General features: G+C 54.2%; 627 protein-coding genes, 7 pseudogenes and 2 riboswitches (2 of these 636 cut by a window edge). Of the genes and pseudogenes, 293 read left to right on the top strand and 341 right to left on the bottom strand.

The features are described from left to right. Nucleotides 1–811 carry the 3' portion of a glycosyltransferase family 4 protein gene (locus EUZ85_RS06930; RefSeq protein ID WP_127968611.1) on the top strand. 410 nt of this gene lie to the left of the window's left edge, so only the last 811 of its 1,221 coding nucleotides appear in the window; its start codon lies beyond the left edge, outside the window; the stop codon is at nucleotides 809–811. Here EUZ85_RS06930 and EUZ85_RS06925 read toward each other — a convergent pair. Next, nucleotides 808–1,560, bottom strand: coding sequence for a glycosyltransferase family 2 protein (locus EUZ85_RS06925; RefSeq protein WP_206618009.1), 753 nt, complete (start codon nucleotides 1,558–1,560; stop codon nucleotides 808–810). The two genes, EUZ85_RS06930 and EUZ85_RS06925, sit on opposite strands and share 4 nt — an antisense overlap. A 160-nt stretch (nucleotides 1,561–1,720) precedes the next feature. Between EUZ85_RS06925 and EUZ85_RS06920 the strand changes: the two genes are divergently transcribed. Further along, nucleotides 1,721–2,827, top strand: coding sequence for a glycosyltransferase family 4 protein (locus tag EUZ85_RS06920; protein ID WP_127968609.1), 1,107 nt, complete (start codon nucleotides 1,721–1,723; stop codon nucleotides 2,825–2,827). A gap of 34 nt (nucleotides 2,828–2,861) precedes the next feature. Here the strand turns inward: EUZ85_RS06920 and EUZ85_RS06915 are convergent, their stop codons facing one another. From EUZ85_RS06915 to typA, 12 genes are all read right to left on the bottom strand, one after another. Then, entirely contained in the window at nucleotides 2,862–3,791 is a 930-nt protein-coding gene (locus tag EUZ85_RS06915) for a glycosyltransferase family 2 protein (RefSeq protein ID WP_127974426.1), read from the bottom strand. Nucleotides 3,792–3,813: 22 nt separating this feature from the next. After that, the gene (locus EUZ85_RS06910; RefSeq protein ID WP_127968608.1) at nucleotides 3,814–4,896 is read right to left on the bottom strand and encodes a glycosyltransferase; all 1,083 of its coding nucleotides are present in this window, start codon (nucleotides 4,894–4,896) and stop codon (nucleotides 3,814–3,816) included. Between the two features lie 38 nt (nucleotides 4,897–4,934). Then, on the bottom strand, nucleotides 4,935–6,497 hold the full coding sequence (locus EUZ85_RS06905) for a glycosyltransferase family 39 protein (protein WP_127968607.1): 1,563 nt from the start codon (nucleotides 6,495–6,497) through the stop codon (nucleotides 4,935–4,937). A 6-nt stretch (nucleotides 6,498–6,503) separates the two neighbouring features. Then, the gene (gene waaC / locus EUZ85_RS06900; protein WP_127968606.1) at nucleotides 6,504–7,550 is read right to left on the bottom strand and encodes a lipopolysaccharide heptosyltransferase I; all 1,047 of its coding nucleotides are present in this window, start codon (nucleotides 7,548–7,550) and stop codon (nucleotides 6,504–6,506) included. Then, on the bottom strand, nucleotides 7,543–8,589 hold the full coding sequence (gene waaF, locus EUZ85_RS06895; protein WP_127968605.1) for a lipopolysaccharide heptosyltransferase II: 1,047 nt from the start codon (nucleotides 8,587–8,589) through the stop codon (nucleotides 7,543–7,545). The genes waaC and waaF overlap by 8 nt, the downstream gene beginning before the upstream one ends. Nucleotides 8,590–8,624: 35 nt before the next feature. Beyond that, the gene (locus tag EUZ85_RS06890; protein WP_127968604.1) at nucleotides 8,625–9,548 is read right to left on the bottom strand and encodes a branched-chain amino acid transaminase; all 924 of its coding nucleotides are present in this window, start codon (nucleotides 9,546–9,548) and stop codon (nucleotides 8,625–8,627) included. A 96-nt stretch (nucleotides 9,549–9,644) separates the two neighbouring features. Next, a complete protein-coding gene (gene glnE, locus EUZ85_RS06885) occupies nucleotides 9,645–12,536 on the bottom strand; it encodes a bifunctional [glutamate--ammonia ligase]-adenylyl-L-tyrosine phosphorylase/[glutamate--ammonia-ligase] adenylyltransferase (RefSeq protein ID WP_127968603.1) in 2,892 nt (963 codons plus the stop codon). Between the two features lie 119 nt (nucleotides 12,537–12,655). Further along, nucleotides 12,656–13,585, bottom strand: a complete 930-nt coding sequence (locus EUZ85_RS06880; protein WP_127968602.1) for a CYTH domain-containing protein — start codon at nucleotides 13,583–13,585, stop codon at nucleotides 12,656–12,658. 110 nt (nucleotides 13,586–13,695) lie between these two features. Further along, entirely contained in the window at nucleotides 13,696–14,697 is a 1,002-nt protein-coding gene (locus EUZ85_RS06875; RefSeq protein WP_127968601.1) for a porin, read from the bottom strand. A gap of 748 nt (nucleotides 14,698–15,445) precedes the next feature. After that, nucleotides 15,446–15,886 carry a D-aminoacyl-tRNA deacylase gene (gene dtd / locus EUZ85_RS06870; protein ID WP_127968600.1) on the bottom strand — a complete coding sequence of 147 codons (441 nt, stop codon included), beginning with the start codon at nucleotides 15,884–15,886 and terminating at the stop codon, nucleotides 15,446–15,448. Nucleotides 15,887–15,979: 93 nt separating this feature from the next. Beyond that, nucleotides 15,980–16,939: a prolyl aminopeptidase gene (gene pip, locus EUZ85_RS06865; protein ID WP_127968599.1), complete on the bottom strand. Its 960-nt coding sequence runs from the start codon at nucleotides 16,937–16,939 to the stop codon at nucleotides 15,980–15,982. A 99-nt stretch (nucleotides 16,940–17,038) separates the two neighbouring features. Further along, nucleotides 17,039–18,856, bottom strand: coding sequence for a translational GTPase TypA (typA, locus tag EUZ85_RS06860; RefSeq protein WP_127968598.1), 1,818 nt, complete (start codon nucleotides 18,854–18,856; stop codon nucleotides 17,039–17,041). Nucleotides 18,857–19,310: 454 nt separating this feature from the next. On the opposite strand from typA, the gene glnA reads away from it, so the two are divergent. The 4 genes from glnA to ntrC all read left to right on the top strand — a co-directional run bounded on the left by glnA (nucleotide 19,311) and on the right by ntrC (nucleotide 24,117). Next, nucleotides 19,311–20,717 carry a glutamate--ammonia ligase gene (gene glnA, locus EUZ85_RS06855; RefSeq protein WP_127968597.1) on the top strand — a complete coding sequence of 469 codons (1,407 nt, stop codon included), beginning with the start codon at nucleotides 19,311–19,313 and terminating at the stop codon, nucleotides 20,715–20,717. A 108-nt stretch (nucleotides 20,718–20,825) separates the two neighbouring features. Continuing rightward, complete coding sequence (locus EUZ85_RS06850) at nucleotides 20,826–21,353, top strand: DUF4124 domain-containing protein (RefSeq protein WP_127968596.1); 528 nt, start codon at nucleotides 20,826–20,828, stop codon at nucleotides 21,351–21,353. A 251-nt stretch (nucleotides 21,354–21,604) separates the two neighbouring features. Beyond that, complete coding sequence (gene glnL, locus EUZ85_RS06845; RefSeq protein WP_127968595.1) at nucleotides 21,605–22,684, top strand: nitrogen regulation protein NR(II); 1,080 nt, start codon at nucleotides 21,605–21,607, stop codon at nucleotides 22,682–22,684. Next, nucleotides 22,681–24,117 (top strand): nitrogen regulation protein NR(I), encoded by a 1,437-nt coding sequence (gene ntrC, locus EUZ85_RS06840; RefSeq protein ID WP_127968594.1) that lies wholly within the window; start codon nucleotides 22,681–22,683, stop codon nucleotides 24,115–24,117. Before glnL ends, ntrC begins: the two co-directional genes overlap by 4 nt. 65 nt (nucleotides 24,118–24,182) lie before the next feature. Here the strand turns inward: ntrC and EUZ85_RS06835 are convergent, their stop codons facing one another. Then, the gene (locus EUZ85_RS06835) at nucleotides 24,183–28,064 is read right to left on the bottom strand and encodes a DUF1631 family protein (protein ID WP_127968593.1); all 3,882 of its coding nucleotides are present in this window, start codon (nucleotides 28,062–28,064) and stop codon (nucleotides 24,183–24,185) included. Nucleotides 28,065–28,185: 121 nt separating this feature from the next. Between EUZ85_RS06835 and EUZ85_RS06830 the strand changes: the two genes are divergently transcribed. Beyond that, the gene (locus EUZ85_RS06830) at nucleotides 28,186–29,355 is read left to right on the top strand and encodes an aminopeptidase (RefSeq protein ID WP_127968592.1); all 1,170 of its coding nucleotides are present in this window, start codon (nucleotides 28,186–28,188) and stop codon (nucleotides 29,353–29,355) included. Between the two features lie 14 nt (nucleotides 29,356–29,369). Here the strand turns inward: EUZ85_RS06830 and argA are convergent, their stop codons facing one another. From argA to coaBC, 7 genes are all read right to left on the bottom strand, one after another. Beyond that, on the bottom strand, nucleotides 29,370–30,743 hold the full coding sequence (argA, locus tag EUZ85_RS06825) for an amino-acid N-acetyltransferase (protein WP_206618008.1): 1,374 nt from the start codon (nucleotides 30,741–30,743) through the stop codon (nucleotides 29,370–29,372). 158 nt (nucleotides 30,744–30,901) lie between these two features. Further along, nucleotides 30,902–32,047 (bottom strand): acetylornithine deacetylase, encoded by a 1,146-nt coding sequence (gene argE, locus EUZ85_RS06820; RefSeq protein ID WP_127968591.1) that lies wholly within the window; start codon nucleotides 32,045–32,047, stop codon nucleotides 30,902–30,904. Between the two features lie 56 nt (nucleotides 32,048–32,103). After that, nucleotides 32,104–33,390 (bottom strand): hypothetical protein, encoded by a 1,287-nt coding sequence (locus EUZ85_RS06815; protein WP_127968590.1) that lies wholly within the window; start codon nucleotides 33,388–33,390, stop codon nucleotides 32,104–32,106. Between the two features lie 131 nt (nucleotides 33,391–33,521). Then, nucleotides 33,522–34,430 (bottom strand): acetylglutamate kinase, encoded by a 909-nt coding sequence (gene argB, locus EUZ85_RS06810; RefSeq protein WP_011394984.1) that lies wholly within the window; start codon nucleotides 34,428–34,430, stop codon nucleotides 33,522–33,524. A 68-nt stretch (nucleotides 34,431–34,498) separates the two neighbouring features. After that, nucleotides 34,499–37,147, bottom strand: a complete 2,649-nt coding sequence (locus EUZ85_RS31980; protein WP_127968589.1) for a phosphomannomutase/phosphoglucomutase — start codon at nucleotides 37,145–37,147, stop codon at nucleotides 34,499–34,501. Nucleotides 37,148–37,297: 150 nt separating this feature from the next. Then, nucleotides 37,298–37,756 (bottom strand): dUTP diphosphatase, encoded by a 459-nt coding sequence (dut, locus tag EUZ85_RS06800; protein WP_127968588.1) that lies wholly within the window; start codon nucleotides 37,754–37,756, stop codon nucleotides 37,298–37,300. 16 nt (nucleotides 37,757–37,772) lie between these two features. Further along, a complete protein-coding gene (gene coaBC, locus EUZ85_RS06795) occupies nucleotides 37,773–38,993 on the bottom strand; it encodes a bifunctional phosphopantothenoylcysteine decarboxylase/phosphopantothenate--cysteine ligase CoaBC (RefSeq protein ID WP_127968587.1) in 1,221 nt (406 codons plus the stop codon). Between the two features lie 162 nt (nucleotides 38,994–39,155). Between coaBC and radC the strand changes: the two genes are divergently transcribed. From radC to rpmG, 3 genes are all read left to right on the top strand, one after another. Then, on the top strand, nucleotides 39,156–39,830 hold the full coding sequence (radC, locus tag EUZ85_RS06790) for a DNA repair protein RadC (RefSeq protein ID WP_127968586.1): 675 nt from the start codon (nucleotides 39,156–39,158) through the stop codon (nucleotides 39,828–39,830). Nucleotides 39,831–40,046: 216 nt separating this feature from the next. Beyond that, on the top strand, nucleotides 40,047–40,283 hold the full coding sequence (gene rpmB / locus EUZ85_RS06785) for a 50S ribosomal protein L28 (protein WP_127968585.1): 237 nt from the start codon (nucleotides 40,047–40,049) through the stop codon (nucleotides 40,281–40,283). Nucleotides 40,284–40,294: 11 nt separating this feature from the next. Then, nucleotides 40,295–40,450, top strand: a complete 156-nt coding sequence (gene rpmG, locus EUZ85_RS06780) for a 50S ribosomal protein L33 (protein WP_011394978.1) — start codon at nucleotides 40,295–40,297, stop codon at nucleotides 40,448–40,450. Nucleotides 40,451–40,524: 74 nt separating this feature from the next. Here the strand turns inward: rpmG and EUZ85_RS06775 are convergent, their stop codons facing one another. From EUZ85_RS06775 to EUZ85_RS06765, 3 genes are all read right to left on the bottom strand, one after another. After that, entirely contained in the window at nucleotides 40,525–41,382 is an 858-nt protein-coding gene (locus EUZ85_RS06775; RefSeq protein WP_241566977.1) for an endonuclease/exonuclease/phosphatase family protein, read from the bottom strand. Nucleotides 41,383–41,422: 40 nt separating this feature from the next. Further along, nucleotides 41,423–42,028: a thiol:disulfide interchange protein DsbA/DsbL gene (locus EUZ85_RS06770; protein ID WP_127968583.1), complete on the bottom strand. Its 606-nt coding sequence runs from the start codon at nucleotides 42,026–42,028 to the stop codon at nucleotides 41,423–41,425. Between the two features lie 223 nt (nucleotides 42,029–42,251). Further along, nucleotides 42,252–42,857 carry a cytochrome c gene (locus tag EUZ85_RS06765; RefSeq protein ID WP_127968582.1) on the bottom strand — a complete coding sequence of 202 codons (606 nt, stop codon included), beginning with the start codon at nucleotides 42,855–42,857 and terminating at the stop codon, nucleotides 42,252–42,254. A gap of 282 nt (nucleotides 42,858–43,139) precedes the next feature. On the opposite strand from EUZ85_RS06765, the gene yihA reads away from it, so the two are divergent. Beyond that, nucleotides 43,140–43,808 (top strand): ribosome biogenesis GTP-binding protein YihA/YsxC, encoded by a 669-nt coding sequence (gene yihA / locus EUZ85_RS06760; protein WP_127968581.1) that lies wholly within the window; start codon nucleotides 43,140–43,142, stop codon nucleotides 43,806–43,808. Nucleotides 43,809–43,827: 19 nt separating this feature from the next. Here the strand turns inward: yihA and EUZ85_RS06755 are convergent, their stop codons facing one another. Next, nucleotides 43,828–44,487 (bottom strand): TetR/AcrR family transcriptional regulator, encoded by a 660-nt coding sequence (locus EUZ85_RS06755; protein WP_127968580.1) that lies wholly within the window; start codon nucleotides 44,485–44,487, stop codon nucleotides 43,828–43,830. Nucleotides 44,488–44,647: 160 nt separating this feature from the next. Between EUZ85_RS06755 and EUZ85_RS06750 the strand changes: the two genes are divergently transcribed. The 4 genes from EUZ85_RS06750 (at nucleotide 44,648) to EUZ85_RS06735 (ending at nucleotide 47,926) form a co-directional block, all read left to right on the top strand. Beyond that, the gene (locus tag EUZ85_RS06750; RefSeq protein WP_127968579.1) at nucleotides 44,648–46,093 is read left to right on the top strand and encodes a coniferyl aldehyde dehydrogenase; all 1,446 of its coding nucleotides are present in this window, start codon (nucleotides 44,648–44,650) and stop codon (nucleotides 46,091–46,093) included. Nucleotides 46,094–46,283: 190 nt separating this feature from the next. Beyond that, nucleotides 46,284–46,769 (top strand): pantetheine-phosphate adenylyltransferase, encoded by a 486-nt coding sequence (gene coaD / locus EUZ85_RS06745; RefSeq protein WP_127968578.1) that lies wholly within the window; start codon nucleotides 46,284–46,286, stop codon nucleotides 46,767–46,769. Between the two features lie 112 nt (nucleotides 46,770–46,881). Next, complete coding sequence (locus EUZ85_RS06740; protein ID WP_127968577.1) at nucleotides 46,882–47,139, top strand: YfhL family 4Fe-4S dicluster ferredoxin; 258 nt, start codon at nucleotides 46,882–46,884, stop codon at nucleotides 47,137–47,139. A gap of 232 nt (nucleotides 47,140–47,371) precedes the next feature. Beyond that, nucleotides 47,372–47,926, top strand: a complete 555-nt coding sequence (locus EUZ85_RS06735; RefSeq protein ID WP_127968576.1) for a hypothetical protein — start codon at nucleotides 47,372–47,374, stop codon at nucleotides 47,924–47,926. A 10-nt stretch (nucleotides 47,927–47,936) separates the two neighbouring features. Here the strand turns inward: EUZ85_RS06735 and EUZ85_RS06730 are convergent, their stop codons facing one another. From EUZ85_RS06730 to hemB (EUZ85_RS06720), 3 genes are read right to left on the bottom strand one after another with little or no spacing between them, the layout of a single operon-like run. Beyond that, on the bottom strand, nucleotides 47,937–48,971 hold the full coding sequence (locus EUZ85_RS06730; protein WP_127968575.1) for an AI-2E family transporter: 1,035 nt from the start codon (nucleotides 48,969–48,971) through the stop codon (nucleotides 47,937–47,939). Between the two features lie 33 nt (nucleotides 48,972–49,004). Beyond that, the gene (gene ppk1, locus EUZ85_RS06725; RefSeq protein WP_127968574.1) at nucleotides 49,005–51,143 is read right to left on the bottom strand and encodes a polyphosphate kinase 1; all 2,139 of its coding nucleotides are present in this window, start codon (nucleotides 51,141–51,143) and stop codon (nucleotides 49,005–49,007) included. A 28-nt stretch (nucleotides 51,144–51,171) separates the two neighbouring features. Further along, the gene (gene hemB / locus EUZ85_RS06720; protein ID WP_127968573.1) at nucleotides 51,172–52,179 is read right to left on the bottom strand and encodes a porphobilinogen synthase; all 1,008 of its coding nucleotides are present in this window, start codon (nucleotides 52,177–52,179) and stop codon (nucleotides 51,172–51,174) included. Nucleotides 52,180–52,363: 184 nt separating this feature from the next. Here hemB (EUZ85_RS06720) and EUZ85_RS06715 point away from each other — a divergent pair, with 184 nt between their 5' ends. Beyond that, entirely contained in the window at nucleotides 52,364–54,550 is a 2,187-nt protein-coding gene (locus tag EUZ85_RS06715; protein ID WP_127968572.1) for an FAD-dependent oxidoreductase, read from the top strand. Nucleotides 54,551–54,629: 79 nt separating this feature from the next. On the opposite strand, the gene EUZ85_RS06710 is transcribed toward EUZ85_RS06715, so the two are convergent. From EUZ85_RS06710 to EUZ85_RS06700, 3 genes are all read right to left on the bottom strand, one after another. Next, on the bottom strand, nucleotides 54,630–55,424 hold the full coding sequence (locus EUZ85_RS06710; protein ID WP_127968571.1) for a DUF3592 domain-containing protein: 795 nt from the start codon (nucleotides 55,422–55,424) through the stop codon (nucleotides 54,630–54,632). Nucleotides 55,425–55,688: 264 nt separating this feature from the next. Next, the gene (locus EUZ85_RS06705; protein WP_127968570.1) at nucleotides 55,689–55,958 is read right to left on the bottom strand and encodes a hypothetical protein; all 270 of its coding nucleotides are present in this window, start codon (nucleotides 55,956–55,958) and stop codon (nucleotides 55,689–55,691) included. Nucleotides 55,959–56,230: 272 nt separating this feature from the next. Next, entirely contained in the window at nucleotides 56,231–59,974 is a 3,744-nt protein-coding gene (locus EUZ85_RS06700) for a DUF1631 family protein (RefSeq protein ID WP_127968569.1), read from the bottom strand. 298 nt (nucleotides 59,975–60,272) lie between these two features. Here EUZ85_RS06700 and EUZ85_RS06695 point away from each other — a divergent pair, with 298 nt between their 5' ends. The 6 genes from EUZ85_RS06695 to EUZ85_RS06670 all read left to right on the top strand — a co-directional run bounded on the left by EUZ85_RS06695 (nucleotide 60,273) and on the right by EUZ85_RS06670 (nucleotide 66,613). Next, nucleotides 60,273–60,926, top strand: a complete 654-nt coding sequence (locus EUZ85_RS06695) for a TetR/AcrR family transcriptional regulator (RefSeq protein WP_127968568.1) — start codon at nucleotides 60,273–60,275, stop codon at nucleotides 60,924–60,926. Nucleotides 60,927–61,138: 212 nt separating this feature from the next. Then, nucleotides 61,139–62,200 carry a thioredoxin domain-containing protein gene (locus EUZ85_RS06690; protein WP_127968567.1) on the top strand — a complete coding sequence of 354 codons (1,062 nt, stop codon included), beginning with the start codon at nucleotides 61,139–61,141 and terminating at the stop codon, nucleotides 62,198–62,200. A 29-nt stretch (nucleotides 62,201–62,229) separates the two neighbouring features. Beyond that, nucleotides 62,230–62,511: a DUF503 domain-containing protein gene (locus EUZ85_RS06685; protein WP_127968566.1), complete on the top strand. Its 282-nt coding sequence runs from the start codon at nucleotides 62,230–62,232 to the stop codon at nucleotides 62,509–62,511. A 228-nt stretch (nucleotides 62,512–62,739) separates the two neighbouring features. After that, complete coding sequence (panP, locus tag EUZ85_RS06680; RefSeq protein WP_127968565.1) at nucleotides 62,740–64,404, top strand: pyridoxal-dependent aspartate 1-decarboxylase PanP; 1,665 nt, start codon at nucleotides 62,740–62,742, stop codon at nucleotides 64,402–64,404. Nucleotides 64,405–64,521: 117 nt separating this feature from the next. Then, nucleotides 64,522–64,893, top strand: a complete 372-nt coding sequence (locus EUZ85_RS06675; protein ID WP_127968564.1) for a hypothetical protein — start codon at nucleotides 64,522–64,524, stop codon at nucleotides 64,891–64,893. A 1,168-nt stretch (nucleotides 64,894–66,061) separates the two neighbouring features. After that, nucleotides 66,062–66,613, top strand: coding sequence for a zf-TFIIB domain-containing protein (locus EUZ85_RS06670; protein ID WP_127968563.1), 552 nt, complete (start codon nucleotides 66,062–66,064; stop codon nucleotides 66,611–66,613). A gap of 61 nt (nucleotides 66,614–66,674) precedes the next feature. Here the strand turns inward: EUZ85_RS06670 and EUZ85_RS06665 are convergent, their stop codons facing one another. From EUZ85_RS06665 to EUZ85_RS06655, 3 genes are all read right to left on the bottom strand, one after another. Further along, a complete protein-coding gene (locus EUZ85_RS06665) occupies nucleotides 66,675–71,927 on the bottom strand; it encodes a DNA repair ATPase (RefSeq protein WP_127968562.1) in 5,253 nt (1,750 codons plus the stop codon). Between the two features lie 88 nt (nucleotides 71,928–72,015). Further along, nucleotides 72,016–74,016, bottom strand: coding sequence for a flotillin family protein (locus tag EUZ85_RS06660; protein WP_164887198.1), 2,001 nt, complete (start codon nucleotides 74,014–74,016; stop codon nucleotides 72,016–72,018). Nucleotides 74,017–74,090: 74 nt separating this feature from the next. Beyond that, nucleotides 74,091–74,732 (bottom strand): hypothetical protein, encoded by a 642-nt coding sequence (locus tag EUZ85_RS06655; protein ID WP_129498723.1) that lies wholly within the window; start codon nucleotides 74,730–74,732, stop codon nucleotides 74,091–74,093. Between the two features lie 193 nt (nucleotides 74,733–74,925). On the opposite strand from EUZ85_RS06655, the gene EUZ85_RS06650 reads away from it, so the two are divergent. The 3 genes from EUZ85_RS06650 to EUZ85_RS06640 all read left to right on the top strand — a co-directional run bounded on the left by EUZ85_RS06650 (nucleotide 74,926) and on the right by EUZ85_RS06640 (nucleotide 76,486). Next, the gene (locus EUZ85_RS06650; protein WP_127968560.1) at nucleotides 74,926–75,333 is read left to right on the top strand and encodes a YjfI family protein; all 408 of its coding nucleotides are present in this window, start codon (nucleotides 74,926–74,928) and stop codon (nucleotides 75,331–75,333) included. A gap of 17 nt (nucleotides 75,334–75,350) precedes the next feature. Next, nucleotides 75,351–76,043: a PspA/IM30 family protein gene (locus EUZ85_RS06645; protein WP_127968559.1), complete on the top strand. Its 693-nt coding sequence runs from the start codon at nucleotides 75,351–75,353 to the stop codon at nucleotides 76,041–76,043. 119 nt (nucleotides 76,044–76,162) lie between these two features. Further along, entirely contained in the window at nucleotides 76,163–76,486 is a 324-nt protein-coding gene (locus tag EUZ85_RS06640) for a hypothetical protein (RefSeq protein WP_127968558.1), read from the top strand. A 20-nt stretch (nucleotides 76,487–76,506) separates the two neighbouring features. Here the strand turns inward: EUZ85_RS06640 and EUZ85_RS06635 are convergent, their stop codons facing one another. The 6 genes from EUZ85_RS06635 to EUZ85_RS06610 form a co-directional block, all read right to left on the bottom strand. Continuing rightward, complete coding sequence (locus tag EUZ85_RS06635) at nucleotides 76,507–77,460, bottom strand: alpha-E domain-containing protein (protein WP_127968557.1); 954 nt, start codon at nucleotides 77,458–77,460, stop codon at nucleotides 76,507–76,509. 1 nt (nucleotide 77,461) lies between these two features. Next, nucleotides 77,462–78,913, bottom strand: coding sequence for a circularly permuted type 2 ATP-grasp protein (locus EUZ85_RS06630; RefSeq protein ID WP_127968556.1), 1,452 nt, complete (start codon nucleotides 78,911–78,913; stop codon nucleotides 77,462–77,464). Beyond that, complete coding sequence (locus tag EUZ85_RS06625) at nucleotides 78,888–79,853, bottom strand: transglutaminase family protein (protein ID WP_241566976.1); 966 nt, start codon at nucleotides 79,851–79,853, stop codon at nucleotides 78,888–78,890. Before EUZ85_RS06625 ends, EUZ85_RS06630 begins: the two co-directional genes overlap by 26 nt. Beyond that, complete coding sequence (locus EUZ85_RS06620) at nucleotides 79,801–82,296, bottom strand: circularly permuted type 2 ATP-grasp protein (protein ID WP_127968555.1); 2,496 nt, start codon at nucleotides 82,294–82,296, stop codon at nucleotides 79,801–79,803. The genes EUZ85_RS06625 and EUZ85_RS06620 overlap by 53 nt, the downstream gene beginning before the upstream one ends. A gap of 3 nt (nucleotides 82,297–82,299) precedes the next feature. Beyond that, nucleotides 82,300–85,578: a DUF2126 domain-containing protein gene (locus tag EUZ85_RS06615; protein WP_127968554.1), complete on the bottom strand. Its 3,279-nt coding sequence runs from the start codon at nucleotides 85,576–85,578 to the stop codon at nucleotides 82,300–82,302. 175 nt (nucleotides 85,579–85,753) lie between these two features. Continuing rightward, complete coding sequence (locus EUZ85_RS06610) at nucleotides 85,754–86,491, bottom strand: proteasome-type protease (protein WP_127968553.1); 738 nt, start codon at nucleotides 86,489–86,491, stop codon at nucleotides 85,754–85,756. 296 nt (nucleotides 86,492–86,787) lie between these two features. On the opposite strand from EUZ85_RS06610, the gene EUZ85_RS06605 reads away from it, so the two are divergent. Further along, complete coding sequence (locus EUZ85_RS06605) at nucleotides 86,788–87,561, top strand: acetoacetate decarboxylase family protein (RefSeq protein ID WP_127968552.1); 774 nt, start codon at nucleotides 86,788–86,790, stop codon at nucleotides 87,559–87,561. Nucleotides 87,562–88,177: 616 nt separating this feature from the next. Here EUZ85_RS06605 and ald read toward each other — a convergent pair. Next, nucleotides 88,178–89,299, bottom strand: a complete 1,122-nt coding sequence (gene ald, locus EUZ85_RS06600; protein ID WP_127968551.1) for an alanine dehydrogenase — start codon at nucleotides 89,297–89,299, stop codon at nucleotides 88,178–88,180. 132 nt (nucleotides 89,300–89,431) lie between these two features. Between ald and EUZ85_RS06595 the strand changes: the two genes are divergently transcribed. Beyond that, a complete protein-coding gene (locus EUZ85_RS06595) occupies nucleotides 89,432–89,917 on the top strand; it encodes an Lrp/AsnC ligand binding domain-containing protein (RefSeq protein ID WP_127968550.1) in 486 nt (161 codons plus the stop codon). A gap of 21 nt (nucleotides 89,918–89,938) precedes the next feature. On the opposite strand, the gene creD is transcribed toward EUZ85_RS06595, so the two are convergent. Then, complete coding sequence (gene creD, locus EUZ85_RS06590) at nucleotides 89,939–91,300, bottom strand: cell envelope integrity protein CreD (protein ID WP_127968549.1); 1,362 nt, start codon at nucleotides 91,298–91,300, stop codon at nucleotides 89,939–89,941. A 213-nt stretch (nucleotides 91,301–91,513) separates the two neighbouring features. Between creD and EUZ85_RS06585 the strand changes: the two genes are divergently transcribed. The 3 genes from EUZ85_RS06585 (at nucleotide 91,514) to EUZ85_RS06575 (ending at nucleotide 96,534) form a co-directional block, all read left to right on the top strand. Next, nucleotides 91,514–92,668 (top strand): FIST signal transduction protein, encoded by a 1,155-nt coding sequence (locus EUZ85_RS06585; RefSeq protein ID WP_127968548.1) that lies wholly within the window; start codon nucleotides 91,514–91,516, stop codon nucleotides 92,666–92,668. Between the two features lie 33 nt (nucleotides 92,669–92,701). Next, entirely contained in the window at nucleotides 92,702–95,194 is a 2,493-nt protein-coding gene (locus tag EUZ85_RS06580; RefSeq protein WP_127968547.1) for a hybrid sensor histidine kinase/response regulator, read from the top strand. Nucleotides 95,195–95,325: 131 nt separating this feature from the next. Continuing rightward, on the top strand, nucleotides 95,326–96,534 hold the full coding sequence (locus tag EUZ85_RS06575) for an EAL domain-containing protein (protein ID WP_127968546.1): 1,209 nt from the start codon (nucleotides 95,326–95,328) through the stop codon (nucleotides 96,532–96,534). On the opposite strand, the gene cobC is transcribed toward EUZ85_RS06575, so the two are convergent. The 10 genes from cobC to EUZ85_RS06525 all read right to left on the bottom strand — a co-directional run bounded on the left by cobC (nucleotide 96,535) and on the right by EUZ85_RS06525 (nucleotide 106,335). Next, nucleotides 96,535–97,089 (bottom strand): alpha-ribazole phosphatase, encoded by a 555-nt coding sequence (gene cobC / locus EUZ85_RS06570; protein ID WP_127968545.1) that lies wholly within the window; start codon nucleotides 97,087–97,089, stop codon nucleotides 96,535–96,537. It abuts the gene before it with no gap. Next, the gene (locus tag EUZ85_RS06565) at nucleotides 97,074–97,880 is read right to left on the bottom strand and encodes an adenosylcobinamide-GDP ribazoletransferase (RefSeq protein WP_241566975.1); all 807 of its coding nucleotides are present in this window, start codon (nucleotides 97,878–97,880) and stop codon (nucleotides 97,074–97,076) included. The genes cobC and EUZ85_RS06565 overlap by 16 nt, the downstream gene beginning before the upstream one ends. Before the next feature lie 72 nt (nucleotides 97,881–97,952). Beyond that, a complete protein-coding gene (cobT, locus tag EUZ85_RS06560; RefSeq protein ID WP_127968543.1) occupies nucleotides 97,953–98,999 on the bottom strand; it encodes a nicotinate-nucleotide--dimethylbenzimidazole phosphoribosyltransferase in 1,047 nt (348 codons plus the stop codon). Nucleotides 99,000–99,114: 115 nt separating this feature from the next. Beyond that, nucleotides 99,115–99,642: a bifunctional adenosylcobinamide kinase/adenosylcobinamide-phosphate guanylyltransferase gene (gene cobU, locus EUZ85_RS06555; RefSeq protein ID WP_127968542.1), complete on the bottom strand. Its 528-nt coding sequence runs from the start codon at nucleotides 99,640–99,642 to the stop codon at nucleotides 99,115–99,117. Continuing rightward, entirely contained in the window at nucleotides 99,639–101,129 is a 1,491-nt protein-coding gene (locus EUZ85_RS06550) for a cobyric acid synthase (protein ID WP_127968541.1), read from the bottom strand. The genes cobU and EUZ85_RS06550 overlap by 4 nt, the downstream gene beginning before the upstream one ends. A gap of 60 nt (nucleotides 101,130–101,189) precedes the next feature. Further along, complete coding sequence (locus EUZ85_RS06545) at nucleotides 101,190–102,380, bottom strand: hypothetical protein (protein ID WP_127968540.1); 1,191 nt, start codon at nucleotides 102,378–102,380, stop codon at nucleotides 101,190–101,192. 31 nt (nucleotides 102,381–102,411) lie between these two features. Next, nucleotides 102,412–104,358 (bottom strand): TonB-dependent siderophore receptor, encoded by a 1,947-nt coding sequence (locus EUZ85_RS06540; RefSeq protein WP_127968539.1) that lies wholly within the window; start codon nucleotides 104,356–104,358, stop codon nucleotides 102,412–102,414. Between the two features lie 110 nt (nucleotides 104,359–104,468). Beyond that, nucleotides 104,469–104,666, bottom strand: a riboswitch (cobalamin riboswitch). Nucleotides 104,667–104,809: 143 nt separating this feature from the next. Then, nucleotides 104,810–104,998, bottom strand: a complete 189-nt coding sequence (locus EUZ85_RS06535; protein WP_011394921.1) for a DUF3012 domain-containing protein — start codon at nucleotides 104,996–104,998, stop codon at nucleotides 104,810–104,812. Nucleotides 104,999–105,142: 144 nt separating this feature from the next. After that, nucleotides 105,143–105,544 carry a hypothetical protein gene (locus EUZ85_RS06530; RefSeq protein WP_127968538.1) on the bottom strand — a complete coding sequence of 134 codons (402 nt, stop codon included), beginning with the start codon at nucleotides 105,542–105,544 and terminating at the stop codon, nucleotides 105,143–105,145. 35 nt (nucleotides 105,545–105,579) lie between these two features. Beyond that, the gene (locus tag EUZ85_RS06525) at nucleotides 105,580–106,335 is read right to left on the bottom strand and encodes a hypothetical protein (protein ID WP_127968537.1); all 756 of its coding nucleotides are present in this window, start codon (nucleotides 106,333–106,335) and stop codon (nucleotides 105,580–105,582) included. A 147-nt stretch (nucleotides 106,336–106,482) separates the two neighbouring features. Here EUZ85_RS06525 and EUZ85_RS06520 point away from each other — a divergent pair, with 147 nt between their 5' ends. The 6 genes from EUZ85_RS06520 to maiA all read left to right on the top strand — a co-directional run bounded on the left by EUZ85_RS06520 (nucleotide 106,483) and on the right by maiA (nucleotide 112,288). Then, nucleotides 106,483–107,166 (top strand): phospholipase D-like domain-containing protein, encoded by a 684-nt coding sequence (locus tag EUZ85_RS06520; protein WP_127968536.1) that lies wholly within the window; start codon nucleotides 106,483–106,485, stop codon nucleotides 107,164–107,166. A 238-nt stretch (nucleotides 107,167–107,404) separates the two neighbouring features. After that, entirely contained in the window at nucleotides 107,405–108,223 is an 819-nt protein-coding gene (phhA, locus tag EUZ85_RS06515) for a phenylalanine 4-monooxygenase (RefSeq protein WP_127968535.1), read from the top strand. Nucleotides 108,224–108,416: 193 nt separating this feature from the next. Beyond that, nucleotides 108,417–109,514, top strand: a complete 1,098-nt coding sequence (hppD, locus tag EUZ85_RS06510) for a 4-hydroxyphenylpyruvate dioxygenase (RefSeq protein ID WP_127968534.1) — start codon at nucleotides 108,417–108,419, stop codon at nucleotides 109,512–109,514. Then, a complete protein-coding gene (locus EUZ85_RS06505) occupies nucleotides 109,507–110,634 on the top strand; it encodes a homogentisate 1,2-dioxygenase (protein WP_127968533.1) in 1,128 nt (375 codons plus the stop codon). The genes hppD and EUZ85_RS06505 overlap by 8 nt, the downstream gene beginning before the upstream one ends. A 23-nt stretch (nucleotides 110,635–110,657) precedes the next feature. After that, complete coding sequence (locus tag EUZ85_RS06500; RefSeq protein WP_127968532.1) at nucleotides 110,658–111,641, top strand: fumarylacetoacetate hydrolase family protein; 984 nt, start codon at nucleotides 110,658–110,660, stop codon at nucleotides 111,639–111,641. Continuing rightward, nucleotides 111,638–112,288, top strand: coding sequence for a maleylacetoacetate isomerase (maiA, locus tag EUZ85_RS06495; protein WP_206618006.1), 651 nt, complete (start codon nucleotides 111,638–111,640; stop codon nucleotides 112,286–112,288). The genes EUZ85_RS06500 and maiA overlap by 4 nt, the downstream gene beginning before the upstream one ends. Before the next feature lie 177 nt (nucleotides 112,289–112,465). Here maiA and EUZ85_RS06490 read toward each other — a convergent pair whose 3' ends face one another. Next, the gene (locus tag EUZ85_RS06490; RefSeq protein WP_127968531.1) at nucleotides 112,466–113,200 is read right to left on the bottom strand and encodes a DUF5071 domain-containing protein; all 735 of its coding nucleotides are present in this window, start codon (nucleotides 113,198–113,200) and stop codon (nucleotides 112,466–112,468) included. Between the two features lie 10 nt (nucleotides 113,201–113,210). After that, entirely contained in the window at nucleotides 113,211–113,885 is a 675-nt protein-coding gene (locus EUZ85_RS06485; protein ID WP_127968530.1) for a PrsW family intramembrane metalloprotease, read from the bottom strand. A gap of 165 nt (nucleotides 113,886–114,050) precedes the next feature. On the opposite strand from EUZ85_RS06485, the gene EUZ85_RS06480 reads away from it, so the two are divergent. Next, nucleotides 114,051–115,331 (top strand): hypothetical protein, encoded by a 1,281-nt coding sequence (locus EUZ85_RS06480; RefSeq protein ID WP_127968529.1) that lies wholly within the window; start codon nucleotides 114,051–114,053, stop codon nucleotides 115,329–115,331. Between the two features lie 67 nt (nucleotides 115,332–115,398). Here EUZ85_RS06480 and EUZ85_RS06475 read toward each other — a convergent pair whose 3' ends face one another. The 3 genes from EUZ85_RS06475 to EUZ85_RS06465 all read right to left on the bottom strand — a co-directional run bounded on the left by EUZ85_RS06475 (nucleotide 115,399) and on the right by EUZ85_RS06465 (nucleotide 119,764). After that, complete coding sequence (locus EUZ85_RS06475; protein ID WP_127968528.1) at nucleotides 115,399–116,607, bottom strand: MFS transporter; 1,209 nt, start codon at nucleotides 116,605–116,607, stop codon at nucleotides 115,399–115,401. A 266-nt stretch (nucleotides 116,608–116,873) separates the two neighbouring features. Beyond that, nucleotides 116,874–119,060, bottom strand: coding sequence for a sensor histidine kinase KdpD (locus EUZ85_RS06470; RefSeq protein ID WP_127968527.1), 2,187 nt, complete (start codon nucleotides 119,058–119,060; stop codon nucleotides 116,874–116,876). Beyond that, nucleotides 119,060–119,764, bottom strand: a complete 705-nt coding sequence (locus EUZ85_RS06465; protein WP_127968526.1) for a response regulator transcription factor — start codon at nucleotides 119,762–119,764, stop codon at nucleotides 119,060–119,062. Before EUZ85_RS06465 ends, EUZ85_RS06470 begins: the two co-directional genes overlap by 1 nt. A gap of 201 nt (nucleotides 119,765–119,965) precedes the next feature. Between EUZ85_RS06465 and EUZ85_RS06460 the strand changes: the two genes are divergently transcribed. From EUZ85_RS06460 to EUZ85_RS06450, 3 genes are read left to right on the top strand one after another with little or no spacing between them, the layout of a single operon-like run. Next, nucleotides 119,966–120,496 carry a PspA/IM30 family protein gene (locus EUZ85_RS06460; protein ID WP_127968525.1) on the top strand — a complete coding sequence of 177 codons (531 nt, stop codon included), beginning with the start codon at nucleotides 119,966–119,968 and terminating at the stop codon, nucleotides 120,494–120,496. Further along, the gene (locus EUZ85_RS06455) at nucleotides 120,493–121,056 is read left to right on the top strand and encodes a hypothetical protein (protein ID WP_127968524.1); all 564 of its coding nucleotides are present in this window, start codon (nucleotides 120,493–120,495) and stop codon (nucleotides 121,054–121,056) included. The genes EUZ85_RS06460 and EUZ85_RS06455 overlap by 4 nt, the downstream gene beginning before the upstream one ends. Nucleotides 121,057–121,090: 34 nt before the next feature. Continuing rightward, nucleotides 121,091–122,332, top strand: a complete 1,242-nt coding sequence (locus EUZ85_RS06450; protein ID WP_127968523.1) for a vWA domain-containing protein — start codon at nucleotides 121,091–121,093, stop codon at nucleotides 122,330–122,332. Between the two features lie 49 nt (nucleotides 122,333–122,381). Here EUZ85_RS06450 and EUZ85_RS06445 read toward each other — a convergent pair whose 3' ends face one another. The 6 genes from EUZ85_RS06445 to EUZ85_RS06420 form a co-directional block, all read right to left on the bottom strand. Next, the gene (locus tag EUZ85_RS06445) at nucleotides 122,382–123,659 is read right to left on the bottom strand and encodes an immunoglobulin domain-containing protein (RefSeq protein ID WP_129498722.1); all 1,278 of its coding nucleotides are present in this window, start codon (nucleotides 123,657–123,659) and stop codon (nucleotides 122,382–122,384) included. Nucleotides 123,660–123,901: 242 nt separating this feature from the next. Continuing rightward, the gene (locus EUZ85_RS06440; RefSeq protein WP_127968521.1) at nucleotides 123,902–124,378 is read right to left on the bottom strand and encodes a GNAT family N-acetyltransferase; all 477 of its coding nucleotides are present in this window, start codon (nucleotides 124,376–124,378) and stop codon (nucleotides 123,902–123,904) included. 69 nt (nucleotides 124,379–124,447) lie between these two features. Then, nucleotides 124,448–125,206, bottom strand: coding sequence for a metallophosphoesterase (locus EUZ85_RS06435; RefSeq protein WP_127968520.1), 759 nt, complete (start codon nucleotides 125,204–125,206; stop codon nucleotides 124,448–124,450). A gap of 86 nt (nucleotides 125,207–125,292) precedes the next feature. Beyond that, nucleotides 125,293–126,819, bottom strand: coding sequence for a type VI secretion system contractile sheath domain-containing protein (locus tag EUZ85_RS06430; protein WP_127968519.1), 1,527 nt, complete (start codon nucleotides 126,817–126,819; stop codon nucleotides 125,293–125,295). Between the two features lie 241 nt (nucleotides 126,820–127,060). Continuing rightward, nucleotides 127,061–129,148, bottom strand: a complete 2,088-nt coding sequence (locus EUZ85_RS06425) for a TRAP transporter fused permease subunit (RefSeq protein ID WP_127968518.1) — start codon at nucleotides 129,146–129,148, stop codon at nucleotides 127,061–127,063. A 60-nt stretch (nucleotides 129,149–129,208) separates the two neighbouring features. Beyond that, nucleotides 129,209–130,222, bottom strand: coding sequence for a TAXI family TRAP transporter solute-binding subunit (locus EUZ85_RS06420; protein WP_127968517.1), 1,014 nt, complete (start codon nucleotides 130,220–130,222; stop codon nucleotides 129,209–129,211). 273 nt (nucleotides 130,223–130,495) lie between these two features. Here EUZ85_RS06420 and EUZ85_RS06415 point away from each other — a divergent pair, with 273 nt between their 5' ends. From EUZ85_RS06415 to EUZ85_RS06390, 6 genes are all read left to right on the top strand, one after another. After that, nucleotides 130,496–130,807, top strand: coding sequence for a hypothetical protein (locus EUZ85_RS06415; protein ID WP_127968516.1), 312 nt, complete (start codon nucleotides 130,496–130,498; stop codon nucleotides 130,805–130,807). A gap of 66 nt (nucleotides 130,808–130,873) precedes the next feature. Then, the gene (locus tag EUZ85_RS06410; RefSeq protein ID WP_127968515.1) at nucleotides 130,874–131,092 is read left to right on the top strand and encodes a hypothetical protein; all 219 of its coding nucleotides are present in this window, start codon (nucleotides 130,874–130,876) and stop codon (nucleotides 131,090–131,092) included. A gap of 133 nt (nucleotides 131,093–131,225) precedes the next feature. After that, nucleotides 131,226–131,810: a hypothetical protein gene (locus EUZ85_RS06405; protein ID WP_241566974.1), complete on the top strand. Its 585-nt coding sequence runs from the start codon at nucleotides 131,226–131,228 to the stop codon at nucleotides 131,808–131,810. Nucleotides 131,811–132,314: 504 nt separating this feature from the next. Next, entirely contained in the window at nucleotides 132,315–132,776 is a 462-nt protein-coding gene (locus tag EUZ85_RS31100; protein ID WP_127968513.1) for a hypothetical protein, read from the top strand. A 351-nt stretch (nucleotides 132,777–133,127) separates the two neighbouring features. Then, nucleotides 133,128–133,478, top strand: a complete 351-nt coding sequence (locus tag EUZ85_RS06400; protein ID WP_127968512.1) for a hypothetical protein — start codon at nucleotides 133,128–133,130, stop codon at nucleotides 133,476–133,478. A gap of 359 nt (nucleotides 133,479–133,837) precedes the next feature. Then, nucleotides 133,838–134,215 (top strand): nuclear transport factor 2 family protein, encoded by a 378-nt coding sequence (locus EUZ85_RS06390; protein ID WP_127968510.1) that lies wholly within the window; start codon nucleotides 133,838–133,840, stop codon nucleotides 134,213–134,215. A gap of 15 nt (nucleotides 134,216–134,230) precedes the next feature. Here EUZ85_RS06390 and EUZ85_RS06385 read toward each other — a convergent pair whose 3' ends face one another. After that, on the bottom strand, nucleotides 134,231–135,589 hold the full coding sequence (locus tag EUZ85_RS06385; RefSeq protein ID WP_127968509.1) for a sigma-54 dependent transcriptional regulator: 1,359 nt from the start codon (nucleotides 135,587–135,589) through the stop codon (nucleotides 134,231–134,233). Next, nucleotides 135,582–137,678, bottom strand: coding sequence for an ATP-binding protein (locus EUZ85_RS06380; protein WP_127968508.1), 2,097 nt, complete (start codon nucleotides 137,676–137,678; stop codon nucleotides 135,582–135,584). Before EUZ85_RS06380 ends, EUZ85_RS06385 begins: the two co-directional genes overlap by 8 nt. 232 nt (nucleotides 137,679–137,910) lie before the next feature. Here EUZ85_RS06380 and atpD point away from each other — a divergent pair, with 232 nt between their 5' ends. The 8 genes from atpD to EUZ85_RS06340 all read left to right on the top strand — a co-directional run bounded on the left by atpD (nucleotide 137,911) and on the right by EUZ85_RS06340 (nucleotide 144,212). Further along, on the top strand, nucleotides 137,911–139,290 hold the full coding sequence (gene atpD, locus EUZ85_RS06375) for a F0F1 ATP synthase subunit beta (protein ID WP_127968507.1): 1,380 nt from the start codon (nucleotides 137,911–137,913) through the stop codon (nucleotides 139,288–139,290). After that, nucleotides 139,287–139,670, top strand: coding sequence for a hypothetical protein (locus EUZ85_RS06370; protein ID WP_127968506.1), 384 nt, complete (start codon nucleotides 139,287–139,289; stop codon nucleotides 139,668–139,670). Before atpD ends, EUZ85_RS06370 begins: the two co-directional genes overlap by 4 nt. Nucleotides 139,671–139,697: 27 nt before the next feature. Continuing rightward, nucleotides 139,698–139,964: an AtpZ/AtpI family protein gene (locus EUZ85_RS06365; RefSeq protein WP_127968505.1), complete on the top strand. Its 267-nt coding sequence runs from the start codon at nucleotides 139,698–139,700 to the stop codon at nucleotides 139,962–139,964. A 210-nt stretch (nucleotides 139,965–140,174) separates the two neighbouring features. Then, the gene (locus tag EUZ85_RS06360; RefSeq protein ID WP_127968504.1) at nucleotides 140,175–140,879 is read left to right on the top strand and encodes a F0F1 ATP synthase subunit A; all 705 of its coding nucleotides are present in this window, start codon (nucleotides 140,175–140,177) and stop codon (nucleotides 140,877–140,879) included. An 8-nt stretch (nucleotides 140,880–140,887) separates the two neighbouring features. Beyond that, nucleotides 140,888–141,151, top strand: a complete 264-nt coding sequence (locus EUZ85_RS06355; RefSeq protein ID WP_370454957.1) for an ATP F0F1 synthase subunit C — start codon at nucleotides 140,888–140,890, stop codon at nucleotides 141,149–141,151. 27 nt (nucleotides 141,152–141,178) lie between these two features. Continuing rightward, the gene (locus tag EUZ85_RS06350; protein ID WP_127968502.1) at nucleotides 141,179–141,907 is read left to right on the top strand and encodes a F0F1 ATP synthase subunit delta; all 729 of its coding nucleotides are present in this window, start codon (nucleotides 141,179–141,181) and stop codon (nucleotides 141,905–141,907) included. Continuing rightward, on the top strand, nucleotides 141,900–143,405 hold the full coding sequence (locus tag EUZ85_RS06345; protein ID WP_241566973.1) for a F0F1 ATP synthase subunit alpha: 1,506 nt from the start codon (nucleotides 141,900–141,902) through the stop codon (nucleotides 143,403–143,405). The genes EUZ85_RS06350 and EUZ85_RS06345 overlap by 8 nt, the downstream gene beginning before the upstream one ends. Before the next feature lie 3 nt (nucleotides 143,406–143,408). Beyond that, complete coding sequence (locus EUZ85_RS06340; protein WP_127968501.1) at nucleotides 143,409–144,212, top strand: FoF1 ATP synthase subunit gamma; 804 nt, start codon at nucleotides 143,409–143,411, stop codon at nucleotides 144,210–144,212. Nucleotides 144,213–144,219: 7 nt separating this feature from the next. Here EUZ85_RS06340 and EUZ85_RS06335 read toward each other — a convergent pair whose 3' ends face one another. Beyond that, nucleotides 144,220–144,633, bottom strand: coding sequence for an FAD-binding oxidoreductase (locus tag EUZ85_RS06335; protein WP_127968500.1), 414 nt, complete (start codon nucleotides 144,631–144,633; stop codon nucleotides 144,220–144,222). 161 nt (nucleotides 144,634–144,794) lie between these two features. Here EUZ85_RS06335 and EUZ85_RS06330 point away from each other — a divergent pair, with 161 nt between their 5' ends. After that, nucleotides 144,795–145,514, top strand: coding sequence for a sterol desaturase family protein (locus EUZ85_RS06330; RefSeq protein ID WP_127968499.1), 720 nt, complete (start codon nucleotides 144,795–144,797; stop codon nucleotides 145,512–145,514). Between the two features lie 115 nt (nucleotides 145,515–145,629). Next, nucleotides 145,630–146,571: a ribose-phosphate pyrophosphokinase gene (locus EUZ85_RS06325; RefSeq protein WP_127968498.1), complete on the top strand. Its 942-nt coding sequence runs from the start codon at nucleotides 145,630–145,632 to the stop codon at nucleotides 146,569–146,571. 77 nt (nucleotides 146,572–146,648) lie between these two features. Here EUZ85_RS06325 and EUZ85_RS06320 read toward each other — a convergent pair whose 3' ends face one another. Further along, entirely contained in the window at nucleotides 146,649–147,596 is a 948-nt protein-coding gene (locus EUZ85_RS06320) for a hypothetical protein (protein ID WP_127968497.1), read from the bottom strand. A gap of 260 nt (nucleotides 147,597–147,856) precedes the next feature. Between EUZ85_RS06320 and EUZ85_RS06315 the strand changes: the two genes are divergently transcribed. Next, a complete protein-coding gene (locus tag EUZ85_RS06315; RefSeq protein ID WP_241566972.1) occupies nucleotides 147,857–148,579 on the top strand; it encodes an ABC transporter substrate-binding protein in 723 nt (240 codons plus the stop codon). Between the two features lie 64 nt (nucleotides 148,580–148,643). Beyond that, the gene (locus EUZ85_RS06310) at nucleotides 148,644–149,186 is read left to right on the top strand and encodes a YaeQ family protein (RefSeq protein WP_127968496.1); all 543 of its coding nucleotides are present in this window, start codon (nucleotides 148,644–148,646) and stop codon (nucleotides 149,184–149,186) included. An 8-nt stretch (nucleotides 149,187–149,194) separates the two neighbouring features. On the opposite strand, the gene EUZ85_RS06305 is transcribed toward EUZ85_RS06310, so the two are convergent. Further along, entirely contained in the window at nucleotides 149,195–150,061 is an 867-nt protein-coding gene (locus tag EUZ85_RS06305) for a DMT family transporter (RefSeq protein ID WP_127968495.1), read from the bottom strand. A gap of 153 nt (nucleotides 150,062–150,214) precedes the next feature. On the opposite strand from EUZ85_RS06305, the gene EUZ85_RS06300 reads away from it, so the two are divergent. Continuing rightward, nucleotides 150,215–151,156 carry a LysR family transcriptional regulator gene (locus EUZ85_RS06300; RefSeq protein WP_127968494.1) on the top strand — a complete coding sequence of 314 codons (942 nt, stop codon included), beginning with the start codon at nucleotides 150,215–150,217 and terminating at the stop codon, nucleotides 151,154–151,156. 6 nt (nucleotides 151,157–151,162) lie between these two features. On the opposite strand, the gene EUZ85_RS06295 is transcribed toward EUZ85_RS06300, so the two are convergent. After that, on the bottom strand, nucleotides 151,163–151,366 hold the full coding sequence (locus tag EUZ85_RS06295) for a hypothetical protein (protein ID WP_127968493.1): 204 nt from the start codon (nucleotides 151,364–151,366) through the stop codon (nucleotides 151,163–151,165). Then, complete coding sequence (locus EUZ85_RS06290; protein ID WP_127968492.1) at nucleotides 151,363–152,199, bottom strand: hypothetical protein; 837 nt, start codon at nucleotides 152,197–152,199, stop codon at nucleotides 151,363–151,365. The genes EUZ85_RS06295 and EUZ85_RS06290 overlap by 4 nt, the downstream gene beginning before the upstream one ends. A gap of 199 nt (nucleotides 152,200–152,398) precedes the next feature. On the opposite strand from EUZ85_RS06290, the gene EUZ85_RS06285 reads away from it, so the two are divergent. Continuing rightward, a complete protein-coding gene (locus EUZ85_RS06285) occupies nucleotides 152,399–153,109 on the top strand; it encodes a hypothetical protein (RefSeq protein WP_127968491.1) in 711 nt (236 codons plus the stop codon). 81 nt (nucleotides 153,110–153,190) lie between these two features. Further along, the gene (locus EUZ85_RS06280; protein WP_127968490.1) at nucleotides 153,191–153,973 is read left to right on the top strand and encodes a secretin N-terminal domain-containing protein; all 783 of its coding nucleotides are present in this window, start codon (nucleotides 153,191–153,193) and stop codon (nucleotides 153,971–153,973) included. Here EUZ85_RS06280 and EUZ85_RS06275 read toward each other — a convergent pair whose 3' ends face one another. After that, complete coding sequence (locus tag EUZ85_RS06275) at nucleotides 153,974–155,077, bottom strand: ABC transporter substrate-binding protein (protein WP_241566971.1); 1,104 nt, start codon at nucleotides 155,075–155,077, stop codon at nucleotides 153,974–153,976. It abuts the gene before it with no gap. Between the two features lie 193 nt (nucleotides 155,078–155,270). Between EUZ85_RS06275 and blaOXA the strand changes: the two genes are divergently transcribed. The 3 genes from blaOXA (at nucleotide 155,271) to EUZ85_RS06260 (ending at nucleotide 157,602) form a co-directional block, all read left to right on the top strand. Then, the gene (gene blaOXA / locus EUZ85_RS06270) at nucleotides 155,271–156,083 is read left to right on the top strand and encodes a class D beta-lactamase (RefSeq protein WP_164887197.1); all 813 of its coding nucleotides are present in this window, start codon (nucleotides 155,271–155,273) and stop codon (nucleotides 156,081–156,083) included. Nucleotides 156,084–156,195: 112 nt separating this feature from the next. Beyond that, nucleotides 156,196–157,218 (top strand): hypothetical protein, encoded by a 1,023-nt coding sequence (locus EUZ85_RS06265; RefSeq protein WP_127968487.1) that lies wholly within the window; start codon nucleotides 156,196–156,198, stop codon nucleotides 157,216–157,218. 159 nt (nucleotides 157,219–157,377) lie between these two features. After that, nucleotides 157,378–157,602, top strand: a complete 225-nt coding sequence (locus EUZ85_RS06260; protein ID WP_127968486.1) for a hypothetical protein — start codon at nucleotides 157,378–157,380, stop codon at nucleotides 157,600–157,602. Between the two features lie 67 nt (nucleotides 157,603–157,669). On the opposite strand, the gene EUZ85_RS06255 is transcribed toward EUZ85_RS06260, so the two are convergent. Next, a complete protein-coding gene (locus EUZ85_RS06255) occupies nucleotides 157,670–161,359 on the bottom strand; it encodes an SbcC/MukB-like Walker B domain-containing protein (protein ID WP_127968485.1) in 3,690 nt (1,229 codons plus the stop codon). Further along, on the bottom strand, nucleotides 161,356–162,681 hold the full coding sequence (gene sbcD / locus EUZ85_RS06250) for an exonuclease subunit SbcD (RefSeq protein WP_127968484.1): 1,326 nt from the start codon (nucleotides 162,679–162,681) through the stop codon (nucleotides 161,356–161,358). Before sbcD ends, EUZ85_RS06255 begins: the two co-directional genes overlap by 4 nt. A gap of 306 nt (nucleotides 162,682–162,987) precedes the next feature. Between sbcD and EUZ85_RS06245 the strand changes: the two genes are divergently transcribed. Both EUZ85_RS06245 and EUZ85_RS06240 read left to right on the top strand, forming a co-directional pair. Then, on the top strand, nucleotides 162,988–163,266 hold the full coding sequence (locus EUZ85_RS06245) for a hypothetical protein (protein ID WP_127968483.1): 279 nt from the start codon (nucleotides 162,988–162,990) through the stop codon (nucleotides 163,264–163,266). Between the two features lie 31 nt (nucleotides 163,267–163,297). Next, nucleotides 163,298–163,531, top strand: coding sequence for a hypothetical protein (locus EUZ85_RS06240; protein WP_127968482.1), 234 nt, complete (start codon nucleotides 163,298–163,300; stop codon nucleotides 163,529–163,531). 129 nt (nucleotides 163,532–163,660) lie between these two features. Here EUZ85_RS06240 and EUZ85_RS06235 read toward each other — a convergent pair whose 3' ends face one another. From EUZ85_RS06235 to ehuB, 8 genes are all read right to left on the bottom strand, one after another. Next, nucleotides 163,661–164,629, bottom strand: a complete 969-nt coding sequence (locus tag EUZ85_RS06235; protein ID WP_127968481.1) for an ankyrin repeat domain-containing protein — start codon at nucleotides 164,627–164,629, stop codon at nucleotides 163,661–163,663. Next, nucleotides 164,626–167,403, bottom strand: a complete 2,778-nt coding sequence (locus EUZ85_RS06230; RefSeq protein ID WP_127968480.1) for a hypothetical protein — start codon at nucleotides 167,401–167,403, stop codon at nucleotides 164,626–164,628. Before EUZ85_RS06230 ends, EUZ85_RS06235 begins: the two co-directional genes overlap by 4 nt. Beyond that, nucleotides 167,382–168,143, bottom strand: a complete 762-nt coding sequence (locus EUZ85_RS06225; RefSeq protein ID WP_127968479.1) for a PP2C family serine/threonine-protein phosphatase — start codon at nucleotides 168,141–168,143, stop codon at nucleotides 167,382–167,384. Before EUZ85_RS06225 ends, EUZ85_RS06230 begins: the two co-directional genes overlap by 22 nt. A gap of 6 nt (nucleotides 168,144–168,149) precedes the next feature. After that, a complete protein-coding gene (locus tag EUZ85_RS06220; RefSeq protein WP_127968478.1) occupies nucleotides 168,150–168,821 on the bottom strand; it encodes a VWA domain-containing protein in 672 nt (223 codons plus the stop codon). Between the two features lie 115 nt (nucleotides 168,822–168,936). Then, nucleotides 168,937–169,710, bottom strand: a complete 774-nt coding sequence (ehuA, locus tag EUZ85_RS06215; RefSeq protein WP_127968477.1) for an ectoine/hydroxyectoine ABC transporter ATP-binding protein EhuA — start codon at nucleotides 169,708–169,710, stop codon at nucleotides 168,937–168,939. Beyond that, a complete protein-coding gene (ehuD, locus tag EUZ85_RS06210; protein ID WP_127968476.1) occupies nucleotides 169,707–170,384 on the bottom strand; it encodes an ectoine/hydroxyectoine ABC transporter permease subunit EhuD in 678 nt (225 codons plus the stop codon). Before ehuD ends, ehuA begins: the two co-directional genes overlap by 4 nt. Next, nucleotides 170,381–171,043, bottom strand: a complete 663-nt coding sequence (ehuC, locus tag EUZ85_RS06205) for an ectoine/hydroxyectoine ABC transporter permease subunit EhuC (RefSeq protein ID WP_206618005.1) — start codon at nucleotides 171,041–171,043, stop codon at nucleotides 170,381–170,383. The genes ehuD and ehuC overlap by 4 nt, the downstream gene beginning before the upstream one ends. Before the next feature lie 11 nt (nucleotides 171,044–171,054). Continuing rightward, nucleotides 171,055–171,882, bottom strand: a complete 828-nt coding sequence (ehuB, locus tag EUZ85_RS06200) for an ectoine/hydroxyectoine ABC transporter substrate-binding protein EhuB (RefSeq protein WP_127968475.1) — start codon at nucleotides 171,880–171,882, stop codon at nucleotides 171,055–171,057. Nucleotides 171,883–172,258: 376 nt separating this feature from the next. Between ehuB and EUZ85_RS06195 the strand changes: the two genes are divergently transcribed. Next, nucleotides 172,259–173,056 (top strand): SdiA-regulated domain-containing protein, encoded by a 798-nt coding sequence (locus EUZ85_RS06195; protein ID WP_164887196.1) that lies wholly within the window; start codon nucleotides 172,259–172,261, stop codon nucleotides 173,054–173,056. A gap of 74 nt (nucleotides 173,057–173,130) precedes the next feature. On the opposite strand, the gene EUZ85_RS06190 is transcribed toward EUZ85_RS06195, so the two are convergent. Next, complete coding sequence (locus EUZ85_RS06190) at nucleotides 173,131–173,397, bottom strand: hypothetical protein (RefSeq protein WP_127968473.1); 267 nt, start codon at nucleotides 173,395–173,397, stop codon at nucleotides 173,131–173,133. A 321-nt stretch (nucleotides 173,398–173,718) separates the two neighbouring features. Here EUZ85_RS06190 and EUZ85_RS06185 point away from each other — a divergent pair, with 321 nt between their 5' ends. Genes EUZ85_RS06185 through EUZ85_RS06175 form a run of 3 tightly spaced genes read left to right on the top strand, consistent with a single transcriptional unit; the run spans nucleotide 173,719 to nucleotide 178,741 of the window. Continuing rightward, nucleotides 173,719–174,705 carry a GlxA family transcriptional regulator gene (locus tag EUZ85_RS06185; protein WP_127968472.1) on the top strand — a complete coding sequence of 329 codons (987 nt, stop codon included), beginning with the start codon at nucleotides 173,719–173,721 and terminating at the stop codon, nucleotides 174,703–174,705. 17 nt (nucleotides 174,706–174,722) lie between these two features. Continuing rightward, nucleotides 174,723–176,384, top strand: coding sequence for a VRR-NUC domain-containing protein (locus EUZ85_RS06180; RefSeq protein ID WP_164887195.1), 1,662 nt, complete (start codon nucleotides 174,723–174,725; stop codon nucleotides 176,382–176,384). Further along, a complete protein-coding gene (locus EUZ85_RS06175) occupies nucleotides 176,375–178,741 on the top strand; it encodes an ATP-dependent DNA helicase (RefSeq protein WP_127968470.1) in 2,367 nt (788 codons plus the stop codon). Before EUZ85_RS06180 ends, EUZ85_RS06175 begins: the two co-directional genes overlap by 10 nt. Before the next feature lie 134 nt (nucleotides 178,742–178,875). Here the strand turns inward: EUZ85_RS06175 and EUZ85_RS31095 are convergent, their stop codons facing one another. Beyond that, entirely contained in the window at nucleotides 178,876–179,025 is a 150-nt protein-coding gene (locus EUZ85_RS31095; RefSeq protein WP_164887194.1) for a hypothetical protein, read from the bottom strand. 69 nt (nucleotides 179,026–179,094) lie between these two features. Here EUZ85_RS31095 and EUZ85_RS06170 point away from each other — a divergent pair, with 69 nt between their 5' ends. Continuing rightward, entirely contained in the window at nucleotides 179,095–179,580 is a 486-nt protein-coding gene (locus tag EUZ85_RS06170) for a hypothetical protein (RefSeq protein WP_127968469.1), read from the top strand. A 143-nt stretch (nucleotides 179,581–179,723) separates the two neighbouring features. Next, entirely contained in the window at nucleotides 179,724–180,434 is a 711-nt protein-coding gene (locus EUZ85_RS06165; RefSeq protein ID WP_127968468.1) for a CARDB domain-containing protein, read from the top strand. 60 nt (nucleotides 180,435–180,494) lie between these two features. Here EUZ85_RS06165 and EUZ85_RS06160 read toward each other — a convergent pair whose 3' ends face one another. From EUZ85_RS06160 to EUZ85_RS06140, 5 genes are all read right to left on the bottom strand, one after another. Beyond that, the gene (locus EUZ85_RS06160; protein ID WP_127968467.1) at nucleotides 180,495–180,806 is read right to left on the bottom strand and encodes an AzlD domain-containing protein; all 312 of its coding nucleotides are present in this window, start codon (nucleotides 180,804–180,806) and stop codon (nucleotides 180,495–180,497) included. After that, nucleotides 180,806–181,543 carry an AzlC family ABC transporter permease gene (locus EUZ85_RS06155; RefSeq protein WP_127968466.1) on the bottom strand — a complete coding sequence of 246 codons (738 nt, stop codon included), beginning with the start codon at nucleotides 181,541–181,543 and terminating at the stop codon, nucleotides 180,806–180,808. The genes EUZ85_RS06160 and EUZ85_RS06155 overlap by 1 nt, the downstream gene beginning before the upstream one ends. A gap of 74 nt (nucleotides 181,544–181,617) precedes the next feature. After that, nucleotides 181,618–182,433 carry an AraC family transcriptional regulator gene (locus tag EUZ85_RS06150; RefSeq protein WP_127968465.1) on the bottom strand — a complete coding sequence of 272 codons (816 nt, stop codon included), beginning with the start codon at nucleotides 182,431–182,433 and terminating at the stop codon, nucleotides 181,618–181,620. A 275-nt stretch (nucleotides 182,434–182,708) separates the two neighbouring features. Then, entirely contained in the window at nucleotides 182,709–182,936 is a 228-nt protein-coding gene (locus tag EUZ85_RS06145) for a hypothetical protein (protein WP_127968464.1), read from the bottom strand. A gap of 463 nt (nucleotides 182,937–183,399) precedes the next feature. After that, nucleotides 183,400–183,882, bottom strand: a complete 483-nt coding sequence (locus EUZ85_RS06140) for a DUF2059 domain-containing protein (protein ID WP_241566970.1) — start codon at nucleotides 183,880–183,882, stop codon at nucleotides 183,400–183,402. 245 nt (nucleotides 183,883–184,127) lie between these two features. Between EUZ85_RS06140 and lpdA the strand changes: the two genes are divergently transcribed. After that, a complete protein-coding gene (gene lpdA / locus EUZ85_RS06135; RefSeq protein WP_127968463.1) occupies nucleotides 184,128–185,558 on the top strand; it encodes a dihydrolipoyl dehydrogenase in 1,431 nt (476 codons plus the stop codon). A 229-nt stretch (nucleotides 185,559–185,787) separates the two neighbouring features. Then, nucleotides 185,788–186,258 (top strand): type III secretion system chaperone, encoded by a 471-nt coding sequence (locus EUZ85_RS06130; RefSeq protein ID WP_127968462.1) that lies wholly within the window; start codon nucleotides 185,788–185,790, stop codon nucleotides 186,256–186,258. Nucleotides 186,259–186,275: 17 nt separating this feature from the next. Here the strand turns inward: EUZ85_RS06130 and EUZ85_RS06125 are convergent, their stop codons facing one another. Next, entirely contained in the window at nucleotides 186,276–186,986 is a 711-nt protein-coding gene (locus EUZ85_RS06125) for a DUF1223 domain-containing protein (RefSeq protein WP_129498721.1), read from the bottom strand. Between the two features lie 645 nt (nucleotides 186,987–187,631). Here EUZ85_RS06125 and EUZ85_RS06120 point away from each other — a divergent pair. Together EUZ85_RS06120 and EUZ85_RS06115 are read left to right on the top strand one after the other, a co-directional pair. Further along, the gene (locus tag EUZ85_RS06120; protein WP_127968460.1) at nucleotides 187,632–189,911 is read left to right on the top strand and encodes an Ig-like domain-containing protein; all 2,280 of its coding nucleotides are present in this window, start codon (nucleotides 187,632–187,634) and stop codon (nucleotides 189,909–189,911) included. A 364-nt stretch (nucleotides 189,912–190,275) separates the two neighbouring features. Further along, on the top strand, nucleotides 190,276–191,532 hold the full coding sequence (locus EUZ85_RS06115) for an MFS transporter (RefSeq protein WP_241566969.1): 1,257 nt from the start codon (nucleotides 190,276–190,278) through the stop codon (nucleotides 191,530–191,532). Nucleotide 191,533: 1 nt separating this feature from the next. Here EUZ85_RS06115 and EUZ85_RS06110 read toward each other — a convergent pair whose 3' ends face one another. Genes EUZ85_RS06110 through EUZ85_RS06100 form a run of 3 tightly spaced genes read right to left on the bottom strand, consistent with a single transcriptional unit; the run spans nucleotide 191,534 to nucleotide 194,233 of the window. Further along, a complete protein-coding gene (locus EUZ85_RS06110; RefSeq protein WP_127968458.1) occupies nucleotides 191,534–192,061 on the bottom strand; it encodes a GDYXXLXY domain-containing protein in 528 nt (175 codons plus the stop codon). Continuing rightward, complete coding sequence (locus tag EUZ85_RS06105; protein WP_127968457.1) at nucleotides 192,058–193,155, bottom strand: DUF4401 domain-containing protein; 1,098 nt, start codon at nucleotides 193,153–193,155, stop codon at nucleotides 192,058–192,060. Before EUZ85_RS06105 ends, EUZ85_RS06110 begins: the two co-directional genes overlap by 4 nt. Then, a complete protein-coding gene (locus EUZ85_RS06100; protein WP_127968456.1) occupies nucleotides 193,148–194,233 on the bottom strand; it encodes a DUF2157 domain-containing protein in 1,086 nt (361 codons plus the stop codon). The genes EUZ85_RS06105 and EUZ85_RS06100 overlap by 8 nt, the downstream gene beginning before the upstream one ends. Before the next feature lie 219 nt (nucleotides 194,234–194,452). Between EUZ85_RS06100 and EUZ85_RS06095 the strand changes: the two genes are divergently transcribed. Beyond that, entirely contained in the window at nucleotides 194,453–194,800 is a 348-nt protein-coding gene (locus tag EUZ85_RS06095; RefSeq protein WP_127968455.1) for a YceK/YidQ family lipoprotein, read from the top strand. Nucleotides 194,801–194,853: 53 nt separating this feature from the next. Here the strand turns inward: EUZ85_RS06095 and EUZ85_RS06090 are convergent, their stop codons facing one another. The 5 genes from EUZ85_RS06090 to EUZ85_RS06070 form a co-directional block, all read right to left on the bottom strand. Then, nucleotides 194,854–196,263, bottom strand: coding sequence for a response regulator (locus tag EUZ85_RS06090; RefSeq protein WP_127968454.1), 1,410 nt, complete (start codon nucleotides 196,261–196,263; stop codon nucleotides 194,854–194,856). A gap of 11 nt (nucleotides 196,264–196,274) precedes the next feature. Next, nucleotides 196,275–196,637 carry a hypothetical protein gene (locus EUZ85_RS06085; RefSeq protein ID WP_129498720.1) on the bottom strand — a complete coding sequence of 121 codons (363 nt, stop codon included), beginning with the start codon at nucleotides 196,635–196,637 and terminating at the stop codon, nucleotides 196,275–196,277. Continuing rightward, nucleotides 196,634–198,778, bottom strand: a complete 2,145-nt coding sequence (locus EUZ85_RS06080) for an ATP-binding protein (protein ID WP_129498719.1) — start codon at nucleotides 198,776–198,778, stop codon at nucleotides 196,634–196,636. The genes EUZ85_RS06085 and EUZ85_RS06080 overlap by 4 nt, the downstream gene beginning before the upstream one ends. Beyond that, a complete protein-coding gene (locus tag EUZ85_RS06075; protein WP_127968452.1) occupies nucleotides 198,768–199,376 on the bottom strand; it encodes a hypothetical protein in 609 nt (202 codons plus the stop codon). The genes EUZ85_RS06080 and EUZ85_RS06075 overlap by 11 nt, the downstream gene beginning before the upstream one ends. 205 nt (nucleotides 199,377–199,581) lie before the next feature. Continuing rightward, on the bottom strand, nucleotides 199,582–201,369 hold the full coding sequence (locus tag EUZ85_RS06070) for a GAF domain-containing protein (RefSeq protein WP_241566968.1): 1,788 nt from the start codon (nucleotides 201,367–201,369) through the stop codon (nucleotides 199,582–199,584). Between the two features lie 316 nt (nucleotides 201,370–201,685). On the opposite strand from EUZ85_RS06070, the gene ltaE reads away from it, so the two are divergent. Both ltaE and EUZ85_RS06060 read left to right on the top strand, forming a co-directional pair. Further along, entirely contained in the window at nucleotides 201,686–202,693 is a 1,008-nt protein-coding gene (gene ltaE, locus EUZ85_RS06065) for a low-specificity L-threonine aldolase (RefSeq protein WP_127968451.1), read from the top strand. Between the two features lie 218 nt (nucleotides 202,694–202,911). After that, nucleotides 202,912–203,661: a hypothetical protein gene (locus EUZ85_RS06060; RefSeq protein WP_127968450.1), complete on the top strand. Its 750-nt coding sequence runs from the start codon at nucleotides 202,912–202,914 to the stop codon at nucleotides 203,659–203,661. A 62-nt stretch (nucleotides 203,662–203,723) separates the two neighbouring features. Here the strand turns inward: EUZ85_RS06060 and EUZ85_RS06055 are convergent, their stop codons facing one another. The 8 genes from EUZ85_RS06055 to EUZ85_RS06020 form a co-directional block, all read right to left on the bottom strand. Beyond that, on the bottom strand, nucleotides 203,724–204,113 hold the full coding sequence (locus EUZ85_RS06055; RefSeq protein ID WP_206618003.1) for a DUF2721 domain-containing protein: 390 nt from the start codon (nucleotides 204,111–204,113) through the stop codon (nucleotides 203,724–203,726). Nucleotides 204,114–204,955: 842 nt separating this feature from the next. Further along, on the bottom strand, nucleotides 204,956–206,134 hold the full coding sequence (gene choV, locus EUZ85_RS06050; RefSeq protein ID WP_127968449.1) for a choline ABC transporter ATP-binding protein: 1,179 nt from the start codon (nucleotides 206,132–206,134) through the stop codon (nucleotides 204,956–204,958). Nucleotides 206,135–206,179: 45 nt separating this feature from the next. Next, on the bottom strand, nucleotides 206,180–207,025 hold the full coding sequence (choW, locus tag EUZ85_RS06045; RefSeq protein ID WP_127968448.1) for a choline ABC transporter permease subunit: 846 nt from the start codon (nucleotides 207,023–207,025) through the stop codon (nucleotides 206,180–206,182). 12 nt (nucleotides 207,026–207,037) lie between these two features. Beyond that, a complete protein-coding gene (locus EUZ85_RS06040) occupies nucleotides 207,038–207,976 on the bottom strand; it encodes a choline ABC transporter substrate-binding protein (RefSeq protein ID WP_127968447.1) in 939 nt (312 codons plus the stop codon). A gap of 67 nt (nucleotides 207,977–208,043) precedes the next feature. After that, nucleotides 208,044–209,720 carry a choline dehydrogenase gene (gene betA / locus EUZ85_RS06035; protein WP_127968446.1) on the bottom strand — a complete coding sequence of 559 codons (1,677 nt, stop codon included), beginning with the start codon at nucleotides 209,718–209,720 and terminating at the stop codon, nucleotides 208,044–208,046. A gap of 9 nt (nucleotides 209,721–209,729) precedes the next feature. Then, nucleotides 209,730–211,193 (bottom strand): betaine-aldehyde dehydrogenase, encoded by a 1,464-nt coding sequence (betB, locus tag EUZ85_RS06030; RefSeq protein WP_127968444.1) that lies wholly within the window; start codon nucleotides 211,191–211,193, stop codon nucleotides 209,730–209,732. After that, nucleotides 211,190–211,786, bottom strand: coding sequence for a transcriptional regulator BetI (betI, locus tag EUZ85_RS06025; RefSeq protein ID WP_127968442.1), 597 nt, complete (start codon nucleotides 211,784–211,786; stop codon nucleotides 211,190–211,192). The genes betB and betI overlap by 4 nt, the downstream gene beginning before the upstream one ends. Before the next feature lie 403 nt (nucleotides 211,787–212,189). After that, the gene (locus EUZ85_RS06020; protein WP_127968440.1) at nucleotides 212,190–212,666 is read right to left on the bottom strand and encodes a helix-turn-helix domain-containing protein; all 477 of its coding nucleotides are present in this window, start codon (nucleotides 212,664–212,666) and stop codon (nucleotides 212,190–212,192) included. A gap of 134 nt (nucleotides 212,667–212,800) precedes the next feature. Between EUZ85_RS06020 and EUZ85_RS06015 the strand changes: the two genes are divergently transcribed. Then, entirely contained in the window at nucleotides 212,801–215,104 is a 2,304-nt protein-coding gene (locus tag EUZ85_RS06015) for a molybdopterin-dependent oxidoreductase (protein WP_127968438.1), read from the top strand. 125 nt (nucleotides 215,105–215,229) lie between these two features. Here the strand turns inward: EUZ85_RS06015 and EUZ85_RS06010 are convergent, their stop codons facing one another. Next, a complete protein-coding gene (locus EUZ85_RS06010) occupies nucleotides 215,230–216,126 on the bottom strand; it encodes an alpha/beta fold hydrolase (protein WP_127968436.1) in 897 nt (298 codons plus the stop codon). 194 nt (nucleotides 216,127–216,320) lie between these two features. Between EUZ85_RS06010 and EUZ85_RS06005 the strand changes: the two genes are divergently transcribed. Next, a complete protein-coding gene (locus EUZ85_RS06005; protein WP_127968434.1) occupies nucleotides 216,321–217,364 on the top strand; it encodes a GlxA family transcriptional regulator in 1,044 nt (347 codons plus the stop codon). Here EUZ85_RS06005 and EUZ85_RS06000 read toward each other — a convergent pair. From EUZ85_RS06000 to EUZ85_RS05985, 4 genes are all read right to left on the bottom strand, one after another. Then, nucleotides 217,361–218,827, bottom strand: a complete 1,467-nt coding sequence (locus EUZ85_RS06000) for a sensor histidine kinase (protein ID WP_127968432.1) — start codon at nucleotides 218,825–218,827, stop codon at nucleotides 217,361–217,363. The two genes, EUZ85_RS06005 and EUZ85_RS06000, sit on opposite strands and share 4 nt — an antisense overlap. A gap of 26 nt (nucleotides 218,828–218,853) precedes the next feature. Continuing rightward, nucleotides 218,854–219,624, bottom strand: coding sequence for a hypothetical protein (locus EUZ85_RS05995; RefSeq protein ID WP_127968430.1), 771 nt, complete (start codon nucleotides 219,622–219,624; stop codon nucleotides 218,854–218,856). A gap of 34 nt (nucleotides 219,625–219,658) precedes the next feature. Beyond that, on the bottom strand, nucleotides 219,659–220,414 hold the full coding sequence (locus tag EUZ85_RS05990; RefSeq protein WP_127968429.1) for an MBL fold metallo-hydrolase: 756 nt from the start codon (nucleotides 220,412–220,414) through the stop codon (nucleotides 219,659–219,661). A 242-nt stretch (nucleotides 220,415–220,656) separates the two neighbouring features. After that, entirely contained in the window at nucleotides 220,657–221,340 is a 684-nt protein-coding gene (locus EUZ85_RS05985) for a hypothetical protein (protein ID WP_127968428.1), read from the bottom strand. A 676-nt stretch (nucleotides 221,341–222,016) separates the two neighbouring features. On the opposite strand from EUZ85_RS05985, the gene EUZ85_RS05980 reads away from it, so the two are divergent. From EUZ85_RS05980 to EUZ85_RS05950, 6 genes are all read left to right on the top strand, one after another. Then, nucleotides 222,017–222,715, top strand: a complete 699-nt coding sequence (locus tag EUZ85_RS05980) for a type IV pili methyl-accepting chemotaxis transducer N-terminal domain-containing protein (protein ID WP_241566967.1) — start codon at nucleotides 222,017–222,019, stop codon at nucleotides 222,713–222,715. A 380-nt stretch (nucleotides 222,716–223,095) separates the two neighbouring features. Further along, nucleotides 223,096–223,881, top strand: coding sequence for a type IV pili methyl-accepting chemotaxis transducer N-terminal domain-containing protein (locus EUZ85_RS05975; RefSeq protein ID WP_127968426.1), 786 nt, complete (start codon nucleotides 223,096–223,098; stop codon nucleotides 223,879–223,881). Between the two features lie 331 nt (nucleotides 223,882–224,212). Continuing rightward, nucleotides 224,213–225,061 (top strand): alpha/beta hydrolase, encoded by an 849-nt coding sequence (locus EUZ85_RS05965; protein ID WP_164887193.1) that lies wholly within the window; start codon nucleotides 224,213–224,215, stop codon nucleotides 225,059–225,061. A gap of 181 nt (nucleotides 225,062–225,242) precedes the next feature. After that, nucleotides 225,243–226,160 carry a hypothetical protein gene (locus EUZ85_RS05960; protein ID WP_127968420.1) on the top strand — a complete coding sequence of 306 codons (918 nt, stop codon included), beginning with the start codon at nucleotides 225,243–225,245 and terminating at the stop codon, nucleotides 226,158–226,160. 160 nt (nucleotides 226,161–226,320) lie between these two features. Continuing rightward, nucleotides 226,321–227,589, top strand: coding sequence for a pectate lyase (locus tag EUZ85_RS05955; RefSeq protein WP_127968418.1), 1,269 nt, complete (start codon nucleotides 226,321–226,323; stop codon nucleotides 227,587–227,589). 146 nt (nucleotides 227,590–227,735) lie between these two features. After that, a complete protein-coding gene (locus EUZ85_RS05950; RefSeq protein WP_127968416.1) occupies nucleotides 227,736–228,389 on the top strand; it encodes an HAD family phosphatase in 654 nt (217 codons plus the stop codon). Nucleotides 228,390–228,427: 38 nt separating this feature from the next. On the opposite strand, the gene EUZ85_RS05945 is transcribed toward EUZ85_RS05950, so the two are convergent. Together EUZ85_RS05945 and EUZ85_RS05940 are read right to left on the bottom strand one after the other, a co-directional pair. Next, entirely contained in the window at nucleotides 228,428–228,652 is a 225-nt protein-coding gene (locus EUZ85_RS05945; RefSeq protein WP_127968414.1) for a hypothetical protein, read from the bottom strand. A 134-nt stretch (nucleotides 228,653–228,786) separates the two neighbouring features. Further along, the gene (locus EUZ85_RS05940) at nucleotides 228,787–231,099 is read right to left on the bottom strand and encodes a M4 family metallopeptidase (RefSeq protein ID WP_127968412.1); all 2,313 of its coding nucleotides are present in this window, start codon (nucleotides 231,097–231,099) and stop codon (nucleotides 228,787–228,789) included. Nucleotides 231,100–231,364: 265 nt separating this feature from the next. On the opposite strand from EUZ85_RS05940, the gene EUZ85_RS05935 reads away from it, so the two are divergent. Further along, nucleotides 231,365–232,393: an AraC family transcriptional regulator gene (locus EUZ85_RS05935; RefSeq protein ID WP_127968410.1), complete on the top strand. Its 1,029-nt coding sequence runs from the start codon at nucleotides 231,365–231,367 to the stop codon at nucleotides 232,391–232,393. Nucleotides 232,394–232,404: 11 nt separating this feature from the next. Here the strand turns inward: EUZ85_RS05935 and EUZ85_RS05930 are convergent, their stop codons facing one another. Next, complete coding sequence (locus EUZ85_RS05930) at nucleotides 232,405–232,656, bottom strand: PnuC protein (RefSeq protein WP_127968408.1); 252 nt, start codon at nucleotides 232,654–232,656, stop codon at nucleotides 232,405–232,407. A 333-nt stretch (nucleotides 232,657–232,989) separates the two neighbouring features. Here EUZ85_RS05930 and EUZ85_RS05925 point away from each other — a divergent pair, with 333 nt between their 5' ends. The 5 genes and pseudogenes from EUZ85_RS05925 to EUZ85_RS31895 form a co-directional block, all read left to right on the top strand. Then, complete coding sequence (locus EUZ85_RS05925) at nucleotides 232,990–233,664, top strand: triacylglycerol lipase (protein WP_241566966.1); 675 nt, start codon at nucleotides 232,990–232,992, stop codon at nucleotides 233,662–233,664. A 34-nt stretch (nucleotides 233,665–233,698) separates the two neighbouring features. Next, nucleotides 233,699–234,574, top strand: a complete 876-nt coding sequence (locus EUZ85_RS05920; protein WP_127968404.1) for an SGNH/GDSL hydrolase family protein — start codon at nucleotides 233,699–233,701, stop codon at nucleotides 234,572–234,574. A gap of 88 nt (nucleotides 234,575–234,662) precedes the next feature. After that, on the top strand, nucleotides 234,663–235,118 hold the full coding sequence (locus tag EUZ85_RS05915) for a thioesterase family protein (protein WP_127968402.1): 456 nt from the start codon (nucleotides 234,663–234,665) through the stop codon (nucleotides 235,116–235,118). A gap of 13 nt (nucleotides 235,119–235,131) precedes the next feature. Then, complete coding sequence (locus EUZ85_RS05910; protein WP_127968400.1) at nucleotides 235,132–235,560, top strand: hypothetical protein; 429 nt, start codon at nucleotides 235,132–235,134, stop codon at nucleotides 235,558–235,560. Further along, a pseudogene (locus EUZ85_RS31895) lies at nucleotides 235,557–235,649 on the top strand (FosC2 family fosfomycin resistance glutathione transferase); the annotation flags it as partial. The gene EUZ85_RS05910 and the pseudogene EUZ85_RS31895, both read left to right, overlap by 4 nt. Here EUZ85_RS31895 and EUZ85_RS05905 read toward each other — a convergent pair. The 5 genes from EUZ85_RS05905 to EUZ85_RS05885 all read right to left on the bottom strand — a co-directional run bounded on the left by EUZ85_RS05905 (nucleotide 235,650) and on the right by EUZ85_RS05885 (nucleotide 240,088). After that, a complete protein-coding gene (locus EUZ85_RS05905; protein WP_127968399.1) occupies nucleotides 235,650–236,525 on the bottom strand; it encodes an ABC transporter substrate-binding protein in 876 nt (291 codons plus the stop codon). Nucleotides 236,526–236,594: 69 nt separating this feature from the next. Further along, nucleotides 236,595–237,320, bottom strand: a complete 726-nt coding sequence (locus tag EUZ85_RS05900) for a hypothetical protein (protein WP_241566965.1) — start codon at nucleotides 237,318–237,320, stop codon at nucleotides 236,595–236,597. A 111-nt stretch (nucleotides 237,321–237,431) separates the two neighbouring features. Next, entirely contained in the window at nucleotides 237,432–238,643 is a 1,212-nt protein-coding gene (locus EUZ85_RS05895; RefSeq protein WP_127968395.1) for an Ig-like domain-containing protein, read from the bottom strand. After that, nucleotides 238,633–239,148, bottom strand: a complete 516-nt coding sequence (locus EUZ85_RS05890) for a porin family protein (protein WP_127968393.1) — start codon at nucleotides 239,146–239,148, stop codon at nucleotides 238,633–238,635. The genes EUZ85_RS05895 and EUZ85_RS05890 overlap by 11 nt, the downstream gene beginning before the upstream one ends. 361 nt (nucleotides 239,149–239,509) lie before the next feature. Further along, entirely contained in the window at nucleotides 239,510–240,088 is a 579-nt protein-coding gene (locus EUZ85_RS05885) for an HD family hydrolase (protein WP_127968389.1), read from the bottom strand. A gap of 383 nt (nucleotides 240,089–240,471) precedes the next feature. Between EUZ85_RS05885 and EUZ85_RS05880 the strand changes: the two genes are divergently transcribed. After that, nucleotides 240,472–241,560, top strand: a complete 1,089-nt coding sequence (locus tag EUZ85_RS05880) for a beta-galactosidase (RefSeq protein WP_127968383.1) — start codon at nucleotides 240,472–240,474, stop codon at nucleotides 241,558–241,560. Between the two features lie 184 nt (nucleotides 241,561–241,744). Here the strand turns inward: EUZ85_RS05880 and EUZ85_RS05875 are convergent, their stop codons facing one another. From EUZ85_RS05875 to panB, 4 genes are all read right to left on the bottom strand, one after another. After that, the gene (locus tag EUZ85_RS05875; protein WP_127968382.1) at nucleotides 241,745–242,635 is read right to left on the bottom strand and encodes a transporter substrate-binding domain-containing protein; all 891 of its coding nucleotides are present in this window, start codon (nucleotides 242,633–242,635) and stop codon (nucleotides 241,745–241,747) included. Nucleotides 242,636–242,779: 144 nt separating this feature from the next. Beyond that, nucleotides 242,780–243,289 (bottom strand): endonuclease V, encoded by a 510-nt coding sequence (locus tag EUZ85_RS05870; RefSeq protein ID WP_127968380.1) that lies wholly within the window; start codon nucleotides 243,287–243,289, stop codon nucleotides 242,780–242,782. Between the two features lie 4 nt (nucleotides 243,290–243,293). Next, entirely contained in the window at nucleotides 243,294–243,875 is a 582-nt protein-coding gene (locus EUZ85_RS05865; RefSeq protein ID WP_127968378.1) for a 3'-5' exonuclease, read from the bottom strand. Nucleotides 243,876–243,974: 99 nt separating this feature from the next. Beyond that, entirely contained in the window at nucleotides 243,975–244,811 is an 837-nt protein-coding gene (gene panB / locus EUZ85_RS05860) for a 3-methyl-2-oxobutanoate hydroxymethyltransferase (RefSeq protein ID WP_127968376.1), read from the bottom strand. A 340-nt stretch (nucleotides 244,812–245,151) separates the two neighbouring features. Between panB and EUZ85_RS05855 the strand changes: the two genes are divergently transcribed. Then, entirely contained in the window at nucleotides 245,152–248,943 is a 3,792-nt protein-coding gene (locus EUZ85_RS05855) for a response regulator (RefSeq protein WP_127968374.1), read from the top strand. Between the two features lie 44 nt (nucleotides 248,944–248,987). Here EUZ85_RS05855 and EUZ85_RS05850 read toward each other — a convergent pair whose 3' ends face one another. The 4 genes from EUZ85_RS05850 to EUZ85_RS05835 all read right to left on the bottom strand — a co-directional run bounded on the left by EUZ85_RS05850 (nucleotide 248,988) and on the right by EUZ85_RS05835 (nucleotide 253,175). Further along, nucleotides 248,988–249,752, bottom strand: coding sequence for an SDR family oxidoreductase (locus tag EUZ85_RS05850; protein WP_127968371.1), 765 nt, complete (start codon nucleotides 249,750–249,752; stop codon nucleotides 248,988–248,990). Nucleotides 249,753–249,910: 158 nt separating this feature from the next. Next, complete coding sequence (locus EUZ85_RS05845) at nucleotides 249,911–251,578, bottom strand: lytic polysaccharide monooxygenase (RefSeq protein ID WP_127968369.1); 1,668 nt, start codon at nucleotides 251,576–251,578, stop codon at nucleotides 249,911–249,913. Between the two features lie 266 nt (nucleotides 251,579–251,844). Beyond that, complete coding sequence (locus EUZ85_RS05840; RefSeq protein ID WP_127968367.1) at nucleotides 251,845–252,573, bottom strand: carbonic anhydrase; 729 nt, start codon at nucleotides 252,571–252,573, stop codon at nucleotides 251,845–251,847. Between the two features lie 134 nt (nucleotides 252,574–252,707). Further along, nucleotides 252,708–253,175 (bottom strand): thioredoxin family protein, encoded by a 468-nt coding sequence (locus tag EUZ85_RS05835; RefSeq protein WP_127968365.1) that lies wholly within the window; start codon nucleotides 253,173–253,175, stop codon nucleotides 252,708–252,710. Between the two features lie 568 nt (nucleotides 253,176–253,743). Between EUZ85_RS05835 and EUZ85_RS05830 the strand changes: the two genes are divergently transcribed. The 7 genes from EUZ85_RS05830 to EUZ85_RS05800 all read left to right on the top strand — a co-directional run bounded on the left by EUZ85_RS05830 (nucleotide 253,744) and on the right by EUZ85_RS05800 (nucleotide 261,951). Next, the gene (locus EUZ85_RS05830; RefSeq protein WP_127968364.1) at nucleotides 253,744–256,581 is read left to right on the top strand and encodes a monovalent cation/H+ antiporter subunit A; all 2,838 of its coding nucleotides are present in this window, start codon (nucleotides 253,744–253,746) and stop codon (nucleotides 256,579–256,581) included. Beyond that, nucleotides 256,582–256,947: a Na+/H+ antiporter subunit C gene (locus tag EUZ85_RS05825; RefSeq protein ID WP_127968363.1), complete on the top strand. Its 366-nt coding sequence runs from the start codon at nucleotides 256,582–256,584 to the stop codon at nucleotides 256,945–256,947. It abuts the gene before it with no gap. Continuing rightward, the gene (locus tag EUZ85_RS05820; RefSeq protein ID WP_127974416.1) at nucleotides 256,947–258,452 is read left to right on the top strand and encodes a monovalent cation/H+ antiporter subunit D; all 1,506 of its coding nucleotides are present in this window, start codon (nucleotides 256,947–256,949) and stop codon (nucleotides 258,450–258,452) included. The genes EUZ85_RS05825 and EUZ85_RS05820 overlap by 1 nt, the downstream gene beginning before the upstream one ends. After that, a complete protein-coding gene (locus EUZ85_RS05815; RefSeq protein WP_127968362.1) occupies nucleotides 258,452–258,955 on the top strand; it encodes a Na+/H+ antiporter subunit E in 504 nt (167 codons plus the stop codon). The genes EUZ85_RS05820 and EUZ85_RS05815 overlap by 1 nt, the downstream gene beginning before the upstream one ends. Further along, nucleotides 258,949–259,218, top strand: a complete 270-nt coding sequence (locus tag EUZ85_RS05810; RefSeq protein ID WP_127968361.1) for a K+/H+ antiporter subunit F — start codon at nucleotides 258,949–258,951, stop codon at nucleotides 259,216–259,218. Before EUZ85_RS05815 ends, EUZ85_RS05810 begins: the two co-directional genes overlap by 7 nt. A 28-nt stretch (nucleotides 259,219–259,246) precedes the next feature. Then, nucleotides 259,247–259,606, top strand: a complete 360-nt coding sequence (locus EUZ85_RS05805; RefSeq protein ID WP_127968360.1) for a Na+/H+ antiporter subunit G — start codon at nucleotides 259,247–259,249, stop codon at nucleotides 259,604–259,606. A 149-nt stretch (nucleotides 259,607–259,755) separates the two neighbouring features. Then, complete coding sequence (locus EUZ85_RS05800; protein WP_127968359.1) at nucleotides 259,756–261,951, top strand: YgiQ family radical SAM protein; 2,196 nt, start codon at nucleotides 259,756–259,758, stop codon at nucleotides 261,949–261,951. A 17-nt stretch (nucleotides 261,952–261,968) separates the two neighbouring features. On the opposite strand, the gene EUZ85_RS05795 is transcribed toward EUZ85_RS05800, so the two are convergent. The 3 genes from EUZ85_RS05795 to EUZ85_RS05785 form a co-directional block, all read right to left on the bottom strand. After that, nucleotides 261,969–262,553, bottom strand: a complete 585-nt coding sequence (locus EUZ85_RS05795) for a hypothetical protein (RefSeq protein WP_127968358.1) — start codon at nucleotides 262,551–262,553, stop codon at nucleotides 261,969–261,971. A gap of 190 nt (nucleotides 262,554–262,743) precedes the next feature. Further along, nucleotides 262,744–263,031, bottom strand: a complete 288-nt coding sequence (locus tag EUZ85_RS05790) for a hypothetical protein (RefSeq protein ID WP_127968357.1) — start codon at nucleotides 263,029–263,031, stop codon at nucleotides 262,744–262,746. A 52-nt stretch (nucleotides 263,032–263,083) separates the two neighbouring features. Beyond that, the gene (locus EUZ85_RS05785; RefSeq protein WP_127968356.1) at nucleotides 263,084–267,484 is read right to left on the bottom strand and encodes a PAS domain S-box protein; all 4,401 of its coding nucleotides are present in this window, start codon (nucleotides 267,482–267,484) and stop codon (nucleotides 263,084–263,086) included. Between the two features lie 324 nt (nucleotides 267,485–267,808). Between EUZ85_RS05785 and EUZ85_RS05780 the strand changes: the two genes are divergently transcribed. Beyond that, nucleotides 267,809–268,162, top strand: a complete 354-nt coding sequence (locus tag EUZ85_RS05780) for a cupin domain-containing protein (RefSeq protein WP_127968355.1) — start codon at nucleotides 267,809–267,811, stop codon at nucleotides 268,160–268,162. 83 nt (nucleotides 268,163–268,245) lie between these two features. Here the strand turns inward: EUZ85_RS05780 and EUZ85_RS05775 are convergent, their stop codons facing one another. From EUZ85_RS05775 to EUZ85_RS05765, 3 genes are all read right to left on the bottom strand, one after another. Further along, nucleotides 268,246–268,842: a DUF488 family protein gene (locus EUZ85_RS05775; RefSeq protein ID WP_127968354.1), complete on the bottom strand. Its 597-nt coding sequence runs from the start codon at nucleotides 268,840–268,842 to the stop codon at nucleotides 268,246–268,248. After that, nucleotides 268,839–269,702: a DHH family phosphoesterase gene (locus EUZ85_RS05770; protein ID WP_127968353.1), complete on the bottom strand. Its 864-nt coding sequence runs from the start codon at nucleotides 269,700–269,702 to the stop codon at nucleotides 268,839–268,841. The genes EUZ85_RS05775 and EUZ85_RS05770 overlap by 4 nt, the downstream gene beginning before the upstream one ends. Nucleotides 269,703–269,844: 142 nt before the next feature. Then, entirely contained in the window at nucleotides 269,845–271,413 is a 1,569-nt protein-coding gene (locus EUZ85_RS05765; protein ID WP_127968352.1) for an inorganic phosphate transporter, read from the bottom strand. Nucleotides 271,414–271,584: 171 nt separating this feature from the next. Beyond that, a riboswitch (SAM-I-IV-variant riboswitch) is annotated at nucleotides 271,585–271,676 on the top strand. 241 nt (nucleotides 271,677–271,917) lie between these two features. Between EUZ85_RS05765 and EUZ85_RS05760 the strand changes: the two genes are divergently transcribed. Together EUZ85_RS05760 and EUZ85_RS05755 are read left to right on the top strand one after the other, a co-directional pair. Then, complete coding sequence (locus EUZ85_RS05760; RefSeq protein WP_127968351.1) at nucleotides 271,918–272,277, top strand: hypothetical protein; 360 nt, start codon at nucleotides 271,918–271,920, stop codon at nucleotides 272,275–272,277. A gap of 170 nt (nucleotides 272,278–272,447) precedes the next feature. Next, nucleotides 272,448–273,551 carry a GGDEF domain-containing protein gene (locus EUZ85_RS05755; protein ID WP_127968350.1) on the top strand — a complete coding sequence of 368 codons (1,104 nt, stop codon included), beginning with the start codon at nucleotides 272,448–272,450 and terminating at the stop codon, nucleotides 273,549–273,551. A 5-nt stretch (nucleotides 273,552–273,556) separates the two neighbouring features. Here EUZ85_RS05755 and EUZ85_RS05750 read toward each other — a convergent pair whose 3' ends face one another. Continuing rightward, nucleotides 273,557–274,012, bottom strand: a complete 456-nt coding sequence (locus tag EUZ85_RS05750) for an EVE domain-containing protein (protein ID WP_127968349.1) — start codon at nucleotides 274,010–274,012, stop codon at nucleotides 273,557–273,559. 188 nt (nucleotides 274,013–274,200) lie between these two features. Here EUZ85_RS05750 and EUZ85_RS05745 point away from each other — a divergent pair, with 188 nt between their 5' ends. Both EUZ85_RS05745 and EUZ85_RS05740 read left to right on the top strand, forming a co-directional pair. Continuing rightward, nucleotides 274,201–274,650: a flavodoxin gene (locus tag EUZ85_RS05745; protein ID WP_127968348.1), complete on the top strand. Its 450-nt coding sequence runs from the start codon at nucleotides 274,201–274,203 to the stop codon at nucleotides 274,648–274,650. Nucleotides 274,651–274,850: 200 nt separating this feature from the next. Then, on the top strand, nucleotides 274,851–277,469 hold the full coding sequence (locus EUZ85_RS05740; RefSeq protein WP_127968347.1) for an EAL domain-containing protein: 2,619 nt from the start codon (nucleotides 274,851–274,853) through the stop codon (nucleotides 277,467–277,469). A 5-nt stretch (nucleotides 277,470–277,474) separates the two neighbouring features. Here EUZ85_RS05740 and EUZ85_RS05735 read toward each other — a convergent pair whose 3' ends face one another. Together EUZ85_RS05735 and tesB are read right to left on the bottom strand one after the other, a co-directional pair. Then, a complete protein-coding gene (locus tag EUZ85_RS05735) occupies nucleotides 277,475–278,473 on the bottom strand; it encodes an MBL fold metallo-hydrolase (protein ID WP_127968346.1) in 999 nt (332 codons plus the stop codon). 87 nt (nucleotides 278,474–278,560) lie between these two features. Beyond that, nucleotides 278,561–279,424, bottom strand: coding sequence for an acyl-CoA thioesterase II (gene tesB / locus EUZ85_RS05730; RefSeq protein ID WP_127968345.1), 864 nt, complete (start codon nucleotides 279,422–279,424; stop codon nucleotides 278,561–278,563). A 237-nt stretch (nucleotides 279,425–279,661) separates the two neighbouring features. Here tesB and EUZ85_RS05725 point away from each other — a divergent pair, with 237 nt between their 5' ends. The 3 genes from EUZ85_RS05725 to rimK all read left to right on the top strand — a co-directional run bounded on the left by EUZ85_RS05725 (nucleotide 279,662) and on the right by rimK (nucleotide 282,565). Then, nucleotides 279,662–279,898 (top strand): cysteine-rich CWC family protein, encoded by a 237-nt coding sequence (locus EUZ85_RS05725; protein ID WP_127968344.1) that lies wholly within the window; start codon nucleotides 279,662–279,664, stop codon nucleotides 279,896–279,898. A 248-nt stretch (nucleotides 279,899–280,146) separates the two neighbouring features. Beyond that, nucleotides 280,147–281,631, top strand: a complete 1,485-nt coding sequence (locus EUZ85_RS05720; RefSeq protein WP_127968343.1) for an OmpA family protein — start codon at nucleotides 280,147–280,149, stop codon at nucleotides 281,629–281,631. Nucleotides 281,632–281,653: 22 nt separating this feature from the next. After that, nucleotides 281,654–282,565, top strand: coding sequence for a 30S ribosomal protein S6--L-glutamate ligase (gene rimK, locus EUZ85_RS05715; RefSeq protein ID WP_127968342.1), 912 nt, complete (start codon nucleotides 281,654–281,656; stop codon nucleotides 282,563–282,565). Between the two features lie 17 nt (nucleotides 282,566–282,582). Here the strand turns inward: rimK and EUZ85_RS05710 are convergent, their stop codons facing one another. Then, nucleotides 282,583–283,743: an NAD(P)/FAD-dependent oxidoreductase gene (locus EUZ85_RS05710; RefSeq protein WP_127968341.1), complete on the bottom strand. Its 1,161-nt coding sequence runs from the start codon at nucleotides 283,741–283,743 to the stop codon at nucleotides 282,583–282,585. 51 nt (nucleotides 283,744–283,794) lie between these two features. Continuing rightward, nucleotides 283,795–283,962, bottom strand: a complete 168-nt coding sequence (gene rd / locus EUZ85_RS05705) for a rubredoxin (protein ID WP_011394749.1) — start codon at nucleotides 283,960–283,962, stop codon at nucleotides 283,795–283,797. Nucleotides 283,963–284,197: 235 nt separating this feature from the next. Between rd and EUZ85_RS05700 the strand changes: the two genes are divergently transcribed. The 5 genes from EUZ85_RS05700 (at nucleotide 284,198) to phoR (ending at nucleotide 289,959) form a co-directional block, all read left to right on the top strand. Continuing rightward, complete coding sequence (locus EUZ85_RS05700) at nucleotides 284,198–284,755, top strand: hypoxanthine-guanine phosphoribosyltransferase (protein ID WP_127968340.1); 558 nt, start codon at nucleotides 284,198–284,200, stop codon at nucleotides 284,753–284,755. Nucleotides 284,756–284,816: 61 nt separating this feature from the next. Next, nucleotides 284,817–286,790: a monovalent cation:proton antiporter family protein gene (locus EUZ85_RS05695; protein WP_127968339.1), complete on the top strand. Its 1,974-nt coding sequence runs from the start codon at nucleotides 284,817–284,819 to the stop codon at nucleotides 286,788–286,790. Between the two features lie 49 nt (nucleotides 286,791–286,839). Then, the gene (gene ubiA, locus EUZ85_RS05690) at nucleotides 286,840–287,742 is read left to right on the top strand and encodes a 4-hydroxybenzoate octaprenyltransferase (protein ID WP_241566964.1); all 903 of its coding nucleotides are present in this window, start codon (nucleotides 286,840–286,842) and stop codon (nucleotides 287,740–287,742) included. Between the two features lie 139 nt (nucleotides 287,743–287,881). Then, complete coding sequence (phoB, locus tag EUZ85_RS05685) at nucleotides 287,882–288,574, top strand: phosphate regulon transcriptional regulator PhoB (protein ID WP_011394745.1); 693 nt, start codon at nucleotides 287,882–287,884, stop codon at nucleotides 288,572–288,574. Nucleotides 288,575–288,630: 56 nt separating this feature from the next. Beyond that, nucleotides 288,631–289,959 carry a phosphate regulon sensor histidine kinase PhoR gene (gene phoR, locus EUZ85_RS05680; protein ID WP_127968338.1) on the top strand — a complete coding sequence of 443 codons (1,329 nt, stop codon included), beginning with the start codon at nucleotides 288,631–288,633 and terminating at the stop codon, nucleotides 289,957–289,959. Nucleotides 289,960–289,965: 6 nt separating this feature from the next. Here phoR and EUZ85_RS05675 read toward each other — a convergent pair whose 3' ends face one another. The 3 genes from EUZ85_RS05675 to EUZ85_RS05665 form a co-directional block, all read right to left on the bottom strand. After that, the gene (locus tag EUZ85_RS05675; RefSeq protein ID WP_127968337.1) at nucleotides 289,966–290,844 is read right to left on the bottom strand and encodes a response regulator; all 879 of its coding nucleotides are present in this window, start codon (nucleotides 290,842–290,844) and stop codon (nucleotides 289,966–289,968) included. 115 nt (nucleotides 290,845–290,959) lie between these two features. Continuing rightward, a complete protein-coding gene (cysZ, locus tag EUZ85_RS05670) occupies nucleotides 290,960–291,733 on the bottom strand; it encodes a sulfate transporter CysZ (RefSeq protein WP_127968336.1) in 774 nt (257 codons plus the stop codon). 53 nt (nucleotides 291,734–291,786) lie between these two features. Continuing rightward, a complete protein-coding gene (locus EUZ85_RS05665; RefSeq protein WP_127968335.1) occupies nucleotides 291,787–292,602 on the bottom strand; it encodes a DUF2971 domain-containing protein in 816 nt (271 codons plus the stop codon). Nucleotides 292,603–292,629: 27 nt separating this feature from the next. Here EUZ85_RS05665 and EUZ85_RS05660 point away from each other — a divergent pair, with 27 nt between their 5' ends. Continuing rightward, nucleotides 292,630–293,028: a VanZ family protein gene (locus EUZ85_RS05660; RefSeq protein WP_164887191.1), complete on the top strand. Its 399-nt coding sequence runs from the start codon at nucleotides 292,630–292,632 to the stop codon at nucleotides 293,026–293,028. 419 nt (nucleotides 293,029–293,447) lie between these two features. Here the strand turns inward: EUZ85_RS05660 and EUZ85_RS05655 are convergent, their stop codons facing one another. After that, a complete protein-coding gene (locus EUZ85_RS05655) occupies nucleotides 293,448–294,176 on the bottom strand; it encodes a methyltransferase (RefSeq protein ID WP_129498718.1) in 729 nt (242 codons plus the stop codon). Nucleotides 294,177–294,539: 363 nt separating this feature from the next. On the opposite strand from EUZ85_RS05655, the gene EUZ85_RS05650 reads away from it, so the two are divergent. The 6 genes from EUZ85_RS05650 to EUZ85_RS05625 all read left to right on the top strand — a co-directional run bounded on the left by EUZ85_RS05650 (nucleotide 294,540) and on the right by EUZ85_RS05625 (nucleotide 300,063). Next, nucleotides 294,540–295,358, top strand: a complete 819-nt coding sequence (locus EUZ85_RS05650) for a mechanosensitive ion channel family protein (RefSeq protein ID WP_127968332.1) — start codon at nucleotides 294,540–294,542, stop codon at nucleotides 295,356–295,358. A 79-nt stretch (nucleotides 295,359–295,437) separates the two neighbouring features. Continuing rightward, nucleotides 295,438–296,724 carry an OmpA family protein gene (locus tag EUZ85_RS05645; protein WP_127968331.1) on the top strand — a complete coding sequence of 429 codons (1,287 nt, stop codon included), beginning with the start codon at nucleotides 295,438–295,440 and terminating at the stop codon, nucleotides 296,722–296,724. A gap of 171 nt (nucleotides 296,725–296,895) precedes the next feature. Then, nucleotides 296,896–297,423, top strand: a complete 528-nt coding sequence (locus EUZ85_RS05640; RefSeq protein WP_127968330.1) for an aminoacyl-tRNA deacylase — start codon at nucleotides 296,896–296,898, stop codon at nucleotides 297,421–297,423. 40 nt (nucleotides 297,424–297,463) lie between these two features. Then, nucleotides 297,464–298,261 (top strand): ABC transporter substrate-binding protein, encoded by a 798-nt coding sequence (locus EUZ85_RS05635; RefSeq protein WP_164887190.1) that lies wholly within the window; start codon nucleotides 297,464–297,466, stop codon nucleotides 298,259–298,261. A 102-nt stretch (nucleotides 298,262–298,363) separates the two neighbouring features. Next, nucleotides 298,364–299,647, top strand: coding sequence for an FAD-dependent monooxygenase (locus EUZ85_RS05630; RefSeq protein WP_127968328.1), 1,284 nt, complete (start codon nucleotides 298,364–298,366; stop codon nucleotides 299,645–299,647). Nucleotides 299,648–299,700: 53 nt separating this feature from the next. Beyond that, a complete protein-coding gene (locus EUZ85_RS05625) occupies nucleotides 299,701–300,063 on the top strand; it encodes a histidine triad nucleotide-binding protein (protein WP_127968327.1) in 363 nt (120 codons plus the stop codon). A gap of 45 nt (nucleotides 300,064–300,108) precedes the next feature. On the opposite strand, the gene EUZ85_RS05620 is transcribed toward EUZ85_RS05625, so the two are convergent. From EUZ85_RS05620 to EUZ85_RS05575, 10 genes are all read right to left on the bottom strand, one after another. Continuing rightward, nucleotides 300,109–300,996 carry an alpha/beta fold hydrolase gene (locus tag EUZ85_RS05620; protein ID WP_127968326.1) on the bottom strand — a complete coding sequence of 296 codons (888 nt, stop codon included), beginning with the start codon at nucleotides 300,994–300,996 and terminating at the stop codon, nucleotides 300,109–300,111. Nucleotides 300,997–301,097: 101 nt separating this feature from the next. After that, nucleotides 301,098–302,465, bottom strand: a complete 1,368-nt coding sequence (gene nhaD, locus EUZ85_RS05615; protein ID WP_127968325.1) for a sodium:proton antiporter NhaD — start codon at nucleotides 302,463–302,465, stop codon at nucleotides 301,098–301,100. A gap of 424 nt (nucleotides 302,466–302,889) precedes the next feature. Further along, the gene (locus tag EUZ85_RS05610) at nucleotides 302,890–303,717 is read right to left on the bottom strand and encodes a DUF2059 domain-containing protein (protein ID WP_127968324.1); all 828 of its coding nucleotides are present in this window, start codon (nucleotides 303,715–303,717) and stop codon (nucleotides 302,890–302,892) included. 126 nt (nucleotides 303,718–303,843) lie between these two features. Further along, nucleotides 303,844–304,236 (bottom strand): gamma-glutamylcyclotransferase family protein, encoded by a 393-nt coding sequence (locus EUZ85_RS05605; RefSeq protein ID WP_127968323.1) that lies wholly within the window; start codon nucleotides 304,234–304,236, stop codon nucleotides 303,844–303,846. A gap of 98 nt (nucleotides 304,237–304,334) precedes the next feature. Next, a complete protein-coding gene (gene phoU, locus EUZ85_RS05600; RefSeq protein ID WP_127968322.1) occupies nucleotides 304,335–305,054 on the bottom strand; it encodes a phosphate signaling complex protein PhoU in 720 nt (239 codons plus the stop codon). 38 nt (nucleotides 305,055–305,092) lie between these two features. Further along, nucleotides 305,093–305,965, bottom strand: coding sequence for a phosphate ABC transporter ATP-binding protein PstB (gene pstB, locus EUZ85_RS05595; protein ID WP_127974414.1), 873 nt, complete (start codon nucleotides 305,963–305,965; stop codon nucleotides 305,093–305,095). 54 nt (nucleotides 305,966–306,019) lie between these two features. Beyond that, nucleotides 306,020–307,684: a phosphate ABC transporter permease PstA gene (gene pstA, locus EUZ85_RS05590; protein ID WP_127968321.1), complete on the bottom strand. Its 1,665-nt coding sequence runs from the start codon at nucleotides 307,682–307,684 to the stop codon at nucleotides 306,020–306,022. Nucleotides 307,685–307,750: 66 nt separating this feature from the next. Beyond that, the gene (locus EUZ85_RS05585; protein ID WP_127968320.1) at nucleotides 307,751–310,027 is read right to left on the bottom strand and encodes an ABC transporter permease subunit; all 2,277 of its coding nucleotides are present in this window, start codon (nucleotides 310,025–310,027) and stop codon (nucleotides 307,751–307,753) included. Nucleotides 310,028–310,301: 274 nt separating this feature from the next. Next, nucleotides 310,302–311,993: a TIGR03545 family protein gene (locus tag EUZ85_RS05580; protein WP_127968319.1), complete on the bottom strand. Its 1,692-nt coding sequence runs from the start codon at nucleotides 311,991–311,993 to the stop codon at nucleotides 310,302–310,304. Between the two features lie 197 nt (nucleotides 311,994–312,190). Beyond that, nucleotides 312,191–313,162, bottom strand: a complete 972-nt coding sequence (locus EUZ85_RS05575) for a PstS family phosphate ABC transporter substrate-binding protein (RefSeq protein ID WP_127968318.1) — start codon at nucleotides 313,160–313,162, stop codon at nucleotides 312,191–312,193. Between the two features lie 342 nt (nucleotides 313,163–313,504). On the opposite strand from EUZ85_RS05575, the gene EUZ85_RS05570 reads away from it, so the two are divergent. From EUZ85_RS05570 to EUZ85_RS05560, 3 genes are all read left to right on the top strand, one after another. Continuing rightward, nucleotides 313,505–314,044, top strand: coding sequence for a TRAP transporter small permease subunit (locus tag EUZ85_RS05570; protein WP_127968317.1), 540 nt, complete (start codon nucleotides 313,505–313,507; stop codon nucleotides 314,042–314,044). A 1-nt stretch (nucleotide 314,045) separates the two neighbouring features. Then, nucleotides 314,046–315,425 carry a TRAP transporter large permease subunit gene (locus EUZ85_RS05565; protein ID WP_127968316.1) on the top strand — a complete coding sequence of 460 codons (1,380 nt, stop codon included), beginning with the start codon at nucleotides 314,046–314,048 and terminating at the stop codon, nucleotides 315,423–315,425. 101 nt (nucleotides 315,426–315,526) lie between these two features. Then, on the top strand, nucleotides 315,527–315,922 hold the full coding sequence (locus tag EUZ85_RS05560) for an acyl-CoA thioesterase (protein ID WP_127968315.1): 396 nt from the start codon (nucleotides 315,527–315,529) through the stop codon (nucleotides 315,920–315,922). Nucleotides 315,923–315,990: 68 nt separating this feature from the next. Here the strand turns inward: EUZ85_RS05560 and EUZ85_RS05555 are convergent, their stop codons facing one another. Further along, nucleotides 315,991–317,094, bottom strand: a complete 1,104-nt coding sequence (locus EUZ85_RS05555; RefSeq protein ID WP_127968314.1) for a TRAP transporter substrate-binding protein — start codon at nucleotides 317,092–317,094, stop codon at nucleotides 315,991–315,993. A gap of 217 nt (nucleotides 317,095–317,311) precedes the next feature. Further along, complete coding sequence (gene uvrD / locus EUZ85_RS05550; RefSeq protein ID WP_127968313.1) at nucleotides 317,312–319,477, bottom strand: DNA helicase II; 2,166 nt, start codon at nucleotides 319,475–319,477, stop codon at nucleotides 317,312–317,314. Between the two features lie 414 nt (nucleotides 319,478–319,891). Between uvrD and EUZ85_RS05545 the strand changes: the two genes are divergently transcribed. The 5 genes from EUZ85_RS05545 (at nucleotide 319,892) to EUZ85_RS05525 (ending at nucleotide 326,356) form a co-directional block, all read left to right on the top strand. Beyond that, entirely contained in the window at nucleotides 319,892–322,783 is a 2,892-nt protein-coding gene (locus EUZ85_RS05545; RefSeq protein WP_246842222.1) for an EAL domain-containing protein, read from the top strand. Nucleotides 322,784–322,939: 156 nt separating this feature from the next. Next, entirely contained in the window at nucleotides 322,940–323,797 is an 858-nt protein-coding gene (locus tag EUZ85_RS05540; protein WP_127968311.1) for a MurR/RpiR family transcriptional regulator, read from the top strand. Between the two features lie 179 nt (nucleotides 323,798–323,976). Further along, nucleotides 323,977–324,174, top strand: coding sequence for a PA3496 family putative envelope integrity protein (locus EUZ85_RS05535; protein ID WP_127968310.1), 198 nt, complete (start codon nucleotides 323,977–323,979; stop codon nucleotides 324,172–324,174). A gap of 163 nt (nucleotides 324,175–324,337) precedes the next feature. Then, nucleotides 324,338–325,138: a class I SAM-dependent methyltransferase gene (locus tag EUZ85_RS05530; protein ID WP_168199894.1), complete on the top strand. Its 801-nt coding sequence runs from the start codon at nucleotides 324,338–324,340 to the stop codon at nucleotides 325,136–325,138. A 108-nt stretch (nucleotides 325,139–325,246) separates the two neighbouring features. Continuing rightward, nucleotides 325,247–326,356: an HD domain-containing phosphohydrolase gene (locus EUZ85_RS05525; protein WP_127968308.1), complete on the top strand. Its 1,110-nt coding sequence runs from the start codon at nucleotides 325,247–325,249 to the stop codon at nucleotides 326,354–326,356. A gap of 105 nt (nucleotides 326,357–326,461) precedes the next feature. Here the strand turns inward: EUZ85_RS05525 and EUZ85_RS05520 are convergent, their stop codons facing one another. Next, nucleotides 326,462–327,250, bottom strand: coding sequence for a PEP-CTERM sorting domain-containing protein (locus EUZ85_RS05520; protein ID WP_127968307.1), 789 nt, complete (start codon nucleotides 327,248–327,250; stop codon nucleotides 326,462–326,464). 358 nt (nucleotides 327,251–327,608) lie between these two features. Here EUZ85_RS05520 and EUZ85_RS05515 point away from each other — a divergent pair, with 358 nt between their 5' ends. Beyond that, nucleotides 327,609–328,316 (top strand): hypothetical protein, encoded by a 708-nt coding sequence (locus EUZ85_RS05515; RefSeq protein WP_129498717.1) that lies wholly within the window; start codon nucleotides 327,609–327,611, stop codon nucleotides 328,314–328,316. A 22-nt stretch (nucleotides 328,317–328,338) separates the two neighbouring features. On the opposite strand, the gene EUZ85_RS05510 is transcribed toward EUZ85_RS05515, so the two are convergent. The 3 genes from EUZ85_RS05510 to EUZ85_RS05500 all read right to left on the bottom strand — a co-directional run bounded on the left by EUZ85_RS05510 (nucleotide 328,339) and on the right by EUZ85_RS05500 (nucleotide 330,294). Then, complete coding sequence (locus tag EUZ85_RS05510; protein WP_127968305.1) at nucleotides 328,339–328,623, bottom strand: DUF427 domain-containing protein; 285 nt, start codon at nucleotides 328,621–328,623, stop codon at nucleotides 328,339–328,341. 119 nt (nucleotides 328,624–328,742) lie between these two features. Next, nucleotides 328,743–329,408: a M50 family metallopeptidase gene (locus EUZ85_RS05505; RefSeq protein WP_127968304.1), complete on the bottom strand. Its 666-nt coding sequence runs from the start codon at nucleotides 329,406–329,408 to the stop codon at nucleotides 328,743–328,745. Nucleotides 329,409–329,511: 103 nt separating this feature from the next. Continuing rightward, nucleotides 329,512–330,294 carry a YopT-type cysteine protease domain-containing protein gene (locus EUZ85_RS05500; protein ID WP_127968303.1) on the bottom strand — a complete coding sequence of 261 codons (783 nt, stop codon included), beginning with the start codon at nucleotides 330,292–330,294 and terminating at the stop codon, nucleotides 329,512–329,514. 299 nt (nucleotides 330,295–330,593) lie between these two features. On the opposite strand from EUZ85_RS05500, the gene EUZ85_RS05495 reads away from it, so the two are divergent. Further along, entirely contained in the window at nucleotides 330,594–331,961 is a 1,368-nt protein-coding gene (locus EUZ85_RS05495; RefSeq protein WP_127968302.1) for a glutamine synthetase family protein, read from the top strand. Nucleotides 331,962–332,061: 100 nt separating this feature from the next. Here the strand turns inward: EUZ85_RS05495 and EUZ85_RS05490 are convergent, their stop codons facing one another. Next, nucleotides 332,062–332,754, bottom strand: a complete 693-nt coding sequence (locus tag EUZ85_RS05490) for a PEP-CTERM sorting domain-containing protein (RefSeq protein ID WP_127968301.1) — start codon at nucleotides 332,752–332,754, stop codon at nucleotides 332,062–332,064. 393 nt (nucleotides 332,755–333,147) lie between these two features. Here EUZ85_RS05490 and EUZ85_RS05485 point away from each other — a divergent pair, with 393 nt between their 5' ends. From EUZ85_RS05485 to EUZ85_RS05480, 3 genes and pseudogenes are all read left to right on the top strand, one after another. Then, complete coding sequence (locus tag EUZ85_RS05485) at nucleotides 333,148–334,524, top strand: aldehyde dehydrogenase family protein (RefSeq protein ID WP_127968300.1); 1,377 nt, start codon at nucleotides 333,148–333,150, stop codon at nucleotides 334,522–334,524. Between the two features lie 217 nt (nucleotides 334,525–334,741). Continuing rightward, nucleotides 334,742–334,999: pseudogene (locus tag EUZ85_RS31325) on the top strand (ATP-grasp domain-containing protein); the annotation flags it as partial. 79 nt (nucleotides 335,000–335,078) lie between these two features. Then, the gene (locus EUZ85_RS05480) at nucleotides 335,079–335,717 is read left to right on the top strand and encodes an alanyl-tRNA editing protein (protein ID WP_127968299.1); all 639 of its coding nucleotides are present in this window, start codon (nucleotides 335,079–335,081) and stop codon (nucleotides 335,715–335,717) included. Nucleotides 335,718–335,749: 32 nt separating this feature from the next. On the opposite strand, the gene EUZ85_RS05475 is transcribed toward EUZ85_RS05480, so the two are convergent. Next, nucleotides 335,750–336,499 carry a hypothetical protein gene (locus tag EUZ85_RS05475; RefSeq protein ID WP_127968298.1) on the bottom strand — a complete coding sequence of 250 codons (750 nt, stop codon included), beginning with the start codon at nucleotides 336,497–336,499 and terminating at the stop codon, nucleotides 335,750–335,752. Between the two features lie 192 nt (nucleotides 336,500–336,691). Between EUZ85_RS05475 and EUZ85_RS05470 the strand changes: the two genes are divergently transcribed. After that, nucleotides 336,692–337,087, top strand: coding sequence for a carboxypeptidase-like regulatory domain-containing protein (locus tag EUZ85_RS05470; RefSeq protein WP_127968297.1), 396 nt, complete (start codon nucleotides 336,692–336,694; stop codon nucleotides 337,085–337,087). A 10-nt stretch (nucleotides 337,088–337,097) separates the two neighbouring features. Here EUZ85_RS05470 and EUZ85_RS05465 read toward each other — a convergent pair whose 3' ends face one another. Both EUZ85_RS05465 and EUZ85_RS05460 read right to left on the bottom strand, forming a co-directional pair. Beyond that, nucleotides 337,098–338,075 carry a D-2-hydroxyacid dehydrogenase family protein gene (locus EUZ85_RS05465; protein WP_127968296.1) on the bottom strand — a complete coding sequence of 326 codons (978 nt, stop codon included), beginning with the start codon at nucleotides 338,073–338,075 and terminating at the stop codon, nucleotides 337,098–337,100. A gap of 98 nt (nucleotides 338,076–338,173) precedes the next feature. Further along, a complete protein-coding gene (locus tag EUZ85_RS05460) occupies nucleotides 338,174–338,941 on the bottom strand; it encodes an SDR family NAD(P)-dependent oxidoreductase (protein ID WP_127968295.1) in 768 nt (255 codons plus the stop codon). 253 nt (nucleotides 338,942–339,194) lie between these two features. Between EUZ85_RS05460 and EUZ85_RS05455 the strand changes: the two genes are divergently transcribed. Then, complete coding sequence (locus EUZ85_RS05455) at nucleotides 339,195–339,923, top strand: ABC transporter substrate-binding protein (RefSeq protein WP_129498716.1); 729 nt, start codon at nucleotides 339,195–339,197, stop codon at nucleotides 339,921–339,923. 28 nt (nucleotides 339,924–339,951) lie between these two features. On the opposite strand, the gene EUZ85_RS05450 is transcribed toward EUZ85_RS05455, so the two are convergent. The 5 genes from EUZ85_RS05450 to norR form a co-directional block, all read right to left on the bottom strand. After that, entirely contained in the window at nucleotides 339,952–340,428 is a 477-nt protein-coding gene (locus EUZ85_RS05450; RefSeq protein WP_127968293.1) for a hypothetical protein, read from the bottom strand. A 54-nt stretch (nucleotides 340,429–340,482) separates the two neighbouring features. Further along, nucleotides 340,483–340,887 carry a hypothetical protein gene (locus tag EUZ85_RS05445; RefSeq protein WP_127968292.1) on the bottom strand — a complete coding sequence of 135 codons (405 nt, stop codon included), beginning with the start codon at nucleotides 340,885–340,887 and terminating at the stop codon, nucleotides 340,483–340,485. Between the two features lie 17 nt (nucleotides 340,888–340,904). Further along, a complete protein-coding gene (locus EUZ85_RS05440) occupies nucleotides 340,905–341,408 on the bottom strand; it encodes a hypothetical protein (protein WP_127968291.1) in 504 nt (167 codons plus the stop codon). An 89-nt stretch (nucleotides 341,409–341,497) separates the two neighbouring features. After that, nucleotides 341,498–342,385: a GyrI-like domain-containing protein gene (locus tag EUZ85_RS05435; RefSeq protein WP_127968290.1), complete on the bottom strand. Its 888-nt coding sequence runs from the start codon at nucleotides 342,383–342,385 to the stop codon at nucleotides 341,498–341,500. A gap of 120 nt (nucleotides 342,386–342,505) precedes the next feature. Then, entirely contained in the window at nucleotides 342,506–344,035 is a 1,530-nt protein-coding gene (gene norR, locus EUZ85_RS05430; protein WP_127968289.1) for a nitric oxide reductase transcriptional regulator NorR, read from the bottom strand. A gap of 155 nt (nucleotides 344,036–344,190) precedes the next feature. Here norR and ytfE point away from each other — a divergent pair, with 155 nt between their 5' ends. The 5 genes from ytfE to EUZ85_RS05405 all read left to right on the top strand — a co-directional run bounded on the left by ytfE (nucleotide 344,191) and on the right by EUZ85_RS05405 (nucleotide 348,694). Beyond that, nucleotides 344,191–344,859 carry an iron-sulfur cluster repair protein YtfE gene (gene ytfE, locus EUZ85_RS05425; RefSeq protein WP_127968288.1) on the top strand — a complete coding sequence of 223 codons (669 nt, stop codon included), beginning with the start codon at nucleotides 344,191–344,193 and terminating at the stop codon, nucleotides 344,857–344,859. Further along, nucleotides 344,852–347,122 carry a nitric-oxide reductase large subunit gene (locus EUZ85_RS05420; protein ID WP_127968287.1) on the top strand — a complete coding sequence of 757 codons (2,271 nt, stop codon included), beginning with the start codon at nucleotides 344,852–344,854 and terminating at the stop codon, nucleotides 347,120–347,122. The genes ytfE and EUZ85_RS05420 overlap by 8 nt, the downstream gene beginning before the upstream one ends. Before the next feature lie 116 nt (nucleotides 347,123–347,238). Next, nucleotides 347,239–347,592 (top strand): helix-turn-helix domain-containing protein, encoded by a 354-nt coding sequence (locus EUZ85_RS05415; RefSeq protein WP_127968286.1) that lies wholly within the window; start codon nucleotides 347,239–347,241, stop codon nucleotides 347,590–347,592. After that, nucleotides 347,589–348,305, top strand: a complete 717-nt coding sequence (locus EUZ85_RS05410; RefSeq protein WP_127968285.1) for an alpha/beta hydrolase — start codon at nucleotides 347,589–347,591, stop codon at nucleotides 348,303–348,305. Before EUZ85_RS05415 ends, EUZ85_RS05410 begins: the two co-directional genes overlap by 4 nt. A gap of 56 nt (nucleotides 348,306–348,361) precedes the next feature. Beyond that, nucleotides 348,362–348,694 (top strand): hypothetical protein, encoded by a 333-nt coding sequence (locus tag EUZ85_RS05405; RefSeq protein WP_127968284.1) that lies wholly within the window; start codon nucleotides 348,362–348,364, stop codon nucleotides 348,692–348,694. Nucleotides 348,695–348,716: 22 nt separating this feature from the next. On the opposite strand, the gene EUZ85_RS05400 is transcribed toward EUZ85_RS05405, so the two are convergent. Beyond that, a complete protein-coding gene (locus tag EUZ85_RS05400) occupies nucleotides 348,717–349,565 on the bottom strand; it encodes an ABC transporter substrate-binding protein (RefSeq protein WP_127968283.1) in 849 nt (282 codons plus the stop codon). Between the two features lie 212 nt (nucleotides 349,566–349,777). Here EUZ85_RS05400 and EUZ85_RS05395 point away from each other — a divergent pair, with 212 nt between their 5' ends. Next, a complete protein-coding gene (locus EUZ85_RS05395; RefSeq protein WP_127968282.1) occupies nucleotides 349,778–350,563 on the top strand; it encodes an ABC transporter substrate-binding protein in 786 nt (261 codons plus the stop codon). A gap of 3 nt (nucleotides 350,564–350,566) precedes the next feature. Here the strand turns inward: EUZ85_RS05395 and EUZ85_RS05390 are convergent, their stop codons facing one another. Further along, entirely contained in the window at nucleotides 350,567–351,979 is a 1,413-nt protein-coding gene (locus EUZ85_RS05390) for a PLP-dependent aminotransferase family protein (protein WP_127968281.1), read from the bottom strand. A 99-nt stretch (nucleotides 351,980–352,078) separates the two neighbouring features. Between EUZ85_RS05390 and EUZ85_RS05385 the strand changes: the two genes are divergently transcribed. Continuing rightward, nucleotides 352,079–353,461, top strand: coding sequence for an aminotransferase class V-fold PLP-dependent enzyme (locus EUZ85_RS05385; protein WP_127968280.1), 1,383 nt, complete (start codon nucleotides 352,079–352,081; stop codon nucleotides 353,459–353,461). Nucleotides 353,462–353,497: 36 nt separating this feature from the next. Here the strand turns inward: EUZ85_RS05385 and EUZ85_RS05380 are convergent, their stop codons facing one another. Continuing rightward, complete coding sequence (locus EUZ85_RS05380; RefSeq protein WP_127968279.1) at nucleotides 353,498–354,247, bottom strand: spermidine synthase; 750 nt, start codon at nucleotides 354,245–354,247, stop codon at nucleotides 353,498–353,500. Between the two features lie 429 nt (nucleotides 354,248–354,676). Here EUZ85_RS05380 and EUZ85_RS05375 point away from each other — a divergent pair, with 429 nt between their 5' ends. From EUZ85_RS05375 to EUZ85_RS05355, 5 genes are all read left to right on the top strand, one after another. Continuing rightward, a complete protein-coding gene (locus EUZ85_RS05375; protein ID WP_127968278.1) occupies nucleotides 354,677–356,269 on the top strand; it encodes a peptide ABC transporter substrate-binding protein in 1,593 nt (530 codons plus the stop codon). A 67-nt stretch (nucleotides 356,270–356,336) separates the two neighbouring features. Further along, complete coding sequence (gene oppB, locus EUZ85_RS05370; protein WP_127968277.1) at nucleotides 356,337–357,263, top strand: oligopeptide ABC transporter permease OppB; 927 nt, start codon at nucleotides 356,337–356,339, stop codon at nucleotides 357,261–357,263. Between the two features lie 36 nt (nucleotides 357,264–357,299). Then, entirely contained in the window at nucleotides 357,300–358,205 is a 906-nt protein-coding gene (gene oppC, locus EUZ85_RS05365; protein WP_127968276.1) for an oligopeptide ABC transporter permease OppC, read from the top strand. 17 nt (nucleotides 358,206–358,222) lie between these two features. Then, complete coding sequence (locus EUZ85_RS05360; RefSeq protein WP_127968275.1) at nucleotides 358,223–359,191, top strand: ABC transporter ATP-binding protein; 969 nt, start codon at nucleotides 358,223–358,225, stop codon at nucleotides 359,189–359,191. After that, complete coding sequence (locus tag EUZ85_RS05355; RefSeq protein ID WP_127968274.1) at nucleotides 359,188–360,231, top strand: ABC transporter ATP-binding protein; 1,044 nt, start codon at nucleotides 359,188–359,190, stop codon at nucleotides 360,229–360,231. The genes EUZ85_RS05360 and EUZ85_RS05355 overlap by 4 nt, the downstream gene beginning before the upstream one ends. Before the next feature lie 113 nt (nucleotides 360,232–360,344). On the opposite strand, the gene EUZ85_RS05350 is transcribed toward EUZ85_RS05355, so the two are convergent. Further along, entirely contained in the window at nucleotides 360,345–361,703 is a 1,359-nt protein-coding gene (locus EUZ85_RS05350) for a sigma-54 dependent transcriptional regulator (RefSeq protein WP_127968273.1), read from the bottom strand. Beyond that, entirely contained in the window at nucleotides 361,700–363,568 is a 1,869-nt protein-coding gene (locus EUZ85_RS05345; protein ID WP_127968272.1) for an ATP-binding protein, read from the bottom strand. Before EUZ85_RS05345 ends, EUZ85_RS05350 begins: the two co-directional genes overlap by 4 nt. A gap of 269 nt (nucleotides 363,569–363,837) precedes the next feature. On the opposite strand from EUZ85_RS05345, the gene EUZ85_RS31085 reads away from it, so the two are divergent. The 5 genes from EUZ85_RS31085 (at nucleotide 363,838) to EUZ85_RS05320 (ending at nucleotide 368,028) form a co-directional block, all read left to right on the top strand. Beyond that, nucleotides 363,838–363,996, top strand: a complete 159-nt coding sequence (locus EUZ85_RS31085) for a hypothetical protein (RefSeq protein WP_164887189.1) — start codon at nucleotides 363,838–363,840, stop codon at nucleotides 363,994–363,996. Continuing rightward, nucleotides 363,989–365,350 carry a cytochrome ubiquinol oxidase subunit I gene (locus EUZ85_RS05340; protein WP_127968271.1) on the top strand — a complete coding sequence of 454 codons (1,362 nt, stop codon included), beginning with the start codon at nucleotides 363,989–363,991 and terminating at the stop codon, nucleotides 365,348–365,350. Before EUZ85_RS31085 ends, EUZ85_RS05340 begins: the two co-directional genes overlap by 8 nt. 10 nt (nucleotides 365,351–365,360) lie before the next feature. Further along, nucleotides 365,361–366,356, top strand: coding sequence for a cytochrome d ubiquinol oxidase subunit II (locus tag EUZ85_RS05335; RefSeq protein WP_127968270.1), 996 nt, complete (start codon nucleotides 365,361–365,363; stop codon nucleotides 366,354–366,356). 677 nt (nucleotides 366,357–367,033) lie between these two features. After that, nucleotides 367,034–367,543 carry an OmpA family protein gene (locus EUZ85_RS05325; protein ID WP_127968268.1) on the top strand — a complete coding sequence of 170 codons (510 nt, stop codon included), beginning with the start codon at nucleotides 367,034–367,036 and terminating at the stop codon, nucleotides 367,541–367,543. 8 nt (nucleotides 367,544–367,551) lie between these two features. Next, nucleotides 367,552–368,028, top strand: a complete 477-nt coding sequence (locus EUZ85_RS05320; RefSeq protein WP_127968267.1) for an MgtC/SapB family protein — start codon at nucleotides 367,552–367,554, stop codon at nucleotides 368,026–368,028. A 121-nt stretch (nucleotides 368,029–368,149) separates the two neighbouring features. Here EUZ85_RS05320 and EUZ85_RS05315 read toward each other — a convergent pair whose 3' ends face one another. The 3 genes from EUZ85_RS05315 to EUZ85_RS05305 form a co-directional block, all read right to left on the bottom strand. Then, nucleotides 368,150–369,175 (bottom strand): phosphoribosyltransferase, encoded by a 1,026-nt coding sequence (locus EUZ85_RS05315; protein ID WP_127968266.1) that lies wholly within the window; start codon nucleotides 369,173–369,175, stop codon nucleotides 368,150–368,152. Nucleotides 369,176–369,279: 104 nt separating this feature from the next. Next, nucleotides 369,280–369,693, bottom strand: coding sequence for a hypothetical protein (locus EUZ85_RS05310; RefSeq protein ID WP_127968265.1), 414 nt, complete (start codon nucleotides 369,691–369,693; stop codon nucleotides 369,280–369,282). Nucleotides 369,694–369,778: 85 nt separating this feature from the next. After that, nucleotides 369,779–370,072: a hypothetical protein gene (locus EUZ85_RS05305; RefSeq protein ID WP_127968264.1), complete on the bottom strand. Its 294-nt coding sequence runs from the start codon at nucleotides 370,070–370,072 to the stop codon at nucleotides 369,779–369,781. A 370-nt stretch (nucleotides 370,073–370,442) separates the two neighbouring features. Here EUZ85_RS05305 and EUZ85_RS05300 point away from each other — a divergent pair, with 370 nt between their 5' ends. Then, nucleotides 370,443–371,276, top strand: a complete 834-nt coding sequence (locus EUZ85_RS05300; protein ID WP_127968263.1) for a peptidoglycan-binding protein — start codon at nucleotides 370,443–370,445, stop codon at nucleotides 371,274–371,276. Nucleotides 371,277–371,291: 15 nt separating this feature from the next. Here the strand turns inward: EUZ85_RS05300 and EUZ85_RS05295 are convergent, their stop codons facing one another. From EUZ85_RS05295 to EUZ85_RS05245, 11 genes are all read right to left on the bottom strand, one after another. Further along, entirely contained in the window at nucleotides 371,292–372,311 is a 1,020-nt protein-coding gene (locus EUZ85_RS05295; protein WP_127968262.1) for a hypothetical protein, read from the bottom strand. Then, entirely contained in the window at nucleotides 372,278–373,213 is a 936-nt protein-coding gene (locus EUZ85_RS05290; RefSeq protein ID WP_127968261.1) for a lipopolysaccharide assembly protein LapB, read from the bottom strand. The genes EUZ85_RS05295 and EUZ85_RS05290 overlap by 34 nt, the downstream gene beginning before the upstream one ends. Continuing rightward, nucleotides 373,210–373,689, bottom strand: a complete 480-nt coding sequence (locus EUZ85_RS05285; RefSeq protein WP_127968260.1) for a hypothetical protein — start codon at nucleotides 373,687–373,689, stop codon at nucleotides 373,210–373,212. The genes EUZ85_RS05290 and EUZ85_RS05285 overlap by 4 nt, the downstream gene beginning before the upstream one ends. Next, the gene (locus EUZ85_RS05280; RefSeq protein ID WP_127968259.1) at nucleotides 373,676–374,569 is read right to left on the bottom strand and encodes a hypothetical protein; all 894 of its coding nucleotides are present in this window, start codon (nucleotides 374,567–374,569) and stop codon (nucleotides 373,676–373,678) included. Before EUZ85_RS05280 ends, EUZ85_RS05285 begins: the two co-directional genes overlap by 14 nt. Continuing rightward, nucleotides 374,556–375,416 carry a hypothetical protein gene (locus EUZ85_RS05275; protein WP_127968258.1) on the bottom strand — a complete coding sequence of 287 codons (861 nt, stop codon included), beginning with the start codon at nucleotides 375,414–375,416 and terminating at the stop codon, nucleotides 374,556–374,558. Before EUZ85_RS05275 ends, EUZ85_RS05280 begins: the two co-directional genes overlap by 14 nt. Before the next feature lie 198 nt (nucleotides 375,417–375,614). Then, nucleotides 375,615–376,313, bottom strand: a complete 699-nt coding sequence (locus EUZ85_RS05270) for a zinc metallopeptidase (protein WP_127968257.1) — start codon at nucleotides 376,311–376,313, stop codon at nucleotides 375,615–375,617. A gap of 358 nt (nucleotides 376,314–376,671) precedes the next feature. After that, nucleotides 376,672–377,967 carry an ATP-binding protein gene (locus EUZ85_RS05265; protein ID WP_127968256.1) on the bottom strand — a complete coding sequence of 432 codons (1,296 nt, stop codon included), beginning with the start codon at nucleotides 377,965–377,967 and terminating at the stop codon, nucleotides 376,672–376,674. A gap of 61 nt (nucleotides 377,968–378,028) precedes the next feature. Beyond that, nucleotides 378,029–378,634: a chemotaxis protein CheC gene (locus tag EUZ85_RS05260; RefSeq protein WP_127968255.1), complete on the bottom strand. Its 606-nt coding sequence runs from the start codon at nucleotides 378,632–378,634 to the stop codon at nucleotides 378,029–378,031. A gap of 2 nt (nucleotides 378,635–378,636) precedes the next feature. After that, nucleotides 378,637–379,005: a response regulator gene (locus EUZ85_RS05255; RefSeq protein ID WP_127968254.1), complete on the bottom strand. Its 369-nt coding sequence runs from the start codon at nucleotides 379,003–379,005 to the stop codon at nucleotides 378,637–378,639. 98 nt (nucleotides 379,006–379,103) lie between these two features. Further along, nucleotides 379,104–379,691 (bottom strand): ACP phosphodiesterase, encoded by a 588-nt coding sequence (locus EUZ85_RS05250; RefSeq protein ID WP_127968253.1) that lies wholly within the window; start codon nucleotides 379,689–379,691, stop codon nucleotides 379,104–379,106. A 59-nt stretch (nucleotides 379,692–379,750) separates the two neighbouring features. Further along, the gene (locus tag EUZ85_RS05245; protein WP_241566961.1) at nucleotides 379,751–380,503 is read right to left on the bottom strand and encodes an ABC transporter substrate-binding protein; all 753 of its coding nucleotides are present in this window, start codon (nucleotides 380,501–380,503) and stop codon (nucleotides 379,751–379,753) included. A 338-nt stretch (nucleotides 380,504–380,841) separates the two neighbouring features. Between EUZ85_RS05245 and EUZ85_RS05240 the strand changes: the two genes are divergently transcribed. Then, nucleotides 380,842–381,531, top strand: coding sequence for a hypothetical protein (locus EUZ85_RS05240; protein WP_127968251.1), 690 nt, complete (start codon nucleotides 380,842–380,844; stop codon nucleotides 381,529–381,531). 29 nt (nucleotides 381,532–381,560) lie between these two features. Here the strand turns inward: EUZ85_RS05240 and EUZ85_RS05235 are convergent, their stop codons facing one another. Then, complete coding sequence (locus EUZ85_RS05235; RefSeq protein WP_127968250.1) at nucleotides 381,561–382,832, bottom strand: esterase-like activity of phytase family protein; 1,272 nt, start codon at nucleotides 382,830–382,832, stop codon at nucleotides 381,561–381,563. Nucleotides 382,833–383,095: 263 nt separating this feature from the next. On the opposite strand from EUZ85_RS05235, the gene EUZ85_RS05230 reads away from it, so the two are divergent. From EUZ85_RS05230 to EUZ85_RS05220, 3 genes are all read left to right on the top strand, one after another. Continuing rightward, nucleotides 383,096–384,859, top strand: coding sequence for a di-heme-cytochrome C peroxidase (locus EUZ85_RS05230; protein WP_127968249.1), 1,764 nt, complete (start codon nucleotides 383,096–383,098; stop codon nucleotides 384,857–384,859). 39 nt (nucleotides 384,860–384,898) lie between these two features. After that, nucleotides 384,899–387,217, top strand: a complete 2,319-nt coding sequence (locus EUZ85_RS05225; protein WP_127968248.1) for a cytochrome c — start codon at nucleotides 384,899–384,901, stop codon at nucleotides 387,215–387,217. 208 nt (nucleotides 387,218–387,425) lie between these two features. Beyond that, on the top strand, nucleotides 387,426–389,168 hold the full coding sequence (locus tag EUZ85_RS05220; protein WP_127968247.1) for a diguanylate cyclase: 1,743 nt from the start codon (nucleotides 387,426–387,428) through the stop codon (nucleotides 389,166–389,168). A gap of 75 nt (nucleotides 389,169–389,243) precedes the next feature. Here EUZ85_RS05220 and EUZ85_RS05215 read toward each other — a convergent pair whose 3' ends face one another. Genes EUZ85_RS05215 through EUZ85_RS05200 form a run of 4 tightly spaced genes read right to left on the bottom strand, consistent with a single transcriptional unit; the run spans nucleotide 389,244 to nucleotide 392,726 of the window. Beyond that, nucleotides 389,244–390,032: an alpha/beta hydrolase gene (locus EUZ85_RS05215; RefSeq protein ID WP_164887188.1), complete on the bottom strand. Its 789-nt coding sequence runs from the start codon at nucleotides 390,030–390,032 to the stop codon at nucleotides 389,244–389,246. Nucleotides 390,033–390,061: 29 nt separating this feature from the next. Next, on the bottom strand, nucleotides 390,062–391,315 hold the full coding sequence (locus EUZ85_RS05210) for an FtsX-like permease family protein (RefSeq protein WP_127968245.1): 1,254 nt from the start codon (nucleotides 391,313–391,315) through the stop codon (nucleotides 390,062–390,064). 20 nt (nucleotides 391,316–391,335) lie between these two features. Then, the gene (locus EUZ85_RS05205) at nucleotides 391,336–392,109 is read right to left on the bottom strand and encodes an ABC transporter ATP-binding protein (protein WP_206617999.1); all 774 of its coding nucleotides are present in this window, start codon (nucleotides 392,107–392,109) and stop codon (nucleotides 391,336–391,338) included. Between the two features lie 17 nt (nucleotides 392,110–392,126). Next, nucleotides 392,127–392,726 (bottom strand): DUF2796 domain-containing protein, encoded by a 600-nt coding sequence (locus tag EUZ85_RS05200; protein ID WP_164887187.1) that lies wholly within the window; start codon nucleotides 392,724–392,726, stop codon nucleotides 392,127–392,129. 245 nt (nucleotides 392,727–392,971) lie between these two features. Here EUZ85_RS05200 and EUZ85_RS05195 point away from each other — a divergent pair, with 245 nt between their 5' ends. Both EUZ85_RS05195 and EUZ85_RS05190 read left to right on the top strand, forming a co-directional pair. Then, nucleotides 392,972–393,469, top strand: coding sequence for a DUF3299 domain-containing protein (locus EUZ85_RS05195; protein WP_127968243.1), 498 nt, complete (start codon nucleotides 392,972–392,974; stop codon nucleotides 393,467–393,469). 76 nt (nucleotides 393,470–393,545) lie between these two features. After that, nucleotides 393,546–394,721, top strand: coding sequence for an HD-GYP domain-containing protein (locus EUZ85_RS05190; RefSeq protein ID WP_241566960.1), 1,176 nt, complete (start codon nucleotides 393,546–393,548; stop codon nucleotides 394,719–394,721). Here EUZ85_RS05190 and thiI read toward each other — a convergent pair. Next, nucleotides 394,718–396,169 carry a tRNA uracil 4-sulfurtransferase ThiI gene (gene thiI / locus EUZ85_RS05185; RefSeq protein ID WP_145965866.1) on the bottom strand — a complete coding sequence of 484 codons (1,452 nt, stop codon included), beginning with the start codon at nucleotides 396,167–396,169 and terminating at the stop codon, nucleotides 394,718–394,720. The two genes, EUZ85_RS05190 and thiI, sit on opposite strands and share 4 nt — an antisense overlap. Nucleotides 396,170–396,551: 382 nt before the next feature. Between thiI and ppnN the strand changes: the two genes are divergently transcribed. Further along, the gene (ppnN, locus tag EUZ85_RS05180; protein WP_127968241.1) at nucleotides 396,552–397,919 is read left to right on the top strand and encodes a nucleotide 5'-monophosphate nucleosidase PpnN; all 1,368 of its coding nucleotides are present in this window, start codon (nucleotides 396,552–396,554) and stop codon (nucleotides 397,917–397,919) included. 218 nt (nucleotides 397,920–398,137) lie between these two features. On the opposite strand, the gene hemB (EUZ85_RS05175) is transcribed toward ppnN, so the two are convergent. The 7 genes from hemB (EUZ85_RS05175) to EUZ85_RS05145 form a co-directional block, all read right to left on the bottom strand. Then, entirely contained in the window at nucleotides 398,138–399,121 is a 984-nt protein-coding gene (gene hemB, locus EUZ85_RS05175; protein ID WP_127968240.1) for a porphobilinogen synthase, read from the bottom strand. A 41-nt stretch (nucleotides 399,122–399,162) separates the two neighbouring features. After that, nucleotides 399,163–400,365 (bottom strand): 3-oxoadipyl-CoA thiolase, encoded by a 1,203-nt coding sequence (pcaF, locus tag EUZ85_RS05170; RefSeq protein WP_127968239.1) that lies wholly within the window; start codon nucleotides 400,363–400,365, stop codon nucleotides 399,163–399,165. Further along, nucleotides 400,365–401,024: an alpha/beta hydrolase gene (locus tag EUZ85_RS05165; RefSeq protein WP_127968238.1), complete on the bottom strand. Its 660-nt coding sequence runs from the start codon at nucleotides 401,022–401,024 to the stop codon at nucleotides 400,365–400,367. Before EUZ85_RS05165 ends, pcaF begins: the two co-directional genes overlap by 1 nt. A 22-nt stretch (nucleotides 401,025–401,046) precedes the next feature. Continuing rightward, nucleotides 401,047–401,898 carry a 3-keto-5-aminohexanoate cleavage protein gene (locus EUZ85_RS05160; RefSeq protein WP_127968237.1) on the bottom strand — a complete coding sequence of 284 codons (852 nt, stop codon included), beginning with the start codon at nucleotides 401,896–401,898 and terminating at the stop codon, nucleotides 401,047–401,049. 30 nt (nucleotides 401,899–401,928) lie between these two features. Continuing rightward, on the bottom strand, nucleotides 401,929–402,849 hold the full coding sequence (locus EUZ85_RS05155) for a DMT family transporter (RefSeq protein ID WP_127968236.1): 921 nt from the start codon (nucleotides 402,847–402,849) through the stop codon (nucleotides 401,929–401,931). A 134-nt stretch (nucleotides 402,850–402,983) separates the two neighbouring features. Continuing rightward, complete coding sequence (locus tag EUZ85_RS05150; RefSeq protein ID WP_127968235.1) at nucleotides 402,984–403,811, bottom strand: helix-turn-helix domain-containing protein; 828 nt, start codon at nucleotides 403,809–403,811, stop codon at nucleotides 402,984–402,986. A gap of 206 nt (nucleotides 403,812–404,017) precedes the next feature. Next, nucleotides 404,018–404,341 carry a cytochrome c gene (locus tag EUZ85_RS05145; RefSeq protein WP_127968234.1) on the bottom strand — a complete coding sequence of 108 codons (324 nt, stop codon included), beginning with the start codon at nucleotides 404,339–404,341 and terminating at the stop codon, nucleotides 404,018–404,020. A gap of 299 nt (nucleotides 404,342–404,640) precedes the next feature. Between EUZ85_RS05145 and hemH the strand changes: the two genes are divergently transcribed. Continuing rightward, nucleotides 404,641–405,642 carry a ferrochelatase gene (hemH, locus tag EUZ85_RS05140; protein WP_241566959.1) on the top strand — a complete coding sequence of 334 codons (1,002 nt, stop codon included), beginning with the start codon at nucleotides 404,641–404,643 and terminating at the stop codon, nucleotides 405,640–405,642. A gap of 16 nt (nucleotides 405,643–405,658) precedes the next feature. On the opposite strand, the gene EUZ85_RS05135 is transcribed toward hemH, so the two are convergent. Both EUZ85_RS05135 and EUZ85_RS05130 read right to left on the bottom strand, forming a co-directional pair. Beyond that, a complete protein-coding gene (locus EUZ85_RS05135) occupies nucleotides 405,659–407,308 on the bottom strand; it encodes a tetratricopeptide repeat-containing response regulator (protein ID WP_127968233.1) in 1,650 nt (549 codons plus the stop codon). A gap of 123 nt (nucleotides 407,309–407,431) precedes the next feature. Then, nucleotides 407,432–408,151: an ElyC/SanA/YdcF family protein gene (locus tag EUZ85_RS05130; protein ID WP_164887186.1), complete on the bottom strand. Its 720-nt coding sequence runs from the start codon at nucleotides 408,149–408,151 to the stop codon at nucleotides 407,432–407,434. 275 nt (nucleotides 408,152–408,426) lie between these two features. Between EUZ85_RS05130 and EUZ85_RS31080 the strand changes: the two genes are divergently transcribed. From EUZ85_RS31080 to EUZ85_RS05080, 11 genes are all read left to right on the top strand, one after another. Next, entirely contained in the window at nucleotides 408,427–408,600 is a 174-nt protein-coding gene (locus EUZ85_RS31080) for a hypothetical protein (protein WP_164887185.1), read from the top strand. Between the two features lie 414 nt (nucleotides 408,601–409,014). Then, on the top strand, nucleotides 409,015–410,511 hold the full coding sequence (locus tag EUZ85_RS05125; protein ID WP_127968231.1) for a CoA-acylating methylmalonate-semialdehyde dehydrogenase: 1,497 nt from the start codon (nucleotides 409,015–409,017) through the stop codon (nucleotides 410,509–410,511). Nucleotides 410,512–410,549: 38 nt separating this feature from the next. Beyond that, nucleotides 410,550–411,710, top strand: coding sequence for an acyl-CoA dehydrogenase family protein (locus EUZ85_RS05120; protein WP_127968230.1), 1,161 nt, complete (start codon nucleotides 410,550–410,552; stop codon nucleotides 411,708–411,710). Next, the gene (locus tag EUZ85_RS05115; protein ID WP_127968229.1) at nucleotides 411,710–412,492 is read left to right on the top strand and encodes an enoyl-CoA hydratase; all 783 of its coding nucleotides are present in this window, start codon (nucleotides 411,710–411,712) and stop codon (nucleotides 412,490–412,492) included. The genes EUZ85_RS05120 and EUZ85_RS05115 overlap by 1 nt, the downstream gene beginning before the upstream one ends. 42 nt (nucleotides 412,493–412,534) lie before the next feature. Further along, nucleotides 412,535–413,656 carry an enoyl-CoA hydratase/isomerase family protein gene (locus tag EUZ85_RS05110; protein ID WP_241566958.1) on the top strand — a complete coding sequence of 374 codons (1,122 nt, stop codon included), beginning with the start codon at nucleotides 412,535–412,537 and terminating at the stop codon, nucleotides 413,654–413,656. A gap of 66 nt (nucleotides 413,657–413,722) precedes the next feature. Continuing rightward, complete coding sequence (gene mmsB, locus EUZ85_RS05105) at nucleotides 413,723–414,613, top strand: 3-hydroxyisobutyrate dehydrogenase (protein WP_127968227.1); 891 nt, start codon at nucleotides 413,723–413,725, stop codon at nucleotides 414,611–414,613. Between the two features lie 322 nt (nucleotides 414,614–414,935). Beyond that, the gene (locus EUZ85_RS05100; protein ID WP_127968226.1) at nucleotides 414,936–417,590 is read left to right on the top strand and encodes an ABC transporter substrate-binding protein; all 2,655 of its coding nucleotides are present in this window, start codon (nucleotides 414,936–414,938) and stop codon (nucleotides 417,588–417,590) included. Nucleotides 417,591–418,287: 697 nt separating this feature from the next. Beyond that, nucleotides 418,288–418,776 carry a type VI secretion system tube protein Hcp gene (locus tag EUZ85_RS05095; protein ID WP_011394613.1) on the top strand — a complete coding sequence of 163 codons (489 nt, stop codon included), beginning with the start codon at nucleotides 418,288–418,290 and terminating at the stop codon, nucleotides 418,774–418,776. A gap of 675 nt (nucleotides 418,777–419,451) precedes the next feature. Next, nucleotides 419,452–419,703 (top strand): DUF2282 domain-containing protein, encoded by a 252-nt coding sequence (locus tag EUZ85_RS05090; RefSeq protein ID WP_127968225.1) that lies wholly within the window; start codon nucleotides 419,452–419,454, stop codon nucleotides 419,701–419,703. Beyond that, the gene (locus EUZ85_RS05085) at nucleotides 419,700–420,554 is read left to right on the top strand and encodes a DUF692 domain-containing protein (protein ID WP_127968224.1); all 855 of its coding nucleotides are present in this window, start codon (nucleotides 419,700–419,702) and stop codon (nucleotides 420,552–420,554) included. Before EUZ85_RS05090 ends, EUZ85_RS05085 begins: the two co-directional genes overlap by 4 nt. Beyond that, on the top strand, nucleotides 420,541–421,296 hold the full coding sequence (locus tag EUZ85_RS05080) for a DUF2063 domain-containing protein (RefSeq protein ID WP_127968223.1): 756 nt from the start codon (nucleotides 420,541–420,543) through the stop codon (nucleotides 421,294–421,296). Before EUZ85_RS05085 ends, EUZ85_RS05080 begins: the two co-directional genes overlap by 14 nt. Nucleotides 421,297–421,347: 51 nt before the next feature. On the opposite strand, the gene EUZ85_RS05075 is transcribed toward EUZ85_RS05080, so the two are convergent. The 3 genes from EUZ85_RS05075 to EUZ85_RS05065 form a co-directional block, all read right to left on the bottom strand. Next, nucleotides 421,348–421,800: a DoxX family protein gene (locus EUZ85_RS05075; protein ID WP_127968222.1), complete on the bottom strand. Its 453-nt coding sequence runs from the start codon at nucleotides 421,798–421,800 to the stop codon at nucleotides 421,348–421,350. Between the two features lie 78 nt (nucleotides 421,801–421,878). Continuing rightward, a complete protein-coding gene (locus tag EUZ85_RS05070; protein WP_127968221.1) occupies nucleotides 421,879–423,948 on the bottom strand; it encodes a sensor domain-containing diguanylate cyclase in 2,070 nt (689 codons plus the stop codon). Nucleotides 423,949–424,063: 115 nt separating this feature from the next. Beyond that, nucleotides 424,064–424,819, bottom strand: coding sequence for an ankyrin repeat domain-containing protein (locus EUZ85_RS05065; protein ID WP_127968220.1), 756 nt, complete (start codon nucleotides 424,817–424,819; stop codon nucleotides 424,064–424,066). Nucleotides 424,820–424,964: 145 nt separating this feature from the next. Here EUZ85_RS05065 and EUZ85_RS05060 point away from each other — a divergent pair, with 145 nt between their 5' ends. After that, the gene (locus EUZ85_RS05060) at nucleotides 424,965–425,252 is read left to right on the top strand and encodes a SelT/SelW/SelH family protein (RefSeq protein ID WP_127968219.1); all 288 of its coding nucleotides are present in this window, start codon (nucleotides 424,965–424,967) and stop codon (nucleotides 425,250–425,252) included. A gap of 116 nt (nucleotides 425,253–425,368) precedes the next feature. Further along, the gene (locus EUZ85_RS05055) at nucleotides 425,369–427,621 is read left to right on the top strand and encodes an ATP-dependent helicase (RefSeq protein ID WP_127968218.1); all 2,253 of its coding nucleotides are present in this window, start codon (nucleotides 425,369–425,371) and stop codon (nucleotides 427,619–427,621) included. Between the two features lie 6 nt (nucleotides 427,622–427,627). Here the strand turns inward: EUZ85_RS05055 and EUZ85_RS05050 are convergent, their stop codons facing one another. The 3 genes from EUZ85_RS05050 to EUZ85_RS05040 form a co-directional block, all read right to left on the bottom strand. Next, nucleotides 427,628–427,939 (bottom strand): DUF2007 domain-containing protein, encoded by a 312-nt coding sequence (locus EUZ85_RS05050; RefSeq protein WP_127968217.1) that lies wholly within the window; start codon nucleotides 427,937–427,939, stop codon nucleotides 427,628–427,630. 40 nt (nucleotides 427,940–427,979) lie between these two features. Beyond that, nucleotides 427,980–429,800 carry an ABC transporter ATP-binding protein gene (locus EUZ85_RS05045; protein ID WP_370454912.1) on the bottom strand — a complete coding sequence of 607 codons (1,821 nt, stop codon included), beginning with the start codon at nucleotides 429,798–429,800 and terminating at the stop codon, nucleotides 427,980–427,982. A gap of 151 nt (nucleotides 429,801–429,951) precedes the next feature. Continuing rightward, complete coding sequence (locus tag EUZ85_RS05040; RefSeq protein ID WP_127968215.1) at nucleotides 429,952–430,434, bottom strand: DUF4442 domain-containing protein; 483 nt, start codon at nucleotides 430,432–430,434, stop codon at nucleotides 429,952–429,954. A 129-nt stretch (nucleotides 430,435–430,563) separates the two neighbouring features. On the opposite strand from EUZ85_RS05040, the gene EUZ85_RS05035 reads away from it, so the two are divergent. Together EUZ85_RS05035 and EUZ85_RS05030 are read left to right on the top strand one after the other, a co-directional pair. Further along, nucleotides 430,564–430,836 (top strand): acyl-CoA-binding protein, encoded by a 273-nt coding sequence (locus EUZ85_RS05035; RefSeq protein WP_127968214.1) that lies wholly within the window; start codon nucleotides 430,564–430,566, stop codon nucleotides 430,834–430,836. A gap of 200 nt (nucleotides 430,837–431,036) precedes the next feature. Then, complete coding sequence (locus tag EUZ85_RS05030) at nucleotides 431,037–431,354, top strand: site-specific integrase (RefSeq protein WP_127968213.1); 318 nt, start codon at nucleotides 431,037–431,039, stop codon at nucleotides 431,352–431,354. Nucleotides 431,355–431,375: 21 nt separating this feature from the next. Here the strand turns inward: EUZ85_RS05030 and EUZ85_RS05025 are convergent, their stop codons facing one another. The 4 genes from EUZ85_RS05025 to EUZ85_RS05010 all read right to left on the bottom strand — a co-directional run bounded on the left by EUZ85_RS05025 (nucleotide 431,376) and on the right by EUZ85_RS05010 (nucleotide 433,815). Further along, nucleotides 431,376–431,750, bottom strand: coding sequence for a hypothetical protein (locus EUZ85_RS05025; RefSeq protein ID WP_127968212.1), 375 nt, complete (start codon nucleotides 431,748–431,750; stop codon nucleotides 431,376–431,378). 105 nt (nucleotides 431,751–431,855) lie between these two features. Then, nucleotides 431,856–432,821 (bottom strand): VanZ family protein, encoded by a 966-nt coding sequence (locus tag EUZ85_RS05020; RefSeq protein WP_127968211.1) that lies wholly within the window; start codon nucleotides 432,819–432,821, stop codon nucleotides 431,856–431,858. 23 nt (nucleotides 432,822–432,844) lie between these two features. Then, entirely contained in the window at nucleotides 432,845–433,348 is a 504-nt protein-coding gene (gene greB / locus EUZ85_RS05015; RefSeq protein ID WP_127968210.1) for a transcription elongation factor GreB, read from the bottom strand. Between the two features lie 29 nt (nucleotides 433,349–433,377). Beyond that, entirely contained in the window at nucleotides 433,378–433,815 is a 438-nt protein-coding gene (locus tag EUZ85_RS05010; protein WP_127968209.1) for a hypothetical protein, read from the bottom strand. A gap of 533 nt (nucleotides 433,816–434,348) precedes the next feature. Here EUZ85_RS05010 and EUZ85_RS05005 point away from each other — a divergent pair. After that, nucleotides 434,349–435,005 (top strand): TetR/AcrR family transcriptional regulator, encoded by a 657-nt coding sequence (locus tag EUZ85_RS05005; RefSeq protein ID WP_127968208.1) that lies wholly within the window; start codon nucleotides 434,349–434,351, stop codon nucleotides 435,003–435,005. 133 nt (nucleotides 435,006–435,138) lie between these two features. Next, nucleotides 435,139–435,435, top strand: a complete 297-nt coding sequence (locus EUZ85_RS05000; protein WP_127968207.1) for a hypothetical protein — start codon at nucleotides 435,139–435,141, stop codon at nucleotides 435,433–435,435. 70 nt (nucleotides 435,436–435,505) lie between these two features. Here the strand turns inward: EUZ85_RS05000 and EUZ85_RS04995 are convergent, their stop codons facing one another. The 9 genes from EUZ85_RS04995 to ftsY form a co-directional block, all read right to left on the bottom strand. Continuing rightward, nucleotides 435,506–436,819, bottom strand: coding sequence for a HAMP domain-containing sensor histidine kinase (locus EUZ85_RS04995; RefSeq protein WP_241566957.1), 1,314 nt, complete (start codon nucleotides 436,817–436,819; stop codon nucleotides 435,506–435,508). A gap of 106 nt (nucleotides 436,820–436,925) precedes the next feature. Further along, a complete protein-coding gene (locus tag EUZ85_RS04990) occupies nucleotides 436,926–437,606 on the bottom strand; it encodes a response regulator transcription factor (RefSeq protein WP_011394559.1) in 681 nt (226 codons plus the stop codon). A gap of 71 nt (nucleotides 437,607–437,677) precedes the next feature. Continuing rightward, nucleotides 437,678–438,484: a co-chaperone DjlA gene (gene djlA / locus EUZ85_RS04985; RefSeq protein ID WP_127968205.1), complete on the bottom strand. Its 807-nt coding sequence runs from the start codon at nucleotides 438,482–438,484 to the stop codon at nucleotides 437,678–437,680. Between the two features lie 133 nt (nucleotides 438,485–438,617). Then, nucleotides 438,618–439,385: a hydroxypyruvate isomerase gene (gene hyi / locus EUZ85_RS04980; RefSeq protein ID WP_127968204.1), complete on the bottom strand. Its 768-nt coding sequence runs from the start codon at nucleotides 439,383–439,385 to the stop codon at nucleotides 438,618–438,620. Then, nucleotides 439,378–440,268 carry an NAD(P)-dependent oxidoreductase gene (locus tag EUZ85_RS04975; RefSeq protein ID WP_127968203.1) on the bottom strand — a complete coding sequence of 297 codons (891 nt, stop codon included), beginning with the start codon at nucleotides 440,266–440,268 and terminating at the stop codon, nucleotides 439,378–439,380. Before EUZ85_RS04975 ends, hyi begins: the two co-directional genes overlap by 8 nt. A gap of 82 nt (nucleotides 440,269–440,350) precedes the next feature. Beyond that, complete coding sequence (rpoH, locus tag EUZ85_RS04970; protein ID WP_127968202.1) at nucleotides 440,351–441,205, bottom strand: RNA polymerase sigma factor RpoH; 855 nt, start codon at nucleotides 441,203–441,205, stop codon at nucleotides 440,351–440,353. Nucleotides 441,206–441,446: 241 nt separating this feature from the next. Next, nucleotides 441,447–442,481 (bottom strand): permease-like cell division protein FtsX, encoded by a 1,035-nt coding sequence (gene ftsX, locus EUZ85_RS04965; RefSeq protein WP_127968201.1) that lies wholly within the window; start codon nucleotides 442,479–442,481, stop codon nucleotides 441,447–441,449. Nucleotides 442,482–442,514: 33 nt separating this feature from the next. Continuing rightward, nucleotides 442,515–443,177 (bottom strand): cell division ATP-binding protein FtsE, encoded by a 663-nt coding sequence (ftsE, locus tag EUZ85_RS04960; RefSeq protein WP_127974410.1) that lies wholly within the window; start codon nucleotides 443,175–443,177, stop codon nucleotides 442,515–442,517. Between the two features lie 58 nt (nucleotides 443,178–443,235). Beyond that, entirely contained in the window at nucleotides 443,236–444,366 is a 1,131-nt protein-coding gene (gene ftsY, locus EUZ85_RS04955; RefSeq protein WP_127968200.1) for a signal recognition particle-docking protein FtsY, read from the bottom strand. A gap of 183 nt (nucleotides 444,367–444,549) precedes the next feature. On the opposite strand from ftsY, the gene rsmD reads away from it, so the two are divergent. After that, nucleotides 444,550–445,143 carry a 16S rRNA (guanine(966)-N(2))-methyltransferase RsmD gene (gene rsmD, locus EUZ85_RS04950; protein WP_127968199.1) on the top strand — a complete coding sequence of 198 codons (594 nt, stop codon included), beginning with the start codon at nucleotides 444,550–444,552 and terminating at the stop codon, nucleotides 445,141–445,143. Nucleotides 445,144–445,206: 63 nt separating this feature from the next. On the opposite strand, the gene EUZ85_RS04945 is transcribed toward rsmD, so the two are convergent. Both EUZ85_RS04945 and EUZ85_RS04940 read right to left on the bottom strand, forming a co-directional pair. After that, entirely contained in the window at nucleotides 445,207–446,835 is a 1,629-nt protein-coding gene (locus EUZ85_RS04945; RefSeq protein WP_127968198.1) for a hypothetical protein, read from the bottom strand. Nucleotides 446,836–446,983: 148 nt separating this feature from the next. Then, nucleotides 446,984–448,177 (bottom strand): acyl-CoA desaturase, encoded by a 1,194-nt coding sequence (locus EUZ85_RS04940; RefSeq protein WP_127968197.1) that lies wholly within the window; start codon nucleotides 448,175–448,177, stop codon nucleotides 446,984–446,986. A 315-nt stretch (nucleotides 448,178–448,492) separates the two neighbouring features. Between EUZ85_RS04940 and mutM the strand changes: the two genes are divergently transcribed. Further along, the gene (gene mutM, locus EUZ85_RS04935) at nucleotides 448,493–449,308 is read left to right on the top strand and encodes a bifunctional DNA-formamidopyrimidine glycosylase/DNA-(apurinic or apyrimidinic site) lyase (protein WP_127968196.1); all 816 of its coding nucleotides are present in this window, start codon (nucleotides 448,493–448,495) and stop codon (nucleotides 449,306–449,308) included. Between the two features lie 202 nt (nucleotides 449,309–449,510). Continuing rightward, a complete protein-coding gene (locus EUZ85_RS04930; protein WP_127968195.1) occupies nucleotides 449,511–449,855 on the top strand; it encodes a hypothetical protein in 345 nt (114 codons plus the stop codon). Nucleotides 449,856–449,947: 92 nt separating this feature from the next. On the opposite strand, the gene cysQ is transcribed toward EUZ85_RS04930, so the two are convergent. Beyond that, a complete protein-coding gene (gene cysQ / locus EUZ85_RS04925; protein ID WP_127968194.1) occupies nucleotides 449,948–450,781 on the bottom strand; it encodes a 3'(2'),5'-bisphosphate nucleotidase CysQ in 834 nt (277 codons plus the stop codon). 115 nt (nucleotides 450,782–450,896) lie between these two features. On the opposite strand from cysQ, the gene yrfG reads away from it, so the two are divergent. The 4 genes from yrfG (at nucleotide 450,897) to EUZ85_RS04905 (ending at nucleotide 454,655) form a co-directional block, all read left to right on the top strand. Next, nucleotides 450,897–451,574, top strand: coding sequence for a GMP/IMP nucleotidase (gene yrfG, locus EUZ85_RS04920; protein ID WP_127968193.1), 678 nt, complete (start codon nucleotides 450,897–450,899; stop codon nucleotides 451,572–451,574). A gap of 13 nt (nucleotides 451,575–451,587) precedes the next feature. Further along, nucleotides 451,588–452,001 carry a ribosome-associated heat shock protein Hsp15 gene (hslR, locus tag EUZ85_RS04915; RefSeq protein ID WP_127968192.1) on the top strand — a complete coding sequence of 138 codons (414 nt, stop codon included), beginning with the start codon at nucleotides 451,588–451,590 and terminating at the stop codon, nucleotides 451,999–452,001. Between the two features lie 30 nt (nucleotides 452,002–452,031). After that, a complete protein-coding gene (gene hslO, locus EUZ85_RS04910) occupies nucleotides 452,032–452,889 on the top strand; it encodes an Hsp33 family molecular chaperone HslO (protein ID WP_127968191.1) in 858 nt (285 codons plus the stop codon). 230 nt (nucleotides 452,890–453,119) lie between these two features. Further along, a complete protein-coding gene (locus tag EUZ85_RS04905) occupies nucleotides 453,120–454,655 on the top strand; it encodes a phosphoenolpyruvate carboxykinase (protein WP_127968190.1) in 1,536 nt (511 codons plus the stop codon). A 77-nt stretch (nucleotides 454,656–454,732) separates the two neighbouring features. On the opposite strand, the gene EUZ85_RS04900 is transcribed toward EUZ85_RS04905, so the two are convergent. The 3 genes from EUZ85_RS04900 to EUZ85_RS04890 all read right to left on the bottom strand — a co-directional run bounded on the left by EUZ85_RS04900 (nucleotide 454,733) and on the right by EUZ85_RS04890 (nucleotide 459,065). Continuing rightward, nucleotides 454,733–456,823: a TRAP transporter large permease subunit gene (locus tag EUZ85_RS04900; RefSeq protein WP_127968189.1), complete on the bottom strand. Its 2,091-nt coding sequence runs from the start codon at nucleotides 456,821–456,823 to the stop codon at nucleotides 454,733–454,735. Between the two features lie 79 nt (nucleotides 456,824–456,902). Continuing rightward, nucleotides 456,903–457,919, bottom strand: coding sequence for a putative solute-binding protein (locus EUZ85_RS04895; protein ID WP_127968188.1), 1,017 nt, complete (start codon nucleotides 457,917–457,919; stop codon nucleotides 456,903–456,905). 63 nt (nucleotides 457,920–457,982) lie between these two features. Next, nucleotides 457,983–459,065 carry a hypothetical protein gene (locus EUZ85_RS04890; RefSeq protein ID WP_127968187.1) on the bottom strand — a complete coding sequence of 361 codons (1,083 nt, stop codon included), beginning with the start codon at nucleotides 459,063–459,065 and terminating at the stop codon, nucleotides 457,983–457,985. Nucleotides 459,066–459,406: 341 nt separating this feature from the next. Between EUZ85_RS04890 and EUZ85_RS04885 the strand changes: the two genes are divergently transcribed. After that, nucleotides 459,407–459,682 carry an HU family DNA-binding protein gene (locus EUZ85_RS04885; protein WP_011394537.1) on the top strand — a complete coding sequence of 92 codons (276 nt, stop codon included), beginning with the start codon at nucleotides 459,407–459,409 and terminating at the stop codon, nucleotides 459,680–459,682. Between the two features lie 116 nt (nucleotides 459,683–459,798). Here the strand turns inward: EUZ85_RS04885 and EUZ85_RS04880 are convergent, their stop codons facing one another. From EUZ85_RS04880 to gshB, 8 genes are all read right to left on the bottom strand, one after another. After that, nucleotides 459,799–460,188, bottom strand: a complete 390-nt coding sequence (locus EUZ85_RS04880) for a ComEA family DNA-binding protein (protein ID WP_127968186.1) — start codon at nucleotides 460,186–460,188, stop codon at nucleotides 459,799–459,801. Nucleotides 460,189–460,264: 76 nt separating this feature from the next. After that, on the bottom strand, nucleotides 460,265–461,560 hold the full coding sequence (locus EUZ85_RS04875; RefSeq protein ID WP_127968185.1) for a dihydroorotase: 1,296 nt from the start codon (nucleotides 461,558–461,560) through the stop codon (nucleotides 460,265–460,267). After that, nucleotides 461,557–462,561 (bottom strand): aspartate carbamoyltransferase catalytic subunit, encoded by a 1,005-nt coding sequence (locus tag EUZ85_RS04870; protein WP_127968184.1) that lies wholly within the window; start codon nucleotides 462,559–462,561, stop codon nucleotides 461,557–461,559. The genes EUZ85_RS04875 and EUZ85_RS04870 overlap by 4 nt, the downstream gene beginning before the upstream one ends. Nucleotides 462,562–462,620: 59 nt before the next feature. Continuing rightward, the gene (gene pyrR / locus EUZ85_RS04865) at nucleotides 462,621–463,136 is read right to left on the bottom strand and encodes a bifunctional pyr operon transcriptional regulator/uracil phosphoribosyltransferase PyrR (protein ID WP_127968183.1); all 516 of its coding nucleotides are present in this window, start codon (nucleotides 463,134–463,136) and stop codon (nucleotides 462,621–462,623) included. Then, the gene (gene ruvX / locus EUZ85_RS04860; RefSeq protein ID WP_127968182.1) at nucleotides 463,120–463,596 is read right to left on the bottom strand and encodes a Holliday junction resolvase RuvX; all 477 of its coding nucleotides are present in this window, start codon (nucleotides 463,594–463,596) and stop codon (nucleotides 463,120–463,122) included. The genes pyrR and ruvX overlap by 17 nt, the downstream gene beginning before the upstream one ends. Nucleotides 463,597–463,639: 43 nt before the next feature. Beyond that, a complete protein-coding gene (locus tag EUZ85_RS04855) occupies nucleotides 463,640–464,197 on the bottom strand; it encodes a YqgE/AlgH family protein (protein WP_127968181.1) in 558 nt (185 codons plus the stop codon). Nucleotides 464,198–464,291: 94 nt separating this feature from the next. After that, on the bottom strand, nucleotides 464,292–465,185 hold the full coding sequence (locus tag EUZ85_RS04850; protein ID WP_206617998.1) for an energy transducer TonB: 894 nt from the start codon (nucleotides 465,183–465,185) through the stop codon (nucleotides 464,292–464,294). A gap of 6 nt (nucleotides 465,186–465,191) precedes the next feature. Next, complete coding sequence (gene gshB, locus EUZ85_RS04845) at nucleotides 465,192–466,160, bottom strand: glutathione synthase (RefSeq protein WP_127968180.1); 969 nt, start codon at nucleotides 466,158–466,160, stop codon at nucleotides 465,192–465,194. A gap of 381 nt (nucleotides 466,161–466,541) precedes the next feature. Between gshB and pilG the strand changes: the two genes are divergently transcribed. The 8 genes from pilG (at nucleotide 466,542) to EUZ85_RS04805 (ending at nucleotide 480,860) form a co-directional block, all read left to right on the top strand. Then, nucleotides 466,542–466,928 carry a twitching motility response regulator PilG gene (gene pilG, locus EUZ85_RS04840; protein WP_011394528.1) on the top strand — a complete coding sequence of 129 codons (387 nt, stop codon included), beginning with the start codon at nucleotides 466,542–466,544 and terminating at the stop codon, nucleotides 466,926–466,928. A gap of 59 nt (nucleotides 466,929–466,987) precedes the next feature. Continuing rightward, the gene (gene pilH / locus EUZ85_RS04835; protein ID WP_011394527.1) at nucleotides 466,988–467,350 is read left to right on the top strand and encodes a twitching motility response regulator PilH; all 363 of its coding nucleotides are present in this window, start codon (nucleotides 466,988–466,990) and stop codon (nucleotides 467,348–467,350) included. 18 nt (nucleotides 467,351–467,368) lie between these two features. Next, complete coding sequence (locus tag EUZ85_RS04830) at nucleotides 467,369–467,911, top strand: chemotaxis protein CheW (RefSeq protein ID WP_127968179.1); 543 nt, start codon at nucleotides 467,369–467,371, stop codon at nucleotides 467,909–467,911. 77 nt (nucleotides 467,912–467,988) lie between these two features. Further along, entirely contained in the window at nucleotides 467,989–470,055 is a 2,067-nt protein-coding gene (locus tag EUZ85_RS04825) for a methyl-accepting chemotaxis protein (protein WP_206617997.1), read from the top strand. A gap of 64 nt (nucleotides 470,056–470,119) precedes the next feature. Then, nucleotides 470,120–471,013, top strand: coding sequence for a protein-glutamate O-methyltransferase CheR (locus tag EUZ85_RS04820; RefSeq protein WP_011394524.1), 894 nt, complete (start codon nucleotides 470,120–470,122; stop codon nucleotides 471,011–471,013). Between the two features lie 11 nt (nucleotides 471,014–471,024). Then, nucleotides 471,025–479,202 (top strand): Hpt domain-containing protein, encoded by an 8,178-nt coding sequence (locus EUZ85_RS04815; protein WP_127968178.1) that lies wholly within the window; start codon nucleotides 471,025–471,027, stop codon nucleotides 479,200–479,202. Nucleotides 479,203–479,206: 4 nt separating this feature from the next. Beyond that, on the top strand, nucleotides 479,207–480,253 hold the full coding sequence (locus tag EUZ85_RS04810) for a chemotaxis protein CheB (protein WP_127968177.1): 1,047 nt from the start codon (nucleotides 479,207–479,209) through the stop codon (nucleotides 480,251–480,253). A 136-nt stretch (nucleotides 480,254–480,389) separates the two neighbouring features. Continuing rightward, nucleotides 480,390–480,860, top strand: coding sequence for a chemotaxis protein CheW (locus EUZ85_RS04805; RefSeq protein ID WP_127968176.1), 471 nt, complete (start codon nucleotides 480,390–480,392; stop codon nucleotides 480,858–480,860). A 49-nt stretch (nucleotides 480,861–480,909) separates the two neighbouring features. Here the strand turns inward: EUZ85_RS04805 and malE (EUZ85_RS04800) are convergent, their stop codons facing one another. Then, nucleotides 480,910–482,139, bottom strand: a complete 1,230-nt coding sequence (gene malE, locus EUZ85_RS04800) for a maltose/maltodextrin ABC transporter substrate-binding protein MalE (protein ID WP_127968175.1) — start codon at nucleotides 482,137–482,139, stop codon at nucleotides 480,910–480,912. 364 nt (nucleotides 482,140–482,503) lie between these two features. Between malE (EUZ85_RS04800) and EUZ85_RS04795 the strand changes: the two genes are divergently transcribed. The 5 genes from EUZ85_RS04795 to EUZ85_RS04775 all read left to right on the top strand — a co-directional run bounded on the left by EUZ85_RS04795 (nucleotide 482,504) and on the right by EUZ85_RS04775 (nucleotide 487,507). After that, nucleotides 482,504–482,992, top strand: coding sequence for a Fur family transcriptional regulator (locus EUZ85_RS04795; RefSeq protein ID WP_127968174.1), 489 nt, complete (start codon nucleotides 482,504–482,506; stop codon nucleotides 482,990–482,992). After that, nucleotides 482,989–483,756: a zinc ABC transporter ATP-binding protein ZnuC gene (gene znuC / locus EUZ85_RS04790; protein ID WP_127968173.1), complete on the top strand. Its 768-nt coding sequence runs from the start codon at nucleotides 482,989–482,991 to the stop codon at nucleotides 483,754–483,756. Before EUZ85_RS04795 ends, znuC begins: the two co-directional genes overlap by 4 nt. Next, nucleotides 483,749–484,540, top strand: coding sequence for a zinc ABC transporter permease subunit ZnuB (gene znuB / locus EUZ85_RS04785; RefSeq protein WP_127968172.1), 792 nt, complete (start codon nucleotides 483,749–483,751; stop codon nucleotides 484,538–484,540). The genes znuC and znuB overlap by 8 nt, the downstream gene beginning before the upstream one ends. A 169-nt stretch (nucleotides 484,541–484,709) precedes the next feature. Beyond that, complete coding sequence (locus tag EUZ85_RS04780; protein WP_127968171.1) at nucleotides 484,710–486,455, top strand: alpha/beta hydrolase; 1,746 nt, start codon at nucleotides 484,710–484,712, stop codon at nucleotides 486,453–486,455. A gap of 131 nt (nucleotides 486,456–486,586) precedes the next feature. Continuing rightward, nucleotides 486,587–487,507, top strand: coding sequence for a hypothetical protein (locus EUZ85_RS04775; RefSeq protein WP_127968170.1), 921 nt, complete (start codon nucleotides 486,587–486,589; stop codon nucleotides 487,505–487,507). A 23-nt stretch (nucleotides 487,508–487,530) separates the two neighbouring features. Here EUZ85_RS04775 and EUZ85_RS04770 read toward each other — a convergent pair whose 3' ends face one another. Beyond that, a complete protein-coding gene (locus EUZ85_RS04770; protein ID WP_127968169.1) occupies nucleotides 487,531–488,532 on the bottom strand; it encodes an AraC family transcriptional regulator in 1,002 nt (333 codons plus the stop codon). 662 nt (nucleotides 488,533–489,194) lie between these two features. Between EUZ85_RS04770 and EUZ85_RS04765 the strand changes: the two genes are divergently transcribed. After that, nucleotides 489,195–489,878 carry an SIMPL domain-containing protein gene (locus EUZ85_RS04765; RefSeq protein ID WP_127968168.1) on the top strand — a complete coding sequence of 228 codons (684 nt, stop codon included), beginning with the start codon at nucleotides 489,195–489,197 and terminating at the stop codon, nucleotides 489,876–489,878. A 55-nt stretch (nucleotides 489,879–489,933) separates the two neighbouring features. Continuing rightward, nucleotides 489,934–490,977 (top strand): succinylglutamate desuccinylase/aspartoacylase family protein, encoded by a 1,044-nt coding sequence (locus EUZ85_RS04760; protein WP_127968167.1) that lies wholly within the window; start codon nucleotides 489,934–489,936, stop codon nucleotides 490,975–490,977. 53 nt (nucleotides 490,978–491,030) lie between these two features. Here EUZ85_RS04760 and folE read toward each other — a convergent pair whose 3' ends face one another. The 3 genes from folE to EUZ85_RS04745 form a co-directional block, all read right to left on the bottom strand. Then, nucleotides 491,031–491,597 (bottom strand): GTP cyclohydrolase I FolE, encoded by a 567-nt coding sequence (gene folE / locus EUZ85_RS04755; RefSeq protein ID WP_127968166.1) that lies wholly within the window; start codon nucleotides 491,595–491,597, stop codon nucleotides 491,031–491,033. A 35-nt stretch (nucleotides 491,598–491,632) separates the two neighbouring features. Then, complete coding sequence (gene folM / locus EUZ85_RS04750; protein WP_164887183.1) at nucleotides 491,633–492,358, bottom strand: dihydromonapterin reductase; 726 nt, start codon at nucleotides 492,356–492,358, stop codon at nucleotides 491,633–491,635. A 112-nt stretch (nucleotides 492,359–492,470) separates the two neighbouring features. Further along, entirely contained in the window at nucleotides 492,471–493,313 is an 843-nt protein-coding gene (locus EUZ85_RS04745) for a 23S rRNA (adenine(2030)-N(6))-methyltransferase RlmJ (protein ID WP_127968164.1), read from the bottom strand. A 167-nt stretch (nucleotides 493,314–493,480) separates the two neighbouring features. Here EUZ85_RS04745 and EUZ85_RS04740 point away from each other — a divergent pair, with 167 nt between their 5' ends. Both EUZ85_RS04740 and EUZ85_RS04735 read left to right on the top strand, forming a co-directional pair. After that, a complete protein-coding gene (locus EUZ85_RS04740; protein ID WP_127968163.1) occupies nucleotides 493,481–494,446 on the top strand; it encodes a DnaJ C-terminal domain-containing protein in 966 nt (321 codons plus the stop codon). A 3-nt stretch (nucleotides 494,447–494,449) separates the two neighbouring features. After that, entirely contained in the window at nucleotides 494,450–494,788 is a 339-nt protein-coding gene (locus tag EUZ85_RS04735; RefSeq protein ID WP_127968162.1) for a chaperone modulator CbpM, read from the top strand. 50 nt (nucleotides 494,789–494,838) lie between these two features. On the opposite strand, the gene EUZ85_RS04730 is transcribed toward EUZ85_RS04735, so the two are convergent. Continuing rightward, a complete protein-coding gene (locus EUZ85_RS04730) occupies nucleotides 494,839–495,834 on the bottom strand; it encodes a rhodanese-related sulfurtransferase (protein WP_127968161.1) in 996 nt (331 codons plus the stop codon). A gap of 270 nt (nucleotides 495,835–496,104) precedes the next feature. On the opposite strand from EUZ85_RS04730, the gene EUZ85_RS04725 reads away from it, so the two are divergent. After that, a complete protein-coding gene (locus tag EUZ85_RS04725; protein ID WP_127968160.1) occupies nucleotides 496,105–496,611 on the top strand; it encodes a DUF1993 family protein in 507 nt (168 codons plus the stop codon). Here the strand turns inward: EUZ85_RS04725 and EUZ85_RS04720 are convergent. Both EUZ85_RS04720 and EUZ85_RS04710 read right to left on the bottom strand, forming a co-directional pair. Next, nucleotides 496,593–498,440: an ABC transporter ATP-binding protein/permease gene (locus EUZ85_RS04720; RefSeq protein ID WP_127968159.1), complete on the bottom strand. Its 1,848-nt coding sequence runs from the start codon at nucleotides 498,438–498,440 to the stop codon at nucleotides 496,593–496,595. The genes EUZ85_RS04725 and EUZ85_RS04720 overlap by 19 nt on opposite strands. A 270-nt stretch (nucleotides 498,441–498,710) precedes the next feature. Beyond that, nucleotides 498,711–499,495 (bottom strand): annotated as a pseudogene (locus tag EUZ85_RS04710) (alpha/beta hydrolase). A 310-nt stretch (nucleotides 499,496–499,805) separates the two neighbouring features. On the opposite strand from EUZ85_RS04710, the gene EUZ85_RS04705 reads away from it, so the two are divergent. Both EUZ85_RS04705 and EUZ85_RS04700 read left to right on the top strand, forming a co-directional pair. Continuing rightward, nucleotides 499,806–500,690, top strand: coding sequence for a LysR family transcriptional regulator (locus EUZ85_RS04705; protein ID WP_206617996.1), 885 nt, complete (start codon nucleotides 499,806–499,808; stop codon nucleotides 500,688–500,690). Between the two features lie 381 nt (nucleotides 500,691–501,071). Beyond that, nucleotides 501,072–502,337, top strand: a complete 1,266-nt coding sequence (locus EUZ85_RS04700; protein WP_127968156.1) for a cytochrome-c peroxidase — start codon at nucleotides 501,072–501,074, stop codon at nucleotides 502,335–502,337. 12 nt (nucleotides 502,338–502,349) lie between these two features. On the opposite strand, the gene EUZ85_RS04695 is transcribed toward EUZ85_RS04700, so the two are convergent. Beyond that, complete coding sequence (locus EUZ85_RS04695; protein ID WP_127968155.1) at nucleotides 502,350–503,468, bottom strand: GGDEF domain-containing protein; 1,119 nt, start codon at nucleotides 503,466–503,468, stop codon at nucleotides 502,350–502,352. A 90-nt stretch (nucleotides 503,469–503,558) separates the two neighbouring features. Further along, nucleotides 503,559–504,893 (bottom strand): DUF2235 domain-containing protein, encoded by a 1,335-nt coding sequence (locus EUZ85_RS04690; protein WP_127968154.1) that lies wholly within the window; start codon nucleotides 504,891–504,893, stop codon nucleotides 503,559–503,561. Between the two features lie 391 nt (nucleotides 504,894–505,284). On the opposite strand from EUZ85_RS04690, the gene xdp1 reads away from it, so the two are divergent. Further along, nucleotides 505,285–506,016: an exosortase-dependent surface protein XDP1 gene (gene xdp1, locus EUZ85_RS04685; protein ID WP_127968153.1), complete on the top strand. Its 732-nt coding sequence runs from the start codon at nucleotides 505,285–505,287 to the stop codon at nucleotides 506,014–506,016. 72 nt (nucleotides 506,017–506,088) lie between these two features. Here xdp1 and EUZ85_RS04680 read toward each other — a convergent pair whose 3' ends face one another. Continuing rightward, nucleotides 506,089–506,544 carry a MarR family transcriptional regulator gene (locus EUZ85_RS04680; RefSeq protein WP_164887182.1) on the bottom strand — a complete coding sequence of 152 codons (456 nt, stop codon included), beginning with the start codon at nucleotides 506,542–506,544 and terminating at the stop codon, nucleotides 506,089–506,091. A 204-nt stretch (nucleotides 506,545–506,748) separates the two neighbouring features. On the opposite strand from EUZ85_RS04680, the gene EUZ85_RS04675 reads away from it, so the two are divergent. The 8 genes from EUZ85_RS04675 to EUZ85_RS04640 all read left to right on the top strand — a co-directional run bounded on the left by EUZ85_RS04675 (nucleotide 506,749) and on the right by EUZ85_RS04640 (nucleotide 515,561). Then, entirely contained in the window at nucleotides 506,749–507,966 is a 1,218-nt protein-coding gene (locus EUZ85_RS04675) for a GGDEF domain-containing protein (protein ID WP_127968151.1), read from the top strand. A 150-nt stretch (nucleotides 507,967–508,116) separates the two neighbouring features. Continuing rightward, the gene (locus tag EUZ85_RS31000; RefSeq protein WP_127968150.1) at nucleotides 508,117–509,013 is read left to right on the top strand and encodes a methyl-accepting chemotaxis protein; all 897 of its coding nucleotides are present in this window, start codon (nucleotides 508,117–508,119) and stop codon (nucleotides 509,011–509,013) included. Nucleotides 509,014–509,492: 479 nt separating this feature from the next. Then, nucleotides 509,493–509,705 carry a hypothetical protein gene (locus EUZ85_RS04665; protein WP_127968149.1) on the top strand — a complete coding sequence of 71 codons (213 nt, stop codon included), beginning with the start codon at nucleotides 509,493–509,495 and terminating at the stop codon, nucleotides 509,703–509,705. Between the two features lie 545 nt (nucleotides 509,706–510,250). Then, entirely contained in the window at nucleotides 510,251–511,273 is a 1,023-nt protein-coding gene (locus tag EUZ85_RS04660) for a 2-dehydropantoate 2-reductase (RefSeq protein ID WP_164887181.1), read from the top strand. 149 nt (nucleotides 511,274–511,422) lie between these two features. Then, the gene (locus EUZ85_RS04655) at nucleotides 511,423–513,870 is read left to right on the top strand and encodes a bifunctional diguanylate cyclase/phosphodiesterase (RefSeq protein WP_164887180.1); all 2,448 of its coding nucleotides are present in this window, start codon (nucleotides 511,423–511,425) and stop codon (nucleotides 513,868–513,870) included. A 72-nt stretch (nucleotides 513,871–513,942) separates the two neighbouring features. Further along, nucleotides 513,943–514,353 carry a CoA-binding protein gene (locus EUZ85_RS04650; protein WP_127968146.1) on the top strand — a complete coding sequence of 137 codons (411 nt, stop codon included), beginning with the start codon at nucleotides 513,943–513,945 and terminating at the stop codon, nucleotides 514,351–514,353. A gap of 12 nt (nucleotides 514,354–514,365) precedes the next feature. After that, entirely contained in the window at nucleotides 514,366–515,070 is a 705-nt protein-coding gene (locus EUZ85_RS04645) for a DUF502 domain-containing protein (protein WP_127968145.1), read from the top strand. Continuing rightward, complete coding sequence (locus EUZ85_RS04640) at nucleotides 515,067–515,561, top strand: glutathione peroxidase (protein WP_127968144.1); 495 nt, start codon at nucleotides 515,067–515,069, stop codon at nucleotides 515,559–515,561. Before EUZ85_RS04645 ends, EUZ85_RS04640 begins: the two co-directional genes overlap by 4 nt. A 53-nt stretch (nucleotides 515,562–515,614) precedes the next feature. Here the strand turns inward: EUZ85_RS04640 and EUZ85_RS04635 are convergent, their stop codons facing one another. Together EUZ85_RS04635 and EUZ85_RS04630 are read right to left on the bottom strand one after the other, a co-directional pair. Next, nucleotides 515,615–516,277, bottom strand: coding sequence for a 2OG-Fe(II) oxygenase (locus EUZ85_RS04635; protein WP_164887179.1), 663 nt, complete (start codon nucleotides 516,275–516,277; stop codon nucleotides 515,615–515,617). A gap of 147 nt (nucleotides 516,278–516,424) precedes the next feature. Then, a complete protein-coding gene (locus tag EUZ85_RS04630; RefSeq protein WP_127968142.1) occupies nucleotides 516,425–517,330 on the bottom strand; it encodes an alpha/beta hydrolase in 906 nt (301 codons plus the stop codon). 279 nt (nucleotides 517,331–517,609) lie between these two features. On the opposite strand from EUZ85_RS04630, the gene EUZ85_RS04625 reads away from it, so the two are divergent. Both EUZ85_RS04625 and EUZ85_RS04620 read left to right on the top strand, forming a co-directional pair. Next, a complete protein-coding gene (locus tag EUZ85_RS04625; RefSeq protein ID WP_127968141.1) occupies nucleotides 517,610–517,999 on the top strand; it encodes a DUF3461 family protein in 390 nt (129 codons plus the stop codon). Between the two features lie 167 nt (nucleotides 518,000–518,166). Continuing rightward, nucleotides 518,167–519,126 (top strand): AEC family transporter, encoded by a 960-nt coding sequence (locus EUZ85_RS04620; RefSeq protein WP_127968140.1) that lies wholly within the window; start codon nucleotides 518,167–518,169, stop codon nucleotides 519,124–519,126. Nucleotides 519,127–519,135: 9 nt separating this feature from the next. On the opposite strand, the gene EUZ85_RS04615 is transcribed toward EUZ85_RS04620, so the two are convergent. Next, entirely contained in the window at nucleotides 519,136–519,639 is a 504-nt protein-coding gene (locus EUZ85_RS04615; RefSeq protein WP_127968139.1) for a GNAT family N-acetyltransferase, read from the bottom strand. Nucleotides 519,640–519,755: 116 nt separating this feature from the next. On the opposite strand from EUZ85_RS04615, the gene EUZ85_RS04610 reads away from it, so the two are divergent. After that, nucleotides 519,756–521,084, top strand: a complete 1,329-nt coding sequence (locus tag EUZ85_RS04610; protein WP_127968138.1) for a DASS family sodium-coupled anion symporter — start codon at nucleotides 519,756–519,758, stop codon at nucleotides 521,082–521,084. Here EUZ85_RS04610 and EUZ85_RS04605 read toward each other — a convergent pair. After that, nucleotides 521,031–521,993 (bottom strand): DMT family transporter, encoded by a 963-nt coding sequence (locus EUZ85_RS04605; protein ID WP_127968137.1) that lies wholly within the window; start codon nucleotides 521,991–521,993, stop codon nucleotides 521,031–521,033. The genes EUZ85_RS04610 and EUZ85_RS04605 overlap by 54 nt on opposite strands. 469 nt (nucleotides 521,994–522,462) lie before the next feature. Here EUZ85_RS04605 and malT point away from each other — a divergent pair, with 469 nt between their 5' ends. The 3 genes from malT (at nucleotide 522,463) to malK (ending at nucleotide 528,190) form a co-directional block, all read left to right on the top strand. Next, a complete protein-coding gene (gene malT / locus EUZ85_RS04600; protein WP_127968136.1) occupies nucleotides 522,463–525,219 on the top strand; it encodes an HTH-type transcriptional regulator MalT in 2,757 nt (918 codons plus the stop codon). 199 nt (nucleotides 525,220–525,418) lie between these two features. Next, a complete protein-coding gene (locus EUZ85_RS04595) occupies nucleotides 525,419–527,041 on the top strand; it encodes an alpha-glucosidase family protein (RefSeq protein ID WP_127968135.1) in 1,623 nt (540 codons plus the stop codon). A gap of 33 nt (nucleotides 527,042–527,074) precedes the next feature. Next, complete coding sequence (gene malK / locus EUZ85_RS04590) at nucleotides 527,075–528,190, top strand: maltose/maltodextrin ABC transporter ATP-binding protein MalK (RefSeq protein ID WP_127968134.1); 1,116 nt, start codon at nucleotides 527,075–527,077, stop codon at nucleotides 528,188–528,190. A 110-nt stretch (nucleotides 528,191–528,300) separates the two neighbouring features. On the opposite strand, the gene EUZ85_RS04585 is transcribed toward malK, so the two are convergent. Then, nucleotides 528,301–528,525 (bottom strand): hypothetical protein, encoded by a 225-nt coding sequence (locus tag EUZ85_RS04585; RefSeq protein ID WP_127968133.1) that lies wholly within the window; start codon nucleotides 528,523–528,525, stop codon nucleotides 528,301–528,303. A gap of 17 nt (nucleotides 528,526–528,542) precedes the next feature. Then, entirely contained in the window at nucleotides 528,543–529,070 is a 528-nt protein-coding gene (locus EUZ85_RS04580; RefSeq protein ID WP_127968132.1) for a GNAT family N-acetyltransferase, read from the bottom strand. Between the two features lie 219 nt (nucleotides 529,071–529,289). On the opposite strand from EUZ85_RS04580, the gene EUZ85_RS04575 reads away from it, so the two are divergent. From EUZ85_RS04575 to EUZ85_RS04520, 13 genes and pseudogenes are all read left to right on the top strand, one after another. Continuing rightward, nucleotides 529,290–530,192: a GGDEF domain-containing protein gene (locus tag EUZ85_RS04575; RefSeq protein WP_127968131.1), complete on the top strand. Its 903-nt coding sequence runs from the start codon at nucleotides 529,290–529,292 to the stop codon at nucleotides 530,190–530,192. Nucleotides 530,193–530,239: 47 nt separating this feature from the next. Next, nucleotides 530,240–530,785, top strand: a complete 546-nt coding sequence (locus tag EUZ85_RS04570; RefSeq protein ID WP_127968130.1) for a hypothetical protein — start codon at nucleotides 530,240–530,242, stop codon at nucleotides 530,783–530,785. Nucleotides 530,786–531,015: 230 nt separating this feature from the next. Next, nucleotides 531,016–534,593: pseudogene (locus EUZ85_RS04565) on the top strand (DUF6531 domain-containing protein); the annotation flags it as partial. Between the two features lie 33 nt (nucleotides 534,594–534,626). Continuing rightward, the gene (locus EUZ85_RS31555; protein WP_371683251.1) at nucleotides 534,627–535,244 is read left to right on the top strand and encodes a hypothetical protein; all 618 of its coding nucleotides are present in this window, start codon (nucleotides 534,627–534,629) and stop codon (nucleotides 535,242–535,244) included. After that, nucleotides 535,241–535,531 carry a hypothetical protein gene (locus EUZ85_RS04560; RefSeq protein WP_127968129.1) on the top strand — a complete coding sequence of 97 codons (291 nt, stop codon included), beginning with the start codon at nucleotides 535,241–535,243 and terminating at the stop codon, nucleotides 535,529–535,531. The genes EUZ85_RS31555 and EUZ85_RS04560 overlap by 4 nt, the downstream gene beginning before the upstream one ends. Before the next feature lie 343 nt (nucleotides 535,532–535,874). Then, the gene (locus EUZ85_RS04555; RefSeq protein WP_127968128.1) at nucleotides 535,875–536,288 is read left to right on the top strand and encodes a hypothetical protein; all 414 of its coding nucleotides are present in this window, start codon (nucleotides 535,875–535,877) and stop codon (nucleotides 536,286–536,288) included. A gap of 266 nt (nucleotides 536,289–536,554) precedes the next feature. Further along, entirely contained in the window at nucleotides 536,555–537,196 is a 642-nt protein-coding gene (locus EUZ85_RS04550; RefSeq protein ID WP_127968127.1) for a pentapeptide repeat-containing protein, read from the top strand. 62 nt (nucleotides 537,197–537,258) lie between these two features. After that, a pseudogene (locus EUZ85_RS31890) lies at nucleotides 537,259–537,891 on the top strand (RHS repeat-associated core domain-containing protein); the annotation flags it as partial. Between the two features lie 8 nt (nucleotides 537,892–537,899). Then, on the top strand, nucleotides 537,900–538,292 hold the full coding sequence (locus EUZ85_RS04540) for a hypothetical protein (protein WP_127968126.1): 393 nt from the start codon (nucleotides 537,900–537,902) through the stop codon (nucleotides 538,290–538,292). Nucleotides 538,293–538,661: 369 nt separating this feature from the next. Beyond that, nucleotides 538,662–538,973 (top strand): hypothetical protein, encoded by a 312-nt coding sequence (locus tag EUZ85_RS04535; protein ID WP_127968125.1) that lies wholly within the window; start codon nucleotides 538,662–538,664, stop codon nucleotides 538,971–538,973. A 75-nt stretch (nucleotides 538,974–539,048) separates the two neighbouring features. Further along, nucleotides 539,049–539,453, top strand: coding sequence for a hypothetical protein (locus EUZ85_RS04530; RefSeq protein ID WP_127968124.1), 405 nt, complete (start codon nucleotides 539,049–539,051; stop codon nucleotides 539,451–539,453). A 100-nt stretch (nucleotides 539,454–539,553) separates the two neighbouring features. After that, a complete protein-coding gene (locus EUZ85_RS04525) occupies nucleotides 539,554–540,039 on the top strand; it encodes a hypothetical protein (RefSeq protein ID WP_127968123.1) in 486 nt (161 codons plus the stop codon). A 73-nt stretch (nucleotides 540,040–540,112) separates the two neighbouring features. Next, entirely contained in the window at nucleotides 540,113–541,300 is a 1,188-nt protein-coding gene (locus EUZ85_RS04520) for a retropepsin-like aspartic protease (RefSeq protein ID WP_127968122.1), read from the top strand. A 57-nt stretch (nucleotides 541,301–541,357) separates the two neighbouring features. Here EUZ85_RS04520 and EUZ85_RS04515 read toward each other — a convergent pair whose 3' ends face one another. Beyond that, the gene (locus EUZ85_RS04515) at nucleotides 541,358–543,733 is read right to left on the bottom strand and encodes a metallophosphoesterase family protein (RefSeq protein ID WP_129498715.1); all 2,376 of its coding nucleotides are present in this window, start codon (nucleotides 543,731–543,733) and stop codon (nucleotides 541,358–541,360) included. A gap of 362 nt (nucleotides 543,734–544,095) precedes the next feature. On the opposite strand from EUZ85_RS04515, the gene EUZ85_RS04510 reads away from it, so the two are divergent. Next, the gene (locus EUZ85_RS04510; protein WP_127968120.1) at nucleotides 544,096–544,806 is read left to right on the top strand and encodes a GntR family transcriptional regulator; all 711 of its coding nucleotides are present in this window, start codon (nucleotides 544,096–544,098) and stop codon (nucleotides 544,804–544,806) included. A 3-nt stretch (nucleotides 544,807–544,809) separates the two neighbouring features. After that, the gene (locus tag EUZ85_RS04505; RefSeq protein ID WP_127968119.1) at nucleotides 544,810–545,271 is read left to right on the top strand and encodes an N-acetyltransferase; all 462 of its coding nucleotides are present in this window, start codon (nucleotides 544,810–544,812) and stop codon (nucleotides 545,269–545,271) included. Here EUZ85_RS04505 and EUZ85_RS04500 read toward each other — a convergent pair. From EUZ85_RS04500 to EUZ85_RS04450, 12 genes are all read right to left on the bottom strand, one after another. Further along, entirely contained in the window at nucleotides 545,268–546,353 is a 1,086-nt protein-coding gene (locus EUZ85_RS04500; RefSeq protein WP_127968118.1) for a chemotaxis response regulator protein-glutamate methylesterase, read from the bottom strand. The genes EUZ85_RS04505 and EUZ85_RS04500 overlap by 4 nt on opposite strands. Nucleotides 546,354–546,403: 50 nt before the next feature. Next, nucleotides 546,404–547,039 (bottom strand): chemoreceptor glutamine deamidase CheD, encoded by a 636-nt coding sequence (gene cheD, locus EUZ85_RS04495; protein ID WP_127968117.1) that lies wholly within the window; start codon nucleotides 547,037–547,039, stop codon nucleotides 546,404–546,406. A gap of 1 nt (nucleotide 547,040) precedes the next feature. Beyond that, on the bottom strand, nucleotides 547,041–547,889 hold the full coding sequence (locus EUZ85_RS04490) for a protein-glutamate O-methyltransferase CheR (protein ID WP_127968116.1): 849 nt from the start codon (nucleotides 547,887–547,889) through the stop codon (nucleotides 547,041–547,043). A 13-nt stretch (nucleotides 547,890–547,902) separates the two neighbouring features. Next, nucleotides 547,903–548,202 carry an STAS domain-containing protein gene (locus tag EUZ85_RS04485; RefSeq protein WP_127968115.1) on the bottom strand — a complete coding sequence of 100 codons (300 nt, stop codon included), beginning with the start codon at nucleotides 548,200–548,202 and terminating at the stop codon, nucleotides 547,903–547,905. Further along, the gene (locus EUZ85_RS04480; RefSeq protein ID WP_127968114.1) at nucleotides 548,199–548,714 is read right to left on the bottom strand and encodes a chemotaxis protein CheW; all 516 of its coding nucleotides are present in this window, start codon (nucleotides 548,712–548,714) and stop codon (nucleotides 548,199–548,201) included. Before EUZ85_RS04480 ends, EUZ85_RS04485 begins: the two co-directional genes overlap by 4 nt. Continuing rightward, nucleotides 548,714–550,273, bottom strand: a complete 1,560-nt coding sequence (locus EUZ85_RS04475; RefSeq protein WP_145965865.1) for a methyl-accepting chemotaxis protein — start codon at nucleotides 550,271–550,273, stop codon at nucleotides 548,714–548,716. Before EUZ85_RS04475 ends, EUZ85_RS04480 begins: the two co-directional genes overlap by 1 nt. Nucleotides 550,274–550,296: 23 nt before the next feature. Then, nucleotides 550,297–551,436, bottom strand: coding sequence for a hypothetical protein (locus EUZ85_RS31545; RefSeq protein WP_145965864.1), 1,140 nt, complete (start codon nucleotides 551,434–551,436; stop codon nucleotides 550,297–550,299). A 77-nt stretch (nucleotides 551,437–551,513) separates the two neighbouring features. Beyond that, nucleotides 551,514–553,850, bottom strand: a complete 2,337-nt coding sequence (locus EUZ85_RS04470) for a methyl-accepting chemotaxis protein (protein ID WP_127968113.1) — start codon at nucleotides 553,848–553,850, stop codon at nucleotides 551,514–551,516. 93 nt (nucleotides 553,851–553,943) lie between these two features. Beyond that, the gene (locus EUZ85_RS04465) at nucleotides 553,944–556,265 is read right to left on the bottom strand and encodes a methyl-accepting chemotaxis protein (protein WP_127968112.1); all 2,322 of its coding nucleotides are present in this window, start codon (nucleotides 556,263–556,265) and stop codon (nucleotides 553,944–553,946) included. A 45-nt stretch (nucleotides 556,266–556,310) separates the two neighbouring features. Further along, nucleotides 556,311–556,820 carry a chemotaxis protein CheW gene (locus tag EUZ85_RS04460; protein WP_127968111.1) on the bottom strand — a complete coding sequence of 170 codons (510 nt, stop codon included), beginning with the start codon at nucleotides 556,818–556,820 and terminating at the stop codon, nucleotides 556,311–556,313. Beyond that, entirely contained in the window at nucleotides 556,804–558,882 is a 2,079-nt protein-coding gene (locus EUZ85_RS04455) for a chemotaxis protein CheA (RefSeq protein WP_127968110.1), read from the bottom strand. Before EUZ85_RS04455 ends, EUZ85_RS04460 begins: the two co-directional genes overlap by 17 nt. Before the next feature lie 28 nt (nucleotides 558,883–558,910). Then, on the bottom strand, nucleotides 558,911–559,273 hold the full coding sequence (locus EUZ85_RS04450; protein WP_011394441.1) for a response regulator: 363 nt from the start codon (nucleotides 559,271–559,273) through the stop codon (nucleotides 558,911–558,913). A gap of 286 nt (nucleotides 559,274–559,559) precedes the next feature. Here EUZ85_RS04450 and EUZ85_RS04445 point away from each other — a divergent pair, with 286 nt between their 5' ends. Together EUZ85_RS04445 and EUZ85_RS04440 are read left to right on the top strand one after the other, a co-directional pair. Then, nucleotides 559,560–560,210: a hypothetical protein gene (locus EUZ85_RS04445; protein WP_127968109.1), complete on the top strand. Its 651-nt coding sequence runs from the start codon at nucleotides 559,560–559,562 to the stop codon at nucleotides 560,208–560,210. Nucleotides 560,211–560,310: 100 nt separating this feature from the next. Beyond that, nucleotides 560,311–561,057, top strand: a complete 747-nt coding sequence (locus tag EUZ85_RS04440; RefSeq protein WP_127968108.1) for an MBL fold metallo-hydrolase — start codon at nucleotides 560,311–560,313, stop codon at nucleotides 561,055–561,057. 26 nt (nucleotides 561,058–561,083) lie between these two features. On the opposite strand, the gene EUZ85_RS04435 is transcribed toward EUZ85_RS04440, so the two are convergent. From EUZ85_RS04435 to EUZ85_RS04425, 3 genes and pseudogenes are all read right to left on the bottom strand, one after another. Continuing rightward, a complete protein-coding gene (locus EUZ85_RS04435; protein ID WP_127968107.1) occupies nucleotides 561,084–562,766 on the bottom strand; it encodes a fused response regulator/phosphatase in 1,683 nt (560 codons plus the stop codon). Nucleotides 562,767–562,795: 29 nt separating this feature from the next. After that, nucleotides 562,796–563,278 carry an STAS domain-containing protein gene (locus tag EUZ85_RS31540; protein ID WP_241566953.1) on the bottom strand — a complete coding sequence of 161 codons (483 nt, stop codon included), beginning with the start codon at nucleotides 563,276–563,278 and terminating at the stop codon, nucleotides 562,796–562,798. A gap of 58 nt (nucleotides 563,279–563,336) precedes the next feature. Continuing rightward, nucleotides 563,337–563,930, bottom strand: a pseudogene (locus tag EUZ85_RS04425) (methyl-accepting chemotaxis protein); the annotation flags it as partial. Nucleotides 563,931–563,983: 53 nt separating this feature from the next. Here EUZ85_RS04425 and EUZ85_RS04420 point away from each other — a divergent pair. Both EUZ85_RS04420 and EUZ85_RS04415 read left to right on the top strand, forming a co-directional pair. Then, complete coding sequence (locus EUZ85_RS04420; RefSeq protein WP_129498712.1) at nucleotides 563,984–564,232, top strand: hypothetical protein; 249 nt, start codon at nucleotides 563,984–563,986, stop codon at nucleotides 564,230–564,232. A gap of 537 nt (nucleotides 564,233–564,769) precedes the next feature. After that, the gene (locus tag EUZ85_RS04415) at nucleotides 564,770–565,930 is read left to right on the top strand and encodes a two-component system response regulator (protein ID WP_127968105.1); all 1,161 of its coding nucleotides are present in this window, start codon (nucleotides 564,770–564,772) and stop codon (nucleotides 565,928–565,930) included. 24 nt (nucleotides 565,931–565,954) lie between these two features. Here the strand turns inward: EUZ85_RS04415 and EUZ85_RS04410 are convergent, their stop codons facing one another. Next, nucleotides 565,955–566,278, bottom strand: a complete 324-nt coding sequence (locus EUZ85_RS04410) for a TraR/DksA C4-type zinc finger protein (protein ID WP_127968104.1) — start codon at nucleotides 566,276–566,278, stop codon at nucleotides 565,955–565,957. Between the two features lie 144 nt (nucleotides 566,279–566,422). Between EUZ85_RS04410 and yjjX the strand changes: the two genes are divergently transcribed. Beyond that, nucleotides 566,423–566,950, top strand: coding sequence for an inosine/xanthosine triphosphatase (yjjX, locus tag EUZ85_RS04405; RefSeq protein ID WP_206617995.1), 528 nt, complete (start codon nucleotides 566,423–566,425; stop codon nucleotides 566,948–566,950). A gap of 257 nt (nucleotides 566,951–567,207) precedes the next feature. On the opposite strand, the gene EUZ85_RS04400 is transcribed toward yjjX, so the two are convergent. The 5 genes from EUZ85_RS04400 to malE (EUZ85_RS04380) form a co-directional block, all read right to left on the bottom strand. After that, the gene (locus tag EUZ85_RS04400; RefSeq protein ID WP_011394431.1) at nucleotides 567,208–567,486 is read right to left on the bottom strand and encodes an RNA-binding protein; all 279 of its coding nucleotides are present in this window, start codon (nucleotides 567,484–567,486) and stop codon (nucleotides 567,208–567,210) included. 258 nt (nucleotides 567,487–567,744) lie between these two features. Beyond that, nucleotides 567,745–568,233, bottom strand: a complete 489-nt coding sequence (locus EUZ85_RS04395; RefSeq protein WP_127968102.1) for a hypothetical protein — start codon at nucleotides 568,231–568,233, stop codon at nucleotides 567,745–567,747. Nucleotides 568,234–568,389: 156 nt separating this feature from the next. Continuing rightward, nucleotides 568,390–569,280, bottom strand: a complete 891-nt coding sequence (gene malG / locus EUZ85_RS04390; protein WP_127968101.1) for a maltose ABC transporter permease MalG — start codon at nucleotides 569,278–569,280, stop codon at nucleotides 568,390–568,392. A 10-nt stretch (nucleotides 569,281–569,290) separates the two neighbouring features. Next, nucleotides 569,291–570,841: a maltose ABC transporter permease MalF gene (gene malF, locus EUZ85_RS04385; RefSeq protein WP_127968100.1), complete on the bottom strand. Its 1,551-nt coding sequence runs from the start codon at nucleotides 570,839–570,841 to the stop codon at nucleotides 569,291–569,293. Between the two features lie 140 nt (nucleotides 570,842–570,981). Then, complete coding sequence (gene malE / locus EUZ85_RS04380) at nucleotides 570,982–572,175, bottom strand: maltose/maltodextrin ABC transporter substrate-binding protein MalE (protein WP_127968099.1); 1,194 nt, start codon at nucleotides 572,173–572,175, stop codon at nucleotides 570,982–570,984. 257 nt (nucleotides 572,176–572,432) lie between these two features. Between malE (EUZ85_RS04380) and EUZ85_RS04375 the strand changes: the two genes are divergently transcribed. From EUZ85_RS04375 to EUZ85_RS04360, 4 genes are all read left to right on the top strand, one after another. Then, nucleotides 572,433–574,553 (top strand): alpha-amylase, encoded by a 2,121-nt coding sequence (locus EUZ85_RS04375; protein WP_127968098.1) that lies wholly within the window; start codon nucleotides 572,433–572,435, stop codon nucleotides 574,551–574,553. 203 nt (nucleotides 574,554–574,756) lie between these two features. Then, on the top strand, nucleotides 574,757–575,146 hold the full coding sequence (locus tag EUZ85_RS04370; protein WP_127968097.1) for a hypothetical protein: 390 nt from the start codon (nucleotides 574,757–574,759) through the stop codon (nucleotides 575,144–575,146). A 131-nt stretch (nucleotides 575,147–575,277) separates the two neighbouring features. Then, nucleotides 575,278–575,970 carry an aspartate/glutamate racemase family protein gene (locus EUZ85_RS04365; protein WP_127968096.1) on the top strand — a complete coding sequence of 231 codons (693 nt, stop codon included), beginning with the start codon at nucleotides 575,278–575,280 and terminating at the stop codon, nucleotides 575,968–575,970. Beyond that, nucleotides 575,955–576,296 (top strand): YfiM family lipoprotein, encoded by a 342-nt coding sequence (locus EUZ85_RS04360; protein WP_127968095.1) that lies wholly within the window; start codon nucleotides 575,955–575,957, stop codon nucleotides 576,294–576,296. The genes EUZ85_RS04365 and EUZ85_RS04360 overlap by 16 nt, the downstream gene beginning before the upstream one ends. A gap of 31 nt (nucleotides 576,297–576,327) precedes the next feature. On the opposite strand, the gene EUZ85_RS04355 is transcribed toward EUZ85_RS04360, so the two are convergent. The 3 genes from EUZ85_RS04355 to edd are packed head-to-tail and all read right to left on the bottom strand — an operon-like array spanning nucleotide 576,328 to nucleotide 580,002. Continuing rightward, entirely contained in the window at nucleotides 576,328–577,212 is an 885-nt protein-coding gene (locus tag EUZ85_RS04355) for an aldo/keto reductase family oxidoreductase (protein ID WP_127974404.1), read from the bottom strand. Between the two features lie 5 nt (nucleotides 577,213–577,217). Next, complete coding sequence (locus EUZ85_RS04350; protein WP_127968094.1) at nucleotides 577,218–578,186, bottom strand: glucokinase; 969 nt, start codon at nucleotides 578,184–578,186, stop codon at nucleotides 577,218–577,220. Next, nucleotides 578,179–580,002: a phosphogluconate dehydratase gene (edd, locus tag EUZ85_RS04345; protein ID WP_127968093.1), complete on the bottom strand. Its 1,824-nt coding sequence runs from the start codon at nucleotides 580,000–580,002 to the stop codon at nucleotides 578,179–578,181. The genes EUZ85_RS04350 and edd overlap by 8 nt, the downstream gene beginning before the upstream one ends. A 221-nt stretch (nucleotides 580,003–580,223) precedes the next feature. On the opposite strand from edd, the gene gap (EUZ85_RS04340) reads away from it, so the two are divergent. Further along, complete coding sequence (gene gap, locus EUZ85_RS04340; RefSeq protein WP_127968092.1) at nucleotides 580,224–581,228, top strand: type I glyceraldehyde-3-phosphate dehydrogenase; 1,005 nt, start codon at nucleotides 580,224–580,226, stop codon at nucleotides 581,226–581,228. 25 nt (nucleotides 581,229–581,253) lie between these two features. After that, a pseudogene (gene pyk / locus EUZ85_RS04335) lies at nucleotides 581,254–582,701 on the top strand (pyruvate kinase). A 198-nt stretch (nucleotides 582,702–582,899) separates the two neighbouring features. On the opposite strand, the gene EUZ85_RS04330 reads toward pyk, so the two are convergent. The 17 genes from EUZ85_RS04330 to EUZ85_RS04250 form a co-directional block, all read right to left on the bottom strand. Then, complete coding sequence (locus EUZ85_RS04330; RefSeq protein ID WP_127968090.1) at nucleotides 582,900–583,370, bottom strand: hypothetical protein; 471 nt, start codon at nucleotides 583,368–583,370, stop codon at nucleotides 582,900–582,902. Between the two features lie 4 nt (nucleotides 583,371–583,374). Further along, nucleotides 583,375–583,998 (bottom strand): hypothetical protein, encoded by a 624-nt coding sequence (locus EUZ85_RS04325; protein WP_127968089.1) that lies wholly within the window; start codon nucleotides 583,996–583,998, stop codon nucleotides 583,375–583,377. Between the two features lie 154 nt (nucleotides 583,999–584,152). Beyond that, entirely contained in the window at nucleotides 584,153–584,857 is a 705-nt protein-coding gene (locus EUZ85_RS04320; protein ID WP_164887178.1) for an MOSC domain-containing protein, read from the bottom strand. A gap of 148 nt (nucleotides 584,858–585,005) precedes the next feature. Beyond that, nucleotides 585,006–585,629: a LysE family translocator gene (locus EUZ85_RS04315; RefSeq protein WP_127968087.1), complete on the bottom strand. Its 624-nt coding sequence runs from the start codon at nucleotides 585,627–585,629 to the stop codon at nucleotides 585,006–585,008. Nucleotides 585,630–585,874: 245 nt separating this feature from the next. Further along, nucleotides 585,875–586,174, bottom strand: a complete 300-nt coding sequence (locus EUZ85_RS31975) for an SEC-C metal-binding domain-containing protein (RefSeq protein WP_127974403.1) — start codon at nucleotides 586,172–586,174, stop codon at nucleotides 585,875–585,877. Between the two features lie 134 nt (nucleotides 586,175–586,308). Continuing rightward, nucleotides 586,309–587,031 (bottom strand): hypothetical protein, encoded by a 723-nt coding sequence (locus EUZ85_RS04305; RefSeq protein WP_241566951.1) that lies wholly within the window; start codon nucleotides 587,029–587,031, stop codon nucleotides 586,309–586,311. Nucleotides 587,032–587,270: 239 nt separating this feature from the next. Next, entirely contained in the window at nucleotides 587,271–587,597 is a 327-nt protein-coding gene (locus EUZ85_RS04300) for a hypothetical protein (protein ID WP_127968085.1), read from the bottom strand. Nucleotides 587,598–587,676: 79 nt separating this feature from the next. Next, on the bottom strand, nucleotides 587,677–588,012 hold the full coding sequence (locus tag EUZ85_RS04295; RefSeq protein ID WP_127968084.1) for a low molecular weight protein tyrosine phosphatase family protein: 336 nt from the start codon (nucleotides 588,010–588,012) through the stop codon (nucleotides 587,677–587,679). A gap of 104 nt (nucleotides 588,013–588,116) precedes the next feature. Next, entirely contained in the window at nucleotides 588,117–588,602 is a 486-nt protein-coding gene (locus EUZ85_RS04290; protein ID WP_127968083.1) for a C40 family peptidase, read from the bottom strand. Nucleotides 588,603–588,649: 47 nt separating this feature from the next. Continuing rightward, a complete protein-coding gene (locus EUZ85_RS04285; protein ID WP_127968082.1) occupies nucleotides 588,650–589,273 on the bottom strand; it encodes a response regulator transcription factor in 624 nt (207 codons plus the stop codon). Nucleotides 589,274–589,283: 10 nt separating this feature from the next. Continuing rightward, complete coding sequence (locus EUZ85_RS04280; protein ID WP_127968081.1) at nucleotides 589,284–590,624, bottom strand: cache domain-containing protein; 1,341 nt, start codon at nucleotides 590,622–590,624, stop codon at nucleotides 589,284–589,286. Nucleotides 590,625–590,685: 61 nt separating this feature from the next. Then, nucleotides 590,686–591,972, bottom strand: coding sequence for a TRAP transporter large permease subunit (locus tag EUZ85_RS04275; protein WP_127968080.1), 1,287 nt, complete (start codon nucleotides 591,970–591,972; stop codon nucleotides 590,686–590,688). Further along, nucleotides 591,969–592,514 carry a TRAP transporter small permease subunit gene (locus EUZ85_RS04270; protein ID WP_127968079.1) on the bottom strand — a complete coding sequence of 182 codons (546 nt, stop codon included), beginning with the start codon at nucleotides 592,512–592,514 and terminating at the stop codon, nucleotides 591,969–591,971. The genes EUZ85_RS04275 and EUZ85_RS04270 overlap by 4 nt, the downstream gene beginning before the upstream one ends. Nucleotides 592,515–592,670: 156 nt before the next feature. Further along, on the bottom strand, nucleotides 592,671–593,795 hold the full coding sequence (locus tag EUZ85_RS04265) for a TRAP transporter substrate-binding protein (RefSeq protein ID WP_127968078.1): 1,125 nt from the start codon (nucleotides 593,793–593,795) through the stop codon (nucleotides 592,671–592,673). A gap of 216 nt (nucleotides 593,796–594,011) precedes the next feature. Continuing rightward, nucleotides 594,012–594,512, bottom strand: coding sequence for a protein-tyrosine phosphatase family protein (locus EUZ85_RS04260; protein ID WP_127968077.1), 501 nt, complete (start codon nucleotides 594,510–594,512; stop codon nucleotides 594,012–594,014). A 42-nt stretch (nucleotides 594,513–594,554) separates the two neighbouring features. Beyond that, complete coding sequence (locus tag EUZ85_RS04255; protein WP_127968076.1) at nucleotides 594,555–595,025, bottom strand: hypothetical protein; 471 nt, start codon at nucleotides 595,023–595,025, stop codon at nucleotides 594,555–594,557. Nucleotides 595,026–595,109: 84 nt separating this feature from the next. Then, the gene (locus EUZ85_RS04250; RefSeq protein WP_127968075.1) at nucleotides 595,110–595,481 is read right to left on the bottom strand and encodes a hypothetical protein; all 372 of its coding nucleotides are present in this window, start codon (nucleotides 595,479–595,481) and stop codon (nucleotides 595,110–595,112) included. Nucleotides 595,482–595,902: 421 nt separating this feature from the next. Between EUZ85_RS04250 and EUZ85_RS04245 the strand changes: the two genes are divergently transcribed. Continuing rightward, on the top strand, nucleotides 595,903–596,670 hold the full coding sequence (locus tag EUZ85_RS04245; protein WP_127968074.1) for an ABC transporter substrate-binding protein: 768 nt from the start codon (nucleotides 595,903–595,905) through the stop codon (nucleotides 596,668–596,670). A 164-nt stretch (nucleotides 596,671–596,834) separates the two neighbouring features. After that, on the top strand, nucleotides 596,835–598,751 hold the full coding sequence (locus tag EUZ85_RS04240) for a 5'-nucleotidase C-terminal domain-containing protein (RefSeq protein ID WP_127968073.1): 1,917 nt from the start codon (nucleotides 596,835–596,837) through the stop codon (nucleotides 598,749–598,751). 152 nt (nucleotides 598,752–598,903) lie between these two features. Here EUZ85_RS04240 and arfB read toward each other — a convergent pair whose 3' ends face one another. From arfB to EUZ85_RS04225, 3 genes are all read right to left on the bottom strand, one after another. Beyond that, nucleotides 598,904–599,323, bottom strand: coding sequence for an alternative ribosome rescue aminoacyl-tRNA hydrolase ArfB (arfB, locus tag EUZ85_RS04235; RefSeq protein WP_127974402.1), 420 nt, complete (start codon nucleotides 599,321–599,323; stop codon nucleotides 598,904–598,906). Between the two features lie 5 nt (nucleotides 599,324–599,328). Beyond that, nucleotides 599,329–600,159 (bottom strand): hypothetical protein, encoded by an 831-nt coding sequence (locus EUZ85_RS04230; protein WP_127968072.1) that lies wholly within the window; start codon nucleotides 600,157–600,159, stop codon nucleotides 599,329–599,331. 89 nt (nucleotides 600,160–600,248) lie between these two features. Further along, nucleotides 600,249–602,072, bottom strand: coding sequence for a P-loop NTPase fold protein (locus tag EUZ85_RS04225; protein ID WP_127968071.1), 1,824 nt, complete (start codon nucleotides 602,070–602,072; stop codon nucleotides 600,249–600,251). Between the two features lie 321 nt (nucleotides 602,073–602,393). On the opposite strand from EUZ85_RS04225, the gene EUZ85_RS04220 reads away from it, so the two are divergent. Next, nucleotides 602,394–602,930: an HNH endonuclease gene (locus EUZ85_RS04220; RefSeq protein WP_011394352.1), complete on the top strand. Its 537-nt coding sequence runs from the start codon at nucleotides 602,394–602,396 to the stop codon at nucleotides 602,928–602,930. 25 nt (nucleotides 602,931–602,955) lie between these two features. On the opposite strand, the gene EUZ85_RS04215 is transcribed toward EUZ85_RS04220, so the two are convergent. Together EUZ85_RS04215 and EUZ85_RS04210 are read right to left on the bottom strand one after the other, a co-directional pair. Continuing rightward, nucleotides 602,956–603,870, bottom strand: coding sequence for a hypothetical protein (locus EUZ85_RS04215; RefSeq protein ID WP_127968069.1), 915 nt, complete (start codon nucleotides 603,868–603,870; stop codon nucleotides 602,956–602,958). 97 nt (nucleotides 603,871–603,967) lie between these two features. Continuing rightward, nucleotides 603,968–604,888, bottom strand: coding sequence for an ion channel (locus tag EUZ85_RS04210; RefSeq protein WP_127968068.1), 921 nt, complete (start codon nucleotides 604,886–604,888; stop codon nucleotides 603,968–603,970). Nucleotides 604,889–605,146: 258 nt separating this feature from the next. Between EUZ85_RS04210 and EUZ85_RS04205 the strand changes: the two genes are divergently transcribed. Then, entirely contained in the window at nucleotides 605,147–606,103 is a 957-nt protein-coding gene (locus EUZ85_RS04205; protein WP_241566950.1) for an alpha/beta fold hydrolase, read from the top strand. 4 nt (nucleotides 606,104–606,107) lie between these two features. Here the strand turns inward: EUZ85_RS04205 and EUZ85_RS04200 are convergent, their stop codons facing one another. Further along, nucleotides 606,108–606,752, bottom strand: coding sequence for an isoprenylcysteine carboxylmethyltransferase family protein (locus EUZ85_RS04200; protein WP_127968066.1), 645 nt, complete (start codon nucleotides 606,750–606,752; stop codon nucleotides 606,108–606,110). A 57-nt stretch (nucleotides 606,753–606,809) separates the two neighbouring features. Then, a complete protein-coding gene (locus tag EUZ85_RS04195; RefSeq protein ID WP_127968065.1) occupies nucleotides 606,810–607,127 on the bottom strand; it encodes a GIY-YIG nuclease family protein in 318 nt (105 codons plus the stop codon). 486 nt (nucleotides 607,128–607,613) lie between these two features. Here EUZ85_RS04195 and EUZ85_RS04190 point away from each other — a divergent pair, with 486 nt between their 5' ends. From EUZ85_RS04190 to EUZ85_RS04170, 5 genes are all read left to right on the top strand, one after another. Next, nucleotides 607,614–610,106 carry an ExeM/NucH family extracellular endonuclease gene (locus EUZ85_RS04190; RefSeq protein WP_127968064.1) on the top strand — a complete coding sequence of 831 codons (2,493 nt, stop codon included), beginning with the start codon at nucleotides 607,614–607,616 and terminating at the stop codon, nucleotides 610,104–610,106. An 81-nt stretch (nucleotides 610,107–610,187) separates the two neighbouring features. Further along, nucleotides 610,188–610,931, top strand: a complete 744-nt coding sequence (locus EUZ85_RS04185) for an ABC transporter substrate-binding protein (protein WP_127968063.1) — start codon at nucleotides 610,188–610,190, stop codon at nucleotides 610,929–610,931. A gap of 109 nt (nucleotides 610,932–611,040) precedes the next feature. Continuing rightward, entirely contained in the window at nucleotides 611,041–612,192 is a 1,152-nt protein-coding gene (locus EUZ85_RS04180) for a GNAT family N-acetyltransferase (protein WP_127968062.1), read from the top strand. Nucleotides 612,193–612,456: 264 nt separating this feature from the next. Continuing rightward, nucleotides 612,457–613,929: a glutamate-cysteine ligase family protein gene (locus EUZ85_RS04175; RefSeq protein WP_127968061.1), complete on the top strand. Its 1,473-nt coding sequence runs from the start codon at nucleotides 612,457–612,459 to the stop codon at nucleotides 613,927–613,929. Nucleotides 613,930–613,977: 48 nt separating this feature from the next. Beyond that, nucleotides 613,978–614,997 (top strand): succinylglutamate desuccinylase/aspartoacylase family protein, encoded by a 1,020-nt coding sequence (locus tag EUZ85_RS04170; RefSeq protein ID WP_127968060.1) that lies wholly within the window; start codon nucleotides 613,978–613,980, stop codon nucleotides 614,995–614,997. Nucleotides 614,998–615,126: 129 nt separating this feature from the next. Here the strand turns inward: EUZ85_RS04170 and EUZ85_RS04165 are convergent, their stop codons facing one another. Genes EUZ85_RS04165 through zwf form a run of 3 tightly spaced genes read right to left on the bottom strand, consistent with a single transcriptional unit; the run spans nucleotide 615,127 to nucleotide 618,002 of the window. After that, nucleotides 615,127–615,780, bottom strand: coding sequence for a bifunctional 4-hydroxy-2-oxoglutarate aldolase/2-dehydro-3-deoxy-phosphogluconate aldolase (locus tag EUZ85_RS04165; protein ID WP_127968059.1), 654 nt, complete (start codon nucleotides 615,778–615,780; stop codon nucleotides 615,127–615,129). A 37-nt stretch (nucleotides 615,781–615,817) separates the two neighbouring features. After that, nucleotides 615,818–616,525, bottom strand: a complete 708-nt coding sequence (pgl, locus tag EUZ85_RS04160) for a 6-phosphogluconolactonase (protein ID WP_127968058.1) — start codon at nucleotides 616,523–616,525, stop codon at nucleotides 615,818–615,820. Beyond that, complete coding sequence (zwf, locus tag EUZ85_RS04155; RefSeq protein ID WP_370454909.1) at nucleotides 616,518–618,002, bottom strand: glucose-6-phosphate dehydrogenase; 1,485 nt, start codon at nucleotides 618,000–618,002, stop codon at nucleotides 616,518–616,520. Before zwf ends, pgl begins: the two co-directional genes overlap by 8 nt. A 247-nt stretch (nucleotides 618,003–618,249) precedes the next feature. On the opposite strand from zwf, the gene EUZ85_RS04150 reads away from it, so the two are divergent. The 3 genes from EUZ85_RS04150 to EUZ85_RS04140 all read left to right on the top strand — a co-directional run bounded on the left by EUZ85_RS04150 (nucleotide 618,250) and on the right by EUZ85_RS04140 (nucleotide 623,060). Beyond that, entirely contained in the window at nucleotides 618,250–619,134 is an 885-nt protein-coding gene (locus EUZ85_RS04150; protein ID WP_127968056.1) for a MurR/RpiR family transcriptional regulator, read from the top strand. A 334-nt stretch (nucleotides 619,135–619,468) separates the two neighbouring features. After that, entirely contained in the window at nucleotides 619,469–620,665 is a 1,197-nt protein-coding gene (locus tag EUZ85_RS04145) for a maltoporin (protein ID WP_127968055.1), read from the top strand. 229 nt (nucleotides 620,666–620,894) lie between these two features. Then, on the top strand, nucleotides 620,895–623,060 hold the full coding sequence (locus EUZ85_RS04140; RefSeq protein ID WP_127968054.1) for an EAL domain-containing protein: 2,166 nt from the start codon (nucleotides 620,895–620,897) through the stop codon (nucleotides 623,058–623,060). Nucleotides 623,061–623,065: 5 nt separating this feature from the next. Here the strand turns inward: EUZ85_RS04140 and EUZ85_RS04135 are convergent, their stop codons facing one another. The 8 genes from EUZ85_RS04135 to EUZ85_RS04100 form a co-directional block, all read right to left on the bottom strand. Next, nucleotides 623,066–623,491 (bottom strand): hypothetical protein, encoded by a 426-nt coding sequence (locus tag EUZ85_RS04135; RefSeq protein WP_127968053.1) that lies wholly within the window; start codon nucleotides 623,489–623,491, stop codon nucleotides 623,066–623,068. A 177-nt stretch (nucleotides 623,492–623,668) separates the two neighbouring features. Beyond that, the gene (locus EUZ85_RS04130) at nucleotides 623,669–624,592 is read right to left on the bottom strand and encodes a DUF4382 domain-containing protein (protein ID WP_164887177.1); all 924 of its coding nucleotides are present in this window, start codon (nucleotides 624,590–624,592) and stop codon (nucleotides 623,669–623,671) included. A gap of 532 nt (nucleotides 624,593–625,124) precedes the next feature. Further along, on the bottom strand, nucleotides 625,125–626,138 hold the full coding sequence (locus EUZ85_RS04125) for a cyclopropane-fatty-acyl-phospholipid synthase family protein (protein WP_127968051.1): 1,014 nt from the start codon (nucleotides 626,136–626,138) through the stop codon (nucleotides 625,125–625,127). Next, entirely contained in the window at nucleotides 626,135–626,914 is a 780-nt protein-coding gene (locus EUZ85_RS04120; protein ID WP_127968050.1) for a DUF1295 domain-containing protein, read from the bottom strand. Before EUZ85_RS04120 ends, EUZ85_RS04125 begins: the two co-directional genes overlap by 4 nt. Then, complete coding sequence (locus tag EUZ85_RS04115; RefSeq protein WP_127968049.1) at nucleotides 626,905–628,143, bottom strand: cyclopropane-fatty-acyl-phospholipid synthase family protein; 1,239 nt, start codon at nucleotides 628,141–628,143, stop codon at nucleotides 626,905–626,907. The genes EUZ85_RS04120 and EUZ85_RS04115 overlap by 10 nt, the downstream gene beginning before the upstream one ends. A gap of 44 nt (nucleotides 628,144–628,187) precedes the next feature. Continuing rightward, entirely contained in the window at nucleotides 628,188–628,982 is a 795-nt protein-coding gene (locus tag EUZ85_RS04110) for a DUF1365 domain-containing protein (protein ID WP_127968048.1), read from the bottom strand. Then, nucleotides 628,966–630,225, bottom strand: coding sequence for an NAD(P)/FAD-dependent oxidoreductase (locus EUZ85_RS04105; RefSeq protein WP_127968047.1), 1,260 nt, complete (start codon nucleotides 630,223–630,225; stop codon nucleotides 628,966–628,968). The genes EUZ85_RS04110 and EUZ85_RS04105 overlap by 17 nt, the downstream gene beginning before the upstream one ends. Then, nucleotides 630,222–631,172 carry an acyl-CoA desaturase gene (locus tag EUZ85_RS04100; protein ID WP_127968046.1) on the bottom strand — a complete coding sequence of 317 codons (951 nt, stop codon included), beginning with the start codon at nucleotides 631,170–631,172 and terminating at the stop codon, nucleotides 630,222–630,224. The genes EUZ85_RS04105 and EUZ85_RS04100 overlap by 4 nt, the downstream gene beginning before the upstream one ends. A gap of 216 nt (nucleotides 631,173–631,388) precedes the next feature. On the opposite strand from EUZ85_RS04100, the gene EUZ85_RS04095 reads away from it, so the two are divergent. After that, entirely contained in the window at nucleotides 631,389–631,955 is a 567-nt protein-coding gene (locus EUZ85_RS04095) for a nuclear transport factor 2 family protein (protein ID WP_127968045.1), read from the top strand. Continuing rightward, nucleotides 631,952–632,488, top strand: coding sequence for a chalcone isomerase family protein (locus tag EUZ85_RS04090; RefSeq protein WP_127968044.1), 537 nt, complete (start codon nucleotides 631,952–631,954; stop codon nucleotides 632,486–632,488). Before EUZ85_RS04095 ends, EUZ85_RS04090 begins: the two co-directional genes overlap by 4 nt. Here the strand turns inward: EUZ85_RS04090 and EUZ85_RS04085 are convergent. After that, the gene (locus EUZ85_RS04085; RefSeq protein ID WP_127968043.1) at nucleotides 632,471–634,015 is read right to left on the bottom strand and encodes an FMN-binding glutamate synthase family protein; all 1,545 of its coding nucleotides are present in this window, start codon (nucleotides 634,013–634,015) and stop codon (nucleotides 632,471–632,473) included. The genes EUZ85_RS04090 and EUZ85_RS04085 overlap by 18 nt on opposite strands. A gap of 213 nt (nucleotides 634,016–634,228) precedes the next feature. Between EUZ85_RS04085 and rarD the strand changes: the two genes are divergently transcribed. Further along, nucleotides 634,229–635,140, top strand: coding sequence for an EamA family transporter RarD (rarD, locus tag EUZ85_RS04080; RefSeq protein WP_127968042.1), 912 nt, complete (start codon nucleotides 634,229–634,231; stop codon nucleotides 635,138–635,140). A gap of 86 nt (nucleotides 635,141–635,226) precedes the next feature. On the opposite strand, the gene EUZ85_RS04075 is transcribed toward rarD, so the two are convergent. The 5 genes from EUZ85_RS04075 to EUZ85_RS04055 form a co-directional block, all read right to left on the bottom strand. Then, nucleotides 635,227–635,721: a hypothetical protein gene (locus EUZ85_RS04075; RefSeq protein WP_127968041.1), complete on the bottom strand. Its 495-nt coding sequence runs from the start codon at nucleotides 635,719–635,721 to the stop codon at nucleotides 635,227–635,229. Between the two features lie 275 nt (nucleotides 635,722–635,996). Beyond that, complete coding sequence (locus tag EUZ85_RS04070; protein ID WP_127968040.1) at nucleotides 635,997–636,410, bottom strand: hypothetical protein; 414 nt, start codon at nucleotides 636,408–636,410, stop codon at nucleotides 635,997–635,999. Between the two features lie 193 nt (nucleotides 636,411–636,603). Then, nucleotides 636,604–637,572 carry a M28 family peptidase gene (locus EUZ85_RS04065; RefSeq protein ID WP_127968039.1) on the bottom strand — a complete coding sequence of 323 codons (969 nt, stop codon included), beginning with the start codon at nucleotides 637,570–637,572 and terminating at the stop codon, nucleotides 636,604–636,606. A gap of 47 nt (nucleotides 637,573–637,619) precedes the next feature. Then, nucleotides 637,620–639,008 carry a sigma-54 dependent transcriptional regulator gene (locus EUZ85_RS04060; RefSeq protein WP_305000037.1) on the bottom strand — a complete coding sequence of 463 codons (1,389 nt, stop codon included), beginning with the start codon at nucleotides 639,006–639,008 and terminating at the stop codon, nucleotides 637,620–637,622. Between the two features lie 4 nt (nucleotides 639,009–639,012). Further along, nucleotides 639,013–640,974 (bottom strand): ATP-binding protein, encoded by a 1,962-nt coding sequence (locus EUZ85_RS04055; RefSeq protein WP_127968038.1) that lies wholly within the window; start codon nucleotides 640,972–640,974, stop codon nucleotides 639,013–639,015. A gap of 293 nt (nucleotides 640,975–641,267) precedes the next feature. Between EUZ85_RS04055 and EUZ85_RS04050 the strand changes: the two genes are divergently transcribed. Continuing rightward, nucleotides 641,268–641,558 (top strand): Lpp/OprI family alanine-zipper lipoprotein, encoded by a 291-nt coding sequence (locus EUZ85_RS04050; RefSeq protein ID WP_011394313.1) that lies wholly within the window; start codon nucleotides 641,268–641,270, stop codon nucleotides 641,556–641,558. Between the two features lie 9 nt (nucleotides 641,559–641,567). On the opposite strand, the gene EUZ85_RS04045 is transcribed toward EUZ85_RS04050, so the two are convergent. Then, entirely contained in the window at nucleotides 641,568–642,515 is a 948-nt protein-coding gene (locus EUZ85_RS04045; RefSeq protein WP_127968037.1) for a L,D-transpeptidase family protein, read from the bottom strand. Nucleotides 642,516–642,916: 401 nt separating this feature from the next. Here EUZ85_RS04045 and EUZ85_RS04040 point away from each other — a divergent pair, with 401 nt between their 5' ends. Beyond that, nucleotides 642,917–643,861: an NADP-dependent oxidoreductase gene (locus tag EUZ85_RS04040; RefSeq protein ID WP_127968036.1), complete on the top strand. Its 945-nt coding sequence runs from the start codon at nucleotides 642,917–642,919 to the stop codon at nucleotides 643,859–643,861. A gap of 9 nt (nucleotides 643,862–643,870) precedes the next feature. Here EUZ85_RS04040 and EUZ85_RS04035 read toward each other — a convergent pair whose 3' ends face one another. Then, complete coding sequence (locus EUZ85_RS04035; protein WP_164887176.1) at nucleotides 643,871–644,725, bottom strand: fructosamine kinase family protein; 855 nt, start codon at nucleotides 644,723–644,725, stop codon at nucleotides 643,871–643,873. Then, the gene (locus EUZ85_RS31075) at nucleotides 644,703–645,524 is read right to left on the bottom strand and encodes a hypothetical protein (protein WP_164887175.1); all 822 of its coding nucleotides are present in this window, start codon (nucleotides 645,522–645,524) and stop codon (nucleotides 644,703–644,705) included. Before EUZ85_RS31075 ends, EUZ85_RS04035 begins: the two co-directional genes overlap by 23 nt. 374 nt (nucleotides 645,525–645,898) lie before the next feature. Here EUZ85_RS31075 and EUZ85_RS04030 point away from each other — a divergent pair, with 374 nt between their 5' ends. The 3 genes from EUZ85_RS04030 to EUZ85_RS04020 all read left to right on the top strand — a co-directional run bounded on the left by EUZ85_RS04030 (nucleotide 645,899) and on the right by EUZ85_RS04020 (nucleotide 648,537). Further along, a complete protein-coding gene (locus tag EUZ85_RS04030; protein ID WP_127968034.1) occupies nucleotides 645,899–646,933 on the top strand; it encodes a Glu/Leu/Phe/Val dehydrogenase dimerization domain-containing protein in 1,035 nt (344 codons plus the stop codon). 480 nt (nucleotides 646,934–647,413) lie between these two features. After that, the gene (locus EUZ85_RS04025; RefSeq protein WP_127968033.1) at nucleotides 647,414–648,079 is read left to right on the top strand and encodes a GntR family transcriptional regulator; all 666 of its coding nucleotides are present in this window, start codon (nucleotides 647,414–647,416) and stop codon (nucleotides 648,077–648,079) included. After that, entirely contained in the window at nucleotides 648,076–648,537 is a 462-nt protein-coding gene (locus EUZ85_RS04020) for a hypothetical protein (RefSeq protein ID WP_145965863.1), read from the top strand. The genes EUZ85_RS04025 and EUZ85_RS04020 overlap by 4 nt, the downstream gene beginning before the upstream one ends. Nucleotides 648,538–648,562: 25 nt before the next feature. Here the strand turns inward: EUZ85_RS04020 and EUZ85_RS04015 are convergent, their stop codons facing one another. Then, the gene (locus EUZ85_RS04015; protein ID WP_127968031.1) at nucleotides 648,563–649,156 is read right to left on the bottom strand and encodes a hypothetical protein; all 594 of its coding nucleotides are present in this window, start codon (nucleotides 649,154–649,156) and stop codon (nucleotides 648,563–648,565) included. Nucleotides 649,157–649,255: 99 nt separating this feature from the next. Here EUZ85_RS04015 and EUZ85_RS04010 point away from each other — a divergent pair, with 99 nt between their 5' ends. The 5 genes from EUZ85_RS04010 to EUZ85_RS03990 all read left to right on the top strand — a co-directional run bounded on the left by EUZ85_RS04010 (nucleotide 649,256) and on the right by EUZ85_RS03990 (nucleotide 652,004). Next, a complete protein-coding gene (locus tag EUZ85_RS04010) occupies nucleotides 649,256–649,813 on the top strand; it encodes a thioredoxin family protein (RefSeq protein WP_127968030.1) in 558 nt (185 codons plus the stop codon). Nucleotides 649,814–649,865: 52 nt separating this feature from the next. After that, on the top strand, nucleotides 649,866–650,417 hold the full coding sequence (locus EUZ85_RS04005; protein ID WP_127968029.1) for an alpha/beta hydrolase: 552 nt from the start codon (nucleotides 649,866–649,868) through the stop codon (nucleotides 650,415–650,417). A gap of 161 nt (nucleotides 650,418–650,578) precedes the next feature. Next, nucleotides 650,579–650,872 (top strand): DUF2470 domain-containing protein, encoded by a 294-nt coding sequence (locus tag EUZ85_RS04000; RefSeq protein WP_127968028.1) that lies wholly within the window; start codon nucleotides 650,579–650,581, stop codon nucleotides 650,870–650,872. 68 nt (nucleotides 650,873–650,940) lie between these two features. After that, entirely contained in the window at nucleotides 650,941–651,732 is a 792-nt protein-coding gene (locus EUZ85_RS03995; protein WP_127968027.1) for a hypothetical protein, read from the top strand. Nucleotides 651,733–651,764: 32 nt separating this feature from the next. Further along, nucleotides 651,765–652,004 (top strand): CPXCG motif-containing cysteine-rich protein, encoded by a 240-nt coding sequence (locus tag EUZ85_RS03990; protein ID WP_241566948.1) that lies wholly within the window; start codon nucleotides 651,765–651,767, stop codon nucleotides 652,002–652,004. A gap of 28 nt (nucleotides 652,005–652,032) precedes the next feature. Here the strand turns inward: EUZ85_RS03990 and EUZ85_RS03985 are convergent, their stop codons facing one another. Further along, entirely contained in the window at nucleotides 652,033–652,398 is a 366-nt protein-coding gene (locus EUZ85_RS03985; protein WP_127968026.1) for a hypothetical protein, read from the bottom strand. A gap of 174 nt (nucleotides 652,399–652,572) precedes the next feature. Continuing rightward, the gene (locus tag EUZ85_RS03980) at nucleotides 652,573–655,059 is read right to left on the bottom strand and encodes an ATP-binding protein (protein WP_246842219.1); all 2,487 of its coding nucleotides are present in this window, start codon (nucleotides 655,057–655,059) and stop codon (nucleotides 652,573–652,575) included. 316 nt (nucleotides 655,060–655,375) lie between these two features. Here EUZ85_RS03980 and EUZ85_RS03975 point away from each other — a divergent pair, with 316 nt between their 5' ends. Beyond that, nucleotides 655,376–655,609, top strand: coding sequence for a DUF2789 domain-containing protein (locus EUZ85_RS03975; protein ID WP_127968024.1), 234 nt, complete (start codon nucleotides 655,376–655,378; stop codon nucleotides 655,607–655,609). Between the two features lie 331 nt (nucleotides 655,610–655,940). Further along, nucleotides 655,941–657,941: a hybrid sensor histidine kinase/response regulator gene (locus tag EUZ85_RS03970; protein ID WP_127968023.1), complete on the top strand. Its 2,001-nt coding sequence runs from the start codon at nucleotides 655,941–655,943 to the stop codon at nucleotides 657,939–657,941. 253 nt (nucleotides 657,942–658,194) lie between these two features. On the opposite strand, the gene EUZ85_RS03965 is transcribed toward EUZ85_RS03970, so the two are convergent. The 10 genes from EUZ85_RS03965 to argH form a co-directional block, all read right to left on the bottom strand. Then, complete coding sequence (locus tag EUZ85_RS03965; protein ID WP_011394293.1) at nucleotides 658,195–658,818, bottom strand: response regulator transcription factor; 624 nt, start codon at nucleotides 658,816–658,818, stop codon at nucleotides 658,195–658,197. A 153-nt stretch (nucleotides 658,819–658,971) separates the two neighbouring features. After that, the gene (locus EUZ85_RS03960; protein WP_127968022.1) at nucleotides 658,972–660,012 is read right to left on the bottom strand and encodes a PleD family two-component system response regulator; all 1,041 of its coding nucleotides are present in this window, start codon (nucleotides 660,010–660,012) and stop codon (nucleotides 658,972–658,974) included. A 222-nt stretch (nucleotides 660,013–660,234) separates the two neighbouring features. Continuing rightward, entirely contained in the window at nucleotides 660,235–661,980 is a 1,746-nt protein-coding gene (locus EUZ85_RS03955) for a GGDEF domain-containing protein (protein ID WP_127968021.1), read from the bottom strand. A gap of 217 nt (nucleotides 661,981–662,197) precedes the next feature. Next, on the bottom strand, nucleotides 662,198–663,097 hold the full coding sequence (xerC, locus tag EUZ85_RS03950) for a tyrosine recombinase XerC (RefSeq protein WP_206618112.1): 900 nt from the start codon (nucleotides 663,095–663,097) through the stop codon (nucleotides 662,198–662,200). 42 nt (nucleotides 663,098–663,139) lie between these two features. Beyond that, complete coding sequence (locus tag EUZ85_RS03945; protein WP_127968019.1) at nucleotides 663,140–663,871, bottom strand: DUF484 family protein; 732 nt, start codon at nucleotides 663,869–663,871, stop codon at nucleotides 663,140–663,142. Between the two features lie 118 nt (nucleotides 663,872–663,989). After that, on the bottom strand, nucleotides 663,990–664,820 hold the full coding sequence (gene dapF / locus EUZ85_RS03940; RefSeq protein ID WP_127968018.1) for a diaminopimelate epimerase: 831 nt from the start codon (nucleotides 664,818–664,820) through the stop codon (nucleotides 663,990–663,992). 12 nt (nucleotides 664,821–664,832) lie between these two features. After that, a complete protein-coding gene (lysA, locus tag EUZ85_RS03935) occupies nucleotides 664,833–666,104 on the bottom strand; it encodes a diaminopimelate decarboxylase (protein WP_127968017.1) in 1,272 nt (423 codons plus the stop codon). A 76-nt stretch (nucleotides 666,105–666,180) separates the two neighbouring features. After that, entirely contained in the window at nucleotides 666,181–666,327 is a 147-nt protein-coding gene (locus EUZ85_RS31970; protein WP_370454906.1) for a lipoprotein, read from the bottom strand. Between the two features lie 144 nt (nucleotides 666,328–666,471). Further along, on the bottom strand, nucleotides 666,472–669,387 hold the full coding sequence (locus EUZ85_RS03930) for a class I adenylate cyclase (RefSeq protein ID WP_127968016.1): 2,916 nt from the start codon (nucleotides 669,385–669,387) through the stop codon (nucleotides 666,472–666,474). A gap of 122 nt (nucleotides 669,388–669,509) precedes the next feature. Next, entirely contained in the window at nucleotides 669,510–670,916 is a 1,407-nt protein-coding gene (gene argH / locus EUZ85_RS03925; protein WP_127968015.1) for an argininosuccinate lyase, read from the bottom strand. Nucleotides 670,917–671,166: 250 nt separating this feature from the next. Here argH and EUZ85_RS03920 point away from each other — a divergent pair, with 250 nt between their 5' ends. From EUZ85_RS03920 to EUZ85_RS03895, 6 genes are all read left to right on the top strand, one after another. After that, a complete protein-coding gene (locus tag EUZ85_RS03920) occupies nucleotides 671,167–672,141 on the top strand; it encodes a sensor histidine kinase (protein ID WP_241566947.1) in 975 nt (324 codons plus the stop codon). Between the two features lie 40 nt (nucleotides 672,142–672,181). Continuing rightward, nucleotides 672,182–672,919: a LytTR family DNA-binding domain-containing protein gene (locus EUZ85_RS03915; RefSeq protein ID WP_127968013.1), complete on the top strand. Its 738-nt coding sequence runs from the start codon at nucleotides 672,182–672,184 to the stop codon at nucleotides 672,917–672,919. Between the two features lie 120 nt (nucleotides 672,920–673,039). After that, the gene (gene hemC / locus EUZ85_RS03910) at nucleotides 673,040–673,975 is read left to right on the top strand and encodes a hydroxymethylbilane synthase (RefSeq protein ID WP_127968012.1); all 936 of its coding nucleotides are present in this window, start codon (nucleotides 673,040–673,042) and stop codon (nucleotides 673,973–673,975) included. Further along, nucleotides 673,959–674,741, top strand: a complete 783-nt coding sequence (locus EUZ85_RS03905; protein WP_127968011.1) for a uroporphyrinogen-III synthase — start codon at nucleotides 673,959–673,961, stop codon at nucleotides 674,739–674,741. Before hemC ends, EUZ85_RS03905 begins: the two co-directional genes overlap by 17 nt. A gap of 74 nt (nucleotides 674,742–674,815) precedes the next feature. Beyond that, a complete protein-coding gene (locus tag EUZ85_RS03900; RefSeq protein WP_127968010.1) occupies nucleotides 674,816–676,219 on the top strand; it encodes a uroporphyrinogen-III C-methyltransferase in 1,404 nt (467 codons plus the stop codon). Then, a complete protein-coding gene (locus EUZ85_RS03895; RefSeq protein WP_127968009.1) occupies nucleotides 676,216–677,466 on the top strand; it encodes a heme biosynthesis HemY N-terminal domain-containing protein in 1,251 nt (416 codons plus the stop codon). Before EUZ85_RS03900 ends, EUZ85_RS03895 begins: the two co-directional genes overlap by 4 nt. Nucleotides 677,467–677,486: 20 nt before the next feature. Here EUZ85_RS03895 and EUZ85_RS03890 read toward each other — a convergent pair whose 3' ends face one another. From EUZ85_RS03890 to trxA, 4 genes are all read right to left on the bottom strand, one after another. After that, nucleotides 677,487–678,530, bottom strand: coding sequence for a 2Fe-2S iron-sulfur cluster-binding protein (locus tag EUZ85_RS03890; RefSeq protein ID WP_241567076.1), 1,044 nt, complete (start codon nucleotides 678,528–678,530; stop codon nucleotides 677,487–677,489). Continuing rightward, complete coding sequence (gene ubiD, locus EUZ85_RS03885) at nucleotides 678,499–679,965, bottom strand: 4-hydroxy-3-polyprenylbenzoate decarboxylase (RefSeq protein ID WP_127974398.1); 1,467 nt, start codon at nucleotides 679,963–679,965, stop codon at nucleotides 678,499–678,501. Before ubiD ends, EUZ85_RS03890 begins: the two co-directional genes overlap by 32 nt. Before the next feature lie 133 nt (nucleotides 679,966–680,098). Next, nucleotides 680,099–681,361, bottom strand: a complete 1,263-nt coding sequence (rho, locus tag EUZ85_RS03880) for a transcription termination factor Rho (RefSeq protein ID WP_011394275.1) — start codon at nucleotides 681,359–681,361, stop codon at nucleotides 680,099–680,101. Between the two features lie 201 nt (nucleotides 681,362–681,562). Next, entirely contained in the window at nucleotides 681,563–681,889 is a 327-nt protein-coding gene (gene trxA / locus EUZ85_RS03875; protein WP_011394274.1) for a thioredoxin TrxA, read from the bottom strand. Nucleotides 681,890–682,170: 281 nt separating this feature from the next. On the opposite strand from trxA, the gene ppx reads away from it, so the two are divergent. Continuing rightward, nucleotides 682,171–683,718, top strand: a complete 1,548-nt coding sequence (gene ppx / locus EUZ85_RS03870; protein WP_206617991.1) for an exopolyphosphatase — start codon at nucleotides 682,171–682,173, stop codon at nucleotides 683,716–683,718. A gap of 122 nt (nucleotides 683,719–683,840) precedes the next feature. Here the strand turns inward: ppx and EUZ85_RS03865 are convergent, their stop codons facing one another. Together EUZ85_RS03865 and EUZ85_RS03860 are read right to left on the bottom strand one after the other, a co-directional pair. Beyond that, nucleotides 683,841–684,947, bottom strand: coding sequence for a branched-chain amino acid ABC transporter substrate-binding protein (locus EUZ85_RS03865; RefSeq protein WP_127968008.1), 1,107 nt, complete (start codon nucleotides 684,945–684,947; stop codon nucleotides 683,841–683,843). A 112-nt stretch (nucleotides 684,948–685,059) separates the two neighbouring features. Further along, entirely contained in the window at nucleotides 685,060–686,970 is a 1,911-nt protein-coding gene (locus EUZ85_RS03860; protein WP_127974396.1) for an ABC-F family ATP-binding cassette domain-containing protein, read from the bottom strand. Nucleotides 686,971–687,018: 48 nt separating this feature from the next. Here EUZ85_RS03860 and EUZ85_RS03855 point away from each other — a divergent pair, with 48 nt between their 5' ends. From EUZ85_RS03855 to gap (EUZ85_RS03830), 6 genes are all read left to right on the top strand, one after another. Further along, nucleotides 687,019–687,582 carry a TIGR02444 family protein gene (locus EUZ85_RS03855; protein WP_127968007.1) on the top strand — a complete coding sequence of 188 codons (564 nt, stop codon included), beginning with the start codon at nucleotides 687,019–687,021 and terminating at the stop codon, nucleotides 687,580–687,582. 4 nt (nucleotides 687,583–687,586) lie between these two features. Then, complete coding sequence (locus EUZ85_RS03850; protein WP_241566945.1) at nucleotides 687,587–688,090, top strand: DUF4124 domain-containing protein; 504 nt, start codon at nucleotides 687,587–687,589, stop codon at nucleotides 688,088–688,090. Between the two features lie 126 nt (nucleotides 688,091–688,216). Continuing rightward, nucleotides 688,217–688,933, top strand: coding sequence for an FKBP-type peptidyl-prolyl cis-trans isomerase (locus EUZ85_RS03845; RefSeq protein WP_127968006.1), 717 nt, complete (start codon nucleotides 688,217–688,219; stop codon nucleotides 688,931–688,933). A gap of 229 nt (nucleotides 688,934–689,162) precedes the next feature. Beyond that, a complete protein-coding gene (locus EUZ85_RS03840) occupies nucleotides 689,163–689,936 on the top strand; it encodes an ABC transporter substrate-binding protein (RefSeq protein ID WP_164887174.1) in 774 nt (257 codons plus the stop codon). Nucleotides 689,937–689,962: 26 nt separating this feature from the next. After that, nucleotides 689,963–692,230: an NHL repeat-containing protein gene (locus EUZ85_RS03835; protein ID WP_127968004.1), complete on the top strand. Its 2,268-nt coding sequence runs from the start codon at nucleotides 689,963–689,965 to the stop codon at nucleotides 692,228–692,230. Between the two features lie 174 nt (nucleotides 692,231–692,404). Continuing rightward, nucleotides 692,405–693,403, top strand: coding sequence for a type I glyceraldehyde-3-phosphate dehydrogenase (gap, locus tag EUZ85_RS03830; protein WP_127968003.1), 999 nt, complete (start codon nucleotides 692,405–692,407; stop codon nucleotides 693,401–693,403). A gap of 20 nt (nucleotides 693,404–693,423) precedes the next feature. Here gap (EUZ85_RS03830) and EUZ85_RS03825 read toward each other — a convergent pair whose 3' ends face one another. Continuing rightward, the gene (locus tag EUZ85_RS03825) at nucleotides 693,424–694,722 is read right to left on the bottom strand and encodes a bifunctional diguanylate cyclase/phosphodiesterase (RefSeq protein WP_127968002.1); all 1,299 of its coding nucleotides are present in this window, start codon (nucleotides 694,720–694,722) and stop codon (nucleotides 693,424–693,426) included. Nucleotides 694,723–694,733: 11 nt separating this feature from the next. Beyond that, nucleotides 694,734–695,978 (bottom strand): HD-GYP domain-containing protein, encoded by a 1,245-nt coding sequence (locus EUZ85_RS03820; protein ID WP_127968001.1) that lies wholly within the window; start codon nucleotides 695,976–695,978, stop codon nucleotides 694,734–694,736. Nucleotides 695,979–696,555: 577 nt separating this feature from the next. Here EUZ85_RS03820 and EUZ85_RS03815 point away from each other — a divergent pair. The 4 genes from EUZ85_RS03815 to EUZ85_RS03800 all read left to right on the top strand — a co-directional run bounded on the left by EUZ85_RS03815 (nucleotide 696,556) and on the right by EUZ85_RS03800 (nucleotide 701,522). Then, nucleotides 696,556–697,392 carry a mannosyl-3-phosphoglycerate phosphatase gene (locus EUZ85_RS03815; protein WP_127968000.1) on the top strand — a complete coding sequence of 279 codons (837 nt, stop codon included), beginning with the start codon at nucleotides 696,556–696,558 and terminating at the stop codon, nucleotides 697,390–697,392. A gap of 70 nt (nucleotides 697,393–697,462) precedes the next feature. Next, nucleotides 697,463–698,689 carry a glycosyl transferase gene (locus tag EUZ85_RS03810; protein ID WP_127967999.1) on the top strand — a complete coding sequence of 409 codons (1,227 nt, stop codon included), beginning with the start codon at nucleotides 697,463–697,465 and terminating at the stop codon, nucleotides 698,687–698,689. A 115-nt stretch (nucleotides 698,690–698,804) separates the two neighbouring features. Beyond that, nucleotides 698,805–700,547 carry a sugar phosphorylase gene (locus EUZ85_RS03805; RefSeq protein WP_127974394.1) on the top strand — a complete coding sequence of 581 codons (1,743 nt, stop codon included), beginning with the start codon at nucleotides 698,805–698,807 and terminating at the stop codon, nucleotides 700,545–700,547. Nucleotides 700,548–700,634: 87 nt separating this feature from the next. Beyond that, nucleotides 700,635–701,522: a hypothetical protein gene (locus EUZ85_RS03800; protein ID WP_127967998.1), complete on the top strand. Its 888-nt coding sequence runs from the start codon at nucleotides 700,635–700,637 to the stop codon at nucleotides 701,520–701,522. An 18-nt stretch (nucleotides 701,523–701,540) separates the two neighbouring features. Here EUZ85_RS03800 and EUZ85_RS03795 read toward each other — a convergent pair whose 3' ends face one another. After that, nucleotides 701,541–701,948: the 3' portion of a BPSS1780 family membrane protein gene (locus EUZ85_RS03795; protein WP_129498711.1), read on the bottom strand. It continues 366 nt past the right edge of the window; only the last 408 of its 774 coding nucleotides appear in the window; its start codon lies beyond the right edge, outside the window; its stop codon occupies nucleotides 701,541–701,543.

Below are 701,948 nucleotides of genomic sequence, written 5' to 3'. Positions count from 1 at the left end.
ATCCAAAGTAGATGGCGTCATCTGTAATTCAAAAGCCGCCCTGGAAGTTATTCGGTATAACTGGAGCTACTCGAAAGACAACGCCGTAGTCATCCACAACCCTCTACTCAATAAATTTAGGCTCTCATCTACTCATGCAAGCAGCGACAAACTGCCGCACTCTCCATTTAGGCTGGGACTCGCAGGCCGGCTAGTTAGTGTAAAAGGCGTCACAACGGCTCTTCACGCACTCAAGATACTATTAGACAAGAATTTACCGGTTATTCTTTCAATCGCTGGCGCAGGCCCAGACGAGCAGCAATTAAAAGCTCTTGCAAAAGAGCTGCGAATTGAACATGCAGTTAATTTCTTGGGATTACAAAGCCAAATAGAGCAGTTCTACCAAGACATTGACTGCCTGCTCTGCCCTTCGCTTAGAGAGCCGTTTGGTCTCGTGGCGCTGGAAGCTATGGCGTTCGGCTGCCCCGTCATCGCCTCCGACGTCGATGGGCTTGCCGATGTCGTCGAGAACAACATTACAGGCTATACAATTCCCGTGAGCCTTAGCTTAGAAGAATACCGACAAATGGGCGGTAATATACAAGGATTACCCCCTGTTATTTTTGATGCGTCCGCCAATAAACTAGGGCCGCCCAAAGCCGTCAGCCCCGACAGCATGGCAAACGCAATTTGCGAACTTATATTGAATACAGCCGACTATTCAAGAATGAGCCATGCAGCACGCACCAGGTCACACTCACTATTCTCTCCTGAGACTTATTTCGACAGATTCAAGAGCGTGTTACATGCGGTCTCCGGGCAAAACATTTAGTCCCGGCTCTTTGACCTCAGCTCATACAGCTTCACATACTTCATGAAGCTATTCATACAACCAATAACAATATGCACAAACCCCGGCATACCATCTAGAAAACCGCGACGTAGTATATAGAACTTAAAAAATCGAATTATAGGACTAACGAGAATTTTACTAAGCCCCACCTTCTTCCCTCGTCGAAACATATCTTCCGCCTGAATCTGCGTATACTTATTTTGCTTAGCTAAATATTGCGAGATTGTCTCTTCGGAAAAATGGTTCAAGTCTCCTTCTAGCTTTTGGATCCTTCCTTCACACTTTACAGCTTCATGCACCAAATCTTGGGTCCACCCTGCCTTTTTTCGATTGAAAAGCCTTAGACTGCGATCTGGATATCCCTCACCATAACGGAGGGGGTTACCCAAAAAATAGTTCCTGCGAGGAAAACTGTAAGCCTCTGCATCAGGCCTTTGCATGACTTGCTTAATAGAAGCAGCAAGCTCGCTGGTGACCACCTCGTCGGCGTCGATACACAACACCCAGTCATTGCTCGCCAGATCAACAGCAAACTGCTTCTGCCCCCCATATCCCAACCACTCTTGAGTTATAACGCGACACCCCATTTCCTGGGCGATCCGACAAGTGTCATCAGAGCTGCCCGAGTCGACAACCACCACCTCATCAGCAAATTGGACGCTTTCGATGCAACGCGCAATACGAGAAGCTTCATTTAGAGTGATAATAGTGGCGGTCAGTTTGTGCATGATCCAATTACCTGTACAAGTTAAGAAAGCAATAGTACACGATTACCTTAGTTATCATTGGGCGATTTCCCATTTCGAGGTTCTCACTAATTCACGATATACTGACCGCCCTCTGGTTGACGCTCGTTAACTAACCTTATTAATTCATCGGGATCAAATTTTGAACATTGCACACTTGGAAAGTAGCTTAAATTGGGGCGGGCAAGAGCTACGAGTAATAGAGCAAACTCAATGGTTAAATGCCAATGGACATAACTGCTGGATTGTCGCGCGCCCTCAATCTGCGATCCTGATGGAGGCAAGAAAAAGAGATATTCCTAATACTGAGATAGACTTTCGCGGTTCCGCAAACCCCAAAATCATAAGAAAGCTAATCCGCTTTATCGATCAAAACAAAATTGAGTTAATCGATGCTCATAGCAATCGAGATGCATCCTATGCGATGTTCGCCAAATGGCTGACCAAGGTGAAAGTAGTTCGCTCGCGCCATGTCACTACGCCAATAAAGCACGACTTCCTCCATCGGCTGATCTGGAAATATGGCAATCATCAGATCATTACTACCGCCAACAAGATAAACGAGCAAATCATCCAGCTTGGACTCGCCCCAACCAGCAAAGTTTATACGGCGAAGGCTGGAGTAGACCACAACCGCTACCATGCCAATATTGATGGTTCAGCGCTCAAGGAAAGCCTGAGGATACCTTCAGACCACAAAGTGGTGTCAAACATTGGCATGATTCGAGAGGACAAAGGGCAACTATTTTTCCTAAAAGCATGCGAGATTATAGCTGAGCAACTTCCTGGCGTGACGTTTATACAGTTAGGAAGCGCCACAGCAGACACTAGAACCTATGAAAGTCAGGTTAAGGAGCACTGGGATAAATCAAAATATAAAGATCGAATCAAGTTTATAGGCTATAAATCTGACATTGAAAACTATCAGGCGTTTAGTGACATCGTCATGATCTGCTCAATTGGAACGGAAGCGCAGACCCGTTTAGTATCCCAAGCCTTCTTAATGGAGAACAGCATTATAGCTACAACAGTTGGAGGCCTACCGGAAATGATCTCCCACAACAATACAGGCTTACTTTGCCCTCCACAAAATCCAGAAGCCTTAGCGGAAGCGGCAATTAAACTATTAACTGACAGCAAGCTAGCAGCAACTCTAAGAAAGAATGCGTACCAGCATGCCATGGAAGAAATGACTTTTGAAAAAATGATGGATGGTATGTTAGATATCTATAAAAAAGTCTGCTCGTAGGTATTCCAGAAATGAAAGGCCTACTTAGAGAAAGCTAAGCCGTCCCATCCTTCTTATATGCAAGAAACTTACGCTTAAAGCTTGTTCTAACGCTGAAATCAAGCAGAAAAGACAAAGTGGACAGGCCTTCCACCATTTGAGAAAGCTGATGCCGTTTCCCCTCCGCAAGCCTGTCCTTGTATTTATGCAGCAAATCAATGGCATGACAAGCAGTCAGGTTTCTGAAGCTTTCGCCGAAGACACGATTCATAGCCAATATCACGTCCGCCATGGCATTTAACTTCACAGAATCAAGCTCGTTTGAAAGGCTGCCTTCCCTTCTAACATAGTTGTACAGTACGGTATCCGTATAATAAAGGTTCTCACTATCGGCCAACAAATAGGGAAAAGCCATTGAGTCCTCGTAACACGCCATTTCAGGAAACTCGAACGATTTAAAAAGCCTGCTATTAAAGTACTTACCCCATAAATGGGCTTTAAATTGTTTGTGAATCAGGAAGCGCTTAATCGCCTCATTCCGACTCAGAGCCGTAGGCGTCCTCAGAAGAGAGGAGGTCACCTGGTCACTTACCTTCCACACCTCATGCAGTTTTGAGAGCAAAATGTCCGGTTTTTTATCGTCAAAAAAATTAAAAGTTTCTTTGAGAGAGAACAGAGGAACGAAATCATCTCCGTCCACAAAAGTTATATAATCGCCGCGCGCCTTACTTAGCGCATAACGCCGCACCTTTCCGATATTCCCATATTCTGTTCTTAAATACTCAAAGCCAGCATTATCATTAGAGAACGCCTTCATAATGTGCGGAGTACGATCTGATGACGCATCATCAATCATCAGCACCTCACACTTATCAGCAACCCCGTGCACTAGCTGCTTGATACTTTCAAGGCATTTAACAATCTCATCTTGAAGATTGTGTGCAGTTACAATTATTGACAGCTGACAAGACGACTTATTATGCATCACGAGAACTCTATCTACAGGATCAAATTTTGAGCGCACATTTAATTCTAGTTAAATAAGCATCATCATATAAGTGCTCGATCGACTCCCTTATCTTTTCTCCATCAGGCAAAGACGCACCGCCAACAATTGACTGCAAACGCGCAGTCAATATATCTACACGTCCTGGAGGATAAAGCTCACCGTTCACAGACTCTCTGATAATGTCAGAGGGGCCGGATTGGCAGTCTGAACTTACACAGTAAACACCGTAAGACATAGCTTCCGCCAGCGACATCCCAAAGCCTTCAATACGTGACGTCAGTAGCAAGGCGCTCACCTCTTTTATCTCAGAGAAAACATAGTCCCATGGTACTTCGCGCCATCCATGCCAAACAATTCTGTGATCAATATTCAGCTCTTTTGCCAAGTCTCTATACATTCTCTCATCTGGGCCTGAGCCAATAATGTGCAAGGTCCACTCACCTAAAACATTAGACAGAGAGCTTAGTAGTTCACTAACATTTTTATCTTTATCGCTCAGCCGGCCTATGTAAATAAAGCTTGCCGCTCCCTTCGGCCTAGGCAATAGCATACTTGTCCTGGCGACTGAGTTATGAACCAGAAAAATATTACTCTGAACGACCCCCATTTTAGATAGCTGCTGTGTAATACCAGAGCTAATAGCCAAATGAAAATCAGCTTTAGTGACGTAAATCGCCTTATAAAGAACGTCAAGAGATGTATGAATCCATGAGAATATATTAAATTTCCTCATAGATATTACTCTTGCCAAATTGGATATATAGCAGCTAAGCGGGTCAATAGCTACAACCAGATCTGGCTTCTTCAGTCTAACTACTCCAGCAAGCTTTACTGCAAAAGAGAGGCGCCTTATTTTTGTATTGGCGACAGCAGAAGTAACGCGAGAAAAAGGCGCATTGCCTAGCCAATTGTCACACACCTCACCAACACCTTGCTTATAGTCATCGATAAACAAGAACTCCACATCCGCACCAGAGCTATCTGTAGATAGCAGGTCAAAAAACTTCCTGCATACAGTTTCTTTTCCGCCCTGCCCCTTCATATTATAGCCGACAACTAGAATTTTCTTACGCTCTTTCACTCTAGTTATTCCATCAAGTTTATTAATACAGACAAGTTTTATTTCAGCCTAAAAACAACCACATCGCCATCAAGGCTCGTTTTCCAACCCTTTATAGGAAGATACTTGCGTTGCAGGCTTTCTCTTAGTTCGACTGGATCATAACGAGAATTCCAAACAAAATAATCATACTCTTTCTCATCTATGACCTTGAGCACATGAGATGACTCTCCCTTAACCTCCCACGTTCTTTCCACATGTGAGCACTGTCCAGTTTTTATTTCAGCATTAGCATAATAGCTGACAAACATCATATACTCTGATGAACCACCAACTCGTATAAAGCCGCCTGCACTATGAGAATCATGCATAATATAGGCACCTATTTCTTTCAACAGATATTTATCAGACTCTCTGTGCTTCAATAGTTTTACTACAGCCCCAAGGACTACACACCCCAAGAATATAAAAAAAACAATCTTGCCTTTCAGAGAAAACCATTCCTTTAAAGCATTACTAACTCTCCTGAGTCCCATAGCAATAATCACATAGCCAGGTATTAACAATAGAGCCATCATGCGAGAGTCTAGCCACCAGGCAGTTATGGTTTGGAGGAAAAGAACCACGAAGGCGACAAGGCTTAATATCAATAAATAACGAATAGAGAAGTTCTCTCTCGCTTTTCGCAAAACTGGCCCTAAGCCAGCGATGAAAAATACCGCGACAGGCTCAAACATCGCTTTCGCCAGCCAATTAAGCTCCACCCCTAGTGCAGTCCACCCTACAATTGTCGACATATCTCGCCAGTAATATTGAAAATGAAAGCCTTCAGGCGGGTGAGCCCAGAGTCCTTTGAGGTCTTGCCTAAGCTGCTTATATCCTGAGATAAGCTCAACGACACGCTCATATTGCTTGGGAAAAGAAACTAGCTGCCTATTAAGAAGCCACTCACTTAACAAGAGCCCAAGTATGGCCACAATTACCGGGAGGAGAAACATAACGCAGCGAAAGGCACTTTTTCCTACCTCTCTTCTGGCCCCCAGAAAAAACACTGTTCCTGCAATTAATGCAGCGGCTTCTATCCGAAACGAAGCAGCTACCATAAAAAACATGCACGCGAGAGGATATGTCCAGTAATTAGCAGACTGCTCCGCCCTTAATATCGTGTATATGGCCAAGGATAAAAAGAACCAATATCCTGGTCCACGCAGAATATCCGCGCTCAGAACCACAAAAGAAGGATTACAGGCAAAAAGAAGCAGCGTTAATAAGGCATAATTCTTAGGTAATGCATGCTTTAAAACACCATAAAGCGGCAACATGGTCAGCGTGCCAAAAAAGAGGGAAATCAAGCGTCCGGCCAACTCCCAGTCGCCGACAACCTTATACATCGCAGCAATCAATACAGGAAAAATATTAGTGGCGTGAAAGCAAACGCCTAGATATTCGATACCATTATAAAAAACGTTTTGAGCCTCCTCGATATATAAAACCCCATCTGAGTTAAATATATCTGCACGGAAAAAAGCATTTAACCTCAACATGAATCCTAGGAGAAAGGCCCAGACAAAAGGATCAACTTTTTTCAAGCCTCTCATAAAGGAGCTATTTTCAGGAACCATAGCTTACTAACTTTTTCTCATTGTGCTGGTTTCTGCCGAAGGCATTATTTGACGTAAACGCCCCCAAACCACTTCGGGAGAGAGCTCATACCAACATGGAGGGTAGTCAAATTTTTCGCCCAAAACCTCATACCGACAGTGCTTTCGCATACAAGGCGCGCAGTGGTAACTGGAACTAAGCGAGGCTTGTTGCGCGCCATATATTCCAGTGAGAGAGGGATTAGTCGGCCCATACAAGGCAATTGTCGGTTTAGCCAGCGCCGCCGCCAAGTGGCCCAATCCTGTATCAACCGTGACAATAGCTTGAGCCCTAGCGATGTGCTCAGCGATCCCTTTTAACGGCATTCGCGGCAATACACGCACGCCAGCGGAAACTTCCAGGCGTTCCGCCCGGGCCTTTTCTTCGTTGTTCCCCCATGCGGCCCACACACTATAACCAGCCTCCCGGCACCGCAGAGCCAGATCACTCCAGAAAGATTCAGGCCAGTGCTTGGTGAACCATGTCGTGCCATGAAGAAACATAACCGTTGGCCCCGTCTCTTCAGATTCAGCAGCATCTATCCTGAGTCCGTAATCCGGGGGACCGCTTTTCGCATAACCGAGCCCTTGTGCGAATAGTTCACGGGTCCTTTCCACCGCATGCATTTGCCTGGCGACCGAGTAGCGCCGCTGATAGAACGCGCTGGCAAGTGGCTCTCTCACTGATGTGCGGTCAAAACCAACGACTTCTGCGCCAACCTTTTTGGCGATTAAGGCGCTTTTCAACAAACCTTGGGCATCTATAACAAGGTCATAATCTGATTTAAGTTTTTCGCCAAAGCCCGCCCACTCGCCAGATTTCAACGCCTCATAGGGATTTTTACGCCAGCGCCGCAGTGCAACTGAAATGACTTTGTTCACAGCCGGATGCCACGTAGGAATTTCTGCGAATGCTTCCTCAATCACCCAGTCCAATTGTAAGCCCGGTATGTTCATCGCAGCCTCTGTAACGGCTGGCAGCGTATGCACGACATCTCCCAGAGAAGACATTTTCACCAGTAGAACTTTAGGCAATGGGCGCAACTCCCTGGCTGTCGGAACCACAAGGTAACTTATCCAACGCAGAAATGACCTGATGCGCAGGCAACTGTTTCAGACAGTTGTAATGTCCCAAAGGGCAAGTGCGCTCAAAACAGGGACTGCAGTCCAGCCCCAAACGCACAATTTGCTTGTGCTCAGTAAGCGGTGGCGTAAAGTCTGGAGAGGTCGAACCGTAAACAGCGACCAGTGGACTCCCCAACGCCGCAGCGACGTGCATCAGGCCTGAATCGTTACTAACGACGCGAGAGGTTAAAGACAATAGCGCTACGGCTTCCTGCAGAGTCGTCAAGCCAGCAAAGTTCATAACGCCGACAGAGCCAGAGGCCGTCGCTATTTCTTCGCAAACAGGCTTATCATTAGTGGAACCAAACAACCAGACGCGCCACCCTTTTTGCAGATAATGACGCGCAACACCGGCATAATGCTCAGCAGGCCACTGCTTTGCAGCGCCAAACTCAGCGCCGGGACATAGTCCCAAAATAGGCGTCCCACCCGCTTCCACTGCGTATTTAGCGCAAACATCCGCGGTAAGCTGTTCATTGGGCCTCAATTCCGGGTTGGGTATGCGGCTTAAGTCAGCTTCTCCGTTTTCAAAGGCAAGCGCCACAAAGCGCTCGACCATAAGCGGAAACTGCTCTTTATCAAGCTTACGAATGTCATTTAGTAGACCATAACGCATTTCTCCCCGCCAACCAGTTCGCCTTGGTATGCTTGCAAACCAGGGAATTAATGCGGATTTCAATGAGTTAGGAAGAACGATGGACCAACCATAATCTTTCGCCTTTAATGACGCAGCCAGTTCACGTCGCGCCTTGAGCATCAACTTGCCGTGACCTACCGGCATATCGATGGCCTCTCTCACTTCAGGCATAGCTTCAAGAATGGGGCGGCTCCAACCTGGAGCAAGGACATCTATCTGTGCGTTTGGATAGAGGCGCACAAGCACTTTAAATAGGCTTTGCGCCATCACCATATCGCCAACCCAAGAGGGCCCGATAATAAGAATATTCAAGGGCTGGCGCCTCTTACATGGAAATGAACTAAAACTTAGGCGACGGGCGTCAGCCAGTGCTTGAACTCTTCGTTACGTCCTTTGACTACGTCGAAATACAGGGACTGCAGTCTTTCAGTAATCGGTCCACGCTGACCAGCGCCAATGGGACGTCCATCCAGCTCTCTAATCGGCGTGACCTCCGCCGCAGTGCCAGTGAAAAAGGCTTCATCAGCAATATAGACTTCATCGCGAGTGATACGCTTCTCCACCAGCTTATAGCCCAAATGCTCCGCCAAGTGAAAAATCGTGTTACGAGTGATGCCGTTGAGGCAAGAGGTCAACTCTGGGGTGTAAATAACGCCATCGCGGATGACAAAGATATTTTCACCGGAACCTTCCGCCACATAACCTTCCGGATCAAGCAGTAGCGCCTCATCACATCCGCACGCTAACGCTTCGTTCAAAGCAAGCATTGAGTTGATGTAGTGGCCGTTCGCTTTAGCACGGGTCATAGAAATGTTCACGTGGTGACGGGTATAAGAGCTGGTGCGCACCTTGATGCCTTTTTGCAACGACTCCTCTCCCAAGTACGCCCCCCATTCCCAAGCGGCGACGATCACATGCACGCTCAGATTATTGGCGCGTAGCCCCATGCCTTCAGAGCCGTAGAACGCCATGGGCCGCATATAAGCTGAGTTCAGGTTATTCTCGCGCACGGCCTGACGCTGCGCCTCATTAAGCTCATCCTTAGAAAAGGGCAGCTTCATGTTCATGATATGAGCGGAATCAAACAACCTGTCGGTATGCTCCTGCAAACGAAAAATCGCAGCGCCATCAGGAGTCTGGTATGCGCGAACGCCTTCGAACACACCCATGCCGTAATGCAGCGTATGTGTTAACACATGCACATTGGCGTCACGCCAAGGCGTCATTTTGCCGTCGAACCAGATCAAACCGTCACGATCAGCCATGGACATAGCAGTCAACTCCTTCGGGGCCCAAAGCCACACATTCTTAAACTGTAACCCGACTTTAACGTCGGAAGAGTATTGATTAGTAGAGGAGGAACCGAGTCACTCCACAAATACTTTTTCCCAAAACGCCACAACCCAACGACGCTCTTCCAACAGTTCGTCAGCTTGTATCCGCGCGGGAAGATTCTGAAGCGCCAGTCTATGGCCGCGGGCGCGAAGCAAGCGATAGATATCACAAAGCTTATCCGCGTCTTCAGGAGTGAAAATACCGGCCTCACCCAAGGCCTCCAGTATCCTGATGTTGTCGCTCCAGACAATAATCTGTGGATACTCATTCGCCCAGCGCAAAGCTGCATATTGAACCATAAATTCTATATCAACGATACCGCCCCTATCGTGCTTGAGATCGAAATAAGGCGGGCTTCCTGATGAATCAGATTTGGTTCCGAGTGAGGCGCTCATTTTCTCTCTCATCTCGATCACTTCTGCGCGCAGTTTCACTGGATCACGAGGTTGCGTAAGAATGCCTTTTCTTACTTTTTCAAACTCTGTTCGAATACTGGGACATCCCGCTACCGCTCTCGAGCGGACTAGAGCCTGGTGCTCCCATGTCCACGCACTTTTTTCCTGATATTGCTGAAACGCGCTGACAGAGCTGACCAGCAATCCCGAGTTTCCAGAAGGCCGCAGCCGCATATCCACTTCATATATATCTCCAGATGCAGTTTTCGTCGTCAGCAGATGGATAATCCTCTGCCCAAGGCGAGTGAAAAAAACTTGATTGGCGATACCGGCCTCACCGTTAGTATTTAAATCTCCTGAAGCGCCATGCAGGAACACTAGATCCAAATCCGAGCCGTAGCTCATTTCAATGCCACCGAGCTTTCCATAGCCAATAACAGCAAATCGCATATCATTTGGCGCAGCTTCCTCGTAGCCTGGCTCGCCGTATTTCTTCACCATCGTTTCCCAAGCCTCATCCAGCACCTGTTCAACAATAGTTTCGGCGATAAAAGTCAGGTAATCACTCACCTTCATCAGGGGCAGAGTTTCACGCAGATCTGAGGCAGCCACTCGCAATACGTGAGCCTTTTTGAAGTACCTCAGCGCTTCCATTTGCTCTTCCAGGTCATCATTGGGAATGCGCAGCATTTGCTGACGGAGCTCATCACGTAATACGGAAGTATCAGGCGGAGTGTAAAGGCTGCCAGAGTGCAATAACTCATCCAACAACAAGGGCGTAGTTGCAATTTGTGTCGCGATCCAGGCGCTTTCTGCAAACAGCCGAATAAGTTCGGTCAGCGCATTTGGGTTTTCATTCAGTAACGCCAAATAAGCGCTCCGCCGCAGAACGGCTTCAACTAACGCCAACAGTCTTCTGCTCGTTTCGTGCGAAGCTCTGCTTTGCGCCAAAGACTGAAGCAGATTGGGCATAAACTCGTCTAAGCGCTCTTTTCCCTGCAACTGCATATGTTGCACTCGGCTGCTCTGACGGAGCTGTTGCACGGACTCATAGATTTCCACCGCCTGCTCACATCCTGATTGCGACAATAAATCCTGGGCCTCATCCTGGGTTAATCGGCCAGCCCAAAGAGCTCGCCACTCGACCATATCTGGACGCGCTAAAGGAGCCTCCTTGCGCTCAGCAATAATGTCGGCGAAATGCTCCGATACGCAGTCTCTGAGTTTATCCAATTGAGCCCGACACTCCCCCCAACCCGGGAACCCCATTGCCACAGCGACCCGCTCCCTACCCTCTTCGTCCTTGGGTATCTCCTGGGTCTGCTTATCTTCAAGCCCTTGAATGGCATGCTCTAAGTTACGTAGAAAAATATAGGCTTCCCGCAATTCAGTCGCTGCGACGACAGGCAAAAGCCCTTCATCTTCAAGGCGCCCAAGTGTCGACAACAAATTCCGCCGCTGTAGCCTGACATCTCTGCCACCACGCATCAGCTGAAACACTTGAACGATAAACTCAATCTCCCTGATCCCCCCTCGACCTACCTTGATATTTCCATCCTGACCTTTACGCTGGACTTCCCTTTCAATCATTTCCTTCATCGCTCTCAGGGCTTGCACTGCGCCAAAGTCGATATATTTGCGATAAACGAAAGGCTTAAGCGAGGTTAGCAGCTCTTCTCCAGCTTCAATATCGCCTGCAACAGCCCGAGCTTTGATCATCGCATAGCGTTCCCAATCCCGGCCTTGTTCCTGATAATAGGCTTCCATAGCCGCAAAGCTGAGGGCCAGGGCGCCGCTCTGCCCATATGGCCTCAACCTCATATCAACCCTAAACACAAAGCCATCGGCCGTCGTTTTATCTAACGCCTGTATTAACCTCTGCCCTAATCGAGTAAAAAACGCCTGATTATCCAGGGAGCGGGGCCCACCTTGCGTCTCACCTCTCTCTGGAAAAGTAAATATCAAATCAATATCCGATGATACATTGAGCTCGTTCGCTCCTAGTTTGCCCATGGCGAGAACAACCAGTTGCTGCTTATCGCCAGCCACTGAACGAGGCTCACCAAACTGCTGACTTAAATCACGATAAAGCCAGCTCAAAGCCTCATCAATACAAGTTTCTGCAAGCCATGAAACCTCTCTGGCCGTGATTTGATAGTCCACTAAGCACACCAAGTCTCGCCATATAATTCGAAACATCATTCGTCGACGAAACTGCCTTAATATTCGAAGCAAGTCATCTTCCTTGTGAGCCTCTGTCAACTCTTCGATCAATAACGTCTGGAAATCTACAAGTTGATAATCTTCTTGATATTGCGAAGACTGCAAGAAACTGAGAACCAGCTCAGGCTCTCTAAGAATGATTAGCGCAAGGAAGTCACTAACAGCAAAAGCACGAAGAATATCGGGATAGAAAGGAGAAAACGCGCCGAATGCCTCGGCAGGCAAATCAGCAAGCTCTTCCCAGTACTTCTGAATCGTTGGATGAATTGCCGATGGATATAAATTTAGCTCGCTTGGCGCAGCCATTAGTCTGTGCTCCTTTTAACTATCACGCATTGTGACAGGATAGCACGCACCAACAACTATTTAGATGATTTAAGAGGCAGGAAAACAGAACATGCAAGCACAGAAAATTTGGGGGGTAACTACCCGGTAGATTTATTTGCTAGCGCCCTGGTTACTAGCACTCCAATCTTACCTGCGGCAGTGGAAGTTTCTAAAAACTCATTGAAATCCGAATTTTTAGAGTGCTTATACCAGTTTACAACAGCCAACGTTTCTCCATTAACCAATTCACCCAACCTCTGAAAATCGATACCTTCAAACATGTTAGAAGCTGCAACAGATATAGCGGTGATTGCTCCGACATATTCTTCCCAGCCAGTTAACTTCGAGCTTGAGTTGCCCTTTAACTTAGCAAGCTTTCTAATTAACTCAGCCATAAGCACATCGTCATGCTCCAGTTGAGCATAAGGATCATTATTAGAGAGACTTAGAAGCCCATACCCCTTGGAAGCCTTTGTATCGTCGCTAACCCAACATGGAGCCATTTCAACAATCTCCTCAGCAACATCAAACAGAAGCCCAAACTCTCCATTTTTATATTCAATCTCAATCTCTGCAAGAGGGGTATACTCAACACCTGACGTCACTTTACCAACATCAAGCACCAACTCCACTTCAGCCCCTTCGCGAGCAATATTCCATGTCAAGCGTTCAAATGTTGTTGTAAATATTGGGATTAGCGACGCAAGATTGACCCCGCTTAAAGCATCAATATCTTGTAACTTTTCTAAGTCTAAACTTTCTGAATTTATAGGCCAGTTCCACTCATTTCTTGAGTGAAGGCCCGCAACACTTCCTCCTTTTGCCTTCAGCGTTTGCTCCCACCTAGAACCCGCATTACGTATTCGAAGCCCAGTTCTCAATGCTTTAAGCCGCAAATCTGGCGTATCAAAGTAAATATTACGCAAAACAGCCTTATATTCTGGCGAGCCAAATGTATTCTTCAGGGTAGATAGCACAGCATGATGCTTGCTTGAGGGGAACATAAGTTTTAACTCAATTTCTTTCATAACCTGAAGCTCAGTAAAAACAAAATATTTTTAATATCTGCATAAAAATAAGACACAAAAAAACCGGCCGAAGCCGGTTCTTATATTTTCTAATCAGCTAAACGCTAGAATTAGAAAGTGTAAGTTGCGCCGATTGCGAACTCTTCAGTGTCAGTGTCTGCAGAGCCTTTAGTCTCAACAGAACCGTTAGTGTACTCAACGTATGCATACATGTTATCAGAGATGTTATGCAGCGCCTGCAGATAGAACTTATCTGCTTCAGCGTCAGCATCATTCTCATATGCTTGATAGCCCGCAGCAAACTGAGAAGCTCCCATTGCATAGATAGCGATCAAACCATAACCGTCAGCTTCACTAGCCTTCACATCTGCGCCGCCAACTGAGTCAGCTGAGCGAGTTTCGTACTGAAGACCCAAGGTCAGATCACCCAAGAACACACGGCCACCTAAGCCAATGCTATCGCCAGTGTCGACACCATCTTCCTCGCGGCCCATTGCATAGCCAAAGATAGCCTCAAACATGTCGGTCTTAAATTTGGCGGCCAGTGCAGCTGCGTGAGATTTGTCGCTATTTACAACAGGGATAGTAACACCAACAGTCAGACCACCAGCGATTACTGGTGACACATACTGGAAGTTGTCGCCTTCAGCAACACCGCCAAAAGCACCAGTGGTGTGGTTGTAAGAAGCCATTTCACCGGAAATGCCAACAGCTTCAGAGATGTCGATTACATCCCACCACTCGTACACTGTGTCATCAGAACCGATTTGAGCTGAACCGAAGTCGCCTTTTACACCGATGTAGGCTTCATCAAGGTCAAAGCCATTTCCACCACCAGCGCTCTTATCATCTGCATCAAAATCCCACTCAGCTTTCAAAAAGCCAGTCAGACCAGGAGCAATTTCGTGCTCATGCTTAACACCTAGAGTAGAGCCATTATCAATAAACTCGTTGGTAGTGGTTTCAGTGCTACCAGTTTCTGCAGAAGTGTGGACGTACGCCAGCTGAATGTTACCGTAAAAGGTAGGCATGTTCGCCATGGAATCAGCAGCGAAAGCTGTAGAAGAAATCGTTGCAGCGGCAACAGCTGAAGCGATCAAAGTCTTTTTCATTTCGTCTTCCTTTTGTGTGTTAAATCAACTTCTTTCGAAGATTGATGGTTAAAAGCCACATTTTTCTTTATATAGGCAAAAAAATTTTCGCCAATTTATAGTTCGTGATTATGTCAACTTAATGACATTTTTCAATCCGATGTTTTGTCTATATCAAAGCCTCCTTTTTCGCCGTACCCCATCAGTTTTTAAATGTTGATAGACTTTCGCAAATCAGGCCTCTTCACAGAGGTCCACATTTCTTCACTGAAGGTCAGCCAAAAAGGCTTAAATTCCCACTCTATCAACAACTTACCATCAAAGCCTTGACAGTTCTTTTTGCAGAGAGGCAAAAAATCCTTACAAACAACGGGTTATATAACTTTCCTAAACAAGAAAATTAATAATCATATGTAATACAACGTTGTCGTTTTTGCAACCAAAAAGTGCCTATATGGCATTTTTTTTTGTAACAAAAATTCTACTTTCAAGCCTTACAAAGGCAGGGGGAGCTTCCCCTAAAAAAATAAAAACTTTTTATAATCAGGCAGTTAAATAGACAGAATTACACGTTCTTTAATCGCCCAATATTCATGCAACTTTCTTTACCTAAAAATACGTACATAAAAGCGCACCAGTACTATAACAAAGGAAATATATTATTGGGCCATGCATCCCATAGTGGATTTCCGAAACTCAACAAACCCACAGTCTCTCGGTTTTGCAGAGCGGGCCCTCAAGCATAAACCCTTTAAATTTCAATACTGCTTTACTCTACACGCAACGAAAACGTTGTTGGTCCAACATTGGCCAGCGTTACCTCCATGTCCGCACCAAACCGCCCGGTCTGAACATTACGTACTGCTTTTGAAGCCTTATCTACAAAGTAGTCGTAAAGCCTCTCGCCTAATTCAGGCGAAGCTGCTGAAGAAAAACTTGGCCTCATTCCTTTTTTTGTATCGGCCGCCAACGTGAACTGCGATACGACCAATAATTCCCCGCCTATATCTTTAAGGCTTAGATTCATTTTGCCATTTTCATCAGCAAAAATTCGGTAGCCTACAATACGATCTAACAGTCTTTCCGCCAAACGCTCGCTATCATTTGGCTCAATCGCCAACAAAACGAGAATACCTTCGCTGATTGAGCCAGTTATCTCTCCGCCCACTTTCACGGAAGCATGCGCAACGCGTTGAATCAATCCGATCATTTATTACGCTCGCGCTTAATTCTTAAAGAACTGTTACAGCCTTTTTAAACATTTGCGGCATTAAAACTGCCTATTACTTAACTGTCAATAGGACTAGCCATTAAGTTTTGATACGCCACCAATTCTATCCGCCATAGCGCCGATAGATTTGATCAACGCATCAACCATTGCAGGATCTCTCACTGAATGGCCAGCGTCTCGAATGATATACAAGTCGCTTCCCGCCCAGTTTTGGTGCAAATCAAACGCTCTCGCCAATGGAGAGATGGCGTCATAGCGGCCATGAACAATGATGCCCGGGATGTCTTTGAAGTGAGAGTCTGAGCTTGCCGGTCTATCGGTCAGCTCCTGGTAGAACTTGCAGCCTAATTTCGCCAAGGCAATAGCCTGATGAGGGTGAGTCAGTCTATCCACCAAGTCCTGACAGGGATGCAGGGTGGAGATTTTCGCCACCCATGCGGCCCACTGTTTTGCGGCCTGTATCTGAAGCAACTCATTCGATCCATTCAGATACTTTGAGAAATAGCTAAGCACTTCCGCAAAGTTTTCCCGCGGACAATCCTTCATTACTTCATGCCAAGTATCAGGAAACATTTTGGGCGCCCCTTCCACTAGCACCCATGAGATGCCCGCCTCATCAGCGACAAAGAACCCCGAAATCACCACTCCTAATACAGCCTCGGGGTGGGCGCCGGCATATTGTTGCGACAGGAAGCCACCCCACCCCATTCCAATCAACATCCATTTATCGATGCCCAGGTGCTGTCTAACCCGCTCAATATCCTGGATAAGAATATCTGGACGGTTATGAGCAGTCTCCGCCAATGGCGTAGATTTACCACAGCCTCTCTGGTCGATCATGATGATGCGGAAGCGCTCAGAGTCCAGCAGGCGTCGGCAGAATGGGTCTGAGCCGTATCCTGGCCCGTCATGCACAAACAATACTGGCAGCCCGTCTTTATTGCCGGACTCCTCAATATAAATTGTGTGAAGATTATCTACAGGAAGGAAGTGTTCTTTATGAGGCTTTAGTTCTGGGTATAAGGTGAGCATTCGGCTTTTCCAGCATTGTCCTTTAACTCGAAAGAACTATAGCACTCTGCGGAAAAGCCGAAAACTTTCTAGATCACTTTATCCAACTACTTTTGGATTTTAGTCCTTAGCACGGTCAGCGCGCTTACGCTCATGCTCCTTCAGCAACTTCTTGCGAATCCTGATATTGCTGGGCGTCACCTCAACCAGTTCATCGTCTTCAACAAACTCTAACGCCTGCTCCAGAGAGAAACGAATTGGCGGAGTCAGCAGAATATTTTCGTCCGTACCAGCTGCGCGAATATTGGTCAGCTGCTTGGCTTTGGTTGGATTAACAACCAAATCGTTATCTCTGCTATGTAAACCGATAATCATGCCTTCGTAGACTTCGATATTGGGGTCTACGAACAGACGACCGCGATCCTGCAGGTTGAATAGCGCGTACGCCAATACTTTACCCGCCACGTTGGAGATAAGAACGCCATTGTTACGCTCAACGTTCACGCCTTCTTTCACAGGACCATAATGATCGAAGATATGGGTCAGGATGCCTGTGCCTGAGGTCATGGTGAGGAACTGAGAACGGAAGCCGATCAAGCCGCGAGAAGGCACAACAAATTCTAGACGCGTGCGTCCTTTGCCATCTGGAATCATGTTAACCAGCTCACCACGGCGCAGGCCCATTACCTCCATGATCGATCCCTGGTGTTCATCTTCCACATCGATGATAACCTGCTCGTAAGGCTCAACTTTCTGCCCGTCAATTTCTCTCACGATAACTTCTGGACGGGAAACGCCTAATTCAAAGCCTTCGCGACGCATGGTTTCGATCAATACGGACAAGTGCAACTCGCCGCGACCGGATACGATGAATTTGTCAGGAGTATCGCCTTGCTCTACACGCAACGCTACGTTGTACAGCAACTCTTTCTCCAGACGCTCTTTGATATTTCTACTGGTGACGTACTTGCCTTCTTTACCAGCGAATGGAGAGTCGTTAACCTGAAATGTCATGCTGACTGTCGGCTCGTCCACGATCAACGCTGGCAGCGCTTCTGGGCGCTCAGGGCTACATAACGTATCGGAGATATTCAGCTCATCCAGACCTGTAATACAGATAATGTCCCCAGCTTCCGCTTCAGGCACATCCACACGCTGCAGGCCGTGATAGCCCATTACTGTCAATACACGACCATTACGTTTGCCGCCATCACGATCAACCACGACAACGGGCGTATTGGTTTTTACTTTACCGCGCGAAACGCGTCCGATTCCGATTACGCCAACGTAGCTGTTGTAATCGAGGGCGCTGATCTGCATTTGGAAGGGACCATTAACATCGACAGACGGCGCAGGCACCTTATCAACTACCATTTCAAACAGAGGCGTCATGTCTTGTTGCAACGCATCTGGCTCAAGCCCTGCGATGCCATTCAACGCAGAAGCGTAAATAACAGGGAAATCCAGCTGCTCTTCTGTCGCGCCCAGGCGGTCAAAAAGATCCATCACTTCACCGACGACCCAATCAGGGCGAGCGCCAGGGCGATCCACTTTATTGACGACAACAATAGGCTTCAGCCCACGAGCAAAGGCTTTTTGAGTAACGAAACGAGTTTGTGGCATCGGGCCATCAACTGCATCGACGAGCAAGAGGACAGAGTCAACCATAGACAAAACACGTTCAACTTCGCCGCCGAAGTCAGCGTGTCCAGGTGTGTCTACGATATTAATTCGGTAATCATTCCACTTGATGGCGGTATTTTTCGCCAATATAGTAATGCCGCGTTCACGTTCCTGATCATTGGAGTCCATAACGCGTTCAGCGTCCATGTCCTTGCGGCCTAAGGTGCCCGACTGCTGAAGGAGTTTGTCGACCAGTGTGGTTTTACCGTGGTCAACGTGGGCAATAATAGCAATATTTCTTAATTTCTCGATCACAAAAAACACCTGCAAAATAAACAGTCATGGGCTGAGGGCGCGACATTATAGCTGACGCCTGAATCTTTTTTATACATCTTTATACACCCTCCCGAAAATTTATCTATCCTTAGCCTGATACCAAAATGGTGCACGACGCACCAAAAGCGCCCGAGAGCTCATTTTCGCGCACCAATCTGGTGCGCCACCATGAAGAACTTAATCGAGCCATTCCAAATGGTTTTTTCAAACCCTTTTAAAAACAACTTGTTACAAGTCAAAAATCTATTGGCAAATAAATTGCTAATCAGGAAAACCAGAAGCAACTGACCATGAGGCGTGATAGTATTTTTGCGCTCGTTAGACTTCCCGGAACGCTCTCCCCTCCACGGGTCTGTTTCATGGTGGCGAGGATACACTACTGCAGTGTTTCGGTTTCACCTCAACATAAATAAAATCTTACGGAGTAACTGGAATGTCAGAGAAAACTCTGAATCTTATTAAAGAGCACGAAGTTAAATGGGTTGACATGCGCTTTACCGACACCAAGGGTAAAGAGCAGCACGTGACTATCCCTGCTAGCGAAATCTCTCCGGAATTCTTTCAAGAAGGCAAAATGTTTGACGGTTCCTCCATCGCTGGTTGGAAAGGCATCAACGAATCAGACATGATCCTGCTGGCGGACGATGAAACAGCGGTCATTGACCCGTTCACAGAAGAAACTACTCTGAACCTGACTTGTAACATCATCGAACCCACCACCATGCAGGGTTACAATCGCGACCCACGCTCTATCGCCCAGCGCGCGGAAGAGTACCTGAAGTCCACAGGCATTGCGGACACTGTACTGTTCGGACCAGAGCCTGAGTTCTTCATTTTCGACAGCGTAAAATGGAAGTCCGACATCAACGGCGCCATGTACGAAATCTACTCTGAAGAAGCCGCCTGGGTATCTGGCGACGACTTCGAGAAAAACAACGTTGGTCACCGTCCCGGCGTAAAAGGCGGCTACTTCCCTGTACCTCCGGTCGACTCTCTGCATGACCTGCGCGGCGCGATGTGCGCAGCGATGGAATCCATGGGCTTGACCATCGAAGTACACCACCACGAAGTAGGCACCGCAGGTCAGTGTGAAATCGGCGTTGGCGCCAATACCCTGACCCGTAAAGCGGACGAAGTGCAAATTCTGAAGTACTGCGTACACAACGTAGCGCATGCTTACGGCAAGACCGCAACCTTTATGCCCAAGCCTTTGGTTGGCGATAACGGTTCTGGCATGCACTGTCACCAGTCCCTGTCCAAAGACGGCAAAAACATCTTCTCCGGCGACGGCTATGCAGGCCTGAGCGACACGGCTTTGTACTATATCGGCGGCATCATCAAGCACGCTCGCGTACTGAACGCTTTCACCAACCCTTCCACCAACGCATATAAGCGTCTGGTTCCTGGTTTTGAAGCGCCGGTTATGCTGGCTTACTCTGCACGTAACCGTTCTGCGTCCATCCGTATTCCTTTCGTGACCAACCCGAAAGCGCGCCGGATCGAAGTTCGCTTCCCAGACCCATCCGCCAACCCTTACCTGGCGTTCGCGGCCATGTTGATGGCTGGCCTGGACGGCATCCAGAACAAGATCCACCCTGGCGACGCGATGGACAAGGATCTGTACGATCTGCCAAAAGAAGAAGCCATGAACATCCCAACTGTTTGTAGCTCTTTATCACAGGCTCTGGATTACGCAGAAAAAGACTTCGAGTTCCTGACTAAAGGCGACGTGTTCACTAAAGACATGATCGAAGCTTATATTGAGTTGAAGCGTAAAGAGGTAGAGCGTCTGGACATGACTACTCACCCGGTCGAATTCGAGATGTACTACTCTGTATAATCCGCTGCGTAGTTAACTACGACAGACTCGAAAACCCCGCGCTCTGCGGGGTTTTTTTTGGTTCCGCTTCTGCTACAGTTCAAGTAATTGGTCAATTGGGTTGAAGTTATGAAATCTCGGTTCGCTTATATCCTTCTTTCTTCTGCGCTTTTTTCTTCTTACTCAGGTCTGGTTTGCGCTGAAATCTATCGCTGGGTCGACGCACAAGGCAACGTGGAATATTCAGACCAGGAGAGAGAGGGGGCGGAGAAAGTCGAGGTCGGCCCAACCGCAACGATAACCATGCCGAAGATGTCGAATACTCCGCTTAGCAGCGGTGATGAGCCAGAGCCCGCACCGTCAAGCTATTACGCAACGCTGAACATTACATTTCCCAGCAATGACAGCGCTTTTCATTCCGGCAATGGCGACCTGACAGTCTTATTCACATCAGATCCCACCCTCTACCCCAATCACAGCTACCGTGTATCACTTGACGGAGCCCCAGTGGGAACAACCAAGGATAACTTCCTAGAACTGAAAGGCGTCAATCGGGGAACTCATTCCGTTTCTCTTGATGTCATTGACAATTCAGGGGTTGTTCAGAGCGCGACGCCAGTGCAGTTCACCATTCATCGTCCTAGCGTTAAAAACTAATCCGACACAACGCACCAAAATAGCGCATAATCAAAATATAGCGCATCCACTTTGTGCATGACGCGCCATGATCACGCACATCGCCGCAGACTTACGTTCCGCCCAAGCCCGCTTCTGGAGCGCTTCCTAAGGGCACAGCTCACATTTGGGCTATCCGCCCCACGCCTGTGCAGAGAACCCGGTAATTCGCACCGCTTTACCGCAGTTCTGGTTTGGATATTGCATTCACAATGCAAAAATAGGTCAACATTATGCTACCCATCGTTTTTCAGACTCGCTTACTCGAAAATCTGACCACTTCCGTGCTGGTCATTGACCCCCAGCAGCGGATTGCATTCAGTAATTCATCCGCCGAAGTGTTGCTGGAAACCAGTGAGCAAAGAGCCCATGGGGCCACCATCAAGGATTTATTAATAGAAGGCAGCTCCACGTTGACCGGACTGGAAGAGTGCCTGCGCACAGGCCAGACCTACACCCAAAGAGAGGCGGAGTTTCTATTGCCCTCCGGGAGCCGTCTTCTGGTTGATTACACAGTCTCTCCCGTGCATATCGTCAATGATGTCTACGTCATCATGGAGATTCAACCTCGTGATCGGCTTTTACGCATCAGTCGGGAGGAAGAGCTACTCTCCAAGCAGGAGACCTCCCGCATATTGATTCGCGGGCTCGCCCATGAAATCAAAAATCCTTTAGGCGGCATCCGTGGGGCGGCGCAGCTTTTGGACAAAGAACTAAAGGAAGAAGGTCTGCATGACTACACCCGCATCATCATCGATGAGGCGGACAGGCTGCGCAATCTGGTTGACCGTATGCTTGGCCCCAATCGCAGCTTTAAACAGGAGCCGACCAATATCCATGAAGTGCTTGAACGGGTATACAGCCTCATCGAAGTAGAAAGCGCCGGCAAGATAAAGCTTATTCGTGATTACGATCCCAGCATCCCCGAATTCGCTGGCGACAAGGAGCAGCTGATTCAAGCCTTCCTCAATATATGTCGCAACGCCATGCAAGCCTTTGAGGACTACACGCCTCCCGGGTCTGGCGGCCCACAAATATTATTACGCACACGCCCTCTCAGGCAGTTCACGATCGGTCATACGCGACATCGTCTGGTGGTAAGAGTAGACGTCATCGACAACGGCCCCGGTATCCCATCCGAATTCCTGAATAACATTTTCTACCCAATGGTGAGTGGTCGCGCTCAGGGGACGGGTCTGGGGCTTTCCATAACACAAAGCATAATCGGACAACATAAAGGGCTGGTTGAGTGTGAAAGCCAGCCCGGCAGTACGAACTTCATCATATTTATTCCACTGGAGCCACTATCATGAGCGCATCACCCAACGTATGGATCATTGATGATGATCGTTCAATTCGATGGGTCTTAGAAAAAGCCCTGGAGCAGGCGCATCTGAATACCCGGTCATTTGAATCTGGAGACGGCGTACTGCATCGCCTGGAGCGGGAGCAACCGGATGCGATTATCAGCGACATTCGTATGCCTGGCATTGACGGACTAAGTCTGCTGGGACAGATTCACACCAGCTACCCGCACCTGCCTGTCATTATCATGACCGCGCATTCGGACCTGGATAGCGCAGTATCTTCCTATCAAAGCGGCGCTTTCGAATACCTCCCCAAGCCTTTTGATGTGGACGACGCCGTCTCTCTGGTTAAACGCGCCGTGGCTCATGCGCAGGAACAGATGGCCACCAGCCACGCTCCAGAGGGAAGCTCCTTAAGCCAGGACACGGAAATCATCGGCGAAGCCCCCGCCATGCAGGAAGTATTCAGAGCCATTGGCAGGCTTTCGCACAGCAATATCACAGTGTTAATCAACGGCGAATCCGGCACCGGTAAAGAGCTGGTTGCGCGCGCGTTGCATCAACACAGCCCCAGAGCCGGCAAACCTTTTATCGCTCTCAACATGGCGGCGATCCCCAAGGATCTGATCGAATCTGAGTTGTTCGGTCATGAAAAAGGCTCTTTTACCGGAGCTGGCGGACAGCGGCAGGGACGCTTCGAGCAGGCCAACGGCGGCGCGCTCTTTCTGGATGAGATCGGAGACATGCCGCCGGATACCCAGACGCGCCTACTGCGTGTGCTAGCAGACAGCGAATTCTATCGGGTCGGCGGCGCCACCCCCATCAAAGTGGACGTGCGCATTATCGCCGCCACGCATCAAAACCTGGAAAAGCTGGTGCAGGAGGGACGCTTTCGGGAAGACCTTTTTCACCGCCTGAACGTCATTCGAGTGCATCTGCCCAAGCTGAGCGAGCGCCGGGAAGATATCCCCAAACTCGCCGGGCATTTCCTGAAAAAAGCAGCGGAAGAGCTGAATGTCGAGCCCAAGGTGCTGAAAACCGAGGCGGAAGAGTACATGTGTTCGCTAGCGTGGCCTGGTAACGTCAGACAGTTGGAAAATACCTGTCGCTGGCTCACGGTGATGGCGTCTGGCCGGGAAATCCACGTTTCCGACCTCCCCCCGGAGCTGCAGGAACAATCCAACCACCGCAGCCCAACCCAGGATTGGCAGGAGTCACTGCGCACCTGGGCCGAACAGGAGCTGAAGAAAGGCAAAAGCGGACTGCTTGATACCGCAGTGCCCACTTTTGAGCGCATCATGATAGAAAGCGCATTAAAGCAAACGGCAGGAAGAAAACGCGACGCGGCGCTGTTACTTGGCTGGGGACGTAACACCCTAACCAGAAAAATCAAAGAACTCGGAATGGCGGGCCATGACGAGAGCGAAGACGACGACTAAGTCACTCACAAGTATCGGCAAAGACGAAACATCAGGGGCCATCGCGCCCCTGCTCCTGCGTTCTGCTAGATATTCGCCAGCGATTTCGGCCGCTCTATATAGAAGCCTTGCACATAATCAACGCCCAGCTTTTGCAGCATTTCCAATGACTCTTTGGTTTCTACCTGCGGAGCGATAATTTCACGTCCCAAGTAGTGCGCCATTTCCGTCATGGAACGAACCATCGTCTGATCATTTTGGTCTGTCGCCACGTCTTTAATAAAAGAGCCATCCACCTTGATCAGGTCCACGGGCAACTGCTTGAGGTACTGATAGGAGGCCATGGCCGTACCGAAATCACCCAGGCAAAAACGGCAGCCATATTCCTGCAGCTCCACGATAAATTCAGAGACATCGCAGAGATTCGAGATCGCCGCCGCTTCCGTGATTTCGAAGCACATTTTGTCCATAGGGCAGTCGTATTTGGTCAACCGCTCAAAGATAAACTCCAATAATCCCTCATCATTCAGAGAGTGACCGGAGAGGTTAATGCTGACCCCGCCCATCGTTTCAATCTGCTGTCGATTCCTCGGCATCCAGTCCAGCATATGTCCAACCACCCAGCGATCCACCGCCTGCATCCGCTTGTAGGTTTCCGCTGCGCGAACAAAGTCTCCGGCCGGAATCAGGTTACCATTGTCGTCATATATACTGAGCAGTATCTCGTACTGGGCGCCCATCTTGGCGGCGGGGTGCAGCGGTATGATTTTCTGACAACGCAGCAGTACCCGCTCGTTCTCCAGTTCTTTACCCAGGCTCGCAACTTTTGAGGCAATTGCGTCTCGCCTGGCGATCAGGGCCTGATCGACATCAAACTCTTCAACGCGATTGCCGCCTTTGCTCTTGGCGCGACGAGCGGCTTCCTCAACAGCCTGCATCATATGAGGCACATCCAGCACGCCGCCACTGACCTCGACGTAACCGATACTCGCGGAGACAGAGAAGACGTTGCTTTCCCACTGTAGCTGATACTGGCGCAGCGCTGTGGTGATTTTCTCCACCGCCACAGTAGCCTCGCCTTCCACCAGCAACATGAATTCGTCGCCGCCAAACCGGCATACCAACGTCTTTGGCGTAAAGAGCGACTTCAATAAGCCGGCGATATCCTTTAACGCTTGATCGCCGGCCTCAATACCCGCGGATTCGTTGATCAGGCGGAACTGCCCAAGACTGACCAGCAACCCGACAAACTTATCGCCATCACTGGACTGGGAAAGTTTCACCAACGCCTGCCGCTCAAACTCCTTACGCTGGATCAGCCCCGTCAGCTCATCATGTGAGGACGCGTGGCTGAGCTGCTCATAAAGATCCTGAACCATAGCGTCCAGACCTTGATCCACCACTGGGGTATCCACCGACTCGTCCGGCGCGGCGATGCCTTTTTGTAAATAGGCGGCCAGCGTAAGCGCGTCCAGGTCAATCACCTTCATCCCCTGGTGGTTCACGAAAACATAACGGGAAAAGCTACGGCCAACCCAGACCAGACGTATAAACTCGGCCTCCTTCTCGTCTCGCTCCAGTCTCAGCCAATCGCCGACTTTCAGTTTTTGCGCCCGCATCAGCCAGCGCTGCAGACCCCTTTGCCTGGCTTCGCCCAACAATTGCACGCCGGGATCGCTGCTTTCTTCCCGATTATCCGGCATGGTCACCATTTCAGGTTCAGCTTCCACACTACGCACAAGGAAGCGTTTAAGCTCGTCACGGATATGTCCTGATGGCATGTGATTGGAGGAAATGGCAGAGAGGCCGTCCTGAATAATCCGCAGGAGTTCCGGCAAGTTGAATTCGAAACCAGGGTCGTCGCCGACATGGATCAGTGTATCCAAAACGCTCAAATAGTCATGCCAAGCCTGACTGGAGGGGCCTTGCCGAATATAGGTTAGCGACAGCAAATCCCGCCAGCCGCCATTCAGCAGCGTCGCTACCGCACGAGGCACCTTCTTGCCAGCGATGCGTTGCTCTATTTCGTCAATCACCGCTTGCTTGGCTTCCTCGACTTTCTGCTGTCCTTCCGCCGCGGCGGTGACTCTTTCCACATTCCGCCGATAGAGTAAATTCTGCCGCTCCAGCAATTCATCCAGTTCCGCCAGCGCTTCATCAAATACCCCCGGATCTCGTTCGTGATCCACCTGTATACGATGAATGAGCGTATTGATGCGCTCCAGGGCCGATTGACTGCTCCGCCCACCTTTGACGCCGATCTGCGCAATACGGTTAATGACCTTATGCGCGGTATTTTCATGCTGCTCAAGGAAATCAGGATTGCGCATCAGCAAGCGCAAAACCGGCAGCTCCAGCCCCTTGATTTGCATCTTGGCGATTCCACTAAGCTTCTGGTTTTTCAAAAGACTGGCGAAAAATCGATCCACCACATCCAGCGCTTTGTCCTGCTCCGTCCCAAAAGATTTCAAACCTGCTTCATTTTCCTGCAGCACACTGAACAAGCGTTCACGCAGCCCTGTCTCTTCAAGACTCACGCCCTCCCCAGGCGGAGCCTGTTGTACCGACTGCAGGTTGAACAATATTTCTTCATTGCGAAACTGAGGCGCTTCGGATGTTTTTGGAAATGGGGGCGCTTGCTGTTCTTTTTGCTTCAGCAAGGCGCGATTGCTTTCCAGAATTTCAAACAGCTTGTTCACCGCAGCGAAGCTGGTTTCCGCGTCCGCCAAGTAGCCGTGCATATCCCTTTCGCCCTGCGCTCCTGCCGGCGGAGGCGCTGCGGCTGGGCTAGTGACTGGCTTGGCAGGCTGTTTGGATTCCTCCTGGTTTGAGCCCATCAATTTTTGACGCAATTGCTCAGCGCGCTCTTTATCCTCCGCACTGAACGAGTCTTGTGTGCTCTCGGCTGGCGGTTTCTTTGCGATTTCCTCTTCCGCCGCCTTCTGTTCGCCCTCTGGAGTGCTTAAGTATTTCGACAAATCGAGATTGGGCAGCACCCCCCGCCGAACCAGGAGGTCATTAAGTTCCGCATATACAGGCCCGAGTTCAGCCAGCACAGTGCGCTCAAACACTCTCAGGCACAAGCGTTCCGCCGGCAGGGGTAAATGCAGTTGAATCAAGGTGTCACGCAAGGCGTAACATAAAAGCGGCGGCCCCACTGCGTTGTTATATCCCTTGTGGCAAACCACTCCGGCGGCGTCCAGGCGCATCTTCAACTGCACCAGAACAGCTCGGTACGTGGTTTCCGCTTTTGTGACCATGACTTTCAATGTGAGCCAGTCTTCAAACTCGGACTTATCTATTAATGATAAATCCGTGCGCTCTTCTTCTTTTTTAAAGGCGCTCTCCGCTCGGGGCGTCAGCGCTTGACCAAGATGTTTGAAAAACTGGCTGGAAAAGATTTCATTCTGCTTCGCCAGGGCAATTGCGGCGTCGGCAAGTTGAGAACGTTGGTTATCCGTAGGCGCAGTATTGATGGCCTCGTCGAAACTTTTCGGCAAGGCGCGCAGATAGGTATCGAACAGGGGCGTCAAATGTTGGTGAATAACCCGCTCGCACTGCCTCATCAACAGCGAAGCGGAATCCGTGGAGCTCTTGGGAGCCCCAGGCCCAATGTTTTCAGCGCCACATATACGCAGCAGGGCGGTCACCGCCGCCATATTACCTTCCGCGAAGCTTCCCCCCATCGCGCCGTCGATGGCTCTTACCACATTCACCTTCAGCGTATGGTTGCGATTCACGAAAGGATCGATAAAACTCACTTGTACGCGCTGACCGGCGGTAAAGCCGCTATGCTTGAGGCGTTGAGCCGTCTCAGCGGGATACGTGACATAAACGCCTTCCGGGCAGAAATCCGCAATTGTGCATGACAGGCCGCTCAGCCCCTTAAAGTCGAGAGATGCGCTCAACTGAATGGGGCGTCGTTGACTCGCACGCCGCTCCTGTTCTCTGCCACTGATTTCCGACATGGGTTTCTATAGGTTAAGTTAATTAACTAAGAAGGCGCCGGTCGCCGTTATCGCTCCGCCCGCATCAGAGCGCTATTACCAGTATAGACAGCCAATAAATTTTTGGAGAAAGAGTTCGCCGATGGCTTTACTAAAAAAAACCTTTCCTTTATCTCCAGTTATAAAACTTTTACCTCTGTTACTAATGGGGTTGCTGGTTCTGGGAGGTTGTCAATCTACGGGCTTTATGCTGCAGGCGATTCAGGGCCAGTGGGAGATTCTGCAGAAAAAGCGTCCTATTGAAGAGGTCGTGCAAGAAGACGCGACGCCCGCCAATCTCCGGGAGCGGCTTGAATATGTCATCCAGGTCAGAGAATTCGCCGCCAACTCCTTACACCTGCCTGTTGAGGAAGCGTATAGCGAATATGCTGATCTTGAGCGCCCCTATGTCGTTTGGAACGTTTTTGCCGCGCCTGAGTTTTCTATGCGCAGTAAAACCTGGTGTTATCCCATCGCAGGCTGCGTCGCCTACCAGGGTTACTTTGCCGAGCAGCCCGCCCATGAGGCCGCGGAAGCATTGGCGAGTGAAGCATTCGACACTCATGTAGGCGGAGTCCCGGCTTACTCAACCTTGGGCTGGTTCGACGACCCGGTCCTGAACACATTTATATGGTATGACCCAGTGGACTTAGCTGGGTTGCTTTTCCATGAACTGGCGCATCGCAGGTTGTATATAAAGGGAGACACCGCCTTTAATGAGAGCTGGGCGACCGCCGTCGAGCAGGAAGGAGTGCAGAGATATATCCAATACACTTCCGGCGCGCTCTCTCAGAATACTCCGCCACTGCTCAGCGCCTATTCTGCTGACGCCATTAACGCGCGCTACGCTGAACGCGCCCAGAGTCGGGAACAGTTTGTCGCCTTGGTGAAGCAAACTATTGGTGAACTGGAAGCGCTTTATGAAGAAGATATCTCTGCAGAAAACAAACGCGCCCGCAAAACGGAAATCATTGAGACATTACGCACCCGATACACAGAGCTGGCGCAACAACGCAAGATATCTTCAGGCTATGAACGCTGGTTCAACGCGCCCATCAACAACGCCAAGTTACTGACTGTCGCCAATTACCACCAATGGACGCCAGGGTTGCGTTACAAAATCCGCGAGCTGGGCGACCTCAATGCATTTTATCAGTGGTCGGAATCCTTGATGGACCTGAGTAAAGAGGAACGCATGGAGGTATTAAGAAAACTGAATGAACTGGCGCAGCCAAGCGTGGCCAGTTCATATGAGAGCGAGACAGATAAATAGAGGACAGCGAGCGCTTAGTCCAGATTTTTCACAAACACCTTCGAGTTGCGTTGCAGGTTATACATACTTTGCTTTTTCACCGGCAAATCCGCTACCTGCCCCAACTGAAAGCCCCGTTCGATAAACCAGTGGGCTGTTTGCGTGGTCAGAACAAAGAGTTTGCTCATATTGGCGGATTTAGCGCGACGCTCAGCGTAGGCCAGCAGTTGATCTCCGCGCCCCTGCTTGCGATAGCTGTTTCTGACCGCGACACAGGCCAGCTCCACGCAGCGCTCATCTTCAAACTGATAAAGGGCCGCGCAGCCAATGATAGCGCCGTCGCGATCATCAACGATAAAGTTGCCAATTTCCTGCTCCAACAGCTCGCGAGACCGTCTTACCAATATGCCCTGCTCTTCCAAAGGCCGGATCAACGCCAATATGCCGCCGACATCGTCAATGGTCGCAGGACGAATCTCATCATAGGAATCATCGGTGATTAAGCTGCCTACGCCATCACGTGTAAACATCTCTTGCAGTAAGGCGCCGTCTTCCGCATAGCTGATCAGGTGCGCTCGCCGCACGCCGTTTTGTAGCGCGCGACAAACTGAAGAAAGTTGCCGATACTCTTCTGTGTCGGAGGATAAATTCTGCAAATGCTGCAATGCATCATTCACTGACAAATCACGCAGAACGCCGCCATCCGGCCCAGTTAGTCCGCGCTTAGGGCCAAAGACGATCAGCTTATCCGCCTTCAAAGCCACTGCTGCGGAAGCCGCTACATCTTCACAAGAGAGATTAAAGACTTCTCCGGTCGGCGAATATCCCAAGGTAGGCAACAGGACAATCTGCCCCATCGCCAACAGCTTGTGAATGGGCTCCGCCTGGACTTTACGCACAAACCCCGTATGACAGTGATCAACCCCATCCACAACGCCCACAGGTTTAGCGATGACAAAGTTGCCGCTGATCACCTGCAACGCGGCGCCATGCATGGGAGAGTTCACCAGCCCCATGGACAGCTTGGCCTCCAACTCCGTGCGCAAACGCCCAACCGCTTCACACACGCATGGCAATGCCTCGCCATCAGTAACGCGCACGCCATGATGGTGGCGGGATTGTAGATCAGCCTCCTGTATCCTGGCCTCGATCTGCGGCCGTGCGCCGAAAGCCACAACCAAACGCAGGCCCAGACTGTTTAGCAGCGAGATATCCTGCACAATTGTGTTGATGCCAGCGTGCGCCAACGCTTCGCCAGTGAGAAGAATAACGACGGTTCGACCACGATAAGCATTGATATAAGGCGATGAATGTCGGAACCAGTAAACCTGCTGCGCTGGATCGCGTTGCACAGCGCCGCCGGGTTGCGCGCCGAGGGAGAGAGGTTTTTCCTGATCTAATTCATTCATAGTCGCCAGTCTCAATTCTTTCCTGGGCGTATCCCAGGGGTTAATCCAACCATACGCTCATACTGAAGCCTTACATACTCGCCAGCAGGAGCGACTGCCGCTTAGCATAAGGCAATTTGCAGATTTGAAAAGTCCGGGGAAATAACTTATTCAGAGCACTATAGACACAGACGTCGTATAAGCTCTTCCAGCAGTTTCATCATAGGGGGAATTCGATCCAGAGACACGTATTCATCAGGCTGGTGCGCCTGATCAATATCTCCGGGACCCAGGACAACCGTTTCCGCCCCTAACTGCTTGAAAAACGGGGCTTCCGTCGCAAACGCTACGGTTCCGGAGGCTTTGCCTGTCAGCTCTTCGCAAATACGAACCAAACGACTGTCTTCAGGCTCCTGGAAACTGTCTACGCCGTCAAACAGGGGGCGTAACTGAATATCCACTTCATGCTTTTCCGCGATGCCACGTAATCGGCTGCGAATACTTTCGCGCACCGTCTCCATGGGCATGCCCGGCATCAAGCGCACGTCGTATTGCAGTTCGCAGCTTTTGCAGATGCGGTTGGGATTATCGCCGCCATGGATACATCCCAGATTTAAGGTTGGATAAGGGACCTCAAAGCCAGGATTGCTGTATTGCTCTATCCAGGAAGTGCGCAGATCCCTCAAACTGATCATCACATCCGTCATCGCCTCCAGCGCGTTGCGCCCCAACGCTGGCTGCGACGAATGGCCAGAACGACCCTCCACTTTGATGGCGTCCATCAAAATGCCTTTATGCTGCCGAATGGGCCGCATACCGGTTGGCTCACCGATGACCACATAATCGCCGTAATTTTTGGCCGTCTGCATGAGCCGGCGCGCGCCATCCATTGAGCTTTCTTCATCCGCAGTAGCGATCAATGTCACCGGCTTGCGTAGATATGGCAGGGCTGGCGTCAAGGCCGCTAACGCCAGAGCGAAAAAGCCTTTCATATCGCAAACGCCCAAGCCATACCACTTGCCGTCCCTTTCACTCAGCTTGAACGGATCGCTATTCCAGGCGCCGTCGTCATAGGGCACTGTATCCGTATGTCCCGCCAACACTAAACCACCTTCGCCCTGCCCAGCCTTGGCGACTAAATTCCATTTATCGCCAGCTTCGTTCACTGGCAACACCGCCACATCCATCCCCAGGGTTTCGCACCATTGCGCCAATCGCTCCACCACAGGGCGGTTACTTTGATCCCATCGCGGCAATGTGCTGCTCACAGATGGAATGGCGACTAACTCGCGAATCATGGTTTCCAGCTTAGGCAGTTCGGGCATGCGCACTCCTCAGGCTTGAATGTTAATAACGGCCCCTTCAGGCGGCCGCATTATGGCTATTTATATACCTTAATCTCTGCAATATCGCGCTTCTTGATATGAAAGCTCACCGATCCCGTCTGCAATGGCACAGCTACATCTATCTGGTATTCCAGCACTTTTTCGATACTGCCTTCGATTAACTTACCGGAATTTTCCTTCAGCCTGACGGGATACCCGACATATGCATCAAGCTCTTCCACTTCGACTTGACGATAAGCCTTTTCAACCTTGGGCGGCGGCGGTTTGGGAGCCTCCACTACCACAGGCGGCGGCGACAAAAACGCCTTCAACTTGGTCTGATCAATAGTTGCGCTTAAATCCGGGATCATGACCTGATTCATTCGGAGTTGCAGCCCCAGCGCATCCACGATGGAGCTCATGTCCATGAAGGCCAGCAAGCTGTAGTCCAGCTCATCAACGGGGTTCACAATAACCTCAAACACCCTGCCGTCTTTCAAGTAATCAGCGTATGCTCCAATCAAGTCTTGGTTTAAAGTAATGCCGGCTTCCGCCATCCGCTGAACCGTCTTATCAACGCTACCTTGTATAAATTGCGCTGGAGAGTCTCCCGTCTTTCGGGTACAAAATGAACTTAGGCGTTTATTGAAAGACGCATCCTGATGCACATAAGAAAGATATTTCACCCGTGGAAATTTACCGCCTTCACTAGAAGGCATAGATAAAGCCCCATCGAAGTCAATCTGTCCTTGAATGTTATTCATTCCCTGGATATCAATATTAAAGAAAATACTACTATTCGCAGATACTGGTTCATTGCGATATCCCCAGGATGCATCGACTCTTAAACGGTCATAACCCAGCTCTCTTAACTCTTTAAACTCAATCTCTTCTACGTCACCACAATTGATCGCCAAAAGATCGTTGAAATTATGCGAGCCGTCTTCCGGAGATTTATAGTTTTCCCAAGTATCAACCGTTGGGAAGTTTGCATTAGTCACCGTAATTTCAAAAGCATCTGGCGCACTAGCATTTGGGCTGTGCGGAGAACGCCGATTTAACGGTGAGTAATAATCCAGCATGGCGAATACTGATGGAAACTTCAGACTAATTTCCTGAATGGGAATCGTCTCCCGCAACTGGAAAGGCGTAAGCTTGATGTCTTTGATGATAATCTCGCCTTCCAGGTTGGAGCTGATCCAGCCGTAATCCACCGCCATATGAAGCGCCGTCGCTTCTTTAAATTTGGCGATAGCCTGATCCGTCTGATACCAGACCAATCCTTTGAACGCCCCATAGGCCCCTAATACAACTAAAAAAGTAGTGACTATAAATTTCTTCATGAGGTCAGCATCCGAATATTTGCTTACTAATCAACGCGCGACTTAATTAAAGCAGCCTAGTCCGCAAAAACAAACAGGCCCGGTGTGAACCGGGCCTCAGCCTGAAGGCTTTTCTGCGGTTAGGCGCCAGATCAGGCGTCGTCGCAGCCTTTGCGGGTTATCAAGGTGCCTACGCCTTCATCGGTAAAGATTTCCAATAGCGTAGCGTGAGGGACCCGGCCATCGATGATATGAGCGCTATGCACGCCATTTTTCACCGCTGACAGGGCGCATTCGATCTTGGGCAGCATTCCGCCGTGGATAGTGCCATCAGCGATCAGTTCGTCGACTTGCTTTGTGCTAAGACCAGTCAACACCTTGCCTTCTTTATTCATCAGGCCGGCGATGTTGGTAAGCAGCATCAGCTTTTCCGCCTGCAGCACTTCAGCGACTTTACCTGCGACCAGATCGGCGTTGATATTGTAGGACGCGCCATCCTGCCCGACGCCAATGGGCGCAATAACAGGGATGCAATCGCTGTCAGTGAGCATGGTGATGATATCTTTGCGTACGCCCGTTACTTCCCCGACATGACCAATATCGATGATCTCCGGTTTTTGCATGTCAGGCGTGGCGCGGGTTACTTCCAGTTTGCGCGCAGTAATGAAGTTGGCGTCTTTGCCAGTCAAACCGATAGCTTTACCGCCATTGCGGTTGATCAGGGCGACGATGTCTTTGTTAACCGAACCGCCCAGCACCATTTCCACCACATCCATAGTTTCACTGTCCGTGACACGCAGCCCGTTGATGAAACTGGATTTGATATTAAGGCGCTGCAGCAAATCGCCAATCTGCGGACCGCCGCCATGCACTACGATAGGGTTGATCCCTACCAGTTTCATCATGACCACATCTCGGGCGAAGCTGTTTTTCAACTCTTCGTCCGTCATGGCGTTGCCGCCGTATTTGATCACAATGGTTTTCCCCGCAAAGCGCTGTATGTAAGGCAGCGCTTTGCTCAATACCGCCGCAACCTGGAGGGCGTTATCTCGATCAAGCATAATTCCGTTAGTCTCCTGCGAATCTCAATGCACAGTTTCAGCGAGCCCAATCCCGGACCCGCTGTGATTTAAAAAGGAATCGACAAAGAAGGGTCCACGGCCAACAACTGGTCGCGGAAAACCTTTTGAATGCGCGCCATTGCTTCCTGACTCTCCGCTTCAAAGCGCAGCACCAGCACTGGCGTGGTATTGGAAGCTCTGCACAAGCCCCAGCCATCCGCGTACTCAACTCTCACGCCATCAATACTGGATACGTTACCGTCGCCCCAGGATGCATTTTGAGAGAGTTTTTCCATGACCATAAACTTGCTGCTGTCGCTGACCGCAACATTGATTTCCGGCGTGGAAACATCTTCCGGGAACTCGTCAAACACAGCGTCTGCGTTGCGCTCATCGATACCAAGAATTTCCAACAGACGAGCAGCGCTGTATATACCATCGTCAAAACCGAACCAGCGCTCCTTGAAGAAAATATGGCCGCTCATCTCGCCTGCCAGCAGTGCGCCCGTCTCTTTCATCTTGGCCTTGATCAGCGAGTGCCCGGTCCGCCACATGATCGGACGGCCGCCATAACTGGAAATGAGGGAGTTCAGTCGGCGGCTGCATTTCACGTCGAAAATAACATCTGCGCCGGGATTACGAGAAACGACATCCTTGGCGAACAACATCAACAGACGATCCGGCCAGATGATCTTACCTTGCGCAGTAACAACGCCTATACGGTCGCCATCGCCATCAAAGGCCACACCGATATCAGCGCCCACTTCCTTCACCTTGGCGATAAGCGCCTGCAGGTTCTCCGGCTTACCTGGATCTGGATGGTGATTCGGGAAGTTGCCATCCACTTCACAGAACAGTGGCGTTACTTCGCAGCCCAGTTCTTCAATCAGCTTAGGCGCGATATCGCCAGCAACGCCGTTGCCTGCATCCAGCACCACTTTAAGCGGCGCCGCGACAGCAATGTCATTAACAATGGCGTCGATATAATTTTGGCGGATATCCTGATTTCTCAGCTCGCCCTGCCCTTTAATAAAGTTCTGCGTACGAATCCGCTGCAGCAGTTTCTGGATCTCCGCCTGCGCCAGAGTATCTCCCGCCAACATCATCTTAACGCCATTATATTCAGCGGGATTATGGCTGCCAGTCACCATCGCGCCAGAGAGCGTTTGCGTATGATGCGCAGCAAAATAAAGCACTGGTGTGGGCACCAGCCCCACATTAATGACATTAACGCCGGTCGCCATGATCCCTTGCGCCAGCGCCTTCGCCAGGGCTGGGCTGGATTCACGGCCGTCATAGCCCAGACACATGTCCGTTACATTTTTCTGACGCGCTTCAGAGCCCAGCGCTCGTCCAATCTCATACACCACTTTGGCGTCCAGGGTGTCGCCCACTACTCCACGAATATCGTAGGCCCGGAAGATGGTATCGGAAACATTCACAACCTGGGATTCATTAACCTCCATTGACGCGCCCTCGCCAAAGTCGGAGGCAGGTTCGTCATCGTGCAAACCCAGCAGGTCGTCGTCCTCTCCCAGCATGCTGATATCCAGTGCATCATCATTTTGAAACAGCGGCGCAGCCTCCTCTTTCGCAGGCTGAGGCGCTTTCTTGGCCGGAGCCGCTTCCGCCCCTGAGTCAGCAGTGGCTTTGGATTTAGTGGGGATTGAGCGCTTCACAACAGTCTGACGCGCCTGGTCCAGCAATACGACCATAGAGTGGAAAGCAAGCAAAGTGATCTTAGGCGAACTCGGCTTTTCTCCCATAATGCAGGCTTGGCCAAATGCAGTGACCGCGGAAATATCCTTGCGCACCTTTTTCGTCAGCAAAAACACCGGCGCGGACGCCAATCCCGCTGCTAACAAAGCAATAGCGAGCGCGACGATCCACAACATCTGGTCGCTATATGAAAAGCGGGCGGACTCATTAGGGTAATACGCCACCTGCCATTGCGGCAGCGCCGTGCCGCCCACAAGCTTGTCGCCAGAGCCTTGACCATGTTCTATCACCACGCGTTGCTGTCCGCCAACGGACTGCAACAGCTGATACTTTCCACCGCCAGTCTGGCGCCAAGTCGGCTCAAGAATCTCCGTGCTGAACATCACTAAAACAGTGCCCACAATCACGTTGGAATCTGTTTGCACCGGCTTTACGACTTGAATAAACCATTTTTCGTTAGATACGAAGGCTTCCAGGCGCACCGCCTTGCCTTGTTCTACATTACGCACCATATCCAGGCTGGCGAAACTCACCGGCACCGGAGCTTCCGTGTCGCGCACGCCTCTTCCCTTCTGAAACGCGACCGCCCGCACTGCGGCAGGCAAAGTCTTAGTGGCGATACCAGTAACTTGAGCACGCACCTGATCATCCACAAATCTGGCGGCGTCCACACTGCCCGCCAAGACTGCGACCTGATCTTCGATAAACTTCAGGCGGTTATTAATGACGGATACCGCCGCATCCAGATTACTCTTCTGGGTCGCGGCATTGACTTCATCCACCAAAGGCTGCAATACCGTGGTTTTTAATACAAAAGCAGTGATGACGACGCAAACCGCCGCCAAGGCTGCGCTCAATCCGACAAAAAGCCCCGGACCGGCAAGCCCTTTGGTTTCCGTCTGTTTGCTATTGTTCGCTGGTGCCGGCTTGGGTTTCTTGGCGCCGTTACCGTTCGCTTTGCCGTTAGTCTCCGCCTGCTTCTTTTTCATCGGTTTCATTGATAAGCCAATTTACCTTTTATTCTCATTTCGCCACATGGCCTCAGCACGCCCTTGGCTTACTGAGGCTAACGTCATGTAAAGAATACACATTTACTGCAACTCGGCCTACGCCGCTTAGTTGCGGCGGTTATCAAAACAAGCAAATGCTTATTTAGTTCCCGTTGAGCCAAAACCACCTGCGCCACGTGAGCTATCGTCGAAGTCTTCAACAATCTCAAAGCCAACCTGCACCACAGGCACGATAACCATTTGCGCTATACGTTCGCCAATATTAATGGTGAACGCCTCATTCCCTCTGTTCCAACATGAGACCATGACCTCGCCTTGATAGTCCGAGTCAATCAGGCCAACCAGATTCCCCAGGACGATTCCATGCTTGTGTCCCAGACCTGAGCGGGGCAGTAACATAGCCGCCAATCCGGGGTCAGAAAGATGAATCGCCATTCCTGTTGGTATAAGCGTAGTCTCCCCGGGTTGAAGCGTAACAGGTTCCGCCAGACAGGCGCGCAGATCCAGACCAGCGGAGCCGTCGGTTGCGTATGCGGGTAGTGGGATTTCTTTGCCCAGACGTTTATCCAGAACCTTCACAAGTAATGCTTGTTTCATGAAACTCAGACCAAATTCAATTATCAGTAGATAGTGTTTTTCGATATTGCTGGGCGATATGAGACATTAATTGTCCCGCCAGCGCCTGCTTGGATTGTTTAGCTATTGGAATCACCTCATCCCGGCTGATAAGGGAAACTTCGTTATCGTCACTGTTAAAACCGATGTCTTTGCGAGAAACATCATTCGCGACGATCAGATTGATATTTTTACGCTCCAACTTGCCGCGCGCGTACTCCTCCACTTTCTGAGTTTCCGCAGCAAAGCCAACCGTAAATGGAGCGTCTTGCAACGCGGCGACATCCGCCAGAATGTCAGGGTTGCGCGTCAATGTAATCTGTAACTGCTCAGCGGACTTTTTCATTTTTTGATCGGCCGTTGTTACAGGCCGATAATCCGCGACCGCCGCCGCGGAAATAAATATATTCGCGCCTGCCTGCACTGCCGCCAAGGCCTCCGTATGCATGTCTAAAGCGCCTTCCACATTAACGACCTTCACTCCGCCAGGCTTAGACAAAGCAACCGGACCGGAAATCAATGTGACCTGCGCCCCCATTCCAGCCGCAGCCTCCGCCAGGGCGTACCCCATTTTCCCTGAGCTGTCGTTACTGATGTAACGCACGGGGTCAATACGTTCACGGGTCGGTCCCGCAGTAATCACGACATTACAGTTCCTGAGCTGATCTCCCGAAGCGAAATACGCGTCCGTCAAAGCAAGCATAGCAGCCGGCTCCAACATCCGCCCGGGCCCCAAATCCCCACAGGCTTGCTCACCTGCATCAGGCCCCCATATAAAAGTACGAGGCCGCAGCGAGACCAGTTTTTGCACATTCGCCTGAGTCATTGGGTTGCGCCACATGGCTTGATTCATCGCAGGAGCCACCGCCAACGGCGCTTCACTGGCCAGCAGCACAGTCGTGAGCAAATCATCCGCCAAACCACCCGCGATTCGGGCGATAGCATCCGCGGATGCAGGCGCAACGATAATTAAATCCGCCCAGCGGGCCAATTCGATATGCCCCATCCCCATTTCAGCTTCGGGGTCCAAAAGACTGTCTCTAACGGGTCTGCCGGATAGCGCCTGGAAGGTTAACGGGGTGATAAACGCTTTTGCGCCTGACGTCATCAGGACTTGTATTTCAGCGCCGCTTTTTACCAACAATCGAGTCAGTTCAGCGCATTTATAGGCGGCGATTCCACCAGTGATCGCCAGTAAAATTTTTCTGCCGGTAAGCATCGCGTTACTTCACTCTGTCCCCGTTTCGACTGGGGCTACGATAGCACCAGTCCGTTTTTTTTCATCGCATTTGTATATAATAGCGGCCGTTTTGATTGCCGCAGCATATCAAGCAAAGATGTATTTAATTAATGGATGAACTAATCAGTAAAGGGATTTCGTATGCCTATCTCCGATTGGCCAAAGGCCGACCGTCCTCGTGAAAAGCTTATCGCCCATGGCGCCAGCAAATTAAGTGAAACCGAACTTCTCGCTATATTCTTCCGAACCGGCTCCCGCGGCCGCAGCGCGGTGGATCTTGCACGCGACACCATTAACCAGTTCGGCGGACTTCGCCCCTTGCTGGACGCCAGCCTGGATGAATTCACCCAGGTCCCTGGCCTGGGGGAAGCAAAATACAGCCAGTTGCAGGCGGCGACGGAACTCGCCAAGCGCTACTTACAAGAAAAAATGCAGCGAAGCCATAATCTCACCAGCCCCGAGCTGACACGGGAATATCTGAGCGCCCACCTGCGGCATTATCCCTATGAAGTTTTCGCCGCTTTATTTCTGGACAACCAACATCGCGTCATCGCCTACGAAGAGTTATTTCGCGGCACTATCGATTCCGCCAGCGTACATCCACGAGAAGTCGTACGCAGAGTGCTAAAACACAATGCGGCGGCTATAATATTCGCTCACAATCATCCGTCCGGCGTCGCGGAGCCGAGTCTTAGCGACAAGGAAATCACAGAAACCCTGCGCAAAGCGCTGAGATTGGTTGACGTGCGAGTCTTGGACCATATGATTGTCGGCGACGGAGAAGTCGTTTCCCTGGCGGAGCGGGGTTGGATTTAAACTCTCCGCCCATATAAAGAAGCGCTTGCGACGGAAAAGCGAAAAGAGATGCGCCAAGCCCTCTGGAAATTGTGCAAAAAATGCAAATTCTTTTGCTTTGAAAGCCTCTTTCTGCTATAAAGTCGTGCTCATTTTTACGGGTCTGGGTAAAGCGGGAAATTCTCCACCCAGAAGCAGGAATTTTTCAGTACCAACGTTTGGTTGGAGGCGAGTCAAATGTCTAGAGTTTGTCAGGTTACGGGCAAAGGCCCAATAACTGGTAACAATGTTTCTCACGCAAACAACAAAACCAAGCGCCGTTTTCTTCCGAATCTGCAAACTCATCGTTTCTGGGTCGAGAATGAAAAGCGCTTCGTTAAGTTGCGTGTTTCTACTAAAGGTATGCGAATTATCGATAAAGTCGGCATTGATAAAGTGCTGAGCGATATTCGCGCACGTGGCGGCAAGGTTTAAGGAGCTAAATTATGCGCGAGAAGATCAGATTGGTTTCTTCAGCTGGAACCGGCCATTTCTACACTACTACTAAAAATAAGCGCACTATGCCTGAGAAAATGGAGATCAAAAAATTTGATCCTGTTGTTCGCAAGCACGTTGCTTATAAAGAAGCCAAGATCAAGTAAGCATCTTACTTCTTCAAGATAACGGCCAAGCCCCTTTAGCTTGGCTGATAAAAGCCCGGCCTAGTCGGGTTTTTTTATGCCTTCCCTTTTCCATACCCGACTGGCAATGCCACATCCACCGCAACAGGGAGGTGGTCAGACACAGGAAAACAAACCACACCCGCGTTTCTGATCTGCAACCCAGGGCTAACCATAATATGATCAAGGGAACGCTCAGGACGCCAGCTTGGAAAGGTATTCACCCGCTCAGGTAAAGACACCAGCGTCGTACGCCCCAACGCCGTAGAACTTAGCAACTGTTCCGCCTGGTTGTTCAGATCCCCCATCAATACAACATGCTCATACCCATCAATTAACCCGCAAACATGCTCCAATTGCTGACATTGCGCTTTTTCACCCAAAGACAGGTGCAACATCACCACAACAAGAGGATTAGAAGGATCGCCATAGGTTGCGATAATAGCGCCCCGCCCTGGAATAACGCCTGGCAGCTTATGCTGCGTAACGGAGTTCGGCCGATAACGGCTCAACAACCCATTACTATGCTGCGCAATGCGTCCAAGATTGCGGTTCAACTGTTGAAACCAGTATGGGTGCCCACTCTTCTCCGCCAGATATTCCACCTGATTGACATAACCGCTACGAATACTGCCGCCGTCGCACTCCTGCAAGGCTACAACATCATATTGACTCAGCAACGCGGCTATACGATCCAGGTTTTTATTACGGGACTGACTAGGCAAAACATGCTGCCAGCTACGCGTCACATAATGACGATAAGCGGCGGTCGAAATGCCTACTTGAATATTAAAACTGAGAAGACGGATATGTCTGTGGTGGGGAAATTCTTCAGCGGCATTCATGTCGCCCTCCATGACTGGAGAGCGACGAGGTAGTAGGGCGCCAAACTTATCTCTGAACTTTTGATACACGCCCCAGCACTCCTACTACGTTAGTTTTGTTAGCGCCCTCTCAAGAACCTTTTGCTTGGCGCTCTTTTTCTATCAGGAAGTCAGCAACTTTCAGCATATCCTCGTAAGTACCGCCACGAATAGCGTCTATGCGGTATTTACCATTGACCACTAACGCAGGCACCCCTGTCGCCCGGGCAGAAAGCGCACGTGAAGCGGCTTGCTCAACTTTGGACTTCACACTGAAAGAATTATAGGCCTTTTTAAACTGCGCTTCTTCCACGCCATACTGGGCGAAGAATTTAGCCAATTCATCTTCGGAGTTGATGGACTGGTGGTCCCTCGCCAGTGCATCGAACAGCGGCTGATGCATCTTTTCTGAAACGTCCAATGCTTCCGCTGTGTAGAAAGCCTGGGCATGCGCCTTCCAGATCTTATTAAAAGCCGCTGGCGAACGGAAGAAACTTACATCTTCCGGCAAACTCTTTTTCCAAGCGTTAACCAGAGGATCAAACTTGTAGCAATGAGGACAGCCGTACCAAAACAATTCCACCACTTCGATCTTAGAAGCGTCGCGCACCGGAATCTGCGCCGGCAACGTTTTATAGTGCTGTCCTTCAACATAGGTCTCAGCCCTGGCCGCCAGAGCAACCAGACCCAAAGTCATTATTAATAGAATCCTGGCGAACTTCCGCATTTACGATCTCCGAGCTCCGTTGATTAGAAAACATTTGCAGGCATGCTGTAAGGAAAAAAGTTTTACCTCTTAGCATTCATTATGCAACTCCAGAGCCGCGCTTATGACAAACAATTAATATGGATGCAAGCCGCGCATAACAAAAAAGGCGGCCAAAGCCGCCTTTTTTGAACTGGTATATTCCAGGCTGCGATTAGTGCAAGCCCAGAATATAGTTAGCTAATGCTTTGATCTCTGCATCGCTCATATTGGCGGCAATGTCGCGCATGATGCGGGTCTCGCCATCATTGGAACGATCGCCAGACCGGAAGTTCTGCAATTGCTTGGCGACATAGTCAGCATGCTGGCCGCTTAGGCGAGGAAATCCTGCAGGGAAGTTGCCTGAGCCATTAGGAGAATGGCAACCTGAACAGGCGGGGATGCCCTTGGCGGCATTACCTGCGCGATAAAGCGATTCGCCCTTATCTAAAGTCGCTTCACTGGCCGAACCAACTGTTGCTGGCTGACTGGCGAAATACGCGGCGATATCGGCAATATCCTGATCCGACAAGTTGTCTGTCAATCCAGCCATTTCCGGCACTGCGCGATTTCCGGACTTGATATCGTGAATCTGTTTGATCAGATATCTCTCCCCCTGCCCCGCCAGTTTGGGGAAGTTGGGAACGGCGCTGTTACCGTCAGCACCATGGCAGGCCGCGCAAACTGCAGATTTGGTCTGTCCCGCCTTAGGGTCTCCCTCAGCGTGCGCCAGGCCAATCATACCCATCGCCAGCACCAAACCAGTTACGAAAATTCTCATTGTTGACCCCATCAGCTACCTATTTAATTTGCAATTACATTGTTGAGGCGCTTTGATCCAAGATACCCCAAGCACAATCAGTATCTTATTTTACCAATTCGCGCATGCTGCAATTACGTGAAAAGAACTGGATTATCTTTCCACGCCCTTAAAACGGTCTGGTATTATACATAAAACACTCAAAACATGAACGAATAAACAACGCGACATAGCCATTCAAAAACGCAGCCTCAAAGCGATGCTGCATCCACTCATTTTTCGATATTTGCAAGCATTAAATGTATGACCCAAACCACCAAACGCCCCGTCTCATATCAAAGCGCCCGCTTCCTTATGAGCGCAGAACAGTTGCAGCAGTGTCCGCCTGATATGGGCGTAGAGGTCGCCTTCGCCGGACGCTCTAATGCAGGAAAGTCCAGCGCTCTGAACGCGATCACCCAAAACGGGAAACTGGCGAAGACATCCAAGACGCCAGGCCGCACTCAGCTTATTAACTTCTTTACCTTGAATAGCGAAGGCTGCCGACTGGTTGACCTTCCAGGCTATGGCTACGCCAAAGTGCCAAAAGCCATGCTTGAAAAATGGCGGAGCAATTTGCAGCGCTATTTAGAACACAGATTGACGCTAAACGCTTTGATCCTGGTCATGGATATCCGACATCCCCTCAGCCCCTTTGACTGCAGCATGCTTGACTGGTGCGAAGCGCGCGGACTGCCGACGCTGGTGTTGCTGACTAAAGCTGACAAGCTCAAATACGGTCCAGCCAAGAGCGCGCTTCAAGAAGTAAGAAAAGAGCTGAAGAAGAACTGGAAGTTTCCTGTCGAAGCGCAGCTCTTTTCCTCCGTCAGCAAAACGGGAGTTGAAGAAGCGCACGCGTTTATGGACCGGTTTTTTATCCCAACTGACGGCACGGCTTCAGATATAGAAGAAACCGCTGAGCCCCAAGCATAAGTATCTCGCAACCAGCGACTCATAGACCCAGGTCATTGAGAACGCTGGGGGAGTAATTCTGCTGTAATCCGGTCACTTGGTCATGGAAGGCTGGTTGCAGATATGGCGCTTCCAGACAAATAACCTGATATATCCCATGCTTGAGAGTGTCTTTGCGGATCAAGGCGCTCTCTTCGCCTGCGGCGGTTTTTAGAAACGACATCCAGTTCGTCACCACCAGCCAGACGTTTAAAGCCAGAGATCGGCGTAAGTGATCAGAAACCGGCCTTAAAATACCAGACAATTCCATTCCCCGAATGATATTCACCACACTGACGATACAGCGCTGCGTGAATTTGCGATAGTCAGCTTTCAAGCGTTCGTCCGACTCAAGATAGTGCTCCAGATCCCGATGGAAAAAGCGGTAACTCCATAAACCATCGAACACTGACTCAAGATAATCAAACTGGTCCTCAACGGTTAGCGGCCGCCCCTCTGGAGCTTGCAGATAGTGGTCAACCAGCAGTTGATACTGTAAAAAAATCTCGTAAATAATGTCCGTTTTATTGCGGAAGTGATAATAGAGATTACCTGGAGAAATACCTAAGTGAGAGGCGATATGATTGGTAGTGATGTTACGCTCTCCGCGCTCATTGAATAAATCCAGACTGGCTAAAATTATTTTTTCTCTAGTGTTCATTACGACTGCTCTGATCCAAACCGGCGGCTTTCATTATGAATAGTTCCTTCTATACATCAGGTCTTGACACCTAGAGTATATACTCTAAAAATATAACCACTGATGCAAGCGTAGAAAAACAAAAATCAGCACCATGGGGCAAGACGCCCAGGAGGCGATAATGGCGGCGGACGTTCTCACGATCACAACTAGCAAGAAAGAAATTCAGCACCTGCACCGGGCGTTTCAAGCGCAAAAACGCGCGTTTGACCACGCCCCCAACCCCAGTTACGAAGTGCGACGCGATACCTTGATTCGCTTAAAAAAAGCGTTGCTGAACAATCAAGAGGCGTTGCTTGACGCCATTAATGAAGACTTTTCCTCCCGATCTCGCGACGAAACGCTTTTAGCGGAGTTCATGCCCGCCATACAAGGCATCAACTATACGCTGAAGCATCTTAAATCCTGGATGAAGCCTTCCCGCCGGCAAGTAGGGCTACTGTTTTTCGGTTCCGAAAATTCAGTCCACTATCAAGCGCTGGGTGTAGTGGGTATCATCGTTCCCTGGAATTACCCTCTCAATCTGGCGGTTGGTCCACTGATCACAGCATTAGCGGCAGGCAATCGGGCGATGATAAAAATGTCCGAGTATACGCCGCGCACTTCCCAGGTATTCCAGGACCTAATGGCTAACACCTTTAGCGAGGACTTGGTTTCCGTGATCGTTGGCGAGGCCGATGTCGCCGCCGAGTTTTCCCGCCAGCCATTTGACCACCTGATATTCACCGGCTCCACTGCTGTCGGACGCATGGTCATGCGCGCGGCGGCGGAAAACCTTACACCAGTGACGCTTGAACTGGGCGGCAAGTCCCCCGCAGTGATTTCGAAAAATATTCCGATCACTGACGCCGCTGAGCGGATCGCCTTTGGCAAAGCGTTTAACGCCGGCCAAACCTGTATTGCCCCAGACTACGTTCTATGTCCCGAAGACAAAATAGAGCCCTTCATCGACGCCTTTAGAGAGAAGTTTCGCAAGCTATATGCGTCATTAAAAGACAACCCGGATTACACAGCGATCATTAACGACCGTCAGCTCAAGCGCCTGAACGGTTACTTGAAAGATGCGCAAGACAAAGGCGCAACGCTGATTGAAATGAATCCGGCCAATGAGGATTTCAGTCGCGGAGCCCGTAAACTTCCGCTGACGCTGATTATCAACGCCACGCCAGAGATGAAGGTATTGCAAGAGGAAATATTCGGACCTCTATTACCGATCGTTCCATACCACTCCATTGATGACGCCATTCGCTACATTAATAATCGTCCTCGCCCCTTGGCCCTCTACTATTTTGGCTATAAGAAAAGCGAGCAAAAGCATCTATTGGAGCGCACTCACGCAGGCGGCGTCTGCATTAACGATACACTAGTGCACTTCGCCCAGGACGACCTGCCGTTTGGCGGCATCGGTGAGTCCGGCATGGGCCACTATCACGGCAAGGAAGGCTTTCTCAATTTCTCTAACCACAAAGCCGTACATACGAAGCAGCGTTTTCACAGCGGAAAAATTATCTTCCCGCCTCACGGCACACTGCTGCATCAGTTGGTATACAAGCTGTTCCTGCGTTAGCGGGAACAGCCGAATCCACACTAGATACAGTCGACCGAACGGTCGAACGTTCGCCGATAGACGCCTCTAGCGACTCAACTTGCGCCGCGCCTTCGGGGCGCGTAGCCTATACGCGAATTGCGCGCAGTACAGGCTACGCGCCCACTTAACCCCATAACCTACCTTTAGCTGACGCCGGAATCTTCCGTCTATGAATACCGTTATCTACCCAGGCACCTTTGACCCTATCACCAATGGTCATAAAGACTTGATCGCCCGCGCTTCGCGTATCTTCGATAAAGTGGTGGTGGCCGTTGCAGCCAGCCCGAAAAAGAATCCTCTGTTTTCACTGGAAGAGCGGGTGGACCTGGTGCGTCAGGTCGTCAAGCCGTTCTCCAACGTAGAAGTAAAAGGGTTCAGCAACTTGTTAGCGGATTTCGTACAACAAAACCAGGCCAATATTATTCTCCGCGGGCTGCGCGCCGTGTCCGATTTTGAGTATGAGTTCCAGCTCGCCGATATGAACCGCAAGTTGGCCCCGAACGTGGAAAGCCTCTTTCTGACCCCCGCCAACCACCTCTCCTATATCTCCTCTACGCTTATCAGAGAAATCGCTGTGCTGGGCGGCGATGTGACGGAGTTTGTAGATCCAATCGTCTCTAAGGCCCTGCAACAACAATTCGCATTGCGCAAGTGATTCCAGGGTTGTGTTTTTGATACAATCAGCGTGTTTCTAGAGCACTGTATAGTCGGAGAGGGCGAGAAACGAGTGGCGTCGGCCACCCTGTCCGACAAGCATGAGGTACCTTATGGCGCTAATGATTACGGACGACTGCATCAACTGTGATGTATGTGAGCCGGAATGCCCGAATGAAGCGATTTCTCCGGGCGAAGAAATATATATTATTGACCCCAACAAATGCACTGAGTGCGTCGGCCACTATGACGAACCACAGTGCCAGCAGGTATGTCCTGTCGACTGTATTCCTCTGGACCCTAACAAGGTGGAGACTGAAGAGGAGCTGATGACGAAATATTACAAACTGACAGGCAATACGCCCGCTTAATACGCTTGCCGGGACGGACGCATAACTGTCCGTCCCCACCTTTATCTATCCCCTTTTTATATAAGTTCGGCAATATATCCTCACTCTCTTTTACTTGTTTTTACCTGATATAAAGGACTTACCTTTATTAGTTCACGACATCTTTAAGCAATGTGGGCTAAACTTATAAACTGGAAATGTATTTCCAAACGGCGAAGCCGTCTCATCATTGTATTTTTGCTGGAGATAGATCATGGCTACCCGTGAGCGAGAAAAAGAAGCGGAAGACGAACAAATGACCGAAGCACAACGGCTGACGCTGCTCGAGAAAAGCATGTCGCTGAACCGCTTTTTCTTGCTATTACTCGCCATGCTGATCGTCGTGACGTTATCCGTCACTATCACCGTCTCCATCATCAGCGCTATGGACAGCGGAGGCGATTCCGCGAAAACAGCGGAGATCGCAGACCTGCAAAATAAAGTGCAGGAGTTGCGACAGGAACTCCAGGCGACCCGCGAGCAGGTCGCCGCCCTGAATGCCGAGATTCCTACTATCAAAACCTCCATTGCAAACGGCAGCGCTCCCGCTTTTCAGCGCCTCTTACTGAAGCAGGAAGCGAGCTACCAGGAGTTTATTCGCGGCGTCAAAGAAGGGATGTACGATCTGGCGCGCATGGTGCCTGGGTCTCGCACGTGGCTGGAGCTTTATAACGAAAAGATGGACCGCGCGCTCCAGTTTAGCCAGGAGCGCCAGCGGGAGCTGCAGCGCTTAAACACAGGCGGCGTACTGATTGAGCCCGGCAGCTGAAGAGTCCGCTTCACTCCCCTTCACTTTCAGACCCCATCAATATGGACATCCAGCGGGTTTCTTCGCTGGAGTCCAACGCAATTTTTAACATCATGGTTAACGGAACGGACAGCAGCATCCCTACTGGTCCCAGTATCCATCCCCAGAATACCAGTGATAGAAAGACCACCAGAGTAGACAGGCCCAATCCACGCCCCATGAACTTGGGCTCGATAATATTCCCCATCACCACATTGATCACGACATAGCCCGCGCCGGCGATAGCCGCATGACCCGGCCCCAATTGAATCAGCGCCAGCAAAACCGCGGGAATCGCCGCAATGATTGACCCAATATTAGGGATAAAGTTGAACAGCAACGCCAGCACCGCCCATAGCAGCGCATAATCCACTCCCAGCGCCAACAACATGATCCAAACTGTTAATCCCGTCACCAGACTGATGATGGTCTTTATCGACATGTAACGTTTTACGTTGTCGAGAAACAAATCCATACGCTCGAAAGCCATGCGCCCCTCAAAGGCCCGATGCAGTTTATTGGGCAGCACCGTAGCCTCAAACACCATAAAAATCACGGTCAAAACAATGAGAAAGGCGTTGGACAAAACGCCTCCCAGTCCTCCCAGCATATTCACGGCGGTCTTGAGCAGCGAGCCAGGGTTGAAGTAATTCTTAACGACGCTTTGGGAAATATGTATTCCCATCGAATTCAGCCAGTTGATGAACTCTCCGCTCACCCCCTGCAGGCGTTCCTGATAAAAATCCAGATTTTCCTTAAAGTCCGCCAATGACGAAGCAATGACGCTCACCACCAGCAATTGCGCACAGGTGATTCCCACCAGCACCAGTATTAATGAAAGCCAGGCGGGTACGCCTTTGGACTGAAGAAAGACAAATGGCGGCGTGCACAAAATGGCGAAAAAAGCGGAAAGGAGAAAAACCGAGACAATAGACTCCGCCTGTTTAATACCGGCGACGACAACGATAAACGCCGCCAGGGTGATTAAAAATCGCGCGCCTGCAGAAAATCCTGCCTGCTGAGACATAAAAGTGCTCCTGGAAATTACAGAGAGGGCTTCCTAAACGGAAGCCAGCTGAGTGAGCAAAAAGTTCTGGGCGTTGAAGCGCTCCTCGCCCTCTTCTATCGCCTTACGCTCATAGGAGCCGTCCGACTGCAAAAGCCAGGCGTTGGAGTTATCCCGCAAGTAGGCGTCCAGCTCGCTTTTAATACGCTCCGCCAGTTCTTTTCGTTCGATGGGGAAGCAGGTCTCAACCCGATTCAACAGATTGCGCACCATCCAGTCGGCGCTGGAGGCGTACACTTCATATTTGCCGTGATTGTGAAAGTAAAAGGCGCGAGTATGCTCCAGAAAACGTCCGACAACCGAGCGCACTTGAATATTTTCAGACACGCCGGGAACCCCTGGGCGCAAACAGCAGATACCGCGAATAAGCAGGTCAATGCGCACCCCGGCCTGGGAGGCTTCATACAGCGCAGTGATAACCTTAGGCTCTGTCAGCGCATTGAACTTGGCGAGGATATACGCCTCTTTACCCGCTTTGGCGTTTTCCGCCTCGCGGCTGATCAACCCCAGCAACTTGTCATGTAACGTGAACGGCGCATGGAACAGCTTCCTGATTTTGAGCGCCTTGCCCATTCCGGTCAGCTGCAGGAATATCCTGTGCACATCCTCACACAGGGCGTTCTCCGCGGTCAGCAGGCTGTAGTCCGTGTAAAGTCTGGCGTTGCTGGCGTGGTAGTTGCCGGTGCCCAAGTGAACATAGCGGCGCAGCTGGCCTTCTTCGCGACGGACAATCAGAATCATTTTCGCGTGAGTTTTAAAACCCACCACGCCATACACCACAATAACCCCGGCCTCCTGCAAGCGACTCGCCAACTCCAGGTTTTCCGCCTCGTCGAAGCGGGCGCGCAGCTCGATAACCGCTGTCACTTCCTTACCGCGGCGGGCGGCGTCAACCAAAGCCGCGACGATTTCAGACTGGCTGCCGGAGCGATACAGCGTCTGGCGAATGGCCAGCACGTTAGGATCTTTCGCAGCCTGACGCAGGAGGTCAATGACCGGCGTAAAGCTCTGAAATGGATGCAGCAGCAGAATATCCTGTTTGGCGACGACCTCGAACAGGTTCTCTTTATGCCGCATTTCTTTGGGTAATCCAGGAGTGAACCCTGGGTACTGCAGATCAGGCCGGTTAACAAAGTCATTTACGGCAAGCAAGCGCGTCAGATTTACAGGACCCGCGACGCGATAACATTCGGTTTCCGTCAGGCCAAACTCCTGCAATAGAAACTGCACCAGTTCCTCAGGGCAGTTATCCGCCACCTCCAACCGCACCGCATCGCCGAAACGACGGCTGAGAAGCTCCCCGCGCAATGCCTGCGCCAAGTCTTCCATATCGTCTTCTTCCAACACCAGGTCCGCGTTACGAGTAATGCGGAACTGGTACATGCCCTTCACCGTCATGCCAGGGAACAGATCATCGGCGTGAGCGTGAATGACGGAAGAAAGGAAAATCAGGTTATCGCCGCCTTCGCAGACTTCGTCTGGTAACCGCACCAATCTTGGTAATGAACGCGGCGCCGGGACGATAGCCATGCCTGTCTCACGACCAAAAGCGTCTTTGCCGTCCAACTCAACGATAAAGTTCAGGCTCTTATTGACCAGACGGGGAAAGGGGTGACTGGGGTCCAGTCCGATAGGGTTGATGACTGGCAGCAATTCGCGCTCGAAATACTGGGCCACCCAGTCTCGCTGGGTCGGCGTCCAGTCCGCGCGGCGCAGGAAGAAGATATTCTCCTGCTCCAGAGCGGGAATCATCACATCATTCAGCTCACTGTATTGCTGCTCTACCAGCTTGTGCGCCTGCTCTGCGATATGCTGTAACGTCTGCGCTGGCGACATACCGTCAGCGCCGACCGTTTCCCGTCCATATTTGATCTGTTGCTTAAGGCCCGCCACACGAATTTCGAAAAATTCGTCCATGTTGCTGCTGAATATGCATGAAAACATCAACCTCATCAGTAGCGGGTGGGAGGAATCCAAGACCTGATTCAACACTCGGGCGTTAAACTGCAGATGGCTCAGCTCACGGTTGAAGAAATACTCGGAACTGTTCAGGTCTATCACAGGGACCTGTGAGGAGTCTGCCTCCCCTTCTAACACATCATTAACGGCAACCGTTGTCGAATCGCTACTCATGAAACTGTAATCCTTAAGCGTTTGTTGGTTATGTCTGTTTTAAATGTTGCGCCGCCTTCTTGGCGAAATAGGTCAAAATCCCATCGGAGCCGGCGCGCTTGATGCACATCAGCGACTCCATCATCACCGCGGTCTCATTCAACCAGCCCTGCTGGGCCGCCGCCATATGCATGGCGTATTCGCCGCTGACCTGATACACAAATGTCGGAACCTGAAACTCGGATTTGGCTCGGCGCACTATATCGAGGTAGGGCATACCAGGCTTGACCATGATCATGTCAGCGCCTTCGGCCAAATCCAGCGCGATTTCCTGCATGGCCTCATCGCTGTTGGCGGGGTCCATCTGATAGCTGTATTTATCGCTTTTCCCCAGATTGGCCGCCGAGCCGACCGCGTCGCGGAATGGCCCGTAATAAGCGGACGCATACTTCGCCGAATAGGCGAGTATCCTAGTATTAATATAGCTTTGTTTTTCCAGGGCGCCGCGTAACTCGCCAATGCGGCCGTCCATCATATCCGAGGGAGCTACAACATCCGCGCCTGCTTCAGCATGGGTGAGGCCTTGTTTGACAAGCACTTCCACCGTTTCGTCATTGAGCACATAACCTTTATCGTTAATCAGGCCATCTTGCCCATGGGTGGTGTATGGATCGAGGGCGACATCGGTAATCACACCCAACTCAGGAAAACGGCTTTTAAGCGCTCGTACTGCCGTCGGGACCAGCCCTTCGGGATTATAGGCCTCCGCCGCATTCTCGCTTTTGCCCGCCGCAGGAATCACAGGAAACAATGCAATAGCGGGAATCCCCAGTCCCACCAGTTCCTCCGCCTCACGCAGCAAGTCCTCGACATTGACCCGCTCAATTCCTGGCATAGAATCAATCTTCTGCGCCTTCTCATTACCGGGAAGAACGAACATCGGGTAAATCAAATCATCAACGGTAAGCGTGGTTTCGCGCATCAGTCGACGGGAAAAGCTATCGTAACGCATGCGTCTCATGCGCACAGCCGGATATTGACGGGGGGTAAATGCCACGTAATCGCCCTCTATGCTGTCAGAAAATTTATCGCATCATGATAAGCCTTTGTTTTCATGAGCGCCACGCCATTTCCTCACCTCAGAGAAGGGATTTCAGGCAAGATAAATTGAACTATTCTCCTCAGTACGAGGTCTATTTCATCACTGACTTTTTAACGCCCTTGGGTTTCGGAAATAAGACATGAAAGCAAAAAGACTTGGCCTGTTATTGCTGTTGGCGTTGCTGATCGGCGCATTTTTCCTGTTCGACCTCAACCGCTACTTCAGCCTTGAGTATTTTGCGGAGCAACGGGAGGCGATATCCGCCTACACCTCAGCCAACCCGTTCACCGCCGCCGCCATTTATTTTGTCGTCTATGTGGTGGTCACAGGCCTGTCTTTGCCGGCGGCGACCGTCTTAACGCTGGTTGGCGGCGCTGTTTTCGGCCTGTTCGAAGGGACTTTATTGGTGTCTTTCGCCAGCGTAATCGGCTCCACTGTCGCCTTTTTAGTTTCTCGTCTTTCCTTGCGCGACTGGGTGCAGGACAGATTCGGCGACTCACTGCAAGCTATTAACGCCGGCGTCGAGCGAGAGGGGGCAATGTACTTGTTTGGACTCCGCTTAGTGCCGCTATTTCCGTTTTTCGTCATTAATCTTGTGATGGGACTGACGCCAATTAAAACCCGTACTTTCTTCTGGGTCAGTCAGTTAGGCATGCTCCCCGGCACCATTGTGTACGTCAACGCAGGCACGCAACTCGGACAAGTGCAATCCGCTTCAGGCATTTTAACTCCAGGACTGATTGCCTCTTTCGTCTTGCTGGGAATATTTCCCTTTATCGCCCGACGCATCCTGGACGCGCTGAAAGCGCGTAAAGCCTTGGTGGGGGTGGATAAGCCGGCCCATTTTGATCGCAATCTGGTGGTTATTGGCGCGGGAGCCGCTGGGCTGGTGACGTCTTACATCGCCGCGGCGGTAAAGGCCAAAGTCACTCTTATCGAAAAGCACAAAATGGGCGGAGACTGCCTGAACACGGGATGCGTACCCAGCAAAGCGTTAATCCGGTCAGCAAAGATCGCCAATTATGTCGAACGCGCTGGCGAGTTTGGCGTCCAGACCAGTAATCCCAAGGTAGATTTCGCCGCCGTCATGGAGCGCGTGCAGTCCGTGATCAGACAGGTTGAGCCTCACGACTCCGTTCAGCGTTACACCGACCTGGGCGTTGAGTGTCTCGAAGGTGAGGCGACCATTCTCGACCCTTACCGGGTAAAGGTGAATGGGCAGGTTTTGACAACACGCAATATCGTCATCGCCACCGGCGCCCGCCCTTTTGTTCCGCCAATTCCTGGCCTGGATTCAGTGGAGTATTACACCTCCGATACAATCTGGAGTCTGCGCGACAAGCCAGAGCGTCTACTGATCATTGGGGGCGGCCCTATTGGCTGCGAGCTTACCCAGGCGTTTCAGCGCCTCGGCGTCAAGGTTACACAATTGGACATGTCCCCTCGACTGATGCCAAGAGAAGATGCGGATGTATCCGCAGTGGTGGAAGAGCGTTTTCGTAACGAGGGCGTTGACTTGCGCTTGGGCTATAGCGCTAAAGCATTCAAGCGAGACGCCTCTGGAAGCAGCTTGTTAATCTGTGAAAAAGACGGGGAAGAAATAGAGCTCGCCTTCGATAAAGTGCTGCTGGCGGTCGGGCGCAGAGCCAACACCAGCAATCTGGGGCTGGAAAAACTACAGCTCAACGTCAACAAAGATGGAACGCTACGAGTAAATGAGTACTTACAGACAGAAATACCGACTATCTATGCAGCGGGCGATGTCGCAGGTCCCTATCAATTTACGCACACTGCCGCCCATCAAGCCTGGTACGCAGCGGTAAACAGCCTGTTTGGCGTATTTCGAAAATTCAGAGCGGATTATCGGGTGATCCCCTGGGCGACTTTTACCGACCCCGAAGTGGCGCGCGTCGGACTGAATGAACAGGACGCTATCGCTCGCAATATTCCCTACGAAGTCACCCGTTATGGTATTGATGACTTGGACCGCGCTATTGCAGACAGTGAAGCCCATGGGTTTATAAAAGTATTGACCGTCCCCGGAAAAGACAAAATCCTTGGCGCCACTATCGTCGGTCACCATGCAGGTGAGTTGATAACTGAGTACATCACGGCGATGAAGCATGGCATTGGCCTGAACAAAATCCTGGGGGTTATCCACATCTACCCGACTTTGTCAGAAACCAATAAGTACGCCGCCGGCGAATGGAAGCGCGCGCACGCGCCGCAAAAAGCGTTGCAATGGCTGGAGAAATGGCACCGCTGGCGGCGCAAGAGCGAGACAGATATGAGCTCTGCGTTAGGGCGAAGTAATAACGAAGTTTAGTGAGGAGACAGCATGGGCGGCGCTCGGCGTACTGAGAAGGAGCCGCCCTCCCCTGACTCAGTTAGCGCGCCCATAAAGACTAGTTTCGAATGACCGTATGCTGTACGACACGACTTGCAGCAGGTTGAACAAACTCAGCATCCGCGGTGTAATCGCCGCCCGATAGTTGTGGCGCCAATCCAGCGCCGCCAAGAAAAAAAGCCGCCGCGAACAGAAAAGCCCCTGTCGCCAGACAACCTCCGCCCAGCACCCGCGACGCCCATATGCGACGACGCTGTCTGCGGTTGGTAAATAAAGCGCGCCAATGACATACATTGGTGGGCTCCTGAAGAAACACGCAGTTAAGCACGCGACGGCGTACATGGTGAACGCTGTCGGCGGCGGTTTCGTCCTGCTGACGCAGGTAAAGCACAATAATGAACAGGCAAATAGCCAACACCACCGAACCGAGCAGGATGTGAATAACATCCACCTGCTGTCCCAGCAACATGGCGCCACCGAGGATGCCTGCAACCAGCATGGTCATGGAGGCGATCATCAACGCCACCAGACGACCAATACGCGTGTGTTTGCGACGGGAACGGGAGAATGACAGTTGTACCTGGTCGCCAATCTGCAGACCGGCGATACACTTGTCGTCAAGAGAGGTGAAGCGAATTCTATCGCCTTGCCATTGATATTCGATAACAGGAAAGAAGCTGTAAGACGCTTTGCCAGGCTGCGCCATTTTTTTGCGCATACCGTAACCAGGCTCAAGTGACACGACACGTCCTTGAACGGCGTAAGCGCAGTGGAGAAACCGGGTGAACTCCCATATCAGGACCCACCCTGCAGTAATGAGCGTAAGGCCCATAAGCAGAATCAGGACGTCCATTGTGTTTTCCTTATTATTATCTTGTTTTCAACGCAATTTATTATTTGATGAGTGCACGCTGCGAAGGGAGAGTATAAAGAAGGAAAAATCTCACAGCAATAGCGTGACGCAGGTCTCAGGCAAGGAATTAAAGAAAAGCAAGGAGGGGAAATATTATTGACAATCAGAACAAAGACTTAACAGCAAAACCAGTAAGCGCCGAGTTACCCGTCCGACGCCTATCATGCATCGAAACGGGCCTCACAGCGCCATGCAATTTAGTCGTTATATTGGATTACTGCCATACTGCATATCCGGTTTTCGGGGCGGGTCCGCGCGCACATCGTTAGCAATGGTTTGCACCTGACCTCCGCGTTGCAGGAAGGCTTCAATATCGCTCTGTAACTGCTCCCGAATTTTGTTCTTTATCGCAAGCGACTGTGCCTCTGAATCCGCAGCCTGTTTAGCAGCCGCACCCTCATCATCAGAATCAGCCGCGCCGGAATCATAGGTTGGCTCCAGATCTTCAAAGTCGTCGTTTTCAATGTCGCTCATGGGGTTACCTCCAAAAGACAGAGTATGTGGTCGCTATCCTTTGTTGTTATGTCCTCTGGGAATTTTCAACCTATTTATAGTTGAGCGATGAGACTCTGCAAATGTTCTATGAGAAGAATTTTGTATCAAACTGTGATTTTCTGTAAGCATTGCCAGACAAGGGATTGAGGCCGCCATCCATAACGCAAAACCTCACATCCCAACTCAAATGAGCTGAATACAAAATATAGGGGGGATACCGTAGTCGGAGAGGAAAATGTAGTAATGCGGAGCTAAAGATCCAGCAAAGGAATCGGTTTACTGACGATATACCCTTGCACCCAATCCACGCCAATCTCACTCAGGGCTTCCAGCACTTCCACACTCTCCACGCACTCGGCGATCGTCGCCATACCCATGAAACGCCCTAATTCATTAATAGAGCGCACCATGGCGTAATTGGTCATGTTTTCGTGTATATCGCGGACGAACACGCCGTCAATCTTAAGAAAGTCCACGGGGAGACTTTGCAAGTAGGCGTAGGAAGAGAAGCCCGTACCGAAATCATCCAACGCGAATCGGCAGCCAGTGCGCTTCAGTTCACGGATAAAGTCAGCGGTGTAGTGCAGGCTGGCGACCGCGGCGGTTTCAGTGATTTCGAAACAAACTTTCTGTGCAGGAAAACCGCCCTTACGGAAGTGCCCCTCAAGAAACTCCAGGAAACCGTCGTCACTGAGCGAATGTCCTGACAGGTTAATGGTAAAACCACCCATGTTTTCCAGCTTGGCGGGATTGGCGCGCATCCAGGCCAGTACGTTATCCACCACCCAGCGATCAATATATATGGAGCGCTTATAGCGCTCTCCCGCCTCGATAAAAGCGGCTGGAGAAATCGGTTTGCCGTTCTGATCGTTCAGGCCCAGCAATATTTCATAGAAGTGCTCATCGCTGGATTTATCCATCGATTGAATACGCTGCGCGCGTAACCACAAATCGCAATCGTCTATCGCCTGATCTATCCGGGAAACCCAATGCAGGACTTCCTGTTGGAACACCTGATCGCGGTCTTCTTCCAGGAACAGTTTTACCCGGCTGCCGCCGGCGCGCTTGGCGGAGCGGCACGCCAGGCTGGCGTGATTCAATAAGGCGCTGGCGTCAGTACTGCCGCCATTAATCATGACGACGCCGACACTGAGAGCCGCGGAGAAATGCCCTTCCCCGGCTTCAAAGCGGTGCTTGGAAAACTGCTTGCAGACTCGCTCCGCCGCGTCCAACGCAACATCCTGACTTGCAGGAGAAACCAAAAGGGCGAACTCATTGCCGCCGATACGTCCCAACTTAAGCTCAATCCGCAACTCATCCAGCCAGCTATCGACCAGCAGGCTGAAGTCACGCAGCAGGCGATCGCCAATAGCGTTGCCATAGTTGCTGTTGATCGCGCCAAACTGATCAATATCGAAAACGATCAACGCCGCAGTTTCGTCGTTGTTTTTCACCCAGGTGGCGAGATACTGCAATTGCTTTTCGAATTCGTGCCGGTGCATACACCCGGTAAGCGGGTCGTGAACGGCCTGAATGGCCATCTTGTGGTAGAGGTCCTGGACAATTGAATAAAGGCTTTGGTCGACAAAAGGTACTTCTCCCTCTTGCACTCGCGCAAGCTGCCCCCGATCCAACTTTGTCACCAAATCGCTATAGTCCAAGTGCACCTCATGTAAACCCTGGGGGGTTAGAAAGACAAATTTATAAGCATCCTCCCCAACCCACACCAGACGCATGCGTTGAGTAGTATCCGCCTCGCACATTTCCACCCAATCCCCCACCTGCAACTGGTGCGCTCTTTCCTGCCAGCGTTCCGCCAGCTCAGAATCGCTCTCAGCGCCGATTTCATCGGCTTCCTCGGCAGTGGGGTAAGCGGCGACCAAAGTGTAAGTAACCGCCAAATCATCTGCAAATATGGCGCGTAACTTTTTGCAAACGGCGGAGGCCTTCTGGGGGTCCGGGCTGCTGGCCAGCTCTTTATCAATCAAATCCAGCATTGCGGGGCCTTCAAGCTCGCGCTCAAACGCCAGATCCTCGCTGTCGTTATCTTTACCAAGCCAGTCGTGTAACTGCTCAATAACGGCGAAGTAGTCAGCTACGCTGTCGCTATCGCCGCCTTCTTTCAGCAGCGCCAACACCATAAAGTTTTCCCATCCCGCCGCCAGCAACTCCAGCACAACGTCCGCCACCTGGGCGCCCGCTAATAAAGTGCTGATGCGTCGAGAGACCGCCTTACGCGCCCGCTTCAGGCGATCACGGCCCTCGCAGGTCTTGGCGATGCGTTCCGCGTTGCGAACGAAGGCGCGTTCCTGCCGCTCCACCAGTTGCTCCAGGCGGCTGGAAACCGACTCCAGCAACGCCGCATCCAAGCGGCCCGCGGAGAGTTCATCAATGACTTCATTGAGTACTTTTTCCAGGCTTTTGCTGGAAACCCGGTCAGCGGAGGCCAGAGCCATAAAGTGGTTGAGCACGCTCCGGGCGGGATGTCGGCTGTCATCCAGGAAAGTGCTGTCTTTCAGCAGCAAAAAAAGCAGCGGCATGCGCAGCTGGTTGATCAGCCCTTTAAGCTCAGTAGGCATATTGCGCGAAGACAGTGGCGCGAAAATACGGTCCACCAGATCAACGCGATCCCAAACCTCCTGAGAGTCGGAAGGCATATGCACACGCCCGCCTTCCGCCATGATTTCGACGACTTCCCGGATGGTTCCGTCCTGCTGCGCCAGAGAACCTAACAGCTCGCGCTGGTTTTGCTGCAGATCCTGCAAAAGCTGGGTTGCGCCATATTCGTAATCCGCGCCCGGCTCTGACACGCCCCGGGAAGGCGTATACCCTCCACGCTGCATTCTGACCAGACTGAGGATGCTGCCGCGAGGCGCGCGCATTCTGGGATGTAAAGGCGCAGAAGCGACGGGGGCGTCTTGAGAGAAATCCAAACTTTCCAGATCCGAAGCCGCGCCTTCGGTAATTTTTGGCTCCGGCGAGCGCTGTTTTGAGCGGCCTTCCGACCAGTTCGTGCGCATCTGATCCAAGGGCACGGCTTTGAGGCCATGGGACTTGAACATATCAATAAATTCGTCGGAAGAATCTCCCAACTCCCGCGTGAGCAAACGCTCAAACGCCAGATAAAGCACCGGCTTAGCTGGATCAGGCGTCTGCAGAGAGTTCACCGCGTAATGCAGGCACTGACAAAGCACCGCCGGTCCAATCGGGTTCCAGCGGTCATCAATATCCTTGCCTGATACCTGACTGATCATCTGGTTCAGCATGAACAGACGGGTGCGCTGTCGGTTCGCCACCGCCGTCGCCACCATTTGAACTTCCAGCCAGTCCTCAAACTGAGTCTTATCCACTAACTCCAGCTCGCTAGACGTCCACTCGCCCATAGGACGGGAGCCGAAGAGTAAATCCAGTTCCTGATGCCAATGCTCGATGAAATCTTTTTTGAATTTTTTGCGTCCCTGGGTAAACAGAACTTTCGCATCCCGGAACGCATTGATGTCGCGCAACACCGCGCTGGAGGCGATGCGGGTGTTCAACTCAGTTTCGATATTGGTGAAGAATGTTTCCAGCATATTGCCGATGAGACGTTCCGCCGCATTCTCGAACCATTCCTTCAACTTCTGTCGTTTGCTGCGGGTGGTATAGGAAGGCATGTTGGGCGCGCTTTGCCGGATCTTGAGCATCATTTCCACCAGCTGCGGCTGGGACTGCAGAAACTCAATCCCCACTTTACGCCCCTCCACCCTGCGGGTGTCGGCCAGCAACCGAAGATGATGCTCGCTACCGTTGTATTGGCAGAAAATATGCACTTCCACCCGGCAATCGGGCTTTTCCCTCAAATGATGGGCCAGTTTCTCCGAATCGATATCGGACAACAACATACCGCCAGCACAAATGTTGGCCACCCCGCAGGAAGCAGGGGTGAACCCTTTGGCCACGATAAGCGCCTCATGTTGCAGCGAATAACGGGGGTGTTGGCGTTTGTTGTTTTGCATCAAAACAATACGGGCGTCATATGAAGGTTCCCTTAAATCAGTTTAGTCATCGCCCACGATTCAGCAACCGCCAGCCCCTTGGGCCACCGAATTTACAGAAGTCGTTTATCACCGGACATTCCTGGGCGACGGATTTTCCGATGGAGCGTCAATCTGACGCCGCATGGGAAAATCCGTCGCGGCTTACTGCGGGGAACAACTCATCAGGGAAGGAAACCTCTTTTATATTTATTGAAACTTCGTAATACTTTCACGCACTTACTTTTCCCTTACTGCAACAGACCGCGTCAATCGCCCCATGGCTTACCGAGAAACAGAGAAAGTGCGGGCGCGCAAAGAAACCATCAAATTGCGCCTGTTCAAAGCCGCGGAAGAACTCATTTCCGAAGCCGGCTTCAAAGGAGCCTCGGTAGCGGCTATCGCCGCTCGCGCCGGCGTCGCCACAGGAACTGTGTACCGCTACTTCCCGGACAAATCCACGCTCTGCGCCGAAGTCTTTCGCCATGTCACCCAGCGCGAAGTGGATCAGGTCGCAGCCTCTCTCAACGCATCAGGCGACATTGATGTCCGTCTGCGTCTTGCTATCGCCACCTTCGCGCGCAGAGCCTTGCGCGGCAGACGTCTGGCCTATGCGCTCATTGCTGAACCCGTAGATCCGGTGTTGGACCAAGAACGTCTGAACTACCGCCAGGCTTACGCAGAACTCTTCAGCCAGACCATAGCGGAAGGCGTCAAGTCAGCGGCGCTACGTCCACAGAACCCGGAGGTCAGCGGCGCAGCGCTGGTTGGCGCGTTGGCGGAATCCCTGATCGGCCCCCTCGCCGAACAGATCAAGTCCTACGTCCCTGGCCTAAGCAGCGACATGCAACCGCCCATCACCGCGGACCACCCGATCGTCATGGATATTGCAGAATTCTGCATTAATGCAATCGGGCCTATTCCAAAGCACTGATAACAAAAACTCTCCGTCATGTATTAAACAATGTCCCCGGAGGGACGCAATGATCGCCTAAAACAAGCTGGAACGCTACTGGCGCAGGCCTGACAGGTCTGTCAGAATGCCATGGCTCCCAAGTAAGGTCCTGACGCGGATCAACAATTATTTATCGCAATCGATAGCATATTAATATCAACCAATTAGACTAGACCCCACCAAAAACGCTCATGGCTACTCAGAAAAAACCGATTCCGGCTCTCTATATCGGCGTAATTATGTTTGCGCTTGGTCTCTTGATCGCCACGCTACTGCACTCGGCCCGCTTCTCCCAAGGAGCCCTGTCAGCCCCAACGGCAGGCGATTCGTTGTTCACACTACAAGGTGAGGAATATACGCCTGAGCAACTGCCATATGCCGGGGCCGCCGCGTTGTTCGAGCTTGAGCAGCAAGTTTTTGAACGTAAGTCACAAATTCTGGAAAACGCTGCGCTTCAGGTGCATTTTCAAAACCTGGCGAAGGCGCGGAATGTTTCTAAAGAACAGATTCGTAATGAGCTGATTGAAATCAAACCTGTCACTGACGAAGAAGTTTCACAGTTTTTTGAAGCCAACAAACAGCAAATCCAGCGCCCCTTCTACGAAATCAAAGACGCAATCAAGGACGCCCTGCAGAAAGACCGTCTACAGCGCGCAGAACACGACCTCATCTCAAGCCTGAAGAAGCAGGGACAGCTTAGTTTGCATCTGGTTGAGCCCAACGCTCCCGTTGCGGATCTGCAACTGGAAGGCTATCCGGTCCGCGGCGCCGCCCAGGCTCCCGTCAGCATTGTAGAGTTTGCGGATTTTCGCTGTCCTCACTGCAAGCACGCCTCGCATACCTTACGAAAAATAATTGAAAAACAAAGCGATAGCGTACGCTGGACCATGGTGGACTTTCCCGTGACCGGAAAAACCTCCGTGTACCTGGCTCAGGCCGCTTACTGCGCCGGCAAACAGGATAAATACTGGGAGTTCCATGACGCCTTTTTTGACTATGAAGGAAAACTAAACGAGGCCTCCGTCGCTGGCGTCGCAGAAAAGCTTGGCCTTGACGGCGCTAAAATCGAAGAGTGCGCCTCCAGTGCAGAAGCCGTGCAGTTCGTGGAAAAAGAGCAAAATCAGGCGATGGCGCTGGGACTGCGCGGCACGCCCGCAATCTTCATTAATGGTCTCCCATTCCATGGAGATAACCTGGAAGCCGCATTGGAAGAAGCCGTCAATGCAGCCGTAGCGCGCTCCCGCGCAGGTTGAGGCAATAGCAAGATTATACGGGGCGCGTCATGCATGGTTTCGTCATCAGGTTAGAATTTCAGCTACAAGGATGCGCGTCGCTAAAAGAAAAACGTCAGCGCACCAGCGGCGTTCGCGAGAAACTGGGTCGACAGCCACACTTGGCGATTATCGAGTCCGGACAGGCAGACGCTTTGCAAACCGGCGAGTGGACTTTAGTTCTTCTGGCGCCTAACCGAGCGACAGCGGACAGACAGCTGTCGCAACTTGAGCAGACACTGGCGCAAAGTTTGGACGCGCGCATTACGCTTTTCGAACAAGAGCCATTGTAAGGCGACCGAGCCCCATATCGGTGGGCTCGACAAGGCGCCGATTGATGCAAAACAGCTGCTAACTGGTGTACTATCGGGCGACTGGCGCTTGTATTTGACAACCTCTATACTTGCGCGTCGGCTCGGTCCGCCCCCTGCGGCCAGACCTGAGCCCAGGAATATTGTTGCTGGACACGCGGGGGCGACTCCGCGCGTCCCGAAAGCGCCATTAAGCGGTAGCGGGGTCCTATGTCGAAGACCAAAAAAATCGCCAAAGCCAGTTTGGAAACCATGTATCGGGTGTTTACTATCCCCGAAGCGCCTAATTCCACACTGGGTCGAATCGACCAGAAAATCTCACAGAATCTGGCCGGATTCCTACAGGATCACATTGTGGCGGTGGAAAAAGATCTCAGCGAAATGGAGAAAGACTTCGCCGAGTCCCGCATTCCGGAAGAGCCCGTGTTCGTCTCCGAGCAGACTCAGTTCCTACTGGATAAGCTCGTTTCCCAGTCCGTTCATACAGCCTCACCCAGTTTTATCGGCCATATGACGTCAGCGCTGCCCTATTTCATGCTGCCGCTGTCGAAAATCATGATCGCGCTGAACCAGAATCTGGTGAAAACGGAGACCTCCAAGGCGTTTACGCCGTTAGAGCGCCAGGTCATTGGAATGATGCATCGGCTTGTCTATGACAGAGACGACGCTTATTACCAAGAGTGGATGCACAATAGCAGCGCGGCGCTGGGCAGCATGTGCTCAGGCGGCACGGTGGCCAATATCACCGCGCTCTGGGTGGCGAGGAACCTGTGCTTTCCTGCTGACTCCGTCTTTAAAGGCGTACGTCGCGAAGGCATGTTCAAGGCCCTGAAGCACTACGGTTATGAAGGCGCGGCGGTGCTGGTCTCCAAGCGGGGCCACTATTCTCTCAGTAAGTCCGCCGACCTGCTTGGTCTGGGCAGCGACAATATCATCGCCATCCCGACCGGCTCCAATAACAAAATCGACCTGCAAGCCTTGCGCGCCACGTGCGAAGAACTGCGGGACGCCAAAGTGCGCATTATCAGTCTGGTAGGCATCGCTGGCACAACGGAAACCGGCAACATTGATCCGCTGGAGGAAATGGCCGCCATCGCCAAAGAGTTCAACACTTACTTTCATGTTGACGCAGCCTGGGGCGGGCCCACTTTATTCTCCAATAATTACAGGCATTTGCTGAAAGGCATAGAGCTAGCGGACTCCGTCACTATGGACGCCCATAAACAGCTTTACGTGCCAATGGGCGCAGGGTTGGTCGTGTTCAAGAACCCGTCCACCAGCAACGCCATAGAGCATCACGCCCAGTACATCATTCGTCAGGGGTCTCGCGACCTCGGCAGTAAAACACTGGAAGGTTCGCGACCTGGTATGGCCATGCTCATACAGTCCGGCTTAAAAATCATTGGCCGCACCGGTTACGAGATTCTGATCGACCTCGGCATCGAAAAAGCCAAAGCCTTCGCGTCAATGATCAATGAGGCCGACGACTTCGAACTCATCAGTGAGCCAGAACTCAACATTCTCACCTATCGATATTGTCCCGCCTGGGTGAGGCAGGCCCTGGAGTTCGCCGATGACGAGCGCCAGCAGGCCATTAACGACTGTCTGAGCCGAATCACCAAAGGCATTCAGAAAACCCAGCGGGCGCGGGGCAAAGCATTCGTGTCCCGGACGCGGCTCAATCCCGCCGCTTATGATGGGCAGGCCTGCGTCGTCTTCAGGGTTGTGCTGGCGAATCCGCTGACGACAGCGGAAATTCTGCAGGATATTCTTGAGGAGCAGCGGGCTATCGCCGCGGAAGATCTTCTTACTGATCGCATGGATGAACTACGTAATCTCTGCGCAATTTCAACGGCCAAAGCAGCGGCGTCCTGAGACGCCGCATTCCTGTAAAACGGTAAAACAGCGCAAAATTCGATCAACATCATTGCACCCATCAATAATTCAGTGCACATTAAGGGCTTCCCGGCAGTATCACTATGGGAGAAGCTTATGCGTCTGGATTACCGTTCCCCTCTTGCTGACGACGCCAAATTCTGCGCCCTCTCGGGCAATGACCGGCAACGGGTAGAGTTATTTATCAAAGATACAGGCGACGCCACTTATACCCTGATCGCACTGGCGGGGCCGGAAAGCAAGCCCGCAGTGAAGGTGAAACTGCAAGGCCCCTATCACAGCTTCATGCAAGCCCACGCCGCGATGAATGCAATAGCGGGGTCACTGCTGAACATCAATTTTGACCTCCTGGAGAACGCCATCAGCATCTGGGGCCTGCAAGCACAGGCGCAAGTACGCAAGCTGCGCCAGGAGCGTAAGCAAAACATGGGCGACTACCGATTCAATCCTGACGACGTCTATTTTTAACCGCGCCCTGACACGGCGACTAGCAACCCCTGCTGCCCGGCGCAGGCGCATCTGGCGGCGACGGGTTTTGACATGTTTTTACATTAGCCACACACAAAAAGAAGATATTCCTGCTAAGATAACGACCATATCAACGCTTTTTCCGTCGTAGAAATCACCAGCGCGTCACAGTAAAACTGAACGCCGCTCACCTTATTATCCTGGCGCCGCTTTTGCCGGGATACATCCTGTTACACAGTCGTTGTTATTATTCGCCGCGTAAGTGTCTATACTAGCCGTTCCGGCCAGTTCGTGGACGCCCCCTTGCGGGATCATCCAGGTCTTGTTTGGAGTATCGTGGAAGGCTCTCACGCCCTCTTCGACTTTCCAGCAAAGGACGCCTTCCAGGTTTGGTAAGGCCCACTTAAATCGTATGGAGGCGGCCTCGTCTACCGGCAACACCCTAGATAACCAGAAAAACTACGGAGCGTGAATCACATGGAATGGAACATTGATTCAAAACTCAATATAGCTCGTCATATAAGTGGTTTCGAAATGGCATTTGAACTACGGAACGGGGAAATTGTGGAGCTGAGGCCTATCCAGGTACCCAAGCACCTGTCGCCGGTTCAAGTATGCCAACTTATACGCGAGTCTAAATCCGCCATTGAAAGTACTGCAAGGACAGAAGACCGAGGCCATTATTATGGCGGCAGGTCAGCCCCGGCCCACACGCCGAAGGTTGTTGTGAAAAGGAAAAGAACGTTAGTGCTGAACAACGAAACCAATTAGGTTTTCGTGATCAGCGCCCCTTTTACGCCTGCTCTAACACTGGCAGCAGTATCCGCCAGTTGCAGGCGAAGTCAGGGCTAACGCAATATTCCGCTTTCATGGCGGCTTTCCCTCCCGGCTTATTGATAATATTTCTTCCAGGTGATCGAACGCTCCGATTCTATCGACGTTTAGCCATTTGGCCCTGTCGTTTCCGCCCCTGAGTTAATACAATACCGTTTCGTATTTGAGCGCCACTCAGGAATACAGAGTGATCAAAAGATCGCATTTGAGTCCCTTCTTTATAATCGCGCTCCAATATAAAAGCGTCCGCGCGTATCCTGTCGCGGCGCAGAGTGAAAAGCCGCCAGTTTATGCTTTTCCTCAAGACAGCATCTACTATAAGGAAGACCATTCCATGAAATGCACAAGCTGTAACTCAGGCGCACTAAAGCCCGGTTTCCTCGAAGACTTACTGGCCTGCCATATCTGCGATAACTGCGGCGGAACCCTGATTTATCTGCAGGATTACCTTCGCTGGTTAAACTCGGAGCATTCTTTAAGCGAAGCGGACTTTGATCTCGCAGTTAATGCGGAAGATTCCAAAAAAGCGCTGCTCTGCCCTAAAACCGGCCGCCTGATGCTGAAATATCGTATTTCAAAAAATACTGATCACCGACTCGACCTCAGTCCGGAAATTCTCGCCATGTGGCTGGATAAAGGCGAATGGGATTTGCTGAAGCGGGAAGGACTCGCCACCAAATTGAATGCGATTTTCACCGATCCCTGGCAGCGCAAGATTCGCGAGAGCAAAGCCCGGGATGTCTTCGAAGCGTTATATGAAGAAGAGTTCGGCAAAGAGGAATACGCCAGACTGCGGGAGATTCGCGAGTGGCTGGACAAACAGTCCAAACAGAAATCAATGATCGCCTATCTACTGGCTAAAGATCCCTACTCCGCCAACCGGTAATACAAAAAAGCGGGCTTAACGCCCGCTTTTGTTTATCAACAGAATCCGCCTTCCCCGCCGACTAGGCTTCCGGTTTCTTCAGCTCAAGTCGCAGACTGTCTATTTTGGCGTTCAAGTCCGCCATACGCTTGTGGGTCTCCAAGTCCAACTGCAGCTTACCGTCCATAGTTTTTACCAGGGGATAAATACTGTTTTGAATGGTGTCGGCCAGGGTCGCGAGTATTTTATCCAGCCCAGGCATAGGCTGGTTAACGACTTCCACTTTGGGCGCTACATCCACTTTCGGCGCAGCGTCTTTCAACTCGCTCATGGCCTTGACCATTCTGGCCAGTTGCTTGACCACATCAGCGGAGTGATCCTTGGGCGTTTCCACCGGCATAGCAGGCTTATTCCCCTGTCCGACAACCTCAGTAAGACGACTCAATCCATCCGTCATTTCCCGCAGTTGGCGCACTGCCTGTTGTGACGCATCCATGTCCTTCAGACCCCGGTTTTTAGCGAACTCTTCTTTGATCGCAGACCAACGGATTTGCTGCTCAGCCGTCAGCGTCCCACGCAATTCCGCCAGTTTCAGCAGGTTCTCTTCCGCCCCCTGGGTTAACAACTGCGACTCGCCCTGATAGTGGTCTTCCAGCAGTTGCTGGAGTTCATCCCCAGTCATCACCGAGGTGATTTTTTCCGCCAGCTTATTCATGTTGCGATAACTGCCCTGCAACTTAAATGTTGGCTCGGAGCGATAGGCGTCAGCCTGGGCGCTGCTGCGAATATATTCCTGATTGACCCGCAACACGACTTTTTGCACATCCATCAGCTTACCTAATACATCGACCACTTCTTTGAACTCGGCGCCGCTGTAGGTGTGCTTCATATCTGTTGCGGCGACTTCACGCCCCTTCGCGGCATCAATGAACTTGTAGAAATCCTCCATATCCCTGGTCGCCAGCGGCGCCAAGACTGGGTTGGATGTCATCGCGTTCTCGATATAGCTCATCGCAAAGGCGTCTTCCATGCCGCCAAGAACATCGCCAAGGTTATAGATGTCAGCCCGGTTGGCGAGCATATCCGGCACTTTGAACGTTTCACCGCTCTCGGTGTAGGGGTTACCCGCCATGACGATGCAGAACTTCTTGCCGCGCAGGTCGTAAGTCCGGGTTTCTCCGTTCCAGACCCCCTCCACTCTTCGCGTGCCGTCGCAGAGGGAGATAAATTTCTGCAGAAACTCTGGATGCGTATGCTGGATATCGTCCAGATACAGCATGACGTTGTTGGCCAGTTCAAAGCCAAAGTTCAGCTTGATCAACTCCTGTCTGGCCGTCGAGTGCGGCGCCTTTTCAGGGTCCAGCGAGACCACGTCATGGCCCAGAGAAGGACAGTTCACTTTGACGAAAGTCAGCCCCAAACGGCTGGCGGTGTACTCCATTAACGTGGTCTTACCGTATCCCGGTGGGGATATCATCATCAGCAAGCCCATATTATCCGTACGCTTGCTTTCGCCAACGGTTCCCATCTGCTTGGCGAGGTTATCGCCAATGAACTTCAGGTAGTGGTCATTAATCAGCTTGTTGCGCACGAACGAAGTCAGCGGCCGAGGCTTGAGTTCACTCAGACGTAGCATTTTGCGAGCCTGATCCAGCTTTTGCTGACGCAGCTTGAGGAAACGCTCATAACCGACGATATCCTCTTCAACATGACGAGTCATACGCGCCATGAAGTCGTCTAACGCCAGTTGCAGCGCTTGCTCCTTGATCCGCGGATGCGAGCCCAGCAAACCGGATACGGTGAATCGTAAGTCGACCTCGCGCTTATCCCTGGGGATTTCCTGCTCCGCCGCCAGAATCGCCACCGCCTCGTAATGAAAATCCTCGAACGCCTGGCCCGTAGATTGTATGAACGCCTGCAGCCAGCTCTGCGCCAGGCGCCAGCGTGCGCCCAAATCGCCGTCCAGAGACTTCATGCTCTCCTGCAGCATATTCCAGGCATTGGAGGTCTGCAGATTGAGTTTCATGCGCTCATAGCAATCCAGGGCGTATTTGCCGGTTTCGAAAGCGAGAGCGTCTTTGCCCAACTCGGCGGCCAAATATGCCGCCGCCTGCGCGACATCCACCTCACTGAAATCCAGACGTTGCTCGGCCACAAACTGCGTCAGCTTATCCGCCAGCGCCCCCTGCAACTGCGACATCGCCCGAGGACTGTTCAACACATCCAGCATGATCTGCGCCGCACGCGCCTGCGCGCGACGGGCGGCGCTCTCTTCGCCTTGCTGCCAGACAGACCAGAACAAGCAGGCCAGCGCTCGAATGCGTCCAGTATATTTCAGCAGCTGCGCCTGATTGATGACTGGCAGAATCTTCGCCAGAATCAGCGCCGCGTCATGGTCATGAATGCCTTTTTCATACCCTTCTTTATAGCGGGGACCGGCGAATTCCGCGACAAACGGCTGTATTCCATCTCCGGCCGCCAACGCCTGCATGACCTTATCTTTGAAGGCGACCTCTTTAGGATCGCTGAGACGCTCCAGAAAACGATGCGCCAGAAACTCCGCGCGATATACATCCGGCGTTTCCGATATCAGCGTCATATCCCAATAACGACGGCAGGCATCCAGCTCCGCATCATCAATCGGCTGGTAGTAATCGCTACCAGTCACATGAATAAACAGCTTGCCGTCCCTGGGCAAAATCGACAGGTCCAGTTCCTGCGTATTGACGCTGAAGCGGTGACGCGGCCCTAGCTTGATGACCTTGCCGCCCTCTTCGAAAATGTCCGTTTTGTCCCGCAATCCTCTTACCGCTTGCTCCTTGGCGGACTTCAGGCGGCTTTCCAGATCGTCAGCGGCGATCTGATCACCCAGCTCACGCAACTGCTTCACTATTTGCCGGACTTTCTGCGCCAACGCGTCGGATGCGAAGAAGGTGTTCACCTCATCCATTTGCTGGAAGCGCTGACAGCGCTTGCCGATGCTTTCCAGTATGCGCCCGGCGGCGTCCGCCAGGGTATGCGTCTTGCGCTGACGCTCTTCGATCAGGCGCTGCTTATGCTTGTCGAACGCGTCATACACTTCATCGCGCTTGGCGAGGATGTCTCCCAGAAACTCATCAAACTCGCCAAATTGCCCTTCCAACTCCTGCAACTGGTTCAGCAGCCGTGACAGCAACTCGTCGCATTTATCCGGAGTATCCGCCAGACCAAGAGCATTGCTGAGGCTTTGCTCAAACAAGCGGAACTGCGCGGCGAATTGCGCAGTCGCCTCTTTTGAACCCAGCGACTTGGCCTTGTTCTGAACCTTCGCTTTTTGCTGGTTGATCTTGGCGTACAGCTCGGAAATACCGTCGATGATGTGCGTGCGCTGTACAGCGTCCTCCACCTCCAGTGTCGCCACCAGCTCAGACAGTAAATCCAGCCCGGCGCTGATTGCCCCAAACTCTTCCAGCAATGGCTTCAGCTCGGCGCGGGTTTCCAGTTTTTCCGCCTTCTCCGTTAGCTCATCCAGGCGCTCGTAATAGCCATCAAGCGCTTTGGGGGTCGCCAGGAACTTGACGGTTTCCTGCGCCAGCTCCTGCTCGGTCTCCACCAACTCAGCTTCCATTGCGTCGATCGCAGAGAGGTCGATATAACGGTAATCACGCAGCGTCATCAGCCTGCCGCGCAACTTGCGGGCCGCGTCCAGCGCATTGACGAAATCGCCAGGCTGGCTCCAGGATTCCGGCGACAAACTTTGAATCAGTTTTTTCTTATCCGCCGCCGCCTGTTCCAGCGCGGTGCGCGAACTCTCCTGAATCGACGCGACCTTCTCATATTCGTCCAGCACCAGCTCACCGCTGGCGACCAGCTCTTTCAATAGCCCGTGCACCTCCGCCAATTCTTTGGAGTCCAACCAGTAATACTGATCGAACAAGCGCATGGCGGATTTGATCAACGAGTTGTAGTGCTCGAAAGAGGCGAAATTCTGCTCCACCAGACGACAAATACTGAGCAGGTCAGATATCCCGCGCACCAACTCCTTGTTGCCGATACGTCCCAGAAATGTCTGACTCGCGCTATCCTGGGCGGCGAAAGTTTCGCTGAAATAAGGAGTCTTCCATACCTGCATAGGATGAATACGCGTCGGCTCATCATCCGCCGTGAACACCACCATCCGACCGTCGTTAAGCAACGCGTAGCCATGGCCGACGATAGGGTTCTGCAGGGATTTGGTGATCAGGTTATAGCTGTATAAGCCACTGATGCCTTGGGGAATTTCATAAAAGACAAACAACACGTCCTCACCGTTGGGCGAGCGAATCGCGCGTTTGAAGCGAAAGCCGTCGATCTCTTCGTCAAAATGCTTAAGTTCGCCGGTTTCCAGATAATAGCCACCAGGGAACATGAGGCCATGATCTTCCGGCAATTGAACGCAGGACTGACCTATGGCGTCAATGCGCGTCACTTTACTGAGACGCTTGTTGAAAACGTAGTAGCGCCAGCTCTCTTCCCGATACGGCAGGACCTTTATCAGGATCAGCTCGCCCACTTCCGCATAAAAAAACTGGCCGTCATCCAGGGACTGATTTTCATCCTCAACCGGGTCGGAAAAGATCCCTTCACCGGTGCGGGTGTTATTTTCGACCTTAAACGTCAGGTCGCCGCGAATGTTATCGACGAACAAAGTGTCGAGGATATTGATGTGCGGATGCAGCCCCTCGACCACTTGCTCCCGCTTGATCTCAATCCATTCAAAGTCATGGCGGGGAGGCAGTTGGATATAGCGTTCACCGCGATTGTCGATGTAACTGTCCACCTCGCCAGCGGCGTTAACCGCCCACTGGAAAACACGCAGATCTTCTAACCGCTCGCCAATTTGAAACGCCGCCAGCAGACGCCCCTGGCGCACCACCAGCTGCAGCAACTTGGCGTTTTTATAGTATGTGTATAGTTCATTAAAATCAGAGAGGAACTTGGCGTCCGCCAGGAAGGTTCCGTCTGAAGAATGCTCGCTGAGCTCCAGTCCCTGCTCAGTTTCGGTCAGCTGATACAACGCGAAAACATCGGAGACTTTGGTTTCTTTCTTCAGGCCGATAAAAACGTTGTATCCGAATAGCAGAAAGTCCCCGACCCGTACGATGTCTCGGGCGACGCAATTATTCTCGGTGCGCACCCGGATGCGACTGAGGATATCCATATCGGAGCTGCCGAACTCTTGCAGACGCTCCTTGTTAAGCGCCTCCACCAGTTCACGCAGGCGAAGCCCCTGTTCCTGAAGGCGTTTGCGCAATACTTCATAAGCGCCTCCTTCAGCAATGGCGTTTTCAACCAGATCATTGGTTTGCGATGTCATAAAGACTCCATCCAAACTGCGGTTCTATCAGATCAGGCCGACGGGCGACCAAAGCCGCCCGTCTGACTGCAAAGAAAGGGTCGAAGGGTTAGTGGGACTTCTCGCCGGACGGTTTGCCGGTGATGGACAACAGCTTGTCCAGCGCCGCTTGCACCGCCTGACTCTTGCCAGCCACGCCATCGATGGCTTTGCCGACAGCCAGAGCTTTGGAGAAGCTCTCGAAGTACTCTCCGCCGCCTCCGACGATCTCGATATTGGACTTCTGCAGCGCTTGCGCCAGCACTTGCGCCTGGTCGGTCGCAATAGACTTGTTGGCTTCGATGCTCGCCATGACTTCCTTGATCGCAGCGTCCATTCGCATACGGAACTCTTCGAACTCACGGGCTTCCGGAGACATGTTGCCCATCGCGTTGAATTTCTCCACCAGGCCGTCCGCTTCCGCTTTGGCTTTCTGACGAATAATTTCCGCTTCGGTCGCGCCCAGCTCTCTTTCCGCCCGCGCTTTCGCCATACCAATGCTCTCGTCTCCACGCGCCTTGGCGGTGAGTTTCTCTTCCAGCACCTTGGCGTCCGCCAGACCACTCTTCTCGTTGGCCGCCGCCTGGGCCTCGACGACTTCCGCCTTCGCCAGGCCTTCCGCTTTCTGAGCATTCGCCTTCGCCTGACCTTCGCGCTCGTAGGCGGCCGCCTTGGCTTCCGCTACACGGGCTTGCGCCAGTCCGGACGCGGCTTCCATCGCCTGGATGCCCTCGGCTTCCTTCTTGTTGGCTTCCGCTTTCTTGGAAGAAGCTTCCAGCTCCGCCTGCGCAATGGTGTTGATCTCCTGGGCGCGGAACAGGGCTTTCTCTTTCTCCGCTTCCGCCGCTTTCACCTGCTTGACCAGTTGCTCATCCGCTTCCGCCTGGGCCGCCAGAATGCGCACTTGCTTCTCGCGTTCCGCCATAGACACTTCACGAACTTCTTTGATGCGCTCTTCTTCTTCCGCCACTTTCTTCTCGACGGAGATACGCTCGCTGATCGTCAGCGTGATCACTTTGCGCTGCTCTTCCAGCTCCTTCTCTTTGGCGATGCGCTGCAGTTCTACTTCACGCTCGCGGTTAACCATTTCCAGCTGACGGGCTTTCTCGACTTTCTCATGTTCGATCGCTACTGCGCGCTCACGGTTCTTAACCGCGATTTCAACCTGACGCTGCTTATTCTCTTCCGCAATCGACAGCTGCTCTTCCGTCAGAATGCGCGCTTCCTCTGCTTTCTTGCGCTCTTCCTCGCGAACTTTCTGGGTTTCGGCGGTTTCACGAGCCTGGATGGACTCCACCTCGCGCTTCTGCTTCGCTTCAGCGTCAGCCTGCTGCCGCTCCAGCTCCAGCATGGCCTCCCGCGTGGCGACGTTCTTACGCTTGATCTCCAGCTCTTCGTCACGCTCCAGACGGTTGGTATGGATATTGTGCTGAGCCGTGATTTCGGTAATCTTCTTGATGCCCTCGGAATCCAGAATGTTGCTGGAATCCAGACTGGATTTAGGCGTTTGCTCCAGATAGTCGATGGCGACGTCTTCGAGCACATAACCGTTCAGGTCGTTACCGATGGTCTGAACAATGCGGTCACGGAAGCCGATACGGTCTTCAAACAGCCCCAGAAACTCCATTTGCTTACCGACCGTCTTCAGCGCTTCGGAGAACTTGGCGTTAAACAGCTCATTGACGGCAACGCGGTCCGACGCGCGGGACACGCCCACCGCTTTCGCCACTTTCAACACATCTTCCGCGGTCTCATTCACCCGCAAATAGAACGCGACGGTAATGTCAGCACGCAGGTTATCCCGACAGATCAGGCCGTCTTTACCGCGGCGATCAATCTCCAGCGTGATAACCGAAATCTTCATGGTTTCGGCTTTGTGAACAACCGGCAGCACCATGGCGCCGGTAAAGTACACTTTCGGCTGAGTTGTCGTATCGTTAACAATCAGCGCTTGTCCTTGTTCTACTTTCTTGTAGAAGGCTTTAAACAGGCCGATGACTCCCAGCAGTATTAGGAAACCACCTCCGATAAAAACAGAAACACCAATAAAAGCTCCCGCTTCCACTTCCATAAGCCACTTTCTCCTAGCTCTATGCCTAGTTGATTTATGAATTTAATTAGTTCGAAATATTGCAACGGCGGCTATCAAGAGTCCGCCAAAAAGTCTTCTTCGGGCATCACCTGATAGGCGTTTTCCGCTTCCAGGTATTTAATGAATATGACTTTATCTCCACGCTTCAGATTCAAGCCCGCTTCACCTCTGGCCTTCAGAATGAGATGCGCGCCATCGACGGTTATTTCCGCTTCCCCAAACGTTTCACTGACGCTCCCTGACCGCACAGTCCCGGTTCTTCCGATGACGATGACTTTAGCGCTCGCCGTACCATAAGCTTTGCGAAACAAAGGACGCAAAGGACGTATGGTCTTGGCCGTCAACAGGATCGAAATACCAAAGGCGATAGCAATAACGCCTGCGCCGGCAATGTAGAGGATAACGCCCCCAAACATGGGAATCAGGATATACAGTGAAACGAGATAGGTGAGCAACCAGCCGTACATGGCCAGGAAACTCAACACCAGGGGTAATGGAACGCCGGTTAAGCCCAGGGTAACCATTAGTCCCGCCAGCCCCTGTGCGTCGGCCACATCCAGATCAAGATCCAAATCGAAAGGATCCAGGTCAAGCAAGCCGATAATGGCGAGAATCCAATAGCAAACGACAATCCCTAAAAGGACTGTGAAAACCACAGTCGGAAACGAAAAAATTGTTGCCAAGTATGCTTCCATATCTCACCTCTTACGACATACTATGTCATTAATACTCAGGACGGCCATATTATGTCAACAGAAAATTTCGTCCTTCAAACAAATCGTTTAGCGATTAAGCTTAGCTGTAAATCCGACGCTTTTTTTAGATTGACATGATATGGCGCGCGCATTAGGATCGACGCGGGACATATTATGTCGCGAGGAGACAACGGTGAGTTTAATTAACGATTTAGCCCTCAAGTTATCCGACGCCGCCTACGAAGGCCACACGTTCGACTGCCTCCCAATCAGGGGAGAAGTGGAAGTGCTGCAGGTGCAAGTGTCGGAACTGGATGCATTACCGATATACGTGACCGCTACAGAGACCCAAATCCTATGCATCAGCTATTTGTTTCGCAAGGGGGAACTGCTGGAATCCCGTCTCGCAGAACTAAATGAATCGCTACTGGAAATGAGCCTGCCGATGCCCCTTAGCGCTTTCGCCATTGTCGACGACTTCTACGTCATTTACGGCGCCTTGTCGCCTCTGTCCATTCTCGAAAACGTCCTGAAAGAGCTGGTAACGCTGGCCCGCAACGCCAACGACTGTTTCCAGGCCTTTGAAGAGTATTTGAAATAGATCACCGGAGGTGTTCCATGAGCAGCATCATCGAAAAGCTACTGACCGCATTACGCGGGGGCGTGAGGGAAATGGGAGAAGCCGTGATGGATGCGGACGGCGTACGCGCCATAGAAAGAGAGATTGATACCGCCAAGGGCCATATTGAGGATGCAAAACGCAGTCTGACGGATGTCATAGCCCATAAACTGGAGGCGGACGCTACAACAAAGTCTTTACGCCTGGATATCGCCAAGCGTGAAGCCGAAGCCCTGGCGGCGCTCAAGCAGAATGACGAAGCGCTCGCCCTGCAAGCCGCGGAGCACATCGCCAGGCTGGAGACTGGCGTGAATGAACAGCTGGCGATCAGCCAGCGCTACAACGAGCAAATCCAACGTCTCAAGAGCAATATCCAAAAAGCCGAGAAGTTAATCGCCGATAACGAACGCGATCTCGCTGTCGTGCAAACAACGGATAAAGTGCAAAAGGCCACCTTGCAGATTGCGGACAACGCCGCCGCCCACAACGCTAATCTGGGATCGGCGCGGGAAACCCTGGAGCGCATCAAACGCAGTCAGCAGATGACGGATTACCAGATTGAAGCCGGCGAAGAGCTGCAGGCGGAGCGCAATGAAGATCCATTAGCCAAGCGTCTTGAAGCCGCCGGCCTGACGGGGGATTCACGCAGCGCCCGCGATATTCTTGAACGCCTGAAAGCGCAAAAGCCCTGAATTGAATTACGACGGAAATTGCTGATGACATTTACGCAGCCTCCACGGGCTGCTTTTACTATCGATGAGAAACCATATGAAAGGCGACCAGACGGCCGAAGCGGCGCCGGGAGATAACGTTGAACAAAGGTAAAGATCGTTGGCTTGAAGAACAAAAAGCAGTAAGAGCCACCCAACTTGCTTTTGACGTATCCAAAGAGGTGCAGCAAGTGTTGAAGCGAGCGGCGCTGGACCAGGACCTGAATCCGCCGGACATGATCCGCAAAATACTGGGGCTCTCCTACAACAAAACGCCGATTCGCCCGCGTCTGACCGTTTCCCTGCGCTCGGAAGATTTCACTCTGCTGGCGCAGAAGTATGGCATTGACCCGGAGGACACGCTGGCCATCCGGGAAAAAGCAGCGGAAGAATTAATCGCCTTCGCGCAATCGCTTTTAGATTAATCCTGCACGGGACGCAGCACTCAGGCTGCGTCCTGACTTTGCGACTGGGCGCTGACCTGCCCGCCGAAATAGGCGACGCTCAACTCCTCATGCGTCTGCGCAAACCCTACCTGCAATTGATCCATAAAATTCTGCAGTTCCGTCTGCTTCAGTTTGGCGATCTCCACATTGTCGATCTGCCGATTGATGCGATGAATCACCAATTGCGCCTTTTCGTGGTTAGGCAGCGACTCCAACGATTTCTCAACTTCCGACATGGCATGGGCGATCGCCCTCGGAAACACCTTTGATTGAATCAGGAACTTCAGCACTTCCTGACGCTGGATGCGCACCTGCATTTCGCGTCGATACATCTGATAGCCAGTCAGCGATTTAAGTACGCTCATCCATTGCAGGTTATCGTTGGTGGCTTTAGTGACGACTGCGTCCGGCACCAGATTGGCGGAACGGGTATCGATAATGCGGCTGGTCATGTCCGCCCGCTCCAGGTTACGCCCCACTTTCAGGAAGGTATATCCCGCGTCGTGATTCATCGTGCCCGCCAGAATACCGGTTATATGCTGGCATTCACTGATAATTTCAAAAAGAAAGGGATAGCGACCGCGTTTGGTCAGCGCCTGCTGCGCATGATCTTTGGCGTAAAGGTAAACCCGGTTAATGGCTTCCCACACTTCCCGGGGAATGACATCGCGAATAGTACGGGCGTTTTCCCGCGCATAGGCCATACAGGACAAGATGGAGACCGGATTGTTATTTTCCGCAATCAAGAACTTCAGGACAGAGCGTTCATCAAACTCGCCTTGATAGAGTTCGCCGACGCCCGTGATAGCGATAAGCTGCCCCCAAATTGGCGACAATCCTTTCGGCAAATCCAGGGTCAGATTAGCGTTGACGTTGATCAGGCGCGCCATGTCCTCCGCACGCTCAAGATACCGGGCCATCCAGTATATGTTTCCGGCTACTCGTGAGAGCATTTCAGGCCTCCTCGTCTATGATCCAAGTATCTTTACTCCCCCCGCCTTGGGAGGAATTCACCACCAGCGACCCTTTTCTCAACGCCACCCGGGTCAGTCCGCCGGTGGTCACGTAAATCTGATCGCTGGAAAGAATGAAAGGACGCATGTCCAGATGTCGCGGCTCCACCTTACCGTCCACCAGCGTAGGCGCAGTGCTGAGATTCAGCGTCGGCTGCGCGATATAGTTACGCGGATCGGCTTCAATCAGCTCCGCGAACTTTTCCCGCTCTTTCTTGGTGGATTTGGGACCGACCAGCATGCCGTAGCCGCCAGATTCATTGGCGGGTTTCACCACCAGCTCCTCCAGATGCGACAACACGTATTTACGGTCTTCGTCCTTCATACATAAATACGTGGGCACATTGGGCAGGATCATTTCCTCACTCAGGTAGTACTTGATCATGTCCGGCACAAACGCATACACCACTTTGTCGTCCGCCACCCCCGCGCCCGGCGCGTTGGCCAGCGCCACATTGCCCTTCAGCCAGGCCCGCATCAGGCCGCGCACGCCCAGCACGGAGTCAGGATTGAAGGCTTCCGGGTCCAAAAACAGATCGTCCACGCGACGATAAATCACGTCGACCCGCTCCAGACCATATATGGTTTTCATATAAACGCAGTCGTCGTCGGTCACCACCAAATCCGTGCCTTCCACCAACTCGCACCCCATTTGCTGGGCGAGATAAGCGTGTTCAAAATAGGCGGAGTTATAGATGCCCGGCGTCAGCACCACGACCTGGGGATAATCCGCCGGACGCGGCGATAGCGCCGCCAGAGTATCGAACAGCTGCGAGGGATAGTCGTCCACCGGCAAGATGCTGAAGTCGCCGAACAGGTCTGCGAATACGCGTTTCATGACCTGCCGGTTTTCCAGTAGATAGGACACGCCGGAGGGCACCCGCAGGTTGTCCTCCAACACGTATATCTGTCCATCGGAGTGCCGCACCAGATCCGAACCGCAAATATGCGCCCACACGCCATGGGGCGGGCTCACGCCAATGCATTGCTTACGAAAGTTCTTGGATTTGCTGAGCAGCTCTTTGGGGAAGACTTTATCTTTAACGATCTTCTGGTCGTGATAGATGTCGTCGATAAACATATTGAGCGCTTTGACGCGCTGTTTGAGACCGGCGTCGACTACATCCCACTCTTTTTTGCTCATCACTCTGGGGATAATGTCGAAGGGCCACTGCCGGTCGATGGAGCCGCCTTCCTGATCATAGACGGTAAAGGTGATGCCCATTTCCTTGATCGCCAGCTCCGAGGTGCTTTTCAGCCGGTCCAGCTCCTCGTCCTCCATTTCCGCCATGTGACTGGCCAGTGTTTCCGCCACTTTCCTTGGCTTTCCTTTCCCGTCAATCAATTCGTCATAGAGTTCCGGGTATTTATAGTCTTTCCATTGAATGCCCATGGAAGAGATCCTCTCGTTTTATTATGTCTACGGTTACCGCAACTTCAGGCTGCTGCTGGCCCCCTCCGTAACAAACGCCCTTGAGCGGCGGTACGTCGGTGTAATTCCGCCCTATCGCCACGATGATATGCTCTTTCGCCACCCACATATTGTTGGTCGGGTCCACATGAATCCAACCATAGCCCGGCGCATGCACGGCGAACCAGGCATGAGAAGCATCCGCGCCCTGACGCTTTTTCTCTCCTTCCGGAGGATGCGTGAGCACATAGCCGCTGACGTAAGCGGCCGCCAGTCCGATGGCCCGCAATCCCAGTACCGCCAGATTGGCGAAGTCCTGGCAGACGCCTTTGCGCAACTCCCAGAATTCCGTGACGCTGGTGTCCACCTGCGTGGCGCCGGACGTATATTTGAAATCCCGATAGATGCGGGCGGCGAAGTCTTTCACTGCTTCGTTTAACGCACGCCCTTTTATAAAGCTCACCAACGTATAGTCGATCACTTCATCAATGACAGGGATCGATGCGTCCGGATACGCGAAAGAGCACAGCGCGGCGCGTTCCGCCGGGTCAGACGCCGCGGCGTAACGCGCACGCTCCCAAGGCGCCGCGCAGGCCTCGTTATGCGGTCTCGGGCGACGCTCCACAATCGCCTCACTCACCACTTTGAGCGCAGAGTGAGGCTTATGCACTTCAAAGTAGTGCATCTGATTGCCGAAGGCGTCAGTCCTCAGGTTCTGGAATTGCGGTTTGGGGTCCACCTTCAAGCGATGCTCAATGCGCATCTGACCGTCGCCGGACAACGGCTCCAGCCAGGCGGCGTTATAAGCGAGCGAGGCCGGTCCCGGATAGCGGTAAACCGTCTCGTGCTTCACCCTCAGCAATACGCCGTCAGCGCATGAATCGGGTGAGGGGTTGGGCGTGCTTGAAGTATTGGTGCTCAATATTCAGACCAAACTGATTTAGTTGTTGTGTCAGGTTTTGCAAAAAGGGAGCCAACTCTGTCTGAGTCAATTCGAGGTCGCGCCACTCCACCGCATCCGCCAGTCGCAGTGGCGTAAGAATCGCCAGAACGTTCTTCTCGAGCCCGATCAGTCCTTGTTGCGGCGTTGGGTTGAGATAGCTCAGCAAGGGCTCCAGCTCACTGACAGCATAGACCAACGAACGCGGGTTGGTAGGCTCCAGTAGTAAATGTTTCCATAACGTGTAAAAAGGCAACTCAGTGCCATAACGGCGACGATGGCTGCTCAGGCAATCATGGGCTTCGAGCAACATTTCCCGCAGCCCCGCCTCGTTGTCTTCGTTCAATTCCGCGCAGATTTTGTGGGTACTGGAAAGCGTGTTTTGCGCCCGCTCCAAACGGCGTCCCAGTTGCAGCCAAAGCCCTCCCTGGTTCAGCGCCAGACTCTCCTGACTCGCGCCTAAAAACGCCAACAGCGCGGTGAGAAAAGGCTGGATAAACTGGTCCAACGCCAGCACGCTGCGGTTCTTTTCGCTGTATTCCAGCAGTTCCTCAAGCTCTTCCACTGCACGCCAGCAGTCACCGGACCACAGGTCCCGCACGGTGTAAGCGGAGTTGATGGCGCCGCGCAGATTGAAAGCGACGCCTCCCACGCGGGAGGAGTCCAACACATACTGCTTCAAATCCTCAACTGTCGGCATGCCTTCGCGGCCCAGAGAACAAAACGCCTCCACGGCCGGCAACATGCCTCCCAACACGGCTTTATCCGTATCGAAACCATAGTCGATGTAATTTTCCAGGCGTCGTACATAAGCGCGAATATGGCGTAGCAGCGATTCCGTGCGCTCCAGATAGCGCGCCAGCCAGAACAGGCTTTCCGCCGCCCGGCTGGTAAGCACCGCCGAGGCGATGCGCCGTTGTTTGGTGGGACTCAACCGCAGCACATCGCGCATGGAGCCCGAGCTTTTCAGCAGCCATGTGTCCTTACTCCATCCGCCGGACTGCCCGGATACCAGGAAGGTGTGCGCATCCGGTGAGACCCGGGTTAACCCGCCCGGCATGACGTCGTACTGCTCCCCATCGCCGGCGGCGAAGCCACGCAGCACCAGATGTCGCGGCTGAATCTCGGAGCCGACCAATGTCGGCGTGGTGGAAAAGCTCAGCAGCTCCTGCCCAACATAGCGCCAGGGCTCCGCCTGAATGCGCCGTTTTAGTGCATCACGTTCGCGTGCGCTCATTTTGGGCCCGAAACACACCAACGCATGGCGATCTACCGTTTTGATCACCAAGTCATCCAGATTCTGCAGGACGTGTTTAAGTTCTTTCTCCTGCCCGCACCACCAAGTGGCCACGTTGGGCAGCTTAAGTTCTTCCGCCAGGAAATGCTTCGACAACGCAGGGAGAAACGGCAGCATCGCCGGCGACTCTAAAAAGCCGCCGCCTAATGGATTGGCCATTCCCACGCGTCCAAGGGCCTGCGCCTGCGCCAGTCCCGGCACGCCCAGCATGGAGTCGGCGCGAAAGTTCAGAGGGTCGCAGAAAGCATCGTCCACCCGGCGGATAATGACATCCACCTGCTGCAGGTCGTCCACCGTTTTGAGATAGACCTTACCCTGACGCACCGTCAGATCGTCGCCCTGGACTAAGGTGATGCCCAGTTGCGCCGCCAGATAGGCATGCTCGAAATACACTTCGTTGCCGATACCCGGCGACAGCAGCACGATTGTGGGCTCTTTTTGCTGGTCCGGCGCCAGCGCCGCCACATGGCGTTTGAAGTGATAGAAAAACTGCGCCAGTGGCGCGATGGCGTAATCCACGGCGTTTTGACTCAAAACGCGCTTGGTCACCATTCTCGCTTCCAGAACGTAGCCCGCGCCGGAAGGCCCCTGAGTACGATCCGCCAACACCCACCAGGAACCGTCAGGGCCTCTGGCCAGGTCCGCCGCGAACAGACTCAGCGGCAACGCCGCGGAGCCCATCATCGAACGCAAAAAACCCGGATGCTGCAACACCAGTTCCGGCGGCAACACCCCTTGTTTCAGGCAGGTTTGCGGTCCTAACAGATCCGCCAGCACCCGCGAATACAGATGCGCCCTCTGCTGTAGTCCCGCTTCGATCGGATTCCAGTCCGTCTCAGACATCACCATCGGCAGCGGGTCCAACTGCCAGGTTCGGCGCATGCCCTGCGGGTCATCGTAAACGTGGTAGTTGACGCCCTGCTCTTTCAGGCGACGCAGCGCATCACGACGTAATTGTCCCAGGTCTTCCCGGGACACCTGGGAAAAGTAGTCTGCAAAAGCGCGCCAATGAGGACGCACCTCGCCGCCGGAACCCAGCATTTCATCGAATGCGGTGGCGAGGGGGGAGTAAGGCAGCCCAGTCAGATCCAGACTGGGCTGCGAAGAAGGCGCTATGTTTTCTGACATAGCTTAATCGTAGCGTAAATCCAAGGTTAAGGGATAGCTGGCGTTGGGCTTGGGCCTTGGCGGCGCAGCGCCGACGCGGGGCTCGCGACGAGGATAAAAACGCCCGCCGCCATCGACGACTGGCGGCGCTATCAAAGGTCCATGGGTGTGTCCTATGTCCTCAAAGCGGCTGATGCGACGCGCTTCCGCTTCCAGCGCATTGACCGGGAAGTGTTCGTAACTGCGGCCCCCCGGATGCATGACATGGTAGGTGCACCCGCCCAGGCTGCGGCCATTCCAGGTATCGAAAATATCAAACACCAGGGGCGAGTGAACGCCAATGGTGGGATGCAACGCAGACCAGGGCTGCCAGGCTCGATAACGCACCCCCGCGACAAAGCAGCCTTCTTCGCCGCCAGGAGACATCGGGACGACGCGACCATTGCAGGTCAACACATGGCGCTCTGGCGTCGCCAGTCTGAGCTTGACCTGCAGTCGCTCCATGCTTGAGTCCACGTAACGCGCCGTTCCGCCCGCCGCCGCTTCTTCACCGAGCACAAACCAGGGCTCCAGCGCATGCCGCAGCTCCAGTTCAACGCCCTCAAGCTCCATGGTTCCGACACGTGGACAACGAAACTCCAGAAAAGACTCATACCATTGGGATTTAAAGGGATAGCCATTATCCGCCAGGAACTGCAGCACATCCGTCAGATCCCGCCACAGGAAGTGAGGCAACATAAAGCGGTCATGCAAGCTGTGCCCCCATTCAATCAACTTGTGCTTGTAGGGGCGTTCCCAGAACAAAGCCACACAGGCGCGCAGCAACAGCATTTGCGCCAGACTCATGCGCGCATGAGGCGGCATTTCAAAAGAGCGAAACTCAAGAATGCCCAGACGCCCCGTGCTGCTGTCCGGGGAATACAGTTTATCGATGCAGAATTCACTGCGATGGGTGTTGCCGGTCAGGTCGGTCAGTAGGTGGCGGAGCAGCCTGTCCACTAGCCAGGGTTGCGGCACGTCTCCCGCCGGCATATGGGAGAAAGCAATCTCCATCTCATATATCCGCTCTACCCGCCCCTCGTCCAGACGCGGAGCCTGACTAGTGGGGCCGATGAACATGCCGCTGAACAGGTATGACAGACTGGGATGATGCTGCCAGAACGTAATCAGGCTGCGCAGCAGGTCAGGACGCCGCAACAAAGGGCTGTCCGCCGCTGTGGGCCCACCCAGCGTCACATGGTTGCCGCCGCCAGTGCCGCTGTGCCGGCCATCCAACATGAACTTTTCCGTTCCCAGCCGGCTCAGGCGCGCTTCATGGTAAAGCGTTTCTGTAATCTGCTTGAGCTCATTCCAACTGGAGGCGGGTTGAATATTCACTTCAATCACCCCAGGGTCCGGCGCCACCACCATTTTCACCAGTCGGCTATCATGAGGCGGAGGATAGCCTTCGATACGCACCGGACGCTTGATTCGCGTCGCCGCCCGGGACAAGGCGTCCAGCAACGCGACATATTCCTCCAGCGTGCTGACTGGAGGCATAAAGGCATGCAGATAGCCGTCGCGAACTTCCGTGCACATCGCCGTATGAACCACCATTTCCGCCAAGGGGCGGCTCTCGGCTTTAGAAGAGGGTTTTAGCTCCTGCGGCAGCGGGGCGAACGGATCACGTTCATGCACTTCGTACTCATCGCTGAGTTCTTGGGATGACAGGCTCGCCAAGGGCAGCCTGAAACCAAGAGGAGAATTACCGGGGCTCAGATACAGCGCTCCCTGTAAAAAACGCCAGATACAGGTGCGCCAAACGCCTGTCACCTGATTAAGGCCGATTGGCAGGCAGTAGCCCACCGCCTGATTCAGCCCCCTTTGCATGACCTGCGCCAAAGTGCGGCGCGCCAGCTCCTCATGATCTCCGTGCGGCCCCTCTCCCGCCGGCAGTTGCGCATGACGCCACATATAGTAGAAAGGGTCTTCGTAACAAGGTTGCACCGCACTGTCGGACAGCCCCATTTCCTGGCAGAAAGCCGCCATGAGCGCACGCGCATCATCTGGCTTGGCGTCGTGGGTCAGCGCATCTTCCGGCCCCTGCCACAGGGGGGCGCCGTCTTTGCGCCAATACAAGGCGTACTGCCAGCGCGGCAGCGGCTCTCCGGGATACCATTTGCCCTGACCGTAATGCATAAAACCGTTTTCCGCATACTGCTTTTTAAGCCGCAGGGAGAGGTCAAAAGCCAGACGGCGCTTTTCCGGCCCATCTGCATCGGTGTTCCATTGCGCCGACTGCATATCGTCGACGGAAACAAATGTCGGCTCGCCGCCCATGGTCAGACGCACGTCATTGCGGGTCAGCGTCTCATCGATATGCTGCCCCAAGGCGTCAATATCTTCCCACTCGCACTCAGTAAAGGGTCGGGTAACGCGAGGATCTTCTTTTATGCGGGTCACTTGGTTGAAGAAGCTGAATTCGACTTCCGCCTCATCCACAGAGCCCAGGATAGGCGCCGCTTCTTCCGGATTGGGAGTGCAGGTAAGCGGAATATGCCCCTCCGCGGCGAACAAACCGGAGGTTGGGTCCAGTCCCAACCAGCCCGCGCCGGGAACAAATATTTCGCACCAGGCGTGCAAGTCGGTGAAGTCACTCTCCGGCCCGCTGGGACCGTCCAACGATTTCTGGTCTGGCGTCAATTGCACCAGATAGCCGGATACGAACCGCGCCGCCAGCCCCATTCGCCGCAACAACTGAATCATCAACCAGGCGGTGTCCCGGCAGGAGCCCCGCTCTATCTCCAGTGTCTGCTCCGGAGTTTGCACTCCCGGCTCCATACGAATGTTGTACTGAATGTCCTTACACAGCTTCTGGTTCACTTCGACCAGAAAGTCATTGATCGGCTTTTTCTTCCTGGGCATCGCCTTTAGATAAGTTTCAAAGCGAGGTCCCCACTCTTGCGTCACAAGAAACGGTCCCAGTTGGGCCTTCAGTTTATCTGGGTATTGGAAAGGATAATGTTCAGCGAAGCTTTCAACGAAGAAATCGAAAGGGTTATAAGCAGTCAAATCCGCCACCAGATCCACATCCACTTCCAGCTTGGACGTCTTCTCTGGAAACACTAGCCTCGCAACGTAGTTGGAGAAAGGGTCCTGCAGCCAGTTAATGAAGTGCGGTTTGGGATGAATGTTCAGACTGTAACTGATAATCGGCGTGCGGCAGTGCGGAGCGGGACGAAGTCGGACAGTGTGTGGAGACAGACTGACCAGTCGGTCATAGGTATATGTCGTTCGATGCCTGATCCCTACCAGAATACTCATAGCAACCCCCTTGCTTAGTCATCGTCAGTAAGCGCCTGCATTGTTATGACGCATCCCTGGCTGACTCTCGCTAACTCCTTTGTTCCGCCACAAGAACAGGAGGCGACCGCCCAGTCAAAGAATACGTTAATTCATCTTATCGCAGCGCTTTTATGCAACTACCGCGCCTTGGCGCTTATTTATTTTTCTCCCACTCGAAAAGCGGTAACTCATTAAACAACGCCTTAAGTCCCTCGCTCCATTGCTTACGCAGTGTCGCATAATAAGGCGAATTCAGCTTCAAATGCATGACATGGGCCGGCTCCAGCTTACCAGTCTCATACACCAGAAGATCAAACGGCGGCGCCACAGATAAGTTACTGCGCATGGTGGAATCCATGGAAACCAGCGCGCAGCGGGCAGCCGCTTCGAGGCTGGAGTTACTGCGGATCACTCGATCCAGAATAGGCTTGCCGTATTTCGTCTCCCCTATCTGCAGGTACGGCGCATAGGGCGAGCTTTGAATATAGTTTCCTTCAGGATAGACCATGAATATCTCATGGGGTCCGTCGTGATATTGCCCGCCAACGATCAGGGTGCAGTCGAAATTGGCGCCCTGCTTCAAATCCTTTTCGTAATAGTTTTTCAATTCGACGCTCAACGCGCCGATATAGCGAGCCGCGTCGCTCATATCATTACAGGCGGCCAGCCCGCCTTCTCCAGAAGGATCTTCCAGGTCACGGGCGATGCGTCTCACTACCGACTGAGTGGTCGCCAGGTTGCCAGAGGTCAGCACGGTGACAAAGGCCTTTTCCGGCACATTGAACGAATACATTTTGGGATAGGTGTTGACGTTATCAACCCCTGCATTGGTACGGGAATCAGATGCAAACACCAACCCGGCATCAACGGATATCGCCAAACAGTATGTCACGACCGCGCTCTCATTAAACAACAGGGAATCGGCTGCATAATGTACTTGGCGACGCATGCTTGCAATAAATTCTTTGTTAATATTCATATGCGGACGCAACCGGCGTGAGAGTAGCTCTTCACCCGGATAATGCGCGCCCCATACAGCGGAACAGGATGGATGTCGGCGTAGTATGAAGCGCGCCGACTACGCGAACTGACTCACATCAAACCCACTGGGAAAGTTCGTGTTAATCTGTGTAAATCACCCGGCCAGGAGCCGCCGCCTCAATCCACTCCATCTGCGGAGACATCCCGATGACCGGAGTCAAATTAGGATTAACCACTCCAACTCCCATGCCAAGCACAGACAAAGGCGCACTCTCCGCGTCGATCAATTACCGCGACAGCGCCTGCATCAATGCATTCTTTCCCGTTTCAGTGGAGGCGGCGACATCCCTGCTAAAGGGCAGCGGGCTCAAACCGGCTTTTGCATTAGGCTCTCACACGTTGGTTGTGGTCAGCATCTATGATCACAAGCGTTGCGCCATCGGCGCGCATAAAGAGGCCGGGCTGGTTATTCCCGTACTGCCAGAAGGTGAAAGCTTGCCTTTGAGCAATGTGCTGGATTTGTATCTACCTATTAATCAACGTCGTATCGGCTTTTTCCCCTTGGACCTCCCGGTCACTTCGGAGAGCGCGCTATCAACAGGCAGAGAGCTGTGGGGATTGCCGCGTTTTCCCGCAGAGATCACTCTCGCCAGCCAACGCAGGCAGATACACGCGCAAGTTCGTTCTGACGGTGAAACGCTTTTTACTTTGACCGGCGAGACACTGCCCGGCATTCCGGTGATTCCCGTCAACCTCCTGATTTACACCCAGGTGGAGCATCGACTTACGAAAACCAAAGTACGTTTGAAAGGATTTGGAAAGCTCTACCCTGCGGGAACGGTGAGGCTTACAGTCGGAGAAACAGACCATCCGATGACGGAGCATCTGTCCCGTTTAGGTCTTGATGAAAAAAGCCCGGCGTTGGTGATGCGCGCAGAACGATTGCAAATGCTGATGGAGCCGGCGGCAAGGATTGACTGAGGCGACACTTGTCTGCACAAGCGCACATTAATTGACCAGGCTCCGGGATTACCGCCCCATCTTGGCGCTTACAGCAAATATGCGGGGCGGAAACATGAAGGAAAAACGTCCTCGATTACATGGAAGCTATTCAAAGATTAACGCTTTTTCCTTTGCTTTCAGTGAATTGCCCGGAAGTTGAAAACCACTGGCACGGCTTATGCTGAAACTGGAGTGAAAGAGGTGTCCCAAACCAAACGATAGACCCACAACCCAACGAAGACGGATTGTCTCAATCAAACCACTGAGAAGAAGGATTTAAGCTATGAAACCAGAAACCAACGAAAGTCTGCTGTTCGCCTTAACCCACCCCTATGAGGTGACGGTTATGCAGGAAATGAGAGAGTATTTTGAGTGGATGTATTACGCCAACTAAGGCATCCCGCCGAGCAGGAAACGCACAGTACAAGGACGTCCTCCTGCCTCTGCGCTGTTTTGCGGCACCCGCAAAAACAAAAGCGGCCACTCAGGGCCGCAAGGAAGACGAGAATCCATTCTCCAATGCACTAGAGAGCATAAGCGCCGAAGCGCTTTTGCGGAGGTTTAACGGTTTTACCCGTTAGAACAATGTCGCCTGTTACAGCAACGCCAAACCTTCTTCCGGAGTCAGGGACTCGATGTCCTGAGCTACGCCGACGGAAGGACAGGTCAGCTTACCTTTCACTACGTTCAGACCTTGCAGCAGGAAGGCGTTGTCTTCCAGAGCCTGCTTCGCGCCTTTGTTGGCCAGTTGCAGAACGAATGGCAGTGTTGCGTTGGTCAGCGCCAGAGTAGAAGTACGCGCTACAGCGCCAGGCATGTTGGCTACGCAGTAGTGAACCACGTCGTCAACGATAAAAGTGGGTTCCGCGTGAGTGGTCGCGTGAGAAGTCTCGAAGCATCCGCCCTGGTCGATCGCCACGTCGACAACCGCCGCGCCGCGCTTCATTTTTCTCACCATTTCGCGAGAAACCAGTTTTGGAGCCGCCGCGCCAGGAATCAGAACGCCGCCGATTACGACGTCAGCCTGAGTCACCCACTCTTCAACCGCTTGCGCAGTGGAGAATACGGTTTGTACGCTGTTGCCGAAAGTCGCGTCGAAGCGTCTCAGTACGTCAACGGATTTGTCCATCACAACAACCCGCGCGCCCATGCCGACAGCCATCTGAGTGGCGTTGAAACCAACCACGCCGCCGCCAAGAACCACGACCAGAGCCGCTTCCACGCCAGGAACGCCGCCCAACAGCAGACCACGGCCAGCCTGGGATTTTTCCAGACAGCGCGCAGCAGCCTGGATGCTCATGCGTCCAGCGACTTCTGACATAGGGGACAACAACGGCAAACGGCCTTGCGCGTCAGTAACAGTTTCGTAGGCGATACAGGTGGCGCCGCTGTTCAAAAGATCTTGAGTCTGAGGAACGTCTGGAGCCAAGTGCAGATAAGTAAACAGGGTTTGCCCAGGACGCAACATAGCGCGCTCTTGAGCTTGGGGTTCTTTCACCTTGACGATCATATCGGCGACTTCAAACACTTGCTCAGCGGTAGCTGCGATTTCCGCGCCAGCCGCGACATACTGCTCGTCAGAGAAGTCGATGGCTGCGCCGGCATCCTTTTGCACCACCACTTTGTGTCCATTGCGAATCAGCTCCTGGACAGCGGCGGGAGTCAATCCGACACGGTATTCGTGGTTTTTTACTTCTTTTGGTACACCGACAATCATTAATAAGCCCTCTCAAGGTTAGTAATAATTCCAGTCTACGCTTTGTATGCAGAATTTATCTCTGTTGTTAAAATCAGACTCAGTGTTTTATTCTTTTATTTTATAATTTTCAGCATATTTGACTGGCAAAAAATGAAAAAGCAGCTGGACCGCATAGACCACGCCATTTTGCGCGAACTACAAAGTGAAGGACGCCTTAGTAACAGTGAACTGTCCCGGCGTGTGAACCTGAGCCCTACTCCTTGCCTTGAGCGGGTAAAGCGCCTGGAAAGAGACGGCTATATTCGGCGCTACACAGCCGTTCTGAACGCCAAAAAGCTGGGGGTGGGTTTGGTGGTGTTTATTGAAATCGGTTTGAACCGAACCTCCAGGGACGTTTTCGCCGACTTCAAGGACTCCGTCATCAAGGTTCCCGAAGTGCAGGAATGTCACCTTGTCTCCGGCAATTTCGACTATCTGATAAAAGCCAGGGTGGCCAATATGGATCAGTACCGGGCTTTGCTGGGCGAAAAAATACTGGTGTTGCCCGGCGTGAGGGAGTCACGCAGCTATGTCGTAATGGAGACGGTCAAGGAAGGCCAGGAGTTGAAACTGGATGGCTGGCGCGAAGACCTCTGAGCCTCGCGCCAGTTATTCCGCTTAACCTTCCGCAACTACCCCTTCGCCGCCCCGAAGGCTATACCAGTCGATTCTGCGTGTGGCGAACATCGCTGCGCTAAGGATGGCAAACAATCCCAGAGAGCCGTATAGCAGCGCCAGGTCTTGTTCGTTCAGCAACGACAATAGATAGCCGTACAACACAATCAATAGCGTGACGAAGGTGATGGTTAGCTTTCTCCGCCGGATAAACTGCCCGGCGTACCATCCCACCTGGCCGATGACCGCGCCACAGGCGATCAAATAAGCCGCCCAGGTCCCCAGATGCTCTGACAGCGAGAGAAACAGCAGATAGAACAAACACAGGGTCAGGCCCGTAAACAGATATTGCATAACATGGATACGTACGCCGCTGATGACTTCAAAGACCCACAGACAGGCGAAGGTACAGGTAAGGAACAGTAACGCATACTTCACCGAACGACTGATTTCCTGATATCCCGCCCCCGCAGCAGGTCGCGATACGCCGACCAGTGGCGAAACCTGATCAAGCAAGGCCGGCGCTGACCCCGTCCAGGAAGCGGGAACCCCTTTGGCCAAAAATGGAATGTCCCATTTGGCGTAAAAGGCGTCCTTTTCCAGCCTACGCTCCACCGGCAGCCAATTTCCCTGAAAGCTCGGATCTAACCAGTCGCCATCGATTTCGATATTGCTCTCCTGCCCGACTGGCGACACATACAGCGCCTGAGCGCCCTTTAAGCGTATCGCCAGATTGAAATCATTAGGCGCATCGGCGCTAATCGATCCCACTGGCAACCGGATATGTACGCCGCTGACGTCGGCCATGCCGCCGCCGGGCGAAGGCGCGGCTTCGCGCTCATTCCAAAGAAATTTAATCGGACTTTGAATCGCTTTGACATCCCCGATCGCTACCGAAAGATAGGCGTCTTTTAACCGTAGCGACTGATTTTCCTCCAGCTCCTGCAATTGCGGGCGCAGATCAAACGCCCCCCTCAAATTGGCGTCCGTATGATAAAGAGGCGCCTCATAAATGCCTCGGTAACGAATATCGCTGATCACTTTGAATTTGGCGTGCAGATAGGTCGGCGTCACCATCAGATAATGGATTCGCATGACGGGCCTGGTGGCGGATTCCAGTGCAGCGACTTTGGATGTGGTGTCCACCGGTATGACCAGAAAGGGGCCGTTCACTGTCTGCTCACCGCCCCATTTCTCCGTAATCTCCGTCACGACATCATGATATCTGACGCTGCGCTCGCCGATCAGGCCATTAATCTCCATAATCGGAATCTGCAATATCAGGATCAGCACCCCAATCACAAAGGCTTTGCCCAGGGGAGAATGCAGTCCAAACCGCAACCAACCTACTTCTTTTATGTTCACCTTGCCCGCTCCTTTGTTTGCTCTGTGGCTATCAAAACAAACAAATAGGGCGAACCGATGGGAAAATCAGGGCGAAATATGGCGCGGAGAACTTAATTCGGCGGGATGAATTCTCATCATTGACCAACTAGACTTTAGATAACGCCTGAACTGATGCATTTCACTGGCTTTGAGCCGTCATTTTAATAACAGCCGTTACCGTGAAGGTGTCCCATGAAAGCCTGCTCAACTTCCACCAACGCCGCCGATCCGTATCGGGCGGGAACCATGATGGGCGACGTGCTCGTCTCCATACGCCCTGAAGTCATCTTCTTATTCTCCACCGTTCACTATGAGAACCCGCAAGAGCTTGTCGAAGGGCTATATGACAGTATCGGCAATGATGACCTGGTGATTATCGGCAGTACCGGAGATGGATTCTTTGAAAGCGAAGGGCCGCGGGATATTGGCGCCTGCGCGCTGGCGCTCAATTCAGAAGGCTTGGTCAGGTGGCGCGCATCCCACGCTTTGGGCGTCGGCGAGCAACCGGCGCAGACCGCGCGCACCGCCCTGTCCGATGCGCTGCAAGCCTGTGGCGACGACAAACCAACATGCATGTTTATGGTGTCGGATTTTCGCGCCGACGCCTCGCAGATTGAAAAAGTGCTGGAGTTCGAGACGGACATTCCCATTGTCGGAGGCTTCGCCGCCGACGACAACAAGATGGCCAGTTGCACCCTGTACGCCAACCGCCGCGCCCTCTCCGACGCGGTCGTCGTCATGACGGCGTCCGGCGAGCTTCATTTTGATATATCCATTGGCAACACCCTGAATGCTGTCGGCCAACCTGGCGTTATCGACAAAGCGGAAGGGGCCACGATTTTCTCCATCGACGGCACCGACGCCATGGATTTCATCGAACGGGAAACTGGCAAGCCGGTGCTGCAATCGGACCGAGGCATCACCTCCCTGTCGATTATTGATTCTGATGAGCCGGGCATCACCCGGCTACGATCCATCGTGCCGGACTTTTCCGTTTCCGAGCGTTTTCTGGGGCTTTATGGCGGCATCGAACAGGGCAAGACAGTACAAGTATGTCTGGCGCAACCGGAAACCATTATCAGCGAGGTATACAGCATCGCCGAAAAGGCCCGTCAGCGTGGCGTGAAACCTGTCGCTGCGCTTATTGTCAGCTGCGTGGGCCGTAAATGGCTATTGGGGCATGAAATCGAACATGAAATCCGCGCCTTGGCGGAGCACTTTGGCAGCGCCCTGCCGATTGCGGGGTTTCCGTCATTTGGGGAAATCGGTCCGCTCAAGACCGCGAAGGGTTATTCAAGAAACTTGTTCCACAACATGACCTATGTACTTCTGTTAATATCCGAATAACCCGTTAGCGCTTCCGTAGGGCATTGATAATAAATGAAAGCCAGGTTAATCAGTACGCTCGACCCCGCACCGCCAGGCTTTACTTTCCGACATCCGCAAAAACGCGACCTGGTGACAGCCCCGGTCGTGGTGGTGACGGATAACGCCGAGCAGGTGCTCGCAATCGTCGATCATCGCAGCGACCGCTTACAGGGAGCGATAGTCAGCTTCGGCGACGCATTTGAGCTGAAGCCTCTAGGGCCGCGCTGCTGGTTATTGCAGGCCCCCCACCATTGGTTCAACGATCTGGCGCAAATCTTCACTCCCATGCTGCAGGTACTGGATAACACGATTCCGCTGCTGGATGAGTCGCAAGAGCTGCAGTTAAAACTGGAACGCGCCAGCCGCGATCTGTCCACCACCCACGATGACTACCAGCGGGTCAACGCGCGCCTGCAAAACAAAGTCGAAGCGGTCACCAAAGCCCAGGGCGAGATACTGGCTCTGAACACTGCTCTGGAAAAGCGCGTAGATGAACGCACCGCAGAACTGGCGGAGACCAATCGCAAGCTGCTGGAGGCCAAAGAAGCCGCGGAAAGCGCCAACGAAGCCAAAAGCTTATTTCTGGCGACCATGAGCCACGAGATCCGCACGCCGATGAACGGTATTCTGGGAATGCTGGAGCTGCTATCGCATTCACAGCTCAGCGCCGAGCAAACCAAGATGATCAGCACAGTCAGGGACTCCGCTTTCTCCCTGCTGAACATTCTCAACGACATCCTCGACTTCTCCAAAATAGAAGCCGGACGCATGGAGCTGGAGAATATTACCCTGTCCGTAGAGGAAATTATCGAAGGCGTCGCAGAAACAGTGGCGGCCAGCGCCAATAAGCGCAACCTGCACCTGCATTGTTATGTGGACCCTGACATTCCTGACGCGCTGATAGGCGATGAAGTGCGGCTGCGCCAGATTCTGTTCAACCTGTGCAGCAACGCCACCAAGTTTACCGACACCGCCAATGGCCGCCCCGGATGCGTCACCTTGCGCGCCGACTTTCTGCACAGCGCCGGTCAACTCTATTCCATCCGCATCAGCGTCAAAGACAACGGTATCGGAATGGACCGAGGCACACTGGATAAACTATTTAGCCCTTTCACTCAGGGGGAAAGCTCCACCACCCGACGCTATGGCGGCACTGGGCTGGGCCTGTCCATTTGTAAACGCCTCACGGAAATAATGGGAGGGGCCATCGAAGTCGCCAGCAACCCGGGACAAGGAACGGAGTTCCAGCTTAATTTGACGCTGGCCGCGGCGCCGGGAGCACGAGTAGAGCCGCCCCCTACCTTGAACGGCATCGAAACACTGGTGGTGCTGAGCGACGAGTTGACTCGCACGACCGTCTCCAACTATTTACTGAAATTCGGCGCCGCAGTGCAAACCTGTCAGGACATAAAAGAGGCGTCCATGCACCTCTCCAAAGCCCTGCAACTGGACCGTACGCCCCCCGTTTTACTGACTTATGCCGAGCAGGACAGTGATCTTTCTCCCCTGCTGAAGTTGCGCGGACAGCCCTGGGGGCAGGATGTGCGCTTTATCATCCTGACGCCACGGCGGTATCGGTCACTGAATCCGCCGCCGGATTCCGTCAAAGTCTACGTCTACCCGCTTTGCCGTAACGATCTCGTGATGGCCGCAGCAGCGTCAGCCGGACGCTGTAGCCCGCCCGTCAGACACTTTCAGGATCCAGATAAGATCCCTCGCTTTGATGTACCGAATCGACCTGGACTGTTCCCAGTCAGCATACTTGTGGCGGAGGACAACCTCACCAATCAGGAGGTTATTCGCCTGCAACTGAAGCGGCTCGGCCTCGACTGCATTATTGTGGAGAATGGATGTCAGGCGCTGGCGGTATGGCAGCAACGTCAGGTGGATCTGGTGCTTACCGATTGTCATATGCCGGAAATGGACGGTTTTCAGTTAACCTCGGCGATCCGGGAAAAAGAAGGCGCGGGGCTGCGCACCCCAATTATAGCCATTACCGCCAACGCCTTGCGTGGCGAAGCGGAGCGCTGCATGCACGCGGGCATGGATGACTATCTTTCCAAGCCCGTGGAAATACGCAAACTCTATGAGACGCTGGCCAAATGGCTGCCGCATCAGCGTCGCAAGCTCAATCCCGCCGACCACCCGGAAATAGTGGAAGGTTCCGTAGATCTCAATGTATTGAGCGACTCGGTGGGACCGGAAATAGACGTCCAGCATGAAATTCTCACCAAATACCGGGAAGACGCCGCCGCCAATCTACGGGCGCTGCAGCTTGCGGCCCAACAGGATAATCCCGAAGCCGTGACGTTCGAAGCACACCGTCTCAAATCCTCTTCCCGCGCTATCGGCGCAGAAGCGCTGGGAGAATGGAGTGAAAAAGCGGAAATAGCCGGGCGCGGCGCCAATTGGCGCGATATCCGCTTTGCAGTCAGCGGTATTGAGCAAGAATTCGAAAAAGTAGACTATTATTTACAAAACTGGCTGGCCCATAACGGAGGTTGAGCCGACTGCGACCACAACCATCACGCAGCCCCATCGTCCCGATTGTTCCGTCCCCATATTGCGGCCACATGGCCGATATTGGCGGAGCAAGCCCCGGCGACACGGTTCAAAAGAGTTAAGAATTGATTGTTATGAGCGAAAAGCAGTTTTGTCACCTGAACGCCCTGATTATCGATGACGACGCTTTCATGCGCAGCATTATCACCAAGACGCTGCAGCGGCTTAATCTGGGGCGGGTGGAGAGCGTTGCGAGCGGAGAAGAAGCGCTGACCTTATTGGAAGACGCTAACTCCCATTTCGATATCCTGCTGGTGGATCTGCTGATGCCCGGCATGGACGGTATCGAACTGTTGCGCCATCTGGCTGAACATGAGTATCAGGGCGGTGTGCTGCTGTTCAGCGGCGCGGACAGTAAAGTGTTGAAGGCCGCGGTAAACGTGGCCCGGGCCCGCTACCTGAATGTGCTGGGGTCTTTGCAGAAGCCTGTCACTGTTGACGCCCTCACTTATTATCTCACCCACTACCAGTCTTATTTCCGCTCTCGTAATACCGTTTCCGGCGGCTCTCTGCTCAATACCAGTGAGTTGCGCCAGGGCCTGAGTGACGGCCATCTCACGCTTTATTACCAACCTCAGGTGGATATGAAAACCGAAGCCGTTGTCGGGGTCGAAGCGCTGGCGCGCTGGAAGCACCCACAACATGGCTTACTCGGCCCCGGCGCGTTTGTGCCGTTGGCGGAAGAAAGTAATCTCGTTGGCGATTTCACCACTGCCGTCATCGCGCAGGCGATAGATCAAATGCAGAAGTGGAAGCAGAAGCAGCTCAATCTGCAGGTCGCCATCAACATTTCCTCTTCATCGATATCTATCCTGGACCTGCCGCACTTGCTGGAACACTACTGCCAGCACCATAAAGTGGAGGCGTCGAGAATCACGCTTGAGATTACGGAGACCCAAGTGGGGCAGGACATGGTGACGATGCTGGAGGTGCTTACCCGCATTAAACTGAAAGGGTTGGGCCTGTCCATTGACGACTTCGGCACCGGCTATTCCTCATTGGAGCGCTTGCAGCGCATTCCATTCGACGAGCTCAAAATTGACGGCAGTTTTGTACATGGCTCCTTCCGTGATCAGGCGGCGCGCGCCATTTTCGACTCCAGCGCCGCGCTGGGCAAACAGCTGGGTATGAGCATCGTAGCGGAAGGAGTGGAAAACCAGGATGACTGGGATTACGCCGCCAAATTGGGCTGCGATATCGCTCAAGGATTCCATATCGCCCAGCCGATGGCGCCAGAGGATTTTGAGGCCTGGCTAAAACGCCGCGAGGCGGCTAAAGAGTAGTTAAGCGCCAGGAAAGTTCGGTGCGGGAATGTGGATCACGCCGCCGTAGTCCAGTGGAATGCTGAACGTTTTCGACTTGTCCCAGCGGCAGTATTCAGGATGTAGCTGCAGACACAGACAACGCAATAAGCCCGAATGCGCCACCACCAACACCACTTTTCCCTTAGCTTCCTTCGCCAGACGTTCAATAAATTGTTCGCTTCTCCGGTATAGATCTGGAAAACCTTCTCCTCCCGGAGTGCGTTGAGTCAGCCAATTATCTCCCCAATCCCGCGCTTCCTTCTGCGGCAAGTCGGTTAGTAACCGCCCGTCCCAGTCGCCAAAGCTCATTTCCATTAGAAGGTCGTCAAAGCTCGGCGCGGGGTCTAACCAGTCCGCCAGTGTTTTACAACGGGTCAGCGGACTGCTGTATAGCAGATCCCAGGCCGCAGGCAACTGCTCGCGAATAGTGGCGGCTTCTTCCGCAAACGTATCGGCCAGAGCGACATCGGACTGGCCGTACAGTGTTCCTTTCGGGACTGCAACCCGAGTATGGCGGATCAGATAGAGCTCCATAGCCCCCCCAGCAACAGGAATAAAACAATTTCCGCCAGTTGTTGCACGGCGCCCAGACAGTCTCCGGTGTAGCCGCCCAAACGGCGGGACAGGTAACCAATACTGGCGCGACGCAGGAACCACAAGCCCACAACCGCCAGTGCAAATGCTTTGACGCCCGCCAGCAGCAACGGCATGAGCGCTATTACTGCGGCAATGGCGATGTCTCTCGTTGCGATGCCTTTAGCGACCGGCTTGACCTTGCTGAGCTGGTCCGCGCGCACATAGTCCAGACTCGCGATCAGACTGATCGCCACAGCGCGGCTGCAGGCATGGGATATCCACAGCAATAACAGGGCGGCGTCCGGGGCAAGCTGCGCTAGAATGACGATTTTTAGCGAAAGACTTAACGCCAGCGCCAGCGCGCCATAAGTCCCCACCCGGCTGTCCTTCATAATCTCCAGGATACGCTCCGGCGTATGTCCGCCGCCGAATCCATCAGCCGCGTCCGCCAATCCATCTTCATGAAACGCGCCCGTGATAAGAACGCCTGTCGCAACAGCCAATACAGCTCCGCCCCAGGGTCCATAGAAGTAAACGCCCAGCAAATATGCGCAGGCGGCCGCCAGGGCGACCAGCCACCCAGTCAGAGAGATATAGCGGCTGGCCTTATTCAGATCGGCTTCTTTGAAGTCGTACAGCAAGCGCACTGGGACACGGGTATAGAACTGCAAGGACAGCATCAGCAGATGCCATTGCCGACGCAGGATTTCCGCCCAAGGTTGCGCCGCGGACACACCGGTTTCGTTCACGGTTGCGCCGCCTTCCATAACTGTTCGGGATCTTTGGTCAACGCGCTCGTATTCGGTCACGGGCCTGATCCGCTAGCTCTTTTCACTGACGCCAGCGTCCGCGAAGCTGGCCATTTCATTGAAGAAATTCAGAGACGACTGCAACAAAGGATACGCCAGCGCACAGCCGGTCCCCTCTCCCAGCCGCAGGTCCATCTTCAGAATGGGGTCCGCCTTGAGCGCTTCCAGCATATGTTGATGCCCCTGCTCCATAGAGCGGTGGCAGAAAATGGCATATTCGCCAATGGCCGGCGCCAGCTTATAGGCGACCAGATACGCTGCGGTGGCGATAAAGCCGTCTATCAGCACCAGCATGCGGTTTTGCGCCGCGCGCAATATGCCGCCAACCATGGCGACTATTTCAAAGCCTGCGAACGTCTGCAGGATATCAATCGGGCTTTTCAGGTCAGGGTACTTCTCCGCCGCCTGCTGCAGTAACTTAACCTTGCGCTCAAATTGCTCATCGCTCAGTCCTGTGCCACGCCCCACGCAGTGCTCCAGTGGGACGTCCAGAAGATAACTCATCAGCATGGAGGCGGAAGAGGTATTGCCGATCCCCATCTCACCAAAGCCCAATACATTACATCCTTCTTCCGCAATCGCATCGACTTGAGCCGCGCCCAAACGCAACGCCTTTTCACAGAGCTCCTCGGACATAGCCGGCTGCTCCAGAAAGTTCTCTGTCCCCGGGCCGATTTTTCCTTTCACCAATTGCGGGTGGTCTTCAAATTCATGGTTCACGCCTGCGTCGATCACCCGCATATTAATATTGTGCTGACGCGCAAAGACATTGATCGCCGCCCCACCCTGCAGGAAGTTATGCACCATCTGCCAGGTGACGTCCTGTGGATACGCGCTGACGCCGGATTTCGCCACGCCATGATCGCCGGCGAATACCAGAATGTAGGGGTTCTTCAACGTGGGGGTCATGGTGCCCTGAATGCGGGCGACCTGAAACGCCAGCCTTTCCAGTTGCCCCAATGCGCCCAGGGGTTTGGTTTTCTGATCGATTTTTTGGTGCAACGCCGCATCCAGCGTGTCGTCTATCGGGGGAACGCGCAAGCGTCTGATAAATTCCATTTTCATCCTCTTCTCGTCAAATAGTCAGTCATTGTTGTTTTCCAAACCCACGCGCTAATACATCAACAGGCCCAACCTAAGGTTCAGACCTTATTTTTAATAGTAATCAGTATACTTAGGCAAGCTCCAAACGACCTTTCAAGCAATGGGGCAGTCCCGCGACGGTCAGCACAACCCGATCACAAAGGGCGGCGAGGGCCTGATGCAAGAGCCCGGCTTCATCGCAGTATCGACGCGTCAGCTCCCCTAAAGGCGTAACGCCCATGTTGGTTTCATTGCTGACGAAGATGATGTCGCCGTCGAGGTCGGGCAGCATCTCCAACAGAGCCTGCCGTTGCTGTCCAAAAAGTTCTTTGTCGTCTGAAATCAAAAGATTGGTAAGCCAAAGCGTCAGGCAGTCCACCAATACGAGACTGCCTTCCTGCTTGGCGTCACGAATGGCGTCGGCGAGATAGACAGGGGCTTCAATCAATCCCCAGGCGGAGGGGCGGCGGGCGCGATGGTGAGCGATCCTCGCGGCCATTTCGCCATCGCCAGCGGTAGCCGTAGCGATATAGACGACGGGTTTCTCCTGGGAAATCGCCAATTGCTCAGCCAACGCGCTCTTCCCTGACTTCACGCCGCCTAGAATCAACGTCCTCACGCCCTGCTCTCCCTGTCGCCGCTGTTTGGCCCTACCTGTAGAAACCCTGCGATTTCGTCCCAGTTTAAGTACTGGTCCACGACATCCGCCAGGCGATTTATGTCAGCTTCTCGTAAAGCATCGTAATCCAGGTGTTGCACTTCGTTCAGGCCCGCCCAGCGCAATAGCGCCGCCAAAGACTGCGGGCTTTCGAAAAGTCCATGCAGATACAGCCCCAGCACCTGATTATCATCACTGACGACACCGTCCAATCGCCCGTCCGCAAGACGCACCGCCGACGTTTGCGACGCTGCGCAGCGAGTCACTCCAGCATGAATCTCATAGCCGGTAATCCGAGCGTCATCCAACCAAAGGCGCCCTTCCACTCGCCGCAATTGCTTTTCCGGCTCCAGAGTCGTGGCGATCTCCAGCCATCCCAGGCCAACGCTCTCTCCAGCAACGCCTTCCAGGCCATGGGGGTCGGCGATGCTACGTCCCAGCATCTGGTAGCCGCCGCAAATACCGATAACCCGGCCGCCATAACGCAGGTGCTTGCGAATAGCCTCTTCCCAGCCATTTTCGCGCAACCACTGCAGGTCGTTGCGTACGGATTTGGAGCCAGGAAGAATAATGAGATCAGCTGACGGCGGCGACTGGCCCGGCCCGATAAACTGAAAGTCCACCTGCGGGTGTAACCGCAGCGGGTCAAAGTCCGTGTGATTACTGATTCGGGGCAAGGAGGGTGCGATAACTTTAAGCGTCGCGCCAGACTTAACGATAGCTTCCCGCGGCAAGGCGTCTTCCGCTTCCAGATGCAGGCCATTCAGATAAGGCAACACTCCCAACACGGGCTTGCCGGTATATTCCTCCAGCCACCGGAGTCCCGGCTCAAGCAAAGCAATGTCGCCGCGAAAACGGTTGATGACAAAGCCGCGAACCCGTCGCTGTTCACTTTCGCTCAATAAAGCCAATGTGCCGACCAAATGAGCGAACACGCCCCCCCGGTCAATATCGGCAATCAGGATAACCGGGCAGTCGACCGCTTCCGCAAACCCCATATTGGCGATATCTCGATCGCGCAGGTTAATCTCCGCCGGCGAGCCTGCGCCCTCAACCAGAACCGCATCGTAAGCGGAGGAGAGTCGTTGAAAAGATTCCAGCACCGCCTGCATGGCGGTGCGTTTGTAGTCGTGATAGGCCACCGCATCCATGTTGGCGCGGGCTTTACCATGAATGATGACTTGCGCGCCAATATCCGTATTGGGCTTCAACAACACTGGGTTCATGTCCGTATGCGGCTGCAGGCCACAGGCCTGCGCCTGCACCGCCTGCGCCCGCCCAATCTCACCACCGTCCACCGTTACGGCGCTGTTCAGCGCCATATTCTGTGGCTTGAACGGCGCCACTTTCACGCCACGCCGCAACAGACTGCGGCATATCGCGGTGACGAGTGTGCTTTTGCCAGCGTCGGAAGTGGTTCCCTGGATCATGAGCGTACTCTTGGTCATCCAGATAGACTTCCTTCTAGAACAAAACAGCTCACTGAAACAGGCGCACGCACGAGCACGTCAGTCTTTTTCAGCGAAAACTATTTTTGCTGGATTTTTATCAACGCCGATAGTTTTGATGATGGTTTCAGTCGATGTGTTAGCGATAACCAAGTCAGGATTTGCTCCACCGACGCCAAACCACAATTCGCCCGTTGGACTGGCGGCGATTGAACGTAAATCCACACTGGCCGTGCCAGGGATCGCCGAAGCAACAACGTCTCCCGTACTTGGGTTAAAACGATAAAGAGACGTTTTTTGGAATTCTTCATAACCGTTGAAGTAGCCCACCGTATTAGAAAGGATGGTCATATCCGTGATCAAACCGTACGGATGACTGACATCATTGCCATCGTCGATGAGCACATAGTGGTCATAGGTGCTTGGATTTACGATCTCTATGCCCCCCGTGTACTCAGCAGGTCGGGGAGGACTTGAAAAAGTGCTGTCGTACCGTCCAAGCCCGGCAATAAACAGCGAGCCGCCCTGCTCTATGATGGTATGAGGATTCTTGATATTTAAAGCCAAGCCTTTTTGGGCTCCGCCGGAGATATTGATTTCTTCATTAGTGGCGACATTAATTACCGCTAGATAAGCAGTTCCTGGCGCAAATTCATCGTCCATGTTCTGCATGACGACATATAGTTTGCCATTGTATATCACCCCTGCGGACATCTCTGGAACGCCATCATCATCGTAGCTGCTCAGATCTATCTCACCCGTTTTGAAGTGCTCTTCATCGCTTAACGCAACAGATGGATCCACTACCCAAATGGATGAACCGCCGTACCTCAGCACATACGCCTTGGTATCGCTAACAAATATTATGTCATAAGGGTTGCTCAGAGACTCGCCATCATCATTGGTGGTGAACTGCCAGTCAGACACGCCTGGGCTGTCATAGTTATACTTGGAGATATTATCCTGGCTACGCCTACCAATACGATAAAAACTGTCTCCATAGGCCGCCACAGACATATCTGACTTGTTGGAGCTGGCATACCCTTCTACAACATCGTATGGCGCTTTAGCAGATGCAATCGAGACTTCACTTGATGAATAGTCATTCGCCACACCGGCGATAACCGCGACCCAATCCGAACCAGGCGTCGTTCCTCCATTACCGCTGTCTCCGCCGCCACAACCCGCCATCGTCGCAAACGCCAGGGTTAAACCCGTCCATTTCAACGTTGTTGCTATACTCTGCTGCATGCCCGCGTCCTCTTAGTTATTAAACAGGAAACTAAAATAAATGCTGTAAAGACACAAAATAGTGTCGCCCAGGAGAAGGGTAACCGTTAAAAGCTTCAACGACTTCATCGGTCACATTGTTTGCGCTGACTTCAACGGTAGTCTCGCCATCGGACCAGCGCCCCACCACATCGACAATGTTTTGATCTTCCACTTCCGTTTCCTGAGCGCTGTCGTAATAAGCCCCGGATTCATGACGATACTCGACGGAGGTGGTGATGCGCCCGATACTCCAGGCGGCGGATAAAAAGTGGGAATAGGTGTAGGCGCCCGCCAGTTGTTTACCGTGCAGGTCACGGGCGTCTGACAGGTTTTCTGTGTCCTGGGCGGTGCTTCTGGCGATAAACGTCCAGGCGGGAACAGGTCGATACATGGCGTCCACTTCCACTCCGCTAACCCTTGCTTTGCCGACATTCTCAAAGCGGCCGACTCCCCTTGAGTCATAAGAGGGGACGATAGCATCTTTTAAATCCCGATAGAAATAGGCCGCAGATACACTAAAACTATCTACGCCCACTTCAAATCCGATGTCACCATTCAACGCTGTTTCCGGGTGCAACTCACTATTACCAATGAAGAATCCTCTATCGCCGAACTTCTCCGCTAACTGAGGGAACCTCACATCCCGGGATGCATTGGACTTGAGCGACAGCCAATCTGTCAGGCGGTAACGAACGCCAGCCTGCAATGAATGATATTGAGCGGAATCGGAAGCCACCTCCGTGCGCCCGCTCATGGATGCAGCGGGAGTCTCATCTTCAAGAAAGTATTGGCGCGCGCTCAGGCGCACCAACCAGATATCTTCAGCATCCGCCCACTCGTCTTGCACACCCAGCAAGTAGGTAAAACGCTCGAACTCCTGCTTTTGCCTGCGCCCGGTCAGGTCCTCTTCCTGATAAGTTTCCCGGCGCGCCTCCAAGGTAGCGGAGAGCAGATGCAGACCGATTGAATAGGAGCCATATAACTCGGCGCCGACCACATCCGTGTCAGCCCGAGTTTTCTGCACGCCCAGGCCAATGCGGCTTTGACTGTCGTCATAACGCTCTTCTTGTGTGGACAAGAAAATGCGCCCCGAATAATTTTCCTGTGTATTTCGGGCAAAGCTCAGTTTGCTCTGCAGACGAGTGAAGTCCGTATCCAGACTGGTTCGCGTGCTCTCCAGATTAGCGATGTCAGGCAGATGCTGATCTTTATTGAAATGTTGCGCCATCAGTTGCAAATCCGTGCTATCCGACAGGCTGCGTTCCGCCGTCAGCATGCCATTGAACTGACTGAAATCCGCATTGCGACGACGTTCCACACGATCATCGTAGGGATTAAATTCGGTCTGGTTGTTGTTCAGCATCTCGAAGTCGTTATCACTGCCGAGATAATCAAGGGACGCCAGGTAGTTGGTTTCGCCAACGCTATCGGCGAATGTAAGCGCCCCTTTACGACTGTTGAATGAGCCATACCCAAGACTTAATTGTCTGAGGGGTTTGCTGAAACGAAGAGATTTGATATTGATCGCGCCGCCGACGCCAGAGTAGCCCAGCTGAATCGGCGTTGCGCCTTTATAAATTTCAATCTGCTCAATGCCGCTCAGCAATATCTGGCTCAAGTCCACCGAGCCGCCAGTCGCATCGTTTAACAATACTCCATCTAGATAAACGTTCACCTGCTTACTGGTGGAGCCACGAAGATAAACAGCGGAGTATGATCCCAGCCCGCCGCTCTGACGCACTTGCACGCCGGTTTCATTCTTCAGCACGTCTGCGACGGTGGCGACTTTCGAGTCAAATTGCTCGCGCTTGATCACCTTAACAAAGCCAGTTTGATACTCCGCGTCAATTTCATCCGCAGATGGAGCTTTGGCTTCGACGACAACAGGCGCCAACTCTTCCGCGCGAACGCCGGTCAGTTGTGAGCCAACTAAAAGCAAAAGGGGTACAAGCCTCATAATGTTCCGAAAGAGTAGCGCCAGTGAATGCAATTGTTGCGCAGCGGATACAAGCAAAGAGGGAAAGGAGTCGAGTCAGACGAATCCCGGCAAAGCCCTCCGCTATGCCACGCGATAAGCAGGCGTCAGGCCGGTCTCCGGGCTCATGAGTGGTGTAACCGGCGACAACGTCTTCCCGCGAATCCGCAGTGACAGGGGGTTGTCGTTTGACTCATTTACCGTTGCGGGGGCAGCGTCGGACTTAAACCGACTTCCCGTTTCATCCCTTGAACGAATGTTCTCAGGACACCTGATGCAATGGGGGCGTAAGCTAAATGGCCGCCCCTGTAAAGTCAAGGCGCACAAAGCGCCTCACCCAAACCACAAGCGCCAGGGTCGCGGCAACCTGTTGAAAACTATCCAAATGTAGCCTCCCCCTATTCCCAATAAGTTAGGAGATGAGTCTGCTCGCTTAACTGTCGGAGCGGAACAGGCAATGTTTGGCGTAATCCGTCGCCTCATTCGCCGTCCAGTCACCCTTCGGCTTGGTCGCCATATCCTCACACCAGTCCTTGCTCCCCACCTCGGGAGAGCAACCGGCTAAAGCACCCAAGCTCAACCCCACCACCAATAGCCAAGAAGATACGCGTTTAATCGCCATAGGAAATCCTGAATGTCATTTCACAAGTTCATCTTTAATCGAGAAGTATACAAGGCAGAGGCAGTCAGTTTGGAGATTGAGGGCGAAAATTTTCAATTGAGAGCAACTATCCACAATTCTGACTGGTTAAATTGCTTCAAAAGCTTAGCTACCCTCAACTTTGCCACTGGCGCAATTTTCTACACTGTCAGCGTATAAAGTAACCGTGAGCCATATCCCCGAATAGGTTTCGCCACATACTTGGTAGCCCAGGTTTTCTATATAATACGTCGAAGATCTCTCAACCCACCACCCCGAGAAAAGCAAAAGGAATCCTCCGGCGATTAATATTCCACCTTGGATTCTTTTAAAGAAGTTCGATTTTATTAGTCGCTCAATTATTGCCACAACCGTAATCAGAGGTATTATTAGAGGCAGCAACAAATAACGCACACCACCGTGAAACTCAATTACATTAGCTCCACTTGCCGCCTCCTGCTGAGCAAAATAAATGACATCTAAAAATCTAGCTGCAAATGCCAACGCAGCAACATTTAAAACCAACATAGCTACGCATATTACAATTTTCCTCATAGCTATCATTAATACCTACTCGTAGCTTTCATAAGCGCTCTCTCAATAAAGTTACTTTCAAATATAGTGACTTGACGAGCCGCTTCACCAATAGTTTTATTATGCAAAGAATTCAAGCTCTCTATAAGAGCGGAAGTAACTCCATATTTTTGATCAAGCTCCTCAAGTAAAAAACTTGTCGCAACTCCAAGAAAAACTGCAGCCAACAAAGGGCCTACAGCGACAGTGGTGAAAGCGCCTACAACATATGCGGCAGCAGAGCCAACCGTAGCAGCAACTCCGACTTTAACAATGTCAGTAGCCAGAGTGCCAATTAACACAGATAACGACTTTTCATCGCTTAAAATAAATTGAAGGACGGTCAAAGGAACAGTTAGATAGATAGTAAGCCTCGCGCCTTTTATTAAATTACTATTAACACCTAACTGACCAATAGCCATATCAACCACCTTAGGGTTAGACGCCAAGTATCTCGTACCCGTCAATGATTTTCGGAGTCCAGAGTAGCCTTTTATTACAATATATGCCTTATCTTCAACCATCCTAGTAACAAATCGCCCAGCCAGCCCAATTTCTGCTGCAATCTTTCCTACAAGAGTCAAATCTTGAGTAGGTGAAACAAGTCCAGCTCCTGTTTTCAAAACACTCAAGTCAATATCTTCACGCATATTCTTTGCGATCTCCAAAAACATATCGATAGACATGATATGAATTTGTTGCGCATTGCGGTTAATGTGACTTTTAGTTACCTTAGCTTGACTCATTGGCAGACTCTCTTAACAAATTAGCAAAGTAAAAGTACTTGCATTAAAATTTACTATTTTTCCTCAAATGTGCAACAACAAACAAGTATCACATTAAAAGTTCTAATAAATAAAACCCATTATCATTAGTACAAAGTGGAAAACACAATGCAACTGGACCAACTGACTTTCTTCCTCCAACAAACCCTTACGGATGAGAGGTTCGATAATGCTGAGAAACAGGCGTTGCTGGCGATGCTTGAGACTTTACAGCCGGATCAAGTGCGCTTTATGCGTAATCGCGCCTTTGAGTTGACCCGTCCATTGATCGTCAATGGAGGCGATGGCGCGCTCAGGGCGCTGAAATGGCTGGAGCGGGTGATCAAGGCTTTGGACTCAGGCGAGGAGGATAGCAATTTAACCAGAGCTTATTTCAGCCCAGGAGAGGAGTGTCGTCGCGCCATCATAGAACGCATACGCAATGCTCAAAGCAGTCTGCAGATCTGCGTTTTTACCATTTCCGATGACAGAATCGCGGATGAAATTATTAACGCCCATAAAAGGGGGCTAAAAATCCGCATCATCACGGACAATGACAAGTCCTTTGATCTTGGCAGCGACATCGATCGTTTCAAAGAGGCTGGCATTTTGGTGAAGATGGACGATGAACCCCACCATATGCACCATAAATTCGCCCTTATCGACGATGGCGTCCTGATTCACGGCAGTTTTAACTGGACTCGCAGCGCCAGTACTTATAACCAGGAAAACATCGTAGTGACCGACCACCCCGGCCTCGTCAGGGAATTTTCTGGAGAGTTCGCCAAACTGTGGCGCGCCTTCTCGGACTAAGGCGTCTACGATAAAGAATTGTCATTAAATCTCCCTCGCTAATCGCCAGCCGTTATTAGCAATGTATAGACAAATTCTGCGGATTGTCATTTAATCAGAGGAAGGCCCGGCCGGAAAAAATTCCGACCTCGCGCCGTCCAACCCAACTGACGGCCGCCAGATTAAGCCGGCCACAAGCCGGTAGAATAATAAGAGTGCCATGGAATACACCCTTCCTGACACGTCACGAGGTGAGAAAATGGGCAAAGGTACAAAGTATGTTGCGAGAGAGCCTGACGCATCCGGCTTTATCGCCTACCCCGATTCGGAGCACGCCGTCTGGCGTGAGCTGATCACACGACAATACAAGGTCATACGTAATGTGGCCTGCGACGAATATCTTCATGGACTGAAGTTACTGGATTTACCCGAAGACCGTATCCCCCAACTAGAGGAAGTTTCCTCCGTATTACGCCGTGAAACCGGTTGGGAAGTGGCGCAAGTGCCCGCATTGATTCCCTTCGATACCTTCTTCGACCTGCTCTCAAATAAGAAATTTCCCTGCGCCACCTTTATCCGCACGCCGGATGAGATGGACTATTTGCAAGAGCCGGACATATTTCATGAAATATTCGGTCACTGCGCTATGTTGACCAATCCCTACTTCGCAGAATTCACGCAAATGTACGGCAAACTGGGCTACTCGGCCTCCAAGGAAGACCGCATCTTCCTGGCGCGGCTGTACTGGTTCACCGTCGAATTCGGACTGATGGACTCCGCTCAAGGGCAACGAATTTACGGCGGCGGCATTCTGTCCTCTATTGGCGAGACGCAATATTGCTTCTCCGATACACCGGAACGCCGTCCCTTCGATATCGTGGATGTGCTAAGAACGCCTTACCGCATCGATATCATGCAACCTATTTACTATGTGCTGGATGGCCTTAAACAGCTTTACGAAGTCGCCCACTGCGACATTATGGATAAAGTGCGCCAAGCCAAAGAACTTGGGCTGTTCGCCCCGACTTTTCCACCCAAACAACAAACCAATCCGGAGAAGTTAGCCGCCGGCGCCTGAAGCGCAGGAACGGCGACGACGTAAAGACGAAACAGGTTAAATCCACTCAGGTTATGAACGATTTTGCATTACTCGCATTGAAGCTACTGATAGCCGCAGAAATACGCGCCCAATGGAGCTAGGCCGGGCTTTGCCCCGGCTGACGACATTTCCATTACGCGTTTTTTAATTGTTAATACAGAAGGACTGTATCATGAGTAATGTATATACAAACCCACTTGGCACTGATGGTTTCGAATTCGTTGAATTTGGAGCTCCAGACAAAGCAGGCGCAGAAAGCCTGAAACCTCTTTTCGAAACGCTGGGCTTCACCGCCATCGCCAGACACAAACGTAAAGCCATCACCCTGTATCGTCAGGGCGATATCAACTTCCTGGTCAACGAAAACGTCCCCAGCTACTTCCACAAGTTCAGCATGGATCATGGTCCCTGCGCTTGCGCTATGGCGTTCCGCGTCAAAGACGCACAGAAGGCATTCGAATACGCCGTATCCCAAGGCGCCAAGCCCTTTGACCAGGGCGATGTTCAAGGCGAAGAAGTCCGCATCCCTGCGGTGTATGGTATCGGCGACAGCGTGCTTTATTTTGTTGATAAATATGGCGAAGACAGCATTTACGACATTGATTTCGAGTATTTCCCTGGCGTGGATAAACACCCGAAAGGCCTGGGCCTGACCACTCTGGACCACCTGACTCACAACGTCTTCCGCGGCAACATGGACACCTGGGCCGGCTTTTACGAGCGCATCGGCAACTTCCGCGAGATTCGCTATTTCGACATCGAAGGCAAGCTGACCGGCCTGCACAGCCGCGCCATGACCTCCCCCTGCTGCAAGATCCGCATTCCGATCAACGAGTCAGCCGACGACAAGTCTCAGATCGAAGAATATCTGCAGGAGTACAAAGGCGAAGGCATCCAGCACATTGCACTGTCTACCGAGGATATCTACAAGACAGTACGCGATATGCGCGAAGCTGGCGTGGTGTTCATGGACACCCCTGATACCTACTACGAAAAAATCGACACCCGCGTCCCCGGCCATGATGAAAATGTCGATAACCTGAAAGATCTGCGCATTCTGATTGACGGCGCGCCTCACGATAATGACGGTCTGCTGCTGCAAATTTTCACCAGCACCGTTATCGGCCCGATTTTCTTCGAAATCATCCAACGCAAAGGCAATGAAGGATTCGGCGAGGGTAACTTCCAGGCGCTGTTTGAATCCATCGAGGAAGACCAGATTCGCCGTGGTCTGTTGTCACCCAACGCCGGAGAGAAGGAACATGCGTAAGTGGATTTCTTTTCCGCATAAAGAAGGGCTTGTTTCCAGACAGGCTCACGCAGACCTGCCCAGCGAAGCCATCTATGAAAGAGAAGCAGGACGCAGCGGTTTCTTCGGGCCTACCGCCCACTTCCACCACAAGCGTCCGCCTACCGATTGGGATAGCTGGGAAGGGCCGCTGCGCCCCCGGGCTTTTGATCTCAACAGGCTGAATATCGAGACCAAATCTCCGTTCGACGCCCCGGTATTGCTGCACAACACGCACTGTCAGTATCGCTACTGGCGTTGTACGCAAAAGATGGACACCCTCGCCCGCAATGCGGACGGCGACGACCTGTTCTTCATTCACGAGGGCGAAGGCGATTTCTTCTGTGATTATGGCCGCCTGACCGTGCGCGAAGGCGACTATATCGTGCTGCCGCGCAGCACCATGTGGCGACTGGAGCCGAAGTCTCCCATCACCATGTTGATGATCGAAGCCACTAACGACAGCTATCAGCTGCCGGAAAAAGGATTGGTGGGACCGCAGGCGATCTTTGATCCCGCCATGCTGGACGTCCCCCGCATTGACGACGCCTTCCTCGCCCAGCAGGACGACACCCAGTGGGTAGTGGAGATCAAGCGTCGCAATGCGATTTCCAGGGTGACCTACCCTTACAGCCCGTTGGACGCTCTCGGCTGGCATGGCGATCTGTCCGTGGTGCGCATCAACTGGCGCGACATTCGCCCCTTGGCGTCTCATCGCTATCATTTACCGCCGTCGGCGCACTCCACTTTCGTCGCCAGTCGTTTTGTAGTGTGCACTTTTGTGCCCCGTCCGATCGAGTCCGATCCGGGCGCGCTGAAAGTGCCCTTCTACCACAACAATGACGACTTCGATGAGGTCATTTTCTACCATCAGGGCAACTTCTTCAGCCGCGACAATATCGGTCCGGCCATGGTGACCTTCCATCCTTCCGGTTTCACTCACGGGCCTCACCCCAAAGCGTTCGCGGCGGGCCTCGAATATACCCGCAAAGAAACCGATGAAGTCGCGGTGATGCTCGACACCCGCGACGCGCTGGAAGTCGGGCCGGCCGCCTGTCAGGTGGAGACCATCGAGTATGCAGACAGTTGGAAAATGAAATAGCGACGGTTTAAGGAGCAATATCCATGAAATTCGCAACATTAAAAAGCAATTCGCGTGACGGCGTCCTGGTTGTCGTCAGCCGTGATCTGCAACAGGCCGTCGCCGTCCCACAGATCGCTCCCACGCTGCAGGCCGCTTTAGACCAGTGGAACGACCTGTCTTCCGCGCTGGAAGAGGTGTACAACGCCTTGAACGAAGGCGGCGTCAAAGACGCGATTGCGTTTGATCCCAGTCAATGCGCCTCTCCTCTGCCCCGCGCCTATCAGTGGGCTGATGGTAGCGCTTACGTTAATCACGTAGAGCTGGTGCGCAAAGCCCGCGGCGCGGAAATGCCGGAGAGCTTCTGGACCGACCCACTGATGTACCAGGGCGGCAGCGACGCTTTCCTTGGGCCGCGCGAAGATATCGCCATGGCTTCAGAGGACTGGGGCATCGATATGGAAGCGGAAGTGGCGGTGATTACCGACGATGTTCGTATGGGCGTTAGCGCCGCGGACGCAGGCAAACATATTCGTCTGCTTATGCTGGTTAATGACGTATCCCTGCGCAACCTGATTCCCGGCGAGCTGGCGAAAGGCTTCGGCTTTTTCCAAAGCAAACCCTCCAGCGCTTTCTCCCCTGTGGCGGTGACGCCGGATGAGCTGGGCGACGCCTGGGACGGCGGCAAAGTGCACTTACCCTTGATCACGCATCTGAATGACAAGCTGCTGGGGCAACCCAACGCCGGCATTGATATGACCTTCGACTTTCCCACGCTGGTCGCCCATGCCGCGAAAACCCGTCCGCTGTCCGCCGGGGCCATCGTCGGTTCTGGCACGGTCTCCAATAAAGACCGTTCCACCGGCTCAAGCTGTCTGGCGGAAGTGCGCATGCTGGAAATCATTGAAAGCGGCGCGCCGAAAACGCCATTCATGCGTTTCGGAGACCAAGTGCGTATTGAGATGTTGGATAAACAGGGACGCTCCATTTTCGGCGCCATCGACCAGAAAGTGACGCGCTACTCATGATGCGGCTCTACGATTACTGGCGCTCCAGCGCCGCTTATCGGGTGCGCATCGCGCTGAATCTGAAAGGGCTTTCCTACGAAGCCCACAGCGTGCACTTGGTGAAAGACGGCGGCCAGCAGCATCAGTCGGACTACAAAACCCTGAATCCTCAGGGTCTTGTTCCGCTGCTGACTGATGGCGAGTTTCGTCTGAATCAGTCTCTGGCCATTATTGAGTATCTGGAGGATAGTCATCCGACTCCGGCTCTTCTGCCTGCGGACGCTCAAACCAAAGCGCAGGTGCGGGCTTTCAGTCAGGCCATCGCTTGTGACATTCACCCACTGGATAATCTGCGGGTGTTGCAGTATCTGACCGGCCCTATGGAAGTCAGCGAAGAGAAGAAGCTGGTGTGGTATCAGCACTGGATTCTTGAAGGCTTCAAGGCGCTTGAACAGATGGCCGCGAGCTACGCGGATAAGGGCTCTTATTGCTTCGGAGAGCAAGTGACGATGGCGGATGTGTGCCTGATTCCCCAAGTGTATAACGCCAACCGCTTTAACTGTCCGATGACGAACTTCCCAAGACTGCGTGAGATCAACGATAACTGCTTGAAACTGGAGGCCTTCCAGAAGGCGACGCCTGAACAACAGGCGGACGCGACTTATTAATCAGGCAGACAAATAGCTTCCTTCTATTTGTCTGTAACGACAGGGCCTGCACATGTCAGGCCCTGTCTCCCGCGGCTTGTCGCCGCGCAGGCGCGTCCATGCGCCTGGTGATTAACATGCCAATATCATTGCCATGTTAATAGCTGCTCGGAGCAGGCTCATTACAAGGGAGATTGGCTAACGCTGATTTCCCTCTTCCTTGAGAGCATCTTGCAGCTCCGCAATATACTCCGCGTACGCATCTATCTTTATCCGCGCCCATCTGCGCAGATTCTGCTGGTCGCCCAGCTTATGGCGCAGCAAAAGCTGGATCACCTGAACGCCCAATTCCTGGTCTTCGCTCAAGATCCAGAATGACAGCTCCGTTCGCAAAGCCTCAACAGAGGCGGCCGGTAATCTGTTAATCAGGTTAAGGATGAGATTGGACACCCACCAGGAATCATTATCCTGACGCGCCATTTTGAGCGCTTGCAGCAACGCGGGAGTTAACTTATCCCCCATCGCCGCTAAAGGCCCGGCAATGGCGCCCGCGACGGGCCAGTTGGGGTCCTGTAACCACGTCAGCAACTCCGGCAAACAAGGCTCGATCTGCTCAAACGGCAACTGCAGCAGTCTCTTTGCTTTATCTGTATCGCGTTTGTCTTCCGGGCGCAGCGCCTGCAGCGCTTCCGGCCATTCTGGACTCTGAACCCAGGCGGACCGTTGTAATAAGTCAGGGGGAACCATGTTTGTCGATGGGTCATAGGTAGAAGCATACGCCTGCCAGACATCCTCATAACACAGCTCGACCTGAAGCATTAATTCCTCTTCGTCAGGATCAAGGTTGGCGCGGGAGTGTAAACGGCGCGTCATGTCCTGCAGCCAGAACCGCAGCGCCTGCAATGAATAAACGTAGTCGTTGGAATTAATCATATGCGAGTCATCAAGCCTCGTTTTGCACACGGTGCAGAATGCGCAACCGCCACATCCAGATCGTCAGGATCAGCAATGGCGGCGCAATATTCGCCCAAAGGGATAACCCAATACTGAAAAAGTCGAACACGCCATGCAGAAACATCGCGATGAGAAGAAAACAGAACGTCACGAGGTATCGATTGCCGCCATGGGAGTCAGAGTAGCCGTAGGCATAACCCCAGATGGAGGCGAACATGACATGAACCATTGGCGCCGTCAGCGACCTGGCCAGCGCCTCCCAGCCCTCCAGATAGGTCAGGTAATAGCTGTTCTCATGTAATGAGAATCCAAGCGCGATAAACGAGGAGTAAATAATGCCGTCTATGGGTTCATCAAAGTGAGGCAATCTAACGATGATAAAAAGAAAAGGGATGAACTTGGCCAGCTCTTCTATCGGCCCAATGGCTAAAACGGAATATAAAAATAACTGCAGGCTTGAACTTTCCGCAAGTTCATAGGCGTCGAAACGTAAATGAATATAGTCCAACGCTTCATACAAATATAAGCCGATATAGGCTGAGCAATATCCCAATACAAGAGCCAGCACCAGCATTAAAACAGGCTCTGGCTTATGCCGGTCTTTATAGTAGTGATAGGCGGCCCAGAAGAGACACGGAAGGTAGAGTAAAGACCAGTATTCCATTGCTATATATCGCGTCAAATATAAAGCGCCATAAGCGCAAACTGCATAAGAAGTGATGACTCGACGATGAGCCGGGCCGAAATACTATCACCTTATGATATACTCGGCCAGCTAACGCCTCACATATCCGACACACTACCGATAAGCCTCATCCGTTACTTAGACATGCAGTTTATTTATCAAATATTTAGCCATTGGATCTATATCATTCCCGCATTCATTCTATGGGGAATTATTAAGTTAATCTGCAGTCTGCCTTTTAATGATTACCCAGTCTCCAACGCCGTGCTGACCATTGCGGAAAGCCGAACAACCTATCCATGGAATGCAGGGGCCAATCAGGATGTCCCTTATCAGTCAGTTATTCGAGTGTATAGCGGCGTCAGCCGGGGAAGCGGATCTTATAACTTCTGGGGCGACAACGACATCAACCTTCCCAGCGGCGACGTCATCGCCGAGATCAACGCAAACGATAACGGCAAGGTGGAAACATTTCAGGTTAAGGACGCCAATGGCGTCTTGCTGGCCTCTTCCGAAGAGCGCGAAGTCCGCAAGTGGCTGGGTCTGGCGGGCCGCAAAGAGGCGCTGATCGGTCGAGTGCTCGTCGAGGATCAGCTTATTCCTGTCTTCGCCATCAACGAAAATGACCCAACCTTTGGGCGGGAAGAGACTGAAGTGTATGGCGCCATCAACAATGGGGACGTCCACGATATTAAACCCCTGTATACCGTCATCGAAGGCCGGGGCATGCTGGGCATATTGGGCGAACGCATCCGCACCGGCACAAAGTTAAAAGACGAACGCCAGCAATTGCTCATGGAAACGCAGGAAGACGGCGTTTTGCTGGGAGATCTGTTTTTTCACCAGGGCAGTGACCTCAACATTTTGGGCGTTCATTATCGTGTAGAAGAAGAGTATCCCCCGGGTAATTTCCTGGGACGTCCCCGCAGCTGGTTCGATGGCTATTCCCTGTATCAAGGCTTGGAGATGGGTCCAGACAGCAAGCCTGTCGCCAAAATCAGCATCGACGCCCGAGCCTTTACCCACGAGCTGGGTTATGAGTTTTGGTATGACGCCAACAGAAATGGCGAGTTTGAGGCGGAAGAAAAACTGTGCACGGTCGTGTATGGAACCACCGTCGTGCAAGCCGCCGACTCGGAAAAGCGCACCTCAGGTAAGGAACTCAATCATCTCTGGGTCGCTTCCAGCCTGCATGCTGAAGACGCGATTCATCGCAACCTCGACTATGTGGATGCGATCCTGAAAATGATGCCCGACGCCGTCAACCACAATCCCGAGCTGCATAATATTGAGCACTTGCTGGACGGCTATAGACTGGCGCTCAAGCCTGAGTTGAAAACTCTCGCAGACGCCTCCACCGAAGAAGACGCCCTATCCTTTTTCGACGCCTACGCACTACTCTTCCCCGAGGCGCAGCCTAAGTGACGCGGTGAAGCTGGAGCGGATGAACATACGCTCCGGCTGATCCAGCTTAATCAGTCTATGCAGCGACTTAACTCACTGCCGCAATCGGCTCCATTTGCTCTTCTTCTAACTGTCTGAACGCCAACACGGTGGACGCCATCGCTAACAGGCAGCAAAAGAAAGAGAAAATAAATATGGCTTCGTAGCCAAACCAGGAGACGATCGAACCGCCAATAATTCCCGCAATCAGAATTCCAATGTCAAAGCAGGATTCATAGGTGCTCAGCGCCAGTCCGATGTTCTTATCCGGCAGGCTTTTCAGGGCAGGCAAAGCCAGCAACGGATACACCATGGATAGACCAAAGCCAGTCAGAAAAGCCCCGATCATGGCCTGCTGAGGCGATGTCGCCAGTCCAATCAATAGCAGCCCCACCGCCTCAATGACGAGAGAAAACAACGTCATTTTCAAACCTGATGAGTCCGCCATCCAACCCAGCGCCAAACGCGCACAAACGTAGCCCACGCCAAAAAGCGATAAAGAGAAAGCCGCCTCTTCCCGCCAGCCGCTTTCCACAAAGTACAGCACCAGAAAAGCGGTAATGGCTGCATAGCCAATATTCGCGAGAGAGAAACCTGATCCTGACTTCCAGATCCGACTGATCGCATAAGCGAGCTTGATTTCGCTTCTTTCCGGATGCACGTCCACGGGACGGACAACCGCCACAAATACAAAGCCAATGACTGGCAGCAGGCTCATGAAAAGCGCGGCATAGACAATGCCAACGGAATAGTAGGACCAGGCGCCAACATAATTCCCGGCGGCGAGCCCTAAAAACATGGCGATGCCCACCCAGGACATGATCTTTCCAGCATGCTCCCGGCCAACCAGCCCGATAGGCCAGGTTCCGCTACAGGTAAAAATCAGGCTCTCGCCAACCCCCATCAAGATCCTGGAGAAACAGATAATCACGTAAGTAAGAATAGTCGCCGGCAATAAAGCGAATGACAGATAGCACAACATCCCCGCGCTGAAGGTCAGCGTAAGCCCCAGCACCATCCCTTTTCTGGGACCATGATTGTCCGAAAACCTGCCGGCGTAGGCGCGGGAAAGCAACGTAGAAATGGACTCAATCGCTACCACCAATCCAACATAAAACGCAGAGTAGCCCAGCGTTTTATTTACATACAACGGCAGGACAGCCAGGGAAAGCCCCAGACTGACAAGAGCCAGAAACAGAATACTGGCGACCATACTGGCCGCAACGAGGTCATTTTTAATACGCAACACAGCGTTCATAGCCCAACTCAATCCTTATTCATTCAGCGCTATCGCCTCCGACAGCAAGACCCAGCAAAAACGGGTTTCGTTTGGAGGGAAAAATTAAGAGAACGTTGCTATCTGCGACTAATCGGGCATAGCGCCGATGAGAGGTAAATCTTTGAGGGATAAGTTCGCAACAAGCGAAGCGGGGGATACATCATCGTTTGCGTCCTGCAACAAGTCATAAAACAGATAAGTGGCTATTTTATAGCGAAAATTACAGTTAGCCACTTATTCCTGAATCAGCTCAACACCACCTCAAACTCCGCTCCTGGAGAGCGGTTGAGCACGTCGACTTCGCCTCCCATGGCGCGGGTCAGTTGTCGCACCAGCGCCAGCCCAATTCCGGTGCCGACGGTTTCGCGGGTCAGTTCATTGCCGGAGCGGTAGAACAATTGGAAGATTTTCTTCATCTGGCTTTTCTGAACGCCAGGGCCGTAATCCCTGACGCTCCAGGCGACTGACTTGGCGCCCCGCGGCCGTGCGTGTATTTCGATACGTTTGCGCTCGGATTTAGAGGAGAACTTAATGGCGTTATCCACCAGATTGATGATCACTTGCACGAAGGCGTCTGCGTCCACGTGCAACTCTCTGTCCACGCAGGAAGGATCAAGTTCATAGCTGCACTCAAATCCGGCCCGCTCAACCTGACTGCTGATTTTGGAGCGCACCATATCCATCAGGGCCTGGGCGCCGACGGATTTGAGCTCCAGCTTCAGGTCGTTGCGCTCCATTCTCGCCAGTTGCAGCACGTTAGCGATGAGGCGGGAGAGCCGCTCGCTCTCGTCATGAATGAAGTCGTAGTACTCCCGTTTCTTCTCTTCGTCAACCCAGCCTTCCCGCAGCATTTCGCCGTACATGCGAATGGAGGTCAGAGGCGTTTTCAGTTCATGGCTGACGGCGGAAACAAAGTCCTGCTGCTGCCGCGCCAATTTGATCTGCCGCAGGCCAAGCCGGTACAGCATGATGAATCCCAGCAGCAGCACGCCGCCAAGAATCACACTGGCCCACATGACAACCTGAGCGCCAGGGCCGGCGGGAAGACGGTTAATCGTCCACAGCAACTGAAAGTCGCCAAGGGGAGCCGACAAGCGCACCTGATGCAGCAGCTCGCCATTTAGTTCATCGCTTTGGTCCATGTAGCCGCGTCTGGTCGAGCCGGAGACGGTTTGCAGGATATCTCCCTGAAACGCCACCACCATATTGCTCATCTGCGCCAGCGCCGTCCCTTGAAACGCCTGCGCTATTGCGCCTTCGATAAAGTCGTTCTGTTCAATGATCGCCCCCTGAATGATGCGCTGGCCATCGCGCCAGACTTTCCTGAACAGGACAAACTGGCCGCTGTCCAACAAGGCCAGCTCCAGGGGATCAACTTCACTTTCAAAGATTTTGACTTTAGGCGCAGCGACAGCCGGTTCTCCTGGGGCGGCTTCGGACTCCACTTCCTCGACCAAGGCGGTTTGCTCTATGCGCGAGGAGCGATTAGGGGCTGGCGCTGAAACACCTGCCGCTTTCGACAGGGACTTGCTCGCAACGTTTTCTTTCTTGAAGCTGCTCTGTAGCTTGAGATCTTCCAGACGCTTGTCGCTCTGGTTACGCTGTCGTTGCTCCAATACCGGCGAGTTTAGATTATCGAACGCCTGCTGCGCGTATACCGGCGGAGACTTGGCTTTGTATTCTTCCTGCGCCGGGCCTTGCGCGATCTCTCTCTCCAGCGCGGCCGGCGTCGCTGGCGTTGGCGTTGGCGTTGGTTCGGTCTGCGCCGTACTGTCCATCTCCGCAGCGCGGCTCCAGCTGCTGTCCGCGCTCTCGTTTAGGCCTCCTGCGCCAGATTCCGCCGACGAGCTATAGGAGCGGGAAGACAGCCCCATCGCATCCGCCAGGCTCGTGGCTTCATCCGCCAGACTGACAGGCTTGTCGTCCGTCCTGCGGCGTTGCACCAACTGGTTCTGGCTGAGAATATCCAACAAGGTGTCGCGCAGGGCGGTTCGCTGGGTCAGCTCCTCCGCGCTCAGGCCCCAACGCTCAGGGTTATCCAGCGTCTCGGGGGTCGCCGGCGTGGAGAAAACGCCTTCCGCATCCACCTGAAAATACCCCAGCAGCCCTGGAATGGACGACTCCACAGGATAAGTCGCCAAGGGGGAGCGCTGCACGTAACTGGAGGTATTAGGATCGCCGGTTAGAACCAGAAACTGATAATCCGCGTAAGAATGCGCCTCTTCCGCTGCGATCCAGCGCTGCAGTTCAGAGTCGATACGTTGAGACAGTTCCTCCGCCAGTAAACGGTACTGATGAAACGCCTCCCACTTGATCTGTTGCTGGGTCTGCCAAACCAATACCGCAAAGGGGATCAGCAGAGCCAAAAACAAAACCGCCAGGAACAGACGCAGGCGTCCCGGCGTCAGTCCATGTCGCAGCGAGGCGGCCATCAGGACTCCGTCATCAGGCGGTAGCCGCCGCCGCGCACAGTCACCAGCCGTTGCGGCTGTTTCGGATCGTCTTCGATCTTACGACGCAGCTTGGCGATATGAATATCTACGGTGCGGGTTTCAATATCCAGATCCCGAGCGTAGCCCCAGACCTTGTTCAGTAGCTCCTCTCGCGATACCGGACGCTCGCAGTGCTCATGCAGATATTGCAGGACATCCATCTCCCTGCGTGTAAACGCCACGTCCTCGCCCTTGCGCTGACAACTCAGATTCAGAGTGTCGATCTCCAGCCCACCCACCAGGCGGATATGGGCGTCATCCAGCGTTGTGGAGCGAGAACGTCTTAGCACCGCCTGTACTCGCAACACCAGTTGCGCCACGGAAAAAGGTTTGGCGACGTAATCATCGGCGCCCAGTGACAGGCCATGGATGACATCTTCGTCGGAAGACTTGGCGGTCAGCATGATGATGGGTTGGTCACGGTCCTTGAGACGCACGGCTTCGCATATCTCGTAGCCATTTTTACCCGGCAGCATTACATCCAGCAGGATCAGGTCATAAGCGCCATTCAGCGACTTGCTCAGACCTTCGTCGCCATCCACGGCGAAGTCCACCTCATAGCCATGGTAAACGAAGACATCCACCAGTCCGGTGCGAATCGCCGTTTCATCTTCCACGATTAGAATGCGCGCTTTGCGTTGCATCTCCACCTCAATTGATACCTGAAAAGATCACTCTCGCGATAGCGAATGTAGTTACAAACGAGTCTAACAACAAGCCTCGTCACGCCATGTAAATTCTTTGTAAACAGCGCCGCAAAGGTTTTACAAAAGCCTGTCTACGACGCCTGCTCCCTCCTTTTTAAACTGGAAACACATCAACGAACACCCTGAAAGGAGACGAACATGGCGCTGATCACCAGACTGACTCGTTTATTCAAAGCGGATATGCACGCCGTGCTGGACCGCCTGGAAGAACCCGACGCCCTTCTGCGTCAGGCGATTCGGGAAATGGAAGAAGAAGTATCGCAAAACGCGCGCCGGCTGCAAGCGAAAGAGCATGAGATACAGCAAGTTAGCAGCCGCATCAAAGAAGTGGAAAAGTCCCTGAACGGACTCGACGCCCAACTGGATCTTTGCTTCGAAGCAGAGAACGAAAGCCTCGCCCGTAGTCTGCTCCGACGCAAACTGGAAGGCGAGCTGCTACTGACGCAATTCCGTCAACAGGACAGCCAGCTGACTGACGCCATTACCGCCCAAACCTCATCGCTTTGCGACCAGCGTCGCCGGCTTGAGAGCATGCGACAGAAAGCCGCTTTGTTTGAGACTGATCACAGCGTGGAGCCCAAATCCTGGGATAGCAAAGACGTCAGTATTACCGAGGAAGACATTGATCTGGCGCTGCTGCGCGAACAACAAAAGCGGAGGGCGTCATGAGCAAATCTACTTTTTGGCGCGGCGCAGCGATTGCGCTGGCGCTCAGTATCTTCGGCGCGCTGGCGCTGGTTCTGTTCGCGCCAGTGGTTGGCGAAGGCTTCGGACTCAGGCTGCTTATTTCAGCACTGGGCCTGGCGTATGTAGTGATCTTGTTGCGTGACAGTCGCGCCCGCACCGGACGTCTGGTCGTGTTCGCCGCCTGGATGACCGCGACCGCCGCCTTGTTCCTGCTTAACCCTGGCGTTTGGGTCTGGCTGGCGACACAAACCGCCGCTATCTGGCTGACGCGTTGCCTGTATATCCACGACAGTCTGATAGCCGCGGCGCTGGACGCCTTCCTCAATGGCGCCGCCCTGCTCGCATCCCTGGCCGCCGCGCTACACACCCACAGCCTGTTTCTGGCTCTGTGGACGTTCTTTCTCGTGCAAGCCGCGTTCATTTACATCCCTCGCAAACTGTCTGCATCAGGACGCGGCGAAGCTCCCGTCAGCAATGAAGATTTCGAGCGCGCCTACCGCAATGCGGACGCCGCCTTGCGCCGCCTATCCAGACATTCCTGACATTGGCTCATTCATTTATTGGAGGAACTCAACCATGAAATCGAAACTGTTCGCCTTCACCCTGTTTGCCGCCACCGCCGGCGTGGTCGCCTTTTACCCTACGCTGCAGAATCTCGCCATTGCGAAACCGGCGGTCAATCAGATTACTCATCCGAATACTACAACCAACCCAATCACCACAATCAGCCCGATCGCCACGATCAGTGAAAAGCGGGCCAAGATTGAAGTGGTGTTCGCCCTGGACACCACCAGCAGCATGAGTGGTCTGATTCAGGCGGCGAAAGAAAACATCTGGTCCATCGCCAGCACCATGGCTTCGGCGCAACCGGCTCCGGAAATCAAAATGGGGCTGGTGGCGTTCAGAGATCGCGGGGACAGCTATATCACCCGCGTCACCGACCTTTCCCCTGACCTGGACTCCATGTACGCGACCTTGATGGATTATCAGGCTGAAGGCGGCGGCGATGGCCCGGAAAGCGTCAATCAGGCGTTGTTCGACGCCGTGCATAAGATTTCCTGGAGTCAGGACAAAGACAGCTATCGGGTCATCTTTCTGGTTGGCGACGCGCCTCCGCACATGGACTATCAGAACGAGCAGCAATACCCGCAAACATTGAAAGACGCCCTGAGCAAAGGCATCGTGGTCAACACCATCCAGGCGGGCGAGGATCCTTTTACGCAGACAGAATGGCGCCGCATTGCGCAGTTGAACCAGGGCTCCTTCTTCCAGGTGGAGCAATCCGGTCAGGCCGTCGCCGTGGCCACGCCCTTTGATGAACAACTGGCATCCCTATCCAGAGAAATGGACAAGACCCGCATGTTCTACGGCACCGAAGAAAAACGTAAGACCCTCGCCGCAAAAAGCGCCGCCACGGACAAACTGAATGCGGTCAGCTCCGATGCCGCTTTGGCCAAACGGGCCGCCTTTAACGCTTCCGCCGCGGGCGAAGGCAATTTCCTCGCAGAAAGCGAACTGGTCGATGATATCAGTAGCGGCCGCGTCGACCTGGACAGTATCGCTCCGGCGACGCTTCCCGCTCCGTTGCAAGCGCTGGAAAAAGACGAACAGGCGAAAGTCATCAAGGAAACAGCGGAAAAACGCGACGCCCTGCGCACGCAAATTGCGGAGCTGTCACGCCAGCGTCAGGAATTTATCGAACAGAAACTCAAAGACAGTGGCGCAGAAGAAGAAACCCTGGACTACAAGATTTACTCAACGGTTAAAGCCCAGGCGGCCGAAAAAGGCATCCAGTACGAGAGCGCCCCAGCCTACTAAGGGAATTGAAGGGAATAATTAAAAAGGGCGGATACACCGCCCTTGTTTTTTATAAGACTTTTTTCATCACAATATCTGACGTGTCGCTCTCCAGCCCATTTACATCCACCGCCGACACAGCGAAATAGTGGGTGCCGACGGGCAGATTGTCGAAGGAGAAACTGATTTCATCCGGCGACGCTTCATATACAGTCTCCACAGAACCGTCTTCAGACAGGTGATAGATTCGATAGAGTTGAATTTCCGATGCGGCCAGCACACTACCGTCTTCACGGGTCGCCGGCGGCGTCCAACTCAGCAGCGCAGTGCGATCGACCACAACATCCAGCGTCGCCGCATCACTGATAACAACACCGCTCTCGTTGCCAATCATGACGTCATAACTGCCCGCGTCCGCTTCGCTTACATTAGGTATGGTGTAACTGGAGGTCACCGCATCCGGAATATTCTGTCCGTCTTTACGCCATTGATAATAAAGCGTATTACTGCCGCTGGCGCTAACGTTCAAGGTGACCGACGAGCCCACTGCTGCAGACTGTGATGCTGGAGGCAAAGAAATGACGATATCCACCCCATCAGTCTGAGTTTGATCTGTGGATGTATCCGTGGTGGAGGTATCCGTCGTCGCCGTGGTATCAGTTGTACTGGATGTGTCAGTCGTACTGGTAGTATCCGTCGTGGTGGTCTGATTCGACGACGTATCAGTAGTGCTGGTATCCGTAGTCTGACTGGTGTCAGTAGACTGGCTAGTGTCTGTAGTCGTGTCTGATGGACTAAACGGATCTGATGACTGGGTAGTATCAGTGGTATCCGTAGTGGGACTAAACGGATCTTCAGTTGTCGTCGTGGAGCCGGAAGTGTCCGTGGTGGTGTCAGTAGTGCTGGTGTTGGAGCCATCGCCCCATCTGCCGCCTCCTCCCTTGGTCCCGCCTTTCCCCCCATTGGTGGAAGTGGTGTAAGACGAATCCAGTACCGTATCGCCGCTCAGTTCCGTTTCTGAAACGGTGATGGAACTTTCCGCTGAAGCCTGAGTTTTTGGCGCGGCGCTAGCCGGCGTCGCTCCCCCGCACCCTGCAAGGAATAACGGCGACAAAGTTAAAACAGATGTCAGTACGGTGCGTCGTAAATTACGTTGAATCTTAAGAGTGCGCCGTATTTGCCGGTCTGACACCAAATGTTCTTCGACCAGGATCTCACCCAGCTTCTTATGGGATGCCTTCTGCAAAGACATCGCCCTTTCCAGTTGCTCCTGGGTGATGAGATTCCGCTCAAGCAACAGGTCCCCTAAACGGGTCTTATCTGACGATGATACGGGTGCTTCCGCCATGTCCACTCCCCCCTCTGAGGATACTTCCCGCCGACTCGCCACTTGGCGCTTCACTGCGCATGACTTCGGGCTGCGACGGATATGTTGTTCTGGCGTGAATAAATATGCGGGCTGTTCTCGTCCTTTTGGGCGCAAAATCCAAGAAGCAGTATTTATGCGGCGCCATTATTTACAGTTTAGTAAAGGATTTACTCTGTAAATAACGACGATAAGATCAAATGGATATAAAAAAACCAAATGTGCTAGCGTTTTGTTAACTTCTTTTCCATTGTGAAATTAACCAGTATCTGACCGTTGCGTTGTATTTCATTAAGTTGCGTCGTTACAAAGCCTTTTGACTCGAAGAACGGGCGCGCAGCCCTTGATGCTTCGACATATAGGCGCGTCATACCTGCATCAACCGCCTCCCGCTCCAGCCGCTGATAGAGCTGAGCCGCGACGCCACGCCGCTGAAACTCGACATGGGTATACAGGCAATCAATATGGCCATCAGCCTCCAATTCGATAAAACCAAGCAGACGCCCATCGCTTATCGCCAAAAACGGCTTTTTGATATCCAGTCGGGATTTCCATTTATCATAATCAGGCGGCGTGGGCGCCCACGCTTCCTTCTGCTCAGGGGTGTACATCTGTGAGTCGACGCCATGCACCGCCCCATGAAACAAATCAGCCACCGCTACGGCATACTGAGAGTCGTAATCAATCACATCAATATTCACAACTCAATTACTCTCAACTATTTATCAAATAGGTATATGACGCTCTTCTGTTCGCCGGACAAATTACTTTTAAAGACTGACCGTGAATGCCGGGTCGAAATCCAGGTTGCGTTCCCCGGGATAGCCGCGGGGATTGCAGACAACCCGGGTTGATCCTATCTGGTAATCACTGCTGTTGTGCAGATGGCCATGAATCCACAGGTTCGGCTGCAAGGATTCAATCACAGGCTCCAGATTGGAGGCATACGCTGAGCTGACGATATGGTTTTTCCTGTACAGCGGCAGAGAATGGCTGCTTGGCGCATGATGAGTGACGACGACGCGCCGGCAGTCTGGATGTGTCTCGTGGCAATGGGCGACGGCGCCTTTTAGCCAGTGCAGCGAGCGAGAATGAATCACCGCCAGATCCAATGAGCGCACTTTGGAGTAGCCGGGTTCTCTGCGGATTTTACGAAAGTCGCTCATCACCTGTTGGCATTCATAACCCGCCACACGAGGGTCGCAGAGCAGCTCGAAGTCCGTCCACAACGTACATCCGAAAAAGACGACGTCGCCCAGCGCCACGGCCTCATTCTCCAGCACATGAACATGCGTTCCCTGCGTCATCTCTCGTAACTTTCGCGCCAGTTTCGGGTAGATATGCCGGTAGTACTCATGATTTCCCAGCACATAAATGATCGGCTTCGCCGGACTCTGCTCCAGAGCCCAACGCACGCCTTTGTCGCCAACATGAATGTCTCCCGCCAGGACAAGCACGTCCGCGTCCTCGTCACCCGGCGCAAAGTCCTCAAACTCCAGATGGAGATCGCTCAAAACTCTTATTTTCATACTACTGCTTATTTGCTTACCCCAAGTTCGCTCCTGACCGAGAGGGAGCCTGAGCTCCCTTTCAATGTCGTCAGAAAATCATCAGCTCACTCGCTCCAGGGGCCGTTAAGATCGGGATTTACTGCTGAAATTGAACGGAAATTGGGTATCAATACACTGTCTTTGCCCACGATGGAGCGCACCGCCATAAGACCTGCCTGGCTGAATGCTCTTACCGCAGAATCAGTGATGTTGATCTCGGCGCAGGGCGTCACTACAGATTCTCCATCTTCGCTGTATATGTGCAAAGGCAATCGGTCCACCTGTTGCTTTTTACCCGGAGTAAATCTCCAGCCGAAATCCGTGTAGTGTTGCGCCAGCAGCATCACCGCCAGCCAGGCGCCGTTCCCCCACAGATAGAAAGCGTGACGATTACGCTCCGGCAGTTCTTCAAAATCAAAGCGCTCCGTGCGGGAGGTGCGCTTGCCGTAAGGCATACGCAGCAATACCCGCGGCGCCACCAGCGCCAGGCTGCCTGCGCAAACCTGTTCCCTCACCGTTTTCCAGTGTTCAGAGAATTCCGCATCGACGGCGTCGCTCCAGTCATCCGGGTCAGGGGTCGCCGCCAGATCGCCGCATCCCGCCAGCATGGCGGAGCCGCCGGTCAACGCCGCAGCGCCTACGACATGAGCGGAACCCGCCAGAGTGGACAGGAAGTTCACAGCTTCCGTTTCCGGCCCAAAGGCATAATCGGCGAGGATCATGCTGAATGGCGTGGCGCCGCTGGCGCTGCGCTTCTCCACCAGTAATTTGTATAGACCCGTCTCGTCAATGGATTCTGCGGAATTAGCGTCAGCAATCAGCTCCTGTCGCGTCGCATCAACGATGAAAATGCGCAGGTTTGCATCCGTCTCCAGCCGGCGCACCAGCAAATACAGCCCGCGCCAGCTCGCCTCCAATCCATGGAAAGCGCTGTGATGCATGATTTTGCGCATCAGATCGCTGGCGGCCTGATCCACAGCCTCCAGCATTTCCTGCTGGCGTGGATCTGGTCCCTGGCTCACATAGGGCGCGAAGATTTCCTGCACCAGCGTGCGCACGTCAAAAGCGTTACTGGAACGCTGAACACCAGATGTGCTGTCCAACAGGCTTTCCAACAGAGACCCGCTGTCGCTGGAGCCGCCCGCTCCAGACGGCTTAGCCTCCGCAACAGGCGTTTCCGCTTGCGATGCGGAGCCGCTCCACCCACGAATTTCGTCCGCCGCCGCCTGGAAGGAATCGTTACTCTTGAGGCGACGCTTCAGGCTTTTGAACTTCTCAAACAGCGCGGTGCGGTCATAGATGTAATCGGGATGCATATCGTCCAGCTCGCGAAAACGAATGACGTCATCAATAACGGGAATATCCAGTTCCACCTTCAGCTGCTCGAAAACGTCATCAAAATTATCCCGGTCCACTTCAATCACTTTGCGCTTCGCCAGTGTCTCCGGTTCATGCACGCCACGATGTCCGCGGCCGCTGAAATCCCCCAATACCACGATGTGACAGGGTTGATTGGGTGGCGTCGCTTTCTTGTCGCCGGCATTTTTGGTTTTAAACTGAATTTCGCCCGTACTGATGGTTGTTCTGGACATATGAGCTTCCCTTGAGGTTGTCGCGCCTCACATTGGAGGAGAGTGTAGACGCCATATTTTATGCAAAGCAGCCGCGCCAGCGTCTGCTGTCATACAAATTGAATCGGTCGAGAATACAGCGTCGTGAAAAAGAGTAAAAGCGTTGAAACGGGAGACTCTCCGGCGCCGGAGAAATGAAGCCGTCCGTGGCTTAGTGTGAAAGTAGCGAATGCCTTCCCTGACTGCGTAAACCGCTCAGGGATTACTGCGCCTGTCGAAGCGGCGCCCCTCCTGATGGGGAGCGCGAACGATTAAATAAACGCAGTGCGATTAACATGCCAAGGCCGCCGAGATGCCACCAAAGCGAGAGCGGCCACAGCAGCAACAGCGCAGCGGCGCAAACCAGCAAACGCATAATTGGGTTCAACGCCTGTCCCAGCCACCCCACAAACACGCCGGCGAAAGCGTATAAACCAAATGCCGAGAACACGAAGATCTGCAGCGCCTCGCCCCAGTCACCGCTCAGAAACGGCGTATAGGCGAACAGGAACGGAACGATATACAAGGCTTTCGCCAGGCTCCAGGCGGACAGCCCGGCTGACATCGGTGAGGTCTTGGCGATGGCCGCCGCCGTAAAAGCCGTCAGACAGACGGGCGGCGTAACGTTACTGTCCTGAGACAGCCAGAAGATGATCATGTGCGCGGATAACAGCGCCAGGGTAATCATTTCCGGCGCAATCGCCACATCCAACAGCGTCGGCAGGATATCCCGACTGATGCCTCCCACCAGCGCGGCGGCTTGATCGTAAGGAATGGGCTGGCTGAGATCGACGTCCGTCACGCCCGCCATGAACTGCAACGTCACTCGCGCAGTCTCAGGCAGCTGCCCGGCCACCAGCAAATCCACCAACTGGTTTTGCAGAATCAGTTGCTGCAACGCAGGCGCAGCGATCGTCGCCACCATGATGTAGGCCGCCGTCACCGGCAGTCCCATGCCCAACACCAGCGAAGCCAGGGCGATCAGCACGATGGCGATCCACAATTGCCCCCCCGCCCATTGCACGATCATGAATGAGAAAGTATTGCCAATGCCGGTCGTGGCCACCACGTTGACGATCAGCCCCACGCTGATCAGTAACAGCGCAGTCATCACCATATTCTTGGCCCCCAACGCCAGCGCTTCGCAGATCGCCGCCACACCCATGCGATTCGGCGTCAGCCAGGACGACGCAATCACCGCCAGAATCGCAAAGCCCGCCGCGTAAGTGGGACTCAATCCCCATATAAGCAGACCAATCAACAAAATGATGGGTATAAGAAATGAGTAGCCGCCCCGCTTCATCAATACTGACAATGGCTCTGGGTTATCTTCCTCAATCGGTTTGAGGCCTTCTTTCTTAGCCTGGAGACGTACAAAAGCCGCGATAGTCAGGAAATACAGCAACGCTGGCAGAAACGACACGACCACAATGTCCGTGTAAGGAATCTGAGTGTAGTTAGCCATGACAAACGCCCCGGCGCCCATGATCGGCGGCATGAGTTGCCCTCCGGTAGAGGCGGCGGCTTCGACGCCAGCGGAAAAGCGCGGCGAATACCCCGCCTTTTTCATCAAAGGAATGGTGATGACGCCGGTTGAGGCGGTATTGGCCACCGCTGAGCCAGAAATAGTGCCCGTTAGACCGGAGGCGATAACGGCAATCAAACCCGGTCCACCGTGCATCTTGCCTGCGGAGCGTTTGGCCAGATCGATGATGAAATCTCCGGCGCCCGAGCGCACCAGGAAAGCGCCAAACAGGATGAACATCATCACGAAGCTGGAAGAAATCGTCGCGATGCTTCCAAACATACCGTCATCGCCGAAAAGACTGCGAAACATGATAGTTTCAAGGCTCAGCCCGCTGAAGCGGAATACTCCGGGAAGGTACTGCCCCCACCATGCGACATAGCCCAGCGCGATGATAATCAGCGTGGGTATCAGCCAACCCGCCATGCGCCGGGTCAGCTCCAGCGAAGACAGCACCACCACGCACCCGGCCAGCCAGTCCGCCCAGCTTAAATGAAGACCGCGCTCATAAATAATGTCCTCGCTGAAAAACAGCCAAAGCGTCGCCGCCGTTGCGGCCGCAGCCAAGGCATAGTTGAACGCTTTCAACGTTTTGCTGGCGTCTTTGGAGACATACCAGCCCACGCACAGCCAGGCGAATCCAATGAAATGAATGACGTTAGGCCAGAAACCGCTGATCCAGCCGGTCATGTTGATAACGATATGGATCAGGGATACAACGACGGCCACATAAAAAAACATGCGGCTGTCACGGAGCTGACTCCACTCCGTCGCAGACTGACTCATTACAAATCTCCAAAGTAAGCGGGGGACGCATCCCCCGATGTGACTCAGGTATGGAGGCTGTTATCTCATCAGCCGGTCAGGAATATTCAGTCCTTGTTCTTTGTAATAGCGGATCGCGCCAGGGTGCAATGGAATTGGCAGGCCTGCGATCGCTTTCTCCAGCGCCATATCACTGGTGGCTTTATGGATGCTGTTCAGGAAAGGCAGATTTTCATAGATTGCTTTGGTAAGCAGATACACGGTTTCCTCATCAATATCATCACGCACCGCCAGGAAGTTAGGCTGGGCGATAGTAACGATATCTTTGTTCACGCCAGGATACACGCCAGCTTTCACCGTGAAAGGCGTCCACAGATCAAAGCCATTGTCCGCCTGCTGGATTTGCTCTGGCGTGAACGACAGCAAGGTAATGTCGGAACGCTGCGCGAAGGCGTTAATCACCGCACCCACCGGAACGCCGGCAGGCGTGCCCATACCCACGACTTTACCATCTTGCAGCGCCTGGCTGCTGGGACCGTATCCGGCGTATAGCAGGTCGAAGTCTTTATCCAGGTCCAGACCGAAGTTAGCCAGGATAGTACGGTTGGACTCAATGGTGCCGGAGTTCTTGGAGCCCAGAGCCAGGCGTTCGCCCTTGGCGTTAACCAAGTCGCTGATGGTGCCGGTTTTGACGTATTTGTTATCCAACACGAAATGCTCGACGTTCTGCCACAGCATGGTGATGGAGCGGATATTGCGCTGCTTGCCCTCATTGGCGAACACACCGGAGCCTTCCCACGCATATTTGCCGAAAAGCCCCTGCAAGATGGAAAACTGCGCTTCGTTATCCCGCATCAATTTGATGTTTTCCGCTGACCCTGCGGAGCTGATGGCGGAGATGCCGATTTTGTGGGTGGGCTGCAGCTTCACTTTGGTCAGGGTGGCGATCGCCACGCCCACAGGATAATAAGTGCCTCCTGTGCTGGCGGTCGCCATGATGTAATTCTTCTCCTCGGCGGCGCGCAGGCCGGAAGAGAACACAGAAAAAGACAGAACGGAAAGAGTGAGAGAGATTAGTCGGATATACCGATTCATACTGAATACCTCAAAGTTTTATTTTTTTAAGTCACAGGCGTTCAAATGCTTCGCAAAGGTCATGCCGCTTACCGCCTTTGCACAACTCACTGATTTATAAAGAAACCAACTAAAATACAAAAAGCGCCATAAGCTAATTTTGGCTTACCGCTAAAACTTTATAGGCAAAATTTTGCTTATCGACCAATGAATGTGGCTTTATGCTTGAAAACCGTAGCGACACCATCCGTGCATACAAGCTGTAATAGAACGTTGAATGAGGAGACCTTTCCCATGTCGAACCAACGCATTCTGGCGCTCACACTCTGCCTATTCGCATTGCCGACCCTGGCCGCGGAAGCCCCCATGCTGAAAAACGACCCCAAGCGCCCGGTCGCTGATATCAGCCGGGAATTAGGCGTAACACCGGACCAATTCGTCGCCTGCTTCAACGACGTCCACCCGGTTCCACAGGGGCAAACGCCCACAAAGGCCAGAGAGCGTATGAATAAATCTGTGCTCTTACCCTGCCTGCAACAAGCCAACCCTGAGATCACCAACGACAGACTTGATCAGGTGATGGATAAATACAGACCGAAAAACTAGCGAGCCAGAAGTCATATCCGACAAGCTCAATCTGGGTCACAAGGCCAAAAATAAAGGGAGATGAACATGCATAGAGCCACCCAACTTCTGCTTATCGTCAGCGGCGCACTGCTAGCCCAGTCCTGCTCGACCGAGCAGGCCTATTACGCAATGCGGGAAAACCAGAGACAACAGTGCGAAAAGTACATTGAACAATCGCAGTATGAAGCCTGCATGAGGCAGGCGAACGAGAGTTACGACGATTACGAAAGGCGCAGAAAAGAGCTGGCGAAACAGAAGCCTTAAGCACCTCTTGCATTTGCACATTCTTTCCTTATTTCAGGCGACGGCCTTCCTAATAGGTGAGCGCTTTCAGAGTTATGAATATCTATCACTAATTCTGAGCGGCGACGCAATCATCACCAAGAAGGCTAACACCATGGCAAGTGAATACATCTATATCCCTGTAAACAGTGACGAAATGAGCGAATTCGCGGAGAGATTCGCGAAAGCGAAGGGCATCCCAGTCAATCAGATACTGGCCAACAAGTGCGTTTCAGGCAAAGGCAAAGCGATGTATCGCTGGATTGACAAGTGTCTCAGTAAGCTCACCAAGGACGACACGCTCTATGTCGTCACCCACGGCACTGGAGCCGCTGACGCTCTGACCATCGGCTCGGAGCGCAACATGGGGAAAAACAAACAGAAAAGAGTCAACGTTAACGGCAACGACACCTGGGAAGGCGGCGAGTGGAAAAGTTATACGCCGGATCAGCTCACCTCCACGCTGACCAAAGAAGGGCTGCCCAGCACCTTTGTCAACCTGCACGTTTGCGCCTGCGGCGGCGGTTACGAAGGGCAAATGGCGCCCTGGGCCAGCCGCTTGAAAGACGCGATGAAGCAGAGCTTTCCCAAGGTTAAGGTGACCGGCTATCAAGGCGCTTTCTCCGTTAGTCCCACCCGCGTCGCCATCATCGATAAAGGCGCGCTGTATCCCATGAACGAACGCGCCGTCACGTTCTAAGCGACTTTATCACCACGCGATCCATCCCATTCAATTTATGGCGTGGATCGCGCCGCGCGCCTGGTTGCACACCAGCTTGACCGCCCCGATAATGCCCGCCTTGCATCTTCACATCAGGACACATCGCCAGTGCGCATATCCAGGCCATTACAAATGACGCTTGTAGTGACGCTCCTTTTGTCAGCCATTCCATGGGAATTCTGCATGGGCGGAACCGCTTACGGCCTTCCTTTTCCGTTGGTATTTCCATCCCATGAGGACATTGACTGGTATCTTATCCCCATTGGCGAGATTGAAAAGATTCACACAACGCTGGTCAGTCCTCTTTCTCTGGTGGGCAACCTCCTTGCCGCTCTCGTGCTCGTTAAGACGGGATCAGCGTTGTTTAGATATATCAAATCGTTAAGAAACAGGTTTACGAAGTCTGAGTAAGTAGGATTTGTTACGCAGATAGATCCACACAATCCGCTGTGGCCATGATGAATTATTGAGATTGGATAACGTATGCAGCCAAATAGACACAGCAAGATAGCCGGAACAGGCGTAATTCTCGCCGCGCTAGGCGTACTTCTGCTGGGAGTCACCCAATATTATTGGTCTATTAACGAACAGTATGATGTTTTCTTCGCACAGTTCTACGCCCATATTTTGTCTGCATTCTCTATCGCGCCTCCTGTCGCGGAGCCTGCTTTTATCGCTGGCGGCTTTTCACTTACCGAAGAGTTAGCCGTACAGATCAATTACGGCATAGCGTTTTCATGCGCCCTCGCCGCCATACTTTTTGCGTTCCTGGCGAGACGAAGACAGGAAAGTCCGGTATATGCCGGCGCCTCCATTGTTTTTGGGATAGGCGTGTCTATTTTGTTTAGCCTGAAGTTCGGATTGTTAGTTATTGCGGCTTGTTTCCTGATTATGCTTACTCGAAAAAAGCGTGGAATCAGGAGCACGACTCTCAGAAGGGGCTGATCTGAAATTCGCGTGATACCCCGGTTCCTTATGGACATCAAATTCGAAAGTGCATAGATAACGAGATACATTCAGAATAGCGTTAAACGCAGCCCTGTAGGCAACGCCATGTTGAGACCAAGCGCACAGTTCATCCCGTTTACTGCAACATAATTCGGTCATTATCTCGACAGAATATTGCCTTCCAGGTTCTGATACTTATAATGCTGACAACTTGGCACGGATGCGTTGGCATGCAGGATTCCATGAGTTAGCCCTCATACATCTCTCTTCTCGCACCACCATCTTTGATAGTACCCCGTGTTCGCTAAATCTTTTATTTTTATAGCATTGTAGTACCAGGATTCATATATGAAGTACCTTCTTGCCATTCTAACTATCGCGGCCGGATATTATTATTGGCATAACAATCAAGCCTCTACGCAGCCTCACCCTAACCGCTTCAGCAATCTTGCAGAGAACCCCGTAACTAAAGAAGAACTGCTTGACTTGATGTCTGCACAGAAAGAAGGACTTTGTCTAGAAGTCAACAACATGGATGAGCACTCACCAAATTATGCAAGCTGTATGGAGCGCGCAAAGAGCTTTGAAAGTATGTGTAGAAGCCGCATCGGAAAGGATATGCCGGACATGATTGGCAGCAAAGAGGATTTTCGCAAGTATGGAATGAGGATGATGGACTGTATAGTTCCTCCTAAGTAATGGTGGGATATATTATCATTATCCTCACACGCCAAAACATTTGAGAAAAAACCAGTATCACCTAAATTACATGAGTCGCAGTAAACACCATGGAAACAATCGCAGCAATTATTTTCATTATTGGCTACATAATGTCGTTAATAAAAGGATTTCAAGTATCATTCGTATGCCTTTTGCTAAACTTCTTTTTTCCGCCTATAGCACAAGGCATATTCGCTATTTATGAACCTGAAATGAGAACCCCCCTTTACTTAATGTTAGGCAGTATAGTACTTGCTGTTATAGGTGGGGGAGTTGAAGTTAATTATACAGTTTCTTAGTCATATAACTATGTAAAGCTAATTTTTCAAGTGAGTAATATGGAGCCCAAGTCTACCCTTGAAAGGTACTGGCAGCTCATGCAAACCAATGACTTCCACAAGGCCAGCGAGATGTTGTCAGAGGATTATGTCTGCCATTGGCCGCAATCTGGGGAAGTCATTCGGGGGCGTGAGAATTTTGTTCTGATCAACGCCCATTATCCCGCACAGGGCGAGTGGCGTTTTACGCTTAATCACATCCTGAGCGAAGGAGACCAAGTGGTGACGGATGTGTCTGTTACGGATGGTGTGATAACAGGACGCGCCCTCACCTTCAGTACTGTTCGAGACGGTTTGATCGTCAAGCAGGTTGAGTACTGGCCAGATGACTTTGCGCCGCATGAGTGGCGTAAAAAGTGGGTGGATATCGACAACTGATCTTGCCGAGTCCGCTTACCCTCCCAAAAAATCCTCCCGCCGCAGTCCATAACGCTGCATCTTCTGATTCAGTGTGCGGCGGGGCAGGTCCAGTTCTTCCATCACCTGGTTGATATTGCCTTTTTGAGCGGTCAGTTCCGCGCTGATAACTGCTTTTTCATATTCCGCAACGCGGGACGCCAGAGATTGGTCCGACGGGCTGGACGAGTCCAGTTTTTCGCCGGAGAGCACCTCCCGGATGGATTCGTCGCTGAACTGGCTGCGTAAAAGATAGCGCTCGGCCAGATTCTTGAGTTCCCGCACATTGCCTGGCCAGTTATGGCCTTCGAGGGCGATCCAGTCATCGCCGCGCAGTTCGGGCGCCTCTTTACCGTGTTTTTGCGCCGCCAGCTTCAGGAAATGCGCGAACAATAATGCAATATCCTCACGTCGCTCCCGTAACGGAGGAATGCGCAACTCCGCCACCATCAACCGGTAATAAAGGTCACTGCGGAAACGGCCTTCATCCCCCGCTTTTTTCAGGTCCTCCTTGGTCGCCGCCACCACACGCACATCCAGCGCCACCGCCTGATGCGAACCAAGCCGAACCACTTCCCGTTCCTGCAGAGCGCGCAGCACCTTCACCTGAAAATGCAGCGGCATGCTTTCCACTTCATCCAGAAACAGCGTGCCCTTGTTGGCGTATTCGAACTTACCCGCCTGAGCTTTCTGCGCGCCAGTGAAGGCGCCCGCGGTATGCCCAAACAATTCACTTTCAAACAGGTTTTCTGGAATCGCCGCCACATTCAGGGCGACAAAAGGGTGTTTCACGCGCTTGCCGAAGTCATGTAAGCATCGAGCCACCAGCTCTTTGCCGACGCCGGTTTCACCATGGATCAACACGTCCACATCCAACTGCGCCAGTTCATGGACATGTCGACGCAGTCGTTTGATGCCCGGCGAGTCCCCGATAAGAATCGATTCCAGCCCCTGCTGCGACGCCAATGCTTTGCGTAAACGCTCATTCTCCAATAACAAAGAACGCTGCCGGCAGGCCCGTTTGATAGCATCCACCAGATGAGTGGGCTGAAACGGCTTTTCGATAAAGTCATAAGCGCCCTGTTTCATCGCCTCAACCGCCATGGCGATATCGCCATGGCCGGTAATCAGCAGCACAGGAATATTTTTCGGCATTTTCTGCAGTAGCGCCATGCCGTCCATACCAGGCATTTTGACGTCAGACACCACCACACCGGCGAAGTGCTCATCAATGGTCTGCAAGGCTGCTTCGGCGGACGCCCACCCCCTGGCCTCCAGGCCAGCCAGCGCCAGCCACTCTTCCAACGCTTCCCTGACGGAGCTATCGTCGTCGATGATATAAACCAATTTAGTCATGTTGTTTTACTGCCGGTAAGCTAAGGGTGAATTCGCTGCCTTCACCCGGTGTACTGGTAACGGTTATCTCCCCATGCATGTCCTGCAGCAGGTTATAACTGATCGCCAATCCCAGGCCCAACCCCTCACTTCCTGTCTTGGTGGTGAAGAACGGATCGAACAGATGTCGCATGCGCTCTTCATCCATCCCTTCGCCATTGTCGCGAACAGATATCATAACCTTATCGCCGCGTGGCTCCGCCGCAACGAAAATTTCCGGTTGCACGGCGGACTTCACCGCAGCAATGGCGTTATCAAGCAAGTTGATCATCACTTGCTCCAGCATATGCTGATCCGCAATGACCTGAAGTCCTTCGGGAATCTGTGTACGAATGATAGACCGCTGCTGACTGAGTTTATGCTCCAGCACCTCCTCCACATAACGCATGACCGCCTGCAAAGCAGTTGGCCGTATGTCGACGGAGCGAATGCCGGCAAACGACTTGAGCTGTGAGGAAATTCTGGCGATGCGTTGCACCAGCGCATCCATTTTATCCAGAGTAGCGGCGCTTTTGTCTTTTTGTTCCTGCTCTAGATACAACCGTCCCATGGCCACATAGCTGACCAACGCCGTCAGCGGCTGGTTCAGCTCATGGGCAATGGCGGCGGACATCCGCCCCATCGCCGCCAGTTTGCGCTCCTGCATCAATGCTTCCTGAGTCGTACGCAGCGCCTGGGTACGCTCCTCCACCCTCGCTTCAAGCTCTTCGTTGGCCTGCAGCAAAGACGCCTGCGCCGCTTTCAGTTCACTGACGTCGTGAACCGTCAGCAAGTACTCCCGATCCGGCCCAGTACGAATCAGACTGACGCAATACAGGATGGGGAATGAAGCGCAACCGGGGCGATAGCCTTCCGCTTCTCTGACTTCACCGTCTGGCGCATTAATCCAGGGCGACAGCAGGCGCGTCGGGTCCAGGGACGCGCCTTGCTCCTGCGCTTCCACGCCGAAAAGCTCCGCTGCTTTCTGGTTCATCTCGCGTATTTCAAAACGTTCGTTGAGGGTCATCAATCCCGCGTCCGTGTTCTGGATGATGGCGCGTTGATGCGCGTCGCTCTCTTCAATCACTTTCAAGAGCCGGTGTTCCGTACGGCGTTTCTGGCGCGCTTCACGGTAATACAGGGCGAGCACGATCAGCAACAATACGGCGCCGCCGCACGCGGCGGAGATCAGAGCCGCCATGGTATTCACATCCGCCACCGGCAACGCCCGGTGCATCCGCCAGGGCTGACCGACGACCTGACGCGAATACAGCAGCAAACGAACGCCGTCCACGTCCACAATCGGCGCGTCAGACCATGCGTCCGTTTCCGCCGGCAATGGCTTCGATTCCGCAGAGCCGTATTGCTTGGTGACCTTGAGCTCCGCCATCACCCTTTGCTCTAACGGCCTCAATGCGCGATACAGCGCAGCCGGATCAGACGCCAGGAAGACAATATCGTTGGGTCCGCTCAGGAATATCCGGTTGCCGGTTGCAGACCAACTCGCCTGTTGCGGCGTCAGGTCCAGTTTGACGACAGTGACGCCGAGTATACGTCCGCTGTTGTCCCGGATCGGCGCGGAGATAAACAATCCCGCCTTGCCGGTGGTGACGCCAACCGCATAATAGAACCCGGTGCGTCCGGCCACGGCGTCGGCATAATAAGGCCGAAAAGCGTATGAATGACCGACAAAGCTGGTGGCGTCGCGATAGTTACTGGAAGCCAGGGTCAGCCCCTCTGCGTTCATGATGAATATCTCATCAGAACCCGCCGCTTGATTGAAGCGATTCAGCAATTCAGAGATTTCGTCGTCACGCTCATTGCGGCGCAGCATCCGCTGAAACCTCGGGTCTGCGGTCAGGATAGCGGGGAAATAGACATACTTATCAATGGCGGTCAGCAAAGCGCTTTCAAACGCCTGCAACAGTTGCTCCGACTCAACGCCGTTGTGTTTGATAAGCAGGTTGCGGGAGAGGAAAAAGCTCAAGGACACGGTCGCCAGCAACAAAAAAGCCAACGCGATCTGGCGCGCCTTGCGATGGGACGGACGGGACGAATCAGCCGGGAACATGGTCAACTACACTTGTTTTTATTGGCGTTCATCTTAACGACATTCCGTACCTGTGGGAATCAAGGGCTCAACCTTACCATCCTGTCAGGTTTTCCAAAAAATGCGCCAAATCAACCGGAGGTCTCTCCCCGCCGCCTACACTCGAAAAACTCTTTTTTGACTCTCTGATTGTAACTGGATTATTTTTATTCCATAGGAAACAACCAATTATGCACGACAAGGATCTCGCCACATGACCGCAGACGCTGCGCCTATTGGAGAAATTGTCGAAGTTCACGGCCCGGTGGCGATTATACGCTGCCCCCAGCTGCCGCCTCTGCGACGCGCGGTTTATACCCGTCTCGATGGCGACACCTGCATTTTTGAAGTGCACCGTCATATCAGCCCCAATGAACTCCAGGCGGTGACGCTGCACAGCACACAAGGCTTATGGCGCGGCATGCCGGTGTATGACAGCGGTTCGCCCCTGCATGTTCCCGTAGCGGAAAGCTGTCTGGGACGTCTGCTGAATATCTTCGGTGAACCACTTGATGGCGGTCCCATCATAGAAACCGATCAATACCGCAATATCCATCACTCGCCTGCTCCGCTTAACGAACTGACAGCCCAGGGCGACCTCCTGCCAACCGGCATCAAAGTGGTCGACCTTCTCTGTCCGTTTATCCGCGGCGGCAAGGCGGGTCTGTTCGGCGGCGCCGGCGTGGGGAAAACCGTGCTGATCATGGAGTTCATGCACGCCATTGCCCACCTTCACCAAGGCGTTTCCGTATTCTCCGGGATCGGCGAGCGCATTCGCGAGGCGCATGAACTCTGGCGGGATATGCAGGACGCCGGCGTAATGGATCGCGCACTGCTGGTGTTCGGGCAAATGGATGAATCCCCTGGCGTCCGTTTCAGGGTTAGTTTATCCGCCCTGGCGTATGCGGAGTATTTCCGCGACAGTCTGCGCCGTGACGTGCTGCTGGTGATGGATAATGTATTCAGATTCGTACAAGCCGGAGCGGAAGTCTCCAGTCTGCTGGGCCGCATGCCCGCCACCGTGGGCTATCAACCGACTTTGGGCAGTGAAGTGGCCGAGCTGGAAGACCGCATCACCTCTTCTCTGCACGGAGCTATCACCTCAGTGCAAGCGGTATACGTTCCCGCAGACGACATGACCGACCCGGCGGTGACCACCATTCTCAGCCACCTGGACACCAGCGTGATTCTTTCCCGCACCCAGGCGGCGAAAGGACTGTACCCCGCCGTGGACCCGCTGCTGTCAGGGAGTAAGGTTTTGGATCGCCATACTCTTGGCGCCGCCCACTACACTGTCGCTGAAGCGGTGCGCGGACATCTCGCCCGCTATAAAGAGCTGGAGGACATCATCGCCATGCTGGGCGTGGAGGAGCTGTCCGCCGAGGACCAACAGGTCGTGGCCAGAGCCAGAAAACTGCAACGTTATCTCACCCAGCCCTTTGTCGTCACCGCCGCCCATACCGGCATGACCGGAGCCTCTGTCGAGTTGAAACAGACCATTTCCGACTGCGATGGCATCTTGGCAGGGCGCTATGACGACGTCAGTGAAGACCGGTTTTACATGCGCGGCGGTCTGGAGGGGTTGACGCCATGACGCCATTCACCGCCATTCTTCGGGACAGCGATCAGGAGTTACGCATTGACGATGTGGTTTCCTTTCGCTGTCGCGACGCCAGCGGCGGCTTCAGCCTGCAGGCGCGCCATGCCGACTTCCTTACCCTGACTGAGTCCGGGCTCAGTCAGTTAATGCGCGGCCAGGGGGTGCAGTTTCTGGCGGCCACCAGCGGCTTGTTGGAGTTTGAGAAAGGTGTGCTTTACTTCAGCACACGACGCTTTTTCATTGACGCCGACGCAGACATTATCCAACAGCGCTTAATGGAATGGCTGGCCAATGAAAAAGAGCGCCGCGCCAGTTCTCACGTCCACCTGCAACATCTGGAACATGAACTGATACGCAGACTGAGTCGCGCCTGAAATAACTGACGAGGGAACCAGTGAGCCATGGAATACAAACGCTTGCGGGACAATCTGGAACGGGACAAAGCCCGTCTCGACAAGGCGGGCCGGGAACGTTCCACGCTGATGCAGGCCACTCGCATCCTCGGCGTGCTGGGCTTTCTGTTTGTATTGCCTGTCATTGGAGGCGCTTATCTGGGGCATTGGCTGGACGGGCTTGGTGACGGCTACTCCGTACGCTGGACAGTCGGCTTTATCTTGCTGGGAATTGTCGTTGGCGGCGTCAACGCCTATCTGGCGTTACGGGAATAAATCATGCACGTCAGCCGACCCGGATTTTCTTTTATTAACGTGGCAATGATATTGGCATGTTAATCATCAGGCGCATGGACGCGCCTGCGCGGCGTTAAGCCGCGGGAGACAGGGCCTGACATGTGCAGGCCCTGTCGTTGCAGACAAATAGAAGGAAGCTATTTGTCTGCCTGATTAATAACTACACAGGGCATCGCAAAGGAAACACCCATGAATGACGGCGTCTCCACCCCGATTTGGCTGCATATTGGGCCTCTGGCGATCCATGAAACAGTGGTCACTACCTGGCTGATCATGCTCGTTCTGGTCGTCGCCAGCATTCTGATGACGCGCAGGCTTTCCCTTCAGCCGGGACGCCTGCAGGCCATGCTGGAAGGCGTGGTTCTGACGCTGGAAAACGCCATCGCCAACGCCGACAGCCGCAATGCGCGACGCTTGTTGCCGCTGATAGGAACCTTCTGGATATTTCTTCCCGTGGCCAATCTGCTTGGCGTCATTCCCGGCATGCATTCACCTACTCGCGACCTGTCGGTCACCGCCGCCCTGGCGCTGGTCGTGTTTTTTGCGGTGCACGCTTACGGCGTCCGTCAGTCCGGCTTGAGCTACTTTAAGCACTACCTGTCTCCCAGTCCGATTCTGCTGCCGTTTCACATTATCAGCGAGATCACCCGCACCGTAGCGCTGGCGATTCGCCTGTTCGGCAACATCATGAGCCTGGAAATGGCGGCGCTGCTGATTCTGCTGGTGGCGGGTTTTCTGGCGCCGGTGCCTATTCTCATGCTGCACATTATTGAAGCGCTGGTGCAGGCGTACATCTTCGGCATGCTGGCGTTGATCTATGTCGCCGGCGCCATGCAACAAACAACGGAATCCCCCGTCACGACCTCGTCACGTTCAACCTCAGGAGCCCCCTAATGGAGACCATGAACAGCTTTGTATCTTTCTCGACCGTCGCCGCGATAATCGGCATTGCGCTGGGCGCCATGCTGCCCGCCCTGGCCATGGGCAAAGCCATTAGCAGCGCGCTCGACGCCTTGGCGCGACAACCTGAAGCGGAAAAGTCGATTACCCGCACGCTGTTCATCGGCTTGGCGATGATTGAATCCCTGGCGATCTATGTGCTGGTCATCGTGCTGATCGTCTTGTTCCGCAACCCGCTACTGGAGTACCTGCTGCCAGCGCAATAATTCCGACCGGCCTAGAAGGAAAATACCGTGGAACTGGACTGGACCACCGTCGCCCTGGAAATTATCAATTTCATAATTCTGGTGTGGTTATTAAAACGCTTTCTGTACCGCCCCGTGCTGAACATCGTCGAGCAGCGGCAGGCCAACATCAAAGCCTCTCTCGATCAGGCCCGCGACGCTCAGGAGCAGGCTGACGCCCTCAAGCGCCAGTACACAGAACGTCTGCAAACCTGGGAACAGGAGAAGCAGGAGGCCCGCCATAAACTGCAGGAAGAACTCGCCCGCGAAAAAGCAGGCAAGCTGGAGTCATTGCGAATACGTCTGGATCAAGAGGTGGACAAAGCCCGCGCGGCTCGCGACAGCCAGAACCAGCAATGGCGCAGAGAGACCACTGAGCAGGCTTTACAGATGGGCGCAGGCTTCGCTTCCACATTGCTGCAGCCACTGGCCGACCCTCACCTGGAGGAACGCCTGATCAATCTGTTCTGTCAGCGGGTCAGCGCATGGCCCCCGGAACGACTCAGCGGCTTGCGCAATGGCGGCGACATTGAAATCAGCACCGCCTACCCACTGCAGGAAAGCGACCAGCGCCGCCTGCAGGAGACGCTGCAAACCTTGGCGACGGACCATCGCTCCGTGCTCTTTCAACAAGACGCAAGTCTTCTGGCCGGCGTCAGAATCGCCTCAGGAGGCTGGACGCTGGGTCTGAATCTGGCGGATGAATTAAGAGGGTTCGCCGAGTCATATCATGAATAATCTTACTGACCCCATGCAAGATCGCGATCCAAACAAAGATGACCGCGCGCTGCAGCGCACTCGTGACTGGATATCCGACTACTTCCCTGATGTCCGCATACAGGAACGCGGCGTGCTGGTGTCCGTCGGCGATGGCGTCGCCTGGATCAAGGGCCTGCCGTCGGCGCGCATGGAAGAGTTGCTGGATTTTGAAGACGGCAGCCAGGGCATGGTATTTGATCTTTGCGAAGAGCTGGTGGGAGCCGTCATTCTGCAACAAACCGGCTCCTTGACCGCCGGACAAGAGGTGCATCGCACCCGTCGCCCTCTGGGATTAATGGTTCAAGACAAGCTGCTTGGCCGTGTAATAGATCCCTCCGGCCGACCTCTGGATGGTCAACCGCCCTTGCATGAAGGCGCCTGGGTTAACCTGAATTCTCCAACGCCGGCTATCGTTGAACGGGACTTCGTACACGAACCGCTTTATACCGGCATCCGCATGATCGACGCCATGATTCCTATCGGCAGAGGGCAGCGGCAATTAATCATTGGCGACGAAGGGCTCGGACGCACCTCCATCGCGCTGAATGCGGTATTACATCAGAAGGATAAAGATGTTCGCTGTGTCTACGTGCTGATCGGACAGAAGCGAGGCGCGGCGGTGAATGTCATGCAAACGCTGCAACGACATGGCGCGGACGCCTACACCACACTGGTGGTGGCGGACGCCGGCTCTCCGCCGGGATTGCAGTATCTGGCTCCGTTCGCCGGATCGGCGCTGGCGTCGCACTGGATGCGCCAGGGGCGCCATGTTCTGGTGGTGTATGACGATCTCTCCAGCCATGCGCGCAGCTATCGGGAACTGTCTCTATTACTGCGCAGACCTCCTGGGCGCGAGGCCTATCCTGGGGATGTGTTCTCTGTACACGCACGTTTGCTGGAACAGGCGACCTGCCTTTCGCCCGAGCAAGGCGGGGGCAGCCTCACCGCACTGCCCATTGCGGAAACCCAACAGGGAGAAATCGCCGCATATATCCCCACAAACCTGATCTCCATTACAGACGGCCAGATCTATCTGGAGCGTAGTCTGTTCGCCGCCGGCATACGCCCCGCCATTGACGTGGGGCGTTCGGTATCGCGCATCGGCGGCAAAGCCCAGCATCCCGCCATCAAACATGAAGCCGGCCGCATGAAGCTGGACTATTCCCGCTTTTTGGAACTGGAAATCTTCACCCGCTTCGGCGCCAAGCTGGACCCTGGCATGCAGACCATCATCAAACGCGGCCAACTGCTTCGCGAACTGCTAAAACAGGATCGCTTTGAGTGCTTCTCGCCGGAACAGGAACTGGCCTGGATGATCGCCTATAACGAAGGTTTCTTGGACGAGCGCCGGCTCACTGATATTCCCAGCGTGTTGCAGCAAATTAAGTCCGGGCTGGAGACCCGCTTGAGCCTGGAAACGCCGCGTGAAGACTGGACCACGGCGCTTCAGGCAATGTTAACGAACGCGGACGACTGAACCATGCCAAGCAGACGCCAGTTGCAAGGTAAGAAAGAACTTTACGCCACACTGAATAAAATCATGGCGGCGCTAAAGGCCCTCGCCTATGCGGAAACCCGCAAGCTACAGCGCCAGATCCCGCCGCAATTGGCCATCGTCGAGCGCATGCGCGCCGCCATAGCAAAGCTGCAGCAACATTCTAATGCTGACACGCCGCTGAACAAGCTGATCATTGTGCTGGGAACAGAGCGAGGTTTTTGTGGCGACATCAACCGTCGTCTGCTCGACGCAACCACTGAGATTATCAGGACAGCGCCATGCGGCGTCATTTTGGTGGGTGATCGTTTATATCGCCATGCCCACGCGGATTTTGAAGTGCTGGCGCAAGTCACGGGACCTTCCGTGGCGGAGGACGTCGAGTCTGTCACCGATGAACTGGTCGCCCTTCTATCCCAACACAGCGAGCACTACCCATTAACCGAGGCGGAGATACTCTATTATCGAGAGCAGGATGGACATCCCTGCCGGTTTCCGCTTTTCCCCAAGCGGAATCATGGAGACGGCGCTGCGGCCATAGCGCCAATGATGTATCGTCCTGCGCCAGAGTTGTTGCTGGAACTGATCCCCATGTATCTATTCGCCTCTCTGCAATCCTGCCTCAAGGATGCGTTGCTGGGGGAAAACAGGAAACGGCTCAGTCATCTGGAATATGCAACACGCCACTTACAGGAGCGTATGAATGCGCTAACCCTGCAAACCAACATGCTGCGCCAGGAAGAAATTATTGAGGATATTGAGGCGTTGCTATTTGTCGTGGCCGACTGACACAGCGCTAGGGCGCGATCAGTTTCTCCAAAGCTTCTTCAACCTGACGCGTCTCTTCGCCAGTGAGCGCCTTGTAACCCCTTAGATAAGGCCAGCCATATCCCCAGCGAAAACCGGTCGGCCAGTATGGCGATCCGCCGACGCGCACACCGGCTTCCATCACAAATGACAAGCTCTCCTCACCAACGCCGGCGACGCATTGCTGCAAGGCTCTATCCGCTTGCATGCGCTCTTCGTATGTCCCGCCTCTCCAATAAGCCAGATCGTGTTGGTAACAACAGTCCAGCCAAAGGTTTTCTTCACTGAGCGAGCCATCGGGAAACAGACTGCAGCCGTCGCTGATAAAAGGTTTTAACTCCTCTCCAACGCATAAAGCGGGAGCTAGCAATAATAACGACAAAACAATATTGCGGGCGAACATAGAGCAATCGATCCAACACCGGTAATCCTGCCCGTAGCTTATGCCAGAACCCTGCGTATTACAAAGCGCAACCTGTCCCCCAAAGTTAGCGCTATAGCGGATCAATCAGGCAAGGTGGCCGTTCTTCCAACGACACCTAACACTCTCGTCAGGACCGCATCATGCTGCTTTGTCTCTTCTTGATCTTTATCGGCTGTTTTATTCTGGAACGTGTGCACACCGGTTGGCGTCTGCCACAGGTAAAGACGTGGTGGTTCCGGGTATTACTGGTGAATGCATTCCAACTGGCGGTAGTCTTACTGGCAGGCGTCACCTGGGAAGTCTGGTTGTCCGCTTACTCCGTTTTTCATCTTTCGAGTCATCTGAACCCTATCGCCGGCGGCTTTTTCGCGTACTTCATCGCCACCTTTGTTTTTTATTGGTGGCATCGCTGGCGCCATGAAAGCGACTTTTTATGGCGCATCTTCCACCAAATACACCATAGTCCTCAGCGCCTTGAAGTCATCACTTCCTTTTATAAACACCCGGGTGAAATGATCTTCAACTCCATCCTGGGCGGCCTGCTGGTCTATGCGCTGCTCGGTCTGGACCCCGCCGCAGGCGCGGTATATACCTTCTGTACTGCGATAGGCGAGTTCTTTTATCACACCAATATCAAAACGCCGCACTGGGTGGGCTACTTTTTCCAACGTCCTGAAATGCATCGTATTCATCATGAATACGGGCGCCACAAGAATAACTATGGCGATATTACGTGGTGGGACATGCTTTTTGGAACTTATGAGAACCCCAAAACCTGGAATAAAACCTGCGGTTTTGACGACGCCAAAGAACAACGCCTATGGGATATGCTGATGTACCGCGACGTTCATAAGGAATAAAAACCTCCGCCCCAAATAAGCAAGGGATATTAGCGCCAATAACATAGCGTAATCCCTTGAATTGATGTGTAATACGGGTTATCAATGCAGCGCGGAACCCAACGAGAGAGGCGCAATGAAACATCCCCTGAAAGTGTTCACCGGCAACTCCAACCCAGCCCTGGCCCACGAAATATGCGGGCATTTGGGGATAGATCTAAGCCCCCTGCAAATCTCACGCTTCTCCAACGACAACCTGTTTGTACAGATCCAGGAGAACGTGCGCGAGCGGGACGTATTTGTGGTGCAGCCGTTCACTGAGCCGGTCAGCGAACATATCATGGAGCTGCTGATCACGCTGGACGCCTTACGCAGCGCTTCCGCCCGCCGTATCACTGCAGTCATTCCCTATTACTCCTACGCCCGTTCCGACAAGAAAGACGCTCCCCGTATTTCCATCGCCGGGAAGCTGATGGCTGACTTACTGCAAACCGCCGGCGCCAATCGGGTGCTGACCATGGATTTACACGCAGACCAGGTGCATGGCTTTTTTAACATTCCCGTCGACCACCTGACCGCCGTCCCGCTCATCGCCGACTACTTCAAAGCGAACTACGACCTGAGCCGGATGGTGGCGGTAGCGACGGACGCCGGTGGCGCAAAACGGGCGGGACGTTTTTCCGAACGCCTGAATATTCCTCTGGCGATCATCGATAAGCGACGCGTCAGCGATACTCAGGTCAAACAAGGACATGTCGTCGGCGACGTCAAGGACATGGACGCCGTGATCTTCGAAGATGAAATTTCCACCGGCGGCACGCTGATGTCCACCGTCAAAACCCTGCAGCAAGCCGGCGTACGCAGCATTCATGTCGGCGCCGTACATCCAGTGCTTTGCGGTCCCGCCATCACCAATCTGCGTGAGGCGAATATTTCATCCTTGGTGGTCACCAATACAGTTTATCTACCGGAACAGAAACAACTGGAGAAAATCACCCAACTCTCCGTCGCCTCCTTAATAGCGGAGGCGATCAGCCGAATCCATTCCGGAGAGAGTGTGGGGGCTTTGTTTAGTTGAGGCCTTACCTTGAGGTAAGTTGCTTATAATTATGAGGCAACATAAAGCCTATCTACTACCTTATACCTATTAAGAAATCAGGCCCACCACAAGCTTGGATCACCTTCTTTTGTCTTCCATGCACTTAAGTGCTTCACGACTTGAGAAATAACCTCATCCGGTAGCGTACTAGTTGGGTGTCCCGAGTTATAAGAAGCGGGGTTAAAACCTACGTTTTTTGTATATGTAACATTTGCAAGAGCTTGCATTCTTGCAGAAACCTTAGAAAATTTATCTGTATACTTCGTTATATTAACTGTCGGCAAGCCCAGAAAAGCGCCATAGTCCATACCACCACTCATCATTCCAACTGAGGCAAACACTCCCATTTTTTTGCAGGCATTCAAGACAGCCCCTTGCATTAAGTATGAATTTGCTTGTTTGTACGCGTCTCTCTGTAGCTCTATTAAGCTATAGACAGACTTCGGCATTTTTGCCGGCCTGTCTCCAATAAGCACAGGTTTTAAGTTTTGGCTCGTTATTGCATTAACTAGTTGAACTAGTGCTGCTTGTGACAAGCCTCTTCCTCCGTCATGGTTATTTCTAACCCATACTAGTACTTTATTTCTTTCTTTGGTCTGGAGCTCTTTACTTAGTTTACTCTCAAGCCCTTCAAATTTGCCTTTGTTGCATACATGTATAAACTTTTTAGAAATCTCAGAGCGGATAAATGAGGAGCCCATGAAGCCTAAAGCGTTAAATACGGTTTCCGTCGTAGCGCCAGGCAATAGATTATCGTTTCCATAGCTAACATCGTTAAATATTTTATCAGGGTGAATAAAGTTGGACAGAAAATTTTTTATTTGTGTATCAGTCACTTTACTTTCAGTTGCTGGCGCCTGAATTATTTTCACCACTAGATCAGGGTAGGAGTCACTCAGCTGCTTAGCAATAGTCCACGCAGCGATGTGTAAAACTTCACCAAACTCATTAGTTCCAACGATTGCACTAGTCTTTGATAAATCTTCCATCTCATTCGAAGCCATTTCCAGTTATCTCCATGCCGCTACCAATAATCTATAAGCAAGCGTCTTTCCTAGCATAAATCCGTCACATGAAAGCAAAATTTTTATGGAAAATAACAAAAGGACGCAAAGATATCGATTTTATTGCAACCCCTACAAACAGTCCGTACATCTGCACTAAACTTGCAATAACAAAGGATTACATACGTCTACTCCGGACAGTTAAAATGAGCGTTAAGAAATATTTTTTTCCCCGTATCAAAACAACAATGCTGGTCTTTATGCTTGCCATAAGCCCTACTAATCTTCCCGCCGCCGAAATCAAAGTAGTCACCACCGACTTCCCGCCCTACTCCTTTGAAGAAAATGGAGAAATCGGCGGTATGGCGACAGAAGTAGTGAAAGCCGTGTTGGCGAAGTCTGGCGTCGGCGTATCTTCATTCCGCGTTTATCCCTGGGCGCGGGCTTATAAGCTGGCTCAAACGGAGCCCAATACACTTATTTATTCCATCGCCCGTTCATCAGAACGAGAGCCGATGTTCAAGTGGGTGGGAGAGATTGCGCCGTTTCGGGTCAATCTCTACAAGCTGAAAAGCCGGTCGGACATCAATATTAGCAGTCTGGAAGACGCCAAACGTTATGTCGTCGGCGGTGAGTACCAGGACATCAAACAGGATTATCTGGTTAAACAGGGCTTCGAGGTCGGTAAGAATATTGTGCTGATGCCGGAAGACGAGCTCAACATTCGCATGCTGTTCGCCAAGCGCATCGACCTGATCCCATTCAGTGAATTCAGTCTTCCCGTTATGTTGAAGCAAGAGGGCTTTGCTCCTGCTGAGGTAGAAAAAGTGCTGACGCTAGACGGTATTTCCTACAACCTTTATATGGCCTGCAGCCTGGGTACGCCAGACGCAACCGTAGACAGTCTCAGAAGCGCGCTGCAAACATTGTGGGATAAAGGGGAAATCCTGGCGATCCAGCAGAAATACCTTAACCCGGAGTAATCGAGTCTCTCACTGTGGTCGCCGCGGATGTATAATCCCCGCCGGAATCAGCGGAGCAACCCCCATGGCGTTAAAAGCAACCATCTATAAAGCCGTACTGCATGTTGCAGATATGGACAGGAACTATTACGAGGATCTGACGCTCACCATCGCCAGACACCCTTCCGAAACCGACGAGCGTATGATGCTGCGTCTGGTCGCTTTCGCGCTGCACGCATCAGATCGCCTGCAGTTCACCAAAGGCATCAGCACACAGGATGAGCCGGATATCTGGGAAAAAAGCCTGAGCGACGAAATTGATCTGTGGATTGATCTCGGACTACCGGAAGAAAGCCGTATTCGCAAAGCCTGTGGTCGAGCCAGACAAGTCATCATTTACGCCTATGGTGGTCGCGCCGTTCCGTTATGGTGGCGGAAATATCAGGACGAACTCGCCCGCTTTGATAACCTGCGTATTATGGAAGTCAGCGCAGAGACGACCAAACAACTGGCGGAATTAGCGCAACGCGCCATGGATCTGCAGTGCACCATTCAGGATGGGCAGGTCTGGCTGAGCGACGCCTCCAACAGCGTCGCCATCGAACCCGTCAGCCTGTTTCCCGCATAGGGCTTCGCTTACGCCGCAAGCGGCGCGCGCTTTCTGGCGCGCCGTGCGCTCATTTCCCGCCGCATCAGCAACAAACCGCTCGTAGCGATCAGCAGAGCGCCGATTAACGCCAAAGACGCAGGCGTTTCGTCCCAGAACGCGTAAGCCAACGCCATCCCCCATACCAACTGAGAGTACTGCATCGCACTGACCGTACTGGGCGATCCGCTCTGAAATGCCGACAACACTAATAAAGTCGCCAGGGCGTAACACACTCCTCCCGCCGCACTGATCGCCAGCGCTGACATATCAAAGGAAAACAAAGACCATCCGGGCCAGCATCCCGTCACGACGACAATCAGGCTCAGCCCATAAACGGCGAACGCCAAAGGATGTTCCTGGTCTTTATATTTTGCGACCATAATAAACGCCGCCGCTTCAATCATGGCGCTCGCCAAAGCGGGCAATAAAGCCATATTCACCACACCGAAGCTTGGCGATAGCACAATCAACGCGCCAACAAACCCCATCAGCGCTAACATGAAACGTCCCGAATCGAAGCGCTCCATATTCATCGCCATCGCGAATACCGCGACAAACACAGGCATGGTCAGAATCAGGCTGTACGCCTCCGTTAACGGTGCAGCGCCATAGCTGTAAAACGCCAGGGCATCGACCAGCAACAGCATGACGGCTCGAATTAAATGCAGTCCCGGTCGCGATGTTTTCAACAGCGTCCAGCGTGGAGTCACCCATACCGATAAAGCCAGCAGGGCAAACAAACAGTTGAAGAAAATTACCTGTGGCAACGGGTAAGTCGCCAACAAGTGCTTGATGCTCAAATCCATCCAGGTAAAAAAGAAAAAGCCGCACAAGGCTATCAGCGCCGCTTTCATAGTCGTCACTCCTCAATTCAGTCCCACTTCTCATCGCACCCGCTAACCTTTTGGATCAGCATTGCAAGGCGGAAAATTTCACTTGGGATAGCTTGCGGCAGCGTCTAGCATTTGTGAAACGAGTTTATTTTTATTAATTAATAAAATTATTTTATGAATTTATCTCATCACATCATCGCCCATCTTCCCTTTCTCGCCGCGGTCTATCGCGCTCGCAGCTTTACCCGCGCAGCAGAGGAAATGCATGTCTCCCAGGCGGCGGTGAGTTACCAGATTCGTCAGCTGGAACAAAAGATCGGGGTTTGTCTGGTCGTGCGCCAATCCGGCAGTCGCATCCATCTGACCCATGCCGGACAGAATCTAGTGGATGAGTACTTGGTCGGCGAACAGCGCCTGCAGGCGACGCTCGACAACCTGAGTGGAGAAAGCCTCAGCGGCAGGTTAAAGGTTACCGCCCCCGTCGACTTCGGCAGTCTGGTTATGCCTGCCGCCATTGCGGAACTGGAACGTCTGGCGCCCGAGCTGCAAATAGAGCTGCACGTCAGTGACGACCTGATCGACCTTGTCGCGCAACAATTTGACGTCGCAGTCCGCTCTCCTGCGACAGGCGTCGGGTTGACGCATCACCTGCTGACGACCTCCAAAAAACAGGTGGTGGCAGGCAAAGAGTATCTGCAACGACGCGGTCTGCCGGCGACCCTCGCAGATCTGAAACATCATCGCCTGCTAACACGCGCCAACGGCAAAGCCGCCAGTTGGGGACAGTTATTAAAGCAGAATGATCTCAATCTGGATGCGATGCCGGAGCGTATGCGCCTGGGTAACACCTTCGCACTGGCGGAAGGCGTACGCAATAATCTGGGGGTGGCGATATTGCCCAGCTTCGCTGCAGGTAAAGATATTGCGGAAGGTAAGGTAGTGGAACTGTTCCCGTCATATAGCGCGCCGCTATTAACGGAATTTTACTTGAGCTATCCGCCGTCAACGCCAATCCGCAAGCGGCTCGCAGCTCTGGCGCAAGCCATACGGACGGTTATGGTTTCCGAGCGTTTCAGCGATGGATTCATTGAGGCGGACGGCCTATTGAATGATTAAAGACGCTCAACGCAAGCGCCCCATGTCATCGTCTTCGGACAACTCCTCGGCTTTGCGGCATTCTTTGTCCGTTTGCGTCTCGTCACAAACCGGGTGCTGAGCTTGCGGATCAGGCTGATGGTGCGACGCGCAGGACGACAGCACCAGCGCCAGCAAAGCGACCAACGCAGGCCGCAGCCAACGCGACTTCAGTCTAAACAGTTTTTTCACTTGGATTTTCCTTTTAATTTGCTCTCGTCAATCAGGCTGCACACCCGCTCATCCGTCAATACGTTTTCTCGCGCCCATACAAAGTCCTTACTGCGTCCTATCGCAGGGGCTTGATAGGGTTGATAATCAAAGTCGGCGAATCGGACGCTGACCTTGAGTAGACAAACGAAAAAATAAATAACTTCTTCCGCATTTTCCAACAACGACGCAAAACGCAGTCCGTTTCTGGCGATACTCCACTGGAAGGGCTCTTCAGCCAACAGCTCTTTAGTACGCGCCAGAAAACAGGATTCATGGAAATAACCCAGGGTTTCGGGATCTTTCGTCCACACGCCCAGGCGCTTCGACGCATTGAGATAACAGGCGAGGATATTCTGCCGCAACTTATAACGAATGACTAAATTGGCCAGTTGCGCCTGCTCAAGAATATCCAATGCGGACTGGTAAGCCTGAATCGCCTCCCCGCGATACGCCAACATACGCGGGTCCTGATTGCGTTTACGCGCGCCAAGGCAACGGTCAAACAACATATCTCCCAGCAGCCACAACAGGCGCGCGCTCCCCACAGGCTCGCGCCCTGCAATACTCAGCTCATGACGCAGGAAAAGCTCCAGACGCTCGATATTCTCCTCCTGCGACAGGTCGCCATTACGTCGATGCAGGTCCTCGTACAGGTCGAACATTCCTTCCAATGCTGCGGGAAACGGATTGGGAAACTCCCTTTCATGCAAAGCGTTGATAATGTCCACCGTATTTTTATTGGGTTTATGGTGAGGATGGAGATAGTTCGCCTTCAGCGTTTTGATATCCGGGCCAGCCTCATACTGGGCCACAAACGCTTCCCATGTCCAAAGACGTTTTAGTCGATGAATTTTATTAAAAGTCGTAGGCATACTTGCTCTGCAAAATGTCAAGACCAGTTTTTGTTGTAAAACTGGTTTTTTAGGCCTCTTTTCAAATCGCTATGCTGACCGGGAATCAAAGGCTGCGTCAAGCGCCGCTTACCGCCGCAATCAGCATTAGGAATCGATCATGAAAAAACTTGTTTTAGCCGCCATTACCCTTCTCTACCTCAGTGGCTGCGCCACGTCTTCTCACTTCAATCGCGCCGCGATGGAAGGGATATCCACCGAGCCTGGGCAGCCCAAAGAGTACGCACGGGCGGACTCGGTCAAGGAAATCGACGCACTGAAGCCTCAAGCCGAGCTTCCATTGCGGTTGTACGTACCACAACCCGCCAATGACAACCCGTGGAGCCAGGAGGAGATTGAGGAAATCGAGTCATGGAAGCCCTTCTTGAAACAAAACGGCCTGGTGTCTGAATTATTTGTCGCGCCGGAGTCGTCGCGCAGAAACTGCTATCAGTATGACAACTGCCAACTTGAAGAACAGCGCATGGAGGCCGCGCGCTTTCAGGCGGACGCCTGGCTCGCTTTCGACATCAACAGCAGCGAAGAGGAATACGCTAATTCTCTAAGCATTCTCAACATCACACTGGTCGGCATGTGGGTAGTCCCGGCGCATCACACCTCGTCGGATGTACGCTTGGAAGGCTCGCTGGTGGATGTTCGCAACGGCTATCTCTACGCTTTCGCCCGCGCCTTCGGCAAAGCGTCTCAAACCCGACCATTCATGTACTCAGAAAGATATGAAACTCGACGCCTAGCCCGTCTGAACGCGTTGAAAAACTTCGGCGAACGACTCAGGCAAGAAACCAGCGGAAGCGCAGCGTCCACTCTTTAACTCCTCGGCGACGTCCATTATCCTCAGTTAGCACGCCTCCCACTTTTCGTGGTCAGGCCAGAATCGATTGAGGGAGTGGACATGCTACGCGCCATAACATTGCTGTTGGCTTTGGGCCTGAGTCTCATGACACAGGCCCAGCGTCTGGAAACGATCACACTGCAACACCGAACAGCGGAGGACATGGCGCGCCAGGTTCGGGAACTGTACCCCGAGGATCAGGCCCATATCAGCGGTCACCGCAACCAGTTGCTGATTCGCGCTGACGACTCGATCATTGCAGAAATTCATGACTTGGTGATGCAACTGGATACCCCGCAACGGCAGTTTCTCATTACGGTCAGCCGTGACCGCAACCGGTTGGGGGAAAACAGCGGCTGGGGCGTCTCAGGCGTCATCAGTAATAAGGGAGGATCGGCGCAGGTCGAGGCAGGCAAGAAAGTCTACTCCACCCGGGGCGGCGGACAGCAAACGCTCACTGTCGTGGAAGGCTCTTCCGCCTTTATCAATACCGGCCAGAAGCAGCCGGTCAGAACGACACAGCGAATCAATGGCCGACTGGTGGACAGCGTGGAATATCTGGACCTGAGCAGCGGCGTCTACGTAGAACCCCGCCTGACCGGACAGAACCGGGTTGAGTTGAAAGTCCGCTCACAAAGCAATGAGCGCGACGATATTCAACAACAACGCATCAATACCTCGTCCCTGGACACCATTCGCGTCGTCCAGCTCGGCGAGTGGGTGGAACTGGGAGGCGCATCGTTAACCAGCAGCCGTTCAGACAGCGGCATCACCTATTCCACACGCAGACAGAGCGCGGATGAACAAAGCGTTCTCATCAAAGTTGAATTACTGGGGAATTAGCTATTCAGTAAAAAAGTCGTGGAAATGGTAGCCTTTATTTTCTGGGCGCAACGATAAAGAGAAACGACGAAAATCCTCTTTTGCCCAGTGGGCCTCTGTGACGACATCGATGGCCTTATCCACGTTGGCCGCCGTCGCCAAAGCCAGATGCGTGCGAATGGTAACGCCCAGATAATCCGCAAAATCAACGCCATTGAAATAATCATACAGAAGGACAACCGCCCAACCTGCTTCGACAAAGTGTCCGCCTAGACTATGAGACAGGCGCCCGTCCTTTACGCCCTGCAAGCCTTCATTCGACCAGTCCACGCCGCCAATCAGGCGATCGGGCGCTGGCGACACTGAGCGCGCCGCCAGCGCCATCAAATCACTGGCGGCCCAAATCAGGTCCACCGAGGGGTAGCGTTCCAGCATTTTCGGAGCGCGGGCAGTCACTTCGTCCCAATACCAGTTGGCGTACACCAGTTGTTTCAGGCTCACCTTATCAGTGTGCTCTGACAGAAACCGCCGCAGACCGGCGTTACGGTCCAAAGCCGCAGTGGAATCCATGCCGCCACTGAACGCCAGCATGTCAAAGCTGTCCTTTCGCGGCCACTTTGCCTGAGCCTGTCGCAGTAGCTCCGACGCGACCAGATAGCCGACCTCCTCATCATCGGGGTACATATGTCCCAGCCAATTGGGAAACTTCTCCGAGCGCGGCTGTCCCACTAAAACCCGATCGCGTTCCGGCACACTGGTGTTGACAAGAAATATGCCTACGTCTCGGGCATTAGCTTCCTGCAGGAGCTTTTCCGTAATGGAAAAAAAGTATCCGACAATAATCACCTTCGGCGGATTGGATCGCTGCAGCGCCTCCATGCCCATTTTCAGCACATTGAAACGTTGATCATTCCCGTACATGACTTCCAGTTTGACGCCCAGGTCCTTCGCCACGTCTTTGGCGAAAGCGCCAGTCTTCCCCCAGAAAATGTTTTCAGCGGGAGACGGAGAGATAAACAGGAAATAATCCGCATCGGACAAGCGGCCGACAGACGGAGCGCCAGCATGACACGGCCCGGACGAAGCGATAACCCATACGACAATGAAGCCGCGCAAGAACTTCATTACAATTGCGAGATTCATAGTTATTTATAGATAAGGCACTTCCATTAAGAGTGGACCATAACCGCTAGTTTGCAAAGAATCCGCCCTGCGCCCGCCGACGTAAAATATTTCCTTCCACATCGGCGCGTCCTGATTGCGCGACCTGCGTCTCCGTAATAGTATGCGCTCCCCGCCCCAAGACTCGGAGTGCACCATGTTACGGCGCTTTCTGACTATCCTTTGTTTTTTATGTTTCTGCTCTTCTCTTTGCGCTCGCGAGCTAACGGAGCGCAGCGACTGGCGTGAATATTTTCGCAACGCCCAGGTTCAGGGCGTCTTCGTGCTTTGCAGACAAAATGCAAACAACTGTCAAACCAGTGATCTGCAACGCGCCTCAGAGGGCTTCGTACCCGCCTCCACATTCAAAATCCTTGAAGCGTTGATTGCATTGGAGACTGGAGTCCTGAGAGATGGCCGGGAAGTGTTTCATTGGAACGGACAAAAGCGTCCGTTCAAAATATGGGAAAACGACTTCACTTTACGTGGAGCCATGCAAAACTCCGTCGAACCCATTTTTCAGGAACTCGCACGAAGAATTGGCGAAGAGCGCATGCGCCACCATATCGCCCAGGCGAACTACGGCAACGCCGATATTAGCGGCGGCGCGGATCACTTCTGGCTTGACGGCGCACTGAGGGTATCCGCGACGGAACAAATTGAATTTCTGTCCCACCTTTATTATGCCGAGCTGCCCTTTTCTGAGCGTAATCAGCTGATCGTACAAGAGGCGATGCTGACCGAAGCCGCCAATGCCTATATCTTGAGAAGTAAAACTGGCTATAGCCTGGGCATGCCGGGATACAACGACGCCACAAAACCAGGGTTGGCCTGGTGGATGGGTTGGGTGGAAAAAGACGCTGACCTGTATTTCTTCGCAGCCAATTTCGATATCGACAAAAATGAAAAGCTGGCGTTCAGAAAAAGCATTCCCCGGCGCATCATGACCGCGGAAGGGATTCTGCAGTAGAACACCGACTTCGAGGACTGTTTATCATTTTACCCTCAAATTAAGTGCTAGCCTGCCGGGTTAATAAAAGCCGTCATGTCGAATCAGGAAAGCCTATTTCAGGGTAACAGCCATGCCTCTAATAATAAAGTCGCAGTTCTCCCAACGCCTCGCCCAGTCCTTTCGTTCAAGCCTTATAGCCTGTCTGGCCGTCATCCTGCAAGGGTGCGCAGTCGGATGGTGGGGCGGCCCGGAAACCCCCGCCTCACCAGAAGACGCCAGCCAGCTGGAAACCACCGCACTAGCTCAAGAAACGTCATCCGACATCGCACAACTTCAAGGCGCTTCGCCAACGGAGGCTCCGCAGAACGATGAAACACCGTCTTCAGATGCGCTTGTTGAAGTCGTCAACAGCCCACCGCCTGCAGCAGGGCCCGCAAACGAAACCCGGCCGGAAGAGCCGCAGCCATTGCAAAGCCCCGAGGTCGTTGCGGAGACAACTCTCGCCACGCCAGCACATTCCTCCAGCGAAATAGCACTTCCTACGCAAACACCACCACAACAGGCGCTGGCGATGACGCAAGATATCCCGCTTCCCGCAGAAGGCATCAGCGCAGCCAAGGATAATAAGAACGAGCCCGCAATGAAGGAAGAGGACGAGGAAACCGGCTCGCTGAAGGTCGTGGAAGTAAAGGCCCAACCTGCCTCCATAAAACGCTCTACTACGACCGCCGCGCTAAGTCAGAACGTCGGCTCATTCGGCATCTGGACACTGGAGCGTAACTGGGACGGCGAACATCCGGACAGCTGCCGTCTCAGCACGCCAACCCGACAAGTGGAAATCGGCGACCACACATCTCAAATATGGTTATCCTTGGAGCCGGGGCGTTTTGTCGTCTACGCCTCTTCCGATATTTTTCTGAAAAAGCGGGGCGTAGGTTTGCGCCTGGACCAGTCCAAACTGATGTCTTTTTCCCAGCAAGACTATCCTACCCGCAGCCTCGTCTTATCAGACATCACTGACCAGATTGAGAAAAGCAAAATGCTGCATGTCTATTTGGTCTTAGGCGAGCAAAAGTCATCGCTCTCACACCAGGAGTTTAGCTTGCAGGATATGCGCAAAGCCATCCCCGCACTCAAGCAATGTAATGGCTGAAAAGCCATATTTTTCAAGGGCGGACAACAGGTTCGCCCAGGCTTACATTCCCGCTTTCAGCCTTAAGCAATAATGCTTACAGAGAATCCACTACAGACCGCTAACCGACTGATTCTTTAGACTACTCTTGAATTCATAGAAACATATACGGTTAGTGTTGTGGACTGGATAATCAATAGCAGCCAAAGAAACGCCATTCATCCAAGCGGACTTGAGCTGTTTTTTTACGCATTCGGCGGCGAGTTACGGGAGTTGATGCCCCGTAATATCCCGGAAGAATTATCAGCGTCAGAAGTCCGTGAATTAGTGCAAGATGGTGAGAAGAAAATCACCAACTTCTTCGGACTTGAGAGCGACCCCCGCAAAGTGCACATCCTGCTCTAAGCGGACAAAAAAACCGAGTCGAACGCCTCGGTTTTTTTATTCCCGTCATAATCTCCCAAGTCGCGCCCTAAATCGCGCTCTCCAGGCAGTACCGGTTATCCAGCCGGCTGACGCCCAACCCGCTCATCTTCTTCACCTTGACCTGCACGGAAATACGCTCCTTCATCGCCTCTACATGACTGATGACGCCGATCATCTTGCCGCTGGCGTTCAGACAGTCCAAGGCATCCAGCGCCACTTCCAGGGTCTCACTGTCCAGAGTGCCGAAACCTTCGTCCAGAAACAGCGAGTCAATGCTGGTTTTATGGCTGACTAAATCAGACAAGGCCAACGCCAAGGCCAGGCTCACCAGGAAACTCTCCCCGCCAGACAAGGTCTTGGTGTCTCTGACGGTATCCGCCTGCCAAGTATCCACCACTTGCAGCTCAAGGGCTTCTCCTTCACGACGCTCCAATTCATAGCGACCGTGTAAGCGACTTAAATGCTGATTGGCGAGATATACCAGATGGTCCAGAGTGAGGCCTTGCGCATAACGGCGGAACTTGGCGCCGTCAGCCGCCCCTATCAGGCTGCTCAAATACGCCCAGTCGTCGTAGCGCTGCTGTTGCAACTCAATATCGACCAGCAACTTTTGCCGGCTCATCCGTCTGGACTGATCGCTTTGTAATAGCTGTCTGATTTCACCCTGTTTTTGACTGATGGCTTTCAGTCCATCAGTGAGGGCTTGTAGCTGCTCCGCCAACTCAGTTTCTTTTAATTGAGTCGCCGGCGCCGCCAACAACTCATTTAGTTCGGCTTCCGCACGTTGCTTCAGGGTCGCCGCTCGATCCTTCTGTTGATCCAGCTCCTGCTTCAATACCGCCAGCGCCTGTCGCTCTTCTTCATTAATCAGCGCCTGTTCAAAAGCGGCTTGATCCGTAAAACGGCTGGCTGCGAGCGCTTCGCTCCATAAGCGCTCCGCATCGGACAATAGCGCACGCTGTGAGCCCAGCTGCGTCTTCAACACTTCCTCGCGTCCCAAGTGTTGCTGCAGCGCTGTGTCCGCCCTTTCTTTGTCTTCCTGCAATGTGGCCCAACGCTTCTCAGCCGCCGCCAACTGCTCCTGCATACGCTTGCGCTCTTCCGTCGGCGATTTGTCGCCAAATAACGCATGACGCTGAATCTTTTTCTCCGCCAGCGCCGTTTCCGTCTGCGCCAGATTTTCCTGCAACCCTTTTAAGGTCTGCGCGATATCCGCTATTTTCTCCGCAATATGCTCCCGCTGACGCTCCAGATCCCCGGCCTGCTTCACGCCCTGCTCCAGTTTCTCCTGGCGAGTCTGATACTCTCGCGCTTCAGCGTTACGGGTCTCCAGCCAGACATCTTGCTCATCCTCCTGAGGCATCCCATAGCCCATGCTGGAAAAGGCGTCCGTCAATCCTTGTTCAAGAGCGCTCAGCACAGAGCGTTGCTCGGTCTGCTGCGCAAGGTGCGCATCAATCTCTTTGCTGAGATTCAGTAGGTCGCGCTGCTGCAGCTCCAGCTTTCTGCGAATCTCGCCAAGTTCCTGCTCTGCTGTGGTGGCGGATTCTTTAGCTTGCTGCAGTTGTTTTTCCGTTTGCTCCAACGACCGCACACGCTCCGCCAGAGCATTTTCTTTAGCTTCTTCTTTCTGTATGTAAACATCTACTGCGTTTTGAGCGCCTGCAGGGGCGTCAATCTCAAGGTTGACACCGAACTCCTGGCACAACTGCGTCCACTCATCCTTTAGAGCGGCCATTTCCTGATCAAGCTTACCGCGCGTCGCTATGCCCAACTCCAACTCACTGGATAACCGCGCCGCTGCTTCGTTCAGCTTCTTGCCCTTGTCCTCCATTTCCTGCAGTTGCTTACGCTTCTCTTGCAAACGCTTTTCCGTATCAGACTCCCGCTGCGCTTCATAGGCGGCAATGCCGGGATGTTCGTGAGAGCCGCATAGCGGGCAAGGCTCTCCAGGGCTCAGGCGGGCGCGATGCTCGCTGAGCGAGGCAATCTGACGCTCCTGCTGTAGCAGGCGATCCAGGTCATCCAGATGCGTCTTCTCCGCTTTATACTGCTTACGCATCACGGCCAAAGACTGCTTTCCTTGCTCTAACTCACTCTCGCGCTGGCTGAGTTGAGCATTCAGCGCTGTTAACTCCTGATTACGTTTGCCGTGGTCATCCGCCAAACGCCCCAGCCGGAAGCGATCCGTGCGGCTTTTTTGCATTGAAGCCAAGCGTTCCCGCAGGTCTACCTCGGTCTCTCCCGACAATACATCGAGTATGGCTTGCTGAGTCGCGGCGACTTTCTGACGACGCTCTTCCAGCACGCTATGCGCTGTAGCCTGCGCCTCCTGCAAACGGGCAGATTCCGCTTCCTGCTGGCGCTGCTCCGTCTGACGCGCGCTGACAGCCTCTTGCAACTTGGTCAGCTCAACCTTCGCTTTTGTTCGCTGCGCCAGACGCTCCCGCCATAGCGGCAGATTCTCCGGCAATAGCTTATGGGAGCGCCTGTTTTCGAGGTATTCAGTCGCCTCCCGGATCTCCTCCCGTAACGCTTTCAGCTGGAGAGAGAGGGCTTTTTCCTGCTCTCCAGATTCCTCTTGGCGTCGCAGGGTCTCAGTGACGGTTTCCTGTTGCTGCCGCATTAGAGAACTGTGTTGTTCGATCGCCTGATCCAGTGGCATGACCTTTTCCGCCACTAGGCTTTCCAACTCTTCCCGTTGCGTCTGCAATTGCATCAACGCCTGTTTCGCCAGCGCTAGCTCGGAGGATTTGCGCTCCAGCTCTTCACGAGCTAGTTCCAGGCTTTCCGTCAGAGACTTGATATGCCTTTCCGTCTGCGCATAAGCGTCATGGGCCTGCTGAAAATCTTTGTAGAAAGGACGCAACTTCTCCGCCGGCTCACTCAGCGCCAGACGCCCTAAGTCAGCTTTCTCCTGCTCCAGCCGCGCCGTCGCCTCAGTCAGTTGCTGCTCAGCCTCCTTAAAGGACTGCTGCGCCTGGGTAACCCGGTCCAGCCACTGCTTCTGCGCCCGTAAAGCATCAAGGCGTTCGGTATCCGTTTTTTCCTGAGTGTCGAGAGCCGCCGCTTCTTCATAGTAAGCAGTCAGCTCATCGTCACTGAGCAAGTCCTGCCCTTCCGCTTTAGCCCGCAGTCGCTCCAACTCCCCTTTTGCATCACGCTGGCGCTCGAATACTCGGGCGGAAATCTTGCCGTAGATTTCGGTGCCGGTCAGTTCTTCCAGCAATTCAGCCCGTTCGTTTGCGGGGGCGTTTAAAAACGCCGCAAAGCCGCCCTGCGCCAGCAGCATGGATTTGGTGAAGCGGGCAAAGTCCAGGCCCGTTAACTCCGCTATCAGCGTGAGTTTATCCTTCACTTTATCCGCCAGAATTTTACCGTCCGCCGTCGCCAGTTCGACCTGCGGCGGCTGAAACCGGCCTTCCGCCAGATTGCGCGCACGCCGCTGGCTCCAAAAAGCGCGATAGGCTTCGCCTTTGACTTCAAACTCGACTTCGGCGAGACACTCCGCCGTATGCCGGGTCATGATCTCATTGTTCATGGGCGAGACATTGATGCGTGGCGTCTGGTGATACAGCGCCAGACAGATCGCATCCAGCAATGTGGTTTTGCCGGCGCCAGTCGGACCGGTAATGGCGAACAATCCATTACTATGAAAAGGGTCCGCTCTGAAGTCTATTTTCCACTCGCCTTTGAGGGAGTTCAGGTTCTTGAGGCGAAGGCTCAAAATTCTCATGCTTCGCCCCCCGTCACAGAGGTTTCAACAGTTTCAACACTAGGCTCAACTTCAGAATCCCCTTCCACACCATCCGCAAGCACATCATTCTCCACCAGACGGAACATCCCCATCAGGCGCTGTCGTCGCGACTCCGCCTCTTCACCCTCCCAGACTTCCTGAGCGAGGCGGCGTTCAAAAACTTCTTCCACCGTCAGCTCCGCCAGAGTTTCTTTCTCCAGCCGCTCCAGTCTGAGTCCCTTATTCTTGCGTTCACGCCGCACCAAAAGCACTTCCACCGGCAGAGCGCCGACCATGTCCTGGATACGGCGCTGCAAATCATCGAGATAGTCCTGAGTCGCAGCCACCTCAATATCCACCCAGACCTTATCTGCATTGCTGAATAGCGATAGTTGTGAATTCGGGGCGACAATGGTGCCCAGTTGTTTCTCTATAGATTTAAGATCGCCGCGAATCACCTGCATCGGCTGAAAGCAAGGCGTCTCCAGCGGCGTCACTTGTTGCAAACGCCCATCTTCAAAGTCCACCAACAACACTGACTTGGACTGCTCCGCTTCATCAAAACTCAGAGGAATGGGCGAACCGCTATAGCGAATATGCTCCTGACCGCCCACCTTTTGTGAACGATGAATGTGGCCTAAAGCGATGTAATCCACGGGCGGAAAAGCGCCGGAAGGGAAAGCGTCCAAAGCGCCAATATAAATATCCCGCACCGACTCAGAGAGTTCCGCTCCCACTGTCGTCAAATGACCGGTGGCGATGATGGGCAATGCTTCGCCGAATTCCTCCCGACGCGCCTGCGCCAACTGAAATAGACGCGCATAGTAATCAGCAATCGCCTGCTGCAGCGCCTGCTGCTTCTCAACACCATCCTGTCCCGCTTTGCTGGTGGTAAGATCCCTTTGTCGTAAAAAAGGAACCGCGCACAGAATCGCCCCAGGCTCCTCATTGCGGTCATTCAAAAGCAGCACATTATTTTCTGGCGTATCAGGCATACCGGCGACGACATGGACATTCAGGCAAGCCAGCAGATCTTTAGATTCATTTAGGGTGGCGACAGAGTCATGATTCCCCGCCAACAGCACCAGTTGACAGTCCGTCCGCTGTAACTCCACAACAAAGCGGTTGTACAACTCCCTCGCGTAACTGGGCGGCGCTCCTGTGTCGAAAATATCGCCCGCGACGATTAAAGCATCCACCTCATGCACCTGGACTTGCTCTAACAGCCAGTTGAAAAACATGGCGTGCTCGTCCGCCCGGGTTTTACCGAAAAAGTGCTGGCCAAGGTGCCAGTCCGAGGTGTGAAGAATACGAAAGGTCATTAGAAAAAGTCAGCCGAGTCCAAATTTCGGCAAAGTTTACGAAGCTTGGCGGGTAAAGGCTATAGATGAAGTCATCAGCTCTAGGTTTCCACCTTATAAAAAAAGAACGATCACTCTACATTCCAATACAACTCAAAAATACATTTAGTCGCTTATTTTCAATCAGTTACATAGTGTCACCCCCAGTTATTTCGTTATAGATCATAGGATAAATTGCACGACCGGGACCGGTGGAGAAAAGCATTCCCGCCCGCCCCGAATAAAAAATAACTCTCTTATCTTACGACCAAGGAGCTAGTGACGGTCATGTCAGGAATAAATACGACTCAATACCTTCAAATAAACTGGGGCAGAAAGCTAGTGCTTGCCGCACCCGCTATGCTAATTGCGCATATGGCGCAAGCAAGCTCAACGCCAAACCCATATCAACTGAATGTCCGTGTGCAAGCTGAAGAAGCTGTTCAGGTCTACGACAATCCACCTGCCAGCTCAACAGTAAGCATTGGCAGCCAACCGCAAGGAGCTACTGGCGTGATTGTCGCCGGGAAAAAATACCCAAGTCCAGGTGCCCTACAATTGCTGTGACGCTAAAGAAAGTGAGCATTGGACCTCCGACTTGTTTATCAGAGACTTTAACTTGATAAATTCCTCCAATGCATATGTCGCCGGAAAATGGAACGGCAAGTTCACCGAAACGCGCTGGAAGGAAGCTGGATTTGATATTAATGGCTTATTTACAGATCCTTTGTTAACTGACTATAACAATCAAAACTACACCCCGCTCCCCAACTCCCCGGTCTGCGGCGCGGCCAGTGACGGTTCTGACATCGGCGCAGTTCCCTGTAACTGATGTTATTGATAAGAGTGTAATGATCGGCTGACTGCCAGCCGCGAGACAGGCCGAATATCCATCGGGATGTTCGGCCTTTTTTATTAGGGTGACCCGTCCTGAGTAAAGTGTGGGCTTACTGTTTGCCAGTTATAACAGCCAGTTATGATAGGGCCTGTCCATCAAATAATATTTACAGGAATCTCTACGCTGTTTGTTGGACAACTCCAGCAGCCGGCTGTAGGTAGCATCCTGCCGTAACAGCTCCCTGGTGTCCGCAGGACTTCCTCCTCCCGACATCGCCTGCCTGAGCATACGGCTGCCAATCATGGCGATGCGCAGCTTAGGGGCGTCCACGCATGCATAAGACTGCAGATTTACATTTGGCGGTTTTGGCAGGCTGAACAACACGTCCAGAATCGATGGATTTTCCACATAAACCGCGTACATCATGACGCTCCACCCAAAGTCATCCTTCTGGTTCAGAAGCGCTTGGTGCGAGCTCAAATATTTCACCGCTTCTTTATTCTGGTACAGAATCGCCAGCATCAGCGCGTTGCGGCCAAACTCCGTCCGCGCCATCAGTACTTTTTTATCCAGCTCGCGCAGTTCTTTGACTTTGTTGCGAGCCGCCAAACGATGGGCGATATTCCACTGGTCGATGGAGGACACCAACGCCATGGTGAGATAGGGGTTCTCGTGCTTCTTGGCTTCAATCACAGCGGTGTACATGGCGTCATAGTTATCGCTATGGGGAAACTTCACACCAGCGTGAAGGGCCTGCAAAAGCGCGTCATACATGCCGTCGCGAGCCAGAAAATTGAGATAAGACACGCCAGGAGCCCCTTGCGTATCTTCAAGCGAGAATGCGTCCAGGTTGAAGCCCTGCGCTGGATAGCGGGAGTCCTTGGCGTTTTTCACCAGTTCGGGCCATGCCGTATCGACTACCGAGTCCCACTGCAGCTTATCCGCTGCATACAGCGCGCTGGCTCTCGCTTCTTCCGATTGCCCGTGGGCCGCGCACGCAAGCGACAGAAGCATGATAGCGCCACTGATTCGCGCGCCCTGCATTCCAGGCCTATTGAACAGCCAGGCGCCCAAAGTGAAAAACGCCTTCATGATTCGCTATCGCCCCCGAAAAAGTATTCATCCAGCATTTCCGCAGGGCTGCGTTTCTCCAATGCCGCCAAAGCCGCTTTTTCCTCCTCCGATACAAAATCTTTCGACGCCAGACGTTGCAGGTAAATATCCTTGGCCGTCAAATTGCCGTTATTGGCTCGCAAGGTCGAAGCGCCCATGCTGGGCAGACTCTGCACCAGTTCCGGCGACGCCCAGCTCACCAGAAAGTGCGCCAGAGTATTCCCGTCTTTATCCACCCATTCCGCAGCGGACTGATCTTTCAACAACCAGATCACCAGTCTCTCCGTATTATTGCGAGTCCCTTTGAGAATCAAGCGAATCTTGCCTTCCCAATGTGGGAAGTCCCGCGCGATATCCCAGAGCACTTTCTGCTTAACGCCCGGAGTCTCAGCCTCAATTTTGTTCAAAAATTCAGCAACGCTTTGCAGGTGTTCTCCTCCATCACGCTTCATCCCGGTCATCCCCGCCAGCGTACAAGCCAATTGCGGTTGACGAACCAAATACTCTATCCCCCCTTTTTTCATCTGCACCTGTGATGACGAACGTCCAGAGCTTCGCCAAGAGCTATAGTACGAGGCTGAATCATTACGGACTTTTATTATGTTGCGATTGTCGACACCCACATAATGAAAAGCGCTGGACAGCTCGTCGCAATTCAAGGGCAACTCTCTAATGGCTTTCGGAAGTAGAGAAATGTCCTTCGCCTTGAGTAAGTTGGCGGCGATAACCTGATCCCGCTCTGCTCGCTGGCTTTTGGAAAGCTTATCGTCGTTAAAAGCTATCGCCGGGTGCTTGAGAAGCGTCTCCACGCGTTCCTGTTTATCTTCCGCCACCATAGCGACGATCCAGCCGACTTTATCCAAATCCACCACCGGCCGTGGGGGCAGTATCTTCAAAAAGTCATTAACATTATGCTTGGCGGTCCATTTCCAAAGGGGCTCAAATATAGACTCTTCTAAGGCGTTCACTACTCTCTTGTTCTGTTCATACTCAGGCGCCAGCTCATCACCAAGCGCTTTGCCATCCAACGCCCGGCGACCGTGATCTTCACTTAAAACAGCCAAGCGCCGCCGCCAAGTATTCCGCAAGTCGCGGCTATATAACTGGGTCCCCAGATATCTTGTAACCGCCTTACCAATATACTCTAGAGGTTCGCTGTAATAGCCCATATAGGAACCGTTATAGCTCTGAGAGATCGACTCCTGGCTTAGCCATTGTTGATACGACTGTGGTGCGGAGGACAGCTTTTGCAGCAACAGCCAGAATGTTTCGTCATCAAATACACGGTTCTCGCCAATGCCTCCATTAGCGTAGTCGACGGTTATGTCTCCCAAACAACCGAGGCCACTTACGTTATCCAACGCCAGCTTGATGTGCGCCTGGTTATTGGTCAATAAAGCCTGATACAGCAGGTTGAAATCCCTGTCTTGATCACAGACCAGCCACCCCATATTAAGTGCCGCCTCCGTAATTCCTGGCCAACGCCAGGACGCAATCACGGGGTTTAATATCGCTGACAATAGAAATGGCATAACCACAGCAGATAAACCCGCGATGAGCCCCCACTTAACTTTGCGCGGCATAACAATAGGCGGCGCAGCGGGCTGAGGTTGGCGCCTATATTGAGGTTGGGGTTGCGTCTGCGCCGTAGCGCGATGCGCCCTTCTCCCTTTGGGCGGTTGCGCCTTGGCGGGCCGCTTGGCTTTACGTTTTACGCTGTTCGCCGCTTTTTGTTCGACGGAACAGAACGGGCACCCATTACCGAAACTCAAGTGCTCCTTGTTATTCGGGCAGGGTTGTAACGGCGAATCATCCGCCGCTAATAACCAATGCAGATGATCGCTCCACTCTTGCGCTGTCGGCCTGGCGTAGGGTGACTGAGTGAAGGCGTTTTCAAATAGCTGACGTGTGCGCGTATCCAGAGACTGGTGAATGCTCCAGGGGGAAGGGGCGATCCGGGGGTGCTCCTTTAAGCCATAAGCATATAGACCCGCGCCAATGCGCTCATGGTTGGTCGTGGGTAAATTGGCCCCGCCTTTGGGGGTTCCCTGAAATGGATGCACGCCCTGGTTGAGCAATTGAAACAGGATGACGGCCAGCGCAAAGCGATCCTGCTCTTCACCAAGCTGGTCCGGCCCCTGGCGTCCCTTAATAGCTTCCGGGGCGATATAGTCAGGCGTGTACTGGTGCGCCGAGAAACGCCTGCCGGCGCCTTGGATGCTGAAACCGTCGCAGTCCAACAATGCAGTGAAGTAGGTTTCCCGATAAACATTGATGTTTACCGGCTTCATGTCGATGACATGATGACGCTTGCGGTGCAGCGCAGCGATCAGCGCAGCCAGATTCTTGGCGGCGGAGAGGCGGTATCCGTAGTGCTCAGGTAGCTTGCTGAACTGCCGTGTCTTACGGTTCAGCATCATTTCCAGTGAAACAGCTCGGGACAGGTCGACGAAAGGCATCAGATAGCCTCTCAACTCGCCATGTCTATTCGTCACAATGGACTGCGGCCAGGCGATTTGCACAAAGCTATGTCCATCATGCTCAATGTGGGACAGCTCCGGCGAGTTCGCCAACATGGCTTCCAGCTTGGCGCGGCGTCCCGGGTCCTGCTCTGGTTTGTGATAAATCTTGGCGACCAGTTCAGGACGCCCCTCAACGCGGTATATGGCCGCATCCGCGCCTTGTCCCAGAGGTTTATCCAGCAGGCGGACGGCTCCGCCGCCCACCTCAATCAGCGTTTGCGTTTGGCCCATAACAGCGTCTTATCGTCACCAGAAATACGGCGGGCGTTGGCGTGATCGAGAATCTGCTTGAGCGCAACGACGCCCCGTTCTTCGTCGTTCTGTTCCAGAAATGCGCAGACCGGAGCGATAAAGTCACGGTCCAATCCATTTGCGGCGGGCTTGGCGGTAAAGCTGTATGCGCCGTCAGTCACCAATATCAGCTCATCGTAATCCGCGGGCACTGGGGTTATGCGCAAATGCCGACGCCAGCCATCCAGAGTGAAAAAGAAGGTTTCTTCCGCATAGTCGCCGTTTTCCGGCAGACAAAGCAGGCAAGGCGCCCATTGACGCTCCTGCACCGCCGCCGCCATGCCATCGCCGATTTGCAGGACAAATCCGCCTCGGTCGTCCATGACGACAGCCGCCAGCGTGGCATGAAAGTCCGCCAGATTGGCGTCAGGATAAGTTTGCAGCAGTTGAGTTCGGCAAGCTTCGATGGCCTGCTCTGCAATCCTGCGCACTTCGGATTCTTGCAATGGCGCTGCAACATTCTCAGCGAAGGCGTCCACAACACACTGGCTTAAGATACGGCTTCCTTGCTCCGACTGCGCCGCAGAACCTGCGCCGTCGCTTATCGCCGCAACCAGCCGCTCACCAATAACGCGCCAACTGAACGCATCCTGACAGGGTAGTCCGTCCCGGACATGATGGGGGCCAGCAACGCTGGCCGCGACCACTTTCCAGGCCGGTTCTGGATAACTGCTTGTCATAGAGGATTAAACTTCGACTTCAGACCAGTCTGTCGCAGGTAACTGCACTTTTTCGCCGGGAGACGACACCGATACAGTGGCCATGCTACGGCTCAGCCAGACAAAGAGCTCACGGAATTGCAGGCCCTTCAGTTTCTTGGCGCCTTTGTTGGAAAACTGATTGAGCGTCTCGAAGGTCGCGCCTTCCACACCGATGGGGAAAATCACGACTTTACGATTTTGCTCTGCATGGCGGCAGCGGTCCGCGACCGACTCCCAGTCGAAGTCTGTAGGAGCGCCATCGCTGATGAGGATAATCCAAGGACGAGTGGAAGAAATTCCATTTGCGTCGTAGGCCGCTTTCTGGTCTTCGATTTTGTTGAGGGCCAGTTTCATAGCCCCCCCAAGGGGAGTCGTACCGTTCGCAAAAACTTCCGGCGCATGAAAGTCCATGGCGTCCACCCAATCCGTCAGCACTTCCGCTTGATCGTGATTGCCTGCGCGGATCACCAAAAGCTGCACGCGCATCGCTGTGCTGGCGTCTTCTTTCAAAGCCTGTTCCAACAGCTTCAGTCCTTCATTGAGCTGTCTGATCGGCTCGCCAAACATGGAGCTGGAGCCATCCAGAACCAGAACGCAGGGGGTGCGCTGGCTGTTGTTATCGTTAAAAACCACATCCGGAATCAATGTGTCAGACATACCTACTCCTCGCTTACTTCCAGAAATTCAGGCAAAAGAAACACAAAGCGCTATTTTTTTCAAAGGCCCCTTCACATACTCGCCCAACCAGATTTGAGCGACATTCTGAAGGATATCAGGCGCTGATGAAAGCATTCAGAAACGCCAGGGTGCGCTCTTTCTCAGGCGCTACGAAAATCTTGTCCGGCGGACCTTCTTCGAGAATCCTGCCCTGATCGAAAAAACAGACGCGATCGCTTATCTCCCGGGCGAAATACATTTCATGGGTCACCAGCAGCATGGTGAAGCTGTGCTCTTTGGCGAGGTTGCGAATCACGTCCAGCACTTCATCCACCAGCTCCGGGTCAAGCGCCGACGTTATTTCGTCCAGCAACAGAATTTCCGGCCGCATGGCCAAAGCGCGGGCGATGCCGACCCGCTGCTTCTGCCCACCGGATAACTGCGCGGGATAACTATCCGCTTTATCTTGCAACCCTACCAGCGCAAGCAAATCCATGGCTTCCCGCTCCGCTTCCTGTCGGGTTTTGCCCTTCACCCGCATGGGCGCCTCGGTGATATTGCGTCGCACCGTCATATGGGGAAACAGATTAAAGTGCTGAAACACCATTCCCATGTGGTTCCGCATCTTGCGCAGATGCTTTTTATCGGCAGGAACAAGCCGTTCGCCTTTGGGCATATGCCATAACGGCTCGCCTTTAACCCTCACCACGCCGCCATCGATATCCTCAAGGGTCATCAGGATGCGTAATAACGTGCTTTTCCCGGAGCCGCTGGAGCCAATGATGGAAACGATCTCGCCTTCTTCGACGCTGAAGTTAAAGTTTTCAAATAACGCCAGTTCGCCGAACTGTTTTTTTACATTCTGAAATTCAATGATGGGAGAGGTCATCGTAGGCTGAATCCTTCTTTGGGAAAACGACGCTCAATCTGATGCACGCCCAGCGCAGCGATAATGCTGAACGCCAGGTAAAGCAAGCCGACCAGCGTGAATGGCTCCAGGTAACGGAAATTTTCAGAGCCCAGGATTTTGGCGGTCTGCAACATTTCCAACAAGGTGATGGCGGAGAGCTGAGGAGTTTCCTTGAACATAGCGATGATATAGTTGCCGGTGGCCGGAATCATCGCTCGCAACGCCTGCGGCAATACGATGTCGCGATAGGTCATGAACTGCGACAGGTTGAGCGCTCTGGCCGCTTCCCATTGCCCCTTCTCCACGCCATCGATGCCGCTGCGAAACACTTCGGACAGGTACGCCCCATAATGCGCCCCTAGCGCCAGCACGCCGGTGGTCATTGGCGACAGACTTACGCCAAACTCCGGCATAACGTAATAAAGGAAAAAGATCTGCACCAGCAGCGGCGTGCTGCGCACAAACTCAACCACCCAGTAGACCGGCCAACTGATCCAGCGCGAGGGGCTGCGCCGCAGCAATGACAGTGCTAACCCCACGCCAATCGCCAGCAGGCTGCCCAGCAGGGTGGCTAATAAGGTTATCTGTGCGGCGTTCAATAGATCCGGCAACACTTCCCAGGTGAAATCCCAGTCCCAATCCAGTTCTATCATGAGCGCAAACCTCCTCTATCCATGCCTCGGCCCAAACGCGCTTCCAGCAACCGGAACAAATAGGCCATCACCTGCGCCATCACGAAGTAGATCAGTAATACCAGACCAAAAATTTCGCCCACCTGCAGGGTCGCGTCCGCCAGAGTTTTGGCTTTGTAGGTAAGGTCGCCAATGGTGATCAGCGAAACCAGAGAGGTCGCTTTCATCAATTCGATGGCGAGATTGCCAAACGGCGGAATCATATTGATCAGCGACTGCGGCAGAATAATGCGCCACAGTCGGCTCCAGGGCGTAAAGTTCAACGCCACCGCCGCTTCGTACTGCCCTTTGGGTACAGCCAGCACAGCCCCTCTCACCACCTCCGCGCCATAAGCGCCGATATTTAATCCAAGCGCGATGACGCTCGCCGTCATTGCGTCCAGATTCAAGCCGAAAAACGGCAACACAAAATAAATCCAGTACAGCTGAATCAAGGCGGAAGTGCCGCGAAAAAACTCAATGTATACCCGCGCGATCTGCCGCAATGGGGTGGGCGCAAATAGCCGCGTCAAGCCAGCGATAAAAGCCAGCGCCCCCGCGACAGGCAGAGACAGGCAGAGAATTTTCAAGGTGATCCAGGCGCCCTGTAGCAGGATGGGCGTCAGTTCGCTCAGTTCCATGAGATAAAGGCTTAGTTACACAGCTCCTGAGTGGTGACGTCGCCCGGCAGAGTGTGCTTACCGAAACCATATTCCTTCACCATGCTGACGTGCTGCTCCGTTCCCAGAAAACCGTCCAGCACTCGATTGAAATTGTCGCGCAAGGTTTCATCGCCCTTGCGGAAACCAAAAGCGCCGTAGCCCTTAACGGATTCGCCATCAATCTTCAGCTCATCAAACGGTTGCGCCAACTCCACCCGCTCATCCTTCTGCGCCAGTTGCGCCATGGTCAGGCTGGTGCCCGCCAACGCATCAATACGTCCTGATTTCAGCGCGGCTACGCCCGCAGGATAGTCCGGCAACGTCACGATGCGATCCATCGGCACGCCAAATTTTTTCGCGTAGCCGAATTCAACCGCGCCCGCCATCACGCCCATTTTTACTTCATCCGCTTTTTTCACGTCGCCATAGCCGTGCAACCCCTTTGGGTTACCGTCAAGCACCAGAAAGCCCTCGCCGATGGTGTAGGTGGGATTGGAAAACAGCACCTGTTTGCATCTCTTCGGGTTGACATACATGCCTGCGGCAATGACGTCGAAGCGGCCTGCTTTCAGTCCGGGAATCAGGGAGCCGAATTCCGTCACCACCACTTCCACATCATCCACACCAAGCTTGTCCAGCACGTACATGGCGATGGATGGCGCTTCTCCAGCGGGCTCTCCCATGGGAGTGAGATATCCGTAGGGGCGCTCGTTGGCAACGCCCAGGGTGATCTTGCCTTCTTTACTGATCTCATCCCAAGTGTCAGCCATTGTGACGGTGGAGAGCGCGAACAATATAAACGCAAATATACTTTTCATGACTTCCCTCGAATTCCTTATATCACTAAACAAAAATACCTGCCGAAATCCTTAAAAATCATAAGTAGGTGAAAATTAATTCTCAATAATTATTTTGAATTCTAACAATATTGCTTACTTGCTCTTCTCCCACAACCGCGCCGCCAGCCCCTGCCACTGCAGGCTTCAGAGGAGATAACCGGCGCCTCAATTCAGGTTTTGCATTACAATAACGCCCCGACCTCGTAACTAAATATTCGACATCAAACTTATGCGTCGCTATTCGCTTTTCTGTTCTCATATTTTCGCCAGATCACTCCGTCATTGCATGGTGCGCAAGCCGGGGCTCACATTGCTGCTGGCTACCAGTATCCACTTGTCCGCGCCAGCGGCCGCCATGGAAATATCGCTGCAGTTCACCGAACTCCATTCCGTTAAAAACAAAGCGCAGGGGCTAACGGAGCCATCCGGGCTGACGCTCGACGCCAACGGCGGACTCTGGACAGTCAGCGACGACACCGCCAAGTTATTTCTGCTGGATCGCCAGGGGCGGACACTCAAGAGCATCGATGCGCCAGCATCTGGTTTTGAAGGCGTCGCCTACGACGCAAAACACCACCGTCTGATTGCAGTCAAAGAGGAAAGCAATGAATTTTTCGTTTTCGACCTCGCGTCTGGCAAACCCGTGGCGCAGCGTCGCTTATCCGACTTCGAGTACTTCGCCCAAAGCGCGACCTTTTTTGCTCAAACCAAAAAGAATAAAGGTCTGGAGGGCGTCGTCTGGAACTCCGCTGACGCCAGCATTTACGCTTTAAAAGAAGGTGACCCTGGAGTGCTTCTGCACTTATCCGGCGACCTAAGCAAAGTGTTAAACAGCGTCAAACTGGCGGAAACCGGCGTCAGCGACGACGATACCACTCTGGATGACATCGATTACTCCGGCCTGACAGTGATTCCCGAGCATAACTTACTGGCTATCGTCAGCGACAAAGCAGCGAGGATCTATTTCTATGATCTGACAAGCGGACGGGTTAAAAGCTCTGCCGCGCTGACCAAGCCAGGGAAACAGCCCGGCAAGTTCAAGCCAGTGCGAAAGGCGGAGGGTGTTGCTTATGATCCAGCGAGCCAGTCGCTTTATGTCATTAGCGACAAAGACGCCGAGTTGTATGTGTATAAAGTGGTAATAAGCGAATAAGAAACGTGCGACGCCAGAGTTATTAATACTCTGGCGCGCCGTTGATCAGGGCCGGCGACGCCGGCCTGCGAGAATCAGTACAGCGCCGATTCATCCTCCAAGACTTCGTTGAGCACGTCCAGAAATAGCTTGTCCGCATCGCTCATGTTTTCAGGAATGCGGATGGTGGTGCTGGCGCTGATTTCATCAGCCATTTTACGTTCCGCGTCTTTTTCCTGCTGCAGCCTGCGTGCGATTTCCATGCACTTAACCGGAATGGTGGGGTCCATCAGCACTTTCTTAATGAAGCCCCGCATCTCCGCAATCATTTTTGCCTGCCGGCTTTCTTCCGCCATACTCATTGGCGATCTCCTATAACAGCTTGTTCTAATAATTTATTCCGCAAAAACCAAGAGACAACGTATCCGAGTTCTTATAGTGAGTATAGTGAGGGTTTATCCATAAAAAAACCCACGCCCGACGCCTTCATGGGAGCCGTCGAACATGGGCTGATAAGTACCGCTGACGCGGTGCGTATGAGACAAATCAAACCAGAAAGGATAGCTGTTAGGCCGCTATCTGGTTGGCCAAAGCAGAATGTCATGCATCGCCCCTCTCCAACACTGTCTGTTTCGACATTTTTTAGGCTAATATAGCCAATCCAAGCGATGACGGGTAAAAGCATGCAGCAAGTCACAATTCTCGGTTTCGACTACGCGGTATCTTCCGCCATCACCGGCGTGGTGGATTTGCTGGCCATGGCCGGGGTGACCTGGAATCACATTCAACGCAGCCAGCCCCATCCCAAGTTCAACATCCGCGTGGCCACCCGGGACGCACAACCGGTGCGCTGCCATAACCGGCTGCTGATTCAGGCCGACGCCCGCTTTGACGACATCAAGCCAAGCGACATCCTGGTTATTCCTTCCATCGCTGGCGATATCGAGAAGACATTGATGCAGAACTCTCAACTGATTGAGGTTCTGAAAACCATGAATGGTCAGGGAACAATCATCGCGGGCAACTGCACCGGAGCCTTCTTCATGGCGGAAGCAGGCATTCTCGACAACCGCACTGCCACCACCCACTGGGCCTTTGTCGATATGTTCCGACAACGTTACCCCCAGGTGGACCTGCGGCCGGAGCAAATGCTCACCGCCTCGGAAAACGTGTTCTGCTCCGGCGGCGGCATCGCCTGGCTGGACCTGTGTCTGTATCTGATCGAACACTTCTGCGGGCACGAAGTGGCGGTGCAGACCGCCAAGACCTTCGTCATCGATATGGGCCGCACTTATCAGTCCAGCTACTCCTCCATGCGGGCGCGCAAGTATCACCGCGACGAAGATGTGCTGCGGGTGCAAAACTGGCTAGAAACCCACTGCGACAAGGACGTGCGAATCGACGATCTGGCGGGACGCTTCAATATGAGTCCACGCACCCTGGCGCGCCGCTTTAAGGCCGCCACCGGCGACACGCCGCTCGGTTACCTGCAGACGCTGCGTCTGGAAGAGGCGAAAAAGCTCCTGGAGGAAACGTCTGACAATGTCAGTCAGATCACATTGGCGGTAGGCTATGAAGACGTCAGCTCCTTCACCAAACTGTTCAGACAGAAAACCGGACTGACCCCGAAAGAGTACCGAAACAAATTCCAGCGCCGCAGCATAACCTGATGTCCGAAGCCGCCCATATGTCTGAAACAAACGCAGCCGACTCCAACGTGGACGCTCCCGAGACGGCGCCGCAGCTTCAGCCGTTTTATTACCTGGACAACTTCCTTACCCTGTTGAGCTGTGTGGAGGCTCAGTACGCCAACCTGCTGAGCGCTGAAGAAAGCGCCTATATCCAGAATTTCCAGAACCTGACGCGCACGCAACAGGCATTGCTGGTGCGCTTGTACGGGCGCAAAGGCCCGCTGTTTCGTAGCGACAAACTGGCTTATGCAGAGATTCCCCAGCTTGGCGAAGATCTGGATACTCTTGCCGACAAAGGCTGGATTGAGTTCAATCCTGATGCAGAAGCCCCGGCGTTACTGACCTTGCTGACCAAAGAGGAAATCCGCCAGAACTGGCGTGCGGAGGCCCCTCGCAGCAGCAAGCGCGACAAACTGCTGGAAGGGCTTGAGCTGACCTGTGCGGACATTTATCAACAGGGCGTTTTCCGCTTTCTGCAGCTCAAGCATACCGATCTGGTGTTGCTGTTCCGGCTGCTGTTTTTCGGCAACCTCTATCAGGACCTGACCACCTTCGTCACCTCTGATTTAGGCGTCATTCGCTACGAAAACTACCAGCTCGATCCCGAACATCGGCTGTTCGCCGCACGTGAGGACATCGACCACATCAAACAACTGGTGGCGCTGGCGGACGAATATTCCGCTCTCGAATCTTTGAGCGTCGACGCATGTGTCGATATCATCGCCAGAACACCTGCGCCGGGAGATAGCGCCGTCCTGCGCCGTCGCCATGACCGCTTCTGCAATAAAGTCGCTCGCGATCTGGAGCGCCTGCAGGACCTGGATCTGGCGTATCAGGTCTACCTGCGCACTCAGGAGCCGCCCTCTCGCGAGCGCCGCGCCCGCATTCTGTTCAAGCAGGAAAAATATGAGGCGGCGCAGGAGGTCTGCGCAGACATCATTGACTCGCCTTCCACTGAAGCTGAGCTGATTTTCGCTGAGCAGTTCACCGACAAGTGCGCCAAAGCACTGGGGCGCCCAAAGCCCCGCACGTCGCCTTTCCGACCTCTACAGCGTTTGCTCACTATCGCCGCCAATCCCGAGTTGCGGGTGGAGGAACTGGTGCGCCTGGAAGTCGCTGGGGCAGGCGGAGTTTGCATTTATGTAGAGAACTGGCTCTTCAATGCAGTATTCGGGCTGACCTTCTGGCCGGCGGTTTTCGCCCCGGTTTCCGGCGCTTTCAGCCATCCCTATCAGCATCGCCCCCATGATCTTTACGACGCCAACTTCACCAAGAAGCGTCATGCGCAGGTCCAGGCCGCTTTCGCTTCACTAAACGCAGAAGACTGGCCTGAAATTGTCCTGACGCGATGGCGGGACAAGTTTGGCCTGAACAATCCTTTCGTCGGTTGGCCGGAAGCGGGAGAAGACTACCTGCAGATAGCGTTGGAGCGCATTCCCCGCGAGCATTGGCGAGCGGTCTTTCAACGCATGCTGCGAGATTTGCGGGAGAATGGCAGCGGCTTTCCAGACCTGATTCATTTCCCTGAACAGGGCGGCTATGAATTACTGGAAGTGAAAAGCCCCACTGACAGCCTGCAACCCAATCAAAAACGCTGGATGGCGACGTTCGAGCAATACGGCATCCCTTACCAACTGGTTCAAGTCACTTGGCTATAAAGTCTTCGCCCCCCGACACACTCTCCTACAAGCTTAGCGTTCGGGAAGCCGCTCATTTCCTTGCGCAATTGGGCGACCTCGACCATCAGGATCGGGACACCGCCAGCGCCCGCGAAGGGCAGCTTGCGCACAAGCAGGTTCAGGAAGGCTGGCCGGCGGACTACGTCAGCGAAGCCCCGGTAAAGATCACGCTCTCCGAAGCGGATTTTCAACTACAGCTGCAGGGGCGCATAGACGGCCTCCGCATTGCTGACAGCCATGCGTTGTTCGAAGAAATCAAAACACTGCGCCAGGACCCGCAACATCTCCCCCTTGGACTGGCGGAAAGACACAGGCTGCAGCTGTTACTGTACGCACTGCTGTGGCGACGGGAACAAACAGAACCCTCCCTAACGCCGATCAGGCTGCGTCTGAATTATGTGCGCGTTCCAGACATGGAGCAGACGCAATTTGATAGCGAAATGTCCCGTGAGGAAGCCGAGCAAGAGAGCGATACGCTGTTTCAGCTCTTGCAAGACTGGTATCGCCGCCTGACGCAGCACCGCCTTCAACGGAATGCTCTGCTGCGCGATCTCAACTTTCCTTATAGCGGATTTCGCCCGGGCCAGCGGGAATTGGCGCGCCAGACCTATCTCAGCCTGCGCGACGCCAGTCAGGCGCTGATAGAGGCGCCCACTGGCAGCGGTAAATCCCTGGCGACACTGTTCCCGGCGCTGAAAGCCATGGGCGAAGGTCATCTGGATCAGGTGATGTTGATCACCGCCAAAACCTCCTCCCAAGAAGCGGCGCTGAAGGCCATGCTGGATATGCGCTTGGACAATGCGCCTCTGCGCACCTTGCAGCTCCATGCCCGCGACCGTATTTGCGGCGGCGACTCCGTTTGCGATCCACTGGACTGCCCGCGCCGACGCGATTTCTATCAACGCCTGCCGGAAGCGCGGGAAGAAGCGCTGGCGACGGCATGGCTGGATGGCGAGCGCCTGCGCGAGATTGCGCTGAAATACGACCTCTGCCCTCACGGTTTGCAGGGCGAGCTGGCGCCCTGGGTGGATGTCCTCATTGGCGACTATAACTATGCGTTTTCTCCCCAGGTCAGATCAGACAGCCTTTTCTCTCGAAATCGTATCGGCCTGCTGGCGGATGAAGCGCACAACCTGCCTGACCGGGCGCGGGATCTGTTCTCCGCAGAGCTGTCCGAGGCTCCTTTCAATCGTATTGGCCGTCAATGCAAGGCGCTGAGGAAAGACGCCAACGCCGTCGTCAAAGCCATCAGGCAAATGCATATCACACCTGAGCAGGCGCCAGGCAAAGGCCAACAGGCGCTGGAGGCGCGCCTGCAGGATTTTTGCGCCGTGGCGGAGCACTGGCTGATGTCGCCCCAGGATTTGCTGGCGTCAGCGGATACAGAGCTGAATAGACAGGTGCAGGAGGCGATTTTCACCGCACAGGGCTGGATAGGTCTGGCTCCCAGCATCGGCGACGATTTCGCCTGTTTCGAACGCGACTGGGAGCAACAGCGCGTCCTGAGTTTACGCTGCCTGTCTCCTGCTCGTTTACTGCGGCCGATGCTGCAGGCCTGTCATGGCGTTACCCTGTTTTCCGCAACACTGACGCCACCGTATTACTACCAGAGCTTATTGGGCCTGGATGACAATCCTCAGCTTTTGCGCAGCCTGTCGCCTTTTCCGCCAGAGCATCTGGGGGTGTTTATGGCGCCCTATTTGAGTTTCCGGCTACGCAGCAGGGATACCCAATTGGACGCAGTGTGCGCGTTGATCCAGCAGAGCATCGCCTCCCGACCAGGAAACTATTGGGTATTCACGCCAGCTTTCAGTTACATGGAGCAGCTCACTGAGCGCTTCGCCAAGCTGTATCCAGAGATAGAGTTTGCTCAGCAGACCCGACAGGCCAGCCAGGAAGATCAGCAGCGCTTTCTCACCCGCTTCCGCAAGGCCCGCGAGCTGTTAGGTTTCACCGTTATTGGCGGCGTCTATGGGGAAAGTATCGACATGGTCGGAGACAGTCTGGTGGGCTGCATCATTCTCGGACCCGGTCTCCCGCAGATCAGTCCGGTCAACGAGCAGATCTCCGCCTATTTTGAGCGCCAGGGGATGGACGGCTTCGCCTACGCCTACCAATTACCGGGCTGGCAAAAGGTGGTGCAGGCCGCGGGACGGGTGATCCGCACGGAATCAGACAAAGGCGTCGTGATCCTGGTAGACGACCGTTTCACCAAACCGCCTTATCCCGCCTTGGCCCCACAACATTGGCGACCACAGCTCGTCAGAAACAGTCAAAACCTGCAATCCGGTCTTACTCAATTCTGGTCGCAAGATCCAGTCCCTGATGACCATTGAGCAGTTATGCGACGCGGCACACTCTGGAATAAAAAAAGGCCCCAAGCAGGGGCCGAGTAGCGTTCAAGAAAACATCATTCGAGAGGTTCGAACCGCTGATCTGATGAGGCAGACTGCGCATTCGCTGTGTCTTCCTAAGTGTAGGCAAAGTTAAGCAGTCCGCCAGGAAAAAATAACAACTTCTCAACAAAATAGGCATTATGCATCGTCGCCGCCCAGGCAGGGTTAAGATCGCTTACACCAGAAACTTCAGATCCATCGCCTTTATATTTGATCTCAAGCATTGAAGCTTGAGCTCCTATGCTCAGATCTATACATTCATGAGCCAAAAATTAAGGAAACAAACTTCTAGTATGAGAAAAGTATCCCTTTACTTGCACTTTGCCCTGGCGCTTATCTCAACGCCTCTTCTCTCAGCTTGTGATACGCCGGGGGCGACTATAAGCCATATCCAGGATAGCGATGGCGACTTTAACATCTGCGAAATCGCGCTGCCTTCGGATGGCGGAAGTGTGGCCTATTGCATTGATACCGGCCGTGAAAAATGGTGGGTGACTTTCGACAAGGCGCTTGAGTCAGATCATCCTTGCACCTTTATCGTAGACCAACTTGAGGGGCGCGCTCAAAGAGTTAAAAAAGACTCTAACGAAGAAAAGGGATTAATAAGCGCATTCTCCAAGTGGCTGACCAAAAACGCCAGCAAAGAATCCATAGGCGCCTTCGGCAATCAGTCACTGGCCGATTTCCATAACGAAGAGTCAATGCATGCATACCTTGTCTGGCATATGCTGCAAAGTGTAAAAGATAGAAAAAACAGCGCATATTGCTCAACGAAGTAATAGCGTCACGCCTTAAGCCGATAAGTTCCTTTCCGATATTTCCAATAAAATCCCGCCGAATCTAAACTACCCATACCGGGCATGGACTCTCAGCGCCCGGGCAGGATGCCTTTATCACTTCAGGATTATGATGGAGGGAAGCCATGACATTTCTTCGCTGTATTGCTATCGCACTTTTGTTTGCGATTTCCAACGCTTTCGCTGATCCCATCCAGGATGGCGTGTCCAATCACTACAAAGCCGGCTGGTACCCGAACGTCTATGGAAATGAGGGGCCCTTAACCTGCCCGAAAACCTGTCGCGCCTGGACGGGGTGGCGGGCAGAAGGCGAGTTGGCGCCGTATGACGATATAAAGCGCACCTATGTGTGCAAATCCAACAACCTTGACACATTCCCCTCGCCGACTGACAGAGACGTATGGCTCTACGGCAATCAGTTCGATGAGAAAACGGCCTGCTTTATGGGGACGCCCCATGAAAAAACCGTCGTCAGCGAGCGTTATTACTGTCTCTGCGTCAGCGAGTGCAGCGGCCCGGACTTAGTGATCCGTACCGTATACGACCCTGTGTGGGACTCTACGATCGGCGAGTCCGTCATAAAAATCGTGGTCACTAATGTGGGCGTCGCCATGTCAGCCGCAACAGACGCAAGAGTTTACGACCCCGGCACAGGCGCGTCAGACATCCAGCCTGTCGTCGCTCTGGCGCCCGGCGCTTCCGCCAGCGTTAAGTTCCGGCTTGGCTATTGGGTCTTCGACCCTGACGCCGAGTTACACTTCATGGTGGATTATTCTCACAAAGTGGGCGAATGCGACGAAAACAACAATACCGCTATCTACAAAAAGCAGGGGTAATATTAACTATTCGGGAACGGCGCTCTTCCAGGCGCCGTTCCCTCTCAAGGATAGCAAGCGTTACAGCCAAAACCGCCATAATGCGAAAAGCCCCATGCCCGCAGCGATAGTCGCCAGCAGGTTTCGGGTTAGCACGGCGATAACAATCGCCGCCGCCGCTGCGATCAGGTACGGATTGCGCCAATCAAGCCAAAGCTCGCCTTTGAGAACCAGAACCGCCGGCGCAATAATCGCCGACAGCACCGCCATCGGCGCGTAGCTCAGGGCTCTCTCCACCCAGGGGTTGAGACGCAACCGGTCCGCAAGCGCGAACGGCAGATAGCGAATGCCAAAGGTTACCGCCATCATGCCCAATAACATGGCCCACTCCATCAGCAACCTCCCTCGGCCAGTTCAGACTTGCGATTCTGTAATGCGACTTCCGCGCCCAGTCCACACAGTATTCCCGTCAGCGCTGCTGCAAACAGGCCCAATTGATGCGGCCATTCTCGCCACCATACCGAGCAGACGCCAGCCGCCAGCACCGCCGCCAAACGAGGACGGTTAACCACCTGCGGCGCCACAATACCGATGAAGGTCACCGCCATGGCCACATCCAGGCCCCAGTTTTCGATATCAGGAACCCACTCGCCCAAGGTCAATCCCAACAGGGTGCATAGCTGCCAATTGAGGTACATGGACAGAGCAGACCCCAGGTAATACCAGTGAAACTGCCCCGCATGCTCGCCGCCCAAGCGGCCAGCGACAACGGCGAAGGTTTCGTCCGTCAGCCAAAACGCCATCGGGGCCCGCCAGCGCTGCGGCAAGGTGCGCACCATGGGAATCAGGGTGACGGCGTAAAGCAGATGACGCAGGTTAACCACAAAGGTAGTCAGAACGATCAGCCAGGGAGACGCCCCCGCCGCCAGTAAGCCCAGGGAAATAAACTGCGCCGAGCCGGCGAACACGATCAAAGACATCGCCAGCGTCGCTTCAAAAGACAGCCCATTCACCGGCCCCAGGGTGCCAAATACAATGCCAAATGGAATGGCGCCGACGATCAAAGGAATCGTGTTCTGTGCGCCGGCTCGGAACGCCTGTCCGGGCGATTCAAGTGCGTGAGTCGTCATAAAAGAACTGCTCTCAGAGAATAATTTTGTCGCATATAGAAAGCATCGAAGAGGGACGCATAAGGACCGTCAAACTAACAGACTTTCGCAAAACGTCCGGGAGAGACGCCCATAATTCGCTGGAAGTGACGGCTTAAGTGGCTTTGATCGGAAAATCCAGTGGCCGCCGCCACATCCGTCAGGCTCAGCCCCATCCGCAGTAACTGCTGCGCGCGGCTTACCCGCACCTGATTCAAATAGGCATGCGGGGGCATCCCCGTCATCCGCGTAAACAGCCGCGTCAGATAACTGGGGCTGAGCCCGGTGCAATCGGTTAAGTCCTTCAGCGACACTGCTTCGGCGTAGTGCGCCTGCAGATATTCCTTCACCTTGGCCACCGCCCAGTGCGAGCCGCCCTTCTCCAGAAGCTGGCGGGGACGCATACGGGCATGGCGCTGCATCAGCTGCCCCATCATCTGGTAATAAAGCGTCTCACAATGCAGCGGCTCATCGCCCTGCTCCAAAAGACAGTGCAGGACTTGTAACCCTCTGGCCAACTGTGGATCGCGCACTACCGGCTCCGGGAACCAGGGCTCAACGCCAGGACCGAATATATCCGCGATAACCGGCGCCAGTTCCGCCGGGGTGGGGTAAATCGCCCGATAGGACCACCCTTCTTCCGTCGCAGTGCGACCCGTGTGCACCTGATCGGAATTAACCAGTACGATACTGCCGACAGGCGCAGTATGCTCCGCGCCATCACGAAGGAAATGCTGCGCTCCTTTTTCAATGACCGCCACGCAGTAGCCCTCGTGCACATGCCGGGGAAAGTGCTGTTTGACGAAGGTGGCTTTCAGAATCTCGACGCCGCCGAGCGCCTTGTCCTGCCAGTACTTAGCATGCTCAATCACAAACCGACACTCATGGTAAAGGTCACTTAACGATAAATGGGAAGACCCAATATAGAGTCAGTCTAGCGGCTTCATTAACGGCTGTATTGTACGTTTTTGCTCTTTGCGCTGCGGATAACGCGCGTTAAGGTTGCAAATGGCGCGGGGATGGAAGAAGAGTTTAGTTATTTGAGCTTGGCGATGGCGGGCAACGGGCGTATGAGTATTGAGAAAGAAACTCGGCGGCTGACAGCCAGGTCGCTGGAACCAGCGCCTGCAGCCATTCTGATGAAAAATCAGCTCTTCTTTCTTTTAACCTGAGAAGCGGCGACTCCGCCGTTCATGACTTCTGCGATCTGGCGCAGTCCCATATTTCTGCGATATCGGCAGTCCCGTTGCTCATCCGTAGTCGCCCAGACCTGCTCCTCAGCCCATTGCGGCGCATCAGGAACATATATCGGAGCGTAGCGTTTGATCGCCTCCTCAACCATTTGCTGAGGCGTGGGCTGCTTTTGCTTATCCATATGCATTACTACCTGTATCGTTTAAGAAATTCTGATTCGCTTGGGCTGTTTTCACCGCATCGGCGGCAGCTTTTCGAAACCTGCTGTGATCCCATGGACCCCGCCATAGACTTGCCGGAACACTTACCAAATCCGCCTCCGCAAGCTACACCCAAACATGAGCAACTATCTTTTTTCTCGAAACCGCCGAGTATAGGACGGGAACCGTTTCCAGACGATCACCCAAAGGATCTATATTTGTCCTAGTCCAGACCAGGCCTGGGCTCCCGATAAGTGAACATCGTTCAAAATTTTTCCAGAAATCTCGCCATTTAGCAGGATTGAAGGAAAATTCAGGAGAAAAACCCGGAAGCCTGACACGCCGTCAGATCGGTTTAGAAGAGTGATATTTGAGCAGTATAGTGATGATAAGCACGGAAGAAATAGTTGAAAGCCGCGACACATCCTTGTGCCGGAAACGTTTTTACTGAGGAGTAGGACCGCCCTCAGTTTTCAGACGCTCGGCTTCCGCCTTGATCATCTGTTGCAGCTCCTCAATATTCGCCTGTACGCGAGAGGCGCCCAATTGAGCGCCTTTGCTCATCAGTTCAGGCATCTTCTGGATAGCTTTCTGTCCGGTTTCAGTCTGGTAGAAGGCGACAATTTCATTGAGCTCTTTTTCAGTGAAAGCGTCCGCGTAGATTTTCACGAACTCTCCCTTCAGGGTGTCGTAACTCATCTGCTTTTTAAAATATCTCATCATGACATCCCGAAATGGCGTCAGATTGGGATTTTGTTGCAGCTGGATCGTCATCATTTGTTCGATGGAGTGTTCCATCATGACTTCCATATTCATGACATCCAGCAGCCTGGCTGCGGCTTTCTTGGCGCCATCATCCGCGGCAAAAGCGGAAGGGCTCAGTAGAATCGCCGTCATGACGCAGGCGACTACAGATTTCAACATCATTTTTCTCCTTGGGAATCAATGAATTTAAAGTCAGACGCTGCGGCCATTGTAACGAATCATTCACTCTGACGCCTTGCAAATCACTACAACCTGGGGTTTCCCCCAGGCGCTGGCGGCGCATCGTTCACATGCTCCAAATCACCGCCAGATCCCGTCGACAAACATCTTATTGACCCGGTGAGAATAAGCCTTTAGTTTGCCTAGCTGGTAAAAAATCTAACCTAGAAGACAACTAAGGAGACTATATGGCCGGGCAAACGACTCATTCCCAGGTTGTAGTGTTGGGCAGCGGACCGGGGGGCTACTCCGCAGCGTTCAGAGCCGCGGATATGGGCTTGGAAGTAACCTTGATTGAACGCTATTCATCCTTGGGCGGCGTTTGTCTTAATGTAGGCTGTATTCCGTCCAAAGCGCTCCTGCATGTCGCTTACGTTATGGAAGAAGCGCATTCCGCCTCCGCCGTGGGCGTCACATACGCCAAGCCGGAAGTAGACCTGGATAAAGTGCGCGCGTTCAAAGACAACACGGTCAAGAAGCTGACCCAGGGCATCCAGGGCATGGCTAAGGGCCGCAAAGTGAAAGTGGTTCACGGCTATGGCGAATTCGCCGGCCCCAACCAGATTACCGTGGACAACGAAGGCGTCAAAACCGACATAACCTTTGACCACTGCATCATCGCGGCAGGTTCTCAGAGCGTTAAGCTGCCGTTCATTCCTCACGACGACCCCCGCGTTCTGGACTCCACCTCCGCACTGGAACTGAAGGAAATCCCCAAGCGCCTGCTGATCGTTGGCGGCGGCATCATTGGCCTGGAAATGGGCACTGTATATGAAGCCCTCGGCAGCGAAGTCAGCATCGTCGAATTCGCTGATCAATTGGTCCCGGCTGCGGACAAAGACCTGATCGCCGTCTACAGCAAATTCGTCAAAGACCAGTTCAACGTCATGCTGTCCACCAAAGTAACGGCGGTGGAAGCGAAGAAAGACGGTCTGTACGTGACTTTCGAAGGCAAGAATGCGCCAGAAGGCCAGCAGTCTTATGACGCCATTCTGGTGGCGGTAGGCCGCTCCCCCAATGGTAAAAAGATCGGCGCAGAAAAAGCGGGCATCCAAGTGGATGAGCGCGGTTTCATCAACACTGACAACCAGCAGCGCACCAACGTACCGCACATCTACGCCATCGGCGACATCGCCGGCAACCCGATGCTGGCGCATAAAGCCACCCATCAGGGCCATGTGGCGGCGGAAGTGATTGCTGGCCACAAGTGCGTGTTCGATCCTAAGGTCATTCCCTCCATCGCCTACACCAACCCGGAAATCGCCTGGACCGGTTTGACCGAAAAAGAAGCCAAAGCGGCCGGCATCCCGTACAAAACTGCGGTATTCCCCTGGGTAGCCAGCGGACGCGCCCTCGGCGCCGCGCGCAGCGAAGGTAAAACCAAGCTGATCTACAAAGAAGACGGCACGTTGATCGGCGGCGGGATTGTGGGCATCAACGCCGGCGAACTGTTGGGCGAATTGAGCCTGGCCATTGAGTTCGGCGCGGATGTGGAAGATCTGGCGCTGACCATCCACGCTCACCCAACGCTGCACGAAACTGTTGGTCTGGCTGGCGAGCTGGCGGCGGGCACCATTACCGACCTGCCCAACCCCATGGCGAAGATCAAGAAATCCTGATCACCTCACTCGCTATCCAAAAGCCGGCTTTCACGCCGGCTTTTTTATTGCCCGGAGAAATAAAATCCTGCCGCCATTTCAATGCGCGACAGCGGACATAATCTTTTTGGACTAGGAACTTTTGCGCTCCCCCTGTTACTTACAAGTTGAAGCGCCAAGACCAGCAGGACGAGTCGGCGCTGCATTTATACCGGGTAGTATCAACCACAGGAGTATAGCGAGTTCCAATATGACTCTATATCAAACGCATATTCATCAATTGCTGCAGGTGATAGGAAACCGTTGCGGCGTTGATCTGACGCTGAAGAACGGCTACTGCACGCTCTCCTTTGATCAGGAGTCCCGTTTGCACGTGCAGGTCGGCCGGGATTCAGAAACGGTGGTATTCAGAATGCCTCTGACGCAGCCCCCCAACGCCAACAGGGAGACGTTTTACGCAAAACTACTGCACATCAACTCACAGCCGGAAACCACCCTGGGGGCATGGCTTGCGCTATCGGAACACTCAGGTGCGGTGGAGCTATGCATGAGTCGCGAGGCGCTCAGCCTGGACGACAGCGAAATGGCCGCCATCCTGCTGAACATGATGGATCTGCGGCAATCGCTCAGGCAGGAGCTGGAGACGCCTCAGAGCACGCCCAAGCCATGCAGTCCGCACTTTGGCGCAGGCGTCCTGCACGCTCGTCATCAAGCGCTCTGAGGTCGATACATGGCGCGCTAGGGCTGCAGGTATCCGCCGACAGCCTGGATAATACGGGGAGAATCCGGCGGCGACACCCATATCGCCAACGCCGTTTTCTCCTGACCTATCTGCGGCGGCGGGGGAAGTTCGATGTCCCACTCCCCTGCGCCCGTCGTCTGCACCCTGTCCAGCACGACAAAGTCATGCATCAGCATACGTCCGCGGTTTTCCCCCGCCTTGATCTCGGACGTCAGCCCCACGCCCAGGTATGCAACGTTCAAAACGGCTTTACTGGAAGCCGCAAACGAGGCATGTAAACGGCCGTCCTGCAACTGCGCCGACAGTACGCCAGGCTCGGCGTCACCGCCATGCCATCGTCTCGCCCCGGAAAACCAGCGACGCCACTCCTTGCTGTTCACCACAATGCCCGGCGTGTAAACATGGGCGACCAAACCTGAGCGTACGTAATCCCGCTGACTTTCACTGTATTCCTCCCGCGAAAAGCGATCGGTCCAGCCCAGCTGATTCCAATAGTCCACATGAAACGCCATTGGGATGAAGTCTTTAAACAGCCCCTTATCCCCTTTCATTTCTGACAACCACTCATCCGCACGAGGACAACTGCTACAGCCTTCTGAAGTAAAGAGTTCAACCACATCCGTGGTGTGTTTCGCGCTGACAAACTCCTGCGCAGGAGCCAGTAATGGCCACGCCAATAATATGCATGCAAACAGGTTAGCTTTCACTTTTCACTCCTCGCGCTTCAGGGGCTGTAGACATCAAGACGACAGCCTCTGGTCATTGAATAAAACCAAAGTCTGACGTTTTAGAGTCCGCTTAAGACAATCAGTTCCCTGGGCGCCCGACAGTTCCCTGGACGCTCCGATGCATTAACTCCATTTTAAACCTCTTCTCGATATCCAGGTTCGACAGCCACCATTGAAAACGCTTTCCAGCGAGAGTAATGGCCTCTTGAGAATAAGCCCCGCCAAAGCATCGTTATCTGGCGCTTCATTTATCTCTCAAACCCTTGGATGTAGTCCAAATGGGGGTTTGCAATATTTCGAAGGAAAGCTAGAGTATTTCGCACACATAATGAAAACGATTCCACTTCAGCGTCTCGTCCCGTCTGATTGACCACGGACAAAGGCGTTACTTAATAAGCACCAGCAAACACTCTCGTTGCGACGATTACCGGGGGCGACATGGCGGGCGACGTCTTCCGTCCGTCATGGCTGCTGGCGCGCTAATACCGCATTGGCTATGTCGAAGTTGTGAACTCGGCTCCAGCCCCTCCGGCGTAAAGCTTCCTCGGGAGATTCCGACGCGCGCAGTGAGCGCGTCGGCCTTTTAAACCTGACAATTACAGACAATTACGTAAGGTATCGCCAATGATTAAGCAGGGACTTAAAGCGACGGCTATCGCCGCGCTTATCGCAGCCGGGCCGGCAATGGCCTATGACTGCGCAGGACTGAGCAACTGGGACGCCGCCGCCGTTTATGTCGGCGGCAAAACAATCCAACACAAGCAAAACGCCTACACTGCTAACTGGTGGAACCAGGGCGCAGACCCGGAAGCCCATTCCGGACAATGGCAGGAATGGAAAGCGGAAGGCGCCTGTGGCGCCGCCGGCGGCAATCAACGCCCCACCGCCAAACTGACTTCTCCCGGCGCAGGACAAACTTTCAAAGTTGGCGCGACGGTGGCGATTAACGCGGAAGCCGCTGATGCAGACGGCTCAGTATCCAACGTCGCCTTCTTCGTAGATGGCGCGCAAATCGCCCAGGACGCCACCGCGCCTTATGCGGCGACCTGGACCGCCACCGTTGGCGCACATACCCTGAAGGTCGTCGCTACCGATGACCGCTCCGCACAAGGCGAATCCACGACAGTTTCAATCAACGTCTCTGATGACGACACGCAACCGCCCTCTTCTGACTGTGACGCCCCGCAATACAGCGCGGGAACGACATACGCCAATGGCGACCACGTACAGAACCTGGGACGGGTTTACGAATGCAAGGTGGGCGGATGGTGCTCCTCCAGCGCCGCCTGGGCGTACGAACCGGGTAAAGGGCTCTACTGGGAACAAGCCTGGGGCGATCTTGGCGTATGCAGCGACGGCAACGCCGCTCCGACGGTTTCCCTGAGCAATCCTGCAGACGGCGCAATTATCCTCTCTGGAACGGCTATCAATCTGCAGGCGAACGCCTCCGATAGCGACGGCGTGGTCACGGAAGTCTCTTTCTACGATGGTTCAAACCTGCTGGGCAGCACAGTAAACACGCCTTACGCCTATGAATGGCTCAACGCGCCTGTCGGCCAACATACCCTGACGGCGGTGGCCAAAGACGACGGGGGCAAACCCACTACCTCCGACAGCATCACCATCACAGTCAGCGACGAAGCCGTCGCCACCGCGATTACGTCTCCGCAAAACAACGCGCGCGTTACGCTTGGCGCCAGCGTCAGCATTAACGCCAGCGCCAGCTCCATCAACGGAGATATCGCCAAGGTGGAGTTCTTCGTTAACGGAACCTCTATTTCCTCAGACGCCAGCGCGCCCTATCAAAGCAGCTGGACACCCAATGTGGAAGGCCAATACCAGCTGACTGTCACAGCCACTGACAAGGATGGCTACAACGCCACTTCCGCTCCCATTCTGGTGACAGTGCTTGGCGGCAAGACGTCTGATCGCGTTATCGTCGGATACTGGCATAACTTCGACAATGGCTCCGGCTTCGTCAGACTGCCGGATGTCTCAGCGGACTGGGATGTGATTGACGTCGCCTTCGCCACGCCCAAGCTGGGCAGCCATTCCGACATGGAATTCTCCCCGTTCCAGATCACTCCAGCGCAAATGAAAGCAGATATCGCCGCCGTACAGGCCCGCGGTCAGAAAGTCATTATCTCCATCGGCGGCGCGGAAGCCGTGGTGAAGCTGACAGACGCCAACGCAGAGCAGGAATTCGTCGACAGTATGACGGCGCTGATTCGCGAGTACGGCTTCGACGGATTCGATATTGATCTGGAGGGAAGCTCCCTGTCTCTGGATGCAGGCGACACCGACTTCAAAAATCCGAAATCTCCGGTGCTGACGCATCTGATCTCCGCCAGCAAGCGCATCATCGGCAATTTCGGCGGCAACCTGATGCTGACCATGGCGCCGGAAACCTACTATGTTCAGGGCGGCTTCAGCGCTTATGGCGGCGGCTCGGGCGCTTACTTGCCGGTCATTCACGCCTTGCGCAATGAACTCAGCTTCATTCATGTGCAGCACTATAACTCCGGCTGCATGCTGGGGCTGGACGGCAAGTGCTACAGCGTCAGCACCGCCGACTTCCATGTCGCCATGGCGGAAATGCTGTTGGCTGGTTTCCCTGTAGGCGGCAATGCCAACAACCGCTTCCCGCCCCTGCCAGCGGAAAAAGTGGCGATTGGCCTGCCCGCCTCAGCTTCAGCCGCAGGCAGCGGCTACACCTCGCCCTCGGTCGTGCATCAAGCGGTGAATTATCTGGTGAAAGGGCAATCTTTCGGCGGATCTTACCAGTTGCAGAATCCTGATGGTTATCCGGGCTTCAAAGGCCTGATGACCTGGTCCATCAACTGGGATCGCGTCAACAATAACGAATATCTGAAGAACCATAAGCCGTTCCTCAACGGTTTATAGTCCCTGCCTTGGGCGCCTTTCGGCGCCCTTTTTTCCACCGCTGTTGTCCCTCCGCCAATTCCTCGCGCCGCGGCATATATCGATTAACCTAATCGGCCAAGAATTCGCCAATTACAATTTCTACACAAAAGTCATCAAACAGATATTTTCATATAAAACAGATAGATACACTAGTTACACCACCACTCCTCGCCGAATAAGACCGCCGTTACAGGTATCTTCACGTACCCTCGCTCACTTGAATAAATAACTGCATACACTATAGTCCCCAGAAAAATGCGCATGTCTCTTGTTTTACCAAAGTGAGTTCGTTTCCACTATGAGTCTGACCACGTCAGCCCCCCGTTCAGGCGCCCTTGGCGTCATGCCCCCCCTCATCAGCATGTTGATCTTCGTTATCGGCCATGGTTTGTTAACCACACTGCTGACTATTCGTATGTCTGCGGAGAACGCCTCCACCTTCGCCATCGGTATGATTTCCACCGCGTATTTCGCCGGTCTGGTGATCGGCTCATTCGTCAACGCCAAGCTAATAATACGGGTCGGCCATATTCGCGCTTACGCTGCATACGCCTCCATGTTGGCCAGCGTCGCCATCATGTATGGACTGGTAGTGGAGCCTTACACTTGGGCCTTTCTGCGCCTGCTGGGCGGTTTCGCTACTGGCGGCCTGCTAGTGGTGATTGAGTCCTGGATGCTGGTGTCCAGCTCTTCGGAAACCCGCGGCAAGGTGATGGCGATTTACATGATTCTTTTTTACGCCTCGCTGGCGTCTGGACAGTTGCTGCTGAAATACATCGATCCACTGACGCTGATTCCCTTCGCGCTGGCCGCGATCGCCGCTTCTTTGTCCGTGGTGCCGCTCTCCCTCACCCGTGTATCCATGCCGGAAATGGGCGAGCCCCACCCACTAAGCATGGCGGAGCTGATTCGACTCACTCCGGCGGGGGTGTTAAGCAGCTTCATGTCGGGGATGGTGCTGGGCGTGGTGTACGGCCTATTGCCGCTGTTCTTCACTCAGTCCGGCTACGATTTGGATTGGGTCGCCAACCTGATGGCGGTGGTGATTATAGGCGGTATGGCGCTGCAATATCCGGTCGGTCGCGCTTCGGACCGCTATGACCGGCGTCTGACGCTGACGGCGCTGGCGGCGGCCTTGGCCATTCTCAGCAGCATCATGAGCCTGATGAGCTATGGCGCCGGCGGCAGCAACGCCATGATGGCGCTGATGATCTTTCTGTTGGGGGGCGTCGCCTTCTCGATTTATCCCATCAGTCTCAGCCACGCCTGTGACGAGCTGAAACCTGAACAGGTGATCAGCGCAAATCAGGGGCTGCTGATCGCTTACAGCATCGGCGCCATGACCGGCCCGCTGGTGGAGCCGGCTTTCGTCTCCATCATGGGACCCAAGGGTATTTTCACTTACTTCGCGGTGGTGTCGCTGGCGCTGGTTGGATTCCTGTTGTGGCGTCGGAGAGTCAGAACGCCTGTGCCGCTGGAAGAACATCAGGCTTACACGCTGACCACGCCGAATACGCCGGTAATGGCGGAATTCGACCCGCGTTCGGATCATGAAGAGATCACGGACGAGGAAACCAGCGAAGAAGAACAAGCGGCGTAACTTACTCCGCTTTCAGCAAAGCCGGCTGCAGGGGGCGTTTGTCGCGGTCCCGCAGTCCAACCAGCAATACGTCGCCGCCTGCGCTCACTTTCACTTCTCCATAGCGGGCGGTTTCATAAAACTCGCCAAACCCTTCCTGAAAGAAAAACGCGTCCGAAGCAATTTTGATCCGCCCGCCTCTGATCCGATAAAGCAGCGCCACCTCGGATGAGCCCGCCTCATCCGCCGATTGCGCCAGCCGTTGAAAGACGGCGACGTTATTCTCATCCAGCGTCGCAATCACATAGCCGTCCGCCGTCGCCATGTCTTCCTGATCGCCCAGCGCATTGTCGATTTGCCGGACCAGCGAATAACGCAGGCGCATATAGTCTCCCTGCATAATCGAGCGGGGATCGCGAGGAGCAAGTTCCAACAGCACGGTTTCACCGCTTGCGAGCAGTCTTTCTTTAGCGATGATAAGCCCGTTGCATACCAGTAAAACCAGCGCCAGGCCGCCCCAGAGAATGCGTCTGCGCACAACCTCCGTCATGATTTGGCCTCCTCTTCAACGCCAATGCGATCAAGCAATTTGCGCACGCCAATCAGGACCGCCCCTGTCGCAACCAGACTGATTGACTTCGCCAACAGGCTGATTTCGATTCCATAGAAGTAAGCGGTCAGAAACACGGACAGAAACACGACGCCCAACCCGATATAAAACGTGCGACGTTGCGCGACGCCCACCACCAGAGCCAGAGACGCAACCATCAACCCCGGTGCGTTATATGCGGTTACCGCAGTAAGCAGCACCGTTGCGATAAGGATTGCCGGCGCGCGCCTGTCTTCGCCAAAGACAGGAAACAACGTCCGCCAAATCGACCAGATTAAAACCGCCGCTATTCCCAAGGTGGAAATCCAGGGGTTGGGATAAAACACAAAATCATCCAGCAGATCCGGCAGCACATAAACCGCCGATAATAAAGACCATCCTAACGCAGCGACGATCATCCCCGCCGCGAGAGGCGATGTCAGAGCTTCAAACCGGCGTAACCCGCTTTGAGAGTCATTCAGCGTCAACCAGACGAATCCCGCCGCCAACAGGGGCGGAATAAAAGGTATCAGCGCTTGTTGTTTGTGGATATACAGCAATATGGCTGTCGCGCTGCAGATAAAGAGAACGGACAAAAAGCGATGCGCGCGGTCTCTGAACAGCGGAATCAACGCCAGATTGAGCATGATCAGCGTGGCCAGTATGCCTTCCACATCGTCAACCAGATCCATTTCTTCCAGACCAAAGCCCAGCATCAACTGGCCAGCCATGCTGGTCGCCAACGCCACTTGGTTGATGAACAAATGATCCACCAAACGACTCAGAACAGTAGCGCCGACGATGAACATTAACCCCAGGACGACATATCCCCCGTCAGAAGCCATCAAGCTAACGCCTAATGCAAAGGCGATAAACAGCCAACTGCCCAACCAGGCTCCGAATCCCACCAGCGCCTTGATAAACCAGGGCTGTTCCTCAAACTGTAACAGTCGTTGTTGTAACGGCGCCGGTAATTCCGATGCAGCGGTAATCGCGGGGTTCTCCGTCCGCATGCGTTCCAGAAGCTGCGCCAGCGTTAATTTATCCTTATGCATGCGACACCCCTTTGCGAATCTTGCGCGCCAGCTCACGCAACCAGAGTGCGGCGAAGGCGGTTTGTCCGATCACCAGCAGCGCCATGAACAACGCGAACTCGAATGAGTCCGCCCAAAGTCTTGCTATCAGGGAGTTCAACACCAAAATGATGGCGAGGGCGCATTCCGCCAGAATCAGCAGATCAGGCTTGCGACGCTGATAAAACCAGAGACAGGCGCCCACCACCACGACAAACCCCACAGGCGTTAATGGAGCGAGTCGTCTTCCATGCTCCCACCCATCAAAAATGACAGACAAACTGGCGCAAGCCATTAACGCCAGTACGCCGGTAGCAATAACTCGGGGAAACCAGCGCCCCTGCATCCAGGATACGCCGCGCTCGGAGCCGCACTCCCATGCGACCAACACCAGACCATTCAACAACAACAGCGACAGCGCCAGACCCTGGTCCCACACCATTTGCCCAAGCATCAGTAATGGACCGCCAAAGTCTTCGCTCCAACTTGAGTGGGGGTAAAGCATCTGCGTCCAATATAGAATCAGGGACAGATTGGCCAGCACCTCCGCCAGCATCCATAAACCGGGCTGTCGTCCAATCGCCACCCAGGCCGCCACGAGAACGCCCCAGGCGACAAAGAGTCCGTATGGATCTGCGCCGGTCTGATATATCTGTCCATACACAGCTAAATGAACGCCCGTCAAAAACGCGGCCGCGAACAGGCAGCAACGCCCGACGATGCTGTCCAGCCCTTTACGCCAGGCGCCCCAGGCTCCTGCTACGACACCTGCCTGGATCAAAGCGAATTTGGCGAACTTGTGCAGGTCCTGCCAGTTGAAGGCGAAAAAAGCGGCGACGCCGGCCAATATCAACGCTGCGCCGCACAACATAAAAAACAGGCGGCATCTGGCCAGCCAGTCGGAACGAGAAGTCTGATAACCGGCGTGACTGAGCGCCCGCTCCAGCGTCGCCTGGTCCCATTGCAACTCATTGGCGAGACAAAAGATCAAGGTGCGGGAAAGTGGCAGCTCGGCGGCTTCTTTTGCGGTGGAAGGAGGTAAATTCTGATTCGTCTGCATAGGCGGATTTTCATAGGGTCATTAGCCGGTAGTCTATCCCAGACTCGCTTATTAGAATACTTTTCTATAATCAAGTCCGGTTGACAATGTTGATGAAGTTCACGCCAAAAGGCTGATCTTTTGGCTAGACTTCACCCTGGTCGGCATCGCGCCGACTCATAAAAATAGATAAAGAAAAACAATAACTAAACAACAAATACAGCAGTTAATCCGCCAACAATGAATATATTAAAAACCGCCATTCTGGGCAGCCTTGCGGCTGTCTCCGTCACGGCCTTTACCGGCTGTGGCACCGTGAACACCGTCATGCGCGGCGATGATGTCGCCGCGCGCAACCTCAACGAAATCGGCACTCATTGTGAGTCCATTCCCCGGGTCTACAGCGGCGTCGCCTATGACCTCTGCCGCCTGCATGGCGCGCCCGCCCCCATTCACACCTGGCAGGCGACGGATGGAGAAGCGCACATGTTAGTGGTGGATTTGGTCGTATCAGGCGTACTCGATACGTTGTCCCTGCCCTACACCATTTTCAAGCAGTCAGAGCAAGGCAATATCCGCATCAAATGACTACGGAGTGTATCGATAGAAAATGTGCTTAGCGCTAGTCTGAGACGTGGAGCTTACGCCGGGTCGTCCGGCGGCTCCATGCGACTGCATACCCGGTTACGCCCTTCCTTCTTGGCCTGATAGAGGCATTCGTCGGCGGTGGACAGCAGGTTTTCGCGACTGATGTGTGGGCCAGGATAGCATGTCACCAGCCCGGCGCTGATGGTGACGATCTTCTTGCCGTCGTTATGTTCATGGGCGATCGCCAGTTTGTGTACCGCATTCAACATGGCGTCAGCAAAACGCTGCCCGCCTTCCGCATCCGTGTCTGGCAGAATGACTACGAATTCTTCCCCACCCAGGCGGGCGACAAAGTCCGTGTTGCGCTTGCGCACCTGATAAATCATCTTCGCCACTTTCTGCAGGCAGGCGTCGCCAGCGGGGTGACCATAGAAGTCATTGAACCGCTTGAAGTTATCAATATCGATCATGATCAACGATAACGGCTCTCGCGCCCGGCAAGCGCGGAACCATTCGCGGCGGTAGACTTCCTGGAAATTGCGCCGGTTTGGCACGCCGGTGAGCGCGTCGGTCAAGGTCAGTTTCTTCAGCAAATCCCGATTGCGCACCAGCTCCAGCAAGTTACGCGTTCGCGCTTTGACGATAGAGTGGCTGTAAGGTTTGATAATGTAATCAATAGCGCCCGCTTCCAAGCCGCGCGTCTCATCTTCCGCAGAGTCCCGCGAGGTGACGAACACAATGGGAATATCACGGGTTTCCGGTTCACGCTTTAGCTGTTTGCAGACCTGATAGCCGTCCGTGTCCGGCAGCACCACATCCAGCATGATCAGATGCGGATGCGCCTCACGGGCGATCTGCTTGGCCTGTTCGCCATTGACCGCAAAGAACAGCTCATACTCATCCCCCAGCATGCTCGCCAGAGTCTCAATATTGCTGACAGAGTCGTCCACGATAAGAACACGCTGTTTGGTTTGCGGTCTGCCGCCTCCCAGAGTCAGCTCGGTTTCTTCCAGCGACAACTGAATCTGGCGCAGGAATAACTCTTCCCGCTCCTGGGCGTTGCGCAGTTCCGACTTCATTTCCCGCAACACCAACTGCGTGTTGACCTTGGCGATGAGTTCGAACCAATTAAACGGTTTAATGACATAGTCCACGGCGCCTTGTTTGTAGCCGTTGACCATGTCGTCCACATCATTTTTCGCAGTCAGAAAAATGACGGGAATATGCCGGGTATTCGCGTTGCTTTTAAGCCTGCGGCATACTTCAAAGCCATCCATGCCGGGCAACTGGATATCTAGCAAGATAATATCCGGTAAGTCCCGGATCGCCATTTCCAGCGCCTCTTCGCCAGTCATGGCGAACTCCACTTCGTGCACTTCTTTGAAGATGTTATGCAGAAGCTCAATATTGGTGGCCTGATCATCCACCACCAAAATACGCCCGGCCGGTTGTTGCTTAGCCATAGGTCGTCGCTCTAATCGTCTGTTCGTATCAGGTTTCGCAAACGTCTCAACGCTTCCAGCGCCTCTTTAAAGTTCAACTTCTGTAAGTTTAATAGCAAATCCTGATTTTCTCTCTTTGCGGTGTCACTTAATACGTACGCGTTGACTTCTTTAGCGACGTCCCTGGCGCGTAAGTTATTGCTGGAAATAAGTTTTTCCAGCTCATCCAGTATTTCAAGCAATGCACCCCGAGCTAACGGCCCATCCTCGTTCTGAGGCTGCGGCTCGGGTTCGCCGTTGCTTTCCAGTTCCAGCAACAGCAGCTCCGCCTGACGCGCAGAGCCAGACATTTCGTCCAGTGCGTCCGCCAGCACCACCAGGGACTCGTTTCTCACCTGCCCAGGCGTATCTCCTTTTCCAGAATCATGGCTGCTTGATACACACCCTCGGCGCCGAGATTACCGGCTTCGCCTTTCAGGCTATGGGCCAAATGTTCAGCCCCCTGCTCATCGCCCTGGTCCAGCATGTCCTGCAAACGGGCGCAGGCGTGAGAGTTATTTTCAATAAAATCCACGACCAGATGCAGCAGCAGCGATATATTGCCCAGGAAGCGCGCTTGCGCTTGCTGCCAGTCGATCCCCGGCAAATCCAGTTCAATGGAGTTCTCCGTGATCTTACGGGCGGGCTTGTCCACAGTGGGCTCGGCAGCCTCCGTCCGCTTGCTCGGAGGCGCTTCCCGCATCCAGGCTTTTAACGTCCTGTACAACTGGTTAACGTCAATAGGCTTGGTAATATAATCATTCATACCCGCCTTAAGGCAACGTTCTTTATCACCGGCGATCGCCATCGCCGTCATGGCGACAACCGGCGTTTTATCCAGACCCGGCAGTTTGCGCAACAATTGCGTCGCCTGCAAGCCATCCATTTCCGGCATCTGAATATCCATGAATATCAGATCCCAGAGTCCTTCTTTGCGATACAAGGCGTCTTTGATGCGGTTAATGGCCTGCAAACCGTTGTTGCAGATGTCCACATGTAACCCCAGATCACCCAGCAGATGACGGGCCACTTCCTGGTTACCCGGATTATCCTCCACCACCAGCACTCTGCCAGATACCCTCGGACGGGCCACCGGGCCAACTTCTTTCACTTCCTGTGGCGGCGGAGCCTCATCCGTATCCACCTGAAAACCGGCCGTGAATACAAATGTGCTGCCTTTGCCTGGCGTGCTCTTCGCCCAGATCTTGCCCCCCATCAACTGCACCAGTTGCTTACAGATGGCGAGCCCCAGCCCAGTGCCTTCATAACGTCGGCTTAAACGGCTATCCACCTGACTGAATGCAGCGAACAGGCGCGACAGGTTTTTCGGCGCAATGCCCACGCCGGTGTCACGGATGGAAAAGCGCAGCATCACCGGCCCTTCGTCGCCCGCTTCTTTCTTGTACAGGCGCACCGTCACCACAATTTTGCCTCGCTCCGTGAACTTAATGGCGTTGTTCACCAGATTGAGCAGGATCTGCCCCAGACGATCCGGGTCGCCTTTCAGACGCTGCGGCACGTCCTGGGAGACGGAAAAGATCAGCTCCAGTTGCTTTTCCGCCGCCTTCGCCGCTTCCATTTGCGCCAGCTGCTGTAGAACGCCGTCGAGCGTAAAGGGCCTGTTTTCGATCTTAAGCTTGCCCGCTTCGATCTTGGAGAAGTCGAGAATGTCATTGATCAGCGCCAGCAGCGACTTGGCGGCGACGTTGATACGCGTGAGGAAATCTGTCTGCCTGGCATCCAGGTCCGTACGCTGCATCAGATAGCACATCCCTAATATCGCATTCATGGGCGTGCGAATCTCATGGCTGACATTGGCGACGAAGAAACTCTTGGCTTCACTGGCGGTTTCCGCCTGTTCCTTGGCGAGGATCAGCTCTTTTTCCGTCTGCTTGCGCGCATCGATCTCACCACGCAGTTTCCGTATCAGGATGTTGATGGCCACCCAGGCGATAAGCAACAGACACAGGGTCAGTAACGCATCCATCAAAAACGCATGCTGCATGTTGCGCTTGAGTTTGCTAAAGAAGAGATGGCTGACTTCAAAGCGCGCAACGCCCAGAAGCTCATCCGTCACCCTCGAGTACAGCTCAATTTGAGCTGCGTAGCAACCTGCGCATTTGCGCACGCCCCAGGTGCGATTGAGAATCCCTGATGGCGCATTCAATGTGGTGTAGTCCAGTTCCAGCGTCACGCTCTGGAAGAAAGGCGTCTCCGATACCGGATCGGTCAACAGCAGAATCTGATCAATCACCCGCTCCACCCGCTCCCGGTCCACCGGCTGACCAGGATGCTCCGTCAGCACATCCGCCAACGCCACTCCCTGGGAGTAGGCCAGTATCTGGGCGTTCGCCTGCGCTTCTTCGCTTAGACGGGGCTCCAGACCGAGAAACCAATAAATCGCCAATACGCCTTCCAACGCCAGCGCCAGCAATGAAAACGCAAGCGTGGCGGCGATAGGCACGCGGGATCGCTCTGCACGGATGTCACGGGCCATATGTTTTCGCCACCTTCAGAAAAAACGCTTTGATACGAATCTGCGATTCCGCCAACGTCTGCAAATTGATGTAAGGCTTTATATGCGCCTCGACCGCCAGTCCGCCCAAAACGCCTTTGGACACATCCCCTTCAAACGGAGAGAAAAGCACCACCTGTTTGTCGACGCCGAACTCGATCAATTGCTTTAGTTCGTCGTCGAACAGTTTTTCAATAATGAAAATACCGGCGGGCGGCGCTGTCTGATATTTGCTCAATGCGAAATCATTGGAAATCTCAACTCGAATTGGCAGCCCTCGCACCCGCGCCTGCAGCTCACCCTCGCCCAGCTCCAGCAGTTCACGGCCATAGAACTCCGCTTTGGCGCTGTTGTTGGCGTATATGAGCACTATTTTCAAATAGTCGTCGTGGGTCTTCTTGGACTCGATATCCTGATCCGCCGCCAGCAGGGAGCGGAACAACTTCAGGCCGGTGCGGATGCGACGCTCCTCCATGGTGTCCGCATGCGCCGTTAACGTCCAGGCGCAACTGAGAAGCAACAGGAGTAAGGATAGAAGCCGCCTGAAATTATGCGAGCCGGTAACAAAATGAATTGGCATACAGGCTTATTGGAGCTTGCCGCATGACTTGCGACGACGCGCTCGCGCTGCATATTCGTCGCCTGTTCGGACGCCAAGAGGCTGTTGACGTTTCGGCATTATTTGTTCGCTAATTTGATCCGCATGAGTGGGCACAACCTTTCCACGAATCGAATTATAAATCAAGTTGAGAGATGGCATAGCCCGCTATGCGGGCCGCTTAGCCTCAGACCGCCTGCTTGCGGGGACTGGCGCGATATCCGCTGTCGATGGAAAGGGCGCACAGGCCCGCCAGCGCCCGCACAAACGCCAGCCTCTCTTCCGGCGCGGACAGGCCATTTTCTTCATCGGGCTGAAACAGCAGACAGAGCAGACCAATGCGACGCCCCTGGCGATTCTTGAGCGGCATCGCCACAGCGCTGAGGCGTTCGCTGCCGACGTGATTCAACAAACTCTCGTGGGTGCCGCAACGGGCAGCTGAGTCGTAGGTGACGGCGATGACGCTCAGGTCCTCTTGATAGGTCGCCTGCACAAAGGCGATATTCTGATCAGACAAACGCAGCGACGGCATGGCATGATGAGTTTTAGCGCCATGACGCGTCTGGAAACACGCCGGCCACAAATGCTCCTCTTCAGGGTCGATCAGGTAGACCAGCGACCCTTCCGCCTGGCTCATATGCATCGCATTCAGGGACACCTCATGCAGCAGGCGCTCGAAATCCTGCTCTTCCGCCAGAGTACGGGTCAGTCCGGTGAAGCGGCTGATGGTGTTTTTCATCAATTCAATCGCGGACGCCAGGGAGTCGATGTCGCTGATGGATGACTTCACCGTCAGTGGCGACACAAAATCCAGGCGCTGGATACGCCGGGTTTCCTCCGCCAGATTTCTGAGCGGGCGAGCAATCTGATTGGCGAAAAACAGGGCGAACGGCAAGGCCAATATCACGATAACCAGAGTGATAATGCCTGACTGATTGGTGATTTCGTACGCCTCGGCCAATAACTCGGACTCCGGCGCCAGTATCATCAGGTTGGCGGTGAAGCCCACCAGATTAACGGGACGGGTCACTCCCAACCAACGCTCGCCATGGGAATCAAAGAAGAAGTCCGAGCCGGCGGACTCCTTCTGCCGCGCGATAAAATCACGAATCTCAGGGCTTTTCAGATCCGCCAGTTGCAGAATGCGCAGTTTCTCGGGGTCGTTATCCACGACTATCGTAGCGGGGTCCAGACTGCCGATCACGCTACCGTCATGGGTATAGATCAGCATTTGCGAGGAAGGACTGACCCGATTCTCCTGCAATGTCTGCGACAGCGACTCCAAGGTGATGTCCGCCGCGAACACCGCGCCGCTGGCGGGGTCCTGCTTTACCGCCGTCACCCCGACCTTACCGATAAAATAATACAAATAAGGCTGCGTAGTGGTGACGTCACGGGTATAGGCCGCCAGACGATACCAGGGGCGCACGGTGGGATCGTAATTGGTGTAACCGAGGTCTTTCTCGCCAATTCGATTCAGCGCTTCATCGTAGTAAAAGCGCATGAAAGCGTTGGCGCCGTCGCTGCGCTCGATATTGTCCACCACATAATGAGCGCCCAGTGGCGCGTCAAAACGCTTCAGCAGATATTCTGAGTTCAGGTTGCGGATGATGAAGTATTCCGAATCCGCATACCCTACGGATAACGCGGCGACTTGCGGCTGCGCGCGTAAAACGGCGACCAGACTGGGTAAGTGCTGTAAGCGGCCTTCGAGGTCGCTTTCCTGCATCAACGGCGATAGTGATAGTAGTTTGACGGTGGCGGAAACGGGGGAGTAGCCTGCGTAGAACGCGCCGCTGACGTCCGTAGCCACTCTATCGAACAAGTGATGGGTCGACGTTATGAATATGTCCGACATTTTCTGGTGGTGAAACCAACCTAATACCGCGCCGAAGGTCAGTAACAGCGCAATAAAGGCCATCGCCAAATGAAACTGGATCGAGTGCTTGGCTCTACGTCTTTTGGTTCGAAACACATTGTCGTCCGAATCTGGGCGTGTTAATCCTTACTACCCTCAATACGGTTTATTTAGCCGCATAAACCGTCGACTGCAGAGGTATACGTAGTAACACGTAACTTTAACACAATTGGGAGGGCCAGGCTCCGCAATTTCGCGATTAATCCGTAATATTCGCTCTGGTCTAGTCCTTTAAAAAAGTCAGGGGCGCTCAGAATTACCAAATTAGTATTGGCTTGACAACTTGTTCCTGTCCTCACGGACAGGATATTCGGCGTCAATGATATGAGCAGCCCGACCAAAACAGAACATTCTATCGCATTGGGATCCAATTATGATTGATTTTCGCAGCGACACTGTTACCCGCCCCAGTCAGACCATGAGAACCGCCATGGCGGCCGCTGAAGTCGGCGATGACGTCTACGGCGATGACCCAACCGTCAACCGCCTGCAGGACATAGCGGCGGAGATGCTGGGCTATGAAGCCGCCTTGTTCGCCTGCAGCGGCACCCAGACCAACCTGCTGGCGTTGCTCACCCACTGTCAGCGCGGCGACGAGTACCTGGTAGGCCAACAGGCTCACACCTATAAATATGAAGGCGGCGGCGCAGCGGTGCTGGGAGGCATTCAACCTCAACCTATCGAGCATGATGCGGACGGAACAATCCCTCTGGCGAAAATCGAGGCGGCCATCAAACCTGACGACTTTCATTTCGCCCGCACCCGCCTGCTTAGCCTGGAAAATACAATTGGCGGCAAGGTAATTCCGCAAGATTACATCCGCAACGCAACGGACCTTGCCCGCCGTCGGGGACTGGCCACCCATCTGGACGGAGCGCGCCTGTTCAATGCAACCGTCAAGCAAGGCATTGACCCCAAAGAGGTCACGCAATACTTCGACTCCGTCTCCATTTGCCTGTCAAAAGGCCTCGGCGCGCCGGTCGGTTCCCTCTTGTGCGGCGATAAGTCCTTTATCGACACCGCCCGGCGCTGGCGAAAAGTCTGTGGCGGCGGCATGCGGCAAGCTGGCGTGCTGGCCGCAGCGGGCATCATTGCATTGCAGTCGGGAGTTGAACGTCTGCAGGAGGATCACGACAACGCCGCCTATCTGGCGCAACGCCTGGCGGAGACCGACCTGTTCGACATAGATATGAGTCTGGTGCAGACCAACATGGCGTTCGCCACCTACCGAGGGGACGACCTCAACGCACTGGCGCAGTATCTGAAATCACAAAATATATTAATTTCACCCTCACCAACGATCCGGTTTGTTACGCATCTCGATATCTCACGGGATGATATTGATCGTCTGGCGCAAGCGCTGCGGGCGTTTAGTAAATAAGCTCTGTCTATTGGGGCCTGCCTAAAGGCCTCAATACTTTTCCCTGCTCATTAACGCCACAAACAGTTCTCTTTTTAAACAACTTACCACTTCACATCGAGAACTACGTAACTCTTTGTAAAAAATAAATTTTCCAGTCTGACTACCTGTTAGGAATTATATGCTATATTTTGTCTGTTAATTATTTTTAATAAAACAACGGGCATTAAGGAATAACTATGAGCGACGTTTATTCTACTCCGCAATCCAACCTCACTCCGGAGCGTAGTGGAGACCGCAGGTGGGGCTCGCTGGAAGACGGCGTTAACGGCAACTACCACTTTCGGGTGGGCGAACTGATCAGCGAGGCCTGGGAGCGCACCAGTGGGGCCAAGCTGACAATGATCTTAGCAGGTATTGTTTACTTCGCCGTCATGTTCGGCGTATCACTGGTTATGGGCTTTGTCGTAGGAATTGTAGGTCCAGACAGCGGTGGCGCTGCTATCGTCTTCGCCATACTAAACCAAATAGTTATCACAGCCGTATCGCTGCCACTTGGCATGGGTCTATTCATGCTGGGCTTGAAGCGCTCGGTCGATGCGCCTTTAAATGTTGGGGAGGTATTCAACTACTTTAATAAAGCGCTGCCTTTATTATTAACTGTAATCGTGATGTACATCCTGATTTTCATTGGTTTCATACTGTTAGTAATACCCGGTATTTATTTGGCGGTGAGTTATTACTTGGCGCTGCCACTGGTTGTTGAGAAAGATCTGTCAATCTGGCAAGCCCTGGAGGCCTCTCGCAAAGCCATCACCAAACGCTGGTTCGCCGTTTTGGGTCTGTTCCTGTTGCTGGGCTTGATTAACTTTGTCGCAATGATTCCACTGGGTATTGGCCTGATTTGGACGATCCCTATGAGCATGATCTGCTACGGCGCACTGTATCGGAATATCTTCGGCGTTGAAGAGCAAACGATGGCGGGCTAGTCGCCACTCAGCTCCAGGAAAGAAAAAGCCAGCGTCATGCTGGCTTTTTTATTACGCGTATATCAGAGGTCTTCCAGATTATTCAACTGGATGCTCAACGCAGCGCCAGAGATATGAATCTCCACCAGACAAATAATCAAAGAACCTAACAAAAACAATAAACTCCCTCCAAGCAGCCATTCCCCAACATACTCCAACTCCAAAATCAGACTGCCCATAGAAAGCGTACACAGAATAAAAGCCATAACTCCCAGAGACTGCATCCAGCGAATCAGATGAATCCGCTTCCGCAAATGCAGAATCTGCTGCTTCATATGACGCTCCTTCGTCTCATTTAATTGCTTGTACAAAGAGCGTATCAACTGGGCAATCACCAGAAAACGGTTGGTGTAAGCCAGCAATAGCAGGGATATGGCGGGAAATAGTAGTGCAGGTGTAGAGATGTTCAGCATCGTTGAAAAACTAGAGCCTTAATAAACAAACTAATGGTCCATCAAATCACAAAGCCTATCCCTTTTCCACAAGCGTCTCTAGAATGGCCGCTCTCGAGAATAAGACAGGCGATATTAAAATCAGCCTTAATCTTAAACCAAAATACCTTTTTGATCTGATGAGACAATTAGACTAGTGGTAGAGACAATGGTTACTGGGATTGGCTCCAGGTACTAGCGAGAGTTACCTTCAATGAAAAAAGCTTTAAGCATTACGATATGTCTATCGATAACTCTAGCTCATTTATTTTCTTTTATTCTTACAAACAGTTGGCGTCTTCTTGACGGCTTCGCAGATCTCGAAAAAATATACTCTACATCCATTTACTTACAGGCAGCTCTTGCTTTTACAACTTGCCTTATTAGTTACGCTTACTTTCTATCTAAAAAACCTACAAAGACAATGCTCGGAGGCGCAGTAGTTTCTGCAGTTATATATGTTGTCAGCACTTATACGGTTACCCTTTCATACAGAGTTAACTCATTTTCAACCAGCATTAGCGGATTCATCGTTAGTGAAATTCCGTTTTCTGAGTCACAGACATTAAAGCGAAAGTGGTATGGATACCTTGTAAGCTCAGGCAATAGCTCAACCCCTCTCGTAGTTTCCGCATCCCCTCTTTTTAGCCAGGCGGAAACGATCGACTCCTTAATAAATGATCATAGTCTCTGTAAAAAATTGACGGATGGTCTGTGCCAAGAATACGAGCTTTCTTGGCCATAACTACGGAACTCGCCAATAACAGCCAGACGAAAACTTAATGGAAGGAAAAGGAAACGGCTCGCAAAGCGAGCCGTTAAGATCAGTTGTCGTCGAGGTGACGGCCCAGAAGGGCGTGGTAGATGTTCTGGTCGTTGATGACGCCGGATATTTCCTTTTCGCCGCCGACCAGTATGGCATGGCCAGTGAAGTGGCGGATGGCCACCACGTCCCGCATAAGCGTATCCGCAGGGATGATCGTGGGTAGCTTTTGCAGGCTTTCCACCTCCTGCTCCGAACTCCAGCGTTGCACGGGGAATACGGCGTCGGCATATCGAACCTGGCTGTCCTCCAGCTTGTCCGCCGTTTTCAGCCAATAGTCGTAGCGCTTGCTGACGCAGATTTCATCCGCCACCTTTTCCGCCGTCGTCAGCGGACGCATCAGCGATTGCGCAAGCAGCACATTGACCGGATTGGTGTGCGAGACAAAACTGCGCACATAATCATTGGCGGGATTCAACACTATATTTTCCGGCGTGTCATGCTGCACGATACATCCGTCTTTCATAATGGCGATATGGTTGCCGAGCTTCAGCGCCTCATCCAGATCGTGACTGACGAAGATCACCGTTTTGTTCAGTTTCTCCTGCAGGCGCAGCAATTCATCCTGCAGCTGATTTCGGATCAGCGGGTCCAATGCGGAAAAGGGCTCATCCATCAGAATAATATCGGACTCCATCGCCAGCGCCCGCGCCAGACCGACCCGTTGCTGCATACCGCCGGACAGCTCGCCGGGCTTGGTGTCGCGCCATTGCGCCAGTCCCACCAGCTCCAGTTGCTCATCCACCCGCTTTTTCACCTGAACGCGGCTCATTCCCTTCATTTCCAGACCAAAAGCGACATTCTCTCCCACTGTCAGCCAAGGCATCAGCGCGAACTTCTGAAACACCATAGTGATGCGCTCCAGCCGCAGCTTGCGCTGTTGCTCGACAGGCAAGGCGAAGAAGTCCTGCTCGCCGTCTTCCGTGGTGATGAGCACTTGCCCTCGGGCCACTGGATTCAAACCGTTCGCTGTGCGCAGCAAACTGGATTTACCGGAGCCGGACAGCCCCATCAGCACACAAATTTCGCCCTTTTCCACTCTCAGGCTGGCGTTATTGACGGCGACAGTGTGTCCGGTGCGGTCGAGAATCGCTTCCCGGTCCTGGCCTTCATCCAGCAGAGCGATAGCCTGCTGGGGCTGGTCGCCGAACACCACGTCTACGTTTTTAAACTCAATCATGGCAATAGCCCACTACTTTTTCAGCAGAGACCAAGCGCGGCGCGCTCAGGCTCTTTTAAACAGTCTGTCCAATAAAATGGCGATCAGTACGATAGCCAGCCCGGCTTCAAATCCAGTGGCGATATCCACCGTATTCAAGGCGCGCACCACTGGTTTGCCCAGTCCGTCGGCGCCGACCAGGGCGGCGATGACCACCATGGACAAAGACAGCATGATGCACTGAGTGACGCCCGCCATAATGCTGGACATCGCCGCAGGTATCTCTACTTTCAGCAGCAACACGCTGGGTTTGCAGCCAAACGCTTTGCCGGCTTCCAATAATTCTTCCGGCACCTGTGTGATACCCAGATGGGTCAGGCGGATTGGCGCGGCGATAGCGAAGATCACGGTTGAGATCAGGCCAGGTACGACGCCCAGACCAAACAGCGTCAGGGTCGGTATCAGATAAACAAAGGTCGGAATCGTCTGCATCAAGTCCAGCAAGGGCCGCATACCACGATACAACCAGGGACGATGCGCGGCGGCGATGCCGATAGGAACCCCGAACAGCACGCAGAATCCGGTCGCAAACAGAACCAGCGCCAGCGTTTCGATGGTTTCCTCCCAGTACCCCATATTCCAGATGAGGCCCAAGGCGACCAATGCGAACAACGGCGATGACCAATTGCGATGACGCCAGGCGGCGAACGCCACGATGACGGCGATGAACAACCAGGGCGGCGCAAACAACAGCGCCTCAGTGAGCCCCTGGATCAGGTATTCCAGACAAACGGCGACACCGTCGAAGAAGGCGCCGCCATGGTCGATAAGCATATCGACCAGGCTTTCCATCCAATCGCCGACTGGCAGTTTGTAGCTGCTGAGAGCGCTTAAATTACTACTCCAGTCCATACCTGCGCCTGCTTACATCAGGTCCAGGTGTTTTTTCACTGCCGGCGCCGCTGGCTTGCCGTCAATGGTTTTCACGCCCTGCAACCAGGCTTCGACGCTGTCGAAATTTTCCTTCAACCAGGCTTTGGCCGCCGCTTCAGGCTTTTTCTTGTCATCCAAAATCGCGCCCATGACTTCGTTTTCCATTTGCAGGGAAAACTCCAGGTTGTTCAGCAGTTGCGCCAGGTTACCGCACTCATTCATCAAGCCTTTACGCACATTGGTGAATACAGACGCGCCACCGAAGTTAGGGCCGAAATAATCATCGCCGCCGCTGAGATAAGTCAGCTCAAAGTTGGCGTTCATCGGATGCGGCTCCCAGGCCAGAAACACAATCCACTCTTTACGCTTAACGGCTCTTTTCAGCTGCGACAGCATGCCTGCTTCACTGGACTCCACCACTTTGAATTCTTTCAGAGCGAAGGCGTTTTTATCGATCATGTCCTGAATCAGACGATTGCCGTCGTTGCCAGGCTCAATGCCGTAAATACGATCTTTGAACTTATCCGCATGCTTGGCGATATCCGCGAATGTTTTCACGCCCGCTTCCGCCACATAAGAGGGCACCGCCAACGTATATTTGGCGCCTTCCAGGTTCTTGCCGACGACTTCCACAGATTTGTTTTCCACATAGGGGCGAATATCCGCTTCCATGGTTGGCATCCAGTTGCCCAGGAACACGTCCACATCGCCGTTCTCCAGCGACTTGTAGGTCACCGGCACAGACAGTAACTGGGATTCCGTGGAATAGCCCAGTCCCTGCAGAATGACGGAGGTCAACGCAGTCGTGGCGGTGATGTCAGTCCAGCCGACATCCGCAAAAGTGACTTCTTTGCAGCTTTGCGCGCTATAGGCGTTAACACTCGTCAATAACATCAGACCGCTGATCAACAGTCGCTTGAAGTGGTTCATTATTTTTCCTCTCTTCAATCGTTCCAGAAATGGTTGGGGTCCGCCCTGTCTCCAGGACGGGCCTTGGCTACCGCTGCTTGTTCGCGTAGTCGGGATGAATCCAGACCGGCGCGTCGCTGGGCGGCAGCATCGAAACGCCGAGAATGTGATCTGCGCACTTCTCGGCCATCATAATGGTTGGCGCGTTCAGGTTGCCGCTGACGATGCTGGGCATGATGGATGCGTCCACCACTCTCAGTCCTTCAACGCCTCTGACTTTCGCCTCGGAATTCACCACCGCCATCGGGTCGTCATCCGCACCCATTTTGCAGGTGCAGGAGGGGTGGTAAGCGCTATCCGCTCTCTGGCGGATGAATTCGTCTATTTCCGCATCGCTTTTTACAGCCGGGCCAGGACGCAGCTCTTCGCCACGGAATGGGTCAAACGCTTGTTGCTCAAATATTTCCCGAGTCAGCTTCACGCACTGACGCATTTCCCAACGATCACGCTCGGTCGCCAGATAATTCGGCTCCAGCAACGGGTGCTTACGCGGATCGCGGGACAGAATCTTCAGATATCCAGTGGAAGTTGGCCGCATAGGACCGACATGCGCCTGATAGGCGTGCAGCTGCGGGTCCTGGCGACCATGATCGATCACCTGGGACGGCAGAAAGTGATATTGGATATCCGGATGCTTCACGCCGGCTTCAGTGCGGATAAAACCGCCCGCTTCCAAGTGCGCCGTGCGGCAGGCGCCGCTGTCGTGGTTCAGGAACCACTTCACGCCTTCCAGCGTCTTACGGGGTTGCTTGGTATAGGTGTACAGGGTCAGCGGCTGCGAACAGGCTTGCTGAACGTAGAATTCCAAGTGATCCTGCAGGTTCTGACCGACACCGGGCACATGCGCGACGACGGGAATACCCAGAGACTTCAACTGCGTTTCATCGCCGATGCCAGAGAGCATCAATGTCTGCGGTGAGTTGATGGCGCCACCGGACAAAATGACTTCCCGCTCCGCTTTCACTTTTATCAGCACGCCATTTTGTTCGTACTCAACGCCAATGCAACGGCCTTTATCGAACAACAGACGGGTCACCATTGCGCCTGTCTCAGCCGTCAGGTTGGGACGTGACAAAGCCGGACGCAAATACGCCTGGGCGGCGCTCCAGCGTTTGCCATGCTTGATGGTCATATCCATCACGCCCACGCCTTCCTGCTGATAGCCGTTCATGTCTTCGGTGTAGGGATAGCCAGCTTCCATTCCCGCCTTGATGAACGCGTCGAACAAAGGATTCTTTTCGTCCCCGGTATGCACGTTCAACGGGCCAGCGTTGCCGCGATAGGCGTCGCCCCCGCGTTCACGGGTTTCCGCCTTGCGGAAGTAAGGCAGTATGTCTTTATACGCCCAGCCCTTAGCGCCTTCTTCTTCCCAGCGGTCATAATCCAGCGCGTGACCACGGATATACACCATGGCGTTAAGGGCGGAGCCGCCTCCCCATACTCTTCCCCGCGGCCAGTACAGGCGGCGATTGTTCATGAATGCCTGGGGTTCGGTGTGGTAGTACCAGTTGTACTTGTCGTCCGCCAGATTGAAAGTCAGGGCGGCGGGCATGTGGATCTTCCAGGTATCGTCTTTACGGCCTGCTTCCAGCGCCAGCACATTGAACTTACCGCTTTCCGACAGACGGTTAGCCAGAACGCATCCAGCGGAACCTGTCCCGACGATGATGTAATCAAAACTATTGGTAAACTGCTTGTCAGCCATAACGCTCGCTCAAAAAGGTGATTCCAGGTCCGTCATGCCGACGTAGACGGCCTTGATTTGGGTGTAGTGATTCAGGGTGGCCATGCCGTTTTCGCGACCGATGCCGGATTGCTTGTAACCGCCTACCGGCATCTCCGCCGGCGAATAGCCGAAACTGTTAATCCAGCAAATCCCCGCCTGCAGCTTGCCGATCACACGATGGGCGCGACGGATGTCATTGGTGAACACGGCAGCGGCCAAGCCGTATTCCGTATCATTGGCGCGCGCAATGACTTCTTCTTCGTCCTCAAAGCTGAGCACGCTCATGACGGGCCCGAATATCTCTTCCCGCACGATGCTCATGTCATCGCGACAGTCGGCGAATACTGTGGGAGCGACGAAATAACCGTTCTCCACGCCTTGCGGGCGCACCCGTTCGCCACCGCAGACCAGCCTTGCGCCTTCCTGCTTGCCCAGCTCGATATAGCCCATGACTTTTTCCAGGTGCGGCGCGGAAATCAGCGCCCCCAGATTGGTGTCGGGATGCATGGGGTCGCCTATGCGGACATTGCTTTCAACGCGCTCTTTCACTCGCGCCAGGAAGCGGTCGTAAATCTCTTTATGCACAAACACCCTCGTGCCGTGGGTGCAAACTTCACCCTGGGTGTAGAAATTCCCGAGCAGCGCTGCGGAGACGGCGTTTTCCAGATCGCAATCATTGAAAATCACCAGCGGTGATTTGCCGCCTAATTCCATGGTCACGTCTTTCAGGGTGGCGGCGGAATCCGCCATGACTTTTTTGCCCGTGCCCACTTCGCCGGTAAAAGACACTTTGGCGATACCGGGGTGAGCGGTCAGCATACGGCCCACCCGATGATCGCCTTGCACCACATTGAAGACGCCGGCGGGAACGCCCGCTTCAATGAAAATCTCCGCCAACTTCAACGCGCCCAACGGGGTTTCTTCGGAAGGCTTGAACACCATCGCATTGCCCGCCGCCAAGGCTGGCGCAGATTTCCAGCAAGCGATCTGCAAGGGGTAATTCCAGGCCCCAATGCCGGCGCAGACGCCTAAAGGTTCCCGGCGGGTGTAGTAAAAATCTTCGCCCAGGGATTGCTGATTGCCTTCGATCGACGCCGCCAGGCCAGCGAAAAACTCAATACTGTCAGCACCGGTCACTACGTCCACGACACTTGCTTCCTGCCAGGGCTTACCGGTATCCAGCACTTCGATGCGCGCCAGCTCGTCGTTTCTTTCCCGTAACAAGGCCACGGCTTTCTGCAGCACTCGCCCTCGTTGCATGCCGGTCATCGCAGACCACTCCGCGAACCCGCGCTGTGAGGATTCCACTGCCGCCTGCACCAGACTTTCACAAGCCTGCTCAACGCGATAGATCAGTTCACCTGTAGCGGGATTCACCACATCGAAGGTTTCGTTCGATGTGGACGCCCGATAAGCGCCATCAACAAAAGACTGATAAACAGGAATGCTCATGCTTTATGTTTTCCTTCAAACAACTCACTTACGTAGTTCTTACAAATACGTTCCGCCTGCACGACGGACAAACCGCCGGAGCTGAGCGCGCTGCGCAGCCATAAACCATCGATCAGGGCGGCGATGGCGTGGGCCTGATCCTCTACCTGGGACGGCGGCAGAATTTCCCGCAGGCTTACTTTCAAATTAGAGAACAATCGCCGTTCATTGACGCGTTGCAAGCGAGCCAGCTGCGGGTCATGCATCGCTTGAGCCCAAAAGGCCATCCAGGTTTTCGCCGCCCGTTCACTGACCTGCAACTTGCTGAAGTTGGCTTCGACGATGGAAAGAAGGCGACTGTAGGGCGAACCGTCCTTAGTTTTGGCCAGTTCTTTCAACAAAGAGCTTTTCAAAGCTTCCAGCAGGTAGCGAACAGTCGCCTCCATCAGCGCCTGCTTGCCTCCAAAGTAGTGGCTGATAATTCCAGTAGAAACACCCGCATAACGGCTAATGGAATTAATGGTCGTGCCCTGAATGCCATAGGCTTCCACCGACTTCAGGGTGGCCTCGATAAGCTGCTCTTTTTTCTCCGCTTCAACGACGATTTTGGGCATTTTTTATTGATTGAATGTTCAATTAAAAACACACCCTAATAGTTTGAATTCAATATTTCAATTTTGAAAATCAGGGGGCGAAAGGCGAGAAGACTAACGAAAAGAAGATTAAATTACTTTAATTACAAAGATTTAAGAGCAAGATACAGAAGCGAATTCAGTGATTGTAATTTTTTGTAAACAGCCAATATTTAGCACTCTAATTAGAATGGGAGGTTAATTTCCAAATTTGATTTGAACAACAACCATTTCTCAAAGAAGGGCAGACAGGAAATGGATGTGTGACAGAGGAGAAACGGAGAAACGGAGAAACGGAGAAACGGAGAAACGGAGAAACGGAAATTATCTCAGCGCAAGCAGAACACAGGCGCCAGGTAAAAGCAGCAGACGTCGTGGGCCCGGTTTATTCGCCCACCTTTTTCGCCAACCCGCTAAGCCCGGGACCCAGCATGGGTTTCACAGACTTGGCGTCTATCGGCTCACCACATTCAGAGCAGACCAGCGTGGCCGTCATCTTCTTACCGCAACCCAGATGAACATACTCCACCGGCGGACCCGCATCGCCAGCCATATATTTATCGCCCCACCCCGCCATAGCGAGAATCACGGGGTATAAGTCCATCCCTTTGCGGGTGAGCCTATACTCATAACGAGCAGGACTCTCCTGGTACAAGGCTTTGCGCAGCACGCCGCTTTCCACCAGCTTGTTCAGGCGGTCCGACAGGCGATGGCGCGTGATCTGCAGGCGCTTTTGAAACTGTTCAAACCTGCGTACGCCCAGAAACGCCTCGCGAATAACCAGTAGAGTCCAGCGGTCGCCGATGACCGATAAGGTGCGTGCGATTGAACAAGGGATATCTTGGATTTCATTCCAGCGCATAGGCGAAGACGCGTCTTATATGGGTTAGCGGAAGAGAAGTGGAGATTGATGGGAAGTATAGCTTTACAGGTTCCAGTTTGGAATTTACTATTTTGAAAGTTCCAAAATAGAACTAACAAGAAAGGAGACTGATCATGCATGGCGCCGAAACCGCTGAAAGACAAACCGATCAACAGGAATGGCGACCTACCGCATGTATTCTATGCAGCATCAATTGCGGCCTGGAAATGCAGGTGGACAAGGGACGCATCGTCAAGGTCAGAGGCGATAAACTGGCGCCGAATTCAGAGGGTTACATCTGCCAGAAAGCCGCCAAGCTTGATCACTACCAGAATCACTCAGCCCGCTTGCGACAGCCTCTAAAACGCCAGCCAAACGGCGAATATGCTCCTATCTCCTGGGACGCGGCCATCGCCGAGATCACCACTCGCATGCGCGCCATCAAGGCCCAACATGGGGGCGGCGCATTCGCCTATTACGGAGGCGGAGGCCAGGGCAATCACCTGGGCGGCAGCTATTCCGGGGCGTTGCGGGCGGCGTTGGATACGCCCTATTTATACACCGCGCTGGCGCAGGAAAAGACAGGGGACTTCTGGGTAAACGGAAAACTGTTCGGCCGCGAAAGCTGCTTTGTGCTGGAAGGGATGGAACACTCCGAATACTGCATCGTACTGGGCGCCAACCCTTATATGGCCCACGGCGTGCGCAAAACCCGGGACCTGCTGAAAGCCTACAAGAAAGATCCCAACCGCACCCTGGTGGTCATTGATCCGCGCGTCAGCGAAACCGCCAAAGACGCAGATATTCATTTACGGGTGCGCCCCGGTATGGACGCTTACCTGCTGGCCACCCTCATCGCCGTCATTTTCCAGGAAAAACTGGAAGACACAGGCTTCCTAAGCCAACACACCCATGGCTACGATGAATTGCGCCGCCATTTCATTGATCTGCCGGTGGAGCAATACGCGACCATCGCCGGCGTCGATCCCGAGTTAGCGCGGCAGGTCGCGCGAGGTTTCGCCACCGCTAAATCCGCGACAGTCAGAGCCGACCTTGGCATACAGCACAGTTTACACAGCACGCTGAATTCCTATCTGGAAAAATTACTGTTTCTCGTAACCGGCAATTTCAATAAGCAGGGCGGGAATCACTTGATGGCGCAATTCGCCCCTTTGATCGGTCATTCCAAAGCCGAGGACAAGAAAACCGCCGTCACCGGGATGTATGGCATCGCCAAGCTGTTTCCGCCCAACATTTTGCCCCAGGAAATTGATAGCGATCATCCCGACCGCATCCGCGCCTTAGTGGTGGACAGCGCCAATCCCGCCTTATCCGCCGCTGACACGGAAGCCTATCGGAGCGCATTTGAGAAACTGGAGCTGATGGTGGTGATTGATGTAGCGATGACGGAAACCGCCCGCCACGCGCACTACATATTGCCGGCGGACAGCCAGTTTGAAAAAGTGGAGTCCACCTATTTCACATTTGGTTTCCCCACCAACTATTACCATCTGCGACGTCCCATACTGCCCCGCAGCGGCGACACGCTTCCCGAGCCGGAAATCTACCGACGCCTGTTGGTGGGCCTCGGGGCGATTCCCGACCGCTTTCCGTTACTGGAAAAGGCGGCCAAACTGGACCGTCGCCTGCCCGTCAGCCGCGCCTTTCCATTAGCGCTGGCGGCGGCGCTGAAACGCCATCCAGAGTGGAGCAAATACGTGCCGGTCATTTTATACGCCACCCTTGGCAAAGCGCTGCCGGAAGGCATGCAATCCGCCGCGGCGATTTGGGGCGTCTGCCAGATGTACGCCGCCAAGTTCGGCTCGCAAGTCCGCCGTACCGGGCTGCAAGGCAAGCGCTACACACTGGGTCTGGCGCTGTTCAATCGTTTTCTGGAGAGCCCCAGACCCGCGCCCATCGCCACCTTCAAGGTGGAGGAGACCTGGAATTTGATAAAGACCGGGGATCGCAAAATAAACCTGTATATACCCGAACTGACTGAGTGGCTGGATCGTTTAAAAACAGAGGCGCTCAGTGAAGACAAGGATTATCCGTTCATCCTCGCCGCTGGCGAACGCCGCGCCTATAACGCCAACCAGATCTATCGCGGCCCGGAGTGGCGCAAGACGGACAAGGAGGGCCTGCTGCGCATTCATCCATCAGATCTGGCCAAGCTGGGACTGGTTTCCGGGGATAAAGTGCGCTGCCGTTCCCGACGTGGAGCAGTGGAGGCCATCGCCTCAGCGGATGAGAGCGTTCTGCCTGGAGTACTGACGTTGCCTCACGGCTTCGGCATGCTCTATCAGGATGAGCAAGGAAGACAGTTGCGCAATGGTCCGGCGATCAACATGCTGACAGACGCAGATCACTGCGATCCCATCGCCAAAACGCCCTATCACAAATACGTCCCGGTTGCGCTGGAGGCCGTAGATCCCTAACCAGCAAGTTTAGCCACCGCAAAAAGGCGACGATACGCGCTCACCTAAACATCATTACGTCGTATCGTCGCTGCGCCGGTCTGACCGAGGGGACCGTCCCGTAACCGCAATGTCCCTCACCGGCGTCAATCAGGGAGTTGGTTTATGAACTTCACTACTTCCTCGATGACGCTGTCATCCCGAAGTACCCGGTAATGCCCCAGTCCCGCGGTCTGCAAGAAACGACTACCGCGCCATTTGAGGGCGAGGGCTTCACCGTACGCAGCAGGAACTTCCGCATCATCTACATCTGATACGATCATTCCTTCCGCCTGGATGAACGGAACGTTTTTCATCAATGACAAACGATCCCAAATGTCATCGCCAAACTCCCGCTCCATCAGTTTGCAATGGGCGCGCATCACTGCATCTGGAACCTGTAAGCGCTGTTGAAACACATCCAGCACCACCTGCATATCCGCCGGCGGCGCCAGCATAATGACTTTGTTGGTCAACAATCCCTCCCGCACAGCCATGGCCGTGGCGATAGATCCCAAAGAATGCGCGACCACGGCGTGAACGCCCAAGGTCTGCGCCGCCACTTGCAGGATCGCATCCCGCATCTGCAGTACATTAGTGCGCACGCCTTGAGCCCGCCCATGACCAGGCGCATCAAACGCCACAACCCGATATCCATTTTCCACCAAGGGTTTCACCATCGCGCCAAACTGCACGCCGGAGCCGGACCAGCCATGGGCGCACAGCACTACCGGGCCGCTTCCCCAGCTATAGACGGGGATCGTCAACGCGCCCACTTTCAGATTCATGAACACATCCGCCTTGTCCAACAGGGCGTCAAAACGCGAGTCCAATCCATAACGTTGCGGCGTGAACCACAAGCGATTCAGCATTAGGCCTGCGCCTTGAGAGGAAATACGGGCATAGGCGCGTATCGCCCAGCGCATGGCCTTCAAAGCGAAGGGAGCCTGCGGCTCCCGCAGTGGCTTGGATGGGGCGACAACCAGGGGAATGTTCGCGGACATGGGGCTTCTCCTCTTAACTTGCTGGATACAATCGCCGGCGTCGCGCCGTTTTTCGTGGCTTTGTCGCAGCGGCTATGACTACAAGATAAGGATTGCAATGCATTAGCGGGAGTGTCATATTTGACACTTAAATTGCCTTTTATGACATTTCATCTTTTCTTTTTTCGCTACCGAATTGGATGAAGGAGTCGCCCATGAAGATCGTTTTACTCGCCCTCCCCCACTGCGCCGCCGCCTCCGTACATGGCATTCTGGATATATTCACCACGGCGAATTACTGTCACGCCCGACTGTCCGGAGCCGCCGGTAAACGCCCTTTGGAGCCGTACTTCAACATCAAAGTCGTGACACAGAATGACCAGCCTGTTATTGCCTACAACGGTATGGCTATCGCTCCGAATGCGGCGTTCGAGGAGGCGGAGCCGGACTTGATCATTGTCGCTTCCGCGATTGAAGCAATTACAGCAGGCGCCGCCCTGCCTGAGCATCTGGCGCAATTTCATGAAGCTTATGAATGGCTCCGCCGCCATACCGAGCGCGGAGCTGTCGTCGCCAGCGCCTGCACCGGCAGTTTCGTTCTGGCCGAAGCCGGACTTCTGGAAGGCAAAACCGTCACCACCCACTGGCGCGCCGCAGAACATTTCCGCCAGCGCTACCCGGAAATAAGGCTGGACATAGATCGATTGCTCATCGATAGCGGCGACATCATCTGCGCCGGCGGCGCCACCGCCTATATTGATCTCAGCTTTCATCTGATCGAACGCTTCGCCGGGCAAGGGCTGGCGACAGCGGTGTCCAAACTGCACCTGTTTGACAGCAAACGCCAACAACAAACGCCTTACATCACGTTCTATGGCTACAAGTCCCACAAAGACAACGCCGTAAAAAAGGCGCAGGAATGGATGGAGTCTCACTACGCCGAGCATTTTTCCGTGGATGATGTGGCGGCGCTGGCCGGATTGGGAGGACGCACCTTCAAACGCCGCTTCAAGGAAGCCACCGGCGAGAACCCGATCAATTACCTGCAACAACTACGGGTGGAAGCGGTGAAGCATCAATTGGAGACGACGCTCAAATCGTCGAATGAAATCATCTGGGAGGTCGGTTACGAAGACATCAGCTCATTCCGGCGACTCTTTAAACGAGCCACCGGATGCACGATGGAGCAATACCGCAAACGTTTCAGTTACGTGACGCCGCCGCGGGTCGGCATACCTGCTCTGGAAGGACGCATTTAGGCGGGAATTGACACTTTGATGCGAGCGCCCGCCCGAGTGTTTTCCGACTCAAAGCGTCCGCCCAGGCTCATGGCGCGTTCGCGCATGGAGATCAGTCCAATGCCCGCATCCTTCTCCTGCGAGGGTTTGAAGCCCACGCCATCGTCCTGAATCACCAGTTCATAGTCTTTGGGACGATGCAAGGAAATCGCCACTTCTTTCGCCGCAGCATGCTTGACCGCATTGGTGACAGCTTCCTGCACGATGCGATAAATGCCGATGTTGCGCTCCTCGTCCAGGTTGTCGCAGTGGTCGCCAATCGACAGCAGAAACGAACACCCATTTGAGGACTGATTGTAATTGTTAACCAGCTCCTCCAAGGCTCCGCTTAAACCAAGCGTATCGATAATCTCAGGCCGTAGCCGGGAAACCAGACTTCTGGCCGAACTGTAGGCATCCGTGACGATGGATGTAATTTTTCTCCCCATGCCGGCGATCTGCGCATCTTCACCGCCTTCCCGCGCCAACTGCTCAATTTTCTGAGAGTACATTTTGATAGCGACCAGCGTGGCGTTGAAGTTGTCGTGAATTTCCTGGGCGATCAATTTGCGCTCGCTTTCCAACGCAGTGCGCAGCGTCCTGCCGAGCATGCGATTTTCCTCAACCGCCACTTCAAGCGCATGGGTTCTCTCCCGCACCTGCGCTTCAAGGATGTTCTTGTGATCGAGAATTTTTTCGCGATAGGCCAGAAACGACTGCAGCAACTGCCGCATTTCCACAATGTTGCTGCCGGCGAACTGATGCGCCCCCAGTCGGCTTAATTCTTCCTTGGCGTCTGTGTCGTCCACTGAGTCAACGAAGCGCGTCAGTTCCCTCACCGGGGCGGTCAGCGCCCGCGACAATAACAATGAAAGCGCCACACCGGTCGCCAGGATAAAGATCAGCGCCATGGAGCTGATAATCAGAGTATCCACGAGGTGCTCGCGCTTGATCATCCGCGGTGCGAGAAAAGTCACCAGCGAACCGATTTCTTCTCCCGAGGAGTGCTCAAGCACGGGCGTTACCTTGCGAATAAAGGAAACGCCATCCTCTACCGCCTCAAAAGGCGCCGCAGGCGTCCCCTCAAACTTAAACGCGCTATCCTCAAGGTTTTCCCAGTCATAACAGCAGGGAACGTCAACCTCGGCGGATTTGTGACTGGTCGCCGCCACTTTGCCATCGGCGTCCAGCACATAAGCGAACAGCAGAGGACTTTCCTTAACCAGCTGCGCCAAGGCGTCTTCAATATGGACAAAGTTGCCCCGTCCAAGCAGCACGGAAATATGCTGCCGGTTAATCAACCCGGAAGTCTGATCGGAAACCTTGATCGAGTTCGCCAGCACCTGATACTGGTGTACGAAAAAGGAAACCGCGAATCCAAACAAAGCGACCAGAACCGTAAACTTGATGCAACGCTGAAACGAGTACTTTCTAAAACTATCCATATTGTTAGACGCACTTTGTTAGCTGATTAAATTCCCTTAAAAGAATATACGCTGTAGATATACTCTTCGCCCTTGCGCACCGCATAGGGGCCGCCGCACTCAATAGGCAGCGCCGTGTCCTCCTTGGAAAAAATCAGCATGACGTCTCCCGCGCCATACGTCCGCTGATTGCCGTTCAATTGCAGGAATTCGACTTTGCCTTTATCAAATCCGGGGTCCAGGTCTTTTACCGACACCTGATAGGTATCCGGGCAAACGATAGGATCGTAGGAAAATACGGAAGGGGCCTTATAGGCTTGCGCAGGCTCGCCCATGACGTTGGTCATGTCGATAGCGGCGTCGCCATATTGCAGGGTGTTATTCAGATCGCCGTAAACCACCGCCTTCACATACCAGGCCCAGAAAGCGGCCTTTTTCAGATACTTATCCTCCACTTTCGCCTCTTCGCGAGTAGGAAGAATAACCTGCACTTCGCCGTCCCGCTTGCTCAATGGCGCCGCGTCCTTAGCGCTCGCCAAGATAGTTTGCGGATTGTTGGCGATCTGCGCAGGCATGAAGGTGATGTAGTCATCGTCGCCGATAAAGTAAACGTTATCGTAACGCCACTCCTTGGGCCCTAACTCGCTCACCGGCACCCCAGTGAAAACGTGCTCTTTCTTCTCACTGTTCAGATATCGATGCGGCGTATTGGAGTATACGTCGATGCGTTTGGCGCTTTTGTTCGTCTCCACCACGCGATAGTCCGCGGCGTTTTTATTGATGACGAAGATTTCCTTGGCGGCGACGTTGAGCGACAACGCACAAGCGCCGGCCGTCAGCAGCGCACTGGTTTTAAAATTCGAAAGTTTGCCCCGAACGGGTGATAAACAGTTTGTCCTTTTCAATCTCATTCTCCCTTACTAACTTATCGTAGGTCTCAGTAATGACGCTGATTTCATTCCGGCACATGTGGGTGACGCCAACACTGGCGGCCACGTCGGATTGAGCAAGTTGCAGCACTTCGCTGAATGAATAGTGACTGGGGATGTTGTTGTTAAGCTCGTAGACTTCCTGCAAATGCAGTTCGACGCCTTGAATCAGCTCAACGGCTTCCGGCGTCAGCTTGCCATCTCCGGATATAGAGAAGGAGCGGCCGTCAAAATCCAGTCGATACAATAAGTTCGGGATAGAGTGTACGGTGGGCGCGCAGCGAATGGAAACATCCCCGTATTTTTTACTGTCCAGGGCGCCAAACTCGGCGAACTCAATCGTGTACTTGAAATACTTGGACACGCCAGGGTAGCCGTGCTCAAGGAGACTTTTAATGAATGTTTCCGTGCCCGCCGGTCCCCAGATCTTCAGAGGACGGGTTCTTTTTTCTTCCAGATAGCGGACCAGCAAAGGTACGACTCCGAAGGAGTGATCCGCATGGTGGTGGGTCAGCAAAACCAGATCAATATTCTGGTGCAAATCGCCCGCCCATAAGCGGGGTGGAACCTGATAACCGCAGTCGATAAGAATGGAGCTATCGGCGGACTGCAACAGGAATGAGGTGTTGCACTCTTCCGAGAAGGCCTCTCCATTACCGACAATCAGCAAATTCTTCATAACAAAAGCTTTCCGTGTTTTCCATTTTCCATCTCATCGCGCAACGCGTGGATGGCGCTCCCATGCCTGCATGGCGGCAACCTGTTGATTGCCGTCGGGATTATGCCACTAACCTATGGGTTTATAAACGGGACGCCAACGACTGTAATGAAAGGCGCAGAGAGATGAGAATCCAGGAAAACACAGAGACAGGCCGGCGTTGAATCGCCGGCTGTACAAATACGAGAAAGGAAAGCGCGCTATCAAAGAGGCTGGAAATTCGGGAACAGCTCACGGGTAATGCCGGGGCCGCCTCCCTTGCCTACGTTGTAGTAAAGGGTCCACAGACCGCCAGTACGCACGCCGAATACGCTGGTGGGCGTGGCGTAACCTTCCCGCGCCTTGGCTCCGTAGTCGCTGGGCTTCAACATTTGCAGTCCCGCATGGGAAATCACGTTGTTAGTGATCAATTGCTCAGTTACCTGTCCATAAAACTGATCCTGCGCGGCTTGCAGATCAAAGTTGAATTCCTTGATATCCCCGCTGTTGGGAAAGTTCACCAGACCTTCATTAGCGGGCTGGCAATTCATATGCACCACAAAGGGGGAGACTGGATTACCGGACACCACAAAGCAGCATCCGGTCAAATTGGCGGTAACGAAGAAGTTACAGGCGCCTTGAAGCTGTCCCACAACTGCGCGCCATCCCCGCCAGGGCAACCAATAGCAGTTGCCGTTATGAGCAGTGGCGACGGTGACGGTTTTGCCGCCCGCCGCATGCGCGCCTTCCTGCAGATTGGCCCGCTCAAGCTGATTCACCAGATAACAGTTGCGTTGGATGTTGTTGCATTTGACGCTGTAGGTAGCGTGAGAAATATTTGAGGATTCCGCGCCGGTCACGGTAATTGACTTGTTCGCATTCTGTTTAAAAATATCCGCCAGGGCCATCTTGCCGTCTCCTTAAACTCGTTATTGCTGACAGTCACCGCAGCCTCGCCTTGGTACTTATTCGTTTTGGGAAAGGGCGCCCCGCCGCGCGCGTGACCGGATACTGAAGCTAGCGTCAATCCGACTCAGCCGCCCTTCATATTTTTTTATAATGTTTTGTTATCAGAACTAATTTTATTCATCTATAGGCCAGTATGCTGAACAAACCTACGAGAATCCGGCCGCTTTTTTAATCAAAGAGCAGTGAAGAGCAGCCATCCACTGATGCTTTTTCAAACATAACTATCATTACACATGGCGATAAAAACGTGACGTACAATTCGTAAAAGAAAAACAATGTAAAATTTATTAAAAATAATACAGTATAACGAATTATATACCCGCCTCTTTTTCCTCATTGAAATGCAACTTTTAGTTACATAAATGTGCATTAAACTCACTGTTACAAAACATATTGACACATATATTTGACAGGAAACGAACAACATCTATTGACTTCGTAAATTACTTATATGTCAAAAGCCATTTGGCGCTTGATTTTTGATCTAAATCCTTCAATATGCACGCCATTTTTAGCACTAGGTAAACTTTAATGCAGTCGTTCAGAAAGATTTGTTTCTTACTTGTCACACTTACCGCATTCGGCGCCGGCCTGGCTCACGCGGAAATATCGAGCATGGATCAGGCTCTGGACATCGCGGGTCAACAAAGAATGTTGAGTCAAAGAATCGTTAAAGCATATTTATTGATGGGTCAGGACATTCTTCCTGATAAATCTTCGATTCAATTACATGACAGTGTGGCGCAATTTGAATCCCAACTGGCCGACTTGGAAGGTTATTTGAAAGCAGGTGAAATGGCGCGGGATTTGAAATCCGTCCGCAAAGAGTGGACCGCTTTCCGTAAACTGGCCACCACCGCGCCCAACCAGGAAAACGCAGCAAAACTGATCCAGCAAAGCGAAGAGCTGTTGAGCCTGACCCAGGGCGTCACCAGCAACCTGGAAAAACAAGTCGCCAGCACGAAAGGCCGCTTGATCAATATTTCCAACGAACAAGGCATGCTGTCCCAGAAAATCGCCATGTACTACTCTGCAATGAGCTGGAACCTGGGCGTTTCCGACCTGGAAAACGATTTTAAAGCCGCCGTCAAAAAATACGATGCGGGCTTGAGCGAACTGCGTAAAGCGGACGCCAACAGCGAAGATATCAACAAGGCGCTGGATAAAGTGATTTCGCAGTGGTCATTCTCCCACTCTGGTTTCGAAAAAATGGACGGTCATGATTTCGTCCCCTTCGTTATCGCGACGACCACTGAAAGCATGCTGAAAAGCATGCGCAAGATTTCCGACATGTACGCAGGTCTGAAAAGCTAATCCGCAAGGATTGAACTCAAAAACTGAGTTTCTGTTTTATTCGTCTTCTTCGTTTAGTGCGGCGCAAGCCGCACTCTTTTTCCCGCTTACTCAGTCACTTCTCCCTCTCGCATTCAGCAGGCGCAGCTCATCGCTTCGAAGTTCTCAATTTCATCCCAAAACGCGATAGCTCCTATCTTTCCTATTGTTTCTAAACGCATTTTTCCAATCTCAAAAACAGCTCTTTGTCCATACCCACAAATTTCCAGTTCATTTGGCGCCTAACTTGCGCCAGATCAGCGATGCGTTAACTACCTACTCAGTTATCGCGCCGTAACCATCTGATATTTATAGGCTTTAACTTAGACTGCACCAGATTGAATCACATGAGGTAAACGTATATGCGCCATATAAGGAACTTTAGTCTGCTTGTTCTCTCCCTGCTCGCACTATCCTGGAGCCACATTGTTATCGCAGACATTACCGACCTGGACGAAGCCATCAACAAGGCAGGGCGCCAACGTATGTTGAGTCAGCGAATCGTGAAGTCCTATTTACTGATAGGTCAGGATATTCAACCGGATAAATCTTCAAGCCAGCTTACAGAGAGCGTCGCCTTATTCGAACAGCAATTAGGAGAACTGGAAGCCTACTCCAAGTCGCCGCAAATCTCGGGACAGCTCAAGTCCGTGCGCAAGGAGTGGACAGGATTTCGTCAATTAGCGACGGCTAAGCCCACGAAAGACAAGGCTATTGAGCTGATCAGCGCTGGAGAGCGCGTTCTCGCCCTCAGCAATAAAATCGTGCAGTCTCTGGAGCAACAGTCCGGCAATCCCAAGAACAAAATGATCAACCTCTCCGGCCGACAACGGATGCTATCCCAACGCATCGCGCTTTATTACTCCGCGTTGAGCTGGAATCTGGAGCAGGCGGATCTACAGAACAGCTTTACCCAGGCCGTGCAGGAATATGATCAGGCGCTACATGAACTGCGTCAGGCGAAAATCAACAACCAGGACATTAACGCCGCCCTGGACAAAGTGATTTCCCAATGGAGCTTCTCTCGCTCCGGGTTTCAGCTGATGCAGGGCCAGAACTTTGTGCCTTTCATCATCGCCACCACCACAGAGGGCATGCTGAAAAATATGGAGACCATTACGGGTCTTTACGAGAATCTGCAAAGCTAAATTCTTCCTTCTTTTCTTTGTTTCGGCGCAGCTCAACGCTGCGTCGTCTTACCCCGCCACATTGTCTAAACCTGAAATAACCAGTTTCCGAAAGGGCCGCAAATCGACATACTTGTCCCCGTCCCGCTATAGGCGTTTTGGCGCTATTAATCCGGCAGACAAATAGCTTCCTTCTATTTGTCTGCAACGACAGGGCCTGCACAGGTCAGGCCCTGTCTCCCGCGGCTTGTCGCCGCGCAGGCGCGTCCATGCGCCTGGTGATTAACATGCCAATATCATTGCCATGTTAATAATGTGAATATCTATCGATGCAATGCAGTCCCTAATTTCCATGAAAAATCTCAAGAAACGTATCGCTTTCGCCACGGGCGCATTAGTGCTGGGTCTCGCGGCAGTGTGGACCGCCGGTGGCGCGCTATCCGCCTCCGTCAATCACGCCCTTCCCTCGCCCCCCGCCTCTCTGAATGCGCAAGCGGTTAAGTTTGATGGCGTCAGCGGCTGGTATGCGCCCGCCGCCAGCCAGCAATGTGTGCTGCTTCTGCATGGCGTACGTTCCGATCGCACCAGCATGATCAGACGCGCTCTGTTCCTGCAGAAATCAGGATATTCTTCTTTGCTGATAGATCTTCAGGCCCATGGAGAAACCCCGGGGGAGCAAATCACCTTCGGCTACCGGGAGTCCGACAACGTCAAAGCCGCCGTCGCCTACTTACGCAAGCAACGTCAATGCGCCAAAGTCGCGATCATTGGCGTCTCTCTCGGCGGCGCGGCAAGCTTGCTGGGACAGTCGCCCGCCCCTGCGGACGCTTACGTTCTGGAAGCCGTTTACCCAAACATCGAACAAGCCGTCAGCAATCGTCTTTCTATGCGACTCGGCGCGCTGGGAGAATGGCTCACGCCATTGTTAACCGCACAGATCCCATTGCGTTTAGGCGTCAGCCTGGATGATTTGAAGCCGGAAGAGGCCATCAAGCGTGTGCAGGCGCCGGTCCTGATCATTGCCGGTACAGAAGATGAACACACGACATTGCCGGAATCAAAACGCCTTTACACTAATGCTCCGAAACCCAAGTCCTTCTGGCCGGTGACAGGCGCTCATCATCAGGATTTCTATGACTTTTCTGCACAAGAGTATGAGAAGCAGGTGACTAGATTTCTTCGCGCTTCTCTGGAGCGTTAATCGCTCCATCCCCTAAGTTCTCCTCCTCCAGTCGCCATGGCTAGACACCTGATCACTCAACAAGTCTAAGCCGTTTAACCGGTTTTCACGGCCCTGGTAGATTAACTAACATTCAATGCGCTTAACGCCCATTGATGAATAAATGATCACTACAACTTCAATAAATACGGGAGTCATGGATATGACCAAGTTCTCAGTCAGCATGTCGGCATGCGCGCTCATCTGTGCGACGGCGGCCATTTATCTGTGGGTTGAAAATAGAAATCTGGAATTTAAATTCGACCTGGAAAGAAAACGTTTTCAAAATCAGGCGCAACAGCAAACCACTCGTTACCAGGAGGCCATCGCTGCTTTCAACGCCTATCTGGAGCACCCCGTAAAACGGCAGAGCCAGCAAGCATCCCCGGAGAACTCGGCGTCACGCATTACCTCAGGATCAGCCATAGCCGCACGCTCACCTCTTGCGCACAGCGCCGCACAACCACTCTTGGAGGCGGAAGAGATAAGCTGGCGGCACGCAGTCAACGAAAAATACCGCGTCTTGTTTTCCGAAATATCCCTCGACGCCTCTACTGACAAACAATTGCAAAGTCTGTTGTTAGAGCGGGAGCGCCTTGCCGCACTGCCTACAGTGAACTATTTCTCCGCCCCGGAAAGCCTCACAGAGCACGTAGAACTGCGCGCCCAGGCGCTGGACGAACTGGACCAGCGTATTGTCGACCTGCTGGACGCAAACGGCTCACGCCTGTTCGAACTCACCCGTAATTCAGAGTTTGAACAACATCAACTAAAAGCCGTCACCGACAGTCTGAGCGCCGTCAATCCGCTTAGTCACGAACAGGAGCGTACGCTGCTCCTCGCCAAACTCCGCCACAAAGAGGCATTCAACATCGCCATGCGGGATTACGCCACCGCCCAGAGCAACAAGCGCGCCATGGCGGATGAAGCAGTTAAAGCGTTGGCTCGCTATCGGGATGACTATTTACAGGAAGCGTCCGCCTATCTCGACGAAGAGCAAATGGCGGCGCTAACCGATTTTGAAGCACTGAGCTTTGAAGAAATGGAAGACAGCCTGCTCGCCTCTCTGCAAACGCAATGAGTGGGCCGGCCTAAAAAACTCAGTCAACACAGGAGGGAATCTACGCCATACAAAGTTGAGCTGGTTAAGAACAACGCCACGCATAAAAACTGATAAACCAATAACAACACAAACGCATTCGTTTTCAGGGTAAACAAAAACCATAATTTCGGAGAACACGATGTTTCGTAAACTCGCTTTAGGCCTGACTCTGCTTGCCTCAGCAACAAGTCTTCAGGCCGCCGCCAATCGACCAGACGGTTTCGCCACAATTTGTAAAAGCGGTCAAACCTGCATGGTTAACCGTCAAACTCAGGTAGCTTTTGGAGCCGCAGGTAAATTCGTCTATAAATCGCTAAATGGCGCATTCTCCTGTGACGTCGCCACGTTCGGAGTCGATCCGAACCCAGCCAAGTCCGTGAAGGAATGCTCCATTCGTGAAAACGTCGCCAGCCCCGGTAACGGCGCGGGAGCCGCAATCACCGTCACCTTGCAAGCCAACGGCGACGACGGCAGGGTGAAGTTGTCGTGGCGCGCCAGCGGCGCCCTGCGTAATGTGCAGGTGATGCGCGACACCGACGCCAACCCTGTTGGCCGTCAGCGCATCGCCAGACTGGCTGGCTCCGACCGCACTTTCACCGACACCAAGGTCAACAATGGCGCCACCTACTGGTACTGGATCAAGTACACAGACACTAACGGCGCCGTCGCCAGCTCCGCCGCACAGTCCGCTACGCCATCTGGCGGTTCCGGCAATGCTGATGAGTGTTTCGCCGGCGCCACGATTAAAAATAAAAGCGTAGATTGCGGCGGCAAGACCATCGGACTGTCCTGCGACAGTGACAGCGAACATCAACCGCCCGTGCTTACGCTGATCAACGCCAGTGTGAAGAACCTGCGCATCTCCGCCAATGGCGGCTCTGACGGCATTCATTGCACCAGCGGTAACTGCACTATGGAAAACGTAGTCTGGGAAGACATCTGTGAAGACGCCGCCACTCATTCTTCGGAAGGCGGGACCATGACCATCATTGGGGGCTGGGCTTACAACAGCAATAACGGCCCCGGCGGCAAGCCGGACAAGATCTTCCAGCATAACTCCAAACACAGCACGACGATTATCACCGGCGGCTTCACCATCAAAGGCGATAACGGCAAGTTATGGCGTTCCTGCGGCGACTGCAAAAACAATGGCGGTCCCCGGCATTTGATCGTGGACAACGTCATCGTCGAAGGCTCACTGTCCAGCGGACTCGCTGGCGTCAACAGCAATTACAAGGACACCGCCACCATTCGCAACCTGAAAGTCAAAAACTACAAAGCCGGTAAGCCAAAAATCTGCGTGGAATACGAAGGCGTTAAGAAGGGAGAAGGCAAATCCAAGAAGAAAGGCGAATTCTGGAACACCGCCAGCTGTAAGGTGGATAAATCAGACGTTTCCAGTTACTGATTTATCTATCCCTTAATCACAAGGTTTCTCTGCACTGGAGAAACCTTTCCTTCTATGGCGCCTCAACACAGGTAGCAATACCGTTAGGGTGATCCGCCCGTTATACTGCCCGAACACCCTACCTCTTATTCACTCTGGATCAATGCATGCAGAAGTATATGTACGACGCGATTATTTTTGATTGCGACGGCGTGCTGGTAGATACCGAACGCCTGACCAATGAAGTATTCATGAGCCTGCTGGCGGAACAGGGACTGCATTTGTCCCATATGGAAATGCATACCCACTTCACTGGACAAACCACGGAAGCCAACCTGATCACCGCCGCCGGCCTGCTGGGGCGGGCGTTACCGGAGGACACCCACCATCGCCTGCGCACCGGCTTCTGGGAAGCCATGCACACTGGTCTGAAAACGGTCCCTTACGTAGAAGAAACACTACAGGCGATCCATCTACCCAAGGCCATGGCGACCAACGCCCTGCGTGAAGACATGGACTTCAAACTCAATCGGACCGGCCTGCATGCATATTTCGATCACTGTTTCTGCGTCGAAGATATTGAGAACCCCAAGCCGGCGCCGGATATCTATCTGCACGCCGCCTCCGCACTGGAAGTAGCGCCTGAACGCTGTGTGGTGGTGGAAGACTCTACAGCGGGCATCAGCGCAGCCGTTGCGGCGGGAATGACCGTATACGCGTATAGCGCGGATATGGATGCGGAACAACAAAAGGCCGCGGGTGCGGCCTTATGCTTTCATGACATGAGAGAACTGGTCCATTTATTGAGCCGGCGACCATAACGCAATCCGGGCGGCCACTGACTCATTACGCGCCTGCCTCAGGCGCTCTCCAACGCTAATAGATTCAGAGGCATGCCCACCTCTGCTTCTATTTTTTTGTACTCCTCCTCCAGATAATGAAGAAGGTGATTCAAACTCACCAAATACTCGAAGTGACTTTCCGAATCGTTTAAGAAGCCGCCGTCCATAATCGCGCGATTGAATTGAATCGCATCCGATACGGCTTGCAGAAGAATGGGAGCAAGTTCATTTCTGATATTCATTTTGATTTTGTCTCTATACTGCCGCGTTGTTATTTTTGAGGGAGGCAGTCTCCTCCGGGCTGAAGGCCCGACGCCGCATCAACGTCCCAACGGCGCCGGAAACAAAAGGGGCGACAAGCGCCCCTCAACGCAGATTATCTCAGCGTGATTTCGTCAATGGCGTACCAACGGCCGTAGTTGCCGTAGCGCATGGTGACCAGTACGTACTGAGAGTTGGCTTGCAGCGGGATATCCGCCGCGCCGGAGCGGTACTGTCTAATGCGTTGCGCGCGCACCCACTGGCCGTTCTGCCAGACATAGATGTCATAAGACCCGGCGAAGTTGCCGCCATCCCAGTTGATGGTCATACCGGACATGCTTCTGGCGCTGCCCAGATCCAACATCACCCACTGTTGCTGATAGCTGTTGTAGATGGTGGAAGACACCCAAGGCGTAGACAGAGAGCCGTCATGCAGATTCGAAGCCTGGTATCTGCTGCTGTAGGTGCTGGAGGCTTTCGCGCTGGAAACTGAAACGGAGCCAGTATCGCCGCCGTTATCTCCGCCGTCGTCCCCTCCGTTATCGCCGCCATCATCTCCGCCATTGTCGCCGCCATCGTCTCCACCGTCATCGCCGCCGTCGTCACAAGGCGTCCAGCTGCCCTGCACTTTTACAGCGTCGAAAGACTCATGAATGGAATGCCATTCCTGGGAGCATTCGCCGTACAGCGTTTCCGCTGATTGCGCCAGACGCGTCCGCGCAGAAGCGAAGTTGGTGGAAGCGGTGAACAGATTGGTGTTGGCGTGATAGTAGATCGCCAGCGCTTTTTCCATTCCGATGCCGGTCACCCGGTTGGTGGTTTTACCGCGAGGGTGCACGCCGCCTTCAGAAAGCAGATAGAACGCCAGGTTCATGATGCCGCTGTTAAGGTGAACGCCGCCGTTGTCTTCCGAGCCAGTGTAACGAGAGTCGTAGCTGTCGCGGCTCTGCCCGTCGGCCACCGGGTCGGTCATATCGCGCATCATGCTGCCGTTCGGAGAAGCCTTCTCACCCAGCGTCCAGTTGCTGCGCTGAGGCTTCAGACCGCCGGAAGGCTTACCGCTGGAGCTGCCGCCGGACATCATGTAAGTTTCAGCGCCAGCGCCGAAGATATCAGACAACGCTTCGTTGATCGCACCGGACTCATTGCGATAGGTCAGGTTACTTTCGGAGAACGTCACGCCGTGAGTCAGCTCGTGAGCGACGATATCCAGCGCGCCAGCGGGGTTCTGCAACATGCTGCCGCCTTCGCCATAGATCATCTGCTCGCCGTTGAAGTAAGCGTTATCGCCGGAACAGCCGCCGTTCGGAGAAGAGAACATGGCGTGTACGGTGCTGACCATCTTCTTACCGCGGCCGTCAAACGAGTCGCGGTTGAACATGTTGTCGTAGAACCAGTAGGTGTAGCCGGAGTTGTCGTAAGCGGATTTGGCGTGTTCATCCGCGTTGGGCGATACTTCACGGCCCGGCAGAATGTTGCTGCCCCAGTTAGGATCGAAACACTGACGATCGATGGAATGTACGCTGCGCGATAACGCTGAATAGAAACGCGGCAGTTTATCCACGATCTTACCGCTGTTGGCGTCAACGAAGATTTCATCCACGCGATAGCCTTCGTCAGTGGTGGTGTATTCCACCACGGAGCGCCAGGTCAGGACCGGACCATCCGCTTCGGACACATAAATCTGCAGGCTGGGATCTTCGCGGAATCTTGGCTCGCCCTTGAGGGTGTCGCGCATGCTGTCGACCGCTTTGTTGAACGCCACCTGACCGTTCAATCCAGGATTAACGTCCAGTTGGATGCCCGGCTCGAATTCACCGGTCACCAGACTGATTTCGTCTTGGCTGGACGCCTGCACCACCGTTTCACGGCCGTGCACAGGCACGCCGTTATATTCCTGGGCGAATTTGTAATAGACGTTGCCTTCGTCATCACGCTTGGAGGTTTTCAACTCCAGATCGTCGTTTTCGCTGATATTCAGCAATTGCTTGCCGCCCATCATAATCGCCTGCTTGGCCATATTGGCGTCGCTGGCCACCAACGGCTGACCGCCGTTCGGTTTCAGATGGAAAGGCGCGCCAACCCCAGCAGTGCGCTCGCCCTGAAATAGGTCAGCGCCAGCCGCGGGGGGCGAAAACTGTGCATTGGGGGACTGATAACCCGCATCCGCCTGATCATCTAGATTGGCTACAAAGTCCTCAACATCCGCCATGCTGGGCGCATCACCTGCTGATTTCGCAGAGGCGGAGGCGCCCGCTGGCGCTGCGGCAGGCGTCATCGCCGTCGCGGCTGCGACAGTCTGAGCGGATGATTGAGCGTTTTCCACCGACGCCGACGCGGCGTCCGACGATCCATCGCCTAACTGGTGGTATAAGGCGTAGCTGCCTGTCATGGCGGCCATGACAGCTACTAAAAGCTTTAATTTCACGAGTAGTTCCCCTCTCTTGTTTCTATCATTTTGGTTTTATCGGAGCGGAACATCCTAGCTATTGAGAATCCATTCGACATGTCATTGCGCGCTATTCACCTGTCACTTGCTGCCATTTTTTTAACAGTGTGAAGTACGCCTATTTCGTTAGGTTATTTGGCCGAGTTTTCCCTGGCCCTTGATTTGCTATATTCGAATGCGCATGGGCGGCGACCCTGCGGCAGGCTAGTTATTTCGCCAAGTCTATGGAAGAGAAACTACTCTTATGACGCCACAACTGGACGAACCCTTCATCATCGCCAACTGGGTGAAAATGTGTCTGGACGCCTTTGAGAAGCAAGGGCTGGACGCCTATGATTTAATGCAGTCAGCGCAACTCTGCGCCTCCGAATTGCAATCCCCCCTCGCCCCCGTACACACCGATAAAATCAACGCCTTATTCGACGCCGTCATTGCAATGACCCACTGCGAAAGCATCGGCATCGACGCCGGCAAAAATATCAGTCTGACCACCTTCCACGCCCTGGGCTACGCAGTTATCGCCAGTCAGTCTTTGTGGGAGGGATTTTCTCGTGTGATTCGCTATAACTACGGCATTTCCAACGTCACTCGCCTGTATCTGCAAACCAACGGCGATGAAGTGGAGCTGGGGGTGGTGCGCGAAGGCGAGGCGCCGCTGCACAACGCCATTCTGGACGCCGCCGCCTGCATGATGGTGCGTATCTGCCGCTTTTTGACGCCCCAGGGAACGGACTTGTTGCGCGTCTCCATGGGACGCGACAAACCTGCGGATTATGAAAATTACGAGCGCTATTTTCGCAGTCCGGTAAGTTGGGGCGACAGTCGCTACCGTCTGGTTTTCAGCCGTAATTATTTTCACTGCCGCCTGCCTAACGCGGATGTGTTGCTGGCGAATGAAAATGAACGGCTTTGCGAGATTTACTTCGGTCGACTGTTCAACAGAAAGCTGACTCAGCGAGTACGCTCGCTGCTGCGCCAGACCATGGCGACAGAGGAAACGTCTTTACAGAAAGTGGCGCAGACGCTGCATTTAAGTGAACGTTCACTACAACGTCATCTCAGTCAGGAGGGAACCAACTTCCGTGAGCTGGTGGATGAAGTGCGGCAGGAAATTGCGGAGCGTTATCTGAAATCCTCTTCCATGAGCATCTCCCAGATCGCATACAGTCTGGGATTCAACGACGCCGGCAATTTCAGCCGCGCCTTTAAACGCTGGTTTTCCTGCTCGCCGGAGACCTACCGGCAAAGCCTGCAGGAGTCCCCGTTACTTTAAACGACTCCGCCTCAGGCGGTATCCGCATGAGCGGTCGTTTCCTGTTTCGCCCATTTACTGGCCGCGCGCCAGTTCATTGAGAGAAAAACCGCATTCGCCAGGAAAATGGCGGTGCTCTGCCCCATGATTCCTACCATCATCCATCCCACATTGGCCAGCATCATCAGCCAGAACCCGGTTTTGTTCTTATTGCCGATCTGCCACACTGCGACAAACGTCAACAACATGGCGATCCAGTCCACACCATAAAATCGCATATCCATCTCAGCCCCCTGCTTAAAGCCCCTTGCATACGAGATAGTTCATTCATAAATTCGCTTTATTTGTTTAATTATTAAGCGAAAATTCCTTGTGGATAGCATCCAACGCGTTAGCTAACCTTAGCCATTGGTCTAGTATAGATGATTGCCCGCACCGAGTGTGTTTTCAATTGTTTTAGCTTGTCCTTCATCAATTAACGCCTAACGCCAGCGACTTGTCTGGTATTGAAAAACGCAACCTAAAGGTTTACCTGGCGCAACCTCACCCTCTGCGGCGCCCCTATATACATCTACACATCTAGACTCTACAGACCTGTCTCTCAGTGGAGCTCAACCATGACTCATCCCCCCTCTTCCATGGCGCGGCAGCCGGTTGTGCTATTGCACGGATTGGCGCGCACATCCCGTAGCCTGAACAGTATGCAACGCTATCTCGACGCACAGGGATTCGATACATTCAATCTGAACTACCCTTCTACGCAGCGCTCCCTGGAGTCACTGGCGACGCAGCATCTCTACCCCGCCTTACTCGCTCGCTTCGGCGCTGACAGCTTTCCAATCCATTTCGTCACACACTCCATGGGCGGCATTCTGGTCCGGGTTTTACGGGCATTAAGACCTGACATTTCCATAGGTCGGGTCGTTATGCTAAGCCCACCCAACCAGGGCAGCGAAGTGGTCGACAAATTGGGTAAGCTGACGTTATTTAAATTGATTAACGGTCCGGCTGGCGGGCAACTGGGCGCCGACGACAACCGGTTACTGCAAAGTCTCGGCTCACCTGACTTCGAATGCGGCGTCATCACCGGCGACCGCTCCGTAAATCCTCTGCTCTCCCTCATGATCAAAGGTCCCAATGACGGTAAAGTGTCGGTTGAGCGCGCCAAGCTGACGGGCATGAGAGACTTTCTGGTGCTCCCTGCAACGCATCCGTTTATCATGCGCAACCAGACTGCGCTGGAACAAACCCTGCATTTCCTGCGGGAGGGACGCTTTCAACACAAGCGCTGAATCATCAGGAACATAAGGACAGGCAATACAGGTCATGGCGAGACAGATAGGACAACACTACATCAGCGGAAATTTAAACGAGTTTATTGATGGCGTCAGACAGGGAGTGCGGCGCGAGTATCCGAATATCCTGCTGGAAGGCGATTCCTGGCTTGATTACCCGGGCCGCGGCTGGGGCGCCTTAAACGCTCCCAATAATATCTTTGAAGCGATCGCCATGTTGGAGCCGCTGGGAGCCAACTGGCTGGACCTCGCCATTTCCGGCGCCACCACACTACAGATGCAACCGCATTTACGGCACTATCGCAGACTGAAACATGCCCACGTCCAGCTTGACTACATCTTCATCAGCGCAGGCGGTAATGACATATTCGCCAATCTGGCGCCGATCCTTGCGCCCTACGAACCGGGCCTGACCGCGCTGCAATGCCTGCGGCGGGATATTCTCGATACGGTATTGACCAGCATCATGGATTTCTACAAAAGCAGCCTGGCAATGCGTAACCTTTATCACCCCAACGCCATCGTCGTGAGCCATGGCTACAGTGCGCCGCTGAGCCGTGAACGAGGATGGAAATTGTTTTTAAATCTACGTTCAGGCCCCTGGATCTCATCGGTATTCGAGCTACATGGGTATCCGCCCGCCGAGGCGTCGCCCTTGCGTCATGACATCATCCGCATCATACATGGACGTCTGTCCGACGCCCTCGCTAAAACGCTCGCCCAATACGAAAATACGCTCTTCTACGACGCGGAGACACGTCACCTGAATTTAACCGGCAAAGAATTCTGGGCGGATGAAATTCACCTCTCCGCAAAGGGGTATAAAAATTTCGGCGCGGACTTCATTCAGTTTCTGGAAGAAAATCAGGGCTACGCCTGGAGGCGGAAACAGGCTATAAAAGCGTAATGTCAACAAACCTTTATGTCTCATGGGGGCGGTCTGGCGCTTTTGCTTTAATGAGATATTCCGCCCAACAAGGTGAAAGGCGCATTGCATGGACAAAGCACAGCTGATAGAAACGATTACCGCTTATTTTAACGAGCACATCCCCTTTAACCGGCTGGTCGGCATCAAAGTCCGCGAGGTCAGCAAGGAAAAAGTAGTGCTGGGCCTGGAAATGAAGCCGGAACTGGTCGGCAACACGTTTCAGAACATCCTGCACGGCGGCGTCACTGCAACGCTGCTTGATGTGGCTGGCGGCCTGGTGGCGACGATCAGCATCATTGAGCGGCTGACGGAAATTGACCCGAAAGAAGTGCAGCGCAAACTGCGCAGGCTCGGCACCATTGATATGCGAGTGGATTATCTGCGCCCCGGGCGCGGCGCGTTTTTCGTCGCCTCAGCCAGCGTCATTCGCCACGGCCAGTCGATTGCGGTGACGCGTATGGAGCTGGTCAATGACAGAGAACAGACGATTGCGCTGGGCACAGCGACTTATACAGTATCCTAAGGAGATTTTCAGGATGAACCTCAAACCTGCAGCGCTGTTGTGCTGCCTGTTATCCCCCTCCGCTTTCGGCGGCGAAACCGCCAAAGATTTCCTCGGAGATTTTGTCATCGGCGCTTATCAACTCATCGGCAAGTCGCCCGATTCCGGCAGCACCTATCAGGGCGCGTTGCAAATTTATTCTGAGAATCACCAACTCAAGATTAAGCGGGAAATCGGCGGCTCAGTGATATTCGGCGAGGCGGCGATTGAAGACGCCGTGCATGGCGAAGCCACGGTCTTGCGTATGCGTTTTCAGGAAAACAGTATCGCCTATGAGAGCACTTGTCTGGTGCAGAGCGATCTCGATAACTACGCCCGCATCAGCTGTCATCTGTATCAGGCGAATAAAGGCAGTAAAACTCCCGGCCTGGAAGCCCTCTTCATCGACCACAGCAAAATCTGACCTCAGATAGCCACAAGCTCGAAATCCATGTCGGCTCTCTGCAATCCAGGCTGCATTCACTGCGTGAGAAGCCTTACGAAGGACCGTAACTATTCGACTGACGGCGCGCTTTCATTCAGGGGCGACTCCGGCAGCCACCAGTGCGTATCAGGCGCTTCTGTCTCAGCAGGCAGAGTAGGATTTTGCAGTAAAAATACACGTCGACGCGATAACTGCGCCTGGTCTAAAAAAGGCTGGTGATGGGCAAGGAACAGTTGCTTGAACGAACCGTCCTCCAGCGCTGCGGTCAGCCCTTTTTCAATCAATCGCGCCAGGGTTTCATCCCCTTTGCCTACAAAGAAGTACACCGGATAGGGATAATACAACGCCAGCGTGGGCTCCACCGCCAGATCGGGATATTGCGCCTGACGCTCCTCCAGCTCTTTCCAGGCTTCGTTCAGCCCCCTGGGAAAGTAATCGAAGCGCATCTCCATCAGCATATCGAATAAAAGTCCGTATTGCGGGGAGTCCTCCACCTTGAGACGGTTGCCGCGCAAGATATCAATGTCGCTCCACTGCGCGCCGAAACCTGCGACAAAGCGAGCGCGCAGGTCATCCAGGCTCTTCACCAGACTCAATGCAGGGAGGCTGTGTTTATGCACCAAAAATACACGATAGCCCAGTATCCCCCGCAGTATGGGAATTTTCACCGCCCGAAAGCGCCGCTCAAGATCAACAGTGGTGGGCAGGAACGCCACATCCAGCTGACCACGCTCCAGTAAAGCCAGCCCTCTTGCCGCTGTGACATTGTCCTGTAGGGGACGCAGCCTGAACTCGTTGCCCACCCCCGCCTTCAGCAGCGCCAGTTGCAGCAATTGAATGCGATATTCGTAACGGCTGTCTTTTTGATAATAACGGAGCGGACGCTGATCCGCACAGGCGGAAACCGCCATCAACGTCAGCCACAAGCCACACAACAGCTTCATACCCTGATCCCGTATTGAAAGAGACGTTACGCTAATCTAGGGGAATATTAGCAGGGATGCGACGTTCTATCAGTCGCCGCCGCCACAGCCTCCGCCGCAGCTGCTCCCACAACTGCTGCCGCTGTCAGAGCTGCTGTCGCGGTCATGATCATTGTAGCGACGGCTGGAGGAACTACCGCCCCAATCGCCACCGCAGTCGCTGGAGCAACTAGAACTGGAACTAGAGCACCCTATATTAGACGCGCAGTGGTCATTGCGCCCTGTACAATCCAGCGAATAGAAAAAGCCATCAGGAATCTTCAATTCCGCATCCAGGGCGAACAAAATGGGCAACGCCTTGGGCCGCAGAGGGTCAATGTTCTCCCTCAAACAGCTCAAACGCCAGGCCAGTTTCACCCCATCCTGTACATTTGTAGCTTTGCCCATACCTTCCGCTGGCGTGTGATGTAAAAAGCGCCCAAAAGCTTCGTCGCAGAACTTTTCATAACGACGGGTGAACAAAATAAATTCGTGCCAGGCGACATCCACCACCTGTGACGGCATGGACACCATTCGTCCATTCGCCATGCGGCAGATATGAAAGTATTCACGCAGACCAGTGACCACCCTCTCGACCTGAGCAGGGGTCAAATGCGGATATTTCCGGGCGATACGCCGATCAATGGTGGGAGGGAAACGGTAGTTATCGATAAATCGGACGCGTCTATTGCGCACCGCTTTGCGATACTGCTGATAACCGAAATAGGAAAGACCCGCCAGGACAGCAAGTACAAGGACATTAATCAGATAATTCAAGGCAGCCTCCTTAACAACGCCGGCGCCCATTATCCACATTGCCCCCCTGTCAGAAAAGAGAAAGGGGCGATAAATCGCCCCTTTTACATATAGTTAGAGAATAATCACCAACTATTTCTCAATATCGATAGACAACGTTTCCGTTGTTCCCTCGTACTCAGCGCTAACTGTTATGGAAGTACCACTATACCCGCTGAAGTCATTCTTCATCGTGAGTTTACCATCGCCATTAATATCCGCGATATCACTGCCTGCAGTAATCTTCCAGTCCGCTTTCGAAGAAATATTATTCCTGGAGTTATCAGTGTACACCTCATAAAAGCTTAACTGACGCACTTCACCTTCTTCCAGGGCTGATTTCCCCTTAACATCCTTTATCTCGTAACCAGAAATCTCCAATACGTCCACTGTCGTATCTGCGGTAAGACCACCACAAGCAGCAGTTACGGTCGTCGTGCCGGTAGAGACGCCAGAGACCTTGCCGCTGTCAACCGTGGCCACGCCAGTATTTCCGCTGCTCCAGGTCGAGTTTGCGGTGATCCCGACGTTGTTAGTTCCGTCGCTATAGTCGCCACTGACCGTCAATGTAGTGCTGCCGGACTTGCTGACGGAAATGGAGCTACCTTCATTGATTTTCAAAGAGGCCAGCGTATCGTTGACCGTGATAGGCAAGTCTGCAGATTTCACTGCGCCCCGGCTGACAGACACGCTCACGGCGCCACTGTTATGCGTCATTAACGAGCTGCTGTCGCTGTTAATCGTCGCCACGGAGCTATCACTGCTAACCCAGGATAACCCTGAAACAATTGGACGCTGGGAGCCGTCGGTGTAGGTTCCCGTTGCACTCAGGGTCAGGCTGCGGCATTCATCCACTTCGGAGTTGTTGGCGCTCGCCTCAATAGTGGATAAGGTGGCGTCAGACACCGTAACCGTCAGTTTCGCGTTGAGGTTCACCAGTGATGCGGTAATCACTACATCCTGATTGCCAACCGGGGTTCCGGTCGTCATTTTGCCGGCATTGTCGACAGTCGCCAGAGCGCCATCGTCAGTGCTCCATTTCACTTTACTGGTGATGTCCTGGGTTGAGCCGTTATTCAGCTCCGCCACCACCTTCAGCTGCCAGCTCTCATTGGGCTCAAACAGCACTTTGTCTGATGTAGAAGTGAGAGTCAGACTCTTGGCGTCCAGTTTTCCTGCATCGACTGCGTCATTCAACGCATCCGTATCGCCAGAGCCTCCGCCGCAAGCGGACAACAATGCAGAGCACAGCGCCAGCGCAGCAAAACTGGCTACGACGCGGGTTTTCCTTAGGTTAGAAATCATATTGCAATCCCAGACCAAAGTTTCTGATCTTCACGCCATCATCTTCAAACACATGATAGTAGCCAGCGGACAGTTTCACGCTGGGATAGGCTCTGAGCGGCTCTTCCAACCTGATCGCCAGACTGGTTCCATCGAATGAGAGATCGGAAGTTTTGCCTCCCACTTCGGTTTCCAGCTCGGTGGCGACGTAACCTACTCCCAATGTCAGCAACGTGGTGTCGCTCAGCACGCCGGTGTATGTCAAATAACCGCCCGCCATGCTGTTCAGTTCCATATTGACGTTCGCTTCTTCGGAATCAGTAACGCCAGTAGAGAATAAAGCTTCCAGGCCAACGCCATTTTCAAGACGTCCGCCCAGACGAACATTGGCTGCGGGGATATAAAACTTTTCGGAGGAGGCTTTCACCATTCCTACACCCCCGTCCGCTCCCACATACCAAGTTTCCGCCAGAGCTGGCGCGGAGAAACAGGCTAAGCAAGTAAAGATACAAGTTATTTGACGCATTGGACTTCTTTCCGTGATTGGTTTTGGGCAGTGCCAAGACTGCAGAAAAGTAAAGGTATATTATGGAAATCAATCAGCTATTGCTAATTACAAAAACCGGCTTAAACAAGTTGTAATAATTTACTGACGCGATAGAGGAAAATCAGGGAAGGGGGTAACCGCCTGAGGCGCGCTATGCGTCGCCGGCAGGCGGTAATATAGTGCTGGGTTTATCAGTAAGCACTATAGGTGGGCGTAAATTACCTTGAATGCCGCTTAACGTCCAGCGTAAAACGCTTAAGCCACTTGATAACGCCGAGCAGGTCACATGTTATTTGGCCTGTACTTTTCAGCTCTCCACCACACTGTTTTAAAATAATTTTTAGCCTAAAAAACCTTTTTGATGGGCTTCATGCAGGCGACCGCTGATCATCTCCCACAGTGCTTCATTGAAGTCGGCCAGGATTCCCGTTTTCGACAGCACCTGCTCCAGACGCACGCCATTCTCCACCCAGCTTTGACAGCCATTATTCAGGTTGATCAATACCGGCATCAACCGATCCATGGCGTAGGCGTAGCGGGACTCTGGAGTCCGCCGCTCTTCGTATTCCAGCCACAGGGCTTTGAATTCGCTCCCCACTTCCGACGGCAGCATCCCGAATATTCGTTCCGCCGCCTTCATTTCATTTTCCGTGTCCGCATGGGCTGCGGAGAAGACAAACTTGTCGCCAGCATCGATTTCCACCACGTCATGCAATAACAGCATGCGCACGACCCGGTTGATATCCACTTTCTCTTTCGCGTAACTCTCAAGAGACATCGCCAGCACCGCGATTTGCCAACTGTGCTCAGCCGAATTCTCCCGGCGATCGGTTCCAATCACTTTGGTCATGCGATTGACGCTTTTCAGCTGTTCCAGTTCGATGATGAAACTGAAAATCTTCTCCAGCTCTACTTTCATGAATGCCATTTCCTCGTCACTGTCATCTTAGGCGGCCGTTAACGCGGCGGAGTATATCCCTTTAACGTCATAGCAGACACCTCAACAAGCGGAACGGTCACATTTCCGGTGTGCGGAAAGTCCCATTTCTGAGGTTTCACTCCAGAAATATATTCTTTAATTTCACATACATACAGATACATACCCAGTCAAAACCATTAACTTGCGTTGGCTTATGGTAACGCCCCGGCAGGCGCGTCACAGTTTTACGGAAACTGCCTTTAACCCCTCCTTCATGATGCCTATTCTGCGCCCAACGAATGAGCTGAGCGGTACTTTCGAGAGTTATTAACCCGATTATCCATCGTCCCATTCATGGGCAGAACATAAGCAGGTATAGCATCATGTCCAAGGAGATCTTAGCCCCCCGTTCACACGCCTTCACTTCTATCCGCAACAACTGGAAAGCGGCTTTCAATACTTTGCTCATCAGCGGCGCCATCGTCACTTCCGGCGCTGTCTCCAGCACAGCCAACGCCATGCAGAGCCCTAACCTGTCAGGCATTTACTGTAGCTGTAGCCCAACCACTGAGCGTAACTCCTCGGTATTCCACAACGCAGGTGAAATCGAATACATGGACGGCGTACTGGTGCGCATCAGCTGGGCCCTGCTGGAGCCAACGCCTGGGGTCTACGACTGGAGCCGCCTGGACAGCCAGTTGGCGAAAGCGCAACAGGAAGGCGTAAAAATCGCGCTGGCGATCACTAACGGAGCGGAGGCGCCCTCCTGGCTGAAAACGGAAGGCGCGCAAACCCTGGACTACCTGTTCCGCAGCGTATATCCCAAGAGTATGCCACTGCCATGGGACAGCGTTTTCCTGAACCGTTATTCACAGTTTATCGAGGCCCTGGGTCAACGCTACGACGGCAATCCCAACATCGCGCTGGTGCACATGACCAACTCCACTACCAACGGTTTTGAAATGCAGTATTTCTTCGACCGTGATACGGAGAACCGTTTCAAATCCATGGGGTTCTCTAACGAAGTGCTGGTGGAGTCCTGGAAACAGATTATGGACGCTTACGATGACGCGTTCCCCAATACCAAACTGGACGTGGAAATTCACCCTGTATTCCGTAGCCCAGTGGTAGCCCAAGAGGTCGCCGCCTACGGCCACGCCAGCATCGGTCAGAGATTCGGTTTGTTCGCCGCCTGGTTCAGCGAAGAGAACGCGATGACCGCCTATCCGGAGATGTACAATTTGCTGGTGTCCGCTCAGGCGACCAGCTTTGCAGCGGTGCAAATCGTTGGTACGGCGTCTTCCGAGCGCGCTAACATCCAGCTCACCGAAGAAGAATTACTTGGCTCCATTCAGTTCGCGCTGGACTCCGGCTTCAATTATATCGAAGTCTGGGCGGCGGACCTGAAGAGCGACGCATTGAGCGACGACCTGACGCTCGTGCACACCAGCATCCAACTGGCGACACAATAATCCCCCCTTCGGCGAGGCTTGCCGAAACTCTCTCTCCACAAGGAATCAGTGACCATGGCGACCTGTAAACAGGCAGGGAACGGGATCATTTTGTCCCGTCAACACGACGCCGGTCCTCTTCAGGGCCGGCGTCCCTGCGTCACCCAGGCGTGAACCGCAGTCGCCGCTCAACGCGACGATCAGTTCATTGGGAATGATTCTTCACATAGGCTTCCACATCAAACCAGAGCGATTCGTCGTCCAACGGCGTCTGTTCGGTCAGTAGCGGATTATGCAGCTGAAAGATACGACGATGTTTGAAGTCCACCGCCTGCAGCGCGCGACGATGGGGTTCAAATCCATACAGCAGACGTTCGAATTTGCCATTATCGATGGCGTTGCGCAGTCCCAGACGTATCCGCTCCGCCAAATCGACATCCTCCCGCCGCACGAAGAAATAAACCGCCGTTGGGTAATGCAGAAGAATGCTCTCCTCCACCATCAAAGTATCCTGATCATAAGCGGCCAGTTCGTCCCAGGCTTCCAACACGCTGCGCGGGAAGTAGTCAAAACCGCCCTGCGCCAGCAGCTTGAACAATCCCTTGTACCAGGAGCTGGTGTTCAGGCGATAGCCATTGGCCTGCAGGATCTGCGCATCAGGCCAGTCGTGGCCCTGATAGGCCAGCAACGCCTTCAGCTGTTCAGGCTCAGTGATCGTATTAAATTTGTAGCGATCCTCTTTACGGATGACCAGCACCCGGTAGCCGATCAAACCTTGCATCAAGGGGATACGGATCGCGCGAAAATTGGTTTCTCTCTCTTCCGAAGTCATGGACCAGACCACATCGACCAGTCCCTCCTGCAGGCTTTTAAAGGCCCGCCCTTGAGACATCGGCGCCTGGATCTGCTTCATCTCGTAGGGGCCTACCTCCGATGCGGACTCTTCCAGCGTCAGATGCAGCGCGCCGATGAAGTAATTTTTGCGGATATCGCCAACATCTTCCGGCCCCACATGACGCACCACCACCGGTTCCGCGCTGAAGACGGAGGATATGGCGAGATAACAGCTAATACACAGACATAACAGATAACGCACATGGCTCCCCGCTCTGCGGCTCTCTCGCAAAGCTCTGTCATCCGTCCTGATTTAATGGCGAAACCTACTGACCCGCATTGAAAATCATCTCAGCAAATCACAGGCATTATTTTTCAGTATAGAACAGAGAAGGAAATACTCTCGTTACGGACGCCAGGAGCCCCGACACAGTTGGTCGACCCGCTTGAGAAGTGTGGGGATGCGGTGCTTGCCGCTCATTGCGAGAATCCAGTCCCGAGCTTGCGTCAGAGGGACGCCTGCAGCGGAAACATACAGAGGTTTAAGGCTGTCGCCGCGTAAGATTTCACGGTCCGGCGGCGTATCCAGAAAGGCTTTTTTCGCCACGCCAATGACCGGAATGCGTTGTTGCAGCGCGTTATGCAGGTGCATGCCAAGACCGGGGCGATCATCCGCACCCAGTGTGACATAGCCATCCACGACAATGAAATCCACGGACTCGTGAATAGCGTCCAGCAACTGCAGGATGCAAGGCAGCTCACGCTTATAGAATTGGCCAGGCTCATAGTCCTGCACCTCACTGACATGCGTCAGTACCGCTCGCGCCGGCTCCGGATCGCTCCAGTCCTTGAACAGAACGCCTGCGACGGTCGCGCCGCCATCCTCTTCGTATTGTACGTCTACAGCTAGAATCAATGTTTCACCTTTTCCCGACTGACAACTTTTCCCGACCCGCTATGTAAGGCATCAGTTTCGCCATATTGCGGGCGTCGTCAATACCACGGTGATGGGAGCCTTCCAGTGACAAACCGGCAATGCGCAAGGCTCCCGCCATGCCATACTTTTTCTTGAGCCCTTGCGTCGCCGAGAACTGCTTCTTGATATTCAAATGCCCGCTGGCGAAGGGATAGGCGACCTGATGATATTGACAATCCTGCTCGAACTGACCTTTATCGTAATCGCCCCAGGAGCAAAACAGATAGTCAGGGTAATGGCGCATCCAATCTTGCAAAGACTCAATCGCCTCCGGGTAAGTCGGCGCATTAACGACTTGTTCTTGCTTGATGGTAGTCAGTTCGCGACAGAAGTCCGTTAGCAGCGGGTGTCGCACTGGACGGATAAAGGTCTGGAACTCATCAACCACCGCCAGGGACGCGGCGTCCACCATCACTGCGCCAATTTCAATGGTTTCCATTTCCCTGCGGGGAACGGAGCCTTGGTCGCAACAGGTGGCCTCAAGATCAATGATCAGGTAGTAGTCCGGTTTTATAGGTAAATCCATTTTAATACTTCTTCAATAATTTCTAATGTCAGAGATAAAGCCGTCACAGCCTCGACTGCGCGAACGGAGACGGCGTTACCTGCGGATTTTCGCGAGGAGTCAGCCTCCTTCGCTGTTTTTGCGTACGCCAAAGCAATGTTCCATTGCCGGGAACTCACCGGAGCGCACTTCATGAGCGTACCTGGAAAAGGCCTCTCTTATTGGTTGGCTCAAATCCACGTAGCGTTTGGCGAATTTGGGCGTATAGCCCGAAAACAGGCCAAGTATATCCTCGGTCACCAACACTTGGCCATCGCATTCCGGCGAGGCGCCGATGCCAATGGTAGGAATGCTCACCGCCGCGGTGACCTTGCGCGCCGCCTCTTCAAACGCGCCCTCCACCAATAAGGCGAATGCGCCCGCTGCTTCAAAGGCTTGCCCCAGTTTGACGAACGCGCTGATTTCTTCCTCGGTGCGGATCTGCGCCTTGAACCCGCCCTGCACATTCGCGTGCTGCGGCGTCAGGCCAATATGCGGCATAACCGGGATACCCCGGCGCACCAGAAAATCGACGGTTTCCAGTAACTCCTCGCCGCCTTCCATTTTCACGCCCTGCGCCTGGGTCTCCACCAGAACCCGGGCTGCATTGCGATAAGCCTGCTGCGGCGACTCCTGAAAAGTCCCGAATGGCATATCCACAATCACACAGGCTTTGCTGACGCCCCGGGTCACCGCCGCGCCATGGTTGATCATCATGTCCAGGGTGACGGACATGGTGGAGTTAAAGCCATAGGCCACCATGCCTGTAGAGTCGCCGACGATAATCAAGTCCACGAACTCATCCATCAGTTGCGCCATGGGCGTTGTGTAGGCGGTCAGGGAAACGATGCTTCCCCGGCCTTTCATCGACCGTATCTGCGGAATAGTGATGCGCTTTCTGTCAACATGCGTGCTCATAAACCCTCCCAGGTCCGTCGCCTTTGCTTATTCAGTATTTTCAATTAGTTGCATGGGATGGTTATTTTTATTTGGGCAAAACTATAACGAATTATTATGTTTTCCCCAATAACATCGATCACATCAACACCAGCATCGCAGTCATTGCGGAAGCGGGGCCGTCGATACATGCTAAGCTAGAATCTAAGGCTTGTTGACGATCCAAAAACGCCATCAGGTCTGCGGCGAAAAAAAGCAGTTCCCCGCGCGAACAAAGACAGTCCTCAGACATGAAAAACGCTGGACGGCCTGGCCGCCGGCGCCGAACTCAATGTAGCGGAACTCTTGGACGAAGCGATTTATGAACAGCCAGCCTGGAATAAAGGAAGGCGCAACTTTTGACCGCCCCATGCAACAGCCGGATAGCAGCGGCCCCGGCAAGTCCAAATGGTTGTATCGCTGCGCTGCGCTGATCATCACGGTTGGTGTAATCGCCGCCGGCTTTTATATCGACCGTCTCAACAACATTCGCCATGAGCAGGAAATCCGCAACGACGTACTCAGCCAGTTGAGCGTGGTGCGCGCGCGCCTGGAAGGAGCCATCAGCAGCAATATCCAGACCGTTCGTGGATTAGTGGCCGCCATCAGCGTCGAGCCGGACATGAATCAGGATCGCTTCACCGAGTTCGCATATCCGTTGTTCGACGGCCGCGCGCAACTGCGTAACATCGGCGCGGCGCCGGATATGGTTATCCGCCTGATTTACCCGCTGCAAGGCAATGAAGGCGCTATTGGACTGGATCTGAGCGCAACGCCCGACCAGCAAGAGGCCGCCGAACAAGCGCGGAATTCCGGCCAACCTCTGGTGACAGGCCCTATCAAACTGGTGCAGGGAGGCTACGGATTTATCGGGCGCATTCCTGTTTTCACCTACTCCGAAAGTGGCAAAAAAGAGCGTTTCTGGGGGCTGGTGTCCGCCGTTATTGACGTTGAGGAACTGTACAAAGCCAGCGGCCTGACAAGCGCAGCCCAGGGGCTGGATATCGCAATCCGCTCAGCCTACAACAACGACACGGACAGCGACATATTCTATGGCGACCCTGAGGTTTTCCACGCCAACCCGGTTATCGCAGAAGTCACGCTGCCCAACGGCGCCTGGCGTATCGGCGCCACGCCCCAGGGCGGCTGGCCGCAATTGGCGGAAGGCGCCATCGCACTGCGCATCAGCGTCCTCACAATCGGACTGCTTATCTTGACGCCGACACTCCTGGTGTTCCGGCAAATACGCAAGCGCCATGAAAATGAAATGCTGTTGCGCAGCCTGTTTGACTTATCCCCCCTGGGCATCGCCCTCAATGACTACAAGACCGGCGATTTCCTGGAGGTCAACAACGCGCTGCTGGGCCCGACGGGTTACACTCGCAAAGAGTTTCTCATGTTGAGTTACTGGGACGTCACGCCCAAGGACTATGAGGAACTAGAGTCACAACAGTTGGAGCAGCTCAGCATTCGCGGGCGCTACGGGCCCTATGAGAAAGAGTACATACGCAAGAACGGCGATCGCTATCCGGTGCTGTTAAACGGCGTGCTGATTTCCGACACCCAGGGTCGGGAGTATATCTGGTCAATCATCGAGGACATTTCCGAGCGCAAACAGGCGGAGGCGGCAAGTCGCGCCGCACGCCAGCAGATCGAGCAATCCCAGAAGGAGTTGCAGAACTTCTTTGATCTCTCCACCAACTTCCTGTGCATCGCCAACACTGAAGGCTACTTCGAAAGAATCAACTTCACCTTCAGCAAGGTGTTGGGCTACTCGGAAAGAGAACTGCTGTCGGAGCCCATCGTCCACTTCATACACCCGGATGACGCAGAAAGCACATTACTGGAACTGAAAAAGCTGGCCCGGGGTAAGCCCGCCATCTCTTTCGTCAATCGCTACCGCTGTTACAGCGGAGAAGTCGTGACCTTGCTGTGGAACTCCGCCTGCGATCCGGCTTCCGGCAAGATTTACGCTACGGCGGTGGACATAACCGCCCAACGCAATGCGCAACAGGAGCTGACCGAGGCGAAAGAAGCCGCTGAAGCCGCCGCCCGCGCCAAGAGCGACTTTCTGGCGACCATGAGCCATGAGATTCGCACGCCGATGAACGGCGTCCTGGGCATGCTTAATCTGGTGCTGCATTCCAAGCTTGAGTCGGAACAACAGCGCAAGGTCAACATCGCCAAATCCAGCGCGGAGTCCTTGCTGAGCCTGATCAACGACATTCTCGATTTCTCTAAAGTGGATGCAGGCAAACTGGAGTTGGAGCTTCTCGACTTCGACTTGCGCCATCATCTGGACGAGTTCGCCGGCACCATGGCCTTGCGGGCGCAGGAGAAAGAGCTGGAGCTGGTGCTGGATCAAAGCGCCGTCGAGCAATCCATGGTGCGGGGCGACCCCGGTCGGCTGCGGCAGATCCTCACCAATCTGGTCAGCAACGCCATCAAATTCACCGCCGAAGGCGAAATCGTCATCCGCTGCCAGTTGCAGTCGGAAAGTGATCACCTGTTGTTGACCGTCTCCGTCACCGACACCGGCATCGGCATTCCTGCAGAGAAAATCGGCGGACTGTTCGAACCTTTCACCCAGGTGGACGCCTCCACTACCCGCCAGTTCGGCGGCACCGGGTTGGGACTGGCTATTTGCAAACGCCTTAGCGAGCTGATGAACGGCGGCATTACCGTCCATAGCGAACAAGGCAAAGGCAGCTGCTTCGAATTTTGCATCCGTCTGCAACGCAGCGAGTTAACGCAGCCGATTCTTCCCAAAGTGGATATGCGCGCGCTTTCCTTGCTCGTGGTGGACGATAACGCCGCCAATCGCGAAGTGCTCTGCGGACAGCTCAGAATGTGGGGCGCGCATGTACTGGAAACCGCCAGCGGCGAAGAAGCGCTCGCCATGTGCGAGGCGAAAATCAATGGTTCTCCCGCCGTATACGGACGTCCCTTCGACATCGCCATTCTGGACATGCATATGCCGCAAATGGATGGCGCTATGCTGGGACGTCAACTCAAAGCCAACGCAGCTTACCGCAATATGGCGTTAGTAATGATGACCAGCATCGGCCACCGGGGCGATGCGCGATATTTCGCAGAACTGGGCTTCAGCGCCTATCTGCCCAAACCCGTTACCGTTGCGGAATTGAGCGCGGCTCTTTCCGTGGTGGCGGAGGGCGGCGATGCGTTGCGTCAGGCCAAACCGCTGGTCACACGCCATTACGCGCGCTCCCTCCCCGCCAGCGACGCCTCTGAGCCGGACACGGCGGAAGCGCATCCGCCGATGCGATGGCCAGCGCACAGTCGCCTCTTATTGGTGGAAGACAACCAGGTCAACCAGGAGGTCGCGCAATTGATGCTGGAGGAAATGGGATTGCCGGCGGATGTCGCCGGCAATGGCCTGGAAGCGTTGGCGGCGCTGCAAAGCGCGCTTGAGGAGGCGCCTTATAATCTGGTGTTGATGGATTGCCAGATGCCGGAAATGGACGGCTATGAGGCCACCCGTCAAATTCGCGCCGGTAAAGCCGGTGAGCATAATCGTCATATCCCCATTGTCGCCATGACCGCCAACGCCATGAAAGGCGATCGCGAAAAATGCCTAGCGTCAGGCATGGATGATTATCTCAGCAAGCCGATCAACGCCAGCGGCCTGGAGGAAAAGCTCAAGCTCTGGCTGTTCCGCCGCTCCAGCGCCAGACCCAGTATCCAGATAATAGGCGCCGCATCGGAAGAAGGCGCCGAGATAGAAGCTGTAGAGCAGGAGCCATTGCAACTTTGGGATGAAAAAGCGGCGCTGGAAAGTCTGATGGGGAAACATGCCCTGCTGAGTCGCTTACTAGGTGGATTTTGCAGTCGGCTGCCAGAACGTTTGGCGGCGCTGCAGGAGGCCATCGCTGAGAGCGATACAGGCAAAGTGGAGTTTATCGCCCACTCGATCAAAGGCGCGGCGGGACAACTGCACGCACAACAATTGCAGCACGCCGCCGGCGCATTAGAGAGCGCCGCCAGTCTGGATGATATCGAAGAAGTTAACCGCCTGTTGCCGGGATTTGTCTCCGCCAGTGAGCAACTGGCCCGACATTTCGACCACTATCTCAACACCCGACCAGTCAGCTAAGCCAAAGAAGAACTACATCAGCCGCGGCAGTTAAGTCATGAACGCTATAGCCCGCCGGAAACGTCCAATATAGCGCCCGTGACATAGGACGCTTCCTCCGACAGTAACCATAAAATCGCATTCGCCAGCTCTTCCGGTTGGCCGCCCCGGCGCATGGGGATGTTCGCTTTCACCCGATCCACGCGCCCCGGTTCGCCGCCGCTGGCGTGGATCTCCGTGTATACCGACCCGGGCCGCACGCCATTGACTCTCACGCCTTCCTGCGCCAGCTCTTTCGCCAGGCCCACTGTCATGGAGTCTATCGCGCCCTTGGAAGCGGCGTAGTCAATGTATTCCCCTGGAGAACCCAGTTTCGCCGCCGTAGAGGAGACATTCACGATCACGCCGCCGCAACCGCCATAGATCGTGGACATGCGTTTGACCGCTTCCCGCGAGCACAGGAAGTAGCTGACGACATTGTTGCGAAAGATACGCGTCAGCCGTTCGGCGTCCATTTGATCCAGACGCATCTGCCGCTCCAGCACGCCGACATTATTGACCAGCGCCGTCACCTTCCCGAGTTCGCGGTCCACCGTCGCAAATAAGGCCTGCACGCCCTCTTCCTGAGAAACGTCAGCCTGCACGGCGATCGCTTCACCGCCATTATTCCGAATCGCCGCCACTACATGCTGCGCTGCGTCATGGTTACTCAGATAGTTCACGCACACTGCGTAACCGCGAGCGCCCGCCAGCATCGCCGCCGCCGCGCCAATTCCTCTTCCTGCGCCAGTAATAATGACGACTTTTTTCCTGGTTGATGCACTGGACATAGCGCAACGACTCCTTGGTAATCGTTTCTCTTATCAACACGACAGACTAAAGAATAACGTAAAAAGGTGAGCTAGCAGTCAAGCAAAAGGTCTGACTTTTCCTCGATAAAACCAATGCCTCTGGATGATTAGAGGCATTGGGTTCGAAGCATAGGCTGTTATTGCCCGCACTCACTCCCGTTAAGCTTAATGATCGCTGGGACGCTGGCGGAAGCTGCGCCTTTTTTGCCGATGAAGCCGAAGGTGGAGGTTCCTCCGTTAGCGGCCAACGTTCCATTCCATTGCGTCGCTGGAACGGCGGCGGTCACCCCGGCGCCCTCTGCGCTAAAGTTGGCGTTCCAGCCATAATCGAAGCTCTCGCCCGCCGCCAGAGTCCAGGCCAACTCGTAGCCACGCACGGGTTCGTCGCTGTTATTGGTGACGGTCACCACAGTATGGAATCCGCCGTCCCACTCATTCACCACATCGTAGTCGACCGCACAGTCCGCGGCGGGCTCATCGCCGCCTTTCTTCACTTGCAGATAGGCGTTCGCCACCGCCGCGTCGGTCTTGGCGTAGACCTTATTCGCCACGGGGTCGCGCACCGGATTCACCTCGCTATCCGCATTCACCACGCCGACTTTGATTTCCGCTCCCGCCGCGTTGACCGCCTGCGCCAGCGCATAAGGCCATTCCGCCGCAGCGGAATCAGCGTCGCCAAGCGCCAAAGGCTGCGCCGGATAGTAAAGATCACGCCCGTCCTGCAGCACCACGCGTACGCTGACCTTGTCGCCTGCGGCCAGATTCATTGGCTGCGCAGTGAGCGCGCCCAAGTCCAGCCAAGGGGATGAGCCCGCCGGCAAGTGCGTAATGGCGACGCTGGCGTCATCACTTTCGTCAGCATTGCTCACATGCAGAGAGATAGTGACGCGACCGGCGGTTTCCGGATTCGCCATACGTAAGGTGGCGACCTTCTGGCTGGCTCCTTCCAGTTCATAAAGCCCTGGATTCTGTGACGATACGCTCCATTGATAAGACAAGCCTTCGCCTTGAGATTCGCCAGCGTCCAGACGCAACTCTCCGGCTCCAGTGAACTCGCTGACATTCGGCGTCAGGCTAATTTTTGCGAAAACGTTTTCACTATCACCAGGGTCAGTCCCATCGAACACCACATCAACACATCCATGGAAACGCTCAAAGGTGTATTGATTACGTCCCCACTCCCCATAGATCACATGCCTGCCACTACGCTCTGGAATATCGCAGGTCGTGCGGAAGCGCGCATTGGCTTTATCCGGCTCCACATTGGGATTGGCGTCTGGGTTTTTGTCGTCATAGTTCAGAACGCAGAACGCCTCTTCTTCAAAGTCATCCCAAGTCAGCGGACGCCCGGACTGAAACTGAAATCCCGGCTTGGTGATCCAGTAGCGAAACTCTTCCGTGTCGTCAAAGTGAGGGCCCCAGGAAATATTCCAGGTAAAGGTTTTAAGACCTGGACTCATTTGGGAGGTGGGCCAATCAATAGCGCTATCCCAAGGCGTAGCGCCGCCCTGCCAGGTTTCGCTGCCGAAACCACAGACGTGCTCGGGCAACGGGTCCACCACCGCGCGTCCCTGGGCGTGGGTCAACACGCTCATGAACTGGTAGCCGCCCACCGGGTCCTGAGCGAAGGCGCCGCGGCATTCTTCATATTCCGCTGTGCCGTTATCAATTTCATCGGGCTTGGTGACGGCTCCGCAATACCAGTTGCGGGAGGGCGGGTCTTCAATCAGGCCGTGGGCGTTAACGCCGCCAGCCAGACATGCCAGCAATGCGCCGGCGGAGAGGGATCTACAGTTTCTGTTCATTGTTGTTCCTTCCGTAAACTCATTATTTGGCGGTAATGGGCGCGTGTCTTACGCGCTGTATGAAGCATAGCATTCAGGTTATGAATACGTTTTCATAATCCAAATTCATGATGAACGGGTAAATCCCCCATACGCCCTAGAAAAATGGGTTGAGTCGTCAAGAAAGAGGGGGCGCCGCAAACAGGCGTTTGCTTTAGCCTGCGTCCGCCGGGTAAAAAACGATGGGAAAAGCAGGCTCTATGACAGAGCCTGCGCGAAGATAATGATCAGTGCAGAATGACGCGCGCGTTCGTGCCTTGAACAGGACGGTTGGTTGGACCGCCCATGGTTTCCGTGAACTGGTTGATTTGTTCTTTGGAAGCCTTGCGGTAATCCTTCATCACCAGCCAGCGCACGCCTTCGGAGCAAGGCGGTGTGGTCAATGAGCCGTTAAAGCGAAAGTAGCCCGAGTTCGCAGACACCATATCGCCAGCGTGAACCTCTGTCGGCAGTGCTTTAGAAGCGCCCGCTTCCTTCGGCATATGCTCCCAGACTTTGGCCAAATGCTCGTTGTGGTCGCCTTCTTCATACAACACGGACAACACCGCTAACTCACCGTTTTCATTAGCGTGCACAAAATGCGCTTCCAACGGGAAACTCTTGCCGTCTACCGTATTCTCACTGGGAGCATGGAAGTGGAACTGCTTAAGCTCGAACTCCCTTCCTTCCACGCTGGCTTTACTGCCTGGTTTGTAATTCACCTGGATGGTATGGCCTTTGTTGACGACCTCGTGACCGCCGCTGCTATAGCTCATACCCACCGCAGGCAGTTCGCCTTTAATGAGGCCGCTGATATCCACCGGCGACTGGTTTTTCCCGGCGGAGCACATGGTGTATTCCGGTTTCAGTTCTCCCCAGCGCTCGGGTTCATCATACCCCCAATGCGACTCACCACTGGCCAATGCCTGCCCGCATGCGGTCACGCCAGCCAATACCCATATCAGACGTCTGATCATATGCCTTTCTCCTTGTTGACGAAAATGTGCAACCAGACACCGCTTAACTCGTTGTTTTCTGGCTCTTTATTTTTAGAGCATATTTACCTGTTTCTACGCCCGCGCACAACCCACAGGGCGAAACACCACGACGCTCATTGCTTCAACGTAGCCAGAAATTCAAAAAACTCAATAAACTTGTCTTTGCCCATACTGCGCGCCGTGGCCAACTGTCCACCTCGGGTGGCGAACAGCACTTTATCGTCGTTATCGGTGACGACAATGGAGGGAATGCCTTTCTCAATGGGGTTGCCGTAGGTCTCGACAATATCCAGATTCTTATCCCAGTCGCCGATATCGACTTTGACGACCTTGAAGTGTTTGCTGACCAGCGCGGCGATTTCAGCATCCTGCATGGCTTCATCGAAAACGCGACAATCCGGACACCAGTTGGCGCCGAAGGTCAGTAATATCAGCTTATGGTCCTCACTAGCGGCGGAGCGGGCGGCTTGAATATCGCGCCTGGCGTCGGCGCTTTCATCGTAGGGTAAAGGGCCCGCTGCGGCCGTGAAGGCCAGCAGGCCCAACAGCAGACAGACGCAATTCCTGATCAACGTATGCATATTTCTCTCCTTGAAATGAGTGATGGCGATTAACGACTATTCAAAGTAGCGCAATGAGACGGCTCTGCGCAGACGGAAAATATTAACGTGGGGACGCACGACATGTTAATAACCCTGCGCATCAATTCCCTGCCCTGCGACAATCCACTAAAGCCCGGGTTTACCCTCTTCGAACGAATAAAGACCGCAAAGCGATCCATCCACGGCTAACAGACTAATATTAATATGGCAATGATATTGGCATGTTAATAACTAGGCGCATGGATGCGCCTGCGCGGCGGCTAGCCGCGGGAGACAGGGCCTGACCTGTGCAGGCCCTGTCGTTGCAGTCAAATAGAAGGAAGCTATTTGACTGCCTGATTAATAGTAGAATAATCGCTCACCGGACCTCCGCTCCCCCCTGGATTGACGTTTTTTTCACCTCAGCCCCGTCCCAGTGCGCCGGAGAGACTATAATCCTGCCTTGAGCATTCCCTTTTGCAGTCAGACCTTTATAGTGTAAGGCCCCCCTGTCCGGATGCTCCGCGCCACACGGACAGGCAGGAAAAACAAAGGAGTACGTCTGCGGATGAGTTTGTATTTAATTCCACTGGCTCCCCTGTTGGGGGCGCTGGTTCCCTTATTCTCCGGACGCTCGGGCCGTAGCGCCCTGGCGCTCTCTGTTGCGTTGTTTCCAGCCTGGGCGCTGGCCTACATTCTGATCCAGGCGCAAGCTGTACTGGATGGCGAAACCCTGCGCTTCGCGGTGGACTGGATTCCCGCCATAGGGCTGCAACTGGCTTTCCGGCTGGACGGACTCGGGCTGCTATTTTGCCTGCTGATACTGATCATTGGATTGCTGGTGATTCTGTACGCGCGTTACTACCTTTCCGAACAGGAAAACATGGGGCGGTTCTACTCCTATCTGCTCCTGTTTATGACGGCGATGCTCGGCATCGTACTGTCCAATAACCTGCTGCAACTCTGGCTGTTCTGGGAACTCACCAGCATCAGTTCATTCCTGCTGATCAGTTTCTGGTCCCACAAAAGCGACGCCCGTAAAGGCGCGCGCATGGCGCTGGCTATCACGGGCGCCGGTGGACTCGCGTTGTTGGCGGGGCTGCTGCTAATCGGGAATATAGTCGGCGACTACAGTCTGGACACCGTATTGGCTAACGGCGCGTTGATCAAGGCGGACCCGGCTTATCCGGTCGCCTTGATTTTACTGTTGCTGGGCGCGTTTACCAAATCCGCCCAGTTTCCGTTTCATTTCTGGCTGCCTCACGCCATGGCGGCGCCGACGCCGGTCAGCGCATATCTGCATTCCGCGACCATGGTGAAAGCCGGTATTTTCCTGTTGGCGCGTTTCTATCCGGCCATGTCCGGCACTGACATGTGGTTCCTCGCCGTCAGCATGACCGGGTTGATCACCCTTCTCTACGGAGCCTTCACCGCCTTGTTCCAGCATGATCTGAAGGGGCTGTTAGCCTACTCCACCATCAGCCACCTGGGACTGATCACCCTGCTGCTGGGCATGAATACCCGTCTGGCGGCGGTTGCGGCGGTGTTCCATATCATCAACCACGCCACCTTTAAGGCCTCGCTGTTTATGGCCGCGGGCATTATCGACCATGAGTCCGGTTCTCGCGATATGCGCAAGCTCAATGGCTTGTGGAAATATATGCCGCATACGGCGGCGCTGGCCATGGTGGCGGCGTCCTCCATGGCGGGCGTGCCGCTGCTGAACGGCTTCCTGTCCAAGGAAATGTTCTTCGCGGAGACTCTGGACCAAAGCACCCTGGGCGGTTTGTCCTGGGTCATTCCCGTCCTGGCCACTGTCGGCGGCGCGTTTTCCGTGGCCTATTCGCTGCGTTTTATTCATGACGTTTTCTTCAATGGCGACCCCATTGATTTGCCGCGGACGCCTCACGAGCCGCCTCGTTACATGAAGGTTCCGGTAGAAATTCTGGTGGCGCTCTGCCTGCTGGTGGGCGTATTTCCCAATTATGTCGTCACCAGCCTGCTGAACGCCGCCTCGGCCGCGGTGCTCAACGGGCGTTTGCCGGAATACAGTCTCGCCATCTGGCATGGCTTCAACATTCCCATGCTGATGAGTCTGGCGGCCATGGCTGGCGGCCTCTACATCTATTACAACCGGCGTATGCTGTTCCAGTTCCATGCCCAATTTCCTCAGCACGACGCCAAACAAATCTTCGAAGGCGTCGTGCAATACGTCGCCAGACAATGCGAGCGCATCATCGACGCGCTGGAGAACGGCTCTCTGCAACGCTACGTGTTTTTGCTGCTGCTGTTCGCGCTGATGTTTATGGCTGGTCCTTTGCTGGACTTACACCACAGCGCCGGCTCCCGCCCGCAGCTGGAACTCAACGGCGTCGTGCTGACAGGAGCCATCCTCCTGAGCCTGAGCGCAGTGGCGACAGTAATCTGGGCGCGACGACGCTTTATCGCCTTGTTGTCGCTGTCCGTGACGGGCCTGATCGTCTCCATCGCCTTCGCCTATTTTTCTGCGCCGGACCTGGCGTTAACGCAGCTGTCCGTTGAGATTATTACCGTCATACTGCTGATGCTGGCGCTGTTCTTCCTGCCACAGACCACCCTTAAAGAATCCAGCCCCAACCGGCTGACCCGCGACCTCAGTCTTGCGGCGCTGATAGGCGGCGTGGTCGGAAGCATCAGCTACGCATTGATGACGCGTCCGCTGTTGAGCATTTCCGATTACTACCTGACTCACAGCAAAACCGGAGGTGGCGGCGATAACGTGGTCAACGTCATCCTGGTGGACTTCCGCGGCTTTGACACCCTGGGAGAAATCACCGTGCTGGGCATCGCCGCCCTGGGAATATACAAGCTGATCGCAGGCATGCGTCTGTACATGCCTGCGGGAGATGAGAGCGGTCGTCCCTGGAGCCAGGACCGTCACCCGATGATCCTGGCCCTGGTGTCGCAAAACCTGCTGCCCCTGGCGCTGCTGGTGTCGGTTTACATCCTGTTGCGCGGCCATAACCTGCCCGGCGGCGGTTTTATCGCCGGTTTGATCACCGCCGTGGCGATTATTCAGCAATACATCGCCCATGGCGTGGACTGGATCAAACACCGCGTACGCATCAACTATCAGGCTCTGATCGCCGGCGGCGTGCTGCTGGCGGCCCTTACTGGCGCGGGAGCCTGGGCGTTCGAGCGTCCCTTCCTGACCAGTTGGTTCGATCATTTTCACCTGCCCTGGATCGGCGACTTCGAACTCGCCAGCGCCATGCTGTTTGACCTTGGCGTCTATTTGACCGTGGTGGGCGCCGCCATGCTGATTCTGGCGAGTCTGGGCAAGCTCACCACCAGCGAGCGCCCGGCCTTTATTGAAAACGGCGACGCCCCGCGCGCGCCTGCGACGCATCACAAAGAGGAGTTTTAAATGGAAGGCGTTTACGCATTCTGTGTCGGCCTGCTGACGGCCTGCGGCGTATTCTTATGCCTGCGCGGACGTACGTTTTCTGTGGTGCTGGGACTGACGCTGCTGTCCTACGCCGTCAACCTGTTCCTGTTCGCCAGCGGCCGTCTCACGCTATACGGCGTGGCGGTCCTGGGCTCCAGTGAAAAATACGGCGACCCTCTGCCGCAAGCCCTGGTGCTCACCGCCATCGTCATCGGTTTCGCCATGACCGCCTTCCTGGTCATACTGGCGATGCGTTCGCGGGCGGACCTGGGCAATGATCATGTAGACGGACGCATTCCCTCGGAGCCATCTATGGTGCAAAGACGCACGGGGAGAAAAGGATGATGCAGCATTTGCCAATCCTTCCCATCGTCATCCCCTTGCTGGCGGGGGTCCTGTTATTACTGCCACCGCTCTGTCACTCTCTGCCCAGACAGCGCGTCGTCGCCGTCGCAGTGAATCTGGCGCTGATCGTCACGACTATCGCCTTACTGCAGCGGACGCAACTGGAAGGCGCGATCACTTACGCCCTGGGAGACTGGCCTTCACCCTTCGGCATTGTGCTGGTGGCGGACCGCATTTCCGCTCTGTTGACGCTGCTCACCTCTCTGTTGAGCCTTGGCGCCTTGCTGTACGCCTGCGCCGGCGACGATAAAAACGGCATGTACTTTCACCCGCTGTTTATGTTCCAGCTTATGGGCGTCAACGGCGCATTTCTGACCGGCGATATCTTCAACCTGTTCGTTTTCTTCGAAGTGCTGCTCATCGCCTCGTATGCGTTGCTGATCCATGGCGGCGGCAAGCAGAAAACCCGGGCGGCGGTGCACTACGTGATTATCAACCTGGTGGGCTCCTGTCTGTTCCTGTTCGCACTGGGAACGCTGTATGGCGTCCTGGGCACGCTCAATATCGCGGATATGGCCGCCAAAGCCACGCTGCTGGGTCCGGATGAGCAGCCGCTGGCGAAAGCGGGCGGACTGCTATTGTTGGCGGTGTTTGGTTTGAAGGCGGCGTTGCTGCCGTTCTATTTCTGGCTGCCGCGTTCATATTCCTCCGCCTCGGCGCCGGTGGCGGCCTTGTTCGCCATCATGACCAAGGTGGGCGCCTACAGTATCCTGCGTATTCATACCACGATTTTCGGCGCCGGAGCCGGCGCCCTGGCGGAAATCGCCACTCCCTGGTTGCAGCCTCTGGCGCTGCTGACGCTGATCATCGGCTCTATCGGCGCCCTCGCCAGTCCCAGCCTGCGTACGTTAACCGCCAACCTGACGCTGGTCTCCATGGGCATTCTGCTGACAGCCATCGCTCTGCAACGCGCTGACGCCACCGCAGCGGCGCTGTACTACACCATTCACACCACCCTGATTACCGGCGCGCTGTTCCTGTTAGCGGACATGATCGGTCGACAGCGCGGCAAGGCGGAGGACCGCTTCGTCGCCTCACGGCGCATGCAGCGCCCGGTCGCTTTGGGAGTAGCCTTTATCATCGCCGCCGTCGCCGTCACCGGCGCGCCGCCATTGTCCGGCTTCGTTGGCAAGGTGCTGCTGTTACAGGCCACTGAAGGCCCCGTGGAAACCGGCCTGATCTGGCCCTTCGTGCTGATCAGCGGACTCGCTGCGATTATCGCCCTGTCCCGCGCCGGCTCGTCCCTGTTCTGGCGTCACAGTGAAGATGCGCCTGTGGCGGAGCCGACGCCGGCGTTACGCATAGTCGCGGTCTATCTGCTGCTGGCGGCCTCGCCTTTGCTGGTCGTGTTCGGCGGCCCCGTGACGGAATTCACTGACGCCGCCGCAACGCAATTGCATGACTCAGCCGCCTTGACCGGCATGATGCAACAAGGAGGCTCCTGATGGTTAACCGCTTACGCCTGTTCTGGTTTCCCTCGCCCTGGCTCAGCCTGCTGCTGTTCGTCGCCTGGCTGATGCTCAACAACAGTGCTGCGCCGGGTCACTTGGTGTTGGGAGCCTTATTGGCTATTGCGATTCCAAGACTGACGGCTCGACTTGGCGACCCTCAGCCCACCATGAAACGGCCTGTACTGGCGATCCGCTTTTTCCTGCGCGTGCTGGGCGACATTATTCGCGATAACTTCCGCGTCGCGCTGTTGATCATGGGCCCAAACCAGCGTTTACAGCCCGCCTTTGTGGCTTTACCGCTGGAGCTGCACGAGCCTCTCCCCCTTACCATACTCGCCGGAACCATCTCGTTGACCCCAGGCACGGTCAGCGTGGAAGTTTCCGAGGATAAGCTCTGGCTTTATATCCACACCTTGCATCTGGACGACGAGGCCGAGCTGATTGCGCATATCAAAGGCCGTTACGAAGCCGCCTTGAAGGAGATATTCGAATGCTGAGTCTGGCTCTGCAAATCGCCATCGGCATGGTTTCCATCGCCATGCTTCTGAACTTGTGGCGACTGTTGTTGGGCCCGGAGTCCGCCGATCGGATTCTGGCCCTGGAAACCATGTATCTGAACAGCATGGCGTTGATCATTCTGTTTGGACTCTGGCAAGGCGCCGCCCTGTTCTTCGAGGCTGCGCTGCTGGTGGCCATGCTGGGCTTCGCCAGCACCGCGGCGTTGTGCAAGTTTCTTCTGCGCGGCGACATCATCGAATGACGCCGAAAAAGAATGTGAGAGTACTGATATGAGCTTTACGGTAGAACTGATTATCTGCGCTTTGGTCCTGCTTGGGGGCCTTTTCGCCCTGCTGGGCTCCATTGGCGTACTGAAGATGAGCGATTTTTATACCCGCCTGCATGCGCCGACCCTGGCCGCAACGGTGGGCATGGGATCACTGCTGATCGCCTCCATTATCGCCTTCACTGTGCGTGAGCAGCGCCTTTCCGCCCATGAACTGCTGATCACCCTGTTTGTGATGATCACCGCGCCAGTCACCGCGCATATGCTGGCGAAAGTTGCGCTGCACCAACGCCAGCAATCGGTCGCAAATACGCGCAATCAGGCGCTGACGGAGAAGATCCGCAAGCGCCTGCCGCCGGAGTAAACAAGCGAAAAGATACACTTCGCTACAACCCTATAATGCCCGGCCGAAGGGGATTTCTTCTCCCTGCCGGGTCTCCGCTATCGCGTCCGCCGGAATAATCGAGTAAAATACTCGGCCATTTTTTAATCAACCCTCCCGGTGAGTTCTGTATGCACGCGGCGCGTCCTCTGTTTTCCTATCAACGCTATTGGGCTGAATGCTTCGGCACGGCGGAATTTCTGCCGATGTCACGCAAGGAGATGGAGGCGCAGGGCTGGGACAGCTGCGACATCATCATCATCAGCGGCGACGCCTATGTCGATCACCCCAGCTTCGGCATGGCGGTGATTGGGCGTCTGTGGGAGTCCCATGGCTTCCGCGTCGGCATCATTGCGCAGCCGGACTGGTCGTCGAAGGACGCCTTCATGGCGCTGGGCAAACCCAACCTGTTCTACGCCGTGTCCGCGGGCAACATGGACTCCATGATCAACCGCTACACGGCGGACCGCAAACTGCGCCACGATGACGCCTATACGCCCAACAACGAAGGCGGCAAGCGTCCCGACCGCGCCGTGCTGGTGTACACCCAGCGTTGTAAAGAAGCCTACAGCGACGTACCGGTGCTGGTCGGCGGCATCGAAGCCAGCCTGCGCCGCATCGCCCACTATGATTACTGGTCGGACAAAGTGCGCCGCTCGGTGCTGTTCGACTCCAAAGCCGACCTGCTGGTCTACGGCAACGCGGAGAGAGCGGTGGTGGAAATCGCCCATCGCGCCGCCGCCGGCGAACACATGAAAGACATGACCAATATCCGCGGCACCGCATGCGTATTGTCTGAGCTTCCCCACGACTGGGAAATGAAGGACTCAACCCGCATCGACAAGCCCGGCAGAGTCGACCCGCTTCCCAACCCTTACGTGTACGCCAATGAGGAGGGAACGGAAGAAGGCTGCGGCTCCAAGCAAACCGCAGCCAATGAACCCGAAGAACAAGTGGTGCATATTCTGCCCCCCAGCGGCGGCCACAAACGCTTTATTATGCTGCCGTCCTATGAAAAAGTGCGCAATGACCCGGTGCTGTACGCGCACACTTCACGCGTTCTGCATTTGGAAACCAACCCGGCCAACGCCCATAACCTGGCGCAAAAGCACGGCGACCGATTCCTGTGGATGAATCCGCCGGCGATTCCCCTGCAGACTAAAGAACTGGATGACGTCTTTGAACTGCCTTACCAGCGCATTCCTCATCCGGCGTACGGCAAAGCGCGTATACCCGCCTATGACATGATCCGCTTCTCCGTGAACATCATGCGCGGCTGTTTCGGCGGTTGTTCCTTCTGCTCCATCACTGAGCATGAGGGACGTTGGATTCAGAGCCGCTCTCAGGATTCCGTCATCCGCGAGATTGAGAACATTCGCGACAAGACGCCCGGCTTTACCGGCACGATCTCCGACCTGGGCGGTCCCACCGCCAACATGTATCACCTCAACTGTAAGAGTGAGGAAATTCACGCCAACTGCCGTCGCTTGTCCTGCGTTTACCCGACGATCTGTAAGAACCTGAAAACCGATCACTCGGAGACCACGCAGCTGTATCGCCGCGCCCGCGCCTTGCCTGGCGTGAAGCGGGTGATGATCGCCTCCGGCTTACGCTATGACCTGGCGGTGGAAGATCCGGAATACGTACGCGAACTGGTGACTCACCATGTCGGCGGCTATCTGAAAATCGCACCGGAGCATTCTGAGGAAGCGCCCCTGTCGAAAATGATGAAACCTGGCATGGGCACCTACTACAAGTTCAAGGAGATGTTCGAACGCTTCTCCAAAGAAGCAGGTAAAGAACAGTATCTGATCCCTTACTTCATCGCCGCCCACCCAGGCACCACGGATGAAGACATGCTGAATCTGGCGATGTGGCTGAAGGAAAACGGCTTCCGCGCCGATCAGGTGCAGGCGTTCTATCCTTCTCCGATGGCCAGCGCCACCGCCATGTATCACTCTGAGCGCGACCCCTTGCACCGCATCAACTATAAGACGGACAAGGTATACATCCCGAAAGGCGAGCGGCAGCGCCGTCTGCACAAGGCCTTTCTGCGCTATCACGACCCGGACAACTGGCCGATGCTCAGAGAAGCTCTGCAGCGTATGGGCAAGGCGCATTTGATTGGCTACGGCAAGAAGCACCTGGTGCCGCCGACGCAGCCAGCGAATCATCCCAGCGCAAAAAAGTACGGCTCCAAGCTGAATCCGCAAGGCGGACAGCCGCGCAAAGGCCGGGTTCTAACTCAGCACACTGGCCTGCCTCCCCGTCAGGGCGCCGGGCCCAAGCGCGGAAAACCTGCTGGACGCACGCCGGCGAAAGGCTGATAACAGCATATCCGGCTTCAGATGACGTCCGTCGTCTGAAGCTTTTCTCCAGGCTCAGCACTGGGGCGTAGTCCACTTTTTTCCTTACCCATTTCCCTCTTCCCTACGCCTTTACGATTCTCTTTACCGCTCTCCCAGACACCGCAGATAACCCCCAGAACAATGCTGGTCGGCAGAACCATAGACGATATAACGAAACTTATTTTAGGCGACTGAGAAAAAAGCAGAATAAACACGCCGTAGTCGAGCAAGGCGACGAGCATACTGATCAGCGTGATATGCAGAACCACCGTCTTTCTCGAATATTCCTTAAAGTAGGTCCACAGGAAATATCGACTGACCGCTGCTGAAAATAAGACTGAATAGATGACAAGAGGGAAAATGCCAGGCGGCAGTTCCTCAACGCCTAAAAAGGCCACCAGATAACCTGCAATGGTGGAGATGAAAATAGAACCTAAATAGACTCCCAGCGTTTCAACGCCCCTATCCATGAAAGAGTCAGGAGCTTGAATCGCACCCATTAAGAAGATAACCGTAACAAAGGAAAACGCGCTAAAAAACGGCCCGGTGATAAGCGTGAACAGTAATACTCGTAACTTCATATGATCCTTGCGCTAATGGCGGCTGTTAGTCCTGCGCGTCGACAGCCGCTCGATTAAATCCGAGCGGCATTATGCGCACATAGACTCACGACCGCCAGAGCGGGACCAGGAAAGCTGGCTGTCAGTCCTCCTTATATAAAACTGACTCAATCCTTTTTAAGTTCATAGGTGAAACCCGCCATATCCGCCGTCATCGTGTCGTCATCGTGTCGTCATCGAACGCTAGCACCTTGATTTTGGCGTAGCCCAGGTCAATAGTTTGTCCTTTCACCGTGAAAGCGTCGGGAGAAATACGCCGTCCACCCAGGTTCTGATAGAAGTTATCGCCCTCGAATTCCCACTTGTCGTTCTCGTCGTCAGACTCTCCGTTCATGGACAGAATCAACCAGCTTCCCTGCAAGGCCTGCTTGCTCAGCTCCGCCGCTTGCGCTCCTATTGCGAACAGCGCCAGTGCCGTAATTATGGTTATTCTTTTCATTGCTTGCCTTCCCATTATCCATTCAAAGGACTTAAGCATAGTCGAAAGACCGTTAACCAACGTCACGACGCTGCAACAACTCTTCCGCCTCCGCATACGCCGCCTTGATGTTAAGCCTGAGCTGCTCTAGCAGCGTCTGATAGCGAGCGTCGTCGCGCGGCCCCTCTTTAACCAGATGTTCCAGCTCCGCCGCCAGCTCGGACACTCTGTTGGCCCCCACCGTAGAGGACATGCCTTTGAGACTGTGATAATTCCGCCGGGTCTCTTCGGGGTCCGTAGGCCATTGCTCAGGATAAAGCTCTATCAATTTCGGCGCGTCGCGCAGAAACAACTGAATGGCGCGGCAGTATATCCCCCAGTTGTCGTTCATCCGCGCCAGCGCGCAAGACGCGTCTATGGCGCCGCTGCTCTCTATGGCGCAAACAGCGGTTTCCGGTGTGGGAACCTCCATTTCTGTTTGAGCTTCCGTTTCTGATTGCATTTCTTTTGCTGCTTCCGCTTTCGCTTCCACCTCAGATTCGGGGGCTGACGTTGGCGTTGGCGTAAGTGACTCACCCCAGCCGGTTTGTTCTATCAGTACTTCCAGTAGATGATCAAAGTCGAAGGGTTTGCCAACATGGTCGTTCATTCCCACGGAGAGCGCCGCCTCCCGGTCAGAGGACATCGCGTTGGCGGTCATGGCGATAATCGGCAATGCATTCATTTTCAGTTTGCCGCGAATCTCACGGGTGGCGGTGTAACCGTCCATACCCGGCATCTGGATATCCATCAGCACTGCGTCAAACATTGACTCTGCGTTCTGAATCGCCGCCACGGCTTCCAAACCATCCCCGGCAATGCTTACATTCGCGCCTTCGCTCTGCAGCAACTCCATGGCCACCTGCTGATTAGTCGGGTTGTCCTCTACCAGCAATATGCTCATGCCATGCAGACGCTCGCCAGCGACCGCACTGTTGACGCGACTGCGGGAGCGATCCAGTTTCATCGTGTCCGAAGCGGCGTCAAGAATCATGGAGGCAGTCACTGGTTTGGTGAGATATCCATCAATCGTGTTGGGAGAGGAAAGGCGACGACGCTCCATCTCATCCCGCGCCTGAGCGCTCACCATCATGATCAGCGGCGCCTGACCCGCCGGATACTGCGCCTTAATCAGCTCTGCGGCGCGCCAGCCATCTATACCGGGCATCATCCAGTCCATCAGAACCAGGTTGTAAGGCGTAGCGAAGTCCGCCGCCGCCATCAGCTTGGCGACGCCTTCCTCGCCACTGACCGCAATGTCCGCCGTCCAACCGAAAGACTCAATCACCCCTTTGAGCACTTCCCTGGTGTTGGCGTTGTCATCCACCACTAGCACGCGCAGTCGTTTCGGCAGACTGCAGGCTTTTTTCGCCACGCTCCGGGCTTGCGCCCTGAGGCAGGTAATGGAGAAGCGGAAAAGACTGCCCTCACTTTCCTTACTTTCCGCCGTAATTTCTCCTCCCATCAAGCGCACCAAGCGCCGACATATGGCCAACCCCAGACCAGCGCCGCCAAAACGACGGGCGGTTGACGCTTCCGCTTGCGTGAAGCCTTCAAAAATGCGCTGCAACTGCTCGGGAGAAATACCGATACCGGTGTCGCGCACAGAGAATGACAAAACCAGATTATCGTCCTGTACGGACTCCAGTCTGACGGAAATTTCCACTTCTCCCTGTTCCGTGAACTTCACGGCGTTACCCGCCAGATTAATCAGAATCTGCTGTAAACGCAGACCATCCAGCTCCAGCCAGTCAGGTATTCTCGGATCAACGTCAAACAGCACCTCCAGCGGTTTATCGCCGATATTGGCGGTGATGATGACACCGACGTCCTGCAGTAGCTTATCCAGGCTGCATGGCTCTAAATCCAGGGTCAGTTTGCCGGCCTCGATTTTAGAGAAGTCCAGAATGTCGTTAAGAATGCCCAGCAACGCCTGGGCGGAGGACTCCGCCTTTTGCACATAGTCCCGTTGACGCTCTTCCAGGTCAGTTCGTTTGAGTAAGTTGACCATCCCCAGGATCGCGTTCATAGGAGTGCGGATTTCATGACTCATATTGGCCAGGAACTCGGACTTCGCCTTACTGGCTTTATCAGCCATCGACTTGGCTTCACGCAGGCGTTGTTCGTACTCGCGCTGTTCCGTGATGTCTCTGTTGACGCCCAGCACCAAAATCGGTTTACCCAGGTCATTGAACTCCACCACTGCGGCGGCCTGCACATAGCGCACCTCGCCACTGGGCCGCACTATGCGATAGATGGGGTCGTAAACGCCTTCGCCCGCTAAAGCCGCCTCCAGCTTGGCCGTCGTCGCGGCTTCATCTTCCGGATGCAGCGCGTTGCGCCAATGGCGATGACTCAAGCCCGCATTGTTCAACTCATAGGGAACCTGGTAAATTTCGAACATCTGCCGATTCCAGGTGAGCGCATCGCTTATCAGGTCCCAGGTCCAAATACCGAGCTCGGCCACTTCCGCCGCTTTCAACAGCTGATCCCGCATGGATGTCAGGTTACGGCGGTCCTGCACCTGCCGGGAAATATCCGTTGCAACGCCAAGATAGCCGCTGGCGCGATTATTTTCGTCCTTCAACTCCGTCACAGAAAGTTGAACCGGGAAACGCGTTCCATCTTTACGCACATAGGTCCATTCGTGTTCATTGGGCAACCCGCGCTTGGTCTTAGCGATGAATACCTCAAACCCTGGCGCCACTTTCTCACGTAGTTCCTCAGAAAACTCCCGCGCCCGCGCCGCCACTTCCTCCCGCAAATGGAAAACCGCCGGCGTTCTTTTTCCGACCATCTCCTCAGCGTCGTATCCCAGCATGCGCTCAGCAGCCGGATTGAACAGCGTAATCATGCCTTCCAGGTCCGTGGCGATAATCGCATTGCCGGCGTTATCAAGAATCGCCTGCTGCAACGCCAAATACCGTTGAATTTCTGCTGTTCGCTCCTCCACCTGACGCTCAAGAGAAGCATTCATTTCCCGAATCTGATTCTCTACGGAAATCTGTCGGCTGATATCGCGAATCGTCTTGGCGGCGCCGATAATCTCTCCATCCGCGTTTCTGATCGGCGAGACAGACACCGAGACTTCCACCATGCGCCCGTCTTTGCACTTACGCTGGGTGTTGAAAGGCTTAACCGGTCCCCCATCTTCTATTCGGCCCAAAATGTTTGTTTCTTCGGCCACCCGCTCCGCCGGCACGATAAGCTTCTGCACAAAACGCCCGATCGCCTCGTCGCGACGATAGCCGAACATCAATTCGGCTCCCCGGTTCCAGTCTGTGATCACGCCGTCCAGATCCATCCCCAGTACTGCATCCTGGGCGCTTTCCACTATCGCGGCCAAGCGCTCCTGACCAGCGTTGACCAGCTGCCGCTGGCGCATATTCAGCCAATAGAGATATAGAAAGCCGCCCACTATCGCCATGCCGCCAAGCAGCGCAAGCATAATGTTGGCGACTCTTCGGCCGACCAGCTTCTCAGCCGCATGTTGCGGGTAAGTGATAAGCAGCTTAAGTCCCCGATCCGACATACCCGCCTGAAGAGGAACGTCATGCTCCATGGTAAGCAGCACGTCCTCCTCTCCCTCAAATACAGATAAATTCCCATACCGCTCGGAATCAACTGGAATGCTTTTGAATTCGTCATCCCAGCGGTAATGTCGGCCGAGATCAAAGCCAAACACTTTGTTTTTGTCATGATGAATCAAAAAGTCGCCGAATTGATTGGTGAGGTATACTCGATAGTCCGGCGACATTCCCGCCTTGATGTCGTCTAACATGAAGCTGGCGTCCATATTGATCACCAGAATGCCAAACGCATTGCCTGCGCTATTGATTACCGGAGTCGCCACTCTCAACGTCGGCACATGCGGCCACTGCACCATATCGTATTCACGGTTAAGGTTCAGGTCGGACACATAGAGGGAGCCCGGCGGAATTCGGATAGCTTCCTGAAAGTAATCTCTCTGCGCTTTAGGCTGCAATTCATCTTCCGCAATAATTTCCGGTAGATCGCCAATACGCTCAACTCGTACAATCTCCTTGCCGCCATCCGCCACGCCAATTAAGCGCACCTGCGTAACTTCCGGATGAGTGACCAGATAACCGGAGAAAATCGTATTCAGGCGGCGTCGCCATAGCGACAGGGAACTGTCTTCACGAACGTCGTAGCCGTCGTTTTCCGTCGCGCGCACGATACCTTGGATAGGAGGGGTGAACAGGAGGAAGCGCACATCATGAGAAAGGCCTTCCAAACGCTGTGCGATTTTCTCGGAGCGGAAGGTGATCTGCCCCTGCATCAACGCTTCCACTTCTGAGTAAACTCTTCGGCGCTCCATGTCTATGCTGAGGTACACCACAAACAGACAAACGCCGACAATCACAACCAGCGCAGTAAAGATTCGCAATTGAGCTGAGGAAGATTTCCCTGACATCCAAGCTCCCATCGCCTGTTCGGCGGGCCCGGAGGAGAAGCCGTTACAGATCAACCGCCTCCTCGCGCCAGTATAAGATGCTGCGCCGCCAGGGCTTTGGCTGACGCACCGTTATATCTATAAGAGATTAGCTGAAAAATCAGGACTACGCGGATTCGTGTTTAGTCGAGCGCAGTCAGGTCGCGGGCTGGCGGCAAACGCCATCCTTTTCGCAGCGGCTTGATGACAATCGCCAGCCTTGAGTTGGAAGCATCCATGGGGGGGGAATATAATTCCCAGCGTCTAAGTAACTATCAATAAAACAAAAGCTTAAAGGAAGACATGATGAGCGTAGTATCCAAGGACAACGCCGAGCATTACATCTGGGGAGAACGCTGCGACGGCTGGCATCTGGTTAAAAGCCCAACCTTAAGCGTCATCCAGGAGCGGGTTCCCAGCGGCTGCGCGGAAGTGCGCCACCTGCATCAAAAGGCGGAGCAGTTCTTTTTCGTCCTATCCGGCGTCGCGACGCTGGAAGTTGGAGGAGAAACTTACACCCTGCACCCTCACCAAGGCAAACACGTCCCAGCCGGCGTACCCCATCAGCTGCGGAACGAGTCACCGGAAGACATAATTTTCACAGTGACCTCAACCCCGCCTAGCCATGGGGATCGGGTTAATATCGCCGGCATTGTATAAGTATTTCAAAGGGCCGAATAAAGTATTGCTCAACTCCCAACCAGGTTTACAAACTCATCGGTAGGGGCTCAAAGTAAGCCTTCTCACTCCGGCTTTCGATAAGCCATGACCTGACAATATTTACGATAGGCCAGGTCGCGACATTCTTCCTCTGGGGTCAGCATATCGGGTTGAATGCCGGTGAGTTCCATCAGGCGGCGCTCCAGTTCAGGTTGCGCCTCGATGTCGCCCCCATGAGAGATATGTCTGACGGTAATGCCTTCACGTTGCAGGGCGTAGGCGATCAGCAGGCTACGATGGCAGCTGGCGGGGTCTTTCTCGGCGCACATCAGGGCAATGCGAAAGCCTTTGTTCATTCCTTCTTTCAGCCTTGCCACCCCGCTCTGAAACAAATCGGATTGAATCAGGCGGTCAAACTGCACCTGTCGGCTTTCATCATAGTGGGCCGGGTCCTTGGAGCGCGGCCCCAGTTCCTCGCCGAGGTAGACATAGCGTAAGCCATGCTCCTTGAGATGCTGGATCAGAGTTTCCCGATGGTAGTCGTGAAAGGCGCGGCTATAAGGTACGGAACGGACATCGGCGACCACATCGATACGATGGCTCTGCAACTGGCTGATAAAGACGGCCACAGGCTTGGTGGCGTAACCAATGCTGTAAAGAGAAGACGTTGAGTCGCTCATTCCTCTGCAGCTTCCGGCGGCTCCAGGGTCAACCAGCGTTCATCTATCCGAGTGGAAAAGCCTGCTGCGCGCGGATGCCCGCCGCCGCCGAACTTTATCGCCACCTCCGCCACATTGACGCCATCTTCCGTGGATCGCAGCGACCAGCCGCGCTTACCGCCCTTGTCACTGTAACCAGCCGCAAAGGGATGTCCCTGCGCCAGCACATTGAGCAACTCGCTGGTCACTGCGAGAGGACAGTTAACAATAGGCGCCGCATAGCCGGCGATTTCCCCCATCACCGCCCGCCCCTTGTAGTATTCGATCATTTGCTCGCGGAAACGGTTAATGGCGCGCCCCTCGTCCGCCAAACGCGACAAAGCGGCCCCGGATTGCGCCAGCTCATCCCATACCTCAAAGTCCTTGGGGTAAGACATCAACGCCGCATTGACATCACGACTGTCAGCGATGCGCCACTGCCAAAGGTCGCGGTCCTGAATCATCGCCAGCAAGGCTGGAGGCGGGTCTTCGTGAAAATGCTCCCAGGCGATCACCGCGCCGGAGCGGCTCATATCGAACGTCAGACTCAAATTTGGGCATTCCTGATCCAACCCGGCGACCTCTTCCGCCGCGCTGATATGGTGATCCAGCACGATAACGGCGTCAGCGCTGGCGCACAGTTGCTTCAACGCCTCTCGCTTGTAGCAGAAGTCCAGCAGGTAAACACGCTTGCCCGCGCAGTCCGGGGGCGGCTCGCCGTGAGTCGCCGCATAGTAGTCCGCGTCCTGTTTATCCAACATCGTCAGACGGCGGTACGCCGCATAAGCCGCACCGAAGCCATCGAGGCAATTGCCATGATAAATTACGAGAGTCTGAGTCACCGATCACTCACCTTATACAGTCCTTATAACTGCATATATACGCTAAGTTCAGAGGACGGCTCAACGCCACTTTCCGGTAAGCCAAAATGAAAAAGCCCGGCTCTCCTTCAGGAAAGCCGGGCTTACATAGGGTAGAAACAACCTATGGCAACAGCATGCCGCGGATCATGAAATACAACAGGGCCGCCAGCAACGCTGACACAGGCACTGTAATAACCCAGGCGGCCACAATCTTCTTGATGCTGGCGCGCTTGACCAGTTCTTCGCGATACACATGCTTCAAACGCTTGCGCTCTTCTTTGGTGAGAGGCACGTCTTCTTTGTGTTTCTTGGCCTGCTTCAACATCTGCTTCATGTCTTCCACAGAGGCTTTTTCGAAGTTGTTTAGGAACTTCTGCAGCTTCTCCCGCTCCAGGCCTGCATGCTCATCCAGAATAAGGTGCAGCTGGCTGGCGTAGTTCACTTTCAGGTATTCCCGCAGGAAGCCTACGCCAAAGACGGCGCCGACAGCGATATGAGTGGAGCTGACCGGCAAGCCCAGTTGTGAGGCCACAATTACTGTGATCGCAGCAGCCAGGGCAATACAGAAAGCCCGCGTCTTATCCAGCTCAGTAATCTCATTGCCGACCGTCTTGATCAGCTTCGGTCCATACAACAGCAGACCAATGGCGATGCCCAACGCGCCGACCATCATTACCCACAACGGAATGGACGCCTTTTGCACGATACCGTGATTAACGATAGCGTCATTGATCGCCGCCAACGGCCCGATTGCGTTGGCCACGTCATTGGCGCCATGAGCGAAGCTCAGCAACGCCGCCGCGAAGATCAAAGGCACAGTGAACAACTTGTTGACGCTTTCACGGGTGTTTTCCATTTTCCGTGCGGCGCGCCCCACCAACGGCAACAGCGCAAAATACAACGCGGCGGCGGCAGCGAGCCCCGCCAGTAAGGCGGTCATGAAGTCCAGCTTGATAATGTTTTTAGTGCCTTTCAACAGCAGGTAGGTGACGAACGCCCACGCCATGATCGCGATAAGAACAGGAACGTAACGACGGGCCGCGCCCAGTTTGTCTTCTTCATACAACATGGAGCGCTTGATGAAGTACAGGGTCCCCGCCGCGATAACGCCGCCCAATGCCGGCGAAATGACCCAGCTGGCGACGATCGCGCCCATTTGTCCCCAGTTCGCAACGCCAAAGCCGCCGGCTGCAACGCCCGCGCCCAGTACGCCGCCAACAATGGAGTGCGTGGTGGATACCGGCGCGCCCAGGTAGGTCGCCACGTTCAGCCACAGCGCGCCGGCTAACAGCGCAGCCATCATCAGCCAAATAAAGGTGGTTGAATCTTGAATGAACTCCGGGTTGATAATGCCGTTCTTGATGGTGCTGACTACGTTGCCCCCGGCGACCAGCGCGCCCAGCGCTTCAAATATCGCCGCCAGCGCCAGCGCGCCCAGCAGAGTGATCGCTTTCGAGCCCACAGCGGGCCCCATATTATTGGCTACGTCGTTGGCGCCGATATTCAACGCCATATAACCGCCGATCATAGCGGCGACTACAAGCAGGTATCCTCCCTCAAGGTCGCCGATCCGAAGATTGGTGTATATCAGGATGCCCAGAATAAAAAGTAGCGCAATACCAATGCGAGCCAGTTCCTGCTGCCCACTGGAGGCGGCCTCTTCCAACTGACCCAGGTTGCGAAACTCCATCAGATTTTCCCCTCAGTAAATTTGAAGGCGCAACTTTAACAAAACAGTCATCTGATGGACATAGTCCAAAATCGCGGAAATAACGGCTATTAACGGGGAATTTCCTCGAAGATTGATCTGCGTCTCGCCAGGTTATTGATTCAACCGATTATTTTGTATACATTAAGCGTGTTCGTGCATCAAGAGAAGGACTGACGTCCTCACCAACCTGCCGACCTGGGCAAGGTGGTGCCAGAACCTTTACAGGAAACATTTTGTTTAAGTCATTAATGTCGATTACCAAACGAATTACCAAGGGCATGTTACCAACCGGTAAATAAGCCCCGATCGTTTGCGCCTCTTTAGGCAATAGACATTAGAAAAAAACTCCCACGTGCGGGAATGACTTAACCAAAAAACTGTTTTCCGGGTTCTGAGATGTGGCCATCCTGGCAACTCACAGGCAAGCCCCACGTCAGTTCTCGCACGTTTTAATCGATAGTATTAACGTGGAGAACCTAGAACATGTCATTAACTGCTTCATTAGCGGATCAAGCTGAGGCCCATGAGCTTCAGGATCAGCCCGAGCTACCGCCGCCCAGTCTCGAACAGCTTCTTACGTCCGGCGCGACGATCAGCCATTACGTTCACCTTTGTCCCCTGTATGTTTGGATGGCGCACGGCTCATTCCGATGCAAAACTCAGGGAAGCCACGCCTGCTATTGGGTCTACGCGGAGTACCGCGACCGCCGCGGAGCCAGCCGTTACGCCAGCTTCAGGTTTTCTTCCGCGCAACAGGCTCTGGATTTCGTACGCTTCAGGCTGGCCGCTATTTCCCTGCCGGGAATCAGCTCCGAACAAACCCATCGCCGCCCGTTAGGTTAAACCGACGGGCGCCGCCTGATTTCCTGATCTTTCGCCGACCGCCGCCATCGCATTCCGAAATAATATTTAACAGTTGTTGCGGGAAATACCTGATAGTGTCGGCAATTTATCGAATATATGTGGACTATAATAGAAACAGTCACTTGCAGAGGCGGCCATAACAATAAGACATGACAGAGCGTAACCGCAAAACCAACTTCCATCTGTTAAGCGCAGTCCTCGACGAAGAAGCCAAAGTCGTTAGCGTCATTAAAGCGCTGGCTTATGCGGCGTCATTCATGTCCTTCGTTATTGGCGTGAAGTCCTGGCTGTGGTCCCATACTGCGCACGCATCCGCGCTGTTCCTGTTTTGCGCGCTGATGCTGATGAACGTGATTTCCTACAACCGCACTCTCAATCAGCAACTGTTCAAAACCCTGTTCTTATGGCTGGTGGGTCTGCTGTTCCTGTATCTCATCGCCGGCGGTGGCGAGAGCAATACCGGCATTCTGTGGTTTTACGTGTTCCCGCCCTTCGTCTTTTATGTGGCGGGGCTGCGCACCGGCAGCTGGATGTTAATCATCATGGTGGCGCTGATCGCCATTATCTTCCGCTTCCCGGAGCTCCCCTGGGTGCGCACCGTCTACAACCTGGACTTCCAACTCCGCTTCGCCGCCACGGTTTCCTTTGTCTCCGTCTTCGCCTTTGTCATGGACCACTCAAGACGTAAGGCTCGTCAGGAACTGATCAACATGGCGCGCCTGTATGAGAAGGCCGCACGCACTGACGAGCTGACCCAGTTGCCGAACCGGCGCGACATGCAGCAACAGCTTGAGAAAGAATATTTCCGTTACAAACGTCATGGCAGCCACTTTTCGGTGATCCTGCTGGATATTGATCATTTCAAGATGATCAATGACACATACGGTCACGACGCTGGCGACTTTGTGCTGATGAAAATTTCAGAGTTACTGGTCAACGCCTGCCGTAAAATGGACATGGCCGCGCGTTGGGGGGGTGAGGAATTTCTCATTCAATTGCCGGATACCTCACTGGTGCAGGCCCTGACTTTGGCGGAAAGGCTACGTAAAAGCATTGAGGCCAGTCCGCTGCAGTACAAAAACCAGGATATCAGCTATACCATCAGTTGCGGCGTCTGCTCTATCAGTCAGGCGAAGGATCTGGCCTCTCTACTAAAGCAGGCGGACGTCAATCTGTATCAGGCCAAAATCAAAGGCCGCAATATGGTGATTCCTTTAGTTGTGCAAAAAGCCAGCGAGGACGAACCCGTCTAAGCGCATCACGTCATCGCTATAATCGCGTCCCACTCATGGGGCTCTACCGGCATCACAGAAAGCCGGCCGCGCTTGACCAGCGCCATGTCCTGAAGCGCCGGGTTCAGCTTAATCTCCCCCAACGGAACGACCTTTTTCAATTTACGCACGAACTTCACTGAGACGCACCACCAGCGAGGGTTCTCCTCCGTGGATTTAGGGTCGTAATAAGGCGACTCTGGATCAAAGGAGGATGGGTCCGGGTAGGCTTCCCGGCAGACTTCCGCGATACCCGCCACGCCCGGCTCGGGGCAACTGCTGTGATAGATGAACACCTGATCGCCCACTTTCATATCATCGCGCATAAAGTTACGCGCCTGATAATTCCGCACGCCATCCCAGCCGGACACACCTTCCGGCGAGTTCGCCAGGTCATCAATGCTGAATGCGTCGGGTTCGGTTTTCATCAGCCAGTGCGCCATAGGTTTGTCCTCCTGTTGAGATGCGGGATGGCGGGGTCTAAACAATAAATGCAAAGCCGAGAAATTTCTAATGCGGCGCGCTCCGACAACAAATCCTGACGGAGATGCTTAAAATTCCTGGCGCGGCTGCTTACAATACCCGACTGAATTAATCGGACATTGTATCGTCCCAGTAACCGGGAAAGAACATGAAAAAGATTGTTATCTGCGTCGGCACCGTGTACGGCGCCGCGCTGGAAACCGCCGAGGCGGTGCAAAAGGCGCTGAATGAGGAAGGATATGAAACCCGGGTGGCGCAAAATCCCACTCTGGAAGACATCACGGAAGCGGATTCCGCCGCGCTGATCTGTACGTCCACCACCGGCAGCGGCGACCTGCCCGACAACATCGCGCCTTTATATACGGCGCTCACCACGCAATTCCCCAATATCGTCGGCAAACCCTTTGGCGTCATTACCTTGGGCGACAGCTCTTATTTCGATAGCTATTGCGGCGCAGGCGAGCTGATGGAGCACGCCATGACCGAGTTGGCGGCGGTGAAAGTGGGAGACGGACTCAAGATCGACGCGATGGAAACCGCCGATCCGGCTGCGGAGGCTGTCGCCTGGGCGCAAACCTGGGCGCAGCAATTGGCGTAACCGTTCTCGACGCCACGCCAGCCTCCGACTGCTTTCAACAGGCCATTGATTCGCAATGGCCTTCCCTTTCTCTCTACGATGAACGCCCCAAGTTGGCGTGATCGTCCATCCCTACCTAATCTTAAGTTGTATACGCCGCCTTCGCTTCTCCCTATTACAGCCTTAATGGGGTGACGCTAATTATTGAATTCAAAAGAACAATGCCAAATATCAAAGCGTTCCTGATCCTATGTCTGCTCGCGCTAAGCACCCATTGCCTGGGGGAAACAGCAGCGCCGCGCAACTATGTCAGCGCCGAGGATAAGGCCATACCGATTGTCGACTACTGGCGGGACATGACCGGGGAAGAAAACCTGGAGGAACTGCTCAGCCATACTGACCTCAATTGGGAGACCATCGCCGCCAACCACGCCAATTTCGGCTACACCAAAGACAGCTTCTGGTTCCGCTTCACCTTGGCCAACGCCACTGATAAGCCGAAGCGTCGTCTGCTCGTAGTCAGAGCGCCTCATCTGGATGATGTTCTCTTTGTCGAGCTGATCAACGACGAGGTCGTCCGGCGCAGCCAGACCGGCGAATACTACCCGTTCAGCCAACGGGAGACGCTGCACCCTCTTTATATCTATCCCGTGGAGCTGGAGCCCGGCGAAGCGCATGAGTTTATGTTCCGCATCCAGAGCGAGGGTTCCCTCAGTCTGCCTCTGGAGATATGGAGAGAAGACGCGTTCTACCTGCGCAATGATCGGGAGGCCCTCACTCACGGACTTTATTACGGCTTCCTGCTCTTCGTGGTTACGTTCAACCTGTTTATTTTCCTGGCGCTCCGAGAGCCCATGTATCTGTTCTACGTCATCTTCACCCTGATGATTCTGCTGGTGCAGGCGACGCTGCAAGGCCGCACCTTCCAGTTCCTCTGGCCCAATGTACCTCAATTGCAGAACTTCACTATCCTGGTCTCCGTGCCCCTGATAGCGCTGTCTGCGGCGGAGTTCTCCCGGCGTTTCCTGAAACTGCCCGTCAAAGCCCCGCGCCTGAATTACCTGTTGATCGGCGTCAGCATCGCCGGAGCGGCGTCAATCGTCGGCGTATTCGCCGCGCCTCCGCACCTGTCAAAAGGCGTATCCACCGCGTTAGTACTGGTGACAGACCTGATTCTCGTCATTATCGGCCCCTATCTCTGGTGGAAGGGCGTGCGCTCGGCTCGTCTGTTTACCTGCGCCTGGCTGATGCTGGAGTTGGGCGCCAGTTTGACGCTGTTATTGGTTCTGGGCGTCGTTCCCCATAACCTGCTGACCGCCTACGGCTTCGAAATCGGCTCCGCCGCGGAAGCCGTGCTGCTGTCGGTCGCCATTGTGGAGCGCATCTATGTTGAACGGAACGAGCGCCTCAAGGCCCAGGAGCAGATCATCGAAGAGCAGCAGGAACTGCAATTGCTGGAGCAACGCCGTTTATATGAGGCGACTCATAGCCATGTCACCGAGCTGCCCAGCCGCGCCTATCTGGAGCGCTTCATTACCGATCGCATCAGCGCCAGGCCCGGCGCCGACTTTATGGCCTGCCTGATCAGCCTGCAGCGCTACCGCGACATAGACCGCACTCTGGGCAATGAAAACGCACGCCAACTGATGTATCAAATCGCCCATCAGCTCAATGAGTTTGTGGAAACGCTGGATGGCGTCATCCCCATCGAGCAGTCCGTACAGGGGCCTCTTTACGTGGCGTCGCTGGACGAAATCACCCTGGCGATGCTGCTGGAGCGCCGTCGCGACAGTGAAGCCGACCAGGAAGTGCGGGCTCTGTCGAAGTTTCTAGGACAACGCATTCAATTCGGCTACCTTTCACTTGATCTCGACCCGCGCTTTGGTCTGGCCGCCTACCCCCATCACACGGACAGCGCTGAAGGCCTGTTGCGACTGGCGCGCATCGCTCTGGACGCCACCCATCACAGCAAGGGCTGCGCCGCGGTTTACCAGTCCCAGTACAACCCTTACAGCGAGCGACGCCTCACCCTGCTGGCGGAGCTGGACAAAGCCATCGACGCCAATAAGCTCAGCCTGCATTTCCAACCGCAATTGGACATTGAGGCGGATGTCATTACCGGGTTTGAGGCGCTGATCCGCTGGACTCATGACGACTTCGGGCAAGTTTTCCCGGACGAGTTCATCCCGTTGGCGGAGCAGGCCGGCCATATCACTAAACTCACTCTCTGGGTGATCAAACAGGCTCTGGGCCATTTACAGGAATTAAGCGAAGCCGGCTACGCAAACATCAGTATTGCGGTGAACATTTCCATGGTGGATCTGGAGAACGACAGCTTTATCGAGAAAGTGCAACGCTTACTCGCCAGCGCCAGCGTTCCCCCCACGCGATTGACGCTGGAGCTCACAGAGACCGCCCTCATGCGTGATCCCGAAGGGGCGCTATCGGCATTGCAGGCCCTCAGAGCGGCGGGCGTGTTGATTGCGCTGGATGACTTCGGCGTGGGTTACTCCTCTCTCTCCTATATCAAGAAGCTGCCCCTGCATAAGGTGAAAATAGACCGCTCTCTGGTCAGCGATCTCGCCAGCGCGCCGGACGCCGGCGTCGTAGCGCGCACCGCCATTGATATGTCCCATGGCCTGGGCTATGAGGCGATTGCGGAAGGGGTGGAAGATGTCGAATCGCTCAATCTGCTAAGGTCCATGAGTTGCCGTTACATTCAAGGATACTGGCTGGCCCGGCCGATGCCCTGGGAGTTCGCCATCGAGTGGCTGCGCACTTACGCCGCCCATGCTCAAGAGCGGGCGGCGGAGCGGGATATGCGCGCCAAGTCCGGCTGAGGCGGCTACAAAGAGGATATCGCGCGGGTTTCGCCGATTTTCATAACGCGTCTCTGCGGCCCCGAACCAGGTGCCAGAAAACGGTCGCGCGGCTCCCAGAACGGCTCCGTGGTCAGACGCACTGTCCCCCAGTGCATCCCCACCAATCGCGCCGCCTTCAGGTCCTTACCCATTGAAACCGCTTCTTCCGGGCTCGCGTGCACTCCTGCGAAAACTTCCCGCGGCGCATAAGCGCCGATAGGCACTAAGGCGATATCATAGGGGCCGGTTAACTCACCAATGCGCTTAAACTCATCGCCATATCCGGTATCGCCGGCGAAGAAGCACTTAACGCCCCCGCCCTCTATCGCGAAGCTCGCCCACAATGTCTGATCCGCATCCCAGAGCGAACGCCCGGAAAAGTGATATGCCGGCAGCGCAGTGTAGTGCACGCCGTGAATACGACAGGTTTGGTACCAGTCCAGTTCGACAATCTTGCGATACCCCAAGCGGATAAAATCCGCGCGTAAACCCAAGGTTGTCACAACCGGCACATTTTCTTTGTTCTTCACCCGCGCCAGCGTCGGCGCGTCAAAATGGTCATAGTGATTGTGGGACATGACGATGACATCGACATCCAGATCTTCAATCTGCAAGGGCGCGGGAACCAGGCGCCTGGGACCGCTGAACTGCAGGGGCGAAGCCCGCTCTCCCAGGAACGGGTCCGTCAGAATTCGTTGATCCCCCAGACGCAGATAAAAGCAGGACTGCCCCAGCCAGGTCAGACTTTGCTCCGCCTGCGCCGCAGCTAGCTCCGCCATCGCCGCATCACGCTGCAGACAATGATCGTGTGCGCCACGTACCGGGTCATTGCCATGCCGGAACAGCTCCCACAGGACTTTCGCCATCTCCGAGGAATGCCGGCCATCATGATGCCCTCCTGGCGGAGACCGGAAGCGACCGCCTACATGGTGGGGACGGTTGCGATACGCGTGGGGAACATCCAGGTCCAGTATTTTGGTCATGCGCCAGTCTCTCAGTGATAATAGAAGTCTTCCGCCTCTGCATTCTCTGGAGGCGTTTTATATTACGAATGAAGCACACTCTGAGGCTCAATCCGTGCGTCGACGAATCAGCGCCTCCTGCGCGGTGGAGGCCACCAGCCGGCCAGAGCGGTCATAAATCAAGCCACGATTAAAGCCGCGTCCGTGGGAGGCGCTGGGACTGTCCATCGCGTACAGCAACCAGTCATCCACGCGAAAGTCGCGATGAAACCAGACCGCATGATCCAGGCTCGCCACCTGCATGCCGCGTTGGAAAAAAGAGACTCCGTGTGGGTGCAGGCTGGTTCCCAACAAACCGAAGTCCGATGCATAGGCCAATACGCAATGATGCCAACGCACGCCCTCAGGCATATCGCGCACCGCACGAAACCAATTGTACTTTTTCGGCTCCTGCTTCTCGGGATTCAGAGGGTTGACCGGATTCAACGGACGAATCTCAATCGGGCGCTCACGGGTCAATTGTTCCCGGCGGCTCTCAGGAATCAGATCCTGGAAGCGACGACGCATCTCCAGTTCCGATACGATTTCCTCCGGCCCCGTTACGTCAACCATCGGCTCCTGATGCTCAAACCCCTGTTCAGGCGTCTGGAACGAAACCATGAGAGTAAGTATTTCCTTACCATGCTGGCGCGCGGCGACGCGCCTGGCGCTGAAGGAGCGGCCATCACGAATCGGCGTCACCTCGTAAATAATGTCATGGTCGGGGTCGCCAGCGCGCAAAAAATAAGCGTGCAGGCTATGGGCGACCCGCGTCTCATCCACCGTGCGGTATGCCGCCATCAGCGCCTGGCCGACAACCTGACCGCCAAATACGTTTTTAAATCCCAGGTCTTCGCTAGAGCCCTGAAACAGGCAATCGTCAAGCGCACGCAGCTGCAACAAATCCAACAGTTTCTGGACTACATCGTTCATCTTGCTTTCCTGTTTGAGTCGGTCATAAAACTTTAACTGACCCTCGGCCAGCAGTAAATCAACCCGCTTTACGCGACGGCTTGCGTCGAATTTCAAATACTCCTAACCTAAAGCAGGTCGCCTTAGAGATAAGCGCCCCGTCCTTTTATTGACTTGGAAGACGTCTAAGTATAAAAAGCAGCCCGCAGCTATCGGGCTGGCTAACAATCAATACTACCGCTTCCGGAGACCGGCAAAATGAAAAACGCCGTCAACATCGTCTTTCCCGACTCCGCTTACACGCACGCCTGTCCGGGCTGCGGTCGTCCAGCGCAATGTGACCTGGAGAAAGGCAAGTCCACATGCTGGTGCTTCTCCCTCCCACCTTCGGGACTGACCTCCGAGTTGTTCACAGAAGGCGCGAAGTGTTACTGCAGAAGCTGTCTGAACGAGCGCCTGAAAGCCAAACAAAGCGAGACGGACGCGGCTGACTGAGCTTCATTGAAGCGCGCTTGCGCCGCCATCAGCAGCAAGGGGCGAGTCCGCTGCCTCCGTGAACAGCCGATGATTCTGAATATAATGATAATCCAGGTTTGGTAAACTTTGGCCCGGCGTCATTTTGAGCTAGTATGCCAGCCAAATAACGTACAACAGAACGACATAAGAAAAGTTCAACTGGGGAAGACAGATAGACTCTGCTCCGGCCTTGTCGCCGCCTCAAATCAAACACGGACTACCGAATAATGTTTATTTCCAAAAAGCTATATCGTTTCTTCACCGCCTCCTCCCTGGCCCTGGCTATCACAGCCTGCAGCAGCACGCCGGTGCTGAAGCAGGAGCCCGCCGCCGTTTCTCTGGATGAGGCGAAGCAGCTATACGCCCAAATGGAAACCGCGCGCGACAACGGTGTGCATCTGTACGCGCCAGACGCTTATGGAAAAGCCGTGGAAGCCTATAATGAAGCGCTGGATCTTTCCCGCAGCAAACCCACTGTCGCCGCCGCCAAGGCCCAGGCAGGCCTGACCTACGCCGCTCAGGCGGAAAAGCAGGCGGTCGCCGCCCGCGGAAAACTGCAGGCCATTGCAAACGCCCGTCAGGCGGCGATAGCCGTGAGCGGAGATGAGCTGCTTGCAGATGAGTTCGCTTCCGCCGACAAGCAACTGCGCGATATCGCCGCGCAACTGGAGAAACAACCCGGCGCTGACAACAGCAAAGCCCAAACCGCCCTCGCAGGCGTATACCGGGATATCGAACTGCGCTCACTGAAACTGGACGTGACAGGCAAAGCCCGCAAGGCGATCGAGCAGGCGCGCAAAGAGGACATCGATGACCGCGCACCCAAAACCCTGCGGGTAGCGGAAGAGGAAATGCTGCTGGCGCTGTCCACACTGGAAAATGACCGCAGTCAACAGGAAAAAGCCCGTCGCCACGCCAACAGCGCCCTGACTCAGGTGCAACACGCTCGCGCCATCGCCGCCCAGGCCGCAGACTTCGACGCCAAGGACGCCAGTCTGGAAGATATTTTACTCTGGCATGAGGCCAGGCTGGCCGAGGCCGTACAGCCTGTAGTTCCTGAAATTCCTTTCGAGAAAGGGCCTGCGCAGGTCAAAGAATCCATCAACGAAGCCCTGAACCGACTGCAGCAGGAAAAACTGACCCTGCGTCATGCTCTGGCGGAAGCGGAAGTTCGCGAGGTCCAAAGCGCCGCCAGCCTGGAAACAATGAAGCAGGAAATGGAACAGAAGCTGCTGGCGGTCCAGCTGGAGACGGACGCGGCCAAACGCGCCAGCGAGGAAATCCAACGCCGCTTTGAGTTCGTGCAGGAACTGTTTACCCTGACGGAAGCCGATGTTTACCGGCAGAACGCCAATGTGCTGATCCGCGCCCACGGCTTCAAGTTCGCCTCCGGCTCCAGTGAAGTGCAACGTGACAACGTCACCCTGCTGAACAAGATCATCGACGCAATTGAAGCCTTCCCCAATTGCAAAATTCGCATTTCCGGTCATACTGACAACCGCGGCGACCGGGCCCTGAACCAGTCTCTTTCTGAGAAGCGCGCCAGCAACGTCGCCAAGTTCCTCGCCAATGTGGGCAGCATAGATTCCAGCCGGATAGAAGCAGAAGGCTTCGGAGCATCCCGTCCGGTGGCGAACAATGACACCAAAGAAGGGCGCGCGGCTAATCGCAGAGTTGAAGTGCTGATTATCAACGACGCCAATCTACCTTAGTTCAATATTTCCTTGGTAACTTATGAAAATAGCCATTTTGTCGCGCAATCCTTCTCTTTATTCCACCTCCCGTTTAAAGGAGGCAGGTGAAAAAAGGGGGCATGAGGTGCATGTAATCGACACACTGCGTTGTTACATGAACATGGCGACCCACAAACCCACCATCCATTACCAGGGTCAGGTGCTGGAAGGGTTTGACGCCATCATTCCCCGGATCGGCGCATCCATCACTTTCTACGGCACGGCGGTATTGCGCCAGTTCGAAATGATGGGAGTATTTCCGTTGAATGAGTCCGTGGCCATCTCACGCGCCCGCGACAAATTGCGCTCTTTGCAGCTGCTCTCACGCAAAGGCGTGGGCATGCCGGTCACCGGATTCGCCCACTCCCCTGACGACATTCGCGACCTGATCTCCATGGTCGGCGGCGCGCCGCTGGTCATCAAGCTGCTGGAAGGCACGCAAGGCATTGGCGTGGTGCTGGCGGAAACCCGCAAGGCCGCGGAAAGCGTTATCGAAGCCTTTATGGGCTTGAAAGCCAACATCCTGGTGCAGGAATTCATCAAGGAAGCCGGCGGCGCCGATATCCGTTGCTTCGTCGTCGGCGATAAAGTGGTCGCAGCCATGAAAAGACAGGCGCAGCCGGGCGAATTTCGCTCCAACCTGCACCGGGGCGGTCAGGCGTCAGTGATCAAGATTACTCCCGAGGAGCGCTCTACCGCAGTTAGAGCCGCTCGCGTCATGGGCTTGAACGTCGCCGGGGTCGATTTGCTGCGCTCCAACCATGGCCCATTGGTCATGGAGGTCAACTCGTCACCAGGACTGGAAGGCATTGAGAACGCAACCGGCAAGGATATCGCCGGTTTGATTTACGCCTTTATCGAAAAGAAGATTCAGGAAAATAAATCCAGCACCCGCACCAAAGGTCAGGGCTGAGAGAACCAGGGCCCCATTCAGTCGTTATGAATGGGGCCCAATTGCTGAGCCAGTTTCTGCTTTTCCATCACATGCGCGCCGGTTAACGCAAACCCTTCCAATGCGCCCTTCGCGTTGACGAACAGGGCTTTGACGTCGCAATCGCCGGATTGCTCTACTTGCCAGTCACCTTCTGCGCCAACCGGCGGTGGAGCCACCACTACCGGACAAGCCGGCGTTTTCACCACTACCGGCATCACGCCATAACTGACCCTGGTCGGCTCGCCCGCCAAACTCTTCGCCAACGCTTTCGCGCAAGCCATCAGCGGCAGTACATACAACAGCACATGCCCATCCACTTCCGCGCAATCGCCTAATGCATAAACATCCGCCGCGCTGGTGCGCATTTCCCGATCCACGACGATTCCTCGGTTAACCTGAACGCCAGCATGCTTGGCGAGAGACGTACGCGGTCGGAGCCCGACGGCTGACAGCACGATATCCGCCTGCACCTTGACGCCGTTATCCAACGTCAGCGCCACGCCGTCGCCAGTATCCTCCACTGCTGTCGCTACTTGTCCCAAATGGAATACCGCGCCCTGAGCCTGCAGGCCTTTCACCACCGCATCGCCAGCGGCCTTCGGCAGCATGCCCGGCAACGCGGTATCGGAGGGCGCAATCAGCTCCACCTCGTAACCGCCTTGCAGCAAGTCGTTGGCGAATTCACAGCCAATCAAGCCGGCGCCGAGAATCGCCACTCTCTTTTTCTCTTGCAGGGCATCCCGAATACGACGGTAATCCATTAAGTCATTCACCGCGAAAACCTTGCCTGCGCCAGAGCCGGGGATATTCAGATGAATCAGATCCGCGCCCCAGGCCAGCACCAGTTTGCTGTACTCCAGCGCCTCTTCCCCGATGTACAAACGATGTCCTTCCGGGTCCAGCGCCGTCACCGTGGCGAACGTACGCACGTCGATATTCAATTGCTCCGCCATCTTGCCGGGGTCCGCCATGGACAGTTGATCCGCGGTTTTGGCCTTAGCGAAGCCAGTGGAGAGCATCGGCTTGGAGTATGAATGGCCGTCGTCCGCCGTCAGCATCAGCACCGGCGCGTCTTTATTGAGTTTGCGGAACTCACGGGCCAGCGTATAGCCAGCGAGGCCGGTTCCGATAATGACGATGGGCGCAGTATCCGGCATGACGTATCCTTTTATATTTCCAGTAGAGAGTTGAGCGGCTTGGAGAGCGAATTAACCGATTTGAATCATTTCAAAGTCTTCTTTGCCGACGCCGCAGTCCGGGCAAATCCAGTCTTCCGGCACATCTTCCCAGCGGGTTCCGGGAGCGATACCGTCTTCGGGCCAGCCTTCCGCCTCATCATAAATGTATCCGCACACCACACATTGCCATTTACGCATCACAGTATCCTATTCAAATTTGTCAAAAAAGCCGCAAAGAGCTTCTTATTTATGGTAAAACGCCTGATTCACAGTGAGTGCATTTATAAGGTTCCGGCCGGCATTGATCAAGTCATTCCGGGGCTAAATCGTTATACTAGGCTTTGTTGAGGCGCCGGCGTCGCCAACAAGCCCTGTAACTTTTATAAATTCTTAGAACATTCATCATCACAACGGTAACTCTCAGGTAATTCCAATGTCCCATAATATGGAAAACATGCAGCAGGTATTTCAGGAAGCAGACTGCCTATTCGACGAAACGCAGGTAGACCAGGCTATCGAGCGTCTGGCGCAGGAAATCACGGCGCAACTGAAAGACAGCAACCCTTTGGTGTATTGCGTGATGACCGGCGGCGTCGTGTTCGCAGGCAAGCTGCTTCCCAAGCTGCGCTTTCCGCTGGAAGTCAGTTATATTCACGCCACCCGCTATAACAACCAGACCAGCGGCGGCGGTCTGAAATGGAAAGTGGAGCCGGCCGAAAACCTGGAAGGACGTACGGTCATCATCCTTGACGATATCCTTGACGAAGGCGCCACCCTGCACGCCATCTGCGATTACTGCCAAGACAAGAAGCCAGAGAAAGTCTACACCGCAGTGCTGGTGGACAAGCAGCATGAACGTAAAGTCTATCCCGGCCAGAAGTGCGATTTCACTGGCCTGAGAGTCGCTGACCGCTACATATTCGGTTATGGCATGGACTACAAAGGCTACTGGCGCAACGCACCTGGCATCTACGCCGTAAAAGGTCTTTAAGCTAAGCCCGCCCGGGCGCTAAACCAATTCACTAACAGGCGATGTTGGTTCCTTACCTCTTATGCATGAAGCTAATCTGAGTCAGTTTTTGGTGCTGATCACCGCGGCGGTCGTCGTATCGTCGCTGTTCCGGCGCATGAACATACCCTCTGTCCTGGCTTACCTCGCGGTGGGCCTCGGCGTCGGTCCCACGGCCTTGGGATGGGTGGACGACGTGGAAACGATCCAGGTGCTGGCGGAGTTCGGCGTGGTATTTCTGCTGTTCTCCCTCGGGCTGGAGTTCTCTCTGGCCAAGATGATTGCTTTACGCAAGGTGGTGTTCAACCTGGGCGGTTGGCAGGTGGCGGTGAGCAGTCTGGTGATCTTCGGCATCGCCCGGCTGTTCAAAGCCAGTACGGAAGAGGCCATTATCATCGCCGGAGCTCTGGCGCTTTCCTCCACAGCGGTGGTCAGCAAAGAGCTGGTGCAGCGCAATGAACTGGGTCTGCCTCACGGCGTCATGTCAATGGGGGTGCTGCTGTTCCAGGATCTGGCTGCGGTTATCTTTTTGATTCTGATCCCGTTTCTGGCGGGCGGCTCGGACAGATCCCTGGCGGCGGCACTGGCCATCACCCTGGGTAAAGGCGCTCTGCTATTCGCGTTGATGCTGGCGATTGGTAAATACGTGCTGCCGTTTATTTTCACGGAAGTCGCCAAATCCCACTCGGAAGAACTTTTCGTTCTGACCGTGTTGATGGTGTCGCTGCTGGCGGCGGCTTTGACCCACAGCTTCGGGCTATCCATGGCGCTTGGCGCGTTTATCGCCGGCATGATGCTGTCGGAAACCCACTATAAACATCAGATTGAGGCGGATATTCGCCCTTTCCGCGACCTTCTGCTGGGCCTGTTTTTTATCAGCGTAGGCATGATCGTGGACTTTCAGGAAGTGCTCGCCAACTGGCCCTGGATTCTCCTCATCACTGCAATGCTCCTGCTGGCTAAGGCGACGCTGATCGGCGCCCTCGCCTATCGTCACCAGAAAGACAGAGCCGTTGCGCTGAAGACCGGCCTGTACCTGGCTCAGGGCGGCGAATTCGGTTTCGCTCTCTTCGCACTGGGCGAAAAGTTCCAGCTGATATCCAAACAAGCTGGCGCAGTGGTGATCACCACTGTCATTCTCAGTATTACGTTGACGCCCTGGCTGATGAATCTGGCGCGCTATCTCAGCGCCCGCTTCCCTTCCGATAAAGGACAGGGTGTCGCTCAAACCCGCGTGGAAGCGTTGACCAACGCCTGCTCCGAACTGGAAGGCCACGCCATTGTCTGCGGTTTCGGCCGGGTAGGACAGACCGTCGCCCGCTTCATGCGTCGCAGCAGCATGCCCATGACCGCCGTGGATAAGGACCCTGTGCGGGTAAAAGAAGCCGCCGCTGCTGGCGAGCCTGTGCACTATGGCGACTCTGAACGGCTGGATATTCTCAAGGCGCTGGGCCTGGAGCGCTCGCGCCTGCTGATCATCACTTACGCTGATGTGGACAAGAGTCTGGCGGTCATTCGCAAGGTCCGCTCCACCGGCTCCAACGTGCCGATCCTGGTGCGCACGGCGGATGACTCAAAAATGTCGTTGCTGCAGGAAGCGGGAGCGACGGAAATCGTGCCGGAGACGCTGGAGGCCAGCTTGATGTTGGTGACTCAAGTGCTTACCCTTATGGGCGCGCCGGCCAGGAAAATTCATCGTCAAATTGAGGAAGTGCGCCGTAGCCGCTACAAAATGCTGCACGGTTATTACCCTGGCATTAACTCCCAGTTGGTCGGCGCTGACGGCACGCCGCTGGAAAAATTACATGCGTTGACGCTACCGGATGGCGCTTACAGCTGTCATCGCTCTCTGGCGCAGATGAAACTGGCCGCCTGTAATGTCGATAGTATTCGACGCGGAGATGAGGAATTCTTCGATCCTTCCGGCGATTTTGTTCTGCAGCCCGGCGATACGCTGATTCTGCATGGTTCGGCGGATCAAGTTGAACAGGCGGAAAATAAGTTACTGGGCGGCTGAGCTTGAACACAGTGGCAAACCACATACTAAATCAGGATTCTGTTTGGCTATGAAATCCCAAGGGCGTCCACTTCCATCCCTGGCGGAACAAATCAAGGCGAAATTGCCGGTTTATATCGATCTCACGCGACTGAACCGTCCTATCGGAACCTATCTGCTGCTCTGGCCAACGCTGTGGGCGCTATGGCTGGCTGCTGAAGGCTCCCCCTCCCTCAAGAACCTGTTCATTTTCGTTGTCGGCGTCCTGCTGATGCGTTCGGCCGGGTGCGTCATTAACGACTATGCAGACCGACGTATAGACATGCATGTCGAGCGCACCAAAAGCCGTCCCTTTGCACAGAACCGGGTGACGGAAAAAGAGGCGCTGACCTTGTTCGGCGTTCTGGTCGGGGTCTCTTTCATTCTGGTGCTGTTCACCAACGCCCTGACGATTTACCTCTCAGCCGGAGCGCTGGCGCTGGCTTCAACTTACCCCTTCATGAAGCGCCACACTTACCTGCCCCAGGTCGTACTGGGCGCGGCCTTCGCCTGGGGCATACCCATGGCTTTCGCCGCGGAGCTTGACGCCGTGCCGCAGCAGGCATGGCTGCTGTACACCGCGACAGTGGTATGGACTGTCGCCTATGACACCATGTACGCCATGGCGGACAGGGAGGACGACCTCAAGATCGGGGTTAAATCCACCGCCATTCTATTTGGCGAGGCGGATCGCGCCGCCGTGGCGGGCTTGCAGGTATTAACGTTGGGCATCCTGTTCATGGTCGGCGCGCAATACGAGCTGGGCATTTACTTCCAGGTCTCCCTGATCGCCGCCGCCATGTTGTTTGTGTATCAACAGCACCTGATTCGCGACCGCAGTTCCCAGCACTGTTTTAAGGCCTTCCTCAACAATCACTGGGTTGGCGCAGCCGTTTTTCTTGGCTTGGTTCTGGAGTTTATTTTCCGTCCCTAAAGCCCATTCCGCCAAGCTTACAGCCCGACTGCAAACGGTCGGGCTCATTTCCATCACATTAATTAAGCGCCTGTCATATACTTGTAACAAAACGCCGTTGTAATAATTCGGCAATCGAGTATTCAAAAAGGTGTTTTGCATGGCAAGCAAACAAGTTCTCATAGTGGACGATGAGCCCGCCATCCGGGAAATGATCGCAGTCGCTCTGGAAATGGCTGACTATGACTACCTGGAGGCCGGGGACGCGCGGGAAGCGCATGCATTGATCATTGATCAGAAGCCGGACCTCATACTGCTGGACTGGATGCTTCCCGGCGTCAGCGGCATTGAATTCGCACGCCGGTTAAAGCGAGACCAAAACACCTCGGAAATCCCTCTCATCATGCTCACCGCCAAAACCGAAGAGGACAACAAAGTCCAGGGCCTGGAGGTGGGCGCAGACGATTACATCACCAAACCATTCTCTCCCAGAGAACTGGTCGCGCGCCTGAAAGCAGTGCTGCGCCGCACCGCCGTACAAGGCATGGAAACCCCCATTGAGGTCGAAGGACTCCGCCTCGATCCAGTGTGCCATCGCGTCACCGCCAAAGGCGATGCGCTCAACATGGGCCCCACGGAATACAAGCTCCTGCAGTTCTTTATGACGCATCAGGAACGGGTGTATACTCGCGGGCAGCTTTTGGATCAGGTATGGGGCGGCAATGTCTACGTGGAAGAACGCACGGTGGATGTGCATATTCGACGTTTACGCAAAGCGCTGGAGCCCAGTCATCATCATCTGGTTCAAACCGTGCGTGGGACGGGTTATCGCTTTTCGACCCGAGCGCCATAAGCGCCGCGATCCGTCTTAAAAAATAAATAATTCCAAAAGAAGTATTCATAAAACGCATGCGCAATCACTGGCGTCATTATGTACGGCTACTGGTTTACAGTTTGCTGGGCTGCATCATTGTCGGCCTTATTATCGGTTCAGTAGCCTGGGCGCTGGTGTTCGGTCTCACCGCCTACCTGGGGTGGACGCTCACCCAGGCGTTTCGCATGCACCGCTGGCTGTACCAGGCGAAAATGGAAGACCCTCCCGAGAGCCGCGGATTATGGGGAGATCTATTCGACGGCATTCATCGTCTCCAGGTTCAGCACTATCGTTCCCGCGATCGACTGCAAGCCATGATCGACCGCATCCAGGAATCCACCAACGCCCTTAAAGACGCTGTCGTCATGACCAACAGCGAAGGCGCTATGGACTGGTGGAACCAATCCGCGGAGAAGCTGCTGGGCTTCAAATATCCGACCGACCGGGGCCAGCTGATTTACAACCTGATCCGCACGCCTATTTTCAAGCGCTACTTCACCTCCAAGAAATACCAGGAGCCGTTGATCCTCAACGCCCCCAATAATCCCAACTTGAAGTTACAGTTTCATATCACACTGTTCGGAGAAGACGATCGCCTGCTACTGGTGCAGGATGTGACGCGGCTATACCGTCTGGAAGAGATGCGACGGGACTTCGTTTCTAACGTATCCCATGAGTTGCGCACGCCATTGACGGTCATATCCGGCTATCTGGAGACCCTCATCGACAACGCCGATGAACTGCCTCCTCGCTGGAATCGCGCCTTGAACCAGATGCAGCAACAAGCGCAGCGTATGGAAGCACTGGTCAATGACTTACTGCTGCTTTCCCGCATAGAGAATGACGGCTCCAACTTCAAAGCTACGTTGGTGGATGTGGATAGCATGCTGCGCGCTATCTGCGACGACGCCCGCGCCCTGAGCCAGGAAAAAGGCCACCGCATAGAGCTGAGTCTGGAGAGCAGCGCCGGGCTTACCGGCAACGAAACGCAATTACACAGCGCTTTTTCCAATATCGTTATGAATGCAGTGAAATACACGCCTCCCAATGGCGAGATTCGGGTGCGCTGGTTCGAGGATAAGAAAGGCGTGCATTTCGCCGTCAGGGACAGTGGCATCGGCATTGATCCCCTGCACATTCCCAGACTGACGGAACGTTTTTACCGAGCTGACCCTTCACGGGCTGCAGATACCGGCGGCACAGGGTTGGGACTGGCAATCGTCAAGCATGTCCTGATCAATCATGACGGCGAGCTGGAAATCACCAGCCACATCGGCGAAGGCAGCACCTTCACCTGCCACTTCCCGCGCACTCGCATGGCTTCTGCGGAGGCGTTAGCGGAAGCCGAGAATGTCAGTGATTAACCAGAGTTAGAATTTGGCGATAAACTTGGACAGCGACGCCATCTTATCCGGGTCTTCATCCACAAACCGAATAACGATGCTGATAAAGTCCGTGTCCACCCGCTTCTCCACTGCCTGCAGCATGTGCACGTAGCCGTTAATCCGTTCCAGAGTTTCACCATCGTCGACCTCTATATCCACCACGGCGGGATCAAGAATCATCGGAAACTTCTGCCCCCGTTTGGCGATCACTTTCACTTCAGTCAAAGTAATGGCCTTGATCACACAGGGCAGGTTGAACTCAGCAAATCGAATCTGCGCCAGCGCTTTCTTACCTGACGTTGGGTCCGGCGCTGGTTTTTTAGGAGATGTAGAACCACCAGTCAGCAGGGCTGCACTATCTGCAAACGGGCCCGGCGTCACGGCTGGAGTCGAAGCCTGCTTGGCGCTGTCAGACGCCTGCATCAATACAGAAGCGGAATCGGAGCCCGGACGGGCCGAAGAGGACTTTTCACCAGCAGCGCGTTTAAGCTTGGCGGCCAATTGCTTGTTGACTTTCTGCGCCAGCATTTCAGGACTGAAGGGTTTGCCCAGATAATCGGAAACGCCGCTTTGCACCGCCTCTACCACATGGCCCCTATCCCCCCGGCTGGTCACCATAACGAAAGGCGTCTTCTTGTAGGCGTCTTGTCCACGCGCCCACTGCAATAACTCCAGCCCCGACATTTCCGGCATTTCCCAGTCGCACAGGATGAGATCATAGTGCGTCTTATTCATCAGGATCTGCGCTTTCTTCCCGTTGATGGCTTCTTCCACCGTCACCTGAGGAAAATAGGTTCGCATCGCCCGCTTGACCATATCACGGACGAAACTCGCATCATCAACCACCAACACCTTTAAAGCCATGTCAGAGCTACACTTTCCGTTAATCACATAACTATAAGGCTAGCACTGTCTGACAAAATTCCCACTTTATTCAGTACTTAAGCGGCGGCGTAGCTATCACGCCGCCACAGCAGGATCACCTCACAGCTACGCCGGCGCCAGAAGCGGGGTTCGCTTTAGGTAACTGACCGTGCTCTTCCAGCCAGAATTTAACGCCGCCGGCGACCGCCGCCTGCATGGACACCAAATTCACGATAGGAATCAAAGTGCTGCCCCAAACGCCCAGGCCGAAGCCCAGCGTCCGACTGCGGCGCTCGCGCATGAAACGAATCACGTCATCAATCTTGCGCTTGTTGTTATCCGCAGGGTAGTCCACAAACTCAAGCGCCATGATCCATGAAGAGAACACCGCCCAAAGCAATGGCGACACCAAGTTCACCACAGGGATGAAGCTAAGCAAAAATAACCCCAGCGCACGCGGAAGATAATAAAGGAACTTCTTGATCTCACGCCAGACACTGGCGGGAATATTCATAATCACTTGTTTCCAGGGGGTATCTTCATCCACCTCTTTTCCAGTCAACAACTTCTGCGTCTGTTCCGCCAGCAAACCATAGAAGGGAGCGCCAACCAGTGTGGCGACAAACACAAAGGTGTAAAACACCAGAATGCCCACCAGAATGGCGAAAACCAGCCATACCAACCAGCGCAAGAAAGATAGCCAGTCTGGTAGCCAGCTGACCATGGCGTCCACCCAGCCGGAAAAGTAAGCGCTCATGCCCCAGATGAAGCCTACAAATACCAATATATTGATAATCAAAGGGATAATGACAAAGACCCGCAGCTTGGGATGCTGAATCAGGCGAAACCCTTCCAGCAGGTCGTTAAAACCTTTAGCGAATAATTTCACGCTCTTTTTCCTTTCTGCCTCATACAAAAAAATTGTGATAGCCGCCGTTTAACTCAGTTTAAAGGTTCCGCGCTAAGGCGAAACCGGGACGCGCTCATTTTCATTTGAAATGTACGCAATTGACGGTAGCGCATATCCACCTGTAGCAGATGCGTCAACGCATCTCTTAGCTCAGGGTCCACAGCGCAGCCGAACATGATCGCAGATATGGCGTTGGAGGGAAACTTACAAAGGGACAATGCCTCACCATCCCATAGTATTTGTTTCTGTCCCGTATCCAACGGGCGCAACAAGCGCCACTCACCCTCTCCAGAAAACTCAGTGGAGCACTGAAACAAAGGGCTGAAGCCGAATGCCCCAGTTTGTGGTCTCTCGTCACAATATTCGACTTTTTTGAACGTTTGCGGACTGTCTTGATAGCGCCCGTCCATTAGTCCCGCCTTATCAGGATCTATCTCCAGTGCGACGCCACGATGGCGATCCCCCTGACACCGCCACAGCACAAGGCTTTCAACAGTTTCGAACAGACCAAGCACCCCCAGTGACAGCATAAAACGAGGGTTGAGAAACAAAGGCTCATTTGCGACTCCCTGCAATAAAATGGCTTCTATTTCCTTGCGTTTATGCTTGGCCTGCTGCAGGTAATACTCGAAGGTGACCAGACTGCTCAGCTCCTCGGGAAGCGCGTCATATTGCCGCTTTACTTCCGCCACGAACTCCGCTTGAGTGATATCCCTGACTGGAGCGGCCGCCAAAGGGAGTTCTGGACTCAGAAAAGGATCGTGCAAGCCGTCCAGCCCACGGAAAGGCAATTTGCCTTCTCTCAAGATGGTAATGCTCAGCTTGTCGGCGTACAGATATAATTTCATGTTTTGATGCCCAGGAAGCGCTTTCCCATGTTTAGTTTGTCTCAATTATATAAAAGCTTGATCGTTCTTGGAGGGCATTGGTCCGCCCGTGTCGCCTTCTACGTACTGATGGTGGTGGGCCTGGTCATTGCGCTCACTCCCAACGAGTACACGCCACTGGGGACTGTGAACGATAAAATACGGCATGCGTTTTCTTTCGCCGTAATGAGTGGCATGGCCATGTGGAGTCACCGCAATAGCCGGGTCCTTCATGTTTTTATCGCCATGACTTGCTATGGCCTGCTCATTGAAGGCCTGCAAAGCTTTATTCCCTATCGGGACGGCAGTCTTGGAGATATTGTGGCCAATACTATCGGCATTGCGATTGGCGTGTCCCTGGCGAACTGGCTGGTAGTGTCCGCGCGTCCGCCCAAAGCATCCTACTGAAGCCACCGTCGAGTTTCCCTGGCGAGCAGGCTTCTACAGAAAATGCACTAATGTATTAGTAGTAAGAAATCAGCCCAACATGTTGTGCGAGATATCTCACAAAGCCGTAGGAAATTAGCGGAAGTTACTGTAATCATTACGGATTTACTTGCTGAGACATTTCGTAACACGTTGTTTTATATAACCTTTCTAAAACAGACTGAGTTAAGCGGCGTACCCGCTCTTGAAGATTGTCACAAAAAGGCCATTCGGCCCGAGGTATATTTACAACCGTCAAGGCAGACAAGGAAATGGAATCCAGCCAGGATGGTTTCTTCGCAGGAAGCGAAGGGAAGCAAGGATAAGGAATGATGCTTGAGGGAATTTTTGGAGTTAATCCAGGAATAAAACAGGATAAAGCTGGCGCATAGGATGGCGCTTTACCAAGGAACGGCGGATGGGAATCCAAAACCTATTCCAAATGAGGCGACCTGATTAGTCGCCTTTTTTTCGCCTGGGATATGGCGTCCGCTCTCGTAGATTCTCACTTCATTAAACTCTTCTAACTCATTGAGATCAGGAAACGTTCTGCCAGATGCGGCCTTTTTCAGCTCATATCCAGGCGCAACCAGATTACGCACCCGCGAATCCGCTAACAGCACTTTAGACGCTCTATCCCGCCATTCCGGCAACCATTGCAGGTTGTCTCGGTCGTAGAGAATATCCGCCGCCGTGATCACATCAGGCTTGTTGGCAGACGGCAGCGTCTCACACACCCTCACTTGCACCCCATTCAACGCAGCATTCTCCGCCGCCGCCACTTGCGCAGCCGAATCCAGGTCACAGGCCAGGACGGCCGAGGCTCCCGCCAGCGCTGCGGCAATCGCCACCACGCCGGAACCCGCTCCGATGTCCCACACCGTTTTGCCCGCCACCAGCTCAGGGTGATCGAGAATATATCGCGCCAACACCTGCCCACTGGCCCAGCAAAAACTCCAGTAAGCCGGTTCAGCGACGACAGCCTGCGCCTCCTCATGGGAGAGCGGTCCTTCCATTACCACAGGGTCGAATAAATAAAGATGGATTTCAGGAATAAGCGGCGGCGCGCCCACTCGAAGAGCGCCGCGAGGCAAAGTGCGTTGCAGCAAAGGCAGCAATAAGTCCGACATGAGAAGTTAATCCGCTACTGAACGTAGATTATCGAATAAGACGAAAATTCCAGAAAATAGCGGCCATTATGTCACAAATAGCGCCAAATCGCGGAAATCTGGTTATGAAAACCTTCCGTCATCTCTTGCTTGAAATTTGCGTCAATATTTCGTCACACCTACGGAAATGCACCTATTGCGCGGCTAAGCCCACGATTCTGCGTGTAAAAGCGCTTGGCAGAGCGCCGGCTTCTGCTAGACTAGCGCTGTCTGGCTTCGATGTCCGCACGTTCGCCGTCATCTTTTGCACTGCAAAAACCAACCTCACCTGTCCCAGGTGGCGAGCGCTGACGCATAAGAACTAAAACCGCTAAGGAGTCTTCAATGGAGAACCTAGATCAGTATTTAGATAAAGCTGTCGAGCTGGTGATGGAGTACGCGCCACAATTGCTGCTAGCCATCATTACACTCGTGGTAGGTATGTGGCTGATCAACAAGGCGCTCAAATTCACCGACGATCGCCTGCAGAAAAAGTTTGATCCAACACTCACCAAGTTTGTTCACAGCCTTGCATCAGTTGCCCTCAAGGCGATGTTGCTCGTCAGCGTGGCGCAAATGGTGGGTATTGAAACGACTTCCTTTATCGCTGTTTTAGGCGCCGCCGGCTTGGCTATAGGCCTGGCGCTACAGGGCAACCTGTCGAACTTCGCCAGCGGCATTATGATCCTGGTGTTCAAGCCTTTTAAGGTTGGCGATGTGATAGATGGAGCTGGCTATATCGGTACGGTCAGGGAAATCCAGATCTTCACGACGATTTTGATGACCCCGGACAATCGCCGGGTCATTATTCCCAACTCCAACCTGGCCAATAACCCCTTGATCAACATTGCAGCGGAAGCAACCAGACGAGTGGACATGGTTTTCGGCATCAGCTATGACGACGACATCGACAAGGCAAAAAATATAATTAAGTCAATGCTTGAAGCCGATTCACGTGTGTTGAAAGACCCCGCTCCCGTCATCGCCGTGCTGGCGCTGGCGGACAGCTCCGTCAATATCGCTGTGCGCCCCTGGGTCGTTACTGCCGATTATTGGCCGCTGTATTTCGACATGCATGAGAATGTGAAGAAACGCTTCGACGAAGAAGGCGTGACAATTCCTTTCCCGCAAAGGGATGTCCACATTTATCAAGAAACTCAATAAATCCCTTAATCCCTGTTTTATTTTGGAAAGTTCTCCCGGGCCGGTCTGGCCAGGGAAAAGACTACACTAAGAGGTGGCAATGAAAGCAAAACTACTCCCATCTATTTTACTGATGAGCGCCATCGCTTCCGCGCAACCGGCGTTCGCCGACGGGCGTGAGAAAGGCGCTTACTTCACCGGCCTGCTCGGCTACACATTCTTCGACCATGAGCGTCAAATTGAAGACGATCCGAACCTTGCTGCAGGCTTGGGCTACAATTTCACGCCAGCAATCTCTGCAGAGGTTCTCTTTGGTGGCGCGGATCTCGAAAGAAAACACAACACGGGCTATCTCAATGGCATCTTTTATCGTCTAGACGCCCTATATCACTTCAGCCCAGGCGAAGCTTGGCGTCCATATCTAGTCGGCGGCGTCGGCAACTACGCCTTCAAATATGATGGCGGCGGCAAAGATGAGGAAACTCAATACAATCTGGGCGCAGGCATCAAGCACGCCATCAGCGATTCGATGGACGTGCGCTTTGACGCCCGCGGCGTATATGGCGATGAAGACGAAACCAAAGACGCCATGCTGAACCTGGGCTTCACTTACATGTTCGCCTCCGCCGCGCCTGCTCCTAAGGATAGCGACAGAGACGGCGTATATGATGATGAAGACGCCTGCCCTGGCACGCCTTACGGCGCTAAAGTCGACGTTCGCGGATGCGAGGTGATCGGCGATGCGGACGGCGACGGCGTGACCGATGACAAAGACCAGTGCCCCAACACCAAGGCCGGCGCGCGCGTTGACGCTACGGGCTGTCCTGTTGTCGGCGACGATGACGCAGACGGCGTACCAAACGAAAAAGACCAGTGCCCGAACTCTCCGGCAGCGGCGAAAGTGGACAGCAGAGGCTGCCCTCTGGACACCGACCGTGACGGCATCACCGACGGTCTGGACGCCTGCCCTGACACGCCCTATGGCGCGAAAGTGGACAACCGCGGCTGCCGTATTCAGCTGAGTGAAACGGTCACCATTACACTGAACGTCACTTTCCCCACCAACTCAGCGGCCATTCCAGATGAGTTCGTGGCGGAAGTAGAGAAACTGGCTGAATTCATGCGCCAGTATCCAGACACGAAAGCTGTCGTTGAAGGACACACTGACGATCGCGGTCAAGACGCCTACAACCAGAAGCTGTCTGAGAAACGCGCCAGCGCTGTGCGCCAGATGGTCGTTGAGCGTTTCGGCATCGCGGGCGAGAGAATCTCCAGCGTCGGTTACGGCGAAGCCCGTCCGATTGGCGATAACAACACCGCAGAAGGCCGTAGCGCCAACCGTCGCGTTGTCGCTGTTGTGGAAGCGACCGTTAAAACCAATCAATAACGGCTCATTCGCCGGATAGTCCAAGCAAGGGGAACTCGGGTTCCCCTTTTTATTTTCCCCATCCGTTACCCAGTTCCCAACTTTCAGCCCCTCTGTTTGCTGCAATCACAACTTAATAGGCTATCTTAATTAATAAGAGCGAATGTTTCTTATCCAGGCTGGAGGTGGCTTATGCCTGTACAATCTTTGAAGAACTTCCTCGATGGACATCAAGTCCGATATGTGTCGATACAGCACTCTCCGGCTTATACCGCTCAGGAGATCGCTCAATCCGCGCATATCTGCGGGAAGATGCTCGCAAAAACCGTGATTGTTATGATGGATGGCAAGTTCGCGATGGCGGTTATGCCCGCTACATCGCGTATTCGTTGGGACCGCTTCATGCGCGCGATGGGTACGGATTTCATCGAGTTGGCGGACGAGGAGGACTTCAAAGATCATTTTGCGGAATGTGAAGTCGGCGCAATCCCCCCTTTCGGCAATCTGTACGGCATGTCCGTCTATATGGACGAGCACCTGCGCAATAACGAAGAGATCGCCTTCAGCGCAGGCACTCACAGCGAAATTCTGCGTATGTCTATGAGCGCGTATGTGGATTTGGCGCGGCCGCTAATCATGAATGAAGGGTTCGTTCAGCCCAATAGCCCGCCTCTACAGCGGGTGCGGCAAGGCCGTAAACGCGCCCACAGGCACGCCTGACCCCGGAGCAGTCAATATTCGCCAGCATAGACCGGCAGCGTTGCCGATATACAAATATCTGTCGCTTGTGCTGGCGGCGTTATGGCTGCACGCAGGCTTCGCCAACGCGGAGAAGCCCACGCTGATCCTGGGCGGCCCGCCCTGGCCGCCTTACCTGGATGAAGCCCAGCCTCACCGCGGTCTGGCCACGGAAATCGTGGAGTCCGCCTTCAATAAAGCCGGCTACCCAGTACAGATCAAGATTTTGCCGTGGCCTCGGCTGTTGCGCGCAGCGGAATTCAAAGAAGTCGATGTCATGATAGGCCTCTGGTGGACACTGGAAAGAGAAGAAGTCTTCCTCTTTTCTTCCCCCTATTATGTCAACGTCATCGGCTTCGCGGCGCCGACAGAGAGCACATTCAAACCCGCGCGTCTCAGCGATCTCACCAACGCCCGCATCGGCGTGCGCCAAGGCGCCCGCTTTTGGAGTCCGTTCGATTTCTCAACATCGCTGAACAAAATTACCGTCAACACAACGGAAAGCGCCCTCAATATGACCGCTGTCGGGCGTCTGGACCTGACCGTGGAGGATGTCAGGATTCTGCAAAACCTCATCAATCATGATGACAGGCTTAGCAAGCACCTGAAGATATTGCCTCTCCCCCTGGTGTACCGCCCTCTGCACATGGGGGTGCGTCGTAACCTGGACAACGCAGAAGCCATCGCCGCCGACTTCAACGCAGCCCTGGCCGAGCTTCTGCAAAGCGGTTGGGTGGCGACCATATATCGGCGCTACGGCATAGCGGAGAGCCCTCTGGATATCCTTACCCGCACGCCGCCTTCCATGGCGGACGAATAAGGCCCGGGCGCCTGCGCCGAAGCTTTGCAGTCCCCTTCCCTCTTCCTCTATCATTAGGCTCCCGGCTTATCCAGCCGCCGTCCGGAACGTATTGATATTACTATGACAGACAAGGCTTCTTCCCAGCTCAGCGACGCTCCCGATTATGACATCATTATCGTCGGCGGAGGCATGGTCGGCGCAGCCATCGCCGCAGCATTAAAGAACACGGCGTTAAAAACGGCGGTGATAGAGAGAGAACTGCCGGCCTCCTTCAACCCAGACGAAACGCCGGACCTGCGCGTATCCGCAATTAACTTCGCCAGCGAGCAGTTTCTCACCCGGATTGGAGCATGGGAGCACGCACTGAGTATGCGCGCCCATCCTTACCAACGTCTGGCGGTGTGGGAAAAACTGGGCAATCCTTTAGGCGAGCGGTTGTCGTCAGTGGTCAACAAAACAGAGTTCGACTCTCGCCAGATTGGCCACTCTCATCTTGGTCATATTGTTGAGAACCGGGTCATTCAGTTGGCGCTGCTGCGCGTGGTTGAGCAGGCGGATAACACAACCTTGATCAGCGGTCGGCGCATTCACGCCATCAACTTTCGCGCTTCGTCTCCCGAAGTCATATTGGATGATAAAACACGACTCCGCGGACGCTTGATCATTGGCGCCGATGGCGGCTCCTCCCTGGTTCGGGAGCAGGCGCAGCTCGGGTTGCTCAGCGACGCCTATGAGCAGCATGCGCTGGTGGTTAGCGTCGCCATCGCCGGCGAGCCTCAAAATATCACCTGGCAGGCATTCCGGCCCCATGGACCACTGGCGTTCCTACCCTTGTGCGCCATCGACGGCGTCGCCTACGCCTCATTGGTCTGGTACGACCAGCCCGCCAAGCTAAAGGCGTTACAACAACTCTCTCAGGACGAATTTATCCGCGCCCTGCGCAAAGAGTTTCCCCGTCAGTTGCCGGAATTGCTCCAAGTGCTCGGCAAAGGCTCATTCCCACTTGTGAAACGACACGCTCAACATTATGTGGCCCAGGGCGTCGCGCTGGCGGGCGACGCCGCGCATACAATTAATCCCCTCGCGGGACAGGGAGTTAACCTTGGGTTTCAGGACGCCGCAGCCCTGGCGGAGGTGCTTCAACAAGCCGCAGAGCAAGGGCTGGACATAGGCGGTCTGCAAACCCTGCGTCAATATGAGCGACTGCGCCGAGGAGAGAACCTAAAAATGATGACGTTGATGGATGGTTTTTATTACGCCTTCAGCAACAACCTCGCCCCGGTGAAGTTGGCGCGCAACCTGGGACTCGGGCTTGCTGGCCTGTTAGGACCGGCGAAACGCAAAGTCATCGCCTACGCCATGGGACTGAATGGCGCGCAGACGGAACGTCCGCTGACGCGCTGACTGTCGCAGCAAAACATAACCACACCGTAAACGCAGCCAAAGGATGCAAGACCATGTCTGAAACAATTTTCAGCAAAATCATCAAACGGGAAATCCCCGCCGACATTATCTATGAGGATGAGTTCTGTCTGGCGTTCAACGACATCAACCCTCAGGCGCCAGTGCATTTCCTGGTCATTCCCAAAAAGCCCATCGCCACCATCAACGATATTGAAGAAGAGGATCGTGAGTTAGTGGGCCACTTGTATATCGCCGCAGCTAAAATCGCCCAAGAAAAAGGGTTCGCTGACGACGGCTATCGTGTGGTGATGAACTGCAACGAAAACGCAGGACAAACGGTTTTCCATATCCACCTTCACGTTCTGGCGGGGAAACCTCTGGGCTGGCCGCCCTATACGGACAAGCTCAAAGTCTAGACTTGCCTTTTTAGACGATAGACAGGGTAAGGCGAACTTACCCTTTCAACTCCCCTCCGAAACAGCCAAAGGCGACTCAGATTGCAGAGCGCTGTGCTCCAGCCAGTCCCCCACACGTTGCGCCAGGCTCTCTGAATACTTAATCCAATTGAAGTGTCCCACACTGGCGCCGCCGAAATCAGCGTCCGTCAGACGCCAGTGCGTTACTTCCGCAGAAGGCATTTTGCGATACAGATTCGCCACTGCTTCAGCCGGAGCCAACTCATCCGACTCGAAGGATATCGCCAGCACAGGCTTGGTGACCGTCCACAGCAGACGCTCATAATTTATCGGACTGCGCTCCGGGTAGTAGTCTCCGGTGCGGGCGTTCCGCGCCCAATCGCGAATCAGGCGGCGCGCCTCCCGCCCCGCGAAACCGATACGGTCTCCCGGCATATATCCCCAGATCTCGCTGATGCCACGTAACAACTGCGTGCCGGCGAGCGTTCGCAAAGGTTTGGCGTACCCTTTGTAGTAGACATTGCAGGAAGCCAGCAAAATCAGTCCCGCGACAGATCCCGGCTGCTCCGCCATGTAAAGAGAGCTCAATTGTCCACCCAGACTGTGGCCGAGCAGCCAGATCGGAGAGTCCGGCAGATGCAGCCTCACGCAGTCCAGCACGGCTGGCCAGTCGTATTGGATCATCTCGTAATAGCCGAAGTTCGTGCGTCGGGAGGCGCGCACGGAGCTACTGCCATGTCCGCGCAGATCCGCCGTCACGCAGTGAACGCCGCGTGCGGCTAACGCCTCCGCCAAGGGCGCATAAAAGCGGGCGCGCACGCCCATGGCGGGCATGCAGACAACCACTGGCGCCAACGCATCCTCCGTGCGATAGAGCGACAGCGTGGAATGCACTTGGTCCTGGCTAATGACAGGTAAGGTTTCAGGGGACATGGCGAAGGCTCTCAGGCGTCAATGTGTTCCATGCTAATATCGGCGAGCAAGAAAGGTGAAGACCCGGTTTCACTTCAACCGGGTCCGGCATAAACGCCGATTCAGGTTCCGTTGATCGCCAAATGCGCGGCGATAGATACGCCGTAGCCGATAAAAATGGCCCAGGACCATTTCAGGTGCGACAGGAAAGTGTAGCTGCCTTTCGACTGCCCCATTAACGCCACCCCGGCTGCCGACCCAATGGACAGCAGGCTGCCGCCAACGCCAGCGGTGAGCGTGATCAATAGCCACTGGTTTACGTCCATATCCGGCTCCATCGATATGATCGCAAACATCACCGGAATATTATCCACGACCGCCGAGATGGTTCCCGCCACGATATTGGCGATCGTAGGCCCCCAGTTGTCATACATGCCATGAGACATCATCTGCAGGAAGCCCAGCGTCGCCAGACCGCCCACGCAGAAAATCACGCCGAAGAAGAACAGCAGCGTGTCCCACTCCGCACGCGCCACCCTGCGGAAGATATCAAATTGAATGTCGTCTTCGACGGTTCCGGTTTTACGCAGAAAATACGCGAAGAACATCAGTACGGACATACCGGTCATCATGCCGAGAAACGGCGGTAAGTGGAAAAAGCGCTCAAAACAGACCGCCGTCGCAATGGTCAACAAGAACAAAATACAGATGCGCAAGCCCCCACGCTTGATGGGAACCAGTCCCCCATGTCCCGTCGGAACGCCATTGGGCAGGAAGAAGTTCATGATGAGCGCTGGGGTTACAAAGTTCAGCACGGAGGGAATGAACAGCTCAAAAAACTCTTCAAACTGCACTTTCTTGGACGCCCACACCATCAAGGTCGTAATGTCCCCAAAAGGACTGAACGCCCCGCCGGCGTTAGCGCCCACCACCACATTAATCATCGACAGAGAGACGAACTTGGCGTCTTTGCCTCCCACCGCCATGATCACCGCGCCCATCAGCAATGCTGTGGTCAGATTATCCGCCACTGGCGAAATGAAAAACGCCAGCCATCCGGTGACCCAGAACAACTTACGATAACTCATGCCTTTGTGAACCAGATACGAGCGCAAGGACTCAAAGACATGGCGTTCCTCCATCGCATTGATGAAAGTCATCGCCACCAAAAGAAATAGAAATAAAGCGCCGTATTCCAGCAGGTTGTGGGCGACGGCGTCGTGGATATCGTCATTGCTGCGCCCCATGTCCTGGGCGACGCTGGCCACCAATACCCAGATCAATCCAGCGGCGAATATGACCGGCTTGGATTTCCTTAAATGCAACACTTCTTCCGCCATGACGGCGATATAAGCGACGATAAAAAGGATGACGGCGAGTATCGCCTTGGGTGAATCGGTGGCGTCTAGAACAAGCATGCCGCCTTCAGAGGCGTAAACAGGACCGGCCGCGCACAGCAGACCGCCCAGCAGAAGTTGCAGTTTTTTCATTCAGCTAATCCGTACTTTAGTTCTCGGTTATTTTTATTGAGCGCCCCTGTCAACGATTTACTACAAACCATCGCCTGCAGACGCAGAACATAATGAAAAACGTTGAGATTCTATGGGCTGGGATCACTTTGCGCAATTACGCTTAAGTCTCTTAGGTATTGATAGCCTTAAGGATAATCTGAATAAAACGCAGAGGTTGTTGATATGCGTCAACCCTGGTGCGAAGGGAATTGGTTACAGTTCCGCACAGCGCTGGCGGATTAGCGGCAGGACTGAGCTCAAGGGGTCCGGTGATGTTGCAACGCCATCCGGCGCTCCATCCGGTTTCGACAGGGTGGTCGCCCGCGGGTCATCTCTCCCTCCTCCCGACCCGCGGGCAACTTATCTTTCACAACGCCATTCGCCATGCAAAGAGCCCAGGCGGTTACTGCGCCCCAGCCAATTGATTCAGCCGTTCGCCCAGCACCTCTGAGCGCTCTTGCAATACATCAAACAATGCCGTCTTTAACGCTTCCACAAAACGCGCTCCCGCGTCTGTGCGCGCAAATGCAATGTAGTCCTTCATGTCTGCAAGGGGCACATCCCGATAGGTATACAGATAATTCAGATAAACCTGCTGCCCCACCATGCCACGCATGGAAAAGCGACGCTCTTCAATGACTCTTTTGAGATCATGGTACGAAGGCAACTCAGGACCTTTCACCACCGAAGTGATTGCCGCGGCCATGGCCAATTGGATAGTGACGGTATTATCCAGCATGGAATCCGTCGCCAGGGTGGCGCGATCATAGGCGGAAAACAGATGCTCCCGCTCACCGCCTTTGTTTTCCTCACTCAGGCGCTCCATTCTTTTTTGCGCCTCGGCATACTCCTCAGAACTCATGGCGTTGAGTTCAGCCGCCACGATTTTCTGGCCGATGGGCGAGCGATACCACTGCAAGACATGGCGCATTTCCGCTGGCGACAACTGTTGCTCCAGGCGTCTCTCCACCTGACTTTGCAGGCTGTCCGCCTGATAAGCGCCATCTACTACCCTTTCAAACAGATCCATCAGATCTTCCGACGCGCCAGTGCGGCGGATGTTGGCGCGAATCCCGGTTTTAATCATATCCGGATAGCGCGACAGCAATTCATCCACTCCGGTCTGAGCCAGCAAATTTGCGGACAACGAAGCGTCCGATTTGACGGCGAAAACAGGCGCGGAAAGCAGAAGAGCGGACAGCAGACAGAAAATAGCGCGGAACAACTTCATATGAGAGCATCCCAAAAACAACGACAACAGGAAGACGTGGCGAGCGGCATGAATCCGTTCGCCTTTCTTGCAGTATAGTTGTCTAAATTTTCAGCGCTTTGGAAAACCGGCTTATATTACAAAAACCTACAATTCACTAAGATAGTTAACCAGACTGTCTCTTAGAAAAGTTTCGTAACGCCAGATACGGGTGGTCAGTTTCTCAGGCCGGCGATAAAGGTAAATCCAGGCGGTAAGGCGGCCGCCTCCCGGCGTCCTGACGGTGGCGTAACGTCGCACGTAATCATCGCCTTCATAATGGTCAAGGCGGGCGATGTCATGTTGAGTCAGGCCATGGTAGAGGTAACCGGGACAAATAGCGCTACGATCGCGCCAGAGGCCAGGATAGGCCTTCCCGACAACCTGTAGACATCGATATCCCGGCAATCTGGCGGCGGAGGCTTCCGGCGCCCATCCTAACAGCCGTTGCATCACATGTGGATGACGCAGCGTGCCATAACAAAAAAGCGGCGTAGACAATGCACAAATCCTGATAACAGTGGTTGAAACCGCGGCGCTAAACGCAAAAAACGCAGCCGAAGCTGCGTTTTACCATGAAATGAGCCGCTGAAAAAAGATCAGGATCTTTCGATTAGCTTCTCGGTCTTCTCCAGAGAAGCATGGCGCACATCCTTGCCCTTCACCATGAAAATTACGTGCTCACAGATATTTCTGGCATGGTCGCCGATGCGCTCCAGCGCACGCAATACCCACATGACGCTGAGGATACGGGAGATACTGCGCGGATCTTCCATCATGAACGTCACCAGTGAGCGCATCGCGGTTTTATACTCGATGTCCACAGACTTGTCTTCTTTCATGACTTCAAAGGCCAGATCCAGATCGAAGCGAGCGAAGGCGTCCAGTGCGTCATGCACCATTTTCCCGACATGACTGCCGATATGGCGCACTTCCACATAGCCACGCGGCGCTTCGCCCTCTTCCAGCAGTTGCAGCGCGTTCTTGGCGATCTTCTCCGACTCGTCGCCAATACGCTCCAGGTCGTTGACCATTTTCGCAATCGCCACCACCAGACGCAGGTCGCTCGCCGTCGGCTGACGCTTGGCGATAACCCGGGTACATTCTTCATCGATGGTGATTTCCAGTTTGTCGACGTCATTGTCATTCTGGCGCACCATTTCCGCCAGTTCGGAATCCCCCCGCACCAACGCCTCAACCGCGTCCGCCACCTGCTTTTCCACCAGGCCGCCCATCACCAGAACATGGTTCCGGAGCTCCCGCAAATCCACATTGAACTGTTGAGAAATATGCTGCAAATGAACGTCTGAGTTCGCCATAAATGCTTCCTATTACTAATTTCCGCCGGGGAAAACTGTTACCCGTAACGCCCGGTAATATAATCTTCTGTCTGCTTGCAGGACGGATTGGTGAACAGCTGGTTGGTGCTGCCGAACTCAATCAGGTCGCCCATGTACATGAACGCAGTATAGTCCGATACTCGCGCCGCCTGCTGCATATTGTGGGTGACGATGACGATGGTGTAGTCGTCCTTCAGCTCATGGATCAGCTCTTCGATCTTCAACGTTGATAACGGGTCCAAGGCTGACGCGGGTTCGTCAAGCAGGAGCACTTCCGGTTTCACCGCCACGGTGCGGGCGATAACCAGACGCTGCTGCTGACCGCCGGACAGGCCCAAAGCGCTGTCGTTCAGACGGTCTTTCACTTCATCCCACAACGCCGCGGACTTGAGCGCCCACTCCACCGTTTCATCCAGAATGCGCTTCTTGTTGATGCCCTGGATTCTGAGCCCGTACGCCACATTTTCATAGATAGTCTTGGGGAATGGGTTCGGCTTCTGGAACACCATGCCTACGCGACGGCGCAACTCCGCTACGTCCACCCCCTTACGGTAGATATCTTCTTTTTCCAGCAGAATCTGCCCGTCAATGCGACACCCATCAACCAGATCATTCATGCGGTTAAAGCAGCGCAGCAGGGTGGACTTACCACAACCTGACGGACCGATAAACGCCGTCACCCGCTTTTGCGGAATGCGCATATCAATGCCATGCAACGCTTCTTTCTCGCCGTAGAACAGCTTGAGCTTGTTTACCTCAAGGGCGACCGTCTCATTGTCGATCGACAAATCCTCCATCGAGCGCTCGATCGCGCTAATGTCGATACCGTGAGAACGGTGCTTGGATTCGTTGAATGGCTGCTCTTCGTTCACTACGTTCTGATTGGTCATAGTTTCACTCATTATAGTCCTCCCCACCGGCTTCGGGGCGTCATCCGGCTCAGGTTACATCTCAAGGGCTTTGTACTTTTCACGCAGGCGGTTACGAATCGCCACCGCACTCAGGTTAAGTAATGCGATCACCGCCACCAGCAACAGGGCCGTCGCATAAACCAGTGGGCGCGCCGCCTCTACGTTCGGGCTTTGGAAGCCAACGTCATAGATATGGAAGCCCAGGTGCATAAATTTTTGGTCCAAATGCAGGTAAGGATAATTGCCATCCAGGGGCAACGACGGGGCCAGCTTGACCACCCCTACCAGCATCAAAGGAGCCACTTCCCCGGCGGCGCGCGCAATCGCCAGGATCACGCCAGTCATCATCGCCGGACTGGCCATCGGCAGCACAACCCGCCACAACGTCTCGGCCTTGGTCGCGCCCAGCGCAAGGCTGCCCTCACGAATAGAACGGGGAATACGCGCCAGACCTTCTTCCGTAGCGACAATCACCACAGGCAGGGTCAAAATAGCCAGGGTAATGGAGGCCCACAGCAACCCGGGAGCGCCAAAGGTCGGCGACGGCAGCGCTTCTGGAAAGAAGTGTTCGTCAATGCCGCTGCCAATAAAGTAAATGAAGAAGCCCAGGCCAAATACGCCGTATACGATAGAGGGCACGCCCGCCAAATTATTCACCGCGATGCGGATGATTCGCGTCAAAGCGCCCTGGTGCGCATACTCTCTTAGGTAAACCGCTGCGATCACACCCAAGGGCGTCACCAACACGGACATAATGACCACCATCAGCACCGTACCGTAGATAGCGGGGAAAATACCGCCTTCGGTGTTCGCCTCACGTGGGTCATCACTGATGAACTCCCAGATCTTGGCGAAATAGAATCCGATTTTATCCAGCAGCCCCATCTGGTTCGGCTGAAATGCGCGCACCACTTTGGACAGAGAAATTTCCAGCTCCTTACCGTTCATCGCACGCGCCACCAAAGCGTCGCGTTTGATTTCCAGATACAGCTCGTTCAGATCCTTCTGCAGTACTTCATAGGTCGCATGTTGTTCAGCGCGCTCCGCTTCAATCTCCGCCATGGCTTCCGGCGTCTTGCGACCATCCAGCTCAAGACGGCGTTCCTTCAGACGCAGACGCTCCAGGGTGTAGTTCACCTTACCAATCTGCTGTTTTTCAATGTCATAGATACGGTCGTGCAGCGACAAGGCGCGATCTATACGGGACTGCAATTCATCCCAGGCGCCAGAGCCTGAGGCCACTACCGAGCCGTCTTCTTTGACTGACACCAGATAGCCGTAGAAATTGCCCCATTCGCGACGCTCCAGCGTCATCAACTCTTTGGGATAGCGCACGTCACGCATGCGGTCCGCCAGCACCCAACGGAAGTCTGAACCAAGTACGTCCCGGTTGCCGGTCTTGATCAAATCGCGGCGCATATAGTCAACGCCCGACGGCACCTGTACGCCCGCGGCATGCAATTGCTCCGCCGGCACTTCTTCTGTTTCGACGATCTCACCAATCAACAGCGTGGTTTTATCGTTCTCGCCCAGATAATCGGTTTCCATCAGGCTGTGAGGCCAAAAGTGGGCCAAGCCTCGCACGCCAATCAGCAACAGCAGACCGAACACCATCACCAGACTGATTGATACAGCGCCGGCGTTAATCCAGATCCAGGGATCGCCTTTGTTAAACCAGGTTTTCAGTGAAACGCGCATTCTGTTCTCTCGATTCTCTCAGATTTCTTTACTGCCCATCGGACTTCCGCATGACTCAGCGTGACCTTAAATCACGCTGTACTTGGCCCGCAGACGCTGGCGCACGAATTCAGCCACGGTGTTCACCAGGAAGGTGAACAGGAACAACACGAACGCCGCCAGGAACAAGATCCGGAAGTGGGAGCTGCCAACTTCGGACTCCGGCATTTCCACCGCAATGTTAGCGGCCAGCGTACGCATGCCCTCAAAGATATTCATATCCATAATCGGCGTGTTGCCTGTCGCCATCAGTACGATCATGGTTTCACCGACAGCGCGACCCAGACCGATCATCAGCGCGGAGAAAATACCGGGGCTGGCGGTCGGCAACACTACGCGAATCATGGTTTGCCAAGGCGTAGCGCCCAGCGCCAGAGATCCGTAGGTCAGATGCTTCGGCACGCTGAACACCGCGTCTTCAGTGATGGAGAAAATGGTTGGGATCACCGCAAAGCCCATCGCCGCGCCTACCACAAGCGCGTTGCGCTGGTCATAATCCAAACCAACTGTTTCTTTCAGCCAGTGGGGCATATTGCCGTCGAATAAGGCGATCTCTACCGCGGGGCTGATAGCGAAGCTAAGCCAGCCGATGAAACAGATTACCGGTAGCAGCAACAATGGCTCCCAGCCTTCCGGCACCATCAGGCGTACGGATTGCGGCATATTGGCCCAAGCGAAACTGAACACAAGTATCGCGATCGGGGTCAACACCAGCAGCGTAAACACGCCCGGCATGTGAGACTCCATGAACGGAGCGAAAAACAACCCCGCCAGGAAGCCCAGGATAACCGTTGGCAACGCTTCCATCAGCTCAATCGCCGGCTTCACTTTCCGACGCAGGGTCGGCGACATGAAATGAGCGGTATACAAGGCGCCGCAGATCGCCAGAGGAATTGCGATCAACATAGCGTAGAACGCCGCTTTGATCGTGCCGAACACTAAAGGCGTCAGGCTGTACTTGGGTTCAAAGTCATTACTGGCGGCGGAGGACTGCCAAACATAGTCAGGCTCCGAGTAGCCCTCATACCAGACTTCACTCCAGAGCGCGGACCAGGATACGTCCGGGTGCTCGTTATCGATACTCCAGAAATGCAGACGATCATCCTGCGATTGCAGCAGCATGAAGTTGGCTCTGGGCGCAACCGTCATGTGCTTCACGTCGCCCTCGACGACTGGCTCTTGCAATAGATTGCGTTCGGCAGTGGTGTTAAAAATCGCCGCTTCGCCCTGAGCTGTAGCGACCAGAAAGCCTTTGCGTCTCGGCTCCACCGCAATCTTGGCGATAGCCGCCTTGCCTGCCTGGAAGCTGCGCACATGCTGCAGATGATACTGGTTTTCAGCATCGCGAACGGGGAACCACTGACGGATTTCGCCACGGTTGTTAGCGATCAACAAGGAATAGCCGCCCAGCAGAAAGCTCATGTCAGTGATCTGGGAGCCTGACGCGACAGCGTCGACGCGAGCGATCAAGTCCGGCGACTGCTTGTTGGATATGTCGTACATATCCAGCTTGCCGCTCTTGGTGGCGACATACAGCCAGCGAGTGTCTGGACTGATTTGAATGGAAACGATATCGCCATTCACTGAGGGCATGGTGACGGAGGATTCTTCCAGCGTTACATCACCAGTCAGAAAGTTCGCTTCCTTCTCGTAAAAGCTGGCGAACAGCTTGTTCGAGGTGTTGGACCCAACGACCAGAAGATAATCATTATTGTCACGCACCGCCACATGGGTCAGCGCCGCCCCGGACGGGTCCAACGCCATCGGCGACTCGCCATATGGAAATTCCAGCGATGGCGTAATTACCCGAACATTATTGGGCCAGGTGATGTTATAGGTGTGCTTGAAGATAACGACGCTGCCGTCACTCACACCGGCCACCACCGTGTTGGAGCCCGGCGCGCCTTCGTTGACGCCAGTCAAAGACGCCCCATCAGGAATAGGCAGGCGGGTCGCGGAATCGACAGTGCCGTCTTTTAAATTGAAGAAGGTGACATTGCCATTATCATCCAGACGCAGCCCCTTCTCAGCCTGCTCTTCCATGCCCAACAACAAAGTTTCGCCCTTCTCGCCGGGCGCGTCATAACTGGCGACAGCGTCTACGGACGCGGATTCAAAAATCGGCGCCACTTCATAAAGCAAGTAAAAGAAGATCAGGGTGACTGCAACAATGACGCTCACACCGCCAGCGGCGATAAACCCTTTCGCCATTTTGTCTTTCAGGGTTCTGATATTGCGGTGGCGCTTGAGCTGGGGGGTATTGAAGTCTATCTCCGGGGCTTTGACAGATACCGCCTCATTCATAGTGAAATCCCAATATTAAAAGATGCGCAAACGATAACGGCACAATGTGACAGTTATGTTACAACCCTGTCACATTTGTCGCTGGCGAAGCCTTCATTAAAGCAAAGGGATTTTAAGCTTCTGTGACAGCCTGTCAGAACGCGAGCCCAGCCGGCGCCGAACTTCCGCGTGGCGTACGCGTAACGCGCAATTTAAGGGAATAAAGAGAGGAAGCGTTAGCGGGGACGAAGCCATTTCGCCCCCGCGTATTACTGGTGATGACAGCTGATTGCCGTTACAGCAAGTTGGAAAAGTCGCCGATGCGTTCTTGTAACAACGCGTTGATATCCACCAACCCATTCAGCTCGCTGTCCAACCCGCCAACTTTTTCGCTGACGATTTCATTCAGCTTCGCCTGCACTTTGCCGGAAAGCTTTTTCTTCTCTTCATCGATCAGCCCTTTCACGCTTTGCGAAAGGATTTTATCCAGGCTGGAAGTGATCTTCACTTGTGGATCCTGCAATGCGCCGGAGGCCAGCATGTTCACATCGAACTGAGAGATATTCTTCAAGGCGTTCAGCAACGCTTTCTTCAACGGAGCGCTCTCACCCTCCAACAGATTGGCCAGTTGCACTTCCAGGAACTTGGCGTCGACATTCATCGCCAGTTTGCCGTCCGTGATATCGGCCTTGCCCGCAATAGCGGCGATCGCTTTGCTCAAGGTCACAGGGAAATCTTCTTTATCAGAGAAAACAAGATCGGTGACAGGCAGATCTTTCAGGTCGAAAGAGAAGGAGTCTTTGGCGATCGCGGTGACATGATCAAGAACGCCTTTGAAGTCCATTTTTCCGACGCCCTGCGCCTGACTTTGCAACGCCAGTTGCGCAGGTTTGCCCCATACGTCGGCGCGATCGGTCAAGTTGTTGAACTTACCGGAGAACGGCACATCCTGCTGCGGGATCGGCAACTTACCGCTGATGCTCAGCGTCTTCACCAGGAACCGTGGCAAGCCATCGCTGTAGTCCGTTGTGTCAGGTTCGGGAGCGGACTTCTGCGCTTCTTCGCCAGAGCCATTGATGTAGGGCTGCAAACGGCCGTACCACATGTAGGCGTTATTCGCCCATTTCGCCACTTCATCGCCAAACAAAGCTTTCGCCAGACCTTCCCAGGCGCCCGGATTCAAACCAGCCAGCTCCATTACACGCTTCATATCTTCTTGCGGCGCGGCTTTTACTTTCGCCAGATCCGCTTTCAACTGAGCGACTTCTTTTTCCAGATCAGACTTGGCGTCGCGAATTTTCTGCAGGTCTTTCTTAGCGTCGCTCTGCAAATCCTTCACTTTTGCGACCGCCTGCAGTCTTTCCAAAGGATTTTTCGCCTCTTTCAACGCTTTGATGCGCTGCTTATAGCTTTCCAGGGTTTCTTTGTTTGGCAGGCCATCGATGCGCTCTTTCCAGGCTTTCTTGCGCGCAGCTAGAGACGCCTCCATCTCTTTGGCCATGGATACGGTCTTTAGGTCCACTCTGGCCAGCAGTTCATTTGGGTCTGGAATATCAATGGCCGGCAGCTTCATATCTTCTTTGAACTGATCAACCAACGATGGTTCCTGACTGGGCGGCGGCGTCAATCCTGGCACAGCGCCAGTGACCGAGCGCGCAGTATTAAAGCGCATGCCTTCCAGCGCTGCGGTCTCAACAATCACTTTGGACTTCAGGAGAGGTTCCCAGTCCAGATTAGCGTCGATCAGCTCCGCCTCAAACGCATTGGTCATCGGCGCTTGAGGATTGGTCACCTTCAAACCATGAATTGAGGCGCCAAGGGGAAAGAATCGGACATCCACCGAATCGACTTCAACCTTGGCCTTAACCGCTTTGGTTCCTTCTTCTTCAATCGCGAACTTGGCGATGATGTCTATAAAAAAGAGAGCGGCTATGACTATTACGATCAACAGAACGAATACATAGCCAACAAACTTAAGTACGCGCATGGCTTTTCCTTATGTTTTCTTTGGCGAGAGAGTTACCCCGATAACCGCATAAGATAGCAGCGCGGATGTGAAATGTGTATTGCGGGATGGCGGGGATTATGCGTAGAACCCAAGCAGGTAAGTGCGCTTCACAAAAGAAAAAACCGCCTGTGGGAGGCGGTTTTTTTCGACCTTTTGGCTTTGTCTGTAAGAAAGTCTTACAGTGACAGCTCTTTCAGGTACTTGCTGGTGACGGAAGCAGGCAGCGGCACATAGCCGTCTTTCACGACCACTTCCTGACCTTGCTTGGACATGATCATCTTAACGAATTCGCCAACGATAGGGTCCAGGTCTTTGTTTGGAGCCTTGTTAACGTATACGTACAGGAAGCGGGATAGTGGGTATTCGCCAGTGATCGCCGTTGCAGGTGAAGCTTCTACGAACTTGTCGCCTTCTTTCTTGGCCAGAGGAACCAAACGTACGCTGGCGGTTTTGTAGCCGATGCCAGAGTAGCCGATGCCGTTAACAGACTCGGAAACGCCTTGTACAACAGAAGCGGAGCCAGGCTGCTCGTTCACGTTGTTTTTGTAGTCGCCTTTACACAGCGCGTGCTCTTTGAAGTAGCCGTAAGTGCCGGATACAGAGTTACGACCGAACAACTGGATAGAACGGTTCGCCATGGAGCCGGTCAGTCCCAGATCGCCCCAGGTAGTGATGTCTTTGCTGTAACCGCACTTGCGAGTAGAGGAGAACACAGCGTCGATTTGCGCCATGGTCATGCCTTTAATGGGGTTGTCTTTGTGTACGAACACCGCCAAGGCGTCGATCGCAACAGGGATAGCGGTAGGCTTGTAACCGAATTTCTTCTCAAAGGCTTCCAGCTCTTTATCTTTCATCTTGCGGCTCATTGGGCCCAAGTTGGAAGTGCCTTCAGTCAAAGCAGGCGGCGCGGTTGATGAACCAGCGGCCTGAATCTGAATATTGACGTTCGGATAGTTACGCTTGAACTCTTCAGCCCACAGTGTCATCAAGTTGGCCAGAGTATCGGAACCTACGCTGGATAGATTGCCGGAAACACCACTTGCTTTGCTGTAATCAGTCAGCTTTGGATCCAGATCCGCGGAAGCTGCGCCTGCCCAGAATGAAGCAGCTACAACTGTGGCTGCCGCAAAAAATTTTTTTAATTGCATAGGGATGAACTCCTGGTTTTGTAACGACGTATCCGATAGGTTCGTCGGATTGATCGCCACTATAGGATTCGAATGTGACAGGGATGTTACACAATGACGCGTTGTGACATTCAGATTGCAACGTGATTTCACCCAAGGCGCATCGCATTCCCCTTTTACTCAGGTTAAACTTAGCGGTTGAATTCCCGCCCCGGTTAAGGAAACAAGAGACTGCTTCACATTAGGGATTTTTCGGGCGTCGTATGCATAGATATGTCAGAAGTAAGAGCTGTGGACATGAAGGGCTGTCGACTCGGTCGAAACGCTGATAGCCCCATCTAACAACAAGAAGGAAAATCCATAATGACTAACGGCCTCACTGCGGTTGTGAGACTCATTGACGCATTCACCGAGAAAACCGGCGCCATTATCTCCTGGCTCAATATCGGAATGGTAGTCGGAACTGTCGCCGTCGTCCTGCTCAGGTATGTCTTCAATAACAGTTCCATCGCCCTGCAAGAATCCGTGCTCTACATGCACGGCTTCGTATTCATGATTGCTTCCGCCTACACCCTGAAACACGACGAGCACGTCAGGGTGGATATTCTTTATCAACGATTCTCCGTGCGCGGCAAAGCCATCGTGAACTTGTTGGGAACGCTACTTCTTCTATTCCCTTTGATCATCTATATCGGCATAGAAAGCTGGCCTTATATAGCGCAGAGCTGGCGCATTCGCGAGGTGTCCGCCGAAGCGGCCGGCCTGCCTGCGGTCTTCATCTTAAAGTCGCTCATCTTGGCGCTGGTTGTTGTGCTTGGCGCGCAGGGCCTCGCAGAGGCGCTGCGCAACCTTTGCCTGATCATCGACCCCAATCATTCCCGCGGACAAGAGGAGCAAGACTGAGATGGAGTATATGTCGCTGTTCATGTTCGCAGCTGTTTGCCTGGTATTGCTTTGCGGTTATCCCGTCGCATTCTCTCTCGCCGGCACCGCCCTCGCCTTCGCTGGCATTGGCGCCATGGCGGGAGTTTTTGATAATAGCTTCCTGCTGGCCACTCCCAGCCGCTTATATGGTTTGATGAATAACCAGACTCTGTTGGCGGTTCCCTTGTTTGTGTTTATGGGCTGCATGCTGCAAAAGTCAAAGATCGCGGAGAACCTGCTGGAAAGCATGGCCATGCTGTTCCGCAATATTCCTGGCGGTCTGGGCATTTCCGTGGCGGTCGTGGGCATGTTGCTGGCGGCCAGCACCGGCATCGTCGGCGCCACCGTGGTGACGATGGGCCTGATCTCCCTGCCCACCATGCTGAAAAGCAATTACAGTAAAGCAGTAGCCACGGGCACAATTTGCGCTACAGGCACCTTGGGTCAGATCATTCCCCCGTCGATCGCCCTGGTGTTGCTGGGCGATGTGCTATCCAGCGCATACCAACAGGCCCAGCGCGATATGGGTATCTTCAATCCTGACACGGTATCCGTAGGCGACCTGTTCGTGGGAGCGCTGATCCCGGGCCTTGTACTGGTTTTGCTGTACATTATTTATCTATTTGTGCTGGCGCTGGTTAAACCCGAGCTGTTGCCAGCAGGCGAAAAACTGAGCAAGCAGGAAATGCACTCCCGCGAGCTCTCCCTGTTACGCGACCTGACGCCGCCATTGGCGCTGATTATCGCCGTCCTTGGCTCAATTCTGTCCGGCGTCGCCACGCCAACGGAAGCCGCAGGCGTGGGCGCATTTGGCGCCATTATCCTGGCGATTTATAAACGCCAGATCTCGCTTTCTGTATTAAGGGACGTTTGTCAGCAAACTACCCGCGTCACCTGTATGGTGTTCATGATTCTGATAGGCGCCACCATTTTCTCACTGGTGTTCCGCGCCTATGGCGGCGATGAGCTGATCAAAGATATTTTCACATCCATGCCCGGCGGCGTATTCATGGCGGTGCTGGTAGTGATGCTGGTTATTTTCCTGTTGGGCTTTATTCTCGACTTCATTGAGATCACCTTCGTCGTGGTGCCCATTGTCGGCCCGGTGTTACTGGCGATGGGCGTAGATCCCATCTGGCTGGGCATCATGATTGGCTTGAATTTGCAAACGTCGTTCCTGACCCCGCCCTTCGGGTTTTCGCTGTTTTATTTACGCGGGGTCGCTCCAAGCCATGTGAAAACGACGGACATTTACATGGGCGTGGTCCCATTTATCGCAATCCAGGTATTAATGCTTTGTCTGCTGGCGGCCTGGCCGTCACTGGCGACCTGGTTGCCTAAGGTGGTTTACGGGCCGTAGTCGCCCCGCAGTTCAGGCGCAATGGATATACTGGCGGAGAATCGCCTCACCAGCGCCTAAACTTGCAGATAACGGATTTTCATAAATATAAGAGAACTGTCATGAAAGCTTCTAGTAGCTCAGCACCTAACGGAGAATTGGCGCTTCGCGTCATTGCTCTCGATAAGGACACCAACTCCAACGGCGATATCTACGCTGGCTGGTTGATGTCGCAGATGGACTTGGCCGCCGCCAGCATGGCCGGTCGTATCGCCAAGGGTCGGACTGCGACGATATCCGTGAAACAATTGGATTTTCTATCTCCAGTCAGAATCGGCGCGGAAGTCAGTTGTTATGCGCGCATGGTGAATATCGGCACCAGCTCCATGCATATCGAAGTGGAGGTTTGGACCCGCGACAACCATCAGAATACTCCCCGCAAGGTAACCGAAGGCGTATTTGTGCTGGTTGCGATTGACGACTCCGGACGCATTCGCGCAGTACCTGCCGGAGAGTGAACAGGCGTATGGCCGAGGCATAAAAAAACCGCAGTCTGAGCTGCGGTTTTTTGTGTCTGCCGAACGCTTTAGGATCTGGCGTTGATATACGCTCTTTCTGAGATCTCATGGTATTTCCACACATTACTGCGGAACTTCTCATAAGACTCATATACCTTTTTCACTGCGGGATCTTTCTCCGCAATCTCCTGAATCGTCTGACGGGAGATGTCCTGCAGCTCCTTCAGTACGTCATCAGGGAAACGTCTGACATCCACGCCGTGATTGTTAACCAGTTCGTTCAACGCTGCATTGTTACGCGCCGTGTATTCATCCAGCATATCCTGATTGATCATACGCGCGGCGACCTCAACGATAGCCTGTAGATCTTTCGGTAACGCCTCAAGCGCTTTCTTGTTGAACGTGAATTCCAGCGAAGTGCCGGGTTCGTGCCAACCTGGGTAGTAGTAGAATTTGGCCGCTTTATGCAGGCCGAACGCCAGATCATTGTACGGGCCTACCCACTCAGTGGCGTCAATCGCGCCGGTTTGCAGAGCGGTGAAAATTTCACCGCCAGGCAGCTGCACAGGCGTGCCTCCCGCCCGCTGCAACACTTCGCCACCCAGGCCTGGGATACGCATCTTGAGGCCTTTCAGGTCATCCAGAGAGTTAATCTCTTTGTTGAACCAGCCTCCCATCTGCACGCCGGTGTTGCCGCCGAGCATAGGAACGACGCCGAATGGCTCATACAATTCACGCCATAACTCCAAACCGCCGCCATAGCTGATCCAGGAATTGATTTCCTGGGCGTTCAAACCAAAGGGGACGGTGGAGAAGAACTGTGCGGCGGGAATTTTGCCCTTCCAATAGTAGGATGCGGCATGGCCTGCTTCCGCAGTACCCTGAGAGACGGCGTCAAACACTTCCAGCGCGGGAACCAGTTCGCCAGCGCCATAGACTTTGATCTTAAGGCGGCCATCGCTCATGCGTTCGACTTCTTTAGCGAAGCGCTCTGGAGCCTCACCCAGTCCCGGGAAGTTTTTGGGCCAGGATGTCACCAGCTTCCATTGAATGGTTTGCTTGGGCGCCTGCTGGGCAACCGGGGCCGCCGCTTCTTTCTCGGCGGAGCATCCGCCTAACAGCATTCCCAGCATGCCTGCGCCCATCAGGGAAAACAGATAGCGTCTTTTCATTCGATTGCGTCTCCTTTGTCTTTATTCTTATGTGATCTCGGCGCCTTGCGCAGCCAAGCATCCAGCGCCAGTCGTCAAGCTATCTAAATCGGCGGATATAGCCTGTTTAGATGAGCCGACGAGAAGGCTGCGCTCCGCAGTATAACTCTATTATCCGGCAAAAGGACACTGGCTGAGCGCGCGCAAAATCTAACGGATCACTTAACGGTCAGGCTATTCAAATCACTTCTAGTTTGGCGTATGAAAGCACCAGCCATTTACTGCCCTGATCGTCGAAATTCACCTGAATGCGAGAATGCGGCCCACTGCCTTCATAGTTCAGCACCACGCCTTCGCCAAACTTTTCATGTCGCACCCGCTGCCCAAGGGAAATACCCGACTGCTGCGCGGATTCGCCAATCGCGCCATGCGCCGGACCACGATCCCAAAACATAGGCTTGCTCACGACGGAGCGCAAACGCACTTCGCGCAATAGCTCATTGGGAATTTCGCGGACAAAGCGAGAGATAGAGTGGTATTTATCCTGACCATACAAGCGGCGGCTTTCCGCGAAAGTAAGCACCAGCTTTTCCATGGCGCGCGTGATGCCGACATAGCACAATCGACGCTCTTCCTCCAGACGACCCGCCTCTTCCAGCGCCATCGAGTGTGGAAACAGTTCTTCCTCCATACCTGTCAGGAACACCAAAGGAAACTCCAAACCTTTGGCGGAGTGCAGTGTCATAAGCTGCACTGCATCCTGTTCCGCATCCGCCTGCCGCTCGCCTGCATCCAGCGCCGCCTGAGTCAGGAACTCCGCCAAAGGCGATTCATTGTCGAGCGTTTCATACTCAGCAACCGCATTCACCAGCTCAAGTAAGTTTTCCTTACGCGCCTCCGCCTTATCGCCCTTTTCATTGGCGTGATGCTCCAGTATGCCGCTGACATCCAGCATATGCTTGGTCAGATCCTGCAAACTGTTCTCTTTCGCATACTCACGCAGGGTTTCGACTATTTCAATAAAGTGCTTCAGGCCAACTCCCGCCTTGCCTTTAAGCAAACCTGCCCCAACCGCCGCCACGGTGGTCTGCCACAACGACGCTCTACGCTCGCGAGCGGCGTCGCGCAATGTCTCCAACGACTTGGCGCCAACGCCGCGAGGGGGGATATTGACCACCCGCTCAAAGGCGGCGTCATCGTGAGCGAAATGAGCCAGACGTAAATAGGCCACCGCGTTTTTGACTTCCAGACGATCATAAAAACGCAGACCGCCATAAATCCGATAAGGCACGCCGTGGCGAATCAGCGCTTCCTCCAATACCCGCGACTGCACGTTGGAGCGGTACAGCAGCGCCACTTCCGAACGCGAGCGTCCCTGATTCACCCAGGACTGCACGGACTCGACGATATAGTTGGCTTCATCCTGCTCGTTAAACGCGGCATACACATCAATCGCCTCGCCTTCCCCCTGATCCGTCCAGAGCTGTTTGCCAAGGCGACTTGGGTTATGGGCGATGACGTGGTTAGCAGCCCGCAGAATGGTCTGCGTCGAGCGGTAATTCTGCTCCAGACGCACTAGGGCCGCTTCGCCGAAATCATTCTGGAAACGTTGTATATTCTCAATCTTGGCGCCGCGCCAGCCGTAAATGGACTGGTCATCGTCTCCAACCACTGTCATGGGGACGCGATCCCCCGCCAACACGCGCAGCCACGCATACTGAATAGTGTTGGTATCCTGAAACTCATCAACCAGAATATGTTGGAAGCGCTGCTGATAGTGCTGTAACAGATCCGGCTTTTGCAGCCAGAGTTCATGGGAGCGCAGCAGTAACTCGCCAAAATCCACCAGCCCGCTCTGCCGACAATATTCGTCGTAACGCTGGTATATCTTGTTCATGGTCTGCCGCCAGGCGTCGCTACCCGGCTCAATGTTTTCCGGTCGCAGCCCTTCGTCTTTCTGGCTGTTGATAAAATACTGCGCCTGGCGCGCAGGCCACTTGGACTCATCCAGTCCCAGCTCGCGAATCACACGCTTCAGCATGCGCTGCTGGTCATCGGAGTCGATGACCTGGAAGTTTTCCGGCAGGCCGGCTTCCCGCCAATGCGCGCGCAGCAGTCGATGCGCCAGACTGTGAAAGGTGCCGAGCCACATGCCCCGTGTAGGAATATGCAGCAGAGACTCCACCCGCTCGCGCATTTCCCGCGCCGCCTTGTTGGTGAACGTCACCGCCATTATTGCGTGAGCGCCTATACGCTCGACTTGAATCAACCATGCCATGCGGTGCACAAGAACGCGGGTTTTGCCGCTACCGGCGCCAGCCAAAACCAGCAGGTTGCGGGCGCTGGCGGTAACCGCCTCGCGTTGAGCATCGTTAAGCGGGTCCAATACCGCCGTTACGTCCATTGCTGAGACTTACCTCTCTTTGTTTGAAGGGCTTTGTTGTTAACGGCTTTCCGCGTAAGACATGTCAGGAAAATTAACCGCAGACCAATCTCCGATTTTATTCGAAGTGCTTGTGCGCGAGTTCACTATCGGGTTAAATGGGACAACGAACAAAAAATAACAAAATGTTACATACAGTAAGCACACTGAACCGCTAACCGGAGTCGCCGCTTTGCATATTTGCGGCGATTAATACTGGATAATTTTACAGCCTATTACAACATTGCATCGCTGCTTTCCAGGTTCGCCGACCGTCAAAAGCAGATATGACGGGTTTGTTTGTGCGGCGGGATTCCAGTGAAATCGGACAATTATACTAACATGCACCCCGGGACAAACGATATTCAAGCAAGCAGTTTAAAGCTGATGTCGACCATGGCGCGCCCTAAACCTCTCACGGTGCGTCGGGAGCAACTCATAAAGCTGGGGCGTCGCAGTCGCCACGCCGCCGCATTGCTTTTTTCAATCACCATGGGGTTTGTCGCCACCGCCTTTCCCCATCAGGCCATAGAGCCTCTGATCGGCCTCACCGCGCTGGGAGCTTTCTGCGCAGTTCTGCTCGTCGCCTTCGGCTCACAGGCTCAGGCGCAATTACAGAATGAGAGCGCCAACCTGCCTCGCAACGTCGCTAATCTTAGCAGGCTTTATGTACTACTCAGCGCTGCAATCGCCACCGTGTTGGGGCCGATAACCGCATACGTCATCATGGATCTTCCCGCGTCATGGCTGGACAGCGCCACTATCGCCCAGTTCGTTGGCGCGGGCCTTCTATCCTTTTTTCTCGGCGTCTGGCGCACCCCGTTTATTATTCTCAGCGCGATGCCTCTTCTATCGCTTGCAGTGCTGTTAAACGGTAGGCAGCCCCTCCCTCCAGAGTTACTGACCAACGCGGCCATTCTCAGCGTCTTTCTCTATCCGCTCGCCGCGTTATGGTACCTCGCCTCCAGTCGCTACCTTAATCAGAATCTGCAGATGCAAGGCTTGATCGCCTATCTGGATAACGCCCGCTCCGCTTCAGAACTGCTTAATCAACAGCTAGCATATGAAATAACTTACCGAGAAGAGATTGAACAGGAATTGCGGGAAACGCAAAAGGAACTGGAAGGCGCAATCTGCGAACGCACCCACGAATTGTCCGAAGCCAACCGTATTCTCAGTCAGCAAATCAAACTACGGAAAAATATCAGCGACGCGCTGATGAAAAGCCAGACCCGTTTATCGCAGGCCATAGAAGCCACCGGGTTAGCCTTGTGGGATTGGGATATTCCGAGAAACTCCCTTTATCAATCATTCTTTCACGACGCCTTTGGTCCTCGTGAATTGTCGGCGACCGCCTTCGTCGAGCGCATGCATGGTCTGATACACCCTGACGACCGCCCACGCATTAGAAAAGAAATGATGCTGTGCCTGAAAGGTTTGAGTAACACTTATCAAGTACAGTATCGCGTCACCACCGCCAAAGACGCTTGGATCTGGGTGGAGGATTGCGGTAAACCCGTAAGCTTCGACAAGCTGGGCCGCATTACCCGTATGATCGGGTCGCGCCGAGATATCAGCAAAGAGAAAAGCCGCGATGAACAGCTGCTGTTAGCCAAGTCCGTCTTTGACCATACGCCTCAGGGCGTCTTCGCCTTGGATACCGAGTTCCGCTTCCTCACTGTCAACAACGCATTCAGTCAGATCACGGGTTATGAAACAGAAGAAGTAATCGGCAGCAGTCTTGAGGATTTCAGCCAGGCGCCCAACAAGCGACAAGTGTTCAGCCGAATTCGCGATGAGCTGTCTTTACGGGGCCGCTGGCAAGGCGAGTTATATGAAAAGCGCAAGTCCGGCGAATTCTACTGTCAGTGGCTGCAAATTACTTCGATCATCAATTCAGAAGGCGCCACCACGCATTACGCAGGCCTGTTTTCCGACCTGACGGAGCGTAAACAGGCGGACGAGAAGCTCCACTATCTGCTGAACTATGACGAATTGACCGGGCTGGCGAATCGCATGTTATTCCGTGAGCGACTGGATAAAATTCTCCGCAAAGTGCGGGAGCAAGGACTCAGCATTAATATGCTGCTCCTGAATGTCGACCGCTTTCGACAGGTGAATGAAAGCCTGGGTCAGGACCGCGGGGATGAGCTGTTAAAGCAGGTTGCTACGCGCATTTCACAAACCGCACCCCACGTCCATACCCTGGCGCGCCTGGGCAGCGATGAATTCGCCATTCTCACCCCGGCGAAAAGCCGCTCCCAGATGAGCCGTTTCTGTGAGCAACTGCTGGATGAACTAAAAGCACCCTTCAATATCGATGGTCATGAGTTTTACGTTTCAACCTCAATAGGCGTCACTCAGGCCCCTGACAACGGCTGGGAAATCCAAACTCTGATGCAGCAAGCCAATATGGCGGTGCGGCAGGCCAAATACCTCGGCGGCAACACTTATGAGTTTTACAGTCGCATGTTGCGCAGCATGTCGCGCATGCGCCTGGAGGTGGAGACTGAACTACGCAGAGCGATACAAAATCAACAGATGGAAGTTTTCTTCCAGCCCAAATTATCGCTGGATAGCGGTCGCATTACCGGGGTAGAAGCGCTGGCGCGCTGGCGGCACCCTCAAAGGGGACTGATCGGCCCCAGCGACTTCGTGCCCATGGCGGAGGAAAGCGGTTTGATCACCGAGCTGGGAGAGCAGATGCTTGGCGCCGCCTGCGCTCAAGCCGCCGCCTGGAGCCGGGAGGGGCTGGATAATATACAGGTATCCGTCAATCTTTCCGCCCATCAGTTACGTCAAAGCAACTTACCGCAACTGGTGCGCAAAGTTCTGCAGGACACAGACCTTCCCCCACATCTGCTGGATCTGGAGCTGACGGAAAGCACGCTTATGGAAAACATGAGCCGCACCCAGTTTATGCTCTCCCGTCTGAGGGAGATGGGGGTGCGCATCACCGTGGACGATTTCGGTACAGGCTACTCCTCTCTCTCCTACCTCAAGCGCTTTCCGCTAAACGCCTTGAAAATAGACCGCATGTTCATCAAAGACGCACACCAAAACGCCGACGACGCCGCCATCACTCGCGCCGTCATCATGCTGGGTAAAAGCCTGAATCTCGAAGTCATCGCTGAAGGCGTAGAGCATGAAGGGCATTTGGAGTTCTTGCGAGAAAGCGGCTGTCACACCGTGCAGGGATATCTCATCGCCGAGCCGCTGGGGGCCGATCAGATGGCGACCCTGTTGCGAGAGCAGCGCATTGGTTCTCCCGCACTGCAGAACACATAGCCGGTCACCCAATAACATCAGCGACTTTTGGTCAGTGTAATCCTGTTCCGCTTTTGTCTATTCTTAAAGCAGTTTTTCAATCCCGCCCTGCAAGCGGATTCATGGGCGCACCCGCCTACTGATCCGCAGGGCCGCTAGACATACCAAGGTAGTTGGATGGGACGCCCCCACGATATATTGAATTGGCTTCGACAAAACAGGGATTCGCTGCGCAAGAGCGAACAGAAGGTGGCAGAGTGCGTGCTACGCAACCCCAACGATGTCATACACATGCGCATCGTTGACCTGGCGACCGAGGCGGGTGTCAGCGAGCCGACTATAGTGCGCTTCTGTCGCACCATCAGTTTTGACAGCTTCCAAAGCCTGAAAGTGAGCCTCGCCCAGCAGCTTGCAAGTATGCAAACGCAAATGCCGTTCCCAATAAACTCTGGTGATAGTCTGCAACAGATTGGCGCCAGGATATTCAGCGACGTGCAGTCGTCATTGCAGCAGGTATTTAACCAACTGTCCTGGGAGCGGATTGAGCAGGTATGCGCCTGGATTTCCGAGTCCTCCCGCTTATACTTTTTCGGCTATGGCGCATCCGCTGCCGTGGCGGCGGATGCGCAACAGAAGTTCTTTCGCTTAAAACTGAATACCCAGGCCTGCCCCGATCCAGATATGCAAATGCTGATCGCCGGTCTGGTGGAAGAGAACGACGTTATAGTCGCCATCTCTCACAGCGGTCGCACCAATAACCTGATTCAATCCTGCATGCGGGCGCGGGCCTCTGGCGCCAGGGTTGTCGCCATCAGTCCGTCGCAATCTGCATTGGCCAACATAGCCAATCTCAACATCAGCGTCTCAGTGGACGAAGACACTGACGCCTTCACCCCCCTGGCGTCACGACTTGCCCATTTAATGATTCTGGATACGATCGCCACCAATCTGTTTCAAAAACTTGATAAGCGTCATACGCAAAAACTCAACCAGGCTAAAAAGAATCTAAGCTCGTTGCGACTCTCACCTAATTAATTGTATTATCGGTGAAATAATATACAGCATAAGACCGACGCTCCTCAGTCGGCTGGACAAGGCATCGCACCAACGCAGGAACGGATTGATAACACGCGTTATCAAGCAGTAAGCCGGTTGTCATTCCAGTGTAAAAAATAACAACTACAGTGAATCGTCACTAGGCTAAGGGGAAAGCCATGCAAAATATGAATCAACCTTCCGATTCCGTCGCCAGTACAATTCTTGATGTTTTTTACGAGTCCGAAACTCAAGAGAGGAAAAGCAAAGAAAAGCAAGCCTCAAAGCGACGTCTTCAAGCCCGCAGAGCGATAGAAGACTATCTGGAGAACAAGCGGTTGCGTGAGGCTACCGAAGACTACTACCTTTCTAAATAAACGCATTTTATAGCGTTCTTCGCGTGCGCTCCCACTTCCTCCAGGACGCACGCGCGTCCTCCGCTTAACCAAGCGGTCGCTGGATATTTCACCAAAATAAACCAGACTTGTTGATGCCGGTGAGCGGCTGAAGCAGACATGGAGACATCCAGGGAGCATGACGATGGAAACGCTGCAATTGCGGGATATTTCAGAAACCGCACTCCTGCCTTTGTGGGCCAGGGCGATGGAGACTCTACGCCCCGACGCCATCATTCACGACGACAAGGCTCTGGAAATGTACCAGCGCCTCAATTATGACTTCAAACGCTTCAGCAACGCTTGGCTGTCACAGTTAGCCATCGCCATCCGTACAGACCTCATCGATAAACTCGTGACGGATTTCATCACCGTCCATCCCCATGCAGTCATCATTAATCTTGGCGCGGGTTTCGACAGTCGCTACCTGCGCGTGGACAACGGCCAGATTCAATGGTTCGATCTCGACTTGCCCAATGTCATCGCCGCCCGCCGTCTGTTTTTCAGCGATTCTGATCGCTATCACATGCTGGAGCAGTCGCTGTTCGACGTCTCCTGGCTGGAACATGCCGCCGATGAGTCTGACAATTGCCTGATTTTGGCGGAAGGCGTGCTCATGTACTTCACTGAACAACGCATCAAACAGTTTTTCAATGACCTTGCCGAACGTATCCCTCACGCTCGTATGCTTTTGGAAATGCTGCCTCATGGAGCACTGGGTCAAGCACACTTACATGAGGCCATTGGCTGGATGAACGCCGCCTTTCAATGGACGCTGCATAATATCCATCGGCTGGAAAGTTGGAACTCCCACATCAAAGTCAGACAAGAATGGTGCATCCTTGACTACCACTGGGAACGCTGGGGAGCGTTAAGCTTACTCGCATGGTCTCCCTGGCATCGTTACCTGTTTGGCGAAAAACTGGCGTTACTTGAGTTTGATTGAGCATCCGCTCGATATGTACAGCCAGCGTCTATACTAAAAACAATCGCCTCCACATCGCGGCGTAGTCGCACTAGGGGATGTCCGTATTCAACAGGAGCCCGATATGTCATGAAGCCAATTACCTGCCCACAGTTTGTTGAGTTGGAAAAAGACCTGATTGACGAGTTTGTCGCCTGCTTTCAGGAAAACGTCGAAGAGATCGAACACACGATTCAAACCCTGGAGCATCAGGTTAATCCTGATTTGATCAACGAGCTGTTCCGCAGCATGCACTCTCTCAAGGGCAACTGCAGAATGGTGTTTCTGGACGCGATGGTGGACGTTATCCATGAGTTGGAGGAAATCGTTTCCGACATGCGCAAAGGAGAGCTTCCTTATCAGCCTATGTTCGGCGTTTTCTTTATGAGCATCATCGGCTATGTCGAAACCCTGGTCGGACAGTTGGCGAGCGACCACACCGCAGATGGGGATCTACAGGAATCCCTGCTTAAAGTCATCGCCAAAGTGCGTAACGCCTCCCCTGGCAACGTCATCGCCGTCATCAACGAAGGTCTGGATGAATTGCTGTCCGGCCCCAAAGACGCAGGAGAAGCGCCACGCCCCGAAGCGGCTATGCCGAGCTACTTCGCCCCCGGCAAAGACTCTGACCAGCAGTTATTTCGCTTCCTGGCGCGCCAGCTGGATCAACTCAGCATTTACCGGAAAGATCGCACCCAAAAGGAACTGGAGCTGTGTACGGCCATCAACGCAGAGTTGGGCGGCCCGATAAACGAGGAACAACTCAGCGCTGCTGTGCTGCTGCACGATTTAGGTATGGCTTTTGTACCAGTCGGACTGGCCCACAAACATGAAGAGCAATTGTCCCGCGAAGAACAGAAAATCATGGCCGCTCACGTCGCCACCAGTTCGCAGATCCTGCACCGCTTTGGCGGCTGGGAAGACGCAGCGCAGATTGTTCTGCATCACCATGAACATTATGACGGTAGCGGGTATCCATTCGGCGTGAGCGGCAAAGAGATCCCCATGGGCTCTAAAGTGCTGGCGATATGCGACGCGTTCTTCGAAATAACCAGTGAACGTGAAGATCGTTCGTACAAAAAGTCGTTATTTGAGGCGGTTCGCTACGTAAACAGCTATAACGGCTCACTGTTTGATCCCGATTGCGTTGAAGCATTCAACATGGCGGTGAGAAAGCTCTATATCGCCAAGGAAAGTTGAGATCGTCACACAACAGTACATAAAAAAACCGCGTAGGCGTCGCCTACGCGGTTTTTCTGTATGAGCGGAAGATCAAATGATCTCCGCTTGATTACATATGACTGATTAAGCAGCTTGCTTGCGACGACGCAAACCAACCGCCGCCAGACCAAGGCCCATCAGAGCCAGTGCGCCAGGCTCAGGTACAGAGAAAGGAACTTTACCTTCGATAGTATCGTTACCGCAAGTCATACCCCAGTGGAAAGCAATCTCATCGCCTTTCACCAGATCAGTGCCAGCAATATCAAAGGTGAAAGAAACTTTACCGTTTACAGTGTCTACCAACCAAGAGCCGGAACCAACAGACGTTACAGTGGCGCTATCAGTCTTAACTGCAACTTCCTGACCGTGACGGTAAGTAGCATATCTACCGTTGATATAGTCATTGGACAAGTAGGCGTTTTCGTAGTTGGTCGCGCCATTCAACTCATACAGCGCGCCTTCGCCGCCAGTAGAGCTCCAACGATCATCCAAACTGAAACCATAGGTCCACTTTGTACCAGTACGGTGTCTGTCTTCTTTGTATCCTGTATCTGCATCACCGTAAGGATTCCAAGATGAAGACAGGAACAGGTCGCCAAATGCAATGCCTTTCTTCTGACTCAGCGTGGTGCTTGTTACGTTGTTGTTGAAAATTCCAACGTTATTAACAAAGTTAGTGTACACGTCGACAGTCAACACAGTGCCAGACACGCTTACGTCAATTCCCTTGACATCGAATTTTGAGACGTCACCGATAACGTCGCCATATCCATGATCCTTACTACCTACATACTCATCATTAATCTGATACGCATGTGCAGAGATAGAGGAACCCAAAGCTACTACTGCAGCCAGTACTTTGAAAGTTTTCATAGACAACTACTACTCGATAATTGGTTTATTGATTTGTAAGCCAGAAGGCCCGTACAAAATTAGTGACAGAATATAAGCATTTTTGGGGCCAACATTAATAATTCATTGTTATCTAAAGGGTAAATATAAAAACAAAGCTCTTTCCGCTTAGCCTTTAAGTTAATGATGTAAATTTAACCGACATTCTAACCGGTCAAGTGTCAGCTTCGTCAGCATGATATGGCGATAAACTCTAAGAAAACGCCCACGAGAAGAGGTCGCACCACTTATTTTGATCTATTTTTAAATAAGGAAAGACCGCACGCCCAGCATAGGCATTCGTAAGGCAAGAGCTATCGCAGAAAAACAGCGGCTCAGAGTGGAAGCAACTTACAATGCCAAGCAACGAGCGAAAGCCATGTCAGATTTCGATGCGCTGTTAGCAATATCAGGTACGGCCCTCGTCATTGCCGGACTTATTTTGTTTATTGCGGAAAAGATAATACATCACCATCATCAGGGCCGGCTTCCCCCTGATATTTTATACCCCGCCCTCATGCTTACTGCTGCCGGCGTCGGTGTAACGCTGGTTCCGACGCTGCAACCTGAATTAACTGAACTTGAGCAATTACCGCCTCCCGGCGCGGGTTCGATTTATGATACCGGAGTTGTTGTACGCGGTAGCCCGACGCTATTCAACGACTCATTTATTCGAGCTCCAGAGCATGCTTCTTCCAGGCGAGAGGGTACCCAAACAAGCACATTCGATCTGCTGTCTTACAGCGTTAATGGAATGCCCCAGCAGCTCAACGGATCAATAGATATTCGCTCAACTGCAGATGGTGAGTATGAGTGGATCGCTGACATTGAGTCTTACACCGACTTTGGCTTGCCTGTTATTTATTACTACACGGGTCAACTCTATCAGGAAAACGGCTCTTGGCGTCTGCTGATCACAACAAGCAATGACCTGTCTTGGGAAAAAGGCTTCTCAGTTCCGGCACAGGTTGAAATCCGTAGCGATTACCTAAGCATGAGTTATGACTACAATGGCGTGAGCGTACTTGCTGAGTGGAGCTCGGATTAGCGCTCACGCCATACTGCCTCTGCTAACATTCTTCTATGGTCACCCCTCTCCAGAAAGCAACATAGTTCTGAATATTGCTGGCTGTTTCTGAGGCTGAGGGATAATACCAGGCCGCATCTCGATTGGTGGAGCCTTCTACTTCAATGTCGTAATAGCAGGCCGTACCTTTCCATCCACAGACGGTGCGAGTATCACTTGGTTTGAAGTATTCCGAGCGGATTGTGGAAGGGGGGAAGTAATGGTTTCCTTCCAATATAATCGTGTTCTGACTTTCGGCAATGACTGCGCCATTCCATATAGCTTTCATAGTCTGTCTCCTGATTGTCTATCGATTGTTGTTATTTTTGTTCGCATCCCGCGTTTCAATACCGACAGAACTGCATGCGCGAGCTCAGTATAGATATACGGCCCCGCTGGGAAAAGGTATCAATTATCTTGTGAAGAAGGAGGACTTCGATGCCCGAACTTAAATGCGACGTAAATGACAACCAGACTCAACAGAAACCAGCCGACGCCCCAAAGCATGCCTGACCCGCCATAAGCCTCCCCAAGCATCACTGCATCGGACCGCAGGTGAGAGCGTTCAATCGTATCGCTGTAAATGTCCAATGGCGCATATAGCATGCTAGTGACGCCGATCACTCGCAGCACCGCGTCATTAAACGACATCGGCAGCCAGATCGCACTGGCTATCATGGCTCCTCCCGTAGCGAGCGCAAATCCCAACGCGAAGACGTCTCTTATCCACCATGCGGCTATCGCCAATAAAGACAGGCCGAGAATGAACATAAGCGCACGATCGAGTCGACTTAGCAGAGCGGTCAAATAAATAAGTACGCCCCAGATCAATGACCCAAGATAACCGGCGGACAACGTCAGAAACCGGTTTCCACCACGGGATAGCACATGTCCGCCCTGGTCCACGGAAATGACCATTTCCACCACTTCGCCTCCCGTCGCCACCGTCATAATGGCGTGCGAGGCCTCATGAAAGAATACTACAAGTAATTTAAGAGGAATCAGCACCGGATAGGGCCAAAGCACCACCACCAAAAGAATAACGCCAATAAGAGGAAGGTATGCTTTGGCCAAAATAGACTCCTTTATCGCATTCAGGCTGGAATACTGGAAACGGCGCTATAAACGCCTTCAGGCTACCCGCCAATTATATTCGGCCATTATCTTACCTGAAATACTAGGCTACGGCGCCATACTCCATAGTTTCATATGAGTCGCTCAGGCCTATCGCTGGCGTTCCATATCCCGCCAGATGCCAAAAACGAGGAAACCATCCTTGGAAGGCGTTTGTCGTAGGAAACCAAAACTCGCCGAAGTTGGGATCAAAAAAGGTGACATCCGTATCGCTCCATGCAGCGACCGCATGAGCGAAGTTCGGCCCTGCGATGCCAATCATTTTGTATGATTTGGCGCTGGATGTAATCGCGCGTCCGATTTCCGCCGAAAAATCTCTTCGACGCCCGCCCCTTTCACCAGTCGATCCCCTCGACATGCCTTTGAACCAGCTTGGACCACTGGAACTATGCTTACGTCTGGTCACGCCTTTAGATTGTAACCAACGCTCTGTCGCATAAGTTTGGTCTTCTCGGCCGCTGCCCGGTTGTCCCACGAGCGCCCCGGATTTCATCGTGCTCCCGATAATGAACATCTGCATAATCTGGCGGACTTTATTAGGATCGATATCTCCGCCAGTGCGGCTTATCCAGCCCGCTAAAGAGGTCGCTTCACCGGAACGGGCATATTTCTCCGCATTAGCGTGCACTTCCAACCACTTCGCCGCCAGCATTTCGCATATTCCGCCACTGGATTCCGGGTTGGTAAGAATTAAGCTTCTTACTGGGTTCTTCACCTGAGAAAAGCGCCAAGTACAATGACCGCCAGCGGCTGTTGCGGAATTCTGCACTCCCGCCACACGCAAGGACAAAATATTGTGGGCTAACCAATCAAACATAACGGGCATTTTACGTACTCCTAATTACAACTAATCTCGTAAATAACGCGCTTTCCCCAGGTATTACGGGAGAAACTGAAGGCTCAAAACTGCAGTAGCGGCGGATGTAGATACTAATTCAGATCGACCGCCGGCTTGTATCTGGGAAAGCGCGCACAAACCACCTTTGCATTCCTAGACTTTAGTCCAACACTTCACAGTGGGCTTAACCAAGCAAGGTTGGACCAGCGATATCCGATCAAGTTCCCAAGGAGCTGTTATATTTAACTATACGCCCCTCTTCATCCGTTTATTGCACAGGTGATGTTATGGACCCAAGGGAAGTGAAATCCGCCGAAGACGCACGCACGCTAATCGAAGACTCCATGTTCAAGCACATAAAGGTTGGCGTATTTGATATTGATGGCGTCATGCGCGGCAAATACATGTCGCGAGACAAGTTTTTATCCTCGCTGACCAAAGGATTTGGCTTCTGTGATGTTGTTCTGGGCTGGGACGTGAAAGACCAGCTTTATGACAATGTCGCCTACACAGGCTGGCATACAGGCTACCCTGATGCGCAAGTACGTATTATCCCTTCAAGTTGCCGAACTTTGCCTCTTGAAAGCAGCGGGGTATTCTTCCTCGCTGAATTTGCTGATAAAGCAGAAGCAATCTGCCCACGCGGTCTGCTCAAAAGAGTGGTGGGGACAGCAAGAGACATGGGACTGGAAGTCGATTGCGGTTTTGAATATGAATTTTTTGTTTTTGAAGAGACGCCTCACAGTATCCGGGAAAAATCTTTCCAAGGCCTCACTCCCATGGCGCCGTCAGAATTCGGTTATTCCGTCATCCGCAACAGTGTGGAGTCAGATACCTATTTGAGCCTGCTGCAATTGGCGGATGATATGGACTTTCCTCTTGAAGGCCTTCACGAGGAAACTGGCCCCGGAGTCCTTGAAGCGGCGATTACCCACGATGAAGCAATTAACGCAGCCGACAAAGCGGCATTATTTAAAACGTTTACCAAGATTGCGCTGCAAAAGCAGGGCAAGATGGCCACCTTCATGGCCAAGTGGTCTAAAGACTACCCAGGACAAAGCGGCCACATACACTTATCGTTAAAAGACAATAAAGGACTGAATCTTTTTTATGATGGAGAAAGAGAAGCCAACATGAGCGCCACGATGCGCCATTTCATAGCAGGCCAACAAAAGCTTATGCCAGAACTGATGGCGATGATTGCACCTACGGTTAATTCTTATCGAAGACTCATTCCTGGGTTTTGGGCGCCTACAGAAGCCAGCGTTGGCATCGATAACAGAACCTGCGCTATCCGAGTCATTCCCGGGGACGTACAGTCCCAACGTTTGGAGTATCGAATTGGCGCCGCTGACGCCAATCCCTATATCATCCTCGCAGCCGTCATCGCATCGGGTTTGTGGGGAATGGAAAACAAACTTGAACCTGAATGCATGGTGGAGGGCAACGCCTACGAGCAGACATTTCCTGAGCATCTGCAGCTTCCGTCGACTTTATGGGACGCCGCGCAACGTCTAAAAAACTGTCAGATGGCCAGAGACTTCTTTGGTTCCCCTTTTGTCGAACACTTTGCAGCGACTCGCGAGTGGGAGGAGCGGGAGTACAGGAAATATATTTCAATGTGGGAGCTGGAACGCTACTTCGAGATAATCTGAGTATGGGCGTCAGCTAAGAGAGAAGAAGAGGGTAGATATCTGGACCGGAGGAAAAGAACCTCCCTCCAATCCAGTATCTTCAAAGCTAGCTGCGACTATATTACTTAGCGCGCTTTCTAGCTACCAGACCAACCAGGCCCAGACCCAACAGAGCGAAAGTAGTGGGCTCTGGTACAGAGTGAACAGAGATTTTCCACTCTTCAGTTTCACCTTGGTAGTAGTGACCGGTTGGAGTCATACGATCTTCATAGCTACCAGTGTATTCAGTTTTCCACTGGTCATTCCAAGTACCGCCGTACATGTTAGTGATGGAGTGGCTGCAGGTTACGATAGCGCGCAACCAGAAATCGCCCACGTCAGCGTTAGTCAGCGTGTATTCGCTTGAGAAGAAAGAGAAATCAGGGTTGGTAGGCGCTTTCCAAGAACCTAGAACTGGCTCGAAATCAGTCAGTTTGTGTTCGCCGTATGCGATTTCGTCGCTAGCGTCGAATACGCCATTTTGGTCCCAGTCAATCCAGGCCTTCATCAGGTCGGCGTAGTGAGTACCCACGTTTTGCTTGTGTACGTTGAATTTGAATTGAACAGTTTGGCCAACAGTCAGATCGTTACGACCCCAGCTTGCGCCGCCGTCAGTAGTCCAGGAAACGCCGTAGGAATCGCCATTAGGCGCGTCAGCCAGTTCTTGCCACGCAGTAGTGTCGTGAGTAGCTGTGCCGTAAGAAGCAGGAATAGCGTATGCGCTGGCCGCGCCCAGCATTAATGGAAGGCTTGCTAGAAATGCGAGTTTCTTCATGATGTCCTCTGAACAAATGTCGGTTAAATTAATTTAGCGTAAATGCTAGTTTTTATAGTGAAGAGTCGTGCCCTTATTGTCCCCGTTATATAGCAACCCGCATGCCAACTTTTAGACCTTTGATTTATAAGAACAAAGCTTTTTTGTCTTATTGGACATGTAAAAATAATGGACTATTTGCTGAAACTAGTGCATACCGCATCGACACTCTAACGTTTATAGAAACCGGGAGCTCATTCCCTTTACGCCCACCTATCTATAGACGCCCAAAATTCAAATAGGAAACGTTCCACAAGATTTGTAAAACCCCGCGACATCCCCCAGGAATTTGCAATAATTAGAGCTGAGCAGAGGGAAATTTATTGCGACGACAAGTATAGGGAAGCAACTACCATGAGAATCATTTCACCCATTGATGGAACATTAGTGGCGGAAAGGGAACCAGCCACAGCCCCGCAAATCCACGCAGCGCTCGAACGCGCACTCACCGCCCAAAAAATCTGGCGCACAGTCTCCATCGCAGAGCGCGCGCGCTACTGCCGTCTCGCCATTGCCGCACTGGCGGCGCAAACCCGGGAGATCGCTCCAGAGATTACACTTTTGATGGGCCGCCCCGTGCGTGAGACACCTCGGGAAATCAAAGAAGCGGAAGTCTGCGCTGAGTACATGATAGATATCGCCGAAAGATATCTTGAAGACATCATAACGCAACCAAAAACCGGCTTTCGCCGTTATATAAGACGCGAGCCTCTGGGCGTAGTATTGTGTGTCGCGCCCTGGAGTCACCCATACCTTGCCGCGGCCAACGCGATTATTCCTGCGCTAATGGCGGGCAACTGCGTTATTCTCAAACATTCCATACAGACTTTATTGTGTGCGGAGCGGTTCTCTCACATTTTTTTTGAGGCCGGGCTCCCTGACAGCGTATTTCAGCACTTACACGTCAACGACGCCGATACACTGCGTTTGATCAGCGATCAACGAATAAGTCATGTCTCTTTTATGGGCTCCAGTGCGAAAGGCGTCGCCATTGAGCGCGCCGCTGCTGGAACGCTCAAGAAACTAACCCTTGAATTAGGCGGCAGCAATCCTGCTTATGTATTCTCCGATGCATCATTGCGTATGTCCGCCTCCGGTATCGCCAAAGGCGCACTATTCAATTGTGGTCAATCCAATCGCGCCATTAAACGCATCTATGCTCACGAAGATATCTATGAGGACTTCTTGGACGCTCTGGTTGCTCAAGCCAAATGCTACAAGTTGGCGAACCCCATGGACCCCTCCACCACATTAGGGCCAATGGTGAGCCCGCAAAAGGCCATGGCGGTCAAAACTCGCCTGGACGCGGCTATCGCCCAAGGCGCAACGCCTTGCATTGAGCATGCTCATTACTCTAACGCAAGCCTCGGCCCCGCCTACTTGCCGCCACAAGTATTAACAAATGTCGATCATTCCATGGCTTTGATGACAAGTGAAACATTCGGTCCAGTTATGGGCGTCATGAAGGTGAAGGATGACGCAGAGGCTGTCCACTATATGAACGACAGTTTATACGGATTGAGGGCCTCATTATGGACCCAGGACATCGCTCGCGCCCAGGCAATAGGGGAGCAACTGCAGACTGGCGCCGTGCTCATGAACCAAAGTACTCATATTGACCCCGCACTGGCTTGGGGAGGCGTTAAGCAATCTGGATGCGGTTCACTGCTATCGGAACTTGCCTATACGCAACTCACCCAAGCAAAGTCTTACTATCTACGTATAGCTTAGCCTGATATGCGACATGCTTTCGATTCAGGGACGGTCAGATCATAAAATTAAGCGGCGGCTGAGCCGTCGCGGCTTTACACGCTATTGTCACTCTTCGATAGCGGCGTTAATTTGGAGACTTCTTTTACACGCCTGTGGAGCTCTGCCCGCCCCTGGCGGTATTCCGGGAAAAATAAGTCCGTCTCTGGAGTACAGGACATTCTAGTGGCATGGCGAGTGCGTCGGCTATGGCAGGTATTGGCCCTCGGATTACAGCGCGCCTGACCTGAGGCAGGGCTTACAGCTTGCCCAGGCAGCGGCGGGGCGTTTGAAGGTTCCTTTTCTGGTTATAGATATCGCCAAAACCCGACAAGGACATTGGATCATCATCGAATGCAATGACGCTCAGGAATCTGGTTACGCCACCATCCCTCCCCTACAGCTTTGGTGCAATATTCTGGAGCGGGTCAAAAGCAGTAATCAGGATGGTCATTGAGCGCCTCCCCTCTTGCAAACGCGGCTATGGTTGGCGAAGATTCCGCGTATCTGTTTAAAGGACTTTTTCAGGCTGAAGTATGACAAGAAAAATATTCTGGGAAGACCCCTATCTCACGACTCTCAGCACCTACGTCACCAGCGTCCAGGGCGCAGTGATAACGGTTGAGGAAACTATCTTTTACGCATTTTCCGGCGGTCAGGAAAGCGATCATGGAACCATTGGCGGATTCAGAGTGATCAGCGCGCGCAAGGAAGAGCAGGAAATTTTTTACGAGCTGCCGGAAGATCATGCGCTCCAAGTCGGCGATCCTGTGGAAATCACCATTGACTGGGAAAGACGATATCGCCTTATGCGACTGCACTTTGCAGCGGAACTGGTGCTCGAACTGTTCTATCGCAAGCTGGGCGGAGTCGATAAAGTCGGCGCGCATATCGCCGAGGAAAAGGCGCGTATCGACTTTTCCTGGCCTCAAAGCATTTCTCCTCTGTTGTCAGATATCGACGCAGACGCACAGCGCCTTATTGACGAAAACCGCGACATCATCAGCGATTTCAGCGACGAAGATGCGGAAAGACGTTATTGGCGGGTGGAGGGATTTGCAGAGGTCCCTTGCGGCGGTACGCATCTGACCCGCACAGGCGAAGTCGGGCGCATCTCCATGAAACGCAAAAATGTCGGCAAGGGCAAAGAGCGCGTGGAGATTTACCTGAGCTAAGCTCCGGGCGCGCCCGGAGCCGCCGTTCTCGGTTATTCGCAGTATTTGATTGTCTTGGTCACGCTGTGCACTTTGACATTGGCTCCGGTGCGTATGACAAATTCGCTCAATCCCACTTCCGACTCCGGGTTACCCCAGTCATAGGTGTAACCCAAGCGAGTCCAGGGATAGCCGTTTTCGCCGTAGGACGTTTTGCGCAAATTTTTGAACCATTCCTTGTGCTCTTTGCTGACAGTGACAAACCGGTCGGAGACCGGGAAGTCCAGCTCTGCTTCATGATCGCTGATTTCCGGATCTGGAGAGGGGCGGAACAGATCTGACGGACTCACCCACATTTCCACAAACTTGGTTTTATTATCTCCAGGCGGCAAACCCAGTAATTGCTCCAGTCGCAAAATGGTCTGTTCTGGAAACTTATAGCGAGCGCGACAGAAGTTTTTCACTTCAGGAACCACCGTCACCCATACTTCTCTGGACAGAGCCTGCATCTGGCCCACTGAGTTGTCGTAGCCGTCCCAGGATGTCCATGTCGTCACCAACACTTTTTGCCGGTCGCCACTCCATTCCAGAGCGGGATTCAGCGGCGTAATCGCCGTCAGGTTTTTGGATATCTCATTCGGCTCTACAATTTCAGCATCCCTGACCGCATCAGCATACGCCTGGCTCAGGTTTTTCTGTATGGGAGGCTTGGCGCTCTGATGGGCGCATGCGCCTAGCGCAAGCATCGCCCCCAGGGCGAGAATCTTTTTGATATCCCTATATCCATCTCTGCTGAAAATCATTCTTCACTCTCCGTTCTGTCCAGATTCTGTTGAGGCATGCATCTCCCCGGCCTGCGCCGCGCGCTATCGCCAACTGGGAGGCCAGCATGAAATATATATTAAAATTAACCCCTTACATAATCTTTACAGGGAAACATGCTATCCTTCTCTACGCTAGCCATGATGTCTGCGCAAGACATGGGAGTCTTGGATATGATCGGCAAAGTATGCCTATTTTCAGAAGTTTACGGCGTGATTACCTACGCTGGCGAACCTGTATCAGGCGCCACAGTGACCCGCTGGGTCGAATGGCGTCAAAAATCCTCCGACAGCGTACGCACCGCCCAGGATGGGAGCTTCCGCCTGCCCGCTTTATATAAAACTTCTCTGTTGGCGACGCTGTTGCCGATCCCGTTCCGGGCGGCGCAAACCATTTACGTCGATGTAAACGGCACTGAACACCTGATCTGGAGCACGATCAAAATCGGCCCGGAGCCCAATGACGAGCTGGCGGGACGCCCCCTGCGCTTTACCTGCGAACTGACGCGGAAGCGAAGATATGTGCATCTGGGCGCGGCCAGCATTGAAAGTAACTGCGAGTGGCGCTGATCGTCACGGATCAGCTCATCACCCGAATCGGCGCGCCATCCAGGTAAGCTTGAATCGCTTCGACGATCTGAGTGTAGTAAGTGCGATAGTTATTCTCTGTGACATAGCCCAGGTGAGGAGTCGCCAGCACATTCGGCAACGTGCGCAGAACATGTCCTTCCGGCAGAGGCTCCTGTTCAAATACATCCAATCCCGCCCCGGCGATGCGCTTCTGCTGCAGCGCTTCCACCAGCGCCGTCTGGTCGACGATTTGAGCGCGGGAAGTATTAATCAACAACGCAGACTTTTTCATCCGCGACAACGCCTCCGCATCAATCAGCCCCCGGCTGCGCTCTCCTAACACCAGATGTATGGAGACGATATCGCTGCACGCCAGCAGAGCGTCCTTCGATTCCGCAAGCGTCACGCCCATTGAGCGGGTCAAATCCGCAGAGAGATTGGCGCTCCAGGCGATGATATTCATGCCAAACGCCTGACCAATCGTCGCCACTTTCTGGCCAATATGACCAAACCCCAGCAAACCGAGCGTTTTCCCTGCGAGATCAACGCCTACTGTATTTTGCCAAGGCCCATTAGCTTTAAATGCAGCGTCTTCTATCGCTATGTGGCGCGCCAAACCCAGTATCAAGGCCCAGGTATGCTCAGTCGGCGGCGCTTTGGAGGCTTGGGTGCCGCATACCGTCACGCCATTAGCGGCAGCGGCGACAATATCGATGGCGGCGTTACGAGGCCCGGAGGTCACCAGCAGCTTCAACCTCGGCAAGCGATTTAACAGAGAGGCGCCAAAGGGAGTTCTTTCACGCATGAGGACAATAATATCGAAGTCCGCCAGTTGCGCAGCGACCTCATCTTCATTGCCAAGATGGCGATTGAACACCTGTAGATCTATGCGCGTTTCCAGCGCACTCCAATCCGCATAGGTCTTAGCCACATTCTGATAGTCGTCCAATACCGCACAGCGCAGTCTCCTGTTCACTGTCTCATCCATTACACTGCTACTCCTGTATAGCGTATTAAGAGATATGGCGCGGCAGTATAGCAGGGCCCTCGCCGACCACGCAGCGAGCGAGCCCTGCATGAGGCGAGCTAATTGCGTCCCGCCATCACGCCGCCGTCCACGTCCCATATCGCGCCGGTCACCCAGTCCGCCTGGTCTGACAGCAGAAATATCGCCGCATTCGCCACATCCCCGACGTCGCCAATCCGACCAATAGGATGGAACGCGTTTAGCGTCGCCAAGGTTTCGTCGACCTCTTCAGGAGCGATAAAGGCTTCATAGATAGGCGTTTTCACTACTGCCGGCGCGATGGCGTTGACGCGAACGCCATCGTCCGCCAGCTCCATCGCCATATGCTGAGTCAGCGCGTGCAAACCCGCCTTCGCCATGGAGTAGGCGGAGGACGGCGTGGCTTTAACCGCCTGTTTCGCCCACATGGACCCAATATTCAGAACGGCGCCGCCGCCATGCTTGCGCATGTTCGCAGCGACCGCCTGGGAGATAAAGAACAACGCTTTATTCAATCCCAGATAGGCGTCGTAATCCGCTGGCGTATGCTGCAGGAACGGTTTGGGATTGAAATATCCGGCGGCGTTCACCAGGTAGCGAATGGGTTCCCCCAGATCATTAAGTTGATCTATCAAACCAGTGACTTGCTCGTCGTCATAAAGATCCACGATAAACGTCCTGATTTCCGCAGCGCCCCGCAATGCGTCGCCAGCCAGCCGTAGTTTTTCCGGACGCTTGCCAACCAACATGATATTCACGCCCGCAGCCGCCATCCTACGCGCAATTTCCAATCCCATTCCACTGGAGCCGCCCACGATCAACGCCCAGGAACCTTGTACCAATTGCATGATGTTTCACCTCTCTAAAGTCACTCGAAACAGGCGCTCAGAGTAGGCTTCCAGAGAGCGTCAAAAAAGTAAGCACAAATTGGTCAGGTAGGCACTTATCGGTATAGATTGTTGATTTCAGACAAGAAAAAAATATCATTGCGCGACAACGCCGGTTAGGGACATACAAATGCCGCATCTCCTCCTTCGCATTAGAGCTGGCTTGTACTATTATTCCGCCGGATATCCCGGGCATTATCTGATTGGACGCAAGATGCTCAAACCACTCGCATTACTTATTCTCACCAGCTTATTCAGCCACCTCGCCTATGCAGAGGGGCCGCAGCGCGTGACCTGGGCCACTCCAGAGTGGGAAGGCAGCGTGGAAAAAGACGGAACAGGGCTGTACAACGAGGTCATTTTCGCTGCCTTCAAGCATGTGAATATCGAGGTAAATCAGATTATCGTGCCGTGGAAACGCGCCGAGCTGATGGTGCAAGACGGACATGCCGATATGTACGGCGGCCTCGATCCTACCGATGAGTATCCGCAAGCGCTCTACCCTATTTCCGTTATCACTGAAGCCGTCACCTTTCTGCCGGAGCACTTTGGCGAATGGAAAGGAGTGACGTCGCTGGAGGGGAAAAACGGCGTATGGATTCGCGGTTACACGGATTATATCGACGATAAGGTGAAGCAGTATCTGCAGGGAGAGGATCTGAACTCCAGAGAAAGCGCGCTCTCCAAAGTCTATTTAAAACGGGCGGACTACTACTTCGATAACCTGCGTCAGACCAATATCACATTCAGCAATATTCTGGTGGATAAAACCCAGTTTCGCACTGAGCCGGTGACCCGGGTTTTCTTGTACATGACCTTCGCCAAAAACGAACGTGGCGAATACCTGCGCGAGAAATATAACGAAGGCGTCGCTTACCTCATTGAAACCCATCAGCTCCTGCCGCTTTATGAGAAATACGGCAGAGAGTATCCCATTGAGTAACGTCTATTAACGGGCTGGAACCACCGGTTCAGCGCTCTCGCCAAAGGTGATCCGATGAAAAGCCGTATAGATATAGCGCCTGCGCTACCGCCAGGGTAAACAGCGGGTCAATCGCCATCGTCCAATCCAAAGTAGGCGGCTCATTGTATGGAAGCACGCCGAAGCCAAACGGCAGGATAAAAGCGTATGACACATACCAGACGACATATGCAGGCAAGGCCGCTCTCCATAGCGCCCTTCCGCCGATACGCCTGGAAAATGCGTACCCAAACAGCCCAACCATCATGGCGCATTGTATCAGCCAGTCCAGATAGTCCAGCGCGCCAGCGTTAAGCTCTATCTCCAGATAGTCTCCGCCAATGAAGGACATAATCAAAAATGGCGCTGCGAACAGATTCAACAGCACATAAACCACAAAGAATATTCTCCATATGACGATTGGCTCTTTAATCGCCATTTCGCCTTCCGACACTTCGCTTTTGGGCGGCGCATACAAGTCGCTCATTCGTTGATCCTCAATTATTCCATTCTCATTTCACGATATGGTTAACGAATTGAATTAACGCCGCCATAAGCCCTGCGACTTAAATCCATAGTTATAAATACAGCGGGAGCTGACGGCGGTAACGCCCAACGGGAATATCATTGTCCAGTTAGCGTGAGCCCGCATGCCCAACTGGGGGAAGTCATATCCAAACGGCAAGACAAACTGATATAGCAGCGACCAGACAGGATAAACCCAGAGCAGACATTTCCAGAACCCGGGCCTCCCTACTCTTTTGTTAAAGGCGTAACCATAAATCGCCGCCAGGTTAATGTAGAAAAACGCTAAATCCACATAGTCATGCCAGGCAAATAGCGCCTGCGTGATAATCACCGCAAACACAACGGCAATCAGCGCGTACAGAAAGAAATAAAGTTTCCACCCCAGACGCCACTCAGCCAGTTTCGCAGTCATTTTCATTTAAGCGCCGCAACAAGCTACTTGTCAGCGCCTTTGACGGCGATGGGTTTGATCGCTTCCGGCTTACTGGCAGCCTCATCAATCCCTTGTTTGACGAGTCGGTTGATCGACTCACTATTAAAATGATGGTACATCACCTTATATTGCGGGCTGTCGTCATTCCTGAACAAAATCAGCGTCTCCTCGCCCTCCCCGTTTGTATAGGTCGTCTTGTAAGTGAGCGTCACATACATACCGGACAACCCATTTGTCTGCACTTTGTCCTGCGCGCGCCATGTATCAAGGGAGTAGCTACGCAAGTCGCCATTGGCCTTTTGCACCAACCGACGAATGCTCTCCCACTCTTCAGGGTCCACGGAATCGATAAAGTGCGACGAGTAAAAGCGGTCCGCTCCGGGGCCGCCCTCCTTGATTCTGTCGTCAAAAAAGGTTGCAGCGGCGGCCTTGGCGTCATCAACGCCTTCCACAAAACCGCAACTGGTCAGCGACAGCAATAATAGAATCCCCAAAATACGCAGCATCTCTATCTCTCATTCCTGATTCTCAACGTTGGCTCGCATTATTGCTGGATTTGGGTCGAAGAAGAACCTTTTTGGCAGCGCGGGGCTGATCAAACCAATGGCAAATAGATATCGATGACCGCTTCATGTTCAGGAACGTCTGGGTACATTGTCACGCGTTGGAGAAAGCAAGGGGTGTCACGCAATGTTTCCCCACTCCCAGGCAACCACTCGCCATACAAGAAGTGGAAAGCCGCCCGCATGCCGGCGTCGGGCCCGATATGGCGCAGCACGGCATAGCGCCCCGCCGGAAGCGTTTTAGCTATAACGCCGTAAGGATTTTCTTCAATCGCTGAGTTGACGCCTGCGCACAAGTCCATGCGGAACGCCTCCGCTGGCGTAGTCTCTGGATCGTTGTACAGAATGTTATACGTGGCGCTGATTGAGGGAGGCCGTTTGTTGGCTTTACGCCATTCGATAAAGCGTCGGATGGACTCGCCCAGATATTCTGGAGCGCCACGATGTTCCAGCGCCGCAACAGGAATGGCCTCCTGTTCCACGATATTGATGGCATAGTTCGAGATATCCGTCTGCATAATGTCCGCCCTCGCTTTGAAAAGAAATTCATCATGGTCTCGCCAAGGCTCCCAACGCGGTTGTCGCCGAAATTGGGAAGGCGTTTGTCCGCATGCTTTCTTGAAGGCGCGGGAAAAGGCTTCCAAGCTGTCAAACCCAGTATTCAACGCAATATCCGTCACGCTATAACGACTGCGATAGGCCAGCTCATGAGCGGCTTTTTTCAGCCGTCGCCATTGCACATACTTGTATACGCCCATTCCCATGCTCGCAGAAAACTGCCGGTGGAAATGAAATTTGGAGAAGTGAGCGACCTGACTCAGCTGTTCGACGCTCAAGTCATCAAACAAATGCTGGTCAATGTACGCCAACACGCGCCGCAGTCGATTTTGATAAGTGGTTACCGTCGTCTCATTCGCCATATTCGCCTCAACGGAGAGCAGTGTGGCAGCGCATGCGCAGATTCGCCTGATTGATCTTGCTGACTACCGCTGATGGCGGCAACCAGGGCTTAACCAGCATGAGCGCCACCGGCGGCCGGCTCATTTCAGCCCCAGTTTCTTGGCCATTTTGTGCAGATTGCTCGAATCCACCTCCAGCTCACGAGCGGCGGCGGCCCAGGAGCCATCGTGGCGATTCACCGACTCACGGATAACTTCGCGCTGGCAATCCTCCACCACTGCGCGCAGAGAACGGACACGCGGATAACTCACGCTTTCAGACAGCGGGTTTTCTCTGGGCGCCGACATGGCGTCGCCGTAGTCCAGGTCCAGTAACGCCGCATCCAGCGTCACAATGTCATTTCTATTGGCGCCCCGGCTGATCGCTTTGAGGGCCGCGCGACTGATGACATGTTCCAGCTCCCGCACATTGCCCGGCCAGGAGTACGCGCACAGCGCCTGCTCCGCCGCACGCGACAGCCGCAGACTGCGCACGCCCAGGCGGGAGCGGTTTAATTCCAGAAAGTGTCCCGCCAGCACCAGCACATCCGAACCCCGCTCGCGCAACGGTGGAATCCATACAGGATAGACGGACAAACGGTGATACAGATCCGCCCGAAAGTCGCCGGCGCGAACGCTGTCCTTCAACTGTCGATTGGTCGCGGCGATGACCCGTACATCCACTTGTCTGGGCTGGTCCTCGCCCAGGCGTTGAATCTCACCATTCTGCAAAGTCCGCAACAACTTAGCCTGCACGCCGAGGGGCAGCTCTCCCACCTCATCCAGGAAGATCACCCCGCCTTGCGCCGCCTCAAACCGACCTGCGCGATCCGCCGAAGCCCCGGAGAAAGCGCCTTTGCTATGACCGAACAACTCACTTTCCGCCAAAGACTCCGGCAGCGCCGCGCAATTCACATGGATCAATGGGCGCTCCCGACGCGGCGAACGACTGTGCAGCCGCCGCGCAAACAGCTCCTTGCCCACCCCGGTTTCCCCCATCAGCAGCACCGGCAGTTCTGAGTCCGCCACCACGTCCAGTTCCCGCAACAGGTTTCTGATGCTGTCGCTGGAGCCAATAATCTCGCCTTCCTCCTGCGCTACGCCACGCCGATCTCCATCCTGGCGCATCAGCGCCAGATTCCTGCGCTCCTGCTCCAGTCGGGTCACTCTTACCGATGCTTCGATGATCAGCGTGAAACGCGCCAGATCCTGTTGCGCCCGGGCATCAAAAGTTCCTTCCTGCAACGCATCCAGGGTCACCGCTCCCCACAGTGCGCCATCCACATAGAGGCTCACGCCCATACAGTCATGCACGGGCAGAGGCTCGCCGACGCAGCTTTCCAGCAGTCCGTCGTAGGGATCGGGCAGGCTCGAATCACTAGGGAAACACACCGGCCGCCGACTGGCCAGAATCGCCGCAAGCCGGGGATGCTGGGCGATGATAAAGCGGCGCCCCAGGGTTTCCAGCACCAGCCCCTCCGCCGCCAGCGGCCGCAGACTGTCGCCATCAAGCCGTAATAACGCCACCGCGCCGCAGCGAAAATACTCCCGCATGGCGTTCATTAAGCGCTGATAACGCACGGCATGGGGCAGTTCCGTCACCAGGTCCGCCAATAGGCTGGCTTCAATCATGGTATTAATCACCTTAGAAGGGTTTTTATCACCCTATTCGATTTGGGTAAAAAACACCATATATAATTTTTATATCATATATATCAATAACTTAACCTATGGCATAAAGGTTGCCATTGTTATGGCGAGTTAATCACTATCAAAGGAAACCCGCCATGACCTTACTTGATCGCCCCGTCGGCTGGATCGCTCGCAACCTCCCCGGCTCCACCCGCCTCTTTCGTGAATACCATCTGGATTTTTGTTGCGGAGGGGCCAAGAAACTACGAGACGCCCTGGCTGAGAAGGAGCTGGAGCCGGAGGTTGTTCTGGATCAGCTTAACGCTCTGCAGGAGGAGCCGGATGATAACTGGAGCAACGCCGGTCGCCCTGAGCTGATTGACCATATTCTCACCCGCTACCACGCCCGCCATCGCGAGCAGCTTCCGGAGTTGATACACCTCGCTCGCCGCGTGGAGCATGTCCATGGGGAACGAGAGGAATGTCCCAATGGACTGGCCCAGCATCTGACGGAGATGCTCCAAGAGCTGGAAAGCCACATGATGAAAGAGGAGAACATTCTATTCCCCATACTACTGGCGGGAATGAGCGGCATGCAGGCGCAAGGCCCGATTTCCGTCATGCGTATGGAACATGATCAGCACGGCGACGCACTGGCGCATCTGGAGGCGCTGACCAACAACATCACGCCGCCCAAAGGCGCCTGCAACACCTGGCGCGCGCTGTACGCCGGCCTCGCCCAGTTGCGAGACGATCTAATGCAGCACATCCATCTGGAGAACAACATTCTGTTCACCGATGTTGTGGAGGACGCCCATGTCTGAATACCGCAAACTCTGGTGGCTGCTCATCGCCGTATTGGGCGTCACTTTCTGCTTGCTCGGTTTCTTTGGCCGCGAGGTTTACCGGCAGGCGCCGCCGATTCCAGAACGCTATGTCGCCACGACGGGAGAGACCATTTTTACCCAGGAAAATATTCTCGATGGACAAACCGCCTGGCAATCCGTTGGCGGCATGCAATTGGGTTCAATCTGGGGCCATGGCGCTTATCAGGCGCCGGACTGGACCGCAGACTGGCTGCATCGTGAACTGGAGCGCTGGCTGGAGCTGGCGGCGCAGGAGGTCTATGGCGCCGCTTATACGGACCTGGATGACGAACGGCAAAACATCCTGCGCCATCGTCTGAAAAGCGAATACCGCACCAACACTTACAGCACAGACAGTGGGGCGGCGACAGTGAGCCCCCGCCGCGCGCAAGCCATGGCGGATATCGCGGATTACTACAGCCGCCTGTTCGGCGACGCGGCGGAATTACAGGGAACTCGCGAAAGTTACGCCATGAAGGAAAATACTCTGCCCGACGCCCAGCGCAGAGAGAAGCTCGCCGCCTTTTTCTTCTGGACCGCCTGGGCAGCGGCCACGCAAAGACCTGACAGCGACGTCACCTACACCAACAACTGGCCTCATGAGCCGTTAATAGACAACCGCCCCACCGCTGAAAACATCATGTGGTCCATTGTCAGCGTCGCGCTACTGATCGCCGGCGTCGGCCTGCTAATTTGGGGCTGGGCGTTCCTGCATAAACATGACGTAGCGGAGCCTGTGGCGCCGCAATCAGATCCACTGACCCGTTTCGCGCTGACGCCTTCTCAACAGGCGCTGGGCAAATACCTGTTCCTGATTGTCGCCCTGTTCGCCTTCCAAGTGCTGATTGGCGGCTTCACCGCCCACTACACCGTCGAAGGCCAGCATTTTTACGGTCTTGATGTCTCCCAATGGTTCCCCTACTCCCTGGTGCGCACCTGGCATATTCAGAGCGCGCTGTTCTGGATCGCCACTGGCTTTCTTGCCGCAGGCTTGTTTCTCGCGCCCATTATTAACGGCGGCAAAGACCCCAAATATCAGAAGCTGGGCGTCGACATCCTGTTTTGGGCGCTGGTGGCGGTCGTGGTCGGATCTTTTGTCGGCAACTGGCTGGCGATCGCCCAGATTCTGCCACCGGAACTGAATTTCTGGCTCGGCCATCAAGGCTATGAATATGTAGATCTGGGGCGGCTCTGGCAAATTGGCAAATTCCTCGGCGTCGCATTCTGGCTCGTATTGATGCTGCGGGGCATCGTCAATGGCTTACGCCGACCCGGCGACAAAAATCTGCTTGCGTTGCTGACCGCGTCAGTGATCGCTATTGGCCTGTTTTATGGCTCCGCGTTCTTCTACGGAGAGCGCACCCACCTTTCCATCATGGAATACTGGCGCTGGTGGGTGGTGCACTTATGGGTAGAGGGCTTCTTCGAAGTATTCGCCACAACCGCGCTGGCGTTTATTTTCTCCACCATGGGACTGGTGTCGCGGCCCATGGCGACCACCGCCAGTCTGGCTTCGGCCTCACTGTTTATGCTCGGGGGCGTTCCCGGAACGTTTCACCACCTTTACTTCGCCGGCACCACGACGCCGGTGATGGCGGTAGGCGCCACCTTCAGCGCGCTGGAAGTGGTTCCCTTGATTGTGCTGGGCTACGAAGCCTGGGAGAACTGGCGTTTAAAAGCGCGGGCGCCATGGATGGAAAACCTGAAATGGCCGCTATTGTGCTTTGTCGCCGTCGCCTTCTGGAACATGTTGGGAGCGGGCGTTTTCGGCTTCCTGATCAATCCGCCGATCTCGCTGTATTACATCCAGGGATTGAACACCACGCCAGTACACGCCCACTCGGCGCTGTTTGGCGTCTACGGTTTCCTGGCCCTGGGCTTCACTCTATTGGTGCTGCGCTATATCCGTCCCCATATGGTCTTTAGCGATCGCTTGATGAAAGCCGGGTTCTGGTGGCTGAACGCGGGACTCGCGTTGATGGTCGTCGTCAGCCTGGCGCCGATAGGATTGCTGCAATTCCACGCCAGCGCCAGCCAGGGCTTGTGGTACGCGCGCAGCGAGATATTTATGCAACAGGACATCATGGAAACTCTACGTTGGGCGCGCACTCTCGGCGACATCATCTTTATCGTCGGCGCCTTCGCCATGGGCTGGCAGGTGGTGCGCGGTTTGTTCGGGGAATCAGGGGAATCGCTACAGGCTGACGCAGTGGCGGAATAATCCCTTCCCATGACGGACGACCCGGAAATCTTATTTAGGTTTGCGGGTCTTTTTGTTTATTATCTGGGGTCGTTGCAGTCCTGACGCCGTCGTCGTCCGTTAATGGTTTCGAGTCTATGTCCGAAGATACCGTCCCTTTGAAAACGCCCCCGTTGGAAAGCGCCCGTATGGTGGAAACCATTTATGGCTGCAAGTGGTCGCTGACCGTCTTCAGTCTGCTGGCGAACGGCGTCAATCGCCCCGGAGAAATGGTGAGGCGGGTGGATGGCCTGACGACCAAAGTGCTTAACGACTGCCTGCGCAAAAACCAGAGCTTCGGCATTATCAAACGCATCGCCTACCCGGAAATCCCGCCGCGTGTGGAATATGAAATCACCCCGTTCGGACGCAAGTTCATCCGCATACTGGACGACCTGGAAAAACTGCAGGACGAAATAATGACCGCCAGCAAGGATGCGCATCAGCGATGAAATCACAACCAAAACTAGTGATGTTGCCGGGCATGGACGGAACCGGGGATTTGTTTACGCCATTTCTGGAATGTATCCCCCAGATTGAAACGCAAATTATTCCGCTACCGCAAACCGGCGCCCAGGATTATGACTCGCTGGCCGCTTACGTTCGCGAGCAGCTTCCTGACGACGATTTCTATCTGCTGGCCGAGTCCTTTTCCGGCCCTATCGGCGCGCTGTTGGCGGCGGATGGCGTCCCTGGCCTGCAAGGCGTCATTTTCGTCGCCACGTTTTTGTCTACTCCCAGTCCCTGGGCGGTATGCGTCGGTCGGCGGCTGCCGCTGCAAGGCATGATGCGACTGCCTTTTTCCAGCTGGACGCAGCGACGCCTGCTGCTGGGCCCGGATGTCGGCGATGACTTCCTGCAACGTTTCACTGCCGCAGTACGCTCCGTACCGACGGCGACGCTCAAGGCTCGCCTGGAGACGCTGCAACATCTGCAATGGCGTCGCGAGCCGGTCTCTTTGCCATCTATCTACTTGCAAGCCAGCGACGATTATTTAGTGCAGCCAGGCAAAGCGCTGGAGATCCAACAGCATTTCCCTGACAACCGCCTGGCGCGCATCCAAGGCCCTCACTTTCTGCTCCAGGCCAACCCCGCCGCCTGCGCCCGCACTCTGCTGGACACCTTATCTATCTGGGAGAGCCGCCGACGCCCCGCCAGACCATGACGTCATCCGCTTCAAAGGCGTATACTCGATTCAAGTCCACGGGGAAGAGGCCGCTCATGAGCAAGCTTATTAGCTGGGTCGCTATGGCGACGCTATGCGTATCGCCCTGGTTAGGTGGGTGTGACGCTCAGTTCCATATCGCCGTCAATTCAGGTTGCGATGATCCTGCGCCGCTGGAAGGCGATATCGCAGGCCTTGAAAGCGGCGCCACCGTGTTTCTGAAGTCTGGGAGTGACGCCTTGAGCGAGGCGAACCGCATGTCCGAACAGTTCTCCATAGAAGTGGCGGCGATCGACGTGGATGGCGGCAGTTTCTTTATCTACACGTCCAGCTCCACCCTGGGCTCTCTGCGCTGTGAGGGAGTGGTCGCCAGCGTCCGTATATCCTGACCAGCCCAAACGAACTGCGGTTTCAGCTTGGCCAGGCGACGCGGCTCTCCAAGGTTCTTTCCACTTCCAATAAAGCATCCGCAGGCGGCTCCACGAAGTAACGGCGCATCAGCTCTTTATCCCGTCCCGCCGCTTTCAAACGATCAAAGCTTTTCTGTAACGCCTGTTTGACTGCCTCAGACGTTTTCGGACTCACCACCGCCCACAAGCGTCCCGACAGCTCTTCGATTCTGAACAGCTTTTCAAAGTTGGACGGGTTGAGATTCACCTCTTTCAGGCGAATGGGAAAACTGACTTCGACCTGCATCATGAGATCCGTAAATCCGCGATACTCACGCATGATGTTCTGCGAATTATGCACCACCGTCTCCACTACCGTATTGTCCGGTGGGAAGCCAATGCCCTTGCGCTTCAGCAGCTCTTCAAAGTTACTGCCGCTTTGCACGCTGATGCTGTAACCCTTGCCAAGGATATCCTCCCAGCCCTTCGCTTGAATGTCTTCCCGGGAGCTGAGTTTATAGAGATACACATCATAAGGCGCCACCCATCCCAGCCAGTGGAATTTGGTCTCTCGCTCAGGGGTGCGCGACAGGGAAAAGAAAACAACGTTCGGCTGATCCTCCGCCAACAGCATCGCCCGCTTCCAGGGCGCGAACATAATGCTGCTCTCAATGTCGTTGTCTTTGGCGACGTCCGCCACCACTTCCTTCATAAAGTCGATCACGAAGCCGGTGTACTCGCCATGCCCCGTCATCACCTGCAATGGAGGGAAATCCTGGGTCACCAGCAAAATCTTTTCTTTCGCCATCGCGCCGTCAATCATGGCGATGAAAACAAGAGTGAATAATAGTCTTTCCGTCAGGCGCCTCATCAGGGTTCCTTAGATTGCAATTGAGCCGCATCGGGCGACGCTTTAATGAGTATAGTCTCGGTCGCAGTTCGCCACTGCGTTCCTTGCTTGCGTTTGCGAACCGCGGCAATTCGCATACACTTAAACCTATTAGCGGATTGTCATGATGACATAACGGGAAAGGCTCAAAGTCTTTCGCAGGATATGTTTTTCACTTGCACGGCCGTCTAACCATGAATACCTGTCTCTGGCGCTTCTTGCTTCTTGGGTGGGCTTTGAGCCTGATGTCCTTCGCTCACGCCGCCGACGCCAAACGCGTCGTCCGCCTCACCAATGGCGAATGGCCGCCCTACGTCTCTCAGGACCTTAAGTACGATGGCGTCGTATCGCTGATCGTCAAAGAGGCCTTCGCCAGCGAAGGTTACGAAGTCAAATTCACTTTTCTGCCTTGGAAGCGCGCCCTGCAAAGCGCACAGGACGGAGAGTGGGACGGCTCCATCCTGTGGGCCTATCGCGAAGAGCGCACCCAATACTTCATTTACAGCGACCCGATCTCCAGCACCCAGTATGTGTTTTTCCATCTGCGCAACGCCGAGTTTGACTGGAAAGATTTCAGCGATCTGAAAAAGTACCGCTTCGGACTGACGCTGGGTTACAACTACAACGACAAATTCATGGACATGGTGCGCAATGAGGAAATTGCCCACGACTACGCCAGCGATATCGTCAGCAGCTTCAAAATGATGTTCAAACACCGGGTGGATGTGGTGCCGGAAGATGTTGAAGTCGGCTACTTCATTTTATCCAGTGAATTCGCCCCCGGCGTCGACCGCATGGTGACCAGTCATTTGAAGCCCCTGTCCGAGGAGAAACACTATCTCCTGATATCCCGTCGCGTACCTGACGCCAATGAATTAATAGAGGCTTTCAATCGCGGCTTAAAGAAAATGCGCGCAAGCGGACGCCTGGAGTCGCTGTTTGAAAAGTCCCGCATGGGCGATTTCATTCAGAAAAAATAGCCGCTACGTCACGGCCTCCCGGCAGATTTCCCCCAGCCTGCTCACCGCCGCCTGCGCCTTTTCATCAAACGGCCAGCCCGCATTCAATCTGATGCAGTGACGATAGCGTTCTGTGATGGAAAAAACCGTCCCCGGAGAAATACTCAGGCCTTCCTGCGCCGCCCGTTGAAACACTCGCCAGCCGTCGCATTGTGGCGGCAGGGTCACCCAAAGCACATACCCGCCCTCCGGTTCTGTGACGGTGGAGCCGGCAGGAAAAGACTGCAATACGGCCCGGCTCATGGCGTCCACCTGCTGCGCCAGACTCAGCCGCAACTTGCGCAAGTGGCTGCGATATTCGCCACAGTGCATGAAGTCCGCCAGGGCCGCTTGCAAAGGCTGGTTGACGCTGATCGTGAGCGCCCGGCGATGCTGCAGCGCAGCCTGTCGCCATTTACCCGGCGCGCACCACCCCAGGCGATACGCCGGCGTCAGCGTTTTCGATACGGAGCCGCACCAAAACACCCAGCCTTCGTCATCCCAGGATTTAATGGGCAGCGGTCGCTGGCGGCCATAGCCGCACTCTCCGAAAATATCATCTTCAATCACCGGGCATTGGTACGCGGCCGCCCAGGCGGCGATGTCCTTTTTCTCCTGCGCCGACAGAGTAAACCCAAGCGGATTATGATTATTGGCGCTCAACAGGCAGGCCTTCACATCCGACCGCGCCATCGCTGCACGCAAACGCTCCGGGTAGATGCCCCGATAATGCAACGGAATCTCCAGCACCTTGCGTCCGAGGCTTTCTATCACCTGCAATAGCCCACTGAAACAGGGGGTGAGCACCGCTACCGTTTCTCCGGGTTGCGTACACAGCTGTAACCCTAAACTCACCGCATCCATGCCGCCATTGCAGATCATCAGATCATCCGGCGAGAACGCCATGCCATCCTCCTTGAAATGCCGCGCCAGCGCTTCCCGCAACCCCGCATCGCCTTGTGCTGGACCGTAATGAAACAAACGCTCGCCCAAGCGCCGGGAAGCACGGATCAGGCTGCGCTGCAGCATGTCGGATGGAACCAGCGAAGGCGCTAACAGGGAAACGCCGAAAGGCGCGAAATCACGACGACTGGACACAGCCTGCACTTCTTCGATCGCCCCAATGTTGGCGACCCGCGCGGCGCGCCCGGTGAACACCGGCAACTCCGGTCCCGCAGGGGGCTTCTCTTTATGTCTCACGTAAAAACCAGATTGCGGTCGCGCCTGGACAAAGCCTTCCGCCTCCAACTGGCGGTAGCACTGTAGCGCCGTCGTCAGGCTGACCTCACGCTGACGGCTGAAACGCCGCACCGAGGGCAATCGTTCCCCGGGTTGCAGACGACCGCTATAGATATCTTGCATCAGGCTTTCCGCCAGGGTCTGGTATAAGGCAGGCAAATTGTACTCTTTTTATAGAATATAATTGTCACTGTTATGCTTTCACTCCTGCTCCGATAATGCAATGCATATTCACTAACCATACTCAGGAGCGCCGCCATGACACAGTTACACGACGACTTTCACGATCTGGACAGATTGACCGCTGACGTCCGCCAATGGTGTCTGGACTTCATCCGTTCCGCCGATGATCGCCCAGCGGCCATGATCTCCGACATCACTCCCCCCGCATTAGCAGCGCCAGAGATTGGAGAAGGCGCGGAAGCCGCCGTCGCGCGCTTCATCAAGGAGGTCAGCCCTCATCTCGCCGCTGCTATCGGCCCCCGGTATTGGGGCTTCGTTACCGGCGGAGTGACTCCAGCCGCGCTGCTGGGAGACTGGATCGCCGCAGCGGTGGATCAGAATCTGTCCACCCCGGGAGACTCCATCGCCTCTGCCCTGGAAGTTCAAACCATTGAGTGGCTGCTCGACCTTTGCGATCTACCGGACAGTTTTTCCGGTTGCCTGACCACCGGCGCCACGGCCTCCAATCTATTGGGGATTATCTGCGGTCGTCAGTTTGCAGGCCAAAGACAGGGCGTGGATATCGCCGCTGAAGGGTTATCAGACGTTGCGGTGGAAGTGTTTTCCGCCACGCCCCACGCCAGCGCCCTGAAAGGTATGGCGATCGCCGGATTGGGGCGCAAGCGCCTGGTTCAGGTAGCGCGGCTTGCTGACAGTGAAGCTATGGATGTGGACGCCTTACGTATTGCGCTGGAGAACAGCGACTGTGCGGGAAAAATCGTACTCGCCAGCGCCGGAACGGTAACAGGCACGGATTTTGACGACCTGGAAGCTATCGCCGATCTGTGTGAGCAACATGGCGCCTGGCTGCATGTGGATGGCGCTTTCGGCTTGTTCTCGCGCTTATTGGAAGATCGTCGCGATTGGACCAGGGGGCTGGAGCGCGCCGACTCCATCACCTCCGATGCGCACAAATGGCTGAATACGCCTTACGATTGCGGCATCTTCTTCTGTCGCCATCTGGCGCTGTTACAGTCCTGCCTGGAAGTGCCCGCGCCTTATCTGGCGGTAGACAGCGTCACGCCGTCGTTTATGAATCTGGGGATCGAGAACTCGCGCCGCTTCCGCGCCCTGCCCTTGTGGATCAGCTTGCTGGCGTATGGCAAAGCCGGTGTCCGGCGCATTGTGGAAGACAATTGTACGCAGGCGGAGCGACTGGCGCAGTGGTTACAGCAATCACCCGACTACGAATTACTCAAGCCGGCCAAACTTAATGTCGTGGTGTTTCGCCCACAGGGAATGGATGACGCTGACGTATCTGGTTTTCTGCAGCGACTCAACGGCTCCGGCGAAGTCTTCATGACGCCAGGCCAATGGCGAGGACGCAGCGCTATTCGAGCGGCCTTCAGCAACTGGCGCACCACGCAGGACGATGTCGACCACGTCTGTGCTGTGCTGGAGAGGAGCGCCCGGCAGTAATCAGCGTCCGAGGCGCCAACGTTTTTCAGAGGTTCCCTAGGCCTGATAACGGGTCATGCGTTTGACGAAGGGCGCCAGGGAGAAGCCTAACTGCGGCGACAACTTTTTCGCTGCGGCGGTCAGCTGTTTTTCCGCAAACGCCACGGCGGGCTTGCCCGCCAGGATAATCCAGTTGCCTTCCTGGGTCGCGCATAGATAGACGCTGCGAAAGCGCCGTCCCAACTCCGCCAGCATGACTTTTTCCAGGCGATGATCCACCCAGCAGTTCATCACCAGCCAGCCATCGTCGCTCAAAAGACGGTCGCTCTGCTCAAGAAAAGCCGGTTGCAGCAGCCGGCCGTCTAATCCCTCTCCGGTGAATACGTCGCACAGAAGCAAGTCTGCGGAATGCGCCGGGGCCGTCTCCAAGTAAGACGCGAAATCAGCAATGGTAACCTGCACCCGCTCGTCACGCGGCAACTGAAAAAAGCGCTGCGCCACCCGCATCACTTCCACCCGCAACTCCACCGCCTGCAGCTGCAGGTCAGGAACCCGATGATAGAGACAGTTGATCAGGCTGCCGCCGCCCAAGCCCAACATGACCGCGCGTCTCGGCTCATGCAGCAACAGGCACAACAGCATGGCGCGAGTATAGCCGTGCGCCAGTAAAGAGGGATTGTCTTTCAGCAGACAGCTTTGTTCATCGTTCGAGCCGAACCCCAGATAGCGCTTCTGGCCGTCGTCAAACACCTGAATGCACCCGAATTCGTCATAGGTGCGAAATATTTCTCTACCGGGAATCGCCATAAAAAGCAGGCCTGAGCGTCATTTTCGTCTTAAAAAAACCGCGCAAAGTGTAAATTGCGCCGGGGACAAAAAACAGTAGTCGGCGCCCCGGACACTATCGCCTTGAAGGGAGCTTAAATTAAGCGTTATGACCATATCCCCTCTTTCGCCCCGTTTTGATACGCCCAGCATGGCTGGCGCCCCACATCAATACGTAGATATACAAAAAGTACATATAGGTATACGGCATTTCGATTGACCAAGTTAGCGCCTCTCTCCACACTCGTTGTCCAATGACTGGCATGATGCGTAATAAACAATAACTTAAAACTGATGCTGTACCATCACAGAGGCCTCTTGCGCTCTGAAAACGGGTCAGCCTCGTAACCAGTCCGCTATGGAAAAAACAATAAAACCATTGGGACATCAACATTAAGACGAGAGGATTTTATGAGTTTTAAATCTCGCACAGGGAAAATATTTTCCGCCTTAACGCTGACACTTTCTCTGCTGGGAGCGCCCATCGCCCAAGCTGACACAACACTAAGAATCGGCAACCAGGGTGAGCCGGCGTCACTGGACCCTCATTTCCTCAGCGGTGACTGGGAGAACCGCATCGCTGGGGATCTTTTTATGGGCCTGACGACCGAAGACCCTGAAGGCAACGCCATCCCCGGCGCCGCAGAGAGCTGGACCGTTAGCGACGACGGACTGGTTTACACATTCAAAATTCGCGATCACAAGTGGAGCGACGGCCAGCCCGTCACCGCGCAGGATTTCGAGTACGCTATGCGCCGTATCCTGTTGCCGGAAACCGCAGCGGAATACGCTTCACTGCTGTATATCATCAAAAACGGCGAAGAGCTGAACACTGGCAAAGCCAAGCCGGAAGATCTGGGCGTACACGCACTGGACGACAAAACTCTGGAAATCACGCTGAAAGGGCCTGCGCCTTTCCTGATCAGCATGCTGACCCACTACACCGCTTTCCCTGTGCCCAAGCATATCGTTGAGAAATACGGTAAGGACTGGACCAAGAAAGAACATATCGCCACCAACGGCCCCTACAAGCTGGTGGAATGGCTGCCTAACACCCACGTCAAAGTGACCAAGAACGAACTGTTCTGGGACGCGGCTAACGTCAAAATCGACAACGTTATCTTCTACCCACAGGAAGACGCTGCGGCGCTGATCAAGCGTATGCGCGCCGGCGAAATCGACTGCATCTACAAGTTCCCTTCCGGCCAGATCGACTGGCTGCGTCAAAACATGCCTGAGGAGACCAAAATCGCTCCTTACCTCGGCACTTACTACTATCCGATCAACACCAAGCGCGCGCCATTCACCGACAAGCGCATCCGTCAGGCTCTGTCCATGGCCATCGACCGTGAAATCATCATGGACAAGGTGCTGAAAACCGGCGAGCTGCCTGCTTACAGCATGGTTCCCCCCGGCACCAGCAACTACAAAGAGCCTTCTTACGTCACCTGGAAAAGCATGCCGATGGCTGACCGCATCACTAAAGCCAAAGAGCTGATGAAAGAAGCGGGTTACGGCGACGACAAGCATTTGAAAGTGCAATTGCGCTACAACACTGACGACAACCACAAGCGTATCGCTATCGCGGTTGCGCAAATGTGGAAGAAGATCGGTGTTGAAACTGAACTGTTCAACAGCGAAGTTAAAGTTCACTACGCTGAACTGAAGCAAGGCAACTTCGAAGTCGCTCGCGCTGGCTGGGTGGCTGACTACAACGATCCGCAGAACTTCCTGTTCCTGCTGGAAAGTACTTCCAAATCGTTGAACTACGGTAACTACGACAATCCTGACTACGATAAGCTGATGGAAGAGGCTTACCTTGAGTCTGACCTGAAGAAACGCGCGCAGATCATGGGCAAAGCGGAAGCTATCGCCATGGAAGACGCTCCCATCATTCCTATCTACTACTACGTGTCCAAAAACCTGGTCTCCACCAAGATCAAAGGCTGGAAAGACGCTATCAACGATACCCACCGCACTCGCTGGTTAAGTATCGAGAATTAATCGCTAAACCTTTTCGCGGAGGCGCCCTTATGGGCGGCCTCCGCTCAGCCTATTCTGCGTAACCGTTATGTTGAACTATTTCATTCGGCGGGTGTTGGCGTCTATTCCAACCCTGCTCATCGTTATTACTATCGCTTTTTTCATGATGCGGATCGCACCCGGCGGTCCCTGGGATAAAGAACGTTCGCTGCCTCCGGAAATCGAAGCGAACATTATGAAAGCCTACGACATGGACAAGCCCCTGGTGGAGCAATATTTCATCTACCTCGGCAAGATCCTGGTGGGCGATTTCGGGCCGTCATACAAATTCCGCGACTTCAGCGTCACCGACCTGCTCATGGGAGGTTTCCCAGCAAGCTTACAGATAGGCGGTATGGCGATTTTCCTCGCAGTCATATTCGGCACCTTATTTGGAGCGATGGCCGCCTTGCGCAAAAACAGCGCAGCCGATTACTCCGTGATGACCATGGCCATGACCGGCATCGCCATCCCCAACTTCGTCATGGCGCCGGTGCTTACCCTGATTTTCGGTGTTTATCTGTCCTGGTTGCCCGTAGCGGGCTGGGGTGACGGCTCATTCCAATACAAAGTACTACCAGTACTCGCCCTGGCGTTGCCGCAGATCGCCTATATCGCGCGACTGACCCGCGGCAGCATGATTGAAGTCCTGCATTCCAACTATATTCGCACCGCACGCGCCAAAGGTCTGCGCGAGCGTCTGGTGCTGCTGCGTCATGCCCTGAAAGGCGCCATGCTGCCAGTAGTTTCTTACCTTGGTCCCGCCACCGCCGCCGTCATCACCGGCTCTGTCGTCATCGAAACGATTTTCGATATTCCCGGCATCGGTCGTTACTTCATCCAAGGCGCTCTCAACCGGGACTATCCCCTGGTAATGGGAACCGTCATTTTCTACGGCGTGCTCATTATCGTTCTGAACCTCATCGTCGACATGCTGTACGGCCTGCTCGACCCTAAAGTCCGTCTTCACGACTGATGGGAGGCGCAGATGAATCAATCCCAGGATCAAGCAATGTACAGTCAAAAAAGTAAGCTCGCCGCCATGATGCCCGATGCGGAAAACTCCATCGAAGGGCGCAGTTTGTGGCAGGACGCCAGACGCCGTTTGTTCCAGAACAAGGCGGCGGTGGTGTCCATGGCGATTCTCGCCATCATCGCGCTCATGGCCATTTTCGCTCCTTTCCTGAGCCCGCACCCACTGGATGAAATCTATTGGGACCGCATTCAGGCCGCTCCGGATTACGCCAACGCACACTGGTTCGGCACCGACAGCAGCGGGCGCGACCTGTTTATCCGCGTTCTCTACGGCGCTCGCGTGTCTTTGATGGTAGGTATTCTCGCCACCGGCGTGAGTCTGATTATCGGTGTCACCTATGGCGCTATTTCCGGCTACTTCGGCGGCAAGGTGGACAACTTTATGATGCGCTTCGTCGACATCATGTACTCCCTGCCATTCATGTTCTTCGTCATCCTGTTGATGGTGGTGTTCGGCCGCAACATATTCCTTATCTTCGTCGCCCTGGGGGCGGTGGAGTGGCTGACCATGGCGCGTATCGTGCGCGGTCAGACGCTATCCATCAAGCGCAAGGAATACGTCGAAGCGGCGCACGCAGGCGGCGTCAGTAACCTGAAAATTATCTTCCGTCACATCATTCCGAATGTTCTGGGTCCGGTGATTGTCTACGTCACTCTGACAGTGCCCCAGGTCATTCTGACCGAGAGTTTCCTGTCGTTCCTGGGCTTAGGGGTGCAGGAGCCGCTGACCAGCTGGGGCGTGCTGATTTCCGAAGGCGCCAAGCTGATGGAAATGGCTCCCTGGATGCTGATTTACCCGGCTATTTTCCTGGCCACCACCCTGTTTTGCTTCAACTTCATCGGCGACGGGCTGCGTGACGCGCTCGATCCCAAAGACAGATAACGGCGGAGATTTTCATCATGCAACCCTTATTGGAAGTAAGCCACCTGGAAACCAAATTCAACACCCCCGATGGGAAGGTGAATGCGGTTAACGACGTGAGCTTTCAGTTGTTTCCCGGGGAAAGTCTGGGCATCGTGGGAGAATCCGGTTCAGGCAAAACCCAGGTGTTCATGTCAATCATGGGACTGCTGGCGGACAACGGTAAGTCCACCGGCAGCGTGCTTTTCAAGGGAGAGGAAATTCTCGGCCTGTCTAAAGAAAAGCTGAATAAAGTGCGCGGCAGCGATATGTCGCTGATTTTTCAGGACCCAATGACGTCACTGAATCCGTTCCTTAAAGTTTCCAAACAATTGACGGAAGTACTGGTGGAGCACACAGGCGTTTCTATGCAGGAGGCGCGGGCCACTTGTATCGAAATGCTCAGCAAAGTCGGTATTCCCGAACCCGCCAAGCGCTTCGATATGTATCCCCATGAGTTCTCCGGCGGCATGCGTCAGCGTGTGATGATCGCCATGGCCCTGCTGTGTCAGCCGGACCTGCTGATCGCCGACGAGCCCACCACAGCTTTGGACGTGACTATCCAGGCGCAGATTCTCAAGCTCATGGCGGAGCTGAAGCGAGAAATGAATACCGCGATCATCATGATCACGCACGATCTGGGCGTCGTGGCGGGGCTTTGCGATCGCGTGCTGGTGATGTATGGCGGTCGGATTGTGGAGTCAGGCACCGTACGGGAGATTTTCTACAATCCCAAGCACCCGTACACCATGGGACTGCTGGCCTCCATGCCGCGTCTGGACGGCGCCGGACACAGCTCTTTGCAGGCGATTCCCGGGCAGCCGCCCAACCTGCAAAATCTGCCTCAGGGATGTTCTTTTCATCCCCGCTGTCCGTACGCCCAAGACCGCTGCAAGCTGGATGATCCGCCGTTGCGTAAAGTCGGCGAGAATCGCTTGAGCGCCTGCCTTCTGGAGACTCATTCATGACCCAAGCCAACGCAATTGAACAAAGCGCGGGAAATAGCGCCATTCCCACAGGCAAGACCATACTGACCGTCAACGATCTGAAAGTGCACTTCCCTCTCGGCAGTGACGGCTTTTTCAAGAAAAACGACCGCTTTGTAAAAGCCGTCGACGGGGTATCCTTTGAAGTGCGCGAAGGGGAAACACTGGGCATCGTGGGCGAATCCGGCTGCGGTAAGTCCACTCTGGGGCGGGCCGTATTGCAGTTAATTTCGCCCACGGACGGCAAGGTCGTCTGGCTGGGACAGGACATCGCGGGACTGGACAGCAAAACCATGCGTCCTCACCGCAAGTCCATGCAGATTATCTTCCAGGACCCACTGGCCAGCCTTAACCCGCGCCGCACTATCGGCGATATCATCGCTGAGCCGCTGATGACGTTCTATCCAGAACTCAGCAAGCAGCAGCGTCGCGACAAAGTCAAAGCCATGATGGACAAAGTAGGTCTGCTGCCGCAGATGATCAACCGCTATCCGCACGAGTTCTCCGGCGGACAATGTCAGCGTATCGGCATTGCGCGGGCGATGATTCTGCAACCCAAGCTGATTGTCTGCGACGAGCCGGTTTCGGCGCTGGACGTCTCTATCCAGGCGCAAATCATTAACCTGCTGACGGAACTGCAAAAAGAATTCGGCATGTCGCTGCTGTTTATCAGCCACGATCTGTCGGTGGTGCGCCACGTGAGCCATCGGGTGATGGTGTTGTATCTGGGCAAAGTGATGGAGCTGGCGGACAAAGATTCCATTTATCGAGAGCCCAAGCATCCCTACACCAAAGCCCTGATTTCCGCCGTGCCGATTCCTGACCCGGATATCGAGCGCCAGAAAGAACAGATCGTTTTGAAGGGCGACCTGCCTTCGCCGATCAATCCGCCCAGCGGCTGCGTCTTCCGCACACGCTGCAACTACGCAGAAAGCCGCTGCGCGGAGAAGATCCCGGTGCTTGAACATACCGGCGCGGACCATCAGGTCTCGTGCCTGAAATGGAAGGAAATCACCGACTAATCTTGTGATCCCCGCTTCCACTTACCCTGGCGGCAGCGGGATTTTCAACAAGTCCTGCAACAAAAGTTTATTCCACTCTCGCCGGCGTCGCAGTTTGACTGCCGGCTCTTTTTTCATCCCCCCACCCCATATCTCGCCATTTTCTTCAGCAACCCTTGTCTTGTAAGACCTAATTGCGCGGCGGCTCGGGTTTTGTTGCCTTGTTGTTCGCTCAGGGCTTGTTGGATCAGGTGGATCTCCAGCGAGCTGACTTGTTCGTCCAGCGTGTCGCCTTTTATCTGCGCGACAGGGGCGGCGGTTCCGCTGATCAGGTTGACCTCCTGCATAGTCAGCACGTCTCCCATGCAAATAGCCGCAGCGCTTTCCAGGGTGTTCTTCAGTTCCCGAACGGCACCGGGCCAGGGTTGCGCGCAGAACCAGCGCATGGTTTCACCATCCACTTGTAATTCGCGCCCGCTCTTACGCGCCATTCCTTGCAAAAAATGGCGCACCAGCAGCGGAATGTCCGAGCGCCGTTCCTGCAATGGCGGCGTCATCAGCGTGAGGCCCTTGATGCGATAGTACAGATCGTCACGGAAGCCGCCCTCCTCCACCGCTTTGGGCAGGTTGCGGTTAGTGGCGCTGACCAGACGCACGTCAATATGCTCCACTTCACGACTGCCAACCGGGTAGTAACATCCTTCCTGCAGCACCCGCAGCAGCTTCACCTGCATGGGCAGAGGCATCTCCCCTATTTCGTCGAGAAACAGAGTGCCTTTATCCGCCAGAAACAATAGCCCTTTACGGTCTTTATCCGCTCCGGTGAACGCGCCTTTTTTATAACCGAACAGTTCGCTTTCCAACAGCTCGCCTGGAATGGCGCCGCAGTGCACGGAAATAAAGGGTTCCGCAGCGCGCTGACTAAGACGGTGCAGCGCTTGGGCGATCACTTCTTTACCTGTGCCGCTGGGGCCCTGGATCAGGACAGGCACGTCAGTGGGCGCAATACGCCGGATCAATTCGCGCAGAGAATCCATGCTGGCGCTGGCGCCGATCAGTCCCAAATCATCGGACTCCGTCGGACGCCCCACCACCCGCCGCAGACGCTCCACCTCCTTGGCTAACCGTCGCCGCTCGATGGCGCGTTGCACCACCACCCGCAGCATATCCGGATCGACAGGCTTACCGATAAAGTCCCAGGCGCCCGCCTGCATCGCTTTAATCGCCAGTTCCTTTTCATCATGCCCAGTCAACACCACCACTGGGGTATCCGCGTACAGGGCGATCAGTTGCAGTCCCTCTTCCGGCAAAAAAGTCGGCGGCAACGCCAGATCCTGCAACACCAGATCAAAATCCTGCTCGTTGAACAGACGTCGCGCGGACTCTGCGTCGCCGCAACTGCTGACCTCGTATCCCGCTTGCTCAAGCCATAATGCGCACAGCTCGCAAAATGCGCTTTCGTCATCCACTATCAAAATTTTCGCTGCGCTCATGTTGTTTCCTTTTCATCATGTTCAAGGGGAAGATGGATCATGAAACTCACCGGCCATCCTTCCTCATCGCTATGCCAGACATCGCCGCCATGGGCGTCGACAATACGCCGGACTATCGCCAGTCCCAGACCGCTACCGCCAGCTCGCTTGCTGACAAAGGCCTGAAACAGGCGCGGCTTCATCGCGTCAGGCACCGCCGGCCCATTGTTGTGAATCGCAATCAGAGCCCCACGCTCATCTTGTGCAAGCGCCACCAAAATTTTGCCTTGAGGCGTCTGTCTGACGAAGGCGGCGGCGTTATCCAACAGATTGATCAACACTTGTTGTAGACGTTGTGGATCAACGGATAACCAGACTTCGTCGGGGGCCTCCAGCTCTATCTCCACCTCATGCAATTGCCGAATCTGCGCCACTGTGGCCGCCGTTAGCGCGCATAAATTGGTTGGCTTGAGGTCCAGGCGAATCTGTCCGGCGTAAGTGAGCACATCCTTGATCAATAGCTCCGCCCGCTCCACCTGCTTGGAAATATGCTCGCGGATACGCGGGTCAGTCTGCGCCGCCGCCATGGTGATAATATTCAGGGGGTTGCGGAGCTCGTGGGCGATCGCCGCCGTCAGGCCGCCCAGCTCCACCAGATGCTGCTGCTCCAGCCGTTTGCGCTCAGCCTCCGCCAACAACAGCGAACGCTCCAGCGTAGCGCAGGCGGACGGCAACAGCTTCGCCATAAATTCCGCCAGACGCTGGTGCGACGGTGCAATGTCTTCCCAGCCTTGCAAACGACAATCCCACTGTTCGTGCTTCTCGCAGACAAACACCGGGCCTGGCGGGCAGTCGAAGCGGCCGTCTATATTCACGCTGGCGGACACTCCACTCTTTTTCAGCCAGAGCTGTTCAGCAGTCTGGCGCAACTCTCCCCAGCCTCTTACCGCATTGAGGCGGGTAACCCATTGATCTAACGTAGACTTATCCAGCACCGCCCCCGGATACACCAGACGATCGGCGAATTCTTTGGCGGGTCCGTACGCCAGCCAGGCGAACACCAGCAAAATGCCGGAGTACACTACCAACTGACTCAACGGCGCCTGCGCCAACTCCGCCAGCCCCAAAGGCGCCAACAAAGCCAGGATCAACGACATAGCCAACATGCTGGTGGCGAGCAAGGCCAGCCAGATCACCGCCTGATTCACCCAGCGATTCACTTCCACCAAGCGGTAGCGCACCACGCTATACACCACCAGCACGGCGTAACTGGGCAGCGCCAGCATGGCGTAGGGAAACAGATTGATATCCAGGGACGGGAAAATAAAGCTGGTGGAAAGGGCGAACCCCCAGCCGCCGGTAATAAACATGGCGGTAATGGAACGCCTCAAGTTGCCCTTGCTGCGCTGAAACGCCATTAACAGCAGCAAGTGCCCGACAACGCCAATCGCCACGGTATACGCAAGATTCAGCCACCCCGTGAAAGCCAGATGAAAAAATCCATCGAACTGCATCCAGGGAGAAATATAACCGCCCCCTGTCATCCAACTGGCCAGCACAACCGCCACGGCGGTGAAGTAGAACAACGGAGCCAGCCTTCGCAATTGTTGCGGCAGCTCCAGCGGCTCACCCAGCCACAACAGAACGAAGTGCAGGAAAGCGGTAGGCATCAATGGGTTGCCCAACAGAATCAGCGTTCCTATCGCCTGATGATCTTCCAGCACCAGAATATGGCCAAAACACCAGATTGCCATCGACAGACAAAACCCGGACAATGCCTTTAGCGCAGGCTCTTGCCGCCGTCGCGACCATAACCATAGTGAAACGCCCCCGGCGGACAACACCGTGGTCCACATGGAAACGGAAAAAAGCTGAATCGTATTCATGTCCCCAAGCGTAAACTTTGTTTACGCCAGCCTCCCCAAAAACAGTAAACGAAGTTTACACCCAGAACCCTAAATTAGGAAAAAATTGCCGCACATCAAGGCGTCCCAGCGCATTTTGTGATTGGCGCGCAAGTTGCTCTTATTACTGCAAAGCGAATTTCATACCCAGCCGCATCCAGAGTGAAGAAACGATCACCTCAAGCGAAGCGGCGAAGTCAAAGTTGTGAAGTCATAGAACGTTTGAAGTAATAAGAGATAGGAGTATTCGTATGAGCGCCTGGTTAATCGATCTGCTTTCCGTTTCCGCTGTCATCCTGTTGGCTTGTGGCATGACTCTCGCCCCAGTGCTGCAGCGCAATCGACGCTCCCGCAAAACCGCGCTCAGAACCGCACGCCTGCAATTCGAGGGAGGAGAGCAAAATGCCTGATCCCGCGTTACTGTCACGCATCCAGTTCGCATTCACAATTAGTTATCACATCATTTTCCCCACTATCACCATCGGGCTATCGCTGTATCTGGCCCTGATGGAAGGCCTCTGGCTCAAGACCCGCCGTCAGGTGTACCTGCAACAGGCGCGCTTCTGGCAGAAGCCTTTCGCAATCACCTTCGGCATGGGCGTCGTCTCCGGCGTCGTGCTTTCTTATGAATTTGGAACCAACTTCAGCCGTTTCTCGGAAATCGTCGGCCCCGTACTGAGCCCTCTATTGACCTATGAAGTGCTCACCGCTTTCTTTCTGGAAGCGGGCTTCCTTGGCATCATGTTGTTCGGTTGGAAAAAAGTTTCCCCGAAGGTGCATTTCATTGCGACCTGTGTGGTCTGCGTCGGCACCATGATTTCCGCGTTCTGGATTTTGGCGGCCAACTCCTGGCTGCATACTCCGGCGGGGTATGAAATCGTTGACGGCGTATTTCATCCGACGGATTGGTGGGCGGTGATTTTCAATCCCTCATTCCCTTATCGCCTGACTCATATGCTGCTGGCCAGTTTCCTGTCCGCGTCATTGCTGTTCGCCGGCGTCAACGCGATCTATCTGTTGCGGAAGCAACATACTGAGTTCGCCAAAAGCGGTTTTTCCATCGCCATGTGGGCGATCCTGGTTCTGGCGCCGTTGCAGATCCTGGCGGGCGACATGCACGGTTTGAATGTGCATGAACATCAGCCCGTAAAGGTCGCCGCGATGGAAGCCGTATGGGAAACCGAACAGGGCGCGGGTTTTCGTCTGTTCGCTCTGCCCAATCAGAAAGAAGCCAAGAACGATTTCGAGATTGTCATTCCCAAGGCCGCCAGTCTGATTCTGACTCATGACATCAACGGAGAGATCGCCGGACTGGATCAGGTGGCGCCGGAAAACCGGCCGCCCGTGGCGGTGGTGTTTTTCTCTTTCCGCATCATGCTGGCGCTGGGCGGGCTGATGCTGCTGCTTGGAGTATTGGGCCTGTGGGCGCGCCGCAAAGGCCGTCTGTTTGACAACCGTCTGCTATTGAACTTCTCCCGCCTGATGATTCCTGCAGGCGTCATCGCGACTCTGGCGGGCTGGTATGTCGTGGAGGTGGGTCGTCAGCCCTGGCTGGTGCAGGGACTGGTGCGCACAGTGGATGTAACGTCGCCGCTGCCGGCGTCGCAAGTCTTGTCTACGCTGATTCTGTTTGTCGCTGTGTACTCCCTGTTGTTCGGCGTCTATCTGTACTTCATGCGTAAGCTGATCCGTCAGGGACCTGCCGACGCTACCGGCGCCGCTCAGGACGAAGAGCTGCCCACTACGCTAAACCCCGCACACTAGGAGAGTCGCCATGGACATTGCGCTTATATACCTGTTACTCATCGCCATCGGCGTTCTGATGTATGTATTGCTGGATGGCTTTTCTCTGGGCGTAGGCATCCTGTCGCCCTGGCTAAACAAAGCGGAAGACCGCGCTATCGCCATGAAGAGCCTGTCTCATCTCTGGGACAGTAACCAAACCTGGCTGGTGTTCGGCGGCGTGGTGCTGTTCGCAGGCTTTCCCAAGGCGTACGCAACAGTACTGTCGCAGCTTTACTTGCCGATTATCCTGATGCTGATCGCGCTGATTTTTCGCGGCGTGGCGTTTGAGTTTTACTTTAAATCCCATACCAGTCGCGGTTGGTGGGACTTCAGTTTCAGCTTCGGCTCCACGCTGGCGACCTTAAGCCAGGGCATTATTCTCGGTTCGTTGGTGCAAGGATTCACTCTCACACCTCATGCATCCGAGCAAATAGCCTGGTTTACGCCCTTCTCGCTGATGACCGCCGTCGCCCTGGTTTGCGGCTACGCCCTGCTCGGCAGTTGCTGGCTGGTGCGCAAGAGCTCAGGACGCCTGCAAGTTTCCGCAAGACGCCTGGGCATTATCAGTCTGTTCGCCGTCATGTTTTTTCTGGCGCTGGTCAGCGTCTGGATGCTGCTCGCTCAGCCTCAGGTGTTCCAACGTTGGTTGACCTGGCCCACCGGTCTTCTGCTGGCGCCCGTGCCATTGTTGAGCGCTTATGTGGGTCTCCGCCTGTGGCAAACGCTGCGCAGCGGCGAAGGCAATGATTTGAAGCCTCTGGGTATGGCCATGGCGCTGTTCGGGCTTTCCTTCATCGGATTAGCCGCCGGCATGTTTCCTTACATCATTCCGGGCCAGCTCACTATCTGGGAGGCCATCGCTCCCGAGCGCAGCACCACTTTCACACTGGTGGGGATCGTGCTGTTCCTGCCATTGGTCATCGCTTACAACATCTACAACTATCGGGTGTTCAGCGGTAAAACCACCACTCAGGACGGCTACTGATGAACAAATGGCGTCAGACTCGTAACGCCGTGCTGCTTTACCTGGCGGGAGTCGTCGCTCTGACGCTCGCCGCCGGCGCAGTGCGTATGGCGCTACAGGCGTTATCTGCTTCTACATGATTGCTGGCGGGCTTCATCGCATATTTCGGGTTTTCCTGCGCCATCGCTGGAATTACCTGCGGCGCTCTGGGCATGCCCTTGCTCAGGTTATTAATCCGGCAGACAAATAGCTTCCTTCTATTTGTCTGCAACGACAGGGCCTGCACAGGTCAGGCCCTGTCTCCCGCGGCTTGTCGCCGCGCAGGCGCGTCCATGCGCCTGGTGATTAACATGCCAATATCATTGCCATGTTAATAATACAACGCCAACCTCCCTCTTTTAAGCCTTACAGACCAGAAAACCATGAGCCTTCGCTCTCATGGTTTTCTGGTGCGATAAATCCCCTGAAGTCCGCTCTATCTACATGTAATCCTTACAAATCCTTGGAATTATTACCCCGATACACTCGCATTCCACACGCCTCGTCAAACGTTTAATTCTCTCTAATCCAACGCGTCCCAAGGGCTTCAGCAAATCGGCACACTTTCTGCGTTTCAAGCTCAGGCAACCGCGCAAAATTGTTAGCGCGGCGATAAACATCATTCATTGAGTCACTAAAAACGAAAAGGAAAAGTAGCCATGAAACACTTAATTACCGCCATCAGCCTGATCGCTATCACCCCCGCCGCTTACTCCGCCCCAGATGTGGGAACGCAGGAGTTTTCCATTTCCGGCTCGGGGTCCAGTGATAAAGACTTTGATAGCAACATTTTCTCCATGGATGGCGCTTACGGGCAATACCTGTCTCCAGACGCAGAAATAGGGGTGCGCCAATCGGTCAGCGTCTCTGATAACGAGGGAGAAGAAAGCGTATGGAACGGCTCCACCCGCGTCTTTTACGATTACCATCTGGGCCGCGACAACCTGAGACCTTACGTGGGCGCCAACCTCGGCTACATTTACGGCGAGTCTGTGGATGAGAGCTTCATCGCCGCCCCCGAAGCCGGCCTGAAATATTATGTGGCCGACAACACCTTTGTGGTCGGTCAGGTGGAATACCAGTTCTTGTTTGAAGATGCGGACGAGGCGGATAACCGCTTCAGCGACGGCGTATTCGTCTATAGTGTCGGTATGGGCTACAACTTCTAATTCCTGACATGGAAAGCTTTTTTACCGAATATCAAGGGCAGTTGTGGGTGCTGATGCATGTCTGCATCGCCCTTGTCCTGGGCGGCGCCATCGGCTTTGAGCGGGAAATGAAAAAGCGTCCCGCCGGGTTTCGCACCCACATGCTGGTGGCCGCCACCGCAGCGCTGTTTACAGATTTGGCGACCCTGCTGACGTCATCTATCGACGCCGACCTCACTTCCACCATCAATGCCGACCCGACCCGGGTCATCGTCGCCATCGCCACGGGCATCAGTTTTCTCGGCGCCGGCACCATTTTCCGTAGCGAAGACGGCGTCACCGGGCTCACCACCGCAGCGACATTGCTGATGGCCAGCGCGCTGGGCGTTGCAGCCGCACTGGAGCAGTATGTGCTGGCGGTCGGACTCACCATTATCGTTTTGATTGTCTTGAGAACCCTGGGATGTATCAGCAACCGCCTGACGGATAACGGCGACAAACGCTGACGCCCGTACTGGACGTTCCCCTGAGCACGGTGACGTTAACGGAAGATCTGGGCATGACGGTGATGGCGCTGATGCTCATCCTGATGCGCAGCGGCGTCATATAAACGCCGCCGCGCCAAACCTACGCCCGCGCCTTGGCGATCGCGTAGGTTTCGCTGAAGCCCAGCAGAATACTGCCGCCTTCGCCGGTATCAATCTGCAACGACGCGCTACTGGCGCCATGAGGCGATTCGGCCAGACGCTTGGGACAAAAAATGGAGATCTCGTGAGGTTTGCCGGTGTCAAGCACGCTGAGCTGAAATACATCGTCCCGCGCGTCATAATCCAGGCTCTCCAAAGGCAGGTTCTGAAACTTCATTTCCCTGTGCCGTCGCGCCGCCACAGGCGCTTCTTCTCGAAAAGACACTAACCAGCCATGATGCTCATGACTGAATTGCCGGCAGTATTCGGTCCAACTGGTTTTCTCCAGAGACTGAGGCTCCTCGTCTGAGCTTTTCGATTCTTGCGCCCAGGCCGCCTTTAGAATTTCAATGACTTCTTTATCTGAAGTCTGGCTAAAGTCCGTGTAACAGCCGCCGATGGAGTAAAAGGGCTCCGGCATCGCCAGACACACCACTTCATCGACCATTGTCTGTAACTCCGTTAGCGTGTCGCTGGGCGCGACAGGAATAGCCGCCACAATCGTCTCCGGCTGCATTTGGCGTAACGCTGCGACGCCGGCTTTCATGGTGGCGCCGGTGGCCATTCCGTCATCCACTACAATCACACAACGGCCTCGGATTTCCGGAGGAGGCTTCTCGCCGCGATAGATCTGGTCCCGGCGGCGCAATTCCTTCTCTTCTCTCGCCCTGACGCTGACGATTTCCTCTTCACTGATTTGATGGACATTAACAACATCTTCATTCATGACAATCGCGCCGCCGCTGGCGATTGCCCCCATGGCCAGCTCTGGATATCGGGGCGCGCCGAGTTTGCGCACCAGTAGCAGGTCCAGCGGAGCCGAAAACGCCATGGAGATCTCATTGGCGACCGGAACGCCGCCTCTGGGTAGAGCCAAAACAAGAAGATTGTTGCGGGAACGGTAGGCATCAAGCGCTTGCGCCAGCATCCGGCCGGCGACGACGCGGTTTTTGATCGGGAGGTCCATGATTATCCCCTGCAAGACGATGAATTGAGAAAGCAAAGTCTGGAGCGAATACCACTCCTGATAATAACTGTAACGCTCTCAAGTCAGGTCTGCACAAGAAAACATCAAATTTCCTCAGCATTCTTGGCGACAGTAGCCAGCAGGCTCTGCAACTGCTCTCGATCATTGGCGGAGAACCCGGCGGCAAAGGCGATCGCCACCGACTCCAGTGGGTATTTTTTGACTAAAACAGCCGCGCTGCCATAAGGGTCATGGGCTTCCGCGCTTGCCGCAGGGGCTGGCCGTTGCGCTTTTCTGCGCAACCCAATCCACATCAGCAGGCATGGCGTCGCCAGCAAAAGAAAGCAAGCCAACCCCGTCAGGGAGTAGGCCGCCGCGGCTCCCAGCATGGGCTGCAACACCATGACCAACGCTTTAAACTGTAGAGCCAGGCCGCCAAGAATCAACGCCAACGCCAGCAACCATATGCCCATTGCAGCCAGCACATAGAACAACAGCCATCGCACCGCATCTTTCATGGTAAGTTCCTCCATGCCGAAAATAACAAGGCCGCCAATGCGGCCTCACTACACTCGCTCAACGTGAGCGGAATGGTCTGGCCGTTCAGGAGTGCTTTCTTGAATCCAGCACTTTCGCCATCACCAATCCCAGCACAAAGCTCATCAGCAAACTCAGGAACGGACGTTCGCCGATTTTTTCTTCCGCCACGTGCACCGCTTTGTTGGACTTTTCACTGACCGCGTCAATGGCTTCTCCTGCGCGAGATTTGGTGTCGTTGTAAACGCCGGCGGACAGCTTGGCGATATCTTTGCGCAGCGCATCCAGATCTCTTTTCAGGTTGGTGTAATCGGGGTTTTCAGTTCTATCACGAACAAATGCTTCTTCTCTGACACTCATTTTCGGTCTCCTTGTTGGTTAGCAGGCGTCGCCTTACGCTCGCCTGTCTGCAACAGGGAAATGGCAATTATCATGCCGCCATATTAAGACTACAGTAATCGCGCCGGTGAACTGGCCTTCCACGCATCTCATATGGGTGACGCAAGAAATCACACTCATCACACAGCGTAATTTTTGCAAGCTATTTGCGCAAAATTGCATATTTTGCAAAGCCGGTTGCGTGTAACGTTCTCTTAGAACGAAAGAGGATTGCCTCTGCGTTAAACCTGGACCAAGCTTAATCTATCCCGAGTCTTTTCCGGTCCAGTCCAGGGAGGCGCGGTGGAAACTTCCGGTTGCTCTTAAAACGCATCAATATCGGGGGTGGGATATGATCGATACCTTACACGACAAACTCAACATTCCTTCCGTCGTTCGCGGGGCGCCCGCCGCCGAACGATCTTCCAGGTTCCAGGAACTGACAGAAATCGCCTTTGCAAGGCCATTGGAAACCCTTAGTGCAGAGCAACTGCGCGAATTGCAGATCGCACTGCATCGCTTGGGATATCCCGTAGGCGACATTGACGGCCTGTACGGACCGAAAACCCGCAGCGCCTGGGCTGAATTCAAAATTGACGTATTTCCAGGCAATCCAACGCTGGTGGGCCCCCAATCTCTGGCGGAACTGATCCGCCGGGCGACAGAGTGCTATGAATCCGCTCGCTATGATTTTTCCAGCACGTCCAGCGTAAAACAGGCCATTTGCGACGAGTGCAGAAAGCAGGGCATCGGGCTGCCGCAACAAATCGCCTACGTGCTGGCGACCGTGCAATGGGAAACCGCGCAAACCTTCGAACCGGTCAAAGAAGCATTCTGGTTAAGCGAGGAATGGCGCAAACACAACCTGCGCTATTACCCCTATTACGGCCGCGGCTATGTGCAGCTCACCTGGGAGAATAACTACCGCAAATATCAGCAGCTCCTGGGCGCGCCACTAGTGCAGGAACCTGACCTCGCCATGCAGCCGGAAATCGCCCTGTTTGTGCTAACTCACGGCTTCATGACCGGCGCCTTCACCGGCCACAAAATCTCGGATTACATCAACGAGAACAAGAAAGACTTCCTCAACGCCCGGCGCTGCATCAACGGGCGCGACCGCGCCCATGAGATAGCGGAAATAGCGCGGGGGTATCTGGCTAGTGGGGAGGTGAACGGCCGCGGATGACGAATGGAAATCGCTTCAAGCCGCTGCACGTAATTGCTTTTTCAGTGCGGCGCGAGCGCGAAAGATGCTACGCCACTCTTTAAAAGGACCGCTGATTTCGTCAGAGCAACGAATGCTAAAGTACTCACTCAGGGAAAAGTGAGGGTTAAGGTTCGGGTTCGGGATAGGTCTTGCGAAAATGGCTTTCACCAGAGTATTAATTTCGGACAAGATCAATAAACCATGAAAGGCCATAAACATACCGATACCCACAATTATCCAACTGCTGAGGTCTCTGGAATACCGTGTATACCCAACGAAAAAAAGCAAGGCGACTACAAGGAAAGTCAACAGGTTCACGACCATCTTCCGCTCATGCACGGCTTTAAACCCCAAACAAAAAGCCGCCCCTTCGTATTCCGCACCAAAAGCCGAAATCTCCTTTAATATCTTTCTCCGATTGAAGAAGCGATTGCCGACGGAGAAAAAATCATATTTGTGATAACTGAGCACTTCTCCAAACAGCTTCAATCCCAGACCGCGCATCAGTGGAAGCAATGTCGTCAGATCCTGAGTCGGCGCAATAAACCGCACATACTGTTTATCCAGCACAATTCCGTCAATCCGTTGTAGCGCTTCAAAAAACAGCCGGGCGCCATCGCCATGCAGGGTCCATTCAATCTCCTGCCCTTTTTCTTGCGCTGCAATAATTGCATCGGCAAGCAGTGCTGACGCCTTTTCAATAAAGGCTTCCCGAGATGTTTTGAGCTTTCCTTCCGACTTCGCATACAAAAAAGGCGGCAGGTAAAACAACTCATAGTCAGGGCCTATGATGTCCTCGCCTTTGGCTCTCCAATTAAAAGGGGCGCCGATCCATGGCAGCTGTTGGCTGATAACCATGTCCATACCCAGGTTCATGCCATTGATTACAACAGAAGAGCAGCGCACTCGCTCCGCCGGCTCACCTGCAGTGCGGGCCTCTTTCGTCTGATGGATGAGATAAAAACCCGGTGTAGCGTTTATTAAATCAAAGGAGTCAGCTTCTCTATCCAACATCTTTCTTTCCACTTACAGAAATGACCCATAGCGCCGTAAAATACGAGCGGCGCCACCAAACCTCCAACCGCAATGACAAAAGGAAGTTTATCAGTAGATTGACTCTCACTTACGCCAGAGAACTCAGGGAAAGTTAGTCCAAAGGCGACCCCGAAAAAAATCAGAACGCTATACGCCAGCACCAGCGCGTCGAAACCATGGTATTGCAGCTTCTTGTAAAACATCCTGAATCCTCGCCAGACCGGCTTATCTCTGGTCTCAATCCGGCTTAGCAATTCTATAGCCTCGGCATTACCTTTATTCGCTCCAAGAATCCAGAATATATGGCCTCGCGCTTCGTCGTACTTATTCAACTGAATGCAAACTCGCGCCATCAACATCAATGCCCGCTGATTAGTCGCCTCTAGACGTAACGCGCGCCCGGCATAGAGATACGCTTTCTCCCATTCTGAGCTGTCGCAATAACACTCCGCCAAGGCGTAAATGACAGCCAAATCATTTGAGTGCTCAGATAAAAGCGCCTTCAACGGGCCCTCGATATCCGCCCCCTTCTGCTGGCGATCCAATCGAAGAGAGGCGATTTGATAGGTGGTAGATTGCGGCTCCAGTTCCAAGGCCAGTTCAATATGCCTGCGAGCAGCGTCATAGCGTTTGTTTGCTTCAGAAACGACCGCCGCGGCGTATTGGCAAAATGCGTTACGACGATCTTCAGCCACGCCATGCTGGGCTTCCACACGCGCCGCCAATACCCGGTTTTGAGGAATAAGGCATAACGCCAACAGTGCATGCCCTTCAGCTGATGGAGTCGAATCCAGTATATCCTTTAGCTGCCACGTAGCTTTTTCATAATCCAGGTGGCTATAACTGCGCCATGCTTCACTTAGGCTTTTATCGAGCTTCATATTATCCCCGCGAAAACAAGACGGCCTATCTCCGTGAAGTGATCAGACACGTCCAGGTTCACCACCGACATACTGAAACCAAAAATTAGCGCAGGCTCATACTCTTCGCTCTTATCCCTGTACTTCGTTCTATCGCGCCCTTGATTTTGCGATATAAAAACATAAACAGTGGCGCTCAATTTCCACGCGAACAGCGCCAGCAAACAGCTCTCATATCCGAGACCGCCGGGCGTAAACCAAGGCAGCAGAAATCCAGCCAACAAATAGGCCCCAATAATCCCCACAGCCATAATGACAACTTCTCGGACGTAGTTTGGGTTCCCTGCAATCCATCCTCCCAGAACAAACAAGGGCCAGCTGAGCCAGACGCCCTGCATTAAAAATGCAATCAAGGGTATCAGCGGATTAGAGATAAAAGACGCAAAGTAGTACCGGTGGGACCAGCGATCTTCATCCGCAAGTTTATAGTCGCTCATTGCCGCTCCCGGTCTTAGTTCCGGTCATTGTCGCCGGCCAATCAGTCTTTCGCAGGAGCGGAAATCGTCCCGACTCTGTCTCACTGGATTTGTAACAAACGCTGTTGAGAAACTCCGCCATATTTTGTTTGACCAGTTCCATGAAGTTGGTGTCTTTAGTGTCGCTGGGACCTTTTTGAGAGGAAAGCTCCACTGAAACCTGGAGGAGATGCGCTCTTGTCAGGGGAAGCAGGTAGAAAAGTCGCCGATAGGTTCCAGGAATGCGCACCTCATAGTGGAGCCATGTCAGGCCGTTAGTCTCTTTTTCCATCAGGTCATCCATGGTCACAGGATACTGAAGTTGCTGTCCCGAATACTCCTTGCCGGCTTCGAAGCGTATATCTTTATACATATTTTTTTTGGGTAAATAGACTGTCGTATACAGCTCTCTCCAGTCATCCTCACACCTGCTTAATAGCCACCGCTTCAGCAATTCGGCCCTACGAAAGTCAGTGTCGCTATTCCTGCTGGGCAACCGCCATAGTTTCATCTCCAAAAGGGCTTCTCCCACAACGCCCTCATGATCGCAATAGCCCCACCCGGCATAAGCAAGGGATAATCTTCTGACCGGAACATCATCCAGCCTCGTCAGTAAAGTATCTTTGTAAATATCAGCTTGCCTGGAGATAAAGTACGATTTTCGCTGTGCGCCCCAAGGGGTCGTCTGACTGGCCGTGCTGACTGGCAGCGACAAGCTCAGTGTGCTCCGAGACAGCTGGATTTCATGCACTGGCGCAGACTTGAAATCAGGTCCCGACAGACTGGATCGGGACCCTAAACGCAGAGCAGACTCATCGTGCTGGGATGCGCTTTTTCGCCGTGCGCGGTCAAACCACTTCATCCGCCCTCCCTTCTTCACTATAGGTATCCGTTCTGGCGTAAGGAGAATATATGACCCGAATTTCGCGCATCAGATTTCGAATCTCGAGAGGGATGACATCGTCAAAATTCAGGTCGGGACTGAAATAGTCCTGCGTTTTATCGCTGAGATAAAAAGTAAGGGTGACAACATGGTTGGGAGTCACCGCGGCGTGGGCGACCACATGGCCATGATCATGAGGTCTATAGGCTTCATACATCAGCCAGGGAACCCCATTGATTAGGCAAGTAATCAGTTCCTCCGGTTGTCGAGGACGCCGCCAAAGTTGCAAATCTTCGACAATATTTTTTCCTTCCAACTCCTTCCCATAAACAGCCTTGATCAATTTACCAAAGGCTTTTGCTGAATCTTTATGGCTGTCCCGCGCCCCTAGACCGAGCTCTTCGAGGCGTTCGGCAACGATCTGTTTATCTTTCGCCTTAAACTCCGTCTGCACTGAGGTTAAAACCCACTCCGCCAACTGCTCGATGTCGCGTAAATCCAAACCTTCACTGTCTTGCACCCACACCAGCTTGGCGAGCACACGCAATTCCGCCACAACATTCGCTTTCTTAGATGCGCCGGATAACTGATAGGGAAGGACGAATCTCAGGAGATCGATATACGGGAGTCTGTCCCAACTCTCGTAATTCCACTGCTGATAAATGTCATAGACGCCGCATAGATCCAAAGAGCCTTCATGAGCTTTGGCCGGATAAGGAACGCTAAGTACGATGCCGGAGAGATTGATCAGATAGCGAGGCATTGCGACGAAATCATGTCGGGCAACGGCGTTCTGAGCCGAGTGTGGTGCAGCTGGTGTGGACATGTACTCCCTTAACTTCGTGTGTCATCCATATAGAAACTGGATGCGGGCCGTTTTGAGCGGGCAGGAAATTTCGGGAGAAAAGTTTAAAGAATCGGGCAGTGAGATAAATAATCCATTCAGACTATTCGCCCGATGCCTTTGCCTTTGCCTTTGCCTTTGCCTTTGCCTTTGCCTTTGGAGAAGCCAACTCCAAGATATTTAGCGTGTCGCCCCACGCAATATGGCGATCCAGCGCCATAAGCGGAACATGTCCGCCAGAGTGTTGGCGACGTAAGTGAAAGATTCCGCTCTGAGTATGCGACGCACGGCGGCTTCCTGTCGGGGGGTGATGTATTCACCGTCTACCAGGATTGGCAATGCTTTGTTAAAGCTGGCGTCCCATTCCAGCGGCAATACGACCACTTGCGCCGCCACGGACGCCAGCAAGGCGATCAGGCCGGTGGCGATAGTCAGCAACACCAGTTGCGGGACGTGCAGCACCGCCAGAATGACGGGGGAAAACATGAAAATAGTGAGGGCCAGTTTTTCCGCAGACTGAGCCGCCGGGGAGTATTTCGCGCGAAGTTTGGTGATGTTCTCGCCGCGAGCGTATTGGATTGCGTGCCCGACTTCATGGGCGGCGACAGCGACTGCGGTCAAGGACTTGCCGCGGAATGTCTCAGGACTCAAACGAATGGTTTTTTCTTCCGTCGAGTAGTGGTCGCCGCCAGATTGCGCCATCACCACTCTGACCCCATCCAGACCGAAGCGTTGAACCAGATGAGAAGCCAACTCGCCGCCGGTGCCAGGCATTTCGGCGATGTCAGCAGAATACTTTTTCTTTACATGGCGGACCCACAGGTGCGGACCAGCGATGACGATGACTAATACGGATGCGATTATTATTATCAGGTGCATACTATTACGCTCTCACAAAAACCAAGCCTACATTCACTACATCCGCACCGGTTATCCGATGCATTTCGTGCAGCAGTTTCTGCTTCGCCTGGGAGCCCTCCGAGCCAGACGAGTTTCGGGCTGTCTTCGCCAAGCCGGCTTCCTGCCGCCTTCTTAGTAAGGAGTTCAGCGTAGGCGCGCTGCGCCGTCGCAAAAGAAAGTTATTTCAACCCACTTTTTTATTCCTTAGACAGGGATAGAGTGTAGCGTCAATATTCAGCTTAGGCAAAAAAGACTATTCAATGAGAATTATGGGCTAATCCCCCTCTTATTTACCCATAGCGTCATCTTGCCGCCATAGGCCTCGATGAATGTTTCTTCATTCTTCTCCCGCCTCTTTTTCAGGCTGGGTGACAGGAAGCCAGATCGTGAATGTCGTCCCTTCTCCCGGCTTGCTGGTCACTTCCATACGCCCATGATGTTTCTGCACAATACTGTAGGACACGGACAGTCCTAATCCGGTTCCCTTACCCACGGGTTTAGTCGTGAAGAACGGTTCGAAGATACGGTTTAGATTCTCCGTCGAGATGCCGGAGCCTGAATCGGAGACCCGAATGAACACCATATCGTCCTGCAGCCCGGTGGAGATTTTGATAACGCCCTGTTTTTCAATCGCGTGCGCCGCATTGACGATCAGGTTCATGAATACCTGATTGATCTGCGATGCGATGCATTGCACCCGGGGAATATCGCCATAGTCTTTTTGAACGTCGGCTTTGTATTTCACCTCGTTCCAGACCACATTGAGCGTGCTATCCATGCCATTGTGCAGATCCGCCAACTGCCAGTCGGATTCGCCAACGTGGGAAAAGCCTTTCAAATCCTGCACGATGCGTTTGACTCGCTCGATGCCATCCTTGGATTCATTGACCAGCGTCACCAGATCCTCTTTCAGATAATCGAAGTCATACTCTTCTTTCGCCTTGTTGACGGCTTCCCGAACCGCTGCATCGCCCACTTTCTCAAACTGTTGTTCATAAACCTCAATGACCGCCAGCAGGTCATTCACCATATGTCCCAGAGACCCCATGTTGGAGTACACATAGCCGGTAGGGTTGTTGATCTCATGAGCTACACCCGCCGCCAACTGACCGATGGCCGCCATCTTCTCTGACTGCAGCAGTTGATTCTGCGCCTCTTCCAGCTTGGCGATGAGTTTCTTCTGCTCTTGCTTTTCGTGCTCCAAACGAGCGGTCAGTTGTTCCAGTTGCAGGGTCTGCTCCGCCACCTCGGTGACATCCGTGATCATGATCAATACGCCAGTGACTTCGCCCTTTTCGTCCGTTAATGGAGAAAAGGTGGCGTTTTGATACATCACATCAAGCCCGCCGGTCATAGGACGGCTGGTGGGAAAATGAAAGATGTAGGGACGCTTTTTCCAGTCGGTGAACGCCATGTTCTGGATGGTGTACACCGTGTCGATTTTTTTCTTGAACCAGCTTTGCGGCAGGTCAGGAAATACGTCAAAGATGCTTTTATTGATTGCGTTGGCTTCGCCGCTGTTGATCTGCATGAATTCGTTCCAAAAACAGATCCGGCAATCCTGATCCAGAATGACGATTCCCATGCTGATTTGCTGCAGCACATTCTCCAACAGCTTTTGTTCGAACGACATCCCCACTCCTTCCCGCAAGTCCTTTACTTACGCGCGCCTTTCGCCAAACGCGCGCCATGGGTCAAACGCCTTTAAGCAACTTATCCACTGCGGTGACGACAGTGGCGATGGATTCATTCGCAATACAGATCAGCAACTCACAGAAAAAGGCGTGCGCTTCGATTTTGAACTGAATTTCCACCAGCAGCGCTTCTGAATCCTGAGGCAGGCGCTGGTTTTCGAGAGCTTCCGCCACGGTTTTTCCTTCCACCAACAGCCCGGGGGTGGAGAATGACGATTTTGTGAAATTCAGCTGCTGGCTCAAGCCGGTAATACAGGCGCCCACCAAAATATTGGTAACGTCGAGAATCAGCTCTTCCTTGATCCGTTGGGGGTCGCTCCCCTGTGAATATCCCATCAACTCAGCCAACTCATTGGCGCCGTTCATGCCGAAAAATATCACGACTTCGCCTCGTAAAGGCCCCACAAACGATTGTCGGGTGGCGATGATGGGCGTATCGCCGAGTCGCTTGATCAGTTCCGGGTCGGCCTGAGATTTGAGGGAGTAGAGTTTCGGCGCGGACAGGACAACAAAGGTTTCAATCAGGCGAGCAAGCCTGTTAGCGCCCTGCCCCATGGCGATATTGAATATTTCCTGCAGCGCGTCTAACTGGTCTCGAGTAAACATCTTTAAAGTAAACCGATATCGTGAATACGCTTTCTCAACAATTCCGTAGTGACGGGTTTACCGATAAAGCAAGCCGCCCCCAGCGCCAGCACTCTCTGCTGCGCCTCGGGCTGAATATCGGCGCTGATGACGCAGACGATTGTGTTCGCTTCCGCCTCCTTCAGCTTTTTAAGCACGGTGTAGCCGTCCATTTCCGGCATGGTTAAATCCAGAAACATAACATCAGCCTTACCGGCGTAATAGGCGTCCATCGCTTCTTTACCATTACGGGCGAACGTGATTTCCACATCGCTAAGCTGCGGAGGCAGAGCGTTCATCACCATTCTCCGTGACAGTGACGAGTCGTCTGCAATAACAATATTCATTGTCATAGGCATTCTCCATTGCGGGCCGTACCGTTTAAGTATAGACAATGAAAAACAGCTGGTGCGAAATCGCCGCCAGCCGGGGAAAATAAGCGCTTGGCAGGCTACAGAGAACTGGTGTCGATGCTTTCGACGTAGGTCAGCAACTGAGGGTAAAAGCCCATAAAGCAGGCTTCCAGCGCCTGATAATGTAGCTCCACCTCCTCGCCTGCGCCATACATCGTGGTGCGTCGGCTCAGTCTGGCGGCGATGTTGTCCAGGGATCGGTATATATTGGGCAGGCGCGCATAGCCGTTCAGCCAGTCATGTTCGCTCATATGGCTCACAGTGCGCTGCGCCCTTGGCGGCATCAGCTCATATTCTTCCAGCAGTGACGCATAGACGCCGCCAGCGAATGCTTCCAGTGAATCGGCATGCCAGTCTCGCCAGCTCCGAGCCAGGAAATGATCAAACGCCACATCCACAATAATTCCGGCGAAACGACGGCGAGCAGGAGAAATCAACGCCATGGCCTCTTTGACCAACGCATGATTATCCGTATACAAGTCGATAGCCCGATGCAAACGTATTCCGGTAACCACCGACGCGGGCAAATAATGCAGCTCTGCGCCCTTTACGAAGTCGCCAAGCAAATTGCCGGTGAATGATGTCGCGGAAACATCCGCCAAATGAAAGTGCGCCAGGAAGTTCATAAGAAGCTAAATAGACAGGAACAACGGTGTACAGGAAGCCCTCCCTGGCCTCCGTGAGCTTAGCGATAGCGGGCGATAATTTCGTCGACTTTACCTTCGCTGCGCATCTTCGCCAGCGTTTCGTTGAGCAGGTCGACGTACTTTTGCGGCGTATCCACATTCAACGCCAGATACATCTCCGCCTGATTGAAAACATAGGCTGGCTGCGGAGAGGGATATCCCGCCTGTTTCGCATAATAAGGGCCGGAATAAGGACCGGAAATCCACAAGTCGATGTACTTGCCGTATAAACGCTTTAGGTTCAGCGTATCATCGTCTATCAGGCTGACGTTCACGCCTTTCTCAATCAGATACTCGCTGGCGATATCGCCTTTGTATCCGCCCACCCGGTACTTCTTCAGATCGTCAATGCTGGTGATGCTCATGGACTCGTTGGGGCGACTGAACGCCACCCAGGAATCCTCCACCAGCGGTCCTACCCACTTGAACATGCTCTCGCGTTCTTCTGTACGGGTAGTGGAGAATACGCCGCGATAAGCCTTGCGCTGGGCGTGCTCAAAAGCGTAATGCCAGGCGCGCAGCTTCATGTTGTAAGGCAGTTTGGCGCGTTCGAACAACATTTTCACAATATCCGCCGAGACACCGTATATCTGGTCGCCGGAATGTTCATACTCACTATTGTTCATGCTCATGTTGTACGGCGGGTAGTTTTCCGTAACCAGAAGAAATGTCTCTACTTTTTCCGCTGCAGACGCGGAGCCCGCGCACAAAGTCAGCGCCAGCAGCAGAGAATGAAAAGAATGTGCGATCAAAAATTTAAAGACCCGCATTTCGAACAGATGCTCCCCTTTTGGAAATAGTTTTGCTCAAACTAGTTTGGTTCTTGTTTGGAAGATTCGCCAGTATATCAGCTAATTAGCTTAGGAACGCGGAAATAGCGCTGACGCGCCGCAATTTCAGCGTTATGATGATCACCTGAAGAGACCGGAAACACCCAAATCCCCCTGACATGCAAAGACAGGGCGAAAATGAATTTAATCGTGTAAAATTAATTAGCCCAAAGTTGATAAGTACAGCCACATGGGCTATTTACGATAAAGGGAAAGCAGAGCAAACTACTCGGAAATAAAATGGATTTAAGGTGATGGACATGCCGACTCTGGTGCAAGCAATATTCGGAAGGGGACAAGCCAAACTCAAACGGCTTCTGAAGGACTACCCGCCCTATCAGGCCCCGCATTCACAGGAACCGTTTTCCTTAACGATTGAGCAAGCCTACGCCAATCTCAACTACCTGATCGCAGAAAAAGCCAATCGTCTGGTTATTTACGGCGAACTGCTACGCAAGTTCGGACTGGACCTGGACGAAGGGCTGCACAACGCCTCGCCGGAAGCCTTCTTGCGCGATCTTCACGCCTGGGCCTATAAACACTGGCCGGAAGTCTACGAGCCGCATCTGGCGCGTAAAGACATATGGTTGAACTCCAAACGGGACGGCGATCATATTGTCTTCTCCATGTTGATGGACACCGCTATCGCCCTGGGTGAAATCGTGGTGAAGCACCGCCCGCGCACTTATTGGGGTCTGGACCTAAGCAACAGCAGCTGGCGCCTGCGTTACGTCAGCTATCAGCGGCCTGTTTTGCTGGGCGTTCCCGACCCATACCAGAATAATGCGTTCATGGCGTTGGACTTCGAGAACACCGCCTTCTTCCATTATTCCAATATTCTGGCCACGCCCCAGCCGGCGCAGCCATTGGGCGTCAAAGTCCTGTACGCCCTGCGCGAAGAAGAAACCCTGACTCAAGACCCCGCCGGCTTGTTCGGTAGACGGGCGTAACATGCGCAGTACGCCCGTAGCGTTGTGAGTTAGTCGCTGTTCAAGGGTTTCTTCAGTTCAATGACATACAGGGTGTTGGTGTCTACGCGCCCTGTAGCAGGCAGTATTTTCTGCGCTACATCGCCATTCTGCTCAGCCACCGCGAAATCATCATCATTAATCACCGCCACTTTGCTGGCATCCATAATCCACAGCCCTTCCAGTTTATCGTGCGGATAGTTCATCTGCGCCAGCAAGTCGACCACCAGCGTCTTGCGCACAGGTTGCACGCCCGCCGCTGCAAGCTCGTCCCAGCTTAGCTCCTCTAACGCCTTACCATTGATTTGCATACCGGTCTGCGAGTCAAAATCTCCGCTGACATCCGTCGCTCCGCGCAGATCAATTTTATATAAACGTTTATATTTGGCTTTTTCGCCCGCGAACCCGCCGTCCCTTTCCACCATCAAGAACTCATCTTTGGAGATGGCGGCGATTTCAGAGTTGGACAAATTGTCCGCTTCCTGACGATACAGATACTGATGGGTTGCGCCTGACGCAATATCCAGCGTCAGAATGCGCGTCAGGGTTTTATTCTTCACCGCTTTTTTAGAGGGATTGAACAGCGTTGATTGCATGACGCCCACCAGACGTTGCTCATCCGGCGTTATCGCCAGCCCTTCCATGCCGCGATTAGGTCTTCGATTGGCGAACACTTTCGGCAGTTTACGACCGCCCGTTCCTGTTCCGAACGGATTAAGGCGCTCCAGCTCATAGCCCGTGGAAGAGTAATGCACGATATGGGGACCATATTCATCGCTCACCCAAAAGCCGCCATCCTTGAGCGCTGCGATACCCTCAGGATCAAGACCGTAGGGATCAAAACGCAGTACGCGACCAGTGTAATCATAAGGCGTTTCCCCCGTCGCCCCCATGCCTTCCGGGTTGGGCAGCCCCGTAATAGGCTCGCCGCCGGGCGCATGCAGGGTCAGCGTGCGCACAATTCGCAGCTCGCCAGTGTCCAGGCGCTCAACTTCAGCAATACGAGGAGAGTAACCCGGCACAGGAAACTTCTTACCTTTCCCCTCAGGACCCTCAAAGTCCACATTGGGACCGCGATCCGTCAAAACGTAGAAGTGGCTGGGTTTCAAGGGATGCGCAGTCATGGCGGAACCGAAGCCGCCATTGCGGACTTCCACGCCATTATCGAGTTTCTTTATCACCGAATAGGCCAGCGCGCCCACCAGTTCTTCCTGCGCTGACGCAGTGGCGACAATAGCGCTCAAACAGAACGCAAATGCGCCCTTACTGAAAAATGTTCGCATAGTGATTCCTTAAAGAAGACGTTAAGCCCTCCTCTGATATCAACCTTGCATGACAAATTCATGAAAATTTATCATTTTTTGAACAACTCTCTGAAAAATAAGCAATAAACTCTCACGGTTTCACAGAAACATGAACTATAGTTAATGCGTACGCAGAGGACATTCATTTTGCGTACGGCCGATCAGTACATCGTTAGTTAACTGGCGGCGATAACAATTAAAGATACCAATCCGCTTTTCAGGGACATCCAGGACTGTACACAATGCTTTGCTGTTCATTCGGCCGGGGCTTACTACGCGCCTTGCCCAGACATTCCTTATTACCCGGCGACGCCCAATCGCCACTCTCCAGTTCTCCCTCACTGCGTGCGCGGCGCCTGGTTCTGGCGGTATGCGCGCTGGCGCTGCTACTCAGCGTCGCCGCCTGTCGTCAGACGGAAGAGGCCACGGACACAACGCCTGACGCACCTAAAACTGGGCCGGGGAATGCGCCAGAGGTGGTTCATTTGCAACAAGGCTGGTCCAACGCCACCCGGGACCAGGCTCAGTTCGCCTCTTTCGGTTCACGCATCGTTCCCTATGACTGGCTTCTACATTTGGAACAGGCGGATAACGCAGCGCCGTTCCTGACCGCTGCGCATATGGATGAACTGGGATTCCTGAGCGCGCCGGCTTCCGAACACAACCCCGACGCATTGCCTGTGGGCTTCGCCAAAGATGTGGACGCCAACGGAGTCGCCTGGGCGGGATTAGGATGCGCCGCCTGCCACACGGCGGAAGTGCGTTATAAAGGAAAAAGCATCCGTATTGACGGCGGCTCAGCGCTGATCAACTACAGCGGCCTGGAATTCGCTATTCGCGACAGCGTACAAGCAACACTGGCGCAACCCGAGAAATTCTCCCGCTTCAAAAAAGCGTTATTGGTTGAAACAGAGGCACAACTGAAAGCAGACCTGCAGCTGCGTCTGGACTATTTCTCCGAGCGTTTCGCTATGAACAGCACTGAGGTTCCCTACGGTCGCGGAAGGCTGGATGCGTTCGGGCAGATCTTTAATGTGGTCACCTCTGAAATCACGCATCAACCGGAAAACCGACGCTCGCCCGATGCGCCGGTCAGCTTTCCAGTACTGTGGGGCACCCCGCGTATGGATCTGGTGCAGTGGAACGGCTCCGCCAGCAACGCCGCCCCGGGGCCTCTGGCGCAAAACGTGACTACCGCGCTGGCGGTATACGGCGCGGCGACTGTGGATGGTCACAGCGAGTTGCCCGGTTATCCCAGCAGCGTCAATTTCGGCAATCTGGGCGATATTCAAAAGCGCAATGAAGCCCTGCAGGCGCCGAAGTGGCCGGAATCGATTCTTGGTAAGTTGGATACGCAACGAGTAGAACAAGGGCGCAGTCTATATGCGGAACGCTGTCTCTCCTGCCATACGCTGACGGGCCACACCGCGCCTGACGCGAAGATCAGTGTCGCTCTGACGCCGCTTGATGAAGTTGGCACCGACCCTAAAATGGCCATGAATTTCCTGCGCGCCAGCGCACAAAGCGGACCTTATCAGGGACGTAAGCTGATGGTATTCGGCGGCGCGGCGCTCGGAGCGACGGAGCCCAGCATCAAGCTGGTCATTCACGCCGCCATCGGGGCTATCGTGCGTCACCCCATCGCCGCCACTCTGGATGTGGCGGAAGCCTCACATCCCAGCGGCAAGCCTGACGCGGCGGCGATTCCACGCTATTACAAAGGACGCCCGCTGGATGGCGTCTGGTCGTCCGCGCCCTATTTGCATAACGGCTCCGTCCCCAATCTGCAATCACTACTGCTGCCGCCGGAACAACGCCCGCAAACATTCTATGTGGGCGATCGTGAGTTCGATCCCGTTAAGGTCGGCGTCAGCACAGAGCAGGTTCCCGGCGCCACGCTGTTCGACACGCGCCTGCCCGGAAACAGCAATGCAGGACACGCGTTTGGCGTGGATCTGAGCGCTGATGAAAAGCAAGCGCTGCTCGAATATCTGAAGTCTCTATAACAACGCAATAAGAACGAAACAGGTGCGAAAGGAAAGGATATGACCTCCAAGGGAAGTATGAAGTTTGTCCAGCAAAAACGCAGCGCGCCGCTGCGACTGATCAAGTGGCTAACGCTCGCCATTATTGTATTGGTCGTCGCCGCATGCGCCGGGTTCGCCTGGTTTGTGCTGTATCCCAATAACAGCCTGCCGGCGGCGGAGCCCGTCGATAAATATGTGTATCTGGATCAGGGCTGGGATGGCGACAACGCCTCCTTGCGGGAGCTTTACTACTACACTCCCCAAGGAGTTTCCATGCCCCAGGGCGCATCCGCTGGCGCGGTGCGTTATAACTGGTTCATACACCTGGAGGAGCCTTTCAGCGAACAACGCCTGGCGGACCCGGAACGCATGCGGCTTTTCCGCTTTATCGTCGATCCCGTCCCCAGCGCAGCCAATCCTGACCAGCTTCCGTTGGGTTTCAGCAAACACCTTGATCCTGCAATCGGCGAAGACGTTCTGGATGTCTCCTGCGCCGCCTGCCATAGCGGTGAACTGCATTATCAACGCGATGGCGTTCGTTACGCCGTGCGCGTCGACGGCGGTCCCGCCATGCACGCGCTCACCAGCATGGAGCGCGGCGCGTTCGCGCCGACGTTGGTGGCCTCTCTGTTTTATACCGCCGTCAATCCCTGGAAATTCGACCGCTTTGCGCAGAAAGTGCTGAGTGATCGCTACCCCGAAGGCAAAGATGAGCTGCGCTCCGCCTTGTGGAGCAGTGTCGGCGGATTTGTCGGCGCGGGCCAGAATAACCCTCTGCGTAAACTCTACCCGGTGGACGAAGGTTACGGCCGCACCGACGCCCTGGGCCGCATCGGCAATACCCTGTTCGGCGACCACTTGAGCGCGTCCAATTATCAAGTCGGCGCAGCGCCAGTCAGCTATCCCTACCTGTGGGATATATGGAAGTTCAACTGGGTGCAGTATAACGGTTCGGTGGCGCAGCCTCTGGCGCGCAATATTGGTGAGGCGCTTGGCGTCGGCGCGCGCATTGATCTGGTGAACCCCGACGGCTCCCCGGTCCCTCCCGGCGAACGCTTCCACAGCGCCGTGCGTATCGAAGATCTCGCCCGTATTGAAAGCGCATTGCAAACGCTCAAAGCGCCCACTTGGCCGGAAGAAGTATTCGGTCCCGTGGATCAAGACCTCGTCGCCCAGGGCGAAGGACTCTTCCGACGCTACTGCCAGGGATGTCATGGCCCCCATGAGGCGAACACCGCCGACCTGGAGATCAATGCTCCTCTGAAACCCGCCCCCTGGTCGGAATGGATGATATCCGTGGCGCCGCTCAGCGTGGTCGGCACCGATCCCAGCGCCGCCCAGGCCTTTATCGACAAGCACTATGACCTGTCTGCGACCGGATTGAGCAATCAGGATATCGATGACGCCTTACGCCCTTTGTTTACGCAACGTCTGATCCGCGAGGTGCGCGCCGGACTGAGACAGATCATCGCACTGCGCCAGGAGCGGGAGCTGCCTCTCGGCGAGTTGCCGGAGCTGCTGGCCGCTTATCCCGCCAACGACATCATTCCCGTCGTGGCGCCGATTGGCGATTTCACCGCTATTGCAACAGCGCTAAACAGTCTGTCCACGCCAGAAGATAGCGCTTCCTCGAAAACGTCCTATCGTCCCCATTACGTGGAAAGCTGCGACTTGCTCTGCCTTAACGGGAAATTGTTAAGACTCACTCAACAGGGAACCAAAGACATCGACAACCTGCTGGCGAAGCAGGACATCCACAGACTGTCTGAAGGTTTGGCATTGAATCTCATTGGCGTCATGGTGAAAAACCGCTACTACGCCGACAACAATATCGACTATGCGCAACGTCAATGCCTGGAGGGGTTCGGCACGCTTGACCTGCCGCAGGAAGTCGCAGGCTATAAACCGCGTCCTCTGGCGGGAGTCTGGGCGACGCCGCCCTTTCTGCACAACGGTTCGGTGCCTAATCTCTATCAGTTGTTATCGCCACCCGAGCAGCGGGAAAACCGTTTTCAGGTGGGCTATCGAGATTTTGATCCCCAACGCGTCGGCTTCGTTTCACAGCCGCCACAGGGCGCGGACGCCAACGGCTTTTGGTTCGATACCCGGTTACCCGGCAACAGCAACAGCGGTCACGCGTTCTCCGCCTCCGTGACGGACTGGCGTGCGTTCCTGCGGGACTCGGAGGCTAATCCGCTGCCCAAAGGCGTCATCGGTCCCCTGCTCACAGAGAAGCAACGTATGGCGATTATCGAGTATCTGAAAGTGCATCGTGATGCGCCGGAAACGCCAGTGGAATTCAGGTCTCCCGGATGCGCGACAGTCTCCGCAAACTAAGCGCCGAATGGCGCTTGCAGCATCTGACGGTGAAGAAAAGGGGCCTACAAAGGGGGCTTGCAACAGCCTGCCGTTAAGTCGACAATGCGGCCTTTATTGGTGATACTAACCGACTATTGCGCCTTTCCTCCGGCGTAAGCTAGGAGAGGGCATGGAAGCTATTTCTTCCAAAGGAACATAAGTTAGTCAACTTTTTGGAGATGGCCAAATGCCTCGCCATAGCTATACGCTAGCTTGCTTAGTGTTTGTGTTGCTTTTTGCCCAAAGTCTGGAGGCGGCCGATGGCGTGTCTCCGTTCAACGTGGACAAAGGCCTCGACATGGCTGGGCTGACGCCGCATCTGGCGTTGCTGGAGGACCCATCGCAATCCCTGCGTTTTGAAGAAGTCAGTTCCCCTGATTTCGCCGACCGCTTTAAATCCACGGGAGGCCAGTCTCCTAATTTTGGTTTTTCTGAGTCCGCCTGGTGGGTCAGGTTTACACTGAAAAACACGACAGCGGAAGAGTTAGCGGTCACGCTGCGTCAGGACTATCCCTTGATTGATCACCTGACGCTTTGGGAGCCCCTGGCGGGTGGAGCCTGGAAACGCCACGCCACAGGCGATCGCCTTTCTTTCTACTCCAGAGACGTCGAGCATCGCGACTACTTGTTTCCTCTGAAGCTGCCGGCCAATGCGTCCCACACCTACTACATGCGCTTCAGCAGCGACGGCTCCATGAACATCGGCCTGTCCCTGTATGCGCCAGACGCGCTGCTGGAGCACATCGGCAAGGAGCAGCTAGCTTATGGCGCTTACTACGGCGGCTTCCTGGTCCTCGTTATCTATAACTTTTTCATGTTTATCGCGGTTCGCGACCGCACTTTCGCCCACTATCTGCTGTACGTCACCAGTTATGGCCTGTATATGGCGGTGCATAACGGACTGACTTTTCAGTTTTTATGGCCGAACTTTCCCTGGTTCGCCAATCACAGCCTGTTGATCCTGCTGATTCTTTCTTTGCTCGGAGCGTTACAATTCGCCCGCTCGATTCTGGTGACGCAGCAAATTGCGCCCCGAACCGACTTCGCCGCCAGAGTGCTGGAGTGGCTGATGCTGATCAGCCTGGCCTGTACGCCGTTCTTTACCTACCACACGATGATCGTGCCGATATCCCTGCTGACCTTCGTCATCGCCGCTCAATTATTGTTGATGGGCGTACTGGCGTTAATGGCGGGATCGCGCCCTGCGCGCTATTACATGACCGCCTGGACGGCGCTGTTGATCGGCGTGCTGGCCTACATGCTGAAAACCTTTGGCCTGCTGCCCCATAACGTGCTGACCCAGAATGGTTTCCAGATTGGCTCACTGACGGAAATGGTATTGCTGTCTCTGGCGCTGAGCAGCCGGGTCAACGAGCTGCAACGCAAAACCTACACAGACGCCCTCACCGGCCTGTTCAACCGCCGCCATTTCGACGACAAGTTCGCAACAGAATTTCATCGCGCCCAACAGAGCAAACAGCCACTGACTCTGCTGGTCATCGATATCGACTGCTTCAAACAGTTCAACGACACCTACGGCCACAACGTCGGCGACCATGCGTTGAAGGAAGTCGCCCGCATACTGGCGAAAGGCGTACGTAAGCCGAACTGCCCCTGCCGATATGGCGGCGAAGAGTTCGCAGTCATCCTGCCCAATACAGATCACGAAGCCGCCATGAGCCTGGCCAATCGCCTCAGAGTCAAAGTGGCGGAAGAAACCGAGTCCGGCTACAAGCTGTCCATCAGCGTCGGCGTAGCAAGCATGGATCACGACGAATTCGACTGCCCCAACAAGCTGTTCGAACGTGCGGACTACGCGCTCTACACAGCGAAACAGCAAGGCCGGAACAGAGTGGTGGATTATCGCTCCTGCGCCCCGCGCCGGGAGTCGGATATATCGAAAGAAAGTCTGGTTGCCGCTGAAAGCTGATCAAGGCCTGTATCCAGCGGCGATGATGGTTACGCCCAGGGATAGGAACTATCCGTAAGAACAGTTCCTGAGGATTTAAAGACTCTCAATAAACTGACTGATCGCACGCCAGTATTCTGGATACATACTGATGTCGTTGTGATCCGCGCGATCCAGCGTGACTGTCCGTTGCGAACCGCCCCACGCCGCCATCAGGCGCTGCCCGTGCTCCATGGGCACAACCCGGTCTCTCCCCGCCAGCAAAGCCAGCGCAGGCGCTTTGATCGTCGCCGCATGCGCCAGTGAATTGAAAGGATGACGCACCAGCAGGCCGACCGGCAGCCAGGGATAATGTCGCTTGCCGACGGCGGCCAGACTGTCAAATGGCGTGGCCAACACCACCGCCCGCACCGGACGGCGATCCGCCAGCTGCACCGCCACGCCGGAACCCAGACTACGTCCCAGCAGAACGATATGTTGAGGGTCGATTTTCAGTTTGCGCGTGAGATGGTCATATAAGGCGACCGCGTCGCCCACCAACGCCTCTTCCCCCGGTGAGCCCTCGCTGTCGCCATAGCCCCGGTAGTTCATCAGCAGAAATGACTCCACTGGTAGCTTTTCCATCTCCCAGGCGTTCCAGGATACCTCTTCGCCATTGCCGCCAAAGTACAGCAGCAACGGCTTACGCGCAGAAATCTCTCCCCGCTGAAACCACCCGGATAAGGTCACGCCATCATGCTCAAACTTAAACTCTATGGACTTCAATCTGCTGCGATTGCCCGCATCCACCGGCTGCGGAAAGAAGATCATCCGGTCCTGATATAACCAGAAGAACGCCGCGCCGGAAAAGCAGATAAGCAAAAGAGTGCTGATAAGAGCCCACATGAATGTTCGCGCCTTAGCCCAGGATTGTCTCATGTTCTAATTGTCATTCCGTCCGCCAGAGAATAGCGATAAGCCCGATAGGCCGGCGCCGCTCCGATTAATACGCCCGCCAGGATGATGCCGCCCAGGACGGCGAGGTTATCCATGGTCAGCGGGTCCACGCCGATAAACAGGCCGAAATAATTCTCCAGCACAGGCTGAGCGGCGAACAACGTCAGGAACAGCATTGCAACACCGACCAGCACGCCGCAAACCGCCATCAAACCGGCCTCGATCATCAGTAGAACGAAAATGTGCCGCGGCCTGGCGCCGACGGAACGCAGAATGGCCATTTCCCGACGGCGTTCGTTCAACCCTGACCAGATTACCGTCAACATGCCGATCAAGCCAGTCGCGACGACAAATGCCGAGACAGCGAGCAAAGCCACCTCCGCCACGCCCATCATGCTCCATAGCTCCTGCAGCGCCACTCCCGGCAGGATCGCCAGCAACGGCTCGCCGCGATAATTATTGATCGCCCTTTGCAGAGTGAAGGTGGCGATTTTAGAGTCCAGTCCAACCAGAAAGGCGGTTATCAGCTTGGGCTGTAAGTCCGCATGCCGCGCCTGCTCCGCGCTAATCGACCCACTGGGGGCGCCGCTATCCCACCCCAAATGGATGGCTTCAATGCCTTCCAGGGAGACATGTACGGTGCGATCCACCGGAGTGCCGGTCTTTTTCAAAATACCGACTACTTTGAAAGGCTTATCATCGTGATTGGCGAAACTCACTTCGCCTGCGCCGTGAGATATCACAATGGATTGGCCAAGCTTATAGCCAAGTTTCTCCGCCACTTCCGCGCCTAATACGGCGTCGTATACATCATCGAAACGGCCGCCGTCGCTAAACGCCAGCTCACGCTTGGCCCCGTAGCGGAAGTGTGCAAAGTAATCCGTATTGGTGCCCAGCACGCGATAGCCGCGATGTGAGTCGCCTAACGACAACGGGATGGTCCATTTCACCCGTTTCATGCCGGCCACTTCCTGATAGCTATGCCAGGAAATATTGTTGGTGGCGTTGCCGATGCGGAAAACCGAGTACAGCAAGAGCTGCACGGAGCCGCTGCGAGCGCCCACAATCAGGTCAGCGCCGGAAATTGTGTTGGCGAAACCCGCTTTGGCTTCCCGACGAATGTTGTCCACGCCCAACAAAAGCATGACGCTGACGGCGATGGAGAAAATAGTCAGCAGCGCCGTTGTCTTGCGATTCAACAGGCTGCGTAACGTCAAACTGTAAATAGACATCAAAAAGCGGCTCCCGCAGGTCAAGATTCCATTGGCTGATAAGCGCGATTGATTTCCGCCAGGCTGACCGTGCGGTCAAACAGGTCCTGCAAAGCGGGATCATGACTGACAAACACCAGCGTCGATCCACTGGCGGCCACTTCCTGAAACAGCAGTTCGATAAACGCCACACGGGCGTCCGCATCCAGAGCTGAAGTAGGTTCATCGGCGATGATCAGCCCAGGCGAGCCGATCAGGGCCCGCGCCACGGCGACCCGTTGTTGCTGCCCCACACTAAGGTCAGTCACCGGCCTGCGCCCGAGTTTGCCGACATCCAGACGCAAATGAGACAGCAAGCGCTCCGCTTCCTGCGTCAAACTGACGCCGCGAGCGCCCACTCGTTGTCGCCGCGCCTTGGAGAAGCGGCAGGACAACGTCACGTTATCCACCAGCGACAAGTAAGGAATCAGATTAAACATCTGAAAAATGAAGCCGATGTTGTCCGCCCTGAAACTATCCCGGCTTGAAGCGCCGAGCGCGCTCAGTTCAGAATCCATCACCTTGATGCTTCCCTCCCTGGGCTGAATCACGCCTCCAAGCAGGCTTAGCAGCGTCGTTTTGCCACTACCGCTGGCGCCGCGCAGAAAGATGCGTTCTCCCTCCCGCACCTGCAGCTCAGGAATATCCAGCACATCGTCATCGCCCCCGGGCCAACGAAACTTTAGACCTTCCAGCTGCACAAGGGCGCGGGTCGGCGCAGGTTGAACCGCCGCGTCTCGCTCTGGCGCGATGGCGGGTTCGCTTACATTCTGCATGACGCCATTCTCACTACTTACAAATTAATCTGATGTTTTTCCGGGCTCAGCTCTATGGCGGTCTGCCCCTTCGGTCCAATCACCTGTACGTCGAGATCTTTCAGGCCTGGGAAATGCTTGAACAACAAAACGTCCACTGAAGTGAGCTTGCCCGCGGCGCCGCACTCGAAGATGTATGAGGCGTCGATATCGGAGTGGCCGTGTTCATGATGGTCATGATCATCTTCGTCATCACCGTGTTCATGCTCATCGTGAGCCGCTTCCTCATGCTTGCCGCCATCTTCGTCGTATTCGAATACATCGCCATCCACTTCCGCCGACAGCAGCTTACAACCTGCGGCCGGGGTCAGGCCAAACAGCTCTTCGCCCTTGTTCAGCAAAACCGCCGCCTTCTCCACTTGCTGACGCTCTGCGTCGGTAGCGGGAGCATGTTCAAACCCCACCAGGTTCATCGCGGGGCTTTCCAGCTCCACAACCAGATTTCCCTCTTCCAGCGCCAGATTCATGGTCGCCGCGCCATGTACATGCGCCCCATGCTGCTCAAATTCTTCGGCGTGCGCAAACTGGCTGGCCGCTAACACCATCATACCGACCCACAGGCGATTTCTATAACTCATAAATTTAATGCTCCTGAACTTAGAGAGTGATTCTTCCGCTTGATTTTTTATGTTATAACATAACGAAACGAAATTGTTATAGGGCGAATTTAATTCAAAAAAGTTAATCTTGGATTCGCGCAGCCATACAATGTGTTGCACTTGCTGTTGCATGGTGTTGCGCCTGGCCAGGGTTGGGAACGGCTGTCGGCGGTCTGGATCGCCTTTCCACGTTTTGACGAAACTACTGATTCCATAGGATATTTATGAACAGATTGCTCTCGACGCTGCTCGCGCTCGCATTCTCCTCCCTGTTTTCCGGCGGCGTACTCGCGGAGGATTTCAAGACCGTTCAATGGCAGGACCTAATCCCCAAGTCCGCGCAGCAAAAAACCGTTAGCGGAACCGTGGAGCATGGCCAGATCGCCATGGAGCCGCCGCCCCAGGCCAACGCGCCAATCGTGCCGGAGCTGAACAAGCAGAAAGTTCGCATTGCGGGCTTTGCAGTGCCTTTGGAAGGCGACGAAAGCGGGGTGACTGAGTTCCTGCTGGTGCCGTACATGGGCGCATGCATCCACGTACCGCCGCCGCCCTCTAACCAGATCGTTTACGTCAAAGCCAAAAAGAAACCGTTACCGCTGGACTACCTCTACGATGCGTTCTGGGTATCCGGGGCGATTAGCGTGGAGACGGTCAGCAGTGAGCTGGCGGAGAGTGGCTACAGCATGCAGGCGGACGCCTTCGAGCCTTATCAGTACAACTAAGCGGCCAGATACAATTCCAGAGCCAGGCTCCTGATCTCGACTACACTTTAAGTATCCGCGCTCCTGCGGAGCTTTAATGGAGTTACATCGACAAACCGGGAGAATGTTTGTGGCCAGCGAGTATCAGCCGGATTCTCTGGATATCCTCAACCATCAGGGCAGCGTACAGCAAAAACTGGACTATCTGCTGGAAAACCTCCAGCAGACCTATCCTTACATCTGCCGCATCGCCATCGCCATTTACGACGCCTTGCAGGATCAGCTCAAAACCTTCGCCTCCGCCGGTTCCAGTCATCCACTGCTGGAGCACTATCAGACGGCGCTGCACGAAGTGACCTCCCTGCAACATATGAAAGACAACAGGTTCATCCGCGTCATCAATGATATCGGCGATGAACTGGGTGGAGGAGAGAATCCAACCCAGCACACGGAAGCCCTGCTGAAAGCGGGTTTTCACGCCTCTTACACCTTTCCTATGCGCTACAACGAGCGCTTTCTCGGCTTCGTGTTTTTCAACGGTGCGGAAAAAGACTGCTTTCAGGGCCGGGCGCTGGTGGATATGGATATGATCGGACACATGATCACTCTGATCGTGTACAACGAGCGCAGCAACATCCGCACGCTGATCGCCACCGTCAAATCAGCCATGCTGCTGACCCACTCCCGCGACCCCGAAACAGGCGGCCATCTTGAACGCATGGCGCGCTATTCCAGGCTGATCGCCGCGCGACTTGCGCCGAAACATGGCTTCTCCGACGAGTATGTGGAGCACATTTGCCTGTTCGCGCCCTTGCATGATCTCGGCAAAATAAAAGTGCCCGACAGCATATTGCTAAAACCAGGTCGGCTGGAGGAAGAAGAACTGGATGAAATGCGTCGCCACCCGATGTACGGGCACGAGCTGGTGGACGCCTTAATTGATAACTACGGCCTCAATGGCGTCAGTCATGTGAACATGCTGCGCAATATCGTGCTGTATCACCATGAAACGCTGGATGGAGGGGGCTATCCCGAGCATCTGCGCGGCGAGGACATTCCCATTGAGTCCCGCATCGTCAGCGTCGCCGACGTCTTCGACGCGCTTACCAGCGCCCGCCCCTACAAGCCCGCCTGGAGTAATGATAAAGCCTTCGCTGAACTCAAGCGGCTGGCGGGCGCCAAACTAGATAAGGGATGTGTGTTGGCGCTGATGGACTGCCGCACTCAAATTGAAGAAATCCAGCAGCGCTTCCGTGAGAACGAATACGGTTAAAGCGGCCGATATACCAGCACTTTACGCCCGTTTCCATTGAGATGGCTTGCGTGCAACTGACTCATAACGCCTTTGTCGCAGAACAGCAGGTAGCGGGTTTCTTCGTCCAGCTCCTGCATGCGGCTCTCCAACTCGTAGAAAGGCACCTGCAGGATTTTGTTGTTGGTCAGCATCAGCGGCGCCTTCTCCTGCTCGTTGGGGTGACGGATGTCGATAATCACATCGTCCAGCGAAGGCGTCGACACCACTTCCACTTCATCCACCGTCAGTTCCGACTGCATGATCTCGTCGATGTTAATCGCCCGGCGGTTAGCCAGCGCCTGCTCCAGCACTTGCATATCGAACCGCTTCTCATCGTTCTCAATGCGATAATCCCGCGCTTTGGTGGTGGGGCGATCAGAAATGACGCCACAGTATTCCGGCATGTTGCGGGCGAACTCTTCCACGCCAATCTGGCCGGCCATGCGGATAATATCCTGCTTGTCAGTGACGATCAGCGGACGCAGCACCAGCATATCGGTAGCGGAGTCAATAACGTTCAGGTTGGTCAGGGTCTGACTGGACACCTGCGCCACACACTCGCCGGTAACCAGCGCCGTGGCGGACAGATCACGCGCGACCTGGGTCGCCGCCCGCAGCATCATGCGCTTCAGTACTACGCCCATGTTGGAGTGATAGATCTTGTCCAGAATTTCCGCCACTACGCCTTCAAAAGGCACCGTGATGAATTTAACTCGCTGGCCGCCGCCGTACTTCTCCCACAAATACAGCGCCGCCTGCTTCACACCCACTTCGTGAGCGGTTCCACCCAGGTTGAAGAAGCAAAAGTGAGTGCGCATGCCTCGTTTCATGGTCAGGTAGCTCGCCACGCCGGAATCGTAGCCACCGGACATCAGGGACACCACTGGCTCCAGGCCGCCGACGGGATACCCGCCCAGCCCTTCGTAGCGTTTCTCCACCAGATAATATTTATCATCGCGCACTTCGATGGAAATGATGACTTCCGGGTTCGACAGGTCCACGCCCGCCGCCTTGGTGTGCTGACGCAGTCCGCCGCCGACGTAGCGCTCCAGATCCATGGAGGTGAAATCATGCTTGCCGGCGCGCTTGACCCGCACCTGGAAGCGTTTGCCTTCCAGTTGCTCTTCGTAAAGGGCTTTCGCATTCAGGTAGATGGTATGGAAATCCGCCAGGGGATATTCATGCACCACCAGGAAGTTAGTGATTCCAGACACCCTTTGCAGGGCTTCAATCGCCCGTTTACTGGTGCGCTCGTCCGCGTCCGGCAACAAGACTTCAATTTTGTCCCAAGATCCTTCAACCACCACGTTTTCGTCAATTTGACGCAATACGCGACGAATATTTATGCGTAACTGCTTGACCAGATCCTTACGCACCGGTTTACTTTTAATTGTGATTTCGGGAAATAATTTGACGAGAAACTTCATAATCTGGCCTGATCCAAATCTCAGCGGGGGCGCTATTCTACTATCATTCCCCCTGTCATGCATGGGCCGATCGCCAAAAATCCCCCTGCGCGGACAACGCCAGGGAGTGATAGCCAACTTCGCCCGGACGACTTACTATTTAGACTCCATCCGGAAAACCCGCTTACCTGCGCCGCGCTGGTCATCCTTACATAACCCTGCTCCCGGATGGGTCCTTATAAATGATAACAATAGCAGATTAGGCTCTATTGGCATTGCAGCGTCGCCACAGTCACGCCTGCTCACGCCGTCAGGCTCTGGCTTGCTCCCACAGCCGTCCGCCGGAATCGGAACCGCCGGCAACGCCGGCAAGTAGAAGTATTAGAAAAGGAAAGATATAGATATGAGTAACAAAATAACCGCACGCATCGCCCCGGAAGGCAGCCTCGATCTGGTCTCACAACACGAAGTCAACCTGTTGAAGGACCGCAGCAATCGCGGCGTGTATCGCCTGTTCCGGCAATGCGCTCTGGCCGTATTAAACTGCGGCAACGAGTCCGACGACCCCAACACCATTCTGGCTGAGTTCGCCGATTTCGATATCCAGCTTATTCAACAGGCCCGCGGCATCAAGCTGGAGGTCATCAACGCGCCTCACAATGCGTTTGTCGACGGCAAGATGATCAAGGGGATACAAGAGCACCTCTACGCCGTGCTGCGCGACATCATTTACGCCAACAACGTGCTGTCTCACAACACGCAGCTGAATCTGAACAACGGCGAGGACATCACCAACTTTATTTTCCATATGCTGCGGAACGCCGGCGTATTGATTCCACGTCGTTACCCCAACATCGTCGTGTGCTGGGGAGGCCATTCCATCAGCCGGGACGAGTACGACTTCACCAAAGAAGTCGGACACTCCCTGGGGCTGCGTGGACTGGATATCTGCACCGGCTGCGGCCCCGGCGCCATGAAGGGGCCGATGAAAGGCGCCACAATCGCCCACGCCAAACAGCGCATTCAGACCGGACGCTATATTGGTTTGACCGAGCCGGGCATCATCGCCGCCGAATCGCCGAACCCCATCGTCAACGAGCTGGTGATTCTGCCGGATATCGAAAAGCGCCTGGAAGCCTTCGTGCGTCTGGGTCACGGTATCGTAGTTTTCCCTGGCGGCGCGGGTACGGCGGAGGAAATCCTGTACCTCTTAGGCATTCTGCTCAATCCCGAGAACGATTCACTGCCCTTCCCGGTGATTTTCGCCGGAGCCAAGAAAAACGAAGAGTATTTCGGCCAGATCAACGAATTTATCGGCCTGACCCTGGGGAAAGCCGCTCAACGTCGTTACCGCATCATCATCGACGACCCCGAACTGGTCGCCCTGGAAATGAAGAAAGGCATTCAGGACGTGACTTACCACCGCAAGGGCTCCAGCGATGCCTACTACTACAACTGGTTGCTGAAGGTTCAGCCCGAATTCCAGCATCCCTTCCAGCCGACCCACGAGAGCATGCGTGCGCTGGCGTTACATCGCGAACAGCCGATTCATGATCTGGCGGCGAATCTGCGACGGGCGTTTTCCGGCATCGTATCCGGCAACGTCAAGGAAGAAGGCGTGCAGCTGGTGGAGCGTCTGGGACCATTCGAAATCAGCGGCGACAAAACCATCGTCGGCTCTTTCGGATCATTGCTGGAGTCTTTCGTGAAACAACAGCGGATGAAATTGCCGGGCAGCAAATACGTACCCAGCTATCGCATTGTGGATTAAGAATGCGTCCTTGCTATTAACATGGCAATGATATTGGCATGTTAATCATCAGGCGCATGGACGCGCCTGCGCGGCGTTAAGCCGCGGGAGACAGGGCCTGACATGTGCAGGCCCTGTCGTTGCAGACAAATAGAAGGAAGCTATTTGTCTGCCTGATTAATAGCAAGGAGAAGCGCTGGCGGCGAGCCGCCAGCGCCCAGAGGTTCAGAAGTCAGAGATCAGGTTTCCTGCAGCCAACGCGCCGCATCCAGGGCGTGATAGCTGATAATCATGTCCGCGCCCGCCCGTTTCATACTCAGCAAGGTTTCCAACACCACGCTGCGTTCATCAATCCAACCGTTGGCCGCCGCAGCTTTCACCATGGCGTACTCGCCGCTGACGTTATAAGCCGCCATGGGCAGGTCGAACCGGTCGCGAAGTTTACGCAGCACATCCAGGTACGCCAACGCCGGCTTCACCATCAGGAAATCGGCGCCTTCCGCTGCGTCCAGCTCCGCCTCCCGCATTGCTTCACGCACGTTGGCCGGGTCCATCTGATAGTGCTTGCGATCGCCGCCGGCGGGTGCGGAATCCGCCGCATCCCGAAAGGGCCCATAAAAAGCGGATGCGTACTTCACTGCGTAGGACATGACGGATACGTCTTGGAATCCGTCTGCGTCCAGCGCACGCCGAATCGCCGCCACCTGACCGTCCATCATGGCGGCGGGAGCAACCACGTCAGCGCCTGCTCGCGCGTGGCTCAAGGCCACCTTGGCCAACAGATCCAGAGTGCGATCGTTATCTACGCCATCGCCGCAAAGCACGCCGCAATGACCGTGCGCCGCATACTGGCATAGACAGACATCCGTGATCAGCGTCAGTCCTGGCGCCGCCTGCCGGATCAGCCGCAACGCCTGCTGCACCGGCCCGTCTTCCCAGGCGCTACGGCCCTGCGGGTCTTTATGCCCAGGCAGACCAAACAACAGCACCGCCTTCACGCCATTACCCCAGGCGCCAACGCATAGCTCCACCGCCAAGTCCGGCGACAGCCGCTCAACTCCGGGCATAGAAGCGACCGTCTCACGCTGCTGAACGCCGGGGATGACAAACAGGGGGTACACCAAATCCTCCACCTGCAACGCCGTCTCCCGCACCAGATCGCGTATTGAGTTATTGCGACGTAGACGCCGGGGGCGAGCCACTGGAAAAGAAGCCTGCGCCATGATCCGTTTTCCTCTCTTCGATTATTTAATTTCAGAGCGGGTTAAACCCGCTCCAGCACCATTGCAACGCCTTGCCCTACACCAACACACATAGTGCACAATGCATAGCGCAAATTATGCGCTTGCAAATAGTGGGCGGCGGTTCCCACGATGCGCGCGCCGCTCATGCCCAGAGGATGTCCAAGGGCGATAGCGCCGCCATTCGGGTTCACATGCTCGGCGTCGTCCTTCACGCCCAACTCCCTCAACACCGCGATGCCCTGGGAAGCAAACGCTTCATTCAGCTCGATCAAATCCATGTCTTCGATGCTTAGCCCAGCCAGCGCCAATGCTTTGTTCACCGCCGGAACCGGGCCGATCCCCATTACCCTGGGCTCGACGCCAGCGCTGGCGAACGCCACGATTCTGGCCAACGGCCGCAAGTGCTGGCGGTCCACCATCGCTCCTGAAGCAAGCAAAATAGCCGCCGCGCCATCGTTAACGCCGGACGCATTGCCAGCGGTGACAGTGCCGCCCTCGCCAAACAACGGTCTCAATTGCGCCAGTTTTTCAAGAGTTGTCGCTCGCGGATGTTCGTCGCTGTCCACGATTAAAGCAGGCTGCTTACGACGCTCAACCATGACAGGAACAATTTCACGATCAAAAGCACCTCGCGCCCTAGCGTCGGCATAACGTTCCTGACTACGCAACGCAAACGCGTCCTGGTCTTCCCTGCCAACGCCATACTGCACCGCCACGTTTTCCGCGGTCTCAGGCATAGAGTCGACGCCGTACTGCGCTTTCATCAACGGGTTCACAAAACGCCAGCCGATAGTGGTGTCGTATACCTCCATGTTACGGCTGAATCCTTGCTCAGACTTGGGCAAAACAAAAGGCGCCCGCGACATGGACTCAACGCCGCCGGCAATCCCCAGCCCTAGCTCTCCACATTTGATCGCCCGCGCCACACTGGCCACAGCTTCCATACCAGAACCACATAGACGGTTAACCGTCATAGCCGGCGTCGTAACGGGGAACCCGGCCAGCAATGCGCTCATTCTGGCGACATTGCGGTTATCTTCTCCCGCCTGATTGGCGCAGCCGAATACAATTTCTTCGACAACGCCTTCATCCAGGCCTGCGTTTCTTTCCAGGATGGCGCGTAAAGGAATCGCGCCAAGATCATCCGCCCTGACTCCGGCCAAAGCGCCCGCGTATCTTCCAATCGGCGTACGTACGGCGTCACAGATATAAGCTTCGCTCATTATGCGCACTCCACGGCGGTTTCCTGGACGAGCATCTTCGACAACATCGCCCTTGCAGCCTCCAGTTCATCCCGGTTGACTTTGTGCTCCATGCCTGGATAGACGCGCATATCAACACTCGCTCCCATATTTATGAATACCTCCGCGGAGTCGCGCACACGCTCCAGCGGCACCCAGCTGTCAACATCGCTGGTTCCCAGGAATACGGGCATCTCGTCAAAGCTTCCCGCGCCTTCCCAAATCATGCCTTTAGGTCCGAACAGACCACCGGTAAAGGCCACCAAACCGCCCCAACGATCAGGATTGCGGTAAACGAACTCCGCCGCCAGACAGGCGCCTTGCGAGAAGCCCATAAACACGATCTTGTGACGGGAAAATCCTCGCTCTTCCAAGGCTGCAACGGTCGCCGCCAAGGTCTCCAGGCCATAATTCAGCCATGGCTGGTTGTCTTCCAGCGCCGCCATAAAGCCGTGGGGATACCAGGTTCTTTCCTGCGCCGAAGGCAAGGCGTACAGCACGTTATCCAAGCCGATGCGCTCGCCCACGCGGAATGTGTCTTCTTCGGTTTGCCGACGCCCATGCAGCAACACTACGGCGACTTCCGCCTCACCGGACATATCGCCTAAGAAAGTGACTGGGGTTTTCATATGTGGATTCATTGTTTACTCCCTTAAACTAGCGTTAGGCGACTGAAGCCGCTGCGTTTTGCGAAACCTTAATGCCCAGCATCATTCTCGCCTCGTCCGGCGAGGCGATCTGTCTGCCGGTTTCCAGTGAAAAGCGGGCGATGCGCTCCACCAGTTGGGCGTTATCCCGGGCCAGCTCTTTGTAGCTGTAGTACACGTTATCTTCCATACCGGTACGGACATGTCCGCCCAGCAGGATCGTGTGCAGATTGACAGGGAGCTGGTCCTTACCTATTCCCAAGGCGGTCCAGACACTGTCTTCCGGGATGCTCTCCGCGAAGTGCAGCAGGTTCTTGCAGGTTGCCGCGGCGCCGCCGCGAATTCCCAGCGCGAAGGTGAAATACAATGGGCCGGATAAGAAGCCCTCATTACGCAGCAACAGCGATTCATTGATCACGCCGCTGTGATACACCTCAATCTCCGGCTTCACGTCATACTCACGCATGTCCAGCGCCAGCTCGCGAACCAATGCAGGGGGATTGATAAAAGGTTTGTCGCCGTGGTTGACGGAGCCGCAATTGAAAGAAGCGATCTCCGGTCTGTAACGCAGGTGATTCCAGGCTTCGTTCTTGGGCAAGTCTGCAGGCAGGTTCAAGCCTGAAGTGCTCAGGTTAATGAGTATGTCGCAGCGATCCCGGATGCGCTGCACGATCTCTCCGTAAACCTCCGCGCTGTAACTGGGACTGCCGTCATCGTTACGCGCGTGGATGTGTGCGATTGAAGCGCCTGCGTTCCAGCAGTCGTACACCGCTTGAGCGATTTCTTCCGGAGTGTAAGGCACTCCAGGATTTTTCTGACGGCTGGTGATGCCGCCGTTAACCGCAGCAGTAATAATCAGCTTGTTCACTTTTCAGATTCCATACAAAGCAATGATTAATCAGGTACAGGATGCCGACGCCTCGCCGCGTTGCGGCAGCGAGGCCAGATATATGCCGGCTCCAATTAACACGCCTCCTGCGATTTCCCGCATAGTGAGCAGGTTTCCTGTAAGAGCGAAAGTAATTAAGGTGGCGAACAAAGGAGACAGGAACAAAAAGCCGCTGGCGTGCACAGCGCTGCCCAGCCGCAAAACCTGAAACCAAAGCCCCATCGCTCCGGTGGTCGCCGGAATGGCGAGCCACGCAAATGCGCCCCAGACAGACAAACTGACCGGAGCGCCAAATGGTTCTCCATTCAGTAAGGCGATCAGCGCCAACGCGATCGCCCCGATTAACATCTGCCAAAAAGACAGCGCCCAGACGTCGAGTTCAGGCGCGAACTTCTTGATCGCTACCGTCGCCGCCGCCCAACAAAACGCGCCGCATATGACCAGCAGTTCGCCAACGCCTAAGGCGCTGCTTCCGATACTGTCGAGTCCCAGGCACAGCGCTACGCCAAACAGAGCTACTCCCATGCCGGCGTACGCCAACGCAAATACCGTTTCGCGCAGGATAAGCCGGGCCATGACAGCGACGATCAGCGGCGCGCAAGCCATTAATATCGCGGCCTTAGGCGGCGCGATGGATTGCAGCCCTAAATTGAGGAAGGCCATAGAGCCAGTGGTTTGCAAAAGACCAATGACGATCACCTGTCCCCAGACCACGGGTTTGAGCTTTAAGCGCCCGCCGAAGTCTCCCCGCCAGATCAGCAATGGCGTGATGGACAACGCCGCCGCCAGAAAACGCAGACACACCGCCCACAACGGCGAAACCTCCGTCAGCACCGCCTTGGTGGCTGGAAAGGAAGATCCAAACAGAAAGGTTGAGATAAGGATGAGCGTCAGATAACGCTTGCGATCGCGGGAAGCAACAGCGGCCATGGCTTACTCTCAGAAAGACTATCGGGGGACCTGATCTGCGCAGGCCGATGATTTGCATCCTACGCCTGTGCAGCCCGCCCTACTTCCTGAGAGAAGCCAATGTTTACGCCGAACCGGACAAACCTAATAAAAAGTCAGCTTTCTGGTTGGCGCTGAAAATAAAGACTGGGAGCGACGCCCATAATGCGTCGAAACATAGCGGAAAAGGCGCCCGGCGTTTCGTAGCCAAGATCCGCAGCGATCAGTGTCACCGGGTCGCCGGCGGCGAGACGGGGGATTGCGTTGAGCGCGGCGACTTGCTGGCGCCAGTATTGATAAGACACGCCCAGCTCATTGCGAAACAAACGGGAAAGCGTACGTTCGGACGCCCCGATTACAGTCGACCAATCTTTCAGCTCGCGCGGATCAGCCGGGTTGGCCAGGATAGCCCGACACAGGTTCTGCAAGCGGGAATCGCGGGTGGCGGGAAGTCGTAACGGGCGCTCATCAGACCATTCAATTTCCTCCAAAATCAAGGACATAATACGGCCATCCCGACCACCTTCGTCGTAATTGCTGGGAACTCGCATCGCGCGAATGATCAACTCCCTCAGCAACGGCGATATCTGCAGCGTGCGCGGCTTTTGCGGAAAGCTCACGGGACAGGCATGGGGCTGGATGTACATAGTGCGCAGGGACACGTCGCCACGGGCGCGCATGCCATGCTCCACATTGGGCGGCATCCACACCGCCCGTTGCGGGGGTATCAGCCATACCCCCTCGTCGGTGACCAGCTCCATCACGCCAGACGTGGCGAAAATAAGCTGGCAACACTCGTGTTTATGCGGCGTAACCCGATATCCGCTGGAAAATTCACGGGCCCTGGCGACGATAGGACGCTCGCCCTTGATAGGCATATATTCCCCGGAATCAAAATCGGCTGCCGTCACATCGGTTTGCTGTCTGACTGTCTGTTCTGTCATAACGCCCTGTTTTAACTCCTTTGGCAGCGATAATCAGCGTAACGGCGCTAATTATCCATGGCGTAAAGACAAGCTCAAGAAAGGAAAGCGCCTGAACCGTGAAGATATATGGGAGAACGAAGGAAAAGCGGCGGAAATCTGGGACTTGAAAGTGGTTGGAGCGGGACAAGCGCAGCCGTTGATCCGCGGCTGCGCGAAAGGTCAGGTTACTTCAGGCCGGAGAAATACGCAGCCAAGTTGGCGATATCGTCGTCAGACAGCGCCGCCGCCTGACCTTGCATGATAACCGCCTGACCGCCATTACGGTTTTTGCTGCGGTAGGCTTTCAACGCCTCCACCAGATACTGCTCGTTCTGGCCCGCCAGGTTGGGATAAGTTGGGATAACGGCCTTGCCGTCCGCGCCGTGGCATGCCGCGCAGACTGCAGACTTGGCTTTGCCCGCTGCTGCGTCCGCCGCGTGTGCGGACACGGAAAGCAGTATGGAAGCCATGCCGGCCAGGATTAAAGGGACTTTCTTGGCTACTCTCATCAGTAATTCTCCTTCTTGGAGTGTTGGAATTTTTGTCAAGCCTTTATAGCATAGGTCGCTCGCCGCCCACCAGCCGCCAAAAACTTATGCTTGAACGGTTGTCTGGACGTCGAAAATGATCCGTCCGCGCATGGGAAGCGTAGACACATTTCGTTCTGCGAAGGCGCTATAATTCAACGCCATACACTCGGGATCGCAATTGTAAATATTCAAACTGCGCGCTTGCATTGACGCATTGCAGTTTTCAAAGCGCTCTCCCGATATAAAATTAATATCCCTTAGCTGGAATGCCTATCTGAATGATCATTAGTCCCGATAACACCCGGAGCGCCGTGCTGCTTGTCAACCTGGGCACGCCGGACGCCCCAGACGCCCCCGCCATACGCCGTTACCTGAAGCAGTTCCTCAGCGATCCCAGAGTGATCGAGGTCCCGCGCCTGATCTGGTGGGCGATCCTGAATCTGGTCATTCTCCGTTTGCGCCCCAGAAAACTCATTCCCAACTATCGCAAAATCTGGACGCCCAAGGGCTCGCCAATCAAAACCATCACGCAACAACAGGCCTGCGGACTGCAAAACGCATTGGGACAAGAGCTGGGCGCCCGTGTGCTGGTGGATTTCGCCATGACCTATGGCGCGCCATCCCTGCCGGACAAGCTCGCGGCGCTGCAACGCCAGGGCATCGAAAAGGTACTTGTGCTGCCCTTGTATCCGCAATACTCCGCCACCACCACTGCCGCCAGCTTTGACGCTCTGGCTCAGGCCCTGGCGAAGATGCGCGATATTCCGGAGCTTCGCTTCGTGAAGCGCTATCACAATCATCCCGCCTATATCTCATCCCTGGTGGATAGCGTGCGCGCCCACTGGCGGGTGCGAGGTCGTCAGGGCAAATTATTGTTCTCCTTTCACGGGCTGCCCAAAGCCTACGTGGAAAAGGGCGATCCTTACCGTCGTGATGCTGAGGAAACCGCCCTTGCCGTAGCCAGAGCGTTGAAGCTGGATGAATCCCAATGGCTGATGAGCTTTCAATCCCGAGTGGGAACGGCAGAGTGGCTGAAGCCTTACACCGACGCCACCGTTACCGAGCTGGGCGCCAACGGCTGCGAAGCCTTGGACGTCATCTGCCCCGGCTTCTCCGCAGATTGCCTGGAGACGCTGGAGGAAATCGAAGAAGAAAACCGGGGGCTGTATGAACAGGCTGGCGGCAAGGATTTTCATTATATCCCCGCCTTAAATGCCGAGCCGGAGCATATCGAACTGTTACAGGAACTCTGTGAGCAGCATTTACGAGGCTGGATCTGAGCGCAACGGCCGATGGTTATCCCGCGCTATGCGCCTCGACGCCGCCGCCATGGGCGCCATCGAATTTAGTGCGCAAGTGTTGAAAACGGGGATATTGCTTGTGCGTGGGCTTGATATGCACAATCCGGTCAAAACAGGCGGCGCAGGCTCTACGCGCTGCGCCGTCGCCGGGAGAGGAACTCAGCTGCTTCAACAATACCTGAGCCAGATTCAGGTTTAAGGCGGGATGTCTGGCGGAATACTCCAGCGCCTCGTTAAAGGCCGCGACAGCGCCTTTAAAGTCCTCCTGTTCGGCCAGTCTAATCCCCTGTTTGTTCAATTCCGCCGCTTTTTGGCGCGCCGCCGGACTGACCGGCTCGTCGCGCATTTCTTCAATTCGTTTTTGCAGCTCAGGCTCATCCCCGTGCATCAAGGATAATTGCGACAGAATGAACTCAGCCTCCAGATCTTTACCACTGGCCAGCAGCACCTGAGCGTACTCCATGACCCGTGAGCTAGGCAGGTTGAATCCAACAGATTGATACAGGGTCTCCGCTTGCGCCAGTCGCTCGTCCCGCTCCTCTTCATGCTTCAGCATGCAACAGGCCTTCGCCGCCACCACTTCATATTGAAAACGAGCGGTGTCGTTCATGACAAAGCGCTCGTCCATATTGCGCAGAACTTCAAAGGTTTCCTGCAGCGCCGCTTCACGCATGACTTTTGGTTGCGCGCCGGCGCGTTCACAGAGACTACGGGAAAATCCCAGATGGTTGTCGAGCCGATCGAAGATGCTTTTGCGTCCCAGCTCAACAGCATTACGAAACGCCTCCACTGCGCAGTCCACATCCTGATTTTCCCAGGCGATATCCCCCAGCCTGGCATGTCTGAGGATGGCCGTCGGCGATAAACCCACCGCATCCACCAGCCATTCCTGCGCTTCTTTACCCCGATGCGTGTCCACCAACACCCGCGCCAGCAAATCATAGGCCACCAGACAGTTTGGCGCCGCCTCCACCACCTTGCGCAGTAATTCTTCCGCTAAGTCGTAATCCGCCTGGGCGATATAGACTCTGGCCACCCCGACCTGCGCCCAGATCAGCGTGCGCTCCGACAGCACCTGTTGATACACCCGCAGCGCCTCATTGAGCGCGCCGGTCTGGAAGTACAGCTCCGCCACGGTTTTTTCACACCAGCGCAGATATTTGCTGCCGCGGGCGATTTTTTCTTCACAGCGGGAAATCGCTTCGCTCCAGCGCTCCATATCAATGGCGTGCTTCAACTCGTATAACACCTCGTTGTCCACCAGCAGGTTATCCAGACGCTGCTTCAGGACATCGGAAGTAATCGGCTTGTTGATGTAAGCGTCAGGTTGATGGTCAATGGCCGCGAGCACCATTTCCCGGGTGGTTTCCGCCGACATCATGACAAACAAGGAGGTGTAACGCAGAATTTTGCGCTCCCGCAGCTCTTCCAGAACATGCTGGCCATTTCTGCCCGAAAGCTGGTAGTCACAGATGACGACGTCGAACAGTCCATGCTCGCACTTGTTGATAGCCTCATCGCCATCCGCCGCCATATCTATGTACCAGGCGCCGAATGATTTCAGCATTTTCTCCAGAGCCAGACGCAATTGGGTATTGCCGTCCACTATCAGGAAGCGTGCGTTGCGATATTCCCTGTTAAACATCAGTCTTCAGCTCAGTTTGAAATCTAGTAGGAAGCGTGCGTCAACATCTTCAAAGCGAGAATGTTTTAAGCATAGCATCGCCGCCACGGTGCGTCGGGAGACACACCCGTTTTTTGATCCATTTCAATTTATGCTTGCGACCAGATTGGCCCACAACGCGCCTAAATACTCGTGCCAGGCCTTCTGTGTCGCGGCCAGTCCGCCAAGCGCCGGCCGAAAGCGTCGCCAGTCCAGTTCCCGATGATGTTTGATGGTATGTCCTGTGGGCGCCGGAATAGGATGCAGTCCCACGCCTTCAAATAGCTGCATCGCCCGGGGCATATGATAAGCCGAGGTCACCAGCGCGAAAGGCTGATCCCCCATGCGCGCCTGCGCCGCCAGGGCCTCTTCATGGGTATCCCGTGGATCTTCCTGCAGATCGATCCGTTCACGGGGAAAGCCCAGCGACTCCGCCAATCTCGCGTAGGCTTCCGCATTAGAGAGAGGGTCCGTACGCGCATAGCCGGACACCAGCAGCCTCGCCTCCGGATTAAGCAGAGCCACCCGTATTCCCTCAATAATGCGATATATCGCATCGCCCTCTATATAACTGGTGATAGGAAGGCTCAAATCCGTCTCATGATAACCGCCCAGCACCACCACATAGCGCACCTCCTGACCGGCGTAGGGCGGATACTGACTCTCCAGCGGCTCCATCACCTTGTCAGAGAACCAGGGGGTGCTGATGGTGAACAATCCCAGCCAAACCACGCCGAGCATTCCCAGCGCCAATTTTCGTCTGCGTCCCCTGATCAACATCATTAGCGCAATAAATGAGATCAGCAAAGCAAGAGGTAACGGCATTGCCCAATAACTAATGAATTTCTTCATAAAAAACATAAACTTGCCACTTTTATCCTTGTACACAAAAGCATCAAAAAGGCCAAGCTTTGCACAATTTAACAAAGCTCCGCCTTGAACCGCCCGCTCTAATTGGTTATTCTGCGGCCGCTTTTTCGAACAGCCGTTTACTCCTTGAGAACGTTAAATTTTCACTAACACACAGGAGGAAAGCTTTGGTTAGCTCGATGCAGTCAGTGCGCTAACCAAAGTTTTCATCTTAAATCTCGGGAGAAACCATGTTATTGGAAGCGCCTATCGAATCAACTCTAGCTGCGGCCCTGACGTTGTTCGGCATAACCTATACTGTTCGCACCGTACTTAACCACATGATCAAGCGCGCGCAGGAAAAGCGCGACGCAGCCACCGTCGAAGCGGGAGACACAGGAGCCTCCTCCACCGCTGACGCCTGATCGGACACTCGTCCAGATTACTCAAGCAACTGACTCAATGTCAGTTGCTGTCCTTACTTCTCCAGACCGCCCCTTCACTCTCAAAATGCAACTACTTGGGAGCTCTAAAAACTTAACAGCGTTTACTCTCATACTCCGGGCCCTTCGCGCTGCCGCCGCTTCCTTTAAACGTTTCCCGGCTATTCCGTTTAGCGCCCACAGCCACACGATTTTCTCTTTTTAAATAACGCATTTACGTTACCTCTTGGCGGTTATGGCTAATTCCCGTGGTGGATTCTGCAATGCCGTTGCGCCGCCATAAGGTCTAGAATGGCCCTATGCGAGCCAAGGCTCAGAGCGTAGAGGAAGACAGTGTGACATCTTCCAGAGCAGGCTCATTCTATCCATAAAAATAAGATTACAAGGAGTCCCAAAATGCAAACCAGGGTCCCGTTATATATAGACGGCTCATTTACGGAAAGCGCAGCCACCCGCCACATCCCGAACCTGAATCCGGCCACGCAGCTAAATCTGGCCAACACTCCCTGCGCCACTCCGGACGAAGTCAACCGGGCGGTGGCCAGCGCCAAACAGGCCTTCGAAACCTGGAAGGACGTCCCCGTCATCGAAAGGGCGCGTCTGATGATGAAGTTCGTGCAACTTCTCAAGCAGAACCAGGACGAAATCGCAGAAATTCTCAGCCAGGAAACCGGAAAGATTTTCGCCGACGCCAAAGGCGACGTATGGCGCGGCATTGAAGTCGTGGAACATGCCTGCAACATCCCTTCAATGATGATGGGCGAAACCGTTGAGAACGTGGCGCGGGATATCGATACCAGCTCCTACATGCATCCGCTTGGCGTTTGCGCCGGCATCACGCCGTTCAATTTCCCGGCGATGATCCCCCTGTGGATGTTCCCCATGGCGCTGGCCTGCGGCAACACTTTTGTACTTAAGCCTTCCGAGCAGGACCCTTTGACGCCAATGCGCATCGCGCAATTGTTCGACGAAGCGGGCTTCCCCAAAGGTGTGCTGCAAGTCCTGCATGGCGATCGCGAACAAGTGGACATGCTGCTGACGCATCCAGATATCAAAGCCATCTCCTTCGTCGGCTCAGCGCCTGTCGGGCAGCATATCTATCGCACCGGCACACAGCACCTGAAGCGAGTGCAATGTATGACCGGCGCCAAAAACCACATGGTCATCATGCCGGATGCGGACAAGAAACAGGTTATCTCGCATCTGACCGGCGCCTCCGTCGGCGCTGCTGGGCAACGCTGCATGGCCATCTCCGTCGCGGTATTCGTCGGCGAATCCGCACAGTGGCTGGACGAACTCAAAGCTTCTATGGCGGAAGTGAAGCCCGGCGCCTGGAACGACGAAGCTGCAGGCTACGGCCCGCTGATCAGTCGCGGCTCCAGAGATCGCGTATTGGGGCTGCTCGCCAAGGGGAAAGAAGAAGGCGCGGAATGTCTTCTCGACGGCTCCAGCTTCACCCATCCTGACTTCCCGGAAGGCAACTGGGTCGGTCCAACGCTGTTCAGCAAAGTCACCCCGGATATGACGATCTATCGTGAGGAAATCTTCGGGCCAGTGCTGCTCGCCATGCAAGTGGACACCATTGACGACGCCCTCAAGCTGATCAACGACAACCCCTTCGGCAATGGCGTCTCGCTGTTCACCAACTCCGGCGGGGCGGCGCGTCACTTCCAGCGCAATGTGCAAGTGGGACAAGTCGGCATCAACATCCCTATCCCTGTGCCTCTCCCCTTCTTCTCCTTCACCGGCTGGCGCAACTCTTTCTATGGCGACCAGCATGCCTACGGCAAACAGGCGGTGCGTTTCTACACCGAGACCAAAACCGTGATCAGCCGTTGGTTCCATCACGGCGAAGAAGTGCAAGGCCCGAACCTGACCATTCAAATGCGGTAAGGATGCGGTGATAGGCAACTGTTAAGAGTGTATGTATCGTGAATTTTGAACTATCCGAACAGCAAATTGCTTTCCGCGACAGCGCCCGCGCCTTCGCCGAGAAAGAACTGGCGCCCCACGCCGCCGAGTGGGACGCCACCGCCCACTTCCCTGTGGAGACAATCCGCAAAGCCGGCGAAATGGGCTTTCTGTCCCTGTATACCCCGGAGGAATGGGGTGGCCTCGGCCTGCCCCGTCTGGACAGCTCGATCATCTTCGAAGAGCTGTCACGCGGCTGCACCTCCACCACCGCTTACCTGACCATTCACAACATGGCCACCTGGATGATCGCCAGCTTCGGCCATGATGAGCTGCGTCAGGCCTGGCTGCCCAAATTGGTCTCCGGCGAGCTGCTGGCTTCCTATTGCCTCACTGAGCCCAACGCAGGTTCAGACGCCGCCTCTTTGCGCACCTCTGCGAAGAAAGACGGCTCCGACTACGTTATCAACGGCTCCAAGATGTTTATTTCCGGCGCTGGCAGCACGGATGTGCTGGTGGTGATGGCGCGCACCGGTGAACCCGGCGCCAAAGGCGTGTCCGCGCTGGTCGTGCCCGCTGACGCCTCCGGCGTCACCTACGGCCGTAAGGAAGACAAAATGGGCTGGAACAGTCAGCCCACGCGCGCGATTACATTCGATAATGTGCGTATTCCCCAGACCAACCGCCTTGGCGCGGAAGGCGAAGGCTTCAAATTTGCGATGATGGGACTCGATGGCGGTCGCATTAATATCGCAACCTGTTCCATCGGCACCGCCCAGGCGGCGCTGGAAACCGCACAGCGTTATATGCAGGAGCGAGAGCAGTTCGGGCGCAAGCTGTCCGACTTTCAGGCGCTGCAATTCAAACTGGCGGATATGGCCACAGATTTGGTGGCGGCCCGGCAGATGGTGCGACTCGCAGCGTTCAAGCTGGACTCCAAACACCCGGAAGCCTCCACCTATAGCGCCATGGCCAAACGCTTCGCGACAGACGCCGGCTTCAAGGTCTGCAATGACGCATTGCAAATCCACGGCGGCTATGGCTACATCAAGGAATATCCGCTGGAACGCTTCGTTCGCGACAGCCGGGTGCACCAGATTCTGGAAGGAACCAACGAAATCATGCGCGTCATCATCGCACGCCGCCTACTCCTCGAACACGCCATGGAGACTATTCGCTAATGACAGGCACAGAGAAACTCCAACTTGAAATCATTGAGCGCACCGCCGTGCTCACTATCGCCAACCCGCCCGCCAACACCTGGGATGAAACCAGTCTGCCGGCGCTCAAGGCGTTAATTCAGCAACTCAATGACAACAAAGACGTTTATGCGCTGGTGATCACCGGGCAAGGCGAAAAATTCTTCTCCGCCGGCGCAGACCTGAACCTGTTCTCCGATGGAGACAAAGCCAGAGCTCGCCATATGGCGCGTATCTTTGGCGAAGCCTTCGAAACCCTATCCAACTACCGCGGCGTATCCATCGCTGCAATCAACGGCTACGCCATGGGCGGCGGCTTGGAGTGCGTGCTCGCCTGCGACCTGCGCATCGCCGAGACTCATGCGCAAATGGCGTTGCCCGAAGCCAGCGTCGGCCTGCTGCCCTGCGCGGGAGGCACACAGAATCTACCCTGGCTGGTCGGCGAAGGCTGGGCGAAACGCATGATATTGATGGGTGAGCGAGTCAACGCTGAAACCGCGCTTAATATCGGACTGGTGGAAGCGGTCGTGGAAAAAGGCGCCGCCCGCGAGACCGCACTGGCCTGGGCGGAAAAAGTCGCGCGTCAGAGCCCGCCCGCAGTACGCGCCTGTAAAGAGCTGATTCAGTCCGCCCGTAGCGCGCCGCAGCGTATGGGCCTGCCGGTAGAAAGAGAGCTGTTTGTAGATCTGTTTGATACCGAAGACCAGAAAGAGGGCGTCAACGCCTTCCTCGGCAAACGCTCGCCGCAATGGAAAAACCGCTAAAGGGCGACATCTGACAATGTTGAATAGATGGAAGAGAGAGGAATGAGCGAAAAACCTGTTTTATTCGAAGAACGCGAATGCAGCGATGGTCACCGCATCGGCGTGATCACCCTGAACGTGGAGAAATCGCTCAACGCGTTGAAGCTGAGCATGATCGAGTCGATGTACAGCGTCATGCAGGAATGGCGGCTGGACGACAAAATCGTCGCGGTATTTATGCAGGGAGCGGGCGATAAAGCCTTCTGCGCCGGCGGCGATATCGTGCAAATGTATGAATCCATGTGCGACGCAGGCGAAGGTCCTCCCGCTTATGCAGAAGAGTTCTTCACACGGGAATACCGTCTCGACTACCTCATACACGTCTATCCTAAACCTGTCGTCTGCTGGGGCAACGGCATCGTCATGGGCGGCGGTTTGGGTCTAATGGCCGGAGCCAGTCACCGAATTGTCACGGAGTCTTCCCGTATCGCCATGCCTGAAGTCACCATCGGGCTCTTTCCCGATGTCGGCGGCACTTGGTTCCTCAATCGCATGCCCGACGGAGCAGGCCTTTATCTGGGCTTAACCGGCGCCGCCTGTAACGCCGCCGATGCGCTTGAACTGGGTTGGGCCGACGGCTTTTTGCCCCATGCACAGAAGGAAGCCTTTCTACAAGCGCTAACCAGAACCTCCTGGAGCAGCCCTGAAAGTAACCATACCCGCGTCACGCAACTGTTGCGCTCCTGGAATGAGCAGCATCAGTCGCAACGCCCGGGCGGACAGGTGGCGCAGCATCGCGCCATGATCAAGCAGGTTACCCAGGGCGACTCCGTCACTCAGGTGGTGGACGCCATTCTGAACTACCCCACCGTGGATGAATGGGTTGGCAAAGCGCAGAAATCTCTGCGTAACGGCTGCCCGACCACCGCGCACCTGGTATGGCGGCAAATTCATGAGGGCGGCGGCCTGAGCTTGCCCGACGTATTCAAACGTGAACTGATTATGGCGGTGCAGTGTACGATGCACCCCGAGTTCCGCGAAGGCGTGCGAGCCCTGCTCATTGATAAAGACTTCAAACCGCAATGGCGCTATCCGTCGTTTGCGGATGTTCCTGTAGCGTGGGTGGATGAATTCTTCTCTTCCCCTTGGGACGTTAATCCCTTGCATGACTTAGCTGTACTGTAAGCACACGCGAGGGCTCCGGTCCTTCAATTAATCACCCAGACAAAAATAACAATCTGGAGGGAAACCATGAAAACTATCGGATTTATCGGCCTCGGGCACATGGGTGGCCCCATGGCTCACAACCTGCTGAAAGCCGGATTTGAGTTACGTGTTTTCGACTTAGTCAAAGATGCAGTCTCCGCCGCAGAGAAGGCGGGCGCCACCGCTTGCGGCAGCGCCCTGGAGGCCGCCCAAGGCGTCGATGCGGTAATTACTATGTTGCCGGCCAGTGAGCACTCTGAAGCTGTCTATCTAGGCGAGAACGGCCTGTTAACCCAGCTTGAGGAGCGTCCTCTGCTGATCGATTGTTCCACCATCGCGCCAGAGACATCTCGCCGCATCGCTGCGGAAGCCAGCAAAAAAGGCTTCGCCATGTTGGACGCGCCAGTTTCCGGCGGCACTGCTGGAGCCACGGCGGGAACGCTGACCTTTATTATCGGAGGCTCGCCTCAGGACCTGGAAAAAGCTCAGCCAGCTCTGTCAGCAATGGGTAAAAACCTGTTTCACGCAGGCGATCACGGGGCCGGGCAAGCTGCGAAGATCTGCAACAATATGCTGTTGGCCGTTCACATGATCGGTACTGCGGAAGCGCTTCAGCTGGGCGTCAATCTGGGACTTGATCCCAAGGTGCTTTCCGACATCATGTTGAAAAGCTCAGGCAGAAACTGGTCTTTGGAACTTTACAACCCCTATCCCGGCGTTATGGATAACGCGCCGGCCGGGCGCGAGTATGAAGGCGGCTTCGCCGTTAATCTGATGAACAAGGATCTCGGCCTGGCGTTAGAAGCCGCGATTCAAAGCCGTTCCAGCACGCCGATGGGCGGCCTGGCCAAGTCGCTGTATCAAGCGCACAGCAGACAAGGGTCCGGACTGCTGGACTTCTCCAGCATCCAAAAATTATTCGCAGACAAAACGTGACAACTTTGTAAAATCTCGTCAAAAAAGGCGGCCTGAATGCCGCCTTTATTTTTCATGGAAGCCCCATTTCATGGGCTCCCGCGCCTCACCCGAATAGCCTAGACCATACTCACTAAATAAATATGAGAGAATATCAGGCAAGATAAAAACTGATCAAAGTTGAATCGACTTTGAACAGATTCCGGCCACACTTTTTGGCCCGGCAGTTGGAATCCAAAACCATCCTTCAGTCTCCGCGGAATCCTCCGGCGTCAACGCGCCCACCCCGCTTTTGTCCGGATGGGAGACAGAATAATTTGTCCAGATCTGAATAGGGACGTTGATGACGGCTATTGCAAAGTTCACAACAGACACTCCGGCGCCCGCCTCGTTCGAGGACGCCACAGGCTATAACGCCGCCGACTCAATGATCGGCCGCGTGCTTAAAGGCATGTACCGCCTGGAGTATCTCCTGGCCGATGGCGGCATGAGCCGGGTTTATGTCGCCCGTCAGTTGTCGCTGGACCGGCTGGTCGTCGTCAAAGTATTGCGCTCAGGCGCTCCCAATGTGGGCTATATCCAACTCTTCTATCGCGAAGCCCGCATCGCCAGTCAGCTCAACCACCCCAATGTCATGCAGGTATTCGACTTCGGCGCAACCGAAGACAATATGCTGTATCTGGTGGCTGAGTTCCTGCAAGGAGAAGTCCTGTCCGACCTGATGGAAAAGCATGGGAACGGACTGCCGCTGGAAAATGTCGTCTGGCTGATCGAACAGATGGCCGCAGGTCTGCAGGCAGCGCATCAGCTCAATATCGTCCATCGTGATCTCAAGCCCGGCAACATCATGGTGGCCAAGGTATCGGGCAATCATTCCGTCGCCAAGCTGCTCGACTTCGGCATCAGCAAACCCCTGGAAGAGCAGGATCTGCAGTACACCCAAATGGGCCTGGTGGTCGGTACGCCGGGCTATCTCGCCCCGGAACAGATCGACAGTTCGAAAGACATCGACGGACGCGCGGATATCTATGCGCTCGGCGCCGTCCTTTATTACTGCATCACGGGCGAGCGTCCTTTTAATGGCGAGACGCACCACCAAATCATGGCGCAGCAGCGCAAATACCTGCCGCAGCCCTTAAGCGATAAGGAACTGGCTGACCCGCGCAATAAAATACTGGAGCCGGTGCTCACCAAAGCCATGGCGATTGCCCCTGCTGATCGCTACGAAAGCTGCCTTGATATGGTCCGCGATCTGCAATTGCGGGCGCGCAACGCCGTACGCAACAGCAATGATCACGGCCTGAAGCTGGTCAACCTGACGACTTACGCGTTTGTCTTTGCAGGCGAACTGGCGGAAGGCGTCGAACGCGCCATCGTCCTGAAAAAACTGAAAACCAAGTTTTCTATCAGTGACGCAGGTCTGAAAAAAATGTTCAGCGGCAGGCGAATTATTGTTCGCAAGAACCTGAGCCTAAGTCAGGCGAAAAAGTTTCAATCCGCCTTTAAAGCCGCCGGCGCCATCGGCCATGTAGAGGATATGAACCCGGCGACGCTGGTTGACCCCGCTCATTCAAGAGAAGAGCGCGCCTTCAGTCAGCCTATTGAAGTAGATTCAACCACACTGACCAAGTCGCTTCATCTCACTCGTAACGGAACATCCGGCTCAACCAGCCAGTCTCATTCCGGCATTGCAACGCAATTGCCGCAGGCGCAAGAGTCGAAGAGGCGTACTGCATTCCGCATCCCTGCCGCAGTTAAATACTTTTTCGCGGGGGCCGCCATCGTCATGGGCTTGCTATCCGCCAGCCTGTTATCGCCCAAAGTACGCTACCAGCTGTCCGATCTGAACGCAGAGCTTAATGGTTGGTCCGCGCCACGGGGTGTGAACGAGAATGAGATTCGCATCGGCATGAGCGCCCCGATAAGTGAAGAGGGCCAAGCGCAAGGCAGCTCCGCCAGACGTGGAGTACAGGCCCGTTTTGAAGAACTCAACGCCAACGGCGGTATACATGGGCGTATGTTGACATTACAGGCCTTCGACGACGCGAATCAGCCACTAAAGTCCCGTATCAACATGCAAACTCTGCTATCACAGAATGGCTCATTTGCTCTTATTGGCAATATTGGCGCGCCGGAAGTCCTCCTCCCGGCGATTATGGAGCAACAGACGCTGGTGATCGGCGTACAATCCGGCGCGGCTGCGTTACGCCGCAATCCCCCTGATCGTTACGTTTTTAATTTCCGGATCGGATATGCAGATGAAACCTTCGCTATCGTGCGCCACTTTGTGGATATCCAGGAAGTTGAGCCCAGCCGGATCGCCGTGCTTTATGAAGACACCGCCTCTGGACGTGACGGACTTGCGGGTATGGAGCGGGCTCTCGCTTTCTATAATGTCCACGCTCGGGATATTCCGCAGTTCACTTACCAACCCTATATAGAACAGGTCGAAGGCCCTGCTCGTCTTTTTCTCAAAGAGCAAAGTGAACTACAGGCTCTGGTCATTATCGGCAACCATGCCGCCACAGCGAGAACAATCAACCGCATCCGCAAAGCAGGTTGGGAAGGACAGGTCGCCGTCGTATCTTCCGCCAGCACGGATGCTCTGGCGAAAGACTTAAAAAGTCTGGAAGCGCCGCACACAGCCGGACTTATCGCAACCCAGGCAACCCCTCCAGTGCATTCGTATGCAACCGGCGTCCTGCGCCATCGTCAGGCTATGCAGCGCTACTTCCCTGACCACAAACCTGACGCGCAATCCCTTGAAGGTTATCTAGCCGCCTCGCTATTTACTGAAGCCTTACAGCGGGCTGGCCGCAACTTCGATACAGAAACAATGGTATCTACGCTGGAAAGCCTGAAAGATATTGACCTCGGCATTGGAGAATTAATCTCTTTCAGTTCCATTGATCATCAGGCCAGCGAAAACGTCTGGGCTCTTCAGCTCAACAAGTCCGGCGCTTTCGAGCCGCTCACGCTGACCTCGAGAAGCTGGTGACGACCAGTCTTCTCGAATGAACCACTCTCCTTCAGTCAATTCCGTTCGCGAATAATTTCGTTCTCTTCCGTTACCTGTTTCTTACACTCTTTATTTCTTACGCCCAAAGCTGAATAAAATACATACAGCCCATTCATCACACAGGCAAAATCCAACTTAAATTCATTATTAATATCTACCAGATAAAACAATAGGATTATGCCTTTTGATTGGTTTTATTTCAGTTACAACACCCTTTATGAATGGGCATAAAAATAATTTCAATTAATAAGACTCAGAGTGAAGATATGGAAGTTGTATCAGACCAAATTAAATAGTGTCAGAGTGATTTAAAAAATGGGGACAGAGTGAAGCCACAGACATATAAGTAATTTAAGGACATCATTACACTTACAGCAAAATAAATAGGGTCAGAGTGAACTTGGTTTGCTCAAAATAAAGCCATCAGAGTGAAGTAGAAGTCGTACTCCACCTACAGTAAAATAGTGTCAGAGTCGATTTAACTTATTAAAAAATAAGGATTTTACGTATTGCCACGTTTAACCCTCTTCTCTATTATGCTGTCTCAACGGGATGCCGCTGGCCTCTGAAAAAAATTACTTTTTCATGAAATTTTTTGACGGCATTTTCGATAGATAGACGCTTTATATAATGTCGATCACAAAACATTCGTAAACTACAGAATAGGGAATACACCATGGCTATTTACATGAACTACGACGGTCTGAAAGTTAAAGGCAACGTAACTGCTGAAGGCTACAAAGACTGGATTCGTCTGGACAGCTTCCAATTCGGCGTTGGTCGCCACATCACTATGGAAGCAGGCCATATGTCCAACCGCGAAGCTACTCGTCCTAGCATCAGCGAAATCTCCGTTTCCAAGCTGATGGACAGCGCTTCTTCCGGTCTGTTCAAAGAGTCTTTGACTGGTACTGCTGGCGTTAAAGTTGTGGTCGACATCGTTCGCACCCAAGCTGACAAAATCGAAAAATACGTTTCCTACGAAATGGAAGACGTAATGATCAGCAGCTACAGCGTTTCCGCTGGCGCAGAGTCCGCTCCTAGCGAGTCAGTATCTCTGAGCTTCTCTAAAGTGACTATGTCTTACACTGCTTCTGACAAGAAGCACGCTGGCAAGACTCCAGAGCGCGTTGGTTACGACCTGGAAGCTGGCAAAAAACTGTAATAGTTTTTTCGCTAACCAGCAGAGAGTGCGGATGGGCTTCGGCCCCTCCGCATTTTTATTTGTCAGCCCAAAGCCGCTTACCCCTTATTGCTTTCTCACTAATATCCTCTCTTTATAAGCCTAAGTCATAGGCAGTTCAGACAGAACGCACTCGTCCATGTTCCTGATGTAAATCCGGGAAATCTCCCTACAATCTCAAGTTTTATTAACCGTTTAGATTCCGGCGGTTAGGACTCAGACTTTAAGTTGGAGGGGAAATATGGATTGGGAGATAGACTCTATCATGCAGGAGGCTGAGCACAGCTCAGGCTTAAAGGTCGCATTTAAACTCACTGGTGGCGAGCTCAGCCAGATAACGCCATTCAACGTGCCAACCAGTATGGACCCGACCACACTGTGTGCGCTTATACGATCCGCCCGTGAAACCATTCTAGCCCGCCAACACGCCAGGCCCTATAATTCCCGATACCCAGCCCAGAATTCGTCGCAGCCGACCCGAACAGAAGTGAAGGTTATACGCCGTCGAAAACTGCTGGTTAAGGAAAGTTAATCAAAGAATTGGCTTCGTTGCAGAAGTGTTGTGAACTTTTTTCTTCGCAGCAGGTCAAAATTGCCAGCACCAAACATTCAGTGCATTGCAATTTATCAAACCAAATCAGTTAAAGGATAAAGTAGATGAAAGCTAAAAATACTGCCGCAGCCACCGCTATCGCAGCCGTTCTCGCTCTGGGCGTTGCAGGTTCCGCAAACGCAGCCAAGCCCGGTTTCGAAAAATGCGCTGGCGTCGTAAAAGCTGGCATGAATGATTGCGCCGCAGGCAGCCATGGTTGTGCAGGCCAGTCTACAGCAGACAATGCATCTGATGAGTGGATCTACGTTCCCGCCGGTACTTGCGAAAAACTGTCAGGCGGCAAAGTTAAGTCATGATTCCAATGCCGCTTTGGCGGCAGGCGACTGGGCCGATTTCCGGAGCGGGAATCGGCCTCCGCTCTTGCCACTTCGGTCATATCCTCGAAAAACGCCCTTCTCTCCCCTGGTTCGAAGCCCTCACCGACAACTACCTGACTGCTGGCGGCGTAGCTAAAAAGCGTCTGCTTGATATCGCCTCTAACTACCCTGTCACATTACACGGCGTCGGAATGTCTTTAGGCGGCACAGAGCCGTTAGATAAGGACTATTTACGCAAACTCCAAACCTTGAGCCGTGAGTTACGCCCGGCCTGGATCTCAGAACATCTTTGTTGGACCTCTGTCCACGGCGTCGATTTGCATGAACTCATGCCGCTGCCATATACGGAGGAAACCATACGCCATGTCGCTGAACGCATAAAAATCGTGCAGGATACTTTTGAGACCCGCATTCTGCTGGAAAACGTGTCCAGTTATCTCACTTATGACAGCTCTTGCATGAGCGAGTGGGATTTTCTGCGTCAGATTGCCGAAGAAGCGGATTGCCTGCTGTTACTCGACATCAATAATATCTACGTCAGCGCCATCAATCATGAATTTGACCCGCGCACTTATATCGACGCGATTCCTGCGCAACGCGTAGCGGAATACCATTTGGCGGGATTCGAAGACAAGAAGACCCACCTCCTTGATACCCACGGAGCCCCGGTGGACCAGCACGTCTGGGATTTGTATGAATACGCCCTGAGAACCATTGGCGCAAGACCGACTCTTATTGAGCGGGATAATGATATTCCCGGCTTTGAAGAAGTCGCCGCCGAGGCCGCAATCGCTCAGCGCATGTTGGAGGAAGTAGATGTCGTTGCGTGATTTACAACTCAGTATGCTCGCGGAGATTCGCCAGCAAGGCGAGTGCTTGCAGGTCAAGGACAAAACCAGCTTGAGCGCACGCACCTGTGTGGATATCTATCGCGACAGTCTACGTGAAACCCATGTCCGCGCTTTGCAGACTATGTTTCCAGTCTGCCAGGAACTGTTAGGAGAAGAGTGCTTCCGCGCGACGTGTCGCCGCTATTTTGCAGAAGTTCCCTCTAAAGAAAACTCCTTCACAGAGTTTGGCGCCGCATTTGTCGCCTTTCTCGCTGATTTTACGCCTCTTCAACATATCGAATTTCTTACTGATGTAGCCAAGCTGGAGTTGCTGATCCATATTGCGGAAGAAGCGGACGATCATGTCAGTGATGACTGGGCGCAGTTCAATGACTACTGCGCTCAGGGTCTTCCGCTACAGTTTCGCCTGCCTGCAAACGCCACGCTTTTGCAATGCGCTTATCCGGCGCATGAAATATGGGCCGCGCATCAACCCGGTGGAGATCTTGCCTCCGTCGAGTTATCTGAGGACAACTTTCATTTGATGGTCTGGCGTCCGGGATGGAGCGCCAGAATAGATCCTTTAGACGCGCCCACTTTCCGTTTTCTGCAGCTCATAGAGGAACTCTCTGACTTTGAAGAGGTGTGTGAGCGATTCGCCGAGAACTTCCCAGATGTCGACTTGGGCGCATTACTTCAACAATGCATTCAAGGCGGATTTATCGCCGGATATATTCCTTAAGCATTAAAAAAGGGAGCTGTTTAAGCTCCTTTTTTCGATCGATAGTTAAAATCAGGCGGTCGGCAAATAACGTTTACGTAGCCAATGATCCGCAGACAGTAAACCAGGACCGTAGGCGACAATCACAGATAGCAACCCACCCCAGAACAGTAGCTCTTTCACTCCCACGGCGCCAATTAACTCAGCCGCTGAGTAGATACCAACAATACTCAACGCCAACAAGCCAGCCGCGCCGACGCGGGCGCCCAGGCCCACCACCAACAGAACGGAGCAGATCAGCTCAACCGCCGTAGAGGAGTACGCGGCGAAAGCGGGAGAAACAACAGGAACGGAATACTCATACTCGAACAACGCCAATGTGGTGCTCCAGCTCTTTATCTTGGTCATTCCGGACATGAAATAGATTTTCGCCAAGTAAATCCGGATGGCCAGCAAGTAAACTGGTTGCAACATCTCCACTGCCTTGATTCCCCATTGAAAAGGCATGATTAACGCGTTCGGCATTGTTATTTCCTCTAGATATATTGAATTGCACAGTTAGACCGGGCGGCTGGCCGAAGGTTCCCCGAGTATTACAATTGATCACGAATATTGCTTTTCCTGGTACATCCTGCTGTCCGCCACGTTCAACAATGTGTCAAGGCAAACGCCGTCTCCTGGATAGGCGGCGTACCCAATGCTGACATCCAGGTTACAACTGACGTTTTTGATATGAATAGGACCGCGCAGGCTGTGCTTGGTCTTGTGGATGATGCCGTGGAGTTGATCTTTGGAGCAGTGACCATTCAACAGAACGACAAACTCGTCGCCCCCAATTCGCGCCACCGTATCGGACTCGCGAAAGCTTTCCCGCAAGCGCTGCGCCACCGCCACCAGCACCGCATCGCCGACATCATGTCCGTATTGATCATTGATCGGCTTGAACTTATCCAGATCGCAGTACAGAACCACAATTTCATTCGCACACCGTCGAGCCATATGTTCCGCCTTGGTGAACAGTTCATCCAACAGACGCCGATTGGCGAGGCCAGTCAGGTCATCATGGTTCGCCATTTCTTTGAAGCGGGACTCCGCCTCTTTCAGCTGAGTGACGTCGATCACTGACCCCAAAATGGACGTACGCCCATCCCGATGGCTGATAGGACGGCTAGTGTAATTGAAATAACAGAGAGAGCCGTCTTTCCGGATAGTACGCAGGCAACCGTGAAAAGGTTGATTGATCTTCAAGGCGCGCTCCGTCGCGTTACGCAGTTCGTCCCGATCCGACGGATGTATAAAGCTCATGAAGGTTTCAACGCTGAGGCTCCTGGCTTCAAAGGGCAACCCTACCATAGAGCAAAACTCCGCGTTGCAGCATACGCTCCATTGCTCAGGCAGATACTCAAAAGAGCCTAATTGGGCGATCGCCTGCACCAGACTAAGCTGCGTGTTTTTCTCCTCCAGTTGTTCCGTGCGCTCCTTTACCTTGGACTCCAGGTCCACATTGATCTTCATGACTTCACGTTGGGTTCGCACTCGCATGCGTAAACTGACGATCAGCAGCATAACCAATAAAGCGAGAAAGCCCACGATCAGCACCACGCCCCAAAACAACGCCTTGTGCTGCTGATACAGAGTCACCGGTCGAAACAGCAATACACTGTCCGGCGGCAACTCATCCTCTCCAATATCAAACCGCAGCATCTCACGATAATCAAACACGTAACGGTTTGGGCTATCGGTCACGACCGGGATATCGCCAACCCTTTCACCTTTGAGCGCCCGCAGTCCAATATTGGCGGCGACGCGCGCCTGTTCGAAATGAGAGACGACTTTCCCTCCCAGAATGCCTTGGCCAATACCATGCATCCATAAATGAAACAGCGGCGCTTTCAGGTGATTGCGGATCAAAGACAGGCTTTTCTGAAACTCAAGGGTTGCGCCACTCTTGTCCCGAAACAGAGAGATCAAGAGCACAGGATCACTGACGGGTATCGCACGCAGCTCCGCATAAAGCTCGCCAAAACTCAGTTGCTCCAATGACAACACCCGAAAATTGCGATCCTGACTTCTCGTCATGAAGTGAATAAAACTACGCAGATCGTTACGCCCGGTGGTAGTCGCGTCCGTAATTACGGTAATCGGCGCCTTGTCGCCATATAAGCGCCGCATTAACTGCACCGTGTCGTCCATTGAAATAGCCTCAACAACGCCAGTCACCCCACTTCTCCCACTGAGGCTTGCAGCAAGCCTCGCATCGTTGACGCCGAAAAAGACGATTGGCGTTGCGGCGAAGAGCTCCGCTTGGCGCTCCAGAGCAAAGTGAAGCGCATTATCATCGCCCACGATCAACAGCTCATAGGAAGGCAGCGCTTGTAACTTTCCCTTCAATAACTCGTAAAAGCGTTGGTAGTGTTCGGGAGTGCTGAGGCGCTTGCTGTCCATGAACTCGATATCGAGTTCAATGTTCTGTCCATCGAAGGCGCTGTTGAGCCCCCTGACCTGCTCAGAAAACGTGGGGAACTGTGGATGATACGAACTGATGAACAACACGCGACGGGTTGCATCATGAATACCAGGGGTTATCGCAGACACTCCGTTACACGCCAGCATCACGTAAAGGACGCCGACGGCGACGAACACCCCCAGACTTCGTCCAGGAGATACGCACATAAACCTGATCCCGACCAACACCGCAGCGTATTGAAATGGGCGAACGCCACGCTGATTGTTATTTTCTGCGCCCTTTATCAGTCTAGGACGCAGTTCAATTTTTATCCAACCGCAGCTAGGAGCGAGCTCCTGATTGCAACAATAGCATTTGCAGGTCCTGCAAGCCCTTGCGTTGCGCTGTGCTCAGCGCTGAATCGCCAGTGGCGTTGCGGTAGTTAACGTCAACGCCGGCGTCAACCAGCAACTGCGCCATCAATAGAGAGTTCTGCTCCACCACATACATCAACAGAGACCGGCCCGCATAGACGACATTGACGTCAGCGCCCGCCTTTATCAGCGCCTTGGCGGTGGATAGATGGCCATTTTGCACCGCCAGCGCCAGGGCTGTGGCGCCATTCGCCATCGGGTAGTCCAGCTTGGCGCCGGCCGCCGCCAGCACCTTTACGCCAGTGGCGTCGCCCCGCTCAGCCAGGTAGTGCAAGGGTGAAGGCGCACCCGCGCGAAGCCCCACATTAGGATCAGCCCCTGCTCGCAGCAATGCGATCACTGCTTCCGTATCGCCATTGTGAGCCGCGACATCCAAAGCGGAACCCACTGGCGCCACGACATTCACAGGACTGCCCGAGGTCAGCAAACTGCGCAGACGCCCCTGGTCGCCCTGCTGCGCCGCGACAATGACTTCCGTCGGCTGCTCCGCCGTAAGCACCGCAGTTTGCTGTTGCGACGGGGGTGAAGTACAGGCGCTTACAAAAACGCTGATCGACAGCGCGTACAGCATTTTCGCCAATAACGTCCAAGTAGTTTCAACGCCAGTCCTGCTGGCGTAAAAGAGAGAAAACAGGGGGAGTTGACGGTATCGAATGCAAAGCATGTTTGTTTCCTATGCCGCTGCGTATGTCTTAATTATTATTCGCGTTGGAAATACAGGCGTCCGACAATGCTTACCGCACTCTCATCATCGACTCACCTGCAATTTATAATAGGGAAAAACTTATGAGGAATATGCGGACCACACCATGAAACCCAAAATATCCATACGTTACTGCCCTTTGTGCGGCTGGCTGCTGCGTTCCGCCTGGATGGCGCAGGAATTGCTGACGACATTTACTGACGAACTGGAAGAAGTCGCCCTGATTCCCGCCGGTAAAGGCGAATTCAAGATACTGTGCGACGCAGAGACTATCTGGGATCGCAGCGTAAATGGCGGCTTTCCCGATGTCGCCACGCTTAAACAGATAGTCCGGGACGCCGCCTGTCCAGATAAGTCACTGGGCCATATAGACAAATCCCGCAACAACGGATAATCCCACCACCCACGTCTGAAATTAGGCTGGAGGCCAACCTCTCCTGTGGTTAAACTTAGGCCCCTCGATCAGGGGCCAATAAGCCCGGTCTCTCCAACCACCACTATCAGGCGAGCATGCAGTTAACCGAAGAGCAGCAGCGGATCATTCAGTCCGGCTTTGAGCACAGCGTTATCACCGCCGTCGCCGGCAGCGGCAAAACAACCACTCTCGCTCACCGAATCCATCATCTGATGGACCAGGGACATGACCCGCGCCGTATTTTGATATTGATGTTCAACCGCGCCGCCAAAGAGGATTTCGAGCGTAAGCTGCGCGAAGTGGTGAGCTCACATTATCGCGAGCTGCCGGAAGTTCGCACTTACCATGCGATGGGATTACGCCTGTATCAACGCTTTATCCGCGAAGGCGCGCTGCCTGCGTTTGCAGGGCAAGTGCTGTCGGACCAGGAGATTCACTTCCAGCTCTGGCAATTGCTGCGTCGGCACGCGCCCGAATCACACCAGGACAGCGTAAAACGCAACAAGAAAGAATACATCGAACTGGCTTCTCGTCTGCTGGATATGAGCAAGACATCGCTGCTGCCATTGCAGACCGTATTCGAACAATTGGAGTACCGCAAAGAGCTCGCGTTTCTCATTGACGTCGTCAACGGCTTTGAAGCCTGGCGCAAGTCACATGCGCGCATCAGTTTCGCCGACATGCTTTACGAGCCGGTCAAATGTCTGCAGGAATCACCGGATCTGGTGAAGCTGGTGGCGGATAAAATGGATGTGATTCTGGTGGACGAATACCAGGACACCAACGAGATTCAGCACTTACTGCTGCGTTATATCGCAGGTAAACGCGCCCGGGTCACCGTTGTGGGCGATCCTGATCAAACCATCTACGAGTTTCGCGGCGCGCAGCCTGAGTTTATTCTCAATCGTTTCGCGGAGGAGTTTGAAAGTCCTCGTGAATTCACTCTTTCTTACACGTTCCGCTATGGCCATAAAGTCGCCTTGCTCGCCAATCACCTGATTACTCACAATCATGGGCGCAAGGATGTTCTATGTCGCTCCCACACGGGGACTCCCGACACTGAGGTCAATGTTCTGCAGGGTGGTGATGAAACGCGCCAGCTGGTGCTGCAATTAGGACGGTTGCTCAACAGCGGCTGCGAGCCGGAAGAGATCGCCATTTTATTCAGAGTCTGGTCCCAGGCCGTGCCCATTGAGCTGGCCCTTCTGGCCCATCGCATCCCCTATCGTATTGACGGAGATAAAGGCGCTCTGGCGAATCGGGAAGTCATGCACATCCAATATGTGCTGGAAATGGCGTCAGGACGGCTAAGTCTGCTGGAGGAAAACAAACGAGCGGAAGTGCTCGCCGGTCTGCTGCGCTTCCCTCATGTGGGGTTGAAGGACGACACCCTGCGCGAGCTGGCGCATATACTGGCGCAACACGACGCTCACTGGGGCGATCAGCTGTTGGAATGGATTCCTGACTCACTCCATGCCCTGCAAAAACGCAAGTTGAAGCGCACCGCTCAAGCTTGGAGCCTGCTACCGAAAATGAAAGGTTCCGCCGCGGATATCGTGCGCTTTTATATTGACGATACCGAGTTGTTCAAAACCCTTGAGGAGCTTGCTCTTACTCATGAAACCGCTGACGAGCGCATTAATAATGTGCTCGGCATTGAGCATTACCTCGCTACGCTGAACCTGCCGTCATTGGAGACGCTACAACATTTCGATGAACTGCGGCGGCTGGCCGGGGCGCAGAAGCAGCAAGGCGGCGTCACCTTATCCACCATGCATCGCACTAAAGGCCTGGAGTGGCCTGTGGTGATGATCATCGGGCTGAATGAGCAATATCTTCCTTACAGCATGCGCGGTGGCGAAGACATCGTTGATCATCTGCAAGCGGAACGACGTCTACTGTATGTGGCCATGACCCGAGCCAAAGAAGCCCTGTATCTGTTCACCCCAACCCTGAACGGCAAGGCCGCGCTCAGCAAAGATGACAAACCCAGCCGCTTTGTTAGAGAAGCCAGCATTGACGTTTCCACGACCGTGGGCGCGTTTCTGGCTCAGCGCAAGCAGTCAAAAAGCAACGATTCAACCCATTACGAATCGACGCAACGCTTAACCCCCATCGCCACTCGCTATCTCGAATGGCACGACGTTAATTATGAACAACCAGCGCAGACCGCCGCAAAGGAGCCTGAGCAGATCTGGTCCGGTGATCGAGTGCGCCACAGCATCCTCGGCGAAGGTGAAGTCATCGCCGATCTAGACGACGCCTTTCAGGTGAAGTTTGAGGATGGACGCAAGATGAATTTCAGCAAGAAAAGCGCCCATCTGTATTTCAGTTCTCTGGGTGGGTGACGCGAATTACATCAGCCAAAACGCAGTGACTAATCCTGTGATGAAGCCAAACAAAAAGATGCCGATCCACCCGGTAAAGTGACTGGCCGGAGTATGCGCTTCTTGCACTTGGGAGTTTTCCCAATCCCGCAGGATTGAACGGGCCTGCTCGTAATCCACGTCATTAACGGAAATTCTCACCAACCCCGCCGCCGGCAATTCTCCCATTCCGCCCTGCAAAAACTCACCGTCGATAAACCCCGCAACGCCGGACTGCTCCAATACGCCTTTAATCATGTGGGCTTCCAAGGCATTGGCGGCTTCATAGACCTGACGCACAGATTTCTCCTTTCATCACAAAATATCGTCAGAAGCCAGCTTAGTGCTGACGCTCGCCGTAAAGCTGCGCATACAAACCTCTTTGCTGCAACAGCTCTTCGTGTTTGCCTTCCTCGGCAATGCGGCCGTCTTCAAATACGTAGACGCGGTCCGCCTGTTTCACAGCGCTGAGACGGTGGGCAATGATCAGTGTGGTGCGCTGATCGAGGAAGTCCGCCAACTCCCGATGCAAGTTGTACTCGGTTTCCGCGTCCAAAGCAGATGTGGCCTCATCCAGAATCACCACTTGCGGGTCAGCCAGAATCATCCGGGCGATCGCCACTCGCTGCCGCTGCCCGCCGGACAGCCTGACGCCTTGACGACCGACCAAGGTATCCAGCCCCTTCGGTAAGTTCTCCACTACCGCCTTCAGTTGCGCCACTTCCAACGCCTGCCAGAGTTGCGCGTCAGTATGCGGTCGTCCCATCGTCAAATTCTGTCGCAGGCTGTCATTGAACAACGTGGGATGCTGCAATACCGTGACCACATGCTCACGCACTCGATGATGCCCTATCCGTTGAATTGGAACGCCATCGAACCGGACGGAGCCCTGGGAGGGCGAATACATTCCTAACAGCACCTGCACCAGAGTGGATTTCCCCCCGCCGCTGGCGCCAACGAGCGCCGCCTTCTCCCCTGGATGGATATGCAAAGACACGCCCTGCAACACATCAGGGCCATCGCCATAGGAAAAATGCACATTATCCACATCCAGCGCGACGGTCCTTTTTCCGGCAAAGGGGTTGGTTTGCGGCGGATAGACCGGTTCCCGCCGCAACTGCAACAATTGATTAATTCGTCCCAACGCCGCATTGGCCGCATAGAAACTGTACTGCATGCTCAAAATATCCTGCACCGGCGCCATCATGAACCAGAGGTAGCCGAATATCGCGAACATATGACCAATACTCAGGTCGGAGTAAAACACTGTCAGCATGGCGGCGGCGCGAAACAGATCCACTCCAAACAGAAACAGCATAAAGCTGACTCGGTTGGCGGCGTCGCTCTTCCATTCATACTGCACCGCGTGATTACGAACGCCCCAGGCGTGATCCAATAGACGGCGAATGTAATGCTGTTCGCGGTTTGCGGCGCGGATCTGATGAATCCCGTCCAGCGTTTCCGTCAGCGCCTCCTGAAACAACTCCAACGCCTGGTTTTCCCGGCGCTTGAGTTCTTTGACCTTTTTACCGAGGCGCGTGGTCAGATAGATCACGAAGGGATTAAAAAACAGAATCAGCAGCGCCAACTGCCAGTGCACCCACAATAACACCACCGCAGTGCCAACTATCGTCAGCAACGCCACCAGCAAACGGCTGACCGAGCTACCGATGAATTGATCGATGGTATTGAGGTCGGTCACATAACGGGAGGCCACCGCGCCGCTCCCCATGACTTCATACTCGGCCATGGAGATGCTGCTGAGCCGGCTCAATAGATCCTGCCGGATACGGCAAATGATATCTTTGGAAATACTGGCGAACTGCCTGCCCTGCCACACATTCATGAGCAGTGAAAAAGAGCGCAAGACCAGAGCGGCGAAGACCATGACGCCAATGTAAAACGCCGCCCCATGTAAAGTCTCAGGTGAATACTGGTTGATCAGCGCAATCACCGGACCGGGTTGCTCCAGCAACACCTCATCCACCAGTAAAGGCAATAACAGCGGCACGGGAACCGCCGCCAATGTGGCCAGCACCGCAATCAAATTCGCCCTCGCCAACTGCGGTTTATACGCCAGCACCATATTCCGGATTCGCCGCCAGTCATACCGTTCGTTGGCGGTTTCAGTACGGTCAGTATGGTGTTGTTGGTCTGGCAAAATGTCCTCCGCGACTTACTACGATCAAACGCAATGAAAAACGTCCGGGCGACGCAGACGTCTGTTGCGATGACTCCATTCTAGTGCGGCGGCCTGACGGGCGCTAGCCGCATCTCGCCCAACAGGAATAGACTATTGCGACGGAGGGCGATCAGCGCCGCTTAGGCGTCCAGGCCCAGATCATTTCCGCCATGACCGGCTCTTTGTCTTCGCTGTCGGTGATGGCGACCGCTACCGTTACCTCGCCCTTTTCAAGCGTCTGAATGGCGTGTATTTGTTCTTCCGTCAAATGGGCTTCCGCGCGCATATCGCCTTTCGCCCGCTTCACATAGTCCAGCTTCATGGTTTTGATAACAGGAACGGCGTGATCCGGCACGTTCATCCCCACCAGGAAGCCCGTGGCCGACTCTGCAATCAACGCATTGGCGACAGCGTGCACGGAGCCAATATGATTTCGCACGGCGCGACGATTTTTCAGTGTAATAATGCAACGGCGCTGGGTAAGCTCTTCCACCACGATCCCCGTGGTCCCCGCGTACTTGACCATTTTGCCGAAAAACAGAGATAAGGCTCTGCTACGGGCGACCTCCGGCAACAAATTAATTTTGCTGACAATAGACATTAATTTATTCATGTTCTTTACCTGCGTTTATTATTGGGCCCCAGGCGACGAAACCGATCACAGAGGGGGTAAATGACCTTCAGTCAGTTTTGCCGCCGGGCTATAATGCCCTTTCACACCCAAACAGTTAAGGACTATGCAATGAGTGACTTACAAAAAGCGTTCGAAGAAGCGCTCAATTATGTCAAAACCGCTGAGGGCGACTTCTCTCCCTCCAATGAAATGAAGCTGGAAATGTATGCGCTGTTCAAACAGGCCAGCGAGGGGGATGTCAGTGGTTCCCGTCCCGGTATGATGGATTTCGTGGGACGTGCAAAATACGATGCCTGGGCGAAGCTGCAAGGGGTGTCCAAAGATGAAGCCATGCAACGCTATGTGGATGTCATCGCCGATCTGAAAAAGCGCTACAGCTAAGCGCTTGCCGGGAAACGGGCGCTGCGTTCGTTTCCCCTTGTCTCGCTCCGATTACGCCCGCCTCAGCGCCTGAAAGCCTAACAAATAAATCAACCGGCAAAAGTTTGCAAAAGCTTCATCAAACCAACTTTGCAGGCAACATTTCGTTGTAATAGAATTCAGGGATAATTATAAAAAGAAGAACCAGCGAGGTTATCGTAATGGAAACTGCTGAATTACTGTTGCCGAACGAACCTGAATTTATCTGCCAATTGAAGCAGGCGATTGAGTCGCAGGGCTTCAGTCCCCGCACAGAGCACTCTTACCTGCATTGGATTTATCGCTTCATTTCCTTTAATCAAAATCGCAGTCCAAAAGAGCTTGGCGAAAAAGACGTGCGTCGCTTTCTGCGCTATGTCGCGACAACGCTGAGCGCTTCACCCGCACGCTGCAAACAGGCTCTGAAAGCATTGCGTTTTATGTATCAGGATGTGCTGAAAAAGCCACTGCCAGGACTGGATGATATGCAGCCCGCCTAACGACGATCTTCGGGCCTGCAGTTAGCGCTCTGTGGTAATCAGATAATCGTAAACATGAGTCGTCGGCGTTACTGGCGTGAAGCGAGGCTGCGGCGCTTCAGCGGGTATAGATATATCACGAAACTCATCCTGCATTTCTCTTTTTCCAGCTTGCGCAGTGCGGTCCTTTAGCTCCAAAGGCGCATCAGTCTCTTCTCCCGCCGCGGGAGCATCCAAAGAACCGCCGATGACTGCAGCGGATAAGGCGGTAGAGTCCAGAGACTGCAAAGGAAAGGTTTCCAATGTCGACTTGTCTTTATACCCCGCCTCAACGACAGGGGCTTCCGCCGCCATCGCCTGAGCACAGAAGCAAATGGATGCGGTAACAGACAATAGTATTTTTCTTGTTGTGAACATGACTATCCCCAGCAAATAGTGATCAGGGTACCGTCCTATTCTATGGACGGCGCAGGCGGGTTCACCGCCTTTCGCCGTCATTCGTGACCAAGTTCACAAGGTGAATTACTTTTCCAGCCGGATGTTATCGACAATCATCCACTTGGCGCCGTAATCATGGGTCGTAAAGATGAAGAAGTTGCGCACATCGGATACATCCAGACGACGACCAGATTTGGTCATGGTCCATTCGTCAAAATCCAGGGTGTAATGATTCCATCCCTTCTTTGCCTGAAGACGAATATTAACCCGGTCTTCAAACTTGTCCGTCGGCATGTCCAAATAGAACCCATCGTCCAAACGAACGGCTACATGCATGTCTTTCTCTGCGTACACGGAAAACGACAGTTTGGAATAGCCTGTCCAGTCGCGAGGAAATTCAATGAAAGACGCTCCCGGGAATACATCCTGTTTACGCAACTCGATATACAGCGCCTGCTCGCCGTGGCTCGCGCGCTCCCGGGTGAGCTTGATCACCCGTCCCGTCCAGCGCTGACGATCGCGGGCGGTTTCAAAATCCGCCAATACAGGGAACTCTGCGCTTTGATGTAGTGAGATATTAACCGCCTTCGCCACCGGCAAGCAGGTGTACAAAAACGCAGCGATAGCCAAAAGACAACGCATGACGACGAAAGAACGATGGCGTACGCCTTCCGACGGCATCACCAGCATTAATCCCATCAGGGCGCCAGCGACATCAGCGAACACATCTCCCCAGGAGGGAGAGCGGCCGATCTGCGCCTGAATCAATTCCACCACGCCAGCGAATACAAACGCCGCCACAGGCGTCAGCAACCACAATCTATTGGCGCCGAATCGGCGTATCTGCGGGAGACGCAGCGCCAACGCCACCACAACGGCGGTCCAGACGACATGACCAAAATCCCAAAGCGCGTTGTACAGCATGGAGGAGCTTTTGTGAGGCCCCACATCCGCAAACAACAAATACAGCCCCGCGACAAACGCCAAGCCGAACATCCAATGAAACTTACTTCTCTGAACAGGCGCCTGTGGCGCAGTCGCATACATCATAGTCACCCGCGGAACCAAACGCTTTACGCGCCGCAATATTCAATATCAATTACAAAATAGGACTTTCTGCCGGAAGGCGTCGTCACTATCACTTCATCATCTACTTGCTTCTTTAACAGCGCCTTCGCCATCGGGGAGTCAACGCTGATGTAACCTTTTTGAGCGCCCAGCTCATCCGACCCGACGATGCGGTAACGATGTTCATCTCCTTCTTCGTCTTCCAAGGTCACCCAGGCGCCAAAATACACACGGCTTTGGTCTTCCGGGGGACGGTCCACCACCTTGAGTTCATCCAAACGCTTGGTCAGGTAGCGAACGCGACGATCTATCTCGCGCAGTTGTTTTTTGCCATAGATATATTCGGCGTTTTCACTGCGATCGCCCATCGCCGCAGCTTCAGACACGGCCTTGGTGACTTCCGGGCGTTTTACTTTCCACAAATACTGTAGCTCTTCGCGCAAGGTGCGCTCGCCTTCCGAGGTGATATAACGGGCTTTCGGAGGGCTGGGAGGACGATAACGACTCATCTTAAGTTCTCACCATAAACTCGACGCGCTCATGGACGCTCGCGCTTGCTTTTTTTGAAGAGATAAGCGCCGGTGAACGCCGCAATCAAACCGCCGACATAACCCACAACGATCACATAAGAGGGAATAAAGGTTGTGTCGCTTTCCCCGCTTCCGGAACTAAGCGCAAACTGCAGAACCGTCAGCAGCCCCCACATGGCCAAAACGTGCCAATACTCCAGGAACCCCGCCATTCTGGCCGTCAGATAGCCCGCCAGGCCATCGAAGGCAATACCCACTCCCATCAGAATAGCCATTAGCTCAAAGGCGTCGCTGGGGTTACCAATCAAGGCCTCCAACTCTTCCTTGGAAGCGCCTCCTGCATGCATCATCGCCAAGTAAAAGCCACTAATAATATTGAAAGCGATAAAAGAGCCGCCAATATCAAAAACGGTTCCTAGAATGACTGCTCGGAAATTCAACGTCATAAGAAAAATAACTGCCGTATCTGCACAATGTGTTGACTGACGCCGTATCCCCCTGTTTGATGACCACCGGAAATAGGGGCTGAGGCGCTGGTACAGGGACAAATTCTATCGCGGCGGACAAAAAAAATCCCCTGCAAAACAGGGGATAATCTAGGCAGTGGCTAACGCTCTTAAAAAAAACAACACTCAAGGGCAGGACAACAACTACGTCAACAAGCACATATCAAAAAACAAACTTAAAACACTGTGCTTTGCGCGTTTGGGTGAAACCTTCTTTTCACCATCCTTGAAGCTAAGATTACGGGATGGCTTATTGCCCCAAGGTGGATTAATTATTAACCTTTTTTAAAGGGCGAAATTAGTTTGCAAATATGACTTAACTTTCTGTTTTTAGATAATATTCAGGGATACTTGACTTCTATCATGAAAAATTCCCGTTTTCCTGCATTCAACAGTTGAATTTAGGGTTCCGCCGCTGTTATTGTCACGAACTAATCTGATGCAATCGGAATACCCCAGGTTAGATAGAGCTAATGCGCCCAGTCAGGCCCCCCGAAGAAGTTGAGCAACTTAAAAGGAATATTCTCGATGTGGCCCTGCGCCTCATCGTTCAGGAAGGATTCGCCGCCCTCACCATGCGCAGGCTTGGCAAAGCCCTCGGCATGACCGCGCCGAACCTCTATAACTACTACCAAAGCAAAGACGAAATCTACGTCACCCTGATGATTCAGGGCTTCAGCAAGCTCCGCGCCTATCTGATGAAGAGAGCGGATGCTGAGCAAGACGCCATCGCCCGCGGACGCGCCATCATGCGCGGCTACATTGAGTTTGGACTCAGTCAGCCCGAGCATTATGAGCTAATGTTCTCCTCTCACGCGCCAAAATTCCGTGAATACAAAGGCACAGACATAGAACCTCTGTCCAATCAGGAATACGCGCTTTCCATGGAAGTGGCCAATTTTGCTGAGACTTGTCTGCAGTCGGTTCTAGATCGAGTCGGTCTAAACGCATCCAGCGATCAGCGCCGCACTATGTTGATCGAACTATGGAGTCTGCTGCATGGCATGGTCAGCCTTCATTTGACAGGCAATACTGCTTATTTGACGGATACGCCGCTGGAAACCTACGAGCACATACTGGATTTGCTGTTGCAGCGATTTGTGGATCGCCACCGAGAACAACAAGGCTAAAGCGCTCAGTTTAGGCGAGGTCAGCAAGGACGGGGCGGGATGGAAAAATTAGGTTGTCTCCTCTATTTTTTGTAGGTAGGTTCAGCACAACCTCATCACCTATCCTAGCGGACAGCCCAGGGAAAAATTCATCATGAAGACCCAAGATATTCTCAATAATGCATTGAACGGGCTCGATTACATCGGCTACCAACTGGAACACTACGGCGTCACAGACAAAATAAACCGCCACGCCGTCCTGGCGTTCATCATGGCGGAGCAAAAGCATCTTGAAGGCGAACTGGATAGCATCAGCGCTCGCGTAGGCGTGCAGAAGGCCAGAATTGAGCGGGCGCGCAGGCAAGTGGAAGGACTCGTGAACACCACCCTGGAAACGGCCGCCTATCCGCTCAAACAAACTCTGAGCCTGATTAGATCCCGCCTGAACTAAGTTTTCTCAGGGTACGATTGAAGAGAGCGGCAGGAGAGGAAAAGGCGAGATTTTCCCTCTCCTCTCAGCGTCAGCTTGGCAAAGCTGGTGTTTTTCCCGCCAAATCCTGCTCCGGCGCGGACGCAGCAGGCAGCGATTTGGGTATAGGCAACTTCATTTCAGCACGCAAACCAGGCTGGTTATCCCTCAACTCCAACGCGCCTTTGTGCATTTCGCACACAGCCTTCACCATACTCAACCCCAATCCATTGCCCGGCAAACCCCGCGTCTTATCTACCCGATAGAACCGCTGCACCACCTTGTCGCGTTCGTCTTCGGCAATACCGGGACCTTCATCCCATATGCTGATGACAGCTTGATCAAACGCCCGCAACCTTACACCGACATTGCCGTTTACTGGGGTATATTTGATGGCGTTATCCAGCAAGTTAGCAATAGCCTGGAACAATAAATCCCGGTCGCCCTTCACGATGATACCTTGGGCGAGATCCAGCGACAGCGTCTGGGACTTGTCCGCCGCCAGGGCTTCATACAGCTCAACGGCGTCAGCCACCAGGCCATGCAAGTCCACCTCGGAGAAGTTGGCGCTGTAGCCGCCAGATTCGATACGCGCGATACGCAGCAACGCATTGAACGTCTGTAATAGCTGATCCGCCTCACCGATGATTTCTTGCACTACACCGCGGGCGTCTTCAGGCAGATCCTTCTGACACAATAGCTCCAGACGACCGCGGACACGGGTCAATGGCGTTCGCAGATCATGTGCGATGTTGTCGGAGACATGACGAACTCCCGCCATCAGAGCTTCGATCTGGTCCAGCATGCGATTCAAGTGATCCGCCAGCTCGTCAAAGTCATCGCCAGAACCGCGTACTGGAACACGCAATGACAGGTTACCCTGCATAATCTGCCGGCTGGTGTGAGTGATCGCTTCAATTCGCCGTCGCGTACTTTTCGCCAACGCCACGCCCCCCAGAAAGGCTAATCCAAGGGTAATGGCCACCCCCCAGGTCAGTGAGCGTTCGATTAACTCCCGCACCCGGAAAAGGTCAAAAATATCCCGTCCTACTAACAGGCGGTAGCCGCCCCTTAGCGTGAATACCCGGGCGCGCGCCATGTGGGGAGCTGCAAAGCGGCCCCCTGAACGATTCAGATAAAAGCCGATCCAGCCGTCTTCATCCTCCACCAGGGCAGGCCACTCATTCAGATTGCCCGCCAGCGGCTGCAGGTCGGAATTGACCAACAGATACAATGATTCGCCTTGAGGATCGTTCAGTACGCGCTCATTCATGACGCTGACCATACCGCGCAGCCCCTGCCGGCGATATTGCTCAGCCAGTCCTTGAATCTCAGCCTGGATGGTTTCGTCGAACTGGGCGGACATGAAACCCACCGTCGCCCAGTAAATGAAGCCTAGAAGGAAGAGTACAGAGGCTGCGAAGAGCAGCATGTACAATATTGCGAACTGAAATGCCGAGGTGCGTAATAGCTTAGGCAGCTTCACGTAGGACGTACCCTGCTCCACGAATGGTGTGCAACAAGGGTGTCTCAAAATCCTTATCGATCTTGGCCCGCAGACGGCTTATATGGACATCGATAACGTTGGTTTGCGGATCAAAGTGATAATCCCACACTTTCTCCAGCAGCATGGTGCGCGTCAGAACCTGACCGGGATTGCGCATAAAGTATTCCAGCAAACGGAATTCCCGCGGCTGCAAATCAATGGATAAACCATTGCGCTTGACCGTGCGCGCCAACAGGTCCATTTCCAGATCCGCCACTTTCAGCGTGGTGACTACGTCCTGTTGCTGCTGAGATCGACGTAGCAGAGCTTCGATACGCGCCAATAGCTCGCTAAAGGAGAAGGGTTTAACCAGATAATCGTCGCCGCCGGCGCGTAAGCCCTGGACGCGATCGTCCACTTCGCCAAGCGCGCTCAATACCAGCACCGGTGTTTTGGAGCCGCCCGCACGCAGCATACGCACAACGGACAAGCCGTCCAGCTCCGGCAACATGCGATCCACAAGCAGCAGATCATAACTTTCGGTCGTGGCCATATGCAGGCCGGTTTTTCCGTTGTCAGTGGCGTCCACCACATATCCGCTTTCTTTGAGTCCCTTACTCAGATAGGCAGCTACATCTTTGTCGTCTTCAATAACTAAAACTCGCATTTTTCATCCCCGTCTCTTCACTACCTGATACCACTACAGAAACAGAAGTTCCTTGCCAGCAGCGTCCGAACTCATCCGCCCCGCGCCCGCTTGATTTGCTCGTAGGCGGTGCGGATCTCCTGAGTTTTCTCCGTCGCTATCTTAACCATTTCCTCCGGCAGGCCCTTCGACACCAGCTTATCCGGATGGTGTTGACTCATCAGACGCCGGTAGGCTTTCTTAATTTCTTCATCAGTAGAGTTTTCATTCACTCCCAGCGCGGCGTAAGCGTCCGATAGACTCGGCGTTTTTTCTTTCGCGCCGGCGTGGAAACCTTCCTGGGCGTATCGCTGTCTGGCGATAGACATCGCCAGCAAGCCTTCAAATTGATGACGGCTGAATCCCAGAGTTTCAGCCACTTCACGCAGTATACGTTGTTCATTGGCGTGCAGATCCTGATCCGCCAGCGCAGTCGCCAGCAGTATTTCCAGGAACATCTGCAGTAAGTTGGCGCGACGATGGCATTCATCCCGGAACTGGAGCAATACCGCCTGCAGGTCGAACTCCGGCTGCTTACCGCGATTGAATAATTCAATCGCCAACTTTTCCTGCTCCGGATTCAATTGCATACCCGCCATGATGTGGCGCGCAGCCTGGATTTCCACCTCACTGACGCGGCCATCAGCTTTGGCGACATGCCCCATTACGCTGAACACGGCGGTGAAGAAGGCCGTTTGCACCCGCTCCTGGTCACCGGCGCCCCAGTTCGGCGGTTCTAATTCGATCCGCTGTACGCCGACGTCAAAACTATGTCCGATTGCAGCGCCGAGCAATCCCCCTAAGGGACCGCCTAATGCATATCCAAATGCGCCGCCGATAACTTTTCCCCACCAGCCCATTAAATTCCAAGTCTCCAGTCGTCGTCTGATGTTAATTTACTAAGCTGGTAGTTCATTATTTACCCATTGCGTAGTCTAGGTACAGGGTAAATAAACGCCCAGTTAAGATTTAGTAATTTGGGGGCGAAGCCCCTTATTGCAACCATCCCAGCGTATCCCGCGTATTTCCGAGGGGAATATACTCTGCGCTCACCCACCCTTGATAACCCATTTCATCAAGCTGGGAGAAAATATATGCAAAGTTGATTTCACCAGTCCCAGGTTGATGACGTCCTGGATTATCGGCGAACTGAATATGACCGATATTGGCGAGGTGGCGCTTGATGGTCCGCACCAGATCGCCCTCCATCACTTGCATATGATAGATATCATATTGATATTTAATATTATTCACACCTAATAGCTGAATCGCACGCAGCGCCTTTTCTGTGCTGTCGATCAGAAAACCAGGGACATCCAGGCTGTTGATCGCTTCCAATGTCAGCACAATGCCCTCGTCATCAAGCTTTTTCGCTGCGTAGCGCAAATTCCCGACCAGCGTGAGCCATGCCTGCTCATCGCATACTGACGCTGGCTTTATCCCCGCCAGACAGTTCAACCTGGGCGCGCCGAGAGCCTTCGCGTATTCGATCGCCAATTCCACCCCTTCCCTAAACTCGCTCTCACGCCCCGGAATGCAAGCAATTCCGCGTTCACCGGCATCCCAATCCCCAGCAGGTAAGTTATGCAGCACCACACTGACTCCGGCCTTTTCTCGGCTGGCGGACAATAAAGCTTTATCCCAGGCATAAGGAAACTGCATTTCAACTTCCGTGAAACCAGCTTCGACCGCCGCCGCAAAACGCGCCGCAATGGGAACGTCCGTAAACAGCATAGAAAGGTTGGCGGCGAACTTAGGCATCCTTGTGCTCTCCATCAAGGCGAACCTGATTAAGCGCCTCTATGTGCAGCAATAGACCACTGTGGTCCACATTTTCATGCCCGGCTTCCATCAAGGCCTGATATTCCTCGAAAACCTGTTCGGTAAGGGGCAGAGTTAACCCCTCCGCTTTGGCCTCATCAAGGATCATGGTCAAATCTTTGTGCTGCACTCTGGCTGTCGCTCCAGGCTGGAAATTGCGCTCCAGCATTCGGCGGCCGTGTAAATCCAGAATACGGCTTGATGCGAACCCTCCTAGCAACGCTTCACGCACAGCCACTGGATCTGCTCCGCCTTTGGCCGCCAGCATTAAAGCTTCGGCAACCGCGCCAATGGTGATGCCTACAATCGCCTGATTAGCGAGCTTCGCCAGTTGTCCTGCGCCATGAGGACCAATGTAGGTGGTTTTGCCCAATGCGCCGAAGACAGGCTGGGCTCTGTCATACTGACTCCGCTCGCCCCCCACCATGATCGATAACGTCGCCTGCGCCGCTCCTACCGTCCCGCCAGAAACGGGGGCATCCAAGTGGGCCACATCTCTTGCTCGCAGATAACTAGCGTGCTTACGCGCCAATGACGGCGGAATAGAGCCCATATCAATGACCAAGGCCCCAGGCGGAACAGCATCTGCAACGCCCTGCCGCATCAAAATGTCGTCAACCACCGGGCCGTTTTCCAGCATCAGAATAACGACATCCGCCTTTTTAACCGCCTGCGCAGGCCCGTCAGCGATATGGGCTCGCTCAGCAAACGCCTCGGCCTTGGAGCGAGTCCGGTTCCATAGCGTCAAGGAATAACCAGCGCCTAACAGATTCTCTACCATGGGCGCGCCCATTAGGCCAACGCCAAGAAAAGCGATATGCATGGGTATTGTTTCCTTTAGAGAGCAGCAGAGTCACTGCAAAAAAAAACCGCCATGCGGCGGTTTTTTCAGTAGCTGGCGTCGCTTATGCTTCAAGCATCAGCTTGACCTTCTTCATCGCGTTCTTTTCCAGCTGGCGTATACGCTCAGCGGAAACGCCGTATTCATCGGCAAGCTCATGCAAGGTGGCTTTACTTTCAGCCAGCCAACGCTTCTGAATGATGTCTTTGCTGCGTTCATCCAACTGGGTGAGCGCGTCGTGGAGACGGCTGTTGGAGTCTTCCTCCCAGTTTTCATTTTCCAGCATCATCGCCGGATCATAGCGGCGATCTTCCAAATAGTTCGCCGGAGCCTTGAACGCCGTTTCGTCGTCTTCATCCGCGCCAGCGTCAAAAGACGTATCCTGGCCAGCCAATCGGCTTTCCATTTCCCGCACAACATGGGTATCGACGCCCAGGTCCTCCGCAACAGCTTTGGCTTCGTCATTCGTCAACCAAGCCAGACGCTTCTTGGCGGAGCGCAGGTTAAAGAACAGTTTGCGTTGCGCTTTGGTGGTCGCCACTTTGACAATACGCCAGTTACGCAAAATGAATTCGTGGATTTCCGCTTTAATCCAGTGCACCGCGAAAGAAACCAGACGAACGCCGAACTCAGGGTTGAAGCGTTTAACCGCTTTCATCAATCCAATATTCCCTTCCTGGACCAAGTCAGCCTGAGACAGACCGTATCCGGAATAACTCTTGGCGATATGCACCACAAAGCGAAGATGAGCCATGACCAACTGTCTGGCTGCGTATAAGTCCTCGTTCTGGTGGAAACGTTCCGCCAATTCGCGCTCTTCTTCAGCGCTGAGAACAGGAATGCTGTTTACCGCGTGAACGTATCCCTCCAGATTCCCTACTGGAGCAAGCATTTCTACAGGCCGTAAACTGGTACCCATTCAAAATCTCCAATTATCTTACTCGACGTGAAAATATAGCACTTGACGATTGGACTGCCAACGCAGTCTAAAGTTCCTCATTGTAACGAAATGTAACATTACAATCGACTTTATCCTCCTCGTCTGAAAGTCTCTACGAGCCTATTCCTATCAAGCCCGCCGCCCGCACTGGATTACAGGGCTTAACTGTAATTAAGGCCGGCTATCATTATTTCAATAGCTGGACGATATTAAAAATTGGTCATTTAGGTTCAATATCATCCAAATGCCGTCTTACCGCGAGCCAGGCGCCGCCGCACCCCAGGAAAGACCCTGTCAGCAGCAGCAAGGAAGAGGCTTCAATAGACAGGCCGGACAAGTTGAAGCTGCTGTAATACAACGCCGCCAACTGGTTCACCGGTCCGCTCAGCCAGAGCAGCGCCATATTCACCAGTAACCAAGCCAATAAAGCGCCGCCTACGCCATACCAAAAACCGGTATACAAGAACGGTCTGCGCACAAAAGGATCGGTTCCCCCTACCAGCTTAACCACCAGAATTTCGTCTTTACGGTTCTCGATCGCCAGCCGGATAGTGTTGCCGATGATCAGAATGACCGCCAGCCCCAATAAGGCTCCTATGGCCAGCGTGCTGCGCCCCAGCACTTCAAACAAGGCATTCAAGCGCTTCACCCACTGTAGATCCAATTGCACATTGTCCACTTCAGGAAGCTTGGACAACGTTTCCGTGAAAGCCTGCACCTTTTCCGCTTGCCCGTATTCCGGCGCGGGCTGCAATACGATCACCGCCGGCAACGGGTTATCATCCAGATAAGCCAGTACATCACCCCAACCAGACAGAGACTTGAACTCCTCCAACGCCTGAGTGCGGTTAATGAACTGCATCGACTGCACCTCTGGACGTTCTTTAAGCTTCTGCGCCAATTTATAGGCAGCCTGATCATCCACATCCAGTTTCATATAAAGCGATACCCGCGAGGCGCCCTCCAGCCCTTCCGTCAATCCGCCCAGATTGCCGAGCATGACAAACAAGCCGCACGGTAAAGCCAGCGCCACAGCAATCACCAGCCATGTCATCAGACTGGACAAAGGACTTCGTATCAGACGCATTAAGCTGTCGCGGGCGATCAGACGGTGGTGGGCAAAGTAGGCTTCCAGGCCGCTTTGCTCTAATCCGGCGGAGGCTCCCTGACGCGGCGGCGCTTCGGCAGGCGGAGGAGGCGGCTGTTTACGACCCGATCTTGAAGGGCTGGCTCCGCGCGGTATGTTTTCTTTCATATTCTTTTATTCTCTTCGCTCGGGAGATTTCAATCAGCCGCGACCGGCCACCAGTTGGCCATGATCCAGTCGCATTACGCGATGTTTCATATGAGAGATCAACGCCAGATCGTGGCTGGCGATCAGTACGGTCACCCCAACCTGGTTAAACTGCTGGAACAGCCGCATGATCTCTGCGGACAGTTCAGGGTCCAGGTTCCCTGTAGGCTCATCGGCGAGCAGCAATGCAGGTTTGTTCACCACCGCCCGGGCGATGCCCACTCGCTGCTGCTCCCCTCCGGATAAGGTGATGGGCAATGAATTTTCTTTCTTCAACAGCCCTACCTTATCCAGAGACGCGCGAACCCGTCTTCCGATCTCCCGGGAAGAAACGCCTGCAATTTCCAATGGCAAGGCGACGTTTTGAAATACGGTGCGATCAAACAGCAGGTGATGGTTCTGAAACACGACCCCCACATGGCGACGGAAATAGGGAATTTGCCGGCGGGGAAACTTCTCCAGATTCTGGCCGCCAACATAAATGCGCCCCTGATTGGGACGCTCCATAAGCATGATCAATTTCAGCAGCGTGCTTTTGCCCGCGCCAGAGTGCCCGGTCAGAAACGCCATCTCACCGCGCCGCAATGAAAAGCTGACCTCAGACAGGGCTTCAAATCCGCCACTGTAGCGTTTCGAGACCCGATCAAAGTGGATCATGCTGTCGCCGATCATAAGTTTCCTCTTTGCCTCATCGCCTTGCTCTTAAGCCTCGGTTTTATGCGTCAAACAGCGCATCCACAAATTCGCTAGCGTTGAATGGGCGTAGATCGTCAATACCTTCCCCTACGCCGATATAGCGGATCGGCAATCCATGCTGCTTGGCGATGGCGAACAGGATACCGCCTTTCGCCGTGCCATCCAGTTTGGTGATGGCGATACCGGTGACGCCGACCGCCTGACGGAACAACTGAGCCTGGCTCAACGCATTCTGTCCTGTACCTGCGTCCAGCACCAACAACACCTCATGAGGCGCTTCCGGGTCATGCTTCTTGATGACGCGAACCACTTTCTCCAGCTCGGACATCAGATTCTCTTTGTTCTGCAGACGTCCCGCCGTATCAGCGATAACAACGTCCACTCCTCGCGACTTGGCCGCCTGCACCGCGTCGAAAATGACAGAGGCGCTGTCCGCACCGGTATGTTGCGCGATAACCGGCACATTGTTGCGCTCACCCCAAACTTGTAGCTGTTCCACAGCGGCGGCGCGGAAAGTATCTCCGGCGGCCAGGACGACAGAGCGGCCTTCCTTCTGGAACTTATTGGCCAGCTTGCCAATCGTGGTGGTCTTGCCGACGCCGTTCACGCCCACCACCAGAATCACATAAGGGGTTTTGTTTTCTACTTGCAGAGGACTGGAGCATGGCTCTAACAGGCCGCGAAGCTCTTCTTTCAGAGCTTCATAGAGCGCAGATGAGTCTTTTAACTGGTTACGATCAAGTTTTTCAGTAATGGCCTGAGTAATCTGCGTCGTGGCTTCAATGCCCACATCGGCGGATAACAACAGGGTTTCGATTTCTTCCAACAGCTCGTCATCTATCGCCTTGGAACCGGCGAACAGCGCCATAAGGTTCTGACTGAACTGGCCACGGGTTTTGCTCAAGCCTGTGCGCACTCTCGTCAACCATCCGCCGGAAGGTTCTTGCGCAGCGACCTCTTTTGCAGGCTCAGGCTGCGTCTTTGCCGGCGTTACGCCCTTCGCTTCCGCTTGCTTCTGCGTTTCAGGCGGACTCAGTTCAAATGGGCGCGGACGCGGGAGGCTATTTCTACGGGACAGAATGTCGGCGATAAATAACAATACCGACAACCCCATCAGGGCCATAAACACATAGTTGATCATTGAATGCATATCAGAGATGTCCAAAACTTAGGCGAAGATGCAAATGGGGCCCTATTCTATTAACCTGCGATGTTCGTACGCAAGGCTAACGGCCCTACCCGCTCCGCTGCGCCCAAATATAGGCGGAAAAATTGAGGACGTGACGCCCTAAGCGCCTGGTAATTTACATTTCATTCGGACCACACACATAGCATGAGACATAAAGGCAAGTCCGCCCCTGAGTTGGGTCAATTGCGCATTATCGGCGGCTCCCACCGGGGTAGAAAACTGACATTCCCCGCTTTAGACGGCGTGCGCCCGACTCCAGACCGGGTGCGGGAAACGCTATTCAACTGGCTAATGCCCATATTTCCTGGACCTCGCTGCCTGGATGTATTCTGCGGCAGCGGCGCGCTGGGATTAGAGGCGCTTTCCCGTGGCGCGGCGGATGTGACCTTTATTGATCAAAGCCCAGTGATTGCATCTCATTTGAAAAGCCAGATACAGCTTTTACGTGCGGATAACGCCAGCGTGGCGAGCGCAGACGCACTGAGTTGGTTAAGAGCCGCGTCGCCGAACAAGCCCTGGGAGGTTGTATTTCTTGATCCGCCTTTCAGAAAAGAGTTTCTTGCTCCCGCCCTGCAAATCCTGGCGGAAAGAAGACTGCTGGCAGCAAACGCTTATGTGTACATCGAAGCGGAGGTAGAGCTCAATCCGCTTCCACTGCCTCCCGGCTGGGCTATTTCCCGTCATAAGACAGCCGGACAAGTGCAATATGCATTATGTCTGGTCCGCCAGCCAGACTGATTCTTAGCGGCGCTCACTACCGAAGAGCGCCGCCATCAGGCTGTCATCTTCAGTACGCGATTATCATGGATATACGGGAAGACTGTAGCCGCGAGCGATAATATGCTCCCAAATATTGGCTTCCGAGTCAGATACTGTCATTAAGTCAAAATCCAGTGGCGAACCGCCGTCCACAACATTGACGGTGCTGGCGTTTTCATCACTTAGATCGCCATCCAGATCCCGGTCATATAAGAAAGCGCCGCCGGCATACATGCAGATGTTGGTTGGCGCATAGGTAATGTCGGACGAGCCGTCGCTGGAGACGATGTACTTGTCGCTGGCCGAGTCATAGGTCAGAAACTGTCTCTGCGCATACTGACTAAAGTCAGTCGGGCTATGATCATTTCCCGGACCGGCCCAGTTGCAGATAAATCCGTTAATTTGACCACTCAGGCTATCCTGAACTCTGTCGCCAAAACCAAAGTAGGCTTCGCCTCCGGCCGTGGTCTCTATACCTATATCCAAAATCCGCGCATGGGAGTCGCCTGAACCCGCCTGCCACGAATAGGAATAGAGGCCCAGCAGACTGTCGGTATTAAACTCAGCAGTAAATACATTGAAATTATCCGCCCACGCTCCACCCGGATCGACAGCAAAGGCATCGCTCAATACCGTGGAGGAAACCAGATTGTCCCGGATATCCGCCGCTGGCGTCGTACTGGCCCAACCACAGGCTGTGGCGCTTCTTGATTGCAAAGTGACGTTGGTGGAGCCCGTTTTCTTGTAATGCACCGAGCCATTGTGGGAGACATTGTTATCTCCCATCCCGCAATTACCGCCGGCGAAGACATCTTCTACAAGATAGGAAAAAAGCCCTTCGAACAAGCCCGCATCACGATCAGTAATGGCATGCTGCAAGCTCAAGGAGATATTGCGCGCCCCAGATCCGTCGTCGTAGCTCACGGACAAACTGTAAGACCAGACAGAGCCGCCTGCATCCAGGCTCATGACTGCACTGTTAAAGGTCATACGGCTCAGACTCAACGCATTCAGCTCAGCCGTCAGATCGACACTCGTTCCCGGGCTGATATCGTCCGGCCAGGTCGCGCCAGTGGACTCGTACACCGCCACCATGCCCGCCAACGTCAGCATCCCCATGCCTACACGCGCTTGGACATCCCGCATTCGCGCGTTCAACTGGGCCGCCGCACAGGCTTCACCGTCTGACGTACTGGCGCTCCAAATACCCAGATCTCCACTTGGCAACTCGCCCGAGCCAGGGTCGCCCATCCCCGCATCAGGATGATTTTGCCACTTCAGCGTCGGTCCGTAGCAGGCGGCATTACCGCTGCGGCTAAAGAACGCCGTCGGATCAAAGCTCGCAGTCAACGCCAAGTCTCCGCTCAAAACCCGAGAGATTGTCGCAGACGTTTCCGTGTAAGCGCTTGACGACGCTACCGCCAACGAGGAAATCCGCGCGCTGGGAAGTTCCTTTTGTTGTGATTTGTCGCCAGCACTTAGCGCGCCCAAGCCACTGGAGGCGTCCACCGGGCTTGCTACGGTCACGCCAGAAGGGAACTCCACCGTAGCAGACACGCTTCCGCTATTGTCGCTACCTGAGGTGTTGTTGTCAGAGTCACACCCGCCAAGGGAGAGAAAGGAGACCAAGAAAATATATAAGAGAGACCTGACTGTTCTTTCGCTTTTCATGTTTCCTCCTGATAGATGAGCAGCGCAAAGTACGGCGGACTGATTCTCGCCTGAATCAGAGGAAAGTATGGTCAAAGATTGGGGAAAGAGGAGAAAAAAGACCGGCTTCGGCCGGTCTTTCTAGAGATATGTCTGGCAGCGGAAACCGCTATCGCGCCACAGCAGGCGCAGGGACCAAAGAGAAGGACTTCAGCCAGGCGGCAAATTCCTCCAGGTGACGCACCCCGCTTTGCTCCGCCTGATGACACCATTCACGCAAAGCCGCAACCTTATCCTGATATTGCATACCAGGCTGACGCTTCCAGATCGCCTGTAGTTCTTTGCTCTTTTGATAAATCATCTGCAGGGTTTCATGCTTCGCCAGCACTTCCTGCAAGCGGTGATGTTCTTGCGGATGAATCAGAGATTCCTCCCGATACATCAACTTACGCACTTTCTGCAGTAATGTGCGCTCTTCCGGCGGCAGTTGCAGCTTGCGCTCATTTAGTAACGGAGCCAGCACTTTCTTACGATACTGCACCATCACTTGAAAGCGGTTGTTGGCGATGGCCATCAGTGTATCCACATCCAGCAGCGCCTTTCCGGGCACCTGATGCGCAATAGGCCCGACAGGCTTGGCTTTCGCCAGACGAAGAAACTCAAAAATCTTGATCCACATCCAGCCAATATCAAACTCCCATGGTTTAACGGAAAGCTTGGGCGAGTGTGGATAGGTGTGATGATTGTTGTGCAGCTCTTCACCACCGATGAAAAAGCCCCAGGGTGAAATATTTCTGGCGTTGTCAGTGCACTCAAAATTGCGATAGCCGAAGAAGTGCGCAATCCCGTTGATAACGCCAGCGGCGAAGAATGGAATCCACATCATCTGCACCGCCCAAACGGTAATGCCCTTGGCGCCGAACAGCAGCAGGTCAATCACCGCCATAACGGTGATGCCAATCCAGTTATAGGGGGCGTAAAGGTTACGCTCCAACCAATCTTCCGGGGTACGTTGCCCATAACGCTTAAGGGTTTCTTCCGTGGCGCCGGCTTTATAAAGCTCCGCGCCACTCCAAAATACGGTCTTCAGCCCTTTTTTCACCGGGCTGTGCGGGTCTTCTTCAGTCTCACACTTCGCATGATGTTTACGGTGTACAGCTGTCCACTCTTTCGTAATCATGCCTGTTGTCAGCCACAGCCAGAAACGGAAAAAATGTGCTAACGCCGGATGCAGATCGACTGAGTTATGAGCCGAATGACGGTGTAAGTAAACAGTGACGCTCACAATGGTGATTTGCGTAAGAATCAGGGTCGCCAGGACGGTTTGCCAAGCAGTCAGCCCCAGCAGGCCTTCATACCACATGTGGAAATCTCTCTTGTTGTATCCCGAAATTTGAGCGTACAAGTGTACGCTAAACTTTGCGCGCCCGCATATTAAAGTTTGTAAGAAATTGCTGAAAAACCGGCCTGAAACGGGACGATGTTCGCACTCTGCAATCAGCGATTACAAAGGCTAACTCATGCTGTCTCGGGGAAGTTCTCTATAGGTTTTTCGCAACCTCATGGTTAGACTGTGATTTTTACGCGGCGAATGCTCAGAGCTCCACCTTTTCCGTGGGGTATAATCAAGCCGATAGCGTTCACCCTCTAACCAAATTCGAAGACAAAGGTTTACCCCGTGCCAGAATTACCAGAGGTGGAAACCACCCGCAGAGGCGTCGCGCCCCACATCACCGGCCGTAAAATTCTTAAAGTAAATGTCTATGAACCACGGCTACGCTGGCCGGTGCCAGCCGACTTGCCTGCCGCCGCCAGAGGCAAAACAGTGCAGGACGTCACACGGCGCGCCAAATATCTGTTAATCAATCTGGGTGAAAATGAGCTGCTCTTTCATTTGGGAATGTCCGGCAATCTGCGCATCGTGGCCCCGGAAACTCCACGAATGAAGCATGATCATGTAGATATATTGCTCGAAGGCGATATAACTTTGCGTTACAACGATCCGCGACGTTTCGGCTGCCTGTTGCTGCTAAATCCGCCAACGCAGGAACATCCCCTGCTGAGACATCTCGGTCCTGAGCCCTTAAGCGATCAGTTCAGTGGAGAGCTTCTTTATAAGTTGTCCCGGCAACGCAAGTCACCGATTAAAACATTCTTGATGGACCAGGCTATCGTGGTCGGCGTTGGCAATATTTACGCGAATGAGGCTCTGTTCCTGGCGGGCATCAGACCTACACGGCCAGCGGGAGAGGTTAGTCTCAAACGTTATCAGGCTCTGGCGGAAGCGGTAAGAAAAGTACTAAGCGACGCCATCAACATGGGCGGCACCACTTTGCGTGATTTTGTAGGGGGGGACGGCAAGCCAGGTTACTTTCAGCAAACGCTGCGGGCCTATGGTCGTGGCGGACAACCCTGTACGGTGTGTAAAACGGAACTCAAAGAAATCAAATTAGGCCAGCGGGCCAGCGTGTTCTGTCCCTCCTGCCAACGGTAAGATATGCCGATTATCGCTACAGGCGCCTGATGGGAGAATGTCACAAACTCAACAAAAGGCGTCGACAGGGGCGCAGCAAAGTTAGAAAATACACAAAATATTATTGCAAAACAGCTGATTCTTTTTTAGAAAGTTTTCAAAAGCCTGTTATATTTGTCTTAATAGATAGACTATTGGATTTGTTAATTGGGAGAGTTCACCCATGCGCCAGACGCTTGTTCGTTGGATTAGTATTGTTGTCGCCACTGCAGCTTTTGTCATGCCTACTGCAGGATACAGCGAAACCGTGGAGGAAAAGCCATCCGCGTTGGCCATGACTGGTGACGCTCTGTTCGCCCGTCCAGTGCTGTTCGGCATCACCGTTATCGGCTCTGTCGTCTATGTCGCTTCACTGCCCTTCTCCGCCTTGGGTGGAAACGCTGGCGAAGCGGCGGAGACTTTGGTTATCGGCCCGGCCAAAACCACATTCGTACGCTGCCTGGGTTGCACCCGGGTTGGCCGTAAAGAGAAGGTGGTGACTTTGGGCGACGAAAGCGCTCAAAACTAAGTCGACGGATTACTCTTAAAATACAAAAAGCCGGCATGCGCCGGCTTTTTCGTTGTAATGCCCACGCCTTTAATGCATGGGCTTCCGCAATATTAGAGCACCAGCTCTTTCCATACTTCGCCATCGTCTGCGATAGCGTGAAAATGCGGATTCAAGATGCTTTCTTTAGAGTTATAACGCAACGGTTTGTATTCTGCGTCCACCATAACGCCCCCAGCGCCAAGCAGCACAGCATGGGCAGCAGCGGTATCCCACTCAGAGGTCGGCGCCAAACGGGGGTACCAGTCCGCTTTACCTTCCGCCACCAGACAAATTTTAAGAGAGCTGCCGATGCTCTTGCGCTCTAGTTTCGCAAAACGCGCTTCCGCTTTATCCAACATAGGCTGCAGCGCTTCGCCTCCATGACGACGGCTGGCCACCACCACGACTTCCGCTTCCGGGTTCAGCTTGCGGGCGGTGATCGCATGAGATTCGCCATTTTCCGCCAAAAACGCAGCGGCGCCGCCATCTAGGCTCCAGCCATAATATAACTGGCTTCTCACAGGCACATATACCCAACCTGCAACCGGAAAGCCTTCATGAATCAATGCAATATTGACGGTGAACTCACCATTTCGGTTGATAAACTCCTTGGTGCCGTCAAGCGGGTCGACCAGCCAATAAGTCGTCCATTGGCGGCGCTCTTCGTAGTCCGGCAAGGTGGACTCCTCCGACAGCACAGGAAACCCTTCCGGCATTTTTCGCAGACCTTCAGCAATAATGGCATGGGCTCTACGATCCGCCTGGGTCAGTGGAGAGTCGTCGTCTTTGGTGGTGATTTCAATGGATTCCGCTTTTTCGTATACATCAAGAATCGCTGCGCCGGCCGCATTCATAATCCCTTGAATTTCGGCATGCATCCGCTCAATGGTGTTTTTATCTATCATGTAACCTTGTCCTGATGGGAAGGGGGACGACGCCATCTTTGCGCGCGCCTGTCCTGTGCTCTTTGAAAGAGTTACAATCTAACAGACTTACTCATGATGTAAAGAAGGTTATTGCATGCTGGATTGGAGCGCCATCGATACCATATTGCTTGATATGGATGGCACATTACTGGACTTGCATTTCGACAATTTTTTCTGGATGGAGCACCTGCCAAAACGCTTGGCGGAGCTTAAAGATCTTCATCCAGAGGTCGTGAGCAAAGACTTGCTCGATAAAGTCCGCCAACTACAGGGGCAGCTGAACTGGTACTGTCTCGACTATTGGAGCCGTGAGCTTGACGTCGACATTCCTACTCTAAAAGAGGAAGTCCGACATCTTATTGGCTATCGCCCCTTTGTTGAGGAGTTCCTCAAGACAATGCGGGACAGCCATTGCCGGGTCGTCATGGTGACCAATGCCCATCGTAAGAGCCTTGATCTCAAGTTACGCCAAGTCGACCTGACGCCTTATTTTGACAACATTGTCAGCTCCCACGACTTTGGCGTCCCCAAAGAGGACGTCGCGTTCTGGAGCCGTTTGCAGGAGGTTGAACCATTCCAGCCGGACAGAGCGCTTTTGATAGACGACAGCTTACCCGTGCTGCGTTCAGCTAAAGAATACGGCGTCGCGCACTTGCTGGCGGTATTGCACCCGGACAGTAAGCGCCCCGCAAATGAAGAGACGGAATTTAAGGGCATTCTGCACTTCGACCAGATTTTGCCTGACAACGTCTTCGTCAACAGTAAAGTTTAGAGACAGGTAATAAATGAAGGAGCAGGCTTCAGCGACAGAACACAAAGTGCGGTTGGATAAATGGTTATGGGCCGCGCGCTTTTACAAAACCCGCACCCTCGCCAAAGAGGCCATAGAAGGCGGCAGAGTGCACTATAATGGAGCCCGCGTTAAGCCCGGACGGGTAGTTGAAGCCGGGGCGGAGGTCACACTTAAACAGGGCTGGTCGGAAAAGACCGTGCTGGTATTGGATATCTCCGAGAAACGCGGCCCGGCTCCCGTGGCGCAGAAGCTATATCAAGAAACGGAAGCCAGCGTCGAAAAACGCGAGCAACTGGCCTGGCAGCAAAAGCAGATTCAGGCGGCGCAATTGCCGCCGGCGCGCAGACCGACCAAGAAGCAACGGCGTATGATTCACCGCTTCAAAGAACAAGCTGAACACGATTAATATTGATTAGAGCAGGATATTTCCTCACTCATGAAAGCTGATTTACTACAACGCTTTATTTTTGACGAACTGGACATCCGCGGCGAGTTGCTGGTTTTGGAAAAAACCGTACAGGACGCACTGTCTCGCCATGACTACCCACAGGCCATCCAGTCCTTGTTGGGCCAAGCATTAAGTGCGGGCCTGCTGCTAAGCGCGACGCTCAAAATCAAAGGCGACACCACCCTGCAAGCCACCGGCGAAGGCGAGTTACGTCTATTGATGGCGGAAGCGACCCATCGCCGCACTGCCCGCGGCATCGCACGCTGGGAAGGGACGCCGAGCTGCACGTCATTAAAGCAATTGCTGGGAAATCGCGCCGCTCTGGCGATAACCATTACGCCTCAAAATGGTCAGCGCTACCAGGGCATAGTGCCCCTCACTTCGGATTCACTTTCCGCCTGTCTGGAAGAATATTTTGAACGTTCCGAGCAGCTAGCCACCAGAATATGGCTGTATGAATCGAACGGACGCTGGGGCGGCCTGCTGCTGCAACAACTTCCCGCAGCCCGTGGTGGCGAGCACTCCGCTGAAAACTGGGAGCGTATCATTGCGCTATCTGCTACGTTAACAGCGGACGAGTTATTCAGTTTACCTGCGGAAGAAGTATTACATCGCTTGTTCCATGAGGAATCTGTCAGAGTCCTGCAGGAAGAACCCGCCAGTTTCTGGTGTTCTTGCTCAGAAGAGCGAACCCTGGAAGTGGTTAAGTCTATCGGCCGCGAAGAAGCCTTCTCCATCCTGGATGAGAGCGGAGAAATAGAAATGAACTGCCAGTTTTGCCTGCAGCGCTACAGCTTTGGTCGCGAGCGCATAGAGCAGTTATTCGACTCCCCCACCCTTCACTGAACCTGACGCGCGAGCGAACCGTTTCGCGCACCCCGGCCAGCCCCCACGGGGCGGGCCGGAAACGCCCGCAGGACTAGGCCTTACGCACACCCGGAAACTGTCGTCTTTTCAACCTGCTTTTGGCATAATAGCGCCCCTGTTTGCGATAACGCAGCGCGTCCCGAGCATAACAAAACCTAAAAGAACGGCGGCGTCTGCGCCTATGATTGTTATAATGAGGGCGAGGTTAAGTGAGCAATATATATACAGATCTTAGTTCAGCCGAATTGGTTGAACAGTCTATTTGCCGTAAAGAAGGCCGCATGGCCGCCAACGGCTCCCTGGTGGTCAACACCGGAAAACGAACGGGACGCTCCCCAATGGATCGTTTCATCGTACAGGAGCCCAGCACTGCGGACGCGATCGACTGGGGCGCGATTAACCGCCCCTTCGATGCAGAGAAATTCGACGCACTTTGGGACCGCGTCGAAGATTACATCTCCACCCGCGACCGATTCGTTTCCCACCTGCACGTAGGCGCTGATCCCGAGCACTACTTACCTATCAAAGTCACCACCGAAACTGCCTGGCACAACCTGTTTGGCCGTAATCTGTTCATCCGCCCCGAGCGTTACAACCCGGCGGACAAGCAGGAATGGCAAGTGATGAACATTCCAGACTTCGTGTGCGAGCCTGAGCGCGACGGAACCAACAGCGATGGCGCAGTGATCATCAACTTTGCGCGCCGCAAAGTATTGCTGGCTGGCATGCGGTACGCAGGGGAAATGAAGAAGGCGATGTTCTCCGTGCAGAACTTCCTGTTGCCGGAAAAAGACGTGCTACCCATGCACTGCTCCGCCAACGTCGGTGAAGATGGTCAGACATGCCTGTTCTTTGGTTTGTCCGGCACCGGCAAAACCACGCTGTCCGCTGACGAGTCCCGTTTTCTGATCGGCGACGATGAGCATGGCTGGGGACGTGGCACGGTTTTCAACGTGGAAGGCGGCTGCTATGCGAAGTGTATCGATCTAAGCCAGAAAAACGAGCCGGTTATATGGAACGCTATTCGTTTTGGCGCCATCGTCGAGAACGTCGTCATTGACGATCAAGACCGCACGCCGGACTACACTGACGTATCCCTGACCGAAAACACTCGCTGCGCCTACCCGCTTGAGCACGTGGAAAAGCGCGTGTTGGAAAATCGCGCTGGCGAACCGTCTGCGATCGTCTTCCTGACTTGCGATATGACTGGCGTATTGCCTCCCGTATCTATCCTGAGCAAAGAAGCAGCGGCTTATCACTTCCTGAGCGGCTATACCGCCCTGGTAGGCTCTACCGAAATGGGCTCCAGCTCCAAGCTGAAATCCACTTTCTCCACATGCTTCGGCGCCCCCTTCTTCCCTCGCCCTGCAGGCGTTTACGCAGAGCTGTTAATGAAGCGTATGGAAGAATTCGGCAGCAAGGTTTATCTGGTCAACACTGGCTGGACCGGCGGCTCCCACGGCGTAGGCAAACGCTTCAGCATTCCTGTGACTCGCGCCATCATCAGCGCCATCCAAAGCGGTGAGCTGGCGGATGTCGAAACGGAGCGCCTGGAAAAGCTGAACCTGACCGTTCCCAAAGAACTGGAAGGCGTAGACAGCGTACTGCTGAACCCGCGCAACACCTGGGCGGACAAAGAAGCTTACGACGCCAAGGCGCAGGATCTGATCCAGCAGTTCGTGGAGAACTTCAAAAAGTTCGACGTTTCCGACGCTATCCGCGCAGCGGGTCCTTCTTTGGACTAAGCGACGGCTCTGTCAAAAAACCCGGTCCGCCGGGTTTTTTTATGTCCCGGGTTTACCCTCAACACATCCGAAGCTGGCTAGCTCCACGCTTGGTAAGCTAAAGGCCCGAAAGCCACGATGATCAAAGCGCTACCCAGCACCAGCAGCGGCATGAGAATACGTTCATGGCGTTGATAGAAGCCTCCCTCCTCCATTTGCGCCAGACGGATTTCCTCTTCTCCAACCACTTGCCGGGTCAATAAGTGGTTAAGCGCCACTGGCGGACTTAAATAGCCCAACTCAAAAGCCACCAGGGTCACCATCCAGAAATGGACCGGATCAACGCCATTGTCATAGGCGATTCTGGCGATGGTCGCACTGACAAGAATGACTGCGCCATAAGGGTCCATCACCATCCCTATCACCACCAGTATCGCCACCAACATCAGCATAACCATCCAGACGCTGGCGAAGCTGTGCGGGAAGATTTCCATCAGGCCAGAACGCTCTATCACGCCGCCCACGCTGACGGAAAGCCCCATCAAGAATAACAAAGCGCCGATATGGGTTGTCGTCTCGTTCGTCGCCGAGCGCAATGCTTTCTCGAAACCAGCCTGTTTTCCTTCTTCGGAAGGTCCTTTTCTTTCCGCCACGCTCGGCTTTCGATAGCGCTCGTATACCAGGATAGTCAGCATCATCACTGGCAATATGCGTGGGGCGGTGAACTCATTGAGAGCAACGCCCAATCCCCAAGAATAAACCAGAGCAACGATGCTGATCACCAAAACATAGGGAATCAGTGGTTTCAAAGCCGCCAGCATCGCCGGCGCGGCGACGCGCACCGGAGCCAGCGCAATAGGGCTGCATCGGTTCATCGTCATACTGAAGGCAGCGAACAGCATAAGCGTCAGCACGAATACTTTGCCACCCCAGCCGAACAGCTGATCCGTGGTCACTTCCCGGTTCAAGTAGGCGATGATCACCACCAGCAGACAGGGACGCAGCACCACGCCGAGACTGCCGGAAATAGCCGTAGCCGCTAAAGCCAGCTGGCGGCGCGCCCCGGCTTTACGTAGTTCCAGATAGATAACCGAGCCCGCCGCGATCACGAATATGCCTGAAGCGCCGGTATACGCCGTAGGTATGGCTGCGACGGCGATCGCCACAAAGGCGAGCATTTCCGGGGGCATCTTCCAAGGATGAAATACGTTAAACACCAGGCTGGCGAGTCTTGTTTCCTTCAGCATCATGCCAATCCAGACGTAAAGCCCGACATTCAGGAACATGTCGGATAAGTCCATCATCTTATCCAGATAGATACCAACGCCCGCAACATGGCCTTCCAGCATGAAGTAAGTTCCGGAGATCAGACACATGGTGGTATACAGCGGCACGCTCAGTAACGCTCCGCCGAGGCGGCCTCCTGGCTTGACGTCATCCGGCGCTTTGATCAGCTGCCAGAGGCTCATCAGAGTCAGAGCGCCAAATCCGGACATCCACAACAAATGCAATGCGTCCCGTTGCGGCGACTCGCCGCCATGAGCCACCCCCAACTCACGGAAAGACCAGGAAGACATGAACAACATAGCGTTGGCGATCAGTTGCAACGCAGTGGAAACACGATGATCCAGCGCCGTCACCATCGGCCTCATGGCGATATGATGACGACCCGCGGTCGCAGTGGCGGCGCAGATTAACACCAGAATGACCAGGATAAAGCGCTGAGAAGTCAGGCCAAAAGCAATGACGTCCGCCACAAACAACTCCCCAGCCCGGAACGCTCTCAAGCCTGGGGTGATGCGATCCTTGGTGGCCTCATAACGCTGGAACTTCTCGACGCATGCGGCCTTGGCGTTGAGTAAGGACGCGCGCAATATCGCAGGATCAACAGGGTCCGGCTCGAACAACCCCAGATCGTCGGCGGGGGCTTGCCGTTGCGCCATCAATCGCTGCAACTCAGACTCAATATTGGGATTGGGATTACACTCCGGCGCTACCGGCTCGGTGCGCAGCTCGTAATATCCCGGCCAAATCGCCTGCCCCATTTGCAGAATTTTATTATGGATATCGCTGGCGGCGCCGAACGCCACCACCGCCGCCAAAAGCAGACAAACCGGAAATGATGAAAACCACTCCCGCTTGGTCCGGCCGATGGCTGCGCCGGACTCATAGGCTAGGGAACCATTCATGATTTAGTGCAATCCAGATGATGTTCAATGACCGCCCGTCAGCCTCTGGGACTCTGCGCCCAAGCCGGAACGGCGCCGATTATTCGAGGTTTTCCACGCATTCCGCGGCAGTGGGGTTGGTCTTGCAACGGACTTTACGCATCAGCGTCAGAGCACGACTGTCGTAGGCGCCCTCGTCCCGCAAAGCTAGACGCACCTCGCGCAGCAACTTGTCATACCCTTCAAGTTGTTGCGCCGCCGGGTGCATCCAATACTCGTCCTTAATCTCCGCTTCCGCATCGCGGATAATTTGGTAGGCTTCCTCATATCGGCCCGCTGCGTACTCCCGTGACAATTGGCCATACCCTTCAGGGAAGCGGTCCTTACGAATAATGATCTGGAAGTTCATCTGCGCCAGTTTGTAATTGAATACACCGCCATCTGGCTCCAGCCCTTTATAAAGCTCCAATGGGGTGTAGGCCACCGCTGGAGCGTAGGCGACATCCACATTGCCATTATTGAATTTACCGGCGAAGTTGCTGGAGTTAGCGCTCACTACCGATGCGCCTACACGGCGCACCATTGTTAATGCCGCGTTGTCGTAATCCAGCGTGGCGACCTTTTTGCCTTGCAGTTCCTCTACGGAATCCAGATTACGATCTCGAATAAACAGGTAAACGGCGCCGGCAGGTAGAATGCCAGCCACTTCAAACTCCCCCTGCGTCAGCAGCGCCGCCGCCTTGGGTTGATTCAACGTCTGCAGCAGCAGTTTCATTTCCTCGTCGCCAGGGATAGCGCCCATCGCTTCCAAGGTGCCGGTAAACTGGTTGAACTCTCTGGCGCGAGTGCCCGTCAACAGAACAGCGTCACACTGTCCGGCCTTGAAGTCCTCCGCCGCCACCTTCTCGTCGGTGTAAGCGCGCAAATCCAGGTTCACACCCCAACCCAGCGCAGATGGCTTCGCCGTCTTCATGATGTTGAACAGCGGACCGTTGGCCCCAATCGGATCAAACACGCAGAACGAACGCTCCGTCGTTTCCGCGCTGGCGAAACCCGCCAGTGTCATGGCGGCGCACGTCAGAGCCGCCAGTTGTTTTTTTATCGCCCTTGTTTTCATTTTAATTTCCCAGTCGTTAGCTTCTTTGAGATTGATCCGGTGCGCTCCCGCCATGCCGGCCAGCTACAAAATATCGCTGAGATCCACAGTCTCTGCTGTGGTTTGCTTCTTATCGTCCCAGAACTTACCCAACGCCCCCATTGGCGTGCGATGGCCGGTATTCTCCGTCCACATGCGGTCAGACAACCCGGTCAGCATAGTCGTCGCCAATTCGTCCAACAGACGCGCCTCGGGAGGGGCTTCTTTGTTAGCCTTGGACTTGGCGTGGGCGCGAATAACCTGCTTCACAGCAGCCACATCCCCTTTCCCATATGCCGCCAGAGCCTGAAATACATGAGCCAGACGCACGCCAGCGTGCTCGCCTTTCTTCGCCGCAGCAGCCAATCTCAATGAGGCGTCCTCGCCCTTGGGTTCAGCGCCAGGCAGCATGGACCACACTGTCGCGCGAATCGCCATGGGCGCGCCCCACCACTTGTCGTCATCCACACAGGCTGCGGAGCGTTCGACTTTCGCCGCGATATTCTTGGGTACGCCCAGCCCTGCGCCCGACGCAATTTCGTTGTTAAGCGCCTGCAAGCCGGCGATCATACCCATCATCCATATGAATTCGTCGTAGTCTTCGTCAAGTTCCGGGCACGCTCCACCGGGCTCGCCATATTGGGCGACGAGATGCTGATAGGCTTCGTAGTTGCGCTTGGCCGCAAGCGTGTTGAAGCGTTTCTGCGCGATCAACGCATCCTCGGCTTCCGCTGCGTCCTGATCCCGGATCGCACGTATATAGCGCAGTTCTTCATTGAGCGCGCGGGATTCTGCGCACATACCCGCGGAACCGTAGATCATGACGGCAAGAGAATGGGGTTCATCACGGACGCGACCGAAGGACATCAACATCGGCGCCAGGGCTTCCGACATGCCGCAGTTCATGGAGACATCGTCAGTGCTGAGAACAAAAGGAGTCTGATGTTCCTGCGCGAAGCCCACCATGACGTCACCAGTGGTCTTGTACATCACATTGCGCGTCGCGCCGCATCCAGCAAGCGCCAGAGTCGTGGCGAGAACCGCCGCGCCCTTGATGGAAAACCGCTGTCGGACGGGTCCTACGCAATGCAGTAATGCGGATGAAAACCTCAAGAAATGTGGGCTCACAAAAACCTCCCAGTTGCCTTTTGTCTTTATTCTTTGATGTCGCCGCAGCCGGGCGAGCATAGGGGTTTATGCTTAGGACGGGCCAGATTATGGACAAACTGGAAGGTTTTTTGTGAGATGAACGGCACAAAGCGCAACAAATTTGGCGCAAAAAGACAAAAAACGATAAATACCGTTACCAAAGCCCCTTTCAAAAAAGGCCGAAATTACGCCGCCGCGCATTTGACAGGGCTCCGGGAGCCGCTATAACTAAAGGAGCGCTGGGCCTGAAGCAGGGTTTGTAGGACTTCGGCTCACAGCGTTCGCCACCAATAACAATACAAACCCGATAGGAGAAGAGTATGCGCAAACCTGAACTTGCCGCAGCGATTGCAGCACGCACGAATTTGTCGAAAAGCAAAGCTGCGGAGGTACTGAACGCGTTAACCGATGAAATAGCCGACGCGGTATCCCGTAACGAAACCGTCTCACTGATCGGATTCGGAACCTTCAGTCAGCGCAATAGGAGCGCACGTACAGGTAAAAACCCCAAGACTGGGGCCGCTATTAAAATTCCCGCCAGCAAAACCGTTGGGTTCAAGGCTGGCAAGCTCTTGAAGGATGCGGTCAATAAATAATATTAGCGGCGGAAGCCCCGCCCTGCCCGCTATCCGTCCGGTCAGGCGGGAACAGGGCGCTTCCGCCGCAGAAGTCTAGGAAGACCTGAAGGATCAGGAGGTTGTAAGCAACGGACTCAGACCGTTATTTTTTCCGCCAGATCCGCAAAGATATCTTCATTGATTCCCTGCACCAGTTTCAGGTCTTCCGGTTTGGAGAACGGCCTCGCTTCAGCAATCTTCTGAGCCGTAGCGCGGCCAATTTTGGGCAAAGTAGTCAGCTGCTTAAGCGTAGCGTGATTAATGTTGACCAGCTCATCCGCATCGGCCATGGCTGCGCTCTCCAGCTCACCCTCAGATTGTCGTGCGCTCAGCAACTCGGCTAACTCATCCATGCGCTTCTCGACAGCGACGATTTCATACTGCAACGCCACCTGTTTATCTAATGCGTCCGCAGTATTGCGGGAGATGTTCGATAACTGATAAATAATAACCAATACCGCTATAAACAGGATGAAAGATCCCATTTCCCAACCTCCTTCAATCAACTCGTCATTGTCTCGTCAAAACTGACAACCGTCTCCAATAAGTGAACGTGGAATGCTACTCCATCATCATCGAACGATCATACACCACACGTCCTTCCACAATGGTTTTATAGGCCAGTCCAACCAATTCCGTATCCAGCCATGGGCAATTCTTGCCTTTGGACACCAGATCGGACTCGGTCACCAGCCACTTCTCAGTCGGGTCGATCAGCGCCACATCCGCTGCGCTTCCAACCTGTAGGCTCCCCATCGATAGTTCCAGTACCTGCGCCGGCCCAGATGTCAGCGCCCGCATCGCCGCGTCCAGACGCAGCTCGCCAGACGTCGTCAATGCCAGAATCTGCGGCAGCACCGTTTCAATCACCGACATGCCTGAGCGAGTTTCCGCGAATGGCGCCAGCTTGGCCGCGCTTTCGTGGGGCTGATGATGAGAACAGATGGCGTCGATCACGCCGTCATTCACGCCATTCAGCAGCGCTTTACGGTCTTCCTCCCGTCGCAGCGGAGGACGCACATGAAATGCAGGGTTAAAGTCTTTGATCACCGCATCGGTGTAAATCAAGTTCGCCAGCGCCACATCACAGGTGACTTTCAAGCCGCGACGTTTAGCGTCTGCGATCAGCTCAACCGATTTTGCGCAGGACAACTGTCCAAGATGTATCCGCGCCTCAGTCTCCTCCGCCAGAATCAACCACTGCGCCACCGCCATGGTTTCCGCAATAGAGGGAATACCGCTCAGCCCCAGCAAGCCACTAGTGGCGCCTTCATGTACGCAGCCGTCTTTCGCCAGTGCGTGATCTTCTGGACAAACGAATACCGTGATGTCCTGAGAGCAGGCGTATTCCAGACAGCGCTTCATGACCTGATTATCCCGGAAAGGATAGCGCAGATTGGAAACGCCAACGCAGCCCGCCTCGCGCAGTGCGTGCATTTCGCTCAGTTGCTCGCCGGCCAGCCCTTTGGTCAGCGCGCCGATGGGCAGTATCTTCGCCTTACCTGCGGTCAGCGCCTGATCGTATATAAGATTGGTCACCGCCGCAGTGTCATTGACGGGGGATGTCGCCGGAGGACAGCATAGCGTCGTAAAGCCGCCCTTTACCGCCGCCAGCGACTCACTGGCGATGCTTGCTTTATGTTCATAACCTGGCTCGCGCAGATACGCACACAGATCCACCAACCCGGGCGTCACCCAGGAACCAGCGGCGTCAATCACCATATCTGCGTTGAAGTCGCCCGGCGCTGCGCCGATTGCGACCACTTCACCGTCAGCAATATATAAGTCCGAATGGGTGTCCAGACTTTGAGAGGGGTCGATAATTCGACCGCCTTTTATGAGTATCCGCCCGCTCACGCAACCTCCTCATCCGCTGTCAATTCAGCTATCTGGCCGCTCATCGCCATGGACATGACCGCCATCCGCACCGCAATGCCATTGGTCACCTGGTTCAATATGACGGATTGCGGACCGTCGGCGACTGCGGACTCTATCTCCACACCGCGGTTAATCGGCCCGGGGTGCATGACAATCGCATCAGGCTTGGCCAGGGCCAGTTTGTCCTGGGACAATCCGTAGAGTCGGAAGAATTCCTGCTCGCTGGGCAGTAACGCCCCTTCCATCCGCTCTTTCTGCAAGCGCAGCATGATCACCACGTCGACGTCCCGCATCCCCTCCTTCATGGAGCTAAACACTTTGACGCCGAATTGATCGATATAGGGGGGCAACAGCGTATCCGGCGCAATAACGCGGACTTCTTCCGCTCCAAGCAGGTTTAAGGCTTGAATCTGTGAGCGCGCCACCCGCGAGTGCAGGATGTCCCCCACAATAGCGACCTTCAGCCCTTCGAACTTATGCTTGTGCTGGCGAATGGTCAGCATATCCAGCATCGCCTGAGTCGGGTGCGCATGGCGGCCATCGCCAGCGTTAATGACGGAGACTCTCGGCGTCACCGATTTCGCGATGAAATGCGGCGCGCCGCTCTGAGCGTGGCGCACCACGAACATATCCACCGCCATCGCTTCCAGGTTGCGCAGCATGTCGGACAATGATTCGCCTTTGCTGGTGGCTGAGGTAGTGATATTGATATTCAGAACGTCCGCCGACAAACGTTTGGCGGCAAGTTCAAAAGTAGTGCGGGTGCGGGTGCTTGCTTCGAAGAATAAATTGGCGACGGTTTTGCCGCGGAGTAAAGGAACTTTCTTGATTGATCTGGAGCCGACTTCAATAAAGGTGTCCGCCGTGTCCAGAATGTCCGTGAGATGTTTCCGGCTCAGCCCTTCGATGGTCAGAAAATGTCGAAGATGCTGAAACCGGTTCAACTGCAGGGGACTGAGTTCGTCGTCTATGCTAGGCATGGAAATCAATTCTCAGGTTGATGGATTTCGCCCATGTGTGAACTTGTCGCTGAGGTCTGTCAGCTGGAGCCTGTCTTCTCCCGCAGCTCCACCGCCAAAGGGGCCGGCCCCAGCAGTTTCACACGTTGATTTGACTCGAGCCGTCGGCTGGCGCCGACCACATCCGGCTGTATGGGAAGGTCGCGACCGCCCACATCCATGAGCGCGACGAGAAGGATACTTGCCGGCCGGCCAAAGTCAAAAAGTTCGTTCATGGCGGCCCGAATCGTTCTTCCACTCATGATCACGTCGTCCACCAGCACCACGTCCCGACCTTCTGTTTCGAAAGGCAAAGACGAGGCTTTAACCTTGGGGTTCAAGCCGATGCGGGTAAAGTCATCGCGATAGAATGAGATATCCAGCTCGCCTACCGGGCCATCCCAGCCCAACAGGCTTTGCAGTCTTCGCGCAACCCATACGCCGCCAGTATGGATGCCTACAAGCGCAGGCTTGTCTATATTGCGTTCCGCGCAGAGCAGTTTGAGTTTTTCGACCATGTCCCGCATGGCCGCATCAACATCAATCAATGATGTCATCGGATTTTCCTTGTTTACGAGGAGGATGAAGAAATGCGTCCAGATTGTCGGCGTGGGTTTCCAGCCAGCTTTCCACGATAAAGACCGCTGCGATGGAGTCCACGGCGTACCGTCCGAAGTCGCGCTGTCCGTAGCGTTCTCTCACCATGGATTTGGCTTCGCTGCTGGTGAGTCGCTCGTCCGCCATTTCGACGCGCAGATTATATCTTCCGTGCAAACGCCGGGCGAACTTCCTGGCGCGCAACGCCATTTCACTGACGCTGCCGTCCATATTCAAAGGTTCCCCCACGATAACCAGCGCAGGCTTCCATTCTTCCAATAGCGCTTCAATCGCCTCCCATCGGGGAATGCCGTCCTGAGCGGGAATTTCCTTGAGAGGAGAAGCCGTCATCGATACCGACTGCCCGACTGCCGCGCCAAAGCGCTTGAGCCCGAAGTCAAAGCCTACCACTGTCGCCATAATTTACGTGTCGAGACTCCCGAACGTCCTCTGCGTCACAGCTTCAGGCATGCCCGGAAATTGACGAGAGACGGTGATAATCGATACCCACCCGCCCCAATGCGGAAACGACTTTGTCACTGTCCGGCGTACGGAAAATGATAGCGGAGTCAGCAGGACAGGTGATCCAGAAATTGTTGGAGATTTCCTTCTCCAATTGGCCGGCGCCCCACCCGGCATAGCCAAGCGCCACCAGGGTGCGGTCCGGTCCGACGCCACGGGCCATAGCCTCCAGAATGTCTTTGGAGGTAGTGATGCAAATGTCAGGAGCGATCTCAATGGAGGACTGCCAGTCGCCTAGAGGCGAGTGCAGAACGAAGCCTCGCTCAATCTGCACGGGACCGCCGGAATACACCGGCATGGCGATGCCTTCTCCACCCAGTTCAAGCTGCGCCAGCATATCGCTAAGCCGAATATCCAAAGGCCGATTGATGACGATCCCCATGGCGCCTTCGTCATTGTGGTCGCAGATATAGCTGATGGTCCCCTCGAAATTAGGGTCCTTGAGGTGAGGCATGGCAATCAGAAATTGATTGCGTAATGTAGACATTGATGAACTCATGCAGTTGCGGCCTTTTTAACTGCCTGTATAGTTCTAAGCATAAACCAGTTAACCCCGATGCGGCAAAAAACCAAAGGGATTAACCGGAAAGTTGTCATGAATCAGTAGCGTACATGCGCTCGCCAAAAGAGAAGGTCCGGATGATTTCCAACAGGTCCGACTCTTTGCGCATCTCTTCGGTAAACGGTGGGAATGGCTCAGCGAGGCGGATAATCCGGACCACAGCGTCGTCCAGGATTTTGGCGCCGGAAGAAGCCAGTATATTAATTTCCTGCACTTGCCCATCTGGCTGAATGATAACGGCTACGCGAACTTTCCCTTCCAGCTTGCGCTTACGCGCCTCTTCCGGATAGTTGATGTTGCCGATGCGCTCCAACTCCCGACGCCACTCTTCCATATAATACGCGCTGGCGGTCTTTCTCGCTGATACCGCCGTCAGACGCGTCACGCGGGGACGCTTGGCGTACGCCTGTTGCTGTTCGGAAAGCTTCGCTTCCAAACTGGCGATCTCCAGACTGCGCTGCAGCAACTGACTGCGTTCTTCCGGGGGAGCCTCTTCAGGGTTATCCTTCTTGGGCTTTTCCGACATGCTCATATCACGATCGGAAGTCTTGTTCGCAACCACCTGGCGCTCAGCAGATACTTCCTTGGGTTTTACCGCTTCAGGCTGAAGCTGCGCGACTTCATGGGTTTCTATATCACGAAAGTCCGCCTGCTCAGTGGTAGTGAGCTCTTTCTTATCTTCTTCCGAACCGCTGCCTTTTTGATTTGACTGCGCGAGGAAGTCGGCGTCCTCCGGCTCTTCTTTATCATCAAATTGAGCCAGGGTGACCTCGACTGTCAGAGGGGCAGGACGCTCTGGCTCGATAGTAAAGGTGATTCCCAACACGATCGCCGCATGCACGGCGATAGCGAAGAACATACAAAAACCCAGGCGATCAAAAGCGGTGACTCCCGCAGCCGGAGAAGAAAGCGACTTATCACTCATATCTATTTAAACAACAATATCCCGACGTGACTTTAATAAAGACGACAAATAATCCATTAATTGTCCTGCTATATCCAAATGATAAAGTTTATCCAACTCTCTAATACAGGTAGGACTAGTGACATTTATTTCTGTGAGGTAGTCGCCAATTACATCCAGTCCAACAAAGTGCAGACCCTTCTCTTTTAATACCGGTCCAACGCGCGCACAGATTTCTTTATCCCGCTCGCTCAGTTCACGACCTTCGCCGCTGCCTCCCGCCGCCAGATTGCCGCGGTTTTCGCCTTGCGACGGAATACGGGCCAACGCATAGGGAACCGGCTCGCCGTTGATCATCAGAATACGCTTGTCGCCGTCTTTGATCTCTGGCAGATAGCGCTGCGCCATAATCTGGCGACGCCCATTGTCCGTGAGCGTTTCGAGAATAACGCCAAGGTTAAAGTCCCCGGCTTTCACCCGGAAGATGGACTTGCCGCCCATGCCGTCCAACGGCTTGAACACCACGTCTTCATGCTCCGCAAAAAAGCGGCGCAGGCGCATTACGTCGCGGCTGACCAATACAGGCGGGCACAGATCCGGGAACTGGGTGGCGAATAACTTCTCGTTACAATCGCGCAGGCTCTGGGGCCGATTAACCACTAACGCGCCCTCGCGCTCAGCGGCTTCGAGAATGTGGGTGGCGAATACGAATTCGCTATCCACTGGCGGATCTTTGCGCATCAGGATCAGGTCGAGCGACGCTAGCGCACCCACAAATTCATCCTGAATCTCGAACCAATTGGAAGGGTCGTCCGCCACCTGCAGCGTGCGCATCCGCGCATAAGCCCGCCCCTGCTCCAGGTACAGATCTTCCTGTTCCATGTAATACACGGACCAACCGCGTTTTTGGGCCGCCAACAGCATCGCGAGCGTGCTGTCTTTTTTAACGTTGATGTCGGCGATGGGGTCCATCACCACACCCAACCTGATAGTCATATCCGCACCTACTTAAATGCGTTAAAAGACGGTTGCAAAAATTAACTGGGCGCCCGGGAAACGGGCGGGCATAATGATGCCACTTTCCGGGCCTAAAGCCCACTTCTGTACTATCTTATTTTCTGTACTAATCTGCTAATTAAAAGGTAGTCAGGTTCCAATTGTTAAGGTCGTTAGTGGTTTTGTGACATTTATACACAAAGATTTTCTTTGCCTTACTGGGCATCTGAACTATAAATAGTATTTACTTATAGATTGCGTTGTAATTCTATGTTAAAAAAGCCATTAACATGTCTGACGCCGCTTTCCGACGTAAATCAGCCAGCCGAATTAGTGACTCACACAACGAAAACATGACCTCATTACCAGGGCCATATTGAGATGGAAGATAACTTTGAAAACCTCAAAATTATGGTGATTGACGATAGTAAGACGATTCGTCGCACGGCCGAAACGCTTCTGAAAAAAGTCGGCTGCACTGTAATTACCGCGACAGACGGTTTCGACGCCTTGGCAAAAATCGCCGATTCTCACCCGGACATCATTTTTGTCGATATAATGATGCCCCGGCTCGACGGCTACCAGACCTGCGCACTTATCAAAAACAACAGCGCATTCAAGAGCACTCCCGTTATTATGCTGTCAAGCAAAGACGGACTCTTCGACAAGGCCAAGGGACGCATTGTGGGGTCGGACCAGTATTTGACCAAGCCTTTCAGCAAGGACGAACTACTGGGTACAATTCGAAATCATTTGCCGAAGAAATGATGTCAGTTTATTAAGCTACACTTTTTTTACAGGGTTACACATGAGTTTTCGGGGGAATTATGGCTCGCATACTTATCGTAGATGATTCGCCAACTGAGGTCCGCAAGATCTCAAGCATTCTGGAAAAGCATCAACACGAAATCTTAACCGCCGACAACGGCGCCGACGGCGTGGCGCTGGCCCGCTCGGAAAAACCTGACCTTGTCCTGATGGACGTCGTTATGCCCGGATTGAACGGTTTCCAGGCGACTCGTCAGCTGACTCGCGCAGAAGAAACCGCCAACATTCCGGTGGTTATCGTCACTACCAAAGACCAGGAAACTGACCGCGTATGGGGTACGCGTCAGGGCGCCAAGGGCTATCTGGTCAAACCTGTCAATGAAAGCGATCTGATCAATACGATCAACGAGCTCATCAGATAGGCGGAGCCACTTTTTATCATGTCAATTACTACGGACCCGTTTGCCGTACTTGCCGAGATTGAAGCCAAGAGCAAGGCCTTAGCAGAGGGTTTGCCTGCGCAGGAAGACGTCATTGAGTTATGGAACGGAATCGGTTTCTCTCTGGCGGGACTTAACTTCGTCGCAGCTATGGGAGAGGTGGTTGAAATCCTCCCGGTCCCCCGTTTCACACAGATTCCGGGCGTTAAAACCTGGATGCAGGGCGTCGCCAACGTACGTGGGCGACTTCTTCCTATAATGGACCTGACTTCTTTCTTCGAGCTGCCGCAACAAACCCGCAGCACGAGAAACAGGCGCGTACTGGTCATTGAGCAGGGCGATGTTTTCAGCGGCCTGATAGTGGACGGCGTGCTTGGCATGCAGTACTTCCCGGTGGACAGCTTCCAAAAGGACGCGCCGGATATCCCGGAAGTGCTGAGACCTTACGTAAGCGGCTTTTACGCCCGTAGTAACGAACGCTGGATTGTATTCGATACGACCAGTCTGGTGGCAGATTCCAATTTCATAAACGTAGCGCAGTGAGAAATCGCTGCGCAGCTATTACAGCGTCTGCTACGCTGTTAGATGGTTAGAGTTGAAAAGGCTGGGGAGCCAAAGCAATGATATCAATATCTGGAAAAACTTCGTCCGGACAGGGTGCGAACCCTATTCAGCTAGCCATGTATGGCGTGGTGATTGTGGCGGTAATCGCCCTTCTCTACGTTATATTTACGGTAAACCTTAACGCGAGTCAGGATAAGACGTACATCAGTTACGCTTCCGAGCTGCGGGTACTTTCTCAGGAGATCGCAAAGAACTCCTCGGAGGCCGCGGACGGTAAATCGCAGGCTTTCGAAGAATTGCGCCGCTCCCGGGACGACTTCCAACGCTTGTGGGATTATCTGACCAAAGGCAACCCTGAGCGTAACCTGCCTGCCGTTGAAAACGTGCAGATGTCTAACGTAACCGGCCTGTGGGACGACGTACGTGAGGCGGCGGACCAGATCCTCGGCTCCAAAGACACCGTTCTGCAGTTGCACCAGGTCGCCATCACACTCAACGACACCATTCCCCAGCTACAGGTTGAGTATGACGACGTTGTACAGATTCTTTTGGAAAACAACGCGCCCGCCGATCAGGTCGCGGTAGCCCAGCGTCAGTCACTGCTGGCGGAACGTATTGTACGAAGCGTTAACAAAGTACTCGCCGGTGGCGAGGATGCAGTAACCGCAGCGGACCGTTTCGGCCGCGACGTAAACTTGTTCGGTCGCGTACTGAACGGGATGGTTGAAGGCAACCAGGTTATGGGCATCACCAAAGTGGCTGACGAAGACGCCACCTTCGGTCTGGAAGCCATCGCTGAACTATTCGAATTCGTTAACGAAAACGTAGACACCATTCTTGAAACGTCCCCTGAACTATTCCGGGTGCGTGAAGCTGCGAACAACATCTTTGAGAAATCTCAGGCGCTGTTGACCGAGACTTCTAAACTGAACGAAGTATTCCAGACCCAGGCGGAAGGCCGGCTGGTTAGTGATAGCTTGGGTTACGCCCTGCTGTTCCTCATCATCGTTGCGATATTGATCATCTTCTACATCGGTTCCCAGGAATCCAAGAAGCGTTACGAAAAAGAGGCTTCTCAGAACGAACAGAACCAGAACGCGATCCTGCGACTGCTGGACGAACTGGCCGACCTCGCGGACGGCGACCTGACTACAGAGGCGACGGTAACCGAGGACTTCACGGGCGCCATCGCTGACTCCATCAACTTCGCGATCGACCAGATGCGTCAGTTGGTAACCTCCATTAACGAAACCGCCGTACGGGTCGCGGGCGCAGCCCAGGAAACCCAGGCGACTGCGATGCATCTGGCTGACGCTTCCGAGCACCAGGCGCAGGAAATTGCTGGCGCATCCGCCGCGATCAACGAAATGGCCGTTTCTATCGACCAGGTATCTTCCAACGCCGCCGAATCAGCAGCGGTTGCGGAGCGGTCGGTTGCGATCGCGAAGAAAGGCGCGGAAATCGTACAGTCTACTATTCGCGGCATGGATAACATCCGTGAGCAGATCCAGGAAACATCCAAGCGGATCAAGCGTCTGGGTGAGTCATCCCAGGAGATCGGGGATATCGTATCGTTGATCAACGACATTGCCGACCAAACCAACATTCTGTCTCTGAACGCTGCAATCCAGGCATCTATGGCCGGTGACGCAGGTCGAGGCTTCGCGGTTGTTGCGGACGAGGTACAGCGCCTTGCGGAACGTTCCTCTGCAGCGACCAAGCAGATTGAAGCACTGGTAAAAACCATCCAGACAGACACCAACGAGGCGGTAATCTCCATGGAACAAACCACCGCAGAGGTGGTGCGTGGAGCTCGCTTCGCACAAGACGCGGGTGTCGCCCTGGAAGAAATCGAGAACGTATCGAAAAACCTTGCGGACTTGATCCAGAACATCTCGAACGCCGCACGTCAGCAGTCGTCTTCCGCAGGCCACATTTCCAATACGATGAACGTTATCCAGGAAATCACCTCGCAGACTTCCGCAGGTACGAACGCGACAGCGAAGTCCATCGGTAAACTGGCGGAACTGGCCAACCAGCTGCGTAACTCTGTAGCAGGTTTCAAGCTGCCTGACCAGGTAGGTCACAGCAATGAGGAAGACTTGGACATCGACGCCGCCTAAACCTGTGTTGATGTTCCAATGACCTATCGTCCGACAACAGCAAGGACACGACTAAGGCGCCACTATGGCGATCAATGATGGCACTGAAGTTGAGGGATCATGGAGTTTAAAAACCCTGCCGCCAATGGAAGATCAGGAGTTCTTCCGGTGGCAGGCGTTGCTGGAGAAGCGTACTGGAATGAACTTGCCTATACAGCGCAAGACATTTCTGCAGACCAGCTTGGGCATTCGGATGCGGGAAATCGGCTGCCCCTCCTATCAGGAGTACTTTCACAAAATCGTTGACAGTCCATCCGGCGTCGTCGAATGGGCCATCCTGGTAGATCGGCTGACGGTTCAGGAAACCCGGTTTTACAGAGACGAAGATGCGTTTGGATTGGTCAAGGATTATCTGCTGACCCGGCCGGTTGAAGCACTGGCCAAGTCCACCATCGAAGCTTGGAGCGTTGGCTGCTCAACCGGAGAAGAGCCTTACACGCTGGCCATGATCATTGAAGAGTGTCTTGAAGCTCTGGGATTGGCCAAGTACTACGGCGTTACCGGCACGGACATATCCTCGCCGGTGCTGGAGAAGGCTCGAACCGCTGTTTACCCGGCACGCAAACTGGTCACCCTGAACGAAGAACGCAAAGAGAAATTTTTTGAAAAGCGTAACGGGAATCTCTACGCAGTTATCCCGCGCTTGAAAGAGAGAGTGTGTTTTGCAAGGGTTAACGTGCTTAACCTTAAAGACGCGCCGATGCATGGCATGAACATTATTTTCTGCCAGAACTTATTGATTTATTTCAGACGCTGGCGGCGGAAGGAAATTCTCAACCGCTTGGCTGAACGCCTGGTGCCAGGTGGCATACTGGTATTGGGACTGGGAGAAATCGTTGACTGGACCCACCCTCTTTTGCAGCGGGTCGGAAGTGACAAAACTCTCGCTTTTATCAGGCGAAACGAGCGCAACAGTTAATTGGAGAAGTTATGGCGGGCAACCATGACTATGTAGCTCTTGATTGGGTTAAGGGCGAAATCGACAGTACACTTAAGCAAGCGCAGTTAGCGCTTGAGGACTACGTCAACAACACTGAAGACAGCGCCAAATTACGCTTTTGTCTGAACTACATACATCAGGTCCATGGAACTCTGCAGATGGTCGAGTTCTATGGCGCCGCCTTGTTGGCGGAAGAAATGGAGAAGTTGGCGCAGGCAGTCCTGCAGGAAACCGTTCCGCACCCCGATGAAGCCATCGAAGTGCTGATGCGGGCGATTCTGCAACTGCCTAATTATCTTAACCGCCTGCAGTCAAGCCGGCGCGATCTGCCCGTCATTCTGCTGCCGATTTTGAACGACCTGCGCGCTTCGCGCGGTGAATCGCTGCTTTCCGACACCTCACTGTTCACCCCTGATCTTTCCATGGCTCGCATCGCGGCGCCGCCAGGAGTGAATCAGCGCCTGCACGACGACAAAGTCATCATGCAGTTGCGTAAGCTGCGGCAAATGTATCAGTTCGCCCTCGCCGGAGTTATCCGCGAAAGCGAGCTGCCGGCTAACTTCAGCTATATGGGCAAGGTATTCAAACGCCTTGAGTCCCTCTGCCGCGATACCGCGCAAGGACAGATCTGGCGAGTCGCCCATGCCTTCATCGAAGCCTTGGTGAATAACGGCATCGAACTGTCTTCCGCGATCAAGAACCTGTTGCGCGCGCTGGATTACCGCATCAAGAAAGTCATTGATGAGAACATCGACATTCTGGTGCAGGCGCCGCCTGAAGATTTACTGAAGCACTTGCTCTACTACGTCGCCCGATCCGAGGCCCGCACCCCCGCCATAGAAGGCGTGCGTGAAGATTACCGTCTGGATCAGGCTCTCCCCAGCGACGAAGAAGTGGATATCGAGCGCCAGAAAATGTCCGGCCCGGACAAAGGCGCGATTGAATCCGTAGTAGAAGCGCTTAACGAAGAGCTGGCCCGAGTTAAAGACCAACTGGACCTGTTCGTTCGAGGCGAATTCAAAGATAGCAGCGACCTGGCGGAACTATTGCCGGGGCTGCATCAGGTCGCCAACACCATGGCGGTTCTGGGTCTGGGTATTCCCCGGAAAGTGGTGCAAGAGCAGATCGATTTAATTGATACTCTGTCCTCCGGTACAGATACGCCAGACGACAATGTCTTGATGGACATCGCCGGCGCCCTCCTCTATGTCGAAGCCACGCTCAGCGGCTTCAGCGACGACGCAGGCTCACAGCGCGCCAGCAGCAGCGACGCCGGCGGCGCAGCTATTCCGAAAGAGCAAGTCGACAACGCTCATGAAGCGGTTATTCGTGAAGCCCGTAACGGCCTGGAACAGGCGAAGACCGATATCGTCGAGTATATCGCCTCTCATTGGGACCGCTCAGAAATCGAAAACGTGCCGAAGCTGTTGCAGAGCATCCGCGGCGGGCTGCGCATTATCCCGCTGGAGCGCGCCGCTGACCTGTTGGACGCCTCCGCGCGTTATATCCAGGACCGTTTGCTCGACAGTGACCAATCTCCAGACTGGAACCAGTTGGATACGTTGGCTGACGCCATCACCAGTATTGAGTATTACCTGGAGCGCCTGAGCGAAGGCAGCCAGGACAACGAGCTGATTCTACAGGTTGCGGAAGAAAGCCTCGCACAACTGGGGTATCCGGTGGGCGACGCCGTCGCCATAGCGCCACAGACCGTGGCGGGCACTGCGCCGACAATGTCCGCGCCGCCCGAGTCGTCACGCGACAAAGCCTCCGACAAAGAGCTTATCGATGACGAAATCGTCGAAATCTTTGTCGAAGAAGCAGAAGAAGTTCTTGCGACCATTCACAATTATTTCCCCAGCTTCCAGAGCAACCCAGACGATCAGGCCGCTCTGGCGGAAATCCGTCGCGCATTCCATACCCTTAAAGGCAGCGGTCGTTTGGTCGGAGCCACCACGCTGGGCGAATTAGCCTGGAGTGTGGAGAACATGCTTAACCGCGTGATCGACGGCTCCATTACCGCCACACTGGAAATGTTCGAGCTGCTGGAAGGCGTTATCAACAAGCTGCCTGAGCTGATTGAGCGCTTTAAAACGGGTCAGGAAATCAACGATGTCGATCAGTTCGTCGCCAAAGCCGAAGCGCTGGCGGCAGCCCGTCGTCTCGCTCGCGAAAAAAGCGCCGCTTCTGATATCGATCTGTCCGTCCCCAAAGAAGAGCCCGCTCCTGCTCCAATTGAAGAGCCTGTAGCGGCTTCCGAGCCGGAAGCGCCTGTCGTTGAAGAAACGCAGCCTGAGCCCATTGAGCCTCCATCTATACCCGAGCCTGTCGCTGAAACCGTAGAGGTTCCAGTGCTGGAGGAAGAAGACGAAGATGACATGATCGATGACGAAATCATCGAGATCTTCGTTGAAGAGGCGGCTGAAGTACTGGACACCATTGGTCAGTATCTACCCTCTTATGTGGCCAGTTACGACAATCAGGAAGCGCTGATTGAAGTTCGTCGCGCTTTCCATACCTTGAAAGGCAGCGGCCGTTTAGTTGGCGCTGCGCTTGTCGGCGAACTGGCGTGGTCTATTGAAAATCTGCTGAACCGTATTATCGACGGCACGATTTTCATGAGCCAGGATATTGGCGAGCTGATGCAGGCTGTGACCAAGATCCTTCCTGATCTTGTCGAAGACTTTAAACTGCGTCGTAAGCCCAGCCATAATACGCAGCCGTATATGGATCAGGCTCACGCCATCGCCAAGGGTGAGATTCCCAAGCCATTGAAGCTCGATCAGGATGCTTCCGACACAGAGTCAGGCGAGCCAACCCTGGACATCGACCCGGCCCTGAAAGACATTTTCAAGGCGGAAACAGAGAGCCACCTTGAGACGCTGGCGACGTTCACCGCTAAAGCCGCCGCAAATGGTGAGCCGACGCCGATTACAGATGAAATCTCCCGCGCCATGCATACGCTCAAAGGCAGCGCCAATACCGCTGGCATTGAGCCTATCGCCACTGTAGTGGTGCCGCTTGAGAAATTTGTCAAAGAAGCCCGTGCACGCGGCATCAGTGTGGACAGCGATATTCGCGAACTGCTGCAGGAAGGCGCAAGCTTTGTGCGTCGCGGCCTGGATCAAATTGAAAGCACTCCGCTGAAACCGCTGAACGGCGCCAACGAATACCTGGAGAAGCTGGCTACCGTCAGCAATCGCATCCTGACTAACGCCGCGCAAAGTGATGTATTGCAGGCCACCAGCAAACCCGATCCGCAACTGATCAATCTGTTCTTGACGGAAGGCGTGGATATTCTGCTGGACGCCGAGCGTATCCTTAACGAGTGGAGTCAGGACCCGAACTCCAAAGAAGATCTGCACAAGCTGGTCACTGAGCTGACCACATTATCCCGCGGCGCAGAAGTGGCCGGCCTGGAAGATGTCGCAGAACTTTCCCGCGCCCTGGAAACCGCCTATGAGCTGGCGGAAGCCGGCGGCGCCAACACGGACGATCGTTTCTTCACTATCGCGAAACGCGGTCATGACGTGTTGATCAGCATGATGGATCAGGTTGCGGCAGGCCTCGCCACTCAACCTGACGCGTCTCTGATTCAAGAGCTCTACGCCTTGGCCAAGCCAGTAGAATCTGCGCCTGCGGAGGATGTTCCTCCCGTCGCGGAAGTCGCCGAAGAAGAAGGCCTTGAGCCAGTCGTCCACTCAGCGGATGACGAGATTCCTCTCCTGGACGACGTAATCATCGAAGAGGCGGAAGACGACGAGCTCGCCGAAGATATTAATTTTGATATCGGTCTACCTGAAGAACCAGAGGCGATTGAGCCTTCTGCAAGCTTCATGGAGGAGATCGAAGAAGCGCCTGCGCCTGTCGCTTCCGGCGGCGTGGTGTACGAACTGGACCCAGAACTGGCGGATGTGTTCCTGCAAGAAGCACAGGACATCATTCAATCCTCTGCTGACGTGATGCAGCAATGGTCGCAGGATCTTCATAACATTGCGTTAGTTCAGCAATTACAGCGCGATCTGCACACCTTGAAAGGCGGCGCCAGACTGGCGGGAATTCCCCCTATCGGCGACCTCTCCCATGAGTTGGAAAGCCTGTTCGAAGGCATCGTAGAACAGCGCGTCACGCCGGATGAAGAGGCCAGCAACCTATCTCTGCTGGCGCACGACACCCTGGCGGGCATGGTCGACTCTGTCACCGCCACGCGCACCTGTAATGACGCCCAGGACCTGATAGACGCCCTGCACGCATACCTGTCCGGCGAGCGCTCGGCGGAAGACGATGAAGATGAAGGCGATGAGGTTTCCTACGACGAGGCCAGTCTGCCAACAATGGATCTAAGCGAAGAGGAAGAGATTCCCGTTCTTGAGGAAGTCGCTCCCCTTGATCCAGAAATGGTCGAAATCTTCCTTGAGGAAGCCCAGGACATTATCCAGCGCACCGGCGAGACCATGCACAGCTGGTCTGAAGAGCTGGGCAATCTGGAGCATTTGAAAGAACTGCAGCGTGATCTGCATACGCTGAAAGGCGGCGCCAGAATGGCGGAGATCAAGTCCATCGGCGACTTGGCTCACGAGCTGGAAACACTGTTTGAGAGAATGACTGAAGGCCGTCTGGCGCCAGAGCCTGCCATGGTTGGTCTGGTGATGGAGTGTCACGACCGTCTGGCGGGCATGGTGGACGCCGTCGCCCAGAACCAGGTAGCCTCCCCTGCTCGCGACTTGATCGGCCGCGTCCACGACATGGCGCAAGGCGCTGGTCATCATTACGCGGACGGCGAAGACGACTATATCGTTGATGCGCATCCAGAAATGGAAGCCGCCGTTGAAACGTCTCCTGAACCCCAGGCGGACGAGATGGAGGTAGAGCTGGGAGGTCTTGCGGACGCCGAAGAGATCACAGCAGAGCCTGCGCCAGTTGAAGAAGCGCCCATCGAGAATCCGGTTTACGACATCAGTGGCCTGGATCAGGAGCTGGTTTCCATATTCCTGGAAGAAGCCAATGAGTTGGTGGATTCTACCGCCCGCAACCTGCAAAGCTGGTTGGGCGAACTCGAAAATATCGAGCATGTGAAAGAACTGCAGCGCGCCCTGCACACCTTGAAAGGCGGCGCGCGCATGGCGGAAATCAAGCCTATCGGCGATTTGGCTCATGAACTGGAAACATTGTTCGAGGGCATTGTCGAAGGTCGTTTCCTGGCGGAGCCGTCACTGTCTGATTTGATGCTGGCCTGCCATGACCGTCTGGCGGAGATGGTGGATAGCGTCACCAGCAACAGTCCGGTGCGCGCGGCGAACGATCTCGCCCAGCAAGTCATCAGATACTGCGCGCAACACGATCTGGCGGCGAAAGGCCCTCATGATCGCGAAGACACCATTTTGGATATCGAGCGCGAACAGCAGTCACTGCTGGAGTCCTCTCAGGAAACCAGCGACGAGGACCTGCGCAGCATTTTCCTGGACGAGTCCAGGGACATCATGGACGCAGTGATTGACTGCTTTGATCGGTGGAAAGCCAATCCAGATAACATTACGCCGGCGAAAGAGCTGGTTCGGGATCTGCAAACCCTGAACGGCGGCGCCAAGCTGGCGAATATCGACAGCGTGCACGCTCTCACTGAAGCGCTGACCGAGCGTATGGAAAGCGTCGTCGACGGCAAGCATCAGGTGCCTGACGAACTGATCACGCTGGTGGACCGCTCCATCCGTTACATCGGCCGTCTGCTGGATCAGATTGAACAACTGGAGCAACCAGAAGTTCCCAATGAGCTGATCCGCGAGCTGAAAGAAGTTGGCAGCGGCGAAGAACTGCCCGCCTCCGAGTTTGCGTTGGATGTCGACCCGGAAATCCTGCAAGTCTTCGTAGAAGAGGCGAATGAGCTGCAGACCAGTCTGGAGCGCGAGTTCAACGACTGGACCCGCGAGCCTCGCAACAGCGTGCATGCGGACTCCATGTCCCGCGCCCTGCATACGTTGAAAGGGGGCGCGCGTCTGGCCACCTTGACCAACATCGGCGACCTGGCGCAGGAAATCGAATCCATCGTTAAAGAAGCTTATGACCACAAGCATGAGCTGGACGACGCCCTGCGCAGTGAAATCGAGATCCTGTTCAATCGCCTGAAGAGCGAAATCGGTCAGGTTAAAAACTTCTACAGCAGTCAGCAGGAAGCTGAGGTGGAAGCTGCCGCGGCGGAAGCGCCGAAGAGCGAAACTGAGGCCCTGGCTGAGCGTATGGTGCAGATGCAGCGAGAGCAAACCGTTCCCGCTGTCAAAAAAGAAGAACCGGCCAAAACCGAGATACAGCCCGCACAACCTGCGGCGCAACGTCAGGCGGCCGCGGAAACCGTCAGAGTCTCCGCCAACCTGCTCGACAACCTGGTTAACCTCGCCGGCGAAACCAGTATTACCCGTGGTCTGCTTGAACAGCAGATCAGTGACTTCACCTACACCCTGGAAGAGATGCAGTCCACCATCGACCGTCTGCGCGAGCAGTTGCGTCGGATGGACATGGAGACGGAAGCTCAGGTTCTGTTCCGCATGGAAAAAGAGAGCGGCGTCAAATACGAAGACTTTGACCCGTTGGAAATGGACCGTTACTCCTCTATTCAGCAGTTGTCGCGAGCGTTAAGCGAGTCCTCCTCGGACTTGACCGACCTTCGTGAAACCATGATGGATAAGGCCCGTGACGCAGAAACCCTGTTGCTGCAACAATCCCGCATCAATACGGAGCTGCAGGAAGGGTTGATGAAAACCCGCATGGTTCCGTTCACCTCGATCGTACCCAGACTGCGCCGAATCATCCGGCAGGTAAGCTCCGAGCTTGGCAAGAAAGCCGACTTCGAAGTGTACAACCCGGAAGGCGAGCTGGACCGTACCGTATTGGAGCGCATGCTGGCGCCATTGGAGCACATGCTGCGTAACGCGATCGACCACGGAGTGGAAATGCCCGAGCAGCGTCGCGCCAAAGGCAAATCGGAAACCGGACGCATTGAGCTTTCGGTAGGCCGTGAAGGCGGCGACGTCGTACTGATTCTTTCCGACGACGGCGGCGGCATCAACGTCGACGCGGTCAGACGTAAAGCCATTAAGAGCGGCTTGATCGACGAAGGCACGCACCTTAGCGATCACGATATGCTGCAGTTTATCTTCCAGGCTGGCTTCAGCACCGCGGAAAAAGTCACCCAGATTTCTGGACGCGGCGTCGGTATGGACGTTGTGGCCAGCGAGATCAAACAGCTTGGCGGACGCGTCACCATCGACTCCAAGCCCGGCCACGGCACGCGCTTTATTGTCCACCTGCCGTTCACGGTTTCCGTGAACCGGGCGCTGATGGTGAACACCGGCGAAGACTATTACGCGATTCCGTTGAACACGATTGAAGGTATCGTTCGCGTCAGCACTTACGAGTTGGAGGAGTACTACAAGCCCGACGCGCCGCTGTACGAGTATGCAGGCCAAAAATATCGTCTGCAGTACCTGGGCAGCCTGTTGAAGAGCGAACACCATCCAAAACTGCAAGGTCAGCCCCTGCCCTTGCCGGTCATTCTGGTGCGTGGCGGCGGCGATCAGCCTCTGGCCCTGCAGGTGGACAGCTTGATGGGCTCCCGTGAGATCGTTGTAAAAGGTCTCGGCACCCAGTTCTCCTCAGTGCGCGGCGTCTCCGGCGCCACCATCCTGGGGGATGGTAGCGTGGTCGTGATTCTTGACTTGCCTGCGCTTATCCGCAGCGACATGTCTCACTACGGCCCCGGCCTCATGCCAACGCTCAAACCAGCCGCGGAGCCTGCGCGCGCAGCATCCGGCCCAACTACCGTTATGGTGGTGGACGACTCGGTTACAGTACGGAAGGTTACTTCCCGTCTGCTGGAACGGAACGGTATGGAAGTCATTACCGCGAAGGACGGTGTGGACGCCATCGCGCTGTTACAGGATCACAAACCGGACGTCATGCTGCTGGATATAGAAATGCCGCGTATGGATGGATTCGAAGTGGCGAGTCTGGTGCGTCACGACGAGCGTCTGAAAGATGTGCCGATCATTATGATCACCTCGCGTACCGGACAGAAACACCGCGAGCGTGCGATTTCAATCGGCGTTAACGAATATCTCGGTAAACCCTTCCAGGAAAAAATTCTGCTTGAGACGATAGAACGACTAGTGGAATAACTGGATGTCAGTGCAGGCTGCAAAAGTTGGCATTATTTCGGACTGCCCTTTACAGCGGCATATCATGCAAAGCGCGGTGGAAGGATACGGTTTTTCGGTGATCGCCAGCTGTGATCCTTCCCGGCTGAGCACGGCGCTCCTGGAGCGCCACGCCGCCGCCGAGGTGTGGATCGTTATACTGACCGACGAAGACCGTTGGGCGGACGCCATTGATACGCTGATCGATCATAGCGAAGCCCCCGTCTTGTTCGGATTAGGGGAAGCGCCCAATAAGCACAGTCTCGATTACGCCAAGTGGGAGCGGCGCCTGTTCACCAAATTGGTGGAGTTGCTGGGCGAACCGCCCACGCTCACCCAGGCCAGCGCCTCTTTAACCGCACTGGAAGCCTCGCCAAGCGGCCCTTCCGCACTGCCGTTGCCTCATCATATCCGGCCCGGCGGCGTTAACGATCCTGTGGAAAGGGTATGGATTCTAGGCGCGTCTTTAGGCGGCCCGGCGGCGGTGAAGAGCTTTCTCGACTGCTTGCCCTCAGGCCTGCCCGTCGCCTTCGTTTATGCTCAGCATATCGACCAGAACGCCGCCAATGTGCTGGTGCGAGTGTTAGGTCGTCATTCGGCCTTCGATCTGAAAGAAGTGCAGCACGGCGCGCGCCTGCATTATGGCGAAGTGGTGATCATGCCTGTCGACCACGAAGTGGTGTTCAGCGTTGAGGGAACGATGGAAGTCAGAGAAAACGCCTGGCCGGGTCCTTATGGACCATCCATTGATCAGGTCATGTTGAATGTCGGCGGCTACTATAGCGGCCGTTGTAATGCGATTATTTTCAGCGGCATGGGAAACGACGGTTCTCTCGCCGGTCCTCTGTTGCGCGCCTATGGCAGCCGGATATGGTCACAGACTTCGGACACCTGCGCCAACAGCTCAATGCCGGACTCCGTCGCTGCGACGGGATGCGTGGAATTTCGCGGGACACCGCATCAGCTAGCGGAAAAATTACTGAAAACCGTAGAACTTGAGGAACTGGCGAAGCGCAAGCGCGGTCTGGCCTGACGTTCCCTAACCCAGTCTGTTAAGCTAGACTCAGACTGAAGCTCTATCGGCTTGGACCTGCGGCTGGTCCAGAGAAGATATTCGCGCCCGCCGTGAGACAGGCGCAGGTAAGACAAACGATTTCGAGGATAGATTCATGGTGGAGCAAACCTCCGGACAGATCTCCTGTTTACTGATTCCCGTACAGGGAAAGAACTTGCTATTACCCAACGCCAGCATCGCTGAAATCGTTGACTATCAGGCGCCAGAGCCCGTTGAAGACGGCGCGGACTGGCTCCTGGGCTATATCCGCTGGCGCGGTCTGCGTCTGCCGCTGATGTCTTATGACAAGGCCAATAAATCCGCCTCAGGCGCACAATCCGCCCATACTCGGATCGCCGTCACCAATACCATTGGCGACAAGCATAAACAACTGCCGTTTATGGCGTTCGTCACTCAGGGCCTGCCTCGTTTGATGAAAGTGCGGAGCGAAGAAGTCAGCGCCCATGAAAAAGCCGATCTGGGCCCTATGGACAAGATGATGGTGAAGGTCAGCGGCGAAGAGGCCATTATTCCCTCTCTGGAGCAAATGGAGCTGCTCGCACTGCAGGCGGTTTCCGCACGCTGATCGATTTACCGGGGCGCTCATGCGCCCCAGTCGTTTATATAATCAACGCTTAGCTTTCCTTATCTGAAAGATAGTGCCGCCGACCCCAGCCTTTTAGTTCATCCAGTTTCCGCAGTCGATCCGCCATATCGTTCAGCGTTGCGCTGATCGCCGCCTCTCCTTTCAGCATCGCTGGCAACTTATAGGTAAATAATCCCCAAAAACGCTTCATTTCCGGCACATCCGGCATCAGCTCTCCTTTTTCTGCGGATATGAAGGTGTGGCGGATCAAAGGATCAGCGGAAAGCTCTTTCATTAACTGAACATTGGCTACCGCTCCCAAGGGCTTGTCTGTATTTACTTTCTTTAGTCCCTCATACGTCAGCAGATAGTCTTCCAGGAAACGCTGGGCGGCCTCTTTGTTTCTTCCCGCGGAATTGATTCCCGCCGCCAGCACGCCGACAAAAGGACGCCCTGGATGCTCCGCCGTCAGCCCGGGAATATAGTCCACGCCAAAATTGACGCCCGCGTCGCGGATCTCACGCCAAGACCAGGGACCATTGATGATCATCGCCACTTCGCCTTTCTTAAAGCCATTCATCATAGAGCCGTAGTCAGCGGTCTTCTCCAGTACGCCCTGATCCAGCAGCTGCTTGATGGCTTGCACTGCATCGACAGAACCACGGCTGTCGAAGCCGACGTCCGCCAGATTATAAACGCCGTCTGACTTGCCAAAACTGTAGCCGCCGGCGCCAGCGATAAAAGGCCAGCTGAAGTAAGTATTCTTATAGTCCCATTCAATGGCTTTCTTGCCTTGTTTCCGCAGATCGCGATCCAGCGCAATGACATCCTGTAGCGTACGCGGAGGCGCCTTCACCAGCGCCTTGTTATAGATCAGGCTCACCGCTTCAATGGCGATGGGAAAGCCATATATATCATCGCCAACCGTCAGCGCCCGCCAAGTGAAAGGCGCTACGCTGTCACGCATCTTTTGAGTGGGAGTAACCGGCTCCAGAAAGCCGTCATTGATCCAGGGACCAAAACGTTCATGGGCCCATATGACAATATCCGGGCCCTGCGCCGTAGGCGCGAGGCGGTCGAATTGAACGGTGAGATCGTCCGGCGTCTCTACCTTCACTTTCATGCCAGTGGCGGCAGTGAATGCGGCGCCCGCTTCGGCGACGCCTTTTGAGCCTTTGTCGGCTCCTATCCAGACGATGAGAGAGTCTTTTTCAAACGCGCAGGCGAAAGCGCTGACTAAGCATAACGCCAGTGTGAAAAGGTTCTTTAGCGCTGACATTCTTATTTTACCTCTGAAGTCTCACGGGGTTCGAAGTCTCGACCCGAGGACTCAGCGCGACCTTCCTGGCAATCCGGCATACGCCGGTTTCATTCCGCCCTGATTTATATTTTTATAATACGGACGTCGACAAGCGCCTGCCGAACGTCCAGCCAAGGATTATGGACCCTAACCGGCGGTTTTGCATACAAGTAACCTTATAAAAACGCGAAATTTAGCTACTTTGGCGACTTGCTTCACGCCAGACGCCGCTATGAACGCCGTTGACGGTTTCAGCGCAAGCTCAATTGTTATAACATTACATTTCTTACGCCTCCGCCGACGACGGCGCTAACGCCAGCATTGCAACTCTTGCGGAATCATTATGAACAGCCAATCCGACAACGCCGTGTTTCAGCAACATAATCACGCCTCCTGCATTCATGACGCGCTGATTACCGCCAAGAAACTCTGTAAAGAACGCGGTCTGAGACTGACTGACACCCGCTTGCGGGTGTTGGAGCTGATCTGGCAATCTCACAAGCCCATTGGCGCCTACGACATCCTGGCTCAGTTTGGACAGGAAGGTCGTAATTCCGCGCCGCCGACCGTATACCGGGCGCTGGAGTTTCTGCAGGAAAACGGTCTTGTGCATCGCATTGCGTCACTGAACGCCTTCATGGGTTGCGTTTGCCCTCAGGAAGGCCACCAAGGCGGCTTTTTGATTTGCAAACAGTGCAAACGCGCACAGGAAATTACTGAAGACGCGCTGCGCAAGCAGTTGTTGAGCCTGGCGCAGGAGCAGGATTTCGAAGTGGAAAGCATGACGCTGGAAATCAGCGGCCTGTGCACTGCCTGCAGGACAGCCCAATGAACTCGCCGCCATTGATACGCCTGCAAGACGTCACTGTCGAAATTCAAGGCCGCACACTGATCGAAAACATCACTTTTGATATCAACCCCGGCGAAATAATCACGGTCATTGGTCCCAACGGCGCTGGCAAATCCACGCTGGCCAAAGCGCTCTTGGGCATACAGCCGTTGAGCCGTGGTGAAGTGCTGCGCCGTCCCGGCCTGAAAATCGGCTACATGCCGCAACGCTTTCACATTGACGCGTCTTTGCCTCTGACCGTTAAACGCTTTCTGCAATTGGCGCACAACCCGCAACGTTGGCGTGAAGCCCTGCAAAGAGTGGAAATGGAGCACGTCGCCAAACAGCCCATGCACACCTTATCCGGCGGCGAGCTGCAACGGGTGCTACTGGCGCGCGCGTTGCAACGGGCGCCGGACTTGTTGGTGCTGGATGAACCCGCGCAAGGAGTGGACGTTACCGGCCAGGCGGAGCTGTACCGCCTTATCCGTTCGCTGCGGGATGATCTGCACTGCGGCGCCTTGCTGGTCTCTCACGATCTTCATTTGGTGATGGCTTCTACGGATCAAGTGTTGTGCCTGAACCGGCATATCTGCTGCGCCGGACACCCAGAAAAAGTGTCCAACGAGCCCGCTTTCATCAATCTGTTCGGGACCCAGGCGGCGCGCTCGCTGGCGGTCTACCACCACCATCACGATCATCATCACCATGCCGACGGCACCGTCGCCGCAGGCAGCGAATGCTCTCACGGCGGCCAACATGCTTGATATTCTCATTCCCGCCCTGTTGGGGGGCATTGGCCTGGCTTTTATCACCGGGCCTTTGGGCTGCTTTGTGGTGTGGCGGCGCATGTCTTATTTCGGAGACACCCTGTCCCATTCCGCGTTGATGGGCGTCGCGTTAGGCTTGATGCTGGAGGTGAACGTCAGCCTCGCCATCACCGCCGGATGCGTATTAATGGGCCTGACGCTGGCCCTGATGCAGAGGCAAAAACACATCGCTACCGACACGCTGCTGGGCATCCTGGCGCACAGCTCCTTGTCTCTGGGCCTAGTGGCGCTGAGCTTTATGCGGGACCAGCAAGTGGACTTGATGAGCTATCTGTTCGGCGACCTGTTGGCGCTCAATTATCAGGATGTCATTTGGATTTTCGCCGGTGCGGTGGCGGCCATCATCATGCTCAAACTCCTGTGGCGCTCCCTGTTGATGATGACCCTGAATGAAGATCTCGCAGCGGTAGAAGGCTACAACGTATTACGCACTCAATTGCAATTGATGCTGATGATGTCGCTAGTCATCGCTCTCGCCATGAAAGTCGTCGGCGTACTGCTGGTGACCTCCTTGCTGATTATCCCCGCCGCCGCGGCCCGCCCCTTCAGCGATACACCGGAAAAAATGGCGGCGCTCGCCATCGCCAGCGGCGTCTTCGCGGTGGTGGCGGGACTGAGCCTGTCCTGGTGGTGGGACACTCCCGCCGGGCCATCGGTCGTCGTCGCGGCGTTCGTCCTGTTTTTAGGCAGCATGGGCGCACACCGTCTACGCCACGCTTGACCCACAGCAAAGCCGGCGAGCGTTGCGTTTCGCCGGCCGTCTTTCACGGTTGCTTTCAAAGCCCCAACTCCTTACTGTGATCATTCCACAAGCAGTCCCCGGATCCACCCAGGACGCGCTCCTGCGTTTCGCGTCATGTTTTAACGTCTACTAAAACAAAGAGGCTAACGTGGACGACAGCTCTTTATTTGCGGAATCAAAGGCGATTGACCGCCTCCTGCATGCGTTTATCGGGTACGGCACTGGCGGCAATTCTCCCGCCGCTTTCATCCAGGCCTACACAGACTGGGTCAGCCATGCCTTGATGGCGCCCGGAAAACAGGCTGAACTGGCCAAAAACATCTCCCGCAACCTGCTGCGTTATGGCGTCTACTGCTCCCGCGCCATCGCCAACCAGAACCCGGAGCCGGTCATTGAACCCCTTCCCCAGGATATTCGCTTTCGCAACGAGGAATGGGGCCACTTTCCCTTTAATCTGGCCTACCAATGGTTCCTGCTTTATGAGCAGTGGTGGCACTACGCAACTACGGATATTCCCGGCGTGTCGCCCCGCAACGAAAATATCGTCTCCTTTTGCGCCCGTCAGATATTAGATTTGATGTCTCCGTCTAATATTCCCTGGCTGAATCCGGAGGTCATCAAGAAAACCCTGGAAACCGGCGGCAAAAATTTCCTCGACGGCCTGGAGAACTGGCGCGAAGACGCTCAGCGCCTGCTCAATGGCGACCCGCCTGTCGGCTCGGAAAACTACAGGGTTGGCGAGAATCTCGCCGTGACCCCAGGCAAAGTGATTTATCGCAATCGCCTGATAGAACTGATCCAGTACGCGCCTACGACAGAAAGCGCGTACAAAGAACCGGTGCTTATCGTTCCCGCCTGGATCATGAAGTACTACATTCTCGACCTGTCGCCGCACAACTCCCTGGCGCGCTATCTGGTGGAACAGGGCCATACGGTGTTTATGATTTCCTGGCTGAACCCGGATGGCAAAGATCGCAATCTCGGTATGCAGGATTATCTGCGACTGGGAGTGATGGAAGCGCTGGACGCAATCTCCGCCATCGTTCCCGACGCGCCACCGATACACGGCGTCGGCTATTGTCTTGGCGGCACCCTGCTCAGCATCGCCGCCGCTGCGATGGCGAGAGATGAAGATAAACGACTCGCCACCATCAGCCTTTTCGCTGCGCAAACAGACTTCAAGGAAGCTGGAGAACTGATGTTGTTCATCAATGAAAGTCAGCTCACCTTCCTGGAAGACCTGATGTGGGAGCAGGGTTATCTGGACGCCACGCAAATGTCCGGCGCCTTCATGATGCTGCGCTCAAAGGACCTTCTGTGGTCGCGCATCGTGCGCGAATACATGCTGGGCGAACGCAGTAAGATGAACGATCTGATGGCCTGGAACGCGGACACCACTCGCATGCCCTACCGCATGCACTCGCAATATCTGCGCAGTCTGTTTCTGAATAACGACCTCGCCGAAGGCCGTTTTGAAGTGGATGACAGTCCGATATTCTTAAGGGACATCCGTATTCCCATCTTCGTCGTTGGCGCCACCAAAGATCATGTCGCGCCCTGGAAATCCGTTTATAAAATCCGCCGCCTTACCAGTTCCGCAGAGATTACTTTTTTATTGACCAGCGGCGGTCACAACGCGGGCATCATCAGCGAACCCGGTCATCCGAGGCGCAGTTATCAAATCAACACCCGTTACGGCAAGGACCGCAATTACAGCCCTGACGACTGGCTCAACATTGCGACTCGCCATGACGGCTCCTGGTGGCCGGCCTGGAGCCAGTGGCTGCGGGATCACAGCAGCTCTGAGCAAACCTCGCCTCCGCCGCTTGGTGCGCCAGATTCCGATTATCCGCAACTTTGTGACGCACCGGGCACTTATGTATATCAAAGATAAAGGCTTTCAGGCTTCCGCTTGATGCGGATAATGGGGAACTCTATAGTTACCGGCTGTCACGAATATGGATTACGCTTTCAGCGGAAACAGGTTGGTAACCGCCTGGGGGCGGCAATTATCCGGAGGATTCAATGCAGTCCCGCAATATGTACGGGTTTTTACTTTCTCTGCCATCACTCCTGGCGCTATTGGTGGGGCTGTCGCTAACCGCGGCGATGTCCTATTTTTCCAATAAGCAGCAAGAAAAAGACGCTCATGCGCGTTTTGTTCAGGAAGCGCAGTTCATTGCACAAACGGTCCGCCGCACGTTTGAACAAAATCGCGCCGCCGCGGAATTGTGGTTCCGTATGTGCAGCGCTCGTCCCGAATCGGAAGACGCCGCCACTGACGCCACACGGGTGTTTTTGCAGGGATTTCCCAACATCAGCACCATTGAGCATCTGGTTATCGCAAAATCCGCCGATGACGGCCGTCGTTTCAGCGTGACGGACATCAACAGCCTGCAATCCCTGACGCTCAACGACATCAAGCGGGTCACCGAATTGCCCGAGCTTCAACCCGCCTTCGACGAGGCTTGGCGCAGTGGGGAAACCATCGCAACGCCGGTGACCCGCATCAACTCCCAGAATCCCGCCTACCGCGGCGAAGTTCGCTATATCCGTCGGGTGGACGACATGCTCATCGCTATCAGTTTCGATCTGGAACATAGTCTGAAAACCGCGGTCGTCGACTACAAACCGGAGGGCTTCACCCTATCCATGTTTGACTTGATGCGCTACGCCAGCGACCCATTAGTGAAGCTGGTGCTGCCGCAGGACGGTGAGGAAAATATTAAGAAACGCAAATCCTGGCTGTATAGCGATACGCTGGAACTGCCGGGACGACAATGGCTACTGCGCATCACGCCCAATCAGGCCTTCCATGATCAAACCAATAACCGTTACACCGTCACCCTGTTTATCTCCGGCGCCATCATCAGCATTCTGTTGTCGTTACTGCTCGCCCGCCCCACGCGAAAGAGCGGTGAGGCCAACGAAGCGGAAGGGTTTTAGAAGGCTAAGCCTTGTGACGCCAGCTATTGCTGACTGCGATAGTTGGCGGGGCTTTCCCCGGTCCAGCGCTTAAACGCGCGGCTGAATGCGCTCAGCTCGGAGAACCCCAGCAGGAAGGCGATTTCGCTAAGGGAATACTTACCTTTCTGCAGATAATCCAAGGCTTTATCCTTACGCACCTGCTCCACCAGTTCCTGGAATGACACGTCTTCCTGTTTCAGTTTGCGGTACAGGGTGTGACGCGACATATTCATTTTCTCCGCCACTTTTTCCGCTTCGATATCGCCTCGGGACAGGCGCTTGGCCACAATCGCCTTCACTTTGTGCGACACCGTACGGCGCAGAGACAGCTTCTGCAGCAGCGCCTCCACTTGGCGAGTTAACGCCTGATGCAAATAAGGATTACGCTGGGGAAGTTCAAAGGAGAGAAAGTCTTTATTGAAGGCGAGAGAGCAACAGGGCTGGCCGAAGCTCACCGGGCATTGAAAGATGCGCTCGTATTCGGCGACATACTCAGGCGCAGGGTGAGCAAAGCCCACTTTGGTCAGGTAGATCTTCTCGCTGACAAAGCGCCGCGCCCTGGTCACCGACAACGCCAGCATCCGATCCATACCCGCGCGATGATAATACTCGGGCCGTTCGCAATGATACTCAATGACCGCATCGTCCCCCTGCAGGTGAAATTCCGTACGCACCCCCTCGTTCACTAGCGCAGACAGGCGCACGTATTGCTTTAAACCCTGCTCCAGGGTGCGGTTGTTGAAGATGATGTGTCCAATCACCCCCATGCGGCGTGAATCAACCCACTCTCCTACATGCAGGCCAACAGCAGGGTCCTTCAGGGTTTCTTCGGCGCGAGACCACAACAAATTATAAGCCGGTAATGGGACTCGATAGTCCTGATCTTCCAGCATGGAGAGATCCAGCTCAGCCTCACGCGCCAAAGCATTGATATCCATCCCTCGCTCAGCAAGCCAAAAGCAAAGCGCTTTAACGGTGGAACCGGCGACAGTGGGCTGATCCATATCAACTAATCTCAACCATTTAAATGGGACTGTTAATTATTATTAGCGGCCAATATAACAATCATCCACGTATGGCGGTAAGAGTCGGGGGCGATTTTTCCGCAACAATGCAGACGCTGTAGCAATTAAAGAAGAAGCCGACCATAGCTGCGCAAAGTTGCAACAGAATGTCAAAAGCTTAACACAGGCGGTCAAGCCGGATTTCTTTCACCTTGATAATATGAATCCCGTAAACGTGAAGCAGTAGCCATCGTTTAACTGTGTTTTCAGGCCCTAGAGAACCGACTCAGGCCACTTGACTTAGGGAGAGACAAGTATGATGTATGATGAAAATTGGAAAGTTTGTGTTCCAAATACTGACCAAGAGCAAGCAAATTTTGCAGCGTTGGACGAGTATCTCAACAGCATCTACTACTGTTGACACCCTTTGGACTCCAGCCTGATGAAAGTGCACAATTCCTGCCGCGAAATTTATTTCGCGGTTTTTTTTTGCCCTGAATAAAGCACGTTTCTGATTTCTCTTCTCCCTCCCCTTCTTTACTAACGCGCCCCTCGTAAATTCACTCACCATCGCTTCTCCTTAACTAAATTTATCTTTAGCCCTCAGGATCATTTTGCTATGTTGCTGAACAGCAACTATTTTTAGGATTAGGGAGAAAATCATGTCGATAAGCAGATTTCTTGTACTCAGCGTTCTGGCCATGCCTGCGTTCGCTGCTGAGCAAACCAATTACGACCGCGTTCAACTCTCCACTGAAGCCAAAGGCGAACTGGAGAACGACATCATGCGCGTCGTACTACACTCCCAATCACAGCAGAAAACCGCACAACAGGCGGCGGATGATGTAAACAAAGCCATGCGTTGGGCGCTGGATGAAGTAAAATCCGCCAAAAGCGTGAAGTACCAGACCCAGGATTACCGCACTGATCCCCGCTACAAAGAGCAAAAAATCGTAGCCTGGAATGCGGAGCAGTCCCTGAAGCTGGAAAGTAAAGATATCGAAGCGCTGTCCGGCCTTATTGGCGAACTGCAGGAGCGTCTGAAAGTACAAAATGTGGAATTCGACGCCTCTGACGCTCTGAAAGCGTCCAAAGAAAACGAACTAATCGGCGAAGCGCTGAAATCATTTGGCGAGCGCGCCAAGTTGATTACCTCCCAACTGGGAGCGCAGAGCTACAAAATCGTAAACATGAATATTTCAAGCAGCGGTCCCGTCTATTATGCGCGCCAGGAAATGCGCAGCTTCGGCGCAGCCAAAATGGCCGAGATGGCGACGCCTGCCGTAGCAGCCGGCACGCAAACGGTCACCATGACCGTCAATGGCGAAATCGAACTGGTGCGATAACGCTTGGCGAACTTCGGACGACGCCGCTGCTTGAAGACAGTCAGGATGTGCAACAATGGCGGTTAAGTCCAAACCTTTTGAGTTTCTTGGCGCGCAGGTCGCGCCGGGACATCGTCAACAATTCGAGCTTCCCGTCGGACAGCTCTACACCCAGACCGATGTATCCATTCCTGTCGAAGTGGTGCACGGCAGGTCTAAAGGTCCACGTCTGCTGATTTGCGCCGCCATACATGGCGATGAACTCAACGGCGTGGAAATCGTGCGACGCGTCTTGCACGCCACCTGGTTGAAAAATCTGAAAGGCACCCTGATCGCCGTTCCCATCGTGAACGTGCTGGGCACCATTCATCGATCCCGTTACCTGCCTGACCGACGCGACCTCAACCGATGCTTTCCCGGCAGCGAGAAAGGCTCACTGGCGGCGCGTATGGCGCACCTGTTCACCACCTGCGTATTGCAACAGGCGGATTGCGCCATTGACCTTCATACAGGAGCGATCGACCGCAGCAATCTTCCGCAAATACGAGTGCATTTGGACAATCAGAAAGCGGCGGAGCTAGCGCATATGTTTGGCGTGCCCGTCATTATTGATGCTGAAATCCGTGACGGCTCCTTTCGTGGCGCCGGTGACGACCTTGGCGTACCGATCATCACCTATGAAGCGGGTGAAGCGCTGCGCTTTGATGAGAACTGCATCGCCGCTGGCGTTCGTGGCGTGCGCCGGGTAATGGAAGAACTGGGCATGATCAAGATGCGCGTGAAAAGAGCCAAAGCCACGCCTGTGGTAGCCCGTTCCTCGCAATGGGTGCGGGCGCCAGTAGGCGGATTTCTACGTGCGCTGAAACCCCTGGGAAGCCGGGTTAACAAAGGGGATTTGCTGGGTTATCTGAATGGCCCCCTGGACAGCCAGGGAGAACCCATTTTATCGCCCTGCTCCGGCATCATCATTGGACGCAGCAACTTGCCGCTGGCCCACGAGGGCGAGGCGATCTTTCACATTGCTCGCTTTAATCAGGTGGACCTGGCGGAACAGGTAGTGGAGACATTCCACTCCGATATGGAGGATCATATTTCCCGCAGCGAAGCGCCCATCACCTGATAAGCGCCTGTGTGGAGGTCGCCGCTACACGCGGCGTCCCTGTCGGTGACTGCTTACAGCGCCCGACGGCTATGCACCAGCGTGAGGAACTCACTGCGGGTGGAAGGATTGTTGCGCATGGAGCCCAACATGACGGATGAACTCATAACCGAGTTCTGCTTCTCAACGCCTCGCATCATCATGCACATGTGACGCGCTTCGATAATGACGCCAACGCCGTGCGCGTTGGTGACTTCCAAAACCGCTTCTGCGATCTGCCGGGTCAAATTCTCCTGAATCTGCATACGACGCGCGAACATATCCACGATGCGCGCAAACTTCGACAAGCCCAACACTTTGCCATTCGGAATATAGGCAATGTGGCAACGCCCGATGAAAGGCAGCAAATGGTGTTCACACAGGGAGTATAATTCGATGTCCTTAACCAGAACCATTTCGTCCGTATCCGACTCGAAAATCGCCCCGTTGGTGACTTCCTCTAACGACTGGTTATAGCCGCGACACAGAAACTGCATCGCTTTGGCGGCACGCTTAGGCGTATCGCGCAGTCCCTCACGGTTAACATCCTCTCCGAGGGATTCAATAATTGCGCTGTACTGCGCGACCAGTTTGTCTAACATGTTGGTTCCTCTACATTACCTATGGATCATTATGATCAACGGATATGACGTCCGCCATCGAGCTTGATTTCCCGCCCGGTCATATACGAGCAGTCCAGGATAAAGGCGATTGCCTGCCAGACCACGTCGGGACCGGGTTCGATCCCAAGGGCGGACTTCCTTAAGGTTTTAGTTCGGTAGTCCGGATCGTCGCCGTCATTGAACATCAATAACGACGGAGCGATAGTGTTTACCTTGATATGCGGCGCGTAGCGCTTGGCGAAAGATCGGGTCATGCTTTCCATTCCCCCTTTCGCGGCGGCGTACGCAATATGGTTGTCACTTCCTTTTTCAACCACGTAATCGGAAATATGAATGATATCGGACCATGGGTTACGCCCCTGCTCCAGCAGGTCGTAACAATGCATATTCAGCAGGTAAGGCGCCGTCATATGTATCGCCACCATATCCTGCATCACCGCCCGGTAGTCCGTATCCTCACTCCGGTCGGGAGCCCATGAGGACGCGTTATGTATCAACGCCCTAAGTGGACCCACTTCCTCCTTTAACCGTCGTATCAGCCGTTCGACGGAGCCTTGTTCCGTAAAATCCACCTGCAGACATATCGCCCCGCGCTCCCGCAGTTCGGCGATTTCCGGCCGCTCTGAGCGATAGGTCATGGCGACCCGCTCGCCTTTTTCAAGCAGCCGCTGCAGACAATGGAGCCCAACCCTTTGGGCCGCTCCGGTTATTAATATTGTTCCTTGGCTAGTCCAATTCACCACACAAACCTGTATCCAATGAATTCATGTCCAGTAGGCTGCGGCGCCGGCCGCATACCCTTTGTGTCATCCTCAAGCGTCGGCGCTCCCAGGCCGACTTGTCGCTGCGGAATTACTCCGCTATCAGCCAATCAGCGCTACAGGAGGCTTTTGGATCGCCGCGAAGGGCTTCGCTGAGGTGCGCCCAACCCGCCTGCAGTTGCTCATCGAGCCGCCAGGGCGGATTGACCACAAGCATACCACTTCCGTACATTCCGCGCGCCACCGGCGTTAAGATCAACTCGCTGCGCAGCGTCTTGTGCAAAGGAAGCTGGCGCATCAACTCAAGCATTTGTTCGTGGCGCTTCTCCGCAAGTACGGGATACCAGATGGCGATAACCGCGTTCGACCACTTCTTGGTCAGCTTGCTTATATAAGCGGGGATACGTTGATAGTCGTCCTTCAGCTCATAGCTGGGATCAATCATCACCAAGCCGCGCTTTTCCGGCGGCGGCGACATCGCCATAACGCCCTCGAAGCCATCTCTTTGGTGAATATGGATTTGCCTGTTCCGTCCGAATTGGCGCTTAAGTTCCGCGTATTCTTTAGGGTGCAGTTCGCACAAAGCCAACTGATCCGTCTCACGCAGGAAACCAGCGGCGATCGCCGGAGAGCCAGGATAGCGGGTCAGTTTTCCAGCGTCGGGGTTCAACCCTCTCACCGCCGCCAAATAGGCGTCGAATTCCGGCGGACAGGTCCCCTTGGCCTGCATCAGCGGCAAAATACCCGCCGTCCACTCTGAGGTTTTTTGCGCTTCCTCGGAGGTCAGGTCATAGTCGCCACGGCCTGCATGGGTTTCCAGATAGCGCCAGGGCGTGGATTTTTTACACAGCGCCTGCAGCAATAAAGACAACACCCAATGCTTGTGCGCATCGGCGAAGTTGCCTGCATGATAGACATGTTGATAGCTCAGCATAGAGGGCGCTGACTCCTTCCCCAGAAAAAGCCGCCTATTTTATGTGGTCCGACGTTGAATGTCGCCTTTTCAGCATTATATCTGACCTAAGGCAATGCCCGCCCGACCTTGGGCTGGATATTCTAACGGCAATGAGACGCAGGGTCTGTGAAGGTTGGTAAAAATCTATGGAATTCAAAGACTATTACAAGATTCTCGGCGTCGCGGAAGCAGCGTCCGCCGATGACATCAAAAAAGCGTACCGCAAGCTCGCCCGTAAGTATCATCCGGATGTCAGTAAAGAAAAGGATGCGGAGGTCAAATTCAAAGAAGTCGGCGAAGCTTATGAGGTTTTGAAAGACCCGGAAAAGCGCGCGGAATACGATCAGCTCAAGCGCATGGGAGCTTACAGCGAAGACGGTCGTTTCCGCCCGCCGCCGGATTGGGAGTCCGCGTCAAACTTCAACGGCGGCGGCTTCACCGAGGCGGACTCGCGTCACTTCAGCGACTTTTTCGAATCGATCTTCGGCCGCGGCGGTTCCGCCCATCGCACCTATAAACAAGGTCATCAACAGAGCTTCCGCATGCGCGGCGAGGACGTGCATGCCAAAATCGCCTTGTTCCTGGAGGAAGCTTTCCACGGGTGTGAGAAACAAGTTCAGGTGCAAGTGCCGGAAATCGACGAATACGGCTTGGTAGGTCATCGCAGTAAATCTCTCAATGTGAAAATTCCAGCCGGAATGGGTCCCGGACAGCACATCCGTTTACGCGGTCAGGGCGCAACTGGGTTTGGCGGAGCTGAGAACGGCGACCTGTTTCTGGAAGTGGAGCTGGCGCCCCATCCGGTGTACTCCGTCGACGGCAAAGATATTTATCTGACTCTGCCTGTCTCGCCATGGGAAGCTGCGCTGGGGGCCACCGTGACAGCGCCAACATTGAGCGGTAAGGTCAACGTGAAAGTTCCCAAAGGCGCCAGCAGCGGACAAAAACTGAGACTGAAAGGCAAAGGGTTGCCCGGCAATCCCGCCGGAGACCAGATTATCGTACTGCAGGTAACCTTGCCCAAGTCCCATAGCGCAGATGCGGAAGCGCTTTATAAGGAGCTTGCGGAAAAAGAAAAATCCTATAATCCGCGCAGCAAGTTGGGGGTGTGAGAGATGACGCGTAAAACGATCGTCAGCACGGTGGAAGTGCTTGGACAAAGCGACACCTACACGTTGCGCGAATTATGCGAGCGCGGCGGCGTCAACGCCGAGTTCGTTATTGAACTGGTCAGTTATGGCGTCATCGCGCCCGTGGAGGAGCGGCCGGCCCACCAATGGCAGTTCAATACGTTGGCGTTGGCGCGATTAAGCCGGGCGATGCGTCTGCAGCGTGACCTGCAGCTCAACCTGCCCGGACTCGCCATGTCCCTGGATTTATTGGACGAGGTCAACGAACTCCGACGCGAAGTGGCGCGACTGAACCAACAACTCAGCCGCCTGATTACGGATTAAGGCAGGGGAAACCACAACGAAAAAGGCCGGCGATTAAGCCGGCCTTTTTGCTATTCAGCGCCTTGAGTCAGGTGCTGATGATAGTTTTTGCGCTTCAGCTTCTTCTCAGCCTGGCGCTTTTTAATCGCTTTGGCCGCTTCAGAGCCGATATGCTCTTCTCCGCGCGACTTGGCCAGTTCAATCTGCTGCTCACGCGCTGCGAAGCGGCGAAGCTGGTCTTCGGAGACCTTGTCATGACAATGAGGACAGCTGACGCCCTTCTTGTAATGCTCGCTCTGCATATCTTCCGCGCTGATGGGCATACGACAGGCGTGGCACTGGTCATAGCTGCCTTTGTTGAGGCCGTGGTCCACCGCCACCCGATTGTCGAATACGAAGCACTCGCCTTCCCAGGTTGATTCTTCCTGAGGCACTTCCTCCAGATACTTCAGAATGCCGCCTTCCAGGTGATAGACATCCTCAAAGCCCAGCTCTTTCAGGTAAGCAGTGGATTTCTCACAGCGAATGCCGCCGGTGCAATACATCGCCACTTTCTTGTGCTTGGCCGGATCAAGATTGCTTTTGACGTAATCTGGAAACTCACGGAATGTTTCCGTATTCGGGTTGATCGCATTCTTAAACTTGCCGATTTGCACTTCGTAATCGTTACGGGTGTCGATCAGCAACACCTCAGGATCGGTAATCAGCGCATTCCAATCCTGCGGTTTGACGTAAGTGCCCACCACACGTTTCGGATCAATGCCCTCCACGCCCATGGTGACGATTTCTTTCTTCAGTTTGACTTTGGTGCGATAGAACGGAACGTTCTCATCGTAGGATTCTTTGTAGCTCAAGTCCGCCATACGAGGATCAGACTTCAGCCAGGCCAGCAGCGCGTCCATCCCCTCGCGGGTTCCGGAGACCGTGCCGTTTACGCCTTCGCGGGCCAGCAACAGGGTGCCTTTGATTTCATTTTTCTCCATGACTTCAAGCAATGGAGCGCGCAGCGCCTCAAAGTCGTCAAGGGCGACGAACTTGTACAGCGCACAGATAACATACTGTGACATTCACTTTTCCTATATTGCGTGCTGGAACGTAAAACCAGAGCAAAAAATTTGCGGGCGACATTATACTCAAATTTTAACCAATCGCACGTCGGAAAACCGTAACCGCTAAAAAGTATGTTATTAAGTTACGTTTTCCCACTCGGAGCCAGTTAGAATGGGGAGCCCGGCGCCAGGATCTGTCGGCGCCGTCTGGTTAGCTTGTATTTTACCGGCCATCACCGGCCTTATGACCGCAAATAACCAACTCTTATCATCGCCGGAGGCGATATTATGTCTATATCCATGTACCAGACTTCCGTCCCCATCTTCATCCGCATGCTCGGCAACCTCAACCAGATCCTGGAGAAAGCCGCCGCCCACGCGGAGAAAAAAGGCTTCAACCCTCAAAACTTGGTTAATTACCGCCTGTATCCGGATATGTTGCCGCTTTCTTCTCAGATTCAGATCGCCACCGATACAGTGAAAGGCTGCGTCGCGCGGCTTTCCGACCAGCAGCCGCCGGTTTTCGAGGACAACGAAATCACATTGGCGGAGTTATCCGCCCGGGTCACCAAGACCATTGATTACGTAAAAACCTTCACTCCAGAGCAGATCGACAATACGGAAGAAAAGACCATTCAACTGAAGCTGGGCTCTTACACGCCAACTTTCACTGGTCAGCGCTACCTGTTGCACTTCGTGCTGCCCAATCTGTATTTCCACATTACTACCGCCTACGCCATCCTGCGCCACAACGGTGTGGACATAGGTAAAGCCGATTATCTGGGCGTTGAATAGTGCTCGTCTGAGGCTTCTTGCTCCGGCCTGACGGCCGGAGTTTCCGTATCCTCGCGTTGCTGGATGCGCCATAGATTGGCGTAAACGCCATTGAGCGCCAGCAGTTCAGAGTGAGTCCCCTGCTCTGCGACTTTTCCGTCCTGCAGCACCACGATCAAGTCGGCGTCGATAACCGTAGACAACCGGTGGGCGATCACCAGACTGGTCTGCCCCTGAGAGACTTCCCTGATCGCCTGCAACACGCTTTGTTCGGACTTGCTGTCCAACGAAGAGGTCGCCTCGTCAAACACCAGTATGGGCGGGTTCTTCAAAATCGCGCGGGCAATGGCGACGCGTTGCTTTTCGCCGCCGCTCAACTTCAATCCGCGCTCTCCCACCAAGGTATTCACACCATCCGGCAGATGTTGGATAAACTCTTCCAGATGCGCCATACGGATAGCGCGCCAGACGTCTTCCTCCGTCGCATCAATCCGGCCATAGCGGATGTTTTCGTATAGGCTGTCGTTAAACAGCACCGTATCCTGAGGCACAATCGCAATCGCGGAGCGCAGCGACTTCAACGCCACCTCCCGAATGTCCTGCCCATCCACTTTTATGGCGCCGCCATTGACGTCGTAGAAACGAAACAGCAGTTTGACCAGCGTCGACTTCCCCGCCCCGCTGCCTCCCACCACCGCCACTTTGCGTTGCGGTTCAATGCGGAAGCTGACGCCTTGCAATATGGGGCGTTGGGTCGAGTAACCGAAATGGACGTCAGAAAATTCAAGCGCCCCCTGTCCCACCTGCAACTCGGGGGCGCCGACCTTGTCAGGCACTTGCGAGGTTCTGCGCAACAGTACGAACAGTTGCTCAATGTTGGCGAGCGAGCCTTTCATCTCGCGATAGATAAAACCCAGGAAATTCAGCGGCATGAACAGCTGCATCATAAAAGCGTTGATGAGGGCGAAGTCACCTAAGGTCATCTCTCCCGCCACGACATTTTGCGCAGCCAAAATCATCATCGACGTCATGGCCAGCGCCACAATAAACGCCTGTCCGCCGTTCAACACAAACAGCGACAAGCGGTTTTTGCGGCGCGCCTGCTCCCAACGCGCCAGCACGGCGTCATAGCGCCGTGCTTCGTATTCTTCATTGGTGAAATATTTCACCGTCTCATAGTTGAGCAGGCTATCCACAACCCGGGTATTGCTTTCAGAGTCCGCGCGATTGGCTTCCCGCACATGCTCCGTGCGCCAGTCCGTCGCCACCACCGAGTAAGCGACGTACAACACCACGGCGACAAAGGTGATCAGCGCGAACCACAGCGAGTAGTTCATCAACAGCAGGCCGATCACCATGAGGATTTCCAGCAGCGTGGGCGCGATATTGAACACCATAAACCGCATTAGAAAGCTGATGCCGGACAGCCCACGCTCGATATCCCGAGACAAGCCGCCGGTATTGCGATTCAAGTGGAAATCAAGATCCAGGGAGTGCAAATGTTGAAACGCCTGCAAGCCGATGCGCCGCATGGCCCGCTCCGTCACTCTCCCAAACAGGGCATCGCGCACTTCGCCGAATAGCACATTGCCAAGCCTTGCCGCGCCATAGGCCAACAACAAGGCCAGAGGCAATCCCACCACAATGTTGGCGCGCCCCGAATCGAGGCCATCGATAATGTATTTAAGAATAAACGGCAAGCCGACGCTGGCGCCTTTCGCTCCCATCAAACATAACAAAGCCAATGAAACCCGGCGCTTATGCTCAAGTAGATAAGGCCACAAAGAACGGAGAGTTTTGATCCCCGCTTCGTTGTCCGGCGCATCGGTGGCGGAACTGGAACGTCGCATAATGATATATCAGTCGCTATCAGAGTCAGTGTTGAACTACAGCCTGCGTTAGGACGCGCCGGCGGATATCGCTAAATATAAGTGCGTCACGCGCTTGCAGCGCGGGCTGGGAACCCATCACTATAACAAGTACTTATAGCCCATTCCCCGCCAATTCTCTTACTGCGGTTCAATATCGCGGCAATCGAAAGAGCAGGAGAAGAGCGTCAAAAAGCACTGGCGAGGCGAATCTTCGCCCAAGCGCCACGATGACGCTCCCCGCGACTCGTCCTAAAAATGAGAAACAAGAAACTCAGACATCAACTGCATGGCGCGTTCCGCTGCTTCAATCTGAGCGAATCCATTAGGAAAGACATGCGGCATCGCCTCCCAGACATGCCCGCTGACTACAGCTCCGGCTGCCTGCGCCTTCTCTGCGTACGCCAGGGAGTCGCTCAGCAGTATCTCCGCCGTCCCTACATGAATCTGCAACGGAGGCAGTCCGGAATGCTGACCATACAGGGGCGAAACCTTTGGATCATCTGCATTGTGGCCGACAAGGTAATATCCGGCAAAGGCCGCCACGGCGTCATACGTGAGATAGAACTCCTCGTCGGCGCGCTCTTCATGGCTCGAGCCAGATCGGTCCATGGCGACATGGTCACGCAGCAAACCGGCGCATGCCCATATGCGCCATCTTTGTCAGCGCCGATCTGCTCAGCCAGTGAGAGAGCGAGCCCGCCGCCGGCGGAATCCCCTACGATAGCAATCTGTTGGCGTCCTGCTGCAATCAGCCCCGCGTATACCGCCTTCGCCTGATTCAACGCTGACGGAAACGGATGCTCAGGCGCCAGTCCGTAATCTGCGATAAACACATCGATCCCCGTCCGCGCGGCGAATTGCCCGGCAAAATGCCGGTAGGCATGCGCTGAACCAACCACATAACCTCCGCCGTGCAAGTAGAGAATAACGGCGTCAGAAAGCGCGTTCTTAACCTGCACCCAGACTCCCGGTACACCGCCCACGGTATCAGGGTGATACTCAACTCCAGCGGCGGCGGGCGTTTCTTCTATCATCTGATTATAGCTGTCACGGGCCTGCGGCCCATTGAGCATGCCTTTGAAAGGAGCGGTTTGCTGGCGTATGGCGTCTACTACGGCTAGGTCGGCCGGGCTGACGGGATGGTTGGTGAAGAGTTCGTTTTGGTCTCGGGACATCTTTTTACACCTCTGTAACTCAAACAACTTACGACAGGCGCGATACAACAACCGCTACGCGCCGGGGTTTAAGCGCCGTCTGCTTGCGCCCTGTGAATGGAACTCCGGTAGAATAGGTCATCCCATAAATGAGAATAAATAACCAGTATTCCGACGGAGCGTTCCATAAATGAAACACCCAATTGTCCTGGACGCATTGGCTCACTTCGACCTCGTCGCGCGCCATGGCGGTTTCAGTCGAGCGGAACAGGCTTCTGGCAAACCCAAGGCCACGCTCTCCCGACAGGTTCGAGGATTAGAGGATCAGCTGGGGATTCGTCTGATCAACCGCGACAATCGGGCTTTCGCCTTGTCTGAAGAAGGACGATGGCTGCACGAGCGAACACGCGACCTACTGGCCGATCTGCATGAAGCGGTGACCGCATTGACCCACGACCACGCTCCTGCCCGCGGCCGCCTGCGCGTCAGTTGCCCGATGATGTTTGGACATATGGTGATGGGACGTCGCGCCGCCGAATTTGCGCAGGCCTATCCGGAAATCCAATTGGAAGTGACGGTGGAAGAGCGCGAAGTGGACCTGATTGAAGAAGGATATGATGTCGTCATTCGCGTCAATCCCCGCCCGGATAGCCAACTCGTTGGACGCTGCATACTGCGCAACGTCCAACACCTCGTGGCCCGGGCCGGGATGTCGCGCCCCCGTGATGAAACGGTTCCCATACCAGCGGTCACTCGCTCCAGCACGCCAGACGAGCGCACGCTACGCGTACTGGATGGCCCAAACGAACGGGCTTACCTGCTTCGCAGCGCCCTACGCCTGCCCTCCCCGCTGATGCAGCGCGACGCTGTTCTAACTGGCGGCTTGGTCGCCATCTTGCCCTATGCTTTAATCGCGCAGGATCTGGCTAACGGAACCCTGGTCGACTGGGGACGCCTGCCCACCCCACCAGTGGAAGTCTGGGCCCTACACGCCAGCCGCCGCCTCACCAGCGCCAGAATAAAAGCCTTTATAGATTTTCTTAGCGATCAGGCGACGTTACCGCCGCCAAGCTAAATATTGAGTCAGGAATTGCCTCATCTGACGGGAGCCGATGGCCTCCTGAAAGAAACGTAACATTCTGTTTACAAAGAAAATTCATTTTAATAAAGTCGCATACACCTACCTAACGAGAAAGCAAAGGAGAGCTACGCCACCAAAAATACAAAGTCGGATCAATTTCAGAGGCTCCGGGTTAACCAAAATACGAAAAATGACGCTAAAACCCGCGTCGCCTCATACAAGCTAACAACAAATAATACAAAGCAGAGGGAGTATTACTGCGACAGCTTTTACAGGGAGAATGCTGTGACTCATTCCAATCAAAATAATCTCTTACGTCGTTCTATCGCACTTACTATCTTAACCAGCGCACGCGCCTTTGCCGGGCCTTTACCAATGCCTGTCGTCGATTCGGATTACTACGATAATGGCGATCCGGCTCCGGCTAAATATGAGTTGGGGCGCATGCTCTTTTTCGACAAGATCATGAGCGGCAATCGCAATATATCCTGCGCCACCTGTCATAACCCACTGCTCGCCACAACGGATGGTCTGTCTTTGGGCATTGGCGAAGGTGGGCGTTTTATTGGTCCTTATCGCACCACAGGTTCCGGCGACGACGCCGTGCCCGGTCGTATAGGCCGACATGCGCCACACCTTTATAACCTGGGCGCGCGGGAGTTCATCCATCTCAATTGGCAGGGCATCATGGAGGGCAATGCAGACAAGCCCAGCGAAATCAGTATTCCGGCCGGCCCGGAAAAACCAGGTGGACTGGATAACGTCCTGGCCGGACAGGCGCTGTTTCCCATCGCCAACCTCAATGAAATGATCGGGCAGCGCGGCGAGAATGAAATCGCCGATTCCGTCCGCCCCGGCAATGGTCGCTTCCGTCCCATTTGGGAGGGCTACCTAAAACGCATCCGCGCCATTCCCGAATATGTCGAGTTATTCCAGGCCGCGTATCCCAACATCAGTCTGCCTGAAGATATCAAGATCGCCCATTATGCAAACGCCATCGCCGCCTTTGAAACCAGCGCCTTTCGCGCCGATAACAGCCGTTTTGATCAGTATCTGCGAGGCGATGTCGACGCACTCAGTCCGAAGGAAGTGGAAGGTATGAATTTATTCTATGGCGCGGCGGGTTGCGACAGCTGTCATAGCGGTAAATTCCAGACCGACCACAGCTTCCATAACATCGCCATGCCACAGATTGGCCCCGGACCGGAGGTGCGCATGCCGTTAGAGGATCGCGGTCGGACGGAAGCCAGTCGTGAACAGAGCGATTTCGCCAAGTTCAAAACGCCCTCGCTGCGTAACGTCGCGCATACTGCCCCATACGGCCACAGCGGCGCTTATGCATCACTGGAGGGCGTCGTCAGGCATCACCTGAATGCGCTGGAGTCATTGGACAACTACGACAGATCGCAAGTGTTGATGCCCTCGCGCAGCGACCTGGACGAGATTGACTTTCAGGGGTATGAGGATGTTTCGTTACGGGACAAGATCGCTCAGAACAACGAGCTGCGCCCTAACCCGTTATCCGATGCGGAAGTCAGCGCATTAATCGCCTTTCTGCACACGTTAACGGATACGGACAGTCTTAATCTCCGTAAACTGATTCCCAGCCAGGTTCCCAGCGGCATTGCAGTCAGCGACTGATATTAAGCTGTTTTAGGGCACGGTGTCCGCGGTTTGCTCCGCGGATACCACTCGATTACGTCCCGCGCCTTTGGCCGCATACAAGGCTTGATCCGCTCTGGCGATCAAGGCTTCCATGGCCTCTCCCTCTTCCAGCTCCGCCGCGCCAAGAGATATGGTGACGCGAAACTCCGGCGCGACTTCTGGAAAGGGAATATCCATCACCGCCCGTCGCAGTCGCTCAGCCGTAATGAAAGCGCCGTCGAGAGGGGTTTGCGGGAGAACCAGCAAAAACTCCTCGCCACCATAGCGTCCCAAACAATCGATGGAGCGCACCAGGGACTGCATGGTTTCCGCCACTTTTTTCAGCACGGCGTCACCGGCCTGGTGACCATAAGAATCGTTGATGCGCTTGAAGTGATCGATGTCCAGCAAACAGAGAGACAAAGCCCCTGAACTACGCCGGCAACGACTGATCTCATTGGATAATTGCTTCATTAGTTCACGTCGAGTACAGAGCCCGGTTAACTCATCCGTACTCGCCATCACGCTGATTTTTTCCAGCGCTTCGTTCAATTGATGATTCTTTACCCTGAGGCTCGCACGTAATTTACTGATAAAGCCGCCGATCAGAGCCATTTGCGCCATCACCATGAAAAGCGCAGTCAACAGTACAAATTCAGAGTTTGGCGTCACCAGGCGCGGCTTTAACCATAACAACAAACACAGCAGCCCCAGATAACCTCCGAAATAGGCTGCAGCAACACGAATATAACGCTTAGTGTCGATGCCGAGGATACCGTATAACAAAGGGATAATAGCCACCATCGCCACCGCGCTGCGGGCCTGATTGTCATCCATGAAGTACATGATATACAGCGGGGGGAATAACGAGACCAGCATCTGCTCTTCCGTAAGATTGGGATCCTTACGGCTTAAATTCCAATTACTCAGAAAGCACAGATAAAAACCGCCGTTGATGGCGACGCTCATGATGAGAAAATGCATCGCATAGCGCAGTTCAAGCAAGCCAGACGACCATCCCGCCATGGCGACGGCAAAGGTGAGGAGGTAAGACCCAAAAGTCATCAGTGTGCGGCGTTTACGAATGTGCTGATGGCTCTTGATCCGTTCGTCCAGGCTGCTGCTCACTGTCCTTCGCGCTCCTTTCCTTTTGACCCATTTCTACGCTCTGGAGCCACGCTGATCTCCAGGCGCAAAGGAACGGAACCGCTTAATCCGTCATGCGGCGAATGCCAATCCCGCCTCTTGTCCATTACGCCATTTCACTTCCGCAAACCGCTCACCCCATAACGGATGCCGAACGGTAACGCGATTGTGTTCGCTGATAGCGCCGACCGCCTCCAAACGGGCGCCAGCGCCGGAATAATCCAGCACCCGGCAAAGTTCTCCCGTTCCGGTAAGCGTCGCGCTCACTGCGGCTTCATCCACAAGAATGCGCTCACATCTACGGGGATAGAACAGCGGAACATGATCATTGAATGCGGCGTACAAGTTGCCCTTATTGAGCCCTGCGCCTTTATTGTCCGACCTTACTTTCGCAAAGTGATGAATTTTCTCATTCACCCCCAGTTCTAACCCAAGCTCTTCTCGCTGCTGGGGACCAATCGGACGACAGAATTCGCCCATAGCAGAATAAATGCCGTTGAATTCATCATGTAAGGAGCCCATTTCGCGATGCTCCTCAGCGGTGGACATCACCATGGACGGGTCAGAGTAGAGGCCATGAGCCCTGGCTTGTTCACTCATGAACGCCAGGGTCAAATCTGACAACTCCGCTTCACTGTAACCGCCTCCCACATCCGAATGGCTACCCGGCAACCAAACCTGCAATATGCGCTGGTTATCCCGGTCACGGCGCAGCTCGGAAGCGTCAGGATGATGAGTCCACAGATCCGGGGAGAACGGCTTGCGCAACTCGTCAATCGCAAGAGCCTGCACGGCGAACTTCACCGTATCGGACAACTGCGTGTCATGGAACCCCACCCAGCGTCGGGACAGCGCGCGCAAACCCGTAATGGGAGCGCCCAACGCGCCAACGGTGTCCCACACCCCCATGAACTCAATTTCCACGCGCCGATTCTGACTCTCCACCAGATCAATCAAGCGACGGGCAGTGTAGGCCTGCGCCAACTGCTCACGTTCCTCTGGCTGGGTGCGATAATAGCTGTAGGCTAAAGGGAAATTTTTCATTTCATATTTCGGCAGTAACCCGAATAAATGAATGAAGCCGGCGAGAGACCTGACAGTGTAGGCGCCGCGGCTGAATCCAAACAGATAAATGCGATCACCTTCCGACCAGTTATTAGCCAGAAAGCGATAAGCATCCATGACATTATCGGCCAGTCCTGCACCCAACGCGCCCCCAACAAAACGGTCCCACAAACCGTTCACACCCACGCCCATATCGTAGAACACCACCTGATGCGCCCCTTGGTAACAAGGCGTAATAGAGCGCACCAGTTTGAGCACGTTCGTAGGATGACAATTCACATCCTGTTCGGATTCCGGTCTATTCCAAGTACCGTCGCAGCAGACAACTATCGACTTGCCCATACATCCCTCCCCCGTATTGCATTGCGGGCCGGTCTTCGATCCTTGTCGGCGCAGGCAAGCGTGGCGTCAATCGCGCGTTCTCCAGCAGAATCGAAGAGGCATCAGCGACCAGGGAAATTTCACCCACTATTTCCCTTTACACATGTATAAAAAATAGTCTACCGCACTAAAAATGCAATCCGCCCCGAAGGCCTTGCGCGCCAAGGCCACGCACAAAGAAAGTTATCGTAGACCTACTTTATTGGGCGAGACAAAGCGTCATATTCCTTTACACAATCAACCTTAACAATACACCTAACTCTTTGTTTTAAAACATGTGGCACGCCTATTGCTATCTAATGAGCCAGAATTTCACTACAACCTCAAAGATATTTCTTAATGGAGTAACGACATGATCAAATTTATCGCAAAAAGCGTACTGGTCTCCGGGCTGGCGGTTTCCTCAGCATTCGCAAGCACTATCTCCTGGGACCTGAATGATGGCGTTGCTTACGGTTCCTACAACAACTCTATTTCTTACTCTAAAGACGGCCTGGGCCTGACTGTCACCGCATGGAGCGACACCAAAGGTTCTTCCGACAACAAACTCGAAGATGCGCGTCTGGGACGTTGGGACGGCCTGGGCGTTTGTAACGACGACGAGTACAGAGCTGATCGTTGCGCCTCTCCTGAGCATTCCATTGACAACGACAGCGGCTACGGCGCCGACTACGACATGCTCATGCTGTCCTTTTCTGAAGCCGTTAACCTGAGCTCTTTCAAGAACGGCTGGTATTACTCCGACTCTGACGTTTCCATTCTGGCCTACACTGGCGGCGCTTCCGCTTATGACCTGAATGACAAAGAGTGGAACGATCTGTTGGGCGACGGCTGGAGCGTAGCGGGCAACTACGCCGACACCAAGAAAAACGAAACTGCTACTGGCACGGACATCGCATCCAAATTCTGGTTGATTGGCGCATACAACCCTGCCTTCGGCGAGAGCTGGTCTTCATACAATGACCACTTCAAACTGAGACATGTCACCATCGAAACTGTCGATGTTCCAGAGCCTGCGACAGTAGCGCTGATTGGCCTGGGTCTGGCTGGCTTCGGCTTGTCCCGTCGCCGTAAAGCGGCATAATTCTCGCTTAAATAGAAAAGCCGGCAACGCCGGCTTTGTTTTATCTTTCAACCTTTAACTTGCAACAGCGCCTCACTCTAACTTATCGCGCTTTGACAACGCCTGACGCAACTCTTCCAGTTGCTTCCGCAACGCCTTCGCTTCATCCATTCCTAATCCAGACATACACAACACTTGCTCTGGAATGCTTTCCGCAGAGTCCCTTAATTGTTTTCCCGCTTCCGTTAAAAACAGACGCACGACTCTCTCATCTTCCGTTGAGCGTTTGCGTTGCAGCAGTCCCTCTTTTTCCAGACGCTTAACCACAGGGCTCAGAGCGCCGAGATCCTGGGTCAATTGTTTCGCCAGCTCCGAAGAGGTCACCCCTTCCTGCTCCCAAAGCACCAGCATGATGAGATATTGCGGATAGGTCAGTCCCAACTCGCTCAATAGGGGTTTATAGAGTTTACTCATCGCCAACGAAGTGGAGTAAAGAGCGAAACAAAGCTGCTCGCCAAGTTTTAAGGCCTTTCCGGGAGGGGTCGTCATAATCGTCATTCTCTTTTTCTAGTCCTGCAGCGCGCTCTATGCGGGGAAAGCGGCTAATATTTAAATTATCCGCAGGCTGCCCGGAGCATTGTACGCCATCCATCCGTCGGGTCGAGACAGAGGAACCGGCATGCGCGTTTCAAGGCGTGAAAAAGTAGCAGTATGCGCTTATAGTCAAAAATTTACTCCTATTGGGAACATCCCATGCGAGGATTCGCCTTCCATCGCAATTCGCCAAATAAACGGGACCTCCCGCCGGAGTTGCGAGATGAACTGGAGCAGCAACGCAAACGTGACCTGGCCAACCGCCAGCGCCCCGGAATCCTGTTCTATCCCGCAACCTGGGTGTTCATCTCCGCGGCGATCATGTTCAGCTCACCCACGCCAGAGAAATCTCTTTGGCTGGCTTATGTCGCCCTGCTGATCATCGCCGTATCAGGCTATCGTTATTACGCGATGCACCAGTTCATGCGTAAGCTTGAAGTAGGGAAGGAGGCTTCTTATATGCCTCTATTATTCGGCGCCAGCTTCAGCGCAGGTCTGTGGGGCGGTATCGCTGCGCTATCGGTGCTTCCTACGCCTTTTGCACCACACTTCCCTTTGTTTCTTACTTGTACTCTCGGACTGTGCGCCGGTGGAGCCGCATCTCTGGCGATTCTGGGTCGCATGGTGAATCTGTTCATCATTTGCCTGCTGGCGCCCATGACTCTGGCGTTGTTTTCCCCTTACACCACCCAACCTGGCGCGGTAGGCTTTCTACTGATGACTTTCGGCCTGGGCATGAGCTGGATCTCCACCCTGCCCCGTCACGAATACGAAGTCGCTGTATTAAGCATCATAAAGCTGTCACAACAGGCCAAATACCTGACCGAGCTGACGATTCAAGATGGTCTGACAGGCGTCAAAAACCGCCGTTACTTCGATCAGATTCTGAACGCCGATTTGCGGCGAGCCTCTCGCTTGAACTACCCCATATCGCTCCTGCTCATCGATATCGATCATTTCAAGCGGGTCAATGATCGCTACGGCCACTTGGTTGGAGACGAATGTCTGGTGCAAACCGCACAAACTCTGATGCGCCAATTACAACGCAACAGCGATGTCCTGGCTCGCTATGGGGGAGAAGAGTTTGGCATCATTTTGCCCGGCGTCGATGCGGAGGAAGCCGCCGCCCTGGCGGAGAAACTACGCAAAGCGGTGGCGGCATGCGCTGTCTGGAATCTATCGGACCCAGTATCCGTCACAATCAGTATTGGCGGGGTCAGTGGCGTTCCCAGAGAGACCATGCCCCCTAAACAACTCCTGGAGCTTGCGGACAAAGCGCTCTATCAGGCCAAGTCTTATGGTCGCAATTGCGTATTCTGGTCATCGCTGGATGGCGTTCTGACGCCTGTAAATTCAGAGAAAGGACCGCAATACTGACCCCTCATCTTTATGAATTTTAAATAGATTTGCGCAGGCGAAATTTACCGCCTGCGTCTACACTCAAGAATACTCCTTGACGCCATCCACTGGCGCAGGCCCGCTAAAATCGGGCGATGACCAAAAACATGACCACAGGCGGATAAGAATATGTTCGGATTCGGCAAACCACGCGCAAATGACGACCAGACCATCATAGACAACTCACGCTTGCGGGAGTTGGAGCGCAAAGCGGAATTGCTAGACAGGCTTATGGAGAAGAGCCCTGCGGCCATGGCGAAATCGATCCACGACAATGCCGTCAAAGTAAAGAAATCCACGGAAAAGCGACTGTCTGAGATTCAGGACAGTTGCCATCAGTTGGAAGCGTTTATGGATCACTCCGCACAAATTAAAGGAGTGACGGAACAGTCCGTGGAAGTGGCGGTGGGCACCGTCGACACCACCCAGCAAAGTGTGGCCGACATCAAACAACTGTCCTCAAATATCGAAGCCTCATCGCGCTACATCAATGAGTTTACTGATCTACTGTCCTCCCTGGAAGAAAGCAACAAAACGATCAATCAGCTAGTCGAATCCATCAAAGCGATCGCTGACCAAACCAACCTGCTCGCTCTCAACGCAGCCATCGAAGCCGCCCGCGCGGGTGAGCACGGCAGAGGATTCGCCGTCGTCGCGGACGAAGTGCGCCAATTGGCGACCACCGCCAACGAGTCAGCGGAAGAAATACAAAGTGAAATAAAGAAAATCACCGACATTTCCGGACGCGTCATCCAGAAGCAGCAGGAAGTGTCCGAAGTCATAGGCAGCAGCGTCACCATCGCCAGTGAAACCGTTCGCAATCTCAATCAATTAATGAGTTCCGCCACTGAAAGTGCGGAGGCGGCAAAAGGCGTCGCTCGGGATTTCGACCATCTTTCACAAGAGCTCGATTCACTCAATCACCGTACACAGAATCTATTGGAAGACACTCATAAATCAGTTGAAGGCGCCGATGAAAATATTCATCTCAGTGAAGAACTCCGTCAACATCTCAGCGCCAAGTAAGCCCTTCATAATTACGGAAGTGCGGCCAACTCATTGATTTATTTGCACTTCCGTACCACTTCATTTCCTCTCATATACGTTTATATGTGCGTATAAACACATAGTCTTCATATTGATTTTCTATCGAAAACAATTTGTAACTTAGGTAATTTCCGAAATTTTTAAATTATTGTGCATTTTTTAACTGACTTATTAAAAACTTTGTCTAAACTACTAAATAAATAAGGTTTTGCTCATTCCTCCCTTGGTTGAGCGCTGTAAAAAAGTATGTTGTAAGGTTGCAAATTCTTTTCTTATGGCAATAATTCACAACAATTTTCAATCAAGGGAATTATCAAGGTTCAGCGCTTTCTAAAAGTAAGAGAGCCTTTTGAAGAGACAGAGTAGTTAAAGTCCAAAGGCTGTAGTAAAGGGAGATAGGCAAGCATTTTGCTTATCTATAGATGAGAGTAAAACTGCCGATATAGTGAGCAAGGATCATGGCGAAAGTATTACAGACAGAAATTTTGGAGGTAACTGCAATGACCAGCCAAATTTCACACTACAACAAACGCTTAGAGCGTTTATACAGTAGCAAAATGGAACAACTTAACCGCGCAATGACTGCAGGCAACAAATTTCGTTGTCTGGTATTACAGGCTGAAGCTGACGCGATTTGTCAGGAACTTAAACAATTTGTCGGCGCTAAATAGTCTTCTATTTATCGCCGACGCTTCTCTCCTTCAGGGAGAGCTGTAGTCAGAGCTATTGACAAAGCCTCTTATCCATTGAATTTATTAGCTTTTCTTCTGTTCCCATTACAGAGCCTCCACCGTCGCCCCCTCCAAATAACCTTTATAATAAATTAGATTATATATATCTATTTTTATATTAATTTATGACTCAATAAACTTTACAAGGGTTTTGTAAAGTATTTAACAAAAGCGGAAATATACGTCTGAAATTTTTACACCTTAATCTGAAATAGCATTTCAGCATTTTGACCAGGGGAGCAATATTACGCATATAATTTGTAACTCCTTGAATTTGTTCCCTGCATGAGCCTGCCATTAATTTTATTATCCTGTTTTTGGTGCTACATTCATTGTAGGGTATGCACTCTAATGCCCGCTCCCCTTGCGCATGGCGGCAATTAAAAGGAGATAGAACTCGTCACCAAAAAGTGTCTGCCTGCGTCCGAATATCCGGACAAAATCTGCCGCTCAGCATACTGAAAAATAACAAAAGGAGTAGAAAGATGAGGTACGCCGTCCTCGGCGCAGGAACAATAGGCAGTTTTTTGGGAGGAATGCTGCAGGCAGGCGGCAATCCCGTCTGGTTCGTTGGCCGCTCGACGCAAGCACACCTCATTGCTCAGGAAGGCCTGCATCTACGCAACCTCAAAGGCGGACGACGTTACTTCGATGGCGCACAGCTTCATTTCGGCGATGATCCCTCCGTTCTGGCTAACGCCGACTGTATATTAGTGACGGTAAAAAGCCAGGATACGGCCAGCGCGGCGGAAGTTCTGCGTCGTCACGCCCCGGAATCCGCCATTATTGTGAGCTTCCAGAACGGAGTCCGAAATGCCGGACAGCTCAAAGCCCGCTTACCCCATAAGATTATTCCCGGGATGGTCCCATTCAACGTGATACAGCCCCATCCTGGCGATCTTCGGCAAGTCTCATCCGGCCATTTAGCCATACAGGCCTCCCCCTTTTCAGAGCAGATTCAGAAAGATTTCAAGGCGGGCGGACTGCCATTGGATATTCACGAGCGGATGGAGCCGGTGCAGTGGAGTAAGTTGTTGCTCAACCTCAACAACGCCATTAATGCCTTATCGGGACTACCTTTGCGCACCATGTTGCTCAACCCCGGTTATCGTAAAGCACTGGCGGCGGCGCAGCGGGAAGCGTTAAGGGTGATTGAGCAGGCAGGCTTCCAAACCGTTCGGCTGGGCGCGATTGTGCCTGAACTGTCGCCCTATCTCCTGCATCTTCCGACGCCGCTGTTCCGCCTTATCGCCAATGCTGCGCTGGCCATTGATCCCGACGCTGGCTCTTCCATGCAGGATGACCTTCGCCTTGGTAAAAAAACGGAAGTGGAATACATCAATGGCGAAGTAACGCACTTGGCGGACAAGTTAGGCGCTCCCTGTCCGGTTAATCGGACACTGATGGATCTGATTAAACAAGCAGAAACCGAAGGCAGGGACTACCGTAAGCTCAGTGCGCAAGACATCCTCAACGCGATTACGACCGCTTGCGCAGCGGAAGAATAGAGCCCGCTGCAATAACCTGAAAATCCAATGTTTCCCGTTAGCCGGCGCCGTAGATTTTCCGACTATACTGATTAGATAACATTGACTCAGCATCCCTTCTCACCGCCGCACCGATCATGTCGAGGGATGCGCCTGACGCAGTTTCAGACATGACACTGAAGTTTCATCGACGTATATCCTTCAAACTGGCGCGCGCCGGAGTCATTCTGGCCTTTATCCTTGGGGGCCTGCTCAGCTCCATACAGGTGTATTTCGACTATTTGAGTCATGAGAAGGATTTTCGGGATTTTATTGAGCGCGTGCTGCAAGCCGCCCGTCCTCCCGCCGTACGCGCCGTTCACACTCTGGATGCTCGCCTGGCGGAAGAAGTCGTCACCGGCCTCATGCAATATGATTATGTTCATCAGGTGCTGATCGTCGACGAACTGGGGCAAACCCTCGCTGAAGGCGCCAAGCCTGTCGCCGACTCCAACACCGGCTGGATTACGTCCAGCATCGGCGCGATTTATCGCACCTATCCTATCGCGCTGCAGATGGAGTCCTACCACCAGCTCCAGACCGGCCGCATGGAAGTGGTGGTGAATATGGACAAAGCCCTGGAGCCCTTCTTTAATCGCGCCTATTACGTACTGATCATCGGCATCGTGCGCAACATGGTGCTGGTGTTGCTGTTGTTTATCGCCTTTTATTACATGATCACGCGACCGCTGATTTCTCTCGCCGCCAGCTTTTCCGAGGTGAACCCGGAAGATCCCGGCGACCGCCGTTTGCGTCTTCCTCGCAGCCATGACGGCGATGAGCTGGGCTATCTGGCGCAGATCGGAAACCAGTTTCTTGAGACCTTACAAAAACGCCTGGAAGAACGTCGCGAGGCGGAAGAGACTTTGCGCGACAGTGAACGCCAGACCCGGCAGATTATCGATACGGTTCCCCACCTGATTTACGCCAAGGATCGCAACGGCGCGTTTGTCTTCGTCAATCAGGCGCTCGCAAGCTTCTACGATCGCAATATCACAGAAATCGAGGGAACGGACCACCACTCGTTGCACCATTTGATTTCCAACCTGGAGTCCGTGCGCTTCGATAACGAAGACAGAGAGGTCATCGATAAGCAGAAAGTCATGTTCATTCCCGAGCACGGCCTCACGGATATTTATGGCCGCCGTCGCATCCTGCAGAGCAACAAAATCCCCTTCCGTTTTTTCGGCAAACCTTGCGCGCTGATCGTGTCCGTGGACATCACCGACAGAGTCGAGGCGCAATCCCGCGTGGAACAATTGGCCTTTCATGACCCACTCACAGGGCTGCCCAATCGCAATCTGTTCTATGACCGTCTCACCATGGACATCGCCCGCTCCCGCAACCATGGAGCCTACGGCGCGCTGCTGCTGATCGATCTGGACAACTTCAAGAATATCAATGATTCCCTGGGGCATTCGGTCGGCGATGAGCTATTGCGTAATGTGGCGAAAAATCTGCGCAACTGTCTGGATGAAGAAATTACCGTCGGCCGCCTGGGGGGCGATGAGTTCACCGTGATCATGCCCGAACTGGGGCGCACGCCGGAGGAAGCGGAGCAAAACGCCAACCTGATCGCGGCGAAAGTCCTCTCAGAACTGTCTTCCCCGTTCTTTTTCAACACTCAGGAATTCACCGTAACCGCCAGCATGGGCGTGGCGCTGTATCCAGACAAAGACGCCAACACGGAAGTCATCCTGCGCTACGCCGACACGGCGCTGTTCCAGGCCAAACATGAAGGCCGCAACAAAATGACCATCTTCAAAGCAGAGATGGCGGATGCGGTGAGCAAGCGTCTCAGTATCGAAAACGAGTTGCGTACGGCGGTAAAAGACAAAGCGCTGATGTTCTACTACCAGCCCCAGGTCAGCGTCACCGACGGTCGCATTATCGGCGCGGAGGCGTTGATACGCTGGAACCATCCGCAACGAGGACTGATTACTCCCGATGAATTCGTCCCCGTGCTGGAAAACTCCAACCTGATTCTCACCGCCGGCCTGGATATGTTCACTCAGGCCTGTATGCAGGTGAAGGAGTGGCTGGACAAAGGTTGGTGGGAAGAGGATATGCGCGTCGCCATCAACGTCAGTCCCAAACAGTTCTATCAGCCGGAGTTTGTTGAACAGATCATAGAAATTCTGCAAGCGACTCGACTCCCTGCGCACTGCATAGAATTGGAAGTGACTGAGTCCGTGGTTATCCAGAACGTCAAAGACACCATCAACAAGATGCTCAGTCTTAAAGGTCTCGGCGTTCGCTTTTCCCTGGATGACTTCGGCACCGGCTATTCTTCCCTCAGTTATCTGAAGCGGCTGCCTGTCGACTGCCTGAAAATCGACCGTTCATTCGTCACCGACATTAACAGCGACGTGAATGACGCAGCCATTGTCTCCACTATTCTGGCCATGGCCGCTCACCTGGACCTTGAGGTGGTGGCGGAGGGCGTGGAGACCGTTGAGCATTTGGAGTTCCTGAAAGAAAACGAATGCGACTACTACCAAGGCTACCTGTTCAGCAAACCCCTGCCAGCCGCAGAGATGGGCGAGCTGCTGAGACTACAGCCGAAAAATCCCAAGTAACCTGAGTGCAGTTGCAGGGGGCGGCGGCGCTCCGCATAATGCTGACAGCTTATCAGCGGAGCCAACGACACCATGCCCTCAGCAGCCGAAATCAGTCGAATATTGAAAAGCGTACACACTATCGCAATGGTCGGCGCCAGCGATAAACCGGGTCGCGACAGTCACCATGTCATGCTATTTCTGCAAAACAAGGGATATCGGGTCATTCCCGTCAACCCTGCGCTGGAAGGCTCCACCTTACTGGGCGAGACCGTTTACGCCTGCCTGCGCGACATTCCCGTTCCTGTAGACATGGTGGATATCTTTCGCCGCCCGGATGCGGTTCCCGACATCGTCGACAACGCTATCGCCATTGGCGCCGGCGTCGTGTGGATGCAGTTGGGCGTCATTCACGAGCAGGCGGCGCAGAAAGCCATGGATGCGGGGATCAAAGTCGTCATGGACCGCTGTCCGAAAATCGAAATCACCCGACTGGGACTGTAATTTCTAACCTTTATGACAAAACTGAAGTTGTTATTGCGCAACGCCTTTATCGGCGGCGTTATCGTACTCTTACCGCTAGCCATATTGGGGCTATTCTTCAATTGGCTTTTCCGCGCCGTCACAGACCTGATTCAACCTATCACCAATATCGTCATCCGTATGGTATCGGCGCCGGAAGTGGTCGGCGACATGGTCGTCATCCTGGTGATCGCAATCGTGTGCATCCTGGTTGGCAGCCTTACCGCCACCAGCATCGGCCGCTATCTGCATTCACGATTTGACGTTCATTTACGCCGTATCGCGCCGGGCTATCAAATGGTGAAGGAGATCGTCACCCAGTTGTTGGGCGATAAGAAAAACTCGCCATTCAGATCCGGCGCCGTGGCGGAAGTCAAAATATTCGGCCCATCAACGCCGACCAGCGTCACCGCCATTGTCACCAGCACACACGACGACGGCCGCTACACAGTTTTTGTCCCCACAGGTCCCAACCCTACAACCGGTTTTGTTTTTCACGTCCCAGGCGAAGCAGTGACGCTAAGGCCGGATATCAAAGTGGAAGCCGCCATTCGCACCATTATTTCATGCGGCGCCGGCAGCGCGGCCTTGCTGGCAATCGCCGGCCCCGCCAACGCCAAAACGGACCCCGCCGTCGCTACGGCGGATAAGGGTTCAGCCCCCAAACATCCAGAGCAACATAAGGACATCCAACTATGACGACGCTTTACGATTTCACCGTCAAAGATATTCATGGCGCCGACCTGCCGCTGGAGCAGTTCAAAGGCAGAACGCTATTGTTGGTGAATGTCGCCAGTGAATGCGGTCTGACGCCTCAATACGAAGAGCTGCAGTCGCTATATGAAGAGTACAGGGACGATGGGTTAGTGGTATTGGGACTGCCTTGCAACCAGTTCGGCGGGCAAGAGCCAGGCGACGAAGCCGCTATTCACGCGTTCTGCTCTACGCGTTTTCAGGTGAGCTTCCCCATGACCGCCAAGATAGAGGTGAACGGCCCGGGACGGCACCCGCTTTACCAGTGGCTCATCGGCGATGGCGAGGACATACATTGGAATTTCGAGAAGTTTCTGGTGAATGGCGAAGGCCGCTGCGTAGCGCGCTTAGATCCGCGTACGCCGCCCAGTGATGAAGAATTGCTGGATAAAGTCGACGAGCAACTCCATCTCAGCAAAATCCTGCTGGGCAAATAACCCAGATAGTTATTTCCCCAATCAGAAGAAGGCTCCGCAAGGACGCGCGGGCTTCAGAACGGCGATGAGTTGGTGCGCAACCAGCAGGCGATGCTCCAGCGGGCGCGGTGAGTCAGTCTGACTTCGTGAGGGAAATCCTCGCTGAGAAAGATCACTGTCCGGCCCATCTCGGGAGTAATATCCGCGATGAGACCGCCGTTACCGCCATCGTATAAACCCAGCTCACCGCCTTCATCTGGCAGCCAGTCCTGATTCAGGTAGTGCACCAGCGTCACCTTACGGGGGCTGCGGCCGCGAAAGTTGTCCACATGACGGCGGTAATACGCCTGCGGCTCGTATACCGCGTAATGCGCTTCCACTTCCTGCAAGCCCAGATACAAAGTGCAATTCAGAGCCTGACGCACATTTTCCAGAAAGAGCAGAAACTCTTGCTGCGTCTCACTGCGCCCATCCAGCCAACATGACCAGTCGCGCCGCACGGAGTCATTCAATTGTCGGTCTTCCGCACGTCCAATATGAGCAGGGCTAAAACCGCCTTCGGTATACATGAATTCCGCCTCCTGTCGCAGACGGGATGCCAGCTCCAGCGGAATCAGATCGTCAAAGACGCCCCATCCTTGCTGCGCCAAAACATCAGCCATCCGCTCATGCCATTCCTGAGAAGGAAGCGCACAGGCTGAAGCGCCCGACTGAGCGATATCTTGATTCAAGGACATAGGATGCAATTCCTTCCGCGCCGGCGGCGAGAACAATAAGAGGACGTCAAGGTCAATGGCGGCTGCCATGCTGACCGGGCGAAGAATTATAGAGCGGAATTCACCCTACACGAATTGTTTTTTTGCTCTGTTCCCGCGTGACGAATATTAAGCCGCCGCCGTCGCTCCCAGCGGGGTGTGCGAGCGAATGAAATCGCCGATTTCATGAATGGCGCGACCGCCCTGCGGCAACAGACGGGATGCGAAATGCCAGACATGAAACATGTGCGGCCACACCTGTAATTGCAGAGGTACGCCCTGCAGTCGGGCGCGCCGGTGAAACTGCTTACATTCTGAAAGCAAAATTTCATCACCGCCCACCTGAATCAGCACCGGCGGAAGGTCATGCAAGTCGCCAAAGAACGGCGAGATGCCAGGCAACTTGGGATCGTGCTCTCCCGCATAATGGCGGGCAAAAAAGCGTATGCGGTCCGGTGAAATCACCGGATCATGAGGCAGGCGATGCGACTTGCTCGACAGGTGGCAGGTCAGATCTAGCCAAGGCGAAATACACACCGCCGCCGCTGGCGTCGGGAGATCCATGTCACGAATAAATTGCAGCGCCGCCATGGTAAGGCCGCCGCCGGCGGAATCACCCGCAATGACAATATGCCTGGCTTTGACGCCTCGATCCAAAAGGTGTTTATAAGCCGCCACCACATCATGCAGCGCCGCCGGAAAAGGATGCTCCGGCGCCAGCCGATATTCCAGCATCAAAGTGCGCGCTTTGGCGGCCTTGCTGATGCGGCAGGCCAGTTCAAGATGGGTGCGATTGGAGCCAATGACATATCCGCCGCCATGCAGATACAGAACCACGCGGGATTCGCATTCAGTGCGATGGCTCAACCATAACGCCTGTAACCCGTCGATTTCACAAGGCTCGCTGGAGAACCCCGGCGGAGCATGAATAAACCACGATGTCTGAGAAGCGCACAGGCGATACGCCATCAAGTTATTGGGAATGAAGTGCATCCCCATGCGAATCATATCTTTCAGAATATTTATGCGAGTCATGCGAGCAAACAACCGTCCAAGTTACAACTGATGGACCTACTTTTGATTTATAGACCAACTTACACAGTTGTACAAAAAACATCCGCTGCTCACAGAACTAGACATAAGTCAAAAAGGTTACCGTTGGTAACATTTTTGTCGGGTTCTACCTATATCAATTTTTTATCAAAAGTTCAAGATATGTCCCAATACAGTTTTTCATCGTTGTTTTAACAACTTACCGATTTCTTAACTAAACTGACTTTAAGGTTTAAATTTTAAAACTTATCTGGAGTACCCATGACTGACCACCTCAAGCATATCGGCGTCGCCGATCCCCAACGCATCGAAAAATACACGCTGCGCACCGAAGCTGAGAACGATATCCTCAAGATCTACTACAAAAAGGAAAAAGGCGACCTTTTCCACAGAAGCCTGAAAGTAAAATTCCCCCGTCTGCAAAAGCAGTTGCTGGTGGATTCAGGCGGCACTAAGCGTTATGAAAACACGTCTGAAATTGCGCCTAACCTGCTGCACGTTCTGGATGAGCTGGACAAAATCACCTGCAAAGAAACCGAACAGGTAGATGTAAAAGAGAAGATCCTGAAGGATCTGCGCCACCTGGAGCGCGTCGTGAACAACAAGATCAAAGAAATCGAGCGCGACCTGGACAAGCTATCAGCGCGCTGATTCGTAACGATCGATCTCGGCCGGGCGGTCTTCCAACGTAGCCGCCTGGCCAACCTGACCGCCAGCGATTGAATAACTCCCTCTCGTCATACTGACATCTCATTCATACGCTGCGGCAATCTCGCTTAAACTCCTCAACCAAGCCAATAAACTTCCAGAGTCCGCCCATGTTTGAGTTGTTGCTGCAAAGCGCCGTTTTCGCCGCCGGTGTGGTGCTGCCGATTTTCTTTCTCGTCATCCTTGGTTTTCTATTGCGACGCGGCAACATGATTGACGGCGCATTCATTGAGACTGGCTCCCGTCTGGTATTCAAAATCGCGTTACCTACTCTCATCTTCCTCAACGTCGCCGAATTGCAGTTGGGGCAGGTGGTCAATCTGGCTCAATTGGGCTACGCCATCGTCTCCACAACGATTGGCTTTATTGCAGTCTGGATTATCGCCAAACGCTATATTTCAGAGCCCACGCAACTGGGCGTGTTCGTACAGGGTGCGTTTAGAGGTAATCTGGGCATCGTTGGCTTGGCGTTATGCGCCGGCGCCTATGGCGCGCAGGGCGTGGCGATAGGATCAGTGCTGCTGGGCTTCGTCACCTTGCTCTACAACCTGTTGTCAGTCTGGGCGTTAACCGCCTCACAGCATCAAAACGCCAAGCTGCCCTGGGCAGGCGTGTTGAAAGAGATCGTCCGTAATCCCCTCATTATCAGCATCGTACTGGCGCTTGGTTTTGCGGCATTACAGATTCCATTGCCGGAGATGGCGAAAAAAGCCGCCGGTTACTTCGCCGATCTGACCCTGCCTCTGGCGCTGCTCTGCGTCGGCGGCTCCATCAACGGCAAGGTCTTGCGGGCGACTTCCCGGCTGGCGTTGCACGCCACGCAACTGAAGCTGATCTGGCTGCCTGTTGCGCAGATCGTTATCGCGTTCGCCATAGGCATACGCGATATCTACCTGGGTTCGCTCTTTCTCATGTTCGCCAGCCCGACCGCCACCGTCAGTTTCGTGATGGCGAAAGCCATGGGTGGGGACAGTGAGCTGGCCGCCGCCATTGTCGCCTTATCCACCCTGGCGTCCTTCGTCTCCCTGGCGATCGGCATTACAGTGCTGAACACGATAGGCTGGATGTAAGGCGCGGAGTTAGTCCAGCGCTTTGATCATACGTACTTCGCAGACTTGATGACCGGTATCTCCCATGGGGTCGGTCAGCAGCTTGAAGCCCAGGCGTTCGTACAGGGTGATGGCCTCTTTCAACGCGGCCGTCGTTTCCAGATAGCACTGCTTGAACCCCAGGTCCTTGGCGAACGTCTGCGCCATAAGCGCGATTTTGTACCCCAAGCCTTGTCCACGGCAGACTGGCAGGAAATACATTTTCTGTAGTTCCGCTACCGAGCCGTCTCCACCCGCCAAAGGCGCCACGCCACCGCCGCCGACAATGCGTCCGTCGTACTCCACCACCCAATAGGCGGCGCCGGCCGTTGCATAGGTTTCATACATGACGTCTACACTGGCGTCTCCGACAGCAAACCCCCGCTCAGGCGTGAGTCCATATTCGGCGGAGACCTGACGGATGACCTCCGCCATTTGCGCGTTATCCGCAGGGGCGATAGGCCGTAGGCTAAACTGAGAGGCATTCGATGTCATTGGCGTCCTTTTGCGTTGTATCAAGTCAATTACTCTATGAAAAACCGATGATTACCCCATTTTGGGCGTTACATCAACCAGAACGCCAGCACAAGGAGAGCAACGGCTGATTCATCATGCGACTGAAACTGATCTGGATAATGCTGGCCGCAGGGCCGCTATGCCTGGAAACGCTGATACAGGCGCCCGCCGACGCCCGACATGGGCTTTCCATCCTGTGGATAGCCGCCGTGTTGTGGATGACGGAGTTGCTGCATGTCACTGTCACAGCTTTGTTGATTCCCATTATGGCCGTGACATTGGGCTTACTGTCCGTCAAGGAGGGCTTCAGTGAGTTCGCCAATCCCATTATCTTCCTGTTCCTTGGCGGTTTCGCTCTGGCTTCAGCGCTGCATAAACAGCAAGTGGACAGCGCCATCGCCGCAAAGGTGCTGCGCCTCACCCGCGGCAAAATCAGTCACGCCCTGATTTTACTATGCGCCCTCAGCGCGCTGCTCTCCATGTGGATCAGCAACACCGCTACGACCGCCATTATGATGCCGCTGGTTCTGGGCATGCTCAGCCAGGAAAATGATCGCCCGGATAATCCTCGCGTATTCGCGCTTCTGGCGGTGGCGTATTCCGCCAGCATCGGCGGCGTCGCCACCTTGGTGGGCAGTCCGCCCAACGCCATTGTCGCCGCGCAGTTGGGCATGTCCTTCAGCGACTGGATTCAACTGGGCTTGCCCGTAACGCTGATGCTGTGGCCGGTAATGTTGTTCATTCTCTACAAAGCGCTGCGACCGGATCTTAGCGGTCGCGCCCAGACAGTGACGCGTTCCGACTTTACCTGGACCCGCGAGCGTTTGATTCTACTGAGCATATTCAGCACTACGGTTGCGATGTGGTTATTCAGCAAACCCTTAGGAGGACTGCTGGGAATAGAGAAAGACCTGGATAGCTGGATCGCCATACTGGCGCTGGTGGCGCTGACCATCAGCAAAGTTGTTTCCTGGAAAGACATTAGCGCCACCACAGACTGGGGAGTGCTGCTGCTATTTGGAGGAGGTTTGACCTTAAGTGTAGTGTTGAAGAGTTCAGGCGCCAGCCAATTGCTGGGTGAATCCCTGGCGGCGCTGGTGGCCGCCTGGCCCGCCTATCTGTTGCTGCTGACCATCACCGCCTTTGTGATATTCCTGACCGAACTGTCCAGCAATACCGCAACCGCCGCTTTACTGGTTCCGATCTTTCTGGCTTTGCCGACGGGGCAGCTGAGCCCTGAACAAACCGCGCTGACAATCGGCATCGCCGCTTCCTGCGCCTTCATGTTGCCAGTGGCGACGCCACCCAACGCCATTGTGCACGGGACCGGCCTTGTGCCCCAGAAAACGATGGTCAGGGTGGGCTTCTATCTAAACCTCGCCTGCGCTCTGCTGGTCAGTGCGTTTATTTTCCTCTTCGCTTAACGGAATAACCAACGCTGGCGTACTGAGCGGCCGCAGCCAGCGCAGCGTCTTGCGCGGCAGATCAAAGTACAGCGCCAGCCCCAGCAGGATGAGGCAACCGCCCAGCAACACGGTGGGATGGATCGTCTCATCATTCAGCGTAACCCCCAGCAGCAACGCCAGAACCGGCGTGACCAACGTAGCCATGGCCACCGTGGAGGGCTGCAGTTTCTGCAGCACATAGTAGTATGCGAAGAACCCCAGAACGGAGCCCACCAGCGCCAGGTAAACCACCGCCCACAGACCACGATCATTAAGGGTAATCTGGGGTATTTCCCCATCCATCAACGCCCACAGAATAAAATAACCGGGCAAGGCCAGCAGAATCGAGCCGAAAGTCAGCGCCAGCGGATGCGGCGTCGCTTTCTGTTTCTTCAACAACACGCCGCTGAGGCTGAACAACGCCACTGCGCCCAACACCAGCAGCAAACCAAATGCGATAGCGCCTGACGCATGCAGATCCTTGCCAAATACCGTCGCCAGACCACTAATAGCCAGCCCCAGGGCCAGCCACTGGCTTTTCTGAAAGCGCGCGCCGTCGAGCAGATACACGCCAAGCAGGCCGGACATAATCGGCGACAGACCATACATCACGGAGATCAATCCGGAAGGAACGGTTTTCGAAGCGAAATAGGTCAGCATCATGGCCCCAAACACGCCCATGGTTCCGCACAGATAGCTATAGAGCGAATCTCTGTCCCAGTGCAGCGGAATCCGATACAGACGGATAACCACGCCGGTGACGATCGCCGCGATCGTCATGCGCAACCCCACCGCCACCGTTGGATGAAAAGACTGACTGCTCCACACAACTCCCAATGGCGTCGTGGACCAGACCAGAATCACCATCGCATAAGCAAGAATAACCACCGCCAACCTCCGCGCCTTTCCTTAAACACAGTCGCATCGCCAATACAAAACTATCGCAGTCGGGGATTTTTAGATCGGACCCTGAGGGCAAAAAAAAGCCGCAGGGGAAGAACCGCTGCGGCGTCAAAAACTGTTACGATCCCGCTATTTCACCGCAGCCGCATGCGCACATCGCAGAATGGACGCGCAAGACATTGCGGGCAAAGTGAAATAATGAAAACGCACTGTCGTATACATCCGAGTATGGTGGTCTTCCAGCCCCATACCAGCAATACGCAATAACCACATAAGCGCCCGCCGTCAGGGCGTATACGGTGATTGGACGCTGACTTTCCAAAGCGATATTTGCTAAAGTCTGATGTAACTGCGTCCAGGGAGCCTCGGCTCCATATAATCACAAATTCATGACCGGCGTATGAACCGGCCAATAATGGACGACATTAGCGCTGAAACATAATTAGGGTCGCCGATGACAACTACAATAAAGCCCGAGTCTTTAACCTTGATAAAAGCCAAGATAATGCCTCCGCCCAGGCCAGCTCGCCTGTTGGAGCGGGAGAAGTTCGACGACCTGCTGCATGAGATCGATCCGGTCAACCTGATCCTGGTGCAGGCACCCGCTGGTTACGGCAAAACCACGATGATCGATGATCGGCTGAACGCACTGGGCGCCAACGCCGCCTGGTTCCGTCTCGACGCCCAGGACAATCTGAGCGAGCAGTTCGCCTTTTATGTCGCTCACACATTAAATGAAGCCACCCGAGGCGCCTGCCCGGAAACCCTGCGCACGTTAAACCAGCAAGGTTACCCGACATTACAGACGTTTCTCACCGATCTGCTGTCTGAGTTACCTTTGGAAGGCGATCCGCTGCTTGTGGTGCTGGATGATTATCACCTGATCACCAATACAGAGATCCATAGCGGCGTAACTTTTCTGCTGCGCCACCTGCCTCCCTACATTACGTTAGTGCTGTTATCCCGCACCACACCGCCCATTGGTGTGGCGCAGTTACGCATGCAGGGGCGGATGCTGGAGATCACCGCCAAGGACCTTTCTTTCAGCGCCGACGAAGCTCAGGCCTATTTTGAGCAGCGCCTGCGATTTGAAGTGTCCCGGGAAAGCATCGAACGCGCCAATCGTCGGGTCGAAGGCTGGGTGTCAGCCTTGCAACTGCTGGCGGCGACCGCTTCCACTGGTGTCGAATTCAACGAATACGTAGAGCAGCTGCACAGCGGCAATCACTATATATTCGATTACTTTGACGAGCTTACCCGCACCAGTATCGACAACGAGCAGCGTCTGTTCCTGCTGCGCACCAGCGTACTGGAGCGTTTCAATGCGCTGATGGTCATGCGTCTGGCGCAACAACAGGACGGCCAGTTTCTTCTGAACTCCCTGTTGAACCTGGGACTATTCATCGTGCCGCTGGACAGCAGCGGCTTGTGGTTCCGCTACCACCCACTATTCGCCGCGTATTTACGACATATGCAGGCCTGCGTGCTGCCGGATGAAACTGCGCGGCTCCATCAACGCGCCAGCGACGCCTGGCGTGAAATGGGCTTCTTTGAAGACGCCGCCCGTCACGCCGTGCTGGCCAAAGACCAGCAACGCATCAAGGATATCCTGCTCAGTTGCGGCCGTGACTTTTTCACCGAAGGGCAGTTCAATCTACTGCAACGCTGTTTTGATGCGCTGAATAAAGAGGTCATCGCCGATCACCCTATTCTTACCCTGCTGCGCGCCTGGGTAGCGCAGGGGCAGTATCAGTGGTCCGAGGTGGAATCCTGGCTGAAAGCGGCGGAGCAACATCTGAAGACTCACTGCAGCGAAGAGGAATGGGAAGCCATCACCGGCGAATTCAACGCCGTGCGCGCCCAGGTGGCCATGAATGTCGGGGATGCGGAGCGGGCCCAGACCTTCGCAAAATCCGCCCTGGCTCATGATCCGGTGTATCTGCCCACCTCTCGCACCGCGGCTTCTTCTGTTATTGGCGAGTCCTTATTCGTGCAGGGCCACCTCAAGGAAGCCATTAACCGCATGCAGGACACTGAACAACTGGCGCTGGCGGAACATGCGCACCAGAACGTGATTTGGGCGTTGTGCCAGCAATCGGAGATCAGCGTCGCCCAGGGCTATCTGCAGAAAGCCTACAACATCCAGGAGAAGGCGCTGCAATATGCGGAAGACCACAGTCTGGAGCGCCTGCCCATTCTGGAATTCCTGTACCGTATACGCAGTCAGATCATGTGGGAATGGCACCACCTGGAAAGCGCGGAGCGATGCGCATTAAAAGGCATCGAGATTCTGGAAAGCCAGGGAGAACGCTGGTTCATCCAAAGCTACGTGATGCTGGCGAAGATCGCCCAGGCGCGAGGCCGCCAGTCGTTATGCGCGGACTATGTGCAGAAGATCCACAAAATGCTGGCCTCCGGCGAATACCATATCGACTGGACCGCCAACGCGCACGCCGCCATGCTTTCCTACTGGGACGCGGTGCGCGACAAAGAGTCTATACAACGCTGGTTGACCGCGGCGCCGGAACCGACGCCCGAACAGGCCACCAATCACTTTACCCAGTGCAATATCCGCAACTGGGCGCGGGCCTATGTCAGCCTGGGTGATTTCGACAAGGCGCTGCCGCTGTTGGAAGGCATCCAAAGCATGGCGGAACAGTTTGGCCTGAAAACCGATATCAACCGCAACCATATCCATTTATCGCAGCTTTACTGGCTTAACGAGCAACGCGAAGAAGCCCTGCGCCACATGGCCATCGCGCTGAAACTCGCCAGCACCACCGGCGCAGTGGGCAGCTTCCTGCGCATCGGCAAGGTGCTGATCAATATTCTCAAAGCCTTGATCAGCGAAGAGCAGTTGGATGAAATGGAAAAACAGCGGGCGGAACGTCTGATCCAACTGGCGCAGCAACAAAGGGATTTCAGCCGCGCAATCCGCATTTCACTGGACGAAGCCATCATTCAGGATATTATCGACCGCCCTGACGTGCCGGAACTCATCCGCACCTCGCCCCTCACCCGCCGGGAGTGGCAAGTGCTCAGCCTTATCCACGCCGGTCTGTCCAACGACCAGATCGCCGAGCACATGAAAGTGGCGCCCACCACCGTGAAAACCCACATCCGCAGTCTCTACCAAAAACAGAACATCACCCACCGCTCCGAAGCCATCAATCTGGCGCGGGATCTGTTGAGTAAGATACAGGGGGAGTGAGCGCAGCTCCCCCTCATACCCACCCTCCGCCTCCTCCTCCCCCCTCATCCCCACTACTACGCCAAGAAAAAAGAGGGAGGGAGGATGTTCGGCCGGTTCGCCGCAGGCACCATCTTCATAACTGTAAAAATAACAACGTCTTCCACTTTTCTGTGGGTGCACGTGCGTTACCTGGTTTGGAGTTGTTAAGAGAGGCGACATGCAGGTTGATCGTGATTGGTGGCGCGGCGCAGTCATCTACCAAATTTATCCCCGTAGTTTTTTTGATTCCAACGGCGACGGCATCGGCGACCTGCCGGGCGTTACCGCAAAGTTGGACTATGTCGCCAGTCTGGGAGTGGACGCCATCTGGCTGTCTCCTTTCTTCACTTCCCCCATGAAGGACTTCGGTTACGACGTTTCCGACTATCGCAACGTCGATCCTATATTCGGGACCTTGGAAGATTTCGAGACGATGGTGGCGGAAGCGCACAAGCGCGGCCTGAAAATCATCATTGATCAGGTGCTCAGCCACACTTCCGACCAGCACGCCTGGTTCAAGGAGAGCCGCAGCAGTCGCGACAATGCGAAAGCGGACTGGTATGTGTGGGCGGAGGCGAAACCCGATGGAACGCCGCCGAATAACTGGGTGTCTGTCTTTGGCGGTTCCGCCTGGGCGTGGGACAGCCGTCGTCGTCAGTACTATCTGCACAACTTCCTGACCAGCCAGCCGGACCTGAACTTCCATAATCCTGACGTGGTTGAGCAAGTGCTCAGCGATGTTGAGTTCTGGCTGAAAAGAGGCGTGGACGGCTTCCGTCTCGACGCCATCAACTTCTGCTATCACGACAAGCAGCTGCGGGATAACCCCGCCAATACCGAAGTGGCGGAAGGCTCCATCGGCGTGCGTAAAGAAAACCCCTACGCTTACCAGCGTCACCTTTACGACAAGACACAGCCGGAAAACCTGCCGTTCCTGCAACGGGTACGCGCGCTGCTGGAGAAATATCCGGGCACGACCACCGTGGGCGAAATCGGCGACGACAACTCCCTGGACACTATGGCCGCTTACACCTCCGACGGCGACAAGCTGCACATGGCGTACTCCTTCGACTTCCTGACCGAGCAGTGCGACGCCAAGTTTCTGCGCAAAACCGTAGAAACCATTGAGTCGAAGCTGGTGGATGGCTGGCCTTGCTGGGCCATCGGCAATCACGACGTCGCAAGGGTGGCCACTCGCTGGTGCGGACAGGAAGCGCCATTGGCGTTGAACAAAGTCTACATGGCGATGCTGCTGACTCTGCGCGGTAGCGTCTGTCTCTATCAAGGCGAAGAACTCGGCCTAGTGGAAGCGGAGCTGGAATACGAAGATCTGGTCGATCCCTACGGCATCGCTTTCTGGCCGGAATATAAAGGCCGCGACGGCTGTCGCACGCCCATGCCCTGGAAGGCGGAGCAAGAGCATGCCGGTTTCACGACTGGCAAACCCTGGCTGCCAGTCTATCCGGAACATGTCGCCGCCGCGGTGGCGGAGCAAGAAGACGCGGAAGACTCGCTGTTGCACATCTACAGTGAATTTCTGCACTGGCGCAAAGCGCAGCCTGTGCTGCAGAAAGGCGACGTCCGCTTCCTGCCAAGCCCGCCGGATACGCTTCTTTACGAGCGCAGCCATAACGGCGAACGCATGATGGTGGCGCTGAACCTGTCCGGGCAAAGCGTGGACATCGAGCTGCCCGCCGGCGCCAAAACGGTAGTGAGCGAACTCAGCGTACTTAACGCGGAATGGAGCGACGCCCGCGTCCACCTTCCCGCTTACGGAATCGGTATTTGTCAGTTGGCGTAAACACGCCGGCAATCAAGTCAAGAGGGTCCAGCCATGGCCAGCGTAACGCTAAGAAATGTCTGCAAAAGTTATGACACAGTAGAAATATCCAAAGACATCAATCTGGATATTGAAGACGGCGAATTCGTCGTCTTCGTCGGTCCGTCCGGCTGCGGTAAATCCACCTTGCTGCGTATGATCGCCGGCTTGGAGGAAATCACCTCAGGCGACCTGTTCATCGGCGAAGAGCGCATGAACGAAAAGGCGCCCATGCAGCGCGAAGTCGGCATGGTGTTCCAATCCTACGCCCTGTACCCCCACATGAATGTGGCGGAAAACATGGCGTTCGGTTTGAAACTGGCGAAAACAGCCAAAGCCGAGATCGACAAGCGCGTGGAAAACGCCGCGCGCATTTTGCAACTGGAGCACCTGCTGCAACGCAAGCCGAAAGACTTGTCTGGCGGACAACGACAGCGGGTGGCCATTGGCCGGACCATGGTGCGCGAGCCCAAGGTATTCCTGTTCGACGAGCCGCTGTCCAACCTGGACGCCGCTCTGCGGGTACAGATGCGTATCGAGATATCCAAGCTGCACAAACGTTTGCAGAGCACCATGATCTACGTGACCCACGACCAGGTCGAAGCCATGACCATGGCGGACAAAATCGTCGCGCTGGATCACGGACGCATTGCGCAGGTGGGCAAACCGCTGGAGCTTTACCACTACCCGTCCAATAAGTTTGTCGCCGGGTTTATCGGCTCGCCCAAAATGAACTTCGTCACCTGCACGGTGATGGAAGCGGGCGCTCAGTCCGTCAAAGTCTCGTTGCCAGGCGCCATCGACGTCGTCGTTCCGGTCAATGGAGCCGGGTTGAAAAAAGGCGATAAAGCGACCCTGGGCATTCGTCCAGAGCATTTCGTCAGCGCAGAAGAAGGCGAAGTCATTCTCAATGGTGTGGTGAATGTGGTTGAACGCCTCGGCTATCAGACTCTGGTGCACGCGGACGTGGAAGGCTTCGACAACACCCTGACCCTGCGTACGCCGGGCGCCAATCCCGTGCGGGAGAACAACCCGATTGCTTTGGGCCTGAAAGCGCACAACTGTCATCTGTTCAAAGAAGACGGCAGCGCCTGCCCACGTCTTTATGTGGAGCCTGGCGTAGAGCTGTAGGCGCGTACAGGAACAAACGCCAAAGAATTACTGCGACCGCAGTAATAAGACGGATCAAGCGATTCCTGTGTCGCTCACTCCGTCTATGTAAGCACCTCGACCCTGAGTGTTTACTCAGCGCTTTGCCCGGCCTTCGCCGGGTTTTTTTCGTCTGCAGTTAGTGTTTCCTGTTCACTCTTATCGATTTCCTGTTGCGCCTTCTCTTCCTCTAATAAGTCTGCAGCGCCGGAAAAATCAAATCCCGTGTCTTCGTCCAACTGCTCTGGATCGAAACGGACGCCACAACCCGCTTTCACTAATGGGGGCGGCTTACTTTGTCCTGTCTTTCTCGGCATATCGACTCCTCCAAAGGTCAGGGTTTGGGAATACTATAAAGCTGAACCTGCTTCTGCTGAATCTCCAGGGTTTTACTGGCTTTCCCTCCCAGCTTTTCCGCCACTCGCCGTGAGCGGACGTTCATAGGATGAATCAAACTGACCAAAGAGGAAGCGCCCACATGGGAATAGGCCACATCCCTGACCGCTTGCGCCGCTTCAAAGGCGTACCCCTTCCCCCAGGAATCGCGGCGCAGCAGCCAGCCAATCTCCATGCCCGGCCATCCTTGCGGATAATAAAGCCCCGCACGCCCCAGCAGACGTCCGCTCTCCAGATCCTCCAACGCCCACAAACCATAGCCGCGCAAGCGCCAGTGACCAAGCATCAGCGCCAGACTTTTCCATGCCGCATCCAGGTCATAACCCTGTCCATTCGCCATATAACGCATGACTTCGTCGTCGGCCAGCATCTCGGCGTACTCCGGCAAATCCGCTTCCGTGAACTGGCGCAACCGCAAACGCGCGGTCGTCAGAGTAAGTGGCGCTTTAATCTCTGTGGCTTGCATAGGTTTATCGTCTTTCCATAGAGTCCGTGCAGATAATGGCTTTACTCAGCTTTCTACTACACTTGAATGAAGTTATTTCATTATAGGCATCCAGAGTTGAGTCAGCTATTTATTTAAAACCTATCAACCAATTGATTAATAAATATATTTTCTAAAAGTAAGTAGCGGCGGGCAGATTTAACTAGACTTAAAAGTGGAACACCTGCAATTGGGACAGCAATGAACGCACTGGAGCAAGAGTTCGGTTTTCAAGACATTGTGGAAAACGCCGCCGACGGCGTCTTAGTCACCAAAGCCTCGCCCTTGGACGACCCCGGCCCGGAAATCGTTTACGCCAACAGCGCCATGGAGGCATTGTCCGGATACAGCAGAGACGAACTCATCGGCGCTACTCCCAGAATGCTGCAAGGCCCATTAACCGATGCAAGCGCCTGCCGACGCATTCGTCGCGCCTTACAGGAAAAGTCACAAGTGCGTTGCCGACTGCTGAACTATCGCAAAGACGGCAGCCAATACTGGATCGAAATCAGCATTATGCCGTTATTGGACAAAAGCGGCGCCGTCAGCCATTTCGCCGCCATACAGCGGGATATCAGCGCCTATGTGAAGCTGGAGGAACATTTCTCCAAAGCCGCCGGCAAGGACGAAAGCACACTGCTTTCCAATAAAGACAATTTCCTGGATGGACTGGACAGAGAATGGCGACGCGCTTATCGGCATCACTCGCTATTCTCTCTGCTGACTTTTCAAGTAGACCAGTTCAACGCGTCCCATGCGCGCGACTCAGAGCAAAGCCAGCAGATGCTGGCGCTTATCGGCGCGACCTGCAAAGCGGTATTCCGTCGCGAGGACACGCTCGGACGCATCGGAGAAAACGAATTCGCCGTATTGATGCCTGAAACGGATCTGCGTCAGGCGGGCCTTGCCGCAGAGCGACTGCGTAGCAAGCTGGCGGCGCTGGTGGACCGCCATCCCAGTATTAGGCCGCCGTTTACAGTTAGTATCGGCATTACCCAGAACCAGTTGTTGGATGAGCGCCCGGAAAGCGTTCTCAACCGCGCCCGCCAGGGCCTGATCAAAGCCGGCGCTCAGGGCGACCGGGTGACCGTGGTGGAAATCTGACAGGCGAAACAGGACGTAAGACCAGAATAAACATTAGAGGCAAACGGATGAGCAAGGCAGAAACCCCTTTGGAACTAAGCGAAGAACAGTGGCTGCATATCAATGAAACCATCACCATGCTCACGCTGGCTGTGGCGCAGATCGAAGCCTCCATTTTGGAAAGCGAGAAATCTTTCGGCCGTTTGACCCAGTCCTTCACCACCATCGTGGCCACCGTTAACGCCGCCCCAGACCCCTCGACGCAGGCCCATGAACTTAAATTGCAGCTAGACGGCCTGAAGAAAGATGTCCATAACGCCGTGGTCGACTTCCAGTTTTTCGACCGCCTGGCGCAACGCCTTTGCCACGTCAAGGAAAGCCTCGGCGACCTTGGCGGACTCTTGCAGGCGCGCGAGCGTCTGGACAAGCCGGAAGAATGGAAAAACCTGCAACAAGATCTCAAAGGCCGCTACACCATGGCCTGTGAGAGAGAGATGTTCGATATGATTCTCAACGGCGTCGCCATTGAAACCGCTTTGGCCCACTTCAAAGCCAACTATCTGGATGAAATGGCTAAACAAAATGAAGACGACGGAGATATCGATCTGTTTTAAACACGTAAACCGCCCCCTTCTCTACAGCACGACTTTCACTTACTCCTTTTTCATGACTGGCGTTAGTCCCAAAGAACGATTGATCAAAAAACAGACACAAATACAATAACGCCAGCATTATTTCTGTTTGTAACCCGGCCTCTTCTTACAGCAGTTCAGGTTCCCCTCCCCCCGGTTTACCTGAGCCTTCATGCGTCCAGAAGCGGCCTTTAACAAGGGATGTTTCCTGCATGCATTACCCCCGTCGTTTCCAGATCAAACACCATCTGGACATCACGTCCGATGAGCTGTCGCGTATCGAATCGCCCACCACCGCTATCGGCTATATCGAAAAATGTCTGAACGACGGCGACGGACGCGGCAAAGAGTTCGACGCTTTCATCGCTTCGCTGCAGGGAAGTCATTTCCAGTCCACCTCAAACAAGTTTCCCGGCCGCACCGCGGCAGCGTTTAATAGCTGGCGCAACACCCTGATTCGCGAAGCGCGCCATGGCAATGTGTTGCTGGTTGTGGATAGTTCGGAAAAACCTTTCCATCCGCTGATCATTGAGAAGAACAAAACGCTGACGCCGGGGCAATCCAACACCCATGCCGCCACGCAATTGCTGAACCGCCTGAAGCCGGTGAAGACGCCCTCGCCGAAACGTCCGGCGGGAACCGCCGCTGGCGGGGCGGCCGCCTCTAATCCCATGGCGGAAAACCATCCGTCTTTCAACGGCAATGTAGGCTGGGCGAGCGTCAAGGGGGAGAAAACCAGTTATGGCGCGCCGCCGCCCGCCTCATCCGAGTCCAGCCCTGAAGAGACGTCCGTCAGCGACGCCAGCGGCCAGAACGATAACGGCGACACGCAAACCGCCAACGACGAAGCCTGCGTCAGCGGCGATCCGGTGAGCATGATCACCGGCGAGGAACTGCTGGATCTGGTGGACTTCACCTTGCCCGGTCCCATGCCGTTGGTGTGGAAACGCACCTATAAAAGCTCCAACAACCACCAGCGCGGTCTGGGCGTGGGCTGGACCCACCTGTTGTGTCAGACCCTGGAAGAGGACAACGGCCGCATCACCTTCACCAGCGATGAAGGTCGTTATATCGACTTCCCGCGTCCCCTGATCGAACAGTCCAGCCGCAACGCCGCGGAGCGCATGACCCTGCATCGGGTGGACGAGAACACCTACGCGCTGCAGCAGATGGGGCAACCGGACAAGGTCTTCGTCGGCGGCAACGGCGCTTACCGCCTGGAAGCCCTGGTGGACGCCCTGGGCAATCGCATCGACATTGCTTACTGGCAGGACGTGGAAGGTTATGAGCGCCCCATCACCATTCTGCAAGCCAACTGGGGACCGCGTCTGCATATCCTGCACAACGCCCAGGGCCTGATGTGCGAGATTCAGTCGATCCAGAGCAACGGCGCCGTTGTTACCTTGGCCACCTACGAGTATGACGAACAGCAGGACCTGATCCGCGCCGCAGACCGGGCCGGCGCCAGCGAAAGCTACGCCTACCGGAATCACGTCATCACCCGCCGCACCCTGAAAACCGGCTTCAGCTTCTATTTCGAATGGAGTCAGTACAGCCCCAGCGGCAAGTGTCTGCGTCAGTGGGGCGATCGCGGCATTTACGATTACCGTTTCGAATGGGATACCGCCAATAAAGTCTCCCACGCCTTCGACAGCAACGGCGGCAAAACCACTTACTACTACGACCACCGCGGCAAGATCATCAAGGAAATCGATCCCGAGGGCGGGGTCACGCGCATGGCCTACAACAAGAACGGCCAGCTGATCGAGCACATAGACCCGGAAGGCGGCGTCACCCGCTACGTCTACGACGAGCAGGGCTTATTGACGCAACTGACCGACGCCACCGGCGCGACCTACAAAATCCGTTACAACCATCGCGGTCAGCCGGAGGAAATGATCAATCCCCTGGGCCACAGCTGGCGTCGCGAGTACAACGGCAAAGGGCTGCTGACCAGCGTCACCGATCCTCTCGGCAACCAGACCCGCTACGCCTACAACGAACGCGGTCTGCCGCAAACCATCACTGATGCCGCCGGCAATGAGAAAACCTTCGTCTGGAACGCCATGGCGCAGCTGGTCAGCGAGAGCGTCAACGGCCGCCGCACCGAGTACCTGCTGAACGAAGACGGCGATATCGGCGCGGTTGTTGACCCGGACCAGCGCACCACGGAGTACGAATACGACCTGCTCGGCAACGTCACCCGCGTGCAGCATCCGGACGGCTCCGCCGTGCAGTTGCGCTACAACGCCAACAGTCAACTGACCCACTTTATCGACGCCGCCGGCCGCTGCACGGAATACCTGTACGACGGCCTGTCCCAGGTGCGCAAAAAGATCGACGCCAACGGACAGGTGTTTGAATATCTGTACGACAAAGAGCGCAACCTGATTGGCCTGATCAACGAGAAGGGCGAGCGCTACAAACTGGGCTACGACCGCAATGAACGCCTGATCCGGGAAATCGGCTTCGACGGACGCATTCAGGAGTATCAGTACAACCGCGCGGGTCATTTGATCTCTCATCTGGAAGGCGTTCACATCGACCTGCCGTCGGAGCAGGCCAACACCACCCGCTTCAGCCGCGACCCCTTGGGCCGACTGCGGGAAAAACACAGCCCGGACGGCGAGGTCAGCCAGTTCCACTACGATGCGGCGGGACGGCTTACTGAGGCGAGCAATCCCCACCGACAATTGCGCTTCGCCTACAACGCCCTGGGACAGTTAACCGAAGAGCGTCAGGACCAGCATGTGCTGCGGCATGAGTACGATCCCCTGGGCCTGCGCACGCAAACCCAGTTAGCGGACGGAACCCGGCTTAACTTCGCTTATGACCAACATGGCCTGTTCAGCGAAGCCCGCTACAACGACAACCTGCTGACGCAGATCACCCGCGACGCACAGGGTCGTGAAGTCGCCCGCCAGCAGGGCGCACTGCAATCCCAGTACGAATACGACCTGATGGGGCGACTGAGCCGCCATCGCGTCAACCATGAAGCGAACAAAACCCAACTGATCGATCGCCGTTATCAGTACGACCACCACGGCAATCTGGCGCTGATTGACGATCTGCAAAAAGGCGCGACCCGCTACCATTACGACGCCCTGGACCGCCTGAAAAAAGTGGAAAGCTACTGCAACGAGCAGTTCGACTTCGACCCGGCGGGCAACATCCTGAACGGAGAACGCGATAGCGCGGTGAAAAAAGGCAACCGCCTGCAATTCCATGGCGATCGCCACTTTGACTATGACGACGCCGGTAACCTGATCCGCGAACGTCGCGGCAAAGGCGGCAAACTGGAAACCCGCTACCTCTACAACAAGCAGAACCAGCTGATTGCGGTGGAGAAAGACGGCCAGCGCACCGAGTACCGTTACGATGCTTTAGGCCGCCGTATCTCAAAACAGGACGCCTTCGGGCAGACGGAATTCCTGTGGAACGGCGACGTGCTGCTGTCCGAACAACGCCAGCACCTGCGCAAGCTCTACGTCTACGAACCCGACTCCTTCCGGCCGCTGGCGTTCATCCAGGACGAAAAAGTCTACCACTACCACCTGGATCACCTGGGCACGCCCCAGGAAATGACCGACGCCGAGGGAACCCTGGTCTGGTCCGCCCGCTACAAAGCCTACGGCGCCCTGGCCCTGCAAGACGTGGAAAGCGTCCACAACCCGCTACGCTTCCAGGGACAATACTTTGACGAAGAAACCGGCTTCCATTACAACCGCCACCGGTACTATGATCCCAAAGCGGCCGCTTCATCAACCAAGACCCCGTCGGCCTCCTGGGCGGCGCCAATGCCTACCAATATGCGCCAAATCCGGTGGGATGGATTGATCCGTTTGGATTGACGGCGAAGCCGGGGGACTGCCCTAGAAATAGCTTAGAACATGACAATATTGCTCATGGTGGCTACTTTTCCAGAAAAGAGCAGAGACGTTCAGAGTACGAAGCTAAACTAAAAAAGCATACAGTCAGCGCCATCAAACAAAAGGATCTAGATAAGTTATTAGGAGCTGAAAAGTTTGCTGCTGTTACCGTTAGTTCATTCAAAGAAGCCGACACATTACTTCACACAGCTTTTCCTAATGCGTTAAAGTTTACAGGTCCAGGCCCTGGTCCGATAAAAATTCTGTCAGGAATGAATAAAGAAGAATTAATTGGGGCCGCTAGACTTAATGATGAGCATGCTCTATCTAAAGTTGAAATGTATAGAAAAGCTAAAAGCATTGCTAGTAGAGAAAAAGACAGTAAAGATACTATTATTTTTCATAAGGACTATCTATACGACAATGAAGAGGGGATACTTCATGGTCATTCAAGTGTTACACCTGAGGATCATCCTCACCGGCACATCCCTCACATAAACATAGAGGGCTACAAGGATGGGAAATATTTTAAAAGAGAGATCTTAATTGATCGGAAAAAATCTAAAAAATGAATACAAGAAAGCATAAAAAGATAAATCATTATTTGAATAATAGAAGAAGTGTGTCTTACTCGGAAAGGATGCCTTTTTCGCCATCATCACCACCAATTTCAAAAGTCATAATAATTTCAAAGAAAAATAATATTTACATAGTGGATGTCATATTGATGGATCTATCGCTTGGCTATGATTCTGATGAAGTCATTTCTGAGTCTACAGCATCATTTTCTTCTTTAGAGGAAGTGTCGAGTTTTATTGAAGAGAAACACTCCATCACATTGGACTCTTTTGGTGCTTAAAAAATAAATTAGCCGAACTGGATGGAATGGCAACTAATGGAAGTTTGGTTTCCTGTAGTCACAACCAATGATCCTGAATATAAGTTTAAATGGGCAATGAGCAGCTTCATAGATAGCAAAGAACTTCCTTTGTGCCCATTATGCAATAAAGATAAATTAAGATTCTTCTATCATAAATTCAAAGTGTCTTCTCAGCATAAAATGGATAAAGGTAGCTTATGGATGTGGTGCCCTGGGTGTAAACACTGGTAGGTAAACTCAGATGTCAAGGTAGACTTTAAAAACAGCTTGAAAGAAGAAGAGTTTAAAAAAATAGATAACTTAAATATAGTCAATTCATTAAATGAATATTGAAATAAAAAATAATAAAAACGAGTCCAAAGTGAACGGGCGTGGCCTTATAGGGATGGTTATAATTGACCAGAAGTTTGATATTTATGGCACTTTTAATATGATAAAGTCCATTATTTCATTCATGGATTTTCGTGCAATGGATCGTGATGATGTGGTTTCATTTACGGCTGAAAACGACGACTTCATGATATCTCTGTATGGCATACCTGACAATAAAGAAGAAGGTTTTTATACTCTCTATTATAATAGTTATACTGACCATGTGGCTCCTGATAAATTGGCGGAAAAAATTGTGGATAAAGAGTTGAATGTTCATGAAATTTCAAATATACATAACTTTTCGTATTACTTGGCAAAATTTTTGTCAGAAGAAACTGGCCTAACAATTACCACTGTATCCTGATGATAAAATGGTTTTTTGATATTCTGTTAATGGCCATATCAAAATGCTCGTTTGACTTTTTGTCATTAGAAGTTAATTAAGTGTCTAAATAGAATTAATCTTACATTTCTGTCCTAATTTTGACAGGAGATCGGTGACTGACTCCTTCAATCTCTCGAACGTCTCATGCGAACCCAGCGGCAGCCAGTTGTACTTTATCTTTTGCCACTCCCACCTTTGGAGTGGCGAATGGGTTGACAACCCTAATTTTTCAGGAAATAAATCTGATGAATGATTTTCTAGAATATTGGAAGACCTCCTTAGGCGTGAAGAAGAAAGAAGAAGTTGTTTCCGCATTAAAGTCAGATAGCCCAGTAGTTGAAGTATTTATTGATAGTGTTAAGTTGGGTAACTATGACTTTGAAGATAAATACTTTGATGAGTTGCTCGATATTAGGGGGATTGATATACAGAATGAGAACTTTGATTCCTGCGATCTGTCATATATTAACTTTAGTTACGCTACATTTGTGAACTGTACTTTTAGAAAAGTTAATATATTTTGTTCTAGGCTCCATAAAACAAACTTTATTGACTGTAAGTTTGGGTCTTGCTCTTTTGACGGAGTTTACGGATACGAAGCTAATTTTAGCCGCTGTAAAATAAAAAAGTCGAGCTTTAACTCATGCTACTTTGTGCGGATTAAAGTAGATAATAGCAGAATATTGGAGGCGGATTTCTCGTCAGCTAGACTTGTATCACCTGTCCTTTTGGAGTCAATTATTAACACCTGCGATTTTTCATGGGCAAGAATAGCCCCAACGGAGAGCTTTGTTACCTCTATAAAGAAATACAAAGAAACTATTAATTTAAGTAATTTGCAATGGTTAGAGCCTAATGGAATGCCTATAGAGAATCCTATAATATAAGTGATTTATTATTTATTTGCGTTTTTAAAATAACTAAAGCAAGGTAATTCTACGACGAAGAAACCGGCTTCCATTACAACCGCCACCGGTACTATGATCCGCAAAGCGGCCGCTTCATCAACCAAGACCCCATCGGCCTCCTGGGCGGCGCCAATGCCTATCAATATGCGCCGAATCCGGTGGGATGGGTTGACCCGTTTGGGTTGACGGCGAAGAAGGAAGATCCGGCTCGGCAAGCTAAGGCTATTGCTGCTTCAAATAATATTGCACGCACATACGATGACTTTATAAAGTGGGATCCTAAAAAGGCCCCTGATGTTGGGGTACCTGAACTTGTAAATGCTATTGAGAAAAGATTTCCTGGCATGGTAAAGCATGTAGAAATACCAATACATAAAGTACAAGAAAAAGACTGGATCGGGCCGCCTCAAAATATAACCGACTTAGATGTTTTATTAAAAAATGGAGTAGTCATTCAAGTTAAAACGGGAAAAGGGAAAGGTCTCGTTCAGCAACTTCAAGATAGCTCAGATATCACAGGAATGCCCGCTATTGGTTTTGATGCCAATAAGTTTGCAAATACAGGAAAACCAGATATTTCGTGGAACTTAAAAGGAAATGTCCAAAAAGCTGGCTTCCAGTTTACCAACGATGTTGATGAGTTATTGGATATGATTTCAAAGTACAGAGAATAGGCATTAGCATGAAAGACTTTATTATTTTTACACCTTCACATGTAGTTTTGAACAATATCAGTCTGCTTTTCTCTGGCACAGAATACTTTATGAGCGTCGACCATGCTGAAATATATATTTCAAAAAAAGAAAATGAAGAGAGCTTTTTCAAGATTAGAGACATTCCTAGTATCATTGAGTCATATGACTCGGAAGAGTTAGATTTTGTTTATGAAAATATTTCCTCATCATTTAATGTGTATTTGTGCAACTATAGAAGCGTCGAATTTGCCAAGCATATAATCAATATTATTGCAAAAAAAATTTCTGTGGTAGTCGATAATGACTTTGATCAATTGATGACGGGAGAGGAGTTTCTGAGAAGAACTATGCAAGAACCGGATTGGGATTGGACTCGATAAGCTCAAAATAATACCTGTACATTGAAGGTAGGTAGTATGATACGGGTCTCAAGCGTTCATCCAGGATGGAAGTCTATAACCACTACTTTGATAGTTTGGGGCGACCCAGGAAATGATCTGTGCTAGGGAATGCAGCGTCCATTTCAACCGTCATCGGTACTATGCTTCCCAAAGCAGCCGTTCCATCAACCAAGACCCCGTCGGCCTCCTGGGCGGCAAGCTAAGGCTATTGCTGCCTCAAAAGTCGGCTCAAAATGCTCATTTATTCACGCTTTTTCGACGACTTTTTCCTTGCACTGGCAGCCTCGCCAACGTTTTTCAGAGATTCCTTAAATAATTACGAAAAAACATATAAAAATGGACAAGAAAATGGCAAGTAAAGACGTAAGAATACCTGAAATGTACTTAAGGAAGATTGAAGCCGCAATCGGCGCCACCATCGACCCAAGCGAGGAGAGTATGTTTTCAAGCTTTCAAGAGGTTGATGAAATAACGAAATCACGAGCCAGGGATATTTACTACAAACTGGATGAATTGAGAGCTGAAAGTTATCTTAAGTATGTACTATCAGAGAAGCTCGACCGCAGTCATATCTTTTCATTTTTAGTAGATGTGATAATTGGCGGTATGGATCTGGACGAATGGAACAAGGAGGAGCTAGGTTCTTCGGACCAAGATTAATAGAGATAAAAGAGGATTCGAAACTATCTATCAACCAAGTTATGCTTTGGCCAAGTTTTATTAGACGAGATAGCAATGGAAGATAATAAAGTAGCAGCAAGTATAATCACAAACAGCACCAATGGAATTCTAAGCATTACTATCACTTTTAGTAACATAGGAGAAACAAGCTACTTCCTAAACAAAAAGCTTGCCTTCCATAATGGTATATACACAATTTCATGCTTGTCATTAAATGCAGAAGGAAAAGAGATAAAAAGAAGGATAAATATAAAAGTAAAGCCATCTTCGTTTCCTGATGACTATATAGAAATCAAGCCTCATAGCTCACACAAGGGCAGTCTTATTCTAAATGAGTACTTCAACCTGCCTGATTCAGGAATCATTTCGATACAGTACCAAGCTTCGGCCAGAAACCCTGTAACAGGGGATATTGACGTTATTAACTCAGACATAACAGAAATAGAAATTGGAGGCTAAGACGTCCCTGATTAGGGAGTATTATTATTCAGTCATTTACAGTGATATGAAATACTCCATATAAACCATTCCAAAACCTATCCCCTGCACTACTCCGCCTATGAAAATCCCAGATTTCCACCATCACGCATACTGTCCTGAGATGCACGGCGACTCAAACGTTCGCACGATTGGCTGGCTAGGTGACTCTGTTCCGAGTACTGGACCCAATCCTGATTTCGTGTTGGAGATTCTGCAGCATTTCCGGCAATGTCATTTTGCCCATGATGGTGAGCTGGGCAAACATGCGTGTGACATGTGCGATGCTCGCGAGAGGTTTCATGGGGAGTTCTGGGTTGAGGTAGGCGACATTCGCTATGTTCTGCCTTTGGCGGTTTTTCATTATATAAACGCCCATGACTATCAATTACCTGCTCAGTTTGTAGAGGATTTACTCCTGCACTGGCGCTCCGAGGCGTCGTTATCCTGCCGGGATGGAAGCTGCGCTGCGAAAAACCAGAACCGGAAGGGGTTCGAATGGCGTAGTGAGGTCAGTTGTATTCCCCGGGGGCCTGTGAAAAAGTGGTGGCGATTCTGGCGCCAATAATTCTGTGATACAGATAGAGCTCAGCAGCTCAGGGTATTCACCTTCCATTCACTGCCTACAACAGGACACCGATATGACATTACCAAAGGAGCTAATTCCGCTCATTGCGCTAATCACTGTCTCTCCTCTATCGTTCGCGTCCGACGAGGCGCCGGGGTGGGTGACGGAGGGTCCTTACGTCGCGGAGAAGGCGTTCTCTTTCGAGCTGCCTCTGGAGGTTCTGGCTAACAAGTTATTTGTTGAAGTGGAAGTTGGCGGCGCGCCTCGGCGTTTTGTTTTTGACACCGGTTCGCCGTCGATGATGAGTGCGAAACTCGCGCAGGAGTTAGGGCTTAAAGCCATCGACAAACGGCAAGGGAGAGATTCTCACGGGGCGATCGTCGAGAGTGAGATAGTGCAGGCGGATTTGAATGTGGGGGGAACGGTTTTTCATAAAACGCCGCTCTTCGTAGCGGATTTTCCAAAGACTGCGCAGTGCTTGTTTGATGGCGTACTCGGTTCTGAAGTGCTGCCGCTCTGCGCCTGGCAGATTGACTTGTCCTCCTCCGTGCTGCGTTGCCACTCTGACTTATCGAAACTTGGCCACCTCGAAAAAGCTAAAAAACAGACCCTGTATGATTTTGGTTACCCGCATGCGCCGATATTCGATATTCAGTTTGCGGACAAAGCCAAGAGCAAGGCGCTGTTTGATACGGGATCGCCGGAGTATCTGGCGGTTTCTCCTCCTGATTTCGAGGGCGCAAAGCGCAACGGCGGCGTTGGCGCCAGTCTCTCGGGCGCAGGCTCGCTCGGCGGTTCGCTGGGCGGCGCAGCGCCGAACAAAGAACAACTGCAGATGCAGTTTAAGAACCTGACGATCGGCAACGTTGAGTTAGGGCAAGTCGGCGCGCTATTGCGGGAATCGCCGCCCAGTCTGATTGGCGCATCCGTGCTGGAGCACTTTATTATCACACTGGATTCGCGGTCTTCCTCTGCTTACTTTCTCCCGTATCGCAAAGGGCCTTTCTCGCGCTCGTCGTATGGATTTGGTTTGAACTTCGAAAAGACGCCGACGGTTTCCCTGGTTTGGAACGATTCACCCGCCAAGGCTGCGGGCTTGCAGGTTGGTCAACACATAACATCCATTAACGGAGAGCCGGCCAACACCTCTTGCGAGGGCATTCGTAGCGCCATGCGCGCGATGTCGGAAGGCGACGTTATTGAACTCACGTGGGAGGGCGGCGCGGCCAAGCTGAACAGGGAAAGAACGTTAACGAACTGATCTCCGTTAACGTTCGAATGCGGAAGCAATGCCGAAGCGCGGCTTTCCGCACTCCCCTCAGTAATACAAAAACAGCTTCAAATCATCAAAGTACACGTCGTTGTCGTTACCGGCTTTGCGTACGCCTCCCATGCTCACGCGCAGGGTGCGGGCGCCGCTGGGGAGCTGGCCTGAGACCTGGCGGGCTTTCCAGGATTGCGAGCTTTTGCTGGTAAGAACATCATCTCCCACCCAGGCCAATTCAGCGCCGCCTGCATCCAAGACGGTCAGTTGCAGACGGGGTTCATCAGCGCCGCTCCAGGTGGAAAGCATGGCGCTGAATTCCGCGTAGGCGTGGCCGGCGTCTACTTCCGTGGCGTAAGCGGACAGGTCAATTTCCTGTATGACCTGCTCCTCGCAGCAGTCGGAAGGCGCGCCTTTGCCGAAGCCGCGTCCAGCGAAATAATAGGTTCCTTCCGCGGGCCCAAAACCGCCGTTATCGTTGGCGGTGATGGCGTTCATCATGCCTTTTTGCAGAGCCCATCCACTCATGTCCCCGGCTTCCGCATCGCCATTAACAATCAGGTTATTGGTACGGGTTCCGGCGATATCGAAACTGGCGACGTCACTCCAGGCGGACCAGTTCATATGCGCATCCCGAACTCGGGCGCGCCAATACCAGGTCGTACCGGGACGCAACGCCAGTTCCGGCCGACTCTGGCCAGCGTAGGCGTCATAGCTGGAGGTATGGGTGTTCTGCTCGCTGTAGCGCTTATTCCAGCGATAGTAGTCATCGCCGCCAACGCGCACTGAACTGTCGCTCAGCTTCAGATTAAAAATATCCGCATCCGCCTGCGTATCGATAGCGACATAGCCGCTTTCATGGTCGCCCTCGACCTCGTCGGCGGGACCGTAATACAGGTTCTGACGACGCGTACCATTACCCCAGATATCGTAAACCACTCCGTCAAACTCAGCGCTTTCCGACACTTGCCAGTGAACCGCGCGCACCGCTTCCGGCATGGCCACCTGCACGCCCAACTCCACGGCGCTGGCGTCCTGCTCGCCGGTACCCGCCGTCACCAGCGGCAGATTGATATTGTCTTCAACGGAAAAGGTAAGGCTGTCCACCACAGAGAATTCCGTGTCGCCGTCAAAGCCGCCTTTCTTGCGTTCCAGCGTCATCGTCGGCGCATCGCCAAAATGGAAGGTCAGCAGGTTGTAGCCGAACTCGCTGCGGCTGATCTCAAAGGTGTCGTAATCACGGATCTGCTTGGCCTGATGATCCGCATCGTCCAGCGGTTCGATATAGCCGGAGGCGCTGGCGGCATTGAGCCACAGGTGATTCACATCCCGTGACTGTCCTCGGGAATAGGCGTGCGTGTGCCCGAAAAGATGCCCGGTCACTGCGCCGGTGCGGGCGCTGTATTGCTCCAGCTCCGCCACCATTTCGCAACTGCCGATGCTCTCTCCAACGTTCCACATTTCCGACAGACAACCGTGATGGAACATCCCCAGGACAAAGTGTCTGCCCTGCACTTCTGCGTCATTCAGGGTCTCTTTCAACCACTGACGCTGCACCGCCAATGTATCCCGATTGAAAGCGCCGTGCGCGCCGGATATGGAATAGCTGTCCAGCCCGACCAGACGCAGATCCAGATAATCCAGGTAGTACCACTTGTCTTCATAGCCGATAGAGCCGTTTTCCGGCGGCGCCATGTAGGTGCGGTACAACCTTAATTCAGCGTCGCTGTAGTAATCATGATTACCGGGCACAGTCACCAGCGGCACATAGGGCGTGATGGCGGCGAGGCTGCCAAACAATTGCTCACGCCAGTTCTGACGATTGCCGCCCACCTGCACCACATCGCCGGAAATCGTGATGGCGGCGATATTTTCCGCGCAGATCTGCGGTTGCGCCGCGTCACATTCATGTTGCAGAAACCCTTGGTTTACGACATTGGTGAGCACTTTGGCGTACTCATCCCGGTCCAACTGGGTGTCGCTCAACGCGATGATCCGCGCCTGCTCCACGCCATCCCCCGCCTGGGGCCAGGTTTTAAAAGCGTAACGCGGCGTTGCGCGCTGTTCTCCCAGCACCTTGGTGACCACATAGTACTCATACAAGGTATTGGAGCTGAGCTGATGTATCGGCGCCTTGCGCACCAGGCCGTCAAGGGAATGGGACTCCGCGCTGACGCGGGTGAACTCGCCCTTGCCGTCGAAGGGACGCACCCATACTTCCGCGTTGCTTTCTCCCGTTTCGAACATCACTGTCATCTGGTCGGACGCAGGGGCCTGCAGATAGGGTCGTACAATAAAGTCCGGCGCGGTGGCGCTCGTGGGAGGCTCGACATCGGAACCGGGGGGATCGGTAGGGTCCTGGTCGCCGGAACAGCCGGCCAGAGCGAATGCGAGACCGCAGGCCAACCAAGCAAGTCGTTTATGAAGCATGAGATATTCCTTGTAGGTTATGAATCCGGCAGCCAAACAGCCTCCCTCTATTTGTCTGAAGCGACAGGGCTGCATATATCAGGCCCTGCCTTCGCGGCTTGCCGCCTCGCAGGCGCATCCCTGCGCCGGGTTACCAACACGTCAATATCAGCGTCGTGTTAATAACTGGCGAATCATCTGGTTCGGACCAAGATAAAGTTGGAATATTTCATTGGAATTTCCATAAAATTTCATAAACAAGGCAGTTTTATGACATCTGGTACGAACCAGATTGTCATATTTATGTCACGCCGATTCGCTGTAATGCGCCAAAGCCATCACCGGACGCGAGGCCGCGCCGGAAAAGACGTAAGGAATGAACTGTGAATCAGGCAGCCGCCTATCTGTCCCTCGCCGCTAAACTGCAGCAGCGTATTCTCAACGGCGAATTACCCGCCGGTAGCAAACTCCCCTCGGAACGCGCCTTATGCGCGCAATTCGAAGTCTCCCGCGTCAGCGCCCGCGACGCACTGCATGCGCTGGAATCACAGGGGTTGATCTATCGTTTGAACCGTATGGGCTGGTTCGTGGCGCCGCCGGTGTTTATTTACGATCCCACCCGCAGCAGCAGTATTCAGGAAGAGGCGATCAACCAGCATCGGGCGCTGACCACGGAATTGCTCAGCGCCGGGCGGGAGACGCCCCCAATTCAGGTCAGCAAAGCGTTGAAACAGGCGCCGACGCAAAGCGCCTTTGTGGTCACCCGGCGCCGAGCAGTGGACCAGCGCTGGGTGTTGCTGGAAGTCTGCTACTTTCGGGAATCCGCCTTCCCCGATCTGCTCTGCCATGATCTGGCCAAGTCCCTCACTGCGCTGGTGCGGGAACAATATGGCTACCGGGCCAGAGAGCTGGACGTCAGCATCTCCTCCACGCCTCTCAGCCAGAGCCAAGCGCAACATTTGCAGGTGCGGGAGGGCAGCCCTTCTCTGAAACTGGAGCGACAAGTAAAAGTCGCTGGCGAACCTATCGCGCTGGAGCGAGAATTCTGGCTGCACGACGCCATTGAAATGCGAGTTAAAGGACAAGGTAGTTGAGGCATGCACGAAGACGCCGACGTAAGATTTATCTCTATCAAGACAAACCAACTCAGCGAGGCGTTCGCCGCTTACAAAGCGGGACTCTATACGTCTATCGACACCGCGTTTGGATGGGACGACGACTATCAAACACAGCGCTTTCATAACAGCTACGCGGTGGAGGATCTTTATTGGATCGTCAGAGCCGACACCCGGGTTGGCCTGCTCTGTTATCGATTGCATGAAGACGCGCTGCACCTGCATCTGGCGCTGATTTTTAGAGAGGCGCAAAGTCAGGGGCTGGGCTCACAAGTGATGGCGCAGTTACACAGTCTGGCGCAAGAAACGCAGCGCCCAATCACTCTGTCCAGCTTCAAAGACAACCATGGGGCGATTCGCTTCTACCACCGCCATGGCTACCGGATTACCGGGGAAGATGCGCATTTTGTGGAGCTGGAGCGCGGCTGGGATCAGTGCGACTAGCCAGGGTTCTCCGCATACCAGCGTTTGACGGAGGCGGCGATTTTTTCCAGGGGTAACACGTCATCGGCGGCGTTGATTTTGACCGCCGCGCCGGGCATGCCCCACACCACACTAGTAGCTTCATCTTGCGCGATGGTATAGGCGCCGGCTTCATGCAGACGCAGTAATCCTGCGGCGCCGTCTTTGCCCATGCCGGTCAGCAAAACCCCCATGGCGTTGGCGCCGGCGGCTTTGACCACGGAATCAAACAATACGTCCACACTGGGGCGGTGACGATTCACCGGCGGTGTTTCACTGAGACGACACACGTACTTGGCGCCGGTGCGCACCACTTCCAGGTGATATTCACCTGGCGCGATGTACACCCGTCCCATGGTGATGGGGGCGTTGTCGTAGGCCTCCTCCACTTTCATGGGCAAACGCCGGTCCAGACGCTCCGCAAAGGAACGCGAGAAAGCGCCGGGAATATGCTGGGTGATGACAATCCCCGGCAGATCCATGGTCAGCCCATCCAGCAGGTCGCGAATGGCGTCCAGCCCGCCAGTGGAAGCGCCGACGGCGATCAGCTTGTCCGTGGTGGCGAAAACCGGTTGCGGCCTCTCGCCGGCGGCGACTTTCTGGTGCTGCGTTTGCAGCCGTTGTTGCTTGAGAAGTAGTTTGTCGTGAGGAATTCGCGCGGCGGTGATGACTTTATCAATAATCTCCCGGGCCTTTTCTTCGATGCCCTCGCGCAAATCGATCTTGGGTTTGGCGATGAAGTCCACCGCGCCGCATTCCAGCGCGTCCAAGGTCACGGCGGCCCCCTGCTCGGTCAGACTGGAAATCATCACCACCGGCATGGGACGCAAGCGCATCAGGTTGCGCAGAAAAGTGAGCCCGTCCATGCGTGGCATTTCCACGTCCAGAGTAATGACGTCCGGACTGAGCGCCTTGATCTTATCCCGCGCCTGATAGGGGTCCCCGGCGGTGTCCACCACTTCCAGCTGTGGCGACTGATTAAGTATTTCCACCAGTATTTTTCGCATCAGCGCTGAATCGTCCACCACCAGGACTTTGTATACCTTCCCCGCTCCGCTACTCATATTGTTCCTCGTCATTATTCTTACAAATGCGCCGGAAACTTCTATCCCACTCAGAACAGGTCCACATCTCCCGCGACCTTGGTATGGCTCAACTCGTCCATATAGTGTTCTTCACGTTGAATGACCGTATCGTTGTGCAGAGACTTCAGCCGCTTCATCATGACTTTGCCGTTGGTGGGGTCATACAGAATCTTACGCGGGTAATCACCGCCGACGTCCTCCGACATAATCTTGAAACCGTCTACTTCCAGATAGCGGCGCACGAAGTCGATATTCTTCTCCCCTACGCTGCTCATGCCGCGAATCACATTGGCGCCGCCGAATATCTTCACCTCCAGCGTGCTGCGCTTGCCGGTGAGCTTCATGACGTCATTGATCAGATGTTCCATGGCGTAGTTGCCGTAACGAAACGCGTCGCTGAGGATATCCATGCGGCCGCCGCCGGCGTTCTGCGGCAGCATAAAGTGATTCATTCCGCCCACGCCCGAGGCCGGGTCGCGCACGCAGGCGGAGATGCAGGAGCCAAGCACGGTGCCAATCAATTCCTCCTGGTTGGTGACGTAATACTCCCCAGGCATGATCTTGGCCATAAAGCGGCCCTGGTTCTGCACCCAGAAGCGATTCACATTCTGGAACCATGGCAGACTCAGCGGCGGCGGTTGCGGTTTTTTCTGTGCGGAGTTCACGCTAGGTCACCTTCTGATAAATGGTTTGCCCCAGGGAGACAAACTGGCTAGACACGCCATGCAGGGATTCGGAATGGCCCATGATCAGGTAGCCTTTGTCCACCAGGCTGTCCGCATAGCGGGCGATGAGTTTCTGTTTGGTTTCGCGATCGAAGTAGATCACCACATTACGGCAAAAAATCACGTGGAATTTGTGCTGAAAGGAGAACGGTTTGATCAGGTTCACCTGCATGAACTCAATGTTCTTCTGCAGCTCCGAGGACACCCGCGCCATGCCCGCGTTGGCCCCCTTGCCGCGCAGAAACCAGCGTTTCTTGACGGCGGCGGGAATCGATTCAACGCGCTCCAGGGGATACACGCCGCGCTGAGCCTTACTCAGCACCTCTGTGTCGATATCCGATGCAGTGATCCGCCAGCTCATCTTGGTTGCTTCCGTCGCCTCCGCCAGGGTCATGGCGATAGAGTAGGTTTCCTCGCCGGTGGAGCAGCCCGCCGACCACACCCGGAACTCCTTGACGCCAGCCTTGGCGTATTCTGGAACGACTTTGTCGCGCAAAAACACAAAATGATGATTTTCCCGGAAAAAAGACGTGAGATTGGTGGTCAGGGCGTTAATGAAATGGGTGAATTCCTCGTCCTTGTGTCGCTCCAGATAGGCCACATACTGGTCGAAGTTGCTCAGCTTGAGCGCGCGCACCCGCTTGGCCAGGCGGGAGTAGAACATTTCGTATTTGTTGTCCTGCACCACGATCCCGGTGTGGTCATAGCTCAAAGCGCTGAGTTTGGCGAAATGCTCCTGGGTGAAGTTGAATTCCCGTGTCCGTTCGCCGGTATGCAGCTTATCGTTCATAAGCCGCCTTCCTTCAGTCTGCAAGACCAGGGAGTTGCGACTGCAGGGACAACATGCGCACTATCTGCTTCATGTAGTCCGACGCTTCCAGCCAGTCGACGCCGCCGCCATGGCTGGCCTGTCGCTTTTGCGCCGCCAGCAGCAATTGCAACGCCGCCGCGTCCATGACCTCCACATCCGCACCATCAAGCTTGATGCGTTGCGTCGCCGGCGCGCTATTCACCAGCTCATATATTTTTTCCACCGAGCTAATGGAAAAAGTGCCGGGCAACTTGATGACGCCGGCCCCACTCTCTTCATGCTGTTCGCTCATTCCTTGCTCCAGGATTCCATCTGGGTGAACGTTTCCGGATCGAGCAGTTTATCCACATCGATCAGCACCACCATGCCTTCATTGCGGTTGACCACGCCGGTCAGATACCGAGTGTCGAGCTTGGACCCAAGTTGCGGGCGCGCTTTAATATCCTTCTCCGCCACGTCCATAACGTCCGCCACCCGATCCACCACCATGCCCATGGTGTGATGCTCGGCCCCGCCCGCTTTTTCCAATTCCACGGAGACGATGATCACCACCGTCTCACGGTCGTAATCCGCCTTGGGCAATGCGAAGCGCACCCGCAGGTCGACGATGGGCACGATGCCGCCGCGAAAGTCGATGACGCCCTTGATGTATCTGGGCACATTGGGAATTTCCCGGGGTTTGTTCCAGCCTCGAATCTCCCTCACGCGCAGGATGTCGAGCCCATAGGACTCATCTCCCAGCCAGAAGGTCAGAAATTGCAGGTTATTATCCGCGCTCTGCTGCGCACTTTGTCGCTTATCCATCAGAACACTTCCCAGTCTTCGTCTGTTTGCGTGCTATCTGTTTGCGGCCGCGCTCCCGCCTTAGCGGTTTTCTTGGCCTGCTGCGCCTGCGTTTTTACTGGTTTTTGCTTGGTTGTCGTCAGCCCCTTGGCGCCCCCTTCCACTTTGAAGAAAGACATCAACTGCACCATTTGCTGAACGCTCTCCAGAGAGGACTCTGCGGAAGACGCTGTCTCTTCCGCCAACGCCGCGTTCTGCTGAGTGATTTCGTCCAGTTCCATCACCGCGCGGTTAACCTGCTCGATGCCGGAACTCTGCTCTTCCGTGGCGGAGGCGATGTCGGAAATCAGGTCGCTGACCTTCTTCACGTGCAGAATAATCTCATCCAGGTTCTTGCCGGATTCATCCACCAGATGAGAGCCCGTCTGCACCTTCTTCACGCTGTCTTCAATCAGATCCTTGATTTCCCGCGCTGAGGTGGCGCTGCGCTGCGCCAGATTACGCACTTCCGTCGCCACCACTGCGAAGCCACGGCCCTGATCCCCAGCGCGCGCGGCTTCCACCGATGCGTTCAGCGCCAGCAGGTTGGTCTGGAAGGCGATGTCGTCAATCACGCCGATGATCTCGGCGATCTTACGGCTGGCTTCGTTGATTTCGCCCATGGAGGAAACCGTACGCTGAGTAACTTCTCCGCCTTTGGCGGCGGCGCTACGCGCGAAGTTAGCGAGCTGATCCGCCTGCCGGGCGTTGTCAGCGGTATTGCGCACATTACTGGACAGTTCTTCGATGCTGGAGGCGGTTTCCTCCAGGCTGGAGCTTTGTTTTTCCGTGCGTTCCGACAATTGGTTATTGCCGGTAGAGATTTCCTGGTTGGAGGCGCGCACGCTTTCGCTGCTTTGATTAAGCTGCGAAATGATGTTGTCCAGGCGCACCATACTGCCGTTTACTGCTTCCGCCAGGCTGGCGTATTGACCTTCATAGTCTTCCCGCATACGCCCCTGCAAATCCCCTTCCGACAAGGATCCCATAACAGAGCTGATATCTTCCAACACTGACGACATCACCTCTATCAATTCATTCAGCCCTTGCGCCAGCGATGCAAAGAAACCGGACTTGCCCTTCATCGCTACCTGCACCTTCAAATCGCCTTTCCTGGCGCTTTCGACGATATGCTGGACTTCCCGCTCGGTAACGACCTGGTTGGTGACGTCTCGCCACTCCACCACGAAGCCAATAACCTCGTCGTTCTCACCGCGAATGGTTCCGGCGGTCAGATCAAAATACGCGTCGCCTAGCTGCAATTTGGCCTCATGGGGGCGACGCAGCCCTGTCAGTAAGTTGCGCTGGTGGCTTGGGTTTTGATGGAAGAAATCGATGCACTGGCCATCCAGCTTGTCGGCGTCAAATTGAGGTAAACGTTTTTTGATTTCAGACTCTGCATCCTTCAACACCTTTCTCACGGCTGGATTCATATAGACAATGTTAAACTTTTCGTCGGCGACCATAATGGCGGTTGAGGTGGTGTCCACAGCCTGCTTCAAGCGACTGGTGACGATCAATTGTTTGCGATCTCTCTCCATTTGCTCCCTCAGCTGATCTCGCATCAACCGCAGTTGGCCATAAACGCCCGCGCGTTGCTCCAGCGTTTGCTCCAGACTTCCCGCCGCAATATTTTTCGCAATGGACTCCAGTTCCCCCGGCTCCCCCCCAGACTGCCGGTAATAGAACGCACAATAAAGTAGCCGCAGGCCAGCAGGGCGAGGATAATCGCAACGCTGAAAATGACGGCAAGATTGCGGGCTACCACAGCCTCAGAAATATCTGCATCAATCGCTTTCGCCAGGGCATTCACCGAGCTATCCCATAGCTCGAAAGAGTGGGCCAGAGCCGCCGTCGCATCGGCAAAGAACCGCTTGCCGCTATCCCCGGGAATAATTTCATTACGATCTATGGCCGCCGTCAGTTCTCTGGCTTTGTTCACTACGCCACGGGAAGCGGTCAATGATTTTTCCAGCAGCGGAGGCAATTCAGCATAACCTTCCGCCACCAGACCAACATTGTGCTCTATATCAGCCAGACGCTGTATCACGGCATTGCCCAGCCCAACCGCTTGGGAAAGCGTTGTCAGGTCTATATCCCCCCTGTCGGCATAGCGCGCCAACTGGCCAGAAAAACCACCGCGGAGTTTTCCCATGTTCTCCACCATAATAGGGAGGTTCGAAGCGGTAATAGTGGTCAAAAAACGGATATCGATATCATGACTAACCGCCAGAGCAGAGTTTTCCGCCACATATTTATAATATTCACTTAATCCCAAAATGATGTCGGTATGCTGCACAAAGCTGTCTGGCCCACTCAGAGAGCCATAACGGGCTTTTAGACGCGACCACTCACTGGAAAGTGACTGGACATGCTGTGCGGAACTGAGGGTCTGATCATATTTGACTGCAGCTTCCTCTAGCTCTTTCCAAGCAACATCCAGTTTTCCTTCGTTAGTGCGCAAAGCGCCCGACACACTGGCGTCGCCGTTTTTCAACAAGGCAGTGGTCCCTCTATGCTCCGCAGTCAGCTTTTGCACTGGAATCACTAGGCGAATGATTTCCAGCCCTTGCTTTCCAAGCCTTTGTTCATTAAGCAGTTGTTGTGCGTCAATGATGCTTTTTCCCAATAAAAACGCCATTGGAAGAGTGAAGATCAAGGCGAAACTCATCAGTTGCTGCCAGATTTTTAGCTTTTTGAACATACACCCTCCGATTTGGTCATCAGCGCCCCCCTTTGGACAGCTGTTGCTTGATTTTGCTCTCCACCAGCGCGGAAGAGTCAGAACACTTCCCAATCTTCATCATCTCCTGAGCCTTTTTTAGGCGCAGGCTTGGCCGCGGCCGGTTTGCGCACCGTCCTGGTCGCTGGCTCCGCGACCGCTCTTGGGCGGGGCGCAGAGGCCACTGGTTTAACAACGCTTTCCTGACCGCCTTCGACCTTAAAGAACGACATCAACTGCACCATCTGCTCGACGCTATCCAGGGAGGATTCCGCCGAGGAGGCGGTTTCTTCCGCCAGCGCCGCATTCTGCTGGGTGATTTCATCCAGCTCCATGACGGCTTTGTTGACCTGCGCCAGCCCTGAACTTTGCTCCTCTGTCGCCGCGGCGATGTCGGATATCAGGTCGCTGACTTTTTTCACATGCAGGATGATTTCATCCAGATTCTTGCCGGATTCATCCACCAGTTTCGAGCCGGCCTGCACTTTCTTCACGCTGTCTTCAATGAGATCTTTAATCTCCCGCGCGGAGGTGGCGCTACGTTGCGCAAGATTGCGCACTTCCGTCGCCACCACCGCGAAACCACGCCCTTGCTCGCCGGCGCGGGCCGCCTCCACCGATGCGTTCAGCGCCAGCAGATTGGTCTGAAAAGCGATGTCGTCGATCACGCTGATAATTTCCGCGATCTTGCGACTGGCTTCATTGATCTCGCCCATGGACGTCACGGTGCGCTTGGTGACTTCGCCGCCAGTGGTGGCGGCGTCTCTGGCCAGGTTGGACAACTGATCCGCCTGACGGGCGTTGTCCGCCGTATTGCGCACATTGCTGGATAGTTCTTCAAGGCTGGAAGCAGTTTCCTCCAGGCTGGAGCTTTGTTTCTCTGTGCGCTCCGACAATTGGTTATTGCCGCTGGAGATTTCCTGGTTGGACGAGCGCACACTGTCACTGCTGTCTATGAGTTGACGCATAATATTGTCCAGACGCTCCATGCTGGTGTTGGCGGCCTGCGCCAGATCGTCATAGCCGCCCTGGTAATCATCACGCATGCGACCTTGCAGTTCACCTTCCGCCAGCCGCTGCATAACTTCTCGAATATCCTCCAGCACCAGATCAATCACGCCAACCAGTTCATTCAGGCCTTCCGCCAGCGTGCGCACAAAGCCTTCTTTGCCTGCCACGCCAATACGCTTCTTCAGATCTCCAAGCTTGGCCTTCTCAACCATTTCCTGCACCTCGCGCTCAATGGCGATCTGCGCACTGATGTCGCTCCACTGCACCACGAAGCCCAGGATAGTCCCTTGTTCGTCACGGATCGTGCCCGCCGTCAGATCAAAGAAGGCGTCGCCCAGTTGCAGTCTGGCGTCATGAGGCTTTTGAAGCTGTGTCAGCAAACGACGCTGATGGCTGGGGTCCTTATGAAATACATCAATGCATTCACCGATCAATTTGTCCGCTTCAAACTGGGGCAAGCGTTTACGAATCTCCGGCTCCGCATTCTTCAATGCCCGCGTCACAGCTGGGTTCATGTAGGTGATTTTGAACTCTTCGTCGGCCACCATCAGCCCCACGCTGGCGGTCTCTATGGCTTGCTGCAGGCGCGACATGCGCACCATCTGGGCCTGATCCCGCTCTCTTTGCTCGCGCAACATATCGCGCATCGCCAATAGGCGTCCGTATACCCCTGGCCGCTCCTCCATATGCTCATCCAGGCGTCCTTCGGATACAGACACTGCGATATTTTGCAACTCCACAGGCTCTCCGCCGAGCACGCCGAACAGCCATTTACGCATACGCCAGATGCCGACCGCGCCGCCCAGCAACCCCGTCACCACCACCAGCAGCACTATCGTGAAAGTGCGATTCATTTCAGCGTGATTTATTTCGCCGATACTGTTGGTGCTGCCCTCGATTAATTCGCTCAAGGCGCCCAACTTTTCTTCCAGCACTTCAAACGACTCATGGAACCTCAGCGTATTGGCTTCGACGCCAGTGAGCGACGCGCTGCCCAAAACCGCTTTCGCCCCGTTAAAGTAGCTCTCTATATCGGGTTTTGCGTCTTCCAGAGCCTCACGCACCGCCGTTGAGATATTCGACTTCACAATCACATCGACATCGCTGCGCATAGCCGCCTCGTGCTCCGCAAAATCGTTGCGCGCCAATTGCATGTCTTCCTCAAGACCGTTCGCCATGCCGTAGGCGTATTGATACACCACGCCTCGAATGCCGTCATGGCGCATATCCAGATCCCCCGCCGCCCGGACGGCGATGACCACGGCCTCCATCAGATTTTGATTAGCGTTGTTCGTTGACCTTTGCGCCACCAAGGCGACGACGATCACGGTAAATACCAGAGTAAGGAGTATTAAAGCCAGCCACAGCGAGCGCTTTAGCGTCATGATTTGATCCTCAGAATAGCATCTGTCATAGAGGGAATACCGTTTTGAGCGTTGTCTGAATCGCCTTCGGGCTATCTACAGGAAAATGCGTCTTCAGAACACTTCCCAATCGTCCTCTCCACCATCCGTTTTCGGCTTGTCGACGGGCTGCTTGGACTGGCGCGCCACCGGTTCCGGTATAGACGCCAGTTTGGATTTTGACGTCTTCGCTGGCTGGTGTTCCGCGCTCGCACGTACTTTGAAAAAGGACATCAGTTGCGCCATTTGCTCTACGCTTTCCAGGGAGGACTCCGCCGATGACGCGGTTTCTTCCGCCAGAGCGGCGTTTTGCTGGGTAATCTCATCCAACTCCATCACCGCCTGATTGACCTGATCCAAGCCGGAGCTTTGTTCTTCCGTCGCTGCAGCAATGTCGGAAATCAAATCCGCCACTTTTTTTACATTGCCGATAATTTCTTCCAGCTTCTGGCCTGACTCATCCACTAGGTTGGAGCCGGCTTGCACCTTCTTCACGCTGTCTTCGATCAGGTCTTTAATTTCTTTCGCTGAAGTGGCGCTGCGCTGCGCCAGATTACGCACTTCCGTCGCCACCACCGCGAAACCGCGCCCCTGTTCGCCTGCGCGGGCCGCCTCTACCGAGGCGTTGAGAGCAAGCAGGTTGGTCTGGAAGGCGATATCGTCGATGACGCTGATAATCTCGGCGATCTTGCGACTGGCTTCGTTGATTTCCCGCATCGACTTCACCGCCCGCTGAGTGACTTCGCCGCCTTCCGTCGCCGTGTTGCGAGTGAGGCTAGACAGTTGATCAGCCTGCCGCGCATTGTCCGCCGTATTGCTGACGTTGCTGGACAACTCTTCGATACTGGAGGCGGTCTCCTCCAGGCTGGAACTCTGCTTTTCCGTTCTTTCCGACAGCTGGCTGTTACCTATGGAAATTTCTTGATTGGACGCCTTTACAGAATCACTGCTCTGGATCAGTTGGGTGACGATATTGGCCAGCCGCACCATGCTGCCGTTCACCGCTTCCGCCAGCGCAGCGAAGCGGCCTTCGTAATCGTCCCGCATGCGACCTTGCAGTTCTCCGTCCGCCAGCGCCTCCATGACCTTGCCGACGTCGCCAAGCACATCGTCCATAACATCAATCAACGCATTCAGGCCTTCGCCGAGGGACAAGAAAAAGCCTTTCTTGTCCGTCAGATCCACCTTCACATCCAGATCGCCACTGCGCGCGGACTCCACAATGCGCTGCACTTCCCTTTGGGTATTCACCTGCGCCGTCATGTCGCGCCATTCCACCACAAAGCCCAGTACCTCATCGGATTCGCTACGGATGGCGCCTGCCGTCAGATCAAAATAGGCGTCGCCCAACTGCAGACTGGCGTCATAAGGTTTGCGCAACTCCCGGAGCAGGCGGTGTTGATGGGATGGATCGCTGTGAAAGGTGTCTATGCAAACGCCTTCGAGCTTGTCGGCGTTGAAGTGAGGCAGTTTCTTTTTGATTTGCCCCTCCGCTTCCTTCAACACCCTTTTTACGGCGGGATTGGCGTAGACGATGTTGAAGTTTTCATCCGCCACCATCAAAGCGGTGGAGGTGGTTTCTATGGCCTGTTTGAGGCGCGTGGTGATGATCAATTGCTGACGATCCCGGTCTATGCGCTCTTTCAGTTCATTGCGCATCTCCCGCAATTTGCCGTAGACCCCTCCTGCTTGCGTCATCTGCGCTTCCATGTCGCCGGCGCTGATGGTGACCGCGGCGTTCTCCAATACCGCCGGCTCCTCGCCCAGTGTCGCCAGCAAGTTGCGCCCAAAGCGCCAGAGACCGACGCCGATAATGATCAAACCGACAATGACCGTTCCCAGCACCGTGGCGAAAGTCGTACTTATCTCCTGGTGGTTACCTTGCAAAATACGTTCGCGCTCCGACTTCGACAGCTCTTTCATCGCCATGGTGCGAGTTTCCAGCGCATCAAACTCGCGGCCGAATACCGGCGTGTTTGCATGCAAAGTCGCAATATCCCTACTCTGCAACACTTGCTCGGCGGCGGTGAGAAAGGCGTCGATGCTGGGAACCGCTGCTTCCATCGCATCCGAGATTTTCTCCGACACTTGGGTATTCTGCACCGTCTCCACATTTCTGCGAATCGCTGTTTCAAAGTTCGCGTAATCCTTGCGCGCTTCTTCCAGCAAAGCCTGATTGGAGGTTTCCAGGCCATAGGCGTAGTTATATGTGGCGCCGCGGACGCCTTCCCTTCGCATATCCAGGTTACCCAGCACCCGAACCACCTCGGTCAGGCGCTCCATTTGATTCTGATTGGAAACCGTGGAGCGGTTCTGCACCACCAATTCTGTTACGATTACAGCGAAAATAACGACGACGGCTGCTCCTGCAAGCCATAAAGTACGCTTTAACGTCATGTCATTCCCCGATATCCCAAAGTTATTCTGATTTGCATCCTGCATTTACGCGCTTTTCTCAATGTCCATTCCCAAAGCGCGAATCAAGTCCAACATCACGATCATGCGACCGTCATATTCGACAACGCCCTGGGCGAACTGCGTCGCTTTGCGTTTGCGTAATTCCGGCGAGGGCTGGATTTTGCGGGAGGGAAAGCGGACCACATCGTTGAGCGCGTCGATGACGGCGCCGCGCACCCGCTCCCGCCCTCCAGAGTCGAAGGCGAACATCACCACAACGGTGTGTTTGTTGTATTCCAGCTTGGTCAGTCCGATGCGTTTGCGCAGATCAATGATCGGCACGATGGCGCCGCGTACGTTGATCAGACCGCATTCCCAAGGCTCCGCGTAGGGCACCCGCGTCACCGGCTCCCAGGCGCGAATTTCCTTCACCAGCATGATAGGCGCAGCGTACTCTTCATCCGCCAGACTGAAGGTCAGATATTCGTCTTCCTGTTCCGCCTGATGCTCCGCATCCTGCTCTTCTTCAAGGGGTTGTTTAACCTGCATCTGCATAGCTGACTTCCGAATCTTTTTGCAGTTGCGACAGGCCGCCGACATCCAGAATCAGCGCGACTCTGCCGTCTCCGAGAATGGTGGCCGCCGATACGCCAGGAATCAGGCGGTAATTCTCTTCGAGGGATTTGATGACGATTTGCTGCTGACTGAGCAGCTCATCCACGAACAAACCAAAACGCCGGCTTTCATGCTCGACGATCACAATAATGCCATCCATAAGCGGCTTGGGTTTTTCGCCTTCATTCTGCGACGCGTCCAGCGCCTCCGATAACCGCAGCACTGGCAGATAGGCGCCGCGCAATTTGATGGTCTCATGGGCGCCCGCCACCCGGTTGATCATGGAGGGGTCCGGTTGCAAAGACTCGATGATGGTGACCAGGGGAATCACGTAGAGCTCTTCGCCCAGTGAAATAAGCTGGCCGTCCATGATGGCGAGGGTCAAAGGCAATCGAATAGTGAAGCGGGTGCGCCGGTTCAGTTCCGACTCCACCTGAATACTGCCGCCGAGGCTTTGCACGTTGCGTTTCACCACGTCCATGCCGACGCCGCGGCCGGACAGGTCGCTCGCCTCTTCCTTGGTGGAAAAACCAGGCAGAAAAATCAGTTCAAAAATCTGCGCTTCGCTGAGGATCGCATCGCCAGCGATCAGTCCCTTACGCTTGGCTTTGGACAGCAACACCTGCGGGTCGAGGCCTTTGCCGTCATCTTCAACTTCGATAACGATATTGCCGACCTGGTGATAGGCGCGGAGATAGACGGAGCCATATTCGGGCTTGCCCTTGGCGACGCGGTCAGCCGGGTTTTCAATACCATGGTCGACGCTGTTGCGCACCAGGTGCACCAGGGGATCAGTGATCTTTTCAATAACAGTCTTGTCGACCTCGGTATTTTCCCCGCTAAGCATCAGTTCAATGTCTTTGCCCAACTGTCGGCTCAGGTCCCGCACCATGCGCGGGAAGCGATTGAAGCAGAAGGAAATCGGCAGCATGCGGATCTGCATGACGCCTTCCTGCAACGCCCGGGTCTGGCGCTTCAACTGGGTCAATCCCTGCAGCAGTTTCTCCATGCCCTGCAAGGCTTCATCCTCGCTCAGCATGTTGAGCATGGATTGAGTGATGACCAGTTCGCCCACCATGTTGATCAGCGCATCCACCTTGTCCAGGTCGACGCGGATAGACTGGCTTTCCGCCACCACTGCGGGCTTGGCTTGTTTAGCCGCGGCGGGCGCAGCGCTTTTCTCCGCCGTTTGTACAGGCTCCGAGGACTCTGCAGGTTCCTCCGCCTCCGTTTGCGTCGGCGCTGCTTGGGCTTTAGGAATGGGGACAATGGCCATGTCGCACTCGTCCTCGACCCAGGCGAAAGCGTCGTCGATGGCGGCTTTATCCACCGGTTTACGCAGTTTCACGGTCCAACCCAGATAGCTGTTCAGCGGTTCAAAGTGCTCCCAGTCCGGCAATGTGCTGATGTCGCATTCAATCTCCGCGTCGCTTTCCGCCAGGGACGCGATTTCTTTCGCCAGACGCAAGGGATCGTTGCCACGCTGCATCATCTCCTTATGCGGTGTGAACACCACCCGCCAGCCGCCGACGCCATCGTCCCCGCCTGCTGATTCTGCAACAGGAGCGCTTGCGTCGCTGGTCAACGTCGCACTGGACATCGTTAATGACGATTGATCCTTGGAAATGGCTTCCAGCTTGGACTTATGCTGAGCGAATTCCTCTTCGGGGATATCCTCGCCGGCTTTCGCGGAGGACAGCAGCAGGCGCAGCGCATCTACGGACTCCAGCAACACGTCCACAATGGGTTGGGTTAAGCGACGTTTGCCAGCGCGAACTTCATCGAGCAAGTTCTCCATTACGTGAGTGTAGGCAGCCACTTGGGAAAATCCGAAAGTAGCGCTTCCTCCCTTTATGGAGTGAGCGGCGCGGAAAATATTGTTGATTGATTCTGGATCGGGTGCGTCAAGATCCACCTCCAGAAGACTCGCCTCTATGGTGTTGACGGCTTCAAAGCTTTCTTCAAAAAAGACATCGTGAAAGCGAGAGAGGTCCATGCTCATGCGTCTCTCCTAAGCCAGCGTAAACCGGCTATCCCAAGACTTTTTTTACCGTGGCGACCAGTTGGTCCGGGTTGAATGGTTTGACGATCCATCCGGTCGCGCCCGCCGCTTTGCCTTCCGCTTTTTTATCCGCGCCGGACTCGGTGGTCAGCATAAGTAACGGGGTAAATTTGTAAGCGCCTTCAGCACGCAGGTTTTTGATCAGGGAGATGCCGTCCATGACAGGCATGTTGACGTCGGTGATAACCAGATCGTATTTTCCAGATTTCGCTTTACTCAGCGCTTCCTGGCCATTGGCGGCTTCATCCACCTGATAACCGGCTCCCTTGAGTGTGAACGTCACCATCTGGCGCATGGAGGCGGAATCATCCACTGCGAGTATCTTTGCCATATAGTCCCCAACACTTTTTTGATTGTGCGCAATAAACCAGTCAGGTTTCCCGAACTAACTCAGATTACTGTCTTATACGGCTGAAACAGAATAACGGCTCAAAACTTAACCGGAACCTGAAATAAAAGCATAGCAGCATATTTAAAAATCACAGGAACAAAGAAAGCGAGACGCAACAGTTTCTCCAAAGGGTCGCGAAAGGCCTCACCGTGAGGCTCTGTAAGTTGTAAAAGCGAAATCTTCCGCTTTAATTGAAGAAAAGATCAGGAACGGACGATCCGCGATAATGGCTGAACTCAATGTACTGAAACAGGAAGACATTGACGATCTTGTGCGTCAGTACGAAGGCCGCGCTATTCCTCGTTTCGTCGCTTCTGCGACCTTGGCAAGCGAGCTGAAAAGCACCATACATTACGCCAAGCTCATCGCCATCTCCTCCAAAAACGCCCAGGCCATCACCGCTCGCGCCGGCGAATGGGGGCAAGGCTTCAGCGGCATCACCCAATTCATCGAGGAGATCGCCGCCCGCAGTATGGTTTGCGCCGCGGATATCGGCGTCGCCTCCAGAGAGTTGTCCCGCAGCGCCGTCAAGCTGATGAATCAACAGAAATTCGCCTCGGCGCTGAACAGATCCATGCGCGCCAACGAGGAGAAGTCAGAGGAGTTGCGGGAGATTCTTCAGCGCAATCTGAAAGACCAGACGCAATTGGAGGAGGAAACCAACGGCTATTACCGCAGCGTGCGCAAGCTGTTAACCGAGATCCGGGATTGCACCCGCGCCCTCAAGTCTATCGTCGCCAATTGTCGTATCGAGGCGTCCCGGGCAGGACCGTTTCAGGAGTCCCTGTTCACCATTGCGGAAAATATAGAAAACGCGGCCGAACGCATCAGCGAACGCATCGCAATCGGTCTGCGCCTGATGGGCCTGCTGAACTGACGCCAACCAGCCTCGGAATGCAGCAGGCGTTAAATGATAACAATGCGGAAACGCGCGCAGTCTTGCGCTTCCAGCAGCAGACAGGTGGAGAACAGCGTCCATGCATTCCGAAGCACTCTGGCAGGGCAAACGCCATAAATGGATTATTTGCGGCCGAGACACAGGCAAACCCCAGAAAATTATCGACACCAATCAATACATGGTGCGCACTGACCGCCGTTTACTGATATTGGAGCCTGGCGGCATCGAGCTGTTTTCCGCCATGCTGGCGTGCGCGCTGGACTGGGCGCCGATCCATGAGATCACCGATCTGTTCGCCTCCCATCAGGACCCCGACATCATTTCTTCTCTCGGCCTTTGGGATCAGGCGCTGCCCAAGGCGCGCCTGCATGCGCCCTGGCTGTGGGAAGGCTTCATCCGCCATTTCGGCATGAGCCATATCGAATACGTCGCCCTGCCGGATGAAGGCGGCGTGCTGGAGCTGGACGGCGTGAATCTGCAGCTGATTCCCGCTCATTACATGCACTCTTCCGGCAACTTCAACGTCTACGATCCTGAGCTCAAGATTCTGATGAGCGGCGATATCGGCGCCTCCCTGGAGCCGGGACAACCGCCGTTGTTCGTGGAGAATTTCAAGGAGCATACCCGTTATATGGAGCTTTTCCACAAGCGCTGGATGCCATCCAACACCGCCAAGAACGACTGGGTCAGCCGCGTGCGGCGGCTGGACATCAAATACATGGCGCCGCAACACGGACGCATTTTCAAGGATGACGACGTGGGTCGCTTTCTGGACTGGCTGGAGCAACTCGAAGTCGGCTCGGCGCTGCGCACCGCTAACCGCTGAGGCGACCATAAGGCCGCCCCGCGCGCTCAATCCAGTTCGATCAACGCTTTGACAGTGGCGTTTTCTCCGTCCAGTTCAAAATCCGTGCACAAAGCTTTGATGAGCGGCAAACCGCGACCGAAGGATTCATCGTTGCAATCCAGCTCCTCAACCGTGATAGAGAACCCGGGCCCGCTATCACTGACCATCACCCTCATTCTCGCCGGGTGGGTGTTGGACAACTGCACCTGGAGGCTGACGTAACCGTCCTCAAGCTTCTCAAGGCGGGCCACACGTTCCTGATAATAGCGGTCAAAGCCTTCATCACCGTCTTTCAATGAGGACGACAGTCCCAATACGCCATGCTCCAACGCATTGTTGAACAGCTCCGCCAATACCATGAACACAACTTCCTTGTTGTTACGCACTACGGCGTGACTGCCCAACCACTGCCGCAATATCATCAGTGGGTCGGAATCGCGTAATTGTTCCGGTCCCCAGCGCAACTCCAAATGGAACGCAGGAAGATTAGAGGTGGGCGACGTCTCCTCCCCCTTCGCATCCTGATCAGGCGCCATGTCGCTGACCGTCTCGGGCGGCGGCGCGCATTTAAGCTCCACCAGGGACAAATCATCCTGTAAGTCCGGGTCGTCATTGAACTCATGCACCGCCGCGATCAGGGCGTCAAACAGATGATCCTCGCCAGATTCCAGCACTTGGCGCAGACGCTCTTCACCAAACATTTCGTTGGCGATATTGGGACATTCAGTGATGCCATCCGTGTAGAGATACAGTCGGTCTTGAGGGGTGACGGAGATCACTTCCGTCCAGGACTCAAACTCCTCCATGTCCATGATCCCCAACGGCATATGGGCGGAATGAATCACGCGACGAATTTTGTTGTCCCCGCCGACAATAAAGGCGTCCGGAAGGCCGCCCGCCCATACTTCGATTTTGCTGCGGTTGGGATTGATCTCCAATAGGCAGGCGGCGAAAAACATGGTGGGAGGCAGAAAGCGTTTAAGGATCTTGTTCAACTCCAGGGAAATCTCACTGACCGAGAGATTACGTTCGCACATAGTGCTGAACGCCTGCGCCACGGGAATAGAACCGACGGACGCCGCCAGCCCGTGGCCGGTGAAGTCCCCCACCAGTACATAGGCGCCGCCGTCGCGTTTTTCTTTCAACAACACAAGATCGCCGTTGAAGGTGGAGCGGGCGGTGCAGTGGTAACGAACGCCGTACACATCCTTGGCGCTGAGTTTGAGCGCCGCCGTCATGATGTGCTGGGTCATTTCATGCTCGGCCTGCACCTTGGTATGGAAATAGGCCAGTTCGCGGTTTTGCTCCACCACTTGCCGGTTCAGCGCCAAGGTTCGCGAATGAGCGCGAATTTTCGCCTGTAAGGTGACGAAGTTGACCGGTTTACCGAGAAAGTCGTCGCCGATGGACAGGCACTCCACCAGAGCCCGGTCATCATCCAACGCAGTCAGAAAAACGATGGGAATATGATCCTGTCCCGCCTCCTCTTTGATAATGCGCGCCGCTTCATAACCATTCATGCCCGGCATCAGCACATCCATGAGCACCACGTCCGCGCCCTGCTTGCGCCAGATCTCCAGCGCCTGTTCGCCGGACTCCGCGAACTCGCACTTGTGGCCGCCTTCCTCCAATACGAATCCCATGAGCTGACGACTGTACATATCGTCGTCCACCACCAGAATATTCATACCCATCTCCCTCACTAGGCGGCAATGGCTCAGCTAATGGCGAACTTCTTGTCAAATTTCGCAATTTCGAGAATTTTGCGGATGCCGGGTGAGCAATTGATGATATCAATCTTGATTGCATCGGAGCCCAGATAGCTGCGCATATTCAACAGCATGCCCAGCGCCGAGCTGTCCATGTGCTCGGTCTGTCGCATGTCGATATAAAAATGCTTCTTCTGCTTGTGAGCTTCATAGGCTTCCCGGAACTGGTTCACCACGCTGAAATCAAACCGTCCGCGAATGTAGATAGTGACGGCGGCGCCGTCCGAGGTGACTTTGGTTTCTATTGTCATAACGCCCTGTTCCCTGAGATTGATCTGACGGATTAACCTGACGACGACGTCGTCATGATAATCACCAGACGCATGAATGCGCCTGCGCGGCGACAAGCCGCGGGTGACAGGCCTGATCTGCGCAGGCCCTGTCGCTTGCAGGCAAACATGGCGGCGCCATTTGCCTGCTGATAATTCCATCTACGCGCTCGCTGGCGTTTTGGACCCGTCGACTCAGGCCCTGAGCCGAATCTCTAACTTAAAACAGCTCTATATCGGCGCCGGATTCCGCCGCCTTGGCGGAGCCGTGCTTGCTGGTGTCGTTGTGCAGGGAGTCCAAACGTTCTCTGATCTTGCCGATATCCGCATGCTGGGCGCTTTTGCCGCAGACTTCCGACTGCAAAAGCATGGCGTTGTTCAGCGTCTCCAACCGTCTCAACATACGGCCGCAGGTCTGCATGGCGATGTCGCCAAACTGCAGGCCGCGTACGCTGGAGTCCACAGACTGTTTGATTTCCTTGGTAAGCTGAGTCATGCGGCCCACGGCGTCATTCACTTCATCATTGACTTCCCGCATGGTGTGCAGCATCTGGTCGATGTAGCTGCGCGCATTGAGCGCGTCTTTCATATCCAGCGAGGCCACATCTCCAACAATCGCCCGTACTTTGCTGATGGCGTCTTTGGTTTCGTTGGCCTTGCCTTTGATCTGCGTGTTGAGGTCGCTGGAAGTACGCGACAAGCGCCGCACTTCGTCCGCAACCACGGCGAAGCCTCGCCCGGCTTCACCCGCCCGCGCCGCTTCAATGGCTGCGTTAAGCGCCAGCAGGTCAGTCTGATCGGCGATTTCCTGAATATTACCCAGCAGGGAGAACATCTGGTCGATGTGGTGACCATATCCTCGATGCGATGCACGGCATTCACGCTTTTCTCACTGACGCTGACCAAGAGGTCAACGTAAGTCCCGATAACCTGATCCAGGGACTTGGCGAAAAACTCGATGCTGATATTGTCATCGCCGATTTCATTCTTGCCGCCAGACTTACCGCCTTTTTTGGGGTCGCTCTTCTTCCCCTTCATCCGCTCGAAAATTTCTTTGGCCAGTTCATTCTGGTGGTTGGCCAATTCGCTCAAAGAAACGAACGCCTGCCCCAATAACTCGATGTTGTTACTGATCGTGTCCGCCAGATCGCGATTATCGGAACTGATGGAAGCCAGTTGCCCATTGGCGTAATTGTCGATTTCCTTAACCGCGCTCTGAAAATCCCGCTCGCTGCTCTGTCGCTGTCGTTCCAGCTCCCCGTTACTTTCATTCTGCTTGCCGTCGGAAATCAGACTGGAGGCGAAAAACGCCAGACTGGAGGCCGTGAACAGTCCGGCTGAAAGCAGCCCGGACGTCAACCATCCGCCACACAGCGCCGCCAGCCCTGCTCCCAGAGTAGCCAATACGATTGGATCTTTCGCCATCAGGTTCCGTGTCATTGCAAGCATAGGATTCCAGGAAAGCTGTTAGAAATGGATTTAATAACTATAGAACAACCTGCCGCCGCCGTTTAAAAAATAGACCCTGATCAAAATAAACCGGGGTTCCAGAGATCAACGTCAGAGCATCGCAGCCAACCCAAAAAAATGCGCTATGCTTCAGGAATAACCATGCGAAAAAGCGGAATACGGATCATCGGCAAGGAGTTTCATATGGGTTTGAAATACGCAGGTCTAGTCATAGGCTCGCTACCCGAGCCCCTGCAGACAGCCAGCCTGAGCCTACTGGAGTTGCAACAAAGCGAACTGCACGACGCCATTGAAAAGATCAACGGCGGCCAGTGGCATGCGATCATTCTCTGTGTTGAGCAACCTTTGAAAGAAGCGCAAATGACCCTCGGCATGTTGCGCCAGGATACCCAGATCGGCGATACCCCTCTGATATGCCTGACCTCGGACAATAGCGTCGAAGACACCATTGCGCTGTTCAACTCCGGCGCGGATGACGTCATTCCCACCAACACTCCATCGGAAGAGTTCATCGCCCGCATCAACAAAGCCATCATCAACCTGATCGCCAACCGCCAGCTCAAGTCGCAATTACAATTCACTCATGATGTCGCCATGTCCGCCATGACTGACAGCGGCGACATGGGCGTCAATATCAACTTCCTGCTGGATTCCGCTGACTGCAATAACTTCGACGAGTTGGGCCAACGCCTGTTCCAGGCGCTGAATAATTACGACGTGCGCTGCAGCCTGCAGATTCGCGGTCGCTTCGAAGAAAAAAACATGGAGCCCAACGGCCTCTCCCGGGATCTGGAAAGCCGTCTGCTGCGACATTTCCAGGACGCCGGACGCCTGCACTCCGCCGGGCGTCGTCTGTTCATCAACTTCGACCAGGTGTCGCTGCTAGTGAAAAATATGCCGCTGGGGGACGAAAAACGCTGCGGGCGTCTGCGGGACAACCTGTTCTATCTGGTGCAGGGCATGGACAGTCGGGTAAAAGCGCTGGATGATCGCCGCACCACCGAGCTGCAGATGGACCTGCTCAAGCAACTGACGTCCAAGGCGCAGACAGTGCTGGAGGATATCGACAAGCGCTACTCGGATGTGGCGGACAAAATTATCAGCGCCACCGAGAACGCCGCCGAGCAGATGGTGTTCGCCCTGAATACCCTGGGACTGTCGGAAGAGCAGGAACATTCCATTATGTCGATTATCGACAACGCCATCTTCACCACCAATGACATCTTCCATCAAGGTCTGCGGGTCAATCCTGGAGATCGGCAGCTGATCCAGAAGATATCCGAGATGATGAAACTGCCTCCTGAAGAACTGAACCGCGCCTTGGAGCAGTTCAGCCAGGAGTAATTGTGAGTAAAGCTGAGGAAGTGGTTATTCAGACTTGCTGGCGCAACTGACGCACAGCTCTGCGAAAGGCAACACCTGCAGGCGGGACTCGGGAATTTCCTCCCCGCACGCGACACAGACGCCATACTCACCCTGCTGTAGCCGTTGCAGGGCCTTTTTCACCTGATTGATCTCGATTTCCGTCTCAACTTTGAGCGCATTCAGCACGTCGTCGTTCTCCCGCTCCTGCGCCTGCTCCGCTGAGTCCGCGGAATGTTCAGAGGTGAGGTCGCGGGTAATCTCTTCCAGACGCGTGATGAGTTCCGTCAGTTGCTCGGACAACCGGTTCTTAATGTGGGACTGCTGCATAATCTCTCCTTTGCGATGCTTACGGTGGTATCCCAGGCTGGTATTGCTCTCCCTGGCAAGAATGTCATTAAACAGAATATATGGCTTGATTCGCCGCAAACCAACAAGTTTTAATTGCGATTTTGTTGCAACAGAGAGATGTCTATGGAAGTCATCGTAGCCTCCGTCAATCCAGTTAAAGTTAATGCGGCGCGCAACGGCTTCAGTCGTTGTTTTCCCGATTCGCAGATTCACTGCGTCGGCGCCGGAACCGAATCCGGCGTCGCTTCCCAACCTCTCACCGACGACGAAACCCTGCAAGGCGCCCTGAACCGTGTGCAGGCGGCGCGGGAAACGCACCCTTCCGCAGATTACTGGGTGAGCTTTGAAGGCGGCGTCGACCGGATTCGCTCCCAACTGTTCGCGGTCGCCTGGGTGGCGGTGGGACACGGAGACGATATCAGTTACGCGCGTTCAGCAGCGCTGCCGCTACCGCAAGCCGTGGTCGAAATGATGGATCAGGGTATGGAGCTGGGAGAAGCCAACGACCGGTTATTTGGAACGCAGAACAGCAAGCAACAGACAGGCGCAATCGGACTGCTGACCCGAGAGTTGCTCAGCCGCGAAAGCCTGTACGCAGACACGCTGATCCTGGCGCTCACCCGCTTTACACTTCCTGAGGTTCGGATTTAAATCGCCTTCTTCCGCCAACGCAGTCTTTCTCCGCCGAAGCAGAACAGACGTTAGCCATCGACCCAACGATTCGTCCGACACAAAGAAAACCGCCAAAACCCGGCGCTAAGCCGGGTTTGGAAAAGCAAAGGCGCGCTTAGCGGCGCAATTCCCGTTCAGAACGAACGGAAGCGGCTGCTACAAAGCATCGCTCAGCAAGGAATAAAAATCGCCGCCCGGCTAAGCCGGTGAACGGTTATTTTCCTTACAATGACAAATTAGTGGCGAGGTCTGAAATTACGCTTTGGCTTTTCTTCTCGGGGACGAGCCTCGTTAACTTTCATGTTACGGCCTTTCAGATTGCTTTCATTAAGCTTCTGAATCGCCTCTTCCGCCTGCCCGTTGTCGGACATTTCTACGAAACCGAACCCTTTGGATTGGCCGGTATCTCTGTCACGGATGATATTGACGTTGCTGATATCGCCATAGGCCGCAAACGCTTCCCGCAAATCGTCTTCTGTTACCTGATAGGACAGGTTTCCAACATAAATATTCATCTCACCATCTCATTATTTGTCACGAGCGCCTGTAGCAATCACACTGACGAAAACCAAACGCTCCAATTATCGTCAGTGACTAGCCAACCGCTGGCTAATTCGGTTGCAGGCCCGCTCTCGCGCCTGCGCACAATGCATACAAATCTGGAACAAAAGTGGCAAAACGTCAAATAATTTAACTATGGAACATTCCCATTTCCAATTGATGACATTTCGCCGTCGCCTGCCCCTTATTCACTCGTGACGAATGTGGCGGCGTCAACTTGCGCCGCCCCCTTCGCCAGGGGCGTCCAGATCCTGCAACAACTTGATTTTAAGTAAGCACTTCCTGACCTCGAAGGTGCGGGTATAGCCGGGGAAGTTGGGCTCATCCACCGGCACCGAGACAGGACCCGCCGCCGAGGCCAGCGTGACAGTGCGCCCGGACGCATTCTGCTCCGGCACGTTATCGAACTGGTATTCCTTGAAACACAGGGTATTCTCGACATCAAACCCCTTGGCGCCCTGCTCTACCGATAACTCCGCGGCGCGCCGAATGGCCAGCTCTTCCACTTCGACCAACTCATATTTCTTGTAGGTTTCATAACTGACCTGATAACCCCCATCCGGCAACGCGATCTCGGAATAACCGTGGGGCCGACCGTCTTCTTTCGCCATATAGTCCGGCAGTTTGGAAAACGCGGAGCAGCCGCCCAGTCCGGCGGTCAGGGATAAAGCTGCGATAATTAACGAAATTCGCGGGAACATTAGGGAATCTCCTTATCAGGAAATTCAATTTATCACAGCGGGAGAGGAATACTCAGACCCAGTTCGAAAAACTCGACTGGCGCACAAAAAAAGACCCGGCCGTCTGGCCGGGTACGCGCAAGGAATAATTTGGAAGACGAGAGGATGATTGCGCGATTACCCTTTCACCCCACCTGCAGTGAGTCCACCCACAATCCATTTCTGGCAATAAAGAAAAATCAACGTGATGGGAAGCCCGGACAGCACCGCCGCCGCCGCGAAATCTCCCCACAAATAGTTCTGCTCATAGAGGTACTGCTGAGCGCCCACCGCCAGGGTCAGGTTGTTCACATCCAACAGCAGGATGGAGGCGATCGGGTACTCCATGATGTTCATCACGAAAGCGAGGATAAACACCACCGCGAGAATGGGCGCCGACAGCGGCAGCAAGATGTAGCGGAACGCCTGCCAGGTGGTGGCGCCGTCCACAATGGCGGCCTCCTCCAGCGAGCGGTCAATGGATTCGAAATACCCTTTGATCGTCCAGATATGCAGCGCCATGCCCCCCAGCGAAGCGAGAATCACCGCGCCGTGAGTGTCGATGCCGAGCCAGCTCACATGGTTGCCGATCTGATCGAACAAGGCGTACAGCGCCACCAGCGACAGCACCGGCGGAAACATCTGGAAGATCAGCATGGACTTCAGGATCACGCCCTTGAACTTGAAGCGCAGACGGGCGAACGCATAAGCGCTGGTAGTGGACAGTAACAGGATCAGCGCGGAGGAGATCACCGCGATCTTGATGGAGTTCCACAACCATAACAACACCGGAAACGGCGGCTGCAATACAGTCCCGTCCGCCTGGGTATAGGGAATGCCCAGCGCCAGCGACCAATGTTCGAGAGAAGGATGCTCCGGCAGCAAGCTGCCGGTTGCGAAGTTGCCAGTGCGGAAGGAGATCGACACCACCATCAGCAGCGGGAACAGAATGATCCCGATAAAACACAGCAGTCCAAAGTGGGTCGCCCAGACCCGATAGCGCACTGAACGCGGCTGCACCATCGCCATAATAACGCTCCTATACCTTTATCTTGGACAACTTGAGGTTGATCAGCGACAGCGAACCCACCAGGATGAAGATCGCCGTAGCGATAGCCGCCGCCAGACCGAAGTTCTGCCCGGAATCCTGGAAAGCGATACGGTAGGTGTAGCTGACCAATAGATCCGTGGTGCCCGCCGGCGTGGTGGCGCCAATGATATCCGGCGCGCCGCCGGTCAACAGTGCGATCAACACGAAGTTGTTGAAGTTGAATGCAAAGCTGGCGATCAGCAGAGGCATCAGCGGCTTGATGATCTGCGGCAAGGTGATGCGGAACAGGTTATCCAGCGGGGTCGCTCCGTCCATAGCGGAAGCTTCATACAGATCACGGGGAATCGCCTGCAACAGCCCCATACACAAAAGCATCATGTAGGGATAACCCAGCCAGGTGTTAACGATCAGTATCATGGTGCGCGCCAGCGCCGGATCGCTAAACCAGTCCGGGCGCACGCCGAACAGATTCTCCAGCACCAGATTGATCTCGCCAAAGTTCTGGTTGAACAGCCCTTTGAACACCAGGATGGAAATAAAGGCGGGTACGGCATAGGGCAGGATCAGCATCATGCGATAGAAGCCTTTGCCCTTGAGCTGATCCCATTGCAGGATATTCGCCAGCACCAGCCCCACCGCAAGAGTAAACAGAACGGTCATGGTGGCGAACGCCAGCGTCCACACGAATATCTCGATGAAGGGATCGCGAATGCTGGAGTCGGTAACCACCTGCACATAGTTGTCCCAGCCGATAGTGACGGTCCAGCCCGGAGACAGGGTTTCGCCCTGAGGGCCTTCATAGAAACCGACATCCTGATTCGGCGCATACACCACGCCAGTCTGTTGATTGACCAGGCTGCCGTCGTCACGCAGTCCGTACAGCGACTGCATGGGCGCGAAGTTGCGCAGTCCGGCGAGGCTTAACGAAGCGCCGCCTTCCAAATTGACGGACAGACTTTTCAGGTCTTCTTTCAGCTTGATGACGTCTTTGATCGCCAGCGGCTGGGTATCCGGCGCCGCCTGCTCGACCGGGGCCACCGCCAATGCATGGTTCTGCAGCTCACTGAAACTGAATGGCGCGGACGCCCAGCTTTGTCCCGCAGGGCTCTCCAGGCGCATGACAAATTTGTCGTCCGTAGGATAGAGCTTGAAATCGTATCTTTCTTCGCCAGTCTGGAAACGCTGGCTGAGCAGTTGCTCAAGCACCCGTTCCTGAGACAGCAGGTTACTGGCGCTGTAATTAGTGAATCCTATGCCGACGGTGTACAACAGGGGGAAAATGATAAACACCACCATGCCGGCGATGGAGGGATAAATATAGCGGTGTGCATAAGCTTTCGGACTGCTGAAGATATAAGCGGCCGAACCGATTACCACCAGAAACAGCAGCGCGAAGGCGATCTGGTTCTGGGCGTACAGTGCGACAGTCAAATATAGAGCCAATAACAGTACGGCTCCGACCGCCGCCCACTTGAAAACTGCTTTTGTCATGGGTCGCTTTTTATCTACAACAGGTGACGAAAGGGCGTGAGTTAGCATGTATATAGCCCCTATTGCTACGTCTGATCAATAATGGTCGTGCATGTTCCGGCGTAGCCGAAAAAGGTCGCAACGATTCCGGCGAGACCGGAAAGTGTTTGCGTTGGCTGCGGGCTCATCCTTGAACCCGATTGACGGTCTTAGCGAATGATACGCTTCGCCGCCATGTCCAACGCCTCATCCACGCTCTGTCTGCCAGACGTGATGTTTTGCAGCGCAGGCCCCATGGAGGACCAGAAAGCGCCCATTTCAGGAACATTCGGCATGGGCTCGCCCATTTCCGCATTCTTGAAGGTGGCGGCGATATTCGGGTCGACGGACAGTTCCTTCATAAAAGCCTTGTTGGCCACCGCGCCCAGAGGCACGTCGTCGTTCACCATCTTCAGACCTTTCAGGTTCAGCATATAGTTCTCGATGAACTCGATCGCCAGCTCTTTGTTCGGGCTGGCGGAGTTGACCGCAGCCGCCAGGACGCCAGTGAACGGTTTGCCAGGCTCGCCGTTAACGGAAGGAATCATCGCCACGCCAAAGTTGATGCCGCTCTTCTTCAGGTTGCCCCAGGCCCAGGGACCATTGATCATCATGGCCACTTCGCCCTTGTTGAACTTGGACTCCATGACGCCGTAGTCAGCGCCTTTCGGCATCATGCCCTGTTCGATCAACTGCTTGATCAGGTTCGCCGCAGACTTGGAGCCTGCGTTGTTCACGCCAGTGTCCTTGACGTCATAGCCTGCGCCGTTCTTTTTAAACGGATAGCCGCCATTAGAGGCGAACAGAGGCCAGGAGAAATAAGTGTTGTTGTAGTCCCACAGAATCGCGCGCTTACCGTCCGCCGCCAGTTTCTTGTCCAGCGCCATGACGTCTTCAAATGTAGCGGGCGGCGTGGGGACCAGATCTTTGTTGTAGATCAGACCAACCGCTTCCAGCGCGATGGGATAACCATAGACTTTGCCGTTCCAGCTCACCGCGTCCCAAGTGAAATCCACGGTTTCGTCTTTGATTTTCTTGGAAGGATTCAGCGGAGAGATCAAACCGGACTTCGCCCACTCGCCAAAACGGTCATGAGCCCAAATGAAAATATCAGGTCCGTTGCCGGTAGCGGCGGCCTGTTGGAATTTATCGGTGACGTTATCAGGGTGGGCGACGCTCACCTCGATGCCGGTGTCTTTCGCAAACCAGTCGCCGACTTGCTGTAGTCCGTTGTAACCTTTGTCGCCGTTTATCCAGACAACCAGTTTCCCTTCTTCTATATCGGCATGCGCGCTCGAAACCGCTCCGGCCGACACTAGCAATGAGGCTGCGACTGAGCCGACAAGCTTTTGCCAAGCTTTCATTGTATTACCTCTCTGTGGGTTATTGTTGTTGTCCACAAGCCATGTGGGGGCATTATGTGTTTAGGGATACTCCGCCATATGAGTAAGATCCGCATCATCCCTATTTTTAATCCCATAGGCGTATAGGGGGGGAGTAGACTCATCCCCCTAATTCCACCTACTCTCCCGCGGTCTATTCTGCTTCCATTAGGGTCTGTTGAAGACGTCTGAACGTCGCCTGGTCCGCTCATCCAAGAATAAAACAAGAGGTTTCCAACATGGCCAGACCCCGTGTGCCGCTACCCGCCCTGTATCTATCGACGCTCCTCACCGCTTGCGCCAATCAGCCGACAGCCGATTCTCAGGCGAGCTGGCTGTCTATAGACGGAGCCACGCCGGTAGCGCTGCATTTTGAAACGCCCAGCCCTGATCAGAAGCTGGCCTACGGTGCGTTCGAGCCTGGCCAGTACCATCTACGCTTCAGCGACGCTGACGCGCCGACGGACGCCATTAAGCTGTATCGCAAGGTGAATCTGGAGCCCGACCGGCATGGGGATTACATCCTGCAAATAGAAACCGCCGGCGTCTACCAGATTTTGCTGAATCAGGGGGATGAGCCGCATTTCCGCGTCAGTAAACGCGCCGAGCTCAAGCAGACAGCCGCGCCAAAGACTAACGCCAACGATACGGTCGCCGGAGTTTGCGCTCCCGCAACCGAAGCGCAAACCATTCCGGTCGCGCCGGTATTCAAGGACGGCGAATGGGTGCGCGACTTCTACTCCGGCCGACGCGCCCAGGTGGCGGACGGCAAAGTCAGCCTCACACCTGCTGAGAGCAGCGAAGGGCTCATGTTACTGGAGGCGGACACGGCCACCCCGCAGCCCTTTACCTGGGACAACGCCACCGTCTATTTCGCTCTCACTGACCGCTTCGCCAATGGACGTAAGGATAACGATCACAGTTACGGACGTCAGGCGGACGGGGCGGAGGAAATTGGAACCTTCCATGGCGGCGACTTCGCCGGCCTTATCGGCAAACTCGACTACCTGCAATCCCTGGGCGTCAACGCGCTCTGGGTGTCGCCGCCCTTCGAACAGATCCACGGCTGGGTCGGCGGCGGCGATCGCGGCGATTTCCGCCACTATGGCTATCACGGCTATTACATCCTTGATTTAACGCGCCTGGACGCCAACATAGGCACGGAAGCAGAGCTGAAGACCTTGATTGCGCAGGCCCATAAGCGAGGCATTCGGGTATTGTTCGACGTGGTGATGAACCACCCGGGCTACGCCACCCTGCAGGACATGCAGGATTTTGGCTTCGGCGGCCTGTTCAATGGTTTTGAACAATACCTGCCTCCGCGCTGGGGCGACTGGAAACCCAGCGGCAATGAAAACTTCCACGGCTATCACGCCAACATCAACTATGACCACGCCAAATGGGCCGACTGGTGGGGGCGCGACTGGGTGCGGGCGGGCATTTATAACTACGACAGTCCGCCTAACGCTGGCGTCGACCCCGTCAAAGGCTCGCTGGCGTTCCTGCCGGATTTTAAAACCGAGTCAGACCAGACTGTCGCCCTGCCGACCTTTTTGCGCAATAAGCCCGATACAGGCGCCCGTGATCTTCCCAACGCAAGAGTGCGAGACTATCTCATCAGCTGGCTCACCCACTGGGTGCGCGAATACGGGCTTGATGGATTTCGCGTGGACACCGTCAAGCATGTGGAGTCGTCCTCCTGGCTGGCGTTAAAGCAGGAGGCGACGGCTGCTTTGGCGGAATATCGCAATCAGCACGGGGCTCCCGAGGGATTCAACGCTCCCTTCTGGATGGTGGGCGAAGTATTTCCCCATGACGTCAGCAAGAGCGCCTATTTCGACGCTGGTTTCGATGCAGTGATCAACTTCGACTTCCAACGTCAGTTCGCCCGTCAGGGAGCGGACTGTCTGTCCAACCTGGAGCCGGTATACCGCGACTATGCAGACAAGCTTAACAGCGACCCTGATTTCAACGTCCTGACCTACATTTCCTCTCATGACACCCAGCTGTTCAGCACCCTGGCCAGGCAATCGCCCGACTTGCAAAAACGCGTCGCGGCCGCCCTGTTGCTGGCGCCGGGAGCTGTGCAGATCTATTACGGCGACGAAAGCCTGCGGCGCTTCGGCCCCACTGGCTCCGACCCCAGTCAGGGAACCCGCTCCGACATGAACTGGGCGGAGATAGACTCCGGCGCCGTGGACGCGATCCTGGCGCATTGGCGTAAGCTCGGTCAGTTCCGTCAACGGCACGCCGCCATTGGCGCCGGCCAGCATCAGAAGCTCAGCGAAGCGCCCTATGCATTCGCCCGCACTCAGGGCGCGGACCGCGTCATCATCGTCTCCGCAGAAAACCGGCGTTAAGCGCCTCCTTGCCCATTCGCCTCCGACGGAACGCATCGCATCCGTCGGAGCGGCTAAAAATTCTTACAAATTACCGCTGATTAATAACCAAGTCGTAATCCCCCAGGGGGTGTTTATGGTCTAGAATGACCATTACCCCCCACCGATCCCAATTTACTTATCGGGCGTATTTGCAGTATCAACAGAGCCTAAGGAGCGCAGTTATGCAATTAAGCGATAAAACCCCTACCCGATTGGTCCAGGTTTCATTATTTTTCTCCGCTGCTCATTTCCTATTTGGCGGCGTGACTTGGTCGAACATCCTTTTGTTCCTGGTCTTCACCGGAACCGTCTACATCTCCACCAAGTTGTTCATCATCCTGCAGCAGCTGCAGATGGCGACCGTCACCGATCTCAGCGAACTCAAGCTGTATCTGCTGGGCGCAGCCGTATTGTTCGTCGGCATCGCCACCTTCGCCTACTCCTACATGTTTGGCGTGTTTTACCTGTTCATCACCGGCGTCTACTTTATCTCGCCCTATGATCGCGCCTGGCTGGCGGGCAAATCGCGCATGGTGGTTTACGACAACAAAGTGGAATATCGCGAAGTCTGATCCTGATAAGCCCGCCCCAAGCCGAAACGCTTAATCCGGCGGGCGAATCCTCTTGCCAGAGAATGCCACAGGCGTTAGCGTGGTGACTCATCCGTTTATAAATCATCAACATACGCCAGAAGGAACAGACCATGAAAACCCTGGGCATTCTGGGTGGAATGAGCTGGGAGTCGACCCAAAGCTACTACCGCCTCATCAATCAGGGTGTTAAAGACGCCCTCGGCGGCCTGCACTCAGCCAAACTCCTCCTGCACAGTTTTGACTTCGCCGACATTGAGCGTCTGCAGGCGCAACAGGACTGGGACAGTCTCGCCGACATGCTGGCGGAAGCCGCCACTGGCCTGGAGCGCGCCGGCGCACAGGCCATGTTGATCGCCACCAACACCATGCATAAAGTAGCGCCGGAGGTGGAAAGCCATCTCACTATTCCGCTGCTGCACATAGCCGACGCCGCCGCAGATGAACTTCAGCGCAATCGCCATAAGAAAGTCGCGCTGCTGGGCACCCGCTACACCATGCAGTTAGATTTCTACAAAACGCGCATTCATGACGCCAGCGGCATTGAAGTGATCACACCGGAATCGGCGCAGCAGGAAGAAATCAACCGGATCATCTATGAAGAGCTGTGCCGAGGCGAACTGCTGCCTTCGTCCAGAGACTTCTATTATCGCGTCATTGACGAAGTGGCCAGTCAGGGCGCGGAAGGCGTGATACTGGGTTGCACGGAAATCGGCCTGTTGGTCCGCCCGGAAAACTGCGCCATTCCCCTCTACGACACGACAGACTTGCATTGCGCCATGGCGGTGAAATGGGCCACTGCATAAAACCTCTGTTCGCGCTAACGCTGACCTTAACCTTGGGCGGCTGCGCCGCATTGCGTGAAGATCCCAGCGACTGGCTGGGGAAAGACAAGATTGCGCACTTCACCGCCTCCGCCGCTCTCGCCGCCGCAGCTTCCGATCAATTGGACAGCGGCTCTCGCAGCGACTGCGGAAGCGCGGCGTTAAGCGTAGGAGTAGCTATGACATTTGGCGCGGGAAAAGAATATTACGATGAAAATTATGCGGGGAAATACTGGAGTTACAAGGACATGGCGGTCAATTTGTTAGGCGCCTTGACCGGCGCGCTGGCCGCATCAAGGTGCCTGTAAGCCTCACGCCAGAGTGACGCAAGGCGCCGGATCAGGCGACGCAGTGGCCGCGAGCCGCTTCTAGCAACGCATACCAATCAGTTCGGGACATTTCATGGCCCACACCCGAGATAGCGTCGTTGATGCGGGATTCGCGCAGAGACCCAAGCACCGGCAGCGGACTTCCGGGTATACGCTTCAGCCAGGATAACGCCAGCCCGGTTTCCGAAACGCCAGTTTGCGCGGACATCTTGGCCAAGGCGTCACGCAACGCAGGAATGCGCGATAGTCCGCCGCCGCCCAATGGAGACCACGCCATCGTCTGCACCTGATCGCGTCGCAGAGCATCCATGGTTCCATCAAACAGGGATTGGTTCGCCAACACGGAAAGCTCTATCTGGTTGCACAGCAAAGGCGCATTCAGATGATCCGCCAGCAACCGCCAGTGCTCAGGCAGAAAATTAGAAACGCCGATAGATTTGATCTTACCGGCCATCAGCAGATCCTCCAGCACCCGCGCCGTATTTTCCACCGGCATCAACGGGTCTGGCCGATGCAATAGAAAACAATCAATGCTGTCCACTTGCAGGCGGCGCAAGGAGTCATCCACGCAAGCCATCACATAGGCGGCTTCCGTGTTGTAATGCTTCACGAATTCAGAGGAGCCGTCCTCGGCGGGAGGAACGATGTCGCACTTGGAAATCAGGCGAACATGTTCCTTCAACGCCGGAGCAGCTTGCAACGCCAGACCAAACAGGCGCTCGCATTCGCCGCCGCCGTATATATTGGCGTGATCAAATACCTTCAGTCCCTGATCCAGTCGGGCCTCAATCCACGCCGCCAGCGCGGACGCAGGACAAAGTTCCGGATAATCCAACAGACGCATCATTCCCAGCGCCAAAGGGGCCCCTTGCAGCTCAGCCCGAATTTGATCCATCACTACTAATGCACCTCTTGGTTCTTCAATGCTTCCGCTGCGCCGAGCAGTCCTGTGTAGGTTTCCGTCACCACATAGACCGGAATACCGCCTAAATAGTCGCCCATCCGCCCTTTGTCTTCAAAACACTGGCGGAAATCGCTGTCGCGGAAAAACTCAATGAAGCGGGGAATAATACCGCCGCACACGTATACGCCGCCAAGCGCGCCCAACGTCAGCGCCGCATTGCCCGCTACGCGTCCGAAAATGGCGCAGAACAGTTTTAGGGTTTTATGGGCGACCAGGTCGCTGTTCGCCAGCGCGGCTTCCGTAACTTGTGAAGGCTGGGTGTGCGCCGGCTCCACGCCGTCGATCTCGCACAGGCTACGGTACAGGTTCAACAACCCTTCACCGCACAGAATCCGCTCGACGGAAACCCGCCCGAAGCGCTCTTTCAGGATTCGTAATACACTGATTTCCACTTCATCCGTCGGCGCAAAATCAACATGACCGCCTTCGGTGGACAATGGAGCCCAATCGGTCATGGTGCGCACCAGACCGGATACGCCCAGACCGGTGCCCGGACCAATCACTAATCTGGCCGCGCCGGGCTTGCCTTCACCGCCGCCAACCTGCTGCAAGTGCGCATCCGTCACGTGCAGCGTGCCCAGAGCCATGGCGGTGAAATCATTGACGTACTTGAACGTATCAAAGCCCAGCCGGGCCTGCATGTCGGCCTTGTTGAAAGTCCAGTGATTATTGGTCATTTTGATGGTATCGCCATGCACCGGGCAGGCGAACGCCATACAGGCTTCATGAACTTCAGCTTCAGGATGGCCGGCCAGGTAATCCCGCACCGCTTCATCCAGATTGGCGTAATCATTACAAGGAAGCACCTGGATGTGCTCCAGCTCGAAACTATCCCGGGCCACCAGCGCGAAACGCGCATTGGTGCCGCCAATATCGCCCACCAGGGCGTATTGCGCTTTACTCATCGACGCTACTCCAGAAACTAGACGCGCCAGCTTCCGCATGGCTGGCTTGACGGCGCATCATACCGAACAACTCGCGGCCATAGTCAAGTTCATTCGCGCTCAGATTCGCCGTCGCTAACGAACGGGCGTCGAACTCTTCCGCAGTCGTCAGTACTTCCAGCACGCCTTTGCGCGCGTCCAGGCGGATCATGTCGCCATCGCGCACTTTCGCCAGCGGACCGCCGTTGGCGGCTTCCGGGTATACGTGAATGGCCGCCGGCACCTTGCCGGAGGCGCCTGACATGCGCCCGTCCGTCACCAGCGCCACTTTGAAGCCACGGTCTTGTAATACTCCCAGGTAGGGCGTTAGCTTGTGCAATTCCGGCATACCATTGGCTTTGGGTCCCTGGAAGCGCACGACTACGATGCAGTCTTTATTCAGTTTGCCGCTGCTGAAAGCGTCGCCCAAGTCGTTTTGATCGTCGAACACCACCGCGGGCGCTTCCACCACCCAGTGTTCTTCTGCGACGGCGGATACTTTGATAACGCCGCGTCCCAGATTGCCGGACAGCACCTTCAAACCGCCATTGGGAGAGAACGGCTCCGCCGCCGAACTCAAAACAGCGGGGTTGAGGGTTTCCGCTGGCGCGTCTTTCCACACCAGCTCGTTATTTTGTAACGTCGGCCCTTGCGCATAACGGCTCAGGCCTCTGCCCACGACTGTTTCCACATCGTCGTGCAACAGACCCGCGCCCAGCAGTTCCTTAATAAGGAAAGGCGTGCCGCCGGCCTCATGAAATGCATTCACGTCCGCCTGACCGTTCGGATAGATCCGAGTCAGAGAAGGAACCACGTCGGAAAGTTCCGAGAAATCGTCCCAGTTGATGATCACGCCCGCCGCCCGGGCAATCGCCACCCAGTGCATAGTGTGGTTGGTGGAGCCGCCAGTGGCCAATAACGCTACCAGTGCGTTGACGATGGTCTTTTCGTCCACTATATCCGCCATGCCCAGAGTCCCGCCATTGGGCGCGGACAAACGCACCGCCTGCTGCGCAGCTTCTTTGGTCAGCGCTTCACGCAGCGGGGTGTTGGGATGAGTGAAGGCCGCGCCAGGCAGATGCAGGCCCATCACCTCAACCAGCAACTGGTTGCTGTTGGCGGTGCCGTAGAAAGTACAGGTGCCCGGACTGTGGTAGGACTGGCTTTCCGATTCCAGCAGCTCGTCTTTACCCACTTTGCCCTCGGCGTAAAGCTGACGAATGCGCTGCTTCTCTTTATTAGGCAGCCCTGAAGGCATCGGGCCGGCGGGAATCAATATAGAAGGAAGGTAACCGAAGCTCAGCGCGCCAATCAGCAGGCCGGGAACGATCTTGTCGCAAATACCTAATAAAAGGACGGAGTCGAACATATTGTGACTGAGAGCGATCGCGGTGCTCATGGCGATGGTGTCACGGGAGAACAGGCTCAGCTCCATCCCCGGTTGCCCTTGCGTCACGCCATCGCACATGGCGGGTACGCCGCCGGCGAACTGCGCCACGGAGCCCATATCCCGCACCGCATTGCGAATCACTTCTGGATAGGTTTCGTAGGGCTGATGGGCGGAGAGCATGTCGTTGTAGGCGGAGACAATTGCGACGTTAGCCTGATTCATCAAACGCAGCACATCTTTATCCGACTGCGTACAGGCCGCGAAACCATGCGCCAGATTGCCGCAAGCCAGGGTTTTGCGCTGCGGCTTGTTGTTTTTCAGGTTCTCCATGCGCTGCAAATAGGCTGCTCGGGTGGCTTTGCTGCGCTCGATAATGCGTCGGGTAACTCTGTCTACAGTCGGGTGCATAGCTGATCGCTCTTTTATATGTTCGTCTGTTTGTCCCAATAAAACGCCGGGGGCTGCGCTGATACGCGGGTAACTCCAAGCCCGACGAGGAAAAAACCAATTATTTGGTAATATTACAAGATTAATTGATCAAAATCACGACATGACCGTACCATTCCGGAAATTATTTTGTTATATTTACTACATGTGAAAACAAAAAATTCCCCACCTGGAGGATTGGCATGACGATTCGAGTTGCTATTAATGGTTTTGGCCGCATTGGACGCAACGTTCTCCGCGCCCTTTATGAAAACAACTATCGCAAAGACATTCAGGTAGTCGCTATCAACGATTTAGGCGACTCCGCCATCAACGCTCACCTGTTCAAGTATGACACAGTTCACGGGCGGTTCTCCGGTGAAGTCAGCCATGACGAAGAGTCCATGACCGTCAATGGCGACCGCATCTCCATCAGCGCGCAAAGAGACCCCAAGCTTCTGCCCTGGAAAGCCCTGAACGTAGACGTGGTCTACGAATGCACTGGCTTCTTCACCAGCAAGCCCAAGGCCATGGCTCATATTGAAGCCGGCGCTAAAAAAGTAATTATTTCCGCTCCCGCGACTGAAGTAGACGCCACTGTGGTCTTCGGCGTTAACGAAAACATCCTCAGCGCGGACCATCAAGTCATTTCCAACGCCTCATGCACCACCAACTGTCTGGCGCCAGTCGCTCAGGCTCTGCAGGCTGCGGTAGGCATTGAAAGCGGTTTGATGACCACAATTCATTCTTATACTAACGATCAAAAACTCACTGACGTATACCACTCGGACCTGTACCGCGCGCGTTCCGCCACCCAGTCCATGATCCCCACCAAAACCGGCGCCGCTGCGGCGATTGGCCTGGTGTTGCCGGAACTGGAAGGCAAACTGGACGGCATGGCCGTCAGAGTTCCAACCATCAATGTTTCTCTGGTGGACTTTTCTTTCATCGCGGGCAAAGACACCAGCAAAGAAGAAATCAACCAAATCATGCGGGAAGCTGCTGCGAAATCAGCAATTCTCGACTATAACGAAGAGAAACTGGTATCGGCCGACTTCAACCATTCGGCGTTCTCCAGCATCTTTGACGCGGGCCAAACCAAAGTTAAAGGCCGCCATGTAAAAGTCATGGCTTGGTACGACAACGAGTGGGGCTTCTCCAACCGTATGCTGGACAACACGCTGGCTCTGATGAAGGTCGCCAGATAATCCGGTTCATACGAGAGGTAGAGATATGTTACGTCGCACCAAAATAATCGCCACACTGGGTCCAGCCACCAGTTCATCTGAAGCGCTGGAGTCCATCATCAAGGCGGGAGTCGATGTTGTCCGGCTCAACTTTTCCCACGGCGAGGCCGCAGAGCACATCGCCCGTGCGGAACTGGTGCGCGAACTCGCGCGCAAGCAAAATCGTTTTGTCGCCATTCTTGCCGACCTGCAAGGCCCCAAGCTGCGCATTGCACGGTTTGTTGACGGCAAAGTCACCCTGACTCCAGGCCAGCGTTTCGTATTGGACGCGCGCCTGGATAAAGAAGCTGGCGATATTGATCGCGTCGGCATCGACTATGAGCAGTTGGTGAATGACGTCGCCGCCGGAGACACGCTCCTGCTTGACGATGGTCGTCTGGAGCTGGAAGTCGAAGAGGTTGTTGGTCTGGAAATTATCTGCCGCGTGATTATTGGCGGCAAACTCTCCAACAACAAAGGCCTGAACAAGAAAGGCGGCGGACTTTCCGCCAAAGCGCTGACGGATAAAGACAAAGCGGACATCAAGACCGCCGCCAAGCTGGGCGCGGACTATGTCGCCGTCTCTTTCGCACGCACCCCGGAAGACATGCATGAAGCGCGCGCACTGCTGAGGGCGGAAGGCTCCAACGCCAGCCTGATGGCGAAAATCGAACGTGCTGACCTGGTTCATAATCCCGAACAACTGGACGCCGTAATCCTGGCCTCCGACGCAGTCATGGTGGCTCGTGGCGATCTGGCGGTGGAAATCGGCGACGCAGAACTGGTCGGCGTACAGAAACACATTATCGCCCGGGCCAGAACCCTGAACCGGGTTGTGATCACTGCGACTCAAATGATGGAGTCCATGATCAGCAGTCCCATGCCGACTCGCGCGGAAGTGTCCGACATCGCCAACGCGGTGCTGGATTACACCGACGCGGTCATGCTGTCCGCCGAATCAGCCGTGGGCCAGTATCCTGCGCAGGCGGTGGAAGCTATGGCGCGGATTTGCGTTGGCGCGGAGAAACATCCGTCCACGCATCAGTCCAAACACCGTATTCATGAGGGAATGGCCGCATCGATGAATCCATCGCCCTGTCGGCGATGTATGCGGCCAACCACCTCCAAGGCGTGAAGGCGATTATTTGTATGACTGAAACCGGCGCTACGCCGTTGTTGATGTCGCGCATCAAATCGCCTCTGCCGATTTACGCGTTCTCGCGCCACCATGAAACTCAGCACAAAGTCGTTCTTTACCGCGGCGTGCAGACCATTCCCTTCGATTCGGATCAGCATCCTAACGAAGAGATCAACCAATTGGTGGTGAACGAACTGGTGAAACGCAATGTAGTGACCGATGGCGACCTGGTAATCCTTACCAAGGGCGACTACGTCAACGCACAGGGCGGCACCAATACGATGAAGATCGTACGCGTAGGAGGTTCTATTCAGTAAGGATGAAGGGTCCCAAACGCTTTTTATCCACTTTTGCGGGAGGCCGCGTCTAACCCGGCCTCCTCATTTTCGATCACACTCTCGCACTCGCAATCTGAGTGATTTAGCAGGGTTCCGGAGTCCCCATTCCACCCTGCTCTTTTTTTGCCTGCGATCTGGGCTCAATCTCCGCAACATGCGCCAAATTTCAGCCGCTCCCTACCTGCCTGTCACCAAGCGCAACTGTATATCCTCGTCGCCAAACCGCTTGAGCGCCTGCCGGACAACACATGTCGAGCGCATAAACGGGCAAGCGAAATCTGCAGGTAAACGACCTAACAGTAACTTTTCCCGTATCGCTTTATGCGCCGTACAGATATGCATGCGCTTATCGAACACGTCCAGATAAATCTCATGATTCACCAAGTACTCATAGAACTCCCGGTTTGGGTAGTGGGGCTCCAGCTCCTCTACTTGCTCACTTTCCTCATGTGATTTGCTGGCGACCAGGTATTCCTTAACATTGGCGATAGCTGTCTGCAAAGGCGAGTCTGCATCCCCTTGCCAGAAGGCGATAATTTCGCCTTGTAAAGAGTGACCCAATCCAGCCCACCAATCCTCCACTTCCCCGTGTCTCGCCTGAGCCACGCCTTCAAGGAAAAATGAGGGCGCAGACGTACTACTTTTCATTATCTTAATCTCCTCCACATCCGCCTCCGCAACCTCCATCGCCGCCATCGCTATCTCCGCCACCAGCGCAACCGGAGCCGCACCCGATATGACTGGCGCAATAGCCGACGCCTCCCGGACCTTTGCAGTTAAGGCTGTAAACAAAACCATCTGGAATCTGTAAGTCGTGATCCATCGAGAAAATCATCGGCAAACGACTTGGGTTGCGACGATCGATGCCGTCCTTGTGACAGGCCAGCCTCCAGGCAGTCTTGATGGCATTCTGGGCCTGGGTGGGGCTTTGCATGGCTTCCGCCGGCGTATGGTGTAAGAAGCGGCCGAAACACTTCTGACAGAACTGCTCGTAGGCGCGGGTGAACAATATAAACTCGTGCCAAGCCACGTCCACTGCCTGCGAGGGCATGGCCACCATGCGTCGACCACCAAGCTGGCAGAGCGCAAAATACTCTTTCAGTCCTGTCATGACCATCTCTAACTGCGAGTCATTCAGATGCTGATATTTGTTCTGGACTTTGCTCTTAATGCTACCGGGAAATTGAAATGCTTTCAGCGCCTGTCGCCGCGCCCGATTCAGCAGCACACGATAGAGTATAAAAGCAATGACCGCTCCCGCCACCAACCAGGCCATGACGCTTACCTCCTACGTTGAGGATAGGACGAAGCCTCCTGCGTCGCGCCTTCCAGTATTAATGGAGAAGAAGAAAAGTATGGATTACAAGAAAAGTTTAGACGTAGCTTCTTTATCTTGTGCGACAACTTTCAGCCATGGCGCCGCAGAACAATCATTCTAAAAATGCGTGCTCGCCTTGCCGTAAAATACCGGGCTCCATCACCTGCGCATATACGCCGAAATTAAACTGCGTATGTTCGCCAATCGCCCTGGTGATCATAAGATCATCAGGCAAATCTGACTGCCGCATCCCCGTCATGACGCACCGCTCAGTCAGTCCGCTAATGTGCAGACGCAGACCGCCGGAAAAGGAAAGGGTCTTACCCAGCCAGTCGTGCTCAACCACGCCAACGCCAGAGGTCGACAGCAGGATATTAGGCCGAAAGCGACGCTCATCGATAAGCGACTCCGGCAGCAGCCCTCGCAACCAGTGCAGCGCTGAAGTGGAAATCAGGTGTACAGGCCCCGCATCCAGGTGCGATACAGCCGCTTCTCGCACCAACTCTACCTCCTGACCCAACACTGAGGACAGAGCCTGATTCAGATCGGGATGGTCGTTAGACATGACCCGCCCATCAGGCAATCGCAACAACACCGAGCCGGCGTCCCAACGCGCGCTCATCGTCAAAAGCCCTTCCATTCTTGCGAAGCGCCTTGTGTTCTTGCCGCTGCCAAATTTACCCGCTCCGTTGCGGACGGCGAATATCCGGTCGCCCTCCACACCGCGTTCGTCAAACGCCAGAGCGTCAATCGTTTCCCCCAGGAGTGATTTAACCGGATAGCGCCACAGGGAAGACGCGACTCCAATTGACTGCATGCCAAGGTTCCTTATTTGAGAATGAGTCGGAATGTAAGACTGATGCGCTCCCCCAAGCCACATTACTTTTCAGCTCATGAAATAGCGCATCTGGGCTTTCCACAAAAGCCGCTTGCAGAATGATATCGGGACTCACTTCGCGACCGGCCTATCCATGCCGCGCTGCGGCGGTTAGCACTCCGGCGCCAACAAGCAGGGAGCCGCCCACGCGATTGAAGCGCTTTAAAGCTTTGGGGTTGCGCAACATGGAGCGCAGTTTGCCGGCGAACACCGCATACATGGCGGCGTTGAGAACGCCTAACACCAGAAAAGTAGCGCCGAGTATGACAAATTGTGGAGCCAGCGCCGCCTCAGTGGAGACAAATTGCGGCACGAAGGCGATAAAGAAGATGATGCTCTTGGGATTCAGCGCTGTGGTGATAAACGCGCTAATGAACTGACTGCGCCCGCTGACGCCGGTCGCCCGCCCATCGTCAGCGCTCAGCGACGTGGAAGAACGAAACATTTTCACGCCCAGATAGGCCAGATATAACGCGCCGACCCACTTCAATACCGTGAACGTAAAAGCGGAAGCCGCCAGAATAGCGCCAAGGCCAAGAAAGGATAAGGTCATGGCGACCAGATCGCCCAATCCCACACCCGCCGCCAATGGCGCTACAGAGCTTTTACCTGACGACAGCGCCTGACTGACCACCAGCATGACGGAAGGTCCGGGGATCATCACCACGACCAGAGAGGCCACCACAAACATCAAATAAGTATCCAGACTCATACGCCACCGCCATAACGCTGTAGATCAAATATCGCTCCCAGCAATGTACCCCGCTCACACACAGGGGGTCAATGAAGTAGAAGGGGGTATAGATGTGAAAGTATCTGGAGGCCATCGCCCCGCATGTAGGTGCGGCGGCGATGGCTGAGGTAAGTCTGACTTTGCGCGCTTGTCGACACCAAGGTCGCAAGCGCCTGCTTAGCGGAAGTAGTCGTCTCGGTTAATGCCGTCGAAAGCAACCTGACTTAAGACAACATTGCTTGAAACAACCTCCGTGAGCCACAGGGACAGGGATCATTTCTCCCCAGCTTCTCATGCAGATCTTTGTCTCCATGAACGACTCTGTAGCCGCGCTTCACCTGAGTTTCAGATGGATAACCTTTCCTGCGCTTACTGGTGACCTCGAAAGCACAGCATTTCTTCGTATTTGGTACGCATGACACACCTCCATTGATGTTGCTGTCATTGTTGCTCCTCTCGCCTAACGGCGGGGAGGCGGCATCATAGCACTGGAAACGCGTTCGACAAAATCGCGCTAACGCCATCATGGTGGCGAACAGGGATAAGTCAGGAATAAATAAAGGTATTGGTGTTGCTTACTATAAATGGGGAAAGAGAGGATATTCGGGAGAGGTCGCAGGGCCTGTTGATCACAGAGCCCTGCTTAGAACACGCTGTACTACAGACGACGATGGATACGTGCGCCTTCCTTAGTGCGCTGATCCAAACGCGCCATGATCTCGCGCATTTCTTTCGCTTCTTCTGAGGCCTGGTTACGCTTCTGCGCTTCCATTTCCGCTTTCTCAGCCGCAATCGCTTCGCGAATGCGCTTTTCCTTCGCTGCTGAGCCAGTACGCCCTTCGGACAGCTTGGGACGGTTTACTGGAGCGGGGGCAGTTGCGCCAGTCGCAGACTTGGCCGCTTTCGCCAGACCTGCCGCGCCGGCCTTCTTCGCCGCCTTTTGCCCCGCCTTGGTCCCACCGCGACGGCGGGCCTCGATACCGGCAATCAATGCGCGCATCTCTTCCGCCTCACGGGTGGAAGCGGTGTGGCGCAGTGGTTTCGGTTCCGCTTTAGGGGCGGGCTTAGGAGCTTCCGGCTTAACCACAGCCTCTTTTTTCTTCGGCGTATAGTCGGGATCGTCAGAGCCGTCCGACATTTCCTGTTTCAATGCTTCCAACTCTTTCATCAGATCCATTGATGGTTTGGATTTGTTCTCTGGTCGAGTCAGTGTGACTTTGACTGCTTTAGCGCCCAGCGCTTCCATCGCTTCAGCCAACATTTCCCGAAGTTCTTTAGGGTTATCAGAATAACCCCACTCTTCCATTTTGAAAGAGTCCGCGCCGCTGGACCGCAGAGTTTCAAAGAACTCACCCATCGCGCCTTCGGATTCCTGGACCAACAAATGCCCCCAATGATCCTCCAATGACCTGCGGGTGCTGCCCGCAAAAACTTTCCCCGTAACTTGATCGGTAGCAGTAAAAACTATCACCAAAAACCTCAAATTCGTTGCCGCACACTCTTCGTTTTCCTGCTCGAAGACACACCTCCGAGAGGGCCGAACATTATAAAGAGATAACCGAAAATTATAAGGGCTGACAAACAGTCTCAAATGTGCATGGCGGGAAAAATTTTGTGAAATCAGGCCTCGATTTCGGGCTCTCCTGCGCAGTCAAAGGTCAGTTCAAACGCATCCGTCGTAACGATAATCTTTTGTTGCGCGCCTTTCTGCGCGCTCAGCACGCCAATAACGGTGGGCATATAGTCCGCGTCGCCGACGGCGTCAAAATAATCCGCTTTGCAGGTAGTGACCCCGGAAAAAATTGCTCTTCTGGTAACGATGCCGGATTCCGGCTCCGGTGTGAGATCCAGACACAATTTTGCGGTCAAAGGAGAATAGTCGATTCTGACGACCCAAAATGGATCAACGCCGATCAACTTCCTTTCAAGAAGATTCGTCATTTTCATGGTCAGTCCCACACAAGGATTCAATATTGAATTGAACCATCATAAAGGAAAGACGCCTGCTTAGACTGGCGTTAGTTGATTAAAAATTGGTTAATTCCAGTATGGAAGCGACGGATATCTGCAGTATCTCCACCAACTCTGGGTCCATGTACTGATACTCATCCGGAATATCGAGAACATGTATCTGTTTATGCTGCAGCAAGCGTCCATATTCCGACGTTAAGCGATGCTTATGCTTATCTTCCATAACCAAAATAATGTCAGCCCAGCAAAGATCCGTCGGGCCGATAGTTTTACGGGCTTTGGAGCTAGTCCCCGCCGAGCGCACCTTCAACTCTGGATGTCTGCGCCAAACCTGCTCTGCAGTAGGGCTGCGCCACTGGTTACGACTACAAACAAATAGGATATTTCTCAAAAAAGTATTTTAACCTGGTGAAACCCTGAACAGCTCTTTATTCAGAAGTTGATGAATGATGCGTCTAGCCTAAAGCTTTTCTGCGCTGCCGACGGAGGGAGCTACTATTTAACCCGCCGCGCCTGCCAAAAATGATCGGCCCAGTAGCCGTTATGCAGATAGGCCAGTTCCACTCCGTTACTGGTAGATGCATGCAAGAAACGATTTTTTTCCACGTAGATGCCGACATGAAGCCCCTTCCAGCCGCCGGGCTTGAAGAACACCAGATCGCCGGGTTGCAGTTCTTTGCGGCTCACCTGACGCCCCTTTTGCGCCAGTCCCTTAGTGGTTCTGGGCAATTTGGCGTCGAAGCGCTCCTGAAAAGTAAGAAACACCAGGCCTGAACAGTCCACGCCGGACTTATCAAGGCCTCCATAGCGGTAGTCTACGCCGCGCCACTCGTCATACTGGTCATACAAAGCGGCGGCGACTGGGCTGGATATTTGTTCAGGAGAGGGTATCGCCGTCGGTGGATGATTCACCCTCACCGAGCTACACCCGGAGGCGAACGCCATCAAAATGGTAATTAATATGAACCCGGATATACGCATCGGCCAATCCTCTAAACTTACGCTGACAGGCGAAACGATAAACCGACTTACATTAACCCATGCTTAATGGCGTATTTCGTTAATTCCGCCGTGGAGCTAAGTCCCAGTTTCGCCTTGATATTCTGCCTGTGAGTTTCCACTGTACGCACGCTGATGGCAAGTTCTTCCGCAATCGCCTTGTTACTCTTGCCTTCCGCCACTTTCTTCAGCACCGACGCCTCCCGATGAGTCAAACTGGCGGAAGTCTCGCCGCGCAACTGCGGCTGAGAAAACAGGGCGGCAGAGGCGCCGCTGCTGATATAGGTGCCGCCTTCATACACTGTGCGAATAGCGCGAATCATTTCATCCACAGACACATCTTTAAGAATATAGCCCTTGGCGCCTTTATGCAGAATCTGCGACACATACTCTTTATTGTTGTGCATGCTGAGGATCAATACGCGGGTATCGGGAAAGTGCTGCGCCATATACTCCGTGGCGTCGATGCCGTTCATGCGCGGCATGCTGACGTCCATCATCACCACATCGGGCCGATGTTCCGCTACTGCGTCAATGGCCTGTTTACCATCCGTCGCCTGGGCCACCACATCGATATCCGGCTCCTGCTCCAGCCGGGCGCGGATGCCTTCCAGCACCAGAATATGATCGTCAACCAATACCAGTCTTATCATTCTTGTCTCTTTATCCCACGAAGGTCACCTGAATGCAGGTCCCTTTGCCTTCTTCCGAATGTACACTGAAATTTCCGCCAAGAAACTCCACTCGCTCGCGCATATTGCGAATCCCGATGCCTCTGCCGTGGCCGAGACGCCGCAACGAAAACCCTGCGCCATCGTCCTTCACTTCCAGAAACAGTCCTTCCGCATCCTGCTCCAGCCGCAGCGTCACTTGCCTGGCGCCGGCATGTTTTTCCACGTTATATAACGCTTCCTGGGCGATGCGGTAGAGGGTCGTAGCGATATCTTCATCCAACTTGGTTTCCGAAACCTGCAGATACACGGATACGTCGATGCCGGAGCGCTCTTCAAAATCTTCTCCCAGATGCTCCAACGCCGCCACCAGACCAAGGTCGTCTAAAATGCTGGGGCGTAAGTCGTGACTGATACGCCGCGCTTCCTGAATCGCCTGCTTCAGGGTTTCCCGTCCTTTCAGCAGAGGCTCGCGCAAGGTCTGCTGACTTTCCTGCAACAGGCCCAACACCGTCTCGATACGATATTTCACCGACACCAGCAATTGATTAATGCCATCGTGCAGTTCCCTCGACACCCTTCGCCGCTCTTCCTCCTGCAGCTGTACCGTTTTATGACTGAGTTCCTTGAGGCTTTGATCCGCCAGGCGGTGTTCATGCACGTTGAACCAGATTGAAGCGATCAGCACTCCCATTACCGCCAGCAAGGCAATAATGACGAAGGTCAGCAGGGCGTCCGCCACGTTCTCGTCCACGCCGTCTTTGATCAGCTCCATTTCCTGCTGGATATCATCAAGATAGAGCCCTGTGCCGAACATCCAGTTCCAGGGCGGCAACGATTCCACATAGCTGATCTTGTCCACGGTCACCCGGGAGGTCGGTTTCTGCCAGAGATAGTTGTGAAAGCCGCCGCCTTCCGTGGCCCGCGCCAGCAGATTGCGGATAACGTAATTGCTGTTATTGTCCTTAATATTCAGCAGGTCCATGCCCACCAGCCCGGGTTGGGTGGCGTGCACCAGATTCACGCCGCTGGGGGTGTAGGCGAAGAAATAACCATCCTCACTGAAATGCATGCGCTGCATCAGTTCCTGAATGCTGCGCTTCGCCTCTTCGTCGGACTCCGCCGTCTCAATCAGATAACCGGAGGTGATGCGCATGATGCTGACATAACTTTTCAGCGCCGTTTCCTTGGAGCGCAACAGATTGTTCTCAAAGGTCTCCAGCTCACGCTGCGCCAGCTCATCCGCCAGATTCACCATCGCCAGCGCAAACGCGATAGAGATCAGCAACAACGGCGCTAACGCCAACAGAACAACTTTAGTGCGTAGCGTCATGACGCAAGCCTCCAGCAGATAAACAGGATCTGGCGGAGCGCCTCCCTGCGCGTCGCCTCAATCAGACTTCAAAGCCAAACAATCCTGGCGCGACCAGCAACAAAACCAGCACCAGCGCCTGCAGGATGATGAATGGCGTAACGCCCCGGTAGATGTCCATCGTAGTCACCTCTTTCGGAGCAACCCCTTTAAGATAGAACAAACTAAACCCAAACGGCGGCGTCAGGAAGCTGGTCTGCAGGTTCATGGCGATCAGCACCGCAAACCAGACCATACTGATGCCCAGCGATTCCGCCACCGGCGCCAGGATCGGCACAATAATAAAAGAGATCTCCACGAAATCGATGAAGAACCCCAGCACCAGAATAACCAGCATGGTGAGGATCAGGAAGCCCCACTTCTCACCGGGCAATTGAGTCATCCAGTGCTCCACCAGCGTATCGCCTCCCGCATAGGTGAAGGTCATCGAAAACGCCGTCGCGCCCAACAGGATCGCAAACACCATGGCGGTAACCGTCACGGTTTCGCGGCTGCACTCCCACACCATTTTCCAGGAAAACTGGCGATAGCACACCGCCAGCAGCAGCGCGCCGACTCCGCCCAAAGCGGAGGATTCCGTGGGCGTAGCGATGCCGGTGAAGATTGATCCCAGTACTACCAGAATCAACGCCAATGGCGGCAGGATAGAGAACAGCGCGATTTTCACCTGCTGCGCCCGGTTCTCGCCGTTGTCCGGCAACGCCGGCGCCATATCGGGGTTCAGCCAGGCGACGATCAGAATGTAGGCGATATAGGCTACGATCAACACCACGCCAGGGACTACCGCCGCCTGAAACAGGTCTCCCACGGGGATGCCCATTACATCGCCCAGAATAATCAGAATAATAGAGGGAGGAATAATCTGCCCCAAGGTGCCGGAGGCGCAGATAGTGCCGGTGCTTAAGCCTTTGTGATAGCCGTACTTCAGCATGACCGGCAATGAAATCAGCCCCATGGCCACCACGCTGGCTCCGACCACGCCCGTAGAAGCCGCCAGCAAAGCTCCGACCAGTACGGTGGAAATGGCGAGACCGCCACGAACCCCGCCGAAAAGACGTCCCATCGCTTCAAGCAACTGCTCCGCCAGTCGGGTCTTCTGCAACACCAATCCCATGAAAATGAACATTGGAATGGCCATCATCACGGTATTCTCCATGATGCTTTGAATGCGGTACGGCATGAAAGCGAACAGCTCCGGCCCCTGGGCGATCAAGCCGAACACCAACGCCACGCCGCCAAAAGTAAATGCGACGGGGAAGCCAAACATCAACATCAGCAACGCCACCGCGAACATAATAATGCCAATCACGCCAATCCCTCCTTCGCATGAGACTCTGCATACTTCTCTCCCAACAGCAGCACTCTCAGCGCCTGAGTGATCATGCCCAGGCCGGACAGTAAAATCAGCAGTGAGGACAGAGGAATCAATGACTTAATGATCCAGCGATAGGGTAACCCTCCAGGATCGCCGCTGCCTTCCATCAGATCGAATGCATCCACGGTGAAGCCAAAACCGAAATACATCACCAGCAGTGAGAATGGCGTGACGAATACAATCGCTCCAACCATGTTGACGATGGCTTTCACCTGGTCCGACCAGCCTTCATACAGCACATCCACGCGCACATGGCCGTCCGTACGCAGCGCATAAGGAACGCCTAATAAAAAGACGGCGGCGAACAGATGCCACTCCAATTCCTGCATACCGATAGACACCTGATTGAACAGGTATCGCATCACCACGTCGTAAAACACGTTGACCAGCATCAGCAGGAAACAGCCTGCGGCCATAAAACCGCAGATGTGAGACGCCCGCTCGAACAGGCGATCGAAGATCTTAATCCACTGCATATTCCACTCCGGCCCGGGCGCAGGACAGCCCTCCAGCGGATTGCCACACACACAGCGCCCATCCAGCCTCCCTGAAACAGGCAGGCCTTCTGCAAGCGTGAGTCTGTGATCCGCCGGAGGCGCGCTCTGTCTGAGCGGCCCCGGGTTTAACTGCGATTAGCCTTGGGGTTGGCTGTTGAGGTAGGCGAGATCGGAAATCTCAGTCCAGCGACGCGCTTTCAGCATGTAATCGTGCTGAGACTTGAGGATTTCCGCAGCCATGGGATCGGTAGCGGCTTTTTCCGCCAGCAGCTCATCGTTCGCCTTACGCATGGCGGCGATAACTTCTTTAGGGAAAGTGCGCAGTTTGACGTTGGGGAATTCCGTTTGAATGGTCGCCCAATTCACCGCACTTTCATGAGTGGACTGGATATACATGTCGTAAGCGGCTGTGCGCATAGACACCCGCAGAATCTCCTGCAAGTCCGCAGGCAGCTTCTCCCAGGATTTTTTATTGATCATAAACTGCAACTCTGTCGCAGGCTCATGCCATCCGGTGTAGTAATAGGGCGCGATTTTGTGGAAGCCCATACGCAAATCCAGAGAAGGACCGACCCACTCCAGAGCGTCGATGGTGCCGCGTTCCAACGCCGTATACAGCTCGCCGGAAGGAATATTGGTGGGGCTCACGCCGATTTTGGCCAATACTTCCCCGGCAAATCCGGGAATACGCATTTTCAGACCCTGCAGATCCTGCAGCGAGTTGATTTCTTTCTGGAACCAACCGCCCATCTGGTTGCCGGTATTGCCGCCAGGGAACGAGAGTATGTTGTGCTTGGCGTAGACTTTCTCCATCAGGTCCATGCCGCCACCGTAGTAAAACCAGGCATATTGCTCCGGCGCAATCATGCCGAAGGGCATGGTGGTGAAATAAAGCGTCTCAGGCACTTTGCCTTTCCAGTAATAGGAAGCGGAGTGGCCCATGTCATACTGGCCGGTCTTGACCATATCGAACACGCCGAAGGGCGCTTTGTGCTTGTTGGCGGAATCAATGGTGATTTTCAGCCGACCATTGGACATTTTCTCCGCCATCGCCGCCATATTGCGGGGCGCATCGCCGAAGATCGGGAAGTTGGGCTGCCAGGTTTCCGCCAGTCTCAAGGTATAGACCTGTTCCGGCGCTTTGGCTTCTGGAGAGGCGGCCTGCGCACTGGCGGCCGGACTGGATTCGTTGCATCCGGATATTCCGAAAGCCAACAAAACAGATACGGGAAGGATTCTGAGGAATCGCTTAAGAGTCATATTGTGTACCTTTCTTATATTTATTTTCGCGTAATAACCGCCGTCGCCGCTAAACGGCAACGGGCTCGCGTCGCACTCGTACCCGGGCGCTTCACAAAATGCTCTCTTTTTGACTGATCAAATTCTATCCGTATTAGCGCCGTTAGGCGGTGGGCGAATACGCCCGCAGAACTACGGATTCAATCTAAGTAGTACTACGTAGACGAGAAGTTGACTTTATTGGGATAAGGCGCGGGCATGCTCTATCACCCAGCGTCGCTGAGCGTCCGTATCCGGCACTTCCACGCCGCGCTTCAGGCTGATTTCAGCGAAAGCCTGTTCTGGGGTCCAGCCATGACGCACCAGCAAAGAGGCGGCGATCGTGCCGGTGCGTCCAATGCCGGCGCGGCAGTGAATCACCAGATGATCGCCCGCCAATACGGCGGGATAAATAGCGTCCAGCAGTGTGGCGACGTCCCGCACGGACCTGGGCAGCCCGAAGTCGGGAATGGGGAAATGGGTAAACGTCATACCCAAACGGCGACATAGCTCCGGCGCTTGAGTCAGCCCCAGCTCGCGAATCTCCGGTGTTTCCAGTAGAGACAACATCCTGGTGACGCCGCTGCGGGCGATGCCGGCGAACTCCTCCTCCATCCACTCCCCGGCGACCGGTTTGGCCATGACGGAAAAGCGGCCGCTTCCAATAGATTGGACGGGATAAATGGTGCTGACGAGCACGTTTTGACTCCTTAGCTTACGAATAATCGAAAGCGGCTATTTTTACTCAGCCCCCACGTACTCGTAAAATAATTCGCAGTAATCCACGTCTTTGTCCGCGCCGGCGCGCAGGCGCTGTTTCAACTTCTGAGTAGTGGCGTGGTTGGCGGCGTAGTCTTTGAGTTCGCCCTGAAACTCATAGTTCATCGCTTCCACCAGCTCGCAGAGCAGCCGGTGATCGCAGTGGTCGATAAAACCCAGGGACTTGTCCAGGGCGCGCTTGAAATCCTTGGTCAGGAGGGAACCCAGCGCGGAGGCCTTCAGCCATTTGTCCGCCTGTTCATCGTCCAGAATGTGCTCGCTCAATTCGGTGGTTTTCGGATGATTGCGGATGGCGAGTTCAACAAGGGCGGAGTTGGCGCAGGAGGGTTCGGATTGATAATCCTGGACTAATTCTATCAGGGTATTTTCCTGAAGCGCCGTCCAGTCCTGCTCAAGGGGAAAAGTCTTCTGAATATCGTGGAAGTCGGTCATTCCTGCTTTCTCGCTGATTATTATTCCTTTCGCGCCCACTCCAACGCGCCTGCATCAGAGCGGACGACTTGTCACATCAGCAGCTTACCAGTCTCGCCATTCGCTGGCGATACCCTCCCCGTCGCCATAATTTTCCGGATCGATGCCCGCCGCTACGGCGATGGCGTCAAACAGATCGCACAGCTCTTCCCTTTCCGCCGTTTCGATCAAGTCTCCGCCAACGGTGTCGTTAAGGTAGTTAAGCGACTCCACGGCGACTTCAAACTGTTTGACCTTCACCTTTTCCGTCGCGCCTTCACCCAGCTCTAGCAAAGCTTGCAGCAGATTGTCCATAACCCGTCTGGCTGCGGCGTTATTCTCATCCGTATATTGCTCCAACCCATCCTGGAAACGCTCCGCCCAAAGGTCAAAAGGGTAGTGTTTCTGGGTGCGCCGCAATCGCTGTTCATATGACAAATCAATGTCCTCCTGTCGACAGAGTGGGTGAACATGACGTGAGAAAAGAGAGCAAAAGCTTAACCCGGAGCGTCTCGGCTCCCTTCTCTCAGGCAGACGCAAATTGTAAACATCGAAACGACAGGATCACGCTCCCTACGCTCTGATCCAGCTTGTTCCCGGCAAATTCGTGACAATTTGACTCGTTTTCCATCTATATACTGTAAAAAAGTCAAATAGCGTCACTTTTAAAAAGAGTGTAAAAATACGGACGCTGGGAACGCGCCTGAATTGAAATAGACCAGGGCCGGACATACTTTAAGTTGGTGAATATTTGCCCAGCGCGAGCTCGTGCGACGATGCTCCTCAACAAGCACTCGTCACGTAGCGCCGGGCCTCACGATAATTCTTGATTTGGTTTCGAGCATACGGGTAGGTCCTATTGAGCATCGTTTTTTTACGTAGATTGGCATCCTGGTTACTGGTCAGCGCAGGACTCTGGACAACCGCCGCTTCCGCTGACAGCTCCATCAATCTGGCGTGCAACTACTTCCCTCCTCAAAAAATCGGCTCTCCCGAGAACACGGACCGACCGGGTTACGACATCGAGCTGTTACAAGCCGCCTTTCAACAGGTCGGCGTGACGGTCACCTTTCGCTATTTCCCGTGGAATCGCGCGCTGGAACTGGCCAGAACCGGAACCTACGACGGCCTCTGCAGTTGCTCCTATCTGCCGGAAAGAGAAAGCTTTCTATACTTCTCCGACGAACTGGGCGCGCTGGAGAAAGGTTTTTTCACCTTGAGCGGACGCAAAATTCATAAAGTCGGCGCCCTGAGCGATATGAAGCCCTACAAGTTGGCGGTGGTGCGCGGTTATAACCTGGAGACAGAATTGGAGAAAGCGGGGCTGGAGAATATTGAAACGGTGGGAACGGATAAGCTGCTGCTCAATATGCTCATCTTCCAGCGCGTAGACGCCATCTATTCCTTCGCCGACACGATACAGTACGAGGCGCAGCAGATGGCGAATCCTCCTGAGTTGAACTTTATCAGCATGACCAGCGCGCCCTACTACACCTGCTTCAGCAAAAGGAGCCCAATGAGTCTGGACACCATGCTGAAATTCAACAAAGGTTTGCGCATGATCCGCGAGTCCGGCGAGTACGACCGCATTCGCCAGAAATATCTGGGCGTCCCCAAGTCATCCTGACGCGACGCCACATCGCCATCGCTCCCTTGATGCTGCGCTACAGGGAGCGACTCTTCCTCTTTCCTTCTCCGTTAGTTGCAACATTGCCGCAATAATTCAGTGGGACACTCCCTGCTCCGATAACAACGAACGTCAACACTCAAATTCACTGTGGAGCATGTCTTATGGCGCCTTTTCATGTAACGCGCGCAGGCGCAGTATTGTGCGTGTCGATCGCACTGGCCGCGTGCAGCGATAGCAACAGCCCCCAAAGCAATGACGACTCCGGGTTCAGCCTGAGCATCCTGCACATCAACGATCATCACTCCCATCTCGCCGCCTCCACTTTTAGTTACGACGTCAGCGCGCTGGGCCTGCAAACAAAAACCGACGGCGGCGCCGACATAGGTTCGGTGAGTGTTTCCTACGGTGGTTTTCCCATGCTGACGAGTCTGGCCGACACCTTGGCGGATGAAAAACGCAATGTGCTGAAACTGCACTCTGGCGACGCGATCACCGGCGCCCTGTATTTCACGCTGTTCGGCGGCGAAGCAGATGCTGAGATGATGAACCGGATCTGTTTTGACGCCTTCGCCCTGGGCAATCATGAGTTCGACAATGGCGATACCGGCCTGGCGTCATTCCTGAACTATCTGGCGGCGGACGATTGCGGAACCGACGTGCTGGCGGCCAATGTCGCTCCCGGCGACGCTTCGCCTATCGCCCAGGGCTACATAAAACCCTACGTTATCAAGGAAGTGGGCGGCCAGAAGATCGGCCTTATCGGCATTGATATCGCACAGAAGACACAGGAATCGAGCCGCCCTGACGCCGGCACCACGCTACTCGACGAAACCGCCACTGCGCAGAAGTATATCGATGAAATCAGCGCCCAGGGCGTCAACAAAATCATCCTGATGACGCACTACACTTACGCCAACGATCAGACTCTGGCGGCGAACCTGACTGGGGTGGACGTCATTGTCGGCGGCGACTCCCACACCTTGATGGGCGGGGAGACGTTCACCCAATTGGGCTTCAACGTCGTCAGCGATTACCCGAAAAAGGCCACGAATAAAGCCGGAGACGCAGTCTGCATCGTACACGCCTGGGAATATGCGCATCTGCTGGGCGCTCTGGACGTCAGCTTCGACGCCAGCGGCAAAGTCACCGCCTGTAGCGGAAATCCTTACATGCCTGTCGCCAAGTCGTTCACCTATACCGCGGCGGATAAAGTCACTAAAACCCTGCCTGCCGCTGACGCCGATCGGGTGACGCAAGCGCTGACCAGCCACAAGGAAATTGTCTCCACCACGGCGGACGCCATTTCAGAGCGCCTGCTGGCGATTTATGACGATGAAGTGGATACCCTGAAGCAAACTGTGATCGGCACAGTATCAGACAATCTGTGTCTGGTGCGCTGGCCCGGCGAGGCGCGCTCCAGCCTGTGTGATGTCTCGGAGAACTATGTCAACGGCAGCGATATCTCCAACATCGTCGCCAAAGCCTTCCTGACCGTGACGCCCACCGCCGATATCGCCATCCAGAACGGCGGCGGCGTGAGAACGGATATTCCCATGGGCGACCTTACCGTAGCGGACGCCTATACATTGCTTCCCTTCTCCAACACCCTGGTGACGCTGGAGATGACCGGACAGCAAATCGTCGACGTACTGGAAGATGCGCTGTCCAATACCCTGGATAACAATGGTTCTTCCGGCTCCTACCCCTACGCCGCCGGTCTGCGTTTCAACGTGAACGCCGCACAGGCCAAAGGCGCGCGCCTGTCTAATGTGGAGGTGAACTCACGTGTGGCGGGAGATTGGAGCGCTATCGACCTGAACGCGACCTACACCGTGGTCACTAACGACTTCATCGCGTCTGGACAGGATGGCTACAACACGTTCGCCACGCCCTATAACGCCGGCCTGTATGTGGATACGTTCACCGAGTATGCGCAGGGATTCGTGGACTATGTGGATGCGCTCACCGAAGACGGCATGACCGTGGCTAAACTGCCGATCGCCGAGTACAGCACCCAGCAGTACATTGGCCGCGATGGTTGCAATCACAGCCTGTCGGCGGACTGCGAGAACTACTAATCAGGCAGACAAATAGCTTCCTTCTATTTGTCTGCAACGACAGGGCCTGCACAGGTCAGGCCCTGTCTCCCGCGGCTTGTCGCCGCGCAGGCGCGTCCATGCGCCTGGTGATTAACATGCCAATATCATTGCCATGTTAATAATACTATAAATCAGTCGTAACGGCTCACCCGCCCGCGGGCGGATTTGACCTTGGCGCGTTTGGTCTTGCCCTCCAGACGTCGAGCCTGGGAGCCTTTGGTGGGCTTGGTGGCGATACGTTTTTTACGCGTCGCCATCGCTCCGACGATAACCTCTTTCAGCCGCGCCAACGCATCCTCGCGATTCTGTTCCTGGGTGCGATATTGCTGCGCTTTGATGACGATGACGCCATCCTTGGTGATACGTTGATCGTTTAATTCAAGCAGTCTTTCCTTGTATACCTCAGGCAAGGAAGACGCCCTGATATCAAAGCGCAGATGCACGGCGGAGGACACTTTGTTGACGTTCTGTCCCCCGGCGCCTTGTGCGCGGATGGCCTGCATGTCAATTTCATGGTCGGGAATGCTGACTTTGTTGGAAATCTCCAGCACGATGACTAAGCCTCCGGGTCCGTGTATGTGGTCAGCCGGTTTTTCCATCCCGGCAGCCATTTTTCCTTTTCGATAGGATTTGCGGCGTTATGCGCCCGCCGTTCCAGCACGTAGATCGCCGCCATGCGGAACGCCAGCAAAGGCGTCCTTCCCTGCTCAAAGCGATCCATTTCCTCCAGCACCTGCTTCAGGCCCCAGCCCTCGCCTTTGTAGCGCTCCGATTCCGACAGGCCGTCGCCTTTAAAGTTGACGTAATCAATCAGCGCATAGGCCCCTCCGCGGGTTTCGCTCAAGCGCATGACCCGCAGACGGATGGTTTCATGGCTGCCGACCGGCGCTGAGTCAATGATCGCCTCCAACGACGTGGACGCCCGCTGAAACATAAAGGCCACCTGCTGCGCTTTGGTGCGCTCCAGAAAGCCCCTCAGTTCCTCGACTTGCGGACTGTTCTGGACGGCCAGAAACGCCTGTCGGGTTGGCCAGGGGGCGTCAAGCGGGTCCAGCTCCAGCATCCAGGAGGGAGCGACCACGCCTTGCGTCAGCATGTATTGAAACAGCAGAGGAAAGCTTTCCTTGAACTTCTCCTCGATACCCGCGGGGTACCAGATGAAATGACCAATTCCCAGGGAGGGAAACGCCTCTCCCTGATTCCAGGTCACCAGACATTCGCGCTTGCCCGCGCATTCATTTTGAAAAACTTTGCGCCCAACCCAATCCAGATCCGCATCGCCCAGATGCAGTTGCGGACTGGATGTAGTCTCTGCGCAAGCGGAAAGGAATACTGTCACGGCGATAATCAGCGGCCGCAAACACCCGCCCAAAACTCTACTCAGCATAAAACGTACGATCAATAACCTGCCTTAAAGACTCACTTTACTGGTATGCGGCGGGAAATGGTATCGGGTAAAGGTTGGGGGGTTCTGCTTCAGCCCTTCAGCACAGGCTCAATCTCCTCGGTTTCAGTGGCGGGCAATACAAACGCCTTGAGCGCGGGGACGAGTTTATCCTCCCATGCAGGCTCTTTAAGAATCATCAGAACCTCATGATCGATACGCCCCAGGCTGTCGCCGTCTTCCAACGGTTTCACCCGCTCGCCGCGCAGGAACTTTTTCCAGTAGTGCAGTCCTTTCTCGCCAAGCTGATCTGGACGATCATTGGCGTATTCCATCGCAAACAGCGCAACCATCATGGGATAGGCGAAAGGTTGCCGTTGCGCGCTCAGGCCGGGCGCTTCATCCTCCGTCTGCAGCCAGTCTTCCCGCAAGTAAGCGCGCAACAGGTTATAGCCGTTATACAGGCGCTTGATTTGCCTGGGATTACTGAGCTTGAAATGCTCCAGCCAGTAGTAAAACGCCTGTTCTTGCTGGGGCGCCATGCCTTCCGCGTTGGCGCGAGCCGTGGAATCGGGCAGCAGTTTATGAATCGCCATGTGGGAAACTTCCTGCGGAGGGTCAGCCTGGTCGCCGCAAACGCTACCCACATAGCGCGTTACGGCGGCCGCATCCGGCTCGCTGAGCGTAATGGGTATATGCATGACTTTCGCCAGATAATCCCGCGCAATCGCCTGCGGATTCTGCCATTTGTGTTGCGGCGCCAGTTTTTCGTAGTGCATCGCCAGCGCCGTCAGGGCGATTTGTTGATTAATGGCGATAATCACGGTGACGCGCGGAATGTTCATCACCAGGCGGAGGGTTTCAAAAGTTTTGACGATGTTTTCATAACTGCAGCGATCCAAATCCTCCACGACCAGCAGAAAGCGGCTCTGCGGCCCTTTTTTGGGGTTCAGCCGCAGCTCGCAGAGCGATTGCAGATGGTTGTGCATGACCGGAGCGGTCCCCAGGTAGTGACCGTAGGTAGACAGACGCAGATAAGTGTTCAACTCCGGCGCCATGGGGCTCGCCCAGACGGTTTGAAAGTACTTGTAGGAACCCGCCAGCAGCAATGCGGGGATATGCGCGGCGATTTTTCCGATCCCCGAGGAAAACACGGAAGTGTCGTCCGTGTATTGCACGCACCAGAATACGATCTGCAATCCCAACACGGCGGCGAAGATACAAATGCGCTCTGACTTCAGTTTCCAGCCGAACTTGAAAGTCAGCAGCAATTTTTGCCGGTTGTGATATCCCAGGTACAGCAAATACAGGATGGAGGACGCCGCCAGTACAACGCTGGCGGACATCAGCCAGGACACCATTCCGTCGCCAATTAGGTTTGTCGCCCAGGTGTTGAATCCTACATAGGCTTTTAGAAAATGCAGCGCGGCGAGAATGAGGATAAGCGTCGCCGCCAGCGAAAAAAGCGCCTTTCCGATCATATTAAGCTTCAAGGAAGCGGATAGCCCCTTCCCTGCCGGTGTTGTAAACGCCGACAGCGCCTTGATCGTCTCCTGCGCCAGCCCGGCCTGAGGACTCTCCGTATGTTCATATTTCCAGGCGTTGTACTCGCCAAACAGAAAGGGCTGCTCCTCACCGTACTTTTCTCGCAGCGTCTTCTTCAACTGCTGAACAAACGAAGTTTTGCCAACGCCCCAATCCCCCATGAGCCCAATGGTTTGGTGACCATTGTTAGCGGGGGCGGCCAGAAAGCCGGCCAGGGTATCCGCCAGAGGCGACCGGTTGAGCAGGTCCTCGTCGCTGCTGGTCTCTGAGGCGATTTGGGTGGAAGGACTATAGGCGGACAGCGACGCTTTACTCACTGTCGACGCGCCTCCAGCCGCTTGCAACTGCGCCTCTGAAATACTCCCGCTCATATCCGTATCCCTGCTCTGAAAGGCTGATGTTGAAAGTGTAGCAGAGGGAAAGAACCGTTCGGCTTTTGATGACAGAACAGACAGCAGAAGAAAGCAGCATTAGGCGACCGTTTCCCACCATTTTCACAGCGCTTGCGCTGACAACTTTCGGGAATACAAAATCCGTTCCCGGCGTACAAAAAATCATCGACTTGCTCACTTAATTTACCGAAATACATGGAAAAAACCGCCCACTTGTAATACAACTGTCAGAGTAAATGTATTTCATATAGCACTGGAACGTGCCTAATTGACGAAAGATCAGAGGTGTCCATGTATCCCATGGTACTCAAGATAACGCCGTCAGGACTTCCTCAGTGTTGGCTGGATGTTTACGCCGCCGTAACTGAGATCGTGTGCGATAGGGCGTTATATACATTTGGAGAAATATGCTCCACCCTGCATGGCGGGTATAACTCGCAAGGAGTTCAGTCCACGATTGACGTGCCGCAGATCATCGTCGGCCGCAAGGACCCCAAAGAACTGCGCAGCATTCCCCCCCTCCTCAACCGCTACCTTTTTTCCCGAGACAGCTTCCGCTGCATGTATTGCGGCGAAAAATTCCACCACAGTCTGCTGAGCCGCGACCACATCGTGCCCTTGAGCCGTGGCGGTCGTAACGTGTGGACTAATGTGGTGACGGCCTGCAAGCGCTGCAACGGGCATAAAGGCGCGCGCTTGTTGAGCGAGTGCAACATGGAATTGCTGGCGGTGCCTTATACGCCGAACCGCTATGAGTATCTGTATCTGGCCAATCGACGCATTCTGGCGGATCAGATGGAGTATTTGAAAAAAGGCTTCCGCAACCTGGTGGCGTAACAGCGGAAGCGCCCCTCAATTTGCTTCAGGTCCCAGAGCACCTGTGGCTTTGATCGCCCAAAAGATGCCTGCGCAACGCCATGGGCGCGGCGAAGGAAGAGCCTTTCAACGGAGGCCAGGGCTTGGCCGGATAATCCTTACGCTCCGGTGAATAGCCTGTAAGACAGGTTACCGGCACATCCGCGCAATCGTCTCCGTCCACATCGTAGCCTACCGGAGCGCCAGTAGCGTCCAGCACCAGCCGGAAGAAATACGCCGCTTGCTCGTGAGTATCCACTAATTCGTTATCGGCGATGAAGTCGCCCAGTTCCTCCTCCACCGCGCCCACCGTCACCACGCCATCCGCAAAGGAATAAGTATTCACCATACCGCGCCCGCCATTGCCGGCGATGGTGTAGACCTGAACGCCGCTTTCCGCCAGATCCTCCATCAGACGAATGATGCGATAGCTGAGACTCCATACCGGATCATGTTCCGCCCAGCTGCGCACGACCGCTTTGTAGCTTTCCACATTTTCCAGACGCAAGGGCTTTTCAAACGCGCTGACCAGGGTGGAAGACTCCCAGGACAACACCACCGCATCGATGGGCTCGCCCCAGAAGACATGCTTGCGTACTTCCGCCAACTGCCGCAGGATTTCTTCCTGCGCAGGCTGGCCGGGAGTCAAAGGATAGGGCGTCACCTCCACTTGCGGAGCAGAGGCCAGCAGGCTGACGATGTCGCCATGGTAAAGCGGCTCCCTCTTGCGGTCGCGGTCCAGATCGACCATGCCGTTGAGCCACCCGTCCATGTCCTTGTCTTCTTCGGAAGCGAAGAACTCATCGCCAGGGTAAAAACGGTCAATCACCGCCACCCTGTATAAAGGCTGCGCAGGCGCTGGCGGCTCCAGACTGCATGAAGCGCTCAACACCGCCGCGACCATGAAATATGAGAATCCCATAAGCCGGCTCCCGAATATTTCAGTCCTGTCACAATTAGTTTAACTATAGCCCATGTCCTGAAGAGACAACGGCGGGATCAGATTCCAACCGGGCTTTCTATCGCGTCATTTTCTTCACGAAAACGACAACAAAGAGCGCCAGAGTGAAACTGCCGACAAAGGCTTCGGTTGCGGCGAACGCGCGGGTGAGGCCCACCGGGGCGAGGTCTCCGTAGCCCAGGGTGGTGAAGGTGACGACGCTGAAATACAGACAGCTCAGAAAATACTGCAATTCCGACCACAGGTTGGCGCCGCCGCCCGCGTATAGGGCCTGCTCTCCTTCGCGGATGCCCAGGGTGAAATAGATCAGTGAGAAGGCCAGCACCATAAGACAGGAAAAAATAATGACGCGGTCGGGACGCTCCCCGTATCCGCAGAATAAGTCCACCAGCTTGGAGACGAAGCGCGCGCCGGAGAATGGCGGCAGCTGAAAACGTCGCATCAGCATTTCTTTCTGGAAAAAATGGCCAGCGGTTTCAAAAAGCCCCTGCTGTTCCGCGACCTTGCGCAAATGCCGATAGATTTCTTCCGCCTGTTGATACAAATCCAACTTCTGCTCACGATTGGAGGCCTTTTCCGCCAGCTTCTCCTGCAGCAGTTTTTCGCCCCACTGAATGTGTTCAATTTTGGTCTGCTCAAACACCGCCCCCAACAGGTTGCAGTCCTGCAGGTTGGCGCAGTGTAAATTCGCCTTGCTGAGGTTGGCTTTCATCAGGGAAGAGCCCCGTAAATCCAAGTGAAAGCAATGGGCCCCTTCCAGGTTGGCGCGGTAGAGATCGGACTCCACTAGTTGATAGCCGCCCTTGGCGTTGCGCCGCACCAGATCAACCCCGGACAGCTCCGCACGGCTCAACTTGAATCCGCGCATGGGTTCGCCCGTACGGGCGCGTTGCTCCAGCTGAAACTTCAACTCATCGCTTTCTTCGCGATCGGCGTCGCGCCAATAACTGTCGTCAGGGGGTTGGGTGTCAGCGGTCATAGCCTGATTCTCCACCGCAATCAGCCTGGGCGTCATATTTATGTAGAAGCAAAAGACGCGTTGATTTACAGATCAATCTCAGTGTAGATCAGTGTGGAGAATTCGGCCGCGCCGCCACTCAGATTCAAGGCTAGACCGTTGCCTCGGCGGCTCCGGATTTGATTAAATGTCCGCTTACGGCAGCCCTTAGATCCACAGTCCAACGACTCTCGCAGGGCTCCTGTCTGTCAGTATGGATTTACAGGAAACAGCATGCGCATGTCTCATTCCGCTCAGATTTTCCGGGCCGGGTTTCTCATCGCTGCGCTGACCCTGCTGTCGGCGTGTTCCGAGATTAAATACGGCCTGTACGATCTCGCCATGGACTTCGAACGCTCCCAGGCGGGCGTGACTCCCAAAAGCCTGGAGACCCAGGGGCGTCATTTCGCTTATCTGGAAAACCAGGCGCCGCCGGACGCCGAAACGATCCTGCTGCTGCATGGTTTCGGCGCCAGCAAAGAAAACTGGCTGCGCTTCATGCGCCATCTTCCCTCGCGCTATCACATTGTAGCCCTCGACCTGTTGGGTCACGGCGACAGCAGCAAAGACACCAGCATTCCCTATGATATCGACGACCAGGTCGGCTACGTGCGCGCCTTTACCGAAGCCGCCGGCCTGAGCCGTTTTCACTTGATGGGAAATTCCATGGGCGGGGCGATTTCTTCGATGTACGCCGCCGAGTATCCAGACAGCGTCGCTTCATTAGTGCTGATGGACCCCGCTGGCGTGTATGACTATTCCAGCGAGCTGGAGACGCGCCTGCAAAAGGGAGAAAACCCGTTGATCGTAAGAAAGCCGGAGGATTTTGACGCCCTCATGGAATTCGCCATGGAGGACAAGCCCTTCATACCCTGGCCGATCAAGTCCGTGCTCACGGAAAAAGCCATCGCCAATACCGGCATTTACGATCATATATTCGCGGAGCTGGTAAGAGAGCGACACAGGTATGACTTCAAGCAAGTGTTGCTGGATATCAGAAGCCCTACTCTGGTGCTATGGGGGAAAGAAGACCGGGTGATCAACTACCGCAATGCGGAGGTATTCACCCGGCAGATCGCCAATTCACGCAAGATGATCATCGATGGCGTCGGCCACGCGCCGATGATCGAAGCGCCGGAGGAAACCGCGGAAATCACCCTGGTTTTCATGCGCCTGCTGGAAGCGGAAAAGGACTGAACGCCTAATCCTGCCAGCCCGGACCCATGGCCTTACCGAAACGGGGCAACCAGCGAGGCGCCCGCTCGCAATAACGCTCATAGGCTTGCCCGTATGCCCGTCGCAGAGCGGCCTCCTCCAGTCGCGTTTGCATGGCGATCATCCCTGCGCCGATGAGCAGGCACGCCAAAGTAAACAATGACGGCAGCGCCAGAAACAGCCCAATCTGGCCGATATATACACCAGCGAACAACGGATTACGGCAATAACGGAAAGGGCCCTGGGTCAGTAACTGCGCCTTGCCGTCAGTATCAATGCCCGAGCGCCAGTCCGTGTGCATATAAGAATGCACATAATCAATCAATCCAAAAGAGCCCAGCAGCAAGCCGACTCCAGTCCACAACACTGCCGGCGTGTACAGCGCAGGAAATACGCCCAGATAGGCGTCTACATCGGGATAAAACACCCGCGCCACCGTCACCGCCAGAATCAATAAACGAAACAGATTGAATACCCAGCGCACGAACCAGCTTTTGCTGGCGGCGGAGCCGTAATGAATATGACTGACGCCGGTGCGCTTGCGCAGCCCCAGGCTACGGCAGGTGTAATGCACGCCAATCATGGTGAAAAATATAGCCAGAAAGTGGCTGACAATTACGTCCGTGGACATCGTGTTGTTCTCCCATCTCACTTGGTGAAGGTCGCATCAGGAACGCGGGACCTGTCGTCACAGGCCGAAGCAACTACGATTCAACTCCCGAAAAGCGTTATCCAATACATTTTCTTCGATCAGGCGCAGTTTGCCACTGCGTTTTAGTTTTTTAATCTCAATTTCCCGGCGGCTTGCGCTGGCGCGATCGTGTCCCGCCTCCGCATACAGCAGGCGCACTGGCTTACGTCCGCGAAAATACTTAGCTCCATTGCCCTGCAAATGATCCCGGAAACGTTTCGCAGGGTTATTGGTGATGCCGGTATACAGCGAGTTATCGCTGGCCAGCAACATATACACGCACCAACTCATCGCGGCGACTTCATTTTCCGACACCGTTCGGACCACCTGTAGTTTTATTGGTATGCCGCCAACTTGGCTTTGAAGATGACGAAGGGAGGATTTTACCCCAGTCCACTGGGATTTGTTGACTGAACATCTCGCCATAAAAGACGATTTTCAGGATGCGCATTTTTTGACCGTCACGTCAGAAAATGCACTCTTGTTGATCATATGGTCAAATAATAAACAGAACCTGATTCTATCCCGGATTAGTCCGCCCAACTTCGCCAGACTCCGGCTGACGCCTCATAAGCAGTTGATTTGCCGCTTATTAAATCCGTTTTGTTGGCAGCCGGCTCTATTGCCCGAGTAATAGGTATTTATATTTATTGTAACCAGGTCACATTACGCTCTTGCCCCGCCTTGATCGTGGCATAACGCTTGCTCTAAGCTCTCGTCCGCTTATATCTGGCTGGAGTCAGAGCAGTATTGGCCGGACGCACTTTATACAATCCTGGTTGTAACTCGGAAATAATTAAAATGAAATATCCTGAAAACAGCAGACGCCGCGCCCTCATGGCGGCGATGATCACCGCGTTCCCACTCTCCGCTCAGGCGGACCTCATCATTTCGGAATACGTGGAAGGTTCTTCCAACAATAAAGCCCTGGAGTTCTACAACACCGGCAGCGACGCCGTAGAACTCAGCGCCTATGAGATCGCCCGTTTTAAAGACGGCGCAGAAACCCCTAACGCTTACATGACCCTTCCTTCGTTTTCCCTGGCGGCCGGCGCGGTATATGTGCACGCTAACAGCGGCGCTAATGATGGCTTGAAAGCGCTGGCCAACAGCACCTCAACTGACGACGCCATCGGCTTTAATGGCGGCGACTCCGTCGTGTTGCGCCTGGTTGACGGCGATATTGTCGACCGTGTGGGAACGCTTAAAGAAGGCGCAAGCTCTTATCTGAAAGATGTCACTCTGTCCCGTAAAGATACGACTCCCAACCCTGACTTCAACCAGGATCAATGGCAAACACTGGCGAAAGACGCCTTCAGCGGGCTGGGCAAAGCCCCTGGCGCGGATGGTGGAGACAGTGGAGATGGCGGTGACGACCCTGCGCCAACCTTAGGCGCCTGCGGCGAAGCAGCCACACTGATCAGCGCCATTAAAGTCGACGCAAAATCAATCAAGGATAATGGTGATACTTTTACTGTTGAAGGCATTGTCACCGGGTTCCGCAGCAACGGTTTCTTTGTTCAGGAAGAGCCTTCTGACGAAGACGGCAATCCTTTGACTTCCGAGGGCATCTTCGCGTTCAGCAATGGCGGCGGCGCTCTGACCCTGGGCAATCTGGTGCGTATAAAAGGCGTCGTTTCAGACTACCACGGCAACAGGCAGATCAGCGTCTCCGAACTGGCGGATTGCGGCGCCACTGACGCCATCGCCACCGTCACGCCAATTACCTTGCCATTCGCCGCAGATCTTAATCTGGAAGCGCTGGAAGGCATGGTCGTCAGCGTGACCAATGCGGTTGTCGCCAATACTTACGGCCTGGGCCGCTACGGCGAAATCACCATCAGCGACAAGCTGAAATGGACCCCCACAGACGCCGCCATTCCCGGCAGCGCGGAATACGACGCCGTCATTGCGGAAAACAAAGCCAACCTGCTTTACATCGAAGACAATACTTCCAGCCAGAATACCGCCAGCGTCAGCTTCTATCCTGAGTTTGGCTACGACAATCCCATTCTGCTGGGCGATCTTGTGTCCGCCACCGGTCCGCTGAACTTCTCTTACGATGTATACCGCATCAACCCGATGGCCCCAATCAGCGTCACCTCCCCCGGCCGCACCGCTGCGCCGGAAGCTGCGCTGGGCAATCTGGCGGTGGCCAGCTTCAACGTCCTGAATTATTTCAACGGCGTGAAAAAAGACGACGGCTCCGTCGACTACTCCGCCAACCCACGAGGCGCTAAAACAGAAGACGAGTTTCTGCTGCAACAGGCGCGCATCGTCAAGGCGTTGAAAACTCTGGACGCGGATGTCGTGGGCCTGATGGAGCTGGAGAACGACGGTTTCGGCGACGACTCCGCCATCAACACGCTGGTGACGGCGCTGAACAACGAAATCGGCGAAGACGCCTATACCTACGTGTCAACAAAGGACGGCGGCAAGCCGGGGACGGATCAAATCACCGTCGGCCTGATTTATCGCGCCGCCAACGTCACCCCCAAAGGCGACGCCATTGTGATCGACATGCCTGAGCAGACTCTCGGCGCAGAAACCGCCGCCATGCGTCCTTCTCTTGTGCAGGCGTTCACTCACAAGAAAACCGGGCAGAGCTTCGCCGTCTCCATCAACCACTTCAAATCCAAGCGTTCCAGCAGCGCCTGTGATAACAGCGCTCCCACGGATATCGACCAGATGCAGGGCAACTGCAACCCGTTGCGCGTTTCCGCTGCGGTCACCCTCGGCGAAGCCTTGGCGACGCTGGGTCTGCCTGAGCGCATTCTGATCCTGGGCGACCTGAACGCCTACTCCAAGGAAGACCCGATTTCCGTGCTGACCGACTACAACCCGGCCACCCACGGCTACACCATCAAAACCGCCGCCAATACTGGCATGGACGCAGGGGCCGCAGTGGAAGTAAGCAAAAACTATGGCTATGCTTTGGTTGCGGAAACCCATGATGCGGAAGGGTTCTCTTATACCTACGACGGCGCGCAAGGCAGCCTTGACCATATCCTGGCCAGCAGCGCCGCCATGGAGGATATCGTGGATCTCGATCACTGGAACGTTAACTCCATTGAAGCCTACGCCCTGCAGGCGGACGGCCTGTTCAAATACTACAAAGACTCCACCGGATACTTCGGCGTCGGGCCCTATCGCAGCTCCGACCACGATCCGGTAGTGGTGACGATGGACTTGAAGTCCACGGACAAAGGCAAGGATGACGGAGGCGGCAGCCTGGGTCTGCTGAGCATTCTGGCTCTGCTGACCATGCGGTTCGCACGCCGCCGCCCGATGTAAGTAATTCAGGGGGCAGAACTTCGGTTCTGCCCCCTTTTTGCAGTTCGCTCCGATAAAACGACCAACTATACAGGAGTCAAAATGCGCTTAATCATCTCGGTCATCACTTTCATCTCCCTTTCCCTGTCGGGCTACGCCAGATCCGAACAGCTCATCTTCAACTCTGCAGAGTTCAGCCCCTTCGTTTATGAAGAAAATGGCAAGATGGGGGGTCCCGTCACCGACGTCATTCTTCTCACCTGCAAAAAGATCAATGTGGAATGCAGCATCAAACAGGAATCTTTCAGTAAGTCGGAAGAGCAGGTAAAAGCCGGCGTGGTCAATGGCGTTTATCTGGTGAGCTGGAGCGAAAGCCGCGCCGAATGGATGTACTACACCTTACCCGTGCTGCGCACCAGCTGGGGGTTCTTCGTGCCGGCGACGGACAAAAAGGATTACCTTACCCTGTCCAGCTTCAGCGGCCAAAGGGTGGGCGTGTTTGGTCCGTCCAGCAGCTCCAAGACGCTGGACCGCATCAATCCTGTGGTGAACATGGACATACAACTGTCCAAGGACGATCTGGGCAACCTGAAAAAACTGATTCAGGGGCAACTCGATTCTGTTTATATCAATCGCGACGTGGGCCTCGACCTGATGCGACAAAGCGGACTGGCGGACAAAGTCCGTTTCGCCTGGACCCACACGGAACGTAACTATCACATTGGATTCAGCAAAAAAACCGGACGCAAGCTGGTGAACCAGTTTAACAAAGCGTTGCGTAAAACCTATGAATCCGGCGAGGCGCGGAAGATTCTCGCCCAGCGCGGCCTGGAATCCGTCATGTAATGTCCTTCCGCCGGACGGCGCGGAAGTCGCTCCGGCTTTTCCTTTACGGCGAACTGTCCAATAATGGGCCGGATTCCTGGTTTCATCGAAACATATATTGGGCCCGAGCATGACAGCGCTGCGCGCGGAGTTTATCGACAGCATTGAAGCCGTCTCCCCCGTTCAATGGAATCAGTTGAGCGGCGTGGACAACCCTTTTATCCGTTACGAGTTCCTGCACGCCCTGGAGACGACTGGCTGCGTCACCGAAGCAACCGGCTGGCGGCCGCAGCATATTCTGATCCGCGACACGCATAACGTCTTAGTCGGCGCTGCGCCCTGTTATCTGAAAAATCACTCCTACGGAGAATACGTGTTCGATTGGGCCTGGGCGGACGCTTACCATCGTCATGGCCTGGAGTATTACCCAAAGCTGCTCACTGCCGTCCCCTTCACGCCATCCGTCGGACCGCGTCTGTTAGTCTCCGCCAATGCTGACCGGGAGCGCGTGTCACTGGCGATCAGTCACGCCATGGGCGAACGTTTACATCAAACCGGCGCTTCGTCCTGGCACGTGCTGTTTCCGGACGAATCCTCGCGAATAAGTCTGAGTGAAGACAAGACTTTGTTGTTGCGCCACGGAACCCAGTTCCACTGGCTCAATGAAGGCTACGCGTCCTTTGATGACTTTTTGCAGGCGCTAGCCTCACGCAAACGCAAGAACATCCGAAAAGAACGCCAGGCAGTGCTCAGCCAGGGCATTACATTCAAGGTCATCGAAGGTCCAGATGTGGGCGAGTGTGAACTGGAGGCTTTCTACGACTTCTACCAGTTAACTTATCTGAAACGGGGACAGCGGCCCTATCTCAGCTACGCCTTTTTCCAGCGCCTGATTGCTGTCATGCCGGAGCAAGTATTTCTTATCCTTGCGCAACGGGAGCAGCGCTTCGTGGCCGGCGCTTTGTTTCTGAAGAACCCGTCAACGCTGTTCGGCCGCTACTGGGGCTGTACTGAAGAGTTCAATCACCTGCATTTCGAGACCTGCTATTACCAGGGCATCGATTACTGCATTGCGCACAAACTGCTGCGCTTTGACGCCGGCGCCCAAGGGGAGCACAAATTGCTACGGGGATTTCGGCCCACCCCCACCTATTCCCTGCATAGAATCGAGCATCCCGCTTTCCGTCAGGCCATCGCCAACTTTCTGGATGAAGAGCGCGAAGGCGTCTGTGAATACGTACGCGACGCCAATGCCCATCTTCCCTTCAAGCAGGCTGAGTAAGCTATTAACATGGCAATGATATTGGCATGTTAATCACCAGGCGCATGGACGCGCCTGCGCGGCGACAAGCCGCGGGAGACAGGGCCTGACCTGTGCAGGCCCTGTCGTTGCAGACAAATAGAAGGAAGCTATTTGTCTGCCGGATTAATAAATATAAGGCCACCGCAACCGCTTTTTTCACACTGCGGTTTCGCCCCCCGAAAAGTTAGCCTACTTTAATTAAAAAAGTGAGCTGCATGAGCGGTTGCTGGAGAACTCGCGAAGATGGGGCGACATATCGATAAAGCGCGGTTCAGCGCTCAGGAATACGCAGAATTCCAACGACGATTACAGGAAAATCTGGCGACGTTGCGCAAGTTGCTTGATGATCCCGCTTTTGGCGTCGGTCCGCCGTCCTTCGGAGCGGAGTTGGAGCTATACATCATCGACAAGCACGGTCGTCCCATGGCCAAAAACCAGGAAATCCAGGCCACCGTCGATGATCCCAATCTGACGCTGGAGCTGAATCGCTTCAATCTTGAATACAATCTGGAGCCGACGCCCGCCGCCGGAACGCCTTTCCGCGCCCTGCAACAACAGATCGACGGCGTCTTGCAATCTCTGGAAACTCATGCCGCTGCGCAAGGGGCCTCACTCCTGCCCATTGGCATTCTGCCGACGCTGACTTCGGAGGATATGGGGCCGGAGGCGATTACAGAGAGCCCCCGCTATCAGGCCCTGGCGCGACAACTACGGGATAAGCGCGGTGAGGATTTTCACATCAGCATCAAAGGCCGCGATACACTTGATCTGTATTGGCAGGATGTATCCCTGGAAGGCGCCAACACCTCTTTCCAGTTTCATTATCGGGTGAATCCTGCGGATTTCGCCGACGCCTTTAACGCCGCGCAACTGGCCACGCCTCTTGCCGTCGCGCTGGCGGCCAATTCGCCGTTGTTTCTGGGGCGTCGACTCTGGCATGAAACCCGTATCGCCCTGTTCAAACAGGCGACAGACTGCCGTATGGAAACGCCATTGCGTTTCAGGCTGCCTGCAAGGGTGTTTTTCGGCAACGGCTGGGTGCGCAAAGATGCACATGAAATTTTCTGCGAAGGCGTATCGCTGTTTGAGCCGCTGCTACCCATTTGCGGCGATGAAGACGCGCCCCGTCCCGGGCAGGCGCCGCCACTGGACGAGCTGCGCCTGCATCAGGGCAGTATCTGGGCCTGGAATCGCCCCATCTATGATCCGGTGGACGGCGGCCATATCCGCATAGAAATTCGCGCGTTGCCCGCCGGTCCCAGCACCACGGACATGCTCGCCAACGCCGCCTTGATGGTGGGTATGATCGAAGGACTGCGCCCGTCCATGCACGACATGCTTCCCGCCATTCCTTTCCGCTATTGCGAATACAACTTTTACCGCGCCGCCAAATACGGGCTGCGCGCCAGACTGTTCTGGCCGGGACAAGGCGGCGAAGGCTTGCAGGAGCGACCGGTATTGGACATTCTGGAGGACATGCTGCCAGTGGCGGAACAAGGCTTGAGTGCACTGCCTATCGATCCTGAGGATATTCGTCACTATCTGGGAGTGTGCGCCCAGAATCTGGCGCAACCGGTCAACGGCGCGCTCTGGCAATTACGCATGCTTGAGAAACTGCGCCTCCAGCGCAACGATGAAGACGCTTTAAGAGAACTGGTGATTCGCTATCAGGATAATTATCGTAGTGGAGAACCGGTGCATCGGTGGGCGTATTAAACCAGATGCGCCCGTCGACTCAGAGAATCTCCATAGGGGCTGTCTATTATGCCGCTCAAGGTAATTGAAGGAATTCGCAACTTAGCGCTCGAAGAAGACCTCACCCGTTTCTTGCAACGCCTGGGCGGTCCCACGCTGATTCGCCTGCAGGGGCGCGATCGTTCACGCCGTCGCGCCTTCTGCACCTTGCTGCACGGCAATGAGCCTTCCGGCGTCCGCGCGTTGCACGCATACCTGCTCTCCGGCGAAACCCCAGCGGTGGATCTGGATGTCATCATCGCTTCTATTCCCGCGGCCCTGGCCCCTCCGATGTTCAGCCAGCGCATGCTGCCTGGCCAGCGTGATATCAACCGCTGCTTCCGGTCCCCTTTCGATGATGATCAGGGCAAATTAGCCGAGGCGATTCTGCGTTTCCTGCACGAAAGCAAACCCGAGTGCCTTATTGATCTGCACAATACGTCAGGCAGCGGTCCCGCCTTCGGCGTAGCCATACGCTGCGACGCCGATCACCGCGCCCTGACCTCACTCTGGACCAACGACCTGATCGTCACCGACTTGCGCCTGGGCGCTCTGATGGAAATCAGCGAGTTGGACATGCCCACGGTGACGATTGAGTGCGGCGGCGCCCAGGACGAAACTTCTCTGTTGATCGCGCGGGAAGGCATGCAGCGTTATTTTGGTAGCGAGCAGGTGCTTGCCGCCGCCGGGCGCGATTATGGCGTGAACCGCTTTCGCAATCCTATTCGCATGGAATTGAAGCCGGGGCGACGAGTGCATTATGGCGATGCCGTCGATCCCGATGCGGCGCTGACGCTGCCGTTGGACGCCGCCCGTTTTAACTACGGTTCAGTGCCCGCCGGCGAGCGTCTGGCCATTCTCGGCGCTGCGGGCCTGGAGGCTTTGACGGCCAAGGACCACCTGGGACGTGAGCGCCTGCATGATCACTTCGCCGCTATCAACGGCAGACTATCCCCCAAACATCCATTGAAACTGTTCATGGTGACCACCAATCCCATCATCGCCACTACCGACTGCCTGTTTTACTTCATCGACTGCGCCAATACCTGACCCCATGTGAGCCCAGTTTGAGTAAGACCGTTCAGAAATAAAAAAACCCGCCAGGCGACGGGTAAAAATATATTGCTAATGCAATGAGGGAGGGTCGTTGCTATCGATAAAGAGAGTTTCCAGTCGCCGTCAAATAGCGGCCAGACTCTCTTCAGCAATAGTCCGGATCTGCCGCCAATCGCCTGCGGAGATGGCGTCCTTGGGCGTTAGCCAGGAGCCGCCCACCGCCAGTACGTTTGGCAGGGCAAGATAATCTTTCGCTTTTTCCCGGGTGATGCCGCCAGTCGGGCAGAACTTCACATTGGGGAAAGGACCGGAGAAAGCCTTCAGCGCAGACACGCCGCCTGCCACTTCCGCCGGGAAAAACTTAAATGCGCGATATCCCAGGCGATAACCTTCCATGACTTCAGACAATGAAGATACGCCAGGCAACATCGGAATTTTCGCCGTCAGGCCATATTCCAGCAGTTCTTTGGTGGAGCCAGGCGTGATGACGAATTGAGCGCCAGCGTCTTCCGCGGCTTTGAACTGCTCAACCGTCGCCACCGTGCCTACGCCAACCCAAACTTCAGGGAGTGCGGCGCGCAAGTCCGTGATCGCCTGCAGGGCGTGCGGCGTGCGCAAGGTAATTTCCAGAATGCGGACGCCGCCTTCCACCAGGGCTTTCCCGAGCGGCAACGCATCTTCCGGACGATCGATAGTGATGACCGGCACCAACGGGCAACTGCTTACGATAGCGTCCAGTTGTTTTTGCAACGCTTCAGGATAGGTCTGGGATGTCATAGGTTTCTATTCTCTCTATTACTCTCGAGGTTCCTTCTCAAGGACTCCAAAAAACATTGAGGCCTGGGCGGATAAATCCGCGCACGGGCATCTCCGCCACTGCGTCCAGCCTGGCCAGCACCTTGTTAAGGGTGGTCAGCTTATCTTCGCCAGTGATATGCAGCGCCTGATGCCTGGCCGCCGCCAAAACCTTGTAGGAAAGCGTCATACGCGGATGCAGCGCCGTGACCGGATGCATCGGTGCGCACTTGTCTGTGGTGTCCAGGCCGTGAGCCAGCTCTTTCGCGCCCGGGAACAGAGAGGCGGTGTGTCCATCCGCTCCCATCCCCAGAATCAGAACGTCAATCGGCCAGGACAATTCAGCCAGACTGGCTTCTAGTTGTTCGCACCCTTCTTCAGGGGTCGCGGCTGCATTTTTCAGCGGCAGAAAATTCGCTTCCGCCGCCGGGCCTTGCAACAGAAATTCTTTCACCAGCGCGGCGTTACTGTCGTCATGGGTTTCATCCACCCAGCGCTCGTCCGCCAGCGTAATGTCTACCTTGCTCCAAGGCAGTTCCTGCTGCGCCAGTAACTTGAAGAAAGCCACCGGCGTACGGCCGCCGGAAATCACCAGCAAGGCGCGGTCTTTTTCCTGCAGCGCGGCGCGCAGCCACTCTGCGGTCTGCAACGCCAGCTTATGCGCCAGCGCTTCACGTTCTTCTTCCAATTGCAGGGTGACGCCCTGCGGCCAGGATAGTTCAAGCATCTTCGTACCAGCTCCTTCCGTCCCGGGTGATCATGGCGATGGAAGCCACGGGGCCCCAGCTTCCTGCAGGATATTTCTTGGGCGGCAGTCCCAATTCAGCCCAGCCTTCAATGACCTGGTCAATCCAGCGCCACGCGTACTCCACTTCATCGCGACGCACGAACAGGTACTGGTTGCCTTTGATGACTTCCCACAGCAATCGCTCGTAGGCGTCGGGCACCCGACCTGTGTTGAAAGCTTCGGAGAAACTGAGTTGCAGTGGCCCCTGACGCAGACGCATGCCTTTATCCAGGCCCTGGTCTTTTGTCAGCACCTGCAGGGAGATGCCTTCATCCGGTTGCAGACGGATAATCAGTTTGTTGTTGGCCAGATGTTTCTGGTCTGGATCAAATATGTAGTGCGGCGCCGGCTTGAAGTGAATAATGATTTCCGACAGCTTCTGCGGCATACGCTTACCGGTGCGCATGTAGAACGGCACGCCCGCCCAACGCCAGTTGCAAATCTCCGCTTTAATGGCGACGAAGCTTTCCGTGGAGCTGCCCTCGTTGGCGCCCTCTTCGTCCAGATAACCTGGAACCGGTTTACCATCGATGTTGCCAGCGGTGTACTGTCCGCGCACCATGTGAGTTTCCATCAGATCCGGCGTAATCGGCTTCAGCGCCTTCAGCACTTTCACTTTTTCATCGCGGATACTGCCGGCGGACAGATCGGAAGGCGGGTCCATGGCGATCAGACACAACAATTGCAGCAAGTGGTTCTGCACCATGTCCCGCAGCTGCCCCGCCTTGTCGAAGTAGCCCCAGCGGCCTTCGATGCCGACTTTCTCCGCCACGGTGATTTCCACGTGGGAGATATAACGTTGATTCCATTGTGTCGCAAACAGGTTGTTGGCGAAACGCAACGCAATCAGGTTCTGTACGGTTTCTTTACCCAGATAATGGTCTATGCGATACAGCTGGGATTCATCGAAGAACTCGGCCAGACGATCGTTGATCTCGAAAGAAGACTCCAGATTATGACCGATGGGTTTTTCCACCACTACGCGGGTGGATGGCTGAATGCAGTCGGCGCCTTTCAGGTTTTCCCCGATCATGCCGTAGATCGCAGGAGGCGTCGCCATGTAGACGATCAGAGGGACTTCAGAATCCCCGCGCCATTGATTGATACTGCGATAGCCTTCGGCGTCGCCGAAATCGAGCTGCTGGAAACGGACTTTGCCGAAAAAGCGTTTCAGCGCAGCCTCGTCCAAGTCGTTCTTAGGCAATAACGCCTTGAAACGCTCCAGGGTTTGCGCCTTGAAGGACTCTTCGTCAACTTCCTGTCTGGCCAGCGCGAGAATGCGAGTCTGCGGATGTAGCAGTTTCGCCCGCTCCAGTTGAAATAGCGCCGGAAACAACTTGCGTTGCGCCAGATCGCCCAGCGCGCCGAAGAGCGCCAAGTCACATTGTGTAGATGCTGCTCGATTCATAGTTTTCATATTTGGTAGTAATTATTCGTAATTTTGAGACAAAAAATTGGTACTTTCAACCTGAAACGGCAAATATTGTGATAATTTTACTACATTTCCCGTATTCATCTGATTTCCTTCCCACTTATTGACTAGTGTCCGCCCGACCGTTCGGCTGGCGACCCAGGGTGCGCAGAGTTATATTAGGGGCGATAACAAAATGTGTAGTAATTTCACTACAACAATAAATAAATCGCTCCCGGAATCCATACAGATAATGAATGAAACCATATCCCACCAGAATCTGCTGGAGGTGATCCGGCAGAGGCTCGACGATTTGAATAAATCCGAGCGCAAAGTCGCCGAAGTCATCCTGCGCGACCCCAAAGCCGCTACTCGCTACAGTATAGCCGCACTGGCGCGCGCCTCCGACGTCAGTGAACCAACCGTTAACCGCTTTTGTCGTAACTTCGCGGCCAGCGGATTTCCCGATTTCAAGATCCAGCTGGCGCAAAGTCTGGCCAGCGGCACGCCATACGTAAGCCAGAGCGTGGAGTCGAGCGATACCGTTGAGGAATACAGCGATAAAATAATCCTCAGCACCATCGCCGATCTCGACAAAGCCAGACAGTCACTGAACACCACCGCCATTTCCAAGGCAGTGGACTACCTGATCCAGGCCAAACAAATTTCGTTTTTCGGCATGGGCGCCTCCGCCGCCGTGGCTATCGACGCCCAGCATAAGTTCTTCCGCTTCAATATCCCGGTCACAGCCTACGACGACTTTCTCATGCAACGCATGGTCGCCGCCGCCGCGCATACAGGCGACGCCATCGTCACCATTTCCTATACCGGCCGTACGCGGGAAATGGTGGAAGTCGCGAAAATTGCGCGGGAGCAAGGCGCCATTGTGATTGGTATTACTGCGCCAGACTCTCCGCTGGCGAGGGAGTGCACCGTGGCGCTGGATGTCATCGCGCCGGAAGATACCGACGTATATATGCCAATGACGTCGCGCATCGTGCATTTGGCGGTAATCGATATTCTCGCCACCGGAGTCACCCTCAAGCGCGGCGCGGATTTCCACTCACATCTAAAGCGCATCAAGGACAGCCTGCGCGACACCCGTTACCCTCACGATGACGGTGCTGAAGGCGCCTAAATCTGCGCGCTGACTCTTCTTTTCTGCTTTCTATATAAACCCACACCCGGAGCGTAACAGCCACACTCCGGGCGCTCTCGCTTTGCCCCCTTCATCACCAGAATAGCGCTCGCTATCAGCCTGACGGTCGCCATTACTACTTTTCTCCTCCCCCCTCCCCCTGACTCCTCCCCCCCCAAAACTTTCCTAACGGAGGATGTGCCATATCAGACGTTCACTGAGTATGAGACCCAGCAAATAACAATTTGTCCCATCGACAAAGCGCCTCCGTTATCCGGGCGTACTCAAAGGTCCGGCCTGGCGAGTCCTTTAACAACAAGAGCAGGAAAAAACGATGACAGACAAGAACAACAAGCGCCTATTCAAAGTAGCCCCCCTGGCGACCGCTATCGCGGCTTCTTTGTTCACCGTGAACGCCAGCGCCGTTGAGTGGCATGGCTATGCGCGTTCAGGCATCGGCATGAGCGACAACGGCGACCAGCAGTGCATCAACAAGCAGGCGGTGGGCCGTTTGGGCAACGAATGCGAAACTTATGCGGAGCTGGATCTTCAGCAAGAGCTTTTCAACCGCGACGGCAGAACGTTCAAAGTTGAAACCATGCTCAGTTACAAATCCAACCAGGATGGAGACTATGAAGCCCTGAACAGCGAAGATGACGAAATCGCGCTTCGCCAGATGAACGTTCAGGCTAAAGGGGTACTGGGATTCGCCCCCGAAGCGACGCTGTGGGCGGGTAAACGCTACTATCAGCGCCACGATATTCACCATCTGGATCTTTTCTACTGGGACGTATCCGGTCCTGGCGCTGGTATTGAAGGTATCGACGCAGGCGCAGGCAAATTCTCCGCCGCCTGGACCAGAGGCTACGGCAACATCAATATCCTCGACTTCCGTTATTCCGGCATTCAAGTCGGCGCCAGCTCATTGGAAGTCGGCCTGGACTTAGCCAAGCCACGACTGACAGACGCCCAAAAAGACGCGGGCGCAGCGGATGATCTGAGCACCTTGCTCACCGCTGAACTGTCCACGCCGATTATGGACGGCTTCAACAAAATCGTATTCCAGTACGGAACTGAAGGCTACGCCTCTCCAATGCGCAACTTCGGTGGCGGTCAATGGAACGGGACGCTGGATAAAGGCGGCAAAGGCTTTCGTCTGATCGACTGGGGCGTGGTGAAAGCCGGTTCTAATATCGAACTTAGTTATGCCGCGATGTATGGCGTCTTTGAAGATGACACCATGAATGACGACTCGTCTTTCTACAGCATCTCAGCGCGTCCAGCTTATAAGTGGTCTGATTACATGCGCACTTATCTGGAAGTGGGCCATTTCGCTGCAGACGATAATGGCGTCGACTCCCAATTGGACAAGGTTACTATCGCACAAGCCTGGTCCGCCGGCCCCAGCTTCTGGGCGCGTCCGGAAATCCGGGTTTTCGCCAGCTACATTAACGATGGCGAAGGTACACCGTTTGAAGGCGGCGAAGACAGCGTGCTGAACTTCGGCGTCCAAATGGAAGCCTGGTGGTAATCCACCCCCCATTCCCCAATCTCAACCCAAGTGTTCGGGCCGGTTAACCGGCCCTTTTTTTGCCCATCAGATTTTACTGACCACGCCAGACGCCTTCGGTCTTTGTCGATCAGGGCTGCGCCTGCTATTTTTTATTGATAAGTCTCACAATCCTGCAGGGTGCATTTTGTCCGCTAGAGCGTCTTATCACTTACTACTATCGCTACTCGTTTTTTGTCTGGGTTTTACAATGACGCTTTCCCTATGGTCGCGCATTGATATCGAAACCAGCGAAAGACGACAGCATGCCCTGGATTACCAGGCCGAATTTCTCAGCAAACGCATTACCCGCCAGTTTCTGGAGCAAGTGCGCGCGCTCGAGCGTCTCGCCGCTTACTGGGACAATAATGATGGCTTCAGCAAAGAAACGTGGCGCAAGAATGCGGAAGCGCTGCATAAAGATTTCCCTAACTTCAAAGCCATTGAATGGACAGATAAAAATTACGTTATTCAGTGGATAGAACCCATGGCCGGCAATGAACAGGCCCTGGGCTTCAACGTGGCCTTCAACGAGAGCCGACGCCGGGCTCTAGAAGCCGCCCGCGCGCAAGGCGACATCAACGCAACCCCGGTGATTACTCTGCAACAAGGCGGCCAAGGCGTGGTCGTCTATGCCCCCATCAGCAAAGGCGAGGACTTTCAGGGGTTTATAGTGGGTGTTTTCCTGGTGGAGCAGTTGCTGGGCAGCCTCATCTCGCCACAAGAAGAGGATCACTTCCATATACGGGTGTATGAGGAAGACAAATTGATATTCAGCAACAGCTCAGCTGACGTCAGTCCCGACACCAGCGCGGCGGCCGACTGGAAGCCCCTGCAGTTTTCCTGGCGCTTGAGCGTACAGCCAAAATCCGACTGGCTGCACAATTATTCATCTCCTCTTCCCGCCTTCGTCATGAGCGCAGGAACTGTTTCCTCAGCGTTGCTGGCCTGGGTTTGCTATCTCGCCATGTCTTTGGGCCGTCAACGCCGTTCGCTGCTCAGCGCCAATGAGTCCCTGCAAAGTGAAATCGCCAATCGACAAGAAGTGGAACAAACGCTGTCTCATGTCATCACCCATGACGCGCTGACCGGCTTGCCCAATCGATCTTTCTTTCAGGAGGACCTGGCTCAAGCCATTCTTCGCGCCCAGCGCGCAAACCGATATCTCGCCGTCATGCTGGTGGATCTGGATCAGTTCAAGAAAATCAACGACACCCTCACTCACAGCGCTGGCGACCAACTCGTAGTAGCGCTGACCAAACGTTTCAACACATTACTGGAAAGCGAAATCAGCATCGCCCGGGCCGGTGGCGACGAGTTTATGATATTGCTAGAGAACCCTGAATCTGTGGATGAGGTGATCGCAATCGCCAATCGCATCATGGCCTGCATGAAGCAGCCCTTCACGCTCAACGACGAAGAAGTCTTCATTACCTGCAGCATTGGCATCGCCGTCTATCCAGAAGGCGGCGTCAGCGCCGAAGACTTGATCCGCAACGCCGACGCCGCGCTCTATCGGGCCAAAGCGGCGGGACGCAACGGCTACCATTTCTACACCACAGGCATGCACGCGGAGGCGCTTAAGCGTCTCGAGCTGGACCGCTGGCTACGCGAAGCGATCGAGCGCAACGAGCTGAGCCTGGCGTTTCAACCAAAAGTGAATCTGAAGACCCGCGAGTACACTGGAGCCGAAGCGCTACTGCGCTGGTATCGTCCAGAACAGGGCTTCATCTCCCCGGCGGAGTTCATTCCCTTGGCGGAGGAAACGGGCTTAATAAAAGAATTGGGCATGTGGGTGGTGCGCCGAGCCTGCCAGCAATTGTCGGAATGGCGAGGCACCCCGTTGGGCAATATCCGGCTCGCGATCAACTTATCCGCCATTCAACTGGAAGACAAAGAGCTGGTCCACAAGATCGACGACCTCCTGCGGGAGTTCGACGTCCCTCCAAGGCAATTGGAGTTCGAGCTGACAGAAGAGGTTTTTATTCAGAACATTGAGTCCAACATGGCCCATCTCAACGAGCTGATTAAAATGGGCTTCCGTCTCTCCATCGACGACTTTGGCGTCGGCTACTCCTCCCTCGCCTATCTCAAACACTTCCCCATCTCATGCATCAAGATAGACCGAAGTTTTGTATCGCAATTGGAAACCAACGCGGATGACAGGGTGATCATTAACGCGGTCATCGCTATGGCGCATAACCTCAATCTGAGCGTCGTGGCGGAAGGTGTGGAAACAGAGGCTCAAGCCACCTATCTGCAAAAGCAGGGTTGCGATGAAGCTCAGGGATACCTGTTCGCCAAGCCTTTACCTCCAGATCAGTTGTACAAACTGGCCACGTCGCTGAGAAACGGGACCAGCCTGCAGCAGGGATAACGACTTTATTTAGCTGGCTCTACGTAGACCACAGGCTGTTCGCCGCTGTTATCCAAATAAAAGCTGTACATACCGGTTTCGGGTGGGTTGAATTTGAAGTTTTCAAAAACAGACGAGCAATTGGCCTTGGACTTCTTACCAAACTCCAACATCTGGTCTTCCTGAGACAGGAAGCCGCAATTAGTGCCGGCGCTCCAGGCTGCATCGCCAAATTTCAGTTCGTAGGGCTGTCCATCCGCCTTCAATTCCACGCTGGCGACATAAAGATCCGGTCCGGCCTTTTTGACCTTGTATTCATCCAGCGCATCCCACCATGCAAACTGTCCCCGCAGGTACAGCGACTGGCTGAGATCACGCTTGCCGCCCGTGGAGGCGCAACCGGCCAGCAATAGGGACGCGGCCAGAGCGGAAATAAGGATAGGCTTTTGCATTTTTAATTCTCCTGCAAAGTTGTTATTGGAAGTGTCGCAGTCAGAAACAAAATGCTCGGTGAAACGGGGCTAAGACACATCATCTATAACGCCACAGGAAGGGGCGTAGCGTCAGGAAGGAGAGGGAGTAGATTGAAGAGGCGCTTGAAGGCCTGTTTTGATCAAAGCAGACGCCGCTTATAGCGGCGTCGCAGAAGCATCCAGGGTTGCAGTCTTATCTCCGTCATCATTAACGACAACGACTGTGACCGTTTGTTCGGCAAAGGAAAACCCTTGGTCATTCAGCTCTGGATTGTCTTTGGGATTACAGCTGTACGCCAAGCGGTATGCGCCGTTGTCCGGATTCCAGATAACCGCCTTATACATGCCATTCTCCGGGTTCGCGGCGCTGGACAGCACGGCTGTCGCCACCGGATCTTTGTCGTCACCGTCGATATCGTCCAGAACCGCATGAGCGCCGGCGAACATATATATCGCGCCAGCATACTGGCCGGAGTCATCACAGTTCGCCGCCAGCAATTCAGGCGCAACATTGACGGTCAAAGAGCGCACGCTGTTCAAATCCACCGTTTTCAGTACGGGCTTCAGCTTGAACTGACGGTTGTTCTCAATGATGGAGCGTCTCAAATCCAGATCGATAAGAAAACCTTTGGGCTGTCCGGCGCTTACCAGAAACTCCCGGTCAATTTTCAGTCCATCCAGATTATCTTCGGGAATGGCCAGCTCATAGCGAGAGCCATCCGCTAACTCGATGTAGGAGTCGAAAATGCCGTCCAAACGAGCATTCACCATCAGACGCAACCATGAGTATGCGCCAATGCCCAGCTCCCCCTGCAACAGGGAAATACGATTTCCCGCCAGAGATTCTGACAACAAATCTATACTGCGCGGCTCTGCATATTCGTAGACGGAACGACCGTTTGACTGAGACTGGATCTCCACGCCGGTAAATTCAATGACCACCTTGGTCGCTCCATCCACCGGCGCATCGGTGATTTCGAGAGAAAACGGAGCCTTGTCCGCAGCGCTTTCATCCTGTCCGCAACCGAACAGACTTAGCGCGCCTACAAGAAACAAAAATTTAAGCACGAGTTTCAACATCGTCATTCTCCCCGCTCAAACTCCGGAGAAACGAAACCGGCCCGATTTCTGGGTTCTTCCATAGAATCTATCTAACCTTTTCTGCAAAATATTCGCGTTTGCGGCGGAAAAAGCGCCGGATACCCTGGCGACCAATACTGAAACCTATCCTGCTTACACGCGAATCATCCAACAAGCGGCGTATTTAACCCCATGATTGATGAAATTACGACCATCCATATGGACTATTTGGACGATCGTACCGCCTACACTCTCCGGACGAGCATTAATAATGGTCTTGATTATCATGAGGTTATAAAAGAGCGCCATTATTAAATCACCGCAAAGCCATGAACTTTCGCGCACAATGTAAGGATGTAGGTCAATTACAGATACATATTCATTTATATGTATATCGTTATTACATTTGGAGCGCCGAACGTACTTATTCCATTAAGACAAGGAAAGTCTATGAAGAAGGAAACGCTAATTTACATTGATGGCGGTAGCGACCAGCGCCAGGATCGCTACCGCAGGCAAGATCCAACGCGACTTATTGCTTCATAAAGAGATAATGGCCAACCTGCCATTCCGCCCCGGAGCGATAATTGAATAACTCCGCACACGCCATGAAGAACATGCGCCACCGTTGGGTCCAGAGATCGGCCTGCTCTTCTCCGTATGCGTCAGCGAAGATTTTCCTCACTTTGAATTCGTTGGCGTCCAGGTTCGCCAGCCAGGCTTCCGCCGTCGCGCCGTAATGACGTCCATTGAGCATCCACTGCTGCATCAGGCGCAGATTCTGCTGGAAATGACCAAACGTTCCCGCTGCGGGCATCAGTCCCCCAGTAAAGAAATATCTGCCCATCCAGTTATTGGCGCCTTCCGTTTCAAAGGGATAAAGCAGGTTGCGGTGGCAGAATATGTGAGCAAAGAACAACCCCGCCGGCGTCAACCATTGGCTGATCCGTTCGAATAGCGTCTGATAATTGCGCACATGCTCCAACATTTCCACGGAGACAATGCGATCAAAGGTTGTGGAAGGGCTAAACACATTCACATCGCAAGTCAGAATTTTAAGGTTGGGTAAACCGCGCAGGGCCGCCTGCTCTTCAATATATCTACGCTGTGATGAGGAGTTGGACACGCCGGTAATCTCCGCCTTGGGAAAAGCCTCCGCCAGCCACAGACTCAAAGACCCCCAACCACAACCCAAATCCAGAATACGCTGTCCATCGGCCAGCTGAGCCCGCTCAGCGTAAATAGCCAGCATTGCTTCCTCCGCCGCGGCAAGATCGCTCACCTCTTTGCCCCACCAGCAGGCGCTGTACTTCAAGCGCGGCCCTAAGACCAGACGATAAAACTCAGCGGGAACCTCATAATGCTGCTCGTTCGCCGCCCGGGTCTCTATGGCGATAGGGCCGTTGAGATAGCGGGCGATCCTTTCAAGCTCGCCGCTTCCCCGCTTGCGCTCCTGCATCAGACGTTGGCGACACAGGCGGCGAATGCCAAAGCGAATCAATGCGTCAGGCAACAAGCCTTTTTCCGCCAGTTCGATCATGCTCATGATTTTGGCCTCCAGGGTATAAACATGGGAGTGCGGCGTTGATAATCCCGATAATCCTCCCCCCGCGAACGCAACGCCTGTCGTTCGGTAAAAGGAATGCCGGTGACGAAATACAAGAAGACGAACATGAGCGCCGGCGCGCTCCAGAGCCAGAATCCCCAGGGAGATGCGGCGCCCAATAACGGATAAGCGAACCAATGCAGCCATTCAAAAAAGTAATTGGGATGCCGCGAATAACGCCATAGACCGTGCCGACAAGTTTTGCCCTGGTTTTGCGGATCGGCTTTAAACGCCGCGAGCTGCCGATCCGCCAGGGTTTCGCCGAGCCAGGCGACGACGACCAGGAGAAGCGACGCCGCATACAGGGCCGCCGGTGGTTCCTGGGCCTGACTGATCACCCAGGCCGGCAGTGCGAACAACCACACCCAGAACGCCTGCATCATGTACATTCCCAGAAATACACTCCGCCAGCGATCTCCCGCCCACACACGTAAAGCGGCGTAACGTCCATCCTCCTCTGCTCCTGCGACTCTGCCAGCCAAGTGCAACGACAGTCGTCCGAACCACACCAGATAAATCAACGCCACCGTCAGACGTAACGACAGATCGCCAGTTCCCACCAGGGCATACAAGGCCCCGGTGACGCCTACGCCGGCCGCCCACCAAACGTCGACCCAGCCTGCATTACGGCTCTGGATTTGCCACAGATATCCAACAAAGAACACAGCCGCCAGACAGACCGGCGACCACCATAGCAGCGTCAGACTCACAGCCATTGCTCGCGCCGACTATCGGGTTTGGCGAACAGCATCTGCACATTGGAGATCGCCCGTTCGCGAAAGCCGCCTTCACAATAGCAAAGATAAAACTCCCACATGCGAATAAAGCGTTCGTCAAAACCCTGCTCACGCACTTGCGGCAGATTCCGCAAGAAACGACTGCGCCACTCCTGCAAAGTGAGGGCGTAGCTTTCCCCGATATCCTCCAGATTAAACAGACGCAGACCGGCACTGGCGGCGCTCTGCGTCAGCACGGACACACAGGGGATAAAGCTGCCGGGGAAAATATAACGCTTGATGAAGTCCACATGCCTCAGCGCTTTCTCGTAGCGATTGTCGTCGATGGTGATCGCTTGAATCAGCCCCAGACCCTCATCCTTCAACAGGCCGCTGACTTGACGGAAGTAGCCATCCAGAAACTGATGCCCCACCGCTTCCACCATTTCAATGGAGACCAATTTGTCATAGCGGCCTTCCAGTTTGCGATAGTCCTGCAACAGCACTGACACCCGGTCTTGCAGTCCCGCCTGCTGGACCTGCTCCGCCACAGCGGCGTGCTGTTCGAAAGAAATGGTCGCCGTGGTCACCTTGCAGCCATATTCCCGGGCGGCGTACAAGGCCATGCCTCCCCAGCCGGAACCAATTTCAAGCAAGTGGTCGTTTGGCGTTAACGCCAGCTTGCGGCAAATACGCTCCAGCTTGGCTCTCGAGGCCTGTTCCAGGGATTCCTCACCGGTGACATACACTGCAGAGGAATACATCATGCTTTCATCCAGAAACAGGCTGAAAAAGTCATTACCGAGGTCATAGTGCGCCGCGATATTTTTACGGGAGCCCTGCAGCGTATTGCGGTTGAAGCTGTGCCAAAGCTTGCTCAATGCCCCCGGCAGGCGCGCCAGGCCGGATTCCAGCTGCTCCAATCGAGCGCGGTTACGCAGCAACAAGCGCACCAGCGCAGTCAGGTCCGGTGACGTCCAAGACCCAGCCATCCAGGCTTCAGCCAGGCCATTGACGCCCCCTGTCAGCGCGACGCGGTAAAAGTCAGGGTTTGCGACGTCTATTCTGGCGCGTAGAGCATCCCGCCCAGGCGAACCGAAAACGCGACTGTCTCCGTCGCCGTAAAGCTCCAGTTCCCCGTCTTGTATACCCGAGCACAGACGGTATAAAGCCTGTTTCCAAAAACGTTCGGGCAATAGTAAGGGTTTGCTGATCGCACTCGCCCACATAGTTATGTCTCCAGCTATTTGAACCATCAAGGCTTAACGCCGATTTAAACCGTCTCCTGATTCATCCGCTTTCTCACCCCCCGCGCCTTTTTATCGGGATGGGGATAGAAAGGGACGTCTTTGCGCCAAAGTGAAAACGCCTGCCGATAAATCGCTATCGCGACAGTGACGCACATAAAGGGAAATTTAAGCGGTGCGCGCCATGCGCTGGCGACAGTCAGGGGCTTCTTCACCAGCCCCAGGCTGGCGTCAAACACCGCTGCGCCGTTTTCCAATAAACGCATGTGCGTCCAAACCCGTTGCTCATCCAGGCGAAATCGCCATTCATATTTCAGCGCCATCGGCATGAACGGCGACACATGAAACGCCTTATCAAAGCTGAAAGTGAGCGCCTGCCCCTGCAACCGTTGCGGCGTCAGCGGCAACACATAGGAATGCCGTTCGTTCCAGGGCGTGTTGTTGATCTCCGCGACGATGGCGTACAACTCTTCCTGTTGGTTAAAGCAGAAGTAAAACGAGACAGGGTTGAAGCAAAACCCCCAGGAGCGTAAATGGGTCAGCAGGCGAATAGCGCCAGACTGCTGGGCCACGCCAGCTTCCTGCAGACGTTCATATACAGCCTGTTTTAAGTCAGGAATGTCTCGACGCAGATAATCTGAACGCCGGTACTGCATCAAATTGAAGCCTCGGCTGGACCAAAAAGGCAGAGCATTAATTTCCTCCAACTCATCCAAATCCAGCCAGGTCATGCTGATGCGATACTCAAAATGATGCGACGCCGGCGAATAGCGGCGATGCCGCACTTTGCCTTCACAGATTGCGCTATGCCGCAACGCCATACCGCCTCCGCTGGATCAGGGACACGACATCCAACGCGCTACGCACGCCATCTTCATGGAATCCCCAGCCCCAATATGCGCCACAGTAATAGGTATTACGGCGCCCATTGATTTCTTCGCGGCGCGCTTGAGCAGCCAGCGTTTCATGGGTGTAGACAGGGTGCGCATAGGTGCGGCGGGCGTAGACTTTTTCAGGGGCGATCGGGAAAGTCGGATTCAATGTCACAATTACAGGCGTCTCGCAAGTAAGGCCTTGTAGCGAGTTCATCCAATAGCTGACAGAACAATGCTGCGCCGCCTGCTGCGGAATAAAGGCGTTCCAACTCGCCCAGGCGGCGCGTTTCGACGGCATGACGCGCGTATCAGAATGCACTACCGCCAGGTTGTCCTGATAGGGAATCGCGCCCAAGACCTCACATTCCGTTCGATCTGAGTCTTTAAGCAGAGCCAGCGCCTGATCACTATGACAGGCGAAGACGACAACGTCATAATTTTCAGCGCCATATCGCTCCGAGTGCACCATCACGGAGTCTCCGCAACGGGATACCACGGCGACCGGACAAGACAGACGCACCCGGCGGCCAAGCACTGCCTGAATGCGTTTTACATATTGCTGCGAACCGCCCTGCACGACTTTCCATTGCGGCCGACCGCGTAATTGCAACATGCGATGGTTATCCATGAAGGAGATGAAGAAACGAAACGGGAAGGCCTCAATTATTCGCGCAGACGCAGACCAAAGCGCGCATGCCATGGGCACAATGTGGTTGTCGATAAACGCGCGGCTATAACCATCCTGACGTAAAAACTCGCCCAACGTCAGATCGGCATCAACTTCCAAAGCCCGTCTCGGCGCTTCTGTGTAAAAACGCATGAGATCTTTGAGCATCCGATAAAAGTCTGGACGCATCAGGTTGCGCTTCTGCGCCAGTAATCGATTCAGACCCGCCGCGCCATACTCCATGCCCGTCGCCTCATTGACTGCGCTGAAACTCATGTCGCTGTCGCGCCATTGCACGCCTAACTCTCGCAGCATGTCGCAGAATCTGGGGTAATTGTGTTCATTAAACACAATAAAGCCGGAATCAACCGCCACATCCTGACCATCCAACCGGAGAGAATGCGTATCGGTGTGGCCGCCTGGACGCCCATTCGCTTCGAACAACGTCACTTCATGATTTTTATGCAGATAATAAGCTGCGGTGAGGCCGGAGACTCCGCCGCCGATGATCGCGATGTTCATCTGCGGCCTCCGTTCAGCGTCAGGCCTGAGATTTCAGGTTTATGCGCCCACTTCTTATGTTCAGGGACATCTCTGAGATCCCAGATCAAGCCTGCCGCCGCCATCAATCGCAACAGGTAATAGCTCAGATCCAGCTCCCACCAAAAGAACCCCTGGCGTGCGCTGCCGGAATAGTGATGATGATTGTTGTGCCAACCCTCCCCCAGAGTCAGCAGCGCCAGAATAAAATTATTGCGGGAGTCGTCACCCGTCTCATATCGCTGCGTCCCCCAGCGATGGGCGAGAGAATTAATGGCCAGGGTCGCGTGAATCAACACCACTGTGGAAATAAAATACCCCCACACCAACATTTGCCAGCCATTGGTTTGCAGTTGCGGAGCCATATAGGCAAGTCCTTCGCCCAGACACCACATGCCGAAACCGAAAGCCAGGGGCACGCACATATCAAACCGATCAAGCCAGCGTAATTCGGGATACTGACTGAAATCCTTCACCAGATTCAGCGGCGCCTTAAAGTATTTTCCTCCCAGAAACCAGCCAGCATGACTGCGCCAAAAGCCATGTCTGGGCGAGTGTGGGTCTGCTTCAGTGTCGGAAGTACGGTGATGATGGCGATGATGCGCCGACCACCAAAGCGGACCGCGCTGAGTAGCGGAGGCTCCCAGTACAGCGAAAACAAACTGCACGGGACGGCTGGTGCGAAAGGACTTATGAGCAAAATATCGGTGATAAAACGCTGTGATGGCGAACATGCGCACCAGATAAGCGCCAACCGCCACCCACACCGCTACAGGACTCCAGCCCACCCAAAGCGTTGCAAGGCAGGCCAGGTGAATGCCGACGAACGGCCAGACTCTGCGCCAGTCCACAGCGTCCTGACCTACATCTACCGACAATCCTTTGCGGTCATTATCAATCCAGCTCAATAACCTGCCCAAGCCTTGCATATTAAAATCTGTCCTCAGTTGAGAGAGTCGCCGCTGTCATCGCCAATATCTTACGAACGAAGAAGCGGTTTGGTTTGCAGGCGGGATTTTATAACTGTCTTGATCAGGTTCGGCGAGTCTTCAACGTCATCATCGCCGGCCATGGCAAAACTGAATCTCGTCCAGCGTCGTAAAGCTTAGCATCAAGTACATGGAAACCTTTCAGGAATTGACGTTATGGCACTTCTCCGCACCAGCTTGACCGCCGCCTTCGCAGGATTACTGAGCGCCTGCTCCAGTTCAGGTCCGTTGACGCCCCATCAGGATTATTTAACCGCAGCGGGTTCCGACACTTTCTCTTCCATTGAGCAGGAGCCGCGACTGCAAGGCTTCATAGCGCTCATGAATAATTTCACGCCAGACAGTATCCCCGCCGCCGTCGAGCGCGCTTACGCGAAGACATTTTATTTCAATGACACCTTTCACAGCTTGCAGGAGCGGGAGGACCTGACGCGCTACTTCGTCGCGATGGCGGAGAAAGCCTCCACGTCAGTACAGTTCCTAGACTTTGCATCGACCGGCGATGACATCCTGCTGCGCTGGACCATGACCTTAAAGTTCAAAGTCTGGTGGAAGCAGATCGAAGTCACCTCCATCGGTGTCTCTCATCTACGCTTCAATGCTCAAGGAGAGATCGTTCTTCATCAGGATTACTGGGACAGCGCTGAGGGTTTTTACTATCACCTTCCGCTGGTCGGAGGCGTCCTGCAGAAGATTCGCGGCGGCGTGGGGGCAAACCAGTGAAAACCCGCCTGCTGCTCATTCTGGCGCTAACCGTTCCAAAGATTTGGGCTTCAGACTCAGTTAGATTTCCCTCAACACAGCAGGTTGCTGACGCGACTTTACAACGCTGCGGCGTCGCCGAGTTAAAGGCCTACCGACTGTTCACCGTTGGCGCCGCCGCTCTCTATCGTGAGAACTGCGCAACATCCTGGCGACAGGACACACAGGAAAGTCGCGTGATGCTGTTTCGTTATGAACGCAACATCCCCGCCCACGCCTTTACGGAAAGTGCGGAAACCTTGTTGCGTCGCAACCAATCCTTGCCTGAAAACGCCAGCGCCCTGCGCCAATTCCATTCCAGCTATCGCGATGTAAGTGATGGCGACCAGTATCGCCTGGAGTATCAAGCTAACGATGGCCTGCGCCTGTTGCTCAACGATCAGGAGCTGGCGCGCCTGCGGGAGGAGCCGCTGGCGCACGCCTACTTCAATATCTGGCTGGGCCGACGCCCTTTTGATGAGTCGCTGAAACAGCGCTTACTCGGACTGGACTAACTTAACCACTTCCTCCGCGTACTCCGGACGCACCTGACGCGTAGGAAACAGTGTTTCCAGGGACGTAGAGAAACTGCTGTCGTTAATAATATGGGCGTGATAGCGACGCAGCTCCCTGGGTTCGCGCACACCGCAAGAGTGGGCGATCACTCCCACTTCATAGGCCATTTTCTTGGCGTAATTAGCGACGCGGACGGCTTTGTTGGCGGGGTCGAGGCCTTTCTGCAACTCTGGATCATGAGTGGTGACCCCAGTCGGACAGGTATTCTTATTGCATTGCAGCGCCTGAATGCATCCCAAAGCGAACATGTATCCTCGCGCGGAAACAATGAAATCCGCCCCCATACACAATGCCCAGGCGACGCCGGAGGGCGTAATGAGCTTGCCGGAGCAAATGACTTTAATACGGTGTCGCAAGCCGTATTCCATTAGTTTATCCACCACTAAAGGCAGACTTTCTTTGATGGTCAGCCCTACATAGTCAATCAGGCTCTGCGGCGCAGCTCCCGTGCCTCCGTCCGCGCTATCGATGGTGATAAAGTCCGGCGCATATTCAAGCCCACGTTCATGAATACGTTTGAATAAAGTGTCGAGAAAGCCATAAGCGCCAATCACCGCTTTGAATCCCACAGGCTTACCGGTGACTTCACGGATGTGATGAATCATATCCATCAGATCATCCACATTGCGGATTTCTGGATGGCCGTTGGGACTGATAGAGGATTTACCCTCAGGGATGCCCCGGATAGCCGCAATTTCTTCCGTCACTTTGCCGCCGGGAAGAATGCCGCCTTTACCAGGTTTGGCGCCCTGGCTCATCTTGACCTCAAACATTCTTACCTGCTCGTGCGACGCGATCTGCAACAGCTTCTCGTCGCTCAGCGCACCCTCTTCGTTGCGAGCGCCATATTTAGCCGTACCAATTTGAAACACCAGGTCGCAGCCGCCTTCCAAATGGTATTTGGTGAGCCCGCCTTCGCCGGTATTCATCCACACGCCCGCCTCTTTAGCGCCGTGTGACAAGGCCAGGACCGCTGGACGCGAGATTGCGCCGTAACTCATGCCGGAGATATTGAAAATGGAACTGGTGCTGTATGGCGTACGCGCAAAGCCTTCTCCCAAGGTGATCTCCTTTGGCGGCACGGCGTCTTCCTCCAGCGTGGGGAAAGGACAGTTCAAAAATATGACTTCGCCCGCATGAGTGAGATTACGGGTTGAGCCAAACGCCACCGTGTTATCGACATTTTTCGCGGAACGATAAACCCAGGCCCGCTCCGCGCGATTGAAAGGCAATTCTTCACGGTCCATGGCGAAAAAATACTGCCGAAAGAATTCGCCAAGGTGTTCGAAAAAATAGCGGAAACGCCCGATCACCGGAAAATTACGGCGAATCGCGTGTTTCTTCTGGGTAATATCGATGACATAGGCGATCAACACCCAAACCACCAGCATGGCGATCACCGCAGCACCGAAAAAGGTGGCGATTTCAACCAAGGTAAATGTCAGATTTCGGATTGCGTCGGGCATCGCAGCAGTCTCCATATTCGGCGGGTTGCGTAATTACGCCTGATTTTAGCAGCAAGCGGGAACCGGTTACGGTTATTGGACAAATTATGCAACGCTCCAGTTCCTCTCGCCACCGAATCACACCCGGAATGAGTCCAAGGTAAATCCTAGCTTGCCAGTCAGTCTTTTCATCAGCATAGTAACCAGTCCCTACCTTTGCCTCTGCAGGAACCCATGAGCGCATCGTCAACACAACCGTCTTCGTCCAACGGCGCTTTAGCCGCGCTGGGAGCTTTCCTCCTTTGGGGATTCATGCCCATTTATTTCAAGCAACTGAGCCATATGCCCGCTCTGGAAATCCTGGGGCATCGCATCGTCTGGTCCAGCGTGTTGACTGTATTGCTGTGCGCCGTCAGCGGCCGCTTGATGGCAGTGCGCGCAGGACTGCTCGAATGGCGTAAATTGCGGTGGCTGGCATTGTCGGCGTTATTGGTGGGCGGCAACTGGCTGCTGTTCATCTGGGCCGTGAACAACAATCATTTGACGGAAGCCAGTCTCGGCTATTACATCAACCCACTGGTCAACATGCTGTTGGGTTATCTGTTTCTGGGGGAACGCCTGACTTTCCTGCAACGCATCGCCGCCGCCCTTGCTGTGGGTGGAGTATTACTGGAGATCGTCGCCTTTGGCTCCCTGCCCTGGATTGCTGTTGTACTGGCGCTCTCCTTTGGCTTCTACGGCTTATTGCGCAAGCAGGTGGCGGTGGACGCCGTCAGCGGACTGTGCGTGGAGACGTGCCTGCTGGCGCCGGCTGCGCTGATTTACATGTGGACCTCCGCGTCCCCCGCCAGCAACATGCTCAGCAACGACGCTTACCACAACTTGTTGCTGTTCGCAGCAGGACCCGCAACGACCTTGCCGCTGTTGCTGTTCATCATCGCCAGCCGCAGGCTGACTTTGACCATCCTCGGCTTCTTCCAATACCTCGGCCCCAGCATCATGTTCATCCTGGCGATCACGCTCTATCAGGAGCCTGTACCCCAGGGTAAATGGATCACTTTCGTCATTATCTGGTGCGCCTTGGCGCTGGTGTCATGGGACGCGATGATGCGCTATCGCTCACGCCGACTGGCGCCAGTGGCGTAACGCTTTCTGCGCCTGATACAAAGAAATGATCGAAGAGGGGAATAGACGCAGCGGGCGGGGTTTCACCCGCTGCGAGGCAGGGAGTCTTAATTAATCCGCACCAGGGAATCGCGCTCGATATCTGAAAGCTGATCAATAGATACGATAGTCAGATCGCCGTTATTTGGCGCAGAAGCATACTTCTGCTCCAAAACTGTCGCCTGCCCTTCAGGCAGCTTCCACATGGCGCCAGTGATCGGGTCGACGATCAGCATTCCTATTACGCCGCCCAGCAAAATATTGCCGAAGTACCAGCCATCCAGCTTACTTTCCAGCATAACGGTCTTGTCGTCATAGCCGTCCTTGTGGAATTTCACCCGATATTTCGCTTTTTGAAAGTAGCTCTCGCCAGCGCTCAAGGTTACCGTCGCAGGCGTGCGGCCCGCATGAATCTCGTTGCCATTTAAATCTTCAATGACGAACTGCGCGTCGGAGGGTGAGCTGCTGATCGCTACGGGATAGCTGCTGTCGCTGACAATACTCGCGCAGCCAGTGGAAAGAAGAAATGAAGTTAGAACCGACGCTACCACTACCTTTTTCATAGATATTCCTGAGATGACTTATGTACGAATGCTATTTGATAATCCGCCATACAACCGACCACGCCAGCGGTGAAAACCACCCGTTATCATCAAAAGCTGCAGGCTACCGTTAGATGCGCCCTTCACCTCGGTCAAACCAGATGAAGCAACAACACGGAGGCCATTATGTACATGCAAGCTGAATTGAAACTGAATGGAGAATTTTTATCAGGAGTCGATCAATTTATGTGATATGCGCTCTATTAAATTCATAATAAATGAGAGAAGGATAATTTCTACTCCTTACTACACTGGAATGACCCAAAGTGTTTACCACTCACTGGTAGCTGGCATTCAAAAAGAGCAGACTGACCTTCAATAAAGAAATATTCGAAAACAATACTGATATGAGTATCCCCGACAATCACTTTTTCCACAAAAGCTCCGCTTGAATCCCTCAGACTCAGCGTTTCAACGCGATACGGCAGCTCACCGACGGTCAACGTCTGTAGGGGCTCAAAATCAGGGCGTGATAATATTTCGAATTGAATGATAGGATTGATCTCCATATTGTGCTGAACAATCCTAACAACTTGGCCATTCACAATTTTGGTCTGAACCTGACTTACTGAAGCCGGGATACCGGTAGTCTCAGCCAGCGCTGAGCGGACAATGAACGTCAGAAGCAAAAAGCATAATGATCTGGTCATATCCTATAAATCTGACCATATTTATCAAAAATACAATTCGATACAATTATCGCCTTAAACTTAAATGCAAAAAGATGCATCGCACTTTCATTTATGAACATTTCACGCCTTCTTAATTCACCCTCTCAAACGTCATCAAAACTGCCTCTTTATCATTTAGAGAAAAGTATTTTGACTGCAGGTTAAGCATACCTTATCGGAGTTTAGACACTCCATTAAAAACACCATCCACAACCATCGCCATACGCTCATAGTCCAGCGTATCCCAGGTATCTTGGTCCGTATGGTAGGCGCTATTGCGGTAGAATGCGGTGTCGGTCACCATGACCGCAGGGTAGTCGTGAAACCAGTAGTTAATGTGGTCGGAGAAGTCGACACCGGCCAGGAAGGCGGGCCCGAGCATAGACTCTACAGGCAGGGGCGTGGCTTGCAGCATGCCGGTTTTCAATGCGCGGACGTCGCTGTGTCCGCCAAGATTAGAGACAACGGCGATAAAGTTAGCCCTGTCCGGGTAAAACGCATTCAATCTGGCTAAAGGGTATCGTTGGCTGCCGGCTTGCTCGGAGAAATAGCCGATCATTTCCAGACAGATCATCAATCTGACTTCCGCAGCCTTCTCTCTCAGAGATTGTGCGTGATGGAAACTCCCCATATCGTCAGTGCGAAAGTACGGCGGTTCCTCCAAAGCGTACGCGACCAGTTCCACCTGGATTGGCGGCGGTTGAGCGGCGAAAAGTCTGGCCAGCTCAAGCAGTCCGGCGACGCCGCTGGCGTTGTCGTCTGCGCCGGGCAGGCCTTTAAATGCATCATAATGAGCGCCAATGACGATGACTGGACCATTGTCGTCACCCGGGCCGAACTTCGCCGATATATTTTGATATTCTATTCCCCACACGCCATAGGGTTGCGCCTCAACTCTATCCGTATGCTGTTGAAATTGCGCCTGGATATAACCCGCGGACGCCGCCAGTTCATCAGCGTCCTCAGAGCGGGGAGGCAACTCCTCAGCAAGCGTTCTTACATGCCGTCGCAATGTGTCAGCGCTGGCCATCGGCTGGTAGCTCTCGGGCGACGCAACAAAGAAGACGGGAACAGTGATGAAATACCAGAACGCAAACAGCGAAGCTGCCAGCGCCAGCACGAAACACAGCAGACGTTTCATAAACGAAATAACTTCATACCTTGAAGAGAAAATATAAGAATGCGAGCCTACTCCGACTCGCGAAAATCCTGGCGGCTAATGCCATACTTTTTCATTTTGTCGTACAGCGTTTTCCGCGGCAGGCCGAGGGCGACAAGCGTATCCTTGATACTGCCTTGATGAGCGGCCAAAGCTTCGCGGATAAGCGTTTGCTCATACAGTTCCACCTTCTCCGTCAGTGTGCGGCGACTCTGAATCTCCGGTTCGCCCAGCATATGCTCCATATCGAAGGAGCATTCCTCCCCCATAATCACGTAACGCTCCGCCAAATTGCGCAGCTCCCGTACATTACCCGGCCAATTGTGAGTCAGCAGGCGATGTCGTTGCTCAGGTTTTAACGGCACGATTTCCTGCTGATAGCGGGCGGCGGCGACTAACGCAAAGTGCTCGAATAAAAGCGGCACATCTTCAAGTCGATCCTGCAGAGAGGGAATTTCCACCGCCACCGTATTCAGCCGATAATATAAATCGCTACGGAATTCTCCCTTATCCGCCATTTCCTTCAGACTGATCTTGGTCGCGGCGATCACGCGCAAATCCAGAGGAATCAATGTATTGGAACCCAAACGCTCCACTTTGCGCTCTTCCAGCACACGTAATATTTTGACCTGCAGAGACAGCGGCATACTCTCTATTTCATCCAGAAACAGCGTGCCGCCATTAGCGTGTTCAAACTTACCAATGCGACGCTTATCTGCACCGGTGAAAGCGCCCGCTTCATGACCAAACAGTTCGCTTTCAATGAGGTTTTCGGGCACCGCGCCACAGTTGATGGCGACAAAGTTGTGCTCGCGCCGGTTGCTGTGCTCGTGCAGATAGCGAGCCACCAGCTCTTTGCCGACGCCGGTTTCACCGAATAACAGAATATCCGCCGGGGTATTCATCACTTGTTGCAATACGCGCCGCAATCGCTGAATTGCGGGAGTGCGTCCCAAAATACGCGGGCCGGGCGCGTTCTGCTCCTGCAACTCTCTGCGTAAATCACGGTTCTCCAGCGTCAGGCGACGCTTGTCCATGGCGCGCCGGATGGTATCCAGCAGGCGCTCGTTGCTGAAAGGCTTTTCTATAAAGTCATAGGCGCCCTCGCGCATGGCGGAAACGGCTGTTGAGATATCGCCATGGCCGGTCACCAGAATCACCGGTAATTCGGAATCCACTTTCTGCAACGCCTGCATCAGCTGCAACCCGTCCATCCCCGGCATATTGATATCGCTGACCAGCACGCCGGGCCAGTCAGTTTGCAGGTTCCGCAACGCCTCTTCCGCACTGAGAAAGGTTTCCACCTGCAGGCCTTCCAGCTCCAATGTCTGGCCAACGGACTGCAGGATATGGCGGTCATCATCGATGAAGTACACCATCAGTTCGGCGCCTGCTGCGCCTGCATTCTCTGACTGCAAAGTCTTACTCCTCATTGTCGCCGCCGGCCGACTGCAAAGCGGCTTGCGAGTCGGGAACGGTGGAGGCGTCCGCCTGAGCCAGCGGCAGCTCGACTATAAACAGCGCCCCCCCTTCCTCATTATTGGCGGCGCGCAATTCGCCCTTCATCGACTCGATGATTCTGTATGAAATAGAAAGACCCAATCCCAGGCCTTGTCCTCTGTTTTTGGTCGTATAAAACGGCTCGAAGATGTGCTGCATTACATGCTCAGGGATGCCCGACCCGGTATCGCGAACCTGGATGCGCACTTTGCCCCTTTGATTGACGCACTGAATGCGCAACTGCTTTTCCTGACTGCCGGACATGGCGTGCAAAGCGTTGGTGATCAGGTTAATCAACACCTGTTCCAGACGCACCATATCTCCCTGAACATAAATATCGTCCGCCGCAGCGCCTACGCCCCAGTTCACATGCGCCCGACGCAACTCCGGCTCAGTAATTTTCAAAGCCGCGTCGATACAACTGTTCACATGCACCGGACCAGACACATTAGCCTCTTTGCGGGCGAAGATTTTCAGTTGCCCAATGATGGAAGCCATGTGATCGGTCAGACCAACAATTTCCCGTAAATTCAGTTGCGCCTTGTCCGACATATTACGCTCAATAAACGCCTGCGCATTCTGCGCATAAGTGCGCAGCGCCGTCAGCGGCTGATTAAGCTCATGATTGATGCCTGCGGACAGCTGCCCCAGCAAAGCTAATTTGGCGGCTTGAATCAACTCATCCTGGGTCAGTTTAAGCTCTTTCTCCGCCCTCTCCCGCTCTTCCACTTCCTCAAGCAGACGCGCGTTGGCCTCGGAAAGATCACGAGTGCGATGTTGTACGCGAGCCTCCAGCAGATCACGGGCGGCGCGCAGCGCACGTTCCCGCCGCGCGCGCTCCACCAACAGCAATGCTAATAGCACAATGATAAAAATCATCGACAAACTGAGCAGCAGAACATTGCTGATTTCTTTTTTTACGCGCTCCATCGGCAGGAGGACCTGCACCCGCCAGCCAGCCTGAGGCATGTCTGCGGATTTAGTCAGGTAGGTTTGCGCGTTCTCATCATGTAATCCTGCGCGGACAAATTGCGTGGAGGAATCCAACAGTTGCTCTGAGGTTTGCGTTTGCGCCAGCAGCATCGGTTTCAACAGTTCCGGATCGTAGCGCTGTTCCTTTTCTATTTCGCGGGCCTCCGCCGCTCCTAGCGGACGCGTCAGCCGGAAGCGCCATTCCGCGCGGGTGGAAATAAACACTACGCCGTAATTATCCGTCACCAGCACCTCATAGGCGTTTTTCCCCCAAGGGCTGCCCCAGCGTTGTTCAACGGCGGAGAGGTCAATCTTGACCACGATGACGCCCAGGATGACGTCGTCATCCGATACGGGAAAAGAAAAATAGAAACCACGAACGCCCGAGGTAGTCCCCAGCGCAAAGTACTGCCCGGAACGCCCCTGCATGGCGTCGGAATAATAAGGCCGATAGGAAAAGTTATGTCCGATAAAGGTTCGCGGCAGACGCCAATTACTGGCGGCAAGGGTGTCCCCACGCGCATTCAGCAAATACACATCCGCCGCGCCGCCAATAAAGTTGATTGATTCCAGATAAGCATTGGTGCGGCTGGTCAGTTCAACGTTCGTCGGGTCCTGCAACAAAGCCAGCAAACGAGGGTCTACGGCGAGGATATGGGGCAGGGATTCATACTTACTTAGCAACGCCTGCAGGCTGGAAACGGAGCGCTGCAGCTCATTGGCGGCGTCCTGCTCCAGTTCCCGTACAGCAGAAGTTCTGGCCCAGTCTTCAGTGACATAAATCATGCCGCTGAAAAGCAAACATAAAACCAGAACAAAAATACCGCTGCGCAAATAACGCATGCCTCCAGAGCCGGGCGTCATCTGCTGCCTGGATGTTTGTCGCTTAATCCCGTTTTTAAATATGACCATTTATTAATAAATCTGATTAAGCATATTTACTCGCACACCCTTAATTATCGTTCGTTTCACGAAAACAGGGGAATATTATGCAGCGATTAAGGGAGCGTCCACTGAAACGCCCTGTTATAGGGCATAAATAAATTGATATTTGAGCAGAACTTACTAATTAATTATTCCGATTAGCATTTATACTTAATGGCTTTAAAACCCGATGCAGTCTAATTAAACTAACCCGGCGCTTTGAACCTTCAGTTCAAAGTCATAACAGATTATCACCACCCATAAAAAAGGGGGAAACCTCAATGAAAAAACTTCTAGTTTCAGGGATCGTTATGTCTTCGTTGCTTGCCGGTGGTTGCGCCAGCTTGACTGAGCAAGACCGTCAAGCCCTCGACGCCGCCACGACTACTGCGAACAACGCAGAGCAAGCTGTTTCCGGTGCGCAAAACACTGCTGACACAGCTCTGTCACGCGCTAACGAAGCTTACGCCAAAGCTGAAGAAGCTTTAGCTGCAGCTCTGGCTGCTCAAAAAGCGGCTAACGAAGCAAACGAACGCGCGCGTCGCATGCTGGAAAGAGCCAGCATGAAGTAATCCGGTTCCTTAAGAACCGGATGACATGCTTGCGGCCAGGGACGGCTTCAGCTCTCCAATCGGCGAAGGAAGGCCAGTCAATTCCGCCAGCGCTTTCGTCACTTTTTCTTCGTCCACCATTACACTGACGCCAGTCGACTGTAGTTTAAGCAGTTGGTAGGTATACTCTTCCCGCAGTTTTTGTTCAGTAACGTCGGCTTCTGCATGGACTTCCATCCAGAGTTTACCGTCGTCCACCGCCAGTTTGACGGACTGGTTGATGATCTTGACCGGCGTGTTGTCCGGCACCATAGACATCATCTGTTTGATATCCCAGTTATACAGACGAATACAACCATGGCTGACGCGCATTCCGATGCCCACGCCTTTATTGGTGCCATGAATCAGATAACTGTCAGCATCCAGCTTAAACGCATAAGAGCCCAGAGGATTGTCAGGCCCGGCAGGGATCGCTTTGGGTAACTGCTCGCCGTATTCATCCATCTGTCTTTGGCGAATGGACTCTGGCGGATACCAGGTTGGATTTTTCATGCGGGTGACGATCTTGGTGTCCATGATCGGTGTGGGGAAATCGACGGTGCCGATACCGATAGGTACAGTGTAGAGACGCTTTTTATCCGGCTGAAAATAATACAGGCGATATTCCGCCAAGTTTATCAAGATGCCATTGCGCAATCCCGGCGGCAGGATAAAACGCCCGGGAATGACAATTTCATCGCCTTCCGCAGGTATCCAGGCGTCTACACCTGGGTTGGCGCTAACCAGCTCATTAAATCCGAAATTGTACTGCTCGCCGAGATCGACGAAGGTGTACTCTTTTTTTGCGACCAGCCGATGTTCTCTACCGACGATGTCTTCCTTGGGATTCCAAGTCAGCTCCAGCGCCCCGGCCGAACCGCTTAACGCCTGGATGCTCACTGCGCCAACTAATCCAATCAGGGCTGCTTTCAGCTTCATTATTCGAATTCCTGTAACGAGACTAAGTATGTTCGTTGTTTTGAGGTTGTCATCTGAGCGGCATTTTAGCACTAACCCCCGACAATCCCAGAGCGGGGAGTACCTATCTCAATCCGGTGATTACTCACGCAAACTTTCTGCTCCGTTGCATATCCGCCGCATAACTTATGCGCTATATACAATAATCTATTCATTCACAATTAAAAATCCACCCGCAATTCAACGCTGCGTCAAGCCTTTTCTATTAAAACACAAACAAATAAACGTCTCCGCCGCACTGAAACTGACGCCCCGAAAAGGTATACTTGCCCACATTAAATAACGTTTAAATAACTCAAAAGAATAATACTCACCTGCAGTGAGGCCGTCTTTAGAGGTTGTTCACAGGAGGTATTTCCCCCATGAAGATCGTCCAGATAAGTGAATTTGGCGACCCATCCACTTTACGACTGATTGAAGCGAAAATCCCAACGCCAACCCCCAATCAAGCACTGATCAAAGTGCGCGCCTGCGGCGTCAATCCTATTGATTTTAAAACCCGCAGAGGCTTGGGATTTGTTGCTGAGAAAGTCAAAACCCGTATGCCCTGGACGCCCGGTTACGATATCGCCGGCGAGATAGTTGAAGTGAACGGCGCGGGCCTGTCCTTTGAACCCGGCGACCGGGTTTGCGGCCTGGTAAACTTCCCTCTGCCCGCCGGCGGCTACAGTGAATACATCGCCCTGCCCACCGACAATCTGGTCAAAATTCCTGCAGAGCTTTCTTATGTCCAAGCCGCCGCATTGCCTTTGGCTGGCTTGACCGCATGGCAGGGGCTGTTCGAAGTCGGCGCGCTGTGCGCAGGCCAAAAAGTCGTTATTCTGGCTGCGGCGGGCGGCGTTGGGCACCTCGCTGCGCAATTGGCGAAGAGCAAAAGCGCTCATGTCTGGGGCACTGCGTCAAAACCCCACCATGATTTTCTGAGCAGCATGGGCGTCACTCCTGTGGATTACCACAATCCGCACGAGCTGGAAAAACTGCGCAATATGGACTTCGTTTTTGACGCCGTAGGCGGAGAAACAGGCCTGGTGGCATTGGACTTCCTCTCCCCCAAGGGCGCATTGGTGACCTTGCCAACCATCAGCGCCACGTCAATTTGCGACGCGGCTAAGGTCCAAGGGAAACAGGCCAGCGGCTATACCGTACATCCCGACCCGCGTCGTCTGCAGGCGTTATTGACCTCAGCCGCCAAAGAAAAGCTACACGTGGAAGTGCAGGCGACCTTTTCGCTGGCGCAAGCGGCGGAGGCCCATCGAATGTTAGAGGGCGGACACGTTCGCGGCAAAATCGTACTGACGATGGACTAAACGCGCCAATCAGGTGTACGCGCCCAATATGCGCTGCACCTGCCCGGAATAACCGCCGCCAAATAAATTGAGATGGTTCAATAAATGATAAAGGTTGTAGATGTCGACTCTGTCGCGCCAGCCCTCTTCCAGCGGATACGCCGCGTCATAGGCGGCGTAGAACTCCTCTCCAAAGCCACCGAACAACATGGTCATGCCCAGCTCCGCCTCACGCCAGCCGTAATAGCAAGCGGGATCAATCAACACGGGAGCGCCATTTTCATCCTGATGCGCATTGCCGGACCACAAATCGCCGTGCAACAACGATGGCGGCTGCTGTGGAACCAGTTCAGGAAGCTTGCGGCACAGGGCTTCCAAACGCCACATGGCGCCGCTATCCAGCTTGCCGCTGTCATAAGCAAGCTGTCCCTGAAATAACAAGCGCTGCTGTGCGAAGAAAACATATCCATCGGTGTAATTATCATTAGGCTGCAAGGTCGTTCCGCAGTAGGTGGCGAATCCAAAGCCAAATTCCAGCGCAACGGATTGATGCTGCTTCGCCAGCCCTTCGCCAAAGCGAGTCCAATAATCCGGCGCTCTCTCATGAGGCTCCACCCATTCCAGCAGTAGATAGTGCTCCGCATTGGCGATCACCACTGGAACGCGCACGCCTTTGGCTTCGCGCAATATATCCAGTGAGCGAGCCTCTACTGAAAACATCCCTACCGGCGGCGAGCCATGATACTTCAGGAAGAACCGCTCTTTGTGACTGGTGTGAATCTCCAAAGTTTGATTAATGCAGCCTCCACCCACGGACTGCGACGACTCAAGCTCGCCGTATCCGTTCTCCGACAGCCACGCGCTAACCTCCTGAGTGAAGTTCATAGTCATTTCCATGTAAGCTGGGCGCCGTCGCCTGCGCCATTTTTTCAATATGGGATTGCATGACAGCGTGGATCTGCCAGGCCTCCTGCCAGAGCTGACGCGTCCTGATCGACGCATCGTCACTGAGATCTTTTTCCAACAGGCGAGGATGATAAAGTCGGAACATCACATTCAGATTACTGAGTTTGCGCGGGAAACGGGGAATGCTGAGCATGCGCGAATCCCGCAGACGCAATTCCATGTTTCTTGGCAACACTCTTCCCACACCCAATAGCCACGGAGGAATGCGCACAGGGTTAGCCCAGGATTCCGCTCCCTGATGCAGACACAGCAACAATGGCGCACGCGACCGCAAGGACAGCTCAATGAAGCGTGGACTCAGGAAAGGCTGCACGTTCAGGCCATCGCCGAAGCTGCAATTCTCGCCTTCGGGCATGATAAGGCAATCCGTGTAGCGGCTGGTTCGCATCAGCCGCAGGACATCGTTGAACGACAAGGAGCGATCAACCTGAGTTAATAGCGTGAATAACTGCTTAAACACGGGAACCTGATAATAGCCCCGCCAGGTCAATGCAAAAGGCACGCGTTCTTCGCCGCCGCTACGCAGATACGCATGCATCAGGGCAATCGCTGCGGCCAGAGCGCCAAGCGCCGGGCCATGATTCATCGCCACCACTAATTTAGGGTGCTGTTCGAGAATGGCGGATAAATCCTCAGAGTCAGGGTGCAACGTGAGTTTCTTCACGTACGCCCATTTCATCAATTCATTCGCCAGCGCAAGTTCTTCAATCGTACGCACGGCCGGAATCTCCTCTACGCTTTGGAGCGCCAGCTTAATTATTTATTTTTAATGGGTTTCTCCGATACCTAAGAGCATAGCCAAGCCGCTCCGCTCTGTCACTGCGCCAGTATTTTTCCCGGATCTGGCAGCGGGTTTATTAAGCGGCCAGGTCGTTTTATACTCAAACGAGGTTATGACCCGTCTTTATTGCGGGAATTAACCCCTAACGCGGACTCTTAGCTTCCTACAGCAAAGCGCATCCGCCCAAAATAAAAAAGCGCGTTTCCTCTGTTAACGCGAGGTTATCACCTTTCACGGCTCCGGCAAGGCGCGGCGACCACAAGTCTCCTCCCCCCTTAGCTGTAACGTGAGTTTTTAAGAGGAGTGCAGTCATGTTTGATCTGCTCGACAAATATCGAGTCAACGAATTGCATGTCAGAGACGATGCAGACAGTGGACTCAAAGCGATTATCGCTATTCACAATACCCGGTTCGGTCCCGCCCTGGGCGGATGCCGTTTTATCTCTTACGATTCCACGGAGGCGGCGCTGCTGGACGCCGTTAGGCTGGCCAGAGGCATGAGCTACAAAGCTGTGCTGGCGGGCGTGGAACAGGGCGGCGGCAAGTCCGTCATCATGAAACCCAAAGGCGCTTACGATGCGGAAAAGCTTTTCCGCACATTTGGCCGCTTTATTGAATCTCTTAACGGACGTTACATCACCGCGATTGATTCCGGCACCAGCGCCCGGGAAATGGATTACATCCGCCGCGAAACCAATCACGTCACCAGCACCAGCGACGAGGACAATCCGTCTCTGTACACCGCCCGCGGAGTCTTCGAAGGCATCAAGGCCGCCGTCGCTTACAAGCTCAAGCGTGACCTGGGCGGCGTAAAAGTCGCTGTACAAGGGGTCGGCAATGTCGGCTATCTCTTATGCAAGTTTCTGTATCAAGCGGGCGCCAAACTGGTCGTCACGGATATCGACTCCGCCCGTATCCAACGCGTAAAAGAAGAGTTCAATGCGGAAGCGATGAGTCCTGCGGATATCTATCGCACGCCTTGCGACGTCTTTGCGCCCTGTGGCCTTGGCGGCGTCATTAATGACAAAACTCTGGAACAGCTGCGTTGCGCCATTGTCGCAGGCTCAGCGAATAACCAACTGGGCGAAACCCGTCACGGCGACGCCCTCCACCAACGCGGCGTTCTATACGCGCCGGACTACGTCATCAACGCTGGAGGGCTGATTTATGCCTCGCTGCACCATAGCGGTAATAAACAGTTACTCATTGACGACAAAACAGCGCGAATTGCCAACACCTTGACGGAAATCTTTACTCAATCAGAACAACAGCGCGCGCCGACCAGTGAAATTGCTGACCAATTGGCGGAAATGCGGCTTTATCAAGGACTTTCCGAAGCTGCTTAATATGAAATAGAGCTGCGCTAAAACACAAATTCACATAAAACGGGAAAAATACGGAGTCAATTCCCCGTCCGCCCGCGAATGACGGGGCGAACGGGGAATTTCCCAGATGGTAAATGACCGGGAACGGTCTACACTGGTTTATAAGGACGCCCCCCTATTGAGCGTCAGACACTGGCGATTGCTCTCGTTCGTGTGTAGTCGACGTGTAAGGGAACGTTCTTTATCTGCTGCGCTTGCGGAGCCGGATGCGGCTCCGCTTTTTTTTGCCTGGGGCATTTATAGAAACGCACAGCCTGCTTCAGGGTTATCGGCTCCGTTCCATATAACTTTAAGTTATTTATTGAGAACGCTTTGTTATCCGTTAAAACCATAAACCGCCCGCAGGTTGCGGCTTCTGCGGTTTTCTTCAAGCAATTTCTATGCAACCATTAGCGCCCTGTAACCCTATCCCATCTTTCTTTCGCCCGCATCGGGGTAAAAATGACGTTCAAACCCAAGGAGACGCTGACCGAGCAGGTCGCCCAGCATTTGGAAGATCTCATCGTGCTCGGCCACTTGCAGTCCGGCCAAAGAATCTTCGAGAACGCCATGTCCAAAGAGCTGGAAGTCAGCCACGGCTCTATCCGAGAAGCTCTTTTGCTGCTGGAAAAGCGTTATCTTGTAACCAACGTGCCCCGCAAAGGCGCTTTCGTCACGGAGTTGAACGAGCACTTTGTCGGTAGTCTATATGAAACCCTGCTGCTGATATTGAGTCATACCGGCGTCAAACTGGTGCGTAGCTGGCGTCCTCACGATATGGAGCGCCTGGAATCGCTTTATACGCAGATGAAATCCTGCTTCGAAAAAGGCGACCTGCTGAATTTCCATAAGATCGGCGTCGAATATACACAAGCCTCTTTGGTCTACGCAGATAACTATTTCATTATCAACATGGTCAACGATCTTTGGCCGTCCGCCAAACGCTGCAGCTTTATGGCCTTGCGTCAGGGCCCAAAAATCATTGAAGACAATCTGTCTTACATGCGCAGCTCATTGGACGCCATTCATCAACGTGACGAACACAGCCTGCAATCCATCCTGGCCTCCTATGCGGAAAGCCAGCGTCAGCAAGTTATTGAGTGTGTGAGAGCGCAGACGCGGCGGTGAGAACAGAACAGACGATCGGCCGTTTAACGCGGCCTTATTCTTCCAGATATGGAAAAGCGTTGCCGCTGATGCTCGGATTCGCGCTACTGGCTGGCTGCGCAGGAAAAACCACGCAACCCGAGGCGCCCGAGCCGCAGCCGGAAATGCCGGCTGTCGAAGACGTGCACCCCGCTCCTGAACCTGAAGCGCCAGAGCCCAAGCCGCCAACTCGCCAGAGCAAACCGAAGCAGAAAGAAACCTGCGTCTTCCGTCCGCTGAAAGGCGTCGCGGAAGTATTGGAGGTCTATCCCCGCCAGTGGCTAATGAGCTTCTATCCCGGAGATCTGGAGTTTATCTATCCGACGCCGCCGGGAACGTCAAGACCACAGCAGGGAGAAGAGTTCCGGGCGATTCGCTATAAAAAATACAGCGGCCCCTGCCCTGAAGAATTCTACGAGCTGATGGGGCCTTTGCACTAAGTCGGGTGCTTACGGGCTGGGAATCCTATTTACGGGGCTCTTCCAGCTTGAGGTGACTGGTGTCTGGAGCAGGTGGCGGCGGATCTTTTTTCTTCTGTCCAAGATCGCTGCCGGTAGGGGCCAGTTGCAAGTGCGACAAATCCGGCTCAGGGAGAGGCGGAGTCTCATGATGCTCGGCCATCGCTGTTCCGACCGGGGCGACATCCCAATCCACCTCTGACAGAATCTCATCCACTTTCTCACCCGCAACAGGCAGACCGCCTGTTGGCGCAGAAGATTTAACGGGCTTAGCAGGTGCAACCGCCTGCGGCGTCGGTTCGCGCACAGCGGGTTGAGCTGGCGCGGATGGGGGCGCAGTTGGCGCTGGCGCAGGTTCCGAGACCTCCGGCGCGCCCATTTCACGAATCAAACAAACCGCGCCGTTTTTATGCAGCACGGCTTTGTATTTCTGGGCGGTGACGTCATCCAGGCGATTGCGCAGCACCACCGCCTTACCGGAGAACATCTGGTCCACCTGCGCGGGCGACGCCTTAAATAACTTAGCGACATTTTCCTTAACCTGATCCAGGGAAAAACCATCCACTAAGCCGCCAGTAAACACCAATTCGTATTGCGCCACTCATATCTCCTTCAGTTTCTTTTTAATGGTAAACTCTACCCGTCAGCCTTGCCAGTCAATACGCTAAATTCCCCCAGGAAAACAAAGAAGGAGACTACAATGGCCCTGACTTCCTCCACCATGCTCACACTGGGCTCCCGCGCGCCGAACTTTAATCTAAGCGATACTCAAGGACGCCATTGGTCGCTGGCCGATTTCAGCGACGATCCTGCACTGCTGGTGATGTTCATCTGTAATCATTGTCCCTATGTCATTCATCTGAAAAAAGCGCTGGCGGATTTCGCCCGCGACTACGCCGCCAAGGGACTTGGCGTCATCGCCATCAACGCCAACGACGCCAGCGCCTACCCGGCGGATTCCCCGGAAAACATGGCGCTGGAAGTGGCGCGCTACAAATATGTGTTCCCCTACGTGTACGACGAGACGCAAGAAGTCGCCAAAGCCTATCATGCCGCCTGCACGCCGGATTTTTTTCTGTTCGACGCCCAGCGTCGTCTGGTTTATCGGGGCCAATTCGACGACAGCCGTCCCGGCTCTGACAAACCCATTACTGGAAAAGATTTACGGCTGGCGGTGGACGCACTATTAAACGGCGGCGAAATTGCCTCCGATCAACGTCCAAGTATGGGCTGCAATATAAAGTGGCGCGACGCTTAACGGTTGTAACGCCTTACTCTCGACAAATTTGAAAGGGGCGACAGGATAAACAATGTGGCGGGTCATTTTTTCCCACGGCCGGGATAGCGGTCCCTGGGGCGGAAAAATTCAGTATTTGTCGGATATCGCGGGACGCATGGGCTTCTCCATCACCAGCGTGGATTATCGCGGCATGTCTGACCCTGACGAGCGAGCGGAGCATTTGCTGAAACAACTGCCCGGCGACGAGCGTTTGATTCTGGTGGGCTCCAGTATGGGCGCGTATGTCTCGCTGAAAGTTTCCCGGGATCATCCCGTCGAGGGCCTGTTTTTATTGGCCCCAGCAATCGGCCTGTCCGGCTATGCAGAACCCTGGCTGGAGCCATCGGCGCCGCATACGGAAGTCGTGCATGGCTGGCGGGACCATCTGATTGAGCCGCAGAATGTGCTCAAATGGGGAAGCCAGCATCGTTGCACCCTGCACTTTGTCGATGACAATCATCGCTTATTGATCAGCCTGCCGCAGATCGGCGGCTGGTTCGAGGATTTCCTGACGGCGCGGCTGCGTGACGTCGGAAACAGGCTGCAAACGACCTGTTATAGCGCCGCCAAAGCATACTATTAATCAGGCGGACAAATAGCTTCCTTCTATTTGTCTGCAACGACAGTCCCTGCACAGGTCAGGCACTGTCTCCCGCGGCCAGCCGCCGCGCAGGCGCATCCATGCGCCTGATTATTAACATGCCAATATCGTTGCCATATTAATAACCATCGGAAATTGAAGCTATGACCCTTTCCACCCAAGACGTAGCCGGCATTATTCAACACATGAACGACGACCACGCAGAGACGCTCTGCAATTACGTTCGCTACTATGGCGGCGTCCATGACGTGGTATCCGCAGAGCTGACGGAGATCACCAGCCACGAGCTTTATCTGCAGGTGATCGCTCACAGTCTCTCCTGCAAATTGTCCGTCCCCCTGATTCGCTCGATTCATTCAACGGATGAGGCGCGACAAGTTCTGGTGGAAATGGCCAAACAGGCCAAGGCCGGGCTCGCCAGCGAGAAGAGTTACTAGAGGCTGAACTCCATAGAAACGCGCCATCCCAAAACCGGTTTTTCACCTGCTTTCATCAGAGCCCCTTCGTGGACATCCTGATATTGCAGGCAGCCAAGGTTGTCACTACGGTGGCGACGGTAATGGGTTTGGCTTGGATCGCCGAGAGAGTAAGCACTCGCACCGCCGGCCTGCTGTCCGGTTTTCCCTTGGGCACGGCTATCGCTTTGACGTTCATCGGAATAGAGCAAGGTCCAGAATTCGCCGCCGCCAGCGCCTCACACGCCTTGCTTGGTTTCCTGGCGGCGCTGGCGATGACGACGGCTTATTTGTTCTGCCTCAAGCTACCCTATTCCGCAGTGTTGGCGCCGCTGGCGGGTATTCTGGCGTTTATTGTGGCGAATGGCGCACTCAGCCTGATCAGTGGGGGCTTGTGGCCTAACCTGGCGGTCGCTGGCGTTGGCGTCATATTGATCGCCATCGCTTACAGCAATATCCCTTCGGTAAATATCGCCGCCTCCGTGCGTCTGACCTATCCAGTGCTATTTCTGCGCGGCTTTCTGTCCTCAGCCCTGGTGCTGGCGATTACCTCCTTAGCCTACCTGGGCGATACCTTATTGGCGGGACTGTTTGCAGCGTTTCCGGTGACCTTTCTTCCTCTTCTGCTCATCGTTCACCTGAGTTATGGACCAGAACCAGCTCGCACGCTCATCAAGTTCTACCCCATTGGACTCGGCTCTCTGCTCGCGTACACCCTGACGGTGGCTTTGACCTACGCCAACCTGGGAGTCCTCACGGGCACGCTCGCCGGCTTCGCCGCCGCCACGCTTTACCTGATGCTGCTGAGGCTCATGCGCCAGCGGACGGCGCGGAATCCGTAATAAGGCCGAATGCGCTTGCCTAAGCGCAATTTTTGATCTATCACTTAAATACCTATCTGTATTTGCCCGAGAAAGTAGAAATGTTGCGTTACTGTGAGGTTTCCTGTCCTTATTGCGGAGAAACCCAGACTGTCGCTGTCGACTGCTCCACCGAGATTCAGGATTATTACGAAGATTGCCGTATCTGCTGCCGTCCTATGTCCATGCACGTAACCTGCAGTTATGAAGGGGAAGTATTGGACTTATGCGTCAGAAGCGAGGATGAGGCGTAGCCGACGCTTTCGCGCCGGCGGGCCTAAATCAGAGACAATCGAACTGGTCGGCTTCGTCAAAGGCCACCGACACCATTTCGTATCCCATCGAGGACAGGTCCTTCAGCAGTACGGGATTATCAAGCACCCGGCGGCAAATACGCCGTACTTGGGCGCTGGTATCTTTGTGCGCCAATTGTTCAGCGAACCGAAAATCCAACACCATGTATTTCTTCACACCGTATTGATCAGGCTGACTGAGCTCCACACTCTGATAACCAATAAAATACATATCCGAGCTGATTCTCTCCATGTCAGCAAGAGCCAAATGCAGCTGTCGGGTAGGCGACTCTGCGAAAACGGCTGGGGCGCAACCGATGGAAATCATCAAAACAATGAACCATTGACGTACCATTGACCTTCTCCCCTGAAGCGTTCAAATGAACACTGCATAATTATTAGCCAAACTTGTTCATCGCATCGCCTCGAACCAACGTGTTTTTCATTGGTTTACAAAGTCGACGCAAACTTGACTGCAAGAGAAGAAAAACCACGTCAATCTCCCGTCAGTTAGGGTGCTTACTACAGGTTATGCGGTATTTTTGACTCCATCTTCCGCTTCCGACATCAGCTTCTCCACCTCCTGAGGATAAGCCGCCAACTGCGCCTGCAACCCCTGCAGATCGAACTGAGACGCCAGGGTCGACAGCGATCGGGCGTACTCCTCCAATCCTTCATGGGCATAAGTCTCAGCCATGGCGCTCAGACGACTGGCGAACTCCTGCACGCGCTGCAGATCGCCACTGTCTTTCAAGTCTTCCCAATCGGTCCACAACTCCTGCTTCAACTCCGACGCCAATTTCTGCTGCGCCATAGAGTTTATTTGCGCTTCAGTCGCCTGCTTCACTTTAGCTTCTGGTTTCGCACGCTCACGCACTGGCGAACTTTCTGTCTTCGTTTTCTTGGCTTTTACTACCGCCAGATATTGGGTCAACACGTTAAACAGTAGCGCGCGTTCAATCGGTTTGCGTAAGGCGTCCGCGAAACCAAGCTGATCGATACGCACAAACTCATCCGCCAGCGTCGAGCCAGTCAAAGCAATGACGGGAATCTTAGCGGTGAGCGGATGCTGCTTGAGTAGGCGAGTCGCCTCGTAGCCGTCCATGCGCGGCATACGCAGGTCCATCAGAATCAGGTCCGGTTTCTCCTGACGCGCCAGCGTCAGCGCCTCGCGCCCGTCACAGGCTTCCGTAATAAGCAGCTCCGTACCGCTGAAAAATTCCTTGATCAACTTGCGGTTGGTCTCCACGTCGTCCACCAGGAGAATTTTCGCCGGGCGGAAGCGCGGAGCCTTGGCGGAACGCAACTCGTACTTGTTCTCTTCTTTACGCTGGCTGACAGAAACATGATGCAGGCGAATTTCGAAGCGGGAGCCTTTACCCAGCTCACTTTTAAGGCCAATCTCTCCGTTCATCATCTCCACCAGCTTTTTACTGATGGCCAGACCAAGTCCCGTGCCGCCGTATTGACGATTACTCTGTCCTTCGTGCTGCTCGAAAGCGTTGAATATCCGCGCCTGTTGATCCTGCGCAATGCCAATGCCGCTGTCCTCGACCGCAATCTCCAGCTCAATGTGATCGTCATCACCGGGAATAGAGGACGCCTTCGCGCTCAAGGAAATGTAACCCTCATGGGTGAACTTGATCGCGTTGCCCACCAGATTGAATATCACTTGGCGCAAACGCACTTCATCCAACACCAGCGAGTGCGGCAGCTGATCATCCAGCACAATGCGCAAATCCAGCTTCTTCTGAGAAATGCGGGCGGAAAATATCTGCGCCACATCCTGCAATAGCCGGTGCGGGTCCAGAGGCGCGTATTCGATGCGTAACTTGCCGGACTCCACCTTGGACAAGTCAAGAATATCGTTGATGATGGTCAACAGTGCGCGGCTGCCCTTCTTGATCGCGTCCAGATAGGATTTCTGCTTGGCGTCATGGATCAGCCCTTCCAGCAACTCGGTATAGCCAATAACCGCATTCATCGGCGTACGAATCTCGTGAGACATATTGGCGAGGAATTCGCTCTTCGCCTTGTTGGCGGAGTCCGCCGCTTTCGCCAGATGCTCAGCGTGTTTCATCGCCGCCCGCAGACGCTCTTCGCTCTTGCGCAGCGCTTCCTCAGAACGAATCCGCTCCGCGACTTCGCGTGAAAGTTTACGGTTCCAATACAGGAAGATGATGATCACCACTACTGCTACGGTGGTGATGCGCCAGACCAGCGCATAATCGATTTTTTCCTCGTAGCTGAAGGTAATCCATTTTTTGTAGATCGCCTCCTGCTCTTCGGTGGTGATGGTGTTAAGCCCCTTGTCCAGAATCCGCGTCAAAATCGGCCAGTCCGACCGCACGCCAATCGCGATGTCATAGGTATACGGGGTAATGCCGGTCAACTTGATATTGCTGACGCCAAGATGGTTGACCAAATAACTGATGCTGGGAATATTGCTGATCAAAACATCTATATCTCCATTGGAAACGCCCAGCAGCCCCTCTTCCAGCGTGTCCACAAACACCAGATTCAGATTGGGATGGTTAATCAGCAGAAAGTCCTGGCTGGCGTAATCTTTAACGACAGCGACGCGCTCCCGGTCCAGTTCTTCCAAAGAACCGATAAAGCGCATTTCATCACGGACCGCCATCACAATCGGATAAGAAAGGTAATGTTCGGAGAACAGCATGCGCCCCTCTCGGCGCGGCGTCACCGCTACAGCGGCGATAACATCCAGCTCCCGGGTCTGCATGGCGCCGAGAGTGGCGGTCCAGTTTTCGCGACGGGTGCGCTCAAAACGATAATTCAGGCGCTGCTCGAGCAGCTGAATATAGTCCGCTACGATGCCCTGGTAATTGCCTTCCTCATCGATCATTTCAAAAGGAGGCCAGTGGGGGTCGCCCGCAATGCGAATATTGGGGTGCGCCTGCAGCCAGGAACGCTCGAACGGAGTCAGTATATCCGCAGCGCCTTCATCTGCGCTCGCCGGAGCCAGACATCCCCATAGCAGAAGCAAAAACGCCACGCCTAAACGCGTCGACCAAAGCGGTTGACGAACGACGCATCGTTTCGCCCTCATGCCGACAAGCCCGTGCAGAACAATAGATTTGAATTAAAACGGATCGTCACCCGCCCTGTCCCCTTGTGATCGGTGTCCGGCTCAGAAAATGACGGCGAAGCCCTGCGGCCGGAGCGGGTAACATTATGGCACGATTGAGCATTATTGACAGCCGCCCGCAATTGGCCGCGGCGCTTGAACTTCGCCTATACTTTGAGTGCTGCTGCGAACGGATTGAGATGCTGATCACAAGCTCGACACAAACTTTGAGAGGAGACGTCTGATGGATACATCGACACATAATATGAATACGCTCTTCGCCCAACTTGGCCTGGAAAACGACCCAACCCAAGTAAAACAATGGATTAGCAGTCACAGCCCGCTAAACAGCGCAGTTTCCCTGGCTGAAGCGCCATTCTGGAATGAAGCGCAACGCGAGTTCATCATGCAAGCCTGGGAAGAAGACTCTGACTGGTGCGAAGCTATCGACGAACTCGACGCACTGCTTCGCCACTAGTTAGACGCTTGCCCGGAAAGAACTTTTTATCACTTTACATAGCGCCAGTTTGGTAGGACGTTTTATTTTCAAAACAGTCGCCTAGGCCGCGCCAGACGGGCCTAGTCCAAACGGGTTGGGAGATTAATTCTTGCCGACAGACGTAGTATCATGCGCAATTCGCCGGCTTTGTTTGTAATCGGCCGCGGTTTTCCCGCACACATCTTCAACGCCTTGATCGACTGTCACGGCGAGCGTTTCGGGGCTGAGCCTCCATAATTGTTTTGCGCTATAAGAAGTTGACCGGATTACACAATGCCACTCCCAATTCACAGCTCAGCGCGGCGTCAGGATGAATCTCAATAATCAGCAATACATTTCGCATCGGCTAAGGCGCAGAACCCTGTTGGCCTACCTGTTGTTCGGCATGTTACTGGCCTGCGTCATGCTGGCGTTGAGCTGGCTGACACTGGAACAGAAGTGGCGTAGCGCCATGAATAACAGCGTCTCTATCATCCAGAAAGATTTAGCCACGGCGTTGGCGGCTAAAAACGAGTCGCAAGCCATCGCCACTCTGCAGACTCTGAATAAGCTGCTGCCGTTGCGGGAAGCCATTCTGCGGGAAAAGCAGGGCGCGGTATTACTACGCTACGAAATAGAACGAAAAGAAGGCAGACCCTGGCACGCCATATTCGGCTTCTTACCCGTAATCGGCTCTCAGCTCTTTGAATTGCCGACCGCTACGACAACGCCTCAAAACGCAACAAAGGGCGAGCTTTGGGTAGAACTGCAGTCCGCTGTATTGATGGAAGAACTCGCTCAGCAAACGCTACCTCTTTGGAGCACCGGACTGGCCTGTCTCATCATCCTTTACTTGTTCCACAGCATTCAACTGAGCCAGGCCATTGAACGCCCTCTACATGGCATCCTGCAGCGCTTGGCGCAGATTAACTACAATCGCCCCGCCAGGCATTTACTGCCTTTACGTGGAGCCCTGCGCATTCAGGACGAACTCGACGTACTGGCGTCGCACATTAACCAAATGCTGCTGGGTATCGATTCACAACTGCGACGTCGTAAAGAAATCGAAGACGAAATAAAAACCCACCGCCGTCATCTGGAAAAGCTGGTGCATGAACGCACATCTGAGCTGGTGGAATTGAACAAGAAGTTCGTGCAACAACAGTTCGACGCCAAAGCCTCTGCTCTGGCGGCCAAGCAGGCGCGTTGGGAGGCGGAGAAAGCCAACCAGGATAAAACCCGCTTTCTGGCGGCGGCCAGCCACGACTTGCGTCAGCCGCTGCACGCCATGAGTTTGTTTATCGAAGCCCTTCAGCCGCAACTGACCACCAGGCAGGCGCAAGAAATACATCGCAATCTGGCGCGCTCGCTGGAAACCATGAAAGAGCTGTTCAACTCACTCCTGGATATCTCTAAGCTGGAAGCTGGCGTACTCAAGCCGAAGAAGGAACACTTCCCGCTACAGCGTATTTATGATCGCCTGGAAGTGGTGTTCCGCCAGCAGGCGATGGACAAAGGTCTGGACTTACGGATTGTTCCCAGCCGCTCATTCATCTATTCCGACCCGCATTTGCTTGAGCAGGTGTTGGTGAATCTGGTCTCCAACGCCATTAAATACACGGAAAGCGGATTTATCTTCATTGGCTGCAAACGTGAAGGCAAGCGAGCCCGTCTACTGGTTTGGGATAGCGGTCCCGGCATTCCACCGGATGATCAAGGTTCTGTGTTTAAAGAGTTTGTGCAGTTGAGCAATCCAGAGCGGGATCGCAGTAAAGGCTTGGGGCTTGGCTTATCCATCGTCAAACGCACCTGTCAGTTGCTGAATCATCCAATTCGCTTCTCTTCACAGCTGGAGCAAGGCACCCGTTTTGAGATCATCGCGCCGCTTGGACTGAACAAATCACAGCGCCCCGCGCCACCCAAGGCGACGGTTGCGCCACTGCGCTATGAAAGAGTATTGGTGATCGATGACGACGCCTCCATCCTACTGGGAATGAAGGCGCTACTGGAGTCATGGCAGCTGCAACCCATACTCGCGAAGTCTATCGAAGAAGCCTTGGATCTTTGTAAGTCCTATAAGCAGAAGCCGGATCTGATTATCAGCGATCTGCGTCTACAGGCTGGCGTCACCGGTCTTGACGCAATTCAACGCATGCATCAGCACTTCCGCTCTAATATTCCTTCCCTTCTGATAACAGGGGATACGGCGCCGGACAGGGTGAAGCTGGCTTACGACTCCCCCTACCCACTGCTGCACAAGCCGATCAAGCCTGCGCAATTACGCTCGGTTTGCATGTCCGTGTTGAAAATGGGCGCGCCTCAGACCTCGTAATCACATTCTGGACCAGGGGGCCCTTTTGGGCTTCCTGAGAACCAACCATACCTCCGCAATAAATTTACCTTTCTAACGGGCAAGCCCACTGAGTTAAATTGTGGCTGTGGCTGTGGCTGTGGCTGTGGCTGTGGCTGTGGCTGTGGCTGTGGGAGACGATTATGGATTGGGAGGAAGAAAAGTATAAACAGGAGCTACCCGCAGCTCTGCGAGAATGCAAAAGCTACGGGAAGCGTATGACGCAGAGACTTTATTAGAGTAACTTCAATTCTCTGGCGCGATGAACCGCCTGGGTGCGGTTAGCGGCATTCAGTTCTCTGAAAATAGCAGCGATGTGCGCCTTGATTGTGCCTGGCGCAATGCTTAGCTTAGTGCCGATTTGCTTATTGGACATCCCTTCCGCCAACAGACCCAAAACTTCATGTTGACGCGGGGTCAAACAGATGTCGCCTGTGGGCATGCCTTCATCGTGTCCGGTGCGCAGCAATTCGTGCGGAATATAAACGCCGCCGGAAAGCATCAGCTGAATTGCGCTGGCGATAACCGCATTCGATGAGGACTTTGGAACATAACCCAGCGCGCCTAATTGAATTGCGCCCTGAATCAAAGCCGCTTCCTCACTGGCGGAAATAACAGCGAAAGGGGTCATGACAAACTCTTGCTTGAGTTTGCGTAACAACTCAAGCCCCTGGCTATCCGGCATGCTGAGATCCAGCAACACCAAATCCACGTCAGTGTTGGCGTTCAGCAACCGAAACACTTCCGATCCCGAGGCGGCTTCCAGGATTTCTGCATCAGGATACAGACCACTAATGATCAGTTTTAAACCACTGCGAAAAATGCCGTGGTCATCAGTAATTACGAATCTGTTGTTCATGGTTACTTGGCGTTGAATTAAGGGTTCAGACAAACAGCAGTATGCTTGCTTATGCGAGTATTGCCTATGCGTATCGGACACATACCTAAACTATAGCAAACTCCTGTTTGTGACTAATAATTAATCTATCGTTTTTTTGACCTGTTCGATGTCTTAAGCGGCATCAAGTTCATCCTTGGCCGCCACTCTGGACAACTTGTCCAGTAGTCTCGACTCCCAGTTCCCACGCTCCTTGCCAGTCTGAGAACTGTCGGGCGCCATTTCCAGTCCCACTAGCACTGGCGCATCATAGAGTGAGTCGAATTCGCTAACGACCTCGATACATTTATCCTCATCCTGTATCTGTACGAGCCAACTGGTTACTTCCTTGGAGCCATTTAATAACAGACAGCACTCCCTGGCGTCCGGCGAGCAACTTACTGGTACATGATAGCCTTTGCGACTAAGAAAGCGTCTTAACACCAAACGCTGCTCATCGTCATCGACTACCAACCCCAGTACGCCGCGCACCGCCGGTTTAGCGACATTCGCCGAAAGCCGACAGTATTTACTTAACATATCCTGCAAGCCATATAAGTTGAACGGCTTGAGCAGAAAGTCGTTGATCTCCAGCCAGGGATGAGACACGTGCTCTAACTCCCTATCGTCTTCCGCCATCAACACGATGGGGGATTCAGTAAGCTGTTCATTACGGCGAATCCATGTCGCCAAGCGCGCCCATTCCATATCTGGGAGGGCGGCGTCCACCAAAATCAAAGCGGGCTTGATCGTATTTATAAGGCGCTGCGCTTCAGCGCCGCTGCGTGCGGAAACTAACCGCACGCCCATGTGTTCGAATAATTTGTCGAGCGTCGCATGCAGGTTGTCTGAAGCATCCACCACCATGACAGACTGCGCATCGGGCCTCACGGCTTGTTTGGCTGGCGACATTGCCGGCTGCGACGTCGGCATATCGGAATGAGCGGCCGGTTTCAATGTCTCGCTTTGCGAAGAAACCAGTTTACTTGTGGCTGCTGGTGAGGCGTAGCCGAGCGTACTCACCCGCAACGCCTCCATGGCGCTCATTTCCCAATTGAGTTCATAATTGATTTGGGCTCCATCCCGGCCGCCAGAACGGCCACTCGCTAATCCAAGCTTTGACAAGAGTCTTTTAAACAGACCTGCGTCTTGATGTTTGGAGGACTCGCGTGACATGGGGAAACCCTATAAGCAACATTAGATTAATGCTAACTATCCACTTAGCTAATCACAAAATGTTACATAAGTTTACGACCCAAACAATAAGCCCGAAGGATGATTCATCCCGTTTAACCTAACCCGAAAGGACTAGCCCATTAGCAGAACCGTGACGGAGTACGCACAAAAAACTAACACCTATAACTAACCGGCTATTGCAAAAGGCAAAATGCTTACGCTTCACACACCCGCAATCTGCACCTGATTACGGCCGCCACGCTTGGCTTTGTAAAGCGCCTGATCCGCTTTCTCAAATACCCCCTGGACCGTTGCGTCGCCGCAAAACTCACAGACGCCAAAGGACATGGTGATGCGAACTTTTTCATTACGAAAATGAAAGGGTAGCCGGGAGATCATCTCACGGGTCTTATCCATCACTTCCGCGGCGATACTGGCTGGCGTCTCCGGCAACAAGACGACAAACTCCTCGCCGCCATAACGAGCGATAAAGTCCGTTTTGCGTATTCGCCGTGAAATCTCCTTGCCTATCAGTTGAATAACTTTATCTCCCGCCAGATGTCCGAACTTGTCATTCACCTCTTTGAAGCGGTCGATGTCCGCCACCACCAGCGTCAGAGGATTACCATAGCGCCGCCAGCGCTCAAACTCATCGCGCACGCGATTCTCATAGGCTTCCCTGTTCGGAAGCGCTGTAAGGGCGTCTGTAAGCGCCCTGGCGCGCTCTATCTCCAAACGCTCGCGTACTTCGCCGGACTCGCTCTCCAATTCCCGCAGGCGATGGTGCAGCAATTCCACTTCCTCGCTGAGACGCGCCTCTCGATCCGCCTCTTTGTGCATAAAGCGATCGATGGAAGATATCAGAGTATCCAGGTTGTGCTGCACAGAGCATTTCAGCGAGTCTATGTCTGTCGCTCCCCGCACGTTCTCCTGCAGAGAAGTCACTTGCTCCCGCACGCTTTTTTCCAACTCCGCATTATTGTCTCGCGACTCCTGAACATTAGCCTGACTTCCCTGAAGAAAGTTCTGAATACTGGCCAAGCGTTCATCCAGCGCCTTCAGGAAACTCTCAAACTCCCGTTGCCCCCGCCCGACCGCTGCAATCGCCAGCGCAGCCACATCGTCCAGGGTTGGCGCCAGCTCATACCAGTTCAGGCCCGCGCTGATCTTGTTCTTTAGTTTCTCAGAATCCCCCAGCATGTTTGGCGGCAACACCAATTGATCAATCAGATGATTCAAAGACGTGCACACATGATCGGCGATTGCAGAAAAGCCAGGTTCGAAATTTTCCCCGCCTAAATTCGTCGTCGCCGCGTCCTGCCCCACTTCCAGCGCATAGCGACTCTCTTCTGGGTCCTGAGGGGGAGATTGCTGTGGCGGAGCCTCGATATCCTCCGCCAGCTCTTCTTGAGCAATACTCTCTCCGCCACCTTCACGATTGGCGAATAACCGGCTTAAAAAGCCTTCTTTCTTATCCTTACGCCCATCTGACTCCGTAAGAAGCTCCTGTAGCGCCGCCGCTTGCAGCTGCGAAAACTCCTTCAATAACTGCGGATAATGTCGTAGATCCTCCACTCGGTCCCTGAGTTGTTTGCCATATTTCTTTAGCTGCTTGCGCGCCTCTCGCGAAACATTCTGCTGCAACAGCTGCTCGATTAATTCTCCCATGGCCTCCAACACACCGCTGGAGATCGCCTGCTTGTGCTGATCGAGCGCCAGTACACGTTTCTCTATGGTTTCCAACTGCTGATTCAACTCACGGGAGCTTCCGTTTTCTCTTCTCAGAATATTGCGCAGCGCTTCCAGTTCCCGGTCCAGATCTTTGTCCACGCCTTCCGCCGCCAGACTGACGCGGACAACAATACGCTCAAGTACATGAATACGCTCTTTAAGCCCGGACTCTAACTGCTCGAACTCATCCAGCTTGTCGAAATACTTTTTTTTCCAACGATCGTTTTCAGAAGCCATGAAGAAAGGATTTATTTTTCAGGATGTTAGCAATGCATTCAGTGTTCATTAAAAGCCTGGACACTGAACGTAAAGTAAAGCCGGCGTCGGGCAGACAGTCATCAATGCGTACCCGGTTCATTATGAGTATAGGCGGTTTCTAAAACATTGAACGCAAACAGAGAGAGGCAGATATACCCAGAGATTCAAGTACGTTTTAGCAGGGTGTGCGTGACGGCTAATCCGTCTTACGCTTGCGAGCGCGAGGGTGGGCTTTGTCGTAGACTTCCGCCAGATGCTGGAAGTTCAGATGGGTATAGATCTGTGTGGTAGAGATATCGGCGTGCCCGAGCAATTCCTGTACGGCTCGCAGGTCGCCACTGGACTCCAATAGATGGCTGGCGCAAGAGTGGCGAAATAAGTGGGGGTATAAGCGACCGCTGAAGCCTTTCTTTTGCGCCCATTGGCGCAGCCGGGCTTGTATGCTGCGGCGGGACAAACGGGTCCCTCGCAGACTGACGAAGACCGCCGGCTCTCCCGCTCCCGCTAACGACGCACGCGTCTGCAGCCAATCCTGCAGCGCCTTGCGGGCCTGACCGCCAACTGGGACCAGACGCTCTTTGCCGCCTTTACCCAGCACTCTGGCCAAACCCTCGCTCAAGTCTAGATGCGTCAAGTCCAGCCCCGCCAACTCGCTCAGGCGCATGCCGGATGTATAGAATAATTCGGCGATCGCCTGATCGCGTATTTCCAGTTCTTCGTCATCTACTGGCGAATCCAACAACTGCTTTGCCTGGTCGACGTCCATGGTCGCCGGCAAGCGTTTGGTCATTTTCGGAGCGTGTACGCCATTAGCGGGATTTTCGTATACGACTCGCTCTCGCAAGAGGTATTCGTAAAAACGTCTGACTGTAGACAGCAAACGGTGTAAGGAGCGGCTGCCGAGCCCACATCGATGAAACTCGCTGAGAGCCTGACGTAGCTGTGGCGTATGCAGGTCTTTCCAGGTAGCGACGCCACTGGCTTCACAATACGCGACGACGCGTCGTAGATCTCGATTGTAGTTGCTGACGGTATGCACGGAATAGCGGCGCTCGCTATGCAGATATGCAATAAACGCCTCTACTTGTGTGGACAAGCTCATTGAAGGCTCTCCGACCGTAAGACTCGCAACCAGTGACTAATCCGGGAAATGTTCGTCTCCCCGCCCCTCTTTCGCCAATAAAGGCGGTAGCATACGGCTAAGAGACTCACTGATGTATGACAGGAACAGCGACCCCATGCTGGTATTGAAATAACGCTCATTGCGACTGCCAATACTCAGCATTCCCAGCAAATCGCCGTATCTAAGAGGAATAACTGCGCAGGACGCAATGTCAGCGTGATTGTGAGGAAATAAAACCTGCAGCTGCTTGGGCTCCAGATTACCGCAAACCGCCTTGACGCTGTTAAGCAGCTCTTCGCCCAACGCATCAGAGCATTCCGTCAGCGAAGCGGTGGAAACATTGCTGATCGGGAAATCTTTATGCTCGGCGAACAGCACCAAGCTACAGAAGTCCACCTGAAAGTCGCCAGTGAAGCTGTCTTCCAGCACAATCACCACTTCGTCCAGAGAGCGCGCTTCCAGCAAGTTCATCAGCAAACGCTTGCTCTTTTCAAAGAAGCGGTCGTTCTGACGCGCCGTATCAATCAAATCGTACAGTTGCCGCTCGTAATGATCGCGTTGTTCCCGAAACAGGCTGATTTGTCGCTCAACCAGGGAAATCGCCGCGCCGGACCGGTGCGGCAGCCTTATTTCATTGAGCAGTTCTTCATGCTCAACAAAAAAGTTGGGGTGCTCACGCAAGTAAGCCACCACAGCTTCTGCTGTCAGCGCCGGATTTTCGTCACTGCGCTTTGCCTGATTATTCATTCACCACTCCACTGCCGGAACTCTGTTTAGCGCCCATCAGGGCTAGCGAGTTCCGGTTGTATGCCTGACGTTTGTATTAATAGTCCGTCTATTTTTTCCTGTCAGTGTCCCTGCCGAGCTATATCCTTACCTGGCCATCAAAAACGCGCACCGCCGGCCCGGTCATCATGACCGAATGGCCCTCGCCTTCCCAGCTTATCTTGAGGTTGCCGCCTGGCAGCTTGATTTCCACCTTGCGATCCAGCAGACCGCGCAGTCTGCCCGCCACTACCGCCGCACAGGCGCCAGTACCGCAGGCCAGCGTTTCACCAGCGCCTCTCTCGAACACTCTAAGCTTAGCAAAACGACGGTGAACCACCTGCAAAAATCCAATATTGGCGCGCTCTGGAAAGCACGGATGAGTTTCCAGCGCCTTGCCCAGTTTATGCACCGGGGCTTTATTAACGTCGTCCACCACCAGCACGCCGTGCGGATTGCCCATGGAAACCGCGCTAATCTCATACATCACGCCGTTGACTTCAATCGGGTAAATCGCCTCTTGCGAATCAGCGATAAAAGGAATATCAGACGGAGTCAGTCTGGGCGCGCCCATGTCCACTGTCACCAGGCCATCCTTGTTGACGACCAGCTCGATAACACCCTTTTTGGTCTCCACACGGATGTTTTTCTTGTTGGTCAGACGGTTTTCTTTAACAAAGCGCGCAAAACAACGCGCGCCATTGCCGCATTGCTCCACTTCAGAGCCGTCGGCATTGAAAATACGGTATCTGAAATCTACATCGGGGCGCCCTGGCGGCTCAACGATCAGCAACTGATCGAAGCCTATGCCAAAGTTGCGATCGGCCAGTCTACGCACTTGCTCCGGCCGGAAGTGCGCATGCTGGGAAATCAGATCGACAACCATAAAGTCGTTGCCCAAACCATGCATTTTGGTGAACTTTATTAACATTTCAGCTCACTTTTATGCAGGTTTTACCGAAGCGCTCTCCGGCAGCGCGCACTCTCCCGCGAACAACTCCTCGATAGTTTCGCGACGACGCACGAGGTAGTGCTTGTCGCCATCCACCATCACTTCTGCGGCGCGACCGCGAGAGTTGTAGTTGGAACTCATCACGAAACCATAAGCCCCTGCGGAACGCACCGCCAGCAGGTCTCCTGGCTTCAGGTTTAAGAGACGCTCTTTGCCAATAAAATCGCCGGTTTCGCATACCGGGCCGACAATATCATAACGCGCTTCTTTACCTTCGCTGTGCTGCCGTACAGGCACGATATTCTGCCAGGCTCCATACAGAGACGGGCGGATCAGGTCGTTCATCGCCGCATCGACGATAGCGAAATCTTTGTGGCCATTATGCTTCAGGTACTCCACGCGGGTGACCATCAGGCCAGCGTTGGCGGCGATGGAGCGCCCCGGCTCCAGCACCAGCGTCAGGCCGCTTCCCTTCAGGCGCTCCATGACGGCGCGGGCATACTCGTTGGGATGCGGAGGCGTTTCCTGGTTGTAGGTAACGCCCAGGCCGCCGCCCAAGTCCAGATGCTTGAGGCGAATGCCTTCGTTACGCAATGTCTCGATGATATTCAGCACGCGCTCCAGCGCATCCAGGAACGGGCTGATCTGAGTCAGTTGCGAGCCAATATGGCAGTCAATACCGATAACGTCCAAGTGCGGCGACAAGGCGGCGGAACGATACAGCTCCAGCGCTTCATCAATGCTGACGCCAAACTTGTTTTCTTTAAGTCCGGTGGAGATGTAGGGATGCGTTTGCGGGTCCACATCCGGATTGACGCGAATGGAAATTGGCGCTTTTTTGCCCATATCCGCGGCGACCTGCTGCAATCTTTCCAGCTCAGGCGCGGACTCCACATTGAAGCAATGCACGCCGACTTCCAGCGCGCGACGCATTTCATGCTCCAGCTTGCCAACGCCGGAGAAGACGATCCGCTCCGGTTTGCCGCCCGCCGCCAACACCCGCTCCATTTCTCCCACGGAAACGATGTCGAAACCCGCGCCTAATCGCGCCAGCACATTCAAAACCGCAAGATTGGAGTTTGCTTTGACGGCGTAGCAAATCATATGGGGATAGCCGTCCATCGCAGTCTGATAGGCTTTCAGATGCCTTTCCAGCGTGGCCCGGGAGTAGATATAGCAAGGCGTGCCGTAATGCTCGGCGATTTCCTGAACGGAAAGGTCTTCAGCGAAGAGCTGATGATTGCGATATTCAAAGTGGTCCATAGGTCAACTCAAGCTGCGGAACGGGTGTCGCTCTGGCCCCTGACGACTCAGGGGCCGGACCTGATCCTGGCCGAGGTCAAAACCCCGACGGCGCTTTCAACTCAATGCGGACGTCCCCGCTCCGCCATGTCTGCTGATCAGGTAGTTGCAAAGGACCTTTCTGACCACAGGACATTAACCAAGTAGAAGCGTATACCAACAAGATCACGCCGATTGCGCGCATAACCCATCCCGGAATTAATCAAATTCCGCCAGTATAACGGCGCAGTAACACAATAGAAACAGTCCTGAACACAATAGAACCGCCGCCGGGCGACAGCGTTGCGAGGAAAGTAAACGACGCGGTGGAAAATCTTGTTGGCGGCGCTTATCTGGCTGCGGCGGGATTCATATTCGGCAATGACACCGCGCCGCCGCCGGTGCGGGCCGCACGGATCTCACGCTCAAGCACCACTTTATATTGCAGGTATTGAGTGGTCTGTAGATGGCTCTGGTATTCCTCACGCTCCAGATCGTGTGGCAAGCTGAGATCGATGATGTAGCCGGGCAAGGCGGCGCTGTTACGGAAGCGGCTACTTAAATAATGCGCCAGCGCCGCCGCTACCCGGCCGCCATGCTCCAGCACCGTGAACTCCTTATGCTCACAGTAGAGATTGAAATCCAGTTCGCGGCCATTCTCGTAAGCCCCGATCGCCTGTATCTCCACATAGTCGCCAAAGCCTTTATGCAGACTGATATCCCGTTTTTCAGTCCGATATTCCGGTTTCCCCGGCTGGAGTTGATAGAACTCCACTTCATGGAATTCAGCGCCGTCATCCGCCAGGGAGTCATGCATCTGTTTACGTTCCTGCACCCCCAGCAAAAACTGCTTCAAAGACCCCAGCAGCACATTGAGGTCGCTCCCCGTCTCCCGATACACCAGCAAAGAGCCTTTCTCGTCAATCACATAAATATCGGTAATGCGCCCCTGATTCAGATAGAACACTTGCACGGCATGCGGGCGCATGCGGACGAATACGGCGCGTAGCACATCTTCGCTCAATGCGTAGTCATCTACGACAATCGAACTGTAATGCTTTTGCGGCTGCGCCAGAAATTCACACAGTCCGACATAGTCGTCCAACGCCGTGAATCGGGGCTGATCATCGACAAATTGCAGCACGAAATAGCGGTCTTCCATCTGCAGAATATAGCGGCTGCGCGCACGCTCTTTGGCGCTGAAATAACAGGCCACCACTTGCTGAAACAGCTGACTGACCCGCTGTGCAATCGCTCCCGCCCGGGTTGGGCAATAACAGAGCACGGACAGTTGCGGCAGTCCTTCGCCAAACTGCTCACTCTCCGCCAGCGCGGCAAGATAATTTTTCAGGCACTGCACCAGGGTGTCGCCAGACTCATAACGCTGCACCATCACTTCATTCCAGCTATTGATGATGACTTGATCCAGCGTCACCACCAGGTTGGCTCGTTCTGAGGCGTAGCCCAGCGCATCGTTGCGGTTGCTGAGCTTGTGCAAGCCGCGGCGACTTAGATCCGCCATGGGGTCAACGCCCACGTTCACATAGACCAGGGTTGCGCGCAGCCTGGCTTTAGCGCGGTAATCCTGTTGCGTCACCGCCGGCAGCGGCAGGCTTATCAGCGAGCGCAGACTGGAGATGATCTGTTGCAACTCATACTGGCTGGCGTGACTCTCTCCTGACGCTAGACTAACGCTGGTGCTGCGGTCCAACAGGCCATTGCAATACGCCCAAACCAGCAATTCAATGAGACTGTTTGAACGTTTGACCGCGGGATTGAATGCCGCGTCCATGGGGTTGGACAAATTCCGATACAACAGCCAACCGTTACCTGCGGCGCCGATGGCCTGGCTGCTGAGATGATGAAACGCCAGATTATCCTCCGACAGATTCGGAGCAATGCCGGGGTTGATCATCTCGACTTTGCCGGCCTTGCGCTGGAAAGCAGCATAGAGTTTGCGACCCAGCAGGTTAATATCGCGGGCGCTGATCGCCGCCGCCAACCCCTTCTCCCGCGCATAGGAAGACAAGAACCGGTAGCAGCCGGTGAGTTCATTGACCACTGCGCGTTTTTCCTGAATCACCTGATCCACTTTCCATGCGCTGCGGCCGTCCAGATATCGCAACTCCCGTTCTGACCATTCCCATTCATGAGTCAGCTTTTCCATGACTTTACGACGCCAGGACTTTTCTCTTTCTGGAACGAAGACTGACAGGCGCTCGCCGATTTTCAGATAAAAGCTGCGCCGCACCAGATCCAGACGCCCTTGCTCACGCTGGGATTGCAATGATTGCTCCAGACGCCGGTAGACCATGACGTAAGGGTCCAGCTCATTGGGGTCAAGCGTATCCGCGAAGATGGCCTGTTTGTACGCCAGACTCAGGTTGGGCAGCGTGTCCTCATCTTTTGCGTAGGATTCCACCAACATCAGTTTGAGTACCGACTTATATGGAGAGTCGATGCCTTTATAGAGCTGCCACATGCCGGCGCCGACAAACTCGTTAGGAGGAATCCGGGCGCAGCCGCCAAAGTCGATGTAATCCTTGGGCTTGATGAAACGTTTCTCTAATAACATCTCCGCCAAATCGGCGTAATTCGCCTCCTGATCTGGTGGAATCAGCCACCATAAAGGATAAGCGCCGCCCAACCAGATGCCGGTGCGGTAAAATTCATCTAACAGCAAATAATGCTGGGCGGTGCCGCAATCTTCAGAGTCCGCGGCGGCCTCATGACGACCGCTGCGAAAGGCCTCTGCGTCCATCAGGAAAATGTGCATCTCAGAGCCCATCTCCATCGCCCATTGGCACACCAGGTCCGCTTTGCGTTGCAGCTCCATTAACGCCGTTGCGTCCAGATCAGAACGATGGCAGAGCCAGACATCAAAATCGCTGCCCCCGGAATGAGCAATCGAGCCGGTGCTGCCCATTAAATAGAGGCTGGTGATATCCCCATGGTGGCGCGCCGGCTCCCGATAGTTGAAGGAACGGCTGAGACGCTGCGCCTGCGCGACAACGTTCTTATCCGGTTCATAGTTAACCAGTCGATGAGGGGTGGTGCGGGAAACGTAGCCCGGCAACAAGGGGTGATTGACATGAAAAAGCAGCGGCAATAGTTCCAACACAACCTGCTGCCTTGGCGTCAGCGCCAGGCGGGTGCGTTGTAAACGATGCTCCACCAAAGTGATGAAACGCTGACAAAGCGTTTTCAGGACTTTGCGGTCCACGCCTTCGGTGTAGTCGGGATTTAGGCTGCGCCGGTAACTCATGCATAGAGTATAGCGGGGGCGGCGCGTTGCGTTTGCGACGCTCGGTATTTATTAGGCAAAGGAATGTAAAGGCCCGGGTCGGTTAAACCACCCGGGCGAAACCGCGATTAAACGCGGGAGATTTACATCTCAGTGTTGCGTTTGAGCCATTCCCGAGTACGGACCACAGCGGCGCGCACCTGTTCCGGCGCCGTACCGCCAATGTGATTACGGGCGTTGACGGAGCCTTCTAACGTCAGTACCTCGAACACATCCGCATCAATATCCGTGCTGAACTCGCGTAGCTCCTCCAGACTCATTTCGCTCAGGTCTCTGCCGCTGGAAACGCCCAGCGCCACCGCCTTGCCGACAACTTCATGAGCATCGCGGAAGGGCAAACCTTTACGCACAAGATAATCCGCCAGATCCGTCGCGGTGGAGAAACCGCGACGCGCCGATTCCGCCATAGAGTCACGATTGACCGATACCGCCGGCATCATGTCGCCATAGGCTTTCAGGCAGCCTTTAACCGTGTCGATGGCGTCAAACAACGGTTCTTTGTCTTCCTGATTGTCTTTGTTGTATGCCAGCGGTTGGCTTTTCATCAACATAAGCAGGCTGATGAGGTGCCCGCTTACACGGCCGCTCTTGCCGCGAATCAGTTCAGGCACGTCCGGGTTTTTCTTCTGCGGCATGATGGAAGAGCCTGTGCAGAAGCGATCAGGCAGATTGATGAAGTTGAATTGAGCGGAAGTCCACAGCACCAGCTCTTCAGAGAAACGAGACAGGTGCATCATCAGCAAGCTGGCGAAACTGCAGAACTCAATGGCGAAATCCCGGTCACTGACCGCATCCAGAGAGTTCTCCGCCGGTCCGTTGAAGCCCAGCAGTTCACTGGTGTACTGACGATCGATAGGATAAGTGGCGCCCGCCAGCGCAGCTGCGCCCAGCGGCGAGACGTTGAAACGCTCCCGGCAGTCCAGCAAACGACTGAAGTCGCGCTTCAGCATCTCCGCCCAGGCCAGCATGTGGTGACCAAAGGTTACCGGCTGCGCCGTCTGCAAGTGAGTGAACCCGGGCATGATGGCGTCCGCTTCACGCTCCGCCAGATCCGCCAGGGCTGCGATCAAACGCAGAAGGTCAGCGGCGATAACATCAACTTCATCGCGCAAATACAGCCGAATATCCGTCGCCACCTGGTCATTACGCGAACGACCGGTATGCAGTTTTTTACCGGTAATGCCGATTTTCTGGGTCAGGCGCGCTTCGATGTTCATGTGCACGTCTTCCAGTTTGACCGACCATTCAAATGCGCCGGCTTCGATTTCCGCTTCAATTTCACGCAAGCCGTTGATGATCTGATCGCGTTCTTCTTCAGTCAGCACCCCGACTTTGGCCAGCATGGTGGCGTGAGCGATAGAGCCGCGGATGTCGTGATGATACATGCGCCTGTCGAAATCCACGGAGGCCGTGAAACGTTCTACGAAGGCGTCGGTGGCTTCTGTGAAGCGGCCGCCCCAGAGCTTATCGGTAGTGTCCTGCTTTGTCATGATGGTCAAGTTGCCTCATACTTGGAAATGATTCGAAGCGCACGGAACCCATGCCCAACCTGTGGCATGATAGGTAAAGGCCCGCGATTATAACAGTTTCCCGCGCTCTGTAGACATGCAAGGCGACGGGTCGGGGCGTTTGTATTCGCCAACCAGCTTTGACGGCACGAAAATGGAGCAGTCCCCCAAGTCTTCCCACCCGCCAGGGGTGTTTCTACCAGAGCTTTGCAACGTTCAAGCGGTCCTCTTGATGGTAATCGCCACGGGGCTTTGCGCGCTGTTGTTTACGCTTATCTACGCCGGCCCCGGTCATTTCGACTGGGACTATTTCGCGCTCACCTCGTTATTCATGTTGTGGGTGGTGCTGACCAGCGCGTTGATTCTGTGTCGTCTGCGCATACTCGGCGCAAGCTGGAGCATGTCCCGGCAAGCCCTGGTCGCTTACCTGATAGCCCCGGCCATTACTCTCATCTACGCCATACTCGCTAACGCCCTGTTCCGCAAAGGCGCACTGGAAGAGCCTGGATCGGGCTTTTGGTTTGTCGTGCAGGCGGTGGCTATCAGCGCGATCCTAACCGGGATTATCCTGCGTTATTTCTATCTCCAGCACCTCTGGCACCTGCAGCAGAAATCAGAGCTGGAGTCCCGGGTGCAGGCGTTGCAGGCGCGGATACGCCCGCACTTTCTGTTCAACAGCATGAACTCCATCGCCGGGCTGATACCGATCAATCCCAACGAGGCGGAAGAGGCGGTGCTGGATTTAGCTGAATTGTTCCGGGCCGCTCTGAAAGAGTCCTCGTCCCTGGCGCCGTTAAAAGAAGAACTGGCTCTTTGCGAACGCTACCTGCGCATTGAACAGCTCCGTCTTGGCGAGCGATTGACAGTAAAATGGGACATGCGCAATTTATCCGACGCCGCCCGAGTGCCGCCATTGAGCATCCAGCCGTTAGTGGAAAACGCGGTTTATCATGGCGTGCAGCCATCAGCGGAAGGCGGACTCATCACCATCACCGCCTACGAACAAGGGTCCTGGCTGTATGTCTTGATAAGCAACCCTGTGCATAACGGAGATCCAAGCCAGGGCCACAAAGGCAACCGCATCGCCATGCAAAACATCCGTAGCCGTCTACAGGCGTTTTTCGGCGATCAGGCGGTGCTGAAAACCAGTCAGATGGACGGCCGCTTTACCGCCACCATGCGCGCGCCTTTACATAAAAAAGGCTGAGCGGCTATAACATGCAACTCCTTGAACCCATGAATGCGATATGACGAAAGTGATCATCGTCGACGACGAGCCCCTGGCCAGAGAGCGCCTGAAGCGATTACTGCTGGACACTCATTATGAGGTCTGCGCGGAAGCCGCCGGGGGGGATGAAGCCCTGGAGCGCATCTGTCTCCACACCCCGGATATTGTCCTGCTTGATATCCGCATGCCAGGCAAGGACGGTTTGGAAGTGGCGGCTGAGTTGGCGCAACACCCTCAACCTCCCGCAGTGATCTTCACCACAGCCTATGACGAATACGCCATCCAGGCGTTCCGGGTGCGCGCGCAGGACTATCTGCTCAAGCCCATCCGCCGTGAGGATCTGATGCGCGCCCTGCAAAACGCCACGCAAGTGAATCGCGCTCAATTGCAAAACCTGAAGCAAGAGATTAACGGGCAGGACGAGGAGCCGGCGGTGGTGTGCCGCAGCAGCCGCGGCATAGAGCGTATTAAAATCAGCGACATCCTCTATTTGCAAGCGGAACACAAGTACGTGACGGTATTTCATACACAGGGAGAAACGCTCAGCGACCAGCCGCTAAAAGAGCTGGAGCAAGCCCTGAATCCTCATTTTCTGCGCATCCATCGCAATACGCTGATTAACCGCCACTACATAGAAATACTGCAACGCCGCCACGACGGCCATTATGAAGTGCGCCTGCGGGGCGTGAGAGACGCGCTTCCCGTCAGTCGGCGACTGGTGACCGAGGTCAAACAATTCCTGGCGCAGCCGACCTGATCGACCTCCGGCAAAGACAAGCGGCGGGAAAATGAGTATGCTAGCGCCTGCGGTTGGATTTACGTGTAAATTCAACCGACTTTTTCGCCGAATACGACACAATTAGCGCAATTTTAAACTATGCCGAAACAGCACCTTGTGATCGCCACACGTCAAAGCGCGCTCGCGCTATGGCAAGCGGAGCACGTCAAACAACGCCTTGAGGCGTTACACCCCGGATTGACCGTCGAATTGCTCGGACTAACCACCAAAGGCGACATTATTCTGGATACGCCGCTCGCCAAGGTCGGCGGTAAAGGGCTCTTCGTCAAGGAGCTGGAGACAGCCATGCTGGAGGGTCGCGCCGATATCGCCGTCCACTCCATGAAAGACGTTCCCATGGAGTTCCCACCCGGTCTAGGCCTGGGGGCGATCCTGGAGCGTGAAACTCCGACCGACGCGTTTGTCAGTAATCAGTACGCCAGCCTGGATGAATTGCCTGAGGGAGCCGTCGTGGGCACCTCCAGCCTGCGCCGCCAGTGCCAGCTTTCCGAGCGGCGACCCGATCTGAAAATCGTTTCTCTGCGCGGCAACGTCAATACGCGTCTGGCCAAGCTCGACGCCGGCGACTTTGACGCCATCATCCTTGCAGCATCTGGGCTGAAGCGATTGGGCTTCGCCGATCGCATTCGTGAAGAGCTGACGCCGGAAGTCAGTTTACCCGCTGTCGGCCAGGGCGCGCTTGGCATTGAATGCCGTCTTGACGATCCCGAAGCCATGGCGCTTATCGCACCATTGCAGGATGCGGAAACCACCGCGCGGGTGTCGGCGGAAAGGGCGATGAACCACCGTCTGCAAGGGGGGTGCCAGGTTCCCATTGCCGGCTATGCGGAAATTACCGGCGACCAAATGAGATTACGCGGCTTAGTAGGCAGCCCGGACGGGGTGCAAGTACTCCGTGACGAAGTGACAGGGCCTGTCGCCGCAGCGGAAACCCTCGGCACGGAGCTGGCCGAGCGTCTATTGCAACAAGGAGCAGGAAAAATTCTGGAAGCCGTGTATGGAAACCACTCTTAGTCAGGAGCTGAGCGGCCTCAGAGTACTGTTGACCCGCCCTCAGGGAGAAAACGATTCCTTACGCGCGCTGTTGGAGCAAAGCAGCGCGGAAGTTCGGGTGTTGCCGGCCATCGCCATTGAGCCGCTACCCGAAACACAAGCCATAAAAGACTGCATCCTCGATCTGGATCGCTATACTCATGTGATCTGCGTGAGTAAACATGCGTCGCGTCTATTGCTGGAATTGATAGACGCTTACTGGCCGCAAGCGCCACAGGGCGTGCGCTGGTTCGCTATCGGCGAGAGCAGCGCCGCGCCGCTACGCAGCTATGGACTGACAGTCAACACGCCTGAGCAAGGCTGCGCTTCTGAGCAACTACTGGAACATCCAGGTTTGCAAGCGCGCAAGGAAGACGAGCCCCCCATGCGAGTATTGATTGTGAAGGGCTGCGGCGGACGCGAATTGTTGGCGGAAACCATGCAGGAGCGTGGCGCGCATGTGGCCACCTTAGAGTTATACGAGCGTAAAGAGCTGGAGTATGACCCCAATGAATTAAACGAAGCCCTCAAGCAATGGCGCCCGGAGGTCATCGTCACGTTATCCGGCGAGACTCTGCTGCACCTTTGCCAACTGGGCCAGAATATCGGTTACGCCTGGGGCGACACGCTGTTCGTCATCCCCAGCGCCAGAGTCGCCACCCTGGCGCAGGAGAACCGTCTGAATTACAAAATCGCGCCGGAGTTATCCGACGAGGCCTTACTGGCCCTCCTCAAAACGGCATGCTAACCCTTCTCTAGTGTGAGAGGGACGCCGTTGCCTGCAGGCGCGTTGATTACTTAGATTACTGGGTAGGAACGAGTGTGACGGAAGAATCAAAACCAAACAAACCAGAACAGCCGGAGCAGGACAAGCCCGCTCTGGAACAGGAGCCCTCGACTTCTCCTGAACCCGGAATGGAACCCGCCAGCGCCAAGGAAAGCGCCATAAAAACCGAGCCCGACGCAGGCTTGTTCGCGTCATTTACTTTGTCTCGGCCGGAAGCCAGCGCAGAAAAAGATAACGTGGAAGCGCCTAAATCAGAATCCACTACATCAGAGCCTGAGCAACCATCAATCAAAGCGGAAGACAGGGTCAAAGAGCCTGTGTCCAAACCAACACCGCCGCCATTATCTCCCCCACCGCCCGCAACACCGCCTGTAGCGGCTAAGGCGCCTAAAACCTGGCCTTTATGGCTGGCGATTCTTGTTCTATTAGTGGTTATGGGCGTTGGCGCCGGTTGGTTTCGGACGTATATGCAGACCTGGCAAGCCAAACTCGACCGCGCCATGGACCAAAGTCAGGCAGGAAAACAGCTTGCGGACGAAGTCGGGCTGCGTTATCAGGATCGCCTGGACAAACTGGACGCCGCTGTCGCCAAGCAGCGCGAGAGCCAGGCGCAGTTGCAACAGATGATGGATCAAACCGCCAGAAATTTATTGAGCAAAGGCGAAACCGGTCGTATCGACTGGCTGTTCGCCGAAGCCGAATATCTGTTGCGTCTCGCCAATCAGCGCCTGCATATGGAGAAAGACTACGTCGGCTCTCTCGCTATTTTACAGGCTGCGGATCAAGTGCTGGCGGAGACCAAAGAAGTCGCCGCCTACCCCGTACGCAAGGCTTTGGCGGAAGAAATCGTCAGCCTGCAGGCCATTGCGGACATTGATCGTCAAGGCATCTATCTACGCCTGGAAGCCCTGATCAATCAGGTGGAAAACCTGGATCAGCGCCTGTTCCTGAAAGATACCGTCATGCTAAGCGACAACCCGGTTCCCGAGGAAGCGCCAACGCCGAGTGGCGAAAGCCATTGGTACGACAGCGCCCTGGCTTCCATGGGCAAACTGGAGAAGTACTTCTCTATTCGTCGCCTGGATGCTCCCGTTGAACCCCTGCTGGCGCCAGAGCAAATTTATTACCTGCGTCAGAACCTCCGCATGATGCTGGAGCAGGCGGAACTCTCGCTACTAGAGAAGAATCAGGACGTTTATGTGCACAGTCTGGAAAAAGCGGAGAAGTGGGTAGCGGATTATTTCGTCATCAACAACGCCTCCGCCAAAGCCTTGTTAGAGAACCTGCAACAGCTGAAGAAAGAGCCCATCGACCCAGAGTTACCGGATATCTCCACGTCCTTGCGTATGCTGAAAAACCTGATGGAGTCCTTGTACAAGCGTGGCGGTAAACCCGCCACCGGCGCGCTCACTCTGGACCACAAGGAGTTGGCCTCATGAATTTCTATGCGCTGGTGCTGCTGATATCCCTCGCCATCGGCGTGGCGCTGGGCTTTTTAGTGCAATTGGACGCAGGTTATGTGCGCGTCTCCTGGCTGAACTGGCTGGTGGAGACCAATGTCTGGATCGCTTTCGCCCTATTGATCGGGTTTTACTTCGCCCTGCACTATTTGTTCAGAACCCTGTCGACCACTCTTGCAGTCAGAGCTGGCTGGCGGCAATGGCGCAAGAAGCGTAAATACAGCCGGGCGCAGCAGAATACCATTCGCGGATTGCTGCACTATGCAGAGGGCAACTGGAAGCAGGCGCAGAAATTTTTGTCCGGCAGTGCGGAGCAATCCGACACGCCTCTGATCAACTACCTCGCCTCCGCGCAGGCCGCTAACGAACTGGGCAATGAAAAAGAAAGCGACTTATTTCTAAAGAAAGCGTTCGACAACACGCCTGGCGGCGACGTCGCCATCGGCGTGACTCAGGCGCAATTGCAACTGGCGCGAGGGCAACTGGAGCAGTGCTTGTCCACCTTGTTGAACCTGCGGAAGAAAACGCCTCATCATCCATTCGTACTGAAGTTGTTGCAGCAGGTTTACACCCGCCTGAACGACTGGCAGAAGATGAGCGAGATACTGCCGGAGCTGCGCAAATACAAAGTGCTGAAAGACGACGAAGTGGAAAAGCTGGAGTTGGAAACCTGGCTCAACCTGCTGCGCCAAGCCTGCGACGAAGCGCTGCGAGCGCGCAAAGGCGAGTTCAACAGCGAGCCATTAAACGCGATTTGGGACCGCATGCCCGCCAACCTGCGCAAGAATCCTCACGTCATCTACGCCTATGCGTCACAGCTGATGCGGCTTGGCGCCGGTGGTCAGGCGGAAACGCTTCTGCGCAAAGCATTGAAACAACACTGGAGCGATATCCTGATTGATCTGTATGGCCAGATCGCCGGGGCGAATGTGGCGGAGCAATTACTGGCTGCTGAACACTGGCTGAAAGAGCGTCCTAACGACGCAAGCCTGTTGCTCGCACTGGGACGCCTAAGCTTGAGAAATGAACGCTGGAGCAAAGCCAAAGAATATTTTGAAGCAAGCCTGAAGCTAAAACGTCGCCGGGAAACTTATTATGAACTGGCGCGCTTGCTGGCCGCCATGGACCAGCCTCAAGCCAGCAACGAGTACTTTATTCAGGCTTTACATGACAGCGCCAAACTGCCTGACCTGCCATCGCCGAAGTCACAACGGCGCAGCGCCTGATCCGCACTCACCCAGGGGCGTCAGCCCCTGGGCGCATACTCCAGCACATCTGAAAAGAACTGCTCATTGGGTAGGCCCAATGGAGCCAGCGCATCCATTGCGGTATACACCATCGTCGGCGAGCCGCTCACATAAACCAGACTGTTGTCCCAATGCCGTCGCTCGGCCAGCACCGCTCGCACCAGTTCGGCATGATGACCCTGCCATTCGTTATCGCGGTTATCCGCCATCACTGGCGTGAAAGAGATATTCTCATAGCGTTCGGCCCAGGCCTCAGGCAGAGCGCGGGCATACATCTCCTGCGACTGTCTTACGCCCCAATATATCGACAGCTTACGGTCAAACCCTTGCGCCAGCAGATATTCAACGATGGACTTGATTTGCGCAAACCCGGTGCCTGCGGCGATTAGAGTGACATCCATATCGGGAACGCCGGAGATGAAACACTTCCCCAACGGCAAACGGGCGCGCACCACGGACTCTGAGGTCAGGTATTGATAGATCAACAGAGCGTTGTGACTCTCCTGGTGAACCTGGATGTGCAGCTCAACTTCCCTGGTTCCTGGCGCATTCGCAATGGAAAAGAAAGCCGCCTCGACCCCAGGAGCCAATAGCTCCAGGTATTGTCCGGCGAAGAATTCCGGCAATGCGCCAGCAGGAGCCAGCAATTGCACTTGGTATACATCGTCAGACAGCGCAGTGACCGCCTTGATTTGAAACGCCAGTGTTTTTGTTTCCAATTCGTTTGGTCCCCAAATCCGTCTTAATTCAAACTCACAATCGCCCGCAGGCGTCGCCTTACATAATAGAACTTCATCCGCGCCCAGGCGCCGACGCCCTGATTCTCCAGCGCCGCCCGCAACCTTTCCATTTAGCAGTTTCGCCGCACAGATATGGCAAACGCCATTATCACACGCATGAGGAATCTTGTATCCCTGTCGCAATGCCGCCGCCAATATCGTCTCCCCTTCACCCGCGTCAAACTCATGACCGGAAGGTTGGAAGCGCAGGCGATGATGCATCTGCAGACCCTCAATCAATTCCCAGCTGCGACCAGAGGTCATCGACACGCGCTTTGACCTCCGCATCCATCTGAATGGTGCGTCCCCATTCACGCTGCGTCTCGCCGGGCCATTTATTAGTAGCGTCCAAGCCCATTTTTGACCCCAATCCTGATACTGGCGAAGCAAAGTCCAGATAATCAATAGGCGTATTCTCCACCATGACGGTGTCCCGCGCAGGGTCCATGCGCGTGGTAATCGCCCAGATAACGTCTTTCCAGTCACGGGCGTTGACGTCATCATCCGTGACGATCACAAACTTGGTGTACATGAATTGTCGCAGAAACGACCAGACGCCCATCATTACCCGTTTAGCGTGACCGGGATACTGCTTCTTCATGGTCACTACCGCCATGCGATAAGAGCAGCCTTCCGGCGGCAGATAGAAATCGACAATTTCCGGAAACTGTTTCTGCAAAATTGGCACGAACACCTCGTTCAGAGCGACGCCCAATACCGCAGGCTCATCTGGCGGACGTCCAGTATAGGTACTGTGATAAATCGGCTTTTTCCGCTGCGTAATGCGCTCAACGGTGAACACAGGAAAACGATCCACCTCGTTGTAGTAACCTGTGTGATCGCCAAAGGGACCTTCCGGCGCCATTTCTCCCGGATGAATCACTCCCTCCAGCACAATCTCCGCGCTGGCGGGCGCTTGCAGATCGCTACCGATACAACGCACCACCTCGGTCTTATTGCCTCGCAATAAGCCCGCGAAGGCGTACTCTGACAGTGTATCCGGCACCGGCGTCACTGCGCCCAGAATTGTCGCCGGATCAGCGCCTAAAGCCACTGCGACCGGGAACGGCTCCATGGGATGCGCTTCCCGCCACTCGCGGTAGTCGAGCGCGCCGCCTCGATGGGATAGCCAGCGCATAATCAGTTTGTTGCGCCCAAACAATTGCTGACGATAGATCCCCAGGTTCTGGCGCGTCTTGTTGGGCCCGCGCGTGATCACCAACGGCCAGGTCACCAACGGACCCGCGTCCCCCGGCCAGCAGGTTTGAATCGGATATTGATAGAGGTCTACGTCATCACCTTCAATAATCACTTCCTGACAAGGTGCAGAGCTGACTTCTTTCGGCCCCATATTCATTACTTGCTTGAAGATCGGCAGCTTGCTCCAGGCATCCCGTAGCCCCTTGGGCGGCTCCGGCTCTTTCAGAAAGGCCAATAGCTTGCCAATTTCCCGCAAACTCTCAACGCTTTCCGCGCCCATGCCCAAAGCTACGCGCCCAGGCGTACCAAACAGGTTGCCAAGAACAGGGATTGAGTAGCCGCGGGGATTTTCAAACAACAAAGCAGGACCTTCACGCCGTAGCGTACGGTCACAGATTTCGGTCATTTCCAGATGGGGGTCGACTTCCGCAGTAATGCGTTTCAGCTCACCGCGTTGTTCCAATATACGGATGAAGTCTCGCAGATCTCGGTATTGCAGACTCATAAGATTCGATATAGACAGGCTGGGATCGATGGATTCATAGGCGCACAATATAGGCGCGGCGGATAAAAGAAAACCCCTGCGCCGGTGGGCGACAGGGGCTTAAACTCATCTCAGGTCAGCCATGCGCTTAGCGCTTTTTCATGGCCTGGAAGAATTCGTCGTTGGTCTTGGTGTCCTTCAACTTATCAAGCAGGAACTCCACCGCGGCGATATCGTCTTCCATAGAATGCAGCAGCTTGCGCAGAATCCACACTCTTTGCAGCTCTTCCTCAGACATCAGCAGCTCTTCACGACGAGTGCCGGAACGACGGATGTTAATCGCAGGGAAGACGCGTTTTTCAGAAATTCTACGGTCCAAGTGCACTTCCAGGTTACCGGTGCCCTTGAACTCTTCGTAAATCACTTCGTCCATTTTGGAGCCAGTGTCAATCAACGCCGTCGCGACGATGGTCAGGCTGCCGCCTTCCTCGACATTCCGCGCAGCGCCGAAAAAGCGCTTGGGACGTTCCAGCGCATGGGCGTCCACACCACCGGTCAGTACTTTGCCGGAGGACGGGATAATAGTGTTGTAAGCGCGCGCCAGACGAGTGATGGAGTCCAACAGGATCACTACGTCTTTTTTATGCTCAACCAGACGCTTGGCTTTTTCGATAACCATCTCAGCAACCTGAACGTGACGGGCCGGCGGCTCGTCGAAGGTGCTCGCAACCACTTCACCACGTACGGTGCGCTGCATCTCGGTCACCTCTTCAGGGCGTTCGTCGATCAGCAGAACCATTAGATGGGTTTCGGGATTGTTGCGGGTGATGGACTGGGCGATGTTCTGCATAAGGAGGGTCTTACCGGCTTTCGGCGGCGATACGATCAAACCGCGCTGCCCTTTACCGATTGGCGCGACCAAATCCAGAATACGCGCTGATAAATCTTCCGTACTGCCGTTGCCGGCCTCCAGACGCAGTCTTTCCTGTGGGAACAGAGGCGTCAGGTTTTCAAACAGGATTTTGTTGCGGGCGTTTTCAGGTTTGTCGAAGTTGATTTCATTGACTTTCAACAGTGCGAAATAACGCTCGCCGTCTTTCGGCGGTCGAATCTTACCGGCGATTGTATCGCCTGTTCTGAGGTTGAAACGGCGGATTTGACTGGGTGAGACGTAGATGTCGTCAGGGCCGGCCAAGTAGGAACTATCCGCGGAACGCAAGAAGCCGAAGCCATCCTGCAGGATTTCCAGAACGCCATCGCCGTAGATGTCTTCGCCGCTTTTGGCGTGCTTTTTCAAAATACTGAAAATCACATCCTGCTTGCGGGAGCGAGCCATATTTTCCAGGCCCATTTCTTCGGCGATGGTCAATAACTCAGGAACGGGTTTCTTTTTTAATTCAGTAAGATTCATAGGATCGAAAAACAGTTGACCTGATTGGAGAGGGTTAGGTTATAGATGGAAGAGTTTATCGTTTTACTTATTAATCAGCGAAAGGAGGACTATCGCCAAAAAGTTGAAAGCAAAATCAGTATAGGTTGAATTATAGCCTTCGTCCAGAAAATTACGCGCATTTTGAGCAGGGGTCAGACCCCCGCTCAGAGAAGGCGTATATTAAAGGTTGCTGTCCAGGAAAGCCGTCAGCTGGGACTTGGATAGAGCGCCTACTTTGGTCGCATCTACAGCGCCATTTTTGAATAACATCAGCGTTGGAATACCACGGATACTGAACTTGGGCGGAGTCTTTTCATTTTCGTCGATGTTCAGTTTGCAGATTTTCAGACGATCGCCATATTCTTCCGCGATCTCTTCCAATACCGGCGCAATCATCTTACAGGGACCGCACCACTCAGCCCAGTAATCCACCAGCACGGGGCCATCGGCCTTCAAGACTTCACTTTCAAAAGAGTCATCAGTTACGTTAACAATTCGGCTGCTCATTATTTAATCCTGGCTAAGAGGTGAATGCTTTTACCGACTACTATATAAGGTGGGCCTGGTAAAAATAACCTTAAAATCCGGTTAGGAAAATGACTTTGACGTCCTGTGAAAGAAGTGGTTCCATTCTCCGCCGGCTTATTTCGGTCGGCTGACCTTAATATTGGAGCAATCAGTACAACTGAAAATTGACCGCTTAGGTCGACTAATTCAGCAAGCAAGTTGACAATCTAAAACGAGATTTCCTAAATATAAGGTTTAGCGCAAGGATTTCAAGAGAGTTCATGACAATATCATCCACCACCCCGGCGGACGCCGTCTCTCCGGCGCCTTCTTCTCCTGAGCTGATCGCCGCCATCGATATGGGCTCGAACAGTTTCCATATGGTCGTCGCCCAGCTGGTTCACAATGAAATCCGGCCGCTGGAGAAACTAGGCGAAAAAGTCCAGCTTGCAGCAGGTCTGGACGCACGTAACTTCCTCGACGAAGCCTCCCAGCATCGGGCGTTAGCCTGTCTGGAGCGTTTCGCGCAGCGCATCAGCGGCATGCCCCGCGGCGCAGTGCAGATTGTAGGCACCAATGCATTACGGGTAGCGAAAAACGCCCGCGCCTTCATACGCAGGGCGGAAAAACTTATCGGCCACCCCATTTCAGTGATAAGCGGACGGGAAGAAGCGCGACTCATTTACCTCGGCGTCGCCCACTCACTTTCCGACGACGCCGACAACCGGCTGGTCATCGATATCGGCGGCGGCAGTACCGAATTCATCATCGGTCAGCGCTTTGAAACCAAAGAGCTGGAAAGTTTGCACATGGGGTGCGTGTCTTACCGGGATCGCTTTTTCGGCGACGGTAAGATCACTCAACTGCAATTCGCCCGCGCCTTTGTAGAAGCCTCCCGTGAGCTGCTCAACATACGCAACCGCTATCGCAGCGTTGGCTGGCATCATTGCGTCGGCTCCTCAGGCTCCATCAAGGCCATTGAGCAAGTACTCACGCACAACCAGTGGGGAATGCACAAAATCACTCCGGACGGCCTGGTTAAACTCAAAGACGAAGTCGTACGTCTGGGTAAAATCAGCCAGCTTACCAAGCTGGGCGTTCGCAAAGACCGGCTGTCGATTTTCCCAGCGGGGCTGGCGATATTGATGGCGGCGTTCGATGTGCTGCAAATCGAGGAAATGGAGTTCTGCGACGGAGCCCTGCGCGAAGGTTTACTGTACGACATGATCGGCCGCATCCATCATGAGGACGTGCGCGAGCGCACCATCAACAGCTTGCAGGAACGTTATCATATCGACCGCGAGCATGCCGCCGCCGTCGAGGGGACCGCCGTAGCGCTATGGAAACAGCTCGCGGAGCAGTGGAAATTACCCAACGAGGAACTGACTGAACTACTGCGTTGGGCGTCGCGCCTGCATGAAGTCGGCCTGGCTATCTCTCACACTCAATTCCATAAGCACGGCGCTTACCTGATTCGCTATTCCGACCTGGCGGGATTTTCCCGGCAGACCCAGCAATCGCTGGCGATGCTGATTCGCGTTCACCGTCGGAAAATTCTGGATACCGTTTTTGATGAATACGCGTTGGAAGATGCTGATCCCTTGAAGCAATTAGCCGTAGCGTTGCGACTTGCGGTGGTCCTGCAGCACTCACGCAACTGCGAAGTACTGGACTCCGTCAAAGTGAAAGCGAACAAAAGATCGTTAACGCTGATTTTTCCGAAAGACTGGCTGCAATCCCGCCCGCTGACCAGCGCTGACCTGGAAGCGGAGAAAGGCCTGCTTACCAAATTCGGCATTGATATGGAGTTCAGGGAAGAGGACAGCTGAACCTGGGGCCAGCCTGCCAGCAATGTGTTCAGCGTTGAAAAGAAAACACTTGCTGATGGATTAAAAAGTAATAAATAGAGAGCAAAAAAGGGGCGCAAAATAGCGCCCCTCTTATTCAATGGTTACAGCGGCGTGGAAGTGCCGTCCTGATGCCAGGTAAACAAACCGAACTCAAAGCCTTCGAGGTCGCCTTTGTCATCCCAGGTCAGAGGACCCATTGCTGTATCAATGGTATTTTCGCGCAGGTAATCGGCGACTTTCTCTGTATCGCCCTCACCCACTTTGTTCATCGCGGCAACCAGTGACTGCACCGCGGCTACGCTGGTCCATACGAATGGTCCGGTAGGATCTTGCCCTTTGGATTTCATCAACGCCACGACATCTGCGTTATTCGCATTCAGGTCGTATCTGGCGGGCAGGGTTACAATCAAACCTTCGGAAGCCGGGCCGGCGATAGAAGAGATCTCTTTGTTGCCGACCGCTTCAGGTCCCATGAACTGAGGCTTGAAGCCCGCGTCGCTGCTTTGTCTCAGAATCAGACCCAGCTCTGGGTGATAACCACCGTAGTAAACCAGATCCACGTTCTCTTTTTTCAGCTTCGCAATCAGGGAGGAGAAGTCTTTATCGCCAGCGGTGACGCCTTCAAACGCAACAACATTAACGCCCATGCTTTCCAGCGTGCTTTTTACAGAGCTGGCGATGCCCTCGCCGTATTGCTGTTTGTCGTGAATCACCGCCACGCGCTTGGGCTTAAGGTGTTCTGCGATATATTTACCGGCGGTGGGCCCTTGCGCAGAGTCCAGACCGATGGTGCGGAAAATGTAGCGGAAGCCGCGCTCGGTGATTGAAGGGTTAGTGGAGCAGGTCACCGCCAAAATGCCTTCGTCTTCGTAGACATCGGTGGCGGGTTGAGTGGAACCGGAGCACAAATGTCCGACCACATACTGCACGCCATCGTTGACGACTTTGTTGGCGACCGCCACAGCCTGCTTGGGTTCGCAAGCGTCGTCATATTCAACTGCTTCCAGCATTTTGCCCTTGACGCCTCCTGCTTTGTTGATCAGGTCAATGGCTGCGTGCACGCCGTTAAACTGCATCTCGCCGTATTGGGCGACCGACCCGGATTGGGGTCCTGCGATGGCGATTTTGATGGTTTCAGCGGCTTGAAGAGCGGAGGAGAGACACAGGCCGACTGCCAGCCCGGTCAGGGTGCGTTTCCACAGTTTCATGGGAATACTCCTTGCGAATATATTGTGATTATCGTGGTTGCAAGGACTCTAACTAAACTCCGTAGCGGCGAAGCGGTCTATAGGCATATATACGCATAGAGAGATAGGCCGATCAGAGCAGTCCTTCCAACTCCTCATTTAGCTCCAGCCAGATTTCTTCCGCCTCGGTCAGAGTTTGGCGGTTCACTCGCTGGGATTCCAGAAGCGCCTTCAGTTGTTCCTTGTTTTGATCCTCGTAAAGATCTCCTTTACCTAATTGCGCTTCAATTTCCTGCAGTTTGCCCTGCAACTTTTCTATCTCAGCTTCCAGTGTAGCTATTTTTTTCCGCAACGGGCTTAAACGCTGCCTTTTTTCCGCTTCTTCTCGCTTTCGCCGCTTACGATCTTCCGCACTTTCCTGCATTTCGGCATCTGTAGCGTCATCGCTCTTCGCCGCTTCCGGCTGATTCGCGCGCAACCGGCTCAACAATTCTTTTTCGTAGTCTTCCAAAGAGCCGTTATAGGGCTCCATACGGCCGCCATGCACCCAGACGAACTGGTCCGCCATCGCCCGCAACAGGTGACGATCGTGAGAAACAACGATGACCGCGCCAGGGTATTCCTGCAGCGCCATGTTCAGAGCGTGGCGCATATCCAGGTCCAGGTGGTTGGTGGGTTCGTCGAGCAATAACAGGTTGGGTTTGTTCCAGGCGATCAACGCCAGCGCCAGACGCGCCCGCTCGCCGCCGGAAAAGTTCTTGATGTCGCCCGCCGCCTGCTCGCCGGGGAAACCGAACCCGCCCAGGAAATTACGAATTTCCTGCTCCGACGCCTGCGGCCTGACTTTTTGCAGGTGCTGCATCGGCGTAGCGCCTGGGTCCAACGCTTCCAGTTGATGCTGCGCGAAGTAACCGATCCTTAAATGTTCACCGCCTGTTCTGCGGCCGGAAATCAACGGCAATTGTCCCGCCAGCGTTTTGATCAGGGTCGATTTACCCTCGCCGTTAGCGCCGAGCACGCCTAATCGAGCGCCGGGCAACAGCGTCAGATTTACATGCTGTAAAACGGGCTCGGAGCCATAACCCAAGCCGCCGTCATCGACCACCAGCAACGGACTGGAAATCTTATCGCTGCACGGTAGAGAAAAGCTGAACGGCGAATCCACGTGCGCCGCTGCGATCAGCTCCATACGCTCCAGTTCTTTCAATCGGCTCTGCGCTTGCTTCGCCTTGGTGGCTTTAGCGCCAAAGCGCCGTACAAAAGACTGGATTTCAGCGATACGGGCCTGCTGCTTCACATACAGGGCTTGCTGTTGCGCCAGCCGCATTGCTCGCGCTTCTTCGAACTGACTATAGCCCCCGGCGTAAAGCACCAATGAGCGCTGATCATAATGCAGCACGTGGGTCGCCAGGTGGTCGATGAAGTCCCGGTCGTGGGAAATAAACAACAACGTCCCCTGATAGCGAAGCAACCAGTTTTCCAGCCAGACCAGAGCGTCCAGGTCCAAGTGGTTGGTAGGTTCGTCCAGCAGCAACAGTTCGGATGGACACATCAGCGCCTGCGCCAGGTTCAGTCGAATTCGCCAGCCTCCGGAAAACTCTCCAACCGTACGCGAGTGCCAGTGAGTGGGGAAGCCCAGACCTTCCAGCAGGCGACGTGCGCGCACTTCGGCGCTGTAGCCGTCGATCAGGTCAAGCTCATGGTGCAGGCGCGCAGTGGCGACGCCATCGTCCGCCTGCTCCGCCAGCGCCAATTCGGCCTGCAACTGACGCAGTCGCTTATCGCCGTCGAGGACAAAGTCCAGCGCGGAGCAATCCAGCGCGGGCGTCTCCTGAGCCATGTGGGAGATACGGGTTCCGCCGGGAAAGGAAATGTCTCCCGAATCGGAGCCAATTTCCCCCAATATAAGGCTGAACAAAGTAGATTTACCGCAACCGTTAGGGCCGACAATAGCGACGCGGCTGCGCGCCGTAACGGTGACAGTGGCGTTTTCCAGCAGATACTGGCCGGAACGTTGGATCGATAACTGATTTAGACTTAACATGGCGGCGGATTTTAACACGCTTGCCATCGATTCATTAAAGAGTTTTCTATGAGCGAAAACGCCTCTGACAGGCCAGAGTCCAAGGCCTCCAAAAACCCGATTCAAGGCGGCCCGCTCCCACTGAACAATCCACTTTGGGATTATGCTCTGGCGCGTTATGCCAACCCGCAAACTCAGGCAATCTGTCTGCAATGGCAAAATCAGTTTGACGCCGACGTGAACCTGCTGCTCGCCTGCGGCTGGCTCGCCTTACGTCAACGTCGCTTTAACCCCGCCAGCGATTTCAACGCCATCGATTCCTGGCGCGCAGAAATTGTTCTTCCACTGCGAACCTCACGCAACGCGCTGAACAAACAAGACAGCCGCCAGAATGCTCTCAGACGGCGCATTCTCCAGTTGGAACTGGCGGCTGAACGCTACGAAATATCGCTTATTTATGCTTTACTATCAGGTACGGGGAAAGAGGATTTATCAGCGCCGCAGGAAGCGGTGGAGACGGTTGCTCTTTGCCGTCGCAATCTGCTTGATTACTTCTCCCGTCTCAATGACGCGCAGGAAGTGAATCAGGCGCAATTGAACTTAGTGGCCGCAAATCTGGTCATGGAGATGTAAACCTTTGAAGTGGATTTTTCGATTTCTGACATTGGCCTCGCTTGGGGTCGCCCTCGCCCTGCCCTTTTTTATTAAAGATAAGACAGGTTCGCCCATGTGGCGGCTGCCCTTACCGGAAGGAACCGAGACGCCAACACTGATGACCATGGACAAAAAGCTGCCGGAACAGGAAGTAGTGCGTCAGGTCTACAAATGGCGCGACGCTGACGGCGTGCTGCAGTACAGCGACGCCCCGCCCCCCGAAGGCGTCAATGTGGACGTGATCAGCGTCAGCAACAAAACCAATATTATTCAGTCCGTGCCCACGGAGAAGAAGGAAGAGCGCCAGGTCGCCACCGGATCTCCCCGCGACGGCTTGCCTCCCGAGACGCGCAAGACTCTGGAGGAGGCGGAAAACAAAGACACCCTCAGTTTCGAACGCGCGCTGAACATCATGGATGAAGCCAAGGCGGTGCGCGACCTCATGAATGAACGCAACAAGCAGTTGCAGCAAGTCAACGGCGGTTAGAACTGTGAACCAGGCCCGGGATACTGCCATATCCCGGCGTTGACATCCCCTAGCGCAGGGCGCCAAAAAGCTGTACCTTAAAGCGCTTTATACTGCCAATCCATCTAATTTTTTTGAGGAATAATTATGAAAAAAGCGTTAGCCAGCATGAGCGGTCTGCTATGCGCTGTGGCGTTATCATTGCCTGTCGCAGTCCATGCGGAAACGGAAAAGCTCACTAACGACGCACAGAAAACCGGCTACAGCTTCGGTCAAATGTTCGGTCGTCGTCTGGCGGACTCCATGCCTGAGCTGGATATCGAGAGCTTCACCAAAGGCGTCGCCGACGCATACGCCGGCAAGCCTTCCATGATGACCGACGAAGAGATCTCTGCGCAGGTTCAGCAATATCAGCAGGCCATGCAGAAGAAGCAAATGGAGCAGTTCGAGAAGATGGCTGAGGAAAACGCCAAGAAAGGCGACACCTTCCTGGCCGATAACGCTAAGAAAGAAGGCATTGTCACCACTGACAGCGGCCTGCAGTACAAAGTGCTGAAAGCCGGCGAAGGCGACAGCCCCAAAGCGCAAGACACCGTTGAAGTTCATTACACCGGCAGCCTGATCAACGGCGAAGTATTCGACAGCTCCGTACAACGCGGCGAGCCTGTATCCTTCCCTGTTAACGGCGTGATTCCTGGCTGGACCGAAGCGCTGCAGTTGATGAAGCCCGGCGCCAAGTGGCAGCTTTTCATCCCCGCCAAACTGGCTTACGGCCCTGGCGGCAACGGTCGCATCGGCCCGAACGAAACCTTGTTGTTCGAAGTTGAGCTGCTGTCAGTCAAAGCTGAAAAATCCGACGGCTAATCCGCCGCTATTGTTTGCCCGCAACAATGCTATGCTTTATAGCATTGTTCAGGCAGACCGTCAGAAGGGTCACACGCCCGCATCAGCCGCCGGAACTCGCATTCCGTTCGGCTGACACTATCGCATTGACGACTGCGAACAGGACTTTCGCTGCAGGATTCTCTCCTGCGTTTTGAAGGAATAAAGGCCGAGCGTCGGCTGAACGCTTATGCATTCAATGTGAGTCATCTTGAACACCTTTCACCGTCTGTTTACGTTGTTGCTTTCAGGAGCCCTGACGTGGATCTTCTCGTCGCCCTCTCTTGCTGATGTCGACATTCACGATCTGCTCGCGGAAGATAAAGAAGTCGTCGTCGGTTACATCGAGTTCCCACCTGTTTTCTTTACCAATGACGAGGGTAAGCCGGAAGGCTACCTGATTGATCTCGCGCGTATGCTGATGGAGAAAAAAAAGTATTCCTGGCGCGCCGTCTCCCGTCCTACCCGGCGCATGGCTATTGAGCTGGCGGACGGCAAAATTGATCTTTGGATCGGACTCTCCACCTTGCCGGAATTTACTGACGCCACCCTGGTCGGCGACTCCATCGTCGCCCGGATCGAACTCAACGCCTATTGGCAGGGCGACAAGAAGGTCATTAACCGCGTTGAAGATCTGGTGGGGGAGAGCGTGGTCCTGCTGCATGGATTCAGTTACGGCGGCGCCATCAGTTTTCTCCGTGACCCGGTCAACCGCATCCGTGATTGCTCTGCTTTCAACCATGCCCAGGCCATCGGCATGCTCAAAGTGAAACGCTGTGATTATCTACTAAACTATGATGGACCTATGCGGCTGGAGCTGAAGAAACAGCCAGTTCAAGACCTGCATCGCAAGCGTTTGTCCTCCCTGGACGCGCGCTTCGTCGTGAGCAAGAAACGCAATCACGCCGCCATGTTGCTCAACGATCTGGAAAACGCGCTGCATGAGCTGGTCGCAGAGGGAAAATGGTTTCTGCCGCCGCCGTGATGTGATTTGCAGATCAGGCCGCCAGGATGGAAACCGACTGTATCGCTCAGTCAGAAAGGGAGCCCGTCATGCTGCTGAGTTATCGCTCTTCGCTTGGTCATACTGAAACCGCCGCAACCGCCGCCACGCCTTTCGTTCTCGCCACCCATCCTGAGTTCACCTTCAACTCGCCAGTCGGTCTGGCGGTGGATCGTCACCGACGCGTCTGGATCGCAGACACTGGCAATAATCGCCTGGTGATTATGAACCCTTACCTCAGCGAGGTGTTGGCGGTTTTCGGGGGACCAGGCAAAGAACCCGGCCGTTTCAACATGCCCTTCCGCCTGTGCCCGCATCCCACAAAAGCGCTCATGTATGCGTCGGATCTGGCCAATCGTCGTATCCAGGTCATCGCATATCGTAAGGACCTGCAGCTGGATGTGGTCAATGTATTTGGGGATAAACAGAAAGAACCCCTGGTGGGACCGAATGGACTGACTTTTATTGACGGTCATCTCTGCGTAGCGGATGAATTTTACGCCAACAGCGAGGGTGACAGCCGTATCGCCATTTTCACTGAAAGCGGCGAATTCAGCCACGACATTCAGCGTATCGACTGCGACGGAGAACCGTTGACGTTGCTGTGGCCGCAAGGTCTTAGCTCTGATGACGAAGGCCGCCTGTACATCGCCAACACCGGCCACGCCAACGTGCTTCGTTGCGATCTGCAGGGCAAAGGCGTTCCGTTCGCCGCTAACGGGCGCAGCGAACTCACTGGCCTTGGTGTCGCCCGGGATGTCTCGGTGGCCCACGGACGTCTGTATATTCCCGGCAGCGGCGAATATCAGATTGGCGTCTTTGATCGCGAGGGGCAGCCGCTGGACTCCATGCACGGCTTCTTCGTCCCTATCCAGGTCACCGCCGTGCCGGGCAAAACCAATCGACTGCTGGTGTCCGACCCCATTCTGGCGACAGTCTATCTGCTCGATCCCAAAGATCTGATTCCCGGTCTGGATACCCCCACCTTCATCGCCCAGGCCGGCAACCCGCGTAGTAACCCGGGCCAGTTTTACTATGTGACCTCCGTGGCGATGGTGGACAAACCCCGGATAACCTCACCACAAATTGACGCCTCTTCTCCGTTCTGGCCGGCGCAGATGTCCGCGCAATGGTGGTTTCATTACTGGGACGCCTGTCAGATGTGGTGGCGTTCCGCTCTCAATGTCCGGGAAGATCCGGATGTGGGCGTTTGGATGATGAACGCCGTGCCGCGCACGGTGCTGCATTCCGACCTCAACGAACAAGTGGAAATTCCTGAGCAGATCAGTTACGCCATGTTCGCCGGCATGCTGGGCGTAGATATTTACCAGCCGCCACAGCCTCTGCCCGGTCAAATCGACGCAGACGCTCCCCTGCTGCTGCTCGGCAACTACCTGAGCGGCTTTATCTCCATCCTGCAATACAACCCATTCATCAACGATCTGACGCTTTACACCTTCTTCGGCGGGCCCGGCGACGATCCCTGGGAGTTATCAAAACCTATGGGCATGGCGGTATCGCCGCAGGGAGACATCTATATCGCGGATTCGGGCAATCATCGGATTTCACAATGGCGTATCGACAGTCACGGCATTGTGGGCCATGTTCGCACTTTCGGTCGTCTTGGCGCCGGACCAGGAGAATTTCACTCCCCCAGCGACGTGACTCTGGATGAACAAGGGCGCGTCTATGTCAGCGATCAGTTCAACAACCGCATTCAGATTTTCGAGGCGGACGGCGCCTACGTCGGCGCTTTTGGCGAGGCGGGGTATGGCGATACCGGCGATCATTTTCTGTTGCCCACCGGCGTGCATTACGTCAACGGCCACCTGGTGGTGAACGATCTGGTCAACCGGGCCCTCAAGGTGTTTACTCCGGACGGTCAGTTTATCTGCAGCTATGCGGGTCTGGGAGCCGAACCCGGCACTGGACAGTTGTGGATGCCTTTTCTTCTCCATGGCGCCGGCAATTTCATCGCCGTGCCCGATTGCGCATTGAATGTGGTGCACCTGTACGAACTGGACGACCGCAAACCCGCGCCCACTCTCAATGGTGAGCGCCATGTGCGACTGCGGCGCGCGCCGGCGCCGCCTCTGCATGAAATGCACCCGGAAACCAAGGCGACCGCAGAGGAAATCAAAGAGCATTTGTTGGTGCTGGCCAGTCAGTCGGATCAGCAACAGCAGCCAGAGCTGAGGGAGACGCATCTGGACCGCTTACAGGAGGCCCACGCGCGCCTGCGCGCTAAACATCCGCCGCCAACCATGTTCCTTTAACGGCCTGAAATAACGAACTTTCGCGCAGGCTCTATACTTAATTTTATGCAAATAAACTTGGTAGTCTGCTCTTGGCGTCAATGTGCAAACGGATCAAAGACTTAACCTAGTCACACTGTTAACGGACAACACCAGGGGCGACCGCCATAAAAAGGCCATGCGAAGGGGTTTAATATGATACGGGTCGGCATCAACGGTTTCGGTCGCATTGGACGCAATGTACTACGCGCTATCTATGAGTCCGGATATCGGGACATGATCCAGGTGGTGGCGATCAACGATCTGGCGGATCGGGAGACCTGCGCCCACCTGCTGCGCTACGACTCCATTCATGGCAAATTCAATCAGGACGTGCGGCTCAGTGGCGAACTGTTGCACGTCGCCGGCGACGACATCGCCATGCTGCAGCACAGCGACCCTCTGGAATTACCCTGGGCGGTGGCCAACGTGGACCTGGTGCTGGAATGCACTGGCAGGTTCACCAAACGGGAAAAAGCCGAAGCCCATATCATGGCCGGCGCTTCGAAAGTGCTGATCTCGGCCCCTTCCGAAGACGCCGACGCCACGGTGGTGTACGGCGTCAACGAGCATGTGCTTGAAGCCCGCCACGCCATCGTCTCCAACGCCTCCTGCACCACCAACTGCCTGGCGCCGGTGGCGATGGTGCTGCATGAAAACCTGGGCATCGAACAAGGCGTGCTGACCACCATTCACAGCTACACCAACGACCAGCATCTGCTGGATCTGGCGCATAAGAAAGATCTGTTCCGCGCCAGAGCCGCCGGGCTGTCCATGATCCCCACCCGCACCGGCGCCGCGCGCGCCATTGGCAAGGTGCTGCCGGGGCTGGAAGGCCGTTTGACCGGCATGGCGGTGCGGGTGCCCACCGCCAATGTGTCCCTGTTGGATTTGTCTCTGAAGGTGGCGCGCCATGTCAGCGCCGAGGAGATCAACGCCATGATGCTCGCGGCCAGCCGGGAGACGCCAATTCTGGAGTACAACGACCAGCCGCTGGTCTCCATCGACTTCACTCATTCCACCGCCTCCGCCATTTTCGACGCCAACCATACCCAGTCCCATGAAGGTATGGTCAAGGTGCTGGCCTGGTATGACAACGAGTGGGGTTTTTCTCACCGTATGCTGGACACCGCGCTGACAATGATGAGCGCCTGATGCGGATGCACACGTAAGCGCTAGGCGTCTTCGCGGAAATACTGCGCCGGATCAAACGCCTGCATCCATTCGGTGAACGCGTCGCGGGGAATGGGTTTGCAAAAATAATAGCCCTGCGCCTGCTCACAGCCCATGGCCGCCAGTCGATGCAACGAGGCGGCGTCCTCCACGCCCTCCGCCACCACCTGCATGCCGAAGATATGCGCCAGACGAATCATCAGGCCCACCATATCGCCGTCCGCAGGATGGTCCAGCATGCGAAAGACAAACGCTTTATCGATTTTTAATTGGTTGGCGGGTAAATCTTTAAAGTATTCCAGCGAAGAGTAGCCCGTGCCGAAATCGTCAATCGCGACTGAAACGCCAGTCACCCTCAGCGACTCCAGATTATCGATGCTGCGGCTGCGCTCCCACAGCAACACAGTTTCCGTCAGTTCCAGCACCAGATTTTCCGGCTCGGTGTCCCATATGCCCAGCGCGCCCAACACCAGATTGCTCAGTTCAGGATTGGAGACGAACTCCGGCGAGATATTCACCGCCAGGGCGAAGTCAGGATAGCGGTCCAGCCAGTCGCGTCCCAGGCGCAAGGCGGTATTGAGCACCCACTTCTGCAGTTCATAGGAAAGACCGGCGTTTTCGATATAGGGAATAAACAGTTCCGGCGACACATATCCTCGGGTCGGACTGCGCCACCGCAATAGCGCTTCAGCGCCGGCGACGGATTGCGAGGGAATATGAATTTTAGGCTGGAAGTACAGTTCCAGTGAGTTCTGCTCAATCGCCTGGATGACTTCCCTTTCAATGTTCCAGTCTCCCAGCCGATGGCTTTCCGGCATGTCGCTATAGTCCATATAGCGCACGCGCAGATACTTGGCTCCAGACAGCGCCTGCTCCGCACAGGTCAACAAAGTCTCCGGTCTTGAGGTATGAGCGGGGTAACTGGCGCCGCCACAGGTAAGATGCACGCTAAGGCGGTGACTATCGATATCCAGGGGCTGTTCCAGCACCTTAAGCATTTGCTGCGCCGCCAGTTGCAATATCGCCGCGCTGACCGCCTGCACTGTAATGGCGAAGCGTCCGTCGCCCACGCAAAAGACCGGGCCTTTTCCTTCCCTGAGTTTATGCAGACGCTCGCCGACGGCCTGAAACAGGTGATCGCCGACCGCGTCGCCATATATTTCGTTGGTCCTCAGCAAACGCCGCAGGTCGAAGACAATGACGCCCAGCACACGTCCCTCCGGCAACACTGACGCAGCGCGCCGCAGTTCCTGCAGAAACTCACTGCGCTGCGGCGTCGTCGTGTTGAGGGCGTCGCTCATGATGACTCCATCTAGATATAGAGCGTTTCAGGATCAATGTCATAAGAGCCGGGCTCCAGGCTGCGCTCGATATGCAGCGGCTGCCCTGCGCTGGTTTCCAGACAATCCAGCAAGTCGAGCTCTCTGGGGACGTCGTAAAGGTTTTTCTCGCCGTCCAGCAACATCAGCAAACGGGGTCGCAGGCGTCTGGAGCGATACTCTCCGATGACGATACCCACTTGTCCGTCGGTCAACTCGACCAGGGTCCCCGCGGGGTAAATGCCTACCGCCTGGATAAACTCTTCTACCAGTTCCGCCTGAAATTCCACATTGCGCCATTCATACAGTTTGCGCACCGCTTCAGAGGGAGGCAGAGGATGAGCGTATGGCCGTTGGCTGGTGATGGCGTCATAGCAATCCGCCAGAGACGCAATGCGGGCGTAGATGGGAATCGCGTTCGCCGCCATGCCTCGTGGGTAACCGGAGCCGTTGTGGCGCTCATGATGGTTCTCCACCATGGCCAATATGGTGCGGCTGACGCCCTCGATATTCTTCACGGTCTCCAGCCCACGCGCCACATGGCTTTTCATCAGTTCGAACTCATGGTCCTCAAGGCGGCGCGCCTGCATCAACAGCTCCGCCGGCAGTTGCAGCTTGCCGACATCCAATAACAGCCCGCCGACCGCCAGTTCCTCCAGGTCTTTCTGTGACAGACCCAATTGGCGCCCCATGATGACGCACCAGACGGAAACGCTCATGGAGTGTTTGTAGGCGTATGAGTCCTGATTCTTCATCCGGGCCATCAAGGCGCAGGCGTCCGGGTTGCGGATAACGCTTTCCACCATAGGCGCCACCAAAGCCTGGAATTTCTTGAGCTGGAAGGAGGCGCCGCGACTCATTTCATCCATCAGATAGGCGACGTTGGCGCTGAAATCTTTGTACAGCGCTTTGGCCACTGGCATCTCTTCTTCCAGCGGCGCGACATCCACATAATTGTGCAGCTTGACGCCAGGCAACAATTTGCGACGGCGTTGCAGGGAGTCCTTGATGTTTACAGACAAAGGCGAAACGCCGCCCTTGGGTTTGCGCCCTTTAACCGTATCGATATAAACGTAATCGCAAAACTGTTGCAGTAATTCGATATCACGCCGGGTGCGCAGCAAAAAGCCTTGTAACGGAAACGGCGTATCCAGCCAGGGACGATCCAACTGGCTGACGAACATACCCACTTCAAGCTTGCCGCAGGGAAGTTCGATCGTCTTAATTTCGTGTTTCATGCGTACCCGATTCAGTTAAGCGCAGATGGAGATTTTCGCCGTTTCCATCGACGTTGTTTCGGTTCGTGCGCCCCAGGCGCTTGCCGGCGGGATGTTTCGTGAGATTCAGCTATGCGTTTACCGTTAACGATTTATGTAAGCTTTTCGTCGCGCGCGCCGCAGGCGCCTTTTCCATATGGCTGATTTATTAATCCATTTCTTATAGCTTAATTTATATATGGATGACATGCAGAAATTTGTAGCTGATTGTGTGAATTCCTCTCAGAGGCAGGTCCACGCCAGGGCTCGCCATCCTGTTGCGCCGACCCGCCCGGAAGCGTAAAAGAAAAAAGTGAACAGATTTTCTTTCGTTGTGCGCACCAAAATAAGGCGCCCTGGCGCTTTCGCCCCTTTGGCGCCCGCTTTTAGGGCGCATCCAACGCACTAACCGGGATTCTCCGCACCGTCATGCCATACCAGACCAGATCGAGCAAGGAACGAAAGCGAGAAACATGCATGCTGCCGGGAAGCTGGTATCGGATTTGCAGAAACACCTTCACAACGACATCAACCGGACGATAGTCCCAGTGGGAGCGATATGAGCCAGCTAATCATTTATACCGACCTGGACGGCACACTGCTCGATCACCACACCTACGCTGCGGATTCAGCATTACCCACGTTGGCCAAATTAAAGCAATGGCGCATTCCCTGCGTCTGGAACACCAGTAAAACTTACGCCGAACTGCGCGCATTGCGCCAAAGGCTGCATCACCAGGACCCGTTCATCGTTGAGAATGGCGCCGCGGTGTATCTGCCGAAATCCCAGTTCCAGGAGCCCTTTAGCGGCGCGCATGTCAGCGAAGAGTTTTACGCCAAGACCTTCGGTCCGAGCCGTCAACATATTCTGGACGTGCTGCAGGAGTTCAAAGGCTCCTACGGATTCAAAAGCTTTTACGAAATGGACGCCGAAACAGTGGCGTCGCTCACCGGTTTATCCAAGGCCGATGCGGCCCTCGCCAAGCAACGCGAATTCACGGAGCCGCTGGTTTGGGAGGACAGCCCAACGGCATTAAAACAGTTCACTGCCGAACTTAATGACACTGGTTTGCAAATTTTACGCGGCGGCCGCTTCCTGCATGTGATGGGGCAGTTCAATAAAGCCACCGCCATGCAGTGGCTGACAGAGCTTTACGCCGAACGTTGCGGCGAAACGCCGGTCAGCATGGCCCTGGGCGACAGCCATAATGACATCGCCATGCTCAACGCCGCGGATATTGCGGTGGTAGTGCGTTCTCCCTCGCACCTGCCGCCCTCCCTGGAGCGCAAGGAGCGCATCCTGACCAAGAAGTTCGGTCCCGAAGGCTGGGCCGAAGCCGTAGAACAGGTGCTTGCGTCGCAACAGTCGCTGAACGCGCCATCCATGCGTTCGTAACCTGCGCCGGAATGCTGCGGCGTTCCGGCTTCATTCAGGGTACGCACGCCGACAATAAAGAGGATCAAGCATGGGCGATTTTTATCAGAACGGCATAGTAACCACCCTGCACAACCTGTCCCGCCGTCCCTTGGAGGACATTGAACGGGAACTGGTCGCCTTTTCTCAACGCAGGCCTCTGGCGCTGGTGCTTCCCTGCCTTTATTCAGAGCTGCAGGGCGAAGCCATGCCACGCATTCTGGAGCACTTGTGCAAAGTGCCTTATCTCGAAGAGATCATCATTGGTCTGGATCGGGCGGACGAAAGCCAATACCGGGAAGCTCTGCAGTTCTTCTCCGCATTGCCGCAACGCCATCGGGTACTTTGGAACGACGGCCCCCGACTGCGCGCCATTGACGCGGAACTGAAGCAGGAATCGCTGTCGCCGCGAGAACCTGGCAAGGGTCGCAATGTGTGGTTCTGTCTTGGCTACGTGCTGGCGTCCGGGGCCTGTGAATCCGTCGCCCTGCATGACTGCGATATCGTCACCTACGACCGCGAATTGCTGGCGCGCCTGATTTACCCTGTGGCCAATCCCAACTTCAACTATGAGTTCTGCAAGGGCTATTACGCCCGCGTGGCCAACGGCAAAATCAATGGCCGCGTGAGCCGCCTGCTGGTGACGCCGCTATTGCGAGCGCTCAAGAAAGTACTCGGCCACCTGGACTTCCTCGACTATCTGGACAGCTACCGCTATCCCCTGGCGGGGGAGTTCTCATTCCGCAAAGACGTGATCAACGACATTCGCATCCCCAGCGACTGGGGTCTGGAAATCGGCGTCCTGAGCGAGATGAAGCGCAATTACTCCACCAACCGTCTGTGTCAGGTGGATATCGCCGACGTTTACGACCACAAGCACCAGGACCTGTCCGCAGACAACGACGACACCGGGCTGTCGAAAATGTCCATCGACATCACCAAAGCGTTGTTCCGCAAGCTGGCCACCCAGGGCATCGTCTTCAATCAGGAAACTTTCCGCACCATCAAGGCCTGCTATTTCCGCATTGCGCTGGATTTTGTCGAGACCTATCGCAACGACGCGGAAATCAATGGCCTGGCCCTCGACGTGCATCATGAAGAGCAAGCTGTGGAACTGTTCGCCAAGAATATTATGAAGGCGGGCGAGTACTTTCTGGAGCATCCGATGGAAGCGCCGTTCATCCCGTCCTGGAACCGGGTCATCAGCGCCTTTCCCAGTGTAATGACACGCCTTTATGACGCCGTTGACGCCGATATGCGGGAGTTCGCCATACAGTAACGCCCGCTGCGGTTTTGCCGTCGTCGCGGAGACGCCAAAGCCGCCCGGTCACAGACTATGCTGTATACGTCGCCATACAGTTGAATCTCTTTCTGACCAGGAGTACCGCATAATGATGGAGCACGCTTCGCTCACTCAATTGGAGCAGCGCCTGATGGAGCACATCAAAACGCTGTACCCGGACGTCAACGCGCTCAATTTCGTCAAAGAGTGTCTGGAGACATTCGGCTTGCAGCCCGATGCGCCGCCTCCGCAGCCACATCGTAATCCCTGGTCGCAGGAAGACACCGTTCTCATCACTTACGGCGACAGTCTTCGTGGCGATAACGAACCGCCACTGCACAGCCTGCATGAGTTTTTACGCAGCCGACTGCGCCAGTGCATCAGCATCGTGCATATTCTGCCGTTTTTTCCTTATAGCTCCGACGACGGCTTCAGCGTGATGGATTACACCACCGTGAATCCCGCCCTCGGCGATTGGGAAGATATCGCCGCCTTTACCCGTGAATTCAAGGTGATGGGAGATCTGGTCATCAACCATTGCTCCAGCCGTTCGCTCTGGTTCGAGAACTACAAGGCGGGACAGACGCCCGGCGCGGATTACTTTGTGGAGGCCGCCCCCGATACCGATTTAACCCAGGTGGTGCGGCCGCGCACCTCGCCGCTGCTGCGGGAAGTCGCCACGGCTGACGGCGTCCGTCATGTCTGGTGCACCTTCAGTCATGACCAGATCGACCTGAACTTCCGCAATCCGCAGGTGTTGCTGGAGTTTTTGCGCATACTACGCCTGTATCTGGACAAAGGCGTGCGCTGGTTCCGGCTGGATGCGGTGGCGTTTCTCTGGAAAGTCCCCGGAACCTCCTGCATTAACCTGCCGGAGACGCATGAGATGATCCGGCTGTTGCGCCTGCTGATCGAGCATCGCGCCCATGACGCCGTCATCATTACCGAGACCAATATTCCCAACCACGAAAATCTGACCTATTTCGGCAACGCCAACGAAGCTCATCTGATCTACAACTTCTCCTTGCCGCCATTGTTGATCAACAGTCTGGTCACCGGCAGTTGCGAATACCTGAAGAAGTGGCTGATGAGCATGCCGCCGGCGCAACAGGGAACCACTTATCTGAACTTCATTGCTTCCCATGACGGCGTGGGGTTGCGCCCGACCGAGGGTTTGCTGAGCGAATGGGAGCTGGATGCGCTGGTCTCCACCATGCAAAAGTTCGGCGGCAAGGCCAGCGCCCGCACCGGTCCGGATGGCCAGCCCAAGTTCTATGAGATCAACATCAGTCTGTGGAACGCGCTCAGCGGCACCGTGCAGCATGGCCCAGATCATCTAGGCTTCGCCCGTTACCTCTGCGCCCACGCCATCATGTTGGCGCTGGAAGGCGTCCCCGCGTTCTACATTCATAGCCTGGTCGGAACGGAAAATGATTATGAGCGAGTGGAGCACACCGGTCAGTTCCGCTCCATCAATCGTCATATCTGGCGTCAGCAGGATCTGGAGCAAGCGCTGCAAGGGGATGGACATCATCCGAAAGTGTTCGCCGCCATGCAGAAGCTGATCGCCATCCGCAAACGCCAAAAGGCCTTCCATCCCAACGCCACGCAATACACCCTGCATACCGGGGATGCGCTGTTCTCATTCTGGCGCCAAAGCCAGGATCGCATGCAAAGCATCTTCGCCATTCATAACGTTTCAGATCAGCCGCAAACCATTAATCTGGCCGAGCTGAACCTGATCTCCACCGATCAGTGGTTCGATTTGATTTCCGAGCAGGCGTTCGAGGATCGGGTAGGTCAGATTATCCTGCGCCCCTACCAATACATCTGGTTGACCAACGTGAGGCTATAGGGGAAAACAAAGCAGTATGCCGGTTTGCGGCGCGATAGGGTAAAATCGGGAGCGCATTAACCATTTACTTTGAGCAGCGCCCTCACCGTGTCAGACGCTACCGCCACAGATCAACTTGAGCAGGACATTGAACAAACGCTCCTGCGCCACTTCACTGAAGCCCATGCCCGCGTTCCCCAGGTATACGCGGAGCATATGTCCTCCACCAAAGCCATTCTGCGGCGCCACTGGACCCATCGCCGCGATATCCCGGCGGACCTGATGAGCCTGCCGCGGGGACTGGTCCGCGTCGCCGGCAAGCTGATACGCCGCAATAAGGCGGCGGCGCAGGCGGAGCTATCCGGCAAGGAACAGGCGATGTTGCGCATCATCACCGAAGAACTGTTGCAACTGCCCGCTTTGCAAAACCAGATACAACGTCTTATGGAGCGCCATATTCCGGAACTGCAGGAATGCGGCGAGCTGATGCGTCAGCCGCATATGCAGGGACACCAACAGGAGATTCAGTCGTTTTTGAATCAGCGTATGCAGTCCCTGAGCGGCCCCCGGGAAGGCGGACGCGATCTACTGGTATTTCTGTTGATAGGCGCGCTGGGGAAAAGTCTCGGGGGACAAGCCACTTTCGGCAGCGCCGTCGCTACCGGCAGCGCCATGGCGAGCAGCCTGTATCTGGCGCAGCAATCCTGGTGGGGCGCGCTCTGGGTGCAATGGGCCGGCGCTCCCGCCTGGGTGACCTGGAGCGGAGCCGCCGCCGGCGTGGTCGCCGCCATCGCCATCGCCCCCCTGTTGGCGCCGATATCGGAAATAGCCGTGAACCGTTTGCGCGGAGAACGCTATCTGCATCGACTGGTGGATCAGGTGCAGGAGAACGCCTTGGCCAGCAAAGCCGACGCCCTGGACGCCGCCGGTCTGTTAGCCAGCTACGCGCAATTGGCGCCGGACCTGCTGACGTTATTGCGCAGCATCAGACCCTAGGTGTCCAAGGCCCGTTCGCTATTGCTCGGTGACCAGAAAAATATCCTTGTAGGCGGCGTAGATCGAGCCGATCAGCGTCTGCCCCAGCACCAGCATTCCCAGAAGAAGAGGAATCATCGCCGGAATCATGAGTATGAGAGAAATGATTCCATACAGCAGAAACGGAATGATATTCACCAGGCAGCCTTTGAAACTCGTAGTGAACGCATCCCAGGGGCCCAGATCGTGAAATACGATCAGCGCCGGCGCGAACCAGGCGCCCATCATCAGCGGTATTAATAATCCCAGATAGATCAAAACCGCCAGCAGGAACTTGGCGTCAGGCGCGCCGCCGAACTGCGCCGCATCCATGGAGTCCGCCACCGAGGAAAAAAACAATACGCCACAGATGATCATAATCAGTGCGGAGAATCCCAAAACGATGAG

This window comes from Hahella sp. KA22 (genome assembly GCF_004135205.1).
Classification (GTDB): domain Bacteria; phylum Pseudomonadota; class Gammaproteobacteria; order Pseudomonadales; family Oleiphilaceae; genus Hahella.
This window is presented reverse-complemented; position numbering and strand designations above follow the sequence as displayed.

Bases quoted from the DNA above. Each gene is read 5' to 3' on its own strand.
- EUZ85_RS06925 (WP_206618009.1), bottom strand. From the start codon at position 1,560: ATGCACAAACTGACCGCCACTATTATCACTCTAAATGAAGCTTCTCGT.
- EUZ85_RS06915 (WP_127974426.1), bottom strand. From the start codon at position 3,791: ATGCATAATAAGTCGTCTTGTCAGCTGTCAATAATTGTAACTGCACAC.
- EUZ85_RS06905 (WP_127968607.1), bottom strand. From the start codon at position 6,497: ATGGTTCCTGAAAATAGCTCCTTTATGAGAGGCTTGAAAAAAGTTGAT.
- EUZ85_RS06890 (WP_127968604.1), bottom strand. From the start codon at position 9,548: ATGTCCATGGCTGATCGTGACGGTTTGATCTGGTTCGACGGCAAAATG.
- glnE (WP_127968603.1), bottom strand. From the start codon at position 12,536: ATGGCTGCGCCAAGCGAGCTAAATTTATATCCATCGGCAATTCATCCA.
- EUZ85_RS06880 (WP_127968602.1), bottom strand. From the start codon at position 13,585: ATGAAAGAAATTGAGTTAAAACTTATGTTCCCCTCAAGCAAGCATCAT.
- EUZ85_RS06875 (WP_127968601.1), bottom strand. From the start codon at position 14,697: ATGAAAAAGACTTTGATCGCTTCAGCTGTTGCCGCTGCAACGATTTCT.
- dtd (WP_127968600.1), bottom strand. From the start codon at position 15,886: ATGATCGGATTGATTCAACGCGTTGCGCATGCTTCCGTGAAAGTGGGC.
- pip (WP_127968599.1), bottom strand. From the start codon at position 16,939: ATGCTCACCTTATACCCAGAACTAAAGCCTCATAAAGAACACTTCCTT.
- glnA (WP_127968597.1), top strand. From the start codon at position 19,311: ATGTCAGAGAAAACTCTGAATCTTATTAAAGAGCACGAAGTTAAATGG.
- EUZ85_RS06850 (WP_127968596.1), top strand. From the start codon at position 20,826: ATGAAATCTCGGTTCGCTTATATCCTTCTTTCTTCTGCGCTTTTTTCT.
- glnL (WP_127968595.1), top strand. From the start codon at position 21,605: ATGCTACCCATCGTTTTTCAGACTCGCTTACTCGAAAATCTGACCACT.
- ntrC (WP_127968594.1), top strand. From the start codon at position 22,681: ATGAGCGCATCACCCAACGTATGGATCATTGATGATGATCGTTCAATT.
- EUZ85_RS06835 (WP_127968593.1), bottom strand. From the start codon at position 28,064: ATGTCGGAAATCAGTGGCAGAGAACAGGAGCGGCGTGCGAGTCAACGA.
- EUZ85_RS06830 (WP_127968592.1), top strand. From the start codon at position 28,186: ATGGCTTTACTAAAAAAAACCTTTCCTTTATCTCCAGTTATAAAACTT.
- argA (WP_206618008.1), bottom strand. From the start codon at position 30,743: ATGAATGAATTAGATCAGGAAAAACCTCTCTCCCTCGGCGCGCAACCC.
- argE (WP_127968591.1), bottom strand. From the start codon at position 32,047: ATGCCCGAACTGCCTAAGCTGGAAACCATGATTCGCGAGTTAGTCGCC.
- EUZ85_RS06815 (WP_127968590.1), bottom strand. From the start codon at position 33,390: ATGAAGAAATTTATAGTCACTACTTTTTTAGTTGTATTAGGGGCCTAT.
- argB (WP_011394984.1), bottom strand. From the start codon at position 34,430: ATGCTTGATCGAGATAACGCCCTCCAGGTTGCGGCGGTATTGAGCAAA.
- EUZ85_RS31980 (WP_127968589.1), bottom strand. From the start codon at position 37,147: ATGAAACCGATGAAAAAGAAGCAGGCGGAGACTAACGGCAAAGCGAAC.
- dut (WP_127968588.1), bottom strand. From the start codon at position 37,756: ATGAAACAAGCATTACTTGTGAAGGTTCTGGATAAACGTCTGGGCAAA.
- coaBC (WP_127968587.1), bottom strand. From the start codon at position 38,993: ATGCTTACCGGCAGAAAAATTTTACTGGCGATCACTGGTGGAATCGCC.
- radC (WP_127968586.1), top strand. From the start codon at position 39,156: ATGCCTATCTCCGATTGGCCAAAGGCCGACCGTCCTCGTGAAAAGCTT.
- rpmB (WP_127968585.1), top strand. From the start codon at position 40,047: ATGTCTAGAGTTTGTCAGGTTACGGGCAAAGGCCCAATAACTGGTAAC.
- rpmG (WP_011394978.1), top strand. From the start codon at position 40,295: ATGCGCGAGAAGATCAGATTGGTTTCTTCAGCTGGAACCGGCCATTTC.
- EUZ85_RS06770 (WP_127968583.1), bottom strand. From the start codon at position 42,028: ATGACTTTGGGTCTGGTTGCTCTGGCGGCCAGGGCTGAGACCTATGTT.
- EUZ85_RS06765 (WP_127968582.1), bottom strand. From the start codon at position 42,857: ATGAGAATTTTCGTAACTGGTTTGGTGCTGGCGATGGGTATGATTGGC.
- yihA (WP_127968581.1), top strand. From the start codon at position 43,140: ATGACCCAAACCACCAAACGCCCCGTCTCATATCAAAGCGCCCGCTTC.
- EUZ85_RS06755 (WP_127968580.1), bottom strand. From the start codon at position 44,487: ATGAACACTAGAGAAAAAATAATTTTAGCCAGTCTGGATTTATTCAAT.
- EUZ85_RS06750 (WP_127968579.1), top strand. From the start codon at position 44,648: ATGGCGGCGGACGTTCTCACGATCACAACTAGCAAGAAAGAAATTCAG.
- coaD (WP_127968578.1), top strand. From the start codon at position 46,284: ATGAATACCGTTATCTACCCAGGCACCTTTGACCCTATCACCAATGGT.
- EUZ85_RS06740 (WP_127968577.1), top strand. From the start codon at position 46,882: ATGGCGCTAATGATTACGGACGACTGCATCAACTGTGATGTATGTGAG.
- EUZ85_RS06735 (WP_127968576.1), top strand. From the start codon at position 47,372: ATGGCTACCCGTGAGCGAGAAAAAGAAGCGGAAGACGAACAAATGACC.
- EUZ85_RS06730 (WP_127968575.1), bottom strand. From the start codon at position 48,971: ATGTCTCAGCAGGCAGGATTTTCTGCAGGCGCGCGATTTTTAATCACC.
- ppk1 (WP_127968574.1), bottom strand. From the start codon at position 51,143: ATGAGTAGCGATTCGACAACGGTTGCCGTTAATGATGTGTTAGAAGGG.
- EUZ85_RS06715 (WP_127968572.1), top strand. From the start codon at position 52,364: ATGAAAGCAAAAAGACTTGGCCTGTTATTGCTGTTGGCGTTGCTGATC.
- EUZ85_RS06710 (WP_127968571.1), bottom strand. From the start codon at position 55,424: ATGGACGTCCTGATTCTGCTTATGGGCCTTACGCTCATTACTGCAGGG.
- EUZ85_RS06705 (WP_127968570.1), bottom strand. From the start codon at position 55,958: ATGAGCGACATTGAAAACGACGACTTTGAAGATCTGGAGCCAACCTAT.
- EUZ85_RS06700 (WP_127968569.1), bottom strand. From the start codon at position 59,974: ATGCAAAACAACAAACGCCAACACCCCCGTTATTCGCTGCAACATGAG.
- EUZ85_RS06695 (WP_127968568.1), top strand. From the start codon at position 60,273: ATGGCTTACCGAGAAACAGAGAAAGTGCGGGCGCGCAAAGAAACCATC.
- EUZ85_RS06690 (WP_127968567.1), top strand. From the start codon at position 61,139: ATGGCTACTCAGAAAAAACCGATTCCGGCTCTCTATATCGGCGTAATT.
- EUZ85_RS06685 (WP_127968566.1), top strand. From the start codon at position 62,230: ATGCATGGTTTCGTCATCAGGTTAGAATTTCAGCTACAAGGATGCGCG.
- panP (WP_127968565.1), top strand. From the start codon at position 62,740: ATGTCGAAGACCAAAAAAATCGCCAAAGCCAGTTTGGAAACCATGTAT.
- EUZ85_RS06675 (WP_127968564.1), top strand. From the start codon at position 64,522: ATGCGTCTGGATTACCGTTCCCCTCTTGCTGACGACGCCAAATTCTGC.
- EUZ85_RS06670 (WP_127968563.1), top strand. From the start codon at position 66,062: ATGAAATGCACAAGCTGTAACTCAGGCGCACTAAAGCCCGGTTTCCTC.
- EUZ85_RS06665 (WP_127968562.1), bottom strand. From the start codon at position 71,927: ATGACATCGCAAACCAATGATCTGGTTGAAAACGCCATTGCTGAAGGA.
- EUZ85_RS06660 (WP_164887198.1), bottom strand. From the start codon at position 74,016: ATGGAAGTGGAAGCGGGAGCTTTTATTGGTGTTTCTGTTTTTATCGGA.
- EUZ85_RS06655 (WP_129498723.1), bottom strand. From the start codon at position 74,732: ATGGAAGCATACTTGGCAACAATTTTTTCGTTTCCGACTGTGGTTTTC.
- EUZ85_RS06645 (WP_127968559.1), top strand. From the start codon at position 75,351: ATGAGCAGCATCATCGAAAAGCTACTGACCGCATTACGCGGGGGCGTG.
- EUZ85_RS06635 (WP_127968557.1), bottom strand. From the start codon at position 77,460: ATGCTCTCACGAGTAGCCGGAAACATATACTGGATGGCCCGGTATCTT.
- EUZ85_RS06630 (WP_127968556.1), bottom strand. From the start codon at position 78,913: ATGGGCATTCAATGGAAAGACTATAAATACCCGGAACTCTATGACGAA.
- EUZ85_RS06620 (WP_127968555.1), bottom strand. From the start codon at position 82,296: ATGTCAGAAAACATAGCGCCTTCTTCGCAGCCCAGTCTGGATCTGACT.
- EUZ85_RS06615 (WP_127968554.1), bottom strand. From the start codon at position 85,578: ATGAGTATTCTGGTAGGGATCAGGCATCGAACGACATATACCTATGAC.
- EUZ85_RS06605 (WP_127968552.1), top strand. From the start codon at position 86,788: ATGACCGGAGTCAAATTAGGATTAACCACTCCAACTCCCATGCCAAGC.
- ald (WP_127968551.1), bottom strand. From the start codon at position 89,299: ATGATTGTCGGTGTACCAAAAGAAGTAAAAAACCACGAATACCGTGTC.
- EUZ85_RS06595 (WP_127968550.1), top strand. From the start codon at position 89,432: ATGAAAAAGCAGCTGGACCGCATAGACCACGCCATTTTGCGCGAACTA.
- EUZ85_RS06585 (WP_127968548.1), top strand. From the start codon at position 91,514: ATGAAAGCCTGCTCAACTTCCACCAACGCCGCCGATCCGTATCGGGCG.
- EUZ85_RS06580 (WP_127968547.1), top strand. From the start codon at position 92,702: ATGAAAGCCAGGTTAATCAGTACGCTCGACCCCGCACCGCCAGGCTTT.
- EUZ85_RS06575 (WP_127968546.1), top strand. From the start codon at position 95,326: ATGAGCGAAAAGCAGTTTTGTCACCTGAACGCCCTGATTATCGATGAC.
- cobC (WP_127968545.1), bottom strand. From the start codon at position 97,089: ATGGAGCTCTATCTGATCCGCCATACTCGGGTTGCAGTCCCGAAAGGA.
- cobT (WP_127968543.1), bottom strand. From the start codon at position 98,999: ATGGAATTTATCAGACGCTTGCGCGTTCCCCCGATAGACGACACGCTG.
- EUZ85_RS06550 (WP_127968541.1), bottom strand. From the start codon at position 101,129: ATGACCAAGAGTACGCTCATGATCCAGGGAACCACTTCCGACGCTGGC.
- EUZ85_RS06545 (WP_127968540.1), bottom strand. From the start codon at position 102,380: ATGCAGCAGAGTATAGCAACAACGTTGAAATGGACGGGTTTAACCCTG.
- EUZ85_RS06540 (WP_127968539.1), bottom strand. From the start codon at position 104,358: ATGAGGCTTGTACCCCTTTTGCTTTTAGTTGGCTCACAACTGACCGGC.
- EUZ85_RS06535 (WP_011394921.1), bottom strand. From the start codon at position 104,998: ATGGCGATTAAACGCGTATCTTCTTGGCTATTGGTGGTGGGGTTGAGC.
- EUZ85_RS06530 (WP_127968538.1), bottom strand. From the start codon at position 105,544: ATGTTGGTTTTAAATGTTGCTGCGTTGGCATTTGCAGCTAGATTTTTA.
- EUZ85_RS06525 (WP_127968537.1), bottom strand. From the start codon at position 106,335: ATGAGTCAAGCTAAGGTAACTAAAAGTCACATTAACCGCAATGCGCAA.
- EUZ85_RS06520 (WP_127968536.1), top strand. From the start codon at position 106,483: ATGCAACTGGACCAACTGACTTTCTTCCTCCAACAAACCCTTACGGAT.
- phhA (WP_127968535.1), top strand. From the start codon at position 107,405: ATGGGCAAAGGTACAAAGTATGTTGCGAGAGAGCCTGACGCATCCGGC.
- hppD (WP_127968534.1), top strand. From the start codon at position 108,417: ATGAGTAATGTATATACAAACCCACTTGGCACTGATGGTTTCGAATTC.
- EUZ85_RS06505 (WP_127968533.1), top strand. From the start codon at position 109,507: ATGCGTAAGTGGATTTCTTTTCCGCATAAAGAAGGGCTTGTTTCCAGA.
- EUZ85_RS06500 (WP_127968532.1), top strand. From the start codon at position 110,658: ATGAAATTCGCAACATTAAAAAGCAATTCGCGTGACGGCGTCCTGGTT.
- maiA (WP_206618006.1), top strand. From the start codon at position 111,638: ATGATGCGGCTCTACGATTACTGGCGCTCCAGCGCCGCTTATCGGGTG.
- EUZ85_RS06490 (WP_127968531.1), bottom strand. From the start codon at position 113,200: ATGATTAATTCCAACGACTACGTTTATTCATTGCAGGCGCTGCGGTTC.
- EUZ85_RS06485 (WP_127968530.1), bottom strand. From the start codon at position 113,885: ATGGAATACTGGTCTTTACTCTACCTTCCGTGTCTCTTCTGGGCCGCC.
- EUZ85_RS06480 (WP_127968529.1), top strand. From the start codon at position 114,051: ATGCAGTTTATTTATCAAATATTTAGCCATTGGATCTATATCATTCCC.
- EUZ85_RS06475 (WP_127968528.1), bottom strand. From the start codon at position 116,607: ATGAACGCTGTGTTGCGTATTAAAAATGACCTCGTTGCGGCCAGTATG.
- EUZ85_RS06470 (WP_127968527.1), bottom strand. From the start codon at position 119,060: ATGGCCGCCTCGCTGCGACATGGACTGACGCCGGGACGCCTGCGTCTG.
- EUZ85_RS06465 (WP_127968526.1), bottom strand. From the start codon at position 119,764: ATGCAACGCAAAGCGCGCATTCTAATCGTGGAAGATGAAACGGCGATT.
- EUZ85_RS06460 (WP_127968525.1), top strand. From the start codon at position 119,966: ATGGCGCTGATCACCAGACTGACTCGTTTATTCAAAGCGGATATGCAC.
- EUZ85_RS06455 (WP_127968524.1), top strand. From the start codon at position 120,493: ATGAGCAAATCTACTTTTTGGCGCGGCGCAGCGATTGCGCTGGCGCTC.
- EUZ85_RS06450 (WP_127968523.1), top strand. From the start codon at position 121,091: ATGAAATCGAAACTGTTCGCCTTCACCCTGTTTGCCGCCACCGCCGGC.
- EUZ85_RS06445 (WP_129498722.1), bottom strand. From the start codon at position 123,659: ATGGCGGAAGCACCCGTATCATCGTCAGATAAGACCCGTTTAGGGGAC.
- EUZ85_RS06435 (WP_127968520.1), bottom strand. From the start codon at position 125,206: ATGAAAATAAGAGTTTTGAGCGATCTCCATCTGGAGTTTGAGGACTTT.
- EUZ85_RS06430 (WP_127968519.1), bottom strand. From the start codon at position 126,819: ATGTCCAGAACAACCATCAGTACGGGCGAAATTCAGTTTAAAACCAAA.
- EUZ85_RS06425 (WP_127968518.1), bottom strand. From the start codon at position 129,148: ATGAGTCAGTCTGCGACGGAGTGGAGTCAGCTCCGTGACAGCCGCATG.
- EUZ85_RS06420 (WP_127968517.1), bottom strand. From the start codon at position 130,222: ATGAATCGGTATATCCGACTAATCTCTCTCACTCTTTCCGTTCTGTCT.
- EUZ85_RS06415 (WP_127968516.1), top strand. From the start codon at position 130,496: ATGTCGAACCAACGCATTCTGGCGCTCACACTCTGCCTATTCGCATTG.
- EUZ85_RS06410 (WP_127968515.1), top strand. From the start codon at position 130,874: ATGCATAGAGCCACCCAACTTCTGCTTATCGTCAGCGGCGCACTGCTA.
- EUZ85_RS06405 (WP_241566974.1), top strand. From the start codon at position 131,226: ATGGCAAGTGAATACATCTATATCCCTGTAAACAGTGACGAAATGAGC.
- EUZ85_RS31100 (WP_127968513.1), top strand. From the start codon at position 132,315: ATGCAGCCAAATAGACACAGCAAGATAGCCGGAACAGGCGTAATTCTC.
- EUZ85_RS06400 (WP_127968512.1), top strand. From the start codon at position 133,128: ATGAAGTACCTTCTTGCCATTCTAACTATCGCGGCCGGATATTATTAT.
- EUZ85_RS06390 (WP_127968510.1), top strand. From the start codon at position 133,838: ATGGAGCCCAAGTCTACCCTTGAAAGGTACTGGCAGCTCATGCAAACC.
- EUZ85_RS06385 (WP_127968509.1), bottom strand. From the start codon at position 135,589: ATGACTAAATTGGTTTATATCATCGACGACGATAGCTCCGTCAGGGAA.
- EUZ85_RS06380 (WP_127968508.1), bottom strand. From the start codon at position 137,678: ATGTTCCCGGCTGATTCGTCCCGTCCGTCCCATCGCAAGGCGCGCCAG.
- atpD (WP_127968507.1), top strand. From the start codon at position 137,911: ATGACCGCAGACGCTGCGCCTATTGGAGAAATTGTCGAAGTTCACGGC.
- EUZ85_RS06370 (WP_127968506.1), top strand. From the start codon at position 139,287: ATGACGCCATTCACCGCCATTCTTCGGGACAGCGATCAGGAGTTACGC.
- EUZ85_RS06365 (WP_127968505.1), top strand. From the start codon at position 139,698: ATGGAATACAAACGCTTGCGGGACAATCTGGAACGGGACAAAGCCCGT.
- EUZ85_RS06360 (WP_127968504.1), top strand. From the start codon at position 140,175: ATGAATGACGGCGTCTCCACCCCGATTTGGCTGCATATTGGGCCTCTG.
- EUZ85_RS06355 (WP_370454957.1), top strand. From the start codon at position 140,888: ATGAACAGCTTTGTATCTTTCTCGACCGTCGCCGCGATAATCGGCATT.
- EUZ85_RS06345 (WP_241566973.1), top strand. From the start codon at position 141,900: ATGAATAATCTTACTGACCCCATGCAAGATCGCGATCCAAACAAAGAT.
- EUZ85_RS06340 (WP_127968501.1), top strand. From the start codon at position 143,409: ATGCCAAGCAGACGCCAGTTGCAAGGTAAGAAAGAACTTTACGCCACA.
- EUZ85_RS06335 (WP_127968500.1), bottom strand. From the start codon at position 144,633: ATGTTCGCCCGCAATATTGTTTTGTCGTTATTATTGCTAGCTCCCGCT.
- EUZ85_RS06330 (WP_127968499.1), top strand. From the start codon at position 144,795: ATGCTGCTTTGTCTCTTCTTGATCTTTATCGGCTGTTTTATTCTGGAA.
- EUZ85_RS06325 (WP_127968498.1), top strand. From the start codon at position 145,630: ATGAAACATCCCCTGAAAGTGTTCACCGGCAACTCCAACCCAGCCCTG.
- EUZ85_RS06320 (WP_127968497.1), bottom strand. From the start codon at position 147,596: ATGGCTTCGAATGAGATGGAAGATTTATCAAAGACTAGTGCAATCGTT.
- EUZ85_RS06315 (WP_241566972.1), top strand. From the start codon at position 147,857: ATGCTTGCCATAAGCCCTACTAATCTTCCCGCCGCCGAAATCAAAGTA.
- EUZ85_RS06310 (WP_127968496.1), top strand. From the start codon at position 148,644: ATGGCGTTAAAAGCAACCATCTATAAAGCCGTACTGCATGTTGCAGAT.
- EUZ85_RS06305 (WP_127968495.1), bottom strand. From the start codon at position 150,061: ATGAAAGCGGCGCTGATAGCCTTGTGCGGCTTTTTCTTTTTTACCTGG.
- EUZ85_RS06300 (WP_127968494.1), top strand. From the start codon at position 150,215: ATGAATTTATCTCATCACATCATCGCCCATCTTCCCTTTCTCGCCGCG.
- EUZ85_RS06285 (WP_127968491.1), top strand. From the start codon at position 152,399: ATGAAAAAACTTGTTTTAGCCGCCATTACCCTTCTCTACCTCAGTGGC.
- EUZ85_RS06280 (WP_127968490.1), top strand. From the start codon at position 153,191: ATGCTACGCGCCATAACATTGCTGTTGGCTTTGGGCCTGAGTCTCATG.
- EUZ85_RS06275 (WP_241566971.1), bottom strand. From the start codon at position 155,077: ATGAAGTTCTTGCGCGGCTTCATTGTCGTATGGGTTATCGCTTCGTCC.
- blaOXA (WP_164887197.1), top strand. From the start codon at position 155,271: ATGTTACGGCGCTTTCTGACTATCCTTTGTTTTTTATGTTTCTGCTCT.
- EUZ85_RS06265 (WP_127968487.1), top strand. From the start codon at position 156,196: ATGCCTCTAATAATAAAGTCGCAGTTCTCCCAACGCCTCGCCCAGTCC.
- EUZ85_RS06255 (WP_127968485.1), bottom strand. From the start codon at position 161,359: ATGAGAATTTTGAGCCTTCGCCTCAAGAACCTGAACTCCCTCAAAGGC.
- sbcD (WP_127968484.1), bottom strand. From the start codon at position 162,681: ATGACCTTTCGTATTCTTCACACCTCGGACTGGCACCTTGGCCAGCAC.
- EUZ85_RS06245 (WP_127968483.1), top strand. From the start codon at position 162,988: ATGTCAGGAATAAATACGACTCAATACCTTCAAATAAACTGGGGCAGA.
- EUZ85_RS06235 (WP_127968481.1), bottom strand. From the start codon at position 164,629: ATGAAGGCGTTTTTCACTTTGGGCGCCTGGCTGTTCAATAGGCCTGGA.
- EUZ85_RS06230 (WP_127968480.1), bottom strand. From the start codon at position 167,403: ATGGGCCAAACGCAAACGCTGATTGAGGTGGGCGGCGGAGCCGTCCGC.
- EUZ85_RS06225 (WP_127968479.1), bottom strand. From the start codon at position 168,143: ATGACAAGCAGTTATCCAGAACCGGCCTGGAAAGTGGTCGCGGCCAGC.
- EUZ85_RS06220 (WP_127968478.1), bottom strand. From the start codon at position 168,821: ATGTCTGACACATTGATTCCGGATGTGGTTTTTAACGATAACAACAGC.
- ehuA (WP_127968477.1), bottom strand. From the start codon at position 169,710: ATGACCTCTCCCATCATTGAATTTCAGAATGTAAAAAAACAGTTCGGC.
- ehuD (WP_127968476.1), bottom strand. From the start codon at position 170,384: ATGATAGAACTGGATTGGGACTGGGATTTCACCTGGGAAGTGTTGCCG.
- ehuC (WP_206618005.1), bottom strand. From the start codon at position 171,043: ATGGAACTGAGCGAACTGACGCCCATCCTGCTACAGGGCGCCTGGATC.
- ehuB (WP_127968475.1), bottom strand. From the start codon at position 171,882: ATGAAAAGTATATTTGCGTTTATATTGTTCGCGCTCTCCACCGTCACA.
- EUZ85_RS06195 (WP_164887196.1), top strand. From the start codon at position 172,259: ATGGAAATATCGCTGCAGTTCACCGAACTCCATTCCGTTAAAAACAAA.
- EUZ85_RS06190 (WP_127968473.1), bottom strand. From the start codon at position 173,397: ATGAGTATGGCGGAAGAAAGCCGGCAGGCAAAAATGATTGCGGAGATG.
- EUZ85_RS06185 (WP_127968472.1), top strand. From the start codon at position 173,719: ATGCAGCAAGTCACAATTCTCGGTTTCGACTACGCGGTATCTTCCGCC.
- EUZ85_RS06180 (WP_164887195.1), top strand. From the start codon at position 174,723: ATGTCTGAAACAAACGCAGCCGACTCCAACGTGGACGCTCCCGAGACG.
- EUZ85_RS31095 (WP_164887194.1), bottom strand. From the start codon at position 179,025: ATGCTTGAGATCAAATATAAAGGCGATGGATCTGAAGTTTCTGGTGTA.
- EUZ85_RS06170 (WP_127968469.1), top strand. From the start codon at position 179,095: ATGAGAAAAGTATCCCTTTACTTGCACTTTGCCCTGGCGCTTATCTCA.
- EUZ85_RS06165 (WP_127968468.1), top strand. From the start codon at position 179,724: ATGACATTTCTTCGCTGTATTGCTATCGCACTTTTGTTTGCGATTTCC.
- EUZ85_RS06160 (WP_127968467.1), bottom strand. From the start codon at position 180,806: ATGGAGTGGGCCATGTTATTGGGCATGATGGCGGTAACCTTTGGCATT.
- EUZ85_RS06155 (WP_127968466.1), bottom strand. From the start codon at position 181,543: ATGACGACTCACGCACTTGAATCGCCCGGACAGGCGTTCCGAGCCGGC.
- EUZ85_RS06145 (WP_127968464.1), bottom strand. From the start codon at position 182,936: ATGGATAAGCAAAAGCAGCCCACGCCTCAGCAAATGGTTGAGGAGGCG.
- EUZ85_RS06140 (WP_241566970.1), bottom strand. From the start codon at position 183,882: ATGATGTTGAAATCTGTAGTCGCCTGCGTCATGACGGCGATTCTACTG.
- lpdA (WP_127968463.1), top strand. From the start codon at position 184,128: ATGGCCGGGCAAACGACTCATTCCCAGGTTGTAGTGTTGGGCAGCGGA.
- EUZ85_RS06130 (WP_127968462.1), top strand. From the start codon at position 185,788: ATGACTCTATATCAAACGCATATTCATCAATTGCTGCAGGTGATAGGA.
- EUZ85_RS06120 (WP_127968460.1), top strand. From the start codon at position 187,632: ATGATTAAGCAGGGACTTAAAGCGACGGCTATCGCCGCGCTTATCGCA.
- EUZ85_RS06115 (WP_241566969.1), top strand. From the start codon at position 190,276: ATGCCCCCCCTCATCAGCATGTTGATCTTCGTTATCGGCCATGGTTTG.
- EUZ85_RS06110 (WP_127968458.1), bottom strand. From the start codon at position 192,061: ATGACGGAGGTTGTGCGCAGACGCATTCTCTGGGGCGGCCTGGCGCTG.
- EUZ85_RS06105 (WP_127968457.1), bottom strand. From the start codon at position 193,155: ATGCATAAGGATAAATTAACGCTGGCGCAGCTTCTGGAACGCATGCGG.
- EUZ85_RS06100 (WP_127968456.1), bottom strand. From the start codon at position 194,233: ATGCAGACGAATCAGAATTTACCTCCTTCCACCGCAAAAGAAGCCGCC.
- EUZ85_RS06095 (WP_127968455.1), top strand. From the start codon at position 194,453: ATGAATATATTAAAAACCGCCATTCTGGGCAGCCTTGCGGCTGTCTCC.
- EUZ85_RS06090 (WP_127968454.1), bottom strand. From the start codon at position 196,263: ATGGCTAAGCAACAACCGGCCGGGCGTATTTTGGTGGTGGATGATCAG.
- EUZ85_RS06080 (WP_129498719.1), bottom strand. From the start codon at position 198,778: ATGGCCCGTGACATCCGTGCAGAGCGATCCCGCGTGCCTATCGCCGCC.
- EUZ85_RS06075 (WP_127968452.1), bottom strand. From the start codon at position 199,376: ATGCCAATTCATTTTGTTACCGGCTCGCATAATTTCAGGCGGCTTCTA.
- ltaE (WP_127968451.1), top strand. From the start codon at position 201,686: ATGATTGATTTTCGCAGCGACACTGTTACCCGCCCCAGTCAGACCATG.
- EUZ85_RS06060 (WP_127968450.1), top strand. From the start codon at position 202,912: ATGAGCGACGTTTATTCTACTCCGCAATCCAACCTCACTCCGGAGCGT.
- EUZ85_RS06055 (WP_206618003.1), bottom strand. From the start codon at position 204,113: ATGCTGAACATCTCTACACCTGCACTACTATTTCCCGCCATATCCCTG.
- choV (WP_127968449.1), bottom strand. From the start codon at position 206,134: ATGATTGAGTTTAAAAACGTAGACGTGGTGTTCGGCGACCAGCCCCAG.
- choW (WP_127968448.1), bottom strand. From the start codon at position 207,025: ATGGACTGGAGTAGTAATTTAAGCGCTCTCAGCAGCTACAAACTGCCA.
- EUZ85_RS06040 (WP_127968447.1), bottom strand. From the start codon at position 207,976: ATGAACCACTTCAAGCGACTGTTGATCAGCGGTCTGATGTTATTGACG.
- betA (WP_127968446.1), bottom strand. From the start codon at position 209,720: ATGGCTGACAAGCAGTTTACCAATAGTTTTGATTACATCATCGTCGGG.
- betB (WP_127968444.1), bottom strand. From the start codon at position 211,193: ATGAGCATTCCTGTTTATCAGTCTTTTGTTGATGGCGCTTATCGGGCG.
- betI (WP_127968442.1), bottom strand. From the start codon at position 211,786: ATGCCCAAAATCGTCGTTGAAGCGGAGAAAAAAGAGCAGCTTATCGAG.
- EUZ85_RS06020 (WP_127968440.1), bottom strand. From the start codon at position 212,666: ATGCGCTGGAATGAAATCCAAGATATCCCTTGTTCAATCGCACGCACC.
- EUZ85_RS06015 (WP_127968438.1), top strand. From the start codon at position 212,801: ATGCATGGCGCCGAAACCGCTGAAAGACAAACCGATCAACAGGAATGG.
- EUZ85_RS06010 (WP_127968436.1), bottom strand. From the start codon at position 216,126: ATGTCCGCGAACATTCCCCTGGTTGTCGCCCCATCCAAGCCACTGCGG.
- EUZ85_RS06005 (WP_127968434.1), top strand. From the start codon at position 216,321: ATGAAGATCGTTTTACTCGCCCTCCCCCACTGCGCCGCCGCCTCCGTA.
- EUZ85_RS06000 (WP_127968432.1), bottom strand. From the start codon at position 218,827: ATGGATAGTTTTAGAAAGTACTCGTTTCAGCGTTGCATCAAGTTTACG.
- EUZ85_RS05990 (WP_127968429.1), bottom strand. From the start codon at position 220,414: ATGAAGAATTTGCTGATTGTCGGTAATGGAGAGGCCTTCTCGGAAGAG.
- EUZ85_RS05985 (WP_127968428.1), bottom strand. From the start codon at position 221,340: ATGGCCCTGGCGGATATTTTTAAACAGAATGCGAACAAGTCAATTACC.
- EUZ85_RS05980 (WP_241566967.1), top strand. From the start codon at position 222,017: ATGGATCAGGCTCTGGACATCGCGGGTCAACAAAGAATGTTGAGTCAA.
- EUZ85_RS05975 (WP_127968426.1), top strand. From the start codon at position 223,096: ATGCGCCATATAAGGAACTTTAGTCTGCTTGTTCTCTCCCTGCTCGCA.
- EUZ85_RS05965 (WP_164887193.1), top strand. From the start codon at position 224,213: ATGAAAAATCTCAAGAAACGTATCGCTTTCGCCACGGGCGCATTAGTG.
- EUZ85_RS05960 (WP_127968420.1), top strand. From the start codon at position 225,243: ATGACCAAGTTCTCAGTCAGCATGTCGGCATGCGCGCTCATCTGTGCG.
- EUZ85_RS05955 (WP_127968418.1), top strand. From the start codon at position 226,321: ATGTTTCGTAAACTCGCTTTAGGCCTGACTCTGCTTGCCTCAGCAACA.
- EUZ85_RS05950 (WP_127968416.1), top strand. From the start codon at position 227,736: ATGCAGAAGTATATGTACGACGCGATTATTTTTGATTGCGACGGCGTG.
- EUZ85_RS05945 (WP_127968414.1), bottom strand. From the start codon at position 228,652: ATGAATATCAGAAATGAACTTGCTCCCATTCTTCTGCAAGCCGTATCG.
- EUZ85_RS05935 (WP_127968410.1), top strand. From the start codon at position 231,365: ATGACGCCACAACTGGACGAACCCTTCATCATCGCCAACTGGGTGAAA.
- EUZ85_RS05930 (WP_127968408.1), bottom strand. From the start codon at position 232,656: ATGGATATGCGATTTTATGGTGTGGACTGGATCGCCATGTTGTTGACG.
- EUZ85_RS05925 (WP_241566966.1), top strand. From the start codon at position 232,990: ATGACTCATCCCCCCTCTTCCATGGCGCGGCAGCCGGTTGTGCTATTG.
- EUZ85_RS05920 (WP_127968404.1), top strand. From the start codon at position 233,699: ATGGCGAGACAGATAGGACAACACTACATCAGCGGAAATTTAAACGAG.
- EUZ85_RS05915 (WP_127968402.1), top strand. From the start codon at position 234,663: ATGGACAAAGCACAGCTGATAGAAACGATTACCGCTTATTTTAACGAG.
- EUZ85_RS05910 (WP_127968400.1), top strand. From the start codon at position 235,132: ATGAACCTCAAACCTGCAGCGCTGTTGTGCTGCCTGTTATCCCCCTCC.
- EUZ85_RS05905 (WP_127968399.1), bottom strand. From the start codon at position 236,525: ATGAAGCTGTTGTGTGGCTTGTGGCTGACGTTGATGGCGGTTTCCGCC.
- EUZ85_RS05895 (WP_127968395.1), bottom strand. From the start codon at position 238,643: ATGATTTCTAACCTAAGGAAAACCCGCGTCGTAGCCAGTTTTGCTGCG.
- EUZ85_RS05890 (WP_127968393.1), bottom strand. From the start codon at position 239,148: ATGCGTCAAATAACTTGTATCTTTACTTGCTTAGCCTGTTTCTCCGCG.
- EUZ85_RS05885 (WP_127968389.1), bottom strand. From the start codon at position 240,088: ATGAAAGTAGAGCTGGAGAAGATTTTCAGTTTCATCATCGAACTGGAA.
- EUZ85_RS05880 (WP_127968383.1), top strand. From the start codon at position 240,472: ATGTCCAAGGAGATCTTAGCCCCCCGTTCACACGCCTTCACTTCTATC.
- EUZ85_RS05865 (WP_127968378.1), bottom strand. From the start codon at position 243,875: ATGGATTTACCTATAAAACCGGACTACTACCTGATCATTGATCTTGAG.
- panB (WP_127968376.1), bottom strand. From the start codon at position 244,811: ATGAGCACGCATGTTGACAGAAAGCGCATCACTATTCCGCAGATACGG.
- EUZ85_RS05855 (WP_127968374.1), top strand. From the start codon at position 245,152: ATGAACAGCCAGCCTGGAATAAAGGAAGGCGCAACTTTTGACCGCCCC.
- EUZ85_RS05850 (WP_127968371.1), bottom strand. From the start codon at position 249,752: ATGTCCAGTGCATCAACCAGGAAAAAAGTCGTCATTATTACTGGCGCA.
- EUZ85_RS05845 (WP_127968369.1), bottom strand. From the start codon at position 251,578: ATGAACAGAAACTGTAGATCCCTCTCCGCCGGCGCATTGCTGGCATGT.
- EUZ85_RS05840 (WP_127968367.1), bottom strand. From the start codon at position 252,573: ATGATCAGACGTCTGATATGGGTATTGGCTGGCGTGACCGCATGCGGG.
- EUZ85_RS05835 (WP_127968365.1), bottom strand. From the start codon at position 253,175: ATGCATACGTTGATCAGGAATTGCGTCTGTCTGCTGTTGGGCCTGCTG.
- EUZ85_RS05830 (WP_127968364.1), top strand. From the start codon at position 253,744: ATGAGTTTGTATTTAATTCCACTGGCTCCCCTGTTGGGGGCGCTGGTT.
- EUZ85_RS05825 (WP_127968363.1), top strand. From the start codon at position 256,582: ATGGAAGGCGTTTACGCATTCTGTGTCGGCCTGCTGACGGCCTGCGGC.
- EUZ85_RS05820 (WP_127974416.1), top strand. From the start codon at position 256,947: ATGCAGCATTTGCCAATCCTTCCCATCGTCATCCCCTTGCTGGCGGGG.
- EUZ85_RS05815 (WP_127968362.1), top strand. From the start codon at position 258,452: ATGGTTAACCGCTTACGCCTGTTCTGGTTTCCCTCGCCCTGGCTCAGC.
- EUZ85_RS05810 (WP_127968361.1), top strand. From the start codon at position 258,949: ATGCTGAGTCTGGCTCTGCAAATCGCCATCGGCATGGTTTCCATCGCC.
- EUZ85_RS05805 (WP_127968360.1), top strand. From the start codon at position 259,247: ATGAGCTTTACGGTAGAACTGATTATCTGCGCTTTGGTCCTGCTTGGG.
- EUZ85_RS05800 (WP_127968359.1), top strand. From the start codon at position 259,756: ATGCACGCGGCGCGTCCTCTGTTTTCCTATCAACGCTATTGGGCTGAA.
- EUZ85_RS05795 (WP_127968358.1), bottom strand. From the start codon at position 262,553: ATGAAGTTACGAGTATTACTGTTCACGCTTATCACCGGGCCGTTTTTT.
- EUZ85_RS05790 (WP_127968357.1), bottom strand. From the start codon at position 263,031: ATGAAAAGAATAACCATAATTACGGCACTGGCGCTGTTCGCAATAGGA.
- EUZ85_RS05785 (WP_127968356.1), bottom strand. From the start codon at position 267,484: ATGTCAGGGAAATCTTCCTCAGCTCAATTGCGAATCTTTACTGCGCTG.
- EUZ85_RS05780 (WP_127968355.1), top strand. From the start codon at position 267,809: ATGAGCGTAGTATCCAAGGACAACGCCGAGCATTACATCTGGGGAGAA.
- EUZ85_RS05775 (WP_127968354.1), bottom strand. From the start codon at position 268,842: ATGAGCGACTCAACGTCTTCTCTTTACAGCATTGGTTACGCCACCAAG.
- EUZ85_RS05765 (WP_127968352.1), bottom strand. From the start codon at position 271,413: ATGGAGTTTCGCAACCTGGGTCAGTTGGAAGAGGCCGCCTCCAGTGGG.
- EUZ85_RS05760 (WP_127968351.1), top strand. From the start codon at position 271,918: ATGTCATTAACTGCTTCATTAGCGGATCAAGCTGAGGCCCATGAGCTT.
- EUZ85_RS05755 (WP_127968350.1), top strand. From the start codon at position 272,448: ATGACAGAGCGTAACCGCAAAACCAACTTCCATCTGTTAAGCGCAGTC.
- EUZ85_RS05750 (WP_127968349.1), bottom strand. From the start codon at position 274,012: ATGGCGCACTGGCTGATGAAAACCGAACCCGACGCATTCAGCATTGAT.
- EUZ85_RS05745 (WP_127968348.1), top strand. From the start codon at position 274,201: ATGAAAAAGATTGTTATCTGCGTCGGCACCGTGTACGGCGCCGCGCTG.
- EUZ85_RS05740 (WP_127968347.1), top strand. From the start codon at position 274,851: ATGCCAAATATCAAAGCGTTCCTGATCCTATGTCTGCTCGCGCTAAGC.
- EUZ85_RS05735 (WP_127968346.1), bottom strand. From the start codon at position 278,473: ATGACCAAAATACTGGACCTGGATGTTCCCCACGCGTATCGCAACCGT.
- tesB (WP_127968345.1), bottom strand. From the start codon at position 279,424: ATGAACGATGTAGTCCAGAAACTGTTGGATTTGTTGCAGCTGCGTGCG.
- EUZ85_RS05725 (WP_127968344.1), top strand. From the start codon at position 279,662: ATGAAAAACGCCGTCAACATCGTCTTTCCCGACTCCGCTTACACGCAC.
- EUZ85_RS05720 (WP_127968343.1), top strand. From the start codon at position 280,147: ATGTTTATTTCCAAAAAGCTATATCGTTTCTTCACCGCCTCCTCCCTG.
- rimK (WP_127968342.1), top strand. From the start codon at position 281,654: ATGAAAATAGCCATTTTGTCGCGCAATCCTTCTCTTTATTCCACCTCC.
- EUZ85_RS05710 (WP_127968341.1), bottom strand. From the start codon at position 283,743: ATGCCGGATACTGCGCCCATCGTCATTATCGGAACCGGCCTCGCTGGC.
- rd (WP_011394749.1), bottom strand. From the start codon at position 283,962: ATGCGTAAATGGCAATGTGTGGTGTGCGGATACATTTATGATGAGGCG.
- EUZ85_RS05700 (WP_127968340.1), top strand. From the start codon at position 284,198: ATGTCCCATAATATGGAAAACATGCAGCAGGTATTTCAGGAAGCAGAC.
- EUZ85_RS05695 (WP_127968339.1), top strand. From the start codon at position 284,817: ATGCATGAAGCTAATCTGAGTCAGTTTTTGGTGCTGATCACCGCGGCG.
- ubiA (WP_241566964.1), top strand. From the start codon at position 286,840: ATGAAATCCCAAGGGCGTCCACTTCCATCCCTGGCGGAACAAATCAAG.
- phoB (WP_011394745.1), top strand. From the start codon at position 287,882: ATGGCAAGCAAACAAGTTCTCATAGTGGACGATGAGCCCGCCATCCGG.
- phoR (WP_127968338.1), top strand. From the start codon at position 288,631: ATGCGCAATCACTGGCGTCATTATGTACGGCTACTGGTTTACAGTTTG.
- EUZ85_RS05675 (WP_127968337.1), bottom strand. From the start codon at position 290,844: ATGGCTTTAAAGGTGTTGGTGGTTGATGATGCGAGTTTCGTCCGTGAT.
- EUZ85_RS05665 (WP_127968335.1), bottom strand. From the start codon at position 292,602: ATGAAATTATATCTGTACGCCGACAAGCTGAGCATTACCATCTTGAGA.
- EUZ85_RS05660 (WP_164887191.1), top strand. From the start codon at position 292,630: ATGTTTAGTTTGTCTCAATTATATAAAAGCTTGATCGTTCTTGGAGGG.
- EUZ85_RS05655 (WP_129498718.1), bottom strand. From the start codon at position 294,176: ATGTCGGACTTATTGCTGCCTTTGCTGCAACGCACTTTGCCTCGCGGC.
- EUZ85_RS05650 (WP_127968332.1), top strand. From the start codon at position 294,540: ATGGAGAACCTAGATCAGTATTTAGATAAAGCTGTCGAGCTGGTGATG.
- EUZ85_RS05645 (WP_127968331.1), top strand. From the start codon at position 295,438: ATGAAAGCAAAACTACTCCCATCTATTTTACTGATGAGCGCCATCGCT.
- EUZ85_RS05640 (WP_127968330.1), top strand. From the start codon at position 296,896: ATGCCTGTACAATCTTTGAAGAACTTCCTCGATGGACATCAAGTCCGA.
- EUZ85_RS05630 (WP_127968328.1), top strand. From the start codon at position 298,364: ATGACAGACAAGGCTTCTTCCCAGCTCAGCGACGCTCCCGATTATGAC.
- EUZ85_RS05625 (WP_127968327.1), top strand. From the start codon at position 299,701: ATGTCTGAAACAATTTTCAGCAAAATCATCAAACGGGAAATCCCCGCC.
- EUZ85_RS05620 (WP_127968326.1), bottom strand. From the start codon at position 300,996: ATGTCCCCTGAAACCTTACCTGTCATTAGCCAGGACCAAGTGCATTCC.
- nhaD (WP_127968325.1), bottom strand. From the start codon at position 302,465: ATGAAAAAACTGCAACTTCTGCTGGGCGGTCTGCTGTGCGCGGCCGGT.
- EUZ85_RS05610 (WP_127968324.1), bottom strand. From the start codon at position 303,717: ATGAAGTTGTTCCGCGCTATTTTCTGTCTGCTGTCCGCTCTTCTGCTT.
- phoU (WP_127968322.1), bottom strand. From the start codon at position 305,054: ATGGCGAACTCAGACGTTCATTTGCAGCATATTTCTCAACAGTTCAAT.
- pstB (WP_127974414.1), bottom strand. From the start codon at position 305,965: ATGACCAATCAGAACGTAGTGAACGAAGAGCAGCCATTCAACGAATCC.
- pstA (WP_127968321.1), bottom strand. From the start codon at position 307,684: ATGCGCGTTTCACTGAAAACCTGGTTTAACAAAGGCGATCCCTGGATC.
- EUZ85_RS05585 (WP_127968320.1), bottom strand. From the start codon at position 310,027: ATGAATGAGGCGGTATCTGTCAAAGCCCCGGAGATAGACTTCAATACC.
- EUZ85_RS05580 (WP_127968319.1), bottom strand. From the start codon at position 311,993: ATGCGCGTACTTAAGTTTGTTGGCTATGTATTCGTTCTGTTGATCGTA.
- EUZ85_RS05575 (WP_127968318.1), bottom strand. From the start codon at position 313,162: ATGCAATTAAAAAAATTTTTTGCGGCAGCCACAGTTGTAGCTGCTTCA.
- EUZ85_RS05570 (WP_127968317.1), top strand. From the start codon at position 313,505: ATGACTAACGGCCTCACTGCGGTTGTGAGACTCATTGACGCATTCACC.
- EUZ85_RS05565 (WP_127968316.1), top strand. From the start codon at position 314,046: ATGGAGTATATGTCGCTGTTCATGTTCGCAGCTGTTTGCCTGGTATTG.
- EUZ85_RS05560 (WP_127968315.1), top strand. From the start codon at position 315,527: ATGAAAGCTTCTAGTAGCTCAGCACCTAACGGAGAATTGGCGCTTCGC.
- EUZ85_RS05555 (WP_127968314.1), bottom strand. From the start codon at position 317,094: ATGAAAAGACGCTATCTGTTTTCCCTGATGGGCGCAGGCATGCTGGGA.
- uvrD (WP_127968313.1), bottom strand. From the start codon at position 319,477: ATGGACGTAACGGCGGTATTGGACCCGCTTAACGATGCTCAACGCGAG.
- EUZ85_RS05545 (WP_246842222.1), top strand. From the start codon at position 319,892: ATGGCGCGCCCTAAACCTCTCACGGTGCGTCGGGAGCAACTCATAAAG.
- EUZ85_RS05540 (WP_127968311.1), top strand. From the start codon at position 322,940: ATGGGACGCCCCCACGATATATTGAATTGGCTTCGACAAAACAGGGAT.
- EUZ85_RS05535 (WP_127968310.1), top strand. From the start codon at position 323,977: ATGCAAAATATGAATCAACCTTCCGATTCCGTCGCCAGTACAATTCTT.
- EUZ85_RS05530 (WP_168199894.1), top strand. From the start codon at position 324,338: ATGGAAACGCTGCAATTGCGGGATATTTCAGAAACCGCACTCCTGCCT.
- EUZ85_RS05525 (WP_127968308.1), top strand. From the start codon at position 325,247: ATGAAGCCAATTACCTGCCCACAGTTTGTTGAGTTGGAAAAAGACCTG.
- EUZ85_RS05520 (WP_127968307.1), bottom strand. From the start codon at position 327,250: ATGAAAACTTTCAAAGTACTGGCTGCAGTAGTAGCTTTGGGTTCCTCT.
- EUZ85_RS05510 (WP_127968305.1), bottom strand. From the start codon at position 328,623: ATGAAAGCTATATGGAATGGCGCAGTCATTGCCGAAAGTCAGAACACG.
- EUZ85_RS05500 (WP_127968303.1), bottom strand. From the start codon at position 330,294: ATGCCCGTTATGTTTGATTGGTTAGCCCACAATATTTTGTCCTTGCGT.
- EUZ85_RS05495 (WP_127968302.1), top strand. From the start codon at position 330,594: ATGGACCCAAGGGAAGTGAAATCCGCCGAAGACGCACGCACGCTAATC.
- EUZ85_RS05490 (WP_127968301.1), bottom strand. From the start codon at position 332,754: ATGAAGAAACTCGCATTTCTAGCAAGCCTTCCATTAATGCTGGGCGCG.
- EUZ85_RS05485 (WP_127968300.1), top strand. From the start codon at position 333,148: ATGAGAATCATTTCACCCATTGATGGAACATTAGTGGCGGAAAGGGAA.
- EUZ85_RS05480 (WP_127968299.1), top strand. From the start codon at position 335,079: ATGACAAGAAAAATATTCTGGGAAGACCCCTATCTCACGACTCTCAGC.
- EUZ85_RS05475 (WP_127968298.1), bottom strand. From the start codon at position 336,499: ATGATTTTCAGCAGAGATGGATATAGGGATATCAAAAAGATTCTCGCC.
- EUZ85_RS05470 (WP_127968297.1), top strand. From the start codon at position 336,692: ATGATCGGCAAAGTATGCCTATTTTCAGAAGTTTACGGCGTGATTACC.
- EUZ85_RS05465 (WP_127968296.1), bottom strand. From the start codon at position 338,075: ATGGATGAGACAGTGAACAGGAGACTGCGCTGTGCGGTATTGGACGAC.
- EUZ85_RS05460 (WP_127968295.1), bottom strand. From the start codon at position 338,941: ATGCAATTGGTACAAGGTTCCTGGGCGTTGATCGTGGGCGGCTCCAGT.
- EUZ85_RS05455 (WP_129498716.1), top strand. From the start codon at position 339,195: ATGCTCAAACCACTCGCATTACTTATTCTCACCAGCTTATTCAGCCAC.
- EUZ85_RS05450 (WP_127968293.1), bottom strand. From the start codon at position 340,428: ATGAGCGACTTGTATGCGCCGCCCAAAAGCGAAGTGTCGGAAGGCGAA.
- EUZ85_RS05445 (WP_127968292.1), bottom strand. From the start codon at position 340,887: ATGAAAATGACTGCGAAACTGGCTGAGTGGCGTCTGGGGTGGAAACTT.
- EUZ85_RS05440 (WP_127968291.1), bottom strand. From the start codon at position 341,408: ATGCTGCGTATTTTGGGGATTCTATTATTGCTGTCGCTGACCAGTTGC.
- EUZ85_RS05435 (WP_127968290.1), bottom strand. From the start codon at position 342,385: ATGGCGAATGAGACGACGGTAACCACTTATCAAAATCGACTGCGGCGC.
- norR (WP_127968289.1), bottom strand. From the start codon at position 344,035: ATGATTGAAGCCAGCCTATTGGCGGACCTGGTGACGGAACTGCCCCAT.
- ytfE (WP_127968288.1), top strand. From the start codon at position 344,191: ATGACCTTACTTGATCGCCCCGTCGGCTGGATCGCTCGCAACCTCCCC.
- EUZ85_RS05420 (WP_127968287.1), top strand. From the start codon at position 344,852: ATGTCTGAATACCGCAAACTCTGGTGGCTGCTCATCGCCGTATTGGGC.
- EUZ85_RS05415 (WP_127968286.1), top strand. From the start codon at position 347,239: ATGTCCGAAGATACCGTCCCTTTGAAAACGCCCCCGTTGGAAAGCGCC.
- EUZ85_RS05410 (WP_127968285.1), top strand. From the start codon at position 347,589: ATGAAATCACAACCAAAACTAGTGATGTTGCCGGGCATGGACGGAACC.
- EUZ85_RS05405 (WP_127968284.1), top strand. From the start codon at position 348,362: ATGAGCAAGCTTATTAGCTGGGTCGCTATGGCGACGCTATGCGTATCG.
- EUZ85_RS05400 (WP_127968283.1), bottom strand. From the start codon at position 349,565: ATGAGGCGCCTGACGGAAAGACTATTATTCACTCTTGTTTTCATCGCC.
- EUZ85_RS05395 (WP_127968282.1), top strand. From the start codon at position 349,778: ATGAATACCTGTCTCTGGCGCTTCTTGCTTCTTGGGTGGGCTTTGAGC.
- EUZ85_RS05385 (WP_127968280.1), top strand. From the start codon at position 352,079: ATGACACAGTTACACGACGACTTTCACGATCTGGACAGATTGACCGCT.
- EUZ85_RS05380 (WP_127968279.1), bottom strand. From the start codon at position 354,247: ATGGCGATTCCCGGTAGAGAAATATTTCGCACCTATGACGAATTCGGG.
- EUZ85_RS05375 (WP_127968278.1), top strand. From the start codon at position 354,677: ATGAGTTTTAAATCTCGCACAGGGAAAATATTTTCCGCCTTAACGCTG.
- oppB (WP_127968277.1), top strand. From the start codon at position 356,337: ATGTTGAACTATTTCATTCGGCGGGTGTTGGCGTCTATTCCAACCCTG.
- oppC (WP_127968276.1), top strand. From the start codon at position 357,300: ATGTACAGTCAAAAAAGTAAGCTCGCCGCCATGATGCCCGATGCGGAA.
- EUZ85_RS05360 (WP_127968275.1), top strand. From the start codon at position 358,223: ATGCAACCCTTATTGGAAGTAAGCCACCTGGAAACCAAATTCAACACC.
- EUZ85_RS05355 (WP_127968274.1), top strand. From the start codon at position 359,188: ATGACCCAAGCCAACGCAATTGAACAAAGCGCGGGAAATAGCGCCATT.
- EUZ85_RS05350 (WP_127968273.1), bottom strand. From the start codon at position 361,703: ATGAGCGCAGCGAAAATTTTGATAGTGGATGACGAAAGCGCATTTTGC.
- EUZ85_RS05345 (WP_127968272.1), bottom strand. From the start codon at position 363,568: ATGAATACGATTCAGCTTTTTTCCGTTTCCATGTGGACCACGGTGTTG.
- EUZ85_RS31085 (WP_164887189.1), top strand. From the start codon at position 363,838: ATGAGCGCCTGGTTAATCGATCTGCTTTCCGTTTCCGCTGTCATCCTG.
- EUZ85_RS05340 (WP_127968271.1), top strand. From the start codon at position 363,989: ATGCCTGATCCCGCGTTACTGTCACGCATCCAGTTCGCATTCACAATT.
- EUZ85_RS05335 (WP_127968270.1), top strand. From the start codon at position 365,361: ATGGACATTGCGCTTATATACCTGTTACTCATCGCCATCGGCGTTCTG.
- EUZ85_RS05325 (WP_127968268.1), top strand. From the start codon at position 367,034: ATGAAACACTTAATTACCGCCATCAGCCTGATCGCTATCACCCCCGCC.
- EUZ85_RS05320 (WP_127968267.1), top strand. From the start codon at position 367,552: ATGGAAAGCTTTTTTACCGAATATCAAGGGCAGTTGTGGGTGCTGATG.
- EUZ85_RS05315 (WP_127968266.1), bottom strand. From the start codon at position 369,175: ATGGACCTCCCGATCAAAAACCGCGTCGTCGCCGGCCGGATGCTGGCG.
- EUZ85_RS05310 (WP_127968265.1), bottom strand. From the start codon at position 369,693: ATGAAAGATGCGGTGCGATGGCTGTTGTTCTATGTGCTGGCTGCAATG.
- EUZ85_RS05305 (WP_127968264.1), bottom strand. From the start codon at position 370,072: ATGAGTGTCAGAGAAGAAGCATTTGTTCGTGATAGAACTGAAAACCCC.
- EUZ85_RS05300 (WP_127968263.1), top strand. From the start codon at position 370,443: ATGATCGATACCTTACACGACAAACTCAACATTCCTTCCGTCGTTCGC.
- EUZ85_RS05295 (WP_127968262.1), bottom strand. From the start codon at position 372,311: ATGTTGGATAGAGAAGCTGACTCCTTTGATTTAATAAACGCTACACCG.
- EUZ85_RS05290 (WP_127968261.1), bottom strand. From the start codon at position 373,213: ATGAAGCTCGATAAAAGCCTAAGTGAAGCATGGCGCAGTTATAGCCAC.
- EUZ85_RS05285 (WP_127968260.1), bottom strand. From the start codon at position 373,689: ATGAGCGACTATAAACTTGCGGATGAAGATCGCTGGTCCCACCGGTAC.
- EUZ85_RS05280 (WP_127968259.1), bottom strand. From the start codon at position 374,569: ATGAAGTGGTTTGACCGCGCACGGCGAAAAAGCGCATCCCAGCACGAT.
- EUZ85_RS05275 (WP_127968258.1), bottom strand. From the start codon at position 375,416: ATGTCCACACCAGCTGCACCACACTCGGCTCAGAACGCCGTTGCCCGA.
- EUZ85_RS05270 (WP_127968257.1), bottom strand. From the start codon at position 376,313: ATGCACCTGATAATAATAATCGCATCCGTATTAGTCATCGTCATCGCT.
- EUZ85_RS05265 (WP_127968256.1), bottom strand. From the start codon at position 377,967: ATGTCGTTCGAACAAAAGCTGTTGGAGAATGTGCTGCAGCAAATCAGC.
- EUZ85_RS05260 (WP_127968255.1), bottom strand. From the start codon at position 378,634: ATGTTTACTCGAGACCAGTTAGACGCGCTGCAGGAAATATTCAATATC.
- EUZ85_RS05255 (WP_127968254.1), bottom strand. From the start codon at position 379,005: ATGACAATGAATATTGTTATTGCAGACGACTCGTCACTGTCACGGAGA.
- EUZ85_RS05250 (WP_127968253.1), bottom strand. From the start codon at position 379,691: ATGAACTTCCTGGCGCACTTTCATTTGGCGGATGTTTCCGCGACATCA.
- EUZ85_RS05240 (WP_127968251.1), top strand. From the start codon at position 380,842: ATGCCGACTCTGGTGCAAGCAATATTCGGAAGGGGACAAGCCAAACTC.
- EUZ85_RS05235 (WP_127968250.1), bottom strand. From the start codon at position 382,832: ATGCGAACATTTTTCAGTAAGGGCGCATTTGCGTTCTGTTTGAGCGCT.
- EUZ85_RS05230 (WP_127968249.1), top strand. From the start codon at position 383,096: ATGCTTTGCTGTTCATTCGGCCGGGGCTTACTACGCGCCTTGCCCAGA.
- EUZ85_RS05225 (WP_127968248.1), top strand. From the start codon at position 384,899: ATGACCTCCAAGGGAAGTATGAAGTTTGTCCAGCAAAAACGCAGCGCG.
- EUZ85_RS05220 (WP_127968247.1), top strand. From the start codon at position 387,426: ATGCCTCGCCATAGCTATACGCTAGCTTGCTTAGTGTTTGTGTTGCTT.
- EUZ85_RS05215 (WP_164887188.1), bottom strand. From the start codon at position 390,032: ATGTGGGCTCTTATCAGCACTCTTTTGCTTATCTGCTTTTCCGGCGCG.
- EUZ85_RS05210 (WP_127968245.1), bottom strand. From the start codon at position 391,315: ATGTCTATTTACAGTTTGACGTTACGCAGCCTGTTGAATCGCAAGACA.
- EUZ85_RS05205 (WP_206617999.1), bottom strand. From the start codon at position 392,109: ATGCAGAATGTAAGCGAACCCGCCATCGCGCCAGAGCGAGACGCGGCG.
- EUZ85_RS05200 (WP_164887187.1), bottom strand. From the start codon at position 392,726: ATGAGTTATAGAAATCGCCTGTGGGTCGGTATGATGGTGTTAGCGGCC.
- EUZ85_RS05195 (WP_127968243.1), top strand. From the start codon at position 392,972: ATGAACAGATTGCTCTCGACGCTGCTCGCGCTCGCATTCTCCTCCCTG.
- EUZ85_RS05190 (WP_241566960.1), top strand. From the start codon at position 393,546: ATGGAGTTACATCGACAAACCGGGAGAATGTTTGTGGCCAGCGAGTAT.
- thiI (WP_145965866.1), bottom strand. From the start codon at position 396,169: ATGAAGTTTCTCGTCAAATTATTTCCCGAAATCACAATTAAAAGTAAA.
- ppnN (WP_127968241.1), top strand. From the start codon at position 396,552: ATGAGTAACAAAATAACCGCACGCATCGCCCCGGAAGGCAGCCTCGAT.
- hemB (WP_127968240.1), bottom strand. From the start codon at position 399,121: ATGGCGCAGGCTTCTTTTCCAGTGGCTCGCCCCCGGCGTCTACGTCGC.
- pcaF (WP_127968239.1), bottom strand. From the start codon at position 400,365: ATGAGCGAAGCTTATATCTGTGACGCCGTACGTACGCCGATTGGAAGA.
- EUZ85_RS05165 (WP_127968238.1), bottom strand. From the start codon at position 401,024: ATGAATCCACATATGAAAACCCCAGTCACTTTCTTAGGCGATATGTCC.
- EUZ85_RS05155 (WP_127968236.1), bottom strand. From the start codon at position 402,849: ATGGCCGCTGTTGCTTCCCGCGATCGCAAGCGTTATCTGACGCTCATC.
- EUZ85_RS05150 (WP_127968235.1), bottom strand. From the start codon at position 403,811: ATGACAGAACAGACAGTCAGACAGCAAACCGATGTGACGGCAGCCGAT.
- EUZ85_RS05145 (WP_127968234.1), bottom strand. From the start codon at position 404,341: ATGAGAGTAGCCAAGAAAGTCCCTTTAATCCTGGCCGGCATGGCTTCC.
- hemH (WP_241566959.1), top strand. From the start codon at position 404,641: ATGATCATTAGTCCCGATAACACCCGGAGCGCCGTGCTGCTTGTCAAC.
- EUZ85_RS05135 (WP_127968233.1), bottom strand. From the start codon at position 407,308: ATGTTTAACAGGGAATATCGCAACGCACGCTTCCTGATAGTGGACGGC.
- EUZ85_RS05130 (WP_164887186.1), bottom strand. From the start codon at position 408,151: ATGCCGTTACCTCTTGCTTTGCTGATCTCATTTATTGCGCTAATGATG.
- EUZ85_RS31080 (WP_164887185.1), top strand. From the start codon at position 408,427: ATGTTATTGGAAGCGCCTATCGAATCAACTCTAGCTGCGGCCCTGACG.
- EUZ85_RS05125 (WP_127968231.1), top strand. From the start codon at position 409,015: ATGCAAACCAGGGTCCCGTTATATATAGACGGCTCATTTACGGAAAGC.
- EUZ85_RS05115 (WP_127968229.1), top strand. From the start codon at position 411,710: ATGACAGGCACAGAGAAACTCCAACTTGAAATCATTGAGCGCACCGCC.
- EUZ85_RS05110 (WP_241566958.1), top strand. From the start codon at position 412,535: ATGAGCGAAAAACCTGTTTTATTCGAAGAACGCGAATGCAGCGATGGT.
- mmsB (WP_127968227.1), top strand. From the start codon at position 413,723: ATGAAAACTATCGGATTTATCGGCCTCGGGCACATGGGTGGCCCCATG.
- EUZ85_RS05100 (WP_127968226.1), top strand. From the start codon at position 414,936: ATGACGGCTATTGCAAAGTTCACAACAGACACTCCGGCGCCCGCCTCG.
- EUZ85_RS05095 (WP_011394613.1), top strand. From the start codon at position 418,288: ATGGCTATTTACATGAACTACGACGGTCTGAAAGTTAAAGGCAACGTA.
- EUZ85_RS05090 (WP_127968225.1), top strand. From the start codon at position 419,452: ATGAAAGCTAAAAATACTGCCGCAGCCACCGCTATCGCAGCCGTTCTC.
- EUZ85_RS05085 (WP_127968224.1), top strand. From the start codon at position 419,700: ATGATTCCAATGCCGCTTTGGCGGCAGGCGACTGGGCCGATTTCCGGA.
- EUZ85_RS05080 (WP_127968223.1), top strand. From the start codon at position 420,541: ATGTCGTTGCGTGATTTACAACTCAGTATGCTCGCGGAGATTCGCCAG.
- EUZ85_RS05075 (WP_127968222.1), bottom strand. From the start codon at position 421,800: ATGCCGAACGCGTTAATCATGCCTTTTCAATGGGGAATCAAGGCAGTG.
- EUZ85_RS05070 (WP_127968221.1), bottom strand. From the start codon at position 423,948: ATGTGCGTATCTCCTGGACGAAGTCTGGGGGTGTTCGTCGCCGTCGGC.
- EUZ85_RS05065 (WP_127968220.1), bottom strand. From the start codon at position 424,819: ATGCTTTGCATTCGATACCGTCAACTCCCCCTGTTTTCTCTCTTTTAC.
- EUZ85_RS05060 (WP_127968219.1), top strand. From the start codon at position 424,965: ATGAAACCCAAAATATCCATACGTTACTGCCCTTTGTGCGGCTGGCTG.
- EUZ85_RS05055 (WP_127968218.1), top strand. From the start codon at position 425,369: ATGCAGTTAACCGAAGAGCAGCAGCGGATCATTCAGTCCGGCTTTGAG.
- EUZ85_RS05040 (WP_127968215.1), bottom strand. From the start codon at position 430,434: ATGAATAAATTAATGTCTATTGTCAGCAAAATTAATTTGTTGCCGGAG.
- EUZ85_RS05035 (WP_127968214.1), top strand. From the start codon at position 430,564: ATGAGTGACTTACAAAAAGCGTTCGAAGAAGCGCTCAATTATGTCAAA.
- EUZ85_RS05030 (WP_127968213.1), top strand. From the start codon at position 431,037: ATGGAAACTGCTGAATTACTGTTGCCGAACGAACCTGAATTTATCTGC.
- EUZ85_RS05025 (WP_127968212.1), bottom strand. From the start codon at position 431,750: ATGTTCACAACAAGAAAAATACTATTGTCTGTTACCGCATCCATTTGC.
- EUZ85_RS05020 (WP_127968211.1), bottom strand. From the start codon at position 432,821: ATGATGTATGCGACTGCGCCACAGGCGCCTGTTCAGAGAAGTAAGTTT.
- greB (WP_127968210.1), bottom strand. From the start codon at position 433,348: ATGAGTCGTTATCGTCCTCCCAGCCCTCCGAAAGCCCGTTATATCACC.
- EUZ85_RS05010 (WP_127968209.1), bottom strand. From the start codon at position 433,815: ATGACGTTGAATTTCCGAGCAGTCATTCTAGGAACCGTTTTTGATATT.
- EUZ85_RS05005 (WP_127968208.1), top strand. From the start codon at position 434,349: ATGCGCCCAGTCAGGCCCCCCGAAGAAGTTGAGCAACTTAAAAGGAAT.
- EUZ85_RS05000 (WP_127968207.1), top strand. From the start codon at position 435,139: ATGAAGACCCAAGATATTCTCAATAATGCATTGAACGGGCTCGATTAC.
- EUZ85_RS04995 (WP_241566957.1), bottom strand. From the start codon at position 436,819: ATGTCCGCCCAGTTCGACGAAACCATCCAGGCTGAGATTCAAGGACTG.
- EUZ85_RS04990 (WP_011394559.1), bottom strand. From the start codon at position 437,606: ATGCGAGTTTTAGTTATTGAAGACGACAAAGATGTAGCTGCCTATCTG.
- djlA (WP_127968205.1), bottom strand. From the start codon at position 438,484: ATGGGCTGGTGGGGAAAAGTTATCGGCGGCGCATTTGGATATGCATTA.
- hyi (WP_127968204.1), bottom strand. From the start codon at position 439,385: ATGCCTAAGTTCGCCGCCAACCTTTCTATGCTGTTTACGGACGTTCCC.
- EUZ85_RS04975 (WP_127968203.1), bottom strand. From the start codon at position 440,268: ATGCATATCGCTTTTCTTGGCGTTGGCCTAATGGGCGCGCCCATGGTA.
- rpoH (WP_127968202.1), bottom strand. From the start codon at position 441,205: ATGGGTACCAGTTTACGGCCTGTAGAAATGCTTGCTCCAGTAGGGAAT.
- ftsX (WP_127968201.1), bottom strand. From the start codon at position 442,481: ATGAAAGAAAACATACCGCGCGGAGCCAGCCCTTCAAGATCGGGTCGT.
- ftsE (WP_127974410.1), bottom strand. From the start codon at position 443,177: ATGATCCACTTTGATCGGGTCTCGAAACGCTACAGTGGCGGATTTGAA.
- ftsY (WP_127968200.1), bottom strand. From the start codon at position 444,366: ATGCATTCAATGATCAACTATGTGTTTATGGCCCTGATGGGGTTGTCG.
- rsmD (WP_127968199.1), top strand. From the start codon at position 444,550: ATGAGACATAAAGGCAAGTCCGCCCCTGAGTTGGGTCAATTGCGCATT.
- EUZ85_RS04945 (WP_127968198.1), bottom strand. From the start codon at position 446,835: ATGAAAAGCGAAAGAACAGTCAGGTCTCTCTTATATATTTTCTTGGTC.
- EUZ85_RS04940 (WP_127968197.1), bottom strand. From the start codon at position 448,177: ATGTGGTATGAAGGCCTGCTGGGGCTGACTGCTTGGCAAACCGTCCTG.
- EUZ85_RS04930 (WP_127968195.1), top strand. From the start codon at position 449,511: ATGCGCCAGACGCTTGTTCGTTGGATTAGTATTGTTGTCGCCACTGCA.
- cysQ (WP_127968194.1), bottom strand. From the start codon at position 450,781: ATGATAGATAAAAACACCATTGAGCGGATGCATGCCGAAATTCAAGGG.
- yrfG (WP_127968193.1), top strand. From the start codon at position 450,897: ATGCTGGATTGGAGCGCCATCGATACCATATTGCTTGATATGGATGGC.
- hslR (WP_127968192.1), top strand. From the start codon at position 451,588: ATGAAGGAGCAGGCTTCAGCGACAGAACACAAAGTGCGGTTGGATAAA.
- hslO (WP_127968191.1), top strand. From the start codon at position 452,032: ATGAAAGCTGATTTACTACAACGCTTTATTTTTGACGAACTGGACATC.
- EUZ85_RS04900 (WP_127968189.1), bottom strand. From the start codon at position 456,823: ATGAATGGTTCCCTAGCCTATGAGTCCGGCGCAGCCATCGGCCGGACC.
- EUZ85_RS04895 (WP_127968188.1), bottom strand. From the start codon at position 457,919: ATGAAAACAAGGGCGATAAAAAAACAACTGGCGGCTCTGACGTGCGCC.
- EUZ85_RS04885 (WP_011394537.1), top strand. From the start codon at position 459,407: ATGCGCAAACCTGAACTTGCCGCAGCGATTGCAGCACGCACGAATTTG.
- EUZ85_RS04880 (WP_127968186.1), bottom strand. From the start codon at position 460,188: ATGGGATCTTTCATCCTGTTTATAGCGGTATTGGTTATTATTTATCAG.
- EUZ85_RS04870 (WP_127968184.1), bottom strand. From the start codon at position 462,561: ATGCCTAGCATAGACGACGAACTCAGTCCCCTGCAGTTGAACCGGTTT.
- pyrR (WP_127968183.1), bottom strand. From the start codon at position 463,136: ATGACATCATTGATTGATGTTGATGCGGCCATGCGGGACATGGTCGAA.
- ruvX (WP_127968182.1), bottom strand. From the start codon at position 463,596: ATGGCGACAGTGGTAGGCTTTGACTTCGGGCTCAAGCGCTTTGGCGCG.
- EUZ85_RS04855 (WP_127968181.1), bottom strand. From the start codon at position 464,197: ATGAGTTCATCAATGTCTACATTACGCAATCAATTTCTGATTGCCATG.
- EUZ85_RS04850 (WP_206617998.1), bottom strand. From the start codon at position 465,185: ATGAGTGATAAGTCGCTTTCTTCTCCGGCTGCGGGAGTCACCGCTTTT.
- gshB (WP_127968180.1), bottom strand. From the start codon at position 466,160: ATGACTATCAGGTTGGGTGTGGTGATGGACCCCATCGCCGACATCAAC.
- pilG (WP_011394528.1), top strand. From the start codon at position 466,542: ATGGAAGATAACTTTGAAAACCTCAAAATTATGGTGATTGACGATAGT.
- pilH (WP_011394527.1), top strand. From the start codon at position 466,988: ATGGCTCGCATACTTATCGTAGATGATTCGCCAACTGAGGTCCGCAAG.
- EUZ85_RS04830 (WP_127968179.1), top strand. From the start codon at position 467,369: ATGTCAATTACTACGGACCCGTTTGCCGTACTTGCCGAGATTGAAGCC.
- EUZ85_RS04825 (WP_206617997.1), top strand. From the start codon at position 467,989: ATGATATCAATATCTGGAAAAACTTCGTCCGGACAGGGTGCGAACCCT.
- EUZ85_RS04820 (WP_011394524.1), top strand. From the start codon at position 470,120: ATGGCGATCAATGATGGCACTGAAGTTGAGGGATCATGGAGTTTAAAA.
- EUZ85_RS04815 (WP_127968178.1), top strand. From the start codon at position 471,025: ATGGCGGGCAACCATGACTATGTAGCTCTTGATTGGGTTAAGGGCGAA.
- EUZ85_RS04810 (WP_127968177.1), top strand. From the start codon at position 479,207: ATGTCAGTGCAGGCTGCAAAAGTTGGCATTATTTCGGACTGCCCTTTA.
- EUZ85_RS04805 (WP_127968176.1), top strand. From the start codon at position 480,390: ATGGTGGAGCAAACCTCCGGACAGATCTCCTGTTTACTGATTCCCGTA.
- malE (WP_127968175.1), bottom strand. From the start codon at position 482,139: ATGTCAGCGCTAAAGAACCTTTTCACACTGGCGTTATGCTTAGTCAGC.
- EUZ85_RS04795 (WP_127968174.1), top strand. From the start codon at position 482,504: ATGAACAGCCAATCCGACAACGCCGTGTTTCAGCAACATAATCACGCC.
- znuC (WP_127968173.1), top strand. From the start codon at position 482,989: ATGAACTCGCCGCCATTGATACGCCTGCAAGACGTCACTGTCGAAATT.
- znuB (WP_127968172.1), top strand. From the start codon at position 483,749: ATGCTTGATATTCTCATTCCCGCCCTGTTGGGGGGCATTGGCCTGGCT.
- EUZ85_RS04775 (WP_127968170.1), top strand. From the start codon at position 486,587: ATGCAGTCCCGCAATATGTACGGGTTTTTACTTTCTCTGCCATCACTC.
- EUZ85_RS04770 (WP_127968169.1), bottom strand. From the start codon at position 488,532: ATGGATCAGCCCACTGTCGCCGGTTCCACCGTTAAAGCGCTTTGCTTT.
- EUZ85_RS04765 (WP_127968168.1), top strand. From the start codon at position 489,195: ATGTCGATAAGCAGATTTCTTGTACTCAGCGTTCTGGCCATGCCTGCG.
- EUZ85_RS04760 (WP_127968167.1), top strand. From the start codon at position 489,934: ATGGCGGTTAAGTCCAAACCTTTTGAGTTTCTTGGCGCGCAGGTCGCG.
- folE (WP_127968166.1), bottom strand. From the start codon at position 491,597: ATGTTAGACAAACTGGTCGCGCAGTACAGCGCAATTATTGAATCCCTC.
- EUZ85_RS04745 (WP_127968164.1), bottom strand. From the start codon at position 493,313: ATGCTGAGCTATCAACATGTCTATCATGCAGGCAACTTCGCCGATGCG.
- EUZ85_RS04740 (WP_127968163.1), top strand. From the start codon at position 493,481: ATGGAATTCAAAGACTATTACAAGATTCTCGGCGTCGCGGAAGCAGCG.
- EUZ85_RS04735 (WP_127968162.1), top strand. From the start codon at position 494,450: ATGACGCGTAAAACGATCGTCAGCACGGTGGAAGTGCTTGGACAAAGC.
- EUZ85_RS04730 (WP_127968161.1), bottom strand. From the start codon at position 495,834: ATGTCACAGTATGTTATCTGTGCGCTGTACAAGTTCGTCGCCCTTGAC.
- EUZ85_RS04725 (WP_127968160.1), top strand. From the start codon at position 496,105: ATGTCTATATCCATGTACCAGACTTCCGTCCCCATCTTCATCCGCATG.
- EUZ85_RS04720 (WP_127968159.1), bottom strand. From the start codon at position 498,440: ATGCGACGTTCCAGTTCCGCCACCGATGCGCCGGACAACGAAGCGGGG.
- EUZ85_RS04705 (WP_206617996.1), top strand. From the start codon at position 499,806: ATGAAACACCCAATTGTCCTGGACGCATTGGCTCACTTCGACCTCGTC.
- EUZ85_RS04700 (WP_127968156.1), top strand. From the start codon at position 501,072: ATGCCTGTCGTCGATTCGGATTACTACGATAATGGCGATCCGGCTCCG.
- EUZ85_RS04690 (WP_127968154.1), bottom strand. From the start codon at position 504,893: ATGGGCAAGTCGATAGTTGTCTGCTGCGACGGTACTTGGAATAGACCG.
- xdp1 (WP_127968153.1), top strand. From the start codon at position 505,285: ATGATCAAATTTATCGCAAAAAGCGTACTGGTCTCCGGGCTGGCGGTT.
- EUZ85_RS04680 (WP_164887182.1), bottom strand. From the start codon at position 506,544: ATGACGACCCCTCCCGGAAAGGCCTTAAAACTTGGCGAGCAGCTTTGT.
- EUZ85_RS04675 (WP_127968151.1), top strand. From the start codon at position 506,749: ATGCGAGGATTCGCCTTCCATCGCAATTCGCCAAATAAACGGGACCTC.
- EUZ85_RS31000 (WP_127968150.1), top strand. From the start codon at position 508,117: ATGTTCGGATTCGGCAAACCACGCGCAAATGACGACCAGACCATCATA.
- EUZ85_RS04665 (WP_127968149.1), top strand. From the start codon at position 509,493: ATGGCGAAAGTATTACAGACAGAAATTTTGGAGGTAACTGCAATGACC.
- EUZ85_RS04660 (WP_164887181.1), top strand. From the start codon at position 510,251: ATGAGGTACGCCGTCCTCGGCGCAGGAACAATAGGCAGTTTTTTGGGA.
- EUZ85_RS04655 (WP_164887180.1), top strand. From the start codon at position 511,423: ATGACACTGAAGTTTCATCGACGTATATCCTTCAAACTGGCGCGCGCC.
- EUZ85_RS04650 (WP_127968146.1), top strand. From the start codon at position 513,943: ATGCCCTCAGCAGCCGAAATCAGTCGAATATTGAAAAGCGTACACACT.
- EUZ85_RS04645 (WP_127968145.1), top strand. From the start codon at position 514,366: ATGACAAAACTGAAGTTGTTATTGCGCAACGCCTTTATCGGCGGCGTT.
- EUZ85_RS04640 (WP_127968144.1), top strand. From the start codon at position 515,067: ATGACGACGCTTTACGATTTCACCGTCAAAGATATTCATGGCGCCGAC.
- EUZ85_RS04635 (WP_164887179.1), bottom strand. From the start codon at position 516,277: ATGTCCTTGAATCAAGATATCGCTCAGTCGGGCGCTTCAGCCTGTGCG.
- EUZ85_RS04630 (WP_127968142.1), bottom strand. From the start codon at position 517,330: ATGACTCGCATAAATATTCTGAAAGATATGATTCGCATGGGGATGCAC.
- EUZ85_RS04625 (WP_127968141.1), top strand. From the start codon at position 517,610: ATGACTGACCACCTCAAGCATATCGGCGTCGCCGATCCCCAACGCATC.
- EUZ85_RS04620 (WP_127968140.1), top strand. From the start codon at position 518,167: ATGTTTGAGTTGTTGCTGCAAAGCGCCGTTTTCGCCGCCGGTGTGGTG.
- EUZ85_RS04615 (WP_127968139.1), bottom strand. From the start codon at position 519,639: ATGACATCGAATGCCTCTCAGTTTAGCCTACGGCCTATCGCCCCTGCG.
- EUZ85_RS04610 (WP_127968138.1), top strand. From the start codon at position 519,756: ATGCGACTGAAACTGATCTGGATAATGCTGGCCGCAGGGCCGCTATGC.
- malT (WP_127968136.1), top strand. From the start codon at position 522,463: ATGACAACTACAATAAAGCCCGAGTCTTTAACCTTGATAAAAGCCAAG.
- EUZ85_RS04595 (WP_127968135.1), top strand. From the start codon at position 525,419: ATGCAGGTTGATCGTGATTGGTGGCGCGGCGCAGTCATCTACCAAATT.
- malK (WP_127968134.1), top strand. From the start codon at position 527,075: ATGGCCAGCGTAACGCTAAGAAATGTCTGCAAAAGTTATGACACAGTA.
- EUZ85_RS04585 (WP_127968133.1), bottom strand. From the start codon at position 528,525: ATGCCGAGAAAGACAGGACAAAGTAAGCCGCCCCCATTAGTGAAAGCG.
- EUZ85_RS04580 (WP_127968132.1), bottom strand. From the start codon at position 529,070: ATGCAAGCCACAGAGATTAAAGCGCCACTTACTCTGACGACCGCGCGT.
- EUZ85_RS04575 (WP_127968131.1), top strand. From the start codon at position 529,290: ATGAACGCACTGGAGCAAGAGTTCGGTTTTCAAGACATTGTGGAAAAC.
- EUZ85_RS04570 (WP_127968130.1), top strand. From the start codon at position 530,240: ATGAGCAAGGCAGAAACCCCTTTGGAACTAAGCGAAGAACAGTGGCTG.
- EUZ85_RS04560 (WP_127968129.1), top strand. From the start codon at position 535,241: ATGAATACAAGAAAGCATAAAAAGATAAATCATTATTTGAATAATAGA.
- EUZ85_RS04555 (WP_127968128.1), top strand. From the start codon at position 535,875: ATGAATATTGAAATAAAAAATAATAAAAACGAGTCCAAAGTGAACGGG.
- EUZ85_RS04550 (WP_127968127.1), top strand. From the start codon at position 536,555: ATGAATGATTTTCTAGAATATTGGAAGACCTCCTTAGGCGTGAAGAAG.
- EUZ85_RS04540 (WP_127968126.1), top strand. From the start codon at position 537,900: ATGAAAGACTTTATTATTTTTACACCTTCACATGTAGTTTTGAACAAT.
- EUZ85_RS04535 (WP_127968125.1), top strand. From the start codon at position 538,662: ATGGCAAGTAAAGACGTAAGAATACCTGAAATGTACTTAAGGAAGATT.
- EUZ85_RS04530 (WP_127968124.1), top strand. From the start codon at position 539,049: ATGGAAGATAATAAAGTAGCAGCAAGTATAATCACAAACAGCACCAAT.
- EUZ85_RS04525 (WP_127968123.1), top strand. From the start codon at position 539,554: ATGAAAATCCCAGATTTCCACCATCACGCATACTGTCCTGAGATGCAC.
- EUZ85_RS04520 (WP_127968122.1), top strand. From the start codon at position 540,113: ATGACATTACCAAAGGAGCTAATTCCGCTCATTGCGCTAATCACTGTC.
- EUZ85_RS04515 (WP_129498715.1), bottom strand. From the start codon at position 543,733: ATGCTTCATAAACGACTTGCTTGGTTGGCCTGCGGTCTCGCATTCGCT.
- EUZ85_RS04505 (WP_127968119.1), top strand. From the start codon at position 544,810: ATGCACGAAGACGCCGACGTAAGATTTATCTCTATCAAGACAAACCAA.
- EUZ85_RS04500 (WP_127968118.1), bottom strand. From the start codon at position 546,353: ATGAGTAGCGGAGCGGGGAAGGTATACAAAGTCCTGGTGGTGGACGAT.
- EUZ85_RS04490 (WP_127968116.1), bottom strand. From the start codon at position 547,889: ATGAACGATAAGCTGCATACCGGCGAACGGACACGGGAATTCAACTTC.
- EUZ85_RS04485 (WP_127968115.1), bottom strand. From the start codon at position 548,202: ATGAGCGAACAGCATGAAGAGAGTGGGGCCGGCGTCATCAAGTTGCCC.
- EUZ85_RS04480 (WP_127968114.1), bottom strand. From the start codon at position 548,714: ATGGATAAGCGACAAAGTGCGCAGCAGAGCGCGGATAATAACCTGCAA.
- EUZ85_RS04475 (WP_145965865.1), bottom strand. From the start codon at position 550,273: ATGGAGAGAGATCGCAAACAATTGATCGTCACCAGTCGCTTGAAGCAG.
- EUZ85_RS31545 (WP_145965864.1), bottom strand. From the start codon at position 551,436: ATGTTCAAAAAGCTAAAAATCTGGCAGCAACTGATGAGTTTCGCCTTG.
- EUZ85_RS04470 (WP_127968113.1), bottom strand. From the start codon at position 553,850: ATGACGCTAAAGCGCTCGCTGTGGCTGGCTTTAATACTCCTTACTCTG.
- EUZ85_RS04465 (WP_127968112.1), bottom strand. From the start codon at position 556,265: ATGACGTTAAAGCGTACTTTATGGCTTGCAGGAGCAGCCGTCGTCGTT.
- EUZ85_RS04460 (WP_127968111.1), bottom strand. From the start codon at position 556,820: ATGCAGATGCAGGTTAAACAACCCCTTGAAGAAGAGCAGGATGCGGAG.
- EUZ85_RS04455 (WP_127968110.1), bottom strand. From the start codon at position 558,882: ATGAGCATGGACCTCTCTCGCTTTCACGATGTCTTTTTTGAAGAAAGC.
- EUZ85_RS04450 (WP_011394441.1), bottom strand. From the start codon at position 559,273: ATGGCAAAGATACTCGCAGTGGATGATTCCGCCTCCATGCGCCAGATG.
- EUZ85_RS04445 (WP_127968109.1), top strand. From the start codon at position 559,560: ATGGCTGAACTCAATGTACTGAAACAGGAAGACATTGACGATCTTGTG.
- EUZ85_RS04440 (WP_127968108.1), top strand. From the start codon at position 560,311: ATGCATTCCGAAGCACTCTGGCAGGGCAAACGCCATAAATGGATTATT.
- EUZ85_RS04435 (WP_127968107.1), bottom strand. From the start codon at position 562,766: ATGAATATTCTGGTGGTGGACGACGATATGTACAGTCGTCAGCTCATG.
- EUZ85_RS31540 (WP_241566953.1), bottom strand. From the start codon at position 563,278: ATGGAATTATCAGCAGGCAAATGGCGCCGCCATGTTTGCCTGCAAGCG.
- EUZ85_RS04420 (WP_129498712.1), top strand. From the start codon at position 563,984: ATGCACGGCATTCACGCTTTTCTCACTGACGCTGACCAAGAGGTCAAC.
- EUZ85_RS04415 (WP_127968105.1), top strand. From the start codon at position 564,770: ATGGGTTTGAAATACGCAGGTCTAGTCATAGGCTCGCTACCCGAGCCC.
- EUZ85_RS04410 (WP_127968104.1), bottom strand. From the start codon at position 566,278: ATGCAGCAGTCCCACATTAAGAACCGGTTGTCCGAGCAACTGACGGAA.
- yjjX (WP_206617995.1), top strand. From the start codon at position 566,423: ATGGAAGTCATCGTAGCCTCCGTCAATCCAGTTAAAGTTAATGCGGCG.
- EUZ85_RS04400 (WP_011394431.1), bottom strand. From the start codon at position 567,486: ATGAATATTTATGTTGGAAACCTGTCCTATCAGGTAACAGAAGACGAT.
- EUZ85_RS04395 (WP_127968102.1), bottom strand. From the start codon at position 568,233: ATGTTCCCGCGAATTTCGTTAATTATCGCAGCTTTATCCCTGACCGCC.
- malG (WP_127968101.1), bottom strand. From the start codon at position 569,280: ATGGCGATGGTGCAGCCGCGTTCAGTGCGCTATCGGGTCTGGGCGACC.
- malF (WP_127968100.1), bottom strand. From the start codon at position 570,841: ATGCTAACTCACGCCCTTTCGTCACCTGTTGTAGATAAAAAGCGACCC.
- malE (WP_127968099.1), bottom strand. From the start codon at position 572,175: ATGAAAGCTTGGCAAAAGCTTGTCGGCTCAGTCGCAGCCTCATTGCTA.
- EUZ85_RS04375 (WP_127968098.1), top strand. From the start codon at position 572,433: ATGGCCAGACCCCGTGTGCCGCTACCCGCCCTGTATCTATCGACGCTC.
- EUZ85_RS04370 (WP_127968097.1), top strand. From the start codon at position 574,757: ATGCAATTAAGCGATAAAACCCCTACCCGATTGGTCCAGGTTTCATTA.
- EUZ85_RS04365 (WP_127968096.1), top strand. From the start codon at position 575,278: ATGAAAACCCTGGGCATTCTGGGTGGAATGAGCTGGGAGTCGACCCAA.
- EUZ85_RS04360 (WP_127968095.1), top strand. From the start codon at position 575,955: ATGGGCCACTGCATAAAACCTCTGTTCGCGCTAACGCTGACCTTAACC.
- EUZ85_RS04355 (WP_127974404.1), bottom strand. From the start codon at position 577,212: ATGGATCAAATTCGGGCTGAGCTGCAAGGGGCCCCTTTGGCGCTGGGA.
- EUZ85_RS04350 (WP_127968094.1), bottom strand. From the start codon at position 578,186: ATGAGTAAAGCGCAATACGCCCTGGTGGGCGATATTGGCGGCACCAAT.
- edd (WP_127968093.1), bottom strand. From the start codon at position 580,002: ATGCACCCGACTGTAGACAGAGTTACCCGACGCATTATCGAGCGCAGC.
- gap (WP_127968092.1), top strand. From the start codon at position 580,224: ATGACGATTCGAGTTGCTATTAATGGTTTTGGCCGCATTGGACGCAAC.
- EUZ85_RS04330 (WP_127968090.1), bottom strand. From the start codon at position 583,370: ATGAAAAGTAGTACGTCTGCGCCCTCATTTTTCCTTGAAGGCGTGGCT.
- EUZ85_RS04325 (WP_127968089.1), bottom strand. From the start codon at position 583,998: ATGGCCTGGTTGGTGGCGGGAGCGGTCATTGCTTTTATACTCTATCGT.
- EUZ85_RS04320 (WP_164887178.1), bottom strand. From the start codon at position 584,857: ATGCAGTCAATTGGAGTCGCGTCTTCCCTGTGGCGCTATCCGGTTAAA.
- EUZ85_RS04315 (WP_127968087.1), bottom strand. From the start codon at position 585,629: ATGAGTCTGGATACTTATTTGATGTTTGTGGTGGCCTCTCTGGTCGTG.
- EUZ85_RS31975 (WP_127974403.1), bottom strand. From the start codon at position 586,174: ATGGCGTTAGCGCGATTTTGTCGAACGCGTTTCCAGTGCTATGATGCC.
- EUZ85_RS04300 (WP_127968085.1), bottom strand. From the start codon at position 587,597: ATGAAAATGACGAATCTTCTTGAAAGGAAGTTGATCGGCGTTGATCCA.
- EUZ85_RS04290 (WP_127968083.1), bottom strand. From the start codon at position 588,602: ATGCGTATATCCGGGTTCATATTAATTACCATTTTGATGGCGTTCGCC.
- EUZ85_RS04285 (WP_127968082.1), bottom strand. From the start codon at position 589,273: ATGATAAGACTGGTATTGGTTGACGATCATATTCTGGTGCTGGAAGGC.
- EUZ85_RS04280 (WP_127968081.1), bottom strand. From the start codon at position 590,624: ATGACGCTACGCACTAAAGTTGTTCTGTTGGCGTTAGCGCCGTTGTTG.
- EUZ85_RS04270 (WP_127968079.1), bottom strand. From the start codon at position 592,514: ATGCAGTGGATTAAGATCTTCGATCGCCTGTTCGAGCGGGCGTCTCAC.
- EUZ85_RS04265 (WP_127968078.1), bottom strand. From the start codon at position 593,795: ATGACTCTTAAGCGATTCCTCAGAATCCTTCCCGTATCTGTTTTGTTG.
- EUZ85_RS04255 (WP_127968076.1), bottom strand. From the start codon at position 595,025: ATGACCGACTTCCACGATATTCAGAAGACTTTTCCCCTTGAGCAGGAC.
- EUZ85_RS04240 (WP_127968073.1), top strand. From the start codon at position 596,835: ATGGCGCCTTTTCATGTAACGCGCGCAGGCGCAGTATTGTGCGTGTCG.
- EUZ85_RS04230 (WP_127968072.1), bottom strand. From the start codon at position 600,159: ATGCTGAGTAGAGTTTTGGGCGGGTGTTTGCGGCCGCTGATTATCGCC.
- EUZ85_RS04225 (WP_127968071.1), bottom strand. From the start codon at position 602,072: ATGAGCGGGAGTATTTCAGAGGCGCAGTTGCAAGCGGCTGGAGGCGCG.
- EUZ85_RS04220 (WP_011394352.1), top strand. From the start codon at position 602,394: ATGGTACTCAAGATAACGCCGTCAGGACTTCCTCAGTGTTGGCTGGAT.
- EUZ85_RS04215 (WP_127968069.1), bottom strand. From the start codon at position 603,870: ATGGGATTCTCATATTTCATGGTCGCGGCGGTGTTGAGCGCTTCATGC.
- EUZ85_RS04210 (WP_127968068.1), bottom strand. From the start codon at position 604,888: ATGACCGCTGACACCCAACCCCCTGACGACAGTTATTGGCGCGACGCC.
- EUZ85_RS04205 (WP_241566950.1), top strand. From the start codon at position 605,147: ATGTCTCATTCCGCTCAGATTTTCCGGGCCGGGTTTCTCATCGCTGCG.
- EUZ85_RS04200 (WP_127968066.1), bottom strand. From the start codon at position 606,752: ATGTCCACGGACGTAATTGTCAGCCACTTTCTGGCTATATTTTTCACC.
- EUZ85_RS04190 (WP_127968064.1), top strand. From the start codon at position 607,614: ATGAAATATCCTGAAAACAGCAGACGCCGCGCCCTCATGGCGGCGATG.
- EUZ85_RS04185 (WP_127968063.1), top strand. From the start codon at position 610,188: ATGCGCTTAATCATCTCGGTCATCACTTTCATCTCCCTTTCCCTGTCG.
- EUZ85_RS04180 (WP_127968062.1), top strand. From the start codon at position 611,041: ATGACAGCGCTGCGCGCGGAGTTTATCGACAGCATTGAAGCCGTCTCC.
- EUZ85_RS04175 (WP_127968061.1), top strand. From the start codon at position 612,457: ATGGGGCGACATATCGATAAAGCGCGGTTCAGCGCTCAGGAATACGCA.
- EUZ85_RS04170 (WP_127968060.1), top strand. From the start codon at position 613,978: ATGCCGCTCAAGGTAATTGAAGGAATTCGCAACTTAGCGCTCGAAGAA.
- EUZ85_RS04165 (WP_127968059.1), bottom strand. From the start codon at position 615,780: ATGACATCCCAGACCTATCCTGAAGCGTTGCAAAAACAACTGGACGCT.
- pgl (WP_127968058.1), bottom strand. From the start codon at position 616,525: ATGCTTGAACTATCCTGGCCGCAGGGCGTCACCCTGCAATTGGAAGAA.
- zwf (WP_370454909.1), bottom strand. From the start codon at position 618,002: ATGAAAACTATGAATCGAGCAGCATCTACACAATGTGACTTGGCGCTC.
- EUZ85_RS04150 (WP_127968056.1), top strand. From the start codon at position 618,250: ATGAATGAAACCATATCCCACCAGAATCTGCTGGAGGTGATCCGGCAG.
- EUZ85_RS04145 (WP_127968055.1), top strand. From the start codon at position 619,469: ATGACAGACAAGAACAACAAGCGCCTATTCAAAGTAGCCCCCCTGGCG.
- EUZ85_RS04140 (WP_127968054.1), top strand. From the start codon at position 620,895: ATGACGCTTTCCCTATGGTCGCGCATTGATATCGAAACCAGCGAAAGA.
- EUZ85_RS04135 (WP_127968053.1), bottom strand. From the start codon at position 623,491: ATGCAAAAGCCTATCCTTATTTCCGCTCTGGCCGCGTCCCTATTGCTG.
- EUZ85_RS04130 (WP_164887177.1), bottom strand. From the start codon at position 624,592: ATGTTGAAACTCGTGCTTAAATTTTTGTTTCTTGTAGGCGCGCTAAGT.
- EUZ85_RS04125 (WP_127968051.1), bottom strand. From the start codon at position 626,138: ATGAGCATGATCGAACTGGCGGAAAAAGGCTTGTTGCCTGACGCATTG.
- EUZ85_RS04120 (WP_127968050.1), bottom strand. From the start codon at position 626,914: ATGGCTGTGAGTCTGACGCTGCTATGGTGGTCGCCGGTCTGTCTGGCG.
- EUZ85_RS04115 (WP_127968049.1), bottom strand. From the start codon at position 628,143: ATGTGGGCGAGTGCGATCAGCAAACCCTTACTATTGCCCGAACGTTTT.
- EUZ85_RS04110 (WP_127968048.1), bottom strand. From the start codon at position 628,982: ATGGCGTTGCGGCATAGCGCAATCTGTGAAGGCAAAGTGCGGCATCGC.
- EUZ85_RS04105 (WP_127968047.1), bottom strand. From the start codon at position 630,225: ATGAACATCGCGATCATCGGCGGCGGAGTCTCCGGCCTCACCGCAGCT.
- EUZ85_RS04100 (WP_127968046.1), bottom strand. From the start codon at position 631,172: ATGCAAGGCTTGGGCAGGTTATTGAGCTGGATTGATAATGACCGCAAA.
- EUZ85_RS04095 (WP_127968045.1), top strand. From the start codon at position 631,389: ATGGCACTTCTCCGCACCAGCTTGACCGCCGCCTTCGCAGGATTACTG.
- EUZ85_RS04085 (WP_127968043.1), bottom strand. From the start codon at position 634,015: ATGCCCGACGCAATCCGAAATCTGACATTTACCTTGGTTGAAATCGCC.
- rarD (WP_127968042.1), top strand. From the start codon at position 634,229: ATGAGCGCATCGTCAACACAACCGTCTTCGTCCAACGGCGCTTTAGCC.
- EUZ85_RS04075 (WP_127968041.1), bottom strand. From the start codon at position 635,721: ATGAAAAAGGTAGTGGTAGCGTCGGTTCTAACTTCATTTCTTCTTTCC.
- EUZ85_RS04070 (WP_127968040.1), bottom strand. From the start codon at position 636,410: ATGACCAGATCATTATGCTTTTTGCTTCTGACGTTCATTGTCCGCTCA.
- EUZ85_RS04065 (WP_127968039.1), bottom strand. From the start codon at position 637,572: ATGAAACGTCTGCTGTGTTTCGTGCTGGCGCTGGCAGCTTCGCTGTTT.
- EUZ85_RS04055 (WP_127968038.1), bottom strand. From the start codon at position 640,974: ATGGTCATATTTAAAAACGGGATTAAGCGACAAACATCCAGGCAGCAG.
- EUZ85_RS04050 (WP_011394313.1), top strand. From the start codon at position 641,268: ATGAAAAAACTTCTAGTTTCAGGGATCGTTATGTCTTCGTTGCTTGCC.
- EUZ85_RS04045 (WP_127968037.1), bottom strand. From the start codon at position 642,515: ATGAAGCTGAAAGCAGCCCTGATTGGATTAGTTGGCGCAGTGAGCATC.
- EUZ85_RS04040 (WP_127968036.1), top strand. From the start codon at position 642,917: ATGAAGATCGTCCAGATAAGTGAATTTGGCGACCCATCCACTTTACGA.
- EUZ85_RS04035 (WP_164887176.1), bottom strand. From the start codon at position 644,725: ATGAACTTCACTCAGGAGGTTAGCGCGTGGCTGTCGGAGAACGGATAC.
- EUZ85_RS04030 (WP_127968034.1), top strand. From the start codon at position 645,899: ATGTTTGATCTGCTCGACAAATATCGAGTCAACGAATTGCATGTCAGA.
- EUZ85_RS04025 (WP_127968033.1), top strand. From the start codon at position 647,414: ATGACGTTCAAACCCAAGGAGACGCTGACCGAGCAGGTCGCCCAGCAT.
- EUZ85_RS04010 (WP_127968030.1), top strand. From the start codon at position 649,256: ATGGCCCTGACTTCCTCCACCATGCTCACACTGGGCTCCCGCGCGCCG.
- EUZ85_RS04005 (WP_127968029.1), top strand. From the start codon at position 649,866: ATGTGGCGGGTCATTTTTTCCCACGGCCGGGATAGCGGTCCCTGGGGC.
- EUZ85_RS04000 (WP_127968028.1), top strand. From the start codon at position 650,579: ATGACCCTTTCCACCCAAGACGTAGCCGGCATTATTCAACACATGAAC.
- EUZ85_RS03985 (WP_127968026.1), bottom strand. From the start codon at position 652,398: ATGGTACGTCAATGGTTCATTGTTTTGATGATTTCCATCGGTTGCGCC.
- EUZ85_RS03975 (WP_127968024.1), top strand. From the start codon at position 655,376: ATGGATACATCGACACATAATATGAATACGCTCTTCGCCCAACTTGGC.
- EUZ85_RS03970 (WP_127968023.1), top strand. From the start codon at position 655,941: ATGAATCTCAATAATCAGCAATACATTTCGCATCGGCTAAGGCGCAGA.
- EUZ85_RS03965 (WP_011394293.1), bottom strand. From the start codon at position 658,818: ATGAACAACAGATTCGTAATTACTGATGACCACGGCATTTTTCGCAGT.
- EUZ85_RS03960 (WP_127968022.1), bottom strand. From the start codon at position 660,012: ATGTCACGCGAGTCCTCCAAACATCAAGACGCAGGTCTGTTTAAAAGA.
- EUZ85_RS03955 (WP_127968021.1), bottom strand. From the start codon at position 661,980: ATGGCTTCTGAAAACGATCGTTGGAAAAAAAAGTATTTCGACAAGCTG.
- EUZ85_RS03945 (WP_127968019.1), bottom strand. From the start codon at position 663,871: ATGAATAATCAGGCAAAGCGCAGTGACGAAAATCCGGCGCTGACAGCA.
- dapF (WP_127968018.1), bottom strand. From the start codon at position 664,820: ATGTTAATAAAGTTCACCAAAATGCATGGTTTGGGCAACGACTTTATG.
- lysA (WP_127968017.1), bottom strand. From the start codon at position 666,104: ATGGACCACTTTGAATATCGCAATCATCAGCTCTTCGCTGAAGACCTT.
- EUZ85_RS31970 (WP_370454906.1), bottom strand. From the start codon at position 666,327: ATGCGCGCAATCGGCGTGATCTTGTTGGTATACGCTTCTACTTGGTTA.
- EUZ85_RS03930 (WP_127968016.1), bottom strand. From the start codon at position 669,387: ATGAGTTACCGGCGCAGCCTAAATCCCGACTACACCGAAGGCGTGGAC.
- argH (WP_127968015.1), bottom strand. From the start codon at position 670,916: ATGACAAAGCAGGACACTACCGATAAGCTCTGGGGCGGCCGCTTCACA.
- EUZ85_RS03920 (WP_241566947.1), top strand. From the start codon at position 671,167: ATGGTAATCGCCACGGGGCTTTGCGCGCTGTTGTTTACGCTTATCTAC.
- EUZ85_RS03915 (WP_127968013.1), top strand. From the start codon at position 672,182: ATGACGAAAGTGATCATCGTCGACGACGAGCCCCTGGCCAGAGAGCGC.
- hemC (WP_127968012.1), top strand. From the start codon at position 673,040: ATGCCGAAACAGCACCTTGTGATCGCCACACGTCAAAGCGCGCTCGCG.
- EUZ85_RS03905 (WP_127968011.1), top strand. From the start codon at position 673,959: ATGGAAACCACTCTTAGTCAGGAGCTGAGCGGCCTCAGAGTACTGTTG.
- EUZ85_RS03895 (WP_127968009.1), top strand. From the start codon at position 676,216: ATGAATTTCTATGCGCTGGTGCTGCTGATATCCCTCGCCATCGGCGTG.
- EUZ85_RS03890 (WP_241567076.1), bottom strand. From the start codon at position 678,530: ATGACCTCTGGTCGCAGCTGGGAATTGATTGAGGGTCTGCAGATGCAT.
- rho (WP_011394275.1), bottom strand. From the start codon at position 681,361: ATGAATCTTACTGAATTAAAAAAGAAACCCGTTCCTGAGTTATTGACC.
- trxA (WP_011394274.1), bottom strand. From the start codon at position 681,889: ATGAGCAGCCGAATTGTTAACGTAACTGATGACTCTTTTGAAAGTGAA.
- ppx (WP_206617991.1), top strand. From the start codon at position 682,171: ATGACAATATCATCCACCACCCCGGCGGACGCCGTCTCTCCGGCGCCT.
- EUZ85_RS03865 (WP_127968008.1), bottom strand. From the start codon at position 684,947: ATGAAACTGTGGAAACGCACCCTGACCGGGCTGGCAGTCGGCCTGTGT.
- EUZ85_RS03860 (WP_127974396.1), bottom strand. From the start codon at position 686,970: ATGTTAAGTCTAAATCAGTTATCGATCCAACGTTCCGGCCAGTATCTG.
- EUZ85_RS03855 (WP_127968007.1), top strand. From the start codon at position 687,019: ATGAGCGAAAACGCCTCTGACAGGCCAGAGTCCAAGGCCTCCAAAAAC.
- EUZ85_RS03845 (WP_127968006.1), top strand. From the start codon at position 688,217: ATGAAAAAAGCGTTAGCCAGCATGAGCGGTCTGCTATGCGCTGTGGCG.
- EUZ85_RS03835 (WP_127968004.1), top strand. From the start codon at position 689,963: ATGGAAACCGACTGTATCGCTCAGTCAGAAAGGGAGCCCGTCATGCTG.
- gap (WP_127968003.1), top strand. From the start codon at position 692,405: ATGATACGGGTCGGCATCAACGGTTTCGGTCGCATTGGACGCAATGTA.
- EUZ85_RS03825 (WP_127968002.1), bottom strand. From the start codon at position 694,722: ATGAGCGACGCCCTCAACACGACGACGCCGCAGCGCAGTGAGTTTCTG.
- EUZ85_RS03820 (WP_127968001.1), bottom strand. From the start codon at position 695,978: ATGAAACACGAAATTAAGACGATCGAACTTCCCTGCGGCAAGCTTGAA.
- EUZ85_RS03815 (WP_127968000.1), top strand. From the start codon at position 696,556: ATGAGCCAGCTAATCATTTATACCGACCTGGACGGCACACTGCTCGAT.
- EUZ85_RS03810 (WP_127967999.1), top strand. From the start codon at position 697,463: ATGGGCGATTTTTATCAGAACGGCATAGTAACCACCCTGCACAACCTG.
- EUZ85_RS03805 (WP_127974394.1), top strand. From the start codon at position 698,805: ATGGAGCACGCTTCGCTCACTCAATTGGAGCAGCGCCTGATGGAGCAC.